765 protein-coding genes, 2 tRNA genes, 9 pseudogenes and 1 riboswitch (2 of these 777 cut by a window edge) are annotated in these 913,329 nt (G+C 71.5%); of the genes and pseudogenes, 431 read left to right on the forward strand and 345 right to left on the reverse strand.

Annotation, left to right across the window (positions count from 1 at the left end):
- Window positions 1-443, reverse strand: partial view of a DNA gyrase/topoisomerase IV subunit A gene (locus tag ACZ7L4_RS07310; RefSeq protein ID WP_472100540.1) — the 5' end (the start) only. It extends 2,014 nt beyond the left edge of the window; 443 of the gene's 2,457 nt are visible here — the first part of the coding sequence; it begins with the start codon at window positions 441-443; its stop codon lies off the left edge, out of view.
- Between the two features lie 293 nt (window positions 444-736).
- Between ACZ7L4_RS07310 and ACZ7L4_RS07315 the strand changes: the two genes are divergently transcribed.
- From ACZ7L4_RS07315 to ACZ7L4_RS07330, 4 genes are all read left to right on the forward strand, one after another.
- Window positions 737-2,080, forward strand: coding sequence for a M16 family metallopeptidase (locus ACZ7L4_RS07315; protein ID WP_472101938.1), 1,344 nt, complete (start codon window positions 737-739; stop codon window positions 2,078-2,080).
- Window positions 2,081-2,097: 17 nt separating this feature from the next.
- Window positions 2,098-3,465 (forward strand): M16 family metallopeptidase, encoded by a 1,368-nt coding sequence (locus ACZ7L4_RS07320; protein WP_472101940.1) that lies wholly within the window; start codon window positions 2,098-2,100, stop codon window positions 3,463-3,465.
- A gap of 249 nt (window positions 3,466-3,714) precedes the next feature.
- A riboswitch (cyclic di-AMP (ydaO/yuaA leader) is annotated at window positions 3,715-3,877 on the forward strand.
- Between the two features lie 13 nt (window positions 3,878-3,890).
- Window positions 3,891-4,691: a M23 family metallopeptidase gene (locus ACZ7L4_RS07325; RefSeq protein WP_472100542.1), complete on the forward strand. Its 801-nt coding sequence runs from the start codon at window positions 3,891-3,893 to the stop codon at window positions 4,689-4,691.
- 220 nt (window positions 4,692-4,911) lie between these two features.
- On the forward strand, window positions 4,912-5,598 hold the full coding sequence (locus ACZ7L4_RS07330; protein WP_472100543.1) for a GntR family transcriptional regulator: 687 nt from the start codon (window positions 4,912-4,914) through the stop codon (window positions 5,596-5,598).
- A 182-nt stretch (window positions 5,599-5,780) separates the two neighbouring features.
- Here the strand turns inward: ACZ7L4_RS07330 and ACZ7L4_RS07335 are convergent, their stop codons facing one another.
- On the reverse strand, window positions 5,781-6,062 hold the full coding sequence (locus tag ACZ7L4_RS07335; RefSeq protein WP_030021209.1) for an HPr family phosphocarrier protein: 282 nt from the start codon (window positions 6,060-6,062) through the stop codon (window positions 5,781-5,783).
- Between the two features lie 188 nt (window positions 6,063-6,250).
- Between ACZ7L4_RS07335 and ACZ7L4_RS07340 the strand changes: the two genes are divergently transcribed.
- The 4 genes from ACZ7L4_RS07340 to ACZ7L4_RS07355 all read left to right on the forward strand — a co-directional run bounded on the left by ACZ7L4_RS07340 (window position 6,251) and on the right by ACZ7L4_RS07355 (window position 11,668).
- The gene (locus ACZ7L4_RS07340) at window positions 6,251-9,091 is read left to right on the forward strand and encodes a bifunctional acetate--CoA ligase family protein/GNAT family N-acetyltransferase (protein WP_472100545.1); all 2,841 of its coding nucleotides are present in this window, start codon (window positions 6,251-6,253) and stop codon (window positions 9,089-9,091) included.
- A gap of 90 nt (window positions 9,092-9,181) precedes the next feature.
- A complete protein-coding gene (locus ACZ7L4_RS07345; RefSeq protein ID WP_399230309.1) occupies window positions 9,182-9,772 on the forward strand; it encodes a DUF5998 family protein in 591 nt (196 codons plus the stop codon).
- A complete protein-coding gene (locus ACZ7L4_RS07350; RefSeq protein ID WP_472100548.1) occupies window positions 9,769-10,956 on the forward strand; it encodes an alkaline phosphatase family protein in 1,188 nt (395 codons plus the stop codon). The genes ACZ7L4_RS07345 and ACZ7L4_RS07350 overlap by 4 nt, the downstream gene beginning before the upstream one ends.
- Window positions 10,957-11,017: 61 nt before the next feature.
- Window positions 11,018-11,668 (forward strand): thymidine kinase, encoded by a 651-nt coding sequence (locus ACZ7L4_RS07355; protein WP_450810750.1) that lies wholly within the window; start codon window positions 11,018-11,020, stop codon window positions 11,666-11,668.
- A 28-nt stretch (window positions 11,669-11,696) separates the two neighbouring features.
- Here ACZ7L4_RS07355 and ACZ7L4_RS07360 read toward each other — a convergent pair whose 3' ends face one another.
- Window positions 11,697-12,473, reverse strand: coding sequence for a VOC family protein (locus tag ACZ7L4_RS07360; RefSeq protein ID WP_472100550.1), 777 nt, complete (start codon window positions 12,471-12,473; stop codon window positions 11,697-11,699).
- A 273-nt stretch (window positions 12,474-12,746) separates the two neighbouring features.
- On the opposite strand from ACZ7L4_RS07360, the gene ACZ7L4_RS07365 reads away from it, so the two are divergent.
- Window positions 12,747-13,604 carry a sulfurtransferase gene (locus ACZ7L4_RS07365; RefSeq protein WP_472100552.1) on the forward strand — a complete coding sequence of 286 codons (858 nt, stop codon included), beginning with the start codon at window positions 12,747-12,749 and terminating at the stop codon, window positions 13,602-13,604.
- A gap of 81 nt (window positions 13,605-13,685) precedes the next feature.
- On the opposite strand, the gene sepH is transcribed toward ACZ7L4_RS07365, so the two are convergent.
- Window positions 13,686-14,792 (reverse strand): septation protein SepH, encoded by a 1,107-nt coding sequence (gene sepH / locus ACZ7L4_RS07370; RefSeq protein WP_472100554.1) that lies wholly within the window; start codon window positions 14,790-14,792, stop codon window positions 13,686-13,688.
- Window positions 14,793-15,311: 519 nt separating this feature from the next.
- Between sepH and ACZ7L4_RS07375 the strand changes: the two genes are divergently transcribed.
- On the forward strand, window positions 15,312-16,613 hold the full coding sequence (locus ACZ7L4_RS07375; protein ID WP_472100556.1) for a hypothetical protein: 1,302 nt from the start codon (window positions 15,312-15,314) through the stop codon (window positions 16,611-16,613).
- A 31-nt stretch (window positions 16,614-16,644) separates the two neighbouring features.
- Here ACZ7L4_RS07375 and ACZ7L4_RS07380 read toward each other — a convergent pair whose 3' ends face one another.
- Window positions 16,645-17,994, reverse strand: coding sequence for a D-arabinono-1,4-lactone oxidase (locus tag ACZ7L4_RS07380; protein WP_472100557.1), 1,350 nt, complete (start codon window positions 17,992-17,994; stop codon window positions 16,645-16,647).
- Window positions 17,924-19,198, reverse strand: a complete 1,275-nt coding sequence (locus ACZ7L4_RS07385; RefSeq protein ID WP_472100559.1) for an MFS transporter — start codon at window positions 19,196-19,198, stop codon at window positions 17,924-17,926. The genes ACZ7L4_RS07380 and ACZ7L4_RS07385 overlap by 71 nt, the downstream gene beginning before the upstream one ends.
- A gap of 105 nt (window positions 19,199-19,303) precedes the next feature.
- Between ACZ7L4_RS07385 and ACZ7L4_RS07390 the strand changes: the two genes are divergently transcribed.
- Together ACZ7L4_RS07390 and ACZ7L4_RS07395 are read left to right on the forward strand one after the other, a co-directional pair.
- Complete coding sequence (locus ACZ7L4_RS07390; RefSeq protein ID WP_472100560.1) at window positions 19,304-20,443, forward strand: ferrochelatase; 1,140 nt, start codon at window positions 19,304-19,306, stop codon at window positions 20,441-20,443.
- Window positions 20,444-20,453: 10 nt separating this feature from the next.
- Window positions 20,454-21,296, forward strand: a complete 843-nt coding sequence (locus ACZ7L4_RS07395) for an inositol monophosphatase family protein (RefSeq protein WP_472100561.1) — start codon at window positions 20,454-20,456, stop codon at window positions 21,294-21,296.
- 110 nt (window positions 21,297-21,406) lie between these two features.
- Here ACZ7L4_RS07395 and ACZ7L4_RS07400 read toward each other — a convergent pair whose 3' ends face one another.
- Window positions 21,407-21,580, reverse strand: coding sequence for a hypothetical protein (locus tag ACZ7L4_RS07400; protein ID WP_385765791.1), 174 nt, complete (start codon window positions 21,578-21,580; stop codon window positions 21,407-21,409).
- 341 nt (window positions 21,581-21,921) lie between these two features.
- Between ACZ7L4_RS07400 and ACZ7L4_RS07405 the strand changes: the two genes are divergently transcribed.
- The 4 genes from ACZ7L4_RS07405 (at window position 21,922) to ACZ7L4_RS07420 (ending at window position 25,497) form a co-directional block, all read left to right on the forward strand.
- Window positions 21,922-22,575 (forward strand): response regulator transcription factor, encoded by a 654-nt coding sequence (locus ACZ7L4_RS07405; protein ID WP_266714992.1) that lies wholly within the window; start codon window positions 21,922-21,924, stop codon window positions 22,573-22,575.
- A gap of 7 nt (window positions 22,576-22,582) precedes the next feature.
- Complete coding sequence (locus ACZ7L4_RS07410) at window positions 22,583-23,824, forward strand: sensor histidine kinase (protein ID WP_472100563.1); 1,242 nt, start codon at window positions 22,583-22,585, stop codon at window positions 23,822-23,824.
- A gap of 427 nt (window positions 23,825-24,251) precedes the next feature.
- A complete protein-coding gene (locus ACZ7L4_RS07415; protein ID WP_018535993.1) occupies window positions 24,252-24,548 on the forward strand; it encodes a DUF4193 domain-containing protein in 297 nt (98 codons plus the stop codon).
- A 13-nt stretch (window positions 24,549-24,561) separates the two neighbouring features.
- On the forward strand, window positions 24,562-25,497 hold the full coding sequence (locus tag ACZ7L4_RS07420; protein WP_472100565.1) for a hypothetical protein: 936 nt from the start codon (window positions 24,562-24,564) through the stop codon (window positions 25,495-25,497).
- Window positions 25,498-25,521: 24 nt separating this feature from the next.
- On the opposite strand, the gene ACZ7L4_RS07425 is transcribed toward ACZ7L4_RS07420, so the two are convergent.
- Entirely contained in the window at window positions 25,522-25,971 is a 450-nt protein-coding gene (locus ACZ7L4_RS07425) for a DUF3093 domain-containing protein (RefSeq protein WP_472100567.1), read from the reverse strand.
- A 58-nt stretch (window positions 25,972-26,029) separates the two neighbouring features.
- On the opposite strand from ACZ7L4_RS07425, the gene ACZ7L4_RS07430 reads away from it, so the two are divergent.
- The 7 genes from ACZ7L4_RS07430 to ACZ7L4_RS07460 all read left to right on the forward strand — a co-directional run bounded on the left by ACZ7L4_RS07430 (window position 26,030) and on the right by ACZ7L4_RS07460 (window position 32,632).
- Entirely contained in the window at window positions 26,030-26,614 is a 585-nt protein-coding gene (locus ACZ7L4_RS07430) for a PaaI family thioesterase (RefSeq protein ID WP_450810762.1), read from the forward strand.
- A gap of 35 nt (window positions 26,615-26,649) precedes the next feature.
- A complete protein-coding gene (dut, locus tag ACZ7L4_RS07435) occupies window positions 26,650-27,174 on the forward strand; it encodes a dUTP diphosphatase (RefSeq protein WP_472101942.1) in 525 nt (174 codons plus the stop codon).
- A gap of 1 nt (window position 27,175) precedes the next feature.
- Window positions 27,176-27,925, forward strand: a complete 750-nt coding sequence (locus tag ACZ7L4_RS07440; RefSeq protein ID WP_472100569.1) for a DUF3710 domain-containing protein — start codon at window positions 27,176-27,178, stop codon at window positions 27,923-27,925.
- A 165-nt stretch (window positions 27,926-28,090) separates the two neighbouring features.
- Window positions 28,091-30,673, forward strand: coding sequence for a DUF4118 domain-containing protein (locus ACZ7L4_RS07445; RefSeq protein WP_472100571.1), 2,583 nt, complete (start codon window positions 28,091-28,093; stop codon window positions 30,671-30,673).
- Window positions 30,670-31,353: a response regulator gene (locus ACZ7L4_RS07450; RefSeq protein ID WP_472100572.1), complete on the forward strand. Its 684-nt coding sequence runs from the start codon at window positions 30,670-30,672 to the stop codon at window positions 31,351-31,353. Before ACZ7L4_RS07445 ends, ACZ7L4_RS07450 begins: the two co-directional genes overlap by 4 nt.
- A gap of 79 nt (window positions 31,354-31,432) precedes the next feature.
- Window positions 31,433-31,843 carry an OB-fold nucleic acid binding domain-containing protein gene (locus tag ACZ7L4_RS07455; protein ID WP_385765766.1) on the forward strand — a complete coding sequence of 137 codons (411 nt, stop codon included), beginning with the start codon at window positions 31,433-31,435 and terminating at the stop codon, window positions 31,841-31,843.
- Window positions 31,844-31,846: 3 nt separating this feature from the next.
- The gene (locus ACZ7L4_RS07460; protein WP_472100574.1) at window positions 31,847-32,632 is read left to right on the forward strand and encodes a DUF3159 domain-containing protein; all 786 of its coding nucleotides are present in this window, start codon (window positions 31,847-31,849) and stop codon (window positions 32,630-32,632) included.
- Between the two features lie 90 nt (window positions 32,633-32,722).
- Here ACZ7L4_RS07460 and ACZ7L4_RS07465 read toward each other — a convergent pair whose 3' ends face one another.
- Both ACZ7L4_RS07465 and ACZ7L4_RS07470 read right to left on the reverse strand, forming a co-directional pair.
- Window positions 32,723-33,394, reverse strand: coding sequence for a potassium channel family protein (locus tag ACZ7L4_RS07465; RefSeq protein WP_306318135.1), 672 nt, complete (start codon window positions 33,392-33,394; stop codon window positions 32,723-32,725).
- Window positions 33,394-34,062 carry a potassium channel family protein gene (locus ACZ7L4_RS07470; RefSeq protein ID WP_306318136.1) on the reverse strand — a complete coding sequence of 223 codons (669 nt, stop codon included), beginning with the start codon at window positions 34,060-34,062 and terminating at the stop codon, window positions 33,394-33,396. The genes ACZ7L4_RS07465 and ACZ7L4_RS07470 overlap by 1 nt, the downstream gene beginning before the upstream one ends.
- Window positions 34,063-34,332: 270 nt before the next feature.
- Here ACZ7L4_RS07470 and ACZ7L4_RS07475 point away from each other — a divergent pair, with 270 nt between their 5' ends.
- From ACZ7L4_RS07475 to ACZ7L4_RS07485, 3 genes are all read left to right on the forward strand, one after another.
- The gene (locus ACZ7L4_RS07475) at window positions 34,333-36,378 is read left to right on the forward strand and encodes an APC family permease (protein ID WP_472100576.1); all 2,046 of its coding nucleotides are present in this window, start codon (window positions 34,333-34,335) and stop codon (window positions 36,376-36,378) included.
- A gap of 124 nt (window positions 36,379-36,502) precedes the next feature.
- Window positions 36,503-37,831 carry a class I SAM-dependent RNA methyltransferase gene (locus ACZ7L4_RS07480; protein ID WP_472100578.1) on the forward strand — a complete coding sequence of 443 codons (1,329 nt, stop codon included), beginning with the start codon at window positions 36,503-36,505 and terminating at the stop codon, window positions 37,829-37,831.
- Window positions 37,832-38,146: 315 nt separating this feature from the next.
- Window positions 38,147-39,046, forward strand: coding sequence for a hypothetical protein (locus tag ACZ7L4_RS07485; RefSeq protein WP_472100579.1), 900 nt, complete (start codon window positions 38,147-38,149; stop codon window positions 39,044-39,046).
- Window positions 39,047-39,194: 148 nt separating this feature from the next.
- Here the strand turns inward: ACZ7L4_RS07485 and ACZ7L4_RS07490 are convergent, their stop codons facing one another.
- On the reverse strand, window positions 39,195-39,593 hold the full coding sequence (locus ACZ7L4_RS07490) for a VOC family protein (RefSeq protein ID WP_472100580.1): 399 nt from the start codon (window positions 39,591-39,593) through the stop codon (window positions 39,195-39,197).
- 93 nt (window positions 39,594-39,686) lie between these two features.
- Here ACZ7L4_RS07490 and ACZ7L4_RS07495 point away from each other — a divergent pair, with 93 nt between their 5' ends.
- Complete coding sequence (locus tag ACZ7L4_RS07495) at window positions 39,687-40,661, forward strand: helix-turn-helix transcriptional regulator (protein ID WP_472100582.1); 975 nt, start codon at window positions 39,687-39,689, stop codon at window positions 40,659-40,661.
- Window positions 40,662-40,663: 2 nt separating this feature from the next.
- On the opposite strand, the gene ACZ7L4_RS07500 is transcribed toward ACZ7L4_RS07495, so the two are convergent.
- Window positions 40,664-41,692: a LacI family DNA-binding transcriptional regulator gene (locus tag ACZ7L4_RS07500; protein WP_472100583.1), complete on the reverse strand. Its 1,029-nt coding sequence runs from the start codon at window positions 41,690-41,692 to the stop codon at window positions 40,664-40,666.
- Window positions 41,689-44,091: a glycoside hydrolase family 2 protein gene (locus ACZ7L4_RS07505; protein WP_472100584.1), complete on the reverse strand. Its 2,403-nt coding sequence runs from the start codon at window positions 44,089-44,091 to the stop codon at window positions 41,689-41,691. Before ACZ7L4_RS07505 ends, ACZ7L4_RS07500 begins: the two co-directional genes overlap by 4 nt.
- Before the next feature lie 203 nt (window positions 44,092-44,294).
- Between ACZ7L4_RS07505 and ACZ7L4_RS07510 the strand changes: the two genes are divergently transcribed.
- The 4 genes from ACZ7L4_RS07510 to ACZ7L4_RS07525 are packed head-to-tail and all read left to right on the forward strand — an operon-like array spanning window position 44,295 to window position 48,502.
- Window positions 44,295-45,623 carry an ABC transporter substrate-binding protein gene (locus ACZ7L4_RS07510; RefSeq protein ID WP_472100585.1) on the forward strand — a complete coding sequence of 443 codons (1,329 nt, stop codon included), beginning with the start codon at window positions 44,295-44,297 and terminating at the stop codon, window positions 45,621-45,623.
- A gap of 1 nt (window position 45,624) precedes the next feature.
- A complete protein-coding gene (locus tag ACZ7L4_RS07515) occupies window positions 45,625-46,581 on the forward strand; it encodes a carbohydrate ABC transporter permease (protein WP_472100586.1) in 957 nt (318 codons plus the stop codon).
- Window positions 46,578-47,450 (forward strand): carbohydrate ABC transporter permease, encoded by an 873-nt coding sequence (locus ACZ7L4_RS07520; RefSeq protein ID WP_472100587.1) that lies wholly within the window; start codon window positions 46,578-46,580, stop codon window positions 47,448-47,450. Before ACZ7L4_RS07515 ends, ACZ7L4_RS07520 begins: the two co-directional genes overlap by 4 nt.
- Window positions 47,447-48,502, forward strand: coding sequence for a LacI family DNA-binding transcriptional regulator (locus ACZ7L4_RS07525; RefSeq protein WP_472100588.1), 1,056 nt, complete (start codon window positions 47,447-47,449; stop codon window positions 48,500-48,502). Before ACZ7L4_RS07520 ends, ACZ7L4_RS07525 begins: the two co-directional genes overlap by 4 nt.
- Here the strand turns inward: ACZ7L4_RS07525 and ACZ7L4_RS07530 are convergent.
- The 8 genes from ACZ7L4_RS07530 to ACZ7L4_RS07565 form a co-directional block, all read right to left on the reverse strand.
- Window positions 48,492-49,496: a glycosyl hydrolase gene (locus ACZ7L4_RS07530; RefSeq protein ID WP_472100590.1), complete on the reverse strand. Its 1,005-nt coding sequence runs from the start codon at window positions 49,494-49,496 to the stop codon at window positions 48,492-48,494. The two genes, ACZ7L4_RS07525 and ACZ7L4_RS07530, sit on opposite strands and share 11 nt — an antisense overlap.
- 153 nt (window positions 49,497-49,649) lie before the next feature.
- Window positions 49,650-51,209, reverse strand: a complete 1,560-nt coding sequence (locus ACZ7L4_RS07535) for an AbgT family transporter (protein WP_472100591.1) — start codon at window positions 51,207-51,209, stop codon at window positions 49,650-49,652.
- Between the two features lie 15 nt (window positions 51,210-51,224).
- Entirely contained in the window at window positions 51,225-52,172 is a 948-nt protein-coding gene (locus ACZ7L4_RS07540; protein ID WP_472100593.1) for a CE1 family esterase, read from the reverse strand.
- Window positions 52,173-52,238: 66 nt separating this feature from the next.
- Window positions 52,239-53,012 carry a creatininase family protein gene (locus tag ACZ7L4_RS07545; protein ID WP_472100595.1) on the reverse strand — a complete coding sequence of 258 codons (774 nt, stop codon included), beginning with the start codon at window positions 53,010-53,012 and terminating at the stop codon, window positions 52,239-52,241.
- Window positions 53,009-53,707: a FadR/GntR family transcriptional regulator gene (locus ACZ7L4_RS07550; RefSeq protein WP_472100597.1), complete on the reverse strand. Its 699-nt coding sequence runs from the start codon at window positions 53,705-53,707 to the stop codon at window positions 53,009-53,011. The genes ACZ7L4_RS07545 and ACZ7L4_RS07550 overlap by 4 nt, the downstream gene beginning before the upstream one ends.
- 93 nt (window positions 53,708-53,800) lie before the next feature.
- Window positions 53,801-54,433: a response regulator gene (locus ACZ7L4_RS07555; RefSeq protein ID WP_472100599.1), complete on the reverse strand. Its 633-nt coding sequence runs from the start codon at window positions 54,431-54,433 to the stop codon at window positions 53,801-53,803.
- A complete protein-coding gene (locus tag ACZ7L4_RS07560; protein ID WP_472100601.1) occupies window positions 54,430-55,635 on the reverse strand; it encodes a sensor histidine kinase in 1,206 nt (401 codons plus the stop codon). The genes ACZ7L4_RS07555 and ACZ7L4_RS07560 overlap by 4 nt, the downstream gene beginning before the upstream one ends.
- A 5-nt stretch (window positions 55,636-55,640) precedes the next feature.
- Window positions 55,641-57,812: an MMPL family transporter gene (locus tag ACZ7L4_RS07565; RefSeq protein WP_472100603.1), complete on the reverse strand. Its 2,172-nt coding sequence runs from the start codon at window positions 57,810-57,812 to the stop codon at window positions 55,641-55,643.
- A 166-nt stretch (window positions 57,813-57,978) separates the two neighbouring features.
- On the opposite strand from ACZ7L4_RS07565, the gene ACZ7L4_RS07570 reads away from it, so the two are divergent.
- The 5 genes from ACZ7L4_RS07570 to ACZ7L4_RS07590 all read left to right on the forward strand — a co-directional run bounded on the left by ACZ7L4_RS07570 (window position 57,979) and on the right by ACZ7L4_RS07590 (window position 61,665).
- The gene (locus tag ACZ7L4_RS07570; RefSeq protein ID WP_472100604.1) at window positions 57,979-58,800 is read left to right on the forward strand and encodes an ABC transporter ATP-binding protein; all 822 of its coding nucleotides are present in this window, start codon (window positions 57,979-57,981) and stop codon (window positions 58,798-58,800) included.
- A 106-nt stretch (window positions 58,801-58,906) separates the two neighbouring features.
- On the forward strand, window positions 58,907-59,287 hold the full coding sequence (locus tag ACZ7L4_RS07575) for a cell division protein SepF (protein WP_472101944.1): 381 nt from the start codon (window positions 58,907-58,909) through the stop codon (window positions 59,285-59,287).
- 109 nt (window positions 59,288-59,396) lie between these two features.
- Window positions 59,397-60,563: an ATP-binding protein gene (locus tag ACZ7L4_RS07580; protein ID WP_472100605.1), complete on the forward strand. Its 1,167-nt coding sequence runs from the start codon at window positions 59,397-59,399 to the stop codon at window positions 60,561-60,563.
- On the forward strand, window positions 60,560-60,937 hold the full coding sequence (locus ACZ7L4_RS07585) for a nucleotide pyrophosphohydrolase (RefSeq protein WP_450810790.1): 378 nt from the start codon (window positions 60,560-60,562) through the stop codon (window positions 60,935-60,937). Before ACZ7L4_RS07580 ends, ACZ7L4_RS07585 begins: the two co-directional genes overlap by 4 nt.
- Window positions 60,938-61,161: 224 nt before the next feature.
- Window positions 61,162-61,665, forward strand: coding sequence for a DUF6099 family protein (locus ACZ7L4_RS07590; RefSeq protein ID WP_472100606.1), 504 nt, complete (start codon window positions 61,162-61,164; stop codon window positions 61,663-61,665).
- Between the two features lie 97 nt (window positions 61,666-61,762).
- On the opposite strand, the gene ACZ7L4_RS07595 is transcribed toward ACZ7L4_RS07590, so the two are convergent.
- Both ACZ7L4_RS07595 and ACZ7L4_RS07600 read right to left on the reverse strand, forming a co-directional pair.
- A complete protein-coding gene (locus tag ACZ7L4_RS07595; protein WP_472100607.1) occupies window positions 61,763-61,951 on the reverse strand; it encodes a hypothetical protein in 189 nt (62 codons plus the stop codon).
- A gap of 200 nt (window positions 61,952-62,151) precedes the next feature.
- Window positions 62,152-63,075, reverse strand: a complete 924-nt coding sequence (locus tag ACZ7L4_RS07600) for an LLM class F420-dependent oxidoreductase (protein ID WP_472100609.1) — start codon at window positions 63,073-63,075, stop codon at window positions 62,152-62,154.
- A gap of 105 nt (window positions 63,076-63,180) precedes the next feature.
- Between ACZ7L4_RS07600 and ACZ7L4_RS07605 the strand changes: the two genes are divergently transcribed.
- The 7 genes from ACZ7L4_RS07605 to ACZ7L4_RS07635 all read left to right on the forward strand — a co-directional run bounded on the left by ACZ7L4_RS07605 (window position 63,181) and on the right by ACZ7L4_RS07635 (window position 74,564).
- Window positions 63,181-64,704, forward strand: a complete 1,524-nt coding sequence (locus ACZ7L4_RS07605) for a 3' terminal RNA ribose 2'-O-methyltransferase Hen1 (protein ID WP_472100611.1) — start codon at window positions 63,181-63,183, stop codon at window positions 64,702-64,704.
- Entirely contained in the window at window positions 64,701-67,280 is a 2,580-nt protein-coding gene (locus tag ACZ7L4_RS07610; RefSeq protein WP_472100612.1) for a polynucleotide kinase-phosphatase, read from the forward strand. The genes ACZ7L4_RS07605 and ACZ7L4_RS07610 overlap by 4 nt, the downstream gene beginning before the upstream one ends.
- A 177-nt stretch (window positions 67,281-67,457) precedes the next feature.
- The gene (locus tag ACZ7L4_RS07615; RefSeq protein ID WP_472100613.1) at window positions 67,458-68,693 is read left to right on the forward strand and encodes an arginine deiminase; all 1,236 of its coding nucleotides are present in this window, start codon (window positions 67,458-67,460) and stop codon (window positions 68,691-68,693) included.
- 87 nt (window positions 68,694-68,780) lie between these two features.
- On the forward strand, window positions 68,781-70,259 hold the full coding sequence (locus tag ACZ7L4_RS07620) for an APC family permease (RefSeq protein ID WP_472100614.1): 1,479 nt from the start codon (window positions 68,781-68,783) through the stop codon (window positions 70,257-70,259).
- A 25-nt stretch (window positions 70,260-70,284) separates the two neighbouring features.
- Complete coding sequence (locus ACZ7L4_RS07625) at window positions 70,285-71,886, forward strand: amidohydrolase (protein WP_472100615.1); 1,602 nt, start codon at window positions 70,285-70,287, stop codon at window positions 71,884-71,886.
- Between the two features lie 106 nt (window positions 71,887-71,992).
- Window positions 71,993-72,988, forward strand: coding sequence for an ornithine carbamoyltransferase (argF, locus tag ACZ7L4_RS07630; RefSeq protein ID WP_472100617.1), 996 nt, complete (start codon window positions 71,993-71,995; stop codon window positions 72,986-72,988).
- A gap of 121 nt (window positions 72,989-73,109) precedes the next feature.
- Entirely contained in the window at window positions 73,110-74,564 is a 1,455-nt protein-coding gene (locus ACZ7L4_RS07635) for an amino acid permease (RefSeq protein WP_472100618.1), read from the forward strand.
- On the opposite strand, the gene ACZ7L4_RS07640 is transcribed toward ACZ7L4_RS07635, so the two are convergent.
- Window positions 74,527-74,985: an ATP-binding protein gene (locus tag ACZ7L4_RS07640; RefSeq protein ID WP_472100620.1), complete on the reverse strand. Its 459-nt coding sequence runs from the start codon at window positions 74,983-74,985 to the stop codon at window positions 74,527-74,529. The two genes, ACZ7L4_RS07635 and ACZ7L4_RS07640, sit on opposite strands and share 38 nt — an antisense overlap.
- A gap of 268 nt (window positions 74,986-75,253) precedes the next feature.
- Here ACZ7L4_RS07640 and ACZ7L4_RS07645 point away from each other — a divergent pair, with 268 nt between their 5' ends.
- Complete coding sequence (locus ACZ7L4_RS07645; protein ID WP_472100622.1) at window positions 75,254-76,084, forward strand: enoyl-CoA hydratase family protein; 831 nt, start codon at window positions 75,254-75,256, stop codon at window positions 76,082-76,084.
- A gap of 7 nt (window positions 76,085-76,091) precedes the next feature.
- Window positions 76,092-78,380: a bifunctional salicylyl-CoA 5-hydroxylase/oxidoreductase gene (locus tag ACZ7L4_RS07650; protein ID WP_472100624.1), complete on the forward strand. Its 2,289-nt coding sequence runs from the start codon at window positions 76,092-76,094 to the stop codon at window positions 78,378-78,380.
- Between the two features lie 18 nt (window positions 78,381-78,398).
- Here ACZ7L4_RS07650 and ACZ7L4_RS07655 read toward each other — a convergent pair whose 3' ends face one another.
- The 8 genes from ACZ7L4_RS07655 to ACZ7L4_RS07690 all read right to left on the reverse strand — a co-directional run bounded on the left by ACZ7L4_RS07655 (window position 78,399) and on the right by ACZ7L4_RS07690 (window position 86,162).
- Window positions 78,399-79,616, reverse strand: a complete 1,218-nt coding sequence (locus tag ACZ7L4_RS07655) for a sulfate adenylyltransferase subunit 1 (RefSeq protein WP_472100626.1) — start codon at window positions 79,614-79,616, stop codon at window positions 78,399-78,401.
- Window positions 79,617-79,618: 2 nt separating this feature from the next.
- Window positions 79,619-80,518, reverse strand: coding sequence for a sulfate adenylyltransferase subunit CysD (gene cysD / locus ACZ7L4_RS07660; protein WP_472101946.1), 900 nt, complete (start codon window positions 80,516-80,518; stop codon window positions 79,619-79,621).
- Between the two features lie 5 nt (window positions 80,519-80,523).
- Window positions 80,524-81,081 carry an adenylyl-sulfate kinase gene (gene cysC, locus ACZ7L4_RS07665; protein ID WP_472100628.1) on the reverse strand — a complete coding sequence of 186 codons (558 nt, stop codon included), beginning with the start codon at window positions 81,079-81,081 and terminating at the stop codon, window positions 80,524-80,526.
- Window positions 81,078-82,310: a glycosyltransferase family 4 protein gene (locus ACZ7L4_RS07670; protein WP_472100629.1), complete on the reverse strand. Its 1,233-nt coding sequence runs from the start codon at window positions 82,308-82,310 to the stop codon at window positions 81,078-81,080. The genes cysC (ACZ7L4_RS07665) and ACZ7L4_RS07670 overlap by 4 nt, the downstream gene beginning before the upstream one ends.
- Window positions 82,307-82,735: a hypothetical protein gene (locus tag ACZ7L4_RS07675; RefSeq protein ID WP_472100631.1), complete on the reverse strand. Its 429-nt coding sequence runs from the start codon at window positions 82,733-82,735 to the stop codon at window positions 82,307-82,309. Before ACZ7L4_RS07675 ends, ACZ7L4_RS07670 begins: the two co-directional genes overlap by 4 nt.
- The gene (locus ACZ7L4_RS07680; RefSeq protein ID WP_472100633.1) at window positions 82,732-83,613 is read right to left on the reverse strand and encodes a sulfotransferase family protein; all 882 of its coding nucleotides are present in this window, start codon (window positions 83,611-83,613) and stop codon (window positions 82,732-82,734) included. Before ACZ7L4_RS07680 ends, ACZ7L4_RS07675 begins: the two co-directional genes overlap by 4 nt.
- Before the next feature lie 97 nt (window positions 83,614-83,710).
- Window positions 83,711-84,526 carry a PaaX family transcriptional regulator gene (locus tag ACZ7L4_RS07685; protein WP_472100634.1) on the reverse strand — a complete coding sequence of 272 codons (816 nt, stop codon included), beginning with the start codon at window positions 84,524-84,526 and terminating at the stop codon, window positions 83,711-83,713.
- Between the two features lie 4 nt (window positions 84,527-84,530).
- Entirely contained in the window at window positions 84,531-86,162 is a 1,632-nt protein-coding gene (locus ACZ7L4_RS07690; protein WP_472100636.1) for an AMP-binding protein, read from the reverse strand.
- A 166-nt stretch (window positions 86,163-86,328) separates the two neighbouring features.
- Between ACZ7L4_RS07690 and ACZ7L4_RS07695 the strand changes: the two genes are divergently transcribed.
- From ACZ7L4_RS07695 to ACZ7L4_RS07705, 3 genes are read left to right on the forward strand one after another with little or no spacing between them, the layout of a single operon-like run.
- Window positions 86,329-87,459: an acyl-CoA dehydrogenase family protein gene (locus ACZ7L4_RS07695; protein WP_472100638.1), complete on the forward strand. Its 1,131-nt coding sequence runs from the start codon at window positions 86,329-86,331 to the stop codon at window positions 87,457-87,459.
- Window positions 87,456-87,902, forward strand: coding sequence for a RidA family protein (locus tag ACZ7L4_RS07700; protein ID WP_472100640.1), 447 nt, complete (start codon window positions 87,456-87,458; stop codon window positions 87,900-87,902). Before ACZ7L4_RS07695 ends, ACZ7L4_RS07700 begins: the two co-directional genes overlap by 4 nt.
- 27 nt (window positions 87,903-87,929) lie before the next feature.
- The gene (locus tag ACZ7L4_RS07705; RefSeq protein WP_472100641.1) at window positions 87,930-88,781 is read left to right on the forward strand and encodes an alpha/beta fold hydrolase; all 852 of its coding nucleotides are present in this window, start codon (window positions 87,930-87,932) and stop codon (window positions 88,779-88,781) included.
- On the opposite strand, the gene ACZ7L4_RS07710 is transcribed toward ACZ7L4_RS07705, so the two are convergent.
- The gene (locus ACZ7L4_RS07710; RefSeq protein ID WP_472100643.1) at window positions 88,778-90,211 is read right to left on the reverse strand and encodes an FG-GAP repeat protein; all 1,434 of its coding nucleotides are present in this window, start codon (window positions 90,209-90,211) and stop codon (window positions 88,778-88,780) included. The two genes, ACZ7L4_RS07705 and ACZ7L4_RS07710, sit on opposite strands and share 4 nt — an antisense overlap.
- Window positions 90,212-90,268: 57 nt before the next feature.
- Complete coding sequence (locus tag ACZ7L4_RS07715; protein ID WP_472100645.1) at window positions 90,269-91,798, reverse strand: helix-turn-helix domain-containing protein; 1,530 nt, start codon at window positions 91,796-91,798, stop codon at window positions 90,269-90,271.
- 272 nt (window positions 91,799-92,070) lie between these two features.
- Between ACZ7L4_RS07715 and acnA the strand changes: the two genes are divergently transcribed.
- Entirely contained in the window at window positions 92,071-94,785 is a 2,715-nt protein-coding gene (gene acnA / locus ACZ7L4_RS07720; protein WP_472100647.1) for an aconitate hydratase AcnA, read from the forward strand.
- A gap of 57 nt (window positions 94,786-94,842) precedes the next feature.
- Here acnA and ACZ7L4_RS07725 read toward each other — a convergent pair whose 3' ends face one another.
- Together ACZ7L4_RS07725 and ACZ7L4_RS07730 are read right to left on the reverse strand one after the other, a co-directional pair.
- Window positions 94,843-95,082 carry a DUF397 domain-containing protein gene (locus ACZ7L4_RS07725; RefSeq protein ID WP_472100649.1) on the reverse strand — a complete coding sequence of 80 codons (240 nt, stop codon included), beginning with the start codon at window positions 95,080-95,082 and terminating at the stop codon, window positions 94,843-94,845.
- Window positions 95,079-95,903, reverse strand: coding sequence for a helix-turn-helix domain-containing protein (locus ACZ7L4_RS07730; protein ID WP_472100651.1), 825 nt, complete (start codon window positions 95,901-95,903; stop codon window positions 95,079-95,081). The genes ACZ7L4_RS07725 and ACZ7L4_RS07730 overlap by 4 nt, the downstream gene beginning before the upstream one ends.
- A gap of 114 nt (window positions 95,904-96,017) precedes the next feature.
- Here ACZ7L4_RS07730 and ACZ7L4_RS07735 point away from each other — a divergent pair.
- From ACZ7L4_RS07735 to ACZ7L4_RS07750, 4 genes and pseudogenes are all read left to right on the forward strand, one after another.
- Window positions 96,018-96,404 (forward strand): annotated as a pseudogene (locus ACZ7L4_RS07735) (ATP-binding protein); the annotation flags it as partial.
- A 76-nt stretch (window positions 96,405-96,480) separates the two neighbouring features.
- Window positions 96,481-99,669, forward strand: coding sequence for an NACHT domain-containing protein (locus tag ACZ7L4_RS07740; protein WP_472100653.1), 3,189 nt, complete (start codon window positions 96,481-96,483; stop codon window positions 99,667-99,669).
- 106 nt (window positions 99,670-99,775) lie between these two features.
- A complete protein-coding gene (locus ACZ7L4_RS07745) occupies window positions 99,776-101,935 on the forward strand; it encodes an ATP-binding protein (protein WP_472100655.1) in 2,160 nt (719 codons plus the stop codon).
- A complete protein-coding gene (locus ACZ7L4_RS07750) occupies window positions 101,935-103,458 on the forward strand; it encodes an ABC transporter substrate-binding protein (protein ID WP_472100657.1) in 1,524 nt (507 codons plus the stop codon). Before ACZ7L4_RS07745 ends, ACZ7L4_RS07750 begins: the two co-directional genes overlap by 1 nt.
- Before the next feature lie 30 nt (window positions 103,459-103,488).
- On the opposite strand, the gene ACZ7L4_RS07755 is transcribed toward ACZ7L4_RS07750, so the two are convergent.
- A complete protein-coding gene (locus ACZ7L4_RS07755; RefSeq protein ID WP_472100659.1) occupies window positions 103,489-107,340 on the reverse strand; it encodes a GH92 family glycosyl hydrolase in 3,852 nt (1,283 codons plus the stop codon).
- 270 nt (window positions 107,341-107,610) lie between these two features.
- Between ACZ7L4_RS07755 and ACZ7L4_RS07760 the strand changes: the two genes are divergently transcribed.
- From ACZ7L4_RS07760 to ACZ7L4_RS07810, 11 genes are all read left to right on the forward strand, one after another.
- The gene (locus tag ACZ7L4_RS07760) at window positions 107,611-108,675 is read left to right on the forward strand and encodes a PP2C family protein-serine/threonine phosphatase (protein ID WP_472100661.1); all 1,065 of its coding nucleotides are present in this window, start codon (window positions 107,611-107,613) and stop codon (window positions 108,673-108,675) included.
- Between the two features lie 407 nt (window positions 108,676-109,082).
- Window positions 109,083-110,492 carry an N-acetylglucosamine/diacetylchitobiose ABC transporter substrate-binding protein gene (ngcE, locus tag ACZ7L4_RS07765; protein ID WP_472100663.1) on the forward strand — a complete coding sequence of 470 codons (1,410 nt, stop codon included), beginning with the start codon at window positions 109,083-109,085 and terminating at the stop codon, window positions 110,490-110,492.
- A 7-nt stretch (window positions 110,493-110,499) separates the two neighbouring features.
- Window positions 110,500-111,561: a carbohydrate ABC transporter permease gene (locus ACZ7L4_RS07770; RefSeq protein WP_472100665.1), complete on the forward strand. Its 1,062-nt coding sequence runs from the start codon at window positions 110,500-110,502 to the stop codon at window positions 111,559-111,561.
- On the forward strand, window positions 111,558-112,448 hold the full coding sequence (locus ACZ7L4_RS07775; RefSeq protein ID WP_472100667.1) for a carbohydrate ABC transporter permease: 891 nt from the start codon (window positions 111,558-111,560) through the stop codon (window positions 112,446-112,448). Before ACZ7L4_RS07770 ends, ACZ7L4_RS07775 begins: the two co-directional genes overlap by 4 nt.
- Before the next feature lie 196 nt (window positions 112,449-112,644).
- On the forward strand, window positions 112,645-113,856 hold the full coding sequence (locus ACZ7L4_RS07780) for an ROK family transcriptional regulator (RefSeq protein ID WP_472100669.1): 1,212 nt from the start codon (window positions 112,645-112,647) through the stop codon (window positions 113,854-113,856).
- 133 nt (window positions 113,857-113,989) lie between these two features.
- Window positions 113,990-115,096, forward strand: a complete 1,107-nt coding sequence (locus ACZ7L4_RS07785; protein WP_472101948.1) for an ABC transporter substrate-binding protein — start codon at window positions 113,990-113,992, stop codon at window positions 115,094-115,096.
- Window positions 115,097-115,280: 184 nt separating this feature from the next.
- Window positions 115,281-116,072, forward strand: a complete 792-nt coding sequence (locus ACZ7L4_RS07790; RefSeq protein ID WP_472100671.1) for an ATP-binding cassette domain-containing protein — start codon at window positions 115,281-115,283, stop codon at window positions 116,070-116,072.
- Complete coding sequence (locus ACZ7L4_RS07795) at window positions 116,069-117,349, forward strand: sugar ABC transporter permease (protein ID WP_472100672.1); 1,281 nt, start codon at window positions 116,069-116,071, stop codon at window positions 117,347-117,349. The genes ACZ7L4_RS07790 and ACZ7L4_RS07795 overlap by 4 nt, the downstream gene beginning before the upstream one ends.
- Window positions 117,350-117,575: 226 nt before the next feature.
- The gene (gene dxs / locus ACZ7L4_RS07800) at window positions 117,576-119,498 is read left to right on the forward strand and encodes a 1-deoxy-D-xylulose-5-phosphate synthase (protein ID WP_472100673.1); all 1,923 of its coding nucleotides are present in this window, start codon (window positions 117,576-117,578) and stop codon (window positions 119,496-119,498) included.
- 279 nt (window positions 119,499-119,777) lie between these two features.
- Entirely contained in the window at window positions 119,778-121,295 is a 1,518-nt protein-coding gene (locus ACZ7L4_RS07805; RefSeq protein ID WP_472100675.1) for an amino acid permease, read from the forward strand.
- Window positions 121,296-121,377: 82 nt separating this feature from the next.
- Window positions 121,378-122,871, forward strand: a complete 1,494-nt coding sequence (locus tag ACZ7L4_RS07810) for an ArnT family glycosyltransferase (protein WP_472100677.1) — start codon at window positions 121,378-121,380, stop codon at window positions 122,869-122,871.
- Between the two features lie 11 nt (window positions 122,872-122,882).
- Here ACZ7L4_RS07810 and ACZ7L4_RS07815 read toward each other — a convergent pair whose 3' ends face one another.
- Window positions 122,883-123,974, reverse strand: a complete 1,092-nt coding sequence (locus ACZ7L4_RS07815) for an LCP family protein (protein ID WP_472100679.1) — start codon at window positions 123,972-123,974, stop codon at window positions 122,883-122,885.
- A gap of 362 nt (window positions 123,975-124,336) precedes the next feature.
- On the opposite strand from ACZ7L4_RS07815, the gene ACZ7L4_RS07820 reads away from it, so the two are divergent.
- Both ACZ7L4_RS07820 and ACZ7L4_RS07825 read left to right on the forward strand, forming a co-directional pair.
- Entirely contained in the window at window positions 124,337-125,398 is a 1,062-nt protein-coding gene (locus ACZ7L4_RS07820; protein WP_472100681.1) for a PLL family lectin, read from the forward strand.
- 341 nt (window positions 125,399-125,739) lie between these two features.
- Entirely contained in the window at window positions 125,740-129,561 is a 3,822-nt protein-coding gene (locus ACZ7L4_RS07825; RefSeq protein WP_472100683.1) for a bifunctional glycosyltransferase/CDP-glycerol:glycerophosphate glycerophosphotransferase, read from the forward strand.
- Between the two features lie 14 nt (window positions 129,562-129,575).
- Here ACZ7L4_RS07825 and ACZ7L4_RS07830 read toward each other — a convergent pair whose 3' ends face one another.
- Window positions 129,576-130,487 (reverse strand): endonuclease/exonuclease/phosphatase family protein, encoded by a 912-nt coding sequence (locus tag ACZ7L4_RS07830; protein ID WP_472100685.1) that lies wholly within the window; start codon window positions 130,485-130,487, stop codon window positions 129,576-129,578.
- Window positions 130,488-130,626: 139 nt separating this feature from the next.
- Between ACZ7L4_RS07830 and ACZ7L4_RS07835 the strand changes: the two genes are divergently transcribed.
- Window positions 130,627-132,171 (forward strand): hypothetical protein, encoded by a 1,545-nt coding sequence (locus tag ACZ7L4_RS07835; protein WP_472100687.1) that lies wholly within the window; start codon window positions 130,627-130,629, stop codon window positions 132,169-132,171.
- 24 nt (window positions 132,172-132,195) lie between these two features.
- Here ACZ7L4_RS07835 and ACZ7L4_RS07840 read toward each other — a convergent pair whose 3' ends face one another.
- Window positions 132,196-132,552, reverse strand: a complete 357-nt coding sequence (locus ACZ7L4_RS07840; RefSeq protein WP_472100689.1) for an NYN domain-containing protein — start codon at window positions 132,550-132,552, stop codon at window positions 132,196-132,198.
- 51 nt (window positions 132,553-132,603) lie between these two features.
- On the opposite strand from ACZ7L4_RS07840, the gene ACZ7L4_RS07845 reads away from it, so the two are divergent.
- Window positions 132,604-133,641, forward strand: a complete 1,038-nt coding sequence (locus tag ACZ7L4_RS07845) for a hypothetical protein (protein WP_472100691.1) — start codon at window positions 132,604-132,606, stop codon at window positions 133,639-133,641.
- Window positions 133,642-133,733: 92 nt separating this feature from the next.
- Here ACZ7L4_RS07845 and ACZ7L4_RS07850 read toward each other — a convergent pair whose 3' ends face one another.
- From ACZ7L4_RS07850 to ACZ7L4_RS07870, 5 genes are all read right to left on the reverse strand, one after another.
- Window positions 133,734-135,866 (reverse strand): 3-hydroxyacyl-CoA dehydrogenase NAD-binding domain-containing protein, encoded by a 2,133-nt coding sequence (locus ACZ7L4_RS07850; RefSeq protein ID WP_472100693.1) that lies wholly within the window; start codon window positions 135,864-135,866, stop codon window positions 133,734-133,736.
- A complete protein-coding gene (locus tag ACZ7L4_RS07855) occupies window positions 135,863-137,089 on the reverse strand; it encodes a thiolase family protein (protein ID WP_389274670.1) in 1,227 nt (408 codons plus the stop codon). Before ACZ7L4_RS07855 ends, ACZ7L4_RS07850 begins: the two co-directional genes overlap by 4 nt.
- A gap of 951 nt (window positions 137,090-138,040) precedes the next feature.
- Entirely contained in the window at window positions 138,041-139,348 is a 1,308-nt protein-coding gene (locus tag ACZ7L4_RS07860; protein ID WP_472100695.1) for an HRDC domain-containing protein, read from the reverse strand.
- A gap of 99 nt (window positions 139,349-139,447) precedes the next feature.
- Complete coding sequence (locus ACZ7L4_RS07865; protein WP_266602921.1) at window positions 139,448-140,110, reverse strand: response regulator transcription factor; 663 nt, start codon at window positions 140,108-140,110, stop codon at window positions 139,448-139,450.
- A 307-nt stretch (window positions 140,111-140,417) separates the two neighbouring features.
- Window positions 140,418-141,041, reverse strand: coding sequence for a DUF3000 domain-containing protein (locus tag ACZ7L4_RS07870; protein ID WP_472100696.1), 624 nt, complete (start codon window positions 141,039-141,041; stop codon window positions 140,418-140,420).
- Between the two features lie 214 nt (window positions 141,042-141,255).
- On the opposite strand from ACZ7L4_RS07870, the gene hemE reads away from it, so the two are divergent.
- The 5 genes from hemE to ACZ7L4_RS07895 all read left to right on the forward strand — a co-directional run bounded on the left by hemE (window position 141,256) and on the right by ACZ7L4_RS07895 (window position 147,461).
- Entirely contained in the window at window positions 141,256-142,353 is a 1,098-nt protein-coding gene (gene hemE / locus ACZ7L4_RS07875) for a uroporphyrinogen decarboxylase (protein ID WP_472100698.1), read from the forward strand.
- A 207-nt stretch (window positions 142,354-142,560) separates the two neighbouring features.
- Complete coding sequence (locus tag ACZ7L4_RS07880) at window positions 142,561-143,859, forward strand: MFS transporter (protein WP_472100700.1); 1,299 nt, start codon at window positions 142,561-142,563, stop codon at window positions 143,857-143,859.
- Window positions 143,856-145,076 (forward strand): CaiB/BaiF CoA transferase family protein, encoded by a 1,221-nt coding sequence (locus tag ACZ7L4_RS07885; RefSeq protein ID WP_472100702.1) that lies wholly within the window; start codon window positions 143,856-143,858, stop codon window positions 145,074-145,076. The genes ACZ7L4_RS07880 and ACZ7L4_RS07885 overlap by 4 nt, the downstream gene beginning before the upstream one ends.
- A 189-nt stretch (window positions 145,077-145,265) precedes the next feature.
- On the forward strand, window positions 145,266-146,483 hold the full coding sequence (locus tag ACZ7L4_RS07890) for an acyl-CoA dehydrogenase family protein (protein WP_472100704.1): 1,218 nt from the start codon (window positions 145,266-145,268) through the stop codon (window positions 146,481-146,483).
- 18 nt (window positions 146,484-146,501) lie between these two features.
- Window positions 146,502-147,461, forward strand: coding sequence for a LysR family transcriptional regulator (locus ACZ7L4_RS07895; RefSeq protein ID WP_472100706.1), 960 nt, complete (start codon window positions 146,502-146,504; stop codon window positions 147,459-147,461).
- A gap of 38 nt (window positions 147,462-147,499) precedes the next feature.
- Here ACZ7L4_RS07895 and ACZ7L4_RS07900 read toward each other — a convergent pair whose 3' ends face one another.
- Complete coding sequence (locus ACZ7L4_RS07900; RefSeq protein ID WP_472100707.1) at window positions 147,500-148,885, reverse strand: FAD-dependent oxidoreductase; 1,386 nt, start codon at window positions 148,883-148,885, stop codon at window positions 147,500-147,502.
- A 55-nt stretch (window positions 148,886-148,940) separates the two neighbouring features.
- Window positions 148,941-149,873 (reverse strand): DUF4349 domain-containing protein, encoded by a 933-nt coding sequence (locus ACZ7L4_RS07905; RefSeq protein ID WP_472100709.1) that lies wholly within the window; start codon window positions 149,871-149,873, stop codon window positions 148,941-148,943.
- A gap of 152 nt (window positions 149,874-150,025) precedes the next feature.
- On the opposite strand from ACZ7L4_RS07905, the gene hemG reads away from it, so the two are divergent.
- Together hemG and hemQ are read left to right on the forward strand one after the other, a co-directional pair.
- Window positions 150,026-151,525 (forward strand): protoporphyrinogen oxidase, encoded by a 1,500-nt coding sequence (gene hemG, locus ACZ7L4_RS07910; protein ID WP_472100711.1) that lies wholly within the window; start codon window positions 150,026-150,028, stop codon window positions 151,523-151,525.
- 4 nt (window positions 151,526-151,529) lie between these two features.
- The gene (gene hemQ, locus ACZ7L4_RS07915) at window positions 151,530-152,261 is read left to right on the forward strand and encodes a hydrogen peroxide-dependent heme synthase (RefSeq protein ID WP_472100713.1); all 732 of its coding nucleotides are present in this window, start codon (window positions 151,530-151,532) and stop codon (window positions 152,259-152,261) included.
- 74 nt (window positions 152,262-152,335) lie between these two features.
- On the opposite strand, the gene ACZ7L4_RS07920 is transcribed toward hemQ, so the two are convergent.
- The 4 genes from ACZ7L4_RS07920 to ACZ7L4_RS07935 all read right to left on the reverse strand — a co-directional run bounded on the left by ACZ7L4_RS07920 (window position 152,336) and on the right by ACZ7L4_RS07935 (window position 157,215).
- Window positions 152,336-153,925, reverse strand: a complete 1,590-nt coding sequence (locus tag ACZ7L4_RS07920) for an alpha/beta hydrolase (RefSeq protein WP_472100715.1) — start codon at window positions 153,923-153,925, stop codon at window positions 152,336-152,338.
- 106 nt (window positions 153,926-154,031) lie between these two features.
- Entirely contained in the window at window positions 154,032-154,811 is a 780-nt protein-coding gene (locus tag ACZ7L4_RS07925; protein WP_472100717.1) for a TIGR04222 domain-containing membrane protein, read from the reverse strand.
- A 62-nt stretch (window positions 154,812-154,873) separates the two neighbouring features.
- A complete protein-coding gene (locus ACZ7L4_RS07930) occupies window positions 154,874-155,731 on the reverse strand; it encodes a DUF4142 domain-containing protein (protein WP_472100719.1) in 858 nt (285 codons plus the stop codon).
- Between the two features lie 179 nt (window positions 155,732-155,910).
- Window positions 155,911-157,215: a multinuclear nonheme iron-dependent oxidase gene (locus tag ACZ7L4_RS07935; RefSeq protein ID WP_472100720.1), complete on the reverse strand. Its 1,305-nt coding sequence runs from the start codon at window positions 157,213-157,215 to the stop codon at window positions 155,911-155,913.
- A gap of 130 nt (window positions 157,216-157,345) precedes the next feature.
- Between ACZ7L4_RS07935 and ACZ7L4_RS07940 the strand changes: the two genes are divergently transcribed.
- The gene (locus tag ACZ7L4_RS07940) at window positions 157,346-157,885 is read left to right on the forward strand and encodes a hypothetical protein (protein WP_472100721.1); all 540 of its coding nucleotides are present in this window, start codon (window positions 157,346-157,348) and stop codon (window positions 157,883-157,885) included.
- Window positions 157,886-158,002: 117 nt separating this feature from the next.
- Here the strand turns inward: ACZ7L4_RS07940 and ACZ7L4_RS07945 are convergent, their stop codons facing one another.
- Window positions 158,003-158,740 (reverse strand): peptidyl-tRNA hydrolase, encoded by a 738-nt coding sequence (locus ACZ7L4_RS07945; protein ID WP_472100723.1) that lies wholly within the window; start codon window positions 158,738-158,740, stop codon window positions 158,003-158,005.
- A 137-nt stretch (window positions 158,741-158,877) separates the two neighbouring features.
- Between ACZ7L4_RS07945 and ACZ7L4_RS07950 the strand changes: the two genes are divergently transcribed.
- The gene (locus ACZ7L4_RS07950) at window positions 158,878-159,741 is read left to right on the forward strand and encodes an ATP-binding cassette domain-containing protein (protein WP_472100725.1); all 864 of its coding nucleotides are present in this window, start codon (window positions 158,878-158,880) and stop codon (window positions 159,739-159,741) included.
- The gene (locus ACZ7L4_RS07955; protein WP_472100727.1) at window positions 159,738-160,406 is read left to right on the forward strand and encodes an ABC transporter; all 669 of its coding nucleotides are present in this window, start codon (window positions 159,738-159,740) and stop codon (window positions 160,404-160,406) included. The genes ACZ7L4_RS07950 and ACZ7L4_RS07955 overlap by 4 nt, the downstream gene beginning before the upstream one ends.
- Window positions 160,407-160,449: 43 nt before the next feature.
- Here the strand turns inward: ACZ7L4_RS07955 and ACZ7L4_RS07960 are convergent, their stop codons facing one another.
- The gene (locus ACZ7L4_RS07960) at window positions 160,450-160,671 is read right to left on the reverse strand and encodes a hypothetical protein (protein WP_472100728.1); all 222 of its coding nucleotides are present in this window, start codon (window positions 160,669-160,671) and stop codon (window positions 160,450-160,452) included.
- Window positions 160,672-160,700: 29 nt separating this feature from the next.
- Complete coding sequence (locus ACZ7L4_RS07965; protein ID WP_472100730.1) at window positions 160,701-161,579, reverse strand: polysaccharide deacetylase family protein; 879 nt, start codon at window positions 161,577-161,579, stop codon at window positions 160,701-160,703.
- 87 nt (window positions 161,580-161,666) lie between these two features.
- On the opposite strand from ACZ7L4_RS07965, the gene ACZ7L4_RS07970 reads away from it, so the two are divergent.
- Window positions 161,667-162,029 (forward strand): DUF6479 family protein, encoded by a 363-nt coding sequence (locus ACZ7L4_RS07970; RefSeq protein ID WP_450812702.1) that lies wholly within the window; start codon window positions 161,667-161,669, stop codon window positions 162,027-162,029.
- A gap of 79 nt (window positions 162,030-162,108) precedes the next feature.
- Here ACZ7L4_RS07970 and ACZ7L4_RS07975 read toward each other — a convergent pair whose 3' ends face one another.
- On the reverse strand, window positions 162,109-162,366 hold the full coding sequence (locus tag ACZ7L4_RS07975) for a WhiB family transcriptional regulator (RefSeq protein ID WP_472100732.1): 258 nt from the start codon (window positions 162,364-162,366) through the stop codon (window positions 162,109-162,111).
- 223 nt (window positions 162,367-162,589) lie between these two features.
- On the opposite strand from ACZ7L4_RS07975, the gene ACZ7L4_RS07980 reads away from it, so the two are divergent.
- Both ACZ7L4_RS07980 and ACZ7L4_RS07985 read left to right on the forward strand, forming a co-directional pair.
- Entirely contained in the window at window positions 162,590-162,913 is a 324-nt protein-coding gene (locus ACZ7L4_RS07980) for a plasmid stabilization protein (RefSeq protein ID WP_472100733.1), read from the forward strand.
- 7 nt (window positions 162,914-162,920) lie between these two features.
- On the forward strand, window positions 162,921-163,148 hold the full coding sequence (locus ACZ7L4_RS07985; RefSeq protein ID WP_472100734.1) for a hypothetical protein: 228 nt from the start codon (window positions 162,921-162,923) through the stop codon (window positions 163,146-163,148).
- 4 nt (window positions 163,149-163,152) lie between these two features.
- Here the strand turns inward: ACZ7L4_RS07985 and ACZ7L4_RS07990 are convergent, their stop codons facing one another.
- The 3 genes from ACZ7L4_RS07990 to zapE all read right to left on the reverse strand — a co-directional run bounded on the left by ACZ7L4_RS07990 (window position 163,153) and on the right by zapE (window position 166,726).
- Window positions 163,153-164,031, reverse strand: a complete 879-nt coding sequence (locus ACZ7L4_RS07990) for a substrate-binding domain-containing protein (protein ID WP_472100736.1) — start codon at window positions 164,029-164,031, stop codon at window positions 163,153-163,155.
- A 112-nt stretch (window positions 164,032-164,143) separates the two neighbouring features.
- Window positions 164,144-165,529 (reverse strand): alkaline phosphatase PhoX, encoded by a 1,386-nt coding sequence (locus ACZ7L4_RS07995; protein WP_472100738.1) that lies wholly within the window; start codon window positions 165,527-165,529, stop codon window positions 164,144-164,146.
- A 126-nt stretch (window positions 165,530-165,655) separates the two neighbouring features.
- Entirely contained in the window at window positions 165,656-166,726 is a 1,071-nt protein-coding gene (gene zapE, locus ACZ7L4_RS08000) for a cell division protein ZapE (RefSeq protein ID WP_472101950.1), read from the reverse strand.
- Between the two features lie 82 nt (window positions 166,727-166,808).
- On the opposite strand from zapE, the gene ACZ7L4_RS08005 reads away from it, so the two are divergent.
- The 4 genes from ACZ7L4_RS08005 (at window position 166,809) to msrB (ending at window position 170,201) form a co-directional block, all read left to right on the forward strand.
- Window positions 166,809-167,621 carry a pyrimidine reductase family protein gene (locus ACZ7L4_RS08005; RefSeq protein WP_472100740.1) on the forward strand — a complete coding sequence of 271 codons (813 nt, stop codon included), beginning with the start codon at window positions 166,809-166,811 and terminating at the stop codon, window positions 167,619-167,621.
- 182 nt (window positions 167,622-167,803) lie between these two features.
- Complete coding sequence (locus ACZ7L4_RS08010; protein ID WP_385763795.1) at window positions 167,804-168,277, forward strand: indole-3-glycerol phosphate synthase; 474 nt, start codon at window positions 167,804-167,806, stop codon at window positions 168,275-168,277.
- Window positions 168,278-168,384: 107 nt separating this feature from the next.
- Entirely contained in the window at window positions 168,385-169,788 is a 1,404-nt protein-coding gene (gene murC, locus ACZ7L4_RS08015; RefSeq protein ID WP_472100742.1) for a UDP-N-acetylmuramate--L-alanine ligase, read from the forward strand.
- 5 nt (window positions 169,789-169,793) lie between these two features.
- Entirely contained in the window at window positions 169,794-170,201 is a 408-nt protein-coding gene (gene msrB, locus ACZ7L4_RS08020) for a peptide-methionine (R)-S-oxide reductase MsrB (RefSeq protein WP_422472816.1), read from the forward strand.
- Between the two features lie 22 nt (window positions 170,202-170,223).
- Here msrB and ACZ7L4_RS08025 read toward each other — a convergent pair whose 3' ends face one another.
- The 3 genes from ACZ7L4_RS08025 to ACZ7L4_RS08035 are packed head-to-tail and all read right to left on the reverse strand — an operon-like array spanning window position 170,224 to window position 172,959.
- Complete coding sequence (locus tag ACZ7L4_RS08025; protein ID WP_472101952.1) at window positions 170,224-170,889, reverse strand: ADP-ribosyltransferase; 666 nt, start codon at window positions 170,887-170,889, stop codon at window positions 170,224-170,226.
- Window positions 170,890-170,932: 43 nt separating this feature from the next.
- A complete protein-coding gene (locus ACZ7L4_RS08030; protein ID WP_472100743.1) occupies window positions 170,933-172,186 on the reverse strand; it encodes a cytochrome P450 in 1,254 nt (417 codons plus the stop codon).
- Complete coding sequence (locus ACZ7L4_RS08035; protein ID WP_472100745.1) at window positions 172,183-172,959, reverse strand: alpha/beta fold hydrolase; 777 nt, start codon at window positions 172,957-172,959, stop codon at window positions 172,183-172,185. The genes ACZ7L4_RS08030 and ACZ7L4_RS08035 overlap by 4 nt, the downstream gene beginning before the upstream one ends.
- A gap of 131 nt (window positions 172,960-173,090) precedes the next feature.
- Between ACZ7L4_RS08035 and ACZ7L4_RS08040 the strand changes: the two genes are divergently transcribed.
- Window positions 173,091-173,924, forward strand: coding sequence for a pentapeptide repeat-containing protein (locus tag ACZ7L4_RS08040; RefSeq protein WP_472100747.1), 834 nt, complete (start codon window positions 173,091-173,093; stop codon window positions 173,922-173,924).
- Between the two features lie 15 nt (window positions 173,925-173,939).
- Here the strand turns inward: ACZ7L4_RS08040 and ACZ7L4_RS08045 are convergent, their stop codons facing one another.
- A complete protein-coding gene (locus tag ACZ7L4_RS08045) occupies window positions 173,940-174,554 on the reverse strand; it encodes a chorismate mutase (RefSeq protein ID WP_472101954.1) in 615 nt (204 codons plus the stop codon).
- 142 nt (window positions 174,555-174,696) lie between these two features.
- Between ACZ7L4_RS08045 and cyc2 the strand changes: the two genes are divergently transcribed.
- The 5 genes from cyc2 to ACZ7L4_RS08070 all read left to right on the forward strand — a co-directional run bounded on the left by cyc2 (window position 174,697) and on the right by ACZ7L4_RS08070 (window position 181,931).
- The gene (gene cyc2, locus ACZ7L4_RS08050; RefSeq protein ID WP_472100749.1) at window positions 174,697-176,937 is read left to right on the forward strand and encodes a germacradienol/geosmin synthase Cyc2; all 2,241 of its coding nucleotides are present in this window, start codon (window positions 174,697-174,699) and stop codon (window positions 176,935-176,937) included.
- Between the two features lie 90 nt (window positions 176,938-177,027).
- The gene (gene phsA, locus ACZ7L4_RS08055; protein WP_472100751.1) at window positions 177,028-178,968 is read left to right on the forward strand and encodes an O-aminophenol oxidase PhsA; all 1,941 of its coding nucleotides are present in this window, start codon (window positions 177,028-177,030) and stop codon (window positions 178,966-178,968) included.
- 150 nt (window positions 178,969-179,118) lie between these two features.
- Window positions 179,119-179,757 carry a PDZ domain-containing protein gene (locus ACZ7L4_RS08060; RefSeq protein ID WP_472100752.1) on the forward strand — a complete coding sequence of 213 codons (639 nt, stop codon included), beginning with the start codon at window positions 179,119-179,121 and terminating at the stop codon, window positions 179,755-179,757.
- Window positions 179,758-179,891: 134 nt separating this feature from the next.
- Window positions 179,892-181,019 carry an aminopeptidase P family protein gene (locus tag ACZ7L4_RS08065; protein WP_472100754.1) on the forward strand — a complete coding sequence of 376 codons (1,128 nt, stop codon included), beginning with the start codon at window positions 179,892-179,894 and terminating at the stop codon, window positions 181,017-181,019.
- Window positions 181,020-181,025: 6 nt separating this feature from the next.
- Complete coding sequence (locus ACZ7L4_RS08070; RefSeq protein WP_472100756.1) at window positions 181,026-181,931, forward strand: aminoglycoside phosphotransferase family protein; 906 nt, start codon at window positions 181,026-181,028, stop codon at window positions 181,929-181,931.
- Between the two features lie 34 nt (window positions 181,932-181,965).
- On the opposite strand, the gene treZ is transcribed toward ACZ7L4_RS08070, so the two are convergent.
- Window positions 181,966-183,732 (reverse strand): malto-oligosyltrehalose trehalohydrolase, encoded by a 1,767-nt coding sequence (gene treZ, locus ACZ7L4_RS08075; protein WP_472100758.1) that lies wholly within the window; start codon window positions 183,730-183,732, stop codon window positions 181,966-181,968.
- Between the two features lie 186 nt (window positions 183,733-183,918).
- On the opposite strand from treZ, the gene ACZ7L4_RS08080 reads away from it, so the two are divergent.
- The gene (locus tag ACZ7L4_RS08080; protein ID WP_472100760.1) at window positions 183,919-184,470 is read left to right on the forward strand and encodes an FHA domain-containing protein; all 552 of its coding nucleotides are present in this window, start codon (window positions 183,919-183,921) and stop codon (window positions 184,468-184,470) included.
- Between the two features lie 15 nt (window positions 184,471-184,485).
- On the opposite strand, the gene ACZ7L4_RS08085 is transcribed toward ACZ7L4_RS08080, so the two are convergent.
- Window positions 184,486-185,727, reverse strand: coding sequence for a M14 family zinc carboxypeptidase (locus ACZ7L4_RS08085; RefSeq protein ID WP_472100762.1), 1,242 nt, complete (start codon window positions 185,725-185,727; stop codon window positions 184,486-184,488).
- A 189-nt stretch (window positions 185,728-185,916) separates the two neighbouring features.
- Between ACZ7L4_RS08085 and ACZ7L4_RS08090 the strand changes: the two genes are divergently transcribed.
- Entirely contained in the window at window positions 185,917-187,167 is a 1,251-nt protein-coding gene (locus ACZ7L4_RS08090) for a cytochrome P450 (protein ID WP_472100764.1), read from the forward strand.
- Here ACZ7L4_RS08090 and treY read toward each other — a convergent pair.
- On the reverse strand, window positions 187,127-189,571 hold the full coding sequence (treY, locus tag ACZ7L4_RS08095; RefSeq protein WP_472101956.1) for a malto-oligosyltrehalose synthase: 2,445 nt from the start codon (window positions 189,569-189,571) through the stop codon (window positions 187,127-187,129). The genes ACZ7L4_RS08090 and treY overlap by 41 nt on opposite strands.
- Window positions 189,572-189,670: 99 nt before the next feature.
- Here treY and ACZ7L4_RS08100 point away from each other — a divergent pair, with 99 nt between their 5' ends.
- Window positions 189,671-190,933, forward strand: a complete 1,263-nt coding sequence (locus ACZ7L4_RS08100; protein ID WP_472100766.1) for an MFS transporter — start codon at window positions 189,671-189,673, stop codon at window positions 190,931-190,933.
- On the opposite strand, the gene glgX is transcribed toward ACZ7L4_RS08100, so the two are convergent.
- Window positions 190,908-193,025: a glycogen debranching protein GlgX gene (gene glgX, locus ACZ7L4_RS08105; protein ID WP_472100768.1), complete on the reverse strand. Its 2,118-nt coding sequence runs from the start codon at window positions 193,023-193,025 to the stop codon at window positions 190,908-190,910. The genes ACZ7L4_RS08100 and glgX overlap by 26 nt on opposite strands.
- A 160-nt stretch (window positions 193,026-193,185) precedes the next feature.
- On the opposite strand from glgX, the gene ACZ7L4_RS08110 reads away from it, so the two are divergent.
- From ACZ7L4_RS08110 to ACZ7L4_RS08125, 4 genes are all read left to right on the forward strand, one after another.
- Window positions 193,186-193,971, forward strand: a complete 786-nt coding sequence (locus ACZ7L4_RS08110) for a Tat pathway signal sequence domain protein (RefSeq protein WP_472100769.1) — start codon at window positions 193,186-193,188, stop codon at window positions 193,969-193,971.
- Window positions 193,972-194,011: 40 nt separating this feature from the next.
- Window positions 194,012-195,331, forward strand: a complete 1,320-nt coding sequence (locus tag ACZ7L4_RS08115; RefSeq protein WP_472100771.1) for a copper amine oxidase — start codon at window positions 194,012-194,014, stop codon at window positions 195,329-195,331.
- A gap of 130 nt (window positions 195,332-195,461) precedes the next feature.
- On the forward strand, window positions 195,462-196,730 hold the full coding sequence (locus ACZ7L4_RS08120; protein ID WP_472100772.1) for an SAV2148 family HEPN domain-containing protein: 1,269 nt from the start codon (window positions 195,462-195,464) through the stop codon (window positions 196,728-196,730).
- A gap of 99 nt (window positions 196,731-196,829) precedes the next feature.
- The gene (locus ACZ7L4_RS08125) at window positions 196,830-197,555 is read left to right on the forward strand and encodes an exonuclease domain-containing protein (protein WP_472100774.1); all 726 of its coding nucleotides are present in this window, start codon (window positions 196,830-196,832) and stop codon (window positions 197,553-197,555) included.
- A 23-nt stretch (window positions 197,556-197,578) separates the two neighbouring features.
- Here the strand turns inward: ACZ7L4_RS08125 and ACZ7L4_RS08130 are convergent, their stop codons facing one another.
- On the reverse strand, window positions 197,579-198,487 hold the full coding sequence (locus ACZ7L4_RS08130) for a phosphotransferase enzyme family protein (protein WP_472100776.1): 909 nt from the start codon (window positions 198,485-198,487) through the stop codon (window positions 197,579-197,581).
- Between the two features lie 332 nt (window positions 198,488-198,819).
- Here ACZ7L4_RS08130 and erm point away from each other — a divergent pair, with 332 nt between their 5' ends.
- From erm to ACZ7L4_RS08145, 3 genes and pseudogenes are all read left to right on the forward strand, one after another.
- Complete coding sequence (gene erm / locus ACZ7L4_RS08135; RefSeq protein WP_472100777.1) at window positions 198,820-199,602, forward strand: ErmE/ErmH/ErmO/ErmR family 23S rRNA (adenine(2058)-N(6))-methyltransferase; 783 nt, start codon at window positions 198,820-198,822, stop codon at window positions 199,600-199,602.
- A gap of 4 nt (window positions 199,603-199,606) precedes the next feature.
- Window positions 199,607-200,858 (forward strand): annotated as a pseudogene (gene mgt, locus ACZ7L4_RS08140) (macrolide-inactivating glycosyltransferase).
- A gap of 193 nt (window positions 200,859-201,051) precedes the next feature.
- Complete coding sequence (locus ACZ7L4_RS08145; RefSeq protein ID WP_472100778.1) at window positions 201,052-202,107, forward strand: CDP-alcohol phosphatidyltransferase family protein; 1,056 nt, start codon at window positions 201,052-201,054, stop codon at window positions 202,105-202,107.
- Between the two features lie 43 nt (window positions 202,108-202,150).
- Here the strand turns inward: ACZ7L4_RS08145 and ACZ7L4_RS08150 are convergent, their stop codons facing one another.
- A complete protein-coding gene (locus ACZ7L4_RS08150; RefSeq protein ID WP_472100779.1) occupies window positions 202,151-204,424 on the reverse strand; it encodes an MMPL family transporter in 2,274 nt (757 codons plus the stop codon).
- 352 nt (window positions 204,425-204,776) lie between these two features.
- Here ACZ7L4_RS08150 and ACZ7L4_RS08155 point away from each other — a divergent pair, with 352 nt between their 5' ends.
- The 4 genes from ACZ7L4_RS08155 (at window position 204,777) to ACZ7L4_RS08170 (ending at window position 208,308) form a co-directional block, all read left to right on the forward strand.
- Window positions 204,777-205,982: a S8 family peptidase gene (locus ACZ7L4_RS08155; RefSeq protein ID WP_472100781.1), complete on the forward strand. Its 1,206-nt coding sequence runs from the start codon at window positions 204,777-204,779 to the stop codon at window positions 205,980-205,982.
- Window positions 205,983-206,055: 73 nt separating this feature from the next.
- Window positions 206,056-206,622, forward strand: coding sequence for a DUF1697 domain-containing protein (locus ACZ7L4_RS08160; protein WP_472100783.1), 567 nt, complete (start codon window positions 206,056-206,058; stop codon window positions 206,620-206,622).
- A gap of 24 nt (window positions 206,623-206,646) precedes the next feature.
- Window positions 206,647-207,660 carry a ketopantoate reductase family protein gene (locus ACZ7L4_RS08165; protein ID WP_472100785.1) on the forward strand — a complete coding sequence of 338 codons (1,014 nt, stop codon included), beginning with the start codon at window positions 206,647-206,649 and terminating at the stop codon, window positions 207,658-207,660.
- 63 nt (window positions 207,661-207,723) lie between these two features.
- Window positions 207,724-208,308, forward strand: a complete 585-nt coding sequence (locus tag ACZ7L4_RS08170; protein WP_472100787.1) for a TIGR03086 family metal-binding protein — start codon at window positions 207,724-207,726, stop codon at window positions 208,306-208,308.
- Window positions 208,309-208,314: 6 nt separating this feature from the next.
- On the opposite strand, the gene ACZ7L4_RS08175 is transcribed toward ACZ7L4_RS08170, so the two are convergent.
- On the reverse strand, window positions 208,315-209,574 hold the full coding sequence (locus ACZ7L4_RS08175) for an MFS transporter (protein ID WP_472100788.1): 1,260 nt from the start codon (window positions 209,572-209,574) through the stop codon (window positions 208,315-208,317).
- 81 nt (window positions 209,575-209,655) lie between these two features.
- Between ACZ7L4_RS08175 and ACZ7L4_RS08180 the strand changes: the two genes are divergently transcribed.
- Entirely contained in the window at window positions 209,656-210,642 is a 987-nt protein-coding gene (locus ACZ7L4_RS08180; protein WP_472100789.1) for an ArsR/SmtB family transcription factor, read from the forward strand.
- A 7-nt stretch (window positions 210,643-210,649) separates the two neighbouring features.
- Here the strand turns inward: ACZ7L4_RS08180 and ACZ7L4_RS08185 are convergent, their stop codons facing one another.
- The 9 genes and pseudogenes from ACZ7L4_RS08185 to ACZ7L4_RS08225 all read right to left on the reverse strand — a co-directional run bounded on the left by ACZ7L4_RS08185 (window position 210,650) and on the right by ACZ7L4_RS08225 (window position 218,275).
- Complete coding sequence (locus ACZ7L4_RS08185) at window positions 210,650-211,399, reverse strand: sirohydrochlorin chelatase (protein ID WP_472100790.1); 750 nt, start codon at window positions 211,397-211,399, stop codon at window positions 210,650-210,652.
- 7 nt (window positions 211,400-211,406) lie between these two features.
- Window positions 211,407-211,874, reverse strand: a pseudogene (locus tag ACZ7L4_RS08190) (ABC transporter permease); the annotation flags it as partial.
- 35 nt (window positions 211,875-211,909) lie between these two features.
- Window positions 211,910-213,259, reverse strand: coding sequence for a sulfate adenylyltransferase subunit 1 (locus ACZ7L4_RS08195; protein WP_472100792.1), 1,350 nt, complete (start codon window positions 213,257-213,259; stop codon window positions 211,910-211,912).
- A gap of 2 nt (window positions 213,260-213,261) precedes the next feature.
- Window positions 213,262-214,197 carry a sulfate adenylyltransferase subunit CysD gene (gene cysD, locus ACZ7L4_RS08200; RefSeq protein ID WP_450812647.1) on the reverse strand — a complete coding sequence of 312 codons (936 nt, stop codon included), beginning with the start codon at window positions 214,195-214,197 and terminating at the stop codon, window positions 213,262-213,264.
- The gene (gene cysC, locus ACZ7L4_RS08205; RefSeq protein WP_385763724.1) at window positions 214,194-214,760 is read right to left on the reverse strand and encodes an adenylyl-sulfate kinase; all 567 of its coding nucleotides are present in this window, start codon (window positions 214,758-214,760) and stop codon (window positions 214,194-214,196) included. Before cysC (ACZ7L4_RS08205) ends, cysD (ACZ7L4_RS08200) begins: the two co-directional genes overlap by 4 nt.
- A 14-nt stretch (window positions 214,761-214,774) precedes the next feature.
- Complete coding sequence (locus tag ACZ7L4_RS08210; protein ID WP_472100793.1) at window positions 214,775-215,485, reverse strand: phosphoadenylyl-sulfate reductase; 711 nt, start codon at window positions 215,483-215,485, stop codon at window positions 214,775-214,777.
- Window positions 215,482-215,661 carry a hypothetical protein gene (locus ACZ7L4_RS08215; protein WP_326017139.1) on the reverse strand — a complete coding sequence of 60 codons (180 nt, stop codon included), beginning with the start codon at window positions 215,659-215,661 and terminating at the stop codon, window positions 215,482-215,484. The genes ACZ7L4_RS08210 and ACZ7L4_RS08215 overlap by 4 nt, the downstream gene beginning before the upstream one ends.
- Complete coding sequence (locus ACZ7L4_RS08220) at window positions 215,658-217,355, reverse strand: nitrite/sulfite reductase (RefSeq protein WP_472100795.1); 1,698 nt, start codon at window positions 217,353-217,355, stop codon at window positions 215,658-215,660. Before ACZ7L4_RS08220 ends, ACZ7L4_RS08215 begins: the two co-directional genes overlap by 4 nt.
- A 332-nt stretch (window positions 217,356-217,687) precedes the next feature.
- On the reverse strand, window positions 217,688-218,275 hold the full coding sequence (locus ACZ7L4_RS08225) for a GNAT family N-acetyltransferase (RefSeq protein ID WP_472100797.1): 588 nt from the start codon (window positions 218,273-218,275) through the stop codon (window positions 217,688-217,690).
- A 124-nt stretch (window positions 218,276-218,399) separates the two neighbouring features.
- Between ACZ7L4_RS08225 and ACZ7L4_RS08230 the strand changes: the two genes are divergently transcribed.
- Window positions 218,400-219,431 carry a M4 family metallopeptidase gene (locus ACZ7L4_RS08230; protein ID WP_472100798.1) on the forward strand — a complete coding sequence of 344 codons (1,032 nt, stop codon included), beginning with the start codon at window positions 218,400-218,402 and terminating at the stop codon, window positions 219,429-219,431.
- A gap of 24 nt (window positions 219,432-219,455) precedes the next feature.
- Here the strand turns inward: ACZ7L4_RS08230 and ACZ7L4_RS08235 are convergent, their stop codons facing one another.
- The 8 genes from ACZ7L4_RS08235 to ACZ7L4_RS08270 all read right to left on the reverse strand — a co-directional run bounded on the left by ACZ7L4_RS08235 (window position 219,456) and on the right by ACZ7L4_RS08270 (window position 227,872).
- On the reverse strand, window positions 219,456-221,546 hold the full coding sequence (locus tag ACZ7L4_RS08235) for an MMPL family transporter (RefSeq protein WP_472100799.1): 2,091 nt from the start codon (window positions 221,544-221,546) through the stop codon (window positions 219,456-219,458).
- 134 nt (window positions 221,547-221,680) lie between these two features.
- Window positions 221,681-222,169, reverse strand: coding sequence for a MarR family winged helix-turn-helix transcriptional regulator (locus ACZ7L4_RS08240; protein WP_472100800.1), 489 nt, complete (start codon window positions 222,167-222,169; stop codon window positions 221,681-221,683).
- 49 nt (window positions 222,170-222,218) lie between these two features.
- A complete protein-coding gene (locus ACZ7L4_RS08245; RefSeq protein ID WP_472100801.1) occupies window positions 222,219-222,833 on the reverse strand; it encodes a DUF1266 domain-containing protein in 615 nt (204 codons plus the stop codon).
- A 162-nt stretch (window positions 222,834-222,995) separates the two neighbouring features.
- A complete protein-coding gene (locus ACZ7L4_RS08250) occupies window positions 222,996-223,985 on the reverse strand; it encodes a 4-hydroxythreonine-4-phosphate dehydrogenase PdxA (RefSeq protein ID WP_472100803.1) in 990 nt (329 codons plus the stop codon).
- Entirely contained in the window at window positions 223,982-225,514 is a 1,533-nt protein-coding gene (locus ACZ7L4_RS08255) for a tripartite tricarboxylate transporter permease (RefSeq protein WP_472100805.1), read from the reverse strand. The genes ACZ7L4_RS08250 and ACZ7L4_RS08255 overlap by 4 nt, the downstream gene beginning before the upstream one ends.
- Window positions 225,511-226,044 carry a tripartite tricarboxylate transporter TctB family protein gene (locus ACZ7L4_RS08260; protein ID WP_472100806.1) on the reverse strand — a complete coding sequence of 178 codons (534 nt, stop codon included), beginning with the start codon at window positions 226,042-226,044 and terminating at the stop codon, window positions 225,511-225,513. The genes ACZ7L4_RS08255 and ACZ7L4_RS08260 overlap by 4 nt, the downstream gene beginning before the upstream one ends.
- The gene (locus ACZ7L4_RS08265) at window positions 226,041-227,015 is read right to left on the reverse strand and encodes a tripartite tricarboxylate transporter substrate binding protein (protein ID WP_472100807.1); all 975 of its coding nucleotides are present in this window, start codon (window positions 227,013-227,015) and stop codon (window positions 226,041-226,043) included. Before ACZ7L4_RS08265 ends, ACZ7L4_RS08260 begins: the two co-directional genes overlap by 4 nt.
- A 134-nt stretch (window positions 227,016-227,149) precedes the next feature.
- On the reverse strand, window positions 227,150-227,872 hold the full coding sequence (locus ACZ7L4_RS08270) for a GntR family transcriptional regulator (protein WP_472100809.1): 723 nt from the start codon (window positions 227,870-227,872) through the stop codon (window positions 227,150-227,152).
- 137 nt (window positions 227,873-228,009) lie between these two features.
- On the opposite strand from ACZ7L4_RS08270, the gene ACZ7L4_RS08275 reads away from it, so the two are divergent.
- The 4 genes from ACZ7L4_RS08275 to ACZ7L4_RS08290 are packed head-to-tail and all read left to right on the forward strand — an operon-like array spanning window position 228,010 to window position 231,825.
- Window positions 228,010-228,951: a sugar phosphate isomerase/epimerase family protein gene (locus tag ACZ7L4_RS08275; protein ID WP_472100811.1), complete on the forward strand. Its 942-nt coding sequence runs from the start codon at window positions 228,010-228,012 to the stop codon at window positions 228,949-228,951.
- A 5-nt stretch (window positions 228,952-228,956) separates the two neighbouring features.
- Window positions 228,957-230,636 carry a dihydroxyacetone kinase family protein gene (locus ACZ7L4_RS08280; RefSeq protein WP_472100812.1) on the forward strand — a complete coding sequence of 560 codons (1,680 nt, stop codon included), beginning with the start codon at window positions 228,957-228,959 and terminating at the stop codon, window positions 230,634-230,636.
- Window positions 230,633-231,103: a ribose-5-phosphate isomerase gene (locus ACZ7L4_RS08285; RefSeq protein WP_472100813.1), complete on the forward strand. Its 471-nt coding sequence runs from the start codon at window positions 230,633-230,635 to the stop codon at window positions 231,101-231,103. The genes ACZ7L4_RS08280 and ACZ7L4_RS08285 overlap by 4 nt, the downstream gene beginning before the upstream one ends.
- Window positions 231,100-231,825 (forward strand): triose-phosphate isomerase, encoded by a 726-nt coding sequence (locus ACZ7L4_RS08290; protein WP_472100814.1) that lies wholly within the window; start codon window positions 231,100-231,102, stop codon window positions 231,823-231,825. Before ACZ7L4_RS08285 ends, ACZ7L4_RS08290 begins: the two co-directional genes overlap by 4 nt.
- 56 nt (window positions 231,826-231,881) lie before the next feature.
- On the opposite strand, the gene ACZ7L4_RS08295 is transcribed toward ACZ7L4_RS08290, so the two are convergent.
- Together ACZ7L4_RS08295 and ACZ7L4_RS08300 are read right to left on the reverse strand one after the other, a co-directional pair.
- The gene (locus tag ACZ7L4_RS08295) at window positions 231,882-233,168 is read right to left on the reverse strand and encodes a GAF domain-containing protein (RefSeq protein ID WP_472100815.1); all 1,287 of its coding nucleotides are present in this window, start codon (window positions 233,166-233,168) and stop codon (window positions 231,882-231,884) included.
- 250 nt (window positions 233,169-233,418) lie between these two features.
- Window positions 233,419-235,053 (reverse strand): acyl-CoA dehydrogenase family protein, encoded by a 1,635-nt coding sequence (locus ACZ7L4_RS08300; RefSeq protein ID WP_472100816.1) that lies wholly within the window; start codon window positions 235,051-235,053, stop codon window positions 233,419-233,421.
- 90 nt (window positions 235,054-235,143) lie between these two features.
- Between ACZ7L4_RS08300 and ACZ7L4_RS08305 the strand changes: the two genes are divergently transcribed.
- Window positions 235,144-236,301 (forward strand): YihY/virulence factor BrkB family protein, encoded by a 1,158-nt coding sequence (locus ACZ7L4_RS08305; protein ID WP_472100817.1) that lies wholly within the window; start codon window positions 235,144-235,146, stop codon window positions 236,299-236,301.
- A gap of 30 nt (window positions 236,302-236,331) precedes the next feature.
- Here ACZ7L4_RS08305 and ACZ7L4_RS08310 read toward each other — a convergent pair whose 3' ends face one another.
- Complete coding sequence (locus tag ACZ7L4_RS08310; protein WP_472100819.1) at window positions 236,332-237,171, reverse strand: NAD(P)H-binding protein; 840 nt, start codon at window positions 237,169-237,171, stop codon at window positions 236,332-236,334.
- A gap of 90 nt (window positions 237,172-237,261) precedes the next feature.
- On the opposite strand from ACZ7L4_RS08310, the gene ACZ7L4_RS08315 reads away from it, so the two are divergent.
- Together ACZ7L4_RS08315 and ACZ7L4_RS08320 are read left to right on the forward strand one after the other, a co-directional pair.
- Window positions 237,262-238,194, forward strand: a complete 933-nt coding sequence (locus ACZ7L4_RS08315) for an AraC family transcriptional regulator (RefSeq protein WP_472100821.1) — start codon at window positions 237,262-237,264, stop codon at window positions 238,192-238,194.
- On the forward strand, window positions 238,191-238,895 hold the full coding sequence (locus tag ACZ7L4_RS08320) for a helix-turn-helix domain-containing protein (protein ID WP_472100822.1): 705 nt from the start codon (window positions 238,191-238,193) through the stop codon (window positions 238,893-238,895). The genes ACZ7L4_RS08315 and ACZ7L4_RS08320 overlap by 4 nt, the downstream gene beginning before the upstream one ends.
- On the opposite strand, the gene ACZ7L4_RS08325 is transcribed toward ACZ7L4_RS08320, so the two are convergent.
- A complete protein-coding gene (locus ACZ7L4_RS08325) occupies window positions 238,888-239,265 on the reverse strand; it encodes a VOC family protein (RefSeq protein WP_472100824.1) in 378 nt (125 codons plus the stop codon). The genes ACZ7L4_RS08320 and ACZ7L4_RS08325 overlap by 8 nt on opposite strands.
- A 98-nt stretch (window positions 239,266-239,363) precedes the next feature.
- On the opposite strand from ACZ7L4_RS08325, the gene ACZ7L4_RS08330 reads away from it, so the two are divergent.
- Together ACZ7L4_RS08330 and ACZ7L4_RS08335 are read left to right on the forward strand one after the other, a co-directional pair.
- A complete protein-coding gene (locus ACZ7L4_RS08330) occupies window positions 239,364-240,017 on the forward strand; it encodes a DUF4389 domain-containing protein (RefSeq protein ID WP_472100826.1) in 654 nt (217 codons plus the stop codon).
- 9 nt (window positions 240,018-240,026) lie between these two features.
- The gene (locus ACZ7L4_RS08335; RefSeq protein WP_472100827.1) at window positions 240,027-240,689 is read left to right on the forward strand and encodes a ThuA domain-containing protein; all 663 of its coding nucleotides are present in this window, start codon (window positions 240,027-240,029) and stop codon (window positions 240,687-240,689) included.
- Here the strand turns inward: ACZ7L4_RS08335 and mmuM are convergent.
- Both mmuM and ACZ7L4_RS08345 read right to left on the reverse strand, forming a co-directional pair.
- A complete protein-coding gene (gene mmuM / locus ACZ7L4_RS08340) occupies window positions 240,686-241,585 on the reverse strand; it encodes a homocysteine S-methyltransferase (protein ID WP_472100829.1) in 900 nt (299 codons plus the stop codon). The genes ACZ7L4_RS08335 and mmuM overlap by 4 nt on opposite strands.
- Window positions 241,586-241,613: 28 nt before the next feature.
- Window positions 241,614-242,582, reverse strand: a complete 969-nt coding sequence (locus tag ACZ7L4_RS08345) for an NADP-dependent oxidoreductase (protein WP_472100830.1) — start codon at window positions 242,580-242,582, stop codon at window positions 241,614-241,616.
- 70 nt (window positions 242,583-242,652) lie between these two features.
- On the opposite strand from ACZ7L4_RS08345, the gene ACZ7L4_RS08350 reads away from it, so the two are divergent.
- Window positions 242,653-243,633: a GlxA family transcriptional regulator gene (locus ACZ7L4_RS08350; RefSeq protein ID WP_472100832.1), complete on the forward strand. Its 981-nt coding sequence runs from the start codon at window positions 242,653-242,655 to the stop codon at window positions 243,631-243,633.
- Window positions 243,634-243,641: 8 nt separating this feature from the next.
- Here ACZ7L4_RS08350 and ACZ7L4_RS08355 read toward each other — a convergent pair whose 3' ends face one another.
- Window positions 243,642-245,687: an NAD(+) synthase gene (locus tag ACZ7L4_RS08355; RefSeq protein WP_472100834.1), complete on the reverse strand. Its 2,046-nt coding sequence runs from the start codon at window positions 245,685-245,687 to the stop codon at window positions 243,642-243,644.
- Window positions 245,688-245,877: 190 nt separating this feature from the next.
- On the opposite strand from ACZ7L4_RS08355, the gene ACZ7L4_RS08360 reads away from it, so the two are divergent.
- Both ACZ7L4_RS08360 and ACZ7L4_RS08365 read left to right on the forward strand, forming a co-directional pair.
- Window positions 245,878-246,258: an effector-associated constant component EACC1 gene (locus ACZ7L4_RS08360; protein ID WP_472100836.1), complete on the forward strand. Its 381-nt coding sequence runs from the start codon at window positions 245,878-245,880 to the stop codon at window positions 246,256-246,258.
- A complete protein-coding gene (locus ACZ7L4_RS08365) occupies window positions 246,255-248,216 on the forward strand; it encodes a caspase, EACC1-associated type (RefSeq protein WP_472100837.1) in 1,962 nt (653 codons plus the stop codon). The genes ACZ7L4_RS08360 and ACZ7L4_RS08365 overlap by 4 nt, the downstream gene beginning before the upstream one ends.
- Here ACZ7L4_RS08365 and ACZ7L4_RS08370 read toward each other — a convergent pair.
- Genes ACZ7L4_RS08370 through ACZ7L4_RS08380 form a run of 3 tightly spaced genes read right to left on the reverse strand, consistent with a single transcriptional unit; the run spans window position 248,206 to window position 253,611 of the window.
- A complete protein-coding gene (locus ACZ7L4_RS08370) occupies window positions 248,206-251,037 on the reverse strand; it encodes a glycoside hydrolase family 2 TIM barrel-domain containing protein (RefSeq protein WP_472100839.1) in 2,832 nt (943 codons plus the stop codon). The genes ACZ7L4_RS08365 and ACZ7L4_RS08370 overlap by 11 nt on opposite strands.
- 13 nt (window positions 251,038-251,050) lie before the next feature.
- Entirely contained in the window at window positions 251,051-252,292 is a 1,242-nt protein-coding gene (locus tag ACZ7L4_RS08375; RefSeq protein WP_472100841.1) for an ROK family protein, read from the reverse strand.
- 56 nt (window positions 252,293-252,348) lie between these two features.
- Window positions 252,349-253,611, reverse strand: a complete 1,263-nt coding sequence (locus ACZ7L4_RS08380) for a D-arabinono-1,4-lactone oxidase (RefSeq protein ID WP_472100843.1) — start codon at window positions 253,609-253,611, stop codon at window positions 252,349-252,351.
- A 158-nt stretch (window positions 253,612-253,769) separates the two neighbouring features.
- Here ACZ7L4_RS08380 and ACZ7L4_RS08385 point away from each other — a divergent pair, with 158 nt between their 5' ends.
- Window positions 253,770-254,420: a pyridoxamine 5'-phosphate oxidase family protein gene (locus ACZ7L4_RS08385; RefSeq protein ID WP_472100845.1), complete on the forward strand. Its 651-nt coding sequence runs from the start codon at window positions 253,770-253,772 to the stop codon at window positions 254,418-254,420.
- A 77-nt stretch (window positions 254,421-254,497) separates the two neighbouring features.
- Window positions 254,498-255,820, forward strand: a complete 1,323-nt coding sequence (locus ACZ7L4_RS08390; protein WP_450817959.1) for a radical SAM protein — start codon at window positions 254,498-254,500, stop codon at window positions 255,818-255,820.
- An 18-nt stretch (window positions 255,821-255,838) separates the two neighbouring features.
- Here ACZ7L4_RS08390 and ACZ7L4_RS08395 read toward each other — a convergent pair whose 3' ends face one another.
- Window positions 255,839-256,864: an asparaginase gene (locus ACZ7L4_RS08395; protein ID WP_472100847.1), complete on the reverse strand. Its 1,026-nt coding sequence runs from the start codon at window positions 256,862-256,864 to the stop codon at window positions 255,839-255,841.
- Window positions 256,865-257,007: 143 nt separating this feature from the next.
- Between ACZ7L4_RS08395 and ACZ7L4_RS08400 the strand changes: the two genes are divergently transcribed.
- Window positions 257,008-257,457, forward strand: a complete 450-nt coding sequence (locus ACZ7L4_RS08400; protein ID WP_450817957.1) for an Lrp/AsnC family transcriptional regulator — start codon at window positions 257,008-257,010, stop codon at window positions 257,455-257,457.
- A 21-nt stretch (window positions 257,458-257,478) separates the two neighbouring features.
- On the opposite strand, the gene ACZ7L4_RS08405 is transcribed toward ACZ7L4_RS08400, so the two are convergent.
- Both ACZ7L4_RS08405 and ACZ7L4_RS08410 read right to left on the reverse strand, forming a co-directional pair.
- Window positions 257,479-258,645 carry an alanine--tRNA ligase-related protein gene (locus tag ACZ7L4_RS08405; protein ID WP_472100849.1) on the reverse strand — a complete coding sequence of 389 codons (1,167 nt, stop codon included), beginning with the start codon at window positions 258,643-258,645 and terminating at the stop codon, window positions 257,479-257,481.
- 243 nt (window positions 258,646-258,888) lie between these two features.
- Window positions 258,889-259,413: a DUF6069 family protein gene (locus tag ACZ7L4_RS08410; protein WP_450817955.1), complete on the reverse strand. Its 525-nt coding sequence runs from the start codon at window positions 259,411-259,413 to the stop codon at window positions 258,889-258,891.
- A gap of 232 nt (window positions 259,414-259,645) precedes the next feature.
- On the opposite strand from ACZ7L4_RS08410, the gene ACZ7L4_RS08415 reads away from it, so the two are divergent.
- The gene (locus ACZ7L4_RS08415; protein ID WP_472101958.1) at window positions 259,646-260,962 is read left to right on the forward strand and encodes a hypothetical protein; all 1,317 of its coding nucleotides are present in this window, start codon (window positions 259,646-259,648) and stop codon (window positions 260,960-260,962) included.
- Window positions 260,963-260,988: 26 nt separating this feature from the next.
- Window positions 260,989-262,008: a DUF389 domain-containing protein gene (locus tag ACZ7L4_RS08420; protein WP_472100851.1), complete on the forward strand. Its 1,020-nt coding sequence runs from the start codon at window positions 260,989-260,991 to the stop codon at window positions 262,006-262,008.
- A 379-nt stretch (window positions 262,009-262,387) separates the two neighbouring features.
- Here ACZ7L4_RS08420 and ACZ7L4_RS08425 read toward each other — a convergent pair whose 3' ends face one another.
- Both ACZ7L4_RS08425 and ACZ7L4_RS08430 read right to left on the reverse strand, forming a co-directional pair.
- Window positions 262,388-264,025, reverse strand: coding sequence for an acyl-CoA dehydrogenase family protein (locus ACZ7L4_RS08425; protein WP_472100853.1), 1,638 nt, complete (start codon window positions 264,023-264,025; stop codon window positions 262,388-262,390).
- 35 nt (window positions 264,026-264,060) lie between these two features.
- Window positions 264,061-264,672, reverse strand: coding sequence for a TetR/AcrR family transcriptional regulator (locus ACZ7L4_RS08430; RefSeq protein ID WP_472100855.1), 612 nt, complete (start codon window positions 264,670-264,672; stop codon window positions 264,061-264,063).
- A 74-nt stretch (window positions 264,673-264,746) separates the two neighbouring features.
- Here ACZ7L4_RS08430 and ACZ7L4_RS08435 point away from each other — a divergent pair, with 74 nt between their 5' ends.
- The 5 genes from ACZ7L4_RS08435 (at window position 264,747) to ACZ7L4_RS08455 (ending at window position 271,163) form a co-directional block, all read left to right on the forward strand.
- Entirely contained in the window at window positions 264,747-266,264 is a 1,518-nt protein-coding gene (locus ACZ7L4_RS08435) for a class I adenylate-forming enzyme family protein (RefSeq protein ID WP_472100857.1), read from the forward strand.
- Window positions 266,265-266,288: 24 nt separating this feature from the next.
- On the forward strand, window positions 266,289-266,891 hold the full coding sequence (locus tag ACZ7L4_RS08440) for a TetR/AcrR family transcriptional regulator (protein ID WP_472100859.1): 603 nt from the start codon (window positions 266,289-266,291) through the stop codon (window positions 266,889-266,891).
- Between the two features lie 207 nt (window positions 266,892-267,098).
- Complete coding sequence (locus ACZ7L4_RS08445; protein WP_472100861.1) at window positions 267,099-268,034, forward strand: TauD/TfdA dioxygenase family protein; 936 nt, start codon at window positions 267,099-267,101, stop codon at window positions 268,032-268,034.
- A complete protein-coding gene (locus tag ACZ7L4_RS08450; protein ID WP_472100863.1) occupies window positions 268,031-269,329 on the forward strand; it encodes an MFS transporter in 1,299 nt (432 codons plus the stop codon). Before ACZ7L4_RS08445 ends, ACZ7L4_RS08450 begins: the two co-directional genes overlap by 4 nt.
- Before the next feature lie 118 nt (window positions 269,330-269,447).
- Window positions 269,448-271,163 carry an aldehyde dehydrogenase family protein gene (locus ACZ7L4_RS08455; protein WP_472100864.1) on the forward strand — a complete coding sequence of 572 codons (1,716 nt, stop codon included), beginning with the start codon at window positions 269,448-269,450 and terminating at the stop codon, window positions 271,161-271,163.
- Between the two features lie 146 nt (window positions 271,164-271,309).
- Here ACZ7L4_RS08455 and ACZ7L4_RS08460 read toward each other — a convergent pair whose 3' ends face one another.
- The 3 genes from ACZ7L4_RS08460 to ACZ7L4_RS08470 form a co-directional block, all read right to left on the reverse strand.
- Window positions 271,310-271,606: an SHOCT domain-containing protein gene (locus tag ACZ7L4_RS08460; RefSeq protein ID WP_472100866.1), complete on the reverse strand. Its 297-nt coding sequence runs from the start codon at window positions 271,604-271,606 to the stop codon at window positions 271,310-271,312.
- Window positions 271,607-271,652: 46 nt separating this feature from the next.
- Window positions 271,653-272,093, reverse strand: coding sequence for a DUF6325 family protein (locus tag ACZ7L4_RS08465; protein ID WP_385762046.1), 441 nt, complete (start codon window positions 272,091-272,093; stop codon window positions 271,653-271,655).
- Between the two features lie 120 nt (window positions 272,094-272,213).
- On the reverse strand, window positions 272,214-274,133 hold the full coding sequence (locus ACZ7L4_RS08470; RefSeq protein ID WP_472101960.1) for a potassium channel family protein: 1,920 nt from the start codon (window positions 274,131-274,133) through the stop codon (window positions 272,214-272,216).
- Window positions 274,134-274,500: 367 nt separating this feature from the next.
- Between ACZ7L4_RS08470 and rsgA the strand changes: the two genes are divergently transcribed.
- The 3 genes from rsgA to ACZ7L4_RS08485 all read left to right on the forward strand — a co-directional run bounded on the left by rsgA (window position 274,501) and on the right by ACZ7L4_RS08485 (window position 277,635).
- Complete coding sequence (gene rsgA / locus ACZ7L4_RS08475) at window positions 274,501-275,592, forward strand: ribosome small subunit-dependent GTPase A (RefSeq protein ID WP_472100868.1); 1,092 nt, start codon at window positions 274,501-274,503, stop codon at window positions 275,590-275,592.
- 157 nt (window positions 275,593-275,749) lie between these two features.
- Window positions 275,750-277,132: an Ada metal-binding domain-containing protein gene (locus tag ACZ7L4_RS08480; protein WP_472100871.1), complete on the forward strand. Its 1,383-nt coding sequence runs from the start codon at window positions 275,750-275,752 to the stop codon at window positions 277,130-277,132.
- Window positions 277,129-277,635 (forward strand): methylated-DNA--[protein]-cysteine S-methyltransferase, encoded by a 507-nt coding sequence (locus ACZ7L4_RS08485; protein WP_472100873.1) that lies wholly within the window; start codon window positions 277,129-277,131, stop codon window positions 277,633-277,635. Before ACZ7L4_RS08480 ends, ACZ7L4_RS08485 begins: the two co-directional genes overlap by 4 nt.
- 28 nt (window positions 277,636-277,663) lie before the next feature.
- Here ACZ7L4_RS08485 and ACZ7L4_RS08490 read toward each other — a convergent pair whose 3' ends face one another.
- The 4 genes from ACZ7L4_RS08490 to ACZ7L4_RS08505 form a co-directional block, all read right to left on the reverse strand.
- Window positions 277,664-278,329, reverse strand: a complete 666-nt coding sequence (locus ACZ7L4_RS08490) for a 4'-phosphopantetheinyl transferase family protein (protein WP_472100875.1) — start codon at window positions 278,327-278,329, stop codon at window positions 277,664-277,666.
- 17 nt (window positions 278,330-278,346) lie between these two features.
- Entirely contained in the window at window positions 278,347-278,997 is a 651-nt protein-coding gene (locus ACZ7L4_RS08495) for a DedA family protein (protein WP_472100877.1), read from the reverse strand.
- Between the two features lie 87 nt (window positions 278,998-279,084).
- Window positions 279,085-279,567: a DUF456 domain-containing protein gene (locus ACZ7L4_RS08500; RefSeq protein ID WP_472100879.1), complete on the reverse strand. Its 483-nt coding sequence runs from the start codon at window positions 279,565-279,567 to the stop codon at window positions 279,085-279,087.
- Between the two features lie 57 nt (window positions 279,568-279,624).
- The gene (locus ACZ7L4_RS08505) at window positions 279,625-280,605 is read right to left on the reverse strand and encodes a helix-turn-helix transcriptional regulator (RefSeq protein WP_450811872.1); all 981 of its coding nucleotides are present in this window, start codon (window positions 280,603-280,605) and stop codon (window positions 279,625-279,627) included.
- 193 nt (window positions 280,606-280,798) lie between these two features.
- On the opposite strand from ACZ7L4_RS08505, the pseudogene ACZ7L4_RS08510 reads away from it, so the two are divergent.
- The 3 genes and pseudogenes from ACZ7L4_RS08510 (at window position 280,799) to ACZ7L4_RS08520 (ending at window position 288,778) form a co-directional block, all read left to right on the forward strand.
- Window positions 280,799-284,553 (forward strand): annotated as a pseudogene (locus tag ACZ7L4_RS08510) (S8 family serine peptidase).
- A gap of 971 nt (window positions 284,554-285,524) precedes the next feature.
- Window positions 285,525-286,952: a protein phosphatase 2C domain-containing protein gene (locus ACZ7L4_RS08515; protein ID WP_472101962.1), complete on the forward strand. Its 1,428-nt coding sequence runs from the start codon at window positions 285,525-285,527 to the stop codon at window positions 286,950-286,952.
- A gap of 80 nt (window positions 286,953-287,032) precedes the next feature.
- On the forward strand, window positions 287,033-288,778 hold the full coding sequence (locus tag ACZ7L4_RS08520; protein WP_472100881.1) for a pyruvate dehydrogenase: 1,746 nt from the start codon (window positions 287,033-287,035) through the stop codon (window positions 288,776-288,778).
- On the opposite strand, the gene ACZ7L4_RS08525 is transcribed toward ACZ7L4_RS08520, so the two are convergent.
- A complete protein-coding gene (locus ACZ7L4_RS08525) occupies window positions 288,779-291,841 on the reverse strand; it encodes an alpha-mannosidase (RefSeq protein ID WP_472100883.1) in 3,063 nt (1,020 codons plus the stop codon). It abuts the gene before it with no gap.
- A 284-nt stretch (window positions 291,842-292,125) separates the two neighbouring features.
- Here ACZ7L4_RS08525 and ACZ7L4_RS08530 point away from each other — a divergent pair, with 284 nt between their 5' ends.
- Entirely contained in the window at window positions 292,126-292,581 is a 456-nt protein-coding gene (locus ACZ7L4_RS08530; RefSeq protein WP_472100885.1) for an ATP-binding protein, read from the forward strand.
- A gap of 30 nt (window positions 292,582-292,611) precedes the next feature.
- Here the strand turns inward: ACZ7L4_RS08530 and ACZ7L4_RS08535 are convergent, their stop codons facing one another.
- Together ACZ7L4_RS08535 and ACZ7L4_RS08540 are read right to left on the reverse strand one after the other, a co-directional pair.
- Window positions 292,612-293,700, reverse strand: coding sequence for a DUF2637 domain-containing protein (locus ACZ7L4_RS08535; RefSeq protein ID WP_472100887.1), 1,089 nt, complete (start codon window positions 293,698-293,700; stop codon window positions 292,612-292,614).
- A 188-nt stretch (window positions 293,701-293,888) separates the two neighbouring features.
- Window positions 293,889-294,743 carry a (2Fe-2S)-binding protein gene (locus tag ACZ7L4_RS08540; protein ID WP_472100888.1) on the reverse strand — a complete coding sequence of 285 codons (855 nt, stop codon included), beginning with the start codon at window positions 294,741-294,743 and terminating at the stop codon, window positions 293,889-293,891.
- Window positions 294,744-294,880: 137 nt separating this feature from the next.
- On the opposite strand from ACZ7L4_RS08540, the gene ACZ7L4_RS08545 reads away from it, so the two are divergent.
- Window positions 294,881-295,663 carry a GntR family transcriptional regulator gene (locus ACZ7L4_RS08545; RefSeq protein WP_472100889.1) on the forward strand — a complete coding sequence of 261 codons (783 nt, stop codon included), beginning with the start codon at window positions 294,881-294,883 and terminating at the stop codon, window positions 295,661-295,663.
- Window positions 295,664-296,006: 343 nt separating this feature from the next.
- Here ACZ7L4_RS08545 and ACZ7L4_RS08550 read toward each other — a convergent pair whose 3' ends face one another.
- Entirely contained in the window at window positions 296,007-296,768 is a 762-nt protein-coding gene (locus tag ACZ7L4_RS08550) for a hypothetical protein (protein ID WP_472100891.1), read from the reverse strand.
- A 186-nt stretch (window positions 296,769-296,954) separates the two neighbouring features.
- Window positions 296,955-298,655 carry a PucR family transcriptional regulator gene (locus tag ACZ7L4_RS08555; protein ID WP_472100893.1) on the reverse strand — a complete coding sequence of 567 codons (1,701 nt, stop codon included), beginning with the start codon at window positions 298,653-298,655 and terminating at the stop codon, window positions 296,955-296,957.
- A gap of 347 nt (window positions 298,656-299,002) precedes the next feature.
- Here ACZ7L4_RS08555 and ACZ7L4_RS08560 point away from each other — a divergent pair, with 347 nt between their 5' ends.
- The 6 genes from ACZ7L4_RS08560 to ACZ7L4_RS08585 all read left to right on the forward strand — a co-directional run bounded on the left by ACZ7L4_RS08560 (window position 299,003) and on the right by ACZ7L4_RS08585 (window position 307,038).
- Window positions 299,003-299,902, forward strand: a complete 900-nt coding sequence (locus ACZ7L4_RS08560; RefSeq protein ID WP_472100895.1) for an FAD binding domain-containing protein — start codon at window positions 299,003-299,005, stop codon at window positions 299,900-299,902.
- Window positions 299,902-300,480: a (2Fe-2S)-binding protein gene (locus ACZ7L4_RS08565; RefSeq protein WP_472100897.1), complete on the forward strand. Its 579-nt coding sequence runs from the start codon at window positions 299,902-299,904 to the stop codon at window positions 300,478-300,480. The genes ACZ7L4_RS08560 and ACZ7L4_RS08565 overlap by 1 nt, the downstream gene beginning before the upstream one ends.
- A gap of 5 nt (window positions 300,481-300,485) precedes the next feature.
- Window positions 300,486-302,876, forward strand: a complete 2,391-nt coding sequence (locus ACZ7L4_RS08570) for a xanthine dehydrogenase family protein molybdopterin-binding subunit (protein ID WP_472100899.1) — start codon at window positions 300,486-300,488, stop codon at window positions 302,874-302,876.
- Between the two features lie 149 nt (window positions 302,877-303,025).
- Window positions 303,026-304,477, forward strand: coding sequence for an NCS2 family permease (locus ACZ7L4_RS08575; protein ID WP_472100901.1), 1,452 nt, complete (start codon window positions 303,026-303,028; stop codon window positions 304,475-304,477).
- 43 nt (window positions 304,478-304,520) lie between these two features.
- Complete coding sequence (locus ACZ7L4_RS08580) at window positions 304,521-305,669, forward strand: XdhC family protein (protein ID WP_472100902.1); 1,149 nt, start codon at window positions 304,521-304,523, stop codon at window positions 305,667-305,669.
- A gap of 181 nt (window positions 305,670-305,850) precedes the next feature.
- Window positions 305,851-307,038: a glycoside hydrolase family 6 protein gene (locus tag ACZ7L4_RS08585; protein WP_472100904.1), complete on the forward strand. Its 1,188-nt coding sequence runs from the start codon at window positions 305,851-305,853 to the stop codon at window positions 307,036-307,038.
- Window positions 307,039-307,049: 11 nt separating this feature from the next.
- Here ACZ7L4_RS08585 and ACZ7L4_RS08590 read toward each other — a convergent pair whose 3' ends face one another.
- Both ACZ7L4_RS08590 and ACZ7L4_RS08595 read right to left on the reverse strand, forming a co-directional pair.
- Window positions 307,050-307,532, reverse strand: a complete 483-nt coding sequence (locus tag ACZ7L4_RS08590; protein ID WP_472100905.1) for an SRPBCC family protein — start codon at window positions 307,530-307,532, stop codon at window positions 307,050-307,052.
- 114 nt (window positions 307,533-307,646) lie between these two features.
- Window positions 307,647-310,655 (reverse strand): glycoside hydrolase family 3 N-terminal domain-containing protein, encoded by a 3,009-nt coding sequence (locus ACZ7L4_RS08595; protein ID WP_472100907.1) that lies wholly within the window; start codon window positions 310,653-310,655, stop codon window positions 307,647-307,649.
- A 337-nt stretch (window positions 310,656-310,992) separates the two neighbouring features.
- On the opposite strand from ACZ7L4_RS08595, the gene ACZ7L4_RS08600 reads away from it, so the two are divergent.
- The 3 genes from ACZ7L4_RS08600 to ACZ7L4_RS08610 all read left to right on the forward strand — a co-directional run bounded on the left by ACZ7L4_RS08600 (window position 310,993) and on the right by ACZ7L4_RS08610 (window position 315,843).
- Window positions 310,993-312,570, forward strand: coding sequence for a hypothetical protein (locus ACZ7L4_RS08600; RefSeq protein ID WP_472100909.1), 1,578 nt, complete (start codon window positions 310,993-310,995; stop codon window positions 312,568-312,570).
- 172 nt (window positions 312,571-312,742) lie between these two features.
- Window positions 312,743-313,297, forward strand: coding sequence for a MarR family winged helix-turn-helix transcriptional regulator (locus ACZ7L4_RS08605; protein ID WP_472100911.1), 555 nt, complete (start codon window positions 312,743-312,745; stop codon window positions 313,295-313,297).
- A complete protein-coding gene (locus tag ACZ7L4_RS08610) occupies window positions 313,294-315,843 on the forward strand; it encodes an MFS transporter (protein ID WP_472100913.1) in 2,550 nt (849 codons plus the stop codon). The genes ACZ7L4_RS08605 and ACZ7L4_RS08610 overlap by 4 nt, the downstream gene beginning before the upstream one ends.
- A gap of 94 nt (window positions 315,844-315,937) precedes the next feature.
- On the opposite strand, the gene ACZ7L4_RS08615 is transcribed toward ACZ7L4_RS08610, so the two are convergent.
- The gene (locus ACZ7L4_RS08615; protein WP_472100914.1) at window positions 315,938-316,276 is read right to left on the reverse strand and encodes a hypothetical protein; all 339 of its coding nucleotides are present in this window, start codon (window positions 316,274-316,276) and stop codon (window positions 315,938-315,940) included.
- Window positions 316,277-316,499: 223 nt separating this feature from the next.
- Between ACZ7L4_RS08615 and ACZ7L4_RS08620 the strand changes: the two genes are divergently transcribed.
- A complete protein-coding gene (locus ACZ7L4_RS08620) occupies window positions 316,500-317,435 on the forward strand; it encodes an RNA polymerase sigma-70 factor (protein ID WP_472100915.1) in 936 nt (311 codons plus the stop codon).
- Window positions 317,436-317,440: 5 nt separating this feature from the next.
- On the opposite strand, the gene ACZ7L4_RS08625 is transcribed toward ACZ7L4_RS08620, so the two are convergent.
- The gene (locus tag ACZ7L4_RS08625; RefSeq protein ID WP_472100917.1) at window positions 317,441-318,601 is read right to left on the reverse strand and encodes a magnesium and cobalt transport protein CorA; all 1,161 of its coding nucleotides are present in this window, start codon (window positions 318,599-318,601) and stop codon (window positions 317,441-317,443) included.
- Window positions 318,602-318,720: 119 nt separating this feature from the next.
- Here ACZ7L4_RS08625 and ACZ7L4_RS08630 point away from each other — a divergent pair, with 119 nt between their 5' ends.
- Window positions 318,721-319,854, forward strand: coding sequence for a winged helix DNA-binding domain-containing protein (locus ACZ7L4_RS08630; RefSeq protein ID WP_472100919.1), 1,134 nt, complete (start codon window positions 318,721-318,723; stop codon window positions 319,852-319,854).
- 10 nt (window positions 319,855-319,864) lie between these two features.
- Here the strand turns inward: ACZ7L4_RS08630 and ACZ7L4_RS08635 are convergent, their stop codons facing one another.
- Both ACZ7L4_RS08635 and ACZ7L4_RS08640 read right to left on the reverse strand, forming a co-directional pair.
- A complete protein-coding gene (locus tag ACZ7L4_RS08635) occupies window positions 319,865-320,509 on the reverse strand; it encodes a LysE family translocator (protein ID WP_472101964.1) in 645 nt (214 codons plus the stop codon).
- A 91-nt stretch (window positions 320,510-320,600) separates the two neighbouring features.
- Window positions 320,601-321,419: a helix-turn-helix transcriptional regulator gene (locus ACZ7L4_RS08640; RefSeq protein ID WP_472101966.1), complete on the reverse strand. Its 819-nt coding sequence runs from the start codon at window positions 321,417-321,419 to the stop codon at window positions 320,601-320,603.
- Between the two features lie 174 nt (window positions 321,420-321,593).
- Between ACZ7L4_RS08640 and ACZ7L4_RS08645 the strand changes: the two genes are divergently transcribed.
- Window positions 321,594-323,294, forward strand: coding sequence for an AMP-binding protein (locus tag ACZ7L4_RS08645; RefSeq protein ID WP_472100921.1), 1,701 nt, complete (start codon window positions 321,594-321,596; stop codon window positions 323,292-323,294).
- On the forward strand, window positions 323,291-324,913 hold the full coding sequence (locus ACZ7L4_RS08650; protein ID WP_472100923.1) for an AMP-binding protein: 1,623 nt from the start codon (window positions 323,291-323,293) through the stop codon (window positions 324,911-324,913). The genes ACZ7L4_RS08645 and ACZ7L4_RS08650 overlap by 4 nt, the downstream gene beginning before the upstream one ends.
- 24 nt (window positions 324,914-324,937) lie before the next feature.
- On the opposite strand, the gene ACZ7L4_RS08655 is transcribed toward ACZ7L4_RS08650, so the two are convergent.
- Together ACZ7L4_RS08655 and ACZ7L4_RS08660 are read right to left on the reverse strand one after the other, a co-directional pair.
- On the reverse strand, window positions 324,938-325,444 hold the full coding sequence (locus ACZ7L4_RS08655) for a GNAT family N-acetyltransferase (RefSeq protein WP_472100925.1): 507 nt from the start codon (window positions 325,442-325,444) through the stop codon (window positions 324,938-324,940).
- A gap of 77 nt (window positions 325,445-325,521) precedes the next feature.
- Window positions 325,522-326,214 carry a hypothetical protein gene (locus ACZ7L4_RS08660; protein WP_450811805.1) on the reverse strand — a complete coding sequence of 231 codons (693 nt, stop codon included), beginning with the start codon at window positions 326,212-326,214 and terminating at the stop codon, window positions 325,522-325,524.
- Between the two features lie 255 nt (window positions 326,215-326,469).
- On the opposite strand from ACZ7L4_RS08660, the gene gcl reads away from it, so the two are divergent.
- On the forward strand, window positions 326,470-328,257 hold the full coding sequence (gene gcl / locus ACZ7L4_RS08665; protein ID WP_472100927.1) for a glyoxylate carboligase: 1,788 nt from the start codon (window positions 326,470-326,472) through the stop codon (window positions 328,255-328,257).
- Between the two features lie 660 nt (window positions 328,258-328,917).
- Here the strand turns inward: gcl and ACZ7L4_RS08670 are convergent.
- Window positions 328,918-329,400 carry an Lrp/AsnC family transcriptional regulator gene (locus ACZ7L4_RS08670; RefSeq protein WP_472100929.1) on the reverse strand — a complete coding sequence of 161 codons (483 nt, stop codon included), beginning with the start codon at window positions 329,398-329,400 and terminating at the stop codon, window positions 328,918-328,920.
- Between the two features lie 94 nt (window positions 329,401-329,494).
- Between ACZ7L4_RS08670 and ACZ7L4_RS08675 the strand changes: the two genes are divergently transcribed.
- Entirely contained in the window at window positions 329,495-329,968 is a 474-nt protein-coding gene (locus ACZ7L4_RS08675) for a rhodanese-like domain-containing protein (protein ID WP_472100931.1), read from the forward strand.
- A 466-nt stretch (window positions 329,969-330,434) separates the two neighbouring features.
- Here ACZ7L4_RS08675 and ACZ7L4_RS08680 read toward each other — a convergent pair whose 3' ends face one another.
- The 3 genes from ACZ7L4_RS08680 to ACZ7L4_RS08690 form a co-directional block, all read right to left on the reverse strand.
- Entirely contained in the window at window positions 330,435-331,892 is a 1,458-nt protein-coding gene (locus ACZ7L4_RS08680) for a catalase (protein WP_472100933.1), read from the reverse strand.
- A 221-nt stretch (window positions 331,893-332,113) separates the two neighbouring features.
- Window positions 332,114-333,010, reverse strand: a complete 897-nt coding sequence (locus tag ACZ7L4_RS08685) for a 2-hydroxy-3-oxopropionate reductase (protein ID WP_461778539.1) — start codon at window positions 333,008-333,010, stop codon at window positions 332,114-332,116.
- Between the two features lie 64 nt (window positions 333,011-333,074).
- Window positions 333,075-333,911, reverse strand: a complete 837-nt coding sequence (locus tag ACZ7L4_RS08690; RefSeq protein ID WP_472100935.1) for a TIM barrel protein — start codon at window positions 333,909-333,911, stop codon at window positions 333,075-333,077.
- Window positions 333,912-334,201: 290 nt separating this feature from the next.
- Here ACZ7L4_RS08690 and ACZ7L4_RS08695 point away from each other — a divergent pair, with 290 nt between their 5' ends.
- From ACZ7L4_RS08695 to ACZ7L4_RS08745, 11 genes are all read left to right on the forward strand, one after another.
- Window positions 334,202-334,984 (forward strand): hypothetical protein, encoded by a 783-nt coding sequence (locus tag ACZ7L4_RS08695; protein WP_472100937.1) that lies wholly within the window; start codon window positions 334,202-334,204, stop codon window positions 334,982-334,984.
- The gene (locus tag ACZ7L4_RS08700) at window positions 334,981-337,233 is read left to right on the forward strand and encodes a hypothetical protein (RefSeq protein ID WP_472100939.1); all 2,253 of its coding nucleotides are present in this window, start codon (window positions 334,981-334,983) and stop codon (window positions 337,231-337,233) included. Before ACZ7L4_RS08695 ends, ACZ7L4_RS08700 begins: the two co-directional genes overlap by 4 nt.
- Window positions 337,230-338,837 carry a type 1 periplasmic-binding domain-containing protein gene (locus tag ACZ7L4_RS08705; protein WP_472100941.1) on the forward strand — a complete coding sequence of 536 codons (1,608 nt, stop codon included), beginning with the start codon at window positions 337,230-337,232 and terminating at the stop codon, window positions 338,835-338,837. Before ACZ7L4_RS08700 ends, ACZ7L4_RS08705 begins: the two co-directional genes overlap by 4 nt.
- A gap of 61 nt (window positions 338,838-338,898) precedes the next feature.
- Window positions 338,899-339,165 (forward strand): hypothetical protein, encoded by a 267-nt coding sequence (locus ACZ7L4_RS08710; RefSeq protein WP_385762172.1) that lies wholly within the window; start codon window positions 338,899-338,901, stop codon window positions 339,163-339,165.
- Window positions 339,166-339,215: 50 nt separating this feature from the next.
- Window positions 339,216-339,527, forward strand: coding sequence for a helix-turn-helix domain-containing protein (locus tag ACZ7L4_RS08715; protein WP_385762323.1), 312 nt, complete (start codon window positions 339,216-339,218; stop codon window positions 339,525-339,527).
- 160 nt (window positions 339,528-339,687) lie between these two features.
- Window positions 339,688-340,194, forward strand: coding sequence for a 2-oxo-4-hydroxy-4-carboxy-5-ureidoimidazoline decarboxylase (uraD, locus tag ACZ7L4_RS08720; RefSeq protein WP_385762174.1), 507 nt, complete (start codon window positions 339,688-339,690; stop codon window positions 340,192-340,194).
- 20 nt (window positions 340,195-340,214) lie between these two features.
- Window positions 340,215-340,613, forward strand: a complete 399-nt coding sequence (uraH, locus tag ACZ7L4_RS08725; RefSeq protein ID WP_422472584.1) for a hydroxyisourate hydrolase — start codon at window positions 340,215-340,217, stop codon at window positions 340,611-340,613.
- A 5-nt stretch (window positions 340,614-340,618) separates the two neighbouring features.
- Complete coding sequence (gene pucL / locus ACZ7L4_RS08730; protein WP_472100943.1) at window positions 340,619-341,554, forward strand: factor-independent urate hydroxylase; 936 nt, start codon at window positions 340,619-340,621, stop codon at window positions 341,552-341,554.
- An 86-nt stretch (window positions 341,555-341,640) separates the two neighbouring features.
- A complete protein-coding gene (locus tag ACZ7L4_RS08735; protein WP_472100945.1) occupies window positions 341,641-343,050 on the forward strand; it encodes a nucleobase:cation symporter-2 family protein in 1,410 nt (469 codons plus the stop codon).
- Between the two features lie 43 nt (window positions 343,051-343,093).
- Entirely contained in the window at window positions 343,094-344,479 is a 1,386-nt protein-coding gene (locus ACZ7L4_RS08740) for an 8-oxoguanine deaminase (RefSeq protein WP_472100947.1), read from the forward strand.
- Window positions 344,480-344,829: 350 nt separating this feature from the next.
- Window positions 344,830-346,182, forward strand: a complete 1,353-nt coding sequence (locus ACZ7L4_RS08745; RefSeq protein WP_472101968.1) for a nucleobase:cation symporter-2 family protein — start codon at window positions 344,830-344,832, stop codon at window positions 346,180-346,182.
- Between the two features lie 49 nt (window positions 346,183-346,231).
- Here ACZ7L4_RS08745 and ACZ7L4_RS08750 read toward each other — a convergent pair whose 3' ends face one another.
- From ACZ7L4_RS08750 to ACZ7L4_RS08770, 5 genes are all read right to left on the reverse strand, one after another.
- Complete coding sequence (locus tag ACZ7L4_RS08750) at window positions 346,232-347,188, reverse strand: hypothetical protein (RefSeq protein ID WP_472100949.1); 957 nt, start codon at window positions 347,186-347,188, stop codon at window positions 346,232-346,234.
- A 173-nt stretch (window positions 347,189-347,361) separates the two neighbouring features.
- Window positions 347,362-347,856 carry a GNAT family N-acetyltransferase gene (locus ACZ7L4_RS08755; RefSeq protein WP_472100951.1) on the reverse strand — a complete coding sequence of 165 codons (495 nt, stop codon included), beginning with the start codon at window positions 347,854-347,856 and terminating at the stop codon, window positions 347,362-347,364.
- 25 nt (window positions 347,857-347,881) lie between these two features.
- Entirely contained in the window at window positions 347,882-348,304 is a 423-nt protein-coding gene (locus ACZ7L4_RS08760) for an acyl-CoA thioesterase (protein WP_472100953.1), read from the reverse strand.
- A 91-nt stretch (window positions 348,305-348,395) separates the two neighbouring features.
- Window positions 348,396-349,028, reverse strand: coding sequence for a hypothetical protein (locus ACZ7L4_RS08765; RefSeq protein ID WP_472100955.1), 633 nt, complete (start codon window positions 349,026-349,028; stop codon window positions 348,396-348,398).
- A gap of 73 nt (window positions 349,029-349,101) precedes the next feature.
- Window positions 349,102-349,695 carry a histidine phosphatase family protein gene (locus tag ACZ7L4_RS08770; RefSeq protein WP_472100957.1) on the reverse strand — a complete coding sequence of 198 codons (594 nt, stop codon included), beginning with the start codon at window positions 349,693-349,695 and terminating at the stop codon, window positions 349,102-349,104.
- A 211-nt stretch (window positions 349,696-349,906) separates the two neighbouring features.
- Here ACZ7L4_RS08770 and ACZ7L4_RS08775 point away from each other — a divergent pair, with 211 nt between their 5' ends.
- Both ACZ7L4_RS08775 and ACZ7L4_RS08780 read left to right on the forward strand, forming a co-directional pair.
- Complete coding sequence (locus ACZ7L4_RS08775; protein ID WP_472100959.1) at window positions 349,907-352,795, forward strand: DEAD/DEAH box helicase; 2,889 nt, start codon at window positions 349,907-349,909, stop codon at window positions 352,793-352,795.
- Window positions 352,792-354,114, forward strand: a complete 1,323-nt coding sequence (locus ACZ7L4_RS08780) for an SWIM zinc finger family protein (RefSeq protein ID WP_472100961.1) — start codon at window positions 352,792-352,794, stop codon at window positions 354,112-354,114. Before ACZ7L4_RS08775 ends, ACZ7L4_RS08780 begins: the two co-directional genes overlap by 4 nt.
- 217 nt (window positions 354,115-354,331) lie before the next feature.
- Here ACZ7L4_RS08780 and ACZ7L4_RS08785 read toward each other — a convergent pair whose 3' ends face one another.
- Both ACZ7L4_RS08785 and ACZ7L4_RS08790 read right to left on the reverse strand, forming a co-directional pair.
- Window positions 354,332-354,967 carry a peptidase gene (locus ACZ7L4_RS08785; RefSeq protein WP_472100963.1) on the reverse strand — a complete coding sequence of 212 codons (636 nt, stop codon included), beginning with the start codon at window positions 354,965-354,967 and terminating at the stop codon, window positions 354,332-354,334.
- Window position 354,968: 1 nt separating this feature from the next.
- Window positions 354,969-356,177, reverse strand: coding sequence for a pyridoxal phosphate-dependent aminotransferase (locus ACZ7L4_RS08790; protein ID WP_472100965.1), 1,209 nt, complete (start codon window positions 356,175-356,177; stop codon window positions 354,969-354,971).
- 106 nt (window positions 356,178-356,283) lie between these two features.
- Here ACZ7L4_RS08790 and ACZ7L4_RS08795 point away from each other — a divergent pair, with 106 nt between their 5' ends.
- The 7 genes from ACZ7L4_RS08795 (at window position 356,284) to ACZ7L4_RS08825 (ending at window position 362,705) form a co-directional block, all read left to right on the forward strand.
- Complete coding sequence (locus ACZ7L4_RS08795; protein ID WP_472100966.1) at window positions 356,284-356,928, forward strand: winged helix-turn-helix transcriptional regulator; 645 nt, start codon at window positions 356,284-356,286, stop codon at window positions 356,926-356,928.
- 299 nt (window positions 356,929-357,227) lie between these two features.
- Complete coding sequence (locus ACZ7L4_RS08800) at window positions 357,228-358,010, forward strand: MHYT domain-containing protein (protein WP_472100968.1); 783 nt, start codon at window positions 357,228-357,230, stop codon at window positions 358,008-358,010.
- A gap of 52 nt (window positions 358,011-358,062) precedes the next feature.
- Window positions 358,063-360,351, forward strand: coding sequence for a sensor histidine kinase (locus ACZ7L4_RS08805; protein ID WP_472100969.1), 2,289 nt, complete (start codon window positions 358,063-358,065; stop codon window positions 360,349-360,351).
- A 53-nt stretch (window positions 360,352-360,404) separates the two neighbouring features.
- A complete protein-coding gene (locus ACZ7L4_RS08810; protein WP_472101970.1) occupies window positions 360,405-360,794 on the forward strand; it encodes a roadblock/LC7 domain-containing protein in 390 nt (129 codons plus the stop codon).
- Entirely contained in the window at window positions 360,791-361,222 is a 432-nt protein-coding gene (locus ACZ7L4_RS08815; protein ID WP_450811763.1) for a DUF742 domain-containing protein, read from the forward strand. The genes ACZ7L4_RS08810 and ACZ7L4_RS08815 overlap by 4 nt, the downstream gene beginning before the upstream one ends.
- Window positions 361,203-361,781 carry a GTP-binding protein gene (locus ACZ7L4_RS08820; protein ID WP_472100971.1) on the forward strand — a complete coding sequence of 193 codons (579 nt, stop codon included), beginning with the start codon at window positions 361,203-361,205 and terminating at the stop codon, window positions 361,779-361,781. Before ACZ7L4_RS08815 ends, ACZ7L4_RS08820 begins: the two co-directional genes overlap by 20 nt.
- 6 nt (window positions 361,782-361,787) lie before the next feature.
- Window positions 361,788-362,705: a HipA family kinase gene (locus ACZ7L4_RS08825; RefSeq protein ID WP_472101972.1), complete on the forward strand. Its 918-nt coding sequence runs from the start codon at window positions 361,788-361,790 to the stop codon at window positions 362,703-362,705.
- Window positions 362,706-363,736: 1,031 nt separating this feature from the next.
- Here ACZ7L4_RS08825 and ACZ7L4_RS08830 read toward each other — a convergent pair.
- Both ACZ7L4_RS08830 and ACZ7L4_RS08835 read right to left on the reverse strand, forming a co-directional pair.
- Complete coding sequence (locus ACZ7L4_RS08830; protein ID WP_472100973.1) at window positions 363,737-364,012, reverse strand: hypothetical protein; 276 nt, start codon at window positions 364,010-364,012, stop codon at window positions 363,737-363,739.
- Window positions 363,979-364,359 carry a class I SAM-dependent methyltransferase gene (locus tag ACZ7L4_RS08835; RefSeq protein ID WP_472100975.1) on the reverse strand — a complete coding sequence of 127 codons (381 nt, stop codon included), beginning with the start codon at window positions 364,357-364,359 and terminating at the stop codon, window positions 363,979-363,981. The genes ACZ7L4_RS08830 and ACZ7L4_RS08835 overlap by 34 nt, the downstream gene beginning before the upstream one ends.
- A gap of 61 nt (window positions 364,360-364,420) precedes the next feature.
- Here ACZ7L4_RS08835 and ACZ7L4_RS08840 point away from each other — a divergent pair, with 61 nt between their 5' ends.
- Window positions 364,421-365,101, forward strand: a complete 681-nt coding sequence (locus ACZ7L4_RS08840) for a TetR/AcrR family transcriptional regulator (RefSeq protein ID WP_472100977.1) — start codon at window positions 364,421-364,423, stop codon at window positions 365,099-365,101.
- A 77-nt stretch (window positions 365,102-365,178) separates the two neighbouring features.
- On the opposite strand, the gene aceB is transcribed toward ACZ7L4_RS08840, so the two are convergent.
- Together aceB and ACZ7L4_RS08850 are read right to left on the reverse strand one after the other, a co-directional pair.
- Window positions 365,179-366,801 carry a malate synthase A gene (aceB, locus tag ACZ7L4_RS08845; RefSeq protein WP_472100979.1) on the reverse strand — a complete coding sequence of 541 codons (1,623 nt, stop codon included), beginning with the start codon at window positions 366,799-366,801 and terminating at the stop codon, window positions 365,179-365,181.
- Window positions 366,802-367,001: 200 nt separating this feature from the next.
- Window positions 367,002-367,604, reverse strand: coding sequence for a nucleotidyltransferase family protein (locus ACZ7L4_RS08850; protein ID WP_472100980.1), 603 nt, complete (start codon window positions 367,602-367,604; stop codon window positions 367,002-367,004).
- Window positions 367,605-367,834: 230 nt separating this feature from the next.
- Here ACZ7L4_RS08850 and ACZ7L4_RS08855 point away from each other — a divergent pair, with 230 nt between their 5' ends.
- Window positions 367,835-368,152 carry a DUF5955 family protein gene (locus ACZ7L4_RS08855; RefSeq protein WP_450811755.1) on the forward strand — a complete coding sequence of 106 codons (318 nt, stop codon included), beginning with the start codon at window positions 367,835-367,837 and terminating at the stop codon, window positions 368,150-368,152.
- Window positions 368,153-368,235: 83 nt separating this feature from the next.
- Here ACZ7L4_RS08855 and yczR read toward each other — a convergent pair whose 3' ends face one another.
- Complete coding sequence (gene yczR / locus ACZ7L4_RS08860; RefSeq protein ID WP_472100982.1) at window positions 368,236-369,714, reverse strand: MocR-like transcription factor YczR; 1,479 nt, start codon at window positions 369,712-369,714, stop codon at window positions 368,236-368,238.
- A gap of 107 nt (window positions 369,715-369,821) precedes the next feature.
- Here yczR and ACZ7L4_RS08865 point away from each other — a divergent pair, with 107 nt between their 5' ends.
- Window positions 369,822-370,325, forward strand: coding sequence for a universal stress protein (locus tag ACZ7L4_RS08865; protein ID WP_472100984.1), 504 nt, complete (start codon window positions 369,822-369,824; stop codon window positions 370,323-370,325).
- Between the two features lie 4 nt (window positions 370,326-370,329).
- Here the strand turns inward: ACZ7L4_RS08865 and ACZ7L4_RS08870 are convergent, their stop codons facing one another.
- Window positions 370,330-370,953, reverse strand: a complete 624-nt coding sequence (locus ACZ7L4_RS08870; RefSeq protein WP_472100986.1) for a response regulator — start codon at window positions 370,951-370,953, stop codon at window positions 370,330-370,332.
- A 118-nt stretch (window positions 370,954-371,071) separates the two neighbouring features.
- Window positions 371,072-372,253, reverse strand: coding sequence for a sensor histidine kinase (locus tag ACZ7L4_RS08875; RefSeq protein ID WP_472100988.1), 1,182 nt, complete (start codon window positions 372,251-372,253; stop codon window positions 371,072-371,074).
- A gap of 135 nt (window positions 372,254-372,388) precedes the next feature.
- Here ACZ7L4_RS08875 and ACZ7L4_RS08880 point away from each other — a divergent pair, with 135 nt between their 5' ends.
- Together ACZ7L4_RS08880 and ACZ7L4_RS08885 are read left to right on the forward strand one after the other, a co-directional pair.
- Window positions 372,389-373,465 (forward strand): ABC transporter permease, encoded by a 1,077-nt coding sequence (locus ACZ7L4_RS08880; protein WP_472100990.1) that lies wholly within the window; start codon window positions 372,389-372,391, stop codon window positions 373,463-373,465.
- Entirely contained in the window at window positions 373,462-374,157 is a 696-nt protein-coding gene (locus tag ACZ7L4_RS08885) for an ABC transporter ATP-binding protein (protein ID WP_472100992.1), read from the forward strand. The genes ACZ7L4_RS08880 and ACZ7L4_RS08885 overlap by 4 nt, the downstream gene beginning before the upstream one ends.
- Before the next feature lie 83 nt (window positions 374,158-374,240).
- Here the strand turns inward: ACZ7L4_RS08885 and ACZ7L4_RS08890 are convergent, their stop codons facing one another.
- Entirely contained in the window at window positions 374,241-375,041 is an 801-nt protein-coding gene (locus ACZ7L4_RS08890) for an IclR family transcriptional regulator (RefSeq protein WP_450811747.1), read from the reverse strand.
- Window positions 375,042-375,266: 225 nt separating this feature from the next.
- Between ACZ7L4_RS08890 and allB the strand changes: the two genes are divergently transcribed.
- Window positions 375,267-376,619, forward strand: coding sequence for an allantoinase AllB (allB, locus tag ACZ7L4_RS08895; protein WP_472100994.1), 1,353 nt, complete (start codon window positions 375,267-375,269; stop codon window positions 376,617-376,619).
- Between the two features lie 135 nt (window positions 376,620-376,754).
- Here allB and ACZ7L4_RS08900 read toward each other — a convergent pair.
- Window positions 376,755-377,475, reverse strand: a pseudogene (locus tag ACZ7L4_RS08900) (SDR family oxidoreductase).
- A gap of 175 nt (window positions 377,476-377,650) precedes the next feature.
- On the opposite strand from ACZ7L4_RS08900, the gene ACZ7L4_RS08905 reads away from it, so the two are divergent.
- Window positions 377,651-378,076 carry a guanyl-specific ribonuclease gene (locus ACZ7L4_RS08905; RefSeq protein ID WP_472100996.1) on the forward strand — a complete coding sequence of 142 codons (426 nt, stop codon included), beginning with the start codon at window positions 377,651-377,653 and terminating at the stop codon, window positions 378,074-378,076.
- 45 nt (window positions 378,077-378,121) lie between these two features.
- Here ACZ7L4_RS08905 and ACZ7L4_RS08910 read toward each other — a convergent pair whose 3' ends face one another.
- Window positions 378,122-378,343 carry a hypothetical protein gene (locus ACZ7L4_RS08910; RefSeq protein ID WP_472100997.1) on the reverse strand — a complete coding sequence of 74 codons (222 nt, stop codon included), beginning with the start codon at window positions 378,341-378,343 and terminating at the stop codon, window positions 378,122-378,124.
- 179 nt (window positions 378,344-378,522) lie between these two features.
- Here ACZ7L4_RS08910 and ACZ7L4_RS08915 point away from each other — a divergent pair, with 179 nt between their 5' ends.
- The 8 genes from ACZ7L4_RS08915 to ACZ7L4_RS08950 all read left to right on the forward strand — a co-directional run bounded on the left by ACZ7L4_RS08915 (window position 378,523) and on the right by ACZ7L4_RS08950 (window position 388,495).
- A complete protein-coding gene (locus tag ACZ7L4_RS08915; protein WP_472100999.1) occupies window positions 378,523-379,794 on the forward strand; it encodes a sensor histidine kinase in 1,272 nt (423 codons plus the stop codon).
- A gap of 61 nt (window positions 379,795-379,855) precedes the next feature.
- A complete protein-coding gene (locus ACZ7L4_RS08920; protein ID WP_472101001.1) occupies window positions 379,856-380,524 on the forward strand; it encodes a response regulator in 669 nt (222 codons plus the stop codon).
- 87 nt (window positions 380,525-380,611) lie between these two features.
- Window positions 380,612-381,844 carry an ROK family protein gene (locus tag ACZ7L4_RS08925; RefSeq protein ID WP_472101003.1) on the forward strand — a complete coding sequence of 411 codons (1,233 nt, stop codon included), beginning with the start codon at window positions 380,612-380,614 and terminating at the stop codon, window positions 381,842-381,844.
- Between the two features lie 164 nt (window positions 381,845-382,008).
- Complete coding sequence (locus tag ACZ7L4_RS08930) at window positions 382,009-383,199, forward strand: cytochrome P450 family protein (RefSeq protein ID WP_472101005.1); 1,191 nt, start codon at window positions 382,009-382,011, stop codon at window positions 383,197-383,199.
- Window positions 383,200-383,435: 236 nt separating this feature from the next.
- On the forward strand, window positions 383,436-384,224 hold the full coding sequence (locus ACZ7L4_RS08935; protein WP_472101007.1) for an IclR family transcriptional regulator: 789 nt from the start codon (window positions 383,436-383,438) through the stop codon (window positions 384,222-384,224).
- Between the two features lie 132 nt (window positions 384,225-384,356).
- On the forward strand, window positions 384,357-386,027 hold the full coding sequence (locus ACZ7L4_RS08940) for an OPT/YSL family transporter (RefSeq protein WP_472101009.1): 1,671 nt from the start codon (window positions 384,357-384,359) through the stop codon (window positions 386,025-386,027).
- A 59-nt stretch (window positions 386,028-386,086) separates the two neighbouring features.
- Complete coding sequence (locus ACZ7L4_RS08945) at window positions 386,087-387,154, forward strand: 2,5-dihydroxypyridine 5,6-dioxygenase NicX family protein (protein WP_472101011.1); 1,068 nt, start codon at window positions 386,087-386,089, stop codon at window positions 387,152-387,154.
- A 75-nt stretch (window positions 387,155-387,229) separates the two neighbouring features.
- Window positions 387,230-388,495: an alpha/beta fold hydrolase gene (locus ACZ7L4_RS08950; protein ID WP_472101013.1), complete on the forward strand. Its 1,266-nt coding sequence runs from the start codon at window positions 387,230-387,232 to the stop codon at window positions 388,493-388,495.
- A 13-nt stretch (window positions 388,496-388,508) separates the two neighbouring features.
- On the opposite strand, the gene ACZ7L4_RS08955 is transcribed toward ACZ7L4_RS08950, so the two are convergent.
- A complete protein-coding gene (locus ACZ7L4_RS08955) occupies window positions 388,509-389,513 on the reverse strand; it encodes a Gfo/Idh/MocA family protein (RefSeq protein ID WP_472101015.1) in 1,005 nt (334 codons plus the stop codon).
- A gap of 210 nt (window positions 389,514-389,723) precedes the next feature.
- On the opposite strand from ACZ7L4_RS08955, the gene ACZ7L4_RS08960 reads away from it, so the two are divergent.
- The 9 genes from ACZ7L4_RS08960 to ACZ7L4_RS09000 all read left to right on the forward strand — a co-directional run bounded on the left by ACZ7L4_RS08960 (window position 389,724) and on the right by ACZ7L4_RS09000 (window position 398,743).
- Window positions 389,724-390,488: a GntR family transcriptional regulator gene (locus ACZ7L4_RS08960; protein ID WP_472101016.1), complete on the forward strand. Its 765-nt coding sequence runs from the start codon at window positions 389,724-389,726 to the stop codon at window positions 390,486-390,488.
- A 105-nt stretch (window positions 390,489-390,593) separates the two neighbouring features.
- Window positions 390,594-391,604: a sugar ABC transporter substrate-binding protein gene (locus ACZ7L4_RS08965; RefSeq protein ID WP_472101018.1), complete on the forward strand. Its 1,011-nt coding sequence runs from the start codon at window positions 390,594-390,596 to the stop codon at window positions 391,602-391,604.
- 137 nt (window positions 391,605-391,741) lie between these two features.
- On the forward strand, window positions 391,742-392,746 hold the full coding sequence (locus ACZ7L4_RS08970; protein ID WP_450811725.1) for a sugar ABC transporter substrate-binding protein: 1,005 nt from the start codon (window positions 391,742-391,744) through the stop codon (window positions 392,744-392,746).
- Window positions 392,743-393,789 (forward strand): ABC transporter permease, encoded by a 1,047-nt coding sequence (locus tag ACZ7L4_RS08975; RefSeq protein ID WP_450811723.1) that lies wholly within the window; start codon window positions 392,743-392,745, stop codon window positions 393,787-393,789. Before ACZ7L4_RS08970 ends, ACZ7L4_RS08975 begins: the two co-directional genes overlap by 4 nt.
- A complete protein-coding gene (locus ACZ7L4_RS08980) occupies window positions 393,786-394,625 on the forward strand; it encodes an ATP-binding cassette domain-containing protein (protein ID WP_472101020.1) in 840 nt (279 codons plus the stop codon). Before ACZ7L4_RS08975 ends, ACZ7L4_RS08980 begins: the two co-directional genes overlap by 4 nt.
- A gap of 220 nt (window positions 394,626-394,845) precedes the next feature.
- Window positions 394,846-396,009: an ROK family glucokinase gene (locus tag ACZ7L4_RS08985; RefSeq protein ID WP_472101022.1), complete on the forward strand. Its 1,164-nt coding sequence runs from the start codon at window positions 394,846-394,848 to the stop codon at window positions 396,007-396,009.
- Window positions 396,010-396,050: 41 nt separating this feature from the next.
- The gene (locus ACZ7L4_RS08990; RefSeq protein WP_472101024.1) at window positions 396,051-396,632 is read left to right on the forward strand and encodes a sugar kinase; all 582 of its coding nucleotides are present in this window, start codon (window positions 396,051-396,053) and stop codon (window positions 396,630-396,632) included.
- 133 nt (window positions 396,633-396,765) lie between these two features.
- Window positions 396,766-398,064: a bifunctional 3-oxoadipate enol-lactonase/4-carboxymuconolactone decarboxylase PcaDC gene (gene pcaDC / locus ACZ7L4_RS08995; RefSeq protein WP_422472464.1), complete on the forward strand. Its 1,299-nt coding sequence runs from the start codon at window positions 396,766-396,768 to the stop codon at window positions 398,062-398,064.
- Window positions 398,065-398,107: 43 nt separating this feature from the next.
- A complete protein-coding gene (locus tag ACZ7L4_RS09000; RefSeq protein WP_472101026.1) occupies window positions 398,108-398,743 on the forward strand; it encodes an MBL fold metallo-hydrolase in 636 nt (211 codons plus the stop codon).
- Between the two features lie 10 nt (window positions 398,744-398,753).
- Here the strand turns inward: ACZ7L4_RS09000 and ACZ7L4_RS09005 are convergent, their stop codons facing one another.
- Window positions 398,754-399,329, reverse strand: a complete 576-nt coding sequence (locus tag ACZ7L4_RS09005; RefSeq protein WP_472101028.1) for a hydrolase — start codon at window positions 399,327-399,329, stop codon at window positions 398,754-398,756.
- A 130-nt stretch (window positions 399,330-399,459) separates the two neighbouring features.
- Between ACZ7L4_RS09005 and ACZ7L4_RS09010 the strand changes: the two genes are divergently transcribed.
- Both ACZ7L4_RS09010 and ACZ7L4_RS09015 read left to right on the forward strand, forming a co-directional pair.
- Complete coding sequence (locus tag ACZ7L4_RS09010; RefSeq protein WP_472101030.1) at window positions 399,460-400,239, forward strand: exodeoxyribonuclease III; 780 nt, start codon at window positions 399,460-399,462, stop codon at window positions 400,237-400,239.
- Window positions 400,240-400,286: 47 nt separating this feature from the next.
- On the forward strand, window positions 400,287-400,958 hold the full coding sequence (locus ACZ7L4_RS09015; RefSeq protein ID WP_472101031.1) for a class I SAM-dependent methyltransferase: 672 nt from the start codon (window positions 400,287-400,289) through the stop codon (window positions 400,956-400,958).
- Here the strand turns inward: ACZ7L4_RS09015 and ACZ7L4_RS09020 are convergent.
- The gene (locus ACZ7L4_RS09020) at window positions 400,948-402,762 is read right to left on the reverse strand and encodes an SGNH/GDSL hydrolase family protein (RefSeq protein ID WP_472101032.1); all 1,815 of its coding nucleotides are present in this window, start codon (window positions 402,760-402,762) and stop codon (window positions 400,948-400,950) included. The two genes, ACZ7L4_RS09015 and ACZ7L4_RS09020, sit on opposite strands and share 11 nt — an antisense overlap.
- A 144-nt stretch (window positions 402,763-402,906) precedes the next feature.
- On the opposite strand from ACZ7L4_RS09020, the gene ACZ7L4_RS09025 reads away from it, so the two are divergent.
- The 5 genes from ACZ7L4_RS09025 to ACZ7L4_RS09045 all read left to right on the forward strand — a co-directional run bounded on the left by ACZ7L4_RS09025 (window position 402,907) and on the right by ACZ7L4_RS09045 (window position 406,687).
- Window positions 402,907-403,356 (forward strand): DUF6278 family protein, encoded by a 450-nt coding sequence (locus tag ACZ7L4_RS09025; protein WP_472101034.1) that lies wholly within the window; start codon window positions 402,907-402,909, stop codon window positions 403,354-403,356.
- A gap of 133 nt (window positions 403,357-403,489) precedes the next feature.
- Complete coding sequence (locus tag ACZ7L4_RS09030; protein ID WP_399238008.1) at window positions 403,490-404,233, forward strand: amino acid ABC transporter ATP-binding protein; 744 nt, start codon at window positions 403,490-403,492, stop codon at window positions 404,231-404,233.
- A gap of 20 nt (window positions 404,234-404,253) precedes the next feature.
- Window positions 404,254-405,165 carry a glutamate ABC transporter substrate-binding protein gene (locus ACZ7L4_RS09035; RefSeq protein ID WP_472101036.1) on the forward strand — a complete coding sequence of 304 codons (912 nt, stop codon included), beginning with the start codon at window positions 404,254-404,256 and terminating at the stop codon, window positions 405,163-405,165.
- Window positions 405,166-405,176: 11 nt separating this feature from the next.
- Entirely contained in the window at window positions 405,177-405,821 is a 645-nt protein-coding gene (locus tag ACZ7L4_RS09040; RefSeq protein ID WP_385766595.1) for an amino acid ABC transporter permease, read from the forward strand.
- The gene (locus ACZ7L4_RS09045) at window positions 405,818-406,687 is read left to right on the forward strand and encodes an amino acid ABC transporter permease (RefSeq protein WP_472101038.1); all 870 of its coding nucleotides are present in this window, start codon (window positions 405,818-405,820) and stop codon (window positions 406,685-406,687) included. The genes ACZ7L4_RS09040 and ACZ7L4_RS09045 overlap by 4 nt, the downstream gene beginning before the upstream one ends.
- A gap of 189 nt (window positions 406,688-406,876) precedes the next feature.
- Here ACZ7L4_RS09045 and ACZ7L4_RS09050 read toward each other — a convergent pair whose 3' ends face one another.
- Complete coding sequence (locus tag ACZ7L4_RS09050; protein ID WP_450811701.1) at window positions 406,877-407,647, reverse strand: hypothetical protein; 771 nt, start codon at window positions 407,645-407,647, stop codon at window positions 406,877-406,879.
- 103 nt (window positions 407,648-407,750) lie between these two features.
- Between ACZ7L4_RS09050 and ggt the strand changes: the two genes are divergently transcribed.
- A complete protein-coding gene (gene ggt / locus ACZ7L4_RS09055; protein WP_472101040.1) occupies window positions 407,751-409,553 on the forward strand; it encodes a gamma-glutamyltransferase in 1,803 nt (600 codons plus the stop codon).
- Window positions 409,554-409,696: 143 nt separating this feature from the next.
- Here the strand turns inward: ggt and map are convergent, their stop codons facing one another.
- Entirely contained in the window at window positions 409,697-410,464 is a 768-nt protein-coding gene (gene map, locus ACZ7L4_RS09060) for a type I methionyl aminopeptidase (RefSeq protein WP_472101042.1), read from the reverse strand.
- 63 nt (window positions 410,465-410,527) lie between these two features.
- Between map and ACZ7L4_RS09065 the strand changes: the two genes are divergently transcribed.
- The 6 genes from ACZ7L4_RS09065 to hydA all read left to right on the forward strand — a co-directional run bounded on the left by ACZ7L4_RS09065 (window position 410,528) and on the right by hydA (window position 417,678).
- Entirely contained in the window at window positions 410,528-410,779 is a 252-nt protein-coding gene (locus tag ACZ7L4_RS09065) for a helix-turn-helix domain-containing protein (RefSeq protein ID WP_450816989.1), read from the forward strand.
- A gap of 129 nt (window positions 410,780-410,908) precedes the next feature.
- Window positions 410,909-412,186 carry a hypothetical protein gene (locus ACZ7L4_RS09070; protein ID WP_472101974.1) on the forward strand — a complete coding sequence of 426 codons (1,278 nt, stop codon included), beginning with the start codon at window positions 410,909-410,911 and terminating at the stop codon, window positions 412,184-412,186.
- 174 nt (window positions 412,187-412,360) lie between these two features.
- Window positions 412,361-413,650, forward strand: a complete 1,290-nt coding sequence (locus ACZ7L4_RS09075; protein WP_472101044.1) for an aspartate aminotransferase family protein — start codon at window positions 412,361-412,363, stop codon at window positions 413,648-413,650.
- Window positions 413,651-413,746: 96 nt separating this feature from the next.
- Window positions 413,747-415,288, forward strand: a complete 1,542-nt coding sequence (locus ACZ7L4_RS09080) for a PucR family transcriptional regulator (RefSeq protein WP_472101046.1) — start codon at window positions 413,747-413,749, stop codon at window positions 415,286-415,288.
- Window positions 415,289-415,404: 116 nt separating this feature from the next.
- Entirely contained in the window at window positions 415,405-416,247 is an 843-nt protein-coding gene (locus ACZ7L4_RS09085; protein WP_472101048.1) for a nitrilase-related carbon-nitrogen hydrolase, read from the forward strand.
- A 24-nt stretch (window positions 416,248-416,271) separates the two neighbouring features.
- Window positions 416,272-417,678, forward strand: coding sequence for a dihydropyrimidinase (hydA, locus tag ACZ7L4_RS09090; protein ID WP_472101050.1), 1,407 nt, complete (start codon window positions 416,272-416,274; stop codon window positions 417,676-417,678).
- Between the two features lie 12 nt (window positions 417,679-417,690).
- Here the strand turns inward: hydA and ACZ7L4_RS09095 are convergent, their stop codons facing one another.
- Both ACZ7L4_RS09095 and ACZ7L4_RS09100 read right to left on the reverse strand, forming a co-directional pair.
- Window positions 417,691-418,248: a M23 family metallopeptidase gene (locus ACZ7L4_RS09095; RefSeq protein ID WP_472101052.1), complete on the reverse strand. Its 558-nt coding sequence runs from the start codon at window positions 418,246-418,248 to the stop codon at window positions 417,691-417,693.
- Between the two features lie 69 nt (window positions 418,249-418,317).
- Window positions 418,318-419,394: a metallophosphoesterase gene (locus ACZ7L4_RS09100; RefSeq protein ID WP_472101054.1), complete on the reverse strand. Its 1,077-nt coding sequence runs from the start codon at window positions 419,392-419,394 to the stop codon at window positions 418,318-418,320.
- A 198-nt stretch (window positions 419,395-419,592) separates the two neighbouring features.
- On the opposite strand from ACZ7L4_RS09100, the gene ACZ7L4_RS09105 reads away from it, so the two are divergent.
- The gene (locus ACZ7L4_RS09105; protein WP_472101056.1) at window positions 419,593-420,579 is read left to right on the forward strand and encodes a PI-PLC domain-containing protein; all 987 of its coding nucleotides are present in this window, start codon (window positions 419,593-419,595) and stop codon (window positions 420,577-420,579) included.
- A 14-nt stretch (window positions 420,580-420,593) separates the two neighbouring features.
- Here the strand turns inward: ACZ7L4_RS09105 and ACZ7L4_RS09110 are convergent, their stop codons facing one another.
- Window positions 420,594-421,814: an MFS transporter gene (locus ACZ7L4_RS09110; protein ID WP_472101057.1), complete on the reverse strand. Its 1,221-nt coding sequence runs from the start codon at window positions 421,812-421,814 to the stop codon at window positions 420,594-420,596.
- Between the two features lie 250 nt (window positions 421,815-422,064).
- Here ACZ7L4_RS09110 and ACZ7L4_RS09115 point away from each other — a divergent pair, with 250 nt between their 5' ends.
- The 3 genes from ACZ7L4_RS09115 (at window position 422,065) to ACZ7L4_RS09125 (ending at window position 425,646) form a co-directional block, all read left to right on the forward strand.
- The gene (locus ACZ7L4_RS09115) at window positions 422,065-422,934 is read left to right on the forward strand and encodes an oxygenase MpaB family protein (protein ID WP_472101058.1); all 870 of its coding nucleotides are present in this window, start codon (window positions 422,065-422,067) and stop codon (window positions 422,932-422,934) included.
- Between the two features lie 127 nt (window positions 422,935-423,061).
- Complete coding sequence (locus ACZ7L4_RS09120; RefSeq protein WP_472101059.1) at window positions 423,062-424,084, forward strand: TIGR03842 family LLM class F420-dependent oxidoreductase; 1,023 nt, start codon at window positions 423,062-423,064, stop codon at window positions 424,082-424,084.
- Window positions 424,085-424,131: 47 nt separating this feature from the next.
- The gene (locus ACZ7L4_RS09125) at window positions 424,132-425,646 is read left to right on the forward strand and encodes an NCS1 family nucleobase:cation symporter-1 (RefSeq protein WP_472101061.1); all 1,515 of its coding nucleotides are present in this window, start codon (window positions 424,132-424,134) and stop codon (window positions 425,644-425,646) included.
- Here ACZ7L4_RS09125 and ACZ7L4_RS09130 read toward each other — a convergent pair.
- Window positions 425,640-426,608 (reverse strand): arabinan endo-1,5-alpha-L-arabinosidase, encoded by a 969-nt coding sequence (locus ACZ7L4_RS09130; protein ID WP_472101063.1) that lies wholly within the window; start codon window positions 426,606-426,608, stop codon window positions 425,640-425,642. The genes ACZ7L4_RS09125 and ACZ7L4_RS09130 overlap by 7 nt on opposite strands.
- A 384-nt stretch (window positions 426,609-426,992) precedes the next feature.
- Between ACZ7L4_RS09130 and ACZ7L4_RS09135 the strand changes: the two genes are divergently transcribed.
- Together ACZ7L4_RS09135 and ACZ7L4_RS09140 are read left to right on the forward strand one after the other, a co-directional pair.
- Window positions 426,993-428,483, forward strand: a complete 1,491-nt coding sequence (locus tag ACZ7L4_RS09135; protein WP_472101064.1) for an NCS1 family nucleobase:cation symporter-1 — start codon at window positions 426,993-426,995, stop codon at window positions 428,481-428,483.
- Between the two features lie 63 nt (window positions 428,484-428,546).
- The gene (locus ACZ7L4_RS09140; protein ID WP_472101066.1) at window positions 428,547-429,272 is read left to right on the forward strand and encodes an aspartate/glutamate racemase family protein; all 726 of its coding nucleotides are present in this window, start codon (window positions 428,547-428,549) and stop codon (window positions 429,270-429,272) included.
- 12 nt (window positions 429,273-429,284) lie between these two features.
- On the opposite strand, the gene ACZ7L4_RS09145 is transcribed toward ACZ7L4_RS09140, so the two are convergent.
- The gene (locus ACZ7L4_RS09145; RefSeq protein ID WP_472101068.1) at window positions 429,285-429,947 is read right to left on the reverse strand and encodes a hypothetical protein; all 663 of its coding nucleotides are present in this window, start codon (window positions 429,945-429,947) and stop codon (window positions 429,285-429,287) included.
- A 207-nt stretch (window positions 429,948-430,154) separates the two neighbouring features.
- Here ACZ7L4_RS09145 and ACZ7L4_RS09150 point away from each other — a divergent pair, with 207 nt between their 5' ends.
- Window positions 430,155-430,556 (forward strand): cold-shock protein, encoded by a 402-nt coding sequence (locus ACZ7L4_RS09150; RefSeq protein WP_472101070.1) that lies wholly within the window; start codon window positions 430,155-430,157, stop codon window positions 430,554-430,556.
- On the opposite strand, the gene ACZ7L4_RS09155 is transcribed toward ACZ7L4_RS09150, so the two are convergent.
- Window positions 430,557-431,228, reverse strand: coding sequence for a TetR/AcrR family transcriptional regulator (locus ACZ7L4_RS09155; protein WP_472101071.1), 672 nt, complete (start codon window positions 431,226-431,228; stop codon window positions 430,557-430,559).
- 55 nt (window positions 431,229-431,283) lie between these two features.
- Here ACZ7L4_RS09155 and ACZ7L4_RS09160 point away from each other — a divergent pair, with 55 nt between their 5' ends.
- The 13 genes from ACZ7L4_RS09160 (at window position 431,284) to ACZ7L4_RS09220 (ending at window position 447,043) form a co-directional block, all read left to right on the forward strand.
- The gene (locus ACZ7L4_RS09160; protein WP_472101073.1) at window positions 431,284-432,756 is read left to right on the forward strand and encodes an MFS transporter; all 1,473 of its coding nucleotides are present in this window, start codon (window positions 431,284-431,286) and stop codon (window positions 432,754-432,756) included.
- A 1-nt stretch (window position 432,757) separates the two neighbouring features.
- Window positions 432,758-434,251 (forward strand): sulfatase-like hydrolase/transferase, encoded by a 1,494-nt coding sequence (locus ACZ7L4_RS09165; RefSeq protein ID WP_472101075.1) that lies wholly within the window; start codon window positions 432,758-432,760, stop codon window positions 434,249-434,251.
- A gap of 237 nt (window positions 434,252-434,488) precedes the next feature.
- Window positions 434,489-436,057, forward strand: a complete 1,569-nt coding sequence (locus ACZ7L4_RS09170; RefSeq protein ID WP_472101077.1) for an ABC transporter substrate-binding protein — start codon at window positions 434,489-434,491, stop codon at window positions 436,055-436,057.
- Window positions 436,058-436,122: 65 nt separating this feature from the next.
- Window positions 436,123-437,076, forward strand: coding sequence for an ABC transporter permease (locus ACZ7L4_RS09175; protein WP_450817036.1), 954 nt, complete (start codon window positions 436,123-436,125; stop codon window positions 437,074-437,076).
- 5 nt (window positions 437,077-437,081) lie between these two features.
- A complete protein-coding gene (locus tag ACZ7L4_RS09180) occupies window positions 437,082-437,948 on the forward strand; it encodes an ABC transporter permease (protein ID WP_472101976.1) in 867 nt (288 codons plus the stop codon).
- Complete coding sequence (locus tag ACZ7L4_RS09185; protein ID WP_472101079.1) at window positions 437,945-438,964, forward strand: ABC transporter ATP-binding protein; 1,020 nt, start codon at window positions 437,945-437,947, stop codon at window positions 438,962-438,964. The genes ACZ7L4_RS09180 and ACZ7L4_RS09185 overlap by 4 nt, the downstream gene beginning before the upstream one ends.
- The gene (locus ACZ7L4_RS09190; RefSeq protein ID WP_472101080.1) at window positions 438,961-440,007 is read left to right on the forward strand and encodes an ABC transporter ATP-binding protein; all 1,047 of its coding nucleotides are present in this window, start codon (window positions 438,961-438,963) and stop codon (window positions 440,005-440,007) included. Before ACZ7L4_RS09185 ends, ACZ7L4_RS09190 begins: the two co-directional genes overlap by 4 nt.
- Window positions 440,008-440,015: 8 nt before the next feature.
- Window positions 440,016-441,860, forward strand: a complete 1,845-nt coding sequence (locus ACZ7L4_RS09195; protein ID WP_472101081.1) for a gamma-glutamyltransferase family protein — start codon at window positions 440,016-440,018, stop codon at window positions 441,858-441,860.
- Between the two features lie 98 nt (window positions 441,861-441,958).
- On the forward strand, window positions 441,959-442,816 hold the full coding sequence (locus tag ACZ7L4_RS09200; RefSeq protein ID WP_472101083.1) for an inositol monophosphatase family protein: 858 nt from the start codon (window positions 441,959-441,961) through the stop codon (window positions 442,814-442,816).
- A gap of 180 nt (window positions 442,817-442,996) precedes the next feature.
- Window positions 442,997-444,415, forward strand: coding sequence for a phytoene desaturase family protein (locus ACZ7L4_RS09205; protein ID WP_472101084.1), 1,419 nt, complete (start codon window positions 442,997-442,999; stop codon window positions 444,413-444,415).
- Window positions 444,412-444,957 (forward strand): O-acetyl-ADP-ribose deacetylase, encoded by a 546-nt coding sequence (locus ACZ7L4_RS09210; protein ID WP_472101085.1) that lies wholly within the window; start codon window positions 444,412-444,414, stop codon window positions 444,955-444,957. Before ACZ7L4_RS09205 ends, ACZ7L4_RS09210 begins: the two co-directional genes overlap by 4 nt.
- A 100-nt stretch (window positions 444,958-445,057) precedes the next feature.
- A complete protein-coding gene (locus ACZ7L4_RS09215; RefSeq protein WP_472101087.1) occupies window positions 445,058-446,524 on the forward strand; it encodes an AlkA N-terminal domain-containing protein in 1,467 nt (488 codons plus the stop codon).
- 12 nt (window positions 446,525-446,536) lie between these two features.
- Window positions 446,537-447,043 (forward strand): methylated-DNA--[protein]-cysteine S-methyltransferase, encoded by a 507-nt coding sequence (locus ACZ7L4_RS09220; RefSeq protein ID WP_472101089.1) that lies wholly within the window; start codon window positions 446,537-446,539, stop codon window positions 447,041-447,043.
- On the opposite strand, the gene ACZ7L4_RS09225 is transcribed toward ACZ7L4_RS09220, so the two are convergent.
- The 4 genes from ACZ7L4_RS09225 to ACZ7L4_RS09240 all read right to left on the reverse strand — a co-directional run bounded on the left by ACZ7L4_RS09225 (window position 447,040) and on the right by ACZ7L4_RS09240 (window position 451,354).
- Window positions 447,040-447,645, reverse strand: a complete 606-nt coding sequence (locus tag ACZ7L4_RS09225; RefSeq protein WP_472101091.1) for a dihydrofolate reductase family protein — start codon at window positions 447,643-447,645, stop codon at window positions 447,040-447,042. The two genes, ACZ7L4_RS09220 and ACZ7L4_RS09225, sit on opposite strands and share 4 nt — an antisense overlap.
- A gap of 89 nt (window positions 447,646-447,734) precedes the next feature.
- Window positions 447,735-449,177, reverse strand: coding sequence for a uridine transporter UriT (gene uriT / locus ACZ7L4_RS09230; RefSeq protein ID WP_472101093.1), 1,443 nt, complete (start codon window positions 449,175-449,177; stop codon window positions 447,735-447,737).
- Complete coding sequence (gene uriH / locus ACZ7L4_RS09235; protein WP_472101095.1) at window positions 449,174-450,139, reverse strand: uridine-preferring nucleoside hydrolase UriH; 966 nt, start codon at window positions 450,137-450,139, stop codon at window positions 449,174-449,176. Before uriH ends, uriT begins: the two co-directional genes overlap by 4 nt.
- A gap of 129 nt (window positions 450,140-450,268) precedes the next feature.
- On the reverse strand, window positions 450,269-451,354 hold the full coding sequence (locus ACZ7L4_RS09240; protein WP_472101097.1) for an ADP-ribosylglycohydrolase family protein: 1,086 nt from the start codon (window positions 451,352-451,354) through the stop codon (window positions 450,269-450,271).
- A 188-nt stretch (window positions 451,355-451,542) separates the two neighbouring features.
- Between ACZ7L4_RS09240 and ACZ7L4_RS09245 the strand changes: the two genes are divergently transcribed.
- The 3 genes from ACZ7L4_RS09245 to ACZ7L4_RS09255 all read left to right on the forward strand — a co-directional run bounded on the left by ACZ7L4_RS09245 (window position 451,543) and on the right by ACZ7L4_RS09255 (window position 455,668).
- On the forward strand, window positions 451,543-452,694 hold the full coding sequence (locus ACZ7L4_RS09245) for a glycerate kinase (protein WP_472101099.1): 1,152 nt from the start codon (window positions 451,543-451,545) through the stop codon (window positions 452,692-452,694).
- Window positions 452,695-452,883: 189 nt separating this feature from the next.
- Complete coding sequence (locus tag ACZ7L4_RS09250) at window positions 452,884-454,788, forward strand: carboxypeptidase regulatory-like domain-containing protein (protein ID WP_472101101.1); 1,905 nt, start codon at window positions 452,884-452,886, stop codon at window positions 454,786-454,788.
- 109 nt (window positions 454,789-454,897) lie between these two features.
- A complete protein-coding gene (locus ACZ7L4_RS09255; RefSeq protein WP_472101103.1) occupies window positions 454,898-455,668 on the forward strand; it encodes an IclR family transcriptional regulator in 771 nt (256 codons plus the stop codon).
- Window positions 455,669-455,685: 17 nt separating this feature from the next.
- Here ACZ7L4_RS09255 and ACZ7L4_RS09260 read toward each other — a convergent pair whose 3' ends face one another.
- On the reverse strand, window positions 455,686-456,882 hold the full coding sequence (locus tag ACZ7L4_RS09260) for an RsbRD N-terminal domain-containing protein (protein ID WP_472101105.1): 1,197 nt from the start codon (window positions 456,880-456,882) through the stop codon (window positions 455,686-455,688).
- A 236-nt stretch (window positions 456,883-457,118) separates the two neighbouring features.
- Between ACZ7L4_RS09260 and ACZ7L4_RS09265 the strand changes: the two genes are divergently transcribed.
- The 5 genes from ACZ7L4_RS09265 to ACZ7L4_RS09285 are packed head-to-tail and all read left to right on the forward strand — an operon-like array spanning window position 457,119 to window position 462,021.
- Complete coding sequence (locus ACZ7L4_RS09265; protein ID WP_472101107.1) at window positions 457,119-457,949, forward strand: ABC transporter ATP-binding protein; 831 nt, start codon at window positions 457,119-457,121, stop codon at window positions 457,947-457,949.
- Window positions 457,946-458,737, forward strand: coding sequence for an ABC transporter ATP-binding protein (locus ACZ7L4_RS09270; RefSeq protein ID WP_472101108.1), 792 nt, complete (start codon window positions 457,946-457,948; stop codon window positions 458,735-458,737). Before ACZ7L4_RS09265 ends, ACZ7L4_RS09270 begins: the two co-directional genes overlap by 4 nt.
- Window positions 458,734-459,633 carry a branched-chain amino acid ABC transporter permease gene (locus tag ACZ7L4_RS09275; protein ID WP_385766455.1) on the forward strand — a complete coding sequence of 300 codons (900 nt, stop codon included), beginning with the start codon at window positions 458,734-458,736 and terminating at the stop codon, window positions 459,631-459,633. The genes ACZ7L4_RS09270 and ACZ7L4_RS09275 overlap by 4 nt, the downstream gene beginning before the upstream one ends.
- A gap of 55 nt (window positions 459,634-459,688) precedes the next feature.
- A complete protein-coding gene (locus ACZ7L4_RS09280; protein WP_472101978.1) occupies window positions 459,689-460,750 on the forward strand; it encodes a branched-chain amino acid ABC transporter permease in 1,062 nt (353 codons plus the stop codon).
- Complete coding sequence (locus ACZ7L4_RS09285; protein ID WP_472101110.1) at window positions 460,747-462,021, forward strand: ABC transporter substrate-binding protein; 1,275 nt, start codon at window positions 460,747-460,749, stop codon at window positions 462,019-462,021. Before ACZ7L4_RS09280 ends, ACZ7L4_RS09285 begins: the two co-directional genes overlap by 4 nt.
- Here ACZ7L4_RS09285 and ACZ7L4_RS09290 read toward each other — a convergent pair.
- Window positions 461,970-462,830 (reverse strand): PaaX family transcriptional regulator, encoded by an 861-nt coding sequence (locus ACZ7L4_RS09290; protein WP_472101111.1) that lies wholly within the window; start codon window positions 462,828-462,830, stop codon window positions 461,970-461,972. The two genes, ACZ7L4_RS09285 and ACZ7L4_RS09290, sit on opposite strands and share 52 nt — an antisense overlap.
- A gap of 109 nt (window positions 462,831-462,939) precedes the next feature.
- On the opposite strand from ACZ7L4_RS09290, the gene ACZ7L4_RS09295 reads away from it, so the two are divergent.
- The 3 genes from ACZ7L4_RS09295 (at window position 462,940) to ACZ7L4_RS09305 (ending at window position 467,093) form a co-directional block, all read left to right on the forward strand.
- Entirely contained in the window at window positions 462,940-464,112 is a 1,173-nt protein-coding gene (locus ACZ7L4_RS09295) for an LLM class flavin-dependent oxidoreductase (protein ID WP_472101112.1), read from the forward strand.
- Window positions 464,112-465,191 (forward strand): zinc-binding dehydrogenase, encoded by a 1,080-nt coding sequence (locus tag ACZ7L4_RS09300; protein WP_472101114.1) that lies wholly within the window; start codon window positions 464,112-464,114, stop codon window positions 465,189-465,191. The genes ACZ7L4_RS09295 and ACZ7L4_RS09300 overlap by 1 nt, the downstream gene beginning before the upstream one ends.
- 126 nt (window positions 465,192-465,317) lie before the next feature.
- Window positions 465,318-467,093 (forward strand): ABC transporter ATP-binding protein, encoded by a 1,776-nt coding sequence (locus tag ACZ7L4_RS09305; RefSeq protein ID WP_472101116.1) that lies wholly within the window; start codon window positions 465,318-465,320, stop codon window positions 467,091-467,093.
- 228 nt (window positions 467,094-467,321) lie between these two features.
- Here the strand turns inward: ACZ7L4_RS09305 and pssA are convergent, their stop codons facing one another.
- From pssA to ACZ7L4_RS09350, 9 genes are all read right to left on the reverse strand, one after another.
- The gene (pssA, locus tag ACZ7L4_RS09310) at window positions 467,322-468,104 is read right to left on the reverse strand and encodes a CDP-diacylglycerol--serine O-phosphatidyltransferase (RefSeq protein ID WP_450817038.1); all 783 of its coding nucleotides are present in this window, start codon (window positions 468,102-468,104) and stop codon (window positions 467,322-467,324) included.
- 58 nt (window positions 468,105-468,162) lie between these two features.
- Window positions 468,163-468,819, reverse strand: coding sequence for a phosphatidylserine decarboxylase (locus ACZ7L4_RS09315; protein ID WP_399239085.1), 657 nt, complete (start codon window positions 468,817-468,819; stop codon window positions 468,163-468,165).
- A 194-nt stretch (window positions 468,820-469,013) separates the two neighbouring features.
- Window positions 469,014-470,219, reverse strand: a complete 1,206-nt coding sequence (locus ACZ7L4_RS09320) for an acyl-CoA dehydrogenase family protein (RefSeq protein WP_385766435.1) — start codon at window positions 470,217-470,219, stop codon at window positions 469,014-469,016.
- Window positions 470,220-470,221: 2 nt separating this feature from the next.
- Window positions 470,222-470,734, reverse strand: coding sequence for a MaoC family dehydratase (locus ACZ7L4_RS09325; RefSeq protein WP_450817837.1), 513 nt, complete (start codon window positions 470,732-470,734; stop codon window positions 470,222-470,224).
- A gap of 7 nt (window positions 470,735-470,741) precedes the next feature.
- Window positions 470,742-471,707, reverse strand: coding sequence for an HpcH/HpaI aldolase/citrate lyase family protein (locus tag ACZ7L4_RS09330; RefSeq protein ID WP_472101118.1), 966 nt, complete (start codon window positions 471,705-471,707; stop codon window positions 470,742-470,744).
- Window positions 471,704-473,752: a protein meaA gene (locus tag ACZ7L4_RS09335; RefSeq protein ID WP_472101120.1), complete on the reverse strand. Its 2,049-nt coding sequence runs from the start codon at window positions 473,750-473,752 to the stop codon at window positions 471,704-471,706. Before ACZ7L4_RS09335 ends, ACZ7L4_RS09330 begins: the two co-directional genes overlap by 4 nt.
- A gap of 22 nt (window positions 473,753-473,774) precedes the next feature.
- On the reverse strand, window positions 473,775-475,112 hold the full coding sequence (ccrA, locus tag ACZ7L4_RS09340; protein WP_472101121.1) for a crotonyl-CoA carboxylase/reductase: 1,338 nt from the start codon (window positions 475,110-475,112) through the stop codon (window positions 473,775-473,777).
- Between the two features lie 468 nt (window positions 475,113-475,580).
- The gene (locus ACZ7L4_RS09345) at window positions 475,581-476,405 is read right to left on the reverse strand and encodes a TetR family transcriptional regulator (protein ID WP_472101980.1); all 825 of its coding nucleotides are present in this window, start codon (window positions 476,403-476,405) and stop codon (window positions 475,581-475,583) included.
- A gap of 85 nt (window positions 476,406-476,490) precedes the next feature.
- Window positions 476,491-478,281 (reverse strand): 3-hydroxyacyl-CoA dehydrogenase family protein, encoded by a 1,791-nt coding sequence (locus ACZ7L4_RS09350; RefSeq protein ID WP_472101122.1) that lies wholly within the window; start codon window positions 478,279-478,281, stop codon window positions 476,491-476,493.
- Window positions 478,282-478,601: 320 nt separating this feature from the next.
- On the opposite strand from ACZ7L4_RS09350, the gene ACZ7L4_RS09355 reads away from it, so the two are divergent.
- Entirely contained in the window at window positions 478,602-479,174 is a 573-nt protein-coding gene (locus ACZ7L4_RS09355; protein ID WP_472101124.1) for a HEAT repeat domain-containing protein, read from the forward strand.
- 13 nt (window positions 479,175-479,187) lie between these two features.
- Here the strand turns inward: ACZ7L4_RS09355 and ACZ7L4_RS09360 are convergent.
- Together ACZ7L4_RS09360 and ACZ7L4_RS09365 are read right to left on the reverse strand one after the other, a co-directional pair.
- Window positions 479,188-479,412 (reverse strand): annotated as a pseudogene (locus ACZ7L4_RS09360) (RidA family protein); the annotation flags it as partial.
- The gene (locus ACZ7L4_RS09365) at window positions 479,411-480,451 is read right to left on the reverse strand and encodes an Rv2578c family radical SAM protein (protein ID WP_472101126.1); all 1,041 of its coding nucleotides are present in this window, start codon (window positions 480,449-480,451) and stop codon (window positions 479,411-479,413) included. The pseudogene ACZ7L4_RS09360 and the gene ACZ7L4_RS09365, both read right to left, overlap by 2 nt.
- Window positions 480,452-480,619: 168 nt before the next feature.
- Here ACZ7L4_RS09365 and ACZ7L4_RS09370 point away from each other — a divergent pair, with 168 nt between their 5' ends.
- From ACZ7L4_RS09370 to ACZ7L4_RS09420, 11 genes are all read left to right on the forward strand, one after another.
- Entirely contained in the window at window positions 480,620-481,063 is a 444-nt protein-coding gene (locus tag ACZ7L4_RS09370) for an SRPBCC family protein (protein WP_472101128.1), read from the forward strand.
- 208 nt (window positions 481,064-481,271) lie between these two features.
- Window positions 481,272-483,683 carry an MFS transporter gene (locus ACZ7L4_RS09375; protein ID WP_472101130.1) on the forward strand — a complete coding sequence of 804 codons (2,412 nt, stop codon included), beginning with the start codon at window positions 481,272-481,274 and terminating at the stop codon, window positions 483,681-483,683.
- Window positions 483,684-484,201: 518 nt separating this feature from the next.
- Entirely contained in the window at window positions 484,202-486,583 is a 2,382-nt protein-coding gene (locus tag ACZ7L4_RS09380; protein ID WP_472101132.1) for an ATP-binding SpoIIE family protein phosphatase, read from the forward strand.
- Between the two features lie 85 nt (window positions 486,584-486,668).
- Window positions 486,669-487,394, forward strand: a complete 726-nt coding sequence (locus tag ACZ7L4_RS09385) for a class I SAM-dependent methyltransferase (protein ID WP_472101134.1) — start codon at window positions 486,669-486,671, stop codon at window positions 487,392-487,394.
- Window positions 487,395-487,547: 153 nt separating this feature from the next.
- A complete protein-coding gene (locus tag ACZ7L4_RS09390; protein ID WP_472101135.1) occupies window positions 487,548-488,381 on the forward strand; it encodes a M55 family metallopeptidase in 834 nt (277 codons plus the stop codon).
- Window positions 488,374-489,726 (forward strand): M20/M25/M40 family metallo-hydrolase, encoded by a 1,353-nt coding sequence (locus ACZ7L4_RS09395; protein WP_472101136.1) that lies wholly within the window; start codon window positions 488,374-488,376, stop codon window positions 489,724-489,726. The genes ACZ7L4_RS09390 and ACZ7L4_RS09395 overlap by 8 nt, the downstream gene beginning before the upstream one ends.
- Before the next feature lie 106 nt (window positions 489,727-489,832).
- A complete protein-coding gene (locus ACZ7L4_RS09400) occupies window positions 489,833-491,944 on the forward strand; it encodes an LpqB family beta-propeller domain-containing protein (protein ID WP_472101137.1) in 2,112 nt (703 codons plus the stop codon).
- Complete coding sequence (locus ACZ7L4_RS09405) at window positions 491,941-492,864, forward strand: S66 peptidase family protein (protein ID WP_472101138.1); 924 nt, start codon at window positions 491,941-491,943, stop codon at window positions 492,862-492,864. The genes ACZ7L4_RS09400 and ACZ7L4_RS09405 overlap by 4 nt, the downstream gene beginning before the upstream one ends.
- A 365-nt stretch (window positions 492,865-493,229) precedes the next feature.
- Window positions 493,230-495,011, forward strand: coding sequence for a CocE/NonD family hydrolase (locus tag ACZ7L4_RS09410; RefSeq protein ID WP_472101139.1), 1,782 nt, complete (start codon window positions 493,230-493,232; stop codon window positions 495,009-495,011).
- 130 nt (window positions 495,012-495,141) lie between these two features.
- On the forward strand, window positions 495,142-495,384 hold the full coding sequence (locus ACZ7L4_RS09415) for a LapA family protein (RefSeq protein ID WP_425827773.1): 243 nt from the start codon (window positions 495,142-495,144) through the stop codon (window positions 495,382-495,384).
- 33 nt (window positions 495,385-495,417) lie between these two features.
- Window positions 495,418-496,029 carry a GNAT family N-acetyltransferase gene (locus ACZ7L4_RS09420; RefSeq protein WP_472101140.1) on the forward strand — a complete coding sequence of 204 codons (612 nt, stop codon included), beginning with the start codon at window positions 495,418-495,420 and terminating at the stop codon, window positions 496,027-496,029.
- Here ACZ7L4_RS09420 and ACZ7L4_RS09425 read toward each other — a convergent pair.
- The gene (locus ACZ7L4_RS09425; protein WP_472101141.1) at window positions 496,026-496,367 is read right to left on the reverse strand and encodes a DUF6204 family protein; all 342 of its coding nucleotides are present in this window, start codon (window positions 496,365-496,367) and stop codon (window positions 496,026-496,028) included. The two genes, ACZ7L4_RS09420 and ACZ7L4_RS09425, sit on opposite strands and share 4 nt — an antisense overlap.
- A 235-nt stretch (window positions 496,368-496,602) precedes the next feature.
- Between ACZ7L4_RS09425 and ACZ7L4_RS09430 the strand changes: the two genes are divergently transcribed.
- Window positions 496,603-498,579 (forward strand): DUF5107 domain-containing protein, encoded by a 1,977-nt coding sequence (locus ACZ7L4_RS09430; RefSeq protein WP_472101142.1) that lies wholly within the window; start codon window positions 496,603-496,605, stop codon window positions 498,577-498,579.
- Window positions 498,580-498,656: 77 nt separating this feature from the next.
- Here the strand turns inward: ACZ7L4_RS09430 and ACZ7L4_RS09435 are convergent, their stop codons facing one another.
- The 4 genes from ACZ7L4_RS09435 to ACZ7L4_RS09450 form a co-directional block, all read right to left on the reverse strand.
- A complete protein-coding gene (locus tag ACZ7L4_RS09435; protein WP_472101143.1) occupies window positions 498,657-499,958 on the reverse strand; it encodes an amidohydrolase in 1,302 nt (433 codons plus the stop codon).
- A gap of 61 nt (window positions 499,959-500,019) precedes the next feature.
- Complete coding sequence (locus tag ACZ7L4_RS09440; protein ID WP_472101144.1) at window positions 500,020-501,300, reverse strand: amidohydrolase family protein; 1,281 nt, start codon at window positions 501,298-501,300, stop codon at window positions 500,020-500,022.
- 140 nt (window positions 501,301-501,440) lie between these two features.
- Entirely contained in the window at window positions 501,441-502,142 is a 702-nt protein-coding gene (locus ACZ7L4_RS09445; RefSeq protein WP_472101145.1) for a GntR family transcriptional regulator, read from the reverse strand.
- 55 nt (window positions 502,143-502,197) lie between these two features.
- Window positions 502,198-502,572, reverse strand: coding sequence for a VOC family protein (locus ACZ7L4_RS09450; RefSeq protein WP_450817476.1), 375 nt, complete (start codon window positions 502,570-502,572; stop codon window positions 502,198-502,200).
- 102 nt (window positions 502,573-502,674) lie between these two features.
- On the opposite strand from ACZ7L4_RS09450, the gene ACZ7L4_RS09455 reads away from it, so the two are divergent.
- The 14 genes from ACZ7L4_RS09455 (at window position 502,675) to ACZ7L4_RS09520 (ending at window position 512,795) form a co-directional block, all read left to right on the forward strand.
- Window positions 502,675-503,031, forward strand: coding sequence for a phage holin family protein (locus tag ACZ7L4_RS09455; RefSeq protein ID WP_472101146.1), 357 nt, complete (start codon window positions 502,675-502,677; stop codon window positions 503,029-503,031).
- 5 nt (window positions 503,032-503,036) lie between these two features.
- Window positions 503,037-504,392, forward strand: a complete 1,356-nt coding sequence (locus tag ACZ7L4_RS09460; protein ID WP_472101147.1) for an NAD(P)/FAD-dependent oxidoreductase — start codon at window positions 503,037-503,039, stop codon at window positions 504,390-504,392.
- Window positions 504,389-506,251, forward strand: coding sequence for a transketolase (locus ACZ7L4_RS09465; RefSeq protein WP_472101148.1), 1,863 nt, complete (start codon window positions 504,389-504,391; stop codon window positions 506,249-506,251). Before ACZ7L4_RS09460 ends, ACZ7L4_RS09465 begins: the two co-directional genes overlap by 4 nt.
- Before the next feature lie 381 nt (window positions 506,252-506,632).
- Window positions 506,633-507,523, forward strand: coding sequence for a non-homologous end-joining DNA ligase (gene ligD / locus ACZ7L4_RS09470; protein ID WP_472101149.1), 891 nt, complete (start codon window positions 506,633-506,635; stop codon window positions 507,521-507,523).
- A 44-nt stretch (window positions 507,524-507,567) separates the two neighbouring features.
- On the forward strand, window positions 507,568-507,918 hold the full coding sequence (locus ACZ7L4_RS09475; protein ID WP_422472312.1) for a gas vesicle protein GvpO: 351 nt from the start codon (window positions 507,568-507,570) through the stop codon (window positions 507,916-507,918).
- A 55-nt stretch (window positions 507,919-507,973) separates the two neighbouring features.
- A complete protein-coding gene (locus ACZ7L4_RS09480; RefSeq protein WP_472101150.1) occupies window positions 507,974-508,408 on the forward strand; it encodes a gas vesicle structural protein GvpA in 435 nt (144 codons plus the stop codon).
- Window positions 508,405-509,160, forward strand: a complete 756-nt coding sequence (locus ACZ7L4_RS09485; protein ID WP_472101151.1) for a GvpL/GvpF family gas vesicle protein — start codon at window positions 508,405-508,407, stop codon at window positions 509,158-509,160. Before ACZ7L4_RS09480 ends, ACZ7L4_RS09485 begins: the two co-directional genes overlap by 4 nt.
- Before the next feature lie 4 nt (window positions 509,161-509,164).
- Window positions 509,165-509,389: a gas vesicle protein GvpG gene (locus ACZ7L4_RS09490; RefSeq protein WP_450817483.1), complete on the forward strand. Its 225-nt coding sequence runs from the start codon at window positions 509,165-509,167 to the stop codon at window positions 509,387-509,389.
- On the forward strand, window positions 509,386-510,063 hold the full coding sequence (locus ACZ7L4_RS09495) for a DNA primase (RefSeq protein ID WP_472101152.1): 678 nt from the start codon (window positions 509,386-509,388) through the stop codon (window positions 510,061-510,063). Before ACZ7L4_RS09490 ends, ACZ7L4_RS09495 begins: the two co-directional genes overlap by 4 nt.
- Window positions 510,056-511,153: an SRPBCC family protein gene (locus ACZ7L4_RS09500; protein ID WP_472101153.1), complete on the forward strand. Its 1,098-nt coding sequence runs from the start codon at window positions 510,056-510,058 to the stop codon at window positions 511,151-511,153. The genes ACZ7L4_RS09495 and ACZ7L4_RS09500 overlap by 8 nt, the downstream gene beginning before the upstream one ends.
- A complete protein-coding gene (locus ACZ7L4_RS09505; protein ID WP_472101154.1) occupies window positions 511,150-511,515 on the forward strand; it encodes a gas vesicle protein in 366 nt (121 codons plus the stop codon). The genes ACZ7L4_RS09500 and ACZ7L4_RS09505 overlap by 4 nt, the downstream gene beginning before the upstream one ends.
- A complete protein-coding gene (locus ACZ7L4_RS09510; protein WP_472101155.1) occupies window positions 511,512-512,297 on the forward strand; it encodes a GvpL/GvpF family gas vesicle protein in 786 nt (261 codons plus the stop codon). The genes ACZ7L4_RS09505 and ACZ7L4_RS09510 overlap by 4 nt, the downstream gene beginning before the upstream one ends.
- Window positions 512,294-512,491, forward strand: a complete 198-nt coding sequence (locus tag ACZ7L4_RS09515; RefSeq protein ID WP_385770091.1) for a gas vesicle protein — start codon at window positions 512,294-512,296, stop codon at window positions 512,489-512,491. Before ACZ7L4_RS09510 ends, ACZ7L4_RS09515 begins: the two co-directional genes overlap by 4 nt.
- Window positions 512,484-512,795, forward strand: a complete 312-nt coding sequence (locus ACZ7L4_RS09520) for a gas vesicle protein K (RefSeq protein WP_450817488.1) — start codon at window positions 512,484-512,486, stop codon at window positions 512,793-512,795. The genes ACZ7L4_RS09515 and ACZ7L4_RS09520 overlap by 8 nt, the downstream gene beginning before the upstream one ends.
- A 12-nt stretch (window positions 512,796-512,807) precedes the next feature.
- On the opposite strand, the gene ACZ7L4_RS09525 is transcribed toward ACZ7L4_RS09520, so the two are convergent.
- Together ACZ7L4_RS09525 and ACZ7L4_RS09530 are read right to left on the reverse strand one after the other, a co-directional pair.
- A complete protein-coding gene (locus ACZ7L4_RS09525; protein WP_472101156.1) occupies window positions 512,808-513,629 on the reverse strand; it encodes a class I SAM-dependent methyltransferase in 822 nt (273 codons plus the stop codon).
- Between the two features lie 122 nt (window positions 513,630-513,751).
- Window positions 513,752-515,284, reverse strand: coding sequence for a phosphatase PAP2 family protein (locus ACZ7L4_RS09530; protein WP_472101157.1), 1,533 nt, complete (start codon window positions 515,282-515,284; stop codon window positions 513,752-513,754).
- A gap of 93 nt (window positions 515,285-515,377) precedes the next feature.
- Here ACZ7L4_RS09530 and ACZ7L4_RS09535 point away from each other — a divergent pair, with 93 nt between their 5' ends.
- On the forward strand, window positions 515,378-517,000 hold the full coding sequence (locus tag ACZ7L4_RS09535) for an ABC-F family ATP-binding cassette domain-containing protein (protein ID WP_472101158.1): 1,623 nt from the start codon (window positions 515,378-515,380) through the stop codon (window positions 516,998-517,000).
- 219 nt (window positions 517,001-517,219) lie between these two features.
- Here the strand turns inward: ACZ7L4_RS09535 and ACZ7L4_RS09540 are convergent, their stop codons facing one another.
- The 4 genes from ACZ7L4_RS09540 to ACZ7L4_RS09555 all read right to left on the reverse strand — a co-directional run bounded on the left by ACZ7L4_RS09540 (window position 517,220) and on the right by ACZ7L4_RS09555 (window position 519,804).
- On the reverse strand, window positions 517,220-518,317 hold the full coding sequence (locus ACZ7L4_RS09540) for a baeRF2 domain-containing protein (protein ID WP_472101159.1): 1,098 nt from the start codon (window positions 518,315-518,317) through the stop codon (window positions 517,220-517,222).
- Window positions 518,318-518,346: 29 nt separating this feature from the next.
- Window positions 518,347-518,889 (reverse strand): type 1 glutamine amidotransferase domain-containing protein, encoded by a 543-nt coding sequence (locus tag ACZ7L4_RS09545; protein ID WP_472101160.1) that lies wholly within the window; start codon window positions 518,887-518,889, stop codon window positions 518,347-518,349.
- A gap of 31 nt (window positions 518,890-518,920) precedes the next feature.
- Window positions 518,921-519,355 (reverse strand): CBS domain-containing protein, encoded by a 435-nt coding sequence (locus tag ACZ7L4_RS09550; protein ID WP_472101161.1) that lies wholly within the window; start codon window positions 519,353-519,355, stop codon window positions 518,921-518,923.
- Window positions 519,356-519,423: 68 nt separating this feature from the next.
- Complete coding sequence (locus ACZ7L4_RS09555; protein WP_472101162.1) at window positions 519,424-519,804, reverse strand: DUF2795 domain-containing protein; 381 nt, start codon at window positions 519,802-519,804, stop codon at window positions 519,424-519,426.
- 91 nt (window positions 519,805-519,895) lie between these two features.
- Between ACZ7L4_RS09555 and ACZ7L4_RS09560 the strand changes: the two genes are divergently transcribed.
- Window positions 519,896-520,072 carry a hypothetical protein gene (locus ACZ7L4_RS09560; RefSeq protein WP_472101163.1) on the forward strand — a complete coding sequence of 59 codons (177 nt, stop codon included), beginning with the start codon at window positions 519,896-519,898 and terminating at the stop codon, window positions 520,070-520,072.
- 213 nt (window positions 520,073-520,285) lie between these two features.
- On the forward strand, window positions 520,286-521,104 hold the full coding sequence (locus ACZ7L4_RS09565; protein WP_472101164.1) for an RNA polymerase sigma factor SigF: 819 nt from the start codon (window positions 520,286-520,288) through the stop codon (window positions 521,102-521,104).
- Window positions 521,105-521,126: 22 nt separating this feature from the next.
- Here the strand turns inward: ACZ7L4_RS09565 and ACZ7L4_RS09570 are convergent, their stop codons facing one another.
- Entirely contained in the window at window positions 521,127-522,248 is a 1,122-nt protein-coding gene (locus ACZ7L4_RS09570) for a GAF domain-containing protein (RefSeq protein ID WP_472101165.1), read from the reverse strand.
- A gap of 74 nt (window positions 522,249-522,322) precedes the next feature.
- Between ACZ7L4_RS09570 and ACZ7L4_RS09575 the strand changes: the two genes are divergently transcribed.
- The 3 genes from ACZ7L4_RS09575 to ACZ7L4_RS09585 all read left to right on the forward strand — a co-directional run bounded on the left by ACZ7L4_RS09575 (window position 522,323) and on the right by ACZ7L4_RS09585 (window position 525,558).
- Entirely contained in the window at window positions 522,323-523,087 is a 765-nt protein-coding gene (locus tag ACZ7L4_RS09575; RefSeq protein ID WP_472101166.1) for an ANTAR domain-containing response regulator, read from the forward strand.
- 120 nt (window positions 523,088-523,207) lie between these two features.
- Window positions 523,208-524,506, forward strand: a complete 1,299-nt coding sequence (locus ACZ7L4_RS09580) for an aminotransferase class I/II-fold pyridoxal phosphate-dependent enzyme (protein WP_472101167.1) — start codon at window positions 523,208-523,210, stop codon at window positions 524,504-524,506.
- A complete protein-coding gene (locus ACZ7L4_RS09585; RefSeq protein ID WP_472101168.1) occupies window positions 524,503-525,558 on the forward strand; it encodes an MBL fold metallo-hydrolase in 1,056 nt (351 codons plus the stop codon). The genes ACZ7L4_RS09580 and ACZ7L4_RS09585 overlap by 4 nt, the downstream gene beginning before the upstream one ends.
- Here the strand turns inward: ACZ7L4_RS09585 and ACZ7L4_RS09590 are convergent.
- Both ACZ7L4_RS09590 and ACZ7L4_RS09595 read right to left on the reverse strand, forming a co-directional pair.
- A complete protein-coding gene (locus tag ACZ7L4_RS09590; protein ID WP_472101169.1) occupies window positions 525,538-526,167 on the reverse strand; it encodes a DedA family protein in 630 nt (209 codons plus the stop codon). The two genes, ACZ7L4_RS09585 and ACZ7L4_RS09590, sit on opposite strands and share 21 nt — an antisense overlap.
- A gap of 37 nt (window positions 526,168-526,204) precedes the next feature.
- A complete protein-coding gene (locus ACZ7L4_RS09595; protein WP_472101170.1) occupies window positions 526,205-526,978 on the reverse strand; it encodes an MBL fold metallo-hydrolase in 774 nt (257 codons plus the stop codon).
- Between the two features lie 89 nt (window positions 526,979-527,067).
- Between ACZ7L4_RS09595 and ACZ7L4_RS09600 the strand changes: the two genes are divergently transcribed.
- The 3 genes from ACZ7L4_RS09600 to ACZ7L4_RS09610 all read left to right on the forward strand — a co-directional run bounded on the left by ACZ7L4_RS09600 (window position 527,068) and on the right by ACZ7L4_RS09610 (window position 531,347).
- Window positions 527,068-527,493 (forward strand): hypothetical protein, encoded by a 426-nt coding sequence (locus tag ACZ7L4_RS09600; protein WP_450817504.1) that lies wholly within the window; start codon window positions 527,068-527,070, stop codon window positions 527,491-527,493.
- Between the two features lie 197 nt (window positions 527,494-527,690).
- Window positions 527,691-529,859 (forward strand): alkaline phosphatase family protein, encoded by a 2,169-nt coding sequence (locus ACZ7L4_RS09605; RefSeq protein ID WP_472101171.1) that lies wholly within the window; start codon window positions 527,691-527,693, stop codon window positions 529,857-529,859.
- Between the two features lie 90 nt (window positions 529,860-529,949).
- A complete protein-coding gene (locus ACZ7L4_RS09610; RefSeq protein WP_472101172.1) occupies window positions 529,950-531,347 on the forward strand; it encodes an amino acid permease in 1,398 nt (465 codons plus the stop codon).
- On the opposite strand, the gene ACZ7L4_RS09615 is transcribed toward ACZ7L4_RS09610, so the two are convergent.
- Complete coding sequence (locus ACZ7L4_RS09615; protein ID WP_472101173.1) at window positions 531,348-532,976, reverse strand: DUF6345 domain-containing protein; 1,629 nt, start codon at window positions 532,974-532,976, stop codon at window positions 531,348-531,350.
- 252 nt (window positions 532,977-533,228) lie between these two features.
- Between ACZ7L4_RS09615 and ACZ7L4_RS09620 the strand changes: the two genes are divergently transcribed.
- Both ACZ7L4_RS09620 and dnaK read left to right on the forward strand, forming a co-directional pair.
- Entirely contained in the window at window positions 533,229-533,657 is a 429-nt protein-coding gene (locus tag ACZ7L4_RS09620) for an OsmC family protein (RefSeq protein ID WP_472101174.1), read from the forward strand.
- Window positions 533,658-533,751: 94 nt separating this feature from the next.
- Entirely contained in the window at window positions 533,752-535,635 is a 1,884-nt protein-coding gene (gene dnaK, locus ACZ7L4_RS09625; protein WP_472101175.1) for a molecular chaperone DnaK, read from the forward strand.
- Window positions 535,636-535,667: 32 nt separating this feature from the next.
- Here dnaK and ACZ7L4_RS09630 read toward each other — a convergent pair whose 3' ends face one another.
- The 5 genes from ACZ7L4_RS09630 to ACZ7L4_RS09650 are packed head-to-tail and all read right to left on the reverse strand — an operon-like array spanning window position 535,668 to window position 543,177.
- A complete protein-coding gene (locus tag ACZ7L4_RS09630) occupies window positions 535,668-536,528 on the reverse strand; it encodes a helix-turn-helix domain-containing protein (protein WP_472101176.1) in 861 nt (286 codons plus the stop codon).
- Between the two features lie 21 nt (window positions 536,529-536,549).
- Complete coding sequence (narI, locus tag ACZ7L4_RS09635) at window positions 536,550-537,272, reverse strand: respiratory nitrate reductase subunit gamma (protein WP_472101177.1); 723 nt, start codon at window positions 537,270-537,272, stop codon at window positions 536,550-536,552.
- Complete coding sequence (gene narJ, locus ACZ7L4_RS09640; protein ID WP_450815755.1) at window positions 537,269-537,856, reverse strand: nitrate reductase molybdenum cofactor assembly chaperone; 588 nt, start codon at window positions 537,854-537,856, stop codon at window positions 537,269-537,271. Before narJ ends, narI begins: the two co-directional genes overlap by 4 nt.
- Entirely contained in the window at window positions 537,856-539,487 is a 1,632-nt protein-coding gene (narH, locus tag ACZ7L4_RS09645) for a nitrate reductase subunit beta (RefSeq protein WP_472101178.1), read from the reverse strand. Before narH ends, narJ begins: the two co-directional genes overlap by 1 nt.
- A gap of 3 nt (window positions 539,488-539,490) precedes the next feature.
- On the reverse strand, window positions 539,491-543,177 hold the full coding sequence (locus ACZ7L4_RS09650) for a nitrate reductase subunit alpha (protein WP_472101179.1): 3,687 nt from the start codon (window positions 543,175-543,177) through the stop codon (window positions 539,491-539,493).
- 192 nt (window positions 543,178-543,369) lie between these two features.
- Between ACZ7L4_RS09650 and ACZ7L4_RS09655 the strand changes: the two genes are divergently transcribed.
- Window positions 543,370-543,786: a hypothetical protein gene (locus tag ACZ7L4_RS09655; protein ID WP_472101180.1), complete on the forward strand. Its 417-nt coding sequence runs from the start codon at window positions 543,370-543,372 to the stop codon at window positions 543,784-543,786.
- Here the strand turns inward: ACZ7L4_RS09655 and ACZ7L4_RS09660 are convergent.
- On the reverse strand, window positions 543,768-544,583 hold the full coding sequence (locus ACZ7L4_RS09660) for a helix-turn-helix domain-containing protein (RefSeq protein WP_472101181.1): 816 nt from the start codon (window positions 544,581-544,583) through the stop codon (window positions 543,768-543,770). The two genes, ACZ7L4_RS09655 and ACZ7L4_RS09660, sit on opposite strands and share 19 nt — an antisense overlap.
- Before the next feature lie 38 nt (window positions 544,584-544,621).
- Between ACZ7L4_RS09660 and ACZ7L4_RS09665 the strand changes: the two genes are divergently transcribed.
- Together ACZ7L4_RS09665 and ACZ7L4_RS09670 are read left to right on the forward strand one after the other, a co-directional pair.
- Complete coding sequence (locus ACZ7L4_RS09665) at window positions 544,622-544,924, forward strand: 4a-hydroxytetrahydrobiopterin dehydratase (protein WP_472101182.1); 303 nt, start codon at window positions 544,622-544,624, stop codon at window positions 544,922-544,924.
- A 103-nt stretch (window positions 544,925-545,027) separates the two neighbouring features.
- Window positions 545,028-545,741 (forward strand): class I SAM-dependent methyltransferase, encoded by a 714-nt coding sequence (locus ACZ7L4_RS09670; RefSeq protein ID WP_472101183.1) that lies wholly within the window; start codon window positions 545,028-545,030, stop codon window positions 545,739-545,741.
- Here the strand turns inward: ACZ7L4_RS09670 and ACZ7L4_RS09675 are convergent.
- The gene (locus ACZ7L4_RS09675; RefSeq protein WP_472101184.1) at window positions 545,714-546,244 is read right to left on the reverse strand and encodes a hypothetical protein; all 531 of its coding nucleotides are present in this window, start codon (window positions 546,242-546,244) and stop codon (window positions 545,714-545,716) included. The two genes, ACZ7L4_RS09670 and ACZ7L4_RS09675, sit on opposite strands and share 28 nt — an antisense overlap.
- Window positions 546,241-546,723, reverse strand: a complete 483-nt coding sequence (locus tag ACZ7L4_RS09680; RefSeq protein ID WP_472101185.1) for a hypothetical protein — start codon at window positions 546,721-546,723, stop codon at window positions 546,241-546,243. Before ACZ7L4_RS09680 ends, ACZ7L4_RS09675 begins: the two co-directional genes overlap by 4 nt.
- 50 nt (window positions 546,724-546,773) lie before the next feature.
- On the opposite strand from ACZ7L4_RS09680, the gene ACZ7L4_RS09685 reads away from it, so the two are divergent.
- Both ACZ7L4_RS09685 and ACZ7L4_RS09690 read left to right on the forward strand, forming a co-directional pair.
- Entirely contained in the window at window positions 546,774-547,775 is a 1,002-nt protein-coding gene (locus ACZ7L4_RS09685; protein ID WP_472101186.1) for a helix-turn-helix transcriptional regulator, read from the forward strand.
- 46 nt (window positions 547,776-547,821) lie between these two features.
- Window positions 547,822-549,696 carry a rhamnogalacturonan lyase gene (locus ACZ7L4_RS09690; RefSeq protein WP_472101187.1) on the forward strand — a complete coding sequence of 625 codons (1,875 nt, stop codon included), beginning with the start codon at window positions 547,822-547,824 and terminating at the stop codon, window positions 549,694-549,696.
- 39 nt (window positions 549,697-549,735) lie between these two features.
- Here ACZ7L4_RS09690 and ACZ7L4_RS09695 read toward each other — a convergent pair whose 3' ends face one another.
- Window positions 549,736-549,957: a hypothetical protein gene (locus tag ACZ7L4_RS09695; RefSeq protein WP_422472244.1), complete on the reverse strand. Its 222-nt coding sequence runs from the start codon at window positions 549,955-549,957 to the stop codon at window positions 549,736-549,738.
- Between the two features lie 317 nt (window positions 549,958-550,274).
- Here ACZ7L4_RS09695 and ACZ7L4_RS09700 point away from each other — a divergent pair, with 317 nt between their 5' ends.
- The 3 genes from ACZ7L4_RS09700 to ACZ7L4_RS09710 all read left to right on the forward strand — a co-directional run bounded on the left by ACZ7L4_RS09700 (window position 550,275) and on the right by ACZ7L4_RS09710 (window position 554,575).
- A complete protein-coding gene (locus tag ACZ7L4_RS09700; RefSeq protein ID WP_472101188.1) occupies window positions 550,275-551,750 on the forward strand; it encodes a cellulose binding domain-containing protein in 1,476 nt (491 codons plus the stop codon).
- A gap of 51 nt (window positions 551,751-551,801) precedes the next feature.
- Window positions 551,802-553,544: a glycoside hydrolase family 6 protein gene (locus tag ACZ7L4_RS09705; protein WP_472101189.1), complete on the forward strand. Its 1,743-nt coding sequence runs from the start codon at window positions 551,802-551,804 to the stop codon at window positions 553,542-553,544.
- A 116-nt stretch (window positions 553,545-553,660) separates the two neighbouring features.
- Window positions 553,661-554,575, forward strand: a complete 915-nt coding sequence (locus ACZ7L4_RS09710) for a class I SAM-dependent methyltransferase (protein ID WP_472101190.1) — start codon at window positions 553,661-553,663, stop codon at window positions 554,573-554,575.
- Window positions 554,576-554,635: 60 nt separating this feature from the next.
- Here ACZ7L4_RS09710 and ACZ7L4_RS09715 read toward each other — a convergent pair whose 3' ends face one another.
- From ACZ7L4_RS09715 to ACZ7L4_RS09745, 7 genes are all read right to left on the reverse strand, one after another.
- The gene (locus tag ACZ7L4_RS09715) at window positions 554,636-555,427 is read right to left on the reverse strand and encodes an aldo/keto reductase (protein ID WP_472101982.1); all 792 of its coding nucleotides are present in this window, start codon (window positions 555,425-555,427) and stop codon (window positions 554,636-554,638) included.
- A 154-nt stretch (window positions 555,428-555,581) separates the two neighbouring features.
- Complete coding sequence (locus ACZ7L4_RS09720; RefSeq protein ID WP_472101191.1) at window positions 555,582-556,316, reverse strand: ABC transporter ATP-binding protein; 735 nt, start codon at window positions 556,314-556,316, stop codon at window positions 555,582-555,584.
- Window positions 556,313-558,979 (reverse strand): ABC transporter permease subunit, encoded by a 2,667-nt coding sequence (locus tag ACZ7L4_RS09725; protein ID WP_472101192.1) that lies wholly within the window; start codon window positions 558,977-558,979, stop codon window positions 556,313-556,315. Before ACZ7L4_RS09725 ends, ACZ7L4_RS09720 begins: the two co-directional genes overlap by 4 nt.
- Before the next feature lie 22 nt (window positions 558,980-559,001).
- Window positions 559,002-560,264 (reverse strand): ABC transporter substrate-binding protein, encoded by a 1,263-nt coding sequence (locus tag ACZ7L4_RS09730; protein ID WP_472101193.1) that lies wholly within the window; start codon window positions 560,262-560,264, stop codon window positions 559,002-559,004.
- A gap of 132 nt (window positions 560,265-560,396) precedes the next feature.
- Entirely contained in the window at window positions 560,397-562,172 is a 1,776-nt protein-coding gene (locus ACZ7L4_RS09735) for a DUF2207 domain-containing protein (RefSeq protein ID WP_472101194.1), read from the reverse strand.
- An 88-nt stretch (window positions 562,173-562,260) separates the two neighbouring features.
- A complete protein-coding gene (locus tag ACZ7L4_RS09740; protein ID WP_450815731.1) occupies window positions 562,261-564,090 on the reverse strand; it encodes an AMP-dependent synthetase/ligase in 1,830 nt (609 codons plus the stop codon).
- A gap of 293 nt (window positions 564,091-564,383) precedes the next feature.
- Window positions 564,384-565,247: a LysR substrate-binding domain-containing protein gene (locus ACZ7L4_RS09745; protein ID WP_399232625.1), complete on the reverse strand. Its 864-nt coding sequence runs from the start codon at window positions 565,245-565,247 to the stop codon at window positions 564,384-564,386.
- A gap of 125 nt (window positions 565,248-565,372) precedes the next feature.
- Here ACZ7L4_RS09745 and ACZ7L4_RS09750 point away from each other — a divergent pair, with 125 nt between their 5' ends.
- Complete coding sequence (locus ACZ7L4_RS09750) at window positions 565,373-566,422, forward strand: bile acid:sodium symporter family protein (RefSeq protein ID WP_472101195.1); 1,050 nt, start codon at window positions 565,373-565,375, stop codon at window positions 566,420-566,422.
- Here the strand turns inward: ACZ7L4_RS09750 and ACZ7L4_RS09755 are convergent.
- From ACZ7L4_RS09755 to ACZ7L4_RS09765, 3 genes are all read right to left on the reverse strand, one after another.
- A complete protein-coding gene (locus tag ACZ7L4_RS09755; protein ID WP_472101196.1) occupies window positions 566,352-567,578 on the reverse strand; it encodes a DUF4185 domain-containing protein in 1,227 nt (408 codons plus the stop codon). The genes ACZ7L4_RS09750 and ACZ7L4_RS09755 overlap by 71 nt on opposite strands.
- Before the next feature lie 347 nt (window positions 567,579-567,925).
- Window positions 567,926-569,482 carry an APC family permease gene (locus ACZ7L4_RS09760; RefSeq protein ID WP_472101197.1) on the reverse strand — a complete coding sequence of 519 codons (1,557 nt, stop codon included), beginning with the start codon at window positions 569,480-569,482 and terminating at the stop codon, window positions 567,926-567,928.
- A 33-nt stretch (window positions 569,483-569,515) separates the two neighbouring features.
- On the reverse strand, window positions 569,516-570,997 hold the full coding sequence (locus tag ACZ7L4_RS09765; RefSeq protein ID WP_472101198.1) for an aminotransferase class I/II-fold pyridoxal phosphate-dependent enzyme: 1,482 nt from the start codon (window positions 570,995-570,997) through the stop codon (window positions 569,516-569,518).
- Between the two features lie 84 nt (window positions 570,998-571,081).
- Here ACZ7L4_RS09765 and ACZ7L4_RS09770 point away from each other — a divergent pair, with 84 nt between their 5' ends.
- Window positions 571,082-572,002 (forward strand): LysR family transcriptional regulator, encoded by a 921-nt coding sequence (locus ACZ7L4_RS09770; RefSeq protein ID WP_450815722.1) that lies wholly within the window; start codon window positions 571,082-571,084, stop codon window positions 572,000-572,002.
- A gap of 2 nt (window positions 572,003-572,004) precedes the next feature.
- Here the strand turns inward: ACZ7L4_RS09770 and ACZ7L4_RS09775 are convergent, their stop codons facing one another.
- Together ACZ7L4_RS09775 and ACZ7L4_RS09780 are read right to left on the reverse strand one after the other, a co-directional pair.
- A complete protein-coding gene (locus ACZ7L4_RS09775) occupies window positions 572,005-573,837 on the reverse strand; it encodes an exo-alpha-sialidase (protein ID WP_472101199.1) in 1,833 nt (610 codons plus the stop codon).
- Between the two features lie 121 nt (window positions 573,838-573,958).
- On the reverse strand, window positions 573,959-574,882 hold the full coding sequence (locus ACZ7L4_RS09780) for a quinone oxidoreductase family protein (RefSeq protein WP_472101200.1): 924 nt from the start codon (window positions 574,880-574,882) through the stop codon (window positions 573,959-573,961).
- Window positions 574,883-575,000: 118 nt separating this feature from the next.
- Between ACZ7L4_RS09780 and ACZ7L4_RS09785 the strand changes: the two genes are divergently transcribed.
- Complete coding sequence (locus ACZ7L4_RS09785) at window positions 575,001-575,462, forward strand: MarR family winged helix-turn-helix transcriptional regulator (RefSeq protein ID WP_472101201.1); 462 nt, start codon at window positions 575,001-575,003, stop codon at window positions 575,460-575,462.
- 15 nt (window positions 575,463-575,477) lie between these two features.
- On the opposite strand, the gene fdhD is transcribed toward ACZ7L4_RS09785, so the two are convergent.
- Complete coding sequence (fdhD, locus tag ACZ7L4_RS09790; protein WP_472101202.1) at window positions 575,478-576,326, reverse strand: formate dehydrogenase accessory sulfurtransferase FdhD; 849 nt, start codon at window positions 576,324-576,326, stop codon at window positions 575,478-575,480.
- Window positions 576,327-576,575: 249 nt separating this feature from the next.
- Between fdhD and ACZ7L4_RS09795 the strand changes: the two genes are divergently transcribed.
- From ACZ7L4_RS09795 to ACZ7L4_RS09890, 20 genes are all read left to right on the forward strand, one after another.
- Entirely contained in the window at window positions 576,576-577,937 is a 1,362-nt protein-coding gene (locus ACZ7L4_RS09795; RefSeq protein WP_472101203.1) for an OFA family MFS transporter, read from the forward strand.
- Window positions 577,894-578,040, forward strand: a complete 147-nt coding sequence (locus ACZ7L4_RS09800; protein ID WP_385758558.1) for an MFS transporter small subunit — start codon at window positions 577,894-577,896, stop codon at window positions 578,038-578,040. The genes ACZ7L4_RS09795 and ACZ7L4_RS09800 overlap by 44 nt, the downstream gene beginning before the upstream one ends.
- A gap of 132 nt (window positions 578,041-578,172) precedes the next feature.
- Window positions 578,173-579,120 (forward strand): beta-ketoacyl-ACP synthase III, encoded by a 948-nt coding sequence (locus tag ACZ7L4_RS09805; protein WP_472101204.1) that lies wholly within the window; start codon window positions 578,173-578,175, stop codon window positions 579,118-579,120.
- Between the two features lie 150 nt (window positions 579,121-579,270).
- Window positions 579,271-579,948, forward strand: a complete 678-nt coding sequence (locus ACZ7L4_RS09810; protein WP_399232644.1) for a GntR family transcriptional regulator — start codon at window positions 579,271-579,273, stop codon at window positions 579,946-579,948.
- 245 nt (window positions 579,949-580,193) lie between these two features.
- Complete coding sequence (locus tag ACZ7L4_RS09815; protein ID WP_472101205.1) at window positions 580,194-581,375, forward strand: ROK family transcriptional regulator; 1,182 nt, start codon at window positions 580,194-580,196, stop codon at window positions 581,373-581,375.
- Window positions 581,376-581,516: 141 nt separating this feature from the next.
- On the forward strand, window positions 581,517-583,001 hold the full coding sequence (locus ACZ7L4_RS09820; RefSeq protein WP_472101984.1) for a sugar ABC transporter ATP-binding protein: 1,485 nt from the start codon (window positions 581,517-581,519) through the stop codon (window positions 582,999-583,001).
- 164 nt (window positions 583,002-583,165) lie between these two features.
- On the forward strand, window positions 583,166-584,098 hold the full coding sequence (locus tag ACZ7L4_RS09825) for an ABC transporter permease (protein ID WP_450815767.1): 933 nt from the start codon (window positions 583,166-583,168) through the stop codon (window positions 584,096-584,098).
- A gap of 20 nt (window positions 584,099-584,118) precedes the next feature.
- On the forward strand, window positions 584,119-585,168 hold the full coding sequence (locus tag ACZ7L4_RS09830; protein ID WP_472101206.1) for a substrate-binding domain-containing protein: 1,050 nt from the start codon (window positions 584,119-584,121) through the stop codon (window positions 585,166-585,168).
- A 55-nt stretch (window positions 585,169-585,223) separates the two neighbouring features.
- Window positions 585,224-586,429: a Gfo/Idh/MocA family protein gene (locus tag ACZ7L4_RS09835; protein WP_472101207.1), complete on the forward strand. Its 1,206-nt coding sequence runs from the start codon at window positions 585,224-585,226 to the stop codon at window positions 586,427-586,429.
- A gap of 27 nt (window positions 586,430-586,456) precedes the next feature.
- Complete coding sequence (locus ACZ7L4_RS09840; protein WP_472101208.1) at window positions 586,457-587,455, forward strand: sugar phosphate isomerase/epimerase family protein; 999 nt, start codon at window positions 586,457-586,459, stop codon at window positions 587,453-587,455.
- A 255-nt stretch (window positions 587,456-587,710) separates the two neighbouring features.
- A complete protein-coding gene (locus tag ACZ7L4_RS09845) occupies window positions 587,711-590,158 on the forward strand; it encodes a PQQ-dependent sugar dehydrogenase (protein WP_472101209.1) in 2,448 nt (815 codons plus the stop codon).
- Between the two features lie 15 nt (window positions 590,159-590,173).
- Window positions 590,174-591,550 carry a ThuA domain-containing protein gene (locus tag ACZ7L4_RS09850; RefSeq protein ID WP_472101210.1) on the forward strand — a complete coding sequence of 459 codons (1,377 nt, stop codon included), beginning with the start codon at window positions 590,174-590,176 and terminating at the stop codon, window positions 591,548-591,550.
- A gap of 151 nt (window positions 591,551-591,701) precedes the next feature.
- Complete coding sequence (locus tag ACZ7L4_RS09855) at window positions 591,702-592,844, forward strand: inositol-3-phosphate synthase (protein WP_472101211.1); 1,143 nt, start codon at window positions 591,702-591,704, stop codon at window positions 592,842-592,844.
- Complete coding sequence (locus ACZ7L4_RS09860) at window positions 592,841-593,971, forward strand: SCO3242 family prenyltransferase (RefSeq protein ID WP_472101212.1); 1,131 nt, start codon at window positions 592,841-592,843, stop codon at window positions 593,969-593,971. Before ACZ7L4_RS09855 ends, ACZ7L4_RS09860 begins: the two co-directional genes overlap by 4 nt.
- Entirely contained in the window at window positions 593,968-594,858 is an 891-nt protein-coding gene (locus tag ACZ7L4_RS09865) for a sugar phosphate isomerase/epimerase family protein (RefSeq protein WP_472101213.1), read from the forward strand. The genes ACZ7L4_RS09860 and ACZ7L4_RS09865 overlap by 4 nt, the downstream gene beginning before the upstream one ends.
- A complete protein-coding gene (locus ACZ7L4_RS09870; RefSeq protein ID WP_472101214.1) occupies window positions 594,855-595,541 on the forward strand; it encodes an EboA domain-containing protein in 687 nt (228 codons plus the stop codon). Before ACZ7L4_RS09865 ends, ACZ7L4_RS09870 begins: the two co-directional genes overlap by 4 nt.
- On the forward strand, window positions 595,541-596,392 hold the full coding sequence (locus ACZ7L4_RS09875; RefSeq protein WP_472101215.1) for a TatD family hydrolase: 852 nt from the start codon (window positions 595,541-595,543) through the stop codon (window positions 596,390-596,392). Before ACZ7L4_RS09870 ends, ACZ7L4_RS09875 begins: the two co-directional genes overlap by 1 nt.
- Window positions 596,393-596,395: 3 nt before the next feature.
- Window positions 596,396-597,574, forward strand: a complete 1,179-nt coding sequence (gene eboE / locus ACZ7L4_RS09880) for a metabolite traffic protein EboE (protein WP_472101216.1) — start codon at window positions 596,396-596,398, stop codon at window positions 597,572-597,574.
- Window positions 597,571-599,139 (forward strand): nucleotide pyrophosphatase/phosphodiesterase family protein, encoded by a 1,569-nt coding sequence (locus tag ACZ7L4_RS09885; protein WP_472101217.1) that lies wholly within the window; start codon window positions 597,571-597,573, stop codon window positions 599,137-599,139. Before eboE ends, ACZ7L4_RS09885 begins: the two co-directional genes overlap by 4 nt.
- Window positions 599,136-600,311 (forward strand): sugar phosphate isomerase/epimerase family protein, encoded by a 1,176-nt coding sequence (locus tag ACZ7L4_RS09890; protein ID WP_472101218.1) that lies wholly within the window; start codon window positions 599,136-599,138, stop codon window positions 600,309-600,311. Before ACZ7L4_RS09885 ends, ACZ7L4_RS09890 begins: the two co-directional genes overlap by 4 nt.
- 91 nt (window positions 600,312-600,402) lie before the next feature.
- On the opposite strand, the gene ACZ7L4_RS09895 is transcribed toward ACZ7L4_RS09890, so the two are convergent.
- From ACZ7L4_RS09895 to frc (ACZ7L4_RS09910), 4 genes are all read right to left on the reverse strand, one after another.
- Complete coding sequence (locus ACZ7L4_RS09895) at window positions 600,403-601,782, reverse strand: OFA family MFS transporter (protein WP_472101219.1); 1,380 nt, start codon at window positions 601,780-601,782, stop codon at window positions 600,403-600,405.
- 1 nt (window position 601,783) lies between these two features.
- Window positions 601,784-603,169 carry an OFA family MFS transporter gene (locus ACZ7L4_RS09900; protein WP_472101220.1) on the reverse strand — a complete coding sequence of 462 codons (1,386 nt, stop codon included), beginning with the start codon at window positions 603,167-603,169 and terminating at the stop codon, window positions 601,784-601,786.
- 123 nt (window positions 603,170-603,292) lie between these two features.
- On the reverse strand, window positions 603,293-605,446 hold the full coding sequence (locus ACZ7L4_RS09905) for an acetate--CoA ligase family protein (RefSeq protein WP_472101221.1): 2,154 nt from the start codon (window positions 605,444-605,446) through the stop codon (window positions 603,293-603,295).
- Between the two features lie 3 nt (window positions 605,447-605,449).
- A complete protein-coding gene (frc, locus tag ACZ7L4_RS09910; protein WP_472101222.1) occupies window positions 605,450-606,679 on the reverse strand; it encodes a formyl-CoA transferase in 1,230 nt (409 codons plus the stop codon).
- A gap of 186 nt (window positions 606,680-606,865) precedes the next feature.
- On the opposite strand from frc (ACZ7L4_RS09910), the gene sucC reads away from it, so the two are divergent.
- From sucC to ACZ7L4_RS09940, 6 genes are all read left to right on the forward strand, one after another.
- Window positions 606,866-608,008: an ADP-forming succinate--CoA ligase subunit beta gene (gene sucC, locus ACZ7L4_RS09915; protein ID WP_472101223.1), complete on the forward strand. Its 1,143-nt coding sequence runs from the start codon at window positions 606,866-606,868 to the stop codon at window positions 608,006-608,008.
- Window positions 608,009-608,019: 11 nt separating this feature from the next.
- Window positions 608,020-608,904 carry a succinate--CoA ligase subunit alpha gene (sucD, locus tag ACZ7L4_RS09920; RefSeq protein ID WP_472101224.1) on the forward strand — a complete coding sequence of 295 codons (885 nt, stop codon included), beginning with the start codon at window positions 608,020-608,022 and terminating at the stop codon, window positions 608,902-608,904.
- 141 nt (window positions 608,905-609,045) lie between these two features.
- Complete coding sequence (locus tag ACZ7L4_RS09925) at window positions 609,046-610,581, forward strand: aldehyde dehydrogenase family protein (RefSeq protein WP_472101225.1); 1,536 nt, start codon at window positions 609,046-609,048, stop codon at window positions 610,579-610,581.
- Window positions 610,582-610,802: 221 nt separating this feature from the next.
- Window positions 610,803-611,477, forward strand: a complete 675-nt coding sequence (locus ACZ7L4_RS09930; RefSeq protein ID WP_472101986.1) for a GntR family transcriptional regulator — start codon at window positions 610,803-610,805, stop codon at window positions 611,475-611,477.
- 129 nt (window positions 611,478-611,606) lie between these two features.
- Window positions 611,607-612,836: a formyl-CoA transferase gene (gene frc / locus ACZ7L4_RS09935; protein ID WP_472101226.1), complete on the forward strand. Its 1,230-nt coding sequence runs from the start codon at window positions 611,607-611,609 to the stop codon at window positions 612,834-612,836.
- Between the two features lies 1 nt (window position 612,837).
- Window positions 612,838-613,335 (forward strand): beta-class carbonic anhydrase, encoded by a 498-nt coding sequence (locus ACZ7L4_RS09940; protein WP_472101227.1) that lies wholly within the window; start codon window positions 612,838-612,840, stop codon window positions 613,333-613,335.
- Window positions 613,336-613,390: 55 nt separating this feature from the next.
- Here the strand turns inward: ACZ7L4_RS09940 and ACZ7L4_RS09945 are convergent, their stop codons facing one another.
- On the reverse strand, window positions 613,391-614,083 hold the full coding sequence (locus ACZ7L4_RS09945; RefSeq protein WP_450818070.1) for a GntR family transcriptional regulator: 693 nt from the start codon (window positions 614,081-614,083) through the stop codon (window positions 613,391-613,393).
- A 228-nt stretch (window positions 614,084-614,311) separates the two neighbouring features.
- Here ACZ7L4_RS09945 and ACZ7L4_RS09950 point away from each other — a divergent pair, with 228 nt between their 5' ends.
- From ACZ7L4_RS09950 to ACZ7L4_RS09980, 7 genes are all read left to right on the forward strand, one after another.
- Window positions 614,312-615,037 (forward strand): acyl-CoA dehydrogenase family protein, encoded by a 726-nt coding sequence (locus ACZ7L4_RS09950; RefSeq protein WP_472101228.1) that lies wholly within the window; start codon window positions 614,312-614,314, stop codon window positions 615,035-615,037.
- Between the two features lie 134 nt (window positions 615,038-615,171).
- Window positions 615,172-615,666: an NAD(P)H-dependent oxidoreductase subunit E gene (locus ACZ7L4_RS09955; RefSeq protein ID WP_472101229.1), complete on the forward strand. Its 495-nt coding sequence runs from the start codon at window positions 615,172-615,174 to the stop codon at window positions 615,664-615,666.
- Window positions 615,667-615,684: 18 nt separating this feature from the next.
- The gene (locus tag ACZ7L4_RS09960) at window positions 615,685-617,292 is read left to right on the forward strand and encodes a formate dehydrogenase beta subunit (RefSeq protein ID WP_472101988.1); all 1,608 of its coding nucleotides are present in this window, start codon (window positions 615,685-615,687) and stop codon (window positions 617,290-617,292) included.
- Entirely contained in the window at window positions 617,289-620,099 is a 2,811-nt protein-coding gene (gene fdhF, locus ACZ7L4_RS09965; protein WP_472101230.1) for a formate dehydrogenase subunit alpha, read from the forward strand. Before ACZ7L4_RS09960 ends, fdhF begins: the two co-directional genes overlap by 4 nt.
- Window position 620,100: 1 nt before the next feature.
- Window positions 620,101-620,313 carry a formate dehydrogenase subunit delta gene (locus ACZ7L4_RS09970; protein ID WP_472101231.1) on the forward strand — a complete coding sequence of 71 codons (213 nt, stop codon included), beginning with the start codon at window positions 620,101-620,103 and terminating at the stop codon, window positions 620,311-620,313.
- A 168-nt stretch (window positions 620,314-620,481) separates the two neighbouring features.
- The gene (locus tag ACZ7L4_RS09975) at window positions 620,482-621,453 is read left to right on the forward strand and encodes a 2-dehydropantoate 2-reductase (RefSeq protein ID WP_472101232.1); all 972 of its coding nucleotides are present in this window, start codon (window positions 620,482-620,484) and stop codon (window positions 621,451-621,453) included.
- Between the two features lie 39 nt (window positions 621,454-621,492).
- Window positions 621,493-622,458, forward strand: coding sequence for a LysR family transcriptional regulator (locus tag ACZ7L4_RS09980; protein WP_472101990.1), 966 nt, complete (start codon window positions 621,493-621,495; stop codon window positions 622,456-622,458).
- A gap of 53 nt (window positions 622,459-622,511) precedes the next feature.
- Here the strand turns inward: ACZ7L4_RS09980 and ACZ7L4_RS09985 are convergent, their stop codons facing one another.
- Window positions 622,512-623,903, reverse strand: a complete 1,392-nt coding sequence (locus tag ACZ7L4_RS09985; RefSeq protein ID WP_472101233.1) for an AMP-binding protein — start codon at window positions 623,901-623,903, stop codon at window positions 622,512-622,514.
- A 279-nt stretch (window positions 623,904-624,182) separates the two neighbouring features.
- Here ACZ7L4_RS09985 and oxc point away from each other — a divergent pair, with 279 nt between their 5' ends.
- The 11 genes and pseudogenes from oxc (at window position 624,183) to ACZ7L4_RS10040 (ending at window position 636,135) form a co-directional block, all read left to right on the forward strand.
- The gene (oxc, locus tag ACZ7L4_RS09990) at window positions 624,183-625,922 is read left to right on the forward strand and encodes an oxalyl-CoA decarboxylase (protein WP_472101234.1); all 1,740 of its coding nucleotides are present in this window, start codon (window positions 624,183-624,185) and stop codon (window positions 625,920-625,922) included.
- A 112-nt stretch (window positions 625,923-626,034) separates the two neighbouring features.
- Window positions 626,035-626,119: transfer RNA gene (locus tag ACZ7L4_RS09995), tRNA-Leu, on the forward strand.
- Between the two features lie 170 nt (window positions 626,120-626,289).
- Window positions 626,290-627,357 (forward strand): quaternary amine ABC transporter ATP-binding protein, encoded by a 1,068-nt coding sequence (locus ACZ7L4_RS10000; protein ID WP_472101992.1) that lies wholly within the window; start codon window positions 626,290-626,292, stop codon window positions 627,355-627,357.
- The gene (locus ACZ7L4_RS10005; protein WP_472101235.1) at window positions 627,350-629,965 is read left to right on the forward strand and encodes an ABC transporter permease/substrate binding protein; all 2,616 of its coding nucleotides are present in this window, start codon (window positions 627,350-627,352) and stop codon (window positions 629,963-629,965) included. The genes ACZ7L4_RS10000 and ACZ7L4_RS10005 overlap by 8 nt, the downstream gene beginning before the upstream one ends.
- A 99-nt stretch (window positions 629,966-630,064) precedes the next feature.
- Window positions 630,065-630,149 (forward strand) — tRNA-Leu (locus ACZ7L4_RS10010).
- 132 nt (window positions 630,150-630,281) lie between these two features.
- Window positions 630,282-630,773: a hypothetical protein gene (locus tag ACZ7L4_RS10015; protein WP_472101236.1), complete on the forward strand. Its 492-nt coding sequence runs from the start codon at window positions 630,282-630,284 to the stop codon at window positions 630,771-630,773.
- The gene (locus tag ACZ7L4_RS10020) at window positions 630,770-631,351 is read left to right on the forward strand and encodes a hypothetical protein (protein WP_472101237.1); all 582 of its coding nucleotides are present in this window, start codon (window positions 630,770-630,772) and stop codon (window positions 631,349-631,351) included. The genes ACZ7L4_RS10015 and ACZ7L4_RS10020 overlap by 4 nt, the downstream gene beginning before the upstream one ends.
- Window positions 631,351-633,552, forward strand: a complete 2,202-nt coding sequence (locus tag ACZ7L4_RS10025) for a putative T7SS-secreted protein (protein WP_472101238.1) — start codon at window positions 631,351-631,353, stop codon at window positions 633,550-633,552. Before ACZ7L4_RS10020 ends, ACZ7L4_RS10025 begins: the two co-directional genes overlap by 1 nt.
- Window positions 633,549-634,613: a hypothetical protein gene (locus tag ACZ7L4_RS10030; protein WP_472101239.1), complete on the forward strand. Its 1,065-nt coding sequence runs from the start codon at window positions 633,549-633,551 to the stop codon at window positions 634,611-634,613. Before ACZ7L4_RS10025 ends, ACZ7L4_RS10030 begins: the two co-directional genes overlap by 4 nt.
- Before the next feature lie 16 nt (window positions 634,614-634,629).
- A pseudogene (locus ACZ7L4_RS10035) lies at window positions 634,630-635,043 on the forward strand (DUF6508 domain-containing protein); the annotation flags it as partial.
- A 60-nt stretch (window positions 635,044-635,103) separates the two neighbouring features.
- Window positions 635,104-636,135, forward strand: a complete 1,032-nt coding sequence (locus ACZ7L4_RS10040) for an ADP-ribosylglycohydrolase family protein (protein WP_472101994.1) — start codon at window positions 635,104-635,106, stop codon at window positions 636,133-636,135.
- Window positions 636,136-636,231: 96 nt separating this feature from the next.
- On the opposite strand, the gene ACZ7L4_RS10045 is transcribed toward ACZ7L4_RS10040, so the two are convergent.
- Genes ACZ7L4_RS10045 through ACZ7L4_RS10085 form a run of 9 tightly spaced genes read right to left on the reverse strand, consistent with a single transcriptional unit; the run spans window position 636,232 to window position 647,504 of the window.
- The gene (locus ACZ7L4_RS10045; RefSeq protein WP_472101240.1) at window positions 636,232-638,394 is read right to left on the reverse strand and encodes a glycoside hydrolase family 3 N-terminal domain-containing protein; all 2,163 of its coding nucleotides are present in this window, start codon (window positions 638,392-638,394) and stop codon (window positions 636,232-636,234) included.
- 48 nt (window positions 638,395-638,442) lie between these two features.
- The gene (locus ACZ7L4_RS10050; protein ID WP_472101241.1) at window positions 638,443-639,327 is read right to left on the reverse strand and encodes an ROK family protein; all 885 of its coding nucleotides are present in this window, start codon (window positions 639,325-639,327) and stop codon (window positions 638,443-638,445) included.
- Window positions 639,324-640,196 carry a hypothetical protein gene (locus ACZ7L4_RS10055; protein ID WP_472101242.1) on the reverse strand — a complete coding sequence of 291 codons (873 nt, stop codon included), beginning with the start codon at window positions 640,194-640,196 and terminating at the stop codon, window positions 639,324-639,326. The genes ACZ7L4_RS10050 and ACZ7L4_RS10055 overlap by 4 nt, the downstream gene beginning before the upstream one ends.
- A complete protein-coding gene (locus ACZ7L4_RS10060; RefSeq protein ID WP_472101243.1) occupies window positions 640,193-640,966 on the reverse strand; it encodes a phytanoyl-CoA dioxygenase family protein in 774 nt (257 codons plus the stop codon). The genes ACZ7L4_RS10055 and ACZ7L4_RS10060 overlap by 4 nt, the downstream gene beginning before the upstream one ends.
- Before the next feature lie 33 nt (window positions 640,967-640,999).
- Entirely contained in the window at window positions 641,000-642,841 is a 1,842-nt protein-coding gene (locus ACZ7L4_RS10065; RefSeq protein WP_472101244.1) for an ABC transporter ATP-binding protein, read from the reverse strand.
- Between the two features lies 1 nt (window position 642,842).
- Window positions 642,843-643,781 carry an ABC transporter permease gene (locus ACZ7L4_RS10070; protein ID WP_472101245.1) on the reverse strand — a complete coding sequence of 313 codons (939 nt, stop codon included), beginning with the start codon at window positions 643,779-643,781 and terminating at the stop codon, window positions 642,843-642,845.
- On the reverse strand, window positions 643,781-644,776 hold the full coding sequence (locus ACZ7L4_RS10075; RefSeq protein ID WP_472101246.1) for an ABC transporter permease: 996 nt from the start codon (window positions 644,774-644,776) through the stop codon (window positions 643,781-643,783). The genes ACZ7L4_RS10070 and ACZ7L4_RS10075 overlap by 1 nt, the downstream gene beginning before the upstream one ends.
- Window positions 644,777-644,781: 5 nt before the next feature.
- On the reverse strand, window positions 644,782-646,452 hold the full coding sequence (locus tag ACZ7L4_RS10080; protein ID WP_472101247.1) for an ABC transporter substrate-binding protein: 1,671 nt from the start codon (window positions 646,450-646,452) through the stop codon (window positions 644,782-644,784).
- Between the two features lie 47 nt (window positions 646,453-646,499).
- Complete coding sequence (locus ACZ7L4_RS10085) at window positions 646,500-647,504, reverse strand: LacI family DNA-binding transcriptional regulator (protein ID WP_472101248.1); 1,005 nt, start codon at window positions 647,502-647,504, stop codon at window positions 646,500-646,502.
- A 168-nt stretch (window positions 647,505-647,672) separates the two neighbouring features.
- On the opposite strand from ACZ7L4_RS10085, the gene ACZ7L4_RS10090 reads away from it, so the two are divergent.
- Entirely contained in the window at window positions 647,673-650,150 is a 2,478-nt protein-coding gene (locus ACZ7L4_RS10090; protein ID WP_472101249.1) for a beta-galactosidase, read from the forward strand.
- 89 nt (window positions 650,151-650,239) lie between these two features.
- Window positions 650,240-651,343 (forward strand): Gfo/Idh/MocA family protein, encoded by a 1,104-nt coding sequence (locus tag ACZ7L4_RS10095; RefSeq protein WP_472101250.1) that lies wholly within the window; start codon window positions 650,240-650,242, stop codon window positions 651,341-651,343.
- Window positions 651,344-651,404: 61 nt separating this feature from the next.
- Here ACZ7L4_RS10095 and ACZ7L4_RS10100 read toward each other — a convergent pair whose 3' ends face one another.
- From ACZ7L4_RS10100 to ACZ7L4_RS10110, 3 genes are read right to left on the reverse strand one after another with little or no spacing between them, the layout of a single operon-like run.
- Window positions 651,405-652,217: a carbohydrate ABC transporter permease gene (locus ACZ7L4_RS10100; RefSeq protein WP_472101251.1), complete on the reverse strand. Its 813-nt coding sequence runs from the start codon at window positions 652,215-652,217 to the stop codon at window positions 651,405-651,407.
- The gene (locus tag ACZ7L4_RS10105; RefSeq protein WP_472101252.1) at window positions 652,214-653,179 is read right to left on the reverse strand and encodes a carbohydrate ABC transporter permease; all 966 of its coding nucleotides are present in this window, start codon (window positions 653,177-653,179) and stop codon (window positions 652,214-652,216) included. The genes ACZ7L4_RS10100 and ACZ7L4_RS10105 overlap by 4 nt, the downstream gene beginning before the upstream one ends.
- A 6-nt stretch (window positions 653,180-653,185) precedes the next feature.
- Window positions 653,186-654,583 (reverse strand): ABC transporter substrate-binding protein, encoded by a 1,398-nt coding sequence (locus ACZ7L4_RS10110; protein WP_472101253.1) that lies wholly within the window; start codon window positions 654,581-654,583, stop codon window positions 653,186-653,188.
- Window positions 654,584-654,718: 135 nt separating this feature from the next.
- Between ACZ7L4_RS10110 and ACZ7L4_RS10115 the strand changes: the two genes are divergently transcribed.
- Window positions 654,719-655,447 (forward strand): GntR family transcriptional regulator, encoded by a 729-nt coding sequence (locus tag ACZ7L4_RS10115; RefSeq protein ID WP_472101254.1) that lies wholly within the window; start codon window positions 654,719-654,721, stop codon window positions 655,445-655,447.
- Between the two features lie 33 nt (window positions 655,448-655,480).
- On the opposite strand, the gene ACZ7L4_RS10120 is transcribed toward ACZ7L4_RS10115, so the two are convergent.
- The 14 genes from ACZ7L4_RS10120 to ACZ7L4_RS10185 form a co-directional block, all read right to left on the reverse strand.
- The gene (locus ACZ7L4_RS10120) at window positions 655,481-656,503 is read right to left on the reverse strand and encodes a hypothetical protein (RefSeq protein WP_472101255.1); all 1,023 of its coding nucleotides are present in this window, start codon (window positions 656,501-656,503) and stop codon (window positions 655,481-655,483) included.
- Window positions 656,500-657,801, reverse strand: a complete 1,302-nt coding sequence (locus ACZ7L4_RS10125) for a family 4 glycosyl hydrolase (RefSeq protein ID WP_472101256.1) — start codon at window positions 657,799-657,801, stop codon at window positions 656,500-656,502. The genes ACZ7L4_RS10120 and ACZ7L4_RS10125 overlap by 4 nt, the downstream gene beginning before the upstream one ends.
- A 44-nt stretch (window positions 657,802-657,845) precedes the next feature.
- The gene (locus ACZ7L4_RS10130; protein ID WP_472101257.1) at window positions 657,846-658,640 is read right to left on the reverse strand and encodes a 6-phosphogluconolactonase; all 795 of its coding nucleotides are present in this window, start codon (window positions 658,638-658,640) and stop codon (window positions 657,846-657,848) included.
- A gap of 164 nt (window positions 658,641-658,804) precedes the next feature.
- The gene (locus tag ACZ7L4_RS10135) at window positions 658,805-659,569 is read right to left on the reverse strand and encodes a FadR/GntR family transcriptional regulator (protein WP_472101258.1); all 765 of its coding nucleotides are present in this window, start codon (window positions 659,567-659,569) and stop codon (window positions 658,805-658,807) included.
- A gap of 4 nt (window positions 659,570-659,573) precedes the next feature.
- On the reverse strand, window positions 659,574-660,614 hold the full coding sequence (gene denD / locus ACZ7L4_RS10140) for a D-erythronate dehydrogenase (RefSeq protein ID WP_472101259.1): 1,041 nt from the start codon (window positions 660,612-660,614) through the stop codon (window positions 659,574-659,576).
- Window positions 660,611-661,408, reverse strand: coding sequence for a 2-oxo-tetronate isomerase (otnI, locus tag ACZ7L4_RS10145; protein WP_472101260.1), 798 nt, complete (start codon window positions 661,406-661,408; stop codon window positions 660,611-660,613). The genes denD and otnI overlap by 4 nt, the downstream gene beginning before the upstream one ends.
- Window positions 661,409-661,447: 39 nt before the next feature.
- Window positions 661,448-662,755 (reverse strand): MFS transporter, encoded by a 1,308-nt coding sequence (locus ACZ7L4_RS10150; RefSeq protein ID WP_472101261.1) that lies wholly within the window; start codon window positions 662,753-662,755, stop codon window positions 661,448-661,450.
- A gap of 60 nt (window positions 662,756-662,815) precedes the next feature.
- On the reverse strand, window positions 662,816-663,496 hold the full coding sequence (locus ACZ7L4_RS10155; protein WP_472101262.1) for a class II aldolase/adducin family protein: 681 nt from the start codon (window positions 663,494-663,496) through the stop codon (window positions 662,816-662,818).
- Window positions 663,493-664,788 (reverse strand): 3-oxo-tetronate kinase, encoded by a 1,296-nt coding sequence (gene otnK / locus ACZ7L4_RS10160; RefSeq protein ID WP_472101263.1) that lies wholly within the window; start codon window positions 664,786-664,788, stop codon window positions 663,493-663,495. Before otnK ends, ACZ7L4_RS10155 begins: the two co-directional genes overlap by 4 nt.
- A gap of 1 nt (window position 664,789) precedes the next feature.
- Window positions 664,790-665,728, reverse strand: a complete 939-nt coding sequence (ltnD, locus tag ACZ7L4_RS10165) for an L-threonate dehydrogenase (RefSeq protein WP_472101264.1) — start codon at window positions 665,726-665,728, stop codon at window positions 664,790-664,792.
- A gap of 110 nt (window positions 665,729-665,838) precedes the next feature.
- Complete coding sequence (locus tag ACZ7L4_RS10170; RefSeq protein WP_472101265.1) at window positions 665,839-667,263, reverse strand: Nramp family divalent metal transporter; 1,425 nt, start codon at window positions 667,261-667,263, stop codon at window positions 665,839-665,841.
- A 75-nt stretch (window positions 667,264-667,338) separates the two neighbouring features.
- Window positions 667,339-668,295, reverse strand: coding sequence for a phosphoglycerate dehydrogenase (locus tag ACZ7L4_RS10175; RefSeq protein WP_472101266.1), 957 nt, complete (start codon window positions 668,293-668,295; stop codon window positions 667,339-667,341).
- Complete coding sequence (locus tag ACZ7L4_RS10180) at window positions 668,295-669,080, reverse strand: HpcH/HpaI aldolase family protein (protein ID WP_472101267.1); 786 nt, start codon at window positions 669,078-669,080, stop codon at window positions 668,295-668,297. The genes ACZ7L4_RS10175 and ACZ7L4_RS10180 overlap by 1 nt, the downstream gene beginning before the upstream one ends.
- 44 nt (window positions 669,081-669,124) lie before the next feature.
- A complete protein-coding gene (locus ACZ7L4_RS10185; protein ID WP_472101268.1) occupies window positions 669,125-670,105 on the reverse strand; it encodes an aldo/keto reductase in 981 nt (326 codons plus the stop codon).
- Window positions 670,106-670,326: 221 nt separating this feature from the next.
- Here ACZ7L4_RS10185 and ACZ7L4_RS10190 point away from each other — a divergent pair, with 221 nt between their 5' ends.
- The 5 genes from ACZ7L4_RS10190 to ACZ7L4_RS10210 all read left to right on the forward strand — a co-directional run bounded on the left by ACZ7L4_RS10190 (window position 670,327) and on the right by ACZ7L4_RS10210 (window position 675,732).
- Window positions 670,327-671,553: a four-carbon acid sugar kinase family protein gene (locus ACZ7L4_RS10190; protein ID WP_472101269.1), complete on the forward strand. Its 1,227-nt coding sequence runs from the start codon at window positions 670,327-670,329 to the stop codon at window positions 671,551-671,553.
- A 27-nt stretch (window positions 671,554-671,580) separates the two neighbouring features.
- Window positions 671,581-672,603 (forward strand): 4-hydroxythreonine-4-phosphate dehydrogenase PdxA, encoded by a 1,023-nt coding sequence (pdxA, locus tag ACZ7L4_RS10195; RefSeq protein ID WP_472101270.1) that lies wholly within the window; start codon window positions 671,581-671,583, stop codon window positions 672,601-672,603.
- Window positions 672,604-672,656: 53 nt separating this feature from the next.
- A complete protein-coding gene (locus ACZ7L4_RS10200) occupies window positions 672,657-673,463 on the forward strand; it encodes a DeoR/GlpR family DNA-binding transcription regulator (protein WP_472101271.1) in 807 nt (268 codons plus the stop codon).
- A 220-nt stretch (window positions 673,464-673,683) separates the two neighbouring features.
- Entirely contained in the window at window positions 673,684-675,240 is a 1,557-nt protein-coding gene (locus ACZ7L4_RS10205) for a pectate lyase family protein (RefSeq protein WP_472101272.1), read from the forward strand.
- A 57-nt stretch (window positions 675,241-675,297) separates the two neighbouring features.
- Window positions 675,298-675,732, forward strand: a complete 435-nt coding sequence (locus ACZ7L4_RS10210; RefSeq protein ID WP_472101273.1) for a PPC domain-containing DNA-binding protein — start codon at window positions 675,298-675,300, stop codon at window positions 675,730-675,732.
- A gap of 19 nt (window positions 675,733-675,751) precedes the next feature.
- On the opposite strand, the gene ACZ7L4_RS10215 is transcribed toward ACZ7L4_RS10210, so the two are convergent.
- From ACZ7L4_RS10215 to ACZ7L4_RS10225, 3 genes are all read right to left on the reverse strand, one after another.
- On the reverse strand, window positions 675,752-676,243 hold the full coding sequence (locus ACZ7L4_RS10215; RefSeq protein ID WP_472101274.1) for a lamin tail domain-containing protein: 492 nt from the start codon (window positions 676,241-676,243) through the stop codon (window positions 675,752-675,754).
- A gap of 96 nt (window positions 676,244-676,339) precedes the next feature.
- Window positions 676,340-677,899 carry an AbgT family transporter gene (locus tag ACZ7L4_RS10220; protein WP_472101275.1) on the reverse strand — a complete coding sequence of 520 codons (1,560 nt, stop codon included), beginning with the start codon at window positions 677,897-677,899 and terminating at the stop codon, window positions 676,340-676,342.
- Complete coding sequence (locus ACZ7L4_RS10225) at window positions 677,896-679,137, reverse strand: metal-dependent hydrolase family protein (RefSeq protein ID WP_472101276.1); 1,242 nt, start codon at window positions 679,135-679,137, stop codon at window positions 677,896-677,898. Before ACZ7L4_RS10225 ends, ACZ7L4_RS10220 begins: the two co-directional genes overlap by 4 nt.
- A gap of 90 nt (window positions 679,138-679,227) precedes the next feature.
- On the opposite strand from ACZ7L4_RS10225, the gene ACZ7L4_RS10230 reads away from it, so the two are divergent.
- Window positions 679,228-680,313 (forward strand): Lrp/AsnC family transcriptional regulator, encoded by a 1,086-nt coding sequence (locus tag ACZ7L4_RS10230; protein ID WP_472101277.1) that lies wholly within the window; start codon window positions 679,228-679,230, stop codon window positions 680,311-680,313.
- Here the strand turns inward: ACZ7L4_RS10230 and ACZ7L4_RS10235 are convergent.
- The 20 genes from ACZ7L4_RS10235 to ACZ7L4_RS10330 all read right to left on the reverse strand — a co-directional run bounded on the left by ACZ7L4_RS10235 (window position 680,294) and on the right by ACZ7L4_RS10330 (window position 701,324).
- Window positions 680,294-681,769, reverse strand: a complete 1,476-nt coding sequence (locus ACZ7L4_RS10235) for an MFS transporter (RefSeq protein WP_472101278.1) — start codon at window positions 681,767-681,769, stop codon at window positions 680,294-680,296. The genes ACZ7L4_RS10230 and ACZ7L4_RS10235 overlap by 20 nt on opposite strands.
- A gap of 175 nt (window positions 681,770-681,944) precedes the next feature.
- A complete protein-coding gene (locus ACZ7L4_RS10240; RefSeq protein ID WP_472101279.1) occupies window positions 681,945-683,258 on the reverse strand; it encodes an amidohydrolase/deacetylase family metallohydrolase in 1,314 nt (437 codons plus the stop codon).
- Between the two features lie 36 nt (window positions 683,259-683,294).
- Window positions 683,295-683,786: a RidA family protein gene (locus ACZ7L4_RS10245; protein ID WP_472101280.1), complete on the reverse strand. Its 492-nt coding sequence runs from the start codon at window positions 683,784-683,786 to the stop codon at window positions 683,295-683,297.
- A 50-nt stretch (window positions 683,787-683,836) separates the two neighbouring features.
- Window positions 683,837-685,438 carry an aminotransferase class V-fold PLP-dependent enzyme gene (locus tag ACZ7L4_RS10250; RefSeq protein WP_472101281.1) on the reverse strand — a complete coding sequence of 534 codons (1,602 nt, stop codon included), beginning with the start codon at window positions 685,436-685,438 and terminating at the stop codon, window positions 683,837-683,839.
- A 66-nt stretch (window positions 685,439-685,504) separates the two neighbouring features.
- Entirely contained in the window at window positions 685,505-686,494 is a 990-nt protein-coding gene (locus ACZ7L4_RS10255; protein WP_472101282.1) for a LysR family transcriptional regulator, read from the reverse strand.
- A gap of 119 nt (window positions 686,495-686,613) precedes the next feature.
- Window positions 686,614-686,970 carry a hypothetical protein gene (locus ACZ7L4_RS10260; RefSeq protein WP_472101283.1) on the reverse strand — a complete coding sequence of 119 codons (357 nt, stop codon included), beginning with the start codon at window positions 686,968-686,970 and terminating at the stop codon, window positions 686,614-686,616.
- Window positions 686,942-687,745, reverse strand: a complete 804-nt coding sequence (locus ACZ7L4_RS10265; protein ID WP_472101284.1) for an ABC transporter ATP-binding protein — start codon at window positions 687,743-687,745, stop codon at window positions 686,942-686,944. Before ACZ7L4_RS10265 ends, ACZ7L4_RS10260 begins: the two co-directional genes overlap by 29 nt.
- A complete protein-coding gene (locus ACZ7L4_RS10270) occupies window positions 687,742-688,563 on the reverse strand; it encodes an ABC transporter permease (protein ID WP_472101285.1) in 822 nt (273 codons plus the stop codon). The genes ACZ7L4_RS10265 and ACZ7L4_RS10270 overlap by 4 nt, the downstream gene beginning before the upstream one ends.
- Entirely contained in the window at window positions 688,563-689,420 is an 858-nt protein-coding gene (locus ACZ7L4_RS10275; RefSeq protein WP_472101286.1) for an ABC transporter permease, read from the reverse strand. Before ACZ7L4_RS10275 ends, ACZ7L4_RS10270 begins: the two co-directional genes overlap by 1 nt.
- Complete coding sequence (locus ACZ7L4_RS10280) at window positions 689,417-690,559, reverse strand: ABC transporter substrate-binding protein (protein WP_472101287.1); 1,143 nt, start codon at window positions 690,557-690,559, stop codon at window positions 689,417-689,419. The genes ACZ7L4_RS10275 and ACZ7L4_RS10280 overlap by 4 nt, the downstream gene beginning before the upstream one ends.
- A gap of 15 nt (window positions 690,560-690,574) precedes the next feature.
- Window positions 690,575-691,549, reverse strand: a complete 975-nt coding sequence (locus ACZ7L4_RS10285) for a sugar kinase (RefSeq protein WP_472101288.1) — start codon at window positions 691,547-691,549, stop codon at window positions 690,575-690,577.
- Window positions 691,550-691,556: 7 nt separating this feature from the next.
- Window positions 691,557-692,210: an RraA family protein gene (locus ACZ7L4_RS10290; RefSeq protein WP_472101289.1), complete on the reverse strand. Its 654-nt coding sequence runs from the start codon at window positions 692,208-692,210 to the stop codon at window positions 691,557-691,559.
- A gap of 67 nt (window positions 692,211-692,277) precedes the next feature.
- Window positions 692,278-693,270: a LysR family transcriptional regulator gene (locus ACZ7L4_RS10295; protein ID WP_472101290.1), complete on the reverse strand. Its 993-nt coding sequence runs from the start codon at window positions 693,268-693,270 to the stop codon at window positions 692,278-692,280.
- A gap of 96 nt (window positions 693,271-693,366) precedes the next feature.
- Entirely contained in the window at window positions 693,367-693,870 is a 504-nt protein-coding gene (locus ACZ7L4_RS10300; RefSeq protein ID WP_472101291.1) for a 2,4'-dihydroxyacetophenone dioxygenase family protein, read from the reverse strand.
- A gap of 48 nt (window positions 693,871-693,918) precedes the next feature.
- Window positions 693,919-694,647, reverse strand: coding sequence for an SDR family NAD(P)-dependent oxidoreductase (locus ACZ7L4_RS10305; RefSeq protein ID WP_472101292.1), 729 nt, complete (start codon window positions 694,645-694,647; stop codon window positions 693,919-693,921).
- A 145-nt stretch (window positions 694,648-694,792) separates the two neighbouring features.
- Window positions 694,793-695,941, reverse strand: a complete 1,149-nt coding sequence (dgoD, locus tag ACZ7L4_RS10310; RefSeq protein WP_472101293.1) for a galactonate dehydratase — start codon at window positions 695,939-695,941, stop codon at window positions 694,793-694,795.
- Window positions 695,942-696,015: 74 nt separating this feature from the next.
- On the reverse strand, window positions 696,016-696,906 hold the full coding sequence (locus tag ACZ7L4_RS10315) for a carbohydrate ABC transporter permease (protein ID WP_472101294.1): 891 nt from the start codon (window positions 696,904-696,906) through the stop codon (window positions 696,016-696,018).
- A complete protein-coding gene (locus tag ACZ7L4_RS10320; protein WP_472101295.1) occupies window positions 696,903-697,889 on the reverse strand; it encodes a carbohydrate ABC transporter permease in 987 nt (328 codons plus the stop codon). The genes ACZ7L4_RS10315 and ACZ7L4_RS10320 overlap by 4 nt, the downstream gene beginning before the upstream one ends.
- A complete protein-coding gene (locus tag ACZ7L4_RS10325; protein WP_472101296.1) occupies window positions 697,886-699,217 on the reverse strand; it encodes an ABC transporter substrate-binding protein in 1,332 nt (443 codons plus the stop codon). The genes ACZ7L4_RS10320 and ACZ7L4_RS10325 overlap by 4 nt, the downstream gene beginning before the upstream one ends.
- A gap of 133 nt (window positions 699,218-699,350) precedes the next feature.
- Window positions 699,351-701,324 (reverse strand): beta-galactosidase, encoded by a 1,974-nt coding sequence (locus ACZ7L4_RS10330; RefSeq protein WP_472101297.1) that lies wholly within the window; start codon window positions 701,322-701,324, stop codon window positions 699,351-699,353.
- A gap of 171 nt (window positions 701,325-701,495) precedes the next feature.
- Between ACZ7L4_RS10330 and ACZ7L4_RS10335 the strand changes: the two genes are divergently transcribed.
- Window positions 701,496-702,263 (forward strand): SDR family NAD(P)-dependent oxidoreductase, encoded by a 768-nt coding sequence (locus tag ACZ7L4_RS10335; protein ID WP_472101298.1) that lies wholly within the window; start codon window positions 701,496-701,498, stop codon window positions 702,261-702,263.
- 71 nt (window positions 702,264-702,334) lie between these two features.
- A complete protein-coding gene (locus ACZ7L4_RS10340; RefSeq protein ID WP_472101299.1) occupies window positions 702,335-703,063 on the forward strand; it encodes a FadR/GntR family transcriptional regulator in 729 nt (242 codons plus the stop codon).
- 49 nt (window positions 703,064-703,112) lie between these two features.
- Here ACZ7L4_RS10340 and kdgD read toward each other — a convergent pair whose 3' ends face one another.
- Window positions 703,113-704,030, reverse strand: a complete 918-nt coding sequence (kdgD, locus tag ACZ7L4_RS10345; protein ID WP_472101300.1) for a 5-dehydro-4-deoxyglucarate dehydratase — start codon at window positions 704,028-704,030, stop codon at window positions 703,113-703,115.
- 204 nt (window positions 704,031-704,234) lie between these two features.
- Complete coding sequence (locus ACZ7L4_RS10350; protein WP_472101301.1) at window positions 704,235-705,404, reverse strand: L-talarate/galactarate dehydratase; 1,170 nt, start codon at window positions 705,402-705,404, stop codon at window positions 704,235-704,237.
- A 118-nt stretch (window positions 705,405-705,522) separates the two neighbouring features.
- Between ACZ7L4_RS10350 and ACZ7L4_RS10355 the strand changes: the two genes are divergently transcribed.
- Window positions 705,523-706,398: a LysR substrate-binding domain-containing protein gene (locus ACZ7L4_RS10355; RefSeq protein WP_422414625.1), complete on the forward strand. Its 876-nt coding sequence runs from the start codon at window positions 705,523-705,525 to the stop codon at window positions 706,396-706,398.
- Window positions 706,399-706,545: 147 nt separating this feature from the next.
- Window positions 706,546-706,968, forward strand: coding sequence for a PPOX class F420-dependent oxidoreductase (locus ACZ7L4_RS10360; protein ID WP_472101302.1), 423 nt, complete (start codon window positions 706,546-706,548; stop codon window positions 706,966-706,968).
- Window positions 706,969-706,987: 19 nt separating this feature from the next.
- On the opposite strand, the gene ACZ7L4_RS10365 is transcribed toward ACZ7L4_RS10360, so the two are convergent.
- On the reverse strand, window positions 706,988-708,043 hold the full coding sequence (locus tag ACZ7L4_RS10365) for a lipoate--protein ligase family protein (RefSeq protein WP_472101303.1): 1,056 nt from the start codon (window positions 708,041-708,043) through the stop codon (window positions 706,988-706,990).
- A 176-nt stretch (window positions 708,044-708,219) separates the two neighbouring features.
- Between ACZ7L4_RS10365 and ACZ7L4_RS10370 the strand changes: the two genes are divergently transcribed.
- The 3 genes from ACZ7L4_RS10370 (at window position 708,220) to ACZ7L4_RS10380 (ending at window position 713,412) form a co-directional block, all read left to right on the forward strand.
- Window positions 708,220-709,335, forward strand: a complete 1,116-nt coding sequence (locus ACZ7L4_RS10370; RefSeq protein ID WP_472101304.1) for an LLM class flavin-dependent oxidoreductase — start codon at window positions 708,220-708,222, stop codon at window positions 709,333-709,335.
- Window positions 709,332-710,150 carry an SDR family NAD(P)-dependent oxidoreductase gene (locus ACZ7L4_RS10375; RefSeq protein ID WP_472101305.1) on the forward strand — a complete coding sequence of 273 codons (819 nt, stop codon included), beginning with the start codon at window positions 709,332-709,334 and terminating at the stop codon, window positions 710,148-710,150. The genes ACZ7L4_RS10370 and ACZ7L4_RS10375 overlap by 4 nt, the downstream gene beginning before the upstream one ends.
- A 136-nt stretch (window positions 710,151-710,286) precedes the next feature.
- Window positions 710,287-713,412, forward strand: coding sequence for a glycoside hydrolase family 2 TIM barrel-domain containing protein (locus ACZ7L4_RS10380; protein WP_472101306.1), 3,126 nt, complete (start codon window positions 710,287-710,289; stop codon window positions 713,410-713,412).
- Between the two features lie 51 nt (window positions 713,413-713,463).
- On the opposite strand, the gene ACZ7L4_RS10385 is transcribed toward ACZ7L4_RS10380, so the two are convergent.
- A complete protein-coding gene (locus ACZ7L4_RS10385) occupies window positions 713,464-715,629 on the reverse strand; it encodes a DEAD/DEAH box helicase (RefSeq protein ID WP_472101307.1) in 2,166 nt (721 codons plus the stop codon).
- A gap of 298 nt (window positions 715,630-715,927) precedes the next feature.
- Here ACZ7L4_RS10385 and ACZ7L4_RS10390 point away from each other — a divergent pair, with 298 nt between their 5' ends.
- The gene (locus ACZ7L4_RS10390) at window positions 715,928-717,976 is read left to right on the forward strand and encodes a pectinesterase family protein (RefSeq protein ID WP_472101308.1); all 2,049 of its coding nucleotides are present in this window, start codon (window positions 715,928-715,930) and stop codon (window positions 717,974-717,976) included.
- A 40-nt stretch (window positions 717,977-718,016) separates the two neighbouring features.
- On the opposite strand, the gene ACZ7L4_RS10395 is transcribed toward ACZ7L4_RS10390, so the two are convergent.
- A complete protein-coding gene (locus ACZ7L4_RS10395) occupies window positions 718,017-719,843 on the reverse strand; it encodes an AMP-dependent synthetase/ligase (RefSeq protein WP_472101309.1) in 1,827 nt (608 codons plus the stop codon).
- 188 nt (window positions 719,844-720,031) lie between these two features.
- Between ACZ7L4_RS10395 and ACZ7L4_RS10400 the strand changes: the two genes are divergently transcribed.
- On the forward strand, window positions 720,032-720,544 hold the full coding sequence (locus tag ACZ7L4_RS10400) for a hypothetical protein (RefSeq protein WP_472101310.1): 513 nt from the start codon (window positions 720,032-720,034) through the stop codon (window positions 720,542-720,544).
- Window positions 720,545-720,556: 12 nt separating this feature from the next.
- On the opposite strand, the gene ACZ7L4_RS10405 is transcribed toward ACZ7L4_RS10400, so the two are convergent.
- Both ACZ7L4_RS10405 and ACZ7L4_RS10410 read right to left on the reverse strand, forming a co-directional pair.
- Window positions 720,557-722,023, reverse strand: a complete 1,467-nt coding sequence (locus tag ACZ7L4_RS10405) for an MFS transporter (protein ID WP_472101311.1) — start codon at window positions 722,021-722,023, stop codon at window positions 720,557-720,559.
- 94 nt (window positions 722,024-722,117) lie between these two features.
- The gene (locus ACZ7L4_RS10410; RefSeq protein WP_472101312.1) at window positions 722,118-723,290 is read right to left on the reverse strand and encodes an epoxide hydrolase family protein; all 1,173 of its coding nucleotides are present in this window, start codon (window positions 723,288-723,290) and stop codon (window positions 722,118-722,120) included.
- Window positions 723,291-723,373: 83 nt separating this feature from the next.
- On the opposite strand from ACZ7L4_RS10410, the gene ACZ7L4_RS10415 reads away from it, so the two are divergent.
- The gene (locus tag ACZ7L4_RS10415) at window positions 723,374-723,952 is read left to right on the forward strand and encodes a CGNR zinc finger domain-containing protein (RefSeq protein WP_472101313.1); all 579 of its coding nucleotides are present in this window, start codon (window positions 723,374-723,376) and stop codon (window positions 723,950-723,952) included.
- Between the two features lie 40 nt (window positions 723,953-723,992).
- Here ACZ7L4_RS10415 and ACZ7L4_RS10420 read toward each other — a convergent pair whose 3' ends face one another.
- Entirely contained in the window at window positions 723,993-725,228 is a 1,236-nt protein-coding gene (locus ACZ7L4_RS10420) for a CynX/NimT family MFS transporter (protein ID WP_472101314.1), read from the reverse strand.
- Between the two features lie 159 nt (window positions 725,229-725,387).
- Between ACZ7L4_RS10420 and ACZ7L4_RS10425 the strand changes: the two genes are divergently transcribed.
- The gene (locus tag ACZ7L4_RS10425) at window positions 725,388-726,068 is read left to right on the forward strand and encodes a FadR/GntR family transcriptional regulator (protein WP_472101315.1); all 681 of its coding nucleotides are present in this window, start codon (window positions 725,388-725,390) and stop codon (window positions 726,066-726,068) included.
- A gap of 100 nt (window positions 726,069-726,168) precedes the next feature.
- Complete coding sequence (qcrB, locus tag ACZ7L4_RS10430) at window positions 726,169-727,827, forward strand: cytochrome bc1 complex cytochrome b subunit (protein WP_472101316.1); 1,659 nt, start codon at window positions 726,169-726,171, stop codon at window positions 727,825-727,827.
- A 66-nt stretch (window positions 727,828-727,893) separates the two neighbouring features.
- On the opposite strand, the gene ACZ7L4_RS10435 is transcribed toward qcrB, so the two are convergent.
- A complete protein-coding gene (locus tag ACZ7L4_RS10435) occupies window positions 727,894-730,539 on the reverse strand; it encodes a glycoside hydrolase family 31 protein (RefSeq protein WP_472101317.1) in 2,646 nt (881 codons plus the stop codon).
- A 136-nt stretch (window positions 730,540-730,675) separates the two neighbouring features.
- On the opposite strand from ACZ7L4_RS10435, the gene ACZ7L4_RS10440 reads away from it, so the two are divergent.
- Window positions 730,676-732,865, forward strand: coding sequence for an MGH1-like glycoside hydrolase domain-containing protein (locus ACZ7L4_RS10440; protein WP_472101318.1), 2,190 nt, complete (start codon window positions 730,676-730,678; stop codon window positions 732,863-732,865).
- Between the two features lie 12 nt (window positions 732,866-732,877).
- Here ACZ7L4_RS10440 and ACZ7L4_RS10445 read toward each other — a convergent pair whose 3' ends face one another.
- The 3 genes from ACZ7L4_RS10445 to ACZ7L4_RS10455 form a co-directional block, all read right to left on the reverse strand.
- Window positions 732,878-734,014 (reverse strand): serine hydrolase domain-containing protein, encoded by a 1,137-nt coding sequence (locus ACZ7L4_RS10445; RefSeq protein WP_472101319.1) that lies wholly within the window; start codon window positions 734,012-734,014, stop codon window positions 732,878-732,880.
- 76 nt (window positions 734,015-734,090) lie between these two features.
- Entirely contained in the window at window positions 734,091-735,479 is a 1,389-nt protein-coding gene (locus ACZ7L4_RS10450; protein ID WP_472101320.1) for a hypothetical protein, read from the reverse strand.
- Entirely contained in the window at window positions 735,472-738,357 is a 2,886-nt protein-coding gene (locus ACZ7L4_RS10455; protein WP_472101321.1) for a peroxidase family protein, read from the reverse strand. The genes ACZ7L4_RS10450 and ACZ7L4_RS10455 overlap by 8 nt, the downstream gene beginning before the upstream one ends.
- A gap of 301 nt (window positions 738,358-738,658) precedes the next feature.
- Here ACZ7L4_RS10455 and ACZ7L4_RS10460 point away from each other — a divergent pair, with 301 nt between their 5' ends.
- Window positions 738,659-739,915 (forward strand): lipase family protein, encoded by a 1,257-nt coding sequence (locus tag ACZ7L4_RS10460; protein ID WP_472101322.1) that lies wholly within the window; start codon window positions 738,659-738,661, stop codon window positions 739,913-739,915.
- A gap of 3 nt (window positions 739,916-739,918) precedes the next feature.
- On the opposite strand, the gene ACZ7L4_RS10465 is transcribed toward ACZ7L4_RS10460, so the two are convergent.
- From ACZ7L4_RS10465 to ACZ7L4_RS10475, 3 genes are read right to left on the reverse strand one after another with little or no spacing between them, the layout of a single operon-like run.
- Window positions 739,919-740,824: a polysaccharide deacetylase family protein gene (locus tag ACZ7L4_RS10465; protein WP_472101323.1), complete on the reverse strand. Its 906-nt coding sequence runs from the start codon at window positions 740,822-740,824 to the stop codon at window positions 739,919-739,921.
- Window positions 740,825-740,841: 17 nt separating this feature from the next.
- Entirely contained in the window at window positions 740,842-742,038 is a 1,197-nt protein-coding gene (locus ACZ7L4_RS10470; protein ID WP_472101324.1) for a maleate cis-trans isomerase family protein, read from the reverse strand.
- Window positions 742,035-743,369, reverse strand: coding sequence for an MFS transporter (locus tag ACZ7L4_RS10475; RefSeq protein ID WP_472101325.1), 1,335 nt, complete (start codon window positions 743,367-743,369; stop codon window positions 742,035-742,037). The genes ACZ7L4_RS10470 and ACZ7L4_RS10475 overlap by 4 nt, the downstream gene beginning before the upstream one ends.
- Before the next feature lie 216 nt (window positions 743,370-743,585).
- Between ACZ7L4_RS10475 and ACZ7L4_RS10480 the strand changes: the two genes are divergently transcribed.
- Window positions 743,586-744,260, forward strand: a complete 675-nt coding sequence (locus ACZ7L4_RS10480) for a GntR family transcriptional regulator (protein WP_472101326.1) — start codon at window positions 743,586-743,588, stop codon at window positions 744,258-744,260.
- Window positions 744,261-744,291: 31 nt separating this feature from the next.
- Here ACZ7L4_RS10480 and ACZ7L4_RS10485 read toward each other — a convergent pair whose 3' ends face one another.
- From ACZ7L4_RS10485 to ACZ7L4_RS10510, 6 genes are all read right to left on the reverse strand, one after another.
- Window positions 744,292-747,105 carry an NHLP bacteriocin export ABC transporter permease/ATPase subunit gene (locus ACZ7L4_RS10485; protein ID WP_472101327.1) on the reverse strand — a complete coding sequence of 938 codons (2,814 nt, stop codon included), beginning with the start codon at window positions 747,103-747,105 and terminating at the stop codon, window positions 744,292-744,294.
- A 2-nt stretch (window positions 747,106-747,107) separates the two neighbouring features.
- Window positions 747,108-749,339, reverse strand: a complete 2,232-nt coding sequence (locus ACZ7L4_RS10490) for an NHLP family bacteriocin export ABC transporter peptidase/permease/ATPase subunit (RefSeq protein WP_472101328.1) — start codon at window positions 749,337-749,339, stop codon at window positions 747,108-747,110.
- Window positions 749,336-750,133: a DUF2118 domain-containing protein gene (locus ACZ7L4_RS10495; protein WP_472101329.1), complete on the reverse strand. Its 798-nt coding sequence runs from the start codon at window positions 750,131-750,133 to the stop codon at window positions 749,336-749,338. Before ACZ7L4_RS10495 ends, ACZ7L4_RS10490 begins: the two co-directional genes overlap by 4 nt.
- Window positions 750,134-750,286: 153 nt before the next feature.
- Window positions 750,287-750,508 carry a type A2 lantipeptide gene (locus ACZ7L4_RS10500; RefSeq protein ID WP_356373765.1) on the reverse strand — a complete coding sequence of 74 codons (222 nt, stop codon included), beginning with the start codon at window positions 750,506-750,508 and terminating at the stop codon, window positions 750,287-750,289.
- Window positions 750,509-750,791: 283 nt separating this feature from the next.
- Window positions 750,792-751,517, reverse strand: coding sequence for a YoaK family protein (locus ACZ7L4_RS10505; protein WP_472101330.1), 726 nt, complete (start codon window positions 751,515-751,517; stop codon window positions 750,792-750,794).
- A 65-nt stretch (window positions 751,518-751,582) separates the two neighbouring features.
- On the reverse strand, window positions 751,583-753,112 hold the full coding sequence (locus ACZ7L4_RS10510; RefSeq protein WP_472101331.1) for a carboxylesterase/lipase family protein: 1,530 nt from the start codon (window positions 753,110-753,112) through the stop codon (window positions 751,583-751,585).
- 182 nt (window positions 753,113-753,294) lie between these two features.
- Between ACZ7L4_RS10510 and ACZ7L4_RS10515 the strand changes: the two genes are divergently transcribed.
- Together ACZ7L4_RS10515 and ACZ7L4_RS10520 are read left to right on the forward strand one after the other, a co-directional pair.
- Window positions 753,295-754,311, forward strand: coding sequence for a LacI family DNA-binding transcriptional regulator (locus ACZ7L4_RS10515; RefSeq protein ID WP_472101332.1), 1,017 nt, complete (start codon window positions 753,295-753,297; stop codon window positions 754,309-754,311).
- Between the two features lie 20 nt (window positions 754,312-754,331).
- Window positions 754,332-755,207: an alpha/beta hydrolase gene (locus ACZ7L4_RS10520; protein WP_472101333.1), complete on the forward strand. Its 876-nt coding sequence runs from the start codon at window positions 754,332-754,334 to the stop codon at window positions 755,205-755,207.
- A gap of 27 nt (window positions 755,208-755,234) precedes the next feature.
- Here ACZ7L4_RS10520 and ACZ7L4_RS10525 read toward each other — a convergent pair whose 3' ends face one another.
- Genes ACZ7L4_RS10525 through ACZ7L4_RS10550 form a run of 6 tightly spaced genes read right to left on the reverse strand, consistent with a single transcriptional unit; the run spans window position 755,235 to window position 763,866 of the window.
- Window positions 755,235-755,939, reverse strand: a complete 705-nt coding sequence (locus ACZ7L4_RS10525) for a GH12 family glycosyl hydrolase domain-containing protein (RefSeq protein WP_472101334.1) — start codon at window positions 755,937-755,939, stop codon at window positions 755,235-755,237.
- 45 nt (window positions 755,940-755,984) lie between these two features.
- Window positions 755,985-758,198: a glycosyl hydrolase family 95 catalytic domain-containing protein gene (locus ACZ7L4_RS10530; protein ID WP_472101335.1), complete on the reverse strand. Its 2,214-nt coding sequence runs from the start codon at window positions 758,196-758,198 to the stop codon at window positions 755,985-755,987.
- On the reverse strand, window positions 758,195-760,207 hold the full coding sequence (locus ACZ7L4_RS10535; RefSeq protein WP_472101336.1) for a beta-galactosidase: 2,013 nt from the start codon (window positions 760,205-760,207) through the stop codon (window positions 758,195-758,197). The genes ACZ7L4_RS10530 and ACZ7L4_RS10535 overlap by 4 nt, the downstream gene beginning before the upstream one ends.
- Window positions 760,204-761,139, reverse strand: a complete 936-nt coding sequence (locus tag ACZ7L4_RS10540) for a carbohydrate ABC transporter permease (protein WP_472101337.1) — start codon at window positions 761,137-761,139, stop codon at window positions 760,204-760,206. The genes ACZ7L4_RS10535 and ACZ7L4_RS10540 overlap by 4 nt, the downstream gene beginning before the upstream one ends.
- A gap of 13 nt (window positions 761,140-761,152) precedes the next feature.
- A complete protein-coding gene (locus ACZ7L4_RS10545) occupies window positions 761,153-762,178 on the reverse strand; it encodes an ABC transporter permease (RefSeq protein WP_472101338.1) in 1,026 nt (341 codons plus the stop codon).
- Window positions 762,178-763,866 (reverse strand): extracellular solute-binding protein, encoded by a 1,689-nt coding sequence (locus tag ACZ7L4_RS10550; RefSeq protein ID WP_472101339.1) that lies wholly within the window; start codon window positions 763,864-763,866, stop codon window positions 762,178-762,180. The genes ACZ7L4_RS10545 and ACZ7L4_RS10550 overlap by 1 nt, the downstream gene beginning before the upstream one ends.
- A gap of 225 nt (window positions 763,867-764,091) precedes the next feature.
- Here ACZ7L4_RS10550 and ACZ7L4_RS10555 point away from each other — a divergent pair, with 225 nt between their 5' ends.
- The 3 genes from ACZ7L4_RS10555 (at window position 764,092) to ACZ7L4_RS10565 (ending at window position 768,550) form a co-directional block, all read left to right on the forward strand.
- A complete protein-coding gene (locus tag ACZ7L4_RS10555) occupies window positions 764,092-766,926 on the forward strand; it encodes a glycoside hydrolase family 3 C-terminal domain-containing protein (RefSeq protein ID WP_472101340.1) in 2,835 nt (944 codons plus the stop codon).
- Window positions 766,927-766,997: 71 nt separating this feature from the next.
- Entirely contained in the window at window positions 766,998-767,705 is a 708-nt protein-coding gene (locus ACZ7L4_RS10560) for a DUF2470 domain-containing protein (protein ID WP_472101341.1), read from the forward strand.
- A gap of 11 nt (window positions 767,706-767,716) precedes the next feature.
- A complete protein-coding gene (locus ACZ7L4_RS10565) occupies window positions 767,717-768,550 on the forward strand; it encodes a siderophore-interacting protein (RefSeq protein ID WP_472101342.1) in 834 nt (277 codons plus the stop codon).
- Here ACZ7L4_RS10565 and ACZ7L4_RS10570 read toward each other — a convergent pair.
- The gene (locus ACZ7L4_RS10570) at window positions 768,522-770,291 is read right to left on the reverse strand and encodes a glycosyltransferase family 2 protein (RefSeq protein WP_472101343.1); all 1,770 of its coding nucleotides are present in this window, start codon (window positions 770,289-770,291) and stop codon (window positions 768,522-768,524) included. The genes ACZ7L4_RS10565 and ACZ7L4_RS10570 overlap by 29 nt on opposite strands.
- Before the next feature lie 202 nt (window positions 770,292-770,493).
- On the opposite strand from ACZ7L4_RS10570, the gene ACZ7L4_RS10575 reads away from it, so the two are divergent.
- Window positions 770,494-771,417: an FkbM family methyltransferase gene (locus ACZ7L4_RS10575; RefSeq protein WP_472101344.1), complete on the forward strand. Its 924-nt coding sequence runs from the start codon at window positions 770,494-770,496 to the stop codon at window positions 771,415-771,417.
- Window positions 771,418-771,424: 7 nt separating this feature from the next.
- Here ACZ7L4_RS10575 and ACZ7L4_RS10580 read toward each other — a convergent pair whose 3' ends face one another.
- Entirely contained in the window at window positions 771,425-772,699 is a 1,275-nt protein-coding gene (locus tag ACZ7L4_RS10580) for an MFS transporter (RefSeq protein WP_472101345.1), read from the reverse strand.
- 415 nt (window positions 772,700-773,114) lie between these two features.
- Between ACZ7L4_RS10580 and ACZ7L4_RS10585 the strand changes: the two genes are divergently transcribed.
- Window positions 773,115-773,816, forward strand: a complete 702-nt coding sequence (locus ACZ7L4_RS10585) for a GAF domain-containing protein (protein WP_472101346.1) — start codon at window positions 773,115-773,117, stop codon at window positions 773,814-773,816.
- 65 nt (window positions 773,817-773,881) lie between these two features.
- On the opposite strand, the gene ACZ7L4_RS10590 is transcribed toward ACZ7L4_RS10585, so the two are convergent.
- Window positions 773,882-774,685, reverse strand: coding sequence for a SigB/SigF/SigG family RNA polymerase sigma factor (locus tag ACZ7L4_RS10590; protein ID WP_472101347.1), 804 nt, complete (start codon window positions 774,683-774,685; stop codon window positions 773,882-773,884).
- 691 nt (window positions 774,686-775,376) lie between these two features.
- Between ACZ7L4_RS10590 and ACZ7L4_RS10595 the strand changes: the two genes are divergently transcribed.
- Complete coding sequence (locus ACZ7L4_RS10595) at window positions 775,377-775,580, forward strand: STAS domain-containing protein (protein WP_472101348.1); 204 nt, start codon at window positions 775,377-775,379, stop codon at window positions 775,578-775,580.
- Between the two features lie 500 nt (window positions 775,581-776,080).
- Here ACZ7L4_RS10595 and ACZ7L4_RS10600 read toward each other — a convergent pair whose 3' ends face one another.
- Both ACZ7L4_RS10600 and ACZ7L4_RS10605 read right to left on the reverse strand, forming a co-directional pair.
- Window positions 776,081-776,278, reverse strand: a complete 198-nt coding sequence (locus tag ACZ7L4_RS10600) for a hypothetical protein (RefSeq protein ID WP_472101349.1) — start codon at window positions 776,276-776,278, stop codon at window positions 776,081-776,083.
- Between the two features lie 129 nt (window positions 776,279-776,407).
- Complete coding sequence (locus tag ACZ7L4_RS10605) at window positions 776,408-777,355, reverse strand: NADP-dependent oxidoreductase (RefSeq protein WP_472101350.1); 948 nt, start codon at window positions 777,353-777,355, stop codon at window positions 776,408-776,410.
- Window positions 777,356-777,478: 123 nt separating this feature from the next.
- Here ACZ7L4_RS10605 and ACZ7L4_RS10610 point away from each other — a divergent pair, with 123 nt between their 5' ends.
- A complete protein-coding gene (locus ACZ7L4_RS10610) occupies window positions 777,479-778,162 on the forward strand; it encodes a TetR/AcrR family transcriptional regulator (RefSeq protein WP_472101351.1) in 684 nt (227 codons plus the stop codon).
- Between the two features lie 813 nt (window positions 778,163-778,975).
- Here the strand turns inward: ACZ7L4_RS10610 and ACZ7L4_RS10615 are convergent.
- Window positions 778,976-779,779 (reverse strand): hypothetical protein, encoded by an 804-nt coding sequence (locus ACZ7L4_RS10615; RefSeq protein ID WP_472101352.1) that lies wholly within the window; start codon window positions 779,777-779,779, stop codon window positions 778,976-778,978.
- A gap of 177 nt (window positions 779,780-779,956) precedes the next feature.
- Between ACZ7L4_RS10615 and ACZ7L4_RS10620 the strand changes: the two are divergent.
- Window positions 779,957-781,759 (forward strand): annotated as a pseudogene (locus tag ACZ7L4_RS10620) (APC family permease); the annotation flags it as partial.
- Window positions 781,760-781,767: 8 nt separating this feature from the next.
- On the opposite strand, the gene ACZ7L4_RS10625 reads toward ACZ7L4_RS10620, so the two are convergent.
- Window positions 781,768-783,717 carry an APC family permease gene (locus ACZ7L4_RS10625; protein WP_472101353.1) on the reverse strand — a complete coding sequence of 650 codons (1,950 nt, stop codon included), beginning with the start codon at window positions 783,715-783,717 and terminating at the stop codon, window positions 781,768-781,770.
- A 171-nt stretch (window positions 783,718-783,888) separates the two neighbouring features.
- Entirely contained in the window at window positions 783,889-784,449 is a 561-nt protein-coding gene (locus ACZ7L4_RS10630; RefSeq protein ID WP_472101354.1) for a hypothetical protein, read from the reverse strand.
- A 294-nt stretch (window positions 784,450-784,743) separates the two neighbouring features.
- Between ACZ7L4_RS10630 and ACZ7L4_RS10635 the strand changes: the two genes are divergently transcribed.
- The gene (locus ACZ7L4_RS10635) at window positions 784,744-784,968 is read left to right on the forward strand and encodes a hypothetical protein (protein WP_472101355.1); all 225 of its coding nucleotides are present in this window, start codon (window positions 784,744-784,746) and stop codon (window positions 784,966-784,968) included.
- 27 nt (window positions 784,969-784,995) lie between these two features.
- On the opposite strand, the gene ACZ7L4_RS10640 is transcribed toward ACZ7L4_RS10635, so the two are convergent.
- The 3 genes from ACZ7L4_RS10640 to ACZ7L4_RS10650 all read right to left on the reverse strand — a co-directional run bounded on the left by ACZ7L4_RS10640 (window position 784,996) and on the right by ACZ7L4_RS10650 (window position 787,857).
- Window positions 784,996-787,122 carry an MMPL family transporter gene (locus ACZ7L4_RS10640; protein ID WP_472101356.1) on the reverse strand — a complete coding sequence of 709 codons (2,127 nt, stop codon included), beginning with the start codon at window positions 787,120-787,122 and terminating at the stop codon, window positions 784,996-784,998.
- Between the two features lie 121 nt (window positions 787,123-787,243).
- Complete coding sequence (locus ACZ7L4_RS10645) at window positions 787,244-787,501, reverse strand: hypothetical protein (RefSeq protein WP_356373748.1); 258 nt, start codon at window positions 787,499-787,501, stop codon at window positions 787,244-787,246.
- Entirely contained in the window at window positions 787,498-787,857 is a 360-nt protein-coding gene (locus ACZ7L4_RS10650; RefSeq protein WP_472101357.1) for an ArsR/SmtB family transcription factor, read from the reverse strand. The genes ACZ7L4_RS10645 and ACZ7L4_RS10650 overlap by 4 nt, the downstream gene beginning before the upstream one ends.
- 238 nt (window positions 787,858-788,095) lie before the next feature.
- On the opposite strand from ACZ7L4_RS10650, the gene ACZ7L4_RS10655 reads away from it, so the two are divergent.
- Window positions 788,096-789,325, forward strand: coding sequence for an amidohydrolase family protein (locus tag ACZ7L4_RS10655; protein ID WP_472101358.1), 1,230 nt, complete (start codon window positions 788,096-788,098; stop codon window positions 789,323-789,325).
- 18 nt (window positions 789,326-789,343) lie between these two features.
- On the opposite strand, the gene ACZ7L4_RS10660 is transcribed toward ACZ7L4_RS10655, so the two are convergent.
- Window positions 789,344-790,060 (reverse strand): ankyrin repeat domain-containing protein, encoded by a 717-nt coding sequence (locus tag ACZ7L4_RS10660; protein ID WP_472101996.1) that lies wholly within the window; start codon window positions 790,058-790,060, stop codon window positions 789,344-789,346.
- Between the two features lie 179 nt (window positions 790,061-790,239).
- Complete coding sequence (locus ACZ7L4_RS10665) at window positions 790,240-791,079, reverse strand: hypothetical protein (RefSeq protein ID WP_472101359.1); 840 nt, start codon at window positions 791,077-791,079, stop codon at window positions 790,240-790,242.
- A gap of 308 nt (window positions 791,080-791,387) precedes the next feature.
- On the opposite strand from ACZ7L4_RS10665, the gene tgmA reads away from it, so the two are divergent.
- Genes tgmA through ACZ7L4_RS10685 form a run of 4 tightly spaced genes read left to right on the forward strand, consistent with a single transcriptional unit; the run spans window position 791,388 to window position 795,140 of the window.
- Window positions 791,388-791,579 (forward strand): putative ATP-grasp-modified RiPP, encoded by a 192-nt coding sequence (gene tgmA, locus ACZ7L4_RS10670; protein ID WP_472101360.1) that lies wholly within the window; start codon window positions 791,388-791,390, stop codon window positions 791,577-791,579.
- Between the two features lie 14 nt (window positions 791,580-791,593).
- Window positions 791,594-792,601 (forward strand): ATP-grasp ribosomal peptide maturase, encoded by a 1,008-nt coding sequence (gene tgmB, locus ACZ7L4_RS10675; protein WP_472101361.1) that lies wholly within the window; start codon window positions 791,594-791,596, stop codon window positions 792,599-792,601.
- 53 nt (window positions 792,602-792,654) lie between these two features.
- Entirely contained in the window at window positions 792,655-794,103 is a 1,449-nt protein-coding gene (locus tag ACZ7L4_RS10680; protein ID WP_472101362.1) for a carboxylesterase/lipase family protein, read from the forward strand.
- Between the two features lie 41 nt (window positions 794,104-794,144).
- A complete protein-coding gene (locus tag ACZ7L4_RS10685) occupies window positions 794,145-795,140 on the forward strand; it encodes an LURP-one-related family protein (protein WP_472101363.1) in 996 nt (331 codons plus the stop codon).
- 18 nt (window positions 795,141-795,158) lie between these two features.
- Here the strand turns inward: ACZ7L4_RS10685 and ACZ7L4_RS10690 are convergent, their stop codons facing one another.
- Together ACZ7L4_RS10690 and ACZ7L4_RS10695 are read right to left on the reverse strand one after the other, a co-directional pair.
- Window positions 795,159-796,034, reverse strand: coding sequence for a DMT family protein (locus ACZ7L4_RS10690; protein WP_472101364.1), 876 nt, complete (start codon window positions 796,032-796,034; stop codon window positions 795,159-795,161).
- Window positions 796,031-796,975 (reverse strand): phosphatase PAP2 family protein, encoded by a 945-nt coding sequence (locus ACZ7L4_RS10695; protein WP_472101365.1) that lies wholly within the window; start codon window positions 796,973-796,975, stop codon window positions 796,031-796,033. The genes ACZ7L4_RS10690 and ACZ7L4_RS10695 overlap by 4 nt, the downstream gene beginning before the upstream one ends.
- Before the next feature lie 102 nt (window positions 796,976-797,077).
- Between ACZ7L4_RS10695 and ACZ7L4_RS10700 the strand changes: the two genes are divergently transcribed.
- A complete protein-coding gene (locus ACZ7L4_RS10700) occupies window positions 797,078-797,710 on the forward strand; it encodes a TetR/AcrR family transcriptional regulator (protein WP_450811551.1) in 633 nt (210 codons plus the stop codon).
- Between the two features lie 153 nt (window positions 797,711-797,863).
- Here ACZ7L4_RS10700 and ACZ7L4_RS10705 read toward each other — a convergent pair whose 3' ends face one another.
- A complete protein-coding gene (locus ACZ7L4_RS10705; protein WP_472101366.1) occupies window positions 797,864-798,910 on the reverse strand; it encodes a DUF2510 domain-containing protein in 1,047 nt (348 codons plus the stop codon).
- 239 nt (window positions 798,911-799,149) lie between these two features.
- Between ACZ7L4_RS10705 and ACZ7L4_RS10710 the strand changes: the two genes are divergently transcribed.
- Together ACZ7L4_RS10710 and ACZ7L4_RS10715 are read left to right on the forward strand one after the other, a co-directional pair.
- Entirely contained in the window at window positions 799,150-801,843 is a 2,694-nt protein-coding gene (locus ACZ7L4_RS10710; protein ID WP_472101367.1) for an ATP-binding protein, read from the forward strand.
- 41 nt (window positions 801,844-801,884) lie between these two features.
- Complete coding sequence (locus ACZ7L4_RS10715) at window positions 801,885-802,541, forward strand: hypothetical protein (RefSeq protein WP_472101368.1); 657 nt, start codon at window positions 801,885-801,887, stop codon at window positions 802,539-802,541.
- A gap of 9 nt (window positions 802,542-802,550) precedes the next feature.
- Here the strand turns inward: ACZ7L4_RS10715 and ACZ7L4_RS10720 are convergent, their stop codons facing one another.
- The 8 genes from ACZ7L4_RS10720 to ACZ7L4_RS10755 all read right to left on the reverse strand — a co-directional run bounded on the left by ACZ7L4_RS10720 (window position 802,551) and on the right by ACZ7L4_RS10755 (window position 810,109).
- Complete coding sequence (locus ACZ7L4_RS10720) at window positions 802,551-803,357, reverse strand: SDR family NAD(P)-dependent oxidoreductase (RefSeq protein WP_472101369.1); 807 nt, start codon at window positions 803,355-803,357, stop codon at window positions 802,551-802,553.
- 64 nt (window positions 803,358-803,421) lie between these two features.
- Window positions 803,422-804,543 carry a bifunctional 3-oxoadipate enol-lactonase/4-carboxymuconolactone decarboxylase PcaDC gene (gene pcaDC, locus ACZ7L4_RS10725; RefSeq protein ID WP_472101370.1) on the reverse strand — a complete coding sequence of 374 codons (1,122 nt, stop codon included), beginning with the start codon at window positions 804,541-804,543 and terminating at the stop codon, window positions 803,422-803,424.
- A 240-nt stretch (window positions 804,544-804,783) separates the two neighbouring features.
- Window positions 804,784-806,100: a 3-carboxy-cis,cis-muconate cycloisomerase gene (gene pcaB, locus ACZ7L4_RS10730; protein ID WP_472101371.1), complete on the reverse strand. Its 1,317-nt coding sequence runs from the start codon at window positions 806,098-806,100 to the stop codon at window positions 804,784-804,786.
- Window positions 806,097-806,699: a protocatechuate 3,4-dioxygenase subunit alpha gene (pcaG, locus tag ACZ7L4_RS10735; protein ID WP_472101372.1), complete on the reverse strand. Its 603-nt coding sequence runs from the start codon at window positions 806,697-806,699 to the stop codon at window positions 806,097-806,099. Before pcaG ends, pcaB begins: the two co-directional genes overlap by 4 nt.
- A 6-nt stretch (window positions 806,700-806,705) precedes the next feature.
- A complete protein-coding gene (pcaH, locus tag ACZ7L4_RS10740) occupies window positions 806,706-807,479 on the reverse strand; it encodes a protocatechuate 3,4-dioxygenase subunit beta (RefSeq protein ID WP_472101373.1) in 774 nt (257 codons plus the stop codon).
- A gap of 16 nt (window positions 807,480-807,495) precedes the next feature.
- Entirely contained in the window at window positions 807,496-808,710 is a 1,215-nt protein-coding gene (locus ACZ7L4_RS10745; RefSeq protein ID WP_472101374.1) for a thiolase family protein, read from the reverse strand.
- Window positions 808,707-809,351: a CoA transferase subunit B gene (locus tag ACZ7L4_RS10750; protein ID WP_472101375.1), complete on the reverse strand. Its 645-nt coding sequence runs from the start codon at window positions 809,349-809,351 to the stop codon at window positions 808,707-808,709. Before ACZ7L4_RS10750 ends, ACZ7L4_RS10745 begins: the two co-directional genes overlap by 4 nt.
- Window positions 809,352-809,353: 2 nt before the next feature.
- Complete coding sequence (locus tag ACZ7L4_RS10755; RefSeq protein ID WP_472101376.1) at window positions 809,354-810,109, reverse strand: CoA transferase subunit A; 756 nt, start codon at window positions 810,107-810,109, stop codon at window positions 809,354-809,356.
- Window positions 810,110-810,312: 203 nt separating this feature from the next.
- On the opposite strand from ACZ7L4_RS10755, the gene ACZ7L4_RS10760 reads away from it, so the two are divergent.
- The gene (locus tag ACZ7L4_RS10760) at window positions 810,313-810,777 is read left to right on the forward strand and encodes a MarR family winged helix-turn-helix transcriptional regulator (RefSeq protein WP_472101377.1); all 465 of its coding nucleotides are present in this window, start codon (window positions 810,313-810,315) and stop codon (window positions 810,775-810,777) included.
- Window positions 810,778-810,995: 218 nt separating this feature from the next.
- Here ACZ7L4_RS10760 and ACZ7L4_RS10765 read toward each other — a convergent pair whose 3' ends face one another.
- Together ACZ7L4_RS10765 and ACZ7L4_RS10770 are read right to left on the reverse strand one after the other, a co-directional pair.
- Complete coding sequence (locus tag ACZ7L4_RS10765; RefSeq protein ID WP_472101378.1) at window positions 810,996-811,892, reverse strand: DUF3048 domain-containing protein; 897 nt, start codon at window positions 811,890-811,892, stop codon at window positions 810,996-810,998.
- A 50-nt stretch (window positions 811,893-811,942) separates the two neighbouring features.
- On the reverse strand, window positions 811,943-813,007 hold the full coding sequence (locus ACZ7L4_RS10770) for an ATP-dependent DNA ligase (RefSeq protein WP_472101379.1): 1,065 nt from the start codon (window positions 813,005-813,007) through the stop codon (window positions 811,943-811,945).
- A 73-nt stretch (window positions 813,008-813,080) separates the two neighbouring features.
- On the opposite strand from ACZ7L4_RS10770, the gene ligD (ACZ7L4_RS10775) reads away from it, so the two are divergent.
- Window positions 813,081-814,130 carry a non-homologous end-joining DNA ligase gene (gene ligD, locus ACZ7L4_RS10775; RefSeq protein WP_472101380.1) on the forward strand — a complete coding sequence of 350 codons (1,050 nt, stop codon included), beginning with the start codon at window positions 813,081-813,083 and terminating at the stop codon, window positions 814,128-814,130.
- A gap of 34 nt (window positions 814,131-814,164) precedes the next feature.
- On the opposite strand, the gene ACZ7L4_RS10780 is transcribed toward ligD (ACZ7L4_RS10775), so the two are convergent.
- Both ACZ7L4_RS10780 and ACZ7L4_RS10785 read right to left on the reverse strand, forming a co-directional pair.
- A complete protein-coding gene (locus ACZ7L4_RS10780) occupies window positions 814,165-816,369 on the reverse strand; it encodes an OmpL47-type beta-barrel domain-containing protein (protein ID WP_472101381.1) in 2,205 nt (734 codons plus the stop codon).
- Window positions 816,369-818,885, reverse strand: coding sequence for a ThuA domain-containing protein (locus tag ACZ7L4_RS10785; RefSeq protein WP_472101382.1), 2,517 nt, complete (start codon window positions 818,883-818,885; stop codon window positions 816,369-816,371). The genes ACZ7L4_RS10780 and ACZ7L4_RS10785 overlap by 1 nt, the downstream gene beginning before the upstream one ends.
- A 257-nt stretch (window positions 818,886-819,142) precedes the next feature.
- Here ACZ7L4_RS10785 and ACZ7L4_RS10790 point away from each other — a divergent pair, with 257 nt between their 5' ends.
- The gene (locus ACZ7L4_RS10790) at window positions 819,143-820,090 is read left to right on the forward strand and encodes a multicopper oxidase domain-containing protein (RefSeq protein ID WP_472101383.1); all 948 of its coding nucleotides are present in this window, start codon (window positions 819,143-819,145) and stop codon (window positions 820,088-820,090) included.
- Between the two features lie 58 nt (window positions 820,091-820,148).
- Here the strand turns inward: ACZ7L4_RS10790 and ACZ7L4_RS10795 are convergent, their stop codons facing one another.
- Both ACZ7L4_RS10795 and ACZ7L4_RS10800 read right to left on the reverse strand, forming a co-directional pair.
- Window positions 820,149-821,774 (reverse strand): amidohydrolase, encoded by a 1,626-nt coding sequence (locus ACZ7L4_RS10795; protein ID WP_472101384.1) that lies wholly within the window; start codon window positions 821,772-821,774, stop codon window positions 820,149-820,151.
- A 210-nt stretch (window positions 821,775-821,984) separates the two neighbouring features.
- Entirely contained in the window at window positions 821,985-822,611 is a 627-nt protein-coding gene (locus ACZ7L4_RS10800) for a TetR/AcrR family transcriptional regulator (RefSeq protein WP_472101998.1), read from the reverse strand.
- 71 nt (window positions 822,612-822,682) lie between these two features.
- On the opposite strand from ACZ7L4_RS10800, the gene ACZ7L4_RS10805 reads away from it, so the two are divergent.
- Both ACZ7L4_RS10805 and ACZ7L4_RS10810 read left to right on the forward strand, forming a co-directional pair.
- Window positions 822,683-824,155: a purine-cytosine permease family protein gene (locus ACZ7L4_RS10805; protein WP_472101385.1), complete on the forward strand. Its 1,473-nt coding sequence runs from the start codon at window positions 822,683-822,685 to the stop codon at window positions 824,153-824,155.
- A 76-nt stretch (window positions 824,156-824,231) separates the two neighbouring features.
- Window positions 824,232-825,845, forward strand: coding sequence for a GMC family oxidoreductase (locus tag ACZ7L4_RS10810; RefSeq protein WP_472101386.1), 1,614 nt, complete (start codon window positions 824,232-824,234; stop codon window positions 825,843-825,845).
- An 18-nt stretch (window positions 825,846-825,863) separates the two neighbouring features.
- Here ACZ7L4_RS10810 and ACZ7L4_RS10815 read toward each other — a convergent pair whose 3' ends face one another.
- Window positions 825,864-827,084 (reverse strand): glycoside hydrolase family 64 protein, encoded by a 1,221-nt coding sequence (locus ACZ7L4_RS10815; protein WP_472101387.1) that lies wholly within the window; start codon window positions 827,082-827,084, stop codon window positions 825,864-825,866.
- Window positions 827,085-827,330: 246 nt separating this feature from the next.
- Between ACZ7L4_RS10815 and ACZ7L4_RS10820 the strand changes: the two genes are divergently transcribed.
- The 3 genes from ACZ7L4_RS10820 (at window position 827,331) to ACZ7L4_RS10830 (ending at window position 831,903) form a co-directional block, all read left to right on the forward strand.
- On the forward strand, window positions 827,331-828,122 hold the full coding sequence (locus tag ACZ7L4_RS10820) for a VOC family protein (protein ID WP_472101388.1): 792 nt from the start codon (window positions 827,331-827,333) through the stop codon (window positions 828,120-828,122).
- A 94-nt stretch (window positions 828,123-828,216) separates the two neighbouring features.
- Window positions 828,217-828,459, forward strand: a complete 243-nt coding sequence (locus tag ACZ7L4_RS10825; protein WP_450815959.1) for a WhiB family transcriptional regulator — start codon at window positions 828,217-828,219, stop codon at window positions 828,457-828,459.
- 84 nt (window positions 828,460-828,543) lie between these two features.
- A complete protein-coding gene (locus ACZ7L4_RS10830) occupies window positions 828,544-831,903 on the forward strand; it encodes a hypothetical protein (protein ID WP_472101389.1) in 3,360 nt (1,119 codons plus the stop codon).
- A 284-nt stretch (window positions 831,904-832,187) separates the two neighbouring features.
- On the opposite strand, the gene ACZ7L4_RS10835 is transcribed toward ACZ7L4_RS10830, so the two are convergent.
- The 5 genes from ACZ7L4_RS10835 to ssgD form a co-directional block, all read right to left on the reverse strand.
- Window positions 832,188-833,165: an acyl-ACP desaturase gene (locus tag ACZ7L4_RS10835; protein ID WP_472101390.1), complete on the reverse strand. Its 978-nt coding sequence runs from the start codon at window positions 833,163-833,165 to the stop codon at window positions 832,188-832,190.
- Between the two features lie 94 nt (window positions 833,166-833,259).
- Window positions 833,260-834,036 carry a dimethylargininase gene (gene ddaH / locus ACZ7L4_RS10840; protein WP_472101391.1) on the reverse strand — a complete coding sequence of 259 codons (777 nt, stop codon included), beginning with the start codon at window positions 834,034-834,036 and terminating at the stop codon, window positions 833,260-833,262.
- Between the two features lie 102 nt (window positions 834,037-834,138).
- On the reverse strand, window positions 834,139-836,439 hold the full coding sequence (locus tag ACZ7L4_RS10845; protein ID WP_472101392.1) for an ATP-binding cassette domain-containing protein: 2,301 nt from the start codon (window positions 836,437-836,439) through the stop codon (window positions 834,139-834,141).
- A gap of 91 nt (window positions 836,440-836,530) precedes the next feature.
- Window positions 836,531-838,141 carry an ABC-F family ATP-binding cassette domain-containing protein gene (locus ACZ7L4_RS10850; RefSeq protein WP_472101393.1) on the reverse strand — a complete coding sequence of 537 codons (1,611 nt, stop codon included), beginning with the start codon at window positions 838,139-838,141 and terminating at the stop codon, window positions 836,531-836,533.
- A gap of 282 nt (window positions 838,142-838,423) precedes the next feature.
- Window positions 838,424-838,783 carry a spore wall synthesis regulator SsgD gene (ssgD, locus tag ACZ7L4_RS10855; protein ID WP_472102000.1) on the reverse strand — a complete coding sequence of 120 codons (360 nt, stop codon included), beginning with the start codon at window positions 838,781-838,783 and terminating at the stop codon, window positions 838,424-838,426.
- 386 nt (window positions 838,784-839,169) lie between these two features.
- Between ssgD and ACZ7L4_RS10860 the strand changes: the two genes are divergently transcribed.
- Genes ACZ7L4_RS10860 through ACZ7L4_RS10875 form a run of 4 tightly spaced genes read left to right on the forward strand, consistent with a single transcriptional unit; the run spans window position 839,170 to window position 843,171 of the window.
- The gene (locus tag ACZ7L4_RS10860) at window positions 839,170-840,228 is read left to right on the forward strand and encodes an ABC transporter ATP-binding protein (protein WP_472101394.1); all 1,059 of its coding nucleotides are present in this window, start codon (window positions 839,170-839,172) and stop codon (window positions 840,226-840,228) included.
- 28 nt (window positions 840,229-840,256) lie between these two features.
- Complete coding sequence (locus ACZ7L4_RS10865) at window positions 840,257-841,477, forward strand: ABC transporter substrate-binding protein (protein WP_472101395.1); 1,221 nt, start codon at window positions 840,257-840,259, stop codon at window positions 841,475-841,477.
- A 1-nt stretch (window position 841,478) separates the two neighbouring features.
- Window positions 841,479-842,345, forward strand: coding sequence for an ABC transporter permease (locus ACZ7L4_RS10870; protein WP_472101396.1), 867 nt, complete (start codon window positions 841,479-841,481; stop codon window positions 842,343-842,345).
- 10 nt (window positions 842,346-842,355) lie between these two features.
- Window positions 842,356-843,171: an ABC transporter permease gene (locus ACZ7L4_RS10875; RefSeq protein ID WP_472101397.1), complete on the forward strand. Its 816-nt coding sequence runs from the start codon at window positions 842,356-842,358 to the stop codon at window positions 843,169-843,171.
- Here ACZ7L4_RS10875 and ACZ7L4_RS10880 read toward each other — a convergent pair whose 3' ends face one another.
- Genes ACZ7L4_RS10880 through ACZ7L4_RS10895 form a run of 4 tightly spaced genes read right to left on the reverse strand, consistent with a single transcriptional unit; the run spans window position 843,172 to window position 847,103 of the window.
- A complete protein-coding gene (locus tag ACZ7L4_RS10880; protein WP_472101398.1) occupies window positions 843,172-844,167 on the reverse strand; it encodes an iron-siderophore ABC transporter substrate-binding protein in 996 nt (331 codons plus the stop codon).
- 37 nt (window positions 844,168-844,204) lie between these two features.
- The gene (locus ACZ7L4_RS10885) at window positions 844,205-845,029 is read right to left on the reverse strand and encodes an ABC transporter ATP-binding protein (protein WP_472101399.1); all 825 of its coding nucleotides are present in this window, start codon (window positions 845,027-845,029) and stop codon (window positions 844,205-844,207) included.
- Between the two features lie 2 nt (window positions 845,030-845,031).
- Window positions 845,032-846,084 carry a FecCD family ABC transporter permease gene (locus tag ACZ7L4_RS10890; RefSeq protein ID WP_472101400.1) on the reverse strand — a complete coding sequence of 351 codons (1,053 nt, stop codon included), beginning with the start codon at window positions 846,082-846,084 and terminating at the stop codon, window positions 845,032-845,034.
- Complete coding sequence (locus ACZ7L4_RS10895; protein ID WP_472101401.1) at window positions 846,084-847,103, reverse strand: FecCD family ABC transporter permease; 1,020 nt, start codon at window positions 847,101-847,103, stop codon at window positions 846,084-846,086. The genes ACZ7L4_RS10890 and ACZ7L4_RS10895 overlap by 1 nt, the downstream gene beginning before the upstream one ends.
- Window positions 847,104-847,232: 129 nt before the next feature.
- On the opposite strand from ACZ7L4_RS10895, the gene ACZ7L4_RS10900 reads away from it, so the two are divergent.
- Window positions 847,233-847,799: an MSMEG_1061 family FMN-dependent PPOX-type flavoprotein gene (locus ACZ7L4_RS10900; RefSeq protein ID WP_472101402.1), complete on the forward strand. Its 567-nt coding sequence runs from the start codon at window positions 847,233-847,235 to the stop codon at window positions 847,797-847,799.
- A gap of 13 nt (window positions 847,800-847,812) precedes the next feature.
- On the opposite strand, the gene ACZ7L4_RS10905 is transcribed toward ACZ7L4_RS10900, so the two are convergent.
- The gene (locus tag ACZ7L4_RS10905; protein ID WP_472101403.1) at window positions 847,813-848,244 is read right to left on the reverse strand and encodes a GNAT family N-acetyltransferase; all 432 of its coding nucleotides are present in this window, start codon (window positions 848,242-848,244) and stop codon (window positions 847,813-847,815) included.
- 93 nt (window positions 848,245-848,337) lie between these two features.
- On the opposite strand from ACZ7L4_RS10905, the gene ACZ7L4_RS10910 reads away from it, so the two are divergent.
- Window positions 848,338-848,694: an ArsR/SmtB family transcription factor gene (locus tag ACZ7L4_RS10910; protein ID WP_422414536.1), complete on the forward strand. Its 357-nt coding sequence runs from the start codon at window positions 848,338-848,340 to the stop codon at window positions 848,692-848,694.
- Between the two features lie 10 nt (window positions 848,695-848,704).
- Window positions 848,705-851,269 (forward strand): magnesium-translocating P-type ATPase, encoded by a 2,565-nt coding sequence (gene mgtA, locus ACZ7L4_RS10915; RefSeq protein WP_472101404.1) that lies wholly within the window; start codon window positions 848,705-848,707, stop codon window positions 851,267-851,269.
- Window positions 851,270-851,282: 13 nt separating this feature from the next.
- On the opposite strand, the gene ACZ7L4_RS10920 is transcribed toward mgtA, so the two are convergent.
- On the reverse strand, window positions 851,283-852,746 hold the full coding sequence (locus tag ACZ7L4_RS10920) for an LCP family protein (protein ID WP_472101405.1): 1,464 nt from the start codon (window positions 852,744-852,746) through the stop codon (window positions 851,283-851,285).
- A gap of 120 nt (window positions 852,747-852,866) precedes the next feature.
- Here ACZ7L4_RS10920 and tatA point away from each other — a divergent pair.
- From tatA to ACZ7L4_RS10945, 5 genes and pseudogenes are all read left to right on the forward strand, one after another.
- Window positions 852,867-853,028, forward strand: a pseudogene (gene tatA, locus ACZ7L4_RS10925) (Sec-independent protein translocase subunit TatA); the annotation flags it as partial.
- A 53-nt stretch (window positions 853,029-853,081) separates the two neighbouring features.
- The gene (locus ACZ7L4_RS10930) at window positions 853,082-853,657 is read left to right on the forward strand and encodes a TerD family protein (protein ID WP_422414533.1); all 576 of its coding nucleotides are present in this window, start codon (window positions 853,082-853,084) and stop codon (window positions 853,655-853,657) included.
- A 103-nt stretch (window positions 853,658-853,760) separates the two neighbouring features.
- Window positions 853,761-854,342, forward strand: a complete 582-nt coding sequence (locus ACZ7L4_RS10935) for a TerD family protein (protein ID WP_472101406.1) — start codon at window positions 853,761-853,763, stop codon at window positions 854,340-854,342.
- Window positions 854,339-855,397 carry an acyltransferase family protein gene (locus tag ACZ7L4_RS10940; RefSeq protein WP_472101407.1) on the forward strand — a complete coding sequence of 353 codons (1,059 nt, stop codon included), beginning with the start codon at window positions 854,339-854,341 and terminating at the stop codon, window positions 855,395-855,397. Before ACZ7L4_RS10935 ends, ACZ7L4_RS10940 begins: the two co-directional genes overlap by 4 nt.
- Window positions 855,398-855,406: 9 nt before the next feature.
- Entirely contained in the window at window positions 855,407-856,135 is a 729-nt protein-coding gene (locus ACZ7L4_RS10945) for an endonuclease V (RefSeq protein ID WP_472101408.1), read from the forward strand.
- Here the strand turns inward: ACZ7L4_RS10945 and ACZ7L4_RS10950 are convergent.
- Together ACZ7L4_RS10950 and ACZ7L4_RS10955 are read right to left on the reverse strand one after the other, a co-directional pair.
- Entirely contained in the window at window positions 856,107-857,288 is a 1,182-nt protein-coding gene (locus ACZ7L4_RS10950) for a saccharopine dehydrogenase family protein (protein ID WP_472101409.1), read from the reverse strand. The two genes, ACZ7L4_RS10945 and ACZ7L4_RS10950, sit on opposite strands and share 29 nt — an antisense overlap.
- A gap of 105 nt (window positions 857,289-857,393) precedes the next feature.
- The gene (locus ACZ7L4_RS10955; RefSeq protein ID WP_472101410.1) at window positions 857,394-858,146 is read right to left on the reverse strand and encodes a hypothetical protein; all 753 of its coding nucleotides are present in this window, start codon (window positions 858,144-858,146) and stop codon (window positions 857,394-857,396) included.
- A gap of 242 nt (window positions 858,147-858,388) precedes the next feature.
- Here ACZ7L4_RS10955 and ACZ7L4_RS10960 point away from each other — a divergent pair, with 242 nt between their 5' ends.
- From ACZ7L4_RS10960 to ACZ7L4_RS10975, 4 genes are all read left to right on the forward strand, one after another.
- Window positions 858,389-859,546 (forward strand): CaiB/BaiF CoA transferase family protein, encoded by a 1,158-nt coding sequence (locus ACZ7L4_RS10960; RefSeq protein ID WP_472101411.1) that lies wholly within the window; start codon window positions 858,389-858,391, stop codon window positions 859,544-859,546.
- An 8-nt stretch (window positions 859,547-859,554) separates the two neighbouring features.
- Window positions 859,555-860,697: an acyl-CoA dehydrogenase family protein gene (locus ACZ7L4_RS10965; protein ID WP_472101412.1), complete on the forward strand. Its 1,143-nt coding sequence runs from the start codon at window positions 859,555-859,557 to the stop codon at window positions 860,695-860,697.
- 72 nt (window positions 860,698-860,769) lie between these two features.
- Complete coding sequence (locus tag ACZ7L4_RS10970; RefSeq protein ID WP_472101413.1) at window positions 860,770-861,984, forward strand: acetyl-CoA C-acetyltransferase; 1,215 nt, start codon at window positions 860,770-860,772, stop codon at window positions 861,982-861,984.
- 35 nt (window positions 861,985-862,019) lie between these two features.
- On the forward strand, window positions 862,020-864,203 hold the full coding sequence (locus ACZ7L4_RS10975; protein WP_472101414.1) for a 3-hydroxyacyl-CoA dehydrogenase NAD-binding domain-containing protein: 2,184 nt from the start codon (window positions 862,020-862,022) through the stop codon (window positions 864,201-864,203).
- Window positions 864,204-864,222: 19 nt separating this feature from the next.
- Here the strand turns inward: ACZ7L4_RS10975 and ACZ7L4_RS10980 are convergent, their stop codons facing one another.
- A complete protein-coding gene (locus ACZ7L4_RS10980) occupies window positions 864,223-864,924 on the reverse strand; it encodes a MerR family transcriptional regulator (protein ID WP_472101415.1) in 702 nt (233 codons plus the stop codon).
- Window positions 864,925-865,208: 284 nt separating this feature from the next.
- Here ACZ7L4_RS10980 and ACZ7L4_RS10985 point away from each other — a divergent pair, with 284 nt between their 5' ends.
- The 3 genes from ACZ7L4_RS10985 to ACZ7L4_RS10995 all read left to right on the forward strand — a co-directional run bounded on the left by ACZ7L4_RS10985 (window position 865,209) and on the right by ACZ7L4_RS10995 (window position 867,977).
- Window positions 865,209-866,681 (forward strand): amino acid permease, encoded by a 1,473-nt coding sequence (locus ACZ7L4_RS10985; protein WP_472101416.1) that lies wholly within the window; start codon window positions 865,209-865,211, stop codon window positions 866,679-866,681.
- Between the two features lie 75 nt (window positions 866,682-866,756).
- Window positions 866,757-867,056, forward strand: coding sequence for a hypothetical protein (locus ACZ7L4_RS10990; RefSeq protein ID WP_472101417.1), 300 nt, complete (start codon window positions 866,757-866,759; stop codon window positions 867,054-867,056).
- Between the two features lie 51 nt (window positions 867,057-867,107).
- Window positions 867,108-867,977 (forward strand): oxygenase MpaB family protein, encoded by an 870-nt coding sequence (locus tag ACZ7L4_RS10995; protein ID WP_472101418.1) that lies wholly within the window; start codon window positions 867,108-867,110, stop codon window positions 867,975-867,977.
- 64 nt (window positions 867,978-868,041) lie between these two features.
- Here ACZ7L4_RS10995 and ACZ7L4_RS11000 read toward each other — a convergent pair whose 3' ends face one another.
- Window positions 868,042-868,689 carry a TetR/AcrR family transcriptional regulator gene (locus tag ACZ7L4_RS11000; protein ID WP_472102002.1) on the reverse strand — a complete coding sequence of 216 codons (648 nt, stop codon included), beginning with the start codon at window positions 868,687-868,689 and terminating at the stop codon, window positions 868,042-868,044.
- A 207-nt stretch (window positions 868,690-868,896) separates the two neighbouring features.
- On the opposite strand from ACZ7L4_RS11000, the gene ACZ7L4_RS11005 reads away from it, so the two are divergent.
- Window positions 868,897-870,357: an MFS transporter gene (locus tag ACZ7L4_RS11005; RefSeq protein ID WP_472101419.1), complete on the forward strand. Its 1,461-nt coding sequence runs from the start codon at window positions 868,897-868,899 to the stop codon at window positions 870,355-870,357.
- Between the two features lie 36 nt (window positions 870,358-870,393).
- Here ACZ7L4_RS11005 and ACZ7L4_RS11010 read toward each other — a convergent pair whose 3' ends face one another.
- Window positions 870,394-871,860: a M1 family metallopeptidase gene (locus tag ACZ7L4_RS11010; protein ID WP_472101420.1), complete on the reverse strand. Its 1,467-nt coding sequence runs from the start codon at window positions 871,858-871,860 to the stop codon at window positions 870,394-870,396.
- A gap of 227 nt (window positions 871,861-872,087) precedes the next feature.
- Between ACZ7L4_RS11010 and ACZ7L4_RS11015 the strand changes: the two genes are divergently transcribed.
- The 3 genes from ACZ7L4_RS11015 to ACZ7L4_RS11025 are packed head-to-tail and all read left to right on the forward strand — an operon-like array spanning window position 872,088 to window position 877,114.
- Entirely contained in the window at window positions 872,088-874,073 is a 1,986-nt protein-coding gene (locus ACZ7L4_RS11015; protein WP_472101421.1) for a Xaa-Pro dipeptidyl-peptidase, read from the forward strand.
- The gene (locus ACZ7L4_RS11020) at window positions 874,070-875,359 is read left to right on the forward strand and encodes a M14 family metallopeptidase (protein ID WP_472101422.1); all 1,290 of its coding nucleotides are present in this window, start codon (window positions 874,070-874,072) and stop codon (window positions 875,357-875,359) included. Before ACZ7L4_RS11015 ends, ACZ7L4_RS11020 begins: the two co-directional genes overlap by 4 nt.
- 39 nt (window positions 875,360-875,398) lie before the next feature.
- Entirely contained in the window at window positions 875,399-877,114 is a 1,716-nt protein-coding gene (locus tag ACZ7L4_RS11025) for a BCCT family transporter (protein ID WP_472101423.1), read from the forward strand.
- A gap of 72 nt (window positions 877,115-877,186) precedes the next feature.
- Here ACZ7L4_RS11025 and ACZ7L4_RS11030 read toward each other — a convergent pair whose 3' ends face one another.
- Complete coding sequence (locus ACZ7L4_RS11030) at window positions 877,187-878,143, reverse strand: NAD(P)/FAD-dependent oxidoreductase (RefSeq protein WP_472101424.1); 957 nt, start codon at window positions 878,141-878,143, stop codon at window positions 877,187-877,189.
- 76 nt (window positions 878,144-878,219) lie between these two features.
- On the opposite strand from ACZ7L4_RS11030, the gene ACZ7L4_RS11035 reads away from it, so the two are divergent.
- From ACZ7L4_RS11035 to abc-f, 3 genes are all read left to right on the forward strand, one after another.
- A complete protein-coding gene (locus ACZ7L4_RS11035; RefSeq protein WP_472101425.1) occupies window positions 878,220-879,260 on the forward strand; it encodes an oxidoreductase in 1,041 nt (346 codons plus the stop codon).
- A gap of 33 nt (window positions 879,261-879,293) precedes the next feature.
- Window positions 879,294-879,941: a GNAT family N-acetyltransferase gene (locus tag ACZ7L4_RS11040; protein ID WP_472101426.1), complete on the forward strand. Its 648-nt coding sequence runs from the start codon at window positions 879,294-879,296 to the stop codon at window positions 879,939-879,941.
- 635 nt (window positions 879,942-880,576) lie between these two features.
- Window positions 880,577-882,214 (forward strand): ribosomal protection-like ABC-F family protein, encoded by a 1,638-nt coding sequence (gene abc-f, locus ACZ7L4_RS11045; RefSeq protein ID WP_472102004.1) that lies wholly within the window; start codon window positions 880,577-880,579, stop codon window positions 882,212-882,214.
- A 69-nt stretch (window positions 882,215-882,283) separates the two neighbouring features.
- On the opposite strand, the gene ACZ7L4_RS11050 is transcribed toward abc-f, so the two are convergent.
- The 3 genes from ACZ7L4_RS11050 to ACZ7L4_RS11060 all read right to left on the reverse strand — a co-directional run bounded on the left by ACZ7L4_RS11050 (window position 882,284) and on the right by ACZ7L4_RS11060 (window position 885,896).
- On the reverse strand, window positions 882,284-884,731 hold the full coding sequence (locus tag ACZ7L4_RS11050; protein ID WP_472101427.1) for a Tex family protein: 2,448 nt from the start codon (window positions 884,729-884,731) through the stop codon (window positions 882,284-882,286).
- A gap of 77 nt (window positions 884,732-884,808) precedes the next feature.
- Window positions 884,809-884,940, reverse strand: a complete 132-nt coding sequence (locus ACZ7L4_RS11055; RefSeq protein WP_385768205.1) for an LPFR motif small protein — start codon at window positions 884,938-884,940, stop codon at window positions 884,809-884,811.
- Between the two features lie 80 nt (window positions 884,941-885,020).
- Window positions 885,021-885,896: an SCO6745 family protein gene (locus tag ACZ7L4_RS11060; RefSeq protein ID WP_472101428.1), complete on the reverse strand. Its 876-nt coding sequence runs from the start codon at window positions 885,894-885,896 to the stop codon at window positions 885,021-885,023.
- Between the two features lie 115 nt (window positions 885,897-886,011).
- Here ACZ7L4_RS11060 and ACZ7L4_RS11065 point away from each other — a divergent pair, with 115 nt between their 5' ends.
- A complete protein-coding gene (locus ACZ7L4_RS11065) occupies window positions 886,012-886,989 on the forward strand; it encodes a GlxA family transcriptional regulator (protein WP_472101429.1) in 978 nt (325 codons plus the stop codon).
- 1 nt (window position 886,990) lies between these two features.
- Window positions 886,991-887,611 (forward strand): DJ-1/PfpI family protein, encoded by a 621-nt coding sequence (locus ACZ7L4_RS11070; protein WP_472101430.1) that lies wholly within the window; start codon window positions 886,991-886,993, stop codon window positions 887,609-887,611.
- A 3-nt stretch (window positions 887,612-887,614) separates the two neighbouring features.
- On the opposite strand, the gene ACZ7L4_RS11075 is transcribed toward ACZ7L4_RS11070, so the two are convergent.
- Window positions 887,615-888,370, reverse strand: coding sequence for an enoyl-CoA hydratase/isomerase family protein (locus ACZ7L4_RS11075; RefSeq protein WP_472101431.1), 756 nt, complete (start codon window positions 888,368-888,370; stop codon window positions 887,615-887,617).
- Between the two features lie 253 nt (window positions 888,371-888,623).
- Between ACZ7L4_RS11075 and ACZ7L4_RS11080 the strand changes: the two genes are divergently transcribed.
- Window positions 888,624-889,163, forward strand: coding sequence for an ATP-binding protein (locus ACZ7L4_RS11080; RefSeq protein WP_472102005.1), 540 nt, complete (start codon window positions 888,624-888,626; stop codon window positions 889,161-889,163).
- Here the strand turns inward: ACZ7L4_RS11080 and idi are convergent.
- The 4 genes from idi to galE all read right to left on the reverse strand — a co-directional run bounded on the left by idi (window position 889,129) and on the right by galE (window position 892,653).
- A complete protein-coding gene (idi, locus tag ACZ7L4_RS11085; protein ID WP_472101432.1) occupies window positions 889,129-889,722 on the reverse strand; it encodes an isopentenyl-diphosphate Delta-isomerase in 594 nt (197 codons plus the stop codon). The two genes, ACZ7L4_RS11080 and idi, sit on opposite strands and share 35 nt — an antisense overlap.
- Before the next feature lie 122 nt (window positions 889,723-889,844).
- Window positions 889,845-890,378 (reverse strand): GNAT family N-acetyltransferase, encoded by a 534-nt coding sequence (locus tag ACZ7L4_RS11090; RefSeq protein WP_472101433.1) that lies wholly within the window; start codon window positions 890,376-890,378, stop codon window positions 889,845-889,847.
- A 157-nt stretch (window positions 890,379-890,535) separates the two neighbouring features.
- Window positions 890,536-891,477: a cation diffusion facilitator family transporter gene (locus ACZ7L4_RS11095; protein WP_472101434.1), complete on the reverse strand. Its 942-nt coding sequence runs from the start codon at window positions 891,475-891,477 to the stop codon at window positions 890,536-890,538.
- A gap of 192 nt (window positions 891,478-891,669) precedes the next feature.
- Window positions 891,670-892,653 (reverse strand): UDP-glucose 4-epimerase GalE, encoded by a 984-nt coding sequence (gene galE / locus ACZ7L4_RS11100; protein WP_472101435.1) that lies wholly within the window; start codon window positions 892,651-892,653, stop codon window positions 891,670-891,672.
- A gap of 303 nt (window positions 892,654-892,956) precedes the next feature.
- Between galE and ACZ7L4_RS11105 the strand changes: the two genes are divergently transcribed.
- From ACZ7L4_RS11105 to ACZ7L4_RS11185, 17 genes are all read left to right on the forward strand, one after another.
- Entirely contained in the window at window positions 892,957-894,723 is a 1,767-nt protein-coding gene (locus ACZ7L4_RS11105; RefSeq protein ID WP_472102007.1) for a DUF5941 domain-containing protein, read from the forward strand.
- Window positions 894,720-895,472, forward strand: a complete 753-nt coding sequence (locus tag ACZ7L4_RS11110; protein ID WP_450808416.1) for a phosphocholine cytidylyltransferase family protein — start codon at window positions 894,720-894,722, stop codon at window positions 895,470-895,472. The genes ACZ7L4_RS11105 and ACZ7L4_RS11110 overlap by 4 nt, the downstream gene beginning before the upstream one ends.
- On the forward strand, window positions 895,460-896,527 hold the full coding sequence (locus ACZ7L4_RS11115; RefSeq protein ID WP_472101436.1) for an iron-containing alcohol dehydrogenase family protein: 1,068 nt from the start codon (window positions 895,460-895,462) through the stop codon (window positions 896,525-896,527). The genes ACZ7L4_RS11110 and ACZ7L4_RS11115 overlap by 13 nt, the downstream gene beginning before the upstream one ends.
- Complete coding sequence (locus ACZ7L4_RS11120; RefSeq protein WP_472101437.1) at window positions 896,505-897,284, forward strand: CDP-alcohol phosphatidyltransferase family protein; 780 nt, start codon at window positions 896,505-896,507, stop codon at window positions 897,282-897,284. Before ACZ7L4_RS11115 ends, ACZ7L4_RS11120 begins: the two co-directional genes overlap by 23 nt.
- A gap of 44 nt (window positions 897,285-897,328) precedes the next feature.
- On the forward strand, window positions 897,329-898,174 hold the full coding sequence (locus ACZ7L4_RS11125) for a glycosyltransferase family 2 protein (RefSeq protein WP_472102009.1): 846 nt from the start codon (window positions 897,329-897,331) through the stop codon (window positions 898,172-898,174).
- 51 nt (window positions 898,175-898,225) lie between these two features.
- Complete coding sequence (locus ACZ7L4_RS11130) at window positions 898,226-899,155, forward strand: ABC transporter permease (RefSeq protein ID WP_472101438.1); 930 nt, start codon at window positions 898,226-898,228, stop codon at window positions 899,153-899,155.
- The gene (locus ACZ7L4_RS11135; RefSeq protein ID WP_472101439.1) at window positions 899,148-899,933 is read left to right on the forward strand and encodes an ABC transporter ATP-binding protein; all 786 of its coding nucleotides are present in this window, start codon (window positions 899,148-899,150) and stop codon (window positions 899,931-899,933) included. The genes ACZ7L4_RS11130 and ACZ7L4_RS11135 overlap by 8 nt, the downstream gene beginning before the upstream one ends.
- Before the next feature lie 434 nt (window positions 899,934-900,367).
- A complete protein-coding gene (hpnC, locus tag ACZ7L4_RS11140) occupies window positions 900,368-901,279 on the forward strand; it encodes a squalene synthase HpnC (RefSeq protein ID WP_472102011.1) in 912 nt (303 codons plus the stop codon).
- Entirely contained in the window at window positions 901,276-902,238 is a 963-nt protein-coding gene (gene hpnD, locus ACZ7L4_RS11145; RefSeq protein ID WP_472101440.1) for a presqualene diphosphate synthase HpnD, read from the forward strand. Before hpnC ends, hpnD begins: the two co-directional genes overlap by 4 nt.
- 169 nt (window positions 902,239-902,407) lie before the next feature.
- Window positions 902,408-903,862, forward strand: coding sequence for a hydroxysqualene dehydroxylase HpnE (gene hpnE, locus ACZ7L4_RS11150; protein ID WP_472101441.1), 1,455 nt, complete (start codon window positions 902,408-902,410; stop codon window positions 903,860-903,862).
- Between the two features lie 125 nt (window positions 903,863-903,987).
- On the forward strand, window positions 903,988-905,046 hold the full coding sequence (locus tag ACZ7L4_RS11155) for a polyprenyl synthetase family protein (RefSeq protein ID WP_472101442.1): 1,059 nt from the start codon (window positions 903,988-903,990) through the stop codon (window positions 905,044-905,046).
- Between the two features lie 101 nt (window positions 905,047-905,147).
- A complete protein-coding gene (gene shc / locus ACZ7L4_RS11160; RefSeq protein ID WP_472101443.1) occupies window positions 905,148-907,154 on the forward strand; it encodes a squalene--hopene cyclase in 2,007 nt (668 codons plus the stop codon).
- Entirely contained in the window at window positions 907,154-907,810 is a 657-nt protein-coding gene (locus ACZ7L4_RS11165; RefSeq protein ID WP_472101444.1) for a phosphorylase family protein, read from the forward strand. The genes shc and ACZ7L4_RS11165 overlap by 1 nt, the downstream gene beginning before the upstream one ends.
- A 6-nt stretch (window positions 907,811-907,816) precedes the next feature.
- Window positions 907,817-908,839, forward strand: coding sequence for an adenosyl-hopene transferase HpnH (hpnH, locus tag ACZ7L4_RS11170; protein ID WP_472101445.1), 1,023 nt, complete (start codon window positions 907,817-907,819; stop codon window positions 908,837-908,839).
- 7 nt (window positions 908,840-908,846) lie between these two features.
- Complete coding sequence (gene ispG, locus ACZ7L4_RS11175; RefSeq protein ID WP_472101446.1) at window positions 908,847-910,010, forward strand: flavodoxin-dependent (E)-4-hydroxy-3-methylbut-2-enyl-diphosphate synthase; 1,164 nt, start codon at window positions 908,847-908,849, stop codon at window positions 910,008-910,010.
- Between the two features lie 33 nt (window positions 910,011-910,043).
- Complete coding sequence (gene dxs, locus ACZ7L4_RS11180; RefSeq protein WP_472101447.1) at window positions 910,044-911,954, forward strand: 1-deoxy-D-xylulose-5-phosphate synthase; 1,911 nt, start codon at window positions 910,044-910,046, stop codon at window positions 911,952-911,954.
- Window positions 911,951-913,329: the 5' portion of an aspartate aminotransferase family protein gene (locus ACZ7L4_RS11185; RefSeq protein WP_472101448.1), read on the forward strand. It continues 7 nt past the right edge of the window; 1,379 of the gene's 1,386 nt are visible here — the first part of the coding sequence; it begins with the start codon at window positions 911,951-911,953; its stop codon lies beyond the right edge, outside the window. Before dxs (ACZ7L4_RS11180) ends, ACZ7L4_RS11185 begins: the two co-directional genes overlap by 4 nt.

Here is a 913,329-nt window from a genome sequence, read left to right on the forward strand (position 1 = left end):
GACTCCGTCATGAGGGACGCCGCGGCGTCCGGGCGGCACTCCGTGTAACGCATGGCGGCCGGGCGGTCGTCATTGCCCAGGGAGCCGAAGTTCCCGTGCCCGTCCACCAGGGGGACGCGCATGGAGAACGGCTGGGCGAGGCGGACCAGGGCGTCGTAGATCGACGCGTCGCCATGGGGGTGCAACTTACCCATGACCTCGCCGACGACGCGGGCGCACTTCACGTAGCCGCGCTCGGGGCGCAGGCCCATCTCGTTCATCTGGTAGACGATCCGACGGTGGACGGGCTTCATCCCGTCGCGGGCGTCGGGCAGGGCGCGTGAGTAGATGACCGAGTACGCGTACTCCAGGTAGGAGCCCTGCATTTCGTCGACCACGTCGATGTCGAGGATCTTCTCCTCGAAGTCGTCGGGCGGCGGGGTCTTCGTGCTGCGGCGGGCCATCGCGGCTGCGGCTCCTTCACCTACAAGAACGGTTACATGAACGGGAACTGTCGCGGACCATTGTGGACCGCCGCACTGACAACGCCGCTCGCGGCCCTTCAGTACCGGGTGTCGCGCGGCCCCGAGAGGCCGCCTGCTCGCTCACGGCGTAGCCCCGGCGGGAACTTCGCCAGGTGCCAGCACGCTTGCATACAGTGTCAGGACTCGCAGCAGTTCAGTGTTCCAGGACCTGCCGCAGTCCAGAGCTCACCGCGTATTCGCGTTGCACCGCGATCGAAGGGACGTACATGCCCATGGGTCACACGGCCACCGCCGAGGCCGGCTCCGGCGGCCTGACAGCGACCGAGCACCGGCTGGCCAACGGCCTGCGCGTGGTGCTCTCCGAGGATCATCTGACCCCGGTCGCGGCGGTCTGCCTCTGGTACGACGTCGGCTCGCGCCACGAGGTCAAGGGCCGTACGGGCCTGGCTCACCTCTTCGAGCACCTGATGTTCCAGGGTTCGAAGCAGGTGCACGGCAACGGACACTTCGAATTCGTCCAGGGCGCGGGCGGCTCGCTCAACGGTACGACGAGCTTCGAGCGCACCAACTACTTCGAGACCATGCCCGCCCACCAGCTGGAGCTCGCGCTGTGGCTGGAGGCGGACCGCATGGGCTCGCTCCTGACGGCCCTCGACGACGAGTCGATGGAGAACCAGCGGGACGTCGTGAAGAACGAGCGGCGCCAGCGCTATGACAACGTGCCCTACGGCACGGCGTTCGAGAAGCTGACCGCCCTCATGTACCCCGAGGGACACCCGTACCACCACACGCCCATCGGCTCCATGGCCGACCTGGACGCGGCCACCCTCGAGGACGCGCGGAACTTCTTCCGCACCTACTACGCGCCGAACAACGCGGTGCTCTCCATCGTCGGTGACATCGACCCCCAGCAGACGCTCGCCTGGGTCGAGCGGTACTTCGGCTCCATCCCCGGCCACGACGGCAAGCCCGCCCCGCGCGACGGCGGGCTCCCCGAGGTCATCGGCGAGCAGCAGCGCGAGGTCGTCGAGGAGGAGGTCCCGGCGCGCGCGCTGATGTCGGCCTACCGCCTCCCGCAGGACGGCACGCGCGCGTGCGACGCCGCCGACCTCGCCCTCACCGTCCTGGGCGGCGGCGAGTCCTCGCGCCTGTACAACCGCCTCGTACGCCGTGACCGCACCGCTGTGGCGGCCGGTTTCGGCCTGCTGCGCCTCGCCGGAGCGCCCTCCCTGGGCTGGCTGGACGTGAAGACCTCCGGAGACGTCGAGGTGCCGGTCATCGAGGCCGCCGTCGACGAGGAGCTCGCCCGGTTCGCGGAAGAGGGCCCGAGTCCCGAGGAAATGGAGCGCGCGCAGGCCCAGTTGGAGCGCGAGTGGCTGGACCGCTTGGGCACGGTCGCGGGGCGCGCCGACGAGCTGTGCCGCTACGCCGTCCTGTTCGGCGACCCGCAGCTCGCCCTGACCGCCGTGGGGCGCGTCCTGGACGTGACCGCCGAGGAGGTCCAGGAGGTCGCCAAGGCGCGCCTGCGCCCCGACAACCGCGCGTCCCTCGTATACGAGCCGACGGCGCCCGCCGACACCGAGACCGCCGAGATCACCGAGGAGGCGGGCCAGTGACGGATCAGCTCGCGAACATGGACTTCCACCCCCGGCCGCAGGCGGGCGAGCCCAAGCCGTGGGCGTTCCCGGCCCCTGAGCGCGGCGCGCTGCCCAACGGTCTGACGGTGCTGCGCTGCCACCGGCCCGGTCAGCAGGTCGTCGCCGTGGAGGTGCAGCTGGACGCACCGCTGGACGCCGAGCCGAAGGGGCTCGACGGCGTCTCGACCATCATGGCGCGGGCCTTCAACGAGGGCACCGACAAGCACTCCGCCGAGGAGTTCGCCGCCGAGCTGGAGCGCTGCGGCGCCACGATGGACGCGCACGCCGACCACCCCGGCGTCCGCGCCTCCCTCGAAGTGCCGGCCTCGCGTCTGTCCAAGGGCCTCGCCCTCCTGGCCGACGCGCTGCGCGCCCCCGCCTTCGACGACAGCGAGATCGAGCGCCTCGTCCGCAACCGCCTGGACGAGATCCCGCACGAGAGCGCCAACCCGGCCCGGCGCGCCGCCAAGGAGCTCTCCAAGCAGCTCTTCCCGGCCGACGCGCGCGTGTCGCGCCCGCGCCAGGGCACCGAGGAGACCGTCTCGGCCATCGACGCGGCGGCGGTGCGCGCCTTCTACGACCGGCACGTACGCCCCGCCACCGCCACGGCCGTCGTCGTGGGCGACCTGACGGGCATCGACCTGGACGCCCTCCTCGCCGACACGCTCGGCGCCTGGACGGGCGACACCGCCGAGCCGCGCCCCGTGCCGCCGGTCGTGGCCGACGACACCGGCCGCGTGATCATCGTGGACCGCCCGGGCGCCGTGCAGACGCAGTTGCTGATCGGCCGGGTCGGACCGGACAAGCACGACCGTGTGTGGCCCGCTCAGGTCCTCGGCACGTACTGCCTGGGCGGCACCCTGACGTCGCGTCTGGACCGCGTCCTGCGCGAGGAGAAGGGCTACACCTACGGTGTGCGCTCCTTCGCCCAGGTGCTGCGCTCCGCGCCCGACGGCAGTGGTGCGGCGATGCTCGCCATCAGCGGCTCGGTGGACACGCCGAACACCGGGCCCGCGCTCGACGACCTGTGGAAGGTGCTGCGCACGCTGGCGGCCGAGGGGCTGACGGATGCCGAACGGGACACCGCCGTACAGAACTTGGTGGGTGTGGCCCCGCTGAAGTTCGAGACCGCCGCGGCCGTCGCGAGCACCCTCGCCGACCAGGTCGAGCAGCACCTGCCGGACGACTTCCAGGCACAGGTGTACCGGCAGCTGGCCGCCACTGGCACCGTGGAGGCCACGGCGGCCGTCGTGAGCGCGTTCCCGGCGGACCGCCTGGTGACGATCCTGGTGGGCGACGCCGCGCAGATCGAGGAGCCGGTCAAGGCGCTCGGTATCGGCGAGGTGACGGTGGTCGCGGGCTGAGCGGACCGAGTCCGCCTCTCCAGGCACACCACGAAGCCCCGGCGCCGGTATCGGCGGCCGGGGCTTCGTGGCGTCCGTCACGATCGCCTTCAATCACCACACGATCACAAATGTCCGAATTGATGTAGAGGTTGCCTCTCTGCCCTGTGGCGTGCACTACAAAAGCCGGGTTCTGTTTGTCGATCCAAAGATGCCCCGCTTAGCGTTCCCTCCGGCTGTCCGCCAGACGTACGTCGCGCCCGCGACACCGGACAGTCATCGCCGAGTCCCCGTGGTGCGAGCCAGGGGAGCCGGGGACCCACCGAAGTCCCTGGGGTGAATCGGGCGCTCTTCCCGTGAGGGGAGGGGGCCCGTAGGAGACCTTCCTGCTCCGAACCCGTCAGCTAACCCGGTAGGCGAGAAGGAAGGAAAGGACCAGCCACTTCATGGGGTTCACCCGTGCCACCGGGAAGCACCGCCGTCCCAGCCGCCTGACGCGTACCACCGCTCAGGTCGCAGGCGTCGCCGCCATCACCACGACGGGCGTGGTGGGCGGTCTCGCCGCCCCCGCTCTCGCCGCCGACACCGCGGTCGCCCCGCACGACGGCCTCACGCAGGCCGTCGCCATCGGCGACTCCCTGGCCGAGCAGATCGACGCGCAGGCCACCGCGCAGCAGAAGGCCGCCGCCAAGGCGAAGGCCGAGGCCGAGGCCAAGAAGAAGGCCGAGGAGGCCAAGCGCAAGGCCGAGGCGGAGGCCAAGAAGCGGGCCGCGGAGAAGGCCGAGAAGGAGCGCGAGGCCAAGGAGCGCGCCGCCCGTGAGGCCGAGCGCAAGCGCCTGAACAGCTTCGTGTCGCCGATCGCCGGCTCGTACGTCTCCACCGCCTACCAGGCCGGCAGTGGCCTGTGGTCCTCCGGCAGCCACACCGGCATCGACTTCCACGCCTCCAGCGGCACTTCGGTGCACGCGGTGGGCATGGGCACCGTCGTCGAGGCCGGCTGGGGCGGCGCGTACGGCAACAACGTCGTGATCAAGATGAAGGACGGCACGTACACCCAGTACGGTCACATGTCCTCGATCGGCGTCTCCGTCGGCCAGGACGTCACCCCCGGCCAGCAGATAGGCCTCTCCGGTGCCACCGGCAACGTCACGGGCCCGCACCTCCACTTCGAGGCCCGCACCGGCCCCGACTACGGCTCGGACATCGACCCCGTCGCGTACCTGCGCCAGCACGGTGTGAACGTCTGACCCGACAGCACACTCCACGAAAGCCCCGGCTCCCCGAGCCGGGGCTTTCGCGTTCCCGGCTCCGCACTGTCCAAAAAATATCCCCGGATTCAGTTCCCTCGTCGGAAATTCAACTCCGGTGGAATAGAGTCTTCGGGTAAACGTTCCGGCCGCGCGTCATTCGTGCTTGACCGGGCGTCAATCGACCGCGTATCGCGGGCGTTGAGGCGGAGGTCGAGTCATGCGCATTCCCGCGCAGTCGGTATGCACAGCGATCCGCGACGACATCGTCGCCGGCGTCTACGAGCGCGGCGGCAGGCTCACCGAGGAACTGCTCGCGCGTCGCTACGGGGTCTCGCGCGTGCCCGTCAGGGAGGCGCTGCGCACCCTGGAGGCGGAGGGGTTCGTCGTCACGCGCAGGCACGCGGGCGCGTGCGTGGCCGAACCCACGGAGCGGGAGGCGGCCGACCTCCTGGAGATCCGCATGCTGCTCGAACCCATGGGCGCCGCCCGCGCCGCGCAGCGCCGCACCGAGGCCCACCTCAAGGTGCTGCGCGGCCTGGTCAGGCTGGGGCAGGAGCGCTCGAGGCGAGGTCAGAGCGAGGATCTGCGCTCGCTCGGCAGCTGGTTCCACGAGACGCTCGTCCAGGCCTCCGGCAGCCCAGGGCTGATCACCCTGCTCACCCAGCTGCGCCACAAGATCGCCTGGATGTACGCCGTGGAGAGCCCGGCACGGCCGGCGGAGTCCTGGGCCGAGCACGGCGCCATCGTCGACGCCGTGGCGCGGGGCGACGCGGAGCGTGCGCGCGCCCTGGCCGCCCTGCACGCGGAGCGTGCGACGGCCGCCCACAAGCTGCGCGTCCCCCGCGCGGGCGAGCGTGTGAGGACTTCGCAACATGCAGTCAACACGGTGGGGCGTCAGGTTTAACAACGGCGCCGTATACAAAGAAGCGCGCTATTCGGAGAATGGGTCGAACGAGACGCGGGGTAATTTCCGCTGCCTATTTCTGCCTGTTTCTCGTCGCCGAATTGGTGCCGCATCAGGGAACGAAAAAGCCGCACGCCCCGAAAGGGAGCGCGCGGCTCAGTCGTACAGCTTTTGTCTCTACGTCAGACGGTCTCGGGAAGCTCCTCGAGCCCCTCGGCGACCAGCTTCGCCAGACGGTCGAGCGCGGCGTCCGCGCCCTCGGCGTCGGAGGCCAGCACGATCTCTTCGCCGCCCTGCGCGCCCAGGCCGAGCACGGCCAGCATGGAGGCGGCGTTGACGGGGTTGCCGTCGGCCTTGGCGATCGTCACGGGAACGCCGGCGGCCGTGGCAGCGCGGACGAAGATGGAAGCGGGGCGGGCGTGGAGGCCCTCGGCCCAGCCGACGTTGACGCGGCGCTCAGCCATGTGATGCTGCCCTTCAGGTGTCTCACGGTTGTCTAGACCAGTGTTCCATATCGGGAGGCGTGCGTGACGCGGACCCAGGTCCTCACCGGCACGGCCCTTCGGTCCTCCATAGGGTGCCTTCCGTACGCACGGGCCGCGACCCGTACGACCGACCGCCGTCTGTCGGTGCCCGGCCCTACCCTTGCGGCATGGAGACCCCGTCGGACCGCCATGCGTACCCCGCCCACTGGGAGGCCGACATCGTGCTGCGCGACGGCGGCACCGCGCGGATCAGGCCCATCACCACCGCGGACGCGGAGCACCTGACCAGCTTCTACGAACAGGTCTCGGACGAGTCGAAGTACTACCGCTTCTTCGCGCCCTACCCCCGGCTGTCCGCCAAGGACGTGCACCGCTTCACCCATCACGACTACGTGGACCGGGTCGGTCTCGCGGTCACGATCGGCGGCGAGTTCATCGCCACGGTGCGCTACGACCGGATCAACGCGCAGGGCATGCCGGCCACCGCGCCCGCCGACGAGGCGGAGGTCGCCTTCCTCGTGCAGGACGCCCACCAGGGCCGCGGGGTCGCCTCCGCGCTCCTGGAGCACATCGCGGCCGTCGCACGGGAGCGCGGCATCCGCCGGTTCGCCGCCGAGGTGCTTCCCGCCAACAGCAAGATGATCAAGGTGTTCCGGGACGCCGGATACACGCAGAAGCGCAGCTTCGAGGACGGCGTCGTCCGCCTGGAGTTCGACATCGAGCCCACGGAGGCCTCGCTCGCGGTGCAGCACGCGCGCGAGCAGCGCGCCGAGGCCCGCTCGGTGCAGCGCCTGCTCGCGCCCGGCTCCGTCGCCGTGATCGGCGTGGGCCGTGCGGCCGGAGGAGTGGGCCGCAGCGTTCTCGACAACCTGAAGGACGCGGGTTTCACCGGACGCCTGTACGCGGTGAACCAGGCGTTCGGTGCCGACGTCACCGAGATCGACGGGGTGCCCGCCCACCGCTCCGTACGCGACATCGACCCGGCCGAACCGGTCGACCTGGCCGTCGTCGCCGTGCCCGCCCCGGACGTCCCCGAGGTCGTCGCCGAGTGCGGCGAGCGCGGCGTGCAGGGCCTCGTCGTGGTCTCCGCCGGCTACGCGGAGAGCGGGGCCGAGGGCCGCGAGCGCCAGCGCGCCCTGGTCCGCCAGGCCCGCAGCTACGGAATGCGCATCGTGGGGCCGAACGCCTTCGGGGTCGTCAACACGTCACCGGAGGTCCGGCTCAACGCCTCGCTCGCCCCCGAGATGCCGCGCCCCGGGCGCATCGGCCTGTTCGCCCAGTCCGGCGCCATCGGCATCGCCCTCCTGTCCCGCCTGCACCGCAGGGGCGGGGGAGTCACCGGCGCCAGCGGGGTCTCCACGTTCGTCTCCGCGGGCAACCGCGCGGACGTGTCGGGGAACGACGTCCTGCAGTACTGGTACGACGACGCGGACACCGACGTCGCCCTCATGTACCTCGAATCGATCGGCAACCCCCGCAAGTTCACCCGGCTCGCCCGCCGCACCGCCGCCGCCAAGCCCCTGGTGGTCGTGCAGGGCGCCCGGCACAGCGGCATCGCGCCCACGGGCCACGCGGTGCGGGCCACCCGTCTCCCGTACGCCACCGTCTCCGCGTTGCTGCGCCAGGCAGGGGTCATCCGGGTCGACACGATCACCGAACTCGTGGACACCGGCCTCCTGTTGGCCCGCCAGCCGCTGCCCGAGGGGCCGCGCGTCGCCATCCTCGGCAACTCCGAGTCGCTCGGCCTCCTCACCTACGACGTGTGCCTCTCCGAAGGGCTGCGCCCCAAGCCGCCGCTGGACCTGACGACGGCCGCGTCCGCCGCCGACTTCCGGACCGCCCTTGAGCAGGCCCTGGCCGACGAGAAGACCGACGCCGTCGTGGTCACCGCCATACCCGCCGTGGGGGAGGGCCCTTCGGAGGACGCGGAACTCGCCGCCGCCCTGAGCGCTGCCGCCGCCACCGGCCCCACGAAGCCGGTGCTCGTCGTCCACGTCGAGCTCGGTGGCCTCGCGGAGGCCCTCTCCGCCGCGGCCAGCACGGGACCCAACGCGCCCGACACGCCACCACAGCGCACCACTACCGAGACGGCCTCCGAGGACGCGACGCCTCCCGCAGAGGCGGAGCTCGCCCCGCGCCTCATCCCCGCCTACCCCGCCGCCGAGCGCGCCGTCCGCGCGCTCTCCCAGGTGGCCAAGTACGCCCAGTGGCGCCGCGACGCCGCCACGCCCGGCAAGGTGCCCGAGTACGACTCCGTCGACGAGCAGGGGGCCGCCGAGCTCATCACGGAACTGCTCGCCAAGGAGGGCGACCCGCGCGGCGCAGAGCTCGCCCCGGAAGACGCCCGCGCGCTGCTGTCCCGCTACGGCATCGACGTGCGCAGCACGCTGCCCGCACCAGGACCCGACGAGGCCGCGCAGGCGGCGCAGGAGCTCGGCTACCCGGTGGCCCTGAAGACGACGGCCCCGCACCTGCGGCACCGCCCCGACCTCGGCGGCGTACGCCTGGACCTGTCCAGTGAGGGCGAGCTGCGGCGCGCCTACGAGGACCTGACCCGGCGTCTCGGCAAGCCCGCCGAGCTGCGGCCGGTCGTGCAGTCGATGGCGCCCCGCGGAGTCGACACCGTCGTACGAGCCGTCATAGACCCGGCCGCGGGCGCCGTGCTCTCCTTCGGGCTCGCCGGAGCCGCCTCCGAGCTGCTCGGTGACACCGCGCACCGGCTGATCCCCGCGACCGACAAGGACGCGCAGGCGATCGTGCGGTCCATCAAGACGTCCCCGATCCTGTTCGGCTGGCGCGGCGCGGCGCCCGTGGACACGCCCGCGCTGGAAGAGCTGCTGCAGCGGGTGTCGCGGCTTGTCGACGACCATCCCGAGGTCGTCGGCGTCGCCCTCGAACCCGTCGTCGTGGCCGAGCGCGGGCTGACCGTTCTCGGCGCCTCCGTCCGGCTCGCGCCGCCGCCCGCCCGCGACGACCTCGGCCCGCGCACCCTGCCCGCCGCGTACTGAACCACCTCGCGACCACCCCGTACGAACCCCTCACGGAGAGTTATCCACAGGGGCATCGGCAGTCTCTTTTCGGGCCTTAGGATGGACCCCATGGCCAAGACCAGTACGACGACCCAAGGGCTCCGCACGGCGATCGAGCGCAGCGGCTACTACCCGGCGCTCGTGGCCGAGGCGGTGGAGGCCGCGGTCGGCGGCGAGCCGATCTCGTCGTATCTGGTGCACCAGGAGACCACGTTCGATGCGAACGAGGTCCGTCGTCATGTCACCGTCCTGGTCCTGACCGACAGCCGCTTCATCGTCAGCCACACCGACGAGCAGGCGGCCGACAGCACGTCCCCGACCTCGTACGCGACGACGTCGACGGAGTCCGTGCAGATCGGCCGGATCTCGTCGGTCGTGCTCAGCCGCGTCGTCGCCAATCCGGAGAAGTACGTCCCGGGGTCGCTGCCCCGCGAGGTCGTCCTCACCATCGGCTGGGGCGCCGTGTCCCGCATCGACCTGGAGCCCGCGACCTGCGGCGACCCCAACTGCGAGGCGGACCACGGGTACACGGGCAGCACGACGGCGGACGACCTGAGCCTGCGCGTCAGCGAGGCCGGGGACGGCCCGGAGACCGTGCGCCAGGCCCTCACGTTCTCCCAGTCCCTCTCCGAGGCCATCGCGGACGCGGGCCGCCGATGACGCAGGCCGCCTGGGACGACGTAGAGCCGCTGCCCGTCCACTCCGCTCCCGTCCCGGCGTACGGCTCCGGATCCCTCGCCGATCTGCTGCCCACCCTCGGCGCCCACCTGGGCGTGCCCGGCTGCACCGCCGCGATCCCCGAGCTGCAGCCGGTCGACCGCGCCTGCGTGTTCCTGATCGACGGCCTGGGCTGGGAGCAGCTGAGGGCGCATCCGGACGAGGCCCCGTTCCTCAGCTCGCTCATATCGTCCTCGCGCGGCGGCACCGGCCGGCCGATCACCGCGGGCTACCCGGCGACGACCGCGACCTCCCTTGCCTCCGTGGGCACCGGCCTGCCGCCCGGCGCGCACGGCCTGCCCGGCTACACCGTGCGCAACCCGGACACCGGCGAGCTGATGAACCAGCTCCGCTGGAACCCGTGGACGAAGCCGCAGGTGTGGCAGCCGTACCCCACGATCTTCCAGCTCGCCCACGAGGCGGGCGTGCGCACGGCGCAGGTGTCCGCGCCGCACTTCGAGTCGACGCCCCTCACGAAGATCGCCCTCAGCGGTGGCTCGTTCTACGGGCGCCTCTCCGGCGAGGACCGCATGGACCTGGCCGCCGAGCAGCTGGCCGCGGGCGACCGGTCGCTGGTCTACACGTACTACAGCGAGGTCGACGGCAAGGGACACCGCTTCGGCGTCGACTCCGATGCCTGGCGCGGCCAGCTCATGTATGTCGACCGCCTCGCGCAGCGCCTGGCCGAGCAATTGCCGCCGCGCAGCGCCCTGTACGTCACGGCCGACCACGGAATGGTCGACATCCCCTTCGACGAGCAGTCCCGCATCGACTTCGACGAGGACTGGGAGCTGGGCGCGGGCGTCGCCTTGTTGGGCGGCGAGGGCCGGGCCCGCCATGTGTACGCGGTGCCGGGCGCGGCGGGCGATGTGCTCACCGTGTGGCGCGAGGTGCTGGGCGAGCAGTTCTGGATCGCCTCGCGCGACGAGGCGATCGCGGCCGGCTGGTTCGGCCCGCAGGTGGATCAACGGGTGTACGACCGCCTCGGCGACGTGATCGCGGCGGCCCGGGACGACGTGGTCCTCATCGCCTCGCGCAACGAGCCGAAGGAATCGCTGATGGTCGGCAACCACGGCTCGATGACGCCGGCGGAGCAGCTCGTACCGCTGCTGGAAGTGCGGTCCTGACCCCACCTGCCCGCCCCGCTCCACTCTCACCCCGCGCAATCCGAAAGGTGCTCAACTTCCCATGCCCGAGCTGGTGTTCTTCTCCGGAACGATGGACTGTGGGAAGTCGACCCTCGCTCTGCAGATCGAGCACAACCGCTCGGCGCGCGGCCTCCAGGGCCTCATCTTCACCCGCGACGACCGGGCGGGGGAGGGCAAGCTCTCCTCCCGCCTCGGCCTGGTCACGGACGCCGTGGAGGTCGCGGACGACCTGGACGTCTACGCGTACGTGGTCGAGCATCTCTCGCACGGCGGCAGGGTGGACTACCTGATTGCGGACGAGGCGCAGTTCCTGGCGCCGGGGCAGATCGACCAGCTGGCCCGCGTCGTCGACGAGCTGGAACTCGACGTCTTCGCCTTCGGCATCACCACGGACTTCCGCTCCAAGCTGTTCCCCGGCTCGCAGCGACTGGTCGAACTGGCCGACCGCGTCGAGGTGTTGCAGGTGGAAGCGCTGTGCTGGTGCGGCGCCCGCGCCACGCACAACGCCCGCACCGTCAACGGCGCGATGGTCGTCGAGGGCGCCCAGGTCGTCGTCGGCGACGTGAACCGCGTGGCGGACGAGATCGGCTACGAGGTGCTGTGCCGACGCCATCATCGGCGCCGGATGACCAGCGCCACCGCGCACGCGGCGCCGCTCTCCCCGGACGTGCTGCCCGTCGGCTCCGCCTGAGCGAACCGCGGGCGCCGGGCAGCCCCGGCTACGCGGCCAGGGACGCCACCACCGAGAACTCCGCCCCCTCCGGGTCCGCCACCGTCGCCACCCGCCCGTGCGAGCCCTCCCGGGCGGGGGCCACCACATGGCCGCCCAGGTCGGCGACCCGCTCCACGGCCTCGTCGACGTCCGCGACCTTGAAGTACGTCATCCAGTGCGGGCCCCGGTCGCGCGGCAGGGCGTGGCCTGCGCCGTGCACGGAGGCCACCGGGTGGCCCGCCAGATGCAGGGTGAGGAAGTCGAAGTCGGCCGATACGAGGGCCTCTTCGGTGTATCCGAAGACCGCCTGGTAGAACTTCGCGACGCTCGCGGTCTCCCGCGTCACCAGCTCGTTCCACACCATCGCGCCCGGCACCCCGGTCACCGCCGAGCCGGCGTGCTCGGCGGCCTGCCAGATCCCGAACACCGCGCCCGCGGGGTCGGAGCCGATCGCCATCCGGCCGGCCTCCCCGGCGTCCAGCGGGCCCACGCCCACCGTGCCGCCGCAGTGCCGCACCGTCTCCGCCGTCGCGTCCACGTCGTCCGAGGCCAGGTAGGGGGTCCAGGCGATCGGCAGGTGGCGGTCGGGTGGCAGCTGGCCGATCCCGGCGACCTCCTTGCCGTCGAGGAGCGCCCGCACGTACGGGCCGAGCTGCTGCGGGCCGGGCCTGAACTCCCAGCCGAACAGCGCCCCGTAGAACTCCTGGGTCGCCGCCATGCCGTGCACCATCAGGCTCACCCAGCAAGGGGTGCCCGGTGCGCGCCGGGCTGCTGCCTCGGTCATCGTCACTCTCTCCTCGGAACGGAACCCTCGGGGCCCGCGGCTCGGGATCCCACATGTCAGTGGCGCCGTGTCGATCGTGGCACTCGGTGCCGCGCGGCGCCCACGGGCCGCGCCGAAACCGGCGGACTCCCCGCTGAGGGTGCCCGAAACGGTGTTTCGCATACGTTTCGGCGCCGCGACCCTGCCATGTCCGGTCAATAGACGCTCGGTAGTCGATCGAGCACGCTATACGACCGGGAGCGCGCGGGCCAGAGCATGAGCAAGGATGGCCCCATGAATGCCATCATCTCCGCATCCGAACTTGCGAGCGAGTTGACGGGCGGGCGGCCCCCCGTGCTGCTCGACGTCCGCTGGCAGCTCAGCCTCGCCAAGACCGCGGGGGAGCCCGCGTTCGACGGCCGCGCCGAGTACGCGAAAGGCCATGTGCCGGGCGCGGTCTACGTCGATCTCGACACAGAACTCGCTGGTCACGCCGGTCCCGGCGAGGGCAGGCACCCGCTGCCCGAGCTGTCCGTGTTCGGCGCGGCGATGCGCGCCGCCGGCGTCTCGGCGGGCCGCGACGTCGTCGTATACGACGGCGGTCAGGGCTGGGCCGCGGCGCGCGCCTGGTGGCTGTTGCGCTGGACGGGTCACCCGTCCGTGCGAGTTCTCGACGGCGGGCTTGCCGCCTGGGACGGCCCCCTGGAGACCGCGACGCCGGAGCCGGAGCCGGGCACCTTCGAGCCTGCACCCGGTGCCACCGGGCTGCTCGACGCGGACGCCGCCGCGGCGCTCGCCCGCTCGGGCCTGCTCCTGGACGCCCGCGCCGCCGAGCGCTACCGCGGCGACGTGGAGCCCATCGACCGCGTCGGCGGCCACATCCCCGGCGCGGTCTCGGCCCCGACCACGGAGAACGTCGGCGACGACGGCCGCTTCCGCCCGGCCGCCGAGCTCGCGGAGCGCTTCAAGTCCCTTGGCGCGAACGGCGATCCGGGCCAGGTCGGCGTGTACTGCGGCTCGGGAGTCTCGGCCGCGCACGAGATTCTGGCGCTCGCCGTGGCGGGCATCGATGCCCGGCTGTACGTCGGTTCCTGGTCGCAGTGGTCCGCCGACGAGGCGCGCCCGGTGGCGACGGGCCCTGATCCTCAGTAGCCGATACTCCTCAATAGCCGATACGCGAAGGGGCCCGCGCCGACTGAACGGCGCGGGCCCCCTTCGCGTACAAGAGGTGGGCTACTCCTGCTTCTTGCGGCGCGTACCGAAGACGATCTCGTCCCAACTCGGCACGGCGGCGCGGCGGCCGGGGCGTACGCCGTCGGCCTCCGCCTGGCGGTCGGTGGTGCCGGTGAGGCGGTCGCGGTGACCGGCCACGGCACGCGGCATCAGGATGTCCGCGTACGCCGATCCGGCCCCTGCCGAGGCCGCCGGTGCCGCCGGCTCCTCCACCTCGGCGGCCGCGGGCGGCTCGGGCTCCTCCTGCGGCGGCTCGGGAGCCACGGCGGGACGCTCGGGCACCGCGAGGTCGCCGCGGTAGCTCGGCACGGCCTCCAGGAGGCTGGTCAGCGAGTCGCGCTCCGGCGGGGCGGACGAGGCGATCGCCGGCAGCTCCGTCTCCTCGGGCTCCGGCTCCGCGGGCGGCGTGGGCCGCTCGAGCTGCCGGTCCAGGGCTCGGTCGAGGGGGCGGTCCAGGGCCCGGTCGAGAGGGCGGTCCCTGGGCAGCCGGGCGATGCGCGGCACGAACGGGAACGTGGGTTCGGGCGTGCCGATGTCGTCGGACTCGCCGATCAGCGAGCGCGCCTCGTCGTCGACGGCCTGGACGAGCCTGCGGGGCGGGTCGTACGTCCAGCTCGCCGAGTGCGGTTCGCCCGCGACCCGGTAGACGAGCAGGACCTCCCAGGTGCCGTCGTCCCGGCGCCAGGAGTCCCACTGGACCGTGTCCTTGTCGGCGCCGCGCAGCAGGAGACGCTCCTGCACCGCCTCGCCCAGCTGGGGTCCCGCGTTCTCGCCGGGGCGGCGCACGGGAGTCTTCCTGGCGCGCTCGGCCATGAACGCGCGCTCCGCGAGCACGGGGCCCTCGAAGCGGCGCACCCGGTCGACCGGGATGCCGGCGAACTGCGCGACCTCCTCGGCGGTCGCGCCTGCCCGTATACGCGCCTGAATGTCGCGCGGGCGGAGGTGGCTCTCCACCTCGATCTCGATCTGGCCGAGGCGCGGACGGTCGCCACGTACGGCGGCCCGGAGGCGCTCGTCGATCGGCAGCGTGTACTCCGTGCTGTCCGCAGCCTTCAGCACCAGCCGTGTGCCGTCGTTAGAGACGGCCACGACACGCAGTTCGGGCATGGGGACCTCCCGGGTGGTGCCTGCCGACGTCACGTGCGTCGCTGCTTCCGCTAGTCGAGTGTGGCCTGCCCGGGTGCAGCCTGCCACAACCTTGCCGAGTTGCCCGGCGTGTCGGGCATGGGCCCTGGTTCGCCGTTATGGCACGGTTACCTATTCGCAACGCTAAGTGACGGACTCCGTCACCCTGTGCAGCGAACCCCCTCCCCACGGTCCTGGCAGGACCCGAGCACCCTGGCGGGAGACCGGACCCAGGGCTCGCAACAGTACTCCATTCGGGCCACTTGCGTGGATCGGCACGCCGCCGAAGTTCTGTCGGGGCGCGGGAGTTGGGGCCGGGGGCTCCCGATCGTGGCGGGCGATGTGTGGGCTCCGCGTGTTCTGCTTCACGAAATCTCCGGAACCGGAACTGATTCCTCCTCCGATACGTCCTTTCTCTTGCGTCCCAGGGAGTTCGCTTACTCTTGGGGGCTTCGCTGGAGCATGGGTGGTTTTGTCGCGAAAGGCAGGCAAGGTTCGACGATGGGCAAGAAGCCGGAGATCTCCGAGGACATATCCGAGGACATGGAGGAGAAGCCCAAGGAGAAGCGGCTGGATCTGAGCGTCCCGCAGGTGGCGGGCAGTGCGGTCGCCGCCGTCGTGGCCGCGAAGCTCGCCTCCGGCCTCGGTGTCTACGGGACGATCCTCGGCGCGGGCGTGGTCAGCGCCCTCGCCACCTGCGGCGGCACGCTCTTCCAGCACTTCTTCAGGCGCACCGGTGAGCAGATACGCGACGTCCGGGTGGTGAAGCCGAAGACCCGGCAGGTGCCGGTGACGGCGCAGGGCACGCCAGTGCCCCGTACGTTCCGCTCGGACTCCTCGATGGACGCCACGCGTGCCATGGTCACGGGCTCCGAGCCGCCCGCGGCGCGACCGCCCATGACGGCGTTGCCGACCACCACGACCTGGGGGACGCACGCGGCCCCGGCGGCGGACGCCGAAGCGGCGACGGACCTTCCGCAGCACTCCGTCCTTGAGCAGGCCACCGCCATGGAGCGGATCCCCGACTCGGCCACCGCGGGGACCCAGCTGCTCGACACGGGCGCGGTCGCCGACCTGCTGCCCGACGAGGACACCGACAAGACCCAACTGCTGGGCGCCGTGGGCGCGACCGCCGCGGCCGACGCCGAGAAGACCCAGCTGATCAGCCCGGAGACGGTCGACCAGGCGACGCGGATGCTGCGCGTCCCCGACGGCGGGCACGCCGAAGGCGGCGAGTTCGTCGAAGGCGGCGCGGACGGCGACGACGAGTTCACCGAGGGCACCGTGCACCGTTCACGCATCAAGAGCTGGAAGCGGCCCCTGATCGCCGCGGCGCTCGTGTTCGGCGTCACCATGTGCGGCATCACGACGTACGAACTGGTGTCGGGCCACACCTTCGGTGGCGGTGGCGGCGGCACCACCATCGGTGACGCCTTCAAGGGGCGGAACTCGTCGTCCGACAGCGACACCACCCCGGACACCACGCAGACGCCGTCCGACGACAGCAGCACCGGCTCGGACACCGGTACGCAGCAGAACGACGACGGGTCCACCACCGCCCCGGACCCGAGCGCCACGCCCTCGACCGGTGACACCAGCGGTTCCGGCACGGGCTCGGACTCCGGTTCGGACAGCGGCTCCTCCGACTCGGGTTCCGACTCGGGCTCGGACAGCGGGTCCTCCGACTCCGGTTCGGACTCGGGCTCGGACTCCGGTTCGGATTCCGGTTCGGACAGCGGCAGCACCACCGACCCGACCACCGCGCCCTCGCAGGGCTCGGACGTCCAGCCGCAGGCGGAGTGACCCGACGGCGGCCCCTTCGGGGGCCGCCCGGTCAGTCGCCGAGGACCCGCCGCAGATAGGCGTTGCCGAACACGCGGTCCGGGTCCAGTCGGTCGCGCAGCGCCGTGAACTCGCCGAAGCGCGGGTACGCGCGCGTGAAGTACTCCGCATCGCGGGTGTGCATCTTGCCCCAGTGCGGCCGGCCCTCGTGCGCGGTGAAGATCTGCTCCGCAGCGGTGAAGTACCGGTGGTACGGCGTCCCCTTGTACATGTGCACCGCCACGTAGGCGGTCTCCCGGTCGGACGCCGTGGAGAGCGCGATGTCGTCGGCCGGGGCGGTGCGGACCTCGACGGGGAAGCTGATCCGCAGGCGTGAGCGGTCGACCATGGACCTCAGCTCGCGCAGCGTGTCCACGAGGGCCGCGCGCGGAACCGCGTACTCCATCTCCACGAAGCGCACGCGGCGCGGCGATGTGAAGACCTTGTAGGGAATGTCCGTGTACGTCCGGGAGGACAGCGCCCGGCTGGAGACCTTGGCGATCGACGGGATCGTGGCGGGCACGGCCCGGCCGATCGAATTGACCACCTGGAACAGGCCGTTGGAGAGCAGCTCGTCCTCGACGAAGCCGCTGAGCTTCGAGACAGGTGCCTCCGGGCCCGCGCTGCGGTTGTTGCGCTTGGTGTTGCAGCTGCCCGTGTGCGGGAACCAGTAGAACTCGAAGTGCTCGTTCTCGGCGTGCAGCTCGTCGAAGTCCGAGAGCACGCGGTCGAAGGTCATCGGCTCCTCGCGCGCGGAGAGCAGGAAGATCGGCTCCACGGCGAAGGTGATCGCCGTGACGATGCCGAGGGCGCCGAGACCGATCCGGGCGGCCGCGAAGACCTCCGGGTTCTCCTTCTCGGAACAGCTGAGGAGCTCCCCGCTCGCGGTGACCAGCTCAAGGCCCTTGATCTGCGCGGCGATCGACGCGGAGTCGCGGCCCGTGCCGTGCGTGCCGGTACTGGTGGCGCCGGAGACCGTCTGCTCCATGATGTCGCCCATGTTCGTGAGCGACAGACCCTCGCGGGCCAGGGCCATGTTGAGTCGCTTGAGCGGGGTGCCGGCCTCGACCGTGACGGTCCCGTTCTCCCGGTCAATGCTGCGGATGCCGGTCAACAGTTGAGGGCGTATCAACATGCCGTCGGTCGCGGCCGCCGCCGTGAAGGAGTGGCCCGAGCCGACGGCCTTCACCTTGAGGCCGTCCTGCGCGGCGCTGCGCACCGCCGCCGTCAGCTCCTCCACGGAGGCGGGCGTCACCTCGCGCACGGGGCGTGCGGTGACGTTCCCCGCCCAGTTACGCCAGGCTTCGCTGCTCCTCCGGCTGCCCGTCCGCGTGCCCGGCGTGCCCCGCTGTGCCCTGCTCATCCGTGCTTCCTCCCCGCTGCGGAACCGGCCGCTTCAGCCGGCGGTAGCCCAGGAGCCCGACGAGGACCGCGACCGCGCCGGAGACTCCCGGCACCGCGTACCCGACTCCGGCCCCGGCCGCGTCGATCACCCAGCCGGCCACGGAGGAGCCGAGCGCGACGCCGACCGAGAGTCCGGTGCTCACCCAGGTCATGCCCTCGGTCAGCTTCGCGCGAGGTACGTGCTGCTCGACGAGGGCCATCGTCGTGATCATCGTCGGTGCGACGGACAGGCCCGCGACGAAGAGCGCCACGGCCAGGAGTGGCAGGTTCCCGACCAGTTGGAGGGGGATCATACTCACGGCCATCGTGACGACACCCACCAGCCACCTGGGAGCGGGCGCCCCCTTGAAGTGCAGCAGGCCGAACAGGGCGCCCGCGACGCAGGACCCGGCCGCGTACACGGCGAGCACCACGCTGGCCATCGACTTCTGTCCGAGCTCCTCGGCGTAGGCCACGGTGACGACGTCGATCGAACCGAAGATCGCCCCTGTCGCGACGAAGGTCGCCACCAGAACCTGCAACCCCCGCGCGCGGAGCGCCGATCCGCGGCTGTGCTGCTCACGCGGGTGCGGTACCGGTTCCGTGGCCCGCTGCGACGTCAGCCAGAAGACACCGACCGCGAGGAAACAGCCCGCCAGGAGCGGCCCCGCCTCCGGGAACCACACCGTGGACAGGCCGATCGAGATGATCGGCCCGAAGACGAAGCACACCTCATCGAGCACCGACTCGAAGGAGTACGCGGTGTGCAGTCGGCGCGGTACGTCTCCGTAGAGGGCCGCCCACCGCGACCGGATCATCGAGCCGACGCTCGGGACGCAGCCCACGAGCGCCGCGCACGCGAAGAGGGTCCAGTCCGGCGCCTCGTACTTCGCGCACAGCAGGAGACCGGTGACGGCGACCAACGAGACCAGCGTGGCCGGCCGGAGCACCCGCCGCTGCCCGTGCCGGTCGACGAGCCGGGAGATCTGCGGCCCGAGCAGCGCGGCGGACAGCGCCACCGTCGCGGACAGGGCACCCGCGAGCCCGTAGCGCCCGGTCAGCTGGGAGACCATCGTGACGATGCCGATGCCCATCATGGACAGGGGCATCCGGCCCAGGAGCCCGGCCGCGGAGAAGCTCTTGGTTCCGGGCGGGGCGAATATGGCGCGGTAGGGGCTGGGCAACTCGACTCCGGTAAGGCGTAAAAGTGGTTGATACAGCTTACGCGCGCCACGACCCGCGCACACGCGGTTTTCCGCCTGTCAGTGCAGGGTGGCAGGATCGAAGTCATGCCAGAAGCGCACGCTGCCAGCCCCGATGCCCGCCCCTACGACGCCCTGCTGCTGCTTTCGTTCGGAGGCCCGGAGGGCCCCGACGACGTGGTCCCGTTCCTGGAGAACGTGACGCGCGGCAGGGGCATCCCCAAGGAGCGGCTCAAAGAGGTCGGGCAGCACTACTTCCTGTTCGGCGGGGTCAGCCCGATCAACGACCAGAACAGGGCCCTGCTCGACGCCCTGCGCAAGGACTTCGCCGACCACGGCCTGGAACTGCCGGTCTACTGGGGCAATCGGAACTGGGCGCCGTACCTGACGGACACGCTGCGCGAGATGGTCACCGACGGCCACCGCCGCATCCTCGTCCTCGCCACCAGCGCGTACGCCTCGTACTCGGGCTGCCGCCAGTACCGCGAGAACCTCGCGGAGTCGCTCGCCGCGCTGGAGGCCGAGGGCCTGGAGCCGCCGCGGATCGACAAGCTGCGGCACTACTTCAACCACCCCGGCTTCGTGCGCCCCATGATCGAGGGCGTCCTGAAGTCCCTCGCCGACCTCCCCGAGGACGTTCGCGCGGGCGCCCACATCGCCTTCACCACGCACTCCATTCCGAACGCGGCGGCGGACACCTCCGGGCGCCCCGAGGAGCACGGCGACGGCGGCGCGTACGTGAAGCAGCACCTGGAGGTCGCGCGGCTGATCGCCGACGCGGTGCGCGAGGAGACCGGCGTCGCCCACCCCTGGGAGCTCGTCTACCAGTCGCGCTCCGGCGCCCCGCACATCCCGTGGCTGGAGCCCGACATCTGCGACCACCTGGAGGAGCGGCACGCGGCGGGCGTCCCGGCCGTCGTCATGGCGCCCATCGGCTTCGTCTCCGACCACATGGAGGTCCTCTACGACCTCGACACCGAGGCCGAGGCGAAGGCCGCCGAGCTGGGTCTGCCGGTGCGCCGCTCCGCGACCGTGGGAGCCGATCCGCGCTTCGCCGCCGCCGTGCGGGAGCTGACCCTGGAGCGGGCCGCCGCCGAGAGCGGACGGAACGTCACTCCTTGCGCCCTGGGAGCCCTCGGCGCCAGTCACGACCTGTGCCCCGTGGGCTGCTGCCCCGCCCGCACCCCCAAGCCGGCAGCCGCCGGCGCCGGCAGCCCGTACGCGTAAGGACAGTCACGTGACCGATCCCCAGGCCACCGAGGCCGACCGCACCGCCGACGACCTCGCGTCGCTCAAGGCGGAACTGCTCGAGATCGCTCTGGAGGCGGCGGCCAGGGCCGGTGTGTTCCTGCGCGACGGCAGGCCCGAGGACCTCGGCGTCGCCGCCACCAAGACGAGCGCCGTCGATGTCGTCACCGAGATGGACATCGCCTCCGAGAAGCTGATCACGGACTACCTGGCCGAGCGCCGCCCCGACGACGGGGTGCTCGGCGAGGAGGGCGCCTCCAGCGAGGGCACCAGCGGCGTCCAGTGGGTGATCGACCCCATCGACGGCACCGTCAACTACCTGTACGGGCGCCCCGATTGGTCCGTTTCCATCGCGGCCCGCAAGGACGGCGAGACCATCGTCGGCGTCGTCGCCGCCCCGATGCGCGGCGAGACCTACCGCGCCGTCCTCGGCGGGGGCGCCTTCGTGAACGACCGTCCCGCGCACACGCGCGTGGCGCCGCCCCTGGAGCTGGCCCTCGTCGGCACCGGCTTCGGCTACCTGGAGTCCCGCAGGGCCCGCCAGGCCGAGGTCCTCGGGCAGTTGGTGCCGCGCGTGCGCGACATCCGGCGCGGCGGCTCGGCCGCCATCGACCTGTGCGACGTGGCGCTCGGCCGCATGGACGCGTACTACGAACGCGGCCTGAACCCCTGGGACTTCGCGGCGGGCGACCTCATCGCGCGCGAGGCCGGCGCCCGCACCGGCGGCCGCCCCGGTGAGCCGCTCTCACCGGAGCTGACGGTCGCGGCGCCCCCCGGCGTCTTCGAGCCGCTCCAGAATTGGCTGGAAGAGCTCGGCGCCTGGCACGACTGAGCGTTCCGGCTCACGGCACGCGAGCTCCCGGCACGGCGCCCGGGAGCGCACACGAAAGGGCCCCGGCGCCCGCCTGGATCGAACCAGGCGCCGGGGCCCTTCCGCGTGCGTCAGACGCTCGAGGCGTGAACCTCCACGCCGTGCTCGGCGGCGAGGCGGCGGAGGTCGTCCAGCTCGCCCTGCTCGACCTCGGCGAGGAAGTCGTCACCGGTCTCGCGCGCCCGCGACAGGTCGGTCTCGGCCGCCCTAATGCGCTGCAGAAGTCCTGCGGTGAATGCGTCCATGGTTGCGCCCCCTCGTCCTGGGTCGTGGGTCGATGGCACGGGGGTGTGCCCTGGGAAGGGGCGATCACGTCCCGAGTCGCCTCTGGCGGATGTGCGGTCTCGACAGCGGCTCGTGGCATGCCACATACAAAGCGTGATCGCGGGTGTACAGCCGTCCTCCCCAAGGCCCCTTCCGCAGAAACCTCAACCCGCGCAGAAAATCCCGCATTCCCCGGGACGCCAGTCCGTCTTACAGCCGGTTTATGGCCGAAAGGGGCAGGATGGGGGCCACAGCTCACACCGAACCTGCCCGCGCGGCCCGAGAAACGCGCTGGTGGGCGACCAGAGGAAGGACAAGCGACGTGCGCGTACTCGTCGTCGAGGACGAGCAACTGCTCGCCGATGCGGTGGCCACCGGACTCCGCCGGGAGGCCATGGCCGTCGACGTCGTGTACGACGGTGCGGCCGCCCTGGAGCGCATCGGCGTCAACGACTACGACGTGGTCGTCCTCGACCGCGACCTCCCGCTCGTGCACGGCGACGACGTGGCCCGCAAGCTCGTCGAGCTGGGCATGCCCACCCGCATCCTGATGCTGACCGCCTCCGGCGACGTCAGCGACCGCGTGGAGGGCCTGGAGATCGGGGCGGACGACTATCTCCCCAAGCCCTTCGCGTTCAGCGAGCTGACGGCCCGTGTGCGGGCCCTGGGGCGGCGTACGAGCATGCCGCTGCCGCCCGTCCTGGAGCGCGCCGGGATCAAGCTCGACCCGAACCGCCGCGAGGTGTTCAGGGACGGCAAGGAGATCCAGCTCGCCCCCAAGGAGTTCGCCGTCCTCGAGGTGCTGCTGCGCAGCGAGGGCGCCGTCGTCTCGGCCGAGCAGCTCCTGGAGAAGGCCTGGGACGAGAACACGGACCCGTTCACCAACGTCGTGCGGGTCACCGTGATGACCCTGCGCCGCAAGCTGGGCGAGCCCGCCGTCATCGTCACCGTGCCCGGCTCGGGCTACCGGATCTGATCCCTCGATGGCTGCCGCACCCGCGCCACCCTCTCAGGCGCCACCGAAACCGACATGGAAGCCCGGGACGAAGGCGGAGCCGCCCTTCCCCTGGCTCCGCCCGACCATCCGGATACGGCTCACGCTGCTCTACGGCGGCATGTTCCTGATCGCGGGCATCCTGCTGCTCTCGATCATCTACCTGCTGGCCGCGCAGGCCCTCGACGTGGGCGGCGACCTGCCGTTCAAGGTCACCGACGGGCACGTCATCAGCACCAGCTGCAATTTCCCGCCGGGGAACATCTCGGCGAGCGAGCTGAACGACCTGATGAACTCCTGCGTCAACAAGCAGCGCCAGCACGCCCTCGACGTGCTGCTCAGCCGCTCCCTGATGGCCCTGATGGGCCTCGCCGTCATCGCCTTCGCCTTCGGCTACGCCATGGCGGGCCGCGTCCTGTCCCCGCTCGGCCGGATCACGCGCACCGCGCGCCGGGTCGCCGGCACGGACCTGACGCGCCGCATCGAGCTGGACGGTCCCGACGACGAGCTCAAGGAGCTGTCGGACACCTTCGACGAGATGCTGGACCGCCTGGAGCGCGCGTTCACGGCGCAGCAGCGTTTCGTCGGCAACGCCTCGCACGAGCTGCGTACCCCGCTGGCGATCAACCGCACCCTCCTGGAGGTGCACCTCTCCGACCCGGGCGCTCCGGTGGAGCTCCAGCAGCTCGGCAAGACGCTGCTGGCCACGAACGAGCGCAGCGAGCAGCTCGTGGAGGGCCTGCTGCTGCTCGCCCGCAGCGACAACCAGATCGTCGAGCGCAAGCCCGTGGACCTGGCTGAGGTCGCCTCGCAGGCGATCGACCAGGCCAGGGCCGAGGCCGACGAGAAGGCCGTGGAGATCCGCGGCGAGTGCAGGGAAGCGGTGATCCAGGGCAACGGCGTGCTCCTGGAGCGCATCGCCCTGAACCTCGTGCAGAACGCGGTCCGCTACAACATCCCCGAAGGGGGATGGGTCCAGGTGGACACGGAGGCCCAGCACGGCCAGGCGGTCCTGGTGGTGGCGAACACGGGCCCGGTGGTCCCCGCGTACGAGATCGACAATCTCTTCGAACCGTTCAGGCGACTGCGCACCGAGCGCACAGGCAGCGACAAGGGCGTGGGCCTCGGGCTCTCCATCGCCCGGTCCGTCGCGCGCGCCCATGGCGGCCGCATCACCGCGGAGCCGCGCGAGGGGGGTGGGCTCGTGATGCGGGTCACCCTGCCGATCTAGGTCGGTTCGACGTGCGTCCCGCGCATGGATCTGACATGCTTCCGCCGACGCGCTGGGGACGTTCGCTTTTGGCTGAATTTTCCGGACCTGCGCCGGGGATTGCCGTGTGTGATCGATCACATGGACATTTTTTCGGCCGTCCACTCTCCGTGATCGCAAAAGCCGTGTGAAAGCCGGGAAAGTCCGGGTTTTCGGGCGCCTTGATCACGGGAAGTACACGGGGTGGCGCCCGTGCAGTGCGGCAATCGGACCGTGTACGGTCCCGTTCGCCACCCAAGACGATCACTCGTGAGGGGTCCAGTTGGGTGTCGATTGAGTAACAGACCTTGATGTGAGGCAAAATCTCCGCCTCAGGTCGGGCACAAGTCCGGCCTCTCATGCGTTACGGCGCTTGAGACACCGCAGACACCCAGAGGGGGAGAGCGACATGGCAACGGATTACGACACCCCACGCAAGACCGATGACGACCTCAACGAAGACAGCATTGAGGAACTGAAGTCCCGGCGTAACGACAAGTCGGCTTCGAACGTCGACGTGGACGAGTTCGAGGCGGCGGAGGGCCTGGAGCTTCCGGGCGCCGACCTCTCGAACGAGGAGCTGGCCGTCCGTGTCCTGCCCAAGCAGCAGGACGAGTTCACCTGCATGAGCTGCTTCCTGGTGCACCACCGCAGCCAGCTCGCGCGGGAGAAGAACGGGCAGCCCATCTGCCGCGACTGCGACTGAGGGCGGGTCGGGCATGACCAGCTCGACCCCGCCCTGGAAGCGCCGCTTCCGCGACAAGAAGGACCGCGGAGCGGTTCAAGGCCCGTCAGAGGCCGTGCGTGACGACGAGCGAGGCTCTTTCCCAGGAGCACCCGGTGCAGAGCCCGGTGCCCCCGGAGAAGACGCCTCGCTCGAATCGGCGGACGCCCCTGAGACGACGGGCGACCTGCCGGTGGCCCCGGCGGCCGACGGTGACGGTGCGCGCAGAGGTGGCGCCGTCGCGAGAAGCGCCAGAACAGCCAGAACGGGGCTGGCCAAGGGCGGCGCTGCCGCCAAGGCCTCCATCGGCTTTCTCGCCGACCGGATCATTGAGAACGCGCCGCGGGTTCCCGTGCGGGACCTGGCGACCCTCCGCAAGCAGTTCCCCGGTCTCGAACCGGAGCGCCTCGCGGACAAGTTGGTCACGGGCGCGGCCGCCGCGACGTCCACCGTGGGCGCGGGAATCGGCGCCGCCGCGATGCTGCCCGTCCCGCCCGCGATGCCGTACGAGCTGGCCACGGAGATCACCGGTGTGGCCGCGATCGAGCTGAAGCTCATCGCCGAGCTGCACGAGGTCTACGGGCTGCGCCCGCCGGGGAATCTGAAGGACCGCAGCACCGCCTACCTGACCTCGTGGACCGAGGAACGCGGCATCGACGTGGCGAAGCCGACGACGATCAACGCGGCGCTCGGCGGGCAGATGAAGCGCGAGCTGCGCCAGCAGATCATGAAGCGCATGGTGCGGAACCTGCCGAGCCTGACGCCGTTCATGGTCGGTGCGGCCGTGGGCGCGTTCATGAACCGGCGCGACACCAAGAAGCTCGCCGACCGGGTGCGTCAGGACCTGCGGCGGCACCAGGTGCCCTGGGAGGCGCTGAGCGAGCTGCCGTCCTTGGAGGAGCCGCCGGACGCCCTGGAGATCGGGGCCTGACCCGTCCGCCTGCGGCCGTGGCCCTCAGGCGCGGCCCAGAGCCTTTGCCAAGGCTTCAGGCTCGCGCGTCGACAGGTAGACGTACGGCGTGGGGTCCGACGGGTCGGTGATCTCGGCCCGCACCGCGGTCGGGACGTAGCTGCGCAGCAGCATGAAGGCGCGCGGGTCGGCCTTGTAGGTGCGCCACGCGCGGGCCTCCTCCGCGTCCAGGACGTGCACCTCGCCGAGCGCCGACAGCGGGATCTTCGCGTCGCCCGCGACCAGCGAGTCGGCCACGACGCGGACCCGCGCGGAGCCGTACGCGCTGGTGATCACAGCCGCGACGAGCAGTCCGCCGACGAAGCCGCCGAGCAGCGGCAACGTGCCGAAGGGCAGCAGGATGACGGCCCCCACGACCCCCACCATGAACGTGATCAACCACCACGAACGCGGCGCGGTGAGTCGTTCGTCGTAAGGCGTCGTCGAGAGCTCCATGGGGTCAAGCTTGGCACGATGCGTGCACTGATAGGACGCGCGGGTAAGGTCTGCGGCTGTGAGTGGTACTTCTGCAGCTCTGACGCCCCCTGCCGACGCCATAGCCCCGGTGCGGCACCCCGACGCGCCCGCCGCCGGTGAGCTCCTCGGCGCGCACTACGGACACTGTTTCGGCTGCGGCGGCGAGCAGCCGCACGGGCTGCACCTGGAGGCGCGGGCCGGTGAAGGCGTCACCGTCACCGCCGAGTTCACCGTGCGCCCCGCGCATCAGGGCGCGCCGGGTCTCGCGCACGGCGGGATCCTCGCGACCGCGCTCGACGAGACGCTCGGCTCCCTGAACTGGCTGCTCCAGGCCATCGCCGTGACCGGCCGCCTGGAGACCGACTTCGTGCGCCCCGTTCCCGTGGACACGGTGCTGTATCTGTCCGCCGAGGTGACGGCCGTCGCAGGACGCAAGATCTACTCGACCGCGACCGGCCGGATCGGCGGCCCCGACGGGCCCGTCGCGGTGCGCGCCGACGCCCTCTTCATCGAGGTCAAGGTCGACCACTTCATCGAGAACGGCCGCCCGGAAGAGATCGAGGCGGCCATGAGCGACCCCGACCAGGTCAGGCGCGCCCGCGCCTTCGAGGTGAATCCGTGAGCACTGCCCCCAGCGGCCCCGGCAACGAACTCGGCGTGCTGGTGCGGCGCGTCGACCCCGACGTGCCGCTGCCTTCGTACGCGCATCCCGGTGACGCGGGAGCCGATCTGCGGACCACCGAGGCGTGCGAACTCGCGCCCGGTGAGCGGGTCGTTCTGCCCACCGGCGTGTCTGTCGCCCTGCCGCAGGGGTACGCGGCCTTCGTGCACCCCAGATCCGGCCTCGCAGCACGCTGTGGCGTGGCTCTGGTGAATGCCCCCGGGACGGTGGATGCCGGGTACCGTGGGGAGATCAAGGTGATCGTGGTGAATCTCGATCCGCGCGAGAGCGTGCGGTTCGAGCGCTTCGACCGGATTGCCCAACTGGTGGTCCAGCAGGTCGAGAGGGTCCGCTTCCAGGAGGTCGCGGAGCTTCCCGATTCGGTGCGGGCCGAAGGGGGCTTCGGGTCCACCGGCGGGCACGCTGCCGTAGGTGGCCCGACCGTTGCCGGCGACGGCGCGGACGGTCAAAAGGGTGGGAATCGATACGCTTCGGTCGTATCCGACCGGGAAGGACAGTGACGTGTTCGGACGTCGTAACAAGGACGGCGCCGCCGAGGATGCGGCCGGCGAGGCCGAGCAGGTCGTCGACAGCGTCGACACGGGCGAGGAGGAGCGCGTCCGGCTCGAGCCCGAGCCCCGTCCCGACGGTCCCTGGGACGCCTCCGAGGTTCGCGAGCCCGGCGAGGGCCGGGTGGACCTGGGCGGGGTCTTCGTCCCCGGCGTGGAGGGCATGGAGCTGCGCGTGGAGGTCGCGGGCGACGCGATCGTCGCGGCGACCGTCGTCCTCCAGGACAGCGCGATCCAGCTGCAGGCCTTCGCCGCCCCCAAGAAGGAGGGCATCTGGGGCGAGGTCCGTGAGGAGATCGCCTCGGGCATCACCCAGCAGGGTGGTGTGATCGACGAGGTCGAGGGCCCGCTCGGCTGGGAGCTGCGGGCCCAGGTGCCGGTGCAGCTGCCGGACGGCACGGGCGGCTTCCAGGTCGTGCGGTTCATCGGCGTGGACGGCCCGCGCTGGTTCCTGCGCGGCGTGATCTCGGGCCAGGGCGCCGTGCAGCCGCAGGCAGCGGGGCTCCTGGAGCAGATCTTCCGCGACACCGTCGTGGTGCGCGGCGAGGGCCCGATGGCCCCGCGCGACCCGATCGTCCTGAAGCTGCCCGACGACGCGCAGATGGTCGCCGAGAGCGCCCAGGCCGATGGCCAGGAGGCCTCCCGCTTCTCCGGCGGCATGGGCCAGCTGGCCCGCGGCCCGGAGATCACCGAGGTCCGCTGAGGCGCTTCTTCGCAGTACGTGACCGGGGCCGCGCATCCGTGAGGGTGCGCGGCCCCGGTTTCGCGCGTCAGGGGGCCCGCGCGTCGCATCAGGGTTGCGTCAAAGCCGCCCGCACGGCCGCTCTCCGGGCCATTTGCACAGTTCACTGGCCTTAGGCTCAGGTTCATGGGACGCGGGACGCGCGGCAAACTACGTATCTACCTCGGCTCGGCGCCGGGCGTCGGCAAGACGTACGCGATGCTGTCGGAGGCGCACCGCCGGGTGGAGCGGGGCACCGACTGCGTCGTCGCGTTCGTCGAGCACCACGACCGGCCGCGCACCGAGGTGATGCTGCACGGCCTGGAGCAGATACCCCGCAAGGAGCTGGCGTACCGGGGGACCGTCTTCCACGAAATGGACGTGGACGCCGTATTGCGGCGCGCCCCCGCCGTCGCCCTCGTCGACGAGCTGGCCCACACGAACGTGCCGGGCTCGCGCAACGCCAAGCGCTGGCAGGACGTCGAAGAACTGCTCGGTGCGGGCATCGACGTCATATCGACCGTCAACATCCAGCATCTTGAGTCACTCGGCGATGTGGTTGATTCGATCACTGGTGTACGTCAACGGGAGACGGTCCCCGACGAGGTCGTCCGCCGTGCCGACCAGATCGAGCTCGTCGACATGTCGCCCCAGGCGCTGCGCCGCCGCATGGCCCACGGCAACATCTACAAGCCCGACAAGGTCGACGCGGCGCTCTCCAACTACTTCCGCCCCGGGAACCTCACCGCTCTGCGGGAGTTGGCGCTCCTGTGGGTCGCCGACCGGGCCGACGAGTACCTCCAGGAGTACCGGGGCGAGCACAACATCCGCTCCACGTGGCAGGCCCGCGAGCGCATCGTCGTCGGCCTGACCGGCGGACCCGAGGGCCGTACGTTGATCAGGCGCGCGGCGCGGCTCGCCGAGAAGGGCGCCGGCGGCGAAGTGCTCGCCGTGTACATCGCCCGCAGCGACGGCCTGACCGCCGCGTCGCCCAAGGAGCTGGCGGTCCAGCGCACCCTGGTCGAGGACCTGGGCGGCACGTTCCACCACGTCATCGGCGACGACATCCCCGCCGCCCTCCTGGAGTTCGCCCGCGGCGTCAACGCCACCCAGATCGTCCTCGGCTCCTCGCGCCGCAAGACCTGGCAGTACATGTTCGGCCCCGGCGTCGGCGCGACCGTCGCCCGCGAGTCCGGGCCCGACCTCGACGTGCACATCGTCACGCACGACGAGGTCGCCAAGGGGCGCGGCCTGCCCGTCGCCCGCGGCGCCCGGCTCGGCCGGTCCCGGATCGTGTGGGGCTGGCTCACCGGCGTCGGCGGCCCCGCGCTGCTCTCGCTGGTCCTCACGCACACCCACAGCGACCTCGGCCTCGCCAACGACATGCTGCTGTTCCTGTCGCTGACGGTCGCTGCCGCCCTGGTCGGCGGGCTGCTCCCGGCGCTCGCCTCTGCGGCCTTCGGCTCGCTGCTGCTCAACTACTTCTTCACGCCGCCGCTGCACCTGTGGACCGTCGCCGACCCCCGCAACATCGTCGCCATCGTGATCTTCGTGGGCGTCGCGGTGTCCGTGGCCTCGGTCGTCGACATCGCGGCCCGGCGCACCCACCAGGCGGCCCGGCTGCGCGCCGAGTCCGAGATCCTCTCCTTCCTGGCGGGCAGCGTGCTGCGCGGCGACACCAGCCTGGAGGCGCTGCTCGAACGCGTACGGGAGACGTTCGCGATGGAGTCCGTGGCGCTCCTGGAGCGGGAGGGCGACACCGCGCCGTGGACCTGCGCGGCGAGCGTGGGGCCGCAGTCCCTCGGCCGCCCCGAGGACGCCGACGTCGACATGCCGGTCGGCGACCACATGGCGCTCGCCCTGACCGGGCGGGTGCTGCCCGCCGAGGACCGGCGCGTGCTCGCCGCCTTCGCCGCGCAGGCCGCCGTCGTGCTGGACCGCCAGCGCCTCCAGTCCGAGGCCGACCAGGCGCGCACGCTCGCCGAGGGCAACCGCATCCGTACGGCCCTGCTGGCGGCGGTCTCGCACGACCTGCGCACGCCCCTCGCGGGCATCAAGGCATCGGTGTCGTCCCTGCGCTCCGAGGACGTCGACTGGTCGCCCGAGGACCAGGCGGAGCTGCTCGCCGGGATCGAGGAGGGCGCCGACCGGCTCGACCACCTCGTCGGGAACCTGCTCGACATGTCGCGCCTGCAGACCGGCACCGTCACCCCGCTCATCCGCGAGATCGACCTCGACGAGGTCGTGCCGATGGCGCTCGTCGGCGTGCCCGACCCGGACCTCCACGTCCACCTGGACGTACCCGAGACGCTGCCCATGGTCAGCGTCGACAAGGGGCTCCTGGAGCGGGCCGTCGCCAACGTCGTCGAGAACGCGGTCAAGTACAGCCCGCCCGACCAGCCCGTCCTCGTCTCCGCGAGCACCCTCGGCGACCGCGTCGAGCTGCGCGTAGTGGACCGCGGGCCCGGCGTCCCGGACGAGGCCAAGGACCGGATTTTCGCGCCCTTCCAGCGCTACGGTGACGCTCCGCGCGGCGCCGGTGTGGGCCTCGGCCTCGCCGTGGCGCGCGGCTTCACGGAGGCGATGGGAGGCACGCTCGGTGCGGAGGACACCCCAGGAGGCGGGCTCACGATGGTCCTGACCCTGCGGGCCGCGGCCCGCACCACCCCCGACGCGGCCCCGGAGGCCGAACCCACCGCAGCAGGAACCCAGAGAGGCAGGAACGCATGACCCGGGTGCTCGTGGTCGACGACGAGCCGCAGATCGTGCGCGCCCTCGTCATCAACCTGAAGGCGCGCAAGTACGAGGTGGACGCCGCGACGGACGGGGCGCAGGCGCTGCAGCTCGCCGCGGCCCGCCACCCCGATGTGATCGTCCTCGACCTGGGCCTGCCCGACATGGACGGCGTCGAGGTGATCAAGGGACTGCGCGGCTGGACCCGCGTGCCGATCCTCGTGCTGTCCGCGCGGCATTCGTCCGACGAGAAGGTCGAGGCGCTCGACGCGGGCGCCGACGACTACGTCACCAAGCCCTTCGGCATGGACGAGCTCCTCGCCCGGCTGCGGGCGGCCGTGCGGCGGGCCGAGCCCACGGGCGGCACCGAGGACGAGTCCATCGTCGAGACCTCGGACTTCACGGTCGACATGGCCGCGAAGAAGGTCAACCGGGGCGGCCACGACGTACGGCTGACCCCGACGGAATGGCATCTCCTGGAGGTCCTGGTGCGCAATACGGGCCGCCTGGTGAGCCAGAAGCAGCTGCTCCAGGAGGTGTGGGGGCCCTCGTACGGGACGGAGACCAACTACCTGCGGGTGTACATGGCGCAGTTGCGGCGCAAGTTGGAGACCGACCCCTCGCACCCGCGGCACTTCGTCACGGAGCCGGGGATGGGGTATCGGTTCGAGCGGTGAGTCCGGGTGTTGAGGCCGCGCGAAAGCGGGGTACACCAGCGGGTACGACCCTGTCACAGGGCCCAGGTACGCTTCCAGTATGAGTGCTGTTCCGCGTTCCGACAGGGCGTCCGAGAAGCCGGCGGGCCGGTTCCGGCGCATGCTCGACAGGCTGTCCAGTTCCCAGGAGGACCTGGAGTCGGAGGAGCTGCGCGAGGACTCGGAGACCACCGGGTGCACGCGCATCGGCGACTGCACGGACCGACAAATGGTCACCGTAACTGGTACGTTGCGCACGGTAACCCTGCGGCCACGCGCCGGAGTTCCCGCGCTGGAGGCGGAGCTGTTCGACGGCTCGGCCGCCGTGGACGTGGTGTGGCTCGGCAGGCGCTCGATCGTCGGGATCGAGCCGGGGCGCAAACTCATAGCTTCGGGCCGGATCTCGATGAGCCGGGGCCGTAGGGTGCTGTTCAATCCGAAGTACGAACTCAGACCGCTCGGACGGGAGTAGCCGGTGACGTCCCTCGACAAGCCGACCGACCGCGAACCCACAGGCGAGGACGGCCAGGACGTCACGGACAAGTCCGTGACCGAGGCCGCGCTCTTCGAGGCCTTCGGCGGCGTGCGGGGCATGGTGGAGACCGTCCTGCCGGGCCTCCTCTTCGTGAGCATCTTCACGGTCAACAAGGACCTGCACATGTCGGCCATCGCGGCCATCGCGGTGTCCCTGGTCATGGTGGCCGTGCGCCTGGTCATGAAGGACACCGTGAAGCACGCCTTCAGCGGCGTCTTCGGCGTCGCCTTCGGTGTGGTCTTCGCGATGATGACGGGCAACGCCAAGGACTTCTACCTGCCCGGCATGCTCTACACGTTGGGGCTCGCGCTCGCCTACATCATCACGACCTTGTGCGGGGTGCCCCTCATCGGCCTGATCCTCGGGCCGGTGTTCAAGGAGAACCTGTCGTGGCGCACCCGCAACCCGGGGCGCAAGAAGGCCTACGCCAAGGCGAGTTGGGCCTGGGGTCTGATCCTCCTGGCCAAGTGCGCGATCCTCTTCCCGATGTACTTCTGGGCGGACACGGACTCGGCCAACACCCAATTCGGCTGGGTGCTCGTCGCGTTGAAGATCCCGCCGTTCCTGCTGGCCGTGTGGCTCACGTGGGTCTTCCTGGCGAAGGCGCCCGCGCCCATCGACGTGTTCGCGGAGATGGAGGCGGCCGACCGCCAGAAGGAGGCCGACCGCGAGAAGGCGGACGCGGCCCGCTCCGAGGGCGGCGCACGCCACCGGCGCGAGGCCTGAGCCCCGTACAACCCGAGTACGACACAAGGAGGCGGCCCCGAGCGAAGAGCTCGGGGCCGCCTCCTTGTTGCCGGCTTTGCGCGGCAGCGCCTACGCGTCCTCGCGCCGCACCGACAGCAGGTCCTCCAGCTGCTCCTCGCGCGCCTGCGCAGCGACGAACAGCAGCTCGTCGCCCGCCTCCAGCGAGTCCTCCGGGCTGGGGGCCAGCACGCGCGTGCCGCGGATGATCGTCACCAGGGACGTGTCCTGCGGCCACTGGACGTCGCCGACCCGGGTGCCGGCCAGGGCCGACTCCTCCGGAAGCGTCAGCTCCACCAGGTTCGCGTCGCCGTGGCTGAAGCGGAGCAGGCGGACGAGATCGCCCACGCTGACCGCCTCTTCGACGAGCGCCGACATCAGGCGCGGCGTGGAGACGGCGACGTCCACACCCCACGACTCGTTGAACAGCCACTCGTTCTTCGGGTTGTTGACGCGGGCGACGACCCGCGGGACCCCGTACTCGGTCTTCGCGAGCAGCGAGACGACCAGGTTGACCTTGTCGTCGCCGGTGGCCGCGATGACCACGTTGCAGCGCTGCAGCGCCGCCTCGTCCAGGGACGTGATCTCGCAGGCGTCGGCGAGCAGCCACTCCGCCTGCGGGACGCGTTCGACCGAGATGGCCGTCGGCGCCTTGTCCACGAGGAGCACCTCGTGACCGTTCTCCAGGAGCTCGCCCGCGATCGAGCGGCCGACCGCCCCGGCTCCGGCAATGGCGACCCTCATCAGTGACCGCCCTCCTCAGGGCCCTCGGCGAACGCCGCCTCGACCTTCTCGACGTCGTCCGTGCGCATCATCACGTGCACGAGGTCGCCCTCCTGCAGCACCGTCTGCGACGTCGGCAGGATCGCCTCGCCCAGCCGGGTCAGGAACGCGACGCGCACGCCCGTCTCCTCCTGGAGCCGGCTGATCTTCTGGCCGATCCAGGACTCCGACGCGTGCACCTCGGCGAGCTGTACGCCACCGGTGGGATCGCGCCACAGCGGCTCCGCGCCGGACGGCAGCAGCCGCCGCAGCATCTGGTCGGCGGTCCAGCGGACCGTGGCGACCGTCGGGATGCCGAGACGCTGGTAGACCTCCGCGCGGCGGGGGTCGTAGATGCGCGCCGCCACGTTCTCGATGCCGAACATCTCGCGCGCGACCCGCGCGGCGATGATGTTCGAGTTGTCACCACTGGAGACGGCGGCGAAGGCGCCGGCCTCCTCGATGCCCGCTTCGCGCAGGGTGTCCTGGTCGAAACCGACTCCGGTGACGCGACGGCCGCCGAAACCCGAACCCAGGCGACGGAACGCCGTCGGGTCCTGATCGACCACGGCGACCGTGTGGCCCTGTTGTTCCAGGGTCTGGGCGAGTTGGGACCCTACTCGGCCACAGCCCATGATCACGATATGCACGGCCCTACCCCGCACTCCTCATAGGCCTTTTGACCTGCGTAAACGTCCTGCTCATGTCTCTCTCTCGCGGCTCGGTCAAGCCCGTGCGGCTCGCTCTCGGGCACCATGCGGGCTGCTGTGCGGCTCGCGCTCTGGACCACCGTATCGGCTCTGTAAGGGAACTCGTCCTCCGCGTCGGCGGCGAGATCGTCGAAGGCGTGGCACAGAGCACGAAGCTGAATGGGGGTGGTGGGTGGGCGGCCCCCCGTTCGAACGCTTACGATCCTCTCCGTGTCCAAACTGACCGACGTGCCCAAACGGATCTTGATCGGGCGCGCACTGCGCAGCGACCGGCTGGGAGAAACGCTCCTGCCGAAGCGCATCGCTCTCCCCGTTTTCGCCTCCGACGCCCTGTCCTCCGTTGCCTACGCGCCTGGTGAGGTCCTGCTGGTCCTGTCCGTGGCGGGCGTGTCGGCGTACCACTTCAGCCCGTGGATCGCCCTGGCGGTCGTCGTGGTGATGTTCACCGTGGTGGCGTCGTATCGGCAGAATGTGCACGCCTATCCGAGCGGCGGCGGTGACTACGAGGTCGCCACCACCAACCTCGGGCCCAAGGCCGGTCTGACGGTCGCCAGCGCGCTCCTCGTGGACTACGTCCTCACCGTCGCGGTCTCCATCACCTCCGGCATCGAGAACCTGGGGTCGGCGATCCCGTTCGTGGTCCAGCACAAGGTGCTGTGCGCCGTCGCGGTGATCCTGCTGCTGACCCTGATGAACCTGCGGGGCGTCAAGGAGTCCGGCTCGCTCTTCGCGATTCCGACGTACGTGTTCGTCGTGGGCGTCTTCATCATGATCGCGTGGGGCGGCTTCCGCGCCCTCGTGCTCGGCGACACCATGCGCGCGCCCACCGCGGACTTCCACATCAAGGCCGAGCACCAGGGCCTCGCCGGCTTCGCCCTCGTCTTCCTGCTGCTGCGCGCCTTCTCCTCCGGCTGCGCCGCGCTCACCGGCGTCGAGGCCGTCTCCAACGGTGTCCCGGCCTTCCGCAAGCCGAAGTCCAAGAACGCGGCGACGACGCTCACCATGATGGGTGCGCTCGCCATCACCATGCTCGTCGGCATCATCGGCCTCGCCCTGGTCACCAAGGTCCGGATGGCCGAGCACCCGGCGCACGACCTGCTGAAGAGCGGCGTGCCGGTCGGCTCCGGCTATGTGCAGGACCCGGTGATCACACAGGTCGCCGAGGCCGTCTTCGGCAACGGCAGCTTCCTGTTCATCGTGCTCGCCGCCGCCACGGCCCTCGTGCTGTTCCTCGCGGCCAACACGGCGTACAACGGCTTCCCCGTGCTCGGCTCGATCCTCGCCCAGGACCGCTATCTGCCGCGCCAGCTGCACACCCGCGGCGACCGCCTCGCGTTCTCCAACGGCATCGTCCTGCTCGCCGGCGCCGCCGCGCTGCTCGTCGTCATCTATGGCGCCGACTCGACCCGGCTGATCCAGCTCTACATCGTCGGCGTGTTCGTCTCGTTCACGCTCAGCCAGATCGGCATGGTGCGGCACTGGAACCGGCACCTGGCCAAGGAGCGGGACAACGCCAAGCGCCGCCACATGATCCGGTCCCGGGCGATCAACGCGTTCGGCGCGTTCCTGACCGGCCTGGTCCTCGTGGTCGTCCTCCTCACGAAGTTCACGCACGGCGCGTGGGTCGCGCTGCTCGGCATGTGCATCTTCTTCGTGACGATGACCGTGATCCGCAAGCACTACGACCGGGTCGCCGAGGAGATCGCCGCTCCGGAGACGCCGACGGACGACAGCGTGCGTCCCTCGCGCGTGCACTCCCTCGTGCTCGTGTCGAAGATCCACCGCCCGACGCTGCGTGCCCTCGCGTACGCGAAGCTGATGCGCACGGACACCCTTGAGGCCCTGAGCGTCAATGTTGATCCGGTCGAGACGAAGAACCTGAGGGAGGAGTGGGAGAGCCGCGGCATTGACGTACCGCTCAAGGTCATTGATTCCCCGTACCGGGAAATCACCCGGCCGATCATCGAGTACGTCAAGAACCTGCGCCGCGAGTCCCCGCGCGACGCGGTCAGCGTGATCATCCCCGAGTACGTGGTCGGCCACTGGTACGAGCACCTGCTGCACAACCAGAGCGCGCTGCGCCTGAAGGGCCGCCTGCTCTTCACGCCCGGCATCATGGTGACCTCGGTCCCGTACCAGCTGGAGTCCTCCGAGGCCGCGAAGAAGCGGGCCCGCAGGCGGTCCGAGTGGAACGCGCCGGGTGCCGTGCGCCGCGGCCCGGTCGAGAAGCGCCCGAAGGAGCCCAGCTCGAAGTAGCCGGGAACGTGCCCTGGTGAGCGGCCGGGCGACAGCCACGTAAACTGGTGGGCTGTTGTCCGGCCGCTTTCACGTGCGGTCGCGGCGGCCGACGAACTTCCCCCTTACGTACTGGAGCCCCGCCATGCAGGCAGAACCGACGAAGTCACTGGTGGGGGAGGAGTACGAGGTCGAGGTCGGCCCCGTCGCGCACGGCGGTCACTGCATCGCGCGCACCGCCGAGGGCCAGGTCCTCTTCGTCCGGCACACGCTGCCCGGCGAGCGGGTCGTGGCGCGGGTGACCGAGGGCGAGGAGGGCGCGCGCTTCCTGCGCGCCGACGCCGTCCAGGTCATCGAGGCCGCCAAGGACCGCGTCGAGGCGCCCTGCCCGTACTCCGGTCCCGGCCGCTGCGGCGGCTGCGACTGGCAGCACGCCAAGCCCGGCGCGCAGCGCCGCCTCAAGGGCGAGGTCATCGCCGAGCAGCTGCAGCGGCTCGCGGGCCTCACGCCCGAGGAGGCCGGCTGGGACGGCACGGTCATGCCGGCCGAGGGCGACAAGCTCCCGTCGGGCGAGGTCCCGCAGTGGCGCACGCGCGTCCAGTACGCGATCGACGCCGACGGCAACGCGGGCCTGCGCCGCCACCGCTCGCACGAGGTCGAGCCGATCGAGCACTGCATGATCGCCGCCGCTGGCGTGTCCGAGCTGGGCATCGAGAAGCGCGACTGGTCCGGCATGGACTCGGTCGAGGCGATCGCGGCGAGCGGCTCGCAGGACCGCCAGGTGATCCTCACGCCGAAGCCCGGCGCCCGCCTGCCGATCGTCGAGCTCGACAAGCCGGTCTCCGTCATGCGCGTCGAGGAGAAGGACGGCGGCGTGCACCGCGTCCACGGCCGCCCCTTCGTGCGCGAGCGCGCCGACGACCGCACCTACCGGGTCGGAAGCGGCGGCTTCTGGCAGGTCCACCCGAAGGCGGCGGACACGCTGATGCGCGCCGTCATGCAGGGCCTGCTGCCGCGCAAGGGCGACATGGCGCTCGACCTGTACTGCGGCGTCGGCCTGTTCGCGGGCGCGCTCGCCGACCGGATCGGCGACAAGGGCGCGGTCCTCGGCATCGAGTCCGGCAAGCGCGCGGTCGAGGACGCCCGGCACAACCTGGAGTCCTTCGACCGGGTCCGCATCGAGCAGGGCAAGGTCGAGTCGGTCCTGCCGCGCACCGGCATCTCCGAGGTCGACCTCATCGTCCTGGACCCGCCGCGCGCGGGCGCCGGCAAGAAGACGGTCACCCACCTCACGACCCTGGGCGCCCGCCGCATCGCCTACGTCGCCTGCGACCCGGCCGCCCTGGCGCGCGACATCGCGTATTTCCAGGAGGGCGGGTACCGGGTGCGGACGCTGCGGGCGTTCGATCTGTTCCCGATGACGCATCACGTGGAGTGCGTGGCGATTCTGGAGCCGGCAGCGAAGGGGAACTGACCCGTCCAGCTCGGGGCTGCCTGGCTCACGCTCCGGTTCCTTCAATTCTCCTTCCAAAGAGCCGAGCGGCGTCTTTGGGTGCGACGCTGAACCGGGCGGCTGAGGGCGAGTTGAAGAGCGTCGCCACCAGACCCGCTGTCGGACTTGCAGGCACCGGGGATCCGGAAAACCCATCGCGCTCGAATCGCTTTTCTGTACGATTGCTCTCCTTCTGGTGGAACCAGGGGCTCGAGACGTCGCTTCCAGTCCTGCGGACTCGCTGCCGGCGTCTCGCACTGAACCCTCCCCTACGGGAGGCCGAGTGAAGGGGAAGCTGTGCCCAAGAGCGCTTTCGTCTATGTGCCCGCGCCGTCCCGAGTGAACTTCGAGGTCGGTCTTGAACAAGGCCTGTGGGGCTGGCGCGCCAGCGCGCTGGACAAGGCGGGTGCCCGGGAGGCAGTGCAGTCCCTCGAAGAGGGCGACTTCCTTGTCCTGGGGCACCGCGGGCCCAACAGTCGTGTGGCGCCGGGAGGTTGGAGCGGCGCCAGTCTGCGGCGTGTGGTTGTGGCCAAGGTGATCCGGGCGTATTTCACCAGCGTCGACGCTGTATGGCAGGACGACGTCTACCCGGAACGGATCGGCATCGAGGTACTGGAGGAGGAGCAGGACGTTCCGGGCGCCGTGTTTGGCTCCGAAGCGATGGAGGCGCTTCGACTGTCCGCCAACAAGCAGGGTGCTGCCGTCCTTCTGCCGGGTGCCGCTCCAGTCGCAGAGTTTGCCGATTCCCTCGACCGGACTCCTGACGAGCCTGCCGGTGGGGTGCTGGACCACGATGGCGAGGACAGCGCGATAGCTCAGGTCCTGGTCCGGCGGGAGCAGGGAAAGCTGCGCCGGAGGCTGATCGGAGCGGCCCGGGTGAAGACCTGCGCCATATGTGGCAAGGAATTGCCCGTGCGTCTCATACGTGCGGCACACATCAAGCGGCGCAGTGCAGCCAGCTGGTCGGAGCGGCGCCTGATGGACAACATCATGCCCGCCTGCCTTCTCGGCTGCGACGAACTCTTCGAGCAGGGTTTTGTGTTTGTCACCCAGGAGGGCACTGTGGCCGCGTCTTCGAAGGCAAAGGACGCGCGTGATCTGGCCGCGGCGGTGAGCATGCTCGAGGGGCAGCAGGTCGCTGACTACGGCCCGCATCGCGAGCCCTATTTCGCCTGGCATCGTAGCCATATCGCCTAGTAGCCAGGAGAGTTCGCCCTCACTGTGCTTTTGACGTCCGCCGATCCGCCTGTACCCCGTCTGGGCCTCGCCTCGGTGGCGCGTTTGACATCCGTACGTCGCGCGAAGCGGCAGCACAGCGACGGCCAGGATGACGACGGAGAAATGCTCACCGCCCGAACTTCGCCACCGCCTCCGCCGTGACCGGTGTGAAGAAGTTGACCAGGTTTCCGTCGGGGTCGCGCAGGAGCAGGGAGCGGTTGCCCCAGGGCATCGTGGTGGGGCCGGCGACGAAGTGCGTCACGTGGGCGGTCAGCTCCCGATAGGTGCGGTCCACGTCGTCGACGAGGAACTCCGTGATCACGCTGTGGTTCGCCGCCGGGCGGGCCGAGTCCGGGGCGAACAGGGGGACCGTGCGGGTGCCGGCGATCGCGAGCGTGGCGTGTGGCGTACGGAGTTCGGCGAAGTCCTCGGTCGCCCAGGCCGCCGCCACTCCCGTGGCCCGCTCGTAGAACGCGACGAGGCGTGCGACGTCGGCCGTGATGACGCGGATCGATACGAAGTCCATGAGGTCCTCCTGAGCTCTGGGCGGGTCGGGTGCTTCGCAGGCTAGGAGCAATAGCGGACAGAATCGGTCCGGTATGCGCGCTAGCCTGCGAGCATGTCCCGACCGACCAGCCGCGTGCTCACCCTCCTCGAGCTGCTGCAGTCCGGCGGCACCCGGACCGTCGCCGAACTCGCCGACCGGCTGGGCGTCGACGGGCGCACCGTGCGGCGGTACGTCGACCACCTCGTCGACCTCGACGTTCCCGTGGAGTCGGTGCGCGGCCGCTACGGCGGGTACCGGCTCGGGCCGGGCCACCGGCTGCCGCCCCTCATGCTGAGCGACGACGAGGCGCTGGCCGTGCTGCTCGGTCTGATCGCCGGCCGACGGGCGGGGCTCACGGCGGCGGGCGACACGGCGGGCGAGACCGCCGCGGCGAAGATCAGGCGGGTGCTGCCGAGGCCGCTCGCCCGGCGCCTCGACACGCTCCTGGACGCGCTCTCCTTCACCGACGGGCCCGGCGAGCGGGCCCCCGCCCCGGACGCCGGAGTGCTGCTCACCCTCGCCGACGCGGTGCGCCACCGCCGTCCGGTCTCGGTGCGGTACGTCGACGGGGAGGGCCGGCGCAGCGAGCGCACGCTGCATCCGTACGGGATCGTCGCCCACGCGGGCCGCTGGTACGTCGCCGGGCAGCACGCCGGGCTCGACGAGGACCGGACCCTCCGGCTCGACCGGATTGCGGACGCGCGGGCGCTGCCCGGCACGTTCGAGGAGCCGGAGGGGCCCGCTCCGGAGCAGCGCGTGCTGGCGGGGCTCGCCACGGCCGCGTACCGGTACGAGGTGACCCTGCGGATCCACGGCACCGTCGAGCAGATCCGGGCCCGACTCCCCGCGAGCGTCGCCGTCCTGGACGAGACCCAGCCGACGGAGGGGCGCCTGCGACGGGTGGAGCTGCGGGCGCAGCGGCTCGACTGGCTGCCCCCGGTGCTCGCCTCGCTCGACCGGCCGTTCGTCGTCGAGCGGCCCGTCGAACTCCGGGAGCTCGTCGGCGAGTTCGCCGAACGGCTCGCCTCGTACGCCCGTCGGACCTGACGTCACCCTCGCGGCGGCGCCGTCGACCCCCTCGGCGTCAGCGAAGGAGTCGGCACCGGCCCCGGTTTCGCCGGGTTGCCCGCGATGATGTCGAAGAGGACGCGGGTCACCTGGGCCCCGAAGCTGTGCACGTCGTGGCTCATCGCGGAGAGCGTGGGGTGGGTGAGGCGGCAGAGCTGGGAGTCGTCCCAGGCGAGCAGCGAGAGCTCGTCGGGGACCGCCACCCCCATCTCCGCGGCGACCCCGAGCCCGGCCACCGCCATGATGTCGTTGTCGTAGACGATCGCGGTCGGCCGGTCGGGGCGCAGCAGGAGGGAGCGCGTGGCGCGGGCCCCCTCCTCGTCCGCGAAACCCGTGGTGAGGTGCAGGCTCGCGTCGAGGCCGAGCCCGCTCAGCGTCGACTGGAACGCCTCCTCGCGGATCGCGCTGTGCCCGAGGTCGGCCGGGCCGCCGACGCGGGCGATCCTGCGGTGGCCGAGCGCCGCGAGATAGCGCACGGCCTCCGTCATCGCGGTGGCGTCGTCCGTCCACACGGAGGGCAGTCCGCCGGTGAGGTCCGGGTGGCCGACCGCGACGGCCGGGAGGCCGAGGCGGGTGAGCGGCTCCACGCGCGGGTCGTCCTGGTGGAAGTCGACGAGGACGCTGCCGCCGATCTGCCGTTCGCGCCACCACGTCTGCTGGAGCGCGATCTCCTCCTCCAGGCTGCTGACCAGGCGCAGGAGCAGCGAGCAGGAGTGCTCCGCGAGGACGCTCTCGATGCCGGAGATGAACTCCATGTAGAACGGTTCGAGGCCGAGCAGTCGCGCCGGGCGGCACAGCGCGAGGCCGATCGTGTCCGTGGTGCGCCGGGAGAGGCTGCGCGCCGAGGAGTTCGGCGCCCAGCCCAGCTCCCGCGCGGCGGCGAAGATCCGCTCGCGGGTGGCATCGGAGAGCCCCGGCTTCTGGTTGAACGCGATCGACACCGCACCCTTGGACACCCCGGCGGCCGCGGCGACGTCCTTGATGGTGACGTTGCGGATGGGGGCGCTCACGCGGGTTCCACGCAGAAGAGGGCGGCGCGGATCGCGTTGGCTCCCGCGTCGCGCGCGCCGGTGAGGCGGATCCGGGCCCGCTCGCCGGGCAGCAGTGTGACCAGGCCCCGGTCGGCGCGCGCGTGCGGGGCGACACGGTCGGGCTGGAGCAGCAGGTCGCGTACGAGGGTCTGGGCGGTCACCACGACGTCGACTGTATCCGGGTCCCCGCCGACGGTCTCCGTCACGACCGTGAAGCGGGGCTCGGGGTAGCCGAACTCCTTGTCCCGTACGGGGAAGTGCAGCGCGCGCGAGCCGTCCGCGTCCGCGACCAGGAACTCCTTGGCCGAACCCGCCGCGGGCAGCACCGTGCGCGGCACCGGTATCCGCGTCACCTGACGTGCGCCCGCGGTCGCCCGCAGCCGGGTCTGTCCGGCCGTGGTCCCGTCGGCGCGCATCAGGCGCAGGGTGACGGTGGTCTCCCAGGGCGTCGCGCCCAGGTTCGAAAGCACCAACTCCGTGTCCTCACCGGCCGGCTGCAGGGTCAGGAGCCGGTCGGCGTACACCCGGCGCAGCTCGTGGTGGAGCGGCTTGAGGCGGCCGTCGCCGTCGACCGCGGACCACGAGCTGACCGGCCAGCAGTCGTTGAGCTGCCAGACGACAGTGCCAGCGCAGCGCGGCCAGTTGGCGCGCCAGTGCTCGATGCCGGTGGCGACGGCGCGGGCCTGCACGACCTGGGTGAGGTAGTGCCAGCGGTCGAAGTCGCCCTCGGGCGGGGCGAAATGGCGCTCCAGGCCGCGCTGGAGTTTGCCGTTCCCGTCCTCCGCCTTCTGGTGGTGCAGCATGCCGGGGGAGTCGGGTGCGAGCCGCTCGCCGGGCAGGGCGCGGCGCAGCGTGGCCATGGCGGGCGGCGCCTGCCAGCCGAACTCGGCGACGAAGCGCGGGACTTCGCTGCGGTACTCGGTGTAGTCGAGCCGGTTCCACACCTCCCACGAGTGGAACGTGCCGTGGTCGACGTCGTTGGGATGGTGGTCCCACGAGCCGGACCAGGGACTGCCTGCCGTGTACGGGCGCGTGGGATCCACCTCGGCGACCACGCGCGGCAGCAGGCCGAGGTAGTAGCCCTCGCCCCAGGAGTCCCCGGCGAGCTCCTCCTCCCAGCCCCACTCGCGAAAGCCCCACAGGTTCTCGTTGTTGCCGTTCCACAGGACGAGGCTGGGGTGCGGCATCAGACGGCACACGTTCTCGCGGGCCTCGGCCTCCACCTCGCCGCGCAGCGGCTGCTCCTCCGGGTAGGCGGAGCAGGCGAAGGGGAAGTCCTGCCAGACCAGGAGGCCCAGCTCGTCGCACGCGTCGTAGAAGGCGTCGTCCTCGTAGATGCCGCCGCCCCAGATGCGGACGAGGTCGACGTTCGCCTCGGCGGCCTGGGCGAGGCGGGTGCGGTAGCGCTCGGGGGTGACGCGGGAGGGCAGGACGTCGTCGGGGATCCAGTTGATGCCCCGTACGAAGACGCGGACGCCGTTGACGACGAAGGTGAACCCGGTGCCGTGGTCGTCGGCGCTCCGGTCGATCTCGACGGTGCGGAAGCCCACGCGGCGCTGCCAGATGTCCAGCTCCTCCGAGCCGTCGAGCAGCGTCAACTCGATGCCGTACAGCGGCTGTTCGCCGTGACCGCGCGGCCACCAGAGGCCTACGTCGGGGACGTCCAGGACGAGCGTGGCCGCGTCGCCCTCCACGGATGCCTGTGCCTCCACGCCCGCCACGGAGGCCCGCGCCGTCAGCGGTCGGCCGGCGCCACGCTCGGTGCGTGCAACCTCAACTCGCAGCTCGACGCGCCCTGTTGATCCGTCGACCGTCACCATCGGCCGCACCTGCGCGAGGCGTGCGGTCGACCAGCGCTCGATGCGGACCGGGCGCCACAGGCCCGCCGTCACCACGGTGGGGCCCCAGTCCCACCCGAAGGAGCAGGCCATCTTGCGGATGTACTGGGACGGTGCCGGATAGACGTTGGGTCGCTCGCCCGTCAACTCCCTTACGGCAGCGGCCTCTTCGTAGGCGGAGGCGAATTCCACCCGCAGTTCGCCGGAGCGGCCGGTGATGTCGAACCGGTACGAGCGGTGCATGTTGCGGGTGCGGGCGAGCGGCTTCCCGTCGAGGGTGATGCGGGCCGCCGTGTCGATGCCGTCGAAGACCAAGTCCGTGCGCTCGTGGGCACTTTGAGTCGCGGGCAACGGAATTGCGTATGTCCAGGAGCGCCGGCCCACCCACTCGACCTCGTGCTCGTTCGTGCCGAGAAACGGGTCCGGGATCAGGCCCGCGGCCAGGAGGTCGGTGTGGACACAGCCGGGGACGCGGGCGGGGATCCCGGTCCCGTCGTGGTCGAGGATCCAGCCCTCGCCGAGCTGGACGGCGTCCTTCATGTGCGGCTCCCATCGGGCGTACAGCAGGCCTGAGTTCGCGATCCGCGCCAACTTAACTCCGGTTGAGTGAACCGGTCTAGTCTCCTTCCCCTACGTGGATTTGGGGTTCGCCGCGCCAAGGGGCTTTACCGGTTCACAGTTCGCTGCCATAGTGCCGTCAGCCGCTGGGCCGGAGCCGTCAAACCCTCGAAGGAGTGGGGCACATGAGGAAGAAGCCGAGCAAGCCGTTGGGCGTCGCGCTGCTCGCCACCGCGATGCTGGCCGTCGCGGGGTGCAGTGGAGGAAGCACGGGTACGGGCGGTGAGGCGAAGGCGCCCGGCGACCCCAAGGACGTGTCGGGCACCATCACCGTCCTGACCCACCGCACCGACCTCGTACAGAGCGGCGCGATGAAGAAGTACGCCGCCGAGTTCAACAGGACGTACCCCAAGGTGAAGGTCAAGTTCGAGGGCATCACCGACTACGAGGGCGAAGTCAAGATCCGCATGAACACCGAGAACTACGGTGACGTGCTGATGATCCCCGGCGTCATCGCCAAGAACGACTACCCGAAGTTCTTCGCCCCGCTCGGCGAGACCTCCGACCTGAAGAAGACGTACCGCTTCACCGGCAAGACGGACGTCCGGGGGAAGACGTACGGCATCGCCAGCTTCGGCACGGTCAACGGGTTCCTCTACAACAAGGCCGTGTGGAAGAAGGCCGGCGTCACCAAGTGGCCAACGGCACCACAGGAGTTGCTCGACGACCTGAAGGCGGTCAAGAGCCGCACGGACTCGGTGCCGTACTACACGAACTTCAAGGACGGCTGGCCGCTCAGCAGCCCCTGGTCCAACTCCATTGGCTCCGTCAGCTGCGACGCGCTCGCCAACGACAAGCTCGCCGCAGACAAGAAGCCGTGGGCCGAGGGCAGCGACCTCAACGTCATCGACACGCTGCTGTACGACATCGTCCACGACAAGTACGCCGAGAAGGACCCGACCACCACCAACTGGGAGAACTCCAAGAACCTGCTGGCCAAGGGCAAGATATCGAGCATGCTGCTCGGCTCCTGGGCCGTTACGCAGATGCAGGACGCCGCGAAGAAGGCGGGGGAGAACCCGGACGACATCGGGTTCATGCCGTTCCCCGTGCAGAAGGACGGGCGGTTCTGCGCCACGATGCTCTCCGACTACCAGCAGGCCGTGAACATCCACTCCGAGCACAAGGCGGCCGCCCGCGCCTGGATCGACTGGTTCACCGAGAAGTCCGGCTACGCGGCCAAGGAGGGCGCCGTCTCCGCGCTGCGCTCCGCGCCGATGCCGGCCACGCTGAAGCCCTTCGAGGACAACGATGTCAAGTACATCGAGCGCTCGGAGGCGAAGACCGGCGAGGTCAACGCCATCGACAACGCGGCGGAGATCGGGTTCAGCAAGCCGGACTACCGGCAGAAGCTGGTCGACATCGCGCGAGGGGCGCAGAAGGGGTCGTTGGAGGGGTACTTCGCGGAGCTTGATGAGCGGTGGGGCGATGCTGCCGCGAAGGCGGGCGGGTGACATGGCCTCCGACGCGAAGGTTGCTTCAGCGCCTACCGTTCCTACGTCTCGGGGCTCTGCCCCGGGCCCCGCTGCTCAATCGCCGCAGGGGCTTGGATGGGTCACCCGCATCACCCCCTGGATGTTTCTGCTGGTGCCGCTCGGGTTGTTGGTGACCTTCACGTATGTGCCGGTCGGGAACATGCTCTATTACAGCTTCACCGACTGGGACGGTGTCAGTCCCGAGCGGAACTTCACCGGGGGCGACAACTACGTCCAACTCTTCACGCGGCCCGAGCTGTTCAGGGTGTTCCTCGTCAGCTTCTACTACCTGGCCGCGTCCGCCGTGCAGATCGTGATCGCGCTCTACTTCGCGACGGTGCTCAGCTTCGATCTGCGCTTCCGGAACCTGTTCAAGGGCATCCTGTTCTTCCCGTACCTGATCAACGGCGTCGCCATCGGCTTCGTCTTCCTGTACTTCTTCCAGGACGGCGGCACCCTCGACTCGGTCCTGTCGTGGTTCGGGGTCGGCGGCGACCACGCGTGGCTCGGCGACGCGGAGTCGGCGAACACCTCGCTCGCGGGGGTGTCCGTGTGGCGGTTCACCGGACTCAACTTCGTGCTGTTCCTCGGCGCGATCCAGTCGATCCCGGGGGAGCTGTACGAAGCCGCGCAGCTCGACGGCGCGAGCCGCCGGCAGCAGTTCCGGCACATCATCGCGCCGGGCATCAAACCGGTGATCGGCCTCAGCGTCATCCTGGCGGTCTCGGGCTCGCTCGCCGTCTTCGAGATCCCGTACATCATGACCGGCGGCGCGACCGGCACGTCGACCTTCGTCATCCAGACGGTGAAGCTCGCCTTCCAGTTCAACAAGACGGGGCTCGCCTCGGCCTGCGCCGTGGTGCTGCTCCTGATCATCCTGCTGATCACGTGGATCCAGCGCCGCCTGGTGCCCGACGACAAGGTGGATCTCGTATGACCGTGCTCCCCGTACCGCAGGACCGGGCCGCCACCGCCCGCGGGCGGCCGCGCGTCGGCACGGCCCTCACGTATCTCTCGTTGGTCGTCGCCTCCCTCGTGGTCCTGGTGCCGCTCGTCGTCGTGTTCCTCACGTCGCTGAAGTCGTCGGGCGAACTCACGCGGGGCGGTGGGGCGTTCAGCCTGCCCGACGACTGGCTGAACCTGTCCAACTACGTCACGGCCTTCCGCGACGGCAAGATGCTCACGGCGTTCGGGAACACGGCGTTCATCCTGCTGTTCTCGATCACCGGCACCGTCCTCATCGGTTCGATGACGGCCTATGCGATCGACCGCTTCGAGTTCCGGCTGAAGAAGACGGTCATGGCGCTGTTCCTCTTCGCCACGCTCGTGCCCGGGGTGACGACGCAGGTCGCCACCTTCCAAGTGGTCAACAGCTTCGGCCTGTTCGACTCGAGGTGGGCGCCGATCCTGCTCTACATGGGCACGGACATCGTCTCGATCTACATCTTCCTGCAGTTCATCAGGAGCATTCCGAGGTCCCTGGACGAGGCGGCGCGGATCGACGGCGCCAACACCTTCACCGTCTACTGGAAGATCATCCTGCCGCTGCTCAAGCCGGCCATCGCCACCGTCGTCATCATCAAGGGCATCACGACGTACAACGACTTCTACATCCCGTTCCTCTACATGCCGTCTGAGGAGCACGGGACGATCTCCACGGCCCTGTTCCGCTTCAAAGGGCCGTTCGGCGCGCACTGGGAGGACATCTCGGCCGGCACCGTCCTCGTGATCCTGCCGACGCTGCTCGTCTTTCTCTTCCTGCAGCGCTACATCTACAACGGCTTCACGTCGGGTGCCACGAAATGACCGGCGGGACCGCACGACGCGTCACGATCACGGATGTCGCGGCCCGCGCCGGGGTGTCGCGGGGCGCGGTCTCCCTCGCGTACAACAACCGCCCCGGGGTCTCCGACGCCACGCGCGGCCGCATCATGGCGGCGGTCGCCGAGCTGGGCTGGTCGCCGCACCGGGCGCCGCGCAAGCTGTCCGGGGCGGAGACCGGCGCCGCGGACACCGTGGGCCTCGTCATCGCGCGACCGGCACGCCAGCTCCAACTGGAGCCGTTCTACGTGGAGTTCATCGCGGGCGCCGAATCGGTCCTGGAGGAGCACGGCTGCTCGCTCCTCCTCCATCTCGTGCGGGACACCGACCGGGAGATCGCCGTGCACCGGCAGTGGTGGCGCTCCCGCATGATCGCCGGATCCATCCTGGTCGACCTCCAGCACGACGATCCCCGGATCGCCGCCCTGCGGGCCATCGGACTCCCGGCGGTGGCGGTCGGTCATCCGTCGCTGGCCGGCGGCTACACCTCGGTGTGGACGGACGACGAGACCGCCGTGCGCGAGGCGGTGCGCCATCTCGCCGCGCTCGGGCACCGGCGGATCGCCCGGGTCGGCGGCCACCCGGCGTTCGGCCACACCATTCTGCGGACCGCCGCCCTGCACCGGGCGACGGCCGACCTCGGCCTCGAACCGGCCCGCAGTGTCACCACCGACTTCTCCGGAGAGCAGGGCGCCCGCGCCACCCGCGGGCTGCTCTCCTCGGCGCGACCGCCCACGGCGATCGTCTACGACAACGACATCATGGCCGTCGCGGGTCTCGCGGCGGCCGCCGAACTGGGCCTGGACGTCCCGCGGGACGTCAGCCTGATCGCCTGGGACGACTCCCAGCTGTGCCGGCTCACGCACCCGGACCTCTCCGCCATGAGCCACGACGTCTTCGCCTTCGGCGCCGATGTCACCCGCCGCCTCTTCGATGTCGTCCACCGCCGCAACCCTTCGTCGGAGCCGGTCGCGCCGCCCGTGCTCGTGCCCCGCGGCAGCAGCGCGCCGCCGCGGGGCATTCCGGCTAGAGCGTGAGCTCGCCCTGGTTCAGGACGCGGGGGTGGAAGTACGTCGACTGGATCTCGGCGTTGGTGTTGTTCCCGCGCAACTGCTCGGACCAGAGCATGAACCAGGCCCACTGCGGCTGGCTGGAGAGCAGCGAGTCATTCGGCATCTTGCCCATTTCCGCGATGGCCATGGGCTTGGTGCCGGCGATGCTCCGCATCTGCTGATAGTCGGCCGAACTCGGGTAATTCTTGTACCAGGCGTCGAGGGACACGACATCGACATACTGGCTGCCCGGGTAGTAACGGCTCCAGCCGCCCGCCGGATTGTCCTGCACGTTCCACACCCAGATCAGATTGTCCAGGCCCTTGGTGTTCGCCAGGTAGTCGTGCGTGATCTGGTAGAGACGCGCACTGCCGTTCGCGCCCGGCCTGTTCCCCCACCAGTTCCACGACTCGTTCATTTCGTGGAGCGGCCGGAAGAGGGCGGGCACTCCCGCGTCCTTCAACTGCTTGAGATAGGGCACGACTTCGTCGAGCCGCTTCTTCCACGCCGTGTTCAGGGCGGTGCCGTCGGTGACGAGCTGGGAGAACTGCGCGTCCGAGATGTTCGACTTCACGCCGCCCTCGAACGCGCAGCTGCTGCCGCCGGTCGGCGGGCAGACATGCCAGGTCAGGCTGACCAGCGACCCGTTCTTCCACTCCGTCTTCGCCTGGTCGATCACGCGCTGCCTGTTCGCCACGTCGGTGGCGTTGAACATCAGGTCGCCGCCCCACAGGCCCGGGTACTGGCCGGTGATGTCCTTGACCTGTTGCGTGTACTGGCCGGGTGCGGTGGCGGGTTCCTTGTTGTGCTGGCCGGAAATGATGTGATTCCCGGAAACGGACCGTAAGTAATTCAGCACGGTCTGCTTGGAACTCGGCGGGAACGCCTGTGCTTCCTCGGAAGCGGGCCAGGCGAAGAGGCCCGCCGCGATGGCCGCGGACGCCGCAAGGAAGGCGACTCCGTGTTTGATTCTTTTCATGGGTGTCCCAGCTCTCGGGAATGAGCGGAATGCTTGTCGCCAAGACGGTGGCGGCAATTCCGCCGGGCGTCAATGGGTTCCGGGGATTCCCGGGAGCTGTGCACCGCATTGTTTACTGAACGTTTTGTAAACTCGGCCGAGGATGCGGCCATTTCAGCGCACCGGCGCCCCGGGTCCCAGCGGAATCCCCAGCGCCCACCACGCGAGGAACAGCAGCGTCCACGCCGCCGTCATCGCGATGGCCAGCGGCAGCGTGTACGCGGCGAGGGTGCCGATGCCCGCGTCCTTGCGGTAGCGCTGGAGGAAGCCGAGGGCCATGACGAAGTACGGGCTCATCGGGGTGATCGCGGTCGACCCGGAGTCGGCGATGCGGAACAGGGCCTGGGTCGTCTCGGCCGGCACGTGCGCCAGCATCAGCATCGGTACGAGGACGGGCGCGGCCAGCGCCCACATCGCGGAGCCGCTGGTCACCATGACGTTCACGACGGTCAGCAGAAGCAGGATCAGCAGGAAGACGACGACGATCGGCATCCCGCTGTGCTCCAGGAGCTCCGCCGCCCGCACCGCCAGGACGTCGCCGATGTGCGTCCAGTCGAAGTAGGCGAGGAACTGGGCGATCGCGAAGAACAGCACGAGGACCGGCGCCATCTGCTTCACGCCTGCCGCCATCAGCTTCGGTACGTCGCCGGGCTTCGCGATCGAGCCCGAGCGCGCCCCGTACACGATGCCGGTCAGCGCGAACAGGATGGCCACGACCGCCGCGATGCCGTCGATGAACGGCGACTCGACGATGCTGCCGCCGTCCCCGCGCAGCGGCGAGGACGTGGGTGCGAGCGCCGCCACGACCAGCACCAGGCCGCCGCCGAGCGCGAGCAGCGCGCGTCGCAGCGCGGACCGTTCGCGCTCGCTGAGGTCCAGCGTGCCGAGGTCCTCGACGTCGGCGTCGGGGTCCGGGTCGAGATCGGGCCGCTTGGCGAGCACCCAGCGCGTGACCAGTGTGATGACCGTGGCCAGCAGGAGCGAGGAGGCGATGTTGAAGAACCAGTTGGACAGCGGCGACACATACGCGTCGTCGCCGCCCGCGATCTTCGCGGCGGCCGTCGTGATGCCCGCGAAGATCGCGTCGTTCGGCGTGGGCACCGGGCTCGCGTCGTAGCCGGAGGCGATCGACGTGTACGCCACGACGATGCCGAGGATCGGGGAGCGGCCCACGGCACGGAAGGCGAGCCCGCCGAGCGGCACCAGGATGATGTACGCGGCGGCCGACGCGACGTGCGCCACCGTCCCGGCGAACGCGACGGCGAACACCACCCACGACGCGGGCACCCGCGCGACCCCGACCTTCATCGCGGCGGACAGGAACCCGCTGCGCTCGGCGACGGCGACGCCCATGATGACGACCACGATCGTCGCCATCGGCGGGAACTCGGCGAAGTTCGACACCATCGTCGAGACCGCCATGGCGAGCCCGTCGCCGCTGAGCAGGTTCTGTACGACGACGGTCTTGTGGTCGGCGGGCGACACCACGGACACGTCGAGCCCGGCGAGCACGGCGCTGACGACGGCGAGCACCGCCGACAGGATCCAGAACAGCCAGAACGGATGCGGCAGCGCGTTCCCCGCCCGCTCGACGACACCGAGGGCCCGGATGACGAAGGGCAGCCGCGCCCCCTCGGCTCCGGCGGGCGACGGTGCCTCTCTCTGTACGGTCATGATGGCGGCTCCGAACTAGTGCGGTGCGGACGGGAGTTGGTGGTTGCCGAAGAACGCCCACATCACCTCGTGGGCCTGGATCGTCTGCGTGGTGTAGCCACCGCCGCTGTAGCCGTCGGCGCCCGGCCAGGTGTGTCCGCCGTCGGTGACCGCGACGTGTGCCACCTCCGCGCCGCCCGCGCAGCCGGTCCACCGCGACGTCGTGATGTCGGGCTCGGTCACCTGGTCGGGCGTCCGGGTGCGGCAGCCGTCCCGGTCGGCCCACTCGCGCACCCAGTCCCGGATCGCGGGCAGCCCGCGGTCGGCGTCGCCCGCGTACGGGATGGTGGCGTCGCCGGTGCCGTGGAAGTCGAGGACGGGCATCGGTCGCTCCGGGTCGCAGCCGCCCTCGCGGGTGCCGGGGTAGAAGGCCCCGGCGACCGGGGCCACGGCCGCGAACCGGTCGGACATCCGGCAGGCGAGCAGGCCGGTGAACCCGGCGCCGTTCGACTTCCCGGTGGCGTACACCCGCCGCTCGTTCACGCACAGCGAGCCTTCGAGCGAGTCGAGGAGGTCCCCGGTGAACGCGACGTCGTCCACGCCGGCCGCCGCGTACGGGGCGCCCTGCCAGGCCTGCCGCTCCCCGTCGCCGGTGCCGACGACGCCGTTCGGGTAGGCGACGATCGCGGGCAGCGTGGACAGGCGGGAGAACGCCTCGGTGCCCGCGCCGGTGTTGCCGCGCCCGTGGTAGGCGACGATCAGCGGCCAACTGCGGTCGGGCGTATAGCCGTCGGGGAGATGCAGCTGATACGTGCGCTCGCGGCCGCCGCTGGTCATGGTGTGCGCGGCGCTGGTGCCCGGCGGTTGCGGGGCGGGGGCGCCGCAGCCGCCGGAGCGGGGAGAGTCGGCGGCGTGGGCGGGGGCGAACGGGACGGCGACGAGCATGGCGGCCAGTACGCAGGCACGCCGAAGTAGACCCTTCATTGCGGCTCCTAAATGAGGGTTGCTCAGAGGGACGACGGTCAGGTGCGCGGGGGGCGGGTCAGGGGGTTACAGGTCGAGCCATTCCTCGACGAACGCGGACACGCGCTCGACGGCGGCGGCCACGATGGCCGCCCCGTCCTCGGCCGTGGCCGACGTCGGGTCGCCGAGCACGCCGTTGGCGCTCAGCTCGTCGTAGGGCAGGGTGAGTGTCGGCTGGGAGAAGGAACGGGCGAGGCGCGCCTCGGGCTTCAGCTCGTCCATGGACACGGAACCCGGCCGCAGCCGCTCCCGATGGACCAACTCCGGTGCGAGGTGCAGCATTTGGGCGGTCTCGGCCTCGCCGCTGTGGCCGTGCACCTCGCTCACGCCCATGCCCGCCACCACGCCGGAGGCGAGCGCGGTCACCGGCGACCAGGCGAACCGCACGTCCGGATGGGACACGAGCAGGTCCTGCGCCACGGTGGTCAGCGCCGCGTTGTTCCCGCCGTGCCCGGTGAGCACCAGGAACCGCCGCCAGCCGTGCCGCCGCAGGCTCTCCACGTACTCGCGCACAACGGCGGCGAACGTGGTCGTCGTCAGCGTCACCGTCCCCGCGAACGCCATGTGGTGCGGCGAGACGCCGACCGGGAGCGGCGGGCCGATCACCACACGGCCGGCGAGCCGGGTCCCGACGAGGTCGGCGATCCGCTCGGCGCGGATGGTGTCGGTGGCGATCGGCATGCCCGGGCCGTGCTGCTCGTAGGCGCCGGCGGGGATGATGACGACGGGGGCGCGGGTGACGGCCTCAGTGGCTTCCTCGGTCGTCAACTCGGCCAGCCTGAGTGGCTGTTCGGGGCTCACGCGAGCTCACCTCCGTCGGGGAACTCGGCGCCGAGCACGGTGTCCCGGATCGCGGTCAGGTGCTCGCGGGTGAGCCGTTCGGCCGCCGCCGTGTCCCCCTCGCGTACCGCCTCGACGATCTGGAGATGCTCGGCGTGGTCGCGCTCCCGGTCGTTGTAGCGGTGCCGGATCTCGACCTGGTCGCGGGCGCGGACCTGGAGCAGCGCCTCGACGGTCTCCTTCAGCAGCGCGTTCCCGCTGGCCGTCGCGAGCGCCACGTGGAAGTGCACGGAGCGGCGCAGCGACTCCTCGGGCGGGAACAGGGCGTTGGCCGCCGCGTGCTCCAACTGCTCGACCCCTTGCGGGAGTCGGATCCGGGCCGCCTCGGCCGCCACCGCCGGTTCGACGACGAGACGCGCCTCGACGAGTTCGAGCACGGACCGCCGGGAGGTGCGCGGCCGGTGCGGATTGGCGAGCAGCCGCCGCTCCACGCCGGGCCCGACATACGTCCCCGAACCGTGCCGGAACTCCACGACCTGCATGGCCTCCAGGCGTCGCAGCGCCTCCCGCACGGTCGGCGTCGTCACCTCGAACCGCTTGGCCAGCTCGCGCGAGGAGGCCAGGGCGTCGCCGGGGGAGAGCCGTTCGGTCCGGATGATCTCGACTATGTCGTCCGCGAGGCGCTCGGACAGCGAGGGTTGATCGGCGTAACTCATAAAGTGAATAGATCACTTGGTCAGTGGGGGTGTCAACGGTCGTGCACGGTTCCGGTTTTCCGGCCCGCGACCGGGGCCCACGGCCCCCGCGCCCTACAGCACCCCGCGCTCCATCGCCACGACCACGGCGCGTGTGCGGTCGCTGACGTCCAGCTTCGCGAAGATGCGCAGCAGGTGTGTCTTCACGGTCGCCTCGCCGATCACGAGGCGCTTTGCGATGTCGGGGTTGGAGAGGCCGTCCGCGACCGCCGTCAGGACGTCGACTTCGCGCGCGGTCAGTGCCGTCTGCGTCGGGCGGCGCAGCTTCGCCACGAGCTTCTGTGCGACGCGCGGGGCCAGCACCGTCTCGCCGCGCGCCGCCGAGTGGATCGCGTCGACGAGCTGGTCGCGCGTGGTGTCCTTGAGGAGGTAGCCGATCGCGCCCGCCTCCACCGCGCGTTCGATCTCGGTGTCCGTGTCGTACGTCGTCAGGATCAGGACGCGGGTGCGGCTCGGCCCGGCGACGATCCGCTCGGTCGCAGCCACCCCGTCGAGCCCCGGCATCCGCAGGTCGAGCAGGGCCACATCGGGGGCCAGATCCTCGACGAGCGCGACGCCGGAGCGGCCGTCGTCCGCCTCGCCGACGACCTCGATCCCGGGCTCCGGCGCGAGCAGGGCGACGACTCCGGCCCGCATCACGGTGTGGTCGTCGACCACGACGACCTTCAGCTTCGCGGCGTCGGTCATGCTCGCTCCTCCTCGGCCCGGGTGCCGGGCAGTTGGGCCAGTACGCGGGTGCCGTCCCCCGGTGAGCTGGTGACGGTCAGCTCGCCGCCGAGTTCGGCGAGCCGCTTGCGCATGCCGTCGAGGCCGAAGCCGCGCGCCGAGGACACGTCGAAGCCGTGGCCGTCGTCGGTGATCTCCAGATCGATGCCGTACGCGGCCTGCTCCAGGACCACGACGACGGTCGAAGCCGCGGCGTGCTTGCGGACGTTGGCGAGCGACTCCTGCGTGCAGCGCAGCAGCGCGATCCGGGTCTGCTGGTCGCAGTCGGCCTCGGCCAGCTCGGCCTCCACCGTGATCCCGGTGTCCTCGGCGAACCGGTCGAGGGTGCGGCGCAGCGTGCCCGCCACCGACCCCTGGGCGCCGCCGCCCGGTGGTGGCGTGGCGCCGACGAGGGCGCGGGCCTCCGCCAGGTTCTCCCGCGCCGTCTGCTCGATCGACGTCAACTGCTGGGCGGAGCGTGCCGATTCGGACGCGAGACCGGCGCGGGCCGCCTCCGCGAGGACGATGATCGAGGCGAAGCCCTGGGCGAGCGTGTCGTGGATCTCGCGGGCCATCCGCTCCCGCTCGTCCGCCGCACCCTGCTTGCGGTGCGCCTCGGCCAACGCCTGTTGCGTGTCCGCGAGTTCCTCGCTCAGCCGCTGCGTGCGCGCCTCGCCCTGCTCGGTGACCCGGTGCACGAGGAGGCCCACCGTGGACCCGGCGGCGTACCCGGCGAGCGTGAACAGGACGTTGCCGCCGAGCAGTTGGGTGCCCGGGTCTCGCCCGGCGATGGTGCCCGCGGCCGTGAGCGCGGCCGCCGCACCGCTGAGGGCGAGGGCGGCGCCGGGCCCGGACGCGTAGATCCAGAAGTGCGGCAGCGACACGATGAACAGGGCGGCGCCGCTGCCCATCGTGTACGCCACCGCGCCGACCCCGGCGGCGAGCAGTACGAGGTAGCCGGTCGGCCGCAGCAGCTCCCGCCCGGGGAACATCGCCACGGCCGCGTATGCGCAGGTCATGGCGGACAGCAGCACGAATGTCGGGTACTTCGTCCCGGCCGGGGTGTCCGCCACCGCGAGGGCGGGCGGCACCAGTCCGCACAGCACCCACACCACGGCGTTCCAGCGGTGGAGCACGGGCACGGTGGGCCCAGGGGCGAGGAGAGGCGCTCGGCTGCTGTCCACGGCGGTCAGCCTACGTTCGCGAGCGGACGCCCGGCCGTGGACTTTCCGGCTCGCAGCGGCCCGCGCGAGGGCCACCAACTCCGCTCGCCCAGCAGCAGCATGAGCGCGGGCAGGATCAGCACCCGGATCACGAAGGCGTCCAGGAGCACCGCCACGGCCAGGCTGAACCCGATCTGCTTCATCTCGATGAAGTGCAGCGACACGAAGCTCGCGAACACGGTCACCATCACGAACGCCGCGCTGGTCACCACCCCGGCCGAGCTGCCTACCCCGTCGAGCACCGCCTGCCGCGTCGGTACTCCGCGCTCGGCGGCCTCCTTGATCCGGCTGATCACGAACACCTGGTAGTCCATCGAGAGCCCGAAGAGGATCACGAAGAGGAACAGCGGCACCCGCGAACCGATCGTGCCCGTCGACTGGAAGTCGAGCAGCCCCTCGGCCCAACTCCCCTGGAAGACAAAGGTGAGGACGCCCAGCGAGGCGGCCGCCGACAGCAGGTTCAGGGCGACACCGACGAGGCCGAGCGTCACGGACCGGAAGGCCCACACGGTCATCGCGAACGTCACGAGCAGCAGCGCCCCGATGATCAGCGGCAGCTTCTCCTTCTGGTGCGCGGGATAGTCGGCGTAGCGGGCGACGTCACCGGAGACGGCGACGTCTATGCCGCCGCCCAACTCGCCGACGGCACGCGGCAGATACTCCGTGCGCAGCCGCTCCAGCGACTCCTGCGCGGGCTTCGTGCTGACGTAGTGCGGGACGGGCAGTTCGAGCGAGGTGACGCGGTGGTCGGCGGAGCCGCGCAGGCGGTACGTGCCGTTCAGGCCGGGGTCGTCCTTGGCGTCCTCGGCGAGCGAGCGCAGCGCCTTCGCCACCTCGTCCGCACGCCCCGCGCCGGCCCGTACGAGAACCTGATGTGACGCCTTGACCTCGGGGAACGCCGCGTTCAACCGGTCGAAGGTGGGCATCGACTGGGTCTGCCGCGAGTGCGTCTCACGGCCCATGTCGGTGAGCTTCAGGCCGAGCAGGGGAGCCGCGAGGGCCAGCATCGCGAGGACCGCGACGATCAGCACGGCACCGGGCCGGCGAGCGGTGAGGCGCAGCAGGGCGTTGTGCCGTACGGGCTTCGGCTGCCGCACCTTCCGTGGCTTGCGGGCGGCGCGGCGCTCGGCCCGCGCCCCGATCTTCACGAGAAGCGCGGGCAGCACCGTCAGCGAGCTGACCACGGCGACCAGCGTCACCAGGATCGCGGCCGTCGCGATCGACGAGAAGATCACGTCGTCGGCGAGATACAGCGTCGCGCTGGACACGGCGACCGCGAACCCGGAGAGCACGACCGCGCGACCGGACGTGGCGGCGGCGATCTCCACCAGGGCCCGCGAGTCCAACTTCCCGCCGGAAAGCGCCCGTTCCTCACGCTCCCGCTTCAGATAGAAGAGTGTGTAGTCGACGCCGACGGCGAGCCCGATCAGCAGAATGATGTTGGTGCCGACCCCCGCGTCGGGGAAGACGTGCGAGGCGAGCATCGACAGACCGATCGACGCGACGATCGCGGACAGCGCGAGCAGCAGCGGCACCGTCGCCATCGCCACGGACCGGAACACGAGCAGCAGCGTGAGCAGCGTGATGGGCAGCGCGATCATCTCCGTACGGGAGAGGTCGCTGCCGCGCAGCTTGTCGACGCCCTGGCTGATCGAGGGCCCGCCCGTCTCCTCGACGCGCAGCTCCGGGTGCGCCTTCTGCACCGCGGCGGTCTGCGCCCGCAGCGGATCGACGTGCTTCTTCCCGTCGAGCTCGGCGCCCTTCATGGTGATGTCGACGCGGACCGCCCAGCCGTCCTTCGACCACACGGGCCCGGCCACGGACCGCACCTCGGGCAGCCCCCGCATCCGGCCGGTGACGTCCTCGGCGACGGCGGCGCCCGCCGCCCGGTCGAGGCGCCCGGGGCCACGGCCCTCGATCAGCACCCGCTCGACGGGCCGCTGCGCGAGCCCGCCCTCCCGGGCGATCGCCTCGCCGCGCCCCGCCTCACCGACACCGAAATCGGCGGACGTGGCGGCGTTGCCACCCACGGTGATCCCGGCGCCGAGGCACAGGACGACGAACAGGAACCAGCCGGCGATCGCCCTCCAGGGGTGCCCGGCGCTCCAACGAGCCATGCGTACGGGGTAGTTGGTCATGGCGTCCATGCTGGTCGCGAGGGTGCGGGCGCGGACAGCGGCGACCGGTGGAACCCGGGGTCCACCGGTCGGTGGACCCCGCGCCGGTCCACGACTCGGACGCCCGCCCGGATAAATGCCATTTACAGCTACTCTCCGTCCGTCGAACGACGAGGCTGGAGGCGCCATGAACGGGACGGACGGGAACCGGGGCGAGGGCCGTGCCGTGGCCGCCCTCGACGGCGTGGGCATGCGCCGCTTCACCACCGGCCAGGTCATCCTCGACGACATCGACTGGACCGTGCGGTCCGGCGAGCACTGGGCGCTGCTCGGGCCGAACGGCGCGGGCAAGACCAGCATCCTGCGGCTCGTCGGCGCCACGAACCACCCCACCACCGGCACCGTCGAGGTCCTCGGCCATCGGCTCGGCCGCGTCGACGTCCGCGAGCTGCGCGCCCTCATCGGCCACGTCTCCACCTCGCAGCGCGTCCCCCAGGACCTGCCGGGCCACACCGTCGTCCTCACCGGCCACAGCGGCACCGTCCAGCCGCTGTGGAAGTCGTACGACGACGAGGTGCGCGAGCGCGCCCACGCGCTGCTCGCCGAACTCCAGATCAAGGAGCTCGCCGACCGCCCGTACGGGGTGTGCTCCGGCGGGCAGCGGGCCCGCCTCCTCATCGCCCGCGCCCTCATGGCGGACCCGGCGCTGCTCCTGCTCGACGAGCCGTTCAACGCGCTCGACCTGCCCTCGCGCGAGGACCTCATCGACACGATGCGTCAGCTCGCGGCCGGACGGCCCGAGTTGGCGACCGTGACCGTCACCCACCACCTGGAAGAACTCTCCCCGGCCATCAGTCACGCCCTCCTGCTGCGCGAGGGCCGCGTCCTCGCGAGCGGCGCCGTGGACGACGTCCTGACGAAGGACCTGATGACGTCCTGCTTCGGGCGTCCCATCGAGGTCACGCGGCATGCGGGGCGCTGGCTGGCGCGCTCCGCCGACCAGGTGTGACCGGACGCACGGGCTCCGGAGTGTGTCGGTGTTGGGCCGAACGGGTTACATCGCGTAAGAATTGGGCGGTGCAGACACAAGTGCGAGCCCAAACGGGGTGGGGGAACTGAACAGCCACGACGTCACCGACGAACAGTGGGAAGGGCTCGCCCAGGTCGTGCCGCTGCGCAGCCGCAACGAGTGGCCGTCAGCCGTCGACCACCGGGCGATGCCCGAGGCGGACACCGAACCGCGGCGCCGCTTCGTGGTCCTGCGCGTCAACGTCTTCGGCGACGCGCGCGAGGTCGCCGAGACCGTCATGTCCGGCATACCGGTGCTGCTCGACCTGACCGGCGCCGAGACCGAAGTCGCCAAGCGGGTCCTGGACTTCAGCAGCGGCGTCGTCATGGGCCTCGGCTGCGGCATGCACCGCGTCGACCGCAACGTCTTCCTGCTGGCGCCTCCCGGCACCGAGGTCCAGGGGCTGGTGCAGGGCGCCGTGTCCTGAGCACGGCCTGGTGGACGTCCGGGCAAGCCCGCGAGGCATAGTCCCCCGATCGTAGGAAGGGCGTTCCGCGCAAACGGTTCTGCGCATCCGGCCCGCCTACGTTCGTCCCATGACCGTGCTCCGCCGGGGCTCGACCCCGACCCCCGGCGCGTCTCCCGACCGACCGCGCGTGACCCGGCTCAGGCTCGCCGCCTTCGCCCGCCACCGCGGCACCATCGCCGCCCTCGGCCCGTTCACCGCCGTGTCGGGTCCCAGCGGCAGCGGCAAGTCCAGCCTGCTGCGCGCCTTCGCGGCGCTCGCGGGACTCGGCGGCGGAGCACACCTCGCGGACGTGTTCCCCGACCCACGGGCCTACGTTCCCGAACGCGCGCGGCCCGACGCCGAACGACGCCGCGGATTCCACATCGGCTGCACCGTCGAAGGCCCGGCGGGACCCGTACGGCTCGACCTCGCCGTCCAGGCCGAACCCGAACTCCGCGTCGTCGGCGAACGACTGACCGGGCCCGACATCACGTACCTGGAGACCGCCCTGCGCGACCCTGGCAGGCGCGACGTCCAGGCCGCCTGGCACACCGCGGGGTCCGTGCCCGTGACGCGCGGTCCGCTGCCGGACGACCTGCTCGGCACGGCGATGCTGCCGCTGCGCGTCGCCGGCCGCACCGAGGGGCAGCGCAAAGTGCTCGCCGCGGCCGAACAGGTCGTCGTCGGCCTGCGCTCCACCTTCGCCTGCGACCCCGACCCCACGCGGATGCGCACCCCCGCCCCCGCGGCGGCCGACCGGCTGCACGGCGGCTGCGACAACCTCGCCGCGGTGCTGCGCCGCACCGGCGCCGAGTGCGCCACCAGGCACGGGCTGTTCGTCGCGGCGGCCCGTGCGGGGCTCGTGGGACCGGTGACCGACGTACGCGCCGTGGCGGCGCCCAACGGGTCCGTGCGCGCGGTCGTGGACCGCGGCGGCGGGGTGACCAGCCCCGTCGAGCGGCTCGCGGAAGGTGAGTTGAGGTACCTGGCCCTCGCGCTCGTGCTGCTCACCGGGCCCCGCGTGCTCGCCGTCGACACGGCCGCGGAGGTCCCGGAGGCGTACCAGAGCCTGACGATCCTCGCGGACGGCTTCGACCGGGGCCTCGACCGCACCCAGTGCGCCGAACTCACGGCGCTGGCCGCCCGGATGTGCGCCCGGGGGCACATCCGGCTCGTCGCCGCGGTGGGCGAGGGGTCCGAGGCGGAGCGGGGAGCGCGGGCCGAGGGGGCGACGATGGTAGACCTGGGGCGATGAACGAGGAACGTGAAGAGGACCAGGTGCACGAAGAACGCCGACCGCTCGACGTGGCGGGCCTGCAGGCGCGGCTGGCCCGGTTCGCGGTCGCCCGCGACTGGCAGCCCTTCCACACGCCGAAGAACCTGGCGGCCGCGCTGAGCGTGGAGGCGTCCGAACTGGTCGAGATCTTCCAGTGGTTGACCCCCGAGCAGTCGGCCCGCGTGATGGAGGACCCGGAGTCCGCGCACCGGGTCGAGGACGAGATCGCCGACGTCCTCGCGTATCTCCTGCAACTGTGCGAGGTCCTGGGCGTCGACGCGCTGGCCGCGCTGTCGGCGAAGATCGACCGCAACGAGCGGCGGTTCCCGGCGCGGGGCGAGGGAGCCGGATAGGAGCCGGGCGAGCGAATCGGGCGGGGGATCCGGACAGGCCGGGCGGAGGCGCCGGCTCCGCCAACTGCCCGCCGGAGCACCGATTGTCACTCTCCGGAGTCATCGACTTATCCACATCGAGCCTTGTGTCCACAGATTTCGGGCTTCCCCTGGCTTTTCGCCGCACATGCCTTCACTCTGGGTAGTGGACGAAGGAGTTCGGGCGGGAGACGGACGGGGACGCGATGGATGCGGTACGGCTCATCGGGGTCGGCCGACGGGCCCTGGCGCAGAGCCAGGACCCGCGGGACATCATGAGGGAGGCATGGCAGGCACAGGCGTTGGCGCAGGCGATGGGGAGCCGCCTCGCGATGCAGGGGCCACCGGAATTACGGGGCGAGGCGCTGGGGCTGAGCGAGGCGGGGGCGCGAGGCAGCGGCGGATCGGCGACGCCGGTCGTGGGGGCCGGGGGAATACGGGCGGCGCAGCTGACCGAACTGGGGGATGTGCACCGGGCGTTGACGGACCTCGGAGCGCTGCTGGGCGACGTGGGCATAGCGCTCGTCGCGGTGGCGAGCGAGTCGTTCGAGGAGGGGGCCTACTGGCAGTGCATGGAGGCGATCGACGCGGCGGACGAATCGCGGGACAGAATCCTCGAGATACTGCGGCGGCTCCCGGAGGGCGGCCGTGCGCTGCCCCTCGCAGACCGAGCGCCCGCGCCGGAGCCGGACTCGGACTCGGCGGCGTGACCCCGGCGGGCGCGCGCACGGCCCGGGGCCCGGCAGGGCCCGGGCTCCGGAGCCGACCCGTTGGCGCCGTGGGCGCCTGACGCGGTGGGCGTCCCGCTCAGCTGTCTTCGCCGATCGGCGGCGAATTCCTGGGCGGCTGCTGGAGGTCGGCGTCGAGCTGAGTCAGGTCGGCGTTGAGCGCGGCCATCAGCTCTTCCATCTGCTGCAGCAGACCCTTGGGTGCGCCCTCCTGCTCCGGCGCGGGCGTGTCGTGCACGGCCTCATCGGGCACGGCTTCCTGGGACATGGCGGCCTCCTCGGCCCTCGCCCTCCCTCGGGGGAGGGGAGTTGACGCAATCGTGACGCCCGGCAGCGACCGCCGGCGCGGGTGCCGGGCGGTCCGGCTCCGCCCGAGTCAACGAGCGCGACGGGGGCCGGGTCACTGCACGTCCCCGCCGCTGCGCACCAGGTTGACGCGATTTCACCCGCCCGTGGTGCCGCCCCGTCTCAGCTCAGGTGCGGGGCCACCTCCGAGGCGATCAGGTCCAGGTGGTCCAGGTCGTCGAGGTCGAGGAACTGGAGGTACATGCGTTGGGAGCCCACGGCTTGGTAGGCGGCGAGGCGTTCGACGACCTCGGCGGGGGAGCCGGCGAGACCGTTGGCCTTGAGTTCGTCGACGTCGCGGCCGATGGCGTCGGCGCGGCGCTTGACCTCGGCGTCGGTGCGGCCGACGCAGGCGATGAGGGCGTTGGAGTAGGTGAGCGCGTCCTGGGCGCGGCCGTACTCGCCGGCCGCGGCCTTCACCCGCTTGAACTGCTGCTCGGTGTCGGCGATCGAGGCGAAGGGGATGTTGAACTCGGTGGCGAAGCGCGCGGCGAGCGCCGGGGTCTTCTTGGCGCCGTGGCCGCCGACGAGGATCGGGACGCGCGGCTGGGTGGGCTTGGGCAGGGCGGGAGAGTCCTTCAACTGGTAGAAGGTCCCGTCGTAGTTGAAGCGCTGCCCGACCGGCGTCTCCCACAGGCCCGTCACGATGGCGAGCTGCTCCTCAAGGCGCCCGAACTTCTCCTTCGGGAACGGGATGCCGTACGCCGAGTGCTCCTCCTCGTACCAGCCGGAGCCGAGCCCCAGTTCGACGCGGCCGCCGGACATCTGGTCGACCTGCGCGACCTGGATGGCGAGCACGCCGGGAAGCCGGAAGGTGCCGGCGGTCATCAGCGTGCCGAGCCGGATCCGGCTCGTCTCGCGGGCGAGTCCGGCGAGCGTCGTCCAGGCGTCCGTGGGCCCCGGCAGACCGTCGACGGATCCCATGTGGAGGTAATGGTCGGAGCGGAAGAATGCGCCGTAGTTCAAGTCCTCGGCGGCCTTGGCGACGCGGAGCAGCGTCTCGTAGGTGGCGCCCTGCTGCGGTTCGGTGAATACGCGAAGATCCATGCACCCATCATGCAGGTCAGGGGCGCGCGCTTCGACGATGCGGGCGCCGTCGTGCGGGCGAAAACCCATGGTGGGAAGCGCGTGGCCGCGGCCATACTCGGCCCTGTGCTTCTGACGATCTCGACCACTGGCAATGCCGCGAATCCGGCCACCGACCTGGGCTTTCTGCTGCACAAGCATCCGGCGAACGCCCAGTCCTTCAGCACGGCGCACGGCACCGCGCACGTCTTCTACCCCGAGGCGGACGACGAGCGGTGCACGGCCGCGCTGCTGCTGGAAGTGGACCCCGTGGCGCTCGCCCGCCGGGGTCGCGGCAAGGGCCGGGGCGGCGCGCCCGACGCGGCGCTCGCGCAGTATGTGAACGACCGGCCCTACGCCGCGTCGTCACTGCTCGCCGTCGCGTTGAGCAGCGTCTTCTCCAGCGCGCTGCGCGGCGCCTGCAGGGCCCGCCCGGAGCGCGCGGAGCAGGCACTGCCGTTGCGCGTCGAGGTGCCCGCGCTGCCCGCGCGCGGCGGCGCCGACCTCGTACGGAAGCTGTTCGAGCCGCTCGGCTGGGCGGTCGAGGCGACGGCGGTTCCGCTGGACGAGCAGTTCCCCGAGTGGGGCGACTCGCGGTATGTGCGGCTGGTCCTGGAGGGCGAGTTGCGGCTCGCGCACGCGCTGCGGCACCTGTACGTGCTGCTGCCGGTGCTCGACGACGCCAAGCACTACTGGGTCTCGGCCGACGAGGTCGACAAGCTGCTGCGCGCGGGGGACGGCTGGCTGGCCGGGCACCCGGAGCAGAAGCTGATCGTCGGCCGGTATCTGTCGCGGCGCTGGTCGCTGACCCGGCAGGCCATGGAGCGCCTGGAGCTGGCCCGGCTCGCGGACGCCGACGACACGGACATCGACGAGATCGACAACGCCGTGGACGAGGAGAGCGACACCGAGGAGCGTCCGGTGCCGCTGGCGGTGCGGCGCAGGGAGGCGATCCTCGACGCGCTGCGCGGGTCCGGCGCCGCCCGGGTGCTCGATCTGGGCTGCGGGCAGGGCCAGTTGGTCGGGGAGCTGCTCAAGGACGTGCGGTTCACCGAGATCGTGGGGGTGGACGTGTCCGTACGGGCGCTCACCATCGCCTCCCGGCGGCTCAGGCTGGACCGGCTGGGGGAGCGGCAGGCCGCGCGCGTTCGGCTCGTGCAGGGCTCGCTCGCGTACACCGACAAGCGGCTCAAGGGGTACGACGCGGCGGTGCTCAGCGAGGTGATCGAGCACCTCGACCTGCCGAGGCTGCCGGCGCTCGAGTACGCGGTGTTCGGTTCGGCGCGGCCCCGGACGGTGGTCGTGACCACGCCGAACGTCGAGTACAACGTCCGCTGGGAGTCCCTGCCCGCCGGGCACGTCCGGCACGGCGACCACCGGTTCGAGTGGACGCGGGCCGAGTTCCGCGACTGGGCGGAGCGGGTCGCCGCGCGGCACGGATACACGGTGCGGTACGCGCCGGTGGGGACGGACGACCCGGAGGTGGGCCCGCCGACGCAGATGGCGGTGTTCACGACGACCGAGACCAAGAACGAGAACGAGACCAAGAACGAGACCAAGAACGAGACCAAGAACGAGACCAGGAGCGAGAGGGAGGGGACGGCCGCATGAGCACCACAGGTTCCACCGACACCACCGACACCACCGAAGGGCGCGTGCTGCCCGTCACCGATCTTTCGCTCGTCGTGCTGGTCGGCGCCTCCGGATCCGGCAAGTCCACCTTCGCGCGCGCCCACTTCAGGCCGACCGAGGTGATCTCCAGCGACTTCTGCCGCGGACTCGTGGCCGACGACGAGAACGACCAGGGCGCCAGCCGTGACGCATTCGACGTGCTGCACTACATCGCGGGCAAGCGGCTCGCGGCCGGCCGCCTGACCGTCGTCGACGCGACGAACGTGCAGCAGGACTCCCGCCGCCAACTCGTCGAGCTGGCCCGGAAGCACGACGTGCTGCCCATCGCCATCGTGCTCGACGTGCCGGAGGACGTGTGTGCCGCGCGGAATGCCGGGCGCACCGACCGTGCCGACATGCCGCGCCGCGTCATCTCCCGGCACACCCGTGAACTGCGGCGCTCCCTCAAGCACTTGGAGCGCGAGGGCTTCCGCAAGGTGCACGTCCTGCGCGGCGCCGCGCAGATCGAGTCCGCGGGCGTCGTGCGCGAGAAGCGGTTCAACGACCTGACCCACCTCACCGGGCCGTTCGACATCATCGGCGACATCCACGGCTGCGCGAGCGAACTCGAGGCACTGCTCGGCAAGTTGGGCTACGTGGACGGGGCGCACCCGGAAGGGCGGACCGCCGTCTTCGTCGGTGACCTCGTCGACCGCGGGCCCGACACACCCGGCGTGCTGCGCCGCGTGATGGGCATGGTGAAGGCCGGTACGGCGCTGTGCGTGCCCGGCAACCACGAGAACAAGCTGGGCCGTTGGATGAAGGGGCGCAACGTGCGGCACACGCACGGCCTCGCCGAGACGGTCGAGCAGCTGGGCGCGGAGAGCGAGGGGTTCCGCGACGAGGTGCGCGCGTTCGTCGACGGGCTGGTCAGCCACTACGTCCTCGACGGCGGGAAGCTCGTGGTGTGCCACGCCGGGCTGCCCGAGAAGTACCACGGCCGCACGTCCGGGCGGGTCCGTTCGCACGCGCTGTACGGGGACACGACCGGCGAGACCGACGAGTTCGGGCTGCCCGTGCGCTACCCGTGGGCGGAGGACTATCGCGGCAAGGCGGCGGTGGTCTACGGCCACACCCCGGTGCCGACCGCCACATGGCTCAACAACACCATCTGCCTCGACACGGGCGCCGTGTTCGGCGGGAAGCTCACCGCGCTGCGCTGGCCGGAGCGCGAGCTGGTCGACGTACCCGCCGAGCGGGTCTGGTACGAGCCGGCCAGGCCGCTCGCGACCGAGGCGCCGGGCGGGCACGAGGGACGGCCGCTGGACCTCGCCGATGTGCGGGGCCGGCGGAGCGTGGAGACCCGGTACACGGGCCGGGTCACCGTGCGCGAGGAGAACGCGGCGGCGGCCCTCGAGGTCATGAGCCGGTTCGCGGTCGACCCGCGGCTCGTGCCGTATCTGCCGCCGACGATGGCGCCGACCGCGACGTCCTCGCAGGACGGCTACCTGGAGCACCCGGCGGAGGCGTTCGCGCAGTACGCCGCCGACGGTGTGGAGCGGGTCGTGTGCGAGGAGAAGCACATGGGATCGCGGGCCGTGGTGCTGGTGTGCCGGGACGCGGCGGCGGCCAGGGAGCGGTTCGGGGTGTCCGACGAGGACGGCGGGCCGGTCACCGGTTCGGTGTACACGCGCACCGGGCGGCCGTTCTTCGACGACCGGGCGACCACCGAGGCGGTCCTCGGGCGGGTGCGGGACGCGGTCACCGCCGCCGGGCTCTGGGAGGAGCTCGACACGGACTGGGTGCTGTTCGACGCCGAGTTGCTGCCGTGGTCGCTCAAGGCGTCCGGGCTGCTGCGCGCGCAGTACGCGGCGGTGGGGGCGGCGTCCGGTGCCGCGTTCCCGGGTGCGCTCGGGGCGCTGGAGGCGGCGGCCGAGCGGGGGGTCGACGTGGGCGAGCTGCTGGAGCGGCAGCGGGGGCGGGCGGCCGACGCCGCCGCGTTCACGGACGCGTACCGACGCTACTGCTGGAGCACGGACGGGCTCGACGGGGTGCGGCTCGCGCCGTTCCAGGTGCTGGCGGTGCGGGGGCGTTCGCTCGCCGGGCTGCCGCACGACGAGCAGCTCGCGCTCCTCGACCGGGTCGTCGCGCACGACACCACGGGGCTGCTGCGGACGACGCGGCGGCTGTACGTCGACACGGGTGACGCCGCGTCGGTGCGGGCCGGGGTCGACTGGTGGCTGGAGATGACCGGGCGGGGCGGCGAGGGCATGGTCGTCAAGCCGGTCGGGGCGCTGGTTCGGGATGCGAAGGGGCGGCTCGTGCAGCCGGGGGTGAAGTGCCGTGGGCGCGAGTACCTCCGGATCGTGTACGGGCCGGAGTACACGCGGCCGGAGAATCTCGCGAAGTTGCGGCAGCGGTTTCTTGGGCACAAGCGGTCGTTGGCGATCCGGGAGTACGGGTTGGGCCTGGAGGCCCTGGAGCGGGTGGCCGAGGGGGAGCCGTTGTGGCGGGTGCATGAGGCGGTGTTCGCGGTCCTGGCGCTCGAGTCGGAACCGGTCGATCCTCGGCTCTGACGTGATGGCGCGGTCGTCCGTGCGAACAGCCTCGGGGCTCCGCCCCGCACCCCGCTGCTCAATCGCCGCAGGGGCTTGAGATGGTCGACCAGATCAAGCCCCTCCGGCGATTGAGGAGCGGGGTCTGGGGCGGCGCCCCAGGGCGCAACCACGGGTGGCCGGGGTAAGGATGGCCCCATGGGATTCCACGTCGACTCCGAGACCGGTCGCCTGCGCCGAGTGATTCTGCACAGGCCCGATCTCGAGCTGAAGCGGCTCACGCCCAGCAATAAGGACCAGTTGCTCTTCGACGACGTGCTGTGGGTGCGCCGGGCCCGGCAGGAGCACGACGGCTTCGCCGACGTACTGCGCGACCGCGGCGTCAGCGTGCACCTCTTCGGGGACCTGCTCACCGAGGCCCTCGACGTCGACGCCGCCCGCGGCCTCGTCCTGGACCGTGTCTTCGACGAGAAGGAGTACGGCCCGCTGGCCACGGGCCACCTGCGGGACGCCTTCGCGGCGATGCCGTCCGCGCAGCTCGCCGAGGCGCTCATCGGCGGGATGACCAAGCGGGAGTTCCTGGCGGCGCACCCGGAGCCGACCTCCGTGCGCTTCCACGTCATGGAGCTCGACGACTTCCTGCTCGGCCCGCTGCCCAACCACCTGTTCACCCGCGACACCTCGGCCTGGATCTACGACGGGGTGTCCATCAACGCGATGCGCTGGCCCGCCCGGCAGCGCGAGACCGTGCACTTCGAGGCGATCTACCGCCACCACCCGCTGTTCCGCGACGCCGATGACGGCTTCCACGTCTGGTCCGAGGGGCAGGCCGACTACCCGTCCACGATCGAGGGCGGTGACGTCCTCGTCATCGGCCAGGGCGCCGTCCTCATCGGGATGAGCGAACGGACCACCCCGCAGGCCGTGGAGATGCTCGCGCACAAGCTGTTCGCGGCGGGCTCGGCGCGCACCATCGTCGCCCTCGACATGCCGAAGAGACGGGCCTTCATGCACCTCGACACGGTCATGACGATGGTCGACGGCGACACGTTCACGCAGTACGCGGGGCTCGGCATGCTGCGCTCGTACACCATCGAACCCGGCACGTCCGGCGCCGAGTTGAAGGTCACCGACCACCCGCCCGAGCACATGCACCGCGCCATCGCCGCCGCGCTCGGGCTCCCCGAGATCCGGGTGCTGACCGCGACGCAGGACGTGCACGCCGCCGAGCGCGAGCAGTGGGACGACGGCTGCAATGTGCTCGCCGTGGAGCCGGGCGTCGTCGTCGCGTACGAGCGGAACGCCACGACGAACACGTTCCTGCGCAAGCAGGGGATCGAGGTCATCGAGATCCCGGGCAGCGAGCTGGGCCGCGGCCGCGGCGGGCCGCGCTGCATGAGCTGCCCGGTCGAGCGGGACGCCGTGAACACCTAGGGCCTGCCGGGCCACCGGCGGCGATCTTCCCAGACCGCCCCGGCTCGGCATACGGTCCTGGCGACCGCCAAACGAAAGGTATTCGTTTTGACGTCGTCCACCGGGACCGAACACGGCGGGGCCGCGTCCGCGGCCACCTCCGCCCCCACCCTGGAGAAGGGCGCCATCGGCACCGGCGACCTGGTCTTCTTCGTCGTGGCCGCTGCCGCGCCGCTGACCGTGATGGCGGGCGTGGCCCCGCTGGCCATCGGGATGGCGGGCCGGGGCGCGCCGCTCGGCTACCTCGTCTCCGGACTGCTCCTGATCGTCTTCGCCGCCGGCTTCACCGCGATGAGCCGCTACGTGCGCAACGCCGGCGCCTTCTACGCGTACATCGGCCGGGGCCTCGGCCGCCCCGCCGGAGTCGGTTCCGCGTACGTCGCGCTGCTTGCGTACAACGCGATCGAGGTCGGACTCCTCGCCGCCTTCGGCTGGTTCACCGAGTCGGGGTTCCAGGACCTGACCGGCGTACTGATCCCCTGGTGGGTCTGGGCGCTCGCGGGTCTCGTCGCCATCGGAGTGCTCGGCTGGCTCAAGGTCACGCTCAGCGCCAAGGTGTTGGGCGTCGCGCTCGTCCTCGAAGTGCTCGTCCTGCTGGTGTTCGAGGCGGGGGTGTTCGCGCACGGCGGCGGGCCGCACGGCCCGGAGTTCGGCGTCCTGTCGCCGGGCCACCTCCTGAACGGCGGCGTCGGCGGCATGTTCGTCCTCGCCATCGGCGCGTTCGTCGGCTTCGAGGCGACCGCGATCTACGCCGAGGAGGCCCGCGAGCCGGAACGCACGGTGCCGCGCGCCACCTACATCGCCGTCGCGTTCCTCGCGCTCTTCTACACCTTCACCGTCTGGATGATCATCAATGCGTACGGGGCGGACGACGCGCAGCAGGTCGCGAACGGGGACGGCGGAGGCGACATGGTGTTCACCGCCACCGAGCGGTTCGTCGGGGCCTGGGCAGCCGACGCCATGCACCTGCTGATCATCACCAGCGCCTTCGCCGCCACCCTCGCCTTCCACAACGGCGCCACCCGCTACTTCTACGCCCTCGGCCGCGAGGGCCTGCTCCCGCGCCGCCTCGGCCGGGTCACCGCCCGCACCGGCTCGCCCGCCGTCGCGGTCGTCGTGCAGTCGGCCATCGCGCTGCTCACGGTCGTCGTGACGCTGATCGCGGGCGTGGACCCGTACAGCGTCACGTTCCTGTGGACCAACGGCACCGGCATCCTCGGCGTGATGCTGATGCAGGCCTGCGCCGCGCTCGCCGTCTACGGGTTCTTCCGCCGCGACCGGCGCGGTCTCCCCGCATGGCGGGTGGTGCTCGCGCCGCTCCTCTCCTTCGCCGGGCTGGCGGTTCTCATCGGCCTCGCCTGCGTCAACCTCGACCTGCTCACCGGCGCGACGCCGGGCGTCAACGCGGTGCTGCTCGCGCCGCTGCCCGTGCTGTTCGCGCTCGGGATCGCCGTCGCGCTGCGGGTGCGGCGCCGCGACCCGGCCGCGTACGCCCGGCTGACCACCACCGACGCCGAACGCGTCTGACCACCGAACCGAAAGGACCCTGTACGTGCTGGTACTCCGCGGCACCGTCCGCACCGGAAGCGAGGCGTACGGCGATGTCGCCGCCGCCGCCGTGCGGGACGGCCGCATCGTCGCCCTGGGAGCGGAGGCCGAGGCGCTCGCCGCCGGCGCCGACGAGGTGCTCGACCTCGGCGACGGCGGGCTGCTCATGCCGTCCTTCGGCGACGGCCACGCCCACCCGCTCTTCGGCGGCCTGGAGCACTTCGGGCCGGGGATCAAGGAGTTGGGGTCGGTCGAGGAGATCGTCGCCGAGGTCGGGCGGTGGGCCGCCGGGCACCCCGAGGAGGAGTGGATCGTCGGCGCGAGCTACGACCCGGCGCTCGTCCCCGACGGCGAGTTCGACGCCCGCTGGCTGGACGCCGCAGTGCCCGACCGGCCCGTCGTGCTGCGCGCGTACGACTACCACACGGTGTGGTGCAACACCGAGGCCCTGCGCCGCGCCGGGGTGGACGCGACGACACCGGAACCGCGCCTCGGCTGGATCGTGCGCCGCCCCGACGGCACCCCTATGGGCACCCTGCGCGAGTGGCACGCCTGCGACCTGGTGCTCGACCGCGTGCCGGGCCGCCCCGTGGACGAGCTGGTCGAGGCGCTCGGCGTGGCGGGGGAGGCGTACGCGCGCGCGGGCCTGACGTGGGTTCAGGACGCCTGGGTGGAACCCGAGATGGTCGACGCCTACCTGGAGGCCGCCCGCCGCCGGGCCCTCCGCTTCCGCGTCAACCTCGCCCAGCGCGCCGACCCGGACCGCTGGCGCGAGCAGCGGCCCGCGTTCACGCAGCAGCGCCGCCGCGTCGAGGCCGAGGGCGGCGAGCTGCTCACCGCCCGCACCGTGAAGTTCTTCAGCGACGGCGTGATCGAGGGCGGCACCGCCGCGCTGCTCGCCCCCTACGACGACGCCCCGCACAGCTGCGGGATGCCCGTCTGGGAACCGGCCGCCCTGGCCGAGGCCGTCCGGGCGTTCGACGCGGACGGCTTCCAGATCCACATCCACGCCATCGGCGACGCCGGGGTGCGGGCCGCGCTCGACGCGATCGAGTCGGCGGCGCGGGCCAACGAGGCGTGGGACCGGCGCCCCGTGATCACCCACGTCCAGCTCGTCGACCCCGCCGATCTGCCGCGCTTCGCCGCACTCGGTGTGATCGCCAACTTCGAGCCGCTGTGGGCGCAGCCCGACCCGCTGCAGACCGTCCTTTCCGTCCCGCGCATCGGCGACAAGCGCTCGGCGCTCCAGTACCCGATGGGAGAGCTGGAGCGCGGCGGGGCGCGGCTGTCGTTCGGCAGCGACTGGCCGGTCAGCTCGTACGAGCCGCTGGAGGGGATCCAGATCGCGGTGACCCGGCGGACCTTCGACGGCGACCCGGAGGACGGCTGGCTGCCCCATCAGCGGCTGACGGTCGAGGAGGCGCTGGCCGCGTACACGGCGGGCTCGGCGCACCAGGCGTTCGCCGACGAGCGGGGCGCGCTCGTGCCCGGCGCTCCCGCGGACCTGGTGTGGCTGTCGGCGGACCCGCGGACCACGGATCCCATGCGGCTGCGGGAGATCCGGGTGCGGGGCACGTGGCTGGCAGGGGAGCGCACGTTCGGGTAGGCACGGAAGCACATGCTCCAGAAACAATCATGAATAGAAATGTGGAACATCGTATAGACTTCCACTGTCCCGACCCCGTCCCCGAGTCATGCGCAGGAGCCCCCGAATGAACCTCACCGGCCGCCACTTCCTCAAGGAGCTGGACTTCACCGCCGAGGAGTTCCGAGGCCTGGTCGACCTGGCCGCTGAGCTGAAGGCGGCCAAGAAGGCGGGGACCGAGACGCAGCACCTCAAGGGCAAGAACGTCGCGCTGATCTTCGAGAAGGCGTCCACGCGCACGCGCTGCTCCTTCGAGGTCGCCGCCGCCGACCAGGGCGCTTCGACGACGTACATCGACCCGGCCGGCTCGCACATCGGCAAGAAGGAGTCGAGCAAGGACACCGCCCGCGTCCTCGGCCGGATGTTCGACGCGATCGAGTTCCGGGGCGACGAGCAGGCCATCGTGGAGACCCTCGCCGAGTACGCGGGCGTGCCGGTCTACAACGGCCTGACGGACGACTGGCACCCCACGCAGATGCTCGCCGACGTGCTCACGATGACCGAGCACAGCGCCAAGCCGCTCACCGAGGTGTCCTTCGCCTACCTCGGCGACGCCCGCTTCAACATGGGGAACTCGTACCTCGTCACCGGCGCCCTGCTCGGCATGGACGTCCGCATCGTCGCGCCGAAGGCCTACTGGCCGGCCGACGAGGTCGTCGCCAGGGCCCGCGAGCTGGCCGCCACCAGCGGCGCCCGCATCTCGCTCACGGAGACCGTCGAGGAGGGCGTCGCGGGCGCCGACTTCGTGGTCACCGACGTATGGGTCTCCATGGGTGAGCCCGAGGAGATCTGGGACGAGCGCATCAAGTCGCTCGCGCCGTACGCGGTGACGATGGACGTGCTCCGCGCGACGGGGAACGCGGACGTGAAGTTCCTGCACTGCCTCCCCGCCTTCCACGACCTGGGCACCAAGGTCGGCCGCGAGATCCACGCCAAGTACGGCCTGGAGTCCCTCGAGGTCACCGACGAGGTCTTCGAGTCGGAGCACTCCGTCGTCTTCGACGAGGCGGAGAACCGGATGCACACCATCAAGGCCGTCATGGTCGCCACGCTCGGCCAGTAGCGACAAACCGCACAATCACCGAATAACCGTTCAAACTGGTGGGGCCGGAACACCCTCTCCGGCCCCACCGGCATGCGGCCACCCCCACCGCACCCGCACCACCAGAAAAGAGCACCACCCCATGTCGCCGACCCCGTCCGGCCTGCGCATCAAGTCGCCCGAGTCCCTCATCGCCGAATCCGGCGCCGACCTCGAAGGCCACGGCCTCAAGCGCACCATGGGGCTCTTCCAGCTCGTGTGCTTCGGCGTCGGCGCGATCGTCGGCACCGGCATCTTCGTCGGCCTGTCCGACACGGTCGCGGAGGCCGGCCCCGCCGTCATCCTCTCCTTCGTCCTCGCGGCGATCACCTGCATCTTCACGGCGTTCTCCTTCGCCGAGCTGGGCAGCGCGATCCCGGTCTCCGGATCCTCGTACTCCTTCGCCTACGCGACCCTCGGCGAGCGCGTCGCCTTCCTCGTCGGCTGGTGCCTGCTCCTGGAGTACGGCGTCTCGGTGTCGGCCGTCGCCGTCGGCTGGAGCCAGTACCTGAACGAGCTGCTCGACAGCATCTTCGGGTGGCAGCTGCCCGACGCCCTGTCCGCCGGGCCCGCCGACGGCGGCGTGGTCAACCTGCCCGCCGTGCTCGTCATGCTGATGGCCGCCACCCTGCTGGTACGCGGCATCCGCGAGAGCGCGCGGGCGACCGCCGCGATGGCCGTGCTCAAGATCGGCATCCTGATCGTGTTCTGCGCGATCGCCTACTCCGCCTTCGAGGCCGGCAACCTGACACCCTTCCTCAAGGACGGCATGGCCGGTGTCACCTCCGGTGCCTCGCTCGCCTTCTTCTCGTACATCGGCTTCGACGCGGTCACCACGGCGGGCGAGGAGGTCAAGAACCCGCGGCGCAACATCCCGCTCGCGATCCTGATCTGCATCGGCATCGTCACGCTGCTCTACGTCGCCGTGGCCGTCGCCGCCATCGGCGCGCTCGGAGCGGACGCGGTGGGGGACAAGCCGGCCGCGCTCTCCCTCGTCGTCGACCAGGTCACCGGCTCGGACATCGGCGGCGGCGTCATCGCCTTCGGTGCGGTCGTCGCCATCGCCTCGGTGGTGCTCGCGGTGATGTACGGGCAGACGCGGATCCTGATGTCCATGTCCCGCGACGGCCTGATCCCGAGGGTCTTCGAGCGGGTCTCGCCGAAGACGCACACGCCGGTCGCCAACACCTGGATCGTGGCGTGCGTCTTCGCGGTCCCCGCCGCGTTCTCCTCGCTCGACGCCGTCGTCAACCTGACCACCATCGGCACGCTCGCCACCATGGTCGCCGTGAACATCGCGGTGATCGCGCTGCGCCGCTCGCACCCCGCCCTGAAGCGTTCGTTCCGGGTGCCGCTGTACCCGGTCAGCCCGATCCTCGGCGTCGGCTTCTGCCTCTATCTGATCTGGGGCACGGGGTGGACGACCTGGGTCCAGTTCGCGGTGTTCCTCGTCGTGGGCGCGCTCGTGTACGCGCTGTACGGCCGCCGCAACTCGCGGCTCGGCGACGACGCCGAGGGGGCTACGCCTCGGACGCCGGACGCTGGCTCGGCACCGTAGAGGGAAGCGTGAACCACACCGCCTTGCCGGAATCGGTGGGGCGGTGCCCGCACGAGGAGCTGAGCGTGCGGATGAGGAGCAGGCCGCGGCCGTGCTCCTGCCAGGGGTCGGGCGGCCCTTCGTCCTCGGGATTGGTGAGGTCGGTCGGCGGCGCCGGGTCCGTGTCGTGCACCTCGACCTGACAGCCGGAGTCGAGCAGCTCCACGACCAGCTCGATCGGCGTGTCCCCGGTCGTGTGCTCCACCGCGTTCGCCACCAGCTCCGCCGTGAGCAGCTCCGCCGTGTCCGCGTCCGCGGCCGGTGACTCGATCTCGGACAGCGCGGTCCGCACGAGGGCGCGCGCGACCGGCACGGCCGCGGCCGTGTGCGGGAGAGCTATGCGCCACGACGTGGGCGTTGAGGGACCGGAGAAGGGAGTCACGGCGGAATCCTGGGGGCGGAGGGCGCGTATGCGGCTCTGGGGCGGGCTCGGAGGAACGGGCTCAAGGGGGACTGTCCTGCGTTCAACCTTATGAATGGTACGGCGTAGGGCGAAAGAGGCTCTCGTCGGTGCGCTCCGGGACGTACGACCCTTCATCGGATATCGCGCCCTCGTCTATCGCGTACCCGTGACGACGGTCACGATGCGGTGATACGGTCGAGTCGTCTCGCTCCTCCTCGGCACGCCCGCGACCCGCCGGAGGCACCGCATGAGCCCCTTCACCGGATCCACCCCCCGCACCGACTCCTGGCAGCACCTCACGTACGCCGTGGACGAGAGCGGTGTCGCCACCGTCACGCTCGCCCGCCCCGAAAAGCTCAACGCGCTCACCTTCGGCGCCTACGCCGACCTGCGCGACCTCCTCGCCGAGCTGTCTCGCGAGAAGACGGTCCGTGCCCTGGTTCTCGCCGGCGAGGGCCGCGGCTTCTGCTCCGGCGGCGACGTCGACGAGATCATCGGCGCCACGCTCTCCATGGACACCGCGCAGATCCTCGACTTCAACCGGATGACCGGACAGGTCGTCCGGGCCGTGCGCGAGGCCCCGTTCCCGGTGATCGCCGCCGTGCACGGGGTCGCGGCCGGGGCGGGCGCGGTCCTCGCGCTCGCCTCTGACTTCCGCGTCGCCGACCCGAGCGCCCGCTTCGCGTTCCTGTTCACGAAGGTCGGCCTGTCCGGCGGCGACATGGGGGCGGCCTATCTGCTGCCCCGCGTCGTCGGCCTCGGCCACGCCACCCGGCTCCTCATGCTCGGCGACGCGGTCCGCGCGCCCGAGGCCGAGCGCATCGGCCTGATCAGCGAGCTGACCGACGAGGGCAGGGCCGACGAGGCCGCGCAGACCCTCGCCCGCCGCCTCGCCGAGGGCCCCGCCCTCGCGTACGCGCAGACGAAGGCGCTGCTGACGGCCGAGCTGGACATGCCGCTCGCCGGGGCCATCGAGATGGACGCCGCGACGCAGGCGCTGCTCATGCACGGCGAGGACTACGCCGAGTTCCACGCGGCGTTCACCGCCAAGCGCCCGCCGAAGTGGCAGGGGCGGTGAGCGGCGGATGACCGTACGCGCCCGGCGCATCGCCGTCATCGGAGGCGGCCCCGGCGGCCTGTACGCCGCCGCCCTCCTCAAGCGCCTCGACCCGGACCGGGAGATCACGGTCTGGGAGCGCAACGCCCCGGACGACACGTTCGGCTTCGGCGTCGTCCTGTCCGACGAGACCCTCGGCGGCATCGAGCACGCCGACCCGGTGGTCTACCGGGCGCTCCAGGACGAGTTCGTGCGCTGGGACGACATCGACATCGTGCACCGGGGGCAGCGGCACACCTCGACGGGGCACGGCTTCGCGGCGCTCGGCCGCCGCCGACTCCTGGAGATCCTGCACGACCGCTGCCGCGAACTCGGCGTGGACCTCCGCTTCCAGGAGGAGGCCCCGCCGACCGCCGAACTCCGCGCGGCGTACGACCTGGTCATCGCGGCCGACGGCGTGCACAGCAAGACCCGCGAGACGTACGCGGACGCGTTCGGCCCGCACATCGAGGAGCACCGCAACCGCTACATCTGGCTCGCCGCCGACTTCGCCTTCGACGCCTTCCGCTTCGACATCGCGGAGACGGAGCACGGAGTGATGCAGCTGCACGGCTACCCGTACAGCGATCACGAGTCGACGGTCATCGTCGAGATGCGCGAGGAGGTGTGGCGGTCGGCGGGCTTCGCGGACATGGACGTACGGGAGTCGATCGAGACCTGCGCGAAGATCTTCAAGGACGCGCTGGGCGGACGGTCCCTGAGGACCAACAACTCCTCCTGGCTCACCTTCCGCACGGTCGTCAACGACCACTGGTCGCACGGCAATTGCGTACTGATCGGGGACGCCGCGCACACCGCGCACTTCTCCATCGGCTCCGGCACGAAGCTCGCCGTCGAGGACGCGCTCGCGCTCGCCGCGTGCCTGACCGAGCAGCCCACGACCGATGCCGCGCTCGTCGCGTACGAGGAGGAGCGCAGGCCCGTCGTCGCGTCGACGCAGCGGGCGGCGCGGGCCAGCCTCCAGTGGTTCGAGGAGCTGGGCCGCTATCTGGACCAGCCGCCACTCCAGTTCGCCTTCAACCTGCTCACGCGTTCGCGCAGGGTGACGCACGACAACCTGCGGCTGCGGGACGGGCGGTTCACGGAGTCGGTGGAGCGGGAGTTCGGCTGCCCCGAGGGCACGCCGCCGATGTTCACGCCGTTCCGGATCGGCGGCCTGGAACTGCGCAACCGGGTCGTGGTGTCGCCGATGGACATGTACTCGGCGGAGGACGGGGTGCCGGGGGACTTCCACCTGGTGCACCTGGGGGCGCGGGCGCTCGGCGGGGCCGGGCTCGTCATGACGGAAATGGTGTGCGTGAGCCCGGAGGGCCGCATCACGCCGGGCTGCGCGGGCCTCTACACGTCGGAGCAGGCGGAGTCCTGGCGCAGGATCGTCGACTTCGTCCACACGCGGGCGCCCGGTACGGCGATCGGGGTGCAGCTCGGGCACTCGGGCCGCAAGGGTTCGACGCGCCTCATGTGGGAGGGCATGGACGAGCCGCTCCCCGTGGCCGAGGACAACTGGCCGCTCGTCGCGGCGTCCGCGCTCCGCTACCGCCCCGACAGCCAGCTGCCGCGCGAGCTGACGGTGGCCGAACTGGCCGATGTGCGCGAGCAGTTCGTCGATTCGGCGCGGCGTGCGTCGGAAGCGGGCTTCGACCTCCTCGAACTCCACTGCGCGCACGGCTACTTGCTGTCCGGCTTCCTGTCGCCGCTGACGAACCGGCGCACGGACGCGTACGGCGGATCGCTGGAGAACCGGCTGCGGTTCCCGCTGGAGGTCTTCGACGCCGTACGCGAGGTGTGGCCGGACGGCCGTCCGATGACCGTGCGGATCTCGGCGACGGACTGGGCGGAGGGCGGCACCAGCGAGGAGGAGGCGGTCGCCGTCGCCCGGGCCTTCGCCGCGCACGGCGCCGATGCGATCGACGTGTCCACGGGGCAGGTGGTCTCGGACGAGCGGCCCGCGTTCGGCCGCTCCTACCAGGTGCCGTACGCGGACCGGATCCGGGCGGAGGCCGGTGTCCCGGTGGTCGCGGTCGGCGCGATCTCCTCCTGGGACGACGTCAACTCCCTTGTCCTGGCGGGCCGTACGGACCTGTGCGCCCTGGCCCGCCCGCACCTGTACGACCCGAACTGGACGCTGCACGCGGCGGCGGAACAGGGGTATGCGGGGCCGGGGGTGGGGTGGCCCAGGCAGTACGGGGCGGGGTCCAGGCGCCCGCAGACGGGGCGCCTGGACGCCCCGAAACCGAGGCTTGTCCTGCCGGGGTGACCGGGGTGAGCTCGCGCGTCAGGACGGCAGCGTCGCCATCGCTGCCGTCAGCGTCGTGCCGTCCGACGGATCGACCAGGAGAAACGCACCCGTGCGGCGCACCTCCGCGTACCCGTCGAGGGTCAATGGCTCGGCCGTGCGCAGTGTCACCACGCCCAGGTCGTTGGCCTCCAACGTGGCAGCCCCGCCAAGCGACTTGACCACAGCCCGCACCGTGCGCGTGGTGTGCCGTACCAGGACCCGCTGCCCCTCCCGCAGCGGCCGGTCCGCCACATGGCACACCGATGCGTGCACGTCCCGCGTCGCGGTCGGGGGCGGGTCCGTGGACGGGGTGAGCAAGTCGCCGCGGGAGACGTCGAGTTCGTCGGCGAGCCGCACCGTGAGCGAGGCCCCGGCGTGCGCCTCCGTCACCTGCGTGCCCAGTACGTCGAGCGCCGCGATCGTCGACGTACGGCCCGAGGGGTGCACCGTCACGGCGGAGCCGACTCGTAGGGTGCCCGACACCAACTGGCCGGCGTAGTAGCGGGATTCGTCGTGCCGGATCACGTACTGGACCGGGAAGCGGGCAGGCGCGGACGGGGACTCCGTCGTCACCTGCACCGTCTCCAGGTGTTCCAGGACCGTCGGCCCGCCGTACCAGCCCATGCGCGCGGACGGGTCCACCACGTTGTCGCCCGCGAGCGCCGAGATCGGGATCGCGGTCACCTCGGGGATCCCCAGTTCGTCCGCGAGCCCGGCGAACTCCCGCGTGATCGCGGCGAACGCGGACTCCTCGTAGTCGACCAGGTCCATCTTGTTGACGGCGAGGACCACGTGCGGGACCCGCAGCAGCGCCGCGATCGCCGCGTGCCTGCGCGTCTGCTCGACGACCCCGTTCCTGGCGTCGACCAGGATGATCGTCAGCTCCGCCGTCGAGGCGCCGGTCACCATGTTCCGCGTGTACTGCACATGACCCGGCGTGTCCGCCAGGATGAAACGGCGCCGCGGCGTCGCGAAGTACCGGTACGCGACGTCGATGGTGATGCCCTGTTCGCGTTCGGCGCGCAGGCCGTCCGTGAGGAGGGCCAGATCCGGGGTTCCCGTCCGGGAGATCGACTCCAGCTGGTCGGCCAGGACCGACTTGGAGTCGTGCAGCAGGCGTCCGACGAGCGTGGACTTGCCGTCGTCGACGGACCCCGCCGTGGCCAGCCGCAACGTGCCCACTTCACGAGTAACTACTGACACAGATACAGACATCTCTAGAAGTACCCTTCGCGCTTGCGGTCTTCCATCGCCGACTCCGACAACCTGTCGTCCGCCCGCGTCGCGCCCCGCTCCGTGAGCCGGGACGCCGTGATCTCGGCGATGACCTGGTCCAGCGTCTCCGCGTCGGAGTCGACGGCGCCCGTGCAGGACATGTCGCCGACGGTGCGGTAGCGGACCTGGCGTTTCTCGACCGGCTCGCCGTCCCGCGGCCCGCCCCAGTCGCCGGCCGTCAGCCACATGCCGCCCCGGTCGAAGACCTCGCGCCGGTGGGCGAAGTAGATCTCCGGGAGGGCGATGCCCTCGCGGGCGATGTACTGCCAGACGTCCAGTTCCGTCCAGTTGGAGAGCGGGAAGACGCGGACGTGCTCGCCCGGCGCGTGCCGGCCGTTGTAGAGCTGCCACAGTTCGGGGCGCTGGCGGCGCGGGTCCCACTGGGAGAACTCGTCGCGGAGCGAGAAGACCCGTTCCTTCGCGCGGGCCTTCTCCTCGTCCCGGCGCCCGCCGCCGAACACCGCGTCGAAGCGGCCGTCCCGGATCGCCTCCGTCAACGGCACCGTCTGCAGCGGATTGCGCGTCCCGTCGGGGCGTTCGCGGAGCACACCGCGGTCGATGTAGTCCTGTACGGACGCCACATGGAGGGTGAGCCCATGTGCGGCGACCACACGGTCCCGGTAGGACAGCACCTCGGGGAAATTGTGGCCCGTGTCCACATGCAGCAGCGGGAACGGCACCGGCGCGGGCGCGAACGCCTTCAGCGCCAGGTGCAGCATCAGGATCGAGTCCTTGCCGCCGGAGAACAGGATCACCGGCCGTTCGAACTCGCCCGCCACCTCGCGCAGGATGTGCACGGCCTCGGATTCGAGGGCGTCCAGGTGGCCCCTCTCGTACGGCATCTCGCTCACAGCAGCCCCCTCGCCACCAGCACCGCCCGCACCGAGGCCGCCGACTCCCGCGGCGTCCGGTCCTGCGTCTCCAGGGCCAGGTCCGGGTCGACCGGCGCCTCGTACGGGTCGTCCACCCCGGTCAGCCCCTTCAGCTGCCCGGCGGCCTGGCGCGCGTACAGGCCCTTCACGTCGCGCCGGCTGCACACCTCGACCGGCGTCGCGACGTGCACCTCGACGTACGGGGTGGCGCTGGAGGCGTGCCGTTTGCGGACGGCCTCGCGGCTGTCCGCGTACGGGGCGATGACCGGGACGACCGCGAACACCCCGTTGCGGGCGAGGACTTCGGCGACGAGGCCGATGCGCTGCACGTTCGTGTTGCGGTCCTCGCGGCTGAAGCCGAGGCCCGCCGACAGGAAGCGGCGGATCTCGTCGCCGTCGAGCACCTCGACGCGCAGGCCCTCCGCGCGCAGCTGCCCCGCGAGGGCGCGCGCCACGGTCGTCTTGCCGGAACTGGGCAGCCCGGTGAGCCAGATCGTGGCTCCTTGTGGGCGGGCCTTCGTGGCCGTGGTCATACGTGCAGTCCTTCCGCGGCGCCGCTCGCGGCCCGCCGGTCGTCGGGGTCGGTCAGTTCGGTGAAGAGGGCCTCCCAGCGCGGGTGCACCACGTCGGGGCCGTAGGCGGCGGCCGTGAGCACGGCCGCCGTACCCATCTCCGTACGCAGCTCGCGGTCGCCCATCAGGCGGGCGAGGGCGTCGGCGAGGGCGTCGGGGTCCTGCTCCGGCACGAGGAGCCCGTCCACGCCGTGCGTGAGCACGTCGGCGGGGCCCGTGGGGCAGTCGAAGGAGACCACGGGGAGGGCGTGCGCCATCGCCTCGATCATCACCATCGGCAGTCCCTCGAAGCGTGAACTCAGCACGTACACCGAGGACTTGGCGAGTTCGTCGTCGAGCCGGTCGGTGTGGCCCATCAGCAGGACGTGGTTGTAGAGGTGGTGCTCCTCGATCAGGGCGCGCAGCTGTGCCTTCTTCTCGCCGCTGCCGTAGATGCGCAGCTGCCAGTCGGGGAACTCCCGGACGAGCTTGGCCCACGCGGGGATCAGCAGGTCGAAGCCCTTCTGCGGGAAGAGCCGGCCGGCCGCGGCCACGATCTTCGAGGCGTGGTTCGCCGGGACCTGGTCGAGGGAGTGCACGGCGTTCGGGATCCGCACGACGCGGGTGCCGGGCAGCAGCCGCGCGTACTCGCTCCGGTCGCGCTCCGTCAGGACGGCGACGGCGGCGAAGCACTGGTACGTCTCGACTATGCGCTTCTGTACGTCGGGGCGGTGCGTGCCGTGGTTCATGTGTTCCTGCGCCACCCGCACCACGCCGTTGGTGGCGTGCGCGGCGGCGAGGAAGTTCAGGGCGGGACGCGTCGTGACGAGCACGCCGTCGGTGAGCGAGCGCAGGTAGTCGCCGAGGGCGAGCTCCAGGCGCCGGTCGAAGTACCGGTGGCCGAACTCGCCGCGCGGTATCTCGCGGGCGGGGGACGCGGCCAGCTTGGCGCGTCTGCGGGCGCGCCACCGGCCGCCGAACCCCGGCTCCGCGGCCTCGGGGGCGGCGTTCTCGCGCAGATCGACGACCGTCGTCACCGGCACCCGCTCGTCCAGCGGGAACTGCAGGGCGTCGCGCCGCCGCACGGCGCTGACGATCTCGACGTCCCAGCCCGCCGCGGCAAGGGAGTTGGCCTGGTTGAAGACGGTGCGGATGGTGCCGCCGCGGCCGTAGGCGTGCAGCAGCAGATACCTGATGCGGGTGTTCCTCATGCGCGGCACTCCAGCGACAGGTTGTCCTCGACGGTGAAGTACGGCCGTACGCCGAACCCCGCCCCCGGCACCGCCTGCCGCGGATAGACGTAGATCGCCTTCTTGCCGCGGATGTCGTCGAGCCGGCGCCCGACCCGCAGCCTCGACGTCCCGTCCGTGAGATGCAGATCCCACTGGTCGACACGTCCGGACCCGCCGCCGGACCCGTCGTCGTACGCGGCGAGGTCGGCCACGTCCCACACGCAGCTGAACCGGTGGCCGTCCAACTCGACGTCGTACGAGAGGACTTGACCCGCGCCGGACCGTCGCGTCACCGTCAGCCGCCACGCATCGGCGGCTCCCGGGTTCAGCCCGACCAGCCGTCCGACGACCCCGATCCGCCCGTCCCGCGGCCACACTTCCTCGACCTCGGCCCGGGGCTTCACTTGAGGTACCCCCACGCCTCGCAGATGGGCCGCAGCACCTCGGGGATCTCGTCGTCCTTCGGCAGCTCGCGGCCCTCCTGCACGCTGCCGCTGCGGATCTTGTCCCGCCAGTCGCCGAGCCCCTTCTGGACCTGCGTCTCGTCGCGGGCGCCGTACTCCAGCATCGAGGGTTCGAAGTCGACGCCGAGGAAGGTGCACAGGGCGCGCAGCTTTCCCTCCGGGTCGGCCGTGATCTCCTCGTAGCGCAGCGTGTGGCCGCCGGTGATGCCCTTGCGGGCGTGGTCGACGGCCTTCATGTAGCGCAGCGCGTCCGCGCAGGCCTCGTCGTACGTGCGCTTGTCGGGGTCGCCCTCGTGCCAGGACTGGGCGATGGAGACGGGGTGGCGCAGCAGGAACACGAAGCGGGCGTCGGGCCAGCAGTCGCGGATCCGCTGGTAGGCGAAGGCGTTGCTGGGGGTCTTCTCGACGATGAAGTCCTTGCCGGACCTGGTGAGTTCGCGGTGCAGGACGCGGTCCCACAACAGGTGCTCCAGGTCGCCGCGGCCCAGGTCGAGGGCGTCCATGGCGCGCCGCGACAGCTTGCTGCCGTAGCCGACCTCCAGGCGCCGGATGTGCAGCTCGTGCGGGGCGTGCAGCCGCGGGTGCGCGTCGAGCAGCATCCGCAGCAGGGTCGAGCCCGAGCGCACCGGCGACATGATGAAGACGGGCCGCCTGAGCAGCCGGTCGGTCCCCGGATCGTCGGTACATCGATACTCCGGAACGGCCCGCCGCACCGGTGTCGCCACTTTCTTGGCGGGGGCGGGGCCCTTGGGTGCGCGGCGCACCTGGAGGCCGGTGGTGGCGGTCAGCGCCCGGTTCATGTTGCGCATCAGACTCATGCGAACCGACGCTAAGAGGGCATTCTGAGAGGACCCGTGGAGGAAGCTGAGGGTTCCCTTAGGGCGTTCTCTCAGGGCGTTCCGTCAGGGCGTTCTTTCAGGGCGTCGGCGTGCGGGCGAACTCCGCCCCCGCCCCCCGCAGCCGCTCGTCCAGCGCCCGGAACACCTCTGCCGCCCGCACCCCCGGCCACCCCTCCGGCAGCAGCTCGGGCGGCAGGCCCGGGTCCGCGTAGGGGAGGTGGCGCCAGGAGTCGAGGGCGCGCAGGTAGTCGCGGTACGCCTCGCGCGGCGGGGTCTCGGGGCGGGCTTCCCACGCCCGCAGCACCGGCTCGTGCTCGTCCAGGAACGCCTCGTGGAGCTTGGCCAGGGCCGCGAGGTCCCACCACTGGGCCACCGCGTCGGCCGTCGCCGCGAAGCCCAGGTGCTCGCCGCGGAACAGCTCCACGTACCCGGACAGGCCGAGGCGCTCCAGCGTGTGCCGGGTCTCCTCGTACACGGCGAGGGGCGCCAGCCACACGCCGGGCGCCGCCGTGCCGAAGCCGAGGCCGGTGAGCGTGGAGCGCAGCACGTGCCGCTTGGCGCGCTCGGACTCCGGGACCGAGAACACGGCGAGCACCCAGCCGTCGGCGGGGGAGTCGCTGCCGTAGATGCGGCGGTCGCCGTCGTCGAGGAGCTGCCGGGCGTCGTCGGAGAGCGCGTAGGCCGCCGCTCCGGCGTCGGTGCGGGCCGGGAGGAGCAGGCCGCGGCGCTTGAGGCGGGAGACCGCCGAGCGGACCGAAGGGGCATCGACGCCGACCGCACCGAGCAGCCGGATCAGCTCGGCGACCGGCAGCGGCCCCGGCAGGTCACGGCCGTAGGCGCCGTACAGGGTGACGATGAGGGAGCGGGGCGTATGCGTGGGCTGCTCGGGCACGCGATCACTCTACGGTTCCGGTCTCGCGGAGCCGGAACCGCTGGAGCTTTCCCGTGGCCGTGCGCGGCAGCGCGTCCAGGAACTCGATCGCGCGCGGGCACTTGTAGGGGACGAGTTCCGCCTTGACGAAATCGCGCAGGCCTTCGGTGTCTTGTCGTGCGCCCGGCCGCAGCACCACGTACGCCACCGCCACCTGGCCGCGCTCCTCGTCGGGCCGCCCGACCACCGCCGCCTCCGACACGTCCGGGTGGCGAATCAGCGCGTCCTCCACCTCGGGGCCCGCGATGTTGTACCCGGCGGAAATGATCATGTCGTCGGCGCGGGCCACGTACCGGAAGTAGCCGTCGGCCTCGCGGACGTACGTGTCCCCGGTGACGTTCCAGCCGTGGCGTACGTACACGGTCTGCCGCTCGTCGGCGAGGTAGCGGCAGCCGACGGGGCCGCGGACGGCGAGCAACCCCGGTTCGCCGTCCGGGAGTTCGTGGCCCTCGGGGTCGACGATCCGGGCCTCCCAGCCGGGCACGGGGACGCCCGTGGTCCCCGGCCTGATCGCGTCGTCGGCCGCCGAGATGAAGATGTGCAGCAGCTCCGTCGCACCGATGCCGTTGATGATGCGCAGGCCCGTGGCCTCCTGCCACGCCTGCCAGGTCGCGGCGGGCAGGTTCTCGCCCGCGGACACGCAGCGGCGCAGCGAGGAGATGTCGTACGAGGCCAGCTCGGGAAGCATCGCCCGGTACGCGGTCGGCGCGGTGAACACGACGGACACCCGGTGCTCGGCGATCGCGGGCAGCAGTTTCTGCGGGCCCGCCTGTTCGAGCAGCAGCGCCGAGGCCCCCGCCCGCAGCGGGAAGATCACCAGGCCGCCGAGCCCGAAGGTGAAGCCCAGCGGCGGGCTCCCCGCGAACACGTCGTCCGGTCCTGCCCGCAACACGTGCTTCGCGAAGGTGTCCGCGACCGCGAGCACGTCCCGGTGGAAGTGCATGCACCCCTTGGGCCGCCCGGTGGTCCCCGAGGTGAAGGCGATCAGCGCCACGTCGTCGGCGGAGGTCTCCACGGCCTCGTACGCCGCCGGTTTCGGGGCCGCGCGGTGCAGCAGGTCGTCGGGCCCGTCCCCGCCGAACGTCGTGATGCGCAGGCCCGGCACCTCGGCCTTCGCCAGGTCGTCGACCGAGCGGATGTCGCACAGGGCATGCCCCACCTGCGCGATCTCGCACACGGTGGCCAGCTCGCTCGCCCGCTGCTGCGCCAGCACGGTCACGGCGACGGCCCCCGCCTTCATCACGGCGAGCCAGCACGCCGCGAGGTGCCGGGTGGTGGGGCCGCGCAGCAGCACCCGGTTGCCGGGCACGACGCCCAGGTCGTCCGTGAGCACGTGCGCGATCCGGTCGACCGTCGCCTTCAACTCGCCGTACGACCAGGGGGATTGGCCGGGGGAGCGGAAGGCCGGGCGGTCCGCGCCGTGCCGCTCCACGGTGGCGTCGAGGAGTTCGGTCCCGCAGTTGAGCCGCTGGGGGTAGTCGAGCTCGGGCAGGTCGAAGGTGAGGCCCGGCCACAGCTCGGCGGGCGGCAGATGCTCGCGGGCGAAGGTGTCGACGTGCCCGGAAGGAAGCAGTGGGCTGAGTGGGTGGTGGGTCATGGCCTGGCGCCCCCTCGTGGTGAGTGGCTCGCATGCCGTCGCCGGATGAGGCGGCGCGCATCGAGCGTATCGTGATGGTGACGACAGTCAACGGGGCGCGATACGGTTCCTGTGTGCGGGCGGCGGGCAGTGTGGCCGGTAGGCAGTCGTGAGAGGAGCACCACGTATGGGGACATTCTCGCTCGAACCGGAGCAGCTCGCGTGGTGTGGCGAGCTACGGGCCCTCGCGGCCGAGCGCCTCGCCCCGCTCGCCGAGAAGGGCGAGCCGGGCCGCGTCAACCGTCCCCTCGTCGCGGAACTCGGCCAACTCGGGCTCCTTGAGCGCCTGTTCACCTCGGGCGCGCTCGATCTGTGCCTGCTGCGCGAGTCCCTGGCCCGCGTCAGCACCGAGGCCGAGACGGCGCTCGCGCTCCAGGGGCTCGGGGCGCACCCGATCCACGCGTACGCGGGTGCGGCGGTGCGCGAGCGGTGGATCCCGGAGGTGGGCGCCGGCCGGGCCGTGGCGGCGTTCGCGCTGAGCGAGCCGGGGGCGGGATCGGACGCGGCGGCGCTGTCCCTGCGGGCGGACCCGGACGGCGAGGGCTGGCGGCTCACCGGCGAGAAGTGCTGGATCTCGAACGCACCGGAGGCCGATGTCTACACCGTCTTCGCCCGCACCACCCAGGGCGCGGGCGCGCGCGGAGTGACGGCCTTCGCGGTCCCGGCCGACCGCGCGGGCCTCACCGGCGAACACCTCGACATGATCTCCCCGCACCCCATCGGCTCGCTCGCCTTCGACGGCGTCCCGGTCACCCGCGACGACCTGCTCGGCGAGGTCGACGCCGGGTTCCGCGTCGCGATGGGCACGCTGAACCTGTTCCGGCCCAGTGTCGGCGCCTTCGCCGTCGGCATGGCGCAGGCGGCCCTCGACGCGACGCTCGCGCACACCGCCGAGCGGGAGGCGTTCGGTGCCCCGCTGAAGGAGCTCCAGACCGTCGCCCACCAGGTCGCCGACATGTCGGTACGCGTCGAGTCCGCGCGCCTCATGGTCTACGCGGCGGCGTCCGCGTACGACGAGGGGGACCCGGAGGTACCGCGCCGTGCGGCCGCCGCGAAGCTCGTCGCCACGGAGGCGGCCCAGCAAGTCGTCGACGCCGCGGTGCAGTTGCACGGGGCGCGGGCGCTGCGCCGCGGGCACGTCCTGGAGCACCTCTACCGCGAGGTCCGGGCGCCCCGCATCTACGAGGGTGCCTCCGAGGTCCAACGAGCCATCATCGCCCGCGAGTTGTACAAGGGGCACACGAAGGAGTCCTCGTGACCGGCAGCAACAGCGGCAACGGCAACGGCGTCGGCACCAACACCGGCGACCTGCGGCGCGTCAATCCGCCCGAACTCTCCCCGCCCACCGGCTTCTCCCACGCCGTCGTCGCGTCGGGCGGCCGCATGGTGATGCTCGCGGGCCAGACGTCCCTGGACGCCGACGGCAAGGTCGTCGGCGACACGCTCCCCGCCCAGTTCACCCGCGCCCTGACGAACCTGCTCACCGCCCTGCGCGCGTCCGGCGGCACACCGGAGCACCTGGCGCGCGTCACGGTCTACGCCACCGACGTCGCGGACTATCGGGAGAACGCACGCGAACTCGGCCGTATCTGGCGCGAGTTGGCGGGCCGCGACTATCCGGCGATGGCCGTGATCGGAGTGAGCCGCCTCTGGGACGAACAGGCCATGGTGGAACTCGACGGGATCGCCGTCCTGCCCTGAGCGGGAACCGCGCCTAGGCTCGCCCGTATGACGCAGCAGACGGAACTCTCGGTGGACCTCTCCGTGGGCCCGATCGCGTACGAGGACACGGGAGGCGACGGGCCGGCCGTCGTCCTCCTCCACGGGCTCGCCCAGGACGGCACGGTGTGGCGGCACGTCGTCGACGAACTCGGCGCGTCCGTGCGGTGCATCGTGCCCACCCTCCCGTACGGGAGCAACCACGTGCCCGTGCGGCCCGGCGCCAAGATCACCCCGCACACGGTGGCGTTGCTGATCGGCGAGTTCGCCGACGCGCTCAAGCTGGGCGACGACACGGTGTTCGTGGAGAACGACGCGGGGCGCCTCCAGCAGCTCGCCGCGGAGCGGCCCGACCGGGTGGGGCGCATGGTCATCGCGGGCTGCGAGGCCTTCGACAACTATCCGCCGGGCCCGGCGGGCAAGCTCCTGGAGGTCATGTCCCGGGTCCCCGGCGGCATCACGATGCTGGCGCGCACGCTGTCCGTGCGGCCACTGCGCCGGATGCCCGGCACGGGGTACGCGGTGATGTCCCAGCGGCCGGTCCCGCACGAGCTGATCGACCGCTGGATCGAGCCGCTGCGCAAGGACCCGGCGGCGCGGAAGCTGCTGCTGCACTACCTCCGGTCCGGGGTGAGGACGGAGATGATGGAGGCGGCGGATGCCCTCCGCGCGTATGACCGGCCCGCGTTGGTGGTCTGGGGCAAGCAGGACCGCATGATGCCGCTGGCCCACGGCCGTCGTTTGGCGGAGCTGCTGCCGCAGGGGCGGCTGGTGGAGCTGGACGACTGCGGAACGCTGATTCCTTTGGACCAGCCGAAGGCTTTGGCGGCGGCGATCCGGGAGTTTGTTGCGGCCACCTAATTGTTGGCGAACCCGGTCGTCGCGAAGGAGGTCGCGTCTTGGGGTGACGTGCCCTTGGTGACCCACCAGTGCGTCGGGTGTTCGCCGTACAAGGTGAAAAGCGTGTCCGCCGCCCATGCCAGGACCAGCTCGTCCTTGCCGTCCGCGTCGAAGTCGTCCGCTGCGACCGGCCGGGCACGGCGCGCGTTGTCCGAGCGCATCTTGTGGTCGATCTCCATGGGCCCCTGCCGCAGCACGGTGGTCCGCTTCTCGCCGTCGATCAGGGTCGCCCCGGCGTACGTGGCGACGAGGATGCCGTCCCGCCCGTCCCCGTCCGGATCGGCGGCGACGTAGCCGCCGGGCCCGTAGTCGGTCTGCCGGTCCGTGCCGGGCGGGGGCAGCTTGTACGTCACCGGGGACCCGCCCCCGCCGGGGTACACCGCCAGCGACCCGTTCACGTCCGGGGCCTCCGTCTCGTAGCCGGGCTCGTCGTTGCGGCTGCCGTTGTCGCCCACGGCCACGTCCCGCCGCCCGTCCCCGTCGAAGTCGCCGAAGGCGTGCGCGTTGCCCGGGCGCAGCTCGCGGCCCCGGCCCGTGCGCGGGTCGGCGTACAGCGTGCTGGTGGCCTGCTCGCCGTCGCTGACCGAGGGGGCCAGGAGCCCGGTGACGCGCGGCTTGCCCGTCGGGTCGATGGAGTCCGCGACCAGGCCGCCGTCGTTGCCCCGCAGCGACCCGGTGCGGGCGGGCGCGCCCGACCGGCTGAAGGGGCCGTACAGGAGGTGCACCTTCGTGCCGTTGTCGCCGAGGCCCGCCAGATCGTGGTGACCGTCCCCGTCGAAGTCGCCGCGCGTGGGGTCGTCGAGGCCCGACTGTGCGACGGAGGAGGGGAGTTGGAGGCGGGTCGCGGTGCGGCCCCGCGCGCCGGGGCCCGTCGGCGTGCCCCACGCCACGTACGGGACGCCGCGCTGGTCGCCGCTGCCGTCGGCGGACTCCTCCGGCACCGTGGTGACGAGGTCGGGGAACCCGTCCCCGTCGAGGTCGGCCGTGGTCACGTTCTCGGCGGCGAGACTGTCCTCGGGCCCCTGGTCCGCCGGTTTCGCGCGCGGGATCCCGAGGTCGGAGCGCCCGTACACGGCGCGCGTGGCCGGGTCGAGCCCGCGGGCGGAGCCGAAGACGACGCCGACCCGTTCGTCGCGCTCGTTCGTGTCCCGGTCCACGTGCGCGGCGACGGGCACGAGCAGGTCCCGGTGCCCGTCCCCGTTGAGGTCGTCGGGGTCCTTCGAGCCCTTCCCGGCGGCCGGTGCCCGGCCGGCCGTGGGCTCCTTGGGCACTCCGCGCGCGCCCGCGTCGGACGCGGAGGGTCCGGTCCGCGGCGTGCCGTGCCCGCCCCCGCATCCGCTGAGCAGAACGAGGGCGGCGCAGGCGGCGAGGGCGGCGGAGGAACGCTTCATGCGCCCACCTTCACATCCCGCCCACCCGTGCGGCAGGCGGGAGTTGAAGGCCGTGGATCAGATGTCCCGGAACGTCTCGATCTGCGCCCCGACGGAGTTGAGCCGCTCCGCCAGGTCCTCGTAGCCGCGGTTGATCACGTAGACGTTGCGGAGCACCGACGTGCCCTCGGCCGCCATCATCGCGAGCAGCACGACCACGGCGGGGCGCAGGGCCGGCGGGCACATCATCTCGGCGTGCCGCCAGCGGGTCGGGCCCTCGACGAGGACGCGGTGCGGGTCGAGGAGCTGGAGTCGCCCGCCGAGCCGGTTCAGGTCGGTGAGGTAGATCGCCCGGTTGTCGTAGACCCAGTCGTGGATCAGGGTCTTGCCCTGGGCCGACGCCGCGATCGCCGCGAAGAACGGCACGTTGTCGATGTTCAGGCCCGGGAACGGCATCGGGTGGATCTTGTCGATGGGCGCTTCGAGCTTCGACGGGCGGACCGTGAGGTCGATCAGGCGCGTGCGCCCGTTGTCGGCCGGGTACTCCGCCGAACGGTCGTGGTCGAGCCCCATCTCCTCCAGGACCGCCAGCTCGATCTCCAGGAACTCGACCGGCACCCGCTTGACCGTCAGCTCGGACTGCGTGACGACGGCCGCGGTCAGCAGGCTCATCGCCTCGACCGGGTCCTCGGACGGCGAGTAGTCCACGTCGACGTCGATGTGCGGCACGCCGTGCACGGTGAGCGTGGTCGTGCCGACGCCCTCGACCTGGACACCCAGCGCCTCCAGGAAGAAGCACAGGTCCTGGACCATGTAGTTCGACGACGCGTTGCGGATGATCGTGGTGCCCTCGGCGCGGGCCGCGGCGAGCAGCGCGTTCTCCGTCACGGTGTCGCCGCGCTCGGTCAGCACGATGGGGCGGTCCGGCGCGACGTCCGGGTGCACCTCCGCGTGGTAGAGCCCCTCGGTCGCCGTGATGTCGAGGCCGAAGCGGCGCAGCGCGATCATGTGCGGCTCGATGGTGCGGGTGCCGAGGTCGCAGCCGCCCGCGTAGGGCAGCTTGAAGCGGTCCATGCGGTGCAGCAGCGGGCCGAGGAACATGATGATCGACCGGGTGCGGCGGGCGGCGTCCGCGTCGATGGCGTTCATGTCGAGCTCGGCGGGCGGCACGATCTCCAGGTCCGCGCCGTCGTTGATCCAGCGGGTGCGTACGCCGATCGAGCCGAGTACCTCCAGAAGGCGGTACACCTCCTCGATGCGCGCGACACGGCGGAGCACGGTGCGGCCCTTGTTGAGCAGCGAGGCGCACAGGAGTGCCACACACGCGTTCTTGCTGGTCTTCACTTCGATCGAACCCGAGAGTCGGCGTCCGCCGACCACGCGCAGATGCATCGGTCCCGCGTACCCGAGGGAGACGATTTCACTGTCGAGAGCTTCGCCAATTCGAGCGATCATCTCAAGGCTGATGTTTTGGTTCCCGCGCTCGATGCGGTTGACCGCGCTCTGGCTGGTGCCGAGCGCCTCCGCAAGCTGCGACTGCGTCCAGCCCCGGTGCTGCCGGGCGTCGCGGATGAGCTTGCCGATGCGTTCGAGGTAGTCGTCTGCCATGGCGGCAGGTTATCTCAGATATGAGATGCCGCATCTCGAGGGGCGTGGCGGCCGTCGGGCGTCGAGGATGGGGGGAGAGCTGAAGAGCCCGGACGTGGGTACGCGCACGAAGGGTGCCCCTTGCTGGCAATGCCGGGCGATGTACTAGGGTTATCTCGACATCGAGATATCCGCGCGAAGGCGCGCCAAGGAGGCCCGGTCGGGCGAGGTAAGGGTTACCTTACCTCAATCGTTTCCGCGGTCCGGTACTGAATGCACTGAAGGAGACTGTCGTGTCGGCGAACAGCTTCGACGCCCGAGCCTCGCTGCAGGTGGGCGACGAGTCGTACGAGATCTTCAGGCTGGACAAGGTCGAGGGCTCCGCTCGCCTTCCCTACAGCCTCAAGGTCCTTCTGGAGAACCTGCTCCGCACCGAGGACGGCGCGAACATCACCGCCGACCACATCCGTGCGCTCGGCAACTGGGACTCCCAGGCTCAGCCCGCGCAGGAGATCCAGTTCACGCCGGCCCGCGTGATCATGCAGGACTTCACCGGCGTCCCCTGCGTCGTGGACCTCGCCACGATGCGTGAGGCCGTGAAGGCCCTCGGCGGCGACCCGGCGAAGATCAACCCGCTGTCCCCGGCCGAGATGGTCATCGACCACTCCGTCATCGCCGACAAGTTCGGCACCTCGGACGCGTTCAAGCAGAACGTGGACCTGGAGTACGGCCGCAACAAGGAGCGCTACCAGTTCCTGCGCTGGGGCCAGACCGCGTTCGACGACTTCAAGGTCGTCCCGCCGGGCACCGGCATCGTCCACCAGGTCAACATCGAGAAGCTGGCCCGTACGGTCATGGTCCGCAACGGCCAGGCCTACCCCGACACCCTGGTCGGCACGGACTCGCACACCACGATGGTCAACGGCCTGGGCGTCCTGGGCTGGGGCGTCGGCGGCATCGAGGCCGAGGCCGCGATGCTCGGCCAGCCGGTCTCCATGCTGATCCCGCGCGTCGTCGGCTTCAAGCTGACCGGCGAGCTGCCGGCCGGCACGACCGCCACCGACCTCGTGCTCACGATCACCGAGATGCTGCGCAAGCACGGCGTCGTCGGCAAGTTCGTCGAGTTCTACGGTGAGGGCGTCGCCGCCACCTCCCTCGCGAACCGCGCCACCATCGGCAACATGTCGCCGGAGTTCGGCTCCACCGCCGCGATCTTCCCGATCGACGACGAGACGCTGAACTACCTGCGTCTGACCGGCCGTGACGCCCAGCAGGTCGCGCTCGTCGAGGCCTACGCCAAGGAGCAGGGCCTCTGGCTGGACCCGGCCGCCGAGCCCGACTTCTCCGAGAAGCTGGAGCTCGACCTCTCCACGGTCGTCCCGTCGATCGCCGGTCCGAAGCGCCCGCAGGACCGCATCGTCCTCGCGAACGCCGCCGAGCAGTTCGCCCAGGACGTGCGCAACTACGTCGCGGACGACGACGAGGCGGGCAAGGAGTCCTTCCCGGCCTCCGACGCCCCGGCCGTCTCCAACGGCGTTCCGTCGAACCCGGTCACCGTGACCGCCCCCGACGGCTCGACGTACGAGCTGGACCACGGCGCCGTCACCGTCGCCGCGATCACCTCCTGCACCAACACCTCGAACCCGTACGTGATGGTGGCCGCGGCCCTCGTCGCGAAGAAGGCCGTGGAGAAGGGCCTGACCCGCAAGCCGTGGGTCAAGACCACCCTCGCCCCGGGCTCGAAGGTCGTCACCGACTACTTCGACAAGTCGGGCCTGACCCCGTACCTCGACAAGGTCGGCTTCAACCTCGTCGGCTACGGCTGCACCACCTGCATCGGCAACTCGGGCCCGCTGCCCGACGAGGTCTCGAAGGCCGTCAACGACCACGACCTGGCCGTGACGTCCGTCCTCTCCGGCAACCGGAACTTCGAGGGCCGCATCAACCCCGACGTCAAGATGAACTACCTGGCGTCCCCGCCGCTGGTCGTCGCGTACGCCATCGCCGGTTCGATGAAGGTGAACATCACCAAGGACGCCCTCGGCGTCGACCAGGACGGCAAGCCCGTCTACCTGGCCGACATCTGGCCGTCGGAGTCCGAGGTCAACGACGTCGTCGCCAACTCCATCGGCGAGGACATGTTCTCGAAGTCCTACGAGGACGTCTTCGCGGGCGACGCCCAGTGGCAGGCCCTTTCGGTCCCGACCGGCAACACCTTCGAGTGGGACGACGAGTCGACCTACGTCCGCAAGCCCCCGTACTTCGAGGGCATGGAGATGCAGCCGGCGCCGGTCCAGGACATCGCGAACGCCCGCGTCCTGGCCAAGCTCGGCGACTCGGTCACCACCGACCACATCTCCCCGGCCGGTGCGATCAAGGCCGACACCCCCGCCGGCAAGTACCTGTCGGAGCACGGCGTCGAGCGCCGCGACTTCAACTCGTACGGCTCGCGTCGCGGCAACCACGAGATCATGATCCGTGGCACGTTCGCCAACATCCGCCTGCGCAACCAGATCGCGCCGGGCACCGAGGGCGGCTACACCCGCGACTTCACCCAGGCCGACGGCCCGGTGTCGTTCATCTACGACGCGTCGCAGAACTACCAGGCGCAGGGCACGCCCCTCGTCATCCTGGGCGGCAAGGAGTACGGCTCCGGTTCGTCCCGCGACTGGGCCGCCAAGGGCACCGCGCTCCTCGGCGTCAAGGCCGTCATCACCGAGTCGTACGAGCGCATCCACCGCTCGAACCTCATCGGCATGGGCGTCCTGCCGCTGCAGTTCCCGGAGGGCCAGTCGGCCGAGACGCTGGGCCTGACCGGCGAGGAGACCTTCTCGATCTCCGGCGTGACCGAGCTGAACGAGGGCCGCACGCCGTCGACCGTCAAGGTCACCACGGACTCGGGCGTCGAGTTCGACGCGGTCGTCCGCATCGACACCCCCGGTGAGGCGGACTACTACCGCAACGGCGGCATCCTGCAGTACGTGCTGCGCAGCCTGATCAGCGAGTAATTCGGCCGGTGAGGCAGTTGGGCCGCGACCCCCGGTGGGGTCGCGGCCCTTCGCCGTTCACGCACCGTCGAGAAACGCGGTCCACGCCTCGGGCGTGACGGTGAGGTGCGGGCCGCCGTCGGCGATGTTCTTGGAGTCGCGGACGTGGATGGCGGTGGGGTGCGTGGCGACTTCTACGCACGCGCCGCCCTCGCTGCTGCTGTAGCTCGACTTCCGCCAGTCGTAAGCGACTTCGAGGCAGTCGCCACCTTCGCTGCCGCTATAGCTCGACTTGAACCAGTGCAGTGCGGTGCTCATCGCTCTCCTAGCAGGCGATCCAGCAGGCCCATGGAGTCTTGCGGGGTGAGGGCCTGTGCTCGCAGCATCGCATATTTGCGTTCGAGGATGGACACCTCGTCGTGGTCGGCGACCCACTGGCTGCCTCGCTGCGTCTCGGTGTACGCGAGATGCTGATGGTCCGGGGTCTCCAGGAGGGTGAAGGGCCCGTCGAGGGCAGCGTGATGCCAGCTGTGCTGCGGCAGGATCTGTACGGAGAGGCAAGGCAGTTCGCACTGTTCGCGTAGGTGCCGGAGCTGCTCGTACCGCACCCGGGGGCCGCCCACCGAGAGGTGGAGCACCGGTTCCCAGATCACGAAACTGACCGTGGGTGGGATCCTCCGGTGCAGGATCGCCTGCCGTTCGATGCGGGCAGCCGTCTTGGCCTCGATCTCGTCGGGGCCGTAAGCGGGAACTCGTTCGCGGAGCACGTCCCGTGCCGTGTCCTCGGTCTGTAGGAGTCCAGGCATGACCACGGCGTCGTACTTGGACAGCACAATCGCCTCCCGCTCGTGCTTGATGTACGACTCGGCCCACAGCGGAAACTGGTCGATCTCCGGCATGTTGGCCACGGCTACGGCCAAAGCCCCCTTGGTGTCGAGCAGTTGATCCATCGTGATCGCCAGGTCGGGCAACAGCGGCCGCCTGCCCTGCTCGATCGCCGCGATCGTGGCCTCGGCCACTATCAGCCGCTCCCCGAGAGACGCCTGGGTGAATCCGGCGGACTTGCGGAACAGGGCAACCAGTTGGCCGACCATCTTCAACGCCGACGGATTCCTTGGCGGACGTTTCCCGGTGCTCATGACGGTCAATGTCCCCGCCCCCGTTCTTCCTCGACCCCGCTCGAACCCCGACAGGAATTCTGTCGGGGTCGGTCAGCTGCCGACAGCCAGTCACTGTCCGTCACATTCCTTCCCGTGAACCACGTGAACGAGTCACACGAACCTCGCGAGCGCTTCTTCCGCCGCGAACGCCCGTCCGTCCCCGCTGCCCGGGAGTTCACCCGCGCCGCGCTCGCCGACTGGGGCGTGGCCGACGACCGGGCGCACGACATCACGCTGTGTGTCAGCGAACTCGCCACCAACGCCCTCCTGCACGGCGTCCCGCCCGGCCGCGGCTACCTGTTGTGCCTGCTGCCCTATGAGGACGGACTCCGCGTCGAGGTCCACGACAGCGGCACCGGCGTGCCGCGCGTGGTACGCCCCGACGAGGGAGGCCGCGGGCTGATCCTCGTGGCGGCGCTGGCGGACGCGTGGGGCGTGGGGGAGCGGGACCCCGGCAAGGTCGTGTGGTGTGAATTCGGGCAGCTGTCGCCCCGGCCTCGTACACGTATGGTGGAGGACACGTGGGCGACGGGGGTGAGCGGTGGAACTGGGCGCAATGGGGCTGAAGCTCGCGTCCTCGGTGGCGGTGCCGCTGCTGAAGCGGTTCGTGCTGCCGCCGGAGAAGGTGGCGGGAGCCGAGTTCCCCGGTGAAAAGCCCGTCCGCGTACGGTCGTTGCTGTCCTTCGTGGGCGATCACCCCGCTCTCAGCCGCGACGACATGCACCGGCTTTCGCGGGAGCTGGTGCGGCGTGCCGTGCGGGCCGCGCCGCCGCGCGAGGCCCGGCTGCCGGACGACGAGCACGACGCGGTGGGCCAGGCCCTGACCCGTACGCTCTTCGCGCTCGGTCAACTCGACATGAACGACGTCGACTTGGTGCTGCTCGGGCCGGAGGAGCTGGCCGCCACGCTGTCCAGCGCGGCGGAGCGGGACATCAAGGGGCTGCTCACCGCGGACGCGGCCCGCTTCCACGACGCGCTGCTGGTCACCGCCTGCGTGCACCTCGTGCGGTTCTTCACCGAGCGGCCCGGCTTCGAGGCCCGCGCCCAGCTGTCGAACTCGCGCCAACTCCGCGAACAGAAGGAGCAGTTGGACCGCGTGGTGCGGATCATTACCGGCGAGGACCACCAGGCCGCCGACCTCCGCTTCGAAGAGGCGTACGCCGACTACGTCGTGAACCGGCACGGACGGCTCACCATCTACGGCGTCGACCTGCGCGACCCCGCAGGACCCGAATGGCCGCTGGACGAGGCCTACTTGAGCCCCACCGCCGTACCGCTGGCGGCGGCCGAGGAGGAGGACGGCGACTACGAGACCGTGCCCGAGGAGAGCGTCGAGACCGCGCTCGCAGGGCGCGGCAGGATCGTGCTGCACGGCCTCGCGGGGACCGGCAAGACGACGCTCGTGCAGTGGCTCGCCCTGACCACCGCGCGCCAGGAGTCCGTGCCGGTCGCGCTGCCGCAGCTGATCGGGCGGGTCCCGTTCGTGCTGCCGCTGCGCACGCTCGCGCGGCAGGGGGCCGAACTGCCCATGCCGGAGCAGTTCCTGGAGTGGATGCGCTGCGGCCTCAGCGGCAGCGAACCCGACGGCTGGGCCGTCCGCGTCCTGCAGAACGGCCGTGGGGTGCTGCTCGTCGACGGCCTCGACGAGATCCCCAAGGCGGACCGGCGCCGCGCCCGCCAGTGGCTGCGCGACCTCGTGAACGACTTCCCGGGCAACCTGTGGCTCTGCACCACCCGGCCCTCCGCGCTCGAACCGGGCTGGCTGCGCAGCGAGGGCTTCTACGAGCTGAGCCTCAACCCACTCAGCCCTGCCGACCTGCGCCGCTTCGTCGCCCGCTGGCACATCGCGGCGAACGCGCCCGAACGGCTCGGCGAGGAACTCGTCGAATCCCTGCGCTCCAACCCCGAACTGAGCCGCCTCGCCACCAACCCCCTGATGTGCAGCCTCATCTGCGCCCTGCACCGCGAACGCCGGGGCTTCCTGCCGAACGGCCGGGCCTCCCTCTACCGGGCCGCCCTGTCCATGCTCCTGGAGCGGCGCGACGTGGAGCGGGACCTGTACGGGCGGGGCGACGACCGGCCCCGGCTCGACGAGGAATCCGCGACCGAGCCGCTCAAACGCCTCGCGTACCGGCTGATCCGCAACGACGACACGCAGATGGAGCGCGACGACGCCATCCACGAGCTGCGCAGACTCCAGCCGCAGGTGCCGAGCCTGGAGCGGCTGGGCGGGCCCGAGCACGCGCTCGAATACCTGCTGGAGCGCTCCGGGCTGCTCCGCGAACCCGCGCCGGGCGCCGTTGACTTCATTCATCGTACGTTTCAGGACTACCTGGGTGCCAAGGCTGTTCTTGAGGACCGTGACTTCGGCATGCTGGTGAAACACGCTCACATGGACCAGTGGGAGGACGTGGTGCAGATGGCCGTCGCGCAAGCCGATCACAACGGGCGGGCCGACCTGCTGATGCGCCTCAGCGACCGCGGAAAGCGCGAGAAGGACGTCACCGTCCAGGCCAGGATCCGCCTCCTCGCCCTCGCCTCCCTCGAACAGGCCACCCGGCTCGAACCCGTCGTGCGCCAGACCATCGAGGCCGAGGCCGCGAGCATGCTCCCGCCGCGCAGCCTGCGCCAGGCCCGCGTCCTCGCGCGCACGGGACCGCTGCTCCTCGGGCTGCTCCCGAGGGCCGAGGAACTCGACGGGGACGCCGAATTGGCGACCGCGCACGCCATCTGCCAGATCGGCGGCGACGCGGCCATCCCGCGGCTGCGCGAGTTCCTCACCACCTCGCAGTCCACCGTGCGCGCCCAGCTCCTCGGCCACTGGGACCGCTTCGACACCGAGACGTACGCCCGCGAGATCATCGCCCCGCTCCTCGAAGCCGCGCCCGGCGAGCCCGTCACCGTCCGCTCCCGCGCCGAACTCGACGCCCTGTCCCGGCTGCCCGGCTGCGAACGCGTCGGCATCCACGGCGACTTCGACCCCGCGGCCGTCCGCGCCGCCCTGTCCCCCGAGCACCTGCGCGAGCTGCGGCTGCGCGGCGCGCTGGGGATCGACGACCTCTCCCTGCTGCACGACTTCCAGCACCTGGAGAGCCTCACGCTCCAGGGCTGCCGCAACGTCAAGGACCCCGAACCGCTCACCAGCCTGCCGCAGCTGCGCAGCCTCACCCTGGAGAACGTGCCGCAGTTCGAGCCGCTGGAGCAGCTCGACCAGTGCGCCCGGCTCGAAGCCCTGCACATCGGCGCGGGCGTCCCCTGGCGCGGCGTCGGCGAACTCCCGAGGCCCGGCCGGCTCAGGACGCTGTCGCTGCCGCCCGGCACCTCCGAACTCTCCGAGATCACCCGGTGCGTGGCCCTGGAGGAACTGCACCTCCAGGACGCGAGCAGCCGACTGCTGCCCGACGGCTGGGGCGGACTGCTCGGCCGCCTGCCCGCGCTGCGCACGCTCTGCCTGTCGGCCGAACAGCTCAGCACGCTCCTGTTCAACCCGGCCAGCCAGATCCCGCAGCTGACCAAACTCTTCGTCTACGCCCAGCAGGGCACCCCGCTGCAACTGCGGCGCATGTCCCGTCGTCTGCAAGGTCTCGAGGAGCTGCATGTGACGCAGGGCGGCGACATCGACCTCTCCCCGCTCAAGGGAATCACGTCGCTGCGCCGGGTCCGGATCGCCTACCCGGGCGGCGCCGTACAAGGCGTCGAAGAGCTGCCCGACGGCGCCGAACTGGAGATTTATCCGCAACCGTGAGGCCGTCGGCAGCCCTGCACTCCATCTGGCAAGAGATCGACACCAACGGTAAGTTCTGGGGTTCACGCAGTAGTTGACGATCCCTAGGGAAGCAGGACAGCCGAAGATGGCCAGGCCCAAGGCGCCCTTTCTTTACGGGCGTGAACCCCTGGTGGGATCGCTCGTTCCCTCGCTCACCGGGTTGGCGTTCCACGAACGCGCCCGCGCCAAGCGGGAATTCGGGTCCGACGTACCCGTCGTGCTGCTCACCGGCGAGCACGGCACCGGACGCAGCGCCCTCCTCGACACCCTCGCCCGCGGCTACCGGGGCCGTCTCCCGCTCGCCCATGTGCGTGCCGTCGTGCCGGGCACCCCCGTCGCCTCCGGCCTCGCCGAAGAGGTCCCCGAAGGCAGCGTGCCGCCGGACCCCGCCGCGTCGCCCGCCGAGATCCTGGAGCGCCTCGTGTGCGCGCTCACCCCCGCGTACGGCACCTTCCGTACGCTGATGCCCGCCCTGTTCGCCGTGTCGGGCTGGCACCGGGGGCAGACCGACGAGCGCGACGAGGTGTGCCGCAGGCACGCCCGGATGCTCATCGCGAGCGGCCTCGCGCGCGGCACCGAACGCGAGGTCGCCCGCGACTGGGCCACCCAGGTCGAGACCTCGCTCAGCGAGGCCGCCGCCCGCGACGGCGACCCCGACGACCCGGACGGGACACAGCCCGTCACCGCCGCCGTGCTGCGCCAGCTCGCCGCCCGGATGCCGCTCACCGCCTCCCGCGCCTGGTTCCGGCAGCGGCACACCACGCCCGACGGCACCATCGCGGAGGAGGACCCGCTGTGGCTGCTGTCCCGCCGCTTCCACCGCGGCGGCGACTACCTGCACGCGGCGGAACAGGCCCTGACCGCCGCCTTCCTGGAGGAGACGGCGCACGCGCACGGCCTGGTGCGCCGGCTCAACCGCGAGCCCTGGCCGCTGATCCTGCTCGACGAGGCGCACACCCCGGCGGGCGCCCGCTTCCTCGAACTCCTCCTGGAGCAGCGGGCCCTGGGAGGCCGCAAGTACGACGACCGGATCGTGGTCGTCGCCACCCGGCTCGGCGACCTGCCGCGCGAGGACGCGCCGCACGCGGTGCGCCGGGAACTCGTCGACCTGCTGCCGCCCGGCGGCGTCAGACGCCCCGGACACGCCGCGACCCTGTGGAAGCGGACGGGGCACGAGCCCTCCGAGGGCCTCCTCGTCCTTCCGCTCACCCCGCTGACCAGGGACGACATCCTGTCCATGCTGGACCGGGCGTCCTCGCGGCTGCTCCACCCGCACCTCGCCTCCGCGCTGCACGCGCTCACCGGCGGCCACCCCTCGGCCAGCACCGTCCTCGCCGACGCCGCCGTCGAGACCGCCCGGCAGAACCGCACCGTCGTCCCGCGCGACCTGCTCGACCTGCGCGTCGAGGGCGGCCGCGCCGTCACCGAGGTGTTGCTGCGGGACCTGCTGCCCGACCGCAGACAGCGCGACCGCCTCGTCAAGCTCTGCCTCGCCAGGGACTCCAAGGCGGCCGAGGCGCTCGCCCAGGACCTCGGCCTGGTCGGCCCCGAGCAGCTGCCCGCCACGGCCGCCGCGCAGTACCTCGTCGAGCGCAAATGGCAGGAACTCCCGGACGCCGAGAGCCCACTGGTCACCAGCGGCCTGCTGCGCACGCTCCTCGTCCACGAGGCGCGCCGCACCCTGCCGCAGGGCGACGAACCGCACAGCTGGCGCTCCGTGCACGCCTTCCTCCACCTCCACCATGTCCAGCGCGCCGAGACCGAGGAGGCCGACGCCCTGCGCCACAACCTCGCCGCCGGGAACCCGCAGCAGGTCGTCGCGATGCTCGCCGACGAGTTCGACGCCGAGGAGGCCGAGCAGAGCGTCGAGCACTGGCTGCTGTGCCTCCAGCGCTGCGCGAGCGCGCCCGTGCCGCCCGCCGACGAGAACTGGCGCGACCAGCGCGTCGAGATCGCCGACGGCGAGCACGCCGCCCGCTACGCCCGCCTCGACCCCTCGGGCCGCAGCATCAACCGCCTGCTGCACGCCCTGTGGTACCTCTCCGAGCCGTACGCCGACGCGGCCCTCGACCCGGACGCCGACCGGATGTGCCGGGCGGTGGGGGAGGAGCTGGGCTTCCTCGCGCGCCGCCACCCCACCTGGTACGCGGCCCTCGGGCAGGCGGCCCGCGACTGGCCGACGGCCGCCCGCAAGCGGCAGGAACTGCCCGTCCCCGCAAGCACCAACTCCGTGGAGGGAGGCTGATGTTCGGCAGCAGGATCAGGGAGTGGGGGCCGCTGGACTGGTGCGTCGCGGTGCTGATCGTGCTCGCGCTCGTCGCGGGCGGCATCTACGGCGGCTCGAAGCTGCTGCGCAGATGCGACGACGGGCTGAACGAGATCGCCGGCCAGTGCATCGGCGTGACCAGCCGCTCCTTCGAGGCGGACGACGACATCGGCTCGCTCCTCGACGCCATCGCCGACGAGAACGACCAGGTCGCCTCCGAGAGCGGCACGCCCTACGTCCGCGTCGCCCTGATGATGGCCTTCACCTCGGGGGACAAGAGCGCCATGACCGGCGACATGATCCGCCGCGCGCTCGTCGGCTCCCTCGCCGCGCTCAAGGAGGCGAACGCCGGATCGGGCGGCCCGCAGGTCCAGCTGATGCTCGCGCCGGTCGGCCGGCAGCTCGACCAGTGGCGTCCCGTGGTCGAGCAGCTGGACTCGCTCGCCGACGACCCGAAGCACCCGCTGGTCGGCGTCACCGGCATCCCCAGCAGCCAGACGGACACCAAGGAAGCGCTCACCGAGCTGACCGCACGCAAGATCCCCACGGTGGGCCCGGTGATCAACGCCTCGTCGATGAACTTCGACTACTTCTTCAAGACCTCCCCGGACGACCAGGAGTTCGCGAAGGCCCTGCGGAACTACCTCCGCACCTATCCGCAGGGCAAGAAGAAGGGGCTGCTCCTCCTCGACCAGCACACCGGAGACGTGTACTCCAGGGACCTGACGGAAACCCTCAAGGACCGCTTCGGCGAGGACTACGGCCTCGACACCAGCTCGTCCCTCTTCACCGGCTCCTCCGGCAGCGACGAGGGCGAGCCGGGCATCTTCGTCGACGCCGTCGGCAAGATCTGCCGCGAGGGCACCGACACCGTCTTCTACGCGGGCCGCGACCAGGACCTCCCCGGCTTCATCGACGCCCTCTCCGACGCGGGAAGCTGCCCGCGCGGCGACGGCCCCCTGCGGATCCTGAAGACCGGCATCGGCCTCGAACCCTCCCTCACCAGGCCGGAGGTCGAACGCGACCTGAACAAGGCGAAGGCCACGATCGTCGACGCCGCCTCCTTCGACCCGCGCTGGGAGAAGCCGGGCTCCGCGAACCGGCCCGCGGGCGTCGACGACTTCATGGAGCAGTACGACAAGCTCAAGAACCAGCACACCCTCGGCGAGAAGCCCCTGGCCGACGGCTACGCGGCCTCGTACTACGACGGGCTGCGGCTGCTCACCGAGGGCATGAAGCGCACCTTCGCCGAGATCAACCAGGGCAAGGGCACCGAGCAGCTCCCGACCCGGCAGGAGCTGTACACGACGCTGTCGCAGCCCACCCTCAACAGCACGGGCATGCTCCAGGGTGCGACCGGAACGTACGGCTTCGCCGGCCAGGGCACCAACAACCGGTGGTCGGCGTGCAAGCCGGTCCCGGTCGTCGAGTTCCCCGCCCCGCGCCACGACCGCAAGCTGCCCCTGTACCGGACGTACGACAGCGGGGACTGCACCGGGTGACGTGCCGCGCGGCACGCCACCCGGGACCGGTCAGGACAGCAGCTCCACCTCCGCCACCGTCGCCGGACCGCCGGTGAACACCAGCCGGTACTGCTGGTGCGCCGCCGGCTTCGGCACGGAGAACGCCCGGGTCTGCTTGTCCCAGTCGAAGGACTCGCCGGAGCGTTCGTCGACGGTCTTCCAGTCCTTGCCGTCGTCCGAGGCCTCAAGACGCCAGCCCTTCGGGGCCTTCGCCTTGTCCTCCGACGTCACGGTGTACTGGACCGCCTTCGCGCCGTCCGCCCCGACCGGCAGCTCCACCGACTCCGAACTCGCGGACGTGGCCGAGGTGTTGTCGAAGAGCGGGCCCGAGCCCGTGATGGCGTCGGAGCGCGGCGAGGGCACCTTGTCGTCGTTCGTGATCGACGTCGGCGCGGCGCCCGCGCCCGTGCCCCACTTCGACGGCTTGTCGCCCATCGCGAACTCGATGACGCCGCCCTTGGCGATGGCCGAGTGCGGCAGCGACGTCTTGTTCCACGCCTTGCCGTTGACCTTCACGCCCTGCACGTAGATGTTCTTCGCGCTGTTCTTCGGCGCCTTGACGACGAGGTCCTTGCCGCCGTCCAGGTGCAGCGTCATCTTCGTGAACTGCGGTGAACCGATGGCGTATTCGCCGCTTCCCATGACCAGCGGGTAGAAGCCGAGCGAGGAGAACAGGTACCAGGCCGACTGCTCGCCGTTGTCCTCGTCGCCGTGGTAGCCCTGCCCGATCTCGCTGCCGGTGTAGAGCCGCGACATGACCTCGCGGACCTTCTCCTGCGTCTTCCACGGCTGGCCCGCCGCGTCGTACATGTACGTGACGTGGTGCGCGACCTGGTTCGAGTGGCCGTACATGCCCATCCGTACGTCACGCGCCTCGGTCATCTCGTGGATGACGCCGCCGTACGAGCCGGCGACATCGGCGGAACCGGTCTCCGGCGTGTCGAAGTACGTGTCGAGCTTCTTGGCGAGACCGCTCCGGCCGCCGTACAGATTGGCGAGGCCGCGGCTGTCCTGGACGGCGGTGAACGCGTAGCCCCAGGCGTTGGTCTCCGTGTAGTCGTAGCCCCAGATCGCCGGGTCGAAGTCGGCCGACTTCACCCGCCAGTCGCCCTTCTTGTCCTTGCCCTGGAAGAAGCCGGGGCTCGAACTCCCGCCTGCCGCCTTGTCGTCGAACATGTTGACGTAGTCACGGGCGCGGTTCAGGAAGTACTCGGACTCCTCCTTGTAGTGCTTCTTGCCGGTCTTCTTGTAGAGCTTCTGGCCCATCTCCGCGATGCCGTAGTCGTTGAGGTAGCCCTCAAGCGCCCACGACATGCCCTCGTGCGTGTCCGAGGACGTGTAGCCGAGGAACGGGGACGTCTCCATGCCCTTGCGGCCGACACCCGTCGAAGGCGCCACCACGGTCGCGTTCTTCACGGCCGCCTTGTACGCCGACTCGACGTCGAAGTCGTCGACGCCCTTCACGTACGCGTCCGCGAACGCCACGTCGGACGAGGTGCCGGTCATCAGGTCCGCGTAGCCCGGCGATGACCAGCGGGAGGTCCAACCGCCGTCCCGGTACTGCTGAACGAACCCGTCGACCAGCTCGCCCGCCTTCTTCGGCGTCAGCAGCGAGTAGGCGGGCCAGGTCGTGCGGTACGTGTCCCAGAAGCCGTTGTTCACGTACGGCTTGCCCTCGACGATCTTCGCGCCGGTGTGGGTGGGGGAGTCCGGCCCCGGCATCGGCGAGAACGGGGAGGCGTACTTGTACGTCGCCTTCCCCGCACCCGAACGGACCTTCTCGAAGGCCGAGTTGGGGTACAGGTACAGCCGGTACAGCGAGGAGTAGAGGCTGGTGCGCTGGTCGTCCGTCGCGCCCTCGACCTCCACCTTCTTCATCAGCGTGTCCCACTGGGCGCGCGCGGCGTCGCGCACGGCGGAGAACGAGCGCTTCGCCGGGAGCTCCTGCGCCAGGTTGTCCTTCGCCTGGTCGATGCTGATCAGCGAGGTCGCCAGGCGCAGCGTGACGGTGCGGTCCTTGCCCGCGTCGAACGTGAAGTGTCCCTTCACGCCCGCCGATTCGGCGTCCTTCACCGGCTTGTCGAAGGTCCCGTAGACGAACAGGCGCGTCGCGCCCGCCGACAGACCCGACTTCACGTCCGAGTAGCCGGTGACGACCCCGTTCTCCTTGTCGAGCGTGAGGCCGCCCTGGTCGGAGACGTTGTCGAAGACCACGCTCGCGTCGTCGTCCGGATAGCTGAAGCGCAGCGCCGCCGCGTGGTCGGTCGGCGTCATCTCGGCCTTCACGCCGTTCTGGAACTTCACGCCGTAGTACGAGGGCGTCGCCGTCTCGTCGTCGTGCTTGAACGGCAGCGCGCGCCCGGAGCGCGACGTGTCGAGCGCGTCGCCCGACTTCGCCGACGGCATCACCTGGAAGGTCTGCCGGTCGCCCATCCACGGACTCGGCTCATGGCTCGCCGAGAACGCCTCAAGGGTGGGCAGATTGTCCGCGTTGTTGTCGCGCGCGTAGTCGTAAAGCCAGCTCAGCGAGCCCGCGTTGGTGACCGGCGTCCAGAAGTTGAAGCCGTGCGGGACGGCCGTCGCCGGGAAGGTGTTGCCGCGCGAGAAGCCGCCGGTGGAGTTCGTGCCGCGGGTCGTCGACGCGTAGTCGCTCAAGTGCGCCTTCGGCTTGGCGGGTTGGGCCTTCGCGATGCTGATGTCGTCGAGCCAGCCGCGGAACTTCGTCGGCCCCTTGGGGGAGTCGTACGCGACGAGGACCCGGTCGACCGTCTTCCCGGCCGCGACGGACCCGATCCCGGACTTCACGGCGTTCCACTGGTTCACGTAGAGACGCTTGGCCGCGCCCTGCCCCTGCGGCGTGAGCAGCCCGCCGTAGGAGTCGACGGCCTTGAGGTCGCTCAGGTACGTGCCGTCGGTGAAGGCGAGGTCGACGGAGACGTTCGTGGCGTCGTAGTCGCGGTCGCCGTCCGCCATCGACGGGAAGACCTTGTACGACAGCTCGGTGTCCTTGGCCACCGCCACGTCGACGTCGAAGACCTTGTTGTACGAGTAGGCGTGTCCTTCGCCCTTGTGCGTGCCCGCGTAGCGCAGCGCGCGCGTGCCCGTGAAGCCGACACCCGCCTTGGCGGTCGGGGAGGCGGTCGGCCCGCGGTCCACAAGGGACAGCATGTCCTCGGGGGCGGGCGTGGAGTCCTCACCGGTGGAGAGCTGAAGATCGGCGAGCTGCGTCGCGTCGCTCGCACCGTTGTTCTTCGTGAACTCGACGCGGAAGTGGGCGTACTCCGCCGGGTTCTGGATGTCGTACGACTTCAGCTGCTGACGCTTGTCGAACGTCTCGCCGGAGCGGGAGTCGAGCGTCGTCCACTCCTTGCCGTCGGTCGACCCCTCGAGGGTCCAGTCCTTCGGGTCGCGCTCGTCGTGGTCGTTGGCCGACGTGAGCGCGTACTTGGAGATCTTGACCGGCGCGTCGAGGTCGTACTCGACCCAGGCGGTCGGCGTGAACGCCAGCCACTTCGTCGTCGGCTCGCCGTCGACGAGGTTCTCCTTGGTCTCGCCGCCGCCCTGATTCTCGTCGCTGGCCCGGACGTCGGTGACATGGCCGTTCACATTGCCCGGCATGCCACTGCTGTACGCGCCGTCCACGCCGCTCGCCCGCTTCTTCCCCGCGGCGTCGGTGTCGACGGTGTTCAGCCAGTCGGGGGCGGGCTGCCCCGCCTCGAAGGAGGACCGGAACTCCGGCTTTCCCTCGGCGGCGTGCGCGGCGGTGGCGGGGCCGAGGCCCTGGCCCGCCGCCGTGAGCACGAGTACGGCCGCGCCCAGCGCGGCCGTACCACCGAGTCTGTGTCTGGATCTGCCTCGCATAAAGGGCTCACCCTCCCGCTGCTGGACAACGTTGTCAGTTGCTGAGCAGAGTCCAGTAGGGGCTCAAGTGCCCTGTGGTGTCAAGGGTGTTGAACCCTTTGTGCGGTTCGACGGGGAAGAGGGTGTTCGACACGCCGCGTGCGCCCCGCCCGACGGGCTGTGATCGGGCGGTGGGCCAGGTGAATCGCCGATGTACAGTGGCAAATCTTGGTAAAAGAAAGTAAAAGGCACTGTTTGTCGTCTTCTGTCCTTCGGCCCCCTGGAGGCGTCGTGCGCGCTCCCGCGTTCCTCGCGTGGCCCACCGCGATCTGCCCCGGCCTCGTCGCCGCGGCCGGCGTCGCGGCGCTCGACGTGGTGCTCGGCGTGGACGTCGGACTGCTGCCGCTGTTCGCGGTCGGCCCCGCGCTCACCGCCTGCTGCTCGCCGCCGGGCAGGGTGGTCACCTGCGGATTCGTCTCGCTCCTGCTGTGCGCCGCCGTGGCCGGCTACGACCATCTGCTGTTCACGAAGCGCGGTGTGGTGGCGATGATCAGCGTCGCCGCGGTGACCGTGGCCTCCGCCGTCGCCGCGCACGCGCGCGTGCAGCACGAGCGGCGGGCCACCCGGCACCGGCTGATCTCCGAGTTCGTGCAGAGCGTGATCCTCGCCCCGGTGCCGCAGAACACCGAGCCCGCCCGGGTCGCCGCCTCCTACGTCTCCGCCACCGAGGACGCCCGGATCGGCGGTGACTTCTACGAGGTGGTCCCCGCGGGCGGCGCCGTCCGCGTCGTCATCGGCGACGTACAGGGCAAGGGGCTGAACGCCGTGCGCACCGCCACGATCATGCTCAGCGCCTTCCGCATGAGCGCGCACGACGCCGCCGACCTCGAAGGCGTTGCTGCCGAGATGTCCGGCGCGCTGGGCCGCAGAGGCGTCGACGAGCAGTTCGTCACCGCGGTCCTCGCCGAACTCGCCCCCTCGGGGCGGCTCACACTGCTCTCCTTCGGGCACCCGCCGCCGCTCGTGGTCCGGGTCGACGGCAGCCATGAGCTGGCCCACCCGCCGAGCCCCGCCCTGCCGTTCGGCCTGGACTGGCTGGAGTCCGACCCGCCGGAGCCGAGCCGCGTCGAGCTCGCGGACGGCGACCGTGTGCTGCTCTACACCGACGGCCTCGCCGAGGCCAGGGACGCGGAGGATGCCTTCTATCCGCTCGTCCAACGCGTTTCCTTGCTGCGCGGGGAATCCCTCGATGACTGCCTGGTGCGGTTGCGCGGAGATGTGCAGATGCACACGGACTCCGGCGTCGACGACGATTCCGCTCTGCTGCTCATGGAATACGGCGCGGTATCGGAGTAAGCGGTCCGAGGCATTCCGCTGTGCCGCCACTACACCCTTTGTAGGCAAGCCACTTGGAAAGATCGGTTCGTCGCTGGTGCGACGTATTTCCGGGAGGTCTCAACTCGGAAAAGACCGATGCCCAAACCTGCATTCGATCTTGCCCCCCTCACAGGGAGTGGACTATACCTGTCGCCACCGCCCCGGCCTGTGCGAGATCCGGGCGGGTACCACCCAGCTCCACCTGCGTTACGCAGCACATCACCGCGGTGCCGGGGAGGATCCGGTTCACCGCCTGAGTCCTGGAGAAGGCGAGGACTTGAGCATGGGATCCAACCTCGGCAGGCCTTTTCCGTCATCGCTCAGCTGATCACCATCGGTGATGCAGCAAACCGGTAGAGATCCAATCGATCAGTGAGGATGCAGAGATGACCATTCGTGCCGGCTCTCTCGACAGGCGCACGCTCCTGCGCGGGGCGATCGCGACTGCGGCCATGGGTTCGTTCGCCGTCGCGTGCGGCTCCCCCTCCAGTGACGACAGCGATGACGGCGGCCCGAAGAACAAGGGCAGCGAAAAGAACCCGTTCGGTGTCGCCAAGAACTCCAAGGTCGAGGCGGCCATCTTCGACGGCGGTTACGGCACCGACTACGTCGATTACGTCAACAAGGTCATCGGAGCCCAGATCGCCGGCACGAAGGTCCAGGTCAAGCCGGTCGTGGACATCGCTCCGGAGCTCCAGCCGCGGTTCGTCGGCGGCAACCCGCCGGACCTCATCGACAACTCCGGTGAGGACCAGATCGGATTCCTCGGCATCCTCGACCAACTGGAGGAGCTGGACGACCTCTTCGAGGCCAAGACCTACGAGGGCAAGAAGATCGCCGACATCGTCTACCCCGGCGTCAAGGACCCCGGGACGTACAACGACAAGTTCGTCGCGCTGCGCTACGTGATGACGGTGTACGGCGTCTGGTACTCGAAGACGCTGTTCGAGGAGAACAACTGGACCCCGCCGAAGACCTGGGACGAGGCGCTCGACCTCGGCCAGAAGGCGAAGAAGAAGGGCAAGTACCTCTTCGTCCACGGCAAGGAAGCCGCCACGTACTACCAGACGATGCTGTTCGCTTCGTCGATCAAGGAGGGCGGCGACGAGGTCCGGCTCGCCCTGGGGAACCTGGAGAAGAACGCCTGGTCGCACCCGGCCATCCAGGGTGTTCTCAAGGTCATGGAGACCATGATCAAGGAGAAGATGTTCGTCCCCGGTGGCTCCGGCACCCAGTTCCAGAAGGCGCAGGCGATCTGGAGCAACGACCAGAAGGCGCTGCTCTACCCGTCCGGTGGCTGGATCGAGAACGAGATGAAGGACGCCACCAAGAAGGACTTCCAGATGACCGGCTTCCCGGAGATGACGCTCACGGACAAGCCGAAGCTGCCCTACGAGACGCTGCACGCGGCCTCGGGCGAGCCGTTCATCGTGCCCAAGCAGGGCAAGAACCCGGCCGGCGGCAAAGAGGTGCTGCGGGCGATGCTGTCCGAGAAGGCGGCCGCCAACTTCTCCAAGACGAAGCTGGCCCCGACGGTCGTCAAGGGCACCGTGCCCGCCGACGGCTTCGGATCGTCGGCGCTGGTCTCCCAGACGAAGTTGCTCGACGCCGCGGGCGACAACATCTACGACATGCGCAGGTTCGTCGAGGCCTACGGCATGAACACCGACCAGCTGGTGCCGTGGAACTCGTTCCTCTCCGGTGACCTCGACCGCGCGGGCCTGACGAAGGCTCTGCAGAAGATCTCCGACAAGGTCCGGGACGACGACTCCGTCGACAAGATCAAGATCAAGTAAGACGGCCATGAGTGAAACGATCTCCAAATCCGATGCCGCGAGCGACCGGCCCGTGACGGCCGCTCGCGGCGGGCGGCCCCGCCGCCGCAAGCTCACGTTCGACCGCGTGACCTTCTTCCTCGCGTTCCTCGGCCTCCCGCTGGCCGTCTTCGTGCTCTTCGTCCTGTATCCGTTCGCCCAGGCGATCTTCTGGGGGATGACGAACTGGCGTGGTTTCAGCCCGGATTACGACTTCGTCGGGCTCGACAACTTCGTCAAGATCTTCCAGGACGAGATCTTCCTGAAGGCGCTGACCAACGTCGCGCTGCTGGCGGCCTTCGTACCGTTGATCACGCTGACGCTCGCCCTCGGGGTCGCGGTGGCCATCACCCTGGGCGGGCCCAGCATCGGCCCCGTGAGGGGGATCGGATCCGCCTCCTTCTACCGGATCATCTCGTTCTTCCCCTACGTCGTGCCGGCGATCATCGTCGGCCTGATCTGGGCCCAGATGTTCGACCCGAACGCCGGCCTGGTCAACGGCATCCTCACCTCGCTCGGCCTCGACGGCTTCAAGGAATTCGCCTGGCTGGGCGAGACATCGACCGCGATGCCGGCCCTGATGTTCGTCTTCGTCTGGGGGCTCGTCGGGTTCTACGCGGTGCTCTTCATCGCCGCGATCAAGGGAGTTCCCGCCGAGCTGTACGAGGCGGCGAGGATCGACGGGGCCGGCCGGTTCCGGATGACGATCTCGGTCACCCTGCCGGCGATCCGGGACAGCGTGCAGACGGCGTACATCTACCTGGGCATCGCCGCCCTCGACGCGTTCGTCTACGTACAGGCGATGCTGCCGAACGGCGGTCCCGCCAACTCGACCCTGACGATCAGTCAGAGGCTGTACCACATGGCCTTCACCAAGCAGCAGTTCGGCGTCGCCACCGCGATGGGCGTCGTCCTCGCCGTCGTCACCCTGGTGTTCGCGGCGCTCGTCTTCACCGTCAACCGCCTGACCGGCGGCGGCGAGAACGAGGGCAAAGCGAAAATGCGTGGGCTGAAGGCTCGGCGTTCCGGAGCCAAGGGAGGTGCCCTGTGAGCGCCATAGCCGCCGACCGCAAGGTGACGAGCGACCGGAAGCTGACGAGAGCGGTCATGAGCAGCGACCGCAGGTTCGCGGTGCTCTCGCACGGCTTGCTCATCCTGTGGTCCGTGATCGTGATCGTGCCCATGCTGTGGGTGCTGCTGTCGTCGTTCAAGTCGACCGGCGAGATCCTGTCGTCACCGTTCGATCTGCCGACGCACTGGCGGGTCGAGAACTACGTGAACGCGTGGACCGACGCGAACATCGGGAAGTTCTTCCTGAACTCGGTGATCGTCGTGGTCTCCGCACTGGTCCTGGTGATGTTGCTGGGCTCGATGTGCGCCTACATTCTGGCCCGGTTCGAGTTCCCCGGGCGCCGGGCGATCTACTACCTGATGCTGGCCGGACTGACCTTCCCGGTCTTCCTGGCGATCGTGCCGCTCTTCTTCCAGCTGCAGAACTTCGGGCTGCTCAACACCCGACCCGGACTGATCCTCACCTACGTCGCGTTCGCGCTGCCGTTCACGGTGTTCTTCCTCTACTCGTTCTTCCGGTCGCTGCCGCACGACGTGTACGAGGCCGCGCTGATCGACGGTGCCGGGGACTGGCGGGCGTTCTTCCAGGTGATGCTGCCGATGGCCACTCCGGGCATGGCCGCGGTGGCGATCTTCAACTTCCTGGGTCTGTGGAATCAGTTCCTGCTGCCTGTGGCGCTCAACACCGACCAGGACAAGTGGGTGCTGACCCAGGGGATGGCCGCCTACGCGTCCTCGCAGGTGTACGACATCGACTACGGCGCGCTGTTCGCGGCGATCGTGGTCACGGTGGTGCCTGTACTGGTCGTATACATCATCTTCCAGCGCCGGATCGCGGGATCGGTGTCGCAGGGCACCTTCCGCTGACGTTCAACCGTCGCGCGACAGGGGTCGGGCCCCGGAGAGCGGTCTCTCCGGGGCCCGACCCCTGCGGACGTCGGGAAGAACCGATCTCCGTCAAGGGCTTGACGCCGGAGATACCTTCAGCGGAGTTTGGAGTTCATAACTTGTACAAGGTCTGGTCACATAGGGTGACGTGGGCCAAGGGACTAAGGGTGGGTCAATGGAGACTCCGGGGTCGCAGTCCTCGCTGCACCGGGCCAATCTCGAGCGGGTCGTGCGTGCCGTACGCCTTGCCGGGTCGCTCACGCAGGCGGAGATCGCGAGGGCGACGGGCCTGTCGGCCGCGACGGTCTCCAACATCGTCCGCGAGCTCAAGGACGGCGGAACGGTCGAGGTCACGCCCACGTCGGCCGGTGGCCGCAGGGCCCGCAGCGTCTCGCTGAGCGGCGACGCCGGCATCGTGATCGGCGTCGACTTCGGCCACACCCACCTGCGCGTGGCCGTCGGCAACCTCGCCCACCAGGTGCTCGCCGAGGAGTCCGAGCCGCTCGACGTGGACGCCTCCGCCGCGCAGGGCTTCGACCGGGCCGAAGAGCTGGTCGAGCGCCTCATCGTGGCCACCGGCGTGGACCGCGCGAAGGTCGCGGGCGTCGGGCTCGGCGTACCGGGCCCCATCGACGTGGAGAGCGGCACGCTGGGCTCCACCTCGATCCTGCCGGGCTGGTCCGGCACCAAGCCCGCCGAGGAGCTGGCCCGCCGCCTGGGCGTCCCCGTGCACGTCGACAACGACGCCAACCTCGGCGCGCTCGGCGAGCTGGTGTGGGGCAGCGGCCGGGGCGTGAAGGACCTCGCGTACATCAAGGTGGCCAGCGGTGTCGGCGCGGGCCTCGTGATCAGCGGGAAGATCTACCGCGGCCCGGGCGGCACGGCGGGGGAGATCGGGCACATCACGCTCGACGAGTCGGGTCCGGTGTGCCGCTGCGGCAACCGCGGCTGCCTGGAGACCTTCACCGCGGCCCGCTACGTGCTGCCGCTCCTGCAGTCCAGCCACGGCACGGACCTCACGATGGAGGGCGTCGTGCGGCTCGCGCGCGACGGGGACCCCGGCTGCCGCCGCGTCGTCGCGGACGTGGGCCGGCACATCGGCTCCGGCGTCGCGAACCTGTGCAACCTGCTCAACCCCAGCCGGGTCGTCCTCGGCGGCGATCTGGCGGAGGCCGGTGAGCTGGTCCTGGGGCCCATCAGGGAGTCCGTGGGGCGCTACGCGATCCCCAGCGCCGGGCGCCAACTCTCGGTCCTTCCAGGGGCCTTGGGGGGCCGCGCGGAGGTGCTCGGAGCCCTTGCCCTCGCGCTCAGCGAGATGGGCGATTCGATGCTTTTGGACGGGTCCGGTGCAGGCGCTGTGCCCGCAGCCACACCTGCCTTCACTTAGAGAACGCATGACACCGTTGCCAACCCGTTAAGGATTTACTCCTTGACGCTGCGGTTGCGGCCGAGTTGACTTCCAGCCACCTCGGCCGCAACGACGCGGCCTCGTCAGGGAGGTTTCTGAAGTGAACACGCGTATGCGTCGTGCCGCCGTTGCTGTTTGTGCCACCGCCATGGCCGTGTCTCTCGCCGCCTGTGGAAGTGCCAAGGAGTCCAAGGACGAGGGCGACAAGACCGCCGGCAAGAAGACCGACGCGCTGAAGATAGGCCTGCTCCTTCCGGAGAACCAGACCGCGCGCTACGAGAAGTTCGACAAGCCCATCATCGAGCAGCAGGTCAAGAAGCTGACGGATGGCAAGGGCAAGGTCCAGTACCTCAACGCCAAGCAGGACGCGTCCGTCCAGTCGCAGCAGATCGACACGATGATCACCAACAAGGTCGACGTGCTGATCCTCGACTCGGTCGACTCCAAGGCCGTCGCCGGCGGCGTGAAGAAGGCGAAGGACGCGGGCATCCCCGTCGTCGCCTACGACCGCCTGGCCGAGGGCCCCATCTCCGCCTACACCTCCTTCGACAACCAGGAGGTCGGCAAGGAGCAGGGCAAGGCGCTCCTGAAGGCCCTGGGCGACAAGGCCAAGCCGAGCAACAGCATCGTCATGATGAACGGTGCCGCCACGGACCCGAACGCCGGTGACTTCAAGAAGGGCGCCCACTCCGTCCTCGACGGCAAGGTGAAGGTCGCCAAGGAGTACGACACCAAGGAGTGGAAGCCGGAGAACGCCAACCAGAACATGGAAGGCGCGATCTCCGCGATCGGCAAGGACAAGATCGTCGGCGTCTACTCCGCCAACGACGGCCTCGCCGGCGGCATCATCACCGCGCTCAAGGGCGCGGGCGTCTCCAAGCTTCCCCCGGTCACCGGCCAGGACGCCGAGCTCGCGGGCGTGCAGCGCATCGTGACCGGCGACCAGTACATGTCGGTCTTCAAGTCGTACCCGCAGGAGGCCGAGACCGTCGCCAAGATGGCCGTCTCGATCGCCAAGGACGGCAAGCTCGACAGCTCGCTGCAGACCACCAAGGTCGACAGCGGCACCGAGAAGGGCATCCCCTCCGTGATCGTCCCGATCGTCTCCCTGACGCAGGACAACATCAAGGACACGGTCATCAAGGAGGGTTACTACACGGTCAACGACATCTGCACGGCCAAGTACAAGAAGGCCTGCGACAAGATCGGCCTGAAGTAACCCGAGCAGTCCGGGAGCGCGCCACAGCCTCCCCTGCGGCCCTGACGGGCCCCTGATGCACGTCCGGCGCCCCGCCGCCGACAGCCCCGCAAGCTCAACGGCGGGGCGCCGGACGGAACACCAACACCCCCCTCATTCTTCTGAGTTCAACCTCCCGCCGGGTCAGGCCTTGGCGGTGAAGGAGATGGTTCACGTGTCCGCTACGCCCGTGCTGGCGTTGCGCGGGGTCTCCAAGCGATTCGGTGCCGTGCAGGCGCTCACCGACGTAGAGCTTGAAGTCCACGCCGGTGAGGTGGTCGCCCTGGTCGGCGACAACGGTGCCGGAAAGTCCACCCTGGTCAAGACGATCGCCGGCGTGCACCCCATCGATGACGGTGTCATCGAGTGGGACGGCAAGGCCGTCGCGGTCAACCGGCCGCACGACGCCCAGGACCTGGGCATCGCGACCGTCTACCAGGACCTCTCGCTGTGCGACAACATCGATGTCGTCGGCAACCTGTTCCTGGGCCGCGAGATCAAGAAGCGCGGCATCCTCGACGAGGTCGAGATGGAGCGCCGCTCCCGCGAGCTGCTCGAGACCCTGTCGATCCGGATACCCAGCGTGCGGATCCCGATCGCCTCGCTCTCCGGCGGTCAGCGCCAGGTCGTGGCCATCGCCCGCTCCATGCTCGGCGAGCCCAAGCTGGTGATCCTCGACGAGCCGACCGCCGCCCTCGGCGTCGAGCAGACAGCCCAGGTCCTCGACCTCGTCGAGCGGCTGCGCGAGCGCGGCCACGCGGTCATCCTCATCAGCCACAACATGGCCGATGTGAAGGCCGTCGCGGACAAGGTCGCGGTCCTGCGGCTCGGCCGCAACAACGGCGTGTTCGAGGTCAAGAGCACGTCCCAGGAAGAGATCATCTCCGCCATCACCGGCGCCACGGACAACGCCGTGACCCGACGTGCGGCGCGCGCGAACGGGGAGGCTCAGAAGTGAGCATCGACAAGACCAAGGCCCCCGTGGACGCCCCCGGAGTCGCGAAGGGCGCGGCGGTCGCCGCCGTCGACCCCCGCCTTCTCGTGCGCGAGCAGGGCTTCGCGGGCTACATCAGCGAGTTCAAGCGCAAGGTCAAGGGCGGTGACCTGGGCGCCATCCCGGTCGTCATCGGCCTGATCGTCATCGGCGCGATCTTCCAGAGCCTGAACTCCGCGTTCCTCGGCGCGGAGAACATCAACAACATCCTCGTGGCGATGGTCGCCACCGGCATGATGTCGGTCGGCATCGTCTTCGTCCTGATGCTCGGCGAGATCGACCTGTCGGTCGGCTCCGTCTCCGGTGTCTCCTCGGCGATCACCGCGGTGCTCAGCGTCACGCACGGGGTGAACGAGTGGCTCGCCGTCCTCATCTCGCTCGCCGCGGGCGCGCTCATCGGCGCCCTGCACGGCTTCTTCTTCGCACGGCTCGGCGCTCCGGCGTTCGCCGTCACGCTGGCGGGCCTGCTGTTCTGGAACGGCTTCATGCTCCAGATCCTGGGCTCCAACGGCACCATCAACATCGACGGCGACGGCGTGGTCGGCAAGCTCACCACGTACTACTTCTCGGACGTCGCCGCCGCCTACGGCCTCGCCGTCGTCGCGGTCCTCGGCTACTTCGTGCCGACCTTCCTCGGCAACAGGCGCCGTGAGGCCGCCGGGATCCCGTCCCGGCCGCTCAGCGACATCGTGCTGCGCACGGTGCTGCTCGCGATCGCCCTCTTCGGCGTCGCGATCATCTTCAACCAGTACAAGGGCCTGCCGCTCGCGGTGCTGCTGTTCGGCATCGTCCTCGTCGGCACCGACTTCCTGCTCCGCCGCACCTCGTACGGCCGCAAGGTCAACGCGCTCGGCGGCAGCGTCGAGGCCTCCCGGCGTGCCGGTATCAACGTCACGGCGATCCGGATCTCGGTCTTCTCGATCGCGGGCCTGTTCGCGGCGGTCGGCGGCCTCTTCTGGGCCTCCAAGATCGCGGCGGCCAACCAGAGCGCCGGCGCCGGTGACCTCCTGATGAACGTCATCGCCGCGGCCGTCATCGGCGGCACCAGCCTCTTCGGCGGCCGGGGCCGCACCTGGAACGCGCTGCTCGGTGTGCTGGTGATCACGTCCATCCAGTACGGCCTCGCCCTGGAGGGCATCGCCACCCCGATCCAGTACATGATCACCGGCGGTGTGCTCCTCGCCACGGTCGTCATCGACTCGATCACCCGTAAGACCCAGAAGACGGCCGGCCGCGCCTGACGCCCGCCCGGCCCTTCTGGCCTGGACCGACTGTGCCCGGTGTCAATGGTGACGCCGGGCACAGTCCTGCGTACGGGCCGTGTGCCTGGTTCTGTTTCGTGACGAGGGCGTGACGAGGAACGCACCGCCCGCACGCCGTCGCGAGTGACGGAACATTAGAATCGACAGGCCCGGCAAGCTCGACAGCTCAACCAGCTACTCACAGCTCTATCGCAAGGAGGCACGGGTGCCGCTGCTGACCCGCATCACGGGACCGCGCGATCTGGACCGGCTCAGCCTGGAGCAGCTGGACCAGCTGGCAGGCGAGATCCGGACCTTTCTCGTCGACGCGGTCTCCAAGACCGGCGGCCACCTCGGCCCGAACCTGGGCGTCGTCGAGCTGACGATCGCCCTGCACCGCGTCTTCGAGTCCCCCCAGGACAAGGTCCTGTGGGACACCGGCCACCAGTCCTACGTGCACAAGCTGCTCACCGGCCGCAACGACTTCTCCAAGCTGAAGCAGAAGGGCGGCCTGTCCGGCTACCCCTCGCAGGCCGAGTCCGAGCACGACGTGATCGAGAACAGCCACGCCTCGACCGTCCTCGGCTGGGCCGACGGCCTGGCGAAGGCGAACGAGATCCAGGAGCGCGACGACCACGTCGTCGCGGTCATCGGCGACGGCGCCCTCACCGGCGGCATGGCCTGGGAGGCGCTGAACAACATCGCCGCGGCGAAGGACCGCCCCCTCGTCATCGTGGTGAACGACAACGAGCGCTCCTACGCCCCGACGATCGGCGGCCTCGCCAACCACCTGGCGACCCTGCGCACCACCGACGGCTACGAGCGCTTCCTGGCCCGCGGCAAGGACCTCCTGGAGCGCACCCCGGTCGTCGGCAAGCCGCTCTACGAGACGCTGCACGGCGCCAAGAAGGGCCTCAAGGACTTCATCGCCCCGCAGGGCATGTTCGAGGACCTCGGCCTCAAGTACGTCGGCCCGATCGACGGCCACGACATCGAGGCCCTGGAGTCCGCGCTCACCCGCGCCAAGCGCTTCGGCGGCCCCGTCATCGTGCACTGCCTCACCGAGAAGGGCCGCGGCTACAAGCCCGCCCTCCAGGACGAGGCCGACCGCTTCCACGGCATCGGCCCCATCCACCCCGACACCGGCCTCCCGATCAAGGCCTCCGGCGCCGACTGGACCTCCGTCTTCGGCGACGAGATGGTCAAGCTCGGCCGCGAGCGCGAGGACATCGTGGCGATCACCGCGGCGATGCTCCAGCCGGTCGGCCTGAAGAAGTTCGCCGACGAGTTCCCCGAGCGGGTCTACGACGTCGGCATCGCCGAGCAGCACGCGGCGACCAGCGCGGCGGGCCTCGCCCAGGGCGGCCTGCACCCGGTCTTCGCGGTCTACGCGACGTTCCTCAACCGCGCCTTCGACCAGCTCCTCATGGACGTCGCCCTGCACAAGTGCGGGGTCACCTTCGTCCTGGACCGTGCGGGCATCACCGGCACCGACGGCGCCTCGCACAACGGCATGTGGGACATGTCCCTCCTCCAGGTCGTCCCCGGCGTCCGCATCGCCGCGCCGCGCGACGCCGACCAGGTCCGCGCGCAGCTGCGCGAGGCGGTCCAGGTCGAGGACGCCCCCACGGTCGTCCGCTACTCCAAGGGCGCGGTCGGCCCGGCCGTCGAGTCGGTCGGCAAGGTGGGCGGCATGGACGTGCTGCGCGAGCCGAAGTCCGACAAGCCGGACGTCCTGCTGGTCTCGGTCGGCGCGCTCGCCCCGATGTGCCTGGAGATCGCCGACCTCCTCGACAAGCAGGGCATCACGACGACCGTCGTCGACCCCCGCTGGGTCAAGCCGGTCGACGAGGCGATGGCTCCGCTGGCCGAGCGCCACCGCGTCGTCGTCACCGTCGAGGACAACTCCCGTGTGGGCGGCGTCGGTTCGTCCATCGCGCAGGCGCTGCGCGACGCGGGCGTGGACGTCCCGCTCCGCGACTTCGGCATCCCGCCGCGCTTCCTGGAGCACGCCTCCCGCAAGGAGATCATGGCCGAGATCGGCCTCACGGCGCCGGACATCGCGCGCCAGGTCACGGGCCTCGTCTCCAAGCTGGACGGCCGCTACGAGGAGACTCCGTCGACCACGGTGGAGCCTGCGCGGGACTGAGGCATCACGCTTACCGGGGCACATCAAGCCCCGCCGTGCGGCTCGGCAATTCAAGCCCCTGCGGCGATTGAGCAGCGGGGTCCGGGGCGGAGCCCCGGGAGCGCAACCCCCTCGCCGGGGGCTTGATTGGCCCAATCGCCACAAGCGCTTGAAATGGGGCCGGGCGGTCCCCCAGAAGGGGGCCCGTCAGGCCCCATTCGTATGAATACGCAGGATTCACCCGCGCGCCGAAGGCCACTCGTCTCGATCATGGGACGAAGAATCCTACGGAGGTAGCCGGTGAGCACCACGCCAGACACAGGCCCGGACCGGAGCCGCAACGGCCTGTTCCGGACCAAGTCCATCGAGCAGTCCATCCAGGACACCGAGGAACCCGAGCACAAGCTCAAGAAGACCCTCTCCGCCCTCGACCTCACCGTCTTCGGCGTCGGCGTCGTCATCGGCTCGGGCATCTTCGTCATCACCGGCACGGCCGCCACCGACTACGCCGGCCCGGCCGTGACCATCTCCTTCGTCGTCGCCGCCGTGGTCTGCGCCCTCGCGGCGCTCTGCTACGCCGAGTTCGCCTCGACGGTCCCGGTCGCCGGATCCGCGTACACCTTCGCCTTCGCCTCACTCGGCGAGTTCCCCGCGTGGATCATCGGCTGGGACCTCATCCTCGAACTCGCGCTCGGCTGCGCGACGGTCTCCGTCGGCTGGTCCGGCTACGTACAGTCCCTGCTCGACAGCTGGGGCATCCCACTCCCCGCGGCGCTCCAGGGCCCGGGCTCGGGCCACGACGGCTTCAGCTTCAACATCGCCGCGTTCCTGCTGGTCGTAGCGGTGATGACGGTGGTCGTCGTCGGCATGAAGCTGTCCGCCTGGGTGACATCGGTGGTCGTGGCCATCAAGGTCACGGTCGTCCTGATCGTGATCGCGGTGGGCGCCTTCTTCATCAAGTCCAGCAACTACACCCCGTACATCCCGCCCGCCCAGGACAACAAGAGCGGATCAGGACTGAGCGCCACGCTCCTGGAGGGCATCGCCGGCTTCACCCCCTCCAGCTTCGGCGTGATGGGCATCTTCACCGCCGCGGCCGTCGTCTTCTTCGCGTTCATCGGCTTCGACGTGGTGGCGACGGCGGCCGAGGAGACCCGCAACCCGCAGAAGGACGTCCCGCGCGGCATCCTCGGCTCCCTCGCCATCTGCACGGTCCTGTACGTGGCCGTGGCCGCGGTCGTCACCGGCATGCAGAACTACAAGGACCTGGACCCGGGCGCCCCGCTCGCGGAGGCGTTCAAGTCGGTCGGCCACCCGTTCTGGGCGGGCCTGATCTCGTTCGGCGCGGTGATCGGCCTGACGACCGTCTGCATGATCCTGCTGCTCGGCCAGAGCCGCGTCTTCTTCGCGATGAGCCGCGACGGACTGCTGCCGCCGGTCTTCAGCGCGGTCCACCCCAAGTTCCGCACCCCGTACCGTTCGACGATCATCCTGGGCCTCCTGACGGCCCTGGTCGCCGGCTTCATCTCCCTCGAAGAGCTCTCCAAGCTGGTCAACATCGGCACCCTGTTCGCCTTCGTCGTGGTGGCCCTCGGCGTCCTCATCCTGCGCCGCACCCGCCCCGACCTCCCGCGCGCCTTCAAGGCCCCGTGGGTGCCGGTCCTGCCGATCGCCTCGGTGGCGTGCTCGGTGTGGCTGATGCTGAACCTGTCGGTGGAGACGTGGCTGCGGTTCGCGGTGTGGATGGTGGTGGGCGTGGTGATCTACTTCGTCTACGGCCGCCGCCACAGCCGCGCGGCGCGCAGCAGCGCACGGTAACGCCCCCCGGAACAAGCACCGACATCCCGCCCCCGTATGTCGTCCCTAAATGGGACATACGGGGGCGGATAGTTTGGCGCCCATGCTCACCGAGGCGCGCCCGTCACGACCGTACGTACCCGAAGACCGCGACGCTCCCTCAAGACGCACCCGCGCGCGCACTCCTCGCTACTGGCCCCGCCTGCTCCTCGCCCTCACGGCCCTGGCCTGCGTCACCCGCATCCCGTCCTTCACCCGAGCGCTCTGGAACCCGGACGAGGGCTACCTCGCCGTTCAGGCACGGATGCTGGCGCACGGCGGCACGCTCTACGACACGGTCGTCGACCGCAAACCCCCACTCGTTCCCTGGCTCTACGAGGCGGTGTTCGCGCTCTTCGGCTCGGACTCGCTCACGCCGGTGCGGGTGTGCGCGGTGGCGGCGCACGTGGTGACGGCGGTGTTCCTGGCGTCACTGGCCCGCGGCCGTTGGGGCGACAGGGCGGGCGCCACGGCGGGTGTCCTGTACGTCGTGCTGTCCATCGGCCTCAACCCGGAGGACACGCAGGCCGCGACCTTCGAGGTGTTCATGCTGCCGTGGACGGCGGCGGCGATGTGGTGCGCGGACCGCCGCAGGTGGGGCTTGTGCGGGTGCGCGATCGCGGGGGCGATCCTGGCGAAGCAGACCGGGGGAGCGGTGCTGGTGCCGGCGCTGTGGATGCTGTGGCGGACGGGCCGGCCGCGAAATGCCCTGCTGCGATGCGCCTTTGGTCTCTCCGCACCGATCGCGGCCGCCGCACTGTCCACGAACCCTGCGGGCTTCCTCTTCTGGACGGTGACGGGCTCGGGCGCGTACGCCTCGATCACCGGCTCCGAACTCCACGTACTCCTACGGGGTTTGACGAACGCGGCGATCCTGTCGTTCGCATGCGCGGGCGTGCTGCCGCCGATCGCCCGGGTGCTGCGCATCGCGCGGACGGGCTGCGGCGACCTGTGGCTGTGGCTCGCGTCCTCGTCCGTGGCGGTCGCGACCGGCTTCCACTTCTTCGGCCACTACTACCTCCAACTGCTGCCACCCCTGGCCCTGTTGGGAACCCTGGCGCTCCACATCCTCCCCCGGGACCACCTGCGCCGCTCCCTCCTGGCCACGGCCTGCTGCGGCACCCTGTTCCTCTCCTGGGGCCTCCTGGCGCCCCGCACCGAACTGACCCACGCGGAACGCCTGGCCGCGGCGATCGGCGAGCGGTCGACCCCGGACGACCGGGTCCTGATCTGGGGCATGCACCCGGAAACGTACTGGCTCTCCCACCGCCCCCCGGCGACCCGCTTCCTGACGGCGGGCCTCCTGACGAACTACAGCGGGGGCCGGGACGGCGGCAAGGTGGGGGAGCGGTACGGGGTCCAGGGCAGCTGGCCGACCTTCCACTCGGACCTCCGGACGACCCGACCGACCTTGATCGTCGACGATTCCCGGGGGGAGGCGTACGGGCCGGGGCGGGTGGGGTCGCTGCGGCGCATCCTGGACGGTTACGACGAAGTGGCCCGCGTGGACGGGGCGGTGGTCTACGAACGCGTCCACACGGGCCGGGGCCAGGTGTAGCCGGCTGTCGCTCAGCCGCCCTGCGCCGGCGACTTCTTCGCCGACTCCGGGATCTCGCGGTCACCCCGGATCGCCTTCCACAACGTGTCGGCCTGCGGCTGCGCGGCCACGACCCGGTTGGGATCCACCTTGTCGTACGCGACCGGAAGCATGATCGTCTCCATGCTCGCCGGGTCGACGCCCCGCATGCTCCGCCCGAACGTGGCGAGCTTGGTGAGCGAGGCGAGCCCGTCGTCGGTCGTCAGCGACGTGGTGAGACTGTCCGCGATCTTGTACGTCTTGGTGGGGCTGCCCAGCAGGTCCTGCTGCTTGATCTCGCTGAGCAGGGCGATCATGAACTGCTGCTGCAGCCCGATGCGGCCGAGGTCGGAGCCGTCGCCGACGCCGTGCCGGGTCCGCACGAAGGCCAGCGACTGGGTGCCGTCCAGCTTGTGCGTACCGGCTTCGAGGTCGAGCCCGCTGGACTTGTCGTGGATGGGCTTGTCGACAGTGACGCTCACCCCGCCTATGGCGTCGACCAGACCCTTGAACCCGGCGAAGTCGATCTCCACGAAGTGGTCCATGCGCACCCCGGACATCGCCTCGACGGTCTTCACGACACAGGCGGGACCGGCGAGCGAGTACACGGAGTTGAACATCACGCGGTCTGCCGACGGCGTCTTCGTACCGTCGTCCTTGGTGCACCCGGGCCGCGTCACGAGGGTGTCCCGCGGAATGCTGACGGCCGTCGCCCGGGCCCGCCCCTCGGGAATGTGCAGCACCATCGCGGTGTCGGACCGGGCCCCGGCGACCTTGCCGGTCCCGAGCGAGGCGTTCTTGCCCGACCGGGAGTCGGACCCGAGCACCAGGATGTTCTGCCCCGACGTCGGGAGCTTCTCGGGCCGGTCACCGCCGATCGCCTTGTCGAGGTCGACGCCGTCGATGTTGCTGTTGAGGTTGTTGTAGAGCCAGTATCCGGTGCCGCCGGCGGCGAGAACGAGGACCAGCAGGGTCCACAGGATGATCCGGCGCACGCGCTTGCCGCGGGTCTTCTGCTTGCGCCGACCGCGGTGCTGCGAGGGAGGAGCCGAACGGCGGCGCGAGGTGGTGGAGGTGTGGCTCATCGTGCCTGAGTCCTTGTAAGTCGTGCCCGTGGGGCGGGCGTTCGGTGTGAGGACTCGGGTGGGGGGAGAGCCGGTCCGCGGTGTGGCTGGGGGCTGCCGCAGCACTATAGACGTGAATTCGCCCGAAAGTGCGAGACATGTGACCGAATCGTGTTCCAGTTCGGTGGGCAAGTGAAGGGAAAGTGATCCAGGGCGTTCGTGATGATCATGTGTGCTGGGCAGCACGAGAAGAGCACGTGAACACAACACATATGATGAAGCGGATTTTTTCGATTCCCGCTCGTCCGTGCTACGGCGGGTTCAGGAAGGTACGCCAGGCCATGCGGAGAAGGTCGCCAGATCCACAGGGTGCCGTCCGGCCCGTGGTCGATGGGCCGACGCGTGTCGCGTCCGGCGCCGCGCACGGCCGCTGGCTGACGTTGGGCAAGGATGGCCGGCTCAGTCTGTACACGCTCGCCGAAGGCGGCCTGTTCAGGTGGACCGAGAGCGGTGTCGGCGGGCCGGACTGGGACGGGCCCCACTTCGTCGCGGTGGCGGGCCTGACTCATCTGACGGTCGTGCAGGGCGCCGACGGCTACGTCCACTTCCTCGGGCGCAGGCAGCGCGCCGGAGCGGATGGCGCCACCACTGTCGACGTGGTCCATGCCATCCAGTACCAGACAGGCCTCGCCTTCACCGACTGGCGCTCCCTCGGCAACCCGCACAAGGACCGTGAGCAGGGACGCCACATTGCCCCGCCGGTCGGCGTGACGGCTCGGGACGGCACGGTGCATGTCTTCGTGCGCGGTGCGCACGGCGGACTGATGATGCGGCGGGAGGATCCGAGCGGCAAATGGCGCGCCTGGGAAGACCTGGGCGGAGTCGGGCTCGATGCGCGATCGGCTCCGATCGCCCTGAGCGACGGCCGGGTCGAGGTCGTGTCCGCCGCCGAGACGGGCGTGTTCGTCTGGGGTCAGTTGCAGCCCGGCGGTGACTTCGCCGGGCCCAGGGGCTTCGGTCTTCATCCGGTTCCCGGCACGCTCTCGGCAGTGGAGACCGGGCCGGGGCGGCCCAGCTTCTTCTGGGTCGATGGTGCGGGTGCGACCGCGGCGGCGTGGCGGGCCGGGAACTGGCCGGTGCCACTCGGTGGTGGGTCGGCCCGTGACGCGTATGCCGTTCTGCGGGCGCCCGTTGACGGTTTCGACTGCGTCGTCCTCGCCGGCCGAGGTCCTGACGGCGGCGCGGTTCTTGGCCTCGGTGGCACGGAGAACGAGGCGGGAGGGTTCTGGTGGTACCCCCTGGACCGGCCCTGTCAGGGTTCCCCGGCGCTGGCCAGGGACGGTCGAGGCCGGGTGGTGGTGGCCCTGTTGGGCCCAGACGGTCTGCCGGAGACGGCGAGGCAGGACGGTGCCGGCCTGTCCCTCTCCGCGTGGCAGCAGATGTGAAGACGCTGGGGAGTCGCCCCTAAGGGCAAAATGTCCGGAACTATACATCTCTGGAGAGATGAGCGGCACATTAACGGAGGTTGACCACTCTAAAGAGTCACATAAGATGTGGAGAACTTGTGACCTCTGGGCCGGGGGGCTTTGTCGAGGTTGCAAGGGCGGATGACGCCAAGGCGATGGGAAGCGCCTGGTGGGCGCGCCGAGCAAGGGGAGGGCACCGAAACGGTGCGGCGAGCAGCCCATTGGGCGATATGTCTTGGTAGGAGTGTGGGTCGGTGGGTAGTCCCCGTCTGAGTGTCGTTGTCCCATTTCAGGATGTTGAGACGTACCTCGGCGAGTGCTTGGAGTCCATCGCACGACAGTCGTTCCGCGACTTCGAGGTGATCCTCGTCGACGACGGCTCCACCGACGACTCGACTCGGATCGCGGCCCAATTCTGCGCCGACGACCCGCGGTTCCGTCTCATCCGGCAGGAGTCCCACGGTCCCGGCCACGCGCGCAACACCGCGTTGCGTGCGATGCATCCGGACGGCGAGTTCCTCGCCTTCGTGGACGGCGACGACGTCATTCCCGAGTACGCCTACGAGCTCCTGGTCCGCACCTTGGAGGAGTCCGACTCGGACTTCGTCTCGGGCAACGTGCAGATGATGAACTCCACCAAGAAGTGGCAGTCACCCCTGCACAAGGGGCCGATGCAGAAGAACCGCCGCGGTACCCACATCACCCGCAACGAGGCGCTCATCTACGACCGGACGGTGTGGAACAAGCTGTTCAGGCGGTCCTTCTGGGACTACCACTACATCGAGTTCCCCGAGGGGGTCCTCTACGAGGACTCCTGGGTCAACATGTTCGCCCACTTCCGGGCCACCAAGGTCGATGTCCTCACCGACATCGTGTACTTCTGGCGCCGCCGTGAGGGCGGTGCCGCCCCCTCCATCACCCAGCGCCACACCGAGTTGTCCAATCTGCGCGACCGTGTCGCCGCGGTGCAGTCCGTCAGCCGCTTCCTCGCCGAACGACGTTCCAAGCTGTACCTGGAGAGCAAGCGCAAGTACGACCTGGCCTGCCTCAAGTCCGATCTGCTGCTGCACCTGAAGGTGCTGCCGGACGCGGACGAGGAGTACCAGGACGCCTTCATGGAGTGGGCCAACGAGTTCCTCGACGAGGCCGACCCGGACATCATCGACGACCTGCCCGCCGAGATCCGCGTCAAGTGGCTCCTGGTGCGCGAGGACCGGCTCGACGAACTGCTCGACGTCATCGAGTTCGAGCGCAAGGGCGGCCCCATCCCCGTCCAGCGGCGCTTCCACCGGTACCTCAAGTACCCGTATCTGGGCGACCGCGAGGTGGGTCTGGACCGCAAGGCCTACCGCCTCGACAAGGAGCTGTCGCTGCGAGGGTCGCTGGACAGCGCGCGCTGGAGCACCTACGGCGACCTGCTCACGCTCACCGGCTCGGCCCATATCCGCTTCATCAACGTGCACAAGAAGCACATGTCGGTGAAGGCGATAGCCCTGCGCAACAAGAAGCAGGGCCGCATGGTCGTCACCGCCGCGAAGACCACCTACGCCCCGCAGGCCACCGAGAGCTCCAACCAGAATCGTTACTGCTACGACTGGGCCGGCTTCGAGACGCGGATCGACACGACCCGGCTCAAGCGGAAGGGCAAGTGGGTCGAGGGCACGTGGGACGTCGCCGCGGGCGTCCTCAGCCGCGGACTGTTCCGCTACCGCGGCATCGACCGCGGCAGCGCCGGTACGGCCGCGAACCCGCCCTACAAGTACGTCGACAACAACACCCGCATCCTCCCCGTGTTCGTGCAGGGCAAGCTCAAGCTGCGCGTGGAGGTCGTGCGGTGCCGGATCACCGGCCATCGCGTGGTGGGGGACCAACTCGAGCTGCGTGGGGTCTACCTCGGCCCCAAGGTGCCGGAGTGGGGCAAGTTCCGGGTCACCAGCATGAGCGGCGCCGGAAGGCACGACTCCCGGGTCCACTTCACCCCGGGCGGCGACGGCTGGTGCACCTTCAGTACACGGTTGCCGCTGCGCTCCCTCGTCCCCGGATTCCGGTCCGACATCCAGGCCGGGGCCGACATCCCCGAGTCCTGGAGCATGGGCAGCAACGGCTGGAAGACGACCCTGCATGTCGAGGGCCGGAAAATGACCATCTATCCGGTCATGGCGCAGGGCACTCCCGATGGGCACTACCGGATGCCGGCGGAGCTGCAGACCCGCGAGGCCGACCGCGAGATCGTCGCCCACCGCAACGGCTCCGGGTATCTCGTGCTGTTCGAGCGCGCCACCCTCCCCATGGCGAACCGGATCGCCTGGCGCGAGAACGGCGCCCTGGAGATCATCAGCCAGTACGCCGCCGCCGACACCCTCACCGCCCAGCAGTACCGCGACGCCCACGTCGTGGTGCGCTCGCGCGCGCACGGTGCCGAGCGGGACGTCCCACTGGAATGGCACGGCAACAAGTTCCGCTGTGTGCTCTCGCCGGCGGCCATGCGCACGCTGGCCGGGGACATACCGCTGGCCTCGGGGCGCTGGGACCTTTTCCTCCGCCGGCAGGACCTGTCCTCGGTCAGCCGTGAGGCGCGCCTTGAGGACCTGATGATCAAGATCCATCAGGAGCTGATCCCCACGCTCCCGCAGCAGTACGAGGAGAACGAGCGGGGCTACGAACTTCAGGCCGAGGCGTACGACCGACTCTCCCTGATGGTGCAGTCCGCGATGCCGGACCACGCCCGCGGCCCCTACCGGCAGAAGCTGCTGCGCACCAAGGCCTACCAGGCGGCGCGTCGAAGACCGGTGCGCCCCGCGGTTCTCTTCGACGCCTTCAAGGGCACGCAGTACTCCGACAGTCCGCGCGCCCTGCACGAGGAGCTGGTCCGCCGCCGGGTGGACCTGGACCACCTGTGGGTCGTCAGGGACGACCAGGTACAGGTTCCCGAGACCGCGATCCCGGTCCGCATGTGGTCACCGGAGTGGTACGAGGCCCTGGCCACCAGCGCGTACATCGTGGCCAACAACCACATGCCGGACTGGTTCGAGAAGCGGGACGGTCAGGTCGTCGTCCAGACCTGGCACGGCACTCCGTTGAAGAAGATCGGCCATGACATCGAGGCCATCCACTTCGCCGACCAACGGTATCTGGAGCGCGTGGAGAAGGAGGTGCAGAACTGGGACATGCTCGTGTCGCCCAACAGCTTCTCCACCCCCATCCTCCGGCGTGCCTTCGGCTTCCCCGGCGAGATGGTCGAGTGCGGCTACCCGCGCAACGACCTCCTGCGCCGCCCCGGCATGGAGGGTCGTGAGCAGGAGATCCGCCGCCGCATCGGCCTGCCCGAGGGCAAGCGCGTCGTCATGTACGCCCCGACCTGGCGGGACGACCAGTTCTACGCACCGGGCAAGTACAAGCTGGACTTCCGCATCGACCTGGAGGACGCGCGGGCCCGGCTCGGCGGCGACCACGTCCTCCTGGTGCGCCGCCACCCGAACGTGGTGGACCCGGTGCCGGGTGCCGGTGACGGCTTCGTCTTCGATGTCTCCGACTACCCCGACATGGCAGACCTGTCGCTGATCACCGACGTGATGATCACGGACTACTCGTCCCTGATGTTCGACTACGTCAACACCGGTCGGCCGATCCTGTTCTTCACGTACGACCTGGATCATTACCGGGACACGCTGCGCGGCTTCTACTTCGACTTCGAGAGCAGCGCCCCCGGCCCGCTGGTCGACACCTCCGAGCGGCTGATCTCCTCGATCCGTGACATCGACCGGATCCAGGAGCTGTACGCCGAGCGCTACCGCTGGTTCCAGAGCCAGTTCTGCGACCTCGACGACGGATACGCGGCGGCCAGACTCGCCGACCGGATGTTGGTCGCGGGCGGAGACCTCGCCCCCGAAGAGGGCAGGGCACCGGCCGTGGGCACGGTCGACACACGGCGCGCGGCGCGGCCGATGACGCCGCTGCCGCTGATCCCGCAGCAGCCGAAGCAACCGCAGTACGCGTACGGCAGGCAGGGGCGGGTGCTGCGCGCGCTCGCGCCACAGCCCGCCCCCGCGCAGCTGCCCCCGGTCCCGTACCAACAGCCGTACAGGGCCCAGCCTTTGGCGCCGACGCCCGACGGCCGGGTCTACGAGGGCGTGATCGTGTGAGGCCGCGGTCCGCCTCAGCCGGTGCGTACTCGGAGCAGGACGGCGAAGTGGTCCGAGTCGCCGGTGTCGCGCACCGTGCAACCCGCCCTCGGCAAACCCGTGAACAGGTAGTCGAGCTTGTGCCCGCTGACATGGGTGGCCCGGCCGGAGCGGTCCGAGGCCGACCGCTGGTCGCACTCGCGCTGCGTCCCGTAGGGCGCCGACGGCCACACCCAGGCGACGGGGGTGCGGCCGCTCGGCGGGTCCACGTTCAGGTCGCCGCCGTACACCGCACGCCTGCCGCGTGCGGCCGCGGTGAGCGCCTTCAACTGGTCGTCCCGCAGCTCCCATTGAGGGTGGACGAGGTCGTCACCGGGCCTGCTCAGATGGGCGTTGCAGACCGTGATCCGGTGGGTGGCCACCGAGGCGCACACGATGCCGCGGCGCAGTCCCGCCGTCGGCTGGCGCGAGGCGACCGTGCGCACATGGGACAGCGGATACGCGGACAGCATGGCGAAACCGGCCGCGTCACCGCTGCCGGAGCCGCACCGCACGGTGCTCGTGCGGCCTGCCTTGCTGCGCCAGGTGTAGGGGCGGAACACCGAGTGCCAGGAGCGGCCCAGGTTCGTACGCACCGCCGAGACGTCGGAGGCGCACGCTTCCTGGAGGAACACCACGCGCGCGCCCTGGGCGGTCGCGAGGCGCACCGCTTCGGCCCGCTTGGCCCGCCGGCCCCCGGTCCCGTCGCAGTGCCAGCGCTCGACGCCGCACATGTTCCACGTGGCCACGGTCAGAGTGCGAGCGCCCGCGTGCGAGCGGGTCGGTTCGGCCGTCTGCACCGCGGTCAGCACCACCGCGCCGGCCAACAACGCCGCGAACAGGCCGAGGGCGGCCGACACACGGCGCCGGAGGCGCCCCGGCATCGGCCGGGGAGACGTCGGAAGCATTCAGGCATGATGGCCGATCTGCTGACAGAGCGCCAATGTCATGCCGTATCGACATTCCTACGGCGTCCGACGCGCAGCGACCACCGCGTCCAGCCGACGCCGCAGTACCTCCGAGACATCTGAGAGTGGGAGTCCGTACATGTCCAAAGCAGCCGCGCCGGGACGGAAGGTGCTCTCGGGGATCGAGACGTCCGGGGGACACCCGGTGGAGTACCGGTTCGCCCATGCGCAGAAGGGCAACCGGCATCTCGTCGTGGTGTTCGCCAACTTCGCCGCGCACCAGGACTACGGCTGGTCCAATGGCGTCTTCGACAAGCTGAGGGCGAACATCCTCTGGATCCGCGACAAGTTCGACGGGAACCGGACCTACTACCTCTGCAAGGGCATGGACTTCTCGGTCGAGCAGTCCGTCATCACGCTCATATCGAAGGTGATGAAGTCCCTCGACCTCACACCGGAATCCGTCACCATGTGGGGAGGGTCCAAGGGCGGGAGCGCGGCCCTCTACTTCGGCTTGAAGTACGGATTCCGCAACATCGTGGCCATCACCCCGCAGTTCGCCATCGGGTCGTACGTGCGGGACGTGCATCCCGGGGTGGCCCGGTTCATGCTCGGTGAGGCCGTGCCCGAGGAGAACGTGCGCATGGTGGACGCGCTGATCCCGGACCTCGTCGCATCGGGGGCCGGCCGAGCCGCCAACATCTACCTGATGTCGTCCGCGCAGGACGAGCAGTACCCCACGCAGATCGAGCCGTACCTGCGGCTCTTCGGCTCGTACGAGAACTTCAATTTCGTCTTCAGCGACTCCCCGCACATCGCCGACCACACCCAGGTCGCCGGCCGCAATGTGCCGGTCCTCATGGGGATCGCCAACATGCTGATCGACGGGATCGCACCGCGCATGGGACTGGTCCGCAACGGATTCGAGGAACCCGGCCGCGACCGCACCCGTATCGACGCCTACCTGGCATCCACCTCCGTCATGCGGGGTGCGGAGTTCCCGTCCCCGACGGTCACGGCCCCCGCGTTCCAGGCCGAGGTGCCGCGACAGTCCGTGTGGTTCACCGGGGTCGCCCCCGGGGCGGTGCGGGTCAGCGTCTGGGAGCACGGAAAGTTCCTCGGCCAGACGGACGTGGCACCGGACGGCAGTTGGTCGTGGGAGCTCGGCCGCGCCTGGAGCAAGGGCAAGCACCCGGTGAAGATCTTCTCGCTGGACGCCAACGGCTTCCAGTCGGAGCGGACCGAGGTGCTCTTCACCGCGGTGGACGGTGCGGCGGCGGAACCCGGCCGTGAAGGTACCGGAAGTCCGGTCGCGACATCGGCCGGTCTCCTGCACGGCGCGGGCTCCCGGCCGCTCGCCCCGAACGGGGCGGCGTCCGCCGTCCTGTCTCCCGCCGCCTACGAACAAGTCACGGGGCCGCAGGTGCTGTTCACCGGAACCGCGGCCGGTGCCGTGCAGGTCGGGTTCCGGGAGCAGGGCACCCCGCTCGGCAGTGCTGCGGTGGGACAGGACGGCCGCTGGTCCTGGGACTCCGGCTGGGAGTGGACGCCGGGCGCACACGTCGTCGACGTCGTCGTCCTCGATGCCTTCGGTGGCGAGACCCCGATCTCCCAGGTGCCGTTCAGCGTCATGGGCGTGACGGCCGGTGCGTCGTCCCACGGGTACTACGGCGGCAGCTACTGACCCGGCGGACGGTGTACAGGCCGGTCACCCGGCCCCGTACACCGTCCGCGGCCCCACGCACCGCGCGCCCAACTCTTCGACGCGCCGACGAAGTTCACGGTCGGCGGTCACGACGGTGCACGGCCGACCGCTCAGCTCCGCCACGATCTCCACGATGCGGTCGTCCCCGCTGCCTTCCGCCGACTCGACCCGCACGGCCGGCACGGACTCCACGCCTCGGGCGGCGCCCTCGACCACAAGTACCACCTCGGCACTCGTTCGCTCCGCGTACCCCACCAGCCGATCCCGCAGCCTCTCCGCAGCCCCCCGCCGGTCCCGCCACCAGCCGTCGGGCACGGAACCGACGACGTTCGCGCCGTCGACCACCAGTACTTCGTTCATGGGGGCCAGGGTGGCACGTAGTGGTCGTGAGGTGCGGCATAGGCTGGGAAGGTGAACGGCGACTGGCTGATCCGTGGGCGCGGTGGCGTCCTCTCCGCGTACGCGTACGCCCCCGAAGAGGACGCGGTCGTCTGCCGCGCAGAGGAGTACCCCGAAGGCCCCTGGTCACCGCCCCGCACCGTCGGCGGTGAGCAGCGCGTGCACCCGGGCGGGGCCGTCGCCCGCAGCGATCAGGGGTATGCCCACCTCGTCGCCTGGCGGCCCACCGTTCCCGGTGAGGCCGGGCTCGTGCACTCGACGCATTTTCAGCCGCACCTCTCCGCGCTCGACTGGCTGCCCATCGGTCACCCGAACAAGAAGGGCGACCGCACGGGTCCGCCCGCCGTCGCCGTCGACGCGCAGGGGCGTGCCCACGTCTTCGTGTGCAACAAGGGTGGCGGGGTGAGCCTGCGGATGCAGGAGGAGAAGGGCGGCTGGGGGCCGTGGCGGGACCTCAAGGGGGAGGACGTGCGCGGGGAACTCGCCGCCGTGACAGGGGAGTCGGGGCTCGTCACCTTGTACGCGGTCACGGGCGACGGGGGCATTCTGAGGTGGCGTCAGGAGAAGGCGGGGCAGACCCTCGTACGGGACGAGAAGCCGGAGCCCGCTGCCGCCCGGCCCGGGACGCTGTGTGCTCTCGCCACGTCCGCCGAGCACACCACCCTGTTCTTCACCGATGAGGACGGTGCCGTGTGTGCCTGGCGCGGGAGCGAGGCGCCCGTGCGGGTGCTGGATGCGGTCGGGCCCGGGGCCGTTTCCGCCGTGCGGTGCCAACTGGACGGCGTGGACTGTACGTTGCTCGCTCAGCGCACGGCCGGAGGGCGGGTCGCCTTCGCCGCGTATCCCACCGAGACGGAGTCCGCGGGGGCCTGGTGGGCCGAGTCCGGGCCGGAGCTTCCGGCGGATGCGCGGGTCGCGCTCGCGGAGGGGCGGGACGGCCGGGTCGTGGCGGGGAGTTGGGCTCCGGGCGATCCCGGGCGGCTCCGCCTCTCGCGGCGGAAGAGCGGCGAGCCCGGGCTGGCGTTCGAGGCTTGGCAGGGCGTGGGCTGAGGCTCCCGAGCCACATGGAACTGTGACGGCTGCGGACGCAATATTCGTCCGCAGCCGTCACAGTCATGTCTGTCTGCGTCAGCAGCGCACCATTACGCCGGGACCGAAGCCACCCCGGCCTCCAGGAACTTCTTCCCGGTGGCCCGCTCGGAGACGCCCTCGCGGTCCAGGTACGGCGTGATGCCGCCCAGGTGGAAGGGCCAGCCGGCGCCCGTGATCAGGCACAGGTCGATGTCCTGGGCCTCGGCGACGACGTTCTCGTCGAGCATCAGGCGGATCTCCTGGGCCACCGCGTCGAGGACGCGGTCGCGGACCTGGTCCTCGGACAGGACGACGTCGCCCTGCTCGAGGAGCGCGGCGACCTCCGGGTCCAGTTCCGGCTTGCCGGAGTCGTAGACGTAGAAGCCGCGCTTGCCGGCCTTCACCACGGCCGCCAGGTTCGGGGAGACCTTGAAGCGGTCCGGGAAGGCGCGGTTCAGGGTCTCGGAGACGTGCAGGCCGATGGCCGGGCCGACCAGCTCCAGGAGGACCAGGGGAGACATGGGCAGGCCCAGGGGCTCGACCGCCTTCTCCGCCACCGCCACCGGGGTGCCCTCGTCGATGACGTTCTGGATCTCGCCCATGAAGCGGGTCAGGATGCGGTTCACGACGAACGCGGGCGCGTCCTTGACGAGAACAGCCGTCTTCTTCAGCTTCTTGGCCACGCCGAACGCCGTCGCCAGCGCCGCGTCGTCCGTCTGCTCGCCGCGGACGATCTCCAGGAGCGGGAGGATCGCGACCGGGTTGAAGAAGTGGAAGCCGACCACGCGCTCGGGGTGCTTGAGCTTCGAGGCCATCTCCGTGATGGAGAGGGAGGAGGTGTTTGTCGCCAGGATCGCGTGGGCCGGGGCCACCGCCTCGACCTCCGCGAACACCTGCTGCTTGACGCCGATCTCCTCGAAGACGGCCTCGATGATGAAGTCGGCGTCCGCGAATCCGTCCGCCTTGTCGAGGACCCCGGAGACCAGGCCCTTGAGGCGGTTCGCCTTGTCCTGGTTGATGCGGCCCTTGCCGAGCAGCTTCTCGATCTCGGCGTGGACGTAGCCGACGCCCTTGTCCACGCGCTCCTGGTCGATGTCCGTGAGGACGACCGGGACCTCGAGGCGGCGCAGGAAGAGCAGGGCGAGCTGCGAAGCCATCAGGCCCGCGCCGACGACGCCGACCTTCGTCACCGGGCGCGCCAGGTTCTTGTCCGGGGCGCCGGCCGGGCGCTTGGCGCGCTTCTGGACGAGGTTGAACGCGTAGATGCCCGAGCGGAGTTCGCCACCCATGATCAGGTCCGCGAGGGCCTGGTCCTCGGCGTCGAAACCGGCCTGCAGGTCACCGGACTTCGCGTTCGCGATGATGTCGAGGGCGCGGTACGCGGCCGGGGCGGCGCCGTGCACCTTGCTGTCGGCGATGAACTTGCCGCGCGCGACGGCCTGGTCCCAGGCCTCGCCGCGGTCGACGTCGGGGCGCTCGACCTTGACGTTGCCCTTGAGGACGTCAGCGGTCCAGAGCAGCGACTGCTCCAGGAAGTCGGCGCCCTCGAACAGCGCGTCCGCGATGCCCAGCTCGTAGACCTGCACGCCCTTGAGCTGCTTGTTCTGGTTGAGGCTGTTCTCGATGATGACCGAGACGGCCTTGTCCGCGCCGATCAGGTTCGGGAGCAGGGCGCAGCCGCCCCAGCCGGGAACCAGGCCGAGGAAGACCTCGGGCAGCGAGAAGGCCGGGAGGGCCTTCGAGACGGTGCGGTACGAGCAGTGGAGACCCACCTCGACGCCGCCGCCCATCGCCGCGCCGTTGTAGTACGCGAACGTGGGAACGGCCAGGCCCGACAGGCGCTTGAAGACCTCGTGGCCGCCCTTGCCGATGGCGAGCGCGTCGTCGTGCTTCTTCAGCAGCTCGACGCCCTTGAGGTCGGCGCCGACCGCGAAGATGAACGGCTTGCCGGTGACGCCGACGCCGACGATGTCGCCCTCGGCGGCCTCCTTCTCGACCTGGTCGATCGCCGCGTTCAGGTTGGCGAGCGAGGCCGGGCCGAAGGTGGTCGGCTTGGTGTGGTCCAGGCCGTTGTCCAGCGTGATGAGGGCGAACTTGCCCGCGCCGTACGGCAGGTCGAGGTGGCGTACGTGCGCCGACGTGACGACCTCGTCGGGGAAGAGGGCGGATGCGCCCTTCAGGAGCTCAGCGGTGGTGGTGCTCACTTGTCGCCTCCGGCGTCCTTGTGGTGCGGGTTCTCCCAGATGACCGTGGCGCCCATGCCGAAGCCGACGCACATGGTCGTGAGGCCGTAGCGGACCTCCGGCTGCTCCTCGAACTGGCGGGCCAGCTGCGTCATCAGACGGACGCCGGAGGAGGCGAGCGGGTGGCCGTACGCGATGGCGCCGCCGTACTGGTTGACGCGCGCGTCGTCGTCGGCGATGCCGTAGTGGTCGAGGAAGGCGAGGACCTGGACGGCGAACGCCTCGTTGATCTCGAAGAGGTTGATGTCCTCGATGGACAGGCCCGCCTTGGCGAGGGCCTTCTCCGTGGCCGGGATCGGGCCGTAGCCCATGACCTCCGGCTCCACGCCCGCGAAGGCGTAGGAGACGAGGCGCATCTTGACCGGGAGGTTGTTCTCGCGGGCGAAGTCCTCGGAGGCGATGATCGAGGCCGTCGCGCCGTCGTTGAGACCGGCCGCGTTGCCGGCCGTGACGCGGCCGTGCGTACGGAACGGGGTCTTGAGGCCCGCGAGGCTCTCCAGGGTGGTGCCCGGGCGCATCGGCTCGTCGGCCGTGACCAGGCCCCAGCCGGTCTCGCCGACCTCGGAGTTGGTGTTGCGCACGGAGATCGGGACGAGGTCCTGCTGGATCTTCCCGTTCGCGTACGCCTTCGCCGCCTTCTCCTGCGAGCGCACGGCGTACTCGTCGGCGCGCTGCTTGGTGATGTGCGGGTAGCGGTCGTGCAGGTTCTCGGCGGTCATGCCCATGAAGAGGGCGGACTCGTCGACCAGCTTCTCCGATACGAAGCGGGGGTTGGGGTCCACGCCCTCGCCCATGGGGTGGCGGCCCATGTGCTCGACACCGCCCGCGATGACCGCGTCGTACGCGCCGAAGGCGATGGAGCCCGCGGTGGTGGTGACGGCCGTGAGCGCGCCCGCGCACATGCGGTCGATGGAGTAGCCGGGGACCGACTGCGGCAGGCCCGCGAGGATGCCCGCGGTGCGGCCGATGGTCAGGCCCTGGTCACCGATCTGCGTGGTCGCGGCGACGGCGACCTCGTCGATCTGGGCGGGGTCCAGGTTCGGGTTGCGGCGCAGCAGCTCCCGGATGGACTTGACGACCAGGTCGTCGGCGCGGGTCTCGTGGTAGATGCCCTTCGGGCCCGCCTTGCCGAACGGGGTGCGGACGCCGTCGACGAAGACGACGTCCCTGACGGTACGAGGCACGATGGCTCTCCTCCAGGTGCGGGAATGCGCTGCCGCGCGGCGCGTGTCCGGTATCCCGGTTTTTGGGTACGCGGACGGTGCGCTGCGAATACCGTCATGCTACTTGCGAGTAACCAAGTCTTGAAGCCCCCTCGGCCGGAGCGGCGAAGGTCACATTTGCGGTGCGGTCGGGGTGGGGTGGTGTCGGGGGCCGGTTGGCGTCTTTGTGCGGCGCCGGGGGTGGGTGGCTGTGCCGGGGTCGGCGCCCGTAGCGATGCGCGCGCGGCGCCGGGGGTTGGGGCTCTTGCCGGGGTCGGCGCCAGTCGCCCTGGTTGCGCGGCACCGGGGCGCCGCCTTGCCCACCCTGCCGCCCAAGGCGGCAGATTGCCCAAGTCGGGGGCGGTCGACCGCAATGGGTGGGGAGCCGTGTGGGCGGCAGGTTGCCCGAGGAGGTGGGGGCTGACCGCAACGGGTGGGGAGCCGTGTGGGGGCAGATTGCCCAAGTCGGGGGCGGTTGACCGCAATGGGTGGGGAGCCGTGGCGGCGGCAGATTGCCCGAGGCGGGGGCGGTCGACCGCAACGGGTGGGGGGCGTGTGGGCGGAGGGGGTGCCCGAGGCAGGGCGGTCGACCGTGACGGGTGGGCAGTCGTGGGGGTGGCCGGTTGTTTGCGGCGGGGTGCCGAGCCCCGGGAGGCCGACGCCCCCGGAGGGGGCGGGTGGGTGGGAGATGGGCGGCGGCACGGGAGCGTGGTGCCGGTGCCGGTGCCGGTGCCGGTGCCGGGGGAGGGGGATCGAGCTCCGTGGCGCCCGTGCGGCGAACCCGGTCCGCGAGGCCGGGAAATTCCAGCCCCGCCGGCGATTGAGGCGCGGGGTCCGGGGCGGAGCCCCGTGGCGTAGGGGCGGGCTGACCCGTGCCCACGTCGACGCGCCCCCCCGGTCAGCCCGGAGGGCGCGTCGCGGCGGATGTTCCGGTCAGACGCGGGACGCGAGCGCCGGGACGAGGACCGGCGTCACCTGGTTGACCTGCCAGTTGCGCGCACCGTGGGAGCGGAGCGATTCCGCCACGGACTCCGCGTCGATCGACTCCGGCGGCTCCCAGCACACCCGCCGCACGGTGTCCGGCGTGATCAGGTTCTCCTGCGGCATGGACAGCGTCTCGGCCAGCGCCGTGACCGCCGCGCGCGCCGCCGAGAGGCGGGCCGCCGCGGCGGGGTCCTTGTCGGCCCAGGCGCGGGGCGGCGGCGGCCCCGTCGTGGGCTGGCCCGGCTGCGGCAGCTCGGCGTCCGACAGGGCCCGCGCCCGGTCGACCGCGGCCTGCCACTGCTCGAGCTGCCGCCGGCCCATGCGGTGGCCGAAGCCGGGCAGGGCGGACAGGGCGTGCACATTGGGCGGCACCGCGAGCGCCGCCTCGACGATCGCCGAGTCGCCGAGCACCTTGCCCGGCGAGACGTCCCGCCGCTGCGCGACCTGGTCGCGCGCCGTCCACAGCTCGCGGACGATCGCCATCTGACGCCGGCGCCGCACCTTGTGCATGCCGGACGTCCGCCGCCACGGGTCCTTGCGCGGCGGCGCGGGCGGGGCCGAGGCGATGGCGTCGAACTCCTCGTGGGCCCACTCCAGCTTGCCCTGCCGGTCGAGCTCCTTCTCCAGCGCGTCGCGCAGGTCGACGAGGAGTTCGACGTCGAGCGCGGCGTAGCGCAGCCAGGGCTCGGGCAGCGGGCGCGTCGACCAGTCGACGGCGGAGTGGCCCTTCTCCAGTACGTAGCCGAGCACGTTCTCGACCATCGCGCCGAGGCCGACCCGGGGGAACCCGGCGAGCCGCCCGGCGAGCTCCGTGTCGAAGAGCTGCGCGGGCCGCATGCCTATGTCGCGCAGACACGGCAGGTCCTGGGTGGCGGCGTGCAGGTCCCACTCGGCGTCGCCGATCGCCTCGCCGAGCGAGGAGAGGTCGGGGCAGGCCACCGGGTCGATGAGCGCGGTGCCCGCGCCCTCGCGGCGCAGCTGCACCAGATAGGCGCGCTGCCCGTAGCGGTAGCCGGACGCGCGCTCGGCGTCGACGGCGACAGGGCCTGTGCCCGCGGCGAAGGCCGCGACGACATCGGCGAGCGAGGCCTCGTCGGCGATCACCGGCGGGATGCCCTCGCGGGGTTCGAGCAGGGGGGTGGGCGCACCGTCGACTGAACCAACAGATCCTTCAGCAGAAGATCCGCCGTCGTCCAGAGGGGCGCCTCCGGTGGTGCGCAGTGAACTGTCTGCTGCGGTCTCTTGGGCGTCGGTCACCTGTCAAGAGTATCTGTGAACGCACGACGCCCGTCGACGGAACGTTACGTCGACGGGCGCCGTGCTGTAGTAAACCGGACGAATCCGGCCACGGGTCGATCAGTGGATGATGCCGGTGCGCAGCGCGACCGCCACCATCCCGGCCCGGTCACCCGTGCCGAGCTTGCGCGCGATGCGGGCGAGGTGGCTCTTGACGGTCAGGGCGGACAGGCCCATGGAGACGCCGATGGCCTTGTTCGACTGGCCCTCGGCGACGAGCCGGAGCACCTCCACTTCGCGTCCGGACAGTTCGCGGTAGCCGCCCGGGTGGCTCGGGGCACCCGGGGGGCGACGGTGCATACGGGCGGCCGCGGCGCCGATCGGGGCGGCGCCGGGCCGGGTGGGCAGGCCGATGTTCGTACGGGTGCCGGTGACGACATAGCCCTTGACGCCGCCCGCGAGGGCATTGCGCACGGCGCCGATGTCGTCGGCGGCGGAGAGGGCGAGCCCGTTGGGCCAGCCCGCGGCTCGGGTTTCGGAGAGGAGCGTCAGGCCGGATCCATCGGGGAGGTGGACGTCGGCGACGCAGATGTCGCGAGGGTTGCCGATGCGGGGACGAGCCTCCGCGACGGACGAGGCCTCGATCACGTCACGAACACCGAGCGCCCACAGGTGGCGGGTCACGGTGGAACGGACGCGGGGGTCGGCCACGACCACCATCGCGGTCGGCTTGTTCGGGCGGTAGGCGACCAGGCTTGAGGGCTGCTCGAGGAGAACGGACACCAGGCCTCCTGGGGTGCGGGACGGAGCCGGCTCGGGGATGAAGCCGGGGATGAACCGTGCTTTCAAGGTCACAGCAACCTTCGGCACCAAACCCGCCCGCCTTTAGAGAATGATCACGATTTGGTGAGTAACAATGCGAGCAATTCGGACACATTAGCGATCATTCGAAAGGGTGGCGAATAGTCACGAGTCGCATTCAATCGAACCAAATCCGACGGTCCAGGGCCATTTCGAAAGGACCCGAAACATGAGAAGGCCGCGTCGGAGCAGCTCCGACGCGGCCGAAAAGCGACCCTGCGAATCGGGGTCAGGAAGGTCGCGGCCCCCGCCGCTGCGGCAGCGTCACCACCGCACCGTCCGGGCCCTGCGGCCCCGCCGCCACCGGCGGAAGCCCCGCGATCTGGCACAGCACCTCGCACCACGCCGCGAGATGCGCCGCCGTGTCCGGTACGCCGCCCAGGCCCTCGCGCGGCGTCCACGACGCCCGGATCTCGATCTGCGAGGCGGGCGCCCGGTCGCCGAGCCCGCCGAAGTAGTGCGAACTCGCCCGGGTGACCGTTCCCGAAGGCTCTCCGTACGAGAGGCCGCGGGCCTGCAGCGCGCCCGTCAGCCACGACCAGGAGACGTCGGGGAGCAGCGGGTCGGCGGCCATCTCGGGCTCCAGCTCGGCCCGCACGAGCGTCACGAGCCGGAAGGTGCCGTGCCAGGCCTCGTGCCCCGCCGGATCGTGCAGCAGGACGAGCCGGCCGTCGGCCAGGTCCTCGTCACCGTCGACGACCGCGGCCTCCAGCGCGTACGAGAAGGGGGCCAGGCGCTGCGGCGGCCGCGTCGGGTCGATCTCGATCTCCGGGCGGAGCCGCGCGGACCGCAGGGCGTCGACCGCCGTACGGAAGGCGGGCGGGGTGGGGTCGTGCTCCTGTGCAGCGTTCATGTCCCGAGCGTTCTGCCCCTCCCGCACCGATTCACTCATCCCGCCTGTCGTGTTGTGGTCGTCGCGCTCGTCGTCCGACCGTCGTCCCTGAGCCGCAGCCATGCCGGGAAGGTTAAGGGGAGCGAGCCCCGCGCGCGGGGAGGGACACCCCTGAGGGAGCCCCCTTCCCCATGTCCTTCACAGGCGACGGCGCGGGCGTGCGAAACTTTCGGGTGTGAGTGCCAATACCGAGGCCACGGGCCAGCAGCCGTCAGCGACGTACCAAGCCACGAAGGCGGCGAAGACCACCAGGGATTCCGCCTTCATCAAGGCCTGCAGGCGCGAGCCCGTGCCGCACACGCCGGTGTGGTTCATGCGCCAGGCCGGTCGCTCGCTGCCCGAGTACCACAAGGTGCGCGAGGGCATCGCGATGCTGGACTCCTGCATGCGGCCCGAGCTGGTCGCCGAGATCACGATGCAGCCGGTGCGCCGGCACGACGTCGACGCGGCGATCTACTTCAGCGACATCGTCGTGCCGCTCAAGGCCATCGGCGTCGACCTCGACATCAAGCCCGGAGTCGGCCCGGTCATCGCCAACCCGATCCGCTCGCGCGCCGACCTGGCCCAGCTGCGGGACCTCACCCCCGAGGACGTCTGGTACGTCACCGAGGCCATGGGGCTGCTCACCGCCGAGCTCGGCGAGAAGCCGCTGATCGGCTTCGCGGGCGCCCCGTTCACGCTCGCCAGCTACCTCGTGGAGGGCGGCCCGTCCCGCAACCACGAGCACACCAAGGCGCTCATGTACGGCGACCCGCAGCTCTGGGCCGACCTGCTCGACCGGCTCGCCGACATCACCTCCGCGTTCCTGAAGGTGCAGATCGAGGCCGGCGCCAGCGCCGTCCAGCTGTTCGACTCCTGGGTGGGCGCCCTCGCCCCCGCCGACTACCGCCGCTCCGTGATGCCGGCGTCGGCCAAGGTCTTCGACTCCGTCGCCCCCTACGGCGTGCCGCGCATCCACTTCGGCGTCGGCACCGGCGAGCTGCTCGGGCTCATGGGCGAGGCCGGAGCGGACGTCGTCGGCGTCGACTGGCGCGTCCCGCTCGACGAGGCCGCACGCCGCGTCGGCCCCGGCAAGGCGCTCCAGGGCAACTTCGACCCGGCCATCCTGTTCTCCACCCCCGAGGCCGTCGAGACCAAGGCCAGCGAGGTCCTCGACGCCGCCGCGGGCCTGGAGGGCCACGTCTTCAACCTCGGCCACGGCGTACCCCCGAACACCGACCCGGACGCGCTGACCCGGCTCGTGGAGTACGTGCACACGCAGACCGCCAAGTAGTCCGCGCCGCCGCGGGGGTCTCTTCGGAATCGCCGAAGGGCCCCTGCGGGGAACCGGCATTGTTCGCGCCCGCCACCTCCGATTGCCTGTGCGGTGCGCCACCCCACCCGGTGGCGCGGGACCGTGGAGGTGGACGTGACCGCGCATGCAGCGTCGCAGGCGGCGGCCGGGGCCGGGACGGCGAAAACGCCCGGGTCCCGTCGAGGGGTGTCCTCGAGGGACTGGTGGATCATCGGCCTGCTGCTGGCCTTCTTCACCCTGAACTTCGCCGACAAGGCGGCCATCGGGCTCGCCGCGCCCGACCTGGAGAAGGACCTCGGGCTCACCGCCGCCCAGTACGGCCTGATGTCGAGCGCCTTCTTCTGGCTGTTCGCGGCGGGCGCCGTCGTCCTCGCCCTGTTCTTCCGGCGGATCGGCTGGCGCTGGTCGGCGGCCGGGCTCATGATCGCGTGGGTGGCCAGCATGGCGCCGCTGACCGTGCCCACCACGGTGGGCGTGGTGATCGCCTCGCGGATGGTGCTCGGCTTCTTCGAGGGCCCGGCGCACGCCCTGTGCCAGTCCGTCGTGGCGGACCGCTTCCCGGCCGAGCGGCGGGCGTTCGCGGGGGCGGTCGTCAACGCGGGGTCCTCCGTCGGGCCGTTGGTCGCCACGCCCGTGCTCACCTGGGTCATCATCACGTGGACCTGGCACGCGGCGTTCGTCGTGCTCGTCGCCGTCGGGGCGCTGTGGGCCGTGCTGTGGCTGGTCGTGACGCGGCGGGAGCCGGGGATGGGGCCGCGCGCCGCCGGGCCCGTGACGGCGGAGGCCGACCCGAACGGTGACATCGACGTACCGCTGACCTCGCTCCTGCGCACCGGCAGCTTCTGGGGGCTCGCGCTGCTCTCCTTCGCCGGGTACCTCATCTCCTCGCTCAAGGTGTCCTGGCTGCCGTCGTTCCTGCACGACGGGATGGGCTACTCGCGCGGCACCGTCGGGCTCCTCGCCACGCTCCCGTACGGGCTCGCGATCGTCGTGCTGCTCACCGCCGGGCTGATCTCGGGGCGGATGCTGAGGGCCGGGCGCTCGGCGCGGGCCGCGCGCGGGTTCCTGACCATGGGCTATCTGTGCTTCGCGGGCGTCGCCATGATCGCCTTCACACAGGTCCCGCCGGGCGGGCTCCAACTGGCCCTGGTGGTCGCCGCGTTCTCCATCAACAGCGTCGCGTTCTCGGTCGCGTTCGCGGGCGCCGCCGACTTCCTGCCGCGCAGGCACCGGCCCGGCTTCTTCGGCTGCATCATCGCCGCGTACAGCGTCGCGGGGATCGTCGCGCCGTGGCTGCTCGGCGTCATCGTGGACGCCGCGGACACCGTCTCGCAGGGGTACGCCGACGGGTTCCTGGTCGTCGGCATCACCATCTGCGTCTTCGCCGTCGCGGGCGGGCTGCTGCTGAACCCGGCGCGCTCGCGCGAGGTGCTGCTCGCCGAGACGGCGCGGCGCAGGGCCGCCGCAGTGGAGGCGGGCCGATGAGCGCCGAGCGCCCCCTGCACGGGCTCCGTGTCCTCGACTTCGGGCAGTACATCGCCGCGCCCGGAGCCGGGCAGAACCTCGCCGACCTCGGCGCCGACGTCATCAAGGTGGAACCCCTCGCGGGCGACCAGGCGCGCGGCATCGGCCCCTTCGGCACCGCGATGGTCCGCGCCAACAACCGGGGCAAGCGCAGCATCGCCGTCGACCTGCGCGCGCCCGAGGGCGAGGCCGTGGTCCGCGAGCTGCTCGCCACCGCGGACGTACTGCTGCACAACTTCCGGCACGGCGTCAGCGAGCGGCTCGGCCTCGGCCCGGACGCGCTGCTCGCCCGCCACCCACGGCTCGTCTACGGCTTCGTCACCGGGTTCGGAACGCGGGGCCCCTCGGCGTACCGGGTCGGCCTCGACATCGCGGCGCAGGCCGAGTTCGCCGTCATGGACCTCACGGGGGCGGCGGACGGGGATCCGCAGCGGGTGGGCTTCGCGGTGGCGGACGTGCTCGCCGCGCAGGCCCTTACGTCGGGTGTCCTCGCCGCGCTGTTGCAGCGCGCGAGCACGGGCCGGGGCGACGTCGTGGAGACCTCGCTCATGGAGGCCGTCGTGCACGCCCAGGCGTCCACCTGGGCCGAGCACGGGCTGAGCGGCACCGTGCCGACGCGGCGCGGCAACGGGCAGGCGCTCGCGGCGCCCGCCGCGGACCTGGTGCGGACCCGGGACGGCGGGGCGCTCGTCCTGTCCGCGTACACGGCGGAGAAGTTCGCGGCGCTGTGCGCGGTGATCGGGCGGCCGGAGCTGGCCGGTGACCCGCGGTTCGCCACCAACCCCGCGCGGGTCGAGCACCGGCCCGAACTCCTCGGTCTGCTGCACGACACGCTCGGCCGGCTCGACCGGGACGAGGCCCTGGAGCGGCTGCGCGGCGCGGGGATCGTGTGCGGGGCCGTGCGGCGCTTCGACGAGCTCGCCGACGATCCCGATGTACGGGCCTCCGGGCTGATCGCGGACTGCGGTGCCGGGGGCACCGCGCCGACCACCGCGTTCTCGGTCGGTGGACGGCGTCCCGCGAGTACGCCGCCGGCGCCGCGGGCCGGGGAGCACACGAGGCGGATCCTCGCGGAACTCGGGCGCGGCGAGCGGGAGGTCGGGGCGCTGGTCGACGGTGGGGTTGTGGTGGCGGCGCCGGATCTCGCGCCCGCCGCGCCGGGGCCGGGCCCCTCGTAATCGGTGCGCCGCACCGGGGGCGCTGCCTTGCCCACCCTGCCTTCCCCAAGCTCTCCGACAAGCTCCGAGCAGGGGAGACCCCATTAGGCGGCAGATTGCCCAAGGCGGGGGCGCGCCCCGTCGTCAGCACTTGCCCAGGCGGGGGCGGCCCCTCGTCACCCGTCACCACCACCCCGTAGGAGGAACCGCATGATCGACCCCGATGTGTTCGAGCTCGGCTTCGAGGCGTACTTGGAGCGCGTCGCCCGGCTCACCGACGACGTGCTCATCCCCGCCGAACAGGAGATGGTGGAAGCGGGGGAGGTGCCCGAGCACGTGCTCGCGGCGCTCGCCCGGAACGGGCTCTTCGGTGTGTCGATACCGCGACGGCTCGGCGGGCTCGACTGGTCCATGAGCCAACAGGTCCGGCTGACCATGGAGTTCACCCGCGCCTCGTGCGTGTACCGGTCGCGGTTCTCCACCGTCATCGGGCTGTGCTCGCAGGCGATCCTCGACCACGGCACCGAGGCGCAGCGCGAGAGCATGCTGCCGAAGATGGCGGCAGGGGAGCACGTCACGGCGTTCGCGCTCACCGAGCCCGGTGCCGGTTCGGACGCCGGATCGCTCACCACGACCGCCCGCCGCGTCGACGGCGGCTGGGTCATCGACGGGCACAAGCGCTACATCACCAACGCCCACTGGGCCGACGAGCTCGTGGTGTTCGCCCGTACCGGAGAGCCCGGCGAGGGGGCCGCGGGCGTCTCCGCGTTCCTCGTGCCGCGCGACACCGAAGGTGTCACGACCCGGCTGCCCACCCGTATGAACGGGCACGCCGAGGCGCCGGTCGCCGAGATCGACCTGGTCGGCGTCCGCGTGGCCGACTCCGCGCTGCTCGGCGGCGAACTCGGCGCCGGGTTCAGGGCCGCGCTGCGCGGCATCAACCACGCCCGGCTGCACGTCGCCGCCACCTGCGTGGGCCAGGCCACCCGGATGCTGGAGGAGACCTCGCGGCACCTGTCGGGGCGCGAGCAGTTCGGGGCGCCCCTCGCCGACCTCGGCGCCGTCCAGGCCGACCTCGGACGCTGTTTCGCCGACCTGGAGGCCGCCCGCGCCCTGACGATGGAGGCGGCGCGTGCCTTCGACTCCGGGACCGTGCCGCGCCACCGCATCGCAGCCGCCAAGCTGTTCGCCTCCGAGACGGCGAGCCGCGTCGCGGACCGCTGCGTCCAGCTCCTCGGCGGCGAGGGCATCGTCGGCGACCACCCCGTGCCGCGCATGTGGCGCGACGTACGGGCGCTGCGGATCTACGAGGGGTCGTCCCCGGTCCACGAGCGCAACCTCGGCCGGGCCGTGACCAGGCAGGTCGCCGTGGACGGGACGCTTCCGGACACTTACCGTGTCACCCGCGGAGCAGCCGCGGGGGTGTAGCACTTCGAGGGAGACCCGGTGGAGCTGAGGCAGCTGGAGCAGTTTCTGGCCGTGGTGGACCACGGCGGCCTCGGGCGCGCCGCCGAGCGCCTGTACCTGTCGCAGCCCACCGTGTCCGGGTCCATCCGGGCCCTGGAGCGCGAGCTGAAGGTCGAGCTGTTCCACCGCACCGCGCGCCGCCTCGTTCCCACGTCCGCGGGGCGACAGCTGGTGCCGCTGGCCCGGCGGGTGCTCGACGACGTGGTCGCCGTCCAGGACGCGATGCGCAGCGCCCGCGAGGTCGGCGGGGGCGTGCTCACGGTGATGTGCACACCCGACATGTCCGGGGAGGCGGTGGCCTCCTGGGCCGGCGGGTTCACGCGCGCGTACCCGGCCGTCCGGCTCGACATCAGCGAGGTCGGCTCCCGGCACGAACTCGTGGCGGCGGTCGCCGACGGGCGGGCCGAACTGGGCTTCACGCTCGCCCCCGACGAACTCCGCGGCGATCTCGACTTCATCGAGCTGGGGGTGCAGCGGCTGCTGCTGGTACGTCCGCCGGGCCACGGTGGCGCCCGGCGCGTCCCCCTCGCCGAGCTGGGTGACCTGCCGCTCGCCCGCCGCCAGATCACCCGCAACGAGGAGGACGCCGTGCAGGCGGCGCTCGCCGCGCACGGCGTCGCCCCGACGACCGGCGCGACCGTGCCCAGCAGGAACGCGCAGTTGACCTTCGTGCTCAGGTCCGGGTTCCAGGCGTTCCTGCCGCTGCGGATGTGCGCGGCGGCGCTCGACGCCGGGGCCGAGGTCGTCGAGACCGACCCGCTCATCGAGTCGCCGTTCGGAGTCGTGCACCGCGCCGGTGAACTGGCCCCGGCCGCGCAGCAGTTCGTGGCCGACGTGCGGTTGGCGCTGCAGGCCTGGTTCGACGCCATCGCGGCGGGCACCGAGTCCGGTCTCGGCCTGGTGGACGCGGTCGTCGCGGCGCGAGAGGCGGCGCTCTGAGCCGGTACGCGCCGGGCAGCCGGTGCGCCGGACCGGTGTCAGCCCTTCCGCACCGCTGCCACCGCCTTGCGGGCCGCCACCAGGACCGGGTCCCACACCGGTGAGAACGGGGGCGCGTAACCCAGGTCCAGGGCCGTCATCTGTTCCACCGTCATGCCCGCGGTCAGGGCGACCGCCGCCACGTCGACCCGCTTCGCCGCGCCCTCGCGGCCCACGATCTGGACGCCGAGGAGGCGGCCCGTGCGGCGTTCCGCCAGCATCTTCACCGTCATCAGGGCCGCGCCGGGGTAGTAGCCCGCCCTGCTGGTCGACTCGATCGTGACGGTCACGTACTGCAGGCCCGCGCGGTGTGCGTCCTTCTCGCGCAGGCCCGTGCGGGCGATCTCCAGGTCGCACACCTTGCTGACGGCCGTGCCGACGACGCCGGGGAACGTCGCGTAGTCCCCGCCGACGTTGGAGCCGATGACCTGGCCGTGCTTGTTGGCGTGGGTGCCCAGCGCGATGTGGCGTTCGCTGCCCGACACCAGGTCCAGGACCTCCACGCAGTCGCCGCCCGCCCAGATGTCCTCGTGGCCGCGCACCCGCATCGCCCGGTCCGTGAGGAGTCCGCCGGACGCGCCGAGCGGCAGCCCGGCCTCCCGGGCGAGGGTCGTCTCCGGGCGCACGCCGATGCCCAGCACCACCACGTCCGCCGGGTACTCGGCGTCGTCCGTGGCCACCGCGCAGGCGCGTCCGTCGTCCCCGGTGAGGATCTTCGTCACCTCGGCGTCGTCGACCATGGTGATGCCCATGCCGGTCATCGCCTCGTGCACGAGCCGGCCCATGTCCGCGTCGAGCGTCGACATCGGCTCGGCGCCGCGGTTCACCACCGTCACCTCGTACCCGCGGTGGATCAGCGCCTCGGCCATCTCCACGCCGATGTATCCGGCGCCGACCACGACCGCCCTGCGTCCCTTCGTGGCCCGCAGCGTGTCGAGCAGTGCCTGGCCGTCGCCGAGCGTCTGCACGCCGTGCACGCCCGGCGCGTCGATGCCGGGCAGGTCGGGGCGGACCGGCCTGGCACCCGTCGCGATCACGAGCTTGTCGTACGAGGTCCAGGACTCGGCCCCGTCGTCCAGGCCGCGGGCGCGCACCCGGCGGCCCGCCACATCGATCTCCGTCACCTCCGTACGGGTGCGGAGGTCGATGTCGCGGGCCCGGTGCTCCTCGGGGGTGCGGGCGATCAACTCGTCCCGGGACTCGACCTGTCCGCCGACCCAGTACGGGATGCCGCACGCGGAGTACGACGTGAAGTGGCCGCGTTCGAAGGCCACGATCTCCAGTTCGGCGGGGGTCCTGAGGCGGCGGGCCTGCGATGCGGCGGACATGCCGGTGGCGTCGCCGCCGATCACGATGAGGCGTTCGGGTGGGGTGTCGGTGGTCATCTGTTTACGCTAGCCCGGGGGTGCGGTCGCGGGGCGCTGCCCCGGGCCCCGCTCCTCAATCGCCGGAGGGGCTTGAAAGACCGGAGGGGCTTGACCTGCGGCGTGCGAATCGGATGAACAGGAATACCGCTGCACCCAGCACCGCTGCGAACGGGAGGGTTGCCGCCACCGCGATACCGATCCACTTCAGGCCGGTCGTGAAGGCGTTCCAGCCGCCCGACAAGGCGTCCAGGAGGGTGGGGTCCTCGTCCTGCGCGGGAGCGGCCGGAGGGGAGGGCTCCGTCAGGCGCAGGGTGATCGTCGCGAGGGTCGTGCGGTTCTTCAGGGAGTCCTGCTGTGCGAGCAGCGCCTCCAGCTCCGACTGGCGCGTGCCCAGCTCGCTCTCCAGGGTCACCACGTCGCTCAACTTCTCCGCTCGGTCCATGAGTTCCCGCACCCGCGCCACGCTCGCCCGCTGCGACTTGATCCGGCTCTCGACGTCCACGACCTGGTCCGTGACGTCCTTCGCCGTCACGTTCCGCTCCAACAGGCGCCCGCTGCCCGCGAGTTCGTCGAGCACCTCCTCGTACGACTCCTGCGGTACGCGCAGGGTCACGCGGGAGCGCTCGTGGCCGTGGCCGTCGCGGTCGGTCGTCTCGTCGCCGATCATGCCGCCCGCGTTCTCGGCGGCGGTACGGGCCCGGTCGAGCGCGTCCGGGACGTCCTTGACGCGTACGGAGAGATGGGCGGTGCGGATGATGTGGACGCCGGTGAGCTTCGGCGGCTTCTTGGCCTGTTGGCCGGTGGAGGAGCTGGACTTGCCGCCGGGCGCGCTGACGTCGCCGCGGGCCGCGCCGTCCGCGTCGCCGGCCGCGCTCTTCGCGCCCCCGTCGTCGCCCGCCCCCGAACAACCCGTCAGCGCGAGCGCCAGCGCGAACAGTGCCGCGGCGAGCAGGACCAGTGGACGGCGTGGCCCGGTGTTGCGTGTCTTCGTACTGGGAAAGCGCATGGACGTAACCCCCGAGGGACGTGCCGGTGATCGGACGTCCCTTCGACGCGCGAGTCCCCCGAACGGTGGTTGCCGAGCGGTCCCGAACCGGTCACGGTCGGGACACGTCCACAGGCGTCAATCCGAAGCTGACGTTCTGACAAAGTGGGGGCATGCGTGAAGCGGACACTGTGACGAAGACGGGTCGGGACAGGCGGGGCAGGAAAGTCCTCGTCATCGGCGGCGGCATCGCGGGCCTCGCGGCCGCCCACCGACTGCTCGACGGGGGCGAGCGGGTCCAGGTGACCGTCCTGGAGGCCGGCGACCGGCTCGGCGGCAAGCTGCGTACGGGCGAGATCGCCGGCGCGCGCGTCGACCTGGGCGCCGAGTCGATGCTGGCCCGCCGGCCCGAGGCGGTCGGCCTCGCCCGCGAGGTGGGCCTCGGCGACCGGCTGCAGCCACCGTCCACGGCGACCGCCTCGATCTGGACCCGCGGCGCCCTGCGCCCGATGCCGAAGGGCCACGTCATGGGCGTGCCCGGCACCGCGGAGGCGCTCGAAGGGGTGCTCTCGGACGAGGGGCTGCGCCGCATCCGCCGCGACGACCACCTGCCGCCCACCCACCTCGGCGAGGACGTCTCCGTCGGCCGGTACGTCGCCGCGCGCCTGGGCCGCGAGGTCGTCGACCGGCTCGTCGAACCGCTGCTCGGCGGCGTCTACGCGGGCGACGCCGACCTGATCTCCCTGCGCAGCGCCGTACCGCAGTTGTTCGAGGAGGCGGGCCGTCATGTGTCGCTGACGGAGGCGGTCCGCGCCATCCAGGAGCGCGCTGCGGCCAACCAGCAGACCGGCCCCGTGTTCATGGGCATCGACGGCGGCATCGGCACACTGCCGGGGGCGGTCGCCGACGCCGTGCGCGCCAAGGGCGGCGAGATCCTGCTCGGCGAGCGCGCCACGTCCCTCACCTCCCGCGGACACACCGAAGGCGCGTCGCAGTGGCGCCTCGGCACCGAGTCGGGCCGCACCTTCGAGGCGGACCAGGTGATCGTCGCGCTCCCGGCGAGCGCCGCCGCGAGCGTCCTGCGCACCGCGTCCCCGATGGCCTCCCAGGAGCTGCGCCGCATCGAGTACGCCTCCATGGCTCTGATCACGATGGCGTTCCGGAAGTCCGAGGCGGACCTCCCCGAGGGCAGCGGCTTCCTCGTCCCGCCGGTCGACGGTCACACGATCAAGGCCGCGACCTTCGCCTCCCGCAAGTGGGGCTGGATCGCCGAGCAGAACCCCGACCTGATGGTCGTGCGCACCTCGGTCGGCCGGTACGGCGACGAGAAGGACCTCGCCCGCGACGACAGCGACCTCGTCGACCTGTCCCGCCAGGACCTGCGCGAGGCCACCGGACTGAACGTCGCGCCCGTCGACGCGCACGTCACGCGCTGGAAGGACGGACTGCCCCAGTACCCCGTCGGGCACGCGGCCCGCGTCGACCGGATCCGCGAGCACATCGCCGCCGTGCCCGGCCTCGCCGTGTGCGGCGCCGCGTACGACGGCGTCGGCATCCCGGCGTGCATCGCCGGCGCGTACGCCGCCGTGGACATGCTGAGCGGCGACACCGCGGCCCTCGACGAGCTGAAGGCCGACCCGGTGCAGAGCATGCACGGCGGAGCGGGAGAATGAGGACATGAGTGACGACGCCACCACCCCCGAGGCCGCCCGCGTTCCGAACAAGGGCAAGCTGGCCAAGGACCTCAACGAGGTCATCCGCTACACCCTCTGGTCCGTCTTCAAGCTGAAGGACGTGCTCCCGGAGGACCGCGCCGGGTACGCCGACGAGGTCCAGGAGCTGTTCGACCAGCTCGAGGCGAAGGACGTGACGATCCGAGGCACGTACGACGTGTCCGGTCTGCGCGCCGACGCCGACCTCATGATCTGGTGGCACGCCGAGACGGCCGACCAGCTGCAGGAGGCGTACAACCTGTTCCGCCGCACCAAGCTGGGCCGCGCGCTCGAGCCGGTGTGGTCGAACATGGCGCTGCACCGCCCCGCCGAGTTCAACCGCTCGCACATCCCGGCGTTCCTCGCCGACGAGAACGCGCGCGACTACATCTCGGTCTACCCGTTCGTGCGCTCCTACGACTGGTACCTGCTGCCCGACGACGAGCGCCGCAAGATGCTCGCCGACCACGGCAAGATGGCGCGCGGCTACCCGGACGTGCGGGCCAACACGGTCGCGTCCTTCTCGCTCGGCGACTACGAGTGGATCCTCGCGTTCGAGGCGGACGAGCTGCACCGGATCGTCGACCTGATGCGGCATCTGCGGGCGTCCGAGGCGCGGAGGCACGTCCGTGAGGAGGTTCCGTTCTACACGGGGCGCCGGAAGTCTGTCGCGGATCTGGTGGCTGGGCTCGCGTAGCCAATTCAAGCCCCTGCGGCGATTGAGCAGCGGGGTCCGGGGCAGAGCCCCGAGACCCCGCCCCCGGCTGGGTGTTACTTGCCCAACGGCTTCGGCTCCTTGTGGGGCGCGCACGCCGCCGCCCCACCCTCCGGCAGCTCTCCGCTGAGGAGATACGCGTCCAGGCGGCCGTTGACGCACTTGTTGGGGCCCGCGCCGATGCCGTGGGTGCCCGCCTTGCGTTCGGTCACCAGGGCGGAGCCCGCCAGGCGGCGGTTCAGTTCCTGGGCGCCCTTGTACGGCGTCGCGGCGTCCCGCTCGGCCGCGAGGATGAGTGTCGGCGGGAGTTCGCCGGGGGCGGTGCGCACGTCCAGCGGCTCCTGGCGGGGCGTCGACCAGTACGCGCACGGCAGGTTCATCCACGCGTTGTCCCACGTCTCGAACGGGGCGCGCTTCGCCAGGGCCGTGTTGTCGCGGTCCCAGGTGCGGAAGTCCGTCGGCCAGGACGCGTCGTTGCACTGCACGGCCGTGTAGACGGCGTTGCTGTTCTCGTCCTCCTTCGCGGACTCCTTGATCGGCGCGGCCTGGTCGACGAGCGGCTTCGGGTCGCCCTTCGCGTAGGCGGACAGCGCGTAGGCCCGCAGCGGCCAGTAGTCGTCGTAGTACCCGGCCTGCAGGAACGCCGACTGCAGCTGGGCGGGCCCGACCTTGCCGCCGGCCGGCTCGCGGGACACCTCCGCGCGCACCTTGTCGTACGCGGCCTGGACCCGCTCGGGCGTCCCGCCCAGGTGGTACGTCCTGTCGTTGCGGGCGACCCACGCCTTGAAGTCGGTCCAGCGGCGCTCGAAGGCGGCCGACTGTTCGAGGTTGTTGGCGTACCAGATCCCCTTCGGGGACGGGTCGACGGCGGAGTCGAAGACCATCCGCCGCACGTGCGAGGGGAACAGCTCCGCGTACACGGCCCCGATGTACGTCCCGTACGAGGCGCCCAGGAACGTCAGCTTCTTCTCGCCGAGCGCGGCCCGCAGCACGTCCAGGTCACGGGCGTTGTTGAGCGTCGTGTAGTGCTCGATGTCCGGGTTGCGCTCGGCGCACCCGCGCGCGTACGCCTTCGCCCGCGCGACGCGCTTCTTCTTGTACGCCTCCGAGGGGTGGACCGGCGACTCGGACGGGCCCCTGAGGTACTTCTTCGGGTCCTCGCAGGACAGCGGCGCCGACCGGCCCACGCCCCGCGGCGCGTAGCCGATCAGGTCGTACGCGGCGCCGATGGGCCGCCATTCCGACTGCGTGCCGGCCAGCGGGAAGTACATGCCGTTGCCGCCGGGACCACCGGGGTTGAAGACGAGCGAGCCCTGCCGGGCGACCTTCCGTCCCTTGGCCCTGTCCGTGTTCTTGCCGGTGGCCTTCGCGCGGCTGACGGTCAGCTTGATCTGCTTGCCCATCGGGTGCGCGTAGTCGAGGGGGACGGTGACGGTGCCGCACTGGACCGGCTTCGGCAGGTCCTCCACCTTGGGGCAGGTGCCCCAGTGGATCCCCGCGTCCGCGGCGCGCAGCGCGGCGATCGTGGTGCCCGCCGTGTCGGCAGCGGGCGGGGGCGTGGGTGCGGCGGCGCTGGAGGGGGCGGTGACCAGGGCCGAGAGGATCAGGGATCCCGCGGTGGCGCAGAGGGCTGGGGCTGCTCGCATCGCTCGATCCTTGGGGCGGCCGTCGGCCAAGTAAAGGACCAGGTCGTGGGTGTCGGAACCATGACCCTGATGCGTGGTGACTGCCGTCTTCGGCGTGCGGGGCGGCTCAGTCGGTGGTATGCCGGTCCGTGCCGGAGAGCGCCGCGCGCAGCTGCGGGTCGTCGACCGCCCGCACCCCGCGCACCGCGACGGCGAGCAGGCTGCCCGCGCCCTGGGGCCGGCCCGCGAGCAGTCGCTGCCCGGTCGGCGAGGCCCAGCGCGTGTACGGGTGGATCTCGACGCGGGCGAGCGTCAGACAGCTCAGCGTGAGCAGCAGCGGAAGCCCGAACCACAGTGCCACCGGGCCCCCTTGGCGCGCGCTCTCGCCCGGCAGCAGGACCGCGAGCGCGCCGAGCACCAGCACGGCGCACGTCGCCTGCCACACCTGCCGCACCGCGCCCGAGAGCGTCGTACGTTCCCGGTCGGGCACCGCGAGGCCGGCCGCGACGAGGCGTTCGGCGAGCACCCGCACCGTGTCACCGGCCGCGGCCGCCGCCCGCAGCGGGGCGATCCGGGCCTGGCCCCCGGGGCCGATGGCGCGGAGCACCGAACGCTCCATGGCGTCCTCGCCGACCGGGTCGACGACGGTCGCCCAGCCGGTGTGCGCGAGCAGCAGGCGCCGGCTGCGGGCCATCGACACGAGCGTCACCTCGGCGACCCGCTCGGGGCCGCCCGACAGGAAGGCGGTCTCGTACAGGGACAGCTCGTGGCCCCGGTGCGCGGCGACGGGCGTGGCGCGGCCCGTCGCGCGTTCGGTCTCGGCGGCGCGCACGGCCGCGAGACACAGCCGCCCACAGGAGACTCCCGCGACGGCACAGGCGACGAGGAGGAACAGGACCCACAACATGCGCAGTTTCTACGACAGTTGCCCGGATACCGCTACGCCTCGCCCACGATGTGGACGGCCTGTTATCGCGTCGTGACGTTGGGGTGCCGCGGTCCGGCCTTGGGCGTGGACGCGGCCTTGGATTTCGCTTTGGCCTTGGCCTTGTCCTTGGGATTCGTCTCCGGCTTCGGGCTGGACACCGCGGGCGGCAGGGAGAACGACGGGGTGGGCGACGGGGAGACCGGGGTCGCGGAGTCCGGTGCGGAGGTCGGGCCCGGCGGGGCGGGGGAGCGGGTCGCGGGGGGCGGGCTCGCGGTGGCGCCGTCGCGGGCGACCGCGTCGAAGTCGACCAGGCCCGTCGCCTCCAGGACCTTGATGTGGTCGAGGACGGTGGTGTTGGCGTCGTCCGCGAGTTCCCGGACGAGCGAGTTGCGGGTCGAGGCGCGCACCTGGGCGACCAGCGAGAAGACCTGTCCGTGGGCGCGGCGCAGGATGTTGGCGAACTTCTGCTCGTAGTCCGCGCCCTTGGCGGCGGTCAACTCCCGTAGCCAGCCCTGCTGTTGTGCGTTCGGCTGGCTCGGCAGTTCCAGGTTCATGCGCGCCGCGACCTCGCGCACCCGGGCGTCGAGGAACGTGTGCCCCTCGACGAGGTGCTCGCCCGCCGTCTCGACCGCCTTGCTCGGTGCCCGCTCCTCGGCCTGCTGTCCGGCGGGCAGTTCCCACAGGCCGGCGAGCCGCACCTTGGTGATGAAGAGGCGGTCGGTGGCGGACAGCGGCCCGAATCTGGTGGACACGGTCTGGGCGTTGAGCTCGTGGAGCCCGGTGCCGGAGCGGTCCGCGTACGACCACAGGGGGAAGACGAGCGCCGCCAGCGTCGCCACGAGTGCGGTGACGATGAGGGCGGAGCCGGGGCCTGCGGCGCGGGGTCGGAACGGGTGCATGGTGCCTCCTGGTGCGACGTCGCACGCTAGCGGGGCGCTTGCGCGGGGCGTTGGGGATCGCTCAGGAGTACGTCAGCTTCGGTAGCCGTGGGGCTGCGACGGCGTTGCGGTCGCGGGGCGCTGCCCCGGACCCCGCGCCTCAATCGCCGGCGGGGCTTGATTCGCCCGGCTTGAGTTGCTCAGCCGCGGCGTAGTGCCAGCGCTGCTGTTCGCAGTGCTCGGGTCAGGGGGCGGCCCGTCAACGGCTTGGGGCCCGAGCGGTCGAGCCACCAGTGGGTCAGCTCGCGGCGGGTGGCCGTGTCCCGGACGCGTTGCGCGAGCAGCAGGTCCTCGGCGAAGTCGAGGGCGTCGCGGCGGTAGCCGCTTGTCATCGGGTGTCGTCGTGCGTAGCCGAGGAAGAGTGAGCGATAGGCGGACTCGCCGAGTATCAGGGGCAGTTCGGGTGCCACCTTCGCGACGACGTCGGCCCGCTTGGCCGCGAGCGCGCGGCTCTGGACGGCGAGCCGCGCGCGGTCGAAGCCCTCCGGGGCCGGGGTGCCGGCGACGAGTGCGGACAGCAGGGCGGCCTGGTCGAGGGCGAGCCGCTGGCGTGCGGCGGCGTCGTCGACCGGAGGGGCGGGGGGTTTCGCGCGTCGGTCCGGGGCCTGCGCGCGGGGTCCTGCCCCGGCCGCGACGGTCTCCCGGACGACCTCCACCTCGCGCCCCAACTCGCCCAGGTCCTCGGGGAAGTTGTCGTCGCGCTCGAGCAGCACCCCCGGCGGGGTCACGCGCGAGGCCAGTTCGGCCAGTACGTCGAGGACGGCGCGCGGCACCGGGTGTGCGTGGCTGTCGTGCCAGACGCCGTCGCGCTCGAAGCCGCCCGCGACATGCACGTACGCGATGGCCTCGACCGGCAGTTCGGCCAGCGCCTTCGCCGGGTCCTCGCCGCGGTTGACGTGGTTGGTGTGGAGATTGGCGACGTCGATGAGGAGACGTACGCCGGTGCGTTCCACCAGCTCGTACAGGAACTGACCCTCCGTCAACTCCTCGCCGGGCCAGCCGAACAGCGCCGCGATGTTCTCCACGGCGAGCGGCACCGGCAGCGCGTCCTGGGCGATCCGCACGTTCTCGCACAGCACGTCGAGCGCGTCGCGGGTGCGCGGCACGGGCAGCAGGTGCCCGGCCTCCAGGAGCGGCGACGCGGTGCGTTCACCACCGGCCCGTACGAACGCGATGTGCTCGGTGACCAGTGGCGACCCGAGCGCCTCGGCGCGCGCCGCGAGGTCGGCGAGCCGCTGCTCGTCGGGCCGCTCGGCCCCGCCGAGTCCGAGCGAGACGCCGTGCGGCACGACGGTGACGCCGCGCTCGCGCAGCCGCAGCAGCGAGTCCGGCAGATGCCCCGGACACAGATTCTCGGCGACGACCTCGACCCAGTCGATGCCCGGCATGGCCTCGACCGCCTCCGCGATCTCGGGCCGCCACCCGATCCCGGTCCCCAGCTCCATGGAACTCCCCCTCCTGCGCCCGGCTCCCTGAAGTCCTCACCGCACCGGGCGGCCCCGAACCCCTTAGCGGCCACGTTCAGAGCAACATTTGAGGTTCCGCCCACGGGCCGTCGGGTGGCACGCTGCCGCCATGGATCAAGCGGAAGCACTGCTCATCGGGGGACGCGCGGGCGTCGGGAAGACATCGGTGGCGTGGGAGGTCTCCGCGCTTCTGCGGGCCGCGGAGGTGCCTCATTGCGTTCTGGAAGGCGACTATTTGGGCCAGGTCCACCCCGCGCCGCCGGACGACCCGCACCGCAGCGTCGTCACCGAGCGCAACCTCGTCGCGCTCTGGTCCAACTTCGCGGACCTCGGCCACCGCCGCCTGATCTACACCAACACCGTCAGCGTACTGACCGGCAGCGCGGGAATGTTCCGGCGCGCGATGGGCGAGGACGTCCGGCTCGTACGAGTGTTGCTCACGGCCTCGGACGCCACCGCCGGGGAGCGGCTCGCGGGCCGCGAACTCGGCTCGGAACTGGAGACCGAACTGCGCGGAAGCCTCCGCAAGGCCCGTCTCCTGGACGAACAGGCCCCGCACGACACCGTGCGCGTGCCGACGGACGGCCGGGGCGTGCCGACGGTCGCACGGGAGGTGCTGGCCGTCACGGGGTGGGCCGAGGGGGCGTAGGCGTCGTGTGCGAGGGGCCCCGGGGGAACCGACCCGTCCCCTCGTGGAGTGGGGTAGCCTTCCGAGTGGCCCCGGCCGTCCGTCATCCCCCGTGCGGACGGGCGGGGTCTTTTGCGTTCAGAGGCGGGGGAGGCCGGGCAGGAAGTCGCCCGTCCGCGGGCCCTCGGAGACGACTGTGTCGCTCGGCGGGATCTCCGTGAAACCGGCGTCCCGTACGACGGGCAGACCACCCGTGGTCAGCGCGGGCCAGCGCGCCGGGTCCGCGGTGCGTACCGACAGCGGGAAGCCCGCCTCGCGCCACTCCTTGCGCTCCGCGTCGGACAGCTCCCACCACGCGAGCTGGGCCCCGTGCCCGGCCTGCGCCATGGTCTTGCCCGCGGTCATGCCGAGGTCCGGGTTGAGCCACATGACCGGGGCCGACGGGTCGGCGGCGGGCGGCGGTTCCGGGTCGTCGAGGTCCGTGCCGGAGACCTGGAGGCGGGCCAGGTCCTTGGGCCAGCCGTCGAGGGGGACCGGCGGGAAGACCCGTACCTCGGCGGAGCCGGTGGTGACCGTGATGCCGTCGAGGGCCTCCGCGCGCCGCCACTCCGCGCCCCTCGCCCGCCGCACCACCTTGCGGATCCGGGCGTCCTGCCAGTCGCGCATCGCCTGCGCCCACTCGCCGTCGCCGACGGACCGCTCGTCCGAGAGGATCACCAACACGGCGCGCGCCGCGGCCTCCAGGGCGTCCGTCCGCGTCGGGGGCGCGGCCCGCTCGATGCGCACGACGAGCGGCAGCACGAACTGCGGAGCCTCGTCGCGTGCGCTGGGCTCGGAGCGGAAGGGGGTGTCGGTACGGGGGGCGTCGCTGGTCACGGGTCCAGTCTGCCAGGCGGTCGGCCGTCCCCCACGTCACGGGGCTCCGCCCCGGACCCCGCTGGCTCTCGTCCGACGGCGGGGCTCGATATTGCCTCGGTCACCGAAGGACCGGACGCGTACGGGAACATGACCGCATGCACGTCACGCTGCGCGGCGCGGGCCGCCGCTACGGACTCGGTGGGCCCTGGGTGCTGCGCGGGGTCGACCTGGACGTGCCCGAGGGGGCCGTGTTCCGGGTGCGCGGGCCCAACGGCGCGGGGAAGTCCACGCTGCTGCGCCTCGTGGCCGGGATCGACGCCCCCTCCGAGGGCCGTGTCGTCGGCCGCCCGCGCACCGCCTTCGTCCCCGAACGCTTCCCACCCGCCCTGCCGTTCACCGCCCGCGCCTACCTCACGCACATGGGCCGCATCCACGGACTGTCCCGCCCGACGGCCGCGCGGCGGGCGGGGGAGTGGCTGGAGCGGTTCGGCGCCGCGGAGTACCTGGGGACGTCCCTCGCCGAACTGTCCAAGGGCAGCAGCCAGAAGGTGGCGGTGGCCGCGGCCCTGCTCGCCGAACCGGAGCTGCTCGTCCTCGACGAGGCCTGGACCGGGCTCGACACCGCGGCCCGCGACACCCTCGACGGCGCCGTCGCCGAACGCGCCGCGGCCGGCGCCGCCGTGCTCTTCGTCGACCACGACCCGCGCCGCCTCGCCGCCACCGCCGACGCGACGTACGAGGTGGAGGGCGCGACGGTCCTGCGGAGCGCGGCGTCCGGCGGTGCGGCCGTGGTCGTCGACGCCACAGGCCCCGCGGGGCACGAGCCCGTCCTGCCGCATCCGCACACCCGCGTCCGCCTCGACCCCCGCACCGTACGGATCACCACGGACGCCGCGCACTCCGACGCCGTGCTGCGCGTTCTGCTCGCCGCCGACCCGCCCTGGCACATCGTCGCCGTCCGCACGCCCGCGCCCACGGAACACCTCCGCACCCCCGAGCCGACGGAGAACGACGGATGACCACGGCCCTGCTCGCGTACCAGTCGGCCCTGCTGCTGCGCTCGCAGCGCTGGCTCGCGCCGGTCGTCCTCTACGCCGCGTTCGCCGCCGTCGGCGTGCAGGCGGGGCAGCCGGTGCTCGACTCCCTCGCGTACACCGCCGCCGCCCTGCTCCCCGTGGGCGCCTGGCTGGCGCGGATCTGTGTCACCAACGAGCCGCCCGCGGCCCGCAGTTGCACCGCCGCGGCGACCGCGCCGTGGCGGGCCCATCTGGCGAGCCTGGCCGCCGCGTTCCTCGCCACGGTGGCCGTCGGCTTCGTGGCGACCGTCGTCGTGGCGCTGATCAGCGACGGGGTCAGCACCGACCGACTGGTGCACGTGGCGAAGTGGCCGGCCGCCGGGGCCGGGCTGCTCGCCGTGCTGGTGTGCGCGCTCGTCGGCGCCGCCGTCGGGGCCGTCACGACGTGGCCCGTGGTGCGCGGCACCGGCCTTGGCGTGGCCGGCCTCGTGCTGTGCGCGCTCGTCGCGCTGATCGCCCCCGGGTCACCGGCGAAGTCGGTGGTGAGCGCCCTGGTGACCGGGTCGCAGGACGGGGCGGTGCCGGTCCTGCTGCCGCCGCTCGTGGGGGCGGTGGCCGTGGCCGGGGTCTGCGCGACGGCCGCGTGTGCGCTCGCGTCGCGCCGCTGACCGGATCCTGGATCCGGTCCGGCCCGCTGTCCGGCCCGGCCCGTCACCCGGAGCAGGCCCCGCGCTGCGCCTCCTGCCTTCCCCAAGCTCTCGGCTTCGCTCGAGCAGGGGAGACCCCATTGCACACCGGGCACAGCGTGACGCCCTTCGTCGACTCCGGGTACTCCGTGGGCTCCCGGCACAGCACGCACTCGGCGAACGGTTCGTCCGCCGCCGCTGCGGGTGCCGGGCGCTCCTCGGCGCCGCCGGCGCAGTAGTCGCTCATGCCTCCAGCGTACGTACCCGCGCCCGCGCTCACGCCCCGCGCGCGGCCCCCACCAGGTCCGACACCCGCACGAACCGGTAGCCCTTCGCCCGCAGCTTCGGCACCACCGCCCGCACCACCCGCTCCGTCGTCGGCGCCGCGCTGCGCGTGCAGTGCATGACGACGACCGAACCGGGCCGCACCCCGTCGAGCACCTGCTGGGTCACGGCGTCCGCGTCCGTGGCGAAGGCGTCCCCGCTCACCACGTCCCACTGCACCGCCGTCACCCCGGTCGGCCTCAGCGCCCGCAGCGCCGCCGGGTCGTAGCAGCCCCCGGGGAACCGGAAGTACGGCACGACGTGCTCGACACCCGCCTTCCGGAACGCCGTGAAGGCGCGGTCGACGTCGGCGCGCATGCCCTCCGCGGGCACGCGCGGCAGGCCGTAGCAGTCACCCGTGAAGGCGTAGTGGCTGTACGAGTGGTTGGCGACCTCGAACAGCCGGTCCCGGCCGATGTCCCTGGCCTCGGCGGGGTACTCCTCGGCCCAGCGCCCGGTCATGAAGACGGTGGCCGGGACCTTCAACTTCCGGAGGGTGCGCACCAGTTGAGGGTTGTCGAAGCGCTCCCCGGAGCGCGCCCGTGCCCCCTGGTCGGCCGTCATGTCGGCGTCGAAGGTGAGCGCGACGGTCCGCCCCTTCGTCGCCGCGCCGCGCTCGAAGACGGGGGTGGTGCCGCCCGGCCCCGGCGCGAGCGTGGGTTTCGTGGTCGGGGTCGGCATCGTCTTGGCCTTGGGGGTGCTCTCCGGGAGTGCGGCGGACCGCGTCGCGCCCGGGACTCCCGACGAGGTGGCCCCGCCGCATCCGGCGAGGCCGAGCACGAGCGCGCCCAGGGCGCAGGTAGCCGTCACACGGCGTACATGTCTGATCACTCACCGAAGGTATCGTCGGATTCTCCGTAAATCGTGCAAATCGGACCGATGGGGGCGTGATCCCGTGCTGAGGGGTACCCGGCACCCATGACGACACCAATGGCTTTCCCCGACCTCTCGACCTCGGTCGTTCCGTTCGTCGCGGGCCTTGTGGTCGCGCTGGCGCTGATCTGGGCGGTCTGGATGGGCATCAGGTTCCGCCGCCGGGAGCCGGGCCCGCCCGACCCGGCCGACCAGCCGAAACTCCCCCGTACGGGCCCGGTCCAAGAGGTCCGCGAGATGCGGGAGCCCGACGAGGTCCCGCACACGGACGACGGCTCCCGGCTGACCCCGCACGAGCTGAACGGTCACGGCAGCGCGACCAGCAGGCGCAGCAAGGACCAGCGGCCGCGCCGCTGGGGCCGGGGCAACAGCGGCGCGTTCGGCAGCGGCGGCCCGGGCAGTACCTGACGGTGCCGGGCCCCGCGCCCGCGGGACCGTGCGGGCGCGGGGCCGCCGTGCCCGCAGCGCCGCGCGCGGCGGCCCGCCCTCAGTGCGTGGCCCGGGCCCGTGTACGTCGGCGTTCGGCCCGCAGCAGGCCGGCCCGCTCGCTCTCCGACGTGCCGCCCCACACGCCTGTCGTCTGCCCGGTGGCCACGGCCCACCGAAGGCATTCCATGATCACCGGACAGCGTCGGCAGACCTCCTTGGCCGCCTCCACGTCGTCGACGGCGGGCCCGGTCGTGCCGACGGGGAAGAAGAGGTCCGGGTCCTCCTCGACACACGCCGCCCTGTCCAGCCACTCCATTTCCGTATTCCTCACTGGCAACGGCATGCGGCGCCGGGTGCCCACAACACCCGGGCGGAAACGCCGAGTTTGGGCGCCGCGGGCCGGGGGACCCGGGTCGCGGTCGAGAGGCCAGGGGAGCGAAGGGAAGCCGGGGCCGGGGGGAGCACATCCCCCCGGCCCCGGCGTCGCCCTGCGACATGGAGCGGGAGGGGCTACAACGGTAGGGAAGGGAGTGAGCCGCATGCCGAGCGGATCGAACGCCAAGCGTGAGCGCCAGTACGAGAAGATCAAGAAGAGCGCCGAGGACCGGGGCGAGAGCACGTCGCGGGCCAAGGAGATCGCCGCCCGTACGGTGAACAAGGAGCGGGCGCGGAGCGGCGAGTCGAAGCAGGCGAGCCGCACGTCGACGCAGGACATCTCCTCGGGCAGGCGCGGCGGCCTGCGCTCCCACCAGGGCGCCGGTGGTCCGACGAAGGACCAGCTCTACGAGGAGGCCAAGGACCGGGGCGTCGAGGGCCGCTCGAAGATGAACAAGTCCGAGCTGGCCAAGGCACTGGGGCGCTGATCACTTCATGGACAGGGAACAGGACGCCGTCCCGAGGGACCTCCCCGACCAGCAGGCCGACCCCGACGACGAGACTCCCGAGCCGGAGGACGGGGCCGATCGGGCCCCGGAGCCCGAGGCCGAACCCGACGCCACCGTCCCCGACTCGGACGTGGCGGGCACCGGCCGGGCCGGGGCCCCGCACGCGCCGGGAGTCCACCCCGACCAGCCCGTCCCCGACGAGCCCGCCGACTGACGGGTCAGCGTCCCCGCAGCGCCCCCGCCACCTGGTCGAAGAGGGCCGCGTGGGCGCGGGCGCTGGCGGGGGCCTCCGGGTTCCACGGAAGCACCGACGCGCGTTCGGCGACGGCCGCCCAGTGCGGGTCGGCCGCGTACTGTTCGCGCGGCGCCGCGTTGGCGCGGGCGTCCGACAGGATGACGTCCGGGGCGAGTTCGGCGACGTCCCGCCAGGTCCCCGTGCACCAGTTGGCGCCCGGGCCCTCGGGCGGCGCCGCCATGCCGACGCCCAGCCCGCCGAGCGCGCTCAGGTCGGGCCACTTGGTGGGCCGGGCCATGTGCACCGCGTCCGCCCCGGCGGCCGAGAGCGCCAGCACGCGGACGCCCCGCGCGCCACGGGCCGCTACCCCCAACTGCCGCTCGGCGCGGGCGAGGTCCTCCCGCGTCTCCGCGGGCTCTGAAGCGCCGAGCGAGCGCCCGAGTTCCGCGAAGCGCTCCCGCACCCCGCCCAGCGTCCTGCCCTGCCCCACGTCGATCACCGCGACGGGGACGTGCTCCTCCAGATGCTTCGCCGTGTCGGGCTCGATGCCGTAGACCTGACCGCCGCCGTACGTGAGCGCCACGACCAGGTCGGGGCGCTCCGCGAGCACGCCGTCCAGGCCGAGCCCCGCCCCGGCGCCCAGATACGTGATGTCGTCCAGCGGCAGCGCCCCGGACTTGGCGCGGTCGGGCTCGTCGCCGTCGTGGAACGAGCCGAAGATCCCCACCGGGCGTATGCCCAGATCCCACAGGCTCGCCCCGGCCTGTATGTAGGCGACGACCCGCGAAGGCCGCTCGGGCGCGGTCGCCCGCTGCCCCCGGTCGTCCGTGAACTCCCATGACAGTGCGGAAGGTTGATTCATAGGGCCACCCTGCCCACCGGCGACGACGGACATGTCCGCCGGGCGGCGGCCCGCCCCGGACGCGGAGCCGTGGCGCCGAGCCGAAGGGCGGCCCAGCGCCACGCGCACCCCGTTACTTGTGCCAGGGACCGGTGACCGCGAACGTCGTGCCCGGCGTATAGCAGTTCACGAACATCGTGTCGCCGTCCGGCGAGAACGTGACACCGGCGAACTCGCCCCACTCGGGCTTGTCGGCCGTCCCGATGTTCTGCCGTCCGCGCGCCATGGCGTACACCTCGCCCTTGCGCGTCACGCCGAACACGTGCTGCGCGCCCTCGCCGTCCTCGCACACCATCAGGCCCCCGCTGGGCGCGAGACAGATGTTGTCGGGCTCCTCGCCGGGCAGCTGGACGTCCGTGTCCGGGCCGAACACGATGACCAGCGTCAGACGGCGCGACGACGGGTCGTAGCGCCAGATCTGCCCGAAGTGGTCGGCGGCCGAGCCCTCGCGGCTGCGGGCGTACGACGACACGAAGTAGACGCTGGAGCCGCCCCAGTAGCAGCCCTCCAGCTTCTGGGCGTGGGTGATGCCCTTCGGGCCGAAGTCCTGGTTGCGGATGGGCGTCTGGGCGGCCAGCGGGTCCGGTACGTCGACCCACTCGATGCCGCTGAACGTCGCTCCGGTCTCCTGGACCGCCGACAGGTCCGGCACCCCGGGCACCCGCATCGCCTGGAGCTTTCCGCCCGCGCGCAGCGAACCGAGGCCGCCCTTCGTGTTCTTGGGCAGGAAGCGGTAGAACAGGCCGAACGGCTTGTCGAAGGCGTCCTCCGTCTCGTACACGGTCCCGTTCCTGGGATCGACGGCGATCGCCTCGTGCTGGAAGCGGCCCATCGCGGTCAGCGGGACGGCGCCCGAGCGGTGCGGGTCGACCGGGTCGACCTCGAAGATGAAGCCGTGGTCCTTGGTGTAGCCGTTCGTACCGGCCTTGTCCTCGGTCTCCTCGCAGGTCAGCCAGGTGCCCCACGGCGTGGGGCCGCCCGCGCAGTTGACCGCCGTGCCGGCGATGCCGACCCGCTCGGACACCACGTTGTTCTTCCGGTCCACGGAGAGCACGGTGCAGCCGCCCTTGCCCATCGGGTCGTACGTCAGACCCTCGACGGTCGGCACGCCGATCTTCCCGGTGACCCGGTTCTCGTGGTTGCGCACGAGGTGCACGCGGCCCTGTCTGCCGGCGAAGGCCGCCATCCCGTCGTGGTTCGAGGGCACCTTGCCCTCGCCGGAGCGCAGTGGCTCCCCCTCCCGCGACAGGACCTTGTAGCGGAAGCCCTTCGGGAGGTCGAGCAGCCCGGCCGGGTCGGGCACCAACGGGCCGTATCCGGCGCGTCCTTGGGCGGCGGCGGAGCCGGCGAACAGTTCGGAGAGGTTCCCCGCGAAGGCGATGCCCACTCCCAGGGCGCCGGTGCGGGCGAGGACTTGACGTCGAGTTGCGGACTGTCGTGCGTCAGCGGTGTGCGACATGGGTGACCTCCTGCTGGCGGACAGGAACTGTGACCCGGCTGTGTTTATCACGTGCCCTTCGCCGCGGGAACCACGCGCGTAGCGTCCGCGTTTCGTGCTCTATCCACGTAACGCCTCACCTGGGGGTTACTCGTGCACGAGACCCTTCGCGTCGCGCGCAAGGGCGGTCAGGCGGGAGATCGCCCTGAAGTACTTCTTCTTGTACCCGCCGTTCAGCATCTCCTCGCTGAACAGCTTGTCGAACGGCTCGCCCGAGGTGAGCACCGGGATCTCCCGGTCGTAGAGCCGGTCCGCGAGGACGACGAGCCGCAGCGCGGTCGACTGGTCGGGCACCGCCGCCACATCGGTGAGGCAGACGGCCTTCAGGTCGTCGGTGAGCGCCCCGTACCGGCTGGGGTGCACGCGCGCGAGGTGCTCAAGAAGGTGCGGGAAGTCGTCGAGCGAGGCGCCCTCGGTCGCGTACGCCGCCTTGGTGACCTGCTCGTCGGTGAACGGCGAGGGGGCCTCGGGGAGGCCGCGGTGCCGGTAGTCCTCGCCGTCGATGCGCAGCGGCCTGAAGTGGGCCGACAGGCCCTGGATCTCGCGCAGGAAGTCGGCGGCGGCGAAGCGGCCCTCGCCGAGCTTGCCCGGCAGCGTGTTCGACGTCGCGGCGAGCGCGACACCCGCCTCGACCAGCTTCCCGAGGAGGGACGACACGAGCACCGTGTCACCCGGGTCGTCCAGCTCGAACTCGTCGATGCACAGGAGCCGGTGTCCGCTGAGCGTCTTCACGGTCTGCTGGAAGCCGAGCGCGCCCACCAGGTTCGTCAGCTCGACGAACGTGCCGAACGCCTTGAGCTGCGGCTCGGCCGGCGTCGCGTGCCACAGGGAGGCCAGGAGGTGGGTCTTGCCGACGCCGTAGCCGCCGTCGAGGTAGACGCCGCGCGGCCCGGTCGGGGCGGCGGGCTTCTTGGCGAACCAGCGGCGCTTGCCCGAGCCGGACGCGTGCGCCCCGCCGAGCCCGGCCGCGAAGCCGCTCAGGACCTGGACGGCCTCGATCTGGCTGGGCTGCTTCGGGTCCGGAATGTACGTGTCGAAGCGGGCGGAGCTGAACCGCGGCGGCGGCACCATCTCGGCGACCAGGCGCTCCGCGGGGACATGCGGCTCGCGGGCGCACAGGGACAGCGGCGCCGCGTCGGGTATGGGGCTGATGCCCATCTGGCTGGACTCCCGGGAGTCGGCGGCTTCGAGGGATGACGACACAGCCACCCAGCTTAGTCTCCGTGCCACACTGCACGACATGCGACGCCTGTTCCCTGTGACGTACGAAACAGCAGATGGCAAGGGGTACGAGGGGAGGGAGGCGAGCCCCGGGGGCCACGAGTGGAGCCTCGACGAGCTCGCCGACGCCTATGCCTACCCGCCCGAGGCCGCGGACGCGCCGTGGCTGCGGGCCAACATGGTCTCCACGCTCGACGGGGCCGCCCAGCACGACGGCCGCTCCCAGCCCATTTCCTGCGACACCGACATGCGGATCTTCGGCACGCTGCGCGCGCTCGCCGACGTCGTCGTGGTCGGCGCGGAGACGGTCCGCCTGGAGGGGTACCGCCCCGCCCGCGCGCGCGAGGCGTTCGCGGAGCGCAGGAAGGCGGCAGGGCAGGGCCCCGCCCCGCAGATCGCCGTGATCAGCGCGAGCCTCGACCTCGACTTCCGGCTGCCCCTGTTCACCGACCCGCTGGTGCCGACGCTGCTACTCACCGGCGCGGGGGCCTCGGCGGACCGGGTCGCGGCGGCGCGCGCGGCCGGTGTGGAGGTGCTGATCGCGGGCGACGGCGCGGCCGTCGAACCGGACCGCGCGGTGGCGGTGCTCGGCGAGCGGGGCCTCAGGAGGCTGCTCACCGAGGGCGGGCCGAGGATGCTCGGTCAGTTCGTGGCGGGCGGGGTACTCGACGAGCTGTGCCTGACCGTGTCCCCGATGCTCACCGCCGGGGACGCCCAGCGGATCGCGGGCGGCCCGACCCTGGCCGTGCCGGAGCGGTTCGAACTGGCGTCCCTACTGGAGGAGGAAGGGTTCCTCTTCAGCCGTTATGCCCGGCAGCGGGGCGGACAGTAGCCGCTACCACGGGTAGTGCGGCGACATTCGGCGGAATGAGTCGTTCCGTTTAGCTTTGGCTGGGCACACTACATCTCGCAGACCCCGTGCGAATGCGGGGCAGGATGGTTTCCGCAGGTCCGCTGGTCCACCCGGAGGGTCGTCGTCAGCCGGCCCACGGTAGGAGAAGAAGGGCGCCCGTCGTGTTCACGAGCGTATTGATGATCGAGAAGGCTCTGACCTCCGCCGACGTGGAGTTCGTCACCACGTTGCACGGAGAGGAGGAAGTCTCCTTCCACGTGCTGCTCCAGCCCCGCGGGGACCAGGCCGACCGCCTGCTGCGGGCCATCGACGACGTCGCGATGGGGGAGTTCGACGAGGCGGGCAAGGAGAGCGAGGTGCCCGAGGGCGACGAGGCCAAGGGCCCCGCGGAGAAGGCCCTCGCCGTCTCCCTCGCCGCGCTCCACCAGGCGGGCAGCGAGGCGGTGGGCCGACTCATCGAGGACCACCCGCTGGACGCCCTCAAGGCGCTCGTCGACGAGGTGAAGGCGGACGAGGTCATCGTGCTGACCGATCCGCACTACGTCGAGGAGTTCTTCCACCGGGACTGGGCCTCGCGCGCCCGTCACCAGGTCGGCGTACCGGTCCTGAAGCTGTTCTCGCACAGCAAGGCGTAACGGGGAGAGGTGCGGGGCGGCGCGGGCCGAGGCAATAGGCTGGGGCCCGTGCCGTGGTCGCCCGGACCACGGGTCAGGACATCCGAGAACCCCAGGGGAGACCACGCATGGCACCCGGCCTGCCGAATTCCGTCGCCGACATGGACCGACCGCACTTCATCGGCATCGGCGGCGCCGGCATGTCGGGCATCGCCAAGATCCTCGCCCAGCGCGGCGCGCACGTGGCGGGCAGCGACGCCCGCGAGTCCGCGACGGCGCAGGCGCTGCGCGAGCTCGGCGTGAGCGTGCACATCGGCCACGACGCCGGGCACCTCGCCTCCGACGCCACCTGTGTGGTCGTCTCCTCCGCCATCCGCGAGGACAACCCGGAGCTGGCCCGCGCCACGGAGCTCGGCATCCCGGTCGTGCACCGCTCGGACGCCCTCGCCTCCCTGATGGACGGCCTGCGCCCGATCGCGGTGGCGGGCACGCACGGCAAGACGACCACGACGTCGATGCTCGCCGTGTCCCTGAAGTCCCTCGGCCTCAACCCGTCCTACGCCATCGGCGGCGACCTGGACGTCCCCGGCTCCAACGCCGACCACGGCGAGGGCGAGATCTTCGTCGCCGAGGCCGACGAATCGGACCGCAGCTTCCACAAGTACGCGCCGGAAGTCGCGATCATCCTCAACGTCGAGCTCGACCACCACGCGAACTACGCGTCCATGGACGAGATCTACGAGTCCTTCGAGACGTTCACGCGGAAGATCACCCCCGGCGGCACCCTCGTCATCGCCGCCGACCAGGCGGGCGCGGCCGAGCTGACCCGCAGGGTCCGGGACACCACGTCCCTCAAGGTCGTCACGTACGGCGAGTCCGAGGGCGCGGACATCCGCATCCACAAGATCACCCCGCGCGGCCTGACCAGCGAGGTGACCGTCCTCCTGGACGGCAAGCTGCTGACCTTCACGGTCTCGGTCCCCGGCCGCCACTACGCGCAGAACGCGGTGGCGGCGCTCGCCGCGGGCGTCGCGATGGGCATCCCGGCCCGGAACCTCGCCTCGGCGCTCAAGTCGTACACCGGCGTCAAGCGCCGCCTCCAGCTCAAGGGCGAGGAGGGCGGCGTCCAGGTCATCGACTCCTACGCCCACCACCCCACCGAGATGACGGCCGACCTGGAGGCCATGCGCTCGGCGGCCGGTGACGCCCGCATCCTCGTGCTCTTCCAGCCCCACCTCTTCTCCCGCACCCAGGAGCTGGGCAAGGAGATGGGCCAGGCCCTCGCGCTCGCGGACTCCTCGGTCGTCCTCGACATCTACCCGGCCCGCGAGGACCCGATCCCGGGCATCACCAGCGCTCTGATCATCGACGCCGCGCGCGACGCGGGCGCCGACGTGCAGGCGGCCGACGACAAGGACGCGGCCGTCGCGACCGTCGCGGGAATGGCCAAGCCCGGCGATCTCGTTCTCACCATGGGCGCGGGCGACGTCACGGAGCTCGGCCCGCGGATCCTTGACCAGCTGAAGGGATGAGGCACATGTCGTACGACGTCGAGAAGCCGGACGAGCAGTGGCGCACGGAGCTGACCCCGGCCGAGTACGCGGTGCTGCGCCAGGCCGGCACGGAGCCCGCGTTCCGCGGTGAGTACACGGACACGAAGACGAAGGGCGTCTACGCCTGCCGGGCGTGCGGCGCCGAGCTCTTCACGTCCACCGAGAAGTTCGAGTCGCACTGCGGCTGGCCGTCCTTCTACGACCCGAAGAACACCGACGCCGTGGAGCTCATCGAGGACCGCTCCCACGGGATGGTCCGCACCGAGGTGCGCTGCGCGCGCTGCGGCTCGCACCTCGGCCACGTCTTCGAGGGCGAGGGATACCCGACGCCCACGGATCAGCGGTACTGCATCAACTCGATCTCCCTCACGCTGACCCCCGAAGGGGAGTGAGGGCCGGCGGTCGCGGCGGCGCTCAGCGCGTCGCCGTCGCCGCGGTCACCGGCTGAAAGCCGGGGTTGCTCACGCAGTCCGACATGCGTTCGGTGTTGGTCTCCTTGTTGATGGGGCACGCGCCGATGACGAAGCGCGGGGCGACCCCGCCGGGGAAGGCGACCTCCACCTGGTCGGCGTACTTGTGCGTGTCGCCGATGGTCTCGTTCACGTCGATGCCGTTCGGGGCGTCGATGTAGTAGTTGTACGCGCCGCCCTTCATCCACTTGGTCCACTTCTTGAAGAGGTCGTGGTCGCGCGTGGTGGAGACGAACGGCGACGGCTGGTTCTTGAGGACGTACTTCTCCAGGTCGTACTGGCCGTTCACGGCGTCCTTCGGCGCGAAGCCCTCCTTGAAGATCACCGCCGGGGCGCGGCCGTCCGCCCGGTACAGCGTCTGGCAGTCGTTGCGGTACTCCGGCTCCGGCGAGATCCGCTCGAGGGGGACCCGGTCGATGGCCGCGTAGAGGCGGTCCGGGACGACGGGGCAGGAGGGCGCGGCCTTCGCCACGGAGGCCGTGGACTTCGCGGTGTCGGCGTCCGGGGCACTGGCCGTGGCGGACGGCGCGGAGGCGAGCGCAAGGACGGAGACCGCCGCGGCGGGCAGGGTGGCGAGGCGGCGCGCGGTACGGGGAAGCTTGTTGATCATCATGAGCAGAACCTTCGGGGGCCACGGCCAAGATCCCCGCCAATCACCGGATCGTGGGCGTGTGCGGGCGCCTGTCCACCCGTAGCTCCTTGATCCCGTTGATGAAGTTCGAGACGAGGCGCTTCGGCGGTGCCGCGAGCGTCAGGGCCGGCAGCGCCCGGCCCACCTCCTCGTACAGCGCCCGCAGTTGAAGGCGGGCGAAGTGGGCGCCCAGGCAGACGTGCGGGCCGTCCCCGAAGGAGACGTGCGGGTTGGGGGCGCGGGACAGGTCCAGGGCGAAGGGCTCGCGGAAGACGTGTGCGTCGTGGTTGGCGGAGGCGTGCAGGACGACCACCTTGTCGCCGCGCCTGATGCGGGTGCCCGCGAGGGTCGTGTCCTCGGTCGCCGTGCGGCGGAAGGTCAGGACCGGCGGGTGGCGGCGCAGGAGTTCGTCCAGCGCGAGCGTCAAGTCGGCCTTCCCCGCGCGGAGTTGTTCGTACGCGGACGGGGATTCGGCGAGGAGCGCCAGGCCGCCCGGGGCCGCGCTGCGGACCGTGTCGTTGCCCGCGATCGTCAGCAGGAAGAAGAACATCTGGCGTTCGGGCGGGGTGAGATCGGGGTCGGCGGCGAGCGTCGTCATGATGTCGTCGGCGGGGTGCGCGCGCTTGTGGGCCGTCAGTTCGTCGGCGTACGCGAACATGTCGGCAAGGGCGGAGGGGGAGCGCGGATTCACCGGCGGGCCCGTGGTCGCCGCCGTCGCCTCGTCCGGGTCCTGGTAGCCGATGACGCGGCGCGTCCAGTGCAGCAGCAGGGCGCGGTCGGACTCCGGGACGCCCAGGAGGTCGGCGAGGTTCAGGAGGGCGTAGTCGTCGGTGACCGAGGCGACCAGGTCCACCGTGTCCGCGCCCTCGTCGAGCGCCTTGCGCAGCAGGGTTCTCGCCCGGTCGCGCACCGATTCCCCGAACGCCTCCACGCGGCGCGGCGTGAACGCCCGGCTCACCAGGCGGCGCAGCCTGCCGTGCGCCGGCGGGTCCTGGTTGAGCATCATGCCGCGGATGAACGGGAGGTCCGCCGGGTCCGGATCGCGGATCTGGGTCGCGCCCAGGTACGAGGAGTACGCCGACGCGTCCTTGAGGACCCGGACCACGTCCGCGTGCCGGCTGACCGCCCAGAAGCCGGGCCCCTCCGGCCAGCCGAGGACCGCGGGCTCGGGCTGCCAGGCCACCGGGTGGTGCTCGCGCAGCGTCCGGTAGCGCTCGTGCGGGATGCCTTCGGCGTACAGGCGGGGGTCGAAGACGTCGGGGACGGCAGGCGTCACGAGCGGTCCGCCCGCAGGAAGTCCTCCATGACGCGGATCAGCGAGAGCGGCGCCTCGTCCATCGCGTAGTGGCCGCACACGGGGAGGTCGACGAGCTCGCCGCGGGTGAACCAGGTCAGCCACGTCGAGCGCATCAGGGGCGCGGCCAGGGCCGGGTCGAGCTGCCCTGTGACCGCGAGCGCGGGGACCGTACAGGGCTCCAGGTCGGCGTGGAAGTCGTCGCCGGTCCACGAGTCGAGCCAGGCCCGGAACGCCTTGGCGTCGCTGCACGCGAGCGAGCGCTCCACCATGCGGTCCAGCCACGCGGCGGGGCGTACGCCGCCCGTGGTGACGTCGATGATCGCGCGGCGGTTCGCGGGGGAGGAGTCGGCCGTCACGAACAGCTCCCACTGCTCGGGCGGCATGCGCAGACCGGACGCCGGGACGGGGGAGATGCCCACGATGCGGCGCACCCGGTGCCGCGCGTTCGCCACCACGCGCTGCGCCACGCTGCCGCCCATCGAGTGCCCGATCAGCGAGAACCGCTCCCAGCCGAGCCGGTCCGCGAGGTCGAGCACGTCCGCCGCCGCCTCGGCCGTCGTGCACGCGCCCGGCGTCTGTTTCGCCTCCCCGTAGCCGCGCAGATCCACGAGCGCGTACTGGAAGGTGGTGCGGTCGAGGTCGGGCACGATCGGCGCGTAGGCGGCGCGGTCGGCGAACCAGCCGTGCACCGCGATCACCTTGTGCGGGCCGTCACCGTGCAGTTCGTACGGCAGGACGAAGGACGAGGTCACGTCGACTCCCCAGGGTGTGGAACGTCAGCGGTGCCGGACGCATCCACGGTGGCGCGGGGCCGTGCCCGGCCACAAGAGGGCGCACGCGCGCGTGGCGGTGTGCGCCGTGTCCCATCGGCGACAATGGACGGGTGACCTCCCCGGAAACCCCTCTCGACCGTCCCGACCTGCGCGCCGACTGCGCGGACTGCTTCGGCCTGTGCTGTGTCGCCCTCCCCTTCGCCAAGTCGCACGACTTCGCGCACAACAAGAACGCGGGCACGCCCTGCCGCAACCTCCAGGACGACTTCCGCTGCGGCATCCACGCGAGGCTGCGCGACGAGGGCTACCCCGGCTGCACGGTCTTCGACTGCTTCGGCGCGGGCCAGAAGGTCTCCCAGGTCACCTTCGAGGGCGTGAGCTGGCGCGAGCGGCCCGAGAGCTCCAGGGCCATGTACGAGGTCTTCCCCGTGATGCGGCAACTGCACGAGCTGCTCTGGTACTTGAGCGACGTACTGGAGCTGGACGCCGCCCGCGCGGTGCACGGCGACGCGCGGCGGGCCCGCGAGGACATCGAGCGCCTGACCCGCGCGCGTAGTGACGAACTCGTCGCCGCCGACGTGCCGGCCGTCCGCGCGGACGTGAACACGCTTCTCCTGAAGGCGAGCGAACTGGTGCGCTCCGGCGTGCCCGGCGCCCTGGGCCGCAAGAAGAACCACCGGGGCGCCGACCTGGTGGGCGCCCGTTTCAAGAAGGCCGACCTGCGGGGCGCCAATTTCCGCGGCGCCCTGCTCGTGGCCGCGGATCTGACCGGCGCCGACCTCCGCTCGGCCGACCTGATCGGCGCGGACCTGCGGGACGCCCGGATCGGGGGCGCCGACCTCACCGGGGCGCTGTTCCTCACCCAGGCGCAGCTGAACGCGGCGCGCGGCGACGCCGCCACCCGCATCCCCGCGGGCCTGCGGCGCCCCGCGCACTGGGCGTAGCGCCCCGCCGACGGATCAGGAGCACACCGAAGGCAGCGCCCGGGCGAGTGCCTTGAGGTGCAGGGCGTCGAACCCGCGCGCGTGGGCGTCGCGCAGTGCCGCGGCCGTCAGCAGCGGCGTGCAGGCGGGGGACGTACGGGTGGCGGCCACGTCCCGCAGCGCGTCAAGGAGCCGCGTCGTGATCCGGTCGAGCTGCGGCCTGACCTCCTTCGCGAGGTCGGGGCGCTCGGTCGGGCGCTGTTCGGGGTGGGCGTCCCAGCGGGCGTAAAGGCCGCGCTGCACCACCTTGTTGGCCTCGATCTGGTCCCGGAAGACGGCCTGCGCCAACGCCGGGTCGATGCCGAGGCCCGCCGAGCGCTCCGCCACGTCGTCGAGGATCTGCTGCTCGCGCGCCGGGTCGTCGATCGGCGCGTCCGTGCCGTACTTGGCCGCCGCGACCTTGTCCGCGAGCGCCAGCCGCTCTGTCGCGAGCGAGGTGATCGCGGCGAGGGCGCCCGGGTCCGCGTGGGTGGCCCGCGCGGCGGCGGGTGCGGCCGGGGCCGCGGTCGCCGGGAGGGCCGCGCCGCCGAGGGCGATCGCGGTGGCGGCCCCCAGGGTGACCAGGCGGCGGGCGGTGGTCGTGGTCCGGATGCGCAAGGTGGGTCCTTCGTCTCGTACGGGCAACGGGCATGCGTTTCCCCGAACGTACGTCGAACAACCCCGGTTCACGCGATGGTGCGATCATGTTCCGCCCCGTGGATGCCGGTTGACGGCCACGGGTAGGGCCGCGCCCATGACACACGAGTCCACACAGCCCTTCCGTCTGCCGCGCTTCTACATGCCGTACCGGGCCCGGCTCAATCCGCACCTGGACGAGGCGCGGGCCCATTCCACGGTGTGGGCCCGCGAGATGGGGATGCTGGAGGGCAGCGGTGTCTGGGACCAGGACGACCTCGACGCGCACGACTACGGCCTGCTGTGCGCGTACACGCACCCCGACTGCGACGGTCCTGCCCTCTCCCTGATCACCGACTGGTACGTGTGGGTCTTCTTCTTCGACGACCACTTCCTGGACATGTACAAGCGCACGAACGACCGTGCGGCCGGCAAGGCGCACCTGGACCGGCTGCCGCTGTTCATGCCGATGGACCTCGCCACCCCCGTGCCCGAGCCCGAGAACCCGGTCGAGGCGGGCCTCATCGACCTGTGGCGGCGCACCGTGCCCGCCATGTCCATGGACTGGCGGCGGCGCTTCGCGGAGTCGACCGAGCACCTGCTGAACGAGTCGATGTGGGAGCTGTCCAACATCAACGAGGGACGGATCGCCAACCCCGTCGAGTACATCGAGATGCGCCGCAAGGTGGGCGGCGCCCCCTGGTCGGCGGGCCTGGTGGAGTACGCGACGGCCGAGGTCCCGGCGTCCGTCGCGCAGTCGCGGCCGCTGCGCGTCCTCATGGAGACGTTCGCCGACGCGGTGCACCTGCGCAACGACCTCTTCTCCTACGAGCGGGAGGTCAGGGACGAGGGCGAACTCTCCAACGGCGTTTTGGTGTTGGAGACCTTCTTCGGCTGCACGACACAGGAGGCGGCGGAGGCCGTCAACGACGTACTGACCTCACGGCTGCACCAGTTCGAGCACACCGCGCTGACCGAGGTCCCCGCCCTCTCCGTGGAGAAGGGGCTCACCCCGGACGAGGTCGCCGAGGTCGCCGCGTACGCGCGCGGGCTGCAGGACTGGCAGTCCGGCGGCCACGAGTGGCACATGCGGTCGAGCCGCTACATGAACAAGGAGGTCACCGCCCGCTCCGAGCCGCCCCTGGGCGGGCCGAGCGGGCTCGGGACCGGCGCCACGGACGTCCGGGCGCTGCTCGCCGACGTCGGCGCCGAGCGCCTGCGCGCGTACGCGCACGTGCCGTTCCAGAAGGTCGGACCCGCCCTGATCCCCGACATCCACATGCCGTTCGCCCTGAGCCTCAACCCGGAGCTCGACGGGGCCCGCGCGCGGCTGCTCCCCTGGACGCACCGCATGGGCATCCTCGGCGAGGGCGTCTGGGACGAGGACAAACTCCGCGCCTACGACCTGCCGTTGTGCGCGGCGGGCCTCGACCCGGACGGCTCGGCGGAGGCGCTCGACCTCAGCTCCCAGTGGCTCGCCTGGGGCACGTACGGGGACGACTACTACCCGCTGGTCTTCGGGCACCGCCGCGACCCGGCCGCCGCCAGGGCGTGCACCGCGCGGCTCTCCGACTGCATGCCCGTGCACGGCGAGGTGATCTCGCCGCCCGCCAACGCCATGGAGCGCGGCCTCGCCGACCTGTGGCGGCGCACCACGGCGGAGATGACCCCGGAGCAGCGCCGCACCCTGAAGGACTCCGTCGAGGTGATGACGGAGAGCTGGGTGTGGGAGGTCGCCAACCAGCTGCAGAACCGCGTCCCCGACCCCGTCGACTACCTGGAGATGCGCCGCGCCACCTTCGGCTCCGACCTCACCCTGAGCCTGTGCCGGATGGGCCACGGGCCCGCCGTGCCGCCCGAGATCTACCGGACGGGCCCCGTGCGTGCCCTGGAGAACTCGGCCATCGACTACGCGTGCCTGCTCAACGACGTGTTCTCGTACCAGAAGGAGATCGAGTACGAGGGCGAGATCCACAACGCGGTCCTGGTCGTGCAGAACTTCTTCGGCGCGGACTACCCGACGGCCGTCGGCATCGTGAACGACCTGATGACGCAGCGCATGCGGCAGTTCGAGCACATCGTCGAGCACGAACTGCCCGTCCTCTACGAGGACTTCGGCCTCGACCGGGAGGCGCGCGCGGCCCTCGACGGCTATGTCGAGGACCTGCGGAACTGGACGGCGGGCATCCTCAACTGGCACGCCAACGTCGACCGTTACCGCGCCGACTGGCTCGGGAGCCGCGCCCACGGCTTCGTGCCCGGCCGGATTCCGGCGCCTCCGGTTCCGGTCGGTTTCAAGAACTGCACGTCCGGATTGGGCGATTCGGGGAACTTTGCTGGGGCGGCAGCCGTCTTGTGAGGTGAGACGGCCGTTTCGCGGCCGCGACAGGACGGCCGTTCGCGGCCGTGCAACGGGGACTTTGTGAGAACACACGGGGGTGTTCTTTTCATGACCGAAATCTTCGAGCGCATCACGGACAAACTCACCGGGGTCGAGGAGGCCGCGAGCGAGATCGCCGCGGCCGCAGTGGGGGAACTGGCGCCGTACGTGGCGCCGTTGACGGTGCCGCCGGTGCTGCGGCCCGACTCCGGTGACGTCCGGCAGGAAACGGAGATCGCGCTGCGGCCCACGTGGCAGCGGCTGCACCCGCAGCTCCCGCCGACCCTGATGTGGGGCTACGAGGGGTCGGTGCCGGGCCCGACCATCGAGGTGCGGCGCGGCGAGCGCGTCCGCATCGCCTGGACGAACCGCATCCCGAAGGGCAGCGAGTACCCGGTGACGTCGGTGGAGGTGCCCACTCCGCAGACCGAGCCCGGACAGGACCCGCCGCCCCCGCCGACCACGCTGCCCGGCCGCGCGGGCGTCCCGGCGAACCAGGACGTGGCGGCGCTGCCCGCCTGGACCGTCACGCACCTGCACGGCGCGCAGACGGGCGGCGGCAACGACGGCTGGGCGGACAACGCGGTGGGCTTCGGCGACGCCCAGCTCTCCGAGTATCCGAACGACCACCAGGCGGTGCAGTGGTGGTACCACGACCACGCCATGAACATCACGCGGTGGAACGTGTACGCGGGCCTCTACGGCACGTACCTGGTCAGGGACGACGAGGAGGACGCCCTCGGGCTCCCCTCCGGGGAGCGGGAGATCCCGCTGCTGCTCGCCGACCGGAACCTGGACACGGACGAGGACGGCCGGCTGAACGGCAGGCTGCTGCACAAGACCGTCATCGTCGACCCGGCGAACGAGGAGACGGGCAAGCCCGTCAGCATCCCGTTCAGCGGCCCGTACACGACGGTCAACGGGCGGATCTGGCCCTACGCGCGGGTGGACGCGGGCTGGTACCGCTTCCGCCTGGTGAACGCGTCGAACGCGCGGATCTACAACCTGGTGCTGATCGACGAGGACGGCGACCCGGTGCCCGGCGTCGTGCACCAGATCGGCAGCGACGGCGGACTGCTGCCGCGTCCCGTCCCGCTCGACTTCGATGACGCGCTGCCGACGCTGCCCGTCGCGCCCGCCGAGCGCATGGACCTGCTCGTCGACTTCGCGTCCCTCGCGGGCAAGCGGGTGCGCCTGGTCGACAAGGGACGCAATGCGGCGCCCGGTGAGCCCGACGTGCCCGGCGACGTGCGCTACCCGCACGTCATGGAGTTCCGCGTCGGCGAGTGCGGCGACCCGGATCCGTTCGTGCTGCCCGAGGTGCTGTCCGGGTCGTTCCGCAGGCTCACCCACGACATCGAGCACGGGCACCGGCTGATCGTCCTGACGCCGCCCGCGACGAAGGGCGGCGGCGGACACCCGGAGATCTGGGAGATGGCGGAGGTCACCGCCGACACCGAAGGCGTCGAGGACATCCAGGTGCCGAGCGACGGCGTCATCCAGCTCGTCGACGACAAGGGCGCGTTGAAGACCTACCGGCGCATCGCCCGGACCTTCAACGACGGGCTCGGCTTCACCATCGGCGAGGGCACCCACGAGCAGTGGAGCTTCCTCAATCTCGCGGTGAACCCGCCGGTCGTGCACCCGATGCACATCCACCTCGCCGACTTCCAGATTCTCGGCAGGGATGTGTACGACGCCTCCGGGTTCGACGTCGAGGTGGGCGGCACGGTGAAGCCGGTCGCGTTCGACCCGACGCGGGTGGTCCCGCTGCCGCCCAACGAGCAGGGGCACAAGGACGTGTTCCGCGCCCTGCCCGGCCAGATGCTGCGGGTCATGGGCAGGTTCGACGGGGCGTACGGCCGGTTCATGTACCACTGCCACCTCCTGGAGCACGAGGACATGGGCATGATGCGGCCCTTCGTGGTGCTGCCGAAGGAGGCCCTGAAGTTCGACCACGGGGCCGGGCACGGCGGTGGCCACGGCGACCACGGGGGCCACACCGGCTGACCTGCCGCGAGCGGGAGTCGCACGGGGTGCCGGGGCCGGTGTTCGAGCCGGCCCGGCACTCTCACTCGTTCGGGGATCGTCGTGGGCGTGCGCGGAGGGTAGGGCTCTGGCCGTGGCCGAGTGAGCCAGGGACCGGAGGCGGGCGACCCCATGGAACAGACTGCGTTGCGTCCCAAGGCGATGCCCGGATCCGGGGGCCGGTCCGCGACGTCGAGGCGGGAGCCGCCTGCCGACCCGCAGGCGGGCCCCGCGCCCGAGCCGGGGCCCGGCAGGCCGCACGCCTCCCGGCGGCGCGGCAGGCGCCTGTGCAGCGTGCTGTGCGGGCTGCTGTGCGCGGTCCTCCTGGTCGTCGCGGGCATCGGCCTCGGCACCGTGGGCGCCACCGTCATCGGCATGAGCAAGCTCGCCGAACTGAAGCGGCAGGCCCCGCCCGCGGCCCGGCCCGAGGCCCCGCCGCCGAGCAGCCCCGCGCCGACACCGGGGCCCGGCCCGGCGCCCGCGCCGCCCCTGCTGAGAGGCGGGCTCGGCGTGGAGGTCGTCGACGCCCCCAAGGCGTCCGGCGCGCTCGTCGTGGCCGTGCACATCCCCGGCCCCGGCTACACGGGCGGACTGGTCCGCGGAGACGTCCTGGTGGGCCTCGGCGCGCGGCGCGTCGGCTCCGCGCTCGACCTCGCGGCGCACGTGGCCGACGTGGCGGACGCCCGCCCCGGACGACAGGTCGTGGTCACCGTCCGGCACGCGAACGGAGAGCTGCAGAAGCTGGCGGTCACACCGGGCGTGGTCACGTGACGTCCGCGTTCGGCGCGCGCCCCGCCCCGGCCGCCTGAAATCATGGGCAGAGGTCGGTCTCGCGCCGCCCCGCGCCGCCGGGCAGGATGACTGCTCGTACGACGCCCGCGCCCACCCGTACGAAAGGCCAGGACATGACGACCGGTACACCCGCGCCCTTCACCGCCGCCGACTACAAGGCCCGCATGGACCGTGCCGCGCAGTCCGCCGCCGACGCGGGGCTCGCAGGGGTGCTGGTCGCGCCGGGCCCCGACCTCGTATGGCTCACCGGCTACCACGTCCCGGCCGACACCGAGCGGCTCACCCTTCTCGTCCTCGCGGCCGGCCAGGAGCCCACGCTCGTCGTGCCGACCCTGGAGGCACCCGACGCCGCGAAGGCCGCGGGCGCCGACGCGATGACGCTGCGGGACTGGACCGACGGGAAGGACCCGTACGACGTCACGGCCCCGCTGCTCGACGTGGCGGGCCGCTTCGGGGTCAGCGACAACGCGTGGGCGATGCACCTGCTCGGCCTGCAGAAGACGCTCCCGGAGACGTCATACGTATCACTCACCGAGGCCCTGCCGATGCTGCGCGGCGTGAAGGACGCCGCCGAGCTGGAGCGCCTCGCCGCCGCGGGCGCGGCAGCGGACGCCACGTACGAGGAGATCAAGAAGGTCGCCTTCGCGGGCCGCAAGGAGAACGACATCGCCCGCGAACTGGCCGACCTCCTGAAGCGGTTCGGGCACTCGCAGGTCGACTTCACCGTCGTCGGCTCGGGCCCGAACGGCGCCAATCCGCACCACGAGGCGAGCGACCGCGTCATCCAGGACGGCGACATGGTGGTGCTCGACTTCGGCGGACTCAAGCACGGCTACGGCTCCGACACCACCCGCACCGTGCACGTCGGCGAGCCGACCGCCGAGGAGCGCGAGGTCCACGACATCGTCCGGGAGGCGCAGACCGCGGCCTGTGACGCGGTGCGCCCGGGGATCGCCTGCCAGGACGTCGACCGGGTCGCCCGCAAGGTCATCACGGACGCCGGGTACGGCGAGTACTTCATCCACCGCACCGGGCACGGCATCGGTGTCACCACCCACGAACCGCCCTACATGATCGAGGGCGAGGAGCAGGAGCTGGTGCCGGGCATGTGCTTCTCCGTCGAACCCGGCATCTATCTGCCGGGCCGGTTCGGCGTCCGCGTCGAGGACATCGTGACCGTCACCGAGGACGGCGGACGGCGCCTCAACGCGACGGCGCGCGAGCTGGCGATCGTGGGCTGAGCGGCCATGCCGTCGACGCCGCGGCAGCCCACTGCCGACGCCGTGCGCCGCGTCCTCGGGGCGATGCTTCCGGACGGCGGCGCTCCCGAGGCGCGCCCCGTCACCGAGGGCGGCGAGCACTCCACCTGGTGGGTGGGCAGGACGCATGTGCTGCGCCTGGCCACCGACGGGGCGATGTCCGCGCGGCTGCGGCGCGAGGTGCGCCTGCGCGACCTCGTACGTCCCCACGTCCCGGTCGCGGTGCCCGCCTCCGTCGCGACGGGGGAGTGGGCGCCCGGGCTCGCCTGCACGCTCGACAAGCGGCTGCCGGGCGAGTCCGCCGAGGTCAGGGACGTCACCGCGGCGGGCGAGGAGGATCTTGCCGGGCTGCTCGCGGGGCTGCGGGCGGTGCCGGTCGCGCGGACCGGGCCGATCGGCGTGCCGAAGGTGGCGCCGCGCTCCCTGGAGAGCCTGCGCCGCGAGGCGGGCGCCGCGGCCCTGAAGCTCGACGCGGACGGCGAGTTCGAGGCCGAGCGGCTCGACCAGCTCTCGGCGCCGGCCGTCGCGCAGCTCGGCCCGCAGCCCGACACCGTGCTCGTCCACCACGACCTCAAGGGCGAGCATCTGACGGTGTCGGCGGACGGCCGGGTGCGCGGCGTCCTCGACTGGGCCGACGCGGTCGTCGGCGACGCCGCCGAGGACATCGCCGGGCTGACGATCGCCGTGGGCGCGCGGGCCGCGGTCCGCTCCGCGACCCTCGCGGGGTACGGGCCGCGCTCGTGCCTGCGGGGGCTGTGGCTGGCCCGGTGCGATGTCCTCGTACGGCTCGGCGACCGGCTGTACGGCGCCGACGACAGCCCCGTGGGCCTGCTGCGCGTGCAGTTGGAGCGGGCGTGGGAGGCGATCCTGCTGGAGCTGGTGTCGGAGGGCTGAACCGCCTCCCGCCCGTTCCCGCGGCGAAGCGACGCTACGGCGCCACGGCGATCACGCAGGACTCCGCCGGGACCGTCAGCACGCCGTCCCTGCCCGGCAGTTCCACCGGCTCCCACGTGGCGAGCAGCCGCGCCACCGGCCGCCCGAGCGGGATCGACACCGGCACGTCCGACAGGTTCACCGCCACCCGCAGGTCACCGCGCCGGTACGCGATCCAGCGGGCCCGCTCGTCGTAGGCGACCTTGACCGCGGCCAGATCGGGGTCCTGGAGGTCGGGGCGGGCGCGGCGCAGGGCGATGAGCTCGCGGTACCAGGTGAGCACGCGCGCGTGGTGGCCCGTTTCCCGCTCGTCCCAGTTCAGGCAGGAGCGCTCACGGGTGGCGGCGTCCTGCGGATCCGGGACGTCCTCCTCGGCCCAGCCGTGCGCCGCGAACTCCCGCCGCCTGCCCTTGCGGACGGCGTCGGCGAGCGCGGGGTCCGTGTGGTCGGTGAAGTACTGCCAGGGCGTGCTCGCGGCCCACTCCTCGCCCATGAACAGCATCGGCGTGAAGGGGCCGGTGAGCACGAGCGTCGCCGCGCAGGCGAGCAGGCCCGGACCGGCGAGCGCGCCGAGGCGCTCGCCCTGTGCCCGGTTGCCCACCTGGTCGTGCGTCTGCGTGTAGGCGAGCAGCCGGTGCGCGGGAACGGTGGCGCGGTCCAGCGGCCGGCCGTGGTGACGGCCGCGGAACGTCGAGTACGTGCCGTCGTGGAAGAAGCCGTGGGTGAGCGTCTTGGCGAGCGCGGCCATCGGCTGCCGGGCGAAGTCCCCGTAGTAGCCCCGCCGTTCGCCGGTGACGGCCGCGTGCACGGCGTGGTGCACGTCGTCGTTCCACTGCGCGTGCAGCCCGAGCCCGCCCTCCGCGCGCGGGGTGATGACGCGCGGGTCGCCGAGGTCGGACTCGCCGACCAGGAACAGCGGCCTTCCGAGATCCTCGGCGAGCGCGTCCACGGCCGCCGAGAGCTCCTCCAGGAACGTCAGGGCGCGCCGGTCGTGGAGCTCGTGGATCGCGTCGAGCCGCAGCCCGTCGATCCGGTAGTCGCGCAGCCAGGCGAGCGCGCTGCCGATCAGATACGCGCGGACCTCGTCGGAGCCGGGCGCGTCCAGGTTCATCGCGCTGCCCCACGGCGTGTGGTGGGTGTCGGTGAAGTACGGGCCGAACGCGGGCAGATGGTTCCCGGAGGGGCCCAAGTGGTTGTGCACCACGTCGAGCACGACGCCGAGGCCGTGCTCGTGCGCGCGGTCCACGAAACGCTTCAGCGCCTCGGGGCCGCCGTACGGCTCGTGCACGGCCCACGGGCCGACGCCGTCGTAGCCCCAGCCGTGCCGCCCCGGCATCGGGCTCAGCGGCATCAACTCCACGTGCGTGACGCCCAGATCGGCGAGGTGCCCGAGCCGCTCCGCCGCGGCGTCCAGCGTGCCCTCCCGCGTGTACGTGCCCACATGGAGCTCGTACAGGACCGCCCCGGTCAGCCCGCGTCCCGCCCAGTCGCCGTGCCACGCGTAGCGCCGGTGGTCGACGACGGCGCTCAGGCCGTCGGGACCCTCGGGCTGCCGGCGCGAGCGCGGGTCCGGCAGCACGGGCCCGCCGTCGACCGCGAAGCCGTACCGCGTGCCGTCCGCGGCCTCGGCCGTACCCGACCACCAGCCGTCGCCCCGGTACGGGTCGCGCGACAACGCGCGCGTGGTGCTCTGTTCGTCCTCGGCGCCCCTCATGTGGAGCGTTACCTGCTCGGCCTGTGGTGCCCACACCTCGAACTGCACGGACCGTTCCCCCTCGTGACCGGATGCCTGCCGACAGTGACGGATGGTTCCCATGGTGCGTCAGTTGTGATCCACGCGGGGCGGTTTCGCCTCGCTGGGGCATGCGTCACACGAAGTTTCGCCCGCGCGGGCCCACGGTCGCGGTTTTCTGGACACTTCGGCCCCCGCTGCCCGACAATTCCCTGTGTGACGTCCTCTTTTGAACACCACACGTACCCGGCTCGGCTCTCCGACGCCGAGCGGGACCGTGCGCTGAAGGTGCTCAGGGACGGCGTCGCCCTCGGCAGGCTCTCGCAGGACACGTTCGTGCGCCGCATGGAGCTGGTGTTCGCCGCCCGCAGGACCGAGGACCTCGACCGGCTCACCGCCGATCTGCACCAGGAGGGCCGCTGGTCGCGTGCGCTGTTCGGCACCGTGGGAGCGGTCTCCGGGTTCACGGTGCGGCTGCGCAGGGCGTGGACCGTGGAGCGGCTGCCGAAGCTGCTGCTTCCGGCGGCCACCTCCCCGTACCCGCTGCGCATCGGCCGCGACCCGGCCAACGGACTGCGGCTGAGCCACGACACGGTCTCGCGGGTGCACGCCGAGCTGAGCCGGCAGGCCGGCATGTGGGTGCTGCGCGACCTCGGCTCCACCAACGGCACGTCGGTGAACGGGCGCAGGGTGATCGGCGCGGCCGTCGTCAGGGACGGCGATCAGGTCGCCTTCGGGCGCATGGCGTTCCGGCTGTCCGCCGACTGACTCGGCGGCGCCTGCTCACCCGCGCGCGTGCCGCACCGCCGCCACCGTCGTCCGCGCCTGGTGCTCGATCTGGTGGGCCACCGGCACCCACCGCGCCCCGAACCGCTCGGCGTAGGCCTCGCACCACCGTGTGACGAGGGAGTCGAGCCGGGGCGCCGCCAGGTCCCCGGCCTCCTCCAGGACCCGCAGGAGCATCGCCGCGGCCCGCAGCGGAAGCCGCCGCGCGAACGCGTCGATGCTGCCGATGTACGCCATCGTGGCGCCGGGCGGCGGCGGTTGGACCCAGTCGTCCGCGAGCCCCGGCACCAGGCTCAGCGCCCAGCAGGCCGCGCCCAGCAGCGGCCCTTCGGTGTTCGGGAGCCGGGGCATGGCCTCCGCGAGGATCTCCTCCACGAGCCGGGTGTCGCGGCTGAGCCGGGCCGACAGCCGCCGCAGCGCCCGCTCGGGCGCGGGGTGCGGGGCCGGGTCGTCCACCAGGTCGCTGGCCCACATCGGGACCTCCACGATCGCCGTGGAGCCGCCGTAGCGGTGCGCGTGGTGCCACGTCGACAGGCGCGCGTCGTCGGGCAGGCTCGGGAACGCGGCCTGCGCGTCCAGGTCCGGCATCACATGGACGCCGCGCCCCGACGTCGGCCAGCCCGCCGCGTCCGACGCCCCGGTCTCCACCGGTATGTGCAGCTCGGCGGCCGACTTGGCGAAGGGCTCGGCGAGCCCCGGTATGTCCCGCGTCAACTGCACCCAGCTGCCGCCCAGTTCGGTGCCGTGCAGCGACACCTGGAGGTAGGGCCGCACCTCGTCGATCACGCCGACCAGCGTCCTCGTCTCCGGAGGGAGCCGGTCCGGGGGCAGCACGGACGGCGACCACTCGGGCTGCTCCGCGCCCGTGGGCCTGAAGAAGCCCCGGTGGTAGTCGAGCAGCGAGTGCGGCTCGGGGGCGTTGTGCAGCGCCGCGCCGTCCGGGTCCGCGCACAGCAGGAAGTGCCAGGACCTGTCGGTCCGCAACTCCCGGTCGAAGAGCGCCTTTTCGGCCAGGTGCAGCGCCGTGGGGCCGCCCGTGGGTTCGTTGGCGTGCGCCCCCGCGACGATCAGGACGGCGCGCCGGTCGTGCCCGACGGAGAGCAGATGCAGGGGGCGTCCCCCACGCGACGTTCCGACCTGGCGCAGACGACACAGGTCAGGTCGGTGAGACGCCAGCTCCCGCGCTGACTGGACCAACTCGGCCGAGGTGGGGTACCGCTGCTCCGTCAGGTGACTCACCCCCGTTGGTGCTCCCGGCGTCAGCAATCCGCAGTACCCCATGCTCCGCTCCATGTGTCAAGGAGGCCTGTCCAGCGGCCCCGGGCCGCTCGGCAGGGGGAGAGTTCACGCCACCGCGGCCCCGCGCAGGTCAGACCCGTACGTCACCCTGAGTCACCGCTGTCACTCGCACGGTGGAACGGAGGCTGCGTGACGAAGGCCTCGGTGGTGCGCTGGGAAGAGCCGCGCGCAGCGACCGGTGCGCGCCCCGGTGCAGAGTGGAGTCCCGCCGTGCTGTGCCCTTCCGGACCGGTCTCGTATCCCGACGCATCGGGCTATTACCCGCGCGCGGGTGCCGCGACGCCGCTGCCGAGCCTCGTGGCGCCGCGGACCGTCCGGGACCCGTTCCCGCTGTACCGGACCCTGCGCTCCGCCCACCCGCTGCACCTTGACGAACCCTTCGGCGCATGGCTCCTCAGCCGCTACACCGACGTGCGCGCGGCGCTCGCCGACCCCCGCCTCGTCGCCCCGCCGCCCGGCCGCACCTTCGCCCACTTGGAAGCGGACACGCACGCCGCCCAGCGGGCGCTGCTCGCCCCCGCCCTCCAGGGGCGTGCGCTGGCCGCTCTGAAGGAGAGCGTCGAACGCACCGCCTACGTCCTCGCGCGCCGCCTCGTCGGGCGCCACGAGGCCGACCTGGTCGAGGAGTTCTGCCACTGGCTGCCCGCCGCGACCGCCGTCCGCGCGCTGGGCCTGCCCTACCAGGGCACCGCCCACGTCGCCGCGCTGTGCCGCGCGGGGCTCACGCACCTGGGCGGCGCCCCGGAGGCCCTGGACGCCTTCCTGCGCCCGCAGATCGCCCGCCGCCGCGCGCATCCGACGGACGACCTCCTGAGCGCCCTGTGCGCCGCGCGGGACGGCGGGCGGCCACTGTCCGACGACACGGTCTGCGGGCTCGCGGCGACGCTCCTCGGCGCGGGCGGGGACGCCACCGACCGGGCCCTCGCCGCGCTCCTCGCCAACCTGCTCGACCACCCCGAGCAGCTGGCGCTGGTGCGGGCCCGCCCCGAACTCGTCGGCGCCGCCTGGGCCGAGTCGCTGCGCCGCGACCCCGCCGCGCACGTCGTCCTGCGCCGGGCCCTCGCGCCGGTCCCGGTGAGCGGCGGCACGATACCGGCGGGCGCCGCCGTCGCGTGCCTGGTGGGGGCGGCGGGCAGGGACGCGGCCCGGTTCCCCGACCCCGACCGCTACGACCTGTTCCGCGCGGCCCCCGGGCAATTGGCCCACGGCACCGGGCGGCACCGCTGCCCGGGCGTCCAGCTGGCGCGTCTCACCGCGGAGGCGGGCCTGCGCGCCCTGCTGGCGGCGCTGCCGTCGATGACCTGGGCGCCGGGCTTCAGGCCCGCCTACGAGGGCCTGCTCACCCGCTCTCCGTCGGCTCTCCACGTACGTCTGCGATGAGGGCTCGCAGGGCCTCGTCCCCGCCCCCTTCACCGTCCCCGCCCCCGTCCTCGTCGGCGCGGACGAGGAGCGCCACAGGGAGATGCTCGAAGAGCGCCGCCACGCGCGCGTGCCCGCTGAATCGCTGCTGTGGGGTGAGCAGGTCGACCCATTCGCCCTCGGGGAGCGCGAGCCGTGTCGAGCGCCATCCGCCGGCGTCGGCGAGCCGCAAGGAGAGCCGGGTCGCCGCCACGACCACGCGCGCGGAGCGTGCGAAAGCGACACAGTGCGCCTCGCCGGGGCCCTCGGCGGACAGCGGTTCGTAGCTGCCCGCGCCGCCGAACCACTCGGGGCGCGCGCGGCGCAGGCGCAGCGCGCACCTGGTGAGTTCGGCCTTGGTGCCGTGCTCCTCGGCGCCGAGCCGGGCGGGCGCCCGGTTGTCCGGGTCCACCAGGGCGCGGTACTCGTGCTCCGTGCCCTGGTAGAGGTCGGGCACGCCCGGCATCGTGAGGTGGACGAGGGCGGCGCCCAGGACGTTCGCGCGCACGTGGGGTTCGAGGCCGTCCATGAAGCGCAGCACCTCGTTGCCGGGCGGGCCGCACGGCCCCGACGCGACGAAGTCCTCCACCGCGCTTTCGTACTCCGTGTTCTGTTCCGTCCAGGTCGTGAACAGGCCCGCCTCGCGCGCGTGCTTGAGCATGGCGCGCCGCAGCCGCGCCGGTTCCGCCGGGCCGAGCCCGGCCACGGTCTGCCAGGCGGCCCAGGCCAGCTGCGGGTCGGGCGCGCTCGCGCCGCCGCCTCGCGCGGTGACCCGCGCGAGGAGCGTCTCCCACTGCTGGGGGCACTGAGTCAGGACGCCGATGCCGGCCCGGACGTCGGCGCTGCGTTTGGTGTCGTGCGTCGACAGGGCCGTCGCCGTGTGGGGCCAGTCGCGCTGCACGCGCGCGCAGTACGCGTGGAAGGCCGCCACGGACACCGCGGGGCTGCCGGGCGAGCCGCCCACCTCCAGTGCCGACAGGAGCGGCGTGAAGCGGTAGAACGCCGTGTCCTCCACCGACTTGGCGCGCAGCGCCGACGCGGTCTGCGCGAACCGCGCGCGGAACGCCGAGTGCGCGGGGTCGGACCCGCGCCGGCCCAGCGCCAACTCCCGTACGGCGTCGACCGCGCGGGCCTCCTCGGGCACGGTGAAGACGGCCTTCGCCTCGCGGGCCGCGGAAGCCGTCAGGACCGTCTCAGGGGGCGCGCCACCGGTCGCGTAGGGCCGGTACACCGGAACCCGTACGAGAAGCTCGCACAGCGCCGTACGCAGCGCCCAGGGGGCGTGGTCGCGCAGCTCCGGATCCGCGGCGCACAGCGCGGCGGCCCGGCGCGTCAGCCGGTCCACCTCGGTGGCCAGTTCGTGCGTGACGACGTGGTGCGCGGCGCGCCGCACGGTCGCGGGCCAGTGCCCGCCCAGGTCCTCGGCCGCCCCGGTGAACCGGCGGAACAGGCCCAGGAGTTCGTCGGCCCCCGCCGGGTCGGTGAACAGCCCGTCGATGTGCCGCAGCGCGTCGTACCCGGTGGTGCCGGCCACCGGCCACGCGGCGGGCAGCCGCTCCTCGTCCTCCAGGATCTTCTCCACGACGGTCCACCGGCCGCCCGTCGCCCCGCTCAGCCGCTCCAAGTAGGCGCCCGGGTCGGCGAGTCCGTCCGGATGGTCGATCCGCAGCCCGTCGACGACACCCTCGCGCAGCAACTGCAGGATCTTTCCGTGCGTCGCCTCGAAGACCTCCGGGTCCTCCACCCGTACGGCGATCAGGTCCGAGATCGTGAAGAAACGCCGGTAGTTGAGTTCGGTGCGGGCCAGACGCCACCACGCGAGGCGGTACCACTGGGCGTCGAGCAACTGGGGGAGCGGCAGGTGCGCCGTGCCCTCGCGCAGCGGAAACGCGTGCTCGTAGTAACGCAGTACGTCGCCGTCCACCTTCAGGTGCGGCAGTTCCTCACCCACCTGGTGGCCGAGGACCGGCAGCAGCGCCCGGCCGCCCTGCGCCTCCCAGTCGATGTCAAACCAGCGCGCATACGGGGACGAGGGGCCTTCGCGCAGCACCTCGCGCAGCGCCCGGTTGTGCGACACGGACGCCGCCATGTGGTTGGGCACGAGGTCCACGATCAGGCCGAGGCCGTGCCCGCGCGCCGTCCGCGCGAGGTCCCGCAGGCCTTCCTCGCCGCCCAGCTCGCCGCGTACGCGCGCGTGGTCCACCACGTCGTAGCCGTGCGTGGACCCCGGCACCGCCTCCAGGACCGGCGACAGATGCAGATGCGAGACCCCCAGGGAGGCCAGATACGGGACCGCCGCCGCGGCGTCGGCGAACCCGAAGTCCGGTTGCAGCTGAATCCGGTACGTCGCCGTGGGCGTCGCCGGCGCCGGAATCACGGGCGGCATCGGGGCTTGAGGTGTCATGCGAACCTACGTACCCGCACCGCCGCCTTTCGTGTCATCGCCGCATGCGTGCGCACGCGTTTGCCTCGTTAGCTTCGGACGATGCCTGGTACATCCAACAAGGCCGGTGGCACGCTCGACGCCTACCGAAGGGTGCTCGCGGCGACGGGCCGCCCGCTGCCCGTCGTGTCGTTCCTCGGGCGGCTGCCGGTCGCGGTGATCCAGTTCGGCAGCGTCCTCCTGGTGACCCGCACCAGCGGCTCCCTCGCCACCGGAGGCGTCGTCGCCTGCGCCCTCGCGCTCGGCCAGGTGGCCATGGGGCCGTTCGGCGGGCGGCTCGCGGACCGGCGCGGCCAGCGGCCCGTCGTCCTCGCCTTCGCGCTGCTCAACGGGGTCGCGATCGCCGCGTACACGCTGGCCGCCCTCGCGGGCCTGCCGACGGCGGCGCTGATCGCGCTCGGCGTCCTCGCGGGCGCCACCGTCCCCGGCATCGGTCCCCTCGCGCGTGCCCGCGGCGTCGCGCTCGTGCGCCGTGAGGGCGGCGACGAGCGGGTGGTGAACGCCGTGCTGTCCCTGGAGTCCACCATGGACGAGCTCAGCTTCGTCCTCGGACCCACGCTCATCGGGATCGCCTCCGTGGTGGCGCACCCCGCCTACGCGTTCGGCGCGGCCGCTCTCCTGGTCGCGGTCTGCGGCACCGCGTTCGCGCTGCACCCGACGGCCACGGCGGTGCCGCCCGCCCCGGCGCCCACGCGACCACGCGCGCGTGCGGACCGGCCCCGGCTGCCGCGCCAGGTCCATGTGGTGCGCGCCGGGCTCGTCCTCCTGGGCATCCTGCTCGGCGGCTGCGGCGCCGGGATCACCGCGCTCACCGAGGAGTTGGGCCACGGCGAGCAGGCGGGCCTCGTCTACGCCGCGATGGGCGTCATGAGCGCCGTCGTCGGCCTGGCCATGGCGGCGGTGCCCGCCCGGTTCACGCTGCGGGCCCGCTGGCGCGTCGCCACCGCGGCCGCCGCCGTCCTGTCGCTCCCGCTCCTCGTCACGCACTCCATGGCGGTCCTGTACGTCGCGGTGACCGTCTTCGGGGCCCTGTTCGCCCCGAACCTGATCACCGGCTTCGGGCTCACCGAACAGGCCATGCCGCGCGAACGGCTCGGCGAGGGCATGACGGCCGCCGTGAGCGCGTTCGTCGGCGGACAGGCCGTCACGCTCGCCGTGGCGGGCCGTCTCGCCGAGGCCCACGGGGCCGCTGCCGCCTTCGCGGTGGGCAGCCTGGCCGCCGGGGCCGCCTTCCTCGTCGCGCTGCGCGTACGGCCCCTCCAGGCGCCCGGCGCGGCGGCTACGCCGGCCGTTGCAGCACCATGAGGCTGCGGCCCTGGACCGTGATGCCGTCGCCCGCCTGCACCTTCTGCCCCTCGCCCGCCGCGAGGCCCTCCGGCAGCGCCGTGTCGACGACGGCCTGCCACTGCCGCCCGTGGTCGACCGGCACCACGAAGTCCGTGGGCTCCGGCGCGGCGTTGAACAGCAGCAGGAACGAGTCGTCCTGGATGCGCTCGCCGCGCGCGCCCGGCTCCGAGATCGCGTTGCCGTTGAGGAACACGGACAGGGCGCGCGCCTGCGCCGCCCCCCAGTCCTGCTGCGTCATCTCCTCGCCCTCCGGCGTGAACCACGAGATGTCCGACAGGTCGTCGTGCGTGCCCTCGACCGGGCGGCCGTGGAAGAAGCGCCGCCTGCGGAACACCGGGTGGCCGCTGCGCAGCCGCACCATCGCGCGCGTGAACTCCAGGAACGGATCCGGCGCGGCGTCGGGATCGGCCCAGCGCACCCACGCCAGCTCGTTGTCCTGGCAGTAGGCGTTGTTGTTGCCGCCCTGGGTGCGTCCGAACTCGTCGCCGTGGCTGAGCATCGGGACGCCCTGGGACAGCATCAACGTAGCGATGAAGTTGCGCATTTGGCGGTCCCGCAGGTCGAGCACCGCCTGGTCGTCCGTCTCGCCCTCGGCGCCGCAGTTCCACGACCGGTTGTGGCTCTCGCCGTCGCGGTTGCCCTCCCCGTTGGCGTCGTTGTGCTTGTCGTTGTACGACACCAGGTCGCGCAGGGTGAAACCGTCGTGGCAGGTCACGAAGTTGATCGAGGCCAGCGGTCGGCGGCCGTCGTCCTGGTAGAGGTCGGAGGAGCCGGTCAGCCGGCCCGCGAACTCGGCGAGCGTGCGCGGCTCCCCGCGCCACAAGTCCCGTACGGTGTCGCGGTACTTGCCGTTCCACTCGGTCCACAGGGGCGGGAAATTGCCCACCTGGTAGCCGCCCTCGCCGACGTCCCAGGGCTCCGCGATCAGCTTCACGCGGGAGACCACCGGGTCCTGCTGGACCAGGTCGAAGAACGACGACAGGCGGTCCACCTCGTGGAACTGCCGGGCCAGGGTGGCGGCCAGGTCGAAGCGGAACCCGTCGACGTGCATCTCCTCGACCCAGTACCGCAGCGAATCCATGATCATCTGGAGTACGTGCGGGGACCGCATCAGCAGCGAGTTCCCGGTCCCCGTGGTGTCCATGTAGTAGCGCGGATCGTCGGTCAGCCGGTAGTAGGACGGATTGTCGAGGCCCTTGTAGGAGAGCGTCGGGCCCAGATGGTTGCCCTCGGCCGTGTGGTTGTAGACCACGTCCAGGATGACCTCGATGCCCGCCTGGTGCAGCGCCCGCACCGCGGACTTGAACTCCAGGACCTGCTCGCCGCGGTCGCCCCACGACGCATAGGTGTTGTGCGGGGCGAAGAAGCCGATCGTGTTGTAGCCCCAGTAGTTGTTCAGCCCCATCTCGACCAGCCGGTGGTCGTTCACGAACTGGTGCACCGGCATCAACTCCAGTGCGGTGACGCCCAGTTCCGTGAGGTGGTCGATGACCGCGGGATGCGCCAGCGCCGCGTACGTGCCGCGCAGGTCGTCGGGGAGCGAAGGGTGCCGCATCGTCAGGCCCTTCACATGCGCCTCGTAGAGCACCGTCTCGTGGTACTCCGTGCGCGGCAGCCGGTCGTCGCCCCAGTCGAAGTACGGATTGACCACCACCGACGCCATCGTGTGCGGCGCCGAGTCCAGGTCGTTGCGCTCGTCCGGTGCGTCGAACGGATAGCCGTACACCGACTCGTTCCAGTCGATGCGCCCGCTGATGGCGCGCGCGTACGGGTCGAGCAGCAGCTTCGCCGAGTTGCAGCGCAGTCCGCGCGCCGGCTCGTACGGGCCGTGCGCCCGGTAGCCGTAGCGCTGTCCCGGCATGATCCCCGGCAGATAGGCGTGCCGCACGAAGGCGTCGGCCTCCCGCAGCTCCACCGCGGTCTCCGAGCCGTCGTCGTGCAACAGACACAGCTCGATACGGTCGGCGGCCTCCGAGAAGACCGCGAAGTTCGTTCCGGCGCCGTCGTACGAGGCACCCAGTGGATACGCCTGTCCAGGCCAGACCTGCATGCTGACGACTCTTCCAGTTCCCGCCCGGCCGTCCGGGCGACATCGGACACTCTCTGCCCGAAAGTGAGGCAACCACACGGGAGTTGGAAGGCTCTAACACGACGACCATGTCGGACCGGCATGCCCTCGACCGGGGCGGCCGGGGGAGTTGGGGGAAGATGTGCGCACTACTGCAAGACGCCATCTCGGGAAGCTGATGGCGGTGGTGGCGCTCGCGGTCGCGGGTGGCGCCGTCGCCGTGGGGGTGACCCTGCCGGATTCCGGCGGGAGCGACATGACCAGGGCGGGGACCGCACAGCGGGACGCGGTGGCCCCGGAGGGCACCGTGGAGCCCGCGCCCGCCGAGGACGAGAAGGGGGTGGGGCGCGATCCGCTCACGGACGCCGAGACGGAGCGCGCCGAGAAGCTGGCGACGGCGGGGAACGCCCTGCGGATGGACGCGCGGGACGTGGAGGGCGACCGCGGCCCGCAGCACCTGTCGACGAACCTGACGGAGGTCGACCCCGGCCTCAGTGCCGCAGCCGCCGACCAGCGGCGCGCCGACGTCGTGTACTACGACTACAAGAGCGACTCCGTCGTCACGAAGACGGTGAACCTCGACACGGGGAAGGTCGAGGACAGCAGGACCGACCAGGGCGTGCAGCCACCGCCCAGCCAGGACGAACTGACCGAGGCCGCCCAGCTGTTGATCGCGGAGCCGCTCGGCGCCGACCTCAAGGGCGACTACAAGGACGCCACCGGCAAGCAGCTCACGAAGCCCGACCAACTGCAGCTGAGCGGCATGGTGTTCCGCAAGAAGACCGTCGCGGACGTCCCCGCGGGTCTCAAGGAGTGCGGAGAGCACCGCTGCCTGCGCGTCATCACCAAGGTCGTCAACGGGCCGTGGGTCGACACCCGCGCCCTCGTCGTCGACCTGAGCGCCCGCACCGTCTCCCGCCTCGGCTGAGGACCTCGCCGACCTCTCCTCCATGAAGGAGCGCTTCCGTATGCACGTCAACAGAGTTCCGCGCGCCCGCAAGAGGCCCGCGTTCGCGGTCACGGGTCTCGCGGTCACCGCGCTGCTCGCCGGCCTCTTCGCCACCGCACCCGCCGCCACCGCCGCCCCGCCGCGCGCGCCCGAGGCCGCCGCGCCCGCCTGCTCGGACGCGTACCGCATCGAGCAGACCCTCGACGGCGGCACCACCTGGCGCATGTGCTGGCACTACAACACGCTGTCCGGACTCGTCCTCGACGACGTCAGCTACCAGCCCAAGGGTGAGGCCCAGCCGATCAAGGTCCTGACCAGCGCCCGGCTCGCCCAGGTCCACGTCCCCTACGACGACGGGGAGGCCGAGTACGACGACGTCACCGGCACCGACTTCGGGCAGGCCCTGCAGAACCTGAAGCCGAACGAATGCCCCGGCGGCACCATCAAGACCGTCAAGGTCCCCGACATGGGCAACGTGAAGGGGCTGTGCACCACCACGCGTGCGCGCGGGCACGCGTACCGGCTCAGTGACGACTACTCGACCGGCGGCAGCGGCAAGGTCTACAGCGCCCAGGGCAAGGACCTGCTCGTCTACTCGGTCAACAAGGCGTCCTGGTACGAGTACATCACCGAGTGGCGCTTCGCCTCCGACGGCACCATCACCTCCAACGTGGGCGCCACCGGCAGCCTCTCCCCGTACGACTACGACGGCACCGACGGCAAGGGCTGGCCCATCGGCAAGGGCGCGAGCGCCTACGCCGAGAGCCACAGCCACAACGTCTTCTGGCGGCTCAACTTCGGCCTGGACGGCTCGCCCAAGGCCAAGGTCGAGCAGTACGACTCCAAGGTGACCCCGCCGAACGGCGACGGCTCGCCCACCACGAAGACGACCCGCACGCCCGTCACCAAGGAACTCGCGGGCGACGTCAAGGACATGCGGTGGTGGCGCGTGGTCTCCACCGCGGGCAAGAACAAGGACAACCACCCCAGGTCGTACGAGTTCGTGCCCGGCCGCTCCAACCGCTTCCCCGGGCGTGCCTTCACCAAGCACGACGTCTACTTCACCGAGTACAAGAAGTGCGAGCAGTACGCGAGCGACAACCCGGCGGCGAACTGCGGTGGCACCAGCGTCAACAAGTGGGTGAACGGTCAGACGCTCAAGCACCCGATCACCTGGGTCAACATCGGGTTCCACCACATCGCCCGTGACGAGGACCAGCAGCCCATGCCGGTGCACTGGCAGGGCTTTTCACTGGCCCCCAGGGACGTGACCGCTATGAATCCGCTCACTCCGGCCGACCTGGCGGGGCAGAACGGGGTTCCCAGAAACGGCAGTTGAGAAACCAGCGGCCGCATCCGGCTGCATCGCCGCCCGCTCCCGGAGTACCCTTCCTTGATCGTTGCTGGGGGCCGTGCCCCACAGGTTCGGGCACGACAGACGCGGGGGAGCGGAAGGCGGTGCGGAGCGGGTGAGCTCGGGTGGGCTGGAGCTGCCCCCTGGTGACGACGGTCACGAGGGCCAGGACAGCCAGGAGGCAGCCTCCACGGAGATCCCGCCCGGAGCGGTGTCGCTGGCCAGGCCCATGGACGTCGCGTCCCAGATCGGACCGGAGCTGGACTGGGGCGCCGACGCCTGGAGCGAGGTCCGTACGCGCGCGCAGCGCGCGGGGCGGGCCTACATCTGGCTGAACCTGGTGGAGCAGCGGCTGCGCGCCGTCGTCGCCGCCGTGCTCCGCCCCGTCTACGCGCCCGTGCACGGCGAGGACTGGGTGGTCGCGGCGGCGGGGCCCGCGGGCCAGGAGTGGGTGCAGCGGGCCGTCGCCGTGCGCGAGGTCAGCCGCCGCAAGGGCTATCTCCTCGACCCGGCCGACGACAACGTGCTGTCGTTCCTGACCCTGCCGCAGTTGCGCGAGCTGATGGTGCAGCACTGGCCGTGCTTCGAGCCGTACTTCGACGACCGCCGCGACGTCGAGCTCGCCCTGGACGAGCTGGAGGTCACGCGCAACGTGGTCTCCCGCAACCGTGCCCTCTCGGAGGCGGTCCTCGCCCAGGCCGAGCGCGCTTCAGGACGCCTCCTGGACATACTCGGCGCGGGCTCGGACGTCCCCTCGGCCCGCCGGCTGCCCGTCGACGCCGTCGAGGACCTGGTCGGCGACCGGTACGCGGACGTGGTGGGCGTGCACCCGGACCGGGTCAGGCTGCTGCGCCAGTTCCCGGCGGAGGACCTCTTCGGCGGGGCGCGGCGCCTGGACGCCGTCGGCATAGGCCTCAACCTGCTCGCGCAGAACTTCTCGGGGCGCCGCCTGGTCCGCCTCGCCGAGTCGGGCTGCCGGATACGGCTCCTCTTCCTCAACCCGGCCTCCAGCGCGGTCAAACGGCGCGAAAGGGAGCTGGGGCTCAAAAGGGGCGAGTTGAGCCGTTCCGTCGAGATGAACATCCTGCACATGCGGCGGGTCAGGGCCCGGCTCAAGGACCCCGGCGCGTTCGAGATCCGGGTCTTCGACGAGACGCCCCGCTTCAACGCCTACCTCGTCGACGGCGACGGCTCGGACGGCATCGCGGTCGTCCAGACGTACCTGCGCAGGACGCGCGGGATGGAGGCACCGGTCCTCGTGCTGCGCGGCGGGGGCCGCGTCGTCAAGGCGAGCGCGTCCTCGGACACGGGGGAGAACGGGCTTTTCGTGACCTACCGCGACGAATTCGAGCAGGCCTGGGCGGACGCGCGGCCGGTGTCGTAGCGGGCCCCGGCCGGCCGGTACGGGCGCCGGGGCCGATTGTCAGTGGGGCGTGCGAAGGTGGTGGTCACTGGGGGAACGCACCACGAGAAGGGGGCTGCCATGGGCTGGCACCGCGAGCTGATGATCGGCTTCGACCTGGAGACGACCGGCACCGATCCGTGCGAGGCACGCATCGTCACCGCCGCCGTCATAGAGGTGAAGGACGGCGCGGTCCTCGGCCACCGGCAATGGCTGGCCGACCCCGGAGTGCCGATCCCCGAAGAGGCCATCGCGGTGCACGGTGTCACCAATGAACGGGCGGCCGCCGAGGGCGAGCCGGCCGACCGGGTCGCCGACGCCCTCGCCGAGATCCTCGTGGGCTACTGGCGCACGGGCGTCCCGGTGGTCGCCTACAACGCGACGTTCGACCTCACCCTGCTCTCCGCCGAGCTCGCCCGGCACGGGCTGCCGTCGCTGCGCGAGCGCCTCGCGGGCGCCGAGCCGGGACCGGTCGTCGACCCCTACACGATCGACCGCACCGTCGACCGCTACCGAAGGGGCAAGCGCAACCTCGAAGCGGTCTGCACCGAGTACGGCGTCCCGCTCGACGCCGCGCACGACGCGTCGGCGGACGCCCTGGCCGCGGCGCTGCTCGCCCGCGCGATAGGCGAGCGGCACGCGAAGGTCGCCCAGCTCGGCGCGGCCGAGCTGCATCGCAGACAGGTGGAGTGGTACGCGGAGTCGGCGGCCGACTTCCAGAACTTCCTGCGCCGGAAGGGCAATCCGGACGCGGTGGTGGACACTGTGTGGCCGATGCGGGCGCTCGACACACCGGCCGCCCCGTAACGCGCGGCGCCGGGCGGGACCGTTCAGAACGGGTACCAGCGAACCTCCGGGGCCCCGTCCCGCAGCGAGGCCACCCGACGCCGGAACTCCGCCAGCGCCTTCGGGTTGGTGGGCGCGTGCTGCGAGACCCACGCGCAGGACGCCGTCTCCCGCGCGCCGCGCAGCACCGCGCAGCCCTCCCATTCGCGTACGTCCCAGCCGTACGCGGACACGAACCCGTCGTACGCCTCGGCCGGCAGCCCGTACCGGTCCCGCGACAGGGCCATCACGACCAGATCGTGCTCCCGCAGATCGGAGGAGAACGTCTCGAGGTCGACGAGGACGGGGCCCTCGGGACCGATGTGCACATTGCGCGGCAGGGCGTCGCCGTGGATCGGCCCGGGCGGCAGGTGCGGGATCAGCGCCGCGGCGGTGGCCGCGAACCCGTCCCGCCGCTCGCGCAGATAGTCCGCGTCGGCCGGGTCGATCGCGTCGCCCGCGAGCCGCAGCCAGCGCTCGACCCCGCCGAGCAGTTCACGGCGCGGCAGCTCGAAACCGGTCGGCGCGGGCAGCGCGTGCACGAGCCGGAGCAGCTCCGCCAGATCGCGCGGCTCGGCCGGGCGGACGGCCGCCGGGATCCGGTGCCACACGGTCACCGGGTGCCCGTCCACGACGAGCGCCTCGTCCTTCGCGGCGCGCACCGCGGGGACGTCGTGCGCGGCGAGGTAGGAGGCGATGGCGACCTCGCGGCGGGCGCGGTCGAGGAGTTCGGTGCCGCCGTGCTCGATGCCCCGGCCGATCTTGACGACGAGGTCGCCCGCGGCGAACACCGCGTTCTCGCCGAGCGCGAGCAGCTCCGCCGCGCCCGCGGCACCCGTGGCACCCGCCGCCCCGGCGGCGCCGTCCACGACGTCCGCCCGCGCCAGCACGTCCCGTGCCCGTGCCTCGTCCATGCTGTGCCTCCCGCGATCCCGCGTCTCACCTGGTAGGAGGCCCAGTCTCGCACCCGGGCCGGGGCGCACCGCGGCCGGTGAGCGGAAAACCGGTGGACGAGTGCGCGGGGGCCCGGCCAGCATGTGGGGCATGTGCAGCGCAGCCATGATGGCCGTCTCGGTGACCCGCCAGGTTCTGGGCTGCGCGCACGCCGTTCGGCTGCGCGTCGGCCCGGCGCTCTGACCGGTTCCGACGCGGCGAACCGCGTGCGCGAGAGCGTGCGCGACTGATCGCGGTCCCGGTCGGCGCCTTCATCCGCCCTTTTTCCGTACGGATGACAGGACCGCAGGCCATGGCCTCCCGCTCCACCGGCACGTCGCGTTCGCGTGCCCTTTCGCAGAACTTTCTCGCCGACCGCGCCGCCGCGCGCCGTTTCGCACGGCTGGCGACACCCGACCCGACCCCGCTCCTGCTCGAAGTGGGCGCGGGCAGCGGCGCGTTGACCGCGCCGCTCGCCCGTCGCGCCGCGGACCTCGTCGCGTACGAGATCGACGAGCGGCTCGTCGCGAAGCTGCGCGAGCGGTTCGCCGCGCAGGCCCACGTGCGCGTACAGCACGCGGACTTTCTCGCGGTGCGGCCGCCCAGGACCCCGTTCGCCGTCGCAGGGAACGTGCCGTTCTCGCGGACGGCGGACGTCGTGGACTGGTGCCTGCGCGCCGACGCGCTGACCCGCGCCGTGCTGCTCACCCAGCTCGAGTACGCCCGCAAACGCACGGGCGACTACGGGAGTTGGACCCGCCGCACCGTCCTGACCTGGCCGCAATTCGAGTGGCGGCTGCTCGGCCGGGTGCCGCGCGGCGCGTTCCGCCCGGCCCCGCGGGTCGACGCGGGCGTGCTCCGTATCGACCGCCGCGCGAGGCCCCTGATCACGCGGGCCGAGTACCCCGCGTACGAACGGCTCGTGACGCTCGGCTTCTCCGGCGTCGGCGGCAGCCTGCACGCCTCCTTGCGCCGCGCCCACCCGCGCCGCCGGGTCGACGCGGCCCTGCGCGAGGCGGGCATCCGGCCCGGCGCCCTCGTCGGGGAGGCGGCGCCGGAGCAGTGGCTGCGGCTCTCGGAGGTCCTGACGCGATAATCGGTTGCACGAGACGTCTCGTCTCGCTTACGGTGGGGGGCATGACGAACCCGAACCACGGCAAACGTGCCCACATCGCCATGTTCTCCATCGCCGCCCACGGGCACGTGAACCCGAGTCTCGAAGTGATCCGGGAGCTCGTCGCCCGTGGGCACCGCGTCACGTACGCGATCCCGCACCTGTTCGAGGAGAAGATCGCCGAGACCGGTGCCGAGCCGGTCCTCTACCGCACCACGCTCCCCGGCCCCGACGACGACCCGGAGGCGTGGGGGACGACACTGCTCGACAACGTGGAGCCGTTCCTCGACGAGGCGATCCAGGTCCTCCCGCAGCTCATCGAGGCCTACGAGGGCGAGGGCGGGGCCGGCGTCCCCGACCTCGTCATCCACGACATCACCTCGTACCCGGCGGGCGTCCTCGCCCACCGCTGGGGTGTGCCCGCGGTGACGCTCTCGCCGAACCTCGTCGCCTGGGAGGGGTACGAGGAGGAGGTCGCGAAGCCGATGTGGGAGGAGCCCCGGCAGACGCCGCGCGGCAAGGCCTACTTCGAGAAGTTCGACGCATGGCTCAAGGAGTCCGGCGTACCGAAGAGCGCCGACGAATTCTGGGGCAGCTACGAGCGCACGCTCGTGCTCATTCCGAAGGCGCTCCAGCCGAATGCCGACCGGGTCGACGAGAAGAAGAACACCTTCGTCGGCGCGTGCCAGGGCGATCGTTCCGCGCAGGGCGACTGGGAGCGCCCCGCCGACGCCGAGCGCGTCCTCCTGGTCTCGCTCGGCTCGTCGTTCACCAAGCAGCCCGATTTCTACCGGGAGTGTGTGAAGGCGTTCGGTGATCTGCCCGGCTGGCACGTCGTGCTGCAGGTCGGCAGGCATGTCACCGCCGAGGACCTCGGGGAGGTTCCCGGCAACGTCGAGGTGCGGCAGTGGGTACCGCAGCTGGCGATCCTCAAGAAGGCCGACGCCTTCATCACGCACGCCGGGGCGGGCGGCAGCCAGGAGGGCCTGGCCACCGCGACGCCGATGGTCGCCGTGCCGCAGGCCGTCGACCAGTTCGGAAACGCCGACATGCTCCAGGGGCTCGGTGTCGCCCGGCACGTACCGATGGAGGAGGCCACCGCGCAGACGCTGCGGGAGGCGGTCCTCGCGCTCGTCGACGACCCGGAGGTGGCGCGCCGTCTTGCCGCGGTTCAGCGGGACATGGCCACGGAAGGCGGCACACGGCAGGCGGCCGATCTCATCGAGGCGGCGCTGTAGACGCGATTCTTCACGGAACGGTTCCGCCGTTCCGTGAAAAGCGTGTGCGTAAGAGATAACGAATTCGACTCGCCTGCGATGTACGACCGATACCCCCCGGTAAAGGTTGCGTTCGTACGTTCTTGAACTTATTCAGAACGGATTCTTACGGTGAGGTGAACCTACTTTTGAACAAGGAAAGCTGGCGCGCCTCATGCCCCGAGACATACCGTCGTTGCCCGAAGTGCGGCGCATCACGCAGAAGAAGCGCGACGCGTGGTGGACCGTGCTGCTGGTCGACCCGATCGCGACACCTCTCGTCCGGGTCACGGCGCGCTGGACGCGCATCACTCCGAACCAGATCACCTGGGGCGCGCTGATCCTGGGGCTCGGCGCGGCCGGCTGTTTCGCGATGGGGGACTGGCGCTGGCTGATCGCCGGGGCGATCGTCTACCACCTGAGCTTCGTGCTCGACTGCATGGACGGCAAGGTCGCCCGGCTGACCGGGCAGGGCTCCGTGTTCGGCGCCTGGCTCGACTACATCTTCGACCGCGTCCGCGTCATGGCCTGCGCCGTGGCGCTGATGGGCGGCCAGTTCCAGCGCACCGGCGACCTGATCTACATCTGGCTCGCCGTGGCCGTCGTCTTCCTCGACGGGCTGCGCTACATCAACTCGCTGGAGATCTTCAAGACCCGGCACACGATGCGCAAGCAGATCAAGACCCGGATGCGGGCGGCCCGCCGCGCGCAGAACGCGGAGCGCGTCGCGTTCATGGAGGACCTGCTGCGGGCCAACCCGTCCGCGGACATCGAGCAGGACCTGAACGGGGCGGCCGCCGCCGAGGCCGCCGCCGAGGCCGTCGCCGCCGACGACGGCACGGCCCCGGAGCAGGACGACGCGCTGGAGCCCGCGCCGCGTCCCAAGGTCGTCGACCTGCACCAGGAGTTCCGCAGCCGCTTCCCGGTCTATCTGCGTTTCCGGTCCTTCCTGCTGCGCCACCGGATCCGTACGCACCTGGTGAGTGGCATCGAGTTCCAGATGGCCGTCTTCATCATCGGGCCGCTGCTCGACCAGGTGATCGGGGCGACCGTCGCGGCCGGTGTGCTGCTGCTCGTCTTCGAACTCGCCATCGTCTACAAGCTGTTGCTGTCCACGCGCGACTTCGGCCGCACGCTGGAGGCCTTCGAGAAGGACGCCGCCGAGCGGGAGGCCGCGGAGCAGGGCGCCCTGTACGAGGAGAGCGAGAAGGGCCTGTCCACCGTCGCGTGACGCGGACGGTGAACAGGCCGTGGGGCGGTCGTTCGGTGCGGCGTCAGACGCGCACCTGATCGCCGTCCTCGCGCGGCACGGGGGCGGGCTCGATGCCCGCCTCGTCGTGCGTGAGGTCCGGCAGCCTCCGCAGCCACCTCGGCAGATACCAGTTGCGCTCCCCGAGCAGCGCCATCACGGCCGGGAGCAGCACGCCGCGGATGACGGTCGCGTCGATCAGGATCGCGGCGGCGAGGCCCACGCCCATCTGCTTCATGGACTGCATGGACAGCGTCCCGAAGATGCTGAAGACGGCGACCATGATGACGGCGGCGCTGGTGACCACGCCCGCGGTCGTGACCACGCCGTGCCGGATCGCGGCCTCGTTCGTACGCCCCTGAAGCCGCGCCTCCTTGATCCGGGACACCACGAAGACGTGGTAGTCCATGGAGAGGCCGAACAGGATCACGAAGAGGAACAGCGGCAGCCACGTGATGATGGCGCCCACCCCCTCCGCGCCGACCAGGGATGCGCCCCAGCCGTGCTGGAAGACGGCGACGAGGATCCCGTACGCGGCGCCCACCGACAGCAGGTTGAGCACGATCGACGTGATCGCGACCGTCAGTGAGCGGAACGAGAGCAGCATCAGCAGGAACGCGAACGCGACGACGAACGCGAAGACCGGGACGACGGACCCCACGATCTGGTCGTTGAAGTCCTTCGACCCCGCGACCTGCCCGGTGACCGGCGCCTCGACGCCGTCGACCTTGCCGAGCGTGTCGGGCCGCACCTCGTCGCGCAGCAGCGCCAGGCTCTTCTCCGCCCTGTCCTGATCGGAGCCGCCGACGAGCGGTACGTCGACGATCGCCACGTTCTCGTCCCGGTGCACGGTGACCTCGACCGGGCCGCGCGAGGCGCCCGAGCTCACGGCCCGCTCCCGGAAGTCGGCGAGGGCGGCGCGTACCTCGGCGGCGTCGATGTCGTCGGCCTTCACGACCACCTCGGCCGGGTCCGAGCCGCCGGGGAACGCCGCGTTGACCCGGTCGTACGTCGCCACGATCGGCAGCGAGTCGCCGAACTCCTGGTCCAGGGTGAGGTTCTGGGTCTTCATGCCGAGCGCGGGCGCGGCGATCGCGAGCAGCGCGCCGACCGCGACGGCGACGGAGACGGCGGGCCGTGCGAGCACGACGGTCAGCACCCGGCTCCAGAACCGGCTGCCGGCAGCGCCGCCGTTCCCGTTCCGCCGCTTCGTCGGGTGCAGGAACGGGATGCGCCCCTTCTCCACCCGCTCCCCGAGCAGGGAGAGCAGCGCCGGAAGCACGGTCACGGATCCCACCATCGCGACGGCCACCACCATCAGCGAGGCGAGCCCCATCGCCTGGAACTCGGCGAGCCCGGTGAACATCATGCCTGCCATCGCCACGCACACCGTGACGCCGGAGACGATGATCGCCCGGCCGCTGGTGGCCGCCGCGACGCGCAGCGCCGTCTGCGGGTCGTGCCCCTTCATCCGCTCCTCGCGCTCGCGCCGCAGATAGAACAGGCAGTAGTCGACGCCGACCGCGAGACCCACGAGCAGCATCACCGAGTTGGCGGTCTCGCTCATCGGCTGCAGATGGCTGACGAGCCCCATCAGGCCCATCGTCGCCATGATCGCCGTGACGGCGAGCGCCACCGGGAGCAGCGCCGCGACGAGCGCGCCGAACGCGATCAGCAGGATGCCGAGCGCCACCGGCACCGCCGAGTACTCGGCGCGCTGGAAGTCGTCGCCGAACGCGTCGTCGAAGGTCTTGTTCATGCTCGCTGCGCCGATCTCCTCGATCCGCAGCGCGTCATGGTCGTCCGCGACCCCCGCGACGGCCTTCTGGACCGGTTCGACCCGGTCGGCCGCGGTGTCGGGGTCGCCCCGCATGTCGAACTGGACGAGCGCGGTGCGGCCGTCCTTCGAGATCGTCCGGGTGTCGGCCGCGTACGGCGAGCGCACGGCGGTCACCTCGCCGGTGCCCTCGACGGCCCTCACCACGTCGGCGACCGCGGCCCTGAACTCCGGCGCGGTGGCCCGCAGCGCGCCGTTCCTGCTCTGGACGAGCACGGTCTCGCCCGCCGGCTCGTCCACGCCCGCGTCGTCGATGATGCGGGCGGCCTGGCTCGTCTCGCCCTTGAGCTGGTCGTCCTCCGACACGTCCACGCGCCCCGCGACGGACCCCAGGCCCATCGCCACCACGACGAACAGCACCCAGATCCCCACCGCCGCCCACCTGTGCCGGGCGCTCCAGCCACCGGCGCGCGCGGCGAATCCGCGCACCCGGTGCTCCTGCCGTTCCCCGTTCCTCGCCATCGGGTCACCTCCGGAATCGAAGGTATGGGCGGGATAAGGCCGGTTCGTCGTGCTGTTCGGTGAAGTGCGCGAGGTGGGGGTCCGCGCGGAGGATGACCGAAGTCCCCTACATCTATCGGGGGTTGAGCCGCCGGGGGATGAACCCAGACCGAACCTCCGCAAGAGTCCGTTTTGTTATTACGAAACCTTGTTGAGGACGTCACAGCTGTATGAAGGTCTTGATCTGACCGCGTCAATCGGTCAGGGTTTCGTCTCAACCCCCGGACATCTTCCGGAGTTTGACAACCTTCGCGAAGGTTCGTCCTGGGGCGCTGGCATTTCCCCCCACACACCACTGAGGAGATCCCTCTTCATGGCTACAAACCAGCATGCGCGCACGATGAAGCTCACCGCGGCCATAGCCACGGCGGCTACAGCAGTGGGCGTCACCATGTTCGGCGGCTTCTCCGCCACCGCGGCCCCCGCCGAGGGCAAGGTCTACGGGCAGGACGCCAAGGGCGCCGTGTCCGGCAGCTACATCGTGCTGCTCGACCAGAAGGCGGGCGCCGCCGCCAAGAAGGACCTGGCCAAGGAGTACGGCGGCACGATCGAGCGGAACTACAGCTCGGCGGTCAACGGCTTCTCGGCGAGCGGCCTGTCGGACACCGAGGCCAAGCGCCTCGCCGCCGACGGCGCCGTCTCGAAGGTCGTCCAGAACAAGAAGTTCCACATCGACGCCACCCAGGACAACCCGCCGTCGTGGGGCCTGGACCGCATCGACCAGGCGGAGACCGCGGGCGACAGCAAGTACACGTACCCGGACAGCGCGGGCGAGGGCGCGACCGCGTACGTCATCGACACCGGGGTCCGGATCAGCCACAAGGACTTCGGCGGCCGTGCCTCCTACGGCTTCGACGCCGTCGACAACGACGACAGCGCCGACGACGGCAACGGGCACGGCACGCACGTCGCCGGCACCATCGCCGGTGACGCGCACGGCGTCGCCAAGAAGGCGAAGATCGTCGCCGTCCGCGTCCTCGACGACCAGGGCTCCGGCACCACCGAGCAGGTCGTCGCGGGCATCGACTGGGTGACCGAGAACCACCAGGGCCCCTCCGTCGCCAACATGTCGCTCGGCGGCGGCGTGGACGAGGCGCTCGACGCGGCGGTCAAGAAGTCCATCGACTCCGGCGTCACCTACGCGGTGGCGGCGGGCAACGAGTCGGCGGACGCCTCCCAGTCCAGCCCCGCCCGGGTCCCGGAGGCCATCACGGTCGCCTCCTCCACGAAGGACGACGAGCAGTCGGACTTCTCCAACTACGGCTCCGTCGTCGACATCTACGCGCCTGGATCGGACATCACGTCCGACTGGAACACCGGGGACGACGCCACCAACACCATCTCCGGTACGTCGATGGCGACGCCGCACGTCGTCGGCGCGGCCGCCGTCTACCTGGCCGGGCACAAGGACGCCGCCCCGGCCGACGTCGCCAAGGCGCTCACCGACGGGGCCACCCCCGACGCCATCAAGAACGCGTCGGACGGCACCGCGAACAAGCTCCTGAAGGTCACCGAGTAAACGTTTCGGCTCGATGACCGGCGGCCGCCGTGCCCACCCCCACGGGGAACGGCGGCCGCCTTATCGTGTGCGCATGACTCAGGCGACGACCGAGGGATACGCCGCGCTGCTGCGCGGCATCAACGTGGGCGGCAGCAAGAAGGTGCCGATGGCCGTGCTGCGGCCGCTGATCGAGGGCCTGGGCCTCACCGACGTACGCACCTACCTCCAGAGCGGCAACGTCGCGTTCACCGCGCCCGACGGCGGCGACGAGGAATCGCTCGCCGCCTCGATCACCAAGGCGATCGCCGAGGAGTTCGGCTTCACGGTCGACGTCCTCGTGCGCGGCCACGCCTACCTGAAGGCGGTCATGGCCGACTGCCCGTTCCCGGCCGCCGAACTGGAGGCCAAGCAGCTGCACGTCACGTACTTCTCGGAACCCGTCACCGCCGAGCGCTTCGCCGCCGTGGACCCGGCCGCGTTCGCACCCGAGGACTTCCGCCTCGGCGACCGCGCCCTCTATCTCTACGCTCCCCAGGGCCTCGGCGTCTCGAAGCTCGGGGCCCAGCTGGCCCGTCCTGCCCTCAACAAGGGCCTGATCGCGACGAGTCGCAACTGGAACACCGTGACGAAACTGGTGGAGCTCACCGCCCCACGCTGAGCGCGTCCGTGAAAAGGTCGGCGCATGCGCTACATCATCATCGGAGCAGGAGCGGTCGGCGGCGTCATCGGCGGACGGCTCGCGCAGTCCGGGCACGGTGACGTCGTGCTCGTCGCGCGCGGCGGCCAGTACGCGGCGCTGCGCGACAAGGGGCTGCGCGTCGAGACGCCGGACGGCCCGCACACCCATCAACTCCCCGTCGTGGACGGCCCGGAGGCGCTCGGCACGCTGCGCGCCGACGACGTGCTGATCCTCGCCGTGAAGACCCAGGACAGCGCGGCGGCGCTCGCCGCCTGGGGACCGCGCCCCGTCGAGGGCGGCGGCACGGCGTCGCTGCGCCTCCCGCTGGTCTGCGCGCAGAACGGAGTGGAGAGCGAGCGGCTCGCCCTGCGCACCTTCCAGCGCGTCTACGGGATGTGCGTGTGGCTGCCCGCCACCTTCGTCGAGCCGGGTGTCGTCCGCGCCCAGGGCGCCCCGCTCTCCGGCATGCTGCACCTCGGCCGCTACCCGTCGGGCAGCGACGGGACCGCGCGGGCGATCTCCGCCGACCTGGAGAAGGGGCTCCTCGAAGCGCCCGTCGTCGACGACGTCATGCGCTGGAAGTACGCCAAGCTCCTGTCCAACCTGGCCAATTCGATCGAGGCGGTCTCCGGCGTGCTCACCAGCGAGGAGGGCATCGCCCTGTTCCGCCGGGCCCGCGCCGAGGGCGAGGCGGTGCTCGACGCCGCCGGCATCGCGTACGCGAGCCAGGACGAGGAGAAGGTCACCCGCGCCGACAAGATCACCTTCGAGCCCTTCGACAGCTCCCCGCGCGGCGGCGGCTCCTCCTGGCAGTCCCTCCAGCGCGGCGCGGGCAGCATCGAGGCCGACTACCTCAACGGCGAGATCGCCCTCCTCGGCCGCCTGCACGGAGTGCCGACGCCGGTCAACGACGTCCTCCAGGAGCTCGCGAACGAGGCGGCGCGCGAGGGGCGCTCGGCGGGGGAGACGAGCGTGGCGGACCTGGTGGCGGCGGTGGACGCGCGCAGCGCCTCGTAGTCCCCGCCCGACTGTCGCGTTTGTTCAAGAGGCGCGGGTGCCGGTCGCCGTAGCGTCGGCGGCATGAACGCACTCCGCATGGACACCGTGTACCCGTACCTCACCGAAAGCACCGCCGAGGCCGCCCGCGTCGCGGCAGGCGTCAAGCCCGACCGGCTCGACGCGGCCTCGGGCTGCGGCGACTGGGACGTGCGGACGCTGGTCAACCACTGGACCGTGTACACCTCGCACGGCATGGAACACCGGGCGCGACGCACCCAGCTGCCCGAGGAACTGACGGCGCGCGACCTCACGGCCGAGGAGGACTGGGCATCGACCTACGCCGCCGACCTCGACCGGGCGGTCGCCGCCTGGGCGGACCCGGCCGTCTGGGAGGGCGAGGTCGACCTCGGCTTCGCCCAGCAGCCGGCCCCCGAGGTCGCCGCCCTGCTGTGGGCCGAACTCGTCCTGCACGGCTGGGACGTGGCCCGCGCCACCGGCCAGGAGTTCGCCGTGTCGGACGGCGCGGCGGCGCTGCTGCTCCAGGTGGTGGAGGCGAACGCCGAGCTGTACCGCCAGTACGAGGGCTTCGCCGCGCCGGTCGCCGTGGGGGACGACGCCTCCGTGTACGCGAAGGCCCTCGCCCTCAGCGGCCGCGACCCGCGCTGACGGGGCTCACTCGCCGCGCCACTGGGCGTCCCGCCGTGCCCACCGCACGGCGGGCCCCACGCCGAGGCCCGCCACCACGAACAGCGCCCCGAGCACGGCCCAGCCCGCCGTGCCGTGCCGGATCGCGGTGACGGTCACCAGGGCGGGCGCGGCCATCGTCGCCGCGGCCTGACCGGAGTTGAACACGCCCTGGTAGACGCCCTGCGCCCGCGAGTCCGCCAGGCCGTAGCCGACCGTCCAGCCGCCCGCCGCCTGCAGCACCTCGGCGGACACCTGCACCACCGCGCCGAGCACCAGGATCCCCAGCGCCCACAGCGGCGAAAGCCCGGCAGAGAAGGCGAAGAACGCGCAGGACAGGGCGAGCAGCAGCCCCGAGCGGCGCATCGCCTTCACCGCGCCCGGCAGATCCTCCACCCCGCGCGTCGCCCGCACCTGAACCAGTGCCACCAGCACGCAGTTGAGCACCATGACGAGCGCCGCCGTCCACCGCGGCGCCTCGGTGTGCTGCGTGATCCACAGCGGCAGGCCGACCTCCAACAGGCCGTACTGCAGGGCCAGTACGGCGTTGAGGAAGGTCACCGCCAGGAACGGCAGATCGCGCACCGCCCGCCACCGACTCTCCGCCGGGGTGTCGGCGACCGGCCGCCGCCCCGCACCGCCCGGCAGCCGGTGCACAAGGAGTGCGGACCCGACGAACGCCAGCGCGTCGACGAGGATCAGGACCGTGTACCCGGCCCGGCTGTCGAGCTGCAGCGCGAGCGCCCCGAACGCGCCGCCCACGCCCATGCCCACATTGGTGACCATCCGCAGATGCGCCCGGCCCTCCACACGCTCCCCGGGAGGCAGCACGTCCGCGTACAGCGCGTTGCGCACGCCCATGCTGCCCTGGCTGAGCGTGGCGTAGCAGACCGCCGTCACCAGGAACGAGACATAGCCGCCGATCAGCGTGTACGCCCCGAGCGCCGCGCCGCACCCGATCCACAGGCCGGTCAGCACCGGCCGCCGCCCCCACCGGTCCGAGGCCCGCCCGGCCGGCACCCCCGCCGCGAGCCCGAACACCCCGGCCACCGTGAGGCCCACGCCCACCGAGGTGGCGCTCAGCCCCACGAACCGGGTGAAGTACAGGACGCTCACTGGGAAGAACAGCCCGCGCCCGAACGCGTTGAGGAGCGTGAGCAGGGACAGCCGGCGCAGCACCGGCACCGTGGGCAGCAGCCCGGCGAGCCGAGTGGTGGCAGGCGCGGGCCGGGGCGGAGATGTGGTCATGGCGACAGCGAAGCCGGGTACCCGGCCGCCGCGACAATCCTTTAGCCTCACGCTAAACACTCGAGGAGGGGGACCGGCGCCGTGATCGAGTTCCGGTTCGTCGTGGGCGACCTCGCCCGGACGTCCTTCGCGTACTCGCCCCTCCAGGAGGCCGTGTACTCGCTGCGCTGCTGGCGGGACCCCGCCCGCTACCCGCACCAGCGGCCGTGGCTGCGCCGCCTGGCCCCCGACTTCCGGCGCCTCGACACCGAACTGCTCGGCGCCCTCGTCGCACCCCACTTGTGGCTCCCGGACTTCCTGACCCCGCGCCCGAGCCGACCGCGCCCGACGTTCGCGAGCCAGCTCGCCGAGGTCCGCGCGGTGCCGCCCGAGCTCCTGGAACCCGAATTCACCGCCGCCTACGACACCGTGACGGACCGTCTGCCGCCGGTGCTGCGCGCGGGGCTCGCCGACCCGGCCGCGTTCCGCCACCGCATCGCCGACGCGCTTGAGGCGTACTGGCACACGTGCCTCGCCCCGGACTGGTGGCCGCGCGTCCAGTCCGTCCTGGAGGCCGACCTCACCCACCGCGGCAAGATCCTCGCGGACGCGGGAGTGGGCGGCCTGTTCACCAGCCTCGACCGGCGGCTCTCCTGGGACGGCGACGTGCTGACCCTCGTCCAGCACGACAGCCTCCACCCGTGGCCCGAGGCCGAGATCCCGATCGAGGGCCGCGGGCTCGTCCTCGTCCCCACGCTCTTCTGCCACGGCGCCCACACCATGATCGACCCCGAACTGCCGCCGCTGCTCAGCTATCCGGCCCGGGGCCGCGCCACCATCTCGGAGACCCCGCCCCCGGCGACCAGCGAGGCCCTGACCCGGCTGCTCGGCGCCGCCCGCGCCCGCATCCTGCGCCTCCTCGAGGAACCGGCGTCGACCACCGAACTCGCCCACCGCCTCGACGTCACACCGGGCGCGGTCAGCCAGCACCTGGCGATCCTTTACGACGCCGGTCTGCTGCTGCGCACGCGCAGCGGGCGGAGCGTGCGCTATGCGCGCAGTGAGCTGGGGGAGCGGCTGTGCGGATGAGTGCCGCTCAGGCGCCGACCGCCAGCAACTCCCGTACGGCAGCGGCCTCGTAACGGTCCATCAGGACGCGCGCCACCTCCGGCGCGGCGCCCAGGACGTCCGCCAGGACATCGGCCTCCGCCGCGCCTGCCGCGATGCGGTCGGGCAGGCGGCCGGGGGCGAGGACGTACGGGGCGACCGCGACGCGTTCGCAGCCGAGGGAGCGCAGTTCGCGCACCGCGTCCTCGGTGCGGGGAAGGGATGCGGAGGCGAACGCAGGCCGCACGGCGCACCAACCGGTGTGCCGCCACTCCCGCGCGATTTCAGCGATCACTGCGATCGCCTCCGGGTCTGAGGAGCCCGCCGAGGCCAGGACGACCCCGGTCGTGGGCTTGTCGGCGGGGGTCAACCCCGCCTCGTACAGGCGTCGTTCGAGGGCCGCGACGAGCAGCGGGTCGGGGCCCAGGACCTCCGCCTGGCGGATCCGCATGCCGCGCGGCGCCTCGCGCAGCACCGCGGGGATGTCCGTCTTCGCGTGGAAGGCGCGGGTGAGCAGGAGGGGCAGCGCGATCACATCGCGGACCCCGTCCGCCGCGAGAGACTCCAACACCCCGTGCACGGAAGGCACGTTGAAGTCCAGGAACGCCGTCTCCACCCGCACGCCGGGGTTCTGCGCCCGCACCTCGCCCACCAGGGCGTGCACGGTCGCGGCATGGCGCGGGTCGCGGCTGCCGTGGGCTATGACGAGGAGGGCGGGAGGGGCGGGGAAGTGGCTCATCGGGTGCTCAGTTCTTGACGAGACGTGACGAGGGGGCCGTGTCGCGCAGGACGCGGCGTTCAAGCGGGCCGAAGAACAGCAGGTCGACGGCGATGCCGACGGTCGGGACGAGGAGGGCGGCGAGGAGGACCGCCGGCAGGGCGCCCGCACCCGTGTCCGGGTGGGACGCCGAGCCGATGAGTTCCACCGCCAGCACCGCACGCCAGGAGAACGCCCAGCCCCGCTTGAGACCGGCGACGTAACCCGGAAGGGCTCGGCCGCCCGCGACGGCGGGGACCGCGCCGAACAGGATCACGGCGTACAGCGTCGAGTCGGTCGGGCCGAGCCACAGCACGGCCGCGGGGACCCACACCACCGACGGCAGCGACCGGAGCCCCGACAGGAGCGGGCCGATCGCCGACCGTACGGACGGCTTGTGGACCATGGCGAGCCCCAGCAGCGTGCCGATCGCCGCGGCGAGCGGACAGCCGAGCAGTGCCGCGTGGGTCGTCGCCATGGTGACCTGGGGACCTAGAAGTCCCAGCCCTCCTCGTCCACCAGCGCCTTGGGGTCCTCCGCCGAGGCGAAGGACTCGCCGGCCATGCCCGCCGCGAGCGTCGTGCCGTCCGACGGGTCGACCAGCAGGAACGAGCCCGTGCGGCGCGAGTCCGCGTAGGAGTCGATGGCGAGCGCCTCGGCGATCCGCACCTTGACCCGGCCGATGTCGTTGGCGACCAGCTGACCCGGCTCCGGGTGCTGGGAGAGGTCGTCGAGCGTGAGCCGCGACGGGATCTCCTTGACGATCGCCTTGACCGTACGGGTGGTGTGCTTCAGCAGCACGCGCTGGCCGACGCTGAGCGGGGTGTCCGCCACGTGGCACACCGTCGCCTCGATGTCCTGCGAGGTGGCGGGCGCGTCGTGGCTCGGCACGATCAGGTCGCCGCGCGAGATGTCGATGTCGTCCTCCAGGAGGAGGGTCACCGACTGCGGCGTCCACGCGACGTCGACCGACGTGCCCAGCAGGTCGATCCCGGTGACCTTCGACGTACGGCCCGAGGGCAGCACGGTGACGGACTCGCCGACGCGGAACGTTCCTGCCGCGATCTGCCCCGCGTAGCCCCGGTAGTCCGGGTGCTCGGCGGTCTGCGGGCGGATCACGTACTGGACGGGAAGGCGCGCGTGGCACGTGGTGAGGTCGTGGCTGACCGGCACCGTCTCCAGGTGCTCCAGGACGGTCGGGCCGCCGTACCAGTCCATGTTGGCGGACGGCTCCACGACGTTGTCGCCCGCGAGCGCCGAGATCGGGATCGCGGTGATCTCCGGGACGCCCAACTGCCCGGCGTACGCGGTGAATTCCTCGGCGATCTTCGCGAAGACGGTCTCCTCGTAGTCGACGAGGTCCATCTTGTTGACCGCGAGGACGACGTGCGGGACGCGCAGGAGCGCGGCGACCGCGGCGTGCCGGCGGGTCTGCTCGATGACGCCGTTGCGGGCGTCGACGAGGACCACGGCGAGGTCGGCGGTCGAGGCGCCGGTCACCATGTTCCGCGTGTACTGCACGTGCCCCGGGGTGTCCGCCAGGATGAAGCGGCGGCGCGGGGTCGCGAAGTAGCGGTACGCGACGTCGATGGTGATGCCCTGCTCGCGCTCGGCGCGCAGGCCGTCCGTGAGCAGCGCGAGGTCCGGCTCGGCGGCGCCGCGCGAACGCGACGCGAGCTCGACGGCCTCCAGCTGGTCGGTGAGGACCGACTTGGAGTCGTGCAGCAGGCGGCCGACCAGAGTGGACTTGCCGTCGTCGACGGAACCGGCCGTGGCGAACCGCAGCAGGGTCGTCGCCGAAAGCCCGGCCAGCTCCTCGGCGGCGGAGGCAGTGGTGCTCATGTCTAGAAGTACCCTTCGCGCTTGCGGTCTTCCATCGCGGCCTCGGACATCTTGTCGTCGGCGCGGGTGGCGCCCCGCTCGGTGAGCCGGGAGACGGCGATCTCGGCGATCACCTTGTCGATCGTGGTGGCGTCCGAGTCGACGGCGCCGGTGCAGGACATGTCGCCGACGGTGCGGTAGCGGACCTGCCGCGTCTCGACCGTCTCGTCGTCCTTCGGGCCGCCCCACTCGCCCGCGGTCAGCCACATGCCGCTGCGCTTGAAGACCGGGCGCTCGTGCGCGTAGTAGATCTCCGGCAGTTCGATGTTCTCGCGGGCGATGTACTGCCACACGTCCAGCTCGGTCCAGTTGGACAGCGGGAACACGCGGACGTGCTCGCCGGGGGCGTGCCGGCCGTTGTACAGCTGCCACAGCTCGGGGCGCTGGCGGCGCGGGTCCCACTGGGAGAACTCGTCGCGCAGGGAGAACACGCGCTCCTTGGCGCGGGCCTTCTCCTCGTCGCGGCGCCCGCCGCCGAAGACGGCGTCGAACTTCTCCTGCTGGATCTTCTCGGTCAGCGGCACGGTCTGGAGCGGGTTACGGGTCCCGTCCGGACGCTCGCGCAGCTTGCCCGCGTCGATGTACTCCTGCACGGACGCGACGTGCAGGCGCAGGCCGTGCTTCTCGACCGTGCGGTCGCGGTAGTCGAGGACCTCGGGGAAGTTGTGCCCGGTGTCGACGTGCAGCAGGGAGAAGGGAATCGCCGCCGGGGCGAAGGCCTTCAGCGCCAGGTGCAGCATGACGATGGAGTCCTTGCCGCCGGAGAAGAGGATCACCGGCCGCTCGAACTCGCCCGCCACCTCGCGGAAGATGTGCACGGCCTCGGACTCCAGCGCGTCCAGGTGGCTGAGCGCGTAGGGGGAATCAGTGTCCTCGGTCACTGTGGCTACGGTCGTCATGCGGCGAGACCCCTCTCGGTGAGCAGCGCACGGAGCGCTGCCGCGGACTCCTGCACGGTCTGGTTCTGCGACTCGATGCGCAGGTCGGGCGATTCGGGTGCCTCGTACGGGTCGTCGACACCGGTCAGGCCGGTCAGTTCACCGGCCGCCTGCTTGGCGTACAGGCCCTTCACATCGCGGTCGGAGCACACCTCCACGGGCGTCGCGACGTGCACCTCCAGGTATCCGGTGCCGCCGGTCTGGTGGCGCTTGCGGACGGCCTCGCGGCTGTCCGCGTACGGCGCGATGACCGGGACGAGCGCCAACACGCCGTTACGGGCCAGGAGTTCGGCGAGGTAGCCGATGCGCTGGACGTTCGTGTGCCGGTCCTCGCGGCTGAAGCCGAGGCCCGCCGAGAGGTACTCGCGGATCTCGTCGCCGTCCAGCACCTCGACCTTGCGGCCCTCGGCGCGCAGCGTGTTCGCCAGCTCGTACGCGATGGTGGTCTTGCCGGCGGACGGCAGACCCGTGAGCCAGATCGTGGCTCCGGTCACTTGGTTCTCCAAAGTCCGTGTTTCGTTCATGAGTTCAGGCCCGGTCAGCCGTGCAGTCCGCACTCGGTCTTGGCCTGTCCCGCCCACCGTCCGGCGCGCGCGTCCTCACCTTCGAGGAGGCGGCGGGTGCACGGGGCGCAGCCCACGGAGCCGTAGCCGTCCATCAGGAGCGGGTTGGTGAGCACGCCGTGCTCGGCGACGTAGGCGTCGACGTCGTCCTGCGTCCAGCGGGCGATCGGCGAGACCTTGACCTTCTGCCGCTTCTCGTCCCAGCCGACGACCGGGGTGTTGGCGCGGGTCGGGGACTCGTCGCGGCGCAGGCCCGTGGCCCACGCGGCGTACCCGGCGAGCCCTTCTTCCAGGGGCTTCACCTTGCGCATCGCGCAGCACAGGTCGGGGTCGCGGTCGTGCAGCTTCGGGCCGAACTCGGCGTCCTGCTCGGCGACGGTCTGCCGGGGCGTGAGCGTGATGACGTTGACGTCCATCACGGCCTCGACGGCGTCCCGGGTGCCGATCGTCTCCTCGAAGTGGTAGCCGGTGTCGAGGAATACGACGTCCACGCCGGGCATCGCGCGGGAGGCGAGGTGGGCGACGACCGCGTCCTCCATGGACGAGGTCACGCAGAACTTCTTGCCGAAGGTCTGCGCCGCCCACTGGAGGATCTCCAGCGGGGACGCGTCCTCCAGATCGCGCCCGGCCTGCTCGGCGAGCGCCTTCAACTCATCCGTGTCCGTGGGGGCCTGAGCTGTCGTCATATCTGTTCCCCTCCACCGTCGTTGCGCTGAACCCCGCGGGCGAGCAGCCCGCGGAACTTCAACGTGAAGGCTCGATTGCAGGCCGCGCATTCCCAGGCGCCGTGACCTTCTTCGCCGGGGCGAAGGTCCTCGTCACCGCAGTAGGGGCAGTAGAAGGGCGCGGCACGCTCGCTCATGAGAGGGCCTCCGCGGAGGCACGCGCGGCCCAGGTCGCGAACCGCTCGCCGTCCTCGCGCTCGGCCTCGTAGTTCTTGAGGACGCGCTCGATGTAGTCCGGCAGTTCGGCCGACGTGACCTTCAGGCCGCGCACCTTGCGGCCGAACCCGGCCTCCAGGCCGAGCGCGCCGCCGAGGTGCACCTGGTAGCCCTCGACCTGGTTGCCCTCGTCGTCGAGGACGAGCTGCCCCTTGAGACCGATGTCCGCGACCTGGATACGGGCGCAGGCGTTCGGGCAGCCGTTGAGGTTGATGGTCAGCGGCTCGTCGAACTCCGGGAGCCGCTTCTCCAGCTCGTCGATCAGCTGCGAACCGCGCTGCTTCGTCTCGACGATGGCGAGCTTGCAGAACTCGATGCCGGTGCAGGCCATCGTGCCGCGCCGGAACGGCGAGGGCTTGACCTGGAAGTCGAGCGCCTCAAGACCGGCGACGAGCGAGTCGACCTGGTCCTCGGTGACGTCGAGGATGATCATCTTCTGCTCGACGGTGGTGCGCAGCCGGTCCGAGCCGTGCGCCCCCGCCAGTTCGGCGATCTTCGTGAGCGTGGTGCCGTCCACCCGGCCGACGCGCGGCGCGAACCCGACGTAGAAGCGGCCGTCCTGCTGCTGGTGGACGCCGATGTGGTCGCGCCACTTCTGCGCGGGCTCCTGGGGCGCGGGACCGTCGACGAGCTTCCGCTTCAGGTACTCGTTCTCGAGGACCTCGCGGAACTTCTCGGCGCCCCAGTCGGCCATCAGGAACTTCAGGCGCGCGCGGTTGCGCAGGCGGCGGTAGCCGTAGTCGCGGAAGATGCCGACCACGCCGGCCCACACGTCGGCGACCTCGTCCAGCGGCACCCACGCGCCGAGACGCTGCGCGAGCTTGGGGTTGGTGGACAGGCCGCCGCCGACCCAGAGGTCGAAGCCGGGGCCGTGCTCGGGGTGCTCGACGCCGACGAAGGCGACGTCGTTGATCTCGTGGACCACATCCTGGACAGGGGATCCCGAGATCGCGGTCTTGAACTTGCGCGGCAGGTTGGAGAACTCCTTGCTGCCGATGTACCGCTCGTGGATCTCGTCCACGGCGGGCGTGCCGTCGATGATCTCGTCGGCGGCGATGCCGGCCACCGGGGAGCCGATGATCACTCGGGGGCAGTCGCCGCAGGCCTCGGTCGTGGACAGGCCCACGGCCTCCAGCTTGTCCCAGATCGCGGGAACGTCCTCGATGCGGATCCAGTGCAGCTGGATGTTCTGCCGGTCGGTGATGTCGGCGGTGCCCCGCGCGTACTGCTCGGAGACCTCGCCGATCGCCCGCAGCTGCGGAACGGTCAGCCGGCCGCCGTCCACGCGCACGCGCAGCATGAAGTACTCGTCGTCCAGCTCCTCCGGCTCCAGGACGGCCGTCTTGCCGCCGTCGATGCCGGGCTTGCGCTGGGTGTACAGGCCCCACCAGCGCATGCGTCCGCGCAGGTCCTGGGGGTCGATGGAGTCGAAGCCGCGCTTGGAGTAGATCGTCTCAATACGTGTCCGTACATTGAGACCGTCGTCGTCCTTCTTGAACTGCTCGTTGCCGTTGAGCGGAGTGAAGTGGCCCACGGCCCACTGGCCCTCGCCACGGTGACGGCTCACCTTGCGGCGGGGCGTGACGGGGGTAGGCGTATCCGGGGTGGCAGCCATGGATGTGTGTCCTTCAGGCAGGCTTAAGGCGGCTCTGACCAGCGCACTTCGCGGCAAGGGCGCGGCGGTGCGCAGGGGATCAGGTGTAACGAGAGATCGGCGGTGCTGGAGAGATCAGCGCGCCGGACAGATGGCGCTGGACATGCGGCCGAAGTCGACGTGGCGTCGACTCACCAAGGCGGTTCCAGCTGTAGACATGACGAAAGCGTGTCACGGGACTTTGGGCCCGGTCCACCATCGTCCGCAATCTGGACGAGATCGTCTCGGATCGTGGACGAAAGTGGCGCCGGTCACAGCGGTGGGGAGTTGCTCAACGGGCAGGCGGGGCGGGCTCAGGCGGCGGGAAGGGCCCCCGGCCACGGGCCCGCGGTCGGAAGGTCCGGCTCCTCTTCGGTCGCCGTGTGGAACAGCTTGAAGCCGCGCCGCTCGTAGTTGGCCATCGCGTGCTCCCCGTCCTTGCTGCACGTGTGCAGCCACACCCGCTTCGTCGGCTCCCGGTCGGGCCATCGCTCCGCCAGGTCCCAGGCGCGCGCGACCGCGTACGACAGCAGGTGCCCGCCGATCCGGCGCCCCCGGAACGCCGGGATCAGGCCGAAGTAGACGACCTCCACCACACCGTCGTCCTGCGCGTCCAGCTCCACGTACCCGGCGGGCGTGCCCTTCTCGTACGCGACCCAGGTCTCGGCGCCCGGACGCGACAGCTGCTCCTGCCACTGCGCATAGGTCCAGCCCAGCCGGTCGAGCCAGCGGATGTCGCTGCCCACCGACGCGTACAGGAAGCGGCTGAACTCCGGGGAGGGCACCTCGGAGCGCACGACGCGCACGTCGTCGCCCTCCGGCGGGACCGCGGGGCGCAGGTCGGACGGCGCGGTCTGCTCCAGCGACCACGTGGTGACGGTGAGGGTGTTGCTGCTGCTCATGCGGCACATCGGATCACGCCCGACGGGCTATGGCCAAGGCTGCCCGGAATGCGGGAAGATCCCGCAGCGCGCAACAGCGCCACCCCCCGCGCCATCCGTACCAGCCCAACCGGAGGTTGTACCGATGTCACGTCGCTCGACCCGTGGTGCGCTCGCCGCGACCACCCTCACCGTCGCCCTCGCCACGCTCGCCGCACCCGCCCTCGCCGCGCCAGGATCGGCGCAGGCCAGGGTCTTCATGGTCAACCCGGTGCAGTCCTCGGGCGACCAGTCCCTCACCGACGCCAAGGACTCCGCGACGGCGGTCCCGAGCGCCCAGTACGCCGCCGCCGCGCTGCGCAATCTCGACGGCAGTGGCGGCCTGTCCGGAAAGTGGGCCTACGTGAGATCCGAGACCGGCGCTGCCGCCAAGGTCGCGGACGCCGGGACCTACACCCGCCACGACGACCAGTTCGAGCAGGTGATGGCGTACTTCTGGGTCAACGAGGCGCAGGAGTACCTCCAGTCCCTCGGCTTCGGAACCGAACTGCGCGGCGCCAATGACCGCGCCCAGCCCGTCCGCATCAACCAGTGGGGCGCCGATAACTCCTTCTTCACCGACAAGAAGGCCGAGATCCGCTTCGGCAAGGGCGGCGTCGACGACGCGGAGGACGCCGAGGTCGTCGTCCACGAGTACGGGCACGCCGTGCACAACGCGCAGGTCCCCGGCTTCGGTACGTCCCTGGAGGCCGGCTCGATCGGCGAGGCGTTCGGCGACTACCTCGCGGTCGAGGTCGGCGCGGCGGCCGACGCCCGGTACGGCTGGCCGCGCAAGACGGACCTGGCGTGCGTCGCGGACTGGGACTCCGTCTCGTACACGTCCTCGGCGCCGCACTGCCTGCGCCGCATCGACACCGACAAGACGTACGCGGACCGGGTCGGGGAGGTGCACGCCGACGGCGAGATCTGGTCGCGCGCCCTGTACGACATCCGCCGCGCCCTCGGCGCCCGCACGGCCGACCGGATCATCGTGAACGCCCAGTTCGCCTTCGCCCCCGACACGAGCTTCGAGGCGGCGGCGAAGGCGACGGTCGCGACGGCGCGGCAGATGTACGGATCGGGAGCGGAAACGGCGGTGCGCAAGGCCTTCGTCGACCGGGGGATCCCGGGCGTCTAGGCCTTGCGCACGTGGTCGGGCGTCTCAGCCGTCGTCGCGGCTGCGGCTGAGGCGTCCCGGCCACCAGGACTTCGGGCCGATGTCCCGGACGAGTGCGGGGACCAGGAGAGAGCGGACGACCAGGGTGTCCAGGAGGACGCCGAAGGCCACGATGAACGCGATCTGCACCAGGAAGGCGAGCGGGATCACGCCGAGTGCGGCGAACGTCGCCGCGAGCACGACGCCGGCCGACGTGATCACGCCGCCCGTCGCGACGAGCGCCCGCAGGATCCCGTCCCTTGCCCCGTGCTCCAGGGACTCCTCGCGGGCCCTCGACATCAGGAAGATGTTGTAGTCCACGCCCAGCGCGACCAGGAACACGAACCCGTACAGCGGCACGGACGCGTCGGTGCCGCTGAAGCCGAACACGTGCTGGAAGACGAGGGAGGAAATGCCCAGTGTGGCCACGAAGTTGAGGGCCACCGTCGCCACCAGGAGCAGTGGCATCAGCACGGACCTCAGCAGCCCGACGAGGATCACCAGGATGATCGCGAGGACCACCGGCACGATCAGCATGCGGTCGCGCTCGGCGGTCTGCTGGGTGTCGTACTGTTGCGCGGTGTAGCCGCCGACGAGCGCGTCCGCGCCGTCGATGGAGTGCAGGCTCGTGCGCAGACCGGCGACCGCCTCCTTGGCGGCGTCGCTGTCGGCCGGGTCCTCCAGCGTGACGTCGACGCGGACCTTGCCGTCCACGACACGGGGCGAGCCGCCGCCGGGACGGCCCTGCTCGCTCAGGACCGCCGCGCTCGCGACGCCGTCGGCCTTCTCGGACCGTGCGACGACCTCGTCCGCGTGGCGGGCGTCCGCGATCACCACGGCCGGGTTGCCCGAGCCGCCGGGGAAGTGCTCGGCCAGCGTGGCCTGCGCGGCGACCGAGGGGGCGTCGTTGACGAAGATCTCGTCGAGCGGCACGCCCTTCGACGTGAGGGTGGGCGCGAACGCGGCGCACACCAGCAGCCCGGCGAGGGAGATCGCCCAGATCTTGCGCGGCGCCCGCTCGACCGCCCGCGCGACGCGCCGCCAGAGGCCGTGCCCGGCCCCGGACCCGTCGTCGGCGCGCACCTTCGCGGGCCAGTACGCGGCGCCGCCGAGCAGCACCAGGGCGGCGGGCAGGAACGTGAGGGTGCTCAGGACGGCGCAGGCGATGCCGATGGCGCCGACCGGGCCGAGCGCGCGGTTGTTCGTGAGGTCGCTCAGCAGCAGCGCGAGCAGGCCGAGGGCGACGGTCGCGGCGCTGGCCACGATCGCCCCGGTCGAGCGGCGCAGTGCGGCCCGCATCGCGGTGAACCGCTCGGCGCCCGAGGCGAGTTCCTCGCGGTAGCGGGCGGTCAGCAGCAGCGCGTAGTCGGTCGCTGCGCCGATGACCAGGATCGACAGGATGCCCTGCACCTGTCCGTCGACGCGGACGACGTCGTGGTCGGCGAGTACGTAGACGACGGCGCAGGCGGCGCCGAGCGCGAACACCGCGCCGAAGATGATCACGAAGGGGAGCAGGACGCTGCGGTAGACCAGGATCAGGATCACCAGGACCGCCAGCAGGGCGACCGACAGCAGCAGCCCGTCGATCCCGGCGAAGGCGTCGGACAGATCGGCCTGGCTGGCCGCGGGTCCGGCGATGGCGGCGTTCGCGCCCGGCACCTTCGACGCCGCGGACTCGATCCTCTCGAGCGTCGGCGCGAGCTCGTCCCCCAGGTCGGGCCGCAGCTGGACGACCCCCTGCAGGGCCTCGCGGTCCTTCGACGGCAGGGCGGGCGAGACCTGCCCCACCACGCCGGGCTCGCCCTTCAAGGAACTCAACGCGCGGGTGGCGGCGGCCCGTTGGTCGTCGGTTATGGCGCCGTCTCCGTCGGCGGTCCACACGACCACCGCGGGGAGCGTCTCGTCCTCGCTGAAGGCGCGCTGAGCGTCGATCACGCGGGTGGACTCGGCGCCCTGCGGCAGAAAGGCGGCCTGGTCGTTGGTGGCGACCTCGCCGAGCTTCCCGGCGTACGGACCGAGCGTGCCGCCGACGGCGAGCCAGCCGAAGAGCAGGACGATCGGCACGAGCCAGCGGGCGCGTCGGTGGGTGCGGGGCATGGTTCTCCCAAGGAAGGCGGCCGGAAAGCTCAATCAAAAAGTATCTCAATGATTGAGTTAACTGGATGGTGGCATACGTCGTTCCTTCGGCCGCACCCGCCCCGGCGGATGCAGTCGGTCAGGGGTGAAGGGGGTTATGCGCGGGGGCTCTCCACCGCGGCGAGTTCCTGATTGAGCGAGCCGAGGAACCTCACGACGACGTCCAGCTCCGTCGCGCTGAAGTCGCCGCGCACCCGGTCGGCCGCCTCCGCGAGCGGCCCGAAGTACTTCCGCGCCCGCGCCTGCGCGCCCGGCACGTACTGCAGATGCACGACCCGCCGGTCCGCGCTCTCACGCACCCGCCGCAGATGCCCCGCCCGTTCGAGCCGGTCCACGCAGGCGCTCACCGCGCCCGACGTCAGGCCGAGACGGCGGCGCAGCACGCTCGGGGTGACGGGCTCCGTGGCGTCCAGGACGACGGCGAGCGCCTGTACGTCCGTGGGGTGCAGGTCCTGGCCGGAGGCGAAGCCGTGCACGACGCGGGTCAGCTCCCCGTTGAGGCGGCGCAGCTCCACCGCGAGGCGCCGCAGGTCCGATGGCGCGGACGCGGCCCCTTCGTCGGTCTCCCCGGTCTGTCCACCCACGCCCACCACGACTTCTCTTCCACTTGAACCTGTACGAGGCTGCGCCAGCTTACTCGGGCCGCAGGTCGGGGCGTCGGATCACGTCGAGGGGTACCCGACGCCACGGGCTCTTGCGGTTCGCCGGGTCGAGCAGGGACTTCACATGCGCGTCGGCGACGTCCTGCGCGGGCAGCAGGGCCTCGGAGGGCGTGCCCCGGGCGCCCTCCCGCCAGACCGAGAGGCCGAGGAGGTAGTGCTCGCCGTACTCCTGCCACGTCTCGTACGTGCCCGCCACCCGCGGCACCACGTTCTTCAGCAGGTTCCAGGTGTCCGCCTCGGTGAGCAGCCCGGCGGCGAAGCCACACCGCGCCATGTCCGCGTACAGGGCGATGTCCCAGGCCAGCGGCTCGACGCCGAGCCGCGCCCGGACCTGCTCCCGGAACCCCGACCGCGCCAGCGCCCCGAGCCGCCCGATCAACTCGTCCCGGTTCCCGGTCTCCCACTGCTCGACCAGCCGCCGCCGCGCCTTGGCCTCGTCGACCCGGGCGAACGGATGCAACGTGCCGCGGGACGCGTCCCTGCCCGTACGCACGGGCGCGCTCAACGACACCATCCAGAGCTGGTGCGGCGTGAGGGGCGTCCGGTATATGCGCCGTGTCCTCGGCTTGATGAGTGTGAAGCCCATGGGCGCGGACTGTACCGAACACGTGATCGCGTCTGCCCGGGGCGGCCCATCATCCCTCTCGGGTGCGCAACGCCGGTACGGCCAATTCAAGCCCCGCCGGCGATTGAGGCGCGGGGTCCGGGGCAGAGCCCCGCGACGTGGGCACGGTCACCCGCAACAAGGTCACCGCCGCGCCAACGCCACCGCCAGCTCAAACGCATTCCGCACAGACCCCGTGTTCGCGGCCCCCCGCCCGACCAGGTCAAACGCAGTGCCATGCGCAGGCGTACAGATCGGAATCGGCAACCCGCCCGCGATGGTCACACCCCCGTCGAACCCCATCAGCTTCATCGCGATCTGCCCCTGGTCGTGGTACATCGTGAGCACCCCGTCGAACTCTCCGGCCCGCGCCTTCAGGAAGATCGTGTCGGAGGGGAAGGGGCCGCTCAGGTCGAGCCCCGCCTCGCGCAGCCCGGTGATCGCGGGCGTGATGATGTCGAGTTCGTGGCGCCCGAAGTGACCGTTCTCGCCCGCGTGCGGATTGAGCGCGCACACCCCGATGCGCGGCGCCTCGACACCCGCGCCGCGCAGCACCCGGTCCAGGAGCCGGCCCGCCGCCGTCACCCGCTCGTACGTGATCCCGGCCGCGACGTCCGCGATGGAGACGTGCGAGGTGACGCGCGCGGTCCACAGGCCCGGCACCACGTTCAGCTCGGAGGTGAAGGAGTCGACGCCCAACACCTCCTCGAACCAGCGCAGTTCGTCGCTCGTCGTCATCCCGGCCAGATGCAGGGACGACTTGTTGAGCGGCGCGAACAGCATCGCGTCGACGTCACCGGCCCGCGCCAGATCGAGCCCGGTCCTCAGGTGGCCGAGCGCCCAGCGCCCGCCCTCCTCGGTCGCCGCCTTGCGCTGGAAGCCGCCCTCCGGACGCTTCGCGGCAGGCGGCGCCGGGTGCAGCAACTCCCGTGCCCAGCCCAGGTCCACGCCCGCGTCCTCGCCGGCCGAGCGCAGCTCCTCCTCGTCGGCGAGCAGGACCAGATCGGCCGACTCGCGGGTCTTGGGGTCGGCGAGGAGCCGGGCCACGAGCTCGGGCCCGATCCCGGCGGGATCGCCGAACGTGACGGCTACACGCGGCAGTTCACGGGACCGTTCGACAGGATGCGTACTCATGAGGTCTTCTCCGGAGTCTTGGTTTCGGCGGCCGGCGCGGCGGCCTCGGGGACGGTGCGGGCGCGGCGCAGCCGCCGCGTCACCGGCGGCCCCGCCACCAGCACCACGGCGAGCAGCAGGATCGACACAGCGGCGGGGCTGTGCAGAATGAGCAGCGAGTCCTCGCCCGAGAGCGCCGACGTCTGCACCAGCGCCTTCTCGAACAGCGGGCCGATCACCAGGCCCAGGACCAGCGGGGCCACGGGGAAGTTGAGCCGCTTCATCGCGTAGCCGACGAGCCCGAAGAACAGCACGATCCAGATGCTGAACATGCTGTTCTTCACGGAGTACGCGCCGATCAGCGAGGTCACGATGATCAGCGGGTACAGGAACGCGTAGCGCACGCGCAGGAGTTGGGCGAAGACGGGCGCGAGCGGCAGGTTGAGGATCAGGAGCAGCAGGTTGCCGATGAAGAAGGAGACCAGCAGGCCCCACACCAGCTCCGGCTGGTTCTCGAAGAGCAGCGGGCCGGGCTGGATGCCGTAGACGAGGAACGCACCGAGGAGCACGGCCGTCGTCGCGCCGCCGGGGACGCCGAGGACGAGGGTCGGCACGAAGTTGGCGTTGGAGGCGGAGTTCGTGGCCGCGTCCGGGGCGACGACGCCCTCGATGGCGCCCGTGCCGAGCTGCTTGCGGTTGCGGGAGAACCGCTTCTCCGCCCCGTACGCCATGAACGAGGCGAGCGTCGTGCCCGCGCCCGGCAGACAGCCGAGGAGGAAGCCGAGAACCGTGCCGCGCGCGGTCGGCGCCGCCGCCCGCTTCAGGTCCTCCTTCGTCAGGAGCAGATCGCGGAAGCGCGCGCGGATCGGCTCGGCCATGCCGATGTGCAGCTGGTTGAGCAGCTCGCCGATCGCGAACAGGCCGATCATGACCTCGACGAACGGGATGCCGCCGAACAGGTCGATCTGCCCGAACGTGTAGCGGGGCGTGCCGCTGCCGCCGTCCACGCCGACGCAGCCGATGAGCACGCCGGTCAGCCCGAGCGCCATGCCGAGCAGCAGATTGCGGCCGGAGAAGACGACGATCGTGCACAGGCCAAGGATCATCACGGCGAGCATTTCCGGCGGCCCGAAGTCGAGTGCCAGGTTGGCGAAGAACGGGGCGACCGCCATCAGCGCGACCAGCGACACCATCGCCGAGACGAACGCGCCGAGCGCCGAGATCGCGAGCGCGGGCCCGGCTCTCCCGGCCCGTGCCATGCGATAGCCGTCGAGGGTGCTGACCACCGACGAGGCCTCGCCCGGTGTGGCGATGAGGATCGCGGTGATCGTCGCCCCGAACTGGGCGCCGTGGTAGATCCCCGCCAGCATGATCAGCGCGGTGAGCGGCGAGAAGGTGAGCGTGACGGGGATGAGGATGGCGACACCCGTCGCCGAGCCGAGCCCCGGCAGAATCCCGATCACGGTGCCGAGCAGCACACCGACGAAGCACCACAGCACGTTCTCAGGGCTGAGCGCGGCACCGAATCCGGTGACGAGATGGTCGATCACAGCTGGCTCCAGACGGCGGGGTCGAAGAGACCGAACGGCAGCGGAATGCTGAGGACCGTGATGAACAGCAGGTAGGAGACCGCGAACACGAGCACGGCCACGAGCACGCTGCGCGCGAGCGGCTGCCTCTCCACGACCGCCGTGAGGAACAGCGTCATCAGCGTCAGCGCGGGCAGCAGCCCGAGGAACGGCACGAGCAGCGCGGTGACCACCATCGTCACGACGACCACGATCAGCTTCGTGCGGACCCGGTGCGCCTCCTCGGCGTCGACCTCGGCGGCCTCCTCGACGTGCCCGTCGCCCTCCAACACCGAACCCGTACGCAGTTCCTGACGGATCAGCAGCAGTCCGAGCGCAGCGAGCAGCAGGCCCGCCGTGCGCGGCATCACGCCGGCGCCGATGGTGCCGTCCTCCGGCTGGGTCCACGGGTAGGCGAAGGAGCCAGCGAAGAACAGGGCGCCGAGCGCGGTCAGGGCGCCGTACGCGAGGAGCACCGGGCGGCGCGCCCGCGAAGGGGTCGGGGTGGTCACGTGAGGTCCTCCTTCACCTGGGCGTCGTACCGCTTGAGGTACGCGGCGAACTCCGGGCCGCTGCGCTGCGCGGGCGTGAGCATGTCGGCCTTCAGGTACTCGCGGTACGCCTTCGACTTCATGGCGCGCTCCAGCGACCTGATCCAGTACCTGCGCTGTACGTCGTCGATCCCGGCGGGCGCGAACACCCCGCGCCACAGCGTGACTTCGGCGTCCAGACCCTGCTCCTTGGCGGTCGGTACCTTGCCGAGCACCGGGTCGTCGTAACGCTTCGCGGTCATGGTGCACAGCGCCTTCATGTCACCGCTCTGCAGATACGGCTTGGCCGACGACGCACTGGAGGGCGCGATGTCGATCTGTTTGCCGAGCAGCCCGGTGAGCACCTCGCCGGTCGAGCCGTAGGGCACGACCCCGAACTTCCCGCCCTGCTTCTTGAACTTGCCGATCACCAGCGCGTCCGCGCCGGTCTTGCCGCTCGACCCGGTGACGACACGCTTCTCGCGCGCGGCCTTCACCACGTCCGGGCAGGTCTTGTACGGGGAGTCCTTGCGCGCCACGACGATCCGGGAGTCCTCCGCGAACATCATCAGCGGCGTGAACGACTTGTACGTGAACGGCACGTCGTAGACGAGCGGGAGCGTGTTGAGGGCGCCCTCCGCGACGAGCAGCGCGTTGCCGTTCCCCTCCTCCGCGAGGAAGCCGGCCCAGCCGACGGCGCCCGAACCGCCTTCCTTGTTCTCGACGTTGACGTGGTAGCCGCCGTCGAGCTCGTTGAGCCCCTGGGCCATGACGCGCGCCGAGCGGTCGCTGCCGCCGCCGGGCGCGAACGCGACGAGGGCGGAGACCGAACCGCGCGGGTGCCAGTCCTTCGGCACCTCGGGGGTGGCGTTGAGCAAGGTGCACGAGGTGAGTGCGGTGACCAGTGCCGTGGCTCCGGCGAGCCGGCGCGCCGCACGCAGTGGTGACGTCATCGTCGACCTTCCTGCGGATCCGAGATCCTATGGGATATGGCCGTGACCGTAGGTGCGCCGAAGGAGCCGTGACAAGAGGCGTGCGTGAATTGCCGCCACGTGGCCGGAAGTTGATCCGCGGATGTGCTCTGCCGCTACGCGTCGTCGAGCGAGCGCCGCTCGACGCCCTCCAGGTGCGTGCGCATCGCGCGGGCCGGCGCCTTCGGGTCGCCGGACTCGAACGCGGCCAGGATCGCGGTGTGTTCGGCGATGGCCTGGTCGATGTCAAAGGTGCCGTGGTCGACGGTCTGCCGCATCCGGTGCACGTGAGCGCTCAGGGACTCGGCCATCTGTGCCATGAACCGGTTCTGCGCGGCCTGGATGATCAGCAGGTGGAAGGCCCAGTCGGCGGCGAAGTACTCGCGCAGGTCGGAGTTGTCCGTCGCGGTCGCGTCGCCGCCGCGCAGCTTGCGCACGCGGTGCGCGGCCAGCACGTGCCGGGCGTGAGCGGCCCGCAGCTCCGGCACCAGGTCCTCGGTGTGCGCGACGGCCCGCTCCACCGCTCCCAGCTCCAACATGATGCGGGCGTCGAAGAGTTCGGTGACCTGCTCGGGGGAGAGCGGCGGCGCCACCTTGTAGCCCTTGAGCGCGACCCGGTTGACCAGGCCCGTGTGCTCCATCTGAACGAGGGCCTCGCGGACCGGGGTCGGCGAGACGCCCAGCTCGCGGGCGAGCGAGTCGATGCCGAGCGAGGAGCCGGGCGGCGTCGAGCCGTCGAGCAGCTTCTCCAGGATCGCGTCGTAGACCCCGTCGCGCAGCGCGCGGCGTGCCACGAGCGGGGAGGTGGGGCTCTGCGGGTGGGTGCTCTTCGGGCTCATCTCGCCGTCCAGGTTATCCGAGGGGAGGTGCGGACAGTCTGTCGGGGACAGAATAGATCCTATAGGGTCTACGATTCATCAGGGATTGCCAGCGTGAGTTCTCAGCGTGGATCGCCCGGCCGACGAGGGAGTCGCCCATGCCCCGCAGCACCACCAAGTCCGCACCCACCGCCCGTGACTGGCCCATCGGGGCCGCCCTGCTCCAGTTCCCCGACGCCCACAACGCCCCCACCGAGCAGTGGAGTTCGGTGTTCGACGAGGTGGCGGGCGAGGGCTTCGACCACGTCGACCTCACCGACAGCTGGGTGCGCCCCGGCGACCTCGACGTCGACCGTAGGGGCGAACTCGCCCGGGCGCTCAAGGAGTCGGGCCTCGGCGTCACTGCGATCTCCGCGATCCGCCGCAGCGTCATCGACCCCGACGAGGGCGCGGCCCGCGCCCACCTCGCGTACCTCCTGCGCACGATCGACGCGGCGGCCGACCTCGGCACCGGCGTCGTATCGGTGGGCCTGCACCGCGAGTTGACGCAGGCCCAGCAGGAAGCCCTGTGGTTCTGGCACGAACCGGGCGCCACCGACCCGATTGGCGACTTCCCCACCTGGGAGCGCGCGGTCACGCGCCTGCGCGAACTCGGCGAACGCGCCGCAGAGCACGGCATCCGCCTCTCGCTGGAGATGTACGAGGACACCTACCTCGGCACCGCCGACAGCGCGGTGTCCCTCGTCACCGACATCGGACTGCCGAACGTCGGCCTCAACCCCGACATCGGCAACCTCGTCCGGCTGCACCGCCCCGTCGAGGACTGGCGGTCCATGTTGCGCAAGACGCTCCCGCACACCAACTACTGGCACATCAAGAACTACTACCGCGACCACGACCTGGCCACGGGCGCCTACTTCACCCACCCCGCGCCCTGCGAGGGCGGACTCATCAACTACCGCGAGGCGCTCGCCATGGCCCTCGATCACGGCTTCGACGGCCCGATCTGCGTCGAGCACTACGGCGGCGACGGCCTGGGCGTCTCCGCCGCCAACCGCGACTACCTGCGGCGTGTCCTGCGCGCCCGCCTCGGGGCGTGATCCGGATGCCACCGCTGATCAACGACGCCCGCCGGTTCGCCCGCGAGGCCCTCGACGGCTTCGCCGCCGCGCACGCCGACCTCGTACGCCCCGTGCACGGCGGCGTCGTCCGCGCCTCCGCGACCCCGCCGGGGCAGGTGGCCGTCGTCCTCGGCGGCGGCAGCGGCCACTACCCGGCGTTCGCCGGCTGGGTCGGGCCGGGCTTCGCGCACGGCGCGGCCTGCGGCGAGATCTTCGCGTCCCCTTCGGCCGGGCAGATCGCGTCCGTTGCGCGGGCCGCCGAGAACGGCGGGGGAGTCCTCTTCGGCTTCGGCAACTACGCGGGCGACGTCCTGCACTTCGGCCAGGCCGCCCAGCGGCTGCGCGCCGAGGGCGTCGACGCCCGCGTCCTCACCGTCACCGACGACCTTGCCTCGCACCCCGAACCGGACCAACGCCGTGGCATAGCGGGCGACTTGACCGTCTTCAAGATCATGTGCGCGGCGGCGGAACGCGGCTCGGGGATCGACGAGGTCGAGGCGATCGGCCGCCGTGCCAACGCCGCCACCCGCACCCTCGGCTACGCCTTCGACGGCTGCACCCTGCCCGGAGCGCCCCGCCCCCTGTTCTCCGTGGCCCCCGGCCGGATGGCCCTCGGCCTCGGCATCCACGGCGAACCCGGCCTGGACGAGGCCGAGTTGGCCGACGCCGACACGATCGCCGACCGGCTCCTGGACGGCGTACTGAAGGAGGCGCCCGACGGTGCGCGGCGCGCAGCGGTCCTCCTCAACGGGCTGGGCGCGACCAAGTACGAGGAGCTGTTCGTCGTCTACCGAAGGGTCGCGGAGCGGCTCGCCGCCGCCGGGATCGAGCCCGTCGCCCCCGAGGTCGGCGAGCACGTCACGAGCCTCGACATGGCGGGCCTCTCCCTCACCCTCACTTTCTTCGAAGACGACGACGAACTCGCGGAGTTGTGGCGGGCCCCGGCCCTCGCCCCCGCGTTCCGGCGCGGCCACCTCGCCCCGCGCCCCGACCGCACCGACGACCTCACCGCCACCGCGAGCCCACCGGACCCGGCCCCCGGCACCCCCGAATCCCGCCGCTCCGCCGCCCGCGCCGCCGAGGCCCTGCACACCCTCCGAACCACCGTCGCCGCACACGAGGAACGGCTCGGCGCCCTCGACGCGGTGGGCGGCGACGGCGACCACGGCATCGGCATGCGGCGCGGCGCCGACGCCGCCTGCGAGGCCGCCGACCGGGCGCTCGCCGCGGGCGCCGGAGCCGGCACCCTCCTCGTCCGGGCGGGCGAGGCCTGGTCCGACGGCGCGGGCGGCACCTCCGGCGCGCTCTGGGGCGCCGCCCTCACCGCGGCCGGCACGGTGGCCGGCGACCGGGACCCGGTGACGTACGCCCAACTCGTCCGCGCTGTACGGGAGTCGGTCGACGCGATCGTCCGCATCGGCGGCGCACGCCCCGGCGACAAGACACTCGTCGACTCCGCCGCCCCCTTCGCCGACCGCCTCCCGCACGACGGCTGGGCGGCAGCGGCGCGCGCCGCGACCCGCGCCGCCGAGGAGACCGCCCGCATCCCGGCCCGCCTCGGCCGCGCCCGCACCCACGGCGACCGCACGCTGGGCACCCCCGACCCGGGCGCCGTCTCCTTCGCCCTGATCGTCACGGCACTCACCCCGCAGGAGGACGCATGAACACGTGGCGCGTGGTCGTCGGCTGCGACAGCGCGGGCCTCGACTACAAGGAAGCCCTCAAGGCCGACTTGAAGGACAGCCCCGCCGTCCGCGAGGTCATCGACGCGGGCATCACGCCCGGCGGCGAGGACACCGCCTACCCACACGTCGCCGTCGACGCCGCGCGGCTCGTCGCCGAGGGCCGCGCCGACCGCGCCCTGCTCGTGTGCGGCACCGGACTCGGCGTCGCCATCGCCGCGAACAAGGTCCCCGGCATCCGCGCCGTCACCGCCCACGACTCCTTCTCCGTGGAACGCGCCGTGCTCTCCAACGACGCCCAGGTCCTCTGCCTCGGCCAGCGCGTCATCGGCCTGGAACTCGCCCGCCGCCTCGCCCGCGAATGGCTCACCTACACTTTCGACCCGCACTCCGCCTCGGCCGCGAAGGTCGCCGCCATCACCACGTACGAGCAGGAGGACAGCGCGTGAGCCGCTGGATCGGGACCAGCTTCAAGATGACCAAGACCCGTTCCGAGGCCGCGGCTTACGCGGCGCGCGTGCGGGCCGCGGTCGGCGACGGCATCGACGGCGTGCGGCCCTTCCTGATCCCCTCGGCGACCGCCGTCTCCGTCGTCGCCGACACGCTCGGCCCCGGCTCGCCCGTCCTGACCGGCGTACAGAACGCCCACTGGGAGGACGAGGGCGCCTGGACCGGCGAGATCTCGGTGCCGCAGGCCGCCGACGCGGGCGCCAGGCTCGTCGAGATCGGGCACTCGGAGCGGCGCGCCCACTTCGCCGAGACCGACGACACGGTCCGCCTCAAGACGGCGGCGGCCCTGCGGCACGGCCTCACCCCGCTGGTCTGCGTCGGCGAGTCCGCCGCTGCCAGGGACGCGGGGCGCGGCGCCGACGTCGTACGCGCGCAGGCCGAGGCGGCGCTCGAAGGCCAGTCGGACCCGGGCGCGGTGCTGCTCGCCTACGAACCGGTCTGGGCGATCGGCGCCGACGGCAGGCCTCCGCGCCCCGAGGAGATCGCCCCCGCGCTCGCGGCCCTCGCCGAACTCCCGGTGCGCGCCGTGCTGTACGGGGGCTCGGTCGACCTGGGGAACGCGCCGTGGTTGCTCGAGCTTCCGGGGGTGCAGGGGCTGTTCGTGGGGCGGGCCGCGTGGGATGTGGATGCGTATCTGAAGTTGGTTGCGTTGGGACTGTGACGCCTGATGACGCTTCCGGCGTCCTCAGCCGTCACAGTCCGCCGCGGAAGCGCACGTCACTCCCCGGCCTCCCGCGCCGTCGCCACCGCGGGCGCCACCGAGTGCGGAAGCAGGTCCCGCGGGTCCTCCGGCAGCAGCACCGCCACCTCCGCGTCGTCCGCGAAGCGGTAGGGGCGGTGCGCGAGGAGGGCGCCGAGGTAGCGGCGGACGCGGGACATCTCGGCGCGCACCGTCACCGTGCGGGCCCGGTCGCCGAACAGGTCGTCGGCCAGCTCAGACGCGCTGCGGCCCGCCGGGTGCAGCGCCAGGACGTACAGCAACTCGGCGTGCCGCGGGCTCAGTTCGTGGGTCCAGGTGGCCGCCGCCCCGGACACCTCCAGGGACCAGCGGCGCGGGCGGCTCACGTCGAGGGCTATTCGGGTCGCGTCGAGCGGGCGCGGCTCCTCGTCCACCAGCAGGAGCCAGCCGCCCGGCAGCGGCGTCACCCGACACGCCCCGAGCGCCGGCACCCAGCAGCAGCCCTCCGCGAGGGACCTGGGCAACGCCACCCGGTCCACCGGCGGCATCCCGGTGACCGCCGCCGCCCAGCCGAACTCGTCGACCGCCAGCGCCCGCCCGCTCATCCGCGCGAGGACCGGCGCGGCGACCGAACGCAGCCGCTCAAGGCCGCCCTGCAACTGTTCGCGCAGCCGGGCCTCGGCGAGCTGCGCCACCGAGTGCACCCACGACAGCGTCGCCGGGTGCATCGTGTCCACGGGTCCGCTGATGTCGACGACCCCGAGCAGCCGCCCGTCGCGCGGATCCGTCACCGGGGCGCCCGTGCAGATCCACGGGTGCTGCGACTGCACGAAGTGCTCGGCGGAGAACACCTGCTCGGGGCGGCGGGTCACCAGCGGCGTGCCGATCCCGTTCGTCCCGACGACGTCCTCCGCCCAGTGCGCGCCGAGTTCGAAGCCGAGCCGGTCGGCCATGCGCAGCACGCCGGGATGTCCCTCGCGCCACAGGATCCGGCCCTCGGCGTCGCTGATCACCATGATGTGCTGCGCCGCGTCGGCCACCGTCACCAGCGCCTCGCGCAGCATCGGGAGGAGCGGGAGGAGCGGTGAGGCCTGCCGCTTCTCCTCCAGCTCCTCCGCGGTGAGCAGACCCGCCCGGACGTCGTGGTCCGGGTCGACGCCGTCCCGCAGCATCCGCCGCCAGGAGTCGCCGATCACCGGTCGCGGTCGCACCCTCGGCCGCAACCCCGAGAGCGTGGCCTCGCGCACCCCCTTCAGCAGCCGGGACGAGTGGGCCACGTCCATGGCGGACAACCGCGTGAGGTCGATCGTCGAGTCCTTGTTCATGCGGAGGATCCTCGGTTGTGGGGAGTTGTGCCCATCCTGCACCTGAGAGCCCCGGCAAGGGTGGGTGTTCCCGAGGAACGTTGCAACCCCCTGCAACCCTGGTGAACACGCGTGCGGCGTTTGAGACTGGATGCAACGCCGTCGCGACGGCGTTCGAGCTCCTCTAGGGGCCTGATGAGCGGGGATGGTGCCGTGTCGGCGCAGCACCATCCCCGCGTCAGTATCCGGACCCGGGCCGGTGTCCGGGCACTCAGATCCGTGGCCGCGCCCGCTCCGCCAGCGCCGCCAGGTCCAGTGTGTGCGGCAGCGTCCCGAACCCCGCGCCCCGGTCGCCCCCGAACCGCGCCGCGCAGAACGCGTCCGCCACGTCGTCGGGCCCGTACCTCACCAGCAGCGAACCCTGGAGCACCAGTGCGATCCGCTCCGCGAGCCGCCGCGCCCGCGCCTCGATGCCGTCCAGGTCGCCGAGTTCGGTCAGCAGGTCCTTCACCGCCGCGTCGAGCCGGTGATCGGCGCCGCGTGCCCTGCCGACCTCGATCAGGAACGCGTTGAGTGCCTGCGGCTCCCGCTGCAACGCCCGCAGGACGTCCAGGGCCTGTACGTTCCCCGCGCCCTCCCAGATCGAGTTCAGCGGCGACTCGCGCAGCAGCCGCGGCATCCCGGACTCCTCCACGTACCCGTTGCCGCCGAGGCATTCGAGGGCCTCCGCCACCAGCGGCGTACAGCGCTTCGTCACCCAGTACTTGGCCGCCGGCACCGCGATCCGCAGGAAGGCCCGCTCCTGCTCGCTCCCGTCGTCGTACGCGGCGGCGAGCCGCAGCGCGAGCGTCGTCGCGGCCTCCGACTCCAGGGCCAGGTCCGCCAGTACGTTGCTCATCAGCGGCTGGTCGATCAGCTTCGCGCCGAACGCCTCGCGGTACGCGCAGTGGTGGGTCGCCTGCGCCACCGCCTGCCGCATCAGGGCCGCTGACCCGAGCACGCAGTCGAGCCGGGTCGCCGCCACCATCTCGATGATGGTGCGCACCCCGCGGCCCTCCTCGCCGACCCGGCGCGCCCACGTCCCGTCGAACTCGACCTCGGCCGACGCGTTCGACCGGTTGCCCAGCTTGTCCTTCAGACGCTGGAGGGCGAACACGTTGCGCGTGCCGTCCTCCAGGACGCGCGGCACGAGAAAACAGGTGGGTCCGGCGCTGGTCCGCGCGAGGACCAGGAAACCGTCCGACATCGGCGCGCTGCAGAACCACTTGTGTCCGGTGAGCGCGTACGTCCCCGCCTCGGACAGCGGTACGGCCCGCGTCGTATTGGCCCGTACGTCGCTGCCGCCCTGCTTCTCCGTCATCGCCATGCCGAAGAGCGCCCCGGCCTTGTGCGCGGCGGGACGCATCCCGGAGTCGTAGATCATGGAGGTGAGGAGGGGCTCCCACACGGCGGCGAGTTCCGGCTCCGCGCGCAGTGCGGGCACCGCCGCGTGCGTCATCGACAGCGGGCACAGATGTCCCGCCTCCACCTGCGACCACACCAGGAACGCCGCGGCGCGCCGCAGATGGCCGCCCGGCCGGGTCCACGCCGACGTGAGCCCCGCCGACACGCCCTTGCCGAGCAGCCGGTGCCAGGCCGGATGGAACTCCACCTCGTCGATCCGGTGGCCGTAGCGGTCGTGGGTGCGAAGGCGCGGCGGATTCTCGTTCGCGAGCCTGCCCCACTCCTGGGCCTGCGCGGAGCCGGCGGTGCGACCGAGAAGTGTGAGGTCCGCGAGGGTCTCGTCCAGAAGTGCCGGGTCCAGATGCCGCTTCAGACCCTGCGTCAGGGCCGCGTCGGCGGAGAAGACGTCGTACCCGACGAGCGGAGGGACCTGGTTGGTCACGGTATGCGTGCTGCCTGCCATGTCTGTCGAACCTACCCGCGCCACCGCAAACCCCACCACAGGGCGGGCCTGACGTCGGACGCCGTCCCTCGCGACGGATACCGTTGAGGCGTGCAGCCAGCAAGTGAATCCCCCGAACCGCCGTCCGGACGTCTTCACCGGGCGCGTGTCCTCTATCACAACGTCTCGAAACGGAAGACGGCCTGGCTGCTCCTGAAGGACACCGTCAACTCGTGCATGGAGTACCGCATCCTGGGCCTCGCGGCCGAGGCGGCGTTCTTCACGCTCCTGTCGGTCCCGCCGCTGCTGCTCTCCCTGGTGGGACTGCTCGCGTACGTCGACACCTGGACCGGCGCCGACACCATCGCCGGCGTCCGCGACAACATCCTGGAGGCCTCCCGCACGGTCCTCACCGACCAGGGCGTCAAGGAGATCGCGGAACCGATCCTGGACGACGTCATCAAGGGCGGCAGGCCCGACGTCATCTCCATCGGCTTCCTGCTCTCGCTCTGGTCGGGCTCGCGCGCGGTGTCGACGTTCGTGGACACGGTGACCGTGATGTACGGACTCGACGGCGTGCGCGGCATCGTGAAGACGCGACTGCTCGCCTTTCTGCTCTTCCTGGTGGGTCTTGTCGTCGGCGCGATAGCGCTGCCGCTGATGATCGCGGGCCCGGACGCGGTGATCGGCCTGGTGCCCTGGTCGCAGTCGCTCGTCCAGATCTTCTACTGGCCCGTGGTGCTCGTCCTGTCCATCGCGTTCCTGACGACGCTGTACCACGTGTCCGTGCCGGTGCGCTCGCCGTGGATCGAGGACGTGCCGGGCGCTCTCGTGTCGCTCGCGATGTGGATCCCCGGCAGCTTCCTGCTGCGCCTCTACCTCACCAACACCATCGAGGGGCCGACCATCTACGGCTCCCTCGCCGCGCCGGTCGCCGTGCTGCTGTGGATCGGCGTCTCGGCGTTCGCGGTGCTCGTCGGCGCCGCGGTGAACGCGGCGATCGACCGGGTGTGGCCCTCGGTCGCGACGGCCGCGGCGCGCGCCGCGAACGAGCGGCTGCGCACGGCGGCCGCCGCCGAGCAGGTGGCGCGGGCGGCCGCCCTCGACCTCCCGGACGACGACGAGGACCTGGAGGACGGCGACGACCCGGGCATGCCGTCCGAGTTCCCGGAACGCTGGTCGAAGTTCCTGCCCCCGGAGGACGTCACGTCCCGCCTGCGCACGCACGTCCGCAAGAACGGCGACGGGTCGGCGGACGAGGAGGAGTGACCGGGGCCCGGCTGGACCCCGGCCGGCCGGCTACTTCCAGGCGCCGGCCGCGGCCTCCCGCTCCGCGAACTCCGCGACTGTGCGCGGCCCGCGGCCGAGGACCCGCTCGACGTCACCGGTGAGCGAGGCGTTCCGCCCGTCGAGCAGCGTCGCGAACAGCTCCACCAGGAACGCCACTTCCTCCTCCGGCACCCCGAACCCGCGCAGTGTCGCCCCGTAGTCGGGCAACGGCACATACCGTTTCTCGGTCCCGGTCGCCGCAGCCACGGCCGCGACCGCCTCGCCCCACGTCAGCAGCTCGGGCCCGGTCAGATCCAGGACCTCGCCCGCGTACCGCCCCGACGCCTCGGCAAGCACCGCCACCGCGACCTCCGCGATGTCCGCCGCGTCGATGAACGGCTCGCGCAGGTCCTGCGGCGCCGCGAACGCCAGTTCCCCGCCGCGCACCTGGTCCGCGAGCGGGCCCTCGCTGAGGTTCTGCTGGAACCAGGCGCACCGCAGCACGGTCCACTCCGCCCCCGACTCCCGCAGCGCCCGCTCGGCCGGCAGCGCCTGGTCCTCGCCGCGCGCCGACAGCAGCACGAGCCGCCGCACCCCGAGCTCCACCGCCCGCCGCGCCAGCGCACCCACCAGGGCCGCGGCGTCCGGCGCCCCGATGTCCGTGGGGAAGGCCAGATACGCCCCGTCGGCGCCGCGCAGCGCCTCGTCCCAGGTCCCGGGCTCCTCCCAGTCGAACCGCACCGCGCCCGACCGGGAGGCCGCCCGCACGCTCAGCCCGGCGGCCCGGGCCGCGTCGGCGACCCTGCGCCCCGTACGACCGGTCGCCCCGGTCACCAGTACCGTCCGTGTGTTCCGCTCCGTCTGTGTCATGCCTCCACTCAACCGCCGCGCGCCACCGGCCGACATCGCCGAGCCGCTCACCGCCATACGCGTCCGTCCAGCTGCCTCTACGCTGCCCCCATGGACGTACTCGCAGGGCTTCTCGAAGGGCCGAGGGCGCGCGGGGCCTTCATGATCCGGGCCTGCTTCGAGCCGCCGTGGGCCGTGCGGATCGCCGACGAGGCACCGCTCTCCGTGATGATCATGGTCGAGGGCGAGGCGTGGATCCTGCCGGACGGCGAGGACGGCAAGCCCCGGCACATCCGCCCCGGCGACATCGCCATCGCCCGCGGCCCCGACCCGTACGTCTGCTGCGACGACCCGGCCACCGAACCCCGCGCCGAGATCGGCCCCGGCCAGGTGTGCCGCCCGCTGGGCCCCGCGCACATCGGCCGCTACAAGGACCTCGGCGTACGGGAGTGGGGCGAGTCCCCGGACGCCCCGGCGAAGATGCTCATCGGCACGTACCAGCTGCGCGGCGAGCTGACGTCGCGCCTTCTCGACGCGCTGCCCGCGCTGCTCGTGCTGCCCACCGAGGTGTGGCGCTGCCCGCTCACCCCGCTGCTCGCCGAGGAGATCGTGAAGGACGAGCCCGGCCAGGACGTCGTCCTCGACCGCCTCCTCGACCTGCTGCTGATCACCTCACTGCGCGCCTGGTTCTCCCGCCCCGAGGCCGACGCGCCCGCCTGGTACCGGGCGATGGGCGACCCGGTCGTGGGCCGCGCGCTGCGCCTCGTCCAGGACGAGCCGGCCCACCCCTGGACGGTCGTCGAGCTCGCCGAGCGGTCGGGGGTCTCGCGGGCCGCGCTCGCCCGCCGCTTCACGGAACTCGTGGGCGAGCCCCCGATGACGTACCTGACCGGCTGGCGCCTCGCGCTCGCCGCGGACCTGTTGAGGGAGGGCGAGGCGACCGTCGCGGCGATCGCCCGGCGTGTCGGCTACGGCAGCGCGTTCGCCCTGTCCACCGCGTTCAAGCGGGAGTACGGGGTGAGCCCGCAGGAGTACCGGACATGACCGGGAGCTACGAGGAGCGGGCGGCCGCGCGGGTGCCCGGGGCGACCGTGTGGACCCGGACGGTGGCGCGCGGCGGGGGAGCGGCATCCCCGGTCCTGCCCGACGGCTGCATGGACCTGATCTGGAGCGAGGGCCGGCTCTTCGTCGCGGGACCCGACACCCGCGCCCACCCCACGGGCCCCGGCGAGGGACGCCGCTTCGCGGGCATCCGCTTCGCCCCCGGCACGGCGCCCGGCTACCTCGGCGTACCGGCACACGAACTGCGCGACACCCGGGCCGAGTTGGCGGACCTGTGGCGCGGCGCCGACGCCCGGCGGCTGACCGAGCGCCTGGACGCGGCCGCCGACCCGGCGGCCGAACTGGAGGCGCTGGCCGCCCGCCTCGCCGACACCGCGGGCCCGCCCGACCCGCTGCTCACCCACGTGGCGCGGGCGCTCGACGCGGGCCGCACCGTCACGCAGGTCGCCGACGAGACGGGCCTCGGCGCCCGCACCCTGCACCGCCGCTCACTGGCCGCGTTCGGCTACGGGCCCAAGACCCTCGCCCGCGTCCTGCGGCTGCAACGGGCCCTGGCGCTGGCCCGCGCCGACGTCCCGTTCGCCGAGGCGGCGGCCCGGTCCGGCTATGCGGACCAGGCCCATCTCGCGCGCGACGTAAGGGAGTTGACCGGTACGACGCTGGGGCGGCTGCTCCTCAGGTGAGCGGCGCGAACAGGTCCACCTGGTTCCCGTCCGGGTCCAGCACGACGGCGTACCGCTGCCCCCACGGCGCGTCCCACGGCTTGGCCTCGCCGCGGTGCCCCGCCCCGGTCAGCTCCTCGTACGCGGCGTCGACGCCCCCGGCGTCCCCGCAGTGGAAAGCGAGCGCGATCCGGCCCCGGCCGTGCTCCTCGGCGGCCGGGACCGGGTCGAACATCAGCCGGATGCCGCCCGCCAACTCGGCCTCCACATGCGGGAGTTGCTCGGCGCCATCGGGGAACGTGAGGCCGAGGCGGCGGTAGAAGGCCAGCGAGGCGGACAGGTCGGTGGTGGCGACGCCGATGGCGTCCATACGGATACTGATCTCGTTCATGGGTCCCACCGTAGGAAGCGCGACCGTGACCCGTCTTGTACGAAACGGACACCGCGCGTCTCCTTGTGCACGCCCCGAAACCGCCGTACACGAGGCATATGGCCTATAACGAGACTCTCGTAGCGACCGCGCGGCCCGCGAGCCCGGTCACCCTGGAAGCCGATTACGACCCGGCCGTCTCCCGGTGGCTGTGGCTGGTGAAGTGGCTGCTCGCGCTGCCGCACTACCTCGTCCTGGCGTTCCTCTTCGTGGGCTCCGCCCTCGTCACCCTTGTCGCGCTGTTCGCGATCCTGTTCACGACCCGCTACCCGCGCCTCCTCTTCGACTTCAACGTCGGGGTGATGCGCTGGACCTGGCGCGTCGGCTACTACTCGTACGGCGCCCTCGGCACCGACCGCTACCCGCCGTTCACGCTCGGCCCGGCCCCCGACTACCCGGCCCGCCTCGACGTCGCCTACCCCGAGCAGCTCTCGCGCGGCCTGGTCCTGGTCAAGTGGTGGCTGCTCGTGCTGCCCCAGTGGCTGATCGTCTCGCTGCTCGTCGGCGGCTCCAGCACGGCGGGCGGTGTCGCGGGCCTGCTCACCTTCTACGCGGCCGTCGCCGTCCTGTTCACCGGTACGTACCCGCGCGGCATGTACGACCTCAACATCGGCCTGCACCGCTGGGCGGCGCGCGTGGCGGCGTACGGGGGACTGATGACGGACACGTACCCGCCCTTCCGCCTCGACCAGGGCGAGCGTGAACCCCACTAGCCTCCGGGCATGCCCGTCACGACACTCGTGCACACCCGCACCGCCGACTACCGCCACGACTCCATCCCGGGCGCCGTCGAGGCCCTGCGCACGCTCGGCTTCGACGTGCGGCACACCGAGGACCCGGCCGCGTTCGAGCGCGCGCTCGACGCCCGCCCCGACACGGTCGTCTTCCTCTCCACCAGCGGCGACGTCCTCACACCCGCCGGGCGCGAGCGGCTCGCGGCGTACGTGGACGGGGGCAGCGGCTTCGTCGGCGTGCACGCGGCGGCCTGCACGGAGTACGGCTGGCCGTACTACGGGGACCTCATCGCGGCCCGCTTCGACCGCCACCCCGCGTACCAGCCCGGCCGCGTCCGCGTCGCCGACCACGACCACCCGGCGACCGAACACCTGCCGCCCCACTGGGAGTTCACCGACGAGTGGTACGACTTCCGCTCCGACCCGCGCGAGGATCCGACGGTCCGGGTCCTCGCGTACGCCGACGAGTCCTCGTACGAGGGGGCGACGATGGGCGGTGACCACCCACTGGTGTGGTGCAGGGACCCCGCCCAGCCCGGCCCGGGCCGCATGTTCTACACGGCCCTGGGCCACGCCACCGAGGCCTACGCCGACCCGGCCTTCCGCGCGCATTTGGCGGGCGCGATCCACTGGACGGCGCGCCGGCCCTAGCGTCCGAGCGCCGCCGCGATCCCCGCCACCGCCCCCGGCCCGACCCGGCAGCAGCCGCCGATCAGCCGGGCCCCGGCGTCCCGCCACGCGGCCACCCGGTCCGGCGCGAACGTGGCACGGCCCGCCCAGGCGCGCGCCTCGGCGTCCCACTCCTCGCCGCTGTTGGGGTAGACGACGACGGGCTTGCCGGTGACCCGCGCGGCGATCCGCACCGCGCCCTCCACGTCTCCCGGGGCGCAGCAGTTGACGCCGACCGCGACGATCTCCTCGGCGTCCGCGGCCACCGCGAACGCCTCCTCCAGTGGCTGCCCGGCACGCGTACGTTCCCCGTCCACGCTGTACGAGAGCCAGGCCGGCACCCCGAGTCCTCGCGCCGCCCGCACCAGCGCCCGCGCCTCGTCCGCGTCGGGCACGGTCTCCAGGGCGAACGCGTCGGGCCCCGCCCCGGCGAGCACCTCCAGGCGCGGCCGGTGGAACGCGTACAGCTCCTCCTCGCTCAGCCCGTACCGCCCCCGGTACTCGGACCCGTCGGCGAGCATCGCCCCGTAGGGGCCGACGGACGCGGCCACCCACAGGGGCCGGTCGAACCCGGTGGCCGCGGCGCGCGCCAACTCCACGCTGGAGGCGATGAGTTCATCGGCCTTCTCGCGCCCGATGCCGCGCCGCGCGAAGCCCTCGAAGGTCGCCTGATAACTGGCCGTGATGGCGACGTCCGCGCCCGCCTCGTAGTACGCGCGGTGCGCCGCGACGATCGCCTCCGGCTCCTCGGCGAGCAGCCGCGCCGACCACAGCTCGTCGCTCAGGTCGTGCCCGGCGGCCTCCAGTTGGTTGGACAGGCCGCCGTCGAGCACGAGCGCGCCGGAGGCGAGGGCGCGGGTGAAGGATTCGCTGGTCATGATGGTGACGCTATCCGCCTCCGGCCGCCTACCGCACGGTGAGGACGAGCTTGCCGGCCACCCGCCCCGTGTCGCCCTCCGCGTGCGCCTTGGCGGCCTCGGCCAGCGGATACGTGTCGGCCACGTGCACCGCGAGCTTCCCCGACCCGACGAGTTCGGCGACGGCCCGCATGCCCGCCTGGTCGTGCTCGACGAGCATGGCGGTGGCCCGCACACCCAACTCCCGTGCTCGCGCGGCGACTTCATCGAAGTCGACCGGCAGTAGCGAGACGAGAATGCCGCCCGGCTTCAGCACGTCCAGGGAGCGCAGCCGGTCCGCGCCGCCGAGGGTGTCGAGGACGACGTCGATGTCACCGGTCTCGGCCGTGAAGTCCGCGGTGCGGTAGTCGATCACCTCGTCGGCGCCCAGGCCCCGGACGAAGTCGTGCTTGGCAGCCGACGCGGTCCCGATGACGTACGCGCCGCGCGCCTTGGCGATCTGTACGGCCACATGCCCCACGCCGCCGGCCGCCGCCTGCACCAACACCCGCTGCCCGGGCCCCACTTGGGCGACATCGACGAGGGCCTGCCAGGCGGTGAGCCCGACCAGCGGCAGCGCGCCCGCCTCGACATGGCTCAGCCCCTGCGGCTTCGGCACGAACGCGCGGGCGGGCCCGGCCACGTACTCGGCGTGCGAACCGGCCCCGTACGGATACGGCAGCATGCCGAACACCTCGTCGCCCGGCTCGAACAGCGAGACGCCGAGCCCCACGGCCTCGACGACCCCGGACACGTCCCAGCCGAGCACGAACGGCGGCTCGCCCAGGAACAGCCCGAACGCGCGGTGCTTGTAGTCGGTCGGGTTGAGGCCGGCCGCGTGCACGGCGACCACGATCTGCCCGATGCCCGGCTTCGGCCGAGGTGCGTCGATCTCGTGGAGCACCTCGGGCGCCCCGAGGGTGTCCTGGCCGATGGCCTTCATGGTGGCGGTCGCGGTGGTGTTGTCGTTGTCGCTCATGGAACCAGCCTGCGCCTCCGGAACCGACACCGACAATGGCAAGATGGCCATCCAGCGATAGAATCGTGCCATGAGCGGAACGCCCGAAAGCCCACCCCACCGCGTGGTCGTCCTCGCGCTCGACGGGGTCTACCCCTTCGAGCTCGGCATCCCGAAGCGGGTCTTCGGCTCCGCGGGCGACACCTACGAGGTGCTGACCTGCGCCGCGACCGAGGACCGCACCGTCCGCACGGACGCCGACTTCACGATCACCGTCGCGCACGGCCCGGAGGCGCTGGAGCGCGCGGACACCGTGATCGTCCCGCCGTACGACATGGCGCGCATCGGTGAGCCGCTGCCCGACGCCGAGCGGGCCGCGCTCGCCCGGATCCGGCCCGGCGCCCGCACCGTCTCGATCTGCACGGGAGCGTTCGCGCTCGCCGAGGCCGGGATGCTCGACGGCCGCCGCGCCACCACGCACTGGGCGCTCGCGGACCGCTTCCGCCGGATGTTCCCGCACGTCGACCTGGACCCGGACGTGCTGTTCGTCGAGGACGGCGACGTCCTGACGTCCGCGGGCGCGGCCTCGGGACTCGACGTCTGCCTGCACCTGGTGCGCTCCGACCACGGCAGCGCCCTCGCCAACTTCGTGGCCAAGTGCTGCGTCGTCCCGCCGTGGCGCGAGGGCGGCCAGGCCCAGTACATCGAGCAGCCCGTCCCCGACGCGGGCGACAGCGGCACCGCGCCCGCCCGCGCCTGGGCCCTGGAGCGGCTCGACCGGCCGCTCGCGCTGCGGGAGTGGGCCGCGCACGCCCGGATGAGCCCGCGCACCTTCGCCCGCCGCTTCCAGGAGGAGACCGGCACGAGCCCGGGCCGCTGGCTGATCCTGCAGCGCGTGCACCGGGCCCGCCACCTCCTGGAGTCGACCGACCTCCCGGTCGACCGCATCGCGGCGGAGGTCGGCTTCGCCACCGGCACCTCCCTGCGCCAGCACCTGCACGCCACGATCGGGGTCACCCCGCAGGCGTACCGCCGCACGTTCCGGGCGGGGCCGGTGACCGCCTCCGGGTGATCACCGGGTCACACGCCCTCGGGCCACTCCCACCGCTCCAGGTCCCGCAGCCACGCCCGCGCGTTGCCGTCGGAGGGCGCGCGCCAGTCGCCGCGCGGCGAGAGCGAACCGCCGGCCGACACCTTCGGCCCGTTCGGCATCGCGGACCGCTTGAACTGCGCGAACTGGAAGAAGCGCCGGCAGAAGTACTCCAGCCAGTGCTTGATCTCCGCGAGGTCGTACGCGCCGCGCTTGTCCTCGGGGAAGCCGGGCGGCCACTCGCCCGCGGCCACGTCGCGCCAGGCGTGCCACGCCAGGAACGCGATCTTCGAGGGCCGGAAGCCGTACCGCAGCACGTGGTAGAGCGTGAAGTCGTGCAGCGCGTACGGGCCGATCTTCGACTCGGTGGACTGCAGCTCCTCGCCGGGGACCAGCTCCGGGCTGATCTCCGTGTCGAGGATCGCGGTGAGGATCTTCCCGGCCTCGTCGCCGAACTGGTCGCTGCTGACGACCCAGCGGATGAGGTGCTGGATGAGCGTCTTCGGCACGCCGCCGTTGACGTTGTAGTGGCTCATCTGGTCGCCGACGCCGTACGTGCACCAGCCGAGCGCCAGCTCGGACAGGTCGCCGGTGCCGAGGACGATGCCGCCGCGCTGGTTGGCGAGGCGGAACAGGTAGTCGGTGCGCAGGCCCGCCTGGACGTTCTCGAAGGTGACGTCGTAGACCGGCTCGCCCTCGCCGAACGGGTGGCCCATCTCCTTCAGCATCAGACGCGCCGTGTCCGTGATGTCGAGCTCGGCGGCCGTGACGCCGAGGGCGTTCATGAGCGCGTGCGCGTTGGACTTGGTGTGATCGCCCGTCGCGAAGCCCGGCATCGTGAACGCCAGGATGTCGGTGCGGGGGCGGCCCGCCCGGTCCATCGCACGGGCCGCGACGATCAGGGCGTGCGTGGAGTCGAGGCCGCCGGAGACCCCGATGACGATCTTCGGGTTGCCGATCGCGCCCATGCGCTGCACCAGGCCCGAGACCTGGATGTTGTACGCCTCGTAGCAGTCCTGGGCGAGCCGCTCGGCGTCGGCGGGCACGAACGGGTAGCGCTCGACGCGGCGCTTGAGGCCCAGGTCGGTGCTCGTCGGCGGGTCCAGGTGGAAGTCCACCCGGCGGAAGTCGCCGGTGCGCGCGGCGTGCGTGCGGCGGTTGTCGTCGAAGGTGCCCATCCGCTGGCGCTCCTGGCGCAGCAGGTCGAGGTCGACGTCGGCGACGGCGTGCTGGTCGCCGAGCGGGAAGCGGTCCGTCTCGGCGAGCAGGTTCCCGTTCTCGTAGATCATGGTCTGGCCGTCCCAGGAGAGGTCGGTCGTCGACTCTCCCGCTCCGGCCGCCGCGTACACGTACGCGGCGAGGCAGCGGGCCGAGGCGGAGCGGCACAGCAGCTTGCGGTCCTCGGCGCGGCCGACCGTGATGGGGCTGCCGGAGAGGTTGAGCAGGACGGTCGCGCCGGCGAGGGCGGCCTCCGCGCTGGGCGGCACCGGGACCCACATGTCCTCGCACACCTCGGCGTGCAGGACCAGGCCGGGCACGTCCTCGGCCGCGAAGAGGAGGTCCGTGCCGAAGGGGACGTCCGCGCCGCCGACCCGGATCGTGCCGCCGCGCTCGTCGTCGCCCGCCGCGATCTGGCGCTTCTCGTAGAACTCCCGGTAGGTGGGGAGGTACGACTTGGGCGCCACGCCGAGGATCCGGCCGCGGTGCACGACGACCGCGCAGTTGTAGATGCGGTTGCGGTGCCGCAGCGGGGCGCCGACCACGAGGACCGGGAGGAGGTCCGCGGAGCCCGTGACGATGTCGGCGAGCGCGTCCTCCACCTCGTCGAGGACCGGGTCCTGGAGCACCAGGTCCTCGATGGAGTAACCGCACAGGCCCATCTCGGGGAAGAGGGCGACGGCGACTCCGTCCTCGGCGCAGCGGCGGCCCTGGCGCAGGACGGCCTCCGCGTTGGTGCGCGGGTCGGCGATGGCGGCGTGGCCGGTGCACGCGGCGATCCGCGCGAAACCGTGACTGTAGATCGACCGGAAGTTCACCCGTCCATGATGTCAACCGGGCCGTGGCCGTGCGCGGCGGGGCTTGCCCCCATTCCGATCGTGGCGTGAACGAAGTGGTTCGGGTGGGTTCTCGTTCGGGGAAACTTCTCCCGTGATTCCCGTACGCGCTGCGGGAGTTGTGCAAGCGTCTTCGCGACGTGCACGGGGAGCACGCGGACAGGGGGGAAGCGTGGAGATCAGGTTCTCGGTACCGCAGGGAGTGCGGGACACAGGGGGAGGGACCGCCAAGGAACTCGCGTCGCTCCGGGACTGGCTGGAGGACGACGACGAGCTGCGTTCCGCCGGAGCGCGCGTCGAGAGCGCGTACGCGGACCGGCCCGGCGCCATGGGCGACGTACTCGAATGGGTCGGCGTCGCCTGCGGCGCGGCGTCCCTGGCCATCGACGTGACGCACAGCGAGCGCGCCTGGTGGCGCAGCCGGGGCCACGACGGGGAGATCACGTTCGCCGTGCGGGGCGAGGACGTCGACCGGATCCGGGGGCTGCTGCGCGACGCCGGACTGAGCGAGGGCGACAGCGACGGCGACCCGGACGGTGGAGCCTCCCGATGACGCAGGCGCGGCGCGTCGACCCGGAGAAGTCGGCCTGCCTGCTGATCGGGGTCAACGACTACCGGCACGACACCATGGAGCGCCTCGACAGCGTCGAGCACAACCTGCGGCGGCTGCGGGACGCACTGACCGACCCGGACATCGGCGGCTTCCCCGACGAGCGCGTCCACGTCCTGGCCAACCCCGTCGCGGCCCGCGAGGTGACCGCGGCGATCGAGGCCGCGGGCAGGCTCGCCGCCGAGGACACGCTCATCGTCTACTACGCGGGCCACGGTGTGCGCGAGGGCGAGGACAACCGGCTGTTCCTCACGCTGCCCGGCACGGAGCGCGGCCAGCCGGAGACCTGCGTCGACACCCTGTACGTACGCAAGGCCATCAACCGGTCGCCCGCTCCACGCACCGTGCTCATCCTGGACTGCTGCTACAGCGCCCAGTGGGCCCGGGACAGCCGGATGTCCGGGGGCGAGAGCGGCGCCGACCTCGCGGCGCGCTCCGTCCGCGACCTCAAGGGCCTCTACCTGATGGCCTCTTCGCCGCACAACCGCGCCTCGCACGCCCCCGACCCCGACCGCTGCTCGGTCTTCACCGGCGCCCTCGTCGACGTGCTCGAACAGGGCGACCCGGACCCCGAAGCGGGCGAGACGGTCACCCTGAAGGACATCTACCAGCGGGTGCGGACACGCGTCGAGGAGTGGGTGGCCGAGCAGCACCGCAGCGACGCGGCGGCCCCGCTGTGCACGGACGAGAACGGGCTCGGCGAGTACGCCTTCGTCCGCAACGCCGCCCGCAGGCCCGCCCCCGAACCGCCCCCGGCCTCCGTGCCGCCGAAGCGGGGCCGCCTCGCCATGGGGGTCGCGATCGGCCTGGTGCTCGGGCTGGGCGCCGGATTCGGCGCGCCCTACGTCGAGCGCAAGCTGGACGGGCCGACCCACCACGAGGCGCGCGGCGCCTGCTCCGCCCGCGCGGCCCTGCTCGACCACTCCGACGCACTGGACAAGACGGAGGTCGACAACGAGCCGGTGGCAGGCCTGTCCGGACTCGCGTACGCGCCCGACAGGCCGAACCTCGCGTACGCGGTGGCCGACAACGACGCCGTGCGGATCTTCCCGATCGGATTCGGTTCGCCCGACGAGCTGGCGCCGAAGGCCCAGCGGGCGCGCACCCTGCGCACGGCCGGGGGCGGCTCGTTGAGCGGCTGGTTCGACGCCGAGGCCGTCGCCGTGGAGAAGGACGGCGGCACGGCGCTCGTGGCGGGGGAGACCGAACCCACCATCCGCCGCTTCGATCTGCGCACGGGCCGCCAGAAGGGGGAACCGCTGCCGATCCCCAAGGCCTTCGAGATCTACCCGAAGGGCGCCGCGACCGCGGGCCGCACCATCGAGGCCATGGCGCTCTCGCCGAGCGACAAGTACCTGTTCGTGGCGGTGGAGGCCCCGCTCGCCGGGGACGGCGACGAACGCGGCCGCAACCTCATGCGCATCCAGCGCTACGAGCGGCACGCCGACGGCACCTTCGCCCCCGACGCCCAATTCGCCTACCGGGGCGACGAGGGCCTCGGCCTCGCCGACCTCGTGGCCGTCTCCGACACCCGGCTGCTTGCCCTGGAACGGCAGTACGTCGCCGGGCTCGGGAACTCGGTGCACGTCAAGGACCTCTCGCTGACCGAGGCCCAGGACGTGACCGACAAGAAGCAGCTCTACCGGGCGCCCGCCGACGTCTTCGTCGCCGGACGCCCCCTCTTCGACCTGGCCCGCTGCCCCGAAGGCAGCCCCGGCGAGGTGAGCGACGCCGGAAACCCCCAGTCGAACCAGCTCCTGGACAACGTGGAGGGCATGACCCTCGGCGACGCCATCAAGAGCGGACCGTACAAGGGCCGCAGACATCTGCTCCTCGTCTCCGACGACAACCGCAACAAGGCGCAGACGACGCGGCTCTACTCCTTCGCCGTCAGGCTGTGACAGGCCCCGTCGGCTCGAAGGTGAACGAGAACTCCGCCGGCCCCGGCGTCAGCCTGTACTGCGGCAGGACGCCCGGGCCGCAGGACTGCGAGCCGATGCCCTGCTGCGCGTGGTCGAGATGCACCCACAGGGTGTCGCCGGGCGTGAGGTCCGTGCGGTGGGTGGCCGCGTCGAGCTGCTCGGTCGTCCAGCGGCGGGCCGTGAGCGCGTAGGCGGGCTCGCCCTCGATGCGCAGGCCGCCGAGCTCCGCCCAGCGGACATCGACCCGGGCCCCGTTCTCCTGCGGCCGCACGTACGGGGTGTGCAGGCCGGCCACGTCCGACTCCCACAGGCCGAGCCGCGCCGCCGCCCGCGTGTCCGGGTACGCCTCGCCGGGCCCGCCGCCGAACCAGCGCACGCCCAAGTCCCCCACGGGTAGCCTGAGTCGGACGCCGAGCCGGGGGAGCGGGAGCCGCCAGTCGCCCTCCGGCACGACGGACACGGTGAGCCGCAGCCGCCGCTCGTCGGCCGTCCAGCGGTAGCTCGCGCGCAGCCCGATGTCCCGGCTCGCCGGCCCGACCCGCGTGCGCACGGTCAGCGAGCCGCCGTCCAACTCGACGCCGTCCACACGGTGTTGCATGCGGCGCAGGCCGAACTTCCGCCACAGCAGCCCGAGCCGCTCGTCGTTCTGCCAGCTCGCGCCGTCGTCGTTGTCCGTGGGGGCGCGCCACACGTCGAGTCGGGGAGCGGAGGTGAGCGTCACGTCGCCGATGGCGCGCAGATCACCGGTGCGGGCGTCGAAGGTGGCGGGGCCGAGGGTGAGCACGTCGCCGACGGTGCGCGGGGTCGCGCCAACCGCTGTACTCAACACGGCAGTTGGAGCAGCCGGTGCACTCTGTCCCCACGCCACCTCGTGGCCGTCACCGTCCACGGCCCGGACCGTCCAGTACCCGTCGCTCGCCGCGGGCGCCGACAGCTTCACGTCGGCGGACTCGCCGGGGCCGAGCGGCGGAACGGTGAGGGTGCCCCGCTCGGCGACCTCGCCCTCCACCTCGTACGCCCAGTCGAAGGCCAGGTGCGACAGATCGCGGAAGTCGTAGCGGTTGGTGACGCGGACCGACCCGGCGTCCGCGTCGACGGCGATCCGTGCGGGCTCGATCACCTTCTTGAACTCGACGAGCCCCGGAGACGGCGTCCGGTCGGGGAAGAGCAGCCCGTCGCAGACGAAGTTCCCGTCGTGCAGCTCCTCGCCGAAGTCGCCGCCGTACGCGTATCCGTACCGCTCGTCGGCGATCCCGTGGTCGATCCACTCCCAGACGAACGCGCCCTGGAGACGGTCGTACTTCTCGAACAGCCGCTGGTAGTCGGCGAGTCCGCCGGGGCCGTTGCCCATGGCGTGCGCGTACTCGCACTGGATGAAGGGCAGGCCGCGGCGCCGCTCCGGGCCGCCGTCGAGGCCCTGGCCGATCCGCTCGACCTCCGCGTGGTCGGCGTACATGCGCGAATAGACGTCGGTGTCACGGCAGTTGATGTCGCCCTCGTAGTGGACGAGGCGCTCGGGGTCGCGCGCGCGGATCCACTCGGCCATGGCGGTGAGCCCGCGCCCGGTGCCCGCCTCGTTGCCGAGCGACCACAGCACGACGGACGGGTGGTTCTTGTCGCGCTCGACCATGCGGGCGGCGCGGTCGAGCAGCGCGGGGGTCCAGCGCTCGTCGTCGACCGGGTTGTCGCGCCAGCCCTGCTCGCAGAAGCCGTGGGTCTCCAGGTCGCACTCGTCGATCACCCACAGCCCGTACTCGTCGCAGAGCGCGAGGAACGCCGGGTGCGGCGGGTAGTGGGAGGTGCGGACGGCGTTGATGTTGTGGGACTTCATCAGCTCGACGTCGCGGCGCATGGTGTCGAGGTCGAGCGCGCGGCCGTGCTCCGGGTGCCACTCGTGCCGGTTGACGCCCTTGAACAGGATCGGTGTGCCGTTGACCTTGATCAGCCCGTCGGACAGCTCCACCGTCCGGAACCCGATCCGCAGCGGCACCCGCTCACCGGCCGTCGCGAGCTCCCCGTCGTAAAGGCGAGGGGTCTCGGCGGTCCACGGCTCGACGGCGACGGTCACCGGCTCCCCGGTGGCCACGTCGACGCCCAGCTCGGGCACGGAGATACGCCCGGCCACATCACTGTCGACGCGGAGGGTGCCGAGGCCGGTGGTGTGGTCGTACGAGGCGTGCGTGAAGAAGTCCCCGACGCCGCCGGTGGGTCGGTGCAGCAGGTTCACGTCACGGAAGATGCCGGGCAGCCACCACTGGTCCTGGTCCTCCAGGTACGAGCCCGCGGACCACTGGTGCACACGGACCGCGAGCACATTGCCGGTGGGGGCGAGGAGGTGTCCGACCTCGAACTCGTGAGGGAGCCGGCTCCCCTTGAACTCGCCCAGCTCCGTGCCGTTCAGCCACACCCGCGCACAGGACTCGACGCCGTCGAAGCGGACCACGGCGGAGCCGTCACTCGGCCAGTCGCCGGGCAGATCGAAGACGCGCAGGTGATCCCCGGTCGGATTCTCGTCGGGGACGCGCGGCGGGTCGACGGGGAAGGGGTAGAGCACGTTCGTGTAGGCGGGCGCACCGTGCCCCTGCATCACCCAGTGCCCGGGAACGGAGACGTCGCTCCAGCTGGTGGCGTCGTGGCCCGGAGAGGCGAAGGAGTCGTCGTGGGCGTCGGCCCGCGCCGCCAGCCGAAAACGCCAAGTACCGTTCAGCGACAGCGATTTGGCCGAAGATTCGGCATACCAGGACCGGGGCGGCAGTGCGCCGTGGCCGGGGGAGGGGTCGGTTACGTAAGCGATGGTCATGAGTCTCCCTAAATTAAGCCCCGCCGGCGATTGAGGCGCGGGGTCCGGGGCGGAGCCCCGAGGCGTCAACCCCGCTGCGGCCCACGAACCCCTCCAGCGCAAACGTCGCCGCGCCAAGACTCACCGGATCCGTAGGAACAGGCGAAAGAACAATCTCCGTGGCGCCGAACGGCCCCGCGAGCGCATGCCGCCCCACGGCCGACCGCACCTCGTCGAGCAGGGGCGCACCCAACGCCCCCGCCACCCAACTACTGAGCACCACGACCTCAGGGTTGAGCAGATTGACCAGGTCACCGACCGCCGCGCCGAGATACCGCGCGGTCTCCCGCACGACGTCGAGCGCCTCGGCGGAGCCCTCCGCCGCGGCCCACCCGATGGCCGAGATCGTGGCGGTCTGATCGTCCGGGTGCAGCAGCGGTGAGCCGGGCCGCAGCTCCCGCAGGGTGCGCATGATCCCCGGCGCCCCCACATACGCCTCGACACACCCCCGGCCCCCGCAGTGGCACGGCCGCCCGTCGAGCACGAGCGTGGTGTGCCCCCACTCGCCGGCGCTGTTGGTGACACCCCGGTGCAGCGCCCCGCCGAGCGCGAGCCCCGCGCCGACGCCGGTGCCGAGGTTGACGACGACCGCGTCGTCCCGCCCGCGCGCCGCCCCGAACCACAGCTCGGCGACGGTCGAGGCGCGCAGCGGATTGTCCAGGTACAGGGGTACGTCGAGGTGCTGGGCGAGGAGTTCCCGCAGCGGCACCGCTCCGTGCCACCCCCAGTTCGGGGCGTACACGCTGATGCCGCCCTCGCGGTCGACGAGCCCCGGCATGCAGACCCCGGCGCCGAGCACGGGCCCGCCGGTGCCGTCGTCGAGCACGGACCGGACCCCGTCCGCGATCACGGCGGCCACGCGCTCCGGCTCGTGCGCACCGGGCCGCAGTTCGCGGTCGGCGCGGGCGACGACCCGCAGGTTCAGGTCGAACCGCTCGGCGTGGACGTACGTCTCCGCGACGTCCACGCCGACGAGCGAACCGTGCCCCGCATCGACGGAGACGAGGCCGCGCGGTCGCCCGCCCGCCGAGTCCACGAAGCCGCCCGTGACCAGGATGCCCAGGTCGAGCAGCTCCCCGACGAGCGTGGCGACGGTCGCCGAGCTGAGGCCCGTCTCGGCCGCCAACTCCTGCCGGGACACGGCGGATCGGCCGATGCAGCGGCGCAGCACCTCGTACCGGTTCGCCGTCCGTATGTCGCGGGAGGTGCGCCTCATGAACGTCAGGCTAGGAGCGCCGGACGGACTTCGACAAGGGGTTGGAGAAAGGGCTTTCAAAAGCCCTGCTGCGCGCCCCGCGGCAACAGCGCCCGCACGAACGCGTTGCTGAACTTCCCCTCCGGATCGAGCCGTTCGGCCAGCGCCACGAACTCCGCGGCCCGCGGATACCGCTCGGCGACCCGCGCCGGATCCGCCGTGAACACCTTCCCCCAGTGCGGCCGCGGCCCGAACTCCCGCAGCCGGTCCTCCACCAGCGAAACCACCGGAAGCACCCGCTGCGCGTCCGCCACCCACGTGAAGTGGAACGCGACCGTGTCCCGCCCGTACGCCGGGCTCAGCCACTGCGTGTCCGCGGCGACCGTGCGCACCTCGCAGACCTGGAGCACCGGGGCGATCCGCTCGCGCACCGCGTCGAGGGCGCGCAGCGCGGCCTCGGTGTGCTCGCGCGGCATCAGGTACTCCGACTGGAGCTCGTCGCCGCTGCTCGGCGTGAACTCGGCCCGGAAGTGCGGCAGCCGCTCGTGCCAGGGCCCCGGCACGCCGAACTGCTCGGTGCAGTGCACGGCGGGCATCCCCGGAACCGGGTGCGCGGCCTCGGTCGCGGACTCGGCCCACGGGAAGTCCAGCGCGTGCGGCATCCGCCGCTTCACCCACACCTGGTCGAAGTGCGGCCCACGCCAGCCGGTGAACAGGCTCACGCTGTACGCGGAGGACGACACGGCCTCGAAGTCGAGCCCCTGGAACGGAAGTTCACGGAACACGTGCTGCGCGACGTCGAAGGCCGGCTCCACGTCCAGCGTCAGCGACAGCACGACTCCGAGAGCGCCGAGCGACACGACGGCCCCTTCGAACCCGTCGTCGCCCCGCGCGAGCGTGACCAGCTCACCGTCCCCGGTCAGGATCTCCACGGCCCGGACCGCCTCGGCCAGCGACCGGTTGCCGTTGCCCGAGCCGTGCGTGCCGGTGGCCACCGAACCGGCGACGGAGATGTGCGGCAGCGAGGCCATGTTCGGCAGCGCCAGCCCGTGCGTGTGCAGGGCCGCGGCCAGCTCGGCGTAGCGCACACCGCCGCCGACCCGCACGGTGCGCTCCGCGGCGTCGACGTCGATCCGGGCGGGCAGCCCGCCGAGCGACACGAGCGCGCCACCGCGCTCCGCGTCCACGTCGGCGATCCGATTGAACGAGTGCCCGCTGCCGAGCACCCGTATGTGCCCACTCTTGCCGACGACGGCACGCAACTCGTCGACGGTGAGCGGCCGGTGCAACCGATCGGCGGCGAAGGTGATGTTGCGGGCCCAGTTGGTGACAGCTTCCACGGGAGGCCTTTCTGCGGGTGCGGTTGCGGAGATTCGACCACGGTGTGTCAAGCCCCGCCGGCGATTGAGGCGCGGGGCCCGGGGCAGAGCCCCGCGACCGCGACATGACGCCCACCTGGTGAACTGCCGGTGCCCCCACGGGAGTACCGTGCCTGCGCATGACGTACACCGACGACCACCGCACCACCCACCGGCACCTGCGGCAGCACCCCCGCGCCGACCTGGAGGCGATCCTCGACGCGGGCTTCGTGTGTCATCTCGGGGTCGTGGTCGACGGCGCCCCCGTCGTCGTACCGACCGTCTACGGGCGTGACGAGCGGTGGCTGTACGTGCACGGGTCCTGGGCCGGCCGCAGCCTCGTGGCCGACCCGGAGGCGGCGGTGTGCGTGACGGTGACCCACGTCGACGGCCTCGTCCTCGCCCGCTCCGTCTTCGAGCACGGGGTGAACCACCGCAGCGCCATGGTGCGCGGTGTGCCGCGCGCGATCACCGACGAGGCCGAGAAGCTGGAGGGCCTGCGCCGCCTCACCGAGCACGCGACCCCCGGCCAGTGGACGTACGCGCGGCAGCCGAACCGCGAGGAGCTCGCCGCCACGACGCTCCTCGCGCTCTCCCTCGAAGAGGCCTCCGTGGAGATCCGGTCCGGCGCGCCGGACGACGGCGCGTCGGCCGACGCGGAGCTCGGTCTGTGGGCCGGGACCCTGCCGCTGAACGCCCGCTGGGGCGCTCCCACGGCCGATCCGCTGCTGCCCACCGGCATCACCGCACCCGCCCACATAGTGGCCCGAGCGGGGACCCGGCACGGCTGACCGACGGCCGGGGCGTACCGTGAGGAGTCGAGAAACCGTAGAAAACGCTGCACAGCAGAGGGTCGAGGAGTAACGGGATGCAGAGCCGTACGGCGCTGGTAGAGGACCTGATGGAGCGCTTCCCGCACGTTCCGAAGGAAGCGGTCTTCAAGGAGGACCTGCTGCGCGGTGGCGTGGCCTTCGACGCGTCCGCACTGAGCGACAACGAGGACGGCGAGGTCAAGCCGAAGTCGTACTTCATCTTCTCCTTCGACCACGGCACCCTCCCGGAGCTGGGCGAGGCCGCGCTGCGCCGCCCGCCCGAGGAGATCGTCCTCACCGGCGGCCCCTACGACCTGCGCCGCACGGTCGTCTCGGTCCGCGTGAACCCGAATTCGCCGTACCGCGTCGCGGCCAACGAGGACGGCATGCTCGGCCTGTACCTCGACGGCAAGCGGATCTCCGACGTGGGCGTGCCGCCGATGCCGGAGTACTACCGGCACAAGCTCTCCAACGGGAAGTCGGTCATGGAGGTGGCCCCCACGATCCAGTGGGGCTACCTGATCTACCTGACCGCGTTCCGGGTCTGCCAGTACTTCGGCGCCAAGGAGGAGTGCCAGTACTGCGACATCAACCACAACTGGCGCCAGCACAAGGCGGCCGGCCGTCCGTACACGGGCGTGAAGGACGTCGACGAGGTCCTCGAGGCCCTGGAGATCATCAACAAGTACGACACCGGGAAGACGTCGACCGCGTACACGCTGACCGGCGGCGCGATCACGTCGAAGGTCCAGGGCCTGGACGAGGCGGACTTCTACGGCCGGTACGCCAAGGCCATCGAGGAGTACTTCCCGGGCCGCTGGATCGGCAAGGTCGTCGCCCAGGCGCTGCCCAAGGACGACGTACAGCGCTTCAAGGACTACGGCGTCCAGATCTACCACCCCAACTTCGAGGTGTGGGACGAGTACCTGTTCAAGATGTACTGCCCCGGCAAGGAGCGCTACGTCGGCCGCGACGAGTGGCACAAGCGGATCCTCGAGTCCCGCGACGTCTTCGGCGCGCGCAACGTGATCCCGAACTTCGTGGCGGGCGTCGAGATGGCCGAGCCGTTCGGCTTCAAGACGGTCGACGAGGCCATCGCCTCCACCACCGAGGGCCTGAACTTCTTCATGTCGAACGGCATCACGCCGCGCTTCACCACGTGGTGCCCCGAGCCGACGACGCCGCTCGGCAAGGAGAACCCGAACGGCGCGCCGCTGGAGTACCACATCCGGCTGCTCGACGCGTACCGCAACGCCATGGACGAGCACGGGCTGTCCTCGCCCCCCGGATACGGTCCGGCGGGCGCGGGCCGCGCCGTGTTCTCGGTCAGCTCGTTCATGGACAGCCTCGCGCCCAACGAAGAGGCCGTCGAGTTCTGAGCGCCGTGACGTTCTGAGTTACGCGGCCCGCTGCTCGGCCGGCTCCTCGTGGTCGCCGGGCAGCGGGCTCGGCGCGTCGATGAGCCGGCGCAGCAGGTCGGGGCGTGCGGCGGGCGTGACATCTGCGAGGAGCGCCGCCAGGACCGCGATCCGGGTCTGGCCCGCGCGCAGCGTGCCGCTGAGCACGGCGCCTGCCGCGACCAGGTCCACGGCGCCGCCGCCCGTGTAGATCTCGGCGAGCGGCCCCGCGGATACGCGCGTAGAAACGGCGACGAGGACTCCGCGGCGTACGGCTGCCGACACCGCGTCGACCAGCTCCGGCGTCGCGTTCCCCGCGCCCGTGGCCACCAGCACGATGCCGCGCGCGCCTGCGGCGACGGCGGCGTCGAAGAGCGTGGCGTCGGCGTCGCTGTGGTGCATGACGATGTCGACGCGCGGTATCTCCCCGCCTGCCGGCTGCGGCAGCGGGGCCGGGCGGCTCGGCTTGTGGCGCAGGTCGACGCGGCCGAAGCCGAGGCGGCCGAGCGGGCCCGCGGACGGGTCGGAGAACGCGTCGGCCGCGAGGGTCTGGGTCTTCACGGCGCCGCGGGCCGCGTGCACCTTGCCGTCGAAGGCGATGAGCACGCCCGCGTCCCGGACGTTCGCGGCGACCTGCAGCGCGTCGTACATGTTCCCCGGGCCGTCGCCCTCGGCCTGGCCGAGCGGCTTCTGGGCGCCGGTGAAGACGACCGGACGCGGATCGTCGTGGTGCAGGTCGAGCAGGAACGCGGACTCCTCCAGGGTGTCCGTGCCGTGCGTGACCACGATGCCGTCGACGCCCGGGTCGGCGAGCACCTCGCGCACCGTGCGCAGCAGCGTCAGCTGGAGCTCCGTCGTCATCCGCGAGCTGTTCACGTTGAACAGGTCGACGACGTCCACCTCGACACCCTCCGGCAGCGCGGCCGTCGCCAGCACCGTGTCCCCGCCGGCGTCGGCGGCGTAACCGGTGCCCTGCCAGCGGCTGGCGATGGTGCCTCCGGTGCTGATGAGGGTGATGCGTGCCATGTGACCTTCCTCGCCAAGAGTCGGCGCTCCCGCGCGCGTGGGGGAGCGTATGTTCGATCTACAGCAAGGATAAATCGTGATCTGCGCAATCGGATTGCGAATCCTGGCCGATGATCGGGACAACCGTGGTGCATGATTGCGCCATGGACCGGATCGACCTGCACATCTTGCGTGAGCTCCAGGAGGACGGCCGCCTGAGCAATCAGGACCTGGCCGCCCGCGTGGGCCTCAGCCCGTCCCCGTGCATGCGCCGCGTGCGGCAGCTGGAGAAGGACGGCGTCATCCAGGGGTATCGCGCGATCGTCGACCCGGAGTCCGTCGGCCGCGGCTTCGAGGTCCTCGTCTCCATCGAGGTGCGCCGCGACCGCGCCTCCGTGGAGGCCTTCGAGCACGCGCTCCAGGACATCCCCGACGTCGTCGAGGCCTACCGGCTCTTCGGCAGCCCCGGCTGCATGCTGCGCATCGCGGTCGCCGACCTCGCCGCGTACGAGCGCCTGTGGATCGAGCGGCTCACCGCGCTCGACGGGGTCACCGAGGTGAACTCGCAGATCATCATGAAGCGCATCAAGGAGCCGAAGGGGCTGCCGGTCTAGCCGACAGCCCCCGCCGGCGGGCTACTGCTCCCGCAGGCTCAGCACCAGTTCGCGCGGCAGCCCGTGCGTGTCGTGCAGATAGTGCAGGTCCTCCTCGGTCAGCGAGCCCTGGAACCGCGGCCGCGACAGCAGCTTCCTGCCGCGCTCCAGGAGCCGGTCGAAGCTCAGCTCCTCGTCGAGCAGCACCTGACGGACGTACGACGGGTCGACGTCCTGGCCGAAGTGGTCGAGGGTGTGCCGGATCAGCTCGACCGGCAGGTCCCCGAGCGTGCGGGTCGGATCCTCGCGGCGCAGCACGGTCAGCACCCGCCGGAGCAGCCGGCGCAGTACGTACCCGCGCCCGGTGTTCGACGGCCGCACGCCGTCGCCGACGACCACGACGGACGAGCGCAGATGGTCGCCGACGACGCGGAACGACGGCTCGTCCAGCGGCCACAGGCCCGGAAGCAGCCGCCGCCACGGATCGAAGACGTCGCACTCGAACACCGACTGCTTGCCCTGGAGCAGCGAGGACAGCCGCTCCACGCCGAGCCCCGTGTCGACGTTGCGCTGGGGGAGCGGCACCAACGAGCCGTCGTCGAGGCGCCGGTAACGCATCGTCACGTGATTCCACACCTCCACCCAGCGCTCGTCCTTGGTCGGGCTCGACTCCGGCGGGGTGTCACCGGTCCACAGGAAGATCTCCGAGTCCGGGCCGCAGGGACCGGTCGGCCCGTTGTCCCACCAGTTGTCCTCGACGGTCTCCTCGACCGGCACCCCGCGCCGCTCCCACACCTCCCGCGAACCGGTGTCGGGGCCCACCTGTCCGTCGCCGCCGAACACGGTCACGTACAGCATCCGCGGATCGATGCCGAAGCCCTCGGTGAGCAGCTCGTACCCCCACTCCAGGCTCCGCGGCCCCTCGTAGTCGCCGAGCGACCAGGTGCCGAGCATCTCGAAGACCGTCAGATGCGTGGGGTCGCCGACCTCCTCCAGGTCCGTGGTCCGCAGGCATCGCTGTACGTTGACGAGCCGTCGGCCCAGCGGATGCGGGCGGCCCTCCAGGTACGGGGTGAGCGGGTGCATCCCGGACGTGGTGAACAGGACCGGGTCGCCGGGCGGCGGCAGCAGCGTCGAACCGGTGACGCGGCGGTGGCCGCGGTCCTCGTAGAACTCGGTGAACGTGCGGATGACGTCGTCGGTGCGCATGGGGTGACTCCTTCGCGTGATGCGGGCGAAAGGCACCGGAAGCGGCCGGGCGGAACGTACTGCGACAACGAAAACACCGGCGGCCGTTTCCGGTCGCCGGTGGAAAGGTGAATACGTCAGGCGGCGGCAACCGGCGAGCTGGTCGCTCGCGCGGTCGCGGTGCTGAAACTGCGGCGCATGACGTTCATACGTCGACGATAACGCGGCCCGCCCAGCACGGGCCAGGCATTTTCGGGGGCCCGGTCAGTAGCGCCGGACCGCGCCCCTCGCCACGGAGGACAGCAGCGAACCGATGGCGATGCCGATCACGAGATACACGCCCGCGGTGCCGAGCTTCGCCTGCCACGTCAGGCCCGTCGTGAACGGAAGCAGCACCATGACCGCCGTCGCGAGGCCGATGATCCAGGTGAAGAAGCGCTCGGGCCGCGGGGTCGCCACGATCAGCAGGTGGAGGAGGACGGTCGCGCAGAGGGCCGCCACGGCGGCGCCGCCCGCGAGCGCGCCCGTGGTCGCGTTGCCCATCAGGCCGTCGCCCTCCGGCGCGAACACCGGGACGTCGAGCACACCCCGTACGAGGAGGAGCGCGACCACCGCCGTGAGCGCGGCGATCACGGCGGTCATCAGGCCGCCCGCCCACAGCTTTCCGGCGTCGAGGCGGGGCTGCGGCTGCGGCTGTGGCTCGGGTGCGTAGCCGGGGTCGGCCTGGCCGTACTGGCCGTAGGACTGGCCATAGGACTGGTGCCCGTAGGGCGAGTTCTGTGGATCCACGATGAGGCTTTCCGGTCGAGTTCCGGGTACGGCGGATGTCCGGTGCAGTCTTGCTCGCCGTGGTCGCCCCCGCATTTCGGGCGAACCATCCGGGGCACGCCGGTGCCCTCGCTGTTCACCCACCTGGCGCCGTCCGCTCGCCGGGCGGCGGCGCAGCGGTTCCCCTTGCATTCAAAACAGCCCGCGTGCGCGCGCTGAGAAGGAGGCAACGGTGGCGGACGACACGGCGCCCATGGGCCCCGCCGAGCAGGCCGAACTCGCGCGGCTGCGGGGCCGGGTGGCCGAGTTGGAGGCCGAGCGCGGGAGTGGTCGGCGGCGCCACCGGGGGCGGTCCTTCCTCGCCGTCGTGCTGATCGTGATCGGCTGTGTCCTCGCGCCGCTCGGCATCGTCGCGTCCTGGGCGGCGGACCAGGTCGGCGACACCGATCGCTATGTCGACACCGTCGGCCCGCTCGCCTCCGACCCCGACATCCAGAAGGCCGTCGCGAACCGCGCCACGAACGCCGTCATGCGGCGGATCGACCTGCAGTCGCTGCTCTCCGAAGTGCCCACCGACGACCGGCCGCTCGTGGAGAAGTCCCTCGGCAAGCTGGGCGACTCCCTCGAAGGCGCGGTCCGCAGCTTCGTCCAGGACAAGGCGCAGGCCGTCGTCGCCTCCGATGCCTTCGAGAACATCTGGAAGCAGACCAACCGCAAGGCCCACAGCGCCCTCGACAAGGCGCTGACCGGCAGCGGCGGCGGGGCGGTCAAGCTGGAGGGCGGCGACACCGTCACCCTCGACCTCGGCCCGGTCGTCGAGCAGGTCAAACAGCGGCTCGTCGACTCCGGCCTCACCGTCGCCGCGAAGATCCCCGAGGTCCACACCGACTTCACGCTCGTCACGAACGACAACATCGGCAAGGTCAAGACGTACATGCGGCTGCTGCAGGTGATGGGCAACTGGCTGCCGGTGCTCGCGCTCGTCCTCGTCGCCGCGGGCGTGCTGGTCTCCGTACGCCGCCGCAGGTCGCTCGTGGCCGCGGCCCTCGCGGTCGCCGTGAGCTGCGGTCTGCTCGGCATCGGGCTGCGCGTCTTCCGCGTGATCTACCTCGACCGGCTGCCCGCGAACGTCTCGCAGGACGCGGCGGCAGCGGTCTACGACACCATGACGCACTTCCTGTTCACCATGGTCCGGATGGTCGTCGCGCTCGGTGTCGTCGTCGCGCTCGGCGCGTGGCTCACCGGGCGCGGGAAGCGGGCGGGCGTGGTGCGCGGGCTGTGGACCTCCGGCATCGACGGAGCGCGGCTCGCCGCGGACCGGGCCGGATTCCGCACGGGTCCGGTCGGCCCGTTCGTGCGCCGCTACCGGACATGGATCGTCTGGATCCTGATCGCGGGCGCGCTCCTCGTCTACCTGCTGTGGTCGTACCCGACCGGGTGGGTGGTCGTCGGGATCGCGCTGTGCCTGCTGTTCCTGCTGGCGGTGGTGGAGTTCCTGGCGGCGGAGGGCGGTGGGGACGACGCGGCGGAGGTGCCGGGCGGGACCCCGCCCACGCCGACCGCGGTCTGAGGCGGGAGCAGGGGACGGTGAGGGTGATGGGAAAGGTCGACGCGGCCACGGTCGGCCGCATGACGGACACCCTGTTCATCGAGCGCTCGTGGAAGAGCCCCAGCTCGACGAGGTTCTGGGGGTTGCTCGTGCTGGCGGCGGTGATCGCGAGCGCGGGCGTGGTGGGCGACTCGACCGCCACGGTCATCGGCGCGATGATCGTCGCCCCGCTGATGACACCGATCCTCGGCAGCGCGCTCGCCCTGGTCCTCGCGGACCGCTCCCAGGTCGTACGGTGCGTGCTGCTCGTCCTCGGCGGGGCGCTCGCGGTCGTGGCGATCGGGATGCTGCTGGGGTGGATCGCGGCGCCGCCCGACGACTTCGCGTCGAACTCGCAGGTGTCGTCCAGGATCAGCCCGCGCCTCATCGACCTGCTCGCGGCGCTCGCGACGGGCACGGTGGGCGCGTTCGCGCTGGTCCGCGCGGACATCTCCGACACGCTGCCGGGCGTCGCGATCGCCATCTCGCTGGTGCCGCCGCTGGCCGTCACGGGGCTGCTGATCACGGTGGGCCGGTTCCACGACGCGGGCGAGTCGGCTCTGTTGTTCGCCACGAACGTCGCCGCGATCGTGGCGACCGGGACCGTGGTCTTCCTCGTGTACGGGATCCGGGGCGCGGCGCAGGACTCCGCGCGGTACGTGGGGGAGTTCCACGGCCGCACGCTGGTGGCGGTGGTCGGGGTCCTGCTGCTGATCGCGGTGCCGTTGACCACGGGCACGGTGTCGGTGTGGCGGGACAGGATCCTCGCGGCGGACGCGCGGCCGGTCGCGGAGAAGTGGGCGGCTACGGGGAAGTGGCAGATCGCGTCCGTGGAGGCGCGTCAGGGCGTGGTGGTGATCGGCGTCCTCGGCCTGCCGCCCCAGCCGGCCCCCACGGCCCTGCGCACCGCCCTCGACCGCAACGGCATGTCCGCCGCGGACCTTGAGCTCCACCTGGTGGGCGGGCGTACGCACTGGTGCGCGGCGGGCGGCACGACGTGTGAGGTGCGGGGGACGGGGTCCGGTTGACGTTCCTGCTGCGCGGCACCGGGGGCCGGGGCTCTTGCCGGGGTCGGCGCCCCTGGCCCTGGTTGCGCGGCACCGTGCGCCGCCTTGCCCACCCTGCCGCCCAAGGCGGCAGATTGCCCAAGGCGGTGGCGGCCACCCGCAACCGTTGCGGCACCCCGTGGTGCCGACGCCCCTGGAGGGGGCGGGTGGGTGGGATATTGGGCGGGGGCCTGGCGGGGCGGTGCGGGCAGGTATTTCAAGCCCCTGCGGCGATTGAGCAGCGGGGGCCGGGGCAGAGCCCCGGGAGCGTAACGCCGGTTCGGCACATCAAGCCCCTGCGGCGATTGAGCAGCGGGGGCCGGGGCAGAGCCCCGAGGCCGTAACCCCGGGGCCGCGAAGGTCAGGCCGGTAGCCGGGAGAGGATCGCCGCGAAGTCCGCCGCAGGCGGGACCGTGCCGAAGGCGAGGCCGCAGTCGCCGGCCAGGCGCGTCGCGCAGAACGCGTCGGCGACCGCAGTCGGAGCGTGTCGCACCAGGAGCGAGCCCTGAAGAACCAGCGCCGCCCGTTCGATCAACCGCCGCGCACGGAGCTGCGCATCCTCGGGCGAGCCCAGCTCGGCCTGGAGCTCGCGCCACGCCGCGTCCAGGCGGACATCCGCCCCGGCCGCCGCCTCGACCTCCGCCCGGAACGCCTCCAAAGACTCCGGCTCACGCGTCAACGCCCGCAACATGTCGAGCGCGTTGACGTTCCCGGACCCCTCCCAGATCCCGTTGAGCGGCGCCTCACGGTAGAGCCGCGGCATGCCTGACGCCTCGTCATACCCGTTGCCGCCCAGGCATTCCAGCGCCTCCGCGACCGCCACCGGCTGCCGCTTGCACACCCAGTACTTGCCGACCGCCGTGGCCAGCCGCAGAAACGCCCGCTCACCCGCGTCCCCGCGCTGCGCACGGTCCGCGGCCCCCGCGAGCCGCAGCCCGAGCGTCGTCGCCGCCTCCGACTCCAGGGCCAGGTCCGCGAGGACGTTCCGCATCAACGGCTGGTCGATCAACTTCGCCCCGAACACGGACCGGTGACGCGCATGGTGCGCCGCCTGCGCCAGCGACTCCCGCACATGCGCCGCCGAACCCAGCACACAGTCGAGCCGCGTCATCGTCACCATGTCGATGATGGTGCGCACGCCCTTGCCCTCGTCCCCGACGAGCCACGCCACCGTGTCGTCGAACTCCGGCTCACTGGACGCATTCGAACGGTTCCCGAGCTTGTCCTTCAACCGCTGGATACGGAACGTATTGCGGCTGCCGTCCGGCAGCACCCGCGGAACCAGGAAGCAGCTCAGCCCGCCCGGCGCCTGGGCGAGCACCAGGAACACGTCGTTCATCGGCGCCGACGTGAACCACTTGTGCCCGCGCAGCCGCCACGTACCGTCCGACTGCTCCACCGCGGCCGTCGTGTTCGCGCGCACGTCCGTGCCGCCCTGCTTCTCCGTCATGCCCATCCCGGCGAGCAGCCCGCGCTTGTCGGCGGGGGCGCGGAGCCCGGGATCGTAGACGGTGCTGGTGAGCAACGGCTCGTAGACCTTGGCGAGTTCGGGCGCCCGGCGCAGCGCGGGTACCACCGCGTACGTCATGGAGACCGGGCACATGTGCCCCTGCTCCAGCATCGTGGCGACCATGAAGGTGCCCGCGCGGGCCACGTGCGCGCCGGGGCGTTCGTCCGCCCATGCGGAACCCGCCGCGCCCGCGGCCACCGTCGCGCTCATCAGCGAGTGGTACGAGGGGTGGAAGTCGACCTCGTCGACGCGGTTGCCGTAGCGGTCGTGGGTGCGCAGCTCGGGCTCGTACCGGTTGGCCTGGTCGGCCCAGAGGCGGGCCTCCTCGCTGCCGACGTAGCGGCCGAACCGGTGCAGCTCGTCGATGTGCCACTCGGCGCCCTCGCGGCGGACGCCCTCCAGGAGCACCGGGTCGTCGGCCGCGTCGTGCCCGGTCAACGGCGGTGCCTGGTTGGTGACTTCGTGTGTCACCGAGGGATTCGAGTGCATCAGGGGCTCCTCCAATGGGTCCGGGTGAGTGCGGGTCAGGCAGTGGCCGGCGCGCCCGCGCAGCGCAGCGCCATGGCGGTGAGTTCGGTGATCAGTTCGCCGCCGGCCGCCTCGTCGTGGGCGGCGAGCGGGTCGGCGAGCACCTCGCCGATGGCGCCGGTGAGCGCGGCCGCGGTGATCTCACCGTTCTGCTTCGGCAGCAGGCCCGCCGCCATGCCCTCGTGCACGACCTCGGCGAACAGGGTGTGGTACCGACGCCGGTAGTCGATGCGCTCGGCGCCGACCTTGGGATCGGCGGGGGCGACGAGCAGGGCGTGCGCGAGGCCCCGGTTCTCCAGGGCACGCCGGGCGAACACCTCGACGCCGCGCCGCAGGCGGAGCACCGGGTCGCCGTCGCCGTGCAGCACCTCGCCGATCACCGTCACCTCCCGCGCGGCAGCGCGCCGGAACACCTCGACCGCGAGCGCCGCCTTCGACGGAAAGTGCTGGTAGACCGAGCCCGCCGCGATCCCGGCCGCGTCGGCGACCGCCGTCACGGACGCCTGCGCCCAGCCCACCTCGGCGACGACGGAGGTGGCGCAGGCGACCAGGTGTTCGCGGGCCGCTTCGAGGCGGCGAATTTCGGCTGGGGTCTTGCGGTAGGCCATGCAAGCAGTGAACCATCATTCAGAGTTTCCCGCCATGGTCGGTTTCCCGCCGGCGAGGCCGTCAGGAGAACGTGATGCATCTCAGTGCCCTGCTGGACAGCGCTGTTCGCTCGGGCAGTACGAAGGAAGCCGTCGTCTACCGCGAACAGCGGTGGAACTACCGGGAGTTCGGTGCCGCCGCGCGCCGCGCCGCCACCGTGCTGCACGACGCGGGCCTGCGCCCCGGCGACCGGCTCGCCGTGATGACGCACAACACCCCGGCGTTCGTCTTCGCCGCCTTCGGTGCGTGGCACCTGGGCGCGACCCTCGTACCGTTCAACCACAAGTTCCAGACCGGCGAGGTCGCGCGCCAGCTGAAGCACTGCGGGGCGCGCGCCGCCCTCGTCGACGCGGAGATCGGCGAGCGGGCGACCGCCGCGGACCCGGGCGTGCGCTGGCTGACCAGCCACCCGGACGCCCCGGCCGGCGCGCTGCCGACGGACTCCTTCGAGGCGCTCCTCGCCGCCGCCGCGCCATGGACCGGCGAGGACCGCCCGGACAGCGACGTGGCGGAGATCCTCTACACGTCCGGCACCTCGGGCACGCCCAAGGGCTGCGTCCACTCGCACCGCACCGCCGCCCTGACCGCCGCGTACTCCGCGGCGACGATGTCGATGCGCGGCGACGAGCGCTTCCTGATCTGCATGCCGATCTGGCACGCGGCGCCGCTCAACAACATGACGCTCGGCACCCTCTTCGCGGGCGGCACGGTGGTGCTGCAGCGCGAGTACGAGCCCCGCGGCATGCTGGAGACCGTCCAGCGCGAGCGGATCACCGCCCTCTTCGGCGCGCCCATCGCGCTCATCGCCCCGACCCAGGCCGTCCCCGACTTCGCCGATTACGACGTGTCGTCCGTCCGCGCCTGGCTCTACGGCGCGGGCCCGCTCGACGCGGACACCGTGCGCCGCCTGATGAAGGCGTACGGCACCGAGAACTTCCAGCAGGTGTACGGGATGAGCGAGACCGGGCCCGCGGGCGCCTCGCTCACCGCGGCCGAGCACGCGGACAAGGCGGGCGCGATCGGGCGCGGCGGCATGCCGGGCGTGGACCTGCGCGTCGTACGCCCCGACGGGAGCGACGCGGAGGCCGGCGAGAGCGGCGAGATCTGGCTGCGCACGGACACCCGGATGCTCGGCTATCTGGACGACGAGGCGGCCACCGCCGAGGTGTTCGCCGGTGACTGGTACCGCAGCGGCGACCTGGGACGGATCGACGAGGACGGCTATGTCACGCTCGTCGACCGCATGAAGGACGTGATCATCACCGGCGGCGAGAACGTCGCGTCGCAGGAGGTCGAGGGCGCGCTGCGGGGCCACCCGGACGTACTCGACGTCGCCGTCGTCGGCCGCCCGCACCCGCAGTGGGGCGAGACGGTGGTGGCCTTCGTCGTGCCGCGCGAGGGTGCGGGGCTCGACCTCGCCGGGATGCGCGCGTGGCTGGAGGAGCGGATCGCCCGCTACAAGGTGCCGCGCGAGCTAATCCTGCGCGACGCCCTGCCGCGCACGCCCTCGGGCAAGATCACCAAGCATGTGCTGCGGGCCGAACTGGCCTGAGGGGCCCCGCTGTAGGGTCTCGGCATGGCCGATGAGCAGGTACAGCAAGCGCGCAGGGGGCCGGGCCGGCCGCGCCAGGAGCACGTCACCAGGGCCGTGCTCGAGGCCGTCGTGGAGCTGGTGGCGGAGGAGGGCATGGGCGCGCTGACCATGGACGCCGTGGCGACCCGCGCGGGCGTGAGCAAACCGGCCATGTACCGGCGCTGGCCCACCAAGCAGGACCTGATCATCGCCGCGGCCGAGTCCCGCGTCGGGGCGCTCACGGTGCCCGACATGGGCGACTTCCGGGCCGAACTGCGCGCGGTCCTCATGGAGCGCGTCCGCGCCTACCGGCAGCCCGGCGTCGGCCGGCTGCTCGCCGGGGTGATCGCCGCCGCGGCGGAGGCGGGCGCGGGGCGCGAGGCCTTCCAGGCGTACGTGACGCGGGTGACGAGCGAGACGCGGCACCTGCTGGAGCGCGGCATCGCGCGCGGCGACGTACGGCCCGACGTGCCGATCGTCGACGTCACGACCCTCATCGCCTCGTCGCTGGTCTTCCGGCTCGTCGCCGAGCAGCGGGTGCCGGAGAAGGAGCTGGTCGACTCCGTGGTGGAACTGATCGGCAGGGCGGTCGACGTCCGCCCGTGAGGGGTGTGACCGTCCGCTGACCCTCGGTCATCTCCCGTACGTGCCGGGCGAGTTGGTGCCCGGTGCGGCTTTTGTGCTGCCCGGACGGCCTCCCGCGACCCCCGTGGAACTTTCCTGAAATCCATCACCCCTGACCCCTTGCCCCGCCGCGATCCAATATCGATACTGCCGGTTACGTAATAGCGTTCGCTGTAGGGAGGACCCCCCATGCACGACGTCGCGACGGCCCCCGTCGAGAACCCCAAGCCGGTGCTGGACAAGCCCCTGATGCGCTACGGGCGCCGCGTCCTGGACCGGCTCGCGCCGGGCGCGGAGCAGGTGGCCTACAAGCTCTTCGAGGTCGAGCCGCTCACCCCGCACTTCGGGGCCGTGCTCAACGGCGTCGATCTGACGAAGCCGATCACCGAGGAGCTCGCCGACGAGCTGCGCGCGGCGCTCCTGGAGTGGAAGGTGATCTTCTTCAGGGGGCAGACCGGCTTCAACCCCGAGAACCACCTCGCACTCTCGGCCGTCTGGGGCGAGCCGGAGCCCAACCCGTTCTTCCCGAAGACCGGGACCGTGGGCCTGTCCCGGCTCGCCAAGGACGCCAAGGCCGCCGGCAACAAGAACATCTGGCACAGCGACCACTCGTTCATGGTCAACCCCTCGCTCGGCGCCGTGCTGCGCGCCGTCGAGGTGCCCGCCGCGGGCGGCGACACCATGTGGTGCGACATGGGCGCCGCGTACGACAACCTCCCCGACGACCTCAAGGAGCGGATCGAGAACCTCACCGCGGTCCACGACTGGGAGGCCAGCTGGGGCGCGCTCATGAACGACGAGCAGAAGGCCGCCTTCCGCGCCGACTGGCCGCAGGTCGAGCACCCCGTCGTCGTGCGCCACCCGCGCAGCGGCCGCAGGACCCTGTACGTGAACGAGCCGTTCACCCGGTACATCAAGGGCCTGTCCGAGGAGGAGAACCGCGAGCTCCTCGACATCCTCGTGCTCCAGGCGCGCATCCCCGAGTTCCAGATCCGCTTCCACTGGGAGCCGGACTCGATCGCCATCTGGGACAACATCGCCGTGCAGCACTACGCGGTCAACGACTACTTCCCGGCCAAGCGCGTGATGGAGCGCATCGCCATCGCCGGCGTACCGCTCTCGTGACCGCGGCACCGACCCTGCCCCAGCAGCCCGCTGGGGACGTCGGGGGCACCCGAGGCAGCAGTGCCCGCGCCTGGACGGTGACCGCGCTCCTCGTGGTCTTCATGATGGTCAACTTCGCGGACAAGTCCGTGCTCGGCCTCGCCGCCGACGAGATCCGCGCCGATCTGCACCTGAGCGCCACCCAGTTCGGGCTCGCCAACAGCGCGTTCTTCCTGCTCTTCTCCGTCGCCGCGATCGTCGTGGGGATGGCGGCGGACCGGGTGTCGCCGAAGCTGCTGCTCCTGGTGATGGCCGTGCTGTGGTCCGTGGCGCAGGTGCCGGCGGCCATCGGCGGAGGGCTCGCCGTGCTCATCGGCTCGCGGATCTTCCTGGGCGCCGCGGAGGGCCCGGCCTTCCCCGTCGCCCAGCAGGCCACGCTCTCCTGGTTCCCCAACGACAAGCGGAACCTGCCCGGCGCGCTGATCACCATCGGCATCACGCTCGGCGTGATCATCTCCGCGCCGAGCCTGTCCTGGGTGATCCAGAACCACGGCTGGCGCTCGGCCCTGTGGGTGCTCGCCGGGATCGGCGTGGTGTGGGCCGTGCTGTGGTCGCTGTTCGGCGCGGACAGCCCGCGGGCCCGCGCGACGACGACCACGAAGGCCGCCGACGACGGCGCGTCCAGGGTCCCGTACCGGAAGATCTTCGCCAGCCGTACGTGGATCGGGACCACCCTCGCGTACTTCATGAGCTACTGGTCCGTGGCCCTGATGCTGGTGTGGATGCCGTCCTATCTGCGCAACGCGCTGGACTACTCGGCGGCCACCGCGGGCAGGCTGGTCGTCCTGCCCTGGGCCGTCGGCGCCGTCGTGCTGCTCGGGCAGGCCGCCCTCACCGGGCGGCTCATGCGGCGCGGCGTCGTCAGTCGGAAGGCCCGCGGCTGGGTCGGCGGATTCATGCTCGCGATCGGCGCCGTCTGCTGCCTCCTGACGCCGTTCGTCGACTCGGTGCCCGCGCAGACCGTGCTCGTCGCCCTCGGCTTCGGCTTCAGCGGCTCGTACGCCACCGTGGCCGCGACCACCGTCGCCGAACTCGCCCCCGCCGCCCGCAGCGGCGGCGCGCTCGGCCTCATGAACGCCCTCGTCACGGTGTCCGGACTGCTCGCGCCCGCCGTCGTCGGCGCCCTCGTCGACGCGCAGGGCGACGCCGGCTACCAGCACGCCGTGCTCGTGACGGGAGTCCTCGTCGCGATCGGCGCCGTCCTCGCCTTCGCCCTGATCGACCCGGAGCGCGACCGCGCCCGGTTGACGGGCTGAGCATCCGTCACGCAGCCTGCCCTTACCGGTGGTTACCCCTGGATGACATGATCCTCGGACGAACACCCCCACTTTCTCAGCCCTCTTCACCCCCACCCGCGTTCCCAAGGAGTTGACCGTGAGCGCCGCAGCAGCACTCGACACCTCACCGCTGGACCAGGCCGTCCGCGACCTGCGCGAGCACGCCCCGTCCTGGACCGCGACCCCGCTGGAGGAGCGCATCGCGCTCCTGGAGCGGACGCTCCCGCGGATCGCCGAGGGCGGCGCCGCGATGGTCGCCGACGCGTCCGCGGCCAAGGGCTACGCCGAGACCTCCGAGTGGGCCGCCGAGGACTGGATCACCGCGCCCTGGGCCCTCGCCCAGACCATCACCGCGTACCTGCACGTCCTGCGCCGCCTCGCCGCGGGCAAGGAGCCGCTCGACCCCAAGTCGGTGCGCAGCCACGAGGGCCGCACCGTCGTCGACGTGTTCCCCACCCTGGCCTCCGACCGGCTGCTGCTCAACGGCTTCACCGCGCAGGTGTGGACGCTGCCCGGCACCACCCGCGAGCAGGTCCTGGCCCGCGCGGCGGGGGAGTACCGGGGCCGCCCCGGTGAGCCGGCCGTCTCCCTGGTGCTCGGCGCGGGCAACGTCGCGTCGATCACCCCGCTCGACATCCTCCAGAAGCTGTACGCGGAGGGCGAGGTCGTCATCGCCAAGATGAACCCCGTCAACGCCTATCTGCGCCCGCACTTCGAGAAGGTCTTCGCCGAGTACGTGGACCGCGGCTGGGTCCGCTTCGTCGACGGCGGCGCCGCCGAGGGCGCGTACCTCACCGGGCACGAGGACATCGACACCATCCACGTCACCGGCAGCGAGCGCACCCACGACGCGATCGTGTGGGGCACCGACGAGCAGGCCGAGCAGCGCCGCGCGGCGGACACGCCGCTCAACGAGAAGCCGTTCACGAGCGAGCTCGGCGGCGTCAGCCCCTGCATCGTGACGCCGGGCCCGTGGAGCGACGCGGACCTCCGCTTCCAGGCCGAGCACATCGTGACGAGCAAGCTCAACAACTCCGGCCACAACTGCATCGCCACGCAGGTCCTCGTGGTCCCCCGCGACTGGGACGGCACGGAGAAGCTCCTCGCCGAGATCCGCAAGGTCCTGCGCGAGCTGCCGCCCCGCCCCGACTACTACCCGGGCGCCGCCGACCGCGTCGCCAAGGTCACGGACGCCCACCCGGCCGCCGAGAAGCTCGGCATCGACGACTCCTGCCGCGTCCTCGTCCCGGAGATCGAGGGCATGGACGACGTCCTGATCACGGACGAGGTGTTCGCGAGCACGCTCGGCGTGATCCGCCTCCCGGGCGCCGACGCGCCGCACTTCCTGGCCGCGGCCACGGAGTTCGCCAACGACAAGCTCCCCGGCACCCTCGGTGCCACCCTCCTCGTCCACCCGAAGACGGAGCGCGCCCACTCCGGCGCGGTCGCCGACGCCATCGCCGCGCTGCGCTACGGCACGCTGGGCGTCAACGTCTGGTCGGCCTTCGGCTTCCTGCTCGGCTACACCCCGTGGGGCGCCTTCCCCGGCAACACCCGGAAGGACATCGGCAGCGGCATCGGGTTCGTGCACAACGCGTTCATGCTGGAGGACATCGAGAAGACGGTGGTGCGCGCCCCGTTCGCCCCGTCCCCGCGCGGCCTGTTCACCGGCTCGCCCTCGCTCTCCCCGCGCCCGCCGTTCTACGTCACGAACCGCACGGGCCTGACCACGATGAAGCGCCTCACGAACTACACGACGGCCCCCTCGGCAGCAAAGCTCCCGTCCATCTTCGCGTCGGCGCTGCGGGGCTGACCCATCAAGCTGCGGGTGGGTAAATCAAGCCCCGCCGGCGATTGAGGCGCGGGGTCCGGGGCGGAGCCCCGTGACCTGCGGACGCTCGACCGCAACAAAGACTCCGGCCGGCTCACCGTGTGGGGCGGTGGGCCGGCCGGTGACACTCACCCACCCAGCACACGCGCCTTCTCGCGCGCGAATTCCTCATCCGTGAGCAACCCCTGCGCCTTCAACTCGGCAAGCGCCTGAAGCTGCGAAACCCGGTCACCCCCGCCGGAGGCAACCGGCGCGGGCTGAGCCATCGGCGCCTGGTACGCCGCCTCCGCCTCCATCTGGCGCCGCATGTCACGATCGGCCATCCTGCGGTTCACCCGCCCCGAGACCGCGGACGCGGTGCCGGAGATGACCGCCGTGCGGGCGATGGTGCCAAGGAGTCCGGGCCGTCCGAATCGTTGCGGCATGCTGACCGTCCTCTTCGTTCTCTTGCGTCGATGTGTCGATGTGTCGTCAGGCCGTGGCGAGGGCTTCGATGGCCTCGTCGACGGTCTCTCGCGGGATCCGCTCGAGCATCAGCACCTGTCCGTTCGAGTCGCGCACGGCCGTGCCGAGGCGGGCGGCCCAGGTGTTCTCCCAGGCCAGGACGAGCGCGGAGGACGAGGCCGGAAGGTTGTCGGAGACCGTCTTCAGGTCCTCGTCGCTGAGCAGGTCGAAGCGCACGTCGGCCACCTGCTGGAACAGCTCGGTCACCTCGGGGTCGCCGAGCTCGACGACATCGACGGACCCGTCTGCCGCCTTGCGGATGAAGCACAGGTCGAGGATCCGTACGGTCCCGTCCTTCTGCAGGTCACGCAGCGCGGGAGCGACATCGCCGCTGAACCGGTTGCCGTCGAAGGCGAGCACGGCGACATCCACCGGGCCCACGGTGTCGGCGTTGAGGCCACTGGCCACGAGCGAGCACCTTCCCTAGGTTGCTTATCCGGACTAAACGGATGAAACAGATGAAACGGATACTAGGGCGAGGGTACAGCGAGGGCGAGCGCGGCGGCCCGGGCCGTAAGGCCCGTCGGCTCAGCGACGGGACACGTACGCGGGCTGCGGGGACTGCGTGCCCAGGAGTTCGGCGAGGCCCTGGCGGGTGGCGGCGAGGACGACCCGGTCGGTGGGCCGCAGCACGTAGCCGGGGTCCAGCTGCCAGACGGGGCCGGGCTCGGGCGTCGACTCGTCCTCCTCCGGGGCCGTCCCCGGGTCGGTGCGCCGCTCGCCGGGCGCGGTGGAGTCGACGGCCAGCACCCGCCAGGCACCGGCCCGGAACGACGCGGCGACCGTACGCCCCTCCAGGTGCGGGTGGCCCGCGACGTCCAGCGCGGCGAACAGCAGCACACGCCGCTCGACCGGGATCGCGCCCAGCACCTGGCGGCCCATCATCGCCCCCGCGAAGGCGGGCGCCGCGAGGGTCGTGACGCTGCGGCTGCGGGTGAGGGCGAGCGGATGGGCGGCGCGCAGCGTGCGGTAGACGGCGGTGGCGAAGGCGTCGTCGTACAGGCGCAGGCTCACCTGGAGGTCGGGCTTGACCGAGCGGGCGTACAGGGCGGCCTCGAGGTTCGTGGTGTCGAGGCTGGTGAGGGCGAGGAAGGCGCGCGAGCGGCTCACCTTGGCGGCCTCCAGGACGCCCTCGTCGCGTACGTCGCCGATGACGGTCGGCACGCGCAGGCGGCGGGCGAGCGGGATGCCGCGGGCCTCCGGGTTCTCCTCCACGCACACGACGGGGACGCCGAGTTCGTGCAGCCGCGCGAGGACGCGGGTGCCGATCTTGCCGAGCCCGAGCAGCACGACGTGCCCGGACAGGCCGCGCGGCGGGCGGCGCAGCGCGGAGGCGGTGCGGAAGGTGCCCATCGCCTCAAGGACCGCGGCCATCAGCACCGGGAGCAGCAGCAAGCCGGCGAAGCCGGTGAGGAGTTGGATGATCTGCCGGGCCGCGGGCTCGCCGATCGCCGGCTCGTCGATGGCGAACAGGTCGAGCATGGTGAGATAGCCGGCCCGCCACGGATTCGACTCGGTCGTCGCCCAGGTGGCGAGCGCGAGACCGAGCACGCACACCACGAGCACCGCCAGCGACCAGCGCACGCGCCGCGAGAACAGCGAGCCGAGCGGCAGCGCCCGCGCGGCGAGGCGCCGCGGCGGCAGCGAGGGCTCCGACGGTGTGACGGTGTCGAGGACGACGCTGCCGCGGCCGACCGCCGCGGCGATCTCCCGGTCGTCCGGCAGCAGTACCGGCTCCTCCTGGCCCGAGGTGTCCGAACCCTCCGTGTCCGACGGGTCGTTGTTCGACGACGAGAGGATGGCGAGCGTGCACAGGCCGGGGGTGTCGGGGGCCCGGCCACGGCCGCGCGGGGCGCGCTCCACCGCGCGCAACAGCAGCCCGTCGGCCTGCACCACCTTTCCGGTGCCCGCCACGGCGGTCGCGGCGAGCGCGGGCGCGGCCGTGTCGGCGTCGGACAGGATCGTGGTGGAGGTGTCGAGGCCCTCCCCGATGAGCTCCGGCCGCGCCAACGCGGCTGCCTGGTCGAGGAGTTGGGCCAGATGCTGGCCGAGCTTGCGGTCGAAGAGCCGGATCACGAGACGCAGGCGGGGATTGAGGCGGCGGGCCGCGAGCGCGGCGCGGATGTTGGTCTCGTCGTCGTCGTGCACCAGGGCCAGCGCGTCCGCCCGCGCCACGCCCGCCTCCGTCAAAGCGTCCTCGCTGAGCACCGCCGCCTCCATGACGCGCGGCGCCTGACCGGCGAGCGAGTCGTCGTCGGACGGCGCGAGCCGGCCCATCGCGGCCTGCACCCGGCTCAGCAGCGCGGCGGCCCGCATCCGGCCGCCGCCCTGCGCGGGTTCGCCCGCGGTGCGCGTCGACGGTACGACGATGGTGACCTGGGCGCGGTACAGCTCGCGCAGTTCGGTGCCGAGCCGCTCGGCCAACGCGTCGTCGCCGCACACCACCATGTGGCGGGGCAGGGGCGTCTGTTGGAGCGGCTCGGGCTCTTCGGTCTGCTGGGGCTGGTGGGGGAGTGACACCGTGTCATGGTGCGTGTTCGATGTGTGTGGCGTCCACCGACACCGGGGGCGACCGCGTGAAAAACCGGTGGCGGGGGCATGAGGGCCCTGGTTATCGTCGTCGGTGTTGGGGCGGCCACGGCCGCCGTGGAGTGTGCGCCGAGCGCGTGATCGAGGAGGTGTCGACCGATGGCTGTCGTCGAGACGGGCGTTGCCCGCATCCGGAAGTTCATCAAGTCCACCTCTGTGGCCACCGGCTGACCTCACCCTTTTCTCTGCTTTTCCTCGCCGGGGCCACCCTTTGAAGGGTCTCCCCTTGTCTTTCTCTGCTTCTGGTTCTCTCGACGCGTACGGCTGGGACGCCGACTGGGCGGACGCGTTCGAATCCTTCGCCGCGCGCGGCCTCGTGCCCGGGCGGGTGCTGCGCGTCGACCGCGGGCAGTGCGACCTCGTCACCCCGGAAGGGGTGGTGCGCGCCGACACCGAGTACGTCGTGCCCCGCGACCCCATGAAGGTCATCTGCACCGGCGACTGGGCCGCCGTCGATCCGGCCGGGGCCGACCCCCGCTACGTACAGGCGTATCTGCCGCGCCGGACCGCCTTCGTGCGCTCCACCTCCTCCAAGCGGTCCGAGGGGCAGATCCTCGCCGCGAACGTGGACCACGCGATCATCGCGGTGTCGCTCGCGGCCGAGCTCGACCTCGGGCGGATCGAACGGTTCCTCGCCCTGGCGTGGGAATCGGGCGCGCAGCCCCTGGTCGTCCTCACCAAGGCCGACCTCGTGCCGGACCCGGTCGGCCTGTCGTATCTCGTCTCCGACGTCGAGACGACCGCGCCCGGCGTGCAGGTGCTGCCCGTCAGCGCGCTCGACGGGGCCGGTACGGAGGTGCTGCGGGCGGTCGTCGCCGACGGTACGTCCGTGCTGCTCGGGCAGTCGGGGGCCGGGAAGTCGACGCTGGCCAACGCGCTGATGGGCGTGGACGTGATGGACGTACAGGCCGTCCGTGACATGGACGGCAAGGGGCGGCACACCACGACCACCCGCAATCTGTTCGCCCTGCCGGACGGCGGCGTGCTCATCGACACGCCGGGGCTGCGGGGGGTCGGTCTGTACGACGCCGAGGGCGGTGTCGGGCAGGTCTTCGCGGAGATCGCGGCGCTGGCGGAGGACTGCCGGTTCCACGACTGCGCGCACACGGTCGAGCCGGGGTGTGCGGTGCTGGCCGCGCTGGCGGACGGGTCGCTTCACCAGCGGCGTCTGGACAGTTACCGCAAGCTTCTGCGGGAGAACGAGCGGCTCGCGGCGCGGACGGATGCGAGATTGCGGGCGGATCTGCGGAAGGTGTGGAAGCAGCGGGGGGCGGAGGGCCGGGCCGCCCTGGAGGCCAAGCGGGGTGGCCTCCGCTAGCTCGTTCGGCCTGCCCCGGGGTTGCGGCCTCGGGGCTCCGCCCCGGACCCCGCGCCTCAATCGCCGGCGGGGCTTGATTTACCGGCACCGGTGCTCTCAGTGCCGCGTCCGATTTCCGCCAGCCGGAGGGTGCGGGACACGGCACACTTGAAGCGTGATGACCGACGAAGACACGCGATACGAAGCCGTTCGGAGCCGCGACGCGCGGTTCGACGGGGAGTTCTTCTTCGCCGTCGAGACGACCGGGATCTACTGCCGGCCGAGCTGCCCCGCGGTCACCCCGAAGCGGCACAACGTCCGCTACTACGCCACCGCCGCCGCGGCCCAGGGCTCCGGTTTCCGGGCCTGCCGCCGCTGCCGCCCCGACGCGGTGCCGGGCTCCGCCGACTGGAACGTGCGCGCCGACGTCGTGGGCCGCGCGATGCGGCTCATCGGCGACGGGATCGTCGACCGCGAGGGCGTCGGCGGGCTCGCCACCCGGCTCGGCTACAGCGCCCGCCAGGTGCAGCGCCAGCTCACCGCCGAGCTGGGCGCCGGCCCGGTCGCACTCGCCCGCGCCCAGCGCGCCCACACCGCGCGCGTCCTGCTCCAGACGACCCCGCTGCCGGTCACCGAGATCGCGTTCGCGGCGGGGTTCGCGAGCGTGCGGCAGTTCAACGACACGATCCGCGAGGTGTACGCCCGCACGCCCACGCAGCTGCGCGCCGAGGCACCCGACAAGCGCCGCGCCGCCGCCCCCGCCGCCGGAATCCCCTTGCGCCTCGCCCACCGCGGCGCCTACCGGGCCGGTCCCATATTCGATCAGCTCGGCGCCGAACTCCTCGACGGAGTCGAGGAGTTGACCGGGCCGCCCGGTGCCCGCACCTTCCGGCGCGCGCTGCGCCTCCCGTACGGCACCGGTGTCGTACGGGTCGACGAGACCACGCACGACCAGCCCGGCGCGCAGGCCGAGCACCGGGGCGGCTGGCTGGACGCACGACTCCAGCTGACCGATCTGCGGGATCTGACGACCGCCGTGGGCCGACTGCGCCGCCTCTTCGACCTCGACGCCGATCCGTACGCGATCGACGAGCGGCTCGCCCTCGACCCGCGGCTCGCCCCGCTGGTCGCCGCCCGGCCCGGACTGCGCTCGCCGGGTGCCGCCGACCCCGACGAACTGGCGTTGCGCCTGGTCGCCGGGCCCGCGGAGGCCGCGCGGCTCGTCGAGCGGTACGGCAAGCGGCTCGACGCGCCCAGTGGCACCGTCGAGCGGCTGTTCCCCGCCCCGGACGAGCTGTCCGACGAGCCCGGCACGCTCGGCGAACTCGCCCGCGCCCTGCGCACCGGCGCGCTCCGCCTCGACCCGGGCGCCGACCGCGACGACGCCGAAGCGGTGCTGCGCGCGCTGCCCGGCATGAGCCCGCGCACCGCCGCCCTGATCCGGCTGCGGGCCCTGGGTGACCCGGACGTGGGCGTGCCCGACGACTCCCCGACCGATGACGCGTGGCGCCCCTGGCGCTCGTACGCGCGTCAACACCTCATCGTAGAAGGACAGTTGTGACCACCGAACGCCGCACGGCCCACCCCACGACCTACACGACTCTGCCCAGCCCGCTCGGCGAGCTGCTGCTCACCGCCGACGCCTCCGGCGCCCTCACCTCCCTCTCCGTCCCCGGGCAGAAGGGCGGCCGGGTCGTCGGCGAGGGATGGGTGCGCGACCCCGCGCCGTTCGCCGAGGCGGAGCGGCAGCTCGCCGCCTACTTCGCCGGTGAACTCAAGGAGTTCGAGCTGGAGTTGAGGCCCGAGGGCACCGAGTTCCGGCGGCGGGTCTGGGACGCGCTCGACGCCGTGCCCTACGGGGCCACCACCACGTACGGCGAGGTGGCCGCCCGCATCGGCGCCTCGCGCGCCGCCGTCCGGGCCGTCGGCGGCGCGATCGGCGCCAACCCGCTGCTCATCGTCCGCCCCTGCCACCGGGTGATCGGCGCGAACGGCGCCCTGACCGGATACGCGGGCGGCCTGGAGAAGAAGGTCGAACTGCTGACCCTGGAGGGCTCCCTCTGACAGCGGTGCGCGGGAGGCCCGACTGCGTTCACGGGCCGAGCGCCACCGCCGCCGTGTACCCCTCCGGCACCGGTACGTCCCGCAGTGTCCAGCCGTCCGGCGTGCCGGGGGAGCCCGCGAGCGTACCCACGTAGTCGCGGTCGGTGCCGCGGGAGAGGCCCGTGCCGAGGCCCTTCAGGTAGGCCTCCTTGCGGACCCAGGCGCGGGCCACCGCGAGCCGGCGCGCCTCCGGGTCCGCGAGGGCCGCCAGTTCCGCGCGCTCGCGCGGGTGCAGCACCGCCGTGAGCTCCTCGGCGACCTTGGCCGAGGGCAGTTCCTCCACATCGGCGCCGACCGGCGCGGGCGCCAGCGCCACCAGGGCCAGATCGCCGCTGTGGGAGAGGGAGAAGTGCAGGTCGGGGGCGTCCGCGAGGGCCGGGCGGCCGTGCGGTCCGCCGCAGCCGGGGCAGGCGAGCCGCGTGAACCGTACGTCGCCGGGGGCACGGCCCAGTCGCTCGCCCAGGATGCCGCGCAGCGCGAGGTGCGCGGCGACGTAGCGCACCCGGTGCCGGTCGAAGTGGAAGGCCGCGGCGCGCCGCCTCTCGTCGGCATCGAGCACCTCGGGCGCGTCCGTGCCGGGTGTCTCCGCCGCGGTGTCCACCAGCCACAAGTCGACCGCCCCCGCAGCGGGCAGTTCCCGCACGCCGCCGTCCACGTCGTCCCCCTTCGTTCCTACGCGTCGCGCTTCGCGCGGCTCCGCCAGCGCACGATCACATACGCCCCGAGCGCGACCACCGCCGCCCCGAGCACCACCTTCGACAGCACCCCGACGTACCGCTCCACGAGGTCCCACTGGTCGCCCAGCCAGTATCCGGCCAGGATCAGCGCCGCGTTCCAGATCAGCGAGCCGACCGCGGTCAGGGCGAGGAACACCGGCAGGCGCATCCGCTCCACGCCCGCCGGGATCGAGATGAGGCTGCGGAAGATCGGCACCATTCTGCCGAGCAGCACCGCCTTCGTGCCGTGCCGCCGGAACCACGCCTCCGTGCGCTCCAGGTCCGCGACCTTCACCAGCGGAATCCGGCCCCACAGCGCGTACATCCGCTCACGGCCGATGGCCCGGCCGACCCAGTACAGGACCGCCGCGCCGGCCACCGAGCCGAGCGTCGTCCACACGATCGCCGAGAGGAGGGTGATCGTGCCCATGCTCGCGGCGAAGCCGGTCAGCGGCAGGATCACCTCGCTCGGCAGCGGCGGGAACAGGTTCTCCAGGGCGATCAGGAATCCGGCGCCGGGGCCGCCGAGCGTGCCGATGAGGTCGGCGGCCCAGCCGGCCAGGCCGCCGGTGGGCTCGGCCGTGGCGGCCTGGGTCAGGGAATGCATACGAGGCGTGTCTCCAGCGTGGACGGTTCCCCGATAGTAATGGTTCGGCAAAGTCCGCCGATCGGCCCCCGATTCAAGGTCCGCCGCTCAACCCCAGATCACGGCCCCCAGCCACGCCCCCACGATCAGCAGGCACGCGAACAGCTCCACCAGCACGTTGGACCCTCCGGCCCGCATGGCCGTGCGCGTCGACGCGAGCGCGTCCCCGTGGCTTCCGAGCCGCAGCCGCTCCGACACGTAGATCCCGCCCATGAACCCCGGAATCGCCCCGACCACCGGGATCACGCAGAACCCGATGACCGCGCCCGCGCCCGCCCAGAACTCCAGGCGGCGGGTCGCCCCCGCCTGCCGCAGCCGGCGCGGCGGCAGCTGCCAGCGCAGCACCTGGGAGGCCAGCAGGACGGCGGTGGCGCCGACGAGGAGACCCCACGCGAGGCTGCCCGGCTCCCGCAGCGCCCACACGGCGACCGCGGCCCACACGAGCCACGATCCGGGTACGCCCGGCACCAGCACCCCGCACAGGCCCAGCGCCATCACGGCACCGACCAGGAGGAGTTCCCACGCTCCCATGGGGACAGGGTCCCCCAAGTGCGGGGAAAGCGCAGGTCAAAAGAGTCCCCATGGGTCTCAGCGGGCCACCCAGCCCCGTTCGTACGCATGCCACCCGAGCTGCAGCCGCGTCGTCACGCCCGCCAGCTCCATCAGCCGTTTCACCCGCCGCTGCACCGTCCTGAGCCCCAGGTCCAGCTGCTTGGCCACGCTCGCGTCGGTCAGGCCCGCCAGCAACAGCGAGAGGATCTCCAGGTCGAGGCCGTCGGGCCCCTCCGCGGCGACCTCCTCCACCTCGCCCGACGCCCCGAGCCGCAGCGGCAGCGCCTGCCGCCACACCGCCTCGAAGAGCCCGTTCAGCGTCTCCAGCAGACCGCTCGCATGCACCACGAGCGCGGCGGGCTCCGCGGCGTGCCGGGTCAGCGGCACCATCGCGAGCGCCCCGTCGGCGATCACCAGCTTCGTCGGCACCCGGTCCACGACCCGCACCTGCTCGTCCCGGCCGATCGCCGCCGACAGCTCGGTCAGGCCGGCCGGCATGGAGAGCACCTCGCGCTCGATGACGACGCGGTAGCCGACACCCCGGCTGACGGCCCGCTCCTCCGCGTCGTTCTCCGTGGCGGGCACCGCGATCGGGTTGCCGGTCACGAGGGCGCACACCTCGTCGGCCGCGCCGAGCTGGATCTGCAGGAACCGCTGGGCCGCGGCCGCCGCCCCCGTCACCACCTCGACCAGATCGTGCGCGGCGGGCTCGGTGGCCTGCGCCCGGAACTCGGCGGCGAGCCGGGCCGCCGCCAGCTCAGCCTCGTCCAGCTCGTGCCGCCGCTGGGTGAGCAGCGCGCCGAGCGCGACCCCGGGCGGCGCCGCGACCCAGCGCCCGGGCCGCGCCGACGACTGGGCGGCGAGGCCGTGCTGTTCCAGGCGGCGCAGCGCGTGCTCGGTCTCGGGCTCGGCGCGGGTGAGCCGGCGCGCCAGATCGGGGACGTCGGCCGCGCCCACCGCGACGAGCGCCCGGTACGCCGCCTCGTGCCCCTCGTCCAGACCTATCGCGTGCAGCATGCGGCGATCCCCTCCCCAGTGAACCGTTCCAACACCCCCCCCGTGGCGGGAAACAGCCACGGCACATTCCCGCCGCACCCATCTTCCCTGTACCGGCCATCACTCTGCCAATGTGGCGCCACCGCAGCACCAACACCCGCCGGGAATGCGGCCTTTGGCCTGCAATCACCCGCGCTTCTACTTGGGGAGAGCGATGCGCCCGATATCGCGTGCGGCTCTGGGCACGGCGACCGCCGTCGTCCTGGGCATCACGGCGGCCGTCCCGTCCGGGGCCGTGGAGGGGAGCGCCCCGGACGGCGGCCGGCCGCTCGTCGGCAGCTCCGCCGCCACTGCCAAGAGCTCCGCGGCCACGGTCACGCTGGTCACAGGCGACCGCGTCGTCGTCACCACCGACGCGAAGGGCCGCCCCACCGCGGCGGCCCTGCCCGCCGCCGACGGCAGCACCCCGCTGCTGCAGACCCGGCAGTCCGGCAAGGATCTGTACGTGTATCCGGACAGCGCGGCGAAGGCGCTCGCCGCCGGCCGCGTCGACGAGGAACTCTTCAACGTCACAGGACTGATCCGGCAGGGCTACGACGACCGGCACAGCGCGACGCTCCCGCTCATCGCCACCTACGACACGTCCGTCGACGTCGCCCGCAGCGCGCCCGCCGCGCCGCGCGGCGCGAAGCGCGGCCTCGTCCTCGACCCGGTCGGCGGCGTCGCGCTGAAGGCCGACAAGAAGAAGGCGGCCGAGTTCTGGGACGACGTCTCAAGTCCCCGCTCCCGCGCGGCCGGTGACCTCAAGAAGCTCTGGCTCGACGCCAAGGTGAAGTCGCTGCTCGCCGACTCCACGAAGCAGGTGCACGCCGACCAGGCATGGGCCGCGGGCTACGACGGCAAGGGCACCAAGGTCGCCGTCCTCGACACCGGCGTCGACACCGAGCACCCCGACCTCAAGGGCCGCGTCGCCGAGTCGAAGAACTTCACCGACTCCGCCGACGCCGACGACCACCAGGGCCACGGCACGCACACCACGTCCACCGTCGGCGGCTCCGGCGCGGCGAGCGGCGGCAAGGAGCAGGGCGTCGCCCCGGGCGCCACCCTGCTCAACGGCAAGGTCCTCAACGACGGTGGCTCCGGCGCCACTTCGTGGATCATCGCCGGCATGCAGTGGGCCGTCGACCAGAAGGCCGACGTGGTGTCCATGTCGCTGGGCAACCCGGACGAGCTGGACTGCTCCGACCCCATGTCGCAGGCACGCAGGAACTCGCCCGGTCCTCGAAGGACACCCTCTTCGTCATCGCGGCAGGAAACGCGGGCCCCGCCGTCAACTCGGTCTCCTCGCCGGGCTGCGTGCCCGAGGTGCTCACCGTCGGCGCCGTCGACGGTGACGACGAGACCGCGAGCTTCTCCAGCCGCAGCCCCGTGCAGCGCACGCACACCCTCAAGCCCGAGATCGCCGCGCCCGGCGTCGCCATCAAGGCCGCAGCGGCGGGCGGCCGGGGCGTCTACGCGTACCAGTCCATGAGCGGTACGTCGATGGCGACACCGCACGTCGCGGGCGCCGCCGCCCTCGTCAAGCAGCGCCACCCCGACTGGGACGCGCAGCGGATCAAGCGGGCGCTCGTCGCCTCCGCCGATGCCGACATCCCCGGTGACGTACGGGAGACCGGCGGCGGGCGGCTCGACGTGAAGGCCGCCGTCGACCAGCAGATTCTCGGCGCGGACGCGGTGCAGGGCGGCACCTTCAACTGGCCGCAGGACCGCAGCGACCGCACCACCGTCCAGGTGCCGTACACCAACACCACCGACAAGCCGGTCAAGTTGAGCCTCGCCGTCGACGGGGTCACCGGCAACGACGGCTCCGCCGTGAAGTCCTCCGTCGCCCGGCTCGACGCCCGTACGGTCACGGTCCCGGCGGGCGGCACCGCCCAGGTCCCGCTGGCCGTCGACCCGACGGCGTCCCTCAAGAAGGCCCAGTACGGGGACGTCACCGGGCGGATCCTCGCCACCGGGCCCGGCGGCACACACCTGAGCACCCCGTTCTCGCTCTACGTCCAGCCGGAGACGGTCACCCTGCGCGTCAAGCTCGTCGACCGGCAGGGCGAGCCGGCCGCCGCGGGTTCCTCGCTCGACCTCGTCGGCACCGACACCGCGTCCGGCGAGCGGCGCGTCAACGACGGCGCCGCGGACCAGACGTACCAGGTCAGACCCGGCGCGTACGCCCTGACGGCGTTCGTCGCGACGCCGGAGACCGAGGGCACGCAGATCAACTCGGCGACGTTCCTCGGCCGTCCGCAGCTGAACGTCACCAAGGACACCACCGTCGTCCTCGACGCCCGCAAGGCCCACAAGCTCAGCGTGGGGACGGACCGGGACAGCGAGTCGCGCGGCGCCACCCTCGGGTTCGCCCGCACCTTCGGTGAGGACAACTGGCTGCACGCGGCGAGCATCCAGGGCTCGCGCACCGTGCCCGGCTACTACGCCGACGTCCAGGGCGAGGTCCGCGACGGCGACTTCGAGTTCGACAGCTTCTGGCGGGCCGCCGCGCCGCAGATCAGCGAGTTCGGCGTGGTCGGCGGTCCTGCGCTGCACCCGGTGACCGGCTCCACGAACTCCGCGAACCTCGACGGCACGGGGAGCTCCGAGATCGTCTCCGCGGGGGCGGGAACGGCCGATGAACTCGCCGCCGCGAAGGGCAAGTTGGCGCTGGTGAAGCTGCCCGACGGCGGCTCCGCGGGTACGGTCGCGCAGGCCGCGGTCAAGGCGGGCGTCAAGGGCCTCGTCCTGTACCGGGAGGCCGCGGGCCGCTGGTACCCGGTGGTCGGGTTCGTCGGCGCGCCGCTCCCCGTGCTCGGCCTCGAGGCCGCGGAGGGCGAGGTGCTCGCCGCGCGGATCGCGACGGGCACCACGACGCTCCACTGGAAGGCGACGGCCAAGAGCCCGTACGTCTACACGCTGGCGTTCCCCGAGACCGGCCAGATCCGCGACGACCGCACCTACCGCGTGTCGGACAAGGACCTCGCCACGAACAAGGCGACCTACACGGCGATGGGCGCCGCCACGGACTACGTCGACCTGCCGTCGGTGTCCCGCCCGAACGGCCTGACCACCTCGTTCGGCGACCTCGCGCTGGTCGCCGCGCCGGCCACCCGCACCGAGCTGTACTCGCCCGGCACGACCGGGTACGGGCACCAGGTGTCCAGCAGCTTCCCCTGGGGCGAGTTCATGATCGACCCGGTGCGGACGTACGAGAAGGGCGAGAAGCGGACGGAGCGGTGGTACGGGGGCGCGATGGCCCCCACGACGCCGCTCGACGACTCGGGCAAACAGGCGCTCGCCGCGGAACGCCAGGGCAATCTGATCGGCGTCGCGCCCGGGTTCTGGGGCGACGGTGAACACCTCGGCGTCCAGGGCTCGTTCGGCGACATCGGCAGCGTCGCGCTGAAGCGGAACGGGGAGGAGGTCGGCTCCAACGGGTGGCCGTACGGGGTGTTCTCGGTGCCGTCCGAGGACGCGGCGTACGAACTGACCCTGAACACGATGAAGTTGAACGGCGGCAAGACCTGGCTGCGTTCGCCGCAGACCACGACGACGTGGTCGTTCCGCTCGCACGAGGAGGCGGACACGTACTCGCAGGGCATCCCGCTGCTCTTCCCGCGGACGACGTTCCCCGAGGACGGCATGAAGACCCTCGCGGCGCGGGACGGCCAGCGGGTCGGCCTGACGGCGACGGGCCACGCGGGCTACGAGCCGGGCGCCCTGACGAAGGCCGCGCTCTCCTACTCGTACGACGGCGGGGAGACCTGGACCGAGGCGAAGACCTCGAAGCGGGACGGCGAGTGGACGGCGTCGGTCGACCACGCGGGCGCCACCGGCAAGCAGGTCACCCTCAAGGTCCGGCTGACCGACTCGAAGGGCAACTCGGTGACGCAGACGGTCAACAGGGCGTACGACGTTCGTTAGTTCGGACGCTCACCCGATCCGGTCCGCCGGGCGGTCCTCCCGTGGGGGGTGGGGCCGTCCGGCGGGCCCATTTCGGTGGGCTTTTCCCGATGCCCCGTTTTCGTACGGCCCGTGCCGTGGACAATGAGGACATGAGCCAGCAGGGGGAGAGGCACACCGGTCACCCGGCCCAAGGGGACGACTGGTGGGGGAAGTTGTACGACAACGAGACCGCCGCCGAGGACACGGGACCCGCCCCGTCCCCGGACACCCTGGACGACCGCTTCACCTCGGCCGGAGCGGTGGCGTCTCCGCGCGCACCGGGAGGCTCCGAGGCGGAGCCGGCTCTCCCGGTCCCGCCCGAGCCCCGGCGAGCCGAGGGCGACGCACCACCCGTCCCGGAGCCCCGCCACGCGGTGTACCCGGAGACGCGACACGTCTGGGGCGCCGGGGGCCCGCCTTCCGGGGCGCCGGGGACGAGCACGCCGCCGCTGCCATCGGAACCGGCCCCGGACGCGGCGACGCCCGCCGGGCCTCTGCGCGAGGCGCCGCCGCCGGGAGGCCCGCGGATCGATCCCGGCACGGCTCCGCCGGAGGCCCTTCACCGCGATACCGCCCCACCTCCGCCGAGGACGCCCCCTCCGCCGCCGGAGTCGCCCCGCGCCGAGGCCGTTCCACCGCTGGAGGTGCCCCTCGCTGAGGCCGCTCCTCCGCCGCCGGGGGCGCCCCGCCCCGAAGACGCTCCTCCGCCGTCGCAGCCGCCCCGCTTCGAGGCCGCTCCTCCGCTTTCGGAGTCGCCTCGATTCGACGCCGCTCCACCTCCGGGGGCGCCCCGATTCGAGGCCGCTCCTCCGCCGCCGGAGGCACCCCGGACCGAAGCCGCTCCGCCGCCGGAGGCACCCCGACTCGAAGTCGCCCCGCCGCCGCAGGCGCCCCCTGTCGAGCCCGCCCCGTCAGCGCCGCACGCACCTAGTACCGCAGCCGTCCCACCCCTGCCCGAAGCATCTCCCGCCCTGCCGGTGGCTCCCTGCGGAGAAGCCGGGCCGCCTCCGCCGGAGGCCCCGCGCGCGGACGCCGCTCCGCCCCCACCAGGGGTGCCCTCTGCGGCAGCCGACCCGGATGCAGCTCGTGCGGAGGTCGTCCCGCCCCCGCCGGAGGCGCCCCGCGCCGGACCCGTCCCGCCGCTGCCCGAAGCATCTCCCACCCCGCCGGTGGCTCCCTGCGGAGAAGCCGGGCCGCCTCCGCCGGAGGCCCCGCGGGCGGATGCCGTCCCGCCGCCGGCCGGGGTGTCCTCCGCGGCAGCCGCCCCGGGCGCGGCTCGCGCGGAGGTCGTCCCGCCCCCGCCGGAGGCGCCCCGCGCCGGGCCCGTGCCGCCGCTGATCGAAGCACCTCCCACCTCCCTGGCAGCTGAACCGCCCCCTCCGGGCTCCTTTCCGGCACCGCCCCCACCACCCTCCGTCATCTACGTGGGCGACGGTCCACCCACCTACGAGGCGGAGCCCACCGCGTTGCCGCTCGCCGATCCGGAGGATCTGGGCGAGCTGGTCGCGGACACCGTGCTCGACGGGGCGCGGTGCGGGGTCTCGACGCTGCGGGCCGTGTCCGTGCGGGGGGATTCCGCGCGGTACCGGGGCGAGCCGCGGCGCGACAGTCTGCTCACCGCGCGGTTCGGGAGCGGGGCCACGGCGCTGATCCTCGTCGCGATGGCCACCGGCGCCCGCGCCACGCCCGGCGCGCACCGGGCCGCCGCCGAGGTCTGCGAGTGGATCGGCCGGGCCGTGGGGCTCAGCCACACACGGCTCGCGGAGGACGTACGGGCGGGCCGCCGCGGCGACCTGAAGTCGGGTCTGCACCGCCTCACCGACCGCAGCCTCGGCAAACTCCGGGCCGGCGCCACCGAACAGGGCCTCGACCCGGAGGAGTACGCGGCGACGCTGAGGTGCCTGCTGCTGCCCGCCGACCCGGCCTGCCGCACCCGCGTGTTCTTCGGCGTCGGCGGAGGCGGCCTCTTCCGCCTGCGGGACGGCGAGTGGCGGGACATAGAGCCGAGCGTCGCCGAGCAGACCGGCGCCCCCGTCGTCGGCTTCGGTTCCTCGCCGCCCGCCGAGACCCCGGACGGCGACCGGCTCACGATGGACCTCAGCATCACGACACCCCCGAGCCCCTACGAGCCCGCGCCACCACCACCCCGCGACGCCTTCCGGTTCCGCGCCTCGGTCGCCCGACCGGGGGACACCCTGCTGCTCTGCTCGCCGGGCCTCGCCGAACCCCTCCGCGGCGAGCCGGACCTCGCCCGCCACCTGGCGAACAGGTGGGCGGACGCGGATCCTCCGGGCCTCGCCGCGTTCCTCGCGGACACCCAGGTCCGGGTCAAGGGATACGCCGACGACCGAACGGCCGCGGCCGTCTGGGAGGCGTGAGCACGCCCCGTATGAATTCATGGAACCCACAAGAGTCGGGAAGCAACGCGGAGACCGGGTTCCGAAAGGGCGCGTGAGTCATGGCCAAGCAGAACGTCGCCGAGCAGTTCGTCGACATCCTCGTCCGCGCGGGCGTCGAGCGCATGTACGGAGTCGTGGGCGACAGCCTCAACCCGGTCGTGGACGCGATCCGGCGCAACGATGCGATCGACTGGATCCACGTCCGGCACGAGGAGACCGCCGCCTTCGCCGCGGGCGCGGAAGCGCAGATCACCGGCAAGCTGACGGCGTGCGCCGGCTCCTGCGGGCCCGGCAATCTGCACCTCATCAACGGCCTCTACGACGCCCACCGCTCCATGGCCCCGGTCCTCGCCCTCGCCTCGCACATCCCGTCCAGCGAGATCGGCCTCGGCTTCTTCCAGGAGACCCACCCCGACCGCCTCTTCTCGGAGTGCTCGCACTACAGCGAGATGATCTCCAGCCCGAAGCAGATGCCGCGCGTCCTGCAGACCGCCATCCAGAACGCCGTCGGCCAGTCCGGCGTCAGCGTCGTGACGCTGCCCGGCGACGTCGCCGACGAGGCCGCGCCCGAGAGGTCCGTCGAGACCGCGATCGTCACCTCCCGGCCCAGCATCCGCCCGGGCGACGCCGAGATCGAGAAGCTCGTCGAGCTGATCGACGAGGCCGGCAAGGTCACCCTGTTCTGCGGCAGCGGCACCGCCGGCGCGCACGCCGAGGTCATGGAGTTCGCCGAGAAGATCAAGTCTCCGGTCGGCCACGCTTTGCGTGGAAAAGAATGGATTCAGTACGACAATCCCTACGACGTCGGCATGAGCGGGCTCCTCGGGTACGGGGCCGCCTACGAGGCCACCCACGAGTGCGATCTCCTCATCCTGCTCGGCACCGACTTCCCGTACAACGCGTTCCTGCCGCAGAAGGACGTCAAGATCGTCCAGGTCGACGTGCGGCCCGAGCACCTCGGCAGGCGCTCGAAGCTGGACCTCGCGGTCTGGGGCGACGTCCGCGAGACGCTGCGGTGTCTGACGCCCCGCGTCAAGCCCAAGTCGAACCGCAAGTTCCTCGACCGGATGCTGAAGAAGCACGCCGACGCGCTGGAAGGCGTCGTGAAGGCGTACACGCGCAAGGTCGAGAAGCACACCCCCATCCACCCCGAGTACGTCGCCTCCGTCGTCGACGAACTCGCCGCCGAGGACGCCGTGTTCACGGTCGACACCGGCATGTGCAACGTCTGGGCGGCCCGTTACATCTCGCCCAACGGGCGGCGCCGCGTCATCGGCTCGTTCTCGCACGGCTCGATGGCGAACGCGCTGCCGATGGCGATCGGCGCCCAGTTCACCGACCGCAACCGGCAGGTCGTCTCCATGTCGGGCGACGGCGGGTTCTCGATGCTGATGGGCGACTTCCTCACCCTCGTCCAGTACGACCTGCCGGTGAAGGTCGTCCTCTTCAACAACTCCTCTTTGGGAATGGTCGAGTTGGAGATGCTGGTCGCCGGTCTGCCGTCCTACGGGACCACCAACAAGAACCCCGACTTCGCCTCCATCGCCCGCGCCGCGGGTGCCTACGGCGTCCGCGTCGAGAAGCCGAAGCAGCTCGCGGGCGCCCTGAAGGACGCCTTCAAGCACAAGGGCCCCGCGCTCGTCGACGTCGTCACCGACCCCAACGCCCTGTCCATCCCGCCGAAGATCAGCGCCGAGATGGTCACGGGCTTCGCCCTCTCCGCCTCCAAGATCGTGCTCGACGGCGGAGTGGGCCGGATGGTGCAGATGGCCCGCTCCAACCTCCGCAACATGCCGCGCCCCTGATCACACCGGCCGCAGCCGCAGCGTCAGGATCTGGAACGGCCGCAGGGACAGGGCGAGCCCGGCGGCGGACGTGTCGGCCGGGCGCAGCGGCCGCTCCAACAGGTCCGTCTCGTCGGCGCCCGCCACCGGGAACGCCGCCGTGAGCGTCGCGTCCGCGCGCCCGCCCCGCGACTCGTAGAGCCGCACCACGACATCCCCGCTGCGGTCCTCCGCGAGCTTCACGGACTCCACCGTCACCGCCGGGTCGTCGACCGCGATCAGCGGGGTCACGGCGGGCGCGGGCGCGACCCGCAGCGGCAGGTTCAGGGCGAGGCCCTCCGCCACCGCGTCTCCGGTGCCCGCGCCCGGCAGCAGCGCGTACGTGAAGCGGTGCGTGCCGAGGTCCGTCTCGGGGTCGGGGGAGTGCGGGGCCCGCAGGAGCGTGAGCCGGACCGTCGTGCCGAGCCCGTCCTCGTGCGCGGCGCGGGTCACGTCGTGGCCGTACGTCGAGTCGTTGAGCAGCGCGACGCCGTAGCCCTCCTCCGCGACGCGCAGCCAGCGGTGCGCGCAGATCTCGTAACGGGCCGCGTCCCAGCCGGTGTTGGCGTGCGTGGGCCGGTTGACGTGGCCGAACTGGATCTCGGCCGACGACCGCTCCGCGTGCACGTCCAGCGGGAACGCCGCCTTGAGGACCTTCTCCGACTCCTGCCAGTCGACGTCCGTGACCACGTCGAGGCGGCGGCTGTCCGCCGCGAGCCGGTACTCCTGCGTGATCCGCGACTTCCCGAAGGAGCGGGTGACGCGCACGGAGACCCGCAGCGGGCCCTCCTCGACCAGCTCCACCGACTCGGCCTCCGTGAGGTCGGTGCGGGTGTGCCGGTAGTGGGCGTCCAGGTCCCAGGCGTCGTACTGGGTGGGGTGGTCGGGGTGCAGTTGGAGGAGGTTCCCGCGGCTGCCGGGGGCGAGTGTCTCCCGGCCGCCGCTGTTCAGGTCCCGTACGGAGGTGAGGAGCCCGTCGCTGTCGATCGTGACGGTGAGGTGCTCGTTGGCGAGGACGATCGAGCCCGTCTCGCGCGTCGCCGCCGCGTGCGCGCCGGGACCGCGCGTGTGCCCGGCGGCCTCGGTAAGGGAGCGGGCGCCGAAGCCGTCGACGTACACATGCACCAACTGGTCCTCGTGGGAGACGACTTCACTGCGCGGGTACGGCGAGGCGTTGAGCGCGGACGGCGCGGATCCGCCCAGGCGGTGTACGGCGTCCGAGGTGATGTCGTCCAGCTCCGCGATCACCTCGGCGTAGGTCTCGCGGGCCTCGCGGTGGACCCAGGCGATCGACGAGCCCGGCAGGATGTCGTGGAACTGGTGCAGCAGCACCGTCTTCCAGATCCGGTCGAGCGCGTCGTACGGGTAGGTGTACGTCGGGTCGTGCAGCGCGGCGGCCGTGCACCACAACTCGGCCTCGCGCAGGGCGTGTTCGGAGCGCCGGTTGCCCTGCTTCGTCTTGGCCTGCGTGGTGTACGTGGCACGGTGCATCTCCAAGTACAGCTCGCCGGACCACACGGGGGCCCTGTCGCCGTACTCCTCGTGCGCCGCCTCGAAGAACGCGGCCGGCTTCTCGATGTCGACGCGCGGCGAGCCCTCCAGGGAGCGCAGGCGGCGCGCCTTCTCCAGCATCTCGCGGGTCGGGCCGCCCCCGCCGTCGCCCCAGCCGAACGGGACGAGGGAGCGGGAGGCTCCACCCTTCTCCGCGAAGTTCCGTTCCGCGCGGGCCAGTTCACTCGCGTGGAACTGTGCGTTGTACGTGTCCACGGGCGGGAAGTGGGTGAACACGCGGGTGCCGTCGATGCCCTCCCACCAGAACGTGTGGTGCGGCATCTTGTTCGTCTGGTTCCAGCTCAGCTTCTGCGTCAGGAACCACTTGGCGCCCGCGAGCTTCGCCAACTGCGGGAAGGCCGCGGTGTACCCGAAGGAGTCCGGCAGCCAGATCTCCTCCGTCTCCACGCCCAGCTCGTCCTGGAAGAACCGCTTGCCGTGCACCAGTTGGCGCGCGAGGGCCTCGCCGCCGGGCATGTTGGCGTCCGACTCCACCCACATCGAGCCGACCGGGGACCAGTTCCCGTCCGCGACGGCCTTCTTGATGCGCTCCCAGATGTGCGGCTGGTGCTCCTTCACCCACGCGTACTGCTGCGCCTGCGAGCACGCGAAGACCAGCTCCGGATAGTCGCGGGCCAGCGCCGTGACGTTCGCGAAGGTGCGCGAGGCCTTGCGGACCGTCTCGCGCAGCGGCCACAGCCACGCCGAGTCGATGTGCGCGTGCCCGGCCGCCGAGACCCGGTGCGCGCTCGCGTGCGCGGGCCTCGACAGCACCTCGGCCAGCTCGGCGCGGGCCGCCGACGCCGTGCCTGACACGCCGTGCAGATCGAGGGCGTCCAGCATCCGCTCCAGGGCGCGCAGGATGTCGTGGCGCCTGGCCCGGTCCGCGTCCAGCTCGTGCATCAGCTCCGAGAGCACCTCGACGTCCAGGACGAGATGCCAGACCTCCTCGTCGAGTACGGCCAAGTCGGCAGAGCGGAATCGGTAGTTGGGGCGATCTCCTGCGGTCAGTACGTCGCCGAGGAAGGTGGGTTCGAAGTCCCTCAGGACCGTCGGATTGGCCGCGGCCTCGAGCAGCAGGCTCACCGGCTCCCCGCCGGCCGCGCGCGCCGCGATCGTCAGATGCCGGTTGCGCGGATGGATGCCCTTGAGGGGTACGCCCGAGGCGTCGTACAGCAGCCCCTCCGCCTGGAATCCGGGCCCCTGCCCGGAGAAGCCGGGGTCGACGACCGCCTCGACGTGCCGCCCCTCCCACTCCTCGGGCACCCGCCCCTCGAGCCGGAACCAACTGGTCGACCACGGCTTTCCCCAGGCGGTGCCGGTCTCGAAGGGCTCGTACGCGCCCTCCAGCGCCTCGGCCACCGGGACCGGCTCCCCGGGCGCGTGCCAGACGCTCAGGCTCAGCGGTGTCCGCGCCCCGTACTGCGCGGGCCGCACGAACTGGCGCATCGCCCGCTCCAGGCGGCCTTCCACGAGGTGTCGGTCGTCGTGCACGGCGGCTCCTTCAGTGCTCCTGCGGTGCGTTTCGGTGCTCGTACTGTGCCGGTCCCGGCGGCATCCCCACGCTTCCTTCCCCGGCGCGGCGCCGAGCACCCCCGCAAGTGGTGGACCAATCAACAAGCGTGCCGATCAGGCAGCGGGGCATTCATCCCCGTGTACGCGTTCGAAGAGCAGGCCGAGCAGAAGAACTCCAGCCGGAAGGGCAGCGGATCGGCGTGTGGGCGGGGGCCATGAAACGGCAGTCACGAGGGGGCGCCCCAATGGGCGACACGGGCTCAATGACGTACGAGAAAGGGGTCGCGGCGGCGCGCGCGGATCCGGAGGACGAGCCGCCGCGACAACTCAAGCGCAAGCTGGGCAAGGCGGACCTGCGGGCCGTCCCGGAGACCAGGCGCGCGCTGCGCGAACTCCTGCATCACTGGGGCAGGCCCGGAAGATCGGAGGTGGCGGAGCTGCTCACCAGCGAACTGGTGACGAACGCGCTGGTGCACACGGACTGCGAGGCGGAACTCACGGCCACGGTGGGGCCCCGGTCCCTGAGAGTCGAGGTCCGTGACTTCGTGTCGCGCAGGCCCAAGCCACGCGTACCGCACGCCGACGACGGTACGCACGGCACCAGCGGGCGCGGCCTCGTCCTGGTGCAGTCCCTCGCGGACGCCTGGGGCGTCGCGGCGCTCGGCCCGGGGGCCACGGGCAAGGTGGTCTGGTTCGAACTGGACGGCGGCGTCATGTGAACGCACGACGCCGCCGTACCACGGACGGGCTCAACCGAGCTGCTGCTCAAGGTCCTTGAGCTTCTGCTCCAGAGAGTCGAGCCGGGGCAGCGCCTGCGTGTCGTCCTCCGCCGTCAGATCGACGGTGACGGGCGCCTTCTGGTCACGGGACTTACGAATGCCCTTGACGGCCTGGAGAGAGGGCCGGGTGCGCACCGGAAGCTGTTCCGGTGCCGGTGCCGCCCCCGGCAGTTCGGACGGCGAGGAGGCCGCCGATATGGCGGACTCCGGGCCGGCCTGTCCGGAGGTGCCGGCCTCCACCTGCCGGGGGTCGCGCGTGCTGAACCCGCGGCTCAGCGCCTTGAGCTGGGCACGCTCCAGCTTCTGGTGCTCGCGCTGGCGCATCCGGTTCTCGGTCTTCTCCCGCTTGTCCTCGCGCACCTCGTCCACCGCCTCGTCGAGGGTGCGCACGTTCTCCAGGAGCATCAACGACCAGGCGCTGTACGTCTCCAGGGGAGCGCGCAGCCAGCGCACGATCCGGATCTGCGGCAACGGCCTCGGGACCAGGCCCTGTTCGCGCAGCGCGGCGCGGCGCGTCTGCTTCAGGGCGCGGTCGAAGAGGACCGCGGCCGAGAGGGACATCCCCGCGAAGAAGTGCGGGGCGCCCGCGTGGCCCAGGCCCCTCGGCGCGTGCACCCAGTTGAACCAGGCCGCGGCACCGGCGAAGGTCCACACGAGTATCCGGGAGCCGAGCGCGGCGTCGCCGTGGCTGGCCTCGCGCACGGCGAGCACCGAGCAGAACATCGCGGCGCCGTCGAGTCCGAAGGGGACGAGGTACTCCCAGCCCCCGGACAGGTTCAGGTTCTGCTTGCCGAAGCCGACCAGTCCGTGGAAGGAGAGGGCGGCGGCGACGGCCGCGCAGCAGAACAGCAGCACGTACGAGGCGGTGCCGTAGACGGCCTCCTTGCGCCTGCGGCGCTCCTCGCTGCGCTCCCACGAATCGTCGGAGAACATGCCCGTGTCCTTCTTGGCGCCCCCGGCGCGCCTGCCGCGCGCGAGCACTGCGACCGCCGCCAGCATGCCCAGGAGCAGTACGGCGCCCGGCAGCAGCCAGTCCAGCGATATGTCGGTCAGTCTCATCTGGGGTCCCTTGCATCGCGATAGGGCGTTTCGGCCGCCATATTGGCCCAGCCGCCCGAGCCCGCAGGGGGGTTTCGGGGCAAGAGAACGCCATTGGTGTGCAAGGGGGCGCGTAAAGCGGCCGTACGCTCGAACTCCCGCCGGAGTAAGGGAAGTTGAGTTCGAATTACGTCACTCGTACGGGTGGTTCAGGCCGCCGCGGTCGCGGTGAGCCTGCTGACCCGGTCCGCGTCGCACGTGCGCGGACAGGTCACGCAGGTGTCCTGCGGGCGCAGCGTGTAGAACATGCAGCAGCTCGCGCGGTCGCGCGTGGGCAGCAACTCCCCGTCCGGGCCCGTCAGGTCGCGGAACGCGGCCTTCCCGACGTACGGCTTCGTGGCGCCGGGCAGCAGCGCCTCCAGGTCGGTCATGGCGCGCCGCTCCTCGCCGAGGAGGTGGCCCACGTACCAGAGCGACTCGACGATCTCGTCCGTCGCCATGCCCCACAGGGCGCGCGGGCCGCGCCGCATCCGCGGTCCGAAGCCGGCGAGGACGGGCTGGAGGTGTTCGGCGACGGCCGCCCGGACCTCGGCGCGCAGGGCCTCCTCGTCGGGGACGACGCGGGCGCCGGGCAGGTGCGCCGCCGGGTCGCCCGGGAGGCAGGCGAACTCGGTGACGTGCACGGCGAGCCGGCCGAGCGTGCGCTGGAAGGCGACCTCGGAGGCCGGGAAGCGGGGCACGCGGCGGTGCAGGAACCAGGGGATCGTGATGAGCAGGCAGGCGGGCCAGGCGTAGCGGTGCAGGCCGAAGCTGGCGATCACGTCGGGGCGGGCGGCGGTGCCGTAGTCCTTGAGCACCTGTGCGTTGTCCCACGCGAGGAAGGCGTCGAGCGCGGCGCCGCCCTCGGCGAGCCGCTCCGTGTGCACCCAGCCCGCGCCCTCGGGCAGCGCCTCACCTGCGGGAACCTCGGTGACGCCCAGGCCCGGGAACACCTCGGTGAGGCGGGCGTACGCGGCCGAGACCGCGCTGGGGGGCGCGCCGAGCGCCGACGTGGTGAAGGGCATGCGGGGGCCACCGATTCACGATCGTTTACAGGTAAGCCTTACCTTACCCGAACGGGGTGGGGTTTGAACTGTCGGCCGGGCCCTCTATCGTTCGTCGTTGAGCTTCGGACAAACGGCAAGGAACGGCGGCGAAGGGGATGACCGGGGTGGAGCGGACGAGGCCACGCGAGGCACGCGACTCCTCCATTGGAGTGCCCGAGCAGCGGTCGACGTCGGCCTGGGCGCCGCGGACCGCCGCGACCGTGCCCGTACCGGCCTCCGTTCCCGAACAGAGCCGTGGTGAGCACACCCACAGCGAGCCGCCCGCGCCGGGGCTCGTGGCGCGCGGGGCGGTCGAGCGGACCTCCGTGCGCGGCCAGGTGCTCGACGCGCTGCGGGCCGCGCTGGTCTCCGGCGACCTCAGGCCCGGCGAGGTGTACTCCGGGCCTGCCCTGGGGGAGCGCTTCGGGGTCTCCGCGACGCCCGTGCGCGAGGCGATGCAGCAGCTGGCCCGGGAGGGCGCGGTCGAGGTCGTGCCGAACCGGGGGTTCCGGGTGACCCGGCGCTCCGACCGCGAGCTGGCCGAGCTCGCGGAGGTGCGGGCGCTCGTCGAGGTGCCGGTGGTGACGCGGCTCGCCCGTACGGTGGCGCCCGCGCGGTGGGCCGAGCTGCGGCCGCTGGTCCGGGCGACGGCGATGGCCGCGGCGGTGGGGGACCGGGCGGGGTACGCGGAGGCGGACCGTGCGTTCCACCGGGCGCTGCTCGCGTTCGCGGGGAACGACCAGGTGGTCAGGGTCGCCGACGAGTTGCATCGGCAGGTGGGGTGGTCGACGTCCGACCTGGCGCTCGACGCGAGGCAGCATGCGGTGCTGCTGGACGCGTTGGAGGCGCAGGACGCCGGTGCGGCGGGCCTCTTGGTGCGCGAGCACATCGGCGCCTGACGGGTCACCCGTCCCTACGCCACGGGGCTCCGCCCCGGACCCCGCGCCTCAATCGCCGGCGGGGCTGGATTTGCCGGGCCTCGCGCGACTCGATTCGCCGCACCGGCGTTACGGCCTCGGGGCTCCGCCCCGGACCCCGCTGCTCAATCGCCGCAGGGGCTTAATTTGCGGCACCGGCGCTATGGCCCCGTGCCGCCGCCCATCTCCCACCACCCGCCCCCTCCGGGGGTGTCGGCCTCACGGGTGCCGCCACCGCCTTGGGCAATCTGCCGCCTTGGGCGGCAGGGTGGGCAAGGCGGCCCCCGGTGCCGCGCAATGAACAAGGTGGCCCCCGCCCCGGGGGTTACGCCGCCGCGGGCAGCACCCCCGCCAACCACGTAGGCACCCCGTCCAGCAAACGGAACAACCTCGCCGCCTCCGCGTGGAGGCGTGCCTTCGTGTCCGGTTCCGGTTCCGCCTCCGCCAGGGAGGCCAGCGCCGGGGCCGTGCCCACCAGGTAGCCGAGGTCCTCGCGGATCCGCAGGGACTCCGCGAAACCGTGCCGCGCCTCCTTCAACTCGCCCTCCCGCAGGGCGAGTCCGGCCAGATGCCGCCACGTGAAGGAGAGCAGCAGCGCGTCACCGTGCGCCGTCGCACCCGCATGGGCCCGGCGGTACGCCGCCCGGGCCGCCTGCGGCGAGTCCGCCAGGTTCTCCGACATCAGCCCGCGCCGGAAGTCGAGCAGCGCGCGGCCGGGCGTCCCCGGAGCGATGAGCGCCGCCGCCCTGCCGAACGCCGAGCGCGCCTCGTCGGACCGGTCCCGCGTCTTCAACAGCGTGGCCTCGTAGGCGAGTTGACCCCGCTCGCACGCCGCCGCGCCCCGCTCTTCGTCCGTGTGGGCCAGCGCCTCCGCCGCGCGCAACGCGTCCTCCGCGTCCGCCCACCCCTGCTCCGTGTACAGGCACCGCTCCACCAGCAGCGCCGCCCGCTGCAGGGCCGCCCCCGCGTCCGCGTCCGCATGGTGGTCGAGGAGTGCCGCCGCGTCGGCCCAGCAGCCGCGCGAACGCAACCGCCATACCGCGGTCTGGAGTGGATCGTCCGCTGTGTTCGTTCCGGTACCAGACATGGCGGTATGCGCCACATTGCCCTCCCGAGCACGCCATCGAGCCGAGTTGCCGTGGGGCATCTCAGCACGGATCAAGGCGCCCGGCCAAGGGGGTGGGTGAAAGATTTCACAAAGGGATGGGGTTCCCAAGCGCCCCCAAGATCGCTAAGGGGACGCCCAGGGGGTACGCCTGGGATTGATGAGGCGTCAGCTCATCCGCAGGGCCAGGAAGAAGTCCAACTTGTCCTCCAGGCGCGACAGATCACGACCCGTCAGCTGCTCGATGCGGCCCACGCGGTACCGCAGCGTGTTCACGTGCAGGTGCAGCCGGGACGCGCAGCGGGTCCACGAGCCGTCGCAGTCGAGGAACGCCTCGAGGGTCGCGATCAGCTCGGCGCGGTGCTTGTGGTCGTAGTCACGAAGGGGGTCCAGGAGGCGGGCCGTGAACGCGCGGCGCACGTCGTCGGGGACGAACGGCAGCAGCAGGACGTGCGAGGCCAGCTCCTGGTGGCCCGCCGCGCAGACCACGCCCGTGCGGGCGGCGGCGACCCGCCGTGCGTGCCGCGCCTCCTCCAGGGCGCCGCGCAGCCCCTCCGCGGAGTGCACCGCGGCGCTCACGCCGATCGCCAGGCGCCCGTCGTCGCCGAGCCCGGCCGCGAGGGGCTCGCGCACCGCGGTCAGCAGGGTGTCCGCGAGCAGTCCCTGCTCCGAGCCGTCGTGCTCCGCCGCCACGGCGGGCAGCGGGACCAGGGCGATCGCCTCGTCGCCGCTGTGCGCCACGGCGATCCGGTCGGACGGCTCGGCGGCGTCGGGGCGCGCCCCCGCGTCCGGGGCGAGGAGGATCTCCTCCAGGAGCGACTGGGCCACGGCCCCGCCCTCGGCCTTCTCGCCCTGCTGGTCCGTCCACTCCACGCGGGCCACGACGACCTGCCAGTGCGGCGCCGCGCCGAGCCCCGGCAGCAGTACGGGCGCCGCGACGCGCAGGCGCGCCGCGATCTCCGCGGGGGCCGCGCCCGCCTGCACCAGCTCGAGGACCTCCTGCGCGAGCCTGCGCCGCACCGTGCGCGCCGCGTCCCGCCGCTCGCGCTCCACCGAGATCAGCTGCGTGACGCCCTGGAGCAGGTCGAGCCGCTCCTCCGGCCAGTCGCCCGCGTCCGCCTCGACGGCCAGCAGCCAGTCCGAGAGGACGCTCGCGCGCTGGTCCACGGGGGTGACGGCCGGCGTGTCCTTCGGCGCCGAGCCGATCGGGAACAGCGAGTACGTGACCCCGTCCACCGTCACCCGGTGCGGGCTGCGCCGCCCCGTGCGCAGGGCCGACAGGTGCTCGGCCGCGAGCCGGGTGCGGATCTGCGGCGGCAGCTCGGGCCCCGCCGCGGCCGATCCCGCGATCGCGCGACCGGTCGGGGAGAGCACCCACGCCCGCAGGTCCAGATCGCTGCCGAGCAGGTCGAGGACCACGTCCGGGCCGCCGCCCGCCGGCCCCGAGGTCATCAGGCGCCGGTGCCGGTCGACGACCGCCGCGAGGTCCCCGGCGCGCTCGCCGGACACCTGCCGTACGACGTGCTCGGTGATCGTCCCGAACGCCACCGACTGGGCCACCGAGAACAGCGGGACGCGGTGCCGGGCGCAGGCCTCGACGAAGTCCTCGGGGACGTAGCCGAACTCGGCGGTGCCCGCGGCGACGGCCGCGACGCCCGCCGCGGCCATCAGCCGGGCGAAGGGCTCCGAGTCGGCGGGCTCCCGGTGCCAGGCCAGGCCCGTGAGGACCAGCTCACCGCCGGACAGGTAGCGGCTGGGGTCCCGCAGGTCCGTCGTCATCACGCCGCGGACGGTGCGGTCGAGCTCCTCCTCGCCGCCGAGGAGCCTGAGGCCCAGCGCGTCCGTGTCCAGCAATGCGCGCAGCCGCATGTCGTCGTCGCCGCCGATCTGTCTCGAAGTCGTACGTGCAGGGAGCCCCACGGACCTGTGGCCGGGGTTTCCTGGGGAAAACGGTGAGGTTACTGATGTCGCCCGTTCATACGAATCTACAAGACACCCCCGCGGGCCAGCCAACGCGTTCATGTTTTCCGTGACTGACACTGCCGGAGCAGCAAGCGGTGTACTGGGCTCACTCCGCGTGAACAGCACATGAACGAGCCCCTGTGATCCGCACGTCCCGTGGCTCGAACGCATCGCATCGGACCCCGTACGACACGACGCACGAACCACGCACGATCCCTGCCCGATCCACGAACCTCACGGAGAAGAGAGCCGTTATGGACTTCCTTCGCCCCGGCAGCTGGGAGGAGGCGCTCGCCGCGAAGGCCGAGCACCCCACAGCCGTGCCGATCGCAGGCGGCACCGATGTCATGGTCGAGATCAACTTCGACCACCGCCGCCCCGAGTACCTGCTCGACCTCAACCGCATCGGTGAGCTGAGCGAGTGGGAGGTGGGCCAGGGGCAGAACGACACCGTCCGGCTCGGCGCCTCCGTCCCGTACACCAAGATCATGGAGCATCTGCGCGGCGAGCTGCCGGGCCTCGCGCTCGCCTCGCACACCGTCGCATCGCCGCAGATCCGCAACCGCGGCGGTGTCGGCGGCAACCTCGGCACCGCTTCCCCGGCCGGCGACGCCCACCCGGCGCTGCTCGCCTCCGGCGCCGAGGTCGAGGTGGAGTCGGTCCGCGGCTCCCGGCGCATCCCGATCGACGAGTTCTACACGGGGGTCAAGCGCAACGCCCTCGCCGAGGACGAGCTGATCCGCGCCGTGCACATCAAGAAGGCCGCGGGGCCGCAGCAGTTCTCCAAGGTCGGCACGCGCAACGCGATGGTCATCGCGGTGTGCGCCTTCGGCCTCGCCCTGCACCCGGAGACCCGCACCGTGCGCACCGGCATCGGCTCGGCGGCGCCCACCCCGGTCCGCGCCAAGGAGGCCGAGGAGTTCCTCGCCGCCGCGCTCGAAGAGGGCGGGTTCTGGGACAACGGCAAGATCATCACCCCGTCGGTCGCCAAGCAGTTCGCCACGCTGGCCTCCGGCGCCTGCAACCCGATCGACGACGTGCGGGGCACCGCCTCGTACCGCCGGCACGCGGTCGGCGTCATGGCGCGCCGCACGCTGACCTGGGCCTGGGAGTCGTACCGCGGCTCGGCCACTCGCACGGAGGGAGCCGCGTAATGCGCGTCAATTTCACGGTCAACGGCCGCAAGCAGGAAGCCGACGACGTCTGGGAGGGCGAGTCCCTTCTGTACGTCCTGCGCGAGCGGATGGGGCTTCCGGGTTCGAAGAACGCGTGCGAGCAGGGCGAGTGCGGATCCTGCACCGTCCGGCTCGACGGGGTGCCGGTGTGTTCGTGTCTGGTGGCCGCGGGACAGGTCGAGGGCCGCGAGGTCGTCACCGTCGAGGGGCTCGCCGACCACGCCAAGGCCCGCTCCTGCGGCTCCCACGAGGGCGGCACGACGCTCCAGGACGCACAGGGCTGGTCCGCGAAGGGCACCGACTCGCAGACCGGCGAGGGCGGCGAACTCGCCCCCATCCAGCAGGCGTTCATCGACGCGGGCGCCGTCCAGTGCGGTTTCTGCACGCCGGGCCTGCTCGTCGCGGCCGACGAGATGCTGGAGCAGAACCCGAACCCGTCCGACGCGGACATCCGCGAGGCGCTGTCGGGCAACCTCTGCCGCTGCACCGGCTACGAGAAGATCATGGATGCGGTCCGGCTCGCCGCGGCGCGCCAGACCCAGCCCGAGGGAGTCTGAGCAGCATGGGTACGACAGGAATCCCCGGCAAGGTCACCCAGGGATCGCAGACCAAGGGCGGCATCGGCGAGTCCACGCTCCGCCCGGACGGCACCCTCAAGGTCACCGGCGAGTTCGCGTACTCGTCCGACATGTGGCACGAGGACATGCTGTGGGGCCACATCCTGCGCTCCACCACGGCGCACGCCGAGATCGTGTCCATCGACACGGGTGAGGCGCTGGCAACTCCCGGTGTCTACGCGGTACTTACGTACGACGACCTCCCCGCCGCGATGAAGAACTACGGCCTGGAGATCAAGGACACCCCGGTCCTCGCGCACGGCAAGGTCCGCCACCACGGCGAGCCGGTCGCCTGCATCGCGGCCGACCACCCGGAGACCGCGCGGCGCGCGGCCGCCAAGATCAAGGTGGAGTACCGCGAGCTGCCCGTCATCACCGACGAGGCCTCCGCGACCGCGCCCGACGCCGTCCTGGTCCACGAGAACCGCGACGACCACCACATCGGCCACGTCCCGCACCCGAACATCGTGCACCGCCAGCCGATCATCCGCGGCAACGCCGACGAGGCCGCCAAGAAGGCCGACTTCATCGTCTCCGGCGAGTACACCTTCGGCATGCAGGACCAGGCCTTCCTCGGCCCCGAGTCCGGCCTCGCCGTGCCGGCCGAGGACGGCGGCGTCGACCTCTACGTCGCCACCCAGTGGCTGCACTCGGACCTCGGCCAGATCGCCCCCGTCCTCGGCCTGCCCGAGGACAAGGTGCGGATGACGCTCTCCGGCGTCGGCGGCGCCTTCGGCGGTCGCGAGGACCTGTCGATGCAGATCCACGCGTGCCTGCTCGCGCTGCGCACCGGCAAGCCCGTCAAGATCGTCTACAACCGCTTCGAGTCCTTCTTCGGACACGTCCACCGCCACCCCGCGAAGCTGTACTACGAGCACGGGGCGACCAAGGACGGCAAGCTCACGCACATGAAGTGCCGCATCGTCCTCGACGGCGGCGCCTACGCCTCGGCCTCCCCGGCCGTCGTCGGCAACGCGTCCTCCCTCGCGGTGGGCCCGTACGTCCTCGACGACGTCGACATCGAGGCCATCGCGCTCTACTCCAACAACCCGCCCTGCGGTGCCATGCGCGGCTTCGGCGCGGTCCAGGCGTGCTTCGCGTACGAGGCGCAGATGGACAAGCTGGCCGACAAGGTGGGCATCGACCGGGTCGAGTTCCGGCAGCTCAACGCCATGGAGCAGGGCACGATCATGCCGACGGGCCAGCCCGTCGACTCGCCCGCCCCGGTCGCCGAACTGCTGCGCCGCGTCAAGGCGATGCCGCTGCCGCCCGAGCGCCAGTGGGAGTCCAGCGAGGGCGCCGACGTGCGCCAGCTGCCCGGCGGCCTGTCCAACACCTCGCACGGCGAGGGCGTCGTCCGCGGCATCGGCTACGCCGTCGGCATCAAGAACGTCGGCTTCAGCGAAGGCTTCGACGACTACTCGACCGCCCGTGTGCGCATGGAGGTTGTGGGCGGCGAACCCGTCGCCACCGTGCACACCGCGATGGCCGAGGTCGGCCAGGGCGGCGTCACCGTGCACGCGCAGATCGCGCGCACCGAGCTGGGCGTCACGCAGGTGACCATCCACCCGGCCAACACGCAGGTCGGCTCGGCCGGTTCGACCTCCGCGTCCCGCCAGACGTACGTCACCGGCGGCGCCGTCAAGAACGCCTGCGAGCTCGTCCGCGAGAAGGTCCTCGACCTCGGCCGCCGCAAGCTGGGCACCTACCACCCGGCGTGGGCGACCGCCGAACTCCTCCTGGAGGGCGGCAAGGTCGTCACCGACGGCGGCGAGGTCCTGGCCGACCTCGTCGATGTCCTGGAGGGCGAGTCCGTCGAGGTCGAGGAGGAGTGGCGGCACCGCCCCACCGAGGCCTTCGACCTGCGCACCGGGCAGGGCAACGGGCACGTGCAGTACTCCTTCGCCGCGCACCGCGCCGTCGTCGAGGTGGACACAGAGCTGGGACTCGTCAAGGTCGTCGAGCTGGCCTGCGCCCAGGACGTCGGCAAGGCGCTCAACCCGCTGTCCGTGATCGGCCAGATCCAGGGCGGCACCACGCAGGGCCTCGGCGTCGCCGTGATGGAAGAGATCGTCGTCGACCCGAAGACCGCCAAGGTCAGGAACCCGTCCTTCACGGACTACCTGATCCCCACGATTCTCGACACGCCGACCATCCCGGTCGACGTGCTCGAACTCGCCGACGACCACGCCCCGTACGGGCTGCGCGGCATCGGCGAGGCACCGACCCTGTCGTCGACCCCGGCCGTCCTCGCGGCGATCCGGAACGCGACGGGCCTGGAGCTCGACCGGACCCCGGTCCGGCCCGAGCACCTGACGGGAACGGCTTCGGCCTAGCCCGCCTCCCCGCGGGGTGGCGGCGATCGTCGCCACCCCGCAGTACCTCTGCGTCTCGGGCCGTCCCCCGGGTCGTGCAGCCATCCCAAAACCCGTGTGCCGTACGGCAGTTCGCGGGAGCCCCTATGAACCTTGGGAATCGAGGCACCATGACCCAGCAGTCCGTGGAGCCGAAGACCACCGCCGACGACGCGGGCGCGGGCTCGCGCCAGCCCGCCGGCAGGTCTTGGCTCGACCGCTACTTCCACATATCCGACAGAGGATCGACGTTCGCGCGCGAGGTGCGCGGCGGCATCACCACCTTCATGGCGATGTGTTACATCCTCCTGCTCAACCCGCTGCTGCTCGGCGGCCCCGACGCCGCGGGCAACAAGCTCAGCCACGCCGGACTCATCACGGCGACCGCGCTCGCCGCCGCCGTCTGCACCCTCCTGATGGGCTTCCTCGGCAAGGTGCCGCTGGCGCTCGCCGCGGGCCTGTCCGTCTCCGGCGTGCTCGCCACCCAGGTGGCGCCCAACATGACGTGGCCGCAGGCCATGGGCATGTGCGTGATGTACGGCGTCGTGATCGTGCTGCTTGTCGTCACCGGCCTGCGCGAGATCATCATGAACGCGATCCCGCTCGCCCTGAAGCACGGCATCACCATCGGCATCGGCATGTTCATCGCCCTGATCGGCCTGGTCAACGCCGGGTTCGTCGGCAAGGGCGCCCCGGTGACGCTGGGCACCGGCGGTCAGCTCAAGGGCTGGCCCGTACTGCTCTTCGCGGTCACCCTGCTCCTGATCTTCATGCTCCAGGCCCGGAACATCCCCGGCGCGATCCTCATCGGCATCGTCGTCGGCACGATCCTCGCCGTCATCGTCAACGCGGTCTTCGACCTCAGCCCGAAGGTCTGGGGCGGCAGCCCGCCCGAGCTGACCGGCAGCGCCGTCTCCATGCCCGACTTCTCGCTCTTCGGCCATGTCGAGTTCGGCGGCTGGGACTCCATCGGCGGCATGACCGTCGGCATGATCGTGTTCACGCTCGTGCTCGCCGGGTTCTTCGACGCGATGGCCACCATCATCGGTGTCGGCACCGAGGCCAAGCTCGCCGACGAGAAGGGCCGCATGCCGGGCCTGTCCAACGCGCTGTTCATCGACGGCGCGGGCGGTGCCATCGGCGGTGTGGCGGGCGCCTCCGGGCAGACCGTCTTCATCGAGTCCGCCACCGGCGTCGGCGAGGGCGCGCGCACCGGCCTCTCGTCCGTCGTCACCGGGTTCCTCTTCGCGCTCGGCCTGTTCTTCACGCCGCTCGCGCAGATCGTGCCAGGACAGGTCGCCGCCGCCGCGCTCGTCGTCATCGGCGCGATGATGATGCAGAACGCCCGGCACGTGGACTGGTCCGACCGGGCCGTGGCCGTGCCGGTGTTCCTGACCGTGGCGCTGATGCCGTTCACGTACTCCATCACCGCGGGCGTCGGCGCCGGCGTGATCGCCTACACGGCGATCAAGGCGGCGCAGGGGAAGTTCCGCGAGATCGGCGCCTTCATGTGGGTGCTGACGCTCGTCTTCCTCGTGTACTTCGGCCTGCACCCGATCGAGAGCTGGATGGGCGTCAAGTAGCCCTCCGGCCGACCGTTCCACGAACCGTTAAGGAGACCGAGACATGCTGGACATCGCCGACGAGCTGCACCGGTGGGTCGAGCAGGGACGCGACTTCGCCGTGGCCACCGTGGTGGCCGTCGGCGGCAGCGCGCCCCGGCAGCCGGGCGCGGCCCTCGCCGTCGACAGCGAGGGCACCGCGATCGGATCGGTCTCCGGCGGGTGCGTGGAGGGCGCGGTGTACGAGCTGTGCGGCCAGGCCCTCGAGGACGGCGAAACGGTCCTCGAACGGTTCGGCTACAGCGACGACGACGCCTTCGCCGTGGGGCTCACCTGCGGCGGGGTCATCGACATCCTCGTCACGCCGGTCCGCGCGTCCGACACGGCCGTACGAGAGGTGCTCGCGCGGGCGCTCGGCGCCGCCGCCACGGGGGAGGCGGCGGCGCTCGCGCGCATCGTGTCGGGCCCGGGGGAGCTGCTGGGGCGGGCGCTGGTCGTCCGCCCCGACGGCTCGTACGAGGGCGGGTTCGGGGCCCATCCCGAGCTCGACCGCACCGTGGCGGGGGAGGCGGCGGCCTTCCTCGACGCGGGACGCACGGGCGCGCTCGAGATCGGTGAGCAGGGCTCGCGGTGCGGGTCGCCGCTCACCGTCCTCGTCGAGTCGTCGGTGCCGGCGCCGCGGATGATCGTGTTCGGCGCGATCGACTTCGCGTCGGCGCTGGTGCGGATGGGCAGGTTCCTCGGCTACCGCGTCACGGTGTGCGACGCGCGGCCGGTGTTCGCGACGGCCGCGCGGTTCCCCGACGCCGACGAGATCGTCGTCGAGTGGCCGCATGAGTACCTGGAGCGGACCGAGGTCGACGGCAGGACCGTGCTGTGCGTCCTCACCCACGACGCCAAGTTCGACGTGCCGCTGCTGCGGCTCGCGCTGCGGCTCCCGGTCGCGTACGTGGGGGCCATGGGCTCGCGGCGCACGCACCTCGACCGGAACGAGCGGCTGCGTGAAGTCGGTGTCACCGAGCTCGAGTTGGCGCGCCTGCGGTCCCCGATCGGGCTCGACCTGGGGGCCCGTACGCCGGAGGAGGTGGCGGTGTCCATCGCCTCCGAGATCGTGGCGGACCGCCGGGGCGGCACGGGGGTGTCCCTGACCGGGGCGCACACGCCGATCCACCACGAGCCGACGGCTTCCCGCCGGATCGACTCGGTGGCCTGAGCCGGCCCGAGGGCGCCCCTCCGGCACCCGGAGGGGCGGGGTCCGGGGCAGCGGCCCCCGGGGTGATGTCAACGCGCGTCGGGTGCGGCGTACTTGACGTTCCGGAGGGCTCGGTCGACTCTCTGTGGGAGCGCTCCCGCAAGCCGACCGTCACCCGCTCGACCGGACCCCAGGAGTCACCGTGCGAAGACCTCTCAGCCGTGCCGCAGCCGCGGCAGCCGCCACCCTCGCCCTCCTGCTCGCCGCCCCGCAGGCCCTCGCCGCCGAGCCGTCGGCGCAGGGCGGGCACGGCACCGGGCTCTACACGCCCGACCCGAACCCGGACGCCGTCCGGCAGATCGCGGGGCTCGTCAAGGCGGGCCAGTACCGCGACGCCGCCCGCATCACCGCGATGATCGCCACCCCGCAGGCCGTCTGGTTCGGTGACCAGAGCCCGGCCGAGGTCGAGAAGCTCACCCGCGACGTCGTCAGGGACGCCGACCGGCGCGCGGACCTCCCCGTGTTCGCGCTCTACAACATCCCCGGCCGCGACTGCTCCAACTACTCCGCGGGCGGCGCCGCCACCACCGCCGAGTACCAGGCGTGGATCGACGCCGTCGCCCGCGGCATCGGCTCCCGCGACGCCATGGTCGTCCTCGAACCCGACGCGCTCGCCCTGCTCCCCGCCGACTGCGGCCAGGACGACGCCCAGGGCACCAAGACCGCAGCGCGCTACACCGAGGTCAACTACGCGGTCGACCACCTGGAGCCGCTGCGCGGCACCCGCGTCTACCTCGACACCGGCCACCCCGGCTGGCACAGCGTCAACTCCATCGTGCCGCGCCTGATCAAGGGCGGCGTCGGGGACGCGGCCGGCTTCTACACCAACGCCTCGAACTACTTCACCGACGACGCCAACTCCTGGTACGGGAAGCTGATCTCGTCCTGCATCGCGTACGTCGAGAAGTCCTCGGGAGACGCCGCCGACTGCCCGAACCAGTCGACCCCGCGCGCCGAGGCGCAGACCTGGATCGACGCCCATGTGCGTGTCCCGGCCTCCCGGATGGCGCACTTCGTCACGGACTCCAGCCGCAACGGCCGGGGCACCTGGACCCCGCCCGCCGGCAAGTACACCGACGCCCAGGACTGGTGCAATCCGCCGGACCGCGGCCTCGGCGCCCGCCCGACCCTGCGCACCGGCGACCCCTTGCAGGACGCCCGCCTGTGGATCAAGACGCCCGGCGAGTCGGACGGCCTGTGCCTGCGCGGCACCGCGGGCCCCGAGGACCCGGAGCGCGGCGCGGTGGACCCGAAGGCGGGCGACTGGTTCCCGCAGCAGGCGCTCGAACTGGTGCGGTACGCCAATCCGCCGCTGCGGGCCGGGAAGTGACGCCCACCCGCTCACAGCCGGTGCGGTGACGTTTCTCCGGGGGCGTCGTCCTCGGTGACCTCGTCCTCGGAGTCGTAGAGCAGCCCGTCCACCGCCCGCCCGAACACCCACCGCCCCGCCGCCGCGACCACCCGGTCCGCGGCGCGGGGCACCCCGCGTACGTGCAGCTCCTCGCGCCACTCGACGCGCGAGCCGCCGTCGCCGAGCGCCCGCACCTCGAACTCGGCCCAGCCGGTGACGACCCGGCCGCGCTTCTCCATCCGGCAGCGGCGCGGCGGCTGCCAGGCGACGATCTCCATGGGGTCGTCGAAGCCCCACCGCCCGACGCCGGTGCGCGCCACGAACACCGTGCCCGCCGCGTCCGGCGGCGGGGTCGTGACCGTGACACGGGTGAGCGGCACGGAGTCCCCGTGCCGCTCCCAGTCGGTCAGCCGCGCCCATGCCTCGGCGGCGCGCAGCGACGTGTCACGGACGATGCTGATATGGGCGGTCATGTCGCGATGGTAGGCACACGTCCGGGTGCGGTGTCCGCCCCGGACGTCGGGCGGCGTGTCGCGCGGGGCCCCAACTCGGAGCCCCGCGCGCGAAGTTGCCGCCCTGCCTGCCGGTCAGGCCGCCTTGTACGCCGCGGCCAGCTTCTTCAGCGCCCCCTTGTAGTCGCCGGTGAGGGCGAGGTGCTCGGCCTCGGCGAACGGCTTGGCCCACGCCGCCGTCACCTTGCCGCCGGCCTTCTGCTGGACCTTGAGCCGCTCCTCGGCCACGCGCGCCTGACCGCCGCTGTCCTTGCCGGCCGCCCTGGTCGTGAGCCCGTAGCCGTACGGGAACTGCGGATCGTACGAGGCGTCGCCGACGTTGATGGGCAGCTGGGCCTCGGACTTCGGCCAGGTCACCGGGAGCCGTCCGGTGAAGGGCCGCTTGCCGTAGAGGACGTCGGCGACGCCGTCGCCCTCCGTGCCGGGCAGCCAGGACGCGACGAGCCCGTCGATGTCACCGAGCCGGTCGCCGATCAGCTGCGGCCGGCCGGAGACCGTGAGCACGACGCACTTCATGGCGCCGCAGACCTTGTCCACGGCCGCCTTGTCGGCGGCGGAGAGCTCCAGGTCGTGGCCGTTGCCGACGTCGCCCACACCCTCCGCGTACGGGGTCTCGCCGACGACGACCACGCCGACGTCGTACCCGGAGGTGGGCGCCGATGCGTCCTTCGAGTAGTCGACCTTCGCGCCGGGGGCGGCCTTCTTCATGGCCTGGAGGATCGTGGTGCCGTCCGTGATCTTCCCCGACTGGCCCTGCCAGGAGACGGTCCAGCCGCCGGCCTGGTTGCCGATGTCGTCGGCGTTGGACCCGGCGACGTACACCTTCTGGGAGCGCTTGAGGGGCAGCACGTTCCCGTCGTTCTTCAGGAGCACCTGCGACTTGGCCGCCGCCTCGCGGGCCACGGCGCGGTGCGCGGCGCCGCCGATCTCGTCGATCCGGCTCGTGTCGGCGTACGGCTTCTCGAAGAGGCCGAGCTTGAACTTCTGCGTGAGGATGCGGGAGACCGCGTCGTCCACGCGCGCCTCGGTGACCCGGCCCGAGGTGGCCTCGGCGAGCAGGGTCTTCTCGAAGTCGGCGTAGGCGTTCGGCACCATGATCATGTCGAGGCCCGCGTTGATCGACGTACGCACGTCGGACGCGTAGTCGCCCGGGATCTGGTCGATGCCCGCGTAGTCGCTGATCACGAAGCCGTCGAAGCCCATCTTCTTCTTCAGCTCACCATTGATCATCGCCGCGTCGGCGTGCATCTTCACGGGGCCCTGGTCGTCGCCGATGATGTCGAGCGAGGAGTACGAGGGCATGACCGTGCCCACCCCGCGCTTCACGGCGTCGCCGAAGGGCGCCAGGTGCACGGCCTCCAGCTCCTGCCGCGTCACCTTCGTGATCCCCTGGTCGATGGTGTACGAGCCGGTGGTCGAGGAGCCGTACTCGGTGCCGCCGTCGCCGACGAAGTGCTTGGCGGTGGCGAGCACCTTGTCGTTCCTGTCCAGGTCGCTGCCGTTCGCGCGGCCCTGGAAGCCCTTGATCATCGTCTCCATGGACTCGACGAGGGCAGGGTCCTCGCCGAAGGACTCGTAGGAGCGGCCCCAGCGTTCGTCGCGGCTCACGCACAGGCAGGGCGCGAAGTCCCACGGGACGCCGGTCGCGCGCACCTCGGACGCGGTCACCGCCCCTGTCTTCTCGGCGAGTTGGGGATCGCGGGTCGCGCCGATGCCGATGTTGTGCGGCATGATCGTGGCGCCGACGACGTTGTTGTGGCCGTGCACCGCGTCCACGCCGTAGATCAGCGGGATCTGGAACCGCGTTGCCTGCGCCCGCAGTTGATAGCCGTCGATCATCTTGGCCCAGGCCCCGGGCGTGTTCGGCGTAGGCACGGAGCCGCCGCCGGAGAGCAGCGAACCCAGGTTGTGGCTCGCGATGTCGCCCGGTGACGTGAGGGCGGCCCGCTCGGCCTGTGTCATCTGGCCGACCTTCTCCTCGAGGGACATCCGCGAGACGAGGTCGGCGACCCGCTTCTTGATCGGGGCCTTGGTGTCGAGGTACGGGAGTCCGTGCGCGTCGATGACGACCTGCGGGGACTCGGCGGGCGGCTTGGCGCCGGTGACGGTCAGCTTCAGCGGGATCGTCTCGGCGGTCTCGGCCTTCGCGGAGTCCTTGCTGGTCGCGACCGAGACGGTCTTGGCCGCGCCGGACGCGGTGCCCGCGGGGAACGTGACCTTGCCGGTGGCCGGGGTGTAGTCCTTGCCCGCGTCGGCGGTGCCGCCCCCGGTGGCGTACTCGATGGTGACGGGGTCCTCGATCGGCACGTTCCCGGTGGTCGTGACGGACAGCTTCACCGCCGCCGAACCGCCCTCCTTCACCGGGTACACGGCCGCGTCCGTCGCCACCTGCGCGCGCAGCGACTGGTCGGCCCTGCCGTACAACTCCACGCCGTCCATGGCGAATTGGCTCTTGGTTCCGGTCGGCAGCGTGACCGCGTAGCCCCACATCTTGTCGAGCCCGAGGACGTGGTCGATGCCGCCGACGGGCTGGTAGTCCGTGCGGTACTCGAACCGCGTGAACGGCAGCTCGACCTGCTTCCAACCGGTGAAGTCGTCGGTGAACGTGGTCGTCCACAGCTCGGACGCCTCGCCGTGCGCGCCGCCGTCCTTGATCTCGAAGTTCTGCTTGCGGCCCGAGGCGTCGCCGTACCACCAGAAGCGGATGCCCTTGTGGGCCGACCAGTCGTGGGCCGGCTTGTCCGCGGCGTAGTCGTGGCTGAAGCCGCCGTAGCCGCTGATGTCGTAGGCGCCTTCGAGGACCTTGGCGCCCTCGGGGGCGTCGGCGCGCTCCTCGAGTTCGAGCTTCGGATGGTCGTCGGTGTCGCCGCCCCAGGTGAAGAGGCCCTCGGCGGGCTGTGTCGCGAAGGGCACCTCGCCCTCGAAGCGGTCGACGGGGGTGGGTGCGGGGTCGTCGGCGGCGGAGGCGGCCGTGGTGCCGGTCAGCGGCAGCAGGCCTGCCGCGAGCGCGGACACGGCGAGTAAGGCCGCGCGTCTGCGGCGGCTTCTGCGGCCCGAGCCGGTGGTGGAGTCGGTGTGACGCAAGTTTCCCTCCGGGTGGTCCCGTTGCGGGTGCTTGTGGTGCGTCGTGCCGTTTCTAAATTCAAGCCTTGAGTTAAAGGGGGAGGGGTGGGGGCGTCAAGGGTTCGGAACGTAAAGGGAGTTGGGGGCGCGGCGCCGCCGGGTTGGCCACTTGTGACCGATTGACAGGCGGGGTCGCGCCCCCGATCGTTTGCTTCGGGGTGTGACACCTGACGGTTGGGGGACCGCGATGAGGTGGCAGGGGGGCGCGTCGTCCGACGACGCGGAGCGGCAGGGAAGCGGCGGGTTCGGGCCGCCTCCGCGGATGCCGGAGATTCCGCCGATGCCTCCGGGACCACCGATGCCTCCTCCGGGCCCGCCGGCCTTCGGTCCCGCGCAGCACGTCGCGTTCGGGCCGCCCGCCCGACCGGCTCCCCGGCCGCCCGCCGGCCCCGCCGATCCGGCGCGAGCCGTCGCCGCGGGACTGCTCAACCTCAGCGGCCTCGGCCTGGGATACGTCCTCGTGCGCAGCCGCCTGCTGGCCCTGCTGTGCGTCGCCGCCACGGCCGCCCTGCTCACCCTCGCGCTGCCCGCCGACCCCGACGGGGTGCCCGGTTGGGCGCTGATCGGGTACGCGGTGCTGCTGCTCGCCGCGGTGGCCGACGGTGCGCGGCGCGGGCTGCGTGCGCCGTCAAGTTCCGTACAGATCAAGCCTGTTGTGGCGATCCTGCTCGGCGTCGTGCTGCTCGCCGTGCCGGCCGGGGGAGCCTTCGCGTACGGCGGTCTGCGCGACGACGCCCGCGAGCAGATGCTGCTCGACCGGCTCGACAGCGCCGACGCCCTCGTCGAGAAGGCCTCCGCCCGCGACTTCGGCGAGGCGCGCGCCGACTACCGCACGGCGCTCGGCCGCTACCGCGACCTGGCCGCCGACCACCCGGACTCCAGGGCCGCCCACCGCGTGCACGACAGCCTCGACGCCTACTACAAGGCGGTCTCCGCGCCGTACGCCGACGGTGAGCACTGCGCCGCCGTCGCACCCCTCGAACACCTGCGGACGGTGCCGGACACCATCGACCGCACCGTCCTCGGCTCCCTCGCGACCTGGCCCGACAAGCCGCTCGCCGCCTCGCTCCTGGAGTGCGGTACGGGAAAGCTCGGCGCCGCCGAGTCCGACGGCCGGGGCGGCGAACTGGGCCAACTCCTGCGCACGTTCCCGGAGTCGGCGCAGGCCCGCGAGGTGGAGCCCGCCGTGCGCGCGGCCGTCGAGCGGCGCGCGGGCGCCCTGAAGGGCGCGGACCCGTGCACCGCCACCCGTGAGCTGCGGCGCATCGGCGACACCGCGAAGCGGCTGCCCGCGCCGGTGCCCGCGCACCTGCGCGGCCGGGTCGGGGCGGCCGTGACGGACGGGACGTACGCCTGCGGCATCGACCAGTTCGAGGACAAGAAGTTCGGCGCCGCGCGCACGTCGCTGACGGACTTCGCGCGCACGTACAAGGGCGACAAGCGGCGGGCCCGCGCCCAGCAGGTCGCCACCGCCGCCGAGATCGCGCAGCTGCGGCCCGCCGCGGGCGACCGGCTGCCGCCGAAGGGTGGGCCGGGCGGCTCCCGCATGGAGATGGTGATCAGCAACGACGGCCCCGACCCGGTCGAGGTCCTCTACACGGGACCGGTCACCGGCCGGATCACCGTCCCCGCCTGCGGATCCTGCAAGACGTATCCGACCGAGGCCGCGGGCCGCGCCAAGGCGTGCAAGGCGAGCGGGAAGAGCTACCCGAAGAGGACGCTGCGGCTGCCCGCGGGCACGTACCACTTCCTGCACAAGCCGGGCGGCCGCGACGCGACGGCGAGCGGGCGCGCGGCGGGCGGCCGGGTCGCGGCCGGATACTCGTACACGCAGTGCAGCTATGTGGTCAGGAGCGAACTGGGCACGGATCTGTAGCCCCGCCGCGGCCCCCGCCACGAGCCTCTTGACCCGGGCTTGACCCCCTTTTGACCTGCGCAAATACCCTTGTACCCCCTGGGTGAGGGGCCCAGGAAAGGGGGCTACACTCACAGGCTCGAAACAAGCTTGCTCGATACAAGCAACTGAAGTGCGAAACCGGGAGGCGGTCGTGGACAAGGGGACGGTCCAGGACCGTGAAGCAGCGGAAGACAGCCCGGCGACGGGCAGCGCGAGCGCCGAGGACGCCGCGGCGGGACTCGGCACGCAGCTGGTGCGGTTCTCGAGACTGCTGACTGCCTACCGGCAGAAGGCCAGGCTCGAGAGCCGGTCCGGCGAGCGGGTCCTGCTGGCCAAGCTGGTGCGCGACGGCGAACGCCGCGCCACCGACCTGGCCGCCGCGACCTTCCTCGACCTGTCGACGGTCAGCCGCCAGGTGCGGGCGATGGTCGACAAGGGACTCGTCGAACGGCGTCCGGACCCGGAGGACCGGCGGGGTGCGCTGCTGCGCGCCACCGCCGCCGGGACGGCCGCGTTCGAGGAGTACCGGCGCCAGCGCGACGCGGGGTTCGCCCGCCTCCTCGAGCCCTGGCCCGAGGAGGACCGCTACCAGCTGATCCGGCTGCTCTCCCGCCTCAATGACGATCTGGAAGAGTTTGAATACGCGCGTCCCGAGTCCGGCCATGTGCCCGGGCCCGGTGGCGAGCAGGGAGCAACGCAAGAATGACTGAGGCCGTGTCCGCGTCCCGCGGAGACACCGCTACCCAAGCCATATCCACCCCCCAACAGACCCCCACGTCCGGCGGCCTGACCCACCGGCAGATCCTGACCATCCTCAGCGGCCTGATGCTGGGGATGTTCCTGGCCGCTCTCGACCAGACCATCGTCTCCACCTCGATCCGCACCATCGCGGACGACCTCGACGGCCTCAGCCAGCAGGCCTGGGCGACGACGGCGTACCTGATCACCTCGACGATCTGCACGCCGCTGTACGGCAAGCTGTCCGACCTGCACGGCCGCAAGCCGTACTTCCTCGCGGCGATCTCGATCTTCATCGTCGGTTCGGCGCTGTGCACCTTCTCGACGTCGATGCCCGAACTCGCCGCGTTCCGCGCGGTGCAGGGCATCGGCGCCGGTGGTCTGATGTCGCTCGCGCTCGCGATCATCGGCGACATCGTGCCGCCGCGCGAACGGGCCCGCTACCAGGGCTACATGCTCGCCACCTTCGCCACGTCCAGCGTCGCGGGACCGCTCATCGGCGGTGCCCTCGCAGGACAGGACAGCATCCTCGGCGTCACCGGCTGGCGCTGGGTGTTCCTGGTGAACGTGCCGATCGCGATCGTCGCGCTGTTCGTCGTCGCCAAGGTGCTCAACATCCCGCACGTCCGCCGCGACCGGAAGATCGACTGGTGGGGCGCCTTCACCATCGCGCTCGGCGTCGTCCCGCTGCTGCTCGTCGCCGAACAGGGCCGCGAGTGGGGCTGGGGCTCGACGGGCTCGATCGTCTGCTACGCCCTCGGCGGCGTCGGCATCGTCTCGTGGATCTTCGTGGAGCGGGCGGTCGGCGACGACGCGCTCATCCCGATGCGACTGTTCCGCAACGCCATCTTCAGCAAGACCAGCTTCCTGTCCGTGCTGATCGGCGCGGGCATGTTCGGTGGCATGCTGATGATCCCGCAGTACCTCCAGATCGTGAAGGGCGCGAGCCCCACCAAGTCCGGTCTCGAGATGCTGCCGCTGATGGCGGGCATGATGATCGCGTCCATCATCTCCGGCCAGATCACCGGGAAGACCGGCCGCTACAAGATCTTCCCGACCCTCGGCACCCTCTTCATGGTGGCGGCGCTGCTGCTCTTCCACTTCAAGGTCGAGTGGGACACCCCGCTGTGGGAGACCATGCTCTACATGGGGCTCTTCGGCCTCGGCCTCGGCTGCTGCATGCAGACGCTGGTGCTCGCGGTGCAGAACGCGGTGCCGCCGCAGGACATGGGTGTGGCGACCGCCTCGTCCACGTTCTTCCGGCAGATGGGCGCCACCGCCGGTACCGCGATCTTCCTCTCGGTGCTCTTCTCGAACGTCGGTGACAAGATCGCCGATGCCTTCAAGTCGGCTTCCCGTACGGCGGACTTCCAGGCCGCGCTGCACGACCCGTCGGTCGTCCACGACCCGGCCAACAAGCCGGTCTTCGACATGCTCAAGGGCTCCGGCGGGGGCGGCAGCGGGGTGCTGAGCGACTCCTCGTTCATCCAGCACCTCGACCCGCGCCTCGCCGAGCCGTTCAAGCAGGGCTTCGCGGACGCCATGCACGTGGTGTTCCTGATCGCGGCGGGCGTCATCGTCCTCGCGTTCCTGATGGTCCTGTGGACCAAGGAGGTCCCGCTGCGCACGATGTCGGGTCTTCAGGCGCGCGAGGCGGCGGAGAAGGGGGAGTCGGAGACGGCTCCGGAACCCGCGCCGACCGGGACGGTGGCCGCTGAACCGGTGGCCGCCGTGCCGACGGACGCCGTTCCGGCGGACGCCTCCGCGGGCATCAGGGGTTACGCCCGCGAACGCGACGGCTCGCCGCTCGTGGGCGCGGTCGTCACCCTGATCGACCTGAGGGGCGGCCAGCTCGGCCGTACGACGACGGGTGCCGACGGCGCGTACCTGCTCCCGGCCCCCGCCGGCGGCACGTACGTCCTGATCGGTTCGGCCGGCTCCCGGCAGCCGCAGGCCAGCACGCTGACGGTCGGCGAGGGCTTCCTCGACTTCGACCTGATGCTGGCCGGGGCGGCGGGCCTGACCGGCACCGTCGTCGAGGCGGCGGGCGAACTCCCGGTGCCGGGTGCGCTGGTGATCGCCACCGACGTGCGCGGCGAGGTGCTCGCCTCCGCGGCCGCGGACGCCACGGGCGCCTTCGCCTTCGGTGACCTGGCCCCCGGCAGCTACACCCTCGCGGTGAGCGCGGACGGCCACCGGCCCACGGCCCTCGCGGTCGAGGTGGTCAGTGGCGGCCCGAACCGCTGCGAGATCCGCCTGGTCCCCGGCGCCCGCGTCCACGGCGTGGTCCGTGACGCGTCCGGTGACCCGCTGAACGACGCCCGCGTCACGCTCCTCGACGCGGCGGGCAACACGGTCGGCACGGCCGTCACGGGCATCGACGGCGTCTACGCCTTCGACGACCTCGACGCCGGCCAGTACACCGTCGTCGCCAGCGGCTACGCCCCGCAGGCCCTCCCGCTGAAGCTCAACGGCAGCGGCAGGAACGACGCGGACGTGGAGCTGAGCCACTGACGCGCTGAACGCAGGCGCGGCGAAGGCCGTGGCCCGACACCTGGTCCTCCCGGGTGTCTGGCCACGGCCTTCGTCATGCGCCCGCCCGCGCGGACTACGTCCACGCGACGGCCACGACGGCCGCGGCCGCGGTCAACGTCCCCACGCCGTAGAAGGCCCACGGCCGCTTGCCGCGCAGGCCCGCCACCGCGACCACCGCCACCAGGACGTCCAGGCCCAGCTTCACCGCCATTTTCGCGTCGTCCACCGGCAGGTCGAGGGACGTCCGGGTCCACACGAGCCCCGCGCCCGTGACCAGTTGGACGACCGCGCTGCTCACCATGTAGCCGCCGGTCACCGGGTCCTTGCCGCGCAACTGGAAGAAGACGCCTCCCAGGAGCGCGGCGAACCCGAAGAGGTGGAAGACGAGGAACACGTACCGCAGGATCTCCATGCCGGTGGTCTCTCTGTAGCGACGGACTCGGGGTACTGCCGTTCCGGGGACGAGACAGCACCCCGGCCTGTGACACGAGCGGTCGCAGGCGTCGCGTGTGGGCGAGGGGGAGGAGGGGCTCCCACTTAGGTCGAACCCCCGTCGGGGCCCGCCCCGGGGAGCCATGATCAGGACGGGCGGGCCGCACATCGGGTGCGGTCGGACGGACGCGGGGGGAGCCGACGTGGCCAAGGTGGAGGAGTTCGAGGAGCTGCGGCCGCTGCTGTTCTCGATCGCGTACCGGATCCTCGGCAGCGTCAGCGAGGCGGAGGACGCGGTGCAGGAGAGCTGGCTGCGCTACGACGCCACGACCGTCAGGCCGGATTCGGCCAAGGCGTACTTGTCGACCGTCGTGACCCGGATCTCGATCGACGTCCTGCGCTCCGCCCGCGTGCGCCGCGAGCAGTACCCCGGAACGTGGCTGCCCGAGCCCCTGCTCGACGATCCGTACGAGGACCCGGCCCGCGCCGCGGAGCTGGCCGACTCGGTGTCGATGGCGGCGCTGCTGCTCCTGGAGCGGCTGAGCCCGCTGGAGCGTTCGGTGTTCGTGCTGCGGGACGTCTTCGGCTTCGGCTACGACGAGATCGCCGAGGCCGTGGACCGCTCGGAGGCGGCGTGCCGCCAACTGCTCGTACGGGCCCGCCGGCACATGCGCGAGGGGCGGCCCCGGTTCGAGGCCGACGGCCAGGAACGGCAGGAGCTGGCGGAGCGGTTCTTCGGCGCGCTGTCACACGGGGACGTGGACGGACTGCGGAGCCTGCTGGCCGCCGACGTACAGCTCGTCGGGGACGGCGGGGGCAGGGCCCCGCAGCTGGCCAGGGCCGTCGCAGGGGCCGACAACGTGGCCCGGCTGCTCGCCACCGTCCACCCTCTGATGGCACACACCGGCATCACCTGGGAACCGCGCGAGATCAACGGCGGGCCCGGAGCGCTCTTCCGCGACCGCGACGGCAAGGTCCTGCGCGTCCTCGTCCTCGACATGCGGGGCGGCCGGATCCAGACCGTCCGCTCGGTCCTCAACCCGGACAAGCTCGGCCACCTGGGCCCGGTCGCCGACGCCTGGGCCGTCGACCGGGAGGTCCGGGACCTGCGCCGGAACCAGCGGCAGGCGCGGACCTGAGCGGTTCAGAGCCAGTCCCGCCGCTTGAAGATCACGTACAGGCTGACGCAGACCACGCCCATCAGGCCGATCGCGAACGGGTACCCGAAGCCCCAGCCCAGCTCCGGCATGTTCTCGAAGTTCATGCCGTAGATGGTGCCGACCAGGGTCGGGGCGAAGAGGATCGCCGCCCAGGAGGAGATCTTCTTGATCTCCTCGTTCTGCTCGAAGCCGGCCTCCGCCAGTGCCCGCATCTCCGCGTTCTGCTGCTGCGTGACCAGCGTCGCGTTCACCGTGAGGATGTCGGCGAGGGCCTGGCGGAAGGAGTCGACGCGTTCGCTGGTGTGCGTGACGTGGTCGGCGACGTCGCGGAGGTAGCGCTGGAGCTCCTCGTCCGTGCCGTACTTCGCGAAGCCCGCCATCAGGGCGTGCAGCATGCCGACCAGGGGGCGGGTCGCGCGCTGGAACTCGACCATCTCGCGGGAGAGTTCGTAGATGCGGCGGGAGACCGCCGGGGCGCCGGAGAAGACCTCCGTCTCGATCTCGTCGACGTCGTTCTGGACGCCGGAAACCACCGGCGCGTAACCGTCGACGACCGCGTCCAGGATCGCGTAGAGGACCGCCTCCGGGCCGAGCCGGAGCAGCTCGGGGGTGGCCTCCATGCGGCGGCGGACCGCCGAGAGGTCGGGGGCCGCGCCGTGCCGGACCGTGATGACGAAGTCGGGGCCGACGAACACGTGCAGCTCGCCGAAGTCGACCTCCTCCGGCGCGTCCAGGTAGCGGGCCGCGCGCAGGACGACGAAGAGTGTCTCGCCGTAGCGCTCCAGCTTCGGGCGCTGGTGTGCCTCAAGGGCGTCCTCGACCGCGAGGCCGTGCAGGTCGAACTCGGCCGCCAGCGACTTGAGTTCCGAGTCGGAGGGGCGGGCCAGACCGATCCACGCCATCGTGCGCGGCTTCTCGCGCAGCTGCCGGTAGGTGTCCGTGAGGGTCTCAGGGGTCGCGACCCGCACCCCGTCCCGGTACAGCGCCGCGTTCACCACGCTGGCCTGCTCCTGCTGCCCCGGGTCGGCGGCGGGCGCGGCGGCCGGTTCGGAGGGTGGGGGCGCCGGGGCGGTCGCGCGGCGCCAGGAGTAGCGGCGCGCCCCATTGTGCTCGCTCCGGTCGGCTCGTCCCTGCCGTCGTGGCATCGCCGCCTCCCTTCCATGGTGGTGCTGCCGGGTCCCCGGCAGCGTAACCAGCGAAGATGACGGCACGGTGCAGCGCATCGCGGACAGCGCCCGACCTACTTACCCGTTACCTTCCCCTCATGACGACGCAGCCGCTGACCGCCCGCGCCCTGGGCCGCGCCACTCTGGAGCGCCAACTCCTCCTCGACCGCAGCCCGCTGAGCGCCGAGGACGCCGTCCACCGGCTCCTCGGGCTGCAGGCGCAGGAGGTCAGGCCGCCGTATCTCGCGCTCGCCGCCCGACTCGAAGACTTCACCCCCGCCGCGCTCTCCACCGCCCTGGAGCAGCGCCGCGTGGCCCGGCTCGTCACCATGCGCTCCACCATCCACCTGCACACCGCCGACGACTGCATGGCGCTGCGGCCCCTCGTGCAGGCCGCCCGCGACCGGGAGTTGCGGATGTTCCGCAAGGGCCTCGTCGGCGTCGACCTGGACCGGCTCACCGACCTGACCCGCCGCTACGTCGAGGAGGAGCCGCGCACCCCGAAGGAGATCCGCGAACTGCTCCTGAAGCACTGGCCCGACGCCGACCCGCAGGCCCTCACCATCGCCGCCCGCGGCCGCCTCCCGCTCGTCCAGGTCACACCGCGCGGACTGTGGCGGCGCAGCGGCGGGGTGCGCCTGACCACCGCCGAGCAGTGGTTCGACCGGCCCACCGAGCAGGCGCCCGCCCCCGACGACACGATCCTGCGCTACCTCGGCGCCTTCGGTCCCGCCTCGGTGAAGGACTTCCAGCAGTGGGCAGGCATCACCCGCACCAAGGAGGCCTTCGAGCGGCTGCGGCCCCGGCTCGTGACCTTCCGCGACGAGCACGGTGTCGAGCTGTTCGACCTGCCCGACGCGCCCCGCCCCGACGCGGACACGCCCGCGCCGCCCCGCCTGCTCGCCGAGTTCGACAACCTCCTCCTGTCCCACGCCGACCGCACCCGCGTGATCCACGAGGCCGACCGGGGCCGCAACTGGCAGGTGAACACCGCCTACTTGACGTTCCTCGTCGACGGCTTCCTCGCCGGGCTTTGGACCTTGAAGGAGGGCAAGGAGAGCAAGGGGACCGACGGGAACGGGGACGCGGGCAGCGTGCTCACCCTCGAACCCTTCCGGAAGCTCACCCGCGCCCAGCGGGACGCGCTCGTCGCCGAAGCGGAGCGCACCGCCGCCGTCCTGGAGGCCCCGGGGCCGGTCACCGTGGACTTCGGCACCGTGCGGACCTCCTGACCACGGCCGATCAGTCCGCCCGGCCCGTCGCCGCCACCGTCACGCCGAGGCCTATCAGCGCGAAGCCGCCCGTCCCGCCGATCATCGAAAGACGCCGGTCCGAGCGCGCGAACCAGGTGCGGGCCGCCGACGCCGTGAGCCCCCACAACGTGTCCGTGACCAGGCCTATGGAGATCGGGATCAAACCCAACAGGAGCATCTGCGCGGTGACATGACCCGCCTCGTGGTTCACGAACTGCGGGAGCACCGCCGCGAAGAACACGATGCCCTTCGGGTTCGTGACCCCCACAAGCACCCCGTCGCCCACCGTGCGCAGATCGCCGCGCGGCGGGCCCGCCGGGCCGCGCATGTCCGACGCCTTCATGTCCCGCCGGTGCCGGAACGCCTGCACCCCCAGGTACACGAGATACGCCGCCCCCGCGAGCTTCACCGCCGTGAACAGCGCCGCCGACCGCTCGACCAGCGCGCCGACCCCCAGCGCCACCGCCACCACCAGCAGATACGAGCCGACGACATTGCCGAGCGCCGTCGCCACCGCCGTACGCCGCCCGTGCGCGAGCGCCCGCCCGATCACGAACAGCACGCTCGGCCCCGGAATCACGATCACCAGCAGCGACATCGCCGCGAACGCCACGTACCGGTCCATCGACACCATGCCGGCCATGTCCCTCCCCCTCCGTCCGTCCCTCACCCCACGCGGACCATTGAAGCCCACGCCACTGACAATGGCCCGGGCCCCGGCAGGCCTACGGCAATATCCCCGCCCGCCGCGCCGCCACCACGGCCTCGCCGCGCGTGTGCGTCCCCAACTTCCGCATGGCCGAGCGCAGATACCCCTTCACCGTCTCCGGGCGCAGACCGAGCCGCTCGCCCGCCGCCACGTTCGTCGCGCCGGCCGCCACGCACGCCAGCACGTCCACCTCCCGCGGCGCCAGCGTCACCGGCGCCTCCGCCGGGGCCCGCACCGGGTCGGAGGCGGCCGCCAGCCTGCCGCACACCGTGAGGAGTTCGTCGCGCAGCGCCGGATCGGCGAGCTTCGGGGCGAGGGCCCGCAGCGCGCCGTGCGCCTCCCTGACCTCCTCCCACGCCCCGGCGTCCGCGCCCGCCGGGGCCCGCGTCACCGCCAGCAGCGACTGCACCTCGTCGCGTACCGCGAGCGCCTGCTCCACGTCCCGCGCCGCCGCCATCGCCGCGTCCAGCGCCCGGTCGCCGAGTGGCCGGGCCGCGCGCAGCGCCCCGTACAGGACACCCCGCACCCGGCGCCGTACGACGACGGGCACCGCGAGGACCGAGTGCAGGCCCTCGGCCGCGACCGCGGCGTCGTACTCGTGGCTGATGTGCCGCGAGCCGTGGTAGTCGGTGACGGCGCACGCCCTGGCGAGGGAGAGGGCCTTGCCGCCGAGCCCGTTGCCCGCCGCGATGCCGAGGCCGCGCAGCGCGCCGGTCGACGCGCCGCTGAGCTCGGCGATCCGTACCTGCCCCGCCGCCGGACCCGCGCCGGTCAGCCCGCCGAAGGCCACCGGAAGCCCGGTGCCCCGGCGCAGCCGCACCAGCGCGGCCCGCATCTCGACCGCCTCGGCCGTTCCTGCGCCCACCCGTCCATCACCTCGCCGCGCACTGTTCACCCCCGTATGGGGGTGGTGAGACCTGCGTCACTCCCTACACGATGGCAGACACGGCCCGCGACGGTGCGGGACATGCGGTGGAACCCGGGCCACCCAAGGACATACGGAGCGCAGATGACGACGGCGAACGGACCGACGGCGAACGGACCCACGGCACAGTTCCGCACAGCCCGTGACTTCCTGTTGCAGCACGCACGGGACTACGACGCGGCGTACGAGGGCTTCTCCTGGCCCCGCCCCGAGCGCTTCAACTGGGCCCTCGACTGGTTCGACGTCATCGCCGCGGGCAACGAGAAGATCGCCCTGCACATCGTCGAGGAGGACGACTCCGAGGCGCGGTTCTCCTTCGACACCCTGCGGCGCCGCTCCAACCAGGTCGCCAACTGGCTGCGCGGGCACGGCGTCGGCGCGGGCGACCGGGTGCTGCTCATGCTCGGCAACCAGGTCGAGCTGTGGGAGGTGATGCTCGCCGCGATGAAGCTGCGGGCCGTCGTCATCCCCGCGACACCCCTGCTCGGCCCCGCCGACCTGAGGGACCGCGTGGAGCGGGGCCGCGCCCGGCACGTCGTCGCACGCCCCGAGGACGTCGCCAAGTTCGCCGAGGTGCCGGGGGAGTACACCCGGATCGTGGTCGGCGCGGGCACGGCCGACGAGGGCTGGCTCGCCTACGAGGACGCCGCCGGCGCCGCCGACACCTTCGAGCCCGACGGGGAGACCGGCGCCGAGGACCCGCTGCTCCTCTACTTCACGTCCGGCACGACAGCCCGCCCCAAGCTGGTCGAGCACACCCACGTCTCGTACCCTGTCGGGCACCTGGCGACGATGTACTGGATCGGCCTGCGCCCCGGCGACGTCCACCTCAACATCTCCTCGCCCGGCTGGGCCAAGCACGCCTGGTCGAACTTCTTCGCGCCGTGGAACGCCGAGGCGACCGTCTTCCTCTACAACTACACGCGCTTCGACGCGGGCCGCCTCATGGCCACGATGGACCGCGCGGGAGTGACGTCCTTCTGTGCGCCGCCCACCGTGTGGCGCATGCTCATCCAGGCCGACCTCACCGCCCTGCGGACGCCGCCCAGGGAGGTCGTCGCCGCGGGCGAACCGCTGAACCCCGAGGTCATCGAGCAGGTCGAGCGCGCCTGGGGCATCACCATCCGCGACGGCTTCGGGCAGACCGAGACCTCCGTGCAGGTCTCCAACAGCCCCGGGCAGCGCCTCAAGTCCGGCTCCATGGGGCGCCCGAGCCCCGGCTTCAAGGTCGAGCTGCTCGACCCGGTGACCGGGGCGCCCGGCGCGGACGAGGGCGAGATCAGCCTCGACCTCTCGACCCGGCCCGTCGGCCTGATGGTCGGCTACCACGGCGACCCGGAGCGCACGGCGGAGGCGATGGCGGGCGGCTACTACCGCACCGGCGACATCGGATCCCGCGACGCCGACGGCTACCTGACGTACGTGGGCCGCGCCGACGACGTCTTCAAGGCCAGCGACTACAAGATCAGCCCCTTCGAGCTGGAGAGCGCGCTGCTCGAACACGAGGCGGTCGCCGAGGCGGCCGTCGTGCCCGCCCCCGACGAGCTGCGGCTCGCCGTCCCGAAGGCGTACGTCGTCCTCGCCGAGGGCTACGAACCCGGCCCGGACGCCGCCGAGCTGCTCTTCGAGCACTCCCGCGCGGTCCTCGCCCCGTACAAGCGGGTGCGTCGCATCGAGTTCGCGGAGCTGCCCAAGACGGTCTCCGGGAAGATCCGCCGCATCGAACTGCGCGAGGCCACCGCCAAGGGGTCCGCCGCCGAGTACCGCGAGGAGGACTTCAAGTGAGCGCAGTCGTGGGGGAGTTGTCCTACACGCACGGGACCAGCGAGGTGCCGCTCCTCGGTGACACCATCGGGCGGAACCTGTGGCGGACCGTCGAGGCATGGCCCGAGCGCGAGGCACTCGTCGACATGGCCGACGGGCGCCGCTGGACGTACGCCGAGTTCGGCGCGGACGTCGAGGAGCTGGCGCGCGGGCTGCTCGCGCGCGGCATCGCCAAGGGCGACCGCGTGGGCATCTGGGCGGTCAACTGCGCCGAGTGGGTGCTCGTGCAGTACGCGACCGCGCGGATCGGCGCCATCCTCGTGAACATCAACCCGGCCTACCGGGCGCACGAGTTGGCCTTCGTGCTCAAGCAGTCGGGTGTCTCGCTCCTCGTCTCGTCGACCGAGCACAAGGGCACGGACTACCGCGAGCTCGTCCGCCAAGTGGCTCCCGAGTGCCCGGAGTTGCGCGATCAGGTCTTCATCGGGACGGAGAGCTGGGACGCCCTGGTGGCGGCGGCCGACGGCGCCACGGCCCAGCAACTCGCGGCGCGCGAGGCCGAGTTGTCGTGCGACGACCCGGTCAACCTCCAGTACACCTCCGGCACGACCGGCTTCCCGAAGGGCGCCACGCTCTCCCACCACAACATCCTCAACAACGGGTACTGGGTGGGGGAGACGGTCGGCTACGGCGAGCAGGACCGGGTGTGTCTGCCCGTGCCCTTCTACCACTGCTTCGGCATGGTGATGGGCAACCTCGGAGCCACCTCGCACGGCGCCTGCATCGTCATCCCGGGCCCGTCCTTCGAACCGGCGGCCACCCTGCGCGCCGTCCAGCAGGAACGGTGCACCTCGCTGTACGGCGTGCCGACCATGTTCATCGCCGAGCTGAACCTGCCGGACTTCGCGGAGTACGACCTGGGCAGCCTGCGCACGGGCATCATGGCGGGCTCGCCGTGCCCGGTCGAGGTGATGAAGCGCGTCGTCTCCGAGATGCACATGGCCGAGGTGTCCATCTGCTACGGCATGACCGAGACCTCGCCCGTCTCCCTGCAGACGCGCCGCGACGACGACCTGGAGCGCCGCACCGGCACCGTCGGCCGCGTCCTGCCGCACATCGAGGTCAAGGTGATCGACCCGGTCACCGGCGTCACGCTGCCGCGCGGCGAACCCGGCGAGCTGTGCACGCGCGGGTACAGCGTGATGCTCGGCTACTGGGACGAGCCGGAGAAGACCGCCGAGGTCATCGACGCCGGCCGGTGGATGCACACGGGCGACCTGGCCGTCATCCGCGAGGACGGGTACGCGCAGATCGTCGGGCGCATCAAGGACATGATCATCCGTGGCGGCGAGAACATCTCCCCGCGCGAGATCGAGGAGTTCCTCTACGGCCACCCGAAGATCGCCGACGTGCAGGTCGTGGGCGTGCCGCACGAGAAGTACGGCGAGGAAGTGCTCGCCTGCGTGATCCTGCGGGACTCCGCGGACACGCTGACCCTCGACGACGTGCGCGCCTACTGCCGCGACCGGCTCGCGCACTACAAAATCCCGAGCCGTCTGCGCCTTCTCGAACGGTTCCCGATGACCGTCAGCGGGAAGGTCCGGAAGGTGGAACTCCGAGAGGGGTACGGGGAGTTGTAGAACGTACAACAGAAGAGAGGGGGCTCAAGGCTCCCTCCGCATGCACACCCTGGTCCACCGGTCCAGACCGTGCTCCGCCTCCGCCGCGCGGATCGCGCGCAGCCCGGGCGTGAGCTCGGCCTCGGTGAGCCGGCGGAAGCCGAGGCGCTCGTAGTACGGGGCGTTCCACGGCACGTCGGCGAACGTGGTCAGGGTGAGACCGGTCAGGCCCTGGCCGCGCGCGCAGTCGGCGGCGCACGCGATCAGGGTCTGACCCACGCCCCGGCGGGCGGCGTCCGGGTGCACGGTGACCTGCTCGATGTGGAAGGCGCCGTCCACGACCTCCGCGACCAGATAGGCGACGACGGTCCCGGTGTCCTCGGCGGCGACCCAGGCGTGCCCCGCCCGCCGGTACCGTTCGAGCTCGGCGATGGTGGGCGGCGCGTCGTCGGCGATGGCGGCCATGCCGAGCGGACGGAAGATCTCGCCCGCCGCCGTCTCGATCGCCTGGAGGCGGGGGAGGTCGGCGGGCTCGGCGGCGCGGATGATCATCCGGCAAGTATGCCGAGACCGCCCGGGCGGCTCACACGCATTTACGCGCCGCTCCCCGTCACGCGGTGCGGCCTGTTCTACGCTCCGCCCGCGATCAGTTCGTCCGCCGGGCTGTTCACCGGCTGCGGGACCCCGGCCAGGTCGAGGACGAAGAGCGGGACGCCGAGGGCGTCGGCGCGGGTGCTGGCCTCGTCCGCGTAACCCGCCAGCGAGAAGTAGGCGCAGGCCGCGGACTCCGTCATCGACTGGAGCCACAGGCACTCCACGTCGCGCAGCGTCGCGGGCCGCACCGACGGCTCGACCTGGGCGACGACCCCGCTCGCCGCGAGCCCGATGCCGGAGGGCGGGCGCTGGTCGGCCCGGCGCACGTCGTCGTAGCCGAGCCAGCGCAGATAGAGCGCCACGGCCGTCACGGCGTCGCGCGCGGTGCGGATGGCGACGGGCTGGAACGCGGGGCGCGGCGGCGCGGCCGTGCGGGGCAGCGGGATGTGGGCGGGCGCGGGTGCCTGGTCGTCGTGGACCGGGACGCGCAGCACCGAGCCGCAGGCGCAGCCCAGCTCGGGACGGGGCCAGCGGTCGTGCCGCCCGCACATGGGGCAGCGCAGCGTCACCCAGTCGTCGTCCCAGGTGCGCTCGGAGACGGGGACGGGGCTGGCACCGCGCACCATCGGGGGCGCGACGGGCGCGCCACAGGCGCAGGGCAGGGCCTGGGGCGCGTACAGATGCTCGCGCCGGCAGGTGGGGCAGCGCAGGTGGGTGGGCTCGGCCATGGCAACTCCCCCTCGGTCCTGCCCCGGGAACGGATCGACGTCAGTCTCATCATCCACCTTGACGGCCTCCAAAGCGCCCCTCTACATTGCTTCCATATAGCAGAACCTAGTTTCCACATTACGGAAATAGTGGAAACTGGGTGACGGAATTCAGAGCTCGCCGCGGGGCGCGACGGGAGCGCGAATCCGACAGCCACAGCCGTAGTCGTACAGACGTACAGATGTACGCAGTCACAGCAGGAGTCGGGAGCACTCATGGCTCGAATGACCGCCGCCCGCGCGGCCGTTGAGATCCTCAAGCGCGAGGGCGTCACGAACGCGTTCGGCGTGCCCGGTGCCGCCATCAACCCCTTCTACAAGGACCTCAAGGAGAGCGGTGGCATCGACCACACGCTCGCCCGCCACGTCGAGGGCGCCTCGCACATGGCCGAGGGCTACACCCGGGCCAACCCGGGCAACATCGGTGTCTGCATCGGCACTTCGGGTCCCGCCGGGACCGACATGATCACCGGCCTGTACTCCGCGACCGGGGACTCGATCCCGATCCTGTGCATCACGGGCCAGGCCCCCAGCCACCTCCTCCACAAGGAGGACTTCCAGGCCGTCGACATCGCCACGATCGCCAAGCCGGTCGCGAAGATGGCGGTGACGGTCCTGGAGGCCGCGCAGGTCCCGGGCATCTTCCAGCAGGCCTTCCACCTGATGCGCTCGGGCCGCCCGGGCCCGGTCCTCATCGACCTGCCGATCGACGTCCAGCAGACGGAGATCGAGTTCGACCCGGAGACGTACGAGCCGCTGCCGGTCTACAAGCCGGCCGCGAGCCGCGCCCAGATCGAGAAGGCGATCAAGCTCCTCGTCGAGTCCGAGCGGCCGCTGATCGTCGCGGGCGGCGGCATCATCAACGCGGACGCGAGCGACCTGCTCGTCGAGTTCGCCGAGGTCACCAACACGCCTGTCATTCCTACGCTGATGGGCTGGGGCACGATCCCCGACGACCACGAGCTGAACGCGGGCATGGTCGGCCAGCAGACCGGTCACCGGTACGGCAACGCCACGTTCCTGGAGTCGGACTTCGTCCTCGGCATCGGCAACCGGTGGGCCAACCGCCACACCGGGTACAAGCTCGACGTCTACCAGGGCGAGCGCAAGTTCGTGCACGTCGACATCGAGCCGACGCAGATCGGCAAGATCTTCGCGCCGGACTACGGGATCACCTCCGACGCCAAGTCGGCGCTCGAGCTGTTCGTCGAGGTCGCCAAGGAGCTGAAGGCCGCGGGCAAGCTGCCGGACCGCTCCGCGTGGGTCGCCTCGCACCTGGAGCGCAAGGAGACCCTCCAGCGCCGTACGCACTTCGACGACATCCCCATGAAGCCGCAGCGCGTCTACGAGGAGATGAACAAGGCGTTCGGCAGGGACACGCGGTACGTCACCACGATCGGCCTGTCGCAGATCGCCGGTGCGCAGATGCTGCACGTCTACAAGCCGCGGCACTGGATCAACTGCGGCCAGGCGGGACCGCTCGGCTGGACGATCCCGGCGGCGCTCGGCGTCTCCAAGGCGGACCCGGACGCGCAGGTCGTCGCCCTCTCCGGGGACTACGACTTCCAGTTCATGATCGAGGAGCTGGCGGTCGGTGCGCAGCACCGGATCCCGTACGTCCACGTCCTGGTGAACAACGCGTACCTGGGGCTGATCCGCCAGGCCCAGATCGGCCTGGACATCAACTTCCAGGTCAACCTGGAGTTCGAGAACCAGAACAGCCCCGAGCTGGGCGTCTATGGCGTCGACCACGTCAAGGTCGCCGAGGGCCTGGGCTGCAAGGCGATCCGCGTGACGGACCCGAACGAGCTGGGCAACGCGTTCGAGCAGGCGAAGAAGCTCGCGCAGGAGCACCGGGTGCCGGTCGTCGTGGAGGCGATCCTGGAGCGCATCACGAACATCTCCATGAGCCCCACCGCGGACATCAGCGCGGTGAAGGAGTTCGAGGAGGTCGCGACGGAGCCGGGCCACGCCCCGACGGCCATCCGCCCCCTGAAGGTCTGACCCGCACGTCTCCCAGGGCGGGCCCCCGGTTCACACGAACCGGGGGCCCGCCCTTTGGTCGTACGGGTGGGTGGTTGCGCGGGCCCGGCGGGCGGGCTGGGCGTGAGGCGCGCGGAACGGGGGCTTTCGCCGGGACCGCCGCCCCACGCCCTGCGCGCGCGGCACGGCCCTTGAACGACTGAGCCGTCGCCCGCTCATCTCCCACCCGCCCGCCCCCTCCGGGGGCTTCGGCTCCCCGGGGCGGGTGGTGCCGGGTGTCGCCCGTGGGCTGGTGGCGCGGTGCCGGGGTGCCGCCCGTGGGTTCGTGGCGCGGTGCCGGGAGTTCTGCCGGGGTGGCGCCTCACGTTCTGTGCGCGCGGCGAGGGGCCTTCAGCGGGTGCGTCGTCGCCCGCTCATCTCCCACCCGCCCGCCCCCTCCGGGGGCTTCGGCTCCCCGGGGCGGGTGGCACCGGGGCATCGCCCCTGGGCTCGTGACGCGGTGCCGGGGAGCCGCCCGTGGGCTCGTGACGTGGCGCCGGGGCATCGCCCCTGGGTCCCTGGCGCGGCGCCGGGGCCCTGCAGGGGCCGCCGCCCGCCCTGACCCTTGCGCGCCCCCGAGGCCCGGCCGGCGGCCTGCAGCGCCTCACACGCCCGATGCCGCGCTCACCGCGTGGTCGAGGGTCAGTTGTCCGGGGCGGTCGGTGGAGTCTGGGACGCCGCTGATGTGATTGAGCGGCCGGGGAGTGGGCTGGAGTAGACGATGCTCGTCGTGACCGAGCCCAGTGTCGCGATGCGGCCCGTCGTGTGTTCCAGGGCGCGCATCGAGCGGGCCACGACCTTGAGGACGAAGCAGTCCTCGCCCGTCACGTGGTGGGCCTCCACGATCTCGGGTGTGGTGTCGAGCAGGTCGTGGAACGGCTTGTAGTTGCCCGTGGGGTAGCGCAGGCGGACGAAGGCGAGGATGTCGAGCCCCAGGGCCTCGGGGCTCACCACGGCGGCGTAGCCGGTGACGACCTCGCTCTCCTCCAGCCGCCGGACCCGCTCCGTGACGGCGCTCGGTGACATCGAGACGGCGCGGGCCAGCTCCGCATAGCTGGCCCGCCCGTTGCGCTGCAGGGCTTCCAGGAGGCGCAGGTCGGTGGCGTCAAGGGAATCGGCGGGCATGGGAGATGAATACCACGGAGTTCACGGTGAAAGGGGTGGAGGGCCGGGGATCGTGGGTTCTGGGGGAGGGGGTGCGGGCCATAGCGTTCAGGGCATGAACACGACGCAGATCAGCGCCGCCCTCCGGGTGCCGCCGGCGGCACCCGCCGAGGCCGCCGCCTTCTTCAGCGCACGCCTCGCCTTCCAGGCCGACGTGTCCGACGTCCATGCCTCGCTGGAGTCCGGCGACCCGGGCTTCGTGCTCGTCGACTCCCGGGGAGACGCCGCGTGGGCGCAGGCGCACGTGCCGGGCGCGCTGCACCTGCCCACCGCCGAGATATCGGAGCGCGCAGCGAGCCTGCTGGATCCGGCGGTGCCGGTCGTCACGTACTGCTGGGGGCCCGGCTGCGACGGCGCGACCCGCGCGGCGCTCGCCCTCGCCCAACTCGGCTACCGCGTCAAGGAGATGATCGGCGGCATCGAGTACTGGATCCGCGAAGGGCTCCCCGTCGAGGCGGCGAACGGCGTCGAGCAGCGGGCCGCCGACCCGTTGACGGCGCCGATCGGGTCCGTCCACTGCGCCTGCTAGCGGCTCACAGGGACACCGAAGAGACACCGAGAAGACACCGAAGAGCCCCGGACACGGACCGTCGTATCCGGGGCTCTGGCATCGGTGGGAGGAGAGTTGTTGCCGCCCGACGGCGCGCGACTGGCGAAACATGCATGCGCGCCACCGGACGGAGACCGAAGAAGCCCTCAATGGGGGCCGACCTCGACGTGAGCCGAGGAAACCCCAACGGGCGGGCCCCGTCGGGGAATTGGCTGGGACCGCGGCGGCCGACGTACGACGGTTCTCCGTCTCCTCTCCCTCAGGTCGAGAGAGGAGCGGCGAACCTTCACCACCGCACTGGCTCGTACGCTGCACAAGCCGCCGCGGTCCTCGTCCTCCCGCGTCCCTCCGGCACGACCACCCCTCATCCGGGTCGTGCGGAAGGCGCGGGCTCTTGCGTACGGGGCGACCTCCCGCCGTCCCCGTACGCAGTCCAGCAGGAGGCTCAGTCCTCGCGCAGGGCGCGGACCGCCTCCTCCACGCGCTTGCCGTAGTCGGCGTCGGCGGCGTGGAAGTGGGCCAGGTTCTTCTCCACGATGTCGTCGCGCGAGACCTGGGAGAGACCGCCCGCGATGTTCGCGACCAGGCGTCCCTTCTCGTCCTCGGACATCAGGCGGTACAGCTCGCCCGCCTGGAAGAAGTCGTCGTCCTTCGTGTGGGCCGGGGCCTCGTGCGTGCCGGTGTGGCCGTGGATCGCGAGCGGCGCGGCCAGCGGGCGGCCGGTCTCGACGGGGCCGTCGAAGGAGTTCGGCTCGTAGTTCTTGCGGGCGCGGCCGTAGGCGTTGGTGGCCATGGCGCCGTCGCGGCCGTAGTTGTCGGCGTCCGTCGCCTTGGGCGCGTTCACCGCGAGCTGGGTGTGGTTGACGCCCAGGCGGTAGCGGTGCGCGTCCGCGTAGGCGAACAGGCGGCCCTGCAGCATCTTGTCGGGGGAGGGGCCGATGCCCGGAACGAAGTTGTTCGGGGAGAAGGCGGCCTGCTCGACCTCGGCGAAGACGTTCTCGGGGTTGCGGTCCAGGACCAGGCGGCCCACGCGCTGCAGCGGGTAGTCCTTGTGCGGCCACACCTTGGTGAGGTCGAACGGGTTGAAGCGGTAGTCCGCGGCCTCGGCGGCCGGCATCAGCTGGACGTACACGGTCCAGGACGGGTTCACGCCGCGCTCGATGGCCTGCAGCAGGTCCGTCTGGTGCGAGTTCGGGTCCTTGCCCGCGATCTCCGCGGCCTGGTCGGACGAGAGCGAGCGGATGCCCTGGTTCGTCTTGAAGTGGTACTTGACGAAGAAGGCCTCGCCCTTGTCGTTCGTCCACTGGTAGGTGTGCGAACCGTAGCCGTTCATGTGGCGGTAGGACGCCGGGATGCCGCGGTCACCCATCAGCCAGGTGATCTGGTGCGTCGCCTCGGGGGCGTGCGCCCAGAAGTCCCAGACGTTCTCCGGCTCCTGCTTGCCCGTGAACGGGTCGCGCTTCTGGGAGTGGATGAAGTCGGGGAACTTCAGCGGGTCCTTGATGAAGAAGACCGGGGTGTTGTTGCCGACGAGGTCGTAATTGCCCTCCTCGGTGTAGAACTTGAGCGCGAAGCCGCGCGGGTCGCGGACCGCGTCCGCGCCACCGAGGTTGTCGGCGACGGTCGAGAAGCGCAGGAAGACCTCGGTGCGCTTGCCGACCGAGTTCAGGAAGTCGGCGTACGTGTAGTCGGTGACGTCGTCCGTCACCTCGAAGTAGCCGTACGCGCCGGAGCCACGGGCGTGCACCACGCGCTCCGGGATGCGCTCGCGGTTGAAGCGGGCGAGCTTCTCCAGGAGGTGCTGGTCCTGGAGCAGGATCGGGCCGCCGACGCCTGCGGTGGCGGAGTTCTGGTTGTCGGCGACAGGGGCGCCGGACTCTGTGGTGAGCACACGCTTCGGCATTGTTCGAGGCGACCTTCCGTGCAGTGGCTGCTGACGATGAGAGCGGTTTACGGGGGCGATGGTGTGGAGCGTAAGGACCCCTGAACAGCTACGTCAACAGTTTGTTGAAGTTATGGGTATGCGAATAAGGGTTCCGGGCCGCGGCGGCGCCTGGGCGCGACAGGACAGGTGTCAGCGCCGCCACGGCCCGGAAGTCTCGGGGGTGTTGCCTCAGGCCGGTCCTACTTGGGCTGGTCGCCCGAGAGGCGCTCGACCGCGCGCAGCAGCGCCGAGTGGTCGAGGCCGCCGTCGCCCTGGGCGCGCAGCGAGGCGACCAGCTGGGCGACCGTGGCGCCGACGGGCAGCGCGGCACCGACATTGCGGGCGGCGTCGGTGACGATGCCCATGTCCTTGTGGTGCAGGTCGATGCGGAAGCCCGGCTTGAAGTCCCGGTTCAGGAAGTTGTCCTTCTTCCGCGTCAGCACGGTGGAGCCGGCGAGGCCGCCGTTGAGGACGTCCAGGGCCGCCTTCAGGTCGACGCCGGACTTCTCCAGGAAGACCACGGCCTCGGCGCACGCCTGGATGTTCACGGCGACGATCAGCTGGTTGGCGGCCTTCACGGTCTGGCCCGAGCCGTGCGGACCGCACAGCACGATGGTCTTGCCCAGCGCGTCGAGCAGCGGCTTGGCCTCGTCGAACTCGGCCTGCTCACCGCCGACCATGATGGACAGGACGGCCTCGATCGCGCCGGCCTCGCCACCGGAGACGGGGGCGTCCAGGACGCGGATGCCCTTGTCCTTGGCGGCCTTCGCGAGGTCGACCGAGGTCTGCGGGGTGATCGAGGACATGTCGACGAGCAGGGCGCCCGACTTCGCGTTCTCCAGGATGCCGTCCGGGCCGTAGGCGATGGCCTCGACCTGCGGGGAGGCCGGAACCATCGTCACGACGACGTCGGCGTCCTTGACGGCCTCGGCGATCGACTTCGCGGCGGTGCCGCCGGCGGCCGTGAGGCGGTCCAGCTTGTCCTGCTCCAGGGTGAAGCCCGTGACGTCGTAGCCGGCCTTGATCAGGTTCTCCGACATGGGCGAGCCCATGATGCCGAGACCGATCCACGCGACCTTGGGGAGGTTGTTGCTCATGAGGGTGACTCCAAATGCCTTGTTACGTCGATGAGTTGGCGTCTGCCGAAAGGTCGCCGCGCGCTCAGGCCGCGCGGTGCTCGCGCGGCAGCCAGTCGAAGGCCTCGGCGCTCGGGGCGTCGCCCGGCTTGTACTCCAGGCCCACGTAGCCCTCGTAGCCGGCCTTCTTCAGCTGGTCGAGCAGGTCTTCCAGCGGCAGCGAGCCGGTGCCGGGGGCGCCGCGGCCCGGGTTGTCGGCGATCTGCACGTGCGCCGTCTTGTCGGTGTACGAGCTGATGACCGCCTGCAGGTCCTCGCCGTTCATGGACAGGTGGTACAGGTCCATCAGGAACTTGGCGTTGCCGAGGCCGGTCGCCGCGTTCACCTTGTCCACGATCTCGATCGCCTTGGGGGCGCTCACGATCGGGCACTTCGGCGACTCCGGCGCGTTCAGCGCCTCGATCAGCAGCACGGCGCCGACGCGGTCGGCCGCGCGGGCCGCGAGCACCAGGTTCTCCAGGGCGAGCTCGTCCTGCTCCTGCTCCGTGGCGCCGTCGACGCGGTTGCCGTACAGCGCGTTGAGCGCCTTGCAGCCGAGGGACTGCGCGAAGTCGGCCGCGACGTCGATGTTCGCGCGGAACTTCTCGCTCTCCTCGCCGGGGATCGACAGGGCGCCCCGGTCCGGGCCCGGCAGCTGGCCCGCGTAGAAGTTCAGGCCGGTGAGCTGGACGCCCGCGTCCTTGATCGCGGAACGCAGGGCGTCGAGCTCGGACTTCTCGGGGGTGGGGGCGTCGACCCACGGCCACCACAGCTCGACCGCGGTGAAGCCCGCCGCGGCGGCGGCCGCGGGGCGCTCCAGGAGCGGGAGCTCGGTGAAGAGGATCGACAGGTTGACGTTGAAGCGCTGGTCTGTGAAGCCCATCAGGGTCGGCGCTCCCTTCTGGTTCGTGTTCCGCACGGCTGCCGTTCGGGGTTCGGGCGCGAATGCCCCGTTCGGCTGCTTCCGTATTGCGGAAGTTCGTTTCTACTTGATGGAAGATTGCCTGCAAGGGTTCCTGGCTGTCAAGAGGGGGCGTCGAAATTCGCCGCGCCCGCGCCCCGGCCCGGCCCGCGAGAAACCGGCTCGTGACACGTGTTCGACCTTGAAGTTCGGGGAAGGTGAACGCCCGTTGCCGGTCACGGGAGTTGGGGGAGATGGGCGGATCCCGGTCAGTGCCGACGAACGGCCTTTCGCCGGTCTACGACGAGACGGGGGCCGCCTCGGCGCGGTTCTTGCGCTGGCTCGTCGAGCAGACGGGTACGGGCGGGGCGAGCCGCGTGGCCAGCGCCGACTTCGCGCCGCACGAGCGGTGCAGCGTGGACCTGGTCGCCGACGCCGTGGGGCGCCTCGGCGCACTCGGCTGGCTCACCGAGCACAACGACTCGGGCGCCGACCCGCCGCTGGTCAGTCCCACCGCCGCCGGGCTCGCCGAGGTCGCCGTCTGGGACGAGGCGTACGCCGACCGGGAGGCCAGGCGCCGCTACGCCAAGGCGGCCCTGTTCGCGTACTGGGACCGGGCCGGCCAGCACCGCAGCGGCGAGGATTCGCACCCCGAGAACTTCCTGTGGGCGAGCGAGGCCTTCTACTGCGGCCGCCAGCTCCTCCTGGAGGACCTGGAGTTCGCCAGGAACCACCTGGACCTGCCCGCGCCCGTCCACGTCAGCCCGGCGGAACAGGGCGAGGGCGTGGTGATCTCGTACGAGCAGCTGGCCCAGCTCGTCCAGGCCTCCCTGCCGGAGGCGACCGAGAGCGACAGCGAGCTGCATCAGGTGCGCGCGCTCGCCGACGAGCTGACCGAGACCATCGACCGCGGCGGCCGGCCCGACGAGGGCCTGGTGCGGCGCTTCATGGAGCGCGTCCCGGGCGTGCTGCAGAGCCAGGGCGTCGGGGTCGGCAAGGAGGTGGTGGTCGGCTTCCTCGCCGACTTCGTCCGGCAGACGCTGAGGCTGCCATGACGGACCACGGGGGACCCGCGGCCGAATCCGAGGACCAGATACCCGAGGTGTACGCGCGCCAGCCGCTCCTGAGCCAGCTGGTGCCGCGCCTCGTCGGCCTGGAACGCGAGCGCCATCGCAGGCACCGCCGCCGGGAGTTCGCCGAGGACCTGCCCGTCGTCCTGCTCAGCGGGCGGCACGGCACCGGCAAGAGCGCCATGCTCAACGACCTCCAGCGCGCCTACGCCCCCGACACAGGACCCTGGCCCGGGCCGCGCGTGCCCTTCGCCCGGATCAACTGCACCGATCTGGAGGAGCGGGCCAGGGTCGGCCCCGAGATCGCCAACAACTCGTACGTCGTCGAGGTGCTGGTCGAACTGGCCCGCCAGCTCTCCCTCCCCGTCGCCGGGTTCGGACGCCTGCGCTTTCCGCGGACCACGGCGGGACTGCTCGCCGTGATCTCGGCCAGGCGCCCCGGCATCGACGACGAGCTGGCCGTCGCCGACCGGCACGCCGCCGCCCTGATGGGCCCCTGGCCGGCCGGCGAACCCCCGCCCACCTGGGACGCGCTGTTCCGCTCCGCGCTGCCCGCGCCCGCGGACGGCGGCTCGCCCGACCCGGCCGAGTTCCCCGAGGCGGCCGTGCGCACGTACCTCGCCCGGCAGTACCGCCGCCGCACCCGCGGCCTCGGCGCCCGCGGCCTCGTCAGCTGGTACGAGAGCCACCGCAGCGAGAGCGACAACCGGCTGCGCGGGATGCCGCCCGACGCGGCCGCCGAGCCGCCCCGGGTACCGGCGGCGCAGCGCGCGCGAGCCGTGGCCCGGCTCTGCCAGGAGTTCCACCAGGGCCGGGGCTTCCGGCGCGGCGTCGAACGCATGCTGACGGCCGCGTTCCTCCGGGACGTGCGCTACGGCAGGCTGCGGCGCGGCAACCGGGCCCCGCGGCCGCTGATCCTGCTCGACAACGTGCACACCGACCCCGGCCGCGACTTCCTCGAACTCCTCCTGGAACAGCGCGCGTTGCAGGAGCGGGGCGCCCGCGACCCGCTCGTGGTGCTCGCCACGGAGCTGCGCGGCGACGCGGACGACGACGATGAGACGCCGGAGGAGGAGCAGGAGACCGCCCCGTACCAGCGGGCCACCCGCCAGCCGCTCCAGGAGGTCGGCGCGCGCACCCGCTGGAGCCGCGACAGCGCGGAGCCGTCCGAGGGGGTGCTGCTCCTGCCGCTGCCGCAGCTCGACACGGAACACGTCGAGCGCATGCTCCGCAGCGACGAGCGGGTCACCTTCGACCCGTACATCGCGACGGCGCTGCACGATCTGACCCGCGGCCACCCCATGGGGGCCCGCAGGATGTGCGACGCCGTCGTGCACAAGGCGCGCGGCGAGGAGTGGGTCGCAGCCGAGGAACTCCTCGACCTGGACCAGCCGGGCGGCGCCGGTGAGTCCGTCATCTGGCGGCTGCTCGACACCCTCGTCGGCAGCGAGAACCACGACGAGCTGTGCCTGCTCTCGCTGGCCTGGGACCGGGAGGCCGCGGAACAGCTGGCCGAGCGGTGGGTGCCGCGGCGCATCGACGACCTGGCCGCGGCCGACGGCGTCGCCGCCCAGCTGGAACGGGAGCGCTGGTCGCGCGGGCCGGGCAGCCGCCCGTTCATCACGGACCGTTTCCTGCGCGCCCTGCTCGTGCACCAGATGCGCAGCGGGCGCGGCGCGGGCGGCGTGGGCTGGGGCGACGCGCACGGGCTGCTCGCGCAGCACCACAGGCGCCGGGCCGAGGGTCGCTCGGGCCGGGCCGGGCGCGACGAGTGGGCCCGCTTCCTGTGGCACCGGCTGGCCGGGGGAGAGACCCAGGAGGTCGTCGACCGGCTGCACACGGAGTTCGTACGGCCCGAGGGCGACGCCCTGGAGTGGCTGCGGGCGCTGCGGACGGTGGCGCACGCGCCGCGTCCGCCCGGCGACCTCTGGTTCGAGCAGTGCCAGGAGATCGGCAAGGGGCGCAGGGACCGGCCGCAGCTGCGGGCGGACCCGGAGGCGAGCCTGGAGAAGCAGGCGGTCTTCCGGCTGCTGCACGCCCTCTGGTACTCCGCCGACGAGCTCGCAGAGGCGGACCGGCTGCTGGCTGCGCGGATCGGGCAGGACCTGTCGTTCCTGTCCGCTCAGCACCTGACCGGGCGCGCGGTCCTCGCCCAGGCCGCGGTCCGCTGGCCGCGGGCCGTACGGGACGGCGAGGACTGGCCGCTGGAGCGCAGCTGGGGAGGGGTGGCATGAGGGGCCGCTGGACGGACCGCAGGAACTGGCCCTGGCTGCCGCGGCGGCTCCGGTTCCGGGTCTTCGGCCTGATCGACGTGATCGCGCTGTGGGTGGTCGTCGGGGCGCTGCTCGGGGGTGGCACGTGGTGGGGCGTCGACACGTATCTCGACCAGCGCCGGTACTGCACCGACAGCCACGAGCTGCGGCGGACGGGCCCCGAGTGCGTCGGCGTGACGGAGCGGCCCGAGGCTCTGGGGGACCCGGAGCTGAAGGACGTCCTGGGGCGCATCGCGGGCGAGAACGCGGCGGCGAGGAGGTCCGGGAAGCCGCAGGTGAGCGTCGCCGTCGTCATGCCGTACACCGCGAAGAACCCGGGGGCTGCGATGTCGCCCGAGCTGATCCGGCACTCGCTGCAGGGCGCCTACGTCGCGCAGCGCACGTACAACCACGGCCCGACCACCAAGGACGCCGCGGTCCGGCTCGTGTTCGCCAACGTGGGCGAGTACCTGAACCACTGGTCACCCGTGACCCGCGAACTGGCGGCCAGGACCAAGGACCAGGACGCGCCCCTCGTCGCCGCCATCGGCTTCCCCAACAGCGACAGCAGGACCCTGGACGCCGTGCGGAGTCTCGCCGGGCACCGGATCCCGTCGGTGAGCGCCGCACTGAGCGCCAACGGCATGGAGAACCCGTACCTCTACAAGGTCTCGCCCTCCAACCGGCAGTTCGCCGAGGCCCTGAAGGGCTACGTGGACGCGAGCGGCATGAACCGCGCGAAGGCCTTCATGATCGCCGACAGCCGGAAGGGCGACGACTACGTCTCCAATCTGCGCAATGTCTTCTACGAGGAGTTCGGCGCGGACTACGGCATCGACCACGACCCGGTGGACGGCCGGATCGGCAGGTACCAGGGCAAGAAGGGGCCGCAGCGGGGCAAGACGGGCGTCTTCGGCCAGGCGGTCGAGGCGATGTGCCTGGCCGACACCAGGACGGTGTTCCTCGCGGGCCGCGACGCGGACCTGGAGCCGTTCCTGCGCTCCGTCCGCCTGACCACGTCCTGCGGCGACTATCCGAAGGACGATCCGCTGCGGATTCTGCGGGTCAGCACGGGGCGCGACCCGGGCACCGAGTCCCCGGAGGTCCGCAGGATCGCCGAGAGCATGAACATCCGGATCGTGACGGCGGCCGCGGTGGACGCGCCCCGCTGGGAGCGGGGCGGCGCGCAGGCGCCCGGGCGCTTCCGGGACTTCGCGGACGGCTACCGGGACCGCTTTCCGCACGAGCCGGCGAACGCGCTCAACGACGGCTACGCCGCGATGTTCCACGACGCGCTCTCCGCCGTGAACCGGGCGGTGTACGAGGCCTACGAGGATGGCGGCCCGCCCCTCACCCAGGACGACGTCAACCGTCAGCTGGGCCAGGGCTCGCCCGCCGATCGGTGCGCGCAGTGCGTCCCCGCCGCCACGGGCGATTTCACGTTCGCGGACGAGTTGGAGGGGCCGAAGGGGCACTGGCCCGTGTGCAAACCCGTACCCATCGTGACGTTCCCGGAGGCGAACCGGAGCAAATCTCCGCTCTACCGGACCTATGAGAGCGCGAGCAGCAGGTGCCCCGCGCCCTGAGTGCCATCCGGATCCCCGCGGTGGCTCCCGGTAACCGCTTCACGCGGGTTAGGTTGAACGCGTGCGATTGAGAGTGGAGTTCACGACGGAGCCCTTCGACCTGGAGGAGGCGCCCGAGCACGCCCTCGCGGCGCGCCGGGTCATCGAGGCGGCCGATCTCGACGAGGTCGACGTGGGGCCGTTCGGCAATACGGCGGAGGGCGGCGCGGACGCGGTCCTGACCGCGGTCGACGCCCTGCTGCGCAGCAGCCTCGAAAGCGGGGCGACGCGCATCTCGCTGCAGGTCAACGTGGTGGGGGACCCCCAGGGGAAGGGTGACGACGCGTGAACGACACCGGGGACGCCTTCATCACGGCGGTGAAGCCACTGGTCGACGCGATGGGCGGGGAGCTGATGCCACCGGAGGGCGCGGGCCCCGACGACGTGGTGCTGGCGTGGCAGGGGGCCGATGTCGTGGCCGTCCGCCTGCCCCAGCTGGCGGATTCGCTCGACCACATCCTGGCGGCCATGGAGCGCACCAAGGGGATGCCGCTGTCCGCGCTGGAGCGCCGGCAGAAGCAGGAGGTCGTACGCCTCCTGGAGGCCCGCGGAGCGTTCTCCGTACGTCACGGTGTGGAGACGGTGGCCGGTGCCCTCGGCGTTTCCCGCTTCACCGTGTACAACTATCTCAACCGGGACAAGACCCCCTGACCTGGGACGATACCGAGCCAGTCGCGCCTCTCCCCGCCGCCGTCCGATATCCGGACGGCGGTTTTTTGTAACTCCGAGTTTTCAACAAAGTGTTGACGTGATGTTTCCGGGGGCGTTAGCTATCTGCAGCCCGTCCAGCACAAGGCCACGGAGGCACCCCGTGACTTCAGGTTCCACGCCGGGGCTTTCCCGGTTCAACGCCTCGGACGAGAGCGCGGCCCAGGCCGAGCTCCATGAGGTGTGTGCTTCATCGGCGTGGGGGAGCAAGCTTCTCGCCCAGCGCCCCTTCGCTTCCGCAGAGACCCTCTTCACCGCCAGTGACGCCGCGATGGCGGAGCTGACCGCGGACGACCTCGCCGAGGCGATGGCGGGGCACCCGCCGATCGGCCGCCCGAAGCCGGGCGACCCGACGTCCTCGCGCGAGCAGCGCGGCATGGCGGGGGCCTCCGAGGAGCTCAAGAAGGAGATGCTCGAGCTCAACCTGGCCTACCAGGACAAGTTCGGTCACGTCTTCCTCATCTGCGCCACCGGCGCCACCGGGGAGCAGATGCTCGATGCGCTCAGGACCCGGATCGGCCACACCGCCGAGCAGGAGCGGGAGATCGTCCGCACCGAACTGGGCAAGATCAACCGCATCCGCCTGACCCGCATCGTAGAAGCACCGTAAGAACAGGAAGCGAACGCCTGATGAGCACCGAGACCACGGCATCGGTGTCCACGCACATTCTGGACACCAGCATCGGACGCCCCGCCGAGGGCGTCGCCATCTCCCTTGCGGCGCGCGCCGGTTCGGGCGCCGAGTGGCAGGCGCTCGGCGGCAGTGCCACCGACGCGGACGGGCGCTGCAAGGACCTGCCGGCGCTGCCGGAGGGCACCACCCACGTACGCCTCGACTTCGAGACCGAGGCGTACTTCGACAAGAAGCAAGCCGATGCGCAGCAGGACGCCCCCGCGAATCGGGACAGCGACACGAACGGAGCGTTCTTCCCGGAGGTGGCGATCACGTTCGCCGTCAAGCCGGGCGAGCACTACCACGTGCCGCTGCTGCTCAACCCGTTCGGCTACTCCGTTTACCGAGGGAGCTAGCAGACATGCCCACGATCCTGGGACACAACCAGTACGGCAAGGCCGAGAACCGAGTCGTAAAGATCACGCGGGACGGCGACACCCACCACATCAAGGACCTGAACGTCTCGGTCGCCCTCAGCGGTGACCTCGACGACGTCCACCTCACCGGGTCGAACGCCAACTGCCTGCCGACGGACACCACCAAGAACACCTGCTTCGCCTTCGCCAAGGAACACGGCATCGAGTCGGCGGAGCAGTACGGGATCGAGCTGGCCCGGCACTTCGTCGAGAGCCAGCCGTCCATCCACCGGGCGCGCATCCGCATCGAGGAGTACTCCTGGGAGCGCATCGCCGGCTCCGACGCGGGCTCCAAGTTCATCGGCGCCGACGAGGTCAAGCACTCCTTCGTCCGCAAGGGCCAGGAGACCCGCCTCGTCCAGGTCACGTACGACGGCGAGAAGTTCGAAGTCCTGTCCGGGCTCAAGGACCTGACCGTGATGAACACCACGAACTCCGAGTTCTGGGGCTACATCAAGGACAAGTACACGACGCTCAAGGAGGACTACGACCGCATCCTCGCGACGTCGCTGTCGACCTGGTGGCGGCACAGCTGGACGGGCGAGAACGACGAGCGCACGCCCAACTGGAACAAGTCGTACGAGCAGTCGAAGAAGCACATCCTCCAGGCCTTCGTCGAGACGTACTCCCTCTCGCTGCAGCAGACCCTCTTCCAGATGGGTTCGCGCGTCATCAACAACCGCAGCGAGATTGACGAGATCCGCTTCTCCGCGCCGAACAAGCACCACTTCCGGCAGGACCTCTCGGCCTTCGGCCTGGAGAACGAGGCGAAGGACGGCGCCGTGTACTGGGCCGCCGACCGCCCCTACGGCCTGATCGAGGCCACCATCCTCAGGGACGGCGCGGACCAGCGCATCCCGGTCGACATGACCAACCTCTGACGCCTCAGGCGTAGTTGACGCGGCAGCGTGCCCCCGTCCACCCGCAGTCGGCGGGGGCGCGCAGCACCCGGAGGGAACATAAAGCAATGGCAGTGCCAGCAAAGGGGCCGGCTGAAGCCGAGGGCCCGTGTTCCACCCCATCGGAGAGCAGCACCGCTTCGCAGGTGCATCCGGTGGACGAAAAGCTCCACCCGTCGCGGCTCGCGCCCGCGGCACTCCAGCACATCGCCGCCATGTACGCAGGCGTCGTCACCCCGCCGCTCATCATCGGCCAGGCCGTCGGACTCGACACCGCGGGCCAGACCCGGCTGATCGCCGCGTCGCTGCTCATCGCGGGGCTCGCCACCCTGCTCCAGACGCTCGGCGTCAAGGGCTTCGTCGGCAACCGGCTGCCCTTCGTCAACGCCGCGTCCTCCGCGGGCATCGCGCCGATGCTCGCCATCGCGGAGACGAACGCCAAAGGCGACCAACTCCCCGCCATCTACGGGGCGGTCATGGTCGCGGGTGTGTTCTGTCTCGCGGTCGGGCCGTTCTTCGGGCGGCTCCTCAGGTTCTTCCCGCCGCTGGTCACCGGCGTCGTCATCACCCTCATCGGTGTGACGCTGATGCCCGTGCCGGTCGGCTGGGCCCAGGGCGGCGACAAGACCGCCGCCGACTACGGCGACATGCGCTACCTCGCCCTCGCCGCGTTCACGCTCGTCGTCATCCTGCTGATCCAGCGCTTCGGCAAGGGCTTCGTCAAGCAAGTCGCCCTGCTCTTCGGCATGTTGATCGGTACGCTCGCCGCGATCCCGTTCGGCATGGCGGACTTCAGCTCCCTCAAGTCCGCGCCCGTGGCCGCGCTCCCGACGCCGTTCGCCTTCGGCGCCCCCGAGTTCCAGCCCGCCGCGATCATCTCGCTCTGCCTCGTCATGCTCGTCCTGATGACCGAGTCGAGCGCCGGCATGCTGGCCATCGGCGAGATCTGCGAGCGCGAGTGCGACGGGAAGACCATCACCAAGGGTCTGCGCACCGACGGCATCGCCACCTTCATCGGACCGATCTTCGGCGGCCTGCCGACCTCGGCGTTCGCCCAGAACGTCGGCGTCGTCTCCCTCACCAAGGTGCGCAGCCGCTACGTCGTCGCCGTCGCCGGCGCCACCCTGCTGATCCTCGGCATCTTCCCGATGCTCGGCGCGGTCGTCTCCCTGGTCCCCATGCCGGTCCTCGGCGGCGCGGGCATCGTCCTGTTCGGCTCGATCGCCGTCAGCGGCATCCGTACGCTCTCCGAAGCCGGCCTCGACGACAGCTCCAACATCATCCTGGTGGCCGTATCGCTCGGCGCGGGCATCATCCCGCTCGCCGCACCGAGCTTCTACGCCGACTTCCCGGCCTGGGCGCAGACCGTGCTCGGTTCCGGAATCAGCGCGGGCGCGCTCGTCGCCGTCTCGCTCAATCTGTTCTTCCATCATCTCGGCACCCGTGGCGCAACTGCCGCGGCACTCAAATCTTCCTAGGGTCCTGCCGTGCCCACACGTCACACCGACTGAAGGAAGCACCATGGCTCCTGCCACGGCAAACCGCATCGTCATCGAGAACGTCGCCATCGCGACGGTCGACGCGCACGACACCGAGTACGCCTCGGGCCACATCGTCGTCGCGGACAACAGGATCGAGTCCATCGGCGCGGGCAGCGCGCCCGAGGGCCTCGAGAACGTGGTCCGACGCATCGACGGCACCGGTCACCTGGCCACACCCGGCCTCGTCAACACGCACCACCACTTCTACCAGTGGATCACCCGTGGCCTGGCGACGGACCACAACCTGTTCAACTGGCTGGTGGCGCTGTACCCGACGTGGGCGCGCATCGACGAGCAGATGACATACGCGGCGGCGCAGGGCTCCCTCGCGATGATGGCCCGCGGCGGTGTCACCACCGCCATGGACCACCACTACGTGTTCCCGCAGGGCTCCGGCGACCTCTCCGGATCGATCATCCGGGCGGCCGCCGAGACCGGCGTGCGCTTCACCCTGGCGCGCGGCTCCATGGACCGCAGCGAGAAGGACGGCGGACTGCCGCCGGACTTCGCCGTCGAGACCCTCGACGGCGCGCTCGCCGCGACCGAGGAGACGGTCAAGAAGCACCACGACGACTCCTTCGACGCGATGACGCAGGTGGCCGTGGCCCCCTGCTCGCCGTTCTCGGTGTCCACCGAACTCCTCAAGCAGGGCGCCGAGTTGGCGCGCCGCCTCGGAGTACGCCTGCACACCCACGGCAGCGAGACCGTCGAGGAGGAGAAGTTCTGCCACGAGCTGTTCGGCATGGGCCCGACCGACTACTTCGAGTCGACGGGCTGGCTCGGCGAGGACGTGTGGATGGCGCACAGCGTCCACATGAACGACTCCGACATCGCCGCGTTCGGCCGTACGAAGACGGGTGTCGCGCACTGCCCGTCCTCAAATGCCCGACTGGCGGCGGGAATCGCCCGCGTACCCGACATGCTGGCGGCCGGCGTCCCGGTCGGCCTCGGCGTCGACGGCACCGCCTCCAACGAGTCGGGCGAACTGCACACGGAACTGCGCAACGCCCTCCTCATCAACCGCCTCGGCGCGCACCGCGAGGCGGCCCTGAACGCCCGTCAGGCACTGCGCCTCGGGACGTACGGGGGCGCGCAGGTCCTCGGCCGGGCCTCCCAGATCGGGTCGCTCGAAGCCGGGAAGCTGGCCGACCTGGTGCTGTGGAAGATGGACACCCTCGCCCACGCATCGATCGCCGACCCGGTGACCGCGCTCGTCTTCGGCGCGGCCGCACCGGTCACCCTCTCCCTCGTGAACGGCAAGCCGGTGGTCGAGGACAGCCGCCTGCTGAACGTCGACGAGGACGCCATCGCCCGCTCCACGCGGGCGGAGGCGCAGCGCCTCGCGCGGATCACCGCCGAGAGCTGAGTTGTTGAGACTCCGGTCAGGGGGGACGGCCCCTGGCCGGGGACTCGATCGAGCTGCCGAGCGGGCTGTTCGACCGAGTGCCGCCCCGGAACGTGGCCCAAAGCTTCACGTTCCCGGGGCGGCCAGTACTACCTGGGCGCACAACAACTGAACAGCACCACCAGCACGACCTTGCACCTTGCACCACCTCCCAGAAGCGAAAAGCGCCGGCGGCCTGCCGGGGCTGGAAAACAACCGGAGGAGCCGCAGTGGCGACGAAGCCCAGGTTCACCAAGCAAGGCACGACCCCCGCCGACGAGTCCGCGGGGCATACCAAACATCCGGTCGACGAGAAGTTGCCACCGCTGAAGATGGCGACGACGGGTCTGCAGCACGTGGCGGCGATGTACGCGGGCGTGGTCGCGCCCCCGCTCATCGTCGGCGCGGCGATCGGGCTCAGCCCGAAGGACCTGACCTTCCTGACGGGCGCCTGCCTGTTCACGGCGGGCCTCGCGACCTTCCTCCAGACGCTCGGCATCTGGAAGATCGGCGCGCGCCTCCCGTTCGTGAACGGCGTGACGTTCGCGGGCGTCGCCCCGATGCTCGCCGTCGTCGGCTCGACGAAGGACAAGGACGACGCGCTGCCGATCATCTTCGGCGCGGTGATCGTCGCGGGTGTGCTCGGCTTCATAGCCGCACCCTTCTTCTCGAAACTGGTGCGGTTCTTCCCACCGGTCGTCACCGGCACGGTCATCACCCTCATCGGTGTCTCGCTGATGCCGGTCGCCTTCGGCTGGGCCCAGGGGCCCGACGTCAAGGCGCCCGACTACGGATCGATGAAGAACCTGGCGCTCGCCGGCATCACGCTCGTGATCGTGCTGGTCATCCGCCGCTTCACGACGGGCTTCGTCAAGCAGATCGCGGTCCTGCTCGGCCTGGTGGTCGGCACGGTGATCGCGATCCCGTTCGGTGCCACGGACTTCTCGCCGGTCGGCGACGCGGACATCATCGGCTTCCCGACCCCGTTCCACTTCGGTGCCCCGCAGTTCGCGGGCGCGGCCATCGTCTCGATGATCGTCGTCATGGTGGTCTCGATGACCGAGTCGACCGCCGACATGCTCGCCCTCGGTGAGATCGTCGGCCGCCCCGCCGACGAGAAGACGATCGCGGCCGGGCTGCGCGCCGACACCCTCGGCTCCGCCGTCAGCCCGCTGTTCAACGGCTTCATGTGCAGCGCGTTCGCCCAGAACATCGGCCTCGTCGCGATGACGAAGATCCGCAGCCGCTTCGTGGTCGCGGTCGGTGGCGGCTTCCTCGTCCTGATGGGCCTGTGCCCGATGGCGGCCTCGCTGATCGCGGTCGTGCCGCGCCCGGTGCTCGGCGGCGCCGGCGTCGTGCTGTTCGGCTCGGTCGCGGCCAGCGGCATCCAGACCCTGGTGAAGGCCAACATGGACAAGGACAACAACGTCCTCATCGTGGCCGTCTCGCTCGCCGTGGGCCTGATCCCGATCGCGGTGCCGGAGTTCTACCACGCGTTCCCGGAGAACGCGAAGATCATCCTGGACTCGGGCATCTCGACGGGCTGTGTCGCCGCGGTCGTGCTCAACCTGCTGTTCAACCACATCGGCAAGGGGCGCGACGCCGACGACGTCACGTCGCCGATGGAGTCGGGCGGCGACATCGCGGAACAGCGCACCCAGCCGACAGCGGCGGGGGCGCACTGAGCGACGCGGCGGGGGTGGCGCGGTCGGCGGCGCCACCCCCGCCCGCGTCTCAACCGCCGCACACGGGCGCGGACTTCACGTACCCGCCCAGATTCTCGTCGTCCGTGCCGAGCAGCGCACGGCCGTCCGCGCCCGGCACGCACTCGACCGCCTCGATCTTGCGGCCGTCGAACCTGTCGGGCGCGCCGTGCCGCGCGGGGATCCGCAGCGTCGCCGCGGTGCCCGACGCGTTCAGCGACACTCGGCCCGCCTCGCTCACCGCCGAGGCGAACGGCCCGTCGTCCCCGGCGTCCGAGGCCGAACTCACCATCACGCGGCCGGACTTGGTGATCGAGATGTCCGAGACGTGCCGCACCTCGCCCTTCGGGTAGGCGGCGCGGAACTTCGCCTTCTCCACGCTCCCGAATTCCGCCTCCCCGTACTCGTTGAGGGTGAACGGCGCCGCGAACACCGTCGCCGGGCGGTCCGCGCCCGCGCCCCGGTCGGCCCACACTGCGACCGTCCTCCCGTGCTCCGCCGTGCCGAGCGCGAAGCCCTCGACGTTCACGCCCTCGGGGAGCGCGGGCAGCGGCGCCAGGTCGAGCACCCGCGCGGTGTCCCCTTCGACCTGCAGCCGGTACACGAGGCCCCTGCTGGCCAGCGCCATGAACTCGCCGTCCGTGCCCGGCACCGCCTCGATCGCCTCCAGGTCCTTGGGCTCCATGCCCTCCCAGGTGAGCGGGGTGACCTTCGTGTCCTTCGGTGCGTCGGGGTGGAAGGCGACGCGGCTGATCCGCGGCTGGCCGGGCTTCTTGTTGTCGTGCACGACGAGGGCCTCCACCGCGCCGCCGGCCGCGTTCCCACCGGTGAGCGCGAGTCCGCTGACCCCGGACGTGGCGTCGTCGCCGACCTGCTGCCAGCCGGTGGCGGGCGGCGCGGACTGCGCCGGGGCGCCCGCGCGGGCGGGTGCGGCGAGGGCCAGCGTGACAAGGGCGGCGGAGAGCAGGGACTTGTGGCGCAACTGCATGGGCGGGGCCTCTCGCATGGGGGCGTTCGGATGGTGCCGTGCACGAGGTCGACGCGCGTAGAAACACGGGCCGGACCGGACCGTAGCGATCTTCCCGGGAGGAGGCAAGAGGGTCGCGGGGGTCCGCCCGCTCAAGAGGCGTCGGGCTTCGCCCCGGTCCGGGTGGCGCCCCGTCAGGCACCCGAAGGCCCGCGCCCGACAAGGGACTTGGCGTAGAAGCGGCTGTCGTCGTAGTCCCGGAACGGGCCGAACGGCGGTGTCGGGCGGTAGCCGTCGGCCTCGTACAGGCCGATCGCCTCCGGCAGGTGGACGCCCGTCTCCAGGACCATGCGGGTACGGCCCGCGTCCCGCGCGCTGTCCTCAAGAGCGGTCAGGATCCGGCGGGCGAGGCCCCGGCCGCGTGCCCGCTCCACGACGAACATGCGCTTCAGTTCGGCGTCGCCGTCCGCGTAGCCCGCGTCGTCCCGCTCCTGGGCCCGCCAGCCGCCGCAGGCGACCGGGACCCCGGCGTCGTACGCGACGAGGAACAGGCCCCCCGGCGGGTCGAAGTGTCCGGGGTGCAGATCGGTGAAGTCGTCGTAGCCGAAGCGTTTGCGGTACTCGGCCTGCACCTGCTCGCTGAGCGAGACCGCGTCGGGGTGTCCGTAGGAACGGCTGTGGATGTTCATGGCGGGGGAGCGGCGGCGCGGCCGGTCAGAGGCCGAGGACGGCCGGGGCGGAGGCCAGCTCCTTGAAGATCTCCCCGGGGTTCCGCACCAGCTTGCGCTCGGTGAGGTCCATGACGCCGCTCACCGCGGTCACCTCGGCCGCCACCGAGCCGTCGGCCCTGCGGAGCGTCTGGTGGACGCGGAACACCTTGCCGTCGCCGAACTCGAAAGCACAGCTCACGTCGACGACGTCGCCGGCGCGCAACTCCCGCAGATAGCGGATGTTCGTCTCCAGGACGACGGGGCCCACCCCGCGGCCGAGCAGGGCGTTCTCGTCGAGACCGGCATGGCGCAGGAACGACCAGCGCGCGTGCTCCGCGTACTGCAGATAGACGGCCTGGTTGAGGTGTCCGTTGACATCGATCTCGTACCCGCGGACCTCGACCGGTACGGAAAACTGCTCTGCCACGACGTTCCTCTCGATGGCTCGACGGTGGGGCCTTGTGCCGATCATGCCAACAGGCGGGTGGGGTACGGCATTCCGGCCGCCGTGACGTGCGTTACGCGCGTCTGGGCGACGCCAGCAGATAGCGGCCCCCGCCGCGTGCCCCCGCGTGCTCACTGACCTGCCAGCCCGCTTCCCGCAGCGCCGCCGCGCACGCCGCGAGCCCGTCCTGCTCCGGGTGGTGGACGGCGACGGCCTCCGGCTGCGGGGTGTCGCGCACGCGATAGCCGGGAGCGGCCTCGTCCCCGTCCGCGGGCGCGCAGCCCGCGGCCTCCAGGGCGAGCGCGGCGGACGGGGCGAGCCGGCCGCGCTCCCAGGCGCACGGCCGGTCCGTCGCGCCGTCCGCGTTCGTCATCCGGCGTATCTCCAGCAGGCCCTGCCAGGCCGTGCGCACCTCGCGCGCCCGCGCGGGCCCCGCGTCGGAGCGCGGTTCGCCGCCGAGCCGCGCGGCGAACACGCCGCCGGACTCCGCCGGTTCGGGCTCGGCGGCCGGCGGCTCGTCCCCGGCCTCCCGCAGCCGGTGGCCCGCCGGGGTCAGGAAGTGCTCGTGCGGGGGCCGCGGGTGCCGGAACGCCAGCTTCAGGACGACGAGCCGGTCGAGCTGGGCGGGCGTGCCGGAGATCCGGCCCGTCTCCGGGTCGGCTGCCTCGATGATGCGGCGCTGCGCGGCAGTCGGCGGTCTGGTCATGGCGTGCCTCCCGTCTTGGCCCGATAGTGCACGACGGGACTGACAACGGGCCGGGACGAGCGGGCGGCCGGGCTCAGGGCCGCAGGTTCCAGCCCGAGATCACCGGTCTGCCGTGCTCGAAGGTGAGGCGGCTGACCGTGCCCGTCGCCAGCAGGAAGTGCGAGCCGCCCGACGGCGGCAGCCCGAGGCGCCGCGCGGTCAGCACCCGCAGGAAGTGGCCGTGCGAGACGAGGACGACGCTGCCCTCGTTGTTGGAGAGCGCCGCGTCGACCTTGGAAAGCATCCGGTCGGCCCGGTCGCCCACCTGCTCCGGCGTCTCGCCGGGATGCTCGGGCGGCCCCGGCGGCACCCCGTCGTCGAACAGGTACCAGTCGGGCCGGGTGCGCTGGATCTCCCGCGTGGTGACGCCCTCGTACGCGCCGTAGTCCCACTCGTGCAGGTCCGGATCGACGGTGTAGCGCTCGAGACCGGCGAGCTCGGCGGTCTCGCGCGTGCGCTGGAGGGGGCTCACGAAGACCGCCCCGATGTGATAGCTGCCGACGAGGGGCGCGACGCGGCGCGCCTCCTCCCGGCCGTTGTCGGTGAGGGGGATGTCGGTGAGGCCGGTGTGCTGCCCGGTGAGGGCCCATTCGGTCTCGCCGTGCCGGACGAGAAGCAGATCACCCAAGGTTTCGCGCCTGTTCGCTAGGTGGTGGGCAGAGGCACGGCCATTGTCCCCGGGCCGGGGCGGGCGGGCCCGGCGGGCGGGGCGGACCGGGCGGACGGCGCGGCCGGACGTGGGGCACCGGGCACGGGATCAAGGATTGTCAGACCCGGCCCGTAAGGTCTTAGGGGTCGTCGAGACCCGAGCGCAGAGTGGGAAGGGAGGTGGCGCGACCGTGCCGGAGCTTTCGGGTGTCCCGCTGGGCGCCGCCGCCGTCTTCCTGCCCGATCCGCTGCCGCGTGCGGGGCGGATCGCCTTCTGGTTCCCGGATGCGGAGGAGGGCCACGAAGCGCCGGGGCTGCCGGGCGCCGAGGACGAGCTGACGCTCGTGCGTCCGCACGGCTCAGGGGTGCGCAGCCGCAAGGTGCCCGCCCTCGTGGTGCCGGTCCTGGACGCGCTGCCCCAGCTGCTGCGGGCCCGCCGCACCCCGGGCGCCCACCCGGCGGCGGCCGCCTGGGGAGCCGCCGCGGCGCACGCCCTGCACCTGGTGGCGCGGGGCCGGCTGCTGCCCGGCCTCACCGCCTCCGACCACGACGCGTGGCGCGCGGGCCCCCTCGACGAGGACGACGTGGCGCAGGTGAGGGCCGTCGCCGCGGCCCTGCCGCCCGAGGGGTACGCGACGCCGGTGCCGGGCAGCAGGCCGCTGCGGGTGCCGCAGCCGGAGGCGCTGGTGCGGGCGCTGCTCGACGCCGTGGCCGACGCCCTGCCGCGCACCCCGGCCGCGGCGCACGCGGCGGGCGCGCCGTTCGCGGCGGCCGCCGCCCAGCACATCCCGCGGGCCCGCCCCTGGGCGGTCGAGGCGGCGGCCGGGCTCGACGCGGGCGTGAAGGTGTCGCTCCGGCTCGACCTGTCGCAGTACGCACTGTTCGACGGGGACGACGTCGGGCACGAGGGGGAGGAGCCCGAGGAGGGCGCCGGGGCGCGCCGCGCGGGCGCCGCCATCGTCCAGGTGCACAGCCTCGCCGATCCCACGCGCGTGGTCGACGCCGCGGGACTGTGGGCGGGGGAGGCCAGTGACCACTTCGGCCCGCGCGCCCGGATCGACGCGGTCCTCGCGGTGCGCCGCGCCGCGCTCGCCTGGCCGCCGCTCGGCCGCCTCCTGGAGCAGGACGTGCCGGACGTGCTCGCCCTGTCCGAGAGCGAGCTGACCGACCTGCTCGGGCCCGGCGCGGCGCGCCTCGCCAAGGCGGGCGTGACGCTGCACTGGCCGCGCGACATCGCTCGCTCGCTGACCGCGACCGCCGTGGTGCGCGCGCAGGCCGCGCCCGGCTCGGCCACCGACGGGACGCCGTTCTTCGACAGCGACGAGCTGCTGAAGTTCGACTGGCAGGTGGCGCTCGACGGGGACCCGCTGACCGAGCGCGAGATGGACCTGCTCGCCGAGTCGCACCGCGCGGTGGTGCGCCTGCGCGACCAGTGGGTGGTCGTCGACCCCGACCTCGTCCGCAAGGCCCGCAAGCGCGAGCTGGGCCTCCTCGAACCCGTCGACGCGCTGGCGGTCGCGCTCACTGGCGAGGCCGAGGTCGACGGGGAGCGGGTCGCGGCCGTGCCCGCGGGCCGGCTCGCCGAGCTGCGCGACCGGCTGACCCGGGGCATCGACACGGTCGAACCGCCCGAGGGCCTGCGCGCGACGCTGCGCGACTACCAACTGCGGGGCCTGGCCTGGCTCGACCTGATGACCTCGCTCGGCCTCGGCGGCTGCCTCGCCGACGACATGGGCCTCGGCAAGACCGTCACCCTCATCGCGTTGCACCTGCGCCGCGCCAGGCCCGCGCCCACGCTCGTCGTCTGCCCGGCCTCCCTGCTCGGGAACTGGCAGCGGGAGATCGAGCGGTTCGCCCCCGGCGTCCCGGTGCGCCGCTTCCACGGCGCGGACCGCGCCCTGACCGGCGTCGAGGGCGGCTTCGTCCTCACCACGTACGGCACCCTGCGCACCCGCGCCGCCGAACTCGCGGGACACACCTGGGGCATGGTCGTCGCCGACGAGGCGCAGCACGTGAAGAACCCCAACTCGGCGACGGCGAAGGCGCTGCGCACCATCGAGGCCCCCGCGCGCGTGGCGCTCACGGGCACGCCGGTGGAGAACGACCTGTCGGAGCTGTGGGCCCTGCTCGACTGGACGACGCCCGGGCTGCTCGGCCCGCTCAAGGCGTTCCGCGCCCGGCACGCGCGCGTGGTGGAGGGCGAGGTCCCGCTCCAGGGCCAGGGCGGGACGAACCCGGAGGCGATCGAGCGCCTCGCCCGCCTGATCCGCCCGTTCATCCTGCGCCGCAGGAAGTCCGACCCCGGCATCGTGCCCGAACTGCCCCCGAAGACCGAGTCCGACCATCCCGCGCCGCTCACCCGCGAGCAGGTGTCGCTCTACGAGGCCGTGGTACGCGAGTCGATGGCGCAGATCGAGGAGGCCGAGGGCATCGGCCGCCGCGGCCTGATCATGAAGCTGCTCACGTCGCTGAAGCAGATCTGCAACCACCCGGCGCAGTACCTCAAGGAGGGCCAGGGCGACGGCCCCCGCCCGCGCCTGGCGGGCCGCTCCGGCAAACTCGCCCTCCTGGACGAGCTGTTGGACACGATCGTCGCCGAGGAGGGCGCGGTCCTCGTCTTCACCCAGTACGTGTCCATGGCCAAGCTGCTCGCCACGCACCTGACCACCCGCGGCATCCCCAGCCAGCTGCTGCACGGCGGCAGCACGATCGTCGAGCGCGAGCGCATGGTCGACCGCTTCCAAAGCGGAGAGGTGCCCGTCTTCCTGCTCTCCCTGAAGGCGGCCGGCACCGGACTCAACCTCACGCGCGCGGGGCACGTGATCCACTTCGACCGGTGGTGGAACCCGGCGGTGGAGGAGCAGGCCACCGACCGCGCGTACCGCATCGGGCAGACGCAGCCCGTGCAGGTCCACCGGCTCATCACCGAGGGCACGGTGGAGGACCGGATCGCCGAACTGCTCGCGACCAAGCGGGCATTGGCGGACGCCGTGCTCGGCACCGGCGAGGCGGCGCTCACCGAACTGACCGACCGGGAGCTCACGGACCTCGTGACGCTGCGCAGGGAGGCGACGCGATGAGCCCGACGCGCAGGCCCCACAGGACGCACCGGCCGCACGTGCCGGGCCGCGCGGGCGCCGACGAGCAGGCGAAGGCCCGGCATCTGGACACGCGCCGCACGTTCCCGCCGCTGCCGCCGCGCGCCGAGCCGGGCGGCAGCTTCGCCCTCACCTGGTGGGGGAACGCCTGGGTGGACGCGCTGCAGGACACGGCCCTCGACCAGGGTCGCCTCGAGCGCGGCCGGGCCTACGCGGACCGCGGCCACGTCGACGCGATCACCGTCACCCCGGGCCGCGTCGTCGCCTACGTGCACGGCTCGCGCCCCCGCCCCTACCGGGCCGAACTGCGCCTGAGGGAACTGCGGGACGAGTCCTGGGACCGCTTCCTGGACACGGCCGCTTCCCGCCCCGAGCACCTGGCGTCGCTGCTCGACAAGGACGTGCCGCACGCGCTGGCGGCGGCCGCCGACCTGCTGCCCACGGTCGACGAGCTCACCCCCGAGTGCACCTGCCCGGACCGCGGCCACCCCTGCAAGCACGCGGCGGCGCTCTGCTACCAGACGGCCCGGATCCTCGACGAGGACCCGTTCGTCCTGTTCCTGCTGCGCGGGCGCGGCGAGCAGGAGCTGCTGCGGGCGCTGACCCGGCGCAGCTCGGTGCACGAGGCGCAGGAGCGCTCGAAGGCGCGGGCCCCCGAGCTCGACTCGCTCCCGGCGAAGGACGTGTACGCGGGCGCCGCGGACGGTCAACTGCCGCAGCTGCCACCGGAGTTCCCGGCCCCGCAGTACCCCGAGCGCCCGCCCTCCTACCCGCAGGCGCCGGACGCCCCCGACCCGCTCGCGCTCGACCTCCTCGCCACGGAGGCCGGGGTCCGCGCGCACACGCTGCTCACCACCGGCGCGGACCCGATCGCCGCCCTCACCCCGTGGCAGGACGCGGTCCGGCTCGCCGCCGCGCACCCCGGCTCGGGCCTCACGGCGGCGACGCGTGCGCTGTACGCCTCGTTGTCCCGGGGGACGGGGCGTACGCCCACCGATCTGGCGCGTGCGGTCGCCGCCTGGCGTCAGGGCGGGCTCGACGGGCTCTCGGTCCTGGAGGAGGAGTGGGACCCGCCGGCGGGTCCCTTCGACCGTGCCCGACCGGCGCTCCTCGCCATGGGGCACCCGGACTTCCGCCCCCACCGCAACCATCTGTCGACCCGTTCCGTCCAGCTCCGGCTCGGGCGTGACGGCTGGTGGTACGGCTACGAGTCCGAGCCCGGGCGGGACGAGTGGTGGCCCCGCGGGGAGCCGGGGCGGGACCCCGTGTCGGCGTTGGACTCCGTCCTGGGCGGGGGCTGACACCTGGGCGGCCGCCCCTGTCCACGGGTCCGTCCTCCGGCCGCGGGGCTCTGCCCCGGACCCCGCTGCTCAATCGCCGCAGGGGCTTGATTGGCCGAGCCTCAGCCGCCGCGGGGGCTTGACTTGGCCCAGCCTCAGCCGCCGCAGGGGCTTGATTGGTCGAGCCTCAGCCGCCGCGGGGGTTTGATTGGCCGGGCCTCGGCTGTCAGGGCCGTCGTCACCGGCCCGCCCCCACGGCCAGGGACATGCCGCGTCCGGCGAAGAACTCCTCGAAGCGCTCCACGGGCAGCTCCGCCGTGCGGGTCGTCGCGTCCGTGCCCGAGGGGTTGTGGAAGTGGTAGCCGGAGCCGTCCGGCGTGCGCGATGTGACGAGGACCAGGTGGCCGCCGCGGCCTGGCGCCGGCTCGTGCGGGCGGCGGATCGCGTAGTGCACGGAGGCGATGACCAGGCGGCCCGCGTCGAGCAGTTCACCGATCCCGTCTGCGCCGAGCGTGCGGTGCACCTCCGCGTCGACGCCGTGCACCTCCCGTACGTACTCCACCGCGGGCGCGTAGATCATGCCGCGGATCTCGCCCTCGGCGTCCACCCGGTACGCGCCGAACTTCAGCGTCCCGTCGCGCAGTTCGAAGAGCGAGGGCGCGCCGGGCCCGAGCGCCATGCGCAGACACGTCGCCCCGCACAGGTGCCCGCACCAGCGCGCGTAGTCCTCGACCGTCGCCGCGCCCGACTGCCGCCACGCGGGGTCCCGCGCGCGGTCGAACCGCCCGGACACGATGGGCCCGACCAGGTCGGGGGAGGCGAACTGCGTGTGGCTGGGGTGCCCACAGGTGCTGCACGAGGTCGTAGAGATCACGTCACTGACGGTATCCGCTCAGGAAGCGCCCGATCCGGCTGATCGCGGCATCGAGATCATCGGCGTAGGGGAGGGTCAGGATGCGGAAGTGGTCGGGGGTCGGCCAGTTGAAGCCGGTGCCCTGGACGACCTGGATCTTCTCGCGGAGCAGCAGGTCGAGGACGAACTTCTCGTCGTCGACGATGTTGTGCACCTTGGGGTCGATGCGCGGGAAGGCGTACAGCGCGCCCTTGGGCTTCACGCAGCTCACGCCGGGGATCTCGTTCAGCTTCTCCCACGCCTTGTCGCGCTGTTCGAGCAGGCGCCCGCCGGGCCGGGTGAGTTCATGGATCGACTGGCGGCCGCCGAGCGCGGCCTGGATGGCGTACTGGGCGGGCGCGTTCGGGCACAGCCGCATGGAGGCCAGCATCGTGAGGCCCTCCAGATAGTTCTTCGCGTGCTGCTGCGGGCCCGTGACCACCATCCAGCCGCTGCGGAACCCGGCCACCCGGTACGTCTTCGACAGACCGGAGAAGGTGAGGACGACGAGGTCCGGGGCGAGGGTCGCGGCGGTGTGGTGCACCGCGTCGTCGTAGAGGATCTGGTCGTAGATCTCGTCGGCGAACACCATCAGGCCGTGCCGGCGGGCGAGATCGAGGATGCCCTCGACGATCTCCTTCGGATAGACCGCGCCGGTCGGGTTGTTGGGGTTGATGATGACGACCGCCTTCGTGCGGTCGGTGATCTTCGACTCCATGTCGGCGAGGTCCGGGTACCAGTCCGACTGCTCGTCGCAGAGATAGTGGACGGCCTTGCCGCCGGAGAGCGTGGTGACGGCCGTCCACAGCGGGAAGTCCGGGGCCGGGATGAGGACTTCGTCCCCGTCCTCAAGGAGCGCCTGGATCGCCATCGAGACCAGCTCGGACACGCCGTTGCCGAGGAAGACGTCGTCGACCCCGACGTCGAGGCCGAGCGCCTGGTAGCGCTGGGCGACGGCGCGGCGCGCCGAGAGGATGCCGCGCGAGTCCGTGTAGCCGTGCGCCTGCGGGAGCATCCGGATCATGTCCTGGACGATCTCCTCGGGCGCCTCGAAGCCGAACAGCGCCGGGTTGCCGGTGTTCAGGCGCAGCACGCTGTGGCCCGCCTCCTCAAGGGCGTTGGCATGCTCGATCACCGGGCCGCGGATCTCGTAACAGACCTCGCTCAGCTTGCTCGACTGCCGGAACTCCATGCGCTTGCCCTCCAGGCGGACCAGGTGCCACTGTGCTGAACCGTTGTTGCTTGGTTTTACCAAGTGGGTGCTTGGAAAGTCCAACAAGTTGCATAGACTGCGCGTCATGCCAAGCCGAAGCTACGACCAGTACTGCGCCGCAGCCCGCGCCCTCGACGCCGTCGGGGACCGCTGGACCCTCCTGATCGTGCGCGAACTCCTCGCCGGGGCGCGCCGCTACACGGACCTGCACGCCGATCTGCCGGGCGTGAGTACGGACATGCTGGCCACGCGCCTGAAGGGCATGGAGCGGGACGGGATCGCCGAGCGCCGACGGCTGCCGGCGCCCGCTTCCGCGTACGTGTACGAACTGACCGAGCGGGGCCGCGGACTGCTGCCCGTACTGCAGGCGCTGGGGGAGTGGGGCGCCCCGGAGCTCGCCGAGCGCAGGCCCACCGACGCGGTGCGGGCGCACTGGCTGGCGCTGCCGTTGTCGCGGCAGTTGGAGGAGCTGGGGGAGCCGGGTGCGGTGGAGGTCCGGGTCGACGAGGGGGTCTTCCATGTACGGGTGGGCGCGGAGCCCGTACATCCCGTATATGGGGACGGGGTGTACCCGGGCGGGGAGCCGGACGCGCGGCTGACCCTGGAGGCCGAGGTGTGCGGCGAGGTCGCCCGCGGCGCGGTCGGCCTGGTCGAGGCGGTGCGCGGCGGACGCGTCACCGTGACGGGTGAGGGCGCGCTGGCGAAATCGCTGCGCGGCGGCACCTCCTGAATCTGAATCCACGTCCCTCTCCAGGGAGCGGCACCTCCTGAAACCTCTCCTCATGGGCGTCCCGCGAGGAACAGCGGCAATGTCCGGACCGTCCCGAGGCGCGGCGTGACAAGAGTCGCAACCACGCCCGCGGTCACACGACGCGCCACTTTGTGAAGACCCCATGAACTCGGGCTCTACCAGTCGGTAACCCCACTGATTCGGGCCAATTATCGCTCTGATCAAGCCGTCACATGCGTGTTAGCGTCCCGGTCGGTCGGGGGGCCGATGCCAATCCTTGTGAAGAGTGAGAGGAAAACGTGGGGCACATGCACCACATGACAGGCGGCTGGATCACCCCCGTCCTGTCCTATGTGATGGCGGTCGTGGGATCCGCGCTGGGGCTGCGCTGCACCGCCCGCGCCCAGGCCGCCGGACAGCGGTCCAAGCGCAACTGGCTGCTCACCGCGTCCGTCGCGATCGGCGCCGGAATCTGGACGATGCACTTCATCGCGATGCTCGGCTACGCCGTCGACGGCACGGCGATCCGCTACGACATCCCCCTGACGCTCCTGAGCCTGCTCGTGGCGATCGTGGTCGTCGGCGCGGGCGTGTTCTTCGCCGGATACGGAAAATCGCGCGCGCTGTCCGTGCTGCTCGGCGGCCTCGGCACCGGGCTCGGCGTCGCCGCGATGCACTACATCGGCATGTCGGCCGTGCGGCTCAACGGCTCGCTCTCCTACGACCCCGTGCTCGTCGCCGCCTCCGTGGTCATCGCCGTCGTCGCCGCGTCCGCCGCGCTGTGGGCCGCGCTGTCCGTGCGCGGACCCGTGATCGCGGCCGTCGCCGCCCTCGTGATGGGCCTCGCGGTGAGCAGCATGCACTACACCGGGATGGCCGCCGTGAAGGTCGCCGTGCACCCGGGAACCGCGCCGCTGTCCGGCGCCACCGCGACCGCGTTCATCCTGCCGCTCGCCGTCGTGCTCGGCTCGTTCCTCTTCCTCACCTGTGCCTTCGTCGCGCTGTCGCCGACGGCCGACGAGCGGGCGCGCAGCGAGGCCGCCGCCCGTCCGCTGCACGAGGTCGAACTGCCCGCCGCGTAGCCGCGATTCCCCACCCCCTCACACCACTCAGGCCCGGCCGAGGAGCTTTCCCATGCCCGCGCGCTTTGCGCTGCCCGAACGGCTGCGCTCCAAATCGATCAGAGCCAAGGTCGTCACCCTGCTCACGGTCCCCGTCGTCTCCGTGATGGCGCTGTGGGGCCACGCCGCGGTGACCACGGCGTCCCAGATATCCGACAAGGAGCAGCTGAAGGAGGTGAACTCGGCGCTCGTCACGCCGATTTCACGCTTCACCGTCGCCGTCCAGGGCGAGCGCGCGGCCGCCATGAAGTACCGCGCCGCCCACGACGCCACCACGCGCCAGGACTTCACCGAGGCCGCGGCCCGTACTGACAAGGCCGTCGACGCGCTCACCGCGGGCCTGCGCTCCATCAGCACCGACCTCGCCGACCTCGACGCCGCGCTTCCCGACCGCATCCAGAAGCTGAAGTTCAGCGCCGAATCACTGTCCGGACCGCGCCAGAAGGCCGGCGCCCGGGGCGGCACGGAGGTCATCGGCGGCTACGACACCGCCGTCCAGCGGGCCATGGCCGTACGGGCCGGACTCGCGGCGGCCGACAGCGACACGGCCCGTACGCTGCTCCAACTCGCCCGCGCCCGCGACGCATTGAGCCGCCAGGACGCGGTGCTCGGCGCCGCGCACGCGGCCGAAGGGGGCATGACGCCCGGCCAGTACCGCGACTTCGTGGGCGACGTGGCGGTGCAGCGCAGCCTCACCGAGGCCGCGCTTCCCGACCTGTCGGGCCGCGACGCCGCCGCCTTCCGCGCCGCGCTCGGCACCGCGGGGGCCGAGGACCTGAGCCACGTGCAGGACATGGTCCTCGCCGCGGGCTCCAAGAACGCCGCCGACGCGGTGCCCGCCGGGCGCTGGCAGTCGGACGCGCACGCCACCCTGACCGCCCTGGACAAGGCCGAGTCGCGCGCGATCGACGAGGCCGCGGGCGCCGAGCCGTACTCCCTCTCCGCCCTGGGCAGTTCCGGCATCGCCGTGCTGCTCGGTCTCGTCGGTGTGATCGTGTCGCTGTTGTTGTCGGTACGGATCGGGCGCGGGCTCGTCGCCGACCTCACGGGACTGCGCAACGCCGCACTCGACATGGCGGCGAACCGGCTGCCCGCCTCCATGCGGCGCATCCACAACGGCGAGGACGTCGACCTCGACAAGGAGGCGCCGCTCGACGAGACCCCGCACAGCGACGAGGTCGGTCAGGTCGGCGCGGCCCTCACCACCGTGCAGCGCGCGGCGCTGCGCGCGGTCGCGGACCGGGCGGCGGTCCTCACGGGTGTCTCCGGCGTGTACGTGTCGCTGGCCCGCCGCAGCCAGGTGCTGCTGCACCGGCAGCTCGACCTCCTCGACGCGATGGAGCGCCGCACGGAGGACCCCACCGACCTCGAGGACCTGTTCCGCATCGACCACTTGACGACGCGCATGCGCCGGCACGCCGAGTCCCTGCTCATCCTCTCCGGTTCGGCGCCGGGGCGTGCCTGGCGCAATCCGGTGCCGCTGATCGACGCGGTCCGTGCGGGGCTCGCGGAGACGCCGGACTTCGACCGGGTCCAGCTCCAGGACATCCCCGAGCTGTCCCTCGCGGGCTCGGCGGTCGCGGATTTGGTGCACCTCGTCGCCGAACTCGCGGAGAACGCCTCGGCGTTCTCGCCGCCGCACACGCCCGTCGTGGTCCGCGGTGAACCGGTCGGGGCGGGTGCCTGTCTGGAGATCGAGGACCGGGGGCTCGGGATGAGCGACGAGGCGCTGGCCGATGCGAATGCGCGGATCACGGCCAGTGACATCGACCTGCTCGATTCCCGCAAGCTGGGGCTTTTCGTGGTCAATCGGCTCGCGGAGCGGCAGCGGTTGGACGTCACGCTGCGGCGGTCCATCTACGGGGGCATCACCGCGGTCGTCTTCATCCCGCAGCACCTGTTGGCGAATCTGTCGGTCGACCGTCCTACGCCCCGGGGCTCCGCCCCGGACCCCGCGCCTCAATCGCCGGCGGGGCTTGATTTGCCCACCCGTCGCGGGCCTGAAGGGAAGCCGTCCCGCCTTGGGCAATCTGCCGCCTTGGGCGGCAGGGTGGGCAAGGCGGCACCCCGGCGCGGTGCACCCGATTCGGGAGGCGCAGACCCCGGCACCGGCACCGGAGAAGACCTTCCGCAGCGCGTGCGGCAGGCCAGCATCAGCCCCGAGCTGCGGGACATCGCGCCCGCGCAGAGCGAGGGGGCCGGCGGACGGTCCCCGGAGGCCGCCCGCGCCACCATGACGTCGCTGAGCTCGGGCCGCCGACGCGCCCGCGCCGCCCGCGAGGAAGACGGAGGACCCCGATGACCCCGACGTACAACGTCACCGGCCTGGGCGGCGGCGGCCAGGACGACCACCCCATGGGCATCGACTGGCTCCTCGACGAGCTGGCCGCCCGCGTCCTCGAAGTCCGGTACGTCGTCATGCTCTCCGGCGACGGCCTCTGCGTCGGCGCCTCCACCGGCCTCGGCCGCGACGAGTCCGAACGCTTCTGCGCGATCGCCTCCGGCTTCCACTCCCTCGCCAAGGGCGCGGGCCGCCACTTCGACGCGGGCGGCGTCGTCCAGACGATGGTCGAACTCGAGGGCGGCTTCCTGTTCGTGGTGGCCGCGGGCGAGGGCTCCTGCCTCGCCGTGTTCACCGACGGACACGCCGACATCGGCCTCGTCGCGTACGAGATGGCCCTGCTCGTCGACCGCGTCCGCGAGCACCTCGGCGTACCGACCCGCTCGGACGGCGATACCCCGTGACGTCACAGCCCCCCGACCGCATGGACGCCTGGTCCGACCGCTACGACGAGGACGCGGGGCCCCTGGTCCGGCTCTACGCCATGACCGCGGGCCGTGCCCGCACCGGCAACGGGGCGGAACGCATGGACCTCATGGCCATCGTCCGCCCCACCCGCACCAGACCGCAGGGCCCGCTCCCGCCGGAACAGCGCGAGCTGCTCGCCCTGTGCCTGCGCGGCCCGCGCCCGCTGGTCGACCTGGCCTCCGACTCCGGCCTCCCGCTGGGCGTCGTCCGCGTCCTGCTCGGCGACCTCGCGGCGAAGTCCCTCGTCACCGTCGTGCCGCCGCAGGCCTCCGCCCCCGACCCCGGTACGGGCGAACCCGCCGCCTACGCCCGCCCCGACGCCCACCTCCTCCGAGAAGTGATCAATGGCCTTCGCGCACTCTGACCCGACCGCCCGCGCCGACTTCACGGCCCTGAAGGTGCTGATCGCGGGCGGCTTCGGGGTCGGCAAGACCACGTTGGTGGAGTCCGTCAGCGAGATCCGTCCGCTGCGCACCGAGGAGGACCTCACGGTCGCCTCGCGCGGCGTGGACCGTCTCGACGGCGTCACCACCAAGTCGACGACGACCGTGGCCATGGACTTCGGCCGCATCACGCTGCGCGAGAACCTCGCGCTGTACCTGTTCGGCACGCCGGGCCAGGACCGCTTCTGGTTCCTGTGGGACGAGCTGGCGACGGGGTGCCTCGGCGCGGTCGTCCTCGCGGACACGCGCCGGCTCGCCGACTGCTTCCCCGCGGTCGACTACTTCGAGAGCCGCGGCATCCCGTTCATCGTCGCGGTGAACTGCTTCGACGGCGTACGGTCCCACTCCTCGGAAGCCGTCTCCCGCGCGCTCGACCTCGGCCCGGACACCACGGTGGTGCTGTGCGACGCCCGGGACCGGGAGTCCGGCAAGGAGACGCTGATCTCGCTCCTCGAACAGCTGCTGCAGCAGGAGATATAGCCTGACCTGGTGCCAAGGCTCAGAGAGATCACCGCGACCCGCTACGTGAACCCGCTGCGCACCGGTGGTTCCGTCCCCGGTGTGGTCGAGGCGGACGACCTCGGCACGTACGTGCTGAAGTTCACCGGGTCCGCGCAGGGCGTGAAGGCGCTCGTCGCGGAGATCGTGGTGGGTGAGCTGGCGCGCGCGTTCGGGCTGCGTTTCCCTGAGCTGGTGCTCGCGCACTTCGACCCGGCGCTCGGGGCGGACGAGCCGCACCAAGAGGTCAAGGAGCTGTTGGAGGCGAGCGGCGGTCTCAACCTCGGCATGGACTTCCTGCCGGGCGCCGTGGACTTCACGCCGGAGGTCGCGGAGTCCTTCCCGGTCGACCCGCTGGAGGCGGGCCGCGTCGTGTGGCTCGACGCGCTCACCGTCAACGTGGACCGTACGGTGCACAGTTCGAACCTCATGGTCTGGCCCACGCTCGGTGTCGCCCCGCCGAAGCTGTGGCTCATCGACCACGGGGCGGCGCTCGTCTTCCACCACCGCTGGGACGGTGCGGACCCGGCGAAGACGTACGACTTCCGGCACCATGCGCTCGGCGGGTACGGCCCGGCCACGCGCGCGGCGGACGCGGAACTCGCGCCGAGGGTCACGGAGGGCCTCCTCCGCGACATCCTCGCCCTCGTCCCCGACGCCTGGCTCACGGCGGACTTCCCCACTCCGGCCGAGGCGCGGGACGCGTACGTCACCTACCTCTTGGCCCGCGCCCGCACCTCCGTCTCCTGGCTGCCCACGGACTTCCCGTCCCGCGACGAACTCGCGGCGGCGGACGCGAAGCGCGCGGCGGCGACGGAGCGGGGCCGCCCCTCCTGGCTGAAACGCGTCCCCGACCTCCACGGAAAGCCCCCGGCGGAACAGGACTGGTCCCGCCACGTGGGCTGACCCCGCTGCGCGCGGGTCTACGCCCCGGTGCGCGGGCGCGGCCCCCTGGTCCGGTCCTGGGCCCCCCGCTCTTGACCGGGCCCCCGCTCACGTCCCACCCTCCCGCCCCCTCCGGGGGCTTCGGCCCGACGGGGTGCCGCCGTGCCCTCCGCGCCCCGGTTCCCTGGTGCCCGGCTCCCCGACCCTCGGCGCGCCGCAGGGCATGCGAGTAGTCCCCTGCTCTGCTCCCTGTGGGCCCCGTCCGCCCTCCCTCCCTTGATCGCGTTCCCCCGGCCCACATCCCACCCACCCGCCCCCTCCGGGGGCTCCGGCCCAACGGGGCACCGCCGGGCCCTCCGTGCAACGGCCCTCCGCGCCCTGGGTCTCCATGCCACGGCCCTCTGCGCCGCAGTTTCTCTGCGCATGGGTCCTCTGAACCCTGGTTCTCCGTGCCCTGGTTCTCCGCTCCCAGGTCCCCTGAGCCCCGGTTCGCCGCGACTCGGGCCTCTGCGCCATGGGTTTGCTGGGTTCCGGCTCTCCGTGTCCCGGTTCTCTGGGCTCTGGTGCTCCGCGCCTGGGTCCTCTGCGCCCTGGTTCTCCGTGCCCCGGGTTTCTGCCGCGGTCTTCCACGCCCCGGCTCTCCACGCCCCGGCTCTCCGCGCCCGGGCTCTCCGCGCCCGTCCCGGTTCTCTGGGCTCTGGTGCTCCGGTTCGCGGCGCGCCGCAGGGCGTGCGGTGGTTTTCCCCTGATCCTGCGGGGCCGACGCCCCTCGACCGGGAGCCCCCGGAGGGGGCGGGAGGGTGGGAGCTGAGCGCCAGGACGGTGCGGAGTCGAGTGCCGGGGGCGCCCTCGTGAGCCGGTCGCGGTCGCGGGATGCGGGGTGCGCCACTTGAGCTGGTCGCCGTCGGCCGGCGCCGTGCGCCCCTCGGGCGTTGCGGCCGGAGGGGCGCGGGGTCGGCCGACGGGCCCGGGGTGTCAGCCGTCGGCACCAGGGGCCGGGTGGGCGGGAGTTGAGCGCCGGAACGGTGGGAGGGCGGCCGGCGGACCGGGTGTCAGCCCTCGCGGTGCAGCGTGAACCAGAAGGTCGGGAACGGGTTCGTGCCAGGGGTTACGTCCGTCAGCCGCCACCCCGTGAACCTCGCGCGGAGTTCGTCCGCCGTGACCCCGGAGAACGTGGTGTCCAGGACCCCGGGCCCGTAGCCGAACATCAGCAGGCGTGCCCCCGGCGCCGCCCGTGCCGTGAGACCCGCCGCGTACGCGTCCCGGCGATGCGTCGGGATGCCGCAGAAGCAACTCAGGTCGAAGAACAGGTCGTACGGCCCACGCACCCCCACCTCGTCGAGCCGCGTGGCGTCCCCGCACAGCACCGTGACGTCCACTCCGCCGCCTCGGCCTTCTCCCGGGCCCGCGCGACCGCCCGGTCGACCAGGTCCACGGCCGCCACCCGCCAGCCGTGCCGCGCCAGGTACACGGAGTTGGTCCCCGTGCCGCAGCCGAGTTCGAGGGCGCGGCCGGGCGGCAGCGCACCGGGCCCCTCCACCACGCCCACCAGCTCGGGCGGTGTGACCCCGGAGTCCCACGGCGGCCTGCCGTCCCGGTAGTAGTCCTCCAGCGCGCGGCGCACCGCCGCCTCTTGGTCGAGCTCCGCGGCCGTCCACGTTTCGGTCTCGCGCATCATTGCCCCCAAGAACTTAGAGTCGAACTCTAGTGTCTGACTCTAGAGATAGACTCCCGGCATGGCCGCGGTCAAGGGATCCGACAAGAGCAAGAGCGAGGACGTGCGCCCCGAGAAGCGCCCCGACAAGCGGGCCGAGCGCTCGCGGCGCACCCGTGAGAAGGTCGTCGCCGCCGCGCGGGACCTGTTCGTCGCGCAGGGGTACGGGGCGACGAGCCTTCAGGAGGTCGCGGACCGCGCGGGCGTGGCCGTCCAAACGGTGTACTTCGTGTTCGGCAACAAGCGCGCGCTGTTCAAGGACGTCGTCGACACGTCCATCGCGGGCGACGCCGAACCGGTTGCCACGATGGAGCGGGACTGGTTCCGCGACGCGTGCGCCGAGCCCACCGCCGAGGGGCAACTCCGCGCCCACGTGCGGGGAGTGCGCGAGATCCTCGGCCGGGTCGCCCCGATCATGCCGCTGATCGCGGCCGCCGCGGCCACCGACCCCGAGATCGCCGCGCAGTGGCCCGCGGGCCCGGACCCGCGCTACACCGTCCAGTACGCCGCGGCCGAAGCACTCGTCCGCAAGCCCGACGCCCGCGCCGGCGTCGGCGTCGCCCGCGCCGCCGATCTGCTCTACGGGCTGCTCAGCCCGGAGCTCTACCTGGTCTTCGTCCGCGACCGCGGCTGGTCGCCCGACGCCTGGGAGACCTGGGCCCGCGCGGCCCTGACCAGCGATCTCTGCACCGATCACGCGTAAGCCGACGACGCGCAAACCGACCACGCGCAAGGGCCCGGCGCCACCCCGGCGCCGGGCCCCGCACGATCCGCGAAACGTCAGCCGAGCTGCTCGTACGCCGGCAGCGTCAGGAAGTCCGCGTAGTCCGCGTCCAGGGAGACCTGGAGCAGGAGGTCGTGGGCCTGCTGCCACTTGCCCGCGGCGAACGCCTCGTCGCCGACCTCGGCCTTGATGTTCGCCAGCTCCTCCGCCGCGACCTTGCGGGCCAGCTCGGCGGTGACGGGCTCGCCGTTGTCGAGGACGACGCCCGCGTTGATCCACTGCCAGATCTGGGAGCGGGAGATCTCGGCGGTGGCCGCGTCCTCCATGAGGTTGAAGATCGCGACGGCGCCGAGGCCGCGCAGCCACGCCTCGATGTAACGGATGCCGACCTGGACGGCGTTGACCAGGCCGTCGTAGGTGGGCTTCGCGTCGAGGGAGTCGATGGCGATCAGGTCGCCGGCCGCGACGGAGACGTCCTCGCGCAGGCGGTCCTTCTGGTTCGGCTTCTCGCCGAGGACCTTGTCGAAGGACTCCATGGCGATCGGGACCAGGTCCGGGTGCGCGACCCAGGAGCCGTCGAAGCCGTCGCCGGCCTCGCGGTCCTTGTCGTCGCGGACCTTCGCGAAGGCCACCTTGTTGACCTCGGCGTCGCGCCGCGACGGGATGAAGGCCGCCATGCCGCCGATCGCGTGCGCGCCGCGCTTGTGGCAGGTGCGCACGAGGAGTTCGGTGTACGCGCGCATGAACGGGGCCGTCATCGTGACCGCGTTGCGGTCCGGGAGGACGAACTTGGCGCCGCCGTCGCGGAAGTTCTTCACGATCGAGAAGAGGTAGTCCCAGCGGCCCGCGTTGAGGCCGGAGGCGTGGTCGCGCAGCTCGTAGAGGATCTCCTCCATCTCGTACGCGGCCGTGATCGTCTCGATCAGGACCGTGGCGCGCACGGTGCCCTGCGGGATGCCGACGTAGTCCTGGGCGAAGACGAAGATCTCGTTCCAGAGGCGGGCCTCCAGGTGCGACTCCGTCTTCGGGAGGTAGAAGTACGGGCCCTTGCCGAGCTCGATCAGCTTCTTCGCGTTGTGGAAGAAGTAGAGGCCGAAGTCGACGAGCGCGCCGGGGACGGCCTTGCCGCTCTCGTCCACGAGGTGGCGCTCGTTCAGGTGCCAGCCGCGCGGGCGCATGACGACCGTGGCGAGTTCCTCGGCGGGCTTCAGGGCGTACGACTTGCCGGAGCGCTCGTCCGTGAAGTCGATGGCGCGGTTGTAGGCGTTGGTGAGGTTGAGCTGGCCACCGATGACGTTCTCCCACGTGGGGGCGGAGGCGTCCTCGAAGTCGGCGAGCCAGATCTTCGCGCCGGAGTTCAGCGCGTTGATCGTCATCTTGCGGTCGGTCGGGCCCGTGATCTCGACGCGGCGGTCGTTCAGGGCGGCCGGGGCCTCGGCGACCTTCCAGGTGTCGTCCGCGCGGACGGCGGCGGTCTCCGGGAGGAAGTCGAGCGTGGAGGTGCGGGCGATCTCGGCGCGGCGCTCGGCGCGGCGGGCGAGGAGCTCGTCACGCCGGGGCGTGAAAAGGCGGTGCAGCTCGGCCACGAAGGCGAGGGCCGCTTCAGTGAGCACCTCGTCCTGCCCGGGCAGGGTCTCGGCGTCGACGATGGCCAGCGGGGACGGCGCTGGTGCGGACATGTGGCTGTCACTTCCTTCAGCGAGCGAACGACCCGTACGGCACGGGGTGCCGGGGCCGCCTGGGTATGGCTGCTGGCCCCGCTTCGGGGGACCGGCCCTTCTCAACAGTGGATATTAGTTTCCTCATTGTGGAAGTTCAAGGTTTGTTGACGTCGAGATTCTCAGAGTCGACAGAACGTGGCCCTGGGTGCCACGCTCTGTTACTCAAGGTGCTTCAGATCCGCTTCCGTGTCGATGTCGTACGCCTCGGCGATGTCCCCGCACTCCACGAGCTCCAGCACCCCCGCGCGCTCCTTGAGGTATGCGCGCGCCCCGCGGTCGCCGCTCGCGCTCGCCGCGATCCCCGCCCAGTGGTCCCGGCCGAACAGCACCGGATGCCCGCGCTCCCCGTCGTAGGAGGCCGCCGCGAGCGAGGCGGGGGAGTCGTACGCCGCGAGTACGCGCGTCACCGCCGCCGGGCCGATCCCCGGCTGGTCCACCAGGAGGACGAGCGCGGCGTCCGCCTCCGTGTCCGCAAGCGCTTCGAGTCCCGCCCGCAGCGAGGACCCCATGCCGTCCTCCCAGTCCGGGTTCTCCGTCACCTGGCATCCCTCCAGCGCGGCCCGCTTCCTTACGTCGCCGGCCGCCGCCCCGAGTACCACGTGCACGGGATCGCATCCCCCCGCGCGCAGAATCCCCACCGCGTGCTCCACGAGCGGCCGACCGCGATGTTCGAGGAGCGCCTTGGGTCGGCCGCCGAGTCGTCTCCCGCCACCCGCCGCGAGCAGGAGTCCCGCAACCACGCCAGTGCTCTTTGTCGTCATGCTCCCTGCATATCGCACGCAAGGTGCGATCGAAGTCGTTCGGATTTTCACAGTTGCCTTGCGCAACGGACTGGCGAAACGCTTGCGCGTGGCGTTAACTGGGCGGCCACAAACCCGAGTTGGACGCCCGACCGACGCTCCGGCCGGGTTACGCGGTAGTAGGACTCAAGAAGTACGAGAAGTACCTGAGCAGGACAACACACGCACAAGGACGTGCGAGGGGGAGAGCTGTGTTGCGGAGCGTGGAGCAGAGGCTTGTGACCGGGAGCGACGAGGACCCGCGGGTGGACGAGCTGCGCACCGCGGTGTCCCGGTTGCGCCGGGAACTCGCCGCGCATCCGGTCGAGTTTCCCGACCGGGGGATCGCCGAGGACGAGCTCGCGGCGCTGGACGCGATGGCCGGCGGGGGCCGGCCCGAGGTGCCCAGGCTGCGTCGCTCACTGTTGCTGGTCGCGGGGGCGATCGGTTCGGTGAGCGCGCTGTCCGGGGCGCTGTCCCAGGTCAGGGGCGCCGTGGAGTTGTTCGGGGGACCGCCCACGAAGGGCTGAGGTTCTCGTGGACGAGTAGCCCACGAACGACCGAGAAGGGGTCGCGCCATTCGGTGCGGCCCCTTTCTTTTTGCGGCAGGGCCCTACGCCACCCAGTGCGGCCGCCCCGGCTCCTCGCCCGCCCCGCCGAGCCCGCCGTCGAGGGCCGCCGCGATCCGCCGCACCGCCTCCTCGGCGGCCTCGACCGGCTGGACGTACGGGACGCGCAGCCGGTGCTCGAACGTCCCCGGGTCCGCGCCGAACCGCGATCCGCCCTCGATCCGCACCCCGTGCCTCAGCGCGGCCCGCCCGAGCGCGGAGGCGATCGGCCGCCCCAGGTCCACCCAGAGCGAGAGTCCGCCGGGCGGCACCTGCCAGCGCCAGTCCGGGAACTCGCGGCCGAGCGCCTCCGCGAGCCGGTCGCGGCGCTCGCGCAGCACCGGGATCCGGCCGCGCAGAATGGTCTCCTCGCGGTCGAGGAGCCGCCCCGCCACCAGTTGGTCGAGGACCGAGCCCGACATGTCGGCGGTGACCCGCAGCGCCGTCAGCTCGGTGATCAGGCGGGTGCCCGCGCGCACCCAGCCGACCCGAAGCCCGCTCCAGTGCCCTTTGCTCAACGAGCCGACGGTGACGATCTGTTCGCCCCCGCCGGGCGGGGCGAGCGAGGCGAACGGCGGCTCGCTCACCCCGTCGAGCGCGATGTCCGCGATCGTCTCGTCGATGACCAGCCAGGTGCCGGTCGCCCGCGCGGCGGCGATGATCTGCCGCCGCTGCTCGCTCGGCATGAGCCGGCCCGTCGGGTTCTGGAAGTCGGGGATCAGATACGCGAGCCGGGGTGCCGACTGCCGCAGCGTCGCGCCGATCAGCTCGACGTCCCAGCCGTCCTCGGTGACCGGGACCGGCGCGGTCCGCAGCCCCAACTGCCGGATCACCGACAGGGCGTTGGCGTACGACGGGTTCTCCACCACGATCCGGTCGCCCGGCCTGCCGAGCAGCGTGAGGGTGAGCGACACGGCCTGCTGGGCGCCCGTCGTGACCAGGATCTGCTCGGGCAGCGTGGGCAGGCCGCGCCGTGTGTACCGCTCGGCGATCTGGGCGCGCAGTTCCGGAAGGCCGTACGGGTGGTAGCCGTTGGTGACCGCGTGCCGGGCCACGTCCGGGGCCGCGGCGGCGTACGCGGCCGACAGCTCGTCCTCCAGGAACCCGGGCGCCGCCACTGCCAGATCGATCACGTCGTCCCCGGCGGCGGGCGTCGCCACGACCGTCGGGCGCGCGCCCTCCGGCAGCTCGGTCCACGTCCCGGCGCCGCGCCTGCTGCGCGCGTAGCCGCTCTCGCGCAGCAGGTCGTACGCGGCCGTGACGGTGGCCCTGCTGACCCCGAGGGAGGCCGCGAACTCGCGTTCCGCGGGCAGCCGTGTGTGCAACGGGATCCGCCCGTCGAGCAGCAGCGTCCGCACGCCCTGCGCGAGCGCGCGGTAGCCGGGGCGCTCCCCGGCCACACCGGTCACGAGCGCGCCGAGCCGCCTGCCACCGAGCCCGCGTCCGCCGCCGTCCACGCTGCGGACCACCGCACCATCGCCCATGCCACATCTCCGTGATTGGCCCTGCTGTCCAGGCCAATCAGCGTACAGAGTGGGACTCGATCGGCGAGGAGTGGCCTGGAGGAGGCCGCGGTGAGGAGGGGGTTGTCATGGACGGCGAGCGGCTCTGCGGGCGCGTGGTGGTGGGGGTCGGCGGTTCCCCGGCGAGCCTGGCCGCGTTGCGTGCGGCGGTCGCCGAGGCCCGGCGGTCGGACCGGCCCCTGCTGGCGGTGCTCGCGTGGGAGCCGCCGGAGGGCGAGGCCATGTACCGGCGGTGGCCGGACGCCGCGTGGGCCCGGCACTGGTACGAGGAGGCCCGCGCCCGGCTGGCGGCGGCGTTCGCCGAGGCGCTCGGCGGCCTTCCGCCCGACCTCGACGTGACGCTCCGCGTGGTGCGCGACCGCCCCGGACCGGCCCTGGTGGAACGCGCGGCGCGCCCCGACGACCTGCTGGTGGTCGGCGTACGTCCCCGGAGCCTGCGCCGCGCCGCGCACCGCCACGTGCGGCGGCACGCGGTGTGCCCGGTGCTGACCGTGCCGGTGCGGCCGTTCCAGCGGGCGGACCTGCGGGCGCTGAAGCGGATGCGGGCGACGGACTTCCAGGTGGTCCCCTGAAGTCCTAGCGCCGCCGCAGCAGCCCGTCCCGCGTCGCCCGAGCCACCGCCGACGTACGCGAGTCCACTCCCAACTTCGCGTAGATGTGCACCAGATGGGACTTCACCGTGGCCTGGCTCAGGAACAGTTCGCGGGCGATCTCCGCGTTGGACAGGCCGTCCCGGACGTGCCGGAGGACCTCCAGTTCGCGCCGGCTCAACGCCTCGGCGGGTGCCCGCATCCGGTCCATGAGCCGGTCGGCGACGGCGGGCGCGAGCGCGGAGCGCCCGGACGCCGCGGTGCGGACGGCCGCGGCGAGCTCCTCCGGCGGCGCGTCCTTCAGCAGATAGCCGGAGGCCCCCGCCTCGACGGCGGCGAGGATGTCCGCCTCGGTGTCGTACGTGGTGAGCACGAGGACGCGCGGCCCGTCGGCCAGGGCCGCGATCCGCGCGGTGGCCTCGGCGCCGTGCATCGTCCCCGCGCCGAACTGCAGGTCCATGAGGACGACGTCCACGTCTCCCGCCAGCTCCACCGCCCGCTCGGCGGTGGCCGCCTCGGCGACGATCGCGAAGTCCGCCTCCGCGTCGAGCACGGCCCGCAGCCCGGCGCGTACGACGGGGTGGTCGTCGGCGAGCAGCAGCCGGATCACTGGGCACCTCCGGAAAGCAGCGGCGTCGGCACGGCGACGGGTGTGCCGACGCCCGGTGTCGAGTGGACGGCGACGGGCGTGCCGACGCCGCACACGGCCCGCGGCCCGCCGCGCCGGATCACGCCGCACCCCCGGCGGGCAGCGGCAGCGTCACCGCGACGGCCGTGCCTCGGCCCGGCTCCGACTCGACGGTGAACGTGCCGCCGAGCTCGCTCACCCGGGAGCGCATCGCGACGAGGCCGAACCCGCCGTCGCCGCCGCCCGGCGCCCGCTCGGGGTCGAAGCCCGCGCCGTCGTCCACCACGTCCAGGGCCACCGAGGTCTCCATGAAGCTGAGGGTGATCTCCGCGCGGCGGGCGGCCGCGTGCAGCACCGTGTTGGCGAGCGCCGACTGGGCGATGCGCAACAGCGCCACCTCGTACGGCGTGGGGAGCTCCTGCGGGGTGCCGCTGACCGAGAAGCGGGCGGTGAGGCCCGGCGCCGTGGCGCACAGCCGGTCGAGGGCCCCGGCCAGCGAGCCGACGTCCAGGTCCGGCGGGGCGAGGGCACGCACGAAGCGGCGGGCCTCCACGAGGTTGTCCTGCGCGGTGGCCCGCGCCTGCTCGACGTGTCCGGCGGCGGGGGAGCCGGCCGGCAGCTCGCGCCCGGCCGCGACCAGCAGCAGCTGGATCGAGGACAGGCCCTGCGCCAGCGTGTCGTGGATCTCGCGGGCCAGCCGCTCCCGCTCGGCGAGCGTGCCGGCGGCGCGCTCCGCCTCGGCGAGCTCCGCGCGCGTGGCGACCAGCTCGTCGATCAGCTGCTGCTTGCGCTCGCTCTCCCGGTACAGCGCCTGGTACCCGAGCACGGTCGCCACGGCGACGGCCGCGCCGAGCAGCGGCCCTATGAACGCCCCCGGGTTCACCGCCCCGTCGTGCCCCACGTACGAGGCGATGGCCGCGCCCGCGGCGACGCCCACCGCGGGCACGCCCCAGCGCGCGGGCAGCAGATGCAGCAGCAGGAAGTACAGCGGGAACGCCAGCCACAGCGCGTCCGGCGAGAGCACGAGCAGCGCCGCCCACACGACCCCCAGCACGGCGAGCCACCACGCCGCGCCCGCCCGCGTGGACCGCACGACGGGCAGCGCCGCGCCCGCCCCGTAGACGACACCCATCGCCCCGGCCACCGCCACCACCGCCGCGACCGGCTCCTCGGACCGCCCGGTGAGCGCCCGTACGACGACGAGCGCGAGCAGGCCGGCCGTCAGCAGATGCAGACAGAGGCGCAGGGCGCGCAGAGCGGGGGTGAGCGAACGTGGATCCATACCCTCACCAGCGTACGAAGCCCGCGCACGGAACCGGTCAACCGAAAGTTTGAAAGGCACGTCCCCCCTTCGATTCGGGTGAAGCGTGCTGTGGCGCGATGCCCGCGCGGGCCCCGGAGCAGCAGTCTTGACCGCATGTTCGTCGCATGGAGAGATCTACGGTTCGCCAGGGGCAGGTTCGCCCTGATGGGAACCGTGATCGTACTGATCACGCTGCTCGTGGGACTGCTGTCGGGACTGACGGCGGGGCTCGCACGGGACAATACGTCGGCGCTCACCGGGCTGCCCGCCGACCACCTCGCCTTCGCCCGGCCCGCCGACGGCCAGTCGGTGTCGTTCACGGCGTCCACGGTCCGCCCCGAGCAGTGGCGCGACCTCGCGGCGCGGGACGGCGTCGAGAGTGCGGAGCCGATCGGCATCGGCACGGTGAACGCCGAGGCAGGCCGGCAGACCGCGGCGGTCTCCGCGTTCGGCGTGCGCCGAGACTCCGGCCTCGCACCCGACGCGACGGGGCCCGGCACGGCGGTCCTCTCCACCAAGGCGGCGAAGGAACTGGGCGCCTCCACGGGCGACAAGCTGACCCTCGGCGGCGCGAACCTCACCGTCACCGCCGTCTCCGGCGACGCCTCGTACAGCCACACACCCGTCGTCTGGACCGACCTCGACGACTGGCAGCACATCGCGCCCACGGGAGGCGGAGGCGGCGAACGCGCGACAGTGATCGCACTGCGCACGACGGCGGGCGCCGACCTCCCGGCGGCCGACAAGGCGGCGGGCACGGAGACGAAGACCATCGACGGCGCCCTGTCCGCCATAGGGTCCTACCAGGCCGAGAACGGCTCGCTGCAGCTGATGCGCGGCTTCCTCTTCGTCATCTCGGCGCTCGTCGTCGGCGCGTTCTTCACGGTCTGGACGATCCAGCGCAGCGCGGACATCGCGGTCCTGAAGGCCCTCGGCTCCTCGACCCGCTACCTGCTGCGGGACGCCCTCGGCCAGGCGGTCCTCATGCTGGTCGCGGGCACGGCGGTCGGCACGGGCCTCGCCACCCTCATCGGCGCCTTCGTCCCGGACACGGTGCCCTTCGTCCTCGACCCGCTGACCGCGCTCGGCCCGGCCGCCGTGATGACGGTTCTCGGCCTCGCGGGCGCCGCCCTCTCCATCCGGCGGATCACCGCCGTCGACCCCCTCACCGCACTCGGGAGCGCCCGATGACCCTGCTGCTCGACGACATCACCCTGACCTACCCCGACGGGGACGGACGCCTCACGGCCCTCGACCGGATCGACCTGTCGGTCCCGGCCGGCGGCCTGACGGCGGTCGTGGGCCCCTCCGGCTCAGGCAAGTCCAGTCTCCTGGCAGTCGCGGCGACGCTCGTCACCCCCGACAGCGGCCGCGTGGTCGTCGACGGCACGGAGGCCACGGCCCTGACCCGCACGGAATCGGCGGAACTGCGCCGCCGCGCGATCGGCATCGTCTTCCAGCAGCCGAACCTGCTGCCGTCGCTGACCGCGCTGGAACAACTCCAGGTGATGGCCCACCTGGAGGGCCGCAAACCGCGGGAAGTACGGGAGCGGGCGAACGAGTTGCTCGACGCGGTCGGCCTCTCCGCCCAGTCCCACCGCCGCCCGCACCAGCTCTCTGGCGGTCAGCGCCAACGCGTGAACATCGCCCGCGCCCTGATCAACGAGCCCCGCGTCCTCCTGGTGGACGAACCAACGAGCGCCCTCGACCACGAACGCGGCGCGGCGGTCCTGGACTTGCTGCGCAAGCTGACGAGGGAGCGCGAGACGGCGACCGTCCTGGTGACACACGACCGCGACCACTTGGCAGTGGCGGACGAGGTGCGGGAGATGCGTGACGGCGGGATCGGCGTGCCCGTTGAGTCAAGCCCTGGTGCGGCTTGAGTCTCGACGGGCCTCCGGGCGGGTGAGCATTTCAAGCCCCTGCGGCGATTGAGCAGCGGGGTCCGGGGCAGCGCCCCGAGTCGTCAACCACTGTGGCCGGAACTGGCCAACGCCACCGACAACTCACGCGCAACCTGCTGAAGCACCGGCACGATCTTGTCCGTCGCCGCCTCGGTCACCCGCCCCGCAGGCCCGGAAATCGAAATCGCCGCAGCGGTGGGCGAGTCCGGCACGGACACCGCGAGGCACCGCACCCCGATCTCCTGCTCGTTGTCGTCGACGGCGTACCCGGACCGCCGCACGTCCTCCAGCGCGTCGAGGAAGCCCTCGGGCGTGGTGAGCGTCTTCTCGGTGGCGGCGGGCATCCCGGTCCGCCCGAGCAGCGCCCGCACCTCGTCGGCCGGCGTGTAGGCGAGCAGCGCCTTGCCCACACCGGTCGAGTGCGGCAGCACCCGGCGGCCCACCTCGGTGAACATCCGCATGGAGTGCTTGGACGGCACCTGGGCGACGTACACGACCTCGTCGCCGTCGAGCAGCGCCATGTTCGCGGTCTCGCCGGTCTCCTCGACGAGGCGCGCGAGGTACGGGCGCGCCCACGTGCCGAGCAGCCGGGACGCGGACTCGCCGAGCCGGATGAGGCGGGGGCCGAGGGCGTAGCGCCGGTTGGGCTGCTGGCGTACGTAGCCGCAGGCGACGAGCGTGCGCATCAGGCGGTGGATCGTCGGCAGCGGGAGTCCGCTGCTGGCGGAGAGCTCGCTGAGGCCGACCTCACCGCCCGCGTCGGCCATCCGCTCGAGCAGATCGAAGGCGCGCTCGAGGGACTGGACACCGCCGGTGGGTGCGGACTTGGCGGCATCAGTGGTGCTGGCGTCGGGCGTCGGCACAGCGCGTTCCTTTCGGTGGCAGGCAGATGAGCAGCCTACCGGCGGGTTCCCGGACAGTGATCCCTTGACCGGGAAGTTCGTCGGTAGCTACGTTCTGCGTGTCGGAATCTTAATTCCACTTTGTGGAAACGTCCAGGGTCCCCGGGTCCGCCATGCGGGTCTTGACGGTTCCCGAAGTCTGAGTGAAAGTCCTTCAACAGAACGTTGAAGCTTGAGGAGGCCCACGTGTCGGACCCCGACGTCCAGATCGAACTCGTGCTGCGCTCGACGCGCGTCATCACTCCCGAAGGTACGCGCCCGGCCTCGGTCGCCGTCGCCCAGGGGAAGATCGTCGCGGTGCGCGCGCACGACGCGGAGGTCCCGGCAGGGGCCCGCCTTGAGGACTTCGGCGACGACGCGCTGCTGCCCGGCATCGTCGACACGCACGTCCACGTCAACGACCCGGGGCGCACCGAGTGGGAGGGCTTCTGGACCGCCACCCGCGCCGCCGCGGCCGGCGGCATCACGACCCTCGTCGACATGCCGCTCAACTCCCTGCCGCCGACCACGACCGTCGACAACCTTCGTACGAAGAAGGATGTCGCCGCCTCCAAGGCGCACATCGACGTCGGCTTCTGGGGCGGCGCGCTGCCCGACAACGTCAAGGACCTGCGCCCGCTGCACGACGCGGGCGTCTTCGGCTTCAAGTGCTTCCTGTCGCCCTCCGGCGTCGACGAGTTCCCGCACCTGAACGCCGACCAGCTGACCGCCTCCATGGCCGAGATCGCCGGCTTCGGCGGACTGCTCATCGTGCACGCCGAGGACCCGCACGAGCTGGACGTGGCGCCCCACAACAGCGGCCCCAAGTACGACGACTACCTGGCGACCCGGCCGCGCGTCTCCGAGGACGTCGCCATCAAGGGCCTCATCGACACCGCAAAGCGGATCGGCGCCCGCATCCACATCCTGCACCTGTCGTCCTCCGACGCGCTGCCGCTGATCGCCGCCGCCAAGGCCGAGGGCGTCGAGCTGACCGTCGAGACGTGCCCGCACTACCTCACGCTCACCGCAGAGGAAGTCCCGGACGGGGCCAGCGAGTTCAAGTGCTGCCCGCCGATCCGCGAGGCCGCCAACCAGGACCTGCTGTGGCAGGCGCTCGCCGACGGCACGATCGACTGCGTCGTCACCGACCACTCGCCGTCGACGGCCGACCTGAAGACCGACGACTTCGCGACCGCCTGGGGCGGCATCTCCGGCCTCCAGCTGAGCCTTTCGGCCATCTGGACCGCGGCCCGTCAGCGCGGCTACTCCCTGGAGGACGTGGTCCGCTGGATGTCCGAGCGCACCTCGAAGCTGGTCGGCCTCGACGACCGCAAGGGCGCCATCGCGGCCGGCCGCGACGCCGACTTCGCCGTCCTCGCCCCCGAGGACACCTTCCAGGTCGACCCGGCCGCCCTCCAGCACCGCAACCGCGTCACCGCGTACGCGGGCAAGACGCTGCACGGCGTCGTGAAGTCGACCTGGCTGCGCGGCGAACGCATCGTCGCCGACGGCGAGTTCACCGCGCCGCAGGGTCAGCTGCTCGAACGGGCCAAGTAACTCACTGACGGACCAGGGCGAGCCCCAACTGGCGACCCGCCACGCGGAGTTGGGGCACTGACCCGCTACTCTGCTCGACTTGCGGGGCACACCGGCCTGACAGCACCGGTGTGCCCCGCATCTTCATTTCCGGAATTACGCGGCGTGCCCGCCGTCCACCGCGAACTCTGCGCCCGTCACGTACGAGGCCTCCGCGCCCGCCAGATACGCGACCGTCGACGCCACCTCGTCCGCGGTGCCGTACCGGCCGAGCGCCGTCGCCGCGGCCTGCCCCGCCGCGTACGGTCCTCCGGCCGGATTCATGTCGGTGTCCGTCGGGCCGGGGTGCACGATGTTCGCCGTGATGCCGCGCGCGCCCAGCTCGCGGGCGAGCGCCTTCGTCAGGCCGATCAGGGCCGCCTTGCTCGTGGCGTAGAGCGTGCCGCCGGGGCCCGGCACGTGCTGCGCCATGCAGGAGCCGACCGTGACGATCCGGCCGCCGTCGGGGAGTCTGGCCGCCGCGGCCTGCGAGGTGAGGAAGACGCCGCGCACGTTCACGTCGAGCGCGCGGTCGACGTCCGCGAGCGAGAAGCCGTCCAGCGGCCCGAGCGCGCCGACGCCGACGTTGTTGACCAGCACGTCGATCCGGCCGAGTCCCGCCACCGTCCGCTCCACCGCCTCCGCCGCCTCGACCGGGTCCGCCGAGTCGGCCCGCACCGCGAGCCCCCGCCGCCCCAGCGCCCCGATCCGCCGCACCACGTCCTCGGCGGCCTCCTTGCCCTGTACGTAGGTGAGCGCCACGTCGAAGCCGTCGCGCGCGAGCCGCAGCGCCGATGCCGCGGGAGCCGCCGGTCACCAGGGCCACCTTGCCGTTCATGTCGCCTCCTGTGGGGAGCGGATGTCGTGGCCTCAAGTACAGCGATCCGCAGGGTCGGGAGCTGGCGGCAAATGGACGTCGAGGTCGCCGCCGGCGTGTGGCGCGAGTGAACCGACGGAAAACAAGCGGGAGTTGGTGTTGACATGCCCACCTCTACGCGCGTCACACTGTGGGCATGAAGACTCCCCCACGCTTCATCAGTGCCGTAGCCGTTGCCGCCGCCCTGCTTCTGGGTGGCGTGGGCGGCTCCACCGCGATCGCCGCACCGGCCGCGCAGGCCCCGGCCGTCGCCTCCCACACCGTCTCGGCCGCCGACGTCGGCGACATCTGCTACTCCGCGCTGCCCGCCGAGGCGCACGACACCCTGGACCTCATCGAGCAGGGCGGACCGTACCCGTACGAGCAGGACGGCACGGTCTTCTCCAACCGGGAGGGCATCCTCCCCGACCAGTCGTCCGGCTACTACCACGAGTACACGGTGATCACGCCGGGCTCGGACGACCGCGGTGCCCGCCGCATCGTCACCGGTGACTCCGACAAGGAGGACTACTACACGGCGGACCACTACGCGTCCTTCGACCTGGTCGACCACGCCTGCTGAGTCCGCGCGACCACTCCCGCCGGGCCCTCCCCGGCCCGGCGGGAGTCAGCCCTTGCGCTGGGCCTCGACGGCCGCGAACACGGCGACCGCCAGCACGATGAACGCGATGCTGCCGTACACCTCGTGGCCGTCGAGGAAGCCGATGTGCCCGATCAGCCCCCACCCGCCGGGCAGGCCGGTGAACTCGTTCAGGATGCCGATCGCCCCCTGAAGCAGCGCGATTCCGCCGACGACCTCGATGACCCGCAACCACTGGTTCTTGTTCATGCACAGGACTCTCGCCCCGCGGACCCCCCACCCACATCGGCCGCGGGGCGAGCCCCGTACGACTCCGGTAGCGGAGCGCGGGGGCCGGCCGCGACCAAAGTCGACGGGGGTACGACTTTGGTCGCGGAAGCGGCGCTCGGGGCGGTGCGGGCCGCCCGGGGTGCGTAGATTTGTCGACCATGGAAGCAGTGCGGCAGACCGGAACCCCGCAGGCGGCGGACACGCCCGCCGAGCGATGGCGACGACGGCTGCTGCCCTCGGCCCTCGCCGACGAGCTCGACCTGGACCCCGAGGGGCGGCCGGGCCGCAGGCGGCGCACCGCCCGTGACTGGATCGTCGACTTCAGCTGCTTCGGGATCGCGGTCTTCCTCGGCCTGATCTTCGCCGAGCAGGTCTGGGACGACCCGAACACACCGCCCGCCCTCGCCGTGCTCGACCAGGTGCTCGGCGCCGCGGCCTGCGCCGGGGTCTGGCTGCGCAGACGCTGGCCGCTCGGCTTCGCCGTCGCCATGCTCCCGATCGGCTTCCTCTCCAACACCGCGGGCGGCGCGTCGATGATCGCGGTGTTCACGCTCGCCGTGCACCGTCCGTTCCGCTACATCGGCTGGGTGGCGGGCATCTCCATCGCGCTGATCCCGCTGTTCTTCTGGCTGCGGCCCGACCCCGAGTCCTCGTACCTGCTGTCGGTCTCGTTCACGGTCATCATCACGATCACGGTCGTCGGCTGGGGCATGTTCGTCCGCTCCCGGCGTCAGCTCCTGATGTCGCTGCGGGACCGGGCGCGCCGCGCCGAGACCGAGGCCGTGCTCCGCGCCGAGCAGGCGCAGCGGCTCGCCCGCGAGGACATCGCGCGCGAGATGCACGACGTGCTCGCCCACCGCCTCACCCTGCTGAGCGTGCACGCGGGCGCCCTGGAGTTCCGCCCCGACGCGCCCCGCGAGGAGATCGCACGGGCCGCGGGCGTCATCCGGGAGAGCGCGCACGAGGCGCTGCAGGACCTGCGCGAGATCATCGGCGTGCTGCGGGCGGCCGACCACGGCGAGGAGTCGGGGCGGCCGCAGCCCACCCTCGCCGCGCTCGACACCCTGGTCGCCGAGTCCAGAGAGGCGGGCATGAAGGTCGACCTCGACAACCGGGTCCCGGAGACGGGGGCCGTGCCCGCCTCCACCGGGCGCACCGCCTACCGCATCGCCCAGGAGGGCCTGACCAACGCCCGTAAGCACGCCCCTGGCGCCGAGGTCGCGGTCACCGTCGAGGGCGGCGCGGGGGACGGCCTCACGGTCACCGTGCGCAACCCGCCGCCGCCCGGCGAGGTGCCGCACGTCCCCGGCTCGGGGCAGGGCCTGATCGGCCTCACCGAACGCGCCACGCTCGCGGGCGGCCGGCTCGCCCACGGGAGGGAACCGGACGGTGGCTTCGCGGTCCGCGCGTGGCTCCCGTGGCCGGAGTGAACTCCGCGCGGAAGCCGCCGGTGCGGACACGGCGATGATCGTCCCTCGCTACGGTGGCTCCATGACCGCGATCCGCCTGCTCATCGTCGACGACGACCCCCTCGTGCGCGCCGGGCTCACCTTCATGTTCGGCGCCGCCGAGGACATCGAGATCGTCGGCGAGGCCGCCGACGGCAGCGAGGTGGCGGAGCGGGTGGCCAGGCTGCACCCCGACGTCGTCCTCATGGACCTGCGCATGCCGACCCTGGACGGCCTGTCCGCCACGGAGGCGCTGCGGGCCCGCGAGGGCGCGCCCGAGGTGATCGTCCTGACCACGTTCCACGCGGACGAACAGGTGCTGCGGGCGCTGCGCGCGGGGGCCGCGGGGTTCGTCCTCAAGGACACCGCGCCGGGCGAGATCGTCGAGTCGGTACGCCGGGTGGCGGCCGGCGCCCCGGTCCTCTCGCCGACCGTGACCCGGCAGCTCATCACCAAGGTCTCGGGCGACGACCCCGCCCTTGACCGGCGGTCACGCGCGCGTGCGCGCATGGCCGAACTGGCCGAGCGCGAACGGGAGGTGGCCGTGGAGGTGGGCCGCGGCAGCTCGAACGCGGAGATCGCCGCGACGCTCTACATGAGCGTCCCCACGGTCAAGACCCACGTCTCGCGCATCATGGCGCGGCTCGACCTCAACAACCGCGTACAGATCGCGCTGCTCGCCCACGACGCGGGGCTGCTGGACGAGGACTGACTCGGGCCCTGGGCGGGGCCCGGGGACTGTCGGTGGCCCAGGGTAGATTCACACCGTTCAACCATGTGAGCGGTCGAAGGGGTGGGGATGGCGGCACCACGCCGACGGACGGTGCGCGACCTGCGGCGCGGCAACCGTTCGCTCGTGCTCGGCAAGCTGTACTTCGACGGGCCGTTCAGCAGACAGGAGTTGGGGCCGCTGACGGCGCTCAGCTCGGGCTCCGTCAGCAATGTGGTGGCGGAACTCGTCGCGGACGGCCTCCTGGAGGAGGCCGGTTCGGTCGAGTCCGACGGCGGCCGCCCCCGCACGCTGCTGCGCGTCGCCCCGCGCAGCGGCCATCTTGTGGGCGTGGACGTCGGCGAGACCCGCGTGCGCGTGGAGCTCTTCGACCTCGCCCTCGGTGAACTCGCGCGCGTGGACGAGCCGTTGCCGGGTTCGGTGCGCGACGGCCACTGCGACGCCAAGGACGTCGTACGCCTCATCGCCGCAGGTCTGACACGGGTGCTCGCCGACGCGGAGGTGGACCCCGGGTCGGTCCTCGGCGTCGGCATCGGAGTCCCCGGCATCGTCGAAGCGTCCGACGGGGGCGCGGTGGTGCACGGCCAGACGCTCGGCTGGGACGCGGTTCCCCTGGAGGCCATGCTCCGCGCCCCCGACGGCCTGTCGCCCGAACTGCCCCCGGACCTCCCGCTGTTCCTCGACAACGGCGCCAAGACCCTCGGCCGCGCCGAGATGTGGTTCGGCGCGGGCCGCGGTGCCCGCAACGCCGTGATCGCGCTCATCGGCTCCGGCGTCGGCGCCTGCGTCATCGCCGACGGTCTGCCCTACCGGGGCGCGTCGAGCAGTGCGGGGGAGTGGGGCCACACCACGCTGCGGGTCGGCGGCCGACGCTGCCGGTGCGGGGCGCGCGGCTGCCTGGAGGCGTACGTGGGTGCGGAGGCGCTCCTCGAACGCTGGCGGGAGGCGGGCGGCAGCTGGGCCTCGACGGACGAGGAGGGCGCCCTCGCCGAACTCCTCGAAGCCCCCTCCGCGGCCGCCCTGTTGGACGAGACGGCGGAGTACCTCGGAGCGGGCATCGCCGACCTGGTCAACCTCTTCAACCCGGAGCGCATCGTCGTGGCCGGCTGGGCGGGCCTCCTGCTGGGCCCCCGCCTGCTGCCCTCCATCCGCACCGCGGCCGCCTCCTACGCCCTGCATCACCCTTTCGCCCAAACCACCCTGGAACTGGGCCACTTGGGCCCGGACGCGGTGACGGTGGGCGCGGCGACCCTGCCGCTGGCGAGATTCCTGGAGGCGGGGGGCGCCCCAAGTGGCGGGTAACTCAAGTCCCAATCAAGCCCGCCTTTCGGACGAGAGCCAGCGGGGCCCGGGGCAGAGCCCCGCGACGTAGGCAACGCCCAGCGGTCACCCCCGGGACGGGAACGCACGGGATGCGCCCGGAGTTGACCAGAGAGAAGCCGGAACCGGGCAACGGGAGGCACGACATGACGGGCAGCGCCGAGATCGTCGACCTGGGAGAGCTGGCCGGGGGCGCACCCCGATTCCACGCCGACCCCTACCCGGTCTACGAGCGGCTCCGCCGCCACGGCCCCGTCCACCACGTCCGCACCCCGGGCCCCGGCCCCACCGAGGACCTCTACCTGATCGTCGGCCACGAGGCCGCCCGCGCCGCGTTCACCGACCCCCGCCTGGTCAAGACCCCACCGTGGGGCCTGGAGGGCGACATGATGGGCCTGCACCTCCTCTTCGCGGACCCGCCGGAGCACGGCCGCCTGCGCTCCCTGGTCACCCGTGAGTTCACCCCGCGCCGGGTCGCCGCGCTCGCCCCGCGGATCCAGAAGCTCACGGACGAGCTGCTCGACGACATGGTCCCGCGCGGCACCGCCGACCTGATCGGTTCCCTCGCCTTCCCGCTGCCCTTCGCGGTGATCTGCGAGCTGCTCGGCGTGCCCGACATCGACCGCGAGCGGTTCCGCCGCATGTCGACGCAGGTGGTGGCGCCGACCAGCGAGGAGGAGGCGTACGCGTCCCATGTCGAACTGGTCGGGTTCCTGGACGGTCTGATCGAGGCCAAGCGCGGCGCGGCCCCCGCGGACGACCTGCTGAGCGCGCTGATCCGGACGACGGCGGAGGACGGCGACCGCCTCTCGCCCAGCGAACTGCGCGGCATGGCCTTCCTCCTGCTGATCGCCGGCCACGAAACCACGGTCAACCTGATCGGCAACGGCGTCAGGGCCCTGCTCCAGCACCCGGTCCAACTCGCGGCGCTGCGCGCCGACATGACGCTCCTGGACGGCGCCGTGGAGGAGATGCTGCGCTACGACGGCCCGGTGGAGACGGCCACGCACCGCTTCGCGGCGGAGCCGGTGGACATCGACGGCACGATCATCCCGGCGGGCGCCCCGGTGCTCATCGGTATCGCCACGGCGAGCCACGACCCGCACCGCTTCACGGAGCCCGACCGCTTCGACATCCGCCGCGACGCGCGGGGGCATGTGGCCTTCGGCCATGGCATCCACTTCTGCCTGGGCGCTCCGCTGGCCCGCCTGGAGGGGCGCATCGCCGTCCGTTCCCTCCTGGAGCGGTGCCCGGATCTGGCGCTCGCCGAGGAGCCGGGGGAGTGGCTGCCAGGGCTTTTGATCCGTGGGACGCGGAGTCTTCCTGTGCGGTGGTGATCGTTGCGGTCGGCCGGGCCTACGTCCCGGGGCTCTGCCCCGGACCCCGCTGCTCAATCGCCGCAGGGGCTTGATTTACCCGGCCCACCTGCTGAATCACGGCAGAGCGGTGGCCGCAGAGGACACATGCGGAAAACCCTTGACACCCCCGCCCTCCCGATCCCATAGTTCTCGCCGCTGAGCGCAACGGCGTTGCGGTCAGCGCACCGATCAGGGGTCCGGAGAGGAGCGAGGCGATGGCCGAGGCGAACGATACGGAAGACCTCGCCCCGCCGGCGCCCGGCGTCCTGCAAGGTGCCGACCGGGCCCTGCTGGCGCTGCTCTCCTTCACCGAGCGGCGCCCGGAGTGGGGCGTGAGCGAGATGGCGCGCCGGCACGGCTGGGACAAGGCCGTCGCCCAGCGCATCCTCACCACGCTCGCCTCCCGCTCCTTCCTGATCTGCGACAGCACCACCCGCCGCTACCGGCTCGGCCCCGCCGTCTCCCGGCTCTCCCGGGTCGGCGAGCACAGCGGCGTCCTGCCCTCGCTGGTCCGCCCGATCCTCGCGGGACTGCTGCGCGAGACCGGCGAGAGCGTCGTCCTGAACGTGCCGCAGGGCGCGGGCTACCGCTGCGCCGCGGCGGTCGACGGCACGGGCCCGATCCGCTACACCGCGATCATCGGCGCCGTCATGCCGGGCCACGCGGGCGCCTCCGGCCACGCGATCTTCGCCCACTACCCCGAGGCGGAGATCCGCCAGCTGTTCGGAGCCACCCCGCTCCAGCGCTTCAACGACCACACGGTCACCGACCTCGACACCCTCCAGAAGCGGTACGCCGAGGTCCGCGACCAGGGATACAGCGTCAGCCACGGCGAGTACGACGAGGCGGTCGCCGCCGTCTCCGCGCCGGTGTTCCAGGCCGGCACCGTCGCCGCGTCCCTCACGGTCATCGGCCCGGCGACCCGGGTGTCGCGCGCCGCCGACCGCATCATCGAACTCGTTCTGTCGGGTGCCTCAGAGGCCACGGCCGCCTTCGGCTCCTGAGAGCCCCCGAACCGACCCCGCCCGCCCCGGCCCGTACGGCGCCGCCCGCACCGCCCGCCGTACGCGGCTCCCGCCTGCCCACAACAGCCCCGCCCAGCCCCGGGCCGGGCCCGCCCACCAAGGGGTGCCCCCGTGTCGCACCACACCTCGCCGTCCGCCACCGCACCGCCTCCGCCCTCGGGCCCGGACAAGTCCGCCCCCGGCGCCGGGCACCCGCGCGTCCGCGAGCCCATCGTGTTCGTCGTCCTCGCCGTGCTCTCCGTCGTCGGAGCCGTCATCGGCGCGGACCTCGTCGCCAAGCTGGGCATCTCCGCGAACACTTCGGTGGTCGGCGCCCTCATCGCCATGCTGATCGGCCGCATCCCGCTCGCGGGACTGCGCTCGATGCGCTCCGTGCACCGGCAGAACCTCGCCCAGAGCGCGATCTCCGCCGCCACCTTCGCCTCCGCCAACGCCCTGCTCACCTCGATCGCCGTGCCCTACGTCTTCGGACGCAAGGACCTGGTCTGGCCGATGCTCATCGGCTCCTTCGCGGGGCTGCTGATCGACACGTGGGTGCTGTACCGGTCGTTCGGCTCGCGGCTGCTGCCCGCCGACGGGGCCTGGCCGCCCGGCACCGCCGCGGCCGAGACCATCAAGGCCGGCGACAAGGGCGGCAAGCGCGCCCTCGTGCTCGGCGCGGGGACCGTCGTCGGCGTCGTGGGCACCCTGTTCAGCCTTCCGCTGTCCGCCGCCGGCGTCGCCTTCCTCGGCAACGTATGGGCCCTCGGGATGTTCGGAGTCGGCCTCGGCCTGCGGGAGTTCAGCCCCGATCTGTTCCACACCGACCTCGGCGCGGGCTATGTACCGCACGGCGTGATGGTCGGGGCCGGTGTGGTCGCGCTCGGCCAAGCCGTGTTCATGCTGATGCGCCGCCGCACGGCCACCAAGGCCGAGGCCACCGCCGCCGCCACCGAAGCGCCCGCCGACCCCACCACCGCGTACACCGTCGACGAGACGCAGCTGCGCCGCACCCTGATCCGCGGCTACGCCCTCTTCGTGGCGGGCGCCGTGCTGCTCGCCGTCCTCGGCGGGCTGATCGGGGACATGAGCCCGCTCGGCATCGTCGGCTGGGTGCTGTTCGCCGCGTTCGCCGCCCTCGTGCACGAGCTGATCGTCGGCCTCGCCGCCATGCAGTCCGGCTGGTTCCCGTCCTTCGCCGTCACCCTGATCTTCCTGGTCTTCGGGCTGCTCATCGGCATCCCGTCCGTCCCGCTCGCCCTCCTCGTCGGCTACGTGTCCGCCACCGGGCCCGCCTTCGCCGACATGGGCTACGACCTCAAGGCGGGCTGGCTGCTGCGCCGCGACCACCAGCCCTGGGACCCGTTCGAGCGCGAGGGCCGCCGCGAACAGTTCCGCGCCGCGCTCATCGGCTTCGCCGCAGCCCTCGTCGTCGTGGCCGTGCTCTGGCAGTCGTACTTCAAGCAGGGCCTGATCCCGCCCGTCGCCAAGGTCTACGCCGACACCGTCAAGAACGGCCTCGGTGAGCCCGGCGTGCTGCGCACGCTGCTGATCTGGGCGATCCCCGGCGCCCTCATCCAGCTGATCGGCGGCACCAAGCGGCAGATGGGCGTGATGCTCGCGACCGGCCTGCTGATCCTCACCCCGCACGCCTGCTGGATGGTCCTCGCCGCCCTCGCGGTCCGCGTCGGGTACCGCAAGTGGCGCGGACCGCGCGCCGACGAGGAGCTGAACCTGGTCGGCGCCGGGCTCATCGCGGGCAGCTCACTGGGCGACTCCGCCCAGATCATCAAGGCCGGCTGACCGCCCGGCCGCCCCCCAGCCACCTCTCACACGCACCACCGCAAGGAGAAGGATTCACCATGGAGATGTTCAGCCGCCTCGAGCCGCGTCCCGAGTACCTGAGCTACGAACTCGCCCTCGCCGCCCGCAAGTTGGTCGAGCTGGTCATGCTCGTCAAGCCCGGCGAGCACGTCGTCCTCACCGGCGACACCAGCAGCGACCGCCGCGTCGTCGACGCCACCGCGCAGGCCGTCGCCGCCGCCGGCGCGCACCCCGTCGTCGTCTGGTCCGAGACCATGCCCAGCTCCTCCATGGAGCCGCCGCGCCCCGTCGCCGGCGCCATCGCGGACGCCGACGTGTGGATCGAGTTCGCCGTCTCGTACGTGATGCACTCCGACGCCTTCCGCCGCGCCATGGCGAATGGCTGCCGCTACACCAACCTGACCGCCATGGACGTGCACATGCTCGTCGCGACGGTCGGCCGCCCCGACTTCCAGGGCGTCATCAAGCTCGGCAAGGCGCTCGTCCGCCTCCTGGAGCAGGCCGACGAGGTGCGCATCACCTCCGCCAACGGCACCGACATCACAGGACGCAACGGCGACCGCCCCATCAACCTGCGCGGCAAGCCCGCCGAGAAGCCCGGCGAGACCGTCATGCTCTCCGGCCAGATCTCCTGGAACCCCCTCGAAGAGACCCAGGACGGCGTCCTCGTCTTCGACGGCGCCCTGTGGCCGCCGGACCAGCTGGGCCTGCTGCGCAACCCGGTGCGCTGCGTCGTCGAGAAGGGCGTCGTCACATCGATCGACGGCGAGGGCCAGGACGCGGAGATCTTCCGCCGCTGGATGGAGTCCTGGGACGACCCGAACATGTTCCGCGTCGCCCACTGGTCGCTCGGCTTCAACCCGGGCGTGCCCGCGCCGACCGGCCGCATCGTCGAGGACGAGCGCGTCTTCGGCTGCGTCGAACTCGGCATCGGTACCAAGGGCGCGTGGATCGGCGGCGAGCCGTGGGTGTCCGCCGCGCACACCGACGGCTCGATCCTCGGCCCGTCCATCTACCTCGACGGCGAGTGCATCGAGAAGGACGGGGTGTACGTGCACCCCGAACTGGTGGAGATCTGCCGCGAGTTGGGTGTCGCCGGGTACTGATCACGTTCGTGGGGCGGCCGTCCGCCGCCCCACGGCCCCCTCGTCACCCGCACCGGAGTCCAGGAGCCGACCAGCATGACCACCTACCGCCACAACGGCCTCGTCTGCACCGACCACACCCTCGACGTCCCCCTCGACCACGCCCACCCGGACGGCCCCCGGATCAGCGTGTTCGCCCGGGAAGTCGTCGCCGAGGACATGGAGAGGCGCGAACTGCCCCGGCTGCTCTGGCTCCAGGGCGGGCCCGGCGGCCGCGCCGAACGCCCCAACGCGTCCGGGGCCTGGCTGCGCCGCGCCCTCAAGGAGTACCGCGTGGTCCTCCTCGACCAGCGCGGCACCGGCCGCTCCACCCCCGCCGACCGCACGACGCTCGCCGCCCACCCGGACCCGGCGACGTACCTCACGCACTTCCGCGCGGACGCCATCGTGCGCGACGCGGAACTCGTGCGCCGCCACCTCCAGGGCGACCGCCCCTGGACGGTCCTCGGGCAGAGCTTCGGCGGCTTCAGCACGCTGACCTACCTGAGCCTCGCGCCCGAAGGCATCGACCGGGCCCTGATCACGGGCGGCCTGCCCACGCTCACCGGCCACGCCGACGACGTCTACCGGGCCGCGTACCGCCGGGCGCTCGAAGCCAACTCCCGCTATTTCGCGCGCTACCCGCAGGACCAGGCACTTGCCGAACGCGTCGCGGAGCACCTGACGAAGCACGACGTCCACATGCCGTCGGGGGAGCGGCTCTCGGTGCGCCGCTTCCAGAGCCTGGGCATCACCTTCGGCACGTCCTCCGCCTTCGACTCGCTGCACTACCTCCTGGAGTGCGCGTTCGTGGCAGGACCGAACGGTCCCGCGCTCTCGGACCCGTTCCTGCGCGGCGTCGACGCGGTCGTCTCCCTCGCGCCGCGCCCCCTCTACGCCGTCCTGCACGAAGCGATCTACGCCCAGGGCGGCCGCGCCACCGACTGGTCGGCCCACCGGATCAGGGCGGAGTTCCCGGAGTTCGACGCGGAGGGCGCGGGGCCGCTGTGCTTCACCGGCGAGATGATGTACCCCTGGATGTTCGACGAGGACCCGGCGCTCGTCCCGCTCAAGGCGACGGCCGAGGCGCTCGCCCGGCGCACGGACTGGCCCGCGCTCTACGACCTCGACCGGCTCGCCGCGAACGAGGTCCCGGTGGTCGCGGCCGTCTACCACGACGACATGTTCGTCGACCGTGAGCAGTCGCTGGAGACCGCGTCGCTGGTGCGCGGCCTGCGCCCCTGGGTCTCCGACCGGCATCTGCACGACGGCGTCAAGGCGGACCCGGCGGTCCTGGACCGGCTCCTCGCGACGACGCCCTGACCGGCGGGCCGGGTCAGCCCCCGGCGATCTCCTCCAGGCGCACCAGCCGCCGCTCGGCCCGCGACACCTCGCACGCCTCCGCGATCCGTAGCGCCCGCAGGGCCTCCCGGCCGTCGCACGGGTTGGCGCGCTCGCCCCGGACGACGTCGACGAAGGCCTTCAGCTCGGCCTCGTACGCGGGGGCGAAGCGCTCCAGGAAACCGGGCCACGGCTTCGTCGCGGCGGGCGGGCCCTCGGGTTCCGTGGAGGCGACGGGGGTGCGGTCGTCGAGGCCCACGACGACCGTGTCCCGGTCCCCGGAGAGCTCCATGCGCACGTCGTAGCCGGCGCCGTTGCAGCGCGTGGACGTCGCGGTGGCCAGGGTGCCGTCGTCGAGCGTGAGGAGCGCCGCCGCCGTGTCCACGTCGCCGGCCTCCCGGAACATCGCGGGCCCGGCGTCGGACCCGGTCGCGTACACCTCGACGACCTCGCGCCCGGTCACCCACCGCAGCATGTCGAAGTCGTGGATCAGACAGTCCCGGTAGAGCCCGCCGGAGAGCGGGAGGTACGCGGCCGGGGGCGGCGCCGGGTCGGAGGTCATCGCCCGCACGGTGTGCACCCGGCCGAGCTTTCCCTCCTGTACGGCGGCCCGCGCGGCCGTGTACCCGGCGTCGAAGCGCCGCTGGAAGCCGAGCTGCAGCACCGTGCCCGCCGCCTCGACCTCCGCGAGCGCGGCCAGCGTGCCCGGCAGGTCGAGCGCGATGGGCTTCTCGCAGAAGACCGGGAGCCCGGCGCGCGCGGCCCGGCCGATCAGCTCGGCGTGCGCCGAGGTCGCCGCGGTGATCACGAGCGCGTCCACGCCCCACGCGAAGATCTCGTCCACGCCGGGCGCCGCCGTCGCCCCGATCCGGTCGGCGAGCGCGACCGCCCGCGCGGGCTCCGCGTCGGTGACGACCAGCGAGCCGACTTCCCGGTACCGCTCCAGTACGCCCGCGTGGAAGGTGCCGATGCGGCCCGTTCCGATGAGTCCGATGCGCATGGTGTCCCACGGTGGCGGGGGACGGGGTTGGTGTCAATTGTTTGTCCTGACAAACCCCGCGTGTCTCACGGTCGCATGTCTCACGGTCACGGGGCCCTGCCCCGGACCCCGCTGCTCAAACGCCGCAGGGGCTTGATCTGACGGTCCCTTTGTCCTGACAATCAGACCTTCGAACTTCCCGTCAACATCTCACCCCGCTACCCTCGCCCCGTGGCCAAACCCCTAGCTGACCCGACCGTCGACCTCGGCCTCAGCGTCGATCGCAGCAGCCCCGTGCCGCTGTACTTCCAGCTGTCCCAGCAGCTGGAGGCGGCGATCGAGCGCGGCGCCCTGACCCCCGGCAGCCTGCTCGGCAACGAGATCGAGCTGGCGGGCCGCCTCGGCCTGTCCCGGCCCACCGTCCGCCAGGCCATCCAGTCCCTCGTCGACAAGGGGCTCCTCGTGCGGCGCCGCGGCGTCGGTACCCAGGTCGTGCACAGCCAGGTCAAGCGCCCCCTCGAACTGTCCAGCCTGTACGACGACCTGGAGGCGGCCGGTCAGCGCCCCGAGACCCGGGTCCTCGGCAACACCCTCGTGCCGGCCTCCGCCGAGATCGCCGCCGCGCTCGGCGTCGCGGAGGGCGAGGAGGTGCACCGCGTCGAGCGGCTGCGGCTCGCGCACGGCGAACCGGTCGCGTACCTCTGCAACCACCTGCCCACCGGGCTGCTCGCGCTCGACGACGAGCGGCTCGTGGCGACCGGCCTGTACCGCCTGATGCGGGCCGCCGGCATCACCCTGCACAGCGCCCGCCAGTCCGTGGGCGCCCGCGCCGCCACCGCCGTCGAGGCCGAGCGGCTCGGCGAGCGGGAGGGCGCGCCGCTGCTCACCATGCAGCGCACGACGTACGACGACACGGGCCGCCCGGTCGAGTTCGGCTCGCACACGTACCGGGCCTCGCGGTATTCCTTCGAGTTCCAACTCCTCGTACGCTCCTGACACTTGGGCGTCCGAATGTTCTGACAAAGTCATTGACGCTGCGATGGGACCCCGCTACAAACACCTCCAGCCGCACCGGGCGGCCGGAGGAGAGGTGGCTCCACCATGCGCACGATCCGCACAGGCCGTACGGCCGCAGGCTGCCTAGTCGTCATGTCCGTGATCGCGCTCGCCGCCGGTTGCAGTGGCTCCGGCGGCAAGGACTCGGAGGACAAGGCCGACGGCGGCGGAGGCGGCGGCAAGGCCGTGAACACGCCCCGCATGAAGATCGCGATGGTCTCGCACTCGGGCGAGGGCGACACCTTCTGGGACATCGTGCGCAAGGGTGCCCAGCAGGCCGCCGACAAGGACAACGTCCAGTTCCTCTACTCCAACGACAAGGAGGCCAAGGGGCAGGCCGAGCTGGTGCAGGCCGCGATCGACAAGAAGGTCGACGGGATCGTCGTCACGCTCGCCAAGCCGCAGGCCATGGAGCCCGTGCTCGCGAAGGCGAAGGCCGCGGGCATCCCGGTCGTCTCGATCAACTCCGGCTCGGAGTTCTCGCAGAAGTTCGGCGCCCTCAGCCACATCGGCCAGGAGGAGGGCGTGGCGGGCGAGGCGGTCGGCACCGAGCTGACGAAGCAGGGCAAGAAGAAGGCCATCTGCGTCATCCACGAGCAGGGCAACGTATCCCTTGAGCAGCGCTGCGACGGCGTCCGCAAGACCTTCAAGGGCAGCGTCGAGAACCTCAACGTCGAGGGCACGAACGCGCCCTCCGCCCAGTCCTCCGTCGAGGCGAAGCTCCAGGCGGACAAGGACATCGACGCGGTCGTCGCGCTCGGCGCCCCCATCGCGGCGCTCGCCGTGAAGGCCAAGGACGACGCGGGCAGCAAGGCGGAGATCTCCACGTTCGACCTGAACGCCGAGGTCGTGCGCCGGCTGAAGGCGAAGGAGGTCACGTTCGCCGTCGACCAGCAGCCGTATCTGCAGGGTTATCTGGCGGTGGACGAACTGTGGCTCCACAAGACGAACGCGAACGTGCTCGGCGGCGGCAAGCCGGTCTTCACCGGCCCGGCGATCGTCACCGAGAAGGACGTGCCGCGCCTGGAGAAGTACACCGCGCGCGGTACCCGGTGAATGGATGCATGATCCCCGTGACCCATACTTGTGCGTTTGGGACCGGAATGGGGTCCTTCAGGACCGGCATCCGGTCCGCCGGGGTCGGCCCGCCGATCCCGGTCGACGACGCAGCAGACCAAGAAGGGCACGGCCTCGTGGCACGGTTTCGGACCTGGGTGAGCATCGCGGTTGCGGGGGCTCTCGGCCTCTCGCTCGCAGGGTGCAGCAGCACCGGCGGCAAGCGGGCGGAGGACGCCAGGAAGTCCCAGGCCGCGCAGGGGAGGGCGACGGTGGACACACCCCGCTGGACCTTCGCCATGATCACCCATTCGGGCGATGGCGACACCTTCTGGGACATCGTCCAGAACGGCGCCAGGCAGGCGGCCACCAAGGACAACATCAACTTCCTCTACTCGCACAACGAGGAGGCGAACCAGCAGGCGCAGCTCGTCGACGCGGCCATCGACAAGAAGGTCGACGGAATCATCGTCACGCTCGCCAAGCCGGACGCCATGAAGTCCGCCCTGGCCCGCGCCGAGAAGGCCGGCATCCCCGTGATCACCGTGAACTCGGGCTCCGAGATCTACAAGAAGTACGGCGCGATCACGCACATCGGCCAGGACGAGACGATCGCGGGCGAGGCCGTCGGCAAGGAGCTCAACAAGCGCGGCAAGAAGAAGGCGCTGTGCGTCCTGCACGAGCAGGGCAACGTCGGCCACGAGCAGCGCTGCGAGGGCGCCAAGAAGGCCTTCGACGGCAAGATGACGAACCTGTACGTCGAGGGCACCAACATGCCCGACGTGCAGTCCTCCATCGAGGCCAAGCTGCAGTCCGACTCGTCCATCGACTCGGTCGTCACGCTCGGCGCCCCGTTCGCCGCCACCGCCGTGAAGGCCAAGGAGGACGCGGGCAGCAAGGCCGAGATCGAGACCTTCGACCTCAACGACAAGGTCGCGCAGGAGCTCCAGGACGGCGACCTCGGCTTCGCCGTCGACCAGCAGCCCTACCTCCAGGGGTACGAGGCCGTGGACCTGCTCTGGCTCTACCGGTACAACGCCAATGTGCTCGGCGGCGGACAGCCGGTCCTGACGGGACCCGAGGTCGTGACCAAGGACCAGGCCGCCAAGCTTCAGGAGTACGCGAAGCGGGGGACTCGATGAGCAGCGCGACAACCACTCCGGAGAAGGCCGACGAACGGCTGGTCAAGACCTCGCCCTGGAAGAAGCTGCTCGGCCGTCCCGAACTGGGCTCGGTCATCGGCGCCGTCGCCGTCTTCATCTTCTTCGTGATCTTCGCGGACAGCTTCCTGCGGGCGACCAGCCTCGCGACGGTCCTGTACGCGTCCTCGACCCTCGGCATCATGGCCGTGCCGGTGGCGCTGCTGATGATCGGCGGCGAGTTCGACCTGTCGGCGGGCGTCATGGTCACGTCCTCGGCGCTGATCTCGTCGATGTTCAGCTACCAGATGACGGCGAACACCTGGGTGGGCGTAGGGGTCTCCCTCCTCGTCACGCTCGCCATCGGTGTCTTCAACGGCGTCATGCTGACCCGCACCAAACTCCCCAGCTTCATCATCACGCTCGGCACGTTCCTGATGCTGACGGGCATGAACCTGGGCTTCACCAAGCTGATCAGCGGCACCGTCTCCACGAAGTCGATCGCCGACATGGAGGGCTTCCAGTCGGCCAAGTCCGTCTTCGCCTCCACGTTCAGCATCGGCGGCGTCGACTTCAAGATCACGATCATCTGGTGGCTCGCCCTCGTCCTGGTGGCCACCTGGATCCTGCTCCGCACCCGCGTCGGCAACTGGATCTTCGCGGTCGGCGGTGACCTGAACGCGGCCCGCGCGGTGGGCGTCCCGGTCAACAAGACGAAGATCGGCCTCTACATGGGCGTCGCGTTCGGCGCCTGGATCTCCGGCCAGCACCTGCTCTTCTCCTACGACGTCGTGCAGTCCGGCGAGGGCGTCGGCAACGAGCTGATCTACATCGTCGCCGCCGTCATCGGCGGCTGCCTGATCACCGGGGGCTACGGCTCGGCGGTCGGCGCGGCGATCGGCGCGCTGATCTTCGGCATGACCAGCAAGGGCATCGTGTTCGCCGAGTGGAACTCGGACTGGTTCAAGTTCTTCCTCGGGGCGATGCTGCTCCTCGCGACCCTGCTCAACGCGTGGGTCCGCAAGCGCGCGGAGGCGAGCAAATGACGACGACGGACACGGCCGCGCCCCTGGTGGAGCTGGACGGGGTCAGCAAGTACTACGGCAACATCCGCGCCCTCGACGACGTCTCGCTCGTCGTCAACGCGGGCGAGATCTCCTGTGTCCTCGGGGACAACGGCGCGGGCAAGTCCACGCTGATCAAGATCATCGCGGGCCTGCACCAGCACGACGGCGGCCGGTTCGCCATCGAGGGCGAGGAGGCCCGGCTCAGCAACCCGCGCGACGCCCTGAACCGGGGCATCGCCACGGTCTATCAGGACCTCGCGGTCGTCCCGCTGATGCCGGTGTGGCGCAACTTCTTCCTCGGCTCCGAGCCCACGAAGGGGACGGGCCCCTTCAAGCGCCTGGACGTCGAGCTGATGCGGCGCACGACGCACGAGGAACTGGCCCGGATGGGCATCGACCTGCGCGACGTCGACCAGCCGATCGGCACGCTGTCCGGCGGCGAGCGCCAGTGCGTCGCCATCGCCCGCGCCGTCTACTTCGGCGCGAAGGTCCTCGTCCTCGACGAGCCGACGGCGGCGCTCGGCGTCAAGCAGTCGGGCGTGGTGCTCAAGTACGTCGCGGCGGCGCGTGACGCGGGCCTCGGCGTGGTGCTGATCACGCACAACCCGCACCACGCGTACCTCGTGGGGGACCGGTTCGTGCTGCTCAAGCGGGGCGGGATGTTCGGCAGCCACGTGCGGGACGACATCACGCTCGACGAGCTGACCCGTCAGATGGCGGGCGGCTCCGAACTGGACGACCTCCGCCACGAGCTGGAGCGGGCCCCAGTGCCGACGCATTTGGGCGGGCACGCGGCCGACGGCACCGAGAAGTAGGGCCTCCGTTCCGCGCGTGCGTGTGCGCGTTTCCGGCTCTTGCGGGCGGCTGCACGTCGCGCCGTTGGTTGCGTTCGCGCAGTTCCCCGCGCCCCTTTCAGGGGCGCGGGGAACTGCGCACGTCAACGCCGTGTGGCTGGAGTCGTCCGGTTCGGCGCGCCCCGACGCGGCGGAAAACCCGGTATGCGGCGGAGCCGATGCGTGAGGCAGAATCGCCGCAATGAGCACCTACCGCGACCTCGCACACCGTGGCAGCGCACGGGCCACCGTCCTGCGGACGGTCGGCACCCGCGAGCGCCGCTCGCACACGACGGCTCCGCGCGTACCCACCGTCGGCATCGACATCGGTGGCACGAAGGTGATGGCCGGCGTCGTCGACGCCGACGGCACCATCCTGGAGACCCTCCGCACGGAGACCCCGGACAAGTCCAAGAGCCCCAAGGTCGTCGAGGACACCATCACCGAGCTGGTGCTCGACCTCTCCGACCGCCACGACGTGCACGCGGTGGGCATCGGCGCGGCCGGCTGGGTGGACGCGGACCGCAACCGCGTCCTGTTCGCGCCCCACCTGTCGTGGCGCAACGAACCCCTGCGCGACCGCCTCGCGGGCCGCCTCGCGGTCCCCGTGCTCGTCGACAACGACGCCAACACCGCCGCCTGGGCGGAGTGGCGTTTCGGCGCCGGACGCGGCGAGGACCACCTCGTCATGATCACGCTCGGTACCGGCATCGGCGGCGCGATCCTGGAGGACGGCCAGGTCAAGCGCGGCAAGTTCGGCGTCGCGGGCGAGTTCGGCCATATGCAGGTCGTCCCCGGAGGGCACCGCTGCCCGTGCGGCAACCGCGGCTGCTGGGAGCAGTACAGCTCGGGCAACGCCCTGGTCCGAGAGGCCCGGGAGCTGGCGGCGGCCGACTCCCCGGTCGCGTACAACATCATCGAGCGGGTCCAGGGGAGCATCCCCGACATCACCGGACCGCTCATCACCGAGCTGGCCCGCGAGGGCGACGCCATGTGCGTCGAGCTGCTGCAGGACATCGGCCAGTGGCTGGGCGTCGGCATAGCGAACCTCGCGGCGGCCCTCGACCCGTCGTGCTTCGTCATCGGCGGCGGTGTGAGCGCTGCGGACGACCTGCTCATCGCGCCCGCCCGCGACGCGTTCAAGCGGCAGCTCACCGGGCGCGGCTACCGCCCCGAGGCCCGTATCGCCCGCGCCCAGCTCGGCCCCGAGGCCGGCATGGTCGGCGCTGCGGACCTGGCCCGCCTCGTCGCCCGCCGCTTCCGCCGCGCCAAGCGCCGCCGCGTGGAGCGCCACGAGCGGTACGAGCGCTACGCCCGCACCCGCAGCACGACGGGCGCGCCCGCCGACGGGGTCGAGCAGGGCTAGGTCAGCCGCAGATGCCGCAGAAAGTGACAGGAAATCCAGCCATGACCGTGCCCCGCCAGCCCCCGTCCGCGGACGAAGAGCCGCGCCCGGCCGAGGACCGCGGCCATGTGATCAAACGCCGCGTCCTCACGCTCCTGACCATCGTGCTGCTCATCGGCATCCCCGCCGGCTACCTGGTGATCTCCGCGGGCCAGAGCCGGGACAGCGGCAAGGACAAGGAGGCGAAGTACTCGGCGACCGGCCTCACCGTCGGCTGGCCGTCCAAGGTGCAGCGCCGCCTCTACCAGATCCCGGTCCCGCCGCACTCGCGCAACGTCGCCTACTACGAGACGAACAACTACAAGGTGAGCCGCCTGTACGCGCAGTTCCTCACCAGCAACAAGGGCCTCGACCAGTTCCTGGAGGAGGTCGACGCCGGCTACACGGTCGGCGACCTGGCGACCGACGACTTCGCGATCAGCGAGCGGGACCGGAAGATCGCGGGCTGGGACTTCACCGGCCCCGGCCCCTGGTACGGCCTCACGCACCACCAGGAGGACCCGTCGCCGACCCAGACGATCGTGGTGAACCGCTCCAATCCGGACCACCCGATGGTCTACGTGGTGTCGATGACGCACCCGTGACGGGGACACGGCGCGCCCGCTCTTCACGCCGCCCCCACTCCTGATCCACACCAGGAACCCGGAGTGAACACGTCACGTCCATTGTGGGGACCCGCCACCAGACGGCTCAGGCACAGTGGCTAGCGTGGCGGGTGTGAGTGACACGAAGACCCCGCGCCTGCAGTACCGATTCGACGGCCGTGACGACGACTCCGCCCCGGTGCTCATCCTCGGCCCGTCGCTCGGCACGACGTGGCACATGTGGGACCGCCAGGTGCCCGAGCTGGCCCAGCACTGGCGGGTGTTCCGCTTCGACCTGCCCGGGCACGGCGGTTCCCCCGCCCACCCGGCGGGCTCCGTCGAGGCGCTCGCGGAGCGGCTGCTCGCCACGCTCGACGAGCTGGGCATCCAGCGCTTCGGCTACGCGGGCTGCTCGCTGGGCGGCGCGATCGGCGCGGAGCTCGCGCTGCGCCACCCGGAGCGCGTCGCGTCGCTCGCCCTGATCGCGGCCTCGCCGCGGTTCGGCACCGCCGACGAGTTCCGCCAGCGCGGCGTCATCGTGCGCAGCAACGGCCTCGACCCCATCGCCCGTACGGCCCCCGAGCGCTGGTTCACGCACGGCTTCGCCACCGCGCAGCCCGCGATCACGGACTGGGCGGTGCAGATGGTCCGCACGACGGACCCGGGCTGCTACATCGCCTCCTGCGAGGCGCTCGCGGGCTTCGACGTCCGCGAGGAGCTGAGCGACATCGGCGTCCCGACGCTCGTCCTCGTCGGCTCGGAGGACCAGGTCACCGGCCCCGCCGAGGCCCGCACGCTGGTCGCCGGGATACCGGACGCCCGGCTCGCCGTGGTGCCCGGCGCCTCCCACCTGGCCCCGGTCGAACAGCCGGCGGCCGTCACGGACCTCCTCGTACGGCACTTCACCTCGGCCTGGCCGGCCGCGCACGAGAAGACCGGGCAGACCGCCATCCAGGCCGCCCCGGTCAAGCCGGTCATCGCGCCGCCGCCCCCGTCGGCCCCGCCGCGCGCGGAGATAGCGGCCGCGCAGCAGCCGGAGGCCGCGACCCGGCCCGACCCGCACGACGCGGGCCTCAAGACGCGCCGCGAGGTCCTCGGCGACGCCCACGTGGACCGGGCGCTTGCCACGGCCGACGACTTCTCCGGTGACTTCCAGGAGTTCCTCACGCGCTATGCGTGGGGCGAGATCTGGTCGCGTCCCGGGCTCGACCGCCGCACGCGCTCCTCGGTGACCCTGGCGACCCTGGTCGCGGGCGGCCACCTCGACGAGCTGGTGTTCCACACGCGGGCGGCGCTGCGCAACGGCCTCACGGCCGCGGAGATCAAGGAGATCCTGCTGCAGACCGCGGTCTACTGCGGCGTACCGGCCGCGAACGCGGCGTTCAAGGTGGCCCAGCAGGTGATCCGCGAGGAGACCACGCCCCAGGAGTGAGGCGGGGCTGAAACGGCGCGGGAGCGGGCGCAGGATGGGACGTATGAAGCTGACGAAGAAGACCCACGCCTGCGTCCGGCTCCAGAAGGACGGGCAGACGCTCGTCATCGACCCGGGCGGATTCTCCGAGGACGACGCGGCCGTCGGCGCCGACGCGATCCTCGTGACGCACGAGCACCCCGACCACTTCAACGAGGACCGGCTGCGCGCCGGGATGGAGGCCAACCCCGGCGCGCGGATCTGGACCCTGAAATCGGTCGCGGAGCAGCTCTCGGCGGCCTTCCCGGGCCGCGTCCACACGGTGGGGCACGGCGACACGTTCACGGCCGCCGGGTTCGACGTCCAGGTGCACGGCGAACTGCACGCGGTGATCCACCCGGACATCCCGCGCATCACGAACGTCGGCTATCTCGTCGACGGCGGCACGGTCTTCCACCCCGGCGACGCCCTCACCGTTCCCGACCACCCGGTCGAGACGCTGATGCTGCCCGTCATGGCGCCCTGGAACAAGATCGCCGAAGTGATCGACTACGTGCGCGAGGTCAAGCCGCGCCGCGCGTACGACATCCACGACGCGCTGCTCACGGACCTCGCCCGGCCGATCTACGACGGCCAGATCGGCGCGCTGGGCGGCACGGAGCACCTGCGCCTGGCCCCGGGCGGCTCGGCGCAGGTCTGAGGGCCGCTGCCTACTTGCCGAGCAGTTCGACGACCTCGTCCGTGGAGCCGATCTCCGCGATGCGCGGGAAGATCTTGCCGAAGCTGTGCTCGTGGGAGTCGGCGTCCGTGTCGGTCGTCGCGTCGTCGACGAGCACCAGGTTGTAGCTCAGCTCCCACGCGGAGCGGGCGGAGGACTCGACGCCGATGGACGTCGAGATGCCGCACAGCACGATCTGCGTGACGCCGCGGCGGCGCAGCTGGAGGTCCAGCTCGGTGCCGGTGAAGGCGCCCCAGTGCCGCTTGGTGATCACGATGTCGTCGCCGAGCGGGCCGAGCTCGTCGGGGAACTCGGAGAACGCGGGCGGCGGCGCCTGCGTCATGGCGCCCGCGGCGGCGCGGCCGGTCGGCAGGTCGCCGCCGTCCTGCGACCAGGCGACCTTCACACGCACGACCGGCAGGCCCTTGGCGCGGAAGGCCTCGGCGAGCTTGGCCCCGTTCTTGAGGACGTCGGCGGAGGGGTGCACGGTCGGCAGGCCGAGGATGCCGTTCTGCAGGTCGATGAGGACGAGGGCGGGGCGCTCGTCGAGGGGGGAGTTGATCGTCATGTTCGGCAGGCTAACTGTCTAACAGAAAAACTTGCAAGATTGCCTGTCGATCGCGGGCGCGGCGCCCGGCACGCGGCCCTGCCCCGGCGGGCGCGCCGCACTGTCAGTGGTGCCGGGTAGGTTGTGGGACATGCGCATTGCTACCTGGAACGTGAACTCGATCACCGCGCGGCTGCCGCGCCTCCTTGCCTGGCTGGAGAGCAGTGGCACGGACGTGCTGTGCATCCAGGAGACCAAGTGCTCGGCCGAGCAGTTCCCCGCGGACGAGCTGCGGGAGCTGGGCTACGAGTCGGCGGTGAACGCGAACGGCAGGTGGAACGGGGTGGCGCTGCTCTCCCGCGTCGGCCTGGAGGACGTGGTCAAGGGCGTCCCCGGCGACCCCGGCTACGACGGGGCGGAGGAGCCCCGCGCCGTCTCCGCGACCTGCGGCCCGGTCCGCGTCTGGTCGGTCTACGTGCCGAACGGGCGGGAGGTCGACCACGCGCACTACGCGTACAAGCTCCAGTGGTTCGAGGCCCTGAAGGCGGCGGTCGCGGGCGACGCGGCGGGCTCGCGGCCCTTCGCGGTGATGGGCGACTACAACGTGGCGCCGACGGACGACGACGTGTGGGACATCTCCCTCTTCGAGGGGGCGACGCATGTGACCCCGGCCGAGCGCGCGGCGCTCACGGCACTGCGCGAGACGGGCCTGTCGGACGTCGTGCCGCGCCCCCTCAAGTACGACCACCCCTTCACGTACTGGGACTACCGCGCGCTCGGCTTCCCGAAGAACAAGGGCATGCGCATCGACCTGGTCTACGGGAACGAGCCGTTCGCCAAGGCCGTCTCGGACGCGTACGTGGACCGCGAGGAGCGCAAGGGCAAGGGGGCATCCGACCACGCGCCGGTCGTGGTCGACCTCGACGTCTGAGGGCGGCCCGGGCCGATTGTCAGTGGCGGGCGCTAGCGTCTGCGCCCGTGACGGATCTGACGACGTATCTGACCTCGACCCAACTGGCCTACGACACGGCGGCCGGCGCCTATGCCGAGATCGTGCCCCCGCTCTTCCCGCAGGACCTGTACGCGCACGCGATGTTCGGCGTCTTCGCCGAGCGGGTGAAGCGGGCGGGCGGCGGTCCCGTGGCCGACCTCGGCTGCGGGCCGGGGCATGTGACGGCCCATCTGGACTCCCTCGGCCTGTCCGCCTTCGGCATCGACCTCTCGCCGAAGACGGTCGCCGAGGCCCGCCGCGCCCACCCCGGACTCCGGTTCGAGGAGGGCACGATGACCGGCCTCGACCTGCCGGACGGCTCGCTCGGCGGCGTCGTCGCCTGGTACTCGACGGTGCACACGCCGCCGGAGCTGCTGCCGACGGTGTTCGCCGAGTTCCACCGCGTCCTCGCCCCCGGCGGCCATCTGCTGCTCGGCTTCAAGGTGGGCGACCTGCTGCGCCACCTCGACCACGCCTACGGCCACGACCTCTCACTGGACGTCTACTGGCTGGACCCGGCGCACGTCGCCGGGCTCGTGGCACAGGCCGGTCTCCCGGTGGAGGCCGAGCTGGTCCGCGAGCCCGAGGACTACGAGCGGGCGACGCAGGGACGGCAGGCCGTCCTGATCGCCCGCAAGCCGGACGACGCTACGGCCTGAGGATCTCCAGGTCGATCGAGTCGGCCAGCGCCTTCAACCCCGGGTCGCCGGGATGCAGATGGTCCCCGCTGTCGTAGGCGGGGAGCATCCGCGCCGGGTGGGCCGGGTCGCGCACGACGGCGTCGAAGTCCAGGAAGCCGTCGAATCCCGAACCGGGGCTGCGGACAAAGGAGTTGATGGCCTCCCGCTGCTCGTCGGCGGCCGCCGTGCACAGCGCCTCGCCCTCGCACGGCGTGATGGTCGCGCCGATCACCTTCAGGCCCCGTGCGTGCGCCCGCGCCACGATCTCCCGCAGCCCCGCCTCGACCTGCGCGGCGCTCGCGCCCCAGCGCACGTCGTTCACGCCCTGGAAGACGACGACCGTCCTCGCCGAGGTCTGCGCGAACACGTCGCGGTCGAGCCGGTGCAGCGCGCTCACGCCGCCCGTGTCGGTGGAGAGCCCGTCGCCGGGGTAGCGGTCGGCGAGGACCCGGTTCGCGGAGATGCCCTCGTTGAGCACCCCGTAGTGCGGCACCTTCGACTGTGCGAGGAGCCGCGTGGCGAGCACGTTGGGCCAGCGGTGGTTCGCGTCCAGCGTCGACTTCACGCCATCCGTGATGGAGTCGCCGAGCAGCACGACGGAACCGGGGCCACCGCCCACGTCGACACCGGTGAGCAGCGGCCAGTACGAGATCGTCGAGCTGTACGCGGAGCCGTCCGCCTCCGTCGCGTGATCGCCCGTCGTGCTCACGTAGCTGCGCTGGATGGCCTGGCTGTGCACGGGCGCCGCGGTGACGGGCTCCGGCAGATGGAAGCTCACCAGAAGGTTGGCGCTCTCCGGCACGTCGAAGTCCACCGGGTCACTGAACGCCTGGCCCCCGGCCGGGAGTTGGGTGCCGGTCTTGCCGCGGAACGTCAGCGGCACCGGCTTCCCGCGCGCCGCGGCCCCCGTCCCCTGCACCGCCACCGACGCGCTCCCGATCCGCACCGGCGTCGCGGCGAAGGTGTTCTCCAGGCGGATGCGGACCTTGGGCCCGCCCGTGCTCGTGTGCACGACGAGCCGGATCGTACGGTCCGCCCACGGACCCACCGCGGTGTACCCGGCGGGCGAGGCCGACCAGCTGCCCGTCCACCCGGACGTCGCCGCGCGCACGGACAGGCCGAACACGTGCAGCGTCCCGCCGCTCGCCTTCGGCAGGTCAACGGAGGAGATCTGTCGGCCCTTGCGCACCGGCACGGTCACCGCGTACAGCCGGGTCTTCTCGGCGACCTGGCCGGCCGTCGTGTTCCGGTGCGGCAGCGCCACCGACTTGGTGGCGAGCGGCCCGGTGCGCCAGTCCGGCGCGGTGAGCGAGTACGTGGACCGTGAGCCGTCCGCGTACCGGACGACGCCGGTGCCCGCCGCGTCCCCGCCGGTCCCGGCGACCAGGAAGGCGAGCGCGTCCCCCCGCCCGCTCACCCGCACGGACTGCCCGTCCGCCCGGACGTTGTCGGGCCCGGCCCCCGCCGTCCGCGGCCAGGTCAGCCGGGCCCGGTCGATCTCCATCGCACGACCGGGGGTCCAGCCGGCGGCGGTCAGGTCCTGCGCGGACAGGGAGCTGCCCGCGCCGTCGAAGTCCGCTTCACCGGGTCGCGCGTCGTCGCTGACGGCCCGGTTGTCGAAGAGCCGCTCCAGGGGGAGCGGCCCGGGTCTGGCGGGGGCGGCGTGGGCCGCGGCGACAGGGGTGACCCCCGCGCAGACGGCCAGGATGAACGCGGCTCCCCAAATGCGTCGGCGCAAGACCGACTCCCTCCGCTTGTGTGTCCGCCGTGGTGGTTGCGGCATGAAGCTAAGGACGGGGTGATGGCCCGTCAATGTGCCGCGAGGTAAACGGGGGAGAAAGGCCGGTGTCCGGTTCCTGAACCCGTCGCGTCGCCGCCTCCGCGCGCCTGTGGTGCGGGCAGGTGGGGGGATGTCAATCTGGGCGATATGAAGATCCCTTTCGCGGCCAATTGGCACAAGAAGCGCGGTCCGGTCCACGGTGTCGCCGTGTTCCCGACCGGCGAAGACGGTGACGAGAGCGAGAGCGGGCTCGTCGAACTGCTCTCCGAGTGCGAGCTCCTGCGCTCCCACGCCGACGACGCGGGGGTCGAACTCGACGAGTCGGTGCGGTCGTTGGAGGCGCTCGACCAGCTCGTGCCGCGCTGGCGGGAGGACGAGGACACGCTGCACTGGGTGGGCAACGACGCGGGTCTCTACCTCGGCTCGGTCATGGTGCGGCACGTGTCGGGCGCCAGTTGGGTGATCTGGGACAACGGGCAGCCCGTGGTGCGGCTCGAATCGGGCCGGGAGATCGACGTCGTGGAGGCCGGGCACGAGTGGGCGGCGAGCGGCGCCCCGGAGCTCTCCCAGTTCTACGCGGAGGCCGCGGAGTCGTAGGCCGGTGGGCGTCGCCACGTAGCTGAGCCTCAAATACGGTTAATGCCCATAAGTGCGTGTCGTCTGTTAAGTCCCATGTAAGCGTGGATAGTTTGCGCGGACCGACACAGCTGAAAGTGGGCAGGGACTGCCGATGGCCGTCGATCCGTTGATCGAGCTGCGAGACGTCAACAAGTACTACGGGGAGCTGCATGTCCTTCAGGACATCGACCTCACCGTCGGCAAGGGGGAGGTGGTGGTGGTCATCGGCCCTTCGGGGTCGGGCAAATCGACGCTCTGCCGGACGATCAACCGTCTGGAGACCATCGAGTCCGGAACGATCCGGCTCGACGGACAGCCGCTCCCCGAGGAGGGGAAGGCGCTCGCGCAGCTGCGGGCCGAAGTGGGCATGGTCTTCCAGTCGTTCAACCTCTTCGCGCACAAGACGGTGCTGCAGAACGTCTCACTGGCCCAGCTGAAGGTCAGAAAGCGCAAGAAGGACGAGGCCGACAAGCGCTCCCGTGAGCTGCTCGAACGGGTCGGACTCGCCGCCCACGCGGACAAGTTCCCCGCGCAGATGTCCGGCGGCCAGCAGCAGCGCGTGGCCATCGCCCGCGCCCTCGCCATGGACCCCAAGGCCCTCCTTTTCGACGAGCCGACCTCGGCGCTCGACCCGGAGATGATCAACGAGGTCCTCGAGGTCATGCAGCAGCTCGCGCGCGACGGCATGACGATGGTCGTGGTCACCCACGAGATGGGCTTCGCGCGCACCGCCGCCGACCGCGTCGTCTTCATGGCGGACGGAAAGATCGTGGAGGACCGCAACCCCGAGGAGTTCTTCACGCACCCGGAGAGCGAGCGCGCCCGGGACTTCCTCTCCAAGATCCTGAAGCACTGACCGGGGGAGCGCACCACCACATGATCGCCAAGTCGCTACGGCTGCTCGCCGCGCTCGCGGTGACGGCCCTGGCCGCCACCGCCTGCGGCAAGGAGGGCAGCCCACCCGTCAAGGGCCCGTCCGCCGCCGAGCTCCCGCAGTACAAGATCGCGCAGGGTTTCTCGCTGCCCGACTCGCCGACCTGGAAGAAGGCGGAGCGGCGCGGCCACTTCATCGTCGGGGCCAAGGAGGACCAGCCCTACCTCGGCGAGAAGAACCCCGCGGACGGCACGTACACGGGCTTCGACATCGAGATCGCCAAGATGGTCTCGGCCTCCCTCGGGCTCGACCCGAAGAAGATCCGCTTCAAGACCATCGCGTCGGCGAACCGCGAGACGGCCCTGCAGAACGGGCAGATCGACTACTACGTCGGCACGTACACGATCAACGACATGCGCAAGAAGCTCGTCGGCTTCGCGGGCCCGTACTACATGGCGGGTCAGTCGCTGCTCGTGCGCAGCGACGAGGAGGACATCAAGGGGCCCGACGACCTCGCGGGCAAACGCGTCTGCTCGGCGGCCGGCTCCACGCCGTACCAGCGGATCAAGTCGGACTACCCGAAGGCCGAGCTCGTCGCGTACGACACGTACTCGATCTGCGTCGACAACCTGCTGACCTACCAGGTCGACGCGGTCACCACCGACGACGCGATCCTGCTCGGCTACGCGGCCAAGGTGCCCGAGGAGATGAAGCTAGTCGGCAAGCCGTTCTCCGAGGAGCCGTACGGCATCGGCGTCCCGAAGAAGGACAACGCGCTGCGGTTCGCCATCAACGACGCGCTGGAGGCCCGCCAGAAGAACGGTGACTGGAAGAAGGCCTACGACGCGACGCTCGGCCTCTCCGGAGAACCGGCCCCGAAACCGCCCGCCATCGACCGCTACCCGGCGAACTGAGGAGGCGTCCCATGAATGTCCTGACCGACAACATCGAGCTGTACTGGAAAGGCTTCCTCGGCACCGTCGAGCTCACCGTCTTCGCCTCGATCCTGGCGCTGGTGCTCGGCTTCCTCATGGCCTCGTTCCGGGTCGCGCCCGTCGGCTCCTTCCGAGCCTTCGGCACCGCCTGGGTCACGGTCCTGCGCAACACCCCGCTGACGCTGCTGTTCTTCGCGGTGCTGCTCGGCCTGCCGCGCTTCGGCCTGGTGCTGCCCTTCACCGTCTTCGCGATCCTCGCGCTCGGCTGCTACACCTCCGCGTTCATCTGCGAGGCGGTGCGCTCCGGCATCAACACGGTGCCCAAGGGGCAGGGCGAGGCGGCCCGCAGCCTCGGCATGACCTTCGGCCAGACCCTGACCCACGTCATCCTGCCGCAGGCCTTCCGGTCCGTGATCCCGCCGATCGGCTCCACGCTCATCGCGCTCGCCAAGAACTCCGCGATCGCGGGCGCCTTCAGCGTCGTCGAGCTGCTCGGCACCTACAAGACGCTCAGCGAGCTCGGCTACAACATCATCTGGACCTTCGTCTGGATCGCGATCGGATACCTGATCATCACGCTCGCCATCAGCGCCCTGTTCAACTTCCTCGAGAAGCGCTGGGGGTTCGCCCGATGAAGGCCCTGCGGCACGACGCCACCGCCCTCTACGACATCCCGGGCCCGAAGACCGAACGCCGGCACAAGCTGTACGGGCTGCTCTCGACGCTCATCGTGCTCGCCCTGGTCGCCTGGATCCTCTACCTGCTGTTCGACACCGACCAGTTCACGTACACGAAGTGGATGCCCTTCGAGTACACGGGCATCCAGGAACTGCTCCTGCGCGGGCTCGGCAACACGCTCAAGGCCTTCGCCATGGCGGCCGTCCTGTCGCTCGTGCTCGGCACGCTGCTGGCCGTGGGGCGGCTCTCGGACCACAAGCCGGTGCGCTGGCTCGCGACGCTGTTCGTCGAGTTCTTCCGCGCCATGCCGGTCCTGGTGATGATCTTCTTCATCTACGTGGCACTGAAGATGGAGCCGCTGGCCGCGCTCGTCGCGGGCCTGACGCTCTACAACGGCTCCGTGCTCGCCGAGGTGTTCAGATCGGGCATCAACGCGGTGGAGCGCGGACAGCGCGAGGCGGCGTACGCGCTGGGCATGCGCAAGACGCAGGTCATGACGCATGTGCTCGTCCCTCAGGCGGTGCGGGCCATGCTGCCCGCCATCATCAGCCAGTTGGTGGTGGCGCTGAAGGACACGTCGCTCGGGTATCTCATCACCTACGAGGAGTTCCTCCACGCCGGAAAACTGATCGCTTCCAACCTCGACTACGATTTGCCCTTCATCCCTGTGGTGATGGTGATCTCGCCGATCTACATCGGGATGTGCATGGTGCTGTCCTGGTTCGCCCAATGGGTGGCCAAGCGCCAGCGGCGCAACCCCAAGACGGAGGCGGCCGATGTCGCCCCGGCCGAGCCAGGGACGCTGCTGCCAGGTACGCAGTAGCCGAAACGAAAGCATCGGCCCGTCCCCGCCCAGCGGCAGCCGGAGATCACTGCTTCACGAAGTTCGTGTGTTCGTGGGGGAGAAGGTCAGCTGCAGCGTGCCGGTCGGGACGTGCCTGCTTGCCGAGGATGAGCGGGCCCTTGTCGCATTCGTACGCGACGGGGGCACCGCTCTCCTTGGTTTCACGGCCTATTTGGCGCGGTGCGCGGCGCGGCCGCCGCCATTGGCCGGCGCCGCGGGCAGCGGGGACTCCGCCGCCTTCGTGACATCGGCCACCACCTCGACGACGTCCGGACCGTACGCCCCGGAGTTCACGACCTTCAGCAGCAGGACGAAGGAGTTGTTGCCGTGCTTGCGGGCGAGCCGCTCGTGGTGGCGGGCGAGATAGCGGGTGGCGGCCTGGTTGGTGATGGGCAGCTGGCCGCAGAACAGAAAGACCGGCCTCGCCTCGGGGGTGGCGGGACCGGCGGTCAGACGGGCCAGGAGGACGTACTCGGTTCTGCTCGGCTCCAGACGGTAGCGCTCGGAGCCGATCTGGAAGGCGCCGCGGTCGGGGCCCGGCTCGGGGTCGGTGTTCACACGGATGCCGGGCAGCAGGCTCACCATGTGCGCGGCCATGCGTCTGTTGGAGGCGGGACCGCCCACGCAGAACTCCGTACGCTCCCCGAAGCCCTGCTGCGCGGTGTCGTGGGCGACGACCTGGGCGTGCGCGTTGCAGTCCTTGATGAGCGCGGAGAGTTCGAGGAGGGCGAAGACGTCGTGACGCTTCACCGTCAGCTCGGGGCCGCCCGCGTCGCGGTTCACGACGAGCAGCGACTCGGAGTTGTCGGGCAGCCCGAAGAAGGCCTGCTTGCGGCGGAGCTTGCGCTTCCACACATAGGTGCGGCAGAGCCAGCCCAGCGAGGCGCTGATGCCCGCCGCGATCAGGCCGAGGACGATATTGCGCACGTCTTCAGTCATGGGGGCGCACTCTAGCGGGATGTTCGACCGGGGTTCGAGGGGGTCCTGACGGCGCGGTCCGCTCAAGTTACGCTGCGCTGACGCCTGTTGACCGGAGGTACTGATGAGACGTTCAGTTGTACGGAATCTGTCGGTCTTCGCCGCACTCGGCAGCATGGTGGCGGTTGGTGCCGCGGCTCCGCCTTCGTCCGCTTCCCGTACGCCCGTGAAGGAGCCGGTCGCGGTCGGCTCCGGCGGCGCCGTGGCGAGCGTCGACGCGGACGCGTCCGCGGCCGGCATCGAGGTGCTGAGGAACGGGGGCAACGCGGTGGACGCCGCCGTCGCCACCGCGGCCGCCCTCGGGGTGACCGAGCCGTACTCGTCCGGGGTCGGGGGCGGCGGCTACTTCGTCTACTACGACGCCAAGTCCCGCAAGGTGCACACCATCGACGGCCGCGAGACGGCGCCGCTGACGGCAGGATCCGACCTCTTCCTGGAGAACGGCAAACCGCTCGCCTTCAACGACGCGGTCACCAGCGGGCTGAGCGTGGGCACGCCGGGCACGCCGGCCACGTGGCAGTCGGCGCTCGACGCGTGGGGGAGCAAGGGGCTCGCCTCCGTGCTGAGGCCCGCCACGAAGCTGGCGAGCGACGGATTCACCGTCGACGACACGTTCCGCTCGCAGACCGCGTCGAACGAGGCCCGGTTCCGCAACTTCCCGGACACGGCGAAGCTGTTCCTGCCGGGCGGGAAGCTCCCCGAGGTCGGCTCGACGTTCAAGAACCCCGACCTGGCGCGCACGTACGAGCAGTTGGGCCGGGACGGGACCGGGGCGGTGTACCGCGGCGCCATCGGCAAGGACGTCGTGAAGACGGTCAACAAGCCGCCGGTCGACCCGGCGTCCGGGTACAACGCGCGGCCCGGGAAGCTGTCGGCGAAGGACCTCGCGGCGTACGGCACCAAGTTCCAGGCGCCGACGCGGACCTCGTACCGGGGGCTCGGGGTCTACTCCATGGCGCCGTCCTCGTCCGGTGGCACGAGTGTCGGCGAGGCGCTCAACATCCTGGAGAACACCGACCTGTCGAAGGCGTCCGAGGCCCGGTATCTGCACCGGTTCATCGAGGCGAGCCGGGTGGCGTTCGCCGACCGGGGGCGCTGGGTGGGCGACCCGGCGTTCGAGGACGTGCCGACGAAGGGGCTCCTGTCGCAGAGGTTCGCGGACTCGCGCGAGTGCCTCATCAAGGACGACGCGGTGCTCAAGAGCCCGCTCGCGCCGGGGGACCCGAGGAATCCTGGCAAGTGCGGCAAGGCCGGGGACAAGGCGGCGCCCACGACGTACGAGGGTGAGAACACGACGCACCTCACCGCGGCGGACAAGTGGGGCAACGTCGTCGCGTACACCCTCACCATCGAGTCGACCGGCGGCAGCGGGATCACGGTGCCGGGGCGCGGGTTCCTGCTCAACAACGAGCTGACGGACTTCTCGTTCGCGCCGGCGAACCCGGAGGTGCACGACCCGAACCTGCCCGGGCCCGGGAAGCGGCCGCGGTCCTCTATCTCGCCGACGATCGTGCTCGACAAGTCGGGCAAGCCCGTGGTCGCGGTCGGGTCGCCGGGCGGCGCGACCATCATCACGACGGTGGCGCAGACGCTCACGGGGTTCATCGACCGGAGGCTGCCGCTGGTCGACGCGATCGCGGCGCCGCGGGCGAGTCAGCGGAACGCGGCGCAGACGGAGTTGGAACCGGGCCTGTACGACAGCGCGCTTCGCGGGAAGCTGGAGGCCATCGGCCACGCGTTCAAGGAAAACCCGGAGATCGGGGCGGCGACGGGCGTGCAGAGGTTGGCCGGCGGGAAGTGGCTTGCGGCGGCGGAGAAGGTTCGGCGGGGTGGGGGTTCGGCGATGGTCGTGTCACCGGGAAAGTAGCTGAGGTCGCGGGGCTCTGCCCCGGACCCCGCGCCTCAATCGCCGGCGGGGCTTGATTTGGTCGACCATCTCAAGCCCCTGCGGCGATTGAGCAGCGGGGTCCGGGGCGGAGCCCCGTGGGCGCAACGCCGTTGCCGCGGGACCTAGCGTGCCGTCAGGACCCGGGGGCCGGCCTCCGTGATCGCCACGGAGTGTTCCGCGTGGGCCGCCCGGGACGCGTCGTTCGTGCGGAGGGTCCAGCCGTCGGGGGCCTCGTGATAGCCGTCGCCACCGCCGCCGATGACCATGGGCTCGATGGCCAGGGCCATGCCGTGCCGCAACCGCATCCCGCGACCCGCCCGCCCCTCGTTCGGCACCGGCGGGTCCTCGTGCATCCGGCGCCCGATCCCATGGCCGCCGAACCCTTCGGGAATCCCGTACCCCGCCTCCCGGCACACCGTCCCGATCGCATGCGCGATGTCCCCGATCCGGTTGCCGACGACCGCCGCCGCGATCCCGGCCGCGAGCGCCCGCTCCGCCGTCTCGATCAGCCGTACGTCCTCGGGCCGCGCCCTGCCGACCGTAAAGCTGATCGCGGAGTCCCCGGCCCAGCCGTCGAGCTCCGCCCCGCAGTCGATCGACACCAGGTCCCCGTCCCGCAGCCGGTACCCGGTCGGGATGCCGTGCACGATCGCGTCGTTCACGGACGCGCAGATCACCGCGGGGAACGGCGTCGGCGCGAAACTCGGCCGATAGCCGAGGAACGGCGACGTGGCCCCCGCCTTCCGCAGCACCTCGCGCGCCACCTCGTCAAGGTCCAGCAGGCTCACGCCCACCGCCGCATGCTCCCGCACCGCGGTGAGCGCGTCGCCCACGACCCGCCCCGCCTCCCGCATCGCGTCGATCGATGTGTCCGTCTTCAGTTCCACCATGCCAATAACTATACCGGTATTTAAATCCGGTACGGAAATTGGTGCCTCGGGTAGGATGGGTGCATGGTCCGAACCCCCTTGACCCCCGAAGAGCGCGAGCGCGGCGAGCGCCTCGGCCGCCTGCTGCGCGAGGCGCGGCTCGGGCGCAGCATGACCGAGGTGGCCGCGGGCGCGGGCGTCTCCGTCGAGACGCTGCGCAAGATCGAGACGGGCCGGGCGCCCACCCCCGCCTTCTTCACGGTCGCCGCCCTCGCCCGGGAGCTGGGGCTTTCCATGGACGAGCTGGTGACGCACTGCGCGCTCGTGCCCGCCTGACCGCTACCGGTGTCCACCCCGAAAAGAGCGCGTAGCACCCCCGTAACACGCGAGGTGTTTGCTTCCGGAGCGTAAGGCTCCAAGAGGGCGGGCACGAGGGCGCGACGATCGGCGGGGCGCGTGGCGGACGTGGGACAACTCCCGGACCGGGTGAAGGACTTCGCGACATATCTGCAAGGCCTCAACGCCCGGCTCGACCAGCGCGCCGGTTGGTGCGGCGTCTTCTGGCAGCGGGATCCGGAGGGCATGCGGGCCTGTCTCGACGGCAGTGAAGTGCCTCCGTGGGACGTGGTGGAGTCGCTGCTGAAGGACCTCGCCGCGGCGCTCGGTGCCGAGCACGCCGAGCGTGAGGCGGCCCGCGCCCATGCCCTGTACCGCGCGTCCGCACGCGCCCACGACACCGGACCCGGCGGGCGCGCGCTGCTCGCCGACCGGATGGACGTGATGGCCCGCGAGCAGCGGTACGCGGCGCGTCGCCTCCAGGAACTCGGCGCCCGCCTCGACTCCGTCACCGACCAGGAGGAGGCCGAAGCCGTCCGTCGCGACCTGGCGTGGGCACACGACGACCACGGGCGGGCGACCGCGCGCATCGTCGAACTCGGTGCGAGACTGGCGGAGTTGGGGCCCGACCCCGCGCTCTCGGAAGTGCCCGCGCCGCCCCCTGCCCCCGTTCCTGCTCCTGCTCCCGCTCCCGTCAAGGAACGCAAGCGCCGCTCCCGGGGCAGCGCCCGCTTCGCCGGGATGCCGACGGAGGAACCGGGGGCGGGGCCCGCGACTGGTTCGGATCACGCCCCTGCCACCCCCACCGGCGCCCGCTTCGCCGGTGCCGCGCCCGGCACGGACGCGCCCACGACCCCCGCCCCGCCCCCGGTCGACGCCACCGCGCACGCCGACGTCGCGGACATGGTCGCCCTTCTCGTCGGCCATCGCGTCGAGGGCCGCAGCGGCGAGGCGCACATGGTCCTCGTGGGTGCGGCCGCCGGTCCCGCCGGTCATCTCCCGCTCTACGCCCGGGAGTTGACGAGCGCCGGGCTCGCCGCCGACTGGGCCACCCTGCTGTGGGAGGTCGCGTCACTGCCGCCCGACCGCCTGGTCGCCGCCGTCGACGCGCTGGTCGCGGCCGGCCGGCCCGGCGACGGGCAGCAACTGTTGCGCCAGGGCATCGGCAGCCCGCCCGCCGAGTTCGGTGCCGCGGTGCACCGGCTCGACGAGGACGGCCGCCACCGCGAGGCCCGCACACTCCTGGACGCGTACGTCCGCGGCCGCACACCCGAGGACGCTGCCCACAGCGCGAGCGCCGCCCCCGACCGGCTCGTCCCGCTCCTGCTCGACGCGGCGCGCCGGGTCTCCGACGAGCGGTACCGGGACGTGCTCCACGCCCTGCGCGTCGCGGGCCTCGCGCACTGAACCGTCACCCGCACGAGTGTCCGGGCCGCCCCGATCCAGCGGGTTGCCGACGATGGCCTTGGCAAGGTCTCCCGTGAGGCTTACGTTCGTCCCTCTACCGCCGCTCTACGTGCGTAGAGGCGACTGGGCAGGGACATACCTGCGTAGAGACGTAAGGAAGAAGGAGTGCTGCCGATGACCACCCCCTCCCGAGCCTCTCTGCACGACCGCCACCGCGACGTCCTGCCGGACTGGCTGGCCCTGTACTACGACGACCCGATCGAGCTCACGCACGGCGAGGGCCGGCACGTCTGGGACGCCGAGGGCAACAAGTACCTCGACTTCTTCGGCGGCATCCTCACGACGATGACGGCGCACGCCCTGCCCGAGGTCACCAAGGCGGTGAGCGAACAGGCCTCCCGCATCGTCCACTCGTCGACGCTCTACCTGAACCGGCCGATGGTCGAACTCGCCGAGCGTGTCGCCCAGTTGTCCGGCATCCCCGACGCCCGCGTCTTCTTCACCACGTCCGGCACCGAGGCCAACGACACGGCGCTGCTGCTCGCCACCGCGTACCGCCGCTCGAACCAGATCCTGGCGATGCGCAACAGCTACCACGGCCGCTCGTTCTCCGCGGTCGGCATCACCGGCAACAAGGGCTGGTCGCCGACGAGCCTGTCGCCGCTCCAGACGCTGTACGTGCACGGGGGCGTGCGCGGCCGAGGCCCCTACGCCCACCTGTCCGACGCCGAATTCATCGAGGCCTGCGTCGCGGACCTGCGGGACATGCTCGGCCAGACCCGGGGCAACGTCGCGGCGCTCATCGCCGAACCCATCCAGGGCGTCGGCGGCTTCACCTCCCCGCCCGACGGCCTGTACGCCGCGTTCCGCGAGGTCCTGCGCGAGCACGGCATCCTGTGGATCTCGGACGAGGTGCAGACCGGCTGGGGCCGCACCGGCGAGCACTTCTGGGGCTGGCAGGCGCACGCGCGGTCCGGGCCGCCGGACATCCTGACCTTCGCCAAGGGCATCGGCAACGGCATGTCGATCGGCGGCGTCGTCGCCCGCGCAGACGTCATGAACTGCCTCGACGCCAACTCCATTTCGACGTTCGGCGGCTCGCCGATCACCATGGCCGCGGGCCTCGCCAACCTCTCGTACCTCCTGGAGCACGACCTCCAGGGCAACGCCCGGCGGGTCGGCGGACTCCTCATCGAGCGCCTCCGCGCCATCGCCGCGAGCGCGCCCGGTGTACGGGAGGTGCGGGGGCGCGGACTGATGATCGGCATCGAGCTGGAGAACCCGGGCCCCGGCCCCGACGCGGCGCAGGTCATCGAGTCCTGCCGCGAACAGGGGCTGCTGATCGGCAAGGGCGGCGGCCACGATTCGAGCGTCCTGCGGATCGCTCCGCCGATGACCTTGACGGTGGCGGAGGCGGAGGAAGGGGCTGCAATCTTGGAGCGGGCGTTGCACGGTTCGGCGTAGGAGTGGTCCCGGCCTCGGGGCTCTGCCCCGGACCCCGCTGCTCAAACGCCGCAGGGGCTTGATTGATCAAGCCCCTCTGCACGGAGGTCGCCGCACATGTCCGCGCACACCCTCACCGTCCGCCAGATACTCGACCTGGACCGCATCGCCGCCGGCCAACCGGAGGTGGTCGCCGGGGTCGAGCACCTCGACCGCGCCGTGCGGTGGGTGCACGTCGCCGAGGCCGCGGACGTGGGGGTGATGCTCAGCGGCGGCGAGATGATCCTCACCACGGGCGTCCTGCTCGCGGACGACGAGCGGCTGCAGGCCGAGTACATCGACTCCCTGCACCGCGCGGAGGCCGCCGCCCTCGTCCTGGGGCTCGGCCGCGCGTTCCCGTCCTCCCCGGAGGGCATGCGGCGCGCCGCCGAACGGCACGGGTTGCCCATGGTGGTGCTGCACCGCCCGTTCCCCTTCGCCGAGTTGACGGAGGAGGTGCAGTCCCGGCTCGTACGGAGGAAGTTCGCCGCCGTCAGCCTCTCCGAGGGCATCCGCACGGCGCTGAACGCGCTCATCACGTCCGGCGCCCCGCTGCAGGCCCTGCTCGACGAGATCGCCGCGCACAGCGGCTGTCCCGTCGTCCTCGCCAACCTCGCGCACCGCGTCCTCGCCACGGCCGGCGAACACCCTGCCGTGGACGACGTGTTGCGCGACTGGGGCCGCATCGCGCGGCAGCCCGGCGGGATCGACGGGGAGGGCTGGATCCGCGCGGAGCTCGGCGGCCGCGGCGAACGCTGGGGCTCCGTCGTGCTGTGCGGGTACCGCGGCGACGGCGCGTCCGGGCGGCTGCTCGCGGACCGGGCGGCGGAGGCCCTGGTCCTGCACCATCTGCTGTCCGGGTCCGGGCCGAGCTGGGAGGAGCAGTCGGCCCGCTGTCTGCTCGCCGATCTGCTCGCGGGCGGCGCCCCGGCCCGCCTGCTTCCCCGCGCCCGCGCGGCGGGACTCCCGGTGAACCGCCGCACCTTCCTCCCTCTCGTCGTACGCGACACATCATCGGCTCAACTCGACCGGCTCCTGCGCCTCTTGGGTCTCACCGGCCTCGTGGCGGAACTCGCCGAGCGCTCCACCGCCGTCCTCCTCAGCCTCGCCCGCGACCAGGCGCCCGCCGCCCTCGCCGCGCACTTCGCGGACCGGCTGCGCGCGGAGAGCGGCGACGCGCGGGCCCTCGTCGCGGCGGGCCCCGCCCGCGCCGCCTGGGACGACGTGCCGGAGGCGCTGCGCGAGGCGCTGCACGTCGCCGACGCCGCCACCGGTGCGCCGCCCGGCCTCCCGCCGGTGGTCCGCATGGGTGACGTACGGCTGCGCGGCCTCGTACGGCAGTTGCGCGACGATCCCCGCGTACAGGCCTTCTCGGAACGGGAGTTGGACGCCATCCTGGCCTCGGAGGACGCCGCCGAGCTCCTCCCGGTCCTGCGCGCCCACCTCACCACCGGCCGCAACAAGTCCCGCACCGCCCAGCTCACCCATATGAGCCGCCCGGCCCTCTACCGCCGCCTGGAGTCCATCGAGAAGCTGCTCGGCGTCGACCTCGACGACTTCGAGCAGGCCGCGTCCGTCCATCTGGCCCTGCTCGCGCACGACGCGCAGTCGGGGCCGTGACACGGTGCAACGCCCGCGGCCCCGCGCGTGACACGCTGCGACTCGGCCGGCGGGCGCACGCCCCCTACCGTCTGAGCCAGCACCGCCCGAGCCATCGAAGAACCTTGGAGGTCCCGATGAGCCCCGTGATCCGCGCCGCGATCTTCCAGACCGCATGGACCGGCGACAAAGAGTCCATGATCAAGGTGCATGAGCAGGCGGTCCGCGACGCCGCCGCCCAGGGCGCCCAGGTCCTCTGCTTCCAGGAGCTGTTCTACGGCCCCTACTTCTGCCAGGTACAGGACGCGAAGTTCTACGAGTACGCCGAGTCCGTGCCGGACGGCCCGGTCGTCCAGCGCTTCCAGGCCCTCGCCCGCGAGCACGGCATCGTCCTCGTCCTGCCCGTGTACGAGGAGGAGCAGCCCGGCGTCCTCTACAACACGGCCGCCGTGATCGACGCCGACGGCAGCTATCTCGGCAAGTACCGCAAGACGCACATCCCGCAGGTCAAGGGCTTCTGGGAGAAGTTCTACTTCCGCCCGGGCAACAGCGGCTGGCCGGTCTTCGACACCGCCGTCGGCAAGATCGGCGTCTACATCTGCTACGACCGGCACTTCCCGGAGGGCTGGCGCGCGCTCGGCCTCGAAGGCGCCCAGATCGTCTTCAACCCGTCGGCGACTTCGCGAGGTCTGTCCCGCTACCTGTGGCAGCTGGAGCAGCCGGCGGCGGCCGTCGCCAACGAGTACTTCGTCGGCGCCATCAACCGCGTCGGCGTCGAGGAGTACGGCGACAACGACTTCTACGGCACGTCGTACTTCGTCGACCCCGAGGGCCAGTTCGTGGGCGAGGTCGCCGACGACAAGGCGCCCGAGCTCGTCGTCCGCGAGCTCGACCTGGCGAAGCTGCGCGAGGTCCGCGACCGCTGGCAGTTCTACCGCGACCGCAACCCGCAGGCGTACGAGCCGCTGACCCGTCCGTAACCACCCGTACCTCTGGAGGAGCACATGAGCGCCGTCCGTACGGTCGTCCGCGGCGGACTCGTCGTCACCGCCGCCGACGAGATGCACGCCGACGTCCTCATCGAGGACGGCCGTGTCGTGGCCCTCGCGGCCACGGGAAGCGACACCGCCGCGTCCTGGACGGACGCGCGCACCATCGACGCCGCGCAGAAGTACGTCATCCCCGGCGGCGTCGACGGACACACCCACATGGAGATGCCCTTCGGCGGCACCTACGCCGCCGACACCTTCGAGACCGGCACACGGGCCGCGGCCTGGGGCGGCACCACGACCATCGTCGACTTCGCCATCCAGACGGTCGGCCGCTCCCTGCGCGAGGGCCTCGACGCCTGGTACGCCAAGGCGGACGGCCAGTGCGCCATCGACTACGGCTTCCACATGATCGTCTCCGACGTCCACGACGAGACGCTCAAGGAGATGGACCTCCTCGTGGGGGAGGGGGTGACGTCCTTCAAGCAGTTCATGGCGTACCCGGGCGTCTTCTACTCCGACGACGGGCAGATCCTGCGGGCGATGCAGCGGGCCGGTGAGAACGGCGGCCTGATCATGATGCACGCGGAGAACGGCATCGCGATCGACGTCCTGGTCGAGCAGGCCCTCGCCCGCGGCGAGACCGATCCGCGCTTCCACGGCGAGGTCCGCAAGTCCCTCCTGGAGTCGGAGGCGACGCACCGCGCGATCAAGCTGGCGCAGGTGGCGGGCGCGCCGCTGTACGTGGTGCACGTGTCGGCGCAGGAGGCGCTCGCGGAGCTGGCGCGCGCCCGCGACGAGGGCCTGCCGGTGTTCGGCGAGACCTGTCCGCAGTATCTGTTCCTGTCGACGGACAACCTCGCGGAGCCGGACTTCGGGGGTGCGAAGTACGTGTGCAGCACGCCGCTGCGGCCGAAGGAGCACCAGGCGGCGCTCTGGCGTGGCCTGCGCACGAACGACCTCCAGGTCGTCTCCACCGACCACTGCCCGTTCTGCTTCAGCGGGCAGAAGGAACTGGGCCGCGGCGACTTCTCGAAGATCCCGAACGGCATGCCGGGCGTCGAGAACCGGATGGACCTGCTGCACCAGGCCGTGGTCGACGGTCACATCTCGCGTCGCCGCTGGATCGAGATCGCCTGCGCCTCGCCGGCGCGGATGTTCGGCCTATACCCGAAGAAGGGCACGATCGCGCCGGGCGCGGATGCGGACATCGTGATCTACGATCCGGCCGCCGAGCAGACGATCTCCGCCGACACCCACCACATGAACGTCGACTACTCGGCGTACGAGGGGAAGCGCATCACGGGTCGGGTGGAGACGGTGCTGTCGCGGGGCGAACCGGTGATCAGCGAGCGGAAGTTCACGGGGCGTGCGGGGCACGGTGTGTACATGCCGCGGGGGACCTGCCAGTACCTGTCCTGACAGGGGGCGGCGTCACGTGAGGCGGACGCCGTGCCGTGCCAGATAGGCGACCGGGTTCACGTCCGAGCCGTACCCGCGGCGCGCACGGATCTCGAGGTGGAGGTGTGGGCCGGTGGCGCGTCCTGTGCTGCCGCTGTCCGCGATGCGCATGCCAGGGGTGACCCGGGCCCCCGGGCGGGTCCGGATGCGGCTGAGGTGTCCGTAGACGGCGTAGCGACCGTCCGACATCCGGATGGTCACCGCCTTGCCGTAGTCGCCCGACCGCTTGGCCAGCACGACGGTGCCCGCGCGGACGGCGAAGACCGGCGTCCCCTCGGGCACCGCGAGGTCGATCCCCGTGTGGTGCCCCGCCTGCCAGTTGCCGCGCACTCCGTAGCGGGCGGAGACGCGGTAGCGCCGATGGAGGGGCATGGCGGCGGGCCGGGGCGGCCCCATGGGAACAGGGGAGTGGGCGGCGGCGTCGGGCGCCAGGCACGTGGTGAGCGCACCGCCGATCAGGGCTGTGGACAGGCCGAGGACGCGACGCCGTGTGAAGTCCGCGGCCGGTGTGCTGTGCTCGTGAGAAGCCATGACCGACAGGTCACCCTCGCTGGGGACCGCCCGCATCTCCGCGGGAACCATACAGGTGAGCGGGTGCCGCTAACGGGCGATGCGCTCCGTTCGTGTGTGGCGGTACGCGTGCCGGTAGTCGGAGGTCTCCGGGTCCACGGTGTACGCGTCGGTGACCACGCGGTCGGCGTTGATCGAGAGCATCATGAAGCCGAGGGTGTCGTAGGCCGCCCAGAACTCCGTGTTGTCGGCCTGGTTGCCCTTCCCGCCGGTCTTCGCGGCCGCGCCGCAGACGATCTGCTGGGTGCCGTGGTGGTCGGCGCCGGTGTCCAGGATCTGGAGCGTGTGGTCGTGGCCGGAGAGGATGAACTCGGCCTTGCCGCAGACCACTTCCTCGTACAGTTCCTTGACGTGCTTCCCGCTCATGTAGTCGCCGCAGGTGACACCCTCGTACGCGCCCGCGTTGCCGTGCGCGCCGTTGTTGCGCAGCGGGTGGTGGGCGAAGACGAACTTCCAGCGGGCGCGGGAGGCGGCGAGTGCGTCGGCCAGCCAGGCGCGCTGCTTGTGGGCGAAGGGGCCGTCCCAGTGGTACTCGGGGTCGGTCTGCAGGACGTACGAGGAGAGTGGCGTCGTGTCGATGGCGAAGAACTCGGCGACGGGGGCCTGTTGGGGGACGGCCACGCGGTAGTGGCGGTCGGGCATGTTCCAGCGGGCCGAGTGCCGGTGGTAGGCGATCTCGTGGTCGCCGCGGGAGGGGCGGCCACCGCTGCCGGGGATGATGCCGCTGGTGTCGTGGTTGCCGAGCACCATCAGCCAGGGGACGTCGATGCCCTTGTTGGGCTCCTCGAACTTGGTGGTGAACTCGTCGTCCAGGTCGTCCTCGGGGCCGTTCTCGTAGATGTTGTCGCCGAGCCCGATCGCGAGGTCGACACCGCGCTTCGCGCACAGCTTGCGTGCGGCGGCCGCGACGGCGAACTGGTCGGGCGTGCCGGTGCCGGCGTCGCCCGTGATCAGCACGTTCAGCTCGGCCTTGTCCGGCATGGGGAACTTGGCCACGCCGTTCTCGGCCGCCAGCGCCTGCCGGCCGAACGCGCCGAGGGCGACGGCGGTGCCGACGCCGCCGACCCCCGCGAGCATCGCGCGCCTGCTGATTGCCTGCGACTGCATCCTGTGTCTCCGTCTCCGGGGGCCGGACGGGCTGGGAAGGTGCAGTGAATCCCGGTGGCACCGCGAGGGCCAGGTTACTGACCGGTTACTTACGTCACACTCGCTGGTTACCGAATGGTAACTCCGCGTAGGCTCCTCCGAGTTTTGCCTGCTCCACAACGACTGTTGCCCCCAACGACAGAGAGGATCCCCGTCCGGATGAGCGCCGTACGCAGACGCCGCAGGACACTGCTTCCGCTGGCCCTGGCCTTCGTCACCGCCGCCCTGGGAACCGCGGGCTCCGCGGCCGCCGCCCAGGGTGCCGCACCCGCCGAGGAGTCCGGCCATCAGCGCCCCACCTGGGCCATCGCCCACCGGGTCCTCACCACTCAGGGGGTGACCGCGGCTCTCCGGGACGGCGCCAACGCGCTGGAGATCGACGCCACGGCCTGGAAGGAAGGCTGGTGGGCGGATCACGACGGCACGCTCACCAGCTACGGCGACACGATGGCCGCCATGTTCGACCAGGTCGCGAAGGAGCACCGGACGGGGCGTCAAGTGTCGTTCGTCTGGCTGGACATGAAGAACCCCGACTGGTGCGGGAGCAGCGACCCGGACAGGAAGCAGTGCTCCGCGGCCGCCCTGCGGGACCTGGCCCGCGCCAAGCTGGAGAGCCAGGGCATCCGGGTGCTCTACGGCTTCTACGGGACCGAGGGCGGCAGCGGCTGGAAGGACGTGACGGGCAGCCTGAACAGCAAGGAAGGCGTCGCCTACAGCGGCACCTACGCGGACGTCCGGGACGGCTACGCCGAGCACGGGGCGGCCGTCGCGCGGAACCAGCGGGTGATGGACGACGGCCTGTTCGACATGGCGCTCAAGTTCGGTGGCATCCGCGAGGAGCTGCAGGCCGGCGGCCGGGCCCGGGACCGCGGAGAGCTCGCCGGCACGGTCGGCTGGACCGTGGGCACCGGCGACCGGGAGCGCGCTGAAACCCTGCTCTCCGACTCGGCCGACGGCGCCGCCGTGGACTCCCTGATCTACGGCAACCGGATGTCCTGCTACCCCGACGGCGTCAGCGGCCCGAAGGGCTGCGGAACGAACGGCAGCGGCGCGCGGGAGGCCCTCTCGTACATCCAGAACTACGTCAAGGCCCACCCGAACACCCGCCGGATGGCCACCGGCCAGGACGTCCCCTTCGGTAGCTGAGAGGGCAACCGCCGTCAGGGCTTCGTCAGTGTCACCTGGTCGGGCTGCGCCGAAGGGGCGGCCTCGGACGACGCGATCACGTCGGAGCGGCGCGTGCCGCGGTCCATGAAGCCGCCCGCGAAGGCCAGGGCGAGGCCCGCGACGGCGAGGGCCGCCCCCACCAGGGCGGGGGAGGTCCAGCCCCAGCCCGCGGAGATGGCCAGGCCGCCGAGCCAGGCGCCGCCCGCGTTGGCGAGGTTGAAGGCCGAGTGGTTGGAGGCGGCCGCCATGGTCGGCGCCGCCTCCGCCTTGGCCATCAGGAGCATCTGCACGGGCGTCGTGATCAGGGAGCCGAGGGCGCCGACGAGGGTGATGACGATGAGCGCGGGCACCGTGCTGTGGACCGCGAAGTAGAACACCACGAGCGCCGCCGCGAGCAGCGCGAGGCCCGCGTACAGCGTGGGCCGCAGCGCCCGGTCGGTGAGCGGGCCCGCGACCAGCGTGCCCAGCGTCATGCCGACGCCGTACAGCGCGAGGACCAGGGTCGTCGAGGAGTCGGAGATGCCCGTGACGTTCGTCAGCATCGGCACCAGGTAGCTGTAGACGGCGAAGAAGCCGCCGAAGCCGACCACGGCCGTGGCGAGGCCGATGAGCACCTGCCGGTTGCCCATCGCCCGCAGCTCGTGCCGGATGCCGGCGCCCTCGCCGCGCGGCTGGTGCGGCACGAAGAGGGCGAGCGCCGCGAGGGCGACACCGCCGATGACGGCGACCGCCCAGTAGGCGGAGCGCCAGCCCAGGTGCTGGCCGAGGGCCGTGCTCGCGGGGACGCCGACGATGTTGGCGACGGTCAGGCCGAGGAACATCTTCGAGACGGCGCGCGCGGCCCGGTCGGGCGTGACGAGCCGGGACGCGACGACGGCGCCCACACCGAACAGCGCGCCGTGCGGCAGACCCGCGAGGAAGCGCGCCGCGAAGAGCAGGCCGAAGTTCGGGGCGAGCGCGGACGCGACGTTGCCGACCACGAACAGGCCGGACAGGAGCAGCAGCAGCTTCTTGTGCGGGATGCGCGCGCCGATGCCCGTCAGGACGGGCGCGCCGACGACGACACCGAGCGCGTACGCCGAGACGAGATTGCCGGCGTGCGGCACCGACACGTCGATGCCGTCGGCGATCTGGGGCAGCAGCCCCATCGTGGCGAACTCGGTGGTGCCGATGCCGAACGCGACAACAGCCAGGGCCAACAGGGCCAGCGGCATGGTGCAGGAAGCCTTTCGAAGAACGGGAGGAGGCCGATCCCTGGGGCAGGAACCGGCCGACAACCCGTGCAGCAGCGGGACGGACCCGCGCATTCCGCGTTCGCCCCGCGCGCCCCCGTGACCTCCGTCACCCCGTGCGGCGCCTCCGGGCGCCGTCGGTCTTGATCCTTGAGGGCGGGCGTACGAAGGTGGGGCGGCGGGCACGTCGGGGAACGGCCCCGTCGTGCGCCGAGGCGCAGGGAGGACCAGCATGCGGCGCGACCACTGGACCCGACAGATCCGGCGGCTCGATCCCGACGAGGACTTCCAGGAGATCTACCGGATCAGCGCCACCTACGAGTTCCCCTGGGACACCATGCAGGCCCTCGGGTTCGCCCTCTACCGCACGTACGCCGTGCCGAGCATCGGCAAACTCCTGGGCCACACGGGCGAGTTCACCCGGCGCACGCAGAAGCGGTACGACGACACGGCGCTCATCCTCGACGCCGTCGGCGAGCACGGCATGGACACGGGGGAGGGGCGCGAGGCGATCCGCCGGATGAACCAGATGCACCGCGCCTACGACATCCCCAACGACGACTTCCGCTACGTCCTGTCGACCTTCGTCGTCGTCCCCAAGCGCTGGATGGACGACTACGCGTGGCGCCCGTACTCGCCGCACGAGATCCGGGCGACCACGAACTACTACCGGGCGCTCGGCCGGCGCATGAACATCCAGGACATCCCCGAGACGTACGAGGACTTCGAGCGCCTCATGGACGACTACGAGCGGCGCCACTTCGGGTTCGACGCGGGCGGCCACGCCGTGTCGGAGGCGACCCTCGACCTGATGGCCTCCTGGTACCCGGGGCCGCTCGGCGCCGCGGTGCGCCGGGCCTCCGTGTGCCTGATGGACGCGCCGCTGCGGGCCGCGTTCGGCTACCAGGACCCGAACGCGGCCGTCGAGCGGGTGGTGCGCGGCGGGCTCAGGCTGCGCGGCCGCTTCGTCAGCCTCCTGCCGGCGCGGCGCACCCCGCTCCTCGGCCGGCAGAGTCCCAACATCCGCGGCTATCCGAACGGCTACCGCGTGGGCGACCTCGGCACCTTCCCCGGGAGGGAGAGCGAGCGGAGCGCCGGCTGACGGATCCTGGACGCGCGTAGAACTCATCCGGCGGACCCCTTGCCAAGCCTCCCCGGGAAGTCCACGATTGTGCCTTTCAATGGCGGCTCGGCACTTGGCACTCGGCACAAGACACGAGGGGCTCCCCATGGATTTCGGACTCGTCCTGCAGACCGACCCGCCCGCCTCCGCGGTCGTGGACCTCATGAAACGCGCGGAGGCCTCCGGCTTCACATACGGGTGGACGTTCGACTCCGCCGTGCTGTGGCAGGAGCCGTTCGTCATCTACAGCCGGATCCTCGCGGAGACCGAGCGGCTGACCGTCGGCCCGATGGTCACCAACCCGGGCACCCGCACCTGGGAGGTCACCGCCTCGACCTTCGCGACGCTCAACGACATGTACGGCAACCGCACGGTGTGCGGCATCGGGCGCGGCGACTCCGCGATGCGGGTGGCCGGACGCAAGCCGAACACCCTCGCTCGGATCAGCGATGCGATGAAGGTGATCCGCGCGCTGGCCCGCGGCGACGAGGCCGACCTCGGCGGCGGCTCCGTCGTCCGCTTCCCCTGGGTGCGCGAGGGCGCCGAACTCCCCGTGTGGATGGCGGCGTACGGCCCGAAGGCGCTCAAGATGGCCGGCGAGGAGGCCGACGGGTTCATCCTCCAGCTCGCCGACCCGTTCCTCACCGAGTGGATGGTCAAGGCGGTGCGGGACGCGGCGAAGGCGGCCGGCCGCGACCCCGCCGCGGTGAAGATCTGCGTCGCCGCGCCCGCGTACGTGACCGAGGACGACTCGCCGGAGGCGCTCGCCCACGCCCGCGAGCAGTGCCGCTGGTTCGGCGGCATGGTCGGCAACCACGTCGCCGACCTCGTGGCCAAGTACGGCGCCCACTCCGGCATGGTCCCGGACGCACTGACGGAGTACATCAAGGCGCGCGAGGGGTACGACTACGCGCACCACGGCCGCTCCGGGAACCCGGACACGGCGTTCGTGCCCGACGAGATCGTCGACCGCTTCTGTCTGCTCGGCCCGACCGCCGCACACCTCGAACGGCTGGGCGCACTGCGGGAGTTGGGCGTCGACCAGTTCGCCGTGTACGCGATGCACGACGCGAAGGAGGCGGTGATCGAGGCGTACGGCAGGGACGTGATCCCCGCGCTGCACGCCTGACAGGACCGGTGCGCTGATTCCGTCTCCCTGAGCAGAACGGACTGCCCATGACCGACACCGCCCCGAGAGCACCCGTGCCCGCGGTGGAGCTCGCCGCCGACGCCTATCCGGCCGGCAGCCGCTACGCCAATGAGGATCTGCGCCCCGTCCCGCTCGCCGACCGCCGCTGGACCACGTACAACTTCGTGGCCCTGTGGATCGGGATGGCGCACTGCATCCCCTCGTGGACGCTCGCGTCCGGACTCGTCGCCCTCGGCATGGACTGGAAGCAGGCCGTCCTCACCATCGCCCTGGCGAACGTCATCGTCCTGCTCCCCATGCTGCTCACCGGGCACGCGGGGCCCAAGTACGGCATACCCTTCCCGGTCCTCGCGCGGGCCGGCTTCGGTGTGCGCGGCGCGAATCTGCCCGCGATGGTGCGGGCCGCGGTGGCCTGCTGCTGGTTCGGCATCCAGACCTGGATCGGCGGCCAGGGCATCTTCGTCCTCCTCGGGAAGATCTTCGGAGGCTGGACGGGAGCGGCCGAGGTCGGCGGCTATCCGTGGACCCTCTGGCTCTGTTTCTTCGTCTTCTGGATCCTCGAACTCGCCATCATCTACCGGGGGATGGAGACGCTGCGCCGCTTCGAGAACTGGGCGGCGCCGTTCGTGCTCGTCGGCGCGGTGGTGCTGCTGATCTGGATCGCGAACAAGGCGGGCGGCTTCGGTCCGTTGCTGCACGAGCCGTCGAAGGTCGGCTGGGGCCCGGACTTCTGGAAGGTCTTCTTCCCCGGCCTGATGGGCATGATCGGCTTCTGGTCCACGCTGTCGCTGAACATCCCGGACTTCACCCGCTTCGGCAAGGGCCAGCGGGCGCAGGTCTGGGGCCAGACGATGGGGTTGCCGACCACCATGACCCTGTTCGCGCTGATGTCCGTCCTGGTGACGGCCGGTTCGGAGAAGGTGTACGGGGCGCCGATCTGGGACCCGGTGGCGCTGGCGGGCAAGACGGACAACGTGTTCGGGCTGCTCTTCGCGCTGATCACGGTGTTCGTGGCGACGATCTCCGTCAATGTCGCGGCCAACGTGGTCTCGCCCGCGTACGACCTGGCGAACCTGGCCCCGAAGCTGATCAGCTTCCGCACGGGCGCGGTCATCACGGGCGTGGTGGGCGTCCTCGTCATGCCGTGGAAGCTGACGTCGACGCCCGAGCTGTACATCTTCACGTGGCTCGGGGTGGTCGGCGGGCTGCTCGGCACGGTCGCGGGCATCCTGATCGCCGACTACTGGATCGTGCGGCGCACGGTGCTGCACCTCGCTGATCTGTATGTGCGGGACGGGCGTTACTGGTATCGCGGCGGCTGGAACTGGCGCGCCGTTCTCGCCTTCGCGGTCGGCGGCGTCCTCGCCGTCGGTGGCTCGTACTCGACGCTGAACGCGAAGGGCGAGAAGGCGGGCCCGTTCCCCGTGGACGGCCTGATCCCCTTCCTCAAACCGCTGGCCGACTACGGCTGGGCGGTGGGGCTTGCGGCGTCACTCGTCCTCTACACGGTGCTCATGCTGGGGGAGCGCAGGTCTCAGTAGGCGACGGGCCACCCCGAGCTCCAGTCGAGCAGGTTGACGCCGAGCTTCGGGGTGCCGTTGTCCTGGCCGTCGTAGTAGTGGTAGACGATCAGGTCCCCGTCGACGTCGTGCATGATCGACTGGCCGCCGGGACCGATGTACCGGCCGTGCGACTCCAGGACGGGCGTGCCGCCGTTGTTCGTCATGGCGACGCCGTTCTTGTCGTAGTACGGCCCGGTGACACTGGTGGCGCGGCCGACCTTGACCTTGTACGTGGAGGAGGTGCCGGCGCAGCAGGTGTCGTACGAGGCGAACAGGTAGTAGTAGCTGCCGTGCTTGACGACGTACGGCGCCTCGACGGCTTTGGTGCCGGTCGGGCGTGCGGCCAGTGAGTAGCGCTTGGTGTTCGTGGCGAGCTGCTTGCCGGTCGACGGGTCGATCTGGATCATCTTGATGCCGGACCACCAACTCCCGAACGACAGCCACCACTTGCCGTCGCCGTCGACGAACAGGTTCGGGTCGATCGCGTTGTAGTCGCTGGACGTGGTGGAGGTGTAGACGGTGCCGTAGTCCGTCCACGAGCCCGGCTCGCCCGTCGTGGAACCGGCCAGGCCGATCGCCGACTTGTTGGAGCCGAAGGTCGAAACGGCGTAGTACATCAGGTACTTGCCGCCGTGGTACGAGATGTCGGGTGCCCAGGCCTCCGTCGCGTAGGAGGACCACCAGGAGGGCTTGGTGGTGAAGGCGTCGCGGCCCGCGGTGAAGGCGGTCCGGTCGGTCGACGAGCGCTCGGCGAGGCCGCCGCCCGTCGCGTAGAGCAGGTACTTGCCCGCCGAGGTGCGGATCATCGTGGGGTCGTGGACGACGGTGGCGCCGGTGACCGTGCCCGGGTTCGGGTAGGCCGAGGCGGTCGAGGGGATCAGCGCCAGCAGGGCGGCGGCGGGGAGGGCGAGTAACGCGGTTCTTCGTGAAGCGCGCGGCATGGGGGCTCCTTCGCGTCGATGGGGCACACGTGTCCGGTATTTCGGACGGTGGTCGTGTGTCCGGACGGGAACGTAGAGTCGAAGCGCTTGCGCGTCAATGAATCGCGCACCCTTCCCCCGATTTGCTTTCTGTGACCCGTCTCCCATTGACGGATCACCCTCCCATCGGGTTTGGTATACCAAACTGGAGATGCGGGCGCTGTGCGCGCTCTGTGCGCTCGGCCCGCAAATGCCCGAATCGGGCGGCGAGTTGGTCCGTGAGGAATCGGTGTTTTCTTCGCGTACACCTCTTGATTACCGCAAAACCGGCCCGTAGCGTCTTCCCGCCAAGAGGAAACCAGATTCCTCATCGCGGAAATTGTGGACATCCCCCAGGAGCGCGTCATGACTGCCGTGCACGAACAGACCCCCACCGCCGGTGTCGACGGGCCCGCCCGCACCAGTCCGGGTCTCTACAGTCCCGATCTGGCCCCCACCAAGAAGGAGGGGCGCCGCTGGGGCGCGTACAACGTCTTCACGCTGTGGGGCAACGACGTGCACAGCCTCGGCAACTACGCGTTCGCCGTCGGCCTGTTCGCGCTCGGGCTCAGCGTCTGGCAGATCCTGATCGCCTTCGCCGTCGCCTCCCTGCTGCTCTTCGGGCTGCTCACGCTCTCCGGCTACATGGGCCAGAAGACGGGCGTCCCCTTCCCCGTGATGAGCCGGATCGCCTTCGGCATCCGCGGGGCGCAGATCCCCGCCGCGGTGCGCGGGGCAGTCGCCATCGCCTGGTTCGGCATCCAGACGTATCTCGCCGCCGTCGTGCTCGGCGCCGTGATCAAGAAGCTGGCGCCCGGCGCCGCCTCGCTCGACCACAACTCGATCCTGGGCCTGTCCACCCTCGGCTGGATCACCTTCCTGGTCCTGTGGGTCGTTCAGGTCGTGATCGTCAGCTACGGCATGGAGCTGATCCGCAAGTACATGGCCTTCGCCGCGCCCACCATCCTCATCACGATGTGCGCGCTCGCCGCCTGGATCTTCATCAAGGCGGACATGTCCATCGCGGTCTCCACCGGCTCCGCGCCCACCGGCTTCGACGCCTGGCGGCAGATCTTCGAGTCCGCCGCGCTGTGGGTCGTCATCTACGGCACGTTCGTCCTGAACTTCTGCGACTTCACCCGCTCCGCGAAGAGCCGCCGCGCCATCGTCGCGGGCAACCTGGTCGGCATCCCGCTCAACATGCTGTTCTTCGCCGGCATCGTCGTCGTGCTCTCCGGCGGGCAGTTCGCGATCAACGGGAAGGTCATCGCGGGCCCCGAGGACATCGTCGCGACCATCCCGAGCACCCCGCTGATGGTCCTCGCCTCGCTCGCCTTCATCGTCCTGACCATCGCGGTGAACCTGCTCGCCAACTTCGTCGCGCCCGTCTACGCGCTGGTCAACCTGTTCCCGCGCAAGCTCGACTTCCGCAAGGCCGGCATCGTCAGCGCCGTCATCGGCCTCGTCATCCTGCCGTGGAACCTCTACAACAGCCCGACCGTCGTGAACTACTTCCTCGGCGGGCTCGGCGCCCTGCTCGGCCCGGCCTTCGGCGTCGTCATGGCCGACTACTGGCTCGTCCGCAAGACCCGCGTCAACGTCCCGGACCTCTACACCGACGCCGCGGACGGCGACTACCACTACCGCTCCGGGTTCCACCTGCGGGCCGTCGCCGCGTTCGCCCCGTCCGCCGCCGTCGCGGTCGTGATCGCCCTCGTGCCCGCGTTCAAGGAGCTCTCCGGCTTCTCCTGGTTCATCGGCGCCGGCCTCGCCGCGCTGCTCTACGTTGTCCTCGCGGACCGCAGCCGTATCGCGAACGACAAGGACGGCGAGGAGATCGCGGTCCCGGCCGCCTGACTCCCGCTCCCGCACCACCCCGCAGCACAACAGAGCACAACAAGAAGAAAGCTGTAGCCCGCCATGCGCATTCTCGTCTGCAACGTCAACACCACCGAGGACATGACCGAGAGCATCGGTGCGCAGGCCAGGGCCGTGGCCTCGCCGGGCACCGAGATCGTGCCGCTCACCCCGGCGTTCGGCCCCGACTCCTGCGAGGGCAACTACGAGAGCTACCTGGCCGCGATCGCCGTCATGGAGACGGTCCGCGCGTACCCGGAGCCCTTCGACGCCGTCGTGCAGGCGGGCTACGGCGAGCACGGCCGCGAGGGCCTTCAGGAGCTCCTCGACGTACCGGTCGTCGACATCACCGAGGCCGCCGCGAGCACGGCGATGTACCTCGGCCACAAGTACTCCGTGGTCACCACGCTCGACCGGGCCGTGCCGCTCATCGAGGACCGCCTCAAGCTGGCCGGGCTCACCGACCGGCTCGCCTCCGTACGGGCCAGTGGCCTCGCCGTGCTGGACCTGGAGCGTGACCCGGACGCCGCCGTCAAGGCCATCGTCGAGCAGTCCGCGCGGGCCGTCGAGGAGGACCGGGCCGAGGTGATCTGCCTGGGCTGCGGCGGCATGGCGGGCCTCGTCGACGAGGTCAAGGCGCGCACGGGCGTGCCCGTCGTCGACGGCGTCGCCGCGGCCGTGACCGTGGCCGAGTCGCTGGTGCGGATGGGCCTGAGCACGTCGAAGGTGCGCACCTACGCGCCGCCGCGCCCCAAGACGTTCAAGAACTGGCCGCCGAGCCAGGGCTGAGTCAGGAGCCCTTTAGCCCTTGTCCGAGCCGAGCGAGGCCGCCGCGTCCCCGGCGGCCTTGCGGGCGCCCCTGATCACGGTGTCGTTCGACGGCGCGCCCTTCGACTCGAAGTCGCTGCCGTTGTAGGTGACGGTCAGCAGCATGTTCCCCGTGCGGACCGTCACGACGGACTCGCGGGTGTCCTGCTTGTCCTTCGTCGTGAGCGAGCTCGTCACGCGCGCCTCTTCCCCGAGGCCCTTGAGCGGGCTGGTCCGCTTCTCGCCGTTCCCGGCCGCGAACGCCTTCTTCGCCAGGTCGTCGGAGTCCTTCACCTCGAAGGAGACGTCGAGCCAGCGGTAGTCGTATCCCTTCAGGGCGCTCCAGGAGCAGCCGCGGCGGACCGACTCGTCGGTGGCCGACAGCTCCTTGCCCGCCGGCTTGGCATCGGGCACGAGGGACTTGACCGTCGAGGCGGGCAGCGCTTCACAGGGGGCCGGCGGCGTCGAATAGGTCTTCGAGGCCACGGTCTCGCCGGGTTCGTCGGGAGCCGAGGACGACTGTGGAGCGGATTCGGAGCCGTCCTTGCTCGCGGACTGCTCCGCCATGGGGCCCGAGTAGGCCCAGCCGGCGCAGGCGAGCACGGCGACGGGCAGCAGGCGTGCGGTCAGGGCGACCGGGAGCGGGAGAGAACGCACCGCGTACGTCCCTTACGTCAGGGGTGGGCGGGGGACGCCAGTCTCACATGAGTTGCTGTGTGCGGAAACCGCCACTTCCGTCACTGTGACATCACGCTGGGGCGTCGCCGCGGCGGGTCCGTGGGTTCGCGGGGGCGGACCGGTAGGATCCGCAAACGTTGTTGGAGGCTGCGGGCACCGGGTCCGCCGAGGTGGTTGGGGGTCGGCGTGGTAGCTGGTCGTGTGGTGCGCTTCGACGGAGCGCGCGGTTATGGGTTCATCGCGCCGGACGACGGCGGCGAGGACGTCTTCCTGCATGTGAACGACCTCCTGATCCCCGAGTCGTACATCCGCACGGGCCTCAAGGTCTCCTTCGACATCGAGGAGGGCGACCGCGGGCCCAAGGCCTCCTCGGTCCAGCTCGCCGAGGGCGCCTCGGCCCCCGCGCCCGGACGGCACGCGGCCGACGGCGACGACGTGCTCTGCGACGTGCTGCGCGTCGACGAGTTCACCAACGAGGTCACGGAGCTGCTGCTGCGCTCCGCCCCGTCCCTGACGGGAGAACAGATCCTGGCCATCCGCCGGGAGTTGGTGCAGAGCGGCCGCAAGCACGGCTGGGTGGACAGCTGATCACCACGGGCTCCGGGACACCTCGGCGGTGAGCACCGCCACCCCCGCGTCGACGAGGTCGGCCGCGAGCAGGAGCGGCTCGCCGGGGTCGGCCCCGGCCTGCAGCGCCCGCTCGCGCTGGGCGAGGGTGTGCAGCAGCAGGCCGATGAAGAAGTCCCACCGGTTCTCCCGTACGCGGCCCGGGAGTTCGGGCATGCAGCGCGTGATCCGGGAGTGCAGCCGCAGCAGGCCGCGCGTCCACGGGTGCGCCCGCAGATCGGTCGGCGCGATGCCCTCGACGTACATGGCGTTGACGACGAACCGCAGGAACCAGCTGGGCCGCTCCGGGTCCTCCAGGCGCTCGACCATCGGGCGCACCAACACCCCGGTGAGCGCCCGCAGTTCCTCGCCCCGGCCCTGCGCGTCGACCGCCTCCAACAGCTCCAGCTGACGCGCCGTGGTGACCGTGAGCCGCTCCTCGTAGATCGCGTCGATCAGGCCCCGCTTCGTGCCGAAGTGGTAGGCGACCGCGGACGTGTTGCGCTGGTCCGCCGCCGCGGCGATCTCCCGAAGTGACGTGGCGTGGATGCCCTGTTCGGCGAAGAGGCGCTCCGCCACGTCGATGAGGCGGCGTCGTGTTCCGGTCGCGTTCGTGTTCGCCTTCGAGTTCGCGTTCGTGTTCGCGGGGGCCATGGCGAGGAGTGTCGCGTGTCTTGCTTGTTTAACGCAAGCGCGTTAAGACGTTTCCGTGACCGACACGTCGCGCATCGAAGGCCGCAGCACCGCCGCGTACGTCCTGCGGCTCGTCCCGCTGATCCTGCTCACCGAGGTCGTCGCGCTCGAACTCTCCCTGGTCTACCCGGCGTTGCAGCACATGGCGGCCGAGTTCCGCACCCCGTCGATCGGCTGGACGCTCACCGTCGTGAGTCTCGTCGGAGTGGTGGCGCAGCCGCTGCTCGGCAAGGTCGCGGACGGGCACGGCAAGAAGCGGGTGATCGTGTGCGCGGCGGGCGCCTTCGCGGTCGGCTCGCTGGTGTGCGCCCTCGCGCCGAGCTTTCCCGTGTTCCTCGTGGGCCGGGCGGTGCAGGGCGTCGCCATGGTCATCGCCCCGGCCGCGTACGGGCTGATCCGCGACGTGTTCCCGGTGCGGATCGTGCCGGTGGCGATGGGCGCGATCACCACCGGCATCGGATTCAGCGTCATCGTGGGCCCGGTCGTCGGCGGGGCGCTCACGCAGGCCTTCGGCTTCCGGGCGATCTTCTGGTTCTGCCTGCTGTACGCGGTGGTGCTCACACCGCTCGTCGTCGCCACGTTCCCCGAGTCCGGGGTACGGCTGCGGCGGCGCGTGGACGTGGCCGGGGGACTGCTCTTCGGGTGCGGCGCCGCGGGCGTGCTGCTCGCGGTGGGGCAGGGCGGCCGGTGGGGGTGGGGCTCGGGCCGGCTGATCGCGGTGGCCGTGGGTGCGTGTGTGCTGCTCGCCCTGTTCGTGGTGTGCGAGCTGCATGCCGCGCATCCGCTGATCGACCTGCGGCTGCTCGCGGGGCCCGCGCTGCGCTGGACGCTGCTCGCCGCGTTCGGCGGCTCCGTGGGGATCGGCGGGCAGGCGCTCGCCCTGCCGCAGCTTGTGCAGACCCCGAAGGACACCGGGTTCGGGCTCGGGATGGCGCCGCTCGGCGTCGCCGTCTTCCTTGTCCCGCAAGGGTTGTTGAGCGCGGTGGGCGGTCCGCTCGGCGGGCTGCTCGCGCGGCGGCACGCGCCGCGCACCGGCCTCGTCGTCGCGCTCGGCTGCCTCGCCACGGGCGCGGCGCTCCTGTCGGTGCTGCACACGCAGGTGTGGCACATCCTGCTCGCGGCGGTGTTCGCGGGCGTCGGCTTCGGGTTCTTCTTCGTGTCCGTGTCGAACCTCGTCGTCGAGGCCGTGCCCGCGACACACACGGGTGTCGGCGCCGGAATGATGGGCGTCGCCAACAATCTCGGCAACGCCACGGGTGTGACGGTGCTCGGCGCCGTGCTCGCCCAGCACGTCCTCGAAGGTCCGGCGGCGGGCGACGAGATCCTCTACGCCGAGTCGGGCTACGTCGCCGCGTTCCTGGTGGCGGCGGGCTTCGCCGCGATGGCCCTGGCCGTCGCCGTCCTCATGCGGCACGGCCGGACCCCGGCGACAGGCGGCGTGGGCGCCGCCCCGCGCGCGACCAACTCCCTGGCGAACAAGGAAGGTTGACATGTCCCAACCTCACCGGCCCAACATCCTCCTCGTCGTCTCCGACCAGGAGCGCCAGCGCGACTGGCTGCCGGCCACGGTCGAACTCCCCTGGCGCGAGCGGCTGCTGGCCGAAGGCATGGAGTTCACGAACTACTGGACGCACTCCTCGCCCTGCTCGCCCTCTCGGGCCACGATGATGACCGGCCAGTACGTCACCCAGCACCAGGTCGCCGAGAACGTCATCTTCCCCTGGCAGCCGGAGCTCGACCCGGCCGTCACCACCATCGGCGGCGCGCTGCGCGGGGCCGGCTACCGGTCCTCGTACATCGGCAAGTGGCATCTGTCCCGCTCGGCGCGGCCCGACATGGAGGCGTACGGCTACGGGGACTGGGACGGCAACGACCACCACTTCATGGGCCTCGCGGGCACCGGCGTGCACTTCGACCCGGTCATCGCGGACAACGCCGCGCACTGGCTGCGCCGCAACGCCGACGCCCCCGACCCCTGGTTCCTGACTGTCGCGCTCGTCAATCCGCACGACGTGATGTGGTACCCGATCGACCAGCCGGAGTACCAGCGCGCGCACCCCCGCACGATGGAGTTCATCCGCCAGTTCCTCGACGGCGACTGGGGCGGCGGGCAGGCGATCCCGCCGTACGAGCGGGACTACGACGAGGTGTTCAGCGAGCTGCCCGCGAACTTCGACGACGATCTGCACACCAAGCCGGACACCCAGCGGCAGTGGCGCCACGACCAGCAGCACAGCCTGTACGGCCGCATCGACCCCGCCGACAAGGGCGCGTGGCTGCGCCAGCTCGACTACTACGCCCAGCTGCACCGCCTCGCCGACGAGTCCCTGGGCAAGGTCCTCGGCGCCCTGGAGGAGTCCGGCGGCTGGGACGACACGGTCGTCATCTTCACGTCCGACCACGGCGACATGTGCGGCGGCCACGGCCTGCGCTCCAAGGGGCCCTTCGTCTACGACGAGATCATGCGCGTGCCCTGCTACGTGAAGGCGCCGGGGGTCACCCGCCCCGGCACGGTCAGCGGCTCGCTCGCCTCGCACGTCGACCTCGCCTCGACGATCTGCGCGCTCGCTGGGGTGCCCGCGCCCGACTCGTTCCGCGGCGTGGACCTCACGCCCGTGTTCCGGGACCAGGCCGCCTCGGTGCGCGACTACGTGCTGTTCGCGCACGAGGCCACGCACACCCGCCGGATCCAGCAGACCCGGTACGCGGTGCGCGGCATGTTCGACGGCCGGTTCAAGTACGCCCGCTACTTCGGCGTCGGCGGCGGGCTCCCCGCCGACCTGGGCGAGCGGCCGGAGCCCTCGACGATGCTCTACGGCCCGGACGCCGACTTCGACGACAACGACCACGAGCTGTACGACCTCCAGGAGGATCCGGGCGAGCTGGTGAATCTCGCCATGGACCGGGCACGCCGGGCGGAGCTCCGGGAGCGGTTCGGGAAGCTGCGCGAAGTGGAAGGGGAGGAATTCGCTCCGCCGGCCTGACCGACGGGTCAGTGGGCGGGGCAATTTGTGGGCGTGGAATCCCTTTTGCCGCTCGGGGTTATCCAATCTTCACCAAGGGTTGTCCGGATCCCGGACAACCCCCTTGTGTGCGGACTGTATGCGAAATACGTTCTGCCGTATTCCTTGATCGCTCACCGATCGCCCACCCCTCATCCCTGGCGGAGGTACGCCCTCGTGCGCCGAACAGCGGTTGCCGTGACGGCAATTGTCCTGGCGATGTCCACTTTGTCGGGCTGCGGTTCCTTGCAGTCCTCGGCCACGGAGGTGGGCGGGGAGCGGATGACCGACAACCGTCCGGTCCGGGACGGCGGAACGCTGACCGTGGCCCTCAACGCCGACCCCGACAAGCTCGACCCGACCCTCGCCCAGACCCTCGTGGGCCGCACCGTCTTCGCCGGCATGTGCGAGAAGCTCTACGACGTCGACGAGCAGGGCAAGGTCGTCCCGCAGCTCGCGACCCGGCAGCCCGAGGTCTCGAAGGACGGCCGCACCGTCACCTTCGACGTGCGCAAGGACGCGAAGTTCAGCGACGGCACGAAGCTGAACGCCGACGCCGTCGTCACCTCCCTGCTGCGCCACCGCGACCTGTCGGGCTCCGCCCGTGCCACCGAGCTGACCCCGCTGAAGTCGGCCGAGGCCACGGGCCCGTACAGCGTGAAGCTCACCCTCAAGCAGCCGTACGTGCCGCTGACCGCCGTGCTCGCCGACCGCTCCGGCATGGTGATGTCGCCGACCGCGCTCAAGAAGTACGGCAAGAACTTCACCAACCACCCGTCCTGCGTGGGCCCCTTCCGGTTCGTGGAGCGCGTCGGCGGCGACCGCATCGTCGTCGCCAAGGACCCGAACTACTACGACGCCAAGGACGTCCACCTGGACAAGGTGATCTACAAGCCGATCCCCGACGGCAGCGTCCGCCTCGCCAACCTGCGCTCCGGCGACGTCCAGGTCGGCGACCAGATGGTCCCGGTCGACGTGAAGAGCGCCCTCACCGACAACAAGCTGCGACTCTTCAACTCGCCCTCGCTCGGCTACCAGGGCATCGGCATCAACGTCGGCAACGTCAAGGGCCTCGGCCAGGCGCCCGGCAAGGTCGACACCCCGATGGCGAAGGACGTCCGCGTCCGCGAGGCCTTCGAGCTGGCCATCGACCGCGACCTCATCAACAAGGTCGCCTTCCAGGGCATGTACGAGCCCGCCTGCGGCCCGATGTCCCCGGCCTCCGCGATCGCGCCCGGCGTCAAGGCGTCCGAGTGCCCGAAGCGCGATGTCCCCAAGGCCAAGAAGCTGCTGAAGGCGGCGGGCGTCAAGGGCGCCGTGCACGTCGAGCTGAAGATCCCCACGACGCCGGAGTGGAGCCGTATCGGCCAGGTCATCCAGGCGATGGTCAAGGACGCCGGCTTCGCGCTCACCCTGCGCCCGACCGAGTACGCCACCATGCTCGAGGAGACCGACGACGGCCACTACCAGGCCTTCCAGAGCGGCTGGTCCGGACGCCTCGACCCCGACGGCAACATCGCCAGCTTCCTGCAGACCAAGGGTGCGATGAACGCCTACGGCCTCGGCAACCCGAAGATCGACGAGCTGATCAAGCGCGGCCGCACCGAGTCCGACCCCGCCGCCCGCGACAAGATCTACGCCGAGCTGATCCGCAAGGTGAACGCCGAGCACACCCTGATCTACCTCTACCGCCAGAAGAACTACGTCGTCACCGGGCAGGACGTCGCGGGCCTGCGCGTCTTCGGCGACGGCCTCGTCCGAGTCAAGGATGCGGGGTACGTCAAGTGACGACCGCTCAAGTGGCTGTCAAGAAGCCCACGTTGAAGAAGGCCGGGCTGCTCGCCGGGCACCCGATGGCCAAGTACGTGCTCACCCGGATCCGGCAGTCCGTCATCACGATGTTCCTCGTGTCGGTCGTCGTGTTCGCCGGCATCCGCGCGCTGCCCGGCGACCCGGCGCTCGCCCTCGCCGGTGAGGAGCGCAGCCCGAAGGCGCTGGCCGCGATCCGCGCCGCGTACGGGCTCGACGACAACATCGTCGTCCAGTACGGCCGGTTCATCGGGCACGCCCTCCAGGGCGACCTGGGCAACTCCTCGCGCACCGGCCTCCCGGTCTCCGACGCCATCGCGCAGGCGCTGCCCGTCACCCTCGAACTCGCCGCGCTCTCCCTGCTGTTGGCGATCGTCCTCGGGGTCGGCGCCGGTGTCGTCGCCGCCGTGCGGCGCGGCAAGACGGCCGAGTGGATCGCCAACGCCCTTGCCCTGCTCGGTCTTTCGGTGCCGACGTTCTGGCTCGGCATCGTCCTGGTCCTCGCCTTCGCGATCGCCGTGCCGGTCTTCGCGGCCTCCGGCTTCGTGCCGTTCGGCACCGACCCGATCGACAACCTGCGCCGCATGGTGCTGCCCGCGATCGTCCTCGGCTCCGGGCTCGCCGCCGTCGTCATGCGTCAGACCCGCGCCGCGATGCTCGACTCGCTCTCCGCGGACTACGTGCGCACGGCGCGCGCCAAGGGCCTCTCGCGCCGCGAGGTGGTCGGCGGGCACGCGCTGCGCAACTCGCTCGTCACCGTCGTCACCGTGCTCGGCCTCCAGCTCGGCCACCTGATCTCCGGCGCGGTCGTCACTGAGCAGATCTTCGTGCTCCCGGGCTTCGGCAAGCTCACCATCGACGCCGTCTTCACCCGCGACTACGCGACGCTGCAGGGCGTGGTGCTGTGCACGTCGTTCGCGTACATCTTCATCAACCTGCTGGTCGACGTGGCGTACTCGGTCATCGACCCGCGCATCCGGCTCGGAGGTGCCCGGTGACCACGCTGGCTCTCACAGGAATACGCGCCCGGGCCGCCGGGAACCCCAAGCTGCGCGCCCTGCGCAAGAACAAGCTCGCCATGACCGGCGCCGTCATCGCCGCGGTCTTCGTGCTCGCCGCGCTGTTCGCGCCGCTGGTCGCCCCGTACGACCCGTCGCGCGCCAACTTCGACGACGTGCTCGCCGCGCCGAGCTGGGCGCACTGGCTGGGCACCGACGACCTGGGGCGCGACCAGCTGTCCCGCGTCGTGTTCGGGGCCCGCGCCTCGATGCAAGTCGGCGTGCTCGCGGTCGTCCTCGCGTTCGTCGTCGGCGTCCCGCTCGGGCTGCTCGCCGGGTATTACGGCAAGGTCGCCGACAGCGTCGTCTCCCGCGTCACCGACACGATGCTCGCCTTCCCGTTCCTGGTGCTCGCCGTCGGCCTCGCCGCCGTCCTCGGCCCCTCGCTCACCAACGCGACCATCGCGATCGGCATCTCGCAGATCCCGGCCGTCATCCGCATCTCCCGCGCCGAGACGCTGCGCCTCAAGCACGTCGACTACGTGGCCGCGGCCGTCGCCAACGGCGGCGGTGACGGCACCATCCTGTTCCGGCACATCCTGCCCAACGCCACCTCGGCGCTGATCGTGCAGGCCACCGTGGGCATCCCCACCGCCATCATCGGCGAGGCCCTGCTCAGCTTCCTCGGCCTCGGCGTGCAGCCGCCCGAGCCGTCCCTCGGCGTGATGCTGTCCTCCGCCCAGTCCTTCCTCGCGCAGGCGCCCTGGATGGCGGTGTTCCCCGGCCTCGCGGTCGTCGCCGCGACGCTGGCGTTCAACCTGCTCGGCGACGGCCTGCGCGACGTCCTCGACCCCCGTGGAGCGACCCGATGAGCGCCCCTGTGTCCACCGAACCCGTTCTCAGCGTCCGGGACCTGTCGGTGTCCTTCCGCTCCGACACCCGCACCGTGCACGCCGTCGACCAGGTCTCCTTCGACCTGCGCGCCGGTGAAGTGCTCGCCGTGGTGGGGGAGTCGGGCTGCGGGAAGTCCGTCACCTCCATGGCCGTCATGGGCCTGCTGCCGCCCACCGCGCACATCACCGGGTCCGTCCGGATCGGCGACAAGGAGCTCGCGGGCGCGGACGACAAGGCGTACGGGAAGATCCGCGGCAACGACATCGCGATGATCTTCCAGGAGCCGATGACGTCCCTGAACCCGGTGCTCACCATCGGGCGGCAGATCGGCGAGGTGCTCCGCCGCCACCAGGGCCTGACCAAGAAGCAGGCACGCGCGCGTGCCGTCGAACTCCTCGACCTCGTCGGCATCCCCGCCCCGGCCGAGCGCGTCGACGAGTACCCGCACCAGCTGTCCGGCGGCATGCGCCAGCGCGTCATGATCGCCATCGCGGTGGCCTGCGACCCCGCCGTCCTCATCGCCGACGAGCCGACGACCGCGCTCGACGTGACCGTGCAGGCGGGCATCCTGGAGGTGCTCCAGTCGCTGCGCGAGCGCCTCGGCACGGCCATCGTCCTCATCACGCACGACCTCGGCGTGGTCGCCGACACCGCCGACCGCGTGCTCGTCATGTACGCGGGCCGCCCCGTCGAACAGGCCCCGGTGGACGAGCTGTTCGACGACCCCAAGCACCCGTACACGCGCGGACTCCTCTCCGCCGTGCTCCGCCCCGGCGGCGAGGGCAAGCGGCGGCTGCCGGAGATCCCCGGCCTCGTGCCGAGCCTCGACTCCCAGCCCGACGCCTGCACGTTCGCGCCGCGCTGCGCCCGCGCCGACGACACCTGTACGTCGAGCCGCCCCGGCCTCAAGGCCGTCGCCGCGGACGCCGGGGCCGACGCCCCGCACCGCGCCGCCTGCTGGCACCCGCACACCCTCCAGGAGACCGCGTCATGAGCACCGCGCCCGTGCTTGAACTCATCGAACTGGAGCGTCACTTCGCCGGTTCCGGCGGCACCGTGCGCGCCGCCGACGGCGTCACGCTGAGCGTCGGGCGCGGCGAGGTCGTCGGCCTCGTCGGCGAGTCCGGCAGCGGCAAGTCGACCGTCGGCCGCTGCGCCGTCCGCCTCGACGAGCCGACCGGCGGCACCGTCCGCATCAACGGCACCGACGTGACCACCATGTCGCGGCGCGCCCTGCGGCCCCTGCGCAAGGACTTCCACCTGGTGTTCCAGGACCCGTCGTCCTCGCTCGACCCGCGGATGACGGTCGGCCAGATCGTCGCCGAGCCGCTCAAGCTGCACGGCATCGCGAAGGGCGAGGCGGCACGCGCGCGTGTGGCCGAACTCCTCGACCAGGTGGGACTGCGCCCCGAGCACGCCGACCGGCACCCGCACGAACTCTCCGGCGGCCAGCGCCAGCGCATCTCCATCGCCCGCGCCCTGTCCGTCGAACCGGATCTGCTGATCGCCGACGAGCCGACCTCCGCGCTCGACGTCTCCGTGCAGGCCTCCGTCCTCAACCTGCTGGCCGACCTGCAGCGCGACCGCGGCTTCGGCTGCCTGTTCATCACGCACGACCTCGCGGCCGTCGAGTACCTCGCCGACCGGATCGCCGTCATGTACCTCGGCCAGATCGTCGAACAGGCCCCCACGCGCGAGCTGTTCGCCGACCCCAAGCACCCGTACACGCAGGCGCTGCTCTCGGCCGCGCCCGTCCCGGACCCGGCCACGCAGCGCAGCCGCGAGCGCATCGTCCTCAGCGGCGAGCTGCCCAGCCCGCTGGCGCCGCCCGCCGGCTGCCGCTTCCACACGCGCTGCCCGCTCGCCGTCGACCGCTGCCGCACCGAAGTCCCGGCGCTGCGCACCCTGGACGGCGGCCGCGAGGTCTCCTGCCACCTCGTCGCCGAGGACGGCACGGCCCCGGACGCGGCAGCGCCCCCGGAGGCGCAGTCGGCAGCGTCTCGTACGATCCCCAACACCCGCACCGCCACCAGCTAGGAGCCTCCTTGTTCACCACCCGCCCGACCCTCCAGGGCACCTTCGGCATGGTGTCCTCCACGCACTACCTCGCCTCCCAGTCCGCGATGGCCGTCCTGGAGGACGGCGGCAACGCCTACGACGCCGCCGTCGCCGCCGGCTTCGTGCTGCACGTCGTCGAGCCGCACCTGAACGGGCCCGCGGGCGAGGTGCCGATCATCCTGGCGCCGACCGGGGGAGAGGTGCGGGTGCTGTGCGGGCAGGGCGGGGCCCCGGCGGGCGCCACCGTCGCGCACTACAAGTCCCTCGGCCTGGACCTCGTCCCCGGCACCGGACCGCTCGCGGCCGCCGTGCCCGGCGCGTTCGACGCCTGGATGCTGCTCCTGAAGGACCACGGCACCAAGACGCTCGCCGAGGTCCTCAAGTACGCCATCGGGTACGCCGAGGACGGGCACGCGCCCGTGGAGCGCGTCGGCGAGACCGTCGAGACCGTGCGCGAGCTCTTCGAGACCGAGTGGCCCTCGTCCGCCGAGGTCTACCTGGTCGACGGCAAGTCCCCGAAGCCCGGCGAGCTGCTGCGCAACCGGCAGCTCGCCGCCACCTGGAAGCGCCTCATAGCCGAGGCCGAGGAGACCGGCGGCGCCGACCGCGCCGCCCAGATCGAGGCCGCCCGGGCGGTGTGGCGCGAGGGCTTCATCGCCGAGGCCCTGGTCCGCCAGTCGCAGCGGCCCACGAAGGACACCAGCGGCGAGCGCCACGTCGGCACCCTGACCGCCGAGGACCTCGCCGGCTGGTCGGCCTCCTACGAGGCCCCGGCGACGTACGACTGGAACGGCTGGACGCTGTGCAAGGTCGGCGGCTGGAGCCAGGGCCCCGCCTTCCTCCAGCAGCTGGCCCTGCTCCCGCCAGAGCTGCCCGCCTACGGGTCGGCCGACTACGTCCACCTGCTCGTCGAGGGCTGCAAGCTCGCGATGGCGGACCGCGAGGCCTGGTACGGCGACGCGGCCGAGGTGCCGGTCGACGCGCTCCTCTCGGACGCGTACAACGCCGAGCGCCGCGCTCTCGTCGACCCGCAGAAGGCCTCCCACGAGCTGCGTCCGGGCAGCCCGCTCGGCGCCGAGCCGCGCCTGAGCGCGCACGCCCACGCCGTCGCCTCCGGCGAGGAGGGCTTCGACGCCATGGGCGTCGCGGGCGCGGGCGAGCCGACGGTCGCCAAGAGCCCGACGTCCCCCGTACCGGGCGAGCCCGACGTGAGCGAGGACGGGCTGACCCGCGGTGACACCTGCCACATCGACATCGTCGACCGCTGGGGCAACATGGTCGCCGCCACGCCGTCGGGCGGCTGGCTGCAGTCCAACCCGGTCGTCCCCGAGCTGGGCTTCCCGCTCGGCACCCGCCTCCAGATGACCTGGCTGGAGGAGGGCCTGCCGAACTCGCTCACGCCCGGCAAGCGCCCCCGCACCACGCTCACCCCGTCGCTCGCCCTGAAGGACGGCGTCCCTGTGATGGCCTTCGGCACCCCCGGAGGCGACCAGCAGGACCAGTGGCAGGTGCACTTCTTCCTGGCGGTGGCGCTGCGTGGAGCGGTGCGCGGCGGACTCGACCTGCAGGGCGCCATCGACGCCCCGAACTGGCACAACGACTCGTTCCCCGGCTCCTTCTTCCCGCGCGGCATGCGGCCCGGCTCGGTCACCGTCGAGTCCCGCATGGACGCGGAGGTCGTCGCCGAGCTGCGCCGCCGCGGTCACGACGTGACCGTCGGCGACGCCTGGTCCGAGGGCCGGCTGTGCGCGGTCGCGCGCGACCCGCGCACCGGCGTCCTGTCGGCGGCGGCGAACCCGCGCGGCATGCAGGGATACGCGGTCGGTCGCTGACCCGTCACGCTGCGTGTGGCCCCCGGAAATCAACCGGGGGCCACCTCCCGTTCACCTGCCGTGGGGGCGTTGTCAGTGGGGTGTGTTCTCATGGAGTCATGATCGAAACGAAGACGGAAAGCATCGAAGACTTTCTGAGCCAGAACATCAACCACAAGCTCCTGACCGGCGTCGAGGACATCGTCCGCGCCGCGGCGGCAGCCGAGATCACCCCGCGCTTCCGGCGGCTCGACGCCGACGAGATCGAGGAGAAGAGCGCGCCGCACGACCTCGTGACGGTCGCCGACAAGCGCGCCGAGGAGTACCTCACCCGCGAGCTCGCCGCCCTCCTGCCCGGCTCCGTCGTCGTCGGCGAGGAAGCGGTCGCCGCGGACCCGGCCTCGTACGAGGCGATCCAGGGCAGCGCCCCGGTGTGGATCGTCGACCCGGTCGACGGCACCCGCCAGTTCGTGCACGGCGACCCCGGCTTCTGCACCCTCGTCGCCCTCGCGCTGGACGGCGTGGTGCTCGCCTCCTGGACGTACGCGCCCGCGCTCGACGAGATGGCCGTGGCGGTCCGCGGCCGCGGCGCGCGGCTCAACGGCGAGGTGCTGCACGCCGGACCCCCGGCGCCCGGCGCCGACCTGCGGGTCGCGACCTCGCACCCCGACTTCACGACCGACGCCCAGAAGCGCTCTCTGCTGGGCCTGCGCACGGACGGCGTCGCGCCGCGCCCGTGCGGTTCCGCGGGCCTGGAGTACCTGGGCATCGCCCGGGGCGCCGTCGACGCCATCGCCTTCGGCTGGGAGCTGGCCTGGGACCACGCGGCCGGGATCCTGCTGGTCGAGGAGGCCGGCGGCGCGCACCTCACGCGTGACGGGGTGCCGTTCTCGATCCGCGGCGGCAACGCGCTGCCGTTCACCGCGGCGCGGGACGCGGACACCGCGGAGCGGGTGGCGGGACTGTTGGCGCGCTGAGCCGGGGTCTGTTGACCGGCGCCGTGGTTGCGGACTCGGGGCTCTGCCCCGGACCCCGCGCCTCAATCGCCGGCGGGGCTTGATGGGGCTCCGGGGTGTGGCGACCCGCGGACCGGCGCTGTCGGTGGCCCGGCATATCCTGTGCGGGCAGTGGCCATCGGCTGACAAAGGAGTCCGAAGGTGCCGTCGATGCTCGATGCCGTCGTGGTGGGTGCGGGGCCGAACGGGCTGACCGCAGCCGTTGAACTGGCCAGGCGCGGCTTCTCCGTTGCCGTGTTCGAGGCCGAGGGGACGGTGGGCGGCGGCGCGCGCACCGAGGAGCTGACGCTCCCCGGCTTCCGCCACGATCCGTGCTCGGCCGCGCACCCCCTGGGCATCAACTCCCCGGCGTTCCGGGACCTGCCCCTGGAGCGCTACGGGCTCGACTGGGTGCAGCACGAACTGCCGATGGCGCACCCGTTCCCCGACGGCAGCGCGGCCGTGCTCTCCCGGTCCGTCGCCGAGACCGCCGCGTCCTTCGGGCCGCGCGACGCGGGCGCGTACCGGCGCCTGATCGAGCCGCTGCTTCCGCACTGGGACACGCTGGTGAAGGACTTCATGTCGCTGCCGCTCAGCGCGCTGCCCCGCGACCCGGTCACCCTCGCCCGCTTCGGCCTCGTCGGCCTGCCGCCGTCGACCTGGATGATGCGCCGCTTCCGCGACGAGAAGGCCCAGGCGCTGCTCTCGGGCCTCGTCGCCCACGTCATCGCGCCGCTGTCCGGCTTCGCGACGTCCGCGATCGGCCTCGTCTTCGCGCTCGCCGCGCACGCGCGCGGGTGGCCCGTCGCGCGCGGCGGCTCCCAGGCGATCTCCGACGCGCTGACCGGCTACCTGAAGGACCTCGGCGGCGCCGTCCACACCGACTACGAGGTGAAGCGGCTCGACGACCTGCCGCCCGCCCGCGCCTACATCTTCGACACGTCGCCGACGGCCCTCGCGCGGATCGCGGGCCTCGGCCGTTATTACGACCGCTTCCGGTACGGGGCGAGCGTCTTCAAGGTCGACTACGCGCTCGACGGTCCTGTGCCGTGGACCGCGAAGGAGGCCCGCACGGCCGGGACGGTGCAGGTCGGCCCGTACCGCTCGGACATCGGCAAGGCGCTGCACGCCGCGTCCCGCGAGGGCCGCGGCCCCGAGGCACCGTTCCTGATCACGGTGCAGCCGACCGTCGCGGACCCCACGCGCGCCCCTGCGGGCAAGCACACCTTCTGGGCGTACGGACACGTGCCGAACGGCTGGGACGGCGATCTCACGGACGCCATCGAACGCCAACTGGAGCGCTTCGCCCCGGGGTTCAGGGACCTGGTCCTCGCGCGCGCCACGGCGGGCCCGCCCGAACTCGCGGTCCGCAACGCCAACTACGTGGGCGGCGACATCGCCTCCGGCGCGGCCAGCGGCCTCCAGCTCCTGCTGCGACCCAAGCTCTCCCTCTCCCCGTACACGACCCCGCACCCCGCCGTGTACATCTGCTCGTCGGCGACCCCGCCGGGCCCGGGAGTCCACGGCATGTCGGGTCACAACGCCGCGAAGGCGGTGTGGAGGAGGCTGCGCGCGTCATGAGTGCCCAACTCGTGCTGGTCCAGGGCGACATCACCACCCAGGAGGTGGACGCGATCGTCAACGCGGCCAACTCCTCGCTGCTCGGCGGCGGGGGAGTGGACGGCGCCATCCACCGCCGCGGCGGCCCGGAGATCCTGGCCGAGTGCCGCGCCCTCCGCGCCTCGCGGTACGGCAAGGGCCTGCCCACGGGCCAGGCGGTCGCCACGACGGCGGGCCGCCTCCCGGCCCGCCACGTCATCCACACGGTGGGCCCCCGCTGGTCGACGACGGAGGACCGCTCGGACCTCCTCGCCTCCTGCTACCGCGAATCACTCCGCGTGGCGGACGAGCTGCACGCGCGCGTGGTCGCCTTCCCGGCGATCTCGACCGGCATCTACGGCTGGCCACTGGAGGACGGGGCACGGATCGCGGTGGAGACGGCCCGGGCGACCCCCACGTCGGTGCAGGAGATCCGCTTCGTCCTCTTCGATGCCCACTCGCGCGAGGCATTCGAGCGGTCCCTTTCGGGTGGCTCCGGCCAATCAAGCCCCTGCGGCGATTGAGCAGCGGGGTCCGGGGCAGCGCCCCGCGACCGCAACCACGGTCGACGTACATGTCGAATTTCCGCCAGCCAAGACGCTCACCTTGCCCGATCCTAAAAACATGCACACCGACACCGCCCGCTGCGTACGCGCCGTCCAGGCCAAGGACACCCGCTTCGACGGAGTCTTCTTCACCGCCGTGGTGACCACCCGCATCTACTGCCGCCCCGGCTGCCCGGTCGTGCCGCCCAAGCCGCGCAACATGCGGTTCTACCCCAGCGCCGCCGCCTGCCAGCAGGCCGGATTCCGGGCCTGCAAGCGGTGCCGCCCCGACACCAGCCCCGGCTCCCCGGAGTGGAACCGGCGCGCCGACCTCACCGCCCGCGCCATGCGCCTCATCGGCGACGGCGTGGTGGACCGCGAGGGCGTCCCCGGCCTCGCCCGCCGCCTCGGCTACAGCGCCCGCCAGATCGAGCGGCAGCTCCTCGCCGAGCTGGGTGCGGGCCCGCTCGCCCTGGCCCGCGCGCAGCGCGCCCAGACGGCGCGCATCCTGATCGAGACGACCGAACTCCCGCTCTCGGAGGTGGCGTTCGCCGCCGGGTTCGCCTCGATCCGCACCTTCAACGACACGGTCCGCGAGGTGTACGCGCTGTCACCGACGGAGCTGCGGACCCGCGTGCCCCAGGGGCGGACGAACACGCAGGGCGTGCTCACGCTGCGGCTGCCGTTCCGCAAGCCCCTCAACCCCGACAACCTCTTCGGCCACCTCGCCGCGACCGGCGTGCCCGGCGTGGAGGAGTGGCGCGACGGCGCGTACCGGCGCACACTCCGCCTCCCGTACGGTCACGGCATCGTGGCCCTGACCCCGGGCGCCGAGCACATCGCCTGCCGTCTGATCCTCACCGACCAGCGCGACCTCACCGTGGCCATCAGCCGCTGCCGCCGCATGCTCGACCTGGACGCGGACCCGGTGGCGGTCGACGACCAGCTCCGCACCGACCCGCTCCTGGCGCCCCTGGTCGACAAGGCGCCCGGACGCCGCGTGCCGCGCACCGTCGACGAGGCCGAGTTCGCCGTACGTGCCGTGCTCGGGCAGCAGGTCTCGACGGCCGCCGCCCGCACCCACGCGGCCCGCCTCGTCCTCGCCCACGGCGAACCCGTCGACGACCCCGAGGGCGGCCTCACCCACCTCTTCCCGTCCCCGACCGCGCTCGCCTCCCTCGACCCGGAGTCGCTCGCGCTGCCCCGCAGCCGCCGCACGACCCTCACCACCCTCGTACGCCAACTGACCGACGGGGACCTGCGATTGGGTCCCGAGTCCGACTGGGAGGAGGCCCGCGCCCGGCTCGCCGAACTGCCCGGCTTCGGCCCGTGGACCGTCGAGGCGATCGCCATGCGCGCCCTCGGCGATCCGGACGCCTTCCTGCCCACCGACCTCGGCATGCGCCGCGCGGCCCGGGATCTCGGCCTGCCGCACACCCCGGCGGCACTGACCGCCCGGGCGGCGGCCTGGCGGCCCTGGCGCGCGTACGCGACCCAGTACCTGTGGGCGACCGACAGTCACCCGATCAACTTCCTTCCCGCGTAAGGAAATCCACTCATGCAGCAGATCCACCACACGGTGATCGACAGCCCCTACGGCGCCCTCACCCTCGTGGCCACCGACGACAAGCTCTCCGGCCTCTACATGACGGACCAGCGCCACCGCCCGCCGCAGGAGACCTTCGGCACCCGCGACGACCGCCCGTTCGGGCAGGCGATCGACCAGCTGAACGCCTATTTCCAGGGCGAGTTGACGGAGTTCGACCTGCCGCTCGACCTCCACGGCACCCCGTTCCAGCGCTCGGTCTGGGCGCAGCTCCAGCGGATCCCGTACGGCGAGACCCGCACGTACGGGGAGCTGGCCGAGGCGCTCGGCAAACCGGCCGCATCCCGCGCGGTGGGCCTCGCCAACGGCAAGAACCCCGTCGGCGTCATCGTGCCCTGCCACCGCGTCATCGGCGCGAACGGCGACCTCACCGGCTACGGCGGCGGCCTCGACCGCAAGCGCCGGCTGCTGGCCTTCGAACGCCAGGGCAGCCCCACCACGGCGGACGCCTTGTTCTAGCCCTCGTACACCCCGTACGCCGGCATCCCGGCCGTCTCGAAGACGTGCACGGACAGTCCGCCCGCCGTCGAGCGCTGGCTGATCAGATGCAGGCCCGCCGGGGTGCCGCCGTCCGGGAACAGGCGGCGGCCCCGGCCGATCACGACCGGGGCGATCGCGAGGCGCAGCTCGTCGACGAGGCCCGCCGCGAGCAGCGACTGGGCGAGCCGTGCGCTGCCGTGGATCTGCAGCTCACGGCCGGGCTGCCGCTTGATGGCGTCGACCTCGGCGGCGATGTTGCCCGCCAGGATCGTCGTCGGGTTCCAGTCGGCCCCGGTCAGGCTCTGGGTGGCGACGTACTTCGGCAGACCGTTCATGATCTTCGCGAAGGGGTGGTCGGTCATCGTCGGCCAGTCACGCGCGAAGTTCTCGTACGTCCGGCGCCCGAACAGCAGCCCGTCCGCCCGGCCGAGCCAGTCCTCGGAGATCCCCATGAACTCCTCGTCCACGTACGGCACGAACCAGCCGCCGCGCGTGAAGTCGTCACTGGTGTCCTCGTCGGGGGAGCCGGGCCCCTGCGACACCCCGTCCAGCGTCAGGAACTGCTGCACCACCAGCTTCATCGAGCACCGCTCCTTCGTAGGTCGGCAGATCGGTAGGTCGCTGCCTCAGCCTGCCGGACGGATGGGGTGCGCGCACCGCGATCCGCGTTTCAGTCCGTGGCCTCCGCGTGCACCGGCTTCGGGATCAGCAGCGACGTGAACAGGGCCGCCACGATGAGCACGAGGCCCGCCACGACACCGGCGCTGTAGCCGCCGACCGAGGTGCCGCCGGAGGGGGCGACCGAGTCCATCGCGGCGTAGAGGACCACGAAGCTGAGGCCCGCGCCGAGGTTGAAGCAGCCCGCGTTGAGGCCCGGCAGGAAGCCGGGGTTCTCGGGCGGGGAGAGCACGATACCGAGGCCGTTGAGCATGATGTTGGCCATGCCCGCGTAGGTGATGCCGAGCAGGATCGACACCGCGAGGAGCAGGCCCGCCGAGTCCGTCTGGAGCGTCAGCAGCGCCAGGACCGTCGAGACCGCCGTGGCGATCAGGCCGGTGCGCAGGACGCGGCCGTAGCCGAACGTCGCCGCGAGGCGTCCCGAGATCGGGCCCATGGCGAGGCCCGCGAGCGCGTACGGGGTGAGCGTCCACCAGGTCGCGCCCTCGGCGCCGAGACCGAGGCCCACCGAGGTGTCCTGCGCGAAGCCGGGCAGCAGCCCGTTCATGATCGCGAACACGCCGGTCATGGTGAGCATCGTCGACAGCAGCAGCGACCAGGTGGCGCGGCGCTTCAGCAGATGCGTGGTGACCAGCGGATGCGAGGAACGGTTCTCCATCCGCCAGAACGCCCAGAACGCGAGCGCCGCCACGACGAGCAGGCCGATCGCGAGCGGCCAGTTCGCGGCGGCCAGCTTGCCCGCCTCGTTGAAGGCGATCAGCAGCGCGCCGACGGAGATCACCAGGAGCAGCACGCCCGGCCAGTCCATCGGCGGCCGCTCGGTGGCGCGGGACTCGGGCGCGAAGGCGCGCACGAGCACGGCCGAGAGCACGGCGAAGGCGGTCATGACCCAGAAGATCGACGCGTAGCCGTAGTGCTCGGCGAGCGAACCGCCCGCGAACGAGTCGACGCCCGCGATGCCGCCGTTGACGGCGGTGACGACGCCCATGAGGGTGCCGTACCGCTTGGGGTCCGGGACCTCGACGCGCAGCATGATCAGCGCGAGCGGGATCGTCGGGCCGGACGCGCCCTGGATGACGCGGCCCACGGCGAGCATCCCGACGGAGGTCGCGAGCGCGGAGATCACGCAGCCGACGGCCATCAGGACCATCATCCCGGTGAGCACCTTGCGGCGGCCGATCAGATCGCCGAGGCGCGGCAGGAACAGCGAGAACAGCGCGGCGGCCGTGAAGAACGCGGTCTGCGTGACCCCGATCGCGGACGCGGTGGTGTCCAGCTCGTCCGCCATCGTCGCGAGCGCCGGGCTGAGCATCGAGGCGTTGAGCTGGAAGGCGAAGCTGGCCGCGAGCAGCGCGACCATGAGGGCGCCGATCCGGACCGGGCGCCGCGCGTCGGGTCCGCCGGCCGAGGAGTGGGGGGAGGCGGCGACGTTCATGCGGCGGGCGCCCCGTCCCCGTGGGGCTCGCCGATGCGGGTGAGCGCGTCGACGACGAGGTTCCAGAACTTCTCGTGGTCCAGGTCGACGGCGACCTGGGTGTGGCAGTCGTCGGGCGCGGGCGCGCGCAGGTCGGTGACGGTCATGCCGAGGGTGAGGGAGCCCCGCAGCTCGATGTCGACGGGGGCCTTGCGGACCGTCATGACGCTCGGGTCGATGACGTACGCGACGGCGCACGGGTCGTGCACGGGCGGGTGCTCGAAGCCCTGGTTCTCGCGGTAGGCCTCGCGGAAGAACTCGAGCAGTTCGAGGACGAACTGCGCCGGCTTGGTGCCCACGGCGGCGATCTTCTTCTCCACCTCGGGGGTGGCGAGGGCCTGGTGGGTGAGGTCGAGCCCGACCATGGTGACCGGCCACGGCTCGTTGAAGACGATGTGCGCGGCCTCGGGGTCGATCACGATGTTGAACTCGGCGACCGGGCTCCAGTTGCCCTCGTGGTAGCCGCCGCCCATCAGCACGACCTCGCGCACCCGCTCGACGATGCGCGGCTCCTTGCGCGCGGCCAGGGCGATGTTCGTGAGACCGGCCGTCGGCACGATGGTGATCTCGCCCGGCTCGTGCGCCATGACGGTGTCGATGATCAGGTCCACCGCGTGCCGCTCGTCGAGCTCGAAGAGGGCGTCCTGGAGCGCGGGCCCGTCGAGCCCCGTGTCGCCGTGGATCTCGGGCGCGGTCTCGATCGTACGGATCAGCGGCCGCGGGCAGCCCGCCGCGAACGGCACCCCGGTGATGCCGGCGATCGCCGCCACGGAGAGGGCGTTGCGCGTCACCTTCTCCAGGGTCTGGTTGCCGACGACGGTGGTCACGGCGACCAGCTCGATGTCGGGATTGCCGTGCGCGAGCAGCATCGCGACCGCGTCGTCATGACCCGGGTCGCAATCGAGGATGATCTTCCTGGCCACCGGTACGAGCCCCTTTGCTCTGGTTACGAAAAACTGTCCACGGAAACATCCCTCCCCGCCACAGGAGATGTCAACGCGCGTAGACGTGAGGAGCGTAGAGGATCGCGGACGGGAAGGGCGGCACCGGCCTCAGCGCTGCGCCAATCCCGCCGTCCGCGCCGCGAGTTCGCCGATGCGGGCACCGTCGAAGCCGAAGACCGCGCTGCGGAGCCGGTCCTCCAGGGGCTCGGTCCACTGCGGAGGGATCGCGGCGGCGCCGCACAGCACGCCCGCGAACGAACCGGCCGTCGCGCCGTTGGAGTCCGTGTCCAGGCCGCCCCGCACCGTCAGCGCCACGGTGCGTGTGAAGTCCCCGTCCCCGTACAGCAGCCCCGCGGTGATCACCGCCGCGTTCGGGACCGTGTGGATCCAGCCGAGGCCCGCCGTCTCCTTGGCGACCGTGGACAGCGTCTCCTCCCACGTCAGCCGCGAGTCGTGCAGCGAGGCCGTGCGGCGTACGACGCGGGCCAGGCGGCTGCTCGCGGGGATCGCGCAGAGCGCCGCGTCGAGGGCGGCGCGCGGGGTCGGCGCGGTGAAGGCGGCGGAGATCAGGGCGGCGGCCCACATCGCGCCGTAGACGCCGTTCCCGGTGTGCGAGAGGACCGCGTCGCGGCGGGCCAGGGAGGCGGCGCGGCGCGGGGCGCCCGGGCTGGTCCAGCCGAAGACGTCCGCGCGGATCAGGGCGCCGATCCACTCCTGGTGCGGATTGTCGTACGTCGCGGTGAGCGGCGGCTTCAGGCCGTTCGCGAGATTGCGGTACGCGGCGCGCTCCGCCGTGAACGTCTGGAGGTAGGGCAGGCGCAGCAGCCACAGCTCGCCGACCTGCTCGGTCGTGAACGCGAAGCCGTGGGTCTCCAGGAGGTGCAGGCCGAGCACCGCGTAGTCCACGTCGTCGTCGCGGCAGCTGCCGTGGATGCGGCCGCGCACGCACTGGCGCCACTCGGGGCGCAGCGCCGACGCCACCTCGTCCGACGGCGGCTCGGGCAGGTAGTCGGTCAGCGGCAGCGCCTCGGCCTGCCGCAGATAGCGGTCGATGCGCTCACGTGTCCACACCTCGCCCTGCTCGACCGGCTTGCCCAGCATGTTGCCGGCGATCCGGCCGAGCCAGCCGCCGAGCACGCGGTCGGCGAGGGCGTGTTCGGTGCGGTCGGTGAGCCGGGGGCCGGTTGGCGTCATGAGACCGGTGTACCCGCTTTTGAAGATCAACGGTCGTGCTGGTTTGCGGCTCTTTGTGCGAATATTCCGGCCGCGATCGACGGTCCGGGGACCGGACGGCCATGGGCAGCGGACCCCTCCTGCGGTTAAGGTCGCAGCGGCGCGACTGCCTTGCCTCGAGCAAGGCGCAACAGCAAGGGGAGAGCAAGGTGGCGGACGCTGCACACACCGCGCGGCACGTGTTGATCGCGGCGGACAAGTTCAAGGGCTCGCTCACCGCGGTGCAGGTCGCACAGCGTGTGACGGCGGGTCTGCACCGGATCGCGCCCGAGGTCACGGTGGAGTCCGTGCCGGTCGCGGACGGCGGGGACGGGACGGTGGCGGCGGCGGTCGCGGCCGGGTTCGAGCGCCGCGAGGTCCCGGTGACCGGGCCGCTCGGCGATCCGGTCGTCGCCGCGTACGCGCTGCGCGAGGGCACGGCCGTCGTGGAGATGGCGGAGGCCTCCGGCCTCCAGCTGCTGCCCGAGGGACAGTTCGCTCCGCTGACGGCGACGACGTACGGGTCCGGAGAGGTCATCACCGCCGCACTCGACGCCGGGGCGCGCTCGATCGTGTTCGGCGTGGGCGGCAGCGCCACGACCGACGGCGGCGCGGGGATGCTGTCCGCGCTCGGCGCGCGGTTCCTCGACGCGGAGGGCGCACCGGTCGGACCCGGTGGCGGCGCCCTCGCGAACCTGGCCTCGGCCGATCTGTCCGGGCTCGACGCGCGGCTCGCCGATGTCGAACTCGTCCTGGCGAGCGACGTGGACAACCCGCTCACCGGACCGAAGGGCGCGCCCGCGATCTACGGTCCGCAGAAGGGCGCCACCCCGGAGAACATCGCCGAGCTGGACACCGCGCTCACCCACTTCGCGAAGGTGCTCTCCGAGTCGATCGGTCCGAAGGCGCTCGAGTACGCGGAGTCGCCGGGCGCGGGCGCCGCGGGCGGCATCGGGTACGGGGCGCTCGTCGGGCTCGGCGCGAGCTTCCGGCCCGGCATCGAGGTCATGCTCGACGTCCTCGGCTTCGCGCCCGCCCTCGAGCGGGCCGAGCTCGTGATCACCGGCGAGGGCTCGCTGGACGAGCAGACGCTGCACGGCAAGGCCCCGGCGGGCGTCGCCGCGGCGGCGCGCGCGGCGGGCGTCGAGGTCGTCGCGGTGTGCGGCCGCCTCGCGCTGGCGCCCGAGGTGCTCGGCCGGGCCGGGATCCGTCGCGCGTACGCGCTCACCGACGTCGAGCCGGACGTGGCGCGCTGCATCGCCGAGGCGGGGCCGATCCTGGAGGACGTGGCGGAGCGCATCGGGGCGGACTTCCTGCGCTGATCCCGCCGGGTCGGGGCGGTTCGGGGTGACGTGAGTCACGCCGTTCCGCTCAGCGGAACACGCGAGTCCGGGTCGGGTCGCCCTCCGGTGGTACGAAGGGCTGCGCGTGACCCCGCGTGTCGGCGCCTCCTCCGCGTGCGGCGCACGGCCGCAGGCCGGAATGGGCGCGCCGACCAGCGGAAGGACCCCATGACGACGAGCGGCTCGCCGGCCGGACCCGGCAGACACCATGGGACCTCCGCTTCGCGGACGTCCCATCTGGCCCAGGTCCGACGGGAGTTGCTGACCGTACGCCCCCACGCCACCGCGCACTGGGGCGCGTTGCGGGCCGCGGTCGGCATCGCGCTCCCGGTGGCGCTGCTGCTCGCGTGCGGGCGGCCGGAGTGGATCGGCTACGCCTGCTTCGGCTGTTTCGTGGCCGTCTACGGGCGGCACTCCACCTGGCGCGCCCGCTTCGAGACCCAGGTGGGCGTCGGTCTCGTCCTGACCGCGACCGCGGTGCTCGGCACGCTGGTCGGCGCCACCAGGCCCGGCGGCGCGGTGACCGCGGCGCTGCTGCTGTGCGTCTCAGGGCTCGGCCTGCTGCTCGCGAAGCGGCACGGCTGGGCGCCCGCCCCGTCCGTCTTCCTGGTCTTCGCGGCCGGGGCGACCTCCTCGATGCCGGTCACGGCGGCCGACCTGCTGCCCGCCCTGTGCGTGACCGCTGGATCGGCGGCCCTGGGCGTGGCCGTCGGCCAGGTGGGCCGCCTGCTGCCCGAGGACCAGCGGGAGCGCGCCGGGCGGACGCCCACCACCTACCGGTCCCTGCTGCGCGCACCCGGGGCGGTCCGCGAGCTCGTCGGCTACACCGCCGGCCCGTTCCTGGCGACCCTGCTGGCCTCCTGGGCGGGCTTCGGCCACCCGTCGTGGGCGGGCGTGGCGGCGACCATTCCGCTGGCGGGAGTGACCGCGGCGGCCCGGACGGCCCGCGGCGCGCTGCGGTTCACGGGCACGCTCGTGGGGATCGTGGTGACGTACCTGGTGCTCGACGGGGACCCGTCCGCGTGGGTGCTGTGGGCCGTCTCCGTCGCCGCGATGCTCCTCGCGGAACTCTTCATCGCGCGGCACTACGGCATCGCCGTCGTCGGCATCACCCCGACCGCGCTCCTGACCAGCTACCTCGCCGCTCCCCAGCCGCTGCGGCCGATGCTCACGGACCGGGTGGTGGAGACCGCCGTGGGCGTCCTCGTCTCGCTGCTCGTCCTGGGCGCGGCGGCGGGCCTGGGCCGCCGCGAGGGGGCGCGGTCGGGGACGACGGCATCCGCCCCTGAGCCGGCGCCGGGCGTGGCACAGGCCGCCCCTGGGGTGCGCGGGCGGGTGCTGGGGCCGGACGGGCGGCCCGTGCCCGGCGCGGTCGTCACCCTGCTCGACCCCTCGGGCGGCCAACGTGGCCGGACCACCGCCCGCGACGACGGCGGCTACGCCCTTCGGGCCCCGGCAGCCGGCGACCACGTGCTGGTCGCCTCCGCCACCGGCCACCACCCCCGGATCGCTACGGTGCCGGTCCCCGCCGCAGGGGAACCGGCCGCCTTCGACCTCGTACTCACCGGCACCGGCGGCCTGTTCGGCACCGTACGGGCCGACGGGCTGCCCCGCGCGGGCGCGCTGGTGGTCGTCACCGACGCGCACGGCGAGGTCCTCGGCTCGGCCACCACCGCCGAGGACGGCGGCTACCGGCTCGTCCCGCTGCCGCCCGGTACGTACACGGTGGCGACCAGCGCGGCGGACTGCCGCCCCGCCGCCGTCCAGGCCACGGTCGCCGCCGGCGTGCCGACCCGGCAGGACGCCGAGCTGCGGCCGACGGCGACGGTGCGCGGCACGGTGCACGCCACCGGAGGCGTCCCGCTGGCCGATGCCCGGGTCGCGCTCCTGGACGGGTCCGGCAACGTCGTCGCCGCGCACACCACCGGCGGCGACGGGGCGTACGCCTTCACCGGCCTGGATGCCGCGGGCTACACCTTGGTCGCCGCCGGCTACCCGCCCGCGACGGCCGCCTTCAGGACCGGAGGGACGGGCAGCGACACCGTCGACCTCGTCCTTCAGCACGCGGACTGACAGCACGCGGACCGACAGCACGCCGACCGACCCGCGGCGGCGCGGTGCGGAGCGGCACCGCACGGCGCATACGGGATCATGGCGTCCCGGACGACACGGAGGCAGGCGAGTGGAGAGTACGGAAGCGGAGCGGCCCGAGGCGGGCGGCGTCCTGGGCAAGGCGCAGGCGATCCTGGAGTCCTTCGCCCCCGACGACCAGCACCTGAGCCTCTCGGAGATCGCCCGCCGCTCCGGGCTCGCCAAGGCGACCGTGCACCGGCTTGCCCAGGAGCTGCTGAGCTGGGGCGTCCTGGAACGCCGGGGTGTGGAGTACGGCCTCGGCCTGCGCCTGTTCGAACTCGGACAGCGCGTACCGCGCCAGCGCATCCTGCGCGACGTCGCCCGCCCCTACATGCAGGACCTGTACCAGGCGACCCACGAGACGATCCACCTGTCGATCCCCGACGGGCGCGAAGTGCTGTACCTGGAGAAGGTGTTCGGCCACGGACAGGTCGCCTGGCCGTCCCGGGTGGCGGGGCGGATGCCGCTGCACGGTCCTGCCACCGGGAAGGTGTTCCTCGCCTTCGGCCCGGAGACGCTGCTCGAAGAAGTCCTGGCGGAGCCGCTGGAACGCCTCACGCCGTACACGGTGAGCACCCCGAGCGCCCTGCGGTCCGAGGTCGCCCGCATCCGCGAACAGGGCCACGTCGTGGAACGCGAACAGGCCCGGGTGGGATACGTCAGCGTCGCCGTCCCGCTGCACGGCGCGACCGGCCCGGTGATGGCGGCCCTCTCGATCACGGCACCACTGGGACGCGTGAAGGAATCGGAGTACGTCACCCTGCTCCAGAACGCGAGCCGTCGCTTCAGCCTCTCCATCGGCGCGGCGAACGGCAGTTGAGGGCCCGACCCCGCCCCTCACCCCGGTGACAAGCGGTACGCGTCGAGCGCCAGCGTCATCTCCATCAGGTCCCTGGGCCGCGACAGCGAACGCGACGTCAACTGCTCCAGCCTGCGCAGGCGGTTGAAGACCGTGTTGCGGTGGCAGTACAGGCGGCCCGCCGCCCGCCCCGCCGAGCCCTCGCACGCCAGCCACGCGTCCAGTGTCTCCAGCAGGACGGCCCGGTCGGCCGGTTCGAGCGACAGGAGCTCGCCGAAGACGCCCGCCACCAGGCGCTGCGCCAGGTCCGGCTGGCTCACCACCAGGGCCGTCGGCATCCGCTCGTCCAGGCGGACCACGCCCGTCGTGTCCGGAGGGCAGGTGCGCAGCGCGAGTTCGGCGAGGCGGCGGGCGTGGCCCAGCTCGGCGAGCCCCTTCACGACCGGGCTGACCCCGCCGGGGCCGGGGCAGCGGCCGTCGAGCAGCGCCGCCAGATCGTCCAGCGTGCGGCCCGCCCCGAGCGCCGCGACGCCCACCTCGCAGTCCGCCCGCATCCGCCACACGAACCGGAACCGCTCGTCCTGGATCCGCCGGTGGAACGCCTCGCGTCCGCCCTGCCGCTCCATCCGGAGCACGACGACCGCGTACGGGCCGTGCTCGGGCAGATCGAGGCCCGCCGCCGCGCGCGCCGCGAGGCCCGGCGCGGGACGGCCGTCCAGGAGCGCGTCGAGCAGCGCCTGGGTCTGCTCGTCGGTGCGGCGCCGCAGCTCCAACTCCGTCGCCCGGTACGCCTCGGAGGCCGCCTCGGCCTGCGCGTCGACCGCCGCCCACACCATCGTCGCCGAGCGCATCAGCGCCTTCAGGCGGTCCGGTTCGCCGCCCGCGCTCTCCATCAGGGCGTCCCAGACCAGATAGCCCGCGTTGCGGTAGGCGTGGATCAGGAGGTCGAGCGGCAGGCCCTGGCCCGCCCGGCGCCGGCCCGCGTCCTCCGCGTACTCCAGGTCCCTGCGCGGCGAGTCACGGGGCGCCGAGATCGTCTCGATGCCGATCCGCATCGCCTGCTCGGCCTCCCGCCACTGCGCGTCGTACGGCAGCACGCGCGCGTAGACGTCCGAGTACGCGAAGAGCTGCCGCAGATGCTCGTCGACGAGCTCCGGCACCCGGTCGAGCAGCGTGCCGCACGCCTCCTTGAGCAACTGCCAGTCCTGGCCCGTGCGGTGCTTGCGTGCGCCCATCGCCCCTCCCCAACGAGCCGTAAAGCGACGGCAAAGAACCCACCCGCTTGTGCGGAGGATGCCATCCGGCCCGCGCCACCGGCAGGCCCCTGACACGCGGTCTTGTGCGCGGGCACAACCGGGGCGGGCGGGCGCTGGGCCCGCGCAGCGATTCCCGGGCCGCCCGTGGACGGGCCGTCCGCGCGGTGCTGTCGTGAGCGCCACCGGTCCAGGGAGGGACGCACACAGTGACCGATGTGAGCAAGGCAAACGAACCAGGGCTCGTCGTCGACGACGTGTCCGTCGGCTACGGGCCCGTCCGCGCGCTGCGCGGCGTGACCCTGGAGGTGCCGGCGGGCTCCGTCGTGGCGGTGCTCGGCGGCAACGGCGCGGGCAAGACGACGCTGCTGCGCGCCGTCTCGCGCACCCTCGGCTTCCACGGCGGGGCGGTGACGTCCGGCACCGTGGACTTCGGCGGGCGGCCGATCGGCGGTCTGTCCGCCGACCGCGTGGTGGCCGCCGGGGTCTGCCAAGTGCCGGAGGGGCGGCGGGTGTTCGCGCGGATGACCGTCGCGGACAATCTGCGGGCCGGGGCGCTCGGCTCGCACGGGTCGCGCGCCGACAAGGCGGCGGCGCTGCGGCGCGTGCACGAACTGTTCCCCGTGCTCGCCGACCGGGCGCAGCAGCGGGCCGGGCTGCTGTCCGGCGGCGAGCAGCAGATGCTCGCCGTGGGCCGCGCCCTGATGGCCGCGCCGAAACTGCTGCTCCTGGACGAGCCGTCGCTGGGCCTCGCCCCGCTGATGGCCGCCCGGATCGCCGACACGATCCGCGAGATCAACGCCCAGGGCGTCTCCGTCCTCCTCGTCGAACAGAACGCGGCGCTCGCGCTGCGGCTCGCCTCGCACGCGTACGTCCTGGAGGTCGGCGAGATCACCCTGCACGGCCCCGCCGACGAACTCGCGGGCTCCGACGAGGTGCGCCGCCGCTACCTGGGCGTGGTCGACGAGACGGCCGCCTCCGACGCAGCCGCGGCGACCGGCGGGACCGCGCCCGCGCCGACGCTGCGCCGGTGGGGAGGCGCGCGATGACCGACGTACCGCCCCTGCACGTCAGGGACCTGACCGTACGGTTCGCGGGCCTCACCGCCCTCGACGCCATCGGCCTGACCGTCGAACCGGGCACCGTGCACGCCGTCATCGGACCGAACGGCGCGGGCAAGTCCACCACCTTCAACGTCCTCTCCGGCGTCTACCGGGCCACCTCCGGGACCGTCCACCTCGGCGAACGCGAACTCACCGGCCTTCCCCCGCACCGCATCGCCGAACTCGGCGTCGCCCGCACCTTCCAGAACCTCGCCCTTCCGCCGCAGACCACCGTCGCCGACAGCCTGCTGCTCGGCCGGCACCGGCTGACCCGGGCGGGCTTCGTCGCGGCGGGCCTGCGGCTGCCGTCGGCGGCCCGCGAGGAGCGCGCCCACCGCGAACGCGTCGCGGAGATCGCCGAGTTCGTCGGGATCGCCGATCAACTGACCACACCCACCGGCTCGTTGCCGTACGGCGCGCAGAAGCTCGCCGAACTCGCCCGCGCCCTGTGCATGGAGCCCAAGATCCTCCTTCTCGACGAACCCGTCGCCGGCATGACCGCCGACGAACGCCGCCGCACCGCCGCCGTCATCGCGGGCGTCCGCGACAGCCTCGGCATCTCCATCGTCCTGGTCGAGCACGACATGGGCGTCGTCATGCGGCTCGCCGACGAGGTGACGGTCCTCGACTTCGGCCGCCGCATCGCGGGCGGGTCCCCGGAGCGGGTGCAGAACGACCCGGCGGTGGTCCAGGCGTACCTGGGCACCCCGGAAGAGCCGGAGGCCTCCGCATGAGCGATCTCACGACCTTCCTCGAACTCCTCATCAACGGCGTCTCGATGGGCTCCGTCTACGCCCTCATCGCGCTCGGTTTCGTCGTCATCTTCCGGGCCACCGAGGTCGTCAACTTCGCCCACGCGTCGCTGCTGCTCGCCGGCGGTTACGTCATCGCGTCGCTCCACGACGACCTCGGGTTCTGGCCCGCGGTCGGCGTCGGCATCGCGGCCGCGGCCGTCGTCGGCGCCGCCGTCGAGTTCCTCGTGATGCGGCGCTACCGGGGCCGCGACCACAGCGTCCTCGCCATCGTCACCATCGGCGTCGACATCCTCCTGACCACCGAACTCACCCGCCGCCTCGGCACCGACGTGCTCGCCATGGGCGACCCGTGGGGCGACGCCGTGCTCACCGTCGGCGGGGTGTCGATCGCGCACACCCGGATCGCCGCGCTCGCCGCCGCGGCCCTGCTCATCACGGCGTTCCTGCTCACGTTCCGCTACACCTCGTGGGGCGTCGCGATGCGCGCCGCCGCCGAGAGCAGCGAGACCGCCGCGCTGATGGGCGTACGGCTCGGGCGCGTGTCGCTCGGCGCGTGGGCGGTGGCGGGAGGGCTCGCCGCCGTCGCCGCGCTGTTCCTGACCGTGTTCCCGACGCCGGGCCTGGAGCGGGCCACGTCGCTGGCGGCGCTCAAGGCCTTCCCCGCCGCGATCCTCGGCGGGCTCGACTCCACCACCGGCGCCCTCGTCGGCGGGCTCATCGTCGGCGTCACCGAGTCCCTCGCCGCGGGCTACCAGAGCGAACTCGCCTTCATGGGGCGCGGCCTCGGCGACCTCGCGCCCTACCTCGTGATGACCGTGATCCTGCTGCTGCGGCCCTCGGGGCTCTTCGGGACGAAGGAGCTCGCCCGTGTCTGACGTCATCGCCTCGGATGCCCCGCCCGCCAAGACCCGTACCACGTACGGCAGTTCACTGCGCGTGCTGCTCTCGCGCCGCCGTACGTACGTCATCGCGGCCTGCGCCCTGCTGCTGCTCGCCCTGCCGTTCTACCTGGAGCGCTTCTGGCTGCAGGCCGGCCTGTTCGCCATGGCCGCGGCCATCGGCGCCATCGGGCTCAACCTGCTGACCGGCGCCACCGGCCAACTCTCCATGGGGCACGCCTTCTTCCTCGCCGTCGGTGCCTACGGGTACTGCGTGTTCGCGGGGGAGCGGGGCCAGACGCTCAACGGGCTCGGGCTTCCGCCGTGGCTCGCCGCCGTGCTCGCGGTGCTCGTCGCGGGCGTCGCGGGCGGCCTGTTCAGCCCCATCGCGGGCCGCCTCAAGGGCGCGTACCTCGGCATCGCGACCCTCGCGCTGATCTTCATCGGGCAGCACGTCCTGTTCAACGCCGAGGACCTGACGGGCGGCGCCAACGGGCGCGACGTGCCCGCCATGAGCCTGTTCGGCCTCACCTTCGACGAGAGCGAACTCTCCGTCGCGGGCGTGCCGTTCGGCGCCTCCGAGAAGCTCTGGTACCTCGGCCTGCTGCTCACGCTCGCCTGCGGGCTCTTCGCCCGGGGTGTGCTGCGCGGTCGGCCCGGGCGCGCCCTCAACGCGATCCGCGACCACCGGATCGCGGCCGGGGTGCTCGGCGTGCCGGTCGCCCGCTACCGCGGCTTCGTCTTCGTGCTCTCGTCGATGTACGCGGGGCTCGCGGGCGTCCTGCTCGCGCTGGTCTTCCAGCGCACCGTGCCCGACTACTTCGGCATCACGCTCTCCCTCGAATACCTCGCCATGATCGTCATCGGCGGCCTGGGATCCGTGGCGGGCGCCGTCGTCGGCGCGGCCTTCGTCTCGCTGCTGCCGCAACTGCTCACCCGGTACAGCGACGCCCTGCCCCTCGTCTCCGCGCCCGGCACCGGCGGCGTGGCCCCCGGCGAGGCGTCCCGCTATCTGTACGGCGCCGCCGTCGTGGCGGTGGTCCTTTTCCTACCCGGCGGACTTGTGCGGCTGACCCGCCAGCGCGCCAGGAAACACCCTCAGGAGGACGCATGAACCCAAGGAACGGCCGCACCCGCACGCTCACGGTGACCGCCGTGGCGACCCTGCTCGCGCTGACCGCCGCGTGCAGCTCCAAGGCCAAGGACGACGACGGCGACAAGCAGAGCGCGGGCGGCGTCAAGACCGGCAAGGGCATCACCGGCAAGACCATCAACCTCGGCGTCCTCACCGACATGACCGGCGTCTACGCGACCCTCGGCAAGAGCGTCACGCAGGCCCAGCAGCTGTACGTGAAGCAGTTCAACGCCGCGGGCGGCGCCTGCGGCTACAAGGCCAAGCTGACCGTGCGCGACCACGGCTACGACCCGCAGAAGGCCGTCGCCGCGTACACCGAGCTGGCGCCCGACGTGCTGGGCTTCCCGCAGTTCCTCGGCTCCCCGTTCGTCGCCGCCGTCAAGCAGCGCATCGACGGCCAGGACAAGGCGCTCGTGCTGCCGCAGGCCTGGTCGGCGCATCTGCTCGGCAGTAAGTATGTGCGCGTCATCGGCTCGACGTACGACATCGAGACGATCAACGCGATCGACTTCCTGATGAAGGAGAAGGGCCTGAAGAAGGGCGACAAGCTCGGCCACGTCTACTTCGAGGGCGACTACGGCGAGAACGCGCTGCAGGGCTCGACGTACATGGCGAAGGAGGCCGGGCTCACCGTCGTCGAGCAGAAGATCAAGCCGACCGACAACGACATGACGGCCCAGGTCGCCGCCCTGAAGAAGGCCGGCGTCAAGGGCGTCGTGATCAGCGCGGGCCCGCGCCAGGCGGCCTCCCTCGTCGGCGTCGCCGCGGCGGCGAAGCTGAACGCGCCGATCATCGGAAACAACTCGGCGTACTCGCCGCAGCTGCTCGGCACGCAGGCGGCCCCGGCCCTGCTGAAGAACTACTGGGTCGCCTCGCCCTCGCTGCCCATCGGCGCGGACACCCCGGAGGCGAAGAAGCTGGTCGCCGACTACAAGAAGGCCTATCCGAAGGACGCGCTCGACAACGGCGTCGTCGCGGGCTGGACCGCCGCGGCCGTCTTCGGCGAGGCACTGAAGAAGGCCTGCGAGAGCAAGGACTTCACGCGTGAGGGCGTCGACAAGGCGCTGCTGTCGCTGAGCGACTTCGAGAACGGCTTCGGCGTCACTCAGGACTTCTCCGACCCCAAGGCCCCGTCCTCGCACGGATCGGTGATCCTGCAGCCCGACAAGTCGGCGGTCGGCGGCATGAAGGTCGTGCGTCAGCCGTCCGAGTCGGAGGAGGCCAAGGGCTTCACACCGAAGGTGAGTTGACGCCAGTACGTGTCGGCGGGCGCCCGCAGCGCCCGCCACGCGTCGACGAACAGCCGGGTCGCGTCGCGGCCCGGCCAGTCGTGCGGAAGCAGCGCGTCGGGCAGCCGCGGATCGCGCTCGAACGTGGTCCGCCAGGCGTGCACGAGCCGCGTCCGCGCGACGAACGCGGCCTCCGGCCCCCGCACCCTCCCGAGGCGCTCCCCGAACCGCGCCAGGAACTCCTCGTGCGCGCGCCGCACGTCACCCAACTCCCACGTCCGGCGAACGAGTTCGGCGTCGTCCTCGGCCCGGCACGTCAGCCACAGGGCGTGCGGGTCGAGCCCCTGCTCCCGCAGCAGGCCCTTCAGCGCCGGTACGCCGCCGGGGTCGGCCGCACACCACAGACCGGCCCCCAGTTGCCCGAACCCCTCGAACGCCAACTGCTGCTCGACCAGCGGCCGTTCGCGCCAGGCGTCGGCGGGCGGACGCAGCAGCAACTGCTGCCACTCGCCGCCCCACGGCGTCGATTCCACCGCCCGCTCCAGGCGGTGCGTCCACGCGGTGAGCAGCCGGACGAGCCGGGGCTCCAGTACGAGCAGCGTGTGGCGCCCCGCCCGCCGCGAGCGCAGCCAGCCCTCCTGCGTGAGCCGGCCGAGCGCGCGCCGCGCCGCCGCGTCACCGATCCCGCACGCGCCAAGGGCCCCCACGACGGCCCCCGCCGCCACTCGCTGATCGCCCGGGTACCGCACGTACTCGCCGAGGACGGTGAGCGCGAGCGTGCGGGCGCTCGGCGATCCGTCGTGGTGCCGACGCGTCCTGGGACTCTCCAACTGCCCGGTGCCTCTCCGTGTGTTGACCTCTCGGCCGCGCCGATATAGGACGTAAGAAGTGCAAGCCTCGATGTTATGTCCTACGTCCGGCACGGCGAAAGGCGTACGAGTGCAGCAGGCACCTCAACTCCCGGCCCGGTTCGGCGCGTTCCTCGCCCCGTACCACGGGCTCGACGGCAGCCCCTCCCTCCGGATCCGCCAGGACCTCGACCTGGTCCGCGCCCTCGACGGCCTCGGCTTCGACGAGGCGTGGATCGGCGAACACCACTCCGCCGGCTACGAGACGATCGCCTCGCCCGAGGTGTTCATCGCCGCGGCGGCCGAACTCACGCACCGCATCCGTCTCGGCACGGGCGTCAACTCCCTCCCGTACCACCACCCGCTGATGCTCGCCGACCGCCTGCTCCAGCTCGACCACCAGACGCGCGGGCGCGTCATGCTCGGTGCGGGCCCGGGCCAGCTCGCCTCCGACGCCTTCATGATGGGCATCGACCCGATGCGGCAGCGGGACATGATGGCCGAGGCGCTCGACGCGATCGTCCGTCTGGTGCGCGGCGAGACGGTCACGGAGAAGACCGACTGGTACGAACTGGCCGAGGCCCGCTGCCAGTTGAGCCCCTACCGCCCGACCGCGGGCCTGGAGATGGCGGTCGCCTCGACGGTCTCGCCCTCCGGCTCGGTCCAGGCCGGGCGGCACGGCCTCGGCCTGCTCTCCCTCGCGGCGGGCGACCCGGCGGGCTTCGCGGCGCTGCGCGGGAACTGGGAGGCGTACGAGAAGTCCTGCGCGCGGCACGGGCACGTCGCGGACCGGGCCGCCTGGCGCCTGGTCGTCCCGATGCACCTGGCCGAGACGCGGGAGCAGGCCATCGCGGAGGCGGCGCACGGGGTCCGGCACCTCGTCCGGTACATCGAGGGCCTGTCGGGCGCGACGCTGCCGTGGGGTCGCGAACCCGCCGACGCCGTCGAGCAGTTCACCACGGAAGGCTTCCCGGTCTTCGGCGTCGCCACGATCGGCACGCCGGACGACGCGATCGCCCGCGTCGAGGCGCTCGCCGGGGCCTCCGGCGGCTTCGGCACCCTGCTCCTGCTCGACCTGCCGCTCGCCACGGCCGAGAACAAGCGGCGCAGTTACGAACTCTTCGCGGACCACGTGGTGCCGCACTGCACCGGGGCGAACACGCGGCGCGCGGCGTCGATGGAGTGGGCGCACACCAACAGCGGGCGGTTCGTGGGGGCGATGCGCGCGGCGGTGCAGGCCGCGGTCGAGAAGGGCGCGTCGTGATGCGCGCCGCCGTGCTGCGCGACGGGCGCTTCCATGTCGCCGAGGACGTGCCCGAGCCCGTACCGGGACCCGGCCAGGTCCTCGCGGCACCCATCGCCACCGGGATCTGCGGCTCCGACCTCTCCGCCGCCCGGCACACCGAGGACTTCCTCAAGGCGTCCCGCGACTCGGGCACGGAGAGCTTCCTCTTCGACCCGGATGCCGACCTCGTCCTCGGCCACGAACTGTGCGCGCGGGTGCTGAGCCCGGGGGAGTGGCAGGGCCGGGTCGTGGTCGGCCTGCCCTGGGCCGTCGACGCGGGCGGCACGGTGCGCACCGTCGGTTACGCCACCGATTTCCCCGGCGGCTTCGGCGAGCGCGTCGTCCTGTCCGAGGCCGCGCTGATCCCCGTACCGGACCATGTGCCGCCGCACGTCGCGGCGCTCACCGAACCCCTTGCCGTCGGCTACGGCAACGTGGCGCGGGCCGACCCGCGACCGGGCTCGGGAGCCGTCGTGATCGGCTCCGGACCGATCGGCCTCGGCGCGCTCGCGGCGCTCCTGGAGCGGGGCATGGCGCCGGTCGTGGTGTCGGAACCGTCCCTGTGCAGACGGGAGTTGGCACGCCGCTTCGGGGCGCACGTGGTCGTGGACCCGGCCGCCACGGACCCCTTCGACGCGTGGCGCGAGGCATCACAGAAGGGCCAGTCGCTCAAGGTCCTGGAGTGCTCCGGCCGCGCGGGCATGCTCAACGAGGTCCTGCACAGGGCGCCCCGCGAGACACACGTCCTGCTGATCGGCGCGTGCATGACGGAGGACGTCTTCCGCCCCGTGGTGGGCCTCTACAAGGACATCACGGTCACCATGTGCATGGTGTACCCGCCGAAGGAGTTCGCGCGCACCCTGGACCGGATCGCGGACGGGACGGTGGACGCCGCCGCGCTCATCACCGGCGAGGTGGGCCTGGCCGGAGTCCCCACAGCCCTCGCCACCCTCTCGGCCCCCGACGACCACGTAAAGGTGCTGGTCCGCCCCGAGCTCCCCGGCACGGGCCTGCACGGCACCCGACCCGCCCGAACCCGGCCGATACGCACGGCATGACTGCGAAAACGTGTGGACCGACCACCCTGCGTCACGGGACACTCCGATTCCCGGCCCCCACCGCGGCCGGAAGCCCACACCCTCCAACACCCAAGGGACGGGATCGGATTGACCTCATTACGCGTAGTGCCACCGAGCCGCGGCTCGGTACTGCTCGCACTCCGCTACTACGGACGTGAACTGGCCGACGCACGCCGGTTCGCGATTCCCGCCATGCTGCTGCCCGCGCTCGGCAACATCGGCATCTTCTACCTCGCGCCGCTCGTCGTCGCCAAGCTCGTCGGCCACCTCGCCGACGGCGGCGAGCGCGGCACCCGCGCACTGCTGCCGTACGTCCTCGCCTTCGCCGGTGTGCTCCTCGCCGCCGAGGCGCTGTGGCGCGTCGGATTCCACTGCATCAACCGACTCGAAGCCCGCGCCATCTCGCGCCTCTACGTGATCGGCATGGACGAGCTGTACGCGAAGGACGCCACGTTCTTCCACGACAACTTCGCCGGCGCGCTCACCAAGCGCGTCCTGAGCTTCGCCTCCCGCTTCGAGGAGTTCGCCGACGTACTGATCTTCAACGTGATGGCCAGCTTCGTGCCGATCATCTTCGGATCGGTGGTGCTGTGGCGCTACGAGCCCTGGCTCGTCGTCGTGCTCCTGGCGATGATCGCGATCACCGGCCTGTGCGTGCGGCCGTTGATCCGCCGCCGCCAGAAGCTGGTCAACGCGCGCGAGGCGGCCTTCACCCACATGTCGGGGCACGTCGCCGACAGCCTGATGAACATGGAGACGGTCCGCGCCTTCGCCGCAGAGGAGCGCGAGGCCGCCGAGCACCGGGAGCGGGTCGCGGACGCGCGCGGCCACATACTGCGCGCCTGGGACTACGGGAATCTGCGCGTGGACACCCTCGTCGCGCCGCTCTCCGTGCTGACCAACGCCCTGGGGCTGCTGCTCGCGGTCGCCCTCGCGGGCAACGGCCGGGGCGTCGAGGCGATCGTCGTCGCGTTCACGTACTTCACCAACGCGACCCGGATCATGTTCGAGTTCAACCAGATCTACCGGCGCCTGGAGCGCGCCATGACCGAAGCGGCCCAGTTCACGGAGCTGCTGCGGGACAAGCCGAAGGTGCTCGACCCGGCGGAGCCCGAGGAGCCGCGCAAGACCTCGGCCGCGGCCGTCCGCTTCGAGCGGGTCGCGTACACGCACGCCGGCGCGGAGCCGCTGTTCACGGGGCTCGACCTGACGGTGCCCGGCGGCACCCGGCTCGGCCTGGTCGGCCGCTCGGGCGGCGGCAAGACCACGCTCACCCGCCTGCTCCTGCGGATGATGGACATCGACGGCGGCCGCATCCTGATCGACGGCCAGGACATCTCCCGCCTCCGCCAGGCCGACCTGCGCTCCTTGATCGCGTACGTCCCCCAGGAACCGGCCATGTTCCACCGCAGCCTGAGCGAGAACATCGCCTTCGCCCGGCCGGGGGCGAGCGCGGCGGAGGTCAGGCGGGCGGCGGAGGCGGCGCACGTCACCGAGTTCGCCGACACGCTGCCGGAGGGGTTCGACACGTTGGTCGGGGAGCGCGGCATCAAGCTCTCCGGCGGCCAGCGCCAGCGGGTCGCGCTCGCCCGCGCGATCCTGCGGGACGCCCCGATCCTGCTCCTGGACGAGGCGACCAGCGCGCTCGACTCGGAGAGCGAGCTACTGGTGCAGGAGGCGCTCTGGCGCCTCATGGAGGGCCGCACGGCGCTGGTGGTCGCCCACCGCCTCAGCACGGTGGCGGGCATGGACAGCCTGGTCGTCCTGGACCGCGGCCGCATCGTGGAACAGGGCACCCACACGGACCTCCTCGCCGCCCACGGCACCTACGCCAAACTCTGGCAACACCAATCGGGCGGCTTCCTGGAGGAGGCGGCCTGAGCCCGACCGGGGGTTTCGGCTGCGCCGGGGGCCGCCTTGCCCACCCTGCCGCCCAAGGCGGCAGATTGCCCAAGGCTGGGTCGGCATGATCAAGCCCCTCCGGCGATTGAGGAGCGGGGTCCGGGGCGGAGCCCCGAGGCCGCAACACCGGCGCCGGTGACACGTAAAAAGGGCGATGGGCCCGAGCCAAGAAGGCTCGGGCCCACCACTCACACGTTCCGCCGGAGGCTACGGCAACTGCGCTGCCCGCGCCTCCCGCCGATTCCCACGGAAATTGTTCACACGCCGCGCCGTCGCGAAGAGCGGAATCACGGCACCGAGCACCACCTGCAACGTGCACCCCGTCGCCAGCAGCATCTGACCACCGGGCGCGTCGAACGCCCACGCCGCCAGCAGCCCCATGCTCGCCACGATCCACGCCAGCATCGCCACGGCGAGCCGCCCCCGCGGCTTCGGGTACTCGACCCGGCTGACCATGAGCCACGCCGTACCGATGATCGCCAGGAGCGTCGCCACGAAGGGCAGCTCGAGCAGCACGATCGAGACGACCGTCAGCGCGCCGAACGGCGACGGCATGCCCTGGAACGTGCCGTCCTTCACGGTCACGCACGAGAACCGCGCAAGCCGCAGCACCACCGCCAGCAACACCACGATGGCACCCACCGCGGCGACTCTCTGGTGCGCATCGTCGGCGACCATGCCGTAGACCAGCACGAAGTAAGCGGGAGCCAACCCGAAGCTGATCAGGTCGGACAGGTTGTCGAGCTCCGCGCCCATCGGCGAGGACCGCAGCTTGCGCGCCACCAGACCGTCGAACAGGTCGAAGATCGCGGCGGCCAGCATCAGGATCACGGCGGTCGCGGCGGAGTGCCGCGCCATGCCGGAGTCGGCGCTGCCCTGGATGTGCGGGATCAGGATCCCGGTCGTCGTGAAGTAGACGGCCATGAAGCCGCACGTGGCGTTGCCCAGCGTGAGGGTGTCCGCTATCGACAGCCGGAGCGACAACGGCATTTCTTCCGCGTCGTCCGCGATGTCCGGGTCATCGGCCCACGCCGACGTCTCAGGATGATCAGTCACGGTCAATTCGGGTCACCCCAGCCACCGTCTTCTGGCCGACCTCGACGTCGGCCTCGACGCCCTCAGGGAGGTAGATGTCGACTCGCGAACCGAAGCGGATCAGGCCGATCCGCTCGCCCTGCTCGACCTTCGTGCCCTGGGGGATGTAGGGCACGATGCGGCGGGCGACGGCGCCGGCGATCTGGACCATCTCGATGTCACCGAGCTCGGTGTCGAAGTGCCACACCACCCGCTCGTTGTTCTCGCTCTCCTTGTTGAACGCGGGAACGAAACCACCGGGGATGTGCTCGACCGACGTGACCGTGCCCGCGAGGGGAGCGCGGTTCACGTGCACGTTCAGCGGGCTCATGAAGATCGCGACGCGGGTGCGCCCGTCCTTCCACGGCATGATGCTCTGCACCACACCGTCGGCCGGGGAGATGACCCGGCCATCGGCGATCTCGCGCTCGGGGTCGCGGAAGAACCACAGCATGCCGGCCGCCAGAGCGGTGGTCGGGACGGCGAGTGCTGCTGCCTTCTTGGAGCGACGCGAGCGCGCCAGGCTGAGGGCAGCCGTGGCGACGGTCGGGAGAAGCCACGGCGAGGCTCCGCGCGCAAGACGTCCCTTGAGGACGCCGTCGCGTGGTGCAGAGATTTGGCTGTGGGGCATGGATGACCTTCGTAGCGGATGAGGCCGCGCAGTTTACGGGGGGACGGCGGCTTTTCCGGGGATGCTATCGGTTGCGAGCCACAACTGGGCAAGCCAGGAAGCCACATCGGACGGCAGGCATCCCCCGGAGCGCGCCTACGGGGTGTGATCTTCTTCGCGAAGAAACACCCCGTAAACGGACATCTGGCCCAGGATCAGCCTTGGGATCGATACTCCTCGAGGAGTCGACGACCAATGATCATTTTCTGGATCTCGGCGGTACCTTCGCCGATCAACAGCATCGGTGCCTCGCGGTAGAGGCGCTCGATCTCGTACTCCTTGGAGAAGCCGTAGCCGCCGTGGATCCGGAACGCGTCCTCCACGACTTCCTTGCAGTATTCGGAGGCCAGGTACTTGGCCATCCCTGCCTCGAGGTCGTTACGTTCCCCGGAGTCCTTTTTGCGTGCTGCATTGACCATCATCGCATGGGCGGCCTCGACCTTGGTGGCCATCTCGGCCAACTTGAACTGGATCGCCTGGTGCTGCGCGATGGGCTTTCCGAAAGTGTGCCGTTGCTGCGCGTAATCGACACCCAGTTCAAATGCACGCTGTGCGACGCCGCAACCACGCGCCGCGACATTCACGCGGCCGACTTCCACCCCGTCCATCATTTGGTAAAAGCCCCGGCCGGTCTCCCCGCCCAGTACGCGATTGGCCGGAATGCGCAGGTCATCCATGATGAGTTCGGTCGTGTCGACGCCCTTGTAACCCATCTTGTCGATCTTTCCGGGGATCGTCAGGCCCGGACGGACCTCTCCGAAGCCCGGTTCCTTCTCGACGAGGAACGTCGTCATCGACTTGTGCGGCGCGGAGCCCTCCGGGTGACCTTCATCACTTCGCGTGAGAACCGCCACAAGCGTTGACGAACCACCGTTCGTCAGCCACATCTTCTGGCCGTTCAGAAGGTAACTGTCGCCGTCCTTAACCGCCTTTGACGTGATGGCCGACACGTCGGAGCCAAGTCCCGGTTCGGACATGGAGAATGCGCCGCGCACCTCGCCGAGCGCCATGCGGGGCAGGAAGTGGTCCTTCTGCTCCTGCGTGCCGTGCTGCTTGAGCATGTAGGCGACGATGAAGTGGGTGTTGATGATGCCGGAGACCGACATCCAGCCGCGCGCGATCTCCTCCACGCACAGCGCATAGGTGAGCAGCGACTCGCCCAGACCCCCGTACTCCTCGGGAATCATCAGCCCGAACAGGCCCAACTCCTTGAGCCCGTCGACGATCTGTTGCGGGTACTCGTCGCGGTGCTCGAGTTCGGTCGCGACCGGGATGATCTCTTTGTCGACGAAGTCCCTGACCGTGGAGAGGATTTCCTGCTGCACATCGGTCAGGCCGTGGGTCTGCGCGAGTCGGCTCATGACTACTTCTCCTGCTGCTTCAGTTCCGGACGGCCGGGCTGTTCGCCGCCGCGCTCCTTGATGTACGTCTCGGTGGGCACCATCACCTTGCGGCGGAAGACGCAGACGAGCGTGCCGTCCTGCTTGTAGCCCTTGGTCTCCACGTGGACGATTCCGCGGTCCGACTTCGACCTGGACGGAGTCTTGTCCAGTACCGTCGTCTCGCCGTAGATGGTGTCGCCGTGGAAGGTCGGCGCCACGTGCTTGAGCGACTCGATCTCCAGATTGGCGATCGCCTTGCCCGACACGTCCGGCACGGACATCCCGAGGAGGAGCGAGTAGATGTAGTTCCCGACGACGACGTTCTTTCCGAAGTCCGTCGTCTTCTCCGCATAGTTCGTGTCCATGTGGAGCGGGTGATGGTTCATCGTCAGAAGACAGAACATGTGGTCGTCGTACTCGGTGACCGTCTTTCCGGGCCAGTGCTTGTAGACGTCCCCGACGGTGAACTCTTCGTAAGTGCGGCCGAACTGCATGGTGTCGTCACGCCTCCGGGATCTCGAACTTGGACGTGCGCTGCATGCCGGCCGCACGACCCTTCCCGGAGATGACGAGTGCCATCTTCCGGCTGGCCTCGTCGATCATCTCGTCGCCGAGCATCGCGGAGCCCTTCTTGCCGCCGGCCTCGGACGTGCAGTAGTCGTACGCGTCCAGGATCAGCTCGGCGTGGTCGTAGTCCTCCTGCGAGGGCGAGAAGACCTCGTTGGCGGCCTCGACCTGGCCGGGGTGCAGCACCCACTTGCCGTCGAAGCCGAGGGCGGCGGCGCGGCCCGCGACCTCGCGGAAGCCGTCGACGTTCTTGATCTGGAGGTAGGGGCCGTCGATCGCCTGGAGGTCGTTGGCGCGGGCCGCCATCAGGATCTTCATCAGGATGTAGTGGTACGCGTCGGCGCCGTAGCCGGGCGGCTGCTCGCCGACGACCAGGGACTTCATGTTGATGGACGCCATGAAGTCGGCCGGGCCGAAGATGATGGTCTCGGTGCGCGGCGAGGCCTCGGCGATCGCGTTGACGTTGTTGAGGCCCTGCGCGTTCTCGATCTGCGCCTCGATGCCGATCTTGCCGACCTCGAAGCCCATCGTCTTCTCGATCTGCGTGAGCAGGAGGTCGAGCGCGACGACCTGCTCGGCGTTCTGCACCTTCGGCAGCATGATGCAGTCGAGGTTCTGCCCGGCGCCCTCGACGACGGTGACGACGTCCCGGTACGTCCACTCGGTCGTCCAGTCGTTGACCCGCACGACGCGCGTCTTGCCCGTCCAGTCGCCCTCGTTGAGGAACTTGACGATGGTGTGCCGCGCCTCGGGCTTGGCGAGCGGGGCGCAGGCGTCCTCCAGGTCGAGGAAGACCTGGTCGGCGTCGAGGCCCTGGGCCTTCTCCAGGAAGCGCGGGTTCGAGCCGGGCACGGCGAGGCACGAACGGCGCGGGCGGAGCCGGTTCACGGGGCTGGTCATGCGGGGACCTCCAGTGGGTCGAGGTGGTTCGCTGTGCGGATCTCGTCGACGATACGGCCGATGATCTCCGTGATGCCGAAGTCCTTGGGGGTGAAGACGGCGGCCACACCCGCCCGCTTCAGGTCCTCGGCGTCGGCGTTGGGGATGATGCCGCCGACGATCACGGGGATGTCGGTGGCGCCCGCCTCGTGCAGGCTGGCGAGCACGTCGGGCACCAGCTCGGCGTGCGACCCGGACAGGATCGACAGGCCGACGCAGTGCACGTCCTCGGCGAGCGCCGCGGAGACGATCTGTTCGGGCGTGAGCCGGATGCCCTGGTAGACCACCTCGAACCCGGCGTCGCGGGCCCGTACGGCGATCTGCTCGGCGCCGTTGGAGTGTCCGTCAAGGCCCGGCTTGCCGACCAGGAGGCGGAGCTTGCCGCCCAGTTCCTCGCCGGTGCGGCGGACCTTCTCGCGGACCTCGGCGAGCGGCGTGCCCTCCTCGGCGGCGACCGCGACCGGCGCCGACGAGACGCCCGTGGGGGCGCGGAACTCGCCGAACACCTCGCGCAGGGCCGCCGCCCACTCGCCGGTCGTGACCCCGGAGCGGGCGCATTCGAGGGTGGCCTCCATGAGGTTCTCCGTGCCCGCCGCGGCCTCCTTCAGGCGTTCGAGCGCCTGCCGGGTCGTCGGGTAGTGGAACGGGTCGCCCATGCCCTGCCGGTCCGAGGACTCCTCACGCGTCGTGCGCCAGTCGCCGATCGCCTGCACGACCCGCGCCTCGACGTCGTGGTCCACCGTCATGATCGCGGTGTCCAGGTCGGCGGTGAGCGGGTTCGGCTCCGTGCCCTCGTAGCAGTTGACGCCGACGATCTTCTCCTCGCCGGCCTCGATCCTGGCCCGCCGCTCGGCGTGCGAGGAGACGAGCTGCGACTTGAGGTAACCGGACTCGACGGCCGCCATCGCGCCGCCCATCTCCTGGATCCGGTCGATCTCGGCGAAGGACTCGGCGACCAGCTCGTCGACCTTCTTCTCGATGACGTGCGAGCCCGCGAAGATGTCCTCGTACTCCAACAGGTCGCTCTCGTGCGCGAGGACCTGCTGGATGCGCAGGGACCACTGCTGGTCCCAGGGCCTCGGAAGGCCCAACGCCTCGTTCCAGGCCGGGAGTTGGACGGCCCGGGCGCGCGCGTCCTTGGAGAGCGTCACGGCCAGCATCTCGAGCACGATCCGCTGGACGTTGTTCTCCGGCTGGGCCTCGGTCAGGCCGAGCGAGTTGACCTGCACCCCGTACCGGAAGCGGCGCTGCTTCGCGTTCTCGATGCCGTACCGCTCGCGCGTGATCTGGTCCCAGATCCGCCCGAACGCCCGCATCTTGCACATCTCCTCGATGAAGCGGACGCCCGCGTTCACGAAGAAGGAGATGCGGGCCACGACGTCCCCGAACTTCTCGGCGGGGACCTGCCCTGAGTCGCGTACGGCATCGAGAACCGCGATGGCGGTGGACATCGCGTAGGCGATCTCCTGGACCGGAGTGGCCCCCGCCTCCTGGAGGTGGTAGCTGCAGATGTTGATCGGGTTCCACTTCGGCATGTTCGCCACGGTGTACGAGATCATGTCGGTGGTCAGGCGGAGCGAGGGCCCCGGCGGGAACACGTGGGTGCCCCGCGACAGGTACTCCTTGACGATGTCGTTCTGCGTCGTGCCCTGGAGCGCGGCGAGGTCCGCGCCCTGCTCCTCCGCGACCACCTGGTAGAGCGCCAGGGTCCACATGGCGGTGGCGTTGATCGTCATCGAGGTGTTCATCTGCTCCAGGGGGATGTCCCGGAACAGCCGCCGCATGTCACCGAGGTGGGACACCGGGACGCCGACGCGGCCGACCTCACCCCGCGCGAGGATGTGGTCGGGGTCGTACCCGGTCTGGGTCGGCAGGTCGAAGGCGACCGACAGACCCGTCTGCCCCTTGGCGAGGTTGCGCCGGTACAGCTCGTTGGACGCCTCGGCCGTGGAGTGCCCTGCGTACGTGCGCATGAGCCACGGCCGGTCCTTCTGACGCTCAGTCATCTGCAGGCTCTCCTACGGAGGTTCAGACGTTCCGGAACCGGTTGATGGCGTCGATGTGCTGCGCCCGCTTCTCGTGGTCGCGCACGCCGAGGCCCTCCTCGGGGGCGAGCGCGAGGACGCCGACCTTGCCCTGGTGGAGGTTGCGGTGCACGTCGTAGGCGGCCTGGCCGGTGTCCTCCAGCGAGTACACCTTCGAAAGGGTCGGGTGGATCTTGCCCTTGGCGATGAGGCGGTTGGCCTCCCACGCCTCGCGGTAGTTGGCGAAGTGCGAGCCGATGATGCGCTTCAGCGACATCCACAGGTAGCGGTTGTCGTACTCGTGGTTGTAGCCCGACGTGGAGGCGCAGGTGACGATGGTGCCGCCCTTGCGCGTGACGTAGACGGAGGCGCCGAAGGTCTCGCGGCCGGGGTGCTCGAAGACGATGTCGACGTCCTCGCCGCCGGTGAGCTCGCGGATCCGCTTGCCGAACCGCTTCCACTCGCGCGGGTCCTGCTCGTGCTCGTCCTTCCAGAACTTGTAGCCCTCGGCGCTGCGGTCGATGATCGCCTCGGCGCCCATGGCCCGGCAGATGTCGGCCTTCTGCTCGCTGGAGACGACGCAGATGGGGTTGGCGCCACCGGCGAGCGCGAACTGCGTGGCGTACGAGCCGAGTCCGCCGCTCGCGCCCCAGATGAGGACGTTGTCGCCCTGCTTCATGCCGGCGCCGTTGCGCGAGACGAGCTGGCGGTACGCGGTGGAGTTCACGAGGCCGGGAGCGGCGGCCTCCTCCCAGCTGAGGTGGTCCGGCTTCGGCATCAGCTGGTTCGACTTGACGAGCGCGATCTCGGCGAGGCCGCCGAAGTTCGTCTCGAAGCCCCAGATGCGCTGCTCGGGGTCGAGCATCGTGTCGTTGTGGCCGTCGCTCGACTCCAGCTCGACGGAGAGGCAGTGCGCGACGACCTCGTCGCCGGCGTGCCAGGCGTTCACACCGGGGCCGGTGCGCAGCACGACGCCCGCGAGGTCGGAGCCGATGATGTGGTACGGCAGGTCGTGACGCTTCGTCAGGTCGCTCAACTTGCCGTAGCGCTCCAGGAATCCGAAGGTCGCCATCGGCTCGAAGATCGAGGTCCAGACGGAGTTGTAGTTCACGGAGGAGGCCATGACGGCGACGAGCGCCTCGCCGGGGCCGAGCTCGGGAACCGGCACGTCGTCCAGGTGGATGGACTTGCGCGGGTCCTTGTCGCGGGTGTCGAGCCCCGCGAACATCTCCGTCTCGTCCTTGTGCACGGTGATCGCGCGGTACGAGTCGGGGAGCGGCAGGGCGGCGAAGTCGGCAGACGTGGCGGTCTGCGACTGAATCGCGTCCAGGATGTCCTTCACGGTGGTGCCTCCGGCGGTGAGCGATTGAGGGGATCGCTGAGTCGGGTGTGGCTGCTGAGGTTTGAGGGTGTGCCGTCGGTTCGGCGGGGTGGTGCTGTGGCAGCGCTTGGTGTGGCGCGGAAGGTTGCCTGTGACGCAGGCGCCCGGGCACACGAATCACGGTCGTTCGCGGTTCGCGGGGACAGCCCTCGCACGGAAGTTCTCTGTGCGCCGGCCGCCCGGACACCTTCAACGTATGGCACGCCGTGACGACTGGCAAGGCACTGCGTGCCATCAATTGCGCTCAGCTGGGAAAATTCCTGTTCAAGTGAGCGATGATCGATCAGGCGAGGTCAGGGGCGGGTTTCCGGACGTGGAAAGGATCGATGATCGATCGCCGGGCTGGGGTGCGGCGCGCCGGAGGAATGAAAAAGGCGCCTCACCTGGCACTGCGTGCCAGGTGAGGCGCCTTCTGAGGCGGTGGCCCCGCTACCGGTTCCTGAGCGCCTCTTCGATCGTGCGCATGACCTCCGGAAGCGGCGCGTCCGTGCGGGCTACCGTCACCAGGACCTCGCCGTTCCGCGAGACCTGCGCGGGGGCCGAGGGCGCGGCCGGGGTGCGGCCCGCCCCGATGCCGGTGCCGAACGTGCGGCGCACGATCGCGAAGGCGTGGTCGAGCTGGGTCTCCACGTCGCCCTGGCCGTCCGCGCGCAGCCAGCGCCGCAGTACGTGGTTGTGGGCGGTCACGACGGCGGACGCGGCGACCTCGGCGAGCAACGGGTCGTCGTTGCCGTCGTGGTGCGCCTGCTCGTCGAAGTGACCGAGCAGATAGCGGGTGAACAGCCGTTCGTAGCGGGCCACCGAGGCGATCTCGGCCTCGCGCAGCGTCGGCACCTCGCGGGTCAGCTGGTAGCGCGCCACGGACACCGCGGGCTGCGCGGCGTACATCTTCATGACTTCCTTGATGCCCCGGCACACCGTGTCCAGCGGGTGCTCCAGGGGCGGCGCCGCGTTCAGCACCGCCTCCGCGCGCACCAGGGTGTCGTCGTGGTCCGGGAAGATCGCCTCTTCCTTGGAGCGGAAGTGGCGGAAGAAGGTGCGCCGGGCGACCCCGGCGGTCGCGGCGATCTCGTCGACCGTCGTCGCCTCGTACCCCTTCGTGGCGAAGAGCTCCATCGCCGCGGCCGCGAGCTCGCGGCGCATCTTGAGCCGCTGGGCGGCGGCCCGGTTGCCCGCGGCGCTCTCCGGAGCGTCGGGCGTGGCGGAGGTACGGGAGGACTGGTCGGCCTTGGACATGACCCGAACGTACTGCATGTACGTGCCCGGTGGTGCCCCGGTCAGCGGGCCGCCCGACTCCCCGAGCAGCCCGCCCCAACCGGATTCCGCCTCCCCGAACGAATCAGCGCTTGGCATATTCGCGGAAACCACGGCCCGTCTTGCGGCCGAGGCAGCCCGCGGCCACCAGGTGCTCCAGGAGCGGAGCGGGGGCGAGACCCGGGTCGCGGAACTCGCGGTGCAGCACGCGCTCGATGGCGAGGGAGACGTCCAGGCCGACCACGTCGAGCAGTTCGAACGGGCCCATCGGGTAGCCGCCGCCGAGCTTCATGGCCGCGTCGATGTCGTCGAGAGAGGCGTAGTGCTCCTGGACCATCTTGATCGCGTTGTTCAGGTACGGGAAGAGCAGCGCGTTCACGATGAAGCCGGCCCGGTCCCCGCAGTCCACGGGGTGCTTGCGGATCTTGCGGGTCAGTTCGCGGACGGTGGCGTGCACGTCGTCGGAGGTGAGGACCGTGCGCACGACCTCGACCAGCTTCATGGCGGGCGCCGGGTTGAAGAAGTGCATCCCGATGACGTCCTGCGGGCGCGAGGTGGCGCGGGCGCAGGCGACGACGGGCAGTGAGGAGGTCGTGGTCGCGAGGATCGCGCCGGGCTTGCAGACCTTGTCGAACGTCGCGAACAGCTGCCGCTTCACGTCCAGGTCCTCGGCGACGGCCTCCAGGGCCAGGTCGACGTCGGCGAACGCGTCGTAGGAACCGGCGGGGGAGATGCGTGCGAGCGTCTCCTCGGCGTTCTCGGCGGTCATCCGGCCCTTGTCGACGGATCGCTTGAGCGACTTGCCGATCCTGGCCTTCGCCGCCTCCGCCTTCTCCTCGCTGCGGGCCGCGAGCACCACGTCGTACCCGGCCTTCGCGAACACCTCGGCGATGCCGGAGGCCATCGTTCCGGAGCCCGCGACGCCGACGGAGCGGACGGTGCGGGCGGGCCCGGTGAGCGCGTCGCTGAGCGGCGTCAGCGCGTCGCGCACCACGACGGAGCTGCCCGGCGCCTCGTACGTGTAGAAGCCGCGGCCGGCCTTGCGCCCGGTCAGACCCGCCTCGCTGAGCTGCTTGAGGATCGGGGCGGGGGCGTGCAGCCGGTCGTGGGACTCGGCGTACATGGCGTCGAGGACGGTACGCGCGGTGTCGACGCCGATCAGGTCGAGCAGCGCGAGGGGGCCCATCGGCAGCCCGCAGCCCAGCTTCATCGCGGCGTCGATGTCCTCGCGCGAGGCGTACTTGGCCTCGTACATCGCGGCGGCCTGGTTGAGGTAGCCGAACAGCAGCCCGTCGGCGACGAATCCGGGCCGGTCGCCGACCGCCACCGGGTCCTTGCCCAGCTCGATGGCGAGATCGGTGACGGTGGCGACGGCGGCCGGCGCGGTGAGCACGCTGGAGACCACCTCGACCAGCTTCATGGCCGGCGCCGGGTTGAAGAAGTGCAGGCCGAGGACGCGCTCGGGCCGCTCCGAATCGGCGGCGAGCCGGGTCACCGAGAGCGCGTTGGTGCCGGTCGCGAGGACGGTGTCGGGGCGCACGATGCCGTCGAGCTCGCGGAAGACCTGCTGCTTGATCTCGTACGACTCCGGGACGACCTCGATCACCAGGTCGGCCTCGGCCGCGGCCTGCAGGTCGGTGAACGTACGGAAGCGGGCGAGCAGATCTGCGCGCTGCTGCTCGGTGAGGTGCTCGCGGCGCACCGCACGCGCCGTCGATGCCTCCAGGGACGCCACGGCCTGGGCGGTGGCGGACTCGCTGATGTCGATGCCGATGACCTCGCGCCCGGCACGGGCCAGGACCTCGGCGATGCCGGTGCCCATGGTGCCGAGGCCGACGACGGCCACAGTCGAGATACGGGACAGGGGAGCGTCCATCTGGGAACTCCAGAAAATGAGGGGTGACGGCTGAGGCGACTGATCGCCGCACGCGCGCGAACAACAGGCGCGGGAAGTGCGGGAGTTGAGCCGAACCGGCGGGCCCTGTCCCGGGGCCGAGCCGTACTGCGGTACACACGGGTACCGAACCGACTGACACTCACGACGGCTGCGTCACCAGGCCGCCGCGAGCGGTGCTGCGGGAAGTATGCCCCGCTCACCTGAGCTTAACCAGCGAGTAACGAGCGCGCCAGTCCTCACTGTTGAAAGGTCGCTGTGATCTACGTCGCCGCAGGCCGTGCGCGTCTACCCTCGACGTCATGGACGAAGAGTCGCGAACGGTAACGGAACGCATCCGGAAGGAATCCGGCGGAACGCCCGCGTTCGAGCAGCTGGCCGCCACCCACGACACGGATGAACTGGCGGCAGTGCTCACCGCGCCGCAGCAGCCGCTGTGGGCGCGGGAGCTGGCGGCGTACCGGCTCGGCATGGCGGGCGACGGCCGCGCCTTCGAGTCCCTCGTCCTGCTGCTCAACCACCGTGAACCGGAGCGCTGCGCCGCGGCGGCCGAGGCCCTCGCCGCGCTGGGCGACCCGCGCACCGCGCGGGCGGCGGCGGCCCTGGCGACGAACGAGCTGCGCGTCGCCTACGCGCTGCACCCCGTCCGCCTCCTCACCCAGCTCCGCGCTCCGGAGTCGGCCCCGGCCCTGATCGCCACGCTCCGTCGCCGCCTCGTCCCGCACGACCCGTACCGAAAGGTGGCCCTCGCCTGTGTGGAGGGCCTGGGCAGCCTCGCGGACCCCCGGGCCCGCGAGGTCCTGAAGGAGGCGGCCACCCACCAACGCCTCGCGATGGCGGCGGAGGCGGCCCTGGCGAGGCTGCCGCGCGCGTGAGGGCTGTTCGCCGTCACTCGGGCGTGACGGCGAACGCCTCGATCTCCATCAGGAATTCCGGCGCCATCAACGCGGCGACCTGCACCGCGGAGGCGGCGGGCAGCCGCGCGGGGTCGAGGAATTCGTCGCGGGCCCGGCGCACGGCGGGCATGTGGGCCACGTCCGTCACGAAGTACGTCACCTTCACCACGTCCTCGAAGGACGCGCCCGCCGCCGCGAGACAATGGGGGACATCCTCACAGCAGGGACAACTGCGTCGGTGTCTCGGGGGCCGGGGTCTCCTCGCGTGCGGGGATGTTGCGGTGCGCGGCCGCGCGGCTCGGGCCGATGCCGAATTCCTCGGCCAGTTCGTGGACCTGGCGGGTCACGCGGCGCTGGTACCACTTCGGGGCGTAGGAGCCCTCCGCGTAGAGGCGCTCGTAGCGGCGCACCAGGTGCGGGTGGTGCTGGGCGAGCCAGCCCATGAACCACTCGCGGGCGCCGGGGCGCAGATGCAGGACCAGCGGGGTCACGGACGTTGCGCCCGCCTGCGCGATGGCGCGGACCGTCGCCCGCAGCTGATCGGGGTGGTCGCCGAGGAAGGGGATCACCGGCGCCATCAGGACCCCGCAGCCGATCCCCGCGTCGGAGAGGGCGCGCACGACGTCGAGGCGGCGCTCGGGTGCGGGCGTGCCCGGCTCGACGGTGCGCCACAGCTCCCGGTCCACGAAGCCGACCGAGACCGAGATCCCGACGTCCGTCACCTCCGCCGCCTGCCGCAGCAGCGGCAGGTCCCGCAGGATCAGCGTGCCCTTCGTCAGGATCGAGAACGGGTTGGCGTAGTCGCGCAGCGCCTCGATGATGCCGGGCATCAACTGGTAGCGGCCCTCGGCCCGTTGGTAGCAGTCGACGTTCGTGCCCATCGCGATGTGGTCGCCGTGCCAGCGGCGTGAAGCCAGGTGGTGGCGCAGCAGCCGCGGCGCGTTCACCTTCACCACGATCTGGCTGTCGAAGCCGAGCCCCGTGTCGAGGTCCAGATAGCGGTGGGTGTTGCGGGCGAAGCAGTAGACGCACGCGTGCGTGCAGCCCCGGTACGGGTTGACGGTCCACTCGAACGGCATCCGGGACGCCCCCGGTACCCGGTTCACGATCGACCGGGCCCGGATCTCGTGGAACGTCACGCCCGCGAATTCAGGGGTGTCGAACGTACGGCTCACCACCGCGTCCGCGCCGAACAGCGCGGCGTCCCGGGCCCGCCCGTGGTCGACGGGCTCGTCCGTGAGGTTCTCCCAGCGCATGACGCCTCCTCGGTAGCACTGACCACAGAATAGAACACATGTTCCCTTGATCGTGCGAACCCCGCGGGATACGGCTTCGGCCCCCGATTTGGGCGGTGAGTACGGAGGGTGGTTGGCTTGACACCGCCCATCGCGATCCCTGAAGAACCAATTGCTGGAGGAAGTGTCATGGCGCAGGTCGAGGCCACCACGGAACGTGTCGTCGCCGCGAAGCCGGACGACGTCTTCGACGCCCTCGCCGACTACAGCGGCACGCGCGCGAAGATGCTGCCCGAGCACTTCAGCGAGTACGAGGTGCGCGAGGGCGGCGACGGCGAGGGCACGCTCGTGCACTGGAAGCTCCAGGCCACCAGCAAGCGCGTGCGCGACTGCCTGCTCGACGTGACCGAGCCGACCGACGGCGAACTCGTCGAGAAGGACCGCAACTCCTCCATGGTCACGACGTGGCGCGTCACGCCGGCCGGTGAGGGCCGGTCCCGCGTCACCGTCACGACCGTCTGGAACGGCGCGGGCGGCATCGGCGGCTTCTTCGAGAAGACCTTCGCCCCCAAGGGCCTCGCCCGCATCTACGACGCCGTGCTCGCGGGACTCGCGACGCAGGTCGAGAAGTGACCCGCGTGCGCGGGCAGTTGTGACGCTCGCGCACCGGTCCGCCGCTCACCGTTTCGAGTGGTTTTCGTTTTGCCACCGTTGTACGCCGTAGGGCTCCCACCGGCGGATACGTCGATCCGGCCCACCTGAACAGCGACTCGTCGCGCTTGCCCCCAGTTGTCGCGTAATGCGAGAAATGGCCGCGCAAGGGTGACGAGGGGAGCTGCAGGTGGGCACGGTGACGCTGGTGACCGATCCGGTCGGGGAGCCGGTGGCCCCGCCCGACCTCCCGCCGGAGCCGCAACGGCCCGCGGAGCCCGCCGAGTTGCCCGGCGCGCACGGGCTCAGCCCGCGCCGCGTGCGCATGGTCTTCGTCGGCCTGATGCTGGCGCTGCTGCTCGCCGCCCTCGAGCAGATGATCGTCGCCACCGCGCTGCCCCGCATCGTCGGCGAACTGCACGGCCTGGACAAGATGTCCTGGGCGATCACCGCCTACCTGCTGACCTCCACCGTCGGCCTGCCGATCTACGGAAAGCTCGGCGACCTCTTCGGCCGCAAGGGCGTCTTCCAGTTCGCGATCGTCGTCTTCATCATCGGCTCCGCGCTCGCGGGCCGCGCCCAGACGATGGACCAGCTCATCGCGTTCCGCGCCCTCCAGGGCGTCGGCGCGGGCGGCCTCATGATCGGCGTACAGGCGATCATCGGCGACATCGTGCCGCCCCGCGAACGCGGCCGCTACATGGGCCTGATCGGCGCCGCGTTCGGCCTCGCCTCGGTCGCGGGCCCGCTGCTCGGCGGCTACTTCACCGACCACCTCTCCTGGCGCTGGTGCTTCTACATCAACGTCCCGTTCGGCCTGCTCACCCTCGCCGTGACGGCCGTCGTCCTCAAGCTCCCCAAGCCCACGAAGAAGCCCCGACTCGACGTGCTCGGCGCCCTGTTGCTGGCGTCGGCCTCAACCTGCCTGGTCCTGCTGACCAGTTGGGGCGGCACCGAGTACGAGTGGGGCGACCGCGTCATCATCGGGCTCGGCGCGGGCGCCCTCGCCTCGACGCTCCTGTTCCTCCTCGCGGAGAAGTTCGCCGCCGAACCCCTCATCCCGCTGCGGCTGTTCCGCGACTCCGTGTTCAACATCAGCGGCCTCGTCGGCATGGTCGTCGGCGTCGCGCTGTTCGGCGCGGCGAGCTATCTGCCGACGTTCCTGCAGATGGTCGACGGGGCGTCGGCGACCGAGTCGGGACTGCTGATGCTCCCGATGATGGGCGGAGTGGTGGTGGCCTCCATCGTCTCCGGCCAACTCATCAGCCACACGGGCAAGTACAAGCTGTACCCGATCCTCGGCGGCGCCCTGTCGACGGCGGGCATGTACCTCCTCTCCCGCCTCGAAGTCGACACCCCCCGCCTCGAATACAGCGTCTACATGGCCGTCCTCGGCGCGGGCATCGGCCTGATCATGCCGGTCCTGGTCCTCGCCGTGCAGAACTCCGTAAGCGCATCGGACCTCGGCACCGCGACCAGCGCCAACAACTACTTCCGGCAGATCGGCGGCAGCGTCGGCGCCGCGATCTTCGGCACGCTCTTCGCCGACCGGCTCACCGACTCCCTCGCCGACCGGGTGCCCACCACCGGGCAGGGCCTGCCCGACGCCGAGTCCATCACCCCGCAGCTCGTGCACGCGATGCCCGCCGCGCTGCGCACCCCGTACATCGAGGCGTACGCCGACGCGATGCCCCGGATCTTCCTCTACTTGGTGCCGGTCCTCGTCCTGGGCCTGCTCCTCGCCTTCTTCCTCAAGGAGACCCCGCTCTTGTCCAGTTCCGCCGCTTCCGTCGGCTCCGACACCCATGCCGTCCCCGCGCAGGAGCGCGCCTCCGCGTACGCCGCCGGGGTCCCGGTCTCCGGGACCGTACGGCACTCCGACGGCACGCCGGTGCCGCGCGCCGCGCTCACCCTCATCGACGTGGGCGGCTCCCAGATCGGCCGCGGCGCGAGCGGCGACGACGGCCGCTACGCGCTCGCGACGCCGGGCACGGGTTCGTACGTCCTGATCGCGGCGGCGGGCGGCCACCAGCCGCAGGCGGTGACGGTCACGGTGGGCGAGCGGCCGGTCGACCTGGACGTGGTGCTCGGCGGCGCGGGACGCCTGGCCGGTTCGGTGCTGACGGCCGACGGCACTCCCGTGCGCGAGGCGATCGTCACGCTCACGAACGTGCACGGCGAGGTGGTCGCGACCACCCGCAGCGGCCGCGAAGGCTCCTATGTCATCACGGAGTTGGTGGCGGGGGAGTACACCCTGGCCGCCAGCGCCCCGGCGTTCCGGCCGGCCGCGATGCCGGTCACGGTGATGGCCTCCCGTGAGACCCGTCAGGACGTGGAGCTGGCGGGCGGGGCGATGCTGCGGGGGACAGTGCGGGCGGGTGGTGGCCGGCCGGTGGAGGACGCGCGCGTCACGCTCCTCGATGTGGCGGGCAACGTGGTGGACACCATGACGACCGGCCCGGACGGCACGTTCCGCTTCCTGGACCTGGCCTCCGGCGAGTACACGGTGATCGCCGCGGGCTACCCTCCGGTCGCGACGGTCCTCCAGGTGGCAGGCGGCACCCGCACGGACCGCGACCTCCAACTGGGCCACGAGGACTGACCGGCCGTCCCGTGGCCGGAGCCCGCCGCCCTGAGCACGCGGCACCGGGGGCCGCCTTGCCCACCCTGCCGCCCTAGGCGGCAGATTGCCCAAGTCGGTAACGGCCGACCGCAACGGGTGGGGAGCCGTTCTGGCGGCGGGTTGCCCGAGGTGGTGGGGCCGACCGTGACGGGTGGGGAGCCGGTTCGACGGCGAGTGCCCAAGCCGGGGGCGGCACCCCGTGAGGCCGACGCCCCTGGAGGGGGCGGGTGGGCAAATCAAGCCCCTGCGGCGTTTGAGCAGCGGGGTCCGGGGCGGAGCCCCGAGGCCGTAACGCCGGTTCGGCAAATCCAGCCCCGCCGGCGATTGAGGCGCGGGGGCTGGGGCGGAGCCCCGGGGCGGGGGACGGGTGGCCGCAACCGGGGAAGTCAAGCGCCGCAAGGCAATTACCGCCAAGAAGCCACCCGTCAACCGGCGGAGCCGTACCGTGGAAAGAGGCGGCGCGCACCCCCGGCGCGCGGGAGGAAAGGAACGCGGCGATGCACGGCACCGGTCAAGCCCCGCAGGGCCGCGTCCCGCTTGCCGTCGTGGTCATCGACCACGCGGGCCGCGTCTCGCACTGGAGCAGCGGCGCCCGCCGCCTCTTCGGCCCGCCCAAGGAGGACGCGGTGGGCCGCCCCGCCGCCGACCTGCTGCCGGTCACCGGCGCACTCCCTCAAGAGGGCCCCGCCCCGCACGACTTGGAGGAATCCCTCGGCGGCCAGCTGTCCTACCCCGCCGCGGGCCGCGCCCGCCTCGACACCAGCGCGGAACCCCGCGACCGTATCGACGTCCTGTGGTGGGCGTACCCCCTGGTGGGCCCGGGCCCCGAGCGGCTGCTCGTCCTCGCCGCCGACGCCCGCCAACTCGGCGGCGACGCGGGGCCGGAGGTCGAGCGGATCGCCCCCGCCTTCGCGCTGCACACGGACTTCCCGGCGGCCGACGAGCTCGCCCGCAAGCTGCCCGAGATCCTGCCGAGCATGAGCGTCTCCGAGAGCGCCCGGATCGTGTCCCAGGTGCTCGAACTCGGCTACCCGGTCCTGGAGTTCAGTCAGCACGACCGGGTCCCCGTCACCGCGGACTGGGGCGTCTCCCGGCGCACCGAGCGCAAGGCGCGCCGCGCGGAGGCCGCCCGCGCCACGGCCCTCGGCGTGCCGTCCCCGCGCACCCCGCTCGACGACGCCGACACCGCCGAGGACCTCGAGTACGCGGCCGTGCGCGACCGCCTCGAATTCCTCAACGAGGTGAGCGGACGCATCGGTTCCTCCCTCGACCTCTCCCGCACCATCGTCGAGGTCAGCCGCGCCGTCGTCCCGCGCTTCACCGACGTGGCGGGCACGTACCTGCGCGAACAGGTCGTCGCAGGCGAGGGCTTCCCCGAGGGCGCGCCCGACGCCACCACCATGTGGCACCGCGTCGCCCTGGAGCACACCGACGAACCGGGCCGCTGGGACGATGTCGTACCGGTCGGCGAGTCCATGCCGTTCCCGGTGCACACCCCGTTCTTCCAGTGCATGACCAGCGGCGACCCGGTCCTCGTGCCGTACATCTCGGAGGAGATGGGCAACGCGATCGCGTCGCAGTTCGAGAAGCGGGACATCCGCCCGCTCATCAACCACCGCTCGATGCTGGTGGTGCCGCTCAAGGCGCGCAACGTCGTCCTCGGCTTCATGATCCTGCTCCGCCACCAGGAGCGCCCCGTCTTCAACGACATGGACCGCGCCACCGGCGCCGAACTGGCCGCCCGCGCGGGCCTCGTGCTCGACAACGCGCGCATGTACACGTACCAGGAGGCTGTCGCCGAGACGCTCCAGGACAGCATGCTGCCGCAGATCGATCCGCACATGCCGGGCTGCGACATCGCCACCCGCTACCTGCCGGGCACACTGCTCGGGCGGGTCGGCGGCGACTGGTTCGACTCCATCAAGCTGCCCGGCGCGCGCACGGCGCTGGTCGTCGGCGACGTGATGGGCCACGGCCTCAACTCGGCGGCGATGATGGGCCAGTTGCGCACCGCCGTGCAGACGATGGCGGCCCTCGACCTGCCGCCCGCCCAGCTCCTGCGCAACCTCGACGACCTGGCGCAGCGCCTCGGCGACAACTACCTCGCCACCTGCCTCTACGCCGTCTACGACCCCATCGCGGGCGAGCTGCACCTCGCCAACGCCGGGCACATCCCGCCGGTCCTCGTACGCGCGGCCGACGGCGGCAGCGAACTCCTCGAACTGCCCACGGGCGCGCCGATCGGCGTCGGTGGCGTGCCCTTCGAGTCCGTACGGGTCCCGGTCGCGCCCGGTGACCGCCTGGTGATGTGCACGGACGGCCTGGTCGAGGTGCGCGGCGAGGACATCGGTGTGGGGCTCGCGACGCTCTGCGAGTCCGCCGCCCACCCGGCCGCCTCCATGGACGACGCCTGCGACACCATCATCCGCTCGCTGGCCACCAGGGGCGGCCGCAAGGACGACGTGGCGCTGCTGCTGGCCCGGCTCAACGGGTTCGAGCGCGAGGACGTGGCCCACTGGACGTTCGACCCGGAGCCCGCCGAGGTGCCACGCGCGCGTGCCCTCGTGACCGAACAGCTGGGACGGTGGGGCCTGTTGGGCATCGCCGACACCGCCGAACTGATCGTGAGCGAACTCGTCACGAACGCCGTGTGCTATGCGCGCGGCGGCCCCGTGCAGCTGCGCCTGGTGCGCTCAGGGACGCTGCTGTGCGAGGTCGAGGACACCGAGCACGCGCTGCCGACGCTGCTCAACGCGGGACCCGGCGACGAGTTCGGACGGGGGCTGCGCGTGGTGGCGCGGCTCTCGCGCGCGTGGGGCACGAGCCGCACCGCGACGGGAAAGACCGTGTGGTTCGAACTTTCCGCGTCGTCCCGGTGAAGGTGCGTACGGCGTGCTTGTGGGGCGCGGCCCGGAGCGGTAGACCGATCTGACACTTCGGCTGCCGCACCCTGGGGAGGGTTCCATGAGCGTGAGCGAGCGCTACAGGGAAGCGTGGGAGAGTTTCTGGGAGGACGCGTCGGCGGAGCCGGGCGGGGTCTTCTGGGACTCGGAGCCCGCACTGACGGCGGGGCTCCATCTCGCCCTGTTCGAGCCCGAGTTGGCCGCTCCCGATCTGCCGATGGTGGACCTCGGCTGCGGAAACGGGACACAGACCCGCTTCCTCGCCGACCGCTACCCGAGAGTCGTCGGCGCCGACCTGTCGGCGGCCGCCCTCGGCCGGGCCCGCGAGTCCGATCCCGCGGGACAGGCCGACTACCGGGAGCTGGACGCCACCGACAACGACCAGATGGGCTTCCTGCACGCCGAGTTGGGCGACGTCAACGTCTATATGCGAGGCGTGCTGCACCAGAGCGAGCCCACCGACCGGCAGCGGCTGGTCGACGCCATCGCGGCGCTCGTCGGCGAGCGCGGGCGCGGCTTCGTGGTCGAGCTGTCGGAACGGGCGCGGCCGATCCTGGAGGAGCTCGCGGCAGGCCCCTCGGGGCCGCCGCCCAAACTGGGCGAGGTGTTCTCGCACGGGATCGCGCCCGGCGAGGTCTCCGACGACGCGGTGCCCGGGTACGTGGCGTCGGCGGGGCTCTCGGTGCTCGCGGCGGGCGAGCTGCCGCTCGTGACGACGGACTTCTCGCCCGACGGCGGGCGCATCGAGCTGCCGTCGACCTGGCTGGTGGTGGGACGGGCGGGCTGACTCCCCGAGCGATTCGCCGAGCGACTCCTCGCGTCGCTCCGCAACGCGCTGACGAGCGAGAACTCCGCTCTTCGGGTGGGAAATTGGTCTAGACCGCTGGGAGTTATCCACAGGTCTGGTGCGGCCTGGCCGGATCCGCGTACGGTTCTGGCCATGAAGATCCTCATCAGCGCCGACATGGAGGGGGCCACGGGCGTCACCTGGCCCGCGGACGTCCTCCCCGGCACACCGCAGTGGGAGCGCTGCCGGTCCATGTTCACGTCGGACGTGAACGCGGCGGCGCTCGGCTTCTTCGACGGCGGCGCCGACGAGGTGCTGATCAACGAGGCGCACTGGACGATGCGCAACCTGCTGCTCGAACAGCTCGACGAGCGGGTGCAGATGCTCACCGGGCGGCACAAGTCGCTGTCCATGGTGGAGGGAGTCCAGCACGGCGACGTCGACGGCATCGCGTTCATCGGCTACCACGCGGGCGCGGGCATGGAGGGTGTGCTCGCGCACACCTACCTGGCGAACCAGATCACGGGCGTCTGGGTCAACGACGTACGGGCGAGCGAGGGCCTGCTGAACGCACACGTGGTGGCCGAGTACGGCGTGCCCGTCGTCCTCGTCACCGGCGACGACCACGCGTGCGACGACGCGCTCGGGTACGCGCCCGAGGCCCGCAAGGTCGCCGTCAAGGACCACGTCTCCCGGTACGCGGCGGTGTGCCGCACCCCCGCGCGGACCGCCGCCGACATCCGGGCCGCCGCCAAGGACGCCGCGTCCATCGCGGTCCGCCACGAGCCGGTTCAGGGCGGCCCGTTCACGATCCAGGTGGAGTTCGACGCCGAGCACCTCGCCATGGCGTCGACCGTCGTGCCGGGCGTGACGCGCATCGGCGAGCGCAGGATCGCCTACACGCACGAGACCATGTACGAGGGCATCCGCACCTTCAAGGCGGTCACCACGATCGCCTCGGCCGCGGTGGAGGAACAGTATGGCTGAGCAGGACCGCAGCGCGGCATCCCTCGGGACCGTGGACCAACAGGCGCTCGACGAGGTCGTGACCTTCACCTCCGAGCTGATCCGCATCGACACCACGAACCGCGGCGGAGGCGACTGCCAGGAGCGGCCCGCCGCCGAGTACGCCGCCGAGAAGCTCTCCGAGGCCGGTCTGAAGCCGACGATCCTGGAGCGCACGGCAGGACGCGGCAATGTCGTCGCCCGCATCGAGGGCACCGACCCCACGGCCGAGGCGCTGCTCGTCCACGGCCACCTGGACGTCGTGCCCGCCGAGGCCGCCGACTGGAGCGTCGACCCGTTCTCCGGCGAAGTGCGCGACGGCGTCGTATGGGGCCGCGGCGCGGTCGACATGAAGAACATGGACGCGATGATCCTGGCGACCGTACGCCAGTGGGCGCGCGTCGGGTTCCGGCCGCGCCGGGACATCGTCATCGCCTTCACCGCCGACGAGGAGGCCAGCGCGGAGGACGGCTCGGGCTTCCTCGCCGACCAGCACCCCGACCTCTTCGAGGGCTGCACGGAGGGCATCAGCGAGTCCGGCGCCTTCACCTTCCACGACGGCGGCGGCAGGCAGCTGTACCCGATCGCGGCGGGCGAGCGGGGCACCGGCTGGCTGAAGCTCACCGCGCGCGGCAAGGCGGGCCACGGATCCAAGGTCAACAAGGCCAACGCGGTGGGCCGGCTCGCCGCCGCGATCGCCCGCATCGACGCGCACGAGTGGCCGGTGCGGCTCACGCCGACGGTGCGCGCCGCGCTCACCGAGATGGCCGCGCTGTACGGCATCGGGGCCGACGTGGACGCGCCGGACTTCGACGTGGACGCGCTGCTCGCGGCGCTCGGCCCGGCCGCGGCCCTCGTCGAGCCGACGGTGCGCAACAGCGCCAACCCGACGATGCTGTCCGCCGGTTACAAGATCAACGTGATTCCGGGGGACGCCACGGCGCACGTCGACGGCCGCTATCTGCCGGGCGGCGAGGACGAGTTCAAGGCCACCCTCGACAAGCTCACCGGGCCCGACGTCGACTGGGAGTACCACCACCGCGAGGTCGCCCTCCAGGCACCGGTCGACTCGCCGACCTACGCGCGGATGCGCGCGGCCGTGGAGGAGTTCGCCCCCGAGGGCCACGTCGTCCCGTACTGCATGTCGGGCGGCACGGACGCCAAGCAGTTCTCCCGCCTCGGCATCACCGGCTACGGCTTCGCCCCGCTCAAGCTGCCCGAGGGCTTCGACTACCAGGCGCTGTTCCACGGCGTCGACGAGCGCGTTCCGGTCGAGGCGCTGCACTTCGGAGTGCGCGTGCTCGACAGATTCCTGCGCACGGCCTGAGCCGCCCGCACGGATCAGTGGAAACACCCGCGGTGACACGGACTAGGAAATGATGGCGGACGCGAAGAACATGGGGGCCACCGGACAAATGCGGGGCGGGGACGACATGCTGCACACGCGAGAGTACGGATCCTGGCCGTCGCCGATCGACGCCGCACTGGCGGCGGCGCACGACGGACAGCCCGAATACGTCGGCTTCGTCGGCGCCGAGGCCTGGTGGACCGAGCCCCGGCCCACCGAGGCGGGCCGCCGCGCCCTGGTGCGCCGCCTCGCCGACGGCACGGAGCGCTCGGTCCTGCCCGCGCCGTGGAACGTCCGCAGCCGCGTCATCGAGTACGGCGGCCGCCCCTGGGCCGGGGCGGAGCGCCCCGAGGGCGACCGCGGGCCCCTCGTCGTCTTCGTGAACTTCGCCGACCAGCGCCTGTACGCGTACGAGCCCGACGCCCCGGGCGCCGAGCCGCGCCCGCTCACGCCCGTGTCCGACATCGGTGGCGGACTGCGCTGGGTCGACCCGCAACTGCACATCGAGCGCGGCGAAGTGTGGTGCGTCTTGGAGGAGTTCACCGGCGAGGGCCCCGGCGACCTGCGCCGCCTGGTCGCGGCCGTGCCGCTCGACGGCTCGGCGGCCGAGGACCGCGCGGCGGTGCGCGAACTCTCCGACGACGCCCACCGGTTCGTCACGACCGCCCGGCTCTCGCCCGACGGGCGGCGCGCCGCGTGGATCGCCTGGGACCACCCGCGCATGCCCTGGGACGGCACGGAACTGCTGCTCGCGGAGGTCACCGACGACGGCACCTTCGGCCCGACGCAGACCGTCGCGGGCGGCGTCGAGGAGTCCGTCTGCCAGGTCGAGTGGGCGGACGACGGGGGACTGCTGTTCTCCAGTGACCGCAGCGGCTGGTGGAACCTGTACCGGCTCGACGTGCGCGGCGGGTGGGAGGTCCCGCCCGGGGAGGCGCGGCGGTCCCTGGGCGCCGATCTGCGCGGCGCCCCCGCGCTGTCCGTACCCACGACCCCGCAGGGCTCCCTCGCCCGGCCGACGCTCGCCGCGGCCCGGCCGCTGTGCGCCCGCGACGAGGAGTTCGGCGGGCCGATGTGGAAGCTCGGCCTGAGCTGGTTCAAGCCGCTGGAGGCCGGCCTGATCGCCGTCGTGCACGGCGTCGGCGCCACCGCGCTCGGCATCCTCGACCCGGAGACCGGCGAGGTCGTCGACACGGCGGGGCCCTGGACGGCCTGGTCGTCGACGCTCGCCGTGCACGGCAGCCGCGTCGTCGGCGTCGCCGCGAGCCCGCGCACCGCGCCCGAGGTCGTCGAGCTCGACACCGGCACCGGGCACACCCGCGTGATCGGCGCCGCGCACGACGACCCGGTCGACCCCGCGTACTACCCGGAACCCCAGATCCGTACGTTCGCCGGCCCCGACGGGCGGGACGTCCACGCCCACATCTACCCGCCGCACAGCCCCACCCACGTGGCCACCGACGGCGAGCTCCCGCCGTACGTCGTGTGGGCACACGGCGGCCCCACCAGCCACGCGCCCCTCGTACTCGACCTGGAGATCGCCTACTTCACCTCGCGCGGCATCGGCGTCGCCGAGGTCAACTACGGGGGCTCGACCGGCTACGGGCGGGAGTACCGCAACCGGCTGCGCGAGCAGTGGGGAGTCGTCGACGTCGAGGACTGCGCGGCCGTCGCCCTCGCCCTCGCCGATGAGGGCACCGCCGACCGCGAGCGGCTCGCCATCCGCGGCGGCAGCGCCGGCGGCTGGACCAGCGCGGCATCCTTGACCAGCACGGACGTCTACGCCTGCGGCACGATCATCTACCCCATCCTCGACCTCACCGGCTGGGCCGAGGGGGAGACCCACGACTTCGAGTCCCGGTACCTGGAATCGCTGGTCGGGCCGCTCGCCGAGGTGCCCGCGCGCTACGCGGAGCGCTCGCCGGCCGAGCACGCCGACCGGCTCTCGGTCCCGTTCCTGCTGCTCCAGGGCCTCGACGACGTGATCTGTCCGCCCGTCCAGTGCGAGCGGTTCCTGGAGCGGGTGGAGAGCGAGGGGCGGCGGGTGCCGCACGCGTACATCGCGTTCGAGGGCGAGGGCCACGGGTTCCGCCGGGCGGACACGATGATCCGCGCTCTGGAGGCGGAACTCTCGCTGTACGCCCAGGCGTTCGGCCTCCAGCCGGACGGCGTCCCCACCCTCGAGCTGACCAAGTGAGGCCACTGCGCCGCCCGGAGCGGATGGCTCCGGGCGCGCGGGTCGCCGTCGTCGCGCCCAGCGGGCCGGTCCCCGAGGAGGCGCTGCAGACCGGCCTCGACATCCTGCGCGGCTGGGACCTGGAACCGGTCGTGATGCCTCATGTCCTCGACGTGCACGGCGAGTTCGACTACTTGGCCGGCTCGGACGCCGACCGGGCGGCCGACCTCCAGCGGGCCTGGTGCGATCCGGACGTCGACGGGGTGTTGTGCGCGCGTGGCGGGTACGGGGCGCAGCGCATGGTCGACCTGCTCGACTGGGAGGCGATGCGGGCGGCGCCGCCCAAGGTGTTCGTCGGGTACAGCGACATCACCGCCCTGCACGAGGCGTTCGCGGTGCGGCTCGGGGTGAGCACGCTGCACGGGCCGATGGTCGCCACGGCCGACTTCCTCAAGAATCCGCGGGCCCAGGAGCACCTGCGGGCGACGCTGTTCGAGCCGGAGACGGTGCGGGTGGTCTCCGCGGTGGAGGGCGGGGGTGGGGTTCTGGTGCCCGGGGTGGCGCGAGGTGTCACGCTGGGCGGCTGTCTTTCGCTGCTCGCGGCGGACCTCGGGGCGGTGGGGGCGAGGGACTCGGCGCGGGGTGGGTTGCTGTGTCTGGAGGACGTGGGGGAGGAGGCGTACCGGGTCGACCGGTATCTGACGCAGCTGCTGCGTGCGGGGTGGCTGGACGGGGTGGCCGGGATTCTGCTGGGTTCCTGGGCGGACTGTGACCCGCTGCGCGGGCTGCTGGAGGATCGGTTGGGCGGGCTCGGGGTTCCGGTGGTGGAGGACTTCGGGTTCGGGCACTGCGACGGGGCGCTCACGCTGCCGCTGGGGGTGGCGGGTGAACTGGACGCCGCCGCCGGCACGTTGACGCTGGACGTGCCCGCGCTTCGGTAACACGTGGCCGGGCCCCCGTCGTGTTGCGCGGCACCGGGCGCCGCCTTGCCCACCCTGCCGCCCAAGGCGGCAGATTGCCCAAGGCGAGACGGCCTCGGCCTGCACCGGCACATCAAGCCCCGCCGATGGGTGGGCAAATCAAGCCCCTGCGGCGATTGAGCAGCGGGGTCCGGGGCGGAGCCCCGATCTTTTTCAGCCCCTGCGGCGATTGAGGAGCGGGGTGCGGGGCGGAGCCCCGATCTTTTGAACCCCGTGGCGTGGGACGGAAATTCACCCGGCACGGTTCTTGCCCCCTGATGACACGTGCCACACGATGGCTCCGCGCTTACCGTTACCCGCCGGTAAGGCACACCGTGGAGGTCGCCGTGCCCAGATCCCGCATCACGCTCGCCGCCGCCCTGACCGTCATCGCCGCAGCCACATTGGCCGCACCCGCCACCGCATCCGCATCCGCCGCAGACGCCCCCGAGATCACGGCGACCCCCCTGAAGATCACCGTCCGCACGGCGGAGCGGACCTGCACCGTCGACGCCGACCTCTACCGCCCCGCCGGCGTCGACGCCGCGCACCCCGCCCCCGCCGTCCTGACCACGAACGGCTTCGGCGGCAGCAAGTCGGACGGCACCGGTGACACGGCGCGGGCCTTCGCCCAGCGCGGCTACGTCGCGCTCGCCTACTCCGGCCTCGGCTTCGGCAAGTCCGGCTGCCTGGTGTCGCTCGACGATCCGCGCATCGACGGCAAGGCCGCCTCCGCCCTCATCGACCTCCTCGCCGGCACCCGCGCCGCCGACGACGGCACGAAGATCGACTACGTCACCGCCGACAAGAAGGGCGACCCCCGCGTCGGCATGATCGGCGGCTCCTACGGCGGCGCCATCCAGCTGGCCACGGCCGCCGTCGACCACCGCGTCGACGCGCTCGTCCCGCTGATCACCTGGAACGACCTCGCGTACTCCCTGGACCCGCAGAACGCGCGGGGCCCGGCGGCCGCCGACGTCCCCGGCGCCTTCAAGTGGCAGTGGACCAACGGGTTCTACCTCATCGGCGAGGGCCAGCCGCTGCTCTCCCCGTCCCTCGACCCGTCCCGGATCAACAAGCTCAGCTGTCTGCACTTCGTCGACGACGCCTGCGCCACCATCCGCACGCTCAACTCCGGCCGCTACCCGGCCGCCGAGACCCAGCGGCTCCTCTCGTACGCCCGCAGCGTGTCCCCGGTCTCGTACCTGAAGCAGGTGAAGGCGCCGACGCTGCTCGTGCAGGGGCAGGCCGACTCGCTGTTCAACCTGAACGAGGCGCAGGCGACGTACGACACGCTCGCCGCGCAGGGCACGGCCGCCAAGATGATCTGGCAGTCCTGGGGCCACAGCGGCGGCCTCACCGACCCGGCCGCCGGTGAACTCAACCTCTCCGAGGGCAACCTGGAGACCAGCTACACAGGACGCCGCATCCTGTCCTGGTTCGACCGCTACCTGCACAAGAAGGACGGCACCGACACCGGGCCCGCGTTCGCCTACTACCGCGACTGGATCGCCGACCCGAACGGGACGTACGCGACCGCGCCGAGCGTCCCCGCGCTGAACCGCACGCTGTACCTCTCCGGCGACGGAAAGCTCGTCGACAACCGGAAGAAGGTCGCCCGCGGCAGCCGCGAGTACCGCAACTGGCTCGTCCCGACCAGCCACTCCGAGTCCTCGCTCGCCGGCCTCATCGGCCTGTCCGACCCGGCCCCGTACGACACCAAGGGCACGTACCTCGACTGGACCACCGAGCCGCTGACCGCCGCCACCGATGTCGTCGGCGCCCCGAAGGCGACGCTCAAGGTGATCTCGCCGAAGACGGAACGCGTGCAGAACTCCGGCGACGCGGCCGACAAGCTGGTGCTCTTCGCGAAGCTGTACGACGTGGCGCCCGACGGCTCGAAGACGCTGGTGCACCGGCTCGTCGCCCCGGTCCGCGTGCCCGACGTCACGCGCCCCTTCACGGTCTCCCTCCCCGGGATCGTGCACCGCTACGAGAAGGGCCACCGGATCCGGTTCGTGATCGCCGCGAGCGACGACGCGTACGGCGGCAACAAGGGGATCAAGCCGGTCACCGTGACCAGCGCCCCGGGCGACACCGGGACGGTGCAGCTGCCCGTCGTCCCTTAGCCGTCCCCTAGCCGTCCCCGAGTCATCACCCGTACGGGCCCCTGACCTGTGCGTTCGCGCCGCTTCCCCGGTCATCCTTGGCAGGGGAGGCGGCGACCGGCCTCCGGGGGAACGACGGAAGGGTCCACCGATGAGCCCCAAGGGCGGTTCGAGCTCCTCGAAGAGCGGCGGCTCCGGCGCGTTCACCCCGGCCAGGATCGGCGTGCTCGTCCTCGCCGTCCTCGGCCTGGTCTTCATCTTCGAGAACACCCGGCACGTGAAGATCCGGCTGCTGATCCCCGAGGTCACCGTGCCGCTGTACCTGGCGCTGCTGATCACGGCGGTGATCGGCGCGATCTGCGGCGGCTACTTCGTGTCACGCAGACGCAAGTGAAAGAGCTGGGCGACCGCTTCCTAAGCTGATCCGATGGCCGACCTACCCGCTCCGGACTCTCCCGCTCCGGACTCTTCCGCACCGGACTTTCTCGCCACGGGCACTCGCGTGGGCATCCGCCCCTACTCCCTCGCCGACCCCGACGTCGCCGAGTTCACGGCACGCGCCCGCGAGAGCGTCGAGCTGCACCGGCCCTGGCTGTTCCCGCCCACCGGTGCCGCCGCCTACACCGAGTACGCGGGGCGGCTCATCGAGGACCCGACCCGGCACGGCTTCCTGGTGTACGAGCGGGACGGCGGGGCGAGCGGCGCGGGTTCCCTCGCCGGGTTCATCAACATCAACAACGTGGTGCTCGGGGCCTTCCGCTGCGGCGCCCTCGGCTACGGCGCCTTCGCGCACGCGGCCGGGCGCGGACTGATGTCCGAGGGGCTCGGCCTCGTCGTCCGGCAGGCGTTCGGGCCCCTGGGCCTGCACCGTCTGGAGATCAATGTGCAGCCCGGCAACACGGCGTCGATCGCGCTCGCCCGCCGGGCCGGATTCCGCCTGGAGGGCCTCTCGCCGGACTTCCTCCACATCGACGGTGCCTGGCGCGACCACGAGCGCTGGGCCCTCACGGCCGAGATGACGAGGCAGGCGACCGACTAGCGGCGCGACTTCCGGTTGATCTTCATGGTGTCCATGTCGGTCACCGTCGAGCGCAGCTCCCCGTGCCCGTACCCGCGCTCCTTCAGGTACGCCTCCGCCTTCTCCTCGGCGAGCGCCCCGGCCATCTCCTCGCCGTCGTCGGGGTCGGACTCGACGACGTAGCGCATGGAGAAGTGCTTGAGCGTGCGGTCGTAGGCGAGCGAGCCCTCCGGGCCGAACTTCATGCCGGCGATGCCCTCGTGCTCGGCGACCTCGGCGAGCAGCCGCTCGCGCGCCGCGTCGGTGAGGCCTTCGAAGGCGGCGCGGACGATGACTCGGTAGGTGTGGCTCTCGGCCATGGTGGTGCGGTCTCCTCGGGCGTACGTACTGCCTGCCGGCCTGGCGCGGCGAAGGGCGGAAAGAGCCAGCGTACGGGGAGGCGGACGGGACGCCCACGGAATATTGCGGCGCCCGGGGCCGCCGCCGCTGCCCGGCTTTGCGCAATCCTGACCGGAGGCCACCCTGTTCAGCTCCCGCAGGACCATGTTCCATGGTCATCGGGGCGGGCCGCGCCCCTGGCGACGGGAGGCACACGTGACCGAGATCCGCCGTGCGGTACTGACCCTGCCGGGCGTGCCCCTGGGCCCGGACAATCCGCTGCCGCCACTGCGACCACTCGACGAGATGCACGAGGTCGACGAGCGCGCCAAGGAGGACATGCCGCTCGACATGGCCCGGCAGGTCGGCTACCGGCCGCTGCGCAGCGTGCTGCCCGAGCGGATCCGCGACGGGTACGGGCGCGACCGCGCGCCGGTCGACCTCGACACGATCGTGATCGAGAACGACCGGCTGCGGGCGACGGTGCTCCCGGGCCTCGGAGGCCGCGTCGCCTCCCTCTTCCACAAGCCGACCGAACGCGAACTCCTGTACCGCAACCCGGTGTTCCAGCCCGCCGACTTCGCGCTCAACGGCGCCTGGTTCTCCGGCGGCATCGAGTGGAACATCGGCGCGACCGGCCACACCGCCCTGTCCTGCGCACCCCTGCACGCCGCGCGCGTGCCCGCGCCCGACGGCGGCGAGATGCTGCGCCTGTGGGAGTGGGAACGCCTGCGCGACCTCCCGTTCCAGGTCGACCTGTGGCTCCCGGACGGCTCCGACTTCCTCTACGTCGGCGTACGGATCCGCAATCCGCACGAGAAGCCCGCGCCCACCTACTGGTGGTCCAACATCGCGGTGCCCGAGGAGCGCCGGGTGCTCGCGCCCGCCGAGGAGGCCTGGTACTTCGCGTACGAGCGGACGCTGAGCCGCGTACCCGTGCCGGAGTTCGGGGGAGCCGACCGCACGTATCCGCGGGGCAGCGAGTTCCCCGCCGACTACTTCTACGAGGTCGAGGACGGGCGGCGCCGCTGGATCGCCGCGCTCGACGACGCCGGGCACGGCCTCGTGCAGACGTCGACGGATCTGCTGCGCGGCCGGAAGCTGTTCGTGTGGGGTGCGGGGACGGGCGGGCGGCGCTGGCAGGAGTGGCTGACCGAGCCCGGCACGGGCGGCTACTGCGAGATCCAGGCGGGGCTCGCGCGCACGCAGTTGGAGCACGTACGCCTGGAGTCGGAGGGCGAGTTCAGTTGGCTGGAGGCGTACGGGCCGCTGGCCGCGGACGCGGAAACCGTGCACGGGGGCGGGAGTTGGGGCCGCGCGGTCGACGAAGTGGAGCGGCGCCTCGAGGGCGTGCTTCCGCGCGCCGATGTCGACGCCGCGTACGAGGCGTGGCGGGTCTGCGCCGACACGGAGCCGGGGGAGCGGCTCGCGGTCGGGTCCGGGTGGGGTGCGCTCGAAGTGCTGCGCGCGGGCTGGAAGTTGCCGGGGACGCCGTTCGAGGAGTCGACGCTCGGCGAGGCGCAGGCGCCGTGGCGTGCGCTGCTCGAGACGGGTGCCTTCCCGGAGCAGCGGCGGGTGGGCCCGCCCGGACCGTCCCTGGTCGCCCCGCCCTGGCGGGACATGCTGGAGACGGCGCCCGCGCGCCCGCAGTCCGAGTACCACCTGGGCGTCGCGCAGTGGCACGCGGGGGATCGGGCGCAGGCCGTACGCAGTTGGGAGCGCGGGCTCGAACTGGCGCCCTCGCTCTGGCCGTTCCTGCGCTGCCTCGCCGTGGCGGACGCGGCGGACGGCAACACGGAGCGGGCCGCGGACCGTTACGTCGATGCCTTCGACGACCTGTGCGCGGAGCGGCGCGACGACGGGGAGCCGTGGCGCGCCGCGTGCGGGGCCCTCGGCCGGGAGGCGATCGGAGTGTTGCTCGCGGTGGGGCGGGTCGCGGAGGCGCGAGGGGTGTGGGACCGGTTGCATCCGGCCACGCGGGAGCGGGGACGCTTCCGCTTGATCGAGGCGCAACTGCTGTGCGCGGAGGGCGACGTGGGTGCTGCCCGCGCCATCTTCGACGAGGGGTTCGAGGTGGCGGACCTGCGCGAGGGCGCGGAGACGCTGAGCGAGGTGTGGCAACGGGTGGCTCCGCCGGGGGACCCGGTGCCGGCCCGGTACGACTTCCGCATGCGACCGCCTGCCGCGGGCTAGCGGGCTGGGCCCGGCTGCGCGGGGGCCAGGGCGGAGCCCCGTGGCGTGGGGGCGGACGGCCCCCACGCCACCGGTGGCTAGACCAGGTCCCCGTTGCGTGCCACCACGTGGCCCCGGTGAACCACCACATCCCGCTGCGGCATGTCCACCACCACCTGCGGAACGCCCTCCCCGCGCACCAGCACGAAGTCCGCCGGATCGCCCGGCTCGAACTCCACCCGGGGCAGCCCCATGACATCCGCCCCACCGTGCGCCCCCGCCGCGTAACAAGCCGTCAGCTCGTCGTCGAGGCGGATGTCGGTGACCCAGCCGAGGATGTGCGCACGGTGCAACATGTCCGCGTTGCCGAACGGGCTCCAGGAGTCCCGGACCCCGTCCGAGCCGAGCCCGACCCGCACCCCGTGCTCCTTCAGCTTGGCGATCGGCAGGACGAGCTCCGCGCTCGGCGCGACCGTGGTCAGCGCGATGTCCAGGTCGGACAAGTCCTCGGCCATCGAAGCCAGTTCGGCGTCCTTCAGGAGCGGCAGGCAGAAGACGTGACTCACCGTCACCTTGCCGCGCAGCGACAGCGCCCGCGTGCGCTCGATGATGCCGCGCAGCACCTTCGTGCCCTTCTCGTCGCGGTCGTGGAGGTGGATGTCCACACCGATGCCGTACCGGTCCGCGAGGCCGAAGAGCAGGTCGAGCTGCTCGTCCATGGCGTTGTCGAAGCTGATCGGGTCGATGCCGCCGACCATGTCGACGAGCCCGTCCCGCGCCGCCGCCTTCAGCAGTTCGGCGGTGCCCGGCGTCCGTACGACGCCGTGCTGCGGGAACCCCACGATCTGCACGTCGAGCGCGTCCGCGAGCCGGTCCCGCGCCTGCGCGACCCCCTCGATCCCGGCGAGACCATAGGCGGGCGCCACGTCCGCGTGCGCCCGCATCGCCCGGGTGCCGCGGGTCACGGCGTGCGCCATCAGGCCGTACGCCCGCTCGCCGACCGACCGCTTCTGCGTACGGAACACCTCGACGTCCTGCTCGCAGTAGTCGGCGATGCCGTCCGCCGGCTTCCGCGAGATCCAGTCGCTGCCCCAGGTCGTCTTGTCCGGGTGGATGTGCGCGTCCACGAGCGACGGCAGGGCGATCCGGCCGCCGCCGTCGACGATCTTCGCGTGGGCGGGCGCGGGGCCGTCCGTGAACTTCCCGTCGACCACGGTCAGATCCGCGGACTCCCGGGCGCCGAAGGGGCGCACGTCGCGGAACACGACCGCCCTGCCGGGCTTGCGCGGCTCCGCGGCCTGCGTCTGAGCCTGCGCCTGAGTCGCCGTCGCTCCCAGGGCCGCACCTCCGATCGAGGCCGCACCCGCGAGCACACCGCGTCGGGACAGGGGAGGAGTCATGCCGTTCTCCTTCGTTCGAGTTCGAGGGGGAAGCCGAGAGAAAGGTGAAGGGGTGCGCCGATCAGATCGCGATGCCCGAACGCACCACACCCGCCGGCTTCTTGAGCACGGACACATCGCCCAGCGGATCGCCGTCGACGAGCAGCACGTCGCCCGCGAAGCCGCGCGCGAGGCGGCCCACGGTGCTCTCCAGGCCGAGCAGCTTCGCCGCGCCGGTGGTGGCCGTGCGGATCGCGTCGAGCGCGCTGAGGCCCGCCGAGCGCATCAGCTCGATCTCGCCGCCGATCGGGTCGACGGTGCCGCCGGAGGAGTCCGTGCCCGCGGCCAGCGGGACACCCATCTCGTGCGCGGCGAGGGCCGCCTTCTTGAGCAGCGGCAGGTAGGTGCGGCCGCGCTCGTCGAGGACCGGGTCGTCGGAGCCGATCATGCCGGCGATGGCGCCGAGGGTCGGCGTGAAGAACGTGCCGCGGCGGCGCATCTCGGCCAGCGTGCGCTCACTGACGTACGCGCCGTGCTCCAGGGAGCGGATGCCCGCGCGGACCGCGTCGTCGCAGCCCTTCTCGCTGTAGCTGTGGCAGAGCACGCCCTTGCCGGAGCGCCCCGCGGCCGCGACGATCACGGACAGCTGCTCGCGCGAGTAGACCTGCTCCAGCGGGTCCTGCTCGGCGAGCCCCGCACGCGGGTTGACGCGGGTCTTGATGACGTCGGCGCCGCGCTTGAGGTTCACCTCGACGACGCGGCGCAGCGCCTCGGCGGACTGCACGCCGCCCTTGAGGCGGGCCAGCGGGGTGAGGTCCGGGTCGCCGAGCACCGTGTCGCCGAGGTCGGGCGTGACGAAGATGCCGGCCGCCTTCAGGCGGGGCGCGAGTTCGGGGGCCTGGCGGGCCAACTCCCGTACGGCGATGTCCTGGTAGAAGTTCGTGGAGCCGCTGCGCGCGCTGGTGGCGCCCTTGCGGACCGCGTCGAGGGCCTCGGTCGCGGTGTTGAGGTGGATGTGCGCGTCGACGAGCCCGGGCAGTACCCAACGGCCGTGCGCGTCGAGGCGCTCGACGTCGCCGGGGACCTCCACGCGGCCCCGGGCACCGGCCGCGCGCACCACGCCGTCACGGATCACGACGACCGCGTCCTCGGTGACCTCGCCGGTGGCCGGGTCGAGCAGGGTGCCGCCGTCGACGACCAGGTCACCGGCGCGGGGCGCGGTGGCCGGGCGGCGGGGTGCGGCGGAGGCCGGGGACGCGCCGGAGCCGAGGGCGGCCGCGGTGCCCGCGAGCGCGGCGGACGCGGCGAGGACGCCGCGACGGGTCAGTCGGCTGGACGGGGGCTCGGCGGGCTCGACGCACATGGGGGCTCCAGGAGGGCTTCTACGAGGATCAGCTGGCCCGCCTTTTTGTATACCAACAAGGGGCGCCCGACAAGGGAGCCCATGCCTATGTAGGTGAATGCCCTGTTTGCGTACGAGGGGAGTGAGGGGAGCCTTGAGTGCTACTCGCTCTCGGTATACAAAGTGGTGTCGCCGAACAGCGACCGCAGGGCCACCGTCCGGCTGTCCCTGACGTGCAGCAGCGTGCTCGCCACCGCCAGCTCCTCGTCGCCCGCCGCGATGTGCCGGAAGATGTCCGCGTGCTGCGCGCGCATGTGGGCCGGCTCCTCGCGCAGCCCGAACAGCAGCTGCAACTGCCAGCTCAGCTGCTCCATCGTGCGGGCGAGCAGCGGATTTCCGCCGAGCGCGACGATCTCCTCGTGGAACTCGGTGTGCGCGGCCACCTCGCGCGTGCCCTCGTCGGCCGCGGCCGCCCGCTCCGCCCGGTCGAGGCAGGCGCGCAGCGCGTCCAGGGACGGCGGGTCCTGCGCGGTGAGCGCCCGCGCCGCGAGCCGCGAGGCCTGCACGGCGAGCGGCTCCCACACCTCGTACAGATGCCGCACATCGGTCCGCTCCAGGCGGCGCACCCGCACCCCGCTGCGCGGCAGCAGTTCGAGGAGGCCCTCCGCGACGAGCGCCCGCAGCGCCTCCCGCACCGGGACCCGCGACATCCGCAGTTCCTCGGCGACCTCCCGCTCCACGAGCCGCGCGCCCATCGGGTAGCGGCGGTCCACGATGCGCTGCCGCACCGCCTCCCGCGCCTGCGCGCTCAGGGACGCCTTCCCCTGGCGCCCCTCGTCCGACCCCGCCGTGCTGCCCGCCACGTGCACCGTCCTTCGCCCGTCGTGCCCCGGGCGAGGATACGTGCCGGGCCCGCGGTCAGGCCTGCGCGGCGGGTTCCTCGGGCTGCGCCTGGCGGTCGACGTACTCGAAGACCGAGCCGTCGGGGTGCATCGCGATCAGATTGCGGCCCGCGGGGCTCGGCACAGGGCCCGCGATGACCTTGGCGCCGGAGGCGGTGAGCAGCATCGCGGCCTCCTCGACATCGGCGACCGCGATCGTCGCAGCGACCTTGCGCAGCACGTCGATCTCGGCCCTGGGTCCGCTCATCAGGAGGAAGCAGCCGACCGCGGCCACGGAGACCCCGCCGCGCTCGAACCGCAGCGCTCTGCTGCCCGTGAGGTTCTCGTAGAACGTGACCGAGGACTCCAGGTCCTCGACGCAGACGCGCAGCGTGGTTCCCAGGATTTCCATGGGGAGGAGCCTAGTCGGAGGGGCCGGGAGCGCGTGATCGTTTCACGGAAGCGGACCCATCGGCCGTCGTTACGCGAGGCGGCGCCCGGGTACCCGGCGCGCATGGAACGCATGGGCGAACACATCAACGAGCAGCTGACCGACGAGCTGGCCGGACGGGTCACGCACGCCGTGCGCGAGACGCTCCGCGAGGAGTTCACCGCGACCGTGCGGGCGCAGCGCCGCAGGGCCGCCCTGTACGCGGGAGCCGGCGTCGCCGCGCTGTACGCGGGGGCGGCCGTGGCGCTCGCGCTCGGGCTCGTCCTCGCCCTCGGCATGCCGGACTGGGGCGCGGCCCTGGTGGTGGCCGTGGTGCTCGGCGTCGCGGCGTACGCGCTGCGCAGCGTGGCGCGGCCGGGGCGGCCCCCGGTGCCCACCGCGCCGCCGATGCCGACCGGACCCCCGACGCCTGGAGCGTGAGCACCGTGAGCCGATCCCGAGTCGTGGTCGTCGGTGCCGGCTTCGCCGGATACCGGGCCGCCCGCATGCTGACGCGGGTGGCCCGCGACACCGCCGATGTCACCCTGCTCAATCCCACCGACTACTTTCTGTATCTGCCGCTGTTGCCGCAGGTGGCCGCGGGCACGCTCGAACCGCGCCGGGTGACCGTGTCGCTGTCGGGGACGCTGCCGCACGCACGGCTCGTGCTCGGCGAGGCCGACGGCGTGGACCTCGACGCGAAGGTCGTCTCCTACACCGACCCGGAGGGCGGGCGCGGCACCCTCGAGTACGACCGCCTCGTCCTCGCCGTCGGCAGCGTGAACAAGCTGCTGCCGGTGCCGGGCGTCGCCGAGCACGCGCACGGCTTCCGCGGCATGCCCGAGGCGCTGTACCTGCGCGACCACGTCACCCGGCAGATCGAGCTCGCCGCCGCCGCGGACAGCCCGGAGGAGTGCCGGGCCCGCTGCACCTTCGTCGTGGTCGGCGCCGGCTACACCGGCACCGAAGTCGCCGCGCAGGGGCAGCTGTTGACCGACGCGCTCGTGAAGAAGCAGCCGCTGCGCCACGGCATGCGCCCGCGCTGGATGCTGCTCGACCTCGCGCCGCGTGTCCTGCCGGAACTCGACCAGCACCTCTCGCGCACCGCGGACAGCGTGCTGCGCCGGCGCGGCGTCGAGATCCGGCCCAAGACCTCCGTGAAGGAGGCCACGAAGGACGGCGTCCTCCTCGACGACGGCGAGTTCGTCGACACCCGCACGCTCGTGTGGTGCGTCGGCGTCCGCCCCGATCCGCTGGTCGCCGAACTCGGGCGGCCGCTGGAACGCGGCCGGCTGCTCGTCGACCCGTACCTGAACGTGCCCGGACACCCCGAGGTGTTCGCGTGCGGCGACGCGGCCGCCGTGCCCGACCTGGAGAAACCGGGCGAGTACACACCCATGACCGCGCAGCACGCCTGGCGGCAGGGGCGCGTCGCGGGCCTGAACGTCGCGGCGTCCCTCGGCAAGGGCGAGCGCCGCGACTACCGGCACAAGGACCTCGGCTTCACCGTCGACCTCGGCGGCGTGCAGGCCGCCGCGAACCCGCTCGGTGTCCCGCTCTCCGGTCCGCTGGCGGGCGCCGTCACCCGCGGCTACCACCTGGCCGCGATGCCGGGGAACCGGGTGCGGGTCGCCGCTGACTGGCTGCTCGACTCCGTACTGCCGCGCCAGGCCGTCCAGTTGGGCCTCGTGCGCTCCTGGTCCGTGCCGCTCGACACGGCCTCGCCGGAGCTGGCGCGGGTGCCCGACGACAGCGGCGACAAGCAGAAGGCGGACCAGCAGGACCAAGGAGGTGCCTCGTGACCACCACCACGTACAGCGACAGCGAACTCCACGCCCTTGGGCAGCAGTTGAGGGTGGACTCGGTCCGCGCGGCCGACGCCGCGGGCTCCGGGCATCCCACCTCGTCGATGTCCGCGGCCGACCTGATGGCCGTCCTCCTCGGCCGTCACCTCCGCTACGACTTCGACCGCCCCGCCCACCCCGGCAACGACCGCTTCGTCCTCTCCAAGGGGCACGCGTCGCCGCTCCTCTACGCGGCGCACAAGGCGGCAGGCGCGCTCAACGACGCCGAACTGCTCACCTTCCGCAAGCTCGGCAGCCGGCTCGAAGGGCACCCGACGCCGCGCAGCCTGCCCTGGGTCGAGACGGCCACCGGCTCGCTCGGCCAGGGGCTCCCCGTCGCGGCCGGCATCGCCTGGTCGGGCAAGCGCCTCGACCGGGTCGGCTACCAGGTGTACGTCCTGTGCGGCGACAGTGAGATGGCCGAGGGGTCCGTGTGGGAGGCCGCCGAGTACGCCGGGTACGAGCAGCTCGACAACCTCACCGCGATCGTCGACGTCAACCGGCTCGGTCAGCGCGGGCCCACCCGGCACGGCCACGACCTCGACGCCTACGCCCGCCGCTTCAAGGCCTTCGACTGGCACACCATCGTCATCGACGGGCACGACGTGGCGGAGATCGACCGCGCGTACGCGGAGGCGGCGTCCACCGTCGGCCGTCCCACCGTGATCCTCGCGCGCACCCTCAAGGGCAAGGGCGTCGCCGCGGTGGAGGACCGTGAGGGCGCGCACGGCAAGCCGGTGCCGGACGCAGCGGAGGCCGTCGAGGAGCTCGGCGGCGACCGGGGCGTCCGCGTGTCGGTGCAGGCGCCGCCCGCCGCGCGCATCCTGCACGCGGTGCGCAGCGGACGCCTCGACCTGCCACGCTTCGACGTCGGCGACGAGGTCGCCACCCGCGACGCCTACGGGCAGGCGCTCACCGCCCTCGGTTCCGCGCGCGGCGACGTCGTCGCGCTCGACGGCGAGGTCGGGGACTCCACGCGCACCGAGATGTTCGCGAAGGAGCACCCCGAGCGGTACGGCGAGTGCTACATCGCCGAGCAGCAACTCGTCGCCACGGGCGTGGGGTTGAGCGCGCGCGGCTGGCTGCCGTACGCGGGGACCTTCGCGGCGTTCCTGACCCGCGCGCACGACTTCATCCGGATGGCGTCCATTAGCGGCGCCGACCTCAACCTCGTCGGCTCGCACGCGGGTGTCGCGATCGGGCAGGACGGACCTTCCCAGATGGGCCTCGAGGACCTGGCGATGTTCCGCGCGATCCCCGACACCACGGTCCTCTACCCGTGCGATGCCAACCAGACGGCCCAACTCGTCGGGCACATGGCCGAGTTGGACGGCATCCGCTATCTGCGGACCTCGCGCGGCGCGGCGCCGGTGATCTATCCGCCGCACGAGGACTTCCCGGTGGGCGGCAGCAAGGTGCTGCGTTCCGGGGACGGTGACCGGGTGACGGTCGTCGCGGCGGGTGTCACGGTCCATGAGGCGCTGAAGGCGGCGGACGAGCTCGCGGCGGCGGGGATCCCGGTCCGGGTGATCGACCTGTACTCCGTGAAGCCGGTCGACCGCCGAGCCCTGCGGGATGCCGCGCGGGCCACCGGGTGTCTGCTCACGGTGGAGGACCACCGGGAGCAGGGTGGCCTCGGGGACGCGGTGGCCGAGGCCTTCTCCGACGCGGAACCGGCTCCGCGGATGGCCCGGTTGGGTGTCCGTACGATCCCGGGTTCCGGCACCCCGGCGGAACAGTTGGCCGCGGCCGGCATCGACGCGGCGGGCATCGTGGCCGCGGTCGCCCTATTGGTCGAGCACGCGGTGACGTCATGACCCCGCGCCCGCCGCCTCGGGGCTCCGCCCCGGACCCCGCTGCTCAATCGCCGCAGGGGCTCGATTTTGCCCGCCTCCCGCCGATGGGGTTCGTTTGTCTCCGGGGCGACGGGGGCCGTTTGTCTCCGAGGCGCCGGGGGCTGGAAGGCGATTGCCCCCCGGTGCGATGGGAGCCCACTTGCCCCGCCCCCGGCGATGGATGCCCACTTGCCCCGCCCCCCGGCGATGGATTCCCATTTGGGCGTCCTCGCCGGCGGTACTCATTCAAGCCTCGGCGGCGGGTGAGTAAATCGAGCCCCGCCGGCGATTGAGGCGCGGGGTCCGGGGCGGAGCCCCGAGGCGTCAACCACGTTGCCGTGCAACAGGCAGAAGGAGGCCCCGATGGCCGACACCCGTACCCCCGACGTCCGGCGACCGGACAAGGTGTTGCTGCCGGACCGCATCACCAAGAAGGACCTCGCCGAATACCACCGGGCCATCGCCCCCCACATGCTGCCGCACCTCCGCGGCCGCCCCCTGATGCTGGAGCGCCACCCCGACGGCCTCGACGGCCCCCGGTTCATGCAGAAGGACACCCCGGACCACTACCCCGACTGGATCCACCGCGCGGAGGTGCCGAAGGAGGGCGGCACGGTCACGCACACCGTGTGCGACGACACCGCCACCCTGGTCTTCCTCGTCGACCAGGCCGCCCTCACCCTGCACCGCTGGCTGTCGCGCGCCGACGACATCGACCACCCCGACCGCCTCGTCTTCGACCTCGACCCGTCGGGCGACGACGCCTTCGAGACCGTTCGCGACGCGGCCCGCCTGATGCACGAGATGCTGGACGACCTGGGCCTGCCCAGCGCCCCGATGACCACGGGCTCGCGCGGCGTCCACGTCGTCGTACCCCTCGACAGGAGCCAGGACTTCGACGAGGTGCGGGACTTCGCGCGCCAGGTCGCCGACACGCTCGCCGCCGAACACCCGGACGCGCTCACCACGGCCCCGCGCAAGAAGGACCGCGGCGACCGTCTCTTCCTGGACGTACTGCGCAACGCCTACGCCCAGACGGCCGTCGCACCGTACTCCGTGCGCGCCAAGCCGGGCGCCCCCGTCGCCACACCCCTGACGTGGCGACAGCTCGGCGCCCCCGCCGTCGACGCCCAGCACTGGAACATCACGAACGCCGCCGAACAGGCCCGCACCGAACCGTGGAAGGACCTGCTCGGGCGGGGCCGGTCGCTCGGTCCCGCCCGGCGCAAACTCCGGACCCGGCAAGGGAGTTGAGGTTTGTTCCGGGCAACTGTGGAGACTCGGTGACCGAGGCTGCCATGACAAACACAAAGAAGACGCAAGCGTCGTCGGAGCGCGAGCCCGGCGACGACAAGACCACCGAGGCGGGCGGCGCGCCGGGCCCCATGGAGGTGCTGCGTGAAGCGCGCGCCCAGCTGGCGGAGCTCACCGGCATGGCGGCCGAGACCGTGTCGTCCTTCGAACGCACCGAGGACGGCTGGGAGTTGGAGATCGAGGTCCTTGAAGTGGCCCGGGTCCCCGACACCATGAGCCTGCTGGCGAGCTACCAGGTGAGCCTGGACCCGCACGGCGTGCTGACCGGCTACCGGCGCATCCGCCGCTACGAGCGGGGGCGCTCCGAACCGGCACACAGGCAGGGCGGCCAGTAGGTCGCCGCGCCCCGCCTCGAACCGCTTACTACACAGACAGGGAGGACCTGCCTCCATGACCGTTGTCCCCGCACAGCAGTCAGGCGGCGGTGGTGGCACCAGCGGCCTGTACGACGTACTCGAACTCGTCCTGGACCGCGGGCTCGTCATCGACGCATTCGTCCGTGTCTCGCTGGTCGGCATCGAGATCCTGAAGATCGACGTCAGGGTCGTCGTCGCCAGTGTCGACACCTATCTCCGCTTCGCGGAGGCCTGCAACAGGCTGGACCTGGAGACCGGGTCCAAGAAGCCGTCCGGGCTGACCGACATGGTCGGCGACAGCATGGAGTCCGGCGCGCGCGGCAAGACCAAGGGTGCTCTGTCCGGTGCGGCCGAGACCATATCCGGCGCCTTCGCCCAGGCACGCGAGGAGGGCCAGTCGGAGTCGAGGCGCTCCGGTTCCAGTGGCCGCAGGCCCGCCACGAGCCGCCGTAAGGAGGAGCAGGAGTGAGCAGCAGCACGTACATCTACGCCATCGCGAGCTCCGAACACCCCTCCCTGCCCGCCGGCATGGGCGGCATCGGCGAACCGGCGCGCGAGGTGCGCGTCGTCAAGGAAGGCCCGCTCGTGGCGCTCGTCAGCGAGGCCCCCGAAGGGCTGCGGCCCAAGCGCCGCGACCTGCTCGCCCACCAGAGCGTGCTCTCCGAGGCGGGCGCCGGGGGACCGGTGCTGCCGATGCGGTTCGGCTCCCTCGCCCCCGACGACGAGGCGGTCTCCGCGGTGCTCGCCGAGCGCGCGGACCACTACAAGGAACGGCTCCGGGAGCTCGACGGCAAGGTCGAGTACAACGTCAAGGCGCAGCACGACGAGGAAGCGGTGCTGCACCAGGTGATGGTCGACAACCCCGAGGTCCGCACCCTCACCGAGGCCAACAGGCAGGCGGGCGGCGGCACGTACGAGGAGCGGCTGCGCCTCGGCGAGCTGGTCGTGGCCGCCGTGCAGGCCCGCGAGTCCGAGGACGCCGTCGAGCTCCAGCACCTGCTCGAACCGGCGGCCTCCGCGATGTCGGCGGGACCCGAGAGCACCGGCTGGCTGGCCAACCTCTCGTTCCTCGTCGACAAGAAGGCGGCCGAGCACTTCCTGGCCGCCGTCGAGGAGCTGCGCCGCAGCCACCCGCACCTCGACCTCACGGTCAATGGGCCGCTGCCCCCGTACAGCTTCGTCGAGCCGGGCCCCTCGGAGCCCGCGGTCACGACGGACTGAGCCCATGGGCCTGATTTCGGAGCTGCTGTTGCTGCCGCTCGCTCCGGTGCGCGGGTCCCTGTGGGCGGTGGAGCAGGTGCTCGCGGAAGCGGAGCGGCAGTACTACGACCCGGCGGCCGTACGTGCCGAACTCGCCCGCCTGGAGGAGCAGTTGGTCTCCGGCGAGATCGACCAGGACACGTTCGACCGCGTCGAGGACGAGCTCCTCGACCGTCTGGAGGGACCTTGAACCGAACAGCGCTCGGCCTCGCGATAGGGGCCGGATACGTCCTCGGACGTACGAAGAAGATGAAGCTGGCGATCGCCGTCGGCACGATGGTCGCCGGCAAGCGGCTGAACCTGAGCCCGCGTGCGCTCGCCGACATGGTGACCACGCAGTTGGAGAACAACCCGCAGTTCAAGGAGATCGGCGACCAGCTGCGCGAGGATCTGCGCGGCGTCGGCAAGGCGGCCTCCGGAGCGCTCGTCGAGCGCCAGATCGAGGGCCTCGCGGGACGGCTGCACAGCCGTACGCAGGGTGTCCGCGACCAGATCGAGGGCGTCGCCCCGGACGTGGACGACGTGCGGGACGCGGGGGAGCGGGTCACCGGCGCCGTCTCCGGCCGTGGCCGCGCCCGCGACCGCGGGGACGAGGAGGAGCCCGAGGCCGACTACGACGAGGATTACGCAGGCCACGAGGACGCGGACACGGCCGAGGGCGCCGCCGATGACGAGGAGGGGCCCGAGGAGGAGTCCACCCAGGGCCGCCGGCCCGCGGAGCCCAGGAGCGCGAAGCAGCCGGCCGCCAAGAAGGCGCCCGCGAAGAAGCGTTCCGCGCGTCCGCAGGGGCCCAAGAAGGCGGCGGCGAAGAAGACGGCCACCGCCGGGAAGACCGCCGCGAAGGGAGGCCGGGGCCGTGGCTGACACGACGAAGAACCAGCTCGGCGGCCTCGCCGGGAGTGCGGCCGCCGACCACCTCAAGGCGGAACTGCAGGAGTACCTCGCCGCGCAGGCCCAGCGGCTGCTCATCGGCGCGGGCCGCAAGCTCGGCGAGAGCACCGTGAAGCTGAACGACATCGCCGAGGGCAACAGCCCCGGCTTCGCCAAGCTCGCGCTCGACGGCGGCCGCAAGCTCGCCGAGGGCAAGGGCCCGCTGCGCAGCGCGGTGGAACTCGGCGCGGGCCGGCTCAAGGACAACGTCGTGGGCGCCTTCAAGGGCCTCGGCGGCAAGGGCAAGCGCAAGGGCGGCGCGGGCAAGAAGCCCACCGTCATCATGGAGTTCATCGATGTCGGCGTCGACCTGCGCACCGCCTACGACCAGTGGACGCAGTACCAGGACTTCAGCACCTTCGCGAAGGGCGTCAAGAACGCGAACCGCGCCGACGACGTCACCTCCGACTGGCAGCTGAAGGTCTTCTGGTCCAACCGCAGTTGGAAGGCGCACACCACCGACCAGCATCCGGACGACCGGATCTCGTGGACCTCGGAGGGCGCCAAGGGCACCACCAAGGGTGTCGTCTCCTTCCACCCGCTGGCCGACCGGCTCACCCGGGTGCTGCTCCTCATCGAGTACTACCCGAAGGGCCTGTTCGAGAAGACCGGCAACATCTGGCGCGCCCAGGGCCGCAGGGCCCGACTCGACCTCAAGCACTTCGCGCGGTACGTGACGCTGCGCGGCGAGCGGCCCGAGGGATGGCGCGGCGAGATCGAGGACGGCGAGGTCGTGCGCTCGCACGAGGACGCGCTCGCCGAGGAGGAAGAGCAGCAGCAGGACCAGGACCAGGAGCGTGAGCTGGAGGACAAGCCGTCCGACGCCTACGACTCCGAAGAAGAGCCCGAGGAGGACTCGGAGGACTCCGAGGAGTACGAGGACGAGGCCGACGAGGCCGACGAGGAACCGGACGGCGAAGAGGAGCCCGAGGCCGACTACGGCGAGGAGTACGAGGACGAGGAGTACGAGGAAGAGGAGCCCGCGCGGGAGCGGGAGCACGCCGTCGGAGGGGCCCGCCGATGACGACGGCGAGCCGCTTCCCCGAGCCCTACCGGGGTGACGGCGGGGCCAACCTCGCCGACATCCTGGAGCGCGTACTCGACAAGGGCATCGTCATCGCGGGAGACATCCGGATCAACCTGCTCGACATCGAACTGCTCACCATCAAACTGCGCCTGATCGTCGCCTCGATCGACAAGGCCAAGGAGATGGGCATCGACTGGTGGGAGGACGACCCGGCCCTCTCCTCGGGCGCCCGCCGCAAGGAACTCGCAAGGGAGAACGCCGAGTTGAAGCAGCGCATCGCCGAACTCGACGAACTCACGGAAGGCCGGGCCGAGGAACGTACCGAGGAACCGGCCGAGAAACGGAGGGGGTCGGCTTGACGACGGACGAACCGCACGAGCTGCGCTACGTGTACGCCGTGTGCCACCCGCTCGGGGCGCCGCTCCAGGCCGAACTCACCGGCGTGGCGGGCGCCCCGCCCCGGCAGCTGGAGCACCACGGCCTCGTCGCGGTCGTCGGCTCCGTGCCGGAGCGGGACTTCGCCGAGGCGCCGCTCCGCGCCCACCTGGAGGACCTGGACTGGCTCACCGAGACGGCCCGCGCCCACCAGAACGTGATCGCCGCGCTCACCACGGTCACCAGCCCGCTCCCGCTGCGCCTCGCCACGGTATTCCGTGACGACAGCGGCGTACGGCTGATGATGGAGCAGGAGGAGCGGCGCTTCCGTGCCGGACTCGACCGCCTGGAGGGGCGCGTGGAGTGGGGCGTGAAGGTGTACGTCGAGGAGCCCGGGGCCAGGGCCGAAACCCCGGCGCCCGAGCCGGCCGCCTCCGGCCGTGACTATCTGCGCCGCCGCCGCGCCGAGCGCACCGCGCGCGACGACACCTGGCGGCGCGCCGAACGCTTCGCGCAGGAGCTGCACGACGAGCTGTCCCGGCACGCCGTCCACACCCGCATCCATCCGCCGCAGAACCCGGAACTCTCCCGCGCCGGCGGCATGAACGTGCTCAACGCGGCGTATCTAGTGGAGCGTTCGGGCGCGGAGGAGCTCGTGGAGCGGGTCGACGCGACGAAGGACCGCGAGCGCGGTCTGCGGGTCGAGCTGACCGGTCCGTGGGCGGGCTACTCGTTCACGGCGGACGACGAGGAGGGAGACACGTGACGGTCGTCGAACGGCGCGAGATCGCCCTGGTCGACCTCCTCGACCGGCTGCTCGCGGGCGGCGTCGTCCTCGCCGGGGACGTCACCCTGCGGATCGCCGACGTCGACCTGGTGCGCATCGACCTCAACGCCCTGATCAGCTCGGTGAACGAACAGGTGCCCTCGCCCTGGCCGGAGGTGCTGGACGGTGACTGAACGACGCCCCGGTGAACGGCGGCACGGCGAACGCCGCCGCATCGAACTCGAACCCGACACGGTCGAGCGCGACCTGATGAAGCTCGTCCTCACCCTCGTCGAGCTGCTGCGCCAGCTCATGGAGCGGCAGGCGGTCCGCCGCTTCGACACCGGCGACCTGACGGAGGACCAGGAGGAGCGGGTCGGACTGACGTTGATGCTCCTGGAGGACCGCATGGAGCAGCTGCGGGAGCGCTACGGGCTGCGGCCCGAGGACCTGAACATCGACCTCGGACCGCTGGGCCCGCTGCTGCCCCGAGGCTGAACCGCGGTGCGGTCAGCGGGGCTTGCGGCAGAGGATCTCCCCGTGCAGCACGCCGAACCACGCGTCCTCGTGCGTGCCCCACTCCCGCCAGGCGTCGGACACCGCCGTGAGCTGCTCGGTCGTCGCGTGCCCGCCGCCCGTCGCCCGCTCGGCGTACGAGGAGGCCAGCGTGCGGTCCGCCCACAGCCCGCTCCACCAGGCGATCTCCTCGGGCGTCGAGTAGCACCACGTGCCGGCGGAGCACGTCAGGTCCTCCTGCGCGAAACCGGCCTTCAGGGCCCATGACTTCAGGAAACGCCCGGCGTCCGGTTCGCCGCCGTTGGCACGGGTGACCCGCTCGTACAGATCCAGCCAGTCGTCCATCGCGGGCAGCCGCGGGAACCAGGAGAACGCCGCGTAGTCGGACTCCCGTACGGCGACGATCCCGCCCGGCTTCGTCACCCGGCGCATTTCGCGCAGCGCCTGCACCGGGTCGCCCACGTGCTGCAGCACCTGGTGGGCGTGCACGACGCAGAACGTCTCGTCCGGCCAGTCCAGCGCGTGCACGTCCGCCGTCGTGAAGTCGACGTTGGTCAGGCCCCGTTCGGCGGCCGTGGCGCGCGCCTGGTCCAGGATGCCCTCGGCGTGGTCGGCGCCGGTGACATGCCCGTCGGGAACCAGCTCGGCGAGGTCGGCGGTGATGGTGCCGGGGCCGCAGCCGATGTCCAGGATCTTCATGTGCGGCTTGAGCGAATCGAGCAGGTACGCCGCGGAGTTGGCGGCGGTGCGCCACGTGTGCGAGCGGAGCACGGACTCGTGGTGTCCGTGCGTGTATACGGCGGTCTCCTGCGGCATGGCTCGATCCCTTCGCGTACGTCGGACCGCCGGGGGACGCCTGCCCCCGACGGTCCGATCACCGTACGCCCGTCACCCGCATGGTGAGACACCCGTCTTGGATAGTGGACTTCGGTGTCGGGTCAGAGCAGCGAGTGCGGCCGGTACACGCGCAGCCCCTCGTGGTCCTTGTCCACCCGCAACTCCCCGCCGCACTCGGTGACTTCACCGTCGAAGGCGAGCGGGGTGCCGGGTGCCACGCCGTCCACCCGCAGTCGCGTCAGACGGGTCGCCGCGTGGAACGGCGAGCGGGACAGCGGCCCCGCGAGGGCCGCCGCGAGCAGCCGCACGCCGGGCAGCCGGCCGCCGTCCACCGTGCGCACGTCGAGCAGGCCGTCGGCCAGGTTCGCGCGCCGCCCCGCCGTCAGGCCCATCCGCCGGTACGTGCAGTTCCCGGCGAAGAGCAGCCACAACGGCCGCCGCCTGCCCTGCAGTTCGACGCTCAGGGGGTGGTCGCGGCGCAGCACGTACATCGCCGCCACGACGTCCGCGAGCCGCCCGCCGACCCGCCCCGACCAGCGCTCCCGCTCCCGCACCAGCTCCGGGTAGGCGCCCAGGCTGAGGGTGTTGAGGAAGATCCCGGAGTTGCCCTCGGACGAGAAGCGGCCCACGTCCACGGCGACCGCGTGACCGCCCTCGACGGCGCCCGCCAGATCGCCCGTGTCCTCGATGCCGAGGTCGTACGCGAAGTGGTTGAGGGTGCCGCCGGGCAGCACCGCGAGGGGCAGATCGTGCCGGAGCGCCACCCGCGCGGCCGTGTTCACGGAGCCGTCACCGCCGGAGATGCCGAGGGCGCGGGCGCGCGGCGCCGCCTTGTCCAGCTGCTGCTCCAGCTCGTCGCCCGCGCACTCGATGTACTCGGCGCGGGGCAGCGCGTCGCGCAGCGCCCGTACGCGCTCGGGGGTGCCCGCCCCCGTGTTCACGACCATCACCAGGCCCTCGCCGCCCGGCAGCGCCGGCACGTCGTCCACGAGGGGGCGGCCCGGCGACGGCATCTGGTCGCGGGTCGGCACCAGGCCGCGCACCGCGAAGGCCGCGCCCGCGCCGAGCGCGGCGCCCGCGAGGACGTCGGCGGGGAAGTGGGCCCCGGTGTAGATCCGGGAGGCCGCCACCGAGAACGCCACGGGGGCGACGAGCGCTCCGAGGCCCCGGGACTCCAGGGCCACGCCCGTCGCGAAGGCCGCGGCCGAGGCCGAGTGCCCGGACGGGAACGACGTCGTGAACGGCTGCCGCTTCAGGCGGCGCACCAGCGGCACCGGGTCGAGCGCGGGCCGTGCCCGGCGCACCGAGCGCTTCCCGAGGGTGTTGATGGTGGCCGAGGCGAGCGCGAGGGACGCCACTCCGCGCACGGCGGCCCGGCGGGCGCGCGGCGACCCGGTCGCGGCGAGCGCCCCGCCCACCGCGAACCACAGCACACCGTGGTTCGCGGACCGGCTCAGGCGCGGCAGGATCCGCTCGGCCCCGGGCCAGTGCGCGTTCGCGGCGAACTCGAAGACGCGCAGGTCGAGCGCGGCGAGCCGCTCGCGCACCGTAGGGGGCACCGGCGGCGGCGAGGCAGGGGCAGCCGGACGCGAGGCGATCGGCTTCAGCGATGTGAGCGACTTCAGGGGTGACATGGGTGACAGGTACCCCGGGCCGGGGCCCGCATCCGGCGCTCACCGGCCAATTCGTTTGCCCGTCACCCGCACGGGCGTCCAGAATGCGGGATCATGGGACATCTGGAAGCGGCACACCTCGAGTACTACCTCCCCGACGGGAGGGCGCTGCTCGGCGATGTGTCGTTCCGCGTCGGTGAGGGCGCGGTCGTCGCGCTCGTCGGGCCGAACGGGGCGGGCAAGACGACGCTGCTGCGGCTGATCTCCGGCGAGCTGAAGCCGCACGGCGGCTCGGTCACCGTCGGCGGCGGCCTCGGCGTGATGCGCCAGTTCGTGGGCTCCGTCCGCGACGAGACGACCGTCCGCGACCTCCTCGTATCGGTCTCCCCGCCGCGCATCCGCGAGGCGGCGAAGGCGGTCGACGAGGCCGAGCACCTGATCATGACGGTCGACGACGAGGCCGCGCAGATGACGTACGCGCAGGCCCTCGCCGACTGGGCAGAGGCGCAGGGGTACGAGGCGGAGACCCTCTGGGACATGTGCACGACGGCGGCGCTCGGCATGCCGTACGACAAGGCCCAGTTCCGCGAGGTGCGCACGCTCTCGGGCGGCGAGCAGAAGCGCCTGGTCCTCGAGGCCCTGCTCCGCGGCACGGACGAGGTCCTCCTTCTCGACGAACCGGACAACTACCTGGACGTCCCCGGCAAGCGCTGGCTGGAGGAGAAGCTCCGCGAGACCCGCAAGACGATCCTCTTCGTCTCCCACGACCGGGAGCTGCTCGCGCGCTCAGCGGAGAAGATCGTCAGCGTCGAGCCGAGTCCCGGCGGGGCCGACGCGTGGGTGCACGGCGGCGGCTTCGCCACGTACCACGAGGCGCGGCGCGAGCGTTTCGCGCGCTTCGAGGAGCTGCGCCGCCGCTGGGACGAGAAGCACGCGCAGCTGAAGAAGCTCGTGGTCAACCTGCGGCAGGCGGCCTCCGTCAGCCATGAGATGGCGTCCCGGTACGCCGCCGCGCAGACCCGCCTGCGCAAGTTCGAGGAGGCGGGGCCGCCGCCGGAGCCGCCGCGCGAGCAGGACATCACGATGCGCCTGAAGGGCGGCCGTACGGGCATCCGTGCGGTGACCTGCGAGAACCTGGAACTCACGGGCCTGATGAAGCCCTTCTCCCTTGAGGTCTTCTACGGGGAGCGGGTCGCGGTCCTCGGTTCGAACGGCTCCGGGAAGTCGCACTTCCTGCGGCTGCTCGCGGGCGACGAATCGGTCGCACACAGCGGCGCGTGGAAGCTCGGCGCGCGTGTCGTGCCCGGCCACTTCGCCCAGACCCACGCCCACCCCGAGCTCCAGGGCCGGCCGCTGCTCGACATCCTGTGGCGCGACCACGCGAAGGACAAGGGGGCGGCGATGTCGCTGCTCCGCCGCTACGAGCTGACCGCTCAGGCCGAGCAGAAGTTCGAGCGCCTCTCGGGTGGCCAGCAGGCCCGCTTCCAGATCCTGCTGCTCGAACTGGAGGGCGCGACCGCGCTGCTGCTCGACGAGCCGACGGACAACCTCGACCTGGAGTCGGCGGAGGCCCTTCAGGAGGGCCTGGAGGCCTTCGACGGCACGGTCCTCGCGGTCACCCACGACCGCTGGTTCGCCCGCTCCTTCGACCGCTACCTGGTCTTCGGCTCGGACGGCCGCGTTCGCGAGACGCCGGACCCGGTGTGGGACGAGCGCCGGGTGGACCGGGCGAGGTAATCGTTGCGGCCCCCGGCGTTACGGCCACGGGGCTCCGCCCCGGACCCCGCGCCTCAATCGCCGGCGGGGCTTGATAAACCAAGCCCCGCCGGCGATTGCCAGCTCGAACCCAGCGACAGGCGGAGCAAGCCGCGGGGGTCGGTATTTCAAGCCCCTGCGGCGATTGAGCAGCGGGGTCCGGGGCGGAGCCCCGTGGGCGCAACGCCGGGTGGGCGGGACCTATTCGGACCAGCGGAGAAGCGCGCCCAGGCCACCCGTCGGCCCCGCCGAGGGATCCGCGCCGGACACCGACAACGCACCCGCACCGCTCGCGGCAGCGCACCGCATGAGCGCGTCGTCCGCCCGCGCCGACACCACGTCACCGCCGCCCAGCGCCTCCGCGTCCGTCCGCCGCACACCCAGCTGGTCCGGACTGTCGCCCACCCACACCTCACGGTGCGCGTCGGGCCCGTCCGAGCGGATCAGGAGCTCCGCGATCCGGTGCTCGCGGGCCGCCTCCACCAGCGCAGGGACGCCCTCCGCCGCGGCCTCCCCCTGACCGCGCGCCTCGGCGAACAGCGCCAGATCGTGCGCGGCGCGCCGCGCCACCTGCTCGGCCCTGGCCTGTTCCAGCTCGCTGTCGAGGAGCCGGCTCTCCGCCCCGTGCCGGGCCCGGACGACGGATCCCTGCAGCTCGCCGGGGAGCCGGTCCCGTACGGCGACGCACTCCCGGTCGTCGCCGACCAGCACGACGAGGTCGGCCCGGGTCTCGGACCGGCAGCGCTCCAACGCCCCCGCGATCTCACCGGCGTTGTGCTCCCAGGTGTTCTCCACGCGGAGCTGGAAGTGCCGCTCCGACGGGTCCCCGGACGCCGTCCGGTGCACCGGCCACTGCTGCCCGGACACCTTGCCCGCCTCCGACTCCCCGCGCGCGGAGCGCAGTTCGAAGTCGGCGCCGGTCCGGTCGATGTACGCGACGAGGCACAGCGGGTCCTCGCCCGCGAGGTCGAGCAGCGGCGTGGTGTGCGGCAGCGCCGACCAGTGCGCCGACGTGCGCTGCGGCGGGGTGCTCAGCGGCGGGTCGAGGACGACCTCCCCTGCACACCCGAAGAAGGCCCGGCCGACGGGTTCCCGCGAGTGCCGCAGGTCCTCGACCGCGGACCGCATCGCGTGACACGTCGCCTCGTCGGCGCCGGCCGCGGCGAGCGCGCGCTGCACCCCGAGCGCCTCCAACGAGCGCTCGTCGGCGGTGGATTCGTTGTGCCGAGTCGTGTCGACGTACACGGAGGCCCAGGGGCCGGGCCGGGTGCACAGAGGGTTGAGGAATGCGAGGTCCATGTCTGCCTCCCGGAAGTCGTGGGTTCGCTTCAGGTGCCGCTGACCAGCTTGAGCAGCTCGGCGTCGAAGGCCTTGAGGTCGTCCGGGCGGCGGCTGGTGACCAGCACGTTCGGCCCGGCCGTGCACACCTTCACCTGTTCGTCGACCCAGGTGCCGCCCGCGTTGCGGATGTCGGTGGCGAGGCTGGGGAACGAGGTCAGCGTGCGGTCGCGCACCACGTCGGCCTCGACCAGGGTCCACGCCGCGTGGCAGATCGCCGCGACCGGCAGGCCCCGCGTGAAGAAGTCCTTCACGAAGGCCACCGCGTCGGGGTCCGTGCGCAGCATGTCGGGGTTGGCGACGCCGCCCGGCAGCACCAGCGCGTCGAAGCCGTCCGCCGACGAGGCGAGATCCGCCACCGTCCGGTCGACGGGGAACTTGTCCGCCTTGTCGAGGTGGTCGAAGGCCTGGATCTCCCCCTGCTTCGTCGATACGAGCACGGGTTCGCCGCCCGCGTCCCGTACCGCCTGCCAGGGGTCGGTCAGCTCCACCTGCTCGGCCCCCTCGGGCGCCACCAGGAACGCGATCCGCATCGTCGTCAACTCCCTTGCCAATAGCTGCTGTTCAGTGTCCTCGGGCCGGCCTGTCGGGGTCGGCTCCGCTGATGTCGGCGAGCGCGGACGCCGGGTCCCGGGTCAGCGCCAGATCGCCCAGGCTGACCATCCCGACGGCGTGCCCGTCCTCGACGACCGGCAGGCGGCGCACCGCGTACTCGCGCATCAGCGCCACCGCGGCGGACACCTCGTCGTCGGGGCCGACCGCCACCGGATGCGGAGTGCACACCGCCTCGGCGCTCACCGTGAGCGGATCGGCCCCGTCGGCGACGGCCCGCAGCGCGATGTCACGGTCCGTGAGCACGCCCACGACCTGGGTCTCGTCCGCCACCAGTACATCCCCGATGTCCTGGGCCCGCATCAGCTGGGCGGCCTCGACCAGCGAGGCGTCGGGGCGTACCGCGACCACGCCGGGTGTCATGACTTCTCTCACCACATCGGCCATCGCAATCCGGCCTTTCTGCATCTTCGGGTGCTCCGTGATTCCGGCCCATGTACCCGACCGGTCCGGAGCTAACCCCCGTCATTTGTCAGGGCCTTGGCCAGGTCCGAGGCCGTGTGGAACACGGTCCCCGCGGGCAGTTCCGCCACCAGCTCGACGAGCCGGTCGGGGGCGGTCCGCTCGCGCAGCGCGTCCGCGAGCGCCGGGGGCGCGGCAGGGAACGAGGTGCGGCCGAGGAGCCGGCCCAGTTCGAGCCGGACGGCGTCCGTGCGGCCCGGCCCGGAGCCCGGATCGACGGGTCCGCCCGCCACCTCCGGATCGTCCTCCGCGGCGGGCTCGGGATCGTTCCACTCCTCGACCCGCGTGGGGTGGCCGGACCTCAGCAGGCCCTCCAGTTCGTGCTTCATCTCGTCGTCGCGATGGGCGCTGAGCCGGTCGCTGCCTCGCTGCATGACTTCCTCCAGTGAGTCGGCGATGCACGACGCGTACCCGACCGCTTCGCGGTGACACCTGGTGGTTTGCCCCGGCCGGGCGGGGAGACCCGTGCACGGTCGTCTCCTCTCGGACGACCGGCTGGAAGGACAGGTCATGGAGCTGCTGACGGTCCTCATTCCCGCGGGCATGCTGGGTCTCGTGCTCGTCCTCGGACGGTACGAGGAGTGGCTGCTGCCCCGGCCGGAGGAGGCGGAACCGCGCGAACGTGCGCGCCAGGCTCACTGAGCGCACGCTGGAGGTGTCGCAGTGTTTGCGGCGATGCCTCAGGGGCAGGCGAAAGACAGTGCTTCGGACAGGAGGCACGTCCGTGGGAGGGATACGACCGCGTCGTATCCAGTGGATCCGCAGGATCGCCCCGGGTGTGTCCGACCAGTCTTGCGGGCGCGACTCCCACGGTGACCACCGAACCCAAGGCACCCTTCAGGGAGTTGCTGTCCAATGCGCACGCTTACCAGCGCACCCCAGAACCCGGTGAAGCCCAGTGGACGCCACCCGCACGACGACGCCCCCGACACCGCCGAGGCCTTCGCACAACTGTCCGACATGCCCGACGGCCCCGAGCGCGAGGAACTGCGCCAGGAGGTCGTCGAGGCCTGGCTGCCGATGGCCGACCGGCTCGCCGGCCGTTTCCGCAACCGCGGTGAGTCCTACGAGGACCTGCGGCAGGTGGCTGCACTCGGCCTGGTCAAGGCCGTCGACCGCTACGACCCGGAGCGCGGCAACGCCTTCGAGAGCTACGCCGTGCCCACCGTGACCGGTGAGATCAAGCGGCACTTCCGCGACCACATGTGGACCCTGCATGTGCCGCGCCGCGTCCAGGACCTGCGCAACAGGGTCCGGTTCGCACAGCAGGAACTCTCCGCCGGCATCTCGGGGCGCGCCCCGACGCTCGCGGAGATCGCCGAGCACGCCAACATGACCGAGGACGAGGCCCGTACCGGCCTCGAGGCGCTGGAGAGCTTCACGGCGCTGTCGCTCGACGCCGAGCTGCCCGGCAGCGAGGACGGCTACTCGCTGTCCGACGCGCTCGGCGACGCCGACCCCGCGCTCGACGTCGTCGTCGACCGCGAGGCCGTCAAGCCGCGCATAGCGGCCCTGCCGGAGCGCGAGCGGGAGATCCTGTACATGCGGTTCTTCGGCGACATGACACAGAGCCGGATCGCCGAACGGCTAGGGATCTCGCAGATGCACGTGTCCCGGCTGATCAGCCGCTGCTGCGACCGACTGCGCGACCAGGTGCTCTCGGACGCCGCGTAGGAACATGCGCCGGCGGACGGCCCTACTTCCGCATCGCCAACGCGATGTGCCGGGCCATCGTGTCGAGCGTCTTCGCCTCCGCCATCGAGAAGGCGAGGCGGCCCGCGGACCGGAACAGGGTGAGCACACCCTGGACCGGTTCGCCGGGCGCGGGGATCAGCGGGACGCACAGCAGCGAGGTGACATCGGCACGGACGAGCACCGGCGCCCCCGACGCGTCGTCGCCCAGGGCCCGCAGGTCCTCCGGGCGCACGAGCAGCGTCGGGGCGCCGCCGCGCGCCGCCTCGACGACGAGCGGGCTCGCGGCCGGATCCTGCGCGGCGATGTCCCGGACGGCCTCGTCGTCCGCGCCGAGCACCGCCGTGCGCTCCAGGTGCGCGGCCCCCTTGTCGGCCACCACCCAGTCGGCGAACCGACCCTGCAGGACCTGGGCGGCGCGCCGCAGGGTCTCGGCCGGGTCGCCCACGGGGCCGCCGAGCAGCTCCCGGGCCATCGCGTCGACCAGGTCGGTGAGCGCGGCGTGCCGGGTCGTCTCGGCGAGGTCGGGGACCGGTGCGGCGGGCCGCGCGGACGCGGGTCTGACCGTGGCGTCGTCCGCGGGCTGCAGGATCGCGAGGACGGTGGTGCGCCGCTCGCTGCCCGGACGCAGGCCCGTGAGGACCGTACGGACGGGGGCGTGCGGATTCTGCTGCAGATGCACGGTCAGGCCGCGGTCGCCCTCGCCGCGGGCCACCGCCGCGACCTGCGAGCGGAACGCCGCCCGGTCCGCGTGCGCCAGGAACCCGGTCATCGGGCGGCCCGTCGCATATCCGGCGCGTACGCCCGTGAAGGTCGTCGCCGCGAAGTTGAGGCGGCGCACCACCGCCTCGCGGTCCACGAGCGCCACCGGCAGCGGAAGCCGCTGGAAGACCGCGCGCAGCAGCTGGTGCTCGTGCTTGTCGGCCGCCGCGCTGAGGCTCGGGCCTGCCGGCTCGGCCTGCTGCGGCTGCGGCCACAACTTCCGCGCCACGTGGTCGAGTTCGAAGAGGGCCGCGTCGAGGACGGCGGGCAGTTCCGCCGTCGACACCGAGCGCGCCGCCTTCAGCTCCGCCACCCGGCGCACGAAGTCCGCCAGCTCTTCATCGAATTCCTCCACCTGCGCCATGGTGAGAACGTATCCCGTCCCGCGTTTTCGGGAGCCCGGTACGGGAAGCGAACCGACAAGGAGGCTTGAACCCGATGCGACAGTACGTGCCGGCCGAGCAGCGCGACGACGCGGCCCACGTCGGAAGGTATCCGGTCACGCTGGGCCAACACGCCCTGGGGGTCGCGGAGTCGGAGCTCCCCGCCCGGCGGCTCTCGGAGCTCGCCGAGGGGGCGCTGCGGTGCACCGCGGAGTGCTGCGGCGCCGTCGCCACCGCGAGCGACGGCACCGACGAGCGGCCGACCGCGGTCACCCACCCCGATCTCGCCGCGCTCGTCTCCGTGCAGGACCTCTGCGGCGACGGGCCCATACCGGCGGCCGAGGAGGGCGGTGACCCGGTCGACGCGAGCGATCTGCTCAACGACCGCCGCTGGCCCGACTACCGGGCGCTCGCCCTGGACTCCGGCGTGCGCTCCAGCGTCACCATCCCGTTCCGCAGCGGCGACCTCACGGTCACGCTCAGCCTGTACAGCTTCAGGCCCGGCTCCCTGGAGGCCGCGCCGCACGGCCCGATCCGTGCCCTCGGCGACCTGGCCGCCAGCTGTCTGGTGCGCGACCGCTCCTACCAGGCGGCGCTCACCGAGGTCGACCAGCTGGGCTCGGCGCTGCGCTCACGGCCGGTGGTCGACCAGGCCTGCGGCATCGTGATGCATGTGCTGGGGTGCGCCCCGGACGACGCGTTCACGGTGCTGCGACGGATCTCGCAGACGACGAACCGGAAACTGACCGATGTCGCCTCCGCCGTCGTCGAGCGGCGCGGACGCGGCCTGGAGCGCGAGTTCACCGCCCTGGCGGAGTGACCGTCCGGACCGTGCCGCGCGCGGACCCGCCGGTGAGGTGTGACGCTGGGGGCAGGCCCCGGCGGCCGGCCGCGGAACGGCGGCCGCCCCCGTACAGCGAACGGACGGCACGGAGGCAGCATGCGGCGATCGGAACCCACGGCCAGGACTGCGGGCGCCGGCGCCGCGCGGGCACGGGCCCCCGAGGGCCGCGGCCCCGTGCGGTACGGGCCGCCGCTGCCCGATCCTGGCCTGCCGGTGCTGCCCGAGCTGGCCGCCGTCGCCGCGGGCGCCGCGGGGCGCCCGGCCTCCGAGCCGCCCGGCGGGCCGCCCGCGCTGCTGGAGGCGGCCTGCGGCCACTGGCAGCGGCGCGGCCTCGACGCCGAACGCGAGCAGCTCGGCGCGGCGCCCGGCGCGGCCCCCCTGCTGCTGGCCCTCACCGCGGCCCTCGGCGGCGACGTCCTCGTGCCGCGCCCCTGTTCGGCCTGGTGGGTGCCGCAGGCCCGGCTCCTGGGCCGCGCCGTCTACCACGTGCCGACGCCCGCCGAATGCGGCGGCGTCCCCGACTCGACGGCCTTCCTGGAGACCGTGCGCCGGGTCAGGGCCGAGGGCGGCGACCCGCGCCTCCTCGTGCTGTCCGTGGCCGACGACCCGACGGCGACCGTGCCGCCGCCCGAGGTGCTGCACGAGGCCGTGGAGGCGGCCGCCGCCGAGGGGCTGCACGTGGTCAGCGACGAGACGTGGCGGGACACCGTGCACCCGGGCGCGGACCCGGTCCTGTTCAGCCCCGCCGAGATGTACCCGCGCGACGTCACCGTCCTGACCGACCTCACCGGCGCGTTCCTGCCGCCCTCACTGCCCGCGGCCTGCGCCCGGTTCCCCGCCACCGAACGCGGCGCCCGGCTGCGCGCCCGCGTCCTCGACTTCCTCACCGCCACGGGGGCGCTGCTCGCGGCGCCGGTCGCCGCCGCGGCCACGTACGTCCTGAACGAGCCGGAGGAGATCACCGAGCGCCGCGCGGCCGGCGCCGCGCTGCACGCACAGGTGGCCGTGGCACTGCACCGCGCCGTGCTCGGCAACGGCGGCCTCGCCAGACCGCCGCGGGTCGGCCGGCACCTCTACATGGACCTGGAGGAGCTGCGGCCCCGGCTTGCCGCGCTCGGCGTCAGCGACTCCCAGGACCTGGAGGACTTCCTCGGGGACCGGCTCGGCATGCCGGTCCCCGGCGGCCACCGTTTCGGCGACGAACAGGGCGCGCTGCGGGCGCGCCTTTCGACGGGACCGCTGCTCGGGTCAACCCCCGAGGAACGCAGGGCGTCCCTCACCTCACCGGAGCCCTTGGAATTGCCGCATGTCGCACGGCTGTTGACCATGGTGGAGTCGACGCTCCGCGCCATCGGCGGGGAACCGGCAGGCGAAGGATGGGAGACCGAGCGATGACGCAGGCGTCCGAAGCACCCTCGGCCGTACGGCGGACCGATGCCACCGCGCCCCCGCCGCCCCTCGTCGAGCCGCGGCCGCTCGGCGGGGGAGACACCGGAGTCCCGGACGTACCGCGCCGCTGGCCCAAAACGTTCGCCCACCGGCTGACCGCGCCGCTGCCGGGCCTGCGGGCCTTCGCCCGGTTCGCCCGCGAGGGCGCGCTGCGGCCGCCCGCCGAGAGCCTCGCCGACATCCCGGACCTGCCCTTCGCACCGGGACCGCTGCCGCGGGTCGACGCCCGCACGGCGGCCGTCACCTGGGTCGGCCACGCCAGCTGGATCGTCCGCATCGGCGGCCTCACGGTCCTCACCGACCCCGTCTGGTCCCGCAAGATCCTCGGCACCCCGGCCAGGGTCACCCCCGCGGGCGTCGCCTGGAGCGCGCTGCCCCGCGTCGACGCCGTCGTCATCAGCCACAACCACTACGACCACCTGGACTGGCCGACCGTCAAAAGACTCCCGCGCGACACCCCGGTCCTCGTCCCCGCGGGACTCGCCCGCTGGTTCACCCGGCGCGGCTTCACGCAGGTCACGGAGCTGGACTGGTGGGAGGCGGCGGAGCTGAACGGCGTCCGCTTCGACTTCGTGCCCGCCCACCACTGGTCCAAGCGCAGCCTCGTCGACACCTGCCGCACCCTGTGGGGCGGCTGGGTGCTCACCGACTCCGAGGGACAGCGGATCTACTTCGCGGGCGACACCGGCTACGGCCACTGGTTCGCACAGATCGGCCGCCGCTACCCGGGCATCGACCTGGCGCTGCTCCCCATCGGCGCGTACGAGCCGCGCTGGTGGCTCAAGGACGTGCACTGCGACCCGGAGGACGCGGTGCGGGCTGCGCAGGACGTGGGCGCCCGACGGATGGCGCCGATGCACTGGGCCACGTTCCTGCTCTCCGCGGAACCGGTCCTCGAACCGCTGCACCGGCTGCGCGCCGCCTGGGAGAGGGCGGGCCTGCCCCGCACGGCCCTGTGGGAGGTGCCGGTGGGCGGCTCACGCGTGCTGACCGCCTGACTCCCGCCCCCGCAGCTTGCGCCAAGCACTCGGCGCCGCGCTGATCAGCACCGTCAGCGCGATCGCCGCGACGACGCCCTGCCACGGCTCCGGGAAGAGGGAGCCGCCGAGGATGCCGATGACCTGGTACGTCGCCGCCCAGGCGAGGCACGCGGGGGCGTTGCCGCGGGCGAACTGCCGCAGCGGCATCTTCGCCATCAGGCAGGCCAGCATCACGGGGATCCGCCCGGCGGGCACCAGGCGGGACAGCACGAGCACCATCACCCCGTGGTCGTCGAGCTTGCCCTGCGCCTGCGCGAGCCGCTCCTCCGGAGCCCGCGAGCGGATCGCCTCCAGCCACTTCGACCCGTTCTTGGAGCCCATGCCGCGCCGCCCCAGCCAGTACAGGACGATGTCGCCGAGGAACGCGGCGAGCGCCGCCACCACGAAGACGAACAGCAGCGACAGCGGCGCGCTGTGGTGGAACGCGACGACCGCCGCGGAACTCACGAGCGCGCCGGTCGGAATGACCGGGACGAGCGCCCCGAAGAAGACGAGCAGGAACAACGAGGGGTAGCCGACGGCCTGTTGGGTCGTCTCGGGCGGCACCTGGGTCGCCGCGGAGAGCATCACAGGCGCACTCCCGACCGTGGGGCTCCGGGCCGTCTCATCCGGCCACCTCCGGTCGTACGCTCTCGCCCTGGTCGAGCCGGTGCACCGCCACACCGGGCGCCCGCAGCGCCGCCTGCCGGACGAACTCGTCGCCCGGCGCGTGGAACTCGTGCGGCCGCACCGCGTCCATGCCGATCGGCCAGTACGTCCCGTAGTGCACGGGCACCGCGCTGCGCGGCGCGATCCGGGCGAGCGCCTCGGCGGCCCGCCCGGCGTCGAGATGCCCGGACCCGAGATACGGCCCCCAGCCGCCCACCGGAAGGAGCGCCACATCGACCTCGCCCACGGCCTCCGCCATGCCGTCGAAGAGGCCGGTGTCGCCCGCGAAGTACGTACGGGCCTCGCCGCTCACGACGTAGCCGAGCGCGGGGGCCGTGTGCGGGCCGACGGGGAGCCTGCGCCCGTCGTGCTCGGCGCGGACCACCTCGATCGCGACCTGCCCCACCTCGACGCGCTCGCCCGCCTCCACCTCGATGATCTTCAACGTGCTGAGCTTGCGCAGCGCCGGGACCGCGCGCGGGGCGCCCTTCGGCACGAGCACCCGGGTGCCGGGCGCGAGCCGGCCGAGCGAGGGCACGTGCAGATGGTCGGCGTGCAGGTGGGAGACGAGGACGACGTCCGCCTCGGCCGCGTGCGGCGGCGGGGGCGCGCCGCGCCTGCGGCGCAGATGCGCGAGGCGCCGTGCGAAGAGCGGGTCCGTCAGAACACGCGTGCCCCTGTCCTCGACGGTGCAGGTGGCATGACCCCACCACGTGATCTCCACCGGCACGCGCTCCTCCTTGTGCTCCTTCGGGCGACTCCCTTGAGCCTACGTGCAGGAGTAGGGTCGACGCCGAAAGCTGTGGTGAGGGGGGACGCATGGGGGCATCCGACGGGAGCGGCGAAGCGGTGCGGGTCGCGGCGATCGCCAGCCTGATCCCGCTGGAGGAGCTGGACGCCGACCCCTTCCTGGTGGACTCGCGCAGCCAGCACGCCATGTGCGCGCGCTGGGCCGCGGAGCGCGGCTACGTGATCACCCGTGAGCTCCTGGTCCACTCCGTCCGGCCCGACCACGAGGTGCTGTGGGCGGACGTCGACGCGGGCCTCGTCGACGTGTTCGTCGCGCCCTGCGAGCGGGTCCTGCGGGCGGCGCTGCGCTCGGTCGACGCGTTCTCCGCGGAGTGCGCCCGCCGCGGCATCCGCCTGGAAACGGCGGGCCTGGCGGAGCCCTCGTACGACGCGCAGATGAAGGCCAGGGTCCACCGCCGCTTGTCGATGCCGACGGCCGGTTACGACGGCTGTTAGCGCGGCTCCCTGTTGCACCCACCCGGCGTTGCGCTCCCGGGGCTCAATCGCCGGCGGGGCTTGATACGGCTGGGCATTTCAAGCCCCTGCGGCGATTGAGCAGCGGGGTCCGGGGCGGAGCCCCGTGGCCGTAACGCCGGGTAGCGCCAAATGGTATGAAACCCTGACCACACGTGACCAAAGAAGGGAGCCGCAAAGTGGCCGGAGGCCGGTGGTGGAGGCGGGCCGGAAGCACCGCCTGGCGATCGGTGGCCGTCTGGGCGGCCTGCACGGTCACCATGATGGTCCTCGCCGGGCTCCTGCCCGACTTCAAGCTGACGTCCGACGACGGCGACAGCATGACCCGCGTCGCCGTCACCGCCGCCCTCGGCGCCGCCGCCTTCGCCCTGCTCTCGGCCCTCGTCTGGCCGCTCCTCGTCCGCGCCCTGCTGCTCGTCCCCGCGCTCGTCCTCGGCCTCGTCGTGTTCTTCCTCAACGGCGCCCTGCTGCTCATCGCGCTGCACCTGATCCCGGACGGCAGGGGAGAGGCGGGACCCGAGACCGCGGTCGTCGTGGCCGCGGTGATGTCGGCCGTGGCGTCGGCGGCCGGTGGTGCGCTGGCCGTCCGGGACGACGACGCGTACCGCAGGCGCCTGTACCGGCTCGCCGACCGCAGGCGCCGCAGGGGCTCCGACGAGGACGCCACCTGCCCGCCCACCTCCGGCACCGTGTTCATCCAGCTCGACGGCGTCGGCCACGAGGTGCTGCGCCGCGCCGCGCGCGACGACGTCATGCCGACCATCGGCGCGTGGCTGCGCGACGGCGGCCACCGCCTCACCCCGTGGCGCACCGACTGGTCGAGTCAGACCGGCGCCAGCCAGCTCGGCATCCTGCACGGCTCCAACTACGACGTCCCGGCCTTCCGCTGGTACGAGAAGGACACCGGCGAGACCCAGGTCTCCAACCGGCCCACCAGCGCCGCCGAGCTCCAGCGCCGCGCCGTCGCGCACACCGGTGACGGCGGACTGCTCACGGTCGACGGCGCCAGCCGCGGCAACCTGTTCAGCGGCGGCGCCGAACAGGTCGCGCTCGTGCTGTCCGTGGCCGCCCGGCGCGGCAAGGAGAACCGCTCGCGCGCCGGCTACTTCGCGTACTTCTCCGACCCCGCGAACGCCGTCCGCACCGCGCTGTCCTTCTTCGCCGAGGTCGGCCGCGAGATCGGCCAGTCCACGCGGTCCCGCATGTGCAAGCAGCGGCCGCGGATCGGGCGCGGCGGCCTGTACCCGTTCATCCGCGCCTTCGCGACCGTCGTCGAACGGGACGTCGTCGTCGCGGCCGTCATCGGCGACATGCTCGCGGGCCGCAGCGCCGTCTACGCCGACCTCGTCGCCTACGACGAGGTGGCGCACCACTCGGGCCCGTTCGGCCGCGACGCCGAGAAGGTGCTCGAACGCCTCGACCGCTCGCTCGCCCTCCTCGTCAAGGTCGCCGAGCACGCGCCGCGCCCGTACCGCATCGTCGTCCTCTCCGACCACGGGCAGAGCCCCGGCGAGACCTTCCGCGGCCGCTACGGGCTCACCCTCCAGGACCTCGTGCGCGCGGGCTGCGGGCTGCCGGTGCCGCGCAAGGCGGGCCGCACCCGCAGCGGCGCCGAGGCCCGCGCCGCCGTGCGGGCCGCGCTGCACCGCCCCGTCGAGGAGGCCGCGGGCAAGGGAAAGCGCAGCGAACCGGTCGTGCTGGCCTCCGGCAACCTCGGCCTCGTCTCGTTCCCCGACGTCCCGCACCGCATGACCCGCGAGGAGATCGACGCCCGCAATCCCGCCCTCCTCGCCACCCTCGCCAACCATCCCGGCATCGGCTTCCTCCTCGTACGCAGCGAGGAGTACGGCGCGGTCGTGCTCGGGGCCCGGGGCGCCGAGGTGCCGCTGGCCGAGCTGGCCGACGGCGAGGGGCCGCTCGCCGACTTCGGCCCCGGCGCCGCCGACGCCGTGCGCCGCACGGACTCCTTCCCGCACACCGCCGACATCATGGTCAACTCCATGTACGACCCGGTGGACGGCGAGGTCCTCGCGTTCGAGGAGCAGATCGGCTCGCACGGCGGCCTCGGCGGCGCCCAGAGCCGCCCCTTCCTGCTGTCGCCCGCCGAGCTGTCCGAACCGGTGCCGCAGGGCGCGGACCTGGTCGGCGCCGAGCAGGTGCACCAGGTGCTGCGCCGCTGGCTGACCGAGGGGAACGGGCCGCAGATCCCGATGCGGGTCACACCGCTGACCATGGACCCACCTGCGACGAAGCCCCTCGAACGGCCCGTGGAGAATTCCCTCCGGCGGGAGCCCGGCGGTGGATCATTTGCGGCCACGCCCCCCGAGCCGCAGGACAATTCCGCCTGATTTGGAGCGCGGTGGGAGGCCACCGGACCATGGGCCCCGCCATCCGGCGATCCCGCGGTGGCCCAGCACGATCGAGAGGCACTTCCCCCCATGCTCGACACCGGGACTGCCCCCGCTCCCGAGACGGCTCCGGCAGCGGACGAGGACCAGAACCAGAGCAGCAAGCACGCCCGCAGGTTCGGTCTCCCCATCGCGACGGCCCTCGTCATGGGCAACATCATCGGTGGCGGCATCTTCCTGCTGCCCGCCTCCGTGGCCCCGTACGGCACGATCTCGCTCGTCGCCTTCGGCGTCCTGACGGTCGGCGCCATCGCCCTCGCGCTCGTCTTCGGGCGGCTCGCGAAGCGGCACCCGCAGACCGGCGGCCCTTACGTCTACGCCCGTGAGGCCTTCGGCGACTTCGCCGGATTCCTGGCCGCCTGGAGCTACTGGATCACCTCGTGGGTGTCGAACGCGGCGCTCGCCGTCGCCGCCGTCGGCTACCTCAATGTGCTCCTGCCGATCCACGGGTCGACGTTCTGGACGATCGTCGCGGCGCTCGCCTGCCAGTGGCTGCCCGCGCTCGCGAACCTCGCCGGCACCCGCTACGTCGGCGCCGTCCAGCTCGTCTCCACCGTCCTGAAGTTCGCGCCCCTGGTGCTCGTCGCCATCGGTGGCCTGTTCTTCTTCGACGCCGACAACCTCGGCCCGTTCCAGGCCGACGGGGGCTCCCCGGTCGGCGCGGTCTCGGCGTCCGCCGCGATCCTGCTCTTCAGCTACCTGGGCGTCGAGTCCGCCTCCATGAGCGCGGGCGAGGTCCGCGACCCGGAGCGCAACGTCGGCCGCGCCACGGTCCTCGGCACCGCCCTCGCCGCCCTCGTGTACCTGCTGTGCACGGTCTCCGTCTTCGGCACCGTCGCCCACGACAAGCTGGTGGACTCCACCGCGCCGATGACCGACTCCGTCAACGTGATGTTCGGCGGCACCTGGGGCGGCACGGCCGTCGCCATCGCCGCGGTCGTCTCGATCCTCGGCGCGCTCAACGGCTGGACGCTGCTCTCCGCGCAGGCGCCGTACGCCCCCGCGAAGGACGGCCTGTTCCCGGCCGCGTTCGCCCGCAAGAAGCGCGGCGTCCCGACGTTCGGCGTGCTCGTCGGCGTCGCCCTCGCCTCGCTGCTGACCATCTACAACTACACCGCGGGCTCCGAGGGCGTCTTCGAGTCCCTCGTGCTCATCACGACGTTCACGGCGACGGTCCCGTACCTCCTCGCCACCGCCGCGCAGATCTACTTCCTGCTGTCGGGCCAGGGCCACCGGGTGAACAAGGGCCGCCTCGCGCGCGACATGACGCTCGCGCTCGTCGCGTTCGGCTTCTCGATGTGGCTGGTCGGCGGCGCCGGCTACGCGGCGGTCTACCAGGGCGTCGTCTTCCTGTTCGTGGGTGTCCTCGTCTACGCGTGGATGGCGGCCCGCAAGCAGCGGACCGCCACCTCCCGACCGGCCGAGTGACTACCTGGCGATCGGTGCGACCACCCAGCGCTGTGTCTTGAACATGCTGTCCCGCGAGCCGATCTCGATCAGCTTGCGGGCCGCGGGGTACGCCTCGTTGCCCTCGATCTCGTAACCGACCTCGAGGGAACCGGGTACGTCCCTGATCTCCAGCTGCGCCTCGATGTCGGCCGCCGACCGTTCACCGTCGGCGGCCATCGCGCTCAGATGGCCGATACGCCGCTGCTGCGCCTCGTCGAGCGCCTGGCGCGGGTCGCGCGAACCGGGCGAGGCGAGCGCCTGCTGGCCCTTGCCGGACGGCGGCGCGACCGCCGACGCCGGGGTGCGCGTGTCGCCCGTCGGCGTACGCGTCGACAGGGTCGCCTGGACGACCGTGCCGTCGTTGTCGAGCGCGACCCGGAACTCGCCGCGGCCCGGCGTGATCACCGGTACGCCGTCGAACGCCTGCCGGAACGTGACGTGCGTCTGCAGGGAGACCGGCTCACCGATCTGCGAGCCGTCCTTCTTGCCGCTGTTCTGCATCAGGTCGTGCACACCGTCCACGACCAGCTCGACGCCGTCCGCATGCTCCCGCACGAACCGCTGCGCGATCTCGACCGCCCGCTCGGTCGCCAGCTGCCGCGTGTTGCGGTGGTTGGCCTCGGCGAGCTTCACCCAGCGCACGGCCTGCGGCGCCGTCGAGATGAACCGGTCGCCCGAGCTCGCGCTCAGCACGCCCTGCCGCTCGACCTGCACCTCTTGCAGCGCCGCCGCCGGGAAGTGCGCCAGCTGCCCGAGCTTCGAGAGCTCCGCGCTCGGATCGCGCGGCGCCAGCTGCACGATCTGCGGAGTCGCCGGCGCCTGCGTCAGCGGATCGCGAAGCCCCTCGCGCGCGTAGTACCAGCGCCACGCGTACCAGCTGTCGGGCACGTGGTCCCGGTAGAAGTTGCGCTCGGAGTTCAGCCGGTTCTGCGCCTCCGCCTGGGTCGACCCGGTGGCGCACACCGACGGCGCCTGACCGTGGTAGATGTCCCAGCTCGCGTTCAGCCACGCGTCGCAGAACGTCTGGCCGGCCCGCCACTTCTCCCAGAACTTCTTGCCGTAGTCCGGACTGTCGATGCTGACCGTCTCGAACCCGAAGATCATCCGGGAGCCGAGGTTGGGCCCGGCCCAGGTGCGGACGGGGGAGTGCCCGTCGAGGACGCGCAGCGAGTTGCACGTCGACCAGAAGACGTAGTTGGCCTTCTCGTTGCCGAACGCCATCCGGTTGGAGATCGCGTCCGAGCGGCTGTCCCACTTGGCGCCGAGCGGCGCGAAGAACACCCCGTTGCCGTCCATGCCGCCGTGCCCCGAGTGGTACACGGCGCAGACGGCGTCCACCCCGTACCTGTCCTGCCAGTTGTCGTACGTCTCCTCGTACGCCCACACCTGTACGCCGCTGTCGGCGAACCAGAAGTTGCGGTCGTAGAACTGCTGGAGGTACGCGAGCCAGCCGGTCGCGTCCTCGTGCGTGTGGGAGAGCGGGTTCTGGTTGACGAACTTCTGGATGCTGAACGCACCCCACCAGCCGAACGTCGAGTCCCGGTCGGTCGCACCCGGCTTCCCGGTCTCCAGTGGTGACGGACCTCGGTCCGCGTAGATCATGCGCATGGTCTGACCCCCTGCGAATCCCCCTGAGCCCCCCTGGGCGGGGGCCTCAAAGTGTCACCGCGGTGCCGACTTGCCCAGCGCCTTTTCCGGCCACAAACCGAGTCCCATTCAAGCCCCTCCGGCGATTGAGGAGCGGGGTCCGGGGCAGAGCCCCGCGACCGCAACCACGCCCCACGTAAACGAGACTGCGCACCCCGGATGTGGTCGTATGGAACGGCACACGTACACCTACAAACCCGGAAAGGACCCCCCGTGGCAACGACCCGCTCCGCCCACACCGTGTGGGAAGGCAACCTGTTCGAGGGCAACGGCACCGTCACCTTCGACTCGTCCGGCATCGGGCAGCAGCCGGTGTCCTGGCCGTCCCGCGCAGAGGAGGCGAACGGCAAGACCAGCCCGGAGGAGCTGATCGCCGCCGCGCACTCCTCGTGCTTCTCCATGGCGCTCTCCAACGGGCTGACCGGCGCGGGCACCCCGCCCACCAAGCTGGTCACCTCGGCGGACGTGACGTTCCAGCCGGGCGAGGGCATCACCGGCATCCACCTGACCGTCGAGGGCTCCGTCGCAGGACTCGACGAGCAGGGTTTCCAGGCCGCGGCCGAGGACGCCAAGAAGAACTGCCCCGTGAGCCAGGCGCTCACCGGCACGACGATCACCCTCACCGCCAAGCTGGGCGGCTGAACGCTCCGCGCTCTTGACGTAGGCCCGCTCACGCCCTGTGCTGGATCCGGACGTGAGCGGGCCTTCGCGGTGAAAGCGGAAAAGGGGACGCGTCATGGGGCGTGCGGTAGGTATCGATCTCGGTACGACGAACTCGGTGGTGGCCGTCCTGGAGGGTGGTGAACCCACCGTCATCGCCAACGCGGAGGGCGCGCGCACCACCCCCTCGATCGTCGCCTTCGCCAGGACGTCGAGCGCCGAGGTGCTCGTCGGCGAGGTCGCCAAGCGGCAGGCCGTGACGAACGTCGAGCGCACCGCACGCTCCGTCAAGCGGCACATGGGGGAGGGCGGTTGGCACTTCCCCGACACCGGGGACATCGACGGCCACCGCTACAGCGCCCAGGAGCTCTCCGCCCGCGTCCTGCAGAAACTCAAGCGCGACGCCGAGTCGTACCTCGGCGAGGACGTCACCGACGCCGTCGTCACCGTGCCCGCCTACTTCGACGACGCGCAGCGCCAGGCCACGAAGGAGGCCGGCGAGATCGCGGGCCTGAAGGTGCTGCGCATCGTCAACGAGCCGACCGCCGCCGCGCTCGCGTACGGGCTCGACAAGGGCGACGAGCAGACGGTCCTCGTCTTCGACCTGGGCGGCGGCACCTTCGACGTCTCGCTGTTGGAGATGGGCGAGGGCGTCATCGAGGTCAAGGCCACCAACGGCGACACCCGGCTCGGCGGCGACGACTGGGACCAGCGGATCGTCGACCACCTCGTGCAGCAGTTCAAGAACGCCCACGGCATCGACCTCGCCGCCGACAAGATGGCCGTGCAGCGGCTGCGCGAGGGCGCGGAGAAGGCCAAGATCGAGCTGTCCTCGTCCAGCGAGACGAACATCAACCTGCCCTACATCACGGCCTCCGCCGCGGGCCCCCTGCACCTGGACGAGAAGCTGACGCGCGCCCAACTCCAGGAACTGACAGGCGACTTGCTCGACCGCTGCAAGAATCCCTTCCACCAGGCGGTCAAGGACGCGGGCGTCGAGCTGAAGGACATCGACCACGTCATCCTGGTCGGCGGCTCCACGCGGATGCCCGCCGTCACCGACCTCGTCAAGGAACTCACCGGCAAGGACCCGCACAAGGGCGTCAACCCGGACGAGGTCGTCGCCGTGGGAGCCACGTACCAGGCCGGGGTGATCCGCGGCGACGTGAAGGACGTGCTGCTGCTCGACGTCACCCCGCTGTCCCTCGGCATCGAGACCAAGGGCGGCGTGATGACGAAGCTCATCGAGCGCAACACGACCATTCCCACCCGCCGTTCGGAGATCTTCACGACCGCCGCCGACAATCAGCCGTCCGTCGGCATCCAGGTCTTCCAGGGCGAACGTGACATCGCCGCCTACAACAAGAAGTTGGGCGTCTTCGACCTCACGGGTCTGCCCCCTGCCCCGCGCGGCGTCCCGCAGATCGAGGTCACCTTCGACATCGACGCCAACGGGATCATGCACGTCGGCGCCAAGGACCTCGCCACGGGGCGCGAGCAGAAGATGACGGTGACCGGCGGCTCGGCGCTGCCGAAGGACGAGATCGACCGGATGATGCGGGAGGCCGAGGCGCACGCAGAGGAGGACCGTACGCGCCGCGAGGCGGCCGAGGTCCGCAACGAGGCGGAGCAGCTCGTCTACCAGACGGAGCGCTTCCTGCGGGACAACGAGGAGCGCGTCCCCGCCGGGTCCCGGACCGAGGTCGAGGACGCCGTGCGGGAGTTGAAGGCCACGCTGGAGTCCAAGGAGGCCGACACGCGGGAGCTGCGCGAGGGCTCCAGGAAGCTCGCCGAGGTCAGCCAGCGGATGGGGCAGGCGATGTACCAGGCGGCCTCCTCGTCCCAGGAGGACACGCCGCCCTCGCAGGGCCAGGAGTCGCCCCACGGGGAGGACGTGGTCGACGCCGAGATCGTGGACGACGACGACAAGCCCCAGTCGGACAAGCCCCGGTCGGACTAGCCCCAGTCGGACTAGCCCCTGTCGGACGAGCCCTAGAGCGCGTCCCGCGTCTCGCGCAGGATCTCCAGCGTCCGCTCGGCGCCCGCCGCCTGTGCCACCAGGTGGTCGAGGACCTCCAGGTGCATGCCGACCTCGTCCCGCGCGTCCAGGTACAGGGCCCCGGTCACGTACTCGCTGTAGACCATGTCCGGCAGCTCCCTGACGGGGAAGCGGAACAGGGTGAACGGGCCGAACGTGCCGGGGTGCGGGCCGGAGGCGAACTCGGCTATCTGCAGCGTCACATTGGGGCGCCGCACCGCCTCGATGAGCCGGTCCAGCTGGCCGCGCAGCACGTCGGGGCCGCCGGGCGTGCGCCGCAGCACCGTCTCGTCCATGACGACCCACAGGTGCGGCGAGTCCTCCCGGTCGAGCAGCGACTGGCGGGCCATCCGCAGGTCGATGTGCCGGTCGACCTCCTCGGGCCGGGAGCGGCCCACCGTGCCGGCGTCGAAGACGGCCCGCGCGTACGCCTCGGTCTGCAACAGGCCGGGCACAAAGTGCGGTTCGTAGGCGCGGATCATCGACGCCGCGCCCTCCAGGCTGACGTACAGGCTGAACCAGTCGGGCAGCACGTCGTGGAAACGCTGCCACCAGCCCGGCAGGTTCGCCTCCTCGGCGAGCGCCACGAAGGCCTCGATCTCCCGCTCCGGCACCTCGTACTGCTCCAGGAGCATCTGCACGTAGGGGATCTTGAGCGCGACCTCGGCAGTCTCCATCCGGCGGATCGTCGCGCTCGCCACCCGCAGCGGCCGGGCCGCCTCCTCGCGCTTGAGCCCGCGGGCCTCGCGCAGGTCACGCAGCCGGCGGCCGAGGACGACCTGGCCGACGGTGGGCGCGGGGCGACGTTCACTCACCTTGGTACGTCCCCCCAGGAGTTAGGAGCCGGTGCGCTCCCAACCCCGCCGCTCCGGGCGTGCGCCGAGGCGCCGCGGGTCGCGGCTGCGGTAGACGACGTACGGGCGGAACAGGTACTGCACCGGCGCGCTGAACATATGCACGAGCCGGGTGAACGGTACCAGCGCAATCAGTAGCATGCCCACTACCGCGTGAATCTGATACAGCACGGGCACCCCGTCCATCAGCGCCACATCGGGGCTCAGCGTGAACAGGCTGCGCGACCACGGGGCGATGGTCTGCCGGTAGTCGTAGCCGCTGCCGCCGGAGTGCGTCAGCTTGGCGACCATGCCCAGGACCAGGGCGCCGAGCAGGAACACGTACATCGCCTTGTCGTTGCGCGTCGTGGCGCGCAGCACCGGCGCCTTGGTGCGCCGCCGGTAGACCAGCATCGCGATGCCGAGCAGGGCGAGCACCCCCGCGAAGGTGCCGCCGATAAGCGAGAACATGTGGTACGTGTGCTCGCTGACGCCGACCTTCTCGGTCCACGACTCGGGGATGAACAGGCCGACGATGTGGCCCACGAGGACGAAGAGGATGCCGTAGTGGAACATCGGTGACGCGATGTTGAGCAGCTTCGACTCGTAGACCTGCGACGAGCGCGTCGTCCAGCCGAACTTGTCGTAGCGGTAGCGCCAGACGGTGCCCGCGATCAGCAGGACGAACGCTACGTAGGGCAGGACGCCCCAGATCGCCGTGTTCACCTGGCGTGCTCCGTTTCGAGGAGGGGGAGTGCGAAGGGTTCGAGGCCGACGTTCTCCTGCGGCGGTCCCGAGCGGGCGAGCGCCTGCGCCTCGGCCCGGTCCTTGGGGGAGGGGCCCGGCAGGGCGGCGCACACCGCGTTGAGGACGGTGGCGTACGGGGTGCCGTGGTCGGTCAGGGCGAAGCGCAGCAGCTCAAGGCCGGGCCGGTTCTCCTCGAGGAGGAACGGGCCCGCCTGCGCGGAGAACTCGAGGACGGCGGGCAGGAAGTCCGGGAGCTCCTCGCCGGTGAACTCCATGCCGTGCTCCCGGTAGACCTCCTTCATCCGCACCAGGGACATGCCGCGCCGCCGGGTGTCGCCGTCGCGCCACCACGTCAGGTACAGGCTGTGCCGGTTCTTGAAGTCGAAGACCTGGACGTAGTGGGCCGCCAGGTCCTGCATCGGCGTGGCCTCGGCGTGCTCGACGAAGGGCGCGAGCGGCGGCGCGGCCGCGCGGATCAGCGGAAGTCGCTGGTAGAACTCCTCGTCCGGGTACGTGAGGCAGAGGGCGGAGGCCTGAAGGAGCAGGGAGGTCCGGTCGGTCATCAGCTGTCCTCCTTGTCGATGGCGGCTGTGCTGTCCGCGGTCTGGCGTTCCTTGCTGAGCTGGAAGTTCTCGACGGAGACGACGGGCAGCAGCTTGCGGCCGTCGGCGACCGTCGAACCGGAGTCGCCGCCGAAGGGGCCCTCGCCGCCCATGCCGGGTCCGCCCTCGTGGTCGAGCGAGCAGGTGTCCGCCGGCAGCGCCGACTCCTCCAGGCGCTGTGCGTCACCGACCGCGGCGGTCGGGATCACGTACCGGTCCTCGTACTTGGCGATGGCGAGCAGCCGGTACATCTCCTCGATCTCGTGCGGCTCCATGCCGATGGACTCGGCGATCGAACTGTCGGGGAGCTCGCCGAGGTTGATGGCCCGCATGTGCGAGCGCATCGCCGCCAGCTTCTCCAGGGAGGCGCGGACCGGTCCGACGTCGCCCGCGGTGAAGATCTCCGCCAGGTACTCCAGCGGGATGCGCAGCGTGTCGATCGCGCCGAACAGGTTCGCGTGGTCCTCGCCGTCGTGCCCGGTCTCGGTGAGCGCGTCGACGACGGGGGAGAGCGGCGGGATGTACCAGACCATCGGCATCGTCCGGTACTCCGGGTGCAGCGGGAGCGCCACCTTGTACTTGCTGATGAGCGCGTGCACGGGGGAGCGGCGCGCCGCCTCCATCCAGTCGAACGGGATGCCCGCCTCCTCGGCGGCGCGTTGCACCGCCGGGTCCTCCGGGTCGAGGAAGATGCCCAACTGCTCCTCGTACAGGTCGTGTTCATCGGGCGAGGACGCGGCCTGCGTCACCTTGTCGGCGTCGTAGAGAATGACACCCAGATACCTGAGCCGTCCCACACATGTCTCGGAGCAGACCGTCGGCAGGCCCACCTCCAGGCGCGGGTAGCAGAGCGTGCACTTCTCGGCCTTGCCGGTGCGGTGGTTGAAGTACACCTTCTTGTACGGGCAGCCGGTGACGCACATCCGCCAGCCGCGGCACGAGTCCTGGTCGACGAGGACGATGCCGTCCTCCACCCGCTTGTACATCGCGCCCGAGGGGCAGGACGAGACGCACGACGGGTTGAGGCAGTGCTCGCAGATCCGCGGCAGATAGAACATGAAGGTCTGCTCGAACTGGAACTTGACCTTCTCCGCGGCCTGTTCGCGGGTCTTCTCCACCATCGGGTCGAGATCGCCGTACTGCGTCGCGCCGCCCAGGTTGTCGTCCCAGTTCGAGGACCACTCGATCTTCATCGGCTTGCCGCTGATGAGGGAGCGCGGCTCGGCGACCGGATAGTCGTCGCCCAGCGGGGCGTTGGTGAGGTTCTTGTAGTCGTAGGTCCAGGGCTCGTAGTAGTCCTTGATCTCCGGCAGCTTCGGGTTGGAGAAGATGCCGAGGAGCTTCTTGAACCTGCCGCCGCCCTTCAGCTTCAGGGCGCCCTTCTTGTTCAGCTCCCAGCCGCCGCGCCACTTCTCCTGGTCCTCGTAGCGGCGTGGGTAGCCCTGCCCCGGGCGGGTCTCGACGTTGTTGAACCAGACGTACTCCATGCCGTTGCGGTTGGTCCACGCCTGCTTGCAGGTGACCGAGCAGGTGTGGCAGCCGATGCACTTGTCGAGGTTCATGACCATCGCGACCTGAGCCATGATGCGCATGCGTCAGTACTCCACCTTCTGCGAGCGGCGGCGGATGACCGTCACCTCGTCGCGCTGGTTGCCGGTCGGGCCGAGGTAGTTGAACGCCCAGCTCAACTGGGCGTAGCCGCCGATGAGATGGGACGGCTTGAGGATCAACCGGGTGAGCGAGTTGTGGATGCCGCCGCGCTTGCCGCTCGTCTCCGCCTTGGGGACGTTGACGGTGCGCTCCTGCGCGTGGTGCATGTAGACCGTGCCCGCCGGCATGCGATGGGAGACGATCGCGCGGGCGACCACGACGCCGTTGCGGTTCACGGCCTCGATCCAGTCGTTGTCCTTGACCCCGATCGACTCGGCGTCCTGCGGTGCCATCCAGATGGACTGGCCGCCGCGGGACAGCGCCAGCATGAACAGGTTGTCCTGGTACTCGGAGTGGATGGACCACTTGTTGTGCGGGGTGAGGTAACGGACCGTCACCTCCTTCTCCCCGTCCGGCCCGAGCCGTGGCTCGCCGAACAGCCGGTTCATGTCGAGCGGCGGCCGGTAGATCGGCATCGCCTCGCCCAGCTCGTGCATCCAGTCGTGGTCGATGAAGAAGTGCTGGCGGCCCGTGAGGGTGTGCCACGGCTTGAGGTGCTCGGTGTTGAGGGTGAACGCCGTGTAGCGGCGCCCGCCGGACTCGCTGCCCGACCACTCCGGAGAGGTGATCACCGGGACGGGCGCGGCCTGCGTGTCCGCGTACGTGATGCGCTTGCCCTCGTGCTCGGCGGACAGGTGCGCCATCTCCTGGCCCGTACGCGCCTCCAGGGTGTGGAAGCCCTGCGTGGCGAGGCGGCCGTTGGTGGTGCCGGACAGGGCGAGGATGGTGTTCGCCGCCTTGACCGCCGTGTCGAGCGAGGGGCGGCCGTCGGCGGGTCCGCCGCGCACGGTGCCGTTGCGCTCGCGCAGCTCCGTGACCTCCTGGTCGGGCTTGAGCGCGATGCCCTTCGCGGGCAGGCCCAGCTGCTCGACCAGCGGGCCGAGCGCGGTGAACTTCGCGCCGATCGCCGTGTAGTCGCGCTCGACCACCGTGAGGTTCGGCAGCGTCTTGCCGGGCACCGGCTCGCACTCGCCCTTGCGCCAGTCCAGGACGACACCGCCCGGCTGCGCGATCTCCCCGGGGGTGTCGTGCTGGAGCGGGGTCGCCACCAAGTCCTTCTGTACGCCCAGGTGTTGGGCCGACAGCTCGCTCAGCTTGTGGGCGAGCGCCTTGAACGTGTCGAAGTCGCTGCGGGCCTGCCACGGCGGGTCCACGGCCGGGGTGAAGGAGTGCACATAGGGGTGCATGTCCGTGGAGGCGATGTCGTGCTTCTCGTACCAGGTCGCGGCGGGCAGCACCACGTCGGAGAGGAGCGTCGACGACGTCTGCCGGAAGTCGAGCGAGGTGAGCAGGTCGATCTTGCCCTCGGGTGCCTCGTCGTGCCAGGTCACCGTCGTGGGGCGCTCCTCGGGGGAGGCCTCCTCGGCGCGCAGCGAGGAGTGCGTGCCCAGCAGGTGCTTGGTGAAGTACTCGGCGCCCTTCGCGGACGAGCCCAGCAGGTTCGCCCGCCACAGGGTCATCACGCGCGGCCAGTTCTCCGGGGCGTCCGGGTCCTCGCACGCGAACTTCAGCGAACCCGCCTTGAGTTCGGCGACCGTGTCCTCCACGGACTGCGCGCCGAGCGCGAGCGAGCTGCGGTCGAACGTCGGATACGAGGGCATCCAGCCCGAACGCGCCGACAGGGCCAGCACGTCGGCGCCCGTCATGCCCTCGAAGGCGCCCTTGCCGAGCGGCGACGCGAGCACGTCCGCGCTGAACCGGTCGTAGCGCCACTGGTCGGTGTTGAGGAAGAAGAACCCGGTGCCGATCATCTGCCGGGGCGGCCGCGACCAGTCGTTGGCCGAGGCCAGCGAGGCCCAGCCGGTGACCGGGCGGCACTTCTCCTGGCCGACGTAGTGCGCCCAGCCGCCGCCGTTCCTGCCCTGGCAGCCGGTGAGCTGCAACAGCGACAGAAAGCCCCGGTAGGTGGTCTCGGAGTGGAACCAGTGGTTGGTGCCGGCGCCCATCAGGATCATGCAGCGCCCGCGCGATTTCTCGGCGGTCCCCGCGAACTCCCGCGCGATCTTTACGCACTTGGCGGCCGGGACCGAGGTGTGAATCTCCTGCCAGGCCGGGGTGCCGGGCGTCTCGGCGTCGTCGTACGAGGCCGGCCACTGACCCGGCAGGCCCTCGCGGCCGACGCCGTACTGCGCGAGCAGCAGGTCGAACACGGTCGTCACCAGCGGCCCGTCCTGCCCGCCGAGCCGGGTCGCCGGCACACCGCGCCGCACGACCTCGCCGCGGCCCTGCCCGTGCGTGCCGCCGTCGGTGTCGAAGCGGGGCAGCAGCACCTCGACGCCACCGGCCACATCGGAATCGTGCAGACTCAACTTCGGCTGGATGTTGCCCAGTTCGAGGTTCCACTTGCCCTTGCCGGACTCGGTCCAGCGAAAGCCCAGCGAACCGTTCGGGACGACCGGCTGGCCCGTCGCCTCGTCGAGCACCGCGGTCTTCCACTCGGCGCCCTCGCCGCCCTGCCCGAGGTCGGTGGCGCGCAGGAACTTCGACGGCACGTACGCGCCGTCCTTCTCCTCCAGCGTGACGAGGAACGGCAGGTCGGTGAACTTCTTGACGTAGTCCGTGAAGAACGGCGTCTGCCGGTCGACGAAGAACTCCTTGAGCACCACATGCCCCATGGCGAGCGCGAGCGCGCCGTCGGTGCCCGGGTGCGGGTGCAGCCACTCGTCGGCGAACTTCGCGTTGTCCGCGTAGTCGGGCGCGACGACCACGACCTTCTGCCCGCGATAGCGCGCCTCGGCCATCCAGTGCGCGTCCGGCGTCCTGGTCACCGGCACATTGGAGCCCCACATCATCAGATACGCGGCGTCCCACCAGTCACCCGACTCGGGCACGTCGGTCTGGTCGCCGAACACCTGCGGCGAGGCCACCGGCAGGTCCGCGTACCAGTCGTAGAACGACAGCATCGGGGCGCCGATCAGCGAGTGGAAGCGGGCACCCGCCGCGTGCGACACCATCGACATCGCGGGAATGGGGGAGAAGCCGGCGATCCGGTCGGGCCCGTACGTCTTGATGGTGTGCACGTGTGCCGCGGCGATGATCTCCACGGCCTCGTCCCAGGTGGCGCGCACCAGACCGCCCTTGCCGCGGGCCTGCTGGTACCGGCGGCGCCGCTCGGGGTCGGCCTGGATGTCGGCCCACGCGAGCACCGGATCGTGCAGGCGGGCCTTCGCCTCCCGGTACATCTCCACGAGCACGCCCCGGATGTACGGGTAGCGCACCCGGGTGGGCGAGTACGTGTACCAGGAGAACGCGGCGCCGCGCGGGCAGCCGCGCGGCTCGTACTCCGGACGGTCGGGGCCCACGCTCGGATAGTCCGTCTGCTGGGTCTCCCAGGTGATGATGCCGTCCTTGACATACACCTTCCACCGGCACGAGCCGGTGCAGTTCACGCCGTGCGTGGAGTTCACGACCTTGTCGTGGCTCCAGCGGTCCCGATAGAAGACGTCACCGTCCCGGCCGCCCTTGATCTGCACGCTGTGCAGGTCCGGTGCCGCCGTCCCCCGGCGGAAGAACCGCCCCGCGCGCAGCAGCGCGGCATCAGGCTCGGTCGGGGTGCGCGTCGTGTCCGTCACCGTTAGCTCCCTCGATATCCCGTTCTGGGCACGCTAATGGCGATACGTCAGGGGCACACCTCGGCCGGGACCGTACGAGGAGGACGCGAGGGCACGCCCGTACGGCTTCGGCCATTACCCCGGACGTCATCGACCCGCCACCCGGGCCCGGGCAGGGTGGAGCCACCGACCCGCTGACGGAGGGTGATCCCCATGTCCGCCACCACGCTCACCACCACCCCGGTCCAGGCCCGCACCTGGCTGCGCCGCCTGCTCGCCGCCGACGCGCTCGGCACCGGCCTCAACGGCCTCGCCTACGTCGCCGCCTCCGGGCCGATCGGCCGCTTCCTCGGCATCGACCCCGGGCTGCTGCTCGCACTCGGCGTCGGCCTGACCGTGTACGCCGCCGCGGTCGGGGCGCTCGCCGCGCGCAGCAGCCCGCCCGCGCCCGGCGTGCGCACCGTGGTCGAGGTCAACCTCGCCTGGACGGTGCTCAGCTTCGTCGCCCTGTTCGCCTGGCTGGACCCCAGCACGGCCGGGAGGGTGTACGGCTCGTTCCAGGCCGTCGTGGTCGCCGCGTTCGCGGCGCTCCAGTACGCGGCGCTGCGCGCTCAGCTCAGCGCGGAGTGAAGATACTTCGCCGTCGCCGGGTCGGCCGGGAGCAGCGTCTCCACGGCCAGCTCGGCGACCGTCACGTCCAGCGGTGTGTTGAACGTCGAGATCGACGACACGAACGACAGCACCTGCCCCTCGTGCTCGATCACCATCGGCAGCGCGAAGTACGGCACCATCGGCGCGGCGGGCCCGGCCGCGTCCGTGTCGGCGCCCGGCGGCAGCGGATACGCGGCCACCTCCTCGTACAGCTCCCGCAGCGGCTGCGACCTGGTCAGCGCGATCTGCTGCTCCATCTGCGCCAGCAGATGCCCCCGCCACTGGCGCAGATTCCTGATCCGCGGCGCGAGGCCCTCCGGGTGCAGGGTGAGCCGCATCGCGTTCAGCGGCTCCGTGAGCAGGTGCGCGGGCGCCGAGGACATCAGCAGGGCGATGCCGCCGTTGGCCGCGATCACGTTGAACGTCGCGTCGACGATGAACGCCGGATACGGCTCATAGCCCCGCAGCAGCGTGTCGAGCCCTTCGCGCAGCACGCCGAGCGAAGGGTCGTCGAGCGGGGTCTCCTTGAACCGCGGGGCGTACCCGGCGGCCAGCAGCAGCGCGTTGCGCTCCCGCACCGGTACGTCGAGGTGCTCGGCGAGCCGCAGCAGGAACTCCTCGCTGGGGCGCGAGCGGCCCGTCTCCACGAAACTGATGTGCCGCGCCGACGACTCCGCCCGCAGCGCGAGCTCCAGCTGACTGACCCGGCGCCGCTCCCGCCAGCCGCGCAGCAGGGCGCCCACTTCTGACGCGTTCTTGCGCGCGGCGGCAGTCATGGGAAGACCGTAACCGGATCCGGTGGCACGCTGGAGGCATGCCTACTGAACCGCTCTCCCAGAAGGACATCGAGGACCGCCTCACCGAGCTGCCCGGCTGGTCCGTGGAGGACGACGCGCTCACGCGCACGTACCGCCTGGACTCGCACTTCGCGGCGGCGGCGCTGGTGATGCACATCGCGCAGACCCAGGAGGACCTGAACCACCACTCGAACCTGACCCTGGGCTACAACACGGTGACCCTCGCGGTGAACACCCACGACGCGGGCGGCGCCCTGACCGCGAAGGACTTCACGCTGGCGGAACGGGTGGAGAAACTGGCGGCGGCGCACACCGAATAAGCCCGAACAAGCCCCTCCGGCGTTTGAGGAGCGGGGTCCGGGGCGGAGCCCCGGTTTCGGGAAGGGGCGGGGTGGGGGAAATTTCTTGGGCTACAGTCCCCGCGTGCTCGACTACGACGAGGAAGCGAACCGGTACGACGCCACCCGCGGCGGCGAGCCCCGCGCAAGGGCAGCCGCCGACGCCGTACTCGCCCTCGTCCCGGAGCACGCCCACACCCTCCTCGACCTCGCCTGCGGCACCGGCCTCGTCACCCGCCACCTGACCCGCCCCGGCGGCCCGCGCCCCATCGGCATCGACCGCGCGAGCGGCATGCTCCGGGCCGCCGCCCCCCGCCTGTCCGGCGCGGCGTTCCAGGCGGACGCCCGCCACCTGCCCTTCGCGGACGCCACGTTCGACGCGGTCACCGCCGTATGGCTGCTGCACCTCCTGGACGACGCGGCGCCGGTGGTCGCCGAGGCGGCCCGCGTACTGCGCCCCGGCGGCGTGTTCGTGACGACGGTCGACAAGGCCGCGGCCCACCTCGTCGGCAGCGACATCTGCGCCCTCGTCGCACCCCACGGCAGCCGCCGCCCGCCCACCGACGCCACCGCGCGCATCACCCGGCTCGCCGCCGGGCACGGCCTGCGCCCGCAGGGTTCCGCCACCTTCACCGGCCACGGCCAGGGCCGCGTGCCGGCGAAGCTCGCCCGGGAGGTGCGGGCCGGGCGGACCTACGCGAAGGGCGGCGAGGACCTGGCGGCACGCCTGGAGTCACTGCCGGACCAGCGGACGGCACGACCGGACCCGGTCTACACCGTGCTGGCGTTCTCGGCCTGAACCGGTGCCGGGGAAGGCGCGGCCCGCCGTGTGAACTCCATGACCCAGTTCGTCAGCCACGTCCGCCCTTCGTCGACGGAGAACGCCTGCTCCCAGCACGCGGTCGTCACGCTGATCCCGGACCACGTGAACCGCACCCGGACGTCCCGGCCGTCGTGCGTGTCCTCCCCGTCGAACAGGCCGATCCCGCCCTCGAAGCCGCCGATCACGGGCGGGAAGAGGCGCCCTGTGCGGTCGGTGGACCAGTTCAGCGACCACGTGCGGGTCGCCGGGTCGAAGAGGCGGAGCGTGAGTCCGGTCCAGCCCTGCGCGGGCACCGGCATCTCGTCGATGTTCGCGGCGCCGCCGAACAGGCTCCAGCAGCGGCTTCTCGCCGTGAACTGCTCCCAGCCGCTGTCCGGGTCGAGGAAGTCGAGGCGGCGACGGTGGGCGACGTCCCACTCGCCGAAGAAGAAGTCGAAGTCGTGCGCGGTGCTGTGCTGCGACGCGGTCTGCGTGGTCATCGGAGGCGGTCTCCCGTCGTTCCCTCGGGCAGGGTGTCGTGCACGTACCTGTCCAGGTCGGGCCGCTCGGGTGCCAGCAGGTGCCGCACCCACGCGTCCCGCTCGTGCAGGAGCGGCGGCAACTCCCAGACACATCCGATCAGTTGCCGGTCCGGCAGGACGAAGTGGGTCGGGTCGCGGTCGGGGCAGCCCAGCGCCGGCTGGCCCGCCGCCGCGCCCCGGAAGTGCAGGGCGTTGTCCCACACCCAGCTGTACGCGTTCAGGTAGGCGCCGTCGTCGCCGCCGCGGTGCAGCACGACGAACGTGGCGGGCGGTGTGCCGTCCGGCTCCGGCAGCAGCTCCGGCAGGATCGCGTACGCCGCCTCGGCCACCTCGGGCGCGATGCCCTTCGGGTCGGTGGTCACGTGGTAGCGCTTGATCCGGCGGCCTGCCACTTCGATGGGCGGCGGCACCGTCAGACGTTTCTCTTCGAAGGCCATGCCGGGACGGTAGGACCGCTTCCCTGACATCCTGTGTCAGTGAAGTGTTCATGAAGTCCAGCCGTCTCGTCTCGATCCTGCTCCTGCTGCAGACCCGAGGCCTGATGACCGCCGCCCAACTGGCCGCCGAACTGGGGGTGTCGGTCCGCACCGTCTACCGGGATGTCGAGGCGCTGCACGCGGCCGGGGTCCCGCTGTACGGCGACTCCGGGCACGCGGGCGGCTACCGACTCGTCGACGGCTACCGCACCCGGCTCACCGGCCTGACCGCCGACGAGGCCGAGGCGCTGTTCCTCGCCGGGCTGCCGGGACCCGCCGCCGACCTCGGGCTCGGTCCGGTGCTCGCCGCCGCCCAGCTGAAGGTGCGGGCCGCGCTGCCCGCCGAACTCCGCCCGCACGCCGACCGGATCAGCGCCCGCTTCCATCTCGACGCGCCGGGCTGGTACGCGGAGGGTGACGACACCGCCGAGGCGTTGCCCGCGGTGGCGGAGGCGGTGTGGAACCGGCGCGCCCTGCGCGTCACGTACCGCCGCTGGCGCGAACCGACCGACGTGGAGCGGCGGTTGGAGCCGTACGGGCTCGTGCTCAAGGCCGGCCGCTGGTACGTCGTGGCATCGGCCGGGGCGGGCGGCCCGCGCGTCTACCGCGTCGACCAGATCCTCGAACTCCGTGCGACGGGCGAGGAGTTCAAGGCGCCCGAAGGCTTCGACCTGGCCGCGTTCTGGTCGGCGTACCAGGCGGACTTCCACCGGCGGCTGCACACCGCTGAGGCCGTCGTGCGCCTCGCCCCCGGCGCGGCCGACCGGCTCACCGGGGCCGCGGCGCGTGCCGTGCGCGCCACCGGCCGCACCGAGGCCGACGGCAGGCTGCGCGCCCGGGTGCCCATCGAGTCGGTCGGCCACGCGCACGACGAGTTCCTGCGCCTCGGCGCGGACATCGAGGTCCTTGAACCGGCCGAACTGCGGGATCGGATCGCGGCGACGGCGCGGGCGCTCGCGCGCGTGTACGCGGACCCGGAGACCGGCAACCCATCGGCGCACGGCGGCAACTGAGGGGGCGTAAGGATCTGTCGTCGACGCATACCCCCCAGGAGCCCCGATGTCACGCCCCCGCACCCACCGCAGACGCCGCCGTCTGCTGCTCGCCGCCGCCACGGCCGCCGCGCTCGCCGGTACCGGCCTGACGCTGCTGCCCGGTGACGACGCCTCCGCCGCCACCGCCCGCCAGGCAGAGAAGCTGGACCGTGGCCTGGTCAGCGTGCACACCGACGCAGGGAACCTGGTCAGCTGGCGGTGGCTCGGCACCGACCCGGACAACGTGGCGTTCAACGTCTACCGCGCCGGCACGAAGGTCAACTCCACGCCGGTCAGCGGCTCCACGAACTTCTTCCACGACGGCGCGCCCAGCTCCGCCGACTACACGGTGCGAGCCGTCGTGAACGGCACGGAACAGGCCGATTCCGCGCACGCCATCCAGCTCCGCAGCGGGTACAAGGACGTACCGATCTCGCCGCCCGCCGGTGGCACGACACCGGACGGCGTCGCCTACACCTACGAGGCCAACGACGCCTCCGTCGGCGACCTCGACGGTGACGGCGTCCTCGAATTCGTCCTCAAGTGGCAGCCCACCAACGCCAAGGACAACTCGCAGTCCGGCTACACGGGCAACACCATCGTCGATGCGGTGAAGCTCGACGGCACCCGGATGTGGCGCGTAGACCTCGGCAAGAACATCCGCTCCGGCGCCCACTACACCCAGTTCCAGGTCTACGACTACGACGGCGACGGCGAGGCCGAGGTCGCCATGAAGACGTCCGACGGCACGAAGGACGGCAAGGGAACGGTCATCGGCAGCTCCTCCGCCGACCACCGCAACTCCAGCGGTTATGTGTTGTCCGGGCCCGAGTACCTGACCATGTTCAATGGCCGCACCGGCGCCGCCATGGGCTCCGTCGACTACGTTCCCGCGCGCGGCACGGTGTCGTCCTGGGGCGACTCGTACGGCAACCGCGTGGACCGCTTCCTGGCCGGTACCGCGTACCTCGACGGCGCCCGGCCCTCGCTCATCAGCGCGCGCGGCTACTACACGCGGAGCGTCATCGCGGCCTGGGACTGGCGGGACGGGAAGTTCACGCGCCGCTGGACCTTCGACACCAACTCCTCCACCAACTCGGGGAAGGGGTACGACGGTCAGGGCAACCACCAGCTGTCCGTCGCGGACGTCGACGGCGACGGCAAGGACGAGATCGTCTACGGCGCGATGGCCGTCGACGACAACGGCGCGGGACTGTGGACCACGAAGAACGGGCACGGCGACGCCATGCACGTCGGCGACCTCGACCCCTCACGGCCGGGCCTGGAGGAGTTCAAGGTCGACGAGGACAGCTCCAAGCCGTCCTCCTGGATGGCCGACGCGAAGACCGGAAGTGTCATCTGGAAGACCGGCGCCAATGGTGACAATGGCCGTGGTGTGTCCGGTGACATCTGGTCCGGCAGCGCGGGCGCCGAGTCCTGGTCCTCGGCGGAGTCCGGCGTCCGTGACACCAAGGGCACGGTCGTGAACTCCCACAAGCCGTCCTCCACCAACTTCCTGGCCTGGTGGGACGGTGACACCACGCGCGAACTCCTCGACGGCACACACGTCGACAAGTACGGCACGTCGTCCGACACACGTCTCCTGACCGCCTCCGGAGTCCACTCCAACAACGGCACCAAGTCCACGCCGGCCCTCTCCGGGGACATCCTCGGCGACTGGCGCGAGGAGGTCGTCTGGCCGACCACCAACAACACGGCCCTGCGCGTCTATTCGACCCCGGTACAGACCTCGACCCGGATCACCACGCTGCTCCATGACACCCAGTACCGTACGGCTCTGGCCTGGCAGAACACCGCGTACAACCAGCCACCGCACCCGAGCTTCTTCATCGGCGACAAGATGCCGACGGCGCCGCGCCCGACCGTCACCACGCCGTGACACCGTGACGCCCTGACGGCGGACGAGGTGTCTCGGTGGTCAGTCGACGCGGTGCAGCTTGATCTCACGGTTCGCGAAGAGATGCACGTAGCCGCACTTCCAGCAGATCAGCCCCGAGGCGTTCTCGTCCGCCCAGGCCAGCTTGAGGAACTCACCGCCGGTGCTGTTCAACTTCACGTTCCGCTCTCGGAACTGGTCGTTCTTGCAGACCAGACAGGTGATCCACATATCACCCAACGACGCCCGCACCGGCTTGGCCATGACTGTTCTCCTCGATCGATCGACGAGCCCGATCATGCCCGATGCGGACGGGACGACACATCAGCGGAGGTGCAGGGGGTCCTCCTTGCGGCTCGAACAACCTGTGAACCAGTGGGAGCGCTCCCAAGGATGCGGACGGGGCAAATGGCGGTCAAGAGGCTTGAGGAGTCGAATAAATTCGACAGGAAAAGTTCGGAACTCCTCTGTTGCTTGACGGCAGTTCCTTCTCTAAAGTCGCCCAGCAACCAGTGGGAGCGAATCCACCAGTCGACGCGCCGGCCTCGTCCGTACGCGTCCGAGCTGCAAGGACTCGCTTCATGAGACACCCCCCGCACAGTGTGTTGCTCATGGCGTGCGCCGTCTCGGCGGCCACGCTGATCCCGTTGACCGGCGCCGCCCCCGCGGCCGCCGCCACCCCTGCCTGCACGGTCGAGTACTCCGTCACCGGGCAGTGGGGCGACGGCTTCCAGGGCGCGGTGAAGGTCACCAACAACGGCGCGGCGAAGGACAGTTGGAGCCTGTCCTTCGACTTCGCCGACGGCCAGAAGGTCACCCAGGGCTGGAGCGCCAAGTGGTCCCAGTCCGGCACGACGGTCACCGCGGGCAACGAGGCATGGAACGGCGCGCTCGCCACGGGCGCCTCCGTCTCCGCCGGCTTCGTCGGCTCGTGGTCGGGCGCCAACACCGTGCCCACCGCCTTCAAGTTGAACGGCGCGACCTGCAACACCGACACCACGGACCCGACCGATCCGACGGACCCGACCGGCCCCGGTGACGGAACCGCCCCGGCCCTGAAGGTCTCCGGCAACAAGCTCGTCGACGCCTCGGGCGCCACCCGCCGGATCCTCGGGGTGAACCGCTCCGGCGCCGAGTTCATGTGCGTACAGGGCCACGGAATCTTCGACGGCCCCGTCGACGACGCCGCGATCAAGGCGATCGCCGACTGGAGGGCGAACGCCGTCCGCATCCCGCTCAACGAGGAGTGCTGGCTCGGCCTCGACAACATCAAACCCGAGTACGGAGGTGCCAACTACCGGTCGGCCATCGAGCAGTTGGTCGACCGCGTCACGGCCCACGGCATGACACCCGTCCTGGAGATGCACTGGTCGTACGGCCAGTACACCGGGAACTCGGCGGGCTGCTCCGATGTGCACGCGAGCTGCCAGAAGCCGATGCCCGACGCCAAGTACGCGCCGAGCTTCTGGTCGTCGGTGGCCGACACCTTCAAGGCGCGCCCCGAGGTTGCCTTCGACCTGTTCAACGAGCCGTACCCGGACCGTGCCACCGCCACCCTGTCCGAGGCCTGGGCCTGTTGGAAGGACGGCGGCACATGTCCCGGCATCGGCTACGAGGTCGCCGGCATGCAGGACCTGGTGGACGCCGTGCGCGCGACGGGTGCCCCGAACCTGATCCTGGCGGGCGGCCTCGCGTACTCCAACGACCTGCGGCAGTGGCTCGCCCACAAGCCGTCCGACCCGGCCGGCAATCTCGCCGCGGCCTGGCACGTCTACAACTTCAACACCTGTTCCAGTGAGGCCTGTTGGGACGAGCAGCTCGCGCCCGTCGCGGCGCAGGTCCCGCTGGTGGCGGGGGAGATCGGCGAGAACACCTGCTCCCACGCCTTCATCGACCGGGTCATGAAGTGGTTCGACGACCGGAAGCAGTCGTACCTCGGCTGGACCTGGAACACCTGGGACTGCTCCTCCGGTCCCTCCCTGATCAGCAACTACGACGGCACGCCGACCAGCTTCGGCATCGGCCTGCGCGACCACCTGAAGACCCTCGGCAACTGACCGAACCGACCGCCCGAGGAATCCAACCCCCTGAAAGGAACCAGGAACCTCATGTTACGTACCCGATCGAGATCCAGAGCCGGCACCGCCGCGCTCGCCGCCCTCGCCCTCACCGGAGCCGGCTGTCTCGCCGGCGCCGCCGTCGCCCTCCCCGCCCACGCGGCCGCCCCCGCCTGCAGCGTCGACTACAAGGTGCAGAACGACTGGGGCAGCGGCTTCACCTCCGCCGTCACGGTCACCAACAACGGTGCCGCGGTGAACAGTTGGAACCTCACCTGGTCCTACGCGGGCAGCCAGAAGATCGGCTCCGGCTGGAACGCCGAGATCTCCCAGTCCGGGTCCGCCGTCACCGCCAAGAACGTCTCGTACAACGGCGCCCTCGCCACCGGCGCCTCCGCCTCCTTCGGCTTCAACGCCACGTACAGCGGCAGCAACGCCGCGCCCACCACCTTCAAGCTGAACGGTGTCACCTGCAACGACGACACCACGGGCCCGACCGACCCGACCGATCCCACCGACCCGACGGACCCCACCGGGCCCGGTGACCGCGTCGACAACCCGTACGCCGGCGCCAAGGTGTACGTGAACCCGGAGTGGTCCGCGAAGGCCAAGGCGGAGACCGGCGGCAGCCGCATCGCGAACCAGCCGACGGGTGTGTGGCTCGACCGGATCGCCGCCATCGAGGGCGTCGGCGACGGCATGGGCCTGCGCGACCACCTCGACGCCGCGCTCGCCCAGAAGGGCAGCGGCGAGGAGGTCGTCCAGCTGGTCGTCTACGACCTGCCGGGCCGCGACTGCGCCGCCCTCGCCTCCAACGGCGAGCTCGGCCCGACGGAGATCGACAAGTACAAGTCGGACTTCATCGACCCGATCGCGAAGATCCTCGCCGATCCCAAGTACGCGGGCCTGCGCATCGTCACCACCATCGAGATCGACTCGCTGCCCAACCTGGTCACCAACGTGTCCGGCCGCCCGACGGCCACGCCCAACTGCGACACCATGAAGGCCAACGGCAACTACCAGAAGGGCGTCGGCTACGCCCTCGACAAGCTCGGTGACATCGCCAACGTCTACAACTACATCGACGCGGGCCACCACGGCTGGCTCGGCTGGGACGACAACTTCGGCGCCTCCGCCGAACTGTTCAAGACCACCGCGACCGGCAATGGCGCGCAGCTCTCCGACGTCCACGGCTTCATCGTGAACACCGCCAACTACAGCGCCCTGAAGGAGGACAACTTCGCCATCGGCGACAGCGTCAACGGCAAGTCGGTGCGCGAGTCGAAGTGGGTCGACTGGAACCGCTACACCGATGAGCTGTCGTACGCGCAGGCCATGCGCGACAAGCTGGTCTCGCTCGGCTTCGACCAGAACCTCGGCATGCTGATCGACACCTCCCGCAACGGCTGGGGCGGCGCGGCACGGCCGACAGGACCCGGCGCGAAGACCGACGTCGACACGTACGTGGACGGCGGGCGCTACGACCGCCGTATCCACCTCGGCAACTGGTGCAACCAGAGCGGGGCGGGCCTCGGTGAGCGGCCGCAGGCCAACCCGGCGACCGGGATCGACGCCTACGTGTGGATGAAGCCGCCGGGCGAGTCCGACGGGTCGAGCACCGCCATCGACAACGACGAGGGCAAGGGCTTCGACCGGATGTGCGACCCGACGTACACCGGCAACCCGCGGAACAACAACCACATGTCCGGGGCGCTGCCGAACGCGCCGGTGTCCGGGCACTGGTTCTCCGCACAGTTCCAGGAGCTCATGAAGAACGCCCACCCGGCGCTGTAGGCCACCCAGTGCCGGCATATTGCTGAGTCGGCAACGTGGCTTGCCCGCCCGTATGTCGTCCGCGCACCCTGGGGTCGACGGACGACATACGGGCACGAAGGGCGGCGACACCGGACATGGCACACGGTCACCACCAGCACGAACAGCACGGCGGGCACCAGCACGGCGGCCACGGCGGGCACGACCACACGGACATCGACTGGGCCGACATGATCCCCATGCTGGAGCGCAACGCCTCCGTGTACGAGCCGCTGTACACGCAGGCCCTCTCCTGGCTCCGGGGCACCCGCCCGGCCGGCACCGGCCTGATCGTCGACGCGGGCGCCGGCCCGGGAGCCGTCTCGTTGCACCTCGCCGAGGCCTTCCCCGAGGCCCGCGTCATCGCGGCCGACCCGGAGGAGAAGCTGCTCGCCCGCGCCATGGAACGGTTCGCGGGGCACGGCATCGCCGAGCGCACCGGCACACTGCGCGTCGAACTCCCGGACGCCATCGACGAGTTGCCGCACGCCGACCTCATCTGGGCCGCCCGCTCCCTGCACCACGTGGGCGACCAGCGGGCCGCGGTCGCCGCGCTCGCGGGGCGGCTCGCGCCCGGCGGCACCCTCGCGCTCGTCGAGGGCGGCCTGCCGCAGCGCTGCCTGCCGCGCGACTTCGGCCTCGGCAAGCCCGGTCTGCAGGCGCGGGCCGACGCCATCGAGGAGGAGTGGTTCGGCGACATGCGCGCGAACCTGCCGGGCGCCAAGCAGGACACCGAGAACTGGGCGGAGCTGCTCACCGACGCCGGGCTGACGAACGCCGTCAGCCGCACCTTCCTCCTCGACCTGCCCGCCCCGCTCTCCGGGGAGGCCCGCGAGACCGTCATCGACCTGTGGAAGCGCCGCCTGGAGGTGTTCGAGGAGGCCCTCGCGCCCGAGGACATGGCCACGATCCGGCAGCTCATGGACCAGGACGACCCGCAGAGCCTGTACCGCCGCGACGACCTCTTCCTGCTGACCGCGCACACCGTGCACACGGCGGTCAAGGAGGCCTGAGGCACATACGCGACAGGGCCCCGGAGCACGCGCTCCGGGGCCCTGCCGTCCGCTCGGGCGTTACGCCACGTCGAACGTCGCCGGGTCGGGGCCGAGCCGCCGGTCCTCGTTGAGCGCGGAGATCGCGCCGAGGTCCTCGGTGTCGAGTTCAAAGCCGAACACGTCGATGTTCTCCTTGATCCGCGACGGCGTCACGGACTTCGGGATCACGACGTTGCCCAGCTGGACGTGCCAGCGCAGCACGACCTGCGCGGGCGTACGGCCGTGCTTCTGCGCGATCGCGACGATGGCCGGGACCTCCAGGAGGCCCTTGCCCTGGCCGAGCGGCGACCAGGCCTCGGTCGCGATGCCCAGCTCCGCGTGCCGCTCACGGGAGGCGCGCTGCTGCAGGTGCGGGTGCAGCTCGATCTGGTTGACCGCCGGGATCACCGACGTCTCGGCCGTCAGCTTGTCCAGGTGCTCCGGCAGGAAGTTCGAGACGCCGATGGACTTGGCGCGCCCGTCCGCCTGGATCTTCTCGAAGGCCTTGTACGTGTCCGTGGCCAGGCCCTTGGACGGCAGCGGCCAGTGGATCAGGTACAGGTCGACGTAGTCGAGACCCAGCTTGTTCAGCGAGGTGTCGAAGGCGCGCAGCGTGGAGTCGTAGCCCTGGTCGGCGTTCCACAGCTTCGTCGTGACGAACAGCTCCTCGCGGGGGACGCCGGACGCGGCGATGGCCTTGCCGGTGCCCTCCTCGTTGCCGTAGATCGCGGCGGTGTCGATGCTGCGGTACCCGGCCTCCAGCGCCGTCGCGACGGCCTGCTCGGCCTCGTCGTCCGGCACCTGCCACACGCCGAAGCCGAGCTGGGGCATCTCGACGCCGTTGTTCAGGATGATCGGGGGAACCTTGCTCACGAGGTGTCGATCCTTTTTCGTCCGGTGATGGGTGACACTGCACAATTCGGTACTCCCATGGTCAACGATCACGGGCGTACGCGCATTCCTGTGGGTGACACCAGCATGACAGTCAGCTATGCGAACTTTGCACCCGGGTGTGTGACCCCAGGTACGCCTCGCGTACCCGCGTGTCCGCCCGGATCACCTCCGGAGTCCCCTCGGCGAGCACGGAGCCCAGATCGAGCACCACGACCCGTGAGCACAGCTCCATCACGAAGGCCACGTTGTGCTCTACGAGCAGGACCGCGCAGCCGTCGCCCGCCAGGCGCCGCACCGTCGCCGCGAGCAGTTCGCGCTCCTGCGCCGTCATGCCGGACGCCGGCTCGTCGAGCAACAGCACGCGCGGCCGGTCGGCGGCCGCCCGTGCCAGCTCCAGCATCCGGGCCCGGCCGACCGGGAGCGTGCCCGCGTACGTGTCGGAGAGTGTGTCGAGGCCGCAGTCGCTCAGCAGCCGTTCGGCGAGCTGCGGGTCCGCGCCGCCGCGCCGCCACTCCTGCGCGACCAGCAGGTTGTCCGCGACCGTGAGCTGCCCGAACAGCTGCTGGCGCTGGAACGTGCGGCGCATGCCGTGCCGGGCCCGCCAGACGGGGGAGCGGCGCGTGATGTCGGCGTCGTGCAGCAGAACCCGGCCGGTGTCGGGCCTGCGGATGCCGGAGACGACGTCGAAGAAGGTCGTCTTGCCCGCGCCGTTCGGCCCGATCAGGCCGCACACCTCGCCGGGCGCGAGCCGCAGGCCCACCCCGTCGAGGGCCCGGACACCGCCGAAGCGCACACCGATGTTCTCGGCCTCCAGTACGTGCCTCATGAGTGTTCGGCCTCCTTGGTCGCCGCGATCCCGAGGTACGCCTCCGTGAGCCGCTCGGCCTCCACCTTCTCGCGCGGCCCGCACCAGGTGACACGGCCCTGCGCGAGGTACGCCACGGTGTCCGCGACGCCGAGGATCTCCGAGGCCTTCTCCTCGACGAGCAGCAGCCCGGTCCCGGCGTCGCGGAGCTCGGCGAGCAGCCGGTACACCTCGTCGGCGACGCGCGGCGCGAGGCCGAGCGAGGGCTCGTCGGCGATGAGGACGCGCGGCGGGCGGTGCAGCAGCGGGGCGAGCGCGAGGAGCTGCTGCTCGCCGCCGGAGAGCGATCCCGCGGTGACCTCGCGCCGGGCGGCGAGCCCGGCGAACCGCTCGTAGACCGCCGACCGGTCGCTCTGGTCGGGGAGTTGGAGCGACAGGTTCTCGTCGACCGTGAGCGAGGGGAAGATGCCGCGGCCCTCCGGCGCGAGCACCACCCCGGCCCGCGCCCGGCGGACCGCGCCCTTGTCGCCGACCGTGTCCCCGGCCACGTACACCTCGCCGTGCTGGGGTGTCATGAGGCCCGCCGCGACCTTGCAGGTCGTCGACTTCCCGGCGCCGTTGGGGCCGAGGAGCGCCACGATCTCGCCGGGGTGGACGGTGAGGTCGACGCCCTGGAGGACGCGGGCGCCGTCGTATCCGGCTTGTACGCCCGCGAGTTGGAGCGCGGCGTCGGGGTCGGGGGCCGGAGCCGGTCCCTCGTCGACGATGTGTGTCGTAGCGGACTTCCGGCGGTGGCGGCGGGCAGGGATCGCCGCGCAGTAGCCGTCCGGGTCGTTGGCGAGCGCGAGGCCCGCGAGGCCGAAGAGGATCACCGGGAGCTGGACCGACTCGGTCAGGTAGTCGCTGATGAGGTGCGGTACGACGGCGAAGGTGAGACCCGCGATCACCGCGAACTGGGGCCGCCGCACGCCCGCCGCGACCACCACGGCGAGCCAGATGAGGCCGGTCATCGCCGTGAAGTCGGTCGCGGTGATACGGGTGTTGTACGACGCGTACATCACGCCGCCGAACCCGGCGAGCCCCGCCGAGATGGTGAACAGCAGCAGCTTCGTGCGGATCACGGAGACGCCCGAGGCCATGGCCGCCGCCGGTGCCGAGCGGACGGCGAGCACGGCCCGGCCCGCCCGGGAATTGCGCAGCGCGCTCAGGCCCGCCACGGCCGCCGTGCACAGCACGACCATGGCGACGCCCATCGCCCGGTCGTCGCCGAGGTCGATGGGTCCCGCGACGGCGCGCGGGATCTCCCAGCCGGTGTCGCCGTTCCGCAACCAGCCGAGCTGGAACAGGACTTGATCGGCCAGGAAGGCGAGCGCGAGCGTGGCGAGGGCCAGGGAGCGGCCGCCGAGCCGCAGCGCGGGCAGCGCCACGAGCGCGCCGAGCAGGGCCGCCGCACATGTCCCCGCGAGCGCCGCCCAGATGAAGGGCACCCCGTGACTCATCAGCAGCCCGGCGACGAGCGCGGCGCCCGTCACGAACGCGGCCTGCGCAAGGGACACCATCGCGCCGAGCCCGGTCACGACGGTGAACGACAGGAACACGAGGGAGATCGCGAGCCCTTGGGCGAGGATCCCGCTCCAGAACGGCGTCGTCACCGTGTAGAAGGCGACGGCGAGCAGCACGGCGGCCGCCGCCCACGGCCCCCAGCGCCGAGCCCACGACCGGCCCGCCAGATAGTCCACCGGCGGCGCGTCGCTCGCCACCGTGCCCGCCGTGCGCTGCCGCCGCGTGAGCAGCAGCAGCCCGGCGAACAGGATCAGGAACGGCACCGCCGTACGGAACCCGGTGATCTTCTCCGCGAACGTGGCGTAGCCCGCGACCAGGTTCTGCAGCACGCCCAGCCCGAGCCCGCCCGCGAAGGCGAGCGGGATCGACATGAAGCGGCCGAGCACGGCGGCCGTCGCCGACACGAACAGGAACAGCGTGAAGTCGTGCGAGGAGAGCCCGAGCAGGGGAGTGGCGAGCACACCGGCCAGGCCCGCGAGCCCCGAGGACAGCATCCACGCCACCGACGAGAGTCGGTCGGCGCTGATCCCGCGCAGCTCGACGAGCGAACGGTTGTCGACCGCCGCGCGCAGTTTCAGCCCAAGTGCAGTGTGCCGCAGGAGAATCCACAGGCCGAGCGCGACGACGGCGGTCGTCACCCAGGTGATCAGCTGATCGGAGTCGATGCCGACGCCGTCCATCAGCTGCCAGTTCTTCGCAGGGCTCGGACCGACCCCGGGCAGCCCGAACTGGTTCTCCGCCGGCTTGACCGGCGCGCCCGCGTCCTCGAGCAGCTCGACGATCCACAGGCCGAGCGCGGGCAGCGCGACGAGCAGCCCGATCGTCGCGACGATCTGCGCGGTCTCGCCGACCCGCGCCAGTTTTCTGAACATCAGCCGGTCGAGCCCCCAGCCGAGCAGGGGAGCCACGACGAGGACGAGCAACAGCGCCGTCGGCACGGGGGGCCAGCCGAAGCCGGAGTGCAGCTCGTAGAAGGCGAGCGCGCACAGATAGGCGGTCGCGCCGTGCGCGAAGTTGAAGAGCCCGGAGGCCGAGTAGGAGAGCACGAGCCCCGTGGCGAGCAGCGCGTACAGCGCCCCCGACACGAGGCCGCTCAGCACGAAGGCAAGCAGATCCGACACGTCAACACCCCTTCCCTCACGCCTACTTGAAGGGGATCGGCGGATAGCACTTGAACGCGGACGACACCCGGTACGCCCCGTCCTTGAGCTGCGCGAGCGCCCCGCAGCCGAACGACTCGGTGCGCCCGCGCGGCAGTGCGCGGTCGCCGACGAGCGTCCCGGTGTCGGAGAACCCGTTCGCCGCCTTCTGGAACGACGCGACGGTCAGGTCCTTGCCCGCCTTCTTCGCGATGGAGAGGAACAAGTCGGCACTCATGTAGCCGGTCATCATGTGCATGTTGAGCGGGATGTCCTTGCCGCCGGAGGCCTTCTCGATGTCGGCCTTGAACCGCTTCATCTCCGGCGTCGAGGCCTCGAACGGCTCGAAGGACAGCAGCACATGCACCCCGTCCAGCGCCTGCTTCGTCGCCTTCTTGGCGAGAAGGCCGGGGTCGTAGTCCGTCGGATCGGTGAGCACGCCCTTGTAGCCGGTGCGCTTGACGGCCGTGAACAGGCCGATGTTGTACGGCGTCTGCATCACGGAGACGACCACGTCGGGCGCCTTGCCGCCGTCGCTGCGCAGCAGCTCCTTGGTGTACGCCGACCAGTCGCTCGGCACGGCGGTCGCCGGCACGGTCGCCTTGGCGTAACTGACCTTGTACCCGGCCGACTTGAAGGACTGCTTGTACGTGCGGATGGCGAAGGTGCCTGCGTCGTTGTCGTTGGCGAGGATCGCGACCGACCTGCCCTTCGCGCCGCCCGTGACCTTCTTCAGCCCCTCCGGCCAGGTCTGCGAGATGGTGCCGCCCGGCATCGGCACCATGCAGCCGCCGTAGCCGTAGATGTACGTCGGCCCGCAGAACGAGGGGAGCGTGCCCCAGCCGAACGTCGGCACCTTCTGCTTCTGCAGGAAGTCCGCCCCGGAGAACGTCACCGAACTCATCGGCGAGATCGCGAACACTTTGTCCTGCTGCACCAGTTTGCGGGCCGCCGCGAGGTTCTTCGCCGGGTCCTGGCCGTCGTCCTCCGCGCCCAGGTAGTCGATCGTCCGGCCGTTGATCCCGCCCTCGGCGTTGGCCCGGTCGAAGCGGGCCTTCGCGCCGAGGTCGGTGTCCTTCTTGCTGTAGCCGCTCGACGTCGTCATGGAGACGATGCCGCCCACCTTGATGCTGTCGTCGGTCACACCACGGACCGAACCCCCTTGCCCGCCGGCGGTGTTGTTCCCGCTGTCGGCGGTGGAGTTGCAGGCGGTGGCGAGCAGGAGTGCCGCCACGGTGGCGGTGATGGCGCGGATCGGTCGCGACACGGTCGGTCCCCCTCCGTCGGAGTGAGGGTGATTCTGTGTGCGACCTGATGAACCGTCAATAACTGACGCATCGACAATTGATGACGCGTCAGTTACCGACGGTTTACCTCAGGGGGCTTCTGGCGGCCGCCGTCACCAGCCTCCGCCGCCCCCACCGCCGCTGCCGCCGCCGGCCCCGCCGCCCCCTCCGCCGCCGCTGAAGGAGGTGCCGCCCCCGCTGCCGCCGGAGGACGCGGGCGCGGACGCGCTGCTGCTCGCCACCGACGTCAGCGTCGGCGAGTACCTGAGGACGCGGTCGCCTCCGAGCGGCGAGGTCTGCTGCGGGACGGCGGCGGTCGTGTCCGCGGCCGCGGTCCACGACTCGGCCTCGCCGAGCGCCATGGCCCAGCCCGCGAGGGCCTCCGCTTCGGCGGGGTCCCGGTGCGCGGGGGATTCGGCGAGGTGGCGGCGGAACGCCTCGGTCCGGCACCACAGGTGGGTGCCGAGCTCCGTGTGCCTGCGCAGCTCCCAGGCGCGCAGGACCAGCGCGGCCCCGGCGCCCACGAGCGCGGAGCCGAGCACGAGCGGCACCGCCCAGGCGCCGCCCGGGTCGGTCTGCCGCCAGGCGGCGGGGCACACAAGCCGCAGGCCCACGGCCACCCCGAGGCCGCCGACGATCACCGAAGCCAGCCACCGGCCCTGCCCGCCGGGCTCCCAGAGCCCCTTGCCGCCCGAGCGGTGCCACTCGTGCAGGTCACGGCCCAGGTGGCGCCAGCCGACGGCGAAGTTCTCCTGGTAGGTGCCGAGCCGGACGTTGCGGCCGTGGGCGAAGATCCTGTCCAGGGCCCGTGCGGTCATGGGGTCCGTGGGCGCGTCCGGCGCCTGGCTGGGGCGGGACAACTGCGGGGTCTTCGGCTGCCCGCGCAGGATCAGATGCCCGGTCGCCGCCGCGTGCAGCAGGGCCGCCGTGCGGTGCCGCCGGCGGGCCCGGCCCGCGAGCAGCACGCCCGCCTGCGCCGGAGTGAGGCCCTCCGGCGGGACCGGCGAAGGCGCCAACTCGTCGGCGAGGCGCTGCCGGTCGCGGCGGCGCGTCCCCTGCGGCGTACGGACACGCTCGCGGCCTGCCCGGCGGATCACGAGCGTGGCGAGCAGTGCGGCCACGAGCGCTGTGCCCGTGGCCGCCGCCCAGAACACGACCGGCGAGGTCCCTTCCGACCCTTCCGGCGGCGACATGAACGACTTCGGCGGCTGCGGCAGGGCGGCCGGGGCGGGGCTCGCGAAGGGCGCGCCCTGGTCCGTGTAGACGGTCATGGCCTGACCGGCCGCGAGCCCGTCGGCGGAGACGTCGATGCGGCCCGGCGCGGGCGAACCGGCCTCCGCGCACGGGGTATCGGAGCCCTGGTCGCCGGACACACAGCGCAGGTGCGGGAGCTCGCGGGGCGCCGTGATGTGCGCCTCGGCGTGCGCGATCGGCACGTCCCAGCCGGTGCCGACGGCGTTCCAGTCGAGCCCGGAGCCGTCCACGACGCCCGGCAGTGTGTACGCGATCCGGTAGCGGTGGCGGCCGGTGACCGTGTGATCCGGATCGCCGATGGTGTAGTCGACGGAGTCCGGCTTGCGCTCGACATCGACCGGCACGGGGCGGCCGTCCATGGAGACGTTTAGGGCGGTGGCGGTGCCGGCCCCGGTGCCCGGGACCTGCCGGTAGATGCCGTGCCGGTCCCCGTCCGCGAAGTCGTAGTCGACCGTCTCCGTCACCCGCAGGCCGCCGTCCGCCCGGACCACGGCGTTCGCCCACAGGGAGTCGACGCGCTCGGCCGGCTTGCCGATCGCGGCCGTCACCAGGGCCACCAGTCCCGTCAGGACGACCGCGCAGAGCAGCAGGAGCGAGTCGAGCCTCCTGCGCCGCCGGGCCGTGCCGCCACTCACTGAAACGCCTCTTCCCACGTCGTCCGTCACGAGTTCCATCCCTCGCGACGCGACACCCTGGCCGCAGGTCAGACGGGCGCGAAAACGGTCACAGCGTCCCGTACAGCGCGTCGACCTCCGCCGCGTACGCCTGCTCGATCGCCTTGCGCTTCAGCTTCAGGGACGGGGTGAGCAGGCCGTGCTCCTCGGTGAACTGGTGGGCGAGGATCCGGAACGTACGGATCGACTCGGCCTGCGAGACCAGGGTGTTGGCGGCCACCACCGCGCGCCGCACCTCCGTCTCCAGGTCCGGGTCGCGCACCAGGTCGGCGGGGGACATCGACTGCTTGCCGCGCATGCCGAGCCAGTGGTCGACGGCCTCGGTGTCGAGGGTGACGAGCGCGGCGATGTACGGGCGGTCGTTGCCGACGACCAGGCACTGCGCGATCAGCGGGTGGTCGCGCACCCGCTCCTCCAGCTGCTGCGGCGAGACACTCTTGCCGCCGGAGGTCACGAGGATCTCCTTCTTGCGGCCCGTGATGGTGAGATAGCCGTCCTCGTCGAGGGAGCCCAGGTCACCGGTGGCGAGCCAGCCGTCGTACAGGGAGGAGTCGGTGGACTTCGGGTCGTTGAGGTAGCCCTGGAAGATGTTGCCGCCGTAGACCCACACCTCGCCGTCGTCGGCGATGTGCACGCTGGAGCCGGGTATCGCCTGGCCGACCGTGCCGTAGCGGGTCTGCTCGGGCGGGTTCGCGGTCGCGGCGGCCGTCGACTCGGTGAGGCCGTACCCCTCGAAGATGGAGACGCCCGCGCCCTCGAAGAACAGGCCGAGTTTGCGGTCCATGCCCGAGCCGCCGGAGAACGCGTGCCGCACCCGGCCGCCCATCGCCGCGCGCACCTTGGAGTAGACGAGCTTGTCGAAGACGGAGTGCTGCATGCGCAGCGAGGCGGAGGGCCCGGGGCCCGTGCCGAATGCCTTCGCCTCCTGCGCGTCCGCGTACTTCACGGCGCACTCGATGGCCTTCTCGAACGGCCCCGACTTGCCGTCGTTCTCGGCCTTCCTGCGCGCCGCGTTGAACACCTTCTCGAAGATGTACGGCACGGCGAGGATGAACGTCGGCTTGAACGACTGGAGGTCGGGCATGAGCGCGGAGGCCCGCAGCTCCGGCTGGTGGGCCAGCTTCACGCCGCCGCGGACCGCCGCGACCTCCACCATCCGCCCGAAGACATGGGCGAGCGGCAGGAAGAGCAGGGTGGCGGGCGTGCGGTCGCGCTTGGAGGAGAACACCGGCTCCCAGTACGCGACAACGGTGTCGGCCTCGTACATGAAGTTGCCGTGCGAGATCACACAGCCCTTGGGCCGGCCCGTGGTGCCGGAGGTGTAGATGATCGTGGCCGTCGACTCGGGGGTGATCGCGCGGCGGTGCCGGTGCACCGTCTCGTCGTCGATGTGGGTGCCGGACGCGGTGATCTCGTCGACGGCGCCGCCGTCGAGCTGCCACAGCCGGTGCAGATGGGGCAGCCGCCCGATGACCGTGGCGACGGTCATCGCGTGGTCCTCGTGCTCCACGATCGCCGCCGACACCTCGGAGTCGTACAGCATCCAGAAGACCTGCTCGGCCGAGGACGTCGGGTAGATCGGGACGACCTGCGCGCCGATGGTCCACAGCGCGAAGTCGAACAGCGTCCACTCGTAACGGGTGCGCGACATGATCGCGACCCGGTCGCCGAACCGGATGCCCTGCGCGAGCAGGCCCTTGGCCAGGGCCATCACCTCGTCGCAGAACTGGGCAGCGGTGACGTCCTGCCACTTGTCGTGCCGGTCCTTACGGGCCAGGGCTATATGCCCCGGTGTGTCCAGGGCATGATCGAACACGGCGTCGGCCAGGCCGCCGACCAGCGGCGCCGACGCCACAGGGGGGTTGGTGAACTCACGCAAAGTTGCTCCTTGTGGCGCTCCGCACAGCGTCGGTGACGGTACCCGACCGGAAGCGCTTACGGGAGTGCCTTCCGTGAGCGGAAGATGCGCGGAATTTGCACAGGTCAGACGTTTATAACGGGCCACAACGGGTGGAGCTGGGCAGATTACTTACGCCCGAGTAAGTTTCGGGAGCGTAATCTCCCGGCCCTCTTCACCGGCCTCCATTGGATCTGTGCAAAGAGGTCACCGACGGCCGTCCGTCGAGTTTTTAGACGGAGTAGTCGGTTCCGGGGACGGTACCACCACCGCTCTCAGCGGTGACCGCGGTGCAGCCGGTCCCCGCCCGCGAGGATCGCCTGCGCGAGCGCCCGCGCGGGCTCGCTCTCCTCCCGCGTCGCGCTGCGCACCACGAAGTCGACCTCGCCCAGCTCCGGAAGGCCCACCCGGTCCGGTACCCGTACGAGCCCCGGCGGGATCAGCCCCCGCGAGTGGGCCATCACGCCGAGCCCCGCCCGGGCCGCCGCCACGAGCCCGTTCAGCGAGCCGCTCGTGCAGGCGATCCGCCACGCCCGCCCGTGCCGCTCGAGCGCCTCCAGGGCGAGGGCGCGCGAGATGCCCGGCGGCGGGTAGACGATCAGCGGGACCGGCCGGTCCTGGTCGATACGGAGCCGCTCGGAGCCGATCCACACCAACTGGTCGTGCCACACCGACTCGCCGCGCGGATCCTCCGGGCGCCGCTTGGCGAGCACCAGATCCAGCTTCCCGGCGTCCAGCTGCTCATGCAGCGTCCCCGACAGCTCGACCGTCAACTCCAGGTCCACCTCCGGGTGTTCGGCCCGGAACGACTCCAGGATCTCCGGCAGCCGGGTCACCACGAAGTCCTCCGACGCCCCGAACCTGAGCCGGCCGCGCAGCCGCGTCCCCGTGAAGAACGACGCCGCCTGCTCGTGCACCTCCAGAATTCTCCGGGCGAATCCGAGCATCGCCTCCCCGTCCTCCGTCAGCTCCACGGAGTGCGTGTCCCGCGTGAAGAGCGTGCGCCCGGTCGCGTCCTCCAGGCGCCGCACATGCTGGCTCACGGTCGATTGCCGCAGGCCGAGCCGTCGCGCGGCCTGTGTGAAGCTCAGCGTCTGCGCGACGGCGAGCAGGGTCCTGAGCTGTCCGGGGTCGTACATGCCAGGAACCGTACCCCCGCTCATCACGCGACGCGATCACAGTAAGAGCGGTATGCAGGATTCCCGATCACGACCTTGAGGAGGACGATGGAGAGGGCACGACACGTACCGAGAGCAAGGAACCAATGAAACGCCTGACCTGGCCGAGCTGGATGCCGATCGACCCGTACATCCTGGCGTTGATCGCGACAGTGGGCCTCGCCGCACTGCTCCCGGCCCGAGGGGCCGCCGCCGATGTCGCGTCCGGCGCCTCGACCGCGGCCGTCGCCTTCCTCTTCTTCCTCTACGGGGCGCGCCTTTCGACCCGTGAGGCGATGGACGGGCTGCGCCACTGGCGGCTCCACGTGACCGTCCTCGCCTGTACGTTCGTCGTGTTCCCGCTGCTGGGCCTCGCGGCCCGCGGCCTGGTGCCGGTCCTGCTCCCGCAGAACCTCTTCGAGGGCCTCCTCTTCCTCACGCTGGTCCCCTCCACCATCCAGTCGTCGATCGCGTTCACCTCGATCGCGCGCGGCAACGTCCCGGCGGCGATCTGCGCGGGCTCCTTCTCCTCGCTCGCCGGCATCGTGCTCACGCCGCTGCTCGCGGCGGCGCTGCTCGGCAACAGCGGCGGCGGCTTCTCCGCCGACTCGCTCGTGAAGATCGTGCTGCAGCTCCTGGTGCCGTTCCTCGCGGGCCAGTTGCTGCGCCGGTGGGTCGGCGGCTTCATCGCCCGGCACAAGAAGATCCTCGGCTACGTCGACCGCGGGTCGATCCTGCTCGTCGTCTACACCGCGTTCAGCGAGGGCATGGTCCAGGGCATCTGGCACCAGGTCAGCGCGGTCCGGCTCGCCGGGCTCCTGGCCGTCGAGGCGGTGCTGCTCGCGATCATGCTGGCGGTGACCTGGTACGGGGCGAAGGCGCTCGGCTTCAACCGAGCCGACCGCGTCGCCATCCAGTTCGCGGGCTCGAAGAAGTCCCTCGCCTCGGGTCTCCCCATGGCGAGCGTGTTGTTCGGCGCGCACGCCTCGCTGGCGGTGCTGCCGCTGATGCTCTTCCACCAGATGCAGTTGATGGTGTGCGCGGTCATCGCCAAGCGCCGCTCCCGGGATCCCGAGGAGCCGGAGTTCAGCGAGCCGCTGGAGGCCCCAGCCGAAGAGACACGAACCGCGGTCGGTACAGCGACACGTTCCGGCTGAGCTCCGCCTGCGCGGCGGCGGGCGCGGCGTCCAGCCAGTTCACGTCATAGCTCAGGACGAGCTTCCCGCCGCCGGACAGTGCCGGGTGCGCCTGCGGGTTGTACGCGGCGGCCCGCGACGGCGACGCCGCGTCGCGGGGGAGCGGAGGCGTGAAGGCCTTAGCCGGGCCGTGCCAGGGGCCCGTCGGCGAACAGGCCCAGTACGAGGTGACCTTCGTCAGCCCCGCCGCGCCCGCCGCCGTGGTGAGCAGGACGTACGTGCCGCCGTCCCGCACCACCGTGAAGGCGGTGCCCACGCCGCGGCGCCCGTCGCCGCCCAGGACCGGCGCGGCGTGCGTGCCCCACCGATTCCCGTCCCAGTACCGCCACGCCCGTACGTCACCGAGCCGGCCGGCCGGGACCCGCGCCACGTAGGCGCGATGCGTCGCCCGCTGCCCGTCGTCGGCGCCGAACACATAGGTCCAGCCCTGGTGGTCCACCGCGGTCGTCCCGTAGAGCACGCGCCGCGCCGGATCCTCCACCTGCCGCTGGTCGAGGACCTGCGTGATGCCTTCGAGCCGCAGGTCGGGCAGCGACAGGGTGGCGACCTCGGTCGCGTTCGGCACCCCGAAGACGTACGGACCCGTGCCCTGGGCCCGCGTCCACAGCAGCACCCGTACGACCTGCTTGCCGCCGCTCTCCTCGACGCGCGCGGCGACCGGCCAGCGCCATTCGCCCGCGGCGGTGTCCGGGAACAGGGGAGCGGTGAGCGTGCGGTCGAGGGCGCCGGAACGGTCGGTCACCACGGCGGAGTTGCGGACGAAGGGCGCGTCCGCGGTGCGCCAGGGGTGGGGCTGCCCGGCCGGATTCGGGGGCTGGTTCACGGCGCCGAGGAACGTGTCGGAGAACAGCCACAGCACCCGCCCGTCCGGCAGCCGCACGGAGTGCGTCCCGTCGCCGCCGGTCCAGTCGTCGGTGCGCGCGGCGTCGTCGCCGTACCGGGCGAACGCGCCGGTGAGCCGATTCTCCGCGGCCCACGAGGTGACCTCGCGCGGCCCACAACGCGCGTCGCCCTCCCGGCCGGGGAGGGCGACGAGCGTGATGAGTACGAGGAGGAGAGCGGCAAGCAGCACGAACAGCGTCCGCCGCACCACCACCCGCTCCCGCCGATTCCGCACGCGAGGCGACGTTAGTGGGCGGGGCGCAGTTGGTCCACGGGGCGGATGCCTCCCGATCATTGGAGCCCCTGCGGCGATTGAGCAGCGGGGCCCGGGGCAGAGCCCCGCGGCGTCGGCCACGGCTCCCGGGGCTGGCCCCTGCCGACGGCGCTGCCCGCGCCGGGGGCCGCCTTGCCCACCCTGCCGCCCCAGGCGGCAGATTGCCCAAGGCGGTGGCGGCCCATCGCCCGGGCGCGAGCCGGTTCGGCGGCAGATCGACCCTCGCGGGGTGCGCTCCCCCGCGAGGCCGACGCCCCCGGAGGGGGCGGGGGGTGGGAGATGGGTGGGGGACGGCTATTGCCCTAGGCTCAGTCGGCTCCATCAAGCCTCGACGGCGGGTGCGCAAAATCAAGCCCCTCCGGCGATTGAGGAGCGGGGTCCGGGGCGGAGCCCCGTGGCGTGGGCAGCGGCTGGGTGAAACGGGGCGTGCCGGCCAGGCGGGAATGATGCCGCCCATACCGGAGATACAGAACCGCCGCCCCCGCCAACCACACCGCGAACAACACATACGTCGACACATGCAGCCCGTACAACAGATACGCACACGCCGCCAGACTCAACACCGGCGTCACCGGATACCCCGGCACCCGAAACCCCCTCGGCAGCGCCGGCTGCGTGCGCCGCAGCACCATCACCCCCACCGACACCACGGCGAACGCCACAAGCGTTCCCATACTGGTCAGATCGGCGAGCACGTCGAGCGGCACGAACGCGGCGAGCAAAGTGATACCCGCACACACCACGACCGTGTTCCGCACGGGCGTCCTCGTCCGCGCCGACACCTTCGCGAACAACGGCGGCAGCAACCCGTCACGCCCCATCGAGTACAGGATGCGGGTCTGCCCGTAGATGGACACGAGCGTGACGCTGAAGATGGAGACCACCGCACCGCCCGCGAACACCAGCGCCGGCCAGTGCTCCCCGGTGACGTGCTCCAGGATCTGCGCGAGCCCCGCCTCCTGCCCGCTGAACGAGGTCCACGACTGCGCACCGAGCGCGGTCACCGCGACCGCCAGGTACAGCGCGGTGACCACGCCGAGCGAGAGCAGCAGCGCCAGCGGCACCGTGCGCCGCGGATCGCGCACCTCCTCGCCCGCCGTGGAGATCGCGTCGAGCCCGATGAACGAGAAGAAGATCCCGGACGCCGCCGTGCCGACCCCGGCGATCCCCAGCGGCAGGAACGGATGCAGCCGGTCCGCCTCGAACCCGGTCAGCGCCACCCCCACGAACAGCAGCAGGACGAGCACCTTCACGGCCACCATCACCGCGTTCACGACCGCCGACTCGCGCGCCCCGCGCACCAGGAGCAGACAGCACAGGCCGACCAGGACCACGGCCGGCAGATTGATCAGGCCACCGCTGCCGGGCGCCGCCGACAGGGCGCTCGGCAGCCGCACGCCGAACAGCAGGTCCGTGAACAGGTTCAGGTACTCGCCCCAGCTGACGGCGGTCGCCGAGGCCGCGACCCCGTACTCCAGGAGCAGACACGCGCCGACCGCGAAGGCGACGCCCTCGCCGAGCGTCGCGTACGCGTAGGAGTACGAGGACCCGGAGACCGGGATCGCGGACGCCAACTCGCAGTAGCACAGCGCCGTCAGGCCCGCGGCAATCGCGACGACCACGAACGAGAGCAGCACGGCCGGCCCTGCCTGCGGCACCGAGGTGGTGAGCACGAAGAAGATGCCGGTGCCTACGGTGCAGCTGATGCCGAGCGCGGCCAACTGCCACAGGCCGATGGAGCGTTGGAGCTGGGCGCCGCCCTCGGCGGGATCGGTGCCGCCGCTCTCGCCGCTCTCGGCAAGCAGGTCCGCCACCGGCTTCTTGCGAAGGGCAACGGTGAGCAGAGGTGGTCGGTCCGGTTCCACGGGCACATCCTTGGGCTCGGTGGGAGGGGTGGGTCAGTCGGTGACGCGGAGGGTGGTCACGGCCGGGTCGGGAGCCCCGCGCACATGGCCGCCGGGGGCCCGCGCCGTCTCCTGGAAGAAGGCGACGTGCTCGGCGGTGAGCACCTCGCCGGGCAGCACGTTCGGGATGCCCGGCGGGTACGCGGCCAGGGTGTCGGCCGAGACCCGGCCGACCGCTTCGGCGGCGGGCACGAGCCGGCTCGGGCCAAGGAACGCCTCGCGCACGGTGGTGCGGACGGGGCCGGGGGACGGCAGTCGTAGAGCAGTCAACTCGCGGGCGGGGCCCGCGATTTCAGGAAGCGCGTGCAGCGCGTCCACGAAGCGTTCCGCGTCCGGCGCGCTGCCCGCGCCGACGACCGCGACGATCGCGGAGGCGGTGGCGACCTCGACGTGGACGCGGTGCTCGCGCAGCAGCCTGCGGCGCGCCTCGTGCCCCGGAACGCCGCCCGCGCGGGTGCCGATGGCGATCCGCAGCGGGTCCACGCCGACGACATCGGGGAAGGCCCCGGTGAACGCGTCGCTGACCACGGGGAAGCGGCCCTCCGCCCGGATCCGGTCACGGATCTTGTCGGCGCACTCCACGGACTCCAGGACCCGCCCCGGCTCGGCGGCGAGGGACTGCCGGGCGAGGTCGAGCGACGCGAGCAGCAGCGCGGAGGCGCTGGTGGACTGCGTCAGGTGGAACACCCGCTGCACCAGCGGCTCCAGCGTGGCGCGGAACGGCCCGTCGCCCAGGTGCAGCATCGCCGCCTGCGTCAGGCTGCCCGCCAGTTTGTGCGTGCTGGAGACGACGAGGTCGGCGCCGAGCGACAGGGCGTTCGCCGGTACGGCGGGGTGGAAGCCGAAGTGGCTGCCCCACGCCTCGTCGACGATCAGCGGCACCCCGGCGGCGTGCGCCACGTCCGCGAGCGCCCGCACATCGGCGACGGCGCCGAAGTAGCTGGGCGTCACCACGTACGCGGCGGCCGCGCCCGGCGCCTCGGCGAGCGCCCGCTCCAGGTCGGCCGCCGTCACCCCGTGCGCGATGCCCAGTCCGTGGTCCACCGACGGCTGCACGAAGTGCGCCCGCATCCCCGACAGGACGAGGGAGTCGACGACGCTGGAGTGGACACTGCGCTGCACCACCAGCGTCTCGCCGAGGGAGCGCGCCACGAGCCCCGCGATCCGGTTGCCCTGCGAGGCGCCGTTGGTCAGGAACCAGGTCCGCGCGGCGCCCCAGGCGTCGGCGGCCAGGGCGAGCGCCTCGTCCATGGGCGTCGGCGCGGGCCCGAGGTCGAGCCCTTCGAGCAGCGGCGGGAAGTCCATCCGCAGCACGTCCGCGCCGAAGGTCTCCGCGAGCCGGGGGAAGCGCTCCGGCTGTGCGGAGTGGCCCGGCACGTTCAGCCGCAGCCAGTCGTCCGCCGCGCTCGCGCGGACGGCGGCGGCGTAGGGCGCCCGGCCGTGGTCTTCGGGGTCGTAAGCCAGTTCTCGTGTCACGCCGCAGACCCTGGCAGCCGGGAACGATCAAGAGAACAGAAGAATTTCTTGTAAGGGGGCAGATTTCATCAATAACCTGTGGCGGTGTTGGATCTTCGTCACCTTTACGTCCTGCGTGCGATCGCCCAAGAAGGATCGCTCGCCGGTGCCGCGCGCTCGCTGCACTACAGCCAGCCCACCGTCACCCACCATCTGGCCACGCTGGAGGGGCACTTCGGGGCCCGGCTCGTCGAGCGCGGGCCGCGCGGCGCCACGCTCACCGAGGTCGGCCGCACCCTGCTGCCGCACGCGGACGCGGTGGTGCGGCGGCTCGGCAGGGCCGAGGACGAGGTGCGGACGCTGCTCGGCGGCTCCGAGACGGTGCTGCGGGTCGGCGCGTTCCCGACCGCGAGCGCGCTGCTGCTGCCCCGCGCGGTCCGCCAGATCGCCGAGCAGGGTGTCACCTTCGACCTGACGGAGGGGGAACTCCCGGCGCTGCTCGACCTGTTGCGCCACGACGAGCTGCACGTCGCCCTCGTCTTCACCCAGCCCGACGACCCGCTCACCCTCGACGACGGCATCACGCTGCAGCCCGTCCTCGACGACCCGCTCGACCTCGTGCTGCCCCCTGACCACCCCTGCGCGCGGCTCGACCGGGTGCCGCTCGGGGCGCTGCGCGAGGAGCCGTGGATCGTCGGCACCACCGCCTGGGACCCCTGCGACCGCCAGCTCGACCGGGCCTGCGGGGAGGCGGGCTACCGACCGCTGACCGCGCTGCGCTCCGACGACTACGGCGTCATCCAGGGCCACGTCGCCGCGGGCGCGGGCGTCGCCCTCGTGCCCCGGCTCGCCCTGAACTCGCCGCGCGCCGACATCGTCGTACGCCCCGTCGACGGCGCGCGCCTGGCCCGCCGCATCTCCGCCGCGACCGTCGGCCCGCCCCGCAGGCGGGGTGCGCACGACCTGGTGGCGGCCGTGCGCACCCAGGCCGACCGGATCGCGGCGGACTGGCGGGAGGCGGCCTGAGGTCAGCCGCCCCGCACCCGGTCGAGCGGCAGCCACAGCACGTCCTCGCCGCCCGAGGTGACGCGGACGTCGGTGAGGGCGCCCGTGAAGTACGCCCGGCTGTCCATGCGCTGCCCGATGTGCACGCCGAACGGCGCGTTCCGGCTCACGGATCCGGGCGCGTCGGCGGCGGTACCGACCTCCTCGCCGTCGACGGAGAGGGTCAACCGGCCATCCCCTCGCCGGAGTTGGAGCCGGTGCCAGTTCCCGTCGTTGTACGCGGAGGCCGACCGCACCGTCACCGTTCCGGGGGCCGCGGCCCCGTCCCGTACGGTGATCAGCCCGGTGATGCGGTTCGACGCGGGTTCGGCGCGCAGCGTCACCTGCGGCTGCGAGGCCCCCGTGCCGCCGAGGGAGAGCAGCGGCTGCTCACCGCTCGTAGCGCTGTAGCGGAACCAAAGGGAGGCGGTGAACTCCCTTGTGCCGAGCCGCAGTCGGTCGCCGTACGGCAGGCGCACGGCGTCGTCCGTGCCGTCGAAGGAGAGTGCCCCGCCGCTCGGTCCGTCCGTTTCGGCGGGCCCGCCGAGCACGGCCGCGTCGCGGGCGCCCGGGACCCGGTCCTGCGTCGTCGGGTCGGGGCCGCGCCGGTCCTTCAGCCAGTCGAGGGTGAACCGGGCGAAGCGGATCTCGTCGCGGGCGTCCACGGCCCCGCCCTCGTACAGCAGCCCCACGTGCCCGCGATCGGCCTGCACCAGGTCCGAGTAGCCCGACCAGTCCGTGGTCACGACGGTGCCCCGGTCGTAGCTCTCCCAGGTGCGCCCGCCGTCGTACGAGGAGCGGATCATCATGGTCCGTCGCCGGTCGGGGTCGCCGGGGCAGGCGAGCAGCAGCCGGTCGCCGCCCTTGCCGACGGGCAGGGTCGACCCCTGGACCTGCGGCGCGTAGAGGTCCGGGAGCGCGGTGAAGGGACGGTCGAAGTGGTCTCCGCCGTCCCGACTGACGGTCTGGGTGCGGTGCCCGAGGTCGGCGCCGTCCTGCTCGCGCCCGCTGATGTGGATCGTGCCGTCGGGCAGCTCCGCGAGCGCCATCTCGGAGGGCTTCTGCCGGAACGTGCCGTCCTCGGCGATCGGCCAGGAGTCCTTCGCGCCGACGCGCCAGTGGTCGCCGCCGTCGTCGCTGACCATGAGGGCGGCGTGGTTCGCGGTGATCCGGCTGCCGTTCCACGTCTCGGCGTTGACGGCGAACACAAGGCGGCCGCGATGCCGCCCCCGCGTCAGCTGGATGCCGTGCGAGGGGCCCGTCGCGTACCAGGAGTTGAAGTCGTCGGGCAGCAGCTCGTCGCTCAGGTCGCGCGGCCGCGACCAGGTGCGGCCGTCGTCGTCGCTGTGCTGCATGTGCGGAGTGCGGTCGCACGGTATGTCGCAGTTCTTGCCGTCCGTGCGGCCCGTGTTGTACGTCTCCGCCAGCAGGATGCGGCCCGTCCTGCGGTCCACGACGGGCGAGGGGTTGCCGTGGGTGTCACCCGCGCCCTCGTTGACGACCTGGAGCGGCGACCAGGTGCGCCCGCCGTCCTCGGACCGCTTGACGACGATGTCTATGTCGCCCGCGTCGGAACAGTCGTTCCTGCGCCCCTCGGCGAAGGCGAGGAGCGTGCCGCGCACCGTCCGCACGACGGACGGGATCCGGTAGCAGGCGTACCCGGGGTCCTGTGACGCCTTGAACAACACCCGCTGCTCAAAAGGGGGTTGAGGCTTCGACGCGGCCTGCGCGGAGGCCGGCACGGGAAGCGCGGCGGCGACCGCGATCGCGGCCACCACCAGGGATCTCGGACCGGTACGGACGGATCTTCTGTGCATGGCGCGGCCCACCCTTCGGGTCGTCCGGCTGCCCGGACATCCGACGTCCTACGTCCAATGTGTGCGCCACAGACGCTACGCGGGCCTCCCGGCGCCTCACAAGAAGCGCGCCGACCGCGCGTCAGGGCACGAGCACGACCTTCCCGGTGTTGACTCGCGCCTCGATCGCGGCATGCGCCGCCGACGCGTCCTCCAGGGCGAACACCCCGTGGACCATCGGCTTCAGAGCGCCCGTCAGAAACAGCTCCCACAGCTCGGTGCGCCACCGCTCGTACGTCCGCGGCTGCCCGCGCGCGATCAGCCCCATCTGGAAACCGATCACCGATTTCGCGCCCACGAGCAGGTCGTACGCCTCCACGGTGCCGCCGCCCGAGCTGTACGCCACGACCCGGCCGTGCGGGGCGAGCGCGGCGACGGCGGGCTTGAGCAGCGCGCCGCCGACCGCGTCGAGCACGTAGTCGACGGGCTCGCCCCAGGACCCGGCGTCGTAGGTCACCACCTCGTCGGCCCCGAGCGCGCGCACGAAGTCGGCCTTGCCCGCGTCGGAGACCGCGGCCGTCGTCCGCCGCGCGCCCCTCAAGCCGGCCAATTGCAGGGCCAGATGGCCCACCCCGCTCGCCGCCGCGGTCACCAGGGCGGCCTCGCCCGGCTCGGGCCGCGCGGCGTGCAGCGCCCCGTACGCGACGAGCCCGCTGCGCACCAGTGCCACCGCGTCGACCGCGCTCGCCCCGGCCGGCACCGGGGAGGCCATCGCGGTGTGCAGCAGCGCGCAGTCGGCGTAGCCGTGGCCGAAGACCAGGCCGGTGACCCGGTCCCCGACGGCGTACCCCGTCACGCCCGCGCCGAGCGCGAGCACCTCGCCCGCGATCTCGCCCCCGAGCGCGATCGGCTCGCGCGCCTCGCGGACCTTGCGGACGACGGGCAGCGTGACCCCCACCGCCTCGGCGCGCACGAGGAGCTCCCCGGGCCCCGGCTCGGGAACGGGAACCTCCTCCAGGAACAGGACCTCGGGCCCGCCGCTGTGCTCGTACCGGACACGACGCATGGACGTGACCCCCTCCGTGTGCGGTCGTCTGGCTGGTCGTTGGGGCTCCCAACGACCAGGGCCGGACGGTACTCGGATTTCATTGGGAGGTCCAACGTTTATTCGGTACGGTGGCCGCATGAGCGCACCGAGCATGCCGCCCACCGCCCCCGGCGTCATCCGTGATCTGCCGAGCTGGCTGCTGGGGCGGGCCGCGGCGCGCGGGCGCGCGCTCGTCGCCGACGCGCTCGCCGAGCAGGGGCTGCGGATGTGGCACCACGTGGTGCTCAGTGCCGTGTCGGACTGGGGGCCCGTCGCGCAGGCCGATCTCGTGCGCGGCGTCGGGCTGGACCCCAAGGACATGGTCGGTGTGCTCAACGACCTGGAGGCCGCGGGCCTCGTCGAGCGCACGCCCGACCCCAGGGACCGGCGCAAGAACGCGGTCACGGTCACGGCGGAGGGTGACCGCTTGGTCGACACCTGCGCGGCGGCGGCGCGCGCCGCGAACGACGAGCTTCTCGCGCCGCTGTCGGCGGAGGAGCGCGAGCGGTTCATGGAGATGCTGCGGCGGGTGGCCGGGATTCCCGCCGCCGGGAGCTGACGGCGCGGGGCCCGGTCAGCCCTTCGCGACCGGGGCCTCCAGGGCGATCCGGGCCTCGCCCGCGTACACGTTCATGGAGTTGCCCCGCAGGAAGCCGACCAGGGTCAGGCCCGTCTCGGCCGCGAGGTCCACCGCGAGGGAGGAGGGCGCCGAGACCGCCGCGAGTGCGGGGATGCCCGCCATCACGGCCTTCTGCGCCAGCTCGAACGAGGCGCGGCCCGAGACCATCAGGATCGAGCGGGACAGCGGCAGCTCCCCGTTCTGCAGGGCGCGGCCGACCAGCTTGTCGACCGCGTTGTGCCGCCCCACGTCCTCCCGGATGTCGACGAGCTTGCCCTCTTCGTCGAAGAGCGCCGCCGCGTGCAGGCCCCCGGTCCGGTCGAAGACGCGCTGGGCCTCGCGCAGCCGGTCGGGGAGCGAGGCGAGCAGCTCGGGCGTCAGCCGGACCGGGGGAGTGTCGGAGATCGGGAAGCGGGCCGTGGTGCGCACCGCGTCGAGGCTCGCCTTGCCGCACAGGCCGCAGGACGAGGTCGTGTAGACGTTGCGCTCCAGGGTGATGTCGGGCAGTTCGACGCCGGGTGTGGTGCGGACGTCGACCACGTTGTAGGTGTTGCTGCCGTCCTCCGTGGCGCCCGCGCAGTACACGATGTTCTGCAGGTCGTCGCCCGTGGCCAGGACGCCCTCGCTGACCAGGAAGCCGGCCGCGAGCGGGAAGTCGTCGCCGGGGGTGCGCATGGTGATGGCGAGCGGCTTGCCGTTCAGCCGGATCTCCAGCGGTTCCTCGGCGACGAGGGTGTCGGGCCGCGTGGAGACCTGGCCGTCCCTTATCCGGAGCACCTTGCGTCGTTCCGTGACTCGTCCCATGTCCCGATACGTCCTCATCGCTGCTGGTGGTGGTGGCCGGTGTGCGCGGATTCCCATTGTCCTGCACGGGAGCGGCCGGTCGCGGCCGACCTCCGAGCCGCTACCGGCATGCCCCACTCGACATGCCACCGGTCGGCCTGCCGCCACTCGACGGGATATTGCCTACAGTATGGAAGTCGCCGGGTTCGTCGACAAGGGCTGCGCAAAGGGGGTTCCCAACTCCCTCGCGACTGCCTACCGTTCGGGATCATGAAGCCCCCCGTCGCACCGGCCGGCTGGAGCCGCTGGCTCGTACCCCCGGCCGCGCTCGCCGTCCATCTCTCCATCGGCCAGGCCTACGCCTGGAGCGTCTTCAAGCCGCCCCTGGAGTCGGCGCTGGGGCTGAGCGGCACGCAGAGCGCGCTGCCGTTCCAGCTCGGCATCGTGATGCTCGGCCTGTCGGCCGCCTTCGGCGGCACGCTCGTCGAGCGCAACGGGCCGCGCTGGGCCATGACCGTCGCGCTGATCTGCTTCTCCTCCGGCTTCCTGCTCTCCTCGCTGGGTGCGGCCACCGAGCAGTACTGGCTGATCGTGTTCGGCTACGGCTTCGTCGGCGGCATCGGCCTGGGCATCGGCTACATCTCTCCCGTCTCCACGCTGATCAAGTGGTTCCCCGACCGGCCCGGCATGGCCACCGGCATCGCGATCATGGGCTTCGGCGGCGGCGCGCTCATCGCCTCCCCGTGGAGCGCCCAGATGCTGGAGTCCTTCGGCGCGGACAGCGGCGGCATCGCGCTCGCGTTCCTGGTGCACGGGCTCGCGTACGCGGTGTTCATGACGCTCGGCGTGCTCCTGATCCGGGTCCCGGGACCGCGGACGCGGCAGACGCAGCAGGGCGAGAGCGCCCCGGAGGCGGCCCTCACGGGCCCCCAGGTCTCCGCGAAGCAGGCGATCCGCACCCCCCAGTTCTGGTGCCTGTGGATCGTCCTGACCATGAACGTGACCGCGGGCATCGGCATCCTGGAGAAGGCCGCGCCGATGATCACGGACTTCTTCGCCGACACCAGCACCCCGGTGTCCGTGTCGGCGGCCGCGGGCTTCGTGGCGCTGCTCTCCGCCGCGAACATGGCGGGCCGCATCGGCTGGTCCTCGACCTCCGACCTGATCGGCCGCAAGAACATCTACCGCGTCTACCTCGGCGTGGGCGCCCTGATGTACCTGTTCATCGTCCTGTGGGGCGACTCCTCGAAGCCCCTCTTCGTGCTGTGCGCCCTGGTGATCCTCTCCTTCTACGGGGGCGGCTTCGCGACCATCCCCGCGTACCTGAAGGACCTCTTCGGCACCTACGAGGTCGGCGCCATCCACGGCCGGCTGCTCACCGCCTGGTCCACCGCGGGCGTCCTCGGCCCGCTCATCGTCAACTGGGTCGCCGACAGCCAGGAGAGCGCGGGCAAGCACGGCGCCAATCTGTACGGCCTCTCGCTCATGATCATGATCGGGCTGCTCGTCATCGGCTTCGTCGCCAATGAACTGGTACGTCCCGTGCACGCCCGCCACCACGTAGTCCCCGCCCCCAGGGAGTCCGCAGATGACATCGACACCGCCGCCGCAGACCGCAAGGAGCGCGCCTGAGCGGCGCGGCCTGATCGCCTTCTCCTGGCTGTGGGTCGGGCTGCCGCTCGCCTACGGGGTGTACGAACTGGTGCAAAAAGCCACACAGCTGTTCACCGGGTGATTGTCCGTAACCGGCCTGGCGGCTCCATCAGAAGTCTCCAAGTGAAACGGCACTTTCCTGTCACTGGCCGCCACCCGTTACTCGTGAGTCGCTGACCAGACTGGAGGATCCGCAGCTCACGAGGGGGCCTCCATGGTCGGTTCGCGCATTGTCGGCATCGGGCACCACCAGCCCGCCAGGATCCTCACCAACGAGGAACTGGCCGGCATGGTGGACACCAATGACGAGTGGATCCGCAGTCGCGTCGGCATCCGCACGCGGCACATCGCGGGCCCCGACGAGCCCGTCGACGAGCTCGCCGCGCACGCCGCCGCCAAGGCCCTGGCCGCCGCGGGCCTTGCCGCGGCCGACATCGACCTGGTCGTCGTCGCGACGTCCACGGCCGTGGACCGCTCCCCGAACATGGCGGCCCGCGTCGCCCACCGGCTCGGCGTCCCGTCCCCGGCCGCGCTCGACCTGAACGTCGTGTGCGCGGGCTTCACGCACGCCCTCGCCACCGCCGACCACACGCTGCGCGCCGGGGCCGCGACGCGCGCCCTGGTCATCGGCGCCGACAAGATGTCCGCCGTCACCGACTGGACCGACCGCTCGACGTGCGTGCTGGTCGGGGACGGGGCGGGCGCCGTCGTCGTCGAGCCGTGCGCCGAGGGCGAGGAACCGGGGATCGGCCCGGTCCTGTGGGGCTCGGTGCCCGGGATGGGTGACGCCGTGCGCATCGAGGGCGAGCCCGCCCGCTTCGCCCAGGAGGGTCAGTCCGTCTACCGCTGGGCCACCCGCTCGCTGCCGCCGCTGGCCCGCCAGGCCTGCGAGAAGGCGGGACTCGACCCGGCCGACCTCGCCGCGGTCGTCCTCCACCAGGCCAACCTGCGCATCATCGAACCCCTCGCGGAGAAGATCGGCGCCGTGAACGCCGTGATCGCCCGGGACGTCGTCGACTCCGGCAACACCTCCGCCGCGAGCGTGCCGATCGCCCTGTCGAAGCTGGTCGAGCGCGGCGAACTGGTCAGCGGCGCGCCCGCGTTGCTCTTCGGCTTCGGCGGCAACCTCTCGTACGCGGGCCAGGTCGTGCGCTGCCCGTGACCAGGTCGCGTACCTCCGGCATACAGAATGTGACGAGGTCAACTCGCTCTAGCCGTGGCGATTGCGCTCGGTAAACTGTATTCCAAAGCCAATCCGGCAATCCGTCGGAGCCGGCCTGCCGGATGCTCGAAGCCCAGGAGGGGGACCGCGATGTTGTCCACAGGACTGCCGCAGGGGGCGGTGCCCAAGCTCGAGCGCCCAGGACCGCTGCGCGAGCGGGTCTACGAGGCGCTGCTCGAACTGATTACGACGCGCGCCCTGCGGCCCGGCCAGCACCTGGTCGAGAGCGAGCTCGCCGGCCACCTCGGGGTCTCCCGCCAGCCGGTGCGCGAGGCGCTGCAGCGGCTGAACACCGAGGGCTGGGTGGATCTGCGCCCCGCACAGGGTGCCTTCGTGCACGAGCCGACCGAGGAGGAGGCCGACCAACTCCTCAGCGTCCGTACGCTGTTGGAGGCCGAGGCGGCCCGGCTCGCGGCGGCCAACGCGGGCAAGACCGGCATCGCCGAGCTGGAGGCGCTGTGCGCCAAGGGCGAGCAGGCCGTCGCCGACGGGGACGTGGACCTGGTCGTCGCCACGAACGCGGAGTTCCACGCCAAGGTCATGGAACTCGCGGGCAACGTGGTGCTGGGGGAACTCGCGGGCCAGGTCGACCGGCGCGTGCGCTGGTACTACCAGCCCGTCGCCCGGCAGCGCGGCGAGCAGTCCTGGATCGAGCACCGGCAGCTGATCGCGGCGATCTCCGCGCGCGACGAGGCGAAGGCCACGGCGGTGATGCGGACGCACACCGAGCACACCCGCGAGACCTACCACCACCGCGAGCGCGACTGACGCCGCTCCCCGGCGTGCCCCGGTTCGTCGCAGCGTGATGAGGCGCGTGCGGTACCGGAACCGTGATCGTCCGGCAGCGTCCCGCTCCGCCTTTGTCCTGTGACGGGAGAAAGTTGGGAGCAATTCACGCGCGACTTCTTCCCGTGCCGGGTGGGCGCTGCTACGTTCCCCGACGAAAGACGGCACGAGCGCACGGCACCACCACCCATGAGGCCCGGAGCGGCGGGGAGGGGCACGTGAGACGCATGACGGCTCGACCGGCCAACGGGCACCAGGCGCGGCTGCTGCGGCTGCTGCGCGACGAAGGGCCCAACTCCCGCGCCCAGCTGGGCGATCAGGTGGAACTGTCGCGCTCGCGGCTGGCCGTGGAGGTGGACCGGCTCCTGGACACCGGGCTCGTGGTCGCCGACGGACTCGCCGCCTCGCGCGGCGGCCGCCGCTCCCACAACGTCCGGCTCGCCCCCTCGCTCCGCTTCCTCGGCGTGGACATCGGCGCGACCTCGGTCGACGTCGCGGTCACCAACGCCGAGCTGGAGATCCTCGGTCACATCGCCCAGCCCATGGACGTCCGCGAGGGGCCGGTCGCGATCTTCGAGCAAGTCCTCGCCATGGCGGCCAAGTTGAAGGCCTCCGGGCTCGCCGAGGGCTTCGACGGCGCGGGCATCGGCGTGCCGGGGCCCGTGCGGTTCCCCGAAGGTGTCCCGGTCGCGCCGCCGATCATGCCCGGCTGGGACGGCTTCCCGGTCCGCGAGGCGCTCAGCCAGGAACTGGGCTGCCCCGTCATGGTCGACAACGACGTGAACCTGATGGCGATGGGGGAGCAGCACGCGGGCGTCGCCCGGCAGGCGAGCGACTTCCTCTGCGTCAAGATCGGCACCGGTATCGGCTGCGGCATCGTCGTCGGCGGCGAGGTCCACCGCGGCACCACCGGCTCTGCGGGCGACATCGGGCACATCCGCGTCGAGCAGGACGGCCGGCAGTGCGCCTGCGGCAACAAGGGCTGCCTGGAAGCCCACTTCAGCGGCGCCGCGCTCGCACGGGACGCGGAGGCCGCCGCCCGCGACGGCAGCTCCGCGGAACTCGCCGCCCGCCTGGAGAGCGCCGGCCGGCTCACCGCCGCCGACGTCGCGGCGGCCGCCGCGGCCGGTGACACCACATGCCTGGACCTGATCCGTGAGGGCGGCAACCGCACCGGGCAGGTCATCGCGTCCCTCGTCAGCTTCTTCAACCCGGGACTCGTCGTCATCGGCGGCGGTGTCACCGGGCTCGGTCACACCTTGCTGGCCGCCCTGCGCACCCAGGTCTACCGCCAGTCGCTCCCCCTGGCGACCGGCAACCTCCCCATCGTTCTCGGGGAGTTGGGGCCCACCGCCGGAGTGACCGGCGGCGCCCGACTGATCAGCGATCACCTGTTCTCACCCGCGTAAGCCCAGCCGCTCCACGCGCACCTCGCACGACGCACACCTTGTACGGCGCTCTGCCCCGCTCTGCCCTGAAACCGGTCCGCACCTGCCCCGAGGGGAACCGTCATGGGACCCGATACGGCCACCGCCCCACCGCTGCTCACCATGTCCGGCATCACCAAGTCGTTCCCCGGCGTGCGCGCCCTGGACGGCGTCGACCTGGAGGTCCAGGCCGGGGAGGTGCACTGTCTCCTCGGCCAGAACGGGGCCGGGAAGTCCACCCTGATCAAGGTCCTCGCCGGGGCGCACCAGCCCGACGACGGCGTCATCACCTGGCGCGGCGAACACGTCGCGCTGCGCTCGCCGATCGCCGCGATGCGCCTCGGCGTCGCCACCATCTACCAGGAACTCGACCTGGTGGAGGCCCTGTCCGTGGCCGAGAACGTGTTCCTCGGGCACGAGCCGACCGCCGGCGGATTCGTCGTCCGCGGACGCGCCGCCCGCACCGAGACGGCCGCGCTGCTGCGGCGGCTCGGCCACCCCGAGATCGACCCCGAGCGTCTCGTCGGCGACCTGTCCGCCGCCCACCAGCAGATCGTCTCCATGGCCCGCGCGCTCTCCCACGACGTACGCCTCATGGTCATGGACGAGCCGTCCGCCGCGCTCGACCCCGACGAGGTCGAGAACCTCTTCCGGATCGTCGGCGACCTGACCGCCCAGGGCGTCGCCGTCGTCTACATCTCCCACCGCCTGGAGGAGATCCGCCGCATCGGCGACCGGGTCACCGTCCTCAAGGACGGCCGCGCGGTGGCCGTGGGACTGCCCGCCGAGTCCACCCCGACCCGCGACATCATCTCCCTGATGACGGGCCGCAACGTCGAGTACGTCTTCCCGGACCGGCCCAACACCGGGCCCCGCACGGAGCCGCTCCTGAGGGTCCAAGGCCTCACCCGCGAGGGGGAGTTCGAACCGCTCGACCTTGACATCCGGCCCGGCGAGATCGTCGGCCTCGCCGGACTCGTCGGCTCGGGGCGCTCCGAGATCCTGGAGACCATCTACGGCGCCCGAAAACCGACGGCCGGTCAGATCCACCTGGACGGAAAGCCGTTGCGCACCGGCAGCGTCCGCGCCGCCGTCCGCGCGGGGCTCGGGCTCGCCCCCGAGGAGCGCAAGGCGCAGGCCCTGCTGATGCTCGAATCCGTCACCCGCAACGTCTCCGTCTCCTCCATGTCCCGCTTCTCGTACGGAGGTTGGCTCGATCGCGGCCGGGAGCGCGAGGCCGCCCGCGGCGCCACCCGCGAACTGTCCCTGAGCCCCGACGACCCCTCCGTGGCCGTGCGCACGCTCTCCGGCGGCAACCAGCAGAAGGCCGTGCTCGCCCGCTGGCTGCTGCGCGGCTGCCGGGTGCTGCTGCTCGACGAGCCGACCCGCGGCGTCGACGTCGGCGCCCGCGCCGAGCTGTACGCCGTGATCCGCCGCCTCGCCGACGAGGGACTCGCCGTCCTCCTCGTCTCCAGCGAGGTCCCCGAGGTGCTCGGCCTCGCCGACCGGGTCCTGGTCCTCAGGGAGGGCCGGGTGATCCACGAGTCACCGGCGACCGACCTGGACGAGCACGGGGTCCTCGACCTGGTGCTTGAGGGCTCGCGATGAGGGGCGACGCGGCGAGGAACCGCGATCAGGACAACGAAGGCACCCGACCGAGCCCACACCACCCGCCCCCGAAGGGACCTGGCGTCATGACGCACCCCGCACCCGCCGCCAGTCCGGCGGCCCCCGAGGCCGCCCCGGCCAAGAGCCACCCCCGCGTCGCCCGGATGGACGTCCGCACGCTCTCGCTCCTCGGCGTCCTCGCCGCCCTGGTCGTGATCGGCGGCATCACACAGCCGGACTCCTTCCTGGACACGGACAACCTCCAGCTCGTCCTCACCCAGGCCTCTGTCATCGGCGTCGTCACCGTCGGCATGACCTTCGTGATCATCTCCGGCGGCATCGACCTCTCCGTCGGCGCGATCGTCGCCCTCGCCGGCGTCTGGGCCACCACCGTCGCCACCCAGGAGTACGGCTTCGCCGGCGTCCTGTTCACGGCGATCCTCGTCGGCGTCGGCTGCGGCCTCGTCAACGGCGTACTGATCGCGTACGGCGGCATGGTCCCGTTCATCGCCACGCTCGCCATGCTCGCCTCGGGCCGCGGCCTCGCCCTGCAGATCACCGACGGCAAGACCCAGATGGTCACCGTGCCCGGCGTGCTGAAGCTCGGCGAGCGCGACTCGTACGTCCTCGGGATCCCGCCCCTGGTGCTCGTGTTCGTCGCGGTCACCGTCATCGGCTGGCTGGTCCTGAACCGCACCACCTTCGGCCGCCGCACCGTCGCCGTCGGCGGCAACGCGGAGGCGGCCCGCCTCGCCGGCATCGACGTGCGCCGCCAGCGCCTCTATCTGTATCTGCTCTCCGGCCTGTGCTGCGGCATCGCGGCCTTCCTGCTGATCGTGCTCTCCGGCTCGGGCCAGAACACCAACGGCAACCTCTACGAACTCGACGCCATCGCCGCCGCGATCATCGGCGGCACCCTGCTCACCGGCGGGCGCGGCACCATCGTCGGCTCCGTCCTCGGCGTCCTGATCTTCATCACGATCCAGAACATCTTCGCGCTGAACAACCTGCAGAGCGACGTCCAGCAGATCGCCAAGGGCGCCATCATCGTCGTGGCGGTCCTGGTGCAGCGGCGCACGGCCAGCACATCCCACTGAAACGCGGAAAGGGACACGCCATGCCAGAGACAACGAGCCGCCGAGGACTGATCTTCGGCGCGGCCGCGGCCGTCACCGCGGGCGGACTGCTCACCGCCTGCACCAGCAACGAGCCGAGCGACAAGAGCGACGACAAGAAGGCGGCCGACCAGCCGGTCGCCGACGAGAAGAAGGGCAAGCAGGTCACCATCGGCTTCGCGGGCCCGCAGGCCGACCACGGCTGGCTCAACGCCATCAACGACAACGCCAAGGAACGCGCCAAGAAGTACGCGGACGTCACCCTGGAGACCACCGAGGGCTCCAATGACACCGCCGCGCAGATCGGCCAGGTCGAGACCCTCATCAACAAGAAGGTCGACGTCCTCGTCGTGCTGCCCGCCGACGGCAAGGCGCTGACCCAGGTGGGCCTCAAGGCGATGCGCGCCGGCATCCCCGTCGTGAACCTCGACCGCATCTTCAACACCCCGCAGGCGTACCGCTGCTGGATCGGCGGCGACAACTACGGCATGGGCCTGAGCGCCGGGCACTACATCGGCGAGCAGCTCAAGGACAAGAAGAACGCGAAGGTCGTCGAGCTCGCCGGGCTCGACAACCTCGAACTCACCAAACAGCGCAGCGAGGGCTTCGACGCCGCCCTGAAGAACTACCCCAACATCAAGAAGGTGGCCCGGCAGGCCGCCGAGTTCACCGTCGAGTCCGGGCAGGCCAAGATGGCCCAGCTCCTGCAGGCGCAGAAGGACTTCGACGCCCTGTGGAACCACGACGACGACCAGGGTGTCGGCGCCCTGCGCGCCATCAAGCAGGCAGGGCGGGACGACTTCCTGATGGTCGGCGGCGCGGGCGCGCTCTCCGCCTTCGAGGAGATCAAGCAGGACCGGGGCGTGCTGAAGGCCACCGTCCTGTACCCGCCGACCATGGCCGCCTCCGCGATCGACCTGGCCCGCGCGCTGGGCCAGGGCCGGGGCATCAGCGGCATGGCCGAGTTCGAGATCCCCGCGCACGTGACCCTGTACTCGGCCGTCGTCGACAAGAAGAACGTCGACCAGTACATGCCCACCGGCTTCAAGTGAGCCCCGCCCGTACGGCGTATCCCCCCAGCACCGCGCGGACGAGGAGGACTTCTGCATGGCAGGCAGCAACGGACACGACGGGGCGAGGCCCGTCCTGGGCGTCGGCATGGTCGGCTACGCGTTCATGGGCGCCGCCCACTCGCAGGGGTGGCGCACCGTGGGCCGCGTCTTCGACCTGCCGCTCACGCCCGCGCTCGCCGCGATCTGCGGCCGTGACAGCTCGGGGGTGCGGGCCGCGGCCGACCGGCTCGGGTGGGCCGCGGCCGAGACCGACTGGCGGGCGCTGATCGCGCGGGACGACGTCGACCTGGTCGACATCTGCACCCCCGGCGACAGCCACGCCGAGATCGCCGTCGCCGCCCTGGAGGCCGGCAAGCACGTGCTGTGCGAGAAGCCGCTCGCCAACTCGGTGGGGGAGGCGGAGGCGATGGCCGAGGCCGCCGAACGGGCGGCCTCGCGCGGCCAGTTGGCGATGGTCGGCTTCAACTACCGCCGCGTCCCGGCCCTCGCGCTGGCCCGCCGCATGGTCGCCGAGGGGCGCATCGGCACCTTGCGCCATGTCCGCGCGCACTACCTCCAGGACTGGCTCGTCGATCCCGCCTTCCCGCTCACCTGGCGGATGCAGAAGCCGCACGCGGGCTCCGGCGCTCTCGGCGACCTCGGCGCGCACGCGGTGGACCTCGCCCAGTACCTCGCGGGCGAACCCGTGACCGGGGTCTCGGCGCTCACCGAGACCTTCGTGCGCGAACGCCCGCTCCTGGACGGGGCGTCCTCCGGCCTGTCGGCGGCCGGGGGCGGCGACGCCGGCACCGGGCCGGTCACGGTCGACGACGCGGCCCTGTTCACCGGCCGGTTCGCCTCCGGCGCCCTCGCCTCCTTCGAGGCCACCCGGTTCGCGACGGGCCGCAAGAACGCGCTCACGATCGAACTCAACGGCTCCCAGGGCTCGTTGGCCTTCGACCTGGAGCGCCTCAACGAACTGTCCTTCCACGACCACACCGAACCCGCCGAGCAGGCCGGCTTCCGGCGGATCCTCGCCACCGAGCCGGGCCACCCCTATCTGGAGGCCTGGTGGCCGCCCGGGCACGGCCTCGGTTACGAGCACACGTTCACCCACCAGGCCCGCGACCTCGTCACCGCCATCGCCGAGGGAGCACAGCCCCGGCCCTCGTTCGCCGACGGGCTCCAGGTGCAGCGCGTCCTCGCGGCGGTCGAGGAGAGCGCCGCCAAGAACTCCGTGTACACCCCTGTCCCCGCCTGAGAGCCCCCGACCCGAGAGGAGCCATCCATGCCCCGCCCGTTCACCCTCTTCACCGGTCAGTGGGCCGACCTGCCGCTCGAGGACGTGTGCCGCATCGCCCGCGACGCCGGGTACGACGGCCTCGAACTCGCCTGCTGGGGCGACCACTTCGAGGTCGACAAGGCCCTCGACGACCCCGGCTACGTCAAGGGACGTCACGCCCTGCTCGACAAGTACGGCCTCAAGTGCTGGGCCATCTCCAACCACCTGGTCGGCCAGGCCGTCTGCGACGCCATCATCGACGAACGCCACGAGGCGATCCTGCCCTCCCGCATCTGGGGGCACGGCGAGGCCGAGGGGGTCCGGCAGCGGGCCGCCGCCGAGATCAAGGACACCGCCCGCGCGGCCGCCCTCTTCGGCGTCGACACCGTCATCGGCTTCACAGGATCGGCCATCTGGCACCTCGTCGCCATGTTCCCGCCCGCGCCCGAGTCGATGATCGAGCGCGGCTACGAGGACTTCGCCGAGCGCTGGAACCCGATCCTCGACGTGTTCGACGCCGAGGGCGTCCGCTTCGCCCACGAGGTCCACCCCAGCGAGATCGCGTACGACTACTGGACCACGCACAAGGCGCTCGAGGCGCTCGACCACCGCCCGGCCTTCGGCCTGAACTTCGACCCCTCGCACTTCGTGTGGCAGGACCTCGACCCGGTCGGCTTCCTGTGGGACTTCAAGGACCGCATCCTGCACGTCGACTGCAAGGAGGCCCGCAAGCGTCTCGACGGCCGCAACGGCCGCCTCGGCTCCCACCTCCCCTGGGGAGACCCCCGCCGCGGCTGGGACTTCGTGTCCGCCGGGCACGGGGACGTCCCCTGGGAGGACGTGTTCCGCATGCTCCGCTCCATCGACTACTCCGGGCCCATCTCCGTGGAGTGGGAGGACGCGGGCATGGACCGCCTCCAGGGCGCCCCCGAGGCCCTGACCCGCCTGAAGGCGTTCGACTACGAACCGCCGACGGCGTCCTTCGACGCGGCGTTCAACAGCTGACGCGGGGGCCACGGCCGCGCGACCGGAACCGGTGGCCGCGCGGTCGGTCGGCCATGCCCGAATACGGCTTTGTCCTGAAGTAGGAAAAAGCTCAACTCTTCTGCGTACAAGGTCTGTTCGAACGGGACAAACGCAGCTAGCGTCCTCCCCCGAACGACCGCACGGCTCACACATGGCACTCACGGCACAGATCCTTCCGGGGCGACGGCGCGCCCCGGCGCATCGCACGACCCGCCCCTCTGTCCGGAGGAACCCGTGCACAGGAAACGCCTGAGAACCCGCAACGCACTCGCCCTGCTCACCGGCACCCTGCTCGCCGCCGCCTCGCTCACCTTCTCGGCGGCCGCTGCCCCCGCGCCCGTGGCCGGCACGGCCGCGGCCGAGGACTTCCAGCAGGTCACGCTCGCCAAGGGCGCGGAGGAGGTCGGCGAGCCGATGTCGCTGGCCGTGCTGCCGGACCGCAAGGTCCTGCACACCTCTCGCGACGGCGTGCTGCGCCTGACCGACGAGAACGGCACCACCAAGGTCGCCGGCAAGCTCGACGTCTACACCCACGACGAAGAGGGCCTCCAGGGCGTCGGCGTCGACCCGAACTTCAGCGAGAACCGCGCGATCTACCTCTACTACGCGCCCCCGCTGAACACCCCGGCGGGCGACGCCCCCAACGACGGCACGGCCGCCGACTTCGCCCCCTTCGACGGCTACAACCGGCTCTCCCGCTTCACGCTCAACGCCGACGGCACGCTCGACAAGGCCTCCGAGAAGAAGGTCCTCGACGTCCAGACCTCGCGCGGCATCTGCTGCCACGTCGGCGGCGACATCGACTTCGACAAGGACGGCAACCTGTACCTGTCGACGGGCGACGACTCCAACCCCTTCGCCTCCGACGGCTACACACCCATCGACGAGCGCTCCACCCGCAACCCGGCCTACGACGCCCAGCGTTCCTCCGGGAACACCAACGACCTCCGCGGCAAGATCCTGCGCGTCAAGGTCGCGGACGACGGCTCGTACACCATCCCGGACGGCAACCTGTTCGCCCCCGGCACCGACAAGACGCGCCCCGAGATCTACGCGATGGGCTTCCGCAATCCGTTCCGGATGAGCGTCGACAAGCCCACCGGCATCGTCTACGTCGGCGACTACGGGCCCGACGCGGGCACCGCCGACGCCAAGCGGGGCCCGGCAGGACAGGTCGAGTTCGCCCGCGTCACGAAGGCCGGGAACTTCGGCTGGCCGTACTGCACCGGCGACAACGACGCCTACGTCGACTACGACTTCGCGACCGGTGCCTCCGGCTCGAACTTCGACTGCGCGGCACCGAAGAACACCTCGCCGCACAACACAGGACTCACCGACCTGCCGCCCGCGCAGGCCGCGTGGATCCCCTACGACGGCGGCTCCGTCCCGGAGTTCGGCTCCGGCTCCGAGTCCCCGATGGGCGGCCCCGTCTACCGCTACGACGCCGCCAACACCTCCCCGGTGAAGTTCCCCGAGGCGTACGACGGCGACTTCTTCGCCGGCGAGTTCGGCCGCCAGTGGATCAAGCGGATCGAGCAGGACGGCGACGGCAAGGTCACCTCGATCAACCCGTTCCCCTGGACCGGCACCCAGGTGATGGACATGGCCTTCGGCCCCGACGGCGCCCTGTACGTCCTCGACTACGGCCTCTCCTGGTTCGGCGGCGACGAGAACTCCGCCCTGTACCGCATCGAGAACGCCACCGACGGACACTCGCCGACCATCGACGCCAAGGCCGACAGGACCTCCGGCCAGGCGCCCCTGAAGACGCAGTTCACCTCCACCGCATCGGACGCCGACGGTGACGCGCTCACGTACTCCTGGAACTTCGGCGACGGCACCACCGGCACCGGCGCCTCGCCCAGCCACACGTACAAGAAGAACGGCACCTACACCGCGACCGTCACCGCCAAGGACTCCACGGGCCGCACCGGCAGCGCCGACGTGCACCTCGTCGTCGGCAACACCGCGCCCAAGGTGACCCTGGAACTGCCCGCCGACGGCCAGCTGTTCACGTTCGGCGACAAGGTCCCCTTCAAGGTGAAGGTCACCGACCCGGAGGACGGGGCCATCGACTGCTCCAAGGTCAAGGTCACCCACATCCTCGGCCACGACAGCCACGGCCACCCGATCACCTCGGCCACGGGCTGCTCCGGCACCATCCAGACCAGCGCCGACAGCGAGCACGACCCGAACGCCAACGTCTTCGGTGTCTTCGACGCCGAGTACACCGACAAGGGCGCGAACGGCCAGCCGGCGCTGACCACGCACGACCAGCACGTCACCCAGCAGAAGCACCGCCAGGCCGAGCACTACGGCGACTCGAAGGGTGTCTCGGTCGTCAGCCACGACGCGGCCAACGGCGGCAAGGCCGTCGGCACCATCGAGAACGGCGACTGGATCTCCTTCAAGCCCTACGCCATCGGCAACGCCAAGTCCCTGAAGGCGCGCGTCGCCTCCGCGGGCCCCGGCGGCACCCTGGAGATCCGCACCGGCTCGGCCACCGGCCGGCTCGTCGGCAGCGCCAAGGTCGCGCCCACCGGCTCCTGGGAGACGTACGCCGACGTCACCACCGCCATCAGCAAGCAGACCACCAAGAGCACCACGCTCTACCTGGTCTTCAAGGGCAAGGGCGGCAACAACCTGTTCGAGATCGACGACTTCACCTTCACCACGAGCTGAGAGGAGCAGGACGGCATGCGCGCTTCCGTACGCATCGGCCTCGCCACGACCGCCGCTGCCCTGCTCATCGGCGGTTTGACGGTCCCGGCCACCTCGGCGCCCGAGGGCGCCGGGGCCCGGGACCGGGTCCTGGTGTTCTCCAAGACCGCCGGGTTCCGGCACGACTCCATCCCCGAGGGCATCGCCGCCCTGAAGGAACTCGGCGCCGCCGACAAGATGGCCGTCGACACCACCGAGGACGCGACCGCCTTCACCCCGGGCAACCTCGCCCGGTACAAGGCCGTCGTCTTCCTCTCCACCACCGGCGACGTGCTCGACGCCGCGCAACAGAAGGCGTTCGAGGGGTACGTCGCCAAGGGCGGCGGCTACCTGGGCGTGCACGCCGCCGCCGACACCGAGTACGACTGGGACTACTACGGCGGCCTCGTCGGCGCCTGGTTCCAGGGGCATCCGGCGATCCAGCCGGCCACGGTCCGCGTCGAGGACCACAGGCATCCGGCGACGCACGATCTGCCGGACGCCTGGCAGCGCACCGACGAGTGGTACAACTACCGCTCCAACCCGCGCGACAAGGTGCACGTCCTCGCCTCCCTCGACGAGACGACGTACAGCGGCGGCACCATGAAGGGCGACCACCCGATCGCCTGGTGCCAGAACTACGGCGGCGGCCGCGCCTTCTACACCGGCGGCGGACACACCAAGGAGTCCTACGCCGACCCCGCGTTCCGCGGCCACCTGCGCGGCGGACTGCGCTACGTCACCGGGAAGGTCGCCGCCAACTGCCGCCCGAACACCGGCTACCGGGACATCTTCAACGGCAAGACGCTCGACGGCTGGAAACAGGCGGGACCCGGCGGCTTCACCGTGGACCCGGCGAAGGGGACGCTCGACTCCCAAGGCGGCATGGGCCTGCTCTGGTACCAGGCCAAGGAGCTGACGTCGTACTCCCTGAAGCTCGACTGGAAGATGTCGAGCGCCGACGGCGACGACAACTCCGGTGTCTTCGTGGGCTTCCCGGCCTCCGACGACCCCTGGTCGGCCGTCGACAAGGGCTACGAGATCCAGATCGACGCCACCGACGCGCCCGACCGCACCACCGGCGCGGTCTACTCCTTCCAGTCCGCCGACCTCGCGGCCCGCGACAAGGCCCTGAAGCCGCCGGGGGAGTGGAACTCCTACGAGATCAAGGTGCGGGGCGAACGCCTCCAGGTGTTCCTCAACGGAGTCGAGGTCAACGACTTCACCAACAAGGACCCCGCGCGGAGCCTGACCGACGGCTACATCGGCCTGCAGAACCACGGCGACTCCGACCAGGTGTCCTTCCGCAAGATCCGCCTGAAGGAACTCACCACCGCGTCCGACACGGGCGCACTGCCCGGCACGGGCGACTAGGACGGCGGCGGGCGAGGGACGCCGGACCCCCGCCCGCCGCCTTGCCCCGCCCCGCCGGGCGGGGCACCACCCAGCAGATTCCCGCGACTGCGCAGGCATCACTTCACGCATGACGTCTCGCATGGCTTCACGCTCGACTAGGAGGCTGCCCATGTCCGCCGGACCGTCCTGCCCTCCGTCCTCAACCGGCCCGCGGTTCGGTGTGTGGCTGATCGGGGCCCGCGGGTCCGTCGCCACCACGGCGATCGCGGGCTGCGCCGCCGTCGGCGCCGGGCTCCATCCGCCCTCCGGGATGGTCACGGAGACCGAGCCGTTCACGACGGCGGCCCTGCCCGCCCTGACGTCGCTCGTCTTCGGCGGCCACGACACCCTCGACTGCCCGCTGCCCAAGCGCGCCGAGCAGCTCGCCGCCGGGGGAGTGCTGCCGCACGGCCTGCCCGGCGCGGTGCACGGCGAACTCGCCGCCGCCGACCGGGAGATCAGACCCGGCGGGCCGTTTCCCGGCGACGGCCGTACCCAGGACGAGCTGATCGCCGCCTTCACCGCCGACATCCAGTCCTTCGTACGACGCCACGCCCTGGCCGGGGCCGTCGTCGTCAACGTCGCCTCCACCGAGGCACCCCCGCACGGCGACGACCTCCCGGCCAGCTCCCTGTACGCGGCGGCGGCCCTGCGCGCCGGTTGCCCGTACATCAACTTCACCCCCTCCACGGGACTCCACCACCCCTCTCTTCAGCACGCGGCCCGCGCCGCGGGCGTGCCCTTCGCGGGCCGCGACGGCAAGACCGGGCAGACCCTGCTGCGGTCCGTGCTCGGCCCGATGTTCCGCAAGCGCGCGCTCGACGTGCGCGCCTGGTCCGGCACCAACCTCCTCGGCGGCGGCGACGGCGCGGCCCTCGCCGATCCGGCCGCGGCCGCCGCGAAGAACGCCGGCAAGGAACGCGTCCTCGCCGACACCCTCGGCACCGTCCCTCAGGGCGAGGTCCACATCGACGACGTCCCGGCGCTCGGCGACTGGAAGACGGCGTGGGACCACATCGCCTTCGACGGCTTCCTCGGCGCGCGGATGACCCTCCAGACCACGTGGCAGGGCTGCGACTCGGCCCTCGCCGCGCCCCTCGTCCTCGACCTGGCCCGCCTGCTGCTGCGCGCCGCGCGGTCCGGACTGACCGGCCCCCGGCCCGAGCTGGGCTTCTACTTCAAGGATCCCGACCCCGGCGCGTCCTCCGACCTGGACCACCAGTACGAGGCCCTGCTCGCCTTCGCGGACCGCCTGCGGGACGGTGCGGCGTGAGCGGGGCGGGACGGGCCTGGGCGGAACTCCTGCGGCTCCCGGCCCTGTTCACCCTGCCCGGCGACGTCCTGGCCGGGGCCGCCGCCGCGGGCAGCCGCCCCACCCGCGGCACACTCCTGGCCCTCGGCGCCTCCGTCAGCCTGTACACGGCGGGCATGGCCCTCAACGACTGGGCCGACCGCGACGAGGACGCCCGCGACCGCCCGCACCGCCCGCTCCCCTCCGGCCGCATCCGCCCGGCCCACGCCCTGGCGGCGGCCGGAGCCCTGACCGCCACCGGCCTCGCCCTGGCCCACCGCTCCGACCGCACGACCGGCGCACTCGCCACGGCCCTCGCGGCCACGGTGTGGGCGTACGACCTCCGCCTCAAGTCCACCGCGGCGGGCCCCGCAGCCATGGGCACGGCCCGCGCCCTCGACCTCCTGATGGGAGCGACGGCAACGGTCGGGGCGGGGGCACGGGGGGCCTTGAGGCCGGCCGTTCCCATGGCCGCCGACCGGGCGGGAGCACCCGGTGCCCCGGACCTGGCCCGTACCGCGGCCGCCTTTCTAGCGGGGGCACGCGGTGTCCCGAACCCGGTCCGTGCCGGGGGCGCCGACCGGGCGGGAACGCTCGGTGCGCCGGGCCCGGACGCCGCCCCGGCGGGAGCACGCGTGCCCCTGAGGTCGGCCAGTGCCGCGCTCGCCACGCCGGCGGCGCCCCTCGCCGCAGCCGCCGCCCTCGCCGTCCACACCACCGCCGTGACCACCGTCTCCCGCACGGAGGCCCAGGGCGGGTCCAGCGCCGCCCCGCTGAAGGCCCTGGCCACCGGCGCCGCCATCGCGGCGACACTCCTCACGGCACGGGCGGGGCGTCCGGATCGACGGGGCCGGCCCACCAGTCCCGCCCCGGTCACCGTCGCCCTCCCCGCCGCCGCGTACGCGGTCACCGCCCTGCGCCCCCTGTTCCACGCCACCCTCAACCCCTCGCCCGCGCTCACCCAACGCGCCGTCGGGGCCGGGATCCGCGCGCTCGTGCCCCTCCAGTCCGCGCTGGCCGCCCGCTCCGGTGCCCCCGTGACCGCGCTTGGCACCCTCGCCCTCGCGCCCCTGGCCCGTCGGTTCGCGAAGAAGGTGAGCATCACGTGACCGCCACCGGAACCGGGCCGGCCCCACCGCGCTGGGGCTACGGCACCAACGGCCTCACCGACCTGCGCCTCGGCGACGCCCTCGGCCTCCTCGCCGACCTCGGCTACGACGGAGTCGGGCTCACCCTCGACCACATGCACCTGGACCCGCTCGCCCCGGACCTCGCGGCGCGCACCGCCGAGGTGGCCCGCGCCCTGGACCGGCACCGGCTCACGGCCACCGTGGAGACCGGCGCCCGCTACGTTCTCGACCCACGCCGCAAACACGGCCCCTCCCTCCTCGACCCGGACCCCGACGCCCGGGCCGCCCGCACTCAACTGCTCGTCCGCGCCGTCCAGGTCGCCGCCGACCTGGGCGCCCACGCGGTGCACTGCTTCAGCGGCAGTACCCCCGAGGGCACCGATCCGGAGAGCGCCTGGAAGCGCCTCGCCGCGGCGCTCACCCCCGTACTGGAAGCCGCCGAGGCCACCGGTGTCCCGCTCGCCATCGAGCCCGAACCCGGTCACCTCCTCGCCACGCTCACCGACTTCCACCGGCTGCGCCGCGACCTGGGCAGCCCCGAAGGGCTCGGACTGACCCTCGACATCGGGCACTGCCAGTGCCTGGAGCCGCTGTCTCCCGCCGACTGCGTCCGCGCGGCGGGGCCCTGGCTGCGGCACGTGCAGATCGAGGACATGCGCCGGGGCGTGCACGAGCACCTTCCGTTCGGGGAAGGGGAGATCGACTTCCCGCCCGTGCTCGACGCGCTCGCCGCCACCGGCTACCGGGGCCTGACCGTCGTCGAACTGCCCCGCCACTCCCACGCGGGACCCCAACTGGCCGCGCAGTCCATCGACTTCCTGCGCTCCGTGACGCCGTCGGCGGCGCTGCGAGGAGGCACACCATGACGCACGGCACCGGCACTGATACCGGCACCCTCCCGGCCCTCGGCACCGTCCGCGAACGTCTCGACGCCGCGCTGGACCCCGCCGCCCGCGGCTGGCTGCACGCGGCACTCGCCGACGCGGGCGGACGGCCAGACCGGCCCCGGCCCGAACAGGCGCTCCCCGCCTGGCAGTTGCGGTTCGCCGAAGCCGGGCGCCGCGTCGGCGACGAACGCGCGGACGCCGCCCGACTCCTGCTGCTGGACGCCGCCCGCGCCGACACCGCCACCCTCACCGCGCTGTACAACCAGGGCACCGCCGCCGAACGCCGCGCCGTCCTGCTCGCCCTGCCCCACCTCGTCACCGGCCCCGACGCCCGTCCCCTCGTCGAGGACGCCCTGCGCGCCAACGACACCCGCCTCGTGGCCGCCGCCGTCGGGCCGTACGCCGCCGCCCACCTGCCCGCCCACGCGTGGCGGCACGCCGTCCTCAAGTGCCTGTTCACCGGGGTGCCGGTGGCCGCCGTCGGACGGCTCGCCGAGCGCGCCCACGGCGACGGCGAACTCGCCCGGATGCTGCGCGACTTCGCCGACGAGCGCACCGCCGCGGGGCGCCCCGTCCCCGACGACCTGCACCGCGTCCTGGCCCTCACCGCGCCCGAGCCGCCGAAGGACGGCCGGGCCGATCCCCACGGCAAGGAGTCCTGATGCGCCTCTTCGACCCCCACATCCACATGACCTCCCGCACCACCGACGACTACAAGGCGATGCACGCCGCCGGGGTGCGGGCCCTGGTGGAGCCGGCCTTCTGGCTCGGCCAGCCCCGCACCTCGCCTGCCTCCTTCTTCGACTACTTCGACTCCCTCCTGGGCTGGGAACCCTTCCGCGCCGCCCAGTACGGCATCGCCCACCACTGCACGATCGCCCTCAACCCCAAGGAGGCGAACGACCCGCGCTGCACGCCCGTCCTGGACGCGCTGCCCCGCTACCTCGTGAAGGACAACGTCGTCGCCGTCGGCGAGATCGGCTACGACTCCATGACCCCGGCCGAGGACACCGCGCTCGCCGCCCAGCTCCAACTCGCCGCCGACCACGGCCTGCCCGCCCTCGTGCACACCCCGCACCGCGACAAGCTCGCCGGACTGCGCCGCACCCTCGACGTCGTCCGCGAGTCCGCGCTGCCCGTCGAGCGGGTCCTGATCGACCACCTCAACGAGACCACCGTCAAGGAGGCCAAGGACTCCGGCGCCTGGCTCGGCTTCTCCGTCTACCCCGACACCAAGATGGACGAGGAGCGGATGGTGGAGATCCTGCGCGTGCACGGCCCGGAGAAGGTACTCGTCAACTCCGCCGCCGACTGGGGCAACAGCGACCCGCTCAAGACCCGTCAGGTCGCCGACGCCATGCTCGCCTCCGGCTTCACCGACGACGACGTCGACCGCGTGCTGTGGCGCAACCCCGTCGCGTTCTACGGACTCAGCGAACGCCTGCGCCTCGACGTTCCGGCGGCGGAACCCGCCACCCACGAAGGCAACTCCATCCTGCGCGGCGGTGAGTGACCCATGCGCTTCCGGCACCCCGACGGCTCCACCGTCCACCTCGCGTACTGCACCAACGTGCACCCCGCCGAGACACTCGACGGCGTCCTCGCCCAACTGCGCGACCACTGCGAACCCGTGCGCAAACGCCTCGGCAGGGACCGCCTCGGCATCGGCCTGTGGCTCGCGAAGGACGCGGCCCGCGCCCTGATCACCGACCCCACCGCGTTGCGCGGACTCCGCGCCGAACTCGACCGGCGCGGCCTCGAGGTCGTCACCCTCAACGGCTTCCCCTACGAGGGCTTCGGCGCCGCGGAGGTCAAGTACCGCGTCTACAAGCCGGACTGGGCCGACGAGGAACGCCTCGACCACACCGTCGACCTGGCCCGGCTGCTCGGCGCCCTGCTGCCCGCCGACGCCACCGAAGGCACCGTCTCCACCCTGCCGCTCGCCTGGCGCACCGCCCACGACCCGCAGCGCGCCGAACGGTCCCACGCCGCCCTGCGCACCCTCGCCGAACGCCTCGACACCATCGAGGAGCTGACCGGCCGCTCCATCCGCGTCGGCCTGGAGCCCGAACCCGGCTGCACCGTCGAGACCACCGGCGACGCCATCGGCCCCCTCACCGACATCGCCCGCACCGACCGCGTCGGCCTGTGTCTGGACACCTGCCACCTCGCCACCTCCTTCGAACAACCCGGCGCCGCGCTCGACGCCCTGACCGCCGCCCACATCCCCGTCGTGAAGGCACAGCTCTCCGCCGCCCTCCATGCCGATCACCCCCATCTGCCCGAAGTCCGCTCCGCGCTTGCCGCGTTCGACGAGCCCCGCTTCCTGCACCAGACCCGCGCCCGCGCCGACGGCACCCTGCACGGCGTCGACGACCTCGGCGAGGCCCTGGCGGCCGACGGGCAGGGGCTGCCGCAGGGCGTGCCCTGGCGCGCCCACTTCCACGTCCCGCTGCACGCGGCCCCCGCCGCGCCCCTCACCTCCACGCTCGATGTCCTCAAGGACACGCTGACCCGCCTCGTCGGCGGGGCCCGTCCGCTCACCCGCCACCTGGAGGTCGAGACGTACACCTGGCAGGCGCTGCCGCCGGCGCTGCGCCCGCGCGGACGCCAGCAGTTGGCCGATGGCATCGCGGCGGAACTCGCCCTGGCCCGTGATCTGTTGACCGACCTTGGCCTCAAGGAGCTGCCATGACCTCCGGTGGTTCGTCGGATGCCCGGGGCGGCGCCGTCCCCACGCCACGGGGCTCCGCCCCGGACCCCGCTGCCCAATCGCCGCAGGGGCTTGATGTGCCCGGTCCACCGCACGCCGTCACGCCCCTCCTCGTCCTCGACGTCGTCGGTCTCACCCCCCGTCTCCTCGAACACATGCCGCGCCTCAAGGACCTCGGCCGGAACGGCTCCCGCGCTCCGCTCGGTACCGTGCTGCCCGCCGTCACCTGCGCCGCCCAGTCCACCTTCCTGACCGGGACCATGCCTGCCGAGCACGGCATCGTCGGCAACGGCTGGTACTTCCGCGAACTCGGCGACGTGCTGCTGTGGCGCCAGCACAACGGCCTCGTCGCTGGCGACAAACTCTGGGACGCCGCCCGCCGCACCCACCCCGGCTACACGGTCGCCAATATCTGCTGGTGGTACGCCATGGGCGCCGACACCGACATCACCATCACCCCTCGTCCCGTCTACTACGCCGACGGCCGCAAGGAACCCGACTGCTACACCCGGCCCCCGGCCCTGCACGACGAACTCACCGACAAGCTCGGCACGTTCCCCCTCTTCCACTTCTGGGGCCCCGGCGCCGACCTCGTCTCCAGCCGGTGGATCATCGACGCCACCCGCCACGTCCTGGCCACCCGGAACCCCGACCTGATCCTGAGCTACCTCCCGCACCTCGACTACGACCTGCAGCGCTACGGCCCCGACGACCCGCGCTCCCACCGCGCGGCCGCCGACCTCGACGCCGCCCTCGCCCCGCTCCTGGACGACGCCCTCGCCGAGGGCCGCACCGTCGTCGCCCTGTCCGAGTACGGCATCACCCGCGCCGACCGCCCCGTCCACATCAACCGGGCGCTGCGCCGCGCGGGACTCCTCGAGGTGCACACCCAGGACGGCATGGAGTACCTCGACCCGATGGCCTCCCGCGCCTTCGCCGTCGCGGACCACCAGATCGCGCACATCTACGTACGACGTCCTGAGGACCTCGATGCCACCCGCGCCGCGCTCGCCGATGTGCCCGGGATCGAGCAACTCCTCGACGACGAGGGCAAGAAGGCGCATCAGCTCGACCATCCGCGCTCCGGCGAACTCGTCGCCGTCGCCGAGGCCGACGCCTGGTTCACGTACTACTACTGGCTCGACGACGCCCGCGCGCCCGACTTCGCGCAGCTCGTCGAGATCCACCGCAAACCCGGCTACGACCCGGTCGAACTCTTCATGGACCCCCTCGACCCCTATGTGAAGGTCAAGGCGGCCACCGCCCTCGCCCGCAAGAAGCTCGGCATGCGCTACCGCATGGCGGTCGTCCCGCTCGACGCCTCGCCTATTCGCGGGAGCCACGGACGGCTCCCGGCGAGCGACGAAGAAGGTCCGCTCATCCTGTGCTCCACCCCCCACGTCCTTTCCGGCCGCGTCGCGGCCACCGAAGTGAAAGCCCTCCTCCTTGAACTCGCAGGAGGAGCAGTTACAGAGAGTGAAGCACACGCCACTGACAACGCCCGGGCCCTGAGCCCGGATTCACCGGACCGAAGGAAGACACCGTGACCGAACTTCACCGCACCGCCACCGCCGCCGACGCGGCAGCAGGCCCCGACGAGGCCCTCAGATCCCGCCTCGGCATCAACCGCCGCCGTTTCCTCAGCACCTGCACCGCGGCCGCCGGCGCCGCCATCGCCGCGCCCGTGTTCGGCGCGGCCCCCGCGCTGGCCCAGCCGGCCCCCGCTTCCGCCGCCGGCGGCCTCGGTACCAGGCTGATCCCCGCCGGCAAGCGCGGCATCATCCTCTACACCGTGCGCGACGCCATCGGCCGCGACCCGCTGAGCAGCACCCTGCCCTCCGGTTTCCGTGAGGTGTTCAAGGAGCTGGCCCGCTACGGGTACAAGCAGGTCGAGTTCGCCGGTTACGGACAGCACGCGAACGCGCCCGGCGGCGCGAACCTGGAGTCCGTCGCGGGCGCGAAGCTGCTGCGCTCGTGGCTCGACGAGTACGGCCTGCGCGCCCAGGGCAACCACGGCTTCATCCCGTCGTCCTGGCCGCTCACACAGGCGGACACCGACCAGTTCAAGAAGCACCTGGAGATCGCCAACATCCTCGGCATGGACCACATGGGCACCGGCGGCGACCCCACCGGCAGCTCGTACAAGGCGGACTGGGACGTCGCCGCCGACAAGTGGAACGCGCTGGGGCGGATCGCGGACCGCGCGGGCCTCAAGCTCTACACGCACAACCACGACGCGGCGTACGGGTTCCTGATCGACGGCGGCCCGCTCGACGACCAGGGCAGGCCCACCCGCAGTTCCGGCATCCGCAAGCTGGAGTACTTCCTGCGGGTCAGCGACCCGAAGACGGTGTGGCTGGAGATGGACATCTTCTGGGCGCACGTGGCCCAGTACAAGTTCCACACCTACACCGCGCACGACGGCTCCACGCGCGAGAAGGTCTTCGACCCGGCCGCCCTGGTCGTCGCGCACAACGCGCGCTACCCGCTCTTCCATGCCAAGGACGGCACCCGCAACGACACCAACGGCATGGGCTACGACATGGTGCCCTTCGGTGAAGGTGTCATCGACTACCGGACGTTCTTCAAGCGGGTCGGCGCCCGCAACTACCACAACCCCATGGTCGAGCAGGACAACGCGCCCAGCGCCACCGTCCCCGGCCAGTCCCTGACCCACGCGCGGATCGGCTACGACAACCTGGCGGCACTCCGCAAGTAGCGCACGCCCACGGGAACAGCGCACACCACATGAGTGGGGCCCGGCCATCAGGCCGGGCCCCACTCAACTGTTACGGACGCACCTTACGTGATCATGTCAACGACACCGCCTTCTCGTTACGCCCCGGCTGCCGCAGCAGCAGGGCCACGAGCGCCGACAGCATGGAGATCCCGCCGGCCAGGGCATACGCGCCGTTGTAGCCCCAGGCGCCGACCACCATCGAGCCGAGACCGCCGCCGAACAGGCCGCTGATGAGCTTGCCGCTGTACACCAGGCCGTAGTTGGTGGCGTTGAAGTTCTCCCCGAAGTAGTCCGGGGTCAGCGCCGCGAACATCGGGTAGAACGCGCCGCCACCGAAGCCGGACAGGAACGCGAAGACCAGGAACAGCCACTCGCTGCGGATGTCGCCCGCCCAGATGATGCCGAACTGGGCGAGGCCCAGGACGACGATCACGAGGATCAGGCTCGCCTTGCGGCCCCACAGGTCGGACATCCAGCCGACCACGGCCCGGCCGACACCGTTGATGACCGCCATGACACCCATCGACGAGGCGGCGACCAGCGGACCGAAGCCGACCTCCTTGGCGAAGTCGACCTGGAAGGAGATGCCGAAGATCGACACACCTGCCGTCAGGACCAGGCTCAGCCACATCAGCGGCAGCTGGCCCGTCTTGATGGCCTCCATGGGGGTGAACTGGCGTACCGCGGGCGGGTTCTTGGCGAGAGCGCGCTCGCTCTTGCCCGAGCCCGACGTGGCGAGCGGGTCGACCTCCGAGGGCCACCAGTTCTTCGGCGGGTCCCGGAAGAAGAACGCACACACCAGCACGACGACCAGCACATAGGCGCCGATCATGTCGAGCACCCGGTGGTAGTTCGAGGTGTCGAAGGCGTAGTTGAAGATGAAGATGAACGGAAGCGAGCCGTAGGCGAAGCCTCCGTTGACGAAACCTGTCCTGCCGCCTTTGCGTTCGGGGTACCACTTGCCGACCATGTTGATGCAGGTCGCGTACACGAACCCGGAGCCGAGTCCGCCGATCACGCCGAATCCGACGATGGCCAGCCACACGTTGTGCAGGTGTGACAGGGCCAGGAAGCCGATCATGCACAGGAAGGCGCCCACGTACATGGCGCGGCGGGCCGGCATGATGCCCTTCTCCCGCAGCCAGCCGGCCGGGAACGCCACACCCGCCTGGAAGAACACCCAGACACTCAGGATCCAGAAGGTGTTGGACTGCGTCCAGCCGTGCGCCGAGGACAACGTGTCCTCGGCGGACCCGTAGGCGTACTCGGACACACTGATGGCCATCATCGCGACCCATGGCAGATACACCATGAACTTGCGGGAGTGGCCGAGGATGTCCCGGTCGGTCTCGCCCACGCGATAGATCCGGCCGTGGTCGTCGGTTATTTCTCGGTACCGGCTCCCCGTAGCCGGTGCCGTATTGCTAGCGGAGACAGGTTCCGCCGTCATATCAAGCCATCTCCTCACCAAGGGGGTGTGGGTTGGGGTGGACCCCACGCTTCTTGGGCCTACCGGGCGGAGACAGGAACAGAGCCACGAAGCCGGCGAAGAACGAGATGCAGCCGGCCAGGATGAAGGCCCCGGAGTGTCCCCAGGCGCCGACGACGACGGACCCCATGCCCGCGCCGAGCCCCGAGACGAGCTTGGAGCTGTAGACCATGCCGTAGTTGGTGGCGTTGTTGTTCTCACCGAAGTAGTCCGCGGTCAGGGCCGCGAACATCGGGAAGATCGCGCCACCGCCGAACCCGGAGATCGCGGAGAAGATCAGGAACATCGCGAGGAGCTGCTCCGAGGCCGACCAGATGATGCCGAACTGGGCGAGGCCCAGGATCACGCAGACCGCCAGCAGACACTGCTTGCGGCCGTACCGGTCGGACAGCCAGCCGATGACACCACGACCGGTGCCGTTGACGACCGCCTTGAGTGACATCGCGGTGGCCACGATCCCGCCCGCGAATCCCGCTTCCTTGCCGATGTCGACCTGGAAGGCGATGCCGAAGATGTTCACACCCGACGTACAGGCCAGGCAGAACCACATCAGCGCGACCCGGCCCGTCTTCCATGCCTCCATGGGGGTGTACTGCTTGACGGCCGGCGGGTTCTTCTCCAGGGACCTGCGCGCACGCGGGTCCTCCGGAGGGTTGAGCGGGTCGATGTTCGCCGGCCACCAGTTCTTCGGCGGGTCCTTGAAGAAGGAGCCCGCGACGGCCACCATCGCGGCGAGCAGGACACCCACCGAGACCAGCACCCAGCGGAAGTTGGTCAGGTCCATGAACCCGGTGAACAGGAACACGAACGGCACGGACCCGTAGGCGAAACCGCCGTTGACGAATCCGGTCTTGCCGCCCCTGCGCTCCGGGTACCACTTGCCGACCATGTTGACGCAGGTCGCGTACACCATGCCGGCGCCCATACCGCTGAAGACACTGAAGCCGATGTAGGCGACGATGACGTGCGGTGCGAAGGCCAGCGACAGATAGCCGAGGAAGGTGCCCGCGGCGCCGAGCATCATGGCCCAGCGGGCCGGAAGTTTGCCGCTCTCGCGGAGCCTGCCCGCGGGCATGGCCACGGCCGCCTGGAAGAACACCCAGACGGTCATCATCCAGAAGATGTGTCCGCTGTTCCAGTGGTGCGCGGTGTGCAGGGTGTCCTCGGCGGACGCGAACGCGTACTCCGCGGACGAGATGCCCATCATGCCCACCCAGGGCAGGATGACCATCCACTTGCGTCCGCGACCCATGATGTCGATGTCGCTCTCGCCAACCCGGTACATCCGGCCGTTGGCGTCCGTCACCTCCCTGTAGGGGACGGAACTCGGCAGATCGGTTGTTGTCATGTCGATCGTTTCCCTTGCGTCGAAAGATCTGGGCAGCGCCCCCTGTCCAAATTTCTTTCGTGTGCGCACGGGGCCTGGGCCCGGCCGGCGCGCACCGCCGACCGGACCCGCCGGTCGGCTACGTCATCGACCGCCCCCCAACTTCCCTGCCGCGCGGGCCCACTTGTACTTCGCGCCGAGCACCGCGACGGGCTTCTCGGTCGTGTACGGGTACGCGACCACGCCCCGGTCGAAGAGGTACTGGCACGCCTCCTCGACCTCGACGTCGCCGGCCAGCGAGGCCACCACGGGCTTCTCGATGCCGCGCTCCCGGAACTCCTGGACGACGCGCGCCGTCACCTCCGCGAACACCATGGGCGGGGTGACGATGGTGTGCCAGTAGCCGAGCACCAGCGAATGGATCCGCGGGTCCTCGAGGCCGAGCCTGATCGTCGCCTCGTACGTCGACGGGGGCTCGCCGCCCGTGATGTCGACGGGGTTGCCCGCGGCGCCGAACGGCGGGATGAACTTCCGGAAGGCCTCGTCCAGGTCGGCCGGGATCTCCATCAGTTCGAGCCCGTTGTCCATCACGGCGTCCGAGAGCAGCACTCCCGAGCCACCGGCCCCCGTGATGATCACGACGTTGTCGCCCTTGGGGGTCGGCAGCACCGGCAGCGCCCGCGCGTACTCCAGCATGTCGTTGAGGCCGGGCGCCCTGATGACACCGGCCTGCTTGAGGATGTCGTCGTACACGGCATCGTCGCCCGCGAGCGCGCCCGTGTGCGATCCGGCCGCCTTGGCGCCCGCCGCCGTACGGCCCGCCTTCAGGACGACGACCGGCTTCTTCGGCACGGTCTCGCGCGCGGCCTGCACGAAGGCCCGCCCGTCCTTGAGGTCCTCCAGGTGCATCGCGATGCAGTCGGTGTTGGGGTCCTCGCCGAACCAGGTGAGCAGGTCGTCCTCGTCGAGGTCCGACTTGTTGCCGAGTCCGACGATCGCCGAGACACCCGTCTTGGTGGTGCGCGCGAAGCCCAGGATGGCCATGCCGATGCCACCGGACTGACTGGTGAGCGCGACGCCGCCCTTCACGTCGTACGGCGTGCAGAACGTGGCGCACAGGTCCTGCCACGTCGAGTAGTAGCCGTAGATGTTCGGGCCGAGCAGGCGGGTGCCGTAGCGCTCGGCGATGGCCACGATCTCGTCCTGGAGCTCCTGTTCGCCGGTCTCGGCGAAGCCGGAGGGGATGAGGACCGCGTTGGGGATGCCCTTGCGGCCGACCTCCTCCAGGGCCGATGCCACGAACTTCGCGGGGATCGCGAAGACCGCCACGTCCACGTCGCCGGGGACGTCCGTGACACTCTTGTACGCCTTGCGGCCGAGGATGTCGTCGGCCTTCGGGTTCACCGGGTGGATCTCGCCGGAGAAGCCGCCGTCGATGAGGTTGCGCATCACCGAGTTGCCGATCTTGCCCTGCTCGTTCGAGGCGCCGATCACGGTGATGGAGGAGGGCTGCATCAGCCGCCGCATCGAGGTGAGGATCTCCTCGCGGCTGTAGGTGCGCCGCTGCTTCTGCTCGCCCTCGGCGAGGATGACGCGGATGTCGGCGGCGAGCGCGCCCTTCGGGGTGGCGATCACCGGGTTGAGGTCGACCTCGGCTATCTCCGGGAACTCCGTGACCAGTTGGGACACCCGGCGGATCTGCTCGGCCAGTGCCTCCCGGTCGACGCCCTTGGCGCCGCGCACACCGCGCAGCACCTCCGCCGCCTTGATCGAGTCGAGCATGTCGAGGGACTCGTCCTCCGACACCGGCGCGAGCCGGAAGGTGACATCCTTGAGTACCTCGACGAGTACGCCGCCGAGCCCGAAGGCGACGACCTTGCCGAAGGTCGGGTCGGTGACGGACCCGACGATGACCTCCTGGGTGTCGGGCCCGGTGGGCAGCAGTTCCTGGACCTGGATTCCGGTGATGTGCGCGGTGGAGTCGTAGGCGTGCGCGTTGTCGACGATGCGCTGGTAGGCCTCCCGTACGGCGGCCTCGCCCTCCACACCGACGACGACGCCGCCGGCGTCGGTCTTGTGCAGGATGTCGGGCGAGACGATCTTGAGCACCACGGGTCCGCCGAAGCGGGCCGCGGCCGCCACCGCCTGGTCGGCATCGGTCGCGAGCTCCTCGCCGGGGACGGCGATGCCGTACGCGTCGGCGATCACCTTTCCCTCGGGCGCGGTGAGCGCTGTACGTCCCTCGGCCCGTACGGTGTCGAGCAGCGCCCGTACCTTGAGCTCACGTTCCTCGGCCATCAATCAGATCACTCCGTTCGACTTGAGCAGACGCAACTCTTCGTCCCCGAGGCCGAGTTCACCGATGAAGACCTCCGCGTTGTGCTCGCCGAGCAGCGGGGAGGAGGTGACGTCGACGGGGGAGTCGGAGAGCTTGAGAGGGGAACCGACGGTCTTGAAGGAGCCGCGCCCCGGGTGCGGCACTTCGACGACCATGTCGTTGGCGACCAGCGACTCGTCCTCGATGATCTCCTTGGTGGAGAGGATCGGGCCGCAGGGGATGTTGTGGGCGTTGAGCTTGTCCAGGACCTCCCACTTGGGGAGCGTCGAGGACCACTCCTCGATGAGCTGGAACATCTTGTTGAGCTTCGGAAGCCGCGCCTCGGGCGTGGCCCAGTCGGCGTCCTCGGCGAGTTCGGGCCGTCCGATCAGCTCGGTCAGCGGCTTCCAGCCGACGGGCTGGACGATGACGTAGACGTAGTCGTTGGGGCCGCCGGGTGCGCACTTGACGGCCCAGCCGGGCTGTCCGCCGCCGGAGGCGTTGCCGGAGCGGGGGACCTCGTCGCCGAAGTCCTCGTTCGGGTACTCGGCCAACGGGCCGTGGGTCAGGCGCTGTTGGTCGCGCAGCTTGACGCGGCACAGGTTGAGGACCGCGTGCTGCATGGCGACGTTCACGCGCTGCCCGCGTCCGGTGTTCTCGCGCTGGAACAGGGCGGCCAGGATGCCGGCGACCGTGTGGATGCCGGTGCCCGAGTCGCCGATCTGCGCGCCGGTCGCGAGGGGCGGTCCGTCCTCGAAGCCGGTGGTCGACATGGAGCCGCCCATGGCCTGGGCGACCACCTCGTACGCCTTGAAGTTGGTGTACGGGCCCTCGCCGAAGCCCTTGATGGAGGCGTAGATGATTCGGGGGTTGATCTCCTGGATGCGGTCCCAGGTGAAGCCCATCCGGTCGACGGCGCCGGGGCCGAAGTTCTCCACCAGCACGTCGGAGCGGCGGATCAGTTCGGTCAGCAGCTCCTTGCCGCGCTCCGTCTTGGTGTTCAGGGTGATGCTCCGCTTGTTGCAGTTGAGCATCGTGAAGTAGAGGGAGTCGACGTCCGGGATGTCACGCAGCTGCTTGCGTGTGATGTCACCGGTCGGCGCCTCCAGTTTGACGACGTCCGCACCCAGCCACGCCAGCATCTGCGTGGCGGATGGGCCTGACTGGACATGGGTCATGTCCAGGACGCGCACACCCTCGAGTGCCTTGGTCACGAACGACTCACCTCGCTACTGGTCCACGGTCGGTCCACCGTCGGCTCGTACATTGCATACAGTCGCCGAATACTGTATGAAAACTGGTATCCCGCATTGCGCGGATGGTGTCCAGGGGGCGTGCAGCACTTTTCCTTTCCGTAGCCGAATCAAGGGCTGAAGCAGGAACCCAGACAGGAGCCGCAAATGGACCTGTACGAACACCAGGCGAGGGACCTGTTCGCGGAGCACGGCATCCCCGTTCCGCGGGCCGAGGTCACCGAATCCGCCAAGGAGGCCCGCGAGTTCGCGCGTCGGCTCGGTGGCCGCGTCGTCGTCAAGGCGCAGGTCAAGACGGGCGGCCGGGGCAAGGCGGGCGGCGTCAAGCTCGCCGCCGACCCGGCCGCCGCCGAGCTGACGGCGCGCCAGATCCTCGGCATGGACATCAAGGGCCACACCGTACGAAGGGTGATGCTGGCCCAACCCGTCGACATCGACCGCGAGTTCTACGTCTCCTACGTCCTCGACCGCGCGGCCGGCACGTTCCTCGCCATCGCCTCCGCCGAGGGCGGCATGGAGATCGAGGAGGTCGCCGCCACCCGGCCCGAGGCCGTGGCCCGGATCCCCATCGACCCGGCCGTCGGTGTCACCTCCGCCGTCGCGGCGCGCATCGCCGAGGCCGCGGGCCTTCCGCCGCAGACCGTCGACGTCCTCGTACGCCTGTGGGACGTCCTGACCCGCGAGGACGCGCTGCTCGTCGAGGTGAACCCGCTCGTGCGCACCGCACAGGGGCAGATCCTCGCGCTCGACGGCAAGGTGACCCTCGACGACAACGCCCGCTTCCGCAACGCCCGTTGGGGCGAGAGCCCGGAATCCGAGCACGACGAGCCCCTGGAGGCACAGGCCGCGGCCAAGGGGCTCAACTATGTGAAGCTCGACGGCGAGGTCGGCATCATCGGCAACGGCGCCGGGCTCGTCATGTCCACCCTGGACGTGGTCGCGGGCTGCGGCGCGAAGCCCGCCAACTTCCTCGACATCGGCGGCGGCGCCTCCGCCCAGATCATGGCGGACGGCCTCGACGTCATCCTCTCCGACCCGGCCGTGAAGTCCGTCTTCGTCAACGTCTTCGGCGGCATCACCGCCTGCGACGCGGTCGCCGACGGCATCGTCCAGGCCCTGGAACACGTCCAGCTGACCAAGCCGCTCGTCGTCCGCCTCGACGGCAACAACGCCGCGCGCGGCCGGGCCATCCTCGAGGAGCGCGCGCACCCGCTGGTCGAGCAGGCCACCACCATGGACGGCGCCGCACGCCAGGCCGCCGAACTCGCCCTCGCCCCCAACCCCCTCTAAGGAGGCCGGACATGGCCATCTACCTGACCCAGGAGAGCAAGGTCCTCGTCCAGGGCATGACCGGCGCCGAGGGCACCAAGCACACCCGCCGCATGCTCCAGGCGGGCACGAACATCGTCGGCGGCGTCAACCCCCGCAAGGCCGGCAGCAGCGTCGACCTCGAAGGGCGCGACGTCCCGGTCTTCGGTACCGTCGCCGAGGGCATGGCGGCCACCGGAGCCGACGTCACCGTCGTCTTCGTGCCGCCGGCCTTCGCCAAGGACGCCGTCATCGAGGCGGCCGACGCGGGCATCCCCCTTGCGGTCGTCATCACGGAGGGCATCCCGGTGCACGACGCCGTCGCCTTCCAGGCGCACGCGAAGCGGCAGGGCACCCGGGTCATCGGGCCCAACTGCCCGGGCCTCATCTCGCCCGGCGCCTCGAACGCGGGCATCATCCCGGCCGACATCACCAAGCCGGGCCGGATCGGACTCGTCTCCAAGTCCGGCACCCTCACCTACCAACTCATGTACGAGCTGCGCGACATCGGCTTCTCGACGTGTGTGGGCATCGGCGGCGACCCCGTCGTCGGCACCACGCACATCGACTGCCTCGAAGCGTTCGAGGCCGACCCCGAGACCGAACTCATCGTGCTCATCGGGGAGATCGGCGGCGACGCCGAGGAACGCGCCGCGGCGCACATTCGCGAGCACGTCACCAAGCCCGTCGTCGGCTACATCGCCGGATTCACCGCGCCCGAGGGCAAGACGATGGGCCACGCCGGCGCCATCGTCTCCGGCTCATCGGGCACGGCCGCGGCCAAGAAGGAGGCCCTCGAAGCGGCCGGTGTCCGCGTCGGTGCCACGCCGACGGAGACGGCGCGGCTCGTCCTGGACCGCCTCGCGGACGGGCAGTGACGCTTCTCATAGGCGCCAACTAGCCATCCCTGTACGCCAATTGGCATACGGGAGGTGTCCGCCGGGCACCTCCCGTCCACAGCACCACCAGCCATCAAGTACCCCGCCCCGACTGTGCACCGTGAGCGGAGAGAAAACACCATGGCAATCACCCTCAAGTCCGGCACCTCCTGGGCCGACGCCTGGCAGCGCTGCCTCGCCGTCGCCCCCGAGGCCTTCCGCGACGACCGCGTCCTCAATCTGTGGAACGGCGCCTGGCAGGCCGACGGCCGCGCCCTGCCCGCCACCAGCCCCGTCGACGGCAGCCCCATCGCGGGCCCGCCGCGCCTCGACGCCGACACCGCCCACCAGGCCGTGCGCGCCTCCCTCGACCAGCACCGCGCCTGGCGGCACGTCCCGCTGCCCGAGCGGCGCGCCCGCGTCGCCGCGACCCTCGACGCCCTCACCCAGCACCGCGAACTCCTCGCCCTGCTCCTCGTCTGGGAGATCGGCAAGCCGTGGCGGCTCGCGCAGGCCGACGTGGACCGCGCCATCGACGGCGTGCGCTGGTACGTCGACGGCATCGACGACATCCTCGGCGAGCGCACGCCGCTGCCCGGGCCCGTGTCGAACATCGCGAGCTGGAACTACCCGATGAGCGTGCTCGTCCACGCCATGCTGGTCCAGGCCCTTGCCGGCAACGCGGTCATCGCCAAGACACCCACCGACGGCGGTGTCTCGTGCCTGACCCTCGCCTGCGCGCTCGCCGCCCGCGAAGGCATCCCGGTCACGCTCGTCAGCGGCAGCGGCGGCCAGCTCTCCGAGGCGCTGGTGCGGGCGCCGGAGATCGGCTGCGTGTCCTTCGTCGGCGGCCGGGACACCGGTGCCGCCGTCGCCACGGACGTCGCCGACCTCGGCAAGCGGCACATCCTGGAGCAGGAGGGCCTCAACACCTGGGGCATCTGGAACTTCACCGACTGGGACAAGCTGACGGCCGCGATCCCCAAGCTCTTCGACTACGGCAAGCAGCGCTGCACCGCCTACCCGCGGTTCGTCGTGCAGCGCGAGGCCTTCGACGACTTCCTCGCCGCGTACCTGCCCGCCGTCCGCACCCTGCGCGTCGGCCACCCGCTGGCCGTCGAGCAGCCCGACGACCCGTACCCGGCGCTCGACTTCGGCCCGCTGATCAACGCGGCGAAGGCCAAGGAGCTGCACGACCAGGTCGCGGAGGCCATCGACCGCGGGGCCGTCCCGCTGCACCGCGGCGCCCCCGACCCGGCGCTGTTCCTGCCGGGCCAGGACACCAGCGCGTACGTGCACCCGGTCACGCTGCTCGGGCCGCCGCCGTCCTCGCCGCTGCACCACGCCGAGCCGTTCGGCCCGGTCGACACCCTCGTGCTCGTCGACACCGAGGCGGAGCTCCTCGCGGCGATGAACGCATCCAACGGCGCGCTTGTCGCCACCCTGTCCACCGACGACGAGGCGACGTACGAGCGGCTCGCGCCGCAGATCCGCGCGTTCAAGGTCGGCCACGGCAAGCCGCGTTCGCGCGGGGATCGTGACGAGCTGTTCGGCGGGTTCGGGGCGTCGTGGCGCGGCGCCTTCGTGGGCGGCGAACTCCTGGTCCGCGCGGTGACCGAAGGGCCGGCGGGGGAGCGGCTTCCGGGCAACTTCCCCGAGTACCAGCTGATGCCCTGACGCAGCTGCGGCGGGGTCCCGCGCGGCGCAGGGGGCGCTCCCCGCCGCACGTGAACCCCGCCGCCGTGCCGCGGGGCGAGTTCTCGCCCGCCCCGCGCACACGATGTGTCGACGGGATATTGTGTACAGGCTGGGATTGCCCTCGGCAAGAACTACGACAATCCCCATGCGGGAAGCGTGGGTTGGGATGCCGTGGACGCAGGACGGAAGGGGCCTCGATGTTGCCGACCGCAGGACTGCCGCAAGGTGCCGTGCCCAAGCTGGATCGACCCGGACCGCTGCGCGAGCGGGTCTACGGCGCGCTCCTCGAACTCATCATCAATCGCACGCTGCCGCCGGGCGCCCATCTCGTCGAGACCGAACTCGCGGCGCAGCTCGGGGTGTCGAGACAGCCCGTGCGCGAGGCGCTGCAGCGGCTCAGCACTGAGGGGTGGGTCGATCTGCGGCCGGCGCAGGGCGCGTTCGTGCACGAGCCGACCGAGGACGAGGCGGACCAGCTCCTGACGGTGCGCCAGCTCCTGGAGACCGAGGCGGTCCGGCTCGCCGCGGGGAAGGCCGACGCCGTCGCCGTCGCGGCCTTGGAGGAACTGTGCGAGGCGGGGGAGCGGGCGGTCGCGGCGGACGACGTGGAGGCGGCGGTGGCGCTCAACGCGCAACTGCACGGCGCCGTCATGGAGTTGGCGGCCAACGAGGTCCTCGCTGAGCTGGCCGCACAGGTCGACCGCCGGGTGCGCTGGTACTACACGCCGGTGGCGCGGCAGCGCGGGCACCAGTCCTGGGCGGAGCACCGCGAGCTGATCGCGGCGCTGGCGGACCGGGACGAGGTCCGCGCGGCCGAGGTCATGCGCGCGCACACCGAGCACACGCGTAAGTCGTACCACCAGCGCGCGCGGTAGCGGACCGTGCGGCCGAGGCAGGGGAATGCCGCCGCTGAGGATTGCATACAGTCGACGGATACTGTATGAACATTGGTATGTGCCGCTCTTCCAACTCCCAACGCGCAAGCGAGAGGTGGGGTGTCGATCATGACCAAGGCTCTTGAGGGCGTGCGTGTCCTCGACATGACGCACGTTCAGTCGGGCCCGTCCGCGACCCAGTTGCTGGCGTGGCTGGGTGCGGACGTCGTCAAACTGGAGGCGCCGACCGGTGACATCACGCGCAAGCAGCTGCGCGATGTCCCGGACGTCGACTCCCTGTACTTCACGATGCTCAACTCCAACAAGCGGAGCATCACCCTCAACACCAAGAGCGACCGCGGCAAGGAGATACTCACGGAGCTGATCCGCCGCTCGGACGTCATGGTCGAGAACTTCGGCCCGGGCGCGGTGGACCGGATGGGCTTCACCTGGGACCGCATCCAGGAGATCAACCCCCGCATCATCTACGCCTCCATCAAGGGCTTCGGCGAGGGCCCGTACACCAACTTCAAGGCGTACGAGGTCGTCGCCCAGGCCATGGGCGGCTCGATGGCCACCACGGGCTTCGAGGACGGTCCGCCGACGGCCACGGGCGCGCAGATCGGTGACTCGGGCACCGGCATCCACACCGTCGCCGGCATCCTGGCCGCCCTGTTCCAGCGCGAGAACACCGGACGCGGGCAGCGCGTGAACGTCGCCATGCAACACGCGGTGCTGAACCTGTGCCGTGTCAAGCTGCGTGACCAACAGCGCCTGACGCACGGCCCGTTGGCGGAGTACCCGAACGAGGACTTCGGCGACGAGGTGCCCCGTTCCGGCAACGCCTCCGGCGGCGGGCAGCCGGGCTGGGCCGTCAAGTGCGCGCCCGGCGGCCCCAACGACTACGTCTACGTCATCGTCCAGCCCGTCGGCTGGAAGCCGATAGCCGAGCTGATCGGCAGGCCGGAGATGGCGGACGACCCGGAGTGGTCGACGCCCGAGGCGCGACTGCCGAAGCTCAACAAGATGTTCCAGCTCATCGAGGAGTGGTCGTCCACGCTCCCCAAGTGGGAGGTCCTGGACAAGCTCAACGCCCACAACATCCCCTGCGGCCCGATCCTCTCCACCAAGGAGATCATCGAGGACGAGTCGCTGGTCGCCAACGACATGGTCGTCGAAGTCGAGCACCCCGGACGCGGCTCGTACACGACGGTCGGCAACCCGCTCAAGCTCTCCGACTCGCCGACCACCATCTCCGGCTCCCCGCTCCTCGGCGAGCACAACACCGCCATCTACGCCGATGAACTCGGCCTGGATCCAGCCGAGTTGGCGCAGCTCGCCGAGCAGGGCGTCATCTGAGATGGACGGCACCGTGGTCGATCGCCTCGTCGAGGCGAACGGACGGTACGCCGCCGCGTTCAGCGATCCCGGCATGGACGCCCGACCGGTCCTGGAGGTGGCCGTCGTCGCCTGCATGGACGCCAGGATCGACCTGCACGCGGCGCTCGGCCTGGAGCTCGGAGACTGTCACACCGTCCGCAACGCGGGCGGTGTGGTCACCGACGACACCATCCGCTCGCTGGTCATCAGTCAGCGGGCGCTCGGCACCCGCAGCGTCGTGCTGATCCATCACACGGGCTGCGGGCTCGAGTCCCTGACCGAGGAGTTCCGGCACGAGCTGGAGCGCGAGGTGGGTCAGCGGCCCACGTGGGCGGTGGAGGGCTTCACCGACGTCGACCAGGACGTGCGCCAGTCCCTGCGGAAGGTGCGCACGTCGCCGTTCCTGCCGCACACCGACGACGTGCGCGGCTTCGTCTTCGACGTGCGGACGGGGCGGTTGCGGGAGATCACCGCGTAACCCGCCCCGCCCCGCCCCGCACGCTCGGCCGGACTGCCGCGGCCGGCCCGGTGCGTCAGCCGCCCGGGCCGGCCGCGGCCTCGATCTGCGCGCAGTAGAAGTCGGTGGTGTTCTGCGTGTGCCGCCGCATCAGCGCCTCGGCGCGGTCGGGGTCGCCCGCCGCGATCGCCTTGATGATCAGGGCGTGCTCGTTCCAGGCGTCGTTGCCGCGGGGCTTGGCGATGGGTGTGTAGTACCAGCGCACCCGCTGGTCGACCTGGGGGATCAGCTCGCCGAGCACCGCGTTGCGGGACAGCGTGGTGATGTGGGAGTGCAGCGCGGCGTTCGCCTCGACGATGCCCCGTGCGTCCTGGGCCGCGAGCGCCTCGAGGCCCGCCTGCTGCAACTCCCACAGGTGGGCAACGTCCTCCGCCGTCGCGTGCTGGGCCGCGCCGCGGGCCGAGTAGGTCTCCAACACCGCACGCACGCCGAGCAGTTGGGCGCACTCCTCGACGGTGGGGGAGTGCACGAACGCGCCCTGGGCGGGGCGCAGGTCGACCCAGCCGGAGGTCTGGAGCCGCTGCAGCGCCTCGCGCACCGGCTGCCGGCTGACCCCCAGGTGCCCGGCGAGGTCGGCCTCGACAAGGTGCTGGCCGGGCCGGAGCGTGCCATTGATGATCATCTCGACGAGGGTGTCGTGGACGGCCTGCCGCAGCGGTACGGGCCGGCTGATCGGGCCGCGGGTGGCCACGGCTGGTAGCTCGGGCATGGCTGAGCCCTCCCTTGTTCGTCCGCTGACGCGACGCCAGAGGCGCTGGGATACTGACTTTAGTATGCAATAGACAGTTTGTAACTCGCCCTGTGCGTACGGGAGTTGAAGTTCCGCCACAACTTTGCCGCGCACGCCTCTGGCCCTCCAAGGGTGCGGCGGAATACTGTATGCAATTACTGCGCCGCATCGCGGCCGCTCACATATCGCTGACGAGGGGGTCGCCCCGTGTCGTACCGCACCGCACTCACCCACGTCCTGACCGGCGCCGTCGCATCCGGTGGCGAACCGGCCCGCACGCACGGCAGATTTCCCCGGTCCGGTGTCACCGCGCTCGGCCGCGCGGGTCTCCTCGGCCTCACCGTCGCCCCCGAACTCGGCGGCGGAGGGCGGGGGTTGGCCGAGGCCGTCGACGTCGTGGCGCGCGTCGCACACGTCTGCCCGGCCGCCGCCGCCGTACTGCGCTCGCACTACGCGGCGGTCGCCGTCGTCGAGGCCCACGGCGGCACCTGGCTGCGCGCCGAGATCGCCGCAGGGCGCCATCTGTGCTCGCTCGCCCTGGAGGAGGACGGGCCGCAGTCCCCGGCGCGCCGCACCGGCGACGTCGTCACCCTGTGCGGCCGCAAGCGCGATGTGGTGGCCGCGGGCGAGGCCGACAGCTACCTCTGGTCGAGCGGGACGGCCGGGTCCGGGGCGGGAGGGCGCAGCCTGTGGCTGGTCCCGGCCCACGCCCCCGACCTGTACGTGCCGGCCCGGGCGACGGGCCCGGGCCCGAGCGGCAGCGCGACCTCGACGGTCTGCGCCGACCCCGTGCGCGTACCCGCGTCGGCCCTGCTCGGGCAGGACGGGGACGGCGAGCGGCTGGTGCGGGACCTCGTGCTGCCGTGGCTGACCGAGCTGGGCGCCGCGGCGGATGTCGCGGCGGACGCGGGATCCGTGCTCGTGGCCTCGTGAACACCGGCCCGGTGTACGGAAGTCGGCCGATCGACTCCGCTCGATTTCGTCCCGCTTCTTTACACCGGGCTTCTGTATACAGAAGTCTGTATGGGGTAGTGCTGGGGTCTCCTGCACCCGCGCCGGAGGCCCGCATGACGGAAGGCGGAGCGATCATGACGACCAGCGGGACGGACGTGTCGGTCGAGAGCGTGGTCAGGAGGGCGGCCGCCGCGCACCGTGGCGAGCGCGGCGCGCTGCTGCCCGTACTCCACGCCGTGCAGGCCGAGTTGGGGTGCGTACCGCAGGAGGCGATCCCCGTCCTCGCCGACGAGTTCAACCTCTCGCGGGCCGATGTGCACGGAGTGGTGACCTTCTACCACGACTTCCGCCGCGAGCCCGCGGGCCGCTCCACCGTCCGCGTCTGCCGCGCCGAGGCCTGCCAGGCCCTGGGCGCCGACGGCCTGTTGCGGCACGTACGGGAGTCGGGCCTGGAGCTCGGCGACACGAGCGCCGACGGCCGTGTCACCGTCGAGCAGGTCTTCTGCCTCGGCAACTGCGCGCTCGGCCCCTCGGTCGAGGCGAACGGTCGGCTGTACGGGCGCGTGACCCCGGACCGGCTCGGCGCGATCCTCAACGGGACGGTGTGAGAGGTGACTTCCGACAACATGGCGACCGTGTACGTACCGCGCGACGCGGCGGCCCGCTCCGTGGGCGCCGACGAGGTCGCGCAGGCGTTCCAACTGGCAGCGATCGAGGCCGGGTTGGGGGTGGACGTGGTCCGCAACGGCTCGCGCGGACTGCTCTGGCTCGAACCCCTCGTCGAGGTCGTGACCCCCGAGGGCCGCGTCGCCTACGGCCCCGTCACCCCTGACGACGTACCCGGCCTGCTGGCCGCCGGAATGCTCGACGGCGCCGAGCATCCGCTCCGCCTCGGCCCGGTCGACCAACTCCCGTGGCTGCAACGGCAGAACCGGGTCACCTTCGCCCGCGTCGGCGTCACCGACCCGCTCTCGCCCGAGGACTACGAGGCCCACGGCGGCCTGCGCGGGCTGCGCGCGGCGCTGGAGATGACGCCCGCCGACGTCGTCACCGAGGTCACCGACTCCGGCCTGCGCGGGCGCGGCGGCGCGGGCTTCCCCGCGGGCATCAAGTGGAAGACGGTCCTCGACTGCGAGAGCGGGCCCGACGACACCAAGTTCATCTGCTGCAACGCCGACGAGGGCGACAGCGGCACCTTCGCCGACCGCATGGTCATGGAGGGCGATCCGTTCCTCCTCATCGAGGGCATGACGATCGCCGCCCACGCCGTCGGCGCGAGCGAGGGCTACCTCTACATCCGCTCCGAATACCCCGACGCCATCGCCACCATGGGTGCCGCGATCGACATCGCGCGCGGCCGCGGCTGGCTCGGCGCGGGCATCCTCGGCTCGTCGCTCGACTTCGACCTGCACATCCGCGTCGGCGCGGGCGCGTACATCTGCGGCGAGGAGACCTCCATGCTGGAGAGCCTGGAGGGCAAGCGCGGCATGGTCCGCGCGAAACCGCCGATCCCCGCGATCGAGGGCCTGTTCGGCAAGCCGACCGTGGTGAACAACGTCCTCACGCTCACCACCGTCCCCGTCGTCCTCGCCGACGGCGCCAAGGCCTACCAGGACCTCGGCGTCGGCCGCTCCCGCGGCACCCAGGTCTTCCAGCTCGGCGGCAACATCAAGCGCGGCGGCATCGTCGAGACCGCCTTCGGCATCACCCTGCGCGAGCTGATCGAGGACTACGGCGGGGGGACCCTGAGCGGCCGCCCCGCGCGGGCCGTGCAGGTCGGCGGACCGCTCGGCGCGTATCTGCCGGAGGCGCAATTCGACCTGCCGATGGACTACGAGGCGCTCGCCGAGGCCGGGGCGATGCTCGGGCACGGCGGCATCGTCGTCTTCGACGACACCGTCGACATGGCGGCGCAGGCCCGCTTCGCGATGGAGTTCTGCGCCGAGGAGTCCTGCGGCAAGTGCACGCCCTGCCGCGTCGGTTCGGTGCGCGGCGTCGAGGTCATCGACCGCATCGTCGCCGGTGAGCAGCGGGACGAGAATCTCGCGCTGCTCGAGGACCTGTGCGAGCTGATGACCGATGGTTCACTGTGTGCCATGGGCGGTCTGACCCCGATGCCCGTACGCAGCGCGCTCGCGCACTTCGCCGACGACTTCGTCGACCGCGGCGACCGTCGGCTCCTGAACATCCACCCCGTACAGCCGGGAAGCACTCGGACGGAGGGCCAGGCATGACACTCATGAAGGAACCCGACTTCGGCACTCCACAGCGCCCCGGAGCCGCGACGGTCTCGGTGGAGATCGACGGCCAGCAGGTGACGGTCCCGGAGGGCACGTCCGTGATGCGGGCGGCCGCCGAGGCCGGCATCGACGTACCGAAGCTGTGCGCGACCGACAGCCTGGAGGCGTTCGGCTCCTGCCGGCTGTGCGTCGTCGAGATCGACGGCCGCCGCGGCACCCCCGCCTCCTGCACGACACCGTGCACGGACGGCATGTCGGTGAAGACCCAGACACCGAAGGTCGAGAAGCTCCGCCAGGGTGTCATGGAGCTGTACATCTCCGACCACCCCCTCGACTGCCTCACCTGCCCCGCCAACGGCGACTGCGAACTGCAGGACATGGCAGGGGTGGTGGGCCTGCGCCAGGTCCGCTACGGCTACGAGGGCGCCAACCACCTCGACGCCGAGAAGGACACCTCCAACCCGTACTTCGACTTCGACCCGTCCAAGTGCATCGCCTGCTCGCGCTGCGTGCGCGCCTGCGACGAGGTGCAGGGCACCTTCGCGCTCACCATCGAGGGGCGCGGCTTCGAGTCGAAGGTGTCGGCGGGCGCGGGGGAGTCGTTCCTGGACTCCGAGTGCGTGTCCTGCGGCTCCTGCGTCCAGGCCTGCCCGACGTCAACTCTCCAGGAGAAGTCGGTCGTCGACCTCGGCATGCCGACGCGGTCCGTCATCACCACGTGCGCGTACTGCGGCGTCGGCTGCTCCTTCAAGGCCGAGCTGCGCGGCGACGAACTTGTCCGCATGGTCCCCTACAAGGACGGCGGCGCCAACGAGGGCCACTCCTGCGTCAAGGGCCGCTTCGCCTTCGGCTACGCCACCCATCCCGACCGCAAGCTCAAGCCGATGGTCCGCGAGCGCATCACCGACCCGTGGCGCGAGGTCGAGTGGGACGAGGCGATCGGCACGGTCGCCCGCCGCTTCCGCGAGATCCAGGACCGGCACGGCGCGGGCGCGATCGGCGCCATCTCCTCGTCCCGCTGCACCAACGAAGAGGTGTACGTCGTCCAGAAGATGGTCCGCGCCGCCTTCGGCAACAACAACGTCGACACCTGCGCCCGCGTGTGCCACTCGCCCACCGGCTACGGGCTCAAGCAGACCTTCGGCGAATCGGCCGGCACCCAGGACTTCCGCTCCGTCGCCGAGGCCGACGTCATCATGGTCATCGGCGCCAACCCCACCGACGCCCACCCGGTGTTCGGCTCCCGCATGAAGCAGCGCCTTCGCGAGGGCGCCAAGCTGATCGTCGTCGACCCGCGCCGCATCGACCTCGTGCGCTCCCCGCACATCGAGGCCCAGCACCACCTGAGCCTGCGGCCCAGCACGAACGTCGCCGTCGTCAACGCCATGGCGCACGTCGTCGTCACCGAGGACCTCGTCGACAAGGCCTTCATCGAGCTGCGCTGCGAGGGCTTCGACGAGTGGGCCGAGTTCGTGGCCCGCCCCGAGAACAGCCCCGAGGCCACCGAGGAGATCACTGGCGTACCCGCGTCCGAGCTGCGTGCGGCGGCCCGCCTGTACGCCACCGCGGGCAACGGCGCGATCTACTACGGCCTCGGTGTCACCGAGCACAGCCAGGGCTCGACGATGGTGATGGGCATGGCCAACCTCGCGATGGCCTGCGGAAACATCGGCCGCGACGGCGTCGGTGTGAACCCGCTGCGCGGACAGAACAACGTGCAGGGCTCCTGCGACATGGGCTCCTTCCCGCACGAACTGCCCGGCTACCGGCACATCTCCGACGACGCCGTGCGGGGCGTCTTCGAGAACCTGTGGGGCTCCGCGCTGCTGCCCGAGCCGGGCCTGCGCATCCCCAATATGTTCGACGCGGCCATCGACGGCGACTTCCGGGGCCTGTTCGTGCACGGCGAGGACATCGCCCAGTCGGACCCGAACCTCCAGCACGTCACGGCCGCCCTCGAAGCCATGGAACTGGTCGTGGTCCAGGACCTGTTCCTCAACGAGACGGCGAAGTTCGCCCATGTCTTCCTGCCCGGCGCCTCCTTCCTGGAGAAGGACGGCACGTTCACCAACGCCGAGCGGCGCGTCAACCGGGTGCGGTCGGTGATGCCGCCCAAGGCGGGCAAGCACGAGTGGCAGATCGTGTGCGAGATCGCCACCGCCATGGGCTATGACATGTCCTACGACCACCCGTCGCAGATCATGGACGAGATCGCCTCGGTCACCCCGACCTTCGCCGGTGTCTCCTTCGAGCTCATCGACAAGCTCGGCTCCATCCAGTGGCCGTGCAACGAGGAGGCCCCCGAGGGCACACCCACCATGCACGTCGACGAGTTCGTGCGCGGCAAGGGCCGCTTCGTGGTCACCTCCTACGTCCCGACCAACGAACGCAGCACGCGCCGCTTCCCGCTGGTCCTCACCACGGGCCGGATCCTCAGCCAGTACAACGTCGGCGCGCAGACCCGCCGCACCGGCAACGTCGCCTGGCACGCCGAGGACATCCTGGAGGTCCACCCGCACGACGCGGAGGAGCGCGGCATCACCGACGGCGACCTGGTGACACTCTCCAGCCGCGTCGGCGCGACGACACTGCACGCGCAGATCTCCGACCGGATGCCACCGGGCGTCGTCTACACCACCTTCCACCACCCGGTGACAGGCGCGAACGTGGTGACGACCGAGAACTCCGACTGGGCGACCAACTGCCCGGAGTACAAGGTGACAGCCGTGCAGGTGGGGCTCGCACCGAAGGCCGAGGCCGCTCGCGAGGCGGCGGACGAACTCGTCACGGTGGTGGACTGACATGGCGCACACGGTCCCGGCCGAGCGCCGGATGGCGAACGACATCGCCGCGAACCAGGTCCATCTGCCGGGTGCGGCGGCGGCCGAGGCGATCGCCGGACACCTCACGAGGTTCTGGGACCCGCGGATGCGGAAGCGGCTCTACGCGCTCGTGGACGACGGAGCGGACGGCCTCGACCCGCTAGTGGTCGCGGCCGTGAAACTCATGCGCTGACCCCGGCCCACCCGGCCACCTTCCCAGCGGCCGCCGCGCGACAGGGCACGCGCGGCGGCCGCGCCTACTTTCACCAGTGATTGACCATGTCGTCCGTTCCGTGTGCTGTGCGGCGCGCGGGCGGCGACATGTGCGTACCTCCACACCCTCGAATCCAGGAGGCACCACATGAAGATCGCAGTTGTCGGCGCCGGAGCCATCGGCGCATACGTGGGCGCGGCCCTGCACCGCGGCGGCGCGGACGTGCACCTCGTCGCCCGCAGGGACCATCTGCGTGCCATCCAGTCCGAAGGCGTCCGCGTGCTCAGCCCGCGCGGCGACTTCACCGCCCACCCGCACGCCACCGACGACCCGAACGAGATCGGCCCCGTGGACTATGTGTTCCTCGGGCTCAAGGCCCACTCGTACCCCTCGTGCGGCTCGCTCGTCGCCCCGCTGCTCGGCGAGCACACCGCGCTGGTGGCCGGGCAGAACGGCATCCCCTGGTGGTACTTCCACCAGCTCAAGGGGCCGTACGAGGGCCGCCGCATCGAGGCCGTCGACCCGGGCGGCGCGACGAGCAAGGTGCTGCCGCCCGAGCGCGCGATCGGCTGCGTGGTCTACCCGGCCACGGTCATCGAATCCCCGGGCGTGATACGGCACTTGGAAGGCACCCGCTTCTCGATCGGCGAGCCGGACGGCAGTGTCTCGCGTCGCTGCACGGACCTGAGCGAGGCCATGGTCGCGGGCGGCCTCAAGTGCCCCGTCGAGCAGAACCTGCGCGACGACATCTGGATCAAGCTGATGGGCAACGCGGCCTTCAACCCGATCAGCGCGCTCACCCGGGCCACCATGGCCGACATGTGCCGGCACCCGCTGACCCGCACCATGGTCGCCCGCGTGATGGAGGAGATCCTCGACATCGCGGCCCGCGTCGGCTCGACGCCCGAGATCTCCATCGAGAAACGGCTGCGCGGCGCCGAGGGCGTGGGCGCCCACAAGACCTCGATGCTCCAGGACCTGGAGGCGGGCAAGCAACTGGAGCTGGACGCGATCGTGACGGCCGTCGTCGAGATGGCCGACATCACCGGCGCCGAGGCACCCACGCTGCGCGCCATCCACGCGGCGACCGACCTATTGGCACGCACCGTGCTGCCGTAGCACGCTACGGATGAAGATCACGTGGCAGAGGAGACGTACATGCTGTTCCGGCAGTTGGAGTACTTCGTGGCGGTGGCGCGCGAGCGGCACTTCGCACGCGCCGCCGAGTCCTGCTACGTCTCCCAGCCCGCGCTCTCCGCGGCGATAGCCAAGCTGGAGCGCGAGCTCAACGTCACGCTGATCAACCGCGGCCACAACTACCAGGGCCTCACCCCCGAGGGCGAGCGCCTGGTGGTGTGGGCGAAGCGCATCCTCGCGGAGCAGGACGCCTTCAAGGCAGAGGTCGCCGCGGTCCAGTCCGGCATCACGGGCACACTCCGCCTGGGCACCGACCCCACGGCATCCACCACGCTGGCCCTCCCGGTGGGCGCGTTCTGCTCGGCACACCCCCTGGCGAAGGTCCAGGTCCGCTCCCGCCTCTCGACGAAGGAGCTCCACCGCCAACTCCGCGACTTCGAACTCGACGTGGCCATCGCCCACTTCGACCCGGACGACCAGGAGGGCCTGCAGGTCGTCCCCCTCTACCAGGAGCGCTACATGCTCCTGGTCTCGGACGACCAGTTCAAGTCCCGCACGGGCAGCCTCACTTGGTCGGACGCGGCACAGCTCCCGCTGGCCCTCCTCACCCCCGACATGCGCATCCGCCAGATCATCGACAAGGTCTTCGCCAACAAGGGCCTGGAGGTCACCCCTCAGGTCGAGACCGACTCCATCGCCTCCCTGTACGCACATGTGGGCGACGGCGAATGGGCCAGCGTCGTGCCCCACACCTGGCTGCGCGCGATGCCGGTGGACGGCCGCACGCGGGCGCTGCCGCTGGTGGACCCGGAGGCCGGCGCCCAGGTCTCGGTGGCGATCCACGCGGGCACACCGGGTTCGGTGGCGGCCCGTGCCTTCGTGAGCGCGGCGACGGCACTCAACCTGGACACGGTGTTCGACCAGAGGAGCCCCGGCCTCCATCTCCATGCGGCGAGGCCAGGAAAATCAAGCCCCGCCGGCGATTGAGGCGCGGGGCCCGGGGCAGAGCCCCGCGACGTCAACCCACCCCGCCCGCCACCTCACCCGTACCGCTCCCGCACAGCCCCCCGATCCAACCCACCTTGCGCGGTCCGCGGCAACGCGGACACGAACACGACCCGATCCGGCACGGCGACCGCGGCCAACCGCCCCCGGCAGTACCGCAAAATCTCCGAGGGCTCCACGCACTCCTCGCCCCGCACCACCACCGCCGCCCCGATCCGCTCCCCGCCCACCGCGAACACCGCCGCCTCCGCGACGGCCGGACACCCGGCGAGGACGTCCTCCACGTACTCCGGCGAGATCGATAGCCCCCGCCGCACGATGAGGCTCTCGATCCGCCCGGCGAGCGACAGATACCCGTCCTCGTCCAACGACCCCAGGTCCCCCGTCCGCAACCACCCCTCACCCGCCACGGTCGCCCCCGACACCCACACCTCGCCCCGCACCCCGGCCGCGCACTCCCGCCCGTCCCGGCCGACGACCCGCAGCCGCACCCCCGTCGCCCGCCCCACCGTCCCGTGCTTGAGCGGCCCGTCCTGCGGCAGCGGCTCACTGGCGATCTGGTGCGAGGCCTCCGTCATCCCGTACGCGGACAGCAACGGCGCCCCGAACATCCGCTCCAGCGCCCGGTGGGTCGCGGCATTGAGCGGCGCACCACAACTGCGCACGAAACGCAGCGGCGGCGGCGCCCCCACATCGGCGGCCTCCGACGACCGGTCGAGCAGCGCCTCGTGGATCGTCGGCACCGCGGTGAACCAACTCGCCCCCACCGCCCGCAGATCCGCCCAGAACGTCTCCGCCGAGAACCCCCCGCCCGCGGGCAGCAGCACCCGCCCCCCACCGGCGAGCGTGGACAGCAGCGAGGCGAACAGGCCGTGCCCGTGGAAGAACGGCATGACGGCGACGGTCGCGTCCTCGGGCCCCAACGCGTACGTGGCACAGATGGTGTGCACGGACGCCGCGACGTTCGCCTGCGTCAGCGGCACCGTCCGGGCCCGCCCCGTGGCGCCCGCGGTGAACAGGACGAGCGCGTGCTCCGGCCGCATGCGCCGCGCGACACCGACACCCGTGTCGCCGAGCCCGTCGGCGCCGAGCACGACCCTCGCCCCCAACTCGCCCACCCGTGCCCGTAGTTCGTCATCGGGAAGCGCAGGATCGAGCGGGGCCGCGACCACCCCCGCGCGGGCCGCGCCCAGCAGCGCCCCCACGAACTCCGCGGTGTTCCCCAGCGCGATCCCGAGCACGTCGCCGCGCCGCAGCCCCGCCGCGGCGAACCGCCCGGCCATCCGGTCCGCGAGCGCGTCCAACTCCTCGTACGACAGGGGAACCCGCTCGTCGCCGACGACGAGCGCGGGGGCGTGGGGCCGCGCACGCGTCTGCCGGTCGAGGAGACCGGGGAGCCCCGTGACGGTCAGGGCCGACGTGGCCATGCCTTCCACCTCCCATCCTCAGCGAGCGTGCGGTCAGCGGCAGCGCACGTCCAATACGCACTCACGAACAGCCGATAGCAATGGCTTATGAAGCCCGAAGCGCCGCCCCCAGCAGGGGATTTGGGACGCGCTTGACTCTCGATAGACGCCGTTTATCGGCTGGAAGCCGATGGGTCTTGGACGGGGCGCCGCGCCCTGTCGAAGGTGAGAGCAGGAGCCGCACCGGCCGTACGTGCATGAGCCGCACCGGCAGGACCCGTCCAAGGAGGAACCCGGATCATGACCGCTGACTCGACCGCTGACCAAACCGCCGAGGCCGCGGCAGGAGCCGACGCGCCGGCCGAGCTCACCGACGGCTACCACCTCGTCGTCGACGCCCTGAAGAAGAACGACGTCGACACCATCTACGGCCTTGTCGGCATCCCCGTCACCGACCTGGCCCGCCTCGCGCAGGCCGAGGGCATCCGCTACATCGGCTTCCGCCACGAGTCGAACGCCGGCCACGCCGCCGCGATCGCCGGTTACCTCACCCGGAAGCCCGGCATCTGTCTGACGGTCTCGGCCCCCGGCTTCCTCAACGGCCTCGTCGCCCTCGCCAACGCCACCACCAACTGCTTCCCGATGGTGCAGATCTCCGGCTCCAGCGAGCGCCACCTCGTCGACCTCAAGCAGGGCGACTACGAGGAGATGGACCAGCTCGCCGCCGCCCAGCCCTTCGTGAAGGCGGCCTACCGTGTCAGCCGCGTCGAGGACATCGGCCGCGGCATCGCCCGCGCCCTGCGCACCGCGATCTCCGGCCGCCCCGGCGGCGTCTACCTCGACATCCCGGCGGCGGTGCTCGGCGCGGTCATGGACAAGGAGGAGGGCGACCGCACGCTCTCCCGCCTCGTCGACCCGGCGCCGCGCCAGCTGCCCGCGCCCGAGGCCGTGGACCGCGCGATCGACCTCCTGGAGAACGCCGAGCGCCCGCTGATCGTCCTCGGCAAGGGCGCCGCGTACGCACAGGCCGACGACAAGATCCGCGACCTCGTCGAGTCGACGGGCATCCCCTACGTACCCATGTCGATGGCGAAGGGCCTGCTCCGCGACGACCACCCGCAGTCCGCCGCGACCGCCCGCTCCCTCGCCCTCAAGAAGGCCGACGTCGTCATGCTCGTCGGCGCCCGCCTGAACTGGCTGCTCAACCACGGCGAGCGCGGTTGGAACCCGGACGCCAAGTTCATCCAGGTCGACATCGAGTCCAAGGAGATGGACTCCAACCAGCCCATCGCGGCCCCGCTCGTCGGCGACATCGAGTCGGTCCTCGACCAGCTCGCCGACCGTACGAAGCCCGGCCAGATCGCGGCGCCGACCGCCTGGCGCGAGGAGCTCGCGGCCCGCTCGGAGCAGAACGTCGCCAAGATGGCCAAGCGCCTGGAGGCCGACCCGCACCCCATGCAGTTCATGGGCGCGCTCAAGGCCGTCCGCGACGTCGTCCACCAGCACCCGGAGACGTACATCGTCAACGAGGGCGCGAACACCCTCGACATCGCGCGCAACGTCATCGACATGCACCACCCGCGCCGCCGCCTCGACTCCGGGACCTGGGGCGTCATGGGTATCGGCATGGGCTACGCGATCGCGGCCGCGGTCGAGAGCGGGGGAGCGCCCGTCGTCGCCATCGAGGGCGACAGCGCCTTCGGCTTCAGCGGCATGGAGCTGGAGACGATCTGCCGTTACAACCTGCCGGTCGTCACCGTGATCATGAACAACGGCGGCGTCTACAAGGGCGACGAGACCATCGCGGGCAAACCTGCTCCCACCACGCTCATGAGCGCCGCCCGCCACGACCGGATGATCGAGTCCTTCGGCGGCAAGGGCTACCGCGCCACGACCCCCGCCGAGGTCACGGCCGCGCTCACCGAGGCGATCGCCTCCGGCGGCCCGGCGCTCATCGACTGCGTCATCGACCCGTCGGCCGGCACGGAGAGCGGCCACATCGCCCACCTGAACCCGAAGGGCATCGGCATCAAGAAGTAGTCACCCTCCGTGTCCGGGAGTGCACCGATACGCAGGTGAAAGCCACTCCGAAACCTTGGTATTGTTGAGGTGTCGCCGCGGGGAACGCCCCGCGTTCAGCGACGCACACCTTGTCCGGGTGGCGGAATGGCAGACGCGCTAGCTTGAGGTGCTAGTGCCCTTTATCGGGCGTGGGGGTTCAAGTCCCCCCTCGGACACTCACGGAGTGCCGGTCGAGATTCTTCTCGACCGGCACTTTTTTGTGTTTGCGCTGGTCGGGCGCGGGCAGGTGCGACCTCGAGCCATATGCATGGCCCCTTCAACCTTTCACAGGTCAAAGAGAATAGAGGTCGGTGTGTCCTCCAGACTGGTGGCCGAGCACCTGTACATGGTGTTCGGCGGGCGACAACAAGAGGCTGTGGAGAGGCTCCGCGGCGGCGCGGACCGTGAGGAGCTGCGCGCCGAGGGGACCACGGCTGCCGTGATCGACGCGTCGTTCACCGTCGAGCCCGGTCAGATCTTCGTCGTCATGGGCCTGTCTGGGTCCGGCAAGTCGACGCTCCTGCGCATGTTGAACGGACTTCTGGAGCCGACGTCGGGGCACGTGGAGTTCGAGGGCGAGGACCTGACGGCGCTGGCTCCGCGCGAGCTGCGCGAGGTGCGGGCCCGCAAGATCAGCATGGTGTTCCAGCACTTCGCGCTGTTCCCGCACCGCTCGGTGATGGAGAACGCGGCGTACGGCCTGGAGGTGCAGGGCGTTCCTCGCGCCGAGCGCGAGGAGCGGGCGGTCGAGGCGCTGCGGCTGGCCGGTCTTGAGGGGTGGGAGAAGTCCTTCCCCGACGAGCTGTCCGGCGGTATGCAGCAGCGTGTGGGCCTGGCCCGCGCGCTCGCCACCGACGCCGACCTGCTGCTGATGGACGAGTCCTTCAGCGCGCTCGACCCGCTGATCCGACGCGACATGCAGGACCAGCTCCTGGAGCTGCAGAAGACGCTGAAGAAGACGATCGTCTTCATCACCCACGACCTCAACGAGGCCATGCGGCTGGGCGACAACATCGCGGTCATGCGCGACGGTCGCATCGTCCAGATCGGCTCGGCCGAGGACATTCTCGTCACGCCGGCCAACGACTACGTGGCCTCCTTCACGCAGGACGTCGACCGCTCCCGGGTGCTGAGCGCGCGGGCGATCATGGCGGAGCCGGGGGAGGGCTACGCGATGGCCGAGGCTCCGGCGCAGGTCCACGAGGACACACCCATCGCCGAGCTGTTCCTGCCGTGCTCGACGAGCGCGACACCGGTCGCCGTCGTGGACGACGCGGGCGAGCTCGTCGGTGTGGTGCCGCGCGAGCGGCTGCTCGCGGTGCTGGGCGAGCCGACGAAGACCGTGGAGGACAACGCGGCGGCCTCCGACCTCACCGAGGACGAGTCGTCGAAGAAGGTGAACGCCGGTGCCTAGGATTCCCTTCGGTGACGGGGTCAACGACGTCGTCCAGTGGATGCTCGTCCACCTGGACTGGCTGTTCGGCTTCTTCGAGAGCATCTTCAACGGCGTCTACAACGGCCTGACCGAACTGCTCCAGGCGCCCGAGCCGCTCCTGCTGGCGGGCATCTTCGCCGTCATCGCGTTCTGGCTGCGCGGCACGTTCGGCGCCGTCCTGGCCTTCGTCGGGCTCTGGTTCATCCAGAACCTGGAGCTGTGGGACAAGGCGATGGAGACCCTGTCGCTCGTCCTCGTCTCCACCCTCATCGCGCTGATCATCGGCGTACCGCTGGGCATCTGGGCGGCCCGCTCCGACCGGATCAGCAATCTGTTCCGTCCGGTCCTCGACCTGATGCAGACGCTGCCGGCGATGGTCTACCTGATCCCGGCGATCCTGTTCTTCGGCTCGGGTGCCCCGGCCGGAATCGTGGCGACGCTGATCTTCGCGGTGCCGCCGGGCGTGCGCATGACCGAGCTGGGCATCCGCCAGGTCGACAAGGAGCTGGTGGAAGCCGCGGACGCGTTCGGTACGACGCCGCGCAACACCCTGTTCCGGGTGCAGCTGCCCCTTGCACTGCCGACGATCATGGCGGGCGTGAACCAGGTCATCATGCTGGGCCTGTCGATGGCCGCCATCGCGGGCATGGTCGGCACGGGTGGCCTCGGTGGCGCCGTGAACGAGGCCATCGGCCAGCTGAACGTGGGCCTCGGTGCCGAGTCCGGCATCTCGATCGTCATCCTGGCGATCTACCTGGACCGCATGACCAGCTCGCTCGGCCAGCAGGTCTCCCCGCTCGGCCGCCGCGCCCTCAACAAGCTGCGGGCCACGCAGGGCCTGAAGATCTGGTCGTACCGCCCCCGCCCGGCCGTCGCCGTGGTCGGTGTCGTCGTCCTCGCGCTGGTGGCGGGCGGCATGGGCATGTTCGGCCAGAACAACGCCGCCACCTCCCCGACGGCCGCGTCCACCGACGTCGGCCAGGGCAAGAAGATCACCCTCGGCTACGTGCCGTGGGACGACGCCGTCGCCTCCGGATTCCTGTGGAAGGAGGTCCTGGAGCAGCGCGGCTTCCAGGTGGAGATGAAGCAGCTCGACGCCGGCCCGCTCTACACCTCGCTCGCCGAGGGCTCGGTCGACTTCCAGACCGACTCGTGGCTGCCGACGACGCACGCCCCGTACTGGAAGAAGTACGGCAAGGACCTCGAGGACCTGGGCTCCTGGTACGGCCCCACGTCCCTGGAGCTGGCGGTGCCTTCGTACATGAAGGACCTCAAGTCCATGGAGGACTTGAAGGGTCAGGCCGACAAGTTCGACGGCAAGATCACCGGCATCGAGGCCAGCGCCGGTGAGATGCAGATGCTGAAGAGCAAGGTCCTCAAGGCGTACGGCCTCGACAAGGAGTACAAGGTCGTCGACAGCTCCACGCCGGCGATGCTGGCCGAGCTGAAGCGCGCGTACGCCAAGAAGAAGCCGATCGTCGTCCCGCTCTGGTCGCCGCACTGGGCGTACAACGACTACAAGCTCACCAAGCTCAAGGACCCGAAGGGCACTTGGGGCAAGGGTGACGGCATCCACTCCATCGGCCGCAAGGGCTTCGGCAAGGACTTCCCCGAGGTCGACAAGTGGCTCAAGTCGTTCAAGCTGACCGACAAGCAGCTCACCAGCCTCGAGGCCGAGATCAACAAGTCGGGCAAGGGCAAGCAGCAGGACGCCGTCAAGGCGTGGCTGAAGCAGCAGAGCCCCGGCTTCGTCGACAAGCTGGCCCCGGTCAAGAAGCAGTCGACCCCCGCCGAGGCCAAGCGCCCCGTGAACGTCGCCTGGTTCCCCTGGGACGAGGACATCGCGGTCACCTTCCTCTGGAAGCACGTCCTGGAGAACCGCGGCTACAAGTTCAACCTGAAGCAGATGGACGTCGGCCCGGTCTACACGGGCCTGTCCACCGGTGACCTCGACGTCAACTTCGACGCCTGGCTGCCGTACACGCAGAAGAGCTACTGGGACAAGTACAAGAACAAGGTCGAGACCCTCGGCTCCTGGTACGGGCCCACCTCGCTGGAGATCGCCGTCCCCTCCTACGTGAAGGGCATCAAGTCGGTCGAGGACCTCAAGGGACGGGCCAAGGAGTTCAACGGCAAGATCGTCGGCATCGAGGGCGGCACCGGCACGATGGACATCCTCACGAAGGACGTCGTGCCGGGCTACGGCCTCGACAAGGAGTACAAGGTCGTCAACGGCTCGACGCCGGCGATGCTGGCCGAGCTGAAGCGCGCGTACGCCAAGAAGGAGCCGATCGCGGTGCTCCTCTGGACCCCGCACTGGGCCTACAGCAAGTACGACCTGACCAAGCTGAAGGACCCCAAGGGCCTCTTCGGCAAGGGCGACACGATCCGCACGGTCACCAGCAAGGCGTTCACCAAGCAGTACCCGCAGCTCACGAAGTGGTTCAAGGACTTCAAGATGACCGAGGACGAACTCGGCACCCTGGAGATCGAGATCAACAAGCACGGCCAGGGCCACCAGGAGGAGGCCGTCGCGGCGTGGGTGAAGAAGCACCCGGAGGTGGAGCAGCGGATGACGGCGCCGTAGGGATGCGCCTCGCATAGGTGCTGGTGAAAGCCACTCCGAACCCTTGATAAGGTTCTGTTCGTCGCCACGGGGCAAGGCCCCGGAAGCGGCGAACACCTTGTCCGGGTGGCGGAATGGCAGACGCGCTAGCTTGAGGTGCTAGTGCCCTTTATCGGGCGTGGGGGTTCAAGTCCCCCCTCGGACACTCCTGGAGTGCCGGTCGAGATTCTTCTCGGCCGGCACTTTTGCGTTCCGGGCCGCCCCGACCTGTTTGCATCGCGCACACATGTTTGTGATTGCATGATCATCGCGCCGCGCACGGGGGAGGAAACAACGCATGATGCACGCGGAACACGGGCCCAGCCATGCCCAGAGAACCGCGGGTGAAGCCGGGCGGGCCGAACTGGCCGCCGAGATACGGGACTTCTACGCCGAGCGCGGGGACCGGGACGCGTTGCTCGCCGCGTTCCGTGAGGCGGCGGTCATCGTGCCGATGGCCGGGCCGCGTTCGCTGTGGAACGGCTCGGTGCGGGGCACGCGGTGGCTGTATGCCTTCACCTCGCAGGGTGAGTTGCAGCGGTTCGTGCACGCCAAGGCCGCGCAGGACGACGCGGATCTCGCGGTGCAGCGCGGCCGGATCAGCTTCGTGACCGTGCTCGGCTTCCGGCTCCTGGACGACGTCCTGCCCGATCTCGTACGCGAGGTGAGGGAGCCGGCGGGCGTCGCGGTGGATGTGGCGGGCGCGTATCCGATGCTGCTGCCGCCCGCGTCCGGCATCGTCCCGGACGCGATCGCCGTCGACATCGTGGCGCAGGGGGCGATGGCGTGAGCGGCAACGGCTACGGGGTCGACCCGGACCTGCTCAAGCAGGCGGCCAAGGGCATCAACCAGGTCATCGACGAGCTGCAGTCGCTCGGCGGCCTGCACGCGGTCGGGAACGGCGCCGTGGGGCGCGGCTTCGAGGACATCACGCTGAGCAAGCTGCAGGTCGGGGACGCCGGCCTGGCCGCGGCGCTGACCGCCTTCGGCGAGCGGTGGGCCTGGGGCGTGCGCGAACTCGTGCAGGAGGGCAACGAGGTCGCCGACAAGCTCGACCTGTCCGCCGGCACGTACCACGACATGGAGGAGTACGGGGAGGGCATCGTCAAGGACGCGGTCATGGCGCAGTACGGGGCTCCGACGGTGACCGGCGACCAGGCGAGCAAGATGTCGTGGAGCGAGATCGGCGACGGCGCCAAGGAGTCCTTCCGGCCCGACATGTCGCCGGATGCGACCAAGTCCGCCATGGACGACATGCATCAGCAGTGGTCGAGCACACTGAAGGACTCCGCCACCAGCGGTGTCAGGGGCGCGAGCATCGACATGCTCGAGTCCGCCTACCGTGCGGGCCGCGGCGGTGACGGCTGATGGGCGTCACGGACTGGGTCTCCGACAAGGTCGGGGCCGTGAAGGACACGGTCGTCGAGGGCACCAAGGACGGCCTCGAGTGGGCCGGCGACAAGCTGGGCGTCGACGTCCCCGAGCGCGAGCTCGACGAGACGGTCGAGCCGGGCGAGCTCGTCCACGGTTCGCCCGGCGATCTGCGGGAGTCCGCCGACCACCTCGCGAAGTTCGCGAAGGCCTTCGAGTCGACCGGGCAGGCGCTACGGAAGATCGCCACCGGGGAGTGGAGCGGCGCGGCGGGTGACTCGTTCCGCGAGAAGTTCGACGCGCACCCCAAGAGGTGGCTGACCGCGGCCGACGCCTGCCAGGACGCCGCGAGCGCGCTGCACGCGTACGCCGACACCGTCGAGTGGGCGCGCAAGCAGGCGGCCGTGGCCGTCCAGACCTGGCGCGCCGCCGAGCAGCGCTCCGAGCACGCGCGGGCCGCGTACGAGCGCGAGCAGCAGGCGGTGTGGGACTACAAGTTGTCCGGGTCCCTCGGCGCCGAACAGGGCCCCGCGCCCAAGGATCCCGGTGCCTTCCAGGACCCCGGGGAGGCGGGCAAGCAGGAGGCCCGCGAGATCCTCGACGAGGCGCGAGAGCAACGGACTTCGGCGGCCGCCGCCGCGAAGGCCAAGGTCCTCGAGGCGTCCAAGGGTGCACCCGACGCACCGGGCATGGGGACCCAACTCATGTCCGCGGTCGGGGACTACACGAAGTCCGGCATCGTCAGCACCGAGCACCTGGTGGGCGGCTTCGTGAAGGGCGGCTCGGACACCGTGCGGCTGCTCAACACGGTGCAGCCGTTCACGCCGTACAACATGACGCACCCGATGCAGTACCTCTCCAACGTGAGCGGTCTGACCGCGGGCCTCGTCAAGAGCACCAACCACCCCGTCGACCTGGTGAAGGGCATGGGCGGCTCCGGCTGGTCCAAGGACCCGGCGGAGGCGACGGGTACGTTCCTCTTCGACGCCGCGACGGATGTCGCCACGGGTGGTGCGGCGACCGGTGCGTCGGCGGCGCGGCGCGGGCTGACCTCGGTGGCCCGCGAGGGCGCGGAGGAGGCCACGGAGTCGGCGGCCCGGAGCGCGGGGCGGCATGCGGCGGGGGACTTCGCCGAGGAAGCCGGGGAGTCCGCGGCGAGGCACGGCGCGGCCGATGCGTCGGGCAAGGTGCAGCTGCCGGAGGGGTGGACGGTAGACCGGGGGCCGGAGAGTCCCGCGGTGCCGGAGCCCCCCGCGGGTTTGGACAGCCCTGCGGTGCCGGACAGCGCGAACAGCTCCTTCGAGGATGCCGCCAAGGCGGACGACGTCCCGTCCCACAGCGCGGCGGACGACCCGGCCGGGGCGCCCGGGGTGTCCGATGGGGCCGGGCACGGCCCGTCCGAGTCTCCTGCTTCGGATGCGCCCGGCGACGCGCTGGGCGATCCCGATGGTCATGGCGGCGGCCAGGACGGTCCTGCCCCGGATGCCCCGGACAGGGGTGACTGGGACGACCGTGCCAACGGTGCAGGGGAGGGGCACCCCGGTGACCTGGACGACTCACCGGCGCAATCCCCGGACCAGTCACCGGAGCAGCCACCCGACGGTGACACGTCCGCGGCCCGGGGCGATGAGCACGAAGCCCTCACCGGCGCCCGGGACTTCGACGCGGACTCGGCGGTGCGGTACGGAAATTCCGAGTTGGGCGACACCGTCCGCTCGCTGCCCGCGGAAGAGCGCGACGCGTTGCACGCCTACACCAGTCACCGCTTCGGCGACATCAACGGACTGCTGCGAGGGGACGCCGGCCTGGCGAGCCCGCAGGTCGAAGGCTGGATCGACAACATCGATTCCGCCATGACCAAGAGCACCCTCCCGGAGGACCTGGTGGTCCACAGGGCGACCGACCTGGACCACTGGCTCAAGGAATTCAAGGTGAGCGCCCCCCAGGAACTGGCCGGCAAGACGCTCTCGGACGACGGCTATCTGTCCACGTCTCTCGGGCCGACGCAGTTCACGCACACCGAATCCGTGCTGCACCTCCGAGCCCCCGAGGGAACGCATGGGATGTGGGTCGACGAGATCAGCCAGAACCGGGGTGAGCGAGAATTGCTCCTCGACCGGGGCCAGAAGTTCCAGGTGTCGGAAGTCGCGAACGTGGACGGCAAGTACCACATCTACGGAGAAATAGTAGCCAAGTGAGTGAGAACACCCCCGGGGGGAATGAGGAAACCCCCTTGGTGAGGCCCCAGTCGGAACCCCTCAGCCCGCGGCTCGTGTACAGCCCGCCCGATTACCCGAGTCGGTACGACGGCCCGGTCACGTATGTGCTCCTGGCCAACCCCATCGGGGTTTTCGGCTGTCTGTGGGCATCCGATGAGGAGGGTGCTGCAGGCATCTACATCAATAGGGAGCAAGGAGACGACGCGAGCAACAAGTCGTACAGTTTCTGGCTCGGGCGGCGTCGAGCGGCCTACGAGCGGGGGCTGAAACCCACCGAGTTCCTGGCCGAGGCCCAGACCAAGCTCATCGGCGCCTGGCCGTACCCGGGAGCCGTGCTGCGGGGCGAGTGGGGCGAGGCACAGAGTCCGGCCGAGCTCCCGGAGAAGGTCGTCACGCCCAGTATCGACGAACCGGACCGACGCAGCCTGTTCTCCCGCCACTTCCCCAGGTACGAACGGGACAAGGGATTCGTCGTGCACCCCTCCGACCAGATGCGGCGAACCGCCGAACAAGCCAGGCCAGCAGAGGGAGAACGTCTCTGGTTCGCGGTGGACCAGCACTTTCCGCTCTACGACCGCCGGAAGATCCCGGTCACCGGATACATCGGACTGTGGCGCATCCGTCCCGACGGGTCGATGTCGGAGTTCGAGGCGAACCCCAAGTGGAAGGTGACGGCCAAGGGAATGGGGTTCGACCCGTCGGTCAACGATGTCGAGCTCGAATACCAGCGGCTGCGCGTGGCAAGAACCACGGCCGCGAAATTCCTGGAGGTCCTGCGCGTCGCCGAGGTGTGTTATCCCCTCACCGCGGAGGGCAGGCCGCTGTGGCTGCAGAACGCTGGAGACGGTAAGTACCCTCACCTGCTGGAGATCGCCACGCGCGAGGACTACGCCCCCAAGGACTGGCCAGGCGTCGGCAGGGCGACGGTCGAGGAGCTGACCCGCAACGCCGCCCCGTCGAGCTGGGTGCGCATGAACCGCGGCTACCGCCTCGGTGTCACGCTCCCGGTCCGCGACATCGGCGTGAACGCTTTCGGCTGACGAAGGGACGACGACGATGAATCAGCCTGGCGACGCGCCGGCCGACGATGCCGCGCTGCTCGACCAGCTCGACCTGACCAAGGGCGCGCAGTGGGAGGAGCTGGAGCGCGGGACCGGGCCGTTGCGTGAGATTCGGGACGTGCCGTGGACGTCTCCCGTGGGGGACAACGGGGTCCGGCACATTCCCTTTCCTCAGTACCCGCCCCTCGTCCAGCGTGTGACCGAGCTGCTGTACGAGGTCGGTGCCGTCACGCCCGCCTACAAGTGGATGGACCAAGAGCCGCCACGGCCCGGTGACGACGGCACCATCGGCGCGGCCGACGCCGTCCGCCTGATCACCAGCGTCGTACGAGGTGAACGCTTCGGGGACGGCTGCATCGCCAGCGCCCTGGAGAACGGGTCGTTCGCCGGCGCCGTGCAGGCACTGGTCACCTGGTACCGAAGCACGTCCAGCACACCCAGTACGTCCCACCGGAAGGAACACACCCTCGTGAGCACCCCCAACAAGCGCCCCGCCACCGGCGCCCTCATCGGTTCCGCGATCGGTGATGCCATGGGGCAGCCCACCGAGTTCCTCACGTCCGTCACGCGCATCGAGGCAGAGTTCGGGCCCTGGCGCGGGATGCGGCTGCCCGTGCGGCACGACGGCGTCGCGCTCGTCACGGACGACACCGAGATGACGCTGGCGGTGGCCCGCGCCCTGCGGCAGGTGCAGGAGGGCGGCGGGCTCGCCCAGCCCCAGCGGGTGACCGGCGCGCTCATCGAGCGGTTCGGTGCCTGGCTCGACCGCCCGGGCATCGCCCCCGGCAACACCTGCATGACCGCGTGCCGCGCCCTGCGCAAGGGCACCCCGTGGGCCCAGGCCACACTCCCGAACTCCAAGGGCTGCGGCGCCAACATGCGCGTCGCGCCCGTCGCCCTTGTCCCCGGCGCGGCGCCTCACCACCGCGCCCTGATCGCCCAGTTGCAGAGCGCCCTCACGCACGGCCACCCCACCGCCCTCGCCGCCAGCGACCTGACCGCGTACGCGATCCGGCTCCTCGCCCACGGCACGGCGCCCGCCCTTCTGCCGGAACTGCTGCTCGCCTACGCGCGCGCCTCGGTCCTCACGCCGCCTCCCGGCTGGGGCCAGTGGCTCGGCGACCTCGCACCCCAGGGCGCTGCCTACGTCGACGGGGGCTGGCAGGAGTGCATCGGCGTCCTCGAACGCCTGGCCGCCGCCACCGCGCCTGGCGGGGTCGACCCGGAGGCCGATCCGTGCCTGGCGACGGGCGCGGCATGGATCGCCGAAGAGGCCCTGGGCACCGGCCTGTTGTGCTTCATGCTCTTCCCCGACGACCCGGTCGCGGCGGTGCGCCGCGCCGCGTGCACCTCCGGCGACTCCGACTCCATCGCCGCGCTCACCGGTGCCTTCGCGGGCGCCTACCACGGGATCGCGGGCTGGCCTCCGGAGTGGATCTCCCAGGTGGAGCACAGCAAGGAACTGCTTGCGCTGGGCGGGGAGTGGGACGAGGGGGCCTGACCCGGTCCGAGTGTGACGAGGCCCCGGCCCGATGCGATGCAGCCGAGCCGCCGCCCAACGGCTGCAGCTCGGCTGCATACGCGCCGGAGCCGGCCGTCAGGTGACCGACAGCGTGCACCGCTCCCGCGTCGTCGAGCTCGTCCCCGCGTACAGGTGGAAGCGGCCGCGTTCGACGGTGAAGGTCCCCGCCGGGTCGTTCGTCCAGAAGCCCAGGTCGTCGGCGCCGAGGCGGAACGTCACCGTGGTGCTCGCGCCCGGCGCGACCGTGACGCGTTCGAAGCCGCGCAGGCGGCGGACCGGTTGCGCGATGCTCGCCGCGAGGTCGTGGACGTACAGCTGGACGACCTCGTCGCCGGTGCGGTCCCCGGTGTTCGTGACCTCCACGGTGACTTCGACCGTCTCGGCGGAGTCCTGGAGGGCGGCCGCGGTGATGGTCTCCTGGCTCGGCCGGGGCCCGGAGACCGCGAAGGTCGTGTAGCTCAGGCCGTGGCCGAAGGGGAGGCGTGGCCCGTGCTCCAGGTCCAGATAGCGGGAGCGGAAGTGTTCGTCCGGCTGCTGGGGGTCGTACGGGCGGCCGGTGTTCTCGTGGTTGTAGTAGACGGGGACCTGGCCCACGGTGCGGGGGAACGTCACCGGGAGCTTGCCGCCCGGATTGACCCGGCCGAAGAGCACGTCGGCCACCGCGTGGCCCGCCTCGATGCCCGGGTGCCAGGCCTCCAGGACGGAAGGTGCCGCGTCGAGCCACGTGCCGAGGGCGAGTGGGCGGCCGTTGAAGAGGACGACCGCGTACGGCTTGCCCGTCGCCGCGACCGCCTCGATGAGCGCCTCCTGGCCGGGCGGCAGGCCGATGTCACTGCGCGAGCACGCCTCGCCGCTGAGGCGGGACTCCTCGCCGACCACCAGCACCGTGAGGTCCGCGGCCGAGGCCGCGGCCACCGCCTCGGCGATGTCGCCGCCCGCGTGCGTGACCGTACGGCCGGGGGCAGCCGCCCGTACGCCGTCGAGGACGCTCACCGTAGGGAAGTGGAACGCGCCGGGTCCGCCCCACGTTCCGTGCAGGTCGGTGGAGTCGGCGAGCGGGCCGATCACCGCGATCGAGCCGGCCGCGGAGGGTGACAGCGGGAGCAGGTTCTCCTCGTTCTTCAGGAGCACCATCGAGCGCGCCGCCACCTCGCGTGCCGCAGCCCGTGCCTCCGGCATCGGCCCGGTGATCTCGGCGGACTCGTCGGTGTACGGGTTGTCGAACAGGCCGAGCGTGAACTTCAGGTGGAGGATGCGCGCCACCGCGTCGTCCACCCGGTCCATCGTGAGCCGGCCGTCGGCCAGCAGCTCCATGCCGTGGTCGACGACACGGGTGGAGATCATCTCCATGTCCAGGCCCGCGGTCAGGGCGAGGCACGCGGCGTCCGCGCCGTCCTCCGCGAAGCCGTGCGGGAGGAGCTCCTCGACGCCCGTGTAGTCGCTGACCACGAAGCCCTCGAAGCCCCACTGCGACTTCAGGATGTCGTTCATGGTGTGTGCGTTGCCGTGCGCGGGGATGCCCGCGACCGTGTTGAACGCGGCCATCACCGTGGCCACTCCGGCGTCCACCGCCGCCTTGAACGGTGGCAGGTACAGATTGCGCAGGCGCTGCTCGGACACGTCGACGGTGTTGTAGTCGCGGCCGCCCTCCGCGCCGCCGTAGGCGACGAAGTGCTTGGCGCAGGCCGCGATCCGGTCCGGTCCGGCCAACTCGCCACCGTGTGCGGGGCCCTGGTAGCCGAGGACCTTGGCCGCCGCGAAGGCGGAGGTCAGGTGGGGGTCCTCGCCGTTGCCCTCGGCGATGCGGCCCCAGCGCGGCTCGTGGGTGACGTCCATCATCGGGGCGAACGTCCAGTGCACGCCCTGTGAGCGGGCCTCCTTCGCCGACACCTCGGCGTCCCGGCGTGCCGTGTCCGGGTCGAAGCTCGCCGCCTGGGCGAGGGGGATGGGGAACGTCGTCCAATAGCCGTGGATCACGTCGAGTCCGAAGACCAGTGGGATGCCGAGGCGGGACTCCTCCACGGCGAGACGCTGCAGTGCGTTGGTGCTGGCGGCGCCGTGGATGTTGAGGACCGATCCGAGCAGTCCGGCGCGGGCCGCCGCCTCCGCCTCGTCGGTCTGGCCGTCGCCGGGGCCGGTGTCACCGTTCCAGGACAGCTGTTGGAGCTGGCCCAGCTTCTCCTCGGGTGTCATACGGCCGAGGAGTTCCTTGACCTGGTCGTCGTACGGTCCAGGCATGCGGGTCCTACCTTTCGGAGGGGCAGATGGTGTGTGGTGCCCAAGGCGTCAGGCCGGCGCGTGTTCCCGGACCGAGAGCGCCGCGCCGGTGAGTCCGGAGAGGGCGCCCAGTTCCGCGCGGCGGACCGGTGGCCGGTCCGGGCGCGGGGTGTGTGCGGCGAAGGCGATCCGCAGCGACTTCTCGATCGGGCCGCCGGCGGCGCCGAGCCCGCCGCCGACGACGATCGCGGCGGGGTCGAGCAGGGCCACCGCCTGGGCGAGGGCGGCGCCGAGGGCCTCCCCAGCCGTGTCGAGCACCTCTGCGGCGACCGGGTCGCCGGCTACCGCGCGCGCCACCACATCGCGGGCGCCGGTCACCGGCGACCCGGTGAGCACGGAGCAGCGGGCCGCGATCCCGGCCCCGGAGGCGCAACTCTCGAGATCCCCGGGTGAACCGCCGGGCACGGGCCAGGTGCCGAGGGCGAGGGCCTCTCCGCGCCGCCCCGCCCATACGCGCCCGTCCTGCACGAACGCGGCGGACAGGCCGGTCCCCAGGGAGACGTACAGGAACGAGCCGAGGCCCCGACCGCCGCCCATCCGGGCCTCGGCGAGCGCACCGCAACGAACGTCCGACTCGATGACCACCGGGAGGCCCGGCACGAGGGGTGCGAGGAGTGTGTCCGGCTGCTCGCTCCAGTCGATGACCTCGCGACTGGTGAGGCGGCCGGCCGATGTCACGTACTCGGGGAACCCCGCGCCGATTCCGGCGACCTCTACGCCCAACTGCCCTGCAGTTTCCGTGAGTTCGCGGACGATGGCTACGGTTCGACGAAGTCCTGGGTCGCGGTGTGTCGGGCGCCGCGCCGTGCACAGTACTTCGCCGTCCCGCGTCACGAGGCCGCCGGACAGTGTGGTGCCTCCGATGTCGAGGGCGACAACGGCGGGCCGCGTCATGGGTGCCAGCCCTCGGGGACCCGCCCGGCGCCGGCCCAGTACCGCGCCCCGGTTCCGTCGAAGTCGAGGAGTTGGTACCTGGTGCCGGCGGGGAGGTACGCGGCGTCGTGCGGTGCGATCCGGTGCCAGGCCGGGCCCTCGACGTCGGGCAGATGCACATGGACGCTGCCCTCGGTGACGTAGAGAACCGTCTCGTCGGCCGCCGTGTGCACCGCGCCGCGATGCCCGGGTGTCAACCACCCGCTCGTGACGGTCAGATACTCGGTGTCGACCGCCGTTCCCGCCAGGTGTCCGCCGTCCTCCTCGGGCAGCCAGTGGAGGTGATCCGCCCGCCGTACGACATGGATGCGGGCCTTCTCCTCCCGCTCGGTGCGCGCGGCGGGCCAGCGGCCGTCCCAGCGGGTGTCCCGGTAGTGGGCCTCGGGCAGCAGCGGCCTGCTGCGCGCATATGGTGACGCCGTGTTCCGTGACGGCGGCGGCGAGAAGAACTCCAGGACGCGCACCGGCTCGTGGCGAGGGTTGACCGCGTGCGTCCACGTGTCGCGCCGGAAGAAGCCGATGTCACCGGCCGCGAGCGGACGCACCTCGCCGAACTCCGGGTCCAACAGGATCAGTTCACCCTCCAGGACGACATAGGCCACGTCGGCCGCGAACACCGTCGGATTCATCGCCGAGTGCACGTACCGGCCGCGCGGCGGCAACGTGAACTGCAGGACGTGCAGATCGGTCGACGACACGTACACCCGGTCGCTGACATGCCCCGAGCCGTCCTCGTCGCCCCACAGATGGTGTGCCGCTTCCTGTCGGCGGATCACCGTGGGCCGGTCGTACACCGGACGCGGCGTGGCCCGCCGCACCCCCTCGCTCACAGCTCCGCCACGATCTCGCCGCCGCTGAGGAACGGGTCCGTGGCGCCCTGCGGGGTGTCCGGCGCGTCCTTGAGCGTGATGATGTCCTTCGAGTACTGCGCGATGTACACCCGCCGGTTGCGGTCCGTCAGATTGGGGCCGCTGCGGTGCATGACGACGCTGGAGAAGACGACGATCGAGCCGGCGGGGGCGGTCATCGGCAGTCCCGGATCCGCACCGAAGTAGCAGACACGGTCGTTGGAGACGGGGTCGGTGATGTGCTTGACGTAGGACTTCACGCCCGAGCGCGAGTAGGGCAGCAGATGCACCGGTCCGTTGTCCATGGTCACGTCGTCGAGCGCGATCCACACCGTCACGTACGGCTCGTGGTCCTCGTGGACGTACCCGGAGTCCTGGTGCCAGGAGAAGGCCGTGTCGGGGTCGCCCGCCTTGATGACGTACTGCTCCCAGAACAGGTACGCCTCGTCGCCGAGCGTGGCCCGGCAGATCTCGGCGGTCAGCTCGCTGAAGAGGAACTGCCGCAGTTCCGGGCGGTGTTGGTAGATCATGTTCGAGAAGTAGCGCTTGCCGCGGTGGTTGATGCCGATGGAGTCGACGCCCGCCGCGTCCATCTCCGCGTCGAGCCGGTCGATGGAGAACTGGGCGCCGCCGCGCAGGAGTTCGAGCTGCTGGGCGCTGAGGACGCTCTCGAGGACGAAGTAGCCCTCGCGTTCGTACTGCTCGCGGAGCGCGGGTGTGACGAGGTCGCCGATGGTGCCGGTCGTGGACATGGATGACTCCTGGGAAGCGGGAAGGGGTGCCGTTCAGGATCCGACGGGTGTGCTGCGCGGCCGGTCGGGGCGGGGGATCGCCGCGAGCAGTTTGCGGGTGTACGGATCGCGGGCGTGCGCGATCACGTCGCGGGTGGGGCCCCGTTCGACCAGGGAGCCCTGGTTGAGGACCAGGACCTCGTCGGCGAGGAGCCGGGCGCTGAGCAGGTCGTGGGTGATGTAGAGCATGGCGATGCCGCGCTCGCGCACCAGCCGGTCGAGGAGCTCGACGATCTCCGCACGGATCGATACGTCGAGCATGGAGATCGGCTCGTCCGCGACCAGGACATCGGGGTCGGGGGCGAGCGCGCGGGCGATGACCACCCGCTGCCGCTGGCCGCCGGAGAGCTGGCCGGGGAGCTTGTCGAGGTACTGGGCGGCCGGGCTGAGGCCGACGGTCTCCAGGAGCTCGGCCGCTTTCGTCCGTGCCTGGTCCACGCTCAGGCCCAGATGGTTGCGGAGCGGGCGGCCCAGTGCGTAGCCGATGGTCCGGGTGGGGTTGAGCGCCGCGAACGGGTCCTGGAAGACGAGTTGGACATGGCGGCGGTAGCGGCGCAGGGCGTGGCGGCCCAGGGTGTCGACGCGGGTGTCCTTGAAGCGGATCGTGCCGGTGGTGGGCCGCTCGACGCCCGTGATCATGCGGGCGATGGTCGTCTTGCCGGAACCGCTCTGTCCGACGAGCGCGCCGACCCGGCCCGGCCTGAGCGCGAAGGACACGTCGTCCACGGCCCGGACGGCCGTCGTGCGCAGGCCGCGCCGCGTGCGGTACACCCTGCCGACGCCCTCCACGACCAGAACGGGTTCGGTGTCGGCCGGCACCCTGGCGCCCGAACCGCCGACCGCGGCGAAGGCCCGCGCCCCGGAGGCGTGCGTACCCTCCTCGACCAGCAGACACCGGGCCGCCCCGCCCGGCACGGGCAGCAGCTCCGGGTGCCGGGTGCGGCAGGCGTCCACGGCCACCGGACAGCGCGGCTCGAAGAGGCAGCCTTGGTGCTCGTGCGCCAGGTTCGGCGGGCGGCCGGGGATGTAGGCGACCTGGACGACCTCGTCCCGCGGGTCGGCGTACGAACCGAGGAGCCCGGTGCTGTACGGGTGAAGCTGCCGCGCCACCATGTCGGCGGCCGGGCGGCTCTCGACGATCTCGCCCGCGTACATGACGAGCACCCGGTCGGCCATCTCCATGACGGTGCCGAGGTCATGGCTGATGAACAGGACCGCGAAGCCGAGCGCACGCTGGAGTTCGCGCACCCGGTCGAGGATGTCGCGCTGCACGACGACGTCCAGGCCGGTCGTCGGCTCGTCCAGCAGCACGAACTTGGGCCGCAGGGCGAGCGCCAGTGCCAGGGCGACGCGTTGCTTCATGCCGCCGGACAGCTCGTGCGGGTAGCGGCGCAGCACGTCCCGGTCGAGGGAGACGAGGTCCAGGAGTTCACCGGCGCGGGCGTCGACATCAACGTCCTTGCCCGCGGCGTCGGGGTGCGCCGCGTAGGTGTCGGCGAACTGCTCGCGCACGGTGATCACCGGGTTGAGCGAGTTCATGCTGGACTGGAAGACGGTCGACAGGTCGGCCCAGCGCAGCTCCCGCAGCTCGTCGTCGGTGGCGTGGGTGATGTCGCGGCCGTCGAAGACGATGCTGCCGGAGGCGATCGCGGCGGGCTTGTCGAGGAGGCGGAGGATCGCGTTGCCGAGCGTCGACTTCCCGCAGCCGGACTCGCCGAGCAGGCCCACGAACTCGCCTTCCGCCACCTCGAGTCGCACCCGGTGCACGGCCCGCACGGCGTCCGCGTCGCGGGGGCTGTACGTCACGGTCAGATCGGTGACGTCGAGCAGCGCCATCTCAGTCCTCCCTCAGGTGCGGGTTGCTCAGCGCGTCGACGCCGAAGTTGATGAGCGAGAAGGAGGTGACGAGGAGGGCCAGGGCCAGACCGGGCGCGATCAGCCAGGCCCACTGGCCCGTGGTCATCGCGCCGCCCATGCTCGCCTGGTTGAGCATCGTGCCCCAGCTCGTGGTGTGCGGATCGCCCAGGCCCAGGAACGACAGGCCGGCCTCGGCGCCGATCGCGCCGAGCGAGGCGCCCATGAAGTCCACGACGATCAGCGAGATCATGTTGGGCGCGATCTCGTACGCGATGATCCGTGGCGTGCTGTCGCCGGCGAACTTGGCCGCCGTCACGTAGTCGCGGGTGCGCAGCGTGGCGATCTGGGCGCGTTTGACGCGGGCGCCGAAGGCCCAGCCGGTGACCGTGATGACGATGATGACCAGCCAGAGTCCCTTGACCGGCGCGTACGCCGCCAGCGTGATCATCAACGGCAGGACGGGCACGACGAGTCCGAGGTTGATGAAGAAGGACAGGATCTCGTCGACGGGCCCCTGGAGATAGCCGGCGGTGAGCCCGACGGCGACCGCGATCAGCGTGGACAGGGTGCCCGCCACCACACCCACGATGAGTGAGGTGCGGGTCCCGTGGATCACCTGCGAGAACACGTCCTCGCCGCGCGCGGTGGTGCCGAGCCAGTGCGCGCCGCTCGGGCCCTGCGAGAGGCCGAACACATCGGTGCGCGGTGCGTACGGCGCGATGACCGGGGCGAGGAGCGCGACCAGGACGAAGGCGGCGAGCAGCAGCAGTCCGGCCCTGCACTTGCCGTTGCGCCACAGGATGAGGAACCAGCCGGGGATCCGGGTGGAGCGGCCCGCGGTGATCGCCGCGAGCTGCACACCCTCGGTGTCGCCGGCGTTCGGCGCGGCCGCGGCGCTCGGGGAATTGGCGATGGTCATCAGGCCGCCTCCGTCCTGCGGACCCGCGGATCCAGGAATCCGTACGCCATGTCGGCGAGGAAGTTGGCGATCAGGACGCCGATCGTGGTGAACAGGAACAGCGCCTGCATCAGCGGGAAGTCCTTGTTGCTCACCGCTTCGAGGAGCAGGCGTCCGAGTCCCGGATAGCTGAAGATGCTCTCCACGAGCACGGTGCCTCCGAGGATGCCGCCGAGCGCGATGGCGAAGCCCGTGACGTTCGGCAGGATCGCGATCCGCGCCCCGTAGGTGAGGGCGATCCGGCGGCGCGGCAGCCCCTTGGCGCGGGCCAGGCGCGCGTAGTCCTCGCCGAGGGTCTGCACCATGTTGTTGCGCATGCCGATGATCCAGCCGATCGGCCCGGTGACGAGGAGCGCCACCGCGGGCAGCACGCTGTGCTGGAACGCGTCGGAGAAGAACAGCCACGACCAGCCGGGTCTTGAGCCGCCGCCATAACCGCCGCCCTCCGGGAACCAGTTGAGAGTGATCGCGAAGACGAACACGAGCAGCAGAGCGATCCAGAAGAACGGCAGCGTCCCCACGAAGGTCGAACCGATGGTGATCCACGAGTCGACCCGGCTGTTGCGCCGGTACGCGGCCCACGCCCCGAGCAGCGTGCCGACGACGAAGGAGATGATCTGGGTGACGCCGACCAGGACCAGGGTCCACGGCACGGCCTGCATCACCACGTGCCCCACGCTGTACGGGTAGTACGTGTAGGAGAGCCCCAGCTGGCCGTGGGCGAGCGCCCCGAGGTACTCCCCGTACTGCGTGAACAGATTGCCGTCGGGGGCGCCCAGCATCTTGCGGACGGCCGCGAGTTGTTCGGGGTTGACCACCCCGGTCTTGCCCGCGAGCCGTTGCAGGAGTGCCTGGGCCGGATCGCCCGGCTGGAGCCGGGGGATGAGGAAGTTCAGGGTCACCGCGGCCCACAGGGTGGCCAGGAAGAACCCGGCGCGGCGGAGGAAGTACGTCATGCCGGTCAGCCCTGGGCCGGGCGCAGATGAGTGAGCAGGATGAGATTGTCGCCGCCGGCCGCGTACGGGTCCTTCGCGCTCGGCCAGCCCACGGCGCGGGTGGTGTCGTACTGGAACCACTTGGCGCCGTACCAGATCGGGATCATCGGGACCTTGTCCATCATGATCTCGGAGAGGCCCGCGACGGCCTTCCGCTGCCCCTTCTTGGTGCTCGCGGTCCGCAGGTCGTTCAGCAGCGCGTCGGTCTTCTTGTCCTTCCAGCGCACCTGGTTGTTGAGGGCGCTCTTGCCGACGGGGGCCGTGCCCGCGCTGTCGAGCGGGTCGCCGAAGCCCTTGGCCATGTTGCAGTCACCGCCGTGCGCGCCGAACATCATGTCGTAGCGGCCGAAGGCCCGGTCCTGGTCGTGGGCTTCGGGCGTGGTGCGCTCCAACTCGACCTGCAGACCGAGGGACTTGAGATTCTTGACGAGGATCTCGGCGGCAGCGACCCAGTCCGTGTACGCGGTGGGTGCCTTGAAGGTGAACGAGACCGGCTTGCCGTCCTTGCCGAGCCTGCGCCCCTGGGCGTCCTTCTTGTAGCCGGCCGCGGTGAGCGCCTTGTCGGCGGCCTTCGGGTCGAAGGGGACGCGGCCGCCGTCCTTGAGGCCCTTGGGCAGCCAGTCCTGCTGGCCGGGCAGCACCAGACCGGTCTGGCTGGCGGTCTTCACGTAACCGAGCTGCGCCTTGCGGGCCACCGTGGCGCGGTCGAAGGCATGGGTGAGCGCGCGGCGGAAGGCGACGTCGTCGAAGGGCGCCTCGGTGAGGTTCATGTAGACGCTCATGACCATGCCCGGCGCATACCAGTAGTGGTGGTGCTTCGGGTCCTTGTCGACGTAACTCTTCTTGACGTCCGGGATGAACATCCCGTTGGTGTCGTACTCGCCGCGGCCCATCTTGAGCTGCTCGATCTCGGGGGTGCCGTTGTTCTGCTTGAACCGGACCTCCTTGACCTTCACGTGGTCGGCCTGCCAATAGCCTGGGTTCCGCTGGGTGACCACCTGCTGCGGGTTGAAGGACTTCACCTTCATCGGCCCCGTACCCACCGGGTCCTCGGCATTGGTGAACTTCGTCGGGTCCTTCACCTTCGACCAGATGTGCTCGGGGACCATGGGCACGGAGCTGACGACGGAGAAGCCGGAGGCACCGGGCTTCTTGAACGTGAGGGTGACCTGCTTGTCGCCGGTGGCCCGCACCGAGTCCAGCAGCGACCAGGCGCCCTTGGTATCCAGGACGTCGTGTTTCTTGAGCATGCCGAAGGTGAAGGCGACGTCCTTGGCGGTGAAGGGCTTGCCGTCGTTCCACTGCACCCCGTCGCGGATGTCGAAGACGAGGGTCTTCGGGTCCTGCCAGTGGTACGACTTCGCCAGCCAGGGCTTCTCCGTGCAGCTGTTCTGCTCGATCTGGTAGAGCGGCTCGTAGACGAAGTTCGAGGCGACCAGCTTCGAGGTGTCCAGGAACGGGTTGTAGTTGGCCTGCGGAGCGTTGCCGCCGCCGATCCCCGCGTACGTGATGTGGCTGATCATTCCGTCCGAGTTGACGCTGTCGCCGGTGTTCTCGGTGCCCGTGCACGCGCTGAGCAACAGGGCGGAGCTCGCCAGTGCGACGGCCAGGGCGGTGGTGTGGCGTGGTGTTCTCATCGTTGAGAGACCTCCGTCGTCTTCAGGTGTCGGGCGCGTGGGTGCGCTCAGTCGCGGGGCTGCGGCTCCCGGCAGCCGCACGATGCACGCAGGACGAGTCGGGTGGGCAGCGTGATGTGCCGGGTGGGCCGCGAGCCCTGCTCGGCGAGCAGGCGGGCGGCGTGGGAGGCGAGTTCACGGATGGGCTGACGCACCGTGGTGAGTCCCGGACGCACCATCGCGGCCATGTGCATGTCGTCGAACCCGGTGACCGCGAGATCGTCGGGCACCCGGAGTCCGTGGCCGAGGGCGGTGAGCATCAGGCCGAGGGCCGTCTCGTCGTTGGCGCACATCACCGCGTCGGGGCGCGGTGCGTCCGCCAGGATCCGCTGGGCGGCGATGACCCCGTCGGACTGCTGGAGACCGACCCGCACGGGCTCGTCCGGCGGGGTGACGCCCGCCTCGTGATGGGCGGCGAGGAACGCCTCCCACCGGGACGTCACATCGGGGGAGCCCGCCGGATTGCCGACGAACGCGAGGCGCCGGTAGCCGTGTTCGACGAGCAGATGCCGTGCGAGGGTGCCGAACGTCGTGTTGTCCATGGTCACCGTCGAGTGGACGGCGCGCTCACGGGCGCACATCACGACGAGCCGCACCTGTCGGGCGACCTCCTCCAGTGCCGCGTCGGAGACGGTGCCGGCCAGGATCGCCATGCCGTCCACCCGCCCCGCGAGATCGATCACCCGCGCGTCGGTCTTGGAGTGCGAGTGGGAGGCGAGCAGGAACACGCTGTCGCCCGACTCCTGCACCTCGTCCTCGAACCCCTGGAGCAGCTCGGAGAAGTACGGGCCCGACAGGCCGGGGAAGACCAGCCCGACGGCCCCGTGCCGGGTCTCGGCGAGCGCGCGCCCCAGGTGGCTGGGCCGGTAGCCGGACTCCTCGATGATGCGCAGGACCTTGTCGCGGAGCTCGGGGGAGACCGTGGTCGAACCCCGCGAGACACGTGACACGGTGGCGGGCGATACACCCGCCTGCTGAGCCACCCAGCGCAGTGATACCCGGCTATTGCTCATGGTGACGGCCCCCGATATGTTCGGGAAACGGTTTCGAGAAACCGGTTTCTCAGCGATTTCCGCAACGTAGCCCCGGCTCCACAGGGATGGCAATACCCCTGTAGCAAGCCGGAGTTGGCAGCCAAGAATTCCTCAGGACTCCGACGAACGCCTGATGAGGACGGTTACGTGAGTACTTCAAGGTCCAGGAGCGCGTCCAGGACGGTCGGATTCGAGCGGCGGCGGCTGCTTGTGGACGGGACGCCCAGAGTCGTCATGTCCGGGGAGGTGCACTACTTCCGGCTGCGGCGCGCCGACTGGGCCGACCGGCTCGACAAGCTGGTGGCCGCCGGGTGTACCGCCGTCGCCAGTTACATGCCGTGGCTGGTGCACGAGACACCGGACGGCGAGGCGGACCTGACGGGAGCCACCAGCGAGTACCGCGACCTCGTCCATTTCCTCGAACTGGCCGCTGAGCGCAAGCTGTTGGTGATCGCCCGCCCGGGGCCGTTCGTCATGGCCGAGCTCAAGAACGAGGGCATCCCCTTCCGGATCTACCGGGACCATCCGGCGGCGGTGCCGCGCGGCTGGGACGGCGAACCCGCGCCGACCCGCACACTCGACTACCTGGACCCCGGCTATCTCGCGCAGGCGGAGCGGTGGTTCGCGGCCGTCATGCCCGTACTCGCCGAGCACCAGACGACCCGCGGGGGTCCGGTCGCGGCCGTCCAACTCGACAACGAGGTCGGCATGTTGACCTGGGTCAGCGGCGCCCCCGAACTCACGGACCGCACCCTGGCCGCGCTCGCCGCCCGCTCCCTCGAACGCTGGGGCCCCGAGGAATCCCTGCGACGCTACGGCGCGGACCCCACCCACCCCGCGGCATGGGCGGCCCAGTGGCGCTCCGGCGGCACGCTCCACGGCACCGTGACCCAGCAACTGGCCCTGCACCGCGACCTCGGCGACCACCATCGCGACCGGTACGCCGCCTACCTGTTGCGGCTGCGCGACGTGGCACGGGCGCACGGCATCGAGGTCCCGACGCTCGTCAATGTGCACGGCACCGACGCCGCCCGCGGACGCACCTTCCCCATCGGCATCAGCCAACTGTCGCGCGCGTACGCGGGCATCCCGCAGATGACCTCCGGATCCGACCACTACCTGTACGACGCGACCGTCGAGAACACCCCCGACCTGTACGTCATGAACGCCTTCATGGCCGCCGTCCACGACGCCGACCAGCCGCTCACCTCACTGGAGTTCGAGGCGGGCACCGGCGACTACGGCGAGGACCTGAGCCGGCAGGCCGACCCGGCGGGGACCGCGCTCAAGACGCGGCTCTGCGCCGCCCAGGGCAACCGGCTGATCAACTACTACCTGTTCAGCGGCGGCCACAACCCGCCCCTGGACGAGCCCGCCGACGACGGCAACGACCGGATTGCGTTCACCGGGGAACGCCACGGCTTCGCCGCACCCGTCGACCCCGAGGGCAGGATCACCGAGGCGTACACGTCGATCAGTGACGCCGTGCGCGCCGTCCGCGGCAGCGAGCACCTGCTCGCCGACATGGACGAGGTGCACGACGACCTCGTCCTCGGCTACGTCCCCGACCACTACCTCACCGAGTTCGCCCACCCCGCATCCGAGTCCCGCGGCGCACAACGCGGTGACATCGAACGCTCCCGGGGCATGGGCCCCCGCGACATCCTGGCCCGCTCCCTCGTCCTCGGCGGCCACTCCTTCAGGGGGTGCGACCTGTCCGCGGCCCCCACGTCGCACGCGGCCGAACTCGACCCGGACGGACCGGTCTTGGCGCTCGCCACGCCCGCGACGCTCGGGCGGGAGGTCCAGGAGCGGGTGGCCGCGTTCCTGCGCGCGGGCGGCCGGCTGCTGCTCCACGGGCGGCTGCCGGTACTCGACGACGACGGCACACCGTGCACGGTGCTCGCGGATGCCCTCGGCCTGGCCGTGGATGCGTTCGTGGACGGCACGGCCCACCACTTCCCGTCGGTACGGGCCGGATCGCGCCCCGAGGTCCGGGTGGGCTTCCTGGAACGGCTGCGGATCACCGGCTCGGGTACGGCGAAGGCGGAGCCGCTCGCCCTGGACGTCGCCGACGGCTCACCCGCCGCCCTTGACATCACCCTCGAAGGTGGCGGCCGAGCAGTTGTGGTGGCCTGCGACTACCCCTGCCACCTGGAGTTCTGGCGGATGCTGCTCGCCCGGCTCGGGGTGCGGGCGCGGATCGTCGCCGACGGAGCGACTCCCGGGCTCGTCACCACGGTCACCGCGGACGCGACAGGGCAACGCCTTGTCCACCTGGTCAACGTCGCCGTACAGCCGCAGCGCTTCACGCTGACCGTGGCGGGAGAGCCGTACGCGGGCGGCGCCGTCCTCGAACTTCCCGCCCGCCAAGGCCTGATGCTTCCCCTCGGCGTGCGGCTCGACCGGGCGGTGCTGCGCTGGTCGACTGCCGAACTCGACGGTCCGGGCGACGAGTCGACCCTGTGGCTGCGGCGCGGTGCCGGACCCGGCAGTGCATTCCTCGACACCGGGCGGCCGGTGCGCGTCGAGTGCGACGCGCGGGCTGACTCCGTGGACGACGGTGCGCTCGTGACCTGGCCGGGAGGGGCGGACGGCGAGCGACTCGTCATCCACATCGCGTAACGGGACACACCACCGCCGTAACGAGACACACCACCGCACGGATCCCACCCGACCCGATCAGACCCGACCCGACAGAAGGAACCGACGCGATGACACTCAAGATCGGAGTCCTGGGCCTCGGCAGCGTGTTCCAGGGCCCCTACTCCTCCTTGATCACCAAGCTCGGACACGAAGGACGCGTGCGGCTGGTGGCGGGCTACGACCCGGACCCGGCCAAGCGGGCGGCGGCCGTCGAACGGTTCGGCATCGACGCCTCGTTCGCGGGGCCGCAGGAGCTCATCGACCGCGCGGACCTCGACATCGTCCTCGTACTGACCAGCATGAACGAGCACGGGTCTCTCGCACGTGCGGCCCTGGAGGCGGGCAAGCACGTCCTCGTCGAGAAGCCGATGGCGACGTCGCTGGAAGAGGCCGCCGACCTGATGCGGTACGCGGCCACGGCACCGGGACGGCTGGTGTGCGCACCGCACGTCGCGCTCTCACCCACGTACCGCGAGATGCACCGGCGGGTGCGCGACGGCGAGATCGGCGACCTCCACCTGGCGCGGGCGCGGTACGGCTGGGCGGGCCCCTGGTGGGGCCGCTGGTTCTACGAGCAGGGCGGCGGCGCGCTGTTCGACCTCGGTGTCTACAACCTCACCAGCCTGTGCGGCTTCTTCGGTTCGGTGCGGCGGGTCACCGCCATGGTCGGCGTCGCCGTGCCGAAGCGGGAGGCGGAGGGCGAGAGCGTCACGGTCCGCTCCGACGACAACGCGCACATCGTCCTCGACTTCGGCGACGCCCGCTTCGCGTCCATCGCCACCGGCTTCACCCTGCAGAAGTACCGTTCCCCCGCGGTGGAGCTGTACGGCAGCGCTGGCACGATGCAGATGCTCGGCGACGACTGGGCGCCCGAGGGCTTCGAGCAGTGGACGAACGAGCGCGGCTCGTGGGAACTGGTCGGCGAGAGCGACCCCAACTGGCCCTGGACCGACGGCCTTCGCCACCTCGTCGACTGCGTCGACAACGACACCCGCACACTCACCCGCCCCGAGCACGCTTACCACGCCCTCGAGGTGATGCTGGCCGCCAAGCGCTCGGCGGAGGAGGGGCGGGTCGTCGAAGTCCACAGCGAGTTCCCGGACTTCGTGTACGAGGACGGGGAGACGTCGGCCCCGGCCGCCAGGGCCAAGCACGACCCGCGCTCGTCCTGACCGCGTACGACAGGTGCCCCGCGCTCACGTCGAGCGCGGGGCACCTGTCGTTGTGCGGCGGCTACTCGCGGACGGCCCCGGACAGGATGCCGCGGATGAAGTGGCGCTGGAAGAAGAGGTAGAGCAGGACGATCGGCAGGGAGATCAGTACCGCTGCCGCTGCCAGGAGGTTGGCCTGGACGCCGTACCGCGAGGAGAAAGCACCGAGGCCGAGCGTCATCGGCTGGCGGCCCGGATCGGTCATCATGATCAGGGACAGGAAGTAGTCGTTCCAGGTCCACATGAACGACAGGAGCACGAAGGTGATCACGGCGGGCCGGGCGATGGGCAGATGGACCCGCCACAGCTGCGCCCACGAGCCCGCCCCGTCCATCTCCGCCGACTCGGCGATCGCCCGCGGAACGCTCCGGAACGCGGCCCGCATCCAGAAGGCCCCGAAGCTCACACCCATGCCGACATGGATGAGGACGATGCCCTGATAGGTGTCGGTCAGGCCGTACGAGAAGAAGTCGTAGTACAGCGGCACCACGATCGTCTCCATCGGCACCATCAGACCGAGCAGGACCAGCGGGAACAGCCACTTCTCCGCGACGACTCCGAGGACCCCGAAGGCGTATCCGCTCAGGACCGCGAGGGCCGTCGAGACCACCACGACGCTGCCGCTGATGATCAGGCTGGACTTGAGGTAGTGGGCGAAGTCCGCCTGCGCCCAGGCGGTGGCGAAGTTCTCCCACCGCAGATCGCCGAGGTCGAGCGAACCGGTGGCGTTCGGGCTGAGCGCCACGCCGAGGACCCAGGTGACGGGGAAGAGCACACCGACGGCGATCACGAGCAGGACCGCGTAGTTGAAGAACTTTTCCTTCGTGGAAATCATCGGGACCTGTCCTCGGAGAGCCGGAGGATGGCCAGGGACACGGCCAGGGAGACAAGGGCGATCACGACACCGACGGCGGCTGCGGTGCCGATGTCGGGGTTGGCGAAGGCGCGTTCGTACAGGACGGTCGTCGGGGTCACCGTCGAGGTGCCGGGCCCACCGTGCGTGGTCAGCCAGACGATGTCGAAGACGCGGATGGCGCCCAGCGCGGTGAGCGTGAGCACGATGGCGAGGTGGGCGCGCAGGCCCGGCAGGGTGACGGTGAAGAACTCCCGGACAGGGCCGGCGCCGTCCACCCGCACCGCGTCGTACAGCTCGGTCGGGATCGCCTGCGTCCCCGCGACGAACAGGACGGTGCACAGGCCGAACGCGCCCCAGGTGCCGATGAGTCCCAGGGCGGGCAGCGCCCAGGTGTAGTCGCTGAGCCAGCCGCGGGCCAGGGCGTCGAGGCCGAAGGCGCGGAGCACCGAGTTGACCGGGCCCTGCGGGGCGTAGATCTGCTTCCACACGATCGCGGTGACGGCCGGCGTCATCACCTGCGGGAGGAAGATCACCCAGCGGAACACGGCGCTGCCGCGCACGTCCTTGCGCGAGGTGAGCGACGCGCTGACCAGACCGAGCAGGATCGGCAGGAACGAGAAGAAGACCAGGAAGACCAAGGTGTGCGCGATGGCCTGACGCAGCACCGGATCGTGCAGGAAGGCCGCGTAGTTGCTCAGCCCCGTCCAGCGGGCCGGGGTAACACCGTCCCAGTCGAAGAGGGACACGTAGCCGCCCTGGACGACCGGCACGAGCACCACAACCGCGTAGACGATCAAGGCGGGGGAGAGGTACAGGAGGCCGAGCCAGGGGCGGCGGCCGGAGGCGGCGCGGGCGGTCGTCCGCCGTCCGCCCGTGGCGCGGGAGACGGGGGCCGGGATGCCGTCCCGGAGTGCGGGGGAGCGCGTGTTGACGGTGGTCATCGTGGGTTACCTCGCCTTCTGTTCTTGTTGCTCGCGCAGTTCCTGCCGGAACTTCGCGTAGTCGTCCTGGCTGGCCCCGACGACCCCTGCGACCGACGTCTTGCGTGCGAAGAGGTCCTGCATGCGCCGGGTGATCGTGGTGACCAGCGTCGGGCTTGCCCAGTCCAGGTACGGGACGGCGTTGTCGTCCTTCGCGACCTGCGCCACGTTGGCCACCTCGTCGGCGGTGAGCTTCTCGTGGCCGGCCGGGAGGCGGGGTGTGGAGAGCATCGGCATCGCACCCACCTCGACGGCGATCTCGGCGGCCTTCGGGCTCGCCATGAAGTTCAGGAACGCGGCGGCCGCGTCCGGGTACCGCGACTTGGAGCTGATGGAGAAGTTGGAGGCGGCCGACATCGTGGCCACCGGTGCCCGGCCGTCGGCCCGCGGCAGCACGAACGAGCCGAACTTGTCGCCGTCTCCCGGCTTGGTGGGGAGGGTGCCCGAGTACTCGAAGCGGAAGAGTCCGTTTCCGTCGAGGAACGAGTCCATCGCGTCCGCGTAGGCGGTCCCGGCGAAGCTCTTGGGGAAGTATCCGCGGCCCGCCCACTTCTTGTAGAGGGCGACCGCCTTCGCGAAACCGGTTTCCCTGATGTGCACGTCACCCTGCGAGTACGTGAAGTCGGCGATCTTCCGCTGGTCGCCGAGCGCGTCGGTCAGGGCGAACAGGCCGGACAGGACGCCGTTGCCCTCGACGTTGCCGAGCGAGAGCGGGGTGATGCCGGCCGCCTTCGCCTTGGCGAGTGTCTTCTCGAACTCTCCGAAGGTGTGCGGTATTTCGGCGCCCAGCTTCTTGAGGAGTGCCCGGTTGTAGTACACCTCGATGATCGAGCCTCGGGTGACGGGGGTGCCGAACAGCGAGCCGGTGCCCATCTGCCGTCCGTCGGGAGAGAACGCGTGCTCGCGCTGGATCGACTGCGGGAACGCCTTCTTCCAGCTGTAGGCGTCCGCGTACCGGTCCAGATTGAGGACGAGGTTGCCGCGGACCAGGGTGCCCAGGGATGCCCAGCCGTTGTTGGCGGGGACGATGTCCGGAGGGCTGCCCGAACGCAGTTTCAGCGGCAGGGACTTCATGATGTCGTCGAAGCTCTGCGCGCTCTCGGTGACTTCGATCTTCGGATACCGCTTCTCGAACTCCTTGACGACGCCCTTCATCCACGCCTTGTCGGGGCCGCCGCCGAAGTAGTCGAGGACGTGGATGTGGGCCCGGCCGATCGCTCGAGGGCCGATGGCCACGGGACCTCCCGCCTTCGTGTCGGCTCTGACCCCGCTCGACATACCGGGCACGCACGCGGAGAGCAGCGAGGTGGCCAGGAGAGGGGCGGCGAGGATGCGGATCAACGGTGGTCGCCTGCGTATGCGCACGGCGCCTCCTGTCGCTGAGGGGCGTGGGAGTGTGAGGTGCGGCGAGCTTAGGAGTGGGCAGACCAGTTAGTCCAGTGGTTGGTACGCTGGTAATTACCGGGATCCGAGCACCAGTTGGTGGAGGGGACGGGCCGCATGGCCGATCAGGACGTGGCGAGTGGAGCCGCTGCCGAACAGACCTACCGCAAGCTCGACGACGCGCTGCGCCGGGGCACGTACCCGCCCGGCGGCCGGCTGCCCGGCGAGCGCGATCTGGCGGTCGGGCTCGGGGTGAGCCGCTCCACGCTGCGCCACGCGCTCGGGCGGCTCGCCGCCGACGGACGGCTCGAACGGTCCGCGCAGCGGGGCTGGTTCGTGCCGCGCGAGGCGGTCGGTGAACCGCCGAGCACGCTGCAGACGTTCTCCGAGATGGCGCGGGCGCGCGGGCTCACCCCGCAGGCGCGGATCCTGACCCAGAAGGCGCGCCCGGCCGCCTTCGAGGAGGCGGAACGACTGCGGATCGCACCTGCCGCCCGGGTCGTCGAGCTGCGCCGGCTGCGGTCCATGGACGGAGTGCCGATCTGCGTCGACCACAGCGTCGTCGCCCATGCGGAGGCGCTGGCCTCGTACGACATGACGGACCGGTCGCTCTATGAGGTACTGGAGGCGGAGTGCGGTCTCGCCGTGGCGCGCAGCGCGTACACGGTGAGCGCCGACGCCGCGGACGAGGAGACGGCGGCCCTGCTCGACGTGGAGCCGGGCGTGCCGGTGCTGATCGGCGACGAGGTGGCGTACACCGCCGACGAGATGCCGGTGCTGACCGGGCGGGCGGTGTTCCGCAGCGACGCGTACCGGTTCCAGGCGGACCTGTTCCGGCCGGTGTGAGGGGCGGCCCGAACCGGGGGCGGCCCCGGCGCCTCACGTACTGAAGAACGTCGTCGGTGGGAGCGTCGATGCCAGGCGGGACACGAGCCCGTTCGTGATCGGCACCGCGTTCTCGCCCAGTGCGTCGAGGGCCGCGCCCGCCACCGGGGGCAGCTCCGTGCGGTGCGGCAGGGCGTCCGGGACGTGCGCGTCCAGGGCGTCGAGCAGCGGCCCGGTGACGGGCGAGTCCTCGGCCATCAGGACCGAACCGGACAGGACCACGTCGACCTTGGTGCCGCTGTCCGCGAGACCCGTCGCGCGCGCCGCGACGCCCGCGTACATCGCAAGGCGTCGCGCCTCCTCGCGCACGATGGCCCCGGCCACCGTGTCCCCCGCGGCGGCGGCCGCCGTGATCACACGGGCGGCCCGGGGCCGGGCCGTCGAGGGTGCCGGGTTCTCGCGCCGCGTGAACCAGTGATTGAGTTCCTCGATGCCCGGCTGTCCGTAGAACTCCAGGAGCGCCCCGGTCAGGGCGGTGGGCGGCCCCAGACCGAGGCCCGCGAGCTGGACCGCCTTGAGGGCCTCGTGGACCAGGCCCGACGCGCCCATGGCGTGCTGCACGCGAAAGCCCAGGTCCCACTCCGCGCCCGAGGGCCCGCGCGCGGCGATCGCGGCAGCCGTGCCGGACTGGATCGCGATCCCCACCCCGGACGGCGCCCCGCAACGGATCGACGCGTACCCGTCGTTGAGGATCGAGCGCCTGCGCAACGTCGGGTAGTGGTCGTCGAGTACGCCCTCCCAGAACGTGCGGTCCTCCGGCCAGTCCACTCCGGCCAGCCGGAACGCCCCGGCCGCGATCGAGGCGCGGCCCGCTCCGGCCGCGGCCAGTGCGTCCCCGATCGCCGAGGTGACCTCGCGCACCGCGTCGGCCGGGGTGGGCGCCCCGTAGATGTCGCCGCAGCCGGCCCGCCCCGCGCCGACGACGTCGCCGGAGGGCAGGCACAGCAGGGCGACCGTCTTGCTGTTTCCGGCGTCGACGCCCAGGTGGAGCCCGCCGCCGTATCCCTCTGGGCTCAAGGCAGCAGCCGCCCGGGCAGCCATGCGCGCTGCGCCACGGCCATCTCGTCGTACAGCGCCTCGGCGACCGGCAGCGAGGGGACCAGCGGGTTCGCGGCCATCGCCCGGACCGCGTCGTCGCGGCCGCCGTCCCAGGCGGCCTTGGCGGCGAGGATCTGGTACTCGGCGAGGGCCTGCGTGATGCCGCGCACCGAGTGCGGCAGCGGGCGCTGCTCCTCGGGGTGGAAGCCCTTGGCGTCGACCGTGCCCCAGACCTCGACGACCGTGGACTCGTCGAAGCCGGGCAGGAAGCCGCCGGTGTTGGGCACGTTGAACGGGAGGCGGGCGCCGGTGTCGTTGTAGAACGCGCTCATCGCGTCGATGGCGAGCTCCAGTTCGTGGATGCCGCCGCGCGAACGGGCGGGGTCGAGGGCCGGGGCGTCGGAGGCGGCCTGCTCGCGGTAGTGCGTCCAGTAGTCCGGCACCTGGGCCAGGATGTCCTCGGCGCGGGTCGTCGGTGCGTGCCGCAGTTCGCGCAGGCGGTCGTCGCGGAAGTAGTAGTAGAGGAAGTAGTCGGAGGGGACCGAGCCCATGGTGGCGGCGAGGTGCAGGGTGCGCCCCTCGTGCGTGTCCGCGGCCGGGGTGTCCTTCATCGCCTCCCAGCGCTCGCGCAGCAGCGGGATCGCGTCCTCGCCGTCGTACGTCGCCTCGGTGGACCAGCAGTTGTGATTGACCCCCGCCATCTTCGTGACGAGCCGCTCGGGGTCGAGTCCGGCGGCGCGGGCGACGACGGGCGGGAAGCACATCGGGCCCTCGCAGAACGAGACGACCGGGATGTCGCTGTACTCCGAGACGGCCTGGGAGACGATGTTGACCGGGTTGGTGTAGTTGAAGATCCGGGCGTGCGGGGCGACGGCGGCCAGGTCCTCGCACAGCCCGCGCATCACGTGGACCGAGCGCAGCGACATCATCATGCCGCCGGGTCCCTGCGTCTCCTGGCCGATGACGCCGTGCTTCAGCGGGATCCGCTCGTCGAGCGCGCGTGCCTCGAAACCGCCCGGCCGGAAGGAGGACAGGACGGCGTCGACGTCCGCCACGCCCGCCCGGCGGTCGGTGGTGGCCGTCACCGTGATGTCGAGGCCCTTGGCGCGGGCCATCTTCTCGGTGATCGTCTTCACGACCTCCAGGCGGTCCGGATCGAGGTCGACGAGCACGAATTCCGAGCCGTCGAAGTTCTCGCCCTGGTGCATGAACGAGGCCATCGTGCCGGGGGCGCGGGTGGAACCGCCGCCGAGATACGCGATCTTGATACGGGCCATGCCGGTGTCTCCTAGGGAGTGAGGCGTGCGGCGTGCTGGGCAGGTCAGAGGCCGTGTGCGGCGCTCGCGTCGAGGTACAGGCCGGGGCGGGCGCAGTCGCTGAGTACGGTGGCGGGCCAGTCCGGCTCGTACGTCCCGGCCGCCGCGAGCCGGCGCGCGGCCGATGCCTTGTCCGGGCCGTGGGCCACGAGGACGGTGCGGCGGGACTGCTCCCTGATCGTGCCGACGCCGACGGTCACGCCGTGCGTCGGCACGTCGTCGAGCCCTTCGAACGTCGGGAACGTGACGAGGTTGTCGCGGCGCGTCTGGTCCGAGAGCCGGGCCACATGCGTGTGGGCGTCGGCCGGGGTGCCGGGAGCGTTGAACGCGACGTGCCCGTCACCCGCGCCCGTGGCGAGGATGAACAGATCGATGCCGCCGAGCTGCGCGATGCGTTTGTCGTAGGCCCCGGGGTCGGCCGGGTCGGGCACCCACAGGCGGTCGGGCGTGATGCCTCGACTCCCGCTTCCCGCAGCGGAGTTGAGCGGTCCGGCGATCTCGTCTCGGCCGAACCGCAGGCAGGAGTGCGGGAGCCGCTGTCCGACGGGCCGGAACTCGCCCGGCCGGTCGGCCGCCACGACGTACTCGTCCATCATCACGATGGTCAGATGCCGCAGATCGAGGCCGCGCCGGGCGACCTCGTCGGCGAGCGCGCGATAGGTAGTGCGGGCGCTGCGCCCGCCCGGACAGCCGAGGACGTAGGGCAGGTCCGCACGGGCGGCCTCCTGGATGCCGTCGGCGACTTCCGTCGCGAGCGCGTGTCCGAGGGCGGACGGATCGGGGAAAACCGTGGGCAACACGCGCACCAGAGAGGCTCCTTCGCAGACCAGTTGCACCAGAGAAGGTAGCTGGGCCGTTCGGGGTACGGCAAGGGTGCGGGACGGGCGGCCGTCCCTCGGACATGAACAAGATCCCCCACGGCCTTCGGGAGGCCGTGGGGGATCAGTTGTTACGGGCTTCGGGCTCAGGCCCCCGCATCCAGATCGACGTCCACGTCCAGCCCCTCCGCCTCGTCCCAGAACTCCGGGTCCGCCTTCTGGAGGCGGGTCGCCGCGTGTTTCATGTGGCGGCGGGCCGCCGTCCGGGCCGCCTTCGGGTCGCCGGACTCGATCGCGGTCAGGATCGCCTGGTGCTCATGGCGGACCGCCTCGAAGAAGTCGTCGCGGCGGGCCTCGTTGGCGCGGGTGACGCGGATGCCGCCGCGGGAGACCTCGCCGAGGTAGTGGACCGTGGAGACCAGGACCGGGTTGCCGGTCGACTCGGCGATGGAGCGGTGGAAGGCGAGGTCCTCGTCCGTGCCGTCGCCGCCCGCCGCGACCGCCGTGTCGATCGCGGCAAGGGCCGCGCGCATCCGCACGATGTCTGCGGGCTGCGCGCGGGTCGCCGCGAGATGGGCGGCCTCGGACTCCATCGCGCGGCGGACCTCGACGATCTGGAGCACCTTCGCCAGCGTGCCGGGCGACTCGGCGTCGCCCTCCAGGTCCAGGGGACGGGTGCGGCGGGGCAGCACGAAGACGCCCCTGCCCTGGCGGGGCTCCACCAGGCCGGCGTTGCGCAGCCGCGAGACCGCCTCGCGGATCACCGTGCGGCTCACGCCGAGCTGCTTGACGAGCTCGACCTCGGTCGGCAGCTTGTCGCCCTCGGTGAGCCGCCCCGACTCGATCTCCTCGGTGAGCATCGCCGCGACGCGATCGGCGAGCCGCACGGGCCCGTCCACCTTGTTGAACATGACGTCAGTCTATCGACGCGGCCGCGGGGACCTCGGCGGTGACCGCGGCCGGGTGATCGGCGACGTACTGCCGGATCACCGACGCGAAGTCCGGGTCGGCGGACAGGCCGAGTGCCGCCGCGCGGGTGTTGTCGAAGGCGGCCGGCCACGAGCCGACGATCGCCTCCACGGACGCGTCCGGGGCCACCGTCACCAGGTCGGCCACCGCGTCGCCCGCCACCTCGCGCAGGGTGTCCAGCATGTCGGCGACCGTGACCGTCAGCGCGGGGAGGTTGACCGGGATGTTCCCGGTCAACTGGCCCTCCCGCGTGCCGCGTTCGGCCTGTGCCACCCGTAGGATGCCCTCGACCGTGCGGCGCGGCGAGGCCAGCGCCACCCGCGTGTCCGGGCTCACCGGGCACGTCGCCGGGAGGCCCGCGAGCGGCTCGCGGACCACGCCGGACAGGAAGCCCGAGGCGGCGGCGTTCGGCTTGCCGGGGCGCACCGACACCGTCATCAGGCGCGTGACACGGCCGTCCACGTACCCGCGGCGCGTGTACTCGGCGACCAGCTGCTCGCAGATCCGCTTCTGCACGCCGTAGCTGGACTGCGGCGTGGGCAGCGTCGACTCGCTGACCACGGGCGGCAGCGGGAGCGCCGCGTCGGAGCCGTAGACCGCGACGCTGCTGGCGAGTACGAGGCGGACCGAAGGCCCACCCGTCTCCGACTGGGCCCGGGCCGCCTCCAGGAGGGCGCGGGTCGTGTCCAGGTTCGCCGTCATGCCGAGGTCGAAGTCCGCCTCGCACTCCGCCGACACCGCGGCCGCGAGGTGGATGACGACGTCCACCGGCTCGGTTCCCGGGAACAGCTCCGTGAGGTGGTCCGTCAGGTCGCCCTGGACCACGTCCACCAGCGGGTCCGCCTTCAGCGGCGACTCGTCGGGCACGAACTTGTCCGCCAGCGTCAGGCGGTCGATGGGCACGCCGTCGAACGTGCGCCGCTCCAGCAGGGCCTCGGCGACCTGGCGGCCCAGGAAGCCGAAGCCGCCCGTGATGACGATCCTCATGAGTACTGCTCTCCTTGCATGTTCTTCAGCCAGCCGAGTCCCTCGCTCGTGCCGGCCCTGGGGTGGTACTCGCAGCCGATCCAGCCGTCGAAGCCCAACTCGTCCACGACGTCCATCAAATGACGGAGGTTCAGCTCGCCCGCGTCGGGCTCGTGGCGGTCGGGGACGCCCGCGATCTGCAGATGGCCCACGCGGCCCGTCGGTAGGTCGCGGCGGAGGGTGGCGGTGAGGTCGCCCTCGACGATCTGGCAGTGGTACAGGTCCAGTTGGACCTTCAGGTTGGCCGCGCCCACGTCCCGTACGACCTCGTGCGCGTCCGTCTGGTGGTTCAGGAAGTAGCCCGGCATGTCACGGGTGTTGATGGGCTCGATCAGGATGTCGATCCCGGCGGGCGCCGCCTGTTCGGTCGCGTACGCCAGATTGCTCAGGTACGTGTCCCGGCACGCGGACCGCGACACACCATCGGGCACCAGGCCCGCCATCATGTGCACGCGCGGGCTGCCGAGCGCGGCCGCGTACTCCAGGGCCCGGTCGACGCCCTCGCGGACCTCGGACTCGCGGCCCGGGAGCGCCGCGATGCCGCGCTCGCCGCCGTCCCAGTCGCCGGGCGGGGCGTTGAACAGGACCTGGCGCAGGCCGTGTTCGTCGAGGCGGGCGCGGAGTTTCCCGGTCCCGTACGCGTACGGGAAGAGGTACTCGACGGCCTCGAAGCCGTCCGCCGAGGCCGCGGCGAAGCGGTCCAGGAAGTCGTGCTCGGGGTACAGCATGGACAGGTTCGCCGCGAACCTCGGCATGGTGACTCCAATCGAGAGAAGGCCGGAGAGGTGGGTACGTCAGCGGTTGACGACGTCCTTCTTCGTCGTCAGGACCGCCGCCGCGCCGATGACGAGCGCGAGGGCCAGAACGTACATCGGGATCGCCGTCGAACCGGTCGCGTCCTTCAGCGCGCCGATCATGTACGGGCTGACGAAGCCGGCGAGGTTGCCGACCGAGTTGATCGCCGCGAGGCCCGCCGCGGCCGCCGTGCCGCCGAGGAAGGCGGTCGGCAGCGACCAGAACAGCGGGGCGCAGGTCAGCACGCCGGCCGCCGCGATCGACAGGGCGACGAGGGCCAGTGCGGTCGAACCGGTGAAGCTCGCCGCCATCGAGAAGCCGACGGCGCCCATCAGGGACGGGATCACCAGGTGCCAGCGGCGCTCGCGGCGCTTGTCGGCGGAGAACCCGAAGAGGTTCATGGCGATCAGCGCGGCCAGGTACGGGACGGCGCTCAGGACACCGATCGCGAGGCCGCCCTTGACGCCGGTGGACTCGACGAAGGTCGGCATCCAGAACGTCAGCGCGTACTGGCCCATCACGAAGCAGAAGTAGATGAGGCACATCAGCCACACCTTGCCGTTGCGGAAGGCGTCGAGGGCGCGGCCGTGCACGGTGTGGTGGGTGGCGTCGGCGGCGAGGGCGTTCTCGATGACGGTCTTCTCGTCGTCGGTCAGCCACTTGGCGTCGCGCACGCTGTTGTCGAGCCAGAACAGGCAGACGACACCGATGACGAGGGCGGGGATCGCCTCCACGACGAACAGCCACTGCCAGCCGCTCCAGCCCGCGGCGTCGTCGAAGACGTCCATGATCCAGCCGGAGAGCGGGTTGCCGAAGATGCCCGCGACGGGGATCGCCGACATGAACATCGCGATGACGCGGGCGCGGCGCTGGGACGGGAACCAGTACGTGCAGTAGAGGATCACGCCGGGGTAGAAGCCGGCCTCGGCGGCGCCGAGCAGGAAGCGGAGCACATAGAACGTCGCCTCGCTGTTGACGAAGGCGAACGCCGCGGACACCAGGCCCCAGCTGATCATGATGCGGGCGATCCAGGTGCGGGCGCCCACCTTCTGCATCAGCAGGTTCGAGGGGACCTCGAAGAAGAAGTAGCCGATGAAGAAGAGGCCGGCGCCGAGCCCGTAGGCCGCCTCGCTGAAGCCGAGGTCCGAGGACATCTGCAGCTTGGCGAAGCCCACGTTCACGCGGTCCAGGTAGGAGACCACGTAGCAGAGGATCAGGAAGGGGACGATGCGGCGGATCACCTTGCGGAACACGGCGTTCTCACGCGCGAGTTCGGGGGTGTCGGCCGTGGGGACGGTCGTGGACATGAGGGGCACTTCCTTGTGCGGCTCAGTGCTGCGGGAGCGGAGGGGGCAGGGGGAGGGGTGTCACCACGCCGCGCCGAAGGTGGCTCTCAGTTCGGCGATGGCGTCGTCGGGGAGGGGTGCGGGTTTGCGGTCGGTCGTCAGCCAGAGGCGGGCCGTCTCCTCGAGCTCTTCGAGGACGGCGAGCGCGGAGGCGGCGTCCGGGCCCCAGACCACGGGGCCGAGCCGGTCGAGCAGGACCGCGCGGATCGGAGTCCCTTGCCCGGCACGGGAGTTGATCCGCTCGGTCACCAGATCGGCGACGTGCGGGTCGCCGGGCCGGTGGTACGGGATGTGCGGGACGTGTCCCACCTTCATCACGTAGTACGGGGTGAGGGGTGGCAGCACGTCGTCCTGGTGCCACACACCGGCGAGGGTGAGCGCGACCAGGTGGGTGGAGTGGGTGTGGATCACGAAGCGGGCCGTGGGGTCGGCCTCGTAGATCCGGCGGTGGAGGGTCAGTGTCTTGCTGGCGCGGTCGCCCGCGACCTGCACACCACCGGCGTCGACGAGTGCGAGCCGCTCGGGCTTCAGGAAGCCGAGGGCCGCGTCGGTCGGGGTGATGAGGTGACCGAGTCCGTCGTCGAGCTTCGCGCTGATGTTGCCCGCGCTGGCGTGGACGTAGCCGCGGTCGAAGAGACTCGTGCCGACGCGGACGATCTCCGAACGCGCCGTGTCCACGGGGGACTTGGTGTCGAGTGTCACTGGTGCTCCCCCTGGCCGGGCTCGGCGAGCCTGTCGAAGGACGCGGTGAAGAAGTCCGGGCCGCCGAAGTTGCCCGACTTGAGGGTGATGTGCAGGGTGTCACCGTCGGCGAGCGGCGCCGCACACCACGGCACACCCGGATCGATCTGCGGGCCGATCCGCAGTCCTGTCAGGCCGAGCGCCTGCACGACGGCGCCTGAGGTCTCGCCACCGGCGACGACGAGCCGCCGCACCCCGCGCTCGACGAGGCCCTGGGCGATCCGCGCGAGCGTCCGCTCCACCAGCTCCCCGGCCTCGGCGGCCCCGAGCTGCCCCTGCACGTCGCGTACGGCGTCGGGGGACTCGGTCGAGTAGACGAGCACGGGTCCCTCGGACGACAGATGGGCGTCGGCGAAGGCGAGTGCCTCGGCGACCACGTCCTCGCCCGCCGCGATCCGCATCGGATCCACGCTGAAGCCGGGGCGGCCGGTGGCGAGGAACTCCCGCACCTGGCCGTTGGTCGCGGCGGACACCGAACCGGCGACGACCGCCGAGTGGCCGGTGGCGGCGGGGAGTTCGGCGGCCTCGGGGGACGGCACGATGCCCCAGTTCGCGGGCAGCCCGATGGCGAGGCCCGAACCGGCGGTGACCAGCGGCAGACCGGCGACCGCGGCGCCCAGGCGTACGAGGTCGTCGTTGGACACGGCGTCGACGACCGCGGCGCCGACACCCTCCTTGCGCAGCTCCTCGATCCGTGCCGCGACGGCCTCGGACCCGGCCGCGACGGCCTTGTGGTCGATGAGCCCGACGGGCCGGGCGGTCTGCGCGTCAAGGACCGACACCAAGTTGGAGTCGGTCATCGGGGTGAGCGGGTGGTGGCGCATGCTGCTCTCGCCGAGCAGCACGTCACCGACGAAGAGGTGTCCCTTGAAGACCGTGCGGCCGTTGTCCGGGAACGCGGGGGTCGCGACGGTGAAGTCGGTGCCGAGCGCGTCCATCAGCGCTTCGGTGACCGGGCCGATGTTGCCGGCCGGCGTCGAGTCGAACGTCGAGCAGTACTTGAAGTAGATCTGCTCGGCGCCCGCCGAGCGCAGCCACTCCAGGGCGCGCAGCGAGGAGTCGACGGCCTCGGCCGCCGGGACGGTCCTCGACTTGAGCGCGATGACGACCGCGTCGGCGTCCTGCGGTGTCTCGGTGTCCGGTGCGGGTACGTCGATCAGCTGGACCACGCGCATGCCGGCGCGCACCAGGTTGTTGGCCAGGTCGGTGGCGCCGGTGAAGTCGTCGGCGATGCATCCGAGACGGACGGGCATGTCAGGCCTCCTTCTCGTCGGTGTCGTTCTGCTGGGGCTCGGGCAGCTCGATGCCCGGGAAGATCTTGATGACCGCGCTGTCGTCCTCGCCGCCGAGACCGGACGCGGAGGCCTGGAGGAACATCTGGTGGGCGGTCGCGGACAGCGGCAGCGGGAACTTCTGGGGCCGCGCCGAGTCGAGGACGAGTCCGAGGTCCTTGACGAAGATGTCGACGGCGGAGAGCGGTGTGTAGTCCCCGGCCAGCACATGGGCCATGCGGTTCTCGAACATCCACGAGTTGCCCGCGCTGTGGGTGATCACCTCGTACAGCGACTCGGCCGGCACGCCCGCCTTGATGCCGAGGGCCATGGCCTCCGCGGCGGCGGCGATGTGCACGCCCGCGAGCAGCTGGTTCACGATCTTGACCTTGGAGCCGAGCCCGGCGGTGTCACCGAGCCGGTAGACCGTGGCGCTCATCGCGTCGAGCACGGGGTCGGCGAGGGCGTACGCCTCCGGGGCGCCGGAGGTCATCATCGTCAGCTCGCCGGTGGCGGCGCGGGCGGCGCCGCCGGAGATCGGGGCGTCCAGGCAGCGCACGCCCAACGCGCCGAGCCTGCCCTCCAGTTGGGCGGCGAAGGCGGGGTCGACGGTGGAGCACATGACGTAGACGGAACCGGGGCGCAGGCGCTCCGCCGCGCCGCCCTCGCCGAAGAGGACCGACTCGACCTGCGCCGAGTTGACCACGACACCCACGAGGACGTCGACGTCGGCCGCCAGGTCGCCGGCCGTGTCGTACGCGACGCCGCCCTCGTCGGCGAAGGCGGCGGCCACGTCGGCGCGCAGGTCGTGGACCGCCACGTGGAACCCGGCGGCGCGCAGACTGCGCGCCATGCCGAGCCCCATGGCCCCGAGGCCGACGACGCCCACGCGGGGCCGGTCCTGTCGATCCTGGTCGTGCATGTGTGTCAGTCCCTGTCTCTCACCGGCGGGCGTCGAACGCAGGTCATATGATGACCTGACGTTGCCGGTGAGTACAGGGTGATGCCGATCACAGAAGTGTGACGGTGGTGTCAGGCGCCGGGGACCAGGCCCAGCGTGTCCAGCACACCGTAGACACCGAGGAAGAGGATCGCCGCGCTGCTGAGGACGAGGGCGGCGGTCAGCCAGGGGTTGGAGCGGAAGCGGGCCGGAACACCCGTGTACCGCAGCCGCCACACCGCTATCACCACGGCGAGCAGGAAGACACCACCGCCGATGCCGCCGATCTGCACCATCAGGACGGGGGACTGCACCCACAGGAAGAAGCACATCCACACTGGCGGCAGACACCAGGTCAGGATGCGGACGGTGCGGGTGCGGGAGCGCAGGTCGTGCCAGTCGATGACACCGAGCAGACCGAGCGTGTTGCTCCACAGGCGCGGCACGCTCGCCGAGGACGCCACCGTCACCGAGAAGAGCACCGCGATCGCGCCGGCCAGGAAGAGGTACTGCGCCCACGGGCCGAGCACGTCGGTGTACATGTGCGACAGCGTGGTGATCATGTCGTTGCCCTCGGGCACGAGGCCCTGCGGGTGCAGCACGGAGGCGCCGATCGTGTAGAAGGACAGCGTGCACAGGGTGCAGATCACCCACGAGACACCGACGTCGAGGCGCATCACCTTCAGCCAGCCCTCGGCGCGCCGCGCGCGCTCCTCGGTGCCGTCGTCGGGCCCTGTCCAGCGGGCGTAGCCCTTCTCCAGACACCAGTACGTGTACGTCGTCATCTCGTCGGCGCCGACACCGGTGATGCCGAACATGGCGAGGGCGATGCCCACCGTGCCCGCCGGGATCTGGAAGCTCAGGCCCTCGGCGAGGTCCGCGGAGCCGTAGCCGAACGCGGTGAGCGGCAGGGCGAGGGCGAGCCCGACGGTGATGACCGTCTTGAGCGTGATGCCGACGACCTCGACCCGCTCGACGACGTGGTACTTGCCCGTCTGCAGGATGAGCACGGCGGCGGCCGTGACGATCAGCGCCCAGATGGTCAGCGAGGCGACACTGAGGACGCCGCCGTAGATGGGCAGCAGGATCGAACAGGCCGCCGCGGTACCGCCGATGATGCCGCCGCGCTGGAACATCTTGGCGAAGTCCATGCCGATCCAGAGCCAGTTGATCCAGCTCAGCCGGCCGATCCGGGGGCCGACGTCACGGAAGCCGTCGAGCGCGGGGCGGCCGGTGAGGATGGTCCAGCGGGCCAGCTCCATCTGCACCCACACCTTGACCGCGGTGGAGATGATCACGAGCCAGAGCAGCGCGAAGCCCGCCCTGGCGCCGAGCGAGGTGGTGGTGATCAGCTCGCCGGAGCCGACGACGGCGGCGGACAGGATGAGCCCGGGACCGAGCCGGCGCAGCCGTCCGCGGAAGGTCTCGGGGGCCGGGCGGGCGTCTTCGGCGCGCAGGGCGTACGGATCGGCCTGGGCGGGCGCCGGGGGGACGGCGCCGGGCGTGGTGGTGGCCATGTGTCGGGTCCTCGGGGGTTTTCCGGCGCCTTCGCCGGAATCCGGACAGGGAGGTGTGGGGGATGGCGGGGTGTGTCAGGCGGCCTCGTGCCGGGCCGGTTGTCCCGCGAGGACGCGGACGACGTCCTCCGCGACCATCGCGCCCATGGCCTGGTTCGCCTCGGGGGTGCAGGCCGCCATGTGCGAGGTCAGCAGCGCGCGGGGCGCGCCGCGCAGCGGGTGGTCCGCGGGCAGCGGCTCCGTCGTGAACGCGTCGAGGGCCGCCGCGCCGAGGTGGTCGGTGTGCAGCAGCTCGGCGAGCGCGGCCTCGTCGATCAGGCCGCCGCGCGCGGCGTTGACGAGGATCGCGCCGCGCCGCATGGACTCCAGGCGGGGGCGGTCCAGGAGCGGGGTGCCGGACGGGTCCGGCGGGGTGTGCAGGCTCACCGCGTCGGAGCGGGTCAACAGGGCGTCCAGCGAGGCCGGTTCGGCGTCGAGCGAGCGGATGGTGTCATCGGACACGTACGGGTCGTGGGCCAGGACCGACATGCCGAAGGCCCGCGCGTAACCGGCGAGCAGCCGCCCGATCCGGCCGAAGCCGACGATGCCGAGCGTCCTGCCGTGCAGCTCGGGGCCGAACAGCTTCGGCCAGCCGCCCGCCGCCACGGCGACATGGGAGGCGGTGAGCGAGCGGGCCGCCGACAGGAGCAGCCCGAAGGTGTACTCGGCGACGGCGCGGGAGTTGCTGCCGGGGGCGCAGACGACGGGGATGCCGCGCTCACGGGCCGCGTCGAGGTCGATGGTGTCGACGCCCACCCCGTGCTTGGCGATCACCTTCAACTTCGGTGCCGCGTCCATGACTTCGGAGGTGATCGGGTCCATGCCGACGATCAGGGCGTCCGCTTCGGCGGCGTGCTTCAACAGCTCGGCCGTCGGCAGCGCCCCGTCCTCGCGTGGGCGCAGCGGTCCCGCGCCCGCCGCCTCCAGGATCTGCCACGGGCGTGCGGAGTGCCGGGCGAAGGTGGGGGTGGTGATGAGCGTGGTGGCAGCCATCAGTGTGCCCCGCCGCGCGCCGCGTCCAGGTGGGACGTGGCGATCTGCTGGAGGTGGACGACGTCCGCTGCCACCGTCGCGAAGGTGAAGCCATCGGCGAGGCGGCGGGCCGCGCTCGCGCCGTCGGCGTTGTGGATGCCGGCCGCGATGCCCGCGGCCTCCGCCGCCTTCCGTACGCGGGTCAGGGCCTGCTCGAACTCGCCCTGCACGGACGGGTCGGTGGACGTCGCGCCGCCGATGGCGAGGCGCAGGTCGGAGGGCCCGACGTAGATGCCGTCGAGGCCGGGCGTCGCGCAGATCTCCTCGACGTTGGCGAGCCCGTCGGCCGTTTCGATCATGGCGAGGACGGCGGTGGCGTCGTGCGTGTCGGCCGGGTTCGGGCCGACGCGGAGCTGGGCGCGCATCGGGCCGTAGCTGCGGCGGCCGAGCGGCGGGTAGCGCACGGCGGCGACCGCGTCGGCGGCGTCCCGCGCGGTGTCGACGAGCGGCACGATGACGGCGGTCGCGCCCGCGTCGAGGGCCTTGCCGATGTACGTGAGGTCGTTGGCCTCGACGCGCACCATGCCGACGGCCGTGGAGCCCTTGGTGTCGGTGGCGAGGAGGTTGTTCAGCATGCCCTGGTAGCCGAAGAGGCCGTGCTGCGCGTCGAAGGCGAGGTAGTCGTAGCCGATCCGGGCGAGGCGCTCGGCGGCGACCGGGGAGTCGAGCAACGACCAGTAGCCGATGAGCTGTTCGCGGTTGCGCAGCGCGGCGGTGAACTCGGCGGAGGTGCGGCCGGGGGTCATGGGGGTCTCCATGTGCGTACGGGGGTGAGCGGAGGTCGGCGAGGTCAGCGGTTGTAGGCGGGCATCGGGCCGCGCAGCCGGGCGCCGACCTCGTCGCAGGCGGTCAACACGTCCTTGGGCAGCGGGCCTTGAGCGGCGGCCGCGATGTTCGCCCTGAGGTGGTCGACCTTGGAGCCGCCGAGCAGCAGGGCGTCGGTGGAGGGGCGGGAGAGCAGCCAGCGCAGGGACAGGTCGGTGAGCGGGAGGCCCGCGTCGGACGCGATGGCCGTCAGGTCGGCCACCGCGCGGAACAGGTCCTCGTTCCAGTACCGCTGCCGGTACATCGCCGCGACCTTCGAGTCGCCGAACCGGCCGCCGTCCGGGGCCTGTTCGAAGGTGTGCCGACCGGTGAGGAGGCCGCCGCCGAGCGGGTTGTAGACCATGGTGGCGAGGCCGGTCTGTGCCGCGAACTCGACGTACTCCTCCTCGATGCGGCGTGCGAGCAGGTTGTGCAGCTGCTGTGCGACGACGGGGCGGGGCGCGCCCACCTCGTCGGCCACCCGGTTCACCTCGGCGATCTGCCACGCCGCGTAGTTGGAGACACCAAGTGCGCGCACCTTGCCGGCCTTCACGAACCCGGCGACGGTGGCGAGGGTCTCGGTGAGCGGCGTCGCCCGGTCCGGCTGGTGCAGATAGAAGAGGTCGACGTGGTCCGTGCCCAGGCGCCGGAGGCTGCCGTCGAGTGCGGCGCGCAGGCCGTCGGCGGACAGCGGCGCGTGCTCGCCCTGGTCGGGGTGGGGGATGCCGGCCTTCGTCGCGAGCACGACCCGGTCGCGGCGGCCGGCCAGCAGCTCGGCGAGGATGCGCTCGCTCTCCCCGCCCGCGTAGCCGTTGGCGGTGTCCACGCCGGTGACGCCCGCGTCCAGCGCGGCGTCCAGCATCGCGGCGGCCGTCGCGCGGTCCGCGGTGTCGCCGAAGGTCATGGTGCCGAGGACGAGGCGTGACAACGGGACGGGGGCGTGGGGGAGTTGGATGCCGGGGGTCACGGTGGGGTCCTTCCAAGGGGTGTGCCGCGCGGCGGGTGGGCGGCACCGGGACGAACGGGGGAGAGGCGGCGGTGCGGCCGACCGGCCACAGGGGGCGTCGGACACCGGAACGCTCGCACGGCTGCGTGTTCCGCGCAAGAGGTCTCGCGCAGATCGCGCAACCTGTGCCATGATCCGGGCGGGCCGCCCAACGTCGGGCGTTCCCAAGGAGGTTCGATCCCGTGGCTTCGTCGCCCCCGCTCCCCGCCGTGCTCGCGCTCGCCGACGACCTGTCCGGCGCGGCCGAGGCCGCCCGCGCGCTCGGCGGCCCGGTCCGCCTGTCCCTCACCGCGCCGTGCGGCGCCGCCGCGGCATCCGGGCACGACCTCGTCGTGGACCTGAACACACGGCATCTGCCGCCTGCCGATGCGGCAGATGCCGTGCGCTCGGCCCTGCGACGGCGGGGCTCGGGCGGGTACGGGCTGCTCTACAAGAAGATCGACTCGCAGCTGCGCGGCAACGTCTCCGCCGAGGCCGCGGCCTACGCCGAGGGGGCGCGGGCCCTCGTCGTCGCGCCCGCGCTGCCTGCCGCCCGGCGCACCGTGACGGGCGGCGTCGTGCACGTGGCCGGGGTGCCGCTGCACGAAACGAGCGGCTGGCGCGCGGAACGCGCAGCGCCGCCGCGATCGGTGGCGCAGGCGTTCTCGGGGCTGCCGGTGCGGACGGTCCCGCTGGCGGCCGTACGCTCCGGACCCGGCCGCCTGGAGGCCGAGTTGAAGCGCGCGGCGGCGGCCGGTTGCCACCCCGCCCCGGACGCCGAGACCGATGCCGACCTGGACGCCGTCGTCGCGGCGGCCCTGCGCCTCGGGCCCGGCTTCCGGCTCCTCGGCAGCGGCGGCCTCGCCGGCGCGCTCGGCCGGGCGCTCGCGCGGCCCGCCGTGCCCGTGCCACCACCCGCGCGCGAGACGGCCCCGCTGCTCGTGGTCGCGGGAACGGCGGAGCCCGGGGCGGCGGCGCAGATCGCGCGTCTGGAGGCGCTCGGTATGCGTCATCTGCCGCTGCGGCCGGTGGAGTTGATGTCCGGTGCCGTGACGGTGCCGCCCGGCATCGTGGCAGGTGACACCGTCCTGTCGATCGACGGCTCGGCAGGGCTGCACCCCGCGGGCGGGCGCGTGCTGAGCGCGGCGCTCGCCGCCCTCGCCGCCGCCTGGCCCGGCCGCCCCGACCTCGTCCTCACCGGCGGCGAGACCGCCCGTGCGACGCTGGACGCCCTGGGCGTACGGGAGTTGGAGCCGGTCGACGAGATCCACCACGGCGCCGTCCACTCCCGCACCCCCGACGGCCGCACCGTCGTGACCCGCCCCGGCAGCTACGGCGCCGAGGACTCGCTCCTGCGCATCGCCACGGCCCTGCGCCCCCACCTGGCCACGCCCGGCCCCCGGACCCTTCCCGCCCAGCCGGCGAGCTGAGCCCCACCACCCCAAGAGGAGCCACCCATGAACCCCGACCTGCCCCGACTCCCGCTCATCGCCGTCACGATGGGCGACGGCGCGGGCGTCGGCCCCGAGGTCGTCGTCGCCGCGCTGCTCGACGCCGCGGTGCTCGGGCGCTGTCGCCCGGTCGTCATCGGCGACGCCGCGCGGCTGCGCGAGGCCGCCCGCATCCTGGACCTGGAGTGCGAGGTGGCCGAGGTCGACCACCCCCGCGACGCGGTCTTCACACCCGGCCGCGTGAACGTCGTCGACCTCGCGCTGCTCCCCGCCGACCTGCCCTGGGGCGAACTCTCCGAGGTCGCGGGCAACGCGGCGTACGCGTACGTGAAGCGGGCCGCGGAACTCGCCCTCGCCGGTGACGTCCAGGGCATCTGCACGGCCCCGCTCAACAAGGGCGCCCTGCACGCCGCCGGACACATCTACCCCGGACACACCGAACTCCTGGCACACCTCACCGGCACCGAAGAGGTGTCGATGATGCTGTCCACGGAGAAGGTCAAGGTCATCCACGTGACGACACACATCGGCCTCATCGACGCGGTCAACCGCATCGAGCCGGGACTCGTCGAGCGCACCGTGCGCCGCGGCCACGAGGCGATGGTCCGCGCCGGCACCCCGCACCCCGTCATCGGCGTCTGCGGCATCAACCCGCACGCCGGTGAGAACGGTCTTTTCGGGTACGGCGAGGAGGCCGAGAAGATCGAGCCCGCCTTGGAGAAGCTGCGTGCCGCCGGTGTGGACGCGCGCGGCCCGCTGCCCGCCGACACCGCCTTCTTCCTCGCCTCGCGCGGCGACTACGACCTCATCGTGGCGATGTACCACGACCAGGGGCACGGCCCCGTGAAGGTGCTCGGCATCGAGGCGGGCGTGAACCTGACCGTGGGCCTGCCCGTGATCCGCACGTCCGTCGACCACGGCACCGCGTTCGACATCGCCGGAACCGGGAAGGCGGAGGCCGGTAGCATGGTGGAGGCCCTTCGCCAGGCGGCCGAGATGGCCACGGCGCCCTCCGCCCCGGCGGTCTGAACCGCCTTTCGCCGCACCGCCGTTGACCGCCGCCGTACCGCAGAGGACCGACCATGCCGTCCCCGAACCCCCAGCCGCCCACCTCCCAGGCGCAGGGCTCCCGCGCCCGCCGGGACCGCATCGTCGACCTGGCCACCACCAGCGGGCTCGCCAGCGTCGAGGAACTGTCGCAGCTCTTCGAGGTCACCCCGTCCACCATCCGCCGCGACCTCGCCCGCCTCACCGCGGAGGGCCGGCTGGCCCGTACGTACGGCGGCGCGATGGCGCTGTCCGCGCACCCCGAGGCCTCGCTGCGGCAGCGCACGGGAGAGGCGTACGACGAGAAGCGCGCCATCGCGCAGTGGGCGGCGCGCGTGGTGGAACCGGGCGAGACGCTGCTCCTCGACGCGGGTACGACCGTCGGCGCGCTCGCCCATGAGCTGCGCGCCGTCAAGGAGTTGACCATCGCGACGACGGGGCTGACCGCGCTGCACGCGCTCGCCGACGCGGAGGGCGTGCACGTCGAGTGCCTGGGCGGCACGCTGCGTCCGCTCAGCCAGGGGTTCGTCGGGCCGCTCACCGAGGCCGCCCTGGAGCGGATGTCCTTCGACCGGGTCTTCCTCGGCGCCGACGGGGTCACCGTCGACCGCGGCATCTGCGAGGCGGACCTGCGCCAGACCCGGCTCAAGGAACTCATGGCCCGGCGGGCGGACCACGTCTACGTCCTCGCGCACGGCGGGAAGCTGGGCCGCGCCCCGTTCCACGCGTGGGCGACGCTGAAGGAGGGCTGGACGCTGGTGACCGACGCGTCGGCGCCGGCGGAGCAGGTCAGGGCGTTCGAGGCGTGCGGGGTGCGGGTGGAGGTCGCGGGACGCGGGTGACCTGCCGGGTCGTCAAGTACGGCCCGTGCGCGGGGAGTTGCGCCGGGAGAAGTTGGGTCACAAGCGGTGCGCGGGGCCTTGCCACGCGCTCCGGCGGCGCTCTATTGTCCCGCGCAGAAAGCGCTTTCCCCCTCTTTCCGCCGGTCACCACACCGGTTGCACCGGCATGCCCAGAGCACCTGAGTCAGTGCGCTGCACTGCACCGGAAGGACACACGACGATGAAGTTACCCAGACCCGTCGCGCTCCGCCTCACCGCCGGGATCGGCGCGCTCGCCCTCGCGGGCGCCGCCGCCATGACGCTGTCGACGTCCGAGGCGTCGGCCGCCGTGACCGGCACCGCCACCGGCTACGCCACGCAGAACGGCGGCACCACCGGAGGCGCGGGCGGGGCGACCGTGCGGGCCACCACCGGGACGCAGATCCACCAGGCCCTGTGCGGCCGTGCGAGCGCCGACACCCCGATCACCATCGAGGTCGAGGGCACGATCAACCACGGCAACACCGCCAAGGTGTCCGGCGACAGCTGCAACACGGCCGCCGGGGTCATCGAGCTCAAGCAGATCAGCAACGTCACCCTCGTGGGCGTCGGAAACGGCGCGGTCTTCGACCAACTCGGCATCCACATCCGCGAGTCCAGCAACATCATCATCCAGAACGTGACGGTCCAGAACGTCAAGAAGTCCGGCTCGCCCACCTCCAACGGCGGCGACGCCATCGGCATGGAGAGCGACGTCCGCAACGTCTGGGTGGACCATGTGAACCTGCTCGCCTCCGGCGGCGAGTCGGAGGGCTACGACGGCCTCTTCGACATGAAGGACAACACCCAGTACGTCACCCTCTCGTACAGCACGCTGCGCAACTCGGGTCGTGGTGGCCTGATCGGCTCCAGCGAGACCGAGCTGTCCAACGGCTACATCACCTTCCACCACAACCTGTACGAGAACATCGACTCCCGCGCACCCCTGCTGCGCGGCGGCACGGCGCACATGTACAACAACTACTACGTGAGCCTGAACGAGTCGGGCATCAACTCCCGCGCCGGGGCGAAGGCCAAGGTCGACAACAACTACTTCAAGAACTCGAAGGACGTCCTCGGCACCTTCTACACGACGGCCGCCGGATACTGGCAGGTCAGCGGCAACACCTTCGACAACGTGACCTGGTCGGGCGCGGCGAGCGACTACAAGCCGGCCGGGCCGAACCCGACGTCGAACACTACGGTCTCCATCCCGTACGCCTACAAGCTCGACGCCGCGTCCTGCGTGCCGGGTGTCGTGGGCGAGACGGCGGGCGCCAACAAGGGCATGAAGGTGTCGGACGGCAGCTGCTCGACGCAGACACCGACACCCACTCCCACGCCCACCGATCCGACGCCCACACCCACCGACCCCGCGCCCACGCAGCCCTCCGGCACCAACCTGAGCATCGGCGCGGGCTCCGACGGCTCCAGCAAGGCGGACGGCACCAGCTACGGCAACGTACGCGACGGCAGCATGACCACCCACTGGTCGCCGAGCGGTACGACGGGCTCGGTCTCGGTCAAGTGGGGCACGGCCACCACGGTCTCCAAGGCGAACATCCGGGAGACGGCGGGAGCCACCGGCCGCATCAAGGCCTGGCGGCTCCTCAACGGTGACACGGGCACGGTGCTGGCCTCCGGCACCGGCGCGGGTGTCACGTCGTTCCCCAAGACCTCGCTGAAGAAGCTCACGCTCGAGATCGCCGGCGCGAGCGCGACGCCGCAGGTCGCGGAGTTCGAGACGTACGCCCAGTAGACGGAAGACCCCCGCCCGCCGGTTTCCGGACCGGCGGGCGGGGGGACCCGGCCGCACATGAAGTGGCAACAAGTGCAGCACTCCCCGGCAGCCGTCTACGTCCTCGTGCTCGACGAGGGCGAGGAGGCCCTGACCGGGATCACGGACTTCGCCCGCGCCCGCTCCCTCGGTGCCTCCCAGGTGACGGCCGTGGGCGCGTTCTCGCAGGCCGTCGTGGGGTGGTTCGACCGGGACGCCAAGGACTACCGGCCCACCACGGTGGGCCAGCAGTGCGAGGTGCTCTCGCTGCTCGGGGACATCGCCGTCGGCGAGGACGGCCCGACCGCACACCTGCACACCGTGCTGGGCCTCGCGGACGGCACGACCCGCGGCGGCCACCTCCTGGAGGGCCGGGTGTGGCCGACCCTCGAGGTGATCGTCCGCGACAGCCCCGCGGAGCTGGCGAAGGTGTACCGCCCGGAACTGGGTCTTGCGCTGATCGACCCGTCCTAGCTCCCGGCCAGCCGATCGGTCAGCCGTGGAAGGCTATGTACCCGTTGCCGTCCCGGTCGTTCGACCGCTTGGTGTACGAGTGGACGTCGGACCGGGGGCCGGAGGGCTTGTACAGGTAGATGGTGTCCCCGGTGTTGTTCCACATGAAGTTGCAGTTGTCGCGGTAGACGACGTTGTTCGCGTCGGAGTCGCTGCCGTTGCCGCCGCGCAGCTTCACGTAGTCACCCGGCTGAAGGGAGTGGCTCGCGGTGAACTTGAAGCGGTTCCCCGCGGCGTCCTTGACGAGGTACCCCTTGAGGTTGACCGTCGCGGTGCGCGAGTAGTTCTTGATGGTCAGGTACTCGTTCTTGGTGTTGCCGCCCGAGCAGCGGTTGGAGTCCCGACCGGGGGCGTCGTACTGGACGCCCCTGATCTTCAGGGCCGAGGAGTACTCGGCGGCCTGTGCGGGAGACGCCGTCGCGGCGAGCGCGGCGACGGCGGCGGCTGCGGGCAGGGCGTAGCGGTAGCGCATGAGGTTCCCCCCTCATTCGTTCCAGTGGAGCCCCGCGAGCATATGCCATGTGTGCAGGCAGTAGCGGCAATGTGAAGGAAACGTGTACGGGGCGGCTCAGGGTGTGCTGATGGAGGCTCCCGGACCCAGCGGGATGTCGAAGCCGTAGAAGATGCCGAGCACCGCCAGCCACGCCACCAGGAACGGCACCACGAACACCGACAACCGCGAGAGCAGGGAGCCGAGTTGGGCCTCCGGTTCGTAGCGTTTGAGGACCGTCAGGAGCAGGAAGACGTAGGGGTTCAAGGGCGTGATCATCTGGGTGGCCGAGTCGCCGATGCGGAACGCCGCCTGGGTGACCGCCGGTTCCATGTGCAGCAGCATGAACGCCGGGACGAAGACCGGGGCCACCAGGGACCACAGCGCCGAGCCCGAGGTGATGAAGAGGTTCAGGACGCAGACCAGGAGGACGAAGGCCACCAGGCCCAAGTAGCCGGTCAGGCCCACCGATTCGAGGAGCGCCGCGCCCTTCACCGCCAGCAGCGTGCCCAGGTTCGTCCAGTCGAAGACACCGATGACCTGCGCGATGACCAGGATGAGCACGATGTACGCGGACATGCCCGTGATCGCGTCGGCCATCATGCGCGGCACGTCCTCGAAGCGCGTGACCGCCTTCACCGTACGGCCGTAGACCGCGCCGGCCAGGAGGAACGCCACGAAGAGGAGCGGCACGATGCCGTCGAGGACGGGGGAGGGGACCAGTGCCCCGCCCTCGCCGCGCAGCGGGGAGCCGGGGAGCAGCCAGCAGGTGATGACCACGGCGGCGTAGGCGAGGACCACCAGGCCTGCGCGGAGCATGCCGCGGCGCTGGAGGGCGGTGACCTCCGTGGTGACCTCCCCGTCCGCGTCGGTGCCGTCAGCCGTCGGGCGAGGCAGCCGCGGTTCCAGGACCCGCGAGATGAGGAAGCCGCCGATGAGGGCCAGGACGACGCTCGCCGACGCCGTGTAGAAGTAGTTGATCAGGATGTGTGTCGGGGCGTCCCCGCCCTGCGGGAGTACCTGCGCGGCCTGGTGGGTGATGCCCGTGTAGAGGGCGTCGAGCGCACCGATCGTGAAGCCCGCCGCGTACCCCGCGCACACGCAGGCGAAGCCGCCGATGAGGCCCGCGACCGGGTTGCGGCCCGCGTTCTTGAACACCAGCGCGGCCAGTGGCGGGATCACCAGGATCGCCACGTCGCTCATCAGGTGCGCCTGCGCCGCCACGAACGCCACCAGGTACGGCAGCAGCCACTTCGGGGCGCGGGAGATCGAGGCGCGGACCATCGTCTCAAGGAGGCCCGTGCGCTCGGCCACGCCCACCGCGGCCATCATCAGGAGCACCGTGCCGAGCGAGGGGAAGCCCGTGAAGTTGGGGATGAAGTTCTCCAGCAGCCAGACCACGCCGTCCCCGGTGAACACCCCCTGCACGGCGACCGTCTTGTCCTCGCCGGGTATCCGCACCGTCGCGCCGGCCGCCGCGAGCGCGGTGGACGCGGCGCCGACCAGGACGAACAGGCCGAGGAAGAGGAGGACCGGGTGGGGGAGCTTGTTGCCCACCCGCTCGATGCCGGACATGGCCCTGTCGATGAAGCCCGCTCTGGTGCGCTCGCGCTCGGGGGCCGGTGTCTGTGTCGTCATGTCCCGAGTCCGTTCTTGCGGAGTGTGCCGCCCTGTGCGACGAGGACGACGTTCGCGGGGTCGGCGAGCAGCGTGATGTCGGCGAGCGGGTCGCCCTCGCACAGCACCAGGTCGGCCCGCTTGCCCGGCTCCAGCGTGCCGAGTTCGGTGTCCAGGCCGAGGAGTTCGGCGGCGGAGCGGGTGCCCGTGGTGATGGCCTGCAGGGGTGTCATGCCGAGGGCCACGAGGTGGGTGAGCTCGCGCAGGTTGCGGCCGTGCGGGACCATCGCCGCGTCCGTGCCCATGGCGATCTTCACGCCCTCGGCGATCGCCGCGGAGATGTTCTCCTTGGTGATGCCGGACCAGCGGACCTTCTTCTCGTAGTGGTACGGCTCCATGGTGGCCTTGTCGATGCCGTCGAAGACCGTGGACAGCGTCGGGACGACGAACGTGCCGCGCTCGCCCGCGAGTTCACGGGCCTGCGCCGACATGCCGTAGCCGTGCTCGACGCTGGTGACACCGCCGCGGATCGCGTTGAGGATGCCGGCCGTGCCCTGCGCGTGCGCGGCGACCGGGCGGCCGCCGTGCCGGGCCAGCTCCTCGACGACCGTACGGATCTCCTCCTCGGTCAGACCCTCGTCGTCGGGGTGGTCGTACGGGCTCGACATGCCGCCCGTGGCACACACCTTGATGACATCGGCGCCCGCGCGCAGCAGCTTGCGCACCGCGAGCCGCACCTCGTCCGGGGTGTCGGCGATCTCGCCCATCCCGGAGCTCGGGTCGAAGCCGCACTCGGTGGCGAAGTCGGCGTGCCCGCCGGTGTGGCTGAGGATGCGGACGGCGGTGTGGATGCGCGGCCCGGTGGTCAGGCTCTGCGCGACCGCCGTGCGGTAGCCGGCCGGCAGCCCGCCCAGGTCGCGGACGGTGGTGACACCCGCGTCGAGGGTGGCGCGCAGCCGCTCGGCGGTGCGGAAGGTCTCGACCGTGGTGTCCTGCTCGTAGCGGCGCACCATCTGGCGCGCGGACTCGACGCCGAGGTGGACGTGGGTGTCGATGAAGCCGGGGAGGAGCGTGCGGCCTCCGGCGTCGATGGTGTGCACGCCGGGCAGGGCGTCCGGCGCCGTCGCCGCCGGGCCCGCGTAGGCGATGAGGCCCTCGGCGTCGACGACGAGCGTGGCGCCCTCGACGGGCGCGGCGCCGGTGCCGTCGATGAGGCGGGCGTTGGTGATGCGGAGCGAGGAAGGCTGTTGGGAACTCATGAGCGAACACTGTCGGATTCGGCGATGACGAACACGTAAAATCGCAGGAACCTGACCTGGTCCACCTATCTGTGCAGGATTTCGGCCACCGTGAGAACGCAGCATTCAGAACCGGCGAAGGAGCGGCGCACCGTCGCGGAGCCGAGCGTGGCGGACCGTGTGCGGGTCGACGAGCTCGATCTCGCGCTCGTGCACGCCCTGCAGGTCAACACCCGCGCACCGTGGACGCTCATCGGCGAGGCGCTCGACATCGACCCCGTCACCGCCGCCCGGCGCTGGGAGCGGCTCGCGAAGAGCGGGGCCGCCTGGGTCGACGGGTATCTCGCGCTCGACCGCGACGAGGGGTCGGTGTACGCGCAGGTCGAGATCGACACGGGTGGGCATCTGCCGGAGGACGTGCTGACCTCGCTCGCGGCGGACTCGCGGATGCTCAGCCTCAAGCAGACGTCGGGTGGGCGCGACCTGCTGGCCATCGTGGGCGCCTCGTCGTTCGACGACCTCGCCCACTACACCGGGGAGCGGATCTCCCGGCTGCCCGGGGTGCGCGGCACCCGGATCCATGTCATCACGGCGGTGCCCTTCGAGGGCGCCCAGTGGCGGCTGCGGAGCCTCACGCCCGCCCAGCGCACGCTGCTGCGGCCCGAGTACGCGGACGTCGAGGCCCCTGTCCCCGACGAGCCGATACGTCCCATCGACCGGCGTATCGCGCACGCGCTCGGCAGCGACGGGCGGATGCCGTTGTCGGGCCTGGCCAGGGCCACCGGGGCGAGCACGGCCACGGTCCGCCGCAGGCTGCGGGTGCTGAGCGCCGGCGGCCGCCTCTCACTGCGGTGCACGCTGGCCCGGCCACTGACCGAATTCCCGGTCTCCGCCGTCTACTTCGGGTCCGTGCCCGCTGAGAACCTGGACCCCGCCGTGCAGGCCCTGCGCACCCTGCCGGGCCTGCGCATGTGCAGCATCACCGCGGGCACCCACAACCTCATCCTCGACATCTGGCTGCGCACGCTCGCCGAGGTGCACACCACCGAGGCCCTGCTCAACCGCCGCCTCGCCGACCTCGGCCTGCGCATCACGGAGCGCGCGGTGGTGCTGCGCACGCTGAAGCACGCCGGCCGACTGCTCGACCGGCGCGGCCACAGCGTGGGCGCGGTTCCCCTCAGATCGACCGGAGACTGAGCTCGCGCTCCTCGGCGTCGGCATCGAAGCCCACCGGTTCCCAGCGCTTCACGAGCAGCGCGATGAGGCCGAGGACGGGCGCGCCGAGAATCACCCAGTACACACCGGTCCCCAGCCCGGTGCTGAGGATCGGGAAGAAGAACAGCGTGAGTGTCGAACCGAGGCGCAGCACGGCCTGGTTGAAGCCGATGGAGATACCGCGCATCGAGGTGGGGAAGCCCAGCGAGGCGTAGCTCATGATGTGCGCTCCGGGGCCGAAGCCCTGGGCGAACATAAACGCACCCAGCATCAGGATCCCCGCCGTGACGACGGCGGTGCCCGAGGGCTGTCCGATGAGCGCGAGCACGGTGATCGCCACCAGCTGGATCGCGAAGCCCAGCGACATCATCGGCCAGGCACCCTTCGTCGACGCCCAGCGGATGCCGAGCAGGCCGCCGGTCAGCGCGAAGACGAGGTTCAGCGTGAAGGACGACGCGATGGTGGTCAGCGGGCCCTGCGTCATGAGTGTGGCGATGATGATCGGCAGGCCGAACGCGACCGCGTTGTAGCCGAAGGTCTCGGCGAGGCCGACCACCACCGACTGGATCGTGCGGGTGCGGTACGGGCCCTTGAACAGGCGCGCGTAGGAGGCGAGCCCGGGTCGCTGCGGTCGCTCCGTCTTCCCCTGTACGTCGTCCGGGACGTAGGCATCCACCCCGTACGACTGCCGCAGGATGCTCGCGGCGCCCTCCAGGTCGCCCTGGTCGGCGGCCCAGGTCGGGGACTCGTTCATGTAGCGGCGGCGCAGCAGCAGGACAACGAGTGCGGGGATCGCGCCGAAGCCGACGGTGAAGCGCCACAGCCAGCCCAGGTGGGCGTCCGGCAGCAGGAAGTACAGCGCCATGATGACGAGGTAGCAGCCGCTGGTGGCCGCGTACCAGGCGGGGGACCAGGCGGCCGTGCGCGAGCCCTTGCTGCCCTTGCCGCGCAGCCGGGAGAACTCCGCGAGGAACGCGATGGCGACCGGGATGTCCATGCCGACGCCGATGCCCATCACGAACCGGGCGCCGATCAGCGTCCACGCGTCCTGCGCGACCGCGCACACCAACGCCGTCACGACGAAGAACAGCATGTTGGCCATGAAGACCCGGTAGCGGCCTATTCGGTCCACGAGCCAGCCGCCGACGAGCGCGCCGATCAGCGAGCCGACGCTGATGGAGGCGGTGACGACGCCGGCCATCGTCGAGCTGAGGCCGAACTGCTTCGTGATGTCGGGGAGCCCGTACGCGAGCGAGCTGAGGTCGTACGCGTCGAGGAAGATGCCGCCGAGCGCGATGATCACGATCATCCGGGCGTGCTTGCCGCGCGCCGTCCCGGAGTTGACCAGATCGGAGACGTCGGCCGCGGACCGGATCGGCACGGGTCCTGACGCCGCCTCCGCCGGCGTGGGTGAGGGCAGGGAGGAAGTGGAGCTCACGGGGGCCTTCCGGAGGTGCTGGTGTGCTGCGGGTGACAGGTGTGTCGCGGAATCGTATGCAGCCACCGGAAGGACTTCGTCCATTTGTCCGCATGCTGGTCACGGCCGTGCACAGGGTCCCGGCCGAGAGGGCCGGGACCCTGTGGGGCACCCGTGTGTCACCTGTGCTCACCGCTCAGTGCTCGTGCTCCCCGGTGTCCGGCTTCGCGCCCGGTGTCCACTTCTGCGCGGACTTCCCGTTGAGGTCCCACACCACCTTTCCCGCGCGCACGGTCAGCTGGGTGGTGAGCTTGCGGCTGCCGTCGATCCGGTAGCCGAAGCTGTCGACGTAGCCGAACCTGCCCTTGTCGAGGGAGAACAGGGCCAGGTCGGCCGGGGCGCCGACCGAGAGGTTGCCCAGGTCGGAGCGGCCGACGGCCTTCGCGGGCTTCCAGGTGGAGGCCTCGACGACGTCCTTGAGCGGCATGCCGAGGGTGAGGAACTTGCCCATGATGTTCGGCATGTCCTTCATGCCGGCGTTCATGCTGGTGATGTGCAGATCGGTGGAGATGGTGTCGGGCGCGAAGCCCTCCTTCATCGCCTCGACGGCCACGTCCCAGCTGAAGCTGCCGCCGCCGTGCCCGACGTCGAACAGCACACCCCGCTCCCGGCCCTTGTGCAGGCCGGAGTTGAGCTTGCCGCTGTCGAGCAGCTCGTTGCGCAGGCCCGAGTACACATGGGAGTAGATGTCACCGGGGCGCAGCTTCTCGCCGAGGAGCTGCTCGATCGGCCGCTCGGGGTGGTTGGCGCCGAAGTCGACCATGACCGGCAGGTCCGCCTTCGTGCCCGCCTCGACCGCGTTGTCGACGGCGGCCCAGTCCTTGCCCTCGTAGTGTGCGGTCTTGATGCCGACGACGGTGTCCGGGAACTCGGCCGCCTTCTCCGCCGCGGGCCCCGGCTTCATGTCGCTGACGTCCTGCTCGACCTTTGCGCCGCCCATGCCCTTGCCGACGATGTTGAGGAAGGCGAGGACGCGGGTCTGGGACCGGTCGATGATGTTCTTCTTGAACAGGTCGAAGTTGGCCGCGCCCGAGGAGCCCGCGTCGACCGCGGTGGTGACACCGGTGCGGAAGGTGAATCCGTCGGGAGCCACCCCGTTCTTGCCGTTCGCGTAGTCGTCCTCGGGGCCGGGGAACAGATGGGCGTGCAGGTCGACCAGGCCGGGGGTGAGATACGTGCCCGCCGCGTCGACCTTCTGTTTCGCGGCGGAGGCGTCGATGTCCTTCGCCACCTTCGCGATCCTCCCGTCCTTGACCGCGACGTCGCGGACCGCGTCCACGTGGTTCTTCGGGTCGATGACATGGCCGCGCTCGATCACCAGGTCGTAGGCCTCGGCCTTCGAGGTCGCGGGCGCGGTCGAAGACGCCAGGGCGCCCGCCGTCGCCGCGCCGAGTGTCAGTGTCAGGGCCGCCGGAAGCACCAGCCAGTGGGCCCGCTGTCTTGTGCGCATGAAGAACTCCCTCGTCGTTCGGACCGGTGGGACGACTCAGATGACGGCGATGCAGTCGATCTCGACCAGCGAGTCGCCCGGGATGCCGGCCGCCGCCGCGATCGTCGTGCGCACACCGGGTTCGGGGCCCCAGCGGCCGAGGAAGACCTCGTTCATCCCGTCGTAGTCGTCGAGGGTGTTCAGATAGACGTTGATCTTGAGGACCTTCTCCATCGAGGAGCCCACGGACTCCAGATAGCGCTCCACCTCGTTCAGTACGTGGTCGGTGTGCGCGCGGATGTCGCCCTCGAAGTGGGCGCCGATGCCGGAGATGAAGACCATCGAGCCGTACGTGACGATGGGGCTGAACAGCGGGTTCTCCGGCGGCTCCACGCCGTCCGGGTAGTGCACCTCCTTGCGCGGCTTGGCCGGCCTGCCGTGCTGGGCGTCGGCCGCCGAGGCCGGGCCCGCGCCCGCCACGGCCGGTACGGCGGCGATGGCCGCCACGGCGGGGGCCTTGCGGATGAAGTCCCGTCGGTTCGAGGTCACGCGTCCTCCGATGAAGTTGGTGGGGTGGGGGTGCTTGAGGGGGGGGGGGCTCAGGACGTGCGGGTCGCCTTCCAGCTGCCCTTGAGGTACTCGCCCAGATCGACGCGGCCGCTCATCTCGTCGCCGGTGAGCTTCCCGGTGAAGGCGTACGAGAGGGAGTCGCCGTGCTCCTCGCCGTACGAGCTGCGCACCGTCACCTCGTCGGCGCCGACGGAGCCCGTGGCGGGGCGCGAGACGAAGTCGCCGCGGTGGGTGCCGGTGAGCTTGGCGCCGTCCTGCTTCAGCGTCAGCTTGTGTTTGCTGGAGGCGCCGGCCGCGTAGGTGATCTCCAGGGACCAGGTGCCGCTCGCGTCGACGGAGGGCGGCTTCGGCTTCGCGGGGGCCGGGGGCGGGTCCTTGAGCTGCCTGACGATGTGGTCGGCGATGGTCTTCTCGTCGCCGGGCTCCAGCATGTACGGGGTGACGGCCAGACCCGAGAGCGCCGGGTCCTTGCTGCCCGCCGGATTGATGGCGATGCGCGGCTCGCCCTCCCACAGGGCGTCCACGATCGTCTGGCCGACGACGCCGCGCTTCTCCGCGTCCCAGAACAGATTCAGCGTCGGTGTGCGGTTGGACAGGCCCTCCGGCTGGACGAGCTCGGAGGTGACACCCGGGACCGCGTCGGAGACCCGCTTGGCGATCGTCTTCAGCCACGAGGTCCACTTCGCGTACTCGGCCTTGTGGTCACGGCGCACCCACATCTCGACGGCCGCGAGCATGCCCATGGCCTCTTCCTTGCCGACCTTGAAGCCGCGGGCGTAGCCGTGGTGCGGCGCGCTGTGCACCCAGGCCGCCCGCACCAGGTCCTCGCGGCCGAGCAGGATGCCCGCCGACTGCGGCCCGCGCAGCGCCTTGCCGCCGCTGTACGCGACGAGGTCGGCGCCGCGCTCCAGATGGACGTTGGGGATGGTGAGGACCTCGGCGGCGGCGTCGACCAGCACCGGCACGTCCTTCGCGTGGGCGAGGTCGGCGATGGTCTTGAGGTCCAGTTCGCTCTCGTCGACGCGGGGCATCGCGAACACGTACACGAGCGCGGTCTGCGGGCCGAGCGCCGCCTTCATCTCCTCGCGCGTGGCCACCTCGACGACCTTCAGGCCGACGGCGCTGATGGCGGCCTCGTACACGTTCCGGGAGTGCTTGGGGATGATGGCCTCGGTCTTGGTGAAGCCGCTCAGGTCGGGGATCTGGATGTGCAGGTCGGGGTTGCCGCCCGCGGTGCAGGCCGCCGACGCGTGGGTGAGGGCGGCCGAACAGCCCGAACTGACCATGCCGAACCCGGCGCCTGTCAGCTCGCCGAGCCGTCTGCCGACGCCGTCGGCCAGCTCGTCCAGCTGCACGTACTGCCGGGACGCCGCGTCGATGGCCTCGCGCACCTCCGGCAGGATCAGCGAACCGCTCAGGACGGTGTAGGTGCCGCGGCCGTTGATGAGGGGGCGTACGCCGATGCGCTCGTAGTCGCCCTTCTTCGCGGCGGCGGAGGTGGCATGGGTGGCGCCGGTGGTCCTGTCGGCCGCCATGGCCTCCCCGGGCAGCAGCGAGCCGAGCGCGAGCGCCCCGCCGGCCGCTGCGCTCCGGCCGAGCATCGTGCGACGTGTGACTGGGTCAGTACGCATCCGAACCCTCAACTTCCGCCTCGTTGACCGGTGTTGGACACACGCTAGGAACGCCGTCGTGCGGCGTTAAGCGCGCCGTGCTGATGCGGGTATTCGCAACTTGGATGAACCGTTCCGGGTGTCCTCCGTGAGGTCCCGGGTGCCCGGTGGCACCTCGGAGGCCTCGATCTCGCGCAGCAGTGTGCGGGCCGGTGGTGTCAGCGTCCGGGTGGTGGACCAGTGCACCGCGACCCTGCGCCCGCAGGGCACGTCGAGCCTGCGCGCCACGACACCCGAGGTGTCCGCGGTGGCGACGGCGAGGAGGTTGGTGACTCCGATGCCGAGACCGCTGCGGACCAGCGAGATGAGGGTCTGCGGCTGGTTGGTGGCCTGGACGGCGTTGGGCTCCAGGCCGCGTTCGCTGAAGGCGCGGTACGTCTCGAAGCCCATGGCCTCGGGGGAGCCGAGCCGGCCGATGGTGATCAGGGGGTGCGCGGCCACCGCGGCGAGCGGCAGCGGCTCCGGCAGTTCGGCCAGCAGATGGTCGGGCGGATGGACCGCGATCAGGCTCTCCCACCACAGCGGCCGCGACTCCACCGAAGGGCCCGGCGGAGGCGCCATCGGGCGCAGGCAGACGTCCACCTCGCCGCTCGCGAGCGCCGCGTCGAGCTCCAGGGTGGAGCGCTCGACCAGGACCACCTTGATGGCGGGGCGGGTACGCGCCATGCGCTCCAGGAGCTGCGGCACGAACGCCACGCTCGCGCTCGGGTAACTGCCCAGCGTCACCACGCCCCGCGCGGCGCCGCGGTACCCGGCCATCGCGGCCTCGGCCCCGGCGAGCCTTCGCAGGATGGCGCGCGCGTGCTCGGCGAGGACCGCGCCCGCGTCGGTGGGTGTCACCGGGCGCCGGTCGCGGTCGAACAGCGGCACCCCCGCCTCCCGTTCGAGGGCGGCGACATGCATGCTCACGCGCGGCTGGGAGCGGTGGGTCAGCTCGGCCGCCGCGCTGAAGCTGCCGGTGTCCACGACGCCGAGGAAGGAGACGAGCCATTCGAGACGCAGATCGGAACGGAGCATGCCTCTCGTCTACCGCCGCCCGAGCGCCGCGGACCAGAAGGGGCCGGCTTTCAGAGGAGGGCCGATACGGTTTCCGAATAGCGTGCGGCGGCGTGAACCCGCCTGCCTGGCAGGCCGGTTCAGCGCGGCGCCCCCGGTGGTGCCTCGATGTGCTCGATCCAGTACTCGCGGGTCAGCGCGTCCACGCCGGCCGGTGCCACCCCGCGCAGATGCACCACGTCGCCGTCCGTGCCGGCGATCCGCCCGTGCTTCTGCAGCTGCAGGATGTGGTACCGCTCCGGCTTGAAGCCGAGTTCGACGTCGACGGCGAACCGCCCACGGGGATCGCGGAGTTCACCTACTCCCGGGCCGACCTTCCCGGTGGCCTGCACGCTCAGCCACACCTGGTAGACGATCACCAGCAGCACCACCACCGCGATCTTGCGCAGCGTAGGACTCTTCGCGGTTCTACGCAGAAGCGACGACGTCGGCGGCACCGTCCTCATCCCCTTCCCCTGCCAGCAGCGCGTTCACCCGGTCCACGGCGGACCGGAACTCCGGCAGCGTCACGGCGGTGTCCCAGCGCCGGGGCCGGGGCAGCTCGACGTCGACGATCTCCCTGACCCGGCTGGGGCGCCGGGTGAGCACCACGACGCGGTCGGAGAGGGACACCGCCTCGTCGACGTCGTGGGTGACGAAGAAGACCGTCGGGCGGCGGCTCTCGAAGATGCCGGTGAGGTCCTCCTGCAGCTTGCGCCGGGTCTGCGCGTCGATGGACGCGAACGGCTCGTCCATGAGCATCACCGCCGGTTCGTTGGCGAGCACGCGGGCCACGCCGAGCCGCTGCTGCATGCCGCCGGACAGCTCGTGCGGGTAGCGGTGCTCGAAGCCGCCGAGGCCGACCAGGTCGAGAAACTCCCGTGCACGGGCGGCGCGTTCGGCCTTCGGGACCCCGCGCATGCGCGGGCCGAAGGCGACATTGCCGAGCACCGTCTTCCACGGGAAGAGGGCGTGGCTCTGGAACACCACGCCCCGGTCGGGTCCTGGCCCGTGCACGGGTGCGCCGTCTACGGACACCGTTCCGCCGCTCGCCTCGACGAACCCGGCGACGATGTTCAGGACGGTCGTCTTGCCGCAGCCGCTCGGCCCGAGGACCGACACGAACTCGCCCTCCTGGACGCCGAAGGAGACCTCGTCGATGGCCGTGACCTCCTCGCCGCTGTAGTCGTCCGCGTACGCCTTGCGCAGTGCCTTGATCTCCAGGGCGGTCATCCGTCGGCCTCCAACCTGCGTACCATTCCCCAGCGTTCGACGGTCGCCCGCTCGAACGGGGCCAGAATCAGCGCGTCGAGCGCGTACCAGAGCGCGCCGAGGACGACCATGCCGAGGAAGACCTGGCTGATGTCGCCGACCCGGCGCGCGTCGAACATCATGTAGCCGATTCCGCTGGTGCCGACGATGATCTCGGCGGCCACCAGGGCCCGCCAGCCGTAGCCGAGCCCGGTGCGGATGCCGCCCGCCACCGACGGCAGCGAGCCCGGCACGATCACCTCGACGAACACCCGCCACCGCCCGGCCCCGAGGCTGCGCGCCGCCCGCACCAGCTCGCGCGGCACCTGCTCGACGCCCGCGACGACGCTCAGCATCAGCGGGAAGACGATGGTGTAGACGATCACGAAGGTGACGGCGGTCAGGCTGAAGCCGAACCAGACGATGACGATCGGCAGCCACGCGATGTCCGCGATCGCCTGGAAGAACAGCAGGATCGGCCAGAAGAACCGGCGCAGCCGGCCGATCATCGCGACCGCGAAGCCCAGCGGCAGGCCGATGAGCAGCCCGAAGCCGACGCCGTACGCGAGGCGGGTCAGGGAGTCGGAGAGATAGCCCGGCAGGATGCCCTTCTCCAGGAGGCCGCCGAGCGTCGTGAGGACGGTGCCGGGGCCCGCGAAGAACGAGCGGGGGAACACCTCGAACTCGGCGAGCAGCCACCACAGGGCGACGACCGGCACGAACGGGCCGAGCGTGCGGACGGTGCCGCTGCGCAGCAGGCGCCGCCACACGGGTGCGGGCGCCGTGGACAGTGCGGCCATCAGCGGTTCACCCCCGTCATGCCCCAGCGCTCCACCGTGCGCCGCTCGAGCGGTGCGAGCAGCAGTCGGTCCATCAGCAGCCACAGCACCCCGATGATCACCATCGAGGCGATGATGACGTCGGTGCGGAAGTACTTCTGCGCCTGGAACAGCGCGTAGCCGAGGCCCGCGCTGCCCGCGATGATCTCGGCGGCCACGAGCCCGCGCCAGCCGTATCCGAGCCCCACGCGCAGGCCGGTGACGATGCTCGGCAGGGCGCCCGGCAGCAGGATCTCCCAGAACATCCGCACACGTCCGGTGCCCAACGAGCGCGCGGCGCGCAGCAGTTGGACCGGGATCTGGCGCACGCCCAGCATCGCGTTGTACGTCAGCGCGAAGAACATCGCGTTCCACACGATGAAGACGACCGCGCGGTCGCCGTAGCCGAACCACAGCGTCGCCACCGGGATCCACGCGATGCCCGCGAGCGCCACCGAGAACCGCAGCAGCGGCGCGAAGAACGCGGACAGCGCCCGGCTCGACCCGAGGGCGATGCCGAAGGGGAGCGCGGTCACCAGCGCGAGCACGATCCCGAGGCCCATCCGCCGCAGGCTCGCGCCCAGATGCCGGACCAGATCGCCGCTCGCCGCCATGTCACCGAGCGCCCGCAGCACGTCGGTCACCTGCGGGAACACCCGCAGTGGCGTCCCCGTGACGGCGACCGCCACCGCCCACGCGACGACGAGCACGGCGAGCGGCCCGAGGAACCAGAGCGCGCGGCCGAGGCGGGGGCCGCGCCGCTTGCGGGACTTTCGCGCGTGGCGCGGCAGGGCGACCGTCGCGCGCGGGGGAGCCACCTTCGTCGTCGGCGGGGTCACGACGGGCAGGCCTTCGACGCGCTCGACCGGTCGAAGCGGTATCCGCCCTCGACGGCCGCCGCCTTTGGTACGTCGGGCAGGTCCCGGAACAGCTTCGGGTTGGCCGCCATCACCTTGAGGATCGGCTTCGGGTCGAAGTACCTGTCGACGTCGAAGCCGGACTTGACGGCACCCTGCTGGGCGAGCAGCCGGGCCTGGGTGTCGAGGGCGAGGTAGTTGCAGGCGGAGAAGCGCGGGTCGAGCTGCTTCACGTTGTGCTTCATCGCCTCCACGGCCACCGCCTTCTTGGTGCCGGGCAACCACCGGGTCGCGGAGTCGGCCGCGTCCTCGGGGTTCTCGCGCATCCACTGGTCGGTGCGCGCCCGCGCGGTGAGGAAGCGCTCGACGACCTCCGGGTGCTTCTTCGCGTACGCGGGTGTGGTGACGATGTAGCCGATGAACGGGATGTGGCCGCCGCCCCGCAGCACCTCCTTGGCGCCGTCGACCTGGTCGACGATGGTGATGGGGAACGGGTCCCAGACAATCGCGGCGTCGATGCCACCCGTCTTGAGCGCGACCGCCATGTCCGGCGGCTCGGTGTTCACGATCTTGACGTCACCGGTCTTGAGGCCGGCCTCGCGCAACAGGCCGAGCAGATAGAGGTGGTTGATGGAGCCCTCGGAGACGCCGATCTTCTTGCCGCGCAGGGTCGTGAGGTCCTTGCCGTCCACGCCGGACTTGGCGGCCGCGACCACGGCCATCGTCTCGTCGATGCTCTTCCGGCTCGACGAACCGGTGTAGTTGCCGACCAGGGACAGGTCGATGCCCTTCTGCGCGGCGGCGATCGAGGGCGTGCCGACCTGGACGAAGTCGACCTCGCCCGCTTGCAGCGCGTTGAGCGCGTCGACACCGGTCGGGTACGGCTGGGCCAGCTTCACATTGAGGTTCTGCTCGTCGAAGTAACCGGCCTCCACGCCGGACGGCAGGCCTATCTGGTCGATGGCGGACACATATCCGGCTCTGACGCGGGTCGGCGCCGCCGCGCCCGCGCCGGACGCACCTTCTACGGCATCGTCCACGGTGGAACCGTCGGAACACCCCGCGAGCAGCAGGATTCCCGAGCATGCCGCCACGGCGACGTGGCGTTTGGCGCGAACCATTGGCTTCTCAACTCCTCATCGGACCGGTGTGCTTGCTGACGGTGGTGGCCGGTCGGCGCCGAGGTGCCGCAGCGCGGCGTCGACGTCCTCGCGGCGCGGGATCGGGGTGACGGCGCCGGGCCCCGTCGTGGTGAGCGCCGCCGCGACCGCCGCGTACCGGGCGGCCTCCTCGGGGGTGGCCCCGGCGAGGAGGCGCGCCGCGAAGGCGCCGTCGAAGGTGTCACCGGCGCCGGTGGTGTCCACCGGGTCGACCGGATGCGGCGGGACGCGGGTGACCGTCCCGGCGTGGGCGAGGAGCGCCCCCTGGTCGCCCATCTTCAGGACCACGATCGAGGGCCCGCGCCCCACGAACTCCGCGAGGACGTCGTCCGGCGCGTGCAGCCCGGTGAGCTGCCGCCCCTCGGCGAGATTCGGCAGCGCGATGTCGCACAGCTCGATGCTGCGCCAGGCCACCGCACGGGCCCGTTCGGCGGGCCACAGGGCGGGCCGGAGGTTGGGGTCGTAGCTGACCAACGTGCCGTTGGCCCGGGCCAGTTGCATCGCGTGGAAGGTCGCGTCGCAGGCGGAGGTGGAGATCGCCTGGGTGACACCGCTCAGGTGCAGGAGGCGGGCCCGCGCGATGGCCTCGGCCGGCAGGTCGGCGGGCGCGAGGCGGCTGGCGGGGGACCGCGCACGGAAGTACGTGAAGGAACTCTCGGCCGGGGTGCGGGCGATGAAGTAGATCCCGGTCCGCCCGCCCGGCTCGCGGATCACGTGCTCGGTCGTGACACCTTCCCGCTCCCACAGCCGCAGGAAGGAGGCTCCGAAGTCGTCGTCGCCGATGCGCGTGATGTACCCGGCGTCGGCGCCGGAACGGCGGGCGGCCACACAGAAGTTGGAGGTGTCGCCGCCGTGCCCGACGGTGAAGGAGGCACCCGCATCGACAGGACCCGGCGCGTCCGTGGACGAGTTGAACTCGAGGAGCGGCTCACCGGCCGCGAGGATGTCCACGCCCGCCTCAGATCCGGTGGTACTTCTCGAGCCCGCCGCGCAGCGAGCCCGATTCCAGGATCAGGACGGTCTGTTCGCGCTCCCGCCGCTCGATCTCCTGCGCCGCCTCGAGGACTTCGGGCACACGCTCCGCGGGTACGCACACCACGCCGTCGCTGTCCGCGACGATCAGGTCGCCGGGGCACACCCGCGTACCGCCCATCTTGACCGGCTCGTTCAGGCTGACCGTGCGGTAGCGGCCGACGGTGGTGGCCGGGACGCCGCCGCGGGCGTAGACGGGGAACTGCGGGTAGTCGCGGCGGATCTCCTCGATGTCGCGGACACCCGCGTCGAGTACCGCGCCCGCGACACCGTTGGCGACGGCGCCCGCGCTCATCAGGCCGCCCCACACCGCGACGTCGGCGCCGCCCGCCGCGATGCACACGACGCTGCCCGGCGCCGACTCGTCGATGGCCCGCAGCGCGTGCTCCGGCGGGGCGGGCTCGGGCGAGGGCACCTCCAGGACGGTGACGGCCGGGCCGACCAGCTTGCCGGGCAGGACCTGGCGGATGGTGCCGGAGAGATAGCCGCGCGCTCCGAACTGCTCGACGGCGTCGGCGACGGATGCCGTGGCGAGCGGGCGGAACGCCTCGATGGTCTCGGGGGAGAAGGAGTTGGCCATGCGGGATGTGCTCCTGTCCAGGTCGGCGAATCGACTGGGGCAACCGTAGGAGCGCACTGATGGACCGTCAGCGTTCGGTCGCGAATGCGGCTATTCGACTAGCGGATGGCGCGGGCACGGACGGCGCGGTCGGGGCGCTCCACGGCCAGGTGGGTCCCGGCAGCCGGTCGAGGCACTCCCGTACGGCCGCGACGGCGGGCGACTCCTCGCCGGTTCGCCACCAGGTGGCCACGGCCCGCTCGCACCCGGCGTCGCGGATCGGTACGAGGGTCACGCCCTCGGTGTCGGCGGTGGTCATGGCGAGGGCGTTGGTGACACCGACGCCGAGCCCGTGCCGGACAAGGGAGATCAACGTCTGCGGCTGGTTGGTGCGTTCGCGGATCACCGGCTGCAGGCCGAGGTTGGCGAAGGCGAGACTGGTCTCGTACTGGCGGCTGTGCCCGTCGTCGCTCTCTCCGATGCTGATCACCGGCTGGGTCACCGTCTGGGCGAGCGCCACCTCGTGCGCGCCGGCCAGCGGATGGTCCGCGCGGAAGACCGCGACCAGCGGCTCGCGCCACAGCACCCGGTTGGCCACCTTGTCGGAGCTGACGAGCGGGTGCAGCGGTCTGACGGCGAGATCGACGCCGCCGTCGACGAGTTGCTCGCCCAGCTCCAGGCTCGGCCCCTCGTGCAGGACGAGCCGCACGCGCGGATGCGACGCGCGCAGGGCCCGCACCGCCCGCGGGTACAGATGGGCGGCGGCGCTCGGATAGCAGCCGAGCCGGACCGTCCCGCACACCGCGCCCTCGGTGCTCTCGGCCATCAGGTCGAGCCGCCGCAGGATCTCCTCGGCGTGCGGGAGCAGCCCCCGGCCCTCCGGGGTGAGTGTCGCGGGCTGCACGGAGCGGTCGACGAGCCGCCGCCCCACGAGCCGCTCCAGCGCGGCGATATGGCTGCTCACGCGCGGCTGGGAGCGGTAGAGGGTCTTCGCGGCGGCGGAGAAGCTGCCGTGCCGGGCGACCGCCACGAAGCTGACGATCCAGTCGATGCGGTAGTGGTGCACGCTTGCGAGGTCCATGACGCCTCCAGTCACCGAGATCGACCGGAACGCTACCCTCGGTGAGCCGCCAAAAGAATGGTGCGTGATCACCTCATCCGCCGCCGTTCCGGGGCATCAGCGGATGAACCGGTCCACGTACTGCGCGCCGAGGCCCACCTTGTCGTAGTGCTCCCGGCACATCTCGATCTTCGTGAAGGTGTCCTCGTAGCCGATCTGGACGCCGTCCTCGTCGACGTAGGCCATCGCTCCCGTGATGTTGAAGAACGTGATCATCTCGGCGCAGTCCTCGGGCACGGCGAGCGTGTGGATCTCGCCGGGCGGCTCGTAGACGAAGTGGCCCGCCTCCGCGACCCATTCGTGCTCGTAGTAGTGCCACTTGCCCTTGATGACATAGCCGAAGACGACGCCCGGGTGCCGGTGCCGGGACACGATGCCGGCGGCGGTCACCTTCAGCAGGTTGCACCACTGCCCGGTCACCGTGTTGAACATCAGCGGCCGGAACCACACGTTCGGCGCCTGCGGCACCCACACCCGCTCGTCCTCGGGCAGTGCCGCCACGGCGATCTCCGACGGCACGACGGAGGAGACGGGAATGACCGGGCCTCGACTCTGTGACATGGCGTGAGCTTCCTTTCGACGTCGGGGAGTTGAGAGGAGCGGCCGCACTCAGGCGGCGAGGTAGCCGCCGTCCACCGCGAGCACGGCCCCCGTGATGAACCCGGCGTCCGGGCCCGCGAGGAACGCGACGGCCCCCGCGATCTCCGCGGGTGTGCCCCAGCGCCCCATCGGGGTGCGGTCGATGATGCGGCGGCTGTTCTCCGGGTCCTCCTGGAGCGCCCGGGTGAGCGGGGTGCGGATCCAGCCGGGCGCCACCGCGTTGACCCGGATGCCCTGGTCCGCCCAGGCGACGGCGAGGGACTTCGTCAGCTGCATCACCCCGCCCTTGCTGGAGCTGTACGCGGGCACCTTGGGGCCGCCGAAGTAGCTCAGCATGGAGGCGACGTTGACGATGCAGCCGCCGGTGTCGGCGAGCGCCTTGCGGGCCGCGACGCAACTGCGCATCGTCCCGGTGAGGTTGACGCCGATGACGTCGGCGAAGACCTCCGGCTCGTACTCCCGGCCGCGGGCGATCACCCCGGCCGCGTTGACCAGCACGTCGAGCCCGTCGAGGCCGTCGAGGAACGCACCCAGCGCGTCCGGGCGTGTGACGTCGAGCTCCACGGCCCGTACGCCTGGCGGCAGTTCGCCCGCGCACCGGTCCGCTTCGAGGCCCGCGACCACGACCCCGTCCCCGTCGGCGGCGAAGCGCCGCGCGATCGCGGCACCGATGCCGCTGGTCCCACCGGTGACCACCACGGTCCGCCCACCGGGCCCCGCCACCTCGTCCTGGTGCACATGCGCCCCCTTCTGTGTCCGGCTCGGAAGCGACCGCGAGCGCGATCGCCTCCGAGTCGACCACGGGGGGTGTCCAGGCGTCAGTTCTCATACGTGGGGGGAATGAGGGCCATTCGGATGCGAGGCCCTCCCCGGCCCGGGGGTGTCACCACTCCGCGAACGACCCGTCCCCATGACGCCACACCGGGTTGTGCCAGCTCGCCGCCGAGTCGTTCGCCGCGCGGACCGCCTTTTCGTCGATGTGGATGCCGAGGCCCGGCAGGGTGGGGCGGGTGAAGTGGCCTTCGTGGAAGTGGAAGACCTCGGGGTCCGCCACGTAGTCGAGGAGTTCGGAGCCGTTGTTGTAGTGGATGCCGATGGACTGTTCCTGGATCAGGAAGTTCGGTGTGCAGAAGGCCAGTTGGAGGCTTGCCGCCAGGGCGACGGGGCCGAGTGGGCAGTGCGGGGCGACCAGTGCGTCGAAGGCCTCGGCGAGGGAGGCGATGCGCCGCGATTCCGAGATGCCGCCCGCGTGCGAGAGGTCCGGCTGGACCACCGCCACCCCCGACTGGAGCGCAGGGAGCACCTCCGTACGGGAGTACAGTCGCTCGCCCGTCGCGATCGGTGTCGTCGTGGAGTCCACCACCCGGCCGATGCGGTGGGTGTACTCGGGCAGGACCGGCTCCTCGATGAACATGGGGCCGTAGGGCGTGAGGGCCGCCGTCGCGCGGACCGCGCCCGCCACCGTGAAGCGGCCGTGGAGGTCGACCGCGAAGTCGCCCTCGGGGCCCAGGACTTCGCGGGCCACCGCGGCGCGCTCCGCCATGGCGTCGAGTTCGGCGACTGTGGGGAGGCGGTTCGCGCGGCCCGATCCGTTCATCTTCACCGCCGTGAAACCGGCCGCCGCCTGCTCGGCGATCTGGTCGCGCAGCTCGGCCGGCTCGTCGCCGCCGACCCAGCAGTAGGCGCGCACCCGCTCGCGTACCGGACCGCCGAGGAGCTGGTGCACCGGCGCGTCGTACGCGTGGCCCGCGATGTCCCACAGCGCCTGGTCGAGGCCCGCGACGGCGCTGGAGAGGACCGGCCCGCCCCGGTAGAACGAGCCCTTGGTCATCAGCTGCCAGTGGTCCTCGACGCGCAGCGGGTCCGCGCCGAGGAGGAACTGGTCGGCGAGTTCGTGGACGGCCGCGCGGACGGTGTCGGCGCGGCCCTCCACCACGGGCTCGCCCCAGCCGACGAGACCGTCGTCCGTCTCGATCCGGCACATCAGCCAGCGCGGCGGCACGGCGAAGGTCTCGACTCGGGTGATCTTCAAGCCTGGTGCTCCCTTTCTCTCTCGCGACTCTCTCTCGACTCTGTCTCGGCTGCTGCTCCCTGCTTGCGGTCCGGCTACTCCTTGACGCTGCCCTCGGTCAGGCCCGTGCGCCAGAAGCGCTGCAGGACGAGCATCGCGACGGCCAGCGGGATGACGGAGACGAAGGCGCCGCCGATGGTGTACTGCGTCAGCTCCGGGACCCGGTCGGCGGCCTGCTGCCAGGTGACCAGGCCGAGCGTGATCGGGTACTTCCGGTCGTCGGAGAGCATCACCAACGGCAGGAAGTAGTTGTTCCAGATGTGCACGAACTGGAAGAGGAAGACGGTCACGAGCGCGGGCGTCATGATGCGCAGGACGAGGGTGGCGAAGATCCGCTCCTCGCCCGCGCCGTCCACCCGTGCCGCCTCCAGGAGCGAGTCCGGGATGGAGGCCTCCGCGTAGATCCGGCACAGATAGACGCCGAAGGGCGAGACGATGCTGGGGATCAGGACCGCCCAGTACGTGTCCGTCAGGTGCAGCTTGCTGAAGAGCAGGTACAGGGGGAGGGCGAGTGCCGTGGAGGGGAGCAGGACGCCCGCGAGGACGAACTTGAACACCGCCTCGCGGCCCCGGAACCGATACTTCGCGAGCGCGAAACCGGCCGCCGCCGAGAAGAGGGTGGCGAGGACCGCGCCCACCCCCGCGTACAGCAGGGAGTTCAGGGCCCACTGGAGATAGACGTGGTGGTCGTAGGAGAAGACATTGCCCAGGTTGTGCAGCAGCTGCGGGTTGTCGAACCAGAAGCCGAACGAGCCGTAGAGGCTGTCGTTGTTCTTCGTCGCCGCGACGATCAGCCAGTACACGGGCACGAGGAAGTAGATCGCGGCGATGGTGAGGACCGCGACCAGCACGATCCGGCCCGGTGTGACACGGCGTGGCCTGTCGGCGGTCCCGACCTCGGGCTGCTCGACGTCGACGGCGCTCATCGCTCGCTCCTCTGCTTGCGGGTGACGAGGCTCAGGAAGCCGAAGGACAGGACCATCGCGACGACGGCGAGGATCACGGACTTGGCGGCGGCCACGTAGATGTTGGCGTTGGAGAAGGCGTCGAAGTACGCGCTGAGGTTCGGCGTGTAGTCGGGGATGACGGCCGGCGCGATCTTCTTCAGGACCAGCGGCTCGGCGAACAGCTGCATCGTGCCGATGATGGAGAACACGCAGGTGAGGACGAGGGCCGGGCGGACGAGCGGGATCTTCACGCGCAGGGCGATCTGCCAGGGGCCCGCCCCGTCGATCCTCGCCGCCTCGTACAGCTCCTGCGGAATCGACTTCAGCTGGGCGACGATGATCAGCATGTTGTAGCCCGCGAACTCCCAGATCACGATGTTCGCGATGGACCACAGCACGTTGTCCGGGCCGAGGAAGTCCGGCTGGAAGCCCAGGTCGCCGAGCATCTCCGTGATCGGGCTGATGCCGGGGACGTACAGGAAGCCCCACAGGATCGTCGCGATGACGCCGGGGATGCCGTACGGGAGGAAGTACGTCGCCCGCATCAGGCCGGCCCAGCGGTCGGAGATCTGGTCGAGCAGCAGCGCGAGCACCAGCGAGAGCAGCAGCATCACCGGGACCTGCACGATCCCGAAGAGCAGCACCCGGCCGAAGCCCTCCAGGAACGCGTCCTGCTGGAGCGCGATCGCGTAGTTGTCGAGGCCGCCGAAGACGACCTTCGGGGAGCCGAGCCCGAGCGGTCCGGAACGTTCGACCTTCAGCAGGCTCTGGTAGATCGCGTAGAACACCGGGATGATCATGGCGAAGAGGTAGACCGCGAGGAACGGTCCGAGGAACAGCCACGCCTTGCGGTCGGGGCGTGCGCGGCGGGTGCGGCGGCGGCCGGTCGCCTTCGGGTCCCTGGCCGTGGACGCCGGGCCGTCGGCGCCGGGCCGCGCGGACCTCACGGATGATGTCGTCATCGTGCGCTCCTCGCCTTGAGTCCCTTGGCCTTGAGGTCGTCGACGAACTTGGTCTGCGCGTCCTTCAGCGCGTCCACGAACGAGCCCTTGCCCGCGAGGGCGAGCGCCAGGTTGTCCTGGATGTGGGTGAAGGACTGCGTGGTGGTCGGCGCGTACCGCCAGGAGGTGTCGACGTTGCGGTCGGAGGTCTGGAAGACCTCGTTGTAGCGCTGGCCGCCGAAGAACGGGTCGGGCTTGCCGAGAGGCGTCTTCGGCAGGTCGATCTTCGCCGCAGGCCAGCCGTACCCGGCCTCGATCAGCAGCTTCATGCTGTCCGGGTCCGTGTTCAGCCAGTGCGCGAACTTCAGTGCCTCGACGGGGTGCTGGGAGCCCTGGAGAATCGCGGTGGAGGAGCCGCCCCAGTTCGAGGAGGCGTGCGCGCCCCGCTCCCACTGCGGCAGTTCGGCCACCGCCCACTTGCCCTTGGTGCGCGGGGCGTTGCCGCGGATCAGCGCGTCGTACCACTGCGCGCCCGGCCAGGTCGCCAGCTGCCCGGTCTGCAGTCCCTTGTAGAAGGCGCTCTGCGCGTCCTGTGTCTGCAGCAGGAAGCGGTCACGGATCAGGCCGTCCCAGTAGTCCGCGACCTCGAGGGACTCAGGGGACGTCAGGTCGACGATCCAGGTGTCGCCCTCGGTGCGCACCCAGTGGGCGCCGCGCTGCCAGGGGAACGAGGCCCACCACTGGGCGTTGGACGGCGGGAAGGCGGTCATGTACGAGCCGTGCTTCTTGGCCCTCTTGGCGACCGCGCGGTACTCGTCCCAGGTCCGGGGCACGTCGGCGCCCCACTTCTCCAGGAGGTCCTTGCGGTAGAACAGGCCCATGGGCCCGGAGGCCTGGGGGATCGCGTACGTCTGGCCCGCGAAGACGCCCTGCTTCCACTGCCAGTCGACGTAGTGGTCCTTGAGCTTGTCCGCGCCGAACTTGCTGAGGTTGGTCAGGCCGCCCTCGAGCATGAACTCGGGCAGCGCGTAGTACTCGACCTGGGCGAGGTCCGGCGGGTTGCCGGCCTTCAGGGAGGCGTGCATCTTCTGGTAGCCGCCGGAGGTGTTGGCGGGCACCATCTGGGCGACGACCTGGATGTCCGGGTTGCGCTTGTTCCACAGCGCGACCGCCTTTTGCAGCGGGACCCAGGTCCAGATCCTGAGGGTGACCTTCTGGCCCGGTTTGCGGCCGTGGTCCTTCGACATGCGGGCGGCGCCGGCGGTTTCCCCGCAGGCCGCTACCGCGGGGGTTGCGGCGGTTGCTGCGGCCCACGTCAGGATCTTTCGCCGGGTGGGTGGTTGAGGCATCTGACCTCCTTGTCAGAGTGCGGGTGCGCCCGCGCGGGTCTCGGTCGCACGGGGTTGCGGTCGCGGGGCTCTGCCCCGGGCCCCGCGCCTCAATCGCCGGCGGGGCTTGATTTGGTCACCTGGGCCGGACGGCTCAGGTCTGGAGCACGGCGACGCCGTATGCCGGCAGGGTGAGCTGGGAGGTGGGGGCGGAGTCGGTGAGGCGGTCGCGCATCGCTGTGGGGAGGTCGACCGCCGCCTCGACCTCGCCGTGGTTCAGCAGGAACAGGAAGCGGCCGGTCGCGCCCTCGCGGATGGTTGCCTGCACGGCTGCGGGGAGGTTCGGCAGGACGGGGGCCACCCCGGCCTCCCCGCGCACCCGGTCCAACAACGCGCGCAGCGCCGCCGGTTCGAGGCGGGTGCCGATGTACCAGGCCGTGCCGTCGCCGTACGAGTGGCGGGTGACCGCCGGGCGGTTCGCGAGTTCGCCGTCCTCGAAGCGGGCGACGGCTTCGGCGCCCTCCAGGTCGATGGCCTCCGACCAGAGGTCGGCGCGGCCGGTCAACTCGCCCCGCAACGTGCGGTGTTGACCCTCGTCGAGTGGCCAGAACTCCTCCGTGCGGATGCCGAGCAGTCGCCGCAAGTGGGCCGGGTAGCCGCCGAGTTCGACCCGGTCGCAGTCGTCGACGATGCCGGAGAAGAAGGACACGACGAGGTGCCCGCCGCCCTCGACGTAGGCCGCGAGCCGCTCGGCGTTCTCCTGGCTGAGCAGGTACAGGTTCGGCACGACGACGAGCTTGTACGAGGACAGGTCGCGGTCCGGCGGGACGATGTCGCACGGCACGCCCGCGTCGAACAGGGCGCGGTGGTGCGCGAGGTTGATGTCGGTCTGGTTCAGCGCCGTCGAGGGGTGCGAGTCCAGCTCCAGGGCCCACCAGCTGTTCCAGTCGGTGAGGAGCGCGGCGTCGGACGTCGAGCGGGTGCCCGCGATCTCCGGGACGGACGCCAACTCCCGCCCGAGGTCCGACACTTCGCGGAAGATGCGGGTGTCGGTACCGGCGTGCGGCACCATCGCCGAGTGGTACTTCTCGGCCCCGCCGCGCGACTGGCGCCACTGGAAGTACAGGACCGCGTCGGCTCCCTGCGCGACGGCCTGCCAGCTCCACAGGCGCATCCGGCCGGGCTGCTTCGGGCTGTTGCGGGGGCGCCAGTTGACCGCGCTCGGGGCTTGTTCGAGGAGGAGCCAGGGCTGGCCGCCGCGCGCCGAGCGCATCAGGTCGAAGTTGTACGCGGCCGTGAGGTGCGGGTCCGCCTCGTACGGGTCCTGGTAGTGGTCGAGCGCCATCACGTCCATGTGCCGCGACCAGGCGAACGCGTCGACCGGCTTGTGGTTCGGCATCAGGTTCGTGGTGATCGGCACGTCCGGCGTGACGCGGCGCAGCACGGCCTCCTCGGCGAGGTAGCACTGGCGCAGCGCGTCGTCGCTGAAGCGCCAGTAATCCAGCTGCTGGGCCGGGTTGGCGAAGGTGGGGGCGAGGCGCGGCGGCAGGACCTCGTCGAAGTCGTCGTAGCGCTGCGACCAGAAGGCCGTGGACCAGGCCTCGTTGAGCGCGTCCACGGATCCGTACCGCGCGCGCAGCCAGCGGCGGAAGTCGGCCGCCGACACATCGCAGTGGCACTGGCGGGTGTGGCAGCCGTACTCGTTGCCGATGTGCCAGGTGTCCAGGGCCGGGTGGTCGGCATAACGGGTGGCGAGGCGCTCGACGAGGCGGGTGGCGTGTTCCCGGTAGACCGGGCTGGAGGGGCAGTAGTGCTGGCGGCCGCCGGGCCACTTGCGCCGGCCGTCCTCGGTCTCCGGGAGGACGTCCGGGTGCAGGCGCGAGAGCCACGGCGGCGGGGAGGCGGTCATGGTGGCCAGGCAGACCCGGATGCCCGCGTCGGCGAGGTTGTCCATGACGCGGTCGAACCAGCCGAAGTCGTACTCCCCGGGCCGGGGCTCGACCTTGGCCCAGGAGAAGATCCCGGCCGTGACCATGGTGACCCCGGCCTCCTTCATCAGCCGGGTGTCCTCGGACCAGACCTCCTCGGGCCACTGCTCGGGGTTGTAGTCGGCGCCGAAGTGGAGCATCACACCTCACTCGATCCGTGGGATTCGCTGGTTGTGCTCGGCCTTGTTCAATCCATTAATTAGGAATTAACGTGGCGGAATATAGGAGCGTGAACGGAGGGGGTCAACCCCCTTGTCCGGCCCGACAGTTGATGATCATGTTCCCGGGCCACCGGAACCAGGAGGCAGCCCATGACAGCCCCGCGCACCACCGACCGTTTCGCCGGGCGCACCGCCGTCGTGACCGGAGCCGCCGCGGGCATCGGCGCCGCCACCGCGTGCCGGCTCGCCGCGGAGGGGGCGGCCGTCGTGCTCGCCGACATCGACGAGCGGCACGGGTCCGAGGTGGCCGAGGAGATCGAGCGGGACGGCGGCCGCGCCGCGTTCGTGCCCGCCGACGTCTCCCGGGAGGAGTCCTGGCAGCGGGTGCTGACCGCCGCGCACGCCTTCGGCCCCGTCGGGGTCCTGGTCAGCAACGCCGTGAGGATCGAGGTCGCCCCCGCGCACGAGACCTCGCCCGAGTCCTGGAACCGTCAGCTGTCCATCGGGCTCACCGCGGCGTTCCTCGGCGTCCGGACCTGCCTGGACGACCTGCGCACGCAGGACGGGGCCGTCGTCCTGGTCTCGTCCGTGCACGCCCGGCACGGCATCCCGGGCCACCCGGCGTACGCGGCGGCCAAGGGCGGACTGCTGTCGCTCAGCAGCCAACTCGCCGTGGAGTACGGGCCGTCGGTGCGGGTCAACACGGTGCTGCCCGGGCCGATCCTGACCGGGGTGTGGGACCGGGTGCCGCAGGAGGAGCGGGAGGAGAGCGTCGCCGGGACCGCGGCCCGCCGCTTCGGCAGCCCCGACGAGGTGGCGTCCGCGATCGCCTTCCTCGCCTCGCCCGACGCCTCGTACGTCACCGGGACGAGCCTGGTGGTCGACGGCGGCTGGAGCGTGATGAAGTCCTCCGCGTGAACACGGGGTGAACTCCCGCCGCCCCGGTGATACTTGGCGGGCCGAGACTTCGAGAGAACAGCAGGTAGGACATGGCGGGGTACGCGCGCCGCGGAGTGCACGGGCAGACCGTGGAGACCATCGCGCACCGGGTGCTCAGCGGCCGGATCGGGGAGGGCGACACCCTCGACCTCGGCGCGCTCCAGGACGAACTCGGCGTCAGCCTCACCGCGCTGCGGGAGTCCCTGAAGGTGCTCGCCGCGAAGGGCATGGTCGACGCCCGGCAGAAGCGCGGCACCTTCGTGCGGCCCCGCGCGGACTGGCATCTGCTCGACGCGGACGTGCTGCGCTGGCAGTTCGAGTCGGTCGACGGGGGTCTCGCGGTGGGCGCGGGCAATCCGCTGCTCGGCGACCTGGACGAGGTGCGCGGCATCGTCGAGCCGGCCGCGGTCCGGCTCGCCGCGCGCCGCCGCACGGGGGACGATCTGGCCGCGCTCGACGCGGCCCTTGAGGCGATGGGGCAGGACGGCGAGGACGGCGCGGCCCACGCGGTCGAGGCGGACCTCGCCTTCCACGGTGCCCTGCTGCGGGCCTCCCACAACGAACTGCTCGAGCGGATGGAGATGGTGATAGCGGCGGGCCTCGCCCACCGCGACCGCCTCGTGCACGGCACGGGCCGCCGCCCGGAGGACCCGGTGCCGAGTCACCGCGCGGTCCTGGATGCGGTACGCGCGGGGGACCCGGACGGGGCGGAGTCGGCGATGCGTACGTTGCTGGCGCAGGCCGCGCGGGATCTTGAGTGGCTGCGGGGGCGGCGTTGACGTCGCGGGGCTCTGCCCCGGACCCCGCTGCTCAATCGCCGCAGGGGCTCTATGTGCCCTCACCGATCAGCGCCTGCAGCTCCGCGAGTTCCGCCTCGGTGAGGTCCGTCAGCGGCGGCCGGACCGGACCCGCCGGGTGGCCCGTCGCCGTCATGCCCGCCTTGACGATGCTGACCGCGTACCCGGCCTTGCGGTTGCGCAGCTCCGTGTACGGGAGCACGAAGTCGCGCAGGTGCTTGAGGACCGTGGCGTGGTCCCGGCCGCGGACGGCGGCGTAGAAGTCGAGCGCGAACTCCGGCAGGAAGTTGAAGATCGCCGACGAGTAGGTGGTGACGCCGAGTTCGAGGTACGGCAGCGCGTACATCTCCGCCGTGGGCAGGCCGCCGACGTACGTGAAGCGGTCGCCGAGCTTCGTGTAGATGCGGGTCATGGCGTCGATGTCGCCGACGCCGTCCTTGTAGCCGATCAGGTTCGGGCAGGCCTCGGCGACGCGGGCCAGGGTGTCCGCGCTGTACTGGGCGTTGGCCCGGCCGTAGACGATGACCCCGAGGTCCGTCGCCTTGCAGACCGCCTCGACGTGCTCGGCGAGGCCGTCCTGCGAGGCCTCCGTGAGGTACGGCGGGAAGAGCAACAGGCCGTCTGCGCCCGCCCGTTCGGCCGCCCGCGCGTACTCGATCGCGGTCCGCGTGCCGTATCCGGCCGGGGCGAGGATCGGGGTGCCCTCGGGTGCCGCCTGCACGGCCGCGGTCACCACTCGGTCCGTCTCGGCGGCGGTCAGCGAGAAGAACTCGCCGGTGCCGCCCGCGGCGAAGAGCCCGCCGACCTCGTACGCCGACAGACGCTCGATGTTGGCCCGGTAGGCGGCCTCGTCGAACGCGAGGTCGTCGGCCGTGAAGTGGGTGACGGGGAAGGAGAGCAGGCCCGAGCCGATGCGCTGGCCGAGCTCCGACGGGGTGAACGAGGACATGGGTGGTCTGCTCCTGCGGGGTGGTGAGGTCGGTGAAGAGCGGGTGTGAGTACGACATTACGAGGCGTCACTCATGCGCGTCCAACACTGTTTTTGCATCCACTGATACCTGGTCGGTATGGCGTAGTGGTCCGGACATGGCTCTGGCGCGGGCCCCGCGCTGTCCGTCAGCGGGGCCCGCGCCAGAGAGCGGGGGAGGGGCGGTTACGGGCGCGCGCCGACCTCGTGCGTCGCGACCGTCCAGGCGCGGGCCTGCTCGCTCAGGGTGATGCCGAGGCCCGGCCGGGAGGAGACGTGCATGCGACCGTCGCGGGTCTCCAGGCGCTCGTTGAACAGCGGCTCCAGCCAGTCGAAGTGCTCGACCCACGGCTCGATCGGGTAGGCGGCGGCGAGGTGGAGGTGGATCTCCATCGCGAAGTGCGGGGCGAGCTGCAGGTTGTGGTGTTCGGCGAGGGTCGCGAGCTTGAGGAACTGGGTGATGCCGCCGATGCGCGGGGCGTCGGGCTGGATGATGTCGCAGGCGTTCGCCTTGATCAGCTCGACGTGCTCGGCGACCGAGGCGAGCATCTCGCCGGTGGCGACGGAGGTGTCGAGCGAGGCGGCGAGCGCGGCGTGGCCCTGCGCGTCGTAGGCGTCGAGCGGCTCCTCGATCCAGACGAGGTTGAACTCCTCCATGGCCCGGCCCATGCGCTGGGCGGTCGGCCGGTCCCACTGCTGGTTGGCGTCGACCATCAACGGCACGTCGTCGCCGATGTGTTCGCGTACGGCGGTCAGCCGGGCGAGGTCGGCCTTGCGGTCCGGGTTGCCGACCTTGATCTTGATGCCGCCGATGCCGCTGGCCAGGGACGCGGTGGCGTTCTCCAGGACCTGCTCGGTCGGCGTGTGCAGGAAGCCGCCGGAGGTGTTGTACGTCTGCACCGAGTCGCGGTGGGCGCCGAGCAGCTTGGCCAGCGGAAGGCCTGCGCGCTTGGCCTTGAGGTCCCACAGGGCGATGTCGATCGAGGCGATGGCCTGCGTGGCGACGCCGCTGCGGCCGACGGAGGCCCCGGCCCACACCAGCTTCGTCCACAGTCGGCCGATGTCGCTGGGGTCCTCGCCGATCAGGTTGTCGGCGATCTCCTTCGCGTGGGCGAACTGCGCGGGGCCGCCAGCGCGCTTGGAGTAGCCGAAGCCGATGCCGGAGTGGCCCTCGGTGGTCTCGATCTCCGCGAACAGGAAGACGACCTCGGTCATCGGCTTCTGCCGGCCGGTGAGCACCTTGGCGTCGCTGATCGGCGTCGCGAGGGGCAGCGTGACGGAGGAGAGCTTGATCCAGGCGATGGTGTCGAGGGTCGCCTCGCCCTGACGGGAGGCGGCTGAACTGGCTGTGGACATGCTGGTCACCACTGCGAATCCCTGGGGGTGTGAGCCGATGATTCCTGTTGACGCTAAGGTCGGCGATTGATCCACGTCAAACATAGTTTTTGGATGATCCAATACCTGGAGGGCATCGTTGTTCACGCTTGCGCAGCTGGCGAGCTTCGTGGCCGTCGCGGAGGAACTGCACTTCACGCGGGCCGCCGAGCGGCTGCGGATGACACAGCCCCCGCTCAGCCGGCAGATCCAGCTCCTCGAACACGAGCTGGACGTCCAGCTGCTGGATCGGACGAACCGCACCGTCCGCCTCACGCCCGCGGGGCGCGCCTTCCTCAACGAGGCGCGCACGATCCTGCGGCAGGCCGAGGCCGCCACGCTCGCCGCGCGGCAGGTGTCCACGGGTGAGGCGGGTGCGATCGCGGTCGGCTTCACCGCCGCGAGCGCGTACTCCGCGCTCGGCCCGCTGCTCGACGTCGCCCGGACCTCGATGCCCGGTACGGAGATCGTGCTCCGGGAGAAGGTGACCCGGGACCAGCTGGAGGCCCTCACCGAGGGGTCCCTCGACCTCGGCATGATCCGGCCCTCCAGCACGGGTCCCGACCTGGAGACCCGGTCGACCACGCGCGAGGGGCTGCTCGCCGCGGTGCCGAGCGGGCATCCGCTCGCCGAGGGCGAAGGGCCGTTGCCGATGGGGGAGTTCGACGGGCAGGACGTGTTGATGTACTCGCCCATCGAGGCGCGCTACTTCCACGAGCTCCTGGTGAGCATCTTCCGTGAGGCGCGGGTGCGGCCGCGGTTCACGCAGTACCTCAGCCAGGTGCACAGTCTGCTGGCGATGGTGCATGCGGGGTGGGGGATCGCGTTCGTTCCGGAGTCGGCCGCGCAGATGCGGTTTCCTGGGATCGCGTTCCGTCCGCTGGAGCTGTCCGACGCGACGCCCGTCGAGTTGCATTTGGTGTGGCGGAAGGCGAATGACAATCCGGCGTTGCATGCGCTTCTGCGGTTGCTGTGACCGGGCCTGTTGCGGTCGGCCGTCCTCCGCCCTCGGGGCTCCGCCCCGGACCCCGCTCCTCAATCGCCGGAGGGGCTTGGTTTTGCGCGCTTGCCGCTGAACGTCACTAAGGTCGACCGCGTAACCCTCGACGTAGCAGGAGGAAACGTGTCCAAGCCGCCGCTGTCCGCCGAAGCCGTCGCCATGTTGGAGCGGGCCAATCCGGCCACCGTTGCCACCCTCCGGTCGGACGGGGCGCCTGTGTCCGCCGCCACCTGGTACCTCTGGGAGGACGGACGCGTGCTGCTCAACATGGACGAGGGGCGGGTTCGGCTCGGGCATCTGCGGCGTGATCCGCGGGTCACGCTCACCGTCCTCGACAAGGACAGCTGGTACACCCACATCACCCTCATCGGCCGGGTCGTCGAGATCCGCGAGGACAAGGGACTCGCCGACATCGACCGGATCTCGACCCACTACGCGGGCGGCCCCTACCCGGAGCGCGAGCGCGCCCGGTTCACGGCGGTCATGGAGGTCGAGCGCTGGCACGGCTGGGGCGAGTTCCGCGACAGCGACCAGGCCACCGTGTAACCCCGGTCCCGGCCGGAGGCTACGGCACGCGCGCCGTCCACTCGTCCGTACCGAACTTGGTGCGGACGAGGTCGCGGGCGCGGGCCAGCTCCTCGTCGGTGACCTTGTCCTCCGTCAGGCCGTAGCGGCTCCGGAACGAGTCGATCATGCGCGAGATGACCTCCTCGCGAGGAAGGCCGGTCTGACGGCGCAGCGGGTCGACGCGCTTCTTGGCGCTCTTCGTGCCCTTGTCGGACAGCTTCTCCTTGCCGATGCGCAGCACGTCGACCATCTTGTCGGCGTCGATGTCGTACGACATCGTCACGTGGTGCAGCACCGCGCCCTGCCCGGCCGCGACCCGCTTCTGCGCGGCGCCCGCGACCTTGCCGATGTCCGTGGCGATGTCGTTGAGCGGCTGGTACCACGCCTTGATGCCCATGTCGGAGAGCGCGCCGAGCACCCAGTCGTCGAGGTAGGCGTAGGAGTCCTGGAAGGAGAGGCCGGAGACCAGGGACTCGGGCACCGCGAGCGAGTACGTGATCGTGGACTTGGGCTCGGCGAACATCGCGCCGCCGCCCGAGATCCGGCGCACGACGGTGACACCGTGCCGCTCGACGCCCTCCTGGTCGACCTCGTTGCGCAGCGACTGGAAGCTGCCGATGATCACCGCGGGGCGGTCCCACTCCCACACCCGCAGCGTCGGCGGGCGCTTGCCGAGTGCGACCTGCTCCACCATCACCTCGTCGAGCGCCATGTGCAGGACGGGGGACTGGGGCGCGTCGTGGATCAGCTGCCAGTCGTAGTCCCGCCAGTCCGTGGCCTGCGCCAGCGCGCGGCGCACCGCCGTGGCGACACCCTCCGTCGTCAGACCGAGCATGACCGTGCCGGGCGGCAGCGCCGCGTCGATCCGGGCGGCCAGGGTGGCCGTGTCGGCGTCGGCCGGGGCCCCTTCGAGCGCGGCGTTGATCGCGAGGAGCGCGTCGTCCGGCTCCAGGAAGAAGTCGCCCGCGACGCGGACGTCCCGCAGCACCCCGCCCACCTCGTTCACGTCGACGACGACCAGCTTGCCGCCGGGGATCTTGTACTCGCCGTGCACGGTGTGCCGCCTTCCACCAGGTTGTCCGTCCTCGCGGACAACGCTAACCGGAGTCCGGACATTCCGGGTTCCACGGGCGTCCCCACGACCGGCACCCGTCTCTATTGACTCTTCGTCAGATCTCCCGCATCGTCGCCCCGCATCCCCACCGGCCGACCTACCGGAGGAGCGCGGCCATGGACCTCGACGTGCTGTACGAGATCGACGTACCGAAGCCCTGGCGGGGCACGCACCCGCACGGCCAGCGCGCCGCCGAGCAGCGCGCCTACCGGGAGGCCGTCGAGCAGATCCGGCTCGCGGACCGGATGGGTTTTCGCACGGTGTGGGCGGTGGAGCACCACTTCCGCGAGGGCCGCTCGCACTGTCCCGCGCCCGAGGTGCTGCTCGGCCATCTGGCGGCGCTGACCGAGCGGATCCGGCTCGGCTTCGGTGTCACCCTCACCCCGTTCGGCTTCACGCCGCCGCCCCGGCTCGCCGAGAAGGTGGCGGCCGTGGATGTGCTCTCGGACGGGCGTGTGGAGTGGGGGACCGGCCGGTCGACCCCCATGGAGCAGACCGCGTTCGGCGTCGACCGGGAGCAGTCGCGGGCCGACTGGCGCGAGGCCATCGAGATCGTCACCGGCATGTGGCGCGAGGAGTACTTCGCGTACGAGTCCGAGCGGTACAGCTTCCCGCGCCGCATGGTCACCCCGAAGCCCGTGCAGGACCCGCATCCGCCGTGCTGGATGGCGGCCACCTCGGCCGGTTCGGCGGAGGTCGCGGGCGCGGCCGGGCTCGGGCTGCTGTCCTTCTCGATCATGCAGCCGCTGGAGGCGATGGGTCGGCAGGTCGCCGCGTACCGGGCGGCCGCCCGCACCCCGAGCCCGATCACGGACGTCACCACGGACAAGGTCGCCGCCTACACCCTCGTGCACGCCGCCGACCGGCCCTCGCAGCGCGTGTGGGACTCGGTCGCCTGGTGGTACCGCAACCTCGCCCAGTTCACCCTCGACTGGGAGCTGCCGCACCTCTCCGCGAAGGAGCGCGACGAGACCTTTCCGCTCCTGAACCCGATCATCGAGGGGAACGTCCCGGTCGCCGACTTCGACGCGGGCGACATGATCCTCATCGGCGACGCGGAGACCATCGTCCGCAAGGCCAAGCGGTACGCGGACCTCGGCATCGACCAGCTCATCTGCTACGTCCAGTGGGGGTACCTGGAGCACCGGGAGATCCTGCGCACGATCGAGATCCTCGGCAAGGAAGTCATCCCGGAACTGGCCGCGTACAAGCCGTGGCCGGACGCCTCGTGACGTCTCCCGCGGGCGAGCCGCTCGACGACACCCCCGTCCCCGACTACGCCGCCCTGCACCGCGTCGACGGCCGCGCCTTCGTCCTGCTCGGCGCGGGCAACGGCATCGGCCGGCAGGCCGCCCACGCCCTCACCTCGGCGGGCGCGCGCGTCCTGTGCGTGGACGTCGACAAGGAGCGGGCGGAGGCGGTCGCGGCGCAGACCGGCGGTGTCCCGTACGTCGCGGACGTCACGCGGCGGCAGGATGTGCAGGACCTCTTCGCCTATGCGCAACGGGAGTTGGGGCCGGTCGGCGGTGTCGTCGACATCGTCGGCATGGCCCGCTACGAGGCCCTGGACGCGCTCGACGACGACGCGTGGCAGTGGCACTTCGACCTGGTCCTGCGGCATGCCTGGCTCGCCGTTCAGTACGGGGGAGCGGCGGTGGCCGCGGCGGGCGGCGGGCCGCTGGTGTTCGTGGCCTCGGTCTCCGGGCTCACGGCGGCCCCACTGCACGGCGCGTACGGGGCCGCGAAGGCGGGCCTGATGTCGCTGGTGCGCACGGCCGCCGTCGAGTACGGGCCGCGTGGGGTGCGGGTCAACGCGGTGGCCCCTGGGGTCGTGTGGACGCCGCGCGTCGCGGGCCTGCTCGGTGAGGAGGGCCGTGCGGCCAACGCGGCGAACGCCCCACTCGGCCGCGTCGCCGAACCGGCCGACATCGCCGCCGCCCTGCTCTTCCTGGCCTCGCCGCTCGCCTCGTACGTGACTGGCCAGACGCTCGTCGTGGACGGCGGTACCGGGGTCAAGTTCCCGTATCCGACGATCGGTGACACCTGAGGCGCGTCGCCGCGCCGCTGTGTCGCCAACCAGGTTGTTCTGTAAGGCTCTTGACTAATCCCCACACGAAGCCACAAGAATCTGTTGACTCACGTTCGCTTGTGGCGAGTCATGTTGGCTTCGAGGGGATTTCCGCATGTCTGCTAGCCGTAGATCCGTCAGCCGTAGAACCGTGTTGGCCGCAAGTGCGGCCGCTCCCGTCGTGGGAGCGCTCGCCGCGCCCGCGGCCCGCGCCACCGAAGGGCGTACCGGCAGTGTCGGCCGCCGCACCGTCGACCTCGCCGACGGCTGGCGCTTCGCGCTGGTCAGCCCCGACGGCATCACCGACCCGACCGGCGCGTACGCGGACGCCGAGCGGCCCGGCTTCGACGACACGAAGTGGCGGAAGGTCGCGATCCCGCACGACTGGTCCATCGAGCAGACGCCCACCGCCGAGCACAACACGACGAGCGGCACCGGGTTCCTGCCCGGCGGGCTCGGCTGGTACCGCAAGACGTTCACGGTGCCGAAGGCGTACGCGGGCAAGCGGATCTCCGTCGAGTTCGACGGTGTCTACATGGATTCCAATGTCTACGTGAACGGTGAGCTCGTCACCCACCACCCCTACGGCTACACCGGGTTCGCCCACGACATCACCGACCTGCTGCACCTCGACGGCGCCACCCCCAACCTGCTCGCCGTCGAGGTCCGCAACCGGCTGCCCAGCAGCCGCTGGTACTCCGGCAGCGGCATCTACCGCAACGCCCGCCTCGTCGTCACCGAGCCCGTGCACGTCGAGCGCTGGGGCACCTTCGTCACCACGCCCGACCTCGCGGGCACCCTGAAGAAGGGCTACGCCACCGTCGACGTGCGCACCACCGTCGTGGGCGACTCGGGCGACGTGACGGTCCTGTCCACCGTCCGCGACGCCAAGGGCCGCCGCGTGGCCCGCGCCGAGTCGACCCTCGCGGCAGTCGGCAGGGACGGCAAGACGGATCACGTACAACTGCGGCTCGAAAAGCCCGAGTTGTGGTCCATCGAGACCCCGGGCAACCGCTACACCCTCGTCACCGACCTGCGCGTCGACGGCCGCACCGTCGACACCTACCGCACCCGCTTCGGCCTGCGGCACGCCACCTTCGACCCCGACCAGGGCCTCTCGCTCAACGGCACGCACACCAAGATCAAGGGCGTCGACCTGCACCACGACCTCGGCGCGCTCGGCGCCGCCGTGCAACCCGACGCCGTCCGCCGCCAGTTGGCCATCATGAAGTCCATGGGTGTCAACGCGCTGCGCACCTCGCACAACCCGCCCGCGCCCGAAGTGATCGAGGCCTGCGAGGACCTCGGCCTGATCATGCTCGTCGAGGCCTTCGACTGCTGGCGCACCGGCAAGAACACCTACGACTACGGGCGCTTCTTCGACGAGCACTCCGACGCCGACATCGCCGAGATGGTGCGCGCCGCCCGCAACTCCCCGGCCGTCCTCATGTGGTCCATCGGCAACGAGATCCCCGACTCCACCCGCACCGAGGGCATCGCCATGGCGGAGCGCCTCGTCGCCGACATCAAGGCACTCGACGGCACACGCCCGATCGTCATCGGCTCCGACAAGTACCGCTCGCTGCCCGCCGTCGGCTCGCCCGCCGACAAGATCGTCGCGGGGCTCGACGGCCTCGGCCTCAACTACAACACCGCCGCGTCCGTGGACGCGCTGCACAAGCGCTACCCGCACCTGTTCCTCTTCGAGTCCGAGTCCTCCTCCGAGACGTCGAGCCGCGGCACGTACCAGGAGCCCGAGCACCTCAACACCGGCGAGAACCACACACCCGGCAAGCGTGCCACCTCCTCGTACGACAACAACCTCGCCTCGTGGACCATGAGCGGCGAGTACGGCCTGAAGAAGGACCGCGACCGGCGCTTCTTCGCCGGCGAGTTCCTGTGGTCGGGCATCGACTACATCGGCGAGCCCACCCCGTACGACGTGTTCCCGGTGAAGGCGTCGTTCTTCGGCGCGGTCGACACGGCCGGCTTCCCGAAGGACATGTACCACCTCTTCCGCAGCCAGTGGACCGACGAGCCGATGGTGCATCTGCTGCCCATGGACTGGACGACGCACGAGAAGGGCGCGGAGGTCGAGGTGTGGGCGTACGCGAACGTCGCCGAGGTCGAGCTATACCTCAACGGCCGCTCCCTGGGCGTGCGTTCCTTCGACGAGAAGAAGACCGTCGACGGCCGCCCGTATCTGGAGACCACGGAGGCCACCCACGACGACAAGACCATCACCTCCGGCCCCTACCCCGGCAGCTACACCTCGCCGAACGACAGCGCGGGCAAGCTGCACCTGACGTGGAAGGTGCCCTTCGCGGCCGGTGAGCTGAAGGCCGTCGCACGCCGCGGCGGCAAGGCGGTGGCCACCGACGTGCTGCGTACGGCGGGGGCCCCGCACGCCGTGCGCCTGACGGCGGACCGGAAGTCGGTCGCGGCGGACGGGCGGGCCCTCGCCTTCGTCACGGCCGAGGTCGTCGACGCGAAGGGGATCGTCGTCCCGGACGCCGCGCGGCTCCTCGAATTCGACGTCAAGGGCGGGCACTTGGCGGGCGTCGACAACGGGCAGCAGGAGTCCGCCGAGCGCTACCAGGCCAGCACCCGCACGACGTTCCACGGACTCGCGCTCGCGATCGTGCGCGCGGGCACCGAGCCGGGCCGCCTCACCGTCACGGCGCGCGCGAAGGGCCTGCGGCAGGGCACGGCGACGCTGCGGGTCACGGGCCCCGCGGGGGAGCCGGTCACCCCGGCCGAGCCCTTCGCCCCCGACCCGGGCCCGGGTGCCACCAAGTACCCGCACGCCGACGCCAGTTACTCGGGTGCCACGAAGGCACTCCCCGCTGCGATGCTCGACGGCGACCCGGCCACCCAGTGGTCCAACGCCTTCGCCAAGGCCGCCACCGCCCTGCTCCCCGCCTTCAACGGCGCCCGTCCGGCCGACTGGGTCTCGGTGACCTGGGCGGAGGAACGACGGGTGGGCCGCGTCGAGGCCTCCTTCACGGTCGACGCCACCCACTCCCTGCCCGCCGCGATCGAGGTGGCGGTCGGGGACGGGGACACGTACAAGGTCGTGGACGACGTCGACATCGCCTGGGCCGACGGCTCCGGCGAGCCCACCGTCCTCACCTTCGACGCGGTACGCGGCCGGTCGCTGCGCCTGAGACTGATCAGCCGCAAGCCCGGGGAGGCGAGCGGCGGCATCGGGATCAGCGCGCTGGACGTGGCGGAGTCCTGATTCCGGGCAGGGTGCCCACGCGTGACGGCCGGGGACCGACCGACTGACGGGTCAGCCCTCGGCCGCCACGCCCAGGCGTGCCTGCTCCTCCTCGACGATCCGGCGCGCGATCTCCGCGTCGGACACGTCGACCGCGTCCGGCGTCGCCTCGGCCATCGAGCTGCGCCGGGCGTACGCGTCGAACAGGCGGGACTTGTCGGCCAGTATCCGCACCAGGCGCTCGTCGACGCCGCCGGTGGCCAGGAGGCGGTGCACCCGCACCGATCTGACCTGGCCCATGCGGTGTGCCCGCGCCACGGCCTGGTGCTCCAGGGTCGGCTTGATCTGCGGCTCGCACAGGATCACCACGGAGGCCGCCTGGATGTTGAGTCCCACGCCGCCGGCCTGGATCTGCGACACGAGGACGGCCGGCCCGTCCGTGGCCGCGAACTCGTCGACCAGCAGCTGTCTGCGTGCGGGCGGCACGCTGCCGGTCAGCGGACCGAACACCGGGCCGCCGACGGGCGGTTCGGTGCCGAGGGCGTCGCGGACGACAGCCAGCACATCGCGGAAGTTCGAGAACACCACGACCTTCTGGCCCGACTCCGCCGCCTCCCTCACCAGTTCGCGCAGCCGCTCCAGCTTGGCGGACTCGGCGGGGCGCGCGTACGCCGCGCGGCGCATGGCCATGAAATTGCCGGACGCGACGGCCTCCCGGTAGGCGGCCTCGTCGGCGCCGCTCAGCTCCTCCCACTCGTCGGTGTGCTGGAGGCTCGGCAGCTCGGCCAGGACGTCGTCCTGGTTGCGCCGCAGATAGACGGGGGCGACCGCCGTGCGGAACGCGACCGATCCGGCGAGGCCGTCCTCCTCGTCGAGCCGGTCCGCGAGCGGGGGATCCAGTACGCGTACGAGGTTGCGGAACTCGCCGACCCGGTTCTCCATCGGCGTACCGGTCATGAACAGGACCCGATCGCAGTGCTCCGCCCACTCGGCGACGGCCTTCGAGCGCAGCGTCTCCGGGTTCTTCACCGCGTGCGCCTCGTCGACGACGAGCATCCCCAGCTCGCCGCCGCCCGGCGCGGGCAGCGTGCGCAGCGCGTCGTACGTCGTGACGGCGACACCGCCGCGGCCCTTCCAGTCCGCGAAGGCCTCGCCCCGGTCCGCGCCGTGCACCGGAAGGACGCGCAGCGCGCTGCGGGCCTCGATCTCCCGCGTCCAGTTCACGAGGACGCTCGCCGGGCACACGACCATGAAGTGGCTCTGCCCCTCGGCCGCCAGGTGGGTCAGCGCGGCGATGGCCTGGACCGTCTTGCCGAGCCCCATCTCGTCGCCGAGCAGCGCGCGGCGCCGCGCGAGCGCGAAGCGGGCGCCGAACGCCTGGTAGCCGCGCAGCGACACCCGGAGCCGCGACTCGTCGAGCTGCTGCGCGCGCACCTGCTCGGCGATGTCGGCGGGCAGGAAGCCCTCGGCGGCGTCCTTGTCGGGCGCAAGGCCGCAGATCTCGCCCAGCACGCTGTAGTACTCGGCCGAGCGCACCTCGAAGTCGACCCAGGCCGCCACGTCGTTCGCGGGCCCGCGCAGCAGGTCGACCGAGGCCTGCGCGAGCAGCGGCCCGGTGCCCGCCCGCTCGGCCTCCGCGACCAGCGCCCGCACCTGCTCGGCGGCGTCCAGGGCGCGGGCCCGCCGTGCCCGCCCGGTGAACAGCAGCCGCAGCCGCCCCGCCGCGGGCCGCGCCTCGTCGAGCAGCGGACCGAGCCGCCGTGCGATGCCGGTCGCGGTGTCGACGGCGTGCCGCGCGTCGGGGCCCGCCTCCACCAGCACGTGCAGTGCCATGACCACGGCGGTCGTCCGGGGCTCCGGCTCGTCCACGTCGAGCGGCACCGCCGCCGTCTGCCGCACCCGGTCGGCGATGCGGCCCGCGGCGGCGAGGAGTTGCGTGGCGGTCTGGGGGCCCACGCCGTGGATCTGGTTGAGGCGGGCGGGCCCCGCGTCGAGGACCTGCCGGACCGTGGTCAGCCCGTCGCGCTCCACCAGGCCGACGCGGACCCGTCCGTCCGTGGCTTCCTGGAGCCGTGCCACGGGCATGGTGTCGAGGACGCGGGCGACCGACTCGTCGAGCAGCGGGGCGAGGGCGTCCCGCACGGTTCGCACGGCGCGTGCGTGGTCGTCGAGCAGTGCCCGCGCGGCCGCGTGGAGGCGTGTGCCGTCGGCGACGGCGTCCCGCTCCGTGCGTCCCATTGGGCCCTGCCCTCCTCTTGGCGTGTCCGGCTCCGGCCGGTCCGTGCATCTTCGCATCGGGGTGTGACAGTCGGCATGGCGTCCTGCAACGGCGTTGCGGTCCTGGGGCTCTGCCCCAGACCCCGCTGCTCAATCGCCGCAGGGGCTTGAATTGGTGGCGCTGCCCCGGCCCCTGCTGGCTCTCGTCCGACGGCGGGGCTGAAGTCGACCGGCAACCTTCCCGCCCCCCGCGGCAACACCACACCGTCACGTGCCACCCGGCACGGCTTCCCCCACCACGTACGGAGTGCATGAGCTCATGAGTGACACCCGCAGCAAGTCCCGCCACCGCAGACGCCGCACCGTTCTCCTCGCGGGCGCTCCGCTCGCCGTCGCGGCCGCGGGCGCCCTCGCCTACGGCGGCGGGTTCATCGGCGCGGACGACACGGCGAGCGCCGCCACCGCCGCGACGGCCGCCGCATGGGCCGACGACACCGCCGACGGGTTCGCCTCCGTCAACGCCCAGGGGCAGAACGGCACGTACGGCGGGCGCGGCGGCGAGACCGTCACCGTGAAGACCCTCGCCGACCTGGAGAAGTACGCGACCGCGAGCAAGCCCTACGTCATCGTCGTCGCGGGCGAGATCAAGATGGACCCCGTCGGCAAGGAGATCAAGGTCGCCTCCGACAAGACCATCGTGGGCGCCGGCACCGCCGGGCACATCGTCGGCGGCGGCTTCTTCCTCGGCACCGGCGTGCACAACGTCATCATCCGCAACCTGACGATCCGCGACTCCTACCAGGGCACCTGGAACGACAAGGACCACGACTTCGACGCCGTTCAGATGGACGGCGCACACCACGTCTGGATCGACCACAACGACCTGCGCAGGATGGCCGACGGGCTGATCGACGTCCGCAAGGACTCGACGAACATCACCGTCTCCTGGAACAAGCTCAGCAACGACAACAAGGCCTTCGGCATCGGCTGGACCGAGAACGTCGTCACCGACATCACCATCCACCACAACTGGATCCGCGAGACGGAACAGCGCAACCCCTCCACCGACAACGCCGCGCACGCGCACCTCTACAACAACTACCTCCAGGACGACCCGGACACCGACATCACGTCCTCGTACGGCAACTACTCGCGCGGCAGGACGAAGATGGTCCTGGAGAACAGCTACTTCCAGGGCGTCAACAACCCCGTCATCAAGGACTCCACCGCCACCCTCGTGCAGCGCGGCAGCGTCTTCTCCGGCACCAGCGGCCGCAACGAGAGCGGCGGCAGCGCCTTCACACCGTCGGACTTCTACGCCTACACGCTCGACAAGGCCGCGGACGTGCCGGGCAAGCTCAAGTCCGGGGCCGGGCCCAGGAGTTCGATCGGAACGACGGCGAGTGCGACGACGAAGGCCGCCGCCGCGACCACCCTCACCGTCGCCGCCGACGGCAGCGGCCAGTACAGGACCGTGCAGGCCGCCGTCGACGCCGTGCCCGCGAACAACACCGCGCGCGTGGACATCAAGGTCGCGCCCGGCACGTACCGCGGGACCGTGAACATCCCGGCGAACAAGCCGCACATCACCGTCGTCGGCACCGGTTCGAGCCGCAAGTCCACCGTGCTCGTCGAGGGGCACGCCGCGGGGTCGAAGAAGCCGGACGGGTCGACGTACGGCACCTCGGGCAGCGCCACCGTCACCGTGCTCGCCGCCGACACCCAGCTGCGCAACCTGAGCGTCAGCAACGACTACGACGAGTCCAAGGACACCTCCATCGCCGCGCAGGCGGTCGCGCTGCGCACCAGCGCCGACAAGGTCTTCCTCGACTCGGTCATCACCAGCGGCGACCAGGACACGCTGCTGCTCGACGGCGCGGGCAAGCGCGTCTACATGAAGAACTCCTACGTCATCGGCAACGTCGACTTCATCTTCGGCGGCGCCACCGCCGTCATCGACCAGTCCGTGATCACGCTCAAGAAGCGCTGGGACGGCACGTCCGCCGGGTACGTCATGGCGCCGAGCACCGCCGCGGGCAAGAAGGGCCTGCTCGTCAACCGGACCACCATCAGCGGCGACGTCTCCGCCGGCTCCTTCCACCTCGGCCGCAACTGGCACGCGGGCGGCGACGCCTCCCTCGACCCGCAGGCCACCGTCCGCAACTCCACGCTGAGCGCCGCGATCAAGGCGAAGCCGTGGACGGACATGGGCGGCTTCTCGTGGAAGGACGACCGGTTCGCCGAGTACAAGAACACCGGCGACGGGGCCGGTTCGGCGAGCGCCGACCGTCCGCAGCTGAGCGACTCGCAGGCCGCGCAGCAGGAGGTCGCGGACTGGCTGGGGGACTGGACGCCCACGGCCTCCTGACGGCCGGACGACGGGACACCGCGCTTGTACGCGGCGCCGCTCACCGCGCCGCGTACAACTCCTCGATGTCCTGCGCGTACGCCTCCAGGACCGCCGCCCTGCGGACCTTCAGGGACGGGGTGAGCAGGCCCTGGGTGGCGCCGAACTCGTGCGGCAGGATGCGGAAGGCGCGGATCGACTCGGCGCGCGAGACACGGGAGTTGGCACGTGACACCGCGCGCTGGATGTGGCCGTGCAGCTGCTCGTCGAGGACCGCCTCCTCGGGGGCGCTGGGAGTGCGGCCCTTGAGCGCCTGCCAGCTCGCCAGGGCCTCCGGGTCGAGGGTGATCAGGGCCGTGACGTACGGGCGGTTGTCGCCGATCACGAGGCAGCCGGAGATCAGCGGATGGGCCCGCAGCTCCTCCTCGAGGGTCTGTGGCGAGACGCTCTTGCCGGCGCTGGTGATGATGATGTCCTTCTTGCGGCCGGTGATCACCAGATAGCCGTCGGCGTCCAGATGGCCGAGGTCCCCGGTGGCGAACCAACCGTCGCGCAGCGCCGCCTCGTTGGCCTTGCGGTTGTTGAGGTAGCCCGCGAAGACGACGTCGCCCGCCACCCAGATCTCGCCGTCGTCCGCGATGTACACGGCGTTGCCCGGCATCGGCTTGCCCACCGTGCCGTGTCGCACCGCGCCGAGCGGCTGCACGGTGACCGCGGCCGCCGTCTCGGTGAGGCCGTAGCCGTTGTACACGGTGACGCCGCACCCCTGGTAGAACAGGCCCAGGTCGCGGGAGAGCGGCGAGCCGCCCGACACGGCGTCGCGCACCCGGCCGCCGAGCACCGCCCGCACCTTCGCGTACACGAGGCGGTCGTACACCTTGTGCATGAGCCGCATGCGCGGCCCGGGGCCCGGGCCCTCGCCCGCCGCGTGGCGCTGCACCGAGGCCGCGTACCGGATCGCGGTGCGCACGGCCCGCTCGAACAGGGCGGTGTGGCCGCCGTCCTGGGCGTTGACCCGCGCCTTGGCGAAGACCCGCTCGAAGATGTACGGGACCGCGTACAGGATCGTCGGCCGGAACGCCGCGAGGGCGGGCAGTAGCGCGCTGGGGGAGACGTCGGGCTGATGGGCGATGTTGATGCCGCCGCGCACCGAACTGACCACCACCATCAGGCCGTAGCAGTGCGCCAGCGGCAGGAAGGCGAGCAGGGTCTGCTGCCGGTCGGGCGGCGTGAGCGCGTCGGCCCAGCCGACCAGGAGGTTGTCCGACTCGGACGCCAGGTTGCTGTGGGTGATGACGCAGCCCTTGGGGCGGCCCGTCGTGCCGGAGGTGTAGCAGATGACGGCGGTGGCGCGCGGGTCGACCGCGGCCCGGTAGCGGTGCACGTCCTCGTCCCGCACCGAGGCGCCCGCCTCGACGAGTTGGTCGATGCCGCCCGAGTCCAGCTCCCACAGGCGCGTCAGATCGGTGCGCGCGCCGTACGCCGCGGCCACCGTCATCGCGTTGTGCTCGTTCTCCACGACGACGCCCACGGCGTCCGTGTCGTAGAGGATCCACCGCACCTGCTCGGCGGACGAGGTCGGGTAGACGGGCACGATCTCGGCGCCGACGGTCCACAGGGCGTACGCGATCAGCGTCCACTCGTAGCGGGTGCGCGACATCACGATCACCCGGTCGCCCATGCCGACGCCGCCCGCGAGGAAGCCGCGGGCCACGGCCATCACCTCGTCGCGAAACCGCGCCGCGCTGACCTCCAGCGGCGGACGGCCGTCCTGGAGCAGCGAGAACTGCGTGCGGTGCGGGTCCTCCAGGGCGGCGTCGAAGACGGAGTCGGCAAGACCACCCGACACCAACAGAGGCGCCAGGCGGGGTGATGCGTATTGCCGCATGTGTCTGCTCATCGCTCCCTCTGCTGGACAAACCGGGTTGACGATTCAACCTGAATGCGTCGGAACGGCAAGCTACCTGCAAGGGGAACTTTTCGCCCTGGGGTTGCATAACGAATCGGCAGTCACCTGCGGCGCTTCCGATACGCTGCTGCTTCCCAATGGCATGTACATCTAGAGGAGCGATCTCCGTGAAGCGGCGCCCGACCCTGGCCGGACTGACGATGGTGCTGGTGGTCGCGCTCGCGGCCTGCGGCGGCGGAACGGAGAAGTCCGCCTCGGTGCACGGCGGCGGCGGATCCGCCGACAGCCGGACCGTCGAGCAGCACGACGACAAGGTGACCGGCGTGCGCGACGGGGTGCGCCACCTGACCCGGCGGACGACTCGCGCGACCCGGCCGCACCTGGTGAAGAAGTGCTCGACGGACAGCCGCAAGGTCCGGCACACCAAGCGCAGCAAGGGCCGCACGAAGACGTACTACACGACGGAGAAGGTCCGTGACTGCCACAAGGTGCGCCGGGGCACCGAGCGGTACACGCGGGTCCTGCGCGCCGAGCGCTGGTGCGTCCGCCTCGACGACGTCGGCGGCAAGCGCGCCGCCGACGACCGCTGGTACCGGGTCAACTCCACCGTCTACGGCGAGGTGAAGGGCGAGGCGGACCGGGCGAAGGTCACCGTCCAGCCGCTCCGCGAGGGCTGCTGAGCCCGGGCAGGATCACGTGGCGGCGACCTCCGGGATGCGCTCCTTGACCAGCGCGTAGAGGACGACCGCCACAGCCATCACCCCGGCCGCGGTGAACACGCCCGCGGCCCAGCTGCCGGTCGCGTCGCGCAGCACACCGCTGACGACGGGGCTGGCCACCGCGCCGATCTCGGCGACGAGGTTGAACAGGCCGAACAGCGAACCGCGGTCCTTCTCCTCGGCCAGGTCGCCGAGCAGGCTGTGCACGATCGGCTGGAGCGCGTTGAAGAACAGGCCCGAGCAGAACAGGATCAGGCCGAGCAGCAGCAGCGACGGGTCGCCGTTCGCGACGCTCGCGCCGAACGCGACCGCGAGCACCGTGTGCACCGCCGCGCAGATCACCGCGAGCGGCTTGCGGCCCTTGCCCGCGCGCACCCGCCGGTCCGCGATCCAGCCGCCGACCGGGAAGCCGATGATGCCGGCGCCCGCGTTGAACGCCGCGGTGAGGGCGGCGGCGCCCAGGCTGCTGTGCGCGGCCTCGGCGACGATCTGCACCGACCAGAACGAGAAGAACCACAGGTTCCACATCACGGCGATGAAGCCGAGGTAGATCAACCAGACGTTCCGGTTGAGGAGTTGGGTGCTGCGGCCGGTGCGGACGATGCCGCGGATCACGATCGTGACCATCACGAGGAACAGCACCCCGGAGCCGATCGCGGTCAGCCAGTCCGGCCAGCTGAACTCGTCGGCGAGCAGGAAGAGTCCGAGGATCGCGATCGCCGCGGGGATCGAGTAGCCGATGAGCCGCAGCGCGGGCGGGCCGATCCGCAGCGGCCTGTCGCCGCGCCCCCGGAAGAACGCCCAGGTCGCCCCGGCCACCAGCAGCGACACGACGCCGAACACGTACAGCGGCATGCTCCAGGCGCGGCCGCCCATGCCCAGCGTGCCGCCCCAGTCGATGAGGTGCGGGGTGGCGACGATGCCGACGGTGAGGCCGATGGACAGTCCCGACAGGACGACGCCGAGGCCGATGGTGCGGCGGGCCGCGGGCGTGTGATTGATGACCAGGACACGGTCGTTGGAGTAGAAGACGCCCTCGCCGAGCCCGGTGAGCACGCGGGCCACGACGAAGCCGATGAGCCCGCCGGTCAGGCCCGACACGAGCGTGAGCAGACCGGCCCAGAGCAGGGAGACGACGAGCATCTCGCGGTGGCCGTAGCGGTCGCCGAGCCGGCCGCCCGCGTACTGCGTGAGCATGTAGCCGGTGAAGAACATCGAGCCGATGAGCCCGCCGAGCGTCGCCGGGTTCGAGGCGTCACCGATGAAGCCGGCCTTGTTCTCGATCATCCAGGCGACGACGGGTCCTGTGACCGTGCGGTCCGCGTAGCTGATCAGCCAGCCCGCGAGCAGGAAGCCCCACAAGTGGGTGTGGTGACCCGAGAAGAGCGCGCGGCCCTTGGCCTCGGTGGTGGTGCGTGGTGGAGCGGCTGAATCCGACATGGGTTCCCCTGGGCGCTGAGCGGCAAGCGGCAAGAAAGCGCTTGCTAACCTCGCAGAGCGGTGCGCGCAGGTCAACGGGGTAAACCGGGCCGCTTCACCGATTCGCCTCCAGTACGGCCGTCAGGCCCGCCCGCAGGTCCTCCACGAAGTACTCGGGAACCTCCAACGCCGCGAAATGTCCCCCGATTTCGGGCTCGCTCCACCGGACGATCCGCCGGTACCGCTCCTGCGCCCAGGGGCGCGGGCACTTCTCGACGTCGCGGGGGTACGCGGTGATGGCGGCGGGGACGTCGACCCGGAGATCGGGGTCCAGCGCGTTGTGGCTCTCGTAGTAGATGCGGGCCGCCGAGGCGCCGGTCCGTGTCAGCCAGTACAGGGTGACGTCGTCGAGGATCCGGTCCATGGGGATCCGCTCGAACGGGCTGTCCTCGGTGTCCGACCACTCGGCGAACTTGTCGAGGATCCAGGCGAGCAGCCCGACCGGCGAGTCGACGAGCGCGTAGCCGATGGTCTGCGGCCGCGTCGCCTGCTGCTTCGCGTACGCCGCGCGGTGCTTCCAGAAGTCGCGGGTCTCCTCGGCCCAGGCCCGCTCGGTCGCGGTCAGCCCGTCCGTGGACAGGCCGGGCGGGCCCTCCGCGAACGTGGTGTGGATGCCGAGCACTTGCGCCGGGAACCGGCCCCCGAGGACCGTGGTGATGTTGCCGCCCCAGTCGCCGCCGTGGGCCAGGAACGTGGCGTAGCCGAGGCGACCCATCAGCTCCACCCAGGCGGCCGCGATCCTCTCGGTGCCCCAGCCGGTGGTGGCCGGGCGGTCGCTGTGGCCGAAGCCGGGCAGCGAGGGGGCCACGACGTGGAAGGCCGGCGCGTCCGGGTCCTTCGGGTCCGCCAACTCGTCGACGACGTCGGTGAACCGGGCGACGCTGTCCGGCCAGCCGTGCGTCATGAGCAGCGGCGTGGCGTCGGCGCGCGGGGACCTGCGGTGCAGGAAGTGGATGCCCAGGCCGTCGACGGTCGTACGGAACTGGCCGATCCGGTCGAGGCGGGCTTCGAACGACCGCCAGTCGTACGCCGTGCGCCAGTGGTGCACGACCTCGACGAGGTCGGCGAGCGGGACGCCCTGGGCCCACCGGCCGGGGCCTGGCGCGGCGCCCCGGACCGTCTCGGCCTCCGGCAGGCGCGCCGCGGCCAGGCGTGCGCGCAGATCGTCGAGCTCGGCTTCGGTCGCGTGGGCGGTGAACGGGTGCACGTCGCTGCTTGGACGGGGCATGAGGGCCTCCTGGCCATCGCGGAACCGGCTAAGGCGGTTCTAGCAGCGTTCACAGCGGTGCCGCAACCGCCTAAGGTGGTTCCATGCGTGACCGGTTCCCTGAATTCCGCCTCGGCAAGGTGCTGGCGACCAGCTTCACGGCGACCCTGACGGAGCGTCAGGGCGAGCCCGTGGAGCGGATTCCCACGCCGCAGCGGCTCGTCGACTGGCTGGCGGTGTACGGCCTCGACGTCGACTCCTGCAGCCTGGGTCAGCTCGATCTGGCCCGGGAGCTGAGGGAGTCGATCCACGCCGTCGCGACGGCGGCCGCGAGCGGGGAGCCGCTTCCCGCGTCCGCCGTGCAGGTCGTCAACGACCGCAGCGTCCAGGGCCGGGCCGCGGCCGTCCTGACGCCCGAGGGCGAGCGGCGCTGGCGGCTCGGCCCGGACTCCTGCGTGGAGGACGCCCTCAGCGTGATCGCCGCCGACGCCATCGACGTCGTCGCGGGCGAACGCGACGGGAAGCTGGCCCTGTGCGCGTCACCGACCTGCCGGGCCGCCTTCTTCGACGCCAGCCAGAGCCGCACCCGCCGTTGGTGCGACATGAACACGTGCGGCAACCGCCAGAAGAAGGCGCGCTTCCATGCGGGGCGCAACGGAGGCACCGGGCCGGCGGCGAAGTGAGTCGTACGCGCCGAGTGTCACCCCGCCCCGGCCCAGCAGCTCACGCCTCCAGTTGGCGGGCCCGGCCCGCGCCCACGGCGGCGAGGCCCATCGGCACGCACAGCACCGCGAGCATCACCAGCGGCACCGTCCAGCCGCCCGTCGCGTCGTGCAGCGCGCCGAGCAGGAACGGGCCCGCGGCGGCGAGCAGATAGCCGACGCTCTGCGCCATGCCGGACATCTCCGCGGCGCGCGCGGCGTCGGGGGAGCGCAGCACGATCACGGCGAGCGCCGTGCTGATCAGCAGCCCGCAGCCGAAGCCCTGCATCAGCATCCACGCGTACGCCCCGCCGACCGGCGCCACCAGCAGGCCGAGCACGGAACCGAGGACGAGCAGCGTGCCGGTGAGGCCGAGGGCGACCTGGTTCGAGGACCGGCCGACGAGCGCCGTGAAGGCGAGCGAACCCGCGATGCCCGCGAGGCTCATCACGGACAGCATCCACCCCGCCTGCGTGCCGTCCATGCCCTGGCTGGTGAGCATCGCCGGGATCCACGCGGCACACGCGTAGTACTGCAGCGACTGCAGGCCCATCAGGAGCGTGATCTTCCACGCGAGCGGTGAACGGCGCAGCGGCGTACGGGAGTCGGTGGCGCCCGGCGCGACCGCGGGCGGCGCCTCCGAGCGGCGCAGCTGGGGTATCCACAGGACGAACGCGAGCGCGGAGAGCACCGCCCAGGCGCCGATCGCCCCGCGCCAGCCGAGCCCGAGCGCGTCCCCGAGCGGCACGGTCACCCCCGCCGCGAGGGCGGCGCCGCAGAACAGGGCCACCGAGTACAGGCCCATCATCAGTCCCGTGCGGCGCTCGAAGTTGCGCTTGATGGCACTCGGCACGAGGACGTTCGACAGCGAGATCGCCGCGCCGATGAGCACGGTCCCCGCGAAGAGCGCCGGCAGGCCGGGGGCGAGGCGGAGCGCGATGCCCGCGGTCAGCAGCGCCATCATCGCGCCGAGCGCCCGCGTCATCCCGATGCGCCGCGAGAGCTTCGCCGCGAACGGGGCGAGGAGGCCGAAACAGAGGATCGGCAGCGTGGTGAGCAGCCCCGCGAGCGAGCCGCTGAGCCCGGTGGAGCGGCGGATCGTGTCGAGCTCGGGCGAGACGGACACGACGCCGGGCCGCAGGTTCATGGCGATGAGGAGGACGCCGGCGGCGAGGAGCCCGCCGGTCGCCCCGGCCGCGGCGGCCGGGTTCGCGGAGGTGGCGGAGGTGGAGGCGGATGTGGGGGCACTTTGCGGCATGCCGGCCAACGTAACATCCCATGTTTCGTGCGGGCCGCCTCGAAGTGGAGGCGCAGAAGCCCGCAAATGCTTATCAATCCGGACTGGACAGCGCTGGATACCGCCGCAGACATGGGATATTTTTGACTGCATACCCCGCACCGCGAGAAAGGCCACACCGTGCCCGCACCCACCCTGGTCCAGCGCACCATCGGCCGGATCGAGCGGAGCATCGAGAGCGGCGAGTGGGCCGTCGGCGACCGGATCCCCGCGGAGGGGCAGCTCGTGGAGGACCTCGGCGTGGGCCGCAACACCGTGCGGGAGGCCGTCCGCGCCCTGTGTCACACCGGCCTCCTGGAGGCGCGGCGCGGCGACGGGACGTATGTGCGCGCCGCGAGCGACCTCAACGCCGCGCTCCAGCGCCGACTGCGCCGCGCCGAGCTGAAGCACGTCCTCCAGATCCGCCTCGCCATCGAGCGGGAGGCCGCGCCCGCCGCCGCGGCCCACCGCGGCGAGGCCGACCTCGCCCGCATCCTGTCCGCCTTGCTCGCCCGGCACCGCGCCGAGGAGAGCGGCGACCCGGTGGCGTACGTCGAGAAGGACGTGGAGTTCCACCGGGCCGTCGTCGCCGCGAGCGGCAATCCGCTGATGACCGAGCTGTACGAGAGCATCGTCGAGTCGGTGCGCGACAGCATCGCCTCGCTGCGCCCCAGCTGGACGCCCGAGCTGCCCGGCGCGAGCTCCCACGACGACCTGGCCGACGCCATCGCGCGCAGCGACCCCAAGGCGGCGGTCGAGGCGGCCTGGGCGCACACGCGGACCGTGGAGGCGGCGATGGAGCGGATGACGGACGATCAATAGCCTCCCATAGGCGGCCAATTGGCCTTACGTCGCCCTCTGTCGGTGCCACCGCGCGCGCTCTACCCTGACGAGAGCCTCAACGGCCTTGAGGGGGAGTCGCATGAGCGATGACAGCGCGCGTGCCCGGGACGACGGACGCCGCCCCGACCCCCCGAGCTCCGGTGAACGCCTCGCCGACTGGGCGGACGGCCGGCTCGGGATCTACCAACTCGCCAAGTCCCAGATGCGCAAGGTCTTTCCCGACCACTGGTCCTTCATGCTCGGCGAGATCTGCCTGTACAGCTTCATCATCCTCATCCTCACCGGCGTCTTCCTCACCTTCTTCTTCGATCCCAGCACCCAGGAAGTCGTCTACAACGGCGCCTACGTGCCCCTCAAGGGCATCCGGATGACCCAGGCGTACGAGTCGACCGTGCACATCAGCTTCGAGGTGCGCGGCGGGCTGCTCATCCGGCAGATCCACCACTGGGCCGCGCTCGTCTTCGTCGCGGGCATGACGGTGCACATGATGCGCGTCTTCTTCACCGGTGCGTTCCGCAAGCCGCGCGAGCTCAACTGGCTGTTCGGCTGGACCCTGTTGTTCCTCGGCATCATCACCGGCCTGACCGGCTACTCGCTCCCCGACGACCTGCTGTCCGGCACCGGGCTGAAGTTCGCGCAGGGCGCCGTGCTCGCGGTGCCGATCGTGGGCACGTACCTGGCGATGTTCTTGTTCGGCGGCGAGTTCCCCGGCGACGACTTCATCGCCCGGCTCTATCCGATCCACATCCTGCTGCTGCCGGGCATCATGCTGGGCCTGGTGGCGCTCCATCTGATCCTGGTCTTCTACCACAAGCACACCCAGTTCGCGGGCCCGGGACGCAGCGAGAAGAAGGTCATCGGAGCGCCCTTCTTCCCCATCTACGTGGCGAAGGCCGGCGGCTTCTTCTTCCTCGTCTTCGGGGTGCTCGCGGTCCTCGGCGCGGTGGCGACCATCAACCCGGTGTGGGCTTTTGGGCCCTACAGAACGGACCTCGTCACGACGGGCGCGCAGCCCGACTGGTACCTCGGCTTCTCCGAGGGGCTGATCCGCGTGATGCCCGCCTGGGAGATCAACGCCTGGGGCCACACGCTGCAACTGGGCGTCTTCATCCCCTTCACGCTGTTCCCGCTGATCCTGTCCTTCATGGCGGTGTATCCGTTCCTGGAGGCGTGGATCACGGGCGACAAGCGCGAGCACCACACGGCGGACCGCCCGCGCAACAAGCCGGTCAGGACCGGCATCGGCGTGGCCTGGCTGTCGCTGTACGGGGTACTGCTGATCGGCGGCGGCAACGACATCGTCGCGACGAAACTGCACCTGTCGATCAACGCCATCACCTGGTTCGTGCGCATCAGCGTCTTCGTGGCGCCCGTCCTCGCGTTCGTCGTCACCAAACGGATCTGCCAGGGCCTGCAGCACCGCGACCGCGACAAGGCGCTGCACGGCCGCGAGTCCGGCACCATCAAACGGCTGCCGCACGGCGAGTACATCGAGGTCCACGAGCCGCTCACGCGGGCGGAGCTGTACACCCTCAACCAGCACGAGCAGCCCAGGGCCTACGAGTTGGGGCCGCGCTTCGACGAGAACGGGGTGGAGCGGAAGTTCACCGTCCGCCAGCGGATGCGCGCACGGCTCGCGAAGGCGATGTTCGGCCCCGGCACCTATGTGCCGAAGGCGACACCCGAGGAGTACCGGGCGCTGCACGCGGGGTGGCACGAGTCGGAGCGGGTGGACTGAGCGGGAAGGGGCGGGCCGTCACATGTGCGACGGCCCGGCCCCCTTGCTGTCAGCCGTTCAAGAAGCTCAGCCGCTCAGTCGCACCGTGAACGCCTTGTCCGTCGGCAGCTCCGCCGTGCGGACCGTCGTCACGTGCGTCTTCTCGTCGTACGACCATGAACTCCCGGGCAGTGGACGGCCGTTCACCGTCACCCGGTCCGGCGCGCCGCCGCCGTGCACCGTGAAGGTGTACGCCCGCTCGCTCGCCTTGCCCGCGTAACTGCCCTTGCTGGCCCCGACCTTGAGGGTCGAGCCCCGCTTGTCGGTGTCGACGGTCACGCGCTGCGTGGCCGACGCGCCCTCCTTGAACTTGCGGGTCACCCCGTCGTCCTCGTACAGGGTGTACGCGCTGTGGCCGGGCTCCGACGCGTAGACGTCATAGCCCAGTTGGCCCTTGTCGCGGTTCTTCCACGACGTGGTGCCCTTGGGCCACATCGGCACGACCGCCCCGGACTTCACGAACAGTGGGAGCGTGTCGATCGGGGCGTGGTAGCCGTCGATCGTGGTCGGGCCCTTGTACTGCTTGCCCGTCCAGTAGTCCGTCCACGTGCCCTTCGGCAGGTAGATGCCGTCGCGGGTGTCGGAGTCCTTGTAGACCGGGGCGACGAGGAAGTCGTCGCCCGCCAGGTACTCGTACTTGGCCTGGTCCCCGAGGGTCCTGGCGTCCTTCGGGTACTCCAGCCACAGCGGCCGTACGCCGCCGACGCCGGTGTCGGCGGCCTGCTTGGCGAGCGTGTAGAGGTACGGCATCAGGCGCTCGCGCAGCTGCAGGTACTTGCGGTTGATGGACGTGTACGGCTCGCCGTCCACCCACGGCTGCTGGTTGATCTTCTCGCCCGTGGTGATGTCGCGGGCCCAGCCGTCCATCGTCATCACGGCGGGCAGGAACGTCTTGGCCTGGAGATCGCGCGCGTACATCTTCGCGTCGTGCGAGTAGATCGAGCCGATGTCACCGGTGTTGTAGGCGATGCCGGACATCGTCGCGCCCGCGTACGTCGGGATCTGCCAGCGGATGAAGTCCCAGGACAGCTTCTGGTCGCCGGACCAGAGCACCGCGCAGCGCTGGGCGCCCGCCCAGGACACCGGCATCCACACGAAGCCGCGGGCGTCGCTGTTGTCCTCGATGCCGGCCTTCGCCTTGTCGCAGGCGTCGAGGGCCATGCCGTAGCCGTTGCCGACCCAGGCGACGTCCAGCTTGGCGACGCGCTGGCCCGCCTTCACCTGGTCGGCGAGCTTGTCGATGCCGTCCTGCGTCCACAGACCGAGCTGGGCGTTGTGGTCCTGGAGGCCCTTGGCGGTCTCGGCGAGGTTCTCGTAGCCGCAGCCGTAGCCGTCGTTGACCAGCATCCAGCCGAGCGGCATCTGGTTCTCGACGTACTTGTCGGCGACCTTCAGGGAGTCCAGGGTGTGGCGCTCGCCCTGGTTCGCGTTGTGCAGATAGCAGTCGGCGTCGCCCGGTTCGAGGCCGTAGACCGGCGGCATGAACGGCTTGCCGACCAGGGACGTGTAGTCGCCGATGACGTGCTTGGCGTCGCCGAGGAAGTAGTACGCGTCCAGGCGGCGCTCCTGCTGTCCGGTGTGGACCGAGGTACCGAAGTCGTAGACGCCGGGGGCGAAGGTGTTGCGGTAGACGCCGTATCCGGCCGAAGAGAGGTAGAACGGCTGGGAGTTGGGGTAGCCGCCCTCGTTCCAGTTCGTGTTGTTGGCGACGTACACCGTCTTGTCGCGGTGCGAGAGGCTGCCGTTCTGTTCGCCGCCTCCGAAGAACTGCTCGTCGGCGCCGCGCTCCAGGCTCTGCCGCATGCCGCCGGTGGACCAGCGCAGCGGCTTGTCCTCCTGCCAGACGCGCGTCTTGTCGTCCGCCTTGTAGAGGCCGAAGCGCAGCGGCTTCTTGTAGACGCGCAGGACGGCGTCGGCGGAGCGGATGCCGTAGTAGGCGCCGGTCTCGAAGGATGTCGTGTGCGGGTCGACGGCGGGCTGCTCGCGCACGATCTGCGTCCCGGCCGGGTCGCTGAACTCGCCGGACGGATCGGCCTGCAGGCGCAGCCCGCCGCCCTTGAGGAACTGGGCCTTCGCCTTCAGTTCCCCGGCGGCGATGGCGTAACTGCCGTCGTCACTCTTGAAGGAGGTGAGGTTCCCGGCGTCCGTCGTCTCGGGCAGGTAGGCCTTGCCGACGAAGGAGTTGTCGTGCACGTCGTAGGGGACGACCACCACGTGGTACGTGCCGTCCGCGCGCGGGATGACGGTCGCCTCGGGGTCGGCGGTGCCCGCGCTCGACGCCACCTGCTTGCCCGCGTCGTCGTAGACGTACATGTCGAAGTCGTCCTTGGGCTGCTTCGACCACTCGATGGAGACGGGCACCCCGCCCTCGGGGTTGTCGCTCCAGTACCCGTCCGGGACCGACACCGTGAGGTCGAAACGGTCGCAGACCTTCCCGTCCGGGTCGTCGGCGGGGGCCGGGCACTTCTTCGGGTCGTCGACCGTGCCGGCCGGATAGGTCGGGCTCTGCCAGGTGACGCTCTTGTGGTCGGCGTCGAGCACGCCGCTGCCCGGGGTGGCCGCGCCCGCCTGGTGCGCGGGTGCGGCCAGGAGCGCCGCCGCGAGGGCCGCGGTGGTCCAGGCGGCCAGGGCGCGGGCTCTTCGGTGGGGTTGCCTTTGGTGCAGTCTTCGCATGAGGTGCGTCTCCGCTCAGAACGACCAGTCATTGTTTACTTGTGCTTGAAACTCCTTGCGCACGTGCAGGATTGCGCAGAGAGTCAGGGTTGAAGATCCCGCTCGCACAGGTTCATGTCAACAGGAGAAGCGCCTCGTGACCGTTCGTCAGTCCGCACGCCGACCCGCCCGCGCCGTGCTCGCCGCCCTGCTGCTCGTCGGCGGCGGGAGCCTCGCCGCCCCGCCCGCCTCCGCGGCGCCGCACCCGGGGCCCGACTACGCCGACGTCCTCGACCTGCACGGCACCCCGAATGCCGCGCTGCCCGGCGACGCCGAGGACAACAACCCCATCAGCACCTTCTCGGACCGCGGCGCCTGGCACTCCTACGCCCTTCCGAAGGCCGGGGACCGGGCCGCGTACGGCGGGTTCAGCGGGCCGCTGTACATCGCGCAGGAGTACCCGTGGTGGCTGAGCAAGAGCTTCAGCCGGATCCGGCTCACCGAGGGCGGCCGCACCCTCGACCTCGCCGCCGGGGGCACGCCCCGCTTCACCTCACAGCCGGGCCGCCTGCTCCAGTCGTACGACCTCGGGCGCGGTCTGAGCCTCACCCTCGAGCTGCGCTTCGCCACCAACCGGACGGCCCTGGTGCGCGCGGAGGTGCGCAACACCGGCTCCGCCGCCCGCACGCTCGGCGCCGACTGGGCCGGCAGCCTGCTGCGCCCCGAGAAGGCGCCCATGCGCGACGCGCCCTCCCTGAAGTCCACCGGGCACGGCGTCGGTGTCGACTTCGCCAAGGTGCGCGAGCAGTGGGACTACCTCACCGACGGCACCGAACGCTTCGAGGTCACGCACAAGGACGACGTGCGCACGAAGGTCGACGGCGACTCCTACCGCACCGAGACCACCGCGCCGGTGACGCTCGCGCCCGGCGCCGCGCACCACTTCGACTGGACCGAGTCCTACACGTTCACCGACGCCGAGCGCACCCGCGAGGCCCGTCGGGCGCGCGCCGTCCTCGCCGCCCCTCGGGCCTACGCCGCCGCCGGTGACGCCCGCTGGCGCGGCTACGTCGCCGGGGTCACGCGCGGGGTGCCCGCCGAGCGGCGCCGTACCGCCGTGAAGTCCCTGGAGACCCTCGTCACCAACTGGCGTTCCGCGGCGGGCGAGTTGAAGCACGACGGCGTGACGCCCTCCATCTCGTACAAGTGGTTCACCGGCGGGCTGTGGGCCTGGGACAGCTGGAAGCAGGCCGTGGGCACCGCCCGCTTCGACCCGTCGCTCGCCGAGTCGCAGATCCGGTCCATGTTCGACTACCAGATCACCGCCGACGACAAGAACCGGCCGCAGGACGCCGGGATGATCCCCGACGCGCTCTTCTACAACGACCCCGAGCGCGGCGGCGGCAACTGGAACGAGCGCAACTCCAAGCCACCAATGGCCAGTTGGGCGGTGTGGGAGACGTACCGCAAGAGCGGCGACCGGGCCTTCCTGCGCGAGCTGTACCCGAAGCTCGCCGCCTACCAGGCCTGGTGGTACCGCAACCGGGACCACGACCACGACGGGCTCGCCGAGTACGGCGCCACCGTCGACCCCGCCAACGACTCCACCGAGGAGCGCCGCCTCGCCGCCGCCTGGGAGAGCGGCCTGGACAACGCGCCGCGCTTCGACGCCAAGCTCGGCACCTCCGTCGTCGCCAACCACGCCGCCGACGGCACGCTGCTCGGCTACTCGCTCGACCAGGAGTCCGTCGACCTCAACGCGTATCTCGCCCAGGACCAGGGCTACTTGGCGCGGATCGCCGATGAGATCGGCCGCCCCGGCGAGGCCGCGAAGTGGCGGAAGAAGTCCGAGGCCACGAGCGCCGCCGTCCGCTCCAAGTTCTACGACAAGGCCGACGGCTGGTTCCACGACATCACCCTGAAGGTCGGCGCCCCGCTCACCGACCGCGGCCGCGGCATCGAGGGCGCCGTCCCGCTGTGGACGGGCGCAGCGAGCAAGGAGCAGGCCGCGCGCGTGCGCGGACGCCTCACGGACTCGGGCGAGTTCGCCACCCACGTGCCGTTCCCGACCGTGTCGAAGGCGTCCCCGTACTTCGACTCGACGGCCTACTGGCGCGGCCCTGTCTGGTTCGACCACGCCTACGTCGCGCTGGGCGGCCTGCGCCGCTACGGCTACACGAAGGACGCGGACGAGCTCACCGGCAAGCTCCTCGCGGGCGCCAAGGGGCTCACCGGCGACCGCCCGATCCAGGAGAACTACGACCCGCTGACCGGCGCCCCGCTCAACTCCCCGAACTTCAGCTGGTCGGCCTCGCTGCTGCTGCCGATCCTGTCCGGGGAGCAGTGACCCGCAAGGCGCTCAGGACGCCGCGTACGTCCAGAAGTCCCGCATGATCTGCGGCGGTGTCGGTCCTGCCATCCCGAGCTGGGTCATCAGGACCGACACCGTCCCGGTCGACGGGGTGAGGTGGGCGGAGGTGCCCGTGCCGCCCACCCAGCCGTAGCGGCCCGGCACGTTGTAGGGGTGGGTGCGGGTGACGTCGACCGAGCCGCCGAAGCCCCAGCCCTCGCCCTCCGTGAACAGGCCGCTCGCCGCGCGCTGTTCGGCGCTCAGGTGGTCCGTGGTCATCAGCTGCACCGAGTCCGCGGAGAGCACGGAGCCGCCGCCGGCGAGCAGCATCCGGGCGAACGCCAGCCAGTCGTCCACCGTGGAGACGAGCCCGCCCGCGCCGGAGGGGAACGCGGGCAGGCTGTTCCACTCGCCGTCCGGGGCGTCGACGAGCTCGGCGCCGCCGTCGGGAGTGGGCACGTAACAGCTGGTGAAGCGGGAGCGCTTGGCGGCGGGGACCTCGAAGCCGGTGTCCGCCATGCCGAGCGGCTCGAAGATCCGCTCGGCGAGGAAGTCGGGCAGCGAGTGGCTCGTCATCCGGGAGATGAGCACGCCCTGGATGTCCGAGCACGCGTTGTAGAGCCACGCCTCGCCGGGCTGGTGCAGGAGCGGCACCCCGGCCAGCGAGGCCAGCCAGGTGTCCGGCTCGGGCACCCGCTGCGGGTGGTGCGGGTCCATCAGCGCGAACAGCGGCTGCACGGCGGGCAGTGAGAAGTCGGAAGGGAAGCCCCAGCCGGCCCGGAAGGTCAGCAGGTCCTCCACGGTGATCGGCCGGGCCGCCGGGACCACGTCCTCGATCGGGCCCGCCGGATCGCGCACCACGTTCGGCGCGGCCAGCTCGGGCAGCCAGTGCGAGATCGGCGAGTCGAGCGCGATGCGGCCCTCCTCGACGAGCGTCATGAGGGCCGCCGCCACGATCGGCTTGGTGATCGACGCGATCCGGAAGATCGAGTCGCGGGCCATCGGCGCGGTGCCCTCGGTGTCGGCGTGGCCGACGGCCGCGACCTCCACGCGGTCGCCGCGCGCGACGAGTCCCACGGCGCCGGGCACGGGGCCCTTCGACACGTGCGGGGCCAGGACCTCGGTCAGGCCGGTGTTCTCGGTCATCGGGCGATCCTCCTGTGCGTACGGGTGCGGTGCCGTCGTGCGCGTGAGCGTACAGAGGAAGACCGCCCGGACCGGCTCAACTCATCGGCTCCCCGTCCCAGAGCGTGTCGTGCGCGCGGTGCGCGTCGGTCAGCCCGTTCGTGAAGAACCGCTCGTAGTACTCGCCCTCCACGTGGTGCGCCTGCAGCCAGACCCCCGGCACATGGATGGCGTCCGTGTGTGCGGGGAAGCGGCGGTGCGTGGCGAGGATGTACGTACAGACGTCACGGGCGCACTCGATGACGCGCTCGTCGTACTCGCTGGCCTCGGCGAGATAGCGCTGGCCGTAGTCCTCCTTGTAGATGCGGGCGAAGACGTCCTTGTCGCCGTAGGTGCCGCCGGTGCCGAACTTGGCGTCGACGATCGCGTCGACCGCGTCCGACATCGAGGCGTGCGCGGGCGGGCAGGCGGCGGCGATCAGCGGTTCGCCGCTCGCCGGGTCGGCCAGGCCCACCGGGTGCGAGCGCAGGTTGGCGTACTTGGGCAGCGGGACGTGCCAGCGCCACAGGTCCGCCAGGCGCCAGCGCGGCGTGACGAACGTGAAGCCGAGCATCCTCCCGTACGTCTTCGAGAACTTCGGGTCGCCCAGCGCGATCGCCGGGTTGATCGAGGCGTGGATCCAGGCGCCCAGGCCCATCGCCTCCGCCGTCAGCATCACCGTCTGCAGGAGCAGGTCCGCCTCGATCTGGGTGCGCATCGGGCCGAGCGCGCCCAGCGGCAGCTTCAGGTCCTTGTTGAGGAACCCGTTGTCGACCCACTTCTTCACGCCCGCCGCCCGGTACAGATTGCGGTCGTCGACGAAGGTGGGGCGCGCCCCGTCCGGCTGCGTGAGCAGATACATCAGGGCGTTGATGTACTGGTGCGAGAGATCGACCACCGGGAACAGGACGGTCGTGCCCGGCAGGTTCGACAGGAAGCGGTTCGAGTCCAGGTAGGCCGGGAAGTCGCGCAGGCCCTCGGCGACGTCCAGGCGGTGGTCGAGGACCTTCACCTTCGCCTGCCGGGCCCGCTCGACGAGGGCCTCGGCGGTGAACGGCTCGTGCGGGGCCGCAGGCAGCTTGCGCAGGAAGTACGTACCGCTGTCGTTGATCAGGAAGAAGTACGTGCCCTGCGCGTTGTCGGGGCTGCCGGCCGTGCGGCCCGTCATCGTCAGGTTCGGCTTGGACATGATGGGCTTGCCGTCGCGCGGGTCCTCGAAGGGGCGGTCCGGCATCGTCAGCCCAGTGGAGCCGGTCACCGCGATCAGCAGCGCCTCCTCCAGCTCGCTCAGCGGCTGCGGCTCGTGCTCGGACGTGTAGCTCATGGATCCGGCCGGCACCGACGCACCGCGGGAGACCCGGTGGGTGCGGCGGCGCCAGATCGTCCTCAGGAGCGGGCGCGCGAGCAGGTCGTCGAGACCCTGGTGACCGGAGTGGGTGTCAGCCATGCTCGCCACCGTTCTCCGCGGGTGTCACCGGACGCCACGGCGCGAACGCGCTGGCGTCGCGCGGCAGCAGGCTCGCGAGGTCCGGGCAGTGCCGCAGGATCACGGACTTCATGCCGCCCTTCTCCACCCAGTCCATGCCGAGCGGCGTGTAGATCTCCGGGCGGTAGTCGACGGTGAGGAAGCGGTCGCTCTGAAGGCGTCGCGTCGCCATCAGGATGAAGATGCGGAACGCGGTGTCGGAGAAGCCGAAGCCGGTGGGCGGGTTCTCCGCGAACAGGCCGACGACCGTGTCGATCTCGTCGACGTCCCGGTACACCTCCTTCAGGCGGGCCAGGGTCTCCGGCTCCTGCGTGAGGTCCTCGAAGCGGCGGATGCGCTCCTTGTGCAGGCCCGCGCGGAAGTCGTTGTAGCGGGGCACGCCGCGCCTGCGGGTGCGCACCAGGTCGACCACCGACAGGTCGATGATCTCGCCCTCGCGCTGGAAGTGCGTAAGCGACTTCGGATAGTTGTGCAGCGTGATCGCGCCCGGGTGCGCGATGCCGAACGAGTAGAGGGTGTCCGCCAGGCCGGTCTTGCGGATCTGGCTCTCGGCGGCCGCTCCCTGGATGTCGTTGAAGCCGAGCGTCTCCAGGCGCTGCCCGAAGCGGTGCTCGCGCAGCTCGTAGTCGTCCGGGATCAGCGGGTGCATCCGGTAGACCGTCACGAAGTCCTCGGTCAGCGAGTACGGGGCGCCGTGGTGGTCCGGCATCGTCTTCGGGATGCCGGTCAGCGAGTGCGATTCGAGCAGCCACAGGCCCAGCTGGTTCAGCCAATTCCTGGGCGGCCCCTCCCAGTTGGTGCGCAGACCGATGTCGATGGCCTTCGTCGCCAGGATCGCCGGCGTCCACTCCACCGTATGGATCTTCGCGATCAGCGCCGACACCACGAGCCGCGCCGTGTGGTAGATCCGCTCCTCGCCCATCGACGGGTACTCGGCGCGCAGCGCGTCGCACACCGCGTTGTGCTCGCGGGCGAACAGCGTGTGCATCGAGCTGAGCCCCATCCACCAATTGTCCTTGAACCCGGTGATCGGGATGCCCGTCCGGTCGATCGGGATGTGCCCGCCGTCCAGCAACAGCCGGGCCCCGCCCTCGGGTTCGCGCAGCTGCTTCGCGGTCTGCTCGTCGCCGCCGTACACCTCGGAGCCGTCCCACCAGTGCGAGGCGGTGTTCCCGAACAGGATCGGCGGCTCGTCGCCGGGCAGCTCCAGCCCCTCGTTCTCGGCGAACCGCATGACGTTCTCCTCGGGCCCGCCCGGGGTGTTGACCCACGTCCCGCCGCCCGGCGGCAGCGGCACCTCGACCGCCTTGTCGCCCTGCTTGTAGCGCCGGTGGTTGACCCAGTCGTGCACCTGGAACTGGATCCAGGCCGCCGCCAGGATGTTCAGCGACGTCGCCGGCACGAAGCTCTCGCGCGCCAGCAGGCTGCGGCTGACCGTCACCGGGTTCGGGGTGTCGAAGAGGTCGGGCCGGAAGACGGGCTTGAGGTTGCGGCCGAACGCGGCGCCCACCGCGCCCATCTTCGGCTCCGACAGGTCGTTGTACGTGCCGTCGTAGGAGCGCTCCGTGCGCAGCCGCTCGTCGACCGGGACCGGCACCGGCTCCGCCTTCGGCGGCGCCTCCTGGACGTCCGTGTCGATGAGATTCAGCCTGCGCAGCACCTTCCGCAGGAACACCAGGTTCAGCAGGCTCAGGTCCACCGGCAGCCTGTGCCACGGGACATAGCGGTTCAGGACGCGGAAGGCGAGGCCCACGGGCGCGCCGAGGAGCCGGTTCCTGAGCGGTTCGTGCGGGGTGAAGCGGGTGCCGTGCCGCTGCGCGCTGCTCGCCCGGTACGCGGCCTTGCGGGCCCGGTTGATGTTGCCCAGCGGGCGGAACTCGTCCGTGGTGTACCACGGGTTGAAGGACAGCTCCTCGATCCGCCGGGCCGCCGAGCGGGCCTCGGCCGTCGTGATGTCCTGGCTCGGCACGGTGAGGCGGGCCACGGGGATCGGCGGCGTGATCGCCTCCTTCCACTCCACGGCGCCGTTCTCGACGGGGGTGCGCCGCTCGTCGACGAAGCGCTGCACGCACAGGTCGAACGCGACGTCGCCGCGGGAGAGGCGGCGCGCGAGCTCCCGGTGCAGGAAGTTCGGGTCGCGGCGGTCGGGGCGCGGCTCGGGGCCGCCGCCCACGGCGGGCCGCAGCAGGAACCGGACGGGCCCCGCGTCCGCCCACAGCATCGCGCCGCGGCTCCAATACGTCTCCTGGGCCAGGCTGTTGACGGACTTGCGGGTCGCCGCCTGGACGTTGCGGCGCATCCGGTTCGCGGTGCCGAGGCCGACGGCGAGCGGCAGCTTCACGAACAGGCCGAACGCCTTCTGCAAGGGATTGCGGGCCCCGGCCATCGCCTTGGCGAAGGCCACGAACTCGCGGGCGTTGGCCGCGTGCGACACCGGGAAGGAGGTGGCGAGCAGGTCGTGGCTCTCCTCGGACGTGGTCCGCACCCGCACCGCGATGCCGTGCAGATCGGGCGCACCGTCGGGCCCGTGCATCCCGCTCGCGTTGGAGAGCCGCACGGTCGCCGGATACTCGGCGCCGGGCTGGGCGAAGCCGGCGCGCAGCGCGGCCGGCAGGTCGTCGTTGAACCGCAGCCGGGCGTTCTCCACGCCGAGCGCCGCCTTCGCGTGGAAGGCGCGCTCGAAGCCCTGGGCGCCGCTCGACCGCCGGTTCGCGACCTGAACCTTCATGATCTCTCGGGCGAGGCGCTCGAACACGAGGCGCTCGGCCTCGGGGCTGCCGCCCTCGTACCGCTCGTACTGCGCAGGCTTGTAGGACGCCTGACGTTCGTTCTCGGCCATCGGTTGCCGTCCCTGTCGGAGGTACGTGGGGAAGGTTCGTTCAGGGGGAGGGGCAGCGACGCTATCGGCGCCCTCGGACCTGCCGCAGCGCCCGATCCCGCCATGTATGCGCACGCGAACTCCCGTACGCCCAGCGGGATTTGCCCCTGTCAGCGCGCCCGGCGCGCGGGCCGGGCCCGCACCGCGCGTCGCCCGCCCCACACCCGCCCCACCCGCAGAACCCGCGCGTGGCCGATCGACGACGCCTTGACGGCGGCATGCGCCGATGGTGTGCTGCACAGCCCGCGCTCCGGGAGGTGCCATGCGCCAGACGACCGTGCACGGACCCGCCTTCGCCGACCTGCGCCCCCTCAAGGAGGCCACGTTCGTCGAGCCGGGCAGGACCACCTTCCCCGTCCACCCCGAACTGCCGCGCCTGCTGGTGGAGGACAAGGAACATCCGGATCCGGCGGGCGTGCTCCCGCACACCATGGCGACCCTCGCCGCGTACGCGTACGCCGGGTACGAACAGGGCGCCGACGCGGACACCGTCGCCATGATGGCGACACGGCTCGGCCTGGAACGCAACCGGTGCCGCGTCTTCGAACAGCGCGTCGACGCGCTCTACATCGCCTCCGCGGCCTACCTGATCCAGGACGAGGACCGGCGGATCGCGATCCTGTGCTACCGGGGCACCCAGCCCGAGGACATCATCAGCATCCTCACCGACGCCGACGTGCGCCCCGAGACCCTCGCCGTCGACCTCGACGGCACCGACTACGCCGTGCACGCGGGCTTCTACCGCAACATGCGCGCCACCCGCTATCTCATCCTCCAGGCCCTGGAGCGCGCGGTGCGCGGCGAATCCATCGACCCCGACGAGCAGGGCACCCGCGGCTCCGGCCTCGAAGCGCTCTACATCACGGGACACAGCCTGGGCGCGGCCATGGCCGCCCTGATGGCGGTCACCCTCGTCCACGAGCCCCGCTACGCGCACATCGCCCGCCGGCTGCGCGCCGTCTACACCTTCGGGCAGCCCATGCTCGGCGGCCCCGACCTCGCGCGCGCCTGCGAGCACACGGTCGACAGCAACGGCACACACCTGCTCCGCGACCGTCTCCTGCGCTACATCTACGACCGCGACGTGGTGCCCGCGCTGCCGCCGCGGCCCGTCGGCCCCTACGAGCCGTTCGGTCGCGAGTTCCACTTCCGCAGGCCGCGCCGCGCCGTCGACGCGGTGTTCACGGCGGCGGCCGACGCGGCGGCGGAGGCGGCCGCCTTCCCCGGCGACCTCCTCACCGGCGTGAACCCGCTGCGCAGGCTGCGCCGGATGGGCGCGATCCCGGGCCGCGCCCGCGAGGAGGGCTGGATCGAACGGGTGGAGCCCGCCCTCCCGTACCCCCAGATGGACAGCCTCGCGGGCCTGGCGGTCGTGGCCCCGCTCGCCTTCTTCGCGGCGCGCCTGGCCCTGACGCGGACGCTCCCCTTCAAGTACTCCTTCGACGACCACGGGCCCGCGCACTACGTCAACGCGCTTGCGCCGAAGGGGGTGTTGAGCGAGTACGGGGATGTGCGCTGAGGGTCAGCGCATGTCGGCCGGGCGTTCCGTGCCCTCGAAGGGGAAGCGGCGCCGGAAGGCGTCGGCCGCGTCCTCCAGGGTCACGAACGAGACGCCCTCGTGGCCGGAGACGTACTCGATGAAGCGCTCCAGCATCAGCAGGACGTTGGGGCGGCCCGAGACGTCCGGGTGCAGCGTGATCGGCAGGACGGCGTAGTCCAGCTCGCGGTGCACCCAGTCGAACTGGTCGCGCCAGTCCTGCTCCAGGGCGCGCGGCGAGACGTAGCCGTGGCTGTTGTGGGAGTGCTTGTTGAACATCATGGGCGGCAGGTCGTCGACGTACCAGTTGCCGCAGAACTCGACGAGGTCCACCTCGTGGCCGTGCACGAGCGGCTTCATCCAGTCCTTCGCCGCACCCGTGTAGTCGATCTTCGTCCAGGAGTCGCCGACGCGGGCGTAGAACGGGGTGAAGTCCCGGTAGTTCTGCGAATGGTCGTAGGAGAAGCCGTATTTGTGCAGCAGCGCGGCCGTCGACTCCGACATCTCCCACCAGGGCGCGACGTAGCCCTTGGGACCGCGGCCCGTGAACTGCTCGATCAGCTCGACGGACTTGGCGAGGACGTCCTCCTCCTGCTGCGGCGACATCTCGATGGGGTTCTCGTGCGAGTAGCCGTGCGCGCCGATCTCGTGACCGGCCTCCACGACCATCCGGGTCTGCTCGGGGAACGTCTCGATCGAGTGGCCCGGGATGAACCAGGACGTGCGGATGCCGTACCGCTCGAAGAGCTTCAGCAGGCGCGGGGTGCCGATCTCGCCGGCGAAGACACCGCGCTGGATGTCGTTGGGGGAGTCCTGGCCCCCGTAGGAGCCGAGCCAGCCGGCGACCGCGTCGACGTCGACCCCGAGGGCGATCTGGATGTCCTTGGGCATGGGTGAACTGCTCCTTGCTAGCGGGGGGTTCGGGCGGTGAGTTCGGCGGTGGCCGCCGCGAGGGCCTGCTGGTCGGCGTCCGTCCAGTCGCGCTCGCGCGTGCTGTGCACGGAGATCCAGCCGGTCAGCGCGTCACCGGTCTGCACCGGCGAGAGCATCTGGGCGCGCACGCCGTACACGTCCTGCAACGCCTCGGGCGGGTGCGGGGCCTCGCGGAAGTGCGGCTGCACCAGCGCGCGGCGCTCGGCCTCCAGCCACTCGACCGTGTTCAGGCGGCGCTGGTCGAGGGAGGCGTCGCGGCGGATGGAGCGGATGCCGGGGGCGAGCGCCTCGCCGGCGGTGAGGTCGACGCCCAGCTCGTGCCCGGGCAGGTCGACGCGGAACGTCGTGCGGTCGGCGCCGGTGTCCTTCAGGAGCCGCTCCAGGGTGCGCTGGACGTCCGCGCGCAGGCTGCCGTCGCGCAGCAGCTGCCCGTGCCCGGACCACGACGGTCGCGCCCCGGCCAGGTCGAGCGCCCGCCACAGCGTGGCGCTCACGGAGTCGAACACCGGGATGTTCAGGGCGTGTTCGAGCCGCTCGGCCTCGAAGGCGCCGTACACGTTCGTGCACACCACGGCGACGGCCTGCGCGCCGTCGGTGGCTGCCGCCTCGATCTGGCGGGCCACGTCGGTGGGCGGGATCCGGGCGAAGGCCTCGTTGTCGTGCTCGCCGAAGGGCTCCGCGAGCACGCACGTAAGGCCCTCCTTCGCGTACGTCGCCACGATCGCGTCGGCGACGTCGCGGGTGTAGGGCAGGGCGAGGCCGAGCCGGGTCACGCCGTAGGCGGCGCAGGCGTCGAGCAGCGCGAGCGTAGAGGTGGTGGCAGGGATGCCGGTCTCGGCGGTGAGCGCGGCGGCCAGCGCCCGGTCCCGCTCGATGCCGAGCCAGGACCCGGACGTCCCGTTCCACACGAGCACGTCGACCTTGGCGTCGGCGAGCTGGCGGGCCGCGGCGAGCATCGGCTCGGGCGCGAACTGGGCGTCGCTGCCGGTGTCGAGCGCGATCCGGGTGACCGGTACGCGGGCGAAGTGCGCGGTGGCGAGGGCCGGTTCGGCGCCCTGGAGCAGCCCGTACGTGACCGGTTCGAGGCAGGTGTTGGAGGACGGCGTGAGCATGCCGATGCGCAGCGGACGGTGATCTCCGTGCTGTCGGTTCTCGCTCGATGAACGCGTCATTGGACGGCAAGCCTCCTTGAGTAGTCGATGACCAGGGACGCGGCGGTGAACAGCAGGGCCGCGCCGACGAAGTACAAGAGCGCCCAGGTGTAGGAGCCGGTGCCGCCGACGATGAAGCCGACGGCGATGGGCGTGACGATCCCGGCGATGTTGCCGGACAGGTTCATGGCGGCGCCGACCACGCCCGCGTTCGCGCGTCCGCCGAGCGTGGAGGGGAGCGCCCAGTACAGGCCCGCCCAGCGCAGGAAGAACAGCACGACGGAGAGCAGCGCCACCGCCGTCATCGCGTCCGGGACCAGGACGACGCCGAGCAGGCCCGCCGTCACGGCCGCGCCCGCGATCCCCATCAGGGTGCGCAGGACGGTGTTGGCGGCGGTGCCGCGCGAGCGCCAGTGGTCGGCCAGCCAGCCGCCGATCAGCTCGCCGACGAATCCGGCGCCGAAGATGACGAGCGTGGACCAGCCGATGGACTTGATGTCGAAGCCCTTCGTCTCGGAGAGGTACAGCGGGCCCCAGGTGAGCAGTCCGTAGAAGACGCCGTTGAAGCCCATCCAGCCCAGACACATGCCCCAGAACGAGCGGTACTTCACGTAGTCGCGCAGCTTCGCGGGCCGGTCCTCGCCGGGCGTGGCCGCGTCCTCGGCGGCGTGCTCCCGCTCGATGTAGGCCGCCTCGGCCTCGTTCACGCCCGCGTGCTCGCGCGGGGTGTCGCGCAGGTACCGCAGGGCCAGCACGCCGACCGCCACGGTCACCGCGCCCGCGACGACGAAGGCGATCCGCCAGCTGCCCGTCCAGGCGATGAGGCCGGAGATGGCGATGCCGCCGAGCGCGGAGCCGAGCGGGGCGCCGCCGTCCATCAGGACCGCGCCGCGTCCGCGTTCCTTCGCGGGCAGCCAGTGCGCGTTGAGCTTGCCGCCGGCCGGCATCACCGGGGCCTCGACCGCGCCGAGCGCGAGCCGGGCCGCGAGCAGGGAGCCGACGCCGGTGGCCGCCGCGGTGGCGCCGGTCGCGATGCCCCAGCCGACGCAGGCACCGCCGGCCATCCGGCGCGGCCCGAAGCGGTCGATGAGCCGGCCGCCGGGGATCTGCATCAGCGCGTACGTCCAGAAGAACGCGCTGAGGACGAAGCCGGTGACCTCCTTCGACAGGTGCAGGTCCTGGGTGATGAGCGGCAGCGCCACGGACACCGAGCCGCGGTCGATGTAGTTGAGCGTGACGATGCCGAGGAGGAGCAGGAACACCTTCCAACGCGTGCGGCTGGGCGGTGACTTGGTGGTTCTTCCGTGCGGCTGGGCCGCTTCGGTGGCGCGGGTCAGATCGGCTGACGACATGTCAACCCCTTTGCTGAGCCGGGGGACGAGCTACGGAAGGCATGCGGTGCAGGGCGTGCAGGGCATGCTTCGCAAGGCCGTGGGGGCGGCCGTGCGGACATCGGGAGAAGCGTGTGACGTGTGTGTTCGCCGCTATGGCATACCAAAGGATGCGGATGGGGGAGCGCCGCGTCAAGGCGTTGGTATACCGTAAGGAGCAATTGACGGGGAGGAAACATGGCTCAGGCGGGGCCCGGCGAGGCCGGCTGGCTGCGTGATCAGGTCTGCGAGGGCATCAGGGACCGGATCATCTCCGGGCAACTGCGTCCGGGTGACCGGCTGTTGGAGCGGGAGGTCGCCGAGGAGTTCGGGGTGTCCCGGATCCCGGTGCGCGAGGCCATCAGGGTGCTGCTCAGTGAGGGTTTCCTGGAGGCGGCGTCGGCCCGCAAGATCGTCGTCAAGCAGCTCTCGTTCCAGGACGTGCTCGACCTCTTCGACCTGCGCGAGGCCCTGGAGGTGCTCGCCGTGCGACGCGCCACGGAACGCGCCCAGAAGCCTCAGATCGCGGCGCTGGAACGCCTGTTGACCAGCGCGGAGAAGGCGACCCGCACCGGGAGGCCGGCCCGCATCTCGCGCGCGAACACCGACTTCCACCACCACATCGTCGAGATCGCGGGCAACACCCTGCTGGCCTCCACCCTGCAACCCCTGGAGGGCCGGATGCGCTGGCTCTTCCAACAGGTCGACGACCCGCACGCGGTGTGGGAGGAACACCAGGCCCTGTACGAGGCCATCGCGGCCGGCGACACGGACCTGGCAGCCGACCGCGCCCTGCACCATGTCCGCCACTACCGGGAGGTGGCGATGCGGGTGCTGTTCGGTGCGGGCAAATCCAGCCCCGCCGGCGCTTGAGGCGCGGGGTCCGGGGCGGAGCCCCGCGACCTCACGCCATCTGCCGCCGCACCAACTCGTGCAACCGCCCACCCGTATCCGCCAACAACTCCGCGGGCGACCCCTGCTGAACGACCCGCCCCGCCGACATCACGACGACCCGGTCCGCGTCCATGACGGTGGACAACCGGTGCGCGATCACGACCCGCGACGCCCGGAGGGCCTTCGTACTGTCGATCACGATGCGCTGCGTCTCATTGTCGAGCGCACTCGTCGCCTCGTCGAAGAACAGGATCCGCGGTCGCCGGATCAGCGCCTGCGCGATCATCAGCCGCTGACGCTGCCCACCGGAGACCGCGCCGCCGCCCGAGATCATCGTGTGCAGGCCCATCGGCATCCGCTTGATGTCCTCCGCGAGGCCCGCCATCTCCGCCGCCGCCATCGCCTCCTCCTGCGTGAAGGACTCGGCGCCGCAGATGCAGTCGAGGATCGACCCGCTCAGCGGCTGGGCGTTCTGCAGGACGACGCCGCACTGGCGCCGCACGGCCGCCTGGTCGAGCGCCGAGAGGTCCTGGCCGTCGTACAGGACGCTGCCGTGGGCCGGGGCGTCGAAGCCGATCAGGAGGCGCAGGAGCGTGGACTTGCCGCAGCCGCTCTCGCCGACCACCGCCACGAACTCGCCGGGCTCGATCGACAGGTTCACGTCGTCGAGGACCAGCGGGCCGTCGTCGGTGTAGCGGAAGGAGACACCGCGGGCCTCCAGGGCGCCGGTCAGCTCGCCGGGCTGCGTCGCCGCCTCGCGGACCTCGGGCTTCTCGTCGAGCACCGGCTTGATCTGCTCGAACATCGGCAGCACCGCGGCCGCCGAGATCAGCGCGCCGGTCAGCTGCGTCACCGACGTCAGGAGCATCGTCACCGACGTGTTGAAGGTGAGGAAGGACGCCGCCGACATGCTGCCCCGGGCCGGGCCCGCGAGCAGCATGAACATCACGAGCGAGCACAGCGGGAGGTACACCGAGTTGAGGACGGTCGTCGCGTTCTTGATGCGGCCGGCCCTGCGCTGCAGCTCCCGGGTGCGCGCGAACTCCTTCGCCCACGCCGCGTACGCGAAGCTCTCCGCGCCCGCGACGCGCAGCTTCGGCAGCCCGCGCAGTGTCTGGAACGCCTGGTTGTTGAGCTTGTTGCCGAGCTTGACCAGGCGGCGCTGCCAGCGCAGTTCGAGCAGCCCGAGGGTGAGGAAGATCGCCGCGACGAGGACCAGCATGCCGAGCGCCGCCATCGCCAGCGGGACGCTGTAGAGGAGGAGCATGACGAGGTTCATCGCACCGACCGTCGTCGACTGGACGACGATGGGGCCGACGCCGGAGAGCAGGCGTCGGATCGAGCTGATGCCCATCGCGGCGCTCGCCAGCTCGCCCGTCGAGCGGGAGGCGAAGAAGCGGGTCGGCAGCCGCAGCAGCCGGTCCCAGACGGCCGGTTGGAGGACGCTCTCCACTCTGCCCTCGATGCGCAGCACCGTGAGGTTCTGCAGCAGCATGAACGCCGCCGTCACGACACTGGTGACCACCACCGCGAGCGACACCTGCGTGATGAGGTCCGTTTGCGCGTTGGGGACGAAGGTGCCGAGCACCTGGCCGGTCGCGACCGGCACGAGTGCGCCGAGGGCCACCGTGACCAGGCCCGCGAGCAGCAGCCTGCGGATGTCCTTGGTCATCGACTGCATGCTGAAGCGCATCAGCCGGAGCGGGGTCAGATCGCCGTCGGGCAGCGGGCGGTACAGCATGATCGCCCGCTCTTCGAAGTCCTCCGCGTTGTCCTCGTCGACGCGGACGCGGCGGTCGCCCGCCGGGTTCACGGTCTCGTAGCCGCCGCGCCGGTACAGGAGTGCGACCGGGGCGCCGGACGAGGCCCGGTAGCCGACGAGCGGGCCCGCGTCGCGGCGCCACCAGTCCCCGGCGAGGCGCACCGGCCGGGTGCGCAGCCGAGAGGCGGTGGCCAGTTGCTCGACCGGGTCGAGGCGGTCGCTGACCGCGCCCAGGTGGTCGGGGTCGACGAGCCGGATGCCGGAAGCCTCCGCGACGATCTTGCAGGCGGCGTACGTGGCGTCGGCGCCCGCGTCGGCGGAGCGCACCCGGCCCCGCTTGGTGCCCATGGACGCGAGGAGCGTGCGGTCGGCCTGCTCGCGGACCGCCTCGCCCGCGCGGATGCCGGCGGCGGCGCGGTCCTCGTGGGCGCTCTCCAGGCGCTCGATCCAGCGGTCGAGCGTGGACAGGAGGCGCCACTGCTGGTTGACCATGCGCTGCCACAGGCCGGTGTCGACCAGCAGATCGGCCGCCGCGTCCGCCGCGTAGGCGGAGCCGTACTGCACGCTGCCGGGCGCGAGCTGCGGCCACAGCACGTCGTCGTCGCCGACGAGGGAGTCCTCCTGCGTCTCGACGGTGCGCCCGTCGAGCGGCGCCTCGAACAGGATCTTCTGCCCGCGGCCCACGCCGAGGGCGAAGGCCTCCTCCAGCAGGCTCCAGCCGTACGAGCCGTCGTAGGCGGGTGGCGCGTAGGGGAGTTCGCGCAGCGGGATGCGGCGGACCTGGCAGCCGGACAGCGGCCGGCCGACGAGGGTGTGCTGGGTGCCCTCGACCGGGCCGAGCAGCAGCGTGCCCGGCTCCAGGCGGCCCAGGAAGTGCCAGTGGCCCTGGCTCTGGACGTCGACGGCGAACAGGTCGAGCGCGCCGCCCGCGACGAGCCACAGCACGTGCGGGCCCTCAAGCGGCAGGCTGCGCAGATCGGTGCAGTCGACGGGTGCGCCGAGGCCGCCGAAGGCCGCGACGACCTGGTCGGAGGAGGTGAACTCGGCTTGCAGGTCGGTCATGTTCAGTGCTCCTTGACCAGGTCCGCGTACGGCCCGCCGGCCCGCACCAGGTGCTCGTGGCGGCCGCGCTCGACGACCTGGCCGTGGTCGAGGACCACGATCTCGTCGCTGTCGCGCACGGTACTGAGGCGGTGCGCGATGACGACGCAGGCGCAGCCGCGGCGCCGGATGTTGTCCATGACCGTCTGCTCGGTCTCGGCGTCCAGCGCGCTGGTCACCTCGTCGAGCACGAGGATCGACGGGCGGCGCACCAGGGCACGCGCGATCTCCAGGCGCTGGCGCTGCCCGCCGGAGAAGTTCCGGCCGTCCTGCTCGACGCGGCCGCGCACACCGCCGGGGCGGCGCGCCACCACGTCGTACAGGCACGCGTCGCGCAGCGCCTCCTCCACCGCCTCGTCGGAGATCGAGGGGTCCCACAGCGCGACGTTGTCGCGGACCGTGCCCTCGAAGAGGAACACGTCCTGGTCGACGAAGGAGACGGAGGCGGCGAGCGCGCCGCGCGGGATGTCGTCCAGGCGCCGGTCGTCGATCCGGATGACGCCCTCCCACGGCGCGTAGAGCCCCGAGATCAGCCGCGAGACGGTCGACTTTCCGCTGCCGGACCCGCCGACGAGCGCGACCTGCTGCCCCGGCCCCACCGTCAGCGTGAACCCGGACAGCAGCGGCTTGTCGAGCGGGCTGTAGCCGAACGTGATGTCGTCCAGCTCGATGTGTCCGCGCAGGCGGCGCGTGCTCTGCACCTGCTCGGGGCGCGCGTACAGCTGGTCGACGGGGAAGTTCTCCACGTCCTTGAGGCGGGCCACGTCGGCGGCGAAGTCCTGGATGCGGCCCGCGACGCCGTTCAGCCGGGTCAGCGGCGCGGTGAAGCGGGTGACGAGCGCCTGAAAGGCGACCAGGAGACCCACCGACAAATGACCCTCGACCGCCCGCATGCCGCCGATCCACAGGATCAGCGCGCTGTTGAGCGTCGCGAGGGTGGGCGCGACGATGCCGAGCCACGCGCTCGGCACGCCCAGCTTCTGCTGCTCCTCAAGGGTCGTCGCGTGCTGCCCGGCCCAGCGCCGGAAGTAGCCGTTCTCGCCGCCGGTCGCCTTCATCGTCTCGATGAGCTGCAGGCCCGTGTACGAGGTGTTGGTGAGGCGCGCCGTGTCCGCGCGCAGCTTCTGCGTGCCCGTCGCCCGCAGCCGGATGACCACCCGCATCGCCACCACGTTGAGCAGCGCGATGCCTACTCCGACCGCTGTGAGCTGGGGGTCGTACGAGTAGAGCAGCACCGCGTACAGCAGCACCACGATCCCGTCGACGCCCGCCGACGTCAGGTCGCGGGCCAGGGTCTCGGCGACCGCGTCGTTCGACTGCAGGCGCTGCACCAGGTCGGCCGGGCTGCGCTGTGAGAAGAACGTGACGGGCAGGCGCAGCAGATGCCCGAAGAAGCGGGCGCTGCTCAGCGTCGAGGAGATGATGCGCCCGCGCAGCAGGTTCGCCTGTTGCAGCCACGTCAGGACGGCGGTCAGCGCCACCATCGCGCCCATCGACGCGAACAGCGCGCCGAGCAGCGAGGTCTGGTCGCCGATGAGGAACAGGTCGATGTACGTCTTGCTGAGCGCGGGCACCGCCGCGCCCACGCCGACGAGCAGCAGGCTCGCGAGCAGCGCCACGAGCATCGTGCCGGTGGTGCCGCGAAGCCGTGCGGGCAGCGCCGTCATGATGCCCGGCTTGCGCCCGCCCGTGCGGAAGTCGTCGCCCGGCTCCAGGACGAGGACGACACCCGTGAAGCTCGTGTCGAAGTCCTCCATCGGCACGAAGCGGCGGCCCTTGTCGGGGTCGTTGATGTGCACGCCGCGGCGCCCGAAGCGCCGGCCCATGCCGTCGTAGACGACGTAGTGGTTGAACTCCCAGAACAGGATCGCCGGGCCCTGCACCTCGGCCAGCGCGGTCGGCTCCATCTGCATGCCCTTGGCGGTCATGCCGTAACTGCGGGCCGCCTTGAGCAGGTTCGAGGCGCGCGAGCCGTCCCGCGAGACGCCGCACGCGATGCGCAGCTCCTCCAGCGGGACGTGCCGGCCGTGGTGCGCCAGGATCATCGCGAGCGCGGCGGCGCCGCACTCGACGGCCTCCATCTGGAGCACCGTGGGCGTGCGCACCTTGCGGCGGCGCTTGGCCGGCGGGGGAGCCGGGCGCGCGCGGCGGCGGTCCGGGCGGTGGCCCGCGGGCGGCAGTGAGGTCGTGGTCACGGCTTCAGCCAATCCATCGGACGCTGATCGGCGAGGTGTACGGAGCCGGAGGCGAGGGTCATGGAAGCGAGCGGATAGGGCGGTCCGCCGTCGGAGGACCAGGCGTACCCGGACTTGGTGTCCGCCTTGGTGAGCCGGACGAGGACCGGCACCCGGGCCCCGCCCTTCGTGAACTCGCCCGCCAGCGAGCTGTCCCCGATGAAGTCGGTGACCTGCCGCTTCGTCTCGGCGGCGCGGCCGACGGCCTTGACCTTCCCGCGCAGCACGCCGTACTGCCGCGCCTGCGGCACGTTCAGGTCGACGTCGGAGCCCGCGTCCACGTTGCCCGCGCTGGTGGCGGGCACGTACAGCATCGCGAGCAGCGGGTCGTGCGCCGAGCCGGTCTTCTCCACCGTCGCCACGTCGGAGCCGGTCGTGACGACCGAGCCGATCCGTGCGACGAGCGCCGTGACCCGGCCGGCGTCGATGGCCCGCACGGCCCGGTTGCCCTGGGCGGTCTGCACCTTGAGGAGCGGCGCGCCCGCGCGCACCCGCTGGCCCTCCTTCACGTACAGGCCGGTGACCTGCCCGGTGACGGGGGTCTGCAGGACGTAGCTGCCCTGCGCGTACGTGAGGATGCCGTTCGCCTTGAGCGTCGAGGACACCGAGCCGGTGACGGCCCAGACGCAGGCGGCGACCATCACGACGACGGTGACGGCGAGTACGAGCAGACCCTGCGGCCGCGCGAGGCGCACCGGCAGATCGAGCTCCTCCGGCGACTGCAGTTTGGACAGGGCCTGTTGGCGGAACTGCACGGAGTCTTTCCCTTACCTAGCTTCCATGCCGGGCCGGTCTTGTGAATTCCCGGACCCCGGACGCCCCGAAAGCCCCGGGACACGGGGTCCCGAGGCTTGGGGTGCGCCACCCGTCAGGAGGTGGCGCGGCGATCCCGAGGGATCGAATCCGACTCAGAGGCCGGCCGTCACGCCGCCGACGAGGCCGGTCACGGCGCCGGTGTTCAGGCCGGTGAGGCCCTCGACCGTGTTGGTCACGGAGGAGACGGTGCCCGAAACCGGGGCGATGCCGTCAACGGTGCCCTGAACCTGGCCGACGAGGCCGCCGACGAGGCCGCCGGAGACGTTGTCGAGGTCGGCGTCCGAGATCTCAACGGTCTCAATGTGGTTGCTCATAATGAGCCGCCCTTCTTGGGTATGTCCGGGTATTTCGAAATTCGCGGGGCGCGCTGGAAATCGGTGGCTGCGAATCCCTACGGCCGTCATGCGATGCGGAGGATCAAAGCATGTTGACGCGTCGCACAGCTAATCGGACCGCGTCCATTCATAGGGGATCGGCGAGGCCAATTACCGTCATGTGCCGGGGTGTTCACAGCCGGGTGGCATGTCCTTCACATTCTTCACGGAGAGGATTGTGAACACCCTGTGTCGCCGGGCAGCAAAGGGGGACACTCGCGCATCAATGGCGCGCGGTGCTTGTACGAGGCAATGATTTCTTGCGAAGTGCCGTGACCGCCCTGCGCATTCGGTGTGCAGGTTTCTGGCATGCGACCGCGGCGCCGGTCAGGACGACCGGCGGCACGAACCCCCACGGCGCGGCGGCCTCCCGCAGGGCAACCGCGCAGGCCGCGCCGCCGACCACGGCCAACAACCGCCCGGTCACCCACAGTTGCTCCCGGCGCCGCCCGGACCCGTCGACCACCCCGGTCACCAGCGTCGTCAGGGTCCCCGTGAAGTAGGTGGTGGGCGCGGCCCCCGCCCCCGCCGCGACCATCGCAGCGGACTGCCCGCCCATCGCCAGCGCGGCCATGACGAGCAGCACGGTCCGCCAGGCCCCGGCCGGGTCCCCGCCGAGCAGTCCGCCCGCCACCGCGAGCAGGCCCAGCAGCGCGCACTGCGCGGCGAGGCAGGCCACGACGCGGCCCGGCCACTCCTGGGTGCGGTCCCCGCGCACGCCCCGGCACACGAACGCGGTCGCCGCGGCGCCCACCGCGTACCCGCCGAGCGCGTACAGCGGAGCGGCCACCTCGTGCCCGGAGCCCTGCCCCGCCGAGATGCCGAGCAGCACGAGGTTGCCGGTCATGACGCCCGCGAACGTCTCGCCGAGGGCCGTGAACGCGAGCGCGTCCACGGACCCCGAGGCGGCGGCGAGCAGGACGAGCGAGACGTGCGGGCGTGTGTCCATGCCCGAGACGGTAGACGCGCGAGGCCCGTCCGAAACGCTCGCGCGACGGCGCGTCGGGCCCGCTCCTACGCCGCGGCCGGGTCGGGCCCGAGGTCCAGCGGCGCGAAGCCCACGCCCTCCCACAGGAGCCGCGAGGCCTCCTCCGGGTACGGCGCGGTGCGCGACGGCGCGTCGAGGATCCGGGTCGCCCGCCCGTCCGCCGTGAACGGCGCCCACCCGGGGCCCTCGCCCGCGGCGAACGCGGTCCACGCCGCCCCCATCTCCTCGGACAGCGCCACGGCCGCGGGCGAGGCCGTGCCGCCGAGGAAGAGCCCGGCGAAGTCCGAGTCGAGCGTCCCGAAGACCAGCGGCACGTCCAGGGCGTGGCAGGCGCCCATCGCACCGTCCGCGCCGGGCGCCTGCCAGCACAGCTCGTACGCGTACGCGGTGCCCCCGCCCGCCGCGTGGGCCTCGGCCAGGCGCAGCGTCGGGATCCGGAACAGCCAGTCGGACTGCACCAGTTCATGGAGGTCGGTCGCGCTCGCATTCGGGTACGCGGCCCGGTAGCGGGCCCCGGCGTCGGGCCCTGGGCCGTAGCGGAGCAGCGCCGCGGCCGCCTCCTCCTCGGTCGTCTTCCCGTACCGGCCCGCCATGATCGTGAACAGCCGGTACTCGTCCTTGTTGTGCCCGGTGAGGAGTTCGACGTCGCGCGCGGCGCCGCCCGCGAGGGCCTCCCACGGGGTGACGGGCAGCACCTCGCCGTCGACCACCGGCGAGAACGGGGTGGCGGTGTGCGCGACACGGCCCCACCGGTCCGCGTACGAGGGCAGCGCGCGGATCAGGTCGTCGGTGGCGTCCCGCAGCGCCTTCGGCGCGCACACGGCGAGCTCCGCGGCCCCCGCGCCCGGCGCCCCGAGCCGCTCCGCGATCCGGGCGCCGATGTCCCGGGCGAGATCGAGCGAGAAGTACGTGCCCGGCACGCTCTGCGCGACCGCCCGCCGGAACAGGCCCGCCGCCGACGGCATCGCGAGCAGCGCGGCCACCGAGCCCGCGCCCGCCGACTCCCCGAACACGGTGACCCGGTCCGGATCGCCGCCGAACGCCGCGATGTTCTCGCGCACCCAGCGCAGCGCCGCTGCCTGGTCGAGCAGCCCCCGGTTGGCGGGCGCGCCGTCGAAGACGCCGAAGCCCTCGGCGCCGACCCGGTAGTTGAGGGTCACGACGACCTGGCCGCGGGCGGCGAGCGCGGAGCCGTCGTAGTGCGGCCCGTCCGTGGAGCCGGTGACGTACGCCCCGCCGTAGATGTAGACCAGCACCGGGAGCCCCGCCCCGCCGAGGTCGGGGGACCACACGTTGACCGTCAGCCAGTCCTCGCCCTCGGGGACGGTGCGGCCCGTGAGCCCGCCCACGAGGGACTGCGGGGGCGGCGGCCCGAAGGCGAACGCGTCGCGCACCCCGTCCCACGGCAGTGCGGGCTCCGGAGCCGCCAAGTGCAGGGGCCCGATGGGGGGTTGGGCGTACGGGATGCCGCGGAAGACGCTCAGCGCGCCCTGCGCGAGCCCACGGACCCGGCCCGCTGCGGTGGCTATCGGCGCGGTCGGGGTGGCGTCGGTCATACGTGTCCTCCCTGATGGCCCGGCTGGTGCCGGGCCGGGCGTCGAAGCGCTTCGACGAACTTCTGGACAGGCACCCTGCGCAAATCATAGGGTCGACATGCCGAACGACGGGCGGCTCCCGCCGACGCCGGCGCACTGGGCGGGTCGCCCATCCCCTTCGGACTCGGCTTCAGGAGAACGACATGGTCACGCTCGCAGAGGTCGCCAAGCACGCCGGAGTCTCCGCCAGCACCGTGAGCTATGTCCTCAGCGGCAAGCGGTCCATCTCGGCGGCCACCCGCGAGCGCGTCGAGACCAGCGTGCGCACGCTCGGCTACCACCCCAACGCCGGGGCCCGCGCCCTCGCCAGCAGCAAGTCCAACATCATCGCCCTGATGGTGCCGCTGCGCACCGACATGTACGTACCCGTGCTCATGGAGATCGCGACGGCCGTCGCCACCGCCGCCCGCGCCCACGGCTACGACATCCTGCTGCTCACCGGCGAGGAGGGCGCCCAGGCCGTGCGCCGCATCGAGGGCAGCTCGCTCGCGGACGCCGTGATCGTCATGGACGTCGAACTGGACGACGAGCGGCTGCCGCTGCTGCGCACCGCGAGCCGCCCCGCCGTCCTCATCGGGCTGCCGTCCGACACCACCGGACTGCACTGCGTGGACCTCGACTTCGCCGCCGCGGGCGCGCTGTGCGCCGAGCATCTCGCGGGCCTCGGGCACCGCGAGATCGCCGTCATCGGCGAGGCCGCCGCCGTCTACGAGCGCCGCACCGGCTTCGCCGAGCGCACGCTCACGGGCCTGCGCGAGCGCAGCGCCGAACTCGGCCTGCGGCTCCTGCACCGCCCCTGCGAGGGCAGTTACGCCTCCGTCTCCGCGACGCTGTCGCGGATCTACGACGAGCGCCCCGGCACCAGCGCCTTCATCGTGCAGAACGAGGCGGCCACCGACCCGCTGCTCGCCCTCCTGCGCCAGTCGGGCCGCGCCGTCCCCGAGGACGTGTCGGTCGTCGCGGTCTGCCCCGAGCAGGTCGCCCGGCACGCGTCGGTGCCGCTCACCTCGGTCGCCGTGCCCGCGCAGGAGATGGGGCGGCGCGCGGTGGAACAGGTCGTCGCGCAGATCGAGGGCCGCGGCTCCGCCGAGGAAGTCGTGCTGCTCGCGCCCGAGTTGACTGTCCGGGAGAGTGCCGCGCAGGCGCCGCCCGCCGCATAGGATCGTCGCATTCGATCCCGATGTGTCAGAGAGTGAGCGTGCCTGTGCACCCGACGTACGTCCTCGTTCATGGAGCGTTCGCCAACTCCTTCTCCTTCGCGCCGCTCCAGGCGGAACTCGGCCTGCTCGGTCACCGCTCGGCCGCCGTCGACCTGCCGGGACACGGCTTCGCGGCGACCTACCCGGCCGCGTACCAGGCCCCGCAGGACCCGGCGGGCCTCGCCTCGACGCCCGGCGCCATCAGGGGAGTCACCCTCGCCGAGAACGCCGATCACGTGATCGGCGTGCTGGAGCGGGCCAAGGAGAACGGCCCCGTCGTGCTGGTCTCGCACAGCCGCGGCGGCGTCACCGCCACCGCCGCCGCCAACCGGCGCCCCGACCTGATCGACCACATCGTCTACGTGGGGTCCTGGTGCCCGATCGACCTCAGCGTGGGTGACTACCACGCCGAACCGGAGATGGCCTCGGTCGACATCGCCGCGCTCGGCCTCGCGATGGCGGGCGACCCGGCCGAACTCGGGCTGCTGCGCGTCAACTTCCGCACCGCCGACGAGAAGGCACTCGACGCGTTCCGGTCGGCCTTCTTCGCCGACGGCACCGACGACGAGTTCCGCACCTTCCTCAACACCTTCCAGCCGGACGAGAACCTCGACGTCGGCGACGAGGGCGACCGCGCGCAGGCCGACACCTGGGGCCGTATCCCGAAGACGTACGTCCGCCTCGCGCACGACACGAGCCTGCCGCCCGCCCTCCAGGACCGGCTGATCCGCGAGGGCGACGCGCTGACCCCGGACAACCCCTTCCGCGTCCGCACGCTCGACAGCTCGCACCTGAAGTGGCTGGTCGACCCGGCACCGGCCGCCCGGGTGCTGGCGGAGATCGCCGAGCTCCTCTGACGGCCGGGCCGGGGTGGTCCGGCGGTGTCAGCCGCCGGACACCTTGAAGCTGTTCGTCGTGAAGTTCAGTCCGCCGGACGACGAGGTGATCTCGTACCCGAACTGCACGTCACCGATGGTCACATCGCCCCACCAGCCCTTGGTGTCCTTGATCCACTTGAGGATCGGCAGGATGTTCACCGTGCCGGACGTGGAGTCCGAGGTCCGCAGGAACGAGTAGACCTCGTTGGCCCCGTTGTTGCCCTTGTACACGTTCCAGGTGTGCCCGCCGAGCGTGAGGGTGCCCTGCGAGGTGCCGAGCGGACCGACGGCGCCGTTGTAGTTCATCCAGAGCATGACCTCGTGGTCGTACGCGCTGTCCCAGATGTCGTACGAGGTGTTGTACGCGCCCGAGGCCGGCACGCTCACGTTGTAACTGCTGGTCAGTGACGTGAGCGAGCCGAGCCGCCGGTTCACGATCTTCTTCGCGTTGGGGTAGGACTTGATGCCGCCCGTGTTCGGGTGGTCCGCCCACACGCCCCAGTTGGACGAGGAGTTGGCCCAGATCGTCTGCGAGCCCGCGCCGGAGCCCCAGATGTTGTTGTAGAGGATGTAGCCGTCCGGGGTGGTGTAGTTGCCCCACTGCTCGGACGAGGACCACACCGCCGCCCGTGCGGGCGTGGAGGCGAGGCCGAGCAGCGCCCCGGCCGCGAGGGCGGAACCGAGGAAGGTGCGTCTGGTGGAGGGTGCCATGGTGTCCCTTTCCATCTTCGGTGGTGCCTGTTGTGGGTGGGTGAACTACCGTGCGCGCACGGTGAGTTCGTGCTCCTCGCCGGCCTTCAGGCGCAGGCGTCCGGCGTCACCGGCGGGGGTCTTGAGGTCGATGTCCGCGTCCCGGTCCGGCCGGATGTGCGCCGTGCAGCGGCCGCCGCCCCAGCGCAGATCCACCCGCGCCCCGAACCGGGTGCGCAGGCCGCGCACCGCTCCGCGCCGCCAGTCGGCGGGCAGCGCGGGCAGCAGCACCAGCCGGTCCGGCGTGGACTGCAGGAGCGCCTCCGTGACCAGCGCGGGCATGGTGTGCGCGGCGTCCGCGTTGTAGACGTCGCGGCGCGGATAGTGCGCGCTCATCAGGGAGGCGTGGAAGTAGTCGCCGCTCAGGACCTGCCCCAGGCAGTCGGCGACGCGCGGCGCGTCGCGCAGCCGGGCCGCGATCAGGGCGTGGTGCAGATGCCCGTGCGCGGAGTCGTTCTCGGCGCCGCGCAGCTCAAGTGCCCGCCGCGCCGCCTTCGCCAGGTCCGGGGTGTCGTACGGCGTGATGTCGTGGTGCGGCCACACCGGGTACAGATGGCTGAGGTGCCGGTGGTCGTAGGCGTCGTCGAGGCCCGGCCACGCCCACTCGGCCAGCGCCCCGTCCTCGTTGACCCGGTAGTCGGGGAGCCGCTCGGCAAGCGCGGTCCAGCGGTCGCCGTCGGGGCCCGGGTGCCAGGCGGCGGCGGTGCGCAGCGCGTGCCGGGCCGCCGCGATGTCCATGGTGGCGTTGACGGTGCCCCAGCTCGCGTTCGCCGGCCGGTTCTCCGGGGAGTAGGAGGGCACGATCGCGATCCGCCCGTCGGGCCCGGTCCGGGTGAGGAAGTCCTCGTAGAACACGGCGAGTTCGGTGACGGCGGCCGCGAGCCACGCGGGCCGCTCGCCGGTGGCCTCGGCCTGTTCGAGGAGCGGCGTCAGCAGCCAGTCGGCGCCCGCCGTCCACAGATGCATCGGGTACGCGCGCTGGTAGTGGTACGCGTGTCCCGACTCGCCGTCGGTGTGCGCGGGCGCGACGATGCCGCGGGCACCGAAGATCAGCCGCGCGTTGTCCCGCCAGTGCGCCAACTGGCCCCGGATCAGCGCTGCTTGCGCGTCGACGGTCTCGGGCAGGTCGCAGGCGACCGCCGACGCCGTCTGGAGGTTCAGGTTGGCGTCCGTGGTGAACGCGCCCGACCAGGCCGTGTCCCACGCGCCGGTCCACAGCCCGGTCAGGCGCGGCGGCAGCGCGCCCGAGGAGCTGAGCAGGTGGTAGCGCCCTGCCGCGAACAGCCGCTCAAGAAGGGCCGGGCTCTTGGGGCGCTCCAGCAACTCGCTTCCGGGCAGGCCGCGTTGGTGCCGCGGCGCGTCGAGGTCGAAGGCGACCCGTTCGTAGGCGGGGCGGTGCAGGGCCTCATGGCGGGCGAGGAGGGTGTCGTACGTCGCGTCGGTGGAGCCGCCCGGGGCGATCAGGTCCGCGAGCGTGCCCGCCTCGGACGCCGTGTCCAGCTCCCCGGCATGCCGGCGCACCCGCGTGAGGAGCAGCAGTCCGCTCGCGCCCTCGACGCGCAGCCCCGTGCCGCCCACCGAGGCGACCCCGCCGCGCACCAGGGCGAGCGTCACCCCGGTGTAGCCGAGCTCGTCGTCCGGGTAGCGGCAGCGCAGCGTGAGCCGGGCGCCGTGCGGGGTCAGGACGACGCCGCGGCCGATGCCCAGGCGGTCCGGGACGCCGTCGAGGCGCGGGTCAAGCGCCACCTCGCCGTCGAGCCCGGCGCCGGTCACGTACTGCACGACCACGTCGTCCGCCCGCGACACGAACACCCGGGAGCACCAGGCGCCGCACCGCGCCTGGGCCACCCCCGTCGCGAAGTCGACCGCGCGCCGGTAGCCGTGCCCCACGCCGTCGTCCCGCACGAAGCGGACCTGGAACGCCGGGTGGAACGCGCGCACCCAGCGCAGCGGCCGCCCGTCCGTGAACCTTTCGGCCGCCGTCACGTCACCGGCGAGCAACTGGTCCTGGAGGAGCGGGAGTTCGTGGGCGAGCGCGGGCGGCCCCGGCTGCGGGCCGCCGTCCGGGCGGACCAGGGCGTGGTGGGTGACGACGACCCGGTCGTCGCGCGGGTCGCCGAAGGTCAGTGCGCCGTGCCGGCCGTTTCCGCTCAGGTAGGCGTCCTCCCAGCGGCCCGCGGGCGCGGTCTCCCAGGTGCCGTGCGGATGCTCGGGGATCACCGGAGCCCCGCACCCGGTGCCGTCGGCTCCAGGACGGCGACGCCGAACCGGCCGAGCGTCACCGAGCCCTCGACGTGAGCCCCGGTCAACAGGTCCCGCCCGCCCTCCGCGAGCGCGACCGTCACCTCGTCGCGCCCGTGGTTGAGGACGAACAGCAGGTCCCCGCGACGTACGGCCTCCACTTCTGCGGGGAGGCCGGTCAGTGGAGGCCGTACGCCCGCTTCGAGGGCCGCGTCCGCGAGCAGCGCACGCAGCGCCGTGGGGCGCGGGAGCGTGGACAGGTAGCGGGCGCGCCCGCGGCGCAGCACGGCCGGCAGTCCGTCGAGCTCGCCGCCGCGGTAGGCGGCCACCACCTCGGCGTCGGCCGCCGGTGTCAGCTCCTCCGACCACAGGGTGCCGGTGAAATCGCCGCAGTCAATGGTTTCCGCCGGATCCAGCGGCCACCATTCGTGCAGCACCCGGATGCCGAACAGCTCGCGCAGCCGGGCGTCCATGCCGCCGGGCCGCACCCGGTCGTCCGCGTCGGCGATCCCCGTGAAGAACCCGCACACCAGCGACCCGCCGCCGCGCACGTACGCCACCAGGTTGTCGATCGCCGCGTCCGTCAGCAGGTACAGCTGCGGGACGACCACCAACGGGTAGGCGGACAGGTCGTGTTCGGGATGCGTGAAGTCGGCCGTGAGGTGCGCCTCCCACAGCGCGCGGTGCCAGGCCCGCACCACCTCCTCGTACGCGATGTGCGCCGACGGTCTGCCGTCCTGGCTCCCGGCCCACCAGGAGTGCCAGTCGTGCAGCACGGCGACCTCGGCGCTCAGGCGCGTCCCTGTGACGGCCGGGCCCAGCCGGGCGAGGTCCGCGCCGATCTCCTGGACCTCCGCGAACGACCGGCCCTGCGGGCCCGCGTGCCCGAGCATCGCCGAGTGGAACTTCTCCGCGCCCTGCCGGGACTGGCGCCACTGGAAGTAGCAGACGGCGTCGGCGCCGCGCGCCACGGACTGCAGCGACAGGAGGCGGTTCAGGCCGCGCGGCTTGGGGGAGTTGAGCGGGCGGAAGTTCACCGCGCCCGCCGCCTGCTCCATCAGCATCCACGGGCGCCCGCCGGCCTGAGAGCGCGTCATGTCGGCGAGCATCGCGTTGTACTGACCGGCCAGCGGGTCGCGCGGGTCCGGGTACACGTCGACGGACACGACGTCCTCGTGCCGCGCCCACTCCCAGGCGTCCTGCCCGGTCCACAGCGGCATGAAGTTCGTCGTCACCGGGATGTGCTCGGGCGTGTGGCGGCGGACGAGGTCACGCTCGGCGACGTAGCAGGCGAGGAGCGCGTCGGAGGTGAAGCGGCGGAAGTCCAGGAGCTGCGCAGGACCGCGCAGGTACTGGGCGCGGCGCGGCGGGATCACGTCCTCCCACGAGTCGAGGTGCTGGCCCCAAAAGGCCGTGCCCCAGGCCGTGTTGAGCGCGTCGAGGGTGTCGTACTTCGCGCGCAGCCAGTCGCGGAAGGCGCGCGCCGCCTCCTCGCCGTGGTCGAAGGTGCAGTACTCGTTGTTGATGTGCCACATGCGCAGGGCCGGGTGGTGGCCGTAGCGCTCGGCGAGGTCCTCCGTGATCGCGGCCGCGTGGCGGCGGTACGTGGCGGAGGAGTGGGCGAAGTGCTGGCGCGAACCCCACCACACGGTGTGCCCGTCCTCGTCGCGCGGCAGCGTGTCCGGGTGCAGGCGGCCCAGCCAGGGCGGCGGGGACGCGGTCGGGGTGGCGAGGACGACGCCGACGCCGTGCGCGTGCAGCAGGTCGAGGAGCCGGTCGAGCCAGCCGAACTCCCGGGCGCCGGGGCTCGGTTCGAGTCTCGCCCAGGCGAAGACGCCGACCGTGACCGAGGTGACCCCGGCCTCCTTCATCAGCCGGACGTCCTCGGCCCACACCTCCTCGGGCCACTGCTCGGGGTTGTAGTCGCCGCCGAACAGCAGCTGCCCGTCGCGGGCGAAGCCCCGGTCGAGGCCCCGGTCGCCGCTCACCCCTTCACCGCCCCGATGAGCATGCCCTTCTTGAAGTGCCGCTGGACGAACGGGGAGGCGACCGCGACCGGCGCGAGGGCCAGCACCATCATCGCCATCTGCAGTCCGAGCGCGGAGAGTTCACCCGCGTTGACCGCCTGGCTCAGGCCTGTTGGCAGCGCCGAGTTCTTCTGCACGAGCTGCATCAGCACGTTCTGCAGCGGCAGCTTCGCCGGGTCGTCGATGTAGATCATCGCGTTGAACCAGGCGCTCCAGTACGCCACCGCGTAGAACAGCGAGATGACGGCGACGACCGCGCGGGACAACGGCAGCACGATCGTCCACAGGATCCGCAGGTCGCCGGCCCCGTCGATGCGGGCGCTGTCCGTCAGCTCCTGCGAGATGTTCATGAAGAACCCGCGCAGCACCAGGATGTTGAACACGCTGACCGCGCTCGGCAGGATCAGCGCCAGATAGCTGTCGGTCAGGCCGAGCGTCTGCACCAGCAGATACGTCGGGATGAGGCCGGCGCTGAAGAACATCGTCGTCATCAGCGCCATCAGCAGCGCCCGGTGCGCGAACGAGCCCGGCCGGGACAGCCCGTACGCCGCGAGGACCGACACCCCCATCGAGAAGACCGTGCCGACGCCGGTCACCCCGAGCGAGACCAGCATGGCCCGGCTGACCTGGCCGCCGCTGAGCAGCTCCTGGTAGTTGACGAAGGTGATCGCCTCGGGCCACAGCACCAGGCCGCCCGCCGAGTCGATGACGTGCCGCGGCGACAGGCTCGTGACGACCACCACCCACAGCGGCCCGAGCACGGCGACACAGCACACGGCGAGGACCAGTCCCTTGGCGCCGAGGCCCGCCCTGGTCGGCGGCTCCTCCCACACCGGGCGCTCGGGCGCCTGCCACCGCGCACGGGGGCGCGGGCGTTCGACGGTGACGCTCATTCCTTGTCCACCCTCACTTCTTGTACACGCCTTGCTCGCCGAGCAGATGGGCGAACTTGTTGGCCGCCAGGACCAGACAGATCCCGACCACGCCCTTCACCAGGCCGACGGCCGCCGCGTAGCTGAAGTCGCCGTTCTGGATGCCGGTGGACCACACGTAGGTGTCGAGCACTTCGGAGGCGCCCGCGCCCACCGCCTTGCGCTGCAGCAGGATCTGTTCGAAGCCGACGGTGAGCGCGTCGCCGACGCGCAGGACGAGCAGCAGCGCGATCACCGGGCGCAGCGCGGGCAGCGTGACGTGCCACATGCGGCGCCAGCGGTTCGCGCCGTCCATGGCGGCCGCCTCGTACAGCTCGGGGCTGACAGAGGCGAGGGCCGCGAGGAAGACGATGATGCCCCAGCCGGCGTCCTTCCAGACCATCTGCGCGGTGAGCAGGTACTTGAAGATCCCGGCGTCCGTCATCAGGTCGAAGCCGTCGACGCCGTGGTCCTGGAGGATCTGCGCGATCAGCCCGGCGCCGCCGAACATCTGCTGGAAGACCGTGACGACGAGCACCCACGAGAAGAAGTGCGGCAGATAGAGGACCGCCTGCGACAGGGCCCGCACCCGCGGCCTGAGCACGCTGTTGATGAGCAGCGCGAGCGCGATCGGCACCGGGAAGAACAGCAGCAGCTGGATGAGGAACAGGACGAGGGTGTTCTGCAGCGCGCTCCAGAAGTCGGAGTCCCCGAGCATCCTCTGGAACTGTTCGAGGCCCACCATCGGCGAGTGCAGGATCGCCGTGACGCCGTTGGTGGAGACGTACGGGTTGTAGTCCTGGAACGCGACGACGTTGCCGAGCAGCGGTGCGTAGTTGAAGACGAGCAGCAGGGCGATGACGGGCAGGGTCATCAGGATCAGCGCCCGGTCGCGGCGCAGCCGGATCCGCCGGGTGACGCCCCGGCCCGCCTTCTTCCCGGAGCGGCGCTCCCCGGCCCCGGCCGCCTCGCCCTTGCGGGTGGTGGCGGCCCGGGGCGGGCGCTGGGTCTGCAGCGCCATCAGGACGCGCCGCCGTTCGCGCCGTTCTCGTCGAGGAGCTTCTTGTACCAGTCGCGCAGCTTGTCGCCGCCGCGCGACTTCCAGTCGCTGATCGCCTGCTGGACGTCGCCGAGCGACTTGTTGCCGCGGACGTAGTCGTCCTCCAGCTGCTCGAACTTGTCCTCGAGGGTGGCGTAGCGGGAGGGCTCGACGATCGTCATGCCGTAGAACGGCGACTTGGTGACGAACGCGCCCATCCGCTGCTGCCACTCGACCATCGCCCTGGTGACGTCCGGCAGGTCGGGATACGCGAAGAACGGGGCAGGCCCCGACAGCATCTGCCAGGTGTTGAGCGCCTGCGCGTTGCCCTTCTTGGTCTTGGTCGGGACGCCGTCCTTCAGCGTGAAATGGGTGCCCTCCTCGCCGTAGTAGGCGAGCATGTGCTCCTTGGTGCCGACGGGCGCGGCCGCGTAGTTGGCGGCGGCCAGCGCGTTCTTCACGGTCTCCTTGGACGCGTTCTTGCGGACGAACGCCCATACGTTCGCCGGGGTGCCCGCGAACAGCTTCGGGTCGCCGCCGTCGTGCCCGAAGATGTCCATCGCGGCCATCTCGAAGTCCGGGAACGCCTTGCTGCCCTGCATCTCCGCGCTCTTGCCGTACCAGGCGGTGATGTCGGCGTTGTACATCAGGACCTTGCCGCTGGTGAAGCGGAGCGCGCCGTCGCCGGTCTGCGCCTTGGCCTCGGGGTGCACGACCCCGGCGGCGTACAGCTTGCGCGTCCACTCCAGGGCTTCGAGGTACTCGTCGGTCTCCAGGCGCTTGACGAGCTTCTTGCCCTCCAGCTTCCAGCCGAGCGCCTTCTCGCTGCCGCCGAGCGAGCCGAAGAAGTTGAAGGCCGACCACTTCATGTCGTCGCAGCCGTACACCCCCGCCTTCTTGCTGGTCATCTCCTTGGCGAGGTCGAGGAACTCCTGCGCCGACTTCGGCGGCTCCCAGCCCTTCTTGTCGAAGAGGTCCTTGCGGTAGAAGGGCGCGATGTTCGGGATGTACGCGTACGGGTACGGGATGCCGCGCAGCTTGCCGCCGAAGATGCCGCGCCGCCAGGCGTCCTCCGGGATCGCCGCGAGGTTCGGGTAGTCGCGCACCTTGCTGCCGGCCAGATAGGGGCCGAGGTCCATCATCTTCGCGACGAGCGCGGCGGGGATCTTCCCCGAGAGCTCCCAGCCGGGCACGATCAGCACGTCGGGCAGCGAGCTGGAGGCGAGCACCGCGCCGATCTTCTCGCCGTAGGTGTTGCCGTCCTGGTTCTGCCAGCTGACCCGCACACCGGAGGCCTCGTTGAGCGCGGTGTAGTACTCGCAGTCGGCCTTCGGTACCGGCCCCCAGAACGGGGCCATGATCTTCACCTCGGCCCCGGTGCCGAGCTTCTTCGGCACCGACGTCTCCAGCTTCGCGAGGTCCACCTTGCTGGTGAAGCCGACGCAGGAACCGTTCTTCGACGCGATGTCGGGCGTGCCGATGGGGCGCGCCGCGTACGTCGGGAGGAGCTTCTTCGCCGACTTCCCGGAGGTCGTCCCCTCGCCCGTCTCGGCGGTGCCCCCGCACGCGGAGAGCAGGGGCACGCCGCCGGCCACGGCCGCGGCGGCGACCGCGGTGGAGGCGAGGAAGCTTCTCCGACCGGGGCCGGTGGAGGGGGAGTTCGGCGTCATGGGAGCAACCCTTCGGGGGATTACGCGTCGCGCAGATGTCGAAGCGCTTCGATGTTGCCGTGACATTAAGGGAGCGCTCCCACGGCCACAAGACGCGTGCGTCAATTTCCCGAACGCGCTTTTAGTGCCGCGTACTTGACACCTGGTCATCGCAGTACAGAGCATCGAAGCGCTTCGAATCCGCTCCGCTCTCTCCGACTTCTCCTCCGGCCAAGGGACGCGCACGTGACCGATAGATCTCCCCTCCGCACCGGCTCCGCCGCCCCCGACGGCAAGCGCGTCGACGAGCTCCTCGACCGCCTCACGCTCGACGAACGCCTCGCGCTCCTGCACCAGTTCACACCCGGCGTGCCGCGCCTCGGCCTCGCCGCATTCCGCACCGGGCAGGAGGCGCTGCACGGCGTCGCGTGGATGGGGGAGGCCACCGTCTTCCCGCAGGCGGTCGGCCTCGGCGCCACCTGGAACGACGAGCTGCTGCACCGGATCGGCGCCGCCGTCTCCTCCGAGGCCCGCGCCATGCGCCGGCGCGACGACCGGGTCGGCCTCAACGTCTGGGCGCCCGTGGTGAACCTGCTGCGCAACCCGCTGTGGGGCAGGAACGAGGAGGGCTACGCCGAGGACCCCCACCTCACCGCCGCCATCGCCACCGCCTACACCCGCGGCCTGCGCGGCGACCACCCCGAGTACTGGCGCACGGCCCCCGTCCTCAAGCACTGGCTCGCCCACAACAACGAGACGGACCGGGACACCTCCAACGCCTCCGTGCGCCCGCGCGTCCTGCACGAGTACGACCTCCGGGCCTTCCGGCGGCCCGTCGAGGCGGGCGCGGTGGCCGGTGTCATGCCCGCCTACAACCTCGTCAACGGTCGCCCCAACCACGTATCGCCGTACCTGCGCGAGCAGTTGCGGACCTGGACCGACCAGGAACTCCTCGTCTGCTCCGACGCGGGCGCGCCCAGCAACCTCGTCGACTCCGAGCACTACTTCGACACCCACGAGGAGGCCGTCGCCGCCGCCCTGCGCGCGGGCGTCGACAGCTTCACCGACCACGGCACCGACTCCTCGGTCGTCGTCGGACGGCTGCGGCGCGCCCACGACCAGGGGCTGATCGCCGACGCCGACATCGACGCGGCCGTGCGCAGACAGCTGGAGGTGCGCGCCCGGCTCGGCGAGTTCGCGGACGCCGAACCCTTCGACGGGGACTGGGACTTCGACAGCGAGGCGCACCGTGCGCTCGCCCAGGAGGCCGCCGAGCAGGCCATCGTGCTGCTCAAGAACGACGGCCTGCTGCCGCTCGGCGCGGACACCCGGATCGCGGCCGTCGGCCCGCTCGCGGACGTGTGCAGGACGGACTGGTACAGCGGCACCCTCATCCGCCGCTCGACACCCCTCGACGGGCTGCGGGAGCGGTTCGGCGCGGAGCGCGTCACGTACGCGGAGGGGGTCGACCGGGTGCGGCTGCGGTGCGCGCAGGGGTGGGTGTGCGTTCCGGAGGACACGGGCGCGGTGGACGACCGGGAGGCGATCGCCCTCGACCCCGCGCTGATCGAGGGCCGCACCGACCTGCCGCCGCTGCACGTCTCGCCGGACGCCGACGGCACCGAACTCGCCCTGAACGACTGGGGGTCCGGCGTCCTCACACTCCGCGCGCCCGACGGCCGCCACCTCTCGGTCGCCGACGACGGCTGCGTACGGGCCTCCGCCGAAGAACCCGGCGGCTGGGTCGTCCAGGAGACGTTCACGCTCGAACCGCACGGGAACGGACACCTCCTCAGGCACGCCGGAACGGGTCGGTACGTGTCGGTCGCCGCCGACGGCCTGAAGGTTGCCGACCAGGGCACGGTGTTCGAGGTCGACATCGTCGAGCGCGGCACCGACGCCGTGGCGCGGGCCGCCGCCGACGCGGACGTCGTACTGGTCTTCGCGGGCAACGACCCGCACATCAACGGCCGCGAGACGGAGGACCGTACAACCCTTGAACTCCCGCCGCAGCAGGCAAAGTTGTGGCGCACGGCCCGCGCCGCCAACCCGCGCACGGCCCTCGCCCTGGTCTCCTCGTATCCCTACGCCGTCCCGGACGCGCACGCCGAACTGCCCGCCCTGCTGTGGACCGCGCACGGCGGCCAGGCCGCGGGCCGCGCACTCGCCCGCGTCCTCGCCGGGGACGTGAGCCCGGCGGGCCGGCTCCCGCAGACCTGGTACGCGGCCGACGCCGACCTGCCGGGCCTGCTGGACTACGACATCATCGGCTCGCGCCAGACGTACCTCTACTTCGAGGGCGCCCCGCTCTACCCGTTCGGACACGGCCTGTCCTACGCGCGGTTCGCCTACGACGCGCTGTTCGTGTCCTGCCCCGACGACACGACGGTGGAGGTCACCTTCACCGTCACGAACACCGGCTCGCGCACGGCCGACGAGGTGCCGCAGCTGTATCTGCGGGCGGTGGACTCCGCCGTGCCGCGGCCGCGCCGCCAGCTCGCCGGGTACCGCCGGGTCACCCTCGGCGCGGGGGCCTCGGAGCGGGTCACCTTCCGCGTTCCGGCCGCCGATTTCGGCCACTGGGACGTCGCGCGCGGCCGCTGGAGCGTCACGGACGGGCGGTACGAACTGCTCGTCGGCGCCTCCAGCGCGGACATCCGCCTCAGCGAGACCCTGCACATGGACGGCGAGACACCCGCGCCGCGCGACGTCCTCGCCGACGGCCTGGACCCGGCGACGTACGACGAGCGGCGCGGCGACATCGAGATCGTCGACCGCGCCAGGGCGCACGGCGACGCCGTGACCGGGACGGGTGAACTCCTCTACAGGGACTGCGACTTCGGGGGGGATGGTGTCTCGGTCGTGCGTCTCGACGTAGCGGGCGAAGGCGCTGTGGACGTGGGCCTCGTGGACGTGGGCGACGGCTGTCGCGTCGAGGTGCCCGCCACCGGCGGACCGTACGAGCACGTCACCGTCGACGCCCCCTTCGCCGCCACCGGGGTGCGCGAGCTGCGCGTGCGGCTGCGTGGAGGCGTCCGGTTGTCCCGCATCACCTTCGCCGCGCGGGGCACCGGGGGATGAGGTGTGGGGGCGGGGGTGACACCACATCCCACGCATGAGTAAGGTGAGCCTTACCTAAGTTTGGAGTGGAGATGGTCAACCCAGTGGCGCACCAGGAGCTCACCCCCGCCGAGCGGGCGCGGACGATCCTCGCCGCGGCCGACACCTTGACCCTGACCCTGACCACCGCGACCGAGGCCCGGCTGCGGCTCGACTGCGTGGGGCTCTATGTCGTGGACGCCGCGTCCCGGCTCGTCCTGCTCGACCCCGCCGACCCGCGGCTGACCGAGGCGCTCGCCACGGCGCCGCACTCGGGCCTCGCCGCGTACGCGGAGTTCACCGACGTGGCCCCCGTCGTCGTACGCGACCGGGTGCGCGCCCGCCTCGCCTTCAGCGGACGCCTCGGCAACGCGGGACCCGACACCCTGGTGTTCCGCCCGGCGCGGGCCGCGTTCGCCGAGGACGACGCGGTGCGCGTGCTCGACATGACGGAACTCGCCGCGGCGGCGCCCGACCCGCTGGCCGGGGTCGAGGCGGAACTGCTCTCGCACCTCGACACGGGCCACGCGGACCTGCTCGTCCAACTCGTGGAGCTGGTCGGCGAGTTGGACCTGTCCGACGTGGCGGACATCCGGCCCGTGCGCCTCGACCGCAGGGGCCTCGTCCTGCGCCTCGAACGCGCCGCCCAGGAACACGAGGACGTCCGCATCGCCTTCCACACCCACGCGGTCGGCCCCCACGAGGTGGGCCACCGCATCCAGGAACTCCTCGACGTCGCGGCCACCCGCGCACACCGCTGAACGGAGGCGTCATGCAGCGTGGCAACCTCACCGCCACCCGCGTCAAGCCCGACGCGGCACGCCCCCTGCGCCTGCACGTGCTGCGCAGCGAACACCTCTCGCCGCACTTCGTCCGGGTCACCCTCGGCGGCGGCGACATCGCGGACTTCCGGCCGATGGGCTACGACCAGTGGTTCCGCCTCTTCCTCCCGGCGGGGCCCGACGCGGACGCCTCGCTCGGCCGGGTCCCGGACCGGCTGACCACGGTCAGCTACCTGAAACTCCTCGGCGGCCCCAAGGAGACCCGCCCCGTCCTGCGCAACTACACGGTCAGCGCCCACCGCGCCGAAGGCCCCCAGGGCCCCGAACTCGACGTCGACTTCGTGCTCCACGGGCACGGCGACGAGGCGGCGGCCGGCCCCGCCGCGACCTGGTCGCAGCGCTGCGAGCCCGGCGACCCGGTCGTCCTCGTCGACGAGGGAACCGGCTTCAACCTCCCCGAAGGCGTCCGCCATGTGGCCCTCGCCGCCGACGAGTCGGGCCTGCCCGCGCTCGCCGGTGTCCTCGCCTCGCTGCCCGACGACACCACGGGCTGGGCCGTCGCCGAAGTGCCGGCCCCCGAGGACCGCAGGAAACTCACGGCTCCGCCCGGTATCGAGGTCGTCTGGGTCGACCGGGGCGGCCAGGACGCGCCGGTGCCCGGCGCGGCCGCACTGGAACGCGCCCGCCAACTGCCGGTCCCCGAAGGCCCGTTGTACGGCTGGGTGGTCGGGGAGTCGGGACTCGCCACCGGACTGCGCCGGCACTGGGTGGCTCAGGGTGTGCCGAAGGACCGCATCATGTTCTGCGGCTACTGGAAACACTGAGCGCCTGCGCCCGCCTGACGCGCCGCAGCTCCTCGATGGCCGCCAGGACCGGATCCGGTTTCCGGTCGCGGGCGACGAGACGCCGGTACGCGTTGCGCACCGCCAGGTACGCGGCGGCGGGGAGCACCCGGCGCAGCACGGGGACCGCCGCCTTCACGACGCCGTGCAGCGGGTGCCGGGGCGCGGTCCGCTGCGGCGCGGCCGCCACGGGCTTCGCGGGCTTCGAGGGCTTCGAGGGGTCCGGCACGGAGAACCGCACGCCGGACAGGCGCGGTGAGCTGAGCCAGCCGCCCACGTTCAGGCGCAGACACACGTGCCAGGCGCCGGGGTCGAGCGGTCCGGAGATCTCGTCGACGCCGGCGGGGTCGATGGTGCAATCCGTCGTCCAGTGCATCTCCCACAGCTCGGGGTCCGCCTCGTGCGGCTCGGGCCGCAGGGTGGACGTCCCGGTGGTCACGACCAGCTCGGTGCCGCCCGCCTTGTGGCGCACGAGGCCCTGCGCCTTGGCGCGCTCGAGCGGCCGGGTGAAGTCGAGCGCGGGGGCGAGCCCCGTCAGGGCGTCCAGGGGAGCGGGCGGCTGCCAGGTCCAGCGCACCTTCTGCTTCCCGGTCGGCGTCGCGCGTACGGTGCGGCGGAACAGGAGCGGGGTGCTCTCGCCCGTCTCCGGGTCGGTCCGCACCAGTGTGGTGCGGGCGCGCACGTGCAGCGCCCCGTCGCGCCAGTCCGCCTCCTCGACCTCCGGGCGGTGCCGGACCTCGCTCTCGAACCGGGTGTAGGCGTGGATGCCCTCGTGATCGCCGGACCGGCACAGGCGGGACAGCACCCGGAGGCGCTCCGGCAGATGGCGGTCGACGGCGGCGGGCAGCTCGGCGGCGAGATCGATGACCTCCTGGCGCCACGCCGCGCGCCGCTCCTCGTCCTGCCCGAGGAAGCCCTTCCCGGTGAGCCGCTTCAGCGCCTTGCTGCCGTACCAGTTGGCGGTGAACCTGTGCCGCAGCTCGTCGTCCGACACCCCGGTGTCCGGGGCGTGCAGCAGCGCGATGATGCGCCGCACCGAGCCGATGTAGGGGGCGGGCTCGATCGGGGTGTAGCTGATGTTGTGCTTGCCGTTGCGGTGCCGCACCCAGTGGTAGGTCGTGTAGTCCGGCACGGTGCTGACCTGCTTGGCCAGCAGATAGGCCCGCAGCGTGAACAGATGGTCCTCGAGCCGGACCCGGCCCTCCTCGAAGCGCAGCTCGTGGTCGAGGAGGAACTGCCGGCGGAACAGCTTGTGGACGGTCATGCTGCCCAGCAGTACGGGGTTCTCGCGCACGGAGCCCCGCTCCAGGGGCCTGGCGAACGGGGCCCGCGGGGCGCCGCGCCCGTGTCCCGCCATGCGCCCGATCACGATGTCCGCGTCGGTGTCCTTGGCGCGCGCGTAGAGCCGCTCCAGCGCCTGCGGCGAGAGCCAGTCGTCGTCGTCCACGAAGTGCACGTACTCGCCGCGCGCGCGGTCGACGCCGGTGTTGCGGGGGCGACCGGGCCAGCCCGAGTTGCTCATCGGGACGACGTGCATGTTGTCCTCGCCGGCCAATTCCTTCTCCAGGAATGCGACGGTGTCGTCCGTGGACCCGTCGTCGACGTAGAGGACTTCGAAGTCCGTGCGGGGCATGGACTGTTTCCGCAGTGCGGTGAGGCCCACCATGACGTCTTCGCCGGTGTTGTGGGTCGGTATTATGACCGAGACTTTTACGGGGGTCATGTAGGTGCGTCAATCCGTGCGCTCGGAGAGCTTCTCCGAGGAGCGGGCTCATTACCTGGCAGCGTTTGTTTCCTTCACAGGAACGCACTTCCATGGTCACCCCTCGGTGTGAATATCGCACGGAGTACGCGGTGTCACCGATTTGGGTGACGTGGGCCGGGCCCTGCCGGGGTTCTGCGCCGTCTCTGCGACGGTGTCGGCCATGGCTTCTCTGTACCGGACCCTGCTGAACGGCCTCTCGCGGACCGGGGCCCAGATCATCGACCTGGCCCCGGGCGCGGTGGTCCTTGTGCACCGGCGGCTCGGGAAGTGGACCAGCACCGACTTCGGCGGCGGCGTCCATCTCGTCGTGGACGAGCGGAAGTCGGAGGTGCCGGAGCGGGATTTCCAGAAGGCGGCGTCCGACTATCTCTGCAGCCGCCACGTGGCCGAGATGCTCGACTACTACGGAGTGAACTGCGTATTCGACGTGGGTGCGAACGTCGGACAGTACGGAAGGCGTCTGAGGCAGTCCGGATACAAAGGCCGCATTGTATCGTTCGAGCCCGTCCCGCGCTTCCTGGAGAAGCTCCAAAAGCAGGCCGACGGGGATCCGGACTGGCACGTCTTTCCGTGCGGGCTCGGCCGTTCGGACGAACTTCGGCCCATGCACGTCGAGTGGAACACGATGAACTCGCTGCTCGACCCGAGCGACTACGGGAACGCGGCGTACAAGCGGTTCACGAAGGGCCGCACGGAGGAAATCCAGGTGTGCCGCCTCGACGGCCTCATGGACCAGGCCCTCGCCGGCATCCCCGACCCGCGCCCCTACCTCAAGATGGACACGCAGGGCTACGACCTGGAGGTCTTCGCCGGGGCGGGGAAGCGCGTCGACGACTTCGTGGGCCTGCAGTCGGAGGTCGCGCTCCTGCGGCTCTACGAAGGCAGCCCGCGCATGCAGGAGGCCCTCGCCGCGTACGAGGACCGCGGCTTCGAGGTCACCGGCATGTACCCGGTGACCCGCGAGAAGAACACCGGCCGGGTGCTCGAGTTCGACTGCGTGATGATGCGCGCCGACCAGGCCCCCGTGCCGGCTCCGGGGAACCCGGAGCGCGCGGCCGCCGCCGGACAGGGCTCCGGCGGCTGAGCCGCGCCTAGCGGTCGAGCTCGCGGTGCGCGCTCTCCGGGAGCCGCAGATACACGACCGACGACACGAGGCAGAGCACGGCCACGTACCAGGGGAAGAGCCCGCTGTGCCCGAGGTCCTTGAAGAGCGTGCCCATGTACGGGGCCGTGCCGCCGAACAGTGCCACCGTCAGCGAGTAGGGGAAGCCGATCCCGGCCGCCCGCACCCGCGCCGGGAACACCTCCGCGTTGACCGCAGCCGAGATCGACGTGAAGCCGGTGAGCAGCACCATGCCGGCGCACTGCGCGAACAGCAGTGAGGCGAAGGACCCCGTGAGCGAGTGCAGCAACGGCACGCTCAGCAGCGCGAATCCGAGCCCGAAGAACAGCAGCAGCGGCTTGCGCCCGAAGCGATCGGAGAGCATCCCGCCCACCGGCTGCAGCAGCGCGAAGAACGCCAGCGAAATCGTGCCCACGGTCAGCGCCTGCGACTTGTCGATGTCCGTGTTCAGCTCCGCGTACGTCGGCAGGTACGAGGTCCACGTGTAGTACGCCAACGTACCGCCGGCCGTGATCCCGCAGATCAGCAGCGACTGCCGCGGATACTGCCGCAGCGCGTCGAACAGGCCCGGCCGCTCGTGCCCCTCGCTCCGCGTCTCCTGCGCCCCCTGCCGGATCCAGAACCCGACAAGGCTGAGCACCGCCCCGGCCAGGAACGGCACCCGCCACCCCCAGCCGTCCATCTGCCCTTCGGCGAGCGTCGCCACGAGCACCGCGGCGACACCCGACGCGATCAACTGCCCGATGGACGTGGACACATACTGGAACGACGAGAAAAGACCGCGCCGCCCCGGCCCCGCCGACTCCACCAGAAACGTCGTCGACGCCGCGAACTCCCCGCCCACGGAAAGCCCTTGAAGCAGCCGGGCGAGCACGAGCACGACGGGCGCGAGCACGCCGACCGACGCGTACGTCGGCGTGATCCCGACCAGCAGACTGCTGCCACCCATCAACAAAATGGTCACGGTCAACGCGGCCCGCCGCCCCCGCCGGTCGGCCACCGCCCCCATCAACAGCCCGCCCACGGGCCGCATGAAGAACCCGACGGCGAACACCGCGAAGGTGGCGAGCAGCGGAACGAGCGAGTTGTCGGCCCCCTTCGGAAACACCTGGTCGGCGATGTACGTCGCCAGGAAGGTGTACGCATACCAGTCGTACCACTCGACGGCGTTGCCGACGGAGGCGGCGAGCAACTGCCGGAGGGGGTGAGCGGGTGGGGCCGCGGTGGTGGTCGTCTGTGTCATGAGCCTGACGCTAACCGCGAAAACTCCCTGCTCACGAGCGGTTTGACCGAGTCGACACATTGATGTCACTCGGACCGCACCGCCGCGGCCAGCAATCCCCAGCAGCTCGCCCGCGGCATGGACACCTTCGCCAAGCCGTGCACCTGCAACCAGCCCACCCGCTGCCGGCATCCGTGCTTCACAACCAGGTTCTCGTAGCCCCGGGCGTACATGTCCCGCCCGCTGCCGAAGGGCTCGTACGGGCCGACGGCGGACCGCAAGACCTTCCCGGGTACGGTGCCACGAACCGCTCCACGGCGGCGGCCTCGGTCGGCCTGGTGCAGACGGGACGCAGGGCCTTTGCGCATACAAACTTGCTTCGTGCATGGGTACCCGGGGCGGCCGTAACTGGACTTCGACGCAGGGAGCAGCCCCGATGAGTGAGCGGTGGACCGCTGCGGACCAGGTTCTGGCTGCCGCGTGCCGGCCTGATGCGGACCGGCAGTTGCCGACGGCTTTGTGTCAGACCTTGTGCGAGGTGTTGCCGGTTGACGCGGCGGCCCTGTCCTGGCTCGCCGATACGCCCTATCGGCAGTTGCTGGGAGTGAGTGATGAGCGCGCTCTTCCTCTGGAGGAGGCCGAGTTCCTGACCGGGGAAGGCCCGTGCGTCACTGCTGCAGCAACAGGGCAACCGGTCCTGGTCAACGACATGGCCCAGCCGCTGCCGAAGTGGCCGCTGTTCCAGGCCTGCCTGCCCGACCGGGTCGGCCACGGAGCGGTGTACGCCTTCCCGCTCCGCTTCGAATCCAAGGTGTTCGGCATTGCCGCCCTGCTGTGCGAGCGGCCCTGCCTCATCACTCCGCAGACGATGCGGCACGCCACGCATGCCGTCGGTGCCACCGCCCAGGCCCTGCTGCCTGCCTTCTGGCAGCTGCTGGCACACGGCACGCTCCCGCCGTGGGAGCCCGCGGACCTCCTCAGGACACATTGGGTCACCACGCATGCTGCCTCCCGCCGGCTCGCCGAGCGCCTGGGCCTGCCCGTCGAGGAGGCCCAGGCCCGGCTGCGCGCCCGCGCCTTCGCCACCGGCCGCCCCCTGCCCAGCATCGCCGCCGACATCCTCGACGCCGACTCCTGAGCACGTTCCCGGTCACCGGAGGCCAGCCGCTCGTCGGTGGCGGCTCGCCCGGCCCCGAGAAGCCGTCAAGCGGCGTGCACGGGCTCGGCGGATCCGATGGCCTGCTCGCGCACCTGTGCGCAGCTGCGCGTGATCAGGCGGGAGACGTGCATCTGCGAAACCCCGATCCTCTCCGCGATGCGGGACTGCGTCATGTCCTCGAAGAATCGCATGTAAAGGATCTCGCGTTCCCGCTCGGGCAGCAGGCGCAGGCCCTCCTTGGCGGCTTCCCGGTCGGCGATGGTGTCATAGGACTCGTCCGGGGCTCCGAGGGTGTCGGCCAGGCTGACCCCGTCGCCCCCGTCATCGGCCCCGCCCATCTGAGCCTCCAGTGAGAGCGCGCTGTGGCTGTCCAGGGCGGCGGCACCTTCCCGGGCCTCCTCCAAGGTCAGGCCGGCCCGAGCGGCGATCTCCTCGATCGAGGGCTCTTCCCCCTTGCCGGGCTCGGCCTGGACGTCGCGGCGGGCCGTACGGACCTTGTTGCGCAGGTCCTTGACCCGGCGCGGAACGTGCAGGTCCCAGCTGTGGTCACGGAAATGGCGTCGCAGTTCACCGGTGATGGTGGGCACCGCGTAGGACTCGAAGGCACCGCGGCCGGGCTCGTAGCGCTCGATGGCCTTGACCAGCCCGAGCGCGGCAACCTGCCTGAGATCATCGAGGCTCTCGCCCTTGCTGCGGTAGCGGCCGGCCAGACGTTCGGCCATCGGCAGCCAGGCCTCGACCAGTTCTTCCAACAGGACGTCGTACTCCGGGCCTTCAGCCGCTTCCGCGAGACGGTGGAAGTCCTGCTCGGTGTCGGGGGCGTCGTCGTGGGAGTGATGAGTGGGCATGGTCGGCGTGCTCCTTGTATTGCTGGACGTCAGATCACCAACGGCTCCCGAAAGACCGCTACACAGTCACTTCTGCCGCTGGTACGCGCCTGTTGTCCCAAGCACTGATGAACCCTCTGCCCTTCGACCCCACGAGCAAACAACACCGCCCATGGCTCCTTCCGCCAGTGGGAGGCTCTGTCGGTGCCGGGCGCAAGCCGTCTGCGGGGCATCGAACATTGGCGGGTGGTCGACCACCGCGCAAGACAGGGGCCAACTCATCGCGGCTCGAACAGACAGTTGCCTGGGATGGTGGGTTGCGGTCCGGTTCGAAACACGCGACCGTGAGGAAACAAACGCGCCCGCCAGCACGCGCCCCTGCACCCGGGAGGCGAAACTTGACCTCTGATCCAGCCGAGCGCTCCGCCGCACGCTCAGACCTGCAGACATCAGGCTTGCAAGGATCTGAGGCGACGGTGAAAGCGCTGCGCGACACGGTCGGTCGGCTTGAGCGAGCAGTCGGCTCGCACGCGGAGAGCGCTCTTACACGTCCGGGATGAGTTTGAGAAGGAACTCCTTGGCGTCCACGGGCCGTTGAGCGTCTGTTCGAGAAGCCGAGGCGAGCGGCTCGTCGCCGGCCGGCTGCTGGTGGTGCTCCGGCCCTGAACTGCCGTTCGCCGTTCTGGTCTCCCCCGACGGCGCGGTCTTTTGCGTGTTTGCTCTGTCCGGTGAGCTGAACGTCAGCGATGTCGGCGAGTTCACCGACATCGTCGTTCGTGCCATCGTGGGCGGGGGCCTGCACCTGTGCCTGGACCTGTCCGGCGTCACGTGGTCCTTCGCAGTCGTGAGCGCGCCCGTCCGTGAGGCCGTTTGTCGTGCAAGCCTCGCCAAGGTCTTGCCGGTCGATCCGCGGTAGGGCCGCCTTCGCTCCCGGCCATGGGAGAGGGGTCCGGGGCGCTATCCGTGGCGGGGGCTGCGGGCTAGCCTGGCGGATAGATGGCCGTCGCATCTGTCGGCCGGGGCCCTTGGGGGCTGCAGCACTACCGAGAGCACGGATCCGAAGCCCGGGTGAGCCCTGAAAGCCCACCCGGGCCCGGTCTTCGTCCTTCGGCCGCTCTCCAGGGCATCATTCCCGCGATGCCCGCCGGCCCGAGGACGTCCGGCGCGAGGGAGTTCGTGGGGGGACGCGAGCCCCTCGCGCGGGTGGCCGCCGTCGCCGCCGACACCGCGACGGCGGCCGCCCCTAATGGTGGTTCTGCCCGTTTCGACTACCCGAGCCGGGCCTCTCCACGCCTGCGAGCAGGCTCACTCACGACGGACGCCGGCGGACCCCATCGTGGTGGATGAACGGCTCCAACAGGCATCGAACGGGCACATGCGACTCCACCCGGATGGCGCCCCGTCCAAGTGGAGGGCCTACCGTGTCCGCCGGCCGTCCCACTCGCGGCTGCGGCAGCGGGCTTCTTCGAGGCCGGAGGCGACCTGCTGTGCTGTGCGTTCGGTGAGGTGACAGGCCGCCGCGACGTCACGGCTCCGGGTAGACGGGTTGTGCGTGATCGCCGACAGCACGTGGGCATGGTGCGCGAGGAAGGACCGCACGTCGATCTGTCCCATGAGTGGTCAGGCGGCTCGGTTGCCGTCGGTGTCGACGTGGGTGAGGCCACCGGGGGAAACCAGGTGGGCCCTGCGGGTTCCCTGCCGGGGTGGCGGGGAGCGTCGAGCGGCGGGTTGCGTGCTGTTCGCTCAGAAGAGCAGGACGGGGCGTCCACGCAGGCCGCCGGCTTCGACGAGCCGGTGGGCCTGGCCCGCCTCTTCGAAGGGGAGCCTCGCCCCGACCCGCAGGGTGAGGGCGCCGGTCTCGGCCTGGTCGCGCAGCTGGGCCAGGGCCGCCGTGTCCCGGAGCCGGTCGAAGACGAGCACAGCGTGCCAGTACACCCCGCGATCGCCTTCGCCGGGGGAGCTCCGGAAGGTCATGAAGCCGCCGCCGTCCCGGACGGCCCAGGTCACCTCGTCCTTCAGTTCCGCGCCGTCGATGACGCCGTCCACGCCGTCGGGGAACAGTTCGCGGACCCGCTCGGCCAGTCCGTCTCCGCGCGCCAGCACGTGGTCGGCGCCGAAGGCGGCGACCTGGTCCCGGTCCTTGTCGGCCGCGTCGGCGATGACCGTCAGGCCGTCCGCCTTGGCCAGCTCGACCGCGTAGCCGCCGACCGAGCCGGCCGCGCCGGTCACCAGGATGGTCGCTCCCGGCGCCGGGTTCAGGGCGTCCAGGCTCATCCGCGCGGTCATCGCGTTCATGCCCAGGGTCGCCGCCGCTGCCGGTTCGATCCCCTTCGGGGCGCGCACCACCGACTCGGCGGGCGCCACCAGGTACTGCGCCTGCGCTCCCTGGGTCAGCTTGGGGTGCACCAGGGCGATCACGTCGGTGCCCACCGCCAGCTCGGCACGCACCCCGTCACCGACCTCGTCGATCACCCCGGCGGCGTCCCAGCCCACCACGTAGGCGTCGGAGGGCGGGAATATCTCGGGGACGACCTGCTGGACGAACCCCGAGCGTGCTGCGGTGTCCGACACGTTCACATCGGCCGCCACCACCTTGATCCGCACCTGCCCCGGACCCGCGTGCGGCTCGGGAAGCTCCAGCACCCGCATCACCTCGGGTCCGCCGAACTCCGTGAAACCGACAGCCTTCATCGCGCTGACCTCGCAATCTCTGAAACCATGAACAACCCGATACAGCTTTGTTCCGGGTTCGGTTGCACGGTACGTCCGCTGTAGACTCGATACAAATCAGTCCTAGTGAGAGTGGCAGCAGCCATGGCAGAGCCCACGTCGAAGTTGCGGCGCCCGCCGGGCGCCTCGGGCCCGCCGCGCGACCCCGACCGCGACGCCCGCATCCTGCGCGCGGCCACGGAACTGCTCGCGGAAGGCGGCTATCCGGCACTGACCATGGACAAGGCCGCCACGCGGGCGGGCGTCGGCAAGGCGACCGTCTACCGCCGGTGGAAGTCCCGCGACGAACTCGCCATCGAGGCCCTCGAGCACGCCGGTCTCACCGACAGCCTCGTCGCCGAGCGGATCGGCCCCGGCCGGCTCCGCGACGAACTCATCACGACACTGGCCCGCGCCGCCCGTGGCCCGGACTCCTCGCGCGCCGACCTCGTCGCGGCACTCGCCACGACACGCAAGCAGCCGGAAGTCTGCGACCGCATCCATCGGCGGTACGTCGATTCGCTGCACCACGTCGTCGAAGACGTCCTGGCACACGCGGCGGAACGCGGCGAACTGCCCCCACGCCCGACGGCGCAGGCCAAGGACCACGCACTCGAGGTCTCAGCCGCGATCGCCCTGGTGCTCCACTGGCAGTCCCTGCGCGGCCAGCCGATCACCGACACCGACGTGGGCACGATCGTCGACGGAATCCTGACGCCGCTGATTCAGCCTCGATCGGCGGGTGGGCGCACGGCCGGCCGACGGGGGCGGGACGGTCGCCCGACATAGCCGAGTGCTTTGTGCCCTCGCAGGACCTTCGCCCGGTCAGCGGATGCGCGCCAGTGCTTGTCGGGGTGCGCGCGTGCACATGATGCACAGCAACCCTGGGGCGGATGCCGAAGAGCCGGACGGGAGGCTGGGCACCTGCGCGGCAAGCTCCTCGCCACCAGAGATTCCCGTGAGCGCGCCCGCATCGGCATCGGCCGAGTCCCGGCAGCGGCACGTGTCGGGAAGGTCAAGGGCCTCGCACTCACCCTCCAGATGGGCTTCCCGGTTGCGGCCCGGCTGACGGCGATATCGGGACATCGACGTGTTGGTGGTCACCGCCGCCTGCGAGGCCGACTCCGTCCGGCAGGCGCTGGGGGCCGGAGCGTCTGTACACGTGGACGGCTGCACCATCCCCTCGGCCCTGGCGACACCTGCAATTGCGGCGAGGCGCGAGAGCATGCCCTCATCTGCAAGGTCGTTGCTACAGGCACGACACGTGGTCCCTCGCACCCGGAGCCCTCAGCGAACAGCTAGCGTGCCGCCACCAACAACCGGGGGCGCCGTCGTGTTACTCGCATACACACCACCGAGGCACTACGACGTCGATGGCGTGCCCGGGTGGCTCGGCCTCATACTCGGCCTCGTGATCTTCGGAGCGCTCGGCTACGTCTTCTGGTCGGTGCGTCAGTCCCGCAAGCCGACCTCGCGGTCCCGCCCAGCACGCAGGCGGCGGTCCAGAAAGTAGACACCACCATGCCGCGCGCCACCGACGCGTGAGTCTGAGCACCCTCGTTGGCTTGTCCTGGTCCCGGTTGCGCTTTGGGCCGGAGGGGTTCAGTGCTTCCAAGGGAGGCGTATGGCCTCGATCTCGTCGTCTTCCACCAGAGCCGTGATGAGGGCCGGAGGGCCGACGACCTTGGTGCCCCACAGGTCATGATCGGTACACGTGACCCAGGAACGGTCCGCTGCACAGAGATTGGCGGGGTTGCACTCGGCGAACGGCGCGTCGTACAGGGACTTGGCATCGCGGAGGCGACCGGCACGGACGTGCCTGATCTCGCCGCCCTCGGTCAGGTCGACGTCCGAGGGACCCATGAGGAGATTCATCAGGCTGTAGTGCGCCATGCTGCGTGTGTCCGGTCCGTCCGGGCTGTGCGCGATGAGGATGTCGATCAGCCGGTTCCAGGACGGGCGGTCCAGGCAGCCGTAGTCGGGGGCCCAGATGGACACGGGCCAGCTGGGCCCCGTCTTGGCCGAGGGGAAGCAGTAGTGCGCCGGATACTTGCCCTCCGGCACGATCGGGTCCCCGGTCCGCTCGGCGAGTTCGGACCAGCGCAGCCGGCGCCAGTCAGGGCCGGGGTGCTCGCCGCTCAGGAACCTGTCCTCGCTCTGCCAGTGCGCCGCGATGCGGGGGTCGAGCTGGTCTGCGTTCACCCGGCCCTTTTGCAGATCGTCGTACGTGGCCCCGGCCGGTCCCGATTCGTGCTCGTACATGGCGTGCAGGACCCATGCGGCATCCGGCAGGGCGGGCGGCATGTACCCGGTGGTGCCGTCGCCGCACAGTTCGTGCAGCCAGTCCGCCTCCGCCGGCGACGCGATCGGCCAGCTTTCCTCAGGCCAGGTGGGTGTCTCAGTCACCACACCATGATCGCAATCACTCCCTCCCGGGTCAGCCTTCGTCGACCTGCTCAGCACGCTCGTCAAGGAGCCGTCAGAAGTGGGGCCCGTGGTGTCAGGAACGCGGCAGGGGCGGCGGAGATGTCCCGTCGTTGGCCGACGCTGAGCGGAGTTCCGTCCTTGAGGAGTTCCGCAGCCATGACCCTTTCGCCGCCTCCGGACGCCGGCGCACGGCACAAGCTGACCGCTGTCACCGGGCTCGCCGCCCTCTCCCTCGACGCGATGGCATCGGTGGCCTACGGGCCGGAGGCCATCGTGCTGGTGCTGGCGACGGCCGGGGCGCACGGTCTCGGTCTCACCCTGCCCGTGACGTTGGGCATCGCGGGGCTGCTGGCCGTGCTGGTCGCGTCGTACCGGCAGGTCATCGCCGCGTTCCCGGACGGCGGCGGCTCGTACGCCGTCGCGAGGCGTCATCTCGGGCGCCGTACGAGCCTCGTCGCCGCCGCCTCGCTCGTCCTGGACTACGTGCTCAACGTGGCCGTCGCCGTGACCGCGGGGGTGGCCGCGCTGACGTCCGCGTTTCCCGCGCTCCACGGACAGCGGCTCGTCATCTGTCTCGGTGTGCTGGTGCTCGTCACCGCCGTGAACCTGCGGGGCATCGTCGATTCGGCCCGCGCCTTCATCGTTCCGACGGCCGTCTTCGTCGGAGCGATCCTCGTCGTCATCGCGGTGGGGCTCTTCCGCGACGCCCCCGCGTCCACCGCCGCCTCGGCCGGACACGCGTCCGTCCTGGCCGGTGACGCCACCACCGTCGGCGCGCTGCTGCTCCTGAAGGCGTTCGCCTCCGGCTGCTCGGCGCTGACCGGCGTCGAGGCGATAGCGAACGCGGTGCCGTCGTTCCGCGCCCCTGCCGCCCGCCGGGCGATGCGCGCGGAGGCGGGTCTCGGTGTGCTCCTGGGCGTGATGCTGATCGGCCTGGCCGTGCTCATCTCCCGCTTCGGGCTCCAGCCGGTGGCCGGGGTCACCGTCCTGGCCCAGCTCACCGATGCGTCGCTCGGGCACAACTGGGGGTTCTACGTCGTCCAGTTCGCCACCATGGCGCTGCTGGCGCTCTCCGCCAACACATCGTTCGGCGGCCTGCCGGTCCTGCTCAAGCTCCTGGCACGGGACAACTACGTGCCGCACGTCTTCGGGCTGAAGGCGGACCGCCAGGTGCACCGGCACGGTGTCGTCTGGCTCGCGCTCGTCTCCGCCTGTCTGCTCGTCTTCTCCGGCGGTGACACCAACACGCTCGTCCCCCTGTTCGCGATCGGTGTCTTCGTCGGATTCACCGTCGCCCAGGCGGGGATGGTCCTGCACTGGCACCGTGTGCGGACGCGGCGCTGGGCGGCCTGCGCCGTGCTCAACGGCTTCGGGGCGCTCCTGACGGGGGTGTCCGCCGTGGTCGTCACCGCCACCAAGTTCCACGACGGCGCCTGGCTGATCGTCCTCGCCCTGCCCCTCCTCGTCGTCGCGTTCGAGACCGTCCACCGTGCCTACGGCCGGATCGGCGAGCGCCTCGGCGTCGGCCGGATCCCCGCACCCCCGCACCGGGAGCGCTCGCTCGTCCTGGTCCCCGTCTCCTCGCTCACCCTGCTCACCAGCGAGGCCCTCTCGGCCGCGGTGTCGCTGGGCGACGAGGTGCGGGCCGTCACGGTCTGCCACACCGACGCGGAGGACCGGGAACAGTCGGAGGCGCTGGCACGGGACTGGGCCCTGTGGGACCCGGGCGTGCCCCTGGTCAGGGTCCACTCGGAGCGCCGTACGCTCGGGGCTCCCCTCAGCACGTACGTACGCGAACTGCGCGCGGCCGAACCGCGCACACGGATCACGGTGCTCGTGCCGGAGGCCGAACCGGACCGCCTGTGGCAGCGGTTGCTGCAGAACCAGCGGGGCGCGCTCGTCGCCCGTGCCGTCCGCCGGGACACCGACGCGGTGATCTGCCGGCTGCGGTTCCGGCTCGGGTCCGCTCAGCCGACGTGCACGCGCGGGCGCAGTTCGCGATCCGGTTCGGCCTCGCGCAGCACTTCCCGGGTGACCGGGGCGATCTCGCCCTGGCCGAAGAGGAAGAAGCGCAGGAAGTTGGCGAAGGGGGTGCCCTCGGTCCACTCGAAGTAGATGTGCGGGGTGACGCCGGTGAGGTCGCGGGTGTGGAGCAGGAGCGCGGCGAGCCCGTTGGACACCGAGGAGGCCTCCACGGTGAGGACCCGGAAGCGGTCGTGCAGGACCTCGCCGCGCACGGTGAGACCGGCCTCGAACTCGGACGGGTCGGTGATGGTGACCTCGACGAAGATGAAGTCCTCGGTACCGGAGACGTCGTTGTCGGCGCGGATCTGGTCCTTCTTCGCCCGGTACTCGTCGGCGTCGCGGTTGTCCGGCTCGTTCGCGATGAAGCGCGGCGTGCGCTTGCAGACGTCCCGGATGAAGCGCTCCGCCATGTCGTCCAACTCGACGTGCGTGACGCGGAGTTCGAAGGCACGGCCGAGGCGGGAGAGCAGCGAGATGAGGATGATGCCGGCGATGAAGCAGGCGCCGATCTTCACACCGTCCGGGCGCTCGATGATGTTGACGACGGTGGTGTAGAGGAAGACGGCGGCGATGACACCGAAGCCCACGGTCCATCCGCGCTGGCCCGCCTTGCGCGCGGCGATGGTCACGGCGATGGCGGCCGAGCAGATCAGGACCAGGACACCGGTGGCGTAGGCGCCGCCCTGGGCGTCCACGTTCGCGTCGAACAGCCAGGTCACCAGGAACGCGACGAGGGTGAAGACGATGACCATCGGGCGCACGGCGCGGGCCCAGTGCGGGGCCATGCCGTACTTCGGCAGATAGCGCGGCATCAGGTTGAGCAGACCGGCCATCGCGGAGGCACCGGCGAACCAGAGGATGAGGATGGTCGACGCGTCGTAGACGGTGCCGAAGGAGTTGCCGAGGTACTCGTGGGCCAGGTACGCGAGGGCGCGGCCGTTCGCCTTGCCGCCCGCCTCGAACTCGTCCTGCGGGATGAGCACCGTCGTGATGAAGCTCGTACAGATCAGGAACACGCTCATGATCAGCGCGGCCGTGGTCAGCAGCTTCTTCGTGTCGCGGATGCGGCCCGCGGGCGCGGCCTCGGTGTCCTCGGGATCGCCCTTCACGTGCGGCATCACCGCCACGCCGGTCTCGAAGCCGGACAGGCCCAGGGCGAGCTTGGGGAACACGACCAGAGCGACGCCGATCATGACGAAGACGTTGCCGTGCTCCTGGGTGAGGGCCGCGGTCCAGTCGGTCACGACATGGCCCGCGGTGACGACGTGCCACAGGCCGGTGATCACCACGACGACATTGAGCGCCAGGTAGACGCCGACCAGGGCCGCGGCGACGCCGATCGCCTCCAGGAAGCCCTTGAGGAACACCGCGCCGAGCAGCGCGATGAGGATCATCGTGATCAGCACCTGTTTGTCGTGCAGCGCCGATTCGAGATGCGGGTTCTCGACGAGGTGCGTGGAGGCGTCGGCGGCGGACAGCGTGATGGTGATGAGGAAGTCGGTGGCGGCGAAGCCGAGCAGGGTGAGGACGAACAGCTTGCCCTTCCAGAAGGACAGCAGCCGCGACAGCATCGCGATCGAGCCCTCGCCGTGCGGGCTCTCCTCGGCGACGCGCCGGTAGACCGGAAGCGCACCCGCGAGCGTGACGACGACCAGGACGATCGTCGCGATGGGGGAGAGGAGACCGGCGGCGAGCGCCGCGATGCCGGGCTGGTAGCCGAGCGTGGAGAAGTAGTCGACACCCGTCAGGCACATGACCCGGTACCAGGGCTGCCCCCGGTGCTCCGTGGCGTCGGGCTTCGGCACGGACGGCCGGCCCTTGCCCATGTCCGACAGGCCCTCCAGCATCCACGCGCGCAAGCGGCCGGATCGAGGGTGGTGGGTGGTCGACATCGAGGGTCCTTGCAGGTCAGGGGGTGGTCTCGCGGGCCGTCCCCGGGTACGGCCGGGCAAGCCTAAGCAGCCCGGCACAGGCGGACGGCCGCTCAGGCATCAGGGAAGCGTCAAGATGGGCCGTACGGCCGTCGCGTGCGTCACATCGGCCCGTGACGTGCGGGCGGACGCTCAGCCGAGGCCGGACACCTGGAGGAGGGCGCGGGTGGTCTCGACGTCGATGTGGCGTGCCAGCCGGTCGAGGTCGGCCGCGCCGTGGTGCAGGGTGCCGAGGGCCCGTGCCGTTGCGATGTCCTCCTCCAGGCGGAGCCACAGGGCGGGGTTGGCGAGCAGGACCTGGAGGTCGATCTCGGCTCGGGCTCCTGACGCGTCACGCAGCAGCAGGCGCCGCTCCGTGCCTTTCGGCCACGCGGCGAAGGCCAGCCGGTCGGTACGGACGGCCCGGGAGACGCACAGGCCCCGAACGGTGAGCACGCCCGGCGCGGCGCTCACCCGGGCAGGCAGCAGAATCACCAGCAGCAGCGCGGCAAGGGCCGTCCAGCCGAGCACGTGGAGCGGGGACAGGCTCCTCGCCGTGGCATCGACGATCAAGCACGTTGCCAGCAGCAGGCCGGCCGACGCGAGCGCGGAGCGGGCGTTCCCGGGCCAGTCCGCGTCCCGCAGCACCCGCGCCGCCGGCCGGCCGTCGGCGGAGTCCGGGCCGGGGCGGGGAACGGGGAGCGGAGGCTGCATGAGGCCGACGTTAGGCGCGCCCGCGCCTCGTTCGACCGAACGCTGCGCACCGTTGACGCGGCGGCCGCCGACTCTGACGGCTTCCTGACGCGCCCTCGCGCACATCCACCCCCTGGATGTGCGGCATCGGCGCTTTCGATGGGCCGGGGGATTCCGTCGGGCCGGGTGCGCACCGCACAGTGGCGCGTACATCACCGGCCGGTGTGGCCGCGCGGCCCGACGGTGACGTAGCCATCTGTCACCTGGGGAGAGGGATCCGCCATGTCTGCTTGCCGATCGGAGCGTTGGAGACGCGTGCGTGCGTCGGTCGTCAGCGGGGCGATCGGTGGGGTGCTCGGCTCGGTGATGAGCGCCCTGGTCAACTACGCGGTCGTGGGCGTGCCTTCGAGCGCCGCGGCGAACGCCGCCAACCACGCGGTGTCCGGGCTGATCAGCGGGTTCCTCGCCGGGTTCATCGGACTCCTGGCACACCAACGGCGGCATGGCGCCGGGGTGCGGCCCGGGGCCGGGGACATCTGACGGGTCTCCGGCCCCGGACCGCGCCGGTCATCGCCGGTGCTCCGCCGTCGGCCTGGGCGACGGTCCTCGCTCCGGCGTCGAGGTGGCGGTGCCCACCGCCCGGAACAGCCGCCCCGGCCACCAGAACCACCGGCCGAGGTCGAGGGCGAGGGCCGGGACCAGGACCGTACGGACCAGGAACGTGTCCAGGAGGACGCCGATGCCGACGATCACGCCCATCTGCGCCATGGTGACCAGCGGCAGGCCCGCGAAGACCGCGAAGGTGGCCGCGAGCACGATGCCCGCCGAGGTGATGACACCACCGGTGCTGGTCAGGCCCTCCAGGACGCCGCGGGTGTGGCCGAGCCGCGCGGTCTCCTCCTTCACGCGGTGCATGAGGAAGATGTTGTAGTCGATGCCGAGGGCGACCAGGAACACGAAGCCCATCAGCGGGATCGACCAGTCGATGCCCGCGAAGCCGAGGAAGTGCTCGAAGAGCAGGTTCGAGGCGCCGAGGGCGGCGAGGAACGACAGCACGACCGTCGCCAGGAGCAGCAGTGGTGCCACCAGGGCGCGCAGCAGCCAGATCAGCACGCCCAGGACGACGAGCAGCACGATCGGGATGACCGTGCGCAGGTCCCGGTCGGCGGCCCGCTGCGTGTCGAGGGTCTGCGCGGTCGTGCCGCCGACGAGCGCGTCGGCCCCGTCCACCGCGTGCACCGACGAACGCAGCGCGTCGACGGTGTCCTTGGCGGCCGTGCTGTCCGGGGCGTCCTTCAACACCACGGAGAGCGTGGTGAGTTGGCCGTCCGGTGTGCGGTCGCCGTTCTCGATGCGGGCGACGCCGGGGGTCTCCGCCGCGGCCGTGCGCACCTGCGCCGCGTGCTCCGAGGCCGTGACGATCTTCGCGGGGTCCGAGGCGCCGGACGGGAAGTGGGCGGCGATGTGCTCCTGGGCGAGCACCGACTCGGGCTTGTCCTGGTACATCTCGGACTGGCTCAGGCCCATGGTGATGCCGAGCGCGCTCAGGGCGAGCACACCGGTGGTGGCCACCGACATCATCCATGACCAGCGCGGCCGCCGGGCGAGCGCGCCGCCGATCCGCGACCACACGGTGCGCGGCTTGCGGGCGGGCGTGCCGAGGCGCGGCACGAACGGCCAGAACACCCACCGCCCGCAGATGACGAGCAGCGCGGGCAGCACGGTCACCATGGCCAGGAACGCGCACACCACACCGACCGCGCCCACGAGCCCCAGCGACCGCGAGGAGTTGATGTCGGCGAACGCCAGGCAGGCGAGGCCCACCGCGATGGTGCCCGCCGACGCCAGGATCGCCGGGCCGCTGCGCCGCAGGGCGACGCGCATCGCCGCGTGCCGGTCCTCGGTGCGGTGCAGCTCCTCGCGGTAGCGGGCGATGAGCAGCAGCGCGTAGTCCGTGCCGACGCCGAACACGAGCACCATCAGGACGCCCGCGCTCTGCGGATCGACGGGCAGGCCCGCGTACTTGGCGAGCAGATAGGTCGTGGCCTGGGTGAGCGCGGCGGCGAAGCCGACCGAGAGCAGCGGGAACAGCCACAGGACCGGGCTGCGGTAGGTGAGCAGGAGCAGGACCGCGACGACGAGACCGGTGGCGATCATCAGCGTCGAGTCGAGGGTGTCGAACACCGCGACGGAGTCGGTCAGCGAGGCCGCGGGGCCGCCGACCTCGACGTCGACGCCGGGCGGCGCGTGGGCGCCCGCGACGTCGCGCAGCTCGTCGACCTTGTCGGTGATGCCGTCGCCGCCGTCCATGGGGACGACGGTCATCAGGGCCTCGCCGTCGGCGGAGGGGAGCGGTGGCGCGATCCGGTGCCCGTCGGCGACGAAGGGCGCGAAGCCGGCGACGTCCGCGCGTGCCTCCTTGCCCGCGGCCTCGACGGCGGCGCGGTCGGCGCCGGTGTAGACGACGACCGCGGCGGTCAGCTCGTCGGTGCGGAACCTCTCCAGCTCGGTGTTGACCCGCGCCGACTCCGCGCCCTTGGGCAGGAAGGCGTTGGGCCCGGTCTCCTCGACGTCGCCGAGCTTCCCGGCCAGCGGGCCGAGCGCCACGGCGACGATCAGCCAGGCGGCCAGCACCAGCCATTTGGAGCGGCGCCCGCCGGGCGCGGTCGAGAGCCGCTTGATCCAAGCGGGCATGAGTGGTCTCCTTCGGGTGAGAGGTGGGTGTCTTGCGATGAGCTCGCGGGGCGTTGCTTCTCGTGCGTGCGGCCGGGAGTTGCCGCTCCCGGCCGCACCAGTTCCTGTTCGGTGTGTGCCGCTACTCGATCTCGCGCATCATCCGCTCCATCGACGCCAGCGACGCCTGCGCCTGTTCCTGCTGCTCCAGGGAGCGGCGGTGCAGCTCGATGTTGTCCTCGAGCAGTTGCTGGTACTTGAGCGCCATCTGCTTGTACTGCTCCTCGCGGGCGGCCAGCATCCGCGCGCGCCACGTGGCGGCGATCTGCCAGACGACCACGATCAGGAAGAGGAAGGTGCCGGCGGCCCCGGCCACTCCTGCCCAGTCTCCGCCGTTCATCTCGTGCGCTCCTTCTGTGTCTTCTGCACTGTCGGCCCGTCCTCGTCGGTGAGGCTCGGCGCGGCCGCCGCGATCACCTCGGGGGTGAGCGTGTACGTGAACGGGGTCAGCTCGTAGAACTTCATCGCCTTGCCGCTCTCCGAGAGCTCCAGCGTCCCGCTGACCAGGCCGGCGGCCTCCAGGCGCTGCAGGTGCATGTGCAGCAGCGGGCGGCCGATGCCGATGTCGCGGGCGAGCGCGCTGACGTAGTTGCGTCCCTGCGCGAGCGCCGCGACGATCCGCAGCCGGTGCGGATTGCCGAGGGCGCCGAGCACCTTCAGCAGCTCGTCCCCCGTGGGGGCCGGCCCGTGTGTCATGCCGCCCCCTTCAGCCGTGCCGGAAGCCGTGTCGGACCATCCCCAAACTCACCCTTCGCCGTGCCACCTGTCAAAGAAATCTGACACATATCAGGGATGGATGAGGGATCGGTGAGGGAGGCCTCAGGGTTCCTCGGGGTTGCCTCAGGGGGCCGCCAGGGTGATTTGGTATACCATTTTTGGCGTCGATGCCGACGTCGCGTCGGACGACGCACAGGAACTACGCAAGGAGAGCCCCATGCGCGAGGCGGCAGCCCCCTCCGAACCCGCGAGCCTCGTCGGAGCCACGCTCGCCGACGGGCGCCTCGTCGATGTCCGGATCGCCGACGGACGGGTCCGCGAGGTCGTCGACCACGTGCGCGGTGGCACCCCCGCGCCCGGCGCCGTCGACCTGCGCGGCGCGCTGCTGCTCCCCGCCTTCGTCGACGGCCACGCCCACTTCGACAAGACGCTGCTCGGCGCGCCCTGGCGGCCGCACCGCACCACCCGCACGCTGCGCGACCAGATCATGTCCGAGCGGGCCTCGCGTGCCACCGAGCCGGTCCCGGTCACCGAGCGCGCGACCACGCTCGCGCGCCGCATGATCGCCATGGGCACGGGCCATGTGCGCTCGCACGTCGACGTCGACCCCGACGTCGGCCTGGACAATCTGCGCGCCGTGCTCGGCGTCCGCGAGTCCTTCCGCGACCGGCTCGGCATGCAGATCGTGGCGTTCCCGCAGAGCGGCGTCGTCACCGCGCCCGGCGTCGCCGAACTCCTGGACGCCGCGCTCGCCGAGGGCGCCGACCTCATCGGCGGACTCGACCCCGTGGGCTTCGACGGGGACGGGGCCGGGCAGCTCGACATCGTCTTCGGCCTCGCCGAGAAGCACGGCAAGGGCGTCGACATCCACCTGCACGACGGCGGCACGACCGGCACCGGACAGCTGCGCGACATCGCCGCGCGCACGGCCGCCCTCGGCCTCGGCGGCCAGGTCGCCGTCAGCCACGCCTACAGCCTCGGCGCCGTCGACGAGGCAGAACTCGACCGCACCGCCGAGGCGTTGGCCTCGGCAGGCGTCGCCATCATGACCAACGGCCCGGCGGGGCCGATGCCGCCCGTCATGCGGCTGCGTGCGCACGGCGTCCGGGTCTTCGCCGGTTCCGACAACATCCGCGACACCTGGTGGCCCTACGGCACCGGCGACATGCTGGAGCGGGCGACGATCATCGGCTTGCGCGACGGGCTGATGACGGACGAGGAGCTGCGCGTCGCCGCCTCTCTCGTCACCGACCAGGCCGCCGCCGCGCTCGGCCTCGACGGCTACGGCATCGCGCCGGGCTGCCGCGCCGACCTCGTCGCGGTGGCCGCCGGATCCGTCCCGGAGGCCGTCGCCGACCACCCGCGCCGCGTCCTGGTCCTGCACGGCGGGAGGGTCGTCGGCCCCGAGTCGGTGGACACCTACCCGCGCTTCGCGCCCGCCGGCTGACCCCGGGGACGCCCCGCGCTACGCCCCCGCCTCCCGCAGCAGCTTCGCGATCTCGTCGTGGCCGTGCCGCTCGGCGTGGTCGAGCGGGGTGACACCGTCGCGGTCGGCCAGCTCCGGGTCGGCGCCGCCGTCGAGCAGCAGGGAGACGACGCGCTGGTGGTCGCGGCCGCCGTCGCCGAGGATGACCGCCTCCAACAGGGCGGTCCAGCCGAGGTTGTTGACGTGGTCCACGTCGACGTCCGTATGGCGCAGCACCTCGCGGACGTACGCGGCGTGGCCGTGCTCGCCCGCGGGGATCAGCGACGTACCGCCGTACCGGTTGAGCAGGGCGTAGTCCGGGTCGGCCGGGATCAGGGCGCGGGCCATCGCCACGCTGCCGGTCACGCCGGTCACCAGCCAGGCGCTGTCGTCCTGTTCGTCCTGGGCGTCCGGGTCGGCGCCCGCCGCGACGAGGGCCTTCGCTGCCGCCACATGGTCGTCGAGCGCGGCCAGCAGCAGCGGGGTGCGGCCCTCGTCGTCGCGGACCTCGGTGTCGGCGCCCGCGCGCAGGGCGGCGCGGACCGCGGCGGTGTCGCCCTCGTCCGCGGCGCGCAGCAGATTCGCCGAGGCCTGCGGGGCGGACGGGGCGCCGGAGGACCGCTCGGCCGAGGCCCTCGGCGAGCGCTCGGTGTCCGCCGCGCCGTCCGGCGCCGCGGTGCAGGCCGTGACGAACGCCAGCGCACCGACCGCGATCAGTCCGCTCAGTCGGGTGCTCGGTCGTCGTCCGGTGCGCATCGCGGTCCTCCGTCGGGTGGGGCTGTGCCGATGCCCCGATCCTCCGCCCCGGCCGCGCGCCCCGGTGTCGACCCGTCGGGTACGTGCCGCGGTCGAGGGGAGGACCCCGATGTCGTCCGATCGGTCGATGCGCGCCCGCGTCACCCCCGCTCGTAGGCGATCACCGCGGTCGTCACCAGGCACGGCGACGGCGGCACCATCTGGACGCGCAGGGTGCCCCGTGCCGCGTCGTAGTCGATGCCCTCGGACTCGAACGTGCCCTTGCAGACGCTGCGCTGGGGGATCGCGAAGGCCGTGGCCACGCGACCGGTCACCGGTGTGCCGTCCAGGGGGCGGTCGAGAGTGATCTCGAGGACCTCCTTCGTCGCGGCGTCGGACGAGCACAGGAGGTGGGTGGCGTCGGTGAAGTCGCAGCCCTGGATGTTCGTCACCGGCTTGTCGAGGGAGATCTGTCCGGCCTGGGGGAGGTTGGCGCCGGGCTGCGGCGCCGAGGCGTTGAGGATCGGCGTGGGGAAGACCTGGAGGCGCTCCCGCGTGCCCCACTCGCCGGACACCAGCCACTGCCCGTCGGGCGACACGGACGCGAACGAGTTGTTGAGCAATTCGCCCGGGTCGAGGGCGTGTTCGTAGGTGGTGCGCTTCCCGGCCGCGGTGGTCACCGCGAACATCTTCTTCGTCGCGCTGTCGCCGCCCTGGTACGCGTCGAACGTGTAGCCGCGCGCCACGTCCGGGTCGCCCACGTGCGTCCAGCCCGCGGCGCGCAGGGACAGCGGGATCGAGCCCAGGCCGCGGTACAGGAGCGTCCCGTCCGCGCGCGAGGCGAGGCCCTGGCTGCCCGTCAGGGAGTTGACGTGCGAGGTGCCGGTCTCGGTCCAGGTGGGTGCGGCGGACGCCGTCGTCGCGCCGAGGGTGAGGGCGCCCAGGGCGATGGCGAGGGGCAGCGCCGAGCGTCTTTTGTGCCGCTTCTTGTACCGGGTCATGAGGGCCACCCTGCCCCATGATCGGCGCGCGCAGGGGGTGTTCGGTCAGGGTGGCGGATTGTCGCCGTACGTCCCTACCCGGAGATGTAAAGGGTTGTAAAGGCGCCGTATAGGTGGAGTGACCACAAAGCCCCCTGCAATGCCCGGTCATTACCTGGCTGACGTTGTGTCATCACGCTGCGTGGCGGAATGAACTCCTCAGGGGTGTGACGCGTCTTACCCAAAACGAGACCTGGAAATTCGCTGGAGGTGTGACGTCGGAGAGTCACCATGCGCTTGACTTGGCGAACCCCCAACTAGGAGAGCTCATGCGACCGTTCGCACTGAACTATGCCCGCCCCACGCGAGAGGCAGAGGTCAGGGCGCCGTATGTGTACGACGCAACGCTGCAGTTGAACGTATTGGCCGACGGCGCAGTGGCGGCACGCGACTACGCAGTGTTGCGGGACTTCGCGGCCACCACCTCGACCGCGGGCTCGAAAACCCATTTCGACGACTGAACGGCCCTGCCGAAATGACCGTGCTGATCCTGACGAGTGAACAGGATGTGACGGCCGACATGGCCGTCGTCGAATTGAACGCCAATGGAATCCCCGTCCTGCGGCTCGACCCCGCCGAACTGCCCGGCGGTGTCGGGGTGTCGGGCGAGTTCGCGCACGGCGCGTTCCACGGCCATCTCTCGGTCGGGGGGCGGGTCGTCAGCATGGGCGGCCTGCGCTCGATCTGGGTGCGCCGCCCCGGCGTGCCCGCCGCCCGCGCGGGGGCCGCGTCGTCCTGGCTCACCGAGGAGGCCTCGCAGTCCCTGTACGGGATGCTGCGCTGCACCGAGGCGCGCTGGATGAACCACCCCGACTCCGCCGCCCAGGCCCGCCACAAGCCGTGGCAGTTATGGCTGGCGCGCGCCTGCGGCCTGCCGGTGCCCGCCACACTGATCACCACATTTCCGCGCGCCGCCCGCGAGTTCGCCGAGCGCTACCCCGACCTGATCGTGAAGCCGGTCTCCGGCAGGCATCCCGACGACGCCGGGCTCGCCGTGCCCACCACGCGCGTGCGCCCGGGCGAGGACTACCAGGACGTCGCGAACGGGCCGACGCTGCTGCAGCGCCGCGTGCGCAGGGCCGCCGACATCCGTCTGACCTGCGTCGGTGACCGGCTGTTCGCGGCGCGCGCGGCCGGCTCCCCGGACGGGCCCGAGGCCGGACCCGGCGTCGACGACGTGCGCTTTGACGCCGCCGCGGGCCCCTGGCGCCCGATAGCCGTGCCCCGGCGCGTCGCGGACGGGGTGCGGGCCTATCTGACCCGCGCCCAACTGGCGTACGGGGCGTTCGACTTCGCCGAGGACGCCGACGGCATCTGGTGGTTCCTGGAGTGCAACCAGTCGGGCCAGTTCGGCTTCATCGAGATCGAGACGGGCCAGCCCATCGGCCGGGCCGTCGCGCAGTGGCTCGCGGGCGAACCCCTCGGGCCCGTGCCCCCCGCGGGCGAGGACGGCGAGCGCACGCTCGGCGCGGGGTGTGGCTGACACGACTGCGCGAAGATCTTTACGCGGAGGCGGGCGAGGGGTACGAGAGAAGCATGACCGACGCCACCGCAGTCACCAGGCAGGGAACCCTCCGCGGCCGCACGGAGGGCGGCATCGCCGCGTTTCTCGGAGTGCCCTACGCCGCCGCCCCGTTCGGCCCGCGCCGCTTCGCCGCGCCCGAACCCGCCGAGCCGTGGACGGGCGAGCGCGACGCCACCTCGTACGGCCCGACCGCGCCCAAGGCCCCGTACGCCCCGCCGTTCGACGCGCTGATCCCGGAGACCTCCCAGGACGGCGAGGACTGCCTGAACCTCAACGTATGGACCCCCGAGCCGGGATCCGGCGTACGCCTGCCCGTCATGGTGTGGCTGCACGGCGGCTCCTTCTCCAACGGCTCCGCGAACTCCTCCGGCTACCGCGGTGACACCTTCGCCCGCGACGGCGTCGTGTTCGTCGGCGTCAACTACCGGCTCGGCGTGGACGGCTTCCTGCACCTGCCGGGGGCGCCCGACAACCGCGGCCTTCTCGACATGATCGCCGCCCTTGAATGGGTGCGGGACAACATCGAGGCGTTCGGCGGGGACCCGGACCGGGTGACCGTGTTCGGCGAGTCGGCGGGCGGGGTGGCCATCGGCCGGCTGCTCGTCGAGCCGCGCGCCCGCGGCCTGTTCCGGCGCGCGATCCTGCAGAGCGGGGCCTGCCACCACTTCGTACGGCCCGACACCGCGCGCCGCATCGGGGAGCGGCTCGCCGCGAACCTCGGGATCGAGCACACCGCGGAGGCGTTCGCGGCGGTGCCGCTGCCGGAGCTGATCGCGGCGCAGGGCGCCCTGTCGGACGAGTTCCGGTCGCGGCCCGACCCGGCGGTGTGGGGCGACGCGGCGCTGAACGGGATGGTCTTCGAGCCGATCGCCGACGAGCACGTCATGCCGGGCCCCGACCTCGGCGTGGACCTCCTCGTCGGCAGCAACCGCGAGGAGAACCGGCTCTACATGGTGCCCACCGGCCGCTTCGACACCATCAGCGAGGGGCGGGTGCAGCGGGGCGCCGAGGCCTTCGGCGCGGACCTCGCGGGGTACCGGGCGAGCCGTCCGGACGCGAGCCCCGGTGAACTCCTCGACGCCGTCGTCACCGACTGGTTCTGGCGGATCCCGGCGGTGCGGCTCGCCGAGTCCGTGCCGGGCTCGCACCTGTACGAGTTCGCCTGGCGCTCGCCGCAGTTCGACGGTCAGCTGGGCGCGTGCCACGCCCTGGAGCTGGGCTTCGTCTTCGACCGCGCCGACGACCCGGACTACGCGGCGCTCGTCGGCAAGGACGCACCGGCGGACCTGGCCCGCGCGGTGCACGGCGCGTGGGTCGCGTTCGCGGAGTCCGGGGACCCGGGCTGGGCCGCGTACGACGCGGAGGGGGACCGGGCGACGATGGTGTTCGACGCGGGGGCCTGCCGGGTCGAGGCGGACCCGCGGGCGGCCGAGCGGGAGCTGTGGGAGGGCGCGCGCTGAGGTCTGGGAATGCCCACAGAGCGGCGCGATAGTGTGCCCCGGTGACGACGCATTCGAACACCCCCGCAGGTTGGTACCCGGACCCCCAGGGCACGCCCCAGACGCTGCGGTGGTGGGACGGCGCCCAGTGGACCGAGCACACGCACGCCGCGCAGGCGCAGGCGCAGGCACCGGCCCAGGCACAGCCGCAGGCCCAGGCTCCGGCCGCGGGGCAGGTGCCGCCGCAGCAGCAGGCTCCGGCGCAGCAGCAGTTCGCGCCGGTCCAGCAGCAGCCTCAGCAGCCGCAGTTCGCGCCGGGGCAGCCTCAGCAGCAGCCGCAGCAGTTCACCCAGCCGCAGGGCCCGTCCCTGCACGAGCAGCAGGCGCAGGCGCGGGCCGCCGATGTGCAGCGGCAGGTGCAGCAGCAGGCGGGCGTCGCGGGGGCCGGGCAGGGCGGCGGCACGCTGTTCACCGAGCCGGTCCTCGTGGTGAACCAGAAGGCCAAGCTGATCGAGCTGACGAACGAGTACAGCGTCATGAATCAGCACGGCGGCCAGGTGGGCTCCGTCGTCCAGGTCGGCCAGAGCGCCATGAAGAAGGCGCTGCGCTTCGTCGCCAGCGTCGACCAGTTCATGACGCACCGGCTGGAGATCCGGGACGCGTACGGGCAGCCGCAGCTGGTGCTGACGCGGCCGGCCAAGTTCATCAAGTCGAAGGTGCTCGTGGAGCGGCCGGACGGTTCGCCGGTCGGCGAGATCGTCCAGCAGAACGCCATCGGGAAGATCAACTTCGCGATGAACGCGAACGGTCAGCAGATCGGCGCGATCAAGGCGGAGAACTGGCGGGCCTGGAACTTCGCGATCGTGGACCACGCGGACAACGAGGTCGCGCGGATCACGAAGACGTGGGAGGGGCTGGCCAAGACGATGTTCACGACCGCGGACAACTATGTGCTGCAGGTCCACTATCAGTTGCCCGAGCCGTTGTTGAGCCTTGTCGTTGCGACGGCTCTCACCGTGGATACGGCGCTGAAGCAGGACTCCCGCGGGTTCGGGTGACCGGTCTTCGTTGCGGTCCTACGGGGTTGCGGTCACGGGGCTCTGCCCCGGACCCCGCGCCTCAATCGCCGGCGGGGCTTGATAGGTGGAATGCGTCAGCAGCACCACGCCCCCCGTCGCCAGGATCGCGCCCACCGCAGCCAGAGACCAACCCGCCACTCCGCCCTGTAGATGCTCGCCGAGCAGTACCAGGCCGATGACCGACGCCGCGACCGGGTTCGACAACGTCACCATTGCGAGGGGAGCGCCCAGGCCGCCGCGGTAGGCCGTCTGGGACAGGAGCAGGCCGCCCGCCGCGAACGCCGCGACCAGGAGGGCGACCGCGATCACGCGGATGTCGAGCAGGGGGCCCGTGCGGTCGGTGACCGCCACCGTCACGGTCTGGGTGAGCGCCGAGGCGACGCCCGACGCGACGCCGGAGGCGGTCGCGTGGCGCAGGCCCGGCTTCGCGCCGCGCCGTGAGAGGACCCCGATGAGCGCCGCCGTCACCGCGGCCACGCCGAGTGCCTCGGGCAGTGAGAGTGTGTCGTCGGGGGCGGGGCCCGAGGCCGTGACGAGGAGCGCGCCCAGGCCCGCGAGGGTGAGGGCCGTGCCCCGCCACTCGCCGGCCGTGACGTGCCGGCCGGCCACCTTCGCCCCCAGCGGCACCGCCGCGACGAGGGTGAGCGCGCCGAGCGGCTGGACGAGGGTGAGCGGCCCGTACTTGAGCGCGGCGACGTGCAGCAGCGCGGCCGAGGCGTTGAGGCCGACCGACCACCACCAGGTCCCCGTGGCGAGCAGCCGCAGCACGCCCGCCCCCGACGTGGCCGCGAGCCGCTCCTGGGCCACGGCCGCGGCGGCGTAGGCGACGGCGGAGACGAGCGAGAGCGCGACGGCGAGCAGCGTGGCGGTCATCGTGCCGCTCCGGCCGGGTGGGCGTTCGGCGTGGCGATCGTCTCGACCGGTATGTGGGTCGGTGTCGCCGCCGCGAGTACGTCGGCGGCCGTCAGCGCGTCGGGTGGCGTGCGGAACGCGGTCGGGGTCCACGGCGTCGGCGTGGACGCCGAGGACTCCGCGATGTGCGGGGCGCTCGCGGGCGCGGGCACCGGGAACAGGTGGCGCCAGAAGCCGGTCGTGTCGATGGCGCGGGGCAGCCGGATGACCGCGAGCGCGATGCCGAGCAGCAGCGTCGCCACGATGGTGTCGAGCCAGTAGTGGTTGGCGGTGCCCACGATCACGAGCAGCGTGAACAGCGGGTGCAGCAGCCACAGCCAGCGCCACCGCGAGCGGGTCGCGGCGATCAGGCCGATCGCCACCATCAGGGCCCAGCCGAAGTGCAGCGAGGGCATCGCGGCGAACTGGTTGGCCATGGTGTCCGTCGCGGGCTTCGCGGCGTAGACCGAGGGGCCGTAGACCTGCGCCGTGTCGACGAGGTGCGTGGCGGCGAGCAGCCGCGGCGGGGCCAGCGGGAACGTGAGGTGCAGCACGAGCGCCGCCGCCGTGAGCACCGCGAGCACGCGCCGCGTCCACAGGTAGTGGCGCGGGCGGCGCAGGTACAGGAAGACGAGCAGCGCGATCGTGGCCGGGAAGTGCACGGAGGCGTAGTAGACGTTCGCGGCGTGCACCAGGGTGTCGCTGCTCAGCAGCACGTCCTGCACCGCGCCCTCGCCGGGCAGGTGCACGGCGCGCTCGAAGCTCCACACGTGGTCGGCGTTGTGGAACGCCTCGGCGGTGTGGCCGTTGGCCAGCTGCCGCCCGAGCTTGTAGACGAGGAAAAGTCCCACGACCAGCAGCAGCTCGCGTATCAGGGGTGGCCGGGCGGCGTGCCGCTCCGGTTCCCGCAGGTTCCCGTTCATCGATACGCCAGTGTACCGATACGGCGGCGTACCGGTACACTGGCGTATCGATAGGCCGGTGTGATCTCATCGACACCGCAGCCGACCCGAGGAGTGAGGGCCATGACGACGCGCGAGAAGGCCACCGAGGCCGCACCCACCGCCTCGCGCCGCTCGAAGATCAGCCCCGAGCGGGCCCAGGAGTTCTTCGACGTGGTCCTCGATCAGCTGCGGGAGCAGGGGTACGGGGCACTCACCATGGAGGGCGTCGCCGCGCAGGCCTGCTGCAGCAAGTCCACGCTCTACCGGCAGTGGAAGACGAAGCCGCAGCTGGTGGCCGCGGCGCTGCGGGCCGGACGCTGTGCCAAGTTCTTCACAGCCGACACGGGTACGCTCGCGGGAGACCTCGCGACCGCCGCGCGCAACGCGGCGTCGCAGGCCAAGCCGGACACGGTGCTCGTGCAGGCGCTCGGGCACGCCGCCCTCCAGGACGACGAGCTGAAGGGCGCCCTGCGCGAGGCGCTGATCGAGCCGGAGCTCGCGTCGATCGACGCGATGGTGAAGCGGGCGGTGGCGCGCGGCGAGATCGCCGCCGACCATCCCGCGCTGCCCTACCTGGCCGCGCAGCTCTTCGGAGTCATGCGCAGCCGACCGATCCTGGAAGGGCGCGAGGCCGATGCCGACTATCTCGTCGGCTTCGTCGAGCGCGCGCTGATTCCGGGACTCGGCCTGACCCCGGAGGGTCGGGCCACCTGAACGGGAGGCCGCCGGTCGCAGGGATGACCGACCGGTGGTCTGCCCGCGCCGCACCGTGGGGACGGGGGCGGCGCGCACCCCCGGCCGGGCGGGTTCCTCCTTGAGCGGAGGGGGACCCGCCCGGCCGCATGTGTGCGGGGGGCCGAGCGGGGCTCAGACGTTCTCGCCGGTGTCGCCGTCGCCGGTGACCGTCGCCTTCTTGATGCCCTTGAGGATCTCGTCGATCGCCCCGGCGTCCGGGCCCTTGGCCTTGTCCGCGGCGGTCTTCGGGACGTCGACGCCCGCGCGCAGCACGATGAGCTTGTCCGGGTTGGCGGGGGAGGGGAAGGCGGCCGACTCCACCCAGGCGTCGACGCCCGCCTTCGTCTCTACGCTCCAGCGGACCCGGTAGCCCTTCTGCCCGGCGACCGTGACCGCCTTGGCGAAGACCTGCTTGTGGCCGGTGATCCCCTTGTAGGTCTTGCCGCCGTAGGACGACTCCGCGTTCTTGGCGATGTCCTCCTTCGCGGCGGCCTTCGCCGTCTTCGCGTCGAGCTTGAGGCGCTTCGCCGAGGAGGTGGATGCGCCGCCCTTCACGCAGACGTCGTCCTTCGAGCTGGGGCAGGGGTACGGGCCGATGGTGATGCCGGCGACGCCCGCGCCGTCCGTCCCGGTCCAGTTCTTGATGACCGGGATCGCGACCCCGTTGCTGACATCGGTGGCGAACCCCTGGTCGAGCGGCGCCCGCGGACTGGCACCCGGAGCGTCGGGGTCCGGGCTCTCGCCCTCGCCGCCGTCGGGGGCGCCGGGATCCGAGGGGGCCGCCTCCTTCGGGCTCTGCGAGCGGGAGTCCGCCTTGTCGTTCTTGCCGTCGCCGTCACCGCCCTGCGTGAGCGCGTAGACGCCGGTGCCGATCCCCGCGAGGACCACGACCGCGATCCCGGCGGCGATGGCGATCCGGCCCCGGCCGCGCGACGCCGGCGGCGGGCCGGGGTGGCCGGGATGGCCGGGATGGTTCGGATACGCCGGGGCGGCCCCGGGCGCGGGCGGCTGCGGGGCGAACTGCGCCGGCTGCTGCGGCTGCGGTGCCTGCGGCGGGGTCGTGGTGGCGGGCCGGGTCTGGTCGGTCCAGCGTGCGCCGTCCCACCAGCGTTCGGTGCGCGGGCCGTTGGGTATCTGCCCCGGGTCGGGGTACCAGCCTGCGGGAGTCTGCGACGTCATGGACGGAACAGTATGAGGCCCGGCTGAAAAGGGGATGAGAGGGTCCGCCCACCGGTCGGGATCGTTACCCGGGCCGGTCCGCACTGCCCATCTCCGGCCAAATGTCACCGGCTGCCGCGACGCCCCACGAAGCGGAGGCCTCCCGGTCTAGTCTCGTGACCAGTACGTCGACCGCCCCGAGCGGTCGGCCGCGACCGGACACCGGGGCAACACCCGGTACGACAACGGGAGGCTGTGGGATGACCCAGGGACGACGGCACGCGGACGCCGCGCCCTCTGGCCCTCACCTGTGGGAGAGAGAGTCCGAACTCGACGTCGCGGCACGCGCGCTCGACGATCTGGACGGCGGTTCCGCGGCCGCGGGCAGCCTCGTCGTCTTCAAGGGCGAGGCGGGCATCGGCAAGACCGCGCTGCTCTCCCAGGTGCGCGAGATAGCGGCGGGCCGGGCCACCGTGTGGTCGGCCCGGGGCGGCGAGACCGTCACGTCCGTCCCCTTCAACGTCGTGCGCCAACTCCTGCAGCCCGCCCTCGTGGCGCTCTCCGAGGAGGAGGCCCGCGAGTACTTCGGCGACTGGTACGACATCGCGGGCCCCGCCCTCGGCATCGCCGAGCCCACCGGGCGGCAGGCCGACCCGCAGGGCGTGCGCGACGGACTCGTCGCGGCGGCCTCCCGACTGGCGCGCCTGCACTGGCCGTTGGTGCTGCTCATCGACGACGCGCACTGGGCCGACCTGGAGACCCTGGAGTGGCTCGCCGCGTTCGCCGAGCGCCTCGACGGCCTGCCGGTGTTCGTCGTCGTCGCACAGCGCGAGGCCGCCGACGGGCGCGCCGCCGCCTGCCTGGACGCGGTGGCCGCAGCGGCCCGCCCCGGCGTCTCCCAGCTGAGCGCCCTCACCCCGGACGCCACCGCGGGCCTGACCCGTGCCACGCTCGGCGGCCACTCCGACGACCCGTTCTGCCGCGAGGTGTGGGCCGTCACCGGCGGAAACCCGTACGAGACCGTCGAGTTGCTCGCCAAGGTCCAGGACAGCGAGCTCGAGCCCGACGAGCGGGCCGCCGTCGAACTGCGGGCGCTCAACCGGTCGGCCCGCGGCCGCGGCCTGGTCACCCGGCTCGAAGGACTCGGCACCGACGCGACCCGGTTCGCCTGGGCCGCCGCCATCCTCGGCACCCGCATCGAACCCGGCCTCGCGGCGCTGCTCGCGGGCATGAACCCCGAGCAGGCGGGCCGCTGCGCCGAACACCTGCGCGCCGCCCGCATCCTGACCGACACCGTGACCCCCGGATCCGGCTACGGCGCCACCGACACCCTGGAGTTCGTCCACCCCCTGATCGCGTCCGCCGTGTACGACGCGATCCCCTCGGCCACCCGCACCGCCATGCACGGCCAGGCCGCGTGGGCGGTCACCGCGTCCGGGCACGGCCCCGCCGCGGCCTCCCGGCACCTCCTGGAGGTGCACCCGGACGACGACCCCGAGCTCGTCGAGCAGCTGCGGGCCGCCTCCCGCGAGCACCTCGCCGTCGGTGCCCCCTCGGCGGCCCGGCGCTGCCTCGAGCGCGCCCTGACGGAACCGCCGCTGCCCGAGATACGGCCGCACGTGCTGTACGAGCTGGGCTGCGCCACGCTGCTCACGTCGCCGTCCACCACCGTCGCGCACCTGCGCTCCGCACTCGACTCCGACCCCGGGCTGCTCGGCGAGGACCGGGTCGACGCGGTGTGCCGTCTCGCCCAGGCCCTCGTCCACACCAACCGCCTCGACGACGCGCTGGCCGCCCTCGACGCGGAGGCCGCCCGGCTTGACGAGGGGAAGCAGCGGCTGCGCCTGCGGGCCACCCGCCTCTTCTGGGAGTGCATCTACGCCGGGGAGCACGACCCGCAGGACCGCTCCCGCAGCCTCGCCGACCTGGCGGGACGGGTCACCGGGCGCGACAACTCCGAGCGGGTCCTGCTGATCCTGCGCGCCTTCGACATGATGAACCGCGGGGAGAACGCCGAGGAGGTCGCGGAGTACTGCGACCGCTCCCTGGTCAACGGACGCCTCGCCCCCGGACTCGGCTGGACCGACACCGAGTGGGGCTTCGAGATCCTCATCGCGCTCGGCCTGTCGTACCTCTTCGCCGACCGGCTCGACCGCGCCGAGAGCCTGTTCACCGAGAGCATGCGGGCCTACGAGACCGCGGGCTGGAGCGGCGGGCACCTCTCCCTCGCGCATGCCTTCGTCGGCTACGTCCACCGCAGGCGCGGGCGGCTCAACGACGCGGAAGCGTTCCTGCGCGAGGCGCTGCGCCTGGCCGACCGGGTGGGTCACGGCCTGCCCATGCACTGGGACGCGGCGGCCATGCTCATCGACACGCTGCTCGTCCGCGGCAAGCCCGACGAGGCGCTGCGGATTGCCGACCGCTACGGGTTCGCCGCGCCCTATCCGTCGATGATCCTGCTGCCCGACGCGCACTCGGTGCGCGGCCGGCTGCTGCTCGCCGTCGGCCGCACCGAAGAGGGCATCAACGAACTGGAGACCGGCGGCAAGGTGGCCCAGGCCCGCGGCGGCCACAACACCGTCGTCGCGTCGTGGGCCGGCGACCTGGCCCTCGCCCTCGCCGACACCGACCCGCGGCGCGCCGCCGAACTCGTCGCCCAGTCCCGCATCCAGGCCGAGCGGTTCGGCACGGACACCGCGATCGGCGAGGCGCTGCGGTGCGCCGCCGCGCTGGCCACGGGGCATGAGCAGCTCACCCTGTACGCGAAGGCGGTCACGTACCTCGAAGCGTCCCCCTGCGCGTACGAACACGCTCGGGCGCGGGTCGAGTACGGGATCGCCGCGCGCTCGCTGTCCGAGCTCAACCGCGGCCTCCAGCTGGCCCGTTCGTGCGGGGCTGACGGGCTGACGGCGCGGGCGCGGGAGGTCCTGGAGACGGGGCGGGGGCTGCGCTAGCCGCGAGCGGGTGCCGGTTCGCCTCGCGGTACGGTCCTGGCATGTCTCGATCAGTCGATACCGAAACCGTCCCGTCTCCGGTGACCGCGGACGATGTCTCCCTCGCCGTGCAGCTCGCCGTGGACGCGCTTCGGGAGGCACCCGCGCAGGGGTGGGACGGCAAGGCGGGTTCGCTGGACTGGGACTGCTGGGAGACCGTGCAGCACCTCGCCAACGACCTGCTGTACTACTCCGTCCAACTGGGGCCGCAGAGCCCGCCGCTGGACACCCATGTGCCGTTCGCGCTGCACGAGCCGAGGCCGGGCGGGCCCGCGTACTTCCTCTTCGCGGAGCGCGCCGCGGGCCCGGCGGGCCTGGTACAGGTCCTGGAGGCGTGCGGGGCGCTGCTGGCCGCCATGGTGCGCACCACGCCGCCCGAGGTCCGCGCCCACCACGCCTCCGGGGTGTCGGACCCCGAAGGCTTCGCGGCGATGGGCGTGGTGGAGACGCTGGTGCACCTGCACGACGTGGCGGAGGGCCTCGGGCTCGACTGGACGCCGCCCTCCGCGCTCTGCTCGCGGGCGCTCACCCGACTGTTCCCGCAGGCGCCCGACGGCGCGGACCCCTGGCCCACCCTGCTGTGGGCCACCGGCCGCGCCGACCTGCCGGGACACCCTCGCCCCGCCACGTGGCGCTGGCAGAGCACACCACGCGCATAGGCACCCGACCTACGAGCCCAGAATCCGGTCGAGTTCGGCGTCGAGGCGGTCCTGGACCTCGCGGTCGTACGTCTCCGCGTGCGCCAGCGTCGGCTGCTCGCCGTCGAAGAACCCCGCGGTGGCCTCGCCGCCCAACTCGCCCACGGCCAGGGCCAGTACACCGGCCGCGCCGTCTTCGACCGTGTTCAGCGGGCCGACCTCGGCCTCGCGGACCATCGCCGTGTCCATGTACGTCGCCGGGTGGATGACGTTGACGTTGACGCCCGTGCCGGACAGCTCGCGGGCGAGGGCGAAGGTGTGGGCGGCGAGGGCGAACTTGGCGCGGCAGTACGCCTCGGTGCCGCTGTAGTCCTTTGCGAACTCCAGGTCGTCGAAGTCGAGCGGGGCCTGGCCCAGCGAGCCGCAATTCACCACGCGGGACGGCGCGTTGTCCCGCAGCGTGGGCAGCAGGGCGCGGGTGAGGGCGACCGGGGCGAGCAGGTTGACGGCGAACCGCAGCTCGTGCCCGTCCGCGCTCAGCTCACGGCCCGTTCCGGGAGCGCCGGTGCCGACACCGGCGTTGTTGACCAGGACGTCGAGCTCGGGGTGGGCGGCGGCGACGCGGGCGCCGAGGTCGCGGACCTGCTCAAGGGAGGCGAGGTCCGCGACGAAGCCCTCGGCGCGCCCGCCGCCGAGGGCCCGCAGCTCCTCGACGAGCGCGTCCGTGCGTTTCTCGTCCCGGCCGTGGGCGAGCACGACGTGCCCGCCACGAACGAGCTCGAAGGCGAGGTACCGGCCGAGGCCGGAGGTGGCACCGGTGATCAGAATTGTGGCCATGCGTCCAGGCTAGGGGCCAGGTCGTACGGTCGGCGTGGCCCCCTTGGTCGTACGCCTGTCGGGGTTACGCGAGGCCCTCCTCGGCGAGTACGCGCTGGGCCACGCCGAAGGCCGAGTTGGCGGCGGGCACGCCCACGTACACCGCGCACTGCTGCACCACGGCGCCGATCTCGTCGGGGGTGAGGCCGTTGCGCAGGGCGGCGCGGACGTGCATGCCGAACTCGTCGAGGTGGCCGTGGGCGACGAGCGCGGTCAGCGTGATCATGCTGCGTTCGCGGCGGGCGAGTGTCGGGTCGGTCCAGATCTCGCCCCAGGCATAGCGCGAGATGAAGTCCTGGAACCGGGCCGTGAACGGCGTCTGCTTGGCCTGCGCCCGGTCGACGTGCGCGTCGCCGAGCACCTCGCGGCGCACCTCCATGCCGCGCTTCACGGAGTGCCCGAGGTGGGTGCGCAGCAGCCCGACGACCGCCTCCGGACGCTCGGCGGGGGCGAGGTGGGAGGCCCCGGCCAGCTCGACGAGTTCGCTGTCCGGCACGGCGTCGGCGATCTCCCGCAGGTGCGCGGGCGGGGTGGCGGGGTCCTCGCGGCCGGCGATCAGGAGGGTGGGCACGGTGATGTCGGCGAGGCGGTCGCGCAGGTCGAACGAGGCGAGGGCGTCGCAGCAGGCCGCGTAGCCCGCGGGGTCGGCGTCGCGGTTGTCCTGCACGAGGCGTTCCACGGTGAACCCGGGGGTGAACCAGCGCGACGGCGCGGTCTCGGCCACGCCCGCCGTGCCCTCCTTGCGGACGAGGGCCGCGCGCTCCTCCCAGTTCTTGGCGCCGCCGAAGTGGGCGGAGGAGCAGATGACGGCGAGGCTGGTGAGGCGTTCGGGGTGGTGCACGGCGAGGTGCAGGCCGACGGCGCCGCCGAGCGAGACGCCGGCGTAGGCGAACCGGTCGATGCCGAGGTCGTCGGCGAGCGCGAGGACGAGTTCGGCGAGGTCTCCGACGGTGGCGCCGGGCTCGATCAGGCCGGCGTTCGACCCGCCGTGGCCGGGGAGGTCCCACCGTACGACGCGGTGGGCGGCGGACAGCTCGGGTGCGACACCGTCCCACAGGGCGGTGCTCGTCCCGAGCGAGGGCCCGAGGATGAGCGGGGGAGCGGTGGGCGAGCCCTCTTGTTGGTGATGGAGACGGGGTGCGGTCATGGGTGGGCTCCCGGTGGATCGTCGAGGGTCGACTTGGGCTGGCGGTGTTCGGTGGTGGTCGGGTGTCGGTCGTGCGCGGCTGGGCGCGCAGTTCCCCGCGCCCCTTTTAGGGGCGCGGGGAACTGCGCGAGCGCAACGCCGGGGTGGTGGGGCCTCCGGGCGAGTGCGGTGGGTCCGCCCTACCCCCGCCCCCTGGCAGGCGCCCGCAGGGATTTCGGGAAGGGGCGGGGTGGGGGAACGTCATGGGCGCGTCAGCGCCCGGTCCACCAACGCACCCGCCGCCCCGACATACCGCGACGGATCCGTCAGCTCGGCCACGTTCACGCCGACGTCCTTGAGCGCCGGCTCGTCCGCGAGGACATCCGCCAGGGCCCGGGACTCCTCCCGGGCCCGCCGCGACGCACCCGCCAGAAGCTCCTTCGCCGGCCCGCGCCCGAGCACCCCGGCCAACTCCGCGGACAGCCGCTCCGAGACGATCGCCCCACCGGTCGTCGACAGGTGGGCGTGCATCACATCCGCCCGTACGACCAGGCCGTCGACCAGCTCGGAGGCGTCCCGCGCCGCCCCACCGACCACCCGCAACAGCTCCCGCAACGTGCCCCATTCGGCATGCCACGCCCCCGCGGGCCGCTCGTCCTCCGCGGCCACGGACGCGTACAGCGTCGCCGCGAGCGCGGGAGCCCGCCGCGCCGCCGCGGCGACGAGCGTGGACCGGACCGGATTGGCCTTGTGCGGCATCGCGGAGGAACCGCCCCCCGCACCCTCGGCCAGCTCGCCGACCTCCGTACGGGAGAGGACCAGAACATCCGCCGCAATCTTGCCGAGCGCCCCCGCCGCGAAGGCCAGCGCCCCCGCGAGATCCGCCACCGGCGACCGCAGCACATGCCACGGCAACTCCGGTTCTACGAGCCCGAGTTCACGCGCGTACGCCGCCACCAGGGCGAGCGGGTCATCCGCCCCGTACGCCTGGAACGCCGCCAACGTGCCCGCCGCACCGCCCAGTTGAACCGGCAGCGCCGCACGCACGCCCCGCAGGCGGTCCCGCGCGTCGAGCACCAGAGAGCGCCACCCCGCCGCCTTGAGGCCGAACGTCGTCGGCACGGCGTGCTGCGTGAGCGTACGACCCGGCATCACCGTGTCCCGGTGCTCCCGCGCGAGGCCCGCCAACGCGCCCTCCGCGCCGGAGAGTTCGCCGAGGAGGACATTCAGCGTCCGCGCCGCGACCAGCATCAGCGCCGAGTCCAGGATGTCCTGGCTCGTGGCGCCCCGGTGCACGTACGGGCCGTACTCGGCGGGCACCGCGGCCGTGAGGTCCGCGACCAGCGGGATCACCGGATTGCCGCCACCGCGCGCGCGACGCGCGAGGTCCCGCACGTCGAATCGCTCGGCGACGGCCGCCGCCGTGACGGCCTCACCGGCGCCGGCGGGCGCGAGGCCGAGCGAGGACTGTGCCCGTGTCAGGCCCGCCTCCGCGTCCAACAGGGCCTGCAGGAAGGCCTCTTCGGACGTGGTGCGCTCGGTGGGCGCGCCCTCGCTGCCGGGGTCGAACAACGTCACGTGAACTCCAGGAAGACCGTCTCGCCCTCGCCCTGAAGGCGGATGTCGAAACGGTACGTGCCGTTGGCCTCCGGCTGTGCGATCAGCGTGTCGCGCCGCTCGGCGTCGACCTGCTGGAGCACCGGGTCCGTCGCCAGGGCCTCGTCGCCCGCGAAGTAGATCCGCGTGTACAGGTGGTGCAGCAGACCGCGGGAGAAGATCACCACGGCGAGGTACGGCGCCGAGCCGCCCCGCGCGCCGGGGCGCAGCGTGCGTACGGCCCAGTGGCCGTTGGCGTCCGTCTCGATGCGGCCCCAGCCGGTGAACTCCACGCCGTTGCGGCCCAGGTAGCCGCCGGTGAACGGCTCGCGGCGCATCGAGCCGTCGATGGTCGAGGCGTTGCCCTCGGGGTCCGCGCCCCAGATCTCGACGAAGGCGTCGGGGACCGGGTCGCCGTTGCCGTCGTACACGTAGCCGTGCACGGCGACCGTGTCCGGGTGGCCGACGGGCGCGATGTCACCGCCGCCCTCGAAGGGCAGCGCGTAGCCGTACCAGGGTCCGACCGTGTGCGAAGGCGTCGGCCGCACGGTCTCGGGGTTGTTGATGTCGATCTTTGTCATCGCTGGTCAGCGCCCTTCTTCCATCCAGGTGGCGTTCGGGCCGTCGAGGACGATGTCCCACTGGTAGCCCATCGAGAACTCCGGAACCGACTTCTCGTGCACGTACGTGGCGATCAGGCGCTGCCGCGCCGCGTCGTCGGTCACGGACTGGAGGATCGGGTCGTACGGGAACAGCGGGTCGTTCGGGAAGTACATCTGCGTCACCAGACGCTGGGTGAACGCGGAGCCGAAGACGGAGAAGTGGATGTGCGCGGGGCGCCAGGCGTTGGTGTGCTGCGCCCACGGGTACGGACCCGGCTGGATGGTCGTGAACTTGTACCAGCCGTCGTCGTCGGTGAGCGTGCGGCCGACGCCCGTGAAGTTCGGGTCGAGCGGCGCGTCGTGCACCTCGATCTTGTGCGCGTAGCGTCCGGCGGAGTTGGCCTGCCACAGCTCGATGAGCTGGCCGCGCAGCGGCCGCCCGTCGCGGTCGACGAGCCGGCCCTCGACGGTGATGCGCTCGCCGATGGGCTTGCCCGGGTGCTGGATCGTCAGATCGTTGTCGATCTTCGTGATGTCGCGCTCGCCGAAGGCGGGTGCGGTCAGCTCGATCAGCTCCGGGTCCTTGGCGACGTCGATGTTGATCGGCGGCTGCTTGGGGTGCCGGAACGTGGAGGAGCGGTACGGGGCGTAGTCGCGCCGCGGGTGGTGCTCGACGGGCGCGCCCTCGGCGAGACCCTTGTAGTAGGCCTCGCGCCTGGCGGCGATCTCGGCGTCGATGTCGTGCTGGGTGAGAGCCATGGTGGGCCGGTCCTTCCTAACGTTCCAGGACGAGGGCGAGGCCCTGGCCCACGCCGATGCAGAGCGTGGCGACGCCGACGCCGGAGCCCTTGCGGGCGAGCTGGTGGGCGACGGTGCCGGCGAGCCGGGCGCCGGACGCGCCGAGCGGGTGGCCGAGCGCGATGGCGCCGCCCTGCGGGTTGAGGACCGCCGGGTCGAACTCGGGCCATTCGGCGACGCAGCCGAGGACCTGCGCGGCGAACGCCTCGTTCAGCTCCAGGGTCGACAGGTCGTCGAACCCCTTGCCCGCCTTGGCGAGCGCCCGGTTCGTCGCCTCGACGGGGGCGAGCCCGAAGTAGTGCGGGTCGATCGCGGAGACCCCGGTCGCGGAGATCCGGGCGAGCGGCTCGCGCCCGGTGGCCTTCAGGCCCTCCTCGTCGACGAGAAGCAGCGCGGCGGCGCCGTCGTTGAGCGGCGAGGCGTTGCCGGCCGTGACCGTGCCGCCGTCCTTGCGGAAGGACGGCTTGAGCTTGGCCATCGCCTCGAGAGTGGTGGTCGCGCGCACGGACTCGTCCGCGGAGACGACGGCCGGGTCGCCCTTGCGCTGCGGGATCGTGACCGGTGCGAGTTCGGCGTCGAAGAGGCCGTTCTTCTGCGCGGCGGCGGCCTTCTGGTGGCTGGCGAGCGCGAACTCGTCCTGCTGCTCGCGCGTGATGCCGTGCTTGTCGGCGATCAGCTCGGCCGACTCGCCGAGCGACACCGTCCACTGCGGCTCCATCTTCGGGTTGACCATGCGCCAGCCCAGAGTGGTGGAGTACATCGTGGTGTTGGTGGCCGGGAACGGCTTGTCGTTCTTCGGCAGTACGTAGGGGGCGCGGGTCATCGACTCGACGCCACCGGCCACGGCGATGGACGCGTCGCCGACGGCGATGGCGCGGGCCGCCTGGATCACGGCCTCCAGACCGGAGGCGCACAGGCGGTTCACGGTGACACCCGGCACGGAGGTCGGCAGCCCGGCGAGCAGGCCCGCCATGCGGGCGACGTTGCGGTTCTCCTCGCCCGCGCCGTTCGCGTTGCCGAAGTACACGTCCTCGATGCGGGACGGGTCCAACTGGGGTGTACGGGCGACCAGTTCACGGATCGCGTGCGCTGCGAGGTCGTCCGGGCGGACGGCCGCGAGGGCGCCGTTGTAGCGGCCGATGGGGCTGCGGACGGCGTCGACGATGTAGACGTCCTTGACGGTGCGGCTCACTTGGCTGCCTCCGGGATGCGTACCTTGGCGGCGGTCTTCTCGACGATCTCCTCGGCGGTGACGCCGGGCGCGAGCTCGACGAGCTCCAGGCCGTCCTCGGTCACGTCGAGCACGGCGAGGTCGGTGATGATCCGGTCGACGCAGCCCTTGCCGGTCAGCGGAAGGGAGCACTCCTCGACGATCTTCGGGGAGCCGTCCTTCGCGGTGTGCGTCATGGTGACCAGGACGGTGCGGGCGCCGTGCACGAGGTCCATGGCGCCGCCGATGCCGGTGATCATCTTGCCGGGCACGGCCCAGTTGGCGAGGTCGCCGGTCGCGGACACCTGCATGGCGCCGAGGACGGCGACGTCGATGTGTCCGCCGCGGATCATCCCGAAGGAGAGCGCGGAGTCGAAGAACGAGGCGCCGGGCAGGACGGTGACCGTCTCCTTGCCCGCGTTGATCAGGTCGGGGTCGACGGCGTCGTCGGTGGGGTACGGGCCGGTGCCCAGGATGCCGTTCTCGGACTCCAGGATCACCTCCACGTCGCCGCCGAGGTAGTTGGGGATCAGCGTCGGCAGGCCGATGCCGAGGTTCACGTACTGACCGTCGCGCAGCTCGCGGGCGGCGCGGGCGGCCATTTCCTCACGGGTCCAGGACATGGTTACTCACTCACCGTCCGCTTCTCGATTCCCTTGTCGGCGGTCTGCTCGGGGGTGAGCGCGATGACGCGCTGCACGAAGATGCCCGGCAGGTGCACGGCGTCGGGCTCGATCTCGCCCGGCTCCACCAGCTCCTCGACCTCGGCGATGGTGATCCGTCCGGCCTGCGCCGCAAGGGGGTTGAAGTTCCGCGTGGACTTGTTGAAGACCAGGTTGCCGTGCCGGTCGCCCTTGGCGGCGCGGACGAGCGCGAAGTCGGTGCGGATGCCGCGCTCCAGGACGTACTCGACGCCGTCGAACTCGCGGACCTCCTTGGGCGGTGAGGCCTTCGCGACCCCGCCGCTGCCGTCGTAGCGCCAGGGGAGTCCGCCGTCGGCGACCTGGGTGCCGACGCCGGCCGGGGTGTAGAAGGCGGGGATGCCGGCGCCGCCCGAGCGCAGCCGCTCGGCGAGCGTGCCCTGCGGGATCATCTCGACCTCGATCTCGCCGGCCAGGTACTGCCGGGCGAACTCCTTGTTCGCGCCGATGTACGAGCCCGTGACGCGGGCGATCCGCCCCGCGGTGAGCAGGACGGCGAGGCCGGAGTCCATGGCGCCGCAGTTGTTCGACACCACCGACAGGTTCCCGGTGCCCTGCTCGTACAGCGCCTTGATCAACACGTTCGGTACGCCGCTCAAGCCGAACCCGCCGACCGCGAGCGACGCACCGTCGCCCACGTCGGCGACGGCCTGTGCGGCTGTGGCGACAACCTTGTCCATCCCTGCCAGCCCTCATCTCCGCGAAGTGCTCAGCGCACTGAGTATTTTTTGGGGTGCCGCTCACGTTGCCACTGGGTGTGTGAACCGTCAATAGTTCCCAGGAAAATGCGGGGGTGGACTCGACAAGCGGACCTGGGTTGCCGGATCCTTGCTCAGTGCACGGCCGTGTTCAGCGGCGCAACGACTGCAGACGGAGGACCGCCATGGCCGCGGTGGATCTGACCACCCATCCCGGGCACCTCGCCCGGCGGCTCCAGCAGGCGCATTATCTGCTGTGGAACACGATGGTCTCCGAGGAGATCACGTCGCCGCAGTTCGCGGTCCTCAACGCGCTGGTGGCGGAGCCGGGGCTCGATCAGCGGACGGTGGGGGAGCGGGTCGGGCTCGACCGCTCGACGATCGCCGAGGTGATCACCCGGCTCACGCGGCGTGAGCTGGTCGACAAGGTCCGGGACCCGCAGGACGGGCGCCGCTGGTTGCTCCGCCTCACGCCCGGGGGGCTGCGCACGCACAAGAAGCTGGCGGTGCGGACGGCGCGGATGAACCAGATCTTCCTGGCGCCGCTGAATGCGGATGAGCGGGGGGTGTTCTTCGACCTGATCCAGCGGGTGTGCGCCGAGGCGGAGGGCCTTCGGCATCCGGGTGGGGTGGTTGCGGTGGAGGCGTAGGTCCGTCCGCCGTTTCCGCCCAGCCGGCGTTGACGCCACGGGGCTCCGCCCCGGACCCCGCGCCTCAATCGCCGGCGGGGCTTGATTGGTCCATCGCCGCCGACGGGTGAGGCGTGATGGATCAAGCGCGGCGGCGGGGAGTGGGTATTTCAAGCCCCTGCGGCGATTGAGCAGCGGGGGCCGGGGCGGAGCCCCGAGGCGTCGAGCACGGGTGGGCTCTAGCGTTCGGTCAGGAGGACCCACACGGGGCCCGGGGCCAGCGGCACGCTGAAGGTCGTGCCGGACGTGGGGGCCGGGCGGCGCCACGTCGCATCGTGGGCCCGGCCACCCCGGAGGACCACCGCCTCGCCGTCGCCGACCGTGCGCGACAGCGGCGACACGTTGCCCGAACGATCGTGGAAGCGGGACGGCTGGACGTCGACGTACTGGACGACGACCGTCGGCACGGCGAGGCGTTCGCCGGAGGCGGTCGTCGCGGCGCGCCCGTCCATGGCGACGAGCCAACGGCCGTCCGTGGCCGACCAGTTGAACGTGAAGCGCGCCGCAGGAAAGCGCACCGTGTGCTCCGTCGTGGCCCGTCCACCCTTGGGCGCGCGCTCGGCGAACTCAAACCCGGCCGCCTCACCCGCTCGTACCCCCGCCGCGGGATCGCCCAGCTTCGCGGGTCGCAGATACAGGTTGTGCGGCGCCGGCTTGTCCGAGCCGCGGAAGTACGCCGCGCCGCCCTTGCCCGGCGGCACCGCCCGCAGCGGCGCCGCGTCGATGGCGGGCCGCAGCGCACTCTGCGCCCCCGAGTACGCGAGCGTCGGGCGGTCGAACTGGCGGAGCAGTTCGAGGTCGGTCTCGCGGGCGCTGCGCACCGGTCCGACCACCGCGGGCAGCCGCGAGCCGAACACCGCCATCAGCCGGCTCAGCCCGGCCTCGACCTGCTCCACGTACACGAGGTCGGCCTCGTCGAGCCCCGTCTGGGGCCGCGCCGCCCCCACGTTGTCGATCTTCACGGCGAGCAGCGGGGCGCGCCCCGCCGCCGAACTCCCACCCCCGGGCAGCCTGCTCGCCGTGCACGCCGAGGCGAACACCCCGAGAGCCCCGACCACGACCGTGCGCCTGCGCATATCGTCCACGCACCTTGGATACCCACGGGCGCACGGCGTTCACTCCGCGCTCAGCGCAGCACGTCCGCCAGGTCGAACGTCACCGGTTCCTCCAGCTGCGCGTACGTACAGCTGTCCGGTGTCCGGTCGGGGCGCCAGCGGCGGAATCGGGCCGTGTGCCGGAAGCGGGCGCCGTTCTCCATGTGCTCGTAGGCCACCTCGGCCACCAGCTCGGGGCGCAGCGGGATCCAGGAGAGGTCCTTCTTTCCGGTCCAGCGGCTGGTCGCGCCCGGCATCCGCCGGCTCTCGTGCGCCGCCTCGTCGGTCCAGGCCGCCCAGGGGTGGCCCTCGGCGGGCAGCTCCATGCGCAGCGGTTCCAGCTCGGCCACCAGCTCCGTGCGGCGCTTCATCGTGAAGGCCGCGCAGACCCCGACGTGCTGCAGAGCGCCCTCGTCGTCGTACAGGCCGAGCAGGAGGGAGCCGACGACCGGGCCGCTCTTGTGGAAGCGGTAGCCGGCGACCACGCAGTCCGCCGTCCGCTCGTGCTTGATCTTGAGCATGACGCGCTCGTCCTGCCGGTAGCGCAGCGTGAGCGGCTTGGCGACTACGCCGTCCAGGCCGGCGCCCTCGTACTGCTCGAACCACTGCTGCGCCAGCTCGGCGTCGGTCGTGGCGGGCGCCAGGTGGAGCGGGGCCCTCGCGCCCCCGAGGGCCTGTTCCAGGAGCGGTCTGCGGTCGGACAGCGGCAGCTCGACCGTGGACTCGGAGCCGAGCGCCAGGACGTCGAAGGCGACGAAGGAGGCGGGCGTGCGCTCGGCAAGGGTGTTCACGCGGGAGGCCGCGGGGTGGATCCGCTCGGTGAGCGCGTCGAAGTCGAGCCGCCCGTCGCGGGCGATCACGATCTCCCCGTCGAGCACGCAGCGCTCCGGGAGCCGCTCGGCGAGCGCCGCGACCAGCTCCGGAAAGTACCTGGTCAGCGACTTGGTGGTGCGGCTCGTGAGCTCGATCTCCGGGCCGTCGCGGAACACGATCGCCCGGAAGCCGTCCCACTTCGCCTCGTAGTGCATCCCGGCGGGGATCTTGGCGGCGGACTTGGCGAGCATCGGCTTCACCGGCGGCATCACGGGGAGATCCATGGTCCGATTCTGGCCTCTACGGTGCCGAATCGCCCGGTATGCGGTTTACGTCCTTTCGGCCTAGCGTGAGCGCATGGGCGGCAAGGGTGCGGCAGTGGAACTGGAAGCGGGCGGTCGGACGGTGCGTCTGTCCAGCCCCGACAAGGTGTTCTTCCCCGACGGCGGGACGGTGACGTACACCAAGCTCGACCTCGCGAACTACTTCCTCGCGGTCGGCGACGGCATCGTGCGCGCCCTGCGCGACCGGCCCACCACCCTGGAGCGCTACCCCGAGGGTGTGACCGGCGAGTCCTTCTACCAGAAGCGCGCGCCGAAGAACCTGCCCGACTGGATCCCCACGGCCACGATCACCTTCCCCTCGGGCCGGACGGCCGACGAGATGTGCCCCACCGAGGTCGCCGCGGTGATCTGGGCCGCCCAGTACGGCACCCTCACCTTCCACCCCTGGCCGGTGCGCCGCGACGACCCCGACCACCCCGACGAGCTGCGCATCGACCTCGACCCGCAGCCCGGCACCGACTACGCCGACGCGGTGCACGCCGCGCGCGAACTGCGCGCCGTGCTGCACGACTTCGGCGGTCTGGTCGGCTGGCCGAAGACCTCCGGCGGACGCGGACTGCACGTGTTCGTGCCCATCGAGCCGCGCTGGACGTTCACCGAGGTGCGCCGCGCCGCCATCGCCTGCGGCCGCGAACTGGAGCGCCGCATGCCGGAGTTCGTGACGACGGCCTGGTGGAAGGAGGAGCGGGGCGAGCGCATCTTCGTCGACTTCAACCAGACGGCCCGCGACCGCACCATCGCCTCCGCGTACTCGGTGCGCGCCCGCCCGCACGCGCCCGTGTCCGCCCCGCTCGCCTGGGACGAGGTGGGCGACGCGCTGCCGCGTGACTTCGACATCGTCACCATGCCGAAGCGGTACGCCGAACTCGGCGACGTGCACGCCGACATGGACAAGGAGCGGTTCTCCCTGGACGCCCTCCTGGAGCAGGCCGACCGCGACGAGAAGGACCGCGGCCTCGGCGACATGCCGTACCCGCCCGAGTACCCGAAGATGCCGGGCGAGCCCAAGCGGGTGCAGCCGAGCCGGGCCCGACACGAGGACGGACCCGGCTCGACTCACTGACACACAGGCAGACTTGCAGCTCCTTCAGGGAGACCTACAGCTCCTTCACACGGATGTCCCGGTACGAGATGACGTCCGTGGTGCTGTGCACCTGGAGCCCGATGTACCCCTCGGAGTAACGCCGGCCGTCCGTGCCCGGGTCGTCGCCCCGCGAGGGCTCGAAGACCTGGCCACCGGTGTTGTCGAACTCGTTGATCAGCACACCGTTGCGGTAGACCGAGAAGTGCTGGTCCACCACCTTGATCTCGTAGTCGTTCCACGTGCCCTTCTGGGTGACGCCCGCGCCCGCGAGCCCGACCCGGTCGAAGCCGTAGACCGAACCGGTCTTGTACATGTCCCCATCGGGCTTGTCGAGCACCTGGATCTCGTGCCCGTACTTGATGGCGACCCACTCCGGGTTCCGCTCCTCGGGGTTGTCGTGCACCCACGGGAACCGCACGAACACACCGCCGTTGGCGTTGCCCGTGCCCGGCGCGTCGTCACGCCACTGCAGCTTCAGCGAGTAGTCGCCGTACTTGCGCTGCGGGAACCACAGCATGCCCATGCCGTCCACGGACGTGCTGCTGGTGATCGAACCGTCGGCGTTCAGCCCGAACTTGCCGCCGCCGACCTGCTCCCACTTGGCGAACTGCTCCGGCGAGCCGTCCATGATCTGCTTGTAGCCGTCCGTCTGGCCCGGCGTGCCGATCGGGGACTGCCGCGCCGCCTTGTTGATCTTGTTGTACTCGCGCTGGTCGACGACGCCTTCCTTGAGGAGCTTGTCGGTGACCGTCTTCACGTGCTTGACGAACAGCGCGTGCGACGTCCACTCCTTCTCGTCCTCGATCAACTCGCCGATGCGGCAACGGTTGTTGGTGACCCGGTTCGGGATGCCGGTGTCCGTCGTACCGACGAAGACCGTGGAACGCTCGTCCAGCTCCGGGCAGTTGGGCGCCGGAACGCCGCCGCCGGAGGCCACCGCGAACACGAAGGTCTGCGCCGCGGCGGTATTGCCCGCCTTGTCGCTCGCCCGGTACGCCACGGAGTGGGCGCCGACCCGGTCCACCACCACGGGAGCGGTGTACGCGAGATAGGGGCCGCCGTCGAGCGAGTACTCGACCTTGTCGACGCCCGACATGTCGTCGGTCGCCGTCACCGTCAGCTTCGCGTTGTTGATGTACGCGCCGTCGGAGTTCTTGTCCCCGCCGACCGCCAGCGACACCGTCGGAGGCGTCGTGTCCTGGACGGGCGGCGCCACGACCTTGAAGTCTACGGACTTCTCGGCGGCTGCGTTGCCCGCCTTGTCCGCGGCCCGGTAGCGCACCGTGTAGGTGCCCGGGTCGTGGAACATCACCGGGGCGGTGTACGGCTGCCAGGCGCCGTCGGCGCCGACCGCGTACTCGATGGTGTTGACCCCGGAGCCGGTGTCCGAAGCGGAGACCGTCACCGTGGCCATGCCGATGTACGCACCGGCGTCGTCCTTGTCACCGGTCACCGTCGCCGAGGTCTCCGGCGGCGTCTTGTCGTCCGTCGGCGGTGCGACCACCGTGAAGGCAAGGGACTTCTCGGCGGCGGCGTTGCCCGCCTTGTCGGTCGCCTTGTACTTCACGGTGTGCGCGCCGACCTGGTCGACGACCACCGGCGCCGTGTACGGCGTGTACGCGCCGCCGTCGAGCGCGTACTCGATCTTGTCGATGCCCGAACCCGCGTCGGTCGCGGTGACCGAGACGGACGCGGACCCGACGAACGCGCCGTCGGCGTTGGTCTGACCCTCGGCCTTCGCCGAGGTCTCCGGCGCGGTCGTGTCGTCACCGCCGCCACCGTCCGTCACCACCAGGATCCCCGTCATGCTGGTGTGTCCGGGGATTGTGCAGTGATAGCGGTACTTGCCGGGGGAGAGGGTGACCTCGGCCGTGTGCTTGCCGCCCTGGTCGTCGTTCGGGTTGGCCAGGATGTTCAGCGGTACGTCGTTGTTGTACTCGGGGTCCGACACGTCGAACGTCAACGTGTGCGGCATCCCTGTGGTGTTGCCGGTCGCCGTGCTGTTCTCGAAGACGATGGTCGCCTTGCCTGCGACCGCCGTCTGAGGCGCCGACGTGTACTTCGTGATGTCGTCGCCGGCCGTCCAGGTCAGCGTCTGCTCGGCCGCGGCCGGCTCCGCCTGGCTGTACGCCGTCGTGGTGCCGCTGAGCCCGAGGCACATCAGCAGGACGGCGAGCAGCGCCGTCCACAGTCTTCGGTTGCGCTGGGTCACCTTCATCACTGCGCCTTCCTGGCCAGCTGATCGGCCGCCGGGGTCGCCCCGCCGCCGGTGTACGTGACCTTCCACAGCGCCGACTTGGAGTCGGAGGTGAAGAAGCCGCGCCCGTAGTCGAGGACGTACAGCGCACCGTCGGGACCGAACTTCCAGTCCATGAGGTTCTTGATGCCGTCGTTGCCGATCGGAACGATCTTCTTCAGCGACTCCGAGTGGACCGGGAGCGATCCGTCGCCGTGCGTCTTCGGGTCGGTGAGAACCGCGTTGCGCGGCTGGCCGTCGTCGTAGAAGTCACCGACGAACCACTTGCCGTCCCAGTAGCTCGGCCACTTGTCCGCGTTCGGGATCGACGCGTCGTAGCGGTAGACGGGCCCGTCCATCGCGGCCTGGCCGCCGCCCTTGAGCCACGGCAGCAGGTACGTGGCCTCCTCCTTCTTGTACGAGGGCACGCCATTGGCGTCGCGCGGATAGTCCGGGGCGCCGCCCTGCGGCGAGTACCAGATGTTGTTGCCGGTGACCGGCGGCAGGTTGACGAGGCCGTCGTTGTTCGGCGACTCGTTCTTCGGGTGGTCGCAGTCGTACCAGCCCAGCGGTTTCGTCGGGTCCGGCAGATTGCGGTCGCGGTAGGGCTGCTTGTTGCCCATGCAGTACGGCCAACCGCGGTTGCTCGCCTTGGTGATGACGGCGAACTGGTCGTACTTGGCCGGGCCCCAGGTCGTCGACGGCTCACCGGCGTCCGGGCCGACCCACCCCGCGTACAAGGTGTCGGTCTTCTTGTCGACGGAGATGCGCGCCGGGTTCCTGACACCCATCACATAGATCTCGCCGCGCGTCTTGCCGCCGCCCTCGGCCGTCTCCTTGCCGGTGAAGAGATTGCCCTCCGGCAGGGTGTACGTGCCGTCGGCCTCCGGGTGGATGCGCAGGATCTTGCCGTTGAGGTTGTTGGTGTTGCCGGCGGTGCGGCGCGCGTCGGCGAACGAGACGCCCTTGTAGTTCGGCTGCGGGTTGTTGCCCGAGTAGCCGTCGCTGAAGCCGGACGAGTTGTTGTCACCGGTCGCGATGTACAGGTTGCCCTTGGAGTCCCAGGCCATCCCGCCGCCGGCGTGGCAGCAACTGTGCACCTGTACCGGCCACTTGAGCAGCACCTTCTCGCTGCTCAGGTCCAGCTTGTTCGTGGCCAGGTCGAGCGTGAAGCGGGAGACCCGCCGCTCGGCCATCTGCTTGTCGCGGTCGAGGCCCGAGTGCGGCGTGTAGTGCAGATACACATACCCGTTCTGCTCGAACCCCGGGTCCAGCTCGATGCCGAGCAGCCCCTCCTCGACCTTGACCAGCTCGTCCCCGCCGCCCTTGTTGCCGAAGATGCTCAACTCCCCTGCGAGAGTGACCTTCTTGGTCTTCGGGTCGTAGACGTGGATCTGGCCCTTGCCCTTGCCGACGTTCGGGTCGTTCCAGTCGGTCACCACCGGCTGGGAGGCGTCCGCGCCGCCGCGCCCGATGTAGAGCACGCGCCCGTCGGGGGCGGTGACGAGCCCGTGCGGCTCGCCGATCTGGTCGTTCTGGCCCGGCTGATTGGCCTGGGTCAGCCGCTCCGCCTTGTAGTTGGCGTTGATCGCGGCCTTGCAGTCGGCGCGCACGATGCGTGTCGTCCACAGCAGCGCCCCGCGCAGATGGTCGCGGAAGTCCACCTCGTCGTACGAGGAGACGGTGCCGCCCATCCCGGTGTAGAAGGACCGGCCGCCGTCGTAGTCACGACACCAACTCACCGGGTGGTCACCGCTGTTGGCGCCACCGCCCGGCTTGTACGTGGTCTCGTTGACCCGCGCGAGCGTGTGCACGTCGCCGGACGGGTTGGCCGCCCAGTTCAGCCACTGGTCGGCCCGCTTCCACCGCACGGGCAGATCCTTCGTCGCCGGGTTCTGCCGGTCGCCGACCTCAACCGTCGCGCGCTGTACGGTTGTTGGCGACGATGCGGCGGGCCGGGCCCCGATCAGACCGGTGAACCAGTCCGAGTACGGCTCGGCGCGGGCCGCGTCATGGATGCCGACGAAGCCGCCGCCCGCCTCCATGTACGCCTCGAGGCCGGCCTCCTGGTCGGGGTCGAGGACGTCGCCCCCGCCGGTCAGGAAGGCGACCGAATTGAACCTGCCCAACTTGGTGGCGTTCGTGAACACGGAGGCGTCGTCGGTCGCCGTGATCGTGAACTGCTGGGCCTCGGGCCCGGACCGGCCGATCTTCTCGATCGCCTCGATGGCCGCGTCGACCGTGGGCGACTCGTCGCCGGCGGCCGCGGACCCGTAGAACACCAGGACCCGGACGTTCGCGCCGCCGGGCGGCGACTTGACGGACATCGTTGTCGGCGATGGTTCCGGTGCCGGGTGCGCGCTGGCGGTCGGCCCGCTCAGCAGCCCGGCGGCCACGGTCACCGCGGCGACCCCGACCGCCCAGACGCGTGCACGTCTGCTTCGGCTCGCTCTGAACTCTCGTACGGGTAACGGCATTTGATGCGTCGAACGACGCATGTGTTCACCCACCCCTCGTCGGACACAGCAACGGCGCGGTGGAAGCTAGACCTCTTTTCGTGGCCCGCCAAGAGGTATGGCCGGTATGACGCAAACTTTGTCCTGAGTGTGGATAAACGAAGATCATGTGGTTACGGTGCCCTGCGCGACGTGAAAGTCCGTACGAGGGTGGGGAGTTGGCCGTGACCGAGCACGACAGACCTCGCGACGATTCGACACGGGCGAGTGAACAGGAAAGGCGCGCGCTGAGCCGACGCATGATGATTGGTGGCGCCGTGGCCGCCACGGCCGGTGTGACATCGTTGTCCATCGGGGCGTCGGCGGGACCGGCGGCCGGGGCGGACACTCCGCCGCGCACCGCGCCCGCGGGCGGCGAGACCAAACGACTCACCATGTACGCGGAGAAGCTCGCGGACGGCCAACTCGGCTACGGCTTCGAGAAGGGCAAGGCGTCCATCCCCGGCCCGTTGATCGAGCTCAACGAGGGCGACACGCTGCACATCGAGTTCCACAACCTCACGGATGCCGACGCGAGCCTGCACGTACACGGCATGGACTACGAGATCTCCAGCGACGGTACGCGGATGAACCGCAGCCACGTCGAGCCCGGCGGCACCCGCACCTACACCTGGCGCACGCATGCGCCCGGCCGCCGCAAGGACGGCACGTGGCGGGCCGGGACCGCGGGCTACTGGCACTACCACGACCACGTCGTCGGCACGGACCATGGCACGGGCGGGATCAGGAAGGGCCTGTACGGCCCGGTGATCGTGCGCCGCAAGGGCGACATCCTGCCCGACCCCGGCAAGACGTTCACGATCGTCTTCAACGACATGACGATCAACAACAAGGCGGCCCACGAGGCCCCCAACTTCGAGGCCACGGTGGGCGATCGCGTCGAGATCGTGATGATCACGCACGGCGAGTACTACCACACGTTCCACATGCACGGTCACCGCTGGGCGGACAATCGCACGGGCATGCTCACCGGCCCCGACGACCCGACCCAGGTCCTCGACAACAAGATCTGCGGCCCGGCCGACTCGTTCGGGTTCCAGATCGTCGCGGGGGAGGGGGTCGGGGCCGGGGCGTGGATGTACCACTGCCACGTCCAGAGCCACTCGGACATGGGGATGGCCGGCCTGTTCCTGGTGAAGAAGGCGGACGGAACGATCCCGCCGTACGACGCGCCGCACCACGCGTAGGGCCCTTCTGACGGATCAGGCCGCCCGCGACGAGGAGGACGACGGCGGTCGAACCGCCCTACAGCGCCGTCGACCGGTGCGTCACCCGGCCGCCGAGCACCGTCAACGTCACGGGTACGTCGGGGAGTTCGGTCGCCGGCGCGGCGACCGGATCCACCGCGAACGCCGTGAGGTCGGCCCGGAAACCGACCGCGATCCGCCCCGCGCTCCGCTCCTCACCGGCGGCGTGGGCGGCGTTCACGGTCATCGCCCGAAGCGCCTCCACGCCGGTCAGGGCCTGCTCGGGCCCGTGCGGCGGCAGCGCGAGATCCCGGCTCGGCCGACGGTGCCGCGCCCCGGCCATGACACCGAGCGGCGGGTACGGCGCGATCGGCCAGTCCGAACCGAGCACCACCGTCGCCCCCGCGTCCCACAGGTCACGGCAGCGCCAGGCCCGCCTCGCCCGCTCCTCGCCGAGCCGTCGCGACCAGTTGTCGGTGTGGTCGGCCCGCGTGAAGTCGCAGCAGTGCGTGGGCTGCATCGACGCGATCACCCCCAGCTCGGCGAACCGCCGCACCGTGTCGTCCGGCACCGTCTCGATGTGCTCGACGCGATGCCGTACGTCGCCGGGGGCCCCGGCCCGCGCCTTCGCCACGGAGTCGAGCGCGTGCCGCACCGCCGCGTCCCCGATGGCGTGCGTCGCGGTGGGCACACCCGCGCCGTGCAGGGCGGCGATGACCTCCGTGTACGCGGCCGGGTCCGGCCAGAACGCGTGCGTCGACTCGCCGTGGCAGTCGGGCCGCTCCAGCCACGCGGTGCCGTTGTCGATGGTGCCGTCCATGAACAGCTTCACGCCGTCGACGGACCACAACTCGCCACCCCGTTCCTGTAGTTGGACGAGCTCGCGCACGGCATCGGCGTCCGCGCCCGGCTGACACCAGGGCGCGACCCGCAGCCGCACGGCGAGTTCCCCGGCCGCGTCCAACTCCTCGTACAGCTCAAGGCTGTCCCCATTGGCGTCCATGGCGTGCCCGCCGGTGAGTCCGCTCGCGGCCATCTCCCGCATCGTCCGCGCGAGCCGCTCGCGGCGCTCGGCGCGGGTGGGCTGCGGCGCGGCCCGCTCGACGAGTTCGCAGGCGGCGTCCTCCAGGAGCAGCCCGGTGGGCCGCCCGTCGGCGTCGCAGACGATCTCGGCTGCCTGGTCGAAGGTGCGCGGCCCGTCGACACCGGCGAGTTCGAGGGCGCGGGGGCTCGCCAACATCGAGTGCGCGTCGAAGAGTTGGAGCAGCGCGGGAATCCCGTCGAGCACGGGCTCCAGCGCGGCCGCCTCGACGGCGCGCTCCCCGAACACGTTCGGATCGAGCCCCCAGGCGTGCAGCCAGGCGCCGTCGGCGAGCGCCTCCCGCGCCCGCCCGAGCTCGGCCCGTACGTCGTCGAGGCTCTCGCAGCGCGACAGATCGACCCCGGCGGTGAGCTCGGCACCCGACACGGGATGCATGTGCCCATCGACGAGCCCGGGCGTGACGACGGCCCCCTTGAGATCGACGACGACGGTGCCGGGCCCGGCGAGCGCCCGAACCTCCCGGTCGTCACCGAGCGCGCTGATAACGCCACCGGTGGCGGCGAGCGCGGTATGCGGGCCGGCTCCGCCGCCGACCGGGTCCAGGAACCGGGCGTCGAGAAGGATCAGCTCGGGGTGGTGCATGGTGCGGTTCTCCTAAAGGTTCAACAAGGTTCAGCCGTGCGGACAATCAAGCCCTGCGGGCGAGCCACGGCGCGGACAATCAGGTTCCGTCGGCGCGAGGTGCGCCTGATCAAGCCCTGCGGGCGACGCACGGCGCGGCAGATCAAGCCCCGCCGGCGATTGAGGCGCGGGGCCCGGGGCGGAGCCCCGCGACCGCCACCCCGTCGCGGCTCAAGAATCCAACGTCCCCTCCGCAAGCCCCAGTTGACCCTCGGCGACCCGAAACGCCATCCGCGCAACCCCGACCGGCAATGCCCCCACGTCGGCGCCCGCATTCGCCCCCAGCCCATCCAGCACGACGAGAATCTGCATCGCCACGACCTCCGGATCCCCCGCCCGGAACTCCCCCCGCTCGACGCCCTCCGTGAGGAGCTGCGTGAGGCGCCCCCGCCAGTCCGCCTCCTGCGCCTCGACCCGCTCCCGCAGCGAGACCCGATACCGGCTCAGATGCCGCGCGTTGATCCACAACCGGCTGATGTCGTCCCACGCGGGACCGGACGTCCGCGCGAGGAACCCGGCGAGCCGCTCCGTGGCGGACGCGTCCGCACCGCCCTCGGGGAGCAGCGCCTCCAGCTCCCCGCTGGCCGCGCTCCCGAACGCCTCCGCCACCAGCTCCTCCGCCGAGGGGAAGTAGTGGCTCACGAGCCCCGGACGGACCTCCAGATCCTCACCGATGCGCCGCAGCGTAATGCACTCCAGACCTTCGGAAAGCGCAATCTCGGCGGCCTTCGCAACGATTTCCGCACGTCTGGCGGCCGGAGATTTTCGGATTCGCTTGCGCTCAACGCTTGACGACATGCCTGTCACGTTATTGAGTGTGCGACCAATAAGCAAGCAGGTGGGACGAGACCAGCACCCCGGAGGGCCCCATGGCGTCCACGCTTCCCGACCCGTGTCCAGACACGGGCGGCACGGCAGCAGGCACCGCACACACGCTGCCCGTCGACGGGCAGGCGGCGGCCTCCCGGATCGAGGCCCACGGCATCGACCACATCCCCGACTCCGAACGCCGTGGCAGGGCCCGCGAGTTGTTCAACGTCTGGGCCGCGGGCGGCATCAACTATCTGGCCCTGGTGGTGGGCGGTGCCCTGATCCTGATGGGCCTGAACCTGTGGCAGGCCCTCGCCGTGCTGGTCGTCGGCAACCTGTTCTGGATCCTCACCGGCTGGCTCTCCGTCTCCGGGCCGGCGGCCGGCGCCCCCAGCGAGGTCATCACCCGCGCCCTCTACGGCGTCATCGGCAACCGCGTGAACAACGCGGTCGTCGGCTGGGTGATCTCCGTCTGCTACTTCGCGCTGAACCTGTCGGCCGCGGCCGTCGCCGCGTTCTCCCTGGTCGCGAAGGTCGGCTTCCCGGTGAACACGGGCGTGAAGGTCGCCGTCATCGTGGTCATCGCGGCGCTCACGCTGACCATCAGCGTCTACGGCCACGCCCTGATCATGAAGCTGTACCTGCCGATCACCCTCGTCCTCGCCGCGGCCTTCGTCGTCGTGGCCGTCGTGGTCGTCCGGCACGCCGACTTCGGCTACGTACCCGAGCACCACCTCACCGGGATCGACCTGTGGGCGACGGTGCTCGCCGGTGTCACCCTCATCGCCTCGGGCCCGCTCTCGTACACCACCAGCGCGGACTTCTCCCGTTATCTGCCCCGGACGACGCCGAAGCGGGCCATCGTCGGCTGGACCGCGCTCGGCGGCTTCCTGCCGGGCGTGGGGGTCTCGGCCCTGGGTGTCCTCGCCGCCACGACCGTCGACATGACCGACCCGCAGGCGGCCCTGGAGAAGATCCTGCCGGGCTGGTTCACGCCCGTCTTTCTGCTCGCCCTCGTCCTCGGCACCATCGCCATCAACGCCCTGACCGCGTACAGTGCGGGCCTCGCCCTGCAGGCCGTCGGGCTGCGCATCCGCCGCTCCGTCAGCGTCCTGTTCGACGGCACGGCCGCCGTCGCGCTGACCCTGTACGGGCTGCTGGTCTCGAACTTCCTCGACACCGTCAGCAACGTCATGCAGCTGACCGTCGTCCTGCTCGGCCCGAGCATGGCGATCTACGCGACCGACATCGTGCTGCGCCGCAACCGCTACGACGGTCCTGCCCTCGCCGACGAGTCGCCCGGCAGCCCCTTCTGGTACCGCGGGGGCGTCAACTGGGCCGGCGCGCTGGCCCTGTTGGCCGGCGCCGCGATGTCCGCGCTCTGCGTGAACACCCTCTACTTCACCGGCCCGATCACCGCCGCCCTCGGCGACGTGGACCTCGCGCTGCCGGTCGGCATGGTGGTGGCCTGCCTCTGCTACGCGCTGACGACGGGCCGCTCGCCCGCACTGCGGAACGTGACCGCCTCGTGACGCGATCCTCGCTCATCCCGCACAACCCGCTCTGGACAGCGCTTACCGGGGAGTAGAGCATCGGTGCCACCTGCACATGGCACTGATCGTCGAGGGAGCCGCGTTGAGCAAGGACCGTACGTACGACTACGTCATCGTCGGGGCCGGCTCCGCCGGCTGCGTGCTCGCCGGGCGGCTCTCCGAGGACCCCTCCGTCAAGGTCGCCCTCGTCGAGTCCGGGCCGCGCGACCGCAAGACGGAGATCAGGATCCCGGCCGCGTTCCCCAAGCTGTTCAAGACGCTGTACGACTGGGACTACTCGACGACCAGTCAGTCCGCGCTTGCGGACCGCGAGTTGTACTGGCCGCGCGGACACACGCTGGGCGGCTCCTCCGCCATCAACGCCATGATGTGGGTGCGCGGCCACCGCGCCGACTACGACGCCTGGGGCGAGGCCGCCGGATCCCCCTGGTCGTACGACGAGTTCGTGCGCTACTTCCAGCGCGCGGAGCGGTGGCAGGGGATGGCGCGCGAGGACTCCGTCTACGGGACGCTCGGCCCGCTGCACATCTCGCCGCCGCGCCACCCGAACCCGACCACGGCCGCGTTCCTCGACGCCTGCCGCGCCCAAGGCCTGCGCGAACTGGACGAGTTGAACCAGGCCGACCACTCCGGCTTCGCCCTCACGCCCCTCAACCAGTACCGCGGCCGCCGCTGGAGCGCCGCCGACGGCTACCTCAAGCCCGCCGCCCGCCGCCCCAACCTCGACATCTACACCGGCGCCCGCGTCACCCGCATCGACTTCGACGGCAACCGCGCCGCCGGCGTCGTCGCCTCCGGGATACCCGCGGGCACCCTGCGCGCCACCCGCGAGGTCATCCTCTCCGCGGGCGCCATCAACTCGCCGCAACTGCTGCAGCGGGCGGGCATCGGCGACCCGGAGACCCTCGCGGAGGCGGGCATCGACACCTTCGTCGAATCGCCCGACGTCGGCCGTCACCTCCAGGACCACCTGATGTACGCGCTGAACGTCCGCGCCGCGAAGCCGATCTCGCTCACCGGCGCCGACTCGCCCGCCAACATCGCCCGGTTCCTGCTCGGCGGGCGCGGACCGCTCACGTCGAACGTCGGCGAGGCCGTCGCCTTCCTGTCCACCAAGCCCGAACTGACGGCACCCGACATCGAGTTGATCTACGCTCCGGTGCCGTTCGTGAACCACGGCCTCGAAGCGCCGACTGAGCACGGGCTCACCCTCGGCGTGATCCTGCTCCAGCCCGAGAGCGAGGGCCGGATCACCCCGGGAGGGCCCGACGGGAAGCCGCGCATCGACCCGGACTACCTGGCCCACGAGGAGGACGTGCGCACGCTCGTCGCCGGTGTCCGCCGCGCCGAGGAACTGCTCGCCGAGAGCGCCCTCGCCGCGCACCACACCGAGCCGATGGCCGGCTACCCCGGCGTCGTCGACGACGAGGCGCTCACCCGCTCGGTCCGGGCGAGCGCCGAGACCCTCTACCACCCGGTCGGCACCTGCCGGATGGGCTCCGACGAGGGCTCGGTCACCGACCCGCGCCTGCGCGTGCGCGGCACCGAGGGCCTGCGCGTCGTCGACGCCTCCGTCATGCCGCGCATCACCCGCGGCCACACGCACGCGCCGACGGTCGCCCTCGCGGAACGGGCCGCCGACCTGATCCGCGAGGACGCCACCAAGTAGCCCGGTCTCACCCGGGGGTTACGACCCCACGCTCACCGTGAACCGGCGCGGATTGCCGTCGTGCGCCGCGCCGGACACGTCCGGCTGTCCCTCGGCCTGTACGTCGTCGTAGGGGAAGGCGTAGCCGATGGGCGAGTTGGCGTGCACGATCCGCGACCAGTGGTTGGTCGTGGCGTCCTGGTAGTAGTCCGCGGACGTCAGGCCGTTGGGCTGCTCCGGGTGCGTGAGCATGACGCTGCGGTTGAACCCGGCGGCGAGGCGGGACAGGATGCCCTTCTTGTCGTCGGAGTCGTCCGGGTTGTTGGCGAACGGCCCGTGGTTGCACGTGAAGATGTCCTTCGACGCGGGCTTGGCGAAGGTGTGCCCGCCGTTGAAGGTGAGCGTGTCGCCGCTGACCCGGCCCGTGAAGGTGCCGCGCCCGCCCTGGAGGTCGATCTTCAGATCGGTCGAGGCGTACTTGGCCCACACCTTGTCGATGTAGTCGCTCCACACGTCGCGGAACGGCATCTCGTCCGGCTTGTCGAAGTACGGCGCCATCAGGTTCTGCGGGGAGATCACGCGCAGCACCTTGCCGCCGTCGCCCTTGATGACGAGCTTGTCCCAGGGCTGCCCGTCCTTGGCGGCCTGCGCCGCGAGATCCGAGGCGATCTTGTCGATGGCGCCGTCGGGGAACGGGGCGACGGTGTGCGTGGCGTCGCCCTCCAGCTTCAGGCCGATCGGCAGGGCCGTGACCAGGTCGACGTAGCTGATGTTGGAGTACAACTGCTCGGAGTTGAAGGTGAATTCGGCGAACGCCCAGGTCTTGCCGTAGTTCGCGTCCTCCTTCGTGGCGAAGGCCGGCTCGACCAGCGAGGGGCCGGGGTTGAGGAAGAACTCCAGCTTGTCGTCGCGGACGAAGTAGACGCGCGCGCCGTACATCTGAGGCAGCGTCACGACCTTCGGGGCCGAGCCCGCGGCGCCGAGCGGGATGGCGCAGTCGACGGGCAGCGGGGTCTGCGGGGCGCTCGGCGACTCGGGGTGGTAGACGCTGCCGTCGGCGCGCAGCAGCACCCAGTTGCCGGTCCCGTTCTCGTGGCCGGTGACGTAGGCGTGGACGGTTCCGTCCAACGACTTGTTCTCCAGGGCCAGTTCACAGGTGGCGGGTGCGGCGCCCGCGGTCCAGGAGGGAAGGGTGAGGGCTGCGGCCGTCGTGGCGAGGCCCGCTCCGGCGCTGGCGAGAAATATTCTGCGCGAGATCACGATGCGCACTCCCTGAATGTGGGGGGTGTGTGGGGGAGCCCCACTGTGGCGAGGGTGAACAGAGTCGTCAAGACTTCGGGCAGGGAGCGCTCCCATGAATTGTTTGTGTTCAACATTTGAAGGCGGATCGTTCGGTTCCTCTGGTCTGAACCAGCCCAGGTCAGCGTGGTGCGAGGGCGGTTGTCAGTGCCCGGTGCAAGACTCGGCAGTCCGGAAAAGAAACCCTCGACGAGGAGGGCAGGACCCATGATCACTACGGAATTCGTGGACGGCGCGCCGAACTGGCTGGACCTCAGCACCCCGGACATGGACGGTGCGATCTCTTTCTATGGCGGCCTCTTCGGCTGGACGTTCCTGTCGGCCGGCCCCGAGGCCGGCGGGTACGGAATGTTCCAGCTCGAAGGCAGGACCGTGAGCGGCGCCATGACCGTCACGGCCGAGCAGGGCGAGCCCGGCTGGACCGTGTACTTCCAGAGCGCGGACGCGGATGCCACCGCGAAGGCGGTCGAGCAGGCCGGCGGCAGCGCCCTGCTCCAGCCGATGGACGTGTTCGACCTGGGCCGCATGGCCGTCTTCACCGACCCGGCGGGCGCCCCCTTCGGCATCTGGCAGCCGGGGAAGAACAAGGGCCTCGAATACACCCGGGACGACGGCGGGCTGAACTGGGTGGAGCTGTACGCCCCCGATGTGGCCGCCGCGAAGCAGTTCTACGGCTCGGTCTTCCACTGGGGCGCGTTCGACGTCGAGTTCCCCGGCGGCAGCTACACGACGATCAACCCCGCGGGCACGGACGAGAACGCGATGTTCGGCGGCCTCGCCAAACTGGACAGCGATCCGGCCGAGTCCGCGGCGGGCCCGCACTGGACGCCGTACATCCACGTCCCGGACGTGGACGCGACGGCGGACCGCACGCAGGAACTGGGCGGCACGGTGCGCTCCGAGCCCGTCAGCATCCCCGGCGTCGGACGCATCGCGAAGCTGTCCGACCCCTACGGCGCAGGGTTCGCGGTGCTGCGGGGGGACCCCGAGCAGCAGTGACCGATCGGGCGTCCGGGGCGTCCGCGATGCCCGATCGCCGCCCGTTGATTCAGCGTTGATCAAACGTTTTTCGGCGGGCGGCACACTGGCCGGCATGTACGCGAACACGACCCTCACGCCTGCCGGCCCCACCTGGCAGGACCAGGCGCTGTGCGCCCAGACCGGTGCCGAGTTCTTCTTCCCCGAGCCGGGCAGCTCCGTGCGCGAGGCCAAGACGATCTGCGGCCTCTGCCCGATCCGGCAGAGCTGCCTGGAGTACGCCCTCACCCACGACGAGCGGTTCGGGGTATGGGGCGGGCTCTCCGAGAAGGAACGGCACCGGCTCAAGCGCTCCTGACGGCCGCCTCCGGACGCGGCGAACCGGCGGTGGCCGGACGGATATTCGCTGGGCCCGCCCGGTGGCGCCAGGCACACTCGTCGCATGTCCGACGCACGCATGACCACCGCCGCCCGACTCCTCGACGCCCTCGAGCCGCTGCCCTTCCCGGGGCGGCTGCGCGAAACCGCGCGCCGGGCCGGGCAGCTGGCGGCGAGCGGTGAACTGGCCGGCGTCCTCGCCGAGCTGGACGCCCAGGGCAGCTACGAGCGGAGCGTGGGCGCGCTGCTCGCCTGCGTCGGGCGCGACGTCGACTGGGTCGCGGGGCATCTCGTCGACCGCGACCCGTTCGTGCGCGGGCACGCACTGCGCGCCGCCGACGGGCTCGACGTGCCCGACGCCGCGTTCGAGACCGCGCTGCGCGACGCACCCGAGGTCGTCCGCCGCGGGCTGCTGCGCTCTCTCGCGAGCGGCGGACGTCCCGCGCTCGCCGACCGGAGCGTGGACCAGGTGCGGGCGGAGTGGGGCGACGCCGAGGCCGCGAGGCTGCTGCCCGGCTGCTCGCCGGACGTCGTCGCGCGGCTCCTGCCGCACGTGTTCCACGCCGTGCCGAGCTGGCGGCCGCTCGTCAGGCGGTACCCCGGACTCCTCCTGGACGTCGCCGAGGAGCAGCTGGCCGGGCTCCCGGCGGGCGCCCGCGACGGCTGGTTCGGGCGGTACGCGCGGATGCTCGTCGCCGTCGCCCCGGCCGCCCCGCTGCGCGCGCTCGACCTCCTCGACGCGTATCCGCCCGCCCGCTTCCCGTCCCTGCTCTGGCGCTGCCTGGACGTGTGGGCGAAGGCCGCGCCCGAGCGGGTGCTGCGGATGTACACCGGGCCGTGGCGCAGGGCGCTGCCCGGCCCGCGTCGACTGAGCCCCGCCGCCCTGCGTGCCCTGGCCCGCTCCGGGGCGCCGGAACTCGCCGATTACGCCCGTGCGCTCGCGCGGGACCCCGGTGGCCTGGCCGCACTCCTGGCGGCCCAGGCGCCGTCCGCCCGCTGGGCGACGTACGAGACGGCCATGGCCGGGCGGGGCGCCGCGCACGACGGCGTGCCCACCGAACTGCTCGACGTCCTGCCCCGCCGGCACGCCGCCGCCGTGGCCCGGCGGGCCGCCGAGACGGCCCGCACGCAGGGCGCCGACTGGGCCACCGTGCTCGGCGCCGTGTCCTATCTGCCGCCCGACGAGGCCCGCGAGCCGCTGGGCGCCGCCACGCGCAGGCCGCGCGCAGAGGACCGCGCCGTGGCCTGGCCGCTGCTCGTCCGCAACGTCGCCCGCGCCGACGACCCGGCCCAAATGACGGATCTGGTACAGGAATTGGCGGGGCGGCTGCGCAACGAACAGGACCCGGTGCGCTGCGCCGCCCTGCGCGCCCTCGCCGACGACGTGCGCCCCGCGCTCTGGGCGCCGGACGCGCTTTCGCACCTGAGTGAACTCGTCGCCGACGCCCTCCAGGCCCGCGACCGCTCCTACCCGACGACCGGCGCGCTGTCCCGGCTCGTCCTCGGCGTCCTGCGCGAACACGCGGCGGACGAGGACCCCGCGCACACCGACTGGGCGCTGGGCGTCCTCGTCGGCCTGCACGGCTACAGCGGCGGCGTCGACCTCGGCCGCCTCGACCGCACGCTGCGGCGCGGCCAGGAGCACCAGGTGTTCGCGGCGCTGCGCAGGCGCATCGACGTCGAGGTGAAGAAGGGCGAGTACCGGCTCGTCCTCGCCCTGGCCCGCGCCACGGGCCGCCGCGCCGCGGGCATGGCGGGGCTTCAGGAACTGCTGGGGCACGCCGTCGAGCACGGCAACAACGCGACGGTCCGTTACGCGGTCGAGCTGTGGCTCGAGCCGCCCGCGACCCGCGACGAACGCGCCGCGCACGTCCTCGACCTCGAACCGTCCGCCGCCGAACTCGACTGCGTGGCCCGGGTGGTGGCGTACCGGCGCACGGACCTGCTCGACCGCTTCCTCACCGACCGGCCGCCGTACGGGCGCTTCCTGACGGACAAGAGTGCCTGGGCCTTCCCTGTGGGCGGGGCCGCGGTGCGGCGCTGGCTGCCGCGCCAACAGCGGGCGTACCTGCGGCAGTTGGAGCGGCTCGCGGGTGACGCGGGGCTGCGGCACTGGCAGCGCAGCGCCGCGATCCATGGCGCCGCCGACGTTCCCGAAGGGGGCCGCGACCTGCTCAGGAAGTGGGCCGGCGCCTCGGACGTCACCCTCGCGGAGGCCGCCATCGCGGCGCTCGGCCGCACCGGCGATGACCTGGAGCTGCTGCTCGGCCACGCGGGCGGCGACCGGGCCAGGGTCGGCGTGTACGCCGCGACGCAGGCGTCCCGGCACGTCCGCCCGTCCGAACTGGCGCCGCCGCTCGACGAGTTGCTTACCGGGCCCGGCAAGAAGATCACCAGCCGCAAGGAGGGCGCCCGCCTCGCCGCGACCCGGCTGCCCGCGCCCGACGCGGCCCGGCTGCTCGCCCGCGCCTGCGCGGCGCCGGACACGCACCGCGACGTACGCGCCGCCTGTGTCGCCTTCGCCGCGAGTGGCCTGCTCGGCCAGGAGCCGGCCTGGGAGATCCTCGCGGACGCCGTGCGGGAGGGCCGGGAGTCGGTGGTGCGCGACGCCGCGCTGCGGCAGGCTCCGCTCGACGTCGCCGGGGAACACCGCGAGCGGTACGCGGCGCTGGTCGCGGCCGTCGCCGACACGGCCGACGACGAGCTGGCGGCCACGGCCCTCGCCGCGCTCGCGCGCTGGTCCGCCTGGTCGTCGCGGGCGCCGGAGCTGTTCGCCCGGGCCCTCGGTGACGTGGCGCGGCGGTCCCCGGCGCTGTGGCGCACGGCCGCCGCGGGCCTGGTCGGGGAGGCAGCCCGCACGCCGCAGGGGGCGGACGCGCTGCTCGCCGCGCTCACCGCCCTCATGGACCACGGGCCCGAGCCGGACGCGGGGGAGGAGCGGGACCGCCCCGCGCAGCGCAGGGTCGAATACGTGGCCGGACTCCTTGCCGACCGGACGCCGCACGAGGCGGCGCTGCGTCCGGCCGCCCGGGCGGTGGCGCGGCGGCTCGCCGAGCGGGACCCGTTCGTGGCGTCGGCCGCGCGGGTGCTGCTCGGTGCGGTGGACCTCGCGGATCCGGAGGCCGACCTGCGTGAGCTGGCCGCCCTGCACGCCGATCGCCCCGCACTCGCGGCGCGCACGGCGGACGCTCTGCGGGGGAGGCTCCGCCGGGAGGACGCGTCGGAGGCGGAGCTGAATCGGGTGGCGGGCGTCCTTGCCGCGGGCGGCACCCCTGCGGAGGGGCTGTTCGCCTGGGCGATCACTGCGACGGTCGGGGAACGTGCCGCATGGCCTGCGGCGTGGCGGGGCCGGCTGGCCGCGCTGCGGGCGCACCCGTGCGCGGACGTCCGCGATGCCGCGGTGCGGACGAGTACGGCCCCTTAGCGGCGCGGGCGGGGAGGTTGCGCCTGCCCGTCCCTACGCCGCGGGGCTCCGCCCCGGACCCCGCGCCTCAATCGCCGGCGGGGCTTGTTTTGGTCCCGCAGCGCCGCAAGCGCTGGCGGGGCTTGATTTGGTCCTGCAACGCCGCGAGCACTGGCGGGGCTTGATTTGGTTGTGCAGTGCCGCGAGTGCTCGCGGGGCTTGATTTTGTTCTGCGGCGCCCTGAGCACTGGCGGGGCTTGATTTCGTCCGCAGCGCCGCCAGGCGCCGGGCCGGCTTGATCGGTGTCAGGCCGACGCCGCCCGCGCCGCCATGCGTGCCTTGCGGGCCGCCAGCTTCTCGTCGAACTTTGAGGCCTCGGTGTCCAGGCCGTTCATGAACAGGCCCAGTTCCTCCTGGGCCTTGATGCCCTCGGGGCCCAGGCCGTCGATCTCCATGACCTTCAGGAAGCGCAGGACGGGCTGGATCACGTCGTCGTGGTGGATGCGCAGGTTGTAGACCTCGCCGATCGCCATCTGGGCCGCGGCGCGCTCGAAGCCGGGGATGCCGTGTCCTGGCATCCGGAAGTTCACGACGACGTCGCGGACGGCCTGCATGGTGAGGTCGGGGGCGATCTCGAACGCGGCCTTGAGGAGGTTGCGGTAGAAGACCATGTGCAGGTTCTCGTCCGTGGCGATGCGGGCGAGCATGCGGTCGCAGATCGGGTCGCCGGACTGGTGGCCCGTGTTGCGGTGCGAGATGCGGGTGGCCAGCTCCTGGAAGGAGACGTAGGCGACCGAGTGCAGCATCGAGTGCCGGTTGTCCGACTCGAAGCCCTCGCTCATGTGCGACATGCGGAAGTTCTCGAGCTGGACGGGGTCGACGGCGCGCGAGGCGAGCAGGTAGTCGCGCATCACGATGCCGTGCCGGCCCTCCTCCGCGGTCCAGCGGTGCACCCACGTGCCCCAGGCGCCGTCACGGCCGAACAGCGAGGCGATCTCGTGGTGGTAGCTGGGGAGGTTGTCCTCGGTGAGCAGGTTGACGATGAGGGCGACCCGGCCGACCTCGGTGACCTTGGACTGCTCCTTGGACCAGGCCTCGCCGTCCTCGAAGAACTCGGGGAAGTTCCGGGCGTCGGACCACGGCACGTAGTCGTGCGGCATCCAGTCCTTGGCCACCTTGAGGTGCCGGTTGAGCTCCTGCTCGACCACTTCTTCCAGCGCGTGGAGCAGGCGGGCGTCGGTCCACGTGGTCGACGAGCCGAGGCGGGGGGAGATGACGGTCACGGGGGCTCCTGGGGGACGGAGTTAATGCGAGCGGAGATACCTACGGTGTCGTAGGTTACGTTGCCGTAGGTTAAGTGCCCCATAAAGGCCGTGGCTACGTGTGGAGCTCTCGCAGTCGAACTGAGAGGCAGGTCACACACCCCTCCAGCTTTTCGAACTCGGAAATGTCCACCAGAACCGGCTCGTACCCGAGGTCGGCGAGCAGCTCCGCCGACTTCGGCGCGCTCTGCGCCATGAGCAGCCGGTCCCCGCCCAGCAGCACCACGTGCGCCCCCGCCTCCTCCGGCACCGGCAGGAAGCGCGGCAACAGCGCGGGGTGCTCCACCAGCGGCGGATGCCCGATCACCGTGCCGTCGGGCAGCGCCGTCACCGCCGTCTTCAGGTGCAGCACCTTGGAGAGCGGGACCGCGACCACGCGCGCGCCGAGCGGCTCGAAGACGGCGCGCAGCTGCTGCACGCCCGCCGCGTTGGTGCGCCCGCCGCGCCCGACGTAGATCGTGTCGCCGATCTTCAGTACGTCGCCGCCGTCGAGCGTGCCCGGCTCCCACACCCAGTTGACGGAGCAGCCGAGCCGCGCCACGGCCTCCTCGACGCCCGCCGTCTCCGGGCGCCGCGACTCGGCGCCGGACCGGGTGATCAGCGCGACGTTGCGGAACACCACCACCGCGTCCTCCACGAACACGGCGTCCGGGCACAGGTCGACCGGCTCCACCAGGAACGTCTCCCAGCCGTGCGCCTCAAGCGCGGCCACGTACCCCGTCCACTGCTCCTGGGCCTTCGCGGCGTCGACCGGGGTCCGCTCGATGTGGGTGACGAGCCCGTCCGCGAGGCGCGGGCCGGGGCGGCGGACGAGGGCCTTCTTGCTGGGCACGACGGACTCCATGACGAAATGCGAGGGCGGGGGGTGAAGGTGCCGGTCAAGGTGACGGTGCGCACATCATGCACAGGGCGACACGTGTCGCGGAATCCCCTGTCACGCGGCCGTCACGTCCTCCTCACCGGCCCTGTCCGCGCCCGTGACGGCCCGCCGCAGGTGCTCCGCCGTGAACGAACCCTCGGCGTCGAGCAGTTGGGCCGGTGTGCCCTCGAAAAGCACCTCGCCGCCGTGCCGGCCGCCCTCGGGGCCCAGATCGATGATCCAGTCCGCCCGCCGGACCACATCGAGGTTGTGCTCGACGACGACCACGGTGTTGCCCGCGTCGACGAGCCGGTCGAGCAGCGCCACCAGCCCGTCGACGTCCGCCATGTGCAGCCCGGTGGTCGGCTCGTCCAGGACATAGGTCGCCGCCGAGCGGTGCAGTTGCGTGGCCAGCTTGATGCGCTGGCGCTCGCCGCCGGACAGCGTGCTCAGCGGCTGGCCGAGCGTGAGATAGGTGAGGCCCACGTCGCGCAGGGCGTGCAGACGGCGGCGTACGCCCTGCGCCGCCACACAGGCGAAGTAGTCGAGGGCCTCCGCGGCCGTCATGTCGAGCACGTCCGCGACCGACCTGCCGCGCACGGTCAGGCCCAGCACCTCCTCCTTGAAGCGCCGCCCGCCGCAGGCCTCGCACTCCGTGGTCACCGGGTCCATGAACGCCAGATCGCTGTAGATCACGCCGCGTCCCTCGCAGTGCTCGCAGGCGCCGCCCGAGTTGAAGCTGAACAGGCCCGGCTCGGTGCCCGTCTCGCGCGCGAACACCTGCCGTACGGTATCCATGATCCCGAGATACGTCGCCGGGGTGGAGCGCCCGGAGATCCCGATGGACGACTGGTCGACGACCACGGCCTCCGGATGCGCCGCGCAGAACGCGCCCGACACGAGGGAGCTCTTCCCGGAGCCCGCGACGCCGGTGACGGCCGTGAGCACGCCGGTCGGCACCCGTACGGTGACGTCCTTGAGGTTGTGGACGCGGGCGCCCTCGACCGTCACATGCCCGGTCGCGGCGCGCGGGTGCTCCTTCACCCCGCCCGTGCGGCGCAGGCACCGCCCCGTGAGCGTGTCCGCGCGCCGCAGCGCGCCCGGCGTGCCCTCGAACACCACGCGCCCGCCGTCCGCCCCGCCCGCAGGGCCCATGTCGACGACGTGGTCGGCGACGTCGATGACATCGGGGTCGTGCTCGACGACGAGCACGGTGTTCCCCTTGTCGCGCAGGCGGAGCAGGAGATCGTTGAGGCGGCCCACGTCGCGCGGGTGCAGGCCCACGCTCGGCTCGTCGAAGATGTACGTCATCCCGGTCAGGCTGGAGCCCAGGTGCCGCACGGTCTTCAGGCGCTGGCCCTCGCCGCCGGAGAGCGTCGACGTCTCCCGGTCGAGGCTGAGATAGCCGAGGCCGATCGCCTCGATGCGCTCCAGCGCGGTGACGGCGGCCTCGGCGATGGGCCCGGCCACCGGGGCGTCGATGCGGCGGAGCACCGGGATCAGCTCGCTCACCTCCATGCGGGTGCACTCCGCGATGCCCAGGCCCTCGACGCGGGTGGCGAGCGCGGCGGCGTTCAGGCGCGCCCCGTCGCACACCGGGCAGGTGCCCTCGGTCAGATACCGGCCGACCAGGTCGCGGGTGCGCTGGCTGAGCGTCGACAGGTCCCGGTTGAGGTAGAGCCGCTCGAAGCGGTCGGCGAGCCCCTCGAAGTCGATGTCGCGGCGCCCGCCGGTGTTCGCGACGTTGACCTTCGCGCCCCGGCCGCGCATCAGGAACTCCCGCTCGGCGACGGTGAATTCACGTACCGGCTTGGTGGTGTCGAGGTCGGTGGTCCCGGTGTACGTCTGCCCCTGCCAGGTTCCGACGGCGAACGGCGGGAACAGCACCGCGCCGCCCGCGAGGGACTTCGACGGGTCGAGGATGCGGGAGTAGTCGGGGCGCACGGTGCGGCCGAGCCCGTCGCACTCCGGGCACATCCCGCTCGGGTCGTTGAACGAGTACGCGGTCGCGGGCCCCGCGCTCGGCGTCCCGTGCCGCGAGAACAGCACGCGGATCACCGAGTACACGTCGGTCATCGTGCCCACCGTGGACCGCGAGTGCCCGCCGACCGGCCTCTGGTCGACGACGATCGCGGGCGTCAGCTCCTCCAGTGCGTCCGCGTGCGGCTTCTCGTGCTTGGGCAGCCGGTTGCGGACGAACCAGGGGTACGTCTCGTTGAGCTGGCGCTGCGACTCCACGGCGATGGTGTCGAAGACGACGGAGGACTTGCCGGAGCCGGACACCCCCGTGAAGACGGTGAGCCGGTTCTTCGGGATCCGCAGGGTGACGTCCCGGAGGTTGTTCTCACGGGCGCCGACGATGTGCAAGTACGTCATGGCAGCGACGCTAGGCGGAATACCCGACAGGTTATGTCGGGTATTCCGCGCTTTCTGCGCGTCCGCCGGGTTTTCTACGCGTCCAGGCCTTCTACGCGTCGAGGTCGAGCCATCGCGTGATGCCGATGGACTCCAGGAACGGCATGTCGTGGCTGGCCACGATCAGCGCGCCCTCGTAGGACTCCAGGGCCGACGTCAGCTGGGCCACGCTCGCGAGGTCCAGGTTGTTCGTCGGCTCGTCCAGCATCAGCAGCTGCGGGGCGGGCTCCGCGAGCATCAGCGCGGCGAGCGTCGCCCGGAACCGTTCACCTCCTGACAGCGTTCCGGCGAGCTGGTCCGCCCGCGCCCCCTTGAACAGGAAGCGGGCGAGCCGCGCCCGCACCCGGTTGTTCGTGGCCTGCGGCGCGAACCGGGCCACGTTCTCGGCGACGCTCAGCCCGTCGTCCAGGACGTCGAGCCGCTGCGGCAGGAAGCGCAGCGGCACGTGCGCCTCCACCTCGCCGGCGATCGGCGCGAGCTCGCCCGCGACGGTGCGCAGCAGCGTCGTCTTGCCCGAGCCGTTGCGGCCGAGCAGCGCGATCCGCTCGGGGCCGCGCAGCTCGAACTCGCCCGGCAGCCCCGCCCCGTACACCGTCGTGATGTTGTGCAGGGACAGTACGGAGCGGCCCGGCGGGACGGCCGTGTACGGCAGGTCGACGCGGATCTCGTCGTCGTCGCGCACCGCCTCCACGGCCTCGTCGAGGCGTTCCTTCGCCTCGGCGAGCTTCTCCTCGTGCAGGATGCGGTGCTTGCCCGCGGAGACCTGGGCCGAGCGTTTGCGCAGCTTCATCACCGCCCTCGGTTCGCGCTTGATGTCGTACATCTTCTGGCCGTACCGCTTGCGCCGGGCCAGCTTGACGTGGGCCTCGGTCAGCTCGTTCTTCTGCTTCTTCAGGTCCGACTCGGCGACCCGCACCATCCGCTCCGCCGCCTCCTGCTCGGCTTCGAGTACCTCCTCGTACGCGGAGAAGTTCCCGCCGTACCAGGTGACCTCGCCGTCCCGGAGGTCGGCGATCTGGTCGACGCGGTCGAGGAGTTCACGGTCGTGGCTGACCACGATCATGACGCCGGACCAGCCCTCCACGGTGGCGTACAGCCGCCGGCGGGCGCGCAGGTCGAGGTTGTTGGTGGGCTCGTCGAGCAGCAGGACGTCGGGGCGGCGCAGGAGGAGCGCGGCGAGCCGCAGCAGCACGGACTCGCCGCCGGAGACCTCGCCGATCGTGCGGTCGAGGTCGATGTGGCCGAGACCGAGCTCGCCGAGCATGGCCTGCGCCCGCTCCTCGACGTCCCAGTCGTCGCCGACCGCGGTGAAGTGCTCCTCGCGCACGTCGCCGGCCTCGATGGCGTGCAGCGCGGCGCGGGTCGCCGCGATGCCGAGCGTCTCGTCGACGCGGAGCGCGGTGTCGAGGGTGACGTTCTGCGGCAGGTATCCGACCTCGCCGGAGACCCGCACGGTGCCGTCGGACGGCGTCAGCTCACCGGCGATGAGCTTCAACAGGGTTGATTTGCCGGATCCGTTGAGGCCGATGAGGCCGGTGCGGCCGGGGCCGAAGGCGACCTGGAGTCCTTCGAAGACGCCGGTGCCGTCGGGCCAGGCAAGGTCGAGGGCGGTGCAGGCGACGGAGGCGGGGGCGGCGTGCGAAAAGTTCTGGGGATGTGACAAGAGGGGCCTCGCGGTTGCTCGGTGCGAACAGTGGGATGCAACGCGTTCGAGACACCGCGGGGGCACGAAGGGCCTGCAGCGGAGGACGGCTCGGGGAACCGAGGTCGTACACACGACGGCACGGACACGCGAGGGCGTGTCGGGCGGCGGTGTCTCAGGACCTCAGTCGAGCAACGTCCTTCTCCTATCGACGGCAACAGAACCGTCAACCACGGTAGAAGCACCTGCCGGGGCCGTCAAAGGATTTAAAAGGGGAGCCGGGTGCGCCGGGCCGGCGCCGGGTCAGCAGGCGTCCCGCAGCAGCTCCTCCAGGTCGGCGTCCACGTCCACGTGCGCCGCCTCCTCGCCGACCGGCACCAGCTCCGTCGTCTCCGCCAGGAAGCGGCGCAGCTCGCCGGTGCGGATGTGCACGATCGCCGTGCCCTCCGTCGCGTGGAACTCCAGGACCGTGCGGTCGTACCCGTACGGCTTCACCCGCACGTCGCCGTCGCCCGCCGGGTCCGTCACCCCCACGGAGAGCAGCTCACGGGCGAAGGTCCAGCTCACGGCGACGCCTTCGAGGGTGGCCGGGGCCGGGAAGGACATGCGCACGGCGAACGGGTCGCGCACGTCGTAGCGCAGGGTCGCCGGAATGTGCGCCATGCGCGGCGCGGCGGCGACTAGACGGGCCTCGACGGCTTGCTCGATGACGGACAACGCCTGCTCCCTTGTGACGGCTGGACGGTGGGACCACTGCACGGCCTCATATGAATAGACGGCGGAATGAGGGAATCCGTGCGCCTGAACCCGGTCGAAATTCGAGTGACCTCTGTCACCGGTTTCAACCGTGGTGCGGGTGTGACGGTCGGCACCATCCGGGAGCAGGGGAGGCTGCCGTGGCGGATGTCGGTCCAGCGGCTCTCGATCGCCGCGCGGTCCTCGCCGACGGCCAGGATCACGCAGCCGTGTACGTCAATTCCAGTACAAACATGATCGGCAGGCTACTCGTGCCCTTGTGGCCGCCGTTGAAGTGTGCATGATCTACGGCTATGGCTACCGCCGAGGAGAGCGCAGCGATCGGGCTGCGGGGGCTGTGCAAGTCGTTCGGTGAGGTGCGCGCCGTCGACGGGATCGAGCTCGACATCGCGGAGGGCGAGTTCTTCTCGCTGCTGGGACCCTCCGGCTCCGGGAAGACGACCGTGCTGCGCCTCGTCGCCGGTTTCGAGAAGCCCTCGGGCGGCGCGATCCGTCTCGCGGGCGCGGACGTGACCCGGCGCGCGCCCTTCGAGCGCGACGTCACCACCGTCTTCCAGGACTACGCCCTGTTCCCGCACATGAACGTCGAGCAGAACGTCGCGTACGGCCTCAAAGTACGCGGCGTCCCGCGCCGCGAACAGGCCGAACGGGTCCGCGCGGCGCTCGCCTCCGTACGCCTGGAGGAATTCGGCGGGCGCAGGCCGGGGCAGCTCTCCGGCGGGCAGCGCCAACGCGTCGCCCTGGCAAGGGCGTTGGTGGTGCGTCCCCGTGTCCTGCTGCTCGACGAGCCGCTCGGCGCCCTCGATCTCAAGCTGCGTGAACAGATGCAGGTCGAGCTGAAGGAGCTGCAGCGCCAGGTCGGCATCACCTTCGTCCTCGTCACCCACGACCAGGCGGAGGCCCTCGCCCTCAGCGACCGCGTCGCCGTCATGCGATCCGGCCGCGTCGAACAGGTCGGAACACCACGGGAGTTGTACGAGAATCCGGCCTCCGCCTTCGTCGCGTCGTTCGTCGGCACCTCCAACACACTCACCGGGTCCGCCGCCGAGCTGCTCGTGGGGAAGCCGGGGACGTTCGGCGTCAGGCCCGAGAAGATCCGGCTCCTCGACGCGGACGCGGAGCAGGATCGCGAGGACCACAGCGAGGTGCGCGGCACCGTGGCCGACGCCGTGTACCTGGGCGACAGCACCCGCGTCGTCGTCGACACCGACGCGGGCGTGCGCTTCGTCGTCGTACGCCAGAACACCGGAACCGGCGACGGCGCGCCGTCCGACGCGCCCGCCCCGCCCGGCGCCCGCGTCCTGCTGCGCTGGCACCGGCGCCACAACGTCCCACTGCACAAGGCAAGTTGACTCACCCCGACGAGCAGGGAGTGTTCACGTGCGCGCAACCCGGACCCTGATGGCCGCCACCGCGCTCGGCGGGCTGTTGCTCGCCACCGCCTGCGGCTCCTCCGACGACGACGGCGGCGGTGGTGGCGCCAAGGGCGCGCCCGGCGGCCAGGGCTTCACCCCGCCGAAGATGTCCGCCCCGAAATCCCTCGGCAAGACCGAGGGCAAGGTCAACCTGATCGCCTGGGCGGGCTACGCCGAGGGCGGCTCCAACGACCCCAAGGTCGACTGGGTGCACCCCTTCGAGAAACAGACCGGCTGCCAGGTCTCCACGAAGGTCGCCGGCACCTCCGACGAGATGGTCAACCTGATGAAGACGGGCCAGTACGACGCCGTCTCCGCGTCCGGCGACGCCTCCCTGCGCCTGATCGCCTCCGGCGACGCGGCCCCGGTCAACACCAAACTCGTACCCAACTACCGTGACGTCTTCCCGGGGTTGAAGATGCAGCCCTGGAACTCGGTCAAGAAGGTCGCCTACGGCATCCCGCACGGCCGCGGCGCCAACCTCCTCATGTACCGCACCGACAAGGTGAAGCCCGCGCCCGACTCCTGGAAGGCCGTCTTCGACGACGCCGGGCAGCACAAGGGCCGCGTCACCGCCTACGACTCGCCGATCTACATCGCCGACGCCGCCCTGTACCTGATGAAGACCAAGCCGGACCTCGGCATCAAGGACCCGTACGCGCTCGACCAGAAGCAGTTCGACGCGGCGGTGAACCTGCTGAAGAAGCAGAACGCCAACGTCGGCGAGTACTGGAGCGACTACCTCAAGGAGGTCTCCGCGTTCAAGAGCGGCGACTCCGTCGTCGGCACCAGCTGGCAGGTCATCCTGAACACCGCGCAGGGCGAGAAGGCCCCCGTGAAGGCGGTCCTGCCGAAGGAGGGCTCCACCGGCTGGTCCGACACCTGGATGGTGTCGTCCAAGGCCGAGCACCCCAACTGCGCCTACAAATGGCTCGACTGGATCGTCTCGCCGAAGGTGAACGCACAGGTCGCCGAGTACTTCGGCGAGGCCCCCGCCAACGCGAAGGCGTGCGAGGAGACCAGCGACCCGAAGCACTGCGCCACGTATCACGCCGACGACGCCGCGTACTGGAAGAAGGTGCACTTCTGGACCACGCCCATCCCGCAGTGCCTCGACGGCCGCACCGACACCAAGTGCGTGCCGTACGCGAAGTGGGTGCAGGCCTGGACGGAGATCAAGGGGTGACGTGTCACTGACCTCGAAGCGGGCCGCCGGGGCGCTGCACCGCAGCCCCCGGCTCCGCCTGTCCCTGCTGCTCGCGGCGCCCCTGACCTGGCTGGTCGTCGCCTACCTCGGCTCGCTCGCGGTCCTGTTCCTGTCCGCCCTGTGGACCACGGACCCGTTCACCTCGGACATCGTGCGCACGTGGACGCTCGACAATTTCAAGGCGCTGTTCACGACGGACGTGTACCGCCAAGTCGCCCTGCGCAGCGTGGGAGTCGCCCTCGGGGTCACGGCGCTGTGCATCGTCATCGCGTTCCCGATCGCCTTCTACACGGCGCGTGTCACGAAGCCGCGATGGCGCCCGCTCCTGGTGGTCGCGATCCTCACCCCGCTGTGGGCGAGCTATCTGGTCAAGGCGTACGCGTGGCGCGTCATGCTGGCCCAAGGGGGCCTGCTGGACTGGCTGTTGAGCCCGTTCGGTCTCGACGCGCCCGGCTACGGCCTGGTCGCCACGGTCCTCGTCCTGACCTACCTCTGGCTGCCGTACATGATCCTGCCGATCCACGCCGGCCTGGAACGCGTCCCCGACAGCGTGCTCGACGCCTCCGCCGACCTCGGCGCCCGTTCCTGGCGGACCTTCCGCACGGTGCTGTTCCCGCTCGTCCTGCCGTCGGTCGCGGCGGGCTCCGTGTTCACCTTCTCGCTCAGCCTCGGCGACTACATCGCGGTCCAAATCGTGGGCGGCAAGACGCAGTTGATCGGCAACCTCGTCTACGCGAACATCACGCTCGACCTGCCGCTGGCGGCCGCGCTCGGCACCGTGCCGGTCGTGGTCATCGTCCTGTACCTGCTGGCGGTGCGCCGCACAGGCGCGCTGAGCAGCCTCTGAAGGGGGCCAGATGCACCTCTCCCGCCCGGCCCGCATCGCGCTCCGCGTCGGCGCCCTGCTCGGCTTCGCCGTCATCTACGTCCCGCTGCTCCTGGTCGTCGTCAACTCCCTCAATCCGGACCGCAGTTCGGGCTGGCCGCCGCCCGGCCTCACCTTCGACTGGTGGCGCGACGCCTGGCACAGCGCGGGCGCGCGGGACGCACTGTGGACGTCGGTGAAGGCGGGCGTCGGCGCCACGGCGATCGCCCTCGTCCTCGGCACGCTCGTCGCGTTCGCCGTCTCCCGGTACCGCTTCTTCGGCCGCGAGGCGATCTCCTTCGCGGTGGTGCTGCCGATCGCGCTGCCCGGCATCGTCACCGGCGTCGCCCTCAACACGGCCTTCCGCACGGTCCTCGAACCCATCGGCATCGGCCTCGGCCTGTTCACGGTGGTCGTCGGCCACGCCACGTTCTGCGTCGTGGTCGTCTTCAACAACGTGGCGGCCCGGCTGCGCCGCCTCACCGGCTCGTACGAGGAGGCGGCGATGGACCTCGGCGCCGACACCTTCCGCACCTTCCGCGACATCACGTTCCCGCTGATGCGCTCGGCGCTCGCGGCGGGCGGCCTGCTCGCGTTCGCGCTCTCCTTCGACGAGATCGTGGTGACGACGTTCACGGCGGGCGCGGGCGTCCAGACCCTGCCCATCTGGATCTTCTCCAACATGTCCCGCCCGCAGCAGGCCCCCGTCGTCAACGTGGTGGCCGTCGTGCTTGTGCTGCTGTCGGTGATCCCCGTGTACGTGGCGCAGCGGCTGTCGTCGGACACGGCGGCGGGCAGCCGGGTGTGACTACTTGAGTTTGTCCGCGAACAGCGGCACCACGTGCTCGAGCGCGTAGCGCACCGACAGGACGGAGTCGGTGGCGAAGGCGGTGCTGATGTTCGTGTCGTCGAAGACGAGCGAGTGGCCCTTCTTCGCCGCCGGGATCGCCTTGTACAGCGGGTCGCTGCCGATCTTCTTCGCGGTGGTGCCGATGGGCGCCATCACCATGAGGTCGGCGTCCAGCATCTGGAGGTTCTCCTCGGAGACGGGCACGGAGAACGCGCTGCCGGCCTTCTTCTCAACGGCCGGGTTGTTCTCGAAGCCGAGCCGCTCCACGAAGTCGACGCGGCCGGTGCCGCGCACGTAGGCGCCCCAGGACGAGGCGGTGCGCGAGCCGACCGTGATGGTCTTCCCCTTGAACTCCGGGTGCTCCTTCGCGGACGCGGCGAACTCCCGCTCCGTGTCGTCGATCAGCTTCTCGCCCTTGTCGGCGAGGCCGAGCGCCTGCGAGACCATCTCGGTCTGCTTCTTCCAGGAGATCTTGTACTGGTCGCCGCCCTTGGGCACGCCGACCGTCGGCGCGATCTTGTTGAGGGTGTTGTAGCGGGTCTTGTCGCCGCTGGCCTTGGTGTCGAGGATGAGATCCGGCTTGAGAGCCGCGATCTTCTCGTACTCGGGCTCCAGCGTGCCGATCTTCTGCGGGGACTTGTCGTACTTCCCCTTGGCCCACGGGCCGAGGCCGTCGCCGCCGAACGCCAGCCAGTCGCTCGCGCCCACGGGCTGCACCCCGAGCGCGAGTGCGGTCTCCGCGTCGCCCCAGCCGAGGGCGACGACGCGCTTGGGCTGCTCCTTGACCGTGACGGTGCCGAACTTGGTGGACACCTTCGCCGGGAAGGCGCCGGAGGACTTCTGGCCGGAGCCGTCGGCGGCGTCGCTCTTCTCGGCTCCGCAGGCGGCGAGCGAGCCGGTGAGGACGAGGGCGGCGGCTCCGATGAGGAGTCTGCGAGGAGCGGTGCGGGTCATGGGGTGTGTTCTCTCTACGAAGGGTGCGGAGGTGGGGCTACCGGATGTGGTGGCGGCCCATCGGAACGATCAGCGGAGTGCCGGACGCCGGGTCGGGGATGACGGTGCTGCGCAGCCCGAAGACCTCGTCGACGAGGGACTCGGTCACGACGTCGGAGGGCGCGCCCTCGGCGACGATCCGGCCGTCCTTCATGGCGATGAGGTGATCGGCGTAGCGGCAGGCCAGGTTGAGGTCGTGCAGGACCACGACGAGGGTGACGCCGCGCTCCCGGTTCAGGTCGGTCAGCAGGTCGAGGACGTCGAGCTGGTGGCTGATGTCGAGGTAGGTGGTCGGTTCGTCGAGGAGGAGCACGTCCGTCTCCTGGGCGAGCGCCATCGCGATCCACACGCGCTGGCGCTGGCCGCCGGAGAGCTGGTCGAGGGGCCGGTCGGCGAGGTCGAGCACGTCGGTCGCGCCCAGGGCGGCGGCGACCGCCGCGTCGTCGGCGGCCGTCCAGCGGCGGAACCAGCCCTGGTGCGGATAGCGGCCCCGGCCCACCAGGTCGGCGACGGTGATGGACTCGGGTGCGACCGGTGTCTGCGGCAGCACGCCGAGGACCGCCGCGACGTCCTTGGTCGACGCCTTCTGGATGTCGTGCCCGTCGAGCAGGACCGCGCCGTCGGTCGGCGCGAGCAGCCGGGCCATCGAGCGCAGCAGCGTCGACTTGCCGCAGGCGTTCGGGCCGACGACGACCGTGATGCGGCCCGCCGGGATGTCCGCGTCGAGGCCGGAGACGATCCGCCGCTCGCCGTAGCCGAGTTCGAGGCCGCGGGCCTGCAGGGTGTGCGGGGATGCCACGGTCTTCTCCTTCGTGGTGGTCATGGTCAGCCGCCCTGCCCGGCGCGGTTGGACCGGGCGAGCAGCCACAGCAGATACGGGGCGCCGATCACGCTCGTGACGATGCCGACCGGCAACTGGGTGCCGGGCAGCAGGTGCTGGCCCGCGAAGTCGGCGACCGTCACCAGCAGCGCCCCGGTCAGCGCGGACGGCAGCAGCGCAGCGCCCTGCCCCGGCACGAGCCGGCGCGCGATCGGCGGCGACACGAAGGCGACGAAGCCGACCGGGCCCGCGGCTGCGGTGGCCACGCCGGCGAGCGCGGTGGCGCAGGCCAGGAGCGCGAGCCGGTCCCGTTCGACGCGGGCGCCGAGCCCGCCCGCGGTGTCGTCGCCGAGCTGCAGCGCGGACAGCGCGCGGGCGGCGAGGGCGGTCAGCGGAAGCAGCAGCGCGGCGGCGCCGAGCAGGGGCCAGAACTGGGGCCAGGACCGCCCGTTGAGGCTTCCGGCCAGCCACAGGAACGCGGTCTGCGCCTCGGTCACGTCGGACCGGGTCATCTGGTACGAGATGAGGCTGGACAGGCCGGTGCCGACGCCGAGCCCGATCAGGACGAGGCGGTAGCCGGTGACACCCCTGCGCCAGGCGAGCAGGTAGACGGCGGCCCCGGCCACCAGCGCGCCCACGAGCGCGACGGCCGACAGGGACGGCCCGCTCAGCCCGGCGATCGCCCCGGCGAGCACGACGGCCGCGCCCGCGCCCGAACTCACGCCGATGATGTCGGGGCTGGCCAGCGGATTGCGCAGCAGCGTCTGGAAGACGGCGCCGGACAGCCCGAAACAGCAGCCGACGAGGAGCGCCAACAGGGCGCGGGGGAGCCGCAGTTCGAGGATCACGAACCGCGTTCCGCTGTCGCCGCCGCCGAACAGGGTGCGGACGACGTCGGTCAGCGGCAGCGTGTAGTCGCCGAAGGAGAGCGACACGCACAGCGCGGCGAACGCGGCCACGGCGAGCGCCGCGCTCACGACGGTGAACCGGGCGCGCCCACGGCGGCGTACGGCGGCGACACGCGCCACGGCGTCGGTGGGACGAAGGTCGGTGGTCATCACAGCGCGACCTCGTTCCTGCGGCGCACCAGGACCACGAAGGGGATCGCCCCGAGCGCCGCCGTCATCACGCCGACCTGCACCTCGCCCGGGCGGGCGACGAGGCGTCCGGCGACGTCGGCGAGGAGCAGCGCGGCGGGCGCGAGGAGCGCGCTGTACGGCAGGATCCAGCGGTGGTCGGGCCCGGTGATCAGGCGCGCGGCGTGCGGAACGGCCAGGCCCACGAAGGCGATCGGCCCCGCGACGACGGTCGCCGCCCCGCACAGCAGCACCACGCAGGCCGCCGCGCCCATCCGGGCGAGCGCGATCCGCTGACCGAGGCCGCGGGCGGTGTCGTCGCCGAGGGCCAGGGTGTTGAGCTGCGGGCCGAGGGCGAGCGCGAGGATGCCGCCCACGACGATGAACGGCAGCGCCTGCCACAGCACTTCGGGTTCGCGCCCGTTCAGCGAGCCGACCTGCCAGAACCGGAACTGGTCGAAGGTGCGGCTGTCGGTGAGCAGCATGGCGCTGGTCACCGAGCCGAGCGCGGCGGCCACGGCGGCGCCGGCCAGGGCGAGTTTCACGGGGGTCGCGCCCTCGCGGCCGAGGCTGCCGACGCCGTACACGAGGACGGCGGCGAGGCAGGCGCCGAGGAAGCCGAACCAGATGTACTGCGAGGGGTCGCTCAGCGAGAGCACGCTGATGGCGAAGACGACGCAGACGGAGGCGCCCGCGTTGACGCCCAGCAGACCGGGATCGGCCAGGGGGTTGCGGGCCACGCCCTGCATCACCGTGCCGGCGAGCCCGAGAGCGACCCCGGCCAGGAGCCCCGCGGCGGTGCGCGGGACGCGGACCTCGCGCACGATCAGCTGGGCGCGGTCGGTGCGGTCCGGGTGGAACAGGCCGGCCACGACGTCGCCGAGCGGGACGTCGCCCGAGCCGACGAGGAGGCTGAGCAGGACGGCGCCCGCGAGCACGAGGGCGAGGGGGAGCAGTCCGGCGAGCAGGGGTCCGCGGGGGCTCCGCGCTATGAGTGGCACCGTTCCGTCCTGTTCACCTTGTGGCCGCGCAGCGGCAGGCGCCGGAACCGGGCGCTCCGAACGTTAGGGGAGCCTAACCTAACATCGGATAAGGTACGGGAATCAACCACCTCGGACTCAGGAGTCGGCTTGCCGCACGTCACGGACACCCTCGCGCCCGGATCGCCCCGACTCCCCGAGGGTTACGAGGAGTTGCGCTCCCCGGAGCGGCTGCGTGAGATCCTCGGCGAGCCGTGGCCCATCGTGATCGAGAAGGTGCACGCGGAACTCACCGAGAAGGACAAGGGCTTGCTGGCCCGGTCGCCGTTCTGTCTGGTCTCCACGTCCGACGCGGACGGCAACTGCGACACGTCGCCGCGCGGGGACGGTCCCGGTTTCGCGCACGTCGTCGACGACCGGACGATCGCCCTGCCGGACCGTCCGGGCAATCGCCGCGGCGACAGCTTCCACAACATCCTGCAGAACCCGCACGCGGGCCTGCTCTTCCTCATACCCGGCGCCAAGGACGTCCTGCGCATCAACGGCCGGGCCCGCATCCTGACGGCCGCCCCCTTCTTCGCGGACATGGCCGTCAAGGGCCAGGAGCCGGTCCTGGCCCTGCTCCTGGACATCGACGAGATCTACCTCCACTGCCCGCAGTCGCTGAACCGGGCGGGGCTCTGGCGTCCGGAGACGTGGGAGGGCGGCCGGGCCTGACCCGGCGGGGCCGTTACCGGCTGGGCCCCACCCGGTACATGCCCACCGACCCGTGTTCCGTGGTCTCGGCGAAGCCGTACTTCTCGTAGAGGAACTTCGCGGGGCCGTCCGCGATCAGCGAGACGTAGGCCGTCGCAGGGGCGCGCCGGTCCAGTTCCTCGGTGAGCGCCGCCATGATCCGCCTGCCGAGTCCCCGGCCCTGGTGGTCCGGGTGCACGCAGATGTCGACGATCTGGAAGGCCGTGCCGCCGTCGCCGATGATCCGGCCCATCCCGATCGGCTCGCCCCGGTGTCGCAGGAGCACGCCGTGCCAGGTGTGGGGGAGGGCGATCGCGGCCGCCTCCGGGGCCTTGTCGGAGAGCCCCGCGGCCGTGCGCAGCCGCCGATAGACGTCGACGGGCGGGACTCCCGCCTCGACGGTGTAAGGGTCCGTTACGTCGGTCATGTGTTACATCCTAGGTGGGGTGCCGCGGAAACGGGGAGGCCCGGCGCACGCCTAGACTTGCTCCGTACTGATGCCGGGGACGGGAGTGGGGCTGTGGTGGCTGGGCGGTTCGAGGATCCGTCGGCTGATGTGCTCGCCGAGGCGGCCGAGGCGTTCGCGCTGCTCGCCTCGCCGGTGCGGCTGCACATGGTGTGGGCCCTGGCCCAGGGCGAGAGCGACGTGAGCGGGCTCGCCGAGCGGGTGGGCGGCGCGCTGCCCGCCGTCAGCCAGCACCTGACAAAGCTGAAGCTCGCCGGTCTCGTCCGGTCCCGGCGCGAGGGCCGGCGGCAGGTGTACTACGTCGACGACCCGGAGGTCGTGAGCGTCGTCCACCTCATGATCGGCCAGCTCGCCGAGCGCGCCGAGCAGGCGAAGGCGCCGGTGCGCCGCCTGCGTGGCGCGGGGGCCTGAAGGCCGGCCCGTGGCCGTCTCCGAACCGGCCGAGCGGACAGGCTCGCTGCCGCAGCCGCGCACCGCACCCGAAGCCCCGACCGCCCTGCAGACCCTGCGCGCCCTGGACACGGGGCCGCGCGGACTGACCGCGCACGAGGCCGAGGCGCGCCTGGCCCGGTACGGCGGCAACACCCTGCCCACCGCCCGGCAGCCCTCCTGGCCGCTGCGGATGTGGCGCAGCCTGCGCGACCCGTTCACCACCGTCCTGTTCTGCCTCGGACTCGTCTCCGCGCTCGTCGCCTCCTGGGGCACGGCCTGCGTGATCCTCGCCCTGGTGATCGTCAGCAGCGTGCTGCGCGCGCACGGCGAGTACCGCGCCGACCGGGCGGGCGCCGGACTGCGCGCCATGGTCGCGGGCACCGCGAGCGTCCAGCGCCGCGACCGGCGCGACGACGAGCCGCGGGTGCGCGAGATCCCCGTCGACGACCTCGTGCCCGGCGACGTGGTGCGCCTCGCCCCCGGCGCCCTGGTCCCCGCCGACGTACGCCTGCTGAAGGCCCGCGGCCTCACCGTGCACCAGGCCGCCCTGACCGGCGAGTCCGCGCCCGTGCCGAAGGAGCCGGCCGACCTGCCGGACGGGGACGGCGAGGGGCACCTGCTGTTCCAGGGCAGCAGCGTCGCCTCCGGCAGCGGCACCGCGGTCGTCCTCGCGACCGGCGCCGACACCCGGTTCGCCGCCGTGCACGGCGCGCGCCGCGAGCGTCCCGCGAGCGCCTTCGACCGCAGCGTGCACGGCATCTCCTGGGTGCTGATCCGCTTCATGCTGCTGACCCCGCCGCTGGTCCTGATGGCGAACGCGGCGGTGCGCGGCCGGGGCCTGGAGACCCTGCCGTTCGCGGTGGCCGTCGCCGTCGGCCTCACTCCCGAGATGCTGCCGGTCATCGTCACCATCTGCCTGGCCCGCGGCGCCTCCCTGCTCGCCCGCTCGCACGGCGTCATCGTGCGCCGCCTGCCCGCGCTGCACGACCTCGGCGCCGTCGACGTGCTGTGCGTCGACAAGACCGGCACCCTCACCCGCGACCAGCCGGCCGTCGACCTCGAGCGCACCGACCCCGAGGCCCTGCACTGGGCGGGCGCCTCGGCCTGGTGGACCCTGCAGACCGCCGAACTCACCGACCCCGACCCGCTGGACGAAGCGCTGCTCGCGGCCACGGGACCCGAGGACTGGGACGCGTACGACGGGATCGACGCGCTGCCCTTCGACCCGGTACGCCGCCTGGCCACCGCCGTCGTCAAGGAACCCGGCACGCTCGGCGTGCACGTGCTCGCCGTGAAGGGCGCCGTCGCCGAGGTCCTGGAGCGCTGCGCGCTCGACGAGGACGAGCGGGACGCGCTGCGGAACCGGGCCGCCGAGCTGGCGGCCGACGGCGTCCGGCTGCTGGCCGTGGCCACGGCCGAGCGCCCCGCCCGCACCCGCGGCTACACCCCGGCCGACGAACGCGGGCTGGTCTTCCGCGGCTTCGTGGCGTTCCACGACGCCCCGGCCGACACCGCCCACGACGCGGTGGCCGCTCTCGGCGAGCGCGGCGTCACCGTCAAGGTGCTCACCGGCGACCACCCGGCGACCGCCACCCGCGTGTGCCGGGACGTCGGGATCGAGCCCGGCGACGTGGTCGTCGGAGCCGACATCGAGCACCTCGACGACGCGCGGCTCGGGGAACTCGCCGACCGCACCACCGTCTTCGCCCGCTGCACCCCCGAGCACAAGGCCCGCGTCATCGCCGCCCTGCGCGGCCGCGGCCACACCGCCGGATTCCTCGGCGACGGCGTCAACGACCTGCCCGCCCTGCGCGCCGCCGACGTCGGCGTGTGCCCCGCGGGCGGCGTCGACGTGGCCCGCGAGAGCGCGCACGTGGTGCTCGCCGACAAGGACCTCACCGCGCTCGAACACGCCGTCGTGGCGGGCCGGCACTCCAGCGCCAACATCGCCTCGTACCTGCGGATCACGCTCTCCTCGAACCTCGGCAACGTGATCGCGATGCTCGCGGCCGGTCTGCTGCTGCCGTTCCTGCCGATGCTGCCGCCGCAGGTCCTCGTCCAGAACCTGTGCTTCGACGCGGCGCAGCTCGCACTCGCCTTCGACCGGCCGCGGACGGCCGCGCTGCGCCGCCCCACGGTGCTGCGGCCGCGGCCCTTCCTGCGCTTCATCACCGGTTTCGGCGCCTTGGGCGCACTCGCCGACATCGCGACCTTCGGCGCGCTCGCCCTGTGCCTGCCCGGCTCCCTGAACATCGGCGACCAGCAGGGCTTCCACGCCGGGTGGTTCACCGAGAACCTGCTGACCCAGGCCCTCGTGATGCTGTTGCTGCGCACGGGCCGCCGCACCGCCGAGGGCCGCACGCCGGGCCCGGTGCGCTGGGCGGCGACCGGCCTTGCCGCCGTCGCGATTCTGCTGCCGCTGACCCCGCTCGGCCCGTGGCTCGGCGTCTCGGGCCTGCCGCTCGTCTACTACCCGCTGCTCGCGGCGATCCTCGTGGCGTACGCGCTGGCGCTGGTCCTGCTGCGGCGTGGCCGCTGGGCGGACCGTCCATAAGCGGGCGGGCCACTCACCCGTAGGACAGGTGGGAGCAGATGTCCTGGTCCGCCGAGCGCGCGGTGTCGGCCACTCCGGAGGGCACCGTCGTCGGGGTCGGCGTCGGTGAGGCCGCGCTGCCCGGCCGGTAGTCCGCGCCGAGCACCACGCCGATGCCCGGGGCGGTGCCCGCGGTCAGTTCGGCGTCGGGGAAGAGCCGGGCGACGGCGGAGGCGTGGGCCTTCTCGCCGGGGCCGTAGGTGATGGTCGTGGTGGCGCGGGCCCGGTCGGCGGCGTTGCCCGTCGCCGGGACGGTGAAGCCGCGGCCGGTGAGTGCCGCGGCGGCGTCGGCGGCGAGTCCGGGCGTGGCGGTGCCGTTGTAGACGGTGACGGAGACGCCCTTGCCGGACACCTCGTCGGTGGCGCTCGGGCTGGGCGTGGCACCGGCTTTGGCGCTGCCCTTCTTCCCGCTCGCGTCCTTGCCGTCGAGCGTGCGGTCCTCCTTGAGCGCGGCCCACAGCGCGTCGGCGTCCGGGTGCACGACGGCGACGCGATCGCCCTCGTACTGCCAGGGGATGGTGACGAACTTGGTGTTGTGCAGGTCGACGTTCTTCAGGGACATCGCGAACGCGAGCAGCTTGTCCGCGGAGCCGAGGCCGGGGTCGACGGTCATCGACTTCGTGGCGGCGTCGGCGAGCGGCAGCAGCTTGGTCGGGGTGAAGCCGTCGGACTTGATCTTCTTGATGAGGCTGGAGACGAACGACTGCTGGCGCTGGATGCGGCCGATGTCGGAGCCGTCGCCGATGCCGTGCCGGATGCGGACGTAGTCGAGCGCCCGCTGCCCGGCGACGGTCTGCTCGCCCTTCTTGAACAGGCGCTTGCCCTGCGTGGGCCGGTTCGGGTCGAGGTCCTTCTGGTAGACGTCGTTGGGCAGACAGACCCGGACGCCGCCGACCACGTCGGTCAGCTGGGAGAAGCCCTTGAAGTCGACGACGACGGTGTGGTCGACGCGCAGCCCGGTGAGCTGCTCGACCGTGTTCTGGGTGCAGGCCGGATTCCCCTGGGCGGTCTGGCCCGTCGTGTAGGCCGCGTTGAACATCACGTTGGTGCGCGTGTCGCTCCACGTGCCGTCCGGCAGCTTGCACGGCGGGATGGTGACCAGGGTGTCGCGGGGGATGGAGACGCCGACGGCGTGCCGGTGGTCGGCGTAGACGTGCAGCAGGAACGCGGTGTCCGAGCGGCCGATGTCGTTCTTGTCGCCGCCGCCGAGGTCGCTGTTCCCGCCGGTGCGCGCGTCGGTGCCGATGACCAGCACGTTCTCGCCCTTGGACGCGTCGGCGTCGGGCCGGTTCCTGGACAGGCCGTCCGAGCCGAACGTGTCGATGTTGCCGTTCAGCTTCAGATACAGCCACCCGGCCCCGCCCGTGATCAGGACGAGCATCGCGAGGCCCGTCACGAGAGTGATCCGCAGTCGGCTGCGCTTGCGCCGTCGCCCCATGCCCCTGCCCTTGCTGTCGTTCCACCCGATGGTTGTACAGTTGCGCAATGTAGCAAGCGCGGCTGTGGGGGTGGCACGTCCACCCCGGTCGCGGTCCGACCACGACAAGAGGTGAACGCCATGTTCCGAAACGCACTGGAGCCCTGGCACCTGTTGGTCCTGGGCGTCGTGATCATCGTGCTCTTCGGCTCCAAGAAGCTGCCGGACACCGCACGCTCCCTGGGCAAGTCTTTGCGCATCCTCAAGAGCGAGACGAAGGCCATGAAGGAGAGCGACGAGACCGCGACACCACTTTAAGCTTTGCGCAAGTGTTGGAAATGATGGAGGTAACAGCAGTGGGAGTTTCCCTGGGCAAGGGCGGCAATGTCTCGCTCAGCAAGGAGGCGCCGGGCCTGACCGCGGTCACGGTCGGCCTGGGCTGGGACGTGCGCACGACGACGGGTACCGATTACGACCTCGACGCGAGCGCCCTGCTGTGCGATGCGGCCGGGAAGGTGCTCTCGGACCGGCACTTCGTCTTCTACAACAACCTCACCAGCCCGGACGGCTCGGTCGAGCACACCGGGGACAACCTCACCGGTGAGGGCGAGGGCGACGACGAGAGCATCAAGGTGAATCTCGCCGGGGTGCCCGCCGAGGTCGACAAGATCGTCTTCCCGGTGTCGATCCACGACGCCGAGCCGCGCGGCCAGAGCTTCGGCCAGGTCCGCAACGCGTTCATCCGCGTCGTGAACCAGGCGGGCGGCGCCGAGATCGCCCGCTACGACCTCTCCGAGGACGCCTCCACCGAGACGGCGATGGTCTTCGGCGAGCTGTACCGGCACGGCGCGGAGTGGAAGTTCCGCGCCGTGGGCCAGGGGTACGCCTCGGGCCTGGCCGGCATCGCGCAGGACTTCGGCGTCAACGTCTGAGGCACGCGCCCCCGCGGCGCCGCCCGTCCCCGAACCCCGGGCGGGCGGCGCCGCGTACGACAGCCCTCAACAACCCATCGACCGCCCGACCAGAAGGCACCGCATGTCAGTGAACCTGGCCAAGGGCCAGCAGATCAGCCTCAGCAAGGACACCGGCGACGCCCTGACCGTCGTCCGGATGGGACTCGGCTGGCAGGCCGCGCCCCGCAAGGGCTTCCTCGCCAAGCTGACCGGCACCCGCGAGATCGACCTCGACGCCTCCGCCGTGCTCTTCGCCGGACAGAGCTATGTCGACGTCGTCTTCTTCCGCCACCTCGTCAGCGAGGACGCCTCGGTGCGGCACAGCGGCGACAACCTCGTGGGCGGCACCGGGCAGGCCGACGACGAGTCCATCACCGTCGACCTCCCGCGCGTCCCCGGCGAGGTGGACCAGATCGTCTTCACCGTGAACTCGTTCACCGGCCAGACCTTCGCCGAGGTGGGCAGCGCGTACTGCCGCCTCGTCGACGAGACCACGGGTGAGGAGCTCGCCCGCTACACTCTTGACGGCGGCGGCAGCCACACCGCGCAGATCATGGCGAAGGTCCAGCGCGAGGGCACCGGCTGGAAGCTCAGAGCGATCGGGGAGCCGGCCGCGGGCCGGACCTTCCAGGACCTGATGCCCGCGATCACCCGCCACCTGTGAGCCTGGCGACCGTCCCGGCCCCCGCGCGCACCCGCGCGGTCAAGGGGGGCCGGGACGCGTTCCACGACAACGCCAAGTACCTGGCGATCGTGCTCGTCGCGATGGGGCACGCGTGGGAGCCGCTGCGCGACGACAGCCGCGCGGCGGCCGCGCTCTACACCACGGTCTACGCCTTCCACATGCCCGCGTTCATCGTCATCTCCGGCTACTTCTCGCGCTCCTTCGACGCGAGCCCCGGTCGACTGAAGCGGCTGATCACGGGCGTGGCCGTGCCGTACGTGGTGTTCGAGGTCGCCTACACGCTCTTCAAGCGGACGGCGGGCGACGACCCGGGCTACCCGATCAGCCTGCTCGACCCCTGGTACCTCACCTGGTTCCTGATCGCGCTGTTCGTGTGGCGGCTGACCACACCGCTGTGGAAGGTGATCCGGTGGCCGCTGCCGGTGGCGCTCGCCATCGCGGCGCTCGCCTCGGTCTCGCCCAGCATCGGCGACGACCTCGACCTGCAACGCGTCCTGCAGTTCCTGCCGTTCTTCGTGCTCGGCCTGGTCCTGAAGCCGGAGCACTTCCAGCTGGTGCGCCGCAAGGAGGCGCGGATCCTGGCGGTGCCGGTGTTCGCGGCGGCCCTGCTGTTCGCGTACTGGGCGGTGCCGAGGATGAACGCGGCCTGGTTCTACCGCCGCGACAGCGCCCAGGAGTTGGGGGCGCCCGGCTGGACCGGGGTGGCCATGACGCTGGCCATGTTCGGCTGCTCGGCGATCCTCGTCGCGTGCTTCCTCGCGTGGGTGCCGGGCCGCAGGCTCTGGTTCACGGCGCTCGGCGCGGGCACGCTCTACGGCTATCTGCTGCACGGCTTCCTCGCCAAGGGCTCTCGCTTCTGGGACTGGTACGAGGTCGACTGGGTGCACACCCCGTGGGGCGAGATCGTGGTGACGCTCGTCGCGGCGGCCGTGATCACCGTGCTGTGCACGCCACCGGTGCAACGGACGTTCCGGTTCGTCATGGAGCCGCGGATGGAGTGGGCGTTCAGACGGGAGCCCGAAGTCAAGGGCTAGGGTCGGCGCATGGTGACGATCACGGGAGTGCCCGACGGCTGGCCGGCCGACGAGGACGCGGCGCGCGGCATGCAGGACGCGCTGCGCGACCGCGTCGTGCGCGGCGAGCCCGGTCCGCCGCCGGGCACCGGCACGGTCACCGGGATCGACGTCGCCTACGACGACGAGCGGGGTGTCGTCGCCGCGGCCGCGGTCGTCCTGGACGCGGCGACACTCGCCGTCGTCGAGGAGGCGACGGCCGTCGGCGAGGTCGCCTTCCCCTACGTGCCCGGCCTGTTGGCCTTCCGCGAGATCCCGGCGGTCCTGGGCGCCCTCGAGGCGCTGACCCGTGACCCCGGGCTCGTGGTCTGCGACGGCTACGGGCTCGCCCACCCGCGCCGCTTCGGCCTCGCGAGCCACCTGGGCGTGCTCACCGGGCTGCCCACCATGGGCGTCGCGAAGAACCCCTTCGTCTTCTCCCACGGCGAGTTGGGCGCGCGGCGGGGGAGCGCGGCGGCGCTGCTCGACGGCGACGAGGAGGTCGGCCGCGCGCTGCGCACCCAGGACGGCGTGAAACCGGTGTACGTGTCCGTGGGCCACCGGATCTCGCTCGACAACGCGTGCGCGCACGCGTTGTCGCTCACGCCGAAGTACCGCGTCCCGGAGACGACCCGCCGGGCGGACCGCCTGTGCCGGGAGGCGCTCGCCGCGCGGACGGGTCCGGCGGACCTCAGCGTTCGGCCGCGACCCGGAACGTGATCCCGGCCTTCGTCAGCCGCTCGATGAGGGCGTCGCCCATGGCCTCGACCGTGGTCACCTGCCCCGCCGTGTCCGGGAGTTCGTCGCGCACCAGGCACATCGCGGACTCGGCGAGCATCTTCGCGGTCTCCGCGTAGCCGGGGTCGCCGCCGGACACCTCCGTGTAGACGCGGCGCCCGCCGCCCTCGCCCACGAACCGCACCGAGAACCAGCTCTTGGCCCGGCGCGCCTCGTCGGGGCCCTCGCCCGGCTTGAGCCGCCCGCCCAACCAGCGGCGCACCGGCGGCACTTGGGACGCGGCGAACAGCGCGCCCATGCCCACCACGCCGCCCACCGCGAACGGCAGCGTCTTCACGGCCGCGTAGTGCCGGTAGCGGAAGTCGGGGCCGTAGCGTGCGACGGCCCGCGCCGAGCGCTGCACGATCTGCGGGTCGATCGTCGGCAGCGGCAGGGCCCACGCGCCGATCTCCTTGGCGAAGCGCGGGGTGCCGGTCGGCGCGTACGCCGTGCGGTCGATGGGGCGCGGCTCGTGGCGGCGCCGCTCCTGCTGGGCAGCGAGCATCTGCCGGGCCCGCGAGAACTGGTTCAGGGCGGAGTTGAACGTGCCGCCGGAGAACGTCGCGTTCGACCGTACGAAGCCGTCGACGCGCAGCGGCACGCCCTCCGGCAGCTGCTTGACGGTGTAGTACGCGCCCAGGTCGTGCGGGATGGAGTCGAAGCCGCAGGCGTGCACGATGCGGGCGCCGGTGTCGCGCGCGCGGGCGTCGTGCCGCACGTACATGAGGTCCACGAACTCCGGCTCGCCGGTGAGGTCCACGTAGTCGGTGCCCGCGCTCGCGCACGCGGCGACGAGCCCCTCGCCGTACTCCAGGTAGGGGCCCACGGTCGTCGCCACCACCCGTGTGTTGACGGCGAGTTCGCGCAGCGACGAGCGTTCGGCGATGTCCACGCGGACCAGCGGGAGCACCGCGCACTCGGGGTTGATCTCGGTCAGCCGTTCGCGCAGCCGCTCCAGCTTCGTGGTGTCGCGCCCGGCGATCGCCCAGCGCAGCCCTTGGGGCGCGTTGGCCGCGAGGTACTCGGCGGTGAGCACCCCCACGAACCCCGTCGCCCCGAACAGCACCAGGTCGTACGTCCTGCTCGACTCGTTCATGCCACCCCTCACCCGCGTCGTGTGCCGTTGTCGGTGGCCGAGGCTAGCGTGAAGGGTGGGACGGGAGCAGCGGGGGCCCTCCGTCCCGTGGCGGGGGCGGTGCGGTCAGGCGCGCTCCGCCGACCGCGCGAGTTCCTCGAGGTCGACGGTCTCGTCGGGCGAGGGCTCCTGCGGGCGCACGGCCTTGTCGTAGTCGCCGAAGGTGGCGCTGTTGGGGTTCTTGCCGCCGGTCGACGTGGTGCGCAGGATGTACGGCTTGCCCTCGGCGGCGACGTACAGCGACAGCGTCTCGCCGCCGGAGGTCTTCTTCGTGAGCCGGACGGCCTTGGTGCCGTCGACGTCCGCGGTGCCGCTCCTCTTCATCCCCCGGCGCTCGGACTTGTCCTCGTCCATGGACGCGACGAGGCCCTGCTTGTCGCACAGGCCCCGGGTCATGGCGTCGTTCGCCGGGGTCTTCACCCACTTGTCCTTGAGCTTCGGCACCAGCTTGGTGGCCCCGGGCTGTTCCTTCAGCGTCGTCTGCCAGTACTTCTCGTCGCCCCGTAAGTAGAGCGTGCCGTCGAGGTGGCGCACGTCGGCCGTCGTGCCGGCCATCGTGACGGTGCCCTCGCAGTTCTTGCTCTGGTCCACGGTGAGGTCGACGGTGAGCCGCTCGCCGGTCTTCTGCTGCGTGGTGCCCTTGATGTGCATCGATTCGGCCTGCCGGGTGGCCTGCACGGCGTCGGCCGCGATCCGGTCCGCGCTCTTGCCGGCGAAGGGTTCGTCCGATGCCTCCTTGTCGCCTCCGCAGCCCAGGAGTCCCAGAGCCGTGATCCCGGTGACCATCGTCAGTGCCGTCATTCGCCTGCTGTGCGCCACGTCGTCTCCCTCCGTGGTTCGCGTGATTTTCGTGAGACGTCACCGAATACCCCTCTCGTCCGGGTGGTCACCGGAAGGGAGGCCGCCACTTGGGGCGCACGGGGCGGAACGGCCGGTACCGGGCGGGGCGAGCGGCGAGAATTGGCTAAGCGCTTGCTTGCTGGGGGCTTGTGCTGAGCGGAGCGGGTTCATAGCATCACTGGTGTTACATCATTAGTGTCACAAGCTGGGGGCGTCGCGGAATGGCAGTGGCAGGCACGGAAAGCGGTGGTCGGCGCGGTGGCCCGCTCGTCGGGGTGCGCGTGGTGGAGCTGGCCGGGATCGGTCCCGGGCCGTTCGCCGCGATGCTCCTCGCCGACCTCGGGGCCGATGTCGTACGCGTCGACCGGCCCGGCGGCCAGGCGCTCGGGGTTCCCCCGGAGTTCGACGTCACGAACCGCAACAAGCGCTCGGTGATCGTCGACCTGAAGGCCGAGGACGGGCCCGCGCGGGTCCTTGACCTCGCCGCGCGCGCCGACGTGCTCATCGAGGGCTACCGGCCGGGCGTCGCCGAGCGGCTCGGCGTCGGCCCCGAGGAGTGCCACCGGCGGAACCCGAAGCTGGTCTACGGCCGGATGACCGGCTGGGGCCAGGAGGGCCCGCTCGCCCAGCGCGCCGGACACGACATCGGCTACATCGCGCTGACCGGCGCCCTCGGCCTGACCGGCGACCCGGACCGCCCGCCGGTGGCCCCGGCGAACCTGCTCGGCGACTACGCGGGCGGCTCCCTCTACCTCGTCGTCGGCATCCTCGCCGCCCTGCACCACGCCCGCGACACGGGCTCCGGGCAGGTCGTCGACGCCGCGATCGTCGACGGCACGGCGCACCTCAGCACGATGATCCACGGGATGCTCGCGGCCGGCGGCTGGCAGGACCGGCGCGCCGCCAACCTCCTCGACGGCGGCGCCCCGTTCTACGGCACGTACGAGACCGCCGACGGCAAGCACATGGCCGTCGGCGCCCTTGAGCAGCAGTTCTACGCGGAGTTCGCCCAGCTGCTCGAACTCGGCGAGGTGGCCGAGGCACGCAACGACCTGTCCCGCTGGGACGAGCTGCGCGCGGCCGTCGCCGCCCGCTTCAAGGAGCGCACCCGCGACGAATGGGCGGCCGTCTTCGAGGGCTCGGACGCCTGCGTGGCGCCCGTGCTCTCCCTCGGCGAGGCCCCGCAGCATCCGCACCTCGCCGCCCGCGGCACCTTCGTCGACCACGGCGGCCTCACCCAGCCGGCGCCCGCGCCCCGCTTCTCCACCACCCCCACCAGCGTCCACTCGGGCCCCGCCCAGCCCGGCGCCGACACCGCAGACGTCGCGCTCGACTGGGACGTACCGGCCCTGAACGAGCCCACCACGAAAGGCAGTTGATCGCGAGCATGGAACGACGCCTGTTCAGCGCCGAGCACGAGGCGTTCCGCGAGACCGTGCGCACCTTCCTCGCCAAGGAGGTGACGCCGCACTACGAGCAGTGGGAGAAGGACGGCATCGTCTCCCGCGAGGCGTGGCTCGCCGCCGGACGCCAGGGCCTGCTCGGGCTCGCCGTGCCCGAGGAGTTCGGGGGCGGCGGCAACGCCGACTTCCGCTACCCGGCCGTGCTCGCCGAGGAGTTCACGCGCGCGGGCGCCTCGGGCCTCGCCGTCGGCCTGCACAACGACATCATCGGCCCGTACCTCACCGCGCTCGCCACCGACGAGCAGAAGCGGCGCTGGCTGCCCGGCTTCTGCGACGGCTCGATCATCACGGCGATCGCCATGACCGAGCCCGGCGCGGGCTCCGACCTCCAGGGCATCCGCACCGCCGCCGAGGACAAGGGCGACCACTGGCTGCTCAACGGCTCGAAGACGTTCATCTCGAACGGGATCCTCGCCGACCTCGTGATCGTCGTCGCCAAGACGACCCCCGAGGGCGGCGCGCACGGCCTCTCCCTGCTCGTCGTCGAGCGCGGCATGGAGGGCTTCGAGCGCGGCCGCAACCTCGACAAGATCGGCCAGAAGTCCCAGGACACCGCCGAGCTGTTCTTCAACGACGTCCGCGTCCCGAAGGAGAACCTCCTCGGCGAGCTCAACGGCGCGTTCATCCACCTGATGACGAACCTCGCGCAGGAGCGCATGGGCATCGCGGTCGCCGCGATCGCCGCCGCCGAGCACCTCCTGGAGATCACCACCGAGTACGTGAAGGAGCGCGAGGCCTTCGGGCGCCCGCTCGCCACGAAGCAGCACATCCGCTTCGAGATCGCGGAGATGGCCACCGAGTGCGCCGTCACCCGTACGTTCCTCGACCGCTGCATCGAGGACCACTCGGACGGGCGACTCGACGCCGTGCACGCCTCGATGGCGAAGTGGTGGGCGACCGAGCTGCAGAAGCGCGTCGCCGACCGCTGCCTCCAACTGCACGGCGGGTACGGGTACATGACCGAGTACCGCGTCGCGAAGGCGTTCACCGACGGGCGCATCCAGACCATCTACGGCGGCACGACCGAGATCATGAAGGAGATCATCGGCCGTTCGCTGCTGACCTGATCCCGCACCACCCTCCGCGGACACCCCCGCAGAATCGAACCCTCTGTTCCGCCGCTTCGAAAGGCACCTCCCGTGACCACAGACGCGTACGTATACGACGCGATCCGCACCCCGCGCGGCCGCGGCAAGGCCAACGGCTCCCTGCACGGCACCAAGCCGATCGACCTGGTCGTCGGCCTGATCCACGAGATCAGGGCGCGCTTCCCCGACCTCGACCCGGCCGCCATCGACGACATCGTGCTCGGTGTCGTCGGACCGATCGGCGACCAGGGCTCCGACATCGCGCGCATCGCCGCCATCGCGGCCGGACTGCCCGACACGGTGGCGGGCGTGCAGGAGAACCGCTTCTGTGCCTCGGGCCTGGAGGCCGTCAACCTCGCGGCGATGAAGGTCCGTTCGGGCTGGGAGGACCTCGTCCTCGCGGGCGGCGTCGAGTCGATGTCGCGCGTGCCGATGGGCTCCGACGGCGGCGCCTGGGCGATGGACCCGATGACCGCGTACGAGACCGGTTTCGTGCCGCAGGGCATCGGCGCCGACCTCATCGCCACCATCGAGGGCTTCTCGCGGCGCGACGTCGACGAGTACGCCGCGATGTCGCAGGAGCGCGCGGCCGCCGCCGTGAAGGACGGCCGCTTCACGCGCTCGATCGTCCCGGTCAAGGACCGCAGCGGCCTCACCGTCCTCGACCACGACGAGCACCTGCGCCCCGGCACGACGGCCGACTCGCTGGGCAAGCTGAAGCCCTCGTTCAAGGACATCGGCGACCTCGGCGGCTTCGACGCGGTGGCGCTGCAGAAGTACCACTGGGTCGAGAAGATCGACCACGTGCACCACGCGGGCAACTCCTCCGGCATCGTCGACGGCGCCTCGCTGGTGGCCATCGGCTCCCGCGAGGTGGGGGAGCGCTACGACCTGACCCCGCGCGCCCGCATCGTCTCCGTCGCGGTCTCCGGCTCCGAGCCGACCATCATGCTCACCGGTCCCGCGCCCGCCTCCCGCAAGGCGCTCGCCAAGGCCGGTCTGACCATCGACGACATCGACCTCGTCGAGATCAACGAGGCGTTCGCGGCGGTCGTGCTGCGCTTCGTGAAGGACATGGGCCTGTCCCTGGACAAGGTCAACGTCAACGGCGGCGCCATCGCGCTCGGCCACCCCCTCGGCGCCACCGGCGCGATGATCCTCGGCACCCTCGTCGACGAGCTGGAGCGGCAGGACAAGCGGTACGGCCTGGCCACGCTGTGCGTCGGCGGCGGCATGGGCATCGCCACCATCGTCGAGCGCGTCTGACCCCTCGTCCCGAAACCCCTTACGGAGCTACGCAGATGACCGAGAGCACCACCATCCGCTGGGAGCAGGACGACACCGGCATCGTCACGCTCGTCCTGGACGACCCCAACCAGTCCGCGAACACCATGAACCAGGCGTTCAAGGACTCCATCGCCGCGATCGCCGACCGCGCCGAGGCCGAGATCGCCGCGACCCCCGACTCGATCCGCGGGTTCATCTACACCTCCGCCAAGAAGACCTTCTTCGCGGGCGGTGACCTCAAGGACATGATGAAGGCGGGCCCCGAGGACGCCCAGTCCGTCTTCGAGACCGGCATCGGCATCAAGAACTCGCTGCGCCGCATCGAGACCCTCGGCAAGCCCGTCGTCGCGGCCATCAACGGCGCGGCCCTGGGCGGCGGTTACGAGATCGCGCTCGCCAGTCACCACCGCGTCGCGCTCGACGCGCCGGGCTCGAAGATCGGCCTGCCCGAGGTCACGCTCGGCCTGCTCCCCGCGGGCGGCGGCGTCACCCGCACCGTCCGCCTCATGGGCATCGCCGACGCGCTCCTGAAGGTGCTGCTCCAGGGCACCCAGTACAACCCGCAGCGCGCCCTGGAGAACGGCCTGGTCCACGAGGTCGCCGCGACCCGCGAGGAGATGATCGAGAAGGCCCGCGCCTTCATCGACGCCAACCCGGAGTCGCAGCAGCCCTGGGACAAGCCCGGCTACCGCATCCCCGGCGGCACCCCCGCGAGCCCCAAGCTCGCCGCGAACCTGCCCGCCTTCCCGGCCAACCTGAAGAAGCAGGTCAACGGCGCCCCGTACCCGGCCCCGCGCAACATCCTCGCGGCGGCCGTCGAGGGCTCCCAGGTCGACTTCGAGAACGCCCTCGCGATCGAGGCCCGCTACTTCACCGAGCTGGTCACGGGCCAGACCGCGAAGAACATGATCCAGGCGTTCTTCTTCGACCTCCAGGCCGTGAACTCGGGCGCCAACCGCCCCAAGGGCATCGAGCCCCGCAAGGTGAACAAGGTCGCCGTCCTCGGCGCCGGAATGATGGGCGCCGGCATCGCCTACTCCTGCGCCCGCGCGGGCATCGAGGTCGTCCTCAAGGACGTCACCGACGAGGCCGCCGCCAAGGGCAAGGCGTACTCCGAGAAGCTGTGCGCCAAGGCCGTCAAGCGCGGCCGCACCACCCAGGAGAAGGCGGACGCGCTGCTCGCCCGCATCACCCCGGCCTCCGACCCGCAGGCCGTGGCCGGCTGCGACGCGGTCATCGAGGCCGTCTTCGAGGACCCCTCGCTCAAGCACAAGGTGTTCCAGGAGATCCAGGACATCGTCGCCCCCGACGCCCTGCTCTGCTCCAACACCTCGACGCTGCCGATCACCACCCTCGCCGAGGGCGTCGAGCGGCAGGACGACTTCATCGGCCTGCACTTCTTCTCGCCCGTCGACAAGATGCCGCTCGTCGAGATCATCAAGGGCGAGCGCACCGGCGACGAGGCCCTGGCCCGCGCCTTCGACCTCGTACGGCAGATCAACAAGACGCCCATCGTGGTCAACGACTCGCGCGGCTTCTTCACCTCGCGCGTCATCGGGCACTTCATCAACGAGGGCGTCGCCATGGTCGGCGAGGGCGTCGAGCCCGCGTCGGTCGAGCAGGCGGCGGGCCAGGCCGGCTACCCGGCGAAGGTCCTGTCCCTGATGGACGAGCTGACCCTCACCCTGCCCCGCAAGATCCGCGAGGAGACGAAGGCCGCGATCGTCGAGGCCGGCGGCACCTGGGAGACCCACCCGGCCGAGGCCGTCATCGACCGCATGGTCGACGAGTTCGGGCGGCCGGGCCGCAGCGGGGGCGCGGGCTTCTACGAGTACGGCGAGGACGGCAAGCGGGCCGGGCTGTGGCCGGGCCTGCGCGAGCACTTCACCAAGCCGGGCACGGAGATCCCGTTCGAGGACATGAAGGAGCGGATGCTCTTCTCCGAGGCCCTCGACACGGTCCGCCTCATCGAGGAGGGCGTGCTCACGTCCGTCGCCGACGCCAACATCGGCTCCATCTTCGGCATCGGCTTCCCGGGCTGGACCGGCGGCGTGCTCCAGTACATCAACGGCTACGAGGGCGGCCTGCCCGGATTCGTCGCCCGCTCGCGCGAGCTGGCCGGCCGCTACGGCGACCGGTTCCTGCCGCCCGCGCTGCTGGTGGAGAAGGCCGAGAAGGGCGAGACGTTCAAGGACTGACGTCTTGCGCGGGAGGCGTTCAGCGCTCGGCGCGGAACGCCTCCCGCAGCTCTTCCTTCAGGGAGCGCTGGAAGGCGGTCAACAGCGCCTGCACCACCAGTGGCTGCATATGGGCCGACAGCGACTTCACGTCCTGCTCGGCCCTTTGCGACACCTCGGAGCGGAACAGCCGGGCCAGCTCCTGCGCGGCGCCCCGCGAGTGCTGCACGAGCACCTCGCGCGAGGCGAGGATCGCGTCGAGCGACAGCGGTACGTCGAGCAGCTGCACGCCGAGCCGCAGCTGGCCCGTGTCGCAGCGGAAGGTGTCCTCGCCCTCCCGCGTCAGCACGTCCATCGTGGCGAGCCGCGCCAGGTGCTCCTCGGTCAGCTCCCGGCCTGCCCGCTGGTCCAGCTCGCCCCTGGTCAGCGTCTCGACCGAGTCGGGGGCCCAACTCGCCACCACCGCACGGTGGATGGCCAGGTCCTGTGCGCTCAGGTCGGCCGGCAGCTGCTCCAGGTACCGCTCGATCGCGGCCAGCGTCATGCCCTGGTGCTGCAGCTCCTCGATCAGCTCGAGCCGGGCGATGTGGTCGGGCCCGTAGTGCCCCACCCGGCGTGGCCCGATGACCGGCGGAGGCAGCAGGCCCCGCGTGCTGTAGAAGCGGATGGTGCGGACGGTGACACCGGCGCGGGCCGCCAGTTCGTCGACGGTCAGCGTGGGGACCTGAGTGTCCGTCGTCATCTTCGCCTCTCGCTGCGATCCGGGTGCAACAGTATTGCTGAGACACCGACATTGTGAAACCCGAAGTGGGCGGTCGACGCCATATACGCCGCCTCCGGTTCCACGTCCAGAGGCGTCCCGTCATGTGAGAAGCGCCGCTATGTGATCTCCGCCACCGCATCCGGGGAGATCTTCGGGGAAGGTGCACCTCGGTCCGCACGCCGTCAGGGGCGATGCGGACCGAAGCACGTTCCGGACCCCGGCGGCCCCCACGTCGCCGGGCACCACAGAGTGGACACCCCCTCGTGAGCAAGGACGCCCTCAACACAGCCACGGACGCATCCCGCACAGATGCCTCCCAGGCGCCCGCCGACGCGGGCGACGCCGGCTACAGCAAGGCCCTCAAGAGCCGCCACATCAACATGATCGCCATCGGCGGCGCGATCGGCACCGGACTCTTCCTCGGCGCCGGCGGGCGGCTGCACGACGCGGGCCCCGCCCTCGTCTTCGCCTATCTGATCTGCGGCATCTTCGCGTACTTCGTGGTGCGCGCCCTCGGTGAAATGGTCGTCTACCGGCCCTCGTCCGGTTCCTTCGTGTCGTACGCACGCGAGTTCCTCGGCGAGAAGGGCGCCTACGTCGCCGGCTGGATGTACTTCCTGAACTGGTCGATGACGGGCATCGCCGACATCACCGCCGTCGCGCTCTACACCCAGTACTGGAGCGCCTTCACGAGCATTCCGCAGTGGGTGCTCGCGCTGATCGCGCTCGCGGTCGTGCTGTCGGTGAACCTCGTCTCGGTGAAGTACTTCGGCGAGATGGAGTTCTGGTTCTCGATCATCAAGGTGGCCACCCTGGTGGCCTTCCTGTTCGTGGGCATCTTCCTGGTCGCCACGCAGCACCCGGTCGACGGCCACACGCCAGGACTGCACATGATCACGGACAACGGCGGCTGGATGCCCAGCGGCACCATGGCCGTGGTCCTCGTGATGCAGGGCGTCGTCTTCGCGTACGCCGCGCTCGAACTGGTCGGCGTCGCGGCGGGCGAGACCGCCGAGCCGCAGAAGGTCGTCCCGCGCGCGGTGAACTCGATCATGTGGCGCGTCGGCCTGTTCTACTGCGGCTCGGTGCTGCTGCTCGCGCTGCTGCTGCCGTCCACCTCGTACACCTCGGGCGAGAGCCCGTTCGTGACGCTGTTCTCGAAGCTGGGCGTCGGCGGCGTCGGCGACATCATGAACCTGGTCGTGCTGACCGCGGCCATGTCCTCGCTGAACTCCGGCCTCTACTCCACGGGCCGCATCCTGCGCTCCATGGCCATGTCGGGCTCCGCTCCGAAGTTCACCGCGAAGATGAACAAGAACCAGGTGCCCTTCGGCGGCATCCTGCTCACCGCGGGCGTCGGTGTCCTGGGCGTCGGCCTGAACTACCTGCTGCCCGCCGAGGCGTTCGAGATCGTCATCGAGGTCTCCTCGATCGGCATCATCGGCACCTGGGTCATGATCATGGTCGCGCACCTGGCCTTCGTCCGCCGCGCCAAGCAGGGCCTGGTCGAGCGCCCGAAGTTCCGGCTGCCGTTCTCCCCGGTCACGGAGATCGTCACGATCGTCTTCCTGCTCTCCGTGCTCGCCCTCATGTGGAACGACGAGGAGACCGGCCGCAAGACGCTCATGCTGATCCCGGTCGTCGGCGTGCTCCTCTTCATCGGCTGGTTCCGGGTGCGGCGCAATGTCGACCGCATCGCCACCGACGAGCTGACGAAGGTGACCGACGGCAACTGAGCCTGCCCGCCTTCCTCCACGGGGCCCCACGCACACGTGCGTTGGGGCCCCGTGCCGTTCGGGTAGGACACAGGCATGTCGCTGGTTCCCTGGGACGTACAAGTCAAGATCGGACAGCTGGCCGCGCTCGCCGCGGCCCTGGTGACGTCGCTGATCACCTCCGCCCGCCGACGCCGCCCGCCCACCGCGCCGAACCCGCCGGAACCGCCCCCGCCCCCGTCCCCGCTGCCGGCCCACGTCGTCCCCTGCCGCCAGGCCCCGGCCGCGGCCGCCGTCACGGACCTGTGCACCTGCGTCTCCGAGCTGGCCTCGGACCTCGCCAAGCGCTACGCCGACGACGGCCGCCGGCCACCCGCCCCGGACGCGCATACTTGATCGGAGACCGGCCCCGCAGGCTCCACACGCACCACGAGGAGCGGCACCCCCATGAAGCAGCACGACCCGGACCCGCCACCGCCCCCGGTGGGCGGCATCCTCTGGGAGACGGCGGGCGACGTCCGCGCCCTGCTCGCCCTGCCCGCCGCGTTCGTCCTCCAGGTCGCGCACCCCGCCGTCGGCGCGGGCGTCGACGACCACTCGGTGTTCCGCACCGACCCCTGGGGCCGCGGCGCCCGCTCGCTGACCTCCGTGATGCTCTGGGTGTACGGGGGTGAGGAAGCGGCCGAGGAGGGCCGCCGCCTGCGCCGCCTCCACCGCACGATCCAGGGCACCGACCCGCACGGCCGCCGCTACCACGCCCTCACCCCGGCCCACTACGCCTGGGTGCACGCCACCGGCTTCCCCGTCTCCCGCTACGCGCGCCGCTACTTCGCCACGCCGTTCACGCCGGAGGAGGAGCGGCGGTTCTACGAGGAGTGGCTGATGGTCGGCCGCATCCTCGGCATCCACGACCGGGACATGCCGCAGACGGTCGAGGAGTTCTGGCCGTACTACCGCAAGATGCTCGCGCAGGAGATCGAGCGCAACGCGGTGGTGACCGAACTGACGTCGCGCTCCCGCGCCCTGCCACCACCACCGGGCCACCACCCGGTCATCGGATTCCTCTGGCCCCTCATCCGCCCGGCCCTGACCCGCACGATGAGCTTCCTGTCGACGGGCCTGCTCCCGCCGGAGGCCCGAGAGGCGATCGGCCTCCCGTGGACCCCACGCCAGGAACGCCGCCTGCGCCACTTCGCGGCACTGGTGAGGCTGGTGGCGCCGCGGCTGCCGGAGCGCTTCAGGTATCTGCCGGTGGCGCGCCGGGCGCGAGCATCGAGATCAAGCAACTCCGGCACATCGAGCCCCTGCGGCGATTGAGCAGCGGGGCCCGGGGCAGAGCCCCGCGACCGCATCGCCGTCGCAGCGCACCAAGGCGCCCGGTTCAGCCCCCCGCCTGAAGCCGCAACCCCGCCAACGTCAGATCCAGCGCCGCGAGGAACTGATCCCGGTCGTCGTGCACCGCGAACTCGTCGGCGATCTCCCGCACGAACGGGAACTCCTCCGCATCGAGCCGCCGCCACGTCTCGGCGTACTGCCCGAGGTGCTCCTCCCGGTCCACCCCTCCGTCCAGCAGCCGCTCGGGAAGCTCCATCCCCAGATCGGCCGCGGTGCCGACCACCACACCCGTGATCGCCGAAACGGCGTGGAACCGCTGCCGCGTCGTGAGATCGAGCCGCAGGGTCTGCCGGCCGAGCCGGTCGTACAGCTTCAGTGAGTTGCCCTGCACGTCGGTGTTGCGCATGAAGTACGCGGCCAGCCAGGGCCGGTCCACGATCGCGTCGAACAGGGCGACGGCCATCGCGCGGAGGTCGGCGATGGGGTCGTCGCTGTCCGGCCGTTCCTCCACGGCGGTCAGCACCCCGCCGATCGCGTGGTCGGTGGCGCGGTCGAGGAGCTCGTCCTTGTTCTGGACGTACCAGTAGATCGTGCCGACGCCCGTGCCGAGCCGGGCGGCGAGCGCGCGGAACGTCAGCGCGGACCCGCCGGCCTCGTCGAGCAGGGCCACGGCCGCGTTGAGCACGGCCTCCATCGAGTGCGAAGCGCGCCGGCGTCCCCGGGGGGACGCCGCGGCGGCGGAGCGGGTCGGCGGGGGTGTCATGCCCTCCATCCAAGCACAACTTGCTCCCCATCGAACATGGTTCTATGGTGGAACACGGTTCGAACATCGAACTATGTTCCATAACCGAATGTCGTTCGATGTTCGACGGCGTTCCCCGTTCAGAAAGGAGGCCAGGTCATGACTGCCACCACCGAAACCGGGCCCGTTCCCACCCGTACCTACGGATCACTGCGGGCGGCGTGGATCCCGCTGGCCGCGCTCTGCCTGGCCTTCTTCGTCGAGATGGTCGACAACACGCTGCTCTCGATCGCGCTGCCCACCATCGGCCGCGACCTCGGCAGCGGCACGACCGCCCTGCAATGGGTCACCGGCGCCTACTCGCTGACGTTCGGCGGCCTGCTGCTCACGGCGGGATCCATGGCCGACCGCCTCGGACGCCGCCGCGTCCTGCTGGTCGGCCTCGGCGTCTTCGGCGTGTTGAGCCTCGCCGTCGTCGCCGTCGACTCCACCGGGCAGCTCATCGCGCTGCGGGCCGGGCTCGGCGTCGCCGCCGCGGCCATGGCCCCCATCACCAACTCGCTCGTCTTCCGGCTCTTCGACGACCAGGCGCTGCGGATGCGCGCGATGACGTTGATGATCGTCGTCGGCATGTCCGGGTTCATCCTCGGCCCGCTGCTCGGCGGCACCGCGCTCGCCCACGTCAGCTGGCAGTGGCTGCTGCTGATCAACGCGCCGATCGCCCTGATCGCGGCCATCGGCGTACGTCTCGGCGTCGCGCCCGACCGGCGCGAGGACCTCACCGACGACAAGCTCGACCTGCCGGGCGCCGTCCTGAGCGTGCTCGCCATCGGCCTGGCCTGCTACTCGCTGACCAGCGGCGTCGAGCACGGCTGGGGCTCCGCGGCCACACTCGGCTCGATCCTGGGCGCCGCGCTCGCCGGCCTCGCGTTCGTGTGGCACGAGCGCCGCAGCAAGGCCCCCATGCTGGACCTGAAGATCTTCTCGAACGGCACCGTGCGCGGCGCCGCCCTCGCCCAGATCGGCACGTCCGTCGCGATGGCCGGCGTGATGTTCGGGCTGATCCTGCACTTCCAGTACGCCTACGGCTGGAGCCCGGTGAAGGCCGGCCTGGCCAACCTGCCGCTCATCCTGACCATGATCGCGGCGACGCCGCTCTCGGAGTGGCTCGCCAAGCGGTTCGGCCACCGCGTCGCCTGCCTCGTCGGCGCGGCCTGCCTGGCCGTGGCGCTGGCCGGACTCTCCTGGGGCGTCGAGCACGGGTACGCCGTCATCGCCGCCTGCATGGTCGTCATGACCATCGGTCTGCGCACGGTCATGACCATCTGCGCCATCGCCCTGGTCGAGGCGATGCCGGCCAACCGCACCTCGATCGGCACCGCGCTCAACGACACCGCCCAGGAGGTCGGGACCAGCGTCGGCACCGCTGTCGTCGGCACCCTGATCGCCGCACTGGTCACCACCCAGCTGCCCGCGGGCGTCTGGAGCAGTGACCTCGTGCAGTCCTTCTTCCACGGCGAGCGCATCACCTACGCCGTGCTCGCCGTGCTCGTCGGCCTGATCGCGGCGGGCGGCGCGCTCACCCTCACCGACTCGCACTCCACCGAGGAGCCGGCCTGAGGCGTCCGATGCGGGCGAGCGCTGGGCCCCGGACGCTCAGTGCTCGCCGTGCACCTCGTTCGTGGCGGCGATCCGCTTCCACGACTTGGGCTGAGCGGGCGCAGAAACCGCGGACGCGGCCGGCTTCGACGGCTGGTACAACCACGTGTCGAACAGGCCGCCCAGCCGCTCACCGGAGACCTTCTCCGCGTACGCCTGGAAGTCGGAGACGCTCGCGTTGCCGTACGCGTGCTCCTGCGGCCACCCCTTCAGGATCGCGAAGAAGTCCTTCTCGCCGACCTTGTTGCGCAGCGCCTGGACCGCCATCGCCCCGCGGTCGTAGACGGCCGCGTCGAACTGGTTCTCCGCCCCGGGGTCACCCGGCTTCACCGTCCAGAACGCGTCGTCCGCGGGATGCTGCGCGTACGCGTAGTCGGCGAGCTCCTGGGCCGTGCCCTCGCCCTCCTTCTCCGACCACAGCCACTGCGCGTACCGGGCGAAGCCCTCGTTGATCCAGATGTCCTTCCAGCCGCGCACGGAGACGCTGTCGCCGTACCACTGGTGCGCCAACTCGTGCACGACCACGGACACATTGGACCCGTTCGCGAACTGCTTCGGCGAATAGAAGGGCCTGGTCTGCGTCTCCAGGGCGAAGCTCGACGGCACGTTCGGCACATACCCGCCCAGCGCCTCGAACGGGTACTTCCCGTAGACCGACTCCAGCCACTCCGCGACCTCGGTCGTCCGCTCGACGCTCGCCTTTGCCGCGCCCTCGTTCGCGCCGAGGTCCTTGCTGTACGCGTTGACGACGGGCAGCCCGTCCGCGGTCTTGTCGGTGGTGATGTCGAACTTCCCGACAGCCAGCGTGGCGAGATAGGTGGCCTGCGGGTGGGCCGAGCGCCAGTTGAACCGCGTCCACCCCAACTTCGAACTCTGCGACTGCAGCGTGCCGTTGGAGATCGCCTGCGTGCCGTCCGGCACCGCGACCGACACGTCGTACGTGGCCTTGTCGAGCGGGTGGTCGTTGGAGGGGAACCACCAGGCCGCCGCCTCCGGCTCGTTGGCCGCGATGCCGCCGTCCGGGGTGCGCTGCCAGGACGTGAAGCCCCACAGCTTCACGTCGGACGGCTTGCCCGCGTACTTGACCACGACGGTGAAGGGCGTGCCCTTCGGCAGCCCGGCCGCCGGGGTCACCTCCAGCTCCTGCACGCCGGACTTCGCGAACTTCGCCTTCTTGCCGTTCACCCGGACCTCGCTCGCGGTGAGCCCGAAGTCGAGGTCGAAGCGCGACAGGTCCTGGGTGGAGGAGGCGACGATGGTCGCCGTGCCCTCCAACTGGTCCGTCTTCGGCTGGTACTTGAGACGCAGGTCGTAATGGGAGACGTCGTAGCCGCCGTTGCCGTACGTCGGGTAGTAGGGATCACCGATGCCCGACGCCCCCGGTTCGAAGTCCGCGGCCGATGCCGGGATCGCCAGCAGCAGAGAGGCCGCGAGTGCGCCGGGGGCGATGAGTCTGCGGTACACGGAAACTCCAAGTCGTAGGGGACGCCGAGCCGTTGCCGACCGCGAACGGATCACATCCGTGGCCGACACAGCGACCCTATTCAGCACCCGTGGCCCCGGTCATGTCCATGGCCCCACCAGCCACACGATCGTCATCTGGCCGACATGTGTCTTTCGGCCCCATGGGCCTGTCTTCCGTGCCTGCGGCCCTCTGTCGCAAGCCAGTTGACCGGTGTAGCTTCCGCGCCATGCCGATACCTGCCAGACGCAGCCACCGCAGACCGAGCCGCTGGAGAGCCCTCGCGGTCGCGGTCGTCACCGCACTGCTGTCCGCCCTCCTCGGGGCAGGCGCCACCGCGTCGGCCGCCCCCGCGAAGCCGACCGAGTCCAAGCCCGTCTACTCCTACGCCGACGCCGTCCGCGAGTCCGTCTGGGTCGACACCCGCCTTGACGGAGACGGGAACGGCAAGAGCGACCGCGTCGCCGTCGACATCGTCCGGCCCCGCGAGCCCGCCGCGCAGGGCCGCAAGGTCCCCGTGATCATGGATGCCAGCCCGTACTACTCCTGCTGCGGGCGCGGCAACGAGAGCCAGAAGAAGACGTACGACGAGAACGGCAACGTCGTCCAGATGCCGCTCTTCTACGACAACTACTTCGTGCCGCGCGGCTACGCGTTCGTCGGCGTCGACCTGCTCGGCACCAACCGCTCCGACGGCTGCGTGGACGTCGGCGGGGCCTACGACATCGGCTCCGCGAAGGCCGTCGTCGACTGGCTCAACGGCCGCGCCAAGGGCTACACCACCAGAACCGGCACCAAGAAGGCCGCCGCGAACTGGACCAACGGCCGCACCGGCATGATCGGGAAGAGCTACGACGGCACCGTCGCCAACGGCGTCGCCGCGACCGGCGTCGAGGGCCTGGAGACCATCGTGCCGATCGGCGGCATCTCCTCCTGGTACGACTACTACTTCCAACAGGGCGCCCCGCTCTACGACTCGGGCCCCGAGTGGCTGTCCGACTACGTCGAGAGCCCCGAGGCGCGCGAACGCTGCGCCGCCGTACAGAAGCGACTTGTCGACGAAGCACCCAGGACCGGTGACTGGACCGGTCTGTGGCAGGAGCGCGACTACGTCAAGGACGCCGACAACGTGAAGGCCAGCGTCTTCGTCGTGCACGGCATGCAGGACCTGAACGTCCGCGCCAAGCACTTCGGCCAGTGGTGGGACGCCCTCGCCAAGAACGGCGTCGACCGCAAGATCTGGCTTGCCCAGACCGGCCACGTCGACCCGTTCGACTTCCGCCGCGCCGCGTGGGTCGACACCCTGCACCGCTGGTTCGACCACGAACTCCTCGGCTACGACAACGGCGTCGACCGCGAGCCGATGGCCGACATCGAGCGCGCCCCCGACCGCTGGACCACCGACAAGGTGTGGCCGCCGCGCTCCACCGACACCGCCGCGCTGCGCCCCGGCAAGGGCGACAAGCCCGGCGTCGGCACGCTCGGCCTCAAGGGCGCCTCCGGCACCGAGAAGTTCACCGACAACCCGGCGCTGAGCGAGACCGACTGGGCCGCGAAGATCGACAGCCCGACCCCCGACAAGGCCGGCTTCATCAGCCGCCCGCTCTCGAAGGACCTGCGGCTTTCCGGCTCGTCGAAGGTCACGGTCACCGCGACCTCGACCACGTCCAGCGCGCACCTGAGCGCCGTCCTCGTCGACCTGGGCCCCGCCACCATCCGCGACTACGCGGGCGCCGGCGAAGGCATCACGACCGGCACGGACCGCAGCTGCTGGGGGCCGAGCACCGGCGGCGACAGCTCCTGCTACCTGAACACGCCGACCGCGACGACCGACGTCAACTCGACCATCTTCAGCAGGGGTTGGGCCGACCTCGGCACCGCCACGAACCCGGAGCACGGCAGCCCGCTGAAGCCCGGCAAGCCGTACACCCTCACCGTGCAGCTCGCATCGAGCGACCACGTGATCCCGAAGGGGCACCGGCTCGCCCTGATCGTCGCGGGCACCGACAAGGACCTCATCGACCCGCCGGCCACCAAGCCGACGCTGACCGTCGACCTCGGCCGCACCGCGGCCCGCGTCCCCGTCGTCGGCGGCGCCCCCGCCTTCGCGGCCGCGACCTCCGGAACCGCCACCGCCACACCCCGATCGGCCGCGGCCGAGGGCGTGAGCCCGTACCGTCTCGACCGTCCAGTACCGGGAGGCAGCACCCGATGAGAGCACGTCCCCGCACCCTCGCCCTGGCCACCGCCGCCGCGGCGCTCGCCGCGCCCCTGGTGGTGGCGGCCCCGGCCGGCGCGAGCGGCGACAGCACGCCGCCGCGCACCGGATTCGAGGAGACCGACGGTGCCCGCTGGACCACACAGCCAGAGGAGAAGCAGCTCCTCGCCACCGCCGACAAGGCCTCCGACCGGGTCTCCGTCTCCCGCATCGGCGAGACGAAACAGGGCCGCCCGCTGAACCTCGTCCGCATCGGGCAGCACCGCACCGCCAACACCGTGCTGCTGATCTGCTCCCAGCACGGCAACGAACCCTCGGGCCGCGAGGCCTGCCTGACGAAGATCCGCGACCTCGCCTACGCCAAGGACAAGGCGACCCAGCGCTTCCTGTCCCGTACGACCCTGCTCGTCGTGCCCACCGCCAACCCCGACGGCAACGCCGCCGACACCCGCGGCAACTCCGACGGCATCGACATCAACCGCGACCACATCGCCCTCAAGACCGCCGAGGCGCGGGCGATGGCCGCCGTCATCCGCGACCGGCAGCCCGACGTCATCTACGACCTGCACGAGTACGGGGCCACCCCCAAGTACTACGACAAGGACCTGTTCGACCTCTGGCCGCGCAACCTCAACACCGACCACGCCGTGCACGACCAGGCCGAGTCGCTCTCCCTCGACCACGTGCGGCCCGCGGCGGAGGACGCCGGGTACTCCACGGGCACGTACGGCATCTGGACCGACCCGGAGACCGGCGAGCCGATCAAGCAGACCGCGGGGGACGGGCAGGAGCGGATCCTGCGCAACGTCTCCGGGGTCAAGAACTCCGTCGGGCTGCTCATCGAGAGCCGCGTCGACCCCGGCACCCCCGCGGAGGAGGCCGACCCGGCGCTGGTCAACCAGCGGCGCCGCGACTCCCAACTCGCCGCGCTCGGCGGCCTGTTCGACTACACCTCCGAGAACCGGGGCGCGATCGAGGCCGCCACCACGGCTGCCCGCGCCAAGGGCTTCCGGGACAACGGGCCGATCTATATCGGTGGTGCCGACAACGACCCCGCCGAGGACGCGGAGATCATCAAGGATCCGCCGTGCGGATACCGGCTGAGCGGTGAGCAATACGCCGAGTTCAAGGACGAATTGGCGCTGCACGGCATCACGGTCGAGAAGTCCGGAAGTGGGGCCTTCGTCCCCCTTCGGCAGTCCGAACGGGCCCTGGTCGCGCTGCTCCTCGACGCGCGCGCGACCTACCACTTGACGGAAGGGGAGCCCGACACACGCTGCTGATCGGGTTACAGGAGTGTCAGGTGTGGTAGGTCGTAGTGGGTGACAAGCCCTCAGAAACCAACCAGCGATACCCCTGTCCCCGAGGAGGGAGCTACCGGCGAACGGAGCCCCGCCACGGACCGGATCGTGTTCGGCGTCACCGCCGTGCTCACTCTGGCCTTCGTGGTCTGGGGCGCCGTGGCCACGGACAACCTCGAGAGCGTCTCCAACACGCTGCTCGGCGGCCTGATGCACAACGGCGGCTGGGCGTTCGTCCTCGCCGCCACCGGCTTCGTGGTCTTCGCCCTCTGGCTCGCCATGAGCCGCTACGGGAAGATCCCGCTCGGCAAGGAGGGTGAGGAACCGGAGTTCCGCACGGTCTCCTGGATCGCGATGATGTTCAGCGCGGGCATGGGCATCGGCCTCATGTTCTACGGAGTGAGCGAGCCGCTCGCGCACTTCACGACGCCGCCGCCGGGCACCGACCCGGCCGACGACGCCGAGGCCATGGAGACCGCCATGGCCACCACCCTGTTCCACTGGACGCTGCACCCGTGGGCGATCTACGCGGTCGTCGGCCTCGCCATCGCCTACAGCACGTTCCGGCGCCGCAGGCGGCAGACCATCTCGTCCGTCTTCGTGCCGCTCATCGGCGAGAAGCACGCGCACGGCGCGTGGGGCCGGGTCATCGACATCCTCGCGATCTTCGCGACGCTGTTCGGCTCGGCCGCCTCCCTCGGCCTCGGCGCCCTGCAGATCGGCGCCGGGTTCGAGGCGGCCGACTGGATGGACGACGTCAGCACCGGGCTGCTCGTCTCGATCATCGCGGTGCTTACCGTCGCGTTCGTCTTCTCCGCCGTCTCCGGTGTGGAGAAGGGCGTCCAGTGGCTCTCGAACATCAACATGGTGCTCGCGCTGCTCCTGGTGGTCTTCGTGTTCATCGCGGGCCCGACCATCCTGAATCTGGACCTGCTGCCGACCTCGCTCGGCGCGTACCTCGACAACTTCCCGCAGCTCATCGGCCGCACCGAGGCGTCCAGCGGCAAGGGAGTCGCCGACTGGCTGAGCAGCTGGACGGTCTTCTACTGGGCCTGGTGGATCTCCTGGTCGCCGTTCGTCGGCATGTTCATCGCGCGCATCAGCAAGGGCCGGACGATCCGTCAGTTCGTCGGCGGCGTCATCCTCGTGCCCTCGACCGTCAGCCTGATCTGGTTCGCGGTCTTCGGCGGTTCGGCGATCAGCCTCAAGGAGCACGGCGCCCTCAAGGGGGCGGACACCCCGGAGACCCAGCTCTTCGGCGTGCTGCAGGAGTACCCGATCGCCTCCGTGACGAGCCTGCTCGTGATGATCCTCGTCGGCATCTTCTTCGTGTCCGGCGCGGACGCGGCCTCGATCGTCATGGGCACGCTCTCGCAGAAGGGCGCGCTCGAGCCCGGAAAGTTCGTCGTCGTCTTCTGGGGTGTCGTGACCGGTGCGGTCGGCGCGATCATGCTGATGATCGGCAACGGCTCCGGGGACGCGCTCACCGGCCTGCAGAACCTGACGATCCTCGTGGCGGCACCGTTCGTCATCGTCATGATCGGCATGTGCTGGGCGCTCCTGCGCGACCTGCGCGCGGACCCGCTCATGGTGCGTGGCGAGATGGGCATCGAGGTCGTCGAGCAGGCGGTCGTCGCCGGCCACGAGAAGTACGGCGGCGAGTTCGAGATCCGCATCGGCCCGGGCAGCAGCCTGGAGACCGAGGGCGACCCGATCGGCAAGCACCACGACGACTGAGTCCGTACGTGCATCGGGTGGGGGCGTGGTCCGACAGGGACCACGCCCCCACCCGTTCGCCGGGTCAGCCGTTCATCCGGCGTCGACCAGCTCCGCCGCCGCCTCCGCGCATCCCCAGGCCACGGTCACCCCGGCGCCGCCGTGGCCGTAGTTGTGCACCAGCACGCGTCCGGCGCCCTTGTCCTCGCGCTCGATGCGGACCGCCGGGCGGGCCGGGCGCAGGCCCACGCGGTGGTCGAGGATGCGGGCGCCCGCGATCTCCGGGCGTATCTCGGCGCAGCGCTTCACGATCGCCTCGGCGGTGGCCGGGTCCGGCTCCAGGGACCACGCGTCCTCCTCCGCCGTGCCGCCGAGCAGCAGGCGCCCCGGCTGCGGCAGGAAGTACGTCGACTCGGAGGTGGGTGCGACGGACGTGAACCACGTGTCGACGCCCGGGTTCTCCACGATCACCAGCTGGCCGCGCACCGGTCGCACGGAGTCGTCCGGCACCAGTTCGCGGGCCGCGAGTCCCGTGCAGTTCACGACGGTCGGCGCGGCGTCGAGCGCCTCGTCGAGGGAGGCGACGGTGCGCGCCTCGACGTCGACGCCCGCCTCGGCCAACCGCCCGCGCAGCCACGCCAGATGGACCGGCATGTCGATCAGGGGGAGGCGCGCGGCGAGCCCGGAGGGGGTGTCACGCAGGCCGGCCACTTCCGTGGCCCACGCGCCGAGCCCGTCCACACGCGAGTCCCCGTGCACGCCGTCGACCAGCCGCACCCCGGTCTCGTCCGGGCGCCGCGCCCACTCCTCGTACCGCCGCAGCGAGCTCAGCGACCACGCGCCCACCTTCTCCATCGGGTCGATCCGGTACGGCCACCACAGCCCGCCCGCGACCGCCGACGTCGTCCGCTCGGCGACGTCCCGCGACCACACGCGCACCGCCCGCCCGCGCCGCGCGAGTTCCAGGGCGGTGGTCATGCCGATGACCCCGCCGCCCACCACGATCACTTCACTGCCGCTGCCGGCGCGGCTGCCACTGTCACTGATCATCCATGGACGCTAACGGACGCCGACGGAATGCGTCAGTCCGCGCTCAGGGACGGCTGCGGGTGGGAATACTCGCCCCATGGCTGCAGACGACTGCACGACCTTCGGCCTGGCACCCGCGATGCGCGCCGGGGGAGTCCTCGCGGACGGGGACTACCAGGTCCACCGGGACTTCGTGGACTTCATCGTCGACGGCCGCCCGCTGCTCTTCCAGCTCTCCGACCTCGACGCCGTGTCCCCGCTCGCCGCCGACATCCCGCCCGCGATCTTCGCGCACCACGTGAAGCGCCTGCTCCTGGAGGCGGAGGCGCCGCTGCCCGGCGGACGTTGCGTGATCTACGGATGCCCGGAGTGCGAGGGCATCGAGTGCGGCGCCGTGACGGCGGTGATCGAACGGGACGGGGGAGAGGAGGCAGCGGCCTACATATGGCGGGACTTCGCCTGGCAGACCGACGAACAGGTCGACCTGGAACTGAACGGCTACCACGGCATCGGCCCGTTCCGTTTCCGCGCCGAGGAGTACCGCGCGGCGCTCGGCCAGCTCCTCGACGGGTCGGGCCCGCCCGGAACCCGCCGCAGGGTCCTGCTGATCGGGGCCCGCGTCGCCGTCCTCGCCCGGCTCGCGGCGGCGCTGCGCACCATCGGCGTCGGCGCGGACATCACACAGGACGCGTCCGGCGTACCGGCGGAGGAGCTGCGTACGTACGGGGTGGTGGCCTTCGGCCGGGCGGTGGAGGAGTCCCAACGGGCGGCGGTACGCCGGGAGTTCGAGGCGGCAGGGGCCGATGTCGCGTACGTGGACGGCTACGCGCCGATCATCCCGCTCCTGGTCGCCCAGATCGAGAGCGCCCTCGACCGCGTCCCGCCGGCGCAGCGCCGTCTGACCCGCCTGGTCGCCGCCGACGGCGAGGCGGGTGTGGAGGTCACCTCCACGTGCCGCGTCCGCATCACGTCCTACCGCCTGGACCGGCTCTACCGCACGCACACGCACGAGGTCTTCGACGCGCTCCTGGAACCGGGCCGCCACCGCATCTCCCTCGACAACAAGGCAACGCGCGGCCAGTCCTTCCTGGTGGCCCGTACGACGGGGAGCGTGCTGGTGGCCCGGATGGAACGGTGACCGGCGCCGACCGCGCCCCGTAGGGTCTGGATCATGCGCCAGACCGCCGACCATCCGCTGCTGACGATGTTCCGCAGGGCCGCCGAAGGGTGCTTCCCACCCGCGGACGGCCGGGTCACCGTCCTTCCCCCGCTGCCACGCGGCCTGGAGTGCTCGGTCGCCTTCACCGGACACGCCGTCATCGCCACCGCCCTCTCCGCGCACGAGATCGAGTCCCGGGGACCGGACGGCTACGGAGGCTCCCTGGCCCCCGACTTCCTCCGGTACCTCGCGGGCGACGAGGGAGAAATCGGCACCATCGACGCCGTACTCGTGGCCCGCGGCACACCGCAGCCTCCCCGCCTACGGGAGCGAACGGACATCGACGACCACCCCCGAGTCCGTCACGCACGTCACCTGCGCACCGACGTCCACGTCTACGGAGACGAACGCGGCCTGGTCACGCTGGCCGACGGCCTGGCAGGCCGCCGCGAACTGAGCATCGAACTCACCGACCCCGACCACGCCGGCACGGGCCTCGGCCGCTCCCTCTTGCGGGACGCCCTGACGCTGATCCCGGAGGACGACCTGATCTTCGCGGCCGTCTCCCCGGGCAACGCCCGCTCGCTGCGCACCTTCCTGGCCACGGGCTTCACCCCCCTGGGCAGCGAATCCATCATCCGCCCCACACACCGCGGCTGACCCCCGCCTTGGCGGAGGCTGCCCACCCGCTGCGGTCGACGGCTCCCCGCTTTGGGCGGTCTGTCGCGACTACGTTCCCCACCCGCACCGGCGGGCCGCCACCGCCTTGGGCGGAGGCGACTGGCCCGGCTCCCCACCCGATGCGGTTGACGGCTACCCCGCCTTGGGCAGTCTGCCGCGGCTATGTTCCCCACCCGCATCGGTGGGCCGCCACCGCCTTGGGCGGAGGCGACTGGCCCGGCTCCCCACCCGATGCGGTCGACGGCCACCCCGCTTTGGGTAGTCTGCCGCGGCTGCGCTCCCCACCCGATGCGGTCGACGGCTACCCCGTTTTGGGCGCTCTGCCGCGGCTACGTTTCCCCACCCGCATCGGTGGGCCGCCACCGCCTTGGGCAATCTGCCGCCTTGGGCGGCAGGGTGGGCAAGGCGGCGCCCGGTGCCGCGCAACGATGACGGTGGCCACGAACCCCGGTACAGCTCGGCCTCCACGGTGCCGCGCATCGGAAACGGTGGGCACGGACCCCGGTACAGCTCAACCCCCACGGCGCCGCGCAACGGAAACAAACGGCCTCAGCCCCGCTCCAGCCCAAAAACCCCGCCGCCGCCCACCCACCCCGCCGACTAGGATCACCCCCCTGATGACAACGCTCGTAGCCAAGAACCTCGCCGCAGGCCACGGTGACCGCACCCTCTTCACCGGTCTCGACCTCGTCGTCGCCCCCGGCGACGTAATCGGACTCGTCGGCGCCAACGGAGCCGGCAAGTCCACCCTCCTGCGCCTCCTCGCCGGCCTCACCACCCCCGAGGAGGGAGAGGTCCGACTCTCCCCGCCGACCGCCACCGTCGGCCACCTCCCGCAGGAGCCGGACCGCCGCCCCGGCGAGACGATCCGCGAGTTCCTGGCCCGCCGCACCGGCGTGACCGAGGCACAGCGCACCATGGACGAGGCCACGCAGGGCCTCGTCGACGGCGCACCCGGCGCCGACGACGCGTACGCCACGAGCCTGGAGCGCTGGCTGAACCTGGGCGGCGCCGACCTCGACGAGCGCGCCGAGGAGGTCGCGGAGCAACTCGGCCTGGACGTCGGCCTCGACCAGGCGATGACGTCCCTGTCCGGCGGCCAGGCGGCCCGCGCGGGCCTCGCCTCCCTCCTCCTGTCCCGCTACGACGTCTTCCTCCTCGACGAGCCGACCAACGACCTCGACCTGGACGGTCTGGACCGCCTGGAGACCTTCGTACGCGGCCTGCGCGCCGGCACCGTCGTCGTCAGCCATGACCGCGAGTTCCTCACCCGCACCGTCACCAAGGTCCTCGAACTCGACCTCGCCCAGCAGGAGATCAACCTCTACGGAGGCGGTTACGCCGCCTACCTGGAGGAGCGCGAGGTCGCGCGCCGCCACGCGCGCGAGGAGTACGAGGAGTACGCCGACAAGCGCTCGGCCCTGGAGGGCCGCGCCCAGATGCAGCGCACCTGGATGGACAAGGGCGTCAAGAACGCGCGCCGCAAGGCCACGGACAACGACAAGATCGGCCGCAAGTTCCGCAGCGAGGCGAGCGAGAAGCAGGCCGCGAAGGCCCGGCAGACGCAGAAGATGATCGAGCGTCTCGACGTCGTGGACGAGCCCCGCAAGGAGTGGGAGCTGCGCATGGAGATCGCGGCGGCGCCCCGCTCGGGCGCGGTCGTGGCCTCGCTGCGGGACGCCGAACTGCGGCGCGGCGACTTCTCGTTCGGCCCGGTGACGCTCCAGATCGACTGGGCGGACCGCGTCGCGATCACCGGCGCGAACGGGTCCGGAAAGTCCACCCTGCTCGCGGCCCTGCTCGGCCGCATCCCGCTGGACTCCGGCCACGCGACGCTGGGTTCAGGCGTGGTCGTCGGCGAAGTGGACCAGGCCCGCGCCCTGTTCCACGGCCCGGAGACGCTGCTGGAGGCCTTCGGCGCCGCCGTCCCCGCCATGGAACCGGCCGACGTCCGTACGCTGCTCGCCAAGTTCGCCCTGAAGGCGGACCACGTCCTGCGCCCGGCGGCCACCCTCTCGCCGGGCGAACGCACCCGCGCGGCCCTCGCCCTCCTCCAGGGCCGGGGCGTCAACCTCCTGGTCCTGGACGAGCCGACGAACCACCTCGACCTCCCGGCGATCGAGCAACTGGAGTCGGCCCTTTCGAGCTACGAGGGCACTCTGCTCCTGGTCACCCACGACCGCAGGATGCTGGACGCGGTCCACACGACGAGGCGCCTGGAGGTGGCCTCCGGCAAGGTGACCGAGCTTTAAGGGGCGCGGGGAACTGCGCGCCCAGCCACGAGGGGGCGCACAGTTCCCGCAGACATCGGCCCCGGGGGCCTACGCCAGCCCCGCCTTGCGCAGCGCATCCGCCATCGCCGAGTTCGCCGGCGGCGTCGCGGGACGGCCCTTGCCGCCCCCCTTGCCGCCACCGGAGCCGCCCGCGCCGCCGGAACCACCACGGCCGCCCTGCCGGGTCTGCCGCGGCGGCTTGCGGTCGCCACCGCGCTCCCCGCGCTCGCCACGGGCACCGCGCTCGCCACGCCCGCCGTTGCCGCCGCCGGAGGCCTTCTCGTCGTCGAGGCGCAGCGTCAGCGAGATCCGCTTGCGCGGCACGTCGACGTCGAGGACCTTCACCTTGACGATGTCGCCGGGCTTGACTACGTCGCGCGGGTCCTTGACGAACGTACGGGAGAGCGCCGAGACGTGCGCGAGCCCGTCCTGGTGCACGCCGACGTCGATGAACGCCCCGAAGGCGGCCACGTTCGTGACGACGCCCTCCAGGATCATCCCGGGCTCGAGGTCGCCGATCTTCTCGACGCCCTCCTTGAAGGTGGCCGTCTTGAAGGCGGGCCGCGGGTCGCGCCCCGGCTTCTCCAGCTCCTTCAGGATGTCGGTGACGGTCGGCAGACCGAACGTGTCGTCCACGTAGTCCGCCGCCTTCAGCGAGCGCAGTGCCCCCGCGTCACCGACGAGGGAGGCGACCTCGCCGCCCGTCGACTTCGCCATCCGGCGCACCACCGGGTACGCCTCCGGGTGCACGGACGACGCGTCCAGCGGGTCGTCGCCGCCGCGGATGCGCAGGAAGCCCGCGCACTGCTCGTACGCCTTCGGGCCGAGCCGCGCCACGTCCTTGAGGCCCTTGCGGTTGGTGAACGGGCCGTTGGAGTCGCGGTGCGTCACGATGTTCTCCGCGAGGCCCGCGCCGATGCCGGACACGCGCGCGAGGAGCGGCGCGGAGGCGGTGTTCACGTCGACGCCCACGCCGTTCACGCAGTCCTCGACCACGGCGTCAAGCGAGCGCGACAGCTTCACTTCGCTCAGGTCGTGCTGGTACTGGCCGACGCCGATCGACTTCGGGTCGATCTTGACGAGTTCGGCGAGCGGGTCCTGCAGGCGGCGCGCGATGGAGACGGCGCCGCGCAGCGACACGTCCATGTCGGGCAGCTCCTGCGAGGCGAAGGCCGACGCCGAGTACACCGAGGCGCCCGCCTCGCTCACCATCACCTTGGTGAGCTTCAACTCCGGGTGCTTGCCGATGAGTTCACCGGCGAGCTTGTCGGTCTCGCGGGACGCCGTGCCGTTGCCGATCGCGATCAGGTCGACCGCGTGCTCCTTGGCGAGCTTGGCCAGCTTGGCGATGGCCTCGTCCCAGCGGTTGGCCGGGACGTGCGGGTGGATGACGTCGGTGGCGACGACCTTGCCCGTGGCGTCGACGACCGCGACCTTGACGCCCGTACGGAAGCCGGGGTCGAGCCCCAGCGTCGCGCGCGTGCCCGCCGGGGCGGCGAGCAGCAGGTCGCGCAGGTTCGCCGCGAAGACCTTGACGGCCTCGTCCTCGGCGGCCGTGCGCAGCCGGGTGCGCAGGTCGAGGCCGAGGTGCACGAGGATGCGGGTGCGCCAGGCCCAACGGACCGTGTCCTGCAGCCACTTGTCGCCCGGGCGGCCCTGGTTGGTGACCCCGAAGCGGCCGGCGATGATCGGCTCGTACGAGGAGGTGGTGTCGCGGTCCTCCGCGGCGGCCGGCTCCTCCGGCTCCAGGACGAGCTCGAGCACGTCCTCCTTCTCGCCGCGCAGCATCGCCAGGACGCGGTGCGAGGGCAGGTCGGTGAAGGGCTCCGCGAAGTCGAAGTAGTCGGCGAACTTGGCGCCCGCCTCCTCCTTGCCGGACTTGACCTTCGCCGCGAGCCGGCCGCGCCCCCACATGCGCTCGCGCAGCTCGCCGATCAGGTCGGCGTCCTCGGAGAAGCGCTCGGTGAGGATCGCGCGGGCCCCGTCGAGCGCGGCCTGCGCGTCGGCGACGCCCTTCTCGGCGTCCACGAACGCGGCCGCGGCGGCCTGCGGGTCCACCGAGGGGTCGCCGAGCAGCCCCTCCGCCAGCGGCTCGAGCCCCGCCTCGCGGGCGATCTGCGCCTTGGTGCGGCGCTTGGGCTTGAAGGGCAGGTAGATGTCCTCCAGGCGGGCCTTGGTGTCGGCGGCGCGGATCTGCGCCTCGAGGTCCGAGGTCAGCTTGCCCTGCTCGCGCACCGAGTCGAGGACGGCGGTGCGCCGCTCCTCCAGCTCGCGCAGATACCGCAGGCGCTCTTCCAGGGTGCGCAGCTGGGCATCGTCGAGGGACTCCGTCGCCTCCTTGCGGTAGCGGGCGATGAAGGGCACGGTCGAGCCGCCGTCGAGCAGCTCGACCGCGGCCTTCACCTGCCGCTCCCGTACGCCTAGTTCCTCGGCAATCCTGCTCTCGATGGATCCGAGCCCGGATCCAGCAGTGGTGCCAACTGTGGGTGTCGCCACGATCCCGTACCGCCTATGTCGACTGAGGTTGCGCCGCAATTGTGGCAGGTGGCACCGACACTCGGGGATCAGGGAGGTCAGACGCGGTGCGCGCGCCCGGACCTGGAGGCGCCGCCGAACAGCCGGGCCAGGGCACGGAACGGCAAGGTCACGACGGTGGCGATGGCACCGGCGATCTGGCGGAGAATGTCGGCGATTGCGCTGAACATACGGCTTTCTCCTCTCGTGTGTTCCGGCCGCGAACGGGCGGCCGGAACACACGAGTACCTCGCTTCGCGCTGCTCAGACGTCAGGCGGCCTTGCCGATCAGATCGGCGGGGAACGCGCCGTTGCCGAGGGCCGCGCCGACGAACTTCGTCGCGAGCTCGGTCAGCCGGGCGACACCCGCCTCGCCGAGGTGCTCGTAGGGGGCGCGGTCGAGCGCGTCGGTGCGGTGCTCCAACTCGGCGCGCAGCGCCACGCCCTGCTCGGTGAGCGTCAACTCCTCGTCGGCGGTGAGCAGTCCACGCGCGCGAAGCCGCTCGGCGGCCGCGTCGTACTCGGCCCTGTCCCAGCCGCGCGTGGCGAGCAGCCACTTGGGGGCCATGCCCTTGCCGGTCGCGACGTGGCTGACGAGGGCCTCGACCGGGTCGAGTTCGGCGCCGATGAGCGCCGCGATGTGCCCGTCCCCGCGGTGCTCGCGCAGCAGCGTCGTGGCGTGCCAGTACGCCAGGTGCGGGGCCTCGGGGACGTCGAGGTCGGCGTGGGCGGCGTACAGGGGGCGGGCGTGGCGCGTGCAGGCCTCGGTGGCGCGCAGGGCGAGTTCGGCGGCCTCGGCCATCTCTTCGGAGGCGAGCGCCTCCTCGCCGAGCAGGCGGCGCAGCGTGGAGTCGACGGCACGCGCGCGTGCGGCGAGCACCGCCTGCGGGGAGGCGGTCTCCCACACGGCCGGCACGTGCCGGGCCACCAGCTCGTGGTTGAAGTTGTAGAAGGTGGCGGTCACCGTTCCGGCGCCGACGGCCCCCATGGGCGCGGAGCGCGCCGCGAGGTAGGCGGCGCTGGAGTCGGTCACGCCGATGGCGGCCAGTTCCTTGCCGAGGTCGGGCGAGAAGTAGTGCGTCGAGTGGAAGGGGTTCAGCACGTTGTGACAGTGGCGGGCGGCGCGCAGGCGGGGGTCCGAAGTCATGCGCCCACGTTACCGACCGGTCGGTACGGGCGACAGTGCCGGGCGCCGGGCCATGGCAGGAAAGGTGGGGAACTCGTCATTGCGGCCACCGGGGGCGCGCCGAAGAATGGGCCGCATGCCGCCGCGTACCGTCCTGGTCCTCCTCTTCGACGACGTGCAGAGCCTCGATGTCACGGGCCCCGTCGAGGTCTTCTCGGGCGCCGGCGACGCCTACCGCGTGCGCACCGCCTCGCTCGACGGCGCCCCGGTCCGCACGTCGAGCGGACTGACCCTGACACCGGACCACGCCCTCGCCGTCGCACCGGCCGCGGACACGCTCCTGGTCCCCGGCGGCGAGGGCACGCGCGCCCCTGACCACCGCCTGACCGACTGGCTGCGCGCGCACGCCCCGGGCGCCCGGCGCACCGTCTCGGTGTGCACCGGCGCGTTCCTGCTGGCCCGCGCGGGGCTCCTGGACGGCCGCCGGGCCACGACGCACTGGGCGTTCTGCGACACCCTCGCCCGCCAGTACCCCGAGGTGGCCGTGGACCCCGACCCCGTCTTCGTACGCGACGGCAGCGTCGCGACGTCGGCGGGGGTGACCGCGGGCATCGACCTCGCGCTCGCCCTCGTCGAGGAGGACCACGGCAGGGACGTGGCGCTGCGGATCGCCCGGGCGCTGGTCGTGTTCCTGCGGCGCCCGGGAAACCAGGCCCAGTTCTCCACCCAGCTCGCCGCGCAGACGGCCCGCAGGGAACCGCTCGGCGAGGTGCAGCGCTGGATCGCCGAGCACCCCGGAGCGGACCTGTGCGTCGAGACGCTCGCGGCCCGCGCCCGGCTCTCCCCGCGCCACTTCGCCCGCGCCTTCCGCACGGAGACGGGCATGACGACCGGCCGCTACGTCGAGCGCGTCCGCGTCGAGCACGCCCGCCGCCTCCTGGAGGACACCACGGCGGGGGTCGAGGAGATCTCCCGCTCCAGCGGCTACGGCACCCCGGAGGCGATGCGCCGCGCCTTCCTCAAGCTCCTCGGCACCGCACCGGCCGAGTACCGCCGCCGCTTCCACGCACCCCAAGGCCGGACACCGCCCGGCCCACCCGTCAGAAAGGCATGACATGCAGATCGCCATCGCCCTCTACGAGCGGTTCACCGCCCTCGACGCCATCGGCCCCTACCAGACCCTCGGCGGCATCCCGGAGACCGACGTCGTCTTCGTGGCCGAGCGGACGGGACCGGTGCGCGACGACTCGGGGCGGCTCGCGCTCGTCGCCGACAAGACCTTCGACGAGGTGCGCTCCCCGGACGTGGTGGTCGTGCCCGGCGGCCCCGAGCAGAGCGACCAGACGGGCAACGCGCCGCTCCTGGAGTGGCTGCGCGCCGTCGACGCCACCACCACCTGGACGACGTCCGTGTGCACCGGCTCCCTCGCGCTCGCCGCCGCGGGCCTGCTCAAGGGGCGCGAGGCCACCTCGCACTGGCTGGCCCTGGAGGAGCTGGAGCGGCTGGGCTCGCGGTCGACCGGGCGGCGCGTGGTGTTCGACGGCAAGTACGTCACCGCGGCCGGCGTCTCCTCCGGCATCGACATGGGCCTCGCCCTCGCGGGCCGCATCGCGGGCGAAGAGACCGCCCAGGCCATCCAGCTGATGACCGAGTACGACCCGCAGCCGCCCTACGACGCCGGATCCCCGGACAAGGCCCCCGCACACCTGGTGGCGATGTTCCGCCAGGCCGGCTGAGGCTCAGGCCCCGACCGACCACTCGAACCGCGGAGCGCGTCGCTCCAGGAACGCCGCGACGCCCTCCGCGCTCTCGCCGCCCGCGCCCGCCTGCTCGGCCCAGTGCGCCTCCCGGTCCGTGCGGCCCGCGACGAACTCCTTCGCCGCGGCCTGCGTCAGCTGCGAGCGGGCGGCGAGGACGCGGGTGAACGCGGCGGCCCGCTCGGCGAGTTCGGTCTCGGGCAGCACCTCGTCCACGAGCCCGGTGCGCAGCGCCCGCTCGGCGTCGATCAACTCGCCCGAGAACAGCAGGTACTTGGCGGTTGCCGGGCCCACCAGCGCGGCGAGCCGGCGCGTGGAGGAGGCCGGGTAGACGATCCCGAGCTTCGCCGGGGTCACTCCGAACCGCGCCCCCTCGGCGGCGAAGCGCAGATCGCAGGCCGCCGCCAACTGGCTGCCGCCGCCCACGCAGAAACCGCGCACCACGGCGAGCGTCGGCTTGGGGAAGGCGGCGAGCGCGTCCTCCGCCGCGACCGCGAGCCCCTGCGCGGCCCCCTCGCCCAGTGTCGATATGTCGGCCCCGGCGCAGAACGTGTCCCCGGCCCCGGTGAGCACCAGAACCCGCACCTCCGGGTCGGCCGTGAGCCGTTCGAGGAGCGGCGGCAGGGACGCCCACATGGCGTCGGTCATGGCGTTGCGCTTGGCCGGGTGGTCGATCACGACGGTGGCGACGCCCTCGGCGACGGCGTGCGTGAGCTGCGGCGGGGACACGGAAGACATGGCGGGATGCTAGCCGGGCGCGCGGCGCGGCCGATGGCGCGGTCGGCGTGTCGGACAGCTCGTAGAACAAGCTTAAGAAGGCTTAAGTCGGGCACAACGGGGTCGGGAGCGATCAACTCTCTGGCCGTCACGACCACTAATGGTCAAATCGCGTCGATACTCGCTGACTTCTGGTCAGTCCCGCGGCCCGGAGCAGGTGATTCCCAACACTCGAAGCGTGGTGACAATCGAGCGCAAGGGCGGCGACCTGACAATGAGCGACCACGGGTGGGGGTCCCGCCCACGTCCTCAGGACAATGGGGGCGCGCCGCCCCCTGATCGTCCCGCGGACGGGCCGCTCCCGTACGAGGGAGTGTGGCGGTTCACGACGCAGGCGGTGGACGCCTCCGTGCCGCAGGCCCGGCGCGCGGTGCGCGAGTTGCTCACCCGGCAGGGCGTGCCCGCCCCGGACGACCTGGTGCACGGGCTGCTCGTGATCGTCTCCGAACTCGTCACGAACGCGGTGAAGCACGCCGCCGTCGTCTCGCCGATGCTCGCCGTGGAGGTCGCCGTCGGTCCTGAGTGGGTGCGGGTGTCCGTGGAGGACGAACACCCCTACAAGCCCACGGCCCTGGAGGCCACCAGCGGTCAGACCGGCGGCCGCGGCCTGCTGCTGGTGCGCGAGATCACCGCGGAGGCGGGCGGCGTCTGCGACGTCGCCAACACCGCGAGCGGGGGCAAGGTGATCTGGGCCGCCCTGCCCCTCAAGCCCGAGACGGTCACCAGCCCGCCGACTGGCCTGTCAGCTCCCTGACCGCGGGCCGCGCCGCGTCGAGGACCGTCATGAACCACGCCGAGAACGGGTCCTTGGCGTGCCGCTCGGCGAGCTCGTCGGCCGTCACGAACGCCGTCTCCCCGACCTCTTCCGGGTCGGGGTCCAGGGTCGCCTGCACGAGCCCCACGAAGAGGTGGTTGAACTCCTGCTCCACCAGGCCCGACTCCGGGTCCGGGTGGTTGTAGCGCACCGTGCCGGCCTCGGCCATCAGGGACGGCGAGACGCCGAGCTCCTCGAAGGTGCGGCGCGCGGCCGCCGCGAACGGGGCCTCGCCCGGGTACGGGTGGCCGCAGCAGGTGTTCGACCACACGCCGGGGGAGTGGTACTTGCCGAGCGCCCGCTGCTGCAGCAGCAGCCGGCCCTGCTCGTCGAAGAGGAACACCGAGAACGCTCTGTGCAGCTGCCCGGGCGGCTGGTGCGCCGCGAGCTTCTCCGCCGTGCCGATCGTCCTGCCGTCCTCGTCGACGAGTTCCAGCAAGATCGCTTCTCCGGTGCCGTTCGACGAGCTGTTCGTCGTGGGGGCAGGTGTGATCGGCATACCCATCCTTCGTTTCGGTCCTCGAACCAAGTCTGCCGTACGGAACGGACAGCCCCCGTGCTGTCGGCGTCCCGCAAGTCCCGCCCGGCCTCGCGGCCGGGCGGGACAACCGTAGGCGCCGATCAGACGCCGAATGCGGCCGGGTAGGTGATCGTGCCCCGCGGGAGCTGCCCGGAATCGTCGTGTTCATCCAGAACGAGCGCCATCATCGCCTCGTCCGGAACGTCGAAACCGGGCCGGATGCCGTACCCGGAGGCGGGCGTGAAGCCGAACCTCGGGTAGTACTCCGGATGCCCGAGCACCAGCACGAGTCGCTCGCCACGCGCGCGTGCCGCCTCCAGCACCGCGCGTACGACGGCCGAACCGGCCCCCGTGTTCTGGTACCGCGGCAGCACCGCACAGGGCGCGAGCGCCGCGGCGGGCGCGCCGTCCACCGTGCAGCGGGTGATGAGCGCGTACGCGGCGACGGTGCCGTCCGGCGCCTCGGCCACGTAGGACAGGCCGTCGAGCCAGGCGTCGGTGTCGGCGCGCAGGGCGTCGACGAGGTCGGCCTCGGCCTCGGTGGGGAACGCGGCGGCGTTGACGGCGTGCACGGCCGCCCGGTCGGCCCCGGTCTCGGGGCGCGGACGCCATGCGTGGGTGATGTGGTCGGTCAACGTAGAAACCTTTGAGTGAAGGGCGTCGCTCAGTGGCGGACGGCCCGAGGAGTAGTGGGGACAGACGTGTCGCTGCGCACGGCAGCGCTCACCGCGACGACAGTCATCAACCCACCTCCTCAAAGATCCATGGCCAAGATATCACCCAGCGGCACGGTCAGTGGCACAGTCGGGCCTCGTGCTCGGCGTGCCCCGTCGGCTCCAGCTGGAACGTGCAGTGCTCCACGTCGAAGTGGTCGCCGAGGCAGCCCTGCAGCTCGTGCAGCATCTTCTCGTGGCCGATCGAGCCGAGCATCTCCGTGCTGACGACCACGTGCGCCGAGAGCACCGGCATCCCCGAGGTGATCGTCCACGCGTGCAGGTCGTGCACGTCCTCGACGCCGGGCAGCGCCAGTATGTGCGCCCTGACCTCCGCCATGTCGACGCCCTTGGGGGCCGATTCGAGCAGCACGTTCAGCGTCTCGCGCAGCAGCTTCACCGTGCGCGGCACGATCATGAGGCCGATCACGAGCGAGGCGATCGGGTCGGCGGGCTGCCAGCCCGTGGTCAGGATGATCGCGGCGGAGATCAGCACCGCGAGGGAGCCGAGCGCGTCGGCGGCCACCTCCAGGAAGGCGCCGCGCACGTTCAGGCTCTCCTGCTGGCCCTTCACCAGGAGGGACAGCGAGATCATGTTCGCGACCAGGCCGATCAGGCCGAAGACGATCGTCTGTCCGCCCGCCGTCTCGGCCGGCTCGATGAACCGCTCGATCGCCTCGTACAGCACATAGCCGCCGACGCCGAGCAGCAGCAGGCAGTTGGCGAGCGCGGCGAGGATCTCCGCGCGGGCGTAGCCGAAGGTGCGCTGGTCGCTCGCGGGCCGGTTGGCGAAGTGGATCGCGATCAGGGCCATCGCGAGGCCCAGCGCGTCGGTCGCCATGTGGGCGGCGTCGGCGATCAGGGCGAGCGAGTCGGCGACCACGCCGCCGACGATCTCCACCACCATCACGGTCAGCGTGATCGTCAGCGCGATCCGCAGCCGCCCGCGGTGCGCGGCGGCGGCCGTCCCGGTCGTCGGCCCGTGGCTGTGCCCGTGGTCGTGATCGTGACCGAGGCCCATCGAAACCCCCTCTGTATCGATGTGTCGACGTATCGCTGCGAGACGTCGAATCCGTTGCCCTGGTCGGGGGCGACGATCACAGTGAACTACGGGGAGGGGGTATCCGCAAACATGGCGGTGAACACCGTTGTCATGTGCCCTGACCTGCGCAAACGTTATTGCGTGAGTACGCAGGTCAGGGCGTCGCGGAGATCACTTGCCGGCGGCCTCGGGGTGCCGGAGACACCAGCCGGCCCAGGCCGACTCGATCATCTCGCGCACGCTGCGGCGCGCGCTCCAGCCCAGCTCCTTCTCGGCGAGCGCCGAGGAGCCGACCGCGCGCGGGGCGTCGCCGGGGCGGCGCGGCTCGACGAGCGCGGGGGTGCGGTTGCCCGACACCTCCGCGATCAGGTCGATCAGCTCGCGCACGGAGGCGCCCTGCCCGGTGCCGATGTTGAGCGTCAGGTCGCCGCCCGCGTCGGGACCGGACAGCCGGCGGGCCGCCGCCAGGTGCGCCTCGGCGAGGTCGGCGACGTGAATGTAGTCACGTACGCAGGTGCCGTCCGGGGTCGGGTAGTCGTCGCCGAAGATCCGCGGGGCCTCGCCGCGGGTGAGCCGGTCGAAGACCATCGGGATCACGTTGTAGACGCCGATGTCCGCGAGCTCGGGAGCGGCGGCGCCCGCCACGTTGAAGTAGCGCAGGCAGGCCGTCGCCATGCCGTGCGCGTGCCCGGCCGCCCGCACCAGCCACTCGCCCGCGAGCTTCGTCTCGCCGTACGGGTTCACGGGCGCGGTGGCCGTGGACTCGGTGATGAGGCCCACATCCGGGTTGCCGTAGACGGCCGCCGAGGAGGAGAACACGAAGCGGCGCACTCCGGCCTTGGCGACGGTCTCCAGGAGCGCGGCGAGCCCGCCCACGTTGTCCCGGTAGTACAGCTCCGGCTTCTCCACGGACTCGCCGACCTGCTTGTGCGCGGCGAGATGGACGACGCCCGTCACCTCGTGCTCCGCGCACACCCGGGCCACAAGCTCGGTGTCCAGGGCCGAGCCGCGCACCAGCGGGATCGCCTCGGGAAGCCGCGAGGGCACCCCCGAGGTCACGTTGTCGAGGACGACGACCCGCTCGCCCGCTTCCGTCATAGCCCGCGCCACATGGGCGCCGATGTATCCGGCTCCGCCGGTGATCAGCCACGTCATGGCGCACCACCCTATGACCGAACCGCTCTCCTCCCGGCTGCCACGGCGGCTACCCCCGGTTACGGATGCGGGCCGCCCCTGGTTTGTGGCCCGAGTACTTGATCGTCAATGATGAGCGCGCGGTCGGCCCCGCGCGGACCGCATGAGACAGGGGCCAATCGGTCGGTAAACGGGCAGCGAACGCCCGGTAGCGCCATCCGATAGCCTCTGCCGACATGCCGCCCGGCCGCGTATCCGCGCCGGGTGCTCCACCATGCATGAGCCCGGCGCCTCGGTGCGTCGGCACCCAAGGAGTGAGTTCGTCTGTCGACCGCCATCGTCACCGGTCAGCCGGTTCCCGGGTCGTCCCTGGAGGGAGATCTGCGGGCGCTGGGCTTCGACGTGCGGCTCGCCCAGGACCCCGCGGACGCCGAAGCGGCGCTCGCGGCCGTCCCCGGCGAGCAGCGGGTCGCGGTCGTCGACGCGGGCTTCGTGGGCCATGTCCACGCCCTGCGCCTCGGCCTGACCGATCCGCGCTTTCCCGCGTCGGCGATCCCGGGCGCGCTCACCGCGCAGCCCGCCGCCCGCCAGGCGCTGACCCGCGCGGTCGCGCGCACCGGCGTCGACCCGGACGTCGTGGCCAAGAGCCTGGAGGCGGACGGCACCGATGTGCACCGCCCCGAGCTCGGTGAACTCGTCGCCGCGGTGCCCGCCGACCCGCAGGCCCGCAACGAGGCCCGGCAGGCGCTCGCCTCCGTCGACGACGAGGCGATCCGGCTGCGCACCGCGGTCAAGGCACGCGACGGCTTCTTCACCACCTACTGCATCAGCCCGTACTCCCGTTACATCGCGCGCTGGTGCGCGCGCCGGGGGCTGACGCCGAACCAGGTCACCTCCGCGTCGCTGCTCGTCGCGCTGATCGCGGCGGCCTGCGCGGCGACCGGCACCCGCGGCGGCTTCGTCGCGGCGGGCGTGCTGCTGCTCGCCTCCTTCGTCCTGGACTGCACCGACGGGCAGCTCGCCCGCTACTCGCTGCAGTACTCGACGATGGGCGCCTGGCTGGACGCGACGTTCGACCGGGCCAAGGAGTACGCCTACTACGCGGGCCTCGCGCTCGGCGCCGCCAACGCGAGCGGCGACGACGTATGGGCGCTCGCGTTCGGCGCGATGGTGCTGCAGACCGGCCGGCACGTCATCGACTTCTCGTTCAACGAGGCCAACCACGACGCCGAGGCCAACACGAGCCCCACCGCGTCCCTGTCCGGCAAGCTCGACTCGGTCGGCTGGACCGTCTGGGCCCGCCGCATGATCGTGCTGCCGATCGGCGAACGCTGGGCGCTGATCGCCCTGTTCACCGCGCTGACCACGCCGCGCATCACCTTCTACATGCTGCTCATCGGCTGCGCGCTGGCCGCCTGCTACACGACCGCGGGCCGCGTCCTGCGCTCGCTGACCCGCAGGGCCCGGCGCACCGACCGCGCCGCCCAGGCGCTGCGCGACCTCGCCGACTCGGGCCCGCTCGCCGAGCTGATCGGCAAGGCCGTCAAGGCGAAGGCCGCCCCCGTGGTCGCCGCCGTCGGAGCCGTCGCGGTGGTCGCCGTGAGCGGGCTCACGGACTTCGGCAGCGTCTGGCCGATCGTGGCCGCGGCCGTGTACTGCGTCACGTCCGGCGTCGCCGTCGCCCGCCCCCTCAAGGGCGCGCTCGACTGGCTGGTGCCCCCGATATTCCGGGCCGGGGAGTACCTCACGATCCTGGTCCTCGCCGCCCGCGCGGACGTCCAGGGCGCCCTGCCCGCGGCTTTCGGCCTCGTGGCGGCGGTCGCCTACCATCACTACGACACGGTGTACCGCATTCGCGGCAACGCCGGGGCGCCCCCGCACTGGCTGGTGCGGACGATCGGCGGGCACGAAGGCCGGACCCTGGTGGTCACGGTCCTGGCCGCGCTGCTCACCCCCACAGATTTCGCCACTGCGCTCACGGTGTTCGCCGTGGCCGTGGCACTCGTGGTGCTCGTCGAGAGCATCCGCTTCTGGGTCCTCTCCGCTCGCCGCGGAGAGCCCGCCGTACACGATGAAGGAGAACCCGCATGATCGGCCTCGTCCTGGCCGCCGGCGCCGGCAGCCGGCTCCGTCCCTACACCGAGACGCTCCCCAAGGCGCTCGTGCCCGTCGTGGGCGAGGGGACCGAGAACGAGCTCTCCGTACTCGACCTCACGCTGAAGAACTTCGCGGAGATCGGTCTCACCGAGGTCGGCATCATCGTCGGCTACCGCAAGGAGGTCGTCTACGAGCGCCAGGCGGCGCTCGAGGCGAAGTACGGCCTGAAGCTCACGCTCATCGAGAACGACGTGGCCGAGAAGTGGAACAACGCCTACTCCCTGTGGTGCGGCCGTGACGCCATGAAGCACACGGTCATCCTCGCCAACGGCGACACCGTGCACCCGGTCTCCGTCGAGAAGACGCTGCTGGCCGCCCGCGGCGACGGCAAGAAGATCATCCTCGCGCTCGACACGGTCAAGGACCTGGGCGACGAGGAGATGAAGGTCGTCGTCGACCCCGACAAGGGCGTCCAGAAGATCACGAAGCTGATGGACCCGTCCGAGGCCACCGGCGAGTACATCGGCGTGACCCTCATCGAGGGCGAGGCCGCCGACCAGCTGGCCGACGCCCTCAAGGCCACGTACGAGCGCGACCCGCAGCTGTACTACGAGGACGGCTACCAGGAGCTCGTGAACCGCGGCTTCAAGATCGACGTCGCGCCGATCGGCGACGTTCCGTGGGTCGAGATCGACAACCACGACGACCTCGCCAAGGGCCGGGAGATCGCGTGCCAGTACTGACGAGGCTCATTCCCTCGCCGGTCGTCGTCGACATTCGGCCGGGGGCGCTCGACGACCTGGCCAAGGTCCTTGCCGACCAGAGGATCTCGTCGTCCACGGGGCGCCTGGCCATCGCGATCAGCGGTGGTTCGGGCGCCGCCCTGCGCGCCCGCCTGGAGCCCTCGCTGCCCCGCGCCGACTGGTTCGAGGTCGGCGGCGGCACGCTGGACGACGCGATCAAGCTCGCCGACGACGTCAAGAAGTCGAACCGCTACGACGCGATCGTCGGCCTCGGCGGCGGCAAGATCATCGACTGCGCCAAGTTCGCGGCGTCCCGTGTGGGCGTGCCGCTGGTCGCCGTCGCGACGAACCTGTCGCACGACGGCCTGTGCTCGCCGGTGGCGACCCTCGACAACGACGCGGGCCGCGGCTCGTACGGTGTGCCGAACCCGATCGGCGTCGTGATCGACCTCGACATCATCCGCGAGGCCCCGGTGCGCTTCGTGCGCTCCGGCATCGGCGACGCCCTCTCCAACATCTCCGCGGTCGCGGACTGGGAGCTGGGCGCCCGCGAGCGCGGCGAGGACATCGACGGGCTTGCCGCCGCCATGGCACGCCAGGCGGGCGAGGCGGTCCTGCGCCACCCCGGCGGCGTCGGCGACGACGACTTCCTGCAGGTGCTCGCGGAGGGCCTGGTCCTCACCGGTATCGCCATGTCGGTCTCCGGCGACTCGCGGCCCGCCTCCGGCGCCTGCCACGAGATCAACCACGCCTTCGACCTCCTCTACCCCAAGCGCGCGGCCAGCCACGGCGAGCAGTGCGGCCTGGGCGCGGCGTTCGCGATGCACCTGCGCGGTGCCCACGACCAGTCCGCGTACATGGTCGAGGTGCTGCGCCGCCACGGACTGCCCGTGACGCCCGAGGAGATCGGCTTCACCGTGGACGAGTTCGTGAAGGTGGTCGAGTTCGCGCCGCAGACCCGCCCGGGTCGCTTCACGATCCTCGAACACCTCGACCTCTCCACCGATCAGATCAGGGACGCTTACGCCGACTATGCAAAAGCCATCGGTAGCTGAACTCCGCCCGGTCGTTCACCCCGCCGGGGTGAAGGACCGCAGGAGCGGTGAGCACTGGATGGGCCGGCTCTACATGCGCGAGGTCTCGCTGCGTGTGGACCGCCACCTGGTGAACACCAAGGTCTCGCCCAACCAGCTGACCTACCTGATGACCGTCTGCGGTGTCCTCGCGGCCCCGGCGCTGATGGTGCCGGGCATCTGGGGCGCGGTCCTCGGCGTCGTCGCGGTGCAGCTGTACCTGCTGCTCGACTGCGTCGACGGCGAGATCGCGCGCTGGCGCAAGCAGTACTCGCTGACCGGTGTGTGGATGGACCGGGTCGGTGCGTACCTCACCGACGCCGCCGTCCTCGTCGGCTTCGGGCTGCGCGCCGCCGACCTGTTCGGCACGGGCCGGATCGACTGGCTGTGGGCCTTCCTCGGCACGCTCGCCGCGCTCGGCGCCATCCTGATCAAGGCCGAGACGGACCTCGTGGGCCTGGCCCGCGCGGCCGGCGGCAAGGAGCAGGTCAAGGAGTCCGCGTCCGAGATGCGCTCCTCCGGCATGGCCATGGCCCGCAGGGCCGCGGCGATGCTCAAGTTCCACCGGCTCATCCTGGGCATCGAGGCGACGCTGCTGATCCTGGTCCTCGCGGTCGTGGACCAGATCCGGGGCGACCTGTTCTTCTCGCGCCTGGGCGTGGCCGTCCTGGCGGGCATCGCGCTCCTCCAGACCCTGCTCCACCTCGTGTCCATCCTCGCTTCGAGCAGGCTCAAGTGAGCGGCGGCACACAGCAGTCGAAGGTCGGCGCGGTTGTCATCACCATGGGCAACCGGCCGGCCGAGCTGCGCGCCCTCCTCGACTCGGTCGCCAAGCAGGACGGCGACCCGGTCGAGGTGGTCGTGGTCGGCAACGGCTCGCCGGTCCCGGACGTCCCCGAGGGCGTGCGGACCATCGAGCTGCCCGAGAACCTCGGCATCCCCGGCGGACGCAACGTGGGCATCGAGGCCTTCGGACCGTCCGGTTCCGACGTCGACATCCTGATGTTCCTGGACGACGACGGGCTGCTGCCGCTGACGGACACGGCGGAGAAGTGCCGCGCGGCCTTCACCGCCGACCCCCAGCTCGGCATCGTCAGCTTCCGCATCGCGGACCCGGACACCGGCGAGACGCAGCGCCGGCACGTGCCGCGGCTGCGCGCCGCCGACCCGATGCGCTCCTCGCGCGTGACCACGTTCCTCGGCGGCGCCAACGCCGTGCGTACGCGGGTCATCGCCGAGGCCGGACCGCTGCCCGCGGAGTTCTTCTACGCCCACGAGGAGACCGACCTCGCCTGGCGTGCCCTCGACGCGGGCTGGATGATCGACTACCGCGCCGACATGGTGCTGCACCACCCGACCACGGCCCCGTCCCGGCACGCGGTCTACCACCGCATGGTGGCCCGCAACCGGGTCTGGCTGGCCCGCCGCAATCTGCCGGCGCCCCTGGTGCCCGTGTACCTCGGCGTCTGGCTGCTCCTGACCCTGGCCCGCCGGCCCTCGGGCCCGGCGCTGAAGGCCTGGCTCGGCGGCTTCAAGGAAGGCTGGACGACCCCCTGCGGGCCCAGGCGCCCCATGAAGTGGCGTACCGTGTGGCGGCTGACCCGACTGGGCCGACCCCCTGTCATCTGACAAGCTCGTGCCTGACGGCAGGCCGTGCATTTGAAGACGAAAGTTCCTCTTGTGAGTGAGACAACGCATGACGCCGGAGTCGCGGTGAGCGCGACCCCGTCGCCCGATGACGGGCTCTCCCGGCGCGAACTCGCCGCCAAGTACGGCTTGACCGTCAGCGGGGCCCGGCCGGGCCTTTTCGAGTACGCACGGCAGCTGTGGGGCCGTCGCCACTTCATCCTCGCCTTCTCGCAGGCGAAGCTGACCGCGCAGTACAGCCAGGCGAAGCTCGGCCAGCTGTGGCAGGTCGTGACGCCGCTGCTGAACGCCCTCGTCTACTACTTGATCTTCGGCCTGATCCTGGGTGCGAACCGGGGCATGTCGCACGACGTGTACATCCCGTTCCTGGTGACGGGCGTGTTCGTCTTCCACTTCACGCAGAACTCGGTGATGTCGGGCGTCCGCGCGATCTCGGGCAATCTGGGCCTGGTGCGCGCGCTGCACTTCCCGCGCGCCTCGCTGCCCATCTCCTTCGCCCTGCAGCAGCTCCAGCAGCTGCTGTTCTCGATGATCGTGCTGTTCATCGTGGCGTGCGCCTTCGGCAGCTTCCCGAGCCTGTCGTGGCTGCTGATCGTCCCGGCGCTCGCGCTGCAGTTCCTGTTCAACATGGGCCTGGCGCTGATCATGGCGCGGGCCGGCTCGAAGACCCCGGACCTCGCGCAGCTGATGCCGTTCATCATGCGTACCTGGATGTACGCGTCCGGCGTCATGTTCTCCATCCCGGTCATGCTGAAGGACCACCCGGCGTGGGTCGCGGACGTGCTCCAGTGGAACCCGGCCGCGGTCTACATGGACCTGATGCGCTACGCGCTCATCGACGGCTACGGCGGCGACAACCTGCCGCCGCACGTGTGGGCCCTGGCGCTGGGCTGGGCCGTGGTCGTCGCGGTGCTCGGCTTCGTCTACTTCTGGAAGGCAGAGGAGCGGTACGGCCGTGGCTGATCTCGACAACCCCACCGACGCGCGCGTCCCGACGGTCATCGCCGACGAGCTGCACATCGTCTACCGCGTCAACGGCGCCAAGACCGGCAAGGGCAGCGCCACCTCCGCTCTGAGCCGGATCGTCAAGCGCGGCGACGAGCGCGGCGTGCGCAAGGTGCACGCCGTCAAGGGCGTCTCCTTCACCTCGTACCGCGGCGAGGCCATCGGCCTCATCGGGTCGAACGGCTCCGGCAAGTCGACCTTGCTGCGCGCCATCGCGGGCCTGCTGCCGGCCGAGAAGGGCAAGGTCTACACGAACGGCCAGCCCTCGCTGCTCGGCGTGAACGCGGCCCTGATGAACGACCTCACGGGCGAGCGCAACGTGATCCTCGGCGGTCTCGCCATGGGCATGTCCCGCGAGGAGATCAAGGCGCGCTACCAGGACATCGTCGACTTCTCCGGCATCAACGAGAAGGGCGACTTCATCACGCTGCCGATGCGGACGTACTCGTCCGGCATGGCCGCGCGCCTGCGCTTCTCGATCGCGGCCGCCAAGGACCACGACGTGCTGATGATCGACGAGGCGCTCGCCACCGGTGACCGCAAGTTCCAGAAGCGCTCCGAGGCCCGCATCCGCGAGCTGCGCAAGGAGGCCGGCACGGTCTTCCTGGTGAGTCACAACAACAAGTCGATCCGCGACACCTGCGAGCGCGTCCTGTGGCTCGAGCGCGGGGAACTGCGTATGGACGGTCCGACGGCCGAGGTACTCAAGGAGTACGAGAAGTTCACGGGCAAGTAACCGCCCGCCTCTGGACCACGTCATATGAGGCCCTACCGGCTTCCGTCCGGTGGGGCCTCTGATATGCCTGTAGGCACCAAGTAATTTCCGATCACGGTCAAGGGCGGGTCAACTTCCTTGCCCTGAAGGAATCTTGGCGTCAATCGGTGTGTTGTTGTGATGTGCAGAACACCCCGACGCGAGGGCGGGCGTTGTACAACGTAAGCTGTACCGGCCTCAATCGCGGCATGTGGGGCGATAAGGCGCGACATCCCGACCCCTGCGGGGCTGGGCGGCCGCGCGGACGGCCGGGCGGCGTGTCCGAAATGGGATGCATTGGGTCCGCAGTGTAGAACGGGAGTTGTGACGGCAATGGCTATGGAAACTCTCCAGCTCCGCGGGGCTTTCGCCGTCCTCGGGGAAGCGGGCCGCACCCGGTGAGCGCGCGCCCCCGAGTGCGCCCCGAGAGCCCTGACGAAACAGCGAGCCCGGTGAGCGCCACCCTCGACAAGGCCGCCGAGGAGAACTTCCCGGTGGCCCCGTTCTTCCTGCCGCGCGCCTGGCGCGACGACCTGATGGCCGTGTACGGCTTCGCGCGCCTCGTCGACGACATCGGCGACGGCGACCTCGCCCCCGGCGGCGCGGACGCCCGCTTCCTCGGCGTGTCACCCGATCGGGCGCACGACCGCCTCGCGCTCCTGGACGCCTTCGAGGCCGACCTGCACCGTGTCTTCGGCGGCTCCGACGGCCCGCCCCGGCACCCCCTCCTCAAGGCGCTGCAGCCCACCGTCCGGCACCGCTCGCTCACCCCCGAGCCCTTCCTCGGCCTCATCGCCGCGAACCGCCAGGACCAGCTGGTCACGCGCTACGAGACGTACGACGACCTGCTGGCCTACTGCGAGCTGTCCGCCAACCCCGTCGGCCGCCTCGTCCTCGCGATCACCGGCACCGCGACCCCCGAGCGCATCCGCCTCTCGGACGCGGTCTGCACCGGGCTCCAGATCGTCGAGCACCTCCAGGACGTGGCCGAGGACCTGGGCCGCGACCGGATCTACCTGCCGTCCGAAGACCTGAAGAAGTTCCACGTCGACGAGGCCGACCTCGCCGCGCCGAGCGCGGGCGCATCGGTGCGCGCGCTGGTCGCGTACGAGGCCGAACGCGCCCGCAACCTGCTGAATGAAGGCACCCCCCTGGTGGGTAGCGTCCACGGCAGGCTGAAGCTGCTGCTGGCAGGGTTCGTCGCAGGGGGGAAGGCGGCGGTCCACGCGATCTCCGCCGTGTCGTACGACGTGCTTCCGGGACCACCCAAACCCACCAAGGCGCGGTTGCTGCGCGAGGTGGGAGCGACTCTGCGAGGAGAGGGGTGAGCAAGACCGTGGAGTCTGACCAGACCGTGTCGGCGCCGGTGCTCGCCGCATACAGCTACTGCGAGACCGTCACCGGGCAGCAGGCCCGCAACTTCGCGTACGGGATCCGGCTGCTGCCGACCGCGAAGCGGCGCGCCATGTCGGCCCTGTACGCGTTCTCGCGCCGCGTCGACGACATCGGCGACGGGGGCCTGGAGCCCGACATCAAGGCGCACCGGCTCGACGAGACCAGGGCGCTGCTCGGCCGCGTGCGCGACGGCAAGGTCGAGGAGGACGACACCGACCCGGTGGCCGTCGCCCTCGCCCACACGGCGGACCGCTTCCCGGTCCCGCTGGACGCGCTCGACGAGCTGATCGACGGTGTCCTGATGGACCTGCGCGGCGAGACCTACGAGACCTGGGACGACCTCAAGGTCTACTGCCGGTGCGTCGCGGGCGCCATCGGACGGGTCTCGCTCGGCGTGTTCGGCACCGAGCCGGGGGCGCGCGGCGTCGAGCGGGCGCCGGAGCTCGCAGACACGCTCGGCCTCGCGCTGCAGCTCACCAACATCCTGCGCGACGTGCGCGAGGACGCCGGGGACGGGCGCACCTACCTGCCGGCCGACGATCTCGCGAAGTTCGGCTGCTCCGCCGGGTTCCACGATTCCGTGCCGCCGGCCGGATCGGACTTCGCGGGGCTCGTGCACTTCGAGGTGCGCAGGGCCCGCGCCCTGTTCGCCGAGGGCTACCGGCTGCTTCCCATGCTCGACCGGCGCTCCGGCGCCTGCGTCGCCGCCATGGCAGGCATCTACCGCCGCCTCCTCGACCGCATCGAGCGCGACCCCGAGGCCGTGCTGCGCGGCCGGGTCTCGCTGCCCGGGCACGAGAAGGCGTACGTCGCCGTGCGCGGCCTGTCGGGCCTCGACACCCGCACCGTCGTGCGCGGCGCCCCCCGCGGCACCACCCGGAGGCGCGCCTGATGGACACCGCGGGCCAGGGTGACAGGGCGAGAACCAAGCGGCGGGCAACCCTCCGCCGCGACGCCGCGTCCCTGCATGCAACGGTCGGTCGCGTGTTCGCCACACCCGTCGAATCCGGCCCCGTGCGGGCCGTACGCACCACCGAAGGCACCACCCAGGGGGAGGGCGCATGAGTGACGGGACCACGCCGGACGGGGCGTCCGAGGCGTCCGGGGCGGACGCCGCCGCGGACCGCGCCCGGCCCACCGCGGTGGTCGTCGGCGGTGGGCTCGCGGGGATCACGTCCGCGCTCGCGCTCGCCGACGGCGGCATGGACGTCACCCTCCTCGAAGGGCGGCCCCGGCTCGGCGGCCTCGCGTTCTCCTTCAAGCGCGGCGACCTCACCGTCGACAACGGCCAGCACGTGTACCTGCGCTGCTGCACCGCCTACCGCTGGTTCCTCGACCGCGTCGACGCCGCCGCGCTCGCGCCCCTGCAGGAACGACTCGACGTGCCCGTGCTCGACGCCGAGCGGAACCGGCTCGGCCGGCTGCGCCGCACCGCGCTGCCCGTGCCGCTGCACCTCGCCAAGAGCCTCGCCACGTACCCGCACCTGTCGCTCGCCGAACGCGCGGCCGTCGGCCGCGCCGCGCTCGCCCTCAAGTCCCTGGACCCGGCGGACCCGGCGCTCGACGCGCAGGACTTCGGCTCCTGGCTGGCCGAACACGGTCAGACGCCGCGGGCCGTCGAGGCGCTGTGGGACCTCGTCGGTGTCGCGACCCTGAACGCGGTGGCGGGCGAGTCCTCGCTGGGGCTTGCCGCCATGGTGTTCAAGACCGGGCTGCTGTCCGAGCCCGGCGCCGCCGACATCGGCTGGGCCAAGGTGCCCCTCGGTGAACTCCACGACACTCTCGCCCGCAAGGCGCTCGACTCCGCGGGCGTACGCACCGAACTCCGTACACGCGTCACCTCCATCTCCCGTACGGACAACGGGCGTTGGGCCGTGGAGGTTCCCGCGGGCCCGGACGGGCCCGGCGAGGTGCTCACCGCCGACAGCGTCGTGCTGGCGGTGCCGCAGCGCGAGGCGCACGACCTGCTGCCCGCGGGCGCCCTCGACGACGCCGGCCGGCTGCTCGACATCGGCACCGCGCCGATCCTCAACCTGCACGTCGTCTACGGCCGCAAGGTCCTCAAGCAGCCGTTCTTCACCGCGATCGGCTCGCCCGTGCAGTGGGTCTTCGACCGCACCGACGCCTCGGGCCTGGCGCGCACGCTGCCCGGCGCCCAGTACCTCGCCGTCTCCCAGTCGGCCGCCCAGGACGAGATCGACGCGCCGGTGGCCACCCTGCGCGAGCGCTACCTGCCCGAGCTGGAGCGGCTGCTGCCCGCCGCGCGCGGCGCCACGATCCACGACTTCTTCGTCACCCGTGAGCGGACGGCGACCTTCGCGCCGACCCCCGGCGTCGGCGCCCTGCGGCCCTCGGCCCGCACCAATGCCCCCGGCCTGTACCTGGCCGGCGCGTGGACCGCCACCGGGTGGCCCGCGACCATGGAAGGCGCTGTCCGCAGCGGCACCAGTGCCGCCGACGCGGCGCTCGCCGCGCTCGGCCGCCCCCGCGGCCATCTGTACCGGGAGGCGGCGTGACCAGCGAACTTCCCACGGTGGACGTGACCAGCGACCGTTCGTCGGTGGACGTGACCAGCGACCTTCCGTCGGCGTCCGTGCCGACAACGGTGAATCCGGTAAATCAAGGAGAGACTGTGCCACCTGTGCCCTCGGCCCCAGAGGCTGCCGACGCGGTGGACGTGACCGCGCTTTTGGAGCGCGGCCGAACCCTGGCCACCCCCGTGCTCAAGGCGGCGGTGGACCGCCTGGCACCCCCGATGGACACCGTCGCCGCCTACCACTTCGGCTGGATCGACGCCGAGGGCAACCCGGCCGACGGCGACGGCGGCAAGGCCGTGCGCCCCGCCCTGGCCGTGCTGTCCGCGCAGGCCGCGGGCGCGGCCCCCGAGGTCGGCGTGCCGGGCGCCGTCGCGGTCGAGCTCGTCCACAACTTCTCGCTGCTGCACGACGACCTGATGGACGGCGACGAGCAGCGCCGCCACCGCGACACGGTGTGGAAGGTGCACGGCCCCGCCCAGGCGATCCTCGTCGGCGACGCCCTCTTCGCGCTCGCCAACGAGATCATCCTGGAGCTGGAGACCGTCGACGCCGGCCGCGCCACGCGCCGCCTCACCACCGCGAGCCGCGCGCTGATCGACGGCCAGGCGCAGGACATCGGCTTCGAGCACCGCGAGCGCGTCAGCGTCGTGGAGTGCCTGGAGATGGAGGGCAACAAGACGGGCGCCCTGCTCGCCTGCGCCTCCTCCATCGGCGCCGTCCTCGGCGGCGCCGACGACGCCACCGCCGACGCCCTGGAGAAGTACGGCTACCACCTGGGCCTCGCCTTCCAGGCCGTCGACGACCTGCTCGGCATCTGGGGCGACCCCGAGTCGACCGGCAAGCAGACCTGGAGCGACCTGCGCCAGCGCAAGAAGTCCCTCCCGGTCGTCGCCGCGCTCGGCGCCGGAGGACCGGCCTCCGAGCGGCTCGGCGAACTGCTCGCCGCCGACGCCAAGGACGTCGACTTCGACACCTTCACCGAGGCGGACTTCGCCGCCCGCGCCGCCCTCATCGAGGAGGCCGGCGGGCGCGAGTGGACCGCCGAGGAAGCGCGACGCCAGTACGACGTCGCCCTCGAAGCCCTGGACTCCGTCCAGATGCCCGCCTCGGTGCGCGCCCAGTTCGTGGCGCTCGCCGACTTCGTCGTCGTACGAAAGAGATGATCACTATCGGCCGCATATGACTCGCAGTCGCCGGCCGGTGTCCCGCCAGGGCTCCGGCCGACGGTTACCCAGCATCAGAACCACTGCATGAAGGGATAGCCATGACAGCGACGACCGACGGAAGCTCCGGAGCCACTGCCCCGCAGCCGACCTCGGCCACCACTGCCCAACTGACCGACACGACCCCCGGGGCGGCCGGGCCCGAAGCCGCCGCCGGACGAGCCATACAGCGCGCCACGGACTTCCTGCTCGCGCGGCAGGACGACCGGGGCTGGTGGAAGGGCGACCTCGACACCAATGTGACGATGGACGCCGAAGACCTGCTGCTGCGCCAGTTCCTCGGCATCAGGGACCGGGCCACCACCGACGCCGCCGCGCTGTTCATCCGCGGCGAGCAGCGCGCGGACGGCACCTGGGCCACCTTCTACGGCGGGCCCGGCGACCTGTCCACCACCATCGAGGCCTACGTCGCGCTGCGCCTGGCCGGAGACGCGCCGGACGACGCGCACATGGCGAAGGCCTCCGCGTGGATCCGCGAGCGCGGCGGCATCGCCGAGAGCCGCGTGTTCACCCGGATCTGGCTGGCCCTGTTCGGCTGGTGGAAGTGGGACGACCTCCCCGAACTCCCGCCCGAGCTCATCTACTTCCCCAAGTGGATGCCGCTCAACATCTACGACTTCGGCTGCTGGGCCCGGCAGACCATCGTGCCGCTCACCGTCGTGTCCGCGAAGCGCCCGGTGCGCCCCGCGCCGTTCCCGCTGGACGAGCTGCACACCGACCCGAGCGACCCGAACCCCACCAAACCCCTTGCCCCGGTGGCGAGTTGGGACGGCGCGTTCCAGCGACTCGACAAGGTCATGCACGGCTACCGCAAGGTGGCCCTGCGGCGGCTGCGCAAGGCCGCGATGAACTCCGCGGCCCGCTGGATCGTCGAGCGCCAGGAGAACGACGGCTGCTGGGGCGGCATCCAGCCGCCCGCCGTCTACTCCGTCATCGCGCTGCATCTGCTCGGCTACGACCTCGAACACCCGGTCCTCAAGGCCGGGTTGGCGTCCCTGGACCGGTTCGCCGTGTGGCGCGAGGACGGGGCCCGGATGATCGAGGCCTGCCAGTCGCCGGTGTGGGACACGTGCCTGGCGACCATCGCGCTCGCCGACGCGGGCCTGCCCGCCGACCACCCGGCGCTCGTCAGGGCCGCCGAGTGGATGATCGCCGAGCAGATCGACCGGCCGGGCGACTGGTCCGTGCGCAAGCCCCAACTGGAGCCCGGCGGCTGGGCGTTCGAGTTCGACAACGACAACTACCCCGACATCGACGACACCGCCGAGGTGGTGCTCGCGCTGCGCCGGGTGGACCACCCCGACAAGGCGCGCGTCGAGCGGGCCATCGAGCGCGGTGTGCGCTGGAACCTCGGGATGCAGTCGAAGAACGGCGCGTGGGGCGCCTTCGACGTCGACAACACCAGTCCGTTCCCCAACCGGCTGCCGTTCTGCGACTTCGGCGAGGTCATCGACCCGCCGTCCGCCGACGTCACCGGGCACGTCGTCGAGATGCTCGCCGTCGAGGGCCGCACCCGCGACCCGCGCACCCGGCGCGGCATCGAGTGGCTGCTGGCCGAACAGGAGGACAGCGGCGCCTGGTTCGGCCGCTGGGGCGTCAACTACGTCTACGGCACCGGCTCCGTGGTGCCCGCCCTGACCGCGGCGGGCCTGCCCGCCTCGCACCCCGCGATCAGACGGGCCGTGAGCTGGCTGGAGTCCGTCCAGAACGAGGACGGCGGCTGGGGCGAGGACCTGCGCTCGTACCGCTACGAGGACTGGAAGGGGCACGGCGCCTCGACCGCCTCGCAGACCGGCTGGGCGCTGCTCGCGCTGCTCGCGGCGGGGGAGCGGGACTCGAAGGCCGTCGAACGCGGCGTCACGTACCTCGCCGAGACCCAGACCGAGGACGGCACCTGGGACGAGCCGTACTTCACCGGAACCGGCTTCCCCTGGGACTTCTCGATCAACTACCACCTGTACCGGCAGGTGTTCCCGCTGACCGCGCTCGGCCGGTACGTCAACGGCGAGCCGTTCAGCGACAAGGGCGCCGCCGCCAAGGGGAGCTGATGACCGCATCGCCGGTGGCCCGCCCACCGGAGACCGCGCCGCTGCTGGTCGCCTGCGCGCTCGGCATCGAGCACCTCGCGCTGCGCAGCGGCAGCCGGGCCGGGGCCACGAGCCCCGTGACCGTGCTGCGTACGGGCATGGGGCCCACGGCCGCCGAGCGCGCCGTGACCGAGGCGCTGGGCGCGCCCGTGCTGCGCGACGCCGCCGTACTGGCCACCGGGTTCTGTGCCGGGCTCGCGCCCGGCATGCACCCCGGCGACCTGGTCGTCGCCGAGGAGACCCGTGACACGTACGGCAGCACGCCGTGCGCGGGCACGGAGCTCCTCGTCAAGGAGCTGGTGCGGGCCGTGCCCGGCAGGACCGTGCACACCGGGCCGCTGACCGGCTCGGACCACGTGGTGCGCGGTCACGAGCGCGCCGACCTGCTCGCGACCGGCGCGATCGCCGTCGACATGGAGTCGGCCGCGACCCTGCGGGCGGCCGGGGGCGCCGGGAGGCGTCCGGTTGCCGCCGTCCGGGTGGTCGTGGACGCTCCAGAACATGAACTCGTCAGGATCGGCACGGTTCGCGGTGGACTATCGGCTTTCCGTGTCCTTCGTGCCGTCCTGCCCGCTTTTTTTGAATGGCACCGTTCTTTGCTGCTCCCTCGGAGGTGAGCCCAGATGGCCATGCCGCTTCGTCAATCCATCAAGGTTGCGACATATCTCGCTGAACAGAAGATCCGCAGGCGGGACAAGTTTCCGCTGATCGTCGAATTGGAACCGCTCTTCGCCTGCAACCTGAAGTGCGAGGGCTGCGGAAAGATCCAGCACCCGGCCGGGGTACTCAAGCAGCGCATGCCGGTCGCCCAGGCCGTCGGCGCCGTCCTCGAATCGGGCGCCCCGATGGTGTCCATCGCGGGCGGCGAGCCGCTGATGCACCCTCAGATCGAGGAGATCGTGCGGCAGTTGGTGGCCAAGAAGAAGTACGTCTTCCTGTGCACCAACGCGATGCTGCTGCGCAAGAAGATGGACAAGTTCACGCCCTCGCCGTACTTCGCCTTCACGGTGCACATCGACGGCATGCGCGAGCGGCACGACGAGTCCGTCGCCAAGGAAGGTGTCTTCGACGAGGCGGTCGAGGCGATCAAGGAGGCCAAGCGGCGCGGCTTCCGGGTCACCACGAACTCGACCTTCTTCAACACCGACACCCCGCAGAACATCATCGAGGTGCTCAACTACCTCAACGACGACCTGAAGGTCGACGAGATGATGATCTCGCCCGCGTACGCCTACGAGAAGGCGCCCGACCAGGACCACTTCCTGGGCGTCACGCAGACCCGCGAGCTGTTCAAGAAGGCGTTCACGGGCGGCAACAGGCGGCGCTGGCGGCTCAACCACTCGCCGCTGTTCCTCGACTTCCTCGAGGGCAAGGTCGACTTCCCGTGCACCGCGTGGGCCATCCCGAACTACTCGCTGTTCGGCTGGCAGAAGCCCTGCTACCTGATGGCGGACGGGTACGTGCCCACGTACAAGGAGCTCATCGAGAAGACCGACTGGGACGCGTACGGCCGCGGCAAGGACCCGCGCTGCGACAACTGCATGGCGCACTGCGGCTACGAGCCGACCGCCGTGCTCGCCACGATGGGATCGCTGAAGGAGTCCATTCGCGCCATGTCCGAGACCGTCGCCGGGAACCGTGGGTGAGCGCGTCATGACCGGAGAGCCTGTCTCACTGGGCCTCCCCGAGGTGCCGGTCCGACCCATCGCTGAACGGCGAGTCAGCCGTCAGATCCAGGTCGGACCGGTGGCCGTGGGAGGCGGCGCCCCCGTGTCCGTACAGTCGATGACCACGACCCGCACGTCCGACATCGGCGCGACGCTGCAGCAGATCGCCGAGCTGACGGCCTCCGGCTGCCAGATCGTGCGGGTGGCGTGCCCGACGCAGGACGACGCGGACGCCCTCGCGACCATCGCGCGCAAGTCGCAGATCCCCGTGATCGCGGACATCCACTTCCAGCCGAAGTACGTGTTCGCCGCCATCGACGCGGGGTGTGCGGCGGTGCGCGTGAACCCGGGCAACATCAAGCAGTTCGACGACAAGGTGAAGCAGATCGCGCGGGCCGCCTCGGACGCCGGCACACCGATCCGGATCGGGGTCAACGCGGGCTCCCTGGACAAGCGGCTGCTGCAGAAGTACGGCAGGGCGACCCCGGAGGCGCTCGTCGAGTCGGCGCTGTGGGAGGCCTCGCTCTTCGAGGAGCACGGCTTCCGGGACATCAAGATCTCGGTGAAGCACAACGACCCGGTGGTGATGGTCAACGCGTACCGGCAGCTCGCCGCCGCGTGCGACTATCCGCTGCACCTGGGTGTCACCGAGGCCGGGCCCGCCTTCCAGGGCACCATCAAGTCCGCCGTGGCCTTCGGGGCGCTGCTGAGCGAGGGCATCGGAGACACCATCCGGGTCTCGCTGTCCGCGCCGCCCGCCGAGGAGTGCAAGGTCGGCATCCAGATCCTGGAGTCGCTGGGCCTGCGGCAGCGCCGCCTGGAGATCGTGTCGTGCCCGTCCTGCGGGCGCGCGCAGGTGGACGTCTACAAGCTGGCCGACGAGGTGACCGCCGGGCTCGACGGCATGGAGGTGCCGCTGCGGGTCGCCGTCATGGGCTGCGTGGTCAACGGCCCCGGCGAGGCGCGCGAGGCGGACCTGGGGGTCGCGTCCGGCAATGGCAAGGGCCAGATCTTCGTCAAGGGCGAGGTCATCAAGACGGTGCCCGAGTCGAAGATCGTCGAGACGCTGATCGAAGAGGCGATGAAGATCGCCGAACAGATGGAGAAGGACGGCGCCGCGTCGGGGGCTCCCGACGTCACCGTGAGCTGATCTCTTGACGAAGGACGGGAAGGGGGCTCGAGCGTGACGATTCTGGAAAGCATCCGGGGGCCGCGCGACCTGAAGGCACTGAGCGAGGAGGAACGCGACGAACTGGCCGTGGAGGTCAGGGAGTTCCTCATTCACGCGGTCGCGAGGACGGGGGGACACCTCGGGCCGAACCTGGGCGTGGTGGAACTGTCCATCGCGCTGCACCGGGTCTTCGAATCACCGGTGGACCGCCTCGTGTGGGACACCGGTCACCAGAGCTATGTGCACAAGCTTCTGACGGGCCGCCAGGACTTCTCCAAGCTGCGCGGCAAGGGCGGCCTGTCCGGCTACCCCTCGCGCGAGGAGTCCGAGCACGACATCGTGGAGAACTCGCACGCCTCCACCGCGCTCGGCTGGGCCGACGGCCTGGCCAAGGCACGCCAGGTGCAGGGCGAGCGCGGCCACGTCGTCGCCGTCATCGGCGACGGCGCCCTGACCGGCGGGATGGCCTGGGAGGCACTGAACAACATCGCGGCCGCCAAGGACCGGCCGCTGATCATCGTCGTCAACGACAACGAACGCTCCTACGCACCCACCATCGGCGGCCTCGCCAACCACCTGGCGACGCTCCGGACGACGGACGGCTACGAGAAGGTGCTGGCCTGGGGCAAGGACGTCCTGCTGCGCACGCCCGTCGTCGGGCACACCGTGTACGAGTCGCTGCACGGCGCGAAGAAGGGCTTCAAGGACGCGTTCGCGCCGCAGGGCATGTTCGAGGACCTGGGCCTGAAGTACGTGGGCCCCATCGACGGCCACGACGCGGGTGCCGTCGAATCGGCGCTGCGGCGCGCGAAACGCTTCCACGGGCCGGTCCTCGTGCACTGCCTGACCGAGAAGGGCCGCGGCTACGAGCCGGCGCTCGCCGACGAGGCGGACCGCTTCCACACCGTCGGCGTGATGGACCCGCTCACCTGCGAGCCGCTCGCGCCGTCCAACGGGCCTTCCTGGACCTCGGTGTTCGGCGACGAGATCGCGGCGATCGGGCGCGAGCGCGAGGACGTCGTCGCGATCACCGCGGCGATGCTGCACCCGGTGGGGCTCACCAAGTTCGCCCAGGAGTTCCCCGAGCGGGTCTGGGACGTGGGGATCGCCGAGCAGCACGCGGCGGTGTCGGCCGCCGGGCTCGCAACCGGCGGTCTGCACCCGGTCGTTGCCGTGTACGCGACCTTCCTCAACCGGGCCTTCGACCAGTTGCTGATGGACGTCGCGCTGCACAAGTGCGGGGTCACCTTCGTGCTCGACCGGGCCGGCGTCACCGGCGCCGACGGGCCCTCCCACAACGGCATGTGGGACATGTCCGTGCTCCAGGTCGTGCCGGGCCTGCGGATCGCCGCGCCGCGCGACGCCGACCAGCTCCGGGCCCAGCTGCGCGAAGCGGTCGCCGTCGACGACGCGCCGACCATGCTGCGGTTCCCCAAGGAGTCGGTGGGCGCGCCGATCGCGGCGGTCGACCGGGTCGGCGGCATCGACGTACTGCACCGCACCGAGGGTGCGCGGGTGCTGCTTGTCTCGGTCGGTGTGATGGCGTCGGTGTGCCTCCAGGCCGCCGAACTCCTGGAGGAGCGCGGCATCAACTGCACGGTCGTGGACCCCCGTTGGGTCAAACCCGTCGACCCCGACCTCGCGCCCTTGGCCGCCGCGCACGACCTGGTCGCCGTCGTCGAGGACAACAGCAAGGCGGCGGGCGTCGGCTCGGCCGTCGCGCTCGCCCTCGGTGAGGCGGATGTCGACGTTCCCGTACGGCGGTTCGGCATCCCCGAGCAGTTCCTGCCGCACGCCAAGCGGGGCGAGGTGCTGGCCGACATCGGTCTGACACCGGTGGAGATCGCGGGCCGGATCGCGACCAGTCTGAGCCCGGCCGCGGACAACCCGAACGCGGCCGCGGACAAGGAGAAGAACGCATGAGCAAGGAGTTCGACCTCGGCACGCTGCTCGCCGAGCGCGGCGCCGAACGGTACGAGCTGCACACCAAGTACCTCAACCACCAGCTGCCGAAGATGCTGCACACCATCGGCTTCGACAAGGTCTACGAGCGGGCCGAGGGCGCGCACTTCTGGGACGCGGACGGCAACGACTACCTGGACATGCTCGCCGGCTTCGGCGTCATGGGCCTCGGCCGGCACCACCCCGTCGTACGCAAGGCACTGCACGACGTCCTCGACGCCTCGCTCGCCGACCTGACCCGCTTCGACTGCCAGCCGTTGCCGGGCCTGCTCGCCGAGAAGCTGGTGGCGCACAGCCCGCACCTGGACCGGGTGTTCTTCGGCAACAGCGGTACGGAGGCGGTCGAGACGGCGCTGAAGTTCGCGCGGTACGCGACCGGCAAGCCGCGGATCCTGTACTGCGCGCACGCCTTCCACGGTCTGACGACCGGCTCGCTGTCGGTGAACGGGGAGGACGGCTTCCGCGACGGCTTCGCCCCGCTGCTGCCCGACACCCCGGTCCCGCTCGGCGATCTCGACGCGCTGGCACGGGAGTTGAAGAAGGGCGACGTCGCCGGACTGATCGTCGAGCCGATCCAGGGCAAGGGCGTGTACGCGGCGCCGCCCGGCTATCTGCGCGGCGCGCAGGAGCTGCTGCGCAAGCACAAGGCGCTGCTCATCGCGGACGAGGTGCAGACGGGCCTGGGGAGGACGGGTGACTTCTACGCCTACCAGCACGAGGAGGGCGTCGAGCCGGACCTGGTGTGCGTGGCGAAGGCGCTGTCGGGCGGGTACGTACCGGTCGGCGCGACGCTCGGCAAGGACTGGATCTTCAAGAAGGTCTACTCGTCCATGGACCGGGTCCTCGTCCACTCGGCGAGCTTCGGCTCCAACGCGCAGGCGATGGCGGCGGGCCTCGCGGTCCTGTCGGTCATGGAGGACGAGGAGACGGTCGCGAACGCGCGGGCGATGGGCGAGCTGCTCATCTCCCGCCTGAGCGAACTCGTCGACCGCTACGAGCTGTTGAGCGACGTGCGCGGCCGCGGACTGATGATCGGCATCGAGTTCGGCCGCCCCAAGTCCCTGAAACTGCGCAGCCGTTGGACGATGCTGCAGGCCGCGCGCAAGGGCCTGTTCGCGCAGATGGTCGTGGTGCCGCTCCTGCAGAAGCACCGGATCCTGACCCAGGTCTCGGGCGACCACCTCGAGGTCATCAAGCTGATCCCGCCGCTGGTCGTGAACGAGGCCGACGTCGAGCGGTTCGTCGAGGCGTTCACGGCGGTCATGGACGACGCGCACAGTGGGGGCGGGCTGATGTGGGACTTCAGCAAGACACTGATCAAGCAGGCGGTGGCGAA

The organism is Streptomyces sp. NPDC107575 (genome assembly GCF_055657265.1).

What these genes read in the sequence shown, in the direction of transcription:
- ACZ7L4_RS07315 (WP_472101938.1), top strand. Translation starts at nt 737, where the DNA reads ATGGGTCACACGGCCACCGCCGAGGCCGGCTCCGGCGGCCTGACAGCG.
- ACZ7L4_RS07320 (WP_472101940.1), top strand. Translation starts at nt 2,098, where the DNA reads ATGGACTTCCACCCCCGGCCGCAGGCGGGCGAGCCCAAGCCGTGGGCG.
- ACZ7L4_RS07325 (WP_472100542.1), top strand. Translation starts at nt 3,891, where the DNA reads ATGGGGTTCACCCGTGCCACCGGGAAGCACCGCCGTCCCAGCCGCCTG.
- ACZ7L4_RS07330 (WP_472100543.1), top strand. Translation starts at nt 4,912, where the DNA reads ATGCGCATTCCCGCGCAGTCGGTATGCACAGCGATCCGCGACGACATC.
- ACZ7L4_RS07335 (WP_030021209.1), bottom strand. Translation starts at nt 6,062, where the DNA reads ATGGCTGAGCGCCGCGTCAACGTCGGCTGGGCCGAGGGCCTCCACGCC.
- ACZ7L4_RS07340 (WP_472100545.1), top strand. Translation starts at nt 6,251, where the DNA reads ATGGAGACCCCGTCGGACCGCCATGCGTACCCCGCCCACTGGGAGGCC.
- ACZ7L4_RS07345 (WP_399230309.1), top strand. Translation starts at nt 9,182, where the DNA reads ATGGCCAAGACCAGTACGACGACCCAAGGGCTCCGCACGGCGATCGAG.
- ACZ7L4_RS07350 (WP_472100548.1), top strand. Translation starts at nt 9,769, where the DNA reads ATGACGCAGGCCGCCTGGGACGACGTAGAGCCGCTGCCCGTCCACTCC.
- ACZ7L4_RS07355 (WP_450810750.1), top strand. Translation starts at nt 11,018, where the DNA reads ATGCCCGAGCTGGTGTTCTTCTCCGGAACGATGGACTGTGGGAAGTCG.
- ACZ7L4_RS07360 (WP_472100550.1), bottom strand. Translation starts at nt 12,473, where the DNA reads ATGACCGAGGCAGCAGCCCGGCGCGCACCGGGCACCCCTTGCTGGGTG.
- ACZ7L4_RS07365 (WP_472100552.1), top strand. Translation starts at nt 12,747, where the DNA reads ATGAATGCCATCATCTCCGCATCCGAACTTGCGAGCGAGTTGACGGGC.
- sepH (WP_472100554.1), bottom strand. Translation starts at nt 14,792, where the DNA reads ATGCCCGAACTGCGTGTCGTGGCCGTCTCTAACGACGGCACACGGCTG.
- ACZ7L4_RS07375 (WP_472100556.1), top strand. Translation starts at nt 15,312, where the DNA reads ATGGGCAAGAAGCCGGAGATCTCCGAGGACATATCCGAGGACATGGAG.
- ACZ7L4_RS07380 (WP_472100557.1), bottom strand. Translation starts at nt 17,994, where the DNA reads ATGAGCAGGGCACAGCGGGGCACGCCGGGCACGCGGACGGGCAGCCGG.
- ACZ7L4_RS07390 (WP_472100560.1), top strand. Translation starts at nt 19,304, where the DNA reads ATGCCAGAAGCGCACGCTGCCAGCCCCGATGCCCGCCCCTACGACGCC.
- ACZ7L4_RS07400 (WP_385765791.1), bottom strand. Translation starts at nt 21,580, where the DNA reads ATGGACGCATTCACCGCAGGACTTCTGCAGCGCATTAGGGCGGCCGAG.
- ACZ7L4_RS07410 (WP_472100563.1), top strand. Translation starts at nt 22,583, where the DNA reads ATGGCTGCCGCACCCGCGCCACCCTCTCAGGCGCCACCGAAACCGACA.
- ACZ7L4_RS07415 (WP_018535993.1), top strand. Translation starts at nt 24,252, where the DNA reads ATGGCAACGGATTACGACACCCCACGCAAGACCGATGACGACCTCAAC.
- ACZ7L4_RS07420 (WP_472100565.1), top strand. Translation starts at nt 24,562, where the DNA reads ATGACCAGCTCGACCCCGCCCTGGAAGCGCCGCTTCCGCGACAAGAAG.
- ACZ7L4_RS07425 (WP_472100567.1), bottom strand. Translation starts at nt 25,971, where the DNA reads ATGGAGCTCTCGACGACGCCTTACGACGAACGACTCACCGCGCCGCGT.
- ACZ7L4_RS07445 (WP_472100571.1), top strand. Translation starts at nt 28,091, where the DNA reads ATGGGACGCGGGACGCGCGGCAAACTACGTATCTACCTCGGCTCGGCG.
- ACZ7L4_RS07450 (WP_472100572.1), top strand. Translation starts at nt 30,670, where the DNA reads ATGACCCGGGTGCTCGTGGTCGACGACGAGCCGCAGATCGTGCGCGCC.
- ACZ7L4_RS07455 (WP_385765766.1), top strand. Translation starts at nt 31,433, where the DNA reads ATGAGTGCTGTTCCGCGTTCCGACAGGGCGTCCGAGAAGCCGGCGGGC.
- ACZ7L4_RS07465 (WP_306318135.1), bottom strand. Translation starts at nt 33,394, where the DNA reads ATGAGGGTCGCCATTGCCGGAGCCGGGGCGGTCGGCCGCTCGATCGCG.
- ACZ7L4_RS07480 (WP_472100578.1), top strand. Translation starts at nt 36,503, where the DNA reads ATGCAGGCAGAACCGACGAAGTCACTGGTGGGGGAGGAGTACGAGGTC.
- ACZ7L4_RS07490 (WP_472100580.1), bottom strand. Translation starts at nt 39,593, where the DNA reads ATGGACTTCGTATCGATCCGCGTCATCACGGCCGACGTCGCACGCCTC.
- ACZ7L4_RS07495 (WP_472100582.1), top strand. Translation starts at nt 39,687, where the DNA reads ATGTCCCGACCGACCAGCCGCGTGCTCACCCTCCTCGAGCTGCTGCAG.
- ACZ7L4_RS07505 (WP_472100584.1), bottom strand. Translation starts at nt 44,091, where the DNA reads ATGAAGGACGCCGTCCAGCTCGGCGAGGGCTGGATCCTCGACCACGAC.
- ACZ7L4_RS07510 (WP_472100585.1), top strand. Translation starts at nt 44,295, where the DNA reads ATGAGGAAGAAGCCGAGCAAGCCGTTGGGCGTCGCGCTGCTCGCCACC.
- ACZ7L4_RS07515 (WP_472100586.1), top strand. Translation starts at nt 45,625, where the DNA reads ATGGCCTCCGACGCGAAGGTTGCTTCAGCGCCTACCGTTCCTACGTCT.
- ACZ7L4_RS07520 (WP_472100587.1), top strand. Translation starts at nt 46,578, where the DNA reads ATGACCGTGCTCCCCGTACCGCAGGACCGGGCCGCCACCGCCCGCGGG.
- ACZ7L4_RS07525 (WP_472100588.1), top strand. Translation starts at nt 47,447, where the DNA reads ATGACCGGCGGGACCGCACGACGCGTCACGATCACGGATGTCGCGGCC.
- ACZ7L4_RS07530 (WP_472100590.1), bottom strand. Translation starts at nt 49,496, where the DNA reads ATGAAAAGAATCAAACACGGAGTCGCCTTCCTTGCGGCGTCCGCGGCC.
- ACZ7L4_RS07535 (WP_472100591.1), bottom strand. Translation starts at nt 51,209, where the DNA reads ATGACCGTACAGAGAGAGGCACCGTCGCCCGCCGGAGCCGAGGGGGCG.
- ACZ7L4_RS07540 (WP_472100593.1), bottom strand. Translation starts at nt 52,172, where the DNA reads ATGAAGGGTCTACTTCGGCGTGCCTGCGTACTGGCCGCCATGCTCGTC.
- ACZ7L4_RS07550 (WP_472100597.1), bottom strand. Translation starts at nt 53,707, where the DNA reads ATGAGTTACGCCGATCAACCCTCGCTGTCCGAGCGCCTCGCGGACGAC.
- ACZ7L4_RS07555 (WP_472100599.1), bottom strand. Translation starts at nt 54,433, where the DNA reads ATGACCGACGCCGCGAAGCTGAAGGTCGTCGTGGTCGACGACCACACC.
- ACZ7L4_RS07565 (WP_472100603.1), bottom strand. Translation starts at nt 57,812, where the DNA reads ATGACCAACTACCCCGTACGCATGGCTCGTTGGAGCGCCGGGCACCCC.
- ACZ7L4_RS07570 (WP_472100604.1), top strand. Translation starts at nt 57,979, where the DNA reads ATGAACGGGACGGACGGGAACCGGGGCGAGGGCCGTGCCGTGGCCGCC.
- ACZ7L4_RS07580 (WP_472100605.1), top strand. Translation starts at nt 59,397, where the DNA reads ATGACCGTGCTCCGCCGGGGCTCGACCCCGACCCCCGGCGCGTCTCCC.
- ACZ7L4_RS07585 (WP_450810790.1), top strand. Translation starts at nt 60,560, where the DNA reads ATGAACGAGGAACGTGAAGAGGACCAGGTGCACGAAGAACGCCGACCG.
- ACZ7L4_RS07590 (WP_472100606.1), top strand. Translation starts at nt 61,162, where the DNA reads ATGGATGCGGTACGGCTCATCGGGGTCGGCCGACGGGCCCTGGCGCAG.
- ACZ7L4_RS07595 (WP_472100607.1), bottom strand. Translation starts at nt 61,951, where the DNA reads ATGTCCCAGGAAGCCGTGCCCGATGAGGCCGTGCACGACACGCCCGCG.
- ACZ7L4_RS07600 (WP_472100609.1), bottom strand. Translation starts at nt 63,075, where the DNA reads ATGGATCTTCGCGTATTCACCGAACCGCAGCAGGGCGCCACCTACGAG.
- ACZ7L4_RS07610 (WP_472100612.1), top strand. Translation starts at nt 64,701, where the DNA reads ATGAGCACCACAGGTTCCACCGACACCACCGACACCACCGAAGGGCGC.
- ACZ7L4_RS07615 (WP_472100613.1), top strand. Translation starts at nt 67,458, where the DNA reads ATGGGATTCCACGTCGACTCCGAGACCGGTCGCCTGCGCCGAGTGATT.
- argF (WP_472100617.1), top strand. Translation starts at nt 71,993, where the DNA reads ATGAACCTCACCGGCCGCCACTTCCTCAAGGAGCTGGACTTCACCGCC.
- ACZ7L4_RS07635 (WP_472100618.1), top strand. Translation starts at nt 73,110, where the DNA reads ATGTCGCCGACCCCGTCCGGCCTGCGCATCAAGTCGCCCGAGTCCCTC.
- ACZ7L4_RS07645 (WP_472100622.1), top strand. Translation starts at nt 75,254, where the DNA reads ATGAGCCCCTTCACCGGATCCACCCCCCGCACCGACTCCTGGCAGCAC.
- ACZ7L4_RS07650 (WP_472100624.1), top strand. Translation starts at nt 76,092, where the DNA reads ATGACCGTACGCGCCCGGCGCATCGCCGTCATCGGAGGCGGCCCCGGC.
- ACZ7L4_RS07655 (WP_472100626.1), bottom strand. Translation starts at nt 79,616, where the DNA reads ATGTCTGTATCTGTGTCAGTAGTTACTCGTGAAGTGGGCACGTTGCGG.
- cysD (WP_472101946.1), bottom strand. Translation starts at nt 80,518, where the DNA reads ATGCCGTACGAGAGGGGCCACCTGGACGCCCTCGAATCCGAGGCCGTG.
- cysC (WP_472100628.1), bottom strand. Translation starts at nt 81,081, where the DNA reads ATGACCACGGCCACGAAGGCCCGCCCACAAGGAGCCACGATCTGGCTC.
- ACZ7L4_RS07670 (WP_472100629.1), bottom strand. Translation starts at nt 82,310, where the DNA reads ATGAGGAACACCCGCATCAGGTATCTGCTGCTGCACGCCTACGGCCGC.
- ACZ7L4_RS07680 (WP_472100633.1), bottom strand. Translation starts at nt 83,613, where the DNA reads ATGAGTCTGATGCGCAACATGAACCGGGCGCTGACCGCCACCACCGGC.
- ACZ7L4_RS07690 (WP_472100636.1), bottom strand. Translation starts at nt 86,162, where the DNA reads ATGACCCACCACCCACTCAGCCCACTGCTTCCTTCCGGGCACGTCGAC.
- ACZ7L4_RS07695 (WP_472100638.1), top strand. Translation starts at nt 86,329, where the DNA reads ATGGGGACATTCTCGCTCGAACCGGAGCAGCTCGCGTGGTGTGGCGAG.
- ACZ7L4_RS07705 (WP_472100641.1), top strand. Translation starts at nt 87,930, where the DNA reads ATGACGCAGCAGACGGAACTCTCGGTGGACCTCTCCGTGGGCCCGATC.
- ACZ7L4_RS07710 (WP_472100643.1), bottom strand. Translation starts at nt 90,211, where the DNA reads ATGAAGCGTTCCTCCGCCGCCCTCGCCGCCTGCGCCGCCCTCGTTCTG.
- ACZ7L4_RS07715 (WP_472100645.1), bottom strand. Translation starts at nt 91,798, where the DNA reads ATGGCAGACGACTACCTCGAACGCATCGGCAAGCTCATCCGCGACGCC.
- ACZ7L4_RS07725 (WP_472100649.1), bottom strand. Translation starts at nt 95,082, where the DNA reads ATGAGCACCGCACTGCACTGGTTCAAGTCGAGCTATAGCGGCAGCGAA.
- ACZ7L4_RS07730 (WP_472100651.1), bottom strand. Translation starts at nt 95,903, where the DNA reads ATGAGCACCGGGAAACGTCCGCCAAGGAATCCGTCGGCGTTGAAGATG.
- ACZ7L4_RS07740 (WP_472100653.1), top strand. Translation starts at nt 96,481, where the DNA reads ATGGGGCTGAAGCTCGCGTCCTCGGTGGCGGTGCCGCTGCTGAAGCGG.
- ACZ7L4_RS07745 (WP_472100655.1), top strand. Translation starts at nt 99,776, where the DNA reads ATGGCCAGGCCCAAGGCGCCCTTTCTTTACGGGCGTGAACCCCTGGTG.
- ACZ7L4_RS07750 (WP_472100657.1), top strand. Translation starts at nt 101,935, where the DNA reads ATGTTCGGCAGCAGGATCAGGGAGTGGGGGCCGCTGGACTGGTGCGTC.
- ACZ7L4_RS07755 (WP_472100659.1), bottom strand. Translation starts at nt 107,340, where the DNA reads ATGCGAGGCAGATCCAGACACAGACTCGGTGGTACGGCCGCGCTGGGC.
- ngcE (WP_472100663.1), top strand. Translation starts at nt 109,083, where the DNA reads ATGACCATTCGTGCCGGCTCTCTCGACAGGCGCACGCTCCTGCGCGGG.
- ACZ7L4_RS07770 (WP_472100665.1), top strand. Translation starts at nt 110,500, where the DNA reads ATGAGTGAAACGATCTCCAAATCCGATGCCGCGAGCGACCGGCCCGTG.
- ACZ7L4_RS07780 (WP_472100669.1), top strand. Translation starts at nt 112,645, where the DNA reads ATGGAGACTCCGGGGTCGCAGTCCTCGCTGCACCGGGCCAATCTCGAG.
- ACZ7L4_RS07785 (WP_472101948.1), top strand. Translation starts at nt 113,990, where the DNA reads ATGCGTCGTGCCGCCGTTGCTGTTTGTGCCACCGCCATGGCCGTGTCT.
- ACZ7L4_RS07790 (WP_472100671.1), top strand. Translation starts at nt 115,281, where the DNA reads ATGGTTCACGTGTCCGCTACGCCCGTGCTGGCGTTGCGCGGGGTCTCC.
- ACZ7L4_RS07810 (WP_472100677.1), top strand. Translation starts at nt 121,378, where the DNA reads ATGCTCACCGAGGCGCGCCCGTCACGACCGTACGTACCCGAAGACCGC.
- ACZ7L4_RS07815 (WP_472100679.1), bottom strand. Translation starts at nt 123,974, where the DNA reads ATGAGCCACACCTCCACCACCTCGCGCCGCCGTTCGGCTCCTCCCTCG.
- ACZ7L4_RS07830 (WP_472100685.1), bottom strand. Translation starts at nt 130,487, where the DNA reads ATGCTTCCGACGTCTCCCCGGCCGATGCCGGGGCGCCTCCGGCGCCGT.
- ACZ7L4_RS07835 (WP_472100687.1), top strand. Translation starts at nt 130,627, where the DNA reads ATGTCCAAAGCAGCCGCGCCGGGACGGAAGGTGCTCTCGGGGATCGAG.
- ACZ7L4_RS07840 (WP_472100689.1), bottom strand. Translation starts at nt 132,552, where the DNA reads ATGAACGAAGTACTGGTGGTCGACGGCGCGAACGTCGTCGGTTCCGTG.
- ACZ7L4_RS07870 (WP_472100696.1), bottom strand. Translation starts at nt 141,041, where the DNA reads ATGAACGCTGCACAGGAGCACGACCCCACCCCGCCCGCCTTCCGTACG.
- ACZ7L4_RS07885 (WP_472100702.1), top strand. Translation starts at nt 143,856, where the DNA reads ATGAGCGCCGAGCGCCCCCTGCACGGGCTCCGTGTCCTCGACTTCGGG.
- ACZ7L4_RS07890 (WP_472100704.1), top strand. Translation starts at nt 145,266, where the DNA reads ATGATCGACCCCGATGTGTTCGAGCTCGGCTTCGAGGCGTACTTGGAG.
- ACZ7L4_RS07900 (WP_472100707.1), bottom strand. Translation starts at nt 148,885, where the DNA reads ATGACCACCGACACCCCACCCGAACGCCTCATCGTGATCGGCGGCGAC.
- ACZ7L4_RS07905 (WP_472100709.1), bottom strand. Translation starts at nt 149,873, where the DNA reads ATGCGCTTTCCCAGTACGAAGACACGCAACACCGGGCCACGCCGTCCA.
- hemG (WP_472100711.1), top strand. Translation starts at nt 150,026, where the DNA reads ATGCGTGAAGCGGACACTGTGACGAAGACGGGTCGGGACAGGCGGGGC.
- hemQ (WP_472100713.1), top strand. Translation starts at nt 151,530, where the DNA reads ATGAGTGACGACGCCACCACCCCCGAGGCCGCCCGCGTTCCGAACAAG.
- ACZ7L4_RS07920 (WP_472100715.1), bottom strand. Translation starts at nt 153,925, where the DNA reads ATGCGAGCAGCCCCAGCCCTCTGCGCCACCGCGGGATCCCTGATCCTC.
- ACZ7L4_RS07925 (WP_472100717.1), bottom strand. Translation starts at nt 154,811, where the DNA reads ATGTTGTGGGTCCTGTTCCTCCTCGTCGCCTGTGCCGTCGCGGGAGTC.
- ACZ7L4_RS07930 (WP_472100719.1), bottom strand. Translation starts at nt 155,731, where the DNA reads ATGCACCCGTTCCGACCCCGCGCCGCAGGCCCCGGCTCCGCCCTCATC.
- ACZ7L4_RS07935 (WP_472100720.1), bottom strand. Translation starts at nt 157,215, where the DNA reads ATGGAGCTGGGGACCGGGATCGGGTGGCGGCCCGAGATCGCGGAGGCG.
- ACZ7L4_RS07940 (WP_472100721.1), top strand. Translation starts at nt 157,346, where the DNA reads ATGGATCAAGCGGAAGCACTGCTCATCGGGGGACGCGCGGGCGTCGGG.
- ACZ7L4_RS07950 (WP_472100725.1), top strand. Translation starts at nt 158,878, where the DNA reads ATGCACGTCACGCTGCGCGGCGCGGGCCGCCGCTACGGACTCGGTGGG.
- ACZ7L4_RS07955 (WP_472100727.1), top strand. Translation starts at nt 159,738, where the DNA reads ATGACCACGGCCCTGCTCGCGTACCAGTCGGCCCTGCTGCTGCGCTCG.
- ACZ7L4_RS07960 (WP_472100728.1), bottom strand. Translation starts at nt 160,671, where the DNA reads ATGAGCGACTACTGCGCCGGCGGCGCCGAGGAGCGCCCGGCACCCGCA.
- ACZ7L4_RS07970 (WP_450812702.1), top strand. Translation starts at nt 161,667, where the DNA reads ATGACGACACCAATGGCTTTCCCCGACCTCTCGACCTCGGTCGTTCCG.
- ACZ7L4_RS07975 (WP_472100732.1), bottom strand. Translation starts at nt 162,366, where the DNA reads ATGGAGTGGCTGGACAGGGCGGCGTGTGTCGAGGAGGACCCGGACCTC.
- ACZ7L4_RS07980 (WP_472100733.1), top strand. Translation starts at nt 162,590, where the DNA reads ATGCCGAGCGGATCGAACGCCAAGCGTGAGCGCCAGTACGAGAAGATC.
- ACZ7L4_RS07985 (WP_472100734.1), top strand. Translation starts at nt 162,921, where the DNA reads ATGGACAGGGAACAGGACGCCGTCCCGAGGGACCTCCCCGACCAGCAG.
- ACZ7L4_RS07990 (WP_472100736.1), bottom strand. Translation starts at nt 164,031, where the DNA reads ATGAATCAACCTTCCGCACTGTCATGGGAGTTCACGGACGACCGGGGG.
- ACZ7L4_RS07995 (WP_472100738.1), bottom strand. Translation starts at nt 165,529, where the DNA reads ATGTCGCACACCGCTGACGCACGACAGTCCGCAACTCGACGTCAAGTC.
- zapE (WP_472101950.1), bottom strand. Translation starts at nt 166,726, where the DNA reads ATGGGCATCAGCCCCATACCCGACGCGGCGCCGCTGTCCCTGTGCGCC.
- ACZ7L4_RS08005 (WP_472100740.1), top strand. Translation starts at nt 166,809, where the DNA reads ATGCGACGCCTGTTCCCTGTGACGTACGAAACAGCAGATGGCAAGGGG.
- murC (WP_472100742.1), top strand. Translation starts at nt 168,385, where the DNA reads ATGGCACCCGGCCTGCCGAATTCCGTCGCCGACATGGACCGACCGCAC.
- msrB (WP_422472816.1), top strand. Translation starts at nt 169,794, where the DNA reads ATGTCGTACGACGTCGAGAAGCCGGACGAGCAGTGGCGCACGGAGCTG.
- ACZ7L4_RS08025 (WP_472101952.1), bottom strand. Translation starts at nt 170,889, where the DNA reads ATGATCAACAAGCTTCCCCGTACCGCGCGCCGCCTCGCCACCCTGCCC.
- cyc2 (WP_472100749.1), top strand. Translation starts at nt 174,697, where the DNA reads ATGACACACGAGTCCACACAGCCCTTCCGTCTGCCGCGCTTCTACATG.
- phsA (WP_472100751.1), top strand. Translation starts at nt 177,028, where the DNA reads ATGACCGAAATCTTCGAGCGCATCACGGACAAACTCACCGGGGTCGAG.
- ACZ7L4_RS08060 (WP_472100752.1), top strand. Translation starts at nt 179,119, where the DNA reads ATGGAACAGACTGCGTTGCGTCCCAAGGCGATGCCCGGATCCGGGGGC.
- ACZ7L4_RS08065 (WP_472100754.1), top strand. Translation starts at nt 179,892, where the DNA reads ATGACGACCGGTACACCCGCGCCCTTCACCGCCGCCGACTACAAGGCC.
- ACZ7L4_RS08070 (WP_472100756.1), top strand. Translation starts at nt 181,026, where the DNA reads ATGCCGTCGACGCCGCGGCAGCCCACTGCCGACGCCGTGCGCCGCGTC.
- treY (WP_472101956.1), bottom strand. Translation starts at nt 189,571, where the DNA reads ATGCCGCCCGTGATTCCGGCGCCGGCGACGCCCACGGCGACGTACCGG.
- ACZ7L4_RS08100 (WP_472100766.1), top strand. Translation starts at nt 189,671, where the DNA reads ATGCCTGGTACATCCAACAAGGCCGGTGGCACGCTCGACGCCTACCGA.
- glgX (WP_472100768.1), bottom strand. Translation starts at nt 193,025, where the DNA reads ATGCAGGTCTGGCCTGGACAGGCGTATCCACTGGGTGCCTCGTACGAC.
- ACZ7L4_RS08115 (WP_472100771.1), top strand. Translation starts at nt 194,012, where the DNA reads ATGCACGTCAACAGAGTTCCGCGCGCCCGCAAGAGGCCCGCGTTCGCG.
- ACZ7L4_RS08125 (WP_472100774.1), top strand. Translation starts at nt 196,830, where the DNA reads ATGGGCTGGCACCGCGAGCTGATGATCGGCTTCGACCTGGAGACGACC.
- ACZ7L4_RS08130 (WP_472100776.1), bottom strand. Translation starts at nt 198,487, where the DNA reads ATGGACGAGGCACGGGCACGGGACGTGCTGGCGCGGGCGGACGTCGTG.
- erm (WP_472100777.1), top strand. Translation starts at nt 198,820, where the DNA reads ATGGCCTCCCGCTCCACCGGCACGTCGCGTTCGCGTGCCCTTTCGCAG.
- ACZ7L4_RS08145 (WP_472100778.1), top strand. Translation starts at nt 201,052, where the DNA reads ATGCCCCGAGACATACCGTCGTTGCCCGAAGTGCGGCGCATCACGCAG.
- ACZ7L4_RS08150 (WP_472100779.1), bottom strand. Translation starts at nt 204,424, where the DNA reads ATGGCGAGGAACGGGGAACGGCAGGAGCACCGGGTGCGCGGATTCGCC.
- ACZ7L4_RS08155 (WP_472100781.1), top strand. Translation starts at nt 204,777, where the DNA reads ATGGCTACAAACCAGCATGCGCGCACGATGAAGCTCACCGCGGCCATA.
- ACZ7L4_RS08160 (WP_472100783.1), top strand. Translation starts at nt 206,056, where the DNA reads ATGACTCAGGCGACGACCGAGGGATACGCCGCGCTGCTGCGCGGCATC.
- ACZ7L4_RS08165 (WP_472100785.1), top strand. Translation starts at nt 206,647, where the DNA reads ATGCGCTACATCATCATCGGAGCAGGAGCGGTCGGCGGCGTCATCGGC.
- ACZ7L4_RS08170 (WP_472100787.1), top strand. Translation starts at nt 207,724, where the DNA reads ATGAACGCACTCCGCATGGACACCGTGTACCCGTACCTCACCGAAAGC.
- ACZ7L4_RS08175 (WP_472100788.1), bottom strand. Translation starts at nt 209,574, where the DNA reads ATGACCACATCTCCGCCCCGGCCCGCGCCTGCCACCACTCGGCTCGCC.
- ACZ7L4_RS08185 (WP_472100790.1), bottom strand. Translation starts at nt 211,399, where the DNA reads ATGAGCCACTTCCCCGCCCCTCCCGCCCTCCTCGTCATAGCCCACGGC.
- ACZ7L4_RS08195 (WP_472100792.1), bottom strand. Translation starts at nt 213,259, where the DNA reads ATGAGCACCACTGCCTCCGCCGCCGAGGAGCTGGCCGGGCTTTCGGCG.
- cysD (WP_450812647.1), bottom strand. Translation starts at nt 214,197, where the DNA reads ATGACGACCGTAGCCACAGTGACCGAGGACACTGATTCCCCCTACGCG.
- cysC (WP_385763724.1), bottom strand. Translation starts at nt 214,760, where the DNA reads ATGAACGAAACACGGACTTTGGAGAACCAAGTGACCGGAGCCACGATC.
- ACZ7L4_RS08210 (WP_472100793.1), bottom strand. Translation starts at nt 215,485, where the DNA reads ATGACGACAGCTCAGGCCCCCACGGACACGGATGAGTTGAAGGCGCTC.
- ACZ7L4_RS08215 (WP_326017139.1), bottom strand. Translation starts at nt 215,661, where the DNA reads ATGAGCGAGCGTGCCGCGCCCTTCTACTGCCCCTACTGCGGTGACGAG.
- ACZ7L4_RS08220 (WP_472100795.1), bottom strand. Translation starts at nt 217,355, where the DNA reads ATGGCTGCCACCCCGGATACGCCTACCCCCGTCACGCCCCGCCGCAAG.
- ACZ7L4_RS08225 (WP_472100797.1), bottom strand. Translation starts at nt 218,275, where the DNA reads ATGAGCAGCAGCAACACCCTCACCGTCACCACGTGGTCGCTGGAGCAG.
- ACZ7L4_RS08230 (WP_472100798.1), top strand. Translation starts at nt 218,400, where the DNA reads ATGTCACGTCGCTCGACCCGTGGTGCGCTCGCCGCGACCACCCTCACC.
- ACZ7L4_RS08235 (WP_472100799.1), bottom strand. Translation starts at nt 221,546, where the DNA reads ATGCCCCGCACCCACCGACGCGCCCGCTGGCTCGTGCCGATCGTCCTG.
- ACZ7L4_RS08245 (WP_472100801.1), bottom strand. Translation starts at nt 222,833, where the DNA reads ATGGGCTTCACACTCATCAAGCCGAGGACACGGCGCATATACCGGACG.
- ACZ7L4_RS08250 (WP_472100803.1), bottom strand. Translation starts at nt 223,985, where the DNA reads ATGAGTACGCATCCTGTCGAACGGTCCCGTGAACTGCCGCGTGTAGCC.
- ACZ7L4_RS08265 (WP_472100807.1), bottom strand. Translation starts at nt 227,015, where the DNA reads ATGACGTCACCACTGCGTGCGGCGCGCCGGCTCGCCGGAGCCACGGCA.
- ACZ7L4_RS08270 (WP_472100809.1), bottom strand. Translation starts at nt 227,872, where the DNA reads ATGAGCCCGAAGAGCACCCACCCGCAGAGCCCCACCTCCCCGCTCGTG.
- ACZ7L4_RS08275 (WP_472100811.1), top strand. Translation starts at nt 228,010, where the DNA reads ATGCCCCGCAGCACCACCAAGTCCGCACCCACCGCCCGTGACTGGCCC.
- ACZ7L4_RS08280 (WP_472100812.1), top strand. Translation starts at nt 228,957, where the DNA reads ATGCCACCGCTGATCAACGACGCCCGCCGGTTCGCCCGCGAGGCCCTC.
- ACZ7L4_RS08285 (WP_472100813.1), top strand. Translation starts at nt 230,633, where the DNA reads ATGAACACGTGGCGCGTGGTCGTCGGCTGCGACAGCGCGGGCCTCGAC.
- ACZ7L4_RS08295 (WP_472100815.1), bottom strand. Translation starts at nt 233,168, where the DNA reads ATGAACAAGGACTCGACGATCGACCTCACGCGGTTGTCCGCCATGGAC.
- ACZ7L4_RS08300 (WP_472100816.1), bottom strand. Translation starts at nt 235,053, where the DNA reads ATGGCAGGCAGCACGCATACCGTGACCAACCAGGTCCCTCCGCTCGTC.
- ACZ7L4_RS08310 (WP_472100819.1), bottom strand. Translation starts at nt 237,171, where the DNA reads ATGACACAGACGGAGCGGAACACACGGACGGTACTGGTGACCGGGGCG.
- ACZ7L4_RS08315 (WP_472100821.1), top strand. Translation starts at nt 237,262, where the DNA reads ATGGACGTACTCGCAGGGCTTCTCGAAGGGCCGAGGGCGCGCGGGGCC.
- ACZ7L4_RS08320 (WP_472100822.1), top strand. Translation starts at nt 238,191, where the DNA reads ATGACCGGGAGCTACGAGGAGCGGGCGGCCGCGCGGGTGCCCGGGGCG.
- ACZ7L4_RS08325 (WP_472100824.1), bottom strand. Translation starts at nt 239,265, where the DNA reads ATGAACGAGATCAGTATCCGTATGGACGCCATCGGCGTCGCCACCACC.
- ACZ7L4_RS08330 (WP_472100826.1), top strand. Translation starts at nt 239,364, where the DNA reads ATGGCCTATAACGAGACTCTCGTAGCGACCGCGCGGCCCGCGAGCCCG.
- ACZ7L4_RS08335 (WP_472100827.1), top strand. Translation starts at nt 240,027, where the DNA reads ATGCCCGTCACGACACTCGTGCACACCCGCACCGCCGACTACCGCCAC.
- mmuM (WP_472100829.1), bottom strand. Translation starts at nt 241,585, where the DNA reads ATGACCAGCGAATCCTTCACCCGCGCCCTCGCCTCCGGCGCGCTCGTG.
- ACZ7L4_RS08345 (WP_472100830.1), bottom strand. Translation starts at nt 242,582, where the DNA reads ATGAGCGACAACGACAACACCACCGCGACCGCCACCATGAAGGCCATC.
- ACZ7L4_RS08350 (WP_472100832.1), top strand. Translation starts at nt 242,653, where the DNA reads ATGAGCGGAACGCCCGAAAGCCCACCCCACCGCGTGGTCGTCCTCGCG.
- ACZ7L4_RS08365 (WP_472100837.1), top strand. Translation starts at nt 246,255, where the DNA reads ATGACGCAGGCGCGGCGCGTCGACCCGGAGAAGTCGGCCTGCCTGCTG.
- ACZ7L4_RS08370 (WP_472100839.1), bottom strand. Translation starts at nt 251,037, where the DNA reads ATGACCATCGCTTACGTAACCGACCCCTCCCCCGGCCACGGCGCACTG.
- ACZ7L4_RS08375 (WP_472100841.1), bottom strand. Translation starts at nt 252,292, where the DNA reads ATGAGGCGCACCTCCCGCGACATACGGACGGCGAACCGGTACGAGGTG.
- ACZ7L4_RS08385 (WP_472100845.1), top strand. Translation starts at nt 253,770, where the DNA reads ATGACGTACACCGACGACCACCGCACCACCCACCGGCACCTGCGGCAG.
- ACZ7L4_RS08390 (WP_450817959.1), top strand. Translation starts at nt 254,498, where the DNA reads ATGCAGAGCCGTACGGCGCTGGTAGAGGACCTGATGGAGCGCTTCCCG.
- ACZ7L4_RS08395 (WP_472100847.1), bottom strand. Translation starts at nt 256,864, where the DNA reads ATGGCACGCATCACCCTCATCAGCACCGGAGGCACCATCGCCAGCCGC.
- ACZ7L4_RS08400 (WP_450817957.1), top strand. Translation starts at nt 257,008, where the DNA reads ATGGACCGGATCGACCTGCACATCTTGCGTGAGCTCCAGGAGGACGGC.
- ACZ7L4_RS08405 (WP_472100849.1), bottom strand. Translation starts at nt 258,645, where the DNA reads ATGCGCACCGACGACGTCATCCGCACGTTCACCGAGTTCTACGAGGAC.
- ACZ7L4_RS08415 (WP_472101958.1), top strand. Translation starts at nt 259,646, where the DNA reads ATGGGCCCCGCCGAGCAGGCCGAACTCGCGCGGCTGCGGGGCCGGGTG.
- ACZ7L4_RS08420 (WP_472100851.1), top strand. Translation starts at nt 260,989, where the DNA reads ATGGGAAAGGTCGACGCGGCCACGGTCGGCCGCATGACGGACACCCTG.
- ACZ7L4_RS08425 (WP_472100853.1), bottom strand. Translation starts at nt 264,025, where the DNA reads ATGCACTCGAATCCCTCGGTGACACACGAAGTCACCAACCAGGCACCG.
- ACZ7L4_RS08430 (WP_472100855.1), bottom strand. Translation starts at nt 264,672, where the DNA reads ATGGCCTACCGCAAGACCCCAGCCGAAATTCGCCGCCTCGAAGCGGCC.
- ACZ7L4_RS08435 (WP_472100857.1), top strand. Translation starts at nt 264,747, where the DNA reads ATGCATCTCAGTGCCCTGCTGGACAGCGCTGTTCGCTCGGGCAGTACG.
- ACZ7L4_RS08440 (WP_472100859.1), top strand. Translation starts at nt 266,289, where the DNA reads ATGGCCGATGAGCAGGTACAGCAAGCGCGCAGGGGGCCGGGCCGGCCG.
- ACZ7L4_RS08445 (WP_472100861.1), top strand. Translation starts at nt 267,099, where the DNA reads ATGCACGACGTCGCGACGGCCCCCGTCGAGAACCCCAAGCCGGTGCTG.
- ACZ7L4_RS08460 (WP_472100866.1), bottom strand. Translation starts at nt 271,606, where the DNA reads ATGCCGCAACGATTCGGACGGCCCGGACTCCTTGGCACCATCGCCCGC.
- ACZ7L4_RS08470 (WP_472101960.1), bottom strand. Translation starts at nt 274,133, where the DNA reads ATGGTGGTGTGCGGCGACGACGCGTTGGCCGAGCGGCTCGGCACCGAA.
- ACZ7L4_RS08480 (WP_472100871.1), top strand. Translation starts at nt 275,750, where the DNA reads ATGACCGACGAAGACACGCGATACGAAGCCGTTCGGAGCCGCGACGCG.
- ACZ7L4_RS08495 (WP_472100877.1), bottom strand. Translation starts at nt 278,997, where the DNA reads ATGCATTCCCTGACCCAGGCCGCCACGGCCGAGCCCACCGGCGGCCTG.
- ACZ7L4_RS08500 (WP_472100879.1), bottom strand. Translation starts at nt 279,567, where the DNA reads ATGGGAGCGTGGGAACTCCTCCTGGTCGGTGCCGTGATGGCGCTGGGC.
- ACZ7L4_RS08505 (WP_450811872.1), bottom strand. Translation starts at nt 280,605, where the DNA reads ATGCTGCACGCGATAGGTCTGGACGAGGGGCACGAGGCGGCGTACCGG.
- ACZ7L4_RS08520 (WP_472100881.1), top strand. Translation starts at nt 287,033, where the DNA reads ATGGCCAAGCAGAACGTCGCCGAGCAGTTCGTCGACATCCTCGTCCGC.
- ACZ7L4_RS08530 (WP_472100885.1), top strand. Translation starts at nt 292,126, where the DNA reads ATGACGTACGAGAAAGGGGTCGCGGCGGCGCGCGCGGATCCGGAGGAC.
- ACZ7L4_RS08535 (WP_472100887.1), bottom strand. Translation starts at nt 293,700, where the DNA reads ATGAGACTGACCGACATATCGCTGGACTGGCTGCTGCCGGGCGCCGTA.
- ACZ7L4_RS08540 (WP_472100888.1), bottom strand. Translation starts at nt 294,743, where the DNA reads ATGCCCTTCACCACGTCGGCGCTCGGCGCGCCCCCCAGCGCGGTCTCG.
- ACZ7L4_RS08545 (WP_472100889.1), top strand. Translation starts at nt 294,881, where the DNA reads ATGACCGGGGTGGAGCGGACGAGGCCACGCGAGGCACGCGACTCCTCC.
- ACZ7L4_RS08550 (WP_472100891.1), bottom strand. Translation starts at nt 296,768, where the DNA reads ATGTCTGGTACCGGAACGAACACAGCGGACGATCCACTCCAGACCGCG.
- ACZ7L4_RS08555 (WP_472100893.1), bottom strand. Translation starts at nt 298,655, where the DNA reads ATGCGGCTGCGCGCATTGCTGGACACGGACGCGCTGGGCCTCAGGCTC.
- ACZ7L4_RS08560 (WP_472100895.1), top strand. Translation starts at nt 299,003, where the DNA reads ATGGACTTCCTTCGCCCCGGCAGCTGGGAGGAGGCGCTCGCCGCGAAG.
- ACZ7L4_RS08565 (WP_472100897.1), top strand. Translation starts at nt 299,902, where the DNA reads ATGCGCGTCAATTTCACGGTCAACGGCCGCAAGCAGGAAGCCGACGAC.
- ACZ7L4_RS08570 (WP_472100899.1), top strand. Translation starts at nt 300,486, where the DNA reads ATGGGTACGACAGGAATCCCCGGCAAGGTCACCCAGGGATCGCAGACC.
- ACZ7L4_RS08575 (WP_472100901.1), top strand. Translation starts at nt 303,026, where the DNA reads ATGACCCAGCAGTCCGTGGAGCCGAAGACCACCGCCGACGACGCGGGC.
- ACZ7L4_RS08580 (WP_472100902.1), top strand. Translation starts at nt 304,521, where the DNA reads ATGCTGGACATCGCCGACGAGCTGCACCGGTGGGTCGAGCAGGGACGC.
- ACZ7L4_RS08590 (WP_472100905.1), bottom strand. Translation starts at nt 307,532, where the DNA reads ATGACCGCCCATATCAGCATCGTCCGTGACACGTCGCTGCGCGCCGCC.
- ACZ7L4_RS08600 (WP_472100909.1), top strand. Translation starts at nt 310,993, where the DNA reads ATGCCTCCTCCGGGCCCGCCGGCCTTCGGTCCCGCGCAGCACGTCGCG.
- ACZ7L4_RS08610 (WP_472100913.1), top strand. Translation starts at nt 313,294, where the DNA reads ATGACTGAGGCCGTGTCCGCGTCCCGCGGAGACACCGCTACCCAAGCC.
- ACZ7L4_RS08615 (WP_472100914.1), bottom strand. Translation starts at nt 316,276, where the DNA reads ATGGAGATCCTGCGGTACGTGTTCCTCGTCTTCCACCTCTTCGGGTTC.
- ACZ7L4_RS08625 (WP_472100917.1), bottom strand. Translation starts at nt 318,601, where the DNA reads ATGCCACGACGGCAGGGACGAGCCGACCGGAGCGAGCACAATGGGGCG.
- ACZ7L4_RS08630 (WP_472100919.1), top strand. Translation starts at nt 318,721, where the DNA reads ATGACGACGCAGCCGCTGACCGCCCGCGCCCTGGGCCGCGCCACTCTG.
- ACZ7L4_RS08635 (WP_472101964.1), bottom strand. Translation starts at nt 320,509, where the DNA reads ATGGTGTCGATGGACCGGTACGTGGCGTTCGCGGCGATGTCGCTGCTG.
- ACZ7L4_RS08640 (WP_472101966.1), bottom strand. Translation starts at nt 321,419, where the DNA reads ATGCGGGCCGCGCTGGTGCGGCTGCGCCGGGGCACCGGGCTTCCGGTG.
- ACZ7L4_RS08645 (WP_472100921.1), top strand. Translation starts at nt 321,594, where the DNA reads ATGACGACGGCGAACGGACCGACGGCGAACGGACCCACGGCACAGTTC.
- ACZ7L4_RS08655 (WP_472100925.1), bottom strand. Translation starts at nt 325,444, where the DNA reads ATGATCATCCGCGCCGCCGAGCCCGCCGACCTCCCCCGCCTCCAGGCG.
- ACZ7L4_RS08660 (WP_450811805.1), bottom strand. Translation starts at nt 326,214, where the DNA reads ATGGCCGAGCCCACCCACCTGCGCTGCCCCACCTGCCGGCGCGAGCAT.
- gcl (WP_472100927.1), top strand. Translation starts at nt 326,470, where the DNA reads ATGGCTCGAATGACCGCCGCCCGCGCGGCCGTTGAGATCCTCAAGCGC.
- ACZ7L4_RS08670 (WP_472100929.1), bottom strand. Translation starts at nt 329,400, where the DNA reads ATGCCCGCCGATTCCCTTGACGCCACCGACCTGCGCCTCCTGGAAGCC.
- ACZ7L4_RS08675 (WP_472100931.1), top strand. Translation starts at nt 329,495, where the DNA reads ATGAACACGACGCAGATCAGCGCCGCCCTCCGGGTGCCGCCGGCGGCA.
- ACZ7L4_RS08680 (WP_472100933.1), bottom strand. Translation starts at nt 331,892, where the DNA reads ATGCCGAAGCGTGTGCTCACCACAGAGTCCGGCGCCCCTGTCGCCGAC.
- ACZ7L4_RS08685 (WP_461778539.1), bottom strand. Translation starts at nt 333,010, where the DNA reads ATGAGCAACAACCTCCCCAAGGTCGCGTGGATCGGTCTCGGCATCATG.
- ACZ7L4_RS08690 (WP_472100935.1), bottom strand. Translation starts at nt 333,911, where the DNA reads ATGGGCTTCACAGACCAGCGCTTCAACGTCAACCTGTCGATCCTCTTC.
- ACZ7L4_RS08700 (WP_472100939.1), top strand. Translation starts at nt 334,981, where the DNA reads ATGACGGACCACGGGGGACCCGCGGCCGAATCCGAGGACCAGATACCC.
- ACZ7L4_RS08705 (WP_472100941.1), top strand. Translation starts at nt 337,230, where the DNA reads ATGAGGGGCCGCTGGACGGACCGCAGGAACTGGCCCTGGCTGCCGCGG.
- ACZ7L4_RS08715 (WP_385762323.1), top strand. Translation starts at nt 339,216, where the DNA reads ATGGGCGGGGAGCTGATGCCACCGGAGGGCGCGGGCCCCGACGACGTG.
- uraH (WP_422472584.1), top strand. Translation starts at nt 340,215, where the DNA reads ATGAGCACCGAGACCACGGCATCGGTGTCCACGCACATTCTGGACACC.
- pucL (WP_472100943.1), top strand. Translation starts at nt 340,619, where the DNA reads ATGCCCACGATCCTGGGACACAACCAGTACGGCAAGGCCGAGAACCGA.
- ACZ7L4_RS08735 (WP_472100945.1), top strand. Translation starts at nt 341,641, where the DNA reads ATGGCAGTGCCAGCAAAGGGGCCGGCTGAAGCCGAGGGCCCGTGTTCC.
- ACZ7L4_RS08740 (WP_472100947.1), top strand. Translation starts at nt 343,094, where the DNA reads ATGGCTCCTGCCACGGCAAACCGCATCGTCATCGAGAACGTCGCCATC.
- ACZ7L4_RS08745 (WP_472101968.1), top strand. Translation starts at nt 344,830, where the DNA reads ATGGCGACGACGGGTCTGCAGCACGTGGCGGCGATGTACGCGGGCGTG.
- ACZ7L4_RS08750 (WP_472100949.1), bottom strand. Translation starts at nt 347,188, where the DNA reads ATGCAGTTGCGCCACAAGTCCCTGCTCTCCGCCGCCCTTGTCACGCTG.
- ACZ7L4_RS08755 (WP_472100951.1), bottom strand. Translation starts at nt 347,856, where the DNA reads ATGAACATCCACAGCCGTTCCTACGGACACCCCGACGCGGTCTCGCTC.
- ACZ7L4_RS08765 (WP_472100955.1), bottom strand. Translation starts at nt 349,028, where the DNA reads ATGACCAGACCGCCGACTGCCGCGCAGCGCCGCATCATCGAGGCAGCC.
- ACZ7L4_RS08780 (WP_472100961.1), top strand. Translation starts at nt 352,792, where the DNA reads ATGAGCCCGACGCGCAGGCCCCACAGGACGCACCGGCCGCACGTGCCG.
- ACZ7L4_RS08790 (WP_472100965.1), bottom strand. Translation starts at nt 356,177, where the DNA reads ATGGAGTTCCGGCAGTCGAGCAAGCTGAGCGAGGTCTGTTACGAGATC.
- ACZ7L4_RS08795 (WP_472100966.1), top strand. Translation starts at nt 356,284, where the DNA reads ATGCCAAGCCGAAGCTACGACCAGTACTGCGCCGCAGCCCGCGCCCTC.
- ACZ7L4_RS08805 (WP_472100969.1), top strand. Translation starts at nt 358,063, where the DNA reads ATGCCCGCGCGCTTTGCGCTGCCCGAACGGCTGCGCTCCAAATCGATC.
- ACZ7L4_RS08810 (WP_472101970.1), top strand. Translation starts at nt 360,405, where the DNA reads ATGGGCATCGACTGGCTCCTCGACGAGCTGGCCGCCCGCGTCCTCGAA.
- ACZ7L4_RS08820 (WP_472100971.1), top strand. Translation starts at nt 361,203, where the DNA reads ATGGCCTTCGCGCACTCTGACCCGACCGCCCGCGCCGACTTCACGGCC.
- ACZ7L4_RS08835 (WP_472100975.1), bottom strand. Translation starts at nt 364,359, where the DNA reads ATGCGCGAGACCGAAACGTGGACGGCCGCGGAGCTCGACCAAGAGGCG.
- ACZ7L4_RS08840 (WP_472100977.1), top strand. Translation starts at nt 364,421, where the DNA reads ATGGCCGCGGTCAAGGGATCCGACAAGAGCAAGAGCGAGGACGTGCGC.
- aceB (WP_472100979.1), bottom strand. Translation starts at nt 366,801, where the DNA reads ATGTCCGCACCAGCGCCGTCCCCGCTGGCCATCGTCGACGCCGAGACC.
- ACZ7L4_RS08850 (WP_472100980.1), bottom strand. Translation starts at nt 367,604, where the DNA reads ATGACGACAAAGAGCACTGGCGTGGTTGCGGGACTCCTGCTCGCGGCG.
- yczR (WP_472100982.1), bottom strand. Translation starts at nt 369,714, where the DNA reads ATGGGCGATGGTGCGGTGGTCCGCAGCGTGGACGGCGGCGGACGCGGG.
- ACZ7L4_RS08865 (WP_472100984.1), top strand. Translation starts at nt 369,822, where the DNA reads ATGGACGGCGAGCGGCTCTGCGGGCGCGTGGTGGTGGGGGTCGGCGGT.
- ACZ7L4_RS08875 (WP_472100988.1), bottom strand. Translation starts at nt 372,253, where the DNA reads ATGGATCCACGTTCGCTCACCCCCGCTCTGCGCGCCCTGCGCCTCTGT.
- ACZ7L4_RS08880 (WP_472100990.1), top strand. Translation starts at nt 372,389, where the DNA reads ATGTTCGTCGCATGGAGAGATCTACGGTTCGCCAGGGGCAGGTTCGCC.
- ACZ7L4_RS08885 (WP_472100992.1), top strand. Translation starts at nt 373,462, where the DNA reads ATGACCCTGCTGCTCGACGACATCACCCTGACCTACCCCGACGGGGAC.
- ACZ7L4_RS08905 (WP_472100996.1), top strand. Translation starts at nt 377,651, where the DNA reads ATGAAGACTCCCCCACGCTTCATCAGTGCCGTAGCCGTTGCCGCCGCC.
- ACZ7L4_RS08910 (WP_472100997.1), bottom strand. Translation starts at nt 378,343, where the DNA reads ATGAACAAGAACCAGTGGTTGCGGGTCATCGAGGTCGTCGGCGGAATC.
- ACZ7L4_RS08915 (WP_472100999.1), top strand. Translation starts at nt 378,523, where the DNA reads ATGGAAGCAGTGCGGCAGACCGGAACCCCGCAGGCGGCGGACACGCCC.
- ACZ7L4_RS08920 (WP_472101001.1), top strand. Translation starts at nt 379,856, where the DNA reads ATGACCGCGATCCGCCTGCTCATCGTCGACGACGACCCCCTCGTGCGC.
- ACZ7L4_RS08925 (WP_472101003.1), top strand. Translation starts at nt 380,612, where the DNA reads ATGGCGGCACCACGCCGACGGACGGTGCGCGACCTGCGGCGCGGCAAC.
- ACZ7L4_RS08930 (WP_472101005.1), top strand. Translation starts at nt 382,009, where the DNA reads ATGACGGGCAGCGCCGAGATCGTCGACCTGGGAGAGCTGGCCGGGGGC.
- ACZ7L4_RS08935 (WP_472101007.1), top strand. Translation starts at nt 383,436, where the DNA reads ATGGCCGAGGCGAACGATACGGAAGACCTCGCCCCGCCGGCGCCCGGC.
- ACZ7L4_RS08945 (WP_472101011.1), top strand. Translation starts at nt 386,087, where the DNA reads ATGGAGATGTTCAGCCGCCTCGAGCCGCGTCCCGAGTACCTGAGCTAC.
- ACZ7L4_RS08950 (WP_472101013.1), top strand. Translation starts at nt 387,230, where the DNA reads ATGACCACCTACCGCCACAACGGCCTCGTCTGCACCGACCACACCCTC.
- ACZ7L4_RS08955 (WP_472101015.1), bottom strand. Translation starts at nt 389,513, where the DNA reads ATGCGCATCGGACTCATCGGAACGGGCCGCATCGGCACCTTCCACGCG.
- ACZ7L4_RS08965 (WP_472101018.1), top strand. Translation starts at nt 390,594, where the DNA reads ATGCGCACGATCCGCACAGGCCGTACGGCCGCAGGCTGCCTAGTCGTC.
- ACZ7L4_RS08975 (WP_450811723.1), top strand. Translation starts at nt 392,743, where the DNA reads ATGAGCAGCGCGACAACCACTCCGGAGAAGGCCGACGAACGGCTGGTC.
- ACZ7L4_RS08980 (WP_472101020.1), top strand. Translation starts at nt 393,786, where the DNA reads ATGACGACGACGGACACGGCCGCGCCCCTGGTGGAGCTGGACGGGGTC.
- ACZ7L4_RS08985 (WP_472101022.1), top strand. Translation starts at nt 394,846, where the DNA reads ATGAGCACCTACCGCGACCTCGCACACCGTGGCAGCGCACGGGCCACC.
- ACZ7L4_RS08990 (WP_472101024.1), top strand. Translation starts at nt 396,051, where the DNA reads ATGACCGTGCCCCGCCAGCCCCCGTCCGCGGACGAAGAGCCGCGCCCG.
- ACZ7L4_RS09000 (WP_472101026.1), top strand. Translation starts at nt 398,108, where the DNA reads ATGAAGCTGACGAAGAAGACCCACGCCTGCGTCCGGCTCCAGAAGGAC.
- ACZ7L4_RS09005 (WP_472101028.1), bottom strand. Translation starts at nt 399,329, where the DNA reads ATGACGATCAACTCCCCCCTCGACGAGCGCCCCGCCCTCGTCCTCATC.
- ACZ7L4_RS09010 (WP_472101030.1), top strand. Translation starts at nt 399,460, where the DNA reads ATGCGCATTGCTACCTGGAACGTGAACTCGATCACCGCGCGGCTGCCG.
- ACZ7L4_RS09020 (WP_472101032.1), bottom strand. Translation starts at nt 402,762, where the DNA reads ATGCCGCAACCACCACGGCGGACACACAAGCGGAGGGAGTCGGTCTTG.
- ACZ7L4_RS09025 (WP_472101034.1), top strand. Translation starts at nt 402,907, where the DNA reads ATGAAGATCCCTTTCGCGGCCAATTGGCACAAGAAGCGCGGTCCGGTC.
- ACZ7L4_RS09030 (WP_399238008.1), top strand. Translation starts at nt 403,490, where the DNA reads ATGGCCGTCGATCCGTTGATCGAGCTGCGAGACGTCAACAAGTACTAC.
- ACZ7L4_RS09035 (WP_472101036.1), top strand. Translation starts at nt 404,254, where the DNA reads ATGATCGCCAAGTCGCTACGGCTGCTCGCCGCGCTCGCGGTGACGGCC.
- ACZ7L4_RS09040 (WP_385766595.1), top strand. Translation starts at nt 405,177, where the DNA reads ATGAATGTCCTGACCGACAACATCGAGCTGTACTGGAAAGGCTTCCTC.
- ACZ7L4_RS09045 (WP_472101038.1), top strand. Translation starts at nt 405,818, where the DNA reads ATGAAGGCCCTGCGGCACGACGCCACCGCCCTCTACGACATCCCGGGC.
- ACZ7L4_RS09050 (WP_450811701.1), bottom strand. Translation starts at nt 407,647, where the DNA reads ATGACTGAAGACGTGCGCAATATCGTCCTCGGCCTGATCGCGGCGGGC.
- ggt (WP_472101040.1), top strand. Translation starts at nt 407,751, where the DNA reads ATGAGACGTTCAGTTGTACGGAATCTGTCGGTCTTCGCCGCACTCGGC.
- map (WP_472101042.1), bottom strand. Translation starts at nt 410,464, where the DNA reads ATGGTGGAACTGAAGACGGACACATCGATCGACGCGATGCGGGAGGCG.
- ACZ7L4_RS09065 (WP_450816989.1), top strand. Translation starts at nt 410,528, where the DNA reads ATGGTCCGAACCCCCTTGACCCCCGAAGAGCGCGAGCGCGGCGAGCGC.
- ACZ7L4_RS09075 (WP_472101044.1), top strand. Translation starts at nt 412,361, where the DNA reads ATGACCACCCCCTCCCGAGCCTCTCTGCACGACCGCCACCGCGACGTC.
- ACZ7L4_RS09080 (WP_472101046.1), top strand. Translation starts at nt 413,747, where the DNA reads ATGTCCGCGCACACCCTCACCGTCCGCCAGATACTCGACCTGGACCGC.
- ACZ7L4_RS09085 (WP_472101048.1), top strand. Translation starts at nt 415,405, where the DNA reads ATGAGCCCCGTGATCCGCGCCGCGATCTTCCAGACCGCATGGACCGGC.
- hydA (WP_472101050.1), top strand. Translation starts at nt 416,272, where the DNA reads ATGAGCGCCGTCCGTACGGTCGTCCGCGGCGGACTCGTCGTCACCGCC.
- ACZ7L4_RS09095 (WP_472101052.1), bottom strand. Translation starts at nt 418,248, where the DNA reads ATGGCTTCTCACGAGCACAGCACACCGGCCGCGGACTTCACACGGCGT.
- ACZ7L4_RS09100 (WP_472101054.1), bottom strand. Translation starts at nt 419,394, where the DNA reads ATGCAGTCGCAGGCAATCAGCAGGCGCGCGATGCTCGCGGGGGTCGGC.
- ACZ7L4_RS09105 (WP_472101056.1), top strand. Translation starts at nt 419,593, where the DNA reads ATGAGCGCCGTACGCAGACGCCGCAGGACACTGCTTCCGCTGGCCCTG.
- ACZ7L4_RS09110 (WP_472101057.1), bottom strand. Translation starts at nt 421,814, where the DNA reads ATGCCGCTGGCCCTGTTGGCCCTGGCTGTTGTCGCGTTCGGCATCGGC.
- ACZ7L4_RS09115 (WP_472101058.1), top strand. Translation starts at nt 422,065, where the DNA reads ATGCGGCGCGACCACTGGACCCGACAGATCCGGCGGCTCGATCCCGAC.
- ACZ7L4_RS09120 (WP_472101059.1), top strand. Translation starts at nt 423,062, where the DNA reads ATGGATTTCGGACTCGTCCTGCAGACCGACCCGCCCGCCTCCGCGGTC.
- ACZ7L4_RS09125 (WP_472101061.1), top strand. Translation starts at nt 424,132, where the DNA reads ATGACCGACACCGCCCCGAGAGCACCCGTGCCCGCGGTGGAGCTCGCC.
- ACZ7L4_RS09130 (WP_472101063.1), bottom strand. Translation starts at nt 426,608, where the DNA reads ATGCCGCGCGCTTCACGAAGAACCGCGTTACTCGCCCTCCCCGCCGCC.
- ACZ7L4_RS09135 (WP_472101064.1), top strand. Translation starts at nt 426,993, where the DNA reads ATGACTGCCGTGCACGAACAGACCCCCACCGCCGGTGTCGACGGGCCC.
- ACZ7L4_RS09140 (WP_472101066.1), top strand. Translation starts at nt 428,547, where the DNA reads ATGCGCATTCTCGTCTGCAACGTCAACACCACCGAGGACATGACCGAG.
- ACZ7L4_RS09155 (WP_472101071.1), bottom strand. Translation starts at nt 431,228, where the DNA reads ATGGCCCCCGCGAACACGAACGCGAACTCGAAGGCGAACACGAACGCG.
- ACZ7L4_RS09165 (WP_472101075.1), top strand. Translation starts at nt 432,758, where the DNA reads ATGTCCCAACCTCACCGGCCCAACATCCTCCTCGTCGTCTCCGACCAG.
- ACZ7L4_RS09170 (WP_472101077.1), top strand. Translation starts at nt 434,489, where the DNA reads ATGTCCACTTTGTCGGGCTGCGGTTCCTTGCAGTCCTCGGCCACGGAG.
- ACZ7L4_RS09175 (WP_450817036.1), top strand. Translation starts at nt 436,123, where the DNA reads ATGGCCAAGTACGTGCTCACCCGGATCCGGCAGTCCGTCATCACGATG.
- ACZ7L4_RS09185 (WP_472101079.1), top strand. Translation starts at nt 437,945, where the DNA reads ATGAGCGCCCCTGTGTCCACCGAACCCGTTCTCAGCGTCCGGGACCTG.
- ACZ7L4_RS09190 (WP_472101080.1), top strand. Translation starts at nt 438,961, where the DNA reads ATGAGCACCGCGCCCGTGCTTGAACTCATCGAACTGGAGCGTCACTTC.
- ACZ7L4_RS09200 (WP_472101083.1), top strand. Translation starts at nt 441,959, where the DNA reads ATGATCGAAACGAAGACGGAAAGCATCGAAGACTTTCTGAGCCAGAAC.
- ACZ7L4_RS09210 (WP_472101085.1), top strand. Translation starts at nt 444,412, where the DNA reads ATGAGTGCCCAACTCGTGCTGGTCCAGGGCGACATCACCACCCAGGAG.
- ACZ7L4_RS09215 (WP_472101087.1), top strand. Translation starts at nt 445,058, where the DNA reads ATGCACACCGACACCGCCCGCTGCGTACGCGCCGTCCAGGCCAAGGAC.
- ACZ7L4_RS09220 (WP_472101089.1), top strand. Translation starts at nt 446,537, where the DNA reads ATGCAGCAGATCCACCACACGGTGATCGACAGCCCCTACGGCGCCCTC.
- ACZ7L4_RS09225 (WP_472101091.1), bottom strand. Translation starts at nt 447,645, where the DNA reads ATGAAGCTGGTGGTGCAGCAGTTCCTGACGCTGGACGGGGTGTCGCAG.
- uriT (WP_472101093.1), bottom strand. Translation starts at nt 449,177, where the DNA reads ATGAACGTCGCCGCCTCCCCCCACTCCTCGGCCGGCGGACCCGACGCG.
- ACZ7L4_RS09240 (WP_472101097.1), bottom strand. Translation starts at nt 451,354, where the DNA reads ATGACGCCAACCGGCCCCCGGCTCACCGACCGCACCGAACACGCCCTC.
- ACZ7L4_RS09250 (WP_472101101.1), top strand. Translation starts at nt 452,884, where the DNA reads ATGACGACGAGCGGCTCGCCGGCCGGACCCGGCAGACACCATGGGACC.
- ACZ7L4_RS09260 (WP_472101105.1), bottom strand. Translation starts at nt 456,882, where the DNA reads ATGGGCGCACGCAAGCACCGCACGGGCCAGGACTGGCAGTTGCTCAAG.
- ACZ7L4_RS09270 (WP_472101108.1), top strand. Translation starts at nt 457,946, where the DNA reads ATGACCGACGTACCGCCCCTGCACGTCAGGGACCTGACCGTACGGTTC.
- ACZ7L4_RS09275 (WP_385766455.1), top strand. Translation starts at nt 458,734, where the DNA reads ATGAGCGATCTCACGACCTTCCTCGAACTCCTCATCAACGGCGTCTCG.
- ACZ7L4_RS09285 (WP_472101110.1), top strand. Translation starts at nt 460,747, where the DNA reads ATGAACCCAAGGAACGGCCGCACCCGCACGCTCACGGTGACCGCCGTG.
- ACZ7L4_RS09300 (WP_472101114.1), top strand. Translation starts at nt 464,112, where the DNA reads ATGCGCGCCGCCGTGCTGCGCGACGGGCGCTTCCATGTCGCCGAGGAC.
- pssA (WP_450817038.1), bottom strand. Translation starts at nt 468,104, where the DNA reads ATGCCGTTGTCGCTCCGGCTGTCGATAGCGGACACCCTCACGCTGGGC.
- ACZ7L4_RS09315 (WP_399239085.1), bottom strand. Translation starts at nt 468,819, where the DNA reads ATGCCCCACAGCCAAATCTCTGCACCACGCGACGGCGTCCTCAAGGGA.
- ACZ7L4_RS09320 (WP_385766435.1), bottom strand. Translation starts at nt 470,219, where the DNA reads ATGAGCCGACTCGCGCAGACCCACGGCCTGACCGATGTGCAGCAGGAA.
- ACZ7L4_RS09325 (WP_450817837.1), bottom strand. Translation starts at nt 470,734, where the DNA reads ATGCAGTTCGGCCGCACTTACGAAGAGTTCACCGTCGGGGACGTCTAC.
- ACZ7L4_RS09330 (WP_472101118.1), bottom strand. Translation starts at nt 471,707, where the DNA reads ATGACCAGCCCCGTGAACCGGCTCCGCCCGCGCCGTTCGTGCCTCGCC.
- ACZ7L4_RS09335 (WP_472101120.1), bottom strand. Translation starts at nt 473,752, where the DNA reads ATGACTGAGCGTCAGAAGGACCGGCCGTGGCTCATGCGCACGTACGCA.
- ACZ7L4_RS09345 (WP_472101980.1), bottom strand. Translation starts at nt 476,405, where the DNA reads ATGCAGTACGTTCGGGTCATGTCCAAGGCCGACCAGTCCTCCCGTACC.
- ACZ7L4_RS09350 (WP_472101122.1), bottom strand. Translation starts at nt 478,281, where the DNA reads ATGGACGCTCCCCTGTCCCGTATCTCGACTGTGGCCGTCGTCGGCCTC.
- ACZ7L4_RS09355 (WP_472101124.1), top strand. Translation starts at nt 478,602, where the DNA reads ATGGACGAAGAGTCGCGAACGGTAACGGAACGCATCCGGAAGGAATCC.
- ACZ7L4_RS09365 (WP_472101126.1), bottom strand. Translation starts at nt 480,451, where the DNA reads ATGCGCTGGGAGAACCTCACGGACGAGCCCGTCGACCACGGGCGGGCC.
- ACZ7L4_RS09370 (WP_472101128.1), top strand. Translation starts at nt 480,620, where the DNA reads ATGGCGCAGGTCGAGGCCACCACGGAACGTGTCGTCGCCGCGAAGCCG.
- ACZ7L4_RS09380 (WP_472101132.1), top strand. Translation starts at nt 484,202, where the DNA reads ATGCACGGCACCGGTCAAGCCCCGCAGGGCCGCGTCCCGCTTGCCGTC.
- ACZ7L4_RS09385 (WP_472101134.1), top strand. Translation starts at nt 486,669, where the DNA reads ATGAGCGTGAGCGAGCGCTACAGGGAAGCGTGGGAGAGTTTCTGGGAG.
- ACZ7L4_RS09390 (WP_472101135.1), top strand. Translation starts at nt 487,548, where the DNA reads ATGAAGATCCTCATCAGCGCCGACATGGAGGGGGCCACGGGCGTCACC.
- ACZ7L4_RS09395 (WP_472101136.1), top strand. Translation starts at nt 488,374, where the DNA reads ATGGCTGAGCAGGACCGCAGCGCGGCATCCCTCGGGACCGTGGACCAA.
- ACZ7L4_RS09400 (WP_472101137.1), top strand. Translation starts at nt 489,833, where the DNA reads ATGCTGCACACGCGAGAGTACGGATCCTGGCCGTCGCCGATCGACGCC.
- ACZ7L4_RS09415 (WP_425827773.1), top strand. Translation starts at nt 495,142, where the DNA reads ATGAGCCCCAAGGGCGGTTCGAGCTCCTCGAAGAGCGGCGGCTCCGGC.
- ACZ7L4_RS09420 (WP_472101140.1), top strand. Translation starts at nt 495,418, where the DNA reads ATGGCCGACCTACCCGCTCCGGACTCTCCCGCTCCGGACTCTTCCGCA.
- ACZ7L4_RS09425 (WP_472101141.1), bottom strand. Translation starts at nt 496,367, where the DNA reads ATGGCCGAGAGCCACACCTACCGAGTCATCGTCCGCGCCGCCTTCGAA.
- ACZ7L4_RS09435 (WP_472101143.1), bottom strand. Translation starts at nt 499,958, where the DNA reads ATGACTCCTCCCCTGTCCCGACGCGGTGTGCTCGCGGGTGCGGCCTCG.
- ACZ7L4_RS09440 (WP_472101144.1), bottom strand. Translation starts at nt 501,300, where the DNA reads ATGTGCGTCGAGCCCGCCGAGCCCCCGTCCAGCCGACTGACCCGTCGC.
- ACZ7L4_RS09450 (WP_450817476.1), bottom strand. Translation starts at nt 502,572, where the DNA reads ATGGAAATCCTGGGAACCACGCTGCGCGTCTGCGTCGAGGACCTGGAG.
- ACZ7L4_RS09455 (WP_472101146.1), top strand. Translation starts at nt 502,675, where the DNA reads ATGGAACGCATGGGCGAACACATCAACGAGCAGCTGACCGACGAGCTG.
- ligD (WP_472101149.1), top strand. Translation starts at nt 506,633, where the DNA reads ATGGCCGACACCCGTACCCCCGACGTCCGGCGACCGGACAAGGTGTTG.
- ACZ7L4_RS09475 (WP_422472312.1), top strand. Translation starts at nt 507,568, where the DNA reads ATGACAAACACAAAGAAGACGCAAGCGTCGTCGGAGCGCGAGCCCGGC.
- ACZ7L4_RS09480 (WP_472101150.1), top strand. Translation starts at nt 507,974, where the DNA reads ATGACCGTTGTCCCCGCACAGCAGTCAGGCGGCGGTGGTGGCACCAGC.
- ACZ7L4_RS09490 (WP_450817483.1), top strand. Translation starts at nt 509,165, where the DNA reads ATGGGCCTGATTTCGGAGCTGCTGTTGCTGCCGCTCGCTCCGGTGCGC.
- ACZ7L4_RS09505 (WP_472101154.1), top strand. Translation starts at nt 511,150, where the DNA reads ATGACGACGGCGAGCCGCTTCCCCGAGCCCTACCGGGGTGACGGCGGG.
- ACZ7L4_RS09525 (WP_472101156.1), bottom strand. Translation starts at nt 513,629, where the DNA reads ATGCCGCAGGAGACCGCCGTATACACGCACGGACACCACGAGTCCGTG.
- ACZ7L4_RS09530 (WP_472101157.1), bottom strand. Translation starts at nt 515,284, where the DNA reads ATGTCACCCCTGAAGTCGCTCACATCGCTGAAGCCGATCGCCTCGCGT.
- ACZ7L4_RS09535 (WP_472101158.1), top strand. Translation starts at nt 515,378, where the DNA reads ATGGGACATCTGGAAGCGGCACACCTCGAGTACTACCTCCCCGACGGG.
- ACZ7L4_RS09540 (WP_472101159.1), bottom strand. Translation starts at nt 518,317, where the DNA reads ATGGACCTCGCATTCCTCAACCCTCTGTGCACCCGGCCCGGCCCCTGG.
- ACZ7L4_RS09545 (WP_472101160.1), bottom strand. Translation starts at nt 518,889, where the DNA reads ATGCGGATCGCGTTCCTGGTGGCGCCCGAGGGGGCCGAGCAGGTGGAG.
- ACZ7L4_RS09550 (WP_472101161.1), bottom strand. Translation starts at nt 519,355, where the DNA reads ATGGCCGATGTGGTGAGAGAAGTCATGACACCCGGCGTGGTCGCGGTA.
- ACZ7L4_RS09555 (WP_472101162.1), bottom strand. Translation starts at nt 519,804, where the DNA reads ATGCAGCGAGGCAGCGACCGGCTCAGCGCCCATCGCGACGACGAGATG.
- ACZ7L4_RS09565 (WP_472101164.1), top strand. Translation starts at nt 520,286, where the DNA reads ATGCGCACGCTTACCAGCGCACCCCAGAACCCGGTGAAGCCCAGTGGA.
- ACZ7L4_RS09570 (WP_472101165.1), bottom strand. Translation starts at nt 522,248, where the DNA reads ATGGCGCAGGTGGAGGAATTCGATGAAGAGCTGGCGGACTTCGTGCGC.
- ACZ7L4_RS09575 (WP_472101166.1), top strand. Translation starts at nt 522,323, where the DNA reads ATGCGACAGTACGTGCCGGCCGAGCAGCGCGACGACGCGGCCCACGTC.
- ACZ7L4_RS09580 (WP_472101167.1), top strand. Translation starts at nt 523,208, where the DNA reads ATGCGGCGATCGGAACCCACGGCCAGGACTGCGGGCGCCGGCGCCGCG.
- ACZ7L4_RS09585 (WP_472101168.1), top strand. Translation starts at nt 524,503, where the DNA reads ATGACGCAGGCGTCCGAAGCACCCTCGGCCGTACGGCGGACCGATGCC.
- ACZ7L4_RS09590 (WP_472101169.1), bottom strand. Translation starts at nt 526,167, where the DNA reads ATGCTCTCCGCGGCGACCCAGGTGCCGCCCGAGACGACCCAACAGGCC.
- ACZ7L4_RS09600 (WP_450817504.1), top strand. Translation starts at nt 527,068, where the DNA reads ATGGGGGCATCCGACGGGAGCGGCGAAGCGGTGCGGGTCGCGGCGATC.
- ACZ7L4_RS09610 (WP_472101172.1), top strand. Translation starts at nt 529,950, where the DNA reads ATGCTCGACACCGGGACTGCCCCCGCTCCCGAGACGGCTCCGGCAGCG.
- ACZ7L4_RS09615 (WP_472101173.1), bottom strand. Translation starts at nt 532,976, where the DNA reads ATGCGCATGATCTACGCGGACCGAGGTCCGTCACCACTGGAGACCGGG.
- dnaK (WP_472101175.1), top strand. Translation starts at nt 533,752, where the DNA reads ATGGGGCGTGCGGTAGGTATCGATCTCGGTACGACGAACTCGGTGGTG.
- narJ (WP_450815755.1), bottom strand. Translation starts at nt 537,856, where the DNA reads ATGACCGACCGGACCTCCCTGCTCCTTCAGGCCTCCGCCCTCTGCCTC.
- narH (WP_472101178.1), bottom strand. Translation starts at nt 539,487, where the DNA reads ATGCGCATCATGGCTCAGGTCGCGATGGTCATGAACCTCGACAAGTGC.
- ACZ7L4_RS09655 (WP_472101180.1), top strand. Translation starts at nt 543,370, where the DNA reads ATGTCCGCCACCACGCTCACCACCACCCCGGTCCAGGCCCGCACCTGG.
- ACZ7L4_RS09660 (WP_472101181.1), bottom strand. Translation starts at nt 544,583, where the DNA reads ATGACTGCCGCCGCGCGCAAGAACGCGTCAGAAGTGGGCGCCCTGCTG.
- ACZ7L4_RS09665 (WP_472101182.1), top strand. Translation starts at nt 544,622, where the DNA reads ATGCCTACTGAACCGCTCTCCCAGAAGGACATCGAGGACCGCCTCACC.
- ACZ7L4_RS09675 (WP_472101184.1), bottom strand. Translation starts at nt 546,244, where the DNA reads ATGACCACGCAGACCGCGTCGCAGCACAGCACCGCGCACGACTTCGAC.
- ACZ7L4_RS09680 (WP_472101185.1), bottom strand. Translation starts at nt 546,723, where the DNA reads ATGGCCTTCGAAGAGAAACGTCTGACGGTGCCGCCGCCCATCGAAGTG.
- ACZ7L4_RS09685 (WP_472101186.1), top strand. Translation starts at nt 546,774, where the DNA reads ATGAAGTCCAGCCGTCTCGTCTCGATCCTGCTCCTGCTGCAGACCCGA.
- ACZ7L4_RS09690 (WP_472101187.1), top strand. Translation starts at nt 547,822, where the DNA reads ATGTCACGCCCCCGCACCCACCGCAGACGCCGCCGTCTGCTGCTCGCC.
- ACZ7L4_RS09695 (WP_422472244.1), bottom strand. Translation starts at nt 549,957, where the DNA reads ATGGCCAAGCCGGTGCGGGCGTCGTTGGGTGATATGTGGATCACCTGT.
- ACZ7L4_RS09700 (WP_472101188.1), top strand. Translation starts at nt 550,275, where the DNA reads ATGAGACACCCCCCGCACAGTGTGTTGCTCATGGCGTGCGCCGTCTCG.
- ACZ7L4_RS09705 (WP_472101189.1), top strand. Translation starts at nt 551,802, where the DNA reads ATGTTACGTACCCGATCGAGATCCAGAGCCGGCACCGCCGCGCTCGCC.
- ACZ7L4_RS09710 (WP_472101190.1), top strand. Translation starts at nt 553,661, where the DNA reads ATGGCACACGGTCACCACCAGCACGAACAGCACGGCGGGCACCAGCAC.
- ACZ7L4_RS09715 (WP_472101982.1), bottom strand. Translation starts at nt 555,427, where the DNA reads ATGCCCCAGCTCGGCTTCGGCGTGTGGCAGGTGCCGGACGACGAGGCC.
- ACZ7L4_RS09720 (WP_472101191.1), bottom strand. Translation starts at nt 556,316, where the DNA reads ATGAGGCACGTACTGGAGGCCGAGAACATCGGTGTGCGCTTCGGCGGT.
- ACZ7L4_RS09745 (WP_399232625.1), bottom strand. Translation starts at nt 565,247, where the DNA reads ATGTACGACCCCGGACAGCTCAGGACCCTGCTCGCCGTCGCGCAGACG.
- ACZ7L4_RS09750 (WP_472101195.1), top strand. Translation starts at nt 565,373, where the DNA reads ATGAAACGCCTGACCTGGCCGAGCTGGATGCCGATCGACCCGTACATC.
- ACZ7L4_RS09775 (WP_472101199.1), bottom strand. Translation starts at nt 573,837, where the DNA reads ATGCACAGAAGATCCGTCCGTACCGGTCCGAGATCCCTGGTGGTGGCC.
- ACZ7L4_RS09780 (WP_472101200.1), bottom strand. Translation starts at nt 574,882, where the DNA reads ATGCGTCGTGTCCGGTACGAGCACAGCGGCGGGCCCGAGGTCCTGTTC.
- ACZ7L4_RS09785 (WP_472101201.1), top strand. Translation starts at nt 575,001, where the DNA reads ATGAGCGCACCGAGCATGCCGCCCACCGCCCCCGGCGTCATCCGTGAT.
- fdhD (WP_472101202.1), bottom strand. Translation starts at nt 576,326, where the DNA reads ATGGGACGAGTCACGGAACGACGCAAGGTGCTCCGGATAAGGGACGGC.
- ACZ7L4_RS09795 (WP_472101203.1), top strand. Translation starts at nt 576,576, where the DNA reads ATGAAGCCCCCCGTCGCACCGGCCGGCTGGAGCCGCTGGCTCGTACCC.
- ACZ7L4_RS09800 (WP_385758558.1), top strand. Translation starts at nt 577,894, where the DNA reads ATGACATCGACACCGCCGCCGCAGACCGCAAGGAGCGCGCCTGAGCGG.
- ACZ7L4_RS09805 (WP_472101204.1), top strand. Translation starts at nt 578,173, where the DNA reads ATGGTCGGTTCGCGCATTGTCGGCATCGGGCACCACCAGCCCGCCAGG.
- ACZ7L4_RS09810 (WP_399232644.1), top strand. Translation starts at nt 579,271, where the DNA reads ATGTTGTCCACAGGACTGCCGCAGGGGGCGGTGCCCAAGCTCGAGCGC.
- ACZ7L4_RS09815 (WP_472101205.1), top strand. Translation starts at nt 580,194, where the DNA reads ATGACGGCTCGACCGGCCAACGGGCACCAGGCGCGGCTGCTGCGGCTG.
- ACZ7L4_RS09820 (WP_472101984.1), top strand. Translation starts at nt 581,517, where the DNA reads ATGTCCGGCATCACCAAGTCGTTCCCCGGCGTGCGCGCCCTGGACGGC.
- ACZ7L4_RS09825 (WP_450815767.1), top strand. Translation starts at nt 583,166, where the DNA reads ATGGACGTCCGCACGCTCTCGCTCCTCGGCGTCCTCGCCGCCCTGGTC.
- ACZ7L4_RS09830 (WP_472101206.1), top strand. Translation starts at nt 584,119, where the DNA reads ATGCCAGAGACAACGAGCCGCCGAGGACTGATCTTCGGCGCGGCCGCG.
- ACZ7L4_RS09835 (WP_472101207.1), top strand. Translation starts at nt 585,224, where the DNA reads ATGGCAGGCAGCAACGGACACGACGGGGCGAGGCCCGTCCTGGGCGTC.
- ACZ7L4_RS09840 (WP_472101208.1), top strand. Translation starts at nt 586,457, where the DNA reads ATGCCCCGCCCGTTCACCCTCTTCACCGGTCAGTGGGCCGACCTGCCG.
- ACZ7L4_RS09850 (WP_472101210.1), top strand. Translation starts at nt 590,174, where the DNA reads ATGCGCGCTTCCGTACGCATCGGCCTCGCCACGACCGCCGCTGCCCTG.
- ACZ7L4_RS09855 (WP_472101211.1), top strand. Translation starts at nt 591,702, where the DNA reads ATGTCCGCCGGACCGTCCTGCCCTCCGTCCTCAACCGGCCCGCGGTTC.
- ACZ7L4_RS09870 (WP_472101214.1), top strand. Translation starts at nt 594,855, where the DNA reads ATGACGCACGGCACCGGCACTGATACCGGCACCCTCCCGGCCCTCGGC.
- ACZ7L4_RS09875 (WP_472101215.1), top strand. Translation starts at nt 595,541, where the DNA reads ATGCGCCTCTTCGACCCCCACATCCACATGACCTCCCGCACCACCGAC.
- eboE (WP_472101216.1), top strand. Translation starts at nt 596,396, where the DNA reads ATGCGCTTCCGGCACCCCGACGGCTCCACCGTCCACCTCGCGTACTGC.
- ACZ7L4_RS09885 (WP_472101217.1), top strand. Translation starts at nt 597,571, where the DNA reads ATGACCTCCGGTGGTTCGTCGGATGCCCGGGGCGGCGCCGTCCCCACG.
- ACZ7L4_RS09895 (WP_472101219.1), bottom strand. Translation starts at nt 601,782, where the DNA reads ATGACGGCGGAACCTGTCTCCGCTAGCAATACGGCACCGGCTACGGGG.
- ACZ7L4_RS09900 (WP_472101220.1), bottom strand. Translation starts at nt 603,169, where the DNA reads ATGACAACAACCGATCTGCCGAGTTCCGTCCCCTACAGGGAGGTGACG.
- ACZ7L4_RS09905 (WP_472101221.1), bottom strand. Translation starts at nt 605,446, where the DNA reads ATGGCCGAGGAACGTGAGCTCAAGGTACGGGCGCTGCTCGACACCGTA.
- sucC (WP_472101223.1), top strand. Translation starts at nt 606,866, where the DNA reads ATGGACCTGTACGAACACCAGGCGAGGGACCTGTTCGCGGAGCACGGC.
- sucD (WP_472101224.1), top strand. Translation starts at nt 608,020, where the DNA reads ATGGCCATCTACCTGACCCAGGAGAGCAAGGTCCTCGTCCAGGGCATG.
- ACZ7L4_RS09925 (WP_472101225.1), top strand. Translation starts at nt 609,046, where the DNA reads ATGGCAATCACCCTCAAGTCCGGCACCTCCTGGGCCGACGCCTGGCAG.
- frc (WP_472101226.1), top strand. Translation starts at nt 611,607, where the DNA reads ATGACCAAGGCTCTTGAGGGCGTGCGTGTCCTCGACATGACGCACGTT.
- ACZ7L4_RS09940 (WP_472101227.1), top strand. Translation starts at nt 612,838, where the DNA reads ATGGACGGCACCGTGGTCGATCGCCTCGTCGAGGCGAACGGACGGTAC.
- ACZ7L4_RS09945 (WP_450818070.1), bottom strand. Translation starts at nt 614,083, where the DNA reads ATGCCCGAGCTACCAGCCGTGGCCACCCGCGGCCCGATCAGCCGGCCC.
- ACZ7L4_RS09955 (WP_472101229.1), top strand. Translation starts at nt 615,172, where the DNA reads ATGACGGAAGGCGGAGCGATCATGACGACCAGCGGGACGGACGTGTCG.
- ACZ7L4_RS09960 (WP_472101988.1), top strand. Translation starts at nt 615,685, where the DNA reads ATGGCGACCGTGTACGTACCGCGCGACGCGGCGGCCCGCTCCGTGGGC.
- fdhF (WP_472101230.1), top strand. Translation starts at nt 617,289, where the DNA reads ATGACACTCATGAAGGAACCCGACTTCGGCACTCCACAGCGCCCCGGA.
- ACZ7L4_RS09970 (WP_472101231.1), top strand. Translation starts at nt 620,101, where the DNA reads ATGGCGCACACGGTCCCGGCCGAGCGCCGGATGGCGAACGACATCGCC.
- ACZ7L4_RS09975 (WP_472101232.1), top strand. Translation starts at nt 620,482, where the DNA reads ATGAAGATCGCAGTTGTCGGCGCCGGAGCCATCGGCGCATACGTGGGC.
- ACZ7L4_RS09980 (WP_472101990.1), top strand. Translation starts at nt 621,493, where the DNA reads ATGCTGTTCCGGCAGTTGGAGTACTTCGTGGCGGTGGCGCGCGAGCGG.
- ACZ7L4_RS09985 (WP_472101233.1), bottom strand. Translation starts at nt 623,903, where the DNA reads ATGGCCACGTCGGCCCTGACCGTCACGGGGCTCCCCGGTCTCCTCGAC.
- oxc (WP_472101234.1), top strand. Translation starts at nt 624,183, where the DNA reads ATGACCGCTGACTCGACCGCTGACCAAACCGCCGAGGCCGCGGCAGGA.
- ACZ7L4_RS10000 (WP_472101992.1), top strand. Translation starts at nt 626,290, where the DNA reads ATGGTGTTCGGCGGGCGACAACAAGAGGCTGTGGAGAGGCTCCGCGGC.
- ACZ7L4_RS10015 (WP_472101236.1), top strand. Translation starts at nt 630,282, where the DNA reads ATGATGCACGCGGAACACGGGCCCAGCCATGCCCAGAGAACCGCGGGT.
- ACZ7L4_RS10025 (WP_472101238.1), top strand. Translation starts at nt 631,351, where the DNA reads ATGGGCGTCACGGACTGGGTCTCCGACAAGGTCGGGGCCGTGAAGGAC.
- ACZ7L4_RS10045 (WP_472101240.1), bottom strand. Translation starts at nt 638,394, where the DNA reads ATGCCTGGACCGTACGACGACCAGGTCAAGGAACTCCTCGGCCGTATG.
- ACZ7L4_RS10050 (WP_472101241.1), bottom strand. Translation starts at nt 639,327, where the DNA reads ATGACGCGGCCCGCCGTTGTCGCCCTCGACATCGGAGGCACCACACTG.
- ACZ7L4_RS10060 (WP_472101243.1), bottom strand. Translation starts at nt 640,966, where the DNA reads ATGTCCACGACCGGCACCATCGGCGACCTCGTCACACCCGCGCTCCGC.
- ACZ7L4_RS10065 (WP_472101244.1), bottom strand. Translation starts at nt 642,841, where the DNA reads ATGGCGCTGCTCGACGTCACCGATCTGACCGTGACGTACAGCCCCCGC.
- ACZ7L4_RS10070 (WP_472101245.1), bottom strand. Translation starts at nt 643,781, where the DNA reads ATGACCATCGCCAATTCCCCGAGCGCCGCGGCCGCGCCGAACGCCGGC.
- ACZ7L4_RS10075 (WP_472101246.1), bottom strand. Translation starts at nt 644,776, where the DNA reads ATGACGTACTTCCTCCGCCGCGCCGGGTTCTTCCTGGCCACCCTGTGG.
- ACZ7L4_RS10080 (WP_472101247.1), bottom strand. Translation starts at nt 646,452, where the DNA reads ATGAGAACACCACGCCACACCACCGCCCTGGCCGTCGCACTGGCGAGC.
- ACZ7L4_RS10085 (WP_472101248.1), bottom strand. Translation starts at nt 647,504, where the DNA reads ATGAGCAATAGCCGGGTATCACTGCGCTGGGTGGCTCAGCAGGCGGGT.
- ACZ7L4_RS10095 (WP_472101250.1), top strand. Translation starts at nt 650,240, where the DNA reads ATGACACTCAAGATCGGAGTCCTGGGCCTCGGCAGCGTGTTCCAGGGC.
- ACZ7L4_RS10100 (WP_472101251.1), bottom strand. Translation starts at nt 652,217, where the DNA reads ATGATTTCCACGAAGGAAAAGTTCTTCAACTACGCGGTCCTGCTCGTG.
- ACZ7L4_RS10105 (WP_472101252.1), bottom strand. Translation starts at nt 653,179, where the DNA reads ATGACCACCGTCAACACGCGCTCCCCCGCACTCCGGGACGGCATCCCG.
- ACZ7L4_RS10115 (WP_472101254.1), top strand. Translation starts at nt 654,719, where the DNA reads ATGGCCGATCAGGACGTGGCGAGTGGAGCCGCTGCCGAACAGACCTAC.
- ACZ7L4_RS10125 (WP_472101256.1), bottom strand. Translation starts at nt 657,801, where the DNA reads ATGGCCCGTATCAAGATCGCGTATCTCGGCGGCGGTTCCACCCGCGCC.
- ACZ7L4_RS10135 (WP_472101258.1), bottom strand. Translation starts at nt 659,569, where the DNA reads ATGTTCAACAAGGTGGACGGGCCCGTGCGGCTCGCCGATCGCGTCGCG.
- denD (WP_472101259.1), bottom strand. Translation starts at nt 660,614, where the DNA reads ATGAGGATCGTCATCACGGGCGGCTTCGGCTTCCTGGGCCGCCAGGTC.
- otnI (WP_472101260.1), bottom strand. Translation starts at nt 661,408, where the DNA reads ATGCCGAGGTTCGCGGCGAACCTGTCCATGCTGTACCCCGAGCACGAC.
- ACZ7L4_RS10150 (WP_472101261.1), bottom strand. Translation starts at nt 662,755, where the DNA reads ATGTCCACGACCGTCCCCACGGCCGACACCCCCGAACTCGCGCGTGAG.
- otnK (WP_472101263.1), bottom strand. Translation starts at nt 664,788, where the DNA reads ATGCCCGTCCGTCTCGGATGCATCGCCGACGACTTCACCGGCGCCACC.
- ltnD (WP_472101264.1), bottom strand. Translation starts at nt 665,728, where the DNA reads ATGCACGACCAGGATCGACAGGACCGGCCCCGCGTGGGCGTCGTCGGC.
- ACZ7L4_RS10170 (WP_472101265.1), bottom strand. Translation starts at nt 667,263, where the DNA reads ATGGCCACCACCACGCCCGGCGCCGTCCCCCCGGCGCCCGCCCAGGCC.
- ACZ7L4_RS10175 (WP_472101266.1), bottom strand. Translation starts at nt 668,295, where the DNA reads ATGGCTGCCACCACGCTCATCACCACCCCCACCTTCGCCCGGCACTCC.
- ACZ7L4_RS10180 (WP_472101267.1), bottom strand. Translation starts at nt 669,080, where the DNA reads ATGACCCCCGGCCGCACCTCCGCCGAGTTCACCGCCGCGCTGCGCAAC.
- pdxA (WP_472101270.1), top strand. Translation starts at nt 671,581, where the DNA reads ATGAACCCCGACCTGCCCCGACTCCCGCTCATCGCCGTCACGATGGGC.
- ACZ7L4_RS10200 (WP_472101271.1), top strand. Translation starts at nt 672,657, where the DNA reads ATGCCGTCCCCGAACCCCCAGCCGCCCACCTCCCAGGCGCAGGGCTCC.
- ACZ7L4_RS10205 (WP_472101272.1), top strand. Translation starts at nt 673,684, where the DNA reads ATGAAGTTACCCAGACCCGTCGCGCTCCGCCTCACCGCCGGGATCGGC.
- ACZ7L4_RS10210 (WP_472101273.1), top strand. Translation starts at nt 675,298, where the DNA reads ATGAAGTGGCAACAAGTGCAGCACTCCCCGGCAGCCGTCTACGTCCTC.
- ACZ7L4_RS10215 (WP_472101274.1), bottom strand. Translation starts at nt 676,243, where the DNA reads ATGCGCTACCGCTACGCCCTGCCCGCAGCCGCCGCCGTCGCCGCGCTC.
- ACZ7L4_RS10220 (WP_472101275.1), bottom strand. Translation starts at nt 677,899, where the DNA reads ATGACGACACAGACACCGGCCCCCGAGCGCGAGCGCACCAGAGCGGGC.
- ACZ7L4_RS10225 (WP_472101276.1), bottom strand. Translation starts at nt 679,137, where the DNA reads ATGAGTTCCCAACAGCCTTCCTCGCTCCGCATCACCAACGCCCGCCTC.
- ACZ7L4_RS10240 (WP_472101279.1), bottom strand. Translation starts at nt 683,258, where the DNA reads ATGCGCACAAGACAGCGGGCCCACTGGCTGGTGCTTCCGGCGGCCCTG.
- ACZ7L4_RS10250 (WP_472101281.1), bottom strand. Translation starts at nt 685,438, where the DNA reads ATGCGTACTGACCCAGTCACACGTCGCACGATGCTCGGCCGGAGCGCA.
- ACZ7L4_RS10255 (WP_472101282.1), bottom strand. Translation starts at nt 686,494, where the DNA reads ATGCTCCGTTCCGATCTGCGTCTCGAATGGCTCGTCTCCTTCCTCGGC.
- ACZ7L4_RS10265 (WP_472101284.1), bottom strand. Translation starts at nt 687,745, where the DNA reads ATGACCGCCCTGGAGATCAAGGCACTGCGCAAGGCGTACGCGGACGAC.
- ACZ7L4_RS10270 (WP_472101285.1), bottom strand. Translation starts at nt 688,563, where the DNA reads ATGGCCGCACTGTCCACGGCGCCCGCACCCGTGTGGCGGCGCCTGCTG.
- ACZ7L4_RS10280 (WP_472101287.1), bottom strand. Translation starts at nt 690,559, where the DNA reads ATGGTTCGCGCCAAACGCCACGTCGCCGTGGCGGCATGCTCGGGAATC.
- ACZ7L4_RS10290 (WP_472101289.1), bottom strand. Translation starts at nt 692,210, where the DNA reads ATGGCCAACTCCTTCTCCCCCGAGACCATCGAGGCGTTCCGCCCGCTC.
- ACZ7L4_RS10295 (WP_472101290.1), bottom strand. Translation starts at nt 693,270, where the DNA reads ATGGACCTCGCAAGCGTGCACCACTACCGCATCGACTGGATCGTCAGC.
- ACZ7L4_RS10300 (WP_472101291.1), bottom strand. Translation starts at nt 693,870, where the DNA reads ATGTCACAGAGTCGAGGCCCGGTCATTCCCGTCTCCTCCGTCGTGCCG.
- ACZ7L4_RS10315 (WP_472101294.1), bottom strand. Translation starts at nt 696,906, where the DNA reads ATGAGCGCCGTCGACGTCGAGCAGCCCGAGGTCGGGACCGCCGACAGG.
- ACZ7L4_RS10320 (WP_472101295.1), bottom strand. Translation starts at nt 697,889, where the DNA reads ATGACGACATCATCCGTGAGGTCCGCGCGGCCCGGCGCCGACGGCCCG.
- ACZ7L4_RS10325 (WP_472101296.1), bottom strand. Translation starts at nt 699,217, where the DNA reads ATGCCTCAACCACCCACCCGGCGAAAGATCCTGACGTGGGCCGCAGCA.
- ACZ7L4_RS10330 (WP_472101297.1), bottom strand. Translation starts at nt 701,324, where the DNA reads ATGCTCCACTTCGGCGCCGACTACAACCCCGAGCAGTGGCCCGAGGAG.
- ACZ7L4_RS10335 (WP_472101298.1), top strand. Translation starts at nt 701,496, where the DNA reads ATGACAGCCCCGCGCACCACCGACCGTTTCGCCGGGCGCACCGCCGTC.
- ACZ7L4_RS10340 (WP_472101299.1), top strand. Translation starts at nt 702,335, where the DNA reads ATGGCGGGGTACGCGCGCCGCGGAGTGCACGGGCAGACCGTGGAGACC.
- kdgD (WP_472101300.1), bottom strand. Translation starts at nt 704,030, where the DNA reads ATGTCCTCGTTCACCCCGTCGGAGCTCGGCCAGCGCATCGGCTCGGGC.
- ACZ7L4_RS10350 (WP_472101301.1), bottom strand. Translation starts at nt 705,404, where the DNA reads ATGTCCACAGCCAGTTCAGCCGCCTCCCGTCAGGGCGAGGCGACCCTC.
- ACZ7L4_RS10370 (WP_472101304.1), top strand. Translation starts at nt 708,220, where the DNA reads ATGGACCTCGACGTGCTGTACGAGATCGACGTACCGAAGCCCTGGCGG.
- ACZ7L4_RS10380 (WP_472101306.1), top strand. Translation starts at nt 710,287, where the DNA reads ATGTCTGCTAGCCGTAGATCCGTCAGCCGTAGAACCGTGTTGGCCGCA.
- ACZ7L4_RS10385 (WP_472101307.1), bottom strand. Translation starts at nt 715,629, where the DNA reads ATGGGACGCACGGAGCGGGACGCCGTCGCCGACGGCACACGCCTCCAC.
- ACZ7L4_RS10390 (WP_472101308.1), top strand. Translation starts at nt 715,928, where the DNA reads ATGAGTGACACCCGCAGCAAGTCCCGCCACCGCAGACGCCGCACCGTT.
- ACZ7L4_RS10395 (WP_472101309.1), bottom strand. Translation starts at nt 719,843, where the DNA reads ATGCGGCAATACGCATCACCCCGCCTGGCGCCTCTGTTGGTGTCGGGT.
- ACZ7L4_RS10405 (WP_472101311.1), bottom strand. Translation starts at nt 722,023, where the DNA reads ATGTCGGATTCAGCCGCTCCACCACGCACCACCACCGAGGCCAAGGGC.
- ACZ7L4_RS10410 (WP_472101312.1), bottom strand. Translation starts at nt 723,290, where the DNA reads ATGCCCCGTCCAAGCAGCGACGTGCACCCGTTCACCGCCCACGCGACC.
- ACZ7L4_RS10415 (WP_472101313.1), top strand. Translation starts at nt 723,374, where the DNA reads ATGCGTGACCGGTTCCCTGAATTCCGCCTCGGCAAGGTGCTGGCGACC.
- ACZ7L4_RS10420 (WP_472101314.1), bottom strand. Translation starts at nt 725,228, where the DNA reads ATGCCGCAAAGTGCCCCCACATCCGCCTCCACCTCCGCCACCTCCGCG.
- qcrB (WP_472101316.1), top strand. Translation starts at nt 726,169, where the DNA reads ATGAGCGATGACAGCGCGCGTGCCCGGGACGACGGACGCCGCCCCGAC.
- ACZ7L4_RS10435 (WP_472101317.1), bottom strand. Translation starts at nt 730,539, where the DNA reads ATGCGAAGACTGCACCAAAGGCAACCCCACCGAAGAGCCCGCGCCCTG.
- ACZ7L4_RS10445 (WP_472101319.1), bottom strand. Translation starts at nt 734,014, where the DNA reads ATGACCGAGAACACCGGCCTGACCGAGGTCCTGGCCCCGCACGTGTCG.
- ACZ7L4_RS10450 (WP_472101320.1), bottom strand. Translation starts at nt 735,479, where the DNA reads ATGGCTGACACCCACTCCGGTCACCAGGGTCTCGACGACCTGCTCGCG.
- ACZ7L4_RS10455 (WP_472101321.1), bottom strand. Translation starts at nt 738,357, where the DNA reads ATGGCCGAGAACGAACGTCAGGCGTCCTACAAGCCTGCGCAGTACGAG.
- ACZ7L4_RS10460 (WP_472101322.1), top strand. Translation starts at nt 738,659, where the DNA reads ATGCGCCAGACGACCGTGCACGGACCCGCCTTCGCCGACCTGCGCCCC.
- ACZ7L4_RS10465 (WP_472101323.1), bottom strand. Translation starts at nt 740,824, where the DNA reads ATGCCCAAGGACATCCAGATCGCCCTCGGGGTCGACGTCGACGCGGTC.
- ACZ7L4_RS10470 (WP_472101324.1), bottom strand. Translation starts at nt 742,038, where the DNA reads ATGACGCGTTCATCGAGCGAGAACCGACAGCACGGAGATCACCGTCCG.
- ACZ7L4_RS10475 (WP_472101325.1), bottom strand. Translation starts at nt 743,369, where the DNA reads ATGTCGTCAGCCGATCTGACCCGCGCCACCGAAGCGGCCCAGCCGCAC.
- ACZ7L4_RS10480 (WP_472101326.1), top strand. Translation starts at nt 743,586, where the DNA reads ATGGCTCAGGCGGGGCCCGGCGAGGCCGGCTGGCTGCGTGATCAGGTC.
- ACZ7L4_RS10485 (WP_472101327.1), bottom strand. Translation starts at nt 747,105, where the DNA reads ATGACCGACCTGCAAGCCGAGTTCACCTCCTCCGACCAGGTCGTCGCG.
- ACZ7L4_RS10500 (WP_356373765.1), bottom strand. Translation starts at nt 750,508, where the DNA reads ATGAGCAACCACATTGAGACCGTTGAGATCTCGGACGCCGACCTCGAC.
- ACZ7L4_RS10505 (WP_472101330.1), bottom strand. Translation starts at nt 751,517, where the DNA reads ATGGACACACGCCCGCACGTCTCGCTCGTCCTGCTCGCCGCCGCCTCG.
- ACZ7L4_RS10510 (WP_472101331.1), bottom strand. Translation starts at nt 753,112, where the DNA reads ATGACCGACGCCACCCCGACCGCGCCGATAGCCACCGCAGCGGGCCGG.
- ACZ7L4_RS10515 (WP_472101332.1), top strand. Translation starts at nt 753,295, where the DNA reads ATGGTCACGCTCGCAGAGGTCGCCAAGCACGCCGGAGTCTCCGCCAGC.
- ACZ7L4_RS10520 (WP_472101333.1), top strand. Translation starts at nt 754,332, where the DNA reads ATGTGTCAGAGAGTGAGCGTGCCTGTGCACCCGACGTACGTCCTCGTT.
- ACZ7L4_RS10525 (WP_472101334.1), bottom strand. Translation starts at nt 755,939, where the DNA reads ATGGCACCCTCCACCAGACGCACCTTCCTCGGTTCCGCCCTCGCGGCC.
- ACZ7L4_RS10540 (WP_472101337.1), bottom strand. Translation starts at nt 761,139, where the DNA reads ATGAGCGTCACCGTCGAACGCCCGCGCCCCCGTGCGCGGTGGCAGGCG.
- ACZ7L4_RS10545 (WP_472101338.1), bottom strand. Translation starts at nt 762,178, where the DNA reads ATGGCGCTGCAGACCCAGCGCCCGCCCCGGGCCGCCACCACCCGCAAG.
- ACZ7L4_RS10550 (WP_472101339.1), bottom strand. Translation starts at nt 763,866, where the DNA reads ATGACGCCGAACTCCCCCTCCACCGGCCCCGGTCGGAGAAGCTTCCTC.
- ACZ7L4_RS10560 (WP_472101341.1), top strand. Translation starts at nt 766,998, where the DNA reads ATGGTCAACCCAGTGGCGCACCAGGAGCTCACCCCCGCCGAGCGGGCG.
- ACZ7L4_RS10565 (WP_472101342.1), top strand. Translation starts at nt 767,717, where the DNA reads ATGCAGCGTGGCAACCTCACCGCCACCCGCGTCAAGCCCGACGCGGCA.
- ACZ7L4_RS10570 (WP_472101343.1), bottom strand. Translation starts at nt 770,291, where the DNA reads ATGACCCCCGTAAAAGTCTCGGTCATAATACCGACCCACAACACCGGC.
- ACZ7L4_RS10575 (WP_472101344.1), top strand. Translation starts at nt 770,494, where the DNA reads ATGGCTTCTCTGTACCGGACCCTGCTGAACGGCCTCTCGCGGACCGGG.
- ACZ7L4_RS10580 (WP_472101345.1), bottom strand. Translation starts at nt 772,699, where the DNA reads ATGACACAGACGACCACCACCGCGGCCCCACCCGCTCACCCCCTCCGG.
- ACZ7L4_RS10585 (WP_472101346.1), top strand. Translation starts at nt 773,115, where the DNA reads ATGAGTGAGCGGTGGACCGCTGCGGACCAGGTTCTGGCTGCCGCGTGC.
- ACZ7L4_RS10590 (WP_472101347.1), bottom strand. Translation starts at nt 774,685, where the DNA reads ATGCCCACTCATCACTCCCACGACGACGCCCCCGACACCGAGCAGGAC.
- ACZ7L4_RS10600 (WP_472101349.1), bottom strand. Translation starts at nt 776,278, where the DNA reads ATGGGACAGATCGACGTGCGGTCCTTCCTCGCGCACCATGCCCACGTG.
- ACZ7L4_RS10605 (WP_472101350.1), bottom strand. Translation starts at nt 777,355, where the DNA reads ATGAAGGCTGTCGGTTTCACGGAGTTCGGCGGACCCGAGGTGATGCGG.
- ACZ7L4_RS10610 (WP_472101351.1), top strand. Translation starts at nt 777,479, where the DNA reads ATGGCAGAGCCCACGTCGAAGTTGCGGCGCCCGCCGGGCGCCTCGGGC.
- ACZ7L4_RS10625 (WP_472101353.1), bottom strand. Translation starts at nt 783,717, where the DNA reads ATGTCGACCACCCACCACCCTCGATCCGGCCGCTTGCGCGCGTGGATG.
- ACZ7L4_RS10630 (WP_472101354.1), bottom strand. Translation starts at nt 784,449, where the DNA reads ATGCAGCCTCCGCTCCCCGTTCCCCGCCCCGGCCCGGACTCCGCCGAC.
- ACZ7L4_RS10640 (WP_472101356.1), bottom strand. Translation starts at nt 787,122, where the DNA reads ATGCCCGCTTGGATCAAGCGGCTCTCGACCGCGCCCGGCGGGCGCCGC.
- ACZ7L4_RS10645 (WP_356373748.1), bottom strand. Translation starts at nt 787,501, where the DNA reads ATGAACGGCGGAGACTGGGCAGGAGTGGCCGGGGCCGCCGGCACCTTC.
- ACZ7L4_RS10650 (WP_472101357.1), bottom strand. Translation starts at nt 787,857, where the DNA reads ATGACACACGGGCCGGCCCCCACGGGGGACGAGCTGCTGAAGGTGCTC.
- ACZ7L4_RS10655 (WP_472101358.1), top strand. Translation starts at nt 788,096, where the DNA reads ATGCGCGAGGCGGCAGCCCCCTCCGAACCCGCGAGCCTCGTCGGAGCC.
- ACZ7L4_RS10665 (WP_472101359.1), bottom strand. Translation starts at nt 791,079, where the DNA reads ATGACCCGGTACAAGAAGCGGCACAAAAGACGCTCGGCGCTGCCCCTC.
- tgmA (WP_472101360.1), top strand. Translation starts at nt 791,388, where the DNA reads ATGCGACCGTTCGCACTGAACTATGCCCGCCCCACGCGAGAGGCAGAG.
- tgmB (WP_472101361.1), top strand. Translation starts at nt 791,594, where the DNA reads ATGACCGTGCTGATCCTGACGAGTGAACAGGATGTGACGGCCGACATG.
- ACZ7L4_RS10680 (WP_472101362.1), top strand. Translation starts at nt 792,655, where the DNA reads ATGACCGACGCCACCGCAGTCACCAGGCAGGGAACCCTCCGCGGCCGC.
- ACZ7L4_RS10690 (WP_472101364.1), bottom strand. Translation starts at nt 796,034, where the DNA reads ATGACCGCCACGCTGCTCGCCGTCGCGCTCTCGCTCGTCTCCGCCGTC.
- ACZ7L4_RS10695 (WP_472101365.1), bottom strand. Translation starts at nt 796,975, where the DNA reads ATGAACGGGAACCTGCGGGAACCGGAGCGGCACGCCGCCCGGCCACCC.
- ACZ7L4_RS10700 (WP_450811551.1), top strand. Translation starts at nt 797,078, where the DNA reads ATGACGACGCGCGAGAAGGCCACCGAGGCCGCACCCACCGCCTCGCGC.
- ACZ7L4_RS10705 (WP_472101366.1), bottom strand. Translation starts at nt 798,910, where the DNA reads ATGACGTCGCAGACTCCCGCAGGCTGGTACCCCGACCCGGGGCAGATA.
- ACZ7L4_RS10710 (WP_472101367.1), top strand. Translation starts at nt 799,150, where the DNA reads ATGACCCAGGGACGACGGCACGCGGACGCCGCGCCCTCTGGCCCTCAC.
- ACZ7L4_RS10715 (WP_472101368.1), top strand. Translation starts at nt 801,885, where the DNA reads ATGTCTCGATCAGTCGATACCGAAACCGTCCCGTCTCCGGTGACCGCG.
- ACZ7L4_RS10720 (WP_472101369.1), bottom strand. Translation starts at nt 803,357, where the DNA reads ATGGCCACAATTCTGATCACCGGTGCCACCTCCGGCCTCGGCCGGTAC.
- pcaDC (WP_472101370.1), bottom strand. Translation starts at nt 804,543, where the DNA reads ATGACCGCACCCCGTCTCCATCACCAACAAGAGGGCTCGCCCACCGCT.
- pcaG (WP_472101372.1), bottom strand. Translation starts at nt 806,699, where the DNA reads ATGACAAAGATCGACATCAACAACCCCGAGACCGTGCGGCCGACGCCT.
- pcaH (WP_472101373.1), bottom strand. Translation starts at nt 807,479, where the DNA reads ATGGCTCTCACCCAGCACGACATCGACGCCGAGATCGCCGCCAGGCGC.
- ACZ7L4_RS10750 (WP_472101375.1), bottom strand. Translation starts at nt 809,351, where the DNA reads ATGTCCTGGACCCGTGAGGAAATGGCCGCCCGCGCCGCCCGCGAGCTG.
- ACZ7L4_RS10755 (WP_472101376.1), bottom strand. Translation starts at nt 810,109, where the DNA reads ATGGACAAGGTTGTCGCCACAGCCGCACAGGCCGTCGCCGACGTGGGC.
- ACZ7L4_RS10760 (WP_472101377.1), top strand. Translation starts at nt 810,313, where the DNA reads ATGGCCGCGGTGGATCTGACCACCCATCCCGGGCACCTCGCCCGGCGG.
- ACZ7L4_RS10765 (WP_472101378.1), bottom strand. Translation starts at nt 811,892, where the DNA reads ATGCGCAGGCGCACGGTCGTGGTCGGGGCTCTCGGGGTGTTCGCCTCG.
- ACZ7L4_RS10770 (WP_472101379.1), bottom strand. Translation starts at nt 813,007, where the DNA reads ATGGATCTCCCCGTGATGCCGCCGGTGAAGCCGATGCTCGCCAAGTCC.
- ligD (WP_472101380.1), top strand. Translation starts at nt 813,081, where the DNA reads ATGGGCGGCAAGGGTGCGGCAGTGGAACTGGAAGCGGGCGGTCGGACG.
- ACZ7L4_RS10780 (WP_472101381.1), bottom strand. Translation starts at nt 816,369, where the DNA reads ATGAAGGTGACCCAGCGCAACCGAAGACTGTGGACGGCGCTGCTCGCC.
- ACZ7L4_RS10785 (WP_472101382.1), bottom strand. Translation starts at nt 818,885, where the DNA reads ATGCGTCGTTCGACGCATCAAATGCCGTTACCCGTACGAGAGTTCAGA.
- ACZ7L4_RS10790 (WP_472101383.1), top strand. Translation starts at nt 819,143, where the DNA reads ATGATGATTGGTGGCGCCGTGGCCGCCACGGCCGGTGTGACATCGTTG.
- ACZ7L4_RS10795 (WP_472101384.1), bottom strand. Translation starts at nt 821,774, where the DNA reads ATGCACCACCCCGAGCTGATCCTTCTCGACGCCCGGTTCCTGGACCCG.
- ACZ7L4_RS10800 (WP_472101998.1), bottom strand. Translation starts at nt 822,611, where the DNA reads ATGTCGTCAAGCGTTGAGCGCAAGCGAATCCGAAAATCTCCGGCCGCC.
- ACZ7L4_RS10805 (WP_472101385.1), top strand. Translation starts at nt 822,683, where the DNA reads ATGGCGTCCACGCTTCCCGACCCGTGTCCAGACACGGGCGGCACGGCA.
- ACZ7L4_RS10810 (WP_472101386.1), top strand. Translation starts at nt 824,232, where the DNA reads ATGGCACTGATCGTCGAGGGAGCCGCGTTGAGCAAGGACCGTACGTAC.
- ACZ7L4_RS10820 (WP_472101388.1), top strand. Translation starts at nt 827,331, where the DNA reads ATGATCACTACGGAATTCGTGGACGGCGCGCCGAACTGGCTGGACCTC.
- ACZ7L4_RS10825 (WP_450815959.1), top strand. Translation starts at nt 828,217, where the DNA reads ATGTACGCGAACACGACCCTCACGCCTGCCGGCCCCACCTGGCAGGAC.
- ACZ7L4_RS10830 (WP_472101389.1), top strand. Translation starts at nt 828,544, where the DNA reads ATGTCCGACGCACGCATGACCACCGCCGCCCGACTCCTCGACGCCCTC.
- ACZ7L4_RS10845 (WP_472101392.1), bottom strand. Translation starts at nt 836,439, where the DNA reads ATGACGTACTTGCACATCGTCGGCGCCCGTGAGAACAACCTCCGGGAC.
- ssgD (WP_472102000.1), bottom strand. Translation starts at nt 838,783, where the DNA reads ATGGCGCACATTCCGGCGACCCTGCGCTACGACGTGCGCGACCCGTTC.
- ACZ7L4_RS10860 (WP_472101394.1), top strand. Translation starts at nt 839,170, where the DNA reads ATGGCTACCGCCGAGGAGAGCGCAGCGATCGGGCTGCGGGGGCTGTGC.
- ACZ7L4_RS10875 (WP_472101397.1), top strand. Translation starts at nt 842,356, where the DNA reads ATGCACCTCTCCCGCCCGGCCCGCATCGCGCTCCGCGTCGGCGCCCTG.
- ACZ7L4_RS10880 (WP_472101398.1), bottom strand. Translation starts at nt 844,167, where the DNA reads ATGACCCGCACCGCTCCTCGCAGACTCCTCATCGGAGCCGCCGCCCTC.
- ACZ7L4_RS10885 (WP_472101399.1), bottom strand. Translation starts at nt 845,029, where the DNA reads ATGACCACCACGAAGGAGAAGACCGTGGCATCCCCGCACACCCTGCAG.
- ACZ7L4_RS10890 (WP_472101400.1), bottom strand. Translation starts at nt 846,084, where the DNA reads ATGACCACCGACCTTCGTCCCACCGACGCCGTGGCGCGTGTCGCCGCC.
- ACZ7L4_RS10905 (WP_472101403.1), bottom strand. Translation starts at nt 848,244, where the DNA reads ATGACCGACGTAACGGACCCTTACACCGTCGAGGCGGGAGTCCCGCCC.
- ACZ7L4_RS10920 (WP_472101405.1), bottom strand. Translation starts at nt 852,746, where the DNA reads ATGGGGCGACGGCGCAAGCGCAGCCGACTGCGGATCACTCTCGTGACG.
- ACZ7L4_RS10935 (WP_472101406.1), top strand. Translation starts at nt 853,761, where the DNA reads ATGTCAGTGAACCTGGCCAAGGGCCAGCAGATCAGCCTCAGCAAGGAC.
- ACZ7L4_RS10945 (WP_472101408.1), top strand. Translation starts at nt 855,407, where the DNA reads ATGGTGACGATCACGGGAGTGCCCGACGGCTGGCCGGCCGACGAGGAC.
- ACZ7L4_RS10950 (WP_472101409.1), bottom strand. Translation starts at nt 857,288, where the DNA reads ATGAACGAGTCGAGCAGGACGTACGACCTGGTGCTGTTCGGGGCGACG.
- ACZ7L4_RS10960 (WP_472101411.1), top strand. Translation starts at nt 858,389, where the DNA reads ATGGCAGTGGCAGGCACGGAAAGCGGTGGTCGGCGCGGTGGCCCGCTC.
- ACZ7L4_RS10965 (WP_472101412.1), top strand. Translation starts at nt 859,555, where the DNA reads ATGGAACGACGCCTGTTCAGCGCCGAGCACGAGGCGTTCCGCGAGACC.
- ACZ7L4_RS10975 (WP_472101414.1), top strand. Translation starts at nt 862,020, where the DNA reads ATGACCGAGAGCACCACCATCCGCTGGGAGCAGGACGACACCGGCATC.
- ACZ7L4_RS10980 (WP_472101415.1), bottom strand. Translation starts at nt 864,924, where the DNA reads ATGACGACGGACACTCAGGTCCCCACGCTGACCGTCGACGAACTGGCG.
- ACZ7L4_RS10990 (WP_472101417.1), top strand. Translation starts at nt 866,757, where the DNA reads ATGTCGCTGGTTCCCTGGGACGTACAAGTCAAGATCGGACAGCTGGCC.
- ACZ7L4_RS10995 (WP_472101418.1), top strand. Translation starts at nt 867,108, where the DNA reads ATGAAGCAGCACGACCCGGACCCGCCACCGCCCCCGGTGGGCGGCATC.
- ACZ7L4_RS11000 (WP_472102002.1), bottom strand. Translation starts at nt 868,689, where the DNA reads ATGGAGGCCGTGCTCAACGCGGCCGTGGCCCTGCTCGACGAGGCCGGC.
- ACZ7L4_RS11005 (WP_472101419.1), top strand. Translation starts at nt 868,897, where the DNA reads ATGACTGCCACCACCGAAACCGGGCCCGTTCCCACCCGTACCTACGGA.
- ACZ7L4_RS11015 (WP_472101421.1), top strand. Translation starts at nt 872,088, where the DNA reads ATGCCGATACCTGCCAGACGCAGCCACCGCAGACCGAGCCGCTGGAGA.
- ACZ7L4_RS11020 (WP_472101422.1), top strand. Translation starts at nt 874,070, where the DNA reads ATGAGAGCACGTCCCCGCACCCTCGCCCTGGCCACCGCCGCCGCGGCG.
- ACZ7L4_RS11030 (WP_472101424.1), bottom strand. Translation starts at nt 878,143, where the DNA reads ATGATCAGTGACAGTGGCAGCCGCGCCGGCAGCGGCAGTGAAGTGATC.
- ACZ7L4_RS11035 (WP_472101425.1), top strand. Translation starts at nt 878,220, where the DNA reads ATGGCTGCAGACGACTGCACGACCTTCGGCCTGGCACCCGCGATGCGC.
- ACZ7L4_RS11040 (WP_472101426.1), top strand. Translation starts at nt 879,294, where the DNA reads ATGCGCCAGACCGCCGACCATCCGCTGCTGACGATGTTCCGCAGGGCC.
- ACZ7L4_RS11055 (WP_385768205.1), bottom strand. Translation starts at nt 884,940, where the DNA reads ATGTTCAGCGCAATCGCCGACATTCTCCGCCAGATCGCCGGTGCCATC.
- ACZ7L4_RS11060 (WP_472101428.1), bottom strand. Translation starts at nt 885,896, where the DNA reads ATGACTTCGGACCCCCGCCTGCGCGCCGCCCGCCACTGTCACAACGTG.
- ACZ7L4_RS11065 (WP_472101429.1), top strand. Translation starts at nt 886,012, where the DNA reads ATGCCGCCGCGTACCGTCCTGGTCCTCCTCTTCGACGACGTGCAGAGC.
- ACZ7L4_RS11070 (WP_472101430.1), top strand. Translation starts at nt 886,991, where the DNA reads ATGCAGATCGCCATCGCCCTCTACGAGCGGTTCACCGCCCTCGACGCC.
- ACZ7L4_RS11075 (WP_472101431.1), bottom strand. Translation starts at nt 888,370, where the DNA reads ATGTCTTCCGTGTCCCCGCCGCAGCTCACGCACGCCGTCGCCGAGGGC.
- ACZ7L4_RS11080 (WP_472102005.1), top strand. Translation starts at nt 888,624, where the DNA reads ATGAGCGACCACGGGTGGGGGTCCCGCCCACGTCCTCAGGACAATGGG.
- idi (WP_472101432.1), bottom strand. Translation starts at nt 889,722, where the DNA reads ATGCCGATCACACCTGCCCCCACGACGAACAGCTCGTCGAACGGCACC.
- ACZ7L4_RS11095 (WP_472101434.1), bottom strand. Translation starts at nt 891,477, where the DNA reads ATGGGCCTCGGTCACGATCACGACCACGGGCACAGCCACGGGCCGACG.
- galE (WP_472101435.1), bottom strand. Translation starts at nt 892,653, where the DNA reads ATGACGTGGCTGATCACCGGCGGAGCCGGATACATCGGCGCCCATGTG.
- ACZ7L4_RS11110 (WP_450808416.1), top strand. Translation starts at nt 894,720, where the DNA reads ATGATCGGCCTCGTCCTGGCCGCCGGCGCCGGCAGCCGGCTCCGTCCC.
- ACZ7L4_RS11120 (WP_472101437.1), top strand. Translation starts at nt 896,505, where the DNA reads ATGCAAAAGCCATCGGTAGCTGAACTCCGCCCGGTCGTTCACCCCGCC.
- ACZ7L4_RS11125 (WP_472102009.1), top strand. Translation starts at nt 897,329, where the DNA reads ATGGGCAACCGGCCGGCCGAGCTGCGCGCCCTCCTCGACTCGGTCGCC.
- hpnE (WP_472101441.1), top strand. Translation starts at nt 902,408, where the DNA reads ATGAGTGACGGGACCACGCCGGACGGGGCGTCCGAGGCGTCCGGGGCG.
- shc (WP_472101443.1), top strand. Translation starts at nt 905,148, where the DNA reads ATGACAGCGACGACCGACGGAAGCTCCGGAGCCACTGCCCCGCAGCCG.
- ACZ7L4_RS11165 (WP_472101444.1), top strand. Translation starts at nt 907,154, where the DNA reads ATGACCGCATCGCCGGTGGCCCGCCCACCGGAGACCGCGCCGCTGCTG.
- hpnH (WP_472101445.1), top strand. Translation starts at nt 907,817, where the DNA reads ATGGCCATGCCGCTTCGTCAATCCATCAAGGTTGCGACATATCTCGCT.
- ispG (WP_472101446.1), top strand. Translation starts at nt 908,847, where the DNA reads ATGACCGGAGAGCCTGTCTCACTGGGCCTCCCCGAGGTGCCGGTCCGA.